Below are 910,580 nucleotides of genomic sequence, written 5' to 3'. Positions count from 1 at the left end.
AAATAACTCCATCTTTCTCAAAATTTTTAAGTTATACACAAAAATAACACCCGTGGATAAAAATAATCACAGCATGTTAATAATTATCCACAAGTTAATCACAGACAGTGGATAACTTAAAGCACACTATGATTTATGCACAGCTAATTTGTATATAAATCTAATAAATAAATCCTTATAAAATCAATGATTAAACGACTTATCCACACAATTATACTTTTTCAGTAATATAGATGTCAAATGACTGTGAATATGTTCGTAAAAGATGTGAAAACTTGTGAACATCAACCTGATTGTCCACAAATTAAAAGTAATGTCATGTTGATAAGTGGATAACTTCGCACAATATTCATAATCGTTAAAAAATAGAGATTATAACAGTTTGGGAAATAATTTATAAAGCTGTATGAAAAATGAATATCCATTAAAAGCTAAATAAATTTGGGAGTGGTTAGTTTGATAATTAATATAGAAGAATCAATTTAAAATGAGCTTGCTTTATAAGTGGTAATTTGTTATATTGTAGTAGTTGCTTGAAATATGACTAGATAATAAGTATATTAAACCAAGAATTTCTTATAGCAGTCAGTTAATAAGAGGAATCTCTTATGTATAAGTTTGTTGCTATTATATTAATAGTTACTCACTTTAACAATTATCTATCTATAAATTTAACAGGGTTTTGATCCTGGAGATGTTAGATAACTTAATAAAGATGGAGGTGTTTTTACATGGTAAAACGTACTTATCAACCAAATAAACGTAAACATAGTAAAGTTCATGGTTTCAGAAAACGCATGAGCACTAAAAATGGCCGTAAAGTCTTAGCGCGCCGTCGTCGTAAAGGCCGTAAAGTTTTATCTGCATAAGATCACTGACTCATCAGTGGTCTTTTTTTTCGTTTTGAATACAGTAATTTATTCAAACATTAACAATCAAATGTAGTATTGTTTGTGTTAATTAATAGATGATAGAGAAAAACTTTTGACTGAAATCAGCGTTTTCAATATAAATGCTGGTTTATTTTTAGTTAAATTTTTGATGGTTTATAATACTAAGGTAAGAGAATTTGATAAGCGAGTGATGTTTGGTGGAAAAAGCGTACCGTATAAAGAAGAATGCAGATTTTCAAAAAATATATAAAAGTGGAAAGTCTGTCGCAAATAGACAATTCGTAGTATATACCTATGATAATAAAGAACAAGAACATTTTCGCTTAGGGATTAGCGTTTCAAAAAAATTAGGTAACGCTGTTACTAGAAATAAAATTAAGAGAGCGATAAGAGAAAACTTTAAAGTTCATAAACAAGATATTATAACGAAAGATATTATTGTGATTGCAAGACAACCAGCTAAAAAAATGTCCACTTTAGAAATTCAAGGTAGTTTAGAACATGTACTTAAAATAGCTAAAGTATTTAATAAGAAAATTCACTAGGGTAGGGGAGCTGGTTTTTAGACAAACGTAAGTCTAACTTCAGACAACCCGTAGTCTAACCCATGCATTTCGAACAAGATAATAGCTTTTTGAAATGAAACAATTTACAATATAATATTGAAAATTTACTTGAATAAGGAGGCCAGCCTAACAATGGACTTTGATACAATTACTAGTATTTCAACGCCAATGGGCGAAGGTGCGATTGGTATTGTGAGACTTTCTGGTCCACAAGCAGTTGAAATTGGAGATAAACTATATAAAGGTAAAAAACCATTAGCAGAAGTTGATTCACATACAATAAATTACGGTCATATTATTGACCCAGAAACAAATGAGATAGTTGAAGAGGTCATGATTTCCGTCTTAAGAGCACCTAAAACATTTACTAGAGAAGATATCATTGAAATCAATTGTCATGGCGGTATTTTAACTATTAATCACATATTAGAATTAACAATGACCCATGGCGCTCGAATGGCTGAACCAGGTGAATATACAAAACGTGCATTCTTAAATGGAAGAATTGATTTATCTCAAGCAGAAGCAGTAATGGACTTTATTCGTTCTAAGACAGATCGTGCTTCAAAAGTAGCGATGAATCAAATAGAGGGGCGTTTAAGTGATTTAATTAAACGTCAACGTCAATCAATATTGGAGATACTTGCTCAGGTTGAGGTGAATATCGATTATCCAGAGTATGACGACGTAGAAGATGCGACAACAGAGTTCTTATTACAACAATCTAAAAATATCAAACAAGAAATTAATCAACTATTAGAAACAGGTGCACAGGGTAAAATAATGAGAGAAGGTCTCTCCACTGTTATTGTAGGTCGCCCAAACGTAGGTAAGTCTTCGATGCTAAATAACCTTATTCAAGATAATAAAGCGATTGTAACGGAAGTAGCCGGTACTACAAGAGATGTATTAGAAGAATATGTTAATGTCAGAGGTGTACCACTTCGTTTAGTAGATACAGCAGGTATTCGAGATACTGAAGACATAGTAGAGAAAATAGGTGTTGAACGTTCACGTAAAGCACTGAGTCAAGCTGACTTAATCTTATTTGTGTTGAATAATAATGAAGCATTAACGGAAGATGACCAAACGTTATATGATGTTGTTAAAAATGAAGATGTAATTGTAATTATCAATAAAACGGATTTAGAAACACATCTAGACATTAATGAAGTTAAAGAAATGATTGGTGACACACCACTAATCCAAACTTCTATGTTAAAACAAGAAGGTATTGATGAATTAGAAATACAAATCAGAGATTTATTCTTTGGTGGAGATGTACAAAACCAAGACATGACTTATGTATCTAACTCACGCCATATTTCATTACTTAAACAAGCAAGACAATCAATCCAAGATGCGATTGATGCAGCCGAATCAGGTATACCAATGGATATGGTACAAATCGATTTAACACGCACTTGGGAGATTTTAGGTGAAATTATTGGCGAATCAGCAAGTGATGAATTAATTGATCAGTTATTTAGTCAATTCTGTTTAGGTAAATAGCGAATATAAATAGGGAAGTTAATCCAGTAGGGGTATATTTCTCAGACAAATAGATGAATGTTTAATAAGGAGGTTCAACAATTGGTTCAAGAATATGATGTAATTGTAATTGGTGCAGGCCATGCTGGAATTGAAGCAGGTTTAGCATCAGCAAGACGTGGCGCTAAAACATTAATGTTAACAATCAATTTAGATAATATTGCCTTTATGCCATGTAATCCATCAGTAGGTGGCCCGGCTAAAGGGATTGTTGTACGTGAAATTGATGCATTAGGTGGCCAAATGGCTAAGACAATAGATAAAACGCATATCCAAATGCGTATGTTAAATACAGGTAAAGGACCAGCTGTTAGAGCATTACGTGCACAAGCTGATAAAGTGCTATACCAACAAGAGATGAAGAATGTTATCGAGGATGAAGATAACTTAGATATTATGCAAGGTATGGTAGATGAATTAATTATTGAAGATGACGAAGTTAAAGGCGTACGTACAAATATCGGTACAGAATATCGCTCTAAAGCAGTGGTTATTACGACTGGTACATTTTTACGTGGTGAAATCATCTTAGGTAACATGAAGTACTCAAGTGGTCCAAACCACCAATTACCATCTGTCACATTAGCAGATAATTTAAGAGGATTAGGTTTCGAGGTTGTACGTTTTAAAACAGGAACACCACCACGTGTTAACTCTAAAACAATCGATTACTCAAAAACTGAAATCCAACCTGGCGATGATGTAGGACGTGCTTTCAGTTATGAAACAACAGAATATATTTTAGACCAATTACCATGTTGGTTAACTTATACTAACGACAAAACACATCAAGTGATTGACGACAACTTACATTTATCTGCAATGTACTCAGGAATGATTAAAGGTACAGGGCCAAGATATTGTCCATCAATTGAAGACAAATTTGTACGTTTCAACGATAAACCACGTCATCAATTATTCTTAGAACCAGAAGGACGTAATACTAATGAAGTATACGTACAAGGATTATCAACAAGTCTACCTGAACACGTTCAAAGACAAATGTTAGAGACGATACCTGGGTTAGAAAAAGCGGACATGATGCGTGCAGGTTATGCGATTGAATATGATGCAATTGTTCCAACTCAATTATGGCCGACGCTAGAAACTAAAATGATTAAGAATTTATATACTGCTGGCCAAATTAACGGTACATCAGGTTATGAAGAAGCGGCTGGCCAAGGTATTATGGCTGGTATTAATGCAGCAGGTAAAGTATTAGGTAAAGAAGAGAAAATCTTAAGTCGTTCCGATGCATATATTGGCGTACTAATCGATGATTTAGTAACAAAAGGCACAAATGAACCATATCGTTTATTAACATCACGTGCAGAATACCGTTTATTATTACGTCATGATAATGCTGACTTACGTCTTACAGATTTAGGACATGAGCTAGGTTTAATTTCGGATGAACGTTATGCGCAGTTTAATCATAAGCGTCAACAAATTAAAGATGAAATCCAAAGATTAACAGATATTCGTATCAAACCAAATGACCATACTCAATCAGTGATTGAAGCAAATGGTGGTTCTAAACTTAAAGATGGTATATTAGCTATTGATTTATTACGTAGACCTGAAATGACATATGATACGATTTTAGAAATCTTGGAAGAAGATCATCAATTACCTTCAGAAGTTGAAGAACAAGTTGAAATTCAAACAAAATATGAAGGTTATATCAATAAATCATTACAACAAGTTGAAAAAGTAAAACGTATGGAACAAAAGAAAATTCCTGAAGACTTAGATTATAGTAAAGTTGATAGTTTAGCTTCAGAAGCTAGAGAAAAACTTGCAGAAGTTAAGCCACTTAATATTGCGCAAGCTTCAAGAATTTCTGGTGTTAACCCAGCCGATATTTCAATTTTACTTGTATATTTAGAACAAGGAAAACTTCAAAGGGTGAATCAATAATGAGTATAGAATGGCTATCTGAGAAATTAAAAGAACACAACATCGAATTATCGAACACTCAAAAAGAACAATTTCAAACATACTATCAGCTACTTGTTGAATGGAATGAAAAGATGAATTTGACAAGTATTACAGATGAACATGAAGTGTATTTAAAGCATTTTTATGATTCAATCACACCAAGTTTCTATTATGACTTTAAGGGTTCATTATCAATATGTGATGTGGGTGCAGGTGCAGGTTTCCCAAGTATTCCATTGAAAATCATCTTCCCTGAGTTGAAAGTGACAATAGTCGATTCATTAAATAAGCGTATACAATTTTTAAATCATTTAGCGGACGATTTAGGTCTCCAAGATGTGAGTTTTGTGCATGATCGTGCTGAAACCTTTGGCAAGGGAGACTACAGGGAGTCTTACGATATCGTTACTGCCCGTGCTGTTGCGCGTCTAACTGTACTAAGCGAATTGTGTCTACCTTTAGTTAGAAAAGGTGGCCAATTCATTGCTTTAAAATCATCTAAAGGTGAAGAAGAATTAGACGAAGCCCAATTTGCAATAAATGTATTAGGTGGTAATGTTAAAGAAACCTTTAATTTTGAATTGCCAGAAGAAGCGGGAGAAAGACAAATGATTGTCATTGATAAACGACGACAAACATCTAAGAAATACCCAAGAAAACCAGGTACACCCAATAAATCTCCTTTACTTGAAAAGTAAGATATGATGATATAGAAATGAATGAGAGGGAGCGAATGGATTATGAAGAAACCTTTTTCAAAATTATTTGGTTTAAAAAACAAAGATGACATCATGGGTTCTATTGAAGAAGACCGAAATAATAATGTTGAGTCCATTCATATTGAACGTATCGTACCTAATCGTTATCAACCTAGACAAGTATTTGAACCAAGTAAAATACATGAACTTGCAGAATCAATTAAAGAGCATGGATTATTACAACCTATTGTAGTAAGACCTATTGAAGAAGATATGTTCGAAATCATTGCAGGTGAACGCAGATTTAGAGCAATGCAATCTTTAAATATGTCTCAAGCAGATGTCATTATCCGAGATATGGATGATGAAGAAACTGCAGTGGTTGCATTAATTGAAAATATTCAACGTGAAAACTTATCTGTAGTAGAAGAAGCAGAAGCATATAAAAAGCTACTTGAACTTGGTGATGTGACACAGAGTGAGTTGGCGAAAAGTTTAGGTAAAAGTCAAAGTTTCATTGCTAACAAGCTACGCTTACTAAAATTAGCACCTAAAGTCATTACAAGATTAAGAGAAGGTAAGATAACTGAGCGACATGCACGTGCTGTACTCGTATTATCTGAGGAAGATCAAGAAGCGTTGATTGAACAGGTCATAGCTCAAAAGCTTAATGTGAAACAAACTGAAGATAAAGTACGTCAAAAGACAGGACCTGAAAAGATTAAAGCACAGTCATTCCAATTTTCACAAGATGTAACACAAGCAAGAGATGAAGTAGGTAAAAGTATCGAAGCAATACAACAATCTGGTTTACATGTTGAACAAAAAGATAGAGATCACGATGATTATTATGAAATTAAAATCAGAATTTATAAGAAGTAAGTAGAACTCCTTTTGTCATTGAGATGAAAGGAGTTTTTATTATGATTTAATATTAATAGAAAGTTCAAACTAGTTAAGTAATAATTAGAAAATTAGGTCTATTGATTTTATTGTTTACAATTGATAAAGTGCGTTTTACACTAAAAGTAAACGAAACGTTTCGTTTAATAATTAGCAAAGAAGGATTATTGTGTTCGGAATATCTATATCAAGTGCGATACTTCATTTTGTAATCGGTGGATTTGCGGTTGCTTTAGCATCAATTATAGCAGAAAAAGTTGGCGGTAAACTAGGTGGTATTATAGCTACAATGCCCGCAGTTTACTTAGCAGCAGTGATAGCATTAGCCATAGATCATAAGGGCGATGAACTCATTAAAATGTCTATGCATTTAAGTACAGGCGCGATAGTAGGCATTATATCGTGTATTTTAACTGTATTTTTTACCTCAATTTTTATTTATAAGAAAGACTATAAAAGCGGTACAGTATTTGCCATGTTGTGTTGGCTTGTAATTTCTGTGGCGATTTTTGTAGTTAGACATATATAAAAGGAGGTACATTTTAATGAAATTAACAATTATTAAATTTTTAGTTGGTGGATTAGCAGTATTAATTAGTTATATCGTGTCAATGGTACTTCCTTGGAAAGAATTCGGAGGAATATTTGCTACTTTCCCGGCAGTATTTTTAGTATCTATGTGTATTTCTGGAATGCAATATGGTAACAAAGTGGCAATGCATGTGAGTCGAGGAGCAGTCTTTGGTATGACTGGCGTTCTGTTTAGTATATTAGCGACATGGGCAATGCTCAACCTAACACATATGTGGTTGCTTAGCATTATTGTTGGATTTATAGTATGGTTTGTAAGTGCATTTATTATATTTGAAATCGTGGAGTACGTAGCACGTAAAAGAAGGGAAAAATATGGCTGGAAGACCGAAAGACCCAACAGTAAATAAAAAAATTTATGAAGAAATTAACCGTTTGTTAGAAACAACACATTTTAAACATATGACGATAGATCAAATTGCAGAGAATACGAGTGTCTCTAAGGCAACGATATATCGGCGTTGGAAAGACAAAGAGTCAATGATTGTAGATATGTTTGTAGATCAATCGCGAATCATTGAACCAGAATATGACAATCTGTTTGATAATCTATATGATTTTCTAATTAAAGTTATGAAAATCTATAAGACACCATTAGGTAGTGCTGTTATTGAAATATTAATAAGTAATCAACAGACAGAAGCACGAGAAAAATTTATGAGAGATTACTTTGAACACAATAGAACGATTTTAAAATCCATTATTAGTCAACATATCGAAGAAGACAATCAAGATTTATTCATCGATATCATATTCTCTCCTATCTACTTCAATATATTAATCAAACCACAGTCTCTCACAGAAGCATATATTGAGAAAATGTTAAAAATGATACTAAAAGCATATGATGTATAGTTATAGTTCGATAGCGTTCCTGAAAAAGGAGCGTTTTTATTTTGAAATAATATATAAAGGTAGTCTAAGGTAAGTCTTTCAAATACTGTTATAACAAGATGTAAAAACATTTTGACAGAACAATTAATGAAAATGTAAATCAAATTTGGTAGTTTTATTTTAAAGAAAACGTTTCTATATGAGTATCACTTTAAAGAAAAGTGAAATACTTTTTAACTAGAAAATTAAGGAGACAGAAGCATGAATATAAGCCATCAAATTAAATTATGCCGTGAAAATAAAGGATATTCTCAAGAATATTTAGCTGAGAAACTATATGTATCTAGACAAACTATTTCGAATTGGGAAAATGAACGTAGTTATCCTGATGTCCATAATTTAATAATGATGTGTGAGTTATTCAATGTGTCACTAGATGATCTAGTTCAAGGAGAAATTCATATGGAGCAAAGAGAGTTAGTAAAAAAGAAGTTTGATTTTTGGACGTATATAATGTTAATACTTCTGATAGGTTCACTTATATTATTAGGGCCCTTAATTGTGTATTTAAGTTGGTGGGGCTTTGCTATATTTTTACTATTGTATATGGTCGGGATATTTGCAGGTGGAAATGTTGATAAAATTAAATATAAAAATGGCATGGATAATTATGATAGAATTGTTGCTTTTATGAATGGAAAAGATCCTAATGAAGTAAATGTTAGTAAACGAAGAGCAGTCATAATTGATATTTTCATCTTTATTTTAGTAAGTGGTGGCTATGGAGTAATAGGAATGCTAAGTATTTATTTAGCTTTTAAATTTTTATAAGTGAAATAGAAAATATTTTTACATTTTAAATACCCTTTGATAGCATGTATTTTAATAATAAATATAATTTAAAGGATGGTTGCATGCGTTATAAAAAGCTAACAGGGATATTACTTACGTCATCATTGATATTAGGAGCATGTTCCGGACATGATGATCATGAAAAGATAAATAAAAATGACGATGAAAAGTTACCACCTATTCCTAAGAAAGTGTTTGTAGATCAACAATCAAATAAGCAATTATCTGAAAAGGAATTAAAGAATAGTATTAAGACATACTTAAATACGAATAAGGATTTAGCAGATAATATTACTGATTTAGGCTCGGAAACTAAACTCAATAAAAAAGATAAAAAGAAACTAAATAAATTACAACATATGTCTAAAGAAAATGACCAAAACTTTGAAGATTATATTAGAAAAAATGAGTTACCAAAAGGATATAAAAAGGGCACGGAATTAGCAGGAAAATATACTAAAGAAACCAATGACTATTTAAATCAATTAACTTCAAAATTACAAAAGTTAGATAAAAAAGATACAAAAGAAATCGATAAATTAAATTCAAAATATAAAGATAAAGTGAATGGTAAACAACAGAAGAAAGTAGAGAAGTTCTTAAAAGATAAAGATATTGAAACAAAAGCATTTGAAAAGTAATTCAATATAACCAATAAAATTCCCAGTTCCGAAGCGGTTCTGGGAATTTTTAATATTGATTACATGCCAGATAAACTTTGCATAGAATCCTGCATACCTGCACCAATTAAGCCAAAGCCAATAGTTAATACTAAGGCAACTACTGCCCAAATAATAGATGCTTTTTTAGATAATTTACTAGTACCAAAATAAACTGCAAATATTAAATAAGCTGATAATAAGTTAGATAAACTAAATGGTACTAAGTAATTATTTCCTTTATCAAATACATTGAGACTATCTAAATGTGTTTCTGGAATAGTTAAACCAAACAAGGCTTGAATACCATATACGATAATTGTAAAAACTACTGTAATTATTGAATATGAAATTGTAGCGGAAAAAATCTGAATAGCACTTGCATCAGATTTCATAATTTTTGAAATAACTAAGAAGATAACAAAAGTTATTAGTATACCAAAAATAATTGCTCCAATAGATTGCCCGATGAACGTTGCTACATTAAATTGGTTTTGCTTATCAATTTCAGATTGACTTAAACCTGCTTGCTTCAAGGCTTTGGTATTATCTGTAATATTTAATGCTAATGCCATAGATACAAAAGTTAAAACAATAAATATGATTAACTTTACAAGCCATTTTGGATTTTGTCGTATCTTTCTAAAATGGTCTACAAAAGGTAAGTTAGATTGTGATGCTTCAGGTTGTGTTGTATTCGTTTGTTCCATATATGTATCTCCCCTTATTGTTATTTTAATAACAGAATAACATTGTTAAATAATTTTTAAAATATCAATTTTTATTTTAAATAAGTATAAAAAATAGAGTAAGTAAAAGAAATACAAAAACTTTTTCATTATTATCAAACTTAAAATAAGCTTAAATCTCCTTAAATTAAATATATATAATAATTAAAGTATGTTATCATGCAAAATATAATACATTTTAAGGAGTATAGGACATGAAGAAAAACATATTATGGAGTATTATCGGCGTGGCAATCATTCTACTTCTAGTTATTGCAGCGTTCATCGTGAAACAGACAACAGGCTCTGGTAATAAAGATAGTAATGGTTACGATACATATACAGTTAAGAAAGAAACACCGATTAGTCTAGAGGGTAAGGCATCTCCGAAATCGGTCAAAACATATAATAACAATAGTCAAATTGGCACATTCCAGAGTCCAGCAGTTGATGACGGGCAAAAGGTCAAACAAGGGGATCGTCTCCTAAGTTATGATACGAACAATAGTAAGCGTCAACAACTGGCAAACAAAGTAGATCAAGCACAAAACCAAGTGAATGATGATTATCAAAAAATCAATCAAAGTCCTAACAATAATGAGCTTCAATCTAAACTGACACAAGATCAAAGTTCACTTAACGAAGCACAACAACAATTGGCACAACATGACAAACAAATGAACGATAGTATTTATGCGGCATTTGATGGTAAGGTCAATATTAAAAATGGCGAAGATGCTGGCGACGGTCAACCTGTCTTACAGCTTATTTCAGACAATCCACAAATTAAATCAACTGTCACGGAGTTTGATGTTGAGAAAATCAAAGAAGGTGACAAAGTTGATGTCACAGTAAATAGTAATGGTAAAAAAGGTAAAGGTAAGATCCTTAAAATAGATGAATTACCAACCAGTTATGATGATAGCGCTAGTGGTGAAGCAAGTGGCGCACAAGCAAGTGCAGGTAGCCAAGGTGACGAAGGTCAAGATGGTGGTAGTGCCGCACAAGCTTCAAATCCAACGGTAAATAATCCATCTGGTGGTAAAGAAGGCGATACATCTAAATACAATGTCATTATTGGTGATTTAGATATTCCAGTACGATCAGGATTCTCAATGGATGCGAAAATTCCATTAAAATCTTTAAAACTACCTAACGATGTTTTAACAAAAGATAACGATGTCTTTGTATTAGATAAAAATAATAAAGTTCACAAACGTGATATTAAAATCGACCGCAACAATGGCCAAATTATTGTGAAAAAAGGACTTAAAGCTGGTGATAAAGTCATCAAAAATCCTAAAGGTAATTTAAATGATGGAGAAAAAGTTGAGGTGTCATCATGATTGAATTGAAAAAGATCAATCGACATTTCAAAAATGGAGACGAAACGAATCATATTTTAAAAGATATTGATATTCATATTGATGAAGGTGAATTTATCGCCATTATGGGACCATCAGGGTCGGGTAAAAGTACATTAATTAATATTCTAGGATTTATCGACCGTGGTTATGAAGGCGATTACCTTTTTAACGGTGACAATTATAAAAAAGCATCAGATAATCGTCTCGCAACGATACGAAATCATACGGTAGGATTTGTGTTTCAAAACTTTAAATTAATTCAAAATAATACCATTCTTGAAAATGTCAGTATTCCACTTATTTATAATGGAATGAGTAGTAAAGACCGTAAAGCCAAAGTGTTAAAAGGATTGGAAGATGTTGGTCTACATCAGAAGGAAGACTTACTTCCTAATAAATTATCAGGTGGACAACAACAACGTGTCGCGATTGCGAGAGCGATTATTAACGAACCTAAATTTATCATTGCCGATGAGCCAACAGGGGCATTAGATTCTAAGACATCAAAAGATATTATGGATTTGTTTGTGTCGTTAAACAAAGAAAAAGGAACAACCATGATTATGGTAACGCACGATCGTGAGGTAGCGAATAAAGCTGATCGTATTATTCATATTTTAGATGGTCGTGTGAAAGAGGAAGAGGTGCTGACGCATGAATAACTTTTCTAATATTTTATCCGTCGCCTTTCGCTCTATTTTAAAAAATAAGCGTCGTAATATCTTTACGATGATTGGTATTATTATCGGTATAGCGGCCGTGATTACGATTATGTCTCTGGGAAATGGGTTTAAAAAAACAACCAACGAACAGTTTGATGATGCCGGTGCAGGGAAAAATCAAGCGTCTATTTCATATATGACACAAGACATGAGCGCACCAAAAGATAATCCATTTAAACAAGAAGATATTAGTGTTGTAGAACAAGTTAAGGGTGTCAAAAGTGCAAAAATTAAAGAAAGCGAAGATAGTACATACTCTGCCAAAGTAACGAATACACATGGCAGTGGTGAAATCAGTTTAAAAAAGGCTTCTCATATGTCAGGGGTCGATGAAGGCCATGGTTTTACGAAAGATGATAACGATACACAGGAGAAAGTCGTTGTGATTGATAGTAAAGTGGCGAAAAAGGTATTTCACAATGCGAAAGCAGCTGTTGGCAAATCCATTTATATTAATGGCGAAGGATTTAAAGTGGTTGGTGTTGGCGATGCAAGTGGCCAAGACGCGAGTGGTATGCCACTTGAATCCGTGGTCCAAATGCCAACTAAAACAGCGAATCACTATATGAGCAACTTATCTCAAGGGACACCACAACTGCAAGTGACTGTGAATGATGGTGAAAATAAGAAAGATGTAGGTAAAAAAGTTGAAAAAGAATTGAATAAAAAAGGGACAGGCGTATCTGATGGCCAATATAGCTTCGCGGATAATGAAGAATTAATGAAAAATACTCAACAAATTGTTGATATGATTACTTACTTTGTGGCAGCTGTGGCAGGTATTTCGCTATTTATCGCAGGAATTGGTGTTATGAATGTGATGTATATTTCTGTAACCGAACGTACCGAAGAAATCGCGATACGACGTGCCTTTGGTGCCAAAGGTCGAGACATTGAAATGCAATTTTTAGTCGAAAGTGTTGTGTTATGTCTACTCGGTGGTATTATCGGTTTAATCCTAGGTATTATCATCGCTACCATTGTCGACTTAGCAACACCAGATATGGTTAAGAGTTCCGTCAGTCTCGGGTCAGTCATCCTAGCGGTAGGCGTATCCACATTAATTGGTATTGTCTTCGGTTGGATCCCAGCTCGAGCAGCCTCTAAAAAAGAATTGATTGATATTATTAAATAGTTAACATCATAAGGCACTCGTACCTATTGAAGTACGAGTGCTTTTTATCATTATTATTAAGATATTTACTCTGATTTATTAATCGGAAGTTGTCTATCATCGAATATTTGTAGATGATATAATATATAAGTCGCCTATCTCTCAGGCGTCAATTCAGACGCAGAGAGGAGGTGCATTATTTTGCTAAACATTTTCGTTCACATCCTAGCACCAGTCATCAGTGGCTGTGCTGTTGCGTATTATACTTATTGGCTTAGTAAACGCAACAAATAATTAATAGGCGACTTTATAAGCCAGCATCGAAAAAATCCCCACACTACTGCAATAGTGTGGGGATTGGTGCATTAATTGCTAATCATTTTCGTTACCTAGATTATAACACTGGTTAGTAGAGGAATGCAAAATAATAAAGATACTCATATAATATATTCATTCTGCTTTGAATAATGTTTTTAAATCATTAAAAAAAGGACTCGAGTATTGAATAATACCTTCATTACCATTTAAAGCATTCTTCTTTAATTCAATAGCCATTACTAATTCATCTGGGACCTCAAACGGTGATTTAATCCCCCATTCAGAAGCCTTTTTAAATCCAAATTTAGCATAATATTCTGAATGTCCCATTACGATAACTGATTCAAAATTTAATTCCGTCGCTATATTTAAAGCTTTTTGTATTAAACTTTGACCTATACCTTGATTTTGATAATCAGGTAAGACGGAAACAGGCGCTAAAGCTAACGAGGCTATCATTTTTTCATTATTAATTATAAAAACTCTAGATAATAATATGTGACCTATAATTTTATTTTTGTGTAAAGTAACTAATGAGAGGCTTGGGATAAAAGCATCTGAGTTTCTTAAATTAGAGACTAATCTATGTTCATCATGGTTACTATAAGGTTCATTAGCAAAAGCTTTTTTTATAACGTCTTCTGTAAATTTATAATCTTCTTTTTTCTCTTCTCTAATAATAAAGTTCATTTTACCACCTTATTTAAAAGTTATTGATAAAGCATTATATTTTAATGATTTTATTATATCTATAATGCATCAACATAATTATCGCTACTGTGATAGCTATAGAGATAATCATGACATGTTTATTCTCTATAAAGATAATGCTCACGAGATATGAAAGAAGTAATAGAGCTAATGCATAAATAATATGCTTAATATAACGGAATTCTGCATGGAAATAGGGTGCATTTAACCAAATACCAATGAAAAAGGCTAAAATACTTAAGTACATCAAATTAACTTCAAAATATGAATTTAGTTTAGTGTTATCGCTAAAAACTAAAGCTGCATTAAGTGTCCCTAAGGCAATGTTAATTAATAGGTGTGTATATACTAATCGGAAACCGATAGATCGTTGTTTATGATTGATATAGTTTTCAGTGATTAACCAATATGTACCAAACATACATACTAAAATTAAAAATTGGAAGATATAAATATAGCTAAAATTAGTAATACTAAATATTGAAGCAAGACCTACTATAACTTCACCAAAAATAATAATTGTTAGTAAAGAAAAACGTTCGACTAAATGCATCATATTGACCGGTGAGTCTTCTAAATATTTTCTAAAAGGAATCAAACCAGTACCAGCAATAAACACGCCTAAGAATGCAGGAACATAATGAACACTAGACGGTAATAATAATGCTAGAAATGATAATGTAGATACAGTTAAAGCTACGGTAGCAAATGACTGACATGTACGCTTATCGGCATGGCTTAGTTTTCGGCTCGTGTGTAGGGTATACTGCAATCCAATACTTAAATACAGAAGTGCAACACAAAAGAAAAAAGGTTTAAATGTTTTTTCAAAATCAGGATAGAGACTGTTCGAAAGGAAGATCAATATAAACATATTTACCATCATAAAAATAATATCTTTTGTTACCTCATCACCAAAACGATTAGTAAAAAATGTTTGATGTGACCATAATATCCACAAAATTAAACTCATCATGACATATTTGAAGAATAATTCAAACGATATTGTACCATGATGTGCATGCAAGATAACGTGTGCAATTTTTTGAATTGCATATACAAATTTTAAATCAAAGAATAACTAGTGAAAGCCGGCCTTTTTAAATTCTAAGTGTCGATTTTGAGACATTGTTGACATGCTTGTCCTCCATTTACATTGATAGTTGTGCACAGTTATTTATGTTAAATCGTATAAAGATAGTAATCGTGATACCTGTAAAGTGATTTTTTCTTTTTCTTGTTCGCGGTCATTACTATTTAAATAGATATCTAGTAAGCCAATAATTCCACTACTAATAAAATTAATATATAAATGATAATCTAATCCTTTATTAGTGGCGACTGTTACTGGTAATTTTTTCTTAAATTCTGATTCGATAAATTTAAGCAATCTTTTTTTAAAACTTGAAGCATTATTAATATTGAAAAGTATCATGAAAAAAGCTTTATTATTTTCGAAAAATTCAAACCATAATTGTGTGCCTTCTCGTACACCTAGGCTTTTTTTAGTTTCGCCAATTTGTTCGAGTTCTGTAATCTTTTCAGATACGATTTGGTCTAATAAATCATATTTATCAATATAGTGTAAATAAAATGTCTTTCTCCCTACTTGAGCGTATTCTGTAATTTCTTTAATAGAAATTGAATCAAAATCCTTTTCGAAAAATAATGTCATAAAGGCGTTATTGATACTTGCTCTGGTCTTAATAACACGTAAATCTTTGATATTCATTATAAGTCACCTCCATTTTTAACCCATTATTCAAAATATGTGTATTAAACCACATATGTTACTAGTTGATAATTGAATATCTTATCTAAACACTCTATGATGGCATTATACACACGAGAGTAATAAAATTCTACAGCGAATTAATTTTTTATGGAGGAATAAAATTTATGAAACAAGCAGTTAATTTTAAAAGTAAAACAAATTTATTAGCAGCAAATTTATATACACCTGAAAACTTTGATAAAAGTAAAAAATATCCAGCAATTACAGTATGTCATCCAGGCGGAGGCGTTAAAGAACAGACTGCAGGTATGTACGCAGAGAAATTAGCAGAATTTGGTTATGTAACAGTTGTCTATGATGCATCACACCAAGGTGAAAGTGAAGGCTCACCTAAATATTTAGAAGATCCATTTGCTAGAACAGAAGATGTGAGAGCTTCAGTGGATTATCTTACAACTTTGGACTTTGTAGATAATGATAGAATCGGTGCACTTGGTGTTTGTGCAGGTGGTGGTTATACAGTCAGTGCGGCAAGAACAGAACGTCGTATCAAAACATTAGCTACTGTAAGTATGGTTGATATTGGTGCACTATTCCGTAAAGGACCTGGTGATGTTGTATCTATTGATGATCAACTTGCATTTATGAATCAAGTTGCTGACCAACGTACAGCTGAAGCAAACGGTGCTGATTATGGTGTGACAGGTTATGTGCCTGAAGAAATTGATGATTCTATGCCTGAAAATTCAACAATGGTACAAGGACACTATTATTATTTAACTGAACGTGGTCAACATAAAAATGCACCTAATAAAATCTTATTAAGAAGCTTTTCTGAAGTATTAACATTTGCACCATTCACATATATTGATGAATTGTTAACACAACCATTCTTATCAATTGCGGGTACTGAAGCAGACACTTTAGAGTATAGCGTTGATGCTGTTGAAAAGGCAGCAGGTAACAATAACGAATTATATAAAATTGAAGGCGCATCACACGTTGATTTATACGATATTCCAGAATATGTTAATCAAGTATTACCAAAACTTGAATCATTCTATAAAGAAACACTATAAATTTCATAAGGTGGTATAAAAATGACTCGTATTTTAATTGTTGGTGCTAGTGGTCAAATTTCACAAGAAGCAATTGATTTATATTTACAGAACACGGATTTGGATTTAACACTATTAGCAAGAAATAAAGCGAAATTACCTGAATATGATTCCAATCGAGTTACAATTATTGAAGGTGATGCGACAGATAGAAATGCTGTTGCCAATGCCATGAAAAATATTGATACTGTGTTTGTTAGTTCTACAGGTGAAAATTTAGGAGAACAAGCTAAGACAGTTATAGAAGCAATGAATGATAATGGTACGGAACGCTTAATTTTTGTTACTTCTCTTAATACACTTCATGAAGTGCCAGGTCAATTTGGTAAATGGAACGATGAAAATATTGGATCTTATCTTGCACCATTTAGAGAAGCTACTGAAGCAATTGAAAGTTCAGATTTAGACTACACAATATTTAGACCGGCTTGGTTAACGAATTACGATGAGATTGATTATGAAGTAACACAACGAGATGAACCTTTTAAAGGGACTGAAGTGTCTCGTAAAAGTGTGGCAGATTTAGCAGTCAAAATTTCTCAGGATCCTAAACTTCATTCAAAAGAAAATATTGGATTAAATAAACCTAATACAGACGGTGATAAGCCTAGTTGGATGTAAGTGAAATGTCTTAGTGATTAAAAAAATACTGTAAGTAGCAAATATATAGTGACTTTGAAATAAGTATCAATTATCAATCAATATCAAAGGGACAAACAATGATTTAGCGTTGTTTGTCCCTTTGAATTCGGATTATCAATTATGTCTATTTTATATTTACCCATCATCACACTATTTTTACGCATTTTTACCAAGAAAAACTTTATATTTTTATTTAGTTTACAATCATTTAAAAATTAGATGCTTAAGGTAAACAAATAAATTAATATATTTGTTTAACCGTATAAGTATTTATTAATGAAAATAGTATATAATACGTCCGATTAGGGTGTATATTAATTATGAGGTGAAAGTCAATGATCGTAGGTTATGCGAGAGTATCTTCGATAGATCAAAATTTAGAAAGACAACTAGAAAATTTAAAAACATTTGGAGTAGAGAAAATCTTTACAGAGAAATAATCGGGAAAGTCAGTATAAAATAGACCTGTATTTCAAGAAGCACTTAATTTTGTGAGAATGGAAGATCGGTTTGTAGTGGAATCGATTGATCGTTTAGGTCGTAATTATGATGAAATTATTGAAACTGTGAATTATTTAAAAGAAAAAGATGTACAGTTAATGATTACCAGTTTACTTATGATGAATGAAATCATTGGTAATCCTTTATTAGATAAATTTATGAAAGATTTAATCATTCAAATACTAGCAATGGTTTCAGAACAAGAAAGAAATGAAAGTAAACGTAGACAAGCGCAAGGGATACAAGTTGCGAAAGAAAAAGGAATATTACAAGACAAACTATTTATAGAATTAAAAATGATAGTAAGTTTTAATAAAAATACAATAAACAGAGAAAATCCTCATTTTTTCAATAAATATTGTGACAAAAACAACCCAAACAAACCACTTTAAATATGAAGGTTTTGATATGTATAAAATTAGTCATGTGTTAGATAGTCATAAAGTTAACTTAAAAAAACACTAGTATTTAATCATAAACCACATTATTTATTATTTTTTATGAAGAACAGTTACTTTGCATTTTTGCAATTTAAATTATATTTTTTACTTTATATTTAAAATAAAAAGCGCGAAAGCTTTTGATACTGAAAATTGCTCAGTGTTTACGATTGCTCTTGCTAGATTCATGTTTAAAGTTTTAGCTTGTGTAGCTGGATTAGAAAAATTTTACGTGTATGTTCTGTTACTAGAGCTTGATACTATTGGTATAAATACCATATTGTGTATATTCCATTTACACTGTCCCCCTTTCTAATTTTAAACCATCTTTATTTGCTACATAATTAACAAGATTTGGGCAAGGAATATATATAGACTAATGAAATAGTTTTGTATTTAGAAGAAACATATAGTGAAAAATTACAAATATTAGTTTTTTAATTTGAAAGACTGTTAATAAATGAACTTTTAGAGTAAACTCTAATCATAAAGTAATTTAGAAACATTGTATTAAAAGGTTAGTTGATTTAAAGTAACTAAACTAAGGGGTGTTATCTATGAAAGCAGCAGTTTGGTATGGTCAAAAAGATGTAAGAGTTGAAGAACGTGAACCTAAAGAATTACAGGACAATGAAGTTAAGGTTAAAGTATCTTGGGCTGGCATTTGTGGTACAGATTTACATGAATACTTAGAAGGCCCTATATTTATTTCAACAGAAAAGCCAGATCCATTCTTAGGTCAAAAATCGCCAGTTACATTGGGTCATGAATTTGCAGGTGTGGTAGAAGAAACTGGTTCCCAAGTTACAAAATTTAATAAAGGCGATCGAGTTGTAGTTAACCCTACAGTTTCAAAACGTGAAAAAGAAGAAAATATTGACCTTTATGATGGTTATTCATTTATAGGCTTAGGTTCTGATGGTGGATTTGCAGAGTTTACAAATGCGCCGGAAGAAAATGTTTATAAACTACCAGATAATGTTTCTGATAAAGAAGGTGCGCTTGTCGAACCAACAGCCGTTGCAGTTCAAGCAATTAAAGAAGGTGAAGTTCTATTTGGTGATACTGTAGCTATTTTTGGTGCAGGACCAATTGGATTATTAACAGTCGTAGCAGCCAAAGCAGCTGGTGCAAGTAAAATATTTGTTTTCGATTTATCAGAAGAAAGACTAAGTAAAGCTAAAGCACTAGGCGCAACTCATGCTATAAACTCTGGTAAGACAGATCCAGTTGATGTTATTAATAAGTATACAGAAAATGGTGTAGATGTATCTTTTGAAGTGGCTGGTGTAGCACCAACACTTAAATCTTCTATAGATGTTACAAAAGCAAGAGGTACAGTTGTTATCGTTTCTATTTTTGGTCATCCTATCGAGTGGCATCCAATGCAATTAACTAATACAGGAGTAAAACTTACTTCTACAATTGCATACACACCTACTACATTCCAACAAACAATTGACTTAATCAACGAAGGTAATTTAAACGTTAAAGATGTAGTTACTGATGAAATTGAGTTAGAAAATATCGTAGAATCAGGATTTGAACAACTTGTAAATGATAAATCTCAAGCAAAAATTTTAGTTAAATTATAATATAGACTATAAAACTAGTAGAAGGAGAATCTTCAAATTAGAGATTCTCCTTCTACTAGTTTTTTTGTAATTATTAGTTTTACCTATATCATTTTTTATTATTAAATATTATGTTTGTTAATTGAATAAATATTAATGTAGAGGTGTAAATCAACGGTTGTAGGTTATGATAGGGCTCTTCCATATCATTTTTTGAAACATCTTTAAAATTAATATGTAATTATATAAATAACTAACTTAAATACTTTCGATTCATGATTATTTACTGTTATGAATAAAATGTCATTACTCTGTTTATAATAACGAGATTTAAACCGACTTTACAATAAACAAGATTATACAAATAATAAAATTTGTAATATATTGTAATATTCTGTAATATATTGTAATATTACTTTAGAAAGACATTTAACTATTAAAGGAGTGTTAATAATGAATACTTTATCGAAGCGTTTGTTAACAGGTACTTTAGCAGTTGGAGTGGCTTTGGGTGTTGGCGTTGAGGATCTTTCACATCATGAAGCTCATGCGGCTACGCAACCATATTATAATTATCATGGTTATACATCATCACAAAGTGATTTTATTTTAGATAAAAATTTTATTAATGCCATTAAAAATGACAATTTCACCATTAATGGATATAAAATTACTGAAAATAGTAAAGGCAATGATAATGATACAATTGAAAAATTTGATCAACAATTTTATTTACCTAGCAAAGGCAAAGCGGATGGTGTGTGGTTCCAATTAAAACCAGGCGTAGTTTCTAAAGCTGAATTAGTGAAAACTTATGGTAAGCCCTTAAATAAGCCATCTGGAACAGCCCATGGAAATGAATATTTATATCAATTTAATGAAAAACAATTACGCTTTTTAGAGAATAATGGTTATATTACTGAAGTCGGTATCCATAACGGAAAAAGTTAAGTGATAAAATAAAAATTTTATATGGAATTCATTTTTTACAATTTTACTAGCCTAGTTATAGCAAAGTTGAGAAAAATTGAGTAATCGCAAACGGTTGGTGAGACAGGTCATCAGCCGTTTATTTTATATAAAGTAAATAAGGGGATTAAAATATGTATTTTACGCAACTAACAGAGACAGAATATTACAATTTTATTCAAAATAATATGGTCCATTTTACACAATCTATTGATCAATATAAATATAGAAAAGCAAAAAATGATCAAGTCCACCTAGTCGGTGTTAAAAACAATAACAATGAGGTTGTCGCAGCCTGTTTACTAACGGAAGCTAGAGCATTAAAAATATTTAAGTATTTTTACTCTCAAAAGGGGCCGGTATTAGATTTTAATCATCTCGAATTAGTAAAATGCTTTTTTAAAGGCTTAACAACATATCTACAAAAAAGACGTGCACTATTTGCTTCTATAGATCCGTATATTTTAGAAAATGTTCGAAATACCGCTGGAGATATTGTGACACCGATTAATAATAAAGAATTAATTCATACATTACATCAATTAGGTTATCAGCACCAAGGTTTAACGATTGGCTATTCTCAAAAGAGTCAAATTAGATGGCTATCTGTACTAGATATGGAAGGGCAAAAAGAAGAAGATGTCATAAAAAATATGGAATATAAGACCAGGCGTCACGTTCAACATGCGATTGAAATGGGTGTTAAGACAATAACGTTAGACATATCAGAAATTGAGCGCTTTTATCAATTATTTAAAATGGCTGAAGAACGACATCATTTTAAATATAGGGCAAATCCATATCAATTTTTTAAAGAAGTACTGTTAATGTATCCGAATGAGGCAATGATTAAGCTTTCATATATTAATTTAGATGATTATAAAAATCAATTAATTAAAAAGTCATCTGAAATAGCTAAAGATATAGAAAACACAAAAGATAAGTTAAATGAGCATCCTAATTCTAAAAAGAGTAAGAACAAGTTAAAACAGTTAGAACAGCAATGGAATAGTAACGAAAAGAAAATTACAGAAACACAAGACATCATTCAAACAGATGGGCATGTTATTGATTTAGCAGCAGCCTTATATATAGCTACAAAAGATGAAGTTTATTATTTATCCAGTGGTTCAAATCCACATTACTATCAATATAAAGGTGCGTATGCTTTGCAATGGCATATGATTAAGTTTGCTTTAAAACATGAGATTCCTAAATATAATTTTTATGGTATTACTGGAGATTTTAGCAAGACAGCAGATGATTTAGGCGTACAACAGTTTAAAAAAGGATTCGGAACTCACATTGAAGAATTAATTGGAGATTTCATTAAGCCTATCCACCCATTATTGTATAAAGTTTTCCGATTGTTAAATGAATAATATGATGAAAAAAAGGTGGTATTCAATATGACTAATCATGATGAAATGAAGGAACAACATCAGGAAAATCAGAATGAAGATTTGTCAAAAGATCAAAATGACGTTTCACCGAAAGGAAATATAGCATTAAATATCCTCATTTTGATAGGTTGGATGATTCTAGCACAATTACCTATTATTATCATACTTACGATTACAAATTTATCGGTTAAAATGGACACTTTGAAAGCTACAATGTCCACCGTCTTATATCTCATTGTTGTATCAGTAGTGGTTTGGTTAATTAGACGGTACTATAGACGGCATACTTATGAACATACGGGCAAATTTACGACGAAAGACATTGGTATTAATATAGGGTGGGCAGTCTTACTTCGTATTATTGTCTATGCATTTTTGTTCCTTTTATACAAAGTCACAGGGTCTGCTCAAACAAGTAACGATAAGCTATTGTTTGGTGACATGAATCAACAAGCGACCGATGCAAGCCAGCTTGCACAGGTATTTCCTTTTATCGTTTTTGTAATTACTATCAGTTTTATTGCACCATATCTTGAGGAACTAATATATCGAGGTATATTCAAAGAGACTTTATTTAAAAAGACTTCATTTTGGTTACCGTTCATTATTTCTTCAATCGTTTTTGGTTCACAACATGGTATTAATAATATCATTTCATTTATTATGTATACATCAATGGGTATGGTATTTTATCTTGCCTACTCACGTAGAGGTAATATCAAAGATAGCATGATGGTTCATATGATTCATAATAGTATTATTGGAATAGCCATTTTAGTAGGGTATTTATATATAATGTTCAAATGATATTAAAAAAAGAGTAATGAATTAAAAAAGAATGGAGTCTCAGAAAAATTCAGCAAATGAGTTATTAGTATATAGTTATAAATCAACAAATCAAGGACCCGGCGTGATATTTAGTATAAAAAATAATAAAGTGACAAATATAAATATTACGCATAGTGGTATTGGATTTTAAATCATAAATGATAAAAAAAATATAAATTTGAATGATATAGGCCATCAAGTGGATATAACCTCTCCAGAACAAATTGAAAAAATGTATAAAGATATTGATAATATTGATGCAGTTGTCAGTGCAACAGGCGGTGCTACATTCAAAGCGTTGTCTGAGATGAGCTTAGAAGAAAATAATGTAGCGATTCAAAGTAAGTTATTGGGCCAAATCAATTTAGTATTAATTGGTCAACACTATTTAAATGAAAATGGCAGTTTTACGTTAACATCAGGTATTATGATGGACGATCCTATAAAACTAGGATCTTCAGCGGCAATGGCTAATGGCGGTATCGCAGGTTTTGTGACTTCAGCTGCTTTAGAATTAAATCATGGATTAAGAATTAATAATGTTAGTCCTAATGTAGTTGAAGAAGCATTAGATAAGTATGGAGAATTCTTTAAAGGTTTCACAGCAGTACCTGTCGATAAAGTAGCTAATGCATTTGTTAAAAGTGTAGAAGGTGCACAAAAAGGGCAAACGTATCGAGTGTATTGATTTTATTATAATTAATTATATATTGTTTTGATATTTTATATAAATATGTTAGAATTTCTTTTAGTGAATTGTAATTTATATAAATTGAATTTTAACTTGAGGTAGTTTTAAACTATCTCAAGTTATTTTTTAGAATTATTGTATAAATAGAAAGGTAAGTTTATTGAATGAATGCACCATGGATTATATTAAAAGAGCACATTATAAATATATATCTAATAAGAAGATTGGCTGAATTTCAAATTAAGATTACAAATAAGAATAATTATTTAGGAGTAGCATGGGAATTGATTAATCCAACAATACAAATCATGATTTATTGGTTTGTTTTTGGATTAGGATTTAGAAGTAATAGGATAATAGAAGGCACACCATTCATTTATTGGTTAATTGTTGGTATTTGTATGTGGTTTTTTATTAATCAAGGTATTTTAGAAGGAACAAAAGCAATTACTACTAAGTATAATCAAGTTGCGAAAATGAATTTTCCGCTATCCATTTTACCTAGTTACTTAGTGGTAAGTAAATTCTATGCTCACTTAATGCTACTATTTATAATTATGTTATTGTGTGCAATAGGTGGATATCTACCAACTATGTATACTATTCAACTTTTAATTTTTGTACCGTATACGTTGATTTTTACAATGGTTATTTCATTATTAACATCTACTTTAGGGATTATTATTAGAGATACACAGATGGTTATTCAAGCATCTATGAGAATAATATTTTTTGTTTCATCAATATTATATTTGCCTACAAACCAAATTGTATTAAATGTAATCAAATTGAATCCTATATACTTTATTGTTGAAGGTTATAGATATTCAATTTTATATCATAAGTGGTTTTTTTCTGATCATTGGAAGTTGCTAATATATAATTTGGCATTATTGTTAGTAATTTATATAATAGGAGCTTATTTACATATTAAATATAGAGAAAAGTTTGCTGATTATCTATAAAAATGGTGAATCATAGATTAAATGATTCACCATTTTTATAAATTTTCTTATTCTTTAGGCACATCTTTAAGATCGTATTTGCTTAGGTCAATTTTACCGACATATTCTTGGTTTTGAGGTGTGTTGTTTTCGAAAACTGTCACTTTATTACTATTTTTATATACAGCAATGGTGTTTAGACCACCTACGCCATCAGTGTTATAATAAGGAATTTCATAATAAGATCCTTTATCAGTAATATGACCAGTTGTTTTTAAACGTTTTGTATCGAAGTCAAATTTTTTAGCGGCAATATTATAAGCATCATTTATTAGTTTTTTAGCATCTTTTGATTGTGCTTTCTGTGTTGTCGATGCTTTTTCTTGAGTTTGTGTTGTTGAAGCATGAGCAGGTGCAAATGATACAATAGATCCAGTTAAAGCTAAAATTGATAAACTTGTTAAGACTTTACGTTTCATATAAATCCATCTCCTTTTTTGGTTGTTTTTATTTCGTAATCTTAACGTAACATAAATGTAATAATAATATCTAGTGATTTTATAAATAAAATTCTAAAATTTACATTTTCTTTATATATTGAGATTTTAATTAACAAAAAATTATAATTATAATCCTAATATAGATGTTGGAAACTTTGATTATGAGAAAAAATATATAAATACAAGGCTAGATAATAAATTTTATTATTAATATAAATAGTGCCGTATAAAATGAATTAACTCAGATTATACGGCACTTTATTGTTATTTATTTTGTAGGTCGAGCGGCAATAATTACGTTGATTAGTGCAGTTATGAAATATATTAAGAGTGTGAATATCGCAATGATTTTGATATCAATGACAAAGGCTAAAAATGTGATGACAAATGCAATACCACATATTTTAGGACAGACATTGTTGCTATTGAGATTATTAAATCGTCGTTGTGTTAAGGCAGTTTGAGCAATACCCATGATCAACGGGATTAACATCAATATGATTTTAGTGAATACACTAAAGTCTTCTAATAAACCGAAATTGTCATACGATATTGTTACAAAAGTGTATTCAAGAATCAATATGAGTGTATTGATAATAGTAGGTATCCAAAAACCTTGTCGACTGGTTTCTTTTTGATAATTAAATGTATTAGTCCAAAAGTCGATATAATGATAAACAACGTGATACTGTTTGGTTTCCATATACTGTCTCCTTATTGATGTTTATAAATTATCGAATGAATGGTCTTTTTGATCTTTTTCTTGTTTGCCATCATTAGTATTTTGATAGTCTATGATATGATCAGCATCATTCTTTTTATCTTTAATAATTTTGGTATCTTTAGGCACTTCAAATAAAGTTAATTCTAAAATATTTTGATCTTCAACATTGTTATCTGAACTTTGCGCATCACCATCTGGTGTCGCGAATCCCGCAAACGTTTTTCCTTTATATTCAAAAGGTTCAATATCGAAGGATTTAACTTTTGGGAAATTGTTGGCTAAGTCATCGTTATTGATTTTATTGTGATTCGATATCCAATTTGTTTTTTCTTCACCAATATCACCACTCATATCCATTTCTCGTTGGAAATCAGCGAGTTGTACCTCTTCTTTCATTTGCGCATGGTCTTTTGTGTAAAGAATTGTTTTTATTGGAGAAGGTTGATAGTTAATATCAACTTTGTTTTGTGAGTCATTAATCCCTGAATTCATTTCATGTTCTGTTAACTTTGTTAGTTTACGATCAACATCTGGAACAGGGGTTTCAATTAATTGATCAAAAGTGACTTTATTATTCATTTTGTTATTGTAGTTATAACCTTTGCCATTTTTGATATAACCAATATTTGAAATCTCGAATTTTTTTAAACTCTCTTTGGAGTTTTTGATTAAGTCCGTATTTGATACTTCGCTAGCGGTGACGCCTTTTTTAAGAGTGATTACTAATCTGGCATTATGGTCATTTAATAATTGATGTAAAGGTAACTTATGTGTTGCATGATCATCACGCTTTGTTTCTTGTTGAGTTGTATTCGTTTTATGTTCCTTATTTGATTCGTGATGATTGTCTTTGGAGCTACAAGCTGTTAAGAGTAGTGTTGTACCTAATAAACCAACGATGATTTTTTGCATCTTTCAACAGTCCTTTATTGATTATTTTACTTTTTTAAATTGTGCTTCGTCGTTAGGTGTATCTCCAGGTGATTCGATAATTGATAATGTATCATCAGCGACTTTGATATAAGCTGTTTCACCAACAAATTTTACTTTCGATAATTCTTTATGATCTTTATCATCTTTAATATCACCTTCGATGGTAGAGCCTTTCATCGTGACTTTAAACTTCTCTCCTTTGACATTGATAATATCCCCATTATCGTTTTGCCATTTACCTTGTGCTTGTTTAGTCGGACCGCTTGAACAAGCGGTTCCGACAACAAGTAATATAGACAGTAAAATTAAAATTTTCTTCATTTCAATATGCTCCTTTATATAGTTTTTAATATATAGTTATTTTGTAATTGAGATAGTTCTTGACTGAAGTTTTTAACTAATATTTCAGGTGAAATCATACGTAGCGATTTACGATACATAAAACAGAGATTAATTGCATCAGCTCTAGGGATAGCAAGCACAACTTTGATGGTCTGACGATTTTTTTGAATGATATAAGTATCATACTGTTTGTTTATTTGACGATATACTTGATAAGTCATTTCATAAGTGACATTGGTCTGTATATAGTCATCATCGAATGCATTTTTATAAGCAATGTAATAGTTACATGTTGTTTTTTCATATAAAATAGTCTGATTTTGTTCGTTTAAGAATGATTTAATATCTTGAATATCTCGTTGTATCGTCCGAGTATTTGTATTGAAAAATTGCGCCATATGTTTCACGTTGACATGATGATTTGATAATAATTTTTTATAAATATACAGAATTCTTTTTGTTTTGTGCCCCATTGTATTGCGCCCTCCCAAATACATTATATGGAAATGATTTGTATAAAAATGTCGTTCGTTTCATTTTGTCTATTTGGCTTTAAATATAGTTTTAACAGTGATTACGTTGGTTTTTATAAATATTAAAAAAGAAGAATCACTGACAAAAAATGTCGGTGATTCTTCCATAAGTGCAGGACAAAATACTTCAATAAAATGAAATGTCGATACATGGCCATTTCATTTATATGTGTGTAATTAACTTTTGAAAATAGTTCATTACTTTTGTTATCAAACATGATTCTTACCTCCTTCTTTTTATTCAAGTTTTGACCTAAGAAACAATTGAAAATTGTTTCTTTTGCCTTTGAATTTAAGGTTGATGAAAACTATTGTTAGAGGTGAAAAACCATATATAAGATGTCTATAAAGCAAGTAGTTTAATAAGAACAGTAAGTGCGCTGCGTTTGAAAAACGCAGCGCACTTACTGTTTCAACTAGGATAAATAAGTATTGGAAATTTAATGAATAGTGGGGGTTTTTACATTTGTGTTATCTAAAGGGGACAAACATATAATAAGAAGAAAATCATGTAGATATTTGTCGTTATTTAAAAATCCCTTCACTATTTTCAAGAGTGGAGGGATTGGTTCACATTATAATTGAACAACTTAGTGAAGTTATTATTTTTCTTTTGTAAAACGTTTGAACGTTAATATTGATCCTAGTCCTAATAATATAGTTGCTACAGAAGAGATCAATGTTGTGTTAGTTTCTTGTCCTGTAGCTGGTAATGATGCCGCTTTGTATTGTGTATTTGCATTAGTTGGTGTTTCTTTTGTTTGATTAGCGTTAGCTTGTTGTTGATTTGATGTATTCTGTGTTGGTTGATGACTTGTTTGATTTTGGTCTGGCGTCGCTTCACGGTGTTGTGGATCAATAACATCACCATTAGCATTTACTAAAATATAAGATGGTCCGTTGTTTCCTTGCTCTCCAAACATGACTGGTTTATATCCCTTTGGCACGTTCCCACTAACTCTATCATTATCTTCAACCACTAACTCTGAATTTTTATTAATTTGTACATGATGAGAATTTAGATAGTCTTTAGCTGTATTTTGTAACTGTGAGTTTGATGAATTATTTTCTGCTGCATTTGCTGAACCCGCTCCCGCAAATAATAAAGTGCCTGCTAGTGTAGTTGTTGCTAAAATACTTAATTTTTTCATTAATCCCACTCCTTAATTTTATAATTACATTTAGAGTATAAATAAAGAATGTACGTATATATGTCGTTAGAATTATTTTTTAAGTATGATTTAATCGTTGTATTAACAATGTTCAAACCTTTTTTAAAGAAATTGATATCAATAGATATACTGACAGAATATGACGTTGTAAAGGATCGATAGTTTACGAGAAACAATGATGTCGATGATAGAGTGTTTTCGGAAATAGTCAAAATAAGTGAATAAAAATGAAATTAATAACTTCACTTTTTCGTATAGAACATATGATAATTATTTGGTGTATTTTCATAGAAATTCAGGTATAAATTTATTTCAAACCTAAATAAAAATGAAAACTTGGTAACGTGATTTAAGCATATTAATACTGTATAGTGGGATTTACAATAAGACACATTTATAGGAGTATATATATGACAGAAAAAGTATTAATAACTGGCGCAAATAAGGGGATTGGTTTTGAAACGGCAAAACAACTAGGTGACAAAGGTTGGACGATATTATTAGGTGCACGTAATGAAGCAAGAGGTCGTGCTGCCGTTAAGACACTCGAAAATAAAGGTATAACAGCTGAATGGATACAAATTGATTTAAATGATATTGATACCATACATGCAGCCGCTGATTATATAGCAAAACAACATTCTGATTTAAAAGCATTGATTAATAATGCAGGTATTTCAGGCAATATGAAAGCATCACCACTGGATGTTGACCTTGAAGAATTAAGAGAACTAGCAGAAGTTAATGTCTTTGGTAATTTTGAAATGATTAAGACCTTTACACCTATTTTAGCTAAAAATCACGGAAGAATATTAAATTTAACAATACCGTCTAAACCTAGTGGCTATTTCCATCCATTTAGTTATATTGCAACTAAATCTTCATTAAATTCGATGATTAAATTATTCGGTAGACATTTTAAGAAAAATAAAATACCAGTTGAAATATTTGGTGTAATGCCTGGAGGTATCCAAACTGAATTGAATAATTATCAAAAAGGATTTTTAATGCGTTCAGTAAATGAAGGCGCACAATCCATAGTGAAAGTATTAACAGACAATCATAATCATAATGGTAAAATTTTATTGCGACTGATGCCATTTAAAATATTCAAATAAAGGGACACCATCATATGGTGCCTCTTTTTATTAGCTAATAATGACATATGAAAGCCCTGTTAAAGTAAGGGTTAATACAGTAGTTAAAATAACGATTGTTAAGATTTTTTCTTTAAACGATACAGGTTTCAATCCGATAAATACAGTTAAGGTAAAGAAGAATAAACTTGCTATTAAATAGAAGATAAAAAGTATAAATATAAAGCCACTTGGATTATTGAATAACGCTTGATATTGATCCATGAAAGGAACTCCTTAAATTAGAAAGATATTTTCAATATAACAAACATAACCATTAGTTATCTAATTTATCAATCTATATAGTATAAAATCAATAAAAAACTTTACTAAAATGTAAATAAAAAATTAAAAATGTTTAATAGTTATATGATAAAATTAATTGACAGTTATTTTTTTGAATCTATAAGTGAGGGAAATACTTATAGAGGTTATTTTTTTGAAAAATAATAATCCGAAAAGACAGTTTAGTATTCGAAAATTTACAATAGGTGTTGTATCAATTGTAGCTGGTATTACATTTTTTGTTTCAGAACATGACGTTCAAGCTGCTGAGCAACAATCCTCCCACTTATCACAAGAATCCGTTCTTTCTCACTCAAAACCTTCCGACCAAGATGCTAATGTGTCCTCAAAAGAATCGGAAACCGATAAAAATATTAATAAAGTAGACGACGCGCAGTTTTATTCTCAACAAAATGAGCAACAATCCTCAAAAGCTGAAAGTAAGGATATACAGAAATCAACACATGCAGAACAAGTTGAAAAACAGGAACAACCCGATTCTAATCAGACGCCTAATCAGTCTTCAAAAGAGCCCTCCATTAATAATCAGAAAAGTCATAACCAACAGCAACCTAGTGATGACAAAACGCCTAATATCAAACCAGAAAAGATTGAAAAAGTAGATAATCATGAGCGTATTCAAGATCAATATCAAGATAAAAACAAGCAGATTGATAATAAACAATTTAATAATTCGCAATTAAACCAAAAAGAACATCCTGATTCATCAAATAATAAACCACAAAAGCAACGTCTAGACGTTAAACCACAAAACGATAACCAACAAATACAATCTCGAAATGGCGTAAAAGAAAAATTAGATAACCAACCAATTGAGCAGAAAGATACCAAGCAGCAAAGTAACAATAAAAGCAAAGACAACACAACTTCGGGAAAGTCACATAGCCAACAACATAAACCGCATTCATTAAAGATCCAATCCCATTCAACTCCAGATCAAAAAGTTAACACAAATACATCTACTAACCCAACACAACAGCAAACTACAAATCAGAATATTAAACCTAAAAATACAGATGAAGCTACTATCAAAAGTAATCAATATAAAAACAAATATCCGGTAGTGCTAGTACATGGATTTTTAGGTTTAGTGGGTGACAATGCACCAGCTTTGTATCCTAATTATTGGGGCGGTACGAAATTCCCAGTTAAGAAACGATTAGAAAAATTAGGTTATGATGTGCATGAAGCGAGTGTCGGTGCTTTTAGTAGTAACTATGACCGCGCTGTAGAACTGTATCATTATATTAAGGGTGGAAAAGTTGATTATGGTGCAGCACATGCTGCTAAAACGGGTCATGATAGATATGGTAAAGTTTATCAAGGGATTATGCCAGATTGGGAGCCAGGTAAAAAGATTCATTTAATAGGTCATAGTATGGGAGGTCAAACGATACGTCTGCTTGAGCATTTTTTAAGACATGGTAATCAAGAAGAAATAGATTATCAAAAAGCACATGGTGGTGAAATTTCTCCATTATTTACAGGTGGGAAAGATAATATGATTTCATCAATCACAACTTTAGCGACACCACATAATGGCACACCAGCTGCAGATAAACTTGGTAATACTGATTTTGTAAAAGGTGTATTTAATAGAATAGGTCGCTTAAGTGGAAATAAATATTCTCATATTGATCTCGGATTTTCACAATGGGGATTCAAACAACGTCCAGATGAAAGTTACATTGATTATGTGAAACGCGTTGCGAATAGTAAGATTTGGAAGACTCAAGATAGTGCAGTCTATGATTTAACGACTGAAGGTTCAGAGAAGCTAAATCAGATGACGTCACTTAATCCTAATATTGTATATACATCTTATACGGGATTAGATACACATACGGGACCATTAGGTAATGAAAATCCTAATATTAGACAATTTTTCTTATTTGATTTAACAAGTAGGTTAATTGGTAGAGATGATAATGTAAATGTAAGAAAAAATGACGGTATTGTGCCAGTGTCATCTTCATTATTCCCTACAAATCAAGCCGCTAAGACGGTAGGGATGACTTCCCCAACTACAGATAAAGGTATTTGGCAGGTCAAACCAGTGATGAATGGTTGGGATCATTTAGATTTTGTGGGATTAGATGCAACAGATTATAAACGTATAGGTGAAGAATTAAGTCAATTTTATTTAGGAATTATCAATAATTTAATTAGAATTGAAGACATAGATGGTATAAAACATTAAAAAAACAGTGTGTGCTCAATATTGGGCACACACTGTTCTACTTTATTTATTGTTTTTCATCACGACGTTTTAAGACATAGGCGCCACCTAGTAATCCAATTGGGATACCGGCTATCGGTGTTAAAGCGCTACTTAATACAATAACGATTAACGTTAATATAATAACGTTGAATACATTGACGTTTAAATTTTTCAAATCCTCGTATGATTGTTTAATTAAATCTTTAAATTTCATTATAAATCTCTCCTTATGTTTTTTATTTAAATAATGACTAAATTGCTTTTTTAATAACTCGACTAGAATGTAAGAATCCTATTAGTGCGAATGCAAAGTAGACAATCGTGTACACAATCATCACGATAATGATGGTAGTGTATGACACATTTCCCATTAATTTCATAAAAGCAATTGCAGCAAATAAAGCATGCAATAATGCGATAATGAGTGGTAGGCCAAAGTTGAAAATGATTTTTAAAGTTAGCCCTTTTAACATGTCACGATGAGTAAAGCCTATGCGATTTAATATACGGAAATTATCAATTTCATCTTCAGTTTCATCTATCTGTTTAATATAAATAATACAACCCGCAGCAATTAAAAATGATAAACCGAGGAATGATGTAACAAATACTAAAATACCATTTGTCGCATCTAAGTCCTTTTTAATTTCATTTTGTGATTGAATATTAGGATCAATTGATCTTGCAATGTGTGTGGCTTGTTTCATATCTTGATGATTGTCAAGACTAATACCGTATATATTGTGTGTGATATCAGCTGTCTTTAATTTATTAAATTCGTCACGACTGACTTCAATGGCTGGCATATTAGATGTGAGATCAAGTGGCAGTATTTTATTTTTATCCTCTTTAGTCACTTTAAAAGTTTGTTGTTGCTTACCTTTTACAGTTACCGTTTGATTAATATGAATCTCCATAATACCAGGTGTATTTTTCGTATTTGTAATAATTGCGTCAGTACCCTTCAGATTGTCGTTTGGTACAAGTACGTTGTGTATTGCCATACTTTTACTATCATTTTTTAATGTCAAAACCTTATCTTTTACTGATTTAGGAGATATAGATTCATACGTTTTGGTATGATAGTTGATATGATTTTTCTCCAATTGTTTTTTAAATAATTGAGCTTGTTTTTCAGTTGATAAGTTAAAATCTTGAGGTGCTATAGATTTAAAAGTATTGTTACTATTTTCTTGTGTAATTGTAGCGAAACAAAGTACAGAAACGGTAACAGCAGAAATAACTGCAATAATAGTTAGAGACATCGCATTTTTCTTCATTCTATGCATAATTGAAGCGGTGAATACGACATCTGTAATAGTGACATGGCCATGTTTAAAGTGTTTAATTGATTTAAAAATCAGTGATACAGTACTTCGGAAAAATAAATAAGCGCCTACGACAGTTAGAAATAATATAATAAACGGTGATGTCATAGATAATGTTAATTGTTTAAAAGTACCGAACATTTCTGTAGCCATGTAATAACCTAAAACAATCATCGCAATACCTAATAATCCGCTAATTACTTCTAAAAAGGTAATTTTAACTTTAGTGGCCTCAGTCTGACGGCGGTCTTTCATTAAAGCTAAAATACTACGCTTTTTTAAGAATATATAGCTTTGGAATAAGATAAGTGTAAAAGCAATGATTAATAGAAATAATGTTAAAGATAAAGCCATAGGTTCGAAACCAATAGTCAATTTGATTGTTAAATGCATTAATTTTGATGCGATATACAATAAAAGTTGAGAACCAAATATGCCTATCATCACACCTAGTACACCAGTGATTAGAAATATTGTTAGTTGTTCAATACATAGCATTCTTAAAATATTATTACGTGTTAAGCCTATAAGTTGAAATAAGGCAAACTCTTGTGTGCGCCTTTTAATAAATAAATGATTCGCGTACATCAAGAAAATCACGATAATGATAAATAGAAATACTGATCCCACAGAGGCGCCTTTTTTAATAATTGCCAAAGCGTTGTTATTATTAATACTGTGTGTGAATTGCAAAGTGGTAAAGCTAAAATACAAGATGATACTTAAAAGCAATGAAAATAAATAAATACCATAATGTTTGATATTCATTCGTAAATTTTTAAGTGTGATTTGGTTAAATGACATGAGTCACACCACCTAAAGAAGATTGAAGTTGAATAATATTTTCATAAAAGGCTTGTTTACTATCTTCTCCTTGGTTAATTTCAGAATGAATATTGCCATCTTTTAACATAATGACACGCTTTGCAAAGCTAGCTGCGACTGGATCATGTGTGACCATTATGATAGTGGATTGAAATTTTCGATTCATTTCTTCAAGACGATTTAATAAATCTTGTGCACTTTTAGAGTCTAGCGCACCAGTAGGTTCATCGGCGAAAATGATTTTAGGTTGATGTACGAATGCACGTGCAGCTGCAGTACGTTGTTGTTGACCACCAGATATTTCATTTGGATATTTTTGGCTTAAATCATAAATACCTAATGCATCAGTAACCTCTTTATAATGTTGCTCCATTTCCTTCTTACTATGTTGTTGAACAGATAAGGGCAACATAACATTTTCCTTAACTGTTAACGTTGGTAGAACACTATAATCTTGAAAGATAAAGCCTAATGACGTCTTGCGAAATTGTGCAAGTTGTTTATTTTTTAATTGAGTTATATTGTGACCGTCAACAATCACAGAACCACTCGAAATAGTATCAATTGAACTTAAGACATTTAGAAGAGTTGTTTTACCGGATCCTGATGGTCCCATAATGGCAACAAATTCACCCTTTTCAACTGAAAAATTAATATCTTTAAGTGCTTGATATTGCTTCTTCTTGCCATAAATTTTTGATAATTGATTGACCTGTAAGATTGACATGTTATCACTCCTTATTTGCTTATACCTTTATTTTAGAAGTGATCTGTCATTCTAGCCTTTATCTAATCTTACAAATCATCGCCCTAAACTTACAGCTTTGAAAGGTTGAGGAGGTTGTGAGGGAATAATTTGTGATATTTAAAAATACGTATAAAAAATTAGAATTAATCGTTTAATTTTTGTAAATGTAATTGAAATAATTAATTAAGTTATGTAATCATATAATTAATTGGTTTTACATATTTATAATTTGAAAGGAGTATCTGTTCATGAAAAAGATTTTGTTATTAGTGAGCACATGTTTATTATGTTTAACTTTAGCTGCGTGTGGAGGTAATGGTGAACAAAAAGAGCCTTCCAAAGAAAGTAAAAAATCTGATAAATATGAATATGAATACTACGAAGTATTAAATGATGGTGATGAAGATACGCCAAATGTTGAAATTAAATATAAAGATAGTAAAGGGAAATCCCATTTAGAAAAAACAACTTTAGATCATGTTTACGAACATATCTTAAGTGACGGCAATAAGAAACCATATATTATTAAAGATGGTAAAAAAATACATGTTTATCGTCCACCATATATGATGTACGGCGATGATGAAACAGAAGGCAAAGCAGTGTCTAAAGATGAAGTATCTAAATAAGTAGAGGTGAGTTTATGAAGCGCTTATTATGTAAATTTAGTTTAATAACCATTACGTTTGTAACGATCATGACAGTTGCTTTGTCTACTCAATTAGATGCGGCAAGTACTTCAGGTGGTTCTAGCTCTAGTAGCTCTAGTAGCTCATCGTCAAGTTCGTCATCAGCTTCATCAAGAGGTGTTTCATCCACATCATCAAGTTCATCTATGAGCCGTTCAAGTGCAGCTAATGCGTCACGAGCAGCTCAACAATCAAGTCAAAGAGCATCTCAACAAGCAGCTAAATCAAGCCAATCTAAGTCAGCGCAAAGCAAACAATATAAAAATAATTCGAGTACCAAATCATTGGTAAGTCCAAGACGTCCTTATAGTTCAAGTGCAGCATATCAAACTCAATTTATGTCGACGTCATTTTATAATAATTGGTTATATTTGTATCTCTTTTCTTCGGCATCTCAAGCCAGTCAGGAAAAGAAAAATAATGTTCAATATCAAATGAACATGTTGAAACATCAAATGAAAGACCATGAAAAATTATATACAGTAACCGTTGATACGAAACAAGGTAAACGTGTAGTAGTTGTACCCAAAAAGCAATACGACAAAATTCAAAAAGGGCAACACGTCAAAATTAAAAATGGTGTTGTTCAATAAATAATCAATTATAGTTAAGGAGTTTCTATGGGAAAAGAAATGATCGAGTGGATTGTTGCATTAGCAATAGGTATTATTATCGCTATTATTCTCAAAGTATTTATCGGTACCTCTTATACTGTTTCAGGAGAATCGATGCATCCTACTTTTGAAGATAAAGATAAAGTGATAGTTAGTAAAATATCTAAGACATTGAATCATATTGATTCCGGTGATGTCATTATTTTTCATGCTAATTCTAAAAGCGATTATATTAAACGATTGATTGGTAAACCAGGAGATACGGTTAAATATAAGAAAGATCAATTGTATATTAATGATAAAAAAGTTAAAGAACCCTATTTGAGTGAAAATAAAAAGTATAAAAATGGTAAGTATTTAACAGAAGATTTTAATTCCAAAACACTTAATGGTGCGAATGGGAAGGCTAAAATACCTGAAGATAAATATCTAGTTTTAGGTGATAATAGACAAAATAGTAATGATAGCCGATATAAAGATGTTGGTCTGATCGATAAAAAGCAAATTGTCGGTAAAGTGATGTTTAGGTATTGGCCTTTCGATAAATGGGAAAGTGGATTTAATCCAGGGACATTTCCCAATTAAGTATCAATAAAGGGTCTCTATCGTTGATTAAAACTTTGTAAAAAAGGTGAGTCAATGATAGGGACTTTTTTCGTGGATAAGTTTAGATATTGTGGATAATTTTGAATTAACAATTTGATAAAACGATGTATATCAAGGGTTGGGGATTGATTGTAAGTTATCCACAACGTGTGTTATTATGTTGATAATTAACAGAATTGTGTGACAATAATGTAAATGGGGTGTAAAGCATGTTTGGATTTAAAGTAAATGAAGACGTAACTTTAAAGATATTAGAAGAGAGAGAAGCGGATAAGTTATTTAATCTTGTTGATCAATCGAGGTCATATTTAGCAGAATGGTTACCATTTGTAGCTTATACTAACCAAGTTGAAGATAGTCGAAAATTTATTCAAGCAGCGTTACGCCAATTTGCCTCCGGTAATGGTTTTCATTGCGGCATATGGATAGAAGACCAATTGGTTGGTGTGATTGGATTACACTATATTGACAATGTAAACAAGAAAACATCAATTGGGTATTATTTAGGTGAAAATCATCAGAAAAAAGGAATCATGACACAGTGTACTAAAGCATTGATTGATTATGCGTTCAATGAATTAAAGTTAAATCGTGTGGAAATTAGAGCATCAGTTGAAAATAAAAAAAGCCAAGCGATACCAGAACGATTAGGTTTTACAAGAGAAGGTCGACTGAGAAGCGAAGAAAAAGTACAAGGTCAATTTAAAGATAGTTTTGTTTATAGTTTATTAAAATCAGAATGGCAATTATAAATAGAAAAAGACTAGATAATTATTGGTTATACAATATATATTCAGTGTTAGTTTGTGAATATATATGCATAAGCCATAAATAATTACCTAGTCTTATTTTTATTTAATTAGTACGCGATGACTATTTTTGATTTTTTCGTCTTCTACCTAATAAGAGTAAACTTGCAATACCTGCCAAGATACTTCCCAACAAAGTCGTATTTGAAGCTTCATTTTGTTGACCAGTTTCAGGTAGTTTATCTGTGTGATGATGTGAATCGGCATGTAATGCAGAATGATGTTCTACATCCTTATGAGTTTCGGAGTCGCTATCAGAGTCCGAATCGGAATCGCTGTCAGAATCAGAATCGCTGTCAGAATCGGAATCACTGTCAGAGTCGGAGTCACTGTCGGAATCTGAGTCACTGTCGGAATCAGAATCGCTGTCAGAGTCGGAGTCACTGTCGGAATCTGAGTCACTGTCGGAATCAGAATCGCTGTCAGAGTCTGAGTCACTGTCAGAATCAGAATCGCTGTCAGAATCGGAATCACTGTCAGAGTCTGAGTCACTGTCAGAATCAGAATCGCTGTCCGAATCGGAATCACTGTCAGAGTCTGAGTCACTGTCGGAATCAGAGTCACTGTCGGAATCAGAGTCACTGTCGGAATCAGAATCACTATCAGAATCTGAATCACTGTCGGAATCAGAGTCGCTATCAGAGTCTGAATCGCTGTCAGAGTCTGAGTCACTATCAGAGTCTGAGTCACTATCAGAATCCGAGTCACTGTCGGAATCAGAATCACTGTCGGAATCAGAATCACTATCAGAGTCTGAATCACTATCAGAGTCTGAATCACTATCAGAATCAGAGTCACTGTCAGAGTCCGAGTCGCTATCAGAGTCTGAATCGCTGTCAGAATCAGAGTCACTGTCTGAATCGCTGTCAGAGTCTGAGTCACTATCGACTGGAATCACGGTTACTGTTTCAGTAGTAATATATGAAGCGCCTTCGCTATCTGTTACTTTAACTGTGATCGTATATTGACCTGGTACATCAGCATTAAAACCACCATTATCAATAATTTCAACCTTGTTAGTTAAATCTCCGTCTTCTTTATCAGTAGCACTTGTAACTACTTTTATCACTTCAAAATTATGATCACCTTCATGAATGACTTGTGGAGATGTTGTAATGATTGGAGCCTCGTTTAATGGCATCATTTGAATGATTGGATATAATTTTGTATCTTTTAAAATTTTATCACCATCGTTATATGGTTGATCATTATCTGAATAGAACCATTTGACCGGATTACCATCCAATGTAGTTGGAGCTGATTTACCTACTAAACCAATTGTATTCCCTCTAGGTGTAATGACGTGGTCTTCAGTTATACTATTTTGATTATTTTGTGCATCATTTTTATCTTTAAAGAAATCAACTGTCACGGCAGGTGCCCATACATGTGCCGTTTGATCATGTAATTTATTTTCATTTAATCCATAGTTATATTCAGGGTGATTGATTGGATCATTAGGGTCACTCGTAATGGTTAAATCATATTTATTGTTTACATTTTTGTCTAAATTCGATTTATCAATTGCGAAATGAGTTAAAACTTCGCCATTTTCATTAACAATTTGAGTCCCAGTAGGAACTTTAGCATTACCTTTTTCATCTAAAGGTAGGCTAACAGATCCACCGCTAATTATCATTTTAGGGAAATCAGTAGAAACATTTGAATTACTTGGTAAATCATGAAATTTATCAATTGTGACTTTGGAATCATCTTTGATATCGATTAATGAAGGCCATGCTAGACTGCTATTTAATGATGATCCTTTATCAAATCCAACGCTACGTAAATCAAGTGTACCGTTTTCAACAGTTAACGTTGAATGTTCTAATTCGATACCTTTTTCATCACCTGTGAATCCATTTATATTTTGTGAAATGGTACTATTATTCGTTACATTAAAATGTGTAAATTCAGAGTTAATACCTACTGCATCTACTGGCACTTTGAATATCCAAATAGATTTGTATGGATTAGCATCGGTAGGTGTATTCACTTTTAAGTCAGTATTTGAGAAATTAACTTGTTGATCCCCACGTCGATGATCTGGATTAAAAATATTGAAATTGTAATGTGCTCTAGAAGAAGAGTGAATGTTACTATCATTAAAATTCACTATACCAGCATTAGATTCAATCGCATTACTTGTCGGGCTATCGCCATTGTTAATCAAATTTAGAGTTGAATGATTTACATTTAATTTTGAATCAAAACTATCTCCTAAAAGTAAAGTTGATCCCGTAGAATCTCTTGTGGAATTGGTATTAATATGAGCATCTTGGATTGAAATCTCACCAGCAAATTTCTTACTAGCATCAATACCAGACTGATTAAAGTTATTAAAGTTTGTTTCGCCACCGTTAATGTTAAATTGAGTAGTTGAATCTCCGCCATGAACAGCTATGCCTTTGTTGAAGTTATTGAAATTTAACTGACCATCGTTGTTAATTGTTAGCGCTTGACCATTACCAAGAGATGCATCAATACCGATAAGTTTCTGTGCTTGTCCAGGTGCAGCATTAAAATCTACTTTTTTACCGTTTGCGACATTAATGATGAGTCCGCGATTCAATTTTAAACCTTCAGTAAACTCAAATTGATGATCAGAATTAAAATTAATTTGGCTCACATTGGCATCATTAAAAGCATTTTTTAAATCAGTAAATGTAAATGAGTCATCATCAACATTTACAATGCCATTATTTGCTACATAAGCTCTAGAAACAGGTTTAACAAATTGACGTTGAACGATATGTCGTTGTGTTTGCGATTGTGTTGATTGAGTATTGAATGTTTTTGATTGAGGTATAGAAGTTTGAGCTTGTGATGGTTCTACATGATTGTTGGATTGTTGTGAAGTTTGTTTTGAAAGTGCATCTGTGGCGTTAAATTTAGCTTCATTTTGTGTTTGCTTTTTATTAATTGTTTGGTTGTTTTGATTTTGATCTTGAGTTGAATTCAACTGTTGTGTTGATTTAGTCATCTGACTTGTTTGTTGGTTTTGCACATCAGATGTGATATGTGAATCATTAGTTTGAGCAGGTTTAGTCTGGCTTTGATTTTGGTCGTGTTTCAATGCCGTTGAAGTGTTGTTTGTGTTTAATTTAGCATCGGGCGATGTTGCTTGTTGATTAGGTGTAGAAGATGCATTGTTTTCTTCAGTATTTTGTTGTGTTTTTGATTCCGAATTTTCAGCAGCATGCGCGTGATTTTGCATACCTAAAAATAGAGTGACACCAATAAGTGTTGACCCAATTCCTACAGAGAATTTTCGAATAGCATAACGCTGACGTTGATTTACCTTAAATAAATGATTTTTCATTTGAAGCCCCCAAATTTTATTATTCTTATATAATAGTTATTTTACATGTACAATTCCATTATACACCATACTTAATAAAAAAATAATTACTTTCCTTAAAATTATTCTGCGTTTTCAAAAATATTTAAGTTTTAACAATTAAAAGTTATTTCATTAAATATAAAATTATTTGACTAATGAATCTACAGGTATAAACAATCTAAAAAGTATTAATAATAAGAGGGATAAATCACCTTGATTATCAAATGATAGACGATATTATGAAAATAAAAATCCCGGCAATTTTAAATTAATCACCGGGGAAATAATATGAATTATAAATCTTGTTTTTTAAATGTTTTCATAGAAAGAAAGTAGGTTATAGCCAGAATAATTAATCCAAATAGCGCATAACCAACGCCAACTATCACGTTATGAAAAGTTGCAATGGCAGTTGCGAATGAGTCAGAATCCGTCATGTTTGGCATTAAAAGGCCATACAATACAACAAAAAAGCTTAAAATTAATATAATTGATGATGTTGTTAAAATGACATTAGAATTTTCAGATCCAAATTTAAATGTTAGTGGAAAAACAATGGAATAGGTTCCTACTGCGCCTATGCCTATACAGGCAGATAATAACATCATACTTATATTTTGTGTGAAAATTGCTGTAAATATAAGGCCTACCAATAATCCGGTAAGTATTAAAGATAAGAAAGCAACATAGTAGCTATTAACATATATATTTCTTCCTTTTGGGAAAACAGAAACATAGTACATCCATTTAGAATCTTTTTCGTGTTTAATATTGTCAGTGATTGGAGAAAGCAAAAATACCATTGGCATAAAACAAGTCATTAAAGGATTAAGAAATGAAAAAATGACAGTTACTACAATAGATACTATAAAATAGCTAATAAGTGTCTTTTTTGAAGTATAAAATATACTTAATAAAAATCCCTTCATTACTGTTCACCTCGCATAATAATTTTTGTTGCATCGTCTATATTTGTTAAGGGGTGAGCGTCTTTAACTTGATGATAATTATTGATTAGAGCAATGATTTTATTTTGACGAACACGTGAAGCTACAATCATCTCTTTTGGAACATTAAAATCAACTTGAGGAGCTTCAACAATGCCATAATTATTAAGTAAATTATCTTTGTTTTCTTCTAGTATAATTCTGCCATCTTTCATAAATATAAGCTTTGAAGCAAGCTTTTCCATATCATCAGATATATGTGAGGCTAGTAAAATAGCATTCCCTTTAGCTGTAAAATCTTCAAGTAACTCTATCACTTCTTCACGTCCTGATGCATCCATACCTGCTGTAGCTTCATCCAGAATTAATAATCGAGTGTCATGAGCTAATGCAATAGATAATGCAGTTTTCATTCTCATACCTCTTGAAAATGTTTTAATTGCATTAGTAAAAGGTAATTCAAAATAATTTATGATTGAATGAAATGTCTTACTATCCCAAGATTGATAGATATTTGAAAATATTTTATCAATTTCTTTTAAAGATAATTTATTAGGTACACGTAAATCATCAAAGACTACGCCAATATGTTCTTTGTATTCTTCTTCATTTGAACTAGCTTTATTGAAGAATGTTACTTCTCCAGAGTTTAAATGACGGTTACCTACTAAGGTGTTAATCAGTGTAGATTTTCCAGACCCATTTTTTCCGATTAAGCCCACTACCTCATTAGAATAAATTGAAAAGTTAATATCGTGTAGATGAAAATTTGAGTCTTTATAAGATTTATTAAGTGATTGAACATTTAAAAGTGAAGTCATTTTACATCCTCTCTTTCTATATATGATAGGTATAAAATTATGGATTTAAGATTTATAAAATTTACGAACTTTTGATAGATAACCAAAAGCATTATAGATAAATAAAATGATAAGAAATAACACACCCAATGTTTGGTTTATGCCAGTATTGATTGAGTGGATAGATAAAAATACTGCAAAAATTATAATTAATACTAAATTGATATGGTAAGTCTTAAACATTGATGTTAGCGTTATATATCGTTCACCTTCATCCATTAGTGATAGTGTTTTCTCAGTGTAATTAGCTTCGCCTAATTTAGGATAGCGATTATCTATTTTACGTGCGTATAGTCCTATCATTATTGAGGGTATCATTGTAATCATATATGGAACTATAGAATAAAGTGTATAGATATCGCTAACATTACCAATTACAAGTGTGAATAAAAATAGTAAACTAATTAAAATTTGCAAGTAGTATATAAAACTAGCATTTATAAACTTTAGACTAGACTTTTCTTCAAAAATATCTTCATCTACATTGCTATTTGGTCCATCTATTTTAATTTTTAAGTCAACGGAATGTTTTAATTCAATATACAGAAATATCGTTAATATAATGTTAATTAATGTCGCAATAATACAAGATATGATAATAAAATTCTGACTGGTAAAATGAGTTTTATCAAATATACCAAGGTTATGAAGTGTTGGTATTAATAAACCAGCAATACCACCTATAATCATAAGTAATAGATAGCGTCCTACTTTCATAAATCTTCCTCCTCGATGATAAAGATACTTTCTACGGGTTCATTAAATATACGAGCGATTTTCACAGCTGTAAGTATAGAAGGTGTGAAGTCATTACGTTCTATCAAAGAGACAGTTTGTCTTGATATACCAGCTTTCTTAGCTAATTGAGTTTGATTATATCCATCTCTTGCTCGTAACTCTTTAAGTCGATTTCTCAAGTTGATCAACTCCTTAATGTTAATGTATATGATAAACGTCATTTTGACAAGTATATTTGTCAAAATGACGTATGTATTGTATATTGCATATATCAACAGAATATAAATATATTCAAAAGAGGTGGTTTCATGCAACGCATTGATATTTTAGATAATCCTAAATTAATGAAACAGTTCTCTCGATACATGATTTTATTGTTTACTGGGTTTGGTATTATTTTTTGGATTATGGAAAGAAGTACTAATACTGCATATATATACCATTCATTTATAGGAAATATTGTACTTTTTCTTATTTTATATTTCTTAATTTTTACAATACATGAATGTATTCACGGTATTTTTTTCAAAATATTTTCACCTAGACACAAAGTACATTTTGGATACTCTAGTGGTATGATTTATTGTGCTATACCTGGTGGACAATTTACACCTATGACTTTTCTAATTAGTGCTATCGCACCATTTATAATTATAACAATGATATTAATTATTACGCTTTATTTAGGTGTATTACCAAAATTTTTCTTTCTTATTTTTGCAACGTTACATGCTGGTAGTTGTGTTGGAGACTTTTATTGGGTTCTTAAAATGATTCAAACTCCAAAAAACTCAGAAATTGAAACTACTGACAAGGGCATTATTATTTATGAATGATTAATAGAACAAAGGGGTTTTAAAAATGGAAAATAAAGGATTTATGATTTTTAATCTAATCAATATCATTTTTCATGTATATGGTTATAAATGCAGGGTATTTAATTTATAAAAGTAATGAAATGAATAAACAGAATGAGGGCCAATCACATGGTGAAAAATCTTAAGTCACTTCAATCTATAGTGGTATTAAATGAATTAGAACGAATATATCAAACCGCCATTTTGGATACAGTTGAACGAGAACCGTGGAACCATGAATATGAAGCGTTGGAATTTAAATTATTTGAATATCGTTTCAAGAGTCGCTTGGCTAAAAAGACCCCAAAGAAAAAGGGTTACTTTGTCACTTTATGGGAAAAAGATGCTAATCACCAAAATATCCCATTACATTTTGACAAAATGAGTGATTATTTAATGATTTATATAAACGATCAAGCACGTAAAGGTATATTTATTTTTGATAAAGAAACGCTATTCAATCATGGCATTTTAACTGATAATCATCACAAAGGGAAAATGGCATTTCGTGTTTATCCAGATTGGGAAGTGGATTTAAATGTAACTGCAATAAAAACACAACAATGGCAACAAATGTATTTTATCAATTTAAGTCATAGTGACAGGGAGAATCAATTATCTCAAATTAATACGCTGATTCATTTGAATTAAATAACTGAAAAGACGTCTAAAAATAATAACGCCCAATATTAAATTTACTTTATTAGTGGATTTAGTATTGGGTTATTTATGTCATTATTAACAAAAGACGTGAGATACGTATTGAAATTTTAATAAGATAGGACTATAATTTATAAATCGTAATTATTTCGATTTGGAACCAAAAGACAAATATCTCAAGGAAGTGTTTAGTGATGCAAAAACATCGAAAGGTAGTCATTATTGGCGCGGGTGCTGCGGGCATCGGTATGGCTATCACATTGAAAGATTTTGGTATAGATGATTGTTTAATATTAGAAAAAGAAGTGATAGGTTCATCATTTAAACAATGGCCTAAGTCAACTCGTACAATTACGCCATCGTTTACATCTAATGGATTTGGTATGCCAGATATGAATGCTATTTCTAAAGAGACGTCACCCGCGTTCACATTTAATCAGGAACATGTATCTGGGGAAACGTATGCGAAATATTTAGAAGTTGTGGCTTATCACTATGGTATCAGTATTCAAACTAACACTGCTGTAACGCATGTCTCTATGGAAGAAGGTCTATATTTCATCAAGACAACTCAAGGTGATTACACAGCAGATTATATATTTGTAGCGACTGGTGATTTTCAATTTCTTAACAAACCATTTAAGTATGGCATTCATTATAGTGAGGTGACCGACTTCAACGCATTCGATAAAGGAGACTATGTTGTGATTGGTGGTAATGAAAGTGGTTTTGATGCTGCGATTCAATTAGCTAAAAATCAGTCGACGATTTCGTTGTATACACGTACGACCGGTCTAAATGATGAGGACGCTGATCCTAGTGTAAGATTGTCACCTTATACACACCAACGCCTAAGCCAAGCAATTCAACAAGGTGCGTTGATAGAAATGAATGAGCATTATAGTGTTTCAGAAATTAACTTTAAAGATGGTAGGTACATTATTTATTTTGAAAATGGTCATGAAGTACAAACTGTGAATGAACCTATTCTCGCTACCGGATTTGATGTAACGCAAAACCCTATCGTTCAGCAACTATTCGAAACGACAAAGCAAGATGTGAAATTAACGCTTCAAGATGAGTCGACACGCTATCCTAATATTTTCTTAATAGGTGCTACAGTTGAAAATGATCATGCCAAGTTATGTTATATCTATAAATTCAGAGCACGATTTGCTGTATTAGCACATGAACTTGCACAGAGGGAAGGCTTACCGGTGAATCATCAAATGATAGAATCATATCAAAAGAATCAAATGTACTTAGATGACTATACTTGTTGCGATGTGGCATGTTCATGTTAGAAGTGAAATATGATTTGAAACGGGGTTATTATGATGCAATTCCAGAAGACACACATCTTTTAACACTTCAGCATATATCAAGACTGACATCTGCAGAAAAGGCATTATTGAAATCAACGATTATTAGGAATAAATTGGATATATCTTTAATGGAAAGTGTAGTGTCTACTTCTCAACATAGTCACTATGTTATTCAACAACTTGAGCAATTTCAGAAAGAGCGCAAAAATCAAACACCTAATATCTTACAAATGGTACTTGGCTGGGTGATTATATTACTCATGTTCGCATTGCCTATTGGCATGGCATATCACTTTTCAGATTGGCTACAAGGTCATTATGTTGAACATTGGATTACTTTTTTAGCCTCATTCACTTATTTCCAAAATGGTATCATGCAGCACATTTTTTTCGGAGATTATGGTGTGTTATCGCTAGGGACATATTCATTTGTATGGGCATTACCTGTAGTAGTACTAATTAGTTTGTCTTCGGCAATCGTTGAACAAAGCCATTTAAAGGATTGGATTACTTGGGCAATTGAACCGACGATGATACGCATTGGATTAAATGGAGAAGATATCATTCCTTTATTAGAAGGATTCGGATGTAATGCTGCAGCTATTACACAAGCAGGTCATCAATGTCATGCTTGTACCAAAACACAGTGCATGAGTTTGATTAGTTTTGGAAGTTCATGCAGTTACCAAATAGGAGCGACACTATCTATATTTAGCGTAGCAGGGCATTCCTGGCTTTTTATACCTTATTTAATATTAGTATTGGTGGGCGGCATCATACTTAATCGATTATGGATGAGGACAAATCATCACCCATTTGCAATTCAAACTGTTAAAAGGTCCACCATTCACTTACCTTCAGTGCGACAATTGATTCAACAAATTTGGGATAATATTTGCATGTTTGTCATTCAAGCTATGCCTATTTTTATCACAATCTGTTTTATTGTTAGTATTATTTCTTTAACACCCGTTCTATCGCTCATTTCACATGTGTTCATGCCAATATTGATGTATTTAGGTATTCCCAACGAATTATCTCCAGGTATCTTATTTTCCATGATTAGAAAAGATGGCATGTTGCTATTTAATATGCATCAAGGTGCTTACATTCAACAATTATCTATCATACAACTATTGTTATTAGTATTTTTGAGTTCCACATTTACAGCATGCTCTGTCACGATGACCATGGTATTTAAACAACTTGGATTGAATGAAGGATTTAAAATAATAGCAAAACAAATGGTGACATCACTAAGTGTGGTTATCACTATTGCAACGATTGCTAAGCTTATAACAGTTATGAATTAAAAGGAGTGGCTAGGATGGATATTGTAATCATAGGAGGATTTTTAGGTGGTGGTAAAACTACATTATTGAACCATCTCATGTCCGAAGCGGTGACACAAGGGCTACAACCAGCAGTGATTATGAATGAGTTTGGTAAGCGAAGTGTGGATGGTCAATTAATTGATCAAGAGATCCCTTTAAATGAGCTTACTGAGGGCTGTATTTGTTGTGCAATGAAAGCAGATGTTTCGGATCAATTGCATCAACTCTATTTAGATTATCAACCTGATATTGTCTTTATTGAATGCAGTGGGATAGCAGAACCATTGGCAGTTGTAGATGCATGTTTAACACCCATCTTAGCACCATTTACTAGGATTAAATACATGGTTGGTATTGTAGATGTACATATGTATCAATCGTTAAAATCTTATCCAAAAGATATCCAAGGTTTGTTTTATGAACAATTGAGTCACTGTTCTCACTTGTTTGTGAATAAAATAGATTTAACGCATGTGGATGTTACCAGCCAATTATTAAAGGAATTAGAAATCATCAATCCAGAAGCGGATATTCAAGTAGGTATGTACGGTCGAATCACTTTGCCTAAATATACAAAAACTACCGATAACAATCTACAGATGACAAAGACTAAAATAGATCATCAATCGCTACATCAAGGTATTCATCATCAATACATCGAGACACCAGTCAAATGTAACCAACTACAGTTTATAGATTATTTAGACGCCTTACCGTCAAATATTTATCGTATGAAAGGATTTATTCAATTTATAGACCAACCGCATACTTATTTAGTTCAATATATGCAAGGTCAGTTTGAATTAACACCAGTAGCATTTGAGAAAGAAGTCCCCAACTATCTCGTGTTAATTGGAAAAAACATACAATATAACGATTATCGTCAATTATGTAATAGTAACAACGTTGAAGTAGGTCATTAAAGTATAAATCCCCATATAGACATGAAGATAACTGAGCTATTATCACCATGTGCTATATGGTTTTTTAGTTATGACTGTTTCTCGTTATGGTCTTTGTGGTAAATTTGAATAGAATTTTGGTAAAATATGAATAATGAGTGAACAAGCGTGTTAATAACTATTTTTCATCACCATTTATTATCATGTATTGATCATATAAGCATGTTTGTGATGAGAAAAGTTGCGTTATTCATTAATGAAACTGACATAATATATCTTTATATAAATTAAAAGGAGATGAGCTAACTTATGTCTCGTATCGTATTAGCTGAAGCATATCGTACACCAATTGGCGTGTTTGGAGGTGCTTTTAAAGATATTCCTGCCTATGATTTAGGTGCCACTTTAATTAAACACATTTTAAAGACAACTCAAATTGATCCAAATGAAATTAATGAAGTGATATTAGGTAACGTTTTACAAGCAGGTCAAGGACAAAATCCAGCTCGCATAGCAGCAATTAAGGGCGGTTTACCTGAATCCGTTCCAGCGTTTACAGTAAATAAAGTTTGTGGTTCAGGGTTAAAATCTATTCAATTAGCATATCAATCCATTTTAGCAGGGGACAATGATGTCGTATTAGCAGGCGGTATGGAAAGTATGTCCCAATCACCGATGCTTATGAAAAATGCACGATTCGGGTTTAAAATGGGTAACCAAGCGTTAGTTGATAGTATGGTAGCAGATGGATTAACAGACGTATTTAATGATTATCATATGGGCATTACGGCTGAAAACTTAGTTGAAAAATATAGTATTAGCCGTGAAGCGCAAGATGAATTTGCTGCACAATCACAACAAAAAGCAGAAGCCGCTCAAAATAGTGGTGCTTTTGATGCGGAAATCGTTCCAGTCGAGGTACCACAACGTAAAGGCGAGCCTATTGTCGTATCAGAAGACGAAGGCATTAGAAAAGGTACAACAGCTGATAAATTGAGTCACTTGAGACCTGCCTTTAAAAAGGACGGATCAGTAACAGCTGGTAATGCGTCAGGTATTAATGACGGTGCATCAATGATGTTAGTAATGACTGAAGAAAAGGCAAAAGAATTAAATATTAAACCTACCGCTATTTTAGACGGCTTTGGTACTAGCGGTGTGGATCCTTCTATTATGGGAATTGGTCCAGTTGACGCAGTGAAAAAAGCACTACAACGTACAAACCAATCTATTGAAGATATCGATGTTTTCGAACTTAATGAAGCATTTGCATCACAGGCTTTAGCAGTAAATCAAGAATTACAATTACCTGCTGAAAAGGTTAATACTAAAGGTGGTGCCATTGCTTTAGGTCATCCTATAGGTGCCTCAGGTGCACGTATATTAGTGACACTTTTACATCAATTAAACGAAGAAAAGCAATCAGGTATTGCATCATTATGTATTGGTGGCGGACAAGGTATTGCGACAGCGGTGACACGTTATCAAGAGTAAGGGGAAAAAGAGACCTAGATATTGTCAATTAATAAAACGAATAGTGAAGGATATAAGATGACACAAATAAATAAATTAATCGATTCTCAACAACCTGGAACAGTTTTAAAGATGACAGCCAAAGAAGGAAAAGGTGAAGAGTTATTTAATCTAACAAATAAGATGCACTACAACGGAGATCCAGATGGCCCAATAGATTGGATATTGTGTAAAGATGATCATAACCCCAATATTTTGTGGGCATTCGAATTTTATAGAGACGATGCCTCATTCAAACGTCATTTCGATAATCCAGTTATAGATGAAGGTCATGATAAAGTTATTGAGCTATTAGATGATGTGCCAACAAGAGTTGTAGTATATCCAGAATATTCAGGTAAGCAAAGCGAAAAAAATTCAGATTTATTGATTGATTCTCAACAACCTGGAACAGTTTTAAAGATGACAGCCAAAGAAGGAAAAGGTGAAGAGTTATTTAATTTAACAAATAAGATGCACTACAATGGAGATCCAGACGGCCCAATAGATTGGGTATTGTGTAGAGCCGTTGATGACCCAGATGTATTATGGGCATTTGAATTTTATAAAGATGATGCTTCATTTAAACGTCATTTTGATAATCCAGTTATAGACGAAGGACATGACAAAGTCATCGAATTGTTAGCGGATATGCCAATGAGAATAGAAGTTCATGCTATGTATTCTAGTAAAAAAGAATAAACAATAGATTGAGGTTACTAATTATGAATATTGTTTTTAGAATTGCATCATAGCAAATCATTAAAGTATTATTTTTTATATGCATCACAACGTACAATTTCAAATTGTACGTTGTTTTTTTGAAATCATACATCTTTTGGAAGGTAGAAGTAAATAATAAAATATGAAAGTAATGATATGAACATAATGTTTAAAATCAAGTTTAAATAAAAATATATAGATACATATATTGAAATTAGTACTCATAAAAAATGAATATCAAGTCAGAAATTGGACAATCATTGTTCAGTAAGTTATACTTTTACAATATTGTTTGCAAAATTTCAATTTTAGAACACTAAATTCAAAATTGAAATTATTTTAAGAATAAAATGAATTTGTATATACATTTTATAATTTTAATGTTATACTCACCATAGTTTGTTTGGTAAAAAATCTTGTTTTTTTAGCCTATGTATACCTGTTCAGTATACATAGGTTTTTTTATGGAATGAATTTACAATTTAAGTACCATTACAAAAAATGAGTCCTAAAATCACTAATTTAGTAAATAAGCTTTGCGAAAACAAAATCTTACTGGAGATGATGATTATGAACTCATATAAACATATAACTATAGAAGAGTATGAAAGAATATTATTTCTTAATGATATAGTTTTCACTTATCTATTAGTTATAATATGATTTATCACGCTATTCATTTAAGATGATTAACCCGTTTAAGTAAGTCATGGTAATCGTAGGTGTATCAGATTGCTAAGACATAGAGACAAGGTTAGGCATATTAAAAATCATCTAGAAATAGTGGGGAATTAGAAAAAGATATTCAATACGCGAACGACCTCAAGTAATTATGAAAGAGATACAGCTCGGGTGATTGAGAAGCTATTTCTGTCATTGGAAGAATTGGTAAATTTTGTCTCATTAGATTAGTAAATCGGAAAAATGTTTTTTACTTTGTGGCATGGCCTAAAAGAAACCTGGCTTTGTTAAGCAGAAAACTGTAGATTTACTTGTAAATTACCCAATGGTAAACGAGTATCTATTACAAGAGACAGATGCAAATATTTTTCTGAACATTCAGAAAAATATTTAGAACTAGATTTTTAAGTTTATAAGTCGAATACTCGTAAACAACTCAATTGGAAGACATCGGTTGAGTTCTTAGAAGATAAGATATTACACTTAATTTGAAAGGACATAAAAATCGGTCATTCAAATTAAGTGTTTTCTTAAAATCCAAAATAATTATTTTATATGATTTTCGATGATATTGCAGTATTTATTAAAGATTGTTTCATTCATATTTTTCTTGTTTTTTGGAGAAGTTATTTTACTTTTTATAAAATCTAGTAACATTTCTTTATTGTAGACACATCCAACATATTTATCTTCATTACCAATATATACATTATAATCACATTGATAGTTGAAATAAACTATTGGATTAATGAATGGTAAATTAAGTGTTTTTTGAAGAAATGATGCGCTAGTCATTGCCTGGATATAAGGATGACCATATGTATTAAAATGAAGAACATCATTATCGCTATCTAAAATAAATGTTTTATAGGACTTATTTTCAGCATCGTATATATACTTTTCCAGTCCTGACATATTAAATTTCTTCAAGTCATCTCCGCTAAAGTTATAATAAATATCGCCTTTCCAATATTTACTTTCTACCATAAACATACCTTTATTAGTAATAGCCAAATGATCTATTTGACGATTTTTGTTACATTTTAAATCATAAATAACTAAATCATCATATAAACTATACATAGAAATAATTGAATCTTTTTTTAATGTGGTCATTATCTCTTTTAACTGTTGAGAGGTTATTTGTTCACCTCTATTAGTAGGGGCATTTATTCTCTTCTTTAATTGATTATTTTCTTTCTTTAGATTTTCATTTTCTGATCTTAATTTATTAATTAAATTTATATTAGATGAATTTTCCATGTTATCCCACCTTAATAATTCATAGTAATTAAATAAATGTTATACTCATAATGTATTATATCATTTTATTATATAATTATTAATTTGAAACAAGGGGGATGTAGTTTATGACCTTACCTAACTTAATAGGACTTCAAACTCAAGTTCTATATATGTCTGATAATCAAAGTCTTTTTATCAAAGGTAGTGCAGGAAGCGGTAAATCTTTATTAGCGTTATATAGAGTTTATTGGCTTGCGAAAGTTCATCCAAATGAAAATACATTACTATTAACGTTTAATAAAGCTGTAAACGTAGATATGCAAAATAAGTTAAAACAAATTGCTGTTAGTAGAAATGAAGAAGTTCCAAATAATTTATTAGTTTATACATACCATCAATTTATGAGAAAGGTTCTTAAAAAATTATGGAATCACTTTGGTAGCAGTCTTGAGGGTTTATCTAAGTATATTAAAGATGATAATGGTACTACAAAAGTACGACTTTATAATTCTTCGAAATTAAAAACAGAAGTTGTTGAAAAGGCACTTGAAGAAACTAGGGAAAAGTACCCAGAAGAAGTAACTTTACAAAGACCGGTTACTGTTTTTTTTGATGAAATATCTTGGATACAACGGATGGCTATTAAAGATGAAGAAGAGTACTATGAAGCAGATAGAATTGGTAGACAAGGAACTAGAATAGAAAGGGCTAAAAGGCATTATTTTTATGAGGTTTATAAACTATATATAGAAAAAAGAGAATCAGATGAATATTTAGCTTTTTGTGACTTTGATGATATAGGTACCATTATAAGAAATCTACTTGATAACTGCCCAGATAATCAATTCATCGAAAATGTTCTAAAGTTAAACCATATTGTTATTGATGAATTTCAAGATTTTTCCTCTGGTATGTTAATGACCATGAATAAATTGTTGAAGGAAAAAGGCACGTTAACGCTATTAGGCGATATTAAACAAGGAGTATTTGGAAAAAGAATTTCATTTAAGTCTCTAGGAATAGAATTAAATAAATATAAAAATTTTGAATTAGAATTTAATTATAGAAATACTAAAGAAATTAGTGATTTAGCTGAAATAATAGTAAACTCTGAGTATTTTGATAAAACAAATGAACTGTATTCTAAAACGATTAAAGGTGCAAGAAAGGGCCGAGTGCCTAAAATTTATAAATATAAAGATGAAAATGCTGAACTAGCTGCAATAGTTAGATATATTAAAGATTATTTAAATAAGCATTATGAATCAGTTAGTGTTGGTATTATTGTTCCAACATCAAAATTCAATAATACAAAAACATATTTAGAGAGTCGTCAAATTAAAGTAAACAATTTTAATGAAATATCAAATGATAAACAGAAAAATGAAGTGTATTTTGGCACTTATAAGCAAGTTAAAGGACTAGAGTTTGATGTTGTATTAATGCCGTTTATGAATAGAGAGAATTTTTTAAGTCAAGCGAGATCTTATAATGAAGAGTTAGATATTGATGATGATATCGGTTTAGAAGATATAGACGCAGATATTTTGGAAATAGAGTTAGCTCAGTTATATGTAGGTGTCACTAGAGCTAGAAACGAATTGTTTATAACTACAACTGGTGAACTGACTCCGTTATTACCATCGGAAACATTTAAACAATATATTTTTGAGGGGAGTAACTAATTGAATATGTATCAAAGTATTATATCTAACCGTCATATTACTAGACTTTGTCACTTTACTAAAACTAAAAATTTGCCGTTTATTTTAGGGAACGGAGAAGATAGCAATAATGGAATAGTTGCTAATCAATATATAACTGATTTATCTTTTCTTGAAAAAATAGACCAGAATAGATTTGATAATCATGAGGATTTTATATGTACATCCGTTCAATATCCGAATTGTCTATATTTTTCAACAGCAATTTCTAAAAACGAAGAAAATATATTTAATGAATGGGTAATTCTCGAAATAGATCCGAGCATAATTAATGATAATAGTAAGTTTTGTCCTGTTAATGCTGCTACAAAAAATGGTAGTTTAATAAATTCAGGTGTTAATTCTTTTGAGGGGCTATTTGATTCAGTGGTGTCAGGCAAAAAAGAAATCAAACGTAATATATTTTATCCGGATAATACACCAACTAATATACAAGCTGAAGTGTTAATATACAAAATGATAGATAAATCTGATATCAAAGGACTGATTTTTCCAACCAAAAATATAGCCCAAAAAGAATGTTTGAGATTAGAATTATGCAATATCGACTTAAATGAATTAACTATTAAAGTATCTCAAGACCTATTTGATAAAAAACGTATGCTAGATTTATTAAATAATGGCGAAACGCCTAAGGAAAGGATTTTAAATAAAGAAGATTATGGCTTATAGATATGTATATATTGTTGATCAAGAAACTAAAAAGAATAAAAAAATTAAAGTTGAATTTACGTGGCATTCAGGATTTTCGAAAGAACAAAAACAAAAAAATATGATATCTTTACATCAAACTTTTTTAGAGCGATTTTCTAACTATAAAATATTAGAAGTATCTACAAAATCAAAAGTTGATGTTGGTGTGAAAGCAAGTGCATTTAATTTAACTATTGAAACAAAGAAAGGAAATACATTTTCAGTAGAAGAACTATTTCAGACAAGCAAAGTATATAAAAAAAATGGCGATCAATCCCATTTGCTTAAAGATAATGTTGATATTCGTGAAATCAAACGTAAATTGAGAGAGATAAATGAAAATGATGAGATGATTAGATATTCATGTTTTAATCAAGATTTTCCTTTAGAACCTAGGACACTCTTTTACAATTGGCTATACATTAATGTATTAAATCGAAATGAGCAACTTGCTAAAGAAGTATTAAAATTTGACGCGTTTACTGATATAGAATTTAATCCGAAACGTTCATATAATTGCCAAGCTGAAGCTTGCTCTATATACGTATCCTTAGTTCGAAGAGATTTACTTGAAAAGGCATTGAATAGCGTAGAGAACTTTAAAGAAATAGTGTATGCAGATGTATAACATTTAGTTTAATGAATAAAAAGTTATGGAGATTTTTCAGGATAGTGAATTAGAAGATGGGAGTGGGACAGAAATAAAATTTATATCGTTGTCCCACCCCGGCAAGGTTGACTAGAATTAAAAAAGCTTGTAAAAAGCGCATTTTTAATTCAGTCAACTACTGCTAATACATATTTTAATACTTAGATATATATTTATGTCCCAGTCTGATTACACTTAAATTGTCTTCTGAGAGATAGACGAACCTTATGAATAATACTACTTATTTTACTGAATTAAAAAGTTAATAATTAACCAAATTAGTTGTATCGAAACTGGTATGGCAAACTGATCAATCAATAACCATATCAATACTATAGTTTGTTTTAATGTTTCACTAATTAATTCATTAAATATAGAATATACAACTAAATTTAGTATTGATAATAGCCAGAATAAGATTACAATTCATCAAAATATCCACGATATATTCATCTAATTTTTTCCTTTTATTTTTACAATAACATTTATATTATATTTAAATGAGACACGTAATTTTCAAATGTATAATTAATATACTTCATTTATTTTTTAATATTCTCAATAAAAAGGGGATTAGTGCTAAAAAAAGTGATAATGATGCAAATAACCAAGCATGACTTGCTCCACTTATGAGTTTGTCTGAATTTGAAGAATTACTAATAAATAGCGAAGTAACTGCTGTATAAAAAGCAATACCTATATTTTGAACCATTCTTTGCGTAGCTCCAACAGTACCTTGAATGTCTTGTGACACAGTTTTCATGATTGCTGATGTATTAGATGGTAAGAAAAACCCTCCACCTATACCATATAGTAATAGCAATAGACTTATTGTTATAGGGTTTAACATATATTGTAATAATCCTAAGTTGGTATATGAAACAATCATAATAAGTAACCCTATAGTCATTAAGATAATATTGCCAATACGAGAAATTAATTTACCAGTTACTTTTGAAATAATTACTAATCCTAAAGGAGATGTCAAATTCACTAAGCCTATTTGCCAAGATGAAAGATGATTAACTTTTTCTAAAACATAGGGAGGAATGATAAATCCTAAAGATGTTGTACCTCCAAAAACAAATATTGCAAATATAGGAGCTGAAAATGATAAGTTTTTAAATAAACGTAAATTGATAATAGGATGATTCGTTTTTAGCTCCCATACAATAAATAAACAAAAAACAATCATAAATAATAAAAAATTCCCATATACTGATACATAAAAAATAGAGTGGGAAGACCAAGACGTTAAACTTATTAATAAACAAAATATAGATAGAAATAGTAAAAAGTTCCCTCGTATATCTAAATGAATAGATGTACTTTTTTGCCCTTGAATATATTTTTTTAAGAGCAAAGATCCTATTAATCCTATAAAGATAAAGGGGATATTGATCCAAAATATCCATCGCCAATTACCTATAGATATTAAAAGACCTCCGATACTTGGTCCTAAAACAGGACCTATACCTAATAGAATACTTAGAGTCCCTAATGCTGGCCCTTGTCTATCTTCAGGAATAGTTGTAGTAATAATCGCTGTAGCAGTTCCTTGTAGCATAGCAGCGCCTATACCTTGTAAACCACGAAACACGATTAATTGCATAATACTATTTGAAAATCCGCAGAGAATAGAAGCGATTAAAAAAACAGTTAATCCCAAACTATATATATTTAAGCGACTGTATTTATCACTTAATCTACCAAATATTATAATTGTACCTGTTAACAATAAAGTGTACAGTGTAACGCTCCAAGTAATAAAAGAAGGAGTAACATTAAAAGATTTTGATAAAGTCGGTAATGCGACATTGATAATTCCACTATCAAGAGTAGATAAAAACATTCCTATTCCTGCTGTGAAAACAACTAAATGATCGAAATACTTAGAAGAATACATCTGTCATACCTCCTTATTTAACTAATTTAATCATACCCATATAATATTTCGTTGAACACCGAAATATTATATGGGTATGATTGAGTTGTACTAATAGAAAGGGTGTATTATATGTATGAAAATTTTGCTGATAATATTCTCCTTATTGGACATAAGACACGTTTAACTATGCTGATTGAATTATCAAGTGGTAAAGCACTTCCGGCTGGAGAATTAGCTAAATTAGCGGGTGTAAAACCTCAAACAGCCAGTGAACATCTTTCAAAATTAGTAGAAGCTAATTTAATTTCAGTAAATACGTGGGGACGACATCGGTATTATAAAATTGATAATGATAAAGTCGTGGATGCTATCAATGCTTTAGCTGTGATATCTCCACCTATGAATAGCAAGTCGTTAAAAGAAACGACAAAAAAAGAAAAGTTATCTTATTGTCGTACTTGTTATGGTCATATTGCTGGTAAAGTAGGAGTTGAATTTACTGATTCATTGCTACGTAATGATTATCTTGAGGAGTGTGAAGGTTATTATAAATTAACTGAAAACGGAAAGATATGGTTAGGACAATTAGGTCTTGAAACAGAAAGGAATTTATATACTAAGCCTATTCCAAAACATTTAGATTGGACTGAAAGAAAATATCATATAGCAGGTCCTATTTCTTTGAAAATAACTAAAATGTTAATTGAATTGTCTTGGTTACAAGTAACGGAAGTAAATAGATGTCTTAAAGTAACGAGAAAAGGGGAAGAATCTTTTAAAACACAATTAAATATGATTACTTAATAAGAGTTACTAATTATATCCCTATAAAAATGCCCTTACTATTTCGTAAAGTAAGGGCATTTTGTGTATTAATTAATGTTAATTATTTCTTCTTTTTAACAATTTTTTAATAGGTGCTGTTTCCATATATTTAATCTCTCAATTATGATAAATGAATATAGTTATAAGGTTTAGCTTGGCTTGCTGAAATGGTACGAGTGTCTGTTACAAATGGTCCTCCCGAATAGTTCATTTCTGAAACGGTTACTGAACCATCACTACTGACGCTTTCTACATAAGCAACATGGCCATAACTACCCGCTGATGATTGTAAAATAGCGCCTTTTTCAGGTGTGTGATTTACAGTATAGCCATCTGCTTGTGCTGCACTTGCCCAATTGTTTGCATTGCCCCAAGTAGTGCTGATTTTGCCTCCGACTCTATCGTAAACGTACCATGTACATTGCCCAGCAGTGTATAAGTTACCAGATGTAGATGATGTCGTTTTTTTAGACGTGGATTGCGTAGTAGATGAATGACTTGATGATGAACTTGAAGAATTTGAACTACTTGAACTATTGCTTGTAGTTGTATTGTTATTTTGTTTGAATGATTGTTGTTTAAATTGTGGCTGTTTATAACCACTAGATTGATGATTAAACTGTGGATGCCATTGCCCATTCATTTGATTATAATTTTGGTTGTCTTGATGGCTAAATTGTCCATTAAATCCTCTGGGGCTTTGTTGGTGAAATTGCCCTTGTTGTTGAGGTGCTTGATGATGATTATATTCTGCAGCATCTGCATGATTGTCATTTATCCCAAATAATGACATACCAATACCAGCAGTTAGAGTTGAAATTGTAGCGATTTTTTTCATAATAAAACGTCCTCCCAAAAGTTGTATGTCTACCATAGATTGAAGTAGCGAAAGGCAGCATACATTACCGTTTTTTATTTAAAAATTTCGTTGCGAACAACGATAAGCTACACTCTAACAGAACAATTGATAATTTTGGTCAATGTTACGATTTCGTAATTGAAATTCAATTCACCTGAACAACACCGTAATAATAGAGTTGACAATATTACTTAGTGTAATAAAACGTGAAGTAGTGATGTTTGCTATGTTAATTTTATGTTTTGTAATTATTGAATTAGCTTGAACGTTACAAATGATTGTAATAAATGTAGGAGGACGATTTATTATAAAACCACTATAATGAGCCGATATTCTGATTTGAAAAGTAAAAAAAAGCACTCATCAAAGAGTGCCGTTTAATTTAAAAGAATGTGAGTAGTATGAAGATGATGAAAAAAATGCTAGTGAAAGTAACTTCTTTCCAATTTTTCTCAATGGTATATGCCACCACGGAGAGTAATAGACCAATAATGATAAAAATATTATCTACTGATTTTAAGTGGACTCCTCCATAAATACTATCTAATATAATACGAAGAATAAAAATGAGCACGCCAATTATGATTAGTGCTATACTAACCAATTTTAAGTAATGAGATATTTTTGTACTATTTGTCTTTTTGTCATTGATATTTTTAGAACTCATATCCTCCACCCCTATACAATAAATTTACTACTCTATCATTATTAATATTCACAATAAAATAATTTGAAAATGATGATTGAGTAATAAGATGTTTCAGATAATAGTTAAGTGAAATATATAATTAGAGAATGATTGAGGAGGGCTTTGCATATGTTTAATAACAAGAAAGCAGATGATCGCTTTGATGTAGAAAAGGTCTCAAAAGATTCTACTATGCGTTGTTATGTATTAACTGATAAAGAAACAGGCATCCAATATCTTGCTACTTGGGTGAGTACAGGTGGTGGTATTACACCATTATTAGATGAAAATGGAAATATAACCAAAGTGGATACTACTTCGTTGAAAAATGATTAATTTTTTATAGGAGGTATTACTTTGGTACTCATGGTTATCAGCAGTCTTGTAACCATTTTTATTCTACTTAGTATAAGTAAATTTTTTAAAGAAAATGAGAAATAAAAACTGCAACGGCAAGCTTGTAATTCAAAACAAGTTGCTGCCGTTGCAGTTATTTATATATTAGAGTGTTTTCGTCTATATTAAGATGAATAAGAGATGACCCTAAATATTGGGAATAATATTAAAAAATAGTATAGCTAAATAAATGCATTGTTTTCTCATTTACTAGGTAAAACCATTCTCATATATCAAGTGAAATGACATATTTACTTAAACATAAAAAGCGACAGGCTGGGACATTAATATATTTTTCAAGTTACATTTATATTTAGGCAGTCGTTGACTGTAAAGTCATTCTTTTTCTTAAAGAAATTAGAATGACTTACACATGAGTATTAACTCATGTGTTCAGATTAAGTTTAAGAGGTATACATGAACTTAAAAGTTCATGCATAAAACCGTCTAAGTAATGAATTACAAAGACGGTCTAATGTACCAAGCTTTTTCCTTTCTAGTCAACCATGCCGGGGTGGGACAACGAAATAAATTATAAGAAAATATTATTTCTGTCCCACTCCCTTCCTTTATCACTTAAAGCATATTAACTTAACTTACTAGAAAACATTTTTATCAAATATACAACTTGTTCTTCTATGTTTTCTTTTTGGCAATTTTTTTCAGTTAAGTAAATACTTATCAATTCAATAATGCCACTCGCTAAGAATTGAAGGAATAGAGTGTAATCTAGATTTCTTCTCAATATGTACTCTTTATCAATTTTTTGATCAAGTTCAGTTACAATAAAATTTTGTAATTGATTTTTATATTTGTTAGCATTTTGGATATTAAATAATTGATTAAAAAATGATTTATTATCTTCAAAATAGTCAAACCAAATTTTTGTTCCTTCTTTTAAGCCTAGATCCTTTTTATATTCGCAAATTATTGCGAGGTCTTCGAACTTTTTATTTACAATCGAGTCTAACAAATCATATTTATCTAAATAATGTAAATAAAAAGTTTTACGTCCTATTTGAGCGTGTTCAGTAATATCCTTAATTGTTGTTTTTTCAAAACCCTGGGTATTAAACAACTTAAGAAAGCTTTCATGAATTAATTTCTTCGTTTTTACGACACGTAAGTCCATTGTCTAACTCACCTTTCTTATAACCCATCTTTTTAAAAATGAGTATTATTTCACATATATGACTATCTATGAATTGTATTATTATTGGTATTTGTTATTATACCATTATACACACAAGAGTATTAAGTATCTAGAGAGTTTTAAAAGGGAAAGGGGTTATTTATAATGAAAGAACAAAATCTAAAGTTTAAAACAAGAAATATATATACGACAGGTATTTTGAGAACACCAGATAATGTAGGCAATGAGTCACTTCCAACGATTGTTGTTATGCACCCTATTAGTAGTGTAAAAGAACAAACGGCAAGTATTTACGCTGAGCGTTTAACTGAGGAAGGATTTGTAACTTTCGCTTTTGATGCAGGTCATCAAGGTGAACTAGCAGAAAGTCCAGGATATTTAGAAAACCCTTATTATAGAGTTGAAGATGTAAAATTTGCGATTGATTATTTAAACACACTAGACGTGGTAGATAATTCGCGTATTGGTATATTAGGAATCTGTGGTGGCGGTGGTTATGCTGTTAATGCTAGTCTAACAGATAAGCGTATAAAAGCTGTGGGATCAGTTGTTGGAGCCGATTTTGGTACTTTAACAAGAGAAGGAGATTTATCTCCAAATGCAGCATTAGATACTCTTCATTCAATTGCACAACAACGTGAAGCTGAAGCAACTGGCGCTGACCCTGCTTATACACAGTATATTCCTGATTCTGAGGAGCAACGCCAACAAGCTAATGCTAATGATATAGATATTAAACAAGCTGTAGACTATTACCAAACAGAGCGCGGTAATCATCCAAATGCTATCAACAGATTTCGAGTTATAAGCACTGGTGAGATTGCAGGGTTTGATGCGTATCACTTAGCTGATAAATTGTTAGATCAACCATTATATATTGTGGCGGGTAATATACCGGGCACATTTGGTTCATATCGCTTTGCTTATGAACTATTCGATAAAGCTTATACTAAAGATAAAAAGTTGCACATTGTAGAAGGTGCGTCTCACTATGATCTATATGATCAACCAAAACCAGTAGATGAAGCGCTATCTGGATTAATTCCATTTTATAAAGAAAAACTATAATAAGGAGTGATTGTTTTGGCTAGACCTAAAGTAATTGTGCATATGTCAGTATCAATTAACGGTAATATAACGGGACCGTATGGAAGTGTTATAGAAGGAGATGCGTTAAGTAAAGCATATGAAGAAAAACATGAAAGTTTTGCATCTAACGCAATGCTTTTAGGACGAAAAACGATAGAAGAAGCGTTTGCTACAGAAGCGATGCCACAACTCCCTAGTAATCCTAAACAATATTCAAGAGAAGAAGACTTTATCGCTGAGACGCCATACGATAATTTCCTAATTTCATTAGATCCTACTGGTAAAGCAGCATGGACAACAAATCATACAACATTTCGCGATAGACCAGAAATGCATGTCATCGAAGTGGTTTCAAAAAATGTTTCAGATGCTTATTTAGAACACTTAAGAAATATAAATGTTTCATATATATTTGGTGGAGAAGATAGAAAATTAGACCTGTCTGTAGTTTTAGATAAATTGCACGACTATTTCGGACTGGAAACTGTCATTTTATCAGGTGGCGGAAATGTTAACTGGTCATTTTTCGAACAGGGTTTAATTGATGAAGTAAGTATTGTAATGGTACCGGCCGTAGACAATCATTATGGACGTCCACAACTATTCGATAATAGTAATAGCCTGGCTGAGATAAAGCCTCAAGGATTTAAAATATCTCATATAGAGCAACTTAAAGACGACATTGTTTGGATTCATTATACAAAATAAATAATTAGAGAAAAAACTAAAAATGGAAAATATACAATGATTACAGGTGCAAGTTCAGATATTATCTATGAAACCGCACTAAAGTTTTCTGAACGGAAAAACTATCTTGTACTTGTAGCAAGAAACTAAGAGAAATTAATAGATTTAAAAGAAACTATCTAATATAAAAAGCCTAATTGGTTTTATGTCAATGTCGGTTGGTAATGTAATTCAGTACTAAGCAACTCTATTCAGTTGCTTAGTATTTTTTTTATATTCACTTACAAATATCCTAGAAATAATCAATATTCGATTTCTAAAATTATAAAAATTTCTATAACCATAAGAAACTCGTTTAATAAGCTTAATTTTATTATTTATTCCCTCAATAGGGCCATTTGTTAGATGTGGATATCGAATTGTATTTGTAATATAAGGTAAATACTTTATCAACGTTTTAATTACTCGCTTTAAACCTTTGGATAGGTTATGGTTTTTGAAGTATATAAACTATAGGTTAATGGTTTAATATTATTAGATTTTAAGACGTCTAAAATTAAATGCCCCATTTCATATGTTGCTTTAAGTTGATCATCTAAACTTAATAAATATTGGACAAGACACTGACTTTGCCATGTACTAAAAAGCCTAAATTGATGATAATGCATTCGATTCAAATCGTGTGGTAGCTTAAGTAACAGCTTCCAATACCACTTTAAGTTTTCTACTTTAATTCCAATGATTTTTAATATATCATTAAACATAGGCACAATGTCTCTCCTTAGTTATTTGTTTAGGCACTTATAATTATAGAGATATTTGTGCTTTTTTGTATCTAAATGAAAATAACGTCTAGTGAATTAAATTCACCAACCGTTAAAAACATACGACCATTTTTAAAAGAAAATGAGAAATAAAAACTGCAACGGCAAGCTTGTAATTCAAAACAAGTTGCTGCCGTTGCAGTTATTTATATATTAGAATGCTTTTGTCTATATTAAGATGAATAAGTCATGTCATATTTATTTCAATATCAACACTATGCATATGTCCATTCAACAAATTATGGTTTAATTGCAAATGCTCGAACTGGGAAACCAGGTGCATCTTTAGGCTTAGGACTTATCGCATAAATAACCGCACCTCGGGTAGGTAATTGATCTAGGTTCGTTAACAGTTCGACTTGGAATGTATCTTGACCTAAGACATAACGCTCACCTACGATATCACCATTTTTGGCAATATCTACCGATGCATCTGTATCAAATGTTTCATGACCGATAGATTTGATATGACGTTCTTCAATTAAAAACTTCAATGCATCTAATCCCCAACCAGGTAGGTGTTGTTGACCTTTAGCGTCTTTGTTTTCAAATGATTCAATGTCCGGCCAACGTTTTGACCAATCTGTACGTAAAGCTACAAATGTACCAGGTTCGATAGTTCCATTATTAGATTCCCATTGTTCTAGGTGCTCACGTGTCACAATAAAGTCAGCGTTTTGAGCAACTTCTTGTGAAAAGTCTAAAACAATCAGTGGTAATACTAATTCCTTTAAATCTAATTCTTCAAGGTATCTCTGATTTTCAACGAAATGAATAGGTGCATCGATATGTGTACCATATTGTGTGACGATATTCCATCGTTGAACATAAAAACCATGTTCTTGAACTGTGAATAATGTAGAAACTTCACCTTTTTCAAAATCACTGAATCTTGGAATATCAGGGTCGAAAGTGTGTGTTAAGTCGACCCATTTAGACTCTTTTAACTGATTTAATTGATCCCATAAAGGATAGTTTGACATAAGCATCATCCTCAATTTATTTTATGCTGTTGTAGCATTATTTTCTTCGCGTTTCTTTCTAACAGCGTTAACTAATACAGTTAATGCTTCTTTAACTTCATCTTCTTTACGTGTTTTTAATCCACAGTCCGGATTTACCCAGAATAATGAACGGTCAATTTGTTGTAAAGACCGATTAATTGCAGTAGTAATTTCATCTTCTGTAGGGATACGAGGGCTATGGATATCATATACCCCTAATCCGATACCTAAGTCATAGTTAATATCTTCAAAGTCTTTAATCAAGTCACCATGGCTACGAGATGTTTCTATTGAAATAACATCTGCATCTAAATCATGAATCGCATGAATGATTTGACCAAATTGAGAATAACACATATGCGTATGAATTTGTGTTTCATCTTTGACTGATGATGTTGCTAGTTTAAATGAATGAACAGCATCTTTTAGATATTGTTCATGGTACTCAGAACGTAGTGGTAATCCTTCACGAAGTGCTGGTTCATCTACTTGAATGACTTTAATACCATTTTCTTCTAATGCTAACACTTCTGCATTAATTGCTAACGCGATTTGATCTTGTACAGTTGTACGTGGAATATCAACGCGTTCAAATGACCAGTTAAGAATTGTGACTGGACCAGTGAGCATACCTTTAACTGGTTTGTCAGTTAAACTTTGTGCGTAGACAGTTTCTTTGACTGTTAATGGTTCAGTCCATTTAACATCCCCATAAATAACTGGTGGTTTTACCGCACGAGAGCCATATGATTGAACCCAACCAAACTTAGTAACTAAGAATCCTTGTAGTTTTTCTCCAAAGAATTCAACCATGTCATTTCGTTCGAATTCACCATGTACGAGCACATCAAGTCCAATTTCTTCTTGAATTTTAATCCAACGTGCAATTTCGTTTTCTAAGAATTCTTTATAAGCTTCATCAGAAATACGTTGGTTCTTCCAATCTGCACGATATTTTCTAACTTCTCTAGTTTGAGGGAATGAGCCAATCGTTGTCGTTGGTAAATCCGGTAAATTTAATCTTTGATATTGTGATTGTTTGCGCTCAGAGAATGGTGATTGACGTTGTGTACGGACACTATCGAAATCATAGTCTAAGTTTTTGAATGATTGACTTTGGAATCGTTCATAGCGAGATTTTAACTCGTCATATTTCGCACTATCGTTATCATTGAAAAGACGGCGTAAAGCATCTAATTCGTCTAATTTTTCAGTGGCAAAGCTTAAACCTTCAGCGATAGATTCATCTAACGTTTCATCATCTAATGATACAGGCACGTGTAGTAAAGATGAAGAAGGTTGAATGACAATATCTTGAGCATATTGTTGTAATGTTTCAATCAATGACTTTTTAGCTTCAATATCAGCAGCCCACACATTACGTCCATCGATAATACCTGCGTATAATGTTTTACTTGAATCAAAATCACCAGCTTTAACTTGCTCTAAGTTGTAGCCATGATCATGAACGAAGTCTAATCCTAATCCACCTACTGGTAATGAGCTTAAGAATTTAAGATTTACACGTTCAAAATAAGTTTGAATCACTAAATGTTTACCTAATCCTGTATTAGTTAATTCTTCATAAGCTTCTTTAGTGATATTTTCATAACTTTCGCTTTCATCAGTAACTAATACCGGTTCGTCAATTTGAATATATTCTGCACCTGCATCAACAAGTGATTGTAATACTTCTTTATAAAGTGGTAGTAATGTTTTTACTTTTTCTTCGAAAGATTGGCTACCACCTTTTGATAATTTAACAAAGGTAATTGGACCTACAATGACTGGGTGTGCATTGACATTAATAGATTGTGCATACTTAAAGCGGTCTAATAACACATTTCGATTTAGTTTGGGGTCTACATTATCCCATTCTGGCACGATATAGTGATAATTTGTATTAAACCATTTGATTAATGCACTTGCGACGTGTTGCTTATTACCACGTGCAATATCAAATAACAAGTCATCATTCACTTCTCGTCCTTGGAAACGTTCAGGAATAATATTGAATAGTAGTGATGTATCTAAGATATGGTCGTATAAAGAGAAGTCACCTACAGGAACGCTGTCTAGATTATAATTCTTTTGTAGTAATAGGTTTTCTTTGTGTAAGTCAGTAAGTGTTTGATCTAGTTCATTTTTATCAATTTTTTTAGCCCAATAGCTTTCGATAGCCTTTTTCCATTCTCTTTTTCTACCTAATCTTGGGAATCCTAAGTTTGAAGTTTTAATTGTTGTCATAATATTGCCTCCTTATGAGTGGTAATAGATTTTGAATACGCTGCAAGTTCTAATGAATAATCGACTTTTTGGAAAGGTGTAATAATGTATAGTCCATTAAAGTATTCATGCACCGTATCGATGAGTTCCTTTGAAAGTCTAAGACTAAGTTCTTTAGTTTTTTCTTTATCATCTTTTACTGCTTTGAATTGATTGAGTACCTCTTCAGACATTTTGATGCCAGGTACTTCATTGTGTAAAAATAGTGCATTGTTATAACTTGCGATGGGCATAATACCTATGAAGAAAGGTGTGTTTAAGTGCTTTGTCGCTTCATACACTTGTTTAATTTTTTCTTTGCTATACACAGGTTGAGTGATGAAATAACTCATGCCACTTGCTACTTTCTTCTCAAGACGTTTAACTGCACCATCGAGTTTTCTTACATTAGGGTCAAATGCACCAGCGATGTTAAAGTTCGTATGTTTCTTCAGCGCATCACCGTCTGTGTTGATACCTTGATTAAAGCGAAGTGCGATTTCGGTTAATCCTTTAGAATTAACATCATAAACATTGGTAGCACCAGGTAAATGACCTACTTTTGAGGGATCACCTGTAATGGCTAAAATTTCATTAACACCAATGAGTGAGAGACCTAATAGGTGAGATTGTAGACCTATGAGATTTCTATCACGACATGTAATATGAACGAGGGGTTCAATATTAAATCGTTGTTTAATAATACTTGCTGCAGCAATGTTACTTACGCGAACAGTTGCTAAGGAATTATCTGCTAATGTCACTGCATCGATATCTGCATCATCAAGCTTGCCAATATTGTTGAAGAACTGATCGGTATCTAAATGTTTAGGCGTATCTAGTTCTACAATGACAGTAGGGCCTTGTTTGACTTTGGAAGTCAGTGATTGTTTGAAATTTATGTCTTTTTTGCGATTTACTTTTTTATTAATTGGTATGACGTTTTTATGGGTAACAGGTCTCAAATTCTCTACAGAAGTTTTAATGTATCGAATATGTTCAGGTGTAGTACCACAACAACCACCAATTAGTCTCACACCTTCATTGATTAACTCTTGCGCCACATCACCAAAATATTGTGCGTTATCACTATATTTGAATTCGCTATTTTCAATATCTAACAAACTTGCATTCGGATAACAGGATAGAAATGCTTTATCTGGTAACTCGATATGTGAAAATGAGCGTTGCATATGATGTGGACCATGATGACAATTAAGTCCTACAATATCTGCTCCACATTCAACTAATTGTTTTAATGCATCGTTAATTGGTGTTCCGTCTACGAGATAATTTGTGTTAGAAGCGGTTAACTGAGCGATTATTGGAATGTGATGTTTCCTTTTAGTTGAAATGACGATACCTTTTAATTCTTCTAAGTCATAATAGGTTTCAAACAATAAAGCATCTACACCTTCATCAACTAAAGTATCTATTTGGTGTTCGGTATGATATTGGATAGTTGAAAGGCTTAAATCATCTTGTTTAACACCTCTAAAACCGCCAACCGTTCCTAAAATAAAAGTATCTTCATTGGCAGCTTTTTTCGCAATTTGAACAGCTGCTTTATGAATTTCTTTGACTTTATGTTCTAGACCAAAGGCTTTTAACTTTTCAAAATTGGCACCGTACGTATTTGTTTGTATAACATCAGCACCGGCATCAATGTATGAACGATGAATATCTTCTACCTTTTCCGGATGGGTTAAGTTATAAGCTTCTGGGCATGTATCTAAGCCTTCTGAATAAAAAATGGTTCCAATTGCGCCATCAGCTACTAAAACGTTGTTCTGTAATTTGTTCAGGAATTGACTCATTAAATGCCTCCTTTAAAGCATAGTTGATGTCTGCAATAAGTTCGTCTGGATTTTCTAATCCCACACTTAATCGGAATAATCCAAAGGTAATACCACGTGCATTTCTAATGTCTTCTGGTATAGCTGCATGTGACATCGTTGCCGGATGAGATAAAATTGTCTCTACACCACCTAAACTTACTGAAACCAACGGAATAGTTAACGCATCTACAAACGCTTGTGCCTTTGTTTCATCTTTTAGTCTGAAACCAATGACAGCACCACCTGTTTTAGCTTGTTTAAGGTGTGTTTTGTTATTTCCTGGGTAATACACTTCTGCGATTTCATCTCTTTGACTTAAGAATGATACAAGTTTTTCAGCATTCGCTACAGATTGTTTGAATCTAATAGGGAACGTCTTAAGATGTTTAGCTAATGCCCAACTATCATAGGTAGATAGGGCGTTGCCAGTGCCGTTTTGAATTAGATATAATGCATCTGCCACATCTTCACGATTTGTAATAACTGCACCTGCTAGTAGGTCACTATGTCCACCTAAAAATTTAGTGGCACTGTGAATAACAATATCTGCACCAAGTGCTAACGGTGATTGCCCTAAAGGTGTCATAAAAGTATTATCTACAGCTAATAACAATTGGTTAGCTTGAGCAATCTTTGCAACTGCTTGAATATCTGTCACTTTAAAACAAGGATTAGAAGGTGTTTCTACATATATTAGTTTCGTATTAGATTGAATTGCATTTTTTATATTATCTGCGTTAGTCGCGTCTACAGTAGTAAATTCAATGTTGAATCTTTTTAAAATATCTTCAGTTAATCGGAATGTGCCACCATAAACATCATCAGGTAATATGACATGATCGCCAGATTTCAATGTAAGTAAAACTGCAGAAATGGCTGCAATCCCTGATGCAAATGCAAAACCATATTTACCTTTCTCTAGATGCGCTAATTTTTCTTCTAAAATTGCTCTGTTTGGATTACCACTACGTGCATAATCGTAAAGTGGACTACCGCCAAGTTGGTCTTGATGAAATGTTGATGAATCATAAAACGGTGGATTGGCTGAGATATAATCCTTTCCTCGACGTTCATCGAAAATTACTTCAGTATCTATTGATAAATTCATGAAATCACTCCTACTTTTGAATGCGTTAATGCTTTAATAATGTCTGCTTCAATATCAGAATAGTTTTCGATTCCGATTGATAAGCGTATTAAAAACTCATCGATACCTCGTTTATCTTTCTCTTCATCGGGCATATCCACATGAGTCTGTGTGTAAGGAAATGTAATAAACGTTTCTGTACCACCTAAACTTTCTGCAAATATACAAGTTTCTAAATTTTCCAAAAATTTCGGGACGCTATATGCTTTGTTAAGTCGTAAACTTAACATGCCAGTTCTACCGCTATATAAAACCTCGTCAATTGCATCTAAATCTTGGCATTTAACTGCTAACTTTTGAGCGTTTTCTTGTGAACGATCGATTCGTAAATGCAAAGTTTTAAGACCTCTTTGTAGTAAATAACTATCCAATGGTGATAGCGTAGCGCCTATCATATTGTGGAATTGTCCCAATTGTTCAGCTAAATTGTTGTCTTTTACTGTAACAACACCTGCTAGCACATCATTATGTCCACCGATATATTTTGTAGCCGAATGTAAAACAATATCGGCACCTTCTTCTAATGGTGTTGAAAGATATGGTGTTAAAAAGGTGTTATCAATAATTGTTAATAAATTATGTTTTTTACTGAGCACGTAATAAGGTGTCACATCGATATCAATCATTTGCGGATTAGAAATTGGTTCAATGAATAGTGCTTTTGTTTGTGATGTAATTTGATTTTCAACTTCTTCATAGTTTAGGAAATCTACATACTTAAATTTCACACCGTATTGCTGTTCGTAAAAATCAAATAGTCTAAATGTGCCACCATATAAATCAAATGCAACTAGTACTTCATCACCAGGTTTAAAAAGGTTACATACAAGTTGAATTGCGGCCATGCCACTTGAAGTTGCAAATGATGCTACACCTTTCTCTAGTTTGGCGAATGATTCTTCAAAAGCTGTCCTTGTTGGATTCTTCGTTCTTGTATAGTCATAACCTGTTGACTGACCTAGTTGAGGATGTTGATATGCAGTTGATAAATATATTGGATTGGCAATAGCTCCTGTATGATCTTTAGTCAAAGAAATTTGTGCTAATTCTGTATCCTTCATTACTAGACCCTCCTTAAAATTAAAAAAAGCTTCCGTCCTTTAAACCCGATTCTTTCGGATGTAAAGGACGAAAGCTTTGATTTCGTGGTACCACCTTTGTTTGTTACTTTATTACTAAAGTAACCTCTATCAGTACACCATTTTGATAATAGGCACTGATAAAAATGAAGAAATCACAAAAATATCGTTCATAAAAAAACTCATTCATTCAGAGATTGAAGAAATGAGTATTAACGATAAAATGTGCGTCTTTAATTCCAGTACGCCATTTAACAAAATGTTAATACTGTATCGCTATAACGGGCGAACCCGTTGACACCTCATATTGGCATCAACACTCCAAGGCCATTTTCAAACTTTCTTACAATATCTTCTCTCAGCTACGAAGATTCTCTGTATAAGCAGTGTAAGTTTTACTTTCCTTTTTACAGTGTGTAAAATGTTTCGTTTTGTAATTGTTAATACATAGCTTACAGATAGAAGAATCATTTGTCAATAACTTTTCTGAAAATTTAGATTAAACTTGCAATTCAGATTTATAGAATCGTTGATATCATAGCGTTATTATAAAATAATATTTTTTGAAGAAATTGTCGTAACTTGTGATTTCTACTTGTGAAAAAAGGGGCAAATTTTTAAAATAAAATAGAGATACAAATTATATTAATATCACGGTATTAATTTTTAGAGAAAGATGTGAAAAAATGGCTCATCGAGAAGATCAAAGATTGCAATTAAACAAAGATGAACAAGTACATTCCGTTTCGTTAGACTTAATTAAAGCTAATCCTTATCAACCGAGAAAAACATTTGATGAATATAGACTAAATGATTTGGCACAATCAATTAAACAACACGGCATATTGCAACCGATTGTAGTAAGAAAAACTGTTCAAGGTTACTATATTGTTGTAGGAGAGCGACGTTTTAGAGCATCCAAAAAAGCAGGTTTAACCGAAATTCCTGCAATTATCAAAGAACTGTCTGATGAAGATATGATGGAATTAGCCATTATAGAGAATTTACAACGTGAAGATTTGAATGCTATAGAAGAAGCAGAAAGCTATAAAAAGCTAATGGAAGATTTAAATATAACACAACAAGAAGTTGCTGAAAGACTTTCTAAATCACGTCCTTATATTGCTAATATGTTACGTTTATTAAAATTACCTTCAGACGTTGCTAAAATGGTGCGTGGTGGTGAGCTTTCAGGTGCACATGGTCGCACATTACTAGGTTTAAAATCTCCACAGAAAATGAAATCAATAGCGAAAAAAGCTGTAAAAGAATCATGGAGTGTAAGATATTTAGAGAACTATATCAATGATTATTTAGAAAAAACTTCTCCAACAAAGACTTCGGTTGATGAACAAACATTCAATAAACCCAAATTTATTCAAAAGCAAGAAAGACAGCTTAAAGAACAATATGGTTCTAAAGTTGATATATCAACACATAAAAATATTGGTAAAATTGCTTTTGAATTCAAATCAGAAGAAGAATTTAAGTCATTAATAAAAAAACTAAATCAAAATTATGATATGTAAGTGTATAAGGTATATAGAAATATATTGAAAATAAGTGTTGTTTGCTATATTAAGCAGTTTTTAAAACTGAAGACTGATTTAATATGAGCAGTTTTAAGATATAATGATTTAATTATGAAAAGTTAAAAGTGAGGAGGTAAATGCATAATGAATCAAGTCAAACATATCCTTTCTTCGTTAATAGAGCCACTTACTAAAGTTGAAACGTACGAAACGTTGGCTATCAAGATTATCATGATTTTGATTTATATTATTGCAGCAATTATAGTAATAAGTATTTTAAACAAAGTGATTGAACAAGCATTTAAAATTCAAAACAAGAGCAGAAAAGGTAATAAAAAACGTTCAAAAACATTAATTTCACTTGTACAAAATGTAGTTAAATATATTGTCTGGTTTATCGTTATCACGACCATCTTAAGTAAATTTGGAATTAGCGTAGAAGGCATTATTGCGAGTGCCGGCGTAGTTGGTTTAGCCGTAGGTTTCGGTGCACAAACAATTGTTAAAGATATCATTACGGGCTTCTTTATCATATTTGAAAATCAATTTGATGTAGGCGACTATGTTAAAATCAATAGCGGTGGTACGACGGTTGCTGAAGGAACAGTTAAATCAATTGGACTTAGATCAACACGTATTAATACTATCTCAGGGGAATTAACGATTCTTCCAAACGGTAGTATGGGTGAAATTACTAACTTCTCAATTACTAACGGAACTTCGATTGTAGCGATACCGGTCTCAATAGAAGAGAATTTAGATCATGTTGAGAAAGAATTGAATAAATTATTCACATCACTTAGAAGTAAATACTACTTATTTGTGAGTGACCCTGTTGTAGAAGGTATTGATTCTATTGATAATAATAAGGTGACTATCAGAATCTCTGCAGAAACAATACCTGGAGAAGGTGCAGCTGGTGGTAGAATTATTAGAAAAGAAGTACAGCGATTATTTGTTAGAGAAAATATTAAAATGCCTAAACCCATTTTTGCTCCATATGACGAGCAAAAACGTGGCTAATTATCATTGGAGGTAATTTCATGACGTCAAATTACGGAATAAATGATATAGTAGAAATGAAAAAACAACATGCATGTGGAACAAATCGTTTTAAAATCATAAGAATGGGCGCTGACATTAGGATTAAATGTGAAAATTGTCAACGTAGTATTATGATTCCACGTCAGACGTTTAATAAAAAATTAAAGAAAATTTTAGTATCCAATGAAGATACAGAAAGTTAGGAGAATGATTAATGGCTTTAACAGCAGGTATTGTAGGTTTACCAAACGTAGGGAAGTCTACACTTTTTAATGCAATTACTAAAGCGGGGGCTTTAGCAGCTAACTACCCATTCGCAACAATCGATCCAAACGTAGGAATCGTAGAAGTACCGGATTCACGTTTGTTAAAACTAGAAGAAATGGTTCAACCAAAAAAGACGATTCCAACAACATTCGAATTTACTGATATTGCAGGTATTGTTAAAGGTGCATCAAAAGGTGAAGGTTTAGGTAATAAATTCTTATCACATATTCGAGAAGTTGATGCTATTTGCCAAGTTGTCCGTGCATTTGACGATGAAAATGTCACACATGTGTCTGGTCGAGTTAATCCTCTAGATGATATTGAAGTTATCAATATGGAATTAGTACTAGCCGATTTAGAATCAGTAGAAAAACGTTTGCCTAAGATTGAAAAAATGGCTCGCCAAAAAGATAAAACTGCTGAAATGGAATTACGTATTTTATCTAAAATTAAAGAAACATTAGAAGAAGGTAAACCAGTACGTAGTATCGAATTTAATGATGAAGATCAAAAATGGGTTAACCAAGCACAATTATTAACATCTAAAAAAATGTTATATATTGCTAATGTTGGTGAAGACGAAATTGGTGATGAAGAAAACGATAAAGTGAAAGCAATTCGTGATTATGCTGCTCAAGAAGACTCTGAAGTAATTGTCATCAGTGCAAAAATTGAAGAAGAAATTGCAACATTAGATGATGAAGATAAAGAGATGTTCCTAGAAGACTTGGGAATTGAAGAACCAGGTTTAGATCGCTTAATTCGTACCACATATGACTTGCTAGGTTTATCAACATACTTCACTGCTGGTGTACAAGAGGTCCGTGCTTGGACATTCGTACAAGGTATGACAGCACCACAATGTGCTGGAATTATCCACACAGATTTTGAACGTGGTTTTATCCGTGCAGAGGTTACAAGTTATAGTGATTATGTTGAACATGGTGGCGAAAATGGTGCTAAAGAAGCAGGTAGACAACGTTTAGAAGGTAAAGATTACATCATGCAAGATGGAGATATTGTTCATTTCAGATTTAATGTTTAATTATAATTACCATTATTAATTAATTGATTAGATTTTAACTACCCTATAGTAACTAGGGTAGTTTTTTTATGAGGGAAATTGTCGATTAGTTAGAAAAAAGCAATGTAGTACATGGTCGGAGTTACTAAGTGACAAGACTACATTGCTTAAATACAACATTATTATATTAAAAGAAAGGAATAACCTCACTTGCTTTAAGAATATCTGTAGTTCTAAAAAATTGTTTGCCTTCACCAGTATAAGCAGGTACTAAAATCATATTAGCTTTGGCATTGTATAACCATTCAGGGTGCAAACCACAATTTAAAATATCTTGAAATTCTTGAAAGTCTTTATTCCAATCTAAATTTAAGTTCATGTTAAACACCTCACACCCATTATAGAACAAATGTTCGCGTTTGTGAAGTGTTTTTACACATTTATGATGTAAACCAGTTTGTGCTTACATTTGAATCAACATAGTTAGCATCTACATTTTGATTTAGTTCTGATGAATAGAAACTATCTGTATATTGCCATAACACTTTTTCTCGAGTTGGCTCTTGAGACTGATATGAAGCTAACCAATAACCGTCATATGAACTCACTGCATTAGCGACATTATTAACCATAAAGTTTTCGTATGAATAGAATAATACTTTCTTATTACCAGCTAGTTTTTTCATTTGATCAGCCCAAGCTACTGTAGCAGTGTTCGCATCGCCAGAAGTAACCGTTTGTTGTTCATAGTCGTTGATATAAAATTCTGCTTTTGGTGCACGATTGTATAACATTCTTGCTTCATAACGAGCATCGTCAGCATTTTCGTACATACTATATGAATAAACACCGAATTTCATATTGTTTTTATCTAATAAGGCAGAATTGTGTTCTAAACATTTATCGACATATTCAGAACCATATTGTCCACGAATAATGATAAAATCATAATTTTTCTTAAGTTGTTTTACTTGAGCATCGGTTAAGTTACCTTGCCATTCGGAAATATCAAGTACACGTTCACCACTATTAGTTGTTGCAGCGCTTGATTTAGTTGAAAAAGTAGATCGGTTTTGTGTATCGTTTTTAGCTTTTTCTGGGTGCTTTTTCATATATTGTTGATAGCCGTAGCCCATTGTACCTTTTTTACTTTGAGTATCGTTTGTATTATTTGAATTTTCATCTGCATATGATAAATTAATGCCTGAAATTGTAGTTAACATTGTTGCAGCAAACATCGAGTAAGATAGTTTCTTTAACATAAAAGTTCTCCTTTATTTATAAAAAATTAAATGCAATTGAATTGAAAACGCAATGATGATGTTATTACAATTAATTTTTATTTACAATGATACGACTTACACAATATAAAGAATGATTTTATTATGTATATTCATATTGATTTTTATAAAAAATGGTTGAAAAAATTATATTAATATCAGTTACTCTATCGAGTAAACATCAAAAAGAGGATATAGTGCCTATATGTTTGTTATTTGGTTTATTATAATTTCAAATATGATTGTAAAAAGTAATACTCTGTGCTATAATTCTTGATTGTGAGTAATGAAAATTATTCCTTGCTTATCACAAAATGATGATAAGCCGTATAGACCACAAGGAGGTGCAAATATACAATGAGAACATATGAAATTATGTACATCGTACGTCCAAACATTGAAGAAGATGCGAAAAAAGCAGTTGTTGAACGCTTTAATGGTATCTTAGCTTCAGAAGGATCAGAAGTTTTAGAAGAAAAAGACTGGGGTAAACGTCGCCTAGCTTATGAAATCAATGATTTCAAAGAAGGTTTCTATAACATCGTACGTATCAAATCAGATAACAACAAAGCTACTGACGAATTCCAACGTTTAGCTAAAATCAATGACGATATCATTCGTTACATCGTTATCCGTGAAGACCAAGATAAGTAATAATTTGACGGGGGCGTTTAAATGTTAAATAGAGTTGTATTAGTAGGTCGTTTAACGAAAGATCCAGAATACAGAACCACTCCCTCAGGCGTAAGTGTAGCGACATTTACTCTAGCAGTTAATCGTACTTTCACGAATGCTCAAGGGGAACGCGAAGCAGATTTCATTAACTGTGTTGTTTTCAGAAGACAAGCAGAAAATGTAAATAACTACTTATCTAAAGGTAGTTTAGCTGGCGTTGATGGTCGCATACAGTCACGTAGTTATGAAAATCAAGAAGGTCGTCGTATCTTTGTTACTGAAGTCGTTTGTGACAGTGTTCAATTCCTTGAACCTAAGAATTCACAAAATGGCGGTGGCCAACGTTCACAAAACAACGAATTCCAAGACTACGGTCAAGGATTCGGTGGTCAACAATCAGGACAAAATACTTCGTATAACAACAATTCATCAAAACCTAATTCAAATCAATCAGATAATCCATTTGCGAATGCGAACGGACCTATTGATATTAGTGATGATGATTTACCATTCTAAAAATAACTAATTAAAAAATAAAATTAAAAGGAGGCAGTTAATCATGGCAGGTGGACCAAGAAGAGGCGGACGTCGTCGTAAAAAAGTATGCTATTTCACAGCAAATGGTATTACACATATCGATTATAAAGACACTGAATTATTAAAACGTTTTATCTCAGAACGCGGTAAAATTTTACCACGTCGTGTAACTGGTACTTCAGCTAAATATCAACGTATGTTGACAGCTGCTATCAAACGTGCACGTCATATGGCTTTATTACCATATGTTAAAGAAGAACAATAATAGATTATTTATTGTAAAACCCCGTAAGTATAGGCTTACGGGGTTGTTTTTGTGTTTTGAAATATTTGAAAAGGGCAGAAAAAGGGCATGATGTGAAAAGTTTTAAAATTTAAGCATAAAAAGAGCTTGATTTTTAACTTTTATAAATATAATTTATTAAATTTTATTTTATGTAAACCGGTTTTTATATATATATACCTATAATTTTCTTCTGAAAAGTCTGGTTTATGCTCTTTAATTATTTCCTCTGTATCACGAATTAAATTTAAATATTCCTCTTTACTTAAATAAAATCTCAAAACAAATAATAAACAAAACATATCTCCTTTAGAGAGTTCATCACTAGTAACATTAATTCTATTTTCTCTATTATAAGCATTTATATATTTCGAAATATTAGGAGGTCCAATTTGTAAATCAAATAATCTTTCTTCATGTGCACATACATTTCTATATGTCTTTATAAAATGTATTAAAGTAGTTAAATCTTTTTTATTTAATGAAATGTGTCTATTTCTACTACGTTTATACCTATCTTTAAAAACCTTAGCAATATCATCAGCTAAATCATTGTCTAGAGCTTTGTAGAAGTAATAAATATTTCCTATAGTTAAATAATTGACTAACACCCATAAAGGAACTCCTTGATGATTTTTTAAATAATGTTCAATAGAATTTAATGTTTGATTGTTTGAAAAAGATTCTTTTTTGATATTTCTTTTTATAACTCCACTCAAATTAGCAATAACTGAAACTTTATCGATGATTTTTTCATTATCAGAAGAATAATTTTGGATATCTAAATAGGAATTTTGTTCTGGAAATTTTTCGCAAAACTTATAAGATATAGCAGATTTTAAATGAGTTTCTAACAATAATAAGTATTCAAGAATTAGTGAACGTAATCGTCTATCCATCACATATAAAGAATATATTTCATCGAAAGATTTATTATCTTCAAATTCTTCTGGGATTTTATTGAGTTTATTTGGTGTTTTTTTAAAAAAAGGATCTTTATATCCATTTATCACATTATAATAATTTTCTTTCTCTAGTACTCTCATGACTTTCGAGCCTTCGCCATCTTTGGAAATAGTCAATCCACGATCTCTCAAAATTCTTAGTTGTTGTCTGTGAGTTTTGAACGGTTTCATATATATACCTTCTTTTTATATAAGAATAGCTCAATACCTATAAGATATTGAGCCACTCTACTGATAATGTTTAAAAATCGAAAAGTTATTCTAAAGCGAATAACCATCTTTACCTCGAAATAAATTATAATACATTTTCATTGGAAAAGGAAGTCGTTCCTACTAATTTTTAAAATTTACTTTATTTAATTTATTCATCATATCTTTTGCCATCCGATCAGTTACGTGTGTGTATATCTCTAGGGTAGTTTTATAGTCTGAGTGTCCTACACGCTCTTGTATAGCTTTTAGGTTAATCCCTAATTGTGCAAGTGTGGATATATGCGTGTGACGTAATGTGTGCGTTGTAACACGTTTCTTTATTGAACTAATCTCAGTAGCTTCTTTAATAATGCTATTTACTTTGTTTAAGTCTATAGGGCTACCAGCTGTATTTGTAAATATGTACCCTCTATCAATAAAATCTTCATTCCACTGGTTTTCTTTCTTATTATCCAAAATAAGTGTTTTAAGTAAGTTGATACTTTGGGTAGTGAGTCCGATGGTTCTATAACTTTTACTTGTTTTAGTAGTTTCTTTTACTCCGAATGCTCCCGTTTCTTTATCAGTTACCCAATTAATTGTACCGTCGATCTCTAGCGTTTTATCTTCATAGTTTATATTTTCTCTCTTTATTGCAAGTAGCTCACCGATACGCATGCCATTAGCAATTTGAAACTGTACTATAGCCTTTACCATTTTATAATTACGTTTTCTCGTTGAATGTTTTTTGTGCTTAATTAGGTAATCAAAGCAATTAAGTAACTCTTTAACTTCACTATCTTCTAAATAGTTATTACGTTTGGCTTGTAGTTCGTCCCTAGTTTTAGCCTTTTTAGGAATATCTATTTTATCTAGTACACTTATATCTTGTAGATCGTAATATTTAAACGTATATTTGAAAACAGAACGAATGATAATAACAAGAGACTGAACATGTCCTTTACTATGTATACTAGCCCACTCATTAATAATATCTTGTAGGTATGTATGTGTGATGTTGTTTATCAGCACTTCTTTATCAATAGCATTTTTAACTGTGTTTGTATTACTTAATTTTTCTTTAATGGTTGTAGCCTTTGAACCAGAATGATTTTTATAGTACTCTAACCACTCATCACATGCAGCATGGAAAGTTAGTGACTTAAGTGTAGTAGATGTCTTGTCATTTAGCTTAGCCTCTATACGCTCATTTAAGCGCTTCTGAGCCTCTTTTTGTGACTGCTTACCATTCTTATTAAGTACCACGCTAACACGTCGCCATTTGTTTGTGAGAGGATCTTTGTACTTCTCGTAATAGCGAAATTGTACATCACCATGTTTGTTAGTAAATTTCTCATGCCACATTTTTATCCCTACTTTTTATATTCAAAAATTATTTCTTTATCCTCTTTTTTTATATCTATTTGATAGTTATCCGGAAATTTTATTGAAAAGTTAGTTAGGTTGTTTTTTGTCTCATCAAATTCTATTTCACCAATTTTTACAAATTCCTTGCTTGTATTACTTTGTGGTTTGATTCCTAATAATGATTTTTTTGTTATTAAGAAATCTAAATCAGTGTAATTAACTACTTTCCAATTTTTTCTTATGTGTAATACATTAATTTGTTTATTGGTTTTAGTTAATTCATCTATTGTAAAAATAGGTGTAGCTATATTTGAATTATCAGTATCTTCAAATAGTTTTTCAATTATAAGATCAACATCATTTTTAATTGGGTTTAATCTATTCTCAATAAGACTTGAATATTTAGTTTTAAGGTAACTTTCTATAAGTTCATATATAAATTTTTTGTCTTTTGAATCTAATTGTATGAAAGCTTTAGGTTCTCCGTTAAAAAAATTGAAGTCAGATATCGGCTCTATTTCTTCGAGGTCAAATGAAAAATGGTTATCATTTTTAAATCCAAAAGTAATAGGTGAGTTATGCTGATTTAATAGCCAGTTCAATGAATAGTACGGTTTTGCCACCATTGAATTATTTTCAAACATACCTCGCTCTGTTAATAAAAATTTAACGAATGGATAAGGTTGTACTTTTATTCCGCCTACCAAACAATACATTATGTATTTTTCTGCTACTAATATGTCATATGTTTCTTCTCCACCATAAAGATAAGAAGATAGGTTATATAAGTAATCGCTATTTGGAAAGGTTTTGTTGTTTTCGACCATTGATATATAAGAACTACTAACTTTAAGTTCTTCTGCTGTTTCTTTTACAGATTTCTTTTTGTTTAAGCGTTCATTCTTCAAAAACGTCCCTAAATCATACATTAAGTAAAAAACACCTTTCTTTTTAATTTATACATAGATTATAGCATTTTTAAATTCTCAAGTTAAATAATTATTGACTTTAGACTTAACTTAAGTTAAATTATAAATACAACTTAATTAAAAGGCTTTATGACTAATATATATGGTCTTCAATTAAGTTTAATATTTAAATTTGATTAAGAGATGATTTAGTGAAAGCTAAGGAAAATTTGTTAAAAAATGAAATATTCTTAAACGGATATTCCATAAAAGAATTTTCAGATAAGGTTAATATTTCTAGAACTTATATGAGTTCAGTAGTAACTAGAAAGAAAGGTTTAAGTCCTCAAAAAGCAAAAGATGTATCTAATGCATTAGGTGTTGAAATTCAAGATATTTTTGAATTTGAAGTTAAGGAGGTTAAATAATGTCTAGAACAAAGTTGCAAGATATACCAACAAAGGAAAATACGATCACTGAACCAAAGCAAGTAGTGGTAAAGCCTATGTTTGCTAAACCCAATACGCTAGCTTGTATATTCGGAATTTCGTACAGTTCAGTAAACCGTATATTGAAAGAATGGGAGAAAGATTCTAAAGGCATTGATGACTTGTATTACTCATTGTCATCAACAATGACGGTCATTAGTATTCCCCGTTTTGAAGAGTACATGAAGAAACGTCATAAAAAATGGATGTAGAAAGGAATGAGAAAAAATGAAAAATTATCTAACGTACATAGGTACGATTTCGTTTATAACATTAGCAAGCGCTCTATTACTCGATGTTTTTGTAGCATCAGCAATATTTATTTTAGCGTCGGCATACGGATTAAATTTGGAGGTGGAATAAGGTGAAAAACAAACAAAACTTAAATAAAAATAATAAATTCAGAGAGGAAAATGAACAAATGAATAAATTAACTAGAGAAGATTACAAAAATATTGATGGTAAATTGAATTATGAGCACATAGTGAATAATAAAAAGCAAAATAGAAAAATATCTAAATTATTACGAAAACGTCGTAACAGAGATATTTCAATTATAAAAAATGAATATCCTAATTTAAGTAAAAGTGAAATTACAAAAGTATTAGATGATTACAGAAATTATAAAGAGTTTGTAAAATCTTCAAATATTTTGATCGACTTTCCTATTAATTATGAAGATTCTAATATTCATAAATTCATTACTAAAGATGATGTTGAAGAATTAAAATGGGCAATCGAAGAAATGACAAGTTTTATTGGGAAGTTGGAGGAATACTAGAATGAAAGATTTAAAATTTCATGTATCAGAATTAAAAAATAGTTTTGTAGATGCTGAGTTAAATTCAAAACTTAATACAGTAATTACGCTTATTGGTGAAGAGATGGCTCGTGGCGAAGAATATAAATCATTACTTGATAAACAAAACAAACCAATGGAATCATATATCGTTAAGGAACATATCAATCACAATTATGTATTAATGGCAGTATTAAACTCAATATTAAAAGATATTGATGCAATTGAAGAAGAGATTAAGAATGAATTTAGCAGTGCGATGGAACAAATAGAAAAAGCGTCATCAGTGAAGTCGGCAAACGGAACTGATAACGCATAATATACAAGTTAACTAAACAAATAACAGGGCAATTAAGAAATTGCGCATATTTATTATAACATCTTTGTCCTTTTGTTTGTATTAAATGGAGGTCAAAAATTGGATTTTCAAAAAGTTAAGTTAAACAATAATTTTAATATTCATATTGTTCAATATAAAAACTTGTATTCAAATTCGTGTAATGGTTCTGATTTATATAATTGGTCAGATTGGTTGAATAAGCTTCAAATACCAATGATTAATGAAAATAAATATAAACGTGGTCTATGCGTATACGGTGATTTTGAAGATATAGAAAAAGACAATCAAAACATTAGTAAATATCGTAGTGATGCTACTTTAATTAACCGAAGTGCAATCACATTAGATTATGATGAAATCAAAGATTTTAGAGGTCTATATGAAGTGCTGAAAGCTAAATTGGAACATGTATCTTGGGCATTTCATACAACGTATTCATATACTGCTGAAAAGCCTCGCATTCGTCTTATAGTACCTTTAAATGAGCCAGTGAGTGCATCAGACTATCGGAAGTATTCAAATGGATTAGCACGTTATATTGGTTATCCAGTAGATGAAGCTAGTTTTGTACCATCACAAGCTATGGCCTTACCAGTTAAAAAATCAAAGGATTCAATTTACATTTTTAAATATAATGACGCACCAGCAATTACCACTGAAGAATTAAACAAGATGGTTGTTAAAAATGCGCCAATAACTGTGGATTATTCAAATCATTTTCATAAACACAATAGTTCATATTGGCGCGAAATTGCATTTGGTGTAGGTGAAGGTGAACGTAACCAAACATTGGCTTCTTTAACAGGGTACCTATTACGTCGTTATGTGGACGCTAATCTTGTTTACGGATTGGTAAGTGCATGGGCGATGACCTGCAGGCCACCAATTGAACAAAAGGAAGTTAATCGTACATTCAAAAGCATTTTGAAGAAAGATAGTAAGAATAAGTAAGGAGGTTTTTATTTGGAAGATGTAACCAAAGAAGAAGTATTTGAGTTGATTGATGAAAATAATTTTTTGGCCAATAGTGATGATTGGCGTAGTAAATTAAGACGATCAGCCACAACACAAGCCCTTAAAAAGACAACTTCAAACGCAGAATTAATTATGGAAAATGATGAAAGTTTAAAAGGGTTAGTACAGTACGATTCCTTTGAAAAAATTACGAAACTGAAGCGTTTACCATATTGGCGTACCAATGATGATAATAATTACTATTGGGCTGATATTGATACAACTCATGTCATTTCTCATATAGATAGATATTATAATGTGCAATTTAGTCGTGACATTATGGATAGTGTCATTGAAAAAGAAGCTTATCATAATAAATTTCATCCTATTAAGTCCATGATTGAATCTAAAACATGGGACGGCAATAAGCGAATCGAAACATTATTTATTGATTATTTAGGTGCAGAAGATAATCACTATAATCGTGAAGTGACTAAAAAATGGATGATGGGTGCGGTTGCTAGAATTTATCATCCTGGTATCAAATATGATTCCATGATTATTTTATATGGTGGGCAAGGTGACGGTAAATTAACGACAGTAAGTAAGTTAGGTGGTCATTGGTATAACCAAAGTTTAAAAACGTTTAAAGGTGATGAATCCTATAAAAAAATACAAGGCTCTTGGTTGTGTGAGATAGAAGAGCTTGCAGCATTTCAAAAATCTACTATTGAAGATATTAAAAGTTTCATTAGTGCGATTGTAGATATTTATAGGGCTTCATATGGTAAACGTATTGAACGACATCCACGCCAATGCATTTTTATAGGTACGACAAATAATTACGAATTTCTAAAAGACCAAACAGGTAATCGTCGTTTCTTTCCTATTACGACAGATAAAAATAAAGCAACTAAAAGTCCTTTTGACGATCTTACACAAGACATTGTTCAACAAATGTTCGCTGAAGCTAAAGTATATTTTGACGAAGATCCAACAGATAAGGCATTGTTACTAGATAAAGAAGCTAGTGAAACAGCTTTGAAAGTCCAAGAAGAGCATTCTGAAAAAGACGTTTTAGTCGGCGAAATTGAAGAATTTCTTGAGCGTCCTATTCCGTCTGACTATTGGTATAGAACATTGGAAGAAAAAAGAATATCTGCTCACGATGTTATAAACCAAGATTATATTAAATTATATGGTGATGGAAAATTAATTGAGTTACCAAACGCAAAACCAGGTGCTTATGTATGGCGTGACAAAGTATGTAGTATGGAAATTTGGAAAGTGATGATGAAACGAGATGACCAACCACAACAACATCATTTAAGAAAGATTGATAAAGCATTAAGAAACACACGTTATTGTGGGCAAACAAAAAGACGATCAAGATTCGGTGAGAGTATAGGGTTACAATATGGTTTTGATATCGAAATGGATTCTTATTATAAAGAATTAAAAACCAAAACGATTGAGTAATGGAACGATGGAACACCTTTGGAACACTTTTGGAACACCTTAAATCCCTTGTGGCAGTAAGTTACATGCTGCAATTGTTCCTGTGTTCCATAAACTTTTACCTAAACTTATAGAAATTTATGTATATATTTTAGAAGAGTAATCTATACATTCACAAAAATATATAAGTGTTGCCTATAAACAGTGGAACACCAGAACAGATAGCTTTAATCCTTTGGGAGAGTAATGATTATGGGACGTTCTGATATTGTCCCATAACACATTATAAATGGAACACTGGAACACCTATACGAAATTTAGGAGGAAGAAAATGAATAAAAATCATTTAAAATCAGAAATTTTAGAATATATAAAATCACACGATGGAACTACTTTTGTAGAAATAGAAAGTGTATTTGAAGAAAATAACTTTAATTATAAAGGTGATGGAGCATATACAAGTGGCCAACATCCAAATATAGTGTTTTGGATTGGATGGAACCAAGAAGCGTTTAATATAATTGCCGAACTTAAACGAGATGGATTAATTGAGATGGATATTTGTCCACCAATTATTTATCTAGTTGATGGTAAAGGGTTGGACTTACCGATAGTGAAGTCTAAATATATTAAAACAGATCATTGGTTGCCTGTTGCATTTAATATTTGTAAGAAAGAAATGGGGTGCGTCTAATATGAACATAGAAATAATCGCAAATCAATTTGAAACAAGAGCAGGCACGTTATTAAGATATTACACAGGTTTATTAGAAAGTAGCAAAAAGACACCGTTTGGATTCAAAATATATAACGATCCGTTTGATATGGTGTATGTGGTCATGGAAGGTAATTTGTACGGTCATATCTACATCAAAGATTGTAATGTTAGAAAAGCGTTTGAATTAGCGTCTCCTAAGCACACTGAAGGGCTTATAAGAAGTATTGAGGGGCATTATGCAGGTTATGACGTAGATGATGATAGACACATCTCTATTAGCGATATGATGGCGTCTAGACTGTTTGAAGATGAGTATTTCTTATATGGACTGCAGACATTCGCAGAATCAAATAACAGTGATGTGTTCGAGTATATGGAAAAGGGTTTTGACGCAGGTTCAGTTGAGGGCGTTCAGTCTAGTAATGCAGATGTGATTGGTAACATTGAATTAATGTACCAGTTAGCGACAGGGATTAATGAACCAGCAACAGAATTAATCGAGGGATTGAAGTTGGTAACTGAGTTTGTGCAAGACGAGAACGCTACACAAGACGATTACAAGGCGTTAGAACGTAAGTTAAGTGAATTGAAAGCAACTTATTATAGTTTGAATAAGTAGTGTTAAGAGGGGTCACATATGTTGTGTGGCTCCTATATAAAAATAGGAAAGGTTTTATGAAGGTATGAAAAAATAGCAGAGTTCAAATTTGGGCTTTGATAAAAAACTAAAAAAAGCTAAGTATTCAAAATTTCATAAGGGGCAAAACTACACTCTTGAATAGAACGTTTGTTCTTATTAGGGAGTTTGTGAAAGTGTGTGAATATCATCTGAAATAGTTGTATTATCAACGTTTGTATTGAATGATAAGAAATTATTGAAATTAACGAAAACAAGAACATAAGTTTGCGCTTTGAGTGTAAATTTAGTATAATAGAGTTAAGGAGAAAAGTTGCAGAACAAAAGAAATCATGTGTAAGAATCATTAAAAATTAGGGGACAACAAATACTAATATATAAGAGGTTTTGACATGATAAAAACGATAGAAAAACAGGTGGCTCAACCACCAACCGAATATTTAAGAGTTTATGATATTATTCAAAACTCAAATGAAAAGTATGTAACTAAGACTAAGATATTGAATCAACTAGGTTACACCCTAAATAAAGTTAATGATAGATGGCTTACACAAGTTATTACTAGTTTAATTATTAACTATCAATATCCAGTAGGTTATAGCTATAAGAAAGATGCTAGGGGCTATTACATCATTAGAAGTAAAGAAGATAAACAACAAGCAATTTATAGTGTTAAACGCCAAGTATTAGGTGCGCAGACGCGTTTAAAAGCGTTAGAAGAAATAGAAATACAAAATTAAAACGAAAGAGGTATAAGTATATGACAATGAAAACTGGAAGTGCATATGATGTATTATTTAACGATAGAAAATATAAGGATTTATTAGATAAAGTAGATCAATTTTTAGAAGAAACGTTTATTATGTACCAACGTGGCTATAGAATGGATATCATTGATGAACAACAAAAACCGAAAGTAACTCAAATTGAAAATGAGTTTAAACAGTTTGCTAGTGACAAATTAAAACGTATTGAAGCACGTATGGATGAAATCGAAGAAGAGTTAACAAAAGATGATGTGGCAGACCCACAATCTGAATTAATTAGACGTCAAAATTTAGAAGCGAGATTATCATTCTACAGTAATTCAGAAATTATGGATTACATTAGAGGGGCAGACGCAGAAAAAACAGATGTATTTGAATTAAGTTTGCTACAAAAAGCATTTGACCAACGTTTATCTGAAAGCGAACAAAGTCAAGTGTCATTCTCCTTAACAGCATTAAAACAAGCCGTGTTATATCCGTTTGAGAACAATGAAGAACATGACAATCTAGCTTACCAGTTTAATGTGTTGAGACAAATTGGCATGGCAAATAATGGTTCAGTTATCACAAAAGATGATGAGGGTTACGTGGTCATTAAGCCTTTAGCAGATAGATACAATGACCAATTGAAATATGCTAAAGCTAAAAAAGATGGTGCAAGACAACAAGCTCAATATAAAAAACAATACGTTTATAACAAATAAAACCAACTAGCGCCTATCCTTAATTGGGTAGGCTCATTCTATATTATTGGGGGTATTATCGTGCAGGAACATACTAATGAATCATATCAACAATCAAAGATATCTGAATATGAATTATTAACAAAATATAATCCTAAATACATTAATTCTAAAATTAAAACGGCACAGTCACATATAGATGAGATGTATCATTTAAGTACCTCAATAACTACATGCGATGATATTATGGGAGTTATTTCTGTATCTTATCCAGTTGATAAGCTCGTGATATGGATTAGTGAAACAAAAGGTAATTTGAAACGCTTTAAAGATGATTCAGCAATCCGATTATATTTATTAAAGCAGGTGCTTAATACTTATACGAAAGAAGAACAACAGCAGGTGGTTAAATACATGCAATCACATGGTCGTATCAAAGAACACAAGCTCATTGAACGTTTGCAGGTAGATTTATACAACATTAGTCATGATAAGCCTTTAACAAAGGCTAGTGAGCCACAACATACAATGGTGGTGTGATTATGTTTGTTGGTGATAAGGAGACACTGAAAGACTTTATATTAAACTACCATAATAATTTGAATGATGATTATAAGGATGTATCAGCTAATGAATTCTTTACGTTAAATGATGATGTAGAGGAATATTCATATCAAACAATTAATGCAGATGAACATATATTTATGAATGAGCTATATTCATTAGTTGACCAAATAGCTACTGATAAAGAGTATTTTATTTTCGACATGTTATTAAGTGGACGTAGTTATAAAGAGATAAGCCAAGTGTTGAAATGTTCAATAGAATCAATAAGAAAATGGTTTGATAATTTATTAGATGAAATTATAGAAAATAAGGAGTGATTCAATGGACAAACTAACGCCTAAACAAGAGCGTTTTGCAAATGAATATATGAAGACACTTAACGTTACTCAAAGTGCTATAAATGCTGGTTATAGCTCAAATAGCGCACACGTAACAGGTAGCAGACTATTGCGCAATGAGAAAGTAAAAGACTATATTCAAAGCAAGAAAGATGAGATTATAGACGATACAATTTTAACAGCAAAAGAAACGTTGTACCTACTTACGAAATCAGCTGTTGGTGATGAAACTGAAACTAAGGAAGTTGTGGTTAAGAAAAGCTCATTTGAGCGCAACCCAGATACAGGACGTATGAATCTTGTATACAATGAGCATGTGGAAACAGTAGAAGTACCAATTAAGCCAAGTGATCGTTTGAAAGCTCGTGATTTGCTCGGTAGGTATCACAGTATATTTACTGATAAAGTAGATATGAATGTGGCGACACCAATATTTATAGATAGTATCGGTCAAGACGATGAAGAGAATGAGCGAGATTTAAAAGAATTGGAAAATAATATCTAAATAGTGAGATTTAAGAAGGGATATATCTACTTATCTATGTTTAATACTTAAAAAAATGGCTATATTAATGTAAGAGTTATGCATTTGTATAACTTGAAACACTCAAAAAACTATAGTTTTTACTACACTTATTTAAGATATGGTATTTATCTTCTATTTATTAAATAATTATTTTCCTTTAGATTTTCACCCAATCTCTTGTTATTAGAAAAGCTTTCGTTAACCATATCTTAATAAGGTAGTTTTTTATTTTTGTAAAATGCTTCATTTGGGGTTATATTTATAAGAAGTTAATGTTAGATTAATATTAGTGAGATATTAATTACGTTCTCACGAGGCATTCTATCATCATTATTAGTTTTCTTTCGAAAGATAGTCCTAGTGGCTATCTTTTTGTATTGTGAAAATCTTTGTAAGTGTGTTACAATCTATGTCTAAAATCAAAACTTTTTACATCTAAAGTACTCAAAATTGAGTACTTTAGTTTCAAACTAAAGTTACGTAAATAAAATAGTAAATTTTTGCATTTTAGAGTTCAATATTATATTATATTATATATATTAGTAATTGATAACCTCATATATTCGTTACTATTTAAGAACAGTTTATTTAACTGTTCTTATTTTTATGGTATTATATACAATACATGCAACCCTTTGTAGAAAGCTATAAAAAATCCCTGACTAATTTACTTATGCATGTCACTGGGTAAATTTGACATACTTTTTAACTAAGAGTCATTGACCGTATCAGTTATGATACGGTTTTTTTATGAAATGATTGTCAAAAAAATGTAAATTAATTTGGTTCCGTCGTTAGTAAAAAAATGATACATTGAAATTAGGAATATAAATACTACAAAAAACTGTAGTGGTTTTGCTTTGAATTATTCCCTCTTGTTTCTATTTGTATAAAAGGCAATCACTATGATTGCCTTTATTTATTTAAACAGTATATTAAAATTTGTGTTTATGTATGATAATATGTTATATTTTAACTATCACATGAAATGAGCACTCATTAAATATCTTTTATATACTTACAACCACGTTCATTATGATCGTGGTTTTTTATTAGTAGAAATGTTATGATTAGTTACGGAGTTCCCCAACTCCATTATTGCTTACGCATTTAAATATCTTTTCGCCACACTCTATATTGAGTGTGGTTTTCTGTATTGAATAAGAATTGTAATGATTGAATCAACTGAATTTAAATAATAGTACAATAATAACCGTCGTACATATTGCATATAAAATAGTCCATAATGTGTAAATTATCTTATGATGGTGGTCTGTTAAATTAAGTAACATGTATAGATAATAAGAGAACAGCAAAAGACAAATAAAACAGAGTACATATAGGCATACTATGACAAAGGTCAATGCACCATCACCTCACTAAAAATTCATATATTTTTAGTTTAACAGATATTTTAATTTATTTAGTGAATACTATGTTTAAAATATAAATTTCTAGGTATTATATAATCGTCCAACTTTTTTTATTTATGTTTTTTGCGCTACATCTTATAGGTGTAGTGCTTTTTAATGTGAGAAATCTATTGTGTTGCAATGGAGGAACGAGTTCGTATGACTAAATATGTTTAAAATATAAGAAATCGGTTAGACAATGGTAGAGTCAATGGAGCCAGTTGGCTCTATCCCTTTGTATAATATTCATGAAAACCCTAACGCCACTTTAATTAGAGGTGTTTTTTATGTTTAAATTATTAGAAATCGGTTATAATATCTGTAGAGCTGGTCACTCGTTTTTAAGATCTTCAATATTTTTTTCAATCTTTAAAGAATACCATATCTATTTAAATAGGTATGGTATTTTTTATGTTCTGAGAAACGTCCTGTGTTACAGTGGCAAATATTATTTCGTAACTATACTATGTGTGTTAATGGTAAATGAATTTGGCGTCATGAAATGCAAGATCAGTATAATTAGTAAATTTAATTATGAAATAGCAGAAGATTAAAGCAAGTTAAAGAAAATGATCTTGGCATGGTGAGTGATCAAATTGATTAAAGTCAGTAAATTTAAACAGAACTCAAGTAACTAAATTTATAAAAGTTAGTGAAGAACTTTCTGATGATTCCACGTGGAATCAAACAATTTTAAGGGCAAAAAAAGGGCATAATTTTGAAACAAAGAGCAAGAGTATGAACTTTAATTTAATGATGGCATAGCTATATATACTGATTTATAGGCGTTTTGATAGTGGGTGAAATGTTATAAAATGTAGATATATAAAAGAAGAACAATAATATATAGTTTATTGTCGGAACCTTGTAGGCTCAACCTATGAGGTTCTTTTTTGTTTTCAAAAACTTCATGGGGGATATACAGTATATAAATAATGTGAATCTGAAGGCTTTGAAATTTTTCCATGTGTGGTGTTGCTTAGTCATTTTTGTTAACCTTAGAGTATACATAATAATTTATTGATATTTACGGGGTGATGGGTAATCAATTCTAAGGTGAATGAAGCAATTAAAGGTGTATGTATTAATTTAATGATTACATTTGCAATTGGTATAGCAATTACTTATTTTAACTTTGATTACGGTATTGATAATGCCTTTTTTCATTTTTTAGAAAAAATTAGCGTTGTAAAGTTCTTTGACAATCATTCTGCGAATACTGCAGTGACGTTAGGACTATTGTTAACAGCATATGAAGTCATTGATACATTATTTTTAGAGGATGATGAAGAGGATGAAACAGAGCAATCTATAAACAAAAAATAAATCACGAATAAAAAGAAAAGCTATGGCTGAAACTGATTGAATGTCAGAGCCATAGCTTTTCTTAATTGTTGTTATTAATACGGCCTAATAAAAATGAAGTTATACTACTTAAAATAATTAATATAATAAGAAAAGAAAGTAGATAAATTTGATTGCTTTCGACATGAAAGCCCATCTCAAATTGACCATGTAAATGACCATTAATATAAAAATTGAGTGTAATAATGGTCAGAATTAAAATAATAGATATCGCACTTAATAAATCGAAACCTATTTTAAAAATGAAAAATTTATTTTTATTTGCGTTCAAGATGATACAACCTTTCATATTCTTAGAAAATAATAAGTCGGTACCATCCCATTTGTTTATTGTGCATTCCTTATTGAATGAATTGCAATTAGAAATTTTAAACGAATGGTTAATAATTATCAATATATAAATATCTATTTTTTTACTAGTTTTAATAAATTTTTAACTAAAATGGTTTCGGGATGTGATTATGGGGTATACACCATAGGTAGACATAATGATAATTAAGCAATGAAAGGAGTGAAGACACATGTTCGGATTAATAGGAATGATCATCGTAGGTGGTCTTATCGGTTGGATTGCAGGTGCAATTCTTGGTAAAGATATCCCAGGCGGTATTTTAGGTAATATTATTGCTGGTATCGTAGGTGCATGGGTTGGTTCAATGATCTTTGGACATTGGGGCCCAGAACTAGGTAAAATTCATATCTTCCCAGCATTATTAGGTTCAATTATTTTAATTTTCTTAGTTTCTTTAGCTTTAAAAGCTTTACGAAAAAAATAATTGTATCATAGCAATAGAGATGACCTTAAATGATAAGGACATCTCTATTTTTTTATTATTTAATAGTAGACGAATTACTCGATGTAAATACTGCCTAAAATGGTCATTAGAAGTGTTAGTAAACATGCTAAAAGGATGATATTTTGTACTTTGATTGAATTACTTTTATCACCATTTTGTCTGTATATATAAAATAAATAAAACCATGACAAAATGACGAGTATACCTAAAATAATAATCACTATTTTCATAACATATATACCTCCTCATTGATGACATACCCTAATCGATCGATCATAATTGAAGAGCTATATTGATAAAAGTGATTATAAAAATATATCATTTAAATTTAGACAAAAAAGAGGATGACGCTGGGTAACGCCATCCAGGAGTATTATGTTCATGAATATAAAAGACTTTGTAGTTACTTATTAACTACATGTATATAGTATCATGAATTATATTAAATTACCAATTAAAACAACTTAATTCTAAAATAAATTTTTCGTTGTGTACATTTAATTTTAAATATGCAATCATATCATTCATTTTTTAATTTTATTTATCAAATATGCATGAATAGTTAGTCAATTCTCAATATTTTTCGAAGTGTTGTATATTTATGCACGGATTGATACGATAGCTTTATGGAGGGATTCATTTTGGAAGGTATTTTAACATTTATATTGATTTCACTCTTAATCATAATTGTACCTGGACCCGATTTTCTAATTGTAATGAAAAATACGGTCCATTCAGGAAAAAGAAATGGTATGATGTCAGCCTTAGGTATTACCACGGGGCATATTGTTTATGCTAGTTTAGCTATTTTTGGAATTATATACATATTAACAAGTTTATATTATGTCTTTGTTTTGATTAAAGTACTCGGTGCATGTTATTTAATCTATTTAGGTGTACGCTCTATTTTATCAGCGCGTCAATCGATGTCCTTTAATGATAAAAAACAAGACTTAAATCAAGCATCATATCTATCATCATATAGACAAGGTTTCTTAAGTACGATATTAAATCCTAAAGCATTACTTTATTACATGAGTATATTACCTCAATTCTTATCACAAGGGAATATACATATGACTTCTCAAGTTGCCGTTTTAGCGTTATCGGTGGTACTAGTAACATGTTGTTGGTTTCTATTTTGCGTCTTTATATTTCAATATATTAAATTACTGTTCAGTAATCCTAAAATTAAAGCTATTTTTGATTATGCGGTAGGAATTATTTTAATTGGTTTATCAATTAATTTATTATTAAGTAAAACAAGTTAATATTAGCGAGGAGATTCAAAATGAAAGTATATTTAGTAAGACATGGTGAATCTAAATCCAATTATGATAATAAGTATGGGGAGCCTTATTTTTGTGGTCAACTTAATGTGCCATTAACGGAACAAGGTACGGAGAGTGCACAAGCATTGGTGAATTATTTTACGAATAAAAACATTGATCATGTATACGTTTCGAGCTTATTAAGAACGCAACAAACGTATGAAGCAATATTTCCTTATAATATACCGACAACATTTAGTGATTTATTAAAAGAAAGATCGCTAGGTGTCTTTGAGGGGAAATATAAAAAAGAAGTGTCACAGGACGAAACCTATTATAAATATTTTAATGATGATAATTTTAAAGATTTCCGTCATAGCTTTACTCAAAAAGCACCAGAAGGTGAAAGCTATCAAGATGTATTTGATAGAGTAGCAACGTTTTTCAATTCTATTGTTGATCCTAATGCAGATCAAATTGTCATAATTGCCCATCAGGTTGTCATTAGATGTATCTTTGTGTATTTAGAACAAATAACGAAAGATGAAGCGTTAACTGCTAAAATTGAGAACTGTAAACCTTATCTTATTGAAATGTAAAAAAGAGTGAAATGCCCCTATATGATAGGTGCATTTCACTCTTTTTAAATTTAAGACATCCAGTAGTCTAAATAGATACATTTTAATTTGTGGACGTTGTCTTTTGTTTCGATGAATCCACTATGAGCGTTACAAAAACACTTATTATAATTAAAATTGAAGATATAGTAGCGGTAACGCCAATCCAATAGTTTTCCATAAAGAATGCGATAAGTGCCAATAATGCCCATACTGGAACCGCAATAATTTGAAGAATGCTCGAAATAATTCTAGTTGTCATATAGTTGAAAACACATAATATGAGTGCAGGTAATGCCATTGCTACCACAGTACCTATTGCAGACCAAAGTTCTACAGGCTTATCCAAACTGATTGTATTAGGTCCAGTGGGATATTTAGCACACATTAAAATAGTTAACACTGTTGATAAAATCGCGAGCACTACAAAAGATACACGTAACTTCATCTTGTCACTCTCCAAAATATTTTTAAATGAGTAAATAAAAAGTTTAACTATCTATAGTGTGACTTAGACGTCGGGGGATGTCAATTTGGCTTAAGCTATAAATAAAAGCTTCTAACCCGCAAATTTTATAACGGTTAGAAGCTTTTTAGTTTATTTATCAAATACATCAGTTTTAATATTTTTCTTGTCTAAGAAAGATTTGATTTTATCTTGTTGCTTTTTGTTCACATCGCCTGCATAGTTGGTTGGTACGTCTACGACATTGATTGAATTTTGTGGTTGATAATTCAATTGCTCAATGTCTTCATCAACATTAGCGATGGTACTATTAAGTGCTTTAAAATATTTGATAATACGATTAGTGGGATCTTTATATTCACTTGGAATCTTGTTATTATTCACAAACTTTTTAAAGTGTAAGTCGTTTTTTACTGCAAGATTAGACAATTCACTTAATTGTTTAGATTGCTTTTTAGTAATCTTAGTGCTGCTATCACTCTGTCTGTCTAATTTATGTTGCATCACGTACTTATTATCTAAAATATCACTGTTAACTTGTAGATATTTTTTTAATGCTTTGTTCATTTCATCTTCACTGATAGTGGCATTGTTTTTATTAGATGTGAAAATATCTTTTTCCTTTAATTGCTTAGCATTTTTAGGTGCATGGGCACTACTATGTGAATCATGATCATTATCATCTTCACTTTTATTTGCACAGGCTGATAAGATAAGTGCTAAAGATAAAATTAACGTGAGTAGAACTCTTTTTTTCATCAGGTTTGGAACTCCTTTTATTCATACAATATTCATTATTTTAAAATCTTACATATTATAGCGTATCACTTATCAAAAATGATTTGAATGTTTAAGCACTTAGTTATTTATCAACTATGAACATTTTGTGTATAAATAATTAAAGTGATTTTGTTTCATTAACAGTATAACCGCGCAAACTCCATAAACGTAGATGTGTCCAACCTTTTTCAATTTGTTTAGATAACTTTTTATCTGGTATTGGTAAAAGTTTATTTTGTTTAATCAAGTTTTTCATCATCTCAACGGCATGAGCTTCATCTGGTGCTATTCTTAGGTGGAATAAGATATATCTTACAGTTTTTTCCTTTTTAATATCGTCATCTTCTTTTATATTATTTCTAAGAAACTTGATGAATTGTTTCAACTTGGTATTACGTGTATAAAATTCATTATTTGCATATATTAATAATTCATCGAGATGGCTAGGTTCATAAAATCCTTTTAGTGGATCGTCTATCTCATCACTATTTGCGAGCATAGGAATTACTGGGTGTAATAACATATCATTTTGGACGATGACTAATTGATTGATATTCATAGCTTCTATTTCATCTATAATATCCTTTTTTGTCATATCTCTGTCGTATAAGTGTTTCATTAAATGAACCACACGTTCTAATGATGCATATCCATATAAATTCGTTATTGCAAAATAGATATTGAAGGGTGTTACATACTGTTGCATCTTCTTATTATTTTTAAATTGGTTTAGTTGTTCTTCAGCTAAATTTTGACGGATTTCGGGATCCATATAGATTTCAAGTTCTGGCACTTCAGCTTCTAGATCTTGAAGTTCTTCTTTAACAGAATCACTAGAGATATCATCATTACTCGCAGTATTTTTAGTATTTAGACGTAGACCTTCGAGTACTTGATTATCCTCAGGAGCTATATGGTGCTCTTGGTGGCTAATGAATGTCTCAACGCCACCATTATCATTAATGTAATTTTGGATGAAATCTAAAGCGTCATAAGGAATAGATAGGATATTATAGCGCTCATTATAATTAAATAAAAATAAGTGATCTAACACATCTGATGCAGTATGTAATTTTGGTTGTTCAGCTACTATGGCTGCCAAATCAATGCTGTTATCGTAATTGGTATGACTTTTAATAATTTGATGTAACATGAACAAAGATGACGGTTTAAAATGATCAAAGACATTTTCTAACAATGTATAATCTTTGAAAAAGGTATCATTAATTAAATTGACGGCGTCTGATTTTTTAATTTTTGACGGACTTTTAATTTGATAAAATTTCAAAATATCTTGTAAGCTTTTCGATTTCAAAGTTGATAAATAATCTTTCAAAGATGTATGTTGAATTGCATTGAAAAGTTCTTTATCTAATTGATTTAATTGTTGAATAAGTAGTTGTCCATCTTCGTCTTGGACTTTATTCTGGTAATGATTAGCGAAAACATGTGTGTTAATTTGATTTAAAAAGTGCGTATCTATCATAAATGTATTTGTAGATGTCTTATAAATAAAGCCTAAACGTTGTGATAATTGACATTTATGTTTAATTTCTTTATTAACAATGACGGGAGTATCGTTACTGTCTAGCAAGGATTTAATACAGTCTTGTTCGGTTTTATTCATTTGGTTATAAATGAAGTTAATGTGATGCGATTTAAAAGCAATATGTAATGTCTCAAGTGGTGAAAGTTTTCTAGGGATGTCTAAAAATGATTGGATTTCATAGATTTTTACTTTGGTAATATGATTTAAGGTGTTCATAATAGCTCCTTTAAAATTTATGATATGTGATGGATTTAGACTAGAAAACAGTTTCGTGATAATGTAAAAACCCAACGATGTTAAAGATTAAAACTTTTCATTAATTCCATCATAACATGTTTAAAGAATTAAATAATAAAAAAACAGAATTCCGTAGGGGAATTCTGTTTTGAAGATATATTAATGAAATGTTGAATCCATTTAATTAGTTTCTAATAATATAATCGAAAGCATTCAATGCGGCATTTGCGCCAGCACCCATAGAGATAATGATTTGTTTGTTTTTCTGATCAGTTACATCACCAGCAGCGAAGATACCAGGAACATTAGTGCTATTATTGCGATCAATAACAACTTCACCACGTCCATTAAGTTCAACTGCATCAGAAATCCATGAAGTGTTAGGTACTAAACCGATTTGTACAAAGATACCGTCTAAATTAACGACTTGTTCTTCGCCAGTGTTCATATCTTCGTATTTAATACCAGTGACATGATCTTCACCAATGACTTCAGTACTTCTAGCTTTAGTTTTAATGTCAACATTTGATAATGAACGTAAACGATCTTGTAGAACACTATCTGCTTTCAACTCATCTGAATATTCAAATACAGTAACATGTTTAACAATTCCAGCTAAGTCGATTGCAGCTTCAACACCTGAGTTTCCGCCACCAATAACTGCAACGTCTTTATTTTCGAATAGAGGGCCGTCACAGTGTGGGCAGAAAGCAACACCCTTGTTGATTAAACGATCTTCACCAGGAATGTTAAGTTTACGCCAACTTGCACCTGTTGAAATGATGGCTGTTTTAGTTTCCAATACAGCGTCATTTTCTAAAGTAACGCGAATAGCGCTATCTGTTTTTTCAATATTTGTTGCACGAATACCAGTCATTGTATCGATATCGTATTGAGCGATATGATCTGCTAAATTAGAAGAAAACTCAGTACCTGTTGTTTCTTTAACAGTGATGAAGTTTTCAATGCCAGCAGTATCATTAACTTGACCACCGATACGGTCTGCAACAATACCAGTGCGTAAGCCTTTACGTGCAGTGTAGATTGCAGCACTACCACTTGCAGGGCCACCACCGATAACTAATACGTCGTAAGGATCTTTGCCTTCGAATTCAGATGCATCTGCAGTACTTCCCAATTGGTTAAGGATATCTTGAATTGTCATACGACCATTACCAAATTCTTCTCCATCTAGGAAAACAGCTGGTACAGCCATGATATTTTCAGATTCTTCACGGAAGACAGCACCGTCAATCATTGTATGTGTAATGTTAGGGTTAATTACACTCATTAAGTTCAATGCTTGAACGACATCTGGACATTTTTGACAAGTTAAACTTACATAAGTTTCGAAATTGAAAGAACCTTCTAATCCTTTAATTTGATCAATTACGGATTGTTGTTCTTTAGGTGCACGTCCACTTACTTGTAAAATAGCTAATACAAGAGAGTTGAACTCATGACCTAATGGAATACCTGCGAAGGTAATACCTGTTTCTTCACCTGGGCGATTCACTGAGAAACTAGGTGTACGTTTTAAAGATTTTTCAGTAACTGTAATGTGTGCAGACATGTCAGCTACTTCATCTAATAACTCTTTTAATTCTTTAGATTTATCGTCAGAGCCAAGGCTAGCGACGAATTCAACGTCGCCTTCCATAAGCTCAAGTAATTGTTTTAATTGTTGTTTTAAATCAGCATTAAGCATTTTTAATTAATGCCTCCTTAAATTTTACCTACTAAGTCTAATCCTGGTTGTAAAGTTTCAGAACCTTCTTCCCATTTTGCAGGGCAAACTTCACCTGGATGTTGACGTACATATTGAGCAGCTTTGATTTTGTGAACTAATGTGCTTGCGTCACGGCCGATACCGTCAGCATTGATTTCAGCTGCTTGAACAACACCATCAGGATCGATAATGAAAGTACCACGTTGAGCTAAACCAAGTTCTTCATCTAATACGTCGAAGTTACGAGTAATAGTTTGTGAAGGGTCACCAATCATATTGTATTGGATTTTGCTAATAGCATCTGAATGATCATGCCAAGCTTTGTGTACGAAATGAGTATCAGTTGAAACTGAGAATACATTTACGCCTAATTCTTGTAATTTATCATATTGGTTTTGTAAATCTTCTAATTCAGTTGGGCAAACGAATGAGAAGTCAGCTGGGTAGAAGCAAACTACGCTCCAAGAACCTTTTAAATCTTCTTGAGATACTTCTTTGAATTCATCTTTCTTTGGATCGTAAGCTTGTGCTGTGAATGGTAAGATTTCTTTATTAATTAAAGACATAGGTAAATTCCTCCTGATAATTGAAATGTTTTATTAGAATTAGATAACAATCATTGTTTGTTTATAATAATTCTAATCTCTTACTAATTATTATTACATTTAGGATTTAAATAGTCAACTTCATCAACTTATATAATTAATAACACGTTGCGAAATTGATGATACAAGTATTATAAGCCTATAAATGAAATTGATTTTTTAATTGAAATAAGTGATATTGATGAAGTGATTTACTATTATCACACTTCAAATAATCAATTACATTCTCAACTAAACACTTGTTATTGATAATATAGTGTAATTTTATTACATTCCACTATACCCTGATAGTAACATGTTGTATCAAAACTTTCATAAAAGAAGGTTTGTTATAGGGGGAAGTCAAAATTATTATAAATAAAATATGATTAATCATTCACCTGTTAATCCAATTAATTTAATTTCCAGTTGAAAAGGGTATACAATATTTAAAGATTATTAATGAAAATATTACTTTTCGAGAGTAGGAGTGGGAATAGTGTCAGATTATGTATATGAATTAATGAAAAAACATCACTCGGTGCGCCGTTTTAAATCAACACCTTTAAGTGAAGATACAGTGGAAAAATTAGTGGAAGCAGGTCAAAGTGCTTCTACATCTAGTTATTTACAAACTTATTCAATTATTGGTATTGATGACCCTGAAATTAAAGAAGATTTAAAGGAAGTTTCTGGGCAACCATATGTTGTTGAGAATGGTTACTTATTTGTTTTTGTTTTAGATTATTATCGACATAATTTAATTAATGAGAATGTAGAATCAAACATGGAAGTTTCTTTTGAATCTGCTGAAGGTCTATTAGTGGGATCGATTGATGTAGCTCTTGTTGCTGAAAATATGGCTGTTGCAGCTGAGGATATGGGGTACGGTATTGTATACTTAGGCTCATTACGTAATGATGTTGGTCGTGTACGTGAGATTTTAGACTTACCTGAGTATACTTTCCCATTATTTGGTATGGCTATTGGTGAACCAGCAGAGAATGAAAATGGTTCTGCAAAACCCCGTTTACCATTAGAACATATTTTCCATAGAAACCAATATAATTCAGATAAAGAAAAGCAAATCAGCGAATTACAATCCTATGATCAAACAGTAAGTGATTATTATAAAGCGCGTACCAATGGAGAGAGAACTGAAACTTGGTCAGAACAAATCGAGTCATTCCTAGGAAATAAAACAAGATTAGACATGCTAAATCAACTTAATGATGCAGGATTAATCAAAAGGTAATAGCGCTATTTAATCAAAAGTGATGTTATAAGTTCAGGATGAATTGTTGGTGTCAGATATAGCATAATGTTAATTGTAGATTTAATAAAATAGTATTAAAAAAGGGATGAGGTAATTTAATTGCCTCATCCCTTTTATTTCAAAATATTTAATCAGTAGTAAGCTCACCATATTCATTAGATTCGAATGCTTTTTTGTCCCAATTTTTAGTGAGTTTGGCAGTACCTGTGCCTGCTAACATAGAGTCATTAACATTAAGAGCAGTACGACCCATGTCAATAAGAGGTTCGATAGAAATTAATACGCCGGCTAATGCAACCGGTAAATTTAGTGTTGATAAGACTAATATAGATGCGAATGTAGCACCGCCACCTACACCAGCAACACCAAAGGAACTGATAATGACCACGGCTACTAATGTCACGATAAATTGTAAATCGATATTTACATGTGCAACCGGTGCAACCATGATCGCAAGCATCGCAGGGTAGATACCTGCACAACCATTTTGTCCAATAGATAAACCGAATGTTGCGGAAAAGTTAGCGATACCTTCAGGTACACCAAGACGTGTTGTTTGTGTTTGAATATTTAACGGTAAAGAACCAGCACTTGAACGTGATGTAAAGGCAAAAGCCAATACTTCAAATGTTTTCTTCATATATTTGACTGGGTTGATACCAAGGATAGTTAAAATGACTAGATGAATAATATACATTGTGATTAATGCTGCATAAGACGCTATCATAAATTTACCTAGAGTCCAGATAGCAGCAAAGTCACTGGTAGCAATCGTTGAAGCCATAATAGCTAAGATACCATAAGGTGTTAATCGTAATACGAAGGTTACGATAGCCATGACAATAGAATAAATCGCTTCAATACCACGTTTAAGTGTGTCACCATGTTCAGGTTCTTTACGTGCAACGCGTAAATATGCAAATCCAACAAATGACGCGAAGATAACGACCGCAATCGTAGATGTGGTTCTTTCACCTGTAAAGTCTAAGAACGGATTGCTAGGTAATAATTCTAAGATTTGTTGTGGTAACGTATGCGCTGTTAAATTTTTAGCCTCTTTAGTGATTTCACTACCGCGTGAATGTTCAGCGCTACCTAAATCAATAGAAGATGCATCTAAACCGAAGAGTAATGCATATCCAATACCAACCAAGGCAGCTATAGCTACAGTCCCAATTAAAAACATGAAGATATAACTACCGATTTTAGCAAATTTGTCCCCAATTTGTATTTTACTGAATGCAGAAACGATAGAAATAAAAATTAACGGCATTACAATCATTTGTAATAGTGCGACATAACCATCGCCTACGATACTAAACCAATCACTTGTTGTTTTGATTACTTTTGAGTCGACTCCGTAGATTAAATGCATTGCGATGCCTAGAATAATGCCTATAGCTAAGGCAGTAAACACACGTTTAGGAAATGAAATGTGTCTTTTAGCCATGACATTTAGCATAATAATGAAGGCAATGAGCACAATAACATTAATCACAGTTAAAAATGAGTCCAATGAATAACACTCCTTTTTAATTATTATGTTCTAAATTTATGTATTAAGAATATTACTCATATTTTTATAATTCAAGGTTATAAACTTAAAAGGTATATTTTTTATAATTAAAAATGTGTAAAGTATTAAATTGATTGAATAAATAATTTTATTTGTGGGATATCAGAAGACAGATATAAAAAATAAGTGTCACATTCCAAATAAAAGAATTAGAATGTAACACTTGTATGTAACGGAGTAATAAGACGGTAAGTAATGATTTAAGTTAATCTAATAAACTATAAAATTCATCCATAACTGATTTGTTATAAGATTCTACATCAAATCTACTATAGCTAGGTTGTGAACCTTTAATGAATGTTTCAATACCATTGGCTATATGTTGAACCTCATTTTTAACTAGCATACCGTATTTTCCATCTTCTAAAACGTAACGATTTGCAATAATGTCAGATGCTAATACTGGTGTTCCAGTAGATAAAGCTTCCAATATAACCATTGATTGTCCTTCATAATGTGAAGTTAAAGCAAATAAATTAGCACGTTTTAATAAATAAAATGGATTACGTTGATGGCCTAATAAAAACACATTGTGTTCTAGATTTAAATGATTAATCATGTTTACAAATGTTGCTTTTAATGGTCCATCACCTAAAATATAAAGGCGAATGTGTGGGTGTTTCGTTTTTAATTCATGAACTGCTTTAATGAGTAAATCAATACCTTTTTCCGGTGATAATCTACCAATAAAAACGATATTAAAGTGACTCTGATCAAATGGCGTATTAAACAAGTTTCCATCGGAATAAGAGACGATAACTTGTTTGCCATCTTTATTATAAATTTCACTATCATCATTCATTAGACGTTTGATTTTTGAGTAATTGATTGTATTTCGACAAACATTGAATTTATTTTTGGGTACTGTTGATGAAAATTTGCGTTGATTCACTTTCATTGTTGCTTCAGATACGCTAATGAGTTTATCAAAACGTTTATAAATACTAAACAATGTTTTTAAATTTTGATAGTGAGGTCGTTTTCCATTGACTGTTCTGTTTTGATCATCTTGCATGTCACTATGCATATAAATATATTTTTTCTTCGCATTAGCAGCTAATACCAAATTTCCCCAGAAAAATGCATATCCACTAAAATCAATAGCATAATCAAATTGTATATCTCCGAATACTTTTCTCATTTCACGACGATAGAGATGCTTTGGATGAATAACCTCTTCAAAGTGATGATATACACCGCGTTGTCTAATAAATTCTACTCGATATAATTCTTTAAATGAAGTAAGGAAAGGACTACTTCTGAACAATACTCTGACATTAGCGTTTATTTGATTGAGGTTATTTTTAAATTCAATGTTTTTGCTATTTGTCACCATTAATGTGACGTCATATTTTTCATAATCAATATTTTCAAGTAAGTTCAACATCGAAGTAGTAATACCGTTGTTCTTTAAACCGCCAGGATAAAATAGTAATTTCGTCTTTTGCTTTTCAATATTTGCATGTGAAGGTATTGTTTTTAATGATGTACTAAAGATTGCTTTAATTAATCTTTGACAGGCGTTACCGTCATCATTTGAACAGAATTGAGCTTTAAATTGTTGATAATTTTTATCGTATTGCTTATAGTTTTCGTTTTGAATACCTTGAACGACATCATTAATATTTGTATAAACTGGACCAGGAAGTTGCTCTGCATCAATATACAATCCGCGAGTGCGTGCGTATTCATCATGATTTGTTGTATAAAAAATAATAGGTTTATCAGTGACTAAAAAGTCGAAGAAAATACTAGAGTAATCTGTAATCATTAAATCAACGACTGATAATAATTGATTAGTATCAAAGGTGTTAGGTATAAGGTACGGTTTTAAATTATCTGAATGAGCTATTTTTTTATATACAAAAGGATGTACTTTTAATAACACCTGATAACCTGTTAGAGATTCTAATGCTTTGACTTCATTATAGATATTGTCTTCTTCAATGATAGGTTTATTTACATCTGTACCTTGCCATGTAGGGCAATATAATATTATTTTTTCCTGATTTAAATGTACAAATGAGCTTAATGCTTTTCTAATATCTGCTGTTGTGGAATTAATTGTTAAATCAAGACGTGGATAACCTATTTCTAAAAAATTACCCTGATAAATTGGTGACAACTTGAAAGCTTGATCTAATATAGTAGTTGTGTGTTTATTTGGCGATATGATGTAATCAGAAATTAAAAAATTACGCATAGTATTTTGCGTTTTGATTAAGGAATGAGGAATATCTAATCCCATATGTTTTAATGGTGTGCCGTGCCATGTGTTGATATAGACTTGGTTTTCTTTTTTTGTAAAATAGGCTGGAAATGTAGCATTATTAATAAGATATTTACAAGTGGTTAATGCTTTTAGATATGATTTTGATTCTTTAATAACAAATGATACGTGTGATAAATGTTGAAATTGATTACGGTAATATTGAGCCGTACTTTCAGAATCCACAACCCAAGTATGATGTAAGTGTTGATAGGCTTTATGACGCGTTAAATATAAAAAAATGGCGTAAGGACTATCAGTCATGCTTTTGCCATCGGTCACTTGATAAAGTATGTGGGAAGGATTAACGTTATTCTTTTCATAGTAATGAGCATATGTCATCACTTTTTTGAAATAGGGGGATTTATTAAACGTTTTAATTGGTTTAGTTAAAAAGGAGGTTTTTCTTTTAAACTGATTTTTGATTAATGATTGTGTCGCTTTTCTCATAGTGTGTCAGTCCTTTGTTGTGATATAGCGTAAAACATGATTTATATATATTTAGTATAATATATTATAACAGCAATATAAGAATAGAAGTAAGATATTGACATAAAAAAGAGGTGAAGCATCGGTTGAGACTTAAAGTGACACACTTTTGTCTTAACTTATCTTCACCTTATATTTACTATAAGTTAAATAATCTTGCGAAAAAGCCTTTTTTCTCTTCTTTAGGTTCTGGATGACCTAGAGGAGATGATTGTGACTCAGTATTATTATTTGTATTTGAAACTTGAGACTCTGAAGTAGTGTATGATGTTGATTCTGATTGAGATGTTGATTGTTGCTCAGATGTACTTAATGAGGTGCTCTCACTTTTAACCACTTCGTCATCGTTACTTAAACTATTTGAATGATGGGATGTTGAAGTGGAAGTTGATGCTACTGAATTACTTTCACTTGATGTAAGTGACATAGATTGTTTAGGTTGATGACTTTGGCTTGATTGATGACTTGCAATTGATTCAGAAGTGATAGCTTGTTGTTCATCTAACTTTTTAGTATGAGACTGCTGCGTCGACTGGATTGCATCTTGAGTTGTTTGAATCGCTTTTAATGATTCAGTATTTGCATCAATCTTAGATGTGATTTGATTTTGTAACTCTTTAAGTTCCTGTTGTTGATGGTGAACTTGACTAATCATTTGTCCTAACATTTGACGCTCTTCACGCATTTTTTGTATTTCGCTTCGTAAGTCTTCCACTAGTTGAGAAATATTTTGATCAGTAGGTAATTGGCTATTATCTTCTTTTACTAATACTTGAAGGAAGTCTTTTTCTTTTTCAAGTTCTTCAAATGCTAAGTCATAGCTATTCGTTTGCTTCACTTTATCTGCGATATCTTTAAATAATTCGATATCTTCTTCTTTAAAATCAGTAGCTTCACGTCCACGGTACTCTGTCTTACTAAGTTGATAGCCACGTTCTTCTAAATGTTGGACGATTTTACGGACTTGTTTTTCACTTAGCTCGACGCGTTGTGCGAATTCTTTAGTTAACATTAATAAAGTCCTTTCATATATGGTTTATGTATACTGACGTTTGTCTTCGGTTAGTGAAACGTCAGTCTTACCTCATATGATAGTTTACCGTTAATTATAGTTGATTTCAAGTAATGTTACAGTGGGCTTCTTAAATTCATTTGTTCTAATAGAGGATATATAATCTCTCTTGAAATACCATTAGCAAAGACATATTTTAAAATATAATTAGACTTCACACTTGTGCCATAAATGTCTTTAGATAAGACAATATTGGCTTTGATAAATAAGTCGATGTCTTTCGGATTTTCGTCGGTTGTATAGTTGGGATGAATATAATCAATTTCACTTTGTTTTTCAAATTGATGTTCATAGAGAAACTGTCGACGACGCTCAAGCACCTTGTTTGTTTCTTCATCAGTTGTTAGTGGTTCTTTAGGTACTTCCATCATTATAAAGTTAATATTTCTATCATGAATTTCATTAGCGTAGACATTGAGCTGTTCCTCGATTTTGTCTAAGGTCATAGACATTACTTCATCATGATTATCTTTATTTTTAGTAATAAGATATATAAGAAAGGCGGAATTAGTAGTCGCTTCATAATGTGCTGTTGCCATGCTTATTACTTCATTGTTTTCAATGCCAACGATAAAGGCATAATCCTTGTCGGTTTTATTGTTTTCTAATGATTGTTTGAAAATATGGCTGTCTTCGGTAAGGCTAATATCTAACTTTGAGTCGTAAATTTGTAATGCTTCTCTGAAATATGGATCTTGAACAGACGTTATCGCTTTAAATTCCATTCATGGCACCCCCAAAATATATTTTTTAAATTATAGCATATGTTTATTTCTATTAATGGATAAATTAATAAAGTTTGATTTGTTTTAATAAAGTAAAACACCACAACTTAAACGGCTTAGCGTACAAGTTATGGTGTCCTTTTTATATCCATTTCATTTTCACGAATTTGTCTTAAGCTTTTGGGCCTTTAGATTCAGCAGCATAATGCGTGATATCAAGTTCTTCGTAAGCTGTATTATTTTCTTCTACTTCGTTATGAGAAGAATGGTCGCGTCTTGCAACAACTAAAATCTTGTTGTCTAGAATATCTTGTTTATGATTTTCGATTTCTTCATCAGTTAAATCGTATCTTGTAAGAACAGCTTGTTCACCATCTTCACCGATAAGTAATCTAGACATACGATCACTGAATGAGCCACTTGTAGCAATTAAACTAATTTGAGAGTCGTGTAAATCATCTAAATGTAATTTTGAACGACTAATAACCGCTAATTCACTTTCTAAATAGCCTTCAGATTTCTTTTGGTTAATCACGTTGTATAATTCTGATTTGTCTTTTACTACTGTAATTTCTGCCATGATTATCGCCCCTTATATTTTCTCTACTTTCAAAATCTATACCCTTACCATTCAATTATAAAACTTTTGTTTATATAAATATATAATTTTACTACTTTATCTACCAAATTTAATTTTGAATTATATATCAAACGCTTTCAGTATAAAATACTGTTAATTCAACGATGATCGTATTTAATAGTTATTGAAAAAGTAGCTAAAATTTGCTATCATCATTAAATAATTTATATGACTCATATAATCTGAAGAATATGGCTTTAGAAGTTTCTACCATGTCGCCTTGAACGACATGACTATGGGTAACAATTCAATACTTAGGAGCAGTTTAAATCGTTCAAACAACACGAAGGACTAGTGTAATGTGTCATCGTTATAAGTTTCTTTAAATAGCTTACAAAGGAACCTCTGTATCTAATTGTATACATTTTTAATTATCGATTAATTTGGCGTATCTACTTCTTTATTTGCAATTATACGCAATGTATTGCACGTTCCCTCATAGATCCTGAAACTTATTGAAAGTTTGGGGATTTTTTTGTATCAACAAGTCTATGGATTACATAATTTTGAGGAGGTTTTCTGGGTGGAGTCGTTAGGACGTAAAGTAAAAGAAGATGGTGTAGTCATCGATGAAAAGATACTTAAGGTAGATGGTTTTTTAAATCATCAAATTGATGCAAAGTTAATGAATGAAGTAGGGCAAACATTCTTTGAACAATTCAAGAATGAAGGAATTACAAAGATATTAACTATTGAAGCATCAGGTATTGCGCCAGCAATAATGGCAGCATTCCATTTTGATGTACCTTGCTTATTTGCTAAAAAAGCTAAGCCAAGTACTTTAAAGGATGGATTTTATCAAACAGATATTCATTCCTTTACTAAAAATAAAACAAGTACGGTTATTGTTTCTGAAGAATTCCTTGGGGAAAACGATACTGTTTTAATTATTGATGATTTCTTAGCAAATGGTGATGCTTCTCTTGGATTAAACGATATTGTTAAACAAGCTAACGCTAAAACAGCAGGTGTTGGTATCGTTGTTGAGAAAAGTTTCCAAAACGGTCGACAAAGACTTGAAGCAGAAGGTCTAAACGTATCATCTTTATGTAAAGTAGCATCATTAAAAGGTAATAAAGTGACGTTATTGGGTGAAAATTAATGAAAAATTTCATTCTTAGTATTCAACATTTATTAGCGATGTATGCCGGCGCGATTTTAGTTCCTATTATTGTAGGAACAAGTTTGAAATTCACACCAGAAGAGATTGCATATTTAGTAACAGTGGATATTTTTATGTGTGGTATAGCGACATTCTTACAAGTGAACAAAGTAACAGGTACTGGATTGCCAATAGTATTAGGGTGTACATTTACAGCAGTAGCACCGATGATTTTAATTGGACAGACAAAAGGACTAGGCGTATTATATGGTTCACTATTTTTATCAGGTATTTTAGTGATTATCATCGCACCATTCTTCTCTCATTTAGTTAAGTTCTTCCCACCAGTCGTGACAGGAAGTGTTGTGACAATCATTGGTATCAATTTAATGCCAGTGGCAATGAATTATTTAGCTGGTGGAGAAGGTGCTAAAAACTATGGTGATCCAAAGAATTTAGTATTAGGTGGGATTACACTCATTGTGATACTGATTTTGCAACGATTTACGACTGGATTTTTAAAATCAATCGCAATTTTAATTGGATTAATCATTGGAACAGTGTTAGCAGCAATCTTTGGCCTTGTAGATGTTAAGCAAGTAGGTGAAGCCCATTGGGTAGGTATTCCTATGCCATTCCGCTTTTCAGGCTTTGGCTTTGATTTAGGCGCAACTTTAGTGTTCTTTATTGTTGCTATGGTGAGTTTGATTGAATCGACGGGTGTCTATCACGCATTAAGTGAGATTACTGGGAAGAAATTAGAACGAAAAGATTTTCGTAAGGGTTACACTGCGGAAGGTCTTGCAATTGTGATTGGGTCATTATTTAATGCCTTCCCTTATACAGCATATTCACAGAATGTTGGTTTAGTATCTTTATCAGGTGCTAAGAAAAATAAAGTTATCTATGGCATGGTTATTTTATTACTTATATGTGGTTGCATTCCTAAACTTGGTGCCTTAGCTAACATTATTCCATTACCAGTTTTAGGTGGTGCGATGATAGCGATGTTTGGTATGGTAATGGCATACGGTGTTAGTATTTTAGGTAATATTAATTTTGCTAACCAAAATAACTTATTAATTATTGCAGTGTCTGTAGGTTTAGGTACCGGTATTAGTGCTGTACCTCAAGCGTTTAAAGGTTTAGGAGAGCAATTTGCTTGGTTAACACAAAACGGTATCGTGTTAGGTGCCATCTCTGCAATTATCTTAAATTTCTTTTTTAATGGTATAAACTATAAACAAAGTGAAGAAAATGTGAAATAATAGAACAAACTATATAATATTGGAGGCTGTTTTTAAATGTGGGAAAATAAGTTTGCTAAAGAGTCATTAACATTCGATGATGTATTATTAATTCCAGCTCAATCAGACGTATTACCAAGCGATGTTGATTTGAGTGTTCGCTTATCAGATAAAATTAAATTAAACATCCCGGTCATTTCTGCGGGTATGGATACAGTTACAGAATCTAAAATGGCTATTGCGATGGCAAGACAAGGTGGACTAGGCGTTATCCATAAAAACATGGGTATCGAAGAACAAGCTGACGAAGTACAAAAAGTAAAACGTTCAGAGAATGGTGTTATTAGTAATCCATTTTATTTAACACCTGACGAAAGTGTATATGAAGCAGAAGCTTTAATGGGTAAATATCGTATTTCAGGTGTGCCAATCGTAAATAATTTAGATGACAGAGAGTTAGTAGGTATTTTAACTAACCGTGACTTACGTTTTATTGAAGATTTTTCTATTAAAATCTCAGATGTTATGACAAAAGAAGATTTAATCACAGCTCCAGTAGGTACGACTTTAGACGAAGCAGAAGCAATTTTGCAAGAACATAAAATTGAAAAACTTCCTCTAGTAGAAAATGGTCGTTTAGAAGGATTAATTACTATTAAAGACATTGAAAAAGTGCTTGAATTCCCATATGCAGCTAAAGATGCTAATGGCCGATTATTAGCAGCGGCAGCAATCGGTATTTCTAAAGATACTGACATTAGAGCAGAAAAATTAGTTGAAGCAGGTGTAGACGCACTTGTTATCGATACAGCACATGGTCACTCAAAAGGTGTTATTGAACAAGTTAAACATATTAAAAATAAATTCCCTGAAATTACATTAGTAGCTGGTAATGTTGCGACTGCAGAAGCGACGAAAGATTTATTTGAAGCGGGTGCAGATGTTGTTAAAGTTGGTATCGGTCCAGGTTCAATTTGTACAACACGTGTTGTTGCAGGTGTGGGTGTACCTCAAATTACAGCTGTTTACGATTGTGCAACTGAAGCACGTAAACATGGTAAAGCAATTATTGCTGATGGCGGTATTAAATTCTCAGGTGACATTATTAAAGCATTAGCAGCGGGTGGACATGCTGTTATGTTAGGTAGCCTATTAGCAGGTACTGAAGAAAGCCCAGGTGCAACTGAAGTATTCCAAGGTAGACAATACAAAGTATACCGTGGTATGGGCTCATTAGGTGCAATGGAAAGAGGTTCAAATGACCGTTACTTCCAAGAAGACAAAACACCTAAGAAATTTGTACCAGAAGGTATTGAAGGACGTACAGCTTACAAAGGTCCTTTACAAGATACAATTTATCAGCTTATGGGCGGTGTAAGATCAGGTATGGGTTACACTGGTTCTAAAGATTTAGAAACGTTACGTGAAGAAGCGCAATTTACACGTATGGGACCTGCTGGTTTAGCAGAAAGTCACCCACATAATGTTCAAATTACTAAAGAATCACCAAACTATTCATTCTAACTATAGATTTAAAGGAGAACGACAATTATGGAAATGGCGAAAGAGCAAGAGTTAATTCTTGTCCTAGACTTTGGTAGCCAATACAACCAATTAATCACAAGACGTATACGTGAAATGGGTGTATATAGCGAATTGCATGACCATGAAATTTCTATTGAAGAAATTAAACGAATGAACCCTAAAGGTATTATATTATCTGGGGGTCCTAATTCAGTTTATGAAGAAGGTTCATTCACTATTGATCCAGAAATTTATAATTTAGGTATCCCTGTATTAGGTATTTGTTACGGTATGCAACTAACGACTAAATTATTAGGCGGAAAAGTGGAACGTGCTAATGAGCGTGAGTATGGTAAAGCAATTATAAATGCAAAATCTGACGAGTTATTCTTCGGTTTACCATCAGAACAAACTGTATGGATGAGTCACTCAGATAAAGTCATTGAAATTCCAGAAGGCTTTGAAGTGATTGCAGATAGTCCAAGCACAAATTATGCTGCAATTGAAGATAAATCACGCCGTATCTATGGCGTACAATTCCATCCAGAAGTACGTCATACGGAATACGGTAATGACCTTTTAAGAAATTTTGTTCGTCGTGTTTGTAATTGTACAGGCGAATGGACAATGGAAAACTTTATCGAAATTGAAATCGAAAAAATTCGTGAACGTGTAGGAAACCGTAAAGTATTATGTGCAATGAGTGGTGGCGTTGACTCATCTGTAGTAGCGGTACTTTTACACAAAGCAATTGGTGATCAATTGACTTGTATTTTTGTTGACCATGGTTTACTTCGTAAAGGTGAAGGCGACATGGTTATGGAACAATTCGGTGAAGGTTTCAACATGAATATTATTCGTGTAAATGCACAAGATCGTTTCATGAATAAATTAGCTGGTGTATCAGATCCAGAACAGAAACGTAAAATTATTGGTAATGAATTCGTTTATGTATTTGATGACGAAGCATCTAAGTTAAAGGGTGTAGATTTCTTAGCACAAGGTACGCTTTATACAGATGTGATTGAATCAGGTACAAAAACAGCTCAAACAATTAAATCTCACCACAATGTGGGTGGTTTACCAGAAGATATGGAATTTGAACTTATCGAACCGATTAATACGTTATTCAAAGATGAAGTACGTGCATTAGGTATCGAATTAGGTATTCCTGAGCATTTAGTATGGAGACAACCATTCCCAGGCCCTGGTTTAGGTATCCGAGTGCTTGGTGAAATTACGGAAGATAAATTAGAAATCGTACGAGAATCAGATGCAATTTTAAGAGAAGTAGTGCGAGAAGAAGGTCTTGAAAGAGACATCTGGCAATATTTCACTGTGTTACCAGGCATTCAATCTGTAGGTGTTATGGGAGATTACCGTACATATGATCACACTGTCGGTATCCGTGCTGTAACATCAATTGATGGTATGACAAGTGACTTTGCGCGTATCGATTGGGAAGTCTTACAGAAGATTTCAAGTCGAATCGTTAATGAAGTGGATCATGTTAACCGTGTTGTCTATGACATTACATCTAAGCCACCTAGCACAATAGAGTGGGAATAAGATACTATGATATAGTCCTCAACCGTTTAGGTTAGAGGACTTTTTTATACTAAAATGCTTAAAAATTTACCTGCATGTAATTACCAGTTACAATTGTAAATGAATATAAAAGATAAAGAGGTTATTTCATATGAATTCAAAAGTAGCATTAGCATTAAGTGGTGGCGGCCATTATGGTATCGCATTTCACATTGGATATTTAAAAGGATTGTTTGATAAAGGGCTCGATTTAAGAACTGTAGATTATATCATTGGTACATCTGCAGGGTCTCAAGTAAGTACAACTGTATCGTCAATGATTGATTGGGATACAATTTGGCAGGAGCAAATTATTGAAAAGGTTAATGAAACAACACCTATTTCTGATAAAGAAATGGGAGAATTATTCCAAGCATTTGATCAATTAGCGAAAGAAAGTAAATCAACTAAGGATTGGGTTGATGGTATGGGTAAAATCTCTAAAAATACTCAACCACATGTATCACTAGACATACGTCGTGATATGATTAGAAATCGCTTAGGTAGTGTGCCGTTAGAATGGAATGACAAATTAAATATTGTAGCAACAGAACTAGAGACATCTGAACGTAAAGTATTTAATGCACAATCTGATGTAGCATTAATAGATGCACTAGCTGCAAGTTCTGCGTTACAAGGTGTATGGCAACCGATTCCAATTAATGGATATCACTATTATGATGGTGGGTCTTATTCAATGGAAAATCCTGATGTCGTTGATGATGCAGATAAAGTGATTGTATTAACTACTAACTTACCAATTGAAACACCGTACGCACTTGATCAGCTCGTAGAACAAATGAAAGCTGACGGGAAAGATGTTTATGTTGTAAAACCTAGTGACGAAGTGGTGTCAATTTTACAAGCATATCAATATAATACTGTGAATGCAGATATGAGAGAAGAAATAGCACAAGCAGCCATTAAACAAGGTGCAGCAGATTATGAACAATTAAAAACTTTTTTAAACGCATAGATGAATTGATTTAATATAGTATTCTTTGTATTGAAAGGTATAGTTAAAAGTATTTAGGGAAGTTGAAAATCCTAGATGCTTAAGACTATGCCTTTTTATATTTGTAAAAATAATATGATGAATGGCCCTATTAAGATAAAAATCGTTATTGATAAATCGGAATTAATCCTATAGAATGTAAAACGTAATAATTACTGTTTACAAATAAGAGAGGGCGTATATTATGGCTAAAATTCCAGTAACTGTATTAAGTGGGTATTTAGGTTCTGGTAAGACGACATTATTAAATCATATTTTACAAAACAGAGAAGGACGACGTATCGCAGTTATTGTAAATGATATGAGCGAAGTTAATATTGATAAAGACTTAGTGGCAGAAGGCGGGGGCTTGTCACGTACGGATGAAAAATTAGTAGAGCTATCAAATGGATGCATCTGTTGTACATTAAGAGATGACTTACTCAAAGAAGTTGAACGTATTGTGAAAAAAGGCGGTATCGATCAAATTGTCATAGAATCTACAGGTATTTCTGAACCTGTACCAGTCGCTCAGACATTTTCATATATAGATGAAGAATTAGGTATTGATTTAACAGCGATTTGTAGGTTAGATACAATGGTTACAGTCGTCGATGCAAATCGATTTATCAATGATATTAATTCAGAAGATTTATTAATGGATCGTGATCAAAGTGTAAGTGACGAAGATGAAAGAACAATTGCTAATTTATTGATTGACCAAGTAGAATTTTGTGATGTAATGATTATCAATAAAACGGATTTAGTTTCCGAAAAAGAATTAGGACGTTTAGAACAAATCTTAACTACATTGCAACCAGATGCTAAAATGATTAAAACAGTTAATTCAGAAGTAGATTTAAAAGAAGTATTGAATACACAACGGTTTGATTTTGAAAAGGCGAGTGAGTCTGCAGGATGGATTAAAGAATTAACTGAAGGCGGTCATGATGAACATACACCTGAAACAGAAGAGTATGGGATTTCTTCATTTGTGTATCGCCGTCGACTTCCATTTCATGCTGAAAGATTTAATACATGGTTAGAACAAATGCCAGATAACATTGTAAGGGCTAAAGGTATTGTTTGGTTAGCACAATATAATCAAGTTGCTTGCCTGTTATCACAAGCAGGGTCATCATGCTCCATTCATCCAGTGACGTACTGGGTAGCTAGTATGTCTAGAACACAACAGGAAAGTATTTTGGAAGAACGTCCAGACGTTGCTGAAGAATGGGATATTGAATATGGAGATAGACATACACAATTTGTAATTATTGGCACAGATTTAGAGAAAGAAGAGATAGTTAAATCACTAGATCAGTGTTTATTAGATAGTAGTGAAATTGATGCAGACTGGTCACAATTTTTAGACCCATATCATTGGACTATCACACAACAATAATTACAATTGATGAATAAAAAAGTTTCACGTGAAAAAAACATATAAAAATAAAGGTACGCAGTGACACTACTTTAGATGATAATTGTAGTGATTTGCGTACCTTTTGGTTTTATTTAATATTATTTTTTACAAATTGACCAGCTTTACCTTTAAATGATTCACCGCCTGCCATTTCTTGTTTAGCGTATTTGTCAGTAGAATTATTCCATAGATTATAACCATAAGTACGCAGACCATAAATTTTAGAATATTTGCTATCTAACATTGGAGAACCTGAGGCACCTGCTCTAAAGATATCTTTAGTCATAATTTCAGTACCATTGGCTGAAAATTGTGTAAATCTTAATTCACTGTAATAGGCTTTCGTATTATCACCATTTTGCCAAGGGTAGCCTAATGAATATAGTGGTGTATTAAATTTCAAACTATTGATTTCTTTATCTGAGGCAATACGAATAGGTTTAGCATATTTAGACATTTTTTCTTTAGTGTGTACAATAGCAATGTCATAATGCGGTAATTTTTTAACATCAGATGCATGGAACTTATATGGAATATGTTTGCCATCACGATTCATTGCGAAAGTAATATATTTAGCGGAAGCGGCTTTTCCATTTTTATCATCAATGACATGTGCATTTGTAATTAGAGTATGATCACCAATAACAGTGCCTGTGCCCATCGAATCTTTCCCTTTCCCTTTATGACCGTTCATGTTCGATACTCGACCAATGGCTTTTAAATTATTTTGATTCGCTTTCGTATAATGTTGAATGCTAATCGAACTTTTATTGATTTTTTTAGCTTTTTGATAGGCTTGTTGATCTGAAGGATAATTTAATCCATCACGATAGTAATAATCGGTATCTGCATGTGCTTGATGTGACATTGTGGCTGTTGCAGACATTGCAAGTGAAGCGATTAATGTGCTACAAATCATTGTTTTAATTGGTCTGAAATATGACAAAATATAAATCCCCTTTGTGTTTATTTAGTATTAAATTCTTTAAAATGTACGTTCATTAAATTTTAAGCTTTGTTACTCCCAATTATATGCGAAATAAGTTGTATTACAATAGAAAATGCAAATCTTTTTATAATGATTTAATGATATTTACAAAATGATTATTTGTTAATTTTAGTATAAAGGTTTAAACATTAATCCTTTCATCTATAGTGATCATCAACATGTTTATATATTAAAAATATGGTATTGCCAAATAATTTCACGAAATATCTATATCTTTTCTTATATAGATATGATAATTTTTATTATAAAGAAAAATCATTTTATCCAATAAGAGATTAGAACAAAGTCCTTCAGGATCTAATCGATACGTCAAAATTTAAATTAGATGCTTCTTAAATTTTGACGTATTGTAACTTAATCTGAGAGATCCCGATATCGTGATGTCACATTTTGCTTTTAAAGTGTGGCGGCTCAATGATGTTCTAATCTCTTTTTTTATGTCATCTATCATCGATGTTAAGAAATGAAGTTAGATGATGTACAATAGATATGTATAGATGGAGTGTGATATCAATGCTTTCAATTATATTTACAGCGATAGTTTTATACACGGCAACTGCCATTGATTTATTAGTCATTTTACTGATTTATTTCGCTAGAGCACATACTAAAAAGGAATATAGAGACATTTATATAGGACAATTTTTAGGATCGATGACGTTAATTATCATTAGTTTATTTTTCGCATTTGTATTACACTATGTCCCTGAAAAATGGATGCTAGGATTATTAGGTTTAATACCCATTTATTTAGGCGTTAAAGTTGCTATTTTTGATGATTGTGAAGGAGAAAAAAGAGCCAAAGATGCTTTAAATGATAAGGGTTTGTCAAAATTAGTGGGAATTGTTGCTCTGGTAACGATAGCAAGTTGTGGTGCAGATAACATAGGTTTGTTTGTACCTTATTTTGTATCTTTAAATTTAAGTCAGCTTATTGTGACGCTAATTGTATTCGTGATTCTTATTTTTGTACTTATTTATACAGCGCAACGGTTAGCGAATATTAAAGATATTGGGGAAATCGTTGAAAAATTTAATCGTTGGATTATGGCAATTGTTTATATAGGTCTAGGTATATTTATCATTATCGAAAATGATACGATAACGACATTGTTTGATTTTATATTTTAACTATGAAAAGATGTTAATGGTCAAACTAAAAGAGGTAGAACGATAGGTCCCACCTCTTTTATGTATTATTATTTATTATTTGAAGAAGCCAAGGATTGTTTTGATAATTGAAATGATGCTTGTTACGATTTCCATAATTTAGTCCTCCGTTTCTATTAATTTTTGTTTATTTTGGGGTTGTACAAGTTTTGAAATAATCATATTATTTGTTGCCTTTAACAAGGTCGATGATTGTTTTAACTAAAGAAATGATACCTGAAATGATACTCATGATTATATCCCTCCAATTCAAATTTTTAGTGATATCTAAGTTTGTATAGCAAGTAATAATGTGAATTATTTGTTGCCTTTAACAAGGTCGATGATTGTTTTAACTAAAGAAATAATACCTGAAATGATTCCCATGATAATTACCTCCCTCGATTGATTTGTTAATTACATTGTAACGAGGATGTTTAGTAGATATGATGAAATTCCCTAACTCGTATGTTAGAGGTCATAAGTGGTCCATTTATAGGAAAACAGCACAGTCTTTCATGCCTAAGTGTGCCCTGTTTTTGGAATCGTTTACACAAGCTTTACAAAGCTGTTTTACAGTTGTAATATAATGGCTTTTTAGAAAAAAGAGAATTGATTTGTATGAGATTTGACATAATAAATATAATCAACTATATTTATATTGTTATGCTCAAAAGTAGAATTAAGCCTTAGCTAGCGATATATGCTAATGATTTTTAAGTATATATCGAAAGAAAAGGAGTAATTGACGTTTGAACGGATATGTTGATAAACAGGTAGCTTTTTAAATGGAAATATAATCAATCTAATAAATGAAAGAGTTTAACATGTATAGAAAGTACATTAATACGCAAACTTTTTAGCTAGAAAGTATGCCTTAATGTTCAATGTTGAAACCTTAATGATAATATTTCAAGTTAAAATGAAGCCTACAGTAGCAAGTTTCCCATTTGTAAAAGTTGGGGAAATGACTATTGTAGGCTTTTTATTATACATAAATATAAATGCTCGAATTTTTATAAAGGAGGTATCTAGAGTAAGTATGAGTGTACTCTTAATTTTGTTTCTTATCACACTGTTGCTAGCGATGTTAAGTGGATTAATATTTTTATCTGCTTCAGTTCCTACGCAATATATCAAGATACATATGTATATGATTGTTTTACCAATCATTGTAGGCCTTATTGGATTATTTACTGTAAATAATCCAGTGATCATCGGACCTTTTACGTTGGATAAATTAGCGTGGTTAATGGGAAGTTTTATTTTAATATTAGGTTTTATTATTCAAAAGTTTTGTGTACGTTATTTGCTTGGTGATAAAAACTATCGACAATATTTTCCACTGTTTACACTCATTACTGTATTTGCGTCTGTAGCTTGGTTAAGTGGGGATTTAAGACTAATGGTTTTAAGTTGGGGCGCAACGTTGTTGTGTCTGACTTTATTAATTAGAGTCAATCGATTCTGGAAAGTGCCACATGAGGCAGCGAAAATTTCAGCTAAATTGTTTTTCGTTGGATGGTTATCATTATTAATTGCCGTCTTATTGTTATTTATTTCAACTGGTCATTGGTATATCAACACAGTAGCTGTTGATTATAGTCATCTGTCTTTTGGTATGAAATTGATTATTGATTTATTTATTGTGCTTGCAGTGATTATCCCAGCGGCTCAATTTCCTTTCCAAAGTTGGTTGATAGAATCTGTTGCAGCTCCTACACCTGTATCAGCAATTATGCATGCAGGCATAGTAAATGCTGGTGGCATCATATTAACGCGATTCTCCCCAGTATTTGACAACCCAATCGCTATTACAGTGTTGTTATTAATCGCGAGCGTGTCTGTATTGTTAGGCTCAGGGATAAGTCTAGTTCATGTTGACTATAAACGACAACTTGTTGGATCGACAATGAGTCAAATGGGCTTTATGCTAGTGCAATGTGCATTAGGTGCTTATTCAGCAGCTATTATACATCTAGTGTTGCACGGTGTATTTAAAGCTACATTATTTTTACAATCTGGTTCAGTTGTAGGTAGATTTAATATTCCTACACCACTTACAGCTAAGCAATCATATAGTTGGATTGTACTTGGCAGATTGTTAGCGATAGTGATTGCATTTGTCTTTTGGTTTAATAGTGATCACAGTGCATATGAATTGATTAGTGCATTAATTTTAGCATGGTCATTAATGGTGTCATGGAATCAACTCGTTGCATTTAGTAAATCTGCAATGGGCAAAGTGATTGGTATCGGCATGATTGTTATTGTTGCTTTGGTATATATCGTGACACATCATTTCTTTAATTATTTATTAAACACAGTTTATATTAGTGTGACACATCCACCATTACTAAGTAGTATATTAAGCATTGGTATCATTGTATTTGGAAGCATTCTAAGTATTTGGGTAGCACGTCATCGAAATTCACATACCTTTGCAGTGTTGTATTTATGGCTAGTTAAATTGGGTGAAGCAAAATCTGCATCCATTGAAAGCCATCCGAATTATTTGAAAAAGTATTTATAAAAGGGTGAAAACTATGGTTAATTCACAACAACAGAATGATATAGAAATGATTGTCTCAGAAGCAAAACGAGTCATTACACCGTTATCTCCGATTTCAATTTTCGCCGCAAGAAATCCTTGGGAAGGTTTAGAAAATCAAACTTTTAACGAAGTGGCAACATGGTTGAAGGATATTAGAGATGTTGATATTTATCCTAATTACAATGCTATCGAAGATGCTAAAACACATGGAGAAATAGATGTAGATATTTTTGAATCTTTATTAAATGATGCGCTTCAAACGTCGGAAATTAACATTGAAACAGACCTTGAAAAACGCTATATCAAAAACATTCAATATATTAAGCGAGTGCCAGATCGCTTTTTAGGAAACCAAATACGCCAAGATATTTTGAATTCATTACCTAATCAAATTAAAAAGAATAAGCCAACGGATTTACATAGACCTAAGAGTGCGGACCGTGTTAATCATAAAAATGAAAAGTTAATTGATGAAGTAGATGTACATATCATCAAGTGGTCTAAATTGTACTTAGATCAATTTCAATCAAGTTGGACGATGCCTAAACGAGAAGAAGGCTTTTATACAGCATGGTTACATTTAGCACAACATGACCCTGCTTTAACTAAGGAAGCTAGACAATTGATTCGTCATTTGCCATCAAAGTCACATGAATTAATTAATCATGTATTATCAAAGTTAGATATTTCTAAAAATCATTGGCAATCATATATAGAAGGTCAGTTACTAGCTTTGCCTGGATGGGCAGGGATGATGTATTACAGAGCGGAAGAAAATGAATCAGAACGTCAATTGTTAACAGATTATGTAGCAATCAGATTAGCTACTGAATTGATATTATTAACCACTACCAAAGACCAATTTCAATTATCAGAGCTACATCATCATAAAGAAATTGAATTAGTGAGTGCATTTATGTTTTATGCAGAATTATCGTTAGAAGAATGGATTGATTTGCCAGATGAATTAAAGTTAAGATATTTAAACTTTGCACGTCAATTTCAACGCCAATATTTTCAAAATTTATGGCTTAACGCTTGGGAAGAAACACATGAACGTGACTTAGTCAATACGATTTATGAGTCGCAATCAGATAATGAGTCTCAAAAGATACAAGCACAGTTGGCATTTTGTATCGATGTCCGTTCTGAACCATTTCGTCGTCATCTTGAAGGTGAAGGACCATTTGAAACAATTGGTATTGCAGGATTCTTTGGTTTACCTATAAAAAAAGAAGTGATTGATGCACAATTTGAGCATGAATCTTTACCGGTGATGGTGCCGCCAGCATATAAAATTCAAGAATATGCAGAACGACATCAACTAGAACGTTATCAGCAACAACAACATACGATCACTTCAATGTTTTATACATTTAAATTAATGAAACATAACGTGTTGCCTAGTTTATTATTACCAGAATTAAGCGGTCCGTTCTTAAGTATTAATACAATTGCTAATACACTCATACCTACTCAAGCTAGGCAGTTTGTTCATCGATTTAAAAAGAAATGGCTTCAAAAGCCTGAGACAAAATTATCAATTGATCGTGAACATCATGTATATTCGGAATTACCAATTGGATTAACAGAAGAAGAACAAATTCAATTTAGTAAGCAAGCATTACAATTAATGGACTTAACTAAAGCGTTTGCCCCACTTGTTGTGTTAGGTGGACATGGTAGTGAATCGCATAATAACCCATATCATTCTTCTTTAGAATGTGGTGCATGTGGTGGTGCGTCTAGCGGATTCAATGCTAAGTTATTAGCGATATTATGTAATCAAACATCAGTCAGAATAGCACTTAAAGAAGACGGTATCATCATTCCAGATGAAACTGTATTTGTGGCAGCCGAACATAAAACCTCTGTAGATAGATTAGAATGGATTTATGTACCAGAATTAACGCAAAGTGCACAACAGGCATTTGATTTATTAGAATCGGTTATGCCTCAAGTGAGTTATAAGTCTAATTTAGAGCGCTTGGCACATTTACCTAACTTAGATAAAGTGCATAAAGATCCAGTTGCTGAAGCCTATCAATATGCAAGTGATTGGAGTGAAATCAGACCTGAATGGGGCTTAGCTAAAAACGCAGAATTTATTATTGGAAAACGTTCGATTACTGAAAATAGTAATTTAGAAGCACGTGCATTCTTGCATAATTATGATTGGACACAAGATGAAGATGGTCATATTCTAAATACAATTATTTCAGGGCCGGCGCTTGTTGCACAATGGATTAACTTACAATATTACGCGTCTACTGTAGCACCTCATTTTTATGGCAGTGGTAATAAAAGAACACAATCTGTAACATCTGGACTTGGTGTCATGCAAGGTAACTCTAGTGATTTGATGTATGGTTTACCATGGCAATCAGTGATGGCACAAGATAATGAGATTTATCATTCACCCATACGTCTATTAGTTGTTATTCAAGCACCAGACACACATATTCAAAGATTACTTACTGAAAATCAGAAGTTTGCACAAAAAGTGGACCATGGATGGGTGAGACTAGCAAGCATTGATGAACATAATAGTTGGAAAGATTGGTAAATATAGACGATATACATTACATAGTCATTGTTGATTATAGTGATAATCATGTTATTTCCGAATCAAAGATAAGATGTTAAACTATAATTAATCAATGTTTAGGAGTCGTCTATATGAAAAAATCTAAAGGTGTATATGAAGCTGAAATCAGTAAAGCCATCACGCAATGGGAAAAAGATTTTTTAGGTAGAGGTTCATTATCGGTTAAGACAGATATATTAAGAGATATGGTTATTATCAATTTACAAGGTATATTAACACCTGCAGAATATCGTGTGTGTAAAACAAGTGAAGGATTATTGAATATCAAACGCACAAGATCTGAATTAGTGGAGTCAGGGCAAGATGATCTCAATGACCTTATATTTGAAATTACTGGTGTTAAAGTAAGTAGCTTTCATAGTGATTTGAGTACAGTGACTGGGGAGAGAGTAATTGTATTTAAATTAGAAGATAATTTTGAGAAATTGATTAACCAAGGTTAATTTTGATAGAGCAGTATGATCTTACGAGAATGAAAGAGGTCATACTGTTTTTTATTTCAAATATATTAAATACATAACATAGACATACAGTCGATAAATAATACCTAATAAATTTGGAATCATAACCATAGTGGCAATTAGTTTGTCACCTTTGAAACCAATGACACATAAAATGATAGGGATCATATAAAGGATAAATAGCCAATACAATAGTGTTTCGAATGACGGATGGATAGGTAAGAAAAAGCGAAATAATGTAATTAATAATGCGAGATAAATCATAATTATTTTGCTCATAACGAATGCCTTCCCTACTATCAAGCACAATGGATTATTGTATGTGGTACAAGGTTTAATGTGTGATAGTCATATATTTGAAATTTATAATTATTTCAATTATACAATATTTTATATGCAAAAGGTATTAGAAATAAACGATACTATAGTATTTCATTTCATATTATATAATCAATTATTATAAAGCATGTAATAGAATGGAATCAGTTATAATACATATTAAGATTTCAAAAAAGAAGGGATGGTTGTTTATGAACAGGAATATACATCATCAACCAATAGGTGAGTCCGTAACAAATTATGAACCGCTAAATTTCCCAGATATTAAACAATTAGACGGACGGTATAGTTCATTAGTTAAATTAAGTGAAACACACATTAATGATTTATTTAACGTATTATGTAATGAAGATAATGATGCGAATTGGACTTATTTGTTTAGCGAACCATTACATGATTACGATGTTTTTGCAGATTATATTAAAGGTTTAATGTCTAATGTAAACTCGTATTATTTTGCAATTATTGATCATAAGTGTGAAAAAGCATTAGGTTACTTATCACTAATGAATATCGATTCGATTAATGGCAAGATAGAGGTTGGAAATGTACATTATTCAAATCGGTTAAAAAAGACGAAAGTCGCCACCGAAGTTCAATATTTATTAGCTAAATATGTATTTGAACAATTAGGTTACCGTAGATATGAATGGAAGTGTGATAGTTTAAATGAACCTTCTAGAAAGGCAGCATTGAGGTTAGGATTTACATACGAAGGTATGTTTAGACAGGCGGTAATATATAAGAGGCGTAATCGGGATACAACATGGTACTCAATGATTGATAAGGAATGGCCGGTATTAAATGAACGTTTCGAACAATGGTTAAATCCGAATAATTTTGATGAAAACGGTCAACAACGTATTCGAATACAAGATATAAATAGGGCACGAGACTGAGCGAATTTCCTTTTATTTTCTATAAAATAGAGAGAAAGAATGATTGAATAAGAGAAAGAGATAAAGGAGAAAGTATGAAAAATAGACGAACAACAACAGGTATGTTTACTATTCCTTTATTTATCATAAGTATTATGATATTTATTTTAATGGCTGTCGGCGTTATACAGGATGTACCTTTTTTAAAATTTTTAGATAGCCATTCATTAGATTGGTTTACTACTACATTTGGTACGCCACAACGTCAATTTGCAGGAGACATGTTGAACTACTATATGACATTTTGTGCCACAATCGGAGATGTTAGTGGTGTCATTGTGATGTCATTAATCATTACAATGTTATTATTATTTAAATATCCACGTTTAGCTATATGGTTTATTTGCACAATATTGAGTGGAACATTGATTAATATTTTGATTAAAATGACGATTGAACGAATGAGACCGTATAATCATTTACCCATTGATTCAGGGTTTTCGTTTCCAAGTGGCCACTCTAATGCGAGTACATTATTTTTTATGACTTTATTGATTGTGGTGATACCATTAATCAAAAGAGTGGGTTTGAAAGTTATTTTGAGCAGTCTTGCATTAATATTATGGATAAGCGTTTTGATTTGTCGATTATATTTCCACGCGCATTATCTGTCAGATGTGGTTGGTGGCGTGACATTAGGTTTAACCTGGATAGCTTTATGGTTAATGGTTTACCCACTGTTTGAGCGAATCAAGTTTAAAAAGAACAAAGATGTTAAACATTGATAATTTTAAAATGAGAATTGATATAAAGACACGTTTTGTTGTCTATACGATAATTAAAACTAGGGGAGTTATTTTATGATGAATATTAAATCACCAAGTCCACTTTATTTAAAAGGGACAAGTCAACAAGCTATACTATTATTACATTCATTCACAGGTACTGTTAAAGACGTGAAGCACCTTGCTACGACGCTGAATGAACAAGGCTTCACGTGTTATGTACCTAACTATCCTGGTCATGGATTACCGGTTACACAGTTTATTAAGTATGATGTCAATGATTGGTGGGCATGTGTGCAAGAAGCGTACCAGTTTTTAAAGGAAGAAGGGTACGAAGTCATTAATGCAGCCGGTGTATCGTTAGGCGGATTATTTACATTACGATTAGCTGAAAATGTTGAATTAAATCGTATCGTAGTGATGTCTGCGCCTAGCGAGAAAACAGAAGCTGGTATTGCTTGGCGCTTAGAAAAATATGGCAAACGCATGAATCAGATTATGAGATTATCTGAGGATGAGAGTGTTGAATCATTAGCACAAATCGATCAATATCAAGATGAAATTAAAGTATTTCAAGGTGTCATTAATGATATTATGACACATCTACATGATATTAAATCGACCGCTAGAATTTTATATGGTGGGCAAGATGAAGCGGCTTATGAAGAAAGTGCTCACTATATTTTTAATCAAATTAGTAGTGATAATAAATCAATTCAAGATTTTCCACTAAATCAACATTTAATGACCCACGGTGAAGGAAGAGATGAATTAGAACAAGATATCGTTGAGTTTTTCACTCAAAAATAAATACTAGCAATAAGGTGGTGTTCAACTGTGACGAGAACATTTTTATTAACCTATGTAACGATTTCGGGCCAAAGATATACAGAATTTAAGACTTTTGATAAGGGCATCGATAAGGACAAATGTGTTAGAAGAATTATAGATGAGTTTGATGAATTACCTTATCTTTATCTAGAAAAAGGTGATTCAATACATTATATTAATGTCGATCATATTGAAAGTTTAGAAATTGAAGAAGTAAATGGTGGCCAAACGATTACTTATAGTAGCGAAGATTAAAAATATAAAGAATAGTCATAACTGATACTAATCAATGTATTAATTGAAAGGTGATGGTATGGACTATTCTTTTTTTATTATTCTGATAATTTGCATGAATATTGCACATATCACTAACTAATGATAAAGTGTTACTTAAGTACATAAACGCTTTAACGCATTAAAGGAAGTGAGTGAATATGAGTAAGCAATCAGAATGGAAAACCTCTACGGGGTTTATATTAGCAAGTGCTGGTTCCGCAATTGGATTAGGGGCAATGTGGAAGTTTCCTTATATGGCTGGTATATATGGTGGTGGCGCTTTTTTATTAATGTTTTTAATTTTTACTATTTTTGTAGGACTACCATTATTAATTATGGAATTTACAGTAGGAAAAATGGGGAGAACGTATACAACTCAAATCTATAGTAAACTCACAGGTAAAAAATGGCTCAATGTGATCGGGTGGAACGGGAATTTAGCAGTTTTTATATTATTTGGTTTCTATAGTGTCATTGGCGGATGGATTATTATTTATATGGGGAATGTCATTTGGCAAATATTAAGTTTGAATACTTCTCATCTGACACAACTCAATTTTGAAGCAATGATAAGTAATCCATGGCTTACTGTTTTAGGACAGGGTATTTTTATTTTCTTAACGATGATTATTGTTATGTTAGGTGTAGAAAAGGGTTTGGAAAAAGCATCCAAAATCATGATGCCCCTATTATTTATCTTTTTAATTATTGTAGTGGTGAAATCATTAACTTTAGACGGTTCGATAGAGGGTGTACGATACCTGTTACAACCTAGAGTTGAAGATATTTCTATGGAAGGCATCTTGTTTGCGTTAGGGCAATCATTCTTTACATTATCACTAGGAACAACTGGAATGATTACTTACGCAAGTTATGCACCAAAGACAATGACCATTAAATCATCAGCGATTTCCATTGTATTGATGAATATTTTAGTTTCAGTTTTAGCGGGATTAGCTATTTTTCCTGCATTGAAAACATTTGGTTATCAACCACAAGAAGGTCCTGGACTATTATTCAAAGTACTACCGCTTGTATTTGATAAAATGCACTTTGGTATTGCCTTTTATCTAATCTTTTTAATTTTATTCTTGTTTGCAGCATTAACTTCATCGATTTCATTGTTAGAATTAAACGTTTCTAATTTTACGAAAAATGATAATGCAAAACGTCAACCAGTCGCATTGATTGCAAGTATACTTGTCTTTTTAATTAGCATTCCGGCTACACTATCATTTGGAAGCTTGAGTGGCGTTAAATTTGGTGCAGGAACAATATTCGATAATATGGATTTTGTCGTTTCGAATATATTAATGCCATTAGGTGCACTTGGCACAACATTAGTTGTAGGACAATTATTAGATAAAAAGTTACTACAAGAAAACTTTGGAAAAGACAAATTCAAATTATTTTTACCTTGGTATTATTTAATTAAATTTGTAATGCCAGTAATCATTATTTTAGTGTTTATTGTTCAATTATTTTAATCATTTACTATGACTCCAACGTAATTAAATGAAGCAGGGCTTATCGAAATTTATATTTCGATAAGCCCTGCTTGTATTAATTGGCCAAAATGTGCCAGATATTTTTGATAATAATACAACTCACGATGAGTACGATAACACTTGAAACTTTATTTAGAATAATAATATATTTACCTGTTTTATCGACTGAACCTAACATTTTACCGAGTATCGCTAATAAGATAAACCAAATCCAAGAGACTAAAATAGTAGCGCCAGCAAATAATATCTTTTCTGTACCATGATACATAGAAGCACTTGTTCCAATGACACCAATTGTATCCATTATCGCGTGAGGATTAAGTAATGATACGGATAACGCGAATCCTATTTGCTTTTTTGCGCTCATGGGTTCCATTTGTTCTAAATGACTAGGTTTTTCATTCCATAATGACCATGCCATATATAATAGAAAGGCGAGACCAATGATATAAATGACTAACTGTAAAATTGGTAGAGACATTAAGATTAAGGATACGCCTAAAATAGCTAACACTATTAAAGTAGTATCACATAAGCCAGCTGTTACAATCACTGGTAATGCTTTAGTTAGTTTCTTTTGATTTGCACCTTGGTTAAATACAAATACATTTTGAGCACCTAAAGGTAGAATCAGACCTAGTGCTAATAAGAAACCGTGAATGATCGATTGCATAAAAAATACCTCTCTCACTTTTGACTTGAAGTTATGTAAAAGAAAAAATATCAGAATATTTAAAAATATTATACAAAAACAATATATCGTTTTCAACATTGAATAGTTTAGGCATAAAAAAGCCCTAGGTACATCATTACGAATGTAACCAGGGCATGAAAATAAATCAATTACTTATGATTGTTGGACGGCTTCTACTAAAGCATCTGCTGCAAGGAGTCCAAGTTTATTAGAAGCCAGTGGGCTATCACCAGTTATTAATTTACGATCTTGGTGAGTTTGGCCACTCATTTCTTTATTTACAACATTAAGTCCTTGTTTAGTTAATAAGTCAGCGACTAACCATTTGAGTTTGCCAGGTAAATAACCGATGTCGATATTTGCACCTTCATCTAATGCATCTGGGAAGACACATACAGAATATCCTTCAAATGGAGATTTATCTCTATTTAACCCAGCAGATAATAATGCCGCAGGGCCGTGACATAAAGTAATAACAAATTTATCATAATCTAATGCCCAATCTAAAGCTTGTTGAACATCTTCGCTTTCGGAAATACCAACAACAGCGGCATGTCCGCCAGGAATAAAGAGTGAAATATAATCTGAATCAGGACCAAGTTCATTTTTGATGACTTCAGATAATACTTTAGGTTGTTTTAATTTTTCTTTTAGCTTGTTATATGTTTCTTGTACAGCTTCATCTTCCGTAGGCATTGCCCAGTGCTCTAGTTTGACAGGGTAACCAGTTAATGTAGCGACATCTACATCGAAGCCTGCTTCCATTAAATGATGTAACGGTAATAGCATTTCAACGGGATGATTTCCTGTTGAGAACATTTTACCGTTCTCTAATAATACATATCGTTCTTCAGCGGCAATCATTAATACTTTCCATTTGCCACCAGTATAAGCATTTTTATGATTAACGCCATTAAAGTCTGTTTTAGGCGCTGTATATTGACTTAATGAATATGGTGAAGGGAAAAATGCATTATCCTCCGCTTTGTCAGGAGTTGGTGCTTTACTTAATTGACTAGAATCTTGAGTCATTTATATTCCTTCTTTCCTAATTTTGTATGTTTATATCCACGAAAATAGCTTCTTAAACATTCAATAACGCATTAATCAAATTGAATCTTCAATAAAAATGTGTACTTAGACATCATAGTTGAGTCAAAGTACACAGGTTTAATGATTTATTGAATATTTTCGAAAACAACATTTTGTTTTTTTAATTCTTCTTCAATGTTTTTAGGAAGGCTACAATTTTTAAATGTTACATGATCAAAGACGCAATGTTTTAATTTGATATTTTCAAATGTTGAATTGCTAATTTCTGTCTTTTTAAAAACAACATTTTTAAATACAGTATCTGTAATTTTGACTTCGCTAAAAGTATTTCCGTCGAATACAACATCTTGGAATGTCGTATTATTGATCGTTGTTTCATCAAAAGTTGTATTTTCAAAAGAAATTTTTTTGAAGAGGTTTTTATAAAAATTCACTTGTTCAAAAATACAATCATTCATACTACTATTAACTACTTTACTGTTAGAAATAGCATTAATATTTTTGAAAATCCCTTCGTTAAAATTACAATTTTTAAAACGACCTTTATTAACTTCTAATTCATCGTACATAGAATTTCTAAAATTAGTTGCTGTATGGTTTAAGTTTTTATAGTTTTCTTTAGTAAATACAGATAATGATAAGTCTTTGTTTGACATCTTATTGCGAACTCCTTTACTTGTATTATCCGTGAAAATGTTTGAACGGTATTATCATTATCATAACAGAATAAAGTCGATGACACATTTGATTGAATTTGAAAATAGTGATGTAAAAAATATAAAAAGTTATAAACTATGAAATTGCAAATTTGAGCACAATCCTTTATAATTCATACCTGTTAAATAAGAATTAATGACTACATTTGAGAAAGAAGGGAATGTTCAATTATCGACTAAACTAAGGATGATTGAATATATAAAATATGATTGCATATGACTTAATAGGAGAGACACCTCTCGTGTTGTTAGAAAGCTTTAGTGATGAAGATGTAAAAATTTATGCTAAGCTCGAACAATTTAATCCGGGTGGAAGTGTAAAAGATCGACTCGGAAAGTATTTAGTTGAACAAGCAATTGAAGAGGGACGTCTACATCGTGGTGATACCATTGTAGAAGCTACAGCTGGTAATACAGGGATTGGTTTAGCAATAGCTGCCAATCGTTACCAACTTAATTGCGTGATATTTGCACCAGAAGGCTTTTCCGAAGAAAAAATATCAATTATGCGTGCTTTAGGTGCTGATGTTAAAAGAACTGTCAAAGCTGAAGGTATGATAGGCGCACAACAAGTTGCTCGACAATATGCTGAAGACACACAATCAATTTATATGAATCAATTTGAAACAGCACATAATCCAGATGCCTATACTAATACATTAGGTAAAGAGTTAACAGATGAATTGAATCATATTGATTACTTTGTTGCTGGTGCTGGTTCAGGTGGTACATTTACAGGTGTCGCGAGACACTTACAACCATTGGGTGTTAAAAATTATATAGTCGAACCAGATGGATCGATATTAAATGGTGGTCCAAGTCATGCGCATGCCACAGAAGGTATTGGCTCGGAAAAATGGCCAGGCTTTCTAGAGAAATCATTAGTAGAAGGCATTTTTACAATTAGTGATCAACATGCCTTTGACAATGTAAAAGCGATCGCGAAACAAGAAGGATTACTAGTAGGTAGCTCATCCGGTGCGGCACTTCAAGGTGCACTTGAATTAAAAAAACAAATAGGTAAGGGTATTATCGTGACGATATTCCCTGATGGTAGCGACCGATACATGTCAAAACAAATATTTAATTATAAGGAGAATGAGAATAATGAATAAAAAAACACAAATGATACATGGTGGACATACAACAGATGATTATACAGGTGCTGTAACGACTCCAATTTACCAAACAAGTACTTATTTACAAGACGATATCGGAGATTTACGCCAAGGCTATGAGTATTCACGTACTGCAAATCCAACACGTGCATCTTTAGAAAGTGTAATTGCAGACTTAGAACATGGTAAACATGGTTTCGCTTTTGGTTCAGGTATGGCAGCTATTAGTGCAGTGATTATGTTATTAGATAAAGGAGACCACCTTATTTTAAATTCAGATGTATACGGTGGTACGTACCGCGCTTTAACAAAAGTATTTACACGCTTCGGTTTAGACGTAGATTTTGTAGATACAACCAATATTGAAAATGTTGAGAAATATATTAAACCAGAAACAAAAATGTTATATATCGAAACGCCTTCTAATCCATTATTACGTGTGACAGATATTAAAGGTGCCGTAGAGATTGCTAAAAAGCATAACCTTATTTCTGTAGTAGATAATACATTTATGACACCTTATTACCAGAATCCATTAGATTTTGGTATTGATATAGTTTTACATTCTGCTACTAAATATATTGGTGGACATAGTGATGTAGTTGCGGGATTAGTAGTGACTGCAGATGATGAATTAGGCGAACGTATAAGCTTTATCTCTAATTCAACAGGTGGTGTGCTTGGACCACAAGATAGCTACTTATTAGTAAGAGGCATCAAGACGTTAGGCTTACGTATGGAACAAATTAATCGTAACGTAGAGGCAGTCATTGATATGTTACAGGCTCACGATAGCGTACAAAAAGTATTCCATCCAAGTATTAAAAGTCACTTAAACTATGATGTTCATGCTGCACAAGCAGATGGACATACAGGCGTTATTGCATTTGAAGTGAAAGACACAGAAGCTGCGAAACAAGTGATTCATGCTACGCAATACTTTACGTTAGCTGAAAGTTTAGGGGCAGTAGAAAGTTTAATCTCAGTTCCTGCATTAATGACGCATGCATCTATCCCAGCAGATGTACGAGCTAAAGAGGGTATCACAGATGGATTAATCCGTTTATCAATTGGTATTGAAGATACAGATGATTTAGTCAATGATTTAAAACAAGCACTTGATACATTGAACTAAGGATATCATTATTTTTAAGGTCTAGGGAGTTGTCCCTAGGCCTTTTTTTATGAGCAAATACATTTATAAAGATAATTATCTTTCATTAGGATGTGAATTGTGTTAAAGTAGTTAGACAATCAAATATCTTGATTATCAAGATAAATTGAGGTGGTTTTAAAATGAATGATGATAACATTCTAAATGATGTTAGTCGTGAGGACATTGTGACTTCATTTAGAGATTTAGGACGGCGAGTTGTTTTATACCAACATAAAATTGCAGAACAATTAGATGTGTATAACCATGATTGGACTACGATTGATATGTTAAGTGAGACGGGGCCAATCACTGCTGGTGAATTAGGTAGAAGGGTTGGACTTACAACAGGAAGTGTTACAGCATTGGTCGATCGATTAGAAAGTGCAGGCTATGTTAAACGTGAGCGTCATCCTAAAGATCGCAGAAGCATTATGATTGTTCCACAGTATGAAGATAAATCAGAAGTACAACACGCTTATGAAACATTGAATCAACATATGAATGAACTGACAAATCAATATACGGCAGAACAAATGGAAACCATTCAGTCGTTTCTAAAAGCAACAACAGCTATTTTAGATAATGAAATTGAAAATAAGAAATAAAGAAAAAGAAGGTCTTATTATGAAAATTAATCATATTAATATAACAGTCAATGACGTAAAAACAACGAGAGCATTTTTTGAAAAGTATTTCGATTTAGTTTGTATTGGTAGCGCTGGCAATATGTTTGCAGCTATGAATGACGAAGATGGATTTCTATTTAATTTAATAGAAGGGGAAAATATTAATTACCCAGATACATTCCATATTGGTTTCCCGCAAGAAAGTAAAGAAGAAGTGGATCGTATACACCAAATCTTAAAAAATGACGGATATGAAGTATGGGATCCTGAAATGGCACATGCAACATATACTTTTTACTTTAAGGCACCAGGTAATTTTACAGTAGAAGTTTATTGTGAAGTACAAGAAAAAACGGAAACATACGTACACTCATATTTCGAAGACTACAATAAATAGAATTTAAAATACTGGCATTTTGAAGACTTAAAATATAGATAGTAACTGAGACATGTTGAATTGTCTCAGTTTTTTTATGTAAAAATATAGACGGAAAATTTTCTTATAATTCATAATTTAGCTAATATTGTGCGTGTTTTAAATCGAGATTATTCCCATATTGTCAGGGTATGCGAATAAGGTAGATTAATTTTAAGAGAGGAGTTATGTTAATGATTTTTGAAACAATGGAACAAGAAGATTATGAACAAATGGTATTTTGCCAAGATCAATCAACAGGTCTAAAAGCAATCATTTGTATTCATGATACAACGCTTGGACCAGCATTAGGTGGTTGTCGTGTGCGAAATGATTATGCATCAGAAGAAGAAGCAATTGAGGATGCGATGAATTTAGCACGTGGAATGACGTATAAAAATGCTGCAGCTGGCTTAGACCTTGGTGGAGGTAAGACAGTAGTGATGGGCTCACCTAATAAACAAGATGAAGAAGCATTCTATAGAGCATTAGGACGTTATGTTCATACATTAAATGGACGTTATTATACAGCTGAAGATGTAGGTACATCAGAACATGAAATGAACCTTATCCATAAAGAAACGCCTTATGTTTGTGGTACAAGTAAGTCATTTGGTTCAGCAGGTAATCCAAGTCCTATGACAGCTTATGGTATATATATTGCTATGAAGCGTACGGCTTTAGAACAATTTAACGGTGAATCTCTTGAAGGTAAGACAGTTGCAGTTCAAGGTGTGGGACACGTATCATATGAACTTTGTCGACTATTACATGAAGATGGTGTTAAGTTGATTGTTACGGATATTAATAAAGATAATGCACAACGTGCAGTAGATGAGTTTAACGCCACATTTGTTGAACCAGATGACATCTTTTCAGTAGAGGCGGATATTTTCGCGCCATGTGCACTCGGTGGTATATTAAATGACGATACAATCCCTCAGTTAAAAGTCAAAGCGATTTGTGGTTCAGCAAATAACCAATTAAAAGATGAAAACAAACATAGTCAAATGTTAGAAGAAAAAGGCATATTATATGCACCAGATTATATTGTGAATAGTGGTGGCGTAATCAACACTGCTGATGAGTTGAATGGATATAATGAAACGCGTGCTAAGGAAAGTATTGAAGGTATAGATAAAATTGTGAAACATATCTTTGATATCGCCAAAGAACAACATAAAACCCCATTAGAAGCGTCACAACATTTTGCAGAAACTCGATTGAAACAAATGTCTCATATTCAAGATATTAGAAAATAAAATGACTGAAAATACTAATACAGAAACCCAGGATTAATGTCCTGGGTTTTTTAATTGTGAGTTGATCGGCAAAGTGTACAAACAAAAAAATTATGGCATATTATATTAACGAATAATGATATTAAAAAATAAATATGAATATTCGGGTTTATCATTAATGAATTCGGTTAATAGAAATATACGAAAGCACAACTTTATTATTTTATACATGTAACATAATAAAATTAAATATTTTAAAATATATATCATTTATTAAATGAATGAGCGAATTGAGTTGAGCTCCAAAGAATTTATGGATAGATATTTTATTTACATCAATTTGATGGAATTTGCAATTTTATTTAAGATAAATAATAAATGTTTTTTTGTTTTTAAGAGAAAATAATTTTATTCATCTTTGAATATAAAGTGTGGTTATATATGGCTTTGCAACATTTGTAAAATTTCAATCAATTAAGTAATATATGTATATACAATGTTAAAGTTGTGCAAAATATATGAGGTGATTCATGAATGAAGAATAAACAAGGCTTTTTACCAAACAAATTAAACAAATATGCAATTAGAAAATTTACGGTAGGTACTGCATCGTTATTAATAGGTGCGACATTAGTATTTGGCGTAGGAAATGTAGCGAGAGCAGATGAATTAGATAATGCATCGTCACAAAATAACGACGGAAACAAGGATAAAAGTGAACCTGTCGATATAACCGAACTGACTAATACTAACGAAACAGCTAGTACAGAGGATCAAGCAACTGACAAAGCAACTACAAATGCGTCAGAAGAAGCTAATAATGCTGATCAAACGACAGCAACGACTCAAGATACTAGTCAAACAGAAAAATCTAATGCGGAAGAGACACAAAGTACCGAACAAGCAAACACAGAAAAAGCTTCTTCAAATCAAACAACAAAAGACTCCTCTAATATAGAACAAGACACAATTAATAAAACAAATGACAAAACATCAACAACTAATAAACCAACAACTGATAAGACAGCAACGACTCAAGATAAACAACAAACTAATAATAAGACAGTCAATACTAAAGAGAATCAAACTAATTCAGTTTCTCAAGATAAACAAACTTCAGATAAAACTTCTACAGATAAAACCCCAGTAACAGCAACTTCTAACAAAACAACACCATCAACTGATAAAACCACTACGAAAAAAGTAACTGACAAAAAATCAGATAAAGCGACTGCTCAAAAAGCAACTGACAAAACATCGACAGACAAAGCGACAACAAAATCAACAGATAAAGCAGTGACTAATAAGAAAGCGGTTTCTAACAAAAAGACGACGGCTCAACCAAAAGCAACAACTAAGAAATCAACTAAAGCTGAAACAACAGAACTATCTAAAAAATTAGCTCAATCTAAAAATAAAGAACAAGCTGTTCAATCATTCTTAAATGATCAAGTGTCTAAAACAGAAGCGAAAGAAATTTTAAATCATACAGATGTTGATTTCAATAAAGCAACTGATGAAGAAATTAATCAAGCCGTTTTACAAGCAGCGTTAATTGAAATGGCAAACAAACAGAAGAGTACAGAAACATTAGCTACACCACCTAGAACTAGAACGTTTATGCGTGCAATGGCTACACCTAGAATGTTGGCAGCAGCTGTAACAAACACAGATCAAAAAACTCAAAAATCATTAGCTAAATCAGATAACTATACATTTGCGTCATTAATTTTTGACCCGGATGCATTAGATTCAGATGCAGTTAAAAATAGTACATCAATTCCATTTAATATTGATGCTTATATGTCAGGCGCTAACTCAGGAACAAGATATAAAATCGACTTAAACTTAGACTCTAAAATTGCTGATCATGTAACGAGAATATCAGTTAACCCAGCTGGAAGTAATACGCCGGTTCAATTTACAAGATTAAAAAACGATGACGGTACACCTTCTAATATTTGGGAAGTTAATTATATTCGAGCTAGCGGTTGATTATTTGGTGGAGCGGAAATTTTAGCATCTAAAACAGCATCAGGCGGTAAAATTGAATTAGATGATACTGTGGGTAATATTTTAAATAATGCTGGAGATTTATCTAATAATAAATTAAATTATCAAATTTATGTTCGAGATTCTTCTAATAATACAATTATTCGTACGTCTGAAAGTAGTGGTTACTTCCTTACAGATACGGATAAAGATTTAGTTTCTTTAAATAACAATACATCAACAGCTAATTCAAATGATTTTAAAGCAAGTAGTGGTACGGCTAGTTTAGACACTAAAGTAGGTGACAATGGCGCGATTATCGTTGACCAACAAGTTATCAAAAATGGTATCTTCGGATATGGTGGCGCTCAAAATAAACAATGGAGTTATAATTACCAAATTGATAAAGATTTAATTCCATTTATTCAAAGTGTTGAATTAGATAAATATGATTATGATGGATTAAAAGGTTTTGATAAAACATATAATGCTGCTAACAAAGTAGCTGATTTATCTATCGATGCCAATGGTAATGGTACGATTACAGCTAGTGATTTAAATAAATTAATTGAATTTAATAATGGTTTACCTGAAACAGTAGGTATGAGAATTGTTATTAAATTAAACCAAAGTCCAAATAATATTTTAACTAAAGATGCACAATACGATGCCAAAGGTAACTTAATTAGTTCTACAACTGACCAAGTTGAAGACTTTACATTTGCAGGATACCTTACTGATAATGCTGGTAAATTAATTAATAACACATTAGGTACATCTTCATTAGAATTACAAGACTATGATAAAGATGGCTTATTAGATAGTTATGAAAGAGAAGTATCATTAACTGATCCAAATAATGCAGACACAGATGGCGATACTAAAAACGATGGAGACGAAGTGAAAACATATCATACGTCACCATTAGTAGGTCAGCCTAATGTTGCAGATATTACGATAAATGACACTAAAGTTAGTGGTTCAGTAACGTTAAAACCAAATGCAGGTACACAAACTGCCAAAGTCATTAATTCAGCAGGTCAAGTCATTGGTACGTCTACTGTTAACAGTGATGGCACATTTGCTGTAACGATTCCAAAATCAGCTGCTGGTCAATACACAATTGCTATTGATGCACCAAATTATGATAATGATGAAACAAATACATTTAATATTGTAGATAATACTATTGTTCCAGCACCATTAGTGGATCCTGTCGATGATAACGATACGACTATTGGCGTTCATGGTACTGCTGGTTCAACAGTAACAGTAAAAGATAGTAATAATAATGTCATTGGTACAGTTACATTAGGTGCAAACAGTACAACTGGTACGTTAACATTATCAAAACCTTTAGCTGCTGGAACTCAATTAACATCAACTGCAACTAAAAATGGTAAAACAAGTGCGGTTTCACCAACAGTAACAGTGACAGATGCAACAGCACCAGATGCGCCAGTGATTAACCCGGTAACTAGTGATGATACAACAGTTACAGGTAAAGCAGAACCGAACTCAACAGTAACAGTTACATTCCCAGACGGTACTACGCAAGTTACAACTGCGGATGCATCAGGTAATTATACTGTTAATATTCCAGCTAATGAAGACTTTACTGGTGGAGAAACAATTAAAGCTTCAGCTAAAGATGCTGCAGGTAATAAATCAGTTGATTCAAACGTGACTGTTACAGACACAACAGCACCAAATCAACCAACAGTCAATCAAGTAACAAGTGAAGATAAAACAATCACAGGTAAAGCAGAACCAAACTCAACAGTAACAGTAACATTCCCAGATGGTACTAAGGTTCAAGCAATTACAGCAACAGATGGTAGTTATCGAGTGGCTGTACCTACCAATATTGATTTAGTAGGTGGCGAAACATTAGGCGTTACTTCAACAGATAAAGCTGGAAACACATCAACTGCTGCTAATACAACGGTTGTAGATGTTACAGCACCAAAAGAACCTGTAATTAATGATGTAACAAGTGAAGATAAAACAATTACTGGTACTGCAGAACCAAACTCAACAGTAACAGTAACATTCCCAGATGGTACTAAAGCTTCAACAACAGCTGATGCAGCAGGCAATTACACAATTGGTATTCCAGATTCTGAAGACTTAAAAGGTGATGAAGAATTAAGTGCAACTGCAACAGATGCAGCGGGTAATGTGTCAGTCGATGCTGGTACAACAGTATTAGATAAAACACCGCCTGAAGTACCAACAATTAATCCAGTAACAAGTGAAGACAAAACAATCACAGGTAAAGCAGAGCCAAATTCAACAGTAACAGTAACATTCCCAGATGGTACAACAGCGAATGCGACAACAGATGGCGACGGTAATTATACAATTGATATCCCTGCCAATGAAGATTTAAAAGGTGGAGAAGCATTACCAGTGACATCAACAGATGGAGCAGGTAACCAATCTGGCGCAGCGACTACGACAGTAACAGATACAACGGCACCGACAGTACCAACAATTAATCCGGTAACAAGTGAAGATACAACAATTACAGGTCATGCGGAACCAGGTTCAACAGTAACAGTAACATTCCCAGATGGAAATACAGCTACTGGTACAACGGATGCAGATGGCAATTATGTTATCAATATTCCTACAGATGAGGACTTAAAAGGTGGAGAAGAGTTACCAGTGACTTCTACAGATAAAGCTGGTAATAAATCTGATGTTGCGACAACTGAAGTAACAGATACAACAGCACCAGAAGCACCAACAGTCAATCCAGTAACAAGTGAAGATACAACAATCACAGGTAAAGCAGAGCCAAACTCAACAGTAACAGTGACATTCCCGGATGGCACAACAGCAACAGGCAATACAGATGCAGATGGTAATTATGTGATTGATATTCCAGCTAACGAAGATCTAAAAGGTGGCGAAACATTACCAGTTACATCTACAGATAAAGCTGGCAATACATCTCAACCTGCGTCAACAGTGGTAACAGATACAACAGCACCAACAGTACCATCAGTGAATCCAGTATCTAGTGAAGATAAAACAGTTACAGGTAAAGCAGAACCAGGTTCAACAGTAACGGTAACATTCCCAGATGGTACGACAGACGCAGATGGCAACTATACAATAGATATTCCAGCGAATGAAGACTTAAAAGGCGGCGAAACATTACCAGTAACAGCGACAGACAAAGACGGCAATAAATCAGAAGAAGCAACAACAACAGTTTCTGACAAAACGGCACCAGAAGCGCCAACAGTGAATCCAGTAACAAGTGATGATACACAAATCACAGGTAAAGCGGAGCCAAACTCAACAGTAACGGTAACATTCCCGGATGGTCATACAGCTAGTGGCACAACAGATGCAGATGGCAACTATGTTATCAATATCCCTTCAAGCGAAGACTTAAAAGGTGGCGAAACATTACCAGTTACAGCAACAGACAAAGCTGGAAACACATCTGAACAAGCATCAACAGTGGTAACAGATACAACAGCACCAACAGTACCATCAGTCAACCCAGTAACAAGTGATGATAAGACAATCACAGGTAAAGCAGAACCAGGATCAACAGTGACAGTAACATTCCCAGATGGTACGACTGCTACTGGAACGACGGACGCAGATGGCAACTACACAATAGATATTCCAGCGAATGAAGATCTAAAAGGCGGCGAAACATTACCAGTAACAGCTACAGACAAAGATGGTAATAAATCAGAGCCAGCAACAACAGTAGTAACAGATACAACAGCACCAACAGTACCATCAGTGAATCCAGTGACAAGCGATGATACACAAATTACAGGTAAAGCAGAGCCAGGCTCAACAGTGACAGTAACATTCCCAGATGGAAATACAGCTACTGGTACAACAGATGCAGATGGCAATTACGTGATTAATATTCCGAGTGGTGAAGACTTAAAAGGTGGAGAGACTCTACCGGTTACTGCAACAGACAAAGATGGCAATAAATCAGAACCAGCAACAACAGTAGTAACAGATACAACAGCACCAACAGTACCGACTGTTAATCCGGTAACAAGCGATGATAAGACAATCACAGGTAAAGCGGAACCAGGCTCAACAGTGACAGTAACATTCCCAGATGGAAATACAGCTAGCGGTACAACAGATGAGGATGGAAATTACACAATTACTATCCCAACTAATGAAGATTTAAAAGGTGGAGAAACATTACCAGTTACATCAACAGATAAAGCTGGCAACACATCAGCACCGGCAACAACAACAGTAACAGATACAACAGCACCATCAGCACCGTCTGTCAACCCAGTAACAAGTGATGATACGCAAATTACAGGTAAAGCAGAACCAGGCTCAACAGTAACAGTAACGTTCCCAGATGGTACAAAAGCTAGTGGTACAACAGATGCAGATGGCAATTATGTTATCGATATTCCAGCTAACGAAGATCTAAAAGGTGGAGAAACATTACCAGTAACAGCTACAGATAAAGCTGGAAACCAATCTGGAGAAACTACAACGACAGTAACAGATACAACAGCACCAACAGTACCTTCTGTAAATCCAGTAACAAGTGATGATACGCAAATTACAGGTAAAGCAGAACCAGGCTCAACAGTGACAGTAACGTTCCCAGATGGTACAACAGCTACTGGTACAGCTGATCAAGATGGTAATTATGTGATTGACATTCCAGCTAACGAAGATCTAAAAGGTGGAGAAACATTACCAGTTACTGCAACAGATAAAGCTGGTAATAAATCAGAGCCTACATCAACAGTAGTAACAGATACAACAGCGCCAACTGTACCTTCTGTCAACCCAGTAACAAGTGATGACACGCAAATCACAGGTAAAGCAGAACCAGGCTCAACGGTAACAGTAACGTTCCCAGATGGTACAACAGCTACTGGTACAACAGATGATAATGGTAATTATGTGATTGACATTCCATCTAACGAAGACTTAAAAGGTGGAGAAACATTGCCGGTTACTGCAACAGATAAAGCTGGTAATACGTCTGATAAAGCAACAACAGTGGTAACAGATACAACAGCACCAACAGTACCAACCATCAACCCAGTGACAAGTGACGATACTCAGATCAAAGGTAAAGCGGAACCAGGCTCAACAGTGACAGTAACGTTCCCAGATGGAAACACAGCGACAGGAACAACAGATGCGGATGGCAATTATGTTATCAATATTCCATCTAGCGAAGACTTAAAAGGTGGAGAAACATTACCGGTTACAGCAACTGACAAAGATGGTAATAAATCAGAACCAGCAACAACAGTAGTGACAGATACAACAGCACCATCAACACCGACTGTTAACCCAGTAACAAGTGACGATACACAAATCACAGGTAAAGCAGAGCCAAATTCGACAGTAACAGTAACGTTCCCAGATGGTAAAACTGCAAGTAGTACAACAGACGCAGATGGTAACTATGTCATCAATATTCCTTCAAGTGAAGACTTAAAAGGTGGAGAAGAGTTACCAGTAACAGCAACAGATAAAGCTGGTAATACGTCTGATAAAGCAACAACAGTGGTAACAGATACAACAGCACCAACAGTACCAACCATCAACCCAGTGACAAGTGACGATACTCAGATCAAAGGTAAAGCGGAACCAGGTTCAACGGTAACAGTGACGTTCCCAGATGGTACGAAAGCTAGTGGCACAACAGATGCAGATGGTAATTATGTGATTGAAATCCCAACTAATGAAGATCTAAAGGGTGGCGAAACACTACCAGTAACAGCTACAGACAAAGATGGAAATGAATCACAACCAGCAACAACAGTAGTGACAGACACAACAGCACCATCTGTACCGACCATCAATCCGGTAACAAGTGAAGATAAAACAATCACAGGTAAAGCGGAACCAGGTTCAACCGTGACAGTAACATTCCCAGATGGCACGAAAGCTAGTGGCACAACAGATGCGGACGGTAACTATGTTATTAATATTCCTGCCAACGAAGATCTAAAAGGTGGCGAAACATTACCAGTTACTGCAACAGATAAAGATGGTAACGAATCAGAACCAGCAACAACAGTAGTGACAGACACAACAGCACCATCTGTACCGACAATTAATCCGGTAACAAGCGATGATACACAAATCACAGGAAAAGCAGAGCCAGGCTAAACAGTAACAGTGACATTCCCAGATGGCACAAAAGCAACTGGTAAAACAGATGCAGATGGCAATTATGTTATTAATATTCCTGCCAACGAAGACTTAAAAGGCGGAGAAACATTACCAGTGACGTCTACAGATAAAGATGGTAACGAATCAGAACCAGCAACAACAGTAGTAACAGATACAACAGCACCAACAGTACCAACCATCAACCCAGTGACAAGTGAAGATAAAACAATCACAGGAAAAGCAGAGCCAAATTCAACCGTGACAGTAACATTCCCAGATGGCACAAAAGCAACTGGTTCAGCTGATCAAGATGGCAATTACGTGATTGATATCCCAGCTAATGAAGACTTAAAAGGTGGAGAAACATTACCAGTGACGTCTACAGATAAAGATGGTAACGAATCAGAACCAGCAACAACAGTAGTGACAGATACAACAGCGCCATCTGTACCGACTGTTAATCCAGTAACAAGCAACGATAAGACGATTACAGGTAAAGCAGAACCAGGCTCAACAGTAACAGTGACGTTCCCAGATGGAAGCACTTCAACTGGCAAAGCTGATCAAGATGGCAACTATGTAATTGATATTCCAGCTAATGAAGATCTAAAAGGTGGAGAAACATTACCAGTGACGTCTACAGATAAAGACGGTAATACGTCAGAACCGGCAACAACAACAGTTTCTGACAAAACGGCACCAGAAGCGCCAACAGTTAACCCAGTAACAAGTGATGATACACAAATCACAGGAAAAGCAGAGCCAAACTCAACAGTGACAGTAACATTCCCAGATGGCACAACAGCTAGTGGCACAACAGATGCAGATGGCAATTATGTGATTGACATCCCAGCTAATGAAGATCTAAAAGGTGGAGAAACATTACCAGTTACTGCAACAGATAAAGATGGCAACACATCAGATAAGACAACAACAGTAGTAACAGACACAACAGCACCATCTGTACCGACAATCAATCCAGTAACAAGTGAAGATAAAACAATCACAGGTAAAGCGGAACCAGGCTCAACAGTGACAGTAACATTCCCAGATGGCACGAAAGCAACAGGTAAAACAGATGATAACGGCAATTATGTCATCGATGTTCCGTCAAACGAAGATCTAAAAGGTGGAGAAACATTACCAGTAACAGCTACAGATAAAGACGGTAATGAATCACAACCAACAACAACAGTAGTAACAGACACAACAGCTCCAGAAGCGCCAACAGTTAACCCAGTAACAAGTGATGATACACAAATCACAGGTAAAGCAGAGCCAAATTCAACCGTGACAGTAACATTCCCAGATGGCACAACAGCAACAGGCAAAACAGATGAGAACGGTAACTATGTGATTGATATTCCATCTAACGAAGACTTAAAAGGTGGAGAAACATTACCAGTTACTGCAACAGATAAAGATGGCAATACGTCAAAACCAGCAACAACAGTGGTAACAGATACAACAGCACCAACAGTACCAACCATCAACCCAGTGACAAGTGAAGATAAAACAATCACAGGAAAAGCAGAGCCAAATTCAACCGTGACAGTAACATTCCCAGATGGCACAACGGCAACTGGTACAACAGATAAAAATGGTAACTATGTCATCAATATTCCAGCTAATGAAGACTTAAAAGGTGGAGAAACATTACCAGTGACGTCTACAGATAAAGACGGTAATACGTCAGAACCAGCATCAACAGTAGTAACAGACACAACAGCACCATCTGTACCGACAATCAACCCAGTAACAAGTGATGATACACAAATCACAGGAAAAGCAGAGCCAAACTCAACTGTGACAGTAACATTCCCAGATGGCACAACAGCAACAGGTAAAACAGATGATAATGGTAACTATGTGATTGATATTCCATCTAACGAAGATCTAAAAGGCGGAGAAACATTACCAGTGACAGCTACTGACAAAGATGGCAATACGTCAGAACCAGCAAAAACAGTAGTGACAGACACAACAGCACCATCTGTACCGACAATCAATCCGGTAACAAGTGAAGATAAAACAATCACAGGTAAAGCGGAACCAGGTTCAACCGTGACAGTAACATTCCCAGATGGCACAACAGCAACAGGTAAAACAGATGAAAACGGTAATTATGTGATTGATATTCCATCTAACGAAGACTTAAAAGGCGGAGAAACATTACCAGTAACAGCTACAGACAAAGATGGTAATGAATCAGAACCAGCAACAACAGTAGTAACAGATACAACAGCACCAGAAGCGCCAACTGTTAATCCAGTTCATAAGGGAGACAAAACAATCACAGGAAAAGCAGAACCAAATTCAACAGTGACAATTACATTCCCAGATGGTACAACAGCAACAGGTAAAACAGATGAGAACGGTAACTACGTGATTGACATCCCAGTTGGAGAAAATCTAAAAGGTGGAGATCATATTGGCGTTACAGCAACAGATGCTAATGGAAATACGTCTCCATCTACTGATGGAACAGTGATTGATGATGGTAAACCTGTAGATCCAAGTCACCCAACAGACCCAACAGACCCAGGTAAACCTGTAGATCCAAGTCACCCAACAGACCCAACAGATCCAGGTAAACCTGTAGATCCAAGTCACCCAACAGACCCAACAAACCCAGGTGAACCAACAGATCCAAGTCAACCGACAGACCCAACAAATCCAGATGAACCAACGGAACCAGGTCAACCGGCAGAGCCAACAAATCCAGGTGAAGTAACAGAACCAGGTCAACCAACAGAACAACCAACACAAGGTCATGTATCTGGAAATAATGTAACTTCAAATGACACTGTACAACAAAGTAACCATGAGACATCATCAACAAATAAAGGTAATAATCATGAAAAAGATCAAAGTGAATTACCTGAAACTGGACAAGATGGTGTAAATAAAGGTACATTATTCGGTACATTATTAGCTGGATTAGGAGCGTTATTCTTATTCTTCAAACGTCGTAGAGAAGATGAAGAGGAAGAGGAAAAATAAAGAGTAACTCAAAAGAACAAATATAGTTATAATAAAGACCCATTCCAATATACTGGAATGGGTCATTTTTTATAAAAAACCGTTAAATCGAATATCGACTTAACGGAATGGATTAAAATAATAATGATAGAAGTGCAAGTATTGGTAAAAGCCCTTGTTTAACGATGATGGCTTTTTGACTTGTAAGCGCACCATATATAGCAACAATAATCATATATATAAGAAGACATGTAGTCATTTCTTTAGGATGATTACTCAAAAAATAGGCATAGAGAATGAAGATACCAAGTAAACCGTTGTAAAGCCCTTGATTCTTCATTAAAGTATTTAGATTTATATCTTTTAATGCAGAAGTGCTCATTTTAAAAGTTTGACTCGTTTTGTTAGATGTGGTTAGTAATGTTTGTAACACCATTATTAATAAGAATTCTATTGCCACAAGTATTATTAAAATAGAAGTGAGTATACTCAATTTAAATCATTCCTTTTCTCTTTATATTAATAATCAAATAGTAGTATAAATACATATTCATTACAATAAAATATAATTAGATAAATAAAAATAATTTTAGGCATAAAAAAAGCAACCATGACGGTTGCTTTGAAAATGTTATTACATTTTTACGACATTAGCTGCTTGTTCTCCACGATCGCCTTCAACGATGTCGAATTCAACTTTTTGTCCTTCTTCTAATGATTTGTATCCTTCTTCAGCGATTGCTGAGAAATGTACGAATACGTCGCTTCCATCTTCTCTTTCGATGAAACCAAAACCTTTTTCTGAATTAAACCATTTAACTGTACCGTTATTCATATAGAATACCTCCGCGTGCTTTTGCACTAAATATTTGTAACAAATTTCATTAAATCAAAAGAGTATATTCTAAACAAATAAACTTCAATCAAATTCACGACCTTTTATTACGTTAGATTAACTATACACCCTAAAACACAATAAGTAAAGGAAGAATAATCATGATTATGTAAATGTTTATATAATGTAATATTTGAAAATAGCTATAGAGACTGTTATGACAGAGTATTTTAAAGTTTTAGACATTCAATAATAGCATAAAATAAATTTTGGTTTTAGTAGTATTAACTTGTTAAAACATAGCTGCTAAAAGATTTGGAATAGTCTATATGATTGTTAATCGCACTTTAAACATTCATTTTATAAATTAAATTTCAATGTTCAATGGTTTAATGAAGGTTATAGATTTACTCCCAAATAATGTGCGATGAATCAAGAGTGAAGCTTTAGAAGTATAAAGGTTAGTATTTGTAAATTAATATAGAACTTAAAAATCTTTATAAATTGATGCTATTTGTAAAGATTCAAGATGAAAAGAAAATTGCGCATATATATAGTAGAGATGAGTTTTATATATGAATCAATTCGATAAAAATATTATATTTGTAATCATAATGTCATGAAATACAAACACCATATACATATTAGGAGCGTATAATACATATTGTATAAAAAATCCGAGAAACAAATAGAAGTATTTGAGGAGGAATAAGTAATTGAATAAAAAAATTATTGCTGCAATCATTGGGACAAGTGCAGTGAGTGCTATTGCAGCAACACAAGCAGACGCAGCAACGACACACACAGTAAAAAGTGGCGAATCTCTTTGGTCTATATCTAGTAAATATGGAATATCTATTTCGAAATTAAAATCTTTGAATAATTTATCTTCTAATATAATATTTCCAAACCAAGTATTAAAGGTATCAGGTTCAACTAGTACTAGTAAACCGAGTAGTTCATCATCTACAGGGGCAAGTTCGTCTACATATACAGTAATAGCAGGGGACTCAGTATCATCAATAGCCGCTAAATATGGCATGAGTTATCAAAAATTAATGAAATTAAATGGTTTAAATAGCTTTTTAATTCATCCAGGCCAAAAATTAAAAGTATCAGGTACAGTTAGTACTAGTAAACCAAGTAGTTCGGCTTCAACTACAGGCAGCTCATCAACATATACTGTACAAGCGGGAGACTCTCTATCATCAATAGCTGCTAAATATGGTACAACTTATCAAAAAATTATGAGCCTAAATGGATTATCTAATTTCTTTATTTATCCAGGCCAAAAATTAAAGGTATCAGGTACTGCTTCTACATCAAACAGTAGTTCAAATACAGCTAACTCAAGTAATAATGGTTACAATACACCAGTATTTAATCATCAAAACTTATATACATGGGGACAATGTACATATCATGTATTCAACCGTCGTGCTCAAATTGGAAAAGGCATTAGCACATATTGGTGGAATGCAAACAATTGGGATAACGCAGCAGCAGCTGATGGATACACAATTGATGGCAAACCAACAGTAGGTTCAATCGCTCAAAGTGATTCAGGATACTATGGTCATGTCGCTTTTGTAGAGCGAGTTAATAGTGATGGTAGTATTTTAGTTTCAGAAATGAACTGGGCAGCGTCACCAGGTATTGTGACATATAGAACAATTCCTTCATATCAAGTGAATACATATAGATATATTCATTAATATCATCTTATATGAACATAGAACTACTGATTAAGTTTAATTACTTTTTCGGTAGTTTTTTTGATCAAGCAATCATTATTATATTTTAAAAGATAATCACACAGTAATTACAAGGTTTATACCGTGCAGGCACCTAGGAGGACAACAACATGAAAGCACTAATTACGGGTGGAGCTGGTTTTATCGGTTCACACATAGCGCAAAAATGTATTCAAAATAATATTGAAGTACATGTAATTGATAATTTATCAACTGGTCGTATAGAAAATATACCGTTTGTTAATAAAGAGTATTTCTATCAAGAAGATATCAATAATTTGAAATTTGTCTCAGATTTAATTAAAAAAGAAAAATTTGATTATGTCATTCATCTAGCAGCAATGGTGAGCGTCGTGGAAACAGTTCAACAACCGAGACAATCTAACCAAGTGAATATCGATGCTACGTTGAATATTTTAGAAACACTCAGGTTACAGCATTCTAATGTTAAAAGATTCTTGTTTGCATCATCTGCAGCCGTTTATGGACAATTAGAAGGGCTGCCTAAAGCAATTCATTCACGTATTGATCCAAGGTCTCCATATGCAGTACAAAAATATGCTGGAGAAAGTTACGCTAAAATTTATCATCAATTGTACCATTTACCTACCGTTTCGTTACGATTCTTCAATGTATATGGTCCTAGACAAAATCCATATTCTGATTATTCAGGGGTCATTTCAATTCTTCATCACAAATTTAAGCATAAAGAAACATTCACGTTTTATGGAGATGGTTTGCAAACGCGCGATTTTATTTATATTGATGATTTAGTTGAAGCATGTTGGTTAGTATTGAACAATGATAACGTTAATGGCAATGTTTATAATTTAGGAACGGGGAAACAAACGACTTTAAAGCAGATGGTAAATATATTTGAACAGCATTTTAATTATAGTATTCCATACGTTTATGATGAGGAAAGAGTTGGAGATATTAAACATTCATATGCAGATATTTCACCAATTCAAAGTTTAGGATTTAACCCTCAATATTCTGTTGAAAAAGGAATCCAATCTTATTTAGAATATCAGTCATAAAATATCCTCCTTACTTTGCATTAATAACAAAGTGAGGAGGATATTTTTAAATTGCCTTTAACGCTTCGAGTAATTGCTTATAATGTTTAACAGCTGATGAGTAATATAGTTTTTCATTATTTTCAACATTAGTGAGGGGTTGTTCGATGATTTGAGTCATATAGTTGGCTAATTGATTAATATTATTCGCTTCAACTAAGTAACCATTTTTAGCATGATCGATAATTTCATTAGGGCCATATCTAACGTCATATGAAATAACAGGACATCCCATAGAAATACTTTCCATAATTGTGAGTCCAAATCCTTCATAGCTACTTGTTAATAATGATGCTTTTGATTTTTTAAATTCGGCTAATGGACTAGAAGTATATTTATGAATGCTAACTTGATTATTTAAATGATTTGCGTCGATAATGTCTTGCATCATAGCTTTTTGATTATCTTCATCTCTGCCATATAATGCCAATTTTGTCTGATGACCACTTTTTAGAAATTCTATATACGCTTTTAATAGATGATCTAATTGTTTTTCTTTGCTGAATCTACCTATAAATACAAAACGATCTTCAACATTTTTATTATCAACAGATTTGTTTGTTTCAATAAAGTGAGGAATAACTGCAAATTGCTTATCTGGAATAGGATACATGTCTTGAATATCCACTTTTTGTTGTTGAGTTAAGACTATAAACTTTTCAACATTTTCTTTATGTTCAAATGCATATTTGAAAGATTTTTTTATTTGAGTTCCGGATAAATGAGAACTATGCAATACTAGTATATTGCGAGTCTGATGTGATTGTGCCAGTAATGGATCGTCTAAAAGTCTTGCATCACTGAAAACAATGTCTCCATCTTTGAATTTATGTTCGAAATAATATTGTGCGAATGCTTTATCATTGGAGAAAGTTTGATATACATTGCCATCTTTTAAAAGTTTAACTAAATTGACGCTATTTTTTTTATTGTCTTTAAAATGACGTTCGCAGTACATTTCACCATTTGGATAATACATCATTTCATGGCTTTTCTTTGTAGAATTTTCAAAATAATAAATAATTCTATGCAAATAGCCATATGAATTAAATTCACTTCGTTTTGTCTTCAAACCAGTTTCAGGCGAAATGACATCTTCGTAATGTAAGATTGAATTATTATTGAAATATTTTCTATAACGCACTAATTGATTATTTTGATAATAATGTATGTCATGATTTTGAGTATTCTTTTTAGATTTAAGCCCAGAAATACGTTTTGGTATTTTATTGTATTTTGGTTTATTAAAGAATTTTGTTTTGGGAACGTCATAAATTTTATAATTTGTTAACCATTCATAGATATTTTCGAATTCTATGTTTTTAGTGACTTTATGGTCTTCTAAAAATGTTTTATAAATATTTGGGTAGTTTCTATTATAATTTGTCGTTAAAATTTTAGTGGGTATATTAAATTCTTCATCTATCAATTTAATTCTTCTTAATAAAGCTTGGGTTCTACCGCCATGTGAGGGAGGTAAGGTAGATGTAATCGTGTAAATCATTTGGTAAACTCCTTTCAGTAATACCGAAGTGATTCGTTATTTTAAACTTTGTGAAAAATGAAACATAATAACTTTGAATTATTGTCATGTTAATGTCTATAAATAAGAATTACAAATATTTTGATATATAAAATTATGGAGAACGGAAGTGTTTATATTTTTAAATAAAACACTATATGAAATAATCAGTGATTTTTAGCATCGTAAAGTTAAGGCTATAATAAAAGTCTGAATCCTCATATGAGAACTCAGACTAAAACGATCTTATTTATATAAAAAGCATGTGTTTAGTATTCATTTTTTACTTTTCTAAAGCTTGTAAATAAACGTGCACCATTAATAGCGAATGATACTAATGCACCTAATTTACGGAATTTATAAGGAGATTTAATAGATACATAAAAATCTAATAATGTTCCTAATGTACTTAGGCCCAATGATAGGTATACGAGTTGTTTATTTTTAGCATCATATTTAATACCATTATAGCCATCAACAATAAATCCTGCGATTCCGAATAAATTTGATAAGCGTGTTGCGCTTGATTTTTTTGCCATGTTTTCACCTCCAATGCGTTTGGGTATTATTTTTATCCCAATGCAAACGTAGTTATTAATATTGATTACCCATATTTTATTGATTATACACTAAAATAGATAAAATAATGTGGATAAAGATTTTGCGAAATTATGATAACATAAAACTAAATATATTTTGATTATAGAAGTATCTGCCGAAAGGAGTTAAGTTATGATTAAATGTGTTTGCTTAGTAGAAGAAACAGAAGACCAAATATTACTTGTACAAGTACGTCATCGTGAAAAGTATTATTTCCCGGGTGGTAAAATTGATGAAGGAGAAACACAATTACAAGCTTTAAAAAGAGAGCTAAAAGAAGAATTAAAGTTAGAACTTTCAGATGAAGAATTGTCTTATATAGGTACAGTCGTTGGAAAAGCATATCCTCAAGAAAATATGTTAACAGAGTTAAATGGCTATCGAGCAACCGTACCAATTAATTGGGATAATATACATACGGATAATGAAATTACTGATATTAAGTGGTTTGACAAAAATGATTCAGAACATATTGCACCTGCTGTTTTAACTTGGATAAAAGAAATATCAGGTTAATCAAAGGAGATAATATGGAAATTAAAATATATCAACCACAATTTTTGGAAGCTATTCAATCAATACAACTCTCTGAAGAAGATGCATGCTTTACAAAAACACCGTTGGAAAACTTGGAATCCGCAAAAGCGAATGAAAATAGACATCCAACATTAGTTATGGAAGGGGAAGAGTGTGTCGCGTTTTTCACTTTACATGAAGGAGATGGACCAGCGCCATATTCTACTAATCCAAAAGCGATTTTCTTTAGATCATTTACTGTTGATGCACGTTACAGAGGTAAAGGTGTAGGAAAACGTGTCATCCATCAACTGAATACTTATATAAAGGATGCTTATCCACATATTAATGAAATTGTACTGACCGTTAACATCGATAATCCAAGAGCTATCCATTTATATGAACAAGCTGGATATCATCATATAGGTAAGTCTACGATGATAGGGAAGCCTGTGTATGTAATGTCATATCCATTATAAAAAGCAGCACGTAGGAAGTTGGTAATATGCTTCCTATATGCTGCTTCATTTTATTTGAGAACAGTTGATTTTCTTTTGATTAAAAACGCAGTTACCCAAGCTGTGATTGGGATGCTAATAGCAACCGCAATACCTCCAAATAGAATTGAAATAAATTCTTGGGCAAAGATTTTCGAGTTGATAATATGACCAAATGAATAATTTAATTTGAAGAACCAAAAGAATAATGTCAATTGCCCACCGAAATAAGCTAAATATATAGTATTTGCAGATGTTGCAAGAATTTCTCTACCTACTCGCATACCTGATTGAAATAATTGATGTTGACTTAAATTTGGGTTGGTATCATTTAATTCATACATTGGTGAACTGATGGTGATAGCTAAGTCAATAACAGCAGCGATAACAGAAAGAACAATAGTAAATATCATGAATTGAACCATATCGATACCGATATTCATTGAGTATACATATGTTTCATCTTGTTGTTCTGTCGCGAAGCCTTGTAAATGACCCACGTTCACCGAAATATATATAGCTAGAATTAATATAAGTGTTGTTATAACTGTTCCTATAAATGCGGCTTGTGTTTTAACATCATACCCATTTAATACGAAAAGATTACAAGCTGCGACAACAATACAGAATATAATAGTTGTAATATATATCGGTACACCAAAAATAATCATTAAAATACTAATGACTAAAATGATGAAGTTTAAAAATAATGTCGCAAATGACACGAGCCCTTTTTTACCTCCGAAAATAATCATTAGCACTAGTAATATCATGCCTAATATTGTTATTGCACTCATCGATTTTCACCTCGCATTTTAAGCCATAATTCCATTAAACCGATAGTGATAGGGATCGTTAAAACAATTCCGATACCACCTATCAATGCTCGAGCAACTTCTAATGACCAATTCATGGAAATGGTATACGTGATGGTGTTAGCATTTTTTAAATATATGAGAAACATAGGTAAGCTACCAGATAAATATGAGAATAATAAGATGTTTGTCATTGTTCCCATTATATCTTGGCCAATATGTCTACCTGCTAATGCCCATCTTCTCATGCTGATTTGAGGTGCTCGTTGCAATATTTCGTTCATCCCACTTGCGATAGTGATGGCTACATCCATAACAGCACCAAGTGACCCAATCAATACCGAAGCTAAAAACACATCTTTTGGAGGTAGGGTTAAAAAACTCATTGTTTCATATTTAATACCATTGCCATGAGTGAAGCGTATAACTAACTCAGCGATACCTATACAAAGGAACGTACCTACAAGTGTGGCAACAATAGTAATCAATGTTCTCATTCGCCAACCTGTCACAAGTAATAGGGTCAATGTCGTTGAAACAACCATTGCCATAACCATCAATGCAAATAAACTTGTATTTGTCATTTGATTATGAATATAAATAGCGCCTATAACTGCGATTGAATTCAAGACGAGTGAAAGTATAGATTGTAAGCCTACTTGTCTACCTACAATTAATATCGTGATGAAGAAAACGCCTGTAATAAGAACGACTAAACCATCGCGCTTTTTCTCAATGATATCGGCGTCGCTCGGCTTTTTAGAAATATGTAATAAAACTTTATCGTTTTTAGTAAAACGTTCTGAATCAGCTTGTGATTTAACAAACTCGTTCGTGATTGTTGTTGATTTACCTTCAAATTTACCGTTTAAAATCTTAACGGTAAGTCGGTCTTTATATTTGATATCCTTATTATGTTGATCGTCAGTCACATGTTGTGTGCTCAATCTTTGAACATCTGTTATTTTACCTATAGGCATTTGATAATATTTTTCATTAAAAAAAGTGAATATAAATAAACCTAAAAATATGACGATAAATACCATAATGATCCAATAAAATTTATTTTTGAAAAAAGTATTGAATTGCATTCAATAAACCTCAATTCTCTGTGAAATAATAGAATGATTATACGCTTAATTAATTTAGATTTCAAAAATAAACAGAAGTGGTCCTTTTGATTACCGTTATTCCAATCATTGACCTAATTGCTTACCACTGAATTTATATTTAATGGTACGTAGATGTTTTATTAAACAATACTTGAATTGTATGTAAAGCGACAGGTAAATCAGGTTTATGATTTCCCTTTTTAGAAATTACACAAATTGTACGTTTTATTTCAGTATGGCTAAGAGGTATTTTAATCCACTCATGTGAATGACTATCTAACGAAATATTTTGAGGTGTAATCAAGACACCTCTTTCCTTTTTTAAAAGATATTGAGCTAATTGTTTATCTGATATCGTACGTATGTCGGCAGGCAATTTTTCTTTAATTGAGTTTGGTAAAACCGTTAAACAAAAGACATTTTGCAAATGTAGTTGAGATAACTGGGGTTGCAGTGTTAAGGCGATAGGGTCTCTCTTGTTCGTATATAAATGATAATGTTCCTCGAATAAGGGTGTCATATTTAATTCAGAGTGTTGCTTAATTTCATCAGTTAGTTCAATGATACCTATATCTATTTCTCCTTTTAATACATCATCCAATATTTCATTGTCTTGACTCAAATTAGGAACAACTTGACTCTCTGACTGTTCTTCAAAGATTTGAATGAGACGGCCTAATTTATGAGAGGCTTCGTTATCACTATAGGATAAAAAGATATTCTGATTACTTAATGTCTGTTGATGTTGAAATAATTGTACCGTTTGCTCTAATTGATCCAATATTTTAGTGGCTTCAGTTAATAGTTGTTTGCCTTCAGATGTTAATAAGATATTTCGACCTTGTCTTTTAAACAAGGTCACATTTAATTCTTTTTCTAATTGAGTCATTTGACGACTTATGGCGGATTGGGCAATATTTAATTCTAATGCAGCTTCAGAAATATGCTCTCGTTTTGCTACTTCTACAAAATATTTAAGTTGTTTAATCTCCATCATTTCAATCCTCGCTTTTAGCTACTTCTATGTCCGTCAAGCATTACTTTTAACACTTATTATAACAGTTTAGTCATTAATTGTTCTAATTTTTAGATAAATATCATCTAATTTATATATTGAACAGATGAAACAATTACATTATATTAATGATTACTATATATTAATTGTCAGAAAATTCTAAAAGGGAGTGTGCCTCATGTACAATGAGATGCTAAAAAAGGGATTATACGATTATCGTGAGGAACATGATGCTTGTGGTATTGGTTTTTACGCTAATATGGATAACATTAGATCACACGACGTCATTGAAAAATCATTAGAAATGTTATGTAGATTAGATCATAGAGGTGGTATCGGTGCTGATGGAATGACTGGTGATGGTGCAGGTATCATGACTGAAATTCCCTTTAAATTCTTTGAACAGTTGCATGATTTACCACTACCTAATGAAGGTGAATATGCAGTAGGACTATTTTTCTCTAAAGCACGTGTGATTGGAAGTAAACATGAAGCGGTGTTGAATCAATATTTTGAAAGTGAAGGCCTTAGTGTCATAGGTTATCGAGATGTACCTGTCAATAAAGAGGCAGTAGCACAACATGTAGCTGATACTATGCCTTTTATTCAACAAGTGTTTATCGATATTCGTCAAGCTAAAGATATAAATAAACAACTTTATTTAGCTAGAAAACAAATAGAATATTACGCTGAACAAAAAGGGATGGAATTATATTTTACAAGCTTATCTCACAAGACCATTGTCTATAAAGGATGGCTACGTTCTGATCAAATTAAAGGGTTATATTTAGATTTAACACACGAAGCCTATCAATCAAAACTTGGTCTAGTACATTCAAGATTTAGTACTAATACATTTCCAAGTTGGAAACGTGCGCACCCTAATCGTCTACTTATGCATAATGGTGAGATTAATACAATTAAAGGTAATGTTAATTGGATGCGTGCACGTCAAAATAAATTAGTTCATACACTTTTTGGTGAAGATCAACATAAGATACATCGTATTGTCGATGAAGATGGTAGTGATTCATCTATCGTTGATAATGCATTAGAGTTTTTATCTTTGGCAATGGAACCGGAAAAAGCTGCAATGCTATTAATACCAGAGCCATGGCTTTATAACAAATCGAATAACAAAGATGTACGTTCGTTTTATGAATTCTATAGTTACTTAATGGAACCTTGGGATGGGCCTACAATGATTTCATTTTGTAATGGGGATAAGATTGGTGCATTAACAGACCGTAATGGTTTACGTCCAGGTAGATATACTATTACGAAAGATAATTTTATTGTCTTCTCTTCTGAAGTCGGCGTAATAGATGTTGATGAATCAGAGGTTGCGTTTAAAGGGCAACTAAATCCTGGAAAATTATTATTAGTCGATTTTAATAAGAATAAGGTCGTTGAAAATAATGAATTGAAATATGAAATTGCTAGTGAACATCCGTATGCAGAGTGGCTAAAAACAGAAAAATATGAAGCTAATATTGATAGTGTGACATACTGCCCAAATGAATATGATGCTAAGGCTCTATTTAAACTACAACGTCAATTTGCGTATACAAAAGAAGAAATGAATAAGTATATCGTTGATTTAGTTTTGCAGAAGAAAGATCCTATTGGTGCTATGGGATACGACGCGCCTATTGCAGTTTTAAATGAAAGACCTGAAAGCTTATTTAATTATTTTAAGCAGTTATTTGCACAAGTTACTAATCCACCTATTGATGCTTACAGAGAAAAAATTGTCACAAGTGAAATGTCTTATTTAGGTGGCGAAGGTAATCTTTTGAAACCTGATAAAACAGTACTGCATCGTGTTCAACTTAAAAGGCCTGTATTAACAGAAGCCCAATTAGAAGCTATTGATACAGAGATGTTTAAAACGACTTATGTTTCAACTATATATCATGATGATTTAGAAGCTAGCTTGAATCGTTTATCTGATAAAGTGATACAGCATGTCAAAAATGGTTCGGAAATTATTGTATTAGACGATAGTTTATTAGCGACTGAATCAGGATTCGCCATGCCAATACTATTAGCAATGAGTCATGTTCATCAATGTTTAATACGGGAAGGTTTGCGTATGGAAACAAGTTTAGTGGCAAAATCTGGCGAGACACGTGAAGTACATCATGTAGCATGTTTATTAGGTTATGGGGCAAATGCTATCGTTCCATATTTAGCTCAACGAACGGTTGAACAACTCACAAATGATGGCAAATTACATGGCACAGTAACATCTAATGTCGAAACGTATACAAATGTGTTATCAGAAGGTGTTATTAAAGTAATGGCTAAAATGGGAATTTCAACAGTTCAAAGTTATCAAGGCGCACAAATATTTGAAGCTGTTGGAATATCACAGACTGTTATTGATCAATATTTTACAGGAACACAATCTAAAATTTCTGGTATTAGCATTCAACAAATTGATGAAGAAAATAAAGCAAGACAAGAATCGCATTCAGATTATTTAGCGTCTGGTAGTACTTTCCAATGGAGACAACAAGGACAACATCACGCTTATAATCCTAAAACTATTTTCTTATTACAGCATGCTTGTCGCGACAATGACTATGATTTATTCAAACAATATTCCAATACGGTTAATCAACAGCGACAAGATTTTATTCGTCATTTATTAGAATTCAAGACTTGTAAACCTATTGATATATCAAAAGTTGAGCCTGCTTCTGAAATCGTTAAACGTTTTAACACAGGTGCAATGAGTTATGGATCTATATCAGCTGAAGCACATGAAACATTGGCGCAAGCAATGAACAGTCTAGGAGGTAAAAGTAATAGCGGTGAAGGAGGAGAAGATCCTTTGCGCTATCAACCTCAGAAAGACGGTAGTAATAAAATTAGTGCAATTAAACAAGTTGCCTCTGGAAGATTTGGTGTAACGAGTGACTATTTACAACATGCAAAGGAAATACAAATTAAAGTAGCACAAGGTGCTAAGCCTGGCGAGGGTGGTCAATTACCTGGTTCTAAAGTATATCCATGGATTGCCGAAACAAGAGGTTCTACGCCAGGTATTGGTCTCATTTCACCACCACCACATCATGATATATATTCTATTGAAGACTTAGCACAATTGATTCATGATTTGAAAAATGCGAATAAAGAAGCGGACATTGCTGTTAAATTAGTGTCAAAAACAGGTGTGGGAACCATTGCATCAGGGGTAGCAAAAGCGTTTGCAGATAAAATTGTCATTAGTGGCTATGACGGCGGAACAGGTGCTTCGCCTAAAACTAGTATTCAACATGCGGGTGTGCCTTGGGAAATAGGTTTGGCAGAAACGCATCAAACTTTGAAATTAAACGATTTACGAAGTCGAGTAAAGTTAGAAACAGATGGTAAATTGCTCACTGGTAAAGATGTAGCGTACGCATGTGCGCTTGGAGCGGAAGAATTTGGATTTGCAACAGCACCTTTAGTGGTGTTGGGATGTGTCATGATGCGAGTTTGTCATAATGATACATGTCCAGTAGGCGTTGCAACTCAAAACAAAGATTTACGTGCTTTATTTAAAGGAAAAGCACAACATGTTGTACATTTTATGTATTTTATTGCAGAAGAATTACGTGAAATACTTGCATCATTAGGATTGAGAACAGTTGAAGAATTAGTAGGACGAACAGACTTATTACAACGTTCCTCTCATATTAAGCCAGGAACAAAAGCAGCTTCTGTTGAAATCGAACGATTAATCAATAAAGCGGAGGGTGTTAATACTAAAGAAATAGCACAGAACCATCATTTAGATGAAGGATTTGATTTGAATTATCTATATCCAGATGCCAAACAAAGTATAGCGGCAGGTCATGCATTTTCGGGAAGTTATACCATTAAGAACGTTCAACGTGATGTTGGCGTGATTACTGGTAGTGCGATTGCTAAACAATATGGGGAAAAAGGATTGCCAGAAGATACTATTTATGTTCATACGGATGGACATGCTGGTCAAAGTTTGGCTGCTTTTGCGCCAAAAGGATTAACGATACATCATAATGGGGACGCCAATGACTATGTCGGTAAAGGTTTGTCAGGGGGCACAGTCATTGTACAGGCACCTAATACATTACGCGAAAATGAAATCATAGCAGGAAATGTATGCTTCTATGGTGCATCAAAAGGTAAAGCTTTTATTAATGGTAAAGCAGGAGAACGTTTCTGTATTAGAAATAGTGGTGCAGATGTTGTAGTTGAAGGTATTGGTGATCATGGACTTGAATATATGACAGGTGGTCATGTATTAATACTTGGCGATGTAGGAAAGAACTTCGGTCAAGGTATGAGTGGTGGCGTAAGTTATGTATTTCCAAGTGATATCAATCAATTTAAGACACAACATGCACTTAATACTTTGGAATTTAGTGAAGTTATGTATGACGAAGAAAAGCAATTTATTAAAAAGATGCTTGAAAGTCATGTGAAATATACACATAGCTCAAAAGCACAAGATATATTGCAACATTTCGATGAAATTGAAAATCTAGTTGTCAAAGTGATACCGAAAGATTATAAATTAATGATGCAAAAAATTGATATTCAATTACGTCAACACAATAAAAAAGACGATGCTATGTTAGCGGCATTTTATGATAACAGTTTAAGTGTTGACGAGACATTAAAACCAGCTGTGGTTTATTAAGAAAGAGGGATTATCATGGGCGAATTTAAAGGGTTTATGAAATATGAAAAGCAAGCATTATCGGAATTGTCTTTGATTGATCGTCTTTCAAATCATCACGCATTTCAACAACGCTTTACTAAGGAAGATGCATCTACTCAAGGGGCAAGATGTATGGACTGCGGCACACCTTTTTGTCAAAGTGGATTATCCTATGGTTTTGAAACGATAGGATGCCCCATAGGTAACTATATTCCAGAATGGAATGATTTAGTTTATCGAGGCGATTTTAAAGCAGCCTACGATAGACTGAGTGAAACAAACAACTTTCCAGAATTTACGGGACGTGTATGTCCAGCACCATGTGAACAATCATGTGTAATGAAAATTAATCGAAATTCTGTAGCGATTAAAGGTATTGAGCGTACGATTATTGATGAAGCATATGAAAATGGATGGGTTAAGCCAAAATATCCTGAAGCGGATAAAGGGAAAAGCGTTGCCATCGTAGGAAGTGGACCAGCTGGGTTGACAGCAGCTGATGAACTTAATCATAGAGGCTATAAAGTCACGGTATATGAACGAGCTAAAGAACCTGGTGGCTTATTGATGTATGGTATTCCTAACATGAAATTAGATAAAGATGTGGTAAGACGGCGTATTAAATTAATGAAGGAAGCGGGTGTTCAGTTTAAAACTGGCATTGAAATTGGCGTCGATATCAGTCGTGAAGACTTAGAAGCAGCCTATGATGCTATTATTTTATGCACCGGTTCACAAAATGCTAGAGACTTACCATTAGAAGGACGTATGGGTTATGGCATTCATTTTGCAATGGATTATTTAACAGAGCAAACACGGTTTCTAACTGGTGAAATTGATGAAGTAACGATTACAGCTAAAGATAAGAATGTCATTATCATTGGTGCAGGTGATACTGGTGCAGATTGTGTGGCAACAGCATTGCGTGAAAATTGTAAATCCATTGTACAGTTCAATAAGTTTACGAAACTTCCTGAAGAAATCACTTTTGAAACTAATACGTCATGGCCACTTGCCTTACCAGTATTCAAAATGGATTATGCACATAAAGAATGTGAAGTGAAATTTGGTAAAGAGCCACGCGCATACGGTGTTCAAACAATGAGGTATGATGTGGACGATTCTGGAAAAGTGAGGGGACTTTATACACAAATATTAAGAGAGACTGAAGACGGTACGGTGATGGAAGATGGACCAGAGCGATTTTGGCCAGCGGATTTAGTTATACTTTCCATTGGCTTTGTAGGAACGGAAATCACCATTCCACAATCATTTGGTATTAAAACGGAACGAAATAAAATTGTGGCAAATGACAAAGACTTTAGAACGAATCATTCGAAGATTTTTGCTGCTGGAGATGCACGCAGAGGACCTAGTCTTGTTGTATGGGCTATTAAAGAAGGAAGAGCCGTAGCTGACGCAGTTGAAACGTATTTAAACCAAGAAATTCTAGTGTAAAAAAAGAATTGACTTTTAATGAACACTATTATATGATTATTATTGTGTTCAATGGAGGAATACCCAAGTCCGGCTGAAGGGATCGGTCTTGAAAACCGACAGGGCCTTAACGGGCCGCGGGGGTTCGAATCCCTCTTCCTCCGCCATTAGAATTTTAAATCCAAGACTAATAGATATAAAAGGCAAGTATTCATTATATGATGAGTATTTGCCTTTTTTATTTGCCTTTTGAAAATGCCTCTCTTTATATTACTACGTTAAGACGGAGCTGAACACTGTCATATTGATAGTTCTATAAGCTTAATGAAGCAGTAGTCCCAAATTGAAAAGTGACTCATTTGTGTCTTTTAACTGAAATATTAAAGCAATTTACTTGAAAGCCTTTACATAACTTGTCTAGACAAGTTATACTCTGAGTAAGAAAACAAAGGAGTGAAGGCTATGGCTGTAAAAAAACAAGATGTAAAAGCCATTGTAGATGCAATTGGGGGAAAAGATAACCTTGATACGGCAACACACTGTGTAACAAGATTACGGTTAGTATTAAAAGATGATAATAAAGTAGACAAAGATGCGCTAAGCGATAATCCATTAGTAAAAGGACAATTTAAAGCAGATCATCAGTATCAAATTGTTATTGGTCCGGGAACGGTAGATGAAGTTTATAAACAATTTGTAACAGAGACAGGGACAGAAGAAGCTTCTAAAGACGACGCTAAACAAGCTGCAGCTAAAAAAGGGAATCCAATTCAAAGATTGATTAAATTATTGGGGGATATATTTATACCAATCTTACCAGCGATTGTAACAGCTGGGTTATTAATGGGGATTAATAACATTTTAACTATGGAAGGTCTATTTGGACCTAAAAAATTAATAGAAATGTACCCACAAATTGCGGATATTTCAAATATTATTAATGTCATCGCAAGTACTGCTTTCATTTTCTTACCTGCATTAATTGGTTGGAGTAGTATGCGTGTATTTGGAGGAAGTCCAATTTTAGGATTGGTATTAGGGCTTATCTTGATGCATCCACAACTTGTATCACAATATGATATAGGTAAAGGCCATATACCAACTTGGAATTTATTCGGCTTAGAAATTAAGCAACTTAATTATCAAGGACAAGTTTTACCAGTCCTATTAGCAACATATGTATTAGCTCAATTAGAGAAAGCACTAAACAAAGTGGTACATGATTCTATTAAGATGCTCGTCGTTGGTCCAGTAGCATTATTGATTACTGGTTTCCTAGCATTTATAGTTATAGGACCTATTGCTTTAATATTAGGTACAGGTATTACAAATGGTGTGACTTATGTATTTGAACATGCAGGCTGGTTAGGTGGCGCGTTATATGGTTTATTATATGCACCACTGGTAATTACAGGTTTACATCACATGTTCTTAGCTGTTGATTTCCAATTAATGGGTAGTAGTTTAGGCGGTACATATTTATGGCCAATTCTAGCGATTTCAAATATTTGTCAAGGTTCAGCGGCATTTGGTGCATGGATTGTCTATAAACGTAAGAAAATGGTTAAAGAAGAGGGCCTTGCATTTACTTCAGGCATTTCAGGTGTGTTAGGTGTAACTGAACCAGCTTTATTCGGTGTGAACTTGCCATTGAAATATCCATTTGTTGCAGCTATTCTGACTTCAAGTGTACTAGGTGCTTTCATCGGTGCTCACAAAGTATTAGGTAGTGTTGGTGTAGGTGGTTGGCCTGCATTTATCTCAATCAAAAGTGAATTTTGGTGGATTTATCTTCCAGCTACATTAATAGCGACAGTTGTCCCAGCTGTATTAACAATAGTATTTTCAAGATTTAGTAATCAAAAAGCTAAAAAGATGGTCGACACATCTAATTCATAAAAAAGTAAAGCGTTCAAGTTGATAAACCTCTGAGCGCTTTTTATTTTCATACAATACATAAAGGTGGTTTAACAATGAGTGAACAAGACTGGAGAAAATCAGTTGTTTATCAAATATATCCCAAATCATTTAATGATACGACGGGCAATGGTGAAGGTGATTTAAGAGGTATTATTGAGAAACTAGATTATTTGCAATTTTTAGGTGTAGATTATATATGGTTAACGCCTATTTATGAATCACCTATGAACGATAATGGTTATGACATTAGTGATTATCTAACTATTAATGAACGATTTGGTACTTTAGAAGATTTTAAAATTTTAGTGAAAGAAGCACATCAACGAGATATTAAAGTGATGATGGATATTGTGATTAACCATACATCAACAGAACATCAATGGTTTAAGGAAGCCATTCAATCAAAAGATAGTCCTTATCGAGATTATTATTTCTTTAGACATTCTGAAGATGGGCCACCCACAAATTGGGAATCCAAATTCGGAGGAAATGCATGGCAATATGATGAAAAGAGTGATGAATATTATTTGCACTTATTTGATGTTACTCAAGCAGATTTAAATTGGGATAATCCAGACGTTAGACAAGCCTTATATCAGATTGTCAATTATTGGATTGATTTCGGTGTGGACGGTTTCCGATTTGATGTAATTAATCTTATTTCCAAAGGTGAATTTAAAGACTCCGACAAAATCGGAAAAGAGTTTTATACGGATGGACCAAAAGTGCACGAGTATCTACATGAATTGAACCAACATACATTTGGTGATAAGCATATGATGACAGTCGGTGAAATGTCATCTACTACCATTGATCACTGTATTAAATATTCTAATCCAGAAAGAAAAGAATTGAGCAGTGTATTTAATTTCCATCACTTAAAGGTAGATTATCCTAACGGTGAAAAATGGGCTAAAGGTAGTATGGATTTCCAACAACTTAAAAAGATATTGATGGATTGGCAATTAGGCATATATGAAGGTGGTGGTTGGAATGCGATATTCTGGTGCAATCACGATCAACCACGTGTAGTTTCACGATTCGGGGATGATAATACGGAATCTTTACGTCAAGCAAGTGCTAAGACATTAGCCATTGCGCTACACATGTTACAAGGAACGCCATATATCTATCAAGGGGAAGAAATTGGTATGACTAACCCTCATTTCAATTCGATAGACGCATATAGAGATGTAGAATCATTAAATGCATATGATTATTTGAAAAATCAAGGATATAAAGAGCAAGAAATTCTAGAAATATTAGATCAAAAATCACGTGATAATTCCCGTACACCAATGCAATGGAATGCATCGAATCATGCAGGTTTTACAACTGGTGAACCTTGGATCGATATTCCTCAGAACTATCAATATATTAATGTGGAACAAGCAATGAAAGATTCTGAGTCTATTTTACACACATATAAAACATTGATTTCGTTAAGACATCATCACGATATAATAACTTATGGTAATATTGAACCAATGTATATGGAACACGAACAATTATTTGTATATCGTCGTCATTATCACAACCAAATTTGGCTGATTATAGCTAATTTTTCTAAAGAAACTGTAACGCTACCTGAAGATTTAAATGTCTCAGGTAATGTGATTATTCAAAATGGTACATTAGAACAACGTCAAATGTCAGGATTTGGTGCAATTGTAGTTGAAACTGCGAAGTAATTTTATGTAAAAAGAGGATCTCAACATGGCTCAAAAGAAATTCATTTCCATTTATGAACAGTTAAAAAATCAAATTTTATCAGAACAATACCAATATGGTGATCAAATACCGTCAGAGAATGAATTGGTAACTACTTATGGAACATCTAGAGAAACGGTTCGTAAGGCACTTGAGTTGTTAGCGAATGATGGCATGATTCAAAAGATTAGAGGAAAAGGGTCTGTTGTTATATACCAAGGTATCACTGAATTTCCGTTTTCAGAGTTGATTAGTTTCAAAGAGGTACAAAATCAATTAGGTTTGAAACACCAAACCGAACTTATTGTTAATGAAGAAGTTAGAGCGGGCGATTATGAAAGAGTGAGGTTAGCATTAGGATTAAAAGCTGATGAAAGATTGATTCATGTTATTCGTACGCGTTCTATTCAAGGCAAGGTGAAAATATTAGATGAAGATTTTTTCTTGAAATCTGTAGTTAAATCTATTACTGCTAGCGTTGCCAAGCAATCTATATATGACTACTTAGAAAATGATTTAGCGTTAGATATTAGTTATTCAAGTAAATCTATTACCTTTGAACCATTTTCAAAATTAGACTATGAGATGTTTGGTGATATAAAACCTCCTTATACGGCGACAGTGCGAAGTACAGTATATTTAAAGGATACGACGCAGTTTCAGTATAATATATCTAAACATCTTGCGACTGAATTTAAATTTAAGGAGTTTTCAAGACGCCGAGAGAATTTATTACAATAGAGGCGAAGCGGAACGAATTTAGGATAGATATTCATAGTTGTAAGATTTTAAGCTTGCAAACATAATAGGAATTATAGTATTATAAATCTTACCGTGCTAGGTGGGGAGGTAGCGGTTCCCTGTACTCGAAATCCGCTTTATGCGAGACTTAATTCCTTTGTTGAGGGCGTATTTTTGTGAAGTCTGCCCGAAGCACGTAGTGTTTGAAGATTTCGGTCCTATGCAATATGAACCCATGAATCATGTCAGGTCCTGACGGAAGCAGCATTAAGTGGACTCTCATATGTGCCGTAGGGTAGCCGAGATTTAGCTAACGACTTCGGTAACGTTTGTGATATACGTTCGATACAAAGGTGCACGGTTTTTAAATTGATAAATAATAATATCGAATATAGATTTGAGCGACTTATGTGATGAGTCGCTCTCTTTTTTTATAAATAGATAAATGTGACATAATTTGATAAAGTTATAACGATAAAACAAACGAAATAGTTAATGACATATATGGTGGTGTAAAGATGCAAATCTATTTGAGTACCTTAACAGAAGTGGACTATGAAGAATCGTTAAATAGTATTGAAGCAAATTACGATGAACAGCCGGAAGCAAGTTGGCAGGAAAAAGCGCTTGTTAAAACATTAAGAAAGTCAGATGACTATAATTATGAGCTAGAGGTTATAGCGAAGAACGAGCAAAATGAAGTGATTGGACATATCATGCTTGTCGAAGTCAGTGTGATTTCAGAAGAGAAAACATATACCGCTTTGACAGTTGCTTCATTATCAGTAAAAAAGGAATTAAGAAATCAAGGGTTAGGTAAAGCACTAGTCCAAGCTGTTGAAGAACGTGCGAAGTCAGAAGGGTATACTACAATTATAGTTGATCGAGAAACATCGTACTTTACTCAATTAGGATATCAAGTAGCAAATGAATATGATTTATATTCTAAGGATGAAGATGTCACACAGCCTTTATTAGTGAAGTTTCTATGGGATAATTTAACAGATCAACCAAGTGGACAAGTAAAATATCCAAGTATTATGCGTTAAAGAATTTTTATTGATGAACAGGCTAGCACAAATGATATAATAGAGAGTAATTGCAAACGGAGGTGCTAAGGTGAATTATCAAGCGTTATATCGTATGTATCGTCCTCAAAGTTTTGATGATGTCGTTGGACAAGAACATGTAACTAAAACTTTGCGAAATGCGATATCTAAAGGGAAACAATCCCATGCCTATATATTTAGTGGCCCTAGAGGAACAGGAAAAACAAGTATTGCTAAGGTGTTTGCTAAAGCTATTAATTGTACAAATAGTACAGATGGAGAACCATGTAACGAGTGTGCGATTTGTAAAGGTATCACTCAAGGAACTAATTCTGATGTGATTGAAATAGATGCTGCGAGTAACAACGGTGTTGACGAGATCAGAAATATTAGAGATAAAGTTAAATACGCACCAAGTGAATCTGAATATAAGGTTTATATTATTGATGAAGTTCATATGTTAACGACAGGTGCTTTTAACGCGTTATTAAAAACATTAGAAGAACCACCAGCACACGCAATTTTCATATTAGCTACGACTGAACCGCATAAAATTCCACCAACTATTATTTCAAGAACGCAAAGATTTGATTTTAAAGCTATCAGTTTAGAACAAATTGTCGAACGTTTGAAATACGTAGCTGATTCACAGTCATTACCTTACGATGATGAGGCGCTAGAATTTATTGCTAAGGCCTCTGAAGGTGGTATGCGAGATGCGCTGAGTATTATGGACCAAGCTATTGCTTTTGGAGATGAACATTTAACATTGCAAGATGCGTTAAATGTTACGGGTAGCGTGGATGAAGCGTCTTTAAATGAATTGTTTAAAGATGTAGTTAAAGGAGATGTCAAGGCATCATTTACGAGATATCATCAGTTTGTTACTGAAGGAAAAGAAGTCAATCGTTTAATAAATGATATGATTTATTTCGTCAGAGATACAATTATGAATAAAACATCTAATCAAGACGTTGAATATGACGCACTTCTTCATTTTGACTTGGACACCCTATATCGCATGATCGATATTATCAATGACACATTAGTATCTATACGCTTTAGTGTGAATCAAAGCGTTCATTTCGAAGTGTTGTTGGTAAAATTAGCTGAAATGATTAAAGCTAAACCAGAAACAGTGCAAAATGTTGCTACGACGCAAGTTGCTACAGAACCTAACAATGATGTTTTATTACAACGTATGGAACAATTAGAGCAGGAATTGAAAGTACTAAAATCTCAAGGTATAGCTACGTCAGGACAAACACAATCACCGAAAAAACCAGTCAGAAGTCAGCAACGCTCAAAAAATGCATTTTCTATGCAACAAATTGCTAAAGTTCTAGATAAAGCTAATAAAGATGATATCAAACTACTCAAAGATCATTGGCAAGAAGTCATTGATCATGCTAAAAACAATGATAAAAAGTCTTTAGTAAGCTTACTTCAAAATTCAGAACCAGTAGCGGCAAGCGAAGACCATGTGTTAGTGAAATTTGAAGAAGAGATACACTGTGAAATCGTTAATAAAGACGATGAAAAACGTAATAATATAGAAAGTGTAGTTTGCAATATCGTTAATAAAACAGTCAAAGTAGTAGGTGTTCCTTCAGATCAATGGTTACGTGTAAGAGCAGAATATCTTCAAAACAGAAAACATGATCAACATAATGAAGCGGAAAAAATAGAAACTGAGCCAGAACAAGAAGATGTGGCACAAAAGGCAAAAGATTTATTCGGAGAAGAAACAGTACATATGATAGATGATTAGCTACACATGACAAGGCTAATATTCGTATGTATAATATAAACAAAGTTATTATTTAAAGAATTAAAGGAATTACAAGGAGGAAATAGATTATGCGCGGTGGCGGAAATATGCAACAAATGATGAAACAAATGCAAAAAATGCAAAAGAAAATGGAACAAGAACAGGAAAAATTAAAAGAAGAACGTGTAGAAGGTACAGCTGGTGGCGGTATGGTTACTGTAACTGTTACTGGACATAAAGAAGTAGTAGATGTACAAATCAAAGAAGATGCAGTAGATCCAGATGACGTTGAAATGTTACAAGATTTAGTATTAGCAGCTACTAATGAAGCGATGAACAAAGCTGACAAGTTAACACAAGAACGTTTAGGTAAACATACTCAAGGCTTAAATATCCCTGGAATGTGATAACATGCATTATCCAGAACCTATATCCAAACTTATAGATAGTTTTATGAAATTGCCAGGCATTGGTCCTAAGACCGCTCAACGTCTGGCATTTCACACATTAGATATGAAAGAAGATGACGTAGTTCAATTTGCGAAAGCACTCGTAGATGTAAAGCGTGAACTTACCTATTGTAGTGTGTGCGGACATATAACTGAAAAAGATCCTTGTTATATTTGCGAAGATAAACAAAGAGATCGCTCGGTGATTTGCGTCGTTGAAGATGATAAAGATGTTATTGCAATGGAAAAAATGAGAGAGTTTAAAGGTTTATACCATGTTCTACATGGCTCGATATCACCTATGGATGGTATAGGCCCTGAGGACATTAATATACCAGCATTGGTTGAACGCTTGAAAAATGATGAAGTTAAAGAGTTAATACTCGCTATGAACCCAAATCTTGAAGGTGAATCAACAGCAATGTATATTTCTCGTCTCGTCAAACCAATAGGCATTAAAGTAACTCGTTTAGCACAAGGATTATCTGTTGGTGGAGATTTAGAATATGCAGATGAAGTAACGTTATCTAAAGCGATAGCAGGTAGAACCGAAATGTAGCAATGAGCACTGATACATAATGTGTCAGTGCTTTTTATTTTCTTTAATAAAATGTCAAAAAGTTAAAGTTTGGTTATAGGTGAGAAGAAGAAGTATATTACGATGAAAATCAAAGGGTTGTTATTTCAAAACCGAACTTTTATAATAGACATCATTATATTATACGAAATTAGTGATGCCAAGAGATTTAGACGGTTAAGAAAGTGTAAATTTTACTGTTGTTAAAAGTTTTGAATGTCTGTATAGTATATATTTGTTGAGCGAAACAAAACGCAAACAACACAAATCACTTCAAAAATTATTTATAAAAAGTTATTGACTTTCGAGTTTATAAGGCGTATAATTAATTCTTGTCGGTAAAAGAAATGAACATTGAAAACTGAATGACAATATGTCAACGTTAATTCCAATAATGTAACGAAAGTTACAACAATTAATTTAGTTTTATGAGCTAATCAAACATCATAATTTTTTATGGAGAGTTTGATCCTGGCTCAGGATGAACGCTGGCGGCGTGCCTAATACATGCAAGTCGAGCGAACAGATAAGGAGCTTGCTCCTTTGACGTTAGCGGCGGACGGGTGAGTAACACGTGGATAACCTACCTATAAGACTGGGATAACTTCGGGAAACCGGAGCTAATACCGGATAACATATTGAACCGCATGGTTCAATAGTGAAAGGCGGCTTTGCTGTCACTTATAGATGGATCCGCGCCGTATTAGCTAGTTGGTAAGGTAACGGCTTACCAAGGCAACGATACGTAGCCGACCTGAGAGGGTGATCGGCCACACTGGAACTGAGACACGGTCCAGACTCCTACGGGAGGCAGCAGTAGGGAATCTTCCGCAATGGGCGAAAGCCTGACGGAGCAACGCCGCGTGAGTGATGAAGGTCTTCGGATCGTAAAACTCTGTTATCAGGGAAGAACAAATGTGTAAGTAACTGTGCACATCTTGACGGTACCTGATCAGAAAGCCACGGCTAACTACGTGCCAGCAGCCGCGGTAATACGTAGGTGGCAAGCGTTATCCGGAATTATTGGGCGTAAAGCGCGCGTAGGCGGTTTTTTAAGTCTGATGTGAAAGCCCACGGCTCAACCGTGGAGGGTCATTGGAAACTGGAAAACTTGAGTGCAGAAGAGGAAAGTGGAATTCCATGTGTAGCGGTGAAATGCGCAGAGATATGGAGGAACACCAGTGGCGAAGGCGACTTTCTGGTCTGTAACTGACGCTGATGTGCGAAAGCGTGGGGATCAAACAGGATTAGATACCCTGGTAGTCCACGCCGTAAACGATGAGTGCTAAGTGTTAGGGGGTTTCCGCCCCTTAGTGCTGCAGCTAACGCATTAAGCACTCCGCCTGGGGAGTACGACCGCAAGGTTGAAACTCAAAGGAATTGACGGGGACCCGCACAAGCGGTGGAGCATGTGGTTTAATTCGAAGCAACGCGAAGAACCTTACCAAATCTTGACATCCTTTGACCGCTCTAGAGATAGAGTCTTCCCCTTCGGGGGACAAAGTGACAGGTGGTGCATGGTTGTCGTCAGCTCGTGTCGTGAGATGTTGGGTTAAGTCCCGCAACGAGCGCAACCCTTAAGCTTAGTTGCCATCATTAAGTTGGGCACTCTAAGTTGACTGCCGGTGACAAACCGGAGGAAGGTGGGGATGACGTCAAATCATCATGCCCCTTATGATTTGGGCTACACACGTGCTACAATGGACAATACAAAGGGCAGCTAAACCGCGAGGTCAAGCAAATCCCATAAAGTTGTTCTCAGTTCGGATTGTAGTCTGCAACTCGACTACATGAAGCTGGAATCGCTAGTAATCGTAGATCAGCATGCTACGGTGAATACGTTCCCGGGTCTTGTACACACCGCCCGTCACACCACGAGAGTTTGTAACACCCGAAGCCGGTGGAGTAACCATTTATGGAGCTAGCCGTCGAAGGTGGGACAAATGATTGGGGTGAAGTCGTAACAAGGTAGCCGTATCGGAAGGTGCGGCTGGATCACCTCCTTTCTAAGGATATATTCGGAACATCTTCGTAGAAGATGAAGGAATAACATTGACATATTGTATTCAGTTTTGAATGTTTATATAACATTCAACATATCTTCTTTTTCAAAGAAAGCGATTCGCAGACAATGCGTTGAGTTACTTTAAAGCGGAGTTTACTAGAGTAAATGAGTATTTAAAGTAATGATAACAAAGCAGTATGCAAACGCTTGACTGGAAATAGAACTTGTACATTGAAAACTAGATAAGTAAGTAAAATAGATTTTACCAAGCAAAACCGAGTGAATTAGAGTTTTAAAGCTTGAATTCATAAGAAATAATCGCTAGTGTTCGAAAGAACACTCACAAGATTAATAACGCGTTTCCTGTAGGATGGAAACATAGATTAAGTTATTAAGGGCGCACGGTGGATGCCTTGGCACTAGAAGCCGATGAAGGACGTTACTAACGACGATATGCTTTGGGGAGCTGTAAGTAAGCGTTGATCCAGAGATTTCCGAATGGGGAAACCCAGCATGAGTTATGTCATGTTATCGATATGTGAATACATAGCATATCAGAAGGCAGACCCGGAGAACTGAAACATCTTAGTACCCGGAGGAAGAGAAAGAAAAATCGATTCCCTGAGTAGCGGCGAGCGAAACGGGAAGAGCCCAAACCAACAAGCTTGCTTGTTGGGGTTGTAGGACACTCTATACGGAGTTACAAAAGTATATATTAGACGAATCATCTGGAAAGTTGAATCAAAGAAGGTAATAATCCTGTAGTCGAAAATATATACTCTCTTGAGTGGATCCTGAGTACGACGGAGCACGTGAAATTCCGTCGGAATCTGGGAGGACCATCTCCTAAGGCTAAATACTCTCTAGTGACCGATAGTGAACCAGTACCGTGAGGGAAAGGTGAAAAGTACCCCGGAAGGGGAGTGAAAGAGAACTTGAAACCGTGTGCTTACAAGTAGTCAGAGCCCGTTAATGGGTGATGGCGTGCCTTTTGTAGAATGAACCGGCGAGTTACGATTTGATGCAAGGTTAAGCAGCTAATGTGGAGCCGTAGCGAAAGCGAGTCTGAATAGGGCGTTTAGTATTTGGTCGTAGACCCGAAACCAGGTGATCTACCCTTGGTCAGGTTGAAGTTCAGGTAACACTGAATGGAGGACCGAACCGACTTACGTTGAAAAGTGAGCGGATGAACTGAGGGTAGCGGAGAAATTCCAATCGAACTTGGAGATAGCTGGTTCTCTCCGAAATAGCTTTAGGGCTAGCCTCAAGTGATGATTATTGGAGGTAGAGCACTGTTTGGACGAGGGGCCCTTCTCGGGTTACCGAATTCAGACAAACTCCGAATGCCAATCAATTTAACTTGGGAGTCAGAACATGGGTGATAAGGTCCGTGTTCGAAAGGGAAACAGCCCAGACCACCAGCTAAGGTCCCAAAATATATGTTAAGTGGAAAAGGATGTGGCGTTGCCCAGACAACTAGGATGTTGGCTTAGAAGCAGCCATCATTTAAAGAGTGCGTAATAGCTCACTAGTCGAGTGACACTGCGCCGAAAATGTACCGGGGCTAAACATATTACCGAAGCTGTGGATTGTCCGTAGGACAATGGTAGGAGAGCGTTCTAAGGGCGTCGAAGCATGATCGCAAGGACATGTGGAGCGCTTAGAAGTGAGAATGCCGGTGTGAGTAGCGAAAGACGGGTGAGAATCCCGTCCACCGATTGACTAAGGTTTCCAGAGGAAGGCTCGTCCGCTCTGGGTTAGTCGGGTCCTAAGCTGAGGCCGACAGGCGTAGGCGATGGATAACAGGTTGATATTCCTGTACCACCTAGTATCGTTTTAATCGATGGGGGGACGCAGTAGGATAGGCGAAGCGTGCTATTGGATTGCACGTCCAAGCAGTAAGACTGAGTGTTAGGCAAATCCGGCACTCATAAGGTCAAGCTGTGATGGGGAGAGGAAATTGTTTCCTCGAGTCGTTGATTTCACACTGCCAAGAAAAGCCTCTAGATAGATAACAGGTGCCCGTACCGCAAACCGACACAGGTAGTCAAGATGAGAATTCTAAGGTGAGCGAGCGAACTCTCGTTAAGGAACTCGGCAAAATGACCCCGTAACTTCGGGAGAAGGGGTGCTCTTTAGGGTTAACGCCCAGAAGAGCCGCAGTGAATAGGCCCAAGCGACTGTTTATCAAAAACACAGGTCTCTGCTAAACCGTAAGGTGATGTATAGGGGCTGACGCCTGCCCGGTGCTGGAAGGTTAAGAGGAGTAGTTAGCTTCTGCGAAGCTACGAATCGAAGCCCCAGTAAACGGCGGCCGTAACTATAACGGTCCTAAGGTAGCGAAATTCCTTGTCGGGTAAGTTCCGACCCGCACGAAAGGCGTAACGATTTGGGCACTGTCTCAACGAGAGACTCGGTGAAATCATAGTACCTGTGAAGATGCAGGTTACCCGCGACAGGACGGAAAGACCCCGTGGAGCTTTACTGTAGCCTGATATTGAAATTCGGCACAGCTTGTACAGGATAGGTAGGAGCCTTTGAAACGTGAGCGCTAGCTTACGTGGAGGCATTGGTGGGATACTACCCTAGCTGTGTTGGCTTTCTAACCCGCACCACTTATCGTGGTGGGAGACAGTGTCAGGTGGGCAGTTTGACTGGGGCGGTCGCCTCCTAAAAGGTAACGGAGGCGCTCAAAGGTTCCCTCAGAATGGTTGGAAATCATTCATAGAGTGTAAAGGCATAAGGGAGCTTGACTGCGAGACTTACAAGTCGAGCAGGGTCGAAAGACGGACTTAGTGATCCGGTGGTTCCGCATGGAAGGGCCATCGCTCAACGGATAAAAGCTACCCCGGGGATAACAGGCTTATCTCCCCCAAGAGTTCACATCGACGGGGAGGTTTGGCACCTCGATGTCGGCTCATCGCATCCTGGGGCTGTAGTCGGTCCCAAGGGTTGGGCTGTTCGCCCATTAAAGCGGTACGCGAGCTGGGTTCAGAACGTCGTGAGACAGTTCGGTCCCTATCCGTCGTGGGCGTAGGAAATTTGAGAGGAGCTGTCCTTAGTACGAGAGGACCGGGATGGACATACCTCTGGTGTACCAGTTGTCGTGCCAACGGCATAGCTGGGTAGCTATGTATGGACGGGATAAGTGCTGAAAGCATCTAAGCATGAAGCCCCCCTCAAGATGAGATTTCCCAACTTCGGTTATAAGATCCCTCAAAGATGATGAGGTTAATAGGTTCGAGGTGGAAGCGTGGTGACACGTGGAGCTGACGAATACTAATCGATCGAAGACTTAATCAAAATTTATGTTTTGCGACGCAAAATCATTTTACTTACTATCTAGTTTTGAATGTATAATACATTCCATTTGTCTGGTGACAATGGCAAGGAGGTCACACCTGTTCCCATGCCGAACACAGAAGTTAAGCTCCTTAGCGCCGATGGTAGTCGGACTAACGTTCCGCTAGAGTAGGACGTTGCCAGGCAAATAAAAGGATGCGATGAGCCGCATTGAGACCGCAAGGTCTCTTTTTTTATGCCTAAAAATAAGAAAGTCAACGCAGAGCAAATGCGTTTAGACGATGAATTGAAGAATGAGCGCAGCGAGCTTAGTCGAGCTAAGTGAGTACGTGAGAGATGAAAATGAAGAAGTATAAGCGTATTTCTCTCAAGTTGAAAAAGGTCCTTAGCGCCGAAGGTAGCAGACTAACGTTCTAAAGCAAAACAGTGAGGGATTTTTAAATTTTTGAATATTGACAAATACCCAAAGGCCTTAATGGCCTCTTTTTTATGTTCTAACACTTAACTTATCGATTAAATTTAATGGAAAAACCTTGAAATGATTTACATTTAAAACAAAATTCAATACTATCGTATTTAAAGGAGTGCTTTAAAATGATCATTAGAGCTTTAGAAAAAACAGATTTACAGTATTTGCATAATTTGAATAATGAATATTCAATTATGTCTTATTGGTTTGAAGAGCCTTATCAATCATTGAGTGAATTAGAATCGCTATACCAAAAGCATATTTTAGATGAATCGGAAAGACGATTTGTTATTGAAGAGGATCAACAATCCATTGGTGTTGTTGAGTTATTAGAAATTAATTTTATACATAGAACTTGTGAAGTATTGATAATAGTTGACCCACAATTTGCGAATAGGGGTTATGCGAAAAAAGCGTTCAAGATGGCAGTAGATTATGCGTTTTTAGTGCTTAACATGCATAAAGTATATTTATATGTAGATGTAAATAATGAGAAGGCAGTACATATTTATAAAAGTAATAACTTTGAAATTGAAGGAAAATTAAAAGAACATTTCTATACAAGAGGAGAATACAGAGATTGCTATGTCATGGGGCTATTAAAACGAAATTGGGTTAATCAACAAGATGATGATTTATCTCACATAAGATAGTCTGGATTAGTAAATATGTACATTTAAGTGAAAAGAGTGATGATTTGACTTTACCAATACAAAAAAAATTACATGAATTAATATCACAACAAAGTATTTCCATGCATGTGCCTGGTCACAAAAATATGACTATAGGTCAGCTGGAATCATTGGATTTGAAAATGGATATGACTGAAATTACTGGATTGGACGATTTACATCATCCAGAAGATATTATTTTAGAAAGCATGACAAAGTTTAATAAACATCGAGATTACGATGCTTATCTATTAGTCAATGGTACTACTTCTGGGATTTTATCTGTAATTCAAGCTTTGGCTTATGAGTCAGGAAACTATTTGATACCTAGAAATGTACATAAATCAGTTTTTCATGGATTGGAATTAGCGAATCAAAAAGCGACTTTAACAAACATGAAGGTAAGTTCAACATCCTATCACTATATAGCACCTAACTTGAAAGGTTTAGATTTGAGTCAACATAAATTAGCGATTATGACTTATCCCAATTATTATGGAGAAACTTACTCAATTCAAACTGATATAGACTTATTGCATTCTAATAATGTTCCAGTACTCGTTGATGAGGCACACGGTGCACATTTCGGTTTAGATGGATTTCCTAATTCTACATTAAATTATGGTGCTGATTATGTAGTTCAGTCTTATCATAAAACATTACCTGCACTTACAATGGGATCGGTGTTATTTATACATAAAGATGCCCCTTATAAAGAAAGCATCAAACAATATTTATCTTATTTTCAAACGTCTAGCCCATCATACTTAGTCATGGCAAGTTTGGAGTTAGCACAAACATTTTATCAAAATTATAATAGTGACTTATTTTTTGAAAAAAGACATACCCTTTCTAATGTTTTAAATAGTAAAGGATTTATTGTTAAAGAGGTTGATGACCCATTAAAAATGTTGATTTCTTACCCAGGTTATTCTGGATATGAAATTCAAAAATGGTTTGAGAAGGAACATATATTTGTAGAGTTAGCAGACGAATATCAAATCTTATTTGTATTACCGCTATGGCATAAAGATGATAAATATCCTTTTGAGATATTAAGAGACAAAATTAAAAGTATGGTCTTACCGAAAGTAAAGAAAGATGTGTTGATATACCCACAGCTTATGACAGAAAGTGGTACATTTGCACCTATGGTATATAACAAAGTTAAATGGATTGATATTAGTCATTCAGAAGGTAAATTGTTAGCCCAACACGTAGTACCTTATCCACCTGGTGTACCTATTCTCTTTAAAGGAGAAAAAATCACCTCAAATATGATAAAATTAATAAATCAATATCAACATTCAAATATGAAAGTTGAAGGAGTAAAAGATAATCAAATATTAATTAAGGATGAATAAAAATGTCAGCATTTATAACATTTGAAGGGCCAGAAGGTTCAGGGAAAACAACCGTTTTAAAAGCTGTAGCTGAAAAGTTAGCTCAGCACTATGATGTTATATCGACCCGTGAACCTGGCGGTGTTCCAACAGGCGAAGAGATCAGAAAAGTCGTACTAGAAGGCAATCAAATGGATATTAGAACTGAAGCAATGCTTTTTGCGGCATCGAGACGAGAACATTTAGTAGAAAAAGTGATACCTGCTTTGAAAAACAATCAAATTGTTCTTTGTGATAGATATATTGATAGTTCATTAGCATATCAAGGGTACGCGAGAGGCATCGGAATTGAAGAAGTGAAAGCTTTAAACGAATTTGCAATTGATGGACTATATCCAGATTTAACGATTTATTTAGATGTATCTGCTGAGATAGGACGTGAGAGAATCCTCAGTAATCAAAGAAATCAGAATCGATTAGATCAAGAAGATATTGATTTTCATGAAAAAGTCATTGAGGGATATCATCAAGTGATACATAATGAACCAGAACGTTTTGTTCAGATAGATGCAGATCAATCAATTGAAGAAGTTGTATTAGCTACATATCAATCTATCATCAAATATTTAAAATAAATGTGATATAATAGATGAAAGAGGTGTTATAGAAATGAAGATGATTATAGCAATCGTCCAAGACCAAGACAGCCAAGAACTTTCAGACCAACTTGTCAAAAATGATTTTAGAGCAACAAAATTAGCAACAACAGGTGGTTTCTTAAAAGCTGGTAACACAACGTTCTTATGTGGTGTTAATGATGACCGTGTAGACGATTTATTATCAGTCATAAACAATACTTGTGGTAATAGAGAACAACTTGTGTCTCCTATTACACCAATGGGTGGTAGTGCAGATTCTTACATACCATATCCAGTAGAAGTAGAAGTTGGCGGCGCAACGGTATTCGTAATGCCTATTGAAGCCTTCCATCAATTTTAAATATAACTAATGTTTTTTGCACGAGACATTCGTTTATTGATGAATTGTAATATACAGTATTTAACAATTTGAGACTGCTCTTTTAGCAGTCTTTTTATATAAGTAGATATAGGAGAGATATCCAGATGGATGAACAACAACAATTAGCTAATGCTTATGCGTCAAATAAATTGTCACATGCTTATCTTTTTGAGGGCGACGATGCACAGTCAATGCGAAAGGTCGCTATTAATTTTGCTAAACTCATCTTATGTAACAATGATGAACAATGTGAAGTTAAAGTAAGTACGTTGAATCATCCTGATTTTATGTATGTCTCTAGTGAAGAAAGTACGATAAAAAAAGAAAAGATTGAACAACTCGTTCATCATATGAATCAACTACCGATAGAAGGTAATTATAAGGTTTATATTGTAGAAGATTTTGAAAAATTAACTGTTCAAGGTGAAAATAGTATATTAAAATTCTTAGAGGAACCACCTCAAAATACGATAGCAATTTTATTATCAACTAAACCAGAACAGATTTTAGACACCATACATTCAAGATGTCAACATGTCTATTTTAAACCTATAGATAAAGGTCAGTTCATCAATCATTTAGTTGATGAGTCATTGACACGTCCTGTGGCTGAGATGTTAAGTACATATACAACGCAAGCAGAGACTGCATTATCATTAAATGAAGAATATGATCTTACTAGTTTGAGAAAGACAATTATAAGATGGTGTGAGTTGTTATTAACGAATCGTTCGATGGCATTAATTGGGATTATCGATTTGTTAAAACAGGCGAAAAATCGTAAATTACAGTTGTTAACATTATCGGCCGTGAATGGATTTTTTGAGGATATCATGCACGCAAAAGTAGAAGCAAATAGTGAATATATATATAGTGATTTGAGTGTTGAGATAGAAAAGTATGCAAAGCATTTAACATATAACCAACTTATATTGATGTACGATCAATTGACAGAGGCACATAAAAAGTTAAATCAAAATGTAAACCCAACACTTGTATTCGAACAAATAGTGATTAAAGGTGTGAGATAGATGCCAGATGTAATAGGTGTCCAGTTTCAAAAAGCTGGAAAGTTAGAATATTATGCACCTAAAGATTTACAAATTGAAATGGACGATTGGGTAGTAGTGGAATCTAAGCGAGGCATAGAAATAGGGTTAGTAAAAATGCCTATGAGAGCTGTAGATGATGGGGATGTTTCCCTTCCATTAAAAGAAGTAATGAGAAAAGCGACACAACAAGATATTGATACCTACAATAATAATGCAATGGATGCTGAGATGGCACTTGCACTATGTAAAGAGGTTGTAGCACAACAGGAATTGGATATGAGATTAGTTAATTGTGAATATACATTAGACAAATCAAAAGTCATTTTCAATTTTACTGCTGACGATCGTATTGATTTTAGAAAGTTAGTAAAAGTATTAGCACAAAACTTGAAAACGAGAATAGAATTAAGACAGATTGGTGTGCGAGATGAAGCTAAATTATTAGGTGGTATAGGACCATGTGGACGCTCTTTATGCTGTTCAACTTTTTTAGGCGATTTCGAACCGGTGTCTATTAAAATGGCTAAAGACCAAAATTTGTCACTCAACCCTGCTAAAATTTCAGGCGCATGTGGACGCTTGATGTGTTGCTTAAAATATGAAAACGATTATTATGAAGAAGCACGTGCTCAATTACCAGACGTAGGTGACTCAATTGAAACGCCTGATGGTAATGGCCAAGTAGTCGGATTAAATATCTTAGATATATCTATGCAAGTTAAAATAGATGGTATGGAACAACCATTAGAATATAAAATGGAAGAAATTGAAGCATTTAATTAAGGAGGTTTAACCACCTTTGAATCGTAATGAATTATTTGAAAAATTAATGCGCTTAGAAACAAACATGAACCAGCTTAATCAAGATATGTTAGATTTAAAAGATTTAGCTGTAGCATTGGTTGAAGAAAATGTAGCGCTTCAAGTAGAAAATGATAATTTAAAACAATTAATGGATAAGAGCGAAAGTTCAAATTCTGAAACTGTAAACCCACACCATATGAAACATGTGAAGAAGCCACTGCCTAGTAAAGATAACTTAGCAATGTTATATAAAGAAGGATTTCATATTTGCAAAGGTGAGTTATTTGGCAAACATAGACAAGGTGAAGATTGTTTACTTTGTTTAAATGTATTAAGTGATTGAACTATGTTGATATAAGAAAGAAGATAGGGATGTGTTATGAGTAGACGATGATAGAGACTACGTTATAACAGCGTCCCTTTTTTAGGAGAAAGATAAATGTTAAAGGATAATGAGAGGTTAGACTTACTAATCAAAGAAGATTTGAAAATTATTCAAAATGATGATGTATTTTCATTTTCAACTGACGCTTTGTTGTTAGGGAATTTTACCGAAATTAGAAAAAAAGACAAAATTATCGATATCTGTTCTGGCAACGGCGTTATACCATTGCTCCTTTCCCATAAAGGTAGCCAGACTATTGAAGGGATTGAAATTCAACAACAACTTGTGGATATGGCACAGAGAAGTTTTAAGTATAATCAATTAGATGACCGATTAATTATGCATCATATGGATGTCAAAAATGTATATCATTATTTCAAACCCTCACAATATACGGTTGTTACATGTAATCCACCATATTTCAAAGATAATCAGTTGCATCAACATCAAAAAGAAGCACATAAAATTGCTAGACATGAAATCTTATGTAATTTAGAAGATTGCTTAATGGCTGCTAGGCATTTATTAAAGCAAGGTGGAAGAGTATATATGGTACATAGAGCTGAAAGAATGATGGATGTACTAACTGAAATGAGACGAGTTAATATTGAACCGAAGCGGCTAACGTTTGTTTATAGTAAGCATGATAGAGATGCACAAACGATATTAATTGAAGGCAGAAAGTCAGGAAATCAAGGCTTAGATATTACAAAGCCATTTTATATTTATCAAGAAGATGGCACGTACTCAAAGGAAATGAAGGGTATATATTATGGATAAACATTTTGTATATATCGTAAAATGTAAAGATGGAAGTCTTTATACAGGTTATGCCAAAGATATAAAAGCACGTGTGGCGAAACATAATGAAGGAAAAGGTGCCAAATATACAAAAATAAGACGTCCGGTAGAGTTAGTTTATCAAGAAACGTATTCTACTAAGTCAGAAGCATTGAAACGAGAGTATGAAATTAAGACCTTCACACGGCAAAAAAAATTAAAATTGATTAAAGAGGGATAGTATGACTACATTATTTTTAGTAGGAACGCCGATCGGCAATTTAGCTGATATTACATATCGTGCTATAGATACACTTCAACAAGTAGATTTAATCGCATGTGAAGATACACGTGTCACACGTAAATTATGTAATCATTATGAGATTAAGACGCCACTAAAATCCTATCATGAACATAATAAAGATCAACAGACAGACTATATGATTGAACAGTTATTGTCTGGTTTAGATATTGCATTAGTTTCAGATGCAGGCTTACCACTGATAAGTGATCCGGGATATGAATTAGTAGTAGAGGCACGACAACATGATATCAAAGTTGAAACAATACCTGGACCTAATGCAGGTTTGACAGCATTAATGGCAAGTGGGTTACCTTCATATACGTATACATTTTTAGGATTTTTACCTAGAAAAGATAAAGAAAAATTTAATGTGTTATCAGAACGAATGTATCAAAGTAGTACACTTATTATATATGAGTCGCCTCATAGAGTGACCGATACGCTAAAAGTGATTGGTAAAGTAGACCCTCAAAGACAAGTATCATTGGGACGAGAATTAACAAAGAAATTTGAGCAAATTGTAACTGCAGATGTAAATACATTATTAACTATGTTGCAAAATAATGAGATTCCATTAAAGGGAGAATTTGTCATATTAATTGAAGGTGCTGAAGCTGAAATTTCTACTATATGGTTTGACGATATGTCAATTGAAGAACATGTCGACTACTATATCAAAGAAAAGAATATCAAACCTAAAGCAGCGATTAAAATGGTTGCAGAAGATCGCCAAAGCAGAACTAGTGAAATATATAATATTTATCATCAAGTTGATTAAAGTTGTATAAGATTAAAACTTGAACAATGTTATGTGCATCAAGTGAATTAATGCAGTCTTTCAACCCCATAACGTCTTAAATTATGGTATTGTAGTAAAGATAATATTACAAGCAACTCATAGTAATAATGTATTGTAATAAGTAAGGTACAGTAAGAACGGTACACAATTGAAAAGCAAAATAAATTTAGATATCATTTAACATGTAAGAAATGAGGAGGACCTTTGATGGCTAAAGATACATTTTATATAACAACCCCAATTTATTATCCAAGTGGTAACTTGCATATTGGGCATGCATACTCAACTGTAGCAGGTGATGTGATTGCTAGATATAAACGAATGCAAGGATATGACGTTCGTTATTTAACAGGAACAGATGAGCATGGTCAAAAAATTCAAGAAAAAGCACAAAAAGCTGGTAAAACTGAATTAGAATATTTAGATGAGATGATTGCTGGAATTAAAAGTTTATGGGATAAATTAGAAATCTCAAATGATGATTTCATTCGAACTACTGAAGAACGACATAAGCAAGTCGTTGAAAAAGTATTCGAACGTTTATTAAAACAAGGTGACATTTACCTTGGTGAGTATGAGGGATGGTATTCTGTACCAGACGAAACATATTACACAGAGTCACAATTAGTTGAACCTGTTTATGAAAATGGCAAGATTGTTGGAGGGAAAAGTCCTGATTCAGGCCATGAAGTAGAATTAGTAAAAGAAGAAAGTTATTTCTTTAATATTAAAAAATATACTGATCGTTTACTTGAATTCTATGATCAAAATCCTGACTTTATTCAACCGCCTTCAAGAAAAAATGAAATGATTAATAACTTTATTAAACCAGGTTTAGAAGATTTAGCTGTTTCACGTACGTCATTTAACTGGGGCGTTAGTGTGCCTTCAAATCCTAAACATGTTGTTTATGTATGGATAGACGCGTTAGTAAATTATATTTCTTCTCTAGGTTATTTATCAGATGACGAAACGTTATTTAACAAATATTGGCCAGCAGATATCCACTTGATGGCCAAAGAAATCGTACGATTCCATTCAATTATTTGGCCAATTTTATTAATGGCATTAGATTTACCATTACCTAAGAAAGTCTTTGCACATGGTTGGATACTAATGAAAGACGGTAAAATGAGTAAATCAAAAGGCAATGTTGTTGACCCTAATGTATTAATTGATCGTTATGGCTTAGATGCTACGCGTTATTATTTAATGCGAGAATTACCATTTGGTTCAGACGGTGTGTTTACACCAGAAGCGTTTGTTGAACGTACTAACTATGATTTAGCTAATGATTTAGGTAACTTAGTAAATCGTACCATTTCAATGATTAATAAATATTTCCAAGGTGAACTTCCTGCATATCAAGGTCCTAAACATGAATTAGACGAAGACATGGAAGCTATGGCGCTAGATACAGTTAAAGAGTTCCATGAAAATATGGAGAGTTTACAATTCTCTGTAGCTTTATCAACAGTTTGGAAATTTATTAGCCGTACTAATAAATATATTGATGAGACGACACCATGGGTTTTAGCGAAAGATGAAAGTCAAAAAGATATGTTGGGCAATGTGATGGCACATCTTGTTGAAAACATCCGCTTTGCAACTGTATTATTACGACCATTTATTACACATGCACCAAAAGAAATATTTAAACAATTAAATATTAATAATCCAGAGTTAATGGAATTCTCAAGTTTAGAGACTTATGGTGCCTTAACAGAACCTATCACTGTAATAGCTAAACCAACACCAATATTCCCTAGATTGGATACTGAAGCGGAAATTGCTTATATTAAAGAATCAATGCAACCACCAAAATCTGAGGAAAAAGAAGATATTCCAAGTAAAGACATCATTGATATTAAAGACTTTGATAAAGTGGAAATTAAAGCTGCAACAGTGATTGATGCTGAAAATGTTAAGAAATCAGATAAACTATTAAAAATTCAAGTGGATTTAGACAATGAACAACGACAAATTGTTTCTGGTATTGCGAAATTCTATCGTCCTGAAGATATCATTGGTAAAAAAGTTGCTGTAGTAACTAACTTAAAACCTGCGAAATTAATGGGACAAAAATCTGAAGGTATGATTTTATCAGCAGAAAAAGATGGTGTGTTAACATTGATTAGCTTGCCAAATGCTATTCCAAATGGCGCAATCATTAAGTAATCATGCTTTAAATTAGGAGGATAATCATGTTAATTGATACACATGTACATTTAAACGATGAGCAATATGATGAAGATTTAAATGATGTCATCACTCGTGCAAGAGAAGATGGTGTTGATCGTATGTTTGTAGTTGGTTTTGATACACCAACAATTGAACGTACAATGGAATTAATTGATAAATATGATTTTGTTTATGGTATCATCGGTTGGCACCCTGTAGATGCCATCGATTGTACTGAAGAAAGATTAGAATGGATAGAAAACTTATCAAAACATCCAAAAATTATTGGCATCGGTGAAATGGGATTAGATTATCACTGGGATAAGTCGCCTGCCGATGTTCAAAAAGAAGTCTTTAGAAAGCAAATTGCTTTAGCTAAACGTGTACAATTACCAATTATTATTCACAATCGTGAAGCAACACAAGACTGTATAGATATTCTGATGGAAGAGCATGCTGAAGAAATTGGTGGCATTATGCATAGCTTTAGTGCATCTCCAGAAATCGCTGACGTTGTCATCAACAAGCTAAACTTTTACGTTTCCTTAGGTGGCCCAGTCACATTTAAAAATGCGAAACAACCCAAAGAGGTTGCCAAACATGTACCGATGGATCGATTATTAGTCGAAACAGATGCGCCTTATCTATCACCACACCCATTTAGAGGAAAGCGTAATGAACCACAACGTGTAACATTAGTAGCACAACAAATCGCTGAATTACGTGATATGAGCTATGAAGAGGTATGTCGTCAGACAACGGAAAATGCAGAGAGACTATTTAATTTAAATCAAGCATAATTACTAGATTGAGAAAGGTATCATTTATTGGATATCTTTCTCATTTTTTATTAAATTAAGACTGAAGGCAGTGTTATTAATGATATTTTGTTAGAATAAGATGAATCAAGATTTTCATTAAAATGAAGAAGGAATTAAGAACATGAAAATAAATGAATTTATAGTTGTAGAAGGCAGAGATGATACACAAAGAGTTAAATCTGCGGTGGAATGCGATACAATTGAAACGAATGGTAGTGCTGTTGATGATGATGTGATAGCTGTTATTAAACAGGCACAAGAAACACGTGGCGTTATTATCTTAACCGACCCAGATTTTCCTGGTGACAAAATAAGAAATACGATAAAAGACCGTGTACCTGGTGTAAAACACGCATATATAGACAGGGAAAAAGCTAAAAACAAAAGAGGGAAAATAGGTGTTGAGCATGCACACGTAGATGATATAAAAGAAGCACTCATGCATGTTAGTTCCCCTTTTGAAGAAGCAGAAGAATCCATTGATAAAAATGTATTAATCGAATTAGGGCTCATTATAGGACATGATGCCCGTAGACGACGAGAAATTCTAGGTCGAAAATTACATATTGGGCATTCTAATGGTAAACAACTGTTGAAAAAATTGAATGCCTTTGGATATACAGAAGAAGATGTACGACGTGCATTAAACGAAGATAAGGGAAGTGAGTAAAGATATGGAACATAAAGATATAGCTACACCATCGCGTACAAGAGCATTATTAGACCAATATGGATTTGATTTCAAAAAAAGTTTGGGACAAAACTTCCTAGTAGACGTTAACATTATTAATAAGATCATCGATGCTAGTGATATTGATGAAAATACAGGCATAATAGAAGTAGGACCAGGTATGGGTTCATTAACTGAACAATTAGCAAAACATGCTAAAAAAGTAATGTCATTTGAAATTGATCATCGATTAATACCTGTATTGAAAGATACCTTGGCACCATACGATAATGTCACAATTATCAACGAAGATATTTTAAAAGCGGATATCGCTACAGCAGTAACTGAACATTTAAAAGACTGCGATAAAATAATGGTTGTGGCTAATTTACCATATTATATAACTACACCTATATTACTTAATTTAATGCAGCAAGATATACCAATAGATGGTTATGTTGTGATGATGCAAAAAGAAGTTGGAGAGCGTTTAAATGCAGAGGTGGGTACGAAAGCTTATGGCTCGTTATCGATTGTGACGCAGTATTATACTGAAACCAGTAAAGTCCTAACAGTGCCTAAAACTGTATTTATGCCACCACCTAATGTGGATTCCATAGTGGTTAAATTAATGCAAAGATCAACACCGTTAGTAGATATCGATGATGAAGAAGCATTCTTTAAATTAGCAAAAGCTGCATTTGCACAACGACGCAAGACGATTAATAACAATTATCAAAATTTCTTTAAAGAAGGAAAACAACATAAAGAGAGTATATTAAGTTGGTTAGAAAAAGCAAATATTGACCCTAGACGAAGAGGCGAAACATTGTCAATTCAGGATTTTGCTCAACTTTACAAAGAATTAAACAATTTCCCTGAATTAATAAATTAAATTGTTGACAAACCCCGATTACCTTGATAAAATTTTAGTTTTATTTGACAAAATCGCTATAAACATGGTAATATAACACTTGTAGCGAGGTGGAGCAATATGCCAAAATCAATTTTGGACATCAAAAATTCTATTGATTGTCATTTAGGAAATCGTATTGTACTTAAAGCCAATGGTGGTCGTAAGAAAACAATCGAACGTTCTGGTGTTTTAAAAGAAACATACCCATCAGTATTTGTCGTTGAACTTGACCAAGACAAGCATAACTTCGAAAGAGTATCTTATACATACACTGATGTGTTAACTGAGAACGTACAAGTTTCATTTGAAGAAGATAATCATCAAGAAGCAATTGCACACTAATAAGACATATGACATAGATGTAGATATATCTACTCTATCAATTTAAGTTTTATATCATATTAAGGTGAGTATTGAGCAACATGTTCAATACTCTTTTTTTGTACTTTTAAGTGAAAATACATTTTAGCGCTATAGAAAAAATACATTAATAACTAACATACTGTAATTTAATAGTTTTTTATTATATTTCAATAATGAATGATATAATTATTTGTGAAAAAAATGAACATTATCTATCAAATCTTTTATCCCTTTATGTTAAAATCATCTTATTAAGATTACGAAGAGAGGGCGGAAAAATGATATATGAAACGGCACCTGCCAAAATAAATTTTACGCTCGATACACTTTTTAAAAGAGACGATGGATATCACGAGATTGAAATGATAATGACTACCGTAGATTTAAACGATCGATTATCTTTTCAGAAAAGAGATGATAGGAAGATCGTTGTTGAAATCGAACACAACTTTGTAACTGACGATCATAAAAATTTAGCATATAAAGCTGCTGAATTAATGACGAAAACATATGATTTGAAACAAGGTGTAACGATTACAATTGATAAAGATATTCCAGTATCGGCTGGTTTAGCAGGGGGCTCAGCAGATGCGGCAGCTACGATGAGAGGTATGAATCGCTTATTTAATTTAAATTTATCTTTAGATGAGTTATGTGCACTTGGTAGTCAAATTGGGACAGATGTTTCATTTTGTATATACAATAAGACTGCCTATTGTACAGGACGTGGTGAAAAAGTGAAGTTTTTGAACAAACCTCCTTCTGCTTGGGTTGTTTTAGCTAAGCCTAATTTAGGTATCTCATCACCGGACGTATTTAAAGCTTTGGATTTAAATTTCACGCATAAAGTATTTACTCAAAACTGTATAGAAGCTTTAAAAAAATCAGATTATAAGAAGTTATGTACAAGTTTATCTAACAGATTAGAACCGATTTCTATGGAGATGCATCCAGAAATCAAAAAGATCAAGGAAAATATGATCCAATGTGGTGCAGATGGTGCATTAATGAGTGGTAGTGGTCCAACAGTTTATGGATTAGCACAAAAAGAAAGTCAGGCTAAAAATATTTATAATGCAGTGAATGGTTGTTGCAATGAAGTATATTTAGTTAGATTATTAGGATAGAAGGGTTGGAAATAATGAGGTATAAAAGAAGTGAACGGATTGTGTTTATGACACAGTATTTGATGAATCACCCAAACAAACTGATTCCTTTAACATTCTTTGTAGATAAATTTCAACAAGCGAAATCGTCAATCAGCGAAGATGTTCAAATTATAAAAAGTACTTTCCAAAAAGAAGCATTAGGTACGGTCATTACTACTGCTGGTGCAAGCGGTGGTGTAACGTACAAACCGATGATGAGTAAAGAAGAAGCAACAGAAGTGGTTAACGAAGTTATCTCGCTATTAGATGAAAAGGATAGACTTCTGCCTGGTGGCTACTTATTCTTATCTGACTTAGTTGGTAATCCTACATTATTAAACAAAGTAGGTAAGATGATAGCAAGTATATATATGGATGAACAATTAGATGCAGTTGTAACGATTGCTACTAAAGGTATATCGCTTGCCAATGCAGTTGCAAACGTATTAAATTTACCTGTAGTGGTTATTAGAAAAGACAATAAAGTAACTGAAGGATCTACGGTTTCTATTAATTATGTTTCAGGTTCATCTCGAAAAATAGAAACGATGGTATTATCCAAGCGCACATTAGCTGAGAATTCTAATGTTCTTGTTGTTGATGATTTTATGAGAGCAGGTGGCTCAATCAACGGTGTTATGAATTTAATGAATGAGTTTAAAGCACACGTAAAAGGGGTATCAGTACTTGTAGAATCGAAAGAAGTAAAGCAAAGATTAATAGAAGATTATACTTCCTTGGTAAGACTATCAGATGTCGATGAATATAATCAGGAATTTAAAGTAGAGCCAGGCAACAGCTTGTCTAAATTTTCTTAAAGGAGCGAATCACATCATGAAAATTATTAACACAAACAAAGCACCGGAAGCATTAGGACCTTATTCACATGCTACAGTAGTAAATGGTCTAGTATACACATCAGGTCAAATTCCACTTAATTTAGAAGGGGAAATTGTAAGCGATGATGTAAAAGATCAAACTAAACAAGTTTTAGAAAACTTATCTGTGGTACTTAAAGAAGCAGGTTCAGATTTAGAAAACGTTGTTAAAGCAACTATTTTTATTTCTGATATGAATGATTTTCAATATATAAATGAGGTATATGGAAATTATTTTGATAAACATCAACCAGCACGTAGTTGTGTCGAAGTAGCGCGACTACCTAAAGATGTTAAAGTAGAAATTGAATTGATTAGTAAAGTTAAATAAAGGATATAATTTTTCTTTTAAGCAATTGTCAAGCTTCTAATAAAACAAAGATATACTAGGGGGGCTCACTACATGAAAGTGACAGATGTAAGACTTAGAAAAATAGATACAGATGGTAGAATGAAAGCACTTGTTTCTATCACGCTAGACGAGGCATTCGTAATCCACGATTTACGTGTGATTGAAGGAAATTCAGGTCTATTCGTCGCAATGCCAAGTAAACGTACACCAGATGGTGAATTCCGCGATATCGCGCATCCAATCAACTCAGAAATGAGACAAGAGATTCAAGATGCGGTGATGAAAGTATATGATGAAACTGATGAAGTGATTCCAGATAAAAATGCTACATCAGGCGAGTCTGACGAATCTAACGAAGCTTAAATATAAAAATTACATTGCAGAGTCGACATAACAGAATGTGTTGACTCTGTTTTTACATTTTCGTCATCTTTTAAATGAGCCCCTACCCCCCTTTTTTTCTCATTAAGTTGAATTGATTTCTCAAATTTTGAAACTGATTTGTCAAAAGTAATAAATGTGAATCTAAATAAATCGAGTCATCATGCATATATTAAAAATTTAAAACAGGCGTATGATTAAGTGATTATGACTTGGTAGGTTATATGTTGAAAGAGTGATAGCGGTTAAATTATAATAATAACGAAGTGTATATTTAATGGAGGGTTAGCATTCATGCAAAGACATGCAATAATATTGGCAGCAGGTAAAGGCACTAGGATGAAATCGAATAAATATAAAGTGCTACATGAAATCGCTGGCAAAACTATGATAGAACATGTGGTTGAAAATGTTCAACAATCAGGTGTGAACCAATTAATTACAATTGTTGGTCACGGTGCTGAAAGTGTAAAAGAAACATTGGGTGATCAATCACTTTATAGTTTTCAAGAAGAACAACTTGGGACGGCACATGCAGTAAAAATGGCACAACCTCATTTGATAAATAATGAGGGGACAACACTAGTTGTATGTGGTGATACACCACTTATTACATCAGAAACACTTACATCTTTAATCGAGAGACATGAAGCATCTCAGTCTCAAGCAACAGTTCTAACTGCCACAGCAATCAATCCAACAGGTTATGGCAGAATTGTCAAAGATAGCGAAGGACATTTATTACGAATTGTAGAAGAAAAAGATGCTAACATAGAAGAAAAGGCAATAACTGAAATAAGTTCTGGAATCTTTGCGTTCGATAACAAAACTTTATTTGAAAAGTTAGAACAAGTTAAGAATGATAATGCACAAGGAGAATATTATTTACCAGATGTGATTTCTTTAATTATTAATGAAAATGGTAAAGCAAGTACATATCACACTGATGATTTCGAAGAGATTATGGGTGTGAATGATAGAGTAATGTTAAGCCAAGCTGAAAAGGCAATACAGAAACGTATCAATCTATTTCATATGAGAAATGGTGTGACAATTATTGATCCCAATAATACATTTATTGGACCAGATGTAAAAATTGGTATGGACACAATCATTGAACCTGGCGTAAGAATTAATGGTTCAACTGTAATTGGAGAAGAAGTTACAGTTGGACAATATTCAGAAATTAATAATAGTGTGATTGCATCTCATGCACATATTAAACAATCAGTAATCAACGATTCAGAAGTGGGCGAATACACGAATGTTGGTCCATTTGCACAGTTAAGACCAGGGTCTCAATTAGGTGCAGAGGTTAAAGTAGGTAACTTTGTAGAAGTGAAGAAAGCTGAACTTAAAGACGGAGCTAAAGTATCACATTTAAGTTATATTGGTGATGCGGTAATTGGTGAACGTACAAATATTGGATGTGGCTCTATTACTGTTAACTATGATGGTGTGAATAAGTTCAAAACTGTGATTGGTAAAGATGCGTTTATTGGATGTAATACAAACTTAATTGCACCAGTAACAGTTGGAGATCATTCGCTTATAGCAGCAGGATCAACAATCACTGATGATATCCCAAATGAAAGTTTGGCATTGGCACGAGTAAGACAAGTTAATAAAGATGGTTATTTAAGCAGCAAAAATAAATAGCTGAAATGAATATGTAAAATTAGTATTTAGACTTTGGCATAGTAATCAAGTTTAATTTTCTATATAATAGTAGTTGTGTAAGTAAATAATTGGAGGACTATAAATGTTAAATAATGAATATAAGAATTCATCGCTAAAGATCTTTTCACTCAAAGGTAATGAACCTTTAGCACAGGAAGTTGCAGATCATGTAGGGATTGAATTAGGTAAGTGTTCTGTTAAGCGTTTCAGTGATGGAGAAATTCAAATCAATATCGAAGAAAGTATTCGTGGTTGCGATGTCTTTATTATCCAACCTACTTCATACCCAGTTAATCTACATCTAATGGAATTACTTATTATGATTGACGCTTGTAAACGTGCATCAGCGGCAAATATTAACATCGTAGTACCTTATTATGGGTATGCTCGTCAAGACAGAAAAGCACGTAGTCGTGAACCGATTACTGCTAAGTTAGTAGCTAATTTAATTGAAACTGCAGGGGCTAATCGCATGATTGCTTTAGATTTACATGCACCTCAAATCCAAGGTTTCTTTGATATTCCAATTGATCATTTAATGGGCGTACCTATTTTAGCGCAACATTTCCAAAATGATCCTGCCATTAACCCAGAAGAATGTGTTGTTGTTTCTCCTGACCATGGTGGTGTAACAAGAGCACGTAAATTGGCAGACATTTTAAAAACTCCAATTGCAATTATTGATAAACGTCGTCCTAAGCCAAACGTAGCTGAAGTAATGAATATTGTGGGCGATATTGAGGGCAGAACAGCTATCATTATTGATGATATTATTGATACAGCTGGTACTATTACGTTAGCAGCACAAGCATTAAAAGATAAGGGTGCTAAAGAAGTATATGCATGTTGTACACACCCTGTATTATCAGGCCCAGCTAAAGAACGTATTGAGAATTCAGCAATTAAAGAACTTATTGTAACAAATTCAATTCAATTAGAAGAAAGTCGTAAACCTACAAATACTAAAGAACTTTCAGTTGCTGGTTTAATTGGTAAAGCCATTATCCGAGTATACGAAAGAGAGTCAGTAAGTGTATTATTCGACTAAAATTGTTAAATGAGTTTGACGAAAGCGATATAAGCGTGTATAATACATTCGTTCGTGATTATACGAATAAATAAACACTTGCAAGCAACGAATGATGTTGATGGGTAAGTGAGGAGCTCGTAAAAGAGCGAAAAATGAAAGGTGGAAATAGAATGACTTCATTAAAGTCAATCATCCGTCAAGGTAAACAAACACGTTCTGACCTTAAACAATTAAGAAATGCTGGTAAAGTACCTGCAGTTGTATATGGTTACGGAACAAAAAATACTTCAGTTAAAGTTGATGAAGTTGAATTTATCAAAGTTATCCGTGAAGTAGGACGTAACGGTGTTATCGAATTAGGTGTTGGTTCTAAATCAATCAAAGTTATGGTATCAGATTACCAATATGATCCATTGAAAAACCAAATCACTCATATCGATTTCTTAGCTATCAACATGACTGAAGAACGTACTGTAGAAGTACCAGTTCAATTAGTTGGTGAAGCAGTAGGCGCTAAAGAAGGCGGCGTAGTTGAACAACCATTATTCAACTTAGAAGTTACTGCAACTCCAGATAATATCCCTGAAGTAATTGAAGTTGATATCACTGAATTAAATATCAACGACAGCTATTCAGTTGCTGATATTAAAGTATCTGGTGACTTCACTATTGAAAACGAACCAGAAGATTCTATCGTAACTGTAGTACCTCCAACAGATGAGCCTACTGAAGAAGAAGTAGAAGCTATGGAAGGCGAAGCAGCTACTGAAGAACCTGAACGTGTTGGTGAAGAAAACGACGACGAAGAAGAAGAAAATAAAGAAGAAGAATAAGATTTTTATTTTAATGAATAAGGTCTTATAAAGTTTCTTAACTTTCTTAACGGGCACTATGCTTATACTAATAAGCATAGTGCTTTTTGTGTTATTATAGGGAATGATTATAAATTTGTGGCTAAGAAATTAGATTATAAAACATACGTAAAATGACAGTTAAATCAAATGATTGAGTATGTAAATTAAAAAAGTCACTTAATAAATAAAGAATTAACATGGAGGTAACGACATATGAAATGTATTGTAGGTCTTGGGAATATTGGTAAACGATTTGAATTAACAAGACACAATATTGGCTTCGAAGTCATTGATTATATACTAGAACGACATAGTTTCACCTTGGACAAACAAAAATTCAAAGGTGCATATACAATTGAAAGAATGAATGGTGATAAAGTTCTGCTTATTGAACCTATGACAATGATGAACTTGTCTGGTGAAGCTGTCGCGCCATTGATGGATTACTACAATATTGACGTAGACGATTTAATTGTGTTATATGACGATTTAGACTTAGAACAAGGACAAGTACGTTTACGTCAAAAAGGTAGCGCAGGTGGTCATAATGGTATGAAATCAATTATCAAAATGCTTGGCACTGACCAATTTAAGAGAATTCGTATTGGTGTTGGTCGACCAACGAATGGTATGTCTGTTCCTGATTATGTACTTCAACGTTTTTCTAAAGAAGAAATGACTACAATGGAGAAAGTTATTGAACATTCAGCTAATGCTGTAGAAGCATTCATTGAAACATCTCGATTTGACAATGTGATGAATGAATATAATGGTGAAGTGAATTGAGACAAGTTATTTCTAACTATGTAAAAGAAGATAAACGTTTTCAGGAATTAGACCAGGTTTTTGGCCAAGATAATATTTTAGTTACGGGTCTATCACCTTCAGCAAAAGCTACCATTATTGCTGAAAAATATTTAGCCGATCAAAAGCAAATGTTGTTAGTAACTAATAATCTGTATCAAGCGGATAAAATTGAAGCGGATATATTACAATATGTCAGTGGCGAAGAAGTTTATAAATACCCAGTTCAAGATATCATGACCGAAGAATTTTCTACACAAAGCCCTCAACTTATGAGTGAGCGTGTTAGAACGCTAACCGCTCTTGCTCATGGAGAAAAAGGGTTATTTATTGTTCCGTTAAATGGATTGAAAAAGTGTTTAACACCAGTAGAAATGTGGCGCAATCATCAAATGACGTTAAATGTTGGTGATGATATAGATGTTGACGATTTTCTAAATAAATTAGTCAATATGGGATATCGTAGAGAAAGTGTTGTTTCTCACATTGGTGAATTCTCACTAAGAGGTGGCATTATAGATATTTATCCTTTAATTGGAGCACCTGTTAGAATTGAATTATTTGATACAGAAATAGATTCAATTCGTGATTTCGATGTGGAAACACAACGTTCTAACGATAACTTGGAATCAGTAGAAATAACTACAGCAAGTGACTATATTATTACTGATGAAGTGATTAATCATCTACAAACACAATTAAAGGCCGCATATGAAGATACAAGACCAAAAATTGAAAAATCTGTGAGAAATGACTTAAAAGAGACATATGAAAGTTTCAAACTTTTTGAATCTACGTTCTTTGATCATCAATTATTACGACGATTAGTTGCATTTATGTATGACCAACCATCAACGATTATTGATTATTTTGCGAATGATGTTGTGATAGCTGTTGATGAATATAATCGTATTAAAGAAACAGAAGAAACGTTAACGACTGAAGTTGATGATTTTATTAATAACTTAATTGAAAGTGGTAATGGATTTATTGGTCAAAGCTTTATGCAATATGATGGCTTTGAAACTTTATTAGAAGAACGACCTGTGGCTTATTTTACGCTTTTCACTTCTTCTATGCCTGTGGAATTAGATCATATTATTAAATTCTCATGTAAACCTGTACAGCAGTTCTATGGTCAATACGACATTATGCGTTCAGAGTTCCAAAGATTTATCCATAATGACTATGCGATTGTAGTCTTAGTCGAAACAGAGACGAAGGTTGAGCGTATACAATCTATGCTTAATGAAATGCATATACCTGTCGTAACACATATTGATCAGGCCTCAACAAGTGGTCAAGCAATTGTTGTCGAAGGCAGTCTTTCTGAAGGTTTTGAATTACCTTATATGCAATTAGTGGTTATTACAGAAAGAGAATTATTCAAGACCAAGCAGAAAAAGCAACGTAAACGTACTAAAACCATGTCGAATGCAGAAAAAATTAAGTCATACCAAGATTTAAATGTTGGAGATTATGTTGTTCATGTTCATCACGGTGTAGGACGATATTTAGGTGTAGAAACTTTAGAAGTTGGAGAACAACATAGGGACTATATTAAGTTACAGTACAAAGGTACAGACCAATTGTTCGTTCCGGTTGATCAAATGGATCAAGTTCAAAAATATGTTGCTTCCGAAGACAAATCACCTCGTTTAAATAAATTAGGTGGCACTGAATGGAAAAAGACGAAAGCTAAAGTTCAACAAAGTGTTGAAGACATAGCAGATGAATTAATCGATTTATATAAACAAAGAGAAATGTCAGTTGGCTATCAATTTGGTCCAGACACTGAAGAACAGTCTACGTTTGAATTAGATTTCCCATATGAGCTAACACCAGACCAAAGTAAATCTATTGAAGAAATAAAAGGTGACATGGAACGTGAACGTCCAATGGATCGCTTATTATGTGGTGATGTAGGATATGGTAAGACTGAGGTTGCTGTTCGTGCCGCTTTCAAAGCTGTCATGGAAGGTAAACAAGTCGCATTCCTTGTACCTACGACGATATTAGCTCAACAACATTACGAAACATTAATTGAACGTATGCAAGATTTTCCAGTTGAAATTCAATTGATTAGTAGATTCCGCTCAACTAAAGAAGTGAAAGAAACTAAAGAAGGACTTAAATCTGGTTATGTAGATATTGTTGTAGGTACACATAAGTTATTAGGCAAAGATATTCATTACAAAGATTTAGGTTTACTTATTGTCGATGAAGAACAACGTTTTGGTGTGCGTCATAAAGAAAGAATTAAGACGCTAAAAAATAATGTAGATGTGTTAACGTTAACAGCTACGCCGATACCAAGAACACTGCATATGAGTATGCTTGGTGTACGTGATTTATCGGTCATCGAAACGCCACCTGAAAATCGTTTCCCAGTGCAAACTTATGTTTTAGAGCAAAATACTAACTTTATTAAAGAAGCATTAGAACGTGAACTATCTCGTGATGGTCAAGTCTTCTATTTATATAATAAAGTTCAGTCCATTTATGAAAAGAGAGAGCAACTGCAAATGTTAATGCCAGATGCCAACATTGCGGTAGCGCATGGGCAAATGACTGAACGAGATTTAGAGGAAACAATGCTCAGCTTCATCAATCATGAATACGATATCTTAGTGACTACGACAATCATTGAAACTGGTGTCGATGTACCAAATGCGAATACATTGATTATTGAAGAAGCGGATCGCTTCGGTTTAAGTCAATTGTACCAATTACGTGGACGTGTAGGTCGTTCAAGTAGAATAGGGTATGCTTATTTCCTTCATCCTGCAAATAAGGTGTTAAACGAAACAGCTGAGGAAAGACTACAAGCCATTAAAGAATTTACCGAATTAGGTTCTGGATTTAAAATAGCGATGCGCGACTTGAATATTAGAGGTGCAGGTAATTTACTCGGGAAACAACAACATGGATTTATAGATTCAGTTGGTTTCGATTTATATTCTCAAATGCTTGAAGAAGCAGTTAATGAAAAACGAGGTATCAAAGAGGAAACGCCAGATGTACCAGACGTAGAAGTCGAACTGAATTTAGACGCCTATTTACCGGCGGAATATATTCAAAATGAACAAGCTAAAATTGAAATTTATAAAAAATTACGCAAAGTTGAAACAGAAGATCAACTCATGGATATTAAAGATGAACTCATCGATCGCTTTAACGAATATCCAACAGAAGTTGAACGTTTATTAGATATTGTAGAAATCAAAATGCATGCACTTCATGCGAGTATTACAAAAATTAAAGATACGGGTAAACAAATTCAAATATTCTTATCTGAGAAATCAACTGCTGATATTGACGGAGAGTCATTATTTAAAAATACACAACCACTTGGAAGAACGATGAAAGTCGGCGTAGAGAATAGTGCAATGAAAGTGACACTCACTAAATCTAAACAATGGCTAGACAACTTAAAATTCTTAGTGAAATGTATTGAAGAAAGTATGAGCATTAAAGATGAAGCATAAGTCGGCATTTAATGGTGTAGTGATATTAACGCTTGCGTTAGTCATTGTTAAAGTATTAAGTGCGATATATAGAGTGCCTTATCAAAATATACTTGGAGATGAGGGATTGTATGCTTATCAACAAGTTTATCCTATTGTTGCTTTAGGTATGATTTTATCTATGAATGCTATTCCAAGTGCAGTGACGCAAAACTTAGGTATGGATCACCGTTCACAATATTATTCTAAAGTGCTGCTTATTATACAAAGTGTAGGTATAGGTATATGTTTCGTTGTATTTGGGAGCGCAGGCATTGTTTCACGTTTAATGGGCGATGGACATTTAGCACCTATGATTAGAATGGCTAGTTTTAGTTTTGTATTTGTTGGTGTGTTAGGAGTATTAAGAGGATATTTTCAATCCAGACAAGACATGAATGTGCCAGCTATTTCCCAGGTTATAGAACAATTCATTCGAGTAGGATTTATTATGATAGCTATTTTCCTATTTTTGACACAACATTGGACTATTTACCAAGCTGGCTCGTTATCAATCATTGCTTCTTCAATCGGCTTTTTAGGTTCAACACTTTATCTAGTATCTAAACGACCGTTTAAGTTGAAATTAGCTTCTAAAGGAACGAAAATTCAATGGACCCAGTTACTTATTGCTATTCTTATTTTTGCTTTGAGTCAGTTAATTGTTATTTTGTGGCAAGTCGCAGATAGTTTTACTGTCATCCATACTTTGAAAATGACAGGACTGCCATTTGAAGAGGCGATTAAACAAAAAGGTATATATGATAGAGGAGCTTCTTTTATTCAAATGGGATTAATTGTAACAACAACGTTTAGTTTTGTCTTAATTCCATTATTAACCGAAGCCATTCAATATAAGCAATCGATTCAAATGTATAGATATGCTAACGCCTCACTAAAAATTACTATATTGATTAGTTCGGCAGCAGGTATAGGTTTGATGAATGTCTTACCACTTATGAATAAAGTGTTTTTCAAGACAGATAGCGAGACAGTAACGTTATGCGTTTATATGTTGACGGTTATTGGTGTATCATTGATTATGATGGATATTGCATTATTGCAAGTACTTAATCAAATCAAACCGATAGTGATTGGTTTTATAGTAGGATTATTATCTAAAGCTATATTCAATATAGTTTTCATTTATCAACTTCATATTTTAGGTGCTAGTATAAGTACAGTGTTATCGTTAATTATTTTTGCGAGTATACTTCACCGTGCCGTATTGAAATCTTATCATTTTAATCAAATGAATAAATTTATTATAAAATTAGTAGGCGGGTTGTTTATAATGTCAGTTATTGTCCAACTGATGATGACTATCTTACCGTCTAGCGGACGTTTAATTGGATTAATATCTTTATTAATCAGTGCCGTAGTTGGTGTAGGGGTATTTATTATATACGTCGGTATTTTTAATGTTTTAAGTTATAGGGAATTGAAATTTTTACCTTTAGGGGACAAGTTATATCACTTTAAGAAAGGAAGACGTTCATGACGCATACGATTACGATTATTGGTTTAGGAAACTATGATATCGATGATTTGCCTTTAGGTATATATCGATTTATTCAAAAGCAAGATAAAATATATGCACGCACTCTTGAACACCCTGTAATTGAATCATTAAAAAGTGAAATTGATTTTGAGGGCTTTGATGATATATACGAAGCGAATGAACAGTTTGATGCTGTTTACAATCAAATTGTTGAACAGTTGATTAATAAAGCACACCAGTCGGATATTGTATACGCTGTGCCAGGGCATCCCCGTGTTGCCGAAACGACAACAGCTAAATTAATGGCGTATCATAATCAGAATGATGATATAGAAGTGAAAGTATTAGGTGGAAAAAGTTTTATTGATGATGTATTCGAAGCGGTTGCAGTTGAACCTAATGATGGTTTTACATTATTAGATGGAACCGCGTTAGAAGAAGCGAAACTAAATGTTCGCACTAATACTTTGATAACTCAAGTATATAGCGCAATGGTAGCAGCAGATATCAAGTTGACGTTGATGGAACGTTATCCAGATGAGCATATTGTAAAAATTGTTACAGGTGCGCGTAGTGGTGATGCACAAGTAACTGAATGTGCTTTATTCGAGCTAGATCATTTTGACACTGCTTTCAATAATTTAACAAGTGTCTTTGTGCCTAAAATTGTAGCAGATGAATCACTATATAATGACTTTAGCTTTGCTGAACAAACGATTGATTTACTTGTTGATGATGAAAAAGGTTGCCCTTGGGATAAAGTTCAAACACATCAAACATTAAAACGCTACCTGTTAGAAGAAACGTTTGAATTATTTGAGGCAATTGATAATGAAGACGATTGGCATATGGTGGAAGAATTAGGAGACATACTATTACAGGTGTTATTGCATACAAGTATCGGTAAAAAAGAAGGCTATTTTGATTTAAAAGAAGTAGTCGCAAGTTTAAATGATAAAATGATTCGTCGTCACCCACATATATTTAGTGATGAATCTGCTGAATCTATAGAGGATTTAAAAACGATATGGGCAACTGCTAAATCTAATGAAGGTAAAAAACCACGAGTGAAATTCGAGAAAGTATTTGCAGACCATTTCATGTCATTGTATGATAAAACAAAAAATAAAGATTTTGACGAAGTGGCTCTTAAACAATTTTTAGAGCAAGGAGAGACTCATCAATGAGATTAGATAAATTTTTAAAAGTGTCTAGATTAATTAAACGTCGAACATTAGCTAAGGAAATTAGTGACCAAGGACGTATTACTATTAATGGTAATGTAGCAAAAGCAGGTACAGATGTTAAAGTTGGAGATGAACTCGTTATTCGTTTCGGCCAAAAACTTGTAACTGTTAATGTAACAGGATTAAATGAACATGCATCTAAAGAAAATGCTAAAGGTATGTATGAATTAGTCAAAGAAGAACGTATTAATGAATTTGAATAGACAAAGTGAGGTGACAAGCTATGAATAATAAAGTTGAAAATATCGGTAATCAATATACATCAAAAGAGAATCAAAAAAAGCAACGACAACGTAAAAAGATGCGTGTTGTGCGTCGAAGAATCGCATTGTTTGGTGGTATCATGCTAGCGATTATCATTTTATTATGCATTATGCTTGTCTTCCAAAAACACAGTAACGAAAAAGATGCAGTGGAAAGAAAACATAAAGAAGAGCAATTTCAAAAACAACAAGACGAAGAAATCGCATTGAAAGAAAAGCTAAATAATTTGAATGATAAAGATTATATCGAAAAAGTGGCGCGTGATGATTATTATTTAAGTAATAAAGGCGAAGTGATTTTTAGATTGCCAAATGATAATAAATCCTCTAAGGCTAAATCTTCAGATGAGAATAATTAATTAAAGAGAAATAAAATAATCGCATTATAGCATTGTGAAATTGCTTCAACAGGAATATAATAAAGTTAAAATCGAATGAAATCGGGAGGATTTATTTAGAATATGTCAATCGAAGTAGGAAATAAGCTTAAAGGTAAAGTCACTGGTATTAAAAAATTCGGTGCATTCGTTGAGTTACCTGAAGGAAAAAGTGGCTTAGTCCATATTAGTGAAGTGGCTGACAACTATGTTGAAAATGTGGAAGATCATTTATCTTTAGGTGATGAAGTAGAAGTTAAAGTACTTTCAATCGCGGATGATGGCAAAATTAGTCTTTCAATTAAAAAAGCGAAAGATCGTCCACAACGTAAACCACAGCACAATAATAAATCACATCAAAGTAAACCAGCTCCAAAAGGTGAAGACTTTGAAAAGAAATTAAGTAACTTCTTAAAAGATAGTGAAGATAAATTAACTTCTATTAAACGTCAAACTGAATCTAGACGTGGTGGTAAAGGTTCAAGACGTTAATTTCATAAACCAAGTCTGTTGTAATAACTTAACATAGCTTTTGTATTGCTAATTACTTTGAATAACAGACAATCTAAGACTGTTTCTTGATGAAGGAGCAGTCTATTTTTATTGTAACAATGTACTGATGATAGCTATTTAAATGCTTGGAGGTGAAAGGTAAGATGGAACTTGATGCTACAGGATGGTCGGAACAGGATCATATTGTATTAGCCGTATCAACAGGTATAGATAGTATGTGTTTACTGCATCTTTTATTAAATGAATATCAACATACATATAGAAAGTTGACATGCATTCATGTTAATCACGGGTTAAGACAAGCATCCACAGAAGAAGAGACATTTTTTAAAACGTATTGTGAAGAACATCAAATCGAGTATTATATTAAAAAACTAGATTTATCATCAACGGTTGAAGCTGGGAACAGTATTCAAAATGTATCACGCCAATACAGATATGAGTGGTTTGATTGTATTATGAAACAACTTGGGGCCAATGTGTTGCTAACTGCACATCATCAAGACGATCAAATCGAAACTATCTTTTATAGATTGTTCACAGGTAGATTCACACGTAGTCATTTAGGTATTGCTTATACTTCTCAACGCAGTAGTTACCAACTAATTCGTCCGATGCTAGACATCTCAAAAGCGACGATCAAATCTTATCAAAATCAATATAACGTTCCGTTTTTTGAGGATGCCTCTAATCATAAAAATGTATACGTCAGAAATGATATAAGAAATCGTATCATACCAGCAGTAATGGATAATCAACAACTAGACGTAGCGCACTTATTAAAATTAAAATCTTGGCATGACCAAGAATTAGCTACACTTAGAAAATCGGCACATCACTTTATCAATGAAGCAGTACAAGTATCTGAGAATCAAGATAAAATAGTGATTCCTAGAGGACGATTTAATCGATTGACAGATAATTTGAAAGTACATGTGCTTGATCAATTATTTGAAAAGACAACACTGTCTAAAACGATATCTGATAAAATGTATCAAACATGGTTTAATCAAATTTCAAATCAAAAATCACAATTCACAATTGATATAACAGATAAATGGATAATTCAAATTGCATATGATACATTAATAATAATGGCTAATACAGAAATGAACGACGTGAATTCAACACAAGTCATCGAAGTACCTCATACATATCGTTTTGGTGATTATGAGATTGAAATACAACCTGACTTTCCATTAAATCAGTTCCCATTAACAATAAGACAACGTCAAAATGGCGATCGTTTTTTATTAAATGGATATGCTGGCAAACATAAAAAAGTAAGTCGATTGTTAATAGATAAAAAAATCGATGCTATTGAACGAAATCGTTTACCAGTTGTTATCGATGCAGAAGGTAAAATAATTGCTGTAGGTAAATTGTTTATGAACAAAGACTATAAACATTATATAAATATTAGAAATATTGGAGATGAATAACAAATGCACGAGGATATAAAAAGTATTGTATTAAGTGAAGAAGATATTCAAAATATTTGCAAGGATTTAGGACAACAGTTAACTAAAGATTACCAAGATAAGCCACTTGTTTGTGTGGGTATCTTAAAAGGTTCAGTTATGTTTATGGCAGACTTAATTAAGCGAATTGATACACACTTATCAATAGACTTTATGGATGTTTCAAGTTACCACGGGGGTACTGAATCTACTGGTGAAGTTCAAATTATCAAAGATTTAGGTTCATCAATTGAAAATAAAGATGTACTCATTATCGAAGATATTTTAGAAACTGGTACTACATTAAAATCCATCACTGAATTATTAGAATCACGTAAAGTCAATTCATTAGAAATTGTTACTCTACTAGATAAACCAAATCGTAGAAAAGCTGATATTGAAGCTAAATACGTCGGCAAAAAAATTCCAGATGAATTCGTAGTCGGATATGGATTAGATTATGGTGAGCATTACAGAAACTTACCTTATATTGGTACTTTAAAACCTGAAGTTTATTCATAAGATATAGATTAGATTAAATCGGTACGTTGGACACGATGTTTTTTTGCTATGAATCAACATCAATATAGTGTAGACTCGATTTAAATCGTAAAAATTTAATTAAATTAGATATTTTGCAATCACGATATTATGAAAAATAAAAATCTCTATAGTGGAAATTGACTAAAATTGATAAACCAATACTAAAGTTGAAATAGTAGCCTGCTAAAGATGTATTGTGTTACAATTTTTGTTAGTTTTATTATTGGAAGTAGGAGGAAATGTCACATGCAGAAAGCGTTTCGCAATGTGCTAGTTATCGCAATTATAGGCGTTATCATATTTGGCCTGTTTTCTTTCTTAAATGGTAATGGAAATATGCCAAAACAGCTTACATATACGCAGTTTGTTAATAAATTGGATAAAGGCGATTTAAAATCATTAGAAATCCAACCTGAGCAAAATGTATACATGGTAAGTGGTAAAACAAAAAATGGTGAAGATTATTCATCAACAATATTATTTAATAATGAAAAAGATTTACAAAAAATTACTGATACAGCGAAGAAACAAGATGGATTGAAATTTACAGTTAAAGAAGAAGAAGAACAAAGTGTATTTGTTAGTATCTTAACAACATTGATTCCTGTTTTAATCATTGCTTTATTATTTATTTTCTTCCTTAGCCAAGCCCAAGGTGGGGGCGGCGGTGGTCGTATGATGAACTTTGGTAAATCCAAAGCTAAAATGTACGATAGTAGTAAACGCCGTGTTCGTTTCTCAGATGTTGCAGGCGCAGATGAAGAGAAACAAGAACTTGTTGAAATAGTAGATTTCTTAAAAGATAACAAGAAATTCAAGCAAATGGGATCTAGAATTCCGAAAGGTGTTTTACTTGTAGGTCCTCCAGGTACTGGTAAAACATTACTTGCACGTGCAGTTGCAGGTGAAGCTGGTGCGCCATTCTTCTCAATTAGTGGTTCAGACTTTGTTGAGATGTTTGTTGGTGTTGGTGCTAGCCGTGTGCGTGATTTATTTGAAAATGCGAAGAAAAATGCACCATGTATTATTTTCATTGATGAGATTGACGCAGTAGGTCGTCAACGTGGTGCTGGTGTCGGTGGTGGACACGATGAACGTGAACAAACATTGAACCAATTATTAGTTGAGATGGATGGATTTGGTGAAAATGAAGGTATCATTATGATTGCTGCAACAAACCGTCCTGACATTTTAGACCCAGCGTTATTACGTCCAGGTCGTTTCGATAGACAAATTCAAGTAGGTCGTCCAGATGTTAAAGGTCGTGAAGCTATTTTACATGTTCATGCTAAAAACAAACCGCTTGATGAAACTGTTGATTTAAAAGCTATTTCTCAAAGAACACCAGGATTCTCTGGTGCGGATTTAGAAAACTTATTAAATGAAGCGTCGTTAATCGCTGCTCGTGAAGGTAAGAACAAAATTGATATGCGTGATATTGAGGAAGCAACAGACCGAGTTATTGCTGGTCCTGCTAAAAAATCACGTGTTATCTCTGATAAAGAAAGAAACATTGTTGCACACCATGAAGCAGGTCATACAATTATCGGCATGGTGCTTGATGAAGCAGAAGTTGTACACAAAGTAACAATTGTTCCAAGAGGACAAGCTGGCGGTTATGCAATGATGTTACCTAAACAAGATCGTTTCTTAATGACTGAACCAGAACTATTAGACAAAATCTGTGGTTTATTAGGCGGTCGAGTTTCAGAAGATATTAACTTTGGAGAAGTATCAACTGGAGCATCTAACGACTTTGAAAGAGCAACTCAAATTGCTCGTTCTATGGTTACTGAATATGGTATGAGTAAAAAACTTGGGCCATTACAATTCTCTAGTAGCGGTGGCGGTCAAGTATTCTTAGGTAAAGACATGCAAGGTGAACCTAATTATTCAGGTCAAATCGCTTACGAAATTGATAAAGAAGTACAACGTATTGTTAAAGAACAATATGAGCGTTGTAAAGAAATCTTATTAGAGCATCAAGAACAATTAAAACTTATTGCTAAAACTTTACTTACAGAAGAAACATTGGTTGCTGAACAAATCCAATCATTATTCCATGAAGGTAAATTACCTGAGGTTGACTACGATTCAGCTGAAGTTGTTAAAGAAACTAATTCAGAATTTGATGAAGGTAAATATGGCAAATCATACGAAGATGTTCGTAAAGAGCAATCTTTAGATCATAAAGGTGAAGACAATCATGATGAAGATGAGTCAGAAGATGAACCAACTGGTCATGAACAATCACCAAATATAGACAAACCATATAATCCTAACGATCCAAACCATAGAGAGTAAAGAAGCACATAGTTAATCTCCCTACTATCACCCATATAGTAGGGAGATATTTTTATATAAATAAAGCAATGTATATTTTTATAAATAATGTTTGTATAAACAAACAACCAAATTTATCTTGAAACAAATCATTTCATGAAAGTAAACAACAGATGTATAATAGTTATTCGAAAATAATATTTATTAAAAGAAACGAAGCATCGTAAAGATATATAAAAGGAGTAAATAAATAATGACACATGACTATATTGTTAAAGCACTAGCGTTTGATGGTGAAATTAGAGCATATGCAACATTAACAACAGAATCAGTACAGGAAGCTCAAACAAGACACTATACGTGGCCAACAGCTTCAGCTGCAATGGGAAGAACGATGACTGCTACTGTAATGATGGGAGCAATGCTAAAAGGAGATCAGAAATTAACTGTAACGGTTGACGGTCGTGGCCCTATTGGTAGAATTATTGCAGATGCAGATGCTAAAGGTAATGTACGCGCTTATGTGGATCATCCACAAACACATTTCCCATTAAACGAACAAGGAAAATTAGATGTTAGAAGAGCTGTAGGGACAGAAGGTTCTATTCAAGTGGTTAAGGATGTAGGAATGAAAGATTATTTTTCCGGTTCAAGTCCAATAGTATCTGGTGAACTAGGAGAAGATTTTACGTACTATTATGCGACAAGTGAACAAACACCATCTTCTGTTGGTTTAGGGGTACTTGTTAATCCAGATAATACGATTAAAGCAGCAGGCGGATTCATTATCCAAGTGATGCCTGGTGCTAAAGAAGAAACAATCAGTAAATTAGAAGAAGCAATTAATCAAATGACACCAGTATCTAAACTAATTGAGCAAGGATTGACACCTGAAGGAATTTTAAATGAAATTCTTGGAGAAGAACATGTCCAAATTTTAGAAACATCACCTGCACAATTTGAATGTAATTGTAGCCATGAAAAATTCTTGAATGCTATTAAAGGATTAGGGGAAGCAGAAATTACAGATATGATTAAAGAAGATCATGGTGCGGAAGCAGTTTGTCACTTCTGTGGAAATAAATATAATTATAGTGAAGCAGAGCTTAACCAATTATTAGAATCAATGGCATAAATTCAACAGAAGTTTATTACAAATTAAATTAGGGAATTTACTAAATGTATGTCGATAAATATGCATAAGACTTTGTAGGATATATTTGTTTTTTTTAGAAAATTCTGATAGAATATAAATATCCGATAAAATGACTAAGTTTTATTAATTCTATCTATAAGGAGTGTTTGGAATGGCACAAAAACCAGTAGAAAACATTACGCAAATTATTGGAAACACACCAGTAGTTAAATTGAGAAACGTTGTTGATGAAGATGCGGCAGATATTTACGTTAAATTAGAATATCAAAATCCAGGTGGTTCAGTTAAAGACCGTATAGCTTTAGCTATGATTGAAAAAGCTGAAAAAGAAGGTAAAATTAAACCTGGAGATACTATTGTGGAGCCAACAAGTGGAAACACAGGTATTGGTTTAGCATTTGTATGTGCAGCTAAAGGATACAAAGCAGTGTTCACAATGCCTGAAACAATGAGTCAAGAACGTCGTAACTTATTAAAAGCATATGGTGCAGAATTAGTATTAACACCTGGATCAGAAGCGATGAAGGGTGCAATTAAAAAAGCCAAAGAACTTAAAGAAGAGCATGGTTACTTTGAACCTCAACAATTCGAAAACCCAGCAAACCCTGAAGTTCATGAACTTACAACTGGTCCAGAATTAGTTGAACAGTTTGAAGGTAAAACAATCGATGCTTTCTTAGCTGGCGTAGGTACTGGTGGTACATTATCTGGTGTAGGTAAAGTTTTAAGACAACAATACCCTGATATTGAAATAGTTGCTATCGAACCAGAAGCTTCACCAGTTCTAAGTGGTGGAGAACCAGGACCACATAAATTACAAGGTTTAGGTGCTGGATTTGTTCCGGATACGTTAAATACAGACATTTACGATAGTATTATTAAAGTAGGCAATGAAACTGCTATGGAAATGGCACGTCGTGTTGCAAAAGAAGAAGGTATTTTATCAGGAATTTCTTCTGGTGCCGCTATTCACGCTGCTATTCAAAAAGCTAAAGAATTAGGTAAAGGTAAAACAGTAGTAACAGTATTACCAAGTAATGGTGAACGTTACTTATCTACACCTTTATACTCATTTGATGACTAATTATATAAGTTACCAAAGCGAAGTCGGGATAGATCGACTTCGCTTTTTTTATTTGGTTATATGCGTATGAGTATATTCAATTCATTTTTACTTTTATTTAGAGTAGTTTATTTAATTTTTACCACTGAAATTATGTTGAAAGTAGTGATATCATTATAAGTGATATGAAAAAGCATGAAATATTTCAAAAAAGAAAAGGTGATTAAATGTCAAAAACTAAAATTATGGGCATACTTAACGTAACGCCAGATTCATTTTCAGATGGTGGGAAATATAATTCTGTTGAAAAAGCAGTTTCGCGAACGAAAGAAATGATTGATGAAGGTGTTGATATAGTTGATGTAGGTGGTGTTTCAACTCGACCTGGGTATCAAGAAGTTACTCTAGAAGAAGAGTTGAATAGAGTTATACCAGTTGTTGAAGCATTGATAGGGCTTAATGTACAAATATCAATTGATACATATAGAAGTGAAGTAGCAGAAGCTTGTTTGAAGTTAGGCGCTACAATGATTAATGATCAATGGGCTGGTTTGTATGATCCTAAAATATTGAATGTTGTTGCTCAATATGATGCAGAAATTGTTCTAATGCATAATGGGGATGGTAAAAGAGATAAGCCAGTTGTAGATGAAATGCTTGTTACCTTATTAGCACAAGCCAATAAAGCTGAAATGGCAGGTATCCCACATTCAAAAATTTGGCTAGATCCTGGGATAGGGTTTGCTAAAACTAGAGATGAAGAAAATGAAGTGATGGCACGACTTGATGAGTTAGTTGCAACAGATTATCCGATTTTATTGGCTACTAGTCGTAAAAGATTCATTAAAGAAATGATAGGTGGAGAATCAAAAGCCCTTGAAAGAGACGAAGCTACAGCAGCAACAACTGCTTATGGTATAATGAAGGGCGTTCAAGCTGTGAGAGTACACAATGTTAAACTTAATTCACGTATTGCACAAAGCATGGATTTTCTAAAGGAGAATGAAAATGAACGACATCATATTTCTTAATGGAATGCGATTTTATGGTTATCACGGTGCATTGCCGGCAGAAAATGAAATAGGTCAAATATTCATAGTAGATATTACTTTGAAAGTAGATTTACATGATGCTGGTCAATCAGATGATGTGAAAGATACGGTCCATTATGGAGAAGTCTTTGAAGATGTTAAAGAGATTGTTGAAGGAGAACCTTCTAATTTACTAGAACATCTAGCAGAACGTATTGCCAAACGTATAAATTCACACTATAATCGTGTAATGGAAACGAAAGTTAGAATAACTAAAGAAAATCCTCCAATACCAGGACATTACGATGGGGTAGGTATAGAAATAGTGAGGGAGCGTAATTAAATGGTTAAAGCATATTTAGGATTAGGAAGTAATATAGGTGATAGAGCACATCAATTACAACAAGCCATCCGAATTATCGACCAATACCAATACATTGATGTTACCTCTATATCTCCTATCTATGAAACAGAGCCAGTTGGTTACACTGATCAACCACAGTTTCTTAATTTATGTATAGAAATAGAGACAACATTAGATCCTCAGGAATTATTAAAGAGATGTTTAGAAACGGAAGAAGCACTTCACCGTGTAAGGAAGATTCGATGGGGGCCTAGAACGCTAGATGTAGATATTTTACTGTATGGAAATGAAATCATTGAAGAAGATAATTTAATCATTCCTCACCCGAGAATGGCGGAACGCGCTTTTGTGCTTATTCCATTGAATGATATCGCATCGAAACACATTGAACCCCGTTCCCAAAAATTGATTGAAAACTTAGTAATAGCAGATAGTACAGTTAAAAGATATGTGTCTTAATGGGTAACGAAGAGATTGATGATGTGAGACACTACATAGTGACTTAAATTATTTAATTCTAGTTGTTTGTGAAAATATATTGAGGTTTAACAGTTAAAGATAAAGTAGTAAATACTTTATTAGAACATTGCCGTTTAGTAAAATGATATGGTGAGAAGATAGATGTTATGAAAAGATTTAGCACGCTTCTTGGCATCGCTATATTTAGAGTGGATAAAAGTGACTCTAAGATAACAAAGAGGAATGATTGAAATACCTAAATATTTCTAACAAAATGTATAAAATAAATAATTGGAAAACAAGAAGCAAAAGGAGAGAAAGTTATGTCAGAAGAAATGAACGACCAAATGCAGGTACGCCGACAAAAACTACAAGAATTAAGAGATTTAGGAATTGATCCATTTGGTCAACGATACGATCGTTCTGCTTCAGCAGCTGAATTAAAAGCGGCTTGGGACGAATTCTCAAAAGAAGAATTACATGAAAAAGAAGAAGAGAGTCATGTTGCGATAGCAGGTCGTATTATGACTAAACGCGGAAAAGGTAAAGCAGGATTTGCACATGTGCAAGATCTTTCAGGACAAATTCAAATTTATATTAGAAAAGATCAAATTGGAGAAGAACAATTTGATTTATGGAAACATGCCGATCTAGGCGATATTGTCGGTGTTGAAGGTGTAATGTTTAAAACTAATACTGGTGAATTATCAGTTAAAGCAAAATCATTCACGCTATTAACTAAAGCTTTACGACCATTACCAGATAAATTCCACGGATTACAAGATATAGAACAACGTTATCGTCAACGTTATTTAGACTTAATCACAAATCAAGATAGTACACGAACATTTATTAATCGTAGTAAAATCATTCAAGAAATGCGTAATTATCTAAACCAAAAAGGTTTCTTAGAAGTGGAGACACCAATGATGCATCAAATCGCTGGAGGTGCTGCTGCTAGACCTTTTGTGACACACCATAATGCATTAGACGCTACTTTGTATATGCGTATAGCTATCGAATTGCATTTAAAACGTTTAATCGTAGGCGGATTAGAAAAAGTATACGAAATTGGTCGCGTATTCCGTAATGAAGGTGTATCTACACGACATAACCCTGAATTTACAATGATTGAATTGTATGAAGCTTATGCAGATTACCATGATATTATGGACTTAACAGAATCAATGGTTAGACATATTGCTCAAGAAGTACTTGGATCAGCTAAGGTTCAATATAATGGAACTGAAATTGATTTAGAATCTTCATGGAAAAGATTACACATTGTTGATGCTGTGAAAGAAGCTACAGGTGTAGATTTCTATAATGTGAAATCTGATGAAGAAGCCAAAGCACTAGCAAAAGAACATGGTATTGAAATTACTGATAATATGAAATATGGTCATATTTTAAATGAATTCTTTGAGCAAAAAGTAGAAGAGACATTAATCCAACCAACATTCATATACGGTCATCCAATTGATATATCTCCATTAGCTAAGAAAAATCCGGAAGATCCTAGATTTACAGATAGATTTGAATTGTTTATCGTAGGAAGAGAACATGCTAATGCCTTTACTGAGCTTAATGATCCTATCGATCAAAAAGAACGTTTTGAAGCTCAATTAGTTGAAAAAGAGCAAGGTAATGATGAAGCGCATGAAATGGACGAAGATTATATCGAAGCATTAGAATACGGTATGCCTCCTACTGGTGGTTTAGGAATAGGTATTGATAGATTAGTTATGTTATTAACTGATTCACCATCAATTAGAGATGTATTATTATTCCCTTATATGAGACAAAAATAATATAGTGGAAAACACCAATCACAATAGTGGTTGGTGTTTTTATGTAATGTAATAGAAAAAAAGGAGATGAAATTAATTATTCTATTAAAATAAAGGTTACGTTTGATAAATAAAAGTTACTTATTTACTGATAGAAAGTAATAATACCTATAGTTTAGAAGGATGATCTGTGGTAGAATAGATCAAGTGGAAAAGGCGAAGGAATTGCACTTCAGTCTTTCGAAAAAAATATAAATAATCTATTGACTTTCTTAAGTGAATGAAGTAATATATAAAAGTCGTCAAAAACACGTAGCGTAGTTAACGAAATGTAAAATTAATTTTAATAAAGTGTAAAATTAACTATTGAAATGGTCTTAACAAACGTGTATTATTAATAAAGTAAGTTAATTTGTCTGGTGGCAATAGCAAAGAGGTCACACCTGTTCCCATGCCGAACACAGAAGTTAAGCTCTTTAGCGCCGATGGTAGTCGGACTAACGTTCCGCTAGAGTAGGACGTTGCCAGGCAATAAATAACAGGAGAATTAGCTCAGCTGGGAGAGCATCTGCCTTACAAGCAGAGGGTCGGCGGTTCGAACCCGTCATTCTCCACCATTTAATAGCCGGCCTAGCTCAATTGGTAGAGCAACTGACTTGTAATCAGTAGGTTGGGGGTTCAAGTCCTCTGGCCGGCACCATCTTTTGAGCCATTAGCTCAGTTGGTAGAGCATCTGACTTTTAATCAGAGGGTCAGAGGTTCGAATCCTCTATGGCTCATTACGATTTTATTTATACTTTTTAAGCGAAATAATGCAGAAGTAGTTCAGCGGTAGAATACGACCTTGCCAAGGTCGGGGTCGCGGGTTCGAATCCCGTCTTCTGCTCCATTATTTTGCCGGGGTGGCGGAACTGGCAGACGCACAGGACTTAAAATCCTGCGGTGAGAGATCACCGTACCGGTTCGATTCCGGTCCTCGGCACCATCTTTAATAAGCGCCCGTAGCTCAACTGGATAGAGCGTTTGACTACGGATCAAGAGGTTATGGGTTCGACTCCTATCGGGCGCGCCATTTTAAAGAATATAACTACATACGGGAAGTAGCTCAGCTTGGTAGAGCACTTGGTTTGGGACCAAGGGGTCGCAGGTTCGAATCCTGTCTTCCCGACTTCTTAAAAATGGGGGCTTAGCTCAGCTGGGAGAGCGCCTGCTTTGCACGCAGGAGGTCAGCGGTTCGATCCCGCTAGTCTCCACCATTATTTATTTCATTAAATGAACATTGAAAACTGAATGACAATATGTCAACGTTAATTCCAATAATGTAACGAAAGTTACAACAATTAATTTAGTTTTATGAGCTAATCAAACATCATAATTTTTTATGGAGAGTTTGATCCTGGCTCAGGATGAACGCTGGCGGCGTGCCTAATACATGCAAGTCGAGCGAACAGATAAGGAGCTTGCTCCTTTGACGTTAGCGGCGGACGGGTGAGTAACACGTGGATAACCTACCTATAAGACTGGGATAACTTCGGGAAACCGGAGCTAATACCGGATAACATATTGAACCGCATGGTTCAATAGTGAAAGGCGGCTTTGCTGTCACTTATAGATGGATCCGCGCCGTATTAGCTAGTTGGTAAGGTGACGGCTTACCAAGGCAACGATACGTAGCCGACCTGAGAGGGTGATCGGCCACACTGGAACTGAGACACGGTCCAGACTCCTACGGGAGGCAGCAGTAGGGAATCTTCCGCAATGGGCGAAAGCCTGACGGAGCAACGCCGCGTGAGTGATGAAGGTCTTCGGATCGTAAAACTCTGTTATCAGGGAAGAACAAATGTGTAAGTAACTGTGCACATCTTGACGGTACCTGATCAGAAAGCCACGGCTAACTACGTGCCAGCAGCCGCGGTAATACGTAGGTGGCAAGCGTTATCCGGAATTATTGGGCGTAAAGCGCGCGTAGGCGGTTTTTTAAGTCTGATGTGAAAGCCCACGGCTCAACCGTGGAGGGTCATTGGAAACTGGAAAACTTGAGTGCAGAAGAGGAAAGTGGAATTCCATGTGTAGCGGTGAAATGCGCAGAGATATGGAGGAACACCAGTGGCGAAGGCGACTTTCTGGTCTGTAACTGACGCTGATGTGCGAAAGCGTGGGGATCAAACAGGATTAGATACCCTGGTAGTCCACGCCGTAAACGATGAGTGCTAAGTGTTAGGGGGTTTCCGCCCCTTAGTGCTGCAGCTAACGCATTAAGCACTCCGCCTGGGGAGTACGACCGCAAGGTTGAAACTCAAAGGAATTGACGGGGACCCGCACAAGCGGTGGAGCATGTGGTTTAATTCGAAGCAACGCGAAGAACCTTACCAAATCTTGACATCCTTTGACCGCTCTAGAGATAGAGTCTTCCCCTTCGGGGGACAAAGTGACAGGTGGTGCATGGTTGTCGTCAGCTCGTGTCGTGAGATGTTGGGTTAAGTCCCGCAACGAGCGCAACCCTTAAGCTTAGTTGCCATCATTAAGTTGGGCACTCTAAGTTGACTGCCGGTGACAAACCGGAGGAAGGTGGGGATGACGTCAAATCATCATGCCCCTTATGATTTGGGCTACACACGTGCTACAATGGACAATACAAAGGGCAGCTAAACCGCGAGGTCAAGCAAATCCCATAAAGTTGTTCTCAGTTCGGATTGTAGTCTGCAACTCGACTACATGAAGCTGGAATCGCTAGTAATCGTAGATCAGCATGCTACGGTGAATACGTTCCCGGGTCTTGTACACACCGCCCGTCACACCACGAGAGTTTGTAACACCCGAAGCCGGTGGAGTAACCATTTATGGAGCTAGCCGTCGAAGGTGGGACAAATGATTGGGGTGAAGTCGTAACAAGGTAGCCGTATCGGAAGGTGCGGCTGGATCACCTCCTTTCTAAGGATATATTCGGAACATCTTCGTAGAAGATGAAGGAATAACATTGACATATTGTATTCAGTTTTGAATGTTTATATAACATTCAACATATCTTCTTTTTCAAAGAAAGCGATTCGCAGACAATGCGTTGAGTTACTTTAAAGCGGAGTTTACTAGAGTAAATGAGTATTTAAAGTAATGATAACAAAGCAGTATGCAAACGCTTGACTGGAAATAGAACTTGTACATTGAAAACTAGATAAGTAAGTAAAATAGATTTTACCAAGCAAAACCGAGTGAATTAGAGTTTTAAAGCTTGAATTCATAAGAAATAATCGCTAGTGTTCGAAAGAACACTCACAAGATTAATAACGCGTTTCCTGTAGGATGGAAACATAGATTAAGTTATTAAGGGCGCACGGTGGATGCCTTGGCACTAGAAGCCGATGAAGGACGTTACTAACGACGATATGCTTTGGGGAGCTGTAAGTAAGCGTTGATCCAGAGATTTCCGAATGGGGAAACCCAGCATGAGTTATGTCATGTTATCGATATGTGAATACATAGCATATCAGAAGGCAGACCCGGAGAACTGAAACATCTTAGTACCCGGAGGAAGAGAAAGAAAAATCGATTCCCTGAGTAGCGGCGAGCGAAACGGGAAGAGCCCAAACCAACAAGCTTGCTTGTTGGGGTTGTAGGACACTCTATACGGAGTTACAAAAGTATATATTAGACGAATCATCTGGAAAGTTGAATCAAAGAAGGTAATAATCCTGTAGTCGAAAATATATACTCTCTTGAGTGGATCCTGAGTACGACGGAGCACGTGAAATTCCGTCGGAATCTGGGAGGACCATCTCCTAAGGCTAAATACTCTCTAGTGACCGATAGTGAACCAGTACCGTGAGGGAAAGGTGAAAAGTACCCCGGAAGGGGAGTGAAAGAGAACTTGAAACCGTGTGCTTACAAGTAGTCAGAGCCCGTTAATGGGTGATGGCGTGCCTTTTGTAGAATGAACCGGCGAGTTACGATTTGATGCAAGGTTAAGCAGCTAATGTGGAGCCGTAGCGAAAGCGAGTCTGAATAGGGCGTTTAGTATTTGGTCGTAGACCCGAAACCAGGTGATCTACCCTTGGTCAGGTTGAAGTTCAGGTAACACTGAATGGAGGACCGAACCGACTTACGTTGAAAAGTGAGCGGATGAACTGAGGGTAGCGGAGAAATTCCAATCGAACTTGGAGATAGCTGGTTCTCTCCGAAATAGCTTTAGGGCTAGCCTCAAGTGATGATTATTGGAGGTAGAGCACTGTTTGGACGAGGGGCCCTTCTCGGGTTACCGAATTCAGACAAACTCCGAATGCCAATCAATTTAACTTGGGAGTCAGAACATGGGTGATAAGGTCCGTGTTCGAAAGGGAAACAGCCCAGACCACCAGCTAAGGTCCCAAAATATATGTTAAGTGGAAAAGGATGTGGCGTTGCCCAGACAACTAGGATGTTGGCTTAGAAGCAGCCATCATTTAAAGAGTGCGTAATAGCTCACTAGTCGAGTGACACTGCGCCGAAAATGTACCGGGGCTAAACATATTACCGAAGCTGTGGATTGTCCGTAGGACAATGGTAGGAGAGCGTTCTAAGGGCGTCGAAGCATGATCGCAAGGACATGTGGAGCGCTTAGAAGTGAGAATGCCGGTGTGAGTAGCGAAAGACGGGTGAGAATCCCGTCCACCGATTGACTAAGGTTTCCAGAGGAAGGCTCGTCCGCTCTGGGTTAGTCGGGTCCTAAGCTGAGGCCGACAGGCGTAGGCGATGGATAACAGGTTGATATTCCTGTACCACCTAGTATCGTTTTAATCGATGGGGGGACGCAGTAGGATAGGCGAAGCGTGCTATTGGATTGCACGTCCAAGCAGTAAGACTGAGTGTTAGGCAAATCCGGCACTCATAAGGTCAAGCTGTGATGGGGAGAGGAAATTGTTTCCTCGAGTCGTTGATTTCACACTGCCAAGAAAAGCCTCTAGATAGATAACAGGTGCCCGTACCGCAAACCGACACAGGTAGTCAAGATGAGAATTCTAAGGTGAGCGAGCGAACTCTCGTTAAGGAACTCGGCAAAATGACCCCGTAACTTCGGGAGAAGGGGTGCTCTTTAGGGTTAACGCCCAGAAGAGCCGCAGTGAATAGGCCCAAGCGACTGTTTATCAAAAACACAGGTCTCTGCTAAACCGTAAGGTGATGTATAGGGGCTGACGCCTGCCCGGTGCTGGAAGGTTAAGAGGAGTAGTTAGCTTCTGCGAAGCTACGAATCGAAGCCCCAGTAAACGGCGGCCGTAACTATAACGGTCCTAAGGTAGCGAAATTCCTTGTCGGGTAAGTTCCGACCCGCACGAAAGGCGTAACGATTTGGGCACTGTCTCAACGAGAGACTCGGTGAAATCATAGTACCTGTGAAGATGCAGGTTACCCGCGACAGGACGGAAAGACCCCGTGGAGCTTTACTGTAGCCTGATATTGAAATTCGGCACAGCTTGTACAGGATAGGTAGGAGCCTTTGAAACGTGAGCGCTAGCTTACGTGGAGGCATTGGTGGGATACTACCCTAGCTGTGTTGGCTTTCTAACCCGCACCACTTATCGTGGTGGGAGACAGTGTCAGGTGGGCAGTTTGACTGGGGCGGTCGCCTCCTAAAAGGTAACGGAGGCGCTCAAAGGTTCCCTCAGAATGGTTGGAAATCATTCATAGAGTGTAAAGGCATAAGGGAGCTTGACTGCGAGACTTACAAGTCGAGCAGGGTCGAAAGACGGACTTAGTGATCCGGTGGTTCCGCATGGAAGGGCCATCGCTCAACGGATAAAAGCTACCCCGGGGATAACAGGCTTATCTCCCCCAAGAGTTCACATCGACGGGGAGGTTTGGCACCTCGATGTCGGCTCATCGCATCCTGGGGCTGTAGTCGGTCCCAAGGGTTGGGCTGTTCGCCCATTAAAGCGGTACGCGAGCTGGGTTCAGAACGTCGTGAGACAGTTCGGTCCCTATCCGTCGTGGGCGTAGGAAATTTGAGAGGAGCTGTCCTTAGTACGAGAGGACCGGGATGGACATACCTCTGGTGTACCAGTTGTCGTGCCAACGGCATAGCTGGGTAGCTATGTATGGACGGGATAAGTGCTGAAAGCATCTAAGCATGAAGCCCCCCTCAAGATGAGATTTCCCAACTTCGGTTATAAGATCTCTCAAAGATGATGAGGTTAATAGGTTCGAGGTGGAAGCGTGGTGACACGTGGAGCTGACGAATACTAATCGATCGAAGACTTAATCAAAATTTATGTTTTGCGACGCAAAATCATTTTACTTACTATCTAGTTTTGAATGTATAATACATTCCATTTGTCTGGTGACAATGGCAAGGAGGTCACACCTGTTCCCATGCCGAACACAGAAGTTAAGCTCCTTAGCGCCGATGGTAGTCGGACTAACGTTCCGCTAGAGTAGGACGTTGCCAGGCAATACCTATAATTTGGCCGTGAGGTCATTTTTTTGTGAGGTATATACGGTAAAAATTATTTATAAAAAGTTATTGACTTTCGAGTTGATAAGGCGTATAATTAATTATTGTCGGTAAAAGAAATGAACATTGAAAACTGAATGACAATATGTCAACGTTAATTCCAATAATGTAACGAAAGTTACAACAATTAATTTAGTTTTATGAGCTAATCAAACATCATAATTTTTTATGGAGAGTTTGATCCTGGCTCAGGATGAACGCTGGCGGCGTGCCTAATACATGCAAGTCGAGCGAACAGATAAGGAGCTTGCTCCTTTGACGTTAGCGGCGGACGGGTGAGTAACACGTGGATAACCTACCTATAAGACTGGGATAACTTCGGGAAACCGGAGCTAATACCGGATAACATATTGAACCGCATGGTTCAATAGTGAAAGGCGGCTTTGCTGTCACTTATAGATGGATCCGCGCCGTATTAGCTAGTTGGTAAGGTGACGGCTTACCAAGGCAACGATACGTAGCCGACCTGAGAGGGTGATCGGCCACACTGGAACTGAGACACGGTCCAGACTCCTACGGGAGGCAGCAGTAGGGAATCTTCCGCAATGGGCGAAAGCCTGACGGAGCAACGCCGCGTGAGTGATGAAGGTCTTCGGATCGTAAAACTCTGTTATCAGGGAAGAACAAATGTGTAAGTAACTGTGCACATCTTGACGGTACCTGATCAGAAAGCCACGGCTAACTACGTGCCAGCAGCCGCGGTAATACGTAGGTGGCAAGCGTTATCCGGAATTATTGGGCGTAAAGCGCGCGTAGGCGGTTTTTTAAGTCTGATGTGAAAGCCCACGGCTCAACCGTGGAGGGTCATTGGAAACTGGAAAACTTGAGTGCAGAAGAGGAAAGTGGAATTCCATGTGTAGCGGTGAAATGCGCAGAGATATGGAGGAACACCAGTGGCGAAGGCGACTTTCTGGTCTGTAACTGACGCTGATGTGCGAAAGCGTGGGGATCAAACAGGATTAGATACCCTGGTAGTCCACGCCGTAAACGATGAGTGCTAAGTGTTAGGGGGTTTCCGCCCCTTAGTGCTGCAGCTAACGCATTAAGCACTCCGCCTGGGGAGTACGACCGCAAGGTTGAAACTCAAAGGAATTGACGGGGACCCGCACAAGCGGTGGAGCATGTGGTTTAATTCGAAGCAACGCGAAGAACCTTACCAAATCTTGACATCCTTTGACCGCTCTAGAGATAGAGTCTTCCCCTTCGGGGGACAAAGTGACAGGTGGTGCATGGTTGTCGTCAGCTCGTGTCGTGAGATGTTGGGTTAAGTCCCGCAACGAGCGCAACCCTTAAGCTTAGTTGCCATCATTAAGTTGGGCACTCTAAGTTGACTGCCGGTGACAAACCGGAGGAAGGTGGGGATGACGTCAAATCATCATGCCCCTTATGATTTGGGCTACACACGTGCTACAATGGACAATACAAAGGGCAGCTAAACCGCGAGGTCAAGCAAATCCCATAAAGTTGTTCTCAGTTCGGATTGTAGTCTGCAACTCGACTACATGAAGCTGGAATCGCTAGTAATCGTAGATCAGCATGCTACGGTGAATACGTTCCCGGGTCTTGTACACACCGCCCGTCACACCACGAGAGTTTGTAACACCCGAAGCCGGTGGAGTAACCATTTATGGAGCTAGCCGTCGAAGGTGGGACAAATGATTGGGGTGAAGTCGTAACAAGGTAGCCGTATCGGAAGGTGCGGCTGGATCACCTCCTTTCTAAGGATATATTCGGAACATCTTCGTAGAAGATGAAGGAATAACATTGACATATTGTATTCAGTTTTGAATGTTTATATAACATTCAACGTGATGGGCCTATAGCTCAGCTGGTTAGAGCGCACGCCTGATAAGCGTGAGGTCGGTGGTTCGAGTCCACTTAGGCCCACCATTCATTTATTTGTACATTGAAAACTAGATAAGTAAGTAAAATAGATTTTACCAAGCAAAACCGAGTGAATTAGAGTTTTAAAGCTTGAATTCATAAGAAATAATCGCTAGTGTTCGAAAGAACACTCACAAGATTAATAACGCGTTTCCTGTAGGATGGAAACATAGATTAAGTTATTAAGGGCGCACGGTGGATGCCTTGGCACTAGAAGCCGATGAAGGACGTTACTAACGACGATATGCTTTGGGGAGCTGTAAGTAAGCGTTGATCCAGAGATTTCCGAATGGGGAAACCCAGCATGAGTTATGTCATGTTATCGATATGTGAATACATAGCATATCAGAAGGCAGACCCGGAGAACTGAAACATCTTAGTACCCGGAGGAAGAGAAAGAAAAATCGATTCCCTGAGTAGCGGCGAGCGAAACGGGAAGAGCCCAAACCAACAAGCTTGCTTGTTGGGGTTGTAGGACACTCTATACGGAGTTACAAAAGTATATATTAGACGAATCATCTGGAAAGTTGAATCAAAGAAGGTAATAATCCTGTAGTCGAAAATATATACTCTCTTGAGTGGATCCTGAGTACGACGGAGCACGTGAAATTCCGTCGGAATCTGGGAGGACCATCTCCTAAGGCTAAATACTCTCTAGTGACCGATAGTGAACCAGTACCGTGAGGGAAAGGTGAAAAGTACCCCGGAAGGGGAGTGAAAGAGAACTTGAAACCGTGTGCTTACAAGTAGTCAGAGCCCGTTAATGGGTGATGGCGTGCCTTTTGTAGAATGAACCGGCGAGTTACGATTTGATGCAAGGTTAAGCAGCTAATGTGGAGCCGTAGCGAAAGCGAGTCTGAATAGGGCGTTTAGTATTTGGTCGTAGACCCGAAACCAGGTGATCTACCCTTGGTCAGGTTGAAGTTCAGGTAACACTGAATGGAGGACCGAACCGACTTACGTTGAAAAGTGAGCGGATGAACTGAGGGTAGCGGAGAAATTCCAATCGAACTTGGAGATAGCTGGTTCTCTCCGAAATAGCTTTAGGGCTAGCCTCAAGTGATGATTATTGGAGGTAGAGCACTGTTTGGACGAGGGGCCCTTCTCGGGTTACCGAATTCAGACAAACTCCGAATGCCAATCAATTTAACTTGGGAGTCAGAACATGGGTGATAAGGTCCGTGTTCGAAAGGGAAACAGCCCAGACCACCAGCTAAGGTCCCAAAATATATGTTAAGTGGAAAAGGATGTGGCGTTGCCCAGACAACTAGGATGTTGGCTTAGAAGCAGCCATCATTTAAAGAGTGCGTAATAGCTCACTAGTCGAGTGACACTGCGCCGAAAATGTACCGGGGCTAAACATATTACCGAAGCTGTGGATTGTCCGTAGGACAATGGTAGGAGAGCGTTCTAAGGGCGTCGAAGCATGATCGCAAGGACATGTGGAGCGCTTAGAAGTGAGAATGCCGGTGTGAGTAGCGAAAGACGGGTGAGAATCCCGTCCACCGATTGACTAAGGTTTCCAGAGGAAGGCTCGTCCGCTCTGGGTTAGTCGGGTCCTAAGCTGAGGCCGACAGGCGTAGGCGATGGATAACAGGTTGATATTCCTGTACCACCTAGTATCGTTTTAATCGATGGGGGGACGCAGTAGGATAGGCGAAGCGTGCTATTGGATTGCACGTCCAAGCAGTAAGACTGAGTGTTAGGCAAATCCGGCACTCATAAGGTCAAGCTGTGATGGGGAGAGGAAATTGTTTCCTCGAGTCGTTGATTTCACACTGCCAAGAAAAGCCTCTAGATAGATAACAGGTGCCCGTACCGCAAACCGACACAGGTAGTCAAGATGAGAATTCTAAGGTGAGCGAGCGAACTCTCGTTAAGGAACTCGGCAAAATGACCCCGTAACTTCGGGAGAAGGGGTGCTCTTTAGGGTTAACGCCCAGAAGAGCCGCAGTGAATAGGCCCAAGCGACTGTTTATCAAAAACACAGGTCTCTGCTAAACCGTAAGGTGATGTATAGGGGCTGACGCCTGCCCGGTGCTGGAAGGTTAAGAGGAGTAGTTAGCTTCTGCGAAGCTACGAATCGAAGCCCCAGTAAACGGCGGCCGTAACTATAACGGTCCTAAGGTAGCGAAATTCCTTGTCGGGTAAGTTCCGACCCGCACGAAAGGCGTAACGATTTGGGCACTGTCTCAACGAGAGACTCGGTGAAATCATAGTACCTGTGAAGATGCAGGTTACCCGCGACAGGACGGAAAGACCCCGTGGAGCTTTACTGTAGCCTGATATTGAAATTCGGCACAGCTTGTACAGGATAGGTAGGAGCCTTTGAAACGTGAGCGCTAGCTTACGTGGAGGCATTGGTGGGATACTACCCTAGCTGTGTTGGCTTTCTAACCCGCACCACTTATCGTGGTGGGAGACAGTGTCAGGTGGGCAGTTTGACTGGGGCGGTCGCCTCCTAAAAGGTAACGGAGGCGCTCAAAGGTTCCCTCAGAATGGTTGGAAATCATTCATAGAGTGTAAAGGCATAAGGGAGCTTGACTGCGAGACTTACAAGTCGAGCAGGGTCGAAAGACGGACTTAGTGATCCGGTGGTTCCGCATGGAAGGGCCATCGCTCAACGGATAAAAGCTACCCCGGGGATAACAGGCTTATCTCCCCCAAGAGTTCACATCGACGGGGAGGTTTGGCACCTCGATGTCGGCTCATCGCATCCTGGGGCTGTAGTCGGTCCCAAGGGTTGGGCTGTTCGCCCATTAAAGCGGTACGCGAGCTGGGTTCAGAACGTCGTGAGACAGTTCGGTCCCTATCCGTCGTGGGCGTAGGAAATTTGAGAGGAGCTGTCCTTAGTACGAGAGGACCGGGATGGACATACCTCTGGTGTACCAGTTGTCGTGCCAACGGCATAGCTGGGTAGCTATGTATGGACGGGATAAGTGCTGAAAGCATCTAAGCATGAAGCCCCCCTCAAGATGAGATTTCCCAACTTCGGTTATAAGATCCCTCAAAGATGATGAGGTTAATAGGTTCGAGGTGGAAGCGTGGTGACACGTGGAGCTGACGAATACTAATCGATCGAAGACTTAATCAAAATTTATGTTTTGCGACGCAAAATCATTTTACTTACTATCTAGTTTTGAATGTATAATACATTCCATTTGTCTGGTGACAATGGCAAGGAGGTCACACCTGTTCCCATGCCGAACACAGAAGTTAAGCTCCTTAGCGCCGATGGTAGTCGGACTAACGTTCCGCTAGAGTAGGACGTTGCCAGGCAAATAAAAGGATGCGATGAGCCGCATTGAGACCGCAAGGTCTCTTTTTTTATGCTTAAAAATAAGAAAGTCAACGCAGAGCAAATGCGTTTAGACGATGAATTGAAGAATGAGCGCAACGAGCTTAGTCGAGCTAAGTGAGTAAGTGAGAGATGAAAATGAAGAAGTATAAGCGCATTTCTCTCAAGTTGAAAAAGGTCCTTAGCGCCGAAGGTAGCAGACTAACGTTCCGCTAGAGTAGGACGTTGCCAGGCAAATAAAAGGATGCGATGAGCCGCATTGAGACCGCAAGGTCTCTTTTTTTATTCCTAAAAATAAAAAAGTCAGTTTTTCCATTTATCTTTAATTATATTTCTCAAGTTAATTATGAATACAATAGACTAGCGTCAATTGCATAAGTAACACTAACTTTTTAAAAATAAAAAGAAGTGTTACTTTATAATTAACGAATTGATGAGTGCTTCTGTATGAGAAGTTAATAGGTTTTTAGGAATACCACCGAAACCTATAATGAATTTTGGAGGAGTCGAACTTGTGTTTTCTTCAAATTCATATGGATATAATTTCAGTGAATGTTCTTTAGCGCGTTGTAAGCATTCTTCCATATTTAATCCGTTTAAAACAGTTAGAGTAAAATGCATGCCTGTGAGTGCACCGTCAACTTTCAATTGATTTTCGTATGGTGACAAAGCATTTAAAATAAATTGCAATTTTTCTTTGTAAATTTTTCTCATTTTATTTAAATGACGCTCAAAACTACCACTACTCATAAATTGTGCAATCATTCTTTGGATATGAACTGGAGCTGTATTGCCTTCTTTATAATGATAATGATGATATTGTTCGAGCAATTTTGGTGGTAATACAATATATGCAATTCTGCAACTCGGATAAATGGATTTAGAAAAGGTACTTAAATAAATGACTTTATCTTGAGAATCGAGATTTTGCAATGCAGGGATAGGTTTACCAAAATATCTAAATTCTGAATCATAATCATCTTCGATAATGTATCTATTATCTTGCTGTTGAGCCCAATTGATGAGTTGGGTTCTTTTTTTTAGATTCATGACATGGCCAGTAGGAAACTGGTGTGAAGGTGTGATATAAATAATATTATGTTTTGATGATAAAATAGGATGAGTTTGTATTCCATTTTTCTCCACTGGGACTTGTACATAGTTGAATTTCTTTTTATCTAATACTTGTTTAATCGGAGGATAACTAGGTTTTTCTATAGCAAATGATGCATCTTCAAGTATGTCAGTCAACATATTTAATAATTGTTCTGTTGAAGAACCTATTATGATTTGATCTGGATGAGAGGTTACTCCTCTACTATTGAATAAGTAGTGTGCAATTTGTTGTCTTAATTCAAATTCCCCTTGGTTATCTCCTCTTTGTAACAGTTCAAACTGATTATCTTCAAAAACTTCTTTTGCATATTTTCTAAATAAATGTGAGGGAAAATGTTCTGCATCGATTTCTGATAAGTTGAAAGAATAAGTGTAATTTGTTTTCTCTTCATCTGTATTGTCATCATTATTGATGTATTTAATTGTTGGCATAACATATTGCTTGGGAAGTACAGGTAATGATTCGATATCGGATACGTAATAGCCCGATCTTGGTTTAGAGTATATGAAGCCTTCATCCAATAACAATTGATATGCATGTTCAATAGTTGTTTGACTTAAAGATAAATGTTCACTTAATTGACGTTTTGAAGGGAATCTGTCGTTTGACTGATATTGACCTTCTATAATTTGCTTTTTTAATTTTTCGTACAAATCAATGTACAGTGATTGTGTATCTCTCATTCATCTGACCTCTTTTATAATGAATAAATTGAACCTTTTTAAATATCAGTTTATCCTTTACAATAAATTTAATCAAGAAGTAAAGGGGTAGAATTTATGTCTAAAATAGTTGGATCTGAAAGAGTTAAACGAGGAATGGCTGAAATGCAAAAAGGCGGCGTTATTATGGACGTTGTTAATGCAGAACAAGCTAAAATTGCGGAAGAAGCTGGTGCTGTTGCAGTTATGGCATTAGAAAGAGTACCTTCTGATATCAGAGCAGCTGGTGGCGTTGCACGTAGTGCTAATCCTAAAATTGTTGAAGAGGTAATGAATGCTGTATCTATTCCAGTAATGGCTAAAGCAAGAATTGGTCATATTACAGAAGCTCGTGTATTAGAAGCAATGGGTGTGGATTATATTGATGAATCAGAAGTATTAACGCCTGCTGATGAAGAGTATCATTTACGTAAAGATCAATTCACCGTACCTTTTGTATGTGGTTGTCGTAATTTAGGTGAAGCTGCTCGTCGTATTGGCGAAGGTGCTGCTATGTTAAGAACTAAAGGCGAACCAGGAACAGGTAACATTGTCGAAGCTGTAAGACATATGAGAAGAGTTAATGCTGAAGTTAGTCGTTTGACTGTAATGAATGATGATGAAATTATGACTTTCGCTAAAGATATTGGAGCGCCATATGAAGTTTTAAAACAAATTAAAGATAATGGTAGATTACCAGTTGTTAACTTTGCGGCAGGTGGCGTTGCAACACCTCAAGATGCTGCTTTAATGATGGAATTAGGTGCAGATGGTGTATTTGTTGGATCAGGTATTTTCAAATCTGAAGATCCAGAAAAATTTGCTAAAGCTATTGTGCAAGCTACAACACACTATCAAGATTATGAACTAATTGGTAAATTAGCTGCAGAATTAGGAACTGCTATGAAAGGGTTAGATATTAATCAAATTTCATTAGAAGAACGTATGCAAGAGCGTGGTTGGTAATATATGAAAATAGGTGTATTAGCGCTTCAAGGTGCAGTTCGTGAACATATTCGTCATATAGAATTAAGTGGCCATGAAGGTATCCCAATTAAAAAAGTAGAACAATTAGATGATATCGATGGTTTAATCTTACCTGGTGGCGAATCAACAACATTAAGAAGGTTAATGGATTTATATGGTTTTAAAGAAAAGCTACAGCAATCAGATTTACCTATGTTTGGTACTTGTGCAGGTTTAATCGTATTAGCTAGTGATGTTGAAGGTGAAGAAGGCTATTTAAATAAATTAGATATTACAGTTGAACGTAATTCGTTTGGTAGGCAAGTCGATAGCTTTGAATCTGAATTAGATATCAAAGGTATAGCTAAGGATATAGAAGGTGTTTTTATTAGAGCACCTCATATTGCGAAAGTAGCTGATAATGTTGAAACATTAAGTAAAGTTGGCGATAAAATCGTTGCTGTTAAACAAGGTAAATATTTAGGTGTATCATTTCATCCAGAATTAACAGATGATTATCGTGTAACTGACTATTTTATTAACCATATGATTCAAAAATAAAAATAAGGCAATGTATGATTGAGTTTAAATACTCGTTCATACATTGCCTTTGTTCATTAGATAAAGAATCCAGCAATTGCTGCTGAAATAAATGATACTAATGTCGCACCGAATAATAATTTTAATCCGAATCTTGCAACAACGTCACCTTTTTTATCATTTAATGATTTAATAGCGCCAGAAATAATACCAATAGAACTAAAGTTAGCAAATGATACTAAGAATACTGAAGTAACACCTTTAGCGTGTTCTGAAATGCCATTTAACTTACCTAGTGCCTGCATTGCAACGAATTCATTTGATAATAATTTAGTTGCCATAACAGAACCTGATTGTACTGCGTCGTTCCATGGAACACCTGCTAAGAATGCAAATGGAGCAAATACAAATCCAATTAAAGTTTGGAAGTCCCATTTGATTGCGCCATGTGAAAGCAAACTGAAAGTACCGCTTACTAAGCCATTTAGTAACGCGATGATTGCGATGTATCCAATAAGCATCGCACCTACGATTACTGCCACTTTAAATCCATCTAAAATATACTCCCCAAGCATTTCAAAGAAAGATTGATTTTTCGTTTCACTTTCGGCAACTAATAATTTATCATCTTCTTCATTAACTTTATAAGGGTTAATGATTGAAGCGATAATGAAACCACCAAATAAGTTTAATACGACAGCTGTAACAACGTATTTCGGTTCAATTAATGTGAAATAAGCACCTATAATTGAAGCAGATACAGTAGACATTGCAGATGCTGTTAAAGTATACAAACGTTGTTTAGGTATATAAGGAAGTTGTTGTTTTAAAGAAATAAACACTTCAGATTGACCTAAAATTGCTGCAGCTACTGCATTGTATGATTCCAAACGGCCCATACCATTGATTTTTGAAATAAGGAAACCTAATACGTTAATTATAAATGGTAAAATTTTAGTGTATTGTAGAATCCCAATTAATGCTGAAATAAATACAATTGGTAATAAAACGTTAAAGAAAAATGGTGGATTTTTAGGATCTACGTATTTAAAACCACCGAAAACGAAGTTAACGCCTTCTGCTGCTTTAGATAGCAAATAACCAAAACCATTAGCAATACCACCAATGACTGTAATACCAATGTTTGTTTTTAATAAAATGAAGGCGAAAATTAATTGGATGACTAATAATAATCCAACATATTGCCAACGAATATTCTTTCTATCTGAACTAAATAAGTACGCGAGTGCTAAGAAGAAAATAATTCCAATAATCCCAATGAGAATGTGCATGTTTTTTCATTCCTTTAATTTATTCTATTGTCTATCATACAATAAAAAATAAGCGCTAACATCATAAATTTTAAAAATTTAAAATCAAATTAATTGAAAATGGTCAAAGTTGGTCATATAATATAGTCAAAGAAGGTCAAAAAGAGGTGATAATCATGCATAATATGTCCGACATCATAGAACAGTACATTAAACATTTATTTGAAGAAACCAATGAAGATGTGGTGGAAATTCAAAGAGCAAATATTGCTCAACGTTTTGACTGCGTCCCTTCTCAATTAAACTATGTGATTAAAACTAGATTTACAAATGAGCATGGTTACGAAATAGAAAGTAAACGTGGTGGTGGTGGATACATCCGAATCACGAAAATTGAAAACAAAGATGAAACAGGTTATATTAATCATTTACTTCAATTAATAGGTCCTTCAATATCCCAACAACAAGCACTTTATTTAATAGATGGCTTGTTAGATAAAGGGCTTGTGAATGAAAGAGAAGCAAAAATGATTATTGCTGCTATTGATCGAGAAACGTTAAAAATGGATATAGTATCTCGAGATATTATTAGAGCAAATATTCTTAAAAGAATTTTACCTGTTATAAATTATTATTAGAAGAATTGAGGTGTTGCTTTTTGCTTTGTGAAAATTGCCATTTAAATGAAGCTGAAGTTAAATTAACTGTTAAAAGTAAAGATGGTATGCAAGAAAAATGGGTTTGTAGTACTTGTGCGCAAGGTGATAACCCATGGACACACCAAGAGCAATCATCCTATCATCATCAAGATGATATAGAAGAAGCGTTTGTTGTAAAACAAATATTACAACATTTAGCAACTAAACATGGTATTAATTTTCAAGAAATGGCATTTCAGGAAGAAAAAAGATGTCCAACTTGTCATATGACGTTAAAAGACATTGCACATGTAGGCAAATTTGGTTGTTCCAATTGCTATGCCACATTTAAGGATGACATCTTAGACATAGTAAGACGTGTGCAAGGCGGTCAATATGAACATGTTGGAAAGGTACCTCAATCTTCTTATCATAAGCTTGCACTTAAAAAGAAAATCGAAGAGAAAAAGCAATATTTACAACAATTAATAGATGAACAAGATTTCGAACAGGCAGCTATTGTTCGAGACGAAATCAAATCGCTACGTGAAGAGGGCGAGGTGAAACATGATGAGTGACTTAGAACCTAACATTAGTGAGTGGATGAAAACGACTAAAGAAGCACCAGTGGTCATTTCTTCAAGAATTCGCCTAGCAAGAAACCTTGAAAATCATGTTCACCCACTCATGTTTCCTACAGAACAAGATGGATTTAGAGTAATAAATGAAGTGCAAGATGCATTGCCTAACATGACTTTAAAAAGACTAGATATGATGGACCAACAAAATAAAATGAAATTGGTAGCTAAACATTTGGTAAGTCCAGAGTTGATCAAACAACCAGCATCGGCCGTTCTATTAAATGATGATGAATCTATCAGCGTCATGATTAATGAAGAAGATCATATTAGAATTCAAGCGCTTGGTACAGATTTATCATTAGAAAGATTGTATAAAGAAGCGTCGGCGCTAGATGATGAAATCGACCAACAACTTGATATTAGTTATGATGAACATTTAGGGTATTTAACTACATGTCCGACTAATATCGGAACTGGTATGAGAGCAAGTGTGATGTTGCATTTACCAGGTCTTTCTATCATGAAAAGAATGTCAGGTATAGCACAGACTATTAACCGATTTGGTTTTACCATTCGAGGAATATATGGTGAAGGGTCACAAGTCTATGGCCACATTTACCAGGTTTCAAACCAATTAACATTGGGGAAAACAGAAGAAGAAATCATAGAGAATTTAACAGAAGTAATCAATCAAATTATAAATGAAGAACTTCAAATCCGATCAAGATTAGATAAACATAAACATTTAGAAACATTAGATAGAGTCTATCGTTCATTAGGAATATTGCAAAATAGCAGACTTATCTCTATGGAAGAAGCATCTTATCGATTGAGTGAAGTTAAATTAGGCATAGATTTAAATTATATCGAACTTGATAATTTTAAATTCAATGAACTGATGGTTGGTATTCAAACACCATTTTTATTTGATGAAGAAGATGAAACACCAGTCAATGAAAAGAGAGCGAATGTTTTAAGAGAACATATAAAATAGGAGGTAACAAATCATATGCTATTTGGTAGATTAACTGAACGTGCGCAAAGAGTATTAGCTCATGCACAAGAAGAAGCAATTCGATTGAACCATTCAAATATTGGAACAGAACATCTTTTATTAGGTCTAATGAAAGAACCTGAAGGCATCGCAGCAAAAGTATTAGAAAGTTTTAATATTACAGAGGATAAAGTTATTGAAGAAGTTGAAAAACTTATCGGTCATGGTCAAGCACCTATGGCAACATTACACTATACACCTAGAGCTAAAAAAGTGATTGAATTATCAATGGACGAAGCACGTAAACTACATCATAATTTTGTAGGAACAGAACATATTTTACTTGGTTTAATCCGTGAAAATGAAGGTGTAGCGGCGCGTGTATTTGCTAACCTTGATTTAAATATTACAAAAGCACGTGCACAAGTAGTTAAAGCATTAGGTAGTCCAGAAATGAGTAATAAAAATGCTCAAGCAAATAAATCTAATAACACACCAACATTAGATAGTTTAGCACGTGATTTAACAATTATTGCTAAAGATGGCACACTAGATCCAGTTGTGGGTCGAGACAAAGAAATTACACGAGTTATAGAAGTATTAAGTCGTCGTACTAAAAATAATCCTGTATTAATTGGTGAGCCAGGTGTAGGTAAAACAGCCATTGCAGAAGGCTTAGCTCAAGCAATAGTAAATAATGAAGTACCAGAAACACTAAAAAACAAGCGTGTTATGTCACTAGATATGGGTACTGTTGTAGCTGGTACGAAATACCGTGGTGAGTTTGAAGAACGATTGAAAAAAGTAATGGAAGAAATTCATCAAGCTGGTAATGTGATTCTATTTATTGATGAATTGCATACATTAGTAGGTGCAGGTGGTGCAGAAGGTGCGATAGATGCTTCAAATATCTTAAAACCAGCATTAGCTCGTGGCGAATTACAATGTATTGGTGCAACAACGTTAGACGAATATCGTAAAAACATTGAAAAAGATGCTGCGTTAGAGCGTCGTTTCCAACCTATTCAAGTTGATGAGCCTACAGTTGAAGACACTGTATCAATTTTAAAAGGACTTCGTGATCGCTATGAAGCCCATCATCGTATCAATATTTCAGATGAAGCTTTAGAAGCGGCTGCTAAATTAAGTCATCGCTATGTGTCAGATCGATTCTTACCAGACAAAGCTATTGACCTTATCGATGAAGCAAGTTCAAAAGTAAGATTGAAAAGCCATACAACACCTAATAATTTAAAAGAAATTGAACAACAAATTGAAAAAGTGAAAAATGAAAAAGATGCAGCTGTCCATGCACAGGAATTTGAAAATGCTGCTAATCTAAGAGATAAACAAACGAAATTAGAAAAGCAATACGAAGAAGCCAAAAATGAATGGAAAAACTCACAAGATGGTGTAAGTACATCATTATCAGAAGAAGATATTGCTGAGGTTATTGCAGGTTGGACAGGTATCCCATTAACTAGAATTAATGAAACAGAATCAGATCGTTTACTAAATCTTGAAGATACACTACATGATAGAGTTATTGGTCAAAAAGATGCCGTTACATCTATCAGTAAAGCTGTTAGACGTGCAAGAGCAGGCTTAAAAGATCCTAAACGTCCAATTGGTAGCTTTATATTCTTAGGACCTACAGGTGTAGGTAAAACGGAATTAGCTCGTGCTTTAGCAGAATCAATGTTTGGCGAGGACGATGCTATGATTAGGGTTGATATGAGTGAGTTTATGGAAAAACATGCTGTCAGTCGTTTAGTCGGTGCCCCTCCAGGCTATGTTGGACACGATGATGGCGGTCAATTAACTGAAAAAGTAAGACGTAAACCATATTCAGTCATCTTATTTGATGAAATCGAAAAAGCACATCCAGATGTATTTAATATACTTTTACAAGTTTTAGATGATGGTCATTTAACAGATACAAAAGGACGTCAAGTTGATTTCCGAAATACAGTTATCATTATGACATCAAATGTTGGTGCCCAAGAATTACAAGATCAACGTTTTGCTGGTTTTGGTGGTGCCGATGATGGTCAAGACTATGAATCTATACGTAAAACAATGATGAAAGAACTTAAAAATGCTTTCCGTCCTGAGTTCTTAAACCGTGTGGATGATATTATTGTCTTCCATAAATTATCAAAAGAAGAACTTAAAGAAATCGTCACTATGATGGTGAATAAATTAACATTGCGTTTATCAGAACAAAATATTAATATCAAAGTTACTGAAAAAGCCAAAGAAAAAATTGCGGAAGAAGGATATGATCCAGAATATGGTGCAAGACCATTGATTCGTGCAATTCAAAAAACAGTTGAAGACAATCTAAGTGAGTTAATCTTAGACGGAAATCAATTGGAAGGTAAAGAAGTAACAGTAGACCATGATGGCGAAGAATTTAAATATGACATTCAAGATAGAAAAGAAGATAAAGCATCTACTGAAGCGTAAATGATTATAAAGTTAATCATACAATAAGAGGTGGGAACCGAAATGTTCCTACCTCTTTATTTATATTTCAATAACCATTATTCTAATAGTTCCAATGATTCCTAAATTGAGTTGTGACATAATAGAATATAACGTTGTTGAATTATTATTAATATCCGATAATTAAAGAAAAGCATTAATTAATAAAAAATAAAATTTACATATTAAGACGAAAAAATGACTTTATCGTATTGAATTATGAATACTTTTAAAAAATTAATTAAAGCATTAACATTTAATTTGTCATTATGAAATTGTCAGTTTAAAATAGATTTGTTCTTAAATATAACGGAGGTGCGAAATTGGCCAAGAAAAAGATAATATTTGAATGTATGGCATGTGGCTATCAATCTCCAAAATGGATGGGGAAGTGTCCTAATTGTGGTGCATGGAACCAGATGGAAGAAATAGTAGAAAAAGCCGCCAATCCTAAACATGGTGTTAAATCTAAAGAAACAGCAGGGAAAGTACAAACATTAGATAGTATCAAAAATGAATCTACACCACGTGTTCTTACGGAATCTAAAGAATTTAACCGTGTACTTGGTGGAGGAATAGTTAATGGATCATTAGTATTAATAGGCGGGGATCCAGGTATTGGTAAATCCACGTTACTATTACAAATTTGTGCCTCACTCTCACAATCTAAAAATGTCTTATATATAACAGGTGAGGAATCAATTAATCAAACAAAATTACGTGCAGATCGTTTGGAAGAAGACTCGAGTAAATTACAAGTATTAGCTGAAACGGATTTAGAAGTCATCTATCAAACAGTTAAAGACATTAATCCGGACTTACTAGTAGTTGACTCTATTCAAACAATATATCATCCAGAAATTAGCTCTGCACCAGGATCTGTGTCACAGGTTAGAGAAAGCACGCAAAGCTTAATGAATATAGCTAAACAAATGAACATAGCTACATTTATTGTCGGGCATGTGACAAAAGAAGGACAAATTGCAGGACCTAGATTACTTGAACACATGGTAGATACTGTATTGTACTTTGAAGGCGATGAACACCATGCTTATCGAATACTACGAGCAGTAAAAAACCGTTTTGGTTCGACTAATGAGATGGGAATATTTGAAATGAAACAAAGTGGTCTTAAAGGTGTGCTAAATCCTTCAGAGATGTTTTTAGAAGAACGTTCAACTAATGTGCCAGGTTCAACAATTGTTTCAACTATGGAAGGTACAAGACCACTACTTATTGAAGTGCAGGCGCTTGTAACACCGACAACATTTAATAATCCGCGTCGTATGGCTACCGGTATCGATCATAATCGTTTAAGCTTATTAATGGCTGTTTTAGAGAAAAAAGAAAATTATCTATTACAACAACAAGATGCTTATATTAAGGTTGCTGGTGGCGTGAAATTAACTGAACCTGCAGTTGATTTAAGTATCATTGTAGCTACAGCTTCAAGCTTTAAAGACAAAGCTGTAGACGGATTAGACTGCTTTATTGGCGAGGTTGGTCTAACAGGAGAAGTAAGACGTGTAGCTAGAATAGAACAACGTGTTCAAGAAGCAGCAAAGTTAGGGTTTAAGAGAGTTATTATTCCTCAAACTAATATAGGTGGTTGGACTTTCCCGGAAGATATAAAAGTAGTAGGTGTTTCATCAGTACATGAAGCATTAAAATACGCATTTAATTCATAAGTGATTTGAAGGAGAGGGGGTAAAAAATGAATCCATTAAGATTAATGGTTGTAGACATTTATATGATTATAGGTGCTACTTTAGGAATTATTATTATTCCTGAAGTTGTAAATGATTTAGGGTTTAGTCAATATCCTATTTTGACGAATTACTATATAGATGGACTCATTGGTATTATTGTATTTTTTATTATTTTTGGTTTCTTTATCAAACAAATTACATTTGCTTTTAAAGAGCTAGAACATACAATTATGAAACGTAGCGCTGTAGAAATATTATTTGCTACAATTGGCTTAATTATTGGACTACTCATCTCTGTAATGATTTCATTTATTTTAGAATTGATAGGAAATTCAGTTTTAAATCATTTTATTCCGATTATTATTACAATGATTTTATGTTATTTTGGTTTCCAATTTGGCCTGAAAAAGAGAGACGAGATGTTAATGTTTTTGCCAGAAAACATCTCACGTTCAATGTCACAACATTCGTTTAAGGCAATCCCTAAAATCATCGATACAAGTGCCATCATTGACGGAAGAGTTATAGATATTATGAAATGTGGATTTATGGACGGAGAAGTGCTTATTCCACAAGGTGTGATTAATGAATTACAAGTAATTGCTGATGCTAATGATAGTGTTAAACGTGAAAAAGGACAAAGAGGTTTAGATAAACTTAATCAAATATATGATTTAGATTATCCAACACGTGTTATTCACCCAACAAAATCGCATAGTGATATAGATACTTTGTTGATTAAATTAGCAAAACAGTACCACGCACACATTATTACAACAGATTTTAATCTTAATAAAGTTTGTCATGTACATGGAATAAGTGCGTTAAACGTTAATGATCTATCAGAAGCTATTAAACCTAATGTTCACCAAGGAGACCATTTAAATATCTTATTGACTAAAATGGGAAAAGAGCCAGGACAAGGTGTCGGTTATTTAGACGATGGTACTATGGTTGTTGTTGATAATGCTAAGAAATTGATAGGACAGCATGTCGATTTAGAAGTTATTAGTTTATTGCAAACGTCATCAGGACGTATTGTCTTTGCTAAAAACTTAAATGAAATAACAGAAGAATGATTATTGAATATAGCAAACCAGTTTCATGTGAAACGAGTTGAAAACTTAGTGGTATGAATACACGAAAAATGAATGCTAGTAACTTATCAAAGTAGCGTAGAAGTGCTACAATTGTTTCTGACACAATTTGTATTATCAATGATTCATTTTCGGTAGATAGAAATAAATTTTATCATAGAGACTTAATCATAGATAATCTTTCGTTACATATTCAATAAGGAAAGTTGAATAGATATTGTTACAAATTAAAAATATCAATAATTAAAAACTACAGGAGTGGATAAAATGAGTGAACGCGTAAGAGTAAGATACGCACCAAGTCCAACAGGATACTTGCATATCGGTAATGCACGTACAGCTTTGTTTAACTATTTATTTGCTAAACACTATGGTGGCGATTTTGTAGTACGTATTGAAGATACTGATAGCAAACGTAATTTAGAAGATGGCGAATCTTCACAATTCGATAACTTAAAATGGTTAGGACTAGAATGGGACGAATCAGTTGATAAAGATAAAGGCTATGGACCATATCGTCAATCTGAACGTGCAGATATCTATAACCCATTGATTAAGCAATTATTAGAAGAAGATAAAGCTTATAAATGTTATATGACTGAAGAAGAATTAGAAGCAGAACGTGAAGCTCAAATAGCGCGTGGAGAAATGCCAAGATACGGTGGTCAACACGCTCATTTAACAGAAGAGCAACGTCAACAATTCGAAGCGGAAGGTCGTCAACCATCCATTAGATTCCGTGTACCTAAAGATAAAACATATACTTTTAACGATATGGTTAAAGGTGAAATTTCATTTGATTCAAATAATATGGGCGACTGGGTTATCGTGAAAAAAGATGGTGTGCCAACATATAACTTTGCAGTAGCTATTGATGACCATTACATGGAAATCAGTGATGTTATTCGCGGTGATGACCATGTTTCAAATACGCCAAAACAATTAATGATTTATGAAGCATTTGGATGGGAAGCACCTAGATTTGCTCATATGTCACTTATTGTTAATGAAGAACGCAAGAAACTAAGTAAACGTGATGGTCAAATTTTACAATTCATCGAGCAATATCGTGATTTAGGTTATTTACCAGAAGCGTTATTTAACTTTATTACATTATTAGGTTGGTCACCTGAAGGCAAAGAAGAAATTTATTCTAAAGAAGAATTTATTAAAATCTTTGATGAAAAACGTTTATCTAAATCACCTGCATTCTTTGATAAACAAAAATTAGCATGGGTTAATAACCAATATATGAAACAAAAAGATACTGAAACAGTATTTGAATTAGCACTACCACATTTAATTAAAGCTAACTTAATCCCAGAAAAACCTTCTGAAGAAGATTTAGATTGGGGACGTAAACTTGTAGCTTTATACCAAAAAGAAATGAGTTATGCTGGAGAAATCGTACCACTTTCAGAAATGTTCTTTAATGATATGCCTGAATTTGGAGAAGAAGAAAAAGAAGTAATCAATGGTGAACAAGTGCCAGAACTAATGACACATTTATACGGCAAATTAGAAGCACTTGAACCTTTCGAAGCAGCGGAAATTAAAAAATCAATTAAAGAAGTACAAAAAGAAACTGGCATTAAAGGTAAACAATTATTTATGCCAATTCGTGTTGCAGTTACAGGACAAATGCATGGTCCTGAATTACCAAATACAATTGAAGTGCTTGGTAAAGACAAAGTATTATCACGATTGAAAAAATATATTTAAGTATATAGAGAAAATCAAAAAGTTGAAATTCACACTTGAAAAATTACAATTTAACACATAATATTGAAAGTAATAAATGAATTAAAACAAAGGATTAGTAATTAAATAGTACATGATGCAGAGAGTGTGCGGTAGCTGCGAGCACAACATGGAAATTAATGAATGCACCTTTGATTGTTAAATTATATATGGATTAAATGAGAGTAAATCTATGTGATATAAACCTGTGAAATGATTTATTTACAATAATTTACTGAACGAAGAGTGGAACCGTGCTTATGCGCCTCTAACAATAGATGTTAGAGGTGCATTTTTATTTTTATTCAAATATAAAAATTAAAGAAATAATATTAGTTGTAAAGCTAAGGGGGAGAATGTTTTGTTAAGAAGAATGAGAGACGATATAAAAATGGTGTTTGAACAGGATCCAGCGGCGCGCTCAACTATTGAAGTTGTTACAACATATGCAGGATTACATGCTGTATGGAGTCATTTGATCGCACATAAATTATATAATAATCAACGTTATGTAGCTGCTAGAGCTATTTCACAAATATCTAGATTTTTTACAGGTATTGAAATTCATCCTGGGGCTAAAATTGGTAAGCGTTTATTTATTGACCATGGTATGGGCGTAGTTATTGGTGAAACATGCACGATTGGAGATAACGTAACGATATATCAAGGTGTAACTTTAGGTGGGACTGGTAAAGAAAAAGGTAAAAGGCATCCAGATATCGGTGATAATGTCCTTATCGCAGCTGGGTCAAAGGTTTTAGGTAATATTCAAATTAGTTCTAACGTAAATATAGGTGCGAATTCAGTAGTGCTACAATCAGTGCCAAGTTATTCTACAGTTGTAGGTATACCAGGCCATATTGTAAAACAAGATGGTAAACGTATTGGTAAAACATTCGATCATCGTAATTTACCTGATCCATTGTATGAACAAATTAAACACTTAGAAAGACAACTTGAAAAAACAAGAAACGGAGAGATTCAAGATGATTACATTATATAATACGTTAACACGTCAAAAAGAAACATTTGAACCAATAGAACCAGGTAAGGTGAAAATGTACGTTTGTGGTCCAACCGTTTATAACTATATCCATATTGGTAATGCCAGACCGGCGATAAATTATGACGTTGTACGTAGATATTTTGAATATAAAGGTTATGAAGTGACATATGTATCTAACTTTACAGATGTCGACGATAAATTAATCAAACGTTCAAAAGAATTAAACGAAAGTGTGCCTGAAATTGCAGATAAATATATTAAGGCATTCTATGAAGATGTAGGTGCACTAAATGTTAAAAAAGCAACATCAAATCCGAGAGTTATGAATCATATGGATGAGATTATTGATTTTATCAAAAAATTAGTAGATGAAGGATATGCATATGAAAGTAATGGGGATGTCTATTTTAGAACACGTCAATTTAAAGACTATGGTAAGTTAAGTCATCAATCAATTGATGATTTAAAAGTAGGTGCACGTATCGAAGCTGGCGATCAGAAGGAAGATGCACTTGATTTCACTTTATGGAAAAAGGCTAAGCCAGGTGAAATTAGTTGGGAAAGTCCATTTGGAGAAGGTCGTCCAGGTTGGCATATAGAATGTTCAGTAATGGCGTTTCATGAACTTGGGCCAACTATTGATATTCATGCAGGTGGATCAGATTTACAATTCCCTCATCACGAAAATGAAATTGCACAATCTGAAGCACATAACCATGCCCCATTTGCCAACTATTGGATGCACAATGGCTTTATCAATATTGATAATGAAAAAATGAGTAAGTCATTAGGCAACTTTATTTTAGTACATGATATTATCAAAGAAATTGACCCAGACGTATTACGATTCTTTATGATTAGTGTTCATTATCGTAGCCCAATCAACTATAATTTAGAACTAGTGAGTGCTGCTAAAAGCGGACTTGAACGTATTAGAAATAGCTATCAACTTATCGAAGAAAGAGAAGCTATTGCGACAAATATTGATAATCAAGAAGAATATATCAATCAAATTGATCAAATATTAGAGAACTTTGAAACAGTAATGGATGATGATTTTAATACCGCTAATGCGGTAACAGCTTGGTATGATTTAGCCAAATTAGCGAATAGATATGTTTTAGAAAATGTAACATCTACTAAAGTAATTGCCAAATTCAAAGAAGTATATCAAATATTCAGTGACGTCTTAGGTGTTCCACTAAAAGGCAACCAACAAGATGATTTATTGGATGAAGATATTGAGAAATTGATAGAAGAGCGAAATGAAGCCCGCAAAAATAAAGACTTCGCACGTGCTGATGAAATTAGAGACCATTTAAAAGAGCAAAATATTATTTTAGAAGATACCCCTCAAGGTGTTAGATTTAAACGTGGATAATATGAATATTAAATTACTGAACCCGTTAACATTAGCTTATATGGGAGATGCCGTTTTAGATCAGCATGTTCGACAATATATCGTACTCAAATTGCGAAGTAAACCCAATCGATTACATCAAATGTCTAAGTTATATGTCTCAGCTAAAAGCCAAGCACAGACACTTGAAACACTTATTGAGGAAGCATGGTTTACTGAAGAAGAAATGGATATATTAAAGAGAGGGCGCAATGCTAAAAGTTATACTAAAGCTAAAAACACAGACGTTCAAACGTATCGTAAAAGTTCTGCATTAGAAGCGGTAATTGGCTTTTTGTATCTAGAACATAGAGAAGAACGATTGAAGGTATTACTAGATAAAATCATAGAAATAGTTAACGAGAGGTCGTGAGTACGTGGAAGATATAGTGATCGTTGGTAGACATGCAGTAAAGGAAGCTATTATTTCAGGTCATTCTATAAATAAGATTTTGATTCAAGACGGTATAAAAAAACAACAAATTAACGACATTTTAAAAAATGCAAAAGATCAGAAACTAATTGTACAAACAGTACCAAAATCCAAATTAGATTTTTTATCAACTGCACCTCATCAGGGCGTAGCAGCATTAGTAGCACCATATGAATATGCAGATTTTGATCAGTTTTTGAAGCAACAACAAGAAAAAGATGGTTTATCTACCGTTATCATTTTAGATGGGTTAGAAGATCCGCATAATCTTGGGTCAATATTAAGAACGGCTGACGCATCAGGTGTGGATGGCGTGATTATCCCTAAACGTCGTTCTGTTTCATTAACTCAAACTGTTGCCAAAGCATCTACAGGTGCTATTCAACATGTGCCAGTGATTAGAGTGACAAACTTAGCCAAAACGATTGATGAATTAAAAAACAATGGCTTTTGGGTTGCTGGTACAGAAGCGAATAATGCAACAGATTATAGAGATTTAGAAGCTGATATGTCATTAGCAATAGTAATTGGTAGTGAAGGGCAAGGTATGAGTAGATTAGTCAGTGATAAATGTGATTTTTATATTAAAATTCCTATGGTCGGTCATGTGAATAGTTTAAATGCGTCTGTTGCTGCTAGTTTAATGATGTATGAGGTATTCCGTAAAAGACACTCGAACGGAGATAAATAATGAAAGAACGTTATTTAATAATTGATGGGTATAACATGATTGGCCAATCACCAACATTAAGTAAAATCGCCAAAGAAAATTTAGAAGAGGCGAGAGAACAACTCATTGATGCAATAGCCAACTATAATGCTGTTATTGCCGATGAAATTGTTTGTGTATTTGATGCTTATGAACAATCTGGCATAGAAAGAGAATACATGTATCATGGCGTGAAAACTGTATTTACTAAAGAAAAGGAAACAGCAGATAGTTTTATTGAACGATATGTATATGAATTATACGATAAACATACAACGCATATTACAGTTGTGACGAGTGATATGAGTGAACAACATGCTATTTTTGGTTCAGGTGCTTATCGCGTATCTTCAAGAGAAATGTGGAGAGATTTGAGAGAAAATCAAATAACGGTGAGTAAATCCCTCGAAGATATTACAGAAACTAAACCAAGAACTCGAATTCCGCTATCAGAAGACATACTTGCAGAATTTGAAAAAATACGAAGAGGAAACCATAAAAAAGACTGATTTTGCAATGTTGTTATTTAGATAGTGTTTCATATAGAATAGCCTTAAAATTTTGAAAGGCAACTAAGATATGACACATAAAAATAACAACTTGAAACAGCAATTATTATTGTCAAAGTCACAACAATTAGATTTAGAATTAAAAGCTATCCTTCAACAATTCGATTCTTTTATTATGAGGAGAATTAATTATATTTCTCAAAATGATTTTGAAAAAGACGACCTTTATCAAGAAGTGCTCATCAAAATATATCTAGCGCTTGAGCGCCATCATTTTCAATATGATGATTCGTTTATAAAATATATATCGCGACTCATCAAATCAGTTAAATGTGATTACTATCGACGGCATTACACTCAACAGAAGAGATATACGAATGTAGTTAATGATGCTGTCGTTGAATATCAAACGAACCTGCTTAATCGAGATCGAGTTGAAAGAGAAATATTAACATGTGAAGCAATCAAACTATTGAACGCGGCGTGTGAGAAATTAACTAAACAAGAACGAGAAGTATTTGAGTTTTATAGTAAAGGTTATAAACCAAAAGAAATTGCACATTTACTAAGTATAAAAGACAAAGTAGTTTACAATGCGATACAACGTTGTAAAATGAAAATAAGACATCATTTAGAATATAGATTAAAATAATAGTGTAGTGCGACAACAGTCTATACTCGCAAATACTTACTGTGATAGTCATATATCAGTTTGACATTCATATTTAGATTTATGTATAGTAGACTGGTATATTAATGAGTAAAGGTGAATGAAAGTGAAAAAAGTACCCTTGAATTGTGAAGAGTGTGGCAATAGAAATTATCATGTACCCAAAAAAGAAGGTTCAGCAGTACGATTGACCCTTAAGAAATACTGTTCAAGATGCAATGCTCATACAGTACATAAAGAATCAAAATAAACGATATTCAAAGTTTACTGGCTATTGTTGAAAGATTTGGAGGTTTTATTAGTGGCTAAAAAAGAAAGCTTTTTTCAAGGTGTAAAATCAGAAATGGAAAAGACGAGTTGGCCAACTAAAGAAGAATTGTTTAAATATACTGTTATAGTAGTATCAACAGTAATATTCTTCTTAGTCTTTTTCTATGCCTTAGATTTAGGAATTACAGCATTGAAAAATTTATTATTAGGTTAGGAGTGGCGACATGTCTGAAGAAGTAGGCGCAAAGCGTTGGTATGCAGTGCATACATACTCAGGATATGAAAATAAAGTTAAAAAGAATCTTGAAAAAAGAGTGGAATCAATGAATATGACAGAACAAATCTTTAGAGTTGTCATACCTGAAGAAGAAGAAACACAAGTTAAAGATGGAAAAGCAAAAAAACTTGTGAAGAAAACATTCCCTGGTTATGTACTAGTCGAACTTGTAATGACAGATGAGTCATGGTACGTAGTAAGAAACACACCGGGTGTGACTGGATTTGTCGGTTCAGCTGGAGCTGGTTCAAAACCTAACCCATTACTTCCAGAAGAAGTTCGCTTTATTCTTAAACAAATGGGATTAAAAGAAAAAACAATCGATGTCGAGTTAGATGTTGGTGAACAAGTACGTATTAAATCTGGACCTTTCGCAAACCAAGTTGGAGAAGTTCAAGAGATTGAAGCGGAAAAATTCAAATTGACAGTATTAGTTGACATGTTTGGACGTGAAACACCAGTAGAAGTAGAATTTGATCAAATCGAAAAATTATAGTGAGATTAATTAACGTTTTTAAATGCAAAAGTTGAAATTTTACTATTGCTTTTTGAAATAAAAAAGTGTTAAAATAATGTGGTCGCGCTTTTAGAGCGTTCATTTCGTCACGAAATGTTAAGAGTGGGAGGGCAAAACTGAGCCCTGTGACCACATCACGATATCAAGGAGGTGCACATCGTGGCTAAAAAAGTAGAAAAAGTAGTTAAATTACAAATTCCTGCAGGTAAAGCAAACCCAGCACCACCAGTTGGTCCAGCATTAGGTCAAGCAGGTGTGAATATTATGGGATTCTGTAAAGAGTTCAATGCACGTACTCAAGAACAAGCAGGTTTAATCATTCCGGTAGAAATTAGTGTATATGAAGACCGTTCATTTACATTCATTACAAAAACTCCACCGGCTCCAGTACTACTTAAAAAAGCAGCTGGCGTTGAAAAAGGTTCAGGCGAACCTAACAAAAACAAAGTTGCTTCAGTAACTAAAGATCAAGTACGTGAAATTGCTAACAGCAAAATGCAAGACTTAAATGCTGCTGACGAAGAAGCAGCTATGCGTATTATCGAAGGTACTGCTCGTAGTATGGGAATCACTGTAGAATAATAAGCAATCAAATTTAATTTGAAATGAACTGATTTAGACGATAAAAGCAGGTAACAGAATAGGTAAACAATCCATATTGTCTATGACATCTTATTGCACTTTAGTCTCTATGACTGATTTGAATAAGAAACTATCTGTTATCTGCTCTTAACTTGTGGCTAACACAAGTAAATGTGGGAGGAAATTCCGCTAAAACCACTAAAGGAGGAACAATAAATGGCTAAAAAAGGTAAAAAGTATCAAGAAGCAGCTAATAAAGTTGACCGTACTCAATACTATAGTGTTGAAGAAGCAATCAAATTAGCTAAAGAAACAAGCATTGCTAACTTTGACGCATCAGTTGAAGTTGCATTCCGTTTAGGAATTGATACACGTAAAAATGACCAACAAATCCGTGGTGCAGTTGTACTACCAAACGGAACTGGTAAATCACAACGTGTATTAGTATTTGCAAAAGGTGACAAAATCACTGAAGCTGAAGAAGCAGGCGCAGATTACGTAGGTGAATCTGATTACGTACAAAAAATCCAACAAGGTTGGTTCGACTTTGACGTAGTAGTTGCTACTCCAGATATGATGGGCGAAGTTGGTAAACTTGGTCGTGTATTAGGACCTAAAGGTTTAATGCCAAACCCTAAAACTGGTACTGTAACTATGGATGTTAAAAAAGCTGTTGAAGAAATCAAAGCTGGTAAAGTTGAATATCGTGCTGAAAAAGCTGGTATCGTACATGCTTCTATCGGTAAAGTTTCATTTAGCGATGAAAAATTAGTTGAAAACTTCAAAGCCTTACAAGATGTATTAGCTAAAGCTAAACCATCTTCATCTAAAGGTACTTACTTCAAATCTGTTGCTGTTACAACAACAATGGGTCCTGGAGTTAAAGTTGATACTGCTTCATTCAAACTATAATTTAAATATATTTAAATTACATCAAGCCTAGAATAATTTATGTTCTAGCCTTGATTTTTGAAAAGATAATTGATGATTTTTATAAGCGTTGTAATATCATTAGATTCGATTTATTGATATGTAGGAGATGCTAGAATGTTTCGGATTCAAAACGTTCTCGTATTCTAGTAACCTTTACATGGATATACTCAGGAATCAAAGATTCTGAAATTATTTTAGAAACTCTAAGCATTAAAATGCATTAGATTAAGGAACACCTGAGCAAGGCTCATGCATAAGAAACTCTAAGCATTAAAATGCATTAGATTAAAGAACGCCTGAGCAAAGCTCATGCATAAGAAACTCTAAGCATTAAAATGCTAAGAGTTTCTAAAAATATATTGACATATTACAATTAAACGGTTATATTAATTATTGTGATTATTTTACCTAAGACAGTAGGAGTTATTTGATAACTTAAAAACCGATCCTGCCGAGGCTAAAATTGACTTGAACGTGACTATTAAACTTTCAAGCACTTTTTGCCGTGGGTAGAAAGTGCTTTTTTTATTAATCTTAAAAAAAGCACCGAAAAATACTAAATGGAGGTGTCTGAATGTCTGCTATCATTGAAGCTAAAAAACAATTAGTTGATACTATTGCTGATCAACTTAAAAACTCAGTTTCAACAGTGATCGTTGACTACCGTGGATTAACAGTAGCTGAAGTTACTGAATTACGTAAACAATTACGTGAAGCTGGTGTTGAGTATAAAGTATACAAAAACACAATGGTACGTCGCGCAGCTGAAAAAGCTGGAATCGAAGGCTTAGATGAATTCTTAACAGGTCCAACTGCTATTGCAACTTCAACAGAAGATGTTGTAGCTCCAGCAAAAGTTATTGCAGGATTTGCTAAAGAACATGAAGCTTTAGAAGTTAAATCAGGCGTTATGGAAGGAAATGTTATTTCAGCAGAAGAAGTTAAAACTGTTGGTTCATTACCTTCACACGACGGTCTTGTATCTATGCTTTTATCTGTATTACAAGCTCCAGTACGCAACTTCGCTTATGCGGTTAAAGCTGTTGGAGAACAAAAAGAAGAAAGCGCTGAATAATTGCGCATAAAAAATTAAAAATAACGGAGGAATTATAAAATGGCTAATCAAGAACAAATCATTGAAGCAATTAAAGAAATGTCAGTTTTAGAATTAAACGATTTAGTAAAAGCAATTGAAGAAGAATTTGGTGTAACTGCAGCAGCTCCAGTAGCAGCAGCAGGTGCAGCTGGCGGCGGAGAAGCAGCAGCTGAAAAAACTGAATTTGATGTTGAATTAACTTCAGCTGGATCTTCAAAAATCAAAGTTGTTAAAGCTGTTAAAGAAGCAACTGGCTTAGGATTAAAAGATGCTAAAGAATTAGTAGACGGAGCTCCTAAAGTAATCAAAGAAGCTATGCCTAAAGAAGACGCTGAAAAACTTAAAGAACAATTAGAAGAAGTTGGAGCTACAGTAGAATTAAAATAGTTCTAGTTTCCTAACTAAATAATATGGTTATTGATTTTTAAATCGTAATCACATTCTTTGAGAAGTTAAAAACCCCGTTATCGCGATAACGGGGTTTTTAATTCATTTATAGCTAAATTTAGAATAACAGGAATGCAAAAGACTGATAGAGGTGAAGACATGAGTCATTACTACGACGAAAATCCGGATGTAAAAAGTGATGAAAAACATATTACTTATGAATGTTATCAACATTCTATTAATTTAATAACAGATAATGGTGTGTTTTCTAGAGATAAAGTGGATTTTGGATCTGATTTATTAATCCAAACATTCTTGAAAGCAAATCCTCCTGGACCGAGTAAAACAATTGCTGATGTAGGGTGTGGATATGGGCCAATCGGACTGATGATTGCTAAAGTTTCACCACACCACCATATTACAATGTTAGACGTCAATCGTAGAGCATTAGAATTAGCTAAAAAGAATAAAAAGAAAAATCATATTGAAAATGCGGATATTTTCGAAAGTGATGGTATGACTCAGGTTGATGATAACCAATTTGATTTTGTGTTAACAAATCCGCCAATCAGAGCGGGTAAAACTGTCGTTCATCGTATTTTTGAAGAAGCATATCAAAAACTGAAAAGTAATGGCGAATTATTTGTTGTTATTCAAAAAAAGCAAGGTATGCCTTCAGCTAAAAAGAAAATGGATGAATTATTTAACAATGTGGAAGTTGTGAATAAAAGCAAAGGATACTATATATTGAAAAGCGTAAAAGCTTGATTTAAAAGTATTATTCTGATATAGTTATAAAATGTAAAAATTTATGTTCAATAAGTGTGTACTTTTACGCAAAAACAAATAAGTAAATCAAGATAAATATAGAATAGAAAATGGTGTCATCTGAAGTGTTGCCGTTTTCTTTTTGTCTTTAAATCTTGTGACACTCTTTGTTTTATTAGTAAAAGCAACCCACACAATTTTTGAGGGGTGAATCTGTTTGGCAGGTCAAGTTGTCCAATATGGAAGACATCGTAAACGTAGAAACTACGCGAGAATTTCAGAAGTATTAGAATTACCGAACTTAATAGAAATTCAAACAAAATCTTACGATTGGTTCCTTAAAGAAGGTTTATTAGAAATGTTTAGAGATATTTCTCCGATTGAAGATTTCACAGGAAACCTATCTTTAGAATTTGTAGATTATAGATTAGGTGAACCAAAATACGACTTAGAAGAATCAAAAAACCGTGACGCTACTTATGCTGCACCTCTTCGTGTAAAAGTACGTCTTATTATTAAAGAAACTGGCGAAGTGAAAGAGCAAGAAGTATTTATGGGTGATTTCCCATTAATGACTGATACAGGTACATTTGTAATTAATGGTGCAGAACGTGTTATTGTATCACAATTAGTACGTTCACCATCCGTATATTTCAATGAAAAACTTGATAAAAACGGACGTGAAAACTACGATGCAACAATCATTCCTAACCGTGGTGCATGGTTAGAATATGAAACTGATGCTAAAGACGTAGTTTATGTACGTATTGATAGAACTCGTAAATTACCATTAACTGTATTATTAAGAGCATTAGGTTTCTCTAGTGACCAAGAAATCGTTGATTTACTTGGCGACAGTGAGTACCTACGCAATACGCTTGAAAAAGATGGTACTGAAAATACTGAACAAGCATTATTAGAAATTTATGAGCGTTTACGCCCTGGCGAACCACCAACAGTTGAAAATGCTAAAAGTTTATTATACTCACGTTTCTTCGATCCAAAACGTTATGACTTAGCAAGCGTTGGTCGTTATAAAGCGAATAAAAAACTTCACTTAAAACACCGTTTATTCAATCAAAAATTAGCAGAACCAATTGTTAATAGTGAAACGGGTGAAATTGTTGTTGAAGAAGGTACAGTTCTTGATCGTCGTAAGTTAGACGAAATCATGGATGTATTAGAGGCAAATGCTAATAGTGAAGTGTTCGAACTAGAAGGAACAGTTATTGATGAACCAGTTGAAATTCAATCAATTAAAGTATATGTTCCTAATGATGATGAAGGTCGTACAACTACAGTGATCGGTAACGCGTTACCAGATTCTGAAGTTAAATGTATTACACCAGCTGATATTATTGCTTCAATGAGTTACTTCTTTAACTTATTAAGTGGTATTGGTTATACAGACGATATTGACCATTTAGGTAATCGTCGTTTACGTTCAGTAGGCGAACTATTACAAAACCAATTCCGAATTGGTTTATCAAGAATGGAACGTGTGGTACGTGAAAGAATGTCTATTCAAGACACTGATTCAATCACACCACAACAATTAATCAATATCCGTCCAGTTATTGCATCAATCAAAGAATTCTTTGGTAGTTCTCAATTATCACAATTCATGGACCAAGCTAACCCATTAGCAGAGTTGACACATAAACGTCGTCTATCTGCTTTAGGACCTGGTGGTTTAACACGTGAACGTGCTCAAATGGAAGTACGTGACGTACACTATTCTCACTATGGCCGTATGTGCCCAATTGAAACGCCAGAGGGTCCAAACATTGGATTAATCAACTCATTATCTAGTTATGCTCGTGTAAATGAATTTGGTTTCATTGAAACACCATATCGTAAAGTAGATTTAGACACTAATGCGATTACAGACCAAATCGATTATTTAACTGCTGACGAAGAAGATAGTTATGTTGTTGCCCAAGCGAACTCACGTTTAGATGAAAACGGACGTTTCTTAGACGATGAAGTAGTATGTCGTTTCCGTGGTAATAACACAGTAATGGCTAAAGAGAAAATGGATTACATGGACGTTTCACCTAAGCAGGTTGTTTCAGCCGCTACAGCTTGTATTCCATTCTTAGAAAACGATGACTCTAACCGTGCGTTAATGGGTGCAAACATGCAACGTCAAGCAGTACCATTGATGAATCCTGAAGCACCATTCGTTGGTACAGGTATGGAACATGTTGCTGCGCGTGACTCAGGTGCTGCTATTACAGCTAACCACAGAGGTCGTGTTGAACATGTTGAATCTAATGAAATTTTAGTACGTCGATTAGTAGAGCAAGACGGTCAAGAGTATGAAGGTGAATTAGATCGCTATCCATTAGCAAAATTCAAACGTTCAAACTCAGGTACTTGTTACAACCAACGTCCAATTGTTGCTACAGGTGACATTGTTGAATACAACGAAATCTTAGCCGATGGTCCTTCAATGGAATTAGGTGAAATGGCTTTAGGTCGTAACGTAGTTGTAGGATTCATGACATGGGATGGTTATAACTACGAGGATGCTGTTATCATGAGTGAGCGTCTAGTTAAAGATGACGTATACACTTCTATCCATATTGAAGAATATGAATCAGAAGCACGTGATACTAAACTAGGACCTGAAGAAATCACTCGTGACATTCCTAACGTTTCTGAAAGTGCACTTAAAAACTTAGACGAACGTGGTATTGTGTATGTTGGTGCTGAAGTTAAAGACGGAGATATCTTAGTAGGTAAAGTAACGCCTAAAGGTGTTACAGAGCTTACAGCTGAAGAAAGATTATTACATGCTATCTTTGGTGAAAAAGCACGTGAAGTACGTGATACATCATTACGTGTACCACATGGTGCTGGCGGTATCGTTCTAGATGTTAAAGTCTTCAATCGTGAAGAAGGAGACGACACATTATCACCAGGTGTTAACCAACTAGTACGTGTTTATATCGTTCAAAAACGTAAAATTCACGTCGGAGATAAAATGTGTGGTCGTCATGGTAACAAAGGTGTCATCTCAAAAATCGTTCCAGAAGAAGATATGCCATATTTACCAGACGGACGTCCAATTGACATCATGTTAAACCCATTAGGTGTACCATCACGTATGAACATCGGACAAGTTCTTGAATTACATTTAGGTATGGCTGCTAAAAACTTAGGCATCCATGTTGCATCTCCAGTATTTGATGGTGCCAACGATGATGACGTATGGTCAACTATCGAAGAAGCTGGTATGGCACGTGACGGTAAAACTGTATTATACGATGGTCGTACGGGTGAACCATTCGACAACCGTATTTCAGTTGGTGTTATGTACATGCTTAAACTTGCACACATGGTTGACGATAAATTACATGCGCGTTCAACTGGTCCATACTCATTAGTAACGCAACAACCACTAGGTGGTAAAGCACAATTTGGTGGACAACGTTTCGGTGAGATGGAGGTATGGGCACTTGAAGCATATGGTGCTGCATACACATTACAAGAAATCTTGACTTATAAATCAGATGATACAGTAGGTCGTGTTAAAACTTACGAATCTATTGTTAAAGGCGAAAATATCTCTAGACCAAGTGTTCCTGAATCATTCCGAGTATTGATGAAAGAATTACAAAGTTTAGGATTAGACGTTAAAGTGATGGATGAGCAAGATAACGAAATCGAAATGGCAGACATTGAAGATGAAGATGTAACAGAACGCAAAGTAGATTTACAACAAAAAGATGCGCCAGAATCACAAAAAGAAACTACTGATTAATATGCACTTAAGATAATTAGAATGATAGAGGCGGAGCGATTTTTAAATGTCGCTCCTACCTTTCTAAAATTCTATATACTATAAATGTAAATCAATCAAATAGCACAGCTAATCTAAATTGAAGGAGGTAGGCTCCTTGATTGATGTAAATAATTTCCATTATATGAAAATAGGATTAGCTTCACCCGAAAAGATTCGTTCATGGTCTTATGGTGAAGTTAAGAAGCCTGAAACAATTAACTATCGTACGTTAAAACCTGAAAAAGACGGTCTTTTCTGTGAAAGAATATTTGGACCAACTAAAGACTGGGAATGTAGTTGCGGTAAATACAAACGTGTACGCTATAAAGGTATGGTTTGTGATAGATGTGGTGTTGAAGTAACGAAGTCTAAAGTTCGTCGTGAAAGAATGGGACACATCGAATTAGCAGCACCAGTATCACACATTTGGTACTTCAAAGGTATTCCAAGTCGTATGGGACTTTTATTAGATATGTCTCCAAGAGCATTAGAAGAGGTTATTTACTTTGCTTCTTATGTTGTTGTTGATCCAGGCCCAACAGGTTTAGAAAAGAAAACTTTATTATCTGAAGCAGAATTCAGAGATTATTATGATAAATATCCAGGTCAATTCGTAGCTAAAATGGGTGCTGAAGGTATCAGAGACTTATTATCTGAAATTGACTTAGATGAAGAACTAAAAATCTTACGTGATGAATTAGAATCTGCAACAGGACAAAGACTTACTCGTGCTATTAAACGTTTAGAAGTTGTTGAATCATTCCGTAACTCTGGTAATGATCCAGCATGGATGATTTTAGATGTACTTCCTATCATTCCACCTGAAATTCGTCCAATGGTTCAATTAGATGGTGGACGTTTTGCTACAAGTGACTTAAACGATTTATATAGACGTGTTATTAACCGTAATAACCGTTTGAAACGTTTATTAGATCTTGGTGCACCAGGTATCATTGTTCAAAACGAAAAACGTATGTTACAAGAAGCTGTAGATGCTTTAATCGATAATGGTCGTCGTGGCCGTCCTGTAACTGGACCAGGTAACCGCCCATTAAAATCATTGTCACATATGTTAAAAGGTAAACAAGGTCGTTTCCGTCAAAACTTACTTGGTAAACGTGTTGACTATTCAGGTCGTTCCGTTATCGCAGTAGGTCCAAGTCTGAAAATGTATCAATGTGGACTACCTAAAGAAATGGCGCTTGAATTATTTAAACCTTTCGTTATGAAAGAGTTAGTTCAACGTGAAATTGCAACAAATATCAAAAATGCTAAAAGTAAAATTGAACGCATGGATGATGAAGTTTGGGACGTTTTAGAAGAAGTTATCGTAGAACATCCAGTACTACTTAACCGTGCGCCTACGCTTCACAGATTAGGTATCCAAGCATTTGAACCAACATTAGTAGAAGGTCGTGCAATCCGTCTACACCCACTTGTTACTACAGCATATAACGCTGACTTTGATGGTGACCAAATGGCGGTTCACGTTCCATTATCTAAAGAAGCGCAAGCTGAAGCACGTATGTTAATGTTAGCTGCTCAAAATATCTTAAACCCTAAAGATGGTAAACCAGTTGTTACACCATCTCAGGATATGGTATTAGGTAACTACTACTTAACACTTGAACGTAAAGACGCAGTTAATACTGGTACGATCTATAATGATACAAACGAAGTATTAAAAGCTTATGCAAATGGGTATGTTCACTTACACACTAGAATTGGTGTTCATGCAAGCTCATTCAATAATCCGACATTCACTGAGGAGCAAAATAAGAAAATCTTAGCTACATCAGTAGGTAAAATTATCTTTAATGAAATCATTCCTGATTCATTTGCTTATATTAATGAGCCAACTCAAACTAACCTTGAGGGTACAACACCAGATAAATACTTTGTTGATCCAACAGAGTTAGGTGAAGGCGGATTAAAAGAATTCTTTGAAACTAAAGAATTAATTGAACCATTCAATAAAAAATTCTTAGGTAATATCATTGCTGAAGTTTTCAACAGATTCAGTATTACTGATACATCTATGATGCTTGACCGTATGAAAGACTTAGGATTCAAATTCTCATCTAAAGCAGGTATTACTGTAGGTGTTTCTGATATCGTGGTATTACCAGATAAAAAAGATATCCTAGATGAACATGAAAAATTAGTTGAACGTGTGACTAAACAATTCAATCGTGGTTTAATCACTGAAGAAGAAAGATACAATGCTGTCGTTGAAATTTGGACAGATGCTAAAGATCAAATTCAAGGTGAATTAATGCAATCACTTGAAAAAACAAACCCAATCTTCATGATGAGTGACTCTGGTGCCCGTGGTAACGCATCTAACTTTACTCAGTTAGCTGGTATGCGTGGATTAATGGCTGCACCATCAGGAAAAATCATTGAATTACCAATCACTTCATCATTCCGTGAAGGTTTAACAGTGTTAGAGTACTTCATTTCTACTCACGGTGCGCGTAAAGGTCTTGCCGATACAGCACTTAAAACAGCTGACTCAGGTTACCTTACTCGTCGTCTTGTTGACGTTGCGCAAGATGTTATTGTACGTGAAGAAGATTGTGGTACTGACCGTGGCTTACTTGTTTCTGACATCAAAGAAGGTACAGAAATGATTGAACCATTCATTGAACGTATCGAAGGACGTTATTCAAAAGAAACAATTCGTCACCCTGAAACAGATGAAATTATTATTCGTCCAGACGAATTAATTACTGCGGAAATCGCTAAGAAAATTACTGATGCTGGTATCGAACAAATGTATATCCGCTCAGCATTCACTTGTAATACACGTCATGGTGTATGTGAAAAATGTTATGGTAAAAACCTTGCAACAGGTGAAAAAGTTGAAGTTGGTGAAGCAGTTGGTACAATTGCTGCCCAATCAATCGGTGAACCAGGTACACAGCTTACAATGCGTACCTTCCATACAGGTGGGGTAGCCGGAAGCGATATCACTCAAGGCCTTCCACGTATCCAAGAGATCTTTGAAGCCCGTAACCCTAAAGGTCAAGCGGTAATCACTGAAATCGAAGGTGTAGTAGAAGATATTAAATTAGCGAAAGACCGTCAACAAGAAATTGTTGTTAAAGGTGAAAATGAAACTAGATCATATCTAGCTTCAGGTACTTCTAGACTTAAAGTGGAAGTAGGACAATCAGTTGAACGTGGTGAAGTATTAACAGAAGGTTCTATCGAGCCGAAAAACTACTTATCAGTTGCTGGTTTAAATGCTACAGAAAGCTACTTATTAAAAGAAGTACAAAAAGTTTACCGTATGCAAGGTGTTGAAATTGATGATAAACACGTTGAGGTTATGGTTAGACAAATGTTACGTAAAGTGCGTATCATCGAAGCAGGAGATACTAAGTTATTACCTGGTTCATTAGTTGATATTCACAACTTTACTGACGCTAACAGAGATGCATTTAAAGAACGTAAACGCCCTGCAACTGCTAAGCCAGTATTGCTTGGTATTACAAAAGCTTCTCTTGAAACAGAAAGCTTCTTATCTGCAGCTTCGTTCCAAGAAACAACTCGTGTTCTTACTGATGCAGCTATTAAAGGTAAACGCGATGACTTACTTGGTCTTAAAGAAAATGTTATTATTGGTAAACTTATCCCAGCTGGTACAGGTATGAGACGTTATAGTGACGTTCAATACGATAAAAATGTAGCGCCAGTTGCTAGTTCTGAAGAAGAAGTAGAAGTTACTGAATAATTGATATAATGATCAAGAGGTTAGACTTAGTTCTAACCTCTTGATTCTTATTTATTTCATAAAAACACGAATAAATATTGACTATTGTACTCTAACAATGTTAATATATTATAGGTTGATGCAAGCAGAACTTTGGAGGATATTGAACATGTCTAATGAAAAAGTTGCACGCTTTAACAAACAACAATATGTAGTTGGTCTAAAGGAAACGCTTAAAGCGTTGAATAAAGATCAAGTTACATCATTGATTATTGCTCGAGACGTAGAAGTTTATCTAATGACTCGCGTGTTAAGCCAAATCAATCAAAAAAATATACCATATACACTTTTCTCATCTAAGAAAGAATTAGGAGAATATGTAGGTATCAATGTAAATGCAACAATCGTTGCTATATTGAATGAGAATTAGTAAGTGTCTGCTTACTAAATTTTATTTAACCTTAAAATGAACCACCTGGATGTGTGGGATTAAAAAATGAAGAGAGGAGGACATATTCAATGCCAACTATTAACCAATTAGTACGTAAACCAAGACAAAGCAAATCAAAAAAATCTGATTCACCAGCTTTAAACAGAGGTTTCAACAGTAAGAAGAAACAATTCACTGAATTGAATTCTCCACAAAAACGTGGCGTATGTACTCGTGTGGGTACTATGACACCTAAAAAACCTAACTCAGCGTTACGTAAATATGCACGTGTGCGTTTATCAAACAATATTGAAATCAACGCATACATTCCTGGTATCGGCCATAACTTACAAGAACACAGTGTTGTACTTGTACGTGGTGGACGTGTAAAAGACTTACCTGGTGTGCGTTACCATATTGTACGTGGTGCACTTGATACTTCAGGTGTAGACGGACGTAGACAAGGTCGTTCATTATACGGAACTAAAAAACCTAAAAATTAATTTTTAAGATTACGTAAATTTTAAAAATAATTAATCACAATATACTATAATAGGAAGGGAGGATTTACATTATGCCTCGTAAAGGATCAGTACCTAAAAGAGACGTATTACCAGATCCAATTCATAACTCAAAATTAGTTACAAAATTAATTAACAAAATTATGTTAGATGGTAAACGCGGAACAGCTCAAAGAATTCTTTATTCAGCATTCGACCTAGTTGAAGAACGTAGTGGTCGTCAAGCTATTGAAGTATTCGAAGAAGCAATTGAAAACATTATGCCAGTATTAGAAGTTAAAGCTCGTCGTGTGGGTGGTTCAAACTACCAAGTACCTGTTGAGGTACGCCCAGAACGTCGTTCTACTTTAGGATTACGTTGGTTAGTTAACTATGCGCGTCTTCGTGGTGAAAAAACTATGGAAGAACGTTTAGCTAACGAAATCTTAGATGCAGCAAATAATACAGGTGGTGCAGTTAAGAAACGTGAGGACACTCACAAAATGGCTGAAGCTAACAAAGCATTTGCTCACTACCGTTGGTAAGATTAAAGCTTTTACCCTGAGTATGTTCCGTAACATTGGTTTACCAATAATGGCTCATGCTTAGGGCATCGCCATATCTAAAGTACTTATTCAGTAATAACTGGAAGGAGAAAAAATACATGGCAAGAGAATTTTCTTTGAAAAATACTCGTAATATCGGTATCATGGCTCACATTGATGCTGGTAAAACTACTACGACAGAACGTATTCTTTATTACACAGGTCGTATCCACAAGATTGGTGAAACACACGAAGGTGCTTCACAAATGGACTGGATGGAACAAGAGCAAGACCGTGGTATTACTATCACTTCAGCAGCAACAACTGCAGCTTGGGATGGCCACCGTGTAAATATCATCGATACACCAGGACACGTAGACTTCACAGTTGAGGTTGAACGTTCATTACGTGTACTTGACGGTGCGGTTACAGTACTTGATGCGCAATCAGGTGTTGAACCACAAACTGAAACAGTTTGGCGTCAGGCTACAACATACGGTGTACCTCGTATCGTTTTCATCAACAAAATGGATAAATTAGGTGCAAACTTTGATTACTCTGTAAGCACATTACATGATCGTTTACAAGCTAATGCTGCACCTATCCAATTACCTATCGGTGCTGAAGATGAATTCGAAGCTATCATTGACTTAGTTGAAATGAAATGCTTCAAATACACTAATGACTTAGGTACAGAAATTGATGAAATTGAAATTCCTGAAGATCACAAAGAAAGAGCTGAAGAAGCTCGTTCAACATTAATTGAAGCAGTAGCTGAAACTAATGATGAATTAATGGAAAAATATCTTGGTGATGAAGAAATTTCAGTAGCAGAACTAAAAGATGCAATTCGTCAAGCAACAACTGACGTAGAATTCTACCCAGTTCTTTGCGGTACTGCATTCAAAAACAAAGGTGTTCAATTAATGCTTAACGCTGTAATTGATTACCTACCATCTCCTTTAGATGTTAAACCAATCGTTGGTCACCGTGCTAATGATCCTGAAGAAGAAGTGATTGCTAAACCAGACGATTCAGCTGAATTCGCTGCATTAGCATTCAAAGTTATGACTGACCCTTATGTTGGTAAATTAACTTTCTTCCGTGTTTACTCAGGTACTTTAAGCTCAGGTTCTTACGTGAAGAACTCATCTAAAGACAAACGTGAACGTGTAGGTCGTTTATTACAAATGCACGCTAACTCACGTCAAGAGATTGACACTGTTTACTCAGGCGATATCGCTGCTGCGGTAGGTCTTAAAGAAACAGGTACTGGTGATACTTTATGTGGAGAGAAAAATGACATTATCTTGGAATCAATGGAATTCCCAGAGCCAGTTATCCACTTATCAGTTGAACCAAAATCTAAAGCTGACCAAGATAAAATGACTCAAGCTTTAGTTAAATTACAAGAAGAAGACCCAACTTTCCATGCACATACTGACGAAGAAACTGGACAAGTTATCATCGGTGGTATGGGTGAGTTACACTTAGACATCTTAGTTGACCGTATGAAGAAAGAATTCAACGTTGAATGTAATGTTGGTGCACCAATGGTTTCATATCGTGAAACATTTAAACAATCAGCACAAGTTCAAGGTAAATTCTCTCGTCAATCTGGTGGTCGTGGTCAATACGGTGATGTTCACATTGAATTCACACCTAACGAAACAGGTGGCGGTTTCGAATTCGAAAACGCTATCGTCGGTGGTGTAGTTCCTCGTGAATACATTCCATCAGTTGAAGCTGGTCTTAAAGATGCAATGGAAAATGGTGTATTAGCTGGTTATCCATTAATCGATGTTAAAGCTAAATTATTTGATGGTTCATACCATGATGTCGATTCATCTGAAATGGCCTTCAAAATTGCTGCATCATTAGCACTTAAAGAAGCTGCTAAAAAATGTGATCCAGTTATCTTAGAACCAATGATGAAAGTAACAATCGAAATGCCTGAAGAATACATGGGTGATATCATGGGTGACGTAACTGCTCGTCGTGGACGTGTAGACGGTATGGAACCTCGTGGTAATGCACAAGTTGTAAATGCTTATGTACCACTTTCAGAAATGTTCGGTTATGCTACATCATTACGTTCAAACACTCAAGGTCGCGGTACTTACACTATGTACTTTGACCACTATGCAGAAGTTCCAAAATCAATTTCTGAAGAAATCATTAAGAAAAATAAAGGCGAATAATATAACTTGTCTTTACTAGCTATGCTAGGTTAAAATACAGGTTGAGCTTAGTTATAGGCTAATCGTTTTTATGAATTGATTTTTGTGGGTAAATGCATTATAAAGGAAATATGAATTAAGTAGTATTTCTTTTAGACTCAACTTAATCAAACATCTTCTCATGATGGTGAGAAACTATCATGAGAGATAAATTTGAAAATAACTTTTATTAAGAATAGGAGAGATTTAATAATGGCAAAAGAAAAATTTGATCGCTCAAAAGAACATGCCAATATTGGTACTATCGGTCACGTTGACCATGGTAAAACAACTTTAACAGCTGCTATCGCAACTGTATTAGCTAAAAATGGTGACACTGTTGCACAATCATACGACATGATTGACAACGCACCAGAAGAAAAAGAACGTGGTATTACAATCAATACTGCACACATCGAATATCAAACTGACAAACGTCACTATGCTCACGTTGACTGCCCAGGACACGCTGACTATGTTAAAAACATGATCACTGGTGCTGCGCAAATGGACGGCGGTATCTTAGTTGTATCTGCAGCTGATGGTCCAATGCCACAAACTCGTGAACACATTCTTTTATCACGTAACGTTGGTGTACCAGCTTTAGTTGTATTCTTAAACAAAGTTGATATGGTAGACGACGAAGAATTATTAGAATTAGTAGAAATGGAAGTTCGTGACTTATTATCTGAATATGACTTCCCAGGTGACGACGTACCTGTAATCGCTGGTTCAGCATTAAAAGCTTTAGAAGGCGACGAAAAATACGAAGAAAAAATCTTAGAATTAATGCAAGCAGTTGATGACTACATTCCAACTCCAGAACGTGATTCTGACAAACCATTCATGATGCCAGTTGAGGACGTATTCTCAATCACTGGTCGTGGTACTGTTGCTACAGGCCGTGTTGAACGTGGTCAAATCAAAGTTGGTGAAGAAGTTGAAATCATTGGTTTACATGACACTTCTAAAACAACTGTTACTGGTGTAGAAATGTTCCGTAAGTTATTAGACTACGCTGAAGCTGGTGACAACATCGGTGCTTTATTACGTGGTGTTGCTCGTGAAGACGTACAACGTGGTCAAGTATTAGCTGCTCCTGGTTCAATTACACCACATACAAAATTCAAAGCGGAAGTTTACGTTTTATCTAAAGACGAAGGTGGACGTCACACTCCATTCTTCAGTAACTACCGCCCACAATTCTATTTCCGTACTACTGACGTAACTGGCGTTGTTCAATTACCAGAAGGTACTGAAATGGTTATGCCTGGTGACAACGTTGAAATGACAGTAGAATTAATCGCTCCTATCGCGATTGAAGACGGTACTCGTTTCTCAATCCGTGAAGGTGGACGTACTGTAGGATCAGGCGTTGTAACTGAAATCCACGAATAATTTTATTATTCGATATATCAAAGACCCCATAACGGGGTCTTTTTTTATTTCTATAAATACATAATCTTACCGACGATTTGTTTATCAATTGAAAAATCCACTTATTACCTTTTATTTAGGTTAATAAGTGGATGGCTTGTGTGATAAATGTTGAATAATTACAAGTATATATTTTTAAAATACATTTTCTAATTCTAAAATTTTTAAAAATTCACTGGCAGCATATTTAAATGATGATTCATCGATATCGAAATAAGGATTATGATGAGGTGCAGTAATATTTTTATCTTGATTACCACATCCTGTTAAGAAAAATGCGCCTGGTCTGACTTTTAAATAGTGAGAGAAGTCTTCTCCAATCATCATCAAATCAGATTCATTAAAGCGTAAATGCATATCATTGGCTGCTTGTTTAACAACTTCATAAGCTTGTTGATGATTATGAAGTGGTAAATAACCTTTAATGTAATTAAAATCATAAGTGATATCGTTAGCTACCGCTAAACCTTGCAATAATTTTTCCATCTTAGTTTTGATATGGTTTTGTAAATTAGTGTCAAAGGTACGTACTGTTCCTTTGCAAAACGCACTATCAGGTATCACACTATCTGAAGAGCCTGCTTGAACCATACCAAACGTTAATACCGCTTGTTTTACTGGGTCGATGGTACGAGATACTATCTTCTGAGCACTTAAAATAAATTCAGCCATGATGACAATAGGATCAATGGTTTCTTGAGGTTTAGCACCATGACCACCTCTCCCTTGTATCGTGATACTAAATTCGTCAGGTGATGCCATGATTGGTCCAGGCCGAGAATAAATAGTCCCTGTTGGATAACCACTCCATAGATGTGTGCCATAAATCTTATCGACGTCTTGTAAACATCCATCATTAATCATTTCTTGTGAACCACCGGGCATAATTTCTTCACCGTATTGGAATATGAATACAACATTACCTTTTAAAAGGTGACGATGTTCATTTACGATTTCTGCAACGCCTAATAATATAGCTGTATGTCCGTCGTGACCGCACGCATGCATGCACCCATCATTTTTAGATTTGTACGGTACATCGTTTAATTCTTGAACAGGTAGAGCATCAAAGTCTGCTCTAAAAGCGATGGTTGGCCCTTCACCTTTTCCTTTAAAAGTAGCTTTAATACCATTTCTACCTACTGGCGTTTGAATGTCACATGACAATTGGCTAAGTTGGTTAACTATATAGTCATGTGTTTGCTTTTCTTCAAAAGAAAGTTCAGGATATTGATGTAAATAACGTCTTAATTGAATCATTCTCTTTTCTTTTTTACTAGCCAATTGAAACCAATCAAACAAAACTATCACTTCTTCCGTATTATTATGATAATTAGTATATCATTATCTAATAAGACAAAATAGTTCAAAATGAATATTTAGTATTAAAAATACAATAAGTGATAAGGCTTTCATGAAAGGCGAAATTAAGGTATTATAAAGGTAAATAGAGATACAAGGGGGATATGGTTGTGGTTCAATCATTACATGATTTTTTAAATGAAAATATTAACTACTTGAAAGAGAATGGATTGTACAATGAAATCGATTCAATAGAAGGTGCAAATGGTCCAGAAATTAAAATTGATGGTAAAACTTACGTTAACTTGTCATCAAATAACTATTTGGGGTTAGCAACGAATGAAGATTTAAAAGAAGCTGCTAAAGCTGCTATCGATTCACATGGTGTTGGTGCAGGGGCTGTTCGTTCAATTAATGGGACATTAGATTTACATGATGAATTAGAAGAAACATTAGCAAAATTTAAAGGTACAGAAGCAGCAATTGCTTATCAATCTGGTTTCAATTGTAATATGGCTGCGATTTCAGCAGTAATGAATAAAAACGATGCTATTCTTTCTGATGAACTAAATCATGCTTCTATTATAGATGGTTGTCGTTTATCGAAAGCTAAAATCATTCGTGTTAACCACTCAGATATGGATGATTTAAGAGCTAAAGCTAAAGAAGCAGTAGAATCAGGTCAATATAATAAAGTAATGTATATTACTGATGGCGTATTTAGTATGGATGGTGATGTTGCCAAACTACCAGAAATTGTTAAAATCGCAGAAGAATTTGGTTTATTAACTTATGTTGATGATGCACATGGTTCTGGTGTAATGGGCAAAGGTGCTGGTACAGTTAAACACTTTGGTTTACAAGATAAAATCGATTTCCAAATTGGTACATTATCTAAAGCAATTGGTGTTGTAGGGGGTTATGTAGCGGGTACTAAAGAACTTATTGATTGGTTAAAAGCTCAATCTCGTCCATTCTTATTCTCAACTTCATTAGCTCCTGGAGATACTAAAGCAATTACAGAAGCAGTTAAAAAATTAATGGCTTCTACTGAGTTACATGATCAATTATGGGAAAATGCGCAATATCTTAAAGATGGCCTAGCTAAGTTAGGATTTAACACTGGTGAGTCTGAAACACCAATTACGCCTGTGATTATTGGTGATGAAAAAGATACTCAAGCATTCAGTAAACGCCTTAAAGAAGAAGGTATTTATGTTAAGTCTATCGTATTCCCTACAGTGCCAAAAGGTACGGGTAGAGTTAGAAATATGCCTACTGCAGCACATACAAAAGAAATGTTAGATAAAGCTATAGAAGCATATGAAAAAGTTGGTAAAGAACTTAACATTATTTAATAGATTTATTCAACAAATAAAGCACTCGTATACTGCGGGTGCTTTTTAAATTTATTGGAGTGGAAAAAATGGATGAAATTCGACAACTTACAAATGATGATGAAACACAATTTCTAAAATATATTAATGAATGGTACGAAAAAGAAGAAAAAATTGTTCCTGGTAATACAGATTTAAATAAATATAAATCCTTTAAAGAAATGATAGATCATATTAATAAGCCTAAGCCTAGAGAAGATTGGGTGGAAACAATTACAATGTTTTACTTTAAAGATAAAGCGATTGTAGGCGCGGTTAATATTCGCTATCAACTGAATGAATCGTTAACGCGGATAGGTGGTCATGTAGGGTATGGTGTAGCACCATCACAACGTGGTAAAGGCTATGCAAAAGAAATGTTAGGTCATGCCTTAGATATATTGAAAACAAAACAAGTTAAATATGTATTAATGACATGTAATCCTAAGAATTTTAGCTCTCAAAAAGTGATCGTGTATTATGGCGGCTATGAAATAGAACCTTATATCAAAAAGAATGGCGCACCTGTTAAACGGTACCATATTCCAATCAATTAATCATATGCATAAAAAAGCATTCCCCTAATTAGGAGAATGTGTGTCGTCAAAAGTTAAATTAAATAGTTTTGTTTAAATAAACAAAATCGCAGAGATGGTAAAGACGTTTGTCTAACTATCTCTTTATTTATATTTTTAAGAATAGCATGAATATGTGTGCAGAACAATATAAACTTTAAATTGCCGACATTTTTCATTAAAATATCGGGTAAAGATGAGTATAAATGTATGAAGATACGATAATAATATAAGATGGAGGACATGAATATGTTATATTTAACTGAAAATGATCAACAACAATTACTCAATATGCGTGAAGTTATAGATGAAGTAGCAGAATCACTCAAAGCCTTTTCTGAAGGTAAAACTGAAACCCCTTTACGGTATTCTATTCCTTTTAATGCAGATAATAGATATTTAGTTATGCCTGCACTATCTGATGCGTTAAAAATTGTCGGATTAAAGACAGTGACCTTTGCACCTAAAAATCCGGAAAAAGGTAAATCTACCATTAGTGGCTCAGTTATTTTGAGTGATTATGAAACAGGGGAAACGCTGTCAGTATTAGATGGTGGATATTTAACTAAAATTAGAACGGGTGCCATATCGGGTGTTGCAACAAAATATTTATCTAGAGAAGATGCAAGTACTTTATGTGTAATTGGTGCCGGAGAACAAGCTGAAGGTTTAATTGCGGCTGTTTTAGCCGTCAGAGACATTCATACGATTCATTTTGCTAGTAGAACGACGGAGAAAGCAGAAAGATTAGCAAAACAAACAAAAGATTTATATGATGTTAATGTTGAAGTATTTGAAGATGCAAATCAGGCTATTGAAGGTACAGATATTGTTGTCACTGCTACTAATTCATCAACTCCGGTTTTCGATAGAACATTAGACCCAGGTGTTCATTTAAATGCGGTAGGTTCTTTTAAACCTGACATGCAAGAGTTACCAACAGAATCTATGATGGTTGCGAATAAAATTGTCGTAGAATCAACAGAAGCAGCAATGGAAGAAACAGGAGATTTAAAAATTCCTGAACAAGAAGGCTTTTTAACACAAGATATGTTACACGCAGAGCTCGGGGATATTGTGGCAGGTCGTAAACAAGGTAGAACAGATGAGAAAGAAGTCACGCTATTTAAATCAGTGGGACTAGCAATTGTAGATATTGTCGTAGCTAATTATTTTTATAAAAAAGCACAGAAATAAAAGAAATCAGGTTGGGACATAAATATATATTTCAAGTTACATTCATATATAGGCAGTCGTTGACTGTAAATTCATTCTTTTTCTTAGAGCAATTAGAATGACTTACACATGCGTATTGACTCATGTGTTCAAATTAAGCTTTAAGAGGTATGCATGAACTAAAGTTCATGCATAAAACCGTCTAAGTAATCAATTACAAAGACGGTCTAATGTAGCAAGCTATTTCATTTCTACTCAACCTTGCCCGGTGGGACGGGCCCCAAACATAGAGCATTTCGAAAAGAAATTCTACAGACAATGCAAGTTGGGGATGGACAACGATAAAGAAATACTTTTTCTTTAGAAATTAGTATTTATTATGCATGAGTCTCACTCATGTATTTCTATTTTAAAGTACACATTAGCTATGGCTAATGCGTAAGAACCACTACATCATAAATGATTAGTGGTTCTTTATTATTTCTCTCCCACTCCCATGATCTTTATCATTATTTTCGATTTAATAAGGTCTACGTTTATAATTATGGATAAATGACTTTATATTAATCATTAAAAAGACAATAAATATAATTAAAGATCCGCCGGCTAATGCCAATGGTAGCCATTCATCTTTATTTAATATCGTACGTATGTCTGAAATGATAAATAACATAAATATTATACTAGTAATTATTACAGTAGTTTGCTTTGATTTGTATGTTTGCAACGGCTTTTGATTATTCATAGTATCATCCTCATTCAATAAAAATATGACTAAGTAAGACTATCTGCAGTATCCACGCAGACAAACAGCAGACTTACCATTTAAAATAGATAAAAATGAAAGTGCTTACTTTCTTTATAACATTGATTAATAGTACTTTCAATATGAAGAAACACTCATTTATTCATAATCTTTAGGATCGATAGCAATCACATTTGGAATTGTCTTCTTATACTCGTTTAAGTCTTCGTGATGATCTGTGATTAAAGCAGTAATTTTATGAATAGGACATACTTGGTAAAAAGCAATTTTATTCAATTTAGAACTGTCTGTAAGCATATACACTTCTTTTGATTGATTTACCATTTGACGTTTAGCGTCCACAAATTCTTCACTATAGTGAGTTACACCTTTGATCGCATCTATAGCAGGAGTAGCTAAAAATGCTTTCATTGAGTTAAATGATTGTAGTGTTTGTGTCGTAATTAAACCATTTAGTACATAGTTATTATGATATAGAGTACCGCCAGTCACGATGACTTTATGGTTAGAAGAACGAAGTATCGAAGCGATATGAATATCATTTGTAATGATGGTTAAATGTTGCTTATGAAGTAAAGCTTTAGCAAATAGTAATGTAGTTGAACCTGAGTCGATAATAAGTGTATCTCCATCTTCAACGAATTCAGCAGCTTTGTATCCAATACCTAGCTTTTCGTAATAATATTCTGTCTGTCTTTCATCGAAATTTAGCTCACTATATACATTTTCATTATTTAACACCACACCACCATGTGTACGTCTAATTTGGTTATATTGCTCGAGTTTAACAAGATCACGACGAATTGTGGCATCATGTACATTAAATTGCTTTGCTAACGTGTGAACTGAGGCAGTTTTGTATTTAGTTAAATAGGATATAATTTTTTGTTCTCTTTCGGCAGGTAACATATTCACCGTCTCCATCTAGTAGTTTTGTTCAAATTATATAAATAATCCATGATTTATGTATGTTTAGTATAGTATATCAAATACATAATAAAGGCTGTAGTTGAAAGTATGACAATGAAATGACCATCTTATACTTAGCCTACAGCCTTTATAATATTAAGTTTTATTCTGTTTCGCCGTATTGTTGGCTTTTCGGCATTTTAATGAAGTAAGTTAATATTGTACTAATGAAGTATAATACGCCTAAAATCCAAATAACACCTAAGTCACCAAACGGTTCTAAGAAAATTCTTACAATCATTGGTCCTACGAATACTGGTAAACCAGCACCTAAGTTTAAAATTGAAAGGGTAGCACCTTTATCTTTCTTCACTAATGAAGGAATTAAAGCAGTTAAAGGTACATATGCTGCGATAAAGATACCCCAAGCAACACCTACAATTGTAAGTAAAATAATATTTCCGTGTGACCAGATAGGCACATAGCCCATTAATAGACATGAGATACCACTACCGATACCACCGAAAATCATAACAGTATTACGCCAACCAATTTTATCACCGACAATACCCCAAATAAGGTTAAAGACGATATTTCCAAAGAAAATCGCTGACCAAACAGCTAACCATTTAGAAGTTGGGATGCCGTAAGATTCTAAGTAAAGCGGTAAGAAGATTGGGAAAGCGAATTGTGCAGTAGTATTAATAACACGTACAATACCACCTAATAATACTTTTGGTTCTTCAACAACGATTGTGAATCCTTTTAACATTTCAGCTAATTTTGCTTTTGCATTGCTTTTATCAGTAGGTAATTTATCTTTATTCAGGACGATAGCTAAGAATCCACCTAAAACTACCCAGAATAATGAACTCCATAATGTCCCAATATGACCTAAGTATTTAATAGCAAAGATAGAGTAAAATGCACCTAATACATTTAATCCACCAGTAAATACAAGCCAGAACCATCCTACAGCTGCACCTAACGTACGTTGTTCAGAACGATATGAAATCCAAACTAAGAATGAATAAGCGAATAAAGGATAACCTAAACCTCTTAATGCATATGCAGGATACATGATTGCTAAATTCTCTGAAGGTAATGCGATACCAACAAAACAAATTGTTCCAATAATGTATAATACTAAACCGATAAACATCGTACGTTTACCGCCTAATGCCTCAGCTAATACACCACTGAACCAACTTGCAATTGCAACTGTAATACCATAGCACCCAAATAACCAACTAACTTCATTTGAGCTAAAACCGTTATGTTGTAAATAGGGACTTAGCCAACCAATTTCTAGGCCGTCTCCCATCATAAATATTAATATCCCAATGTAACCCCATACGATTTGTTTCGGCATACCTAAAAACGTTGTCTTGTTCATCATTATGTTATCTCCCCTTAGATATCAAGATTTATGACCAGTGATATCTTAAATATGTTTTTTTCCAACCTTTATGTGCTGCAGTATCATCCATCGCCTTTTTAAGATCCTCAGTACTATAGATATCATAGTAATCATCAGGGATTAATTTTTTAAGTGCTTGTTGATAATCTTCGTTTTCGAATGATGCAATGAGTTGTTCAAATTCGTGTTTCGTACTTCTTGAACTACCTGAAAGTGTTAAACCTTTTTCTAATACGTCACGTGTATTAATACCAACTAGGTCTTCAGTAACACCCATTAAAACAATTTGACCTTGTCTATCGATTAAATCAATCGCTTGGTTAATTGCAGATTCAGAGAATTTACCACCACAACATTCAAATACAGTATGAACACCTTTATGACTGTTGAAGTCATAATCAAATACAAGATGTGTTGTAGCAAAGTTTTCGAATGATTGAAGTTTTTCTTCGATAGCACCGAAAACAATTAAATTTTCTTTTTCAATACCATATATATAATGAAGTGCAGTTGCTGCTAAATAACCAACTGGACCATCGCCGAATACTGCAACTTGTGGAGAAGATTTAGTAGTGATCTCTTTAAGTTGATTGATTGGGAATAATGACACTGAACATAATTCAGCTAATAAAGCGACGTCTTCATCTAATGTGTCTGGAATTTTTACGATGTTATCTCCAGGTACAACCATTCTATCTTGGCAAATACCATCATAGCCGCTACCCATAAATACGGCATTTTCATCATAATTATCTAATAAATCTGTTTCTTCGAATTCACCAGCTCTTAAGCGAGAAGGGATATTCGGAACGATAACTACTTTATCGCCTTTTTGATAATCAGGATGTTTAGAATCTTCAATAGTACCGATACCTTCATGGAATAAAGCCATAGGTAATTTTTTGTCTAATGCTTCTTTACGTCTATTACCTGTGTAATATCTTAGGTCAGCGTGACAAACACTTGCTTTTGAAGGATTAACAATAACATCACCATCTCTAAACTCATGATTAATTGTTGTATATTCAAATTCGCCTGGTTGAATTAGGCGATAAGCTTTTGACTCAATGCTCATTTTTGTTCATCTCCCTTTAATACTTGTTCACTTTTATTTATGTAAACAATAGTAAACGCTTACAGTTGCATGTGTCAATGATTTTCTATATAAAAATGTTCATTTTAGCTCTTTTTGAACTTTTATGATTGATTTATTGTTCATTTATGCGTATTATTTAGGAAAACGCTTACTTAAAGAGATGTAGATAAAGTATGGGGGTATAACTATGAGTTATAGCATTGGAGTAGATTACGGAACAGGCTCAGGAAGAGCTTTTTTAGTTGATACAACAAATGGAAAAATAATAGATAAATATATAAAGCCATATACACATGGCACAATAGAAAAGAATTTAAATGGAGTTAAGTTACCACATAGCTTCTCACTTCAAAATGGAAATGATTATATGGAAGTTTTAGAAGAGGGTGTGCCATATTTAATTGAATCTTCGGGAGTAAAACCAGAAGAAATTGTAGGTATTGGTATTGATTTTACTTCTTCTACAGTTATGTTTACAGATGAAAATTTAGAACCTATTCATAATTTACCAGGATTTGAAAATAATCCTCATGCATATGTAAAATTATGGAAGCATCATGGTGCTCAAGCTGAAGCGGATCAACTTTTCCAAACGGCATTAGATAATAAGAGTAGATGGCTAGGCTACTATGGATTTAATGTTAGTAGTGAATGGATGATTCCTAAAATTATGGAAGTAATGAACAAGGCACCAGAAGTTTTAGAAAAAACAGCTAATATCATGGAAGCTGGAGATTGGATTGTTAATAAACTAACAGGACAAAATGTTCGCTCTAATTGTGGTTTAGGCTTTAAATCATTTTGGGAAGAAAATGAAGGGTTCCACTATGATTTGTTTGATAAAGTAGATGATCAATTATCAGATGTTGTACGTGAAAAAGTGGATGCACCAATTGTAAAAATAGGCGAAACAGTTGGCCAAATTTCTGAAGAGATGGCAGAGAAATTAGGTCTTTCTACTAAAACAAAAGTAAGTCCGTTTATCATAGATGCACATTCTAGTTTATTAGGAATTGGTTCACAACAAGATAAGCAAATGACAATGGTAATTGGTACAAGTACATGTCACCTTATGTTAAATGAACAACAACATCAAGTACCTGGTATTTCAGGTTCTGTTAAGGGTGCAATCATTCCAGAATTATATGCTTATGAAGCGGGACAATCAGCAGTAGGTGATCTTTTTGAATATATTGCAAATCAATCACCGAAAGCATACGTCGATGAAGCGAATGAAAGAGATATTTCAATTTTTGAATTATTAAATGAGAAAGTAAAAGACCAAAAGCCTGGAGAAAGTGGTCTAATTGTATTAGATTGGCATAACGGTAACCGAAGCGTGTTAAGTGATAGTAACTTAAAAGGTTGTGTATTTGGTATGTCGTTACAAACGACACATGAAGAACTTTACCGTGCATACTTAGAAGCTACAGCATTTGGTACTAAAATGATTATGCAACAATACCAAAGTTGGAATATGGATGTTGAAGATGTCTTTGCTTGTGGTGGTATTCCTAAGAAAAATCCACTAATGATGGACATTTATGCAAATGTACTAAATAAAAAAGTAACCATAATAGATAGTGAATATGCACCTGCCATTGGGGCAGCAATCCTTGGTTCAGTTTGTGGAGGCGCACATCAAACGTTAAATAAAGCAATTGAATCTATGAAAGAACCTGTTTTATATGAAGTAACGCCAGATCCTGAAAAAGTGAAACGTTATAAGAAACTATTTAGCGCTTATAAAGAATTACATGATATTCATGGTTATAAAAAAGCGAGAATCATGCGTAATGTGGGTAAATTAATGGAAGCATAATATTAAATTTTAGCACTTAGTGAGTTGAAGATGTTGAATTCACTAAGTGTTTTTTGTATCAATTAGTTTATTTATGTGGTTAGAAGTATTAGGGTTAAGCAAAGGAGCTGACTGATATGAATATAATGTTAACAGGTGCTACAGGAAATTTAGGTCATCACATTACTAGTCAAGCCATCGAACATGGTATTGGCAGATTTTATATAGGGGTAAGAAATTTAGAGAAAGTTCCAGAACAATGGAGAGATAATGTTTCTGTAAGGCAATTGGATTATTTTGATGAAAAAAGTATGGTTACAGCATTTCAAGAGATTGATACGGTCATTTTTATACCAAGTATCATACATCCATCTATTAAAAGAATTCCAGAAGTAGAGAATCTAATTAGTGCAGCAAAGCAAAGCGGTGTTAGTCATATTATTTATATTGGATATTATGCTGATCAACATAATAATCCTTTCCATATGAGTCCTTACTTTGGATATGCTGAACGTCTTCTTGCTTCAAGTGGTCTTGATTATACATATGTCAGAATGGCAATGTATATGGACCCATTGAAGCCGTATCTTCCAAAATTAATGGATATGCATAAGTTGATATATCCAGTAGGTGAAGGTCGAATTAATTATATAACTAGACATGATATTGCAAGAGGTATCATTGCCATCTTAGAAAATACTGATACATGGGGAGAGCGTTACTTATTATCAGGATATAGTTATGATATGTATGAGCTTGGAGATATTTTATCAGATGTATCGAAGACAGAAATTAAATATGAACCTGTCTCATTAGAGACGTTTGCAAATATGTATGATGAACCAAAAGGATTTGGAGCACTTCTAGCATCCATGTATGAAGCGGGTGCAAGGGGATTACTGGATCAACAATCTAATGATTTTGAAAACTTAGTTAGTGATAAACCACAAACATTTAAAGACTTTTTAATGGAATAAAGATTGTAATAAGAAGAGGTTGAGACATTAAGTTTTTGTGCTTCTGGGAAACCGATTAACGGCGTCCCAAAAGCAGGATTATCGGCAGAAGGGACCCAACATAGAGAAATTGGTATTCCAATTTCTGCAAACAATGCAAGTTGGGCATACGCTCACGATTCGACAAAATTTGGAAAACAATTCAAATGAACAAACTCAACTATTGAGTTTGTAAGAACTACTAACCTATGAATAAGGAAGTAGTTCTTTATTATCGTTCGGTTCTGCTCAAATCCTAAACGCATTTGTCCCGACCTCTTAATATTATGCAGATTTTTTTCTTGCATATAATAAAGTGATACCAGTTATCGCTACGAATAGCGCGATAACATCAGAATAATTGCTATCTCCTGTATTAGGAAGAACAGCTGAAATTGCATGATTTGATTGTTGAGAACCCTCTCGATTATCGATAATTTGATCACAGTTAGAATTAGCTTTTATGACATTTCTATTTGATTGAGTGTATGATGTTGCGTTTCTCAGATAAGTTGAATTTGTATTAAACATATTAGTCTTATATTGTTCATAGTTTTGATTTGTTGCTTCACTGCGCTTTTTATTTAATGCCTTATCATTCTGATGCGTATTGATTTGAGTTGCTGTTGTTATTCTGCTACTAGGTTGGTAGGTAACGATATGACTAACCATTGCACGTGAAGAGTTATCTGAGTGCATTCTTTGATGTGAAGATATTGTCTTTAAATTATTTCCAGGGTAATAAGTCGGTTTACTGTCTTTTGTTTTTGGAAGTTGAACGACTTTGTCATTATGTTTAGACAGTTGACCATTGATGATTCTTCCGGGTTTATTGGTATTATATTTAGATAAATCAGTTTTTTTAATGTATTGAGCAACTACTTCATCTAAAGAAATACCTTCTTCTCGTTTGCCTCCAAACTTATCATAGCCATCACCTTTATTAGCGGTGAAATCATTTGTTGCTACATAATATGTTTTATTTGGGTCTAACTTTTCGAATTTTCCAGTATCATGATTAAGAATTTGAATATCTGTAACTCTATTGCCTGATTTTTTATTAATATCGAATCCGATACGAATAGACTTAGATACTTGTAAGAAACCGCCATTTGCCGTTAATTGTGATTTGCCATCTTTTGATTCTGTAGGTGCACTTAGACTATGTTCAAAAGCTTTTTTAACATCGGAACCTTTTACTTTAATTTGAGATATTAAATTTCCGAAAGGTAAAACAGTAATAATATCATTTTGGGTTACTTTACCTTTGTCGATAGATGCTCTAATGCCACCACCATTTGTAATAGCAAAATCAGGTTGATGGCTAAATTTCTTAGAAGCATAATCCTCCATTGCATCGGTAATTAAATTACCTAAATTCGTTTCTTGTGTACGGGCAACATTCCGTTCACCATTAAGTTTCACTTTGTTATTAGGAATAATGACAGTTGATGTCGCTTTTAAGAAATCATCATTCGCTTTGTTTACTTGTTTTTCAATTTTAGTGTCAGGCTTAATATTTTTTGTATCAGCGACGTTGATTAAATCAGCTTTAAGATTTTTGGTTTGATTATTCTCTCTATTGAATCGGATACGTCCGACATTTTCTAAAGCAGTTCCAGTTTGAGCTAATACATTTTTACCGTAAGATTTACCGTTTTCAATCACAGTATGTGAGTGTCCATCTAATACAATGATAGATTGATTAAATGATTTATCTTTCGATAATTGATCTGTTAAATAGTCGCCACGCCATTCTTTTTTAGTATTAGGATCTACACCTAAATGAGATAAAATGACAAAAACATCTACTTGATCCTTAATGCCATTCATAGCACGTTTTACACTTGTAAGTGGATCTTTAAATTCAACACCTTTAACAGCCGATGGTGAAGTTTTAGTTTTAGTCTCTGGCGTTGTCACCCCAACAATGCCATAACGGACGCCATTTTTTTTGACAATTGTTGATGGCTTGAAGTCACTCTTACCATTTTTATAAACATTTGAAGTAATCATTGGAAAGTTAAGTTGCTTTTTTAATTTAAGTAGTTGGTCATAACCAAAATCAAATTCATGATTGCCTAGAGTCATAGCATCATAACCGGCACTATTCATAGCCTTTGCCATTTCTTCGCCTTTAGAGTTATTAGAGACAGGTAAACCTTGGAAAGCATCACCAGAATCTAATAACAAATCGGGCTTTTCTTTATTTTTAAGGCCTTTAACTTTAGGCATGCCAATGACTTTTCCGTCATCTTCAACAAATCGGCCATGAATATCATTAGTATGTAAAATTGTATGTTCATTTTTATTAGTACTTTCTGCTTTTGAACTATCTTTATTTTTAGCTTTTTCTTGCGTTTGTGCAGAAGCTACATATAGTTGCTTGTTCTGATTAGCCTGTTGTTGATGATTTTTATCATTGTCACTTTGATGTTTAGTTGAAGATTGCTGTTCTTTTAACTTTTGCGTTGGTGCATTTGAGCTTTTGTTATATTTAACGATTTGATCATTTTTATTTGAATTTGATTGTTCGTGTTGTGTATTTGAATGGTGAGAAGTTGTGTTCGTAGCATTTTTATTTCTTATATCTGTTGCACTGTTGTAATTACTTTGAGTATTTATATCAATTGCTTTGTTTTGATATTTCGCTAGTTCCTCTTTATGTACAGAAATATTTTGCGAATTATCATTGTTACTATTAGAAGGCATATTATTAGTTTTATCTTCCGGTAACGATGTCGTAGCATCATCTTTTGAAGGTTGCTGTTCTATGGTGGCTTTTGACGTTGATTCTTGGCTACTTGTATTTATTTGGTGAGTTGTTGTGGTATTACTCTTTTGATTGTCACTTTGATTTTCAGCTGCTTGTACAGGATGATTTATAACTCCTAAACAAATCCACATGATTAATATGAATGAAAAAAATAGTCGCTTCATATTGGCCTCCTTAATAATCAAAAATATAACAAGTCAATTTTAGCATATAAAATTTAAATAAAAATATTGCATAAACATAATTTACTGTAATTTTAAGGTTTATTAATATTTGATTAACGTATCTGTCGTTGTACTTTTTAAAATTAAATTTTTATCTAGATATTGGATTAATACCAAAAATTATAAATTCTAACTTTGTACTCACTATATATACAAGAAAACGCTTTTATATTATAATATAGATGTAAATCGAGAATTTGTTCACACGAGAAAGACAACGAATTTTCTATAAACACAAGGGGAGATTTATAATGAAAAAAATTATGATAACAGGTGCTTTAGGACAAATAGGTACAGAATTAGTAGTTAAATGTAGAGAAATTTATGGTACAGATAATGTACTAGCTACGGATATTAGAGAACCAGAAGCTGATTCACCAGTCAATGATGGACCTTTTGAAATTTTAGATGTAACAGATCGTGACAAAATGTTTGAATTAGTTAAAAATTTTGAAGCTGATACGTTAATGCATATGGCTGCTTTATTATCAGCTACAGCAGAGAAGAACCCTATGTTTGCTTGGGATTTAAATATGGGTGGATTAATGAATGCTTTAGAAGCAGCACGTACATATGATTTACATTTCTTCACACCAAGTTCAATCGGTGCATTTGGTGATTCAACACCTAAAGTGAATACGCCACAAGTCACGATTCAACAACCTACAACAATGTATGGTGTCAATAAAGTTGCTGGGGAATTATTATGCCAATACTACTTTACTAAATTTGGTGTAGACACACGTAGTGTAAGATTCCCAGGATTAATTTCACATGTTAAAGAACCAGGCGGCGGTACTACAGACTATGCTGTAGAAATATACTTTAAAGCAGTTAGAGAAAATCATTATACAAGCTATATCGATAAAGGTACATTTATGGATATGATGTACATGGACGATGCAATTGAAGCTATTATTCAATTAATGGAAGCTGATGGTGCTAAATTAGAAACTAGAAATGGTTATAATTTAAGTGCTATGAGTATTGATCCAGAAATGGTTAAAGAAGCTATTCAAGAACACTATCCAGACTTTACGTTAGACTATGATGTGGATCCTGTTCGAGAAGGTATTGCTAAAAGTTGGCCAGATAGTATCGATACAAGTTGTGCACGTGGGGAATGGGGCTTCAATCCTAAATATGATTTAGAAAGTATGACTAAATTAATGTTAGATGCAATTGAAGCTAAAGAAAAAGCAACAAAATAATCTGCTTATTAAATATAACGTAATAAATGTTAGTTTTACTCCTTCTAATTATTTTTACATTAGAAGGAGTGATTTTTTATCTTCGAACAGTTACTTGACTTGTAAGATAAAGGCGATAGTGTTTTACTTAAGATATATTATACATATTAGTATTTAGTTTGAATTTTCGGAAAACTTATTGAATAGTATATATACGATTGCTATAATCTAGTATAACTATTTATATTGGTAGCAATATTAGGAGGCCGTTATCATGACAGAACAAGTTAAATTTGAGAAACGAGATACTTTAAAAGAAAAACCAGATAATTCGAATTTAGGATTTGGTCAATACTTTACAGATTATATGTTGAGTTATGATTATGATGCTGATAAAGGTTGGCATGATTTAAAAATAGTGCCTTATGCACCATTTGAAATTTCACCAGCTGCTCAAGGTTTACATTATGGTCAAGCTGTATTTGAAGGTTTGAAAGCATATAAATATAATGATGAAGTTGTTTTATTCCGTCCAGATGAAAACTTTAAACGAATTAATAATTCTTTAGCACGTTTGGAAATGCCAGAAGTGGATGAAGACGTGTTGTTGGAAGGTTTGAAACAATTAGTAGATGTTGAACGTGATTGGATCCCAGAAGGCGAAGGTCAATCATTATATATCCGTCCTTTTGTATTTGCGACGGAAGGTATTCTTGGCGTAAGAGCATCTCATTCGTATAAATTATTAATTATCTTATCGCCATCAGGTGCTTATTATGGTGGTGACACATTAAAATCCACTAAAATTTATGTTGAAGACGAATATGTACGTGCAGTACGTGGCGGTGTAGGATTTGCTAAAGTAGCAGGTAACTATGCTGCGAGCTTATTAGCACAGACGAACGCTAACAAATTAGGTTACGACCAAGTGCTTTGGTTAGATGGTGTTGAACAAAAATATGTAGAAGAAGTAGGTAGTATGAACATCTTCTTTGTTGAAAATGGAAAAATTGTTACACCTGCATTAAATGGTAGTATTTTACCAGGTATTACACGTAAATCTATTATCGAGTTAGCGCAAGATTTAGGATATGAAGTTGAAGAACGTCGAGTTTCTATTGACGAATTATTTGAAGCCTACGACAAAGGTGAGTTAACAGAAGTATTTGGTACTGGTACAGCAGCAGTAATTTCACCAGTAGGTACTTTACGTTATGAAGATAGAGAAATTGTCATTAACAACAATGAACCAGGTGAAATTACGACAAAACTTTATAATGAATATACAGGTATTCAAAATGGTTCGCTAGAAGATCGTCATGGTTGGCGTTTTGTAGTGCCTAGATACTAAAATTTTAAATTAATGCTAGGAGCCTTTATTAAAGGTTTCTAGCTTTTTTTAATAAGCAAATAATGCAACGATTGTATGCGCTAAAGTTACAATAATTATTCTGATAGTTAAGATGATTATTTTTGATCCAAGAATTTATTTAAAAGTAATTTTCCTACATTTTTAACTATGGTTGTACTACAATAATACGTATTGAAACAAAAATAAAACATGGAGTGTAGTGATATCAATGGAATGGATACTGTTTGATAAAGATGGCACGTTAATAGAGTTTGATAAGAGTTGGGAAAAAATTGGTATACGTCTGGTTGATAAATTGTTAGATACATTTCCTGTTCATGATAAAGAAGTAGCGCACAGACAATTAGGCATACTAGATGATAAGATTGTTCCAGATTCTGTGATGGGCTCAGGATCTTTAGGTGAAATGATTAAATCCTTTGACGATGTTACTGGTCAAGACACATCTGAATGGACAAGAAATACGAGCCAAGAGTTAGTAGACTCAAGAGAGCCAGAAAATCATTGGATAGATGGTGTTTATGATACGATTGTAGCCTTACGTCAAGATGGCTATAAAATAGGTATTGTAACAAGTGATACCAACAAAGGAGTTACTCAATTTTTAGAAGCAACCCAATCAAAAGATTTATTCGATTTAGTTATTTCAACAGAAACACATGCTGAAGAAAAACCGAGTCCCAAAGTATTAGACCCATTATTCGAAGCTTATGATGTTAAACCAGAACAAGTAGTGATTGTAGGGGATACCGCAAATGATATGAAGACTGCAATTAATGCACAATTAGGATTGAGTATTGGTGTGTTATCGGGTATCGCTAAAAGAGAAGAACTTCACGAAGCGGATGTCATCATTGAAAGTGCTAAAGAAGTTAAACAAGTGCTTGATAAACAATAATATTAGTATTTATTAAATAAAAAAGCTCCCGACTTTGTGGCCACTATAGATGTGGTTACTAATGTTGGGAGCTTATATATTTGGTTTTTGATTATCTTGGGTCAACTTGACGATATGTATCGATAACATGTGCAATTTTATCGATAATAGGATTTAGTGTGTCAGGGTCGTTATGAATATCATATTCATTGATATTCACGCGAACGACTGGACAAGCATTAAAGTTATTAATCCATTGATCATAACGTTCAAATAATTTTTGCCAATATTCAGGGTTGGTATCAATTTCTATTTCACGACCACGTTGTTTGATACGTTCAATGACTTCATCATAATCACATTCCAAATAAATAAGAACATCTGGTTTTGGAAAATAAGGTGTCAGAACCATGGCATTAAATAGTTCTGAATAAGTTCTGAAATCGTCTTTACTCATAGTTCCTTGTTCTTCATGCATTTTGGCAAAGATATCTACATCTTCATATATAGAACGGTCTTGTACAAATCCACCGCCATACTCAAACATACGTTTCTGTTCTTTAAAACGTTCTGCTAAAAAGTAGATTTGTAAATGAAAGCTCCAACGCTCAAAATCTTGATAGAATTTATCCAAATATGGATTATGATCTACGTTTTCAAATGAGGTTTTAAAATTTAACTTATCTGCTAAAGCTTGAGTGAGGGTAGACTTACCGACACCAACTGTACCTGCAATTGTGATTATGGCGTCTTGTGGTATGTTAAATGAATTCATTTTATTTATCTCCAATCATTGATTTTACCTGAGCAAGTATCTTTTGATAATCTTTGTCATTATTGACAAAATCCATATTTGACGTGTTGATGTGTAATACTTGAACATCACTATCTTTTAAAGAATTATAAAATGTGTGATAGTCACGTTTCAAAGCAAGTAAATAATCATCTTCGATTTGATGTTCGAAACTACGATTTCTTTTAGCGATTCTGTGTTTTAATACATCTAATTCTGCATCTAAAAAGATTATTGTATTTGGCATTGTTAAATCTTCGGTTAAAATGTCATATATACGTGAGAATTTATTGAACTCATGACGGTCTAATGTATTTCTAGCAAAGATTTTATTTTTATAAATGTGATAATCACTTACTATACCTTTGTGAAGTGACTCGATATCTTTAAACTGTTTATATCTATTACATAAAAAGAACATTTCTGTTTGGAAACTCCATTTTGAAATGTCATCATAAAAGTCAGATAAAAATGGATTTTCATCGACAATTTCTTTTTCTTCATAAAAATCTAAGGATTGACTTAATTTGTGAGCAAGAGAAGATTTTCCAACACCGATTGGACCTTCAATTGCGATAAATGGTTTATTCATATTCACTTCTCCAAATGTTAAGATAGACAGTGAGTATTGTAACACAAGTGAGGTGTCTGGACACGAATGAAAACTGATGAATATTATATGAAAATTGCAATCGAAGAAGCTAAAAAGGCTCAACTACTGGGAGAAGTTCCAATTGGTGCAATTATTGTTAAAAGTAATCATGTTATAGCAAGAGCGCATAATATGAGAGAAACGTTGCAACAACCTACAGCCCATGCTGAACATTTAGCTATTGAACGTGCCGCAAAGGTATTAGGCAGTTGGCGTCTTGAAGATTGTACTTTATATGTCACGCTAGAACCCTGTGTGATGTGTGCAGGCACTATTGTGATGAGTAGAATTCCATATATTAAATATGGCGCAGCAGATCCTAAAGGGGGATGTTCGGGAAGTTTGATGAATTTATTGAATCAACCTGATTTTAATCATAGAGCACAAGTGGAAAGTGGATTGTTAGAAGAACAATGTGGTGATTTACTAAGAAGCTTCTTTAGAAAATTAAGAGAAAAGAAAAAATCCGACAAATGGGCTATACTAAATCATGAATCGGATTTGTTAGAATAGAGTAGTAAGGCAAGTTATTGTCAATCCACGAATCTTTAATATAATGAATACTATATAGTATGAAACGAGGTTAACGAATGATTAAGTTAATAGCAACAGACATGGATGGTACGTTATTAAACGCGGCACACGAAATTTCAGAAGAAAATCAGCAAGCAATTCGATTTGCCCAAGAACAAGGTATTACTGTAGTTATAGCAACAGGAAGAGCATTTTATGAAGCTAACACGCCAGTAGCTGAAACAGATTTGAAAGTGCCTTACATTTGCTTGAATGGGGCAGAGGTTCGAGATGAAACATTCAATATAATGAGTACCTCTCATTTGAATCATGAATTAGTACATAAAGTTACTTCGAAATTAAAAGAAGAAGGTATTTATTACCAAATCTATACCAATAGAGGTATTTATACTGAAGACCCACAACGTGATTTGGATATTTATATTGATATTGCTGAGAGAGCAGGTCAAAAAGCGGATGTAGAAAAAATTAAAAATGGTATTCAAAAACGTATTAATAATGGAACTTTGAAAGTTGTTGAAAGCTATGATGCGATAGAGGACATTCCTGGTGAATTAATAATGAAAGTGTTAGCCTTTAATCCTGATTTAGGAAAAATGGATCGTGTTGGACAAGAACTTGCAACCTCACCTAACTTAGCCATATCGTCTTCTTCAAGAGGTAATTTGGAGATTACCCACTCAGATGCCCAAAAAGGTATTGCGTTAGAAACAATCGCAGAACGTTTAGGTGTGAAAATGGAAAATGTGATGGCGCTCGGTGACAATTTGAATGATATGTCCATGTTAGAACGTGTTGGCTATCCTGTTGCAATGGAAAATGCTGCATCGGAAGTGAAAGCAATTGCAACATATACTACTGACACTAATGAAAATAGCGGTGTTGGTAAAGCTATAATGAAATTGATTGATCAGAAAAAATAATACAATCGACAAAGGAGATATAGATAATGAAAGGACTAGCAATTATCGGCAGTGCACAATTAGGATCTCATACACACGCATTGTCCCAATATTTACAAGGTCAATTCGAAGAACATGGTGTAGAGTTGGAAATTTTTGAATTAGCGAAAAATCCGATACATCAACTTGATTTTGCGGGGACAACACAAGCGACTGAAGAGATTAAAAATAATGTTGATTCACTACAAAGTAAAGCTATGGAAGCGGATTTCTTCATATTAGGTACACCTAATTATCATGGTTCATTTTCAGGTATTTTAAAAAATGCATTAGACCACTTGAATATGGATTACTTTAAAATGAAACCTGTTGGATTAATTGGAAATAGTGGTGGTATTGTAAGTTCTGAACCACTATCACATTTAAGAATTATCGTGAGAAGTTTATTAGGCATAGCTGTACCCACACAAATTGCTACACATGATAGTGATTACGCTAAATTAGATGATGGCACATTATATTTAGAAGACGATGAATTCCAGTTACGTGCCAGATTATTTGTAGATCAAATTGTATCTTTCGTAAATAATAGTCCATATGACCATTTAAAATAAAAGCACAACTAAAATAGAAAATGATTAAAATCAACTCAAACAAGTATTAAATAGATATTAAAGATTAGTTGGAAAATATACTGATTTCTAAATATCTACATTATATTAAACTTGTTTGAGTTTTTTGTTGTTGATAAATAAATAAGGTTTGATTTATATTCATTTTAGAATTAAAGTATTTAATTTGTTAATGATATTATTGTTGTAATTTATTTAAAAAGATTATACAATAACTTTCATAAATCATTGAAGGTAATTAAGCGTTTTGTAATAATACCTTCTGATATATAACCATTGAATAAAGTTTAAGAAATAAAAACATTTTGGTAATAAGTTTAGAATATAAATAATAGTCCTTTTGATTGTTATATTTGTCATTAAAAATATAGTGCGAATCGATTAATCATTATTTTAAGCGTAACTATATGACATGTATCTATCAAAAGGATTATTTTTATGAAAAAATTTCAAACTACATAGTTTATCAAAATTAATTTTAGGTTTATATTAAATGTTTATTTAATCATTTAAGAATACTAAGTACATTAACTTTATTATTAAAATATTAAGTGTTGTAAAATAATATTGCTTGTATTATATTTGTGGTAGCAACTAAAAGAATATATATGGTTGTTACATAGAATTTTGAAAATTTTTTCAAGGAGGAAGTAAATGAAGAAAAGAATGGATTTTTTACCAAACAAACTAAACAAATATTCAATTAGACGTTTTACAGTAGGGACGGCATCAATTTTAGTCGGCGCCACATTAGTATTCGGTATTGGTAATAACGAAGCGCATGCTTCTGAAAAGACAAGTACTGAAGAATCTACTCAATCTAATGAAGATACAGCCTCTCAAGATAGTGTTAAACAAAAAGGTGATGTTCAAACAAATGAACAAGCAACTAACAATAATGTCAACCCTGAACAAGTTGATGTAACAAATGAAGCAAATACTTCAGAAGAGTCAACAACAGAAGAAACACCAAAAGCTGACACAACAAAAGAAGCGCCAACAGCGGAAGAACCAAAAGCGGACACGACTAAAGAAAAAGCAACAACAAAAGAAGCACCAACAACAGCAGAAGAACCAAAAGCTGATACAACAAAAGAAGCGCCAGTAACTGCGGAAAAACCAGAAACTGACACGACTAAAGAAGAAGCGACAACAGAAGAAGCGCCAAAAATTGATACAACAAAAGAAATACCAACATCTAAAACAACTACAGACCAAGCTCCAGAATCAAACCAAATTGATTCTCAAGAAACAACTACAAAACAAGTATCTCAACCTACAACTCAATCTCAAAAATCAGCCCAATCAACTAAAACACAAGATGTTAATACAGTAGTTAATAATGTCGAAAATGCTAAAACAACTCAAGATAAACGAGAAGCTTTAACTAACTATATTGCTGATACAAATAACACAAGTAAAGAGGATGCAAAAGCTCAAGTTGAAAACTTAGACTTAGATTATAATCATCTTGATGAAACAACATTATTAAGTGCATTAGCACAAGATTATTCAAATAAAAAAGATTCAACAACAACATATGCTACACCACGTTCAACTACATCAACACCAAAACCTGTTAATCGTTTAGGTGTTAAAAAATTAGCAGCAGTAACACAAGGTACAAATGTAAATGATAAAGTTCACTTTTCTAATATCGATATAGCTATTGATAAAGGACATACAAATCCACAAACAGGTCAAAAAGAGTTCTGGGCTACATCAAGTGACGTTTTAAAATTAAAAGCGGATTACACTATTGATGATGACGTACATGAAGGAGATAAAATGACGTTCCAATATGGAAAATACTTCCGTCCTGGTTCGGTAAGTTTACCTTCTACACAACAGAACTTATATGATGCAAACGGTGGATTAGTTGCTAAAGGTATCTACGATAGTAATACTAATTCAACTACTTATACATTTACTAACTACGTTGATCAATATAATAATATTAAAGGTAGTTTTGAACAGATTACATTTGCTAAACGTGAAAATGCAACAACTGATAAAACAGCTTATCCAATGCAAGTCACTTTAGGTAATCAATCATATTCAAAAGACATTACTGTGGATTATGGTAATAAAAAGAATGCGCCTATTATTACAAGTACAAATTATATTGAAAATGGGACATTAGCACGTCATATGACAGCTTATATCAATCAACCTAAATCAACATTTACGAAAGAAACATTTACTACAAACCTAACTGGATTTAAATTCGATCCAACTAAAAATAACTTCAAAATCTATGAAGTAACAAATCAAAACCAATTTGTAGATAGTTTCACACCAGACACATCTAATCTTAAGGACGTAACTAGTAACTTTAAAATTAATTACAGTAATAACAATCAAACTGCTACAGTTGATTTATTAAATGGTGCGAAAAGTAGTAATAAACAATATATTATAGAACAAGTTGCCTATCCTCTAGATACAGCAAATGATACGAATGGTAAAATTGATTACCGTTTAGACACTAATGAAAAAATCTACACTTGGTCTAACTCTTATTCGACTGCTGCAGGTTCTTCTACTGCTAATGGAGATTTAAAGAAATATTCATTAGGTGATTATGTTTGGTTAGATACCAACAAAGACGGTAAACAAGATGATACTGAAAAAGGAATTCCTGGTGTAACTGTTACATTAAAAGATAAAGATGGTAACGTGCTTCAAACAACAACAACAGATGAAAATGGTAAATATCGTTTTGATAATTTAGATAATGGTGATTACATTGTTCATTTTGATAAACCAGCAAACTTAACACAAACTAAAGTAGATTCTAGTGATGATGATAAAGATGCTGATGGAGAAGATGTACATGTAACTATTAAAGATCATGATGATTTCACAATAGATAATGGTTACTTCGAAGAAGACTCAGATAGCGATGCGGATTCAGACAGTGACTCAGATTCCGACAGTGATTCTGACTCAGACAGCGACTCAGATTCAGACAGTGACTCAGACTCAGATAGTGACTCAGACTCAGACAGTGACTCAGATAGCGATTCTGATTCAGACAGCGATTCCGACTCAGATAGCGATTCCGACTCAGATAGCGATTCTGACTCAGATAGCGACTCAGATTCAGACAGCGATTCTGATTCAGATAGCGACTCAGACTCAGATAGCGACTCAGATTCAGACAGCGATTCAGACTCAGATAGCGACTCTGACTCAGATAGCGACTCAGATTCAGACAGCGATTCAGACTCAGATAGCGACTCAGATTCAGACAGCGATTCAGACTCAGATAGCGACTCTGACTCAGATAGCGACTCAGATTCAGACAGCGATTCAGACTCAGATAGCGACTCAGATTCAGACAGCGATTCTGATTCAGACAGCGATTCCGACTCAGATAGCGACTCAGATTCAGACAGCGATTCTGATTCAGACAGCGACTCTGACTCAGATAGCGACTCAGATTCAGATAGCGATTCTGATTCAGATAGCGACTCCGATTCAGACAAAGATGCTGATAAAGATCATTCCGACAAAGAAGCATTACCAGAAACTGGTGAACAATCAAATTCAAATAATGCGACTTTATTCGGATCATTATTTGCTGGCTTAGGATCTTTATTCTTATTCGGTAGACGCCGTAAAAAAGATGCAGATAACAAATAATATCAAATAAAAATACAATATTTATTAATGGTAAAAGCCAGGTTTAAAAAACCTGGCTTTTATTGTTTTTATAAGTTACATAATTGAGGAAAATGTTATAATTAATATATGTTATGTAAATGGAGGTAATCATGAGAATTGAAGAAAAAATAAACAAATTATTAAGTTTTATAAAAACAGAGGATTATAAAGACGCCTATGTATTTGTAAGTTTAGGAAAACCAAATGTTAAAGCGACTATTAAATTATTAAAAAAGACTAACTATATAGAGAGAGATATTAATAAGCTATGCTTAAAGTTTAAAAAACAATCTGGTGAGTATCCTCAATGGATAAAACTTGATTTTGTTACTGGTGAAGAAAATATATCATTTAAACAAATTAAAGAAGAATTGGAAGAAACGCGTCGTAATTATGTACAATTTGGTATTGCTTTTGACCAATATTGGAACTTAGCATTTTTACCTGAAGAAATTAATATTAACGCTTTTGTAAAACCAAATAAAGAAACGGGAAATTTAGAGTTATCAGAAGATAATATTAATAATTATTTGAGAAAATATACCAACCATAAAAAAGGATTTACCCATGAATTTTTTAATGATAAAAATGTGATTAAATTTTTCACTCAAAGTTTTATATTAGATGAAGAGGAAGTTTTTGAATTATGGCCTGAAGGTAATAGAAAAGGATTACGTAAAGTTGATAACTTATCAGATGAAATAGATAAACTAATCAATAGCAGTGTGCCTTATTTATTAAATATGTTAGGGGAAAACGGTAAGTATAATTATGGTTATTTCCCACACTTTGATAAAAAAATTAATTTTTATAATATTTTACGACATTCTTCATCTACCTATGCTTTAATAGAAGGATTAACTTATTTAGATCAATCAGTCGAACCAGTAGAAAAGGCAATTGATTTCATTATTGATAACTATATTTTAGAAAAAGATGGCAATTGTTATGTTTTTGATGATACAGAGAATAGTAATGAAATAAAATTAGGCCAAAATGCCTCATTTATTTTTGCGATTTGTGAATATCTTAAGGTGAAAAATAATGAACGCTATTTAAAAGTGGCCCAAAAAGTAGCTAATGGTATATTAACAATGATTAACAAAGATACCTTTGAAACTACTCATGTATTAAACTATCCTGATTTATCTGTTAAAGAGAAGTTTAGAATTGTTTATTATGATGGTGAGGCAGCGTTAGCACTATTAAGATTATATCAACATGATAAAAATAATTTATGGTTAGAAACAGTTGAAAATTTATTTGAATTCTTCATTAAAAATGAGTATTGGCAATATCATGATCATTGGTTAGGTTATTGTACAAATGAGTTAGTACAAATAAAACCAGAGGATAAATATATTATTTTCGGTATTAAAAATGTAAATGAAAATCTTGCTTTTATAAGAAGAAATAAATTAGCATTTGCTACATTTTTAGAATTACTGATGGCTACTTATCGTTTGATTCAAAAAGCCAAATCTATCGGTAAACAAAATATAATTAATGATAATATTGATGAAGACAAATTTATAGACACCATTCATTTGAGAGCAGACTATCAGAGAATTGGCTATTTTTACCCTGAACTAGCAATGTACTTTAAAAATCCTCAAAGAATTTTGGGATCATTTTTTGTTAAAGACCAAGGATATAGAGTCAGAATAGATGATATTGAGCACTTCCTTTCGGGATATGTACAATATCAAAAAGCGTTTAAAGATTAAAGGGTAATAAAATTCCCAAGGTACAAAATGTATCTTGGGAATTTTTATGATTACTAGAGATTATATCGTTTTAAGGAAGGATTGCCATTGTTTAATTAAATGATCTTCAGAAAATTGATTGGCAACTTTTATACTATTTAGTGAAAATTCGTGTTGTAGTTCAGGATGATCTAATAGATATTTTACTTTTTCGTATAATGCATCTTCATCATCTTTTTCAATTAAATAGCCATTTTCACCATTATTAATCATTTCTTTAGGACCATACTTGATATTGTAACTTATCGTTGGAACTCCATGTGCTAATGATTCAAGCAGTGCTAAAGAAAAGCCCTCCATATTACTTGTTATAATTGACAGATAGGCATCATTAAATTCGTTTTCTAAATCTGGTAAAAAGCCACGTAAAAATACATGTTTTCCTAAATTTTGCTCTTTTATAAGATTTTGTAATTTAACTTTTTCCATTCCCGAACCATACATATGTAATTCTATATTAGGAAAACTATTTTTTAACTTTTTAATTAATCTGAGTTGGTGATCAAGTTGCTTTTCTGGTGAATATCTAGCTACAGAAATTATTTTGTTATGATTGATATTATTATTTACTAATTTAATAGGATTTGTAAAACCTACAGGTATATTGTGAACAGGGATTTCTGAATTAACACGATCAGATACATCTAACTTTTGTTCATTTGTCGATGTAATTATAGCTTGGTATCTAGATAAATTGTTGAAAATTTCTTTATAAACATTTTTGTAATTAGATGTAGAAACATTATTTGAATCTTTTACGTGTGTACTGTGTAAAACAGCAACTACTGGAATATTTGTTGAAGTTAAGTTAAAGGCAGGTGCAGTGTATAGGTTTTTATCACTAAAGAATAAATCATTTTCTTGGAATAGAGTTTCGATAAAATAAGCTACTAACTCTTCTTCTTGATAAAAATAATGATTTTTATTATCAAAATTCAATACAATCAAATCTAACATATCTTTGTCTGATTGAGCATGATAATATTTTTCAATTACAATTTCACCATTTGCATTATGATATGATTCATATACCGTATTTTGTTTTCCAGTCAATAATTTAGTACAACTTAAAAAGCCTCTAACATCAAATAATTCTCTTTTAACTTTTCTTCTATTTTTATCAAAATAATTAATGTAATCAATGTTTTTATGACTAGAATTGAAAAAATGAGCATATATAATAAAAATACCATTATTATAGACCCTTACATCGTTCGTATTTGGAACATATTCTATATCATAATTACATTGATCTTCCCAATAACTAATCCAATCAAAGTGATAAGTATCATTTAAATTCTCAACTTCTTGAAAAAAGTCATACATATTGATAATATCGTCTTTATTTATAAATTTTTTATAATAATTATTTAAAAAACGATTCCATTTAATAAAAACACATTTAGCTGGCAATCCTGCTTTTTTAAAAAGATTAGTACGATTTATCATGGCTTTTTCAATACCTGTCAATGTACTTCCTAAATTAAAACCTACAAAATAATTCATATAATTACCTCATATTTAGTATATTTTTCATTAATTATAACATGTTTATTGCATATAAATATATTAATGTATACAACATTTCGCTTTTTTTCTAATTATTCTAAAATTCTAACTATTTATGGTAGCGCTTCCAAATATAACTATGCTACACTACTAACGAGTGTAAAAGTTCATGAAGGGGTGGGACATAATGAAGCGTTATCGCTATTTTATTATTACGATGATTGTCATCATGACAATGATTAATTATATTGATAGGGGTGCTATTTCATACGCTCAAGAGGATATTATCAAAGAATTTGGCTTTGATACGATTGCTTGGGGCTCTATTCTAGGGTATTTTGGTTATGGTTATATGTTTGGTTCGCTGCTAGGGGGTATTACAGCGGATAAAAAAGGACCGAAATTTGTATGGATTGTAGCAGGAACTGCTTGGTCATTAGTAGAAATTGCTATGGCATTTGCCGGTGAACTAGGTATAGCAGTATTTGGAGGTTCTGCTTTAGCAGGATTCGGTATGTTGCGTGTCATGTTTGGTGTGGCTGAGGGGCCAATTTTTTCTACAATAAGTAAAACCAATGCCAATTGGGCTGCACCTAAAGAAAGAGGTTTATTATCGGCATTAGGATTAATCGGCGTACCATTAGGTGCATTAATTACAGCACCCATTGTTTCAGGTTTTTTAACAATTTCTAATTGGCGATTACTATTTATCTTGCTAGGTATATTAGGCCTGATTTGGGTAGTTGTTTGGTCTATGGTATTTACAGATTATCCTGAAGATAATAAAAGAATTTCTGAAGAAGAATTACAATCTATTCGTTCTACAGAAGATAGTTTAAATGTCGAAAAGACAGTTGATACAGAACAATCTAAAGAAAAATGGTATCATTTTTTTACAAGTACAACATTAATCTGTAATATGTTAGGTTACTTTGGTTTCCAATATGTTAACTTTCTTATTTTAACTTGGACGCCTAAATATTTACAGGATGAATATCATTTTGAAATCCATTCATTATGGTATTTAGGTATGATTCCATGGATTGGGGCAGTTTTCACAGCGTACTTCGGTGGTCAATTATCAGATTGGCTTAGAAAAAAGACAGGAAGTCTACGTATTGCGAGATCTGGACTTTCAATAGTAGGTATGATTTGCGCTGCTACATGCTTTTTAATTATTCCATTTACACATAGTATTGTAGCGGTCATGATTTTAATGATGATTGGAAACGCATTCATTTTCTTACCTAATGCCGTTTATTGGGCTGTAATTATTGATACAACACCTAACAATACAGGTACATATGGTGGTATTACACATTTCTTTGTTAATACTGCAACAGTGATTGCGCCAACATTAACAGGCTATTTAGTAGCATCTTATGGTTATTCTTCAATGTTTGTATCTGCAGTGGTAGCATCGTTAATTAGTATCATTGCAATGTGCTTTGTTAGACCAGGTGAAAAGAAAATGCATATGACAAAATAAAAAATGCAGTGCTTCCAAATATATCAATTTTGGAAGTACTGCATTTCTTTTATTATTTTCTATATTTTAAACGTGCAAAAGCATCATGTTGATGTATGGATTCTTCGTTACGACATTCGATATCAAAGCCTTCAATCCAATCAAATTCAACTAAATCAGCTGCTATTAATCGGATTAAGTCTTCAACAAAACGTGGATTTTCATAAGCACGTTCCGTGACACGTTTTTCGTCAGGTCGTTTTAAAATTGGGTAAAGTACGGAGCTTGCATTTGCTTCCATCGCATCTAAAATTTTATCTTTATAATCATCAATGACAATGTCATCTTTATTTAAATAAGTTTTCACTGTAACGATACCACGTTGATTATGTGCTGAGTATTCACTGATTTCTTTTGAACATGGACATAACGTAGTGACAGCGGCTTGAATCGTTAATTCTTTACGCGTTACGTTAGTACCTTCAATTGCTAAACCATAAGTGACATCAGCATTTCCAATGGCTTTAATTTGAGTTACAGGACTAAAACGGTCAAAGAACCATTTGCCACTAACATCTACACCTGCTGCGTTTTGGTTCATCTTTTCTTGTAATGTTCTCAATACTTGATAGAGTGTATTAAATTCTAATTCAATACCATTATTATAGTGCTTTTCAACACTTTCTAAGATACGGCTCATATTAATACCTTTTTCATCTTTATTTAAACTTGTTGAAAAGCTAAATGTACCTGCTGTTTGAAATTGATCAATCAATACAGGATAGGTTAAATTTTTAATACCTACTTCTTCTATTTCAAATAAGAAGTTTTTGTGTGTGCTTTGTAGATCAGTCATTTCATTTTTGGTAGTTGGTTTCGTACCTTCGATAGGGTCAACAGAACCAAAATGTTTCCATCGGCCTTCTCTTGTAGATAAATCAAATTCTGTCATTGTTAACCTCCATTAAGATTCGAAATGATATGTCCAAAATGGTTCGATTTCTAAAAAGCTATGAACTTGTCCATCCACTTGTGGACTTGCTAATTCTTTTAAGAAAGGCCCAGTTTGTGATGCATGTGCTTCAAAAGCTTTGATTTTTATATCTTTATATTTAGAAATATCGTTTTGGATGTCTGGTTCGCCTAAAATATCTGGGGCATCATTACTGAACGCAACTAAAGTCAATCTTGGACGATCATTTTCAGGCATGCGTCCAACGGTTCTTACTACAGCTTCACCAGTTGCTTCGTGATCAGGGTGAACAGCGAATTTAGGATAGAATGAAATAATTAATGAAGGATTAGTTTCATCAATTAAATTTTTAATCATATCATCCATTTGATCATGTGGTTCAAATTCTACTGTTTTATCTCGTAATCCCATTTTACGTAAATCTGTAATTCCAATAGCTTTAGTAGCATTTTCTAATTCTTTTTCGCGAAAATCAGGTAATGATTCTCTTGTGGCAAATGGGGGGTTACCTAAATTTCTGCCCATTTGACCGAGTGTTAAACAAGCGTAAGTTACAGGAATGCCTGCTTCAATATAGCTTGCAATGGTTCCCGCAGATGAGAAGGTTTCATCATCTGGATGAGGGAATATCACGAGTACATGTCTTTCATCTGTCATGATTTTGACCTCCTCTATATAGTAAATGGCTTTTCGCTAATTTCTAATGTAGCAGCCAATTGCCCTTCATAATTAAATCCTGCTATGAGACATTCGTTATCTTGGTTGACTTCGTAATGTGTTAGTCCCTGAACATAAACCCAACCGCCATCGCGAAGTTTTAAACCGATACGGTATGGATCTTTATCTCCGTCTTTTAGTTGTGCGTGTTCATAAGTCACTTGTATATTTCTTAAAAAAGTACCTGCATTAAATACACGTTCATCAAAATGGTTGGCATATGCACCATTTGTCGTCTCAACATGTAGGTAAACGGGTTTATTTTCATAAGAGGTGAGTAATTTCATCACTTCTTCATATTTGATAGGTTCCAACACGTTCACTCCTTACACCATTCAATGTGTTTATCAGTCTATTTTACTAAAAACAACGCAATAAATGTACATCTCTGCTCAATTTCTTTTATGAAATTTAAAATTATTCATATATATCAGTGTTTTAAAGTTGGCATATCACTTTAGTACTAAAAAAATGTTGTATCGTGTTATAATCCAAATGTAATTAAGGGGTTTGTTTTTATGTTGGTTGATAGCAAATTTTTGAGGTGATTAATTATGAAAATTATTAATTTAGGTTCTAAAGAATTAGCATCATTTTATGTTGCCTGTGAGTTATTTAAACAAATGGACTATAGCCCAGATAGTAAACTAGGTTTAGCTACAGGAGGTACTATGACAGATGTTTATCAGAGTCTAGTTACACTATTAAAGAAAAATCAAATAGATGTCTCACAAGTGACTACGTTCAATTTAGATGAATATGTCGGTTTAGAACCTGAGCATGAACAAAGTTATCATTATTATATGGATGACATATTATTTAATCAATATCCATATTTTAATCGCCAACGGATTCATATCCCTAATGGAGACGCGGTTGATTTTGAACAAGAAGCAAGACGCTATAATCAATTAATTGAATCAGAAGGGCCAATCGATATTCAATTGTTAGGTATTGGCGAAAATGGACATATCGGATTTAATGAGCCAGGAACATCTTTGGAAAGTGAAACGCATGTCGTGGATTTAACAGAAAGTACAATTAAAGCAAATAGTAGATACTTTAACGATGAGTCTGAAGTACCTAAGCAAGCCATATCAATGGGTCTTCAGTCAATTATTAAAGCTAAAAGAATCATTTTATTAGCGTTTGGAGAGAAAAAGAAACAAGCGATAAATGACTTATTGAATCAACCGGTAAGCAAAGATATCCCGTCTACAATATTAAAGACACATCCAAATGTAGAAATCTATGTAGATGATGCGGCTGCACCAGACTTAAAGAACAGCTAAGCTATTTTGAAAAATAAATTTCGTTTAAAATAAAAGTTTACAGGGTAATTCATTCAATGAGATAGATAAAAAACAGATAAATTTGAAAGGATGAATTATAGTGGAATTACAATTAGCTATTGATTTATTAAATAAAGAAGAAGCAGCAGAACTTGCGAAAAAAGTAGAAGAATATGTTGATATTGTAGAAATTGGTACACCAATTGTGATTAATGAAGGTTTACCTGCCGTTCAACATTTAAATGAAAATATTAGCAATGCTAAAGTATTAGCAGACTTAAAAATCATGGATGCAGCAGACTATGAAGTAAGTCAAGCTGTTAAATTCGGCGCAGACGTTGTAACAATTTTAGGCGTAGCTGAAGATGCATCAATTAAAGCAGCAGTTGAAGAAGCACATAAAAATGACAAACAATTATTAGTAGATATGATTGCTGTTCAAGATTTAGAAAAACGTGCGAAAGAATTAGATGAAATGGGTGCTGACTATATTGCAGTACACACTGGTTACGATTTACAAGCTGAAGGACAATCTCCATTAGATAGCTTACGTAAAGTTAAATCAGTGATTAAAAATTCTAAAGTTGCAGTTGCTGGTGGTATTAAACCAGATACAATTAAAGAAATTGTTGCAGAAGAACCAGACTTAGTTATTGTTGGTGGCGGTATCGCAAATGCTGATGACCCTGTAGAAGCAGCTAAACAATGTCGTGACGCTATTGAAGGTAAATAATGATGACAACTTTTAATCATTATCAATTAATTATAGATGAGTTAAAGGGTACTTTATCTCATGTTAAAGATGAAGAATTTGATGGATTTGCATCAGAAGTAACTGAAGCATCACGTATATTTGTTGCAGGAAAGGGTCGTTCTGGATTCGTTGCAAATAGTTTTGCAATGAGACTCAATCAATTAGGTAAACAAGCATTTGTTATTGGCGAATCAACAACACCATCAATTCAAAAAGGTGATTTATTCATTGTGATTTCTGGTTCAGGTTCAACAGAACACCTTCGCTTATTAGCAGATAAAGCGAAATCAGTTGAAGCAGAAGTGGTATTACTAACAACTAAACTAGATTCTGTAATTGGTGAAATTGCAGACACAGTAGTTGAATTACCAGCAGGTACAAAACATGATGCCACTGGATCTGAACAACCGTTAGGTAGTTTGTTTGAACAATCATCACAAATCTTTTTAGATAGTATAGTTATTGGATTAATGACACAATTAGACGTCGATGAAACAACAATGCAAAATAATCATGCTAATTTAGAATAAATCATATAAAGTAACTCTCATGAAATGAGAGTTGCTTTTTTTATAGAAAAAATTAATGAAATTACTATATAATGAAAATATGTTATATGTACTTTAGAGGTGATTATCATGAATTTTGACAACTATATTTTTGACTTTGATGGGACATTAGCGAATTCTAAGCAGTGTTCAATTGAAGCAACTAAAGAAGCTTTTGCACAATTTGGGTTATCTGAACCAAGTGATGCAGATATTGTACATTATATGGGGATTCCTATTGAAAAGTCATTTATAGAAATGAGTGACCTTTTTTTAACAGAAGATGCATTAAATCAATTGTTAGAATTATTTAGAGAACAGTATCGTCAATTAGAAACGACATATTTATGTTCAGTCATCGGTATATCTGAAACATTAGAACAATTACTGAGAAAAAAGAAGCAGATGTTTGTGGTTTCTAGTAAAAAGACCGATGTGTTATTGAGAAATTTAGATCATTTAGGGCTCAGTAGATTTATTCAAGAAGCTATTGGTTCTGATAAAGTAAGGCGGTATAAACCGGATCCAGAGGGTATCAACTATATTATTCAGAATCATCACCTTAATCCAGCACGTAGTATATATATTGGTGATGCTATTCATGATATTCAAATGGCTAAAGCAGCTGGTATTAAGTCTTGTGGCGTGACATGGGGCGCTTTTGACGCAAAGGCATTATTAAGAGAGAATCCAGATTATATTTTAAATGAAGCGGATGAAATCAATACAATATTATAAATAGATAATTTTTATGTCAGCGAAGCGTTATACTTTGTTGGCATTTTAAATATCAAATGTGAGTTTGAAGTTATAAGTGAATTAGAAAATGGAACAATATTTACTTTGTTTCAATAACGACTAAATCATTATTTTAAGAAAATAACATTAATATATCTATAATAATAAATTTGTTACATCGAATATTAGAAATGCTAATTTACGGGAAATTTTGTAAAAATGAGAGATAAAAAAACATCGAATTTTAACGAGAATTCTAAATTAATAAAAATAACTTAAGGTATATATATATTTAACTTAGTCTTTTTTAATCAAATTGATAATAAATGAGTAGATATGGTGAAATCAAAAACATCATTATGTAATGATATGATATAAAATTAAAAGAGATTTTAGTAAGATAAAGTGAATGATGGCGCTATTTAGTGAAGATAGTACAAGTTTGTTGCCTTAAAACCATTGATATCATTAATGATTGACAAATATGTTTGTTTTACACGGTTTGAATCGAGAAAGAGAGGGTAAAACTATCTATATTTAAAAATAGATAAAAAAATAATCATTTCAAAATATTATTTGCATAGCGCTTAGTTAATCCTATTGGGTTCAAATGTTAAATAAAATATTCTGTAAATTGAATAAACTAGTATTTTTGAAAAGAATTTATTTTGAATTAATTTGACATTGATATTTAACTGAGTATAATTATGTAACATATAAAAGGGAGTGTTTAAATTCATGGATTTCGAAAAAGAAAATATTAACATGGTCAACGCTCAAAAAGCGAAAAAAACCGTTGTCGCAACCGGTATTGGTAATGCCATGGAATGGTTTGACTTTGGTGTTTATGCTTATACAACTGCATACATAGGAGCAAATTTCTTTTCTCCAGTGCAAAATCCTCAAATACAACAAATCTTTACATTTGCTGCACTAGCTATTGCATTTTTACTTAGACCTATTGGTGGAATAGTGTTTGGTATTATTGGAGATAAATACGGACGTAAAGTTGTATTAACAACGACTATTATTTTAATGGCGCTTTCAACATTAACAATCGGAGTACTACCGAACTACGATACGATTGGTATATGGGCACCTATCCTCTTGCTATTGGCACGTATCTTGCAAGGTTTCTCAACTGGTGGAGAATATGCAGGTGCTATGACTTATGTGGCTGAATCATCTCCGGATAAAAAACGTAACAGTTTAGGTAGCGGACTTGAAATTGGTACGTTATCAGGTTACATTGCAGCGTCAATTATGATTGCGTTATTAAGTTTCTTTTTAACACATGATCAAATGCAATCTTGGGGTTGGAGAATTCCATTTGTTTTAGGATTATTCTTAGGATTATTTGGATTATACTTACGTCGTAAATTGGAAGAATCACCAGTTTATGAAAATGATGTAGCAACAACACCGAAACGTGATACAATCGGTTTCTTTGGTATTATTCGCTATTATTATAAAGATATCTTAGTTTGTTTTGTTGCTGTAGTATTCTTTAACGTTACAAACTATATGGTAACAGCTTACTTACCAACTTACCTAGGTCAAGTAGCGAAAGTAGATGAAACAACGACAAGTGTTATTATTACTTGTGTGATGGCTATTATGATTCCATTAGCATTAGGATTTGGTAAAATGGCCGACAAAATTGGAGAGAAAAAAGTATTCTTAATCGGTACAGGTGGACTTACATTATTAAGTATCGTTGCATTTTCATTATTAGCAACTAAATCTTTACCGTTTATTATTATTGGTGTGCTTATCCTAGGTTTCTTCTTATCAACTTACGAAGCAACAATGCCTGGATCATTACCGACAATTTTCTATACACACATTAGATATCGTACATTATCAATCACATTCAACATTTCAGTATCAATTTTTGGTGGTACTACACCATTAATCGCATCATGGTTAGTTGAATCTACTGGTAATGTATTAGCACCAGCGTATTATTTAACAACTATTAGTGTGATAGGTTTCTTAGTAATTTTATTACTTCATGTCACTACAGCTGGTAAGTCACTTAAAGGGTCTTATCCAAACGTAGATAACGAAGAAGATAGAGCATATTATGAAACACACCCTAAAGAAGCTCTATGGTGGGTTAAAGAAAGACAAGATAAAGAAAACTTTTAATTTAAAATGATGACTATTTTAGCTCGTCATTGCTAATTCCATTTTTAAGTAAAATAGAGTAGTCATACTTATTAAAGAAAGGCTAAAAGGTGAAATTTGAATTTCATCTTTTAGCCTTTTTATGTTGCTATGAAAGAGTTACCTTAAATTGATTATCTTTCGAATATCATTTTAGGTGAAGCGCCAATAGCATTGATATTAATTAAATTGAAGATGATTTTATTTGGATTGATGATGCATATTTCAATCACAATAGATAAAGTGGATTTTTCAGTTAATACAATGGTCCGTTGATTAGTATCTAATTTGGTACAGTAATAACTGGGTTGCATTGTTTCATTAAATACGAATTTAAGAGGTGCTGTATCAAAATTTTTAGGAAACCAATTACCCTCTAACATGTTAAGGAATGAACTATTTGGAGAGTAGGGATTTACATCTATAATATTAATTATTTCGAATTGAGTCATATATTCCCACTAACTTTCACTTTATTAGTAACCATAAATGGAAGCATTCCATCTAAAATGGGTACCATCAGAAACAGGTATCACATTACTGTCAGCTGATTGCGTAGTTAAACCATTATCCCATGGATTCCAAATGAGAATAACACGTTGGTTATTATTTAATACAGCATTACCAGCAACGGCCATAGCATGACCTGCATGAATACCGTTTCTAGGTTCTACACTAGAACTGATTAAAGCAATACCTTTATTTTGTTTAGTTAATCTATCGACTTCATTAAACTGAGGCATTCTATTTAAATAATTGACATTTCTACCTTGAGATTGCCCATATCTCATCATTTCTTGAGGTGTTAACCCTGTGAATTGGAAGGCTTGGCCACTTAGATTTGGATGCAATGCTCTCATAATCATTTCAGCATTATAATGTCCAGTATTATACGTAGCATTTAATAAAAATGCCATAGTGTAACCTGCACACCATCCATTTTGTCCTTGAGTTTCTCTAATTTGCATATTTTTAAGGGTATTAACATATTGGGGTTGTTGATTAATAGCTGTTTGATACTTAGTGATTGGATTTGCGATATGGCTTGTTTGATTAAATGCTTTACTATATCTAACGGCTGATTCTTTTGTCAGATTTCTATCTGATTTAGCATCTTGTCGAGGTGTTTTTAAAACTAAGTGAGGCGCTTTATCTTCACCCATTATAAAGTAACCTTTTTTACTAGTGAAGATTGTAACCTTTTGATTTTTATAGTTATTTAATGCTTTTGAAATGAAAGGGGAAACGTTAATTGAATATTTTGCTTTATTAGAAGGATTAGGAGAAATGGTAACGATATATTTTACATCGCCACTTTTATTAATGACAGGATAATAGAAGTTGCCATCACTTTGTTTATCGAGTTTGTAAATTTTGAATGGCTCACCCAAAGTATAGGCACTTTTTGAAGTGTGGGATGCTTGATCTAGCAAACTAACATGAGACAGGAAATTTTTCTTCGCTAAACGGTCAACGGCTTTAGGTACGTCCTTATTTTCTACTTTAACTTGAGTACTATTAGATTGTGCAGTTGCTTGATTTACGTTTGAGTTTGCGTGTGCTTGATTGAGAAAACTAAAGATACTCAATCCCATTAAAAACAGTAGTATCAAAGTTATGACATTGCGACATTTGGTTATCATATAAACACTCCTTTTCTATTTATTTAAAGGTAACTCTTTCATAAATTAATATAACATTATATTTTATATTTAATTCATAAAAATCTAAAGTGATATAAATATATACAAAATCGTTAATTAAATTAATGGAATTATAGATTGCTTTGCTTGAATCATGAATTTTTATGCTTATATGTAAAATGGGTCAACAAAGAAAAGCACTATTGTTAGCATAGCTCAAAGTTTCTCTCTGAGCGCCAAAGGGGACAACTTTGGCTAACAATAGTGCTTTCTATCAATATTAAGATGAGTATTTTAGGGGTGAGGCATTTAAAGTATGCATTGGTTAGGGGACAAGCAACTTTAATACCATCATTTTGGGACAGTTATACAATATGGAATGCTTAATGTCTTAATGTTCAAACGCAAATGATGAATCTCTTCTTGGTGTTGAAAATAACACTCATGCTTGTCTAAATTGCATAGTGTCTATGTCATTTTCTAGTAGAGAGAGCAAGCGATAGATATCATTGTCATTTAAAGTTTCATCAAATTTAACTGTGATTGTCTTGAACTTTTTCGTGATGATTTCATACATAGGGACACCGTTTTGTATATCTTGTTTATGAATAATCATGTTGTATTGCCTCCTTTGTCTCTCTACACTTTATATAGTACATCTCTTTTAGATATAAAACATGAGGCTCTAGTATCAACTTTGTATCGGTCGAACATTGGAGTCAAAACTACGACTTTAAGCGTAGTCATTTTTCATAATATATGTCGATATAAAAAGCCCAAAATGAACGTTAATGTTCATTTTGAGCTTAAAAGCAATAATATTTTCTATACTTCAGTGACTTGTACGTCGATTTGTTCAACGCGACGATTAGCACCGTGATCAACGGGTCCTACAAAATCGTTCATTTTCCAACCATTTTTAATAGCTGAAGCAACGAAAGCTTTAGCTGCAATGACAGCTTCTTTTGGGGATTTACCGTTTGCAAGATAAGCTGTAGTAGCTGCTGCAAATGTACAACCAGCACCATGATTGTAACTTTGTTGGAACATATCAGTTGTTAATTGATAGAATGTTTGACCATCGTAGTATAAATCGTATGATTTATCTTGGTCTAATGCTTTACCACCTTTAATAATGACATGTTTAGCACCTTTATCAAAAATGATTTGAGCTGCTTTTTTCATATCCTCGATAGAAGTCAGTTTACCTAGGCCGGATAATTGTCCAGCTTCAAATAAGTTAGGTGTCACGACCGTTGCTTTAGGTAATAAATATTGAATCATTGCTTCAGTATTTCCTGGGTTAAGTACTTCATCTTCCCCTTTACATACCATGACAGGATCTACAACGAAATAGTCTGCACCAGATTGTTCGTAAACCTCGCCAGCACGTTTGATAATTTCTTCAGTACCTAACATTCCTGTTTTAATTGCATCTGGACCAATTGAAATTGCAGTTTCAAGTTGTTTTTCAAATACATCCATAGGTAATGGTGTCACATCATGAGACCATGTTGCTTTATCCATTGTAACGATAGCTGTTAATGCGACCATACCATAGACATCTAACTCTTGAAATGTTTTTAAATCTGCTTGCATTCCTGCACCTGCGCTAGTATCTGAACCAGCTATTGTTAATACTTTTTTTAATGCCATTTTGTATTCACTCCCAATGTTTTCTAATACACGTACCATCATATCACGATTCAAGTATGAGAAAAATAAAATTGTGCCATGGTTGGCTTGGTTAATTGTTTTAATTCAATTGTGTAATGGTCAACTGATCATTAACATCTATAAAAGTCATGTCTTCTTTAGTAAGAAAATGTTCGTCTAGGTGTATTTTAAATATTTGGTTGGTGAAATGGGGTTTGATGTAATACGCACAGTCTTTACTATCCATTACTAGTTGATATTGTGTATAATGCGTTTCTCCTGCATCAACGACTGCACCTTGAGGAATACTCACTGAGTCTAACACTTTAAAGCAATTCATTAAATTTACACTTTCATCATTTGATTGAGGCAAATGATGTCTTAAATAAGTAGCTCTAACAAAGCGCTCAGTAGATGTATAGCCGCCTGGTAAACCGTTAGTACCTGCTTCGCACCCCATAGAACGCACAAGGACTTTACCAACTAATTGATTTGTAGACTTCTCAGGTGATAAAAAGGCATAATTTCTTAAATTTTCAACATGCCATTCTAATTTCGGGGCGTTGGTAAGTACCTTTACATGATTATCTTTAACAATAAGCAGGCCGTTATGTGGTTCGACTGATACGGTATGTCCTTCACGGTCAGTAATAATAAAATGAAGGGGAGGTACAATATTTAGCGTTTCGTTTTTTTCGTTCATAATATTAACTTTTTTAACTTTTTGCTTTAAGTCTTGGATGTTTTTAGTGAAACCTAGAACCCAAATAATAAATTCTTCGGGAGCCATATTGAAATAGCCATACCTTTTATGTTTACTGTAGGATGCTTCACCTGTGAAATAATGATTTGAAATAGCTACGCCACATTCATTAATGCCATCTCCAAATCGATAGCGGCCTACCTTTAAATTGGTTCCTACAAAACCATAGGTCAATTTCATTGAAGGCTCTAAATCAAATTGATACTCAAAGTGTCTAGGTACGACAGTTGGTATGCCGTTAAATTCAAAGGCAAAGTCCATCGTTCTAGCTAAATAATGATGTTGTTGCTGAGTGAAAAATGAAAATCCTGTACACATATTCGTCGCTCCAAACTTAATTCATCTTAATATGCACTATATACAAAATAAATATATTTGTAAACTTAATTTTTTATATGGTTTACATTGTTGAGACGATATAATTTATAGAGATAGTTGTGTTAAAATACCATTGAGGTGAATAGGATGGAATGGTCTGAAGTATTTCACAATATAACAACAAAACATGATTTTAAAGCAATGCATGACTTTCTTGAAAAGGAATATACAACACAAGTCGTATATCCAGATAGAGAAAATATCTATCAAGCTTTTGATTTAACACCATTTGAAGATATCAAGGTAGTGATATTAGGACAAGATCCTTATCACGGTCCTAATCAAGCGCATGGTTTAGCTTTTTCAGTTCAACCAAACGCGAAATTCCCACCTTCATTAAGAAATATGTATCAAGAATTGGAAGACGATATCGGTTGTCGACGTCAATCACCTCATCTACAAGATTGGGCAAGAGAAGGTGTCTTACTTTTAAATACGGTCTTAACTGTAAGACAAGGAGAGGCACATTCTCATAAAGACATTGGATGGGAAGTATTTACAGATGAAGTGATTCGTACAATTTCAGAAGAGCGAGAAGACGTCGTCTTTATTTTATGGGGAAAACCAGCCCAACAAAAAATAAAGTTAATTGATACGTCTAAACATTTTATTATAAAATCACCACATCCAAGTCCATTATCAGCCTATAGAGGTTTCTTTGGCTCGAAACCTTATTCTAAAGCAAACGCCTATTTAGAATCCAAAGGTCGAACACCGATTCAATGGTGTGAAAGAGAGGATGCAACACATGGATAAAGATAAAATTATTCAATTAATTGAGCGTGAGTTAGTTCAAGCTGATGAATCATCATCACAACATGAATTTGAGAAACATATGTATGCCATACATACGATTACATCACTGTACACGTCATCTACGCAAAGCAACATGAATGCGCAAAGTTTACAACATAATGATTTTACACATACAGATATTGATACACAGAATAAGTCTATTAAAGCGTCAAATCAGCACAAGTCGTATGATGATGTAACACTAGAAGAAATTCAAGCAATGGGTGGAAAAGTGACGCATACAAATGATTCAAATAAAATACAATCATCCTCAACGTTATCTAATTCTAATTTAATGACAACAGATGATGAAATTGGTAACGGTGAATCAATATTTGATTTTTAATAAAAAAAGGAGAACATAAATTATGATGAAATTATTTATTATTTTAGGTGCCTTAAATACTATGATGGCAGTAGGTACTGGTGCATTTGGGGCACACGGTTTAGAAGGTAAACTGTCAGACAAATATATGTCTGTTTGGGAAAAAGCAACAATGTATCAAATGTATCATGGTTTAGCATTACTTGTCATTGGTGTGATTAGTGGTACAACATCTATCAATGTGAATTGGGCAGGTTGGCTCATTTTCTTCGGTATTGTATTCTTTAGTGGATCATTATATGTTTTAGCGTTGACTCAAATTCGTATTTTAGGTGCCATTACACCAATTGGGGGCGTCTTGTTTATCGTAGGATGGTTAATGCTCATTATTGCTACATTTAAATTCTCAGCATAAGGTGTGATAATTTTACAATTTACATGCAAATTTGATAACAATAATTTAATAATTAAGTTACATGACTCACCTTTTCGGGTATATGAATATCTCGAGGTGAGTTTTTAATTATGGAAAATGATAAAAATAAACAGGTAGATAGAGGCGACCTCAAACAAAACTTATCAGAGAAGTTTGTTTGGGCGATTGCATATGGTTCGTGTATAGGTTGGGGCGCATTTATTCTTCCAGGTGACTGGATAGGGCAATCAGGTCCCATTGCAGCATCCATCGGTATAGTAATTGGTGCCTTACTTATGATTTTAATAGCGGTAAGTTACGGTGCTTTAGTAGAAAAATTCCCTGTATCAGGTGGGGCGTTTGCATTTAGTTTTTTAAGTTTTGGTAGATATGTGAGTTTCTTTTCTTCATGGTTCTTAACCTTCGGGTATGTCTGTGTAGTAGCATTAAATGCTACCGCATTTAGTCTATTGATTAAATTCCTATTGCCCAATGTATTGAATAATGGGAAATTATATACTGTCGCAGGTTGGGATGTCTACATAACAGAAATCATTATTGCCACAGTATTGTTACTTGTATTTATGTTTGTAGCTATTAGAGGTGCAAGTGTATCTGGATCATTACAATATTATTTCTGTGTAGCGATGGTTGTAGTCGTACTACTTATGTTCTTTGGTTCATTCTTTGGTAATAATTTTGCTTTAGATAATTTACAACCGTTGGCTAATTCGGACCAAGGTTGGTTTATCTCAATTATTACGATTGTATCGATTGCACCATGGGCTTATGTAGGATTTGATAATATTCCACAAACAGCTGAAGAATTTAACTTTGCGCCAAATAAGACATTTAAATTAATCGTTTATAGTTTACTTGCAGCATCAATGACTTATGTAGTGATGTTGTTATATACAGGATGGTTAAGTACGAACCAGAAAAGTTTAAATGGCCAACTATGGTTAACTGGTGCTGAAACACAAACAGCATTTGGTTATGTAGGATTAGCCGTTTTAGCCATCGCCATTATGATGGGTATCTTTACTGGATTAAATGGTTTCTTAATGAGTGCTAGTAGACTGCTCTTCTCAATGGGTCGTTCAGGCATTATGCCACGCGTATTCAGTCGTATTCATAGTAAATACAAAACACCATATGTAGCAATTATTTTCTTAGTAGGTGTATCATTAATTGCACCATGGTTAGGACGTACAGCGTTAACATGGATAGTTGATATGTCATCAACAGGTGTTTCTGTTGCTTACTTTGTAACATGTTTATCAGCTAGTAAATTATTTAGTTATAATAAACAAAGTAATACGTACGCACCTATATACAAAACATTCGGTATTATTGGTTCAGTGGTATCATTCATCTTCTTATGTTTATTATTAATACCAGGAACACCGGCTTCATTATCATTACCATCATACATTGCATTAGGCGTATGGTTAGTATTAGGATTAATCTTCTTTGCGATTCGCTATCCTAAACTTAAAAAAATGGACAATGATGAATTAAGTAGATTAATTTTAAATAGAAGTGAAGACGAAGTAGAAAATATGGTTGAAGAACCAGCAAATCATAAATCATAAAAATATAGTCATGGTGAGTGAAGAGAGAATCTCTTTATACTCATCATGACTTTTTTATTTATATAAGGTTTATAATTTTTTTCTCGTTCTATCGAAGCCAGAGATAATAATTTTTGAGATTTGATCTGCGAAAAGTAATCCAAGGGCAATTGCACCTGCGATTAATGTTACCTCTAGCATCGTATTAATAGCTTTATTGAAATGTAAAAGGACTAAACTCTTTGTAGCATCATAGGCAAGGCCTCCAGGTACTAATGGAATAATGCCAGTGACCATAAAGATAATCGCTGGTTCTTTCTTATAACGCGCCATATAGTGACTCAATAATCCTAACGCAAGACTTCCAAAGAAACTTGAATATATGGTATGTACTTGTAAGCCATTATAGAAGAGAATATAGATCATCCATCCACAAGCACCTACAACACCACAAGAAAGATATAATTTTCTAGGAGCATCAAATATCACGCAGAAGAACAGCGATGCTAAAAAACTAAATATAAAATTTAATATCCAAAACATATAACAGCTCTCCTAGACTAAGATTAAAATTGAACTTACACCAGCACCGATACCAAAGGCTGTGACAAGTGCTTCTAATGATTTAGTGGTAAACATGAGCATATGACCACCAAATAAATCTTGAATGGCATTTGTGATTAATACCCCAGGTACAATAGGCATGACTGAAGCAATAATAATTGTTGCAAGATCACCATGAGGTATGAACGTATGGCCAGCAACAGCTATAATGGCTATTACGACAGATCCTATAAATTCAGGGATAAATTGTGCATGTAACTTTCTATCTAGTATTTCCACAACTAGATAACCAAGACTTCCTGCAAGTAAGGCTGTCAAAATATCTATAAGCGAACCGCCTTGTAAATATAAAAAGCTAATAGCAATCATTGCTGCTGCAAATCCTTTGAAGGGGAGACTACTATCTCGTTTAGCAACATATATTTTCTCTAATTTTTCTTTAGCTTCTTCTAACGTGATAGCGCCTTTAGTGATCAAACGAGAAATTTCATTTGCTTGGGAAATCTTAATTAAATTTGTATCTCTCGCATTAATTCTGAACATGCGAGGTGTTGATTCGTTATGTAAATGGAATTGAATTACTGTATTTGTAACAAAGCTATTGCTCTCTTGATAGCCTAATTTTTTGGCGATGCGATTCATTGTATCTTCGACTCTTGTACCTTCAGCACCAGATTCTAGTAAAATGCGCGCTGCCAACATGACAACATCTTTAATAAGACGTTCATGATCGTTTTCATTCACTACTTTTGTCATCTAATCACCAATTTTTTAAATTTTTGAATTTAGATTTATTATAGAGGATGTATTGAGAAAAAACCATTATATAAAGTTAATGATATGTTAATAAAAGTTGAAATGCGATATAAATAAGCGGATACATTATGATTGTCTAAATATATAATGTATATCGATTTTATGTTGAACGGTATTTGATAATTTTTAGAAAATGTAGGTTTTATAGGTTTAATTGTCAACTTATATAAACTTATTACATCTTTTATATAAAAAAAACACTAAAGTTATGTTTCAAATATTTCAAAATGGTTAAAATAATATTAGTTAAATATTACAGAATATATTGGGTAGCGACAATATATTTTTTGTAGTTAACTTATACGTAGTAGTGATTAAAGTTCTCCCAAGGATACTACTCGTCAGAAGTACACTTTGCATGCAAAGTGTACTTCTTTATTGCAATTAAAAAACGATGAATCCTTATTAAATAAGGATTCATCGATAAGACATATATTTAAAATTTGAAAAATTGATTAAAGTCTTCTGATTTTAAGATATGGCCTACGTAGAAACTTCCAAATTCTCCGTAACGTGCAGTCGTTTCATCAAAACGCATTTCATAAACGATTTTTTTGAATTGAAGAATGTCATCAGAGAATAATGTAACACCCCATTCAAAATCATCAAAACCGACAGAACCTGTAATAAATTGTTTGATTTTACCAGCATATTTACGGCCAATCATTCCATGGTTATACATCAATGATTTTCTTTCTTCCATTGGTAACATATACCAGTTATATGTTTCATTTCTACGTTTATCCATTGGATAGAAACAAATATATTCAGCATGAGGTAGTTCAGGATATAATCTAGCTTTTACATGAGGGTTTTCATAAGGATCCTCATCAGATTTACCTGCTAAATAATTACTTAATTCGACTACAGATACATATGAGTATGTTGGAATAAAGAAATCTGCAATACGTAGTTTATTAAGCTCGTTTTCGATAGTATTAAGTTCTTTCATTTCAGGACGTAAGAACCATAATAATAAATCTGCTTTTTGACCAGTAATATTATAAACTGCTTGATCGCCAGTATGTGTTGTTCTTGCCTCAGATTTAGTGTTCACGAAATTTTCAAATTCAGTAATCATAGTTTCGCGTTCTTCTTCTGGCACTAATCTGAATGTCGCCCAATCAATTGCATAAAATAAATGTAAACTGTACCAACCGTCTAGTGTTTCGGCTGCTTCACTCATGTTTATCGCTCCTTTAAAACTATATGTTCAATTCATACTAAATTTTATCATAAACAAATAGCTAACTACTAAGTAAATGATTACAAAAGAGTGAAATGGCATTCTAATTTAAAATGACGTATAATTAGTTTTGTAAACGTTATTATGAAAAGAAATTCAAGGAGGACATTATGGCTAATCTATTAAACGTATTAGAAGACAAATTAGCAGGGAAAAATGTAAATATTGTATTACCTGAAGGGGAAGACGAACGTGTGTTAACTGCAGCAACGCAATTACAAGCGACAGACTACGTAACACCAATCGTTTTAGGTAATAAAGATAAGATTCAATCTTTAGCAAAAGACAAAGGATTAGACCTTGCCAATATAGAAGTCATCGATCCTTCAACAAGTGAATTGAAATCAGAGTTGGTAGACGCATTTGTTGAACGTCGTAACGGTAAAGCGACAAAAGAGCAAGCTGAAGAATTATTAGACAATGTTAATTACTTTGGAACTATGCTTGTATACACTGGTAAAGCAGCAGGATTAGTAAGTGGTGCAGCACATTCTACTGGTGATACAGTACGTCCAGCATTACAAGTTATCAAGACTAAACCAGGTGTTTCTAAAACATCAGGGATTTTCTTTATGATGAAAGGTGAAGAACAATATATCTTTGGTGATTGCGCAATTAATCCAGAATTAGATGCACAAGGCCTAGCTGAAATTGCAGTAGAAAGTGCAAAATCTGCACAAAGTTTCGGCATGGAACCCAAAGTTGCTATGTTAAGCTTTTCAACTAAAGGTTCTGCGAAATCAGACGATGTAACTAAGGTTCAAGATGCATTGAAGTTAGCACAAGATAAAGTATCTGAAGAACAATTAGATAATGTTGTTATTGACGGTGAATTCCAATTTGATGCGGCAATTGTACCAAGTGTAGCTGAGAAAAAAGCACCAGGTGCAAAAATACAAGGCGATGCAAATGTATTTATTTTCCCAAGTTTAGAAGCGGGTAATATTGGCTATAAAATTGCACAAAGATTAGGCGGCTATGACGCTGTTGGTCCGGTTCTTCAAGGACTTAATTCTCCTGTAAATGATTTATCACGTGGATGCTCTATCGAAGATGTCTATAATTTATCAATTATTACTGCTGCACAGTCATTACAATAATGGATTTAGGTAACAAATATTTTAATGATATTGAATGGCGCTATGTAGATCATTCTAGTGGCTTAGAACCTATGCAATCATTTGCTTTTGATGATACGTTTTGCGAAAGTGTAGGCAAAGATATGTCACCTAATGTAGTGAGAACATGGGTTCACCAACATACAGTGATTCTAGGCATTCATGATTCACGCTTGCCGTTTTTAAAGGATGGTATTGCCTTTTTAACAGATGAAAAAGGTTATAATGCTATAGTCCGTAATTCGGGAGGTCTAGGGGTTGTCTTAGACCAAGGTGTACTCAATATTTCATTGATGTTCAAAGGACAGACAGAGACAACAATAGATGAGGCATTTACAGTCATGTACTTACTGATTGCTAAAATGTTTGAAGATGAAGATGTGGACATCGATACACATGAAATTGAACGTTCGTACTGCCCTGGTAAATTCGATTTGAGTATTGATGGTAAGAAATTTGCCGGTATTTCTCAACGACGCGTGCGTGGTGGAATTGCTGTACAAGTATATCTGTGTGTAGAAGGTTCTGGTTCTGAGCGTGCTTTAATGATGAAAGATTTTTATGAGCATGCACTTAAAGGTGAAACAACAAAATTCACATACCCAGACATAGAACCCAATTGTATGGCTTCACTTGAGACGCTACTAAATCGAAAAATCACAGTACAAGATGTCATGTTTTTACTATTGTATGCTATCAAAGATTTAGGTGGACGTTTAAATATGGATCCAATCACTGATGAAGAATGGCAACGCTATGAAGGCTATTTCGATAAGATGATTGATCGTAATGCGAAAATGATTACAAAAATGAATGAAAAGTAGTATAAATTAGATATTAAAGACAACAAAATATGAATGACCGTCTTATTCAGACATCTTTTGTCATCATAACTATGTGCTTGAGACTAACCGCTTAGTCTTAGCTTATGATGCATTTTGAATAAGACGGTTTTTTACGCGTTAATTACTCACGAAACCCAAATTTTATGGATTAAACTTGCTATATTATATATAAATCTGTGTATTCCAAGAAATATTTGTAGTATTATAGTTGAGGTGGAAAAATTTAAGAATATATAGCAAACGTTTTATATATTATTTGAAAAATGTTTACAAAATCTTATTTAAAGGTAAATATATGCATGATTTTGAACAAAATTTTAAAATAATACGTTGGCTATTAATGATAATCTTAATAGTACTAATAAAAGCACGGGCATTAATATTACGAAATAGATTAGTGAAGGTATATTAAAAGGTGATAATAACATGACGAAAAAAGGATACGGGGAGTCTACCGGTAAAATTATTTTGATAGGTGAACACGCAGTAACTTTTGGTCAACCTGCTATAGCTATTCCATTTAATTCCGGTAAGATTAAGGTTTTAATTGAAAGTCTTGAAAAAGGGAATTATTCAGCTATTGAAAGTGATGTTTATGATGGACTATTGTATGATGCACCAGAGCATTTAAAGTCTATGGTAACGCGCTTTATTGATAATACAGGTGTAGAAGAGCCATTATTAGTTAAAATACAAACGAATTTGCCGCCTTCTAGAGGTTTAGGCTCAAGCGCTGCTATAGCAGTAGCATTTACGAGAGCGAGTTTTGATTTCTTAGGCAAATCGTTAAGTGACGCAGAATTAATTGAAGAGGCCAATTGGGCTGAGAAAATTGCTCATGGTAAACCAAGTGGTATTGATACACAAACCATTGTCTCTAACAAACCTGTTTGGTTCCAAAAAGGACATGCAGAAACGTTAAAAACATTACAATTAAATGGTTATATGGTTGTCATTGATACAGGTGTAAAAGGTTCTACAAAACAAGCAGTTGAAGACGTTCACCAATTATGCGAATCACCAGAATATATGAAACATATTGAACATATTGGGGATTTAGTTTATCAAGCAAGCCAGGCAATTGAACATCACGATTTTAATCAGATTGCCCGTATTTTCAATGAATGCCAGCAAGATTTAAGAAATTTAACAGTGAGTCATGATAAAATAGAAGAGTTGTTAGAAATCGGTAAAGCACACGGTGCCACTGCAGGTAAATTAACTGGTGGAGGCCGAGGTGGCAGTATGTTATTGCTCACTGAAGACTTAAAAACAGCTAAAAACATTGTAGCTGCAGTTGAAAAGGCTGGAGCAGCACACACATGGATTGAGAATTTAGGAGGTTAACCCATTGGCAAAGAGTGGTAAAGCACGCGCACATACAAATATCGCATTGATTAAATATTGGGGTAAAGCTGATGAAAAATTGATAATACCTATGAATAATAGTTTATCAGTGTCATTAGATAAGTTTTATACCGAAACGGAAGTCACATTCGATAGTGATTACCCTGCTGATCAATTGATTTTAAATGGTAAAGTAGCCAATGAGAAAGAAACTAAAAAGATTCAATCATATATGGATATTGTTAGAGAAATCGCTGGTACAGATTTACATGCACGAATCGATAGCCAAAACTTTGTACCAACAGCAGCTGGCCTAGCGTCATCTGCAAGTGCTTATGCAGCATTAGCGACTGCATGTAATGAAGCGTTACAACTTAATCTATCAGATAAAGATTTATCGCGTTTAGCACGACGTGGTTCTGGCTCAGCTTCACGCAGTATTTTTGGTGGATTTGCGGAATGGGAAAAAGGTCATGATGATGAAACCTCATATGCACATCCTATAGATGCGGATCACTGGGAAGATGAACTTTCAATGATTTTTGTGGTCATTAATAATCAATCGAAAAAAGTATCAAGTCGATCTGGGATGTCATTGACACGTGATACGTCACGTTTTTATCAATATTGGTTAGATCATGTCGATGAAGACATTAAAGAGGCTAAACAAGCAATTGAAGCTAAAGACTTTAAACAACTAGGTGAAGTGATAGAAGCTAATGGTCTACGTATGCATGCAACGAACCTAGGTTCTCAACCACCGTTTACATATTTGGTTCAAGAAAGTTACGATGCGATGGCTATTGTACATGAATGTCGTGAGATGGGAGTGCCTTGCTATTTCACTATGGATGCAGGACCTAATGTAAAAGTCCTTGTTGAAAAGAAAAATAAACAATTAGTCATCGATCAATTTTTAAAACATTTTGAAGCATCACAAATTATTGCGAGTGATATTATCGCTACAGGCGTTGAAATAATTAAGTAAGGAAATGATAGAATGATTCAGGTCAAAGCACCCGGTAAACTTTATATAGCTGGTGAATATGCAGTTACAGAACCAGGGTATAAGTCTGTCTTAATTGCACTAAACCGCTTTGTTACAGCTACTATTGAACCTTCTACACAAGTTGAAGGTACGATACACTCAAAAACATTACATCATGAACCGGTCACTTTTTATAGAGATGAGGACAGTATTGTCATTTCTGATCCTCAAGCAGCCAAACAACTTAACTATGTAGTTACAGCAATAGAAGTATTTGAACAATATGCCAAAAGTTGTGACATTCCGTTAAAACACTTTCATTTAACGATAGATAGTAACTTAGATGATGTGAATGGTAACAAATATGGACTTGGATCGAGTGCAGCAGTTTTAGTTTCAGTAGTTAAAGTATTGAATGAATTTTATGAACTAGAACTATCTAATCTTTATATTTATAAACTAGCTGTTATTTCTAATATGAAATTACAAAGTTTAAGTTCTTGTGGCGATATTGCAGTCAGTGTTTATAGTGGTTGGCTAGCGTATAGTACGTTTGATCATGATTGGGTGAAACAACAAATAGAAACGACATCAGTTAATACAGTTTTAGAGAAAAACTGGCCTGGTTTACATATAGAGCCATTGCAAGCACCAGAAAACATGGAAGTTCTGATTGGATGGACTGGGTCACCTGCATCGTCTCCGCATTTAGTAAGCGAAGTCAAACGACTCAAATCAGATCCGGCTTTTTATGGTGAGTTCTTAGATCATTCTCATCAATGTGTTGAATATTTAATTCATGCATTTAAGACCAATAATATTAAAGGTGTTCAAAAAATGATTCGCCAAAATCGTGCTATTATTCGCAAGATGGATGATCAAGCATCAGTTGATATTGAGACAGATAAATTAAAATCATTATGTGATATTGCTGAAAAGCATGGCGGCGCTGCTAAAACCTCAGGTGCTGGTGGTGGTGATTGCGGTATAACGATTATTCATCAAAATGTAGATAAACAAAAGATTTACGATGAATGGATAGAGAATGATATCAAACCATTACAATTTAAAATCTATCATGGACAATAAACAGACAACCTTAACAATGAATACTAATGATCATCTATCTTATCGTTCAGATGGTCATTGAGGTTTTCATTCTAAAAGGTTGTTTTTTGTGTTATAAAATCGTATTGAATAAAAATGACCTTGAAATTTTAAATAAAAAGAGTAAAATAATTAGAGTTGATAATTAATAGAAACGAGCGAGACAGAAGTAATCGAAGAATGTTTGTCATTAGCGTATGTGTTCTTAATAAGGAATCTATGAGTAATGTGCATGTATAAGTAAGTAATCAAATACAAAGACGGTCTAATGTACCAAGCTTTTTCATTTCTAGTTAACCTTGCCGGGAGGGACGGGCCCCAAACATAGAGAATTTCGAAAAGAAAATCTACAGGCAATGCAAGTTGGGGATGGACAACGATAAAGAAATACTTTTTCTTTAGAAATTAGTATTTCTTATGCATGAGTTTCACTCATGTATTCCTATTTTAAAGTACACATTAGCTGAGGCTAATGTGTAAGAACCACTACATAATAAATGGTTAGAGGTTCTTTATTATTTCTGTCCCACTCCCAGATAATATAATTGAACGTTCAAAAGTAGTGCGGTAATAAATCAAAGGAGCAGAAAGGTGGGAAGCAATATGAAGAATAAATTTTTAATTTGTGATGAATGTCAGGCTGTAAATATTAAAACATTAAAAAAGAAATTAGAGAAACTTGATCCTGAAGCAGAAATAGAAATTGGTTGTCAGTCATATTGTGGTCCTGGTAGACGAAAAACATTTGCATTTGTGAATAATCGTCCGCTTGCTGCTTTGACTGAAGAAGAATTAATAGAAAAGGTTACGAAACAACTTAAAAAACCTAGAGATCCTGAAGAAGAAGAGCGACTAAGAAAGAGAAATGAAGAACGTAAACGTCGTAAAGAAGAACAAGATCGTAAATTAAAAGAAAAACTAGCTAAGAAAAAAGCAATTAAATAATATAAGAAGAGGTCGGACAAAATCCTGCTATTGGAACGTCATTAAAGGTGGTTCAAATGCACAAAACTTTTGTCAGATCTCTTTTTTGTTATTGTTATAAAAGCGAGTTCCTTATGAATGATTATATTTAATTTAGGGTAAACATTATATATATAATCACTAAAGGAGAGATGTCTAGTATGGCTAAAGAAGTCACTTTAGGTAAATCAGATGTTAAGGTTTTCCCAATTGCATTAGGTACAAATGCAGTTGGTGGACACAACTTATATCCAAATTTAGATGAGGAACAAGGTAAAGAAGTGGTAAGAAAAGCAATTGATCATGGTATTACTTTACTTGATACAGCCTATATATATGGGCCAGAACGTTCTGAAGAATTAGTTGGAGAAGTAGTAAAAGAATACCCAAGAGAACAGGTTAAAATTGCTACAAAAGGATCTCATTATTTCGATGAAGAAGATAATGTACAACAAAATAATGCCCCTGAATTTATTAAGCAACAAGTTGAAAACAGTTTAAAACGTTTACAAACTGATTATATTGACTTGTATTATATTCATTTTCCTGACGATAATACGCCAAAAGATAAAGCTGTCGCTGCTTTACAAGAGTTAAAAGAAGAAGGGAAAATCAAAGCCATTGGTGTATCCAACTTTACATTAGACCAATTGAAAGAGGCCAATAAAGATGGCTATGTAGATGTAGTACAGTTAGAGTATAATTTATTGCATAGAGAAAATGAAGAAGTGATGCAATATGCAGCAGAAAATCAAATTACATTTGTACCATACTTCCCATTAGCTTCTGGTATTCTTGCTGGTAAGTATGATGAAAATACTACATTTGATGACCACCGTGCGACAAGAAGAGACTTTAAACCAGAAGTGTTCAAAGATAACGTGCGTCGTGTTAATCAACTTAAAGATATTGCCGAAGCGCATCAAACTTCGATTGCTAATATCGTTTTAGCATTTTATTTAACTCGTCCTGCATTAGACGTTGTTATTCCTGGAGCTAAACGTGCAGAACAAGTAATTGAAAATATTGATGCAGCTAATGTCGAATTATCTCAAGATGAAATTAATCAAATTGATTCATTATTCCCGATTAATAAATAATATTGAAAGTGATGAAATTATTTGAGTCACTAACCTTTTTAGAAAATTGCCCGTAAAGAAACTAACGCATAGTTTTTTACGGGTATATTTTATAATAGAAATAATTATCTTTGAATAATAAAAATATTTCACTCAATACATACATGAAATTTTTATAAACGGGTAAGGAAAGATATTGAATAAATGAAAGCGTTTCAAATCGAAATGATTTAGGAGGAACAATGAATGATTACGGTATTATTTGGTGGGAGTCGTCCAGAAGGCAATACTGCACAACTCACGCAATATGCTCTAGAAAATATTGAACATCAGTGGTTAGATTTAACAAAATATCAATTGAATCCAGTAAGAGATGTGCGTCATGATAATAAAAATATTGAGTCATATTCTGATGACTATGAACAACTCATACAAACTGTATTAGATAGTGATGTCGTTATCTTTGCGTCACCGGTTTATTGGTACAGTGTATCAGCTTCAATGAAAGCTTTTATTGATCATTGGTCTGAATCGATAGTAGATCCAAGGTATTCAGATTTTAAAGAAGTGATGTCTAAAAAAGAACTTAGATTAATTTTAGTAGGTGGCGATTGTCCGAAAGTAAAAGCTAAACCATGTATTGCTCAAATGAAGTATACATTAGAATTTATTGGTGGCGAATTAGCAGGCTATATCGTTGGCACGGCCGAGAGACCTGGAGACATTATGAAAGACAACTATGCTTTAGAGAGAGCTAAAGAATGGAATAACAAATTTAGTCAAAGCAATTCTTAAGATTGCTTAAATAGATAATGAATTAAGATATCCCCTTTACTATAACTTAATGTATTGGGGGTCTTAATATTTTATGAGTCGTTTCAACAGTAGAGGCATCATTTAATAAAACAGATTTTTAAAAATAATACGTGCTTTCATAAATACTTTTAAAAAATATATAAGTATAAAACGTTTAATTCGCTCTATTAAATGAATAGGATATATATGTGATATAATACATTTATTAATAACTTGGAATTGTTAGGGGAGACATACATGTATAGAGTTAGAGAAGCAACAAGTGCCGATGCGGTAGCAATTAGAGATGTCGCAACAAAGGCTTGGTACAATACGTATTTAAATATTTATGCTGCAAGTACAATAAATGAATTATTAGCAGCTTCATATAATGAAGAACATTTGAAAAAACGCATGCAAGAACAACTATTTTTAGTTGCCGAAGAAGATGAAGAAATTGTTGGCTTTGCCAATTTTATTTATGGAGAAGAATTATATTTATCAGCACATTACGTACATCCTGAATCACAACATAAAGGATATGGTACACATTTATTAGAAAAAGGTTTAGAGGCATTTAAAGGTCAATATGATACGGTTTATTTAGAAGTAGATAATCAAAATGATGAAGGTATTCATTTCTATAAAGAACAAGGGTTTGAAACGATTCGCTCATATCAGCCTGAAATGTACGGTGAAGTTATGAATTTGGCTTTAATGAAAAAGATGTTCTAAGACGTATGTCATAAATATATATCAAAGACAGAGACATTGATGAAAGTCTCACATAAAAAGGAGGTATTACATGACACAATCATCGTATACAACGAGTAAATTAGCAGAGGAAAAGGTATTTAAAGATCCTATACATAGGTATATCCATGTTAAAGACCAATTGATTTGGGATTTAGTTAAGACGAAAGAATTTCAACGATTACGTAGAATTAAGCAACTTGGTACATTATATCTTTCCTTTCATACAGCTGAACATAGTCGTTTTGGTCACTCTTTAGGCGTATATGAAATTGTTCGTCGCATGATAGATGAAACGTTTGAAGGTCGTGACGCATGGGATAACAATGATCGTCCTCTTGCTTTATGTGCTGCATTGTTACACGATTTAGGTCATGGCCCCTTTTCACATAGTTTTGAAAAGATTTTCAATACGGATCACGAAGCATTTACTCAGGCGATTATTACAGGGGACACTGAAGTAAATGAAGTGCTAAGTCGTGTGTCAGATACATTTCCTCAAGAAGTGGCAGATGTGATTAATAAAACACACCACAATAAACTAGTTATTTCTATGATATCGTCTCAAATTGATGCTGATAGAATGGACTATTTACAACGAGATGCGTATTTTACAGGCGTGTCTTATGGTGCGTTTGATATGGAACGTATATTACGATTAATGCGCCCATCAAAAGACGAAGTGTTAATTAAAGAAAGCGGCATGCATGCCGTTGAAAATTTTATCATGAGTCGTTATCAAATGTATTGGCAAATTTATTTCCATCCTGTTAGTCGTGGTGGAGAAGTATTGCTTAATAATTGTTTAAAAAGAGCAAAGCAATTATATAATGAAGGCTATCAATTTAAAAAGTCACCTGAAGATTTTATTCCTTTCTTTGAAGGTACAATGACGATTCAACAATATGTAGATTTAGACGAAGCGGTTGTCTTATATTATTTGAAAAAGTGGATTGATGAAGATGACGAGATTTTAAGTGATTTATCACGTCGTTTTATTAACCGTGATTTATTTAAATATATTCCATTTGATGGTTCGATTATTACCATTTCTGAACTTCAAGAACTATTTGAAGCGGGAGGCATTAATCCAGATTACTATTTCGTAAGTGAGTCATTTTCAGACTTACCTTATGATTATGATAGACCGGGTTCCAATCGTAAACCGATTCATTTATTGAGACGAGATGGTACGATAAGAGAAATTAGTAATCAATCACTAGTGATAAATAGTATTACAGGTATTAATAGAGAAGACTATAAATTGTACTATCCAAAAGAATTGGTTTTAAATATTGAAGATGACATGATTAAAGGCTCTATTATTAATCTATTAAATGAATTAAATTAATGATTTGATAGAATGTGATCGCTCATTTAATATAGTAATCAGTTGAAAATTGTATGAGGAGGTACCGATGGTGACTGAGAAAAAAGGATTTAATTTTAACATCATAAAAAATGACCCATTAGATGGTCATAAAGGTACAAATATTGGTTCAATTAGTTTAGATAATATTGCGCCTGTCTTTATAGATGTTGCGAATCAAGAAGCCTTTGTTGATATAGGTGGTATGCATGCCCGTGCTAAAGTTGAAAAAGGTGTAAAATGGATAACAGATAAATCAGAAGTAGAAGGCGAAGAAGCTAAAGAATACTGGCTATGTTGGGTTACAACTGAAAGAGGCGAAAATGGCCCTTACTATGCCGGTGTAACAGCATGTTACTTATTAGTAAACAAAAGTATAAGACGTGGGTATAAGAGTATGCCAGAACACGTTAATATGATGGACAAATCAATGAAACATCAAATTATTATCGACCATATTGGTGAAGACAATAAAAAAGTATTAAAAACATTTTTACAAAATCACAATGAAGAAATGTGGAATAACTCTACCGAAGAATTGTTTAAGGCTTTGGGATAAACCACAAAAAAAGCTAACCTCGCGATATTAGTATATTATCGTGAGGTTAGTTTTAGTTTATTATATATTGAATTGTTCGACTATGGATTTAGTCACTTGTTGATAGACGACCTGTGTAGTTATATTGTTTTCCTTAGCTATTTGTTTTATTTGATCAAATTCAGGTTTGATTTTAATTAGTTTATTATTTTTAAATGCTAATTTCACAGATATATTGCCATATACCGTTTTAATATTCCTGTTTTCTCTATGCAATATACGACGATTAACTGAATAGCTTCTAACTCCTAATGAAGTGGTATGAGTGAGTAAGTAATCTTCAATACGTGTCTTGTCATTAATATTACAAATAACTGTAATTTGAGTGGCAGGACGATGTTTTTTCATTGTAATTGGTGTATAGAATATATCTAATACACCTTGTTCTAATGCGCCTTCCATAAAATCTCCTAACATTTCTGGTGTCATATCATCAATTTGACATTCTATGATTTGAACTTGATCCGAAACCAATTGTTGGTTGGTTATTTCAAATTGAATAACACGCAATATGTTTGGAAAATCAAAGTCTTTGTTACCTGCTCCATAACCAATATTTAACATTGTATTGGTTGGAAAAGCACCAAATGATGTAGCTAAGCATTTAGCAAAAGCAGCGCCGGTAGGAGTGGTTAATTCGCTTTGAACATCTAAATTTGCAAGTGGTATACCTTTTAGAATTTCAGCAGTGGCTGGTGCAGGAATAGGATAGAGTCCATGTGCGATTTGAATTTTTCCATTACCCGTAGGTATAGGAGAACAATATACGACATCAATATCTAATTGTTCTAAAGCGATGCATCCACCGATAATATCGATAATAGAATCTATAGCACCAACTTCATGAAAATGGACGTCTTCGAATGACATACCGTGTATTTTTGCTTCTGCTTGGCCAATGGTAGTAAAGATAGCTTTGCTACGAGATTTTACTCTAGGTGCTAAATTACTACACTCAATCATCTCAAATATATCGCTTGCCTTACGGTGATGATGAGATTCATCGAAATCAATTTTAAGCGTCATAGCATTAATACCTTGTTTTAATACTTTATTAAAGTGTAATGAGAAATGTTCAAGAGGTAATTTTTTTAATTCATTTTCTATCTCTTTAGGATTCGCACCTATATCTACAAGCGCTGATAATAACATATCTCCAGCTATACCAGCATGGCAATCTAAATACAAAGCATTACTCATATCTTTATCCTCGTTTCTAACTATTTTCTAACATATTAATAATCATTGAAGCATTATAACCAGCACCAAAACCGTTATCAATATTTAAGACACTCGTCCCTGGTGAACAAGAATTAATCATGGCGAGAAGTGTAGAAACGCCGTTTAGATTAGCTCCATAACCAATGCTAGTAGGAACAGCATAAACTGGATGATCGACTAAACCGCCCACAACGCTTGCTAGAGCGCCTTCCATACCTGCGATAACTATAGAAACACGTCCGCTACGAATTTCTTGCATATACTCTAATAGGCGATGTATACCTGATACGCCTACATCATAAAATCGTTTGACTTGTACCCCCATCACTTCGGCAGTTATGGCTGCTTCTTCGGCAATTGGTAAATCCGATGTACCAGCACATAATACTGAAACATAAGATGAGGATTTGGAAATATCTTCAACAGGGGAACTAATCATGTTTGCTGTTTCGTGATATTGTAAATAAGGATGCTTATTTATAATATATTGTGCTTTTTCATTATTTATACGTGTTACAAGTATAGTTTGTTTATCATGAAGTAAACTTATGATTATTTCATGAATTTGTTCTTTCGTTTTACCTTGACCAAAGATAACTTCTGGAAAGCCTTGTCTTTGAGCACGATGTAAATCTATTTTAGCAAAGCCCAATTCATCATAGTGACGTAGTTGTATTTTAGCTTCTTCAATTGTTATATCGTTAGATTGAACTTTTTCTAATATTTGTTCTAGCTTTTTATCATTACTCATAAATTGTCGTCCTTACGGTTATAAATATGAAATGCTTAATTAAATATTTAAAGATGATGTATTGATGACTTCATTCATACTACCAGTACGATAACCTTCTAAATCGATAGTGACATAATCGAATCCTAGCTCTTTAAGTCTTAACGTAATGTTTGTTTTATTTTGTATAACAGTTAATAAGTCATTATCTTCAACTTCTATTCGAGCTATATTTTGATGATAACGAACACGTACATTATTAATGCCAAGATTAAGAATATATTTTTCTGCTTCATTCACTTTATTTACTTTTGAAAAACTTAATGATTCACCATATGGAATTCTTGAAGCTAAGCTACACAAAGCAGGTTTATTCCAAACAGGCAAGTGATGTTGTTGACTTAATTCACGTACTTCAGCTTTATATAAATGTGCTTCTTGTAATACACTTCTCACATGAAACTCGTCTCTAGCTTTTAAACCTGGACGAAAGTCTTCTAAATCATCCATAATCATGCCGTCAAGCACATAATTAAAACCTTCATTCTTTCTAATATCTTCTAATTTGCTATACATTAAGCGTTTGCTATAATACCAACTCTCTGGCGTGTTTTTAACGATATTAGTATCTTTTAATTCAGAGATTTCAGTTTCTAACACACGTAAACCTAAACTTTCACCTAATTCAATGGCTTGATTAAATTCTTCGTTTCTAAAAAGTTCAGATTTCACTACTACTGGGATAACATTGTTTTTTCCTAAAATATCAATTGCTTTTTTGAGTACGAGACTACTATCCACGCCACCAGAAAAGGCAATCACAACATTTTTCATATCTTTCAATAATTGATCTAACTTTTGTTCTTTGTTTTCTACATTAGTCATAGGGTACTCCTCCTTAATTTAATTTGTATTATTCATTTTCAACGTATGGAATCGTTAAAGGGCCTTGAGGCATAACGCCGATAGTTAATGGACGTCCATAGGTCGCTTCTAAATCTTGTAATGTTTTTTCAATATTTCCTGTAGGAATGAGCATTGAATCGGTTAGTTGTTGATCAGTTAACTTTGAATATACATATACATTAGCAAATGTTTGAATGCTTGCTTGTTTTTGAACTTGCCATTGATCAACTTCTGCAAAGTTAGGATCATGAATTAAATCTAATATGCCTTGTGGCGTATCAGCTAGTTTGAAAATTTCTGCAAATTGACCATGATCAGGAAAGCCATCTGCACACTCAGATACCATGATGATATTTCCGTCTTTTTTAACAACTTTGCTAGCAGCACTCATACCTTTAACTGTTTGATATAGGTTTTGATCTAATGGATAGCCTGAATTAGAGGCGATAACAACATCAAATCTATCATCGCACTTAAACATGGCATGCTCTTTTACATATGCACAACCTAATTTATGTGCCTCAAATACCTCTCCCCCAAATGCAGCAGTAATTTCTTTATTTTTATTTAGTGCTACGTTGAGCATAAAATGAGGTTTGCACATTTTATTAACTTCACGAGCCATATTTTGTACAGGATTATCTTCTAAATTACCCCATGTTGAACGTGGGTCTCCAATCATCTGTGCATTATGGAATGTTTGTATGGTTTCGATTCCGGCAATACCAGGCATAATACCCTTAGGCCCACCAGAAAAACCTGCAAAAAAGTGAGGTTCGATAAATCCAGTCACTATTTTAAAATCAGAATCTACATACTCTTTATTTAAATAAACATCACAACCATACTGACTTTCGCCAACTTTTCTTAAGCTTTCTTTCTCATTGCAGTGATTATGAACGATTTTAACGGTATCAACAATGTCTTGACCTAACATACTTATTAGTTCTTCGCGAGTTTGATCTCTATGTGTACCAGTACCATTAATGATAACGAAGTTTTCAAGTGGAACGTGATTGAGTTCATCTATTAACAATGGTACTAAAATGTGATTAGGTGTAGGCCTTGTTATATCACTAATCACAATTGAAACTGTATCTGTACTTTTAACCATATCTTTCAGTGGTTCTGAATTAGTAGGATGTTTTAAAACATGTTTGATAGTTTCCTCTACATTTTTTACAGGTTCAATATTTTGTGGTTCTATAACTGTACTATCACTTGGAACCTCAACTTCTATTTCAGATTTCCCATATAATACGTTTGTTATCAAATTATTCCCCTCCATTGAAGAACAATAGCTCTTGGATTTTCGTGCTTTTATATTAGTTATTATAGTGAAATTATATCATAGGATTTACAATATTTTAATTTATGAAAATATATATCGTGAACATTGATTGATAAATTGTTCAATTAACATAAAAATAAACATTGAATTTTATATACAATATAATATTATTATATATGCAATTGTATTATCGATATTCAATTAAAAAGAGAATAGGGGATGGGTTTATGCAATTCAAATTAAAAGAAGAAGAACTGATTGATTTTTTAGAGTTGAAATTTCCAGAACATAGCTTTGTTAAAGGTAGACTTTTAGTGGGACAACATAAACAAGAAGATTTGCATGTCTATTATTTAGGGGAAGAGACGTTAGCGTGTTTAACCATTGCATTTAAAACATTTGAAATTAAAGATGCTGATATTTTAGATTATGAGCCATTAAAGGAAATTCGTCTTAAAGATGGTTTGCTATTTAGAAAAATGCAAATCATTACTGAAGGTGGCACATTAAAATATGGTACGTCTAAAGCGTTATTAACTGACTTCCAAAATGACAATTACAATCAATTTATTGGTGGTAGTAAGGAAAAAGTGATTTATAAAGATGGTGCCTTTCAATAATTAATAAACGAGGATAAATCGTATTTACTCATAGTTGTGATAATGATAATATAAAAAAAGAAATAAATATCATTATAGAATATGAGGTAAAAAAATGAATAAATTAATATTCATGACAGCACTGATTTTCGGCATCGTATATTTCTATAAGTATCAACTTGAAAAATGTAAATATCAAAGACATATTGTTGACATAGAATCATTAGAAGATGTTGTTGAGTTTAGACAGGATAAAATGAGTGGATAAGCTATTTTTGGCTTATCCACCTTTTTATATTTATTAATAAATTCAATCGTCCAATACTACAAGCAATAGGGCAATTATGCTATAATATCATGTATTATTGTGTAGGATAAGGGAGTAGTAAATTGGAAAATAATGTTAAAATCCAAACGAAACAGATAATTAAACAAAATGGCGAAAAAGAGAAGTTTGATTTTACTACTGAAGGATCATGGCACAAACGTCAATCTCACATCATTAGATATACTGAACATATAGATGATGCCAACGTTAACGTAACCATTAAAATAGAAGAAGATGGCGTGAAATTGATTCGAAAAGGCGATATTAATATGAACTTTCATTTTGTAGAAGGTGCTGAAACAACTACATTTTATGATATACCTGCAGGCCGTATTCCGTTAAATGTTAAAACGTTAAGTATTCTACATTTTGTTACCCCAGATGGTGGTAAACTGAAAGTACATTACGAATTATTTCAAAATGAAGAGAAAATGGGTTCATACCAATACAAAATAAATTACAAGGAGTTAGGCTAATGAACATAATAGAACAAGTCAAACAGACGCTAGTTGAAGAAATTGAAGCAAGTATTAAAAAAGCTGAATTAGCAGATGACATTCCAGAAATTAAAATAGAGATTCCTAAAGATGTAAAAAATGGGGACTATTCAACGAATATTGCAATGGTACTTACTAAAATAGCTAAACGTAATCCACGTGAAATTGCACAAGCCATCGTGGATCATTTAGATGCTAGTAAAGCGCATGTTAAAAATGTAGATATCGCTGGGCCAGGATTTATCAATTTTTATTTAGATAACCAATATTTAACAGATATTATTCCAGAGGCTATTCAAAAAGGCGATCAGTTCGGTAAAGCTGAAGAATCTAAAAATAAAAATATTTTACTTGAATATGTATCAGCTAATCCAACAGGAGACTTGCATATTGGCCATGCGCGTAATGCGGCAGTTGGTGATACATTAGCTAACATTTTAATAGCAGCAGGCTATCATGTAACGCGTGAATATTATATTAATGATGCCGGTAATCAAATTTCAAATCTTGCACGTTCAATTGAAACGCGTTTCTTTGAGTCATTAGGTGATGACAGTCATGAAATGCCAGAAGATGGTTATAATGGTAAAGATATCGTTGAAATCGGTAAAGATTTAGCGGATAAACACCCGGAAATTAAAGACTATAGTGATGACGAACGTCTGAAGACATTTAGACAACTTGGTGTTGATTATGAAATGTCTAAATTGAAGAAAGATTTATCAGACTTCAATACACATTTTGATAATTGGTTTAGTGAAACGTCTCTATATGAAAAAGGCGAAATTAAAGAAGTATTAGCTAAAATGAATGAATTAGGTTACACATATGAAGCGGATGGTGCAACTTGGTTGCGTACATCAGATTTTAAAGATGACAAAGACAGAGTATTAATCAAAAAAGATGGCAATTACACTTATTTCTTACCAGACATCGCTTATCATTTTGATAAAGTACAACGTGGTAATGATATTTTAATTGATTTAATGGGTGCTGACCATCACGGTTATATCAACCGTTTGAAAGCGTCTCTTGAAACATTTGGAGTAGATAGTGATCGTTTAGAAATTCAAATTATGCAAATGGTACGTCTAATGCAAAATGGCGAAGAAGTAAAAATGAGTAAACGTACAGGTAATGCCATTACATTACGTGAAATTATGGATGAAGTCGGTGTCGATGCGGCACGTTATTTCTTAACAATGCGTAGTCCTGATACACATTTTGATTTTGATATGGAATTAGCGAAAGAACAATCGCAAGATAACCCAGTTTATTATGCACAATATGGTCATGCACGTATTTGTTCTATCTTAAAACAAGCTAAAGAACAAGGTATAGACATTAGTACGGACGTTGATTTTTCAAAAATCACTAATGAAAAAGCAATTGAATTATTGAAAAAAGTGGCAGAGTTTGAACCAACAATTGAAAGTGCAGCAGACTCAAGAGCACCACATCGTATGACAAATTATATTCAAGATTTAGCGTCACACTTCCATAAATTCTATAACGCTGAAAAAGTATTAACAGATGATATTGAAAAAACAAAAGCTCACATTGCGCTTGTAGAAGCAGTAAGAATTACTTTAAACAATGCATTAGCATTAGTTGGCGTATCTGCACCAGAGTCAATGTAATTTAAAATGTGATTAAACCCTTATAGCTACTACGGTTATAAGGGTGTTTTTATGACTATGTAAAAGGGGAATATTTTGTTACAAACAGAAGAATTATATAACATTTTATATCAAAACATGGGACCTCAACATTGGTGGCCTGCAGACAGTAACATTGAAATGATGTTAGGAGCGATACTTGTTCAAAACACCAATTGGAGAAATGCCGATTTAGCTTTACAATCATTAAAAGCAGCAACGGATTTTAACCCGAAATATATATTAAATATGCCATTAGAAGACTTACAAATGGTGATTAAATCTAGTGGTTTCTATAAAAATAAGGCTAAAGCGATTCATGCATTGTTCTCATGGTTAGATCAACATCATTTTGATTATAATGGTATTGTTACACAATACAGGGATGATCTTAGAAAAGAATTATTAAGTATACGTGGCATTGGCAGTGAAACAGCGGATGTATTGATCGTTTATATTTTTGGTGGGGTAGAGTTTATTCCGGATAGTTACACGAGACGATTATATGCCAAACTCGGTTATGCGAATACAGATAGTTACGATAAATTTAAAAAAGAAATACAATTACCTTCAACATTTAACAATCAAGATGCGAATGAATTCCACGCATTGTTAGATAACTTCGGTAAAAATTACTTTAATATTAAGAATGGTACACATTATACATTTTTAGATTCTTATTTTGAATCATCTGTCAATGATTAGATGACCAAAATGTATTAGTTCTTTTATAGTAATTATATTTTTAAATTAATTGAAAAATTGTAGTCATATTGAATGATAATTGATAAATTATATAATAGATATTGAAATAATTTTTTGTGACAGGGGGTATAAAATGTTAAGGTCTTATAAAACGTTTTGGCAAAAGGCAATGATATTAGAGGGCCGAACACGAAGAAAAGATTTTTGGTGGCCGGTTTTAATTAACATGATTTGTTTATTATTGATTGCGATTATTGCATCGTTAATATTAGTACCACTTCAGCATGGGAAAATCATTTATGACATTGTCTTTTATATCGTGTATCTCATTTTTACAGTACCGATGTTTACAATTTCTGTAAGACGATTTCACGATATTGGAAAAGGTAAAACGATACCCGTCATCTATTTAGTATTAACCCTTTTAAATCCGATAAATCAAATGGCAAATGACTATGGATGGTTTTCTCAACTAGAGCATTTAAATATTGTTGTCATCATTGTATTAGCAATTATGGCAATTATATTTGCCATTGGAAGTATTGTTATTTCAATTATGGCATTAGTGTATTGTGTTCAAGACAGTGAAAAAGACACGAACCAATATGGACCAAATCCTAAAGAACATGACAATTTAGAAAAGGGGTCATAAAATGGTAGAAGCTTATAAAAAGTTTTGGCAAAATGCATTGGTATTAGAAGGTAGAACACGAAGAAAAGACTTTTGGTGGCCTTTACTTATCAATATGATTTTATTATCGATTGTAGAAGGGGTATTTGATTATTTATCTAAAGTAACCGGGCATTTTGGTATCGTTTTTGGATTAATAGAGTGCATCATTGCTATTGTTATTAATATTGCCCTGTTCTCATTATCAGTGAGACGATTTCATGATGTAGGTAGAAGTAAGACGATACCTATGATTATGCTTGTGATATCACTATTATCTATAGTTAATTCTATTTTTGAAATGTTTAACTTTGATAGCATAATTGCTATTAATAATAATATTTTAGTTGGTGCTATGGAAATCATTGCAATTATATTCGGTATTTTTTACATAGCATTATGTTTAATTTGTTTAGCTTATTGTGTTCAAGACAGTGAAAAAGGCACGAACCAATACGGACTAAATCCTAAAGAACACATGAATGAAGTATAAAAGTTATAATATTAAATTCAATCTACTGCATTACAAGCTTGTCTACTTGTAGTGCAGTTTTTATTTTGTAAGGCTTAATGACGCAAATGGGTTAAATTGACATGATATATGGGAATAGATATGATAAATGAATTAATACATGAAAAGTCGCAAATACAAAGGGGATGTCTGAGTGCCGAGTAAACAACGTGATTTTACGCATGGCAATATATTCAAAGGATTGGTTTTATTTTCAGGTCCCATCATGTTAACCAATCTACTTCAAACGTCGTTTCAAATTATAGATAGTTTATGGGTTGGGAATTTATTAGGGGCTCACGCACTAGGCGCTGTGGCGATTTCTACTACTATTTTAATAACGATACTTTCATTTATTTTAGGTTTAAATAATGCAGTTTTAACGATATTATCTCAATATTACGGTAAAAAGGATTATAAAGGTCTTAAGCAATATTTAAATGCATTTGTTGTTGTAATGACGTCGATGGCATTGTTATTTGGTGTGATTGGATTCATATTTTCAAAACACTTACTATTATTAATCGGTACGCCAACTACTTTATTAGGACAAGCAACGACATATTTACAAATTAGTTTTTTAGGTATTTTATTCTTATTTGGTTATAACTTTGTAAATACGGTATCTCGTGCACTTGGAGATAGTAAGACACCTATGCGTATTGTATTTTTAGCAGTCGTACTTAATGCAATTTTAGCACCATTATTTATTGGTGTTTTTCAATTAGGTATGGTTGGTGCCGCATTATCGACGGTCGTATCACAAGGCCTAGCTTTTCTGTACAGTTTATATCATTCACTTAAGCATCAACTTATTCCTTTTACAGTCCCTAAACTGCCTCAAAAAGATGAAGTCATCTTAATTTTGAAATTAGGTATACCCGCAGGCTTACAGATGGCAGTCATTCAAGGTGGCAATGCCGCTATCCTTAGTGTGGTTACCCAATTTGGTGGTGATACTGTAGCAGGATTTAGTGCTTCTCAAAGATTAGACAGTTTAATTATGTTACCGGCAATGGCGCTCGGAACTGCAGTGAATAGTATGGCAGGTCAGAACATTGGTGTCGGTAATTGGAAGAGAGTACGTCAAATAGCGAAAGTATCAGCATTATATAATTTTGCTATTATGATTACCATTGCTTTAGTCGTAATGATAGTAGCAGAATTTGCTATTAAATTCTTTATTCAGGATAAACAAGCTGTAGATTTTGGTAGTCACTATTTACGTATTGTAGCGCTTTGCTATCCATTTTTAGGATTGAATTTTGTATTAAATGGTATCGTAAGGGCGTCTGGAGCAATGTACCAAGTGTTAGTGTTAAATATTATTTCATTTTGGATACTACGTTTTCCATTAACAGAGGTATTCTCAAAAATGTTTGGACAAACAGGTATTGGTATGGGCATGGGTATAGGTTTTATCATAAGTAGTTTATTTGCATTTGCCTATTATCAATTTGGGAAATGGGACCAAAAAGTTATACTTGAAGATAATGATTAGAAAAATTTAAAAGAATAACATGAAAAGATCAATTTGCATACTGTGAATATCCTATTACTATAAAGCATAGTGATGGGATATTTTTATTAAAAAATTTAAAATGATCAAAAAAGCTAATGAAAAATATGTGGAATTTGATATGATAAAATGAAGTAATATACATATTAAAATAAAAATGAATGGAATGAGCAAACATGAAACGTAATTTCTGGTTATTGATTATGTCATTAGTAATCATTCTTGTAGGATGCAGCCAAAATGATCAACATCAATCAGACAAAGATTCTAAAGATCAAGCTAATACAGGTAAAACGCCGTATCACCGCATTGTTTCATTGATGCCAAGTAACACTGAAATTTTATATGAACTTGGACTTGGAAATCGTATTGTGGGTGTTTCTACTGTCGATGACTATCCTAAAAATGTTAAAAAAGGGAAAAAGCAATTTGATGCGATGAATTTGAATAAAGAAGCCTTATTAAAGGCAAAACCTGATTTAATATTAGCGCATGAATCTCAAAAATCATCTTCTGGAAAGGTTTTAGATGCTCTGAAAAAAGAGGGTGTTAAAGTCGTTTACGTTAAAGATGCACAATCACTTAAAGAAACATATGAAACGTTTAAATCAATCGGGAAGTTAACGCATCGTGAAAAACAGGCAAATCAATTAGTAAAAGAAACTAAAGATAATGTCGACAAAGTGGTTCAATCAATTCCGAAACATCAAAAGTCACCAAAAGTATTTATGGAAGTATCATCTCAACCAGAGATATATACTGCCGGTAAACATACATTCTTTGATGATATGTTAAAACAATTAGATGCTAAAAATAGCTTTGAAGATATTGATGGTTGGAAATCAGTCAGTAAAGAAAGCATCGTCAAACACAATCCAGATATTTTGATATCTACGGAAGGAAAGTCACAGACTGAATATGAAAAAATCATTGGAAAACGTGGTGGCTTTGATAAAACGAATGCTGTGAAACATCATCGTATTGCAACAGTTAATGGTGATGAAATCTCACGTCCAGGTCCAAGAATAGACGACGGTTTAAAAGAACTAAGAGATGCTATTTATAAAAAATAACGATTTCTAAAAGTACTAGTACACATGATACAGATCTAAAATGAACGATATCAGTTAGCTATGTTCAATGTGAGTCTAGTACTTTTTTGATTTAAATTTTGTTATGATGGGCACAATAATGAAAATGTAATTAGAAAAGAGCGTATTATGAAAAAGATAAAGGTTATTTTAATTTGGACATTGATTTTAATTGTTACCATTTTAATGAGTTTGATGTGGCAAATTGGTGATCTGTCTGATCCATTTAACCAAACGATTTTATTGAAAGTAAGACTACCTAGGTTGTTAGAAGCTCTGCTTGCCGGGGCGACATTAACATTAGCTGGACAAATGTTTCAGAAGGTACTCAATAATCCGCTTGCAGATAGTTTTACATTGGGTTTAGCGAGTGGTGCTACCTTTGGCTCAGGATTAGCTTTATTTTTAGGGTTGAGTTTTTTATGGATCCCATTCTTTTCAATAGGGTTTAGCCTTATAACGCTAATTATTGTATTAAGTTTAACGATGGCGTTATCCACGGGTTATCCTGTCCGTGTATTGATTCTACTTGGGTTAATGATAGGGGCATTATTTAATGCTTTATTATATATATTGATATTGATAAAACCACAGAAGTTAAATACTGTGGCGAATTATTTATTTGGCGGCTTTGCTTCTGCAGAAGTTGAAAATGTTATCATGATAGCCATTGTATTGGCATTTGCAGTTATGGGTCTAGGACTATTATTACGTCCAATTAAATTATTGCAACTAGGTGAGTTGAAAGGGCAATCATTAGGTTTAAATGTACAACGTATGACCTTTATGGTACTTACCATAGCCTCTATTATGACAGCCGTTGTAGTAGCTTATGTAGGCATTATCGGCTTTATTGGCATGATTGTCCCTCAATTGATTCGACGTTATTATTGGCGTTTTGAGCTAGGAATGCAAATGGTTTTAAATATCATCATTGGTGCAATAGTGATGGCGTTAGCTGATTTTATAGGTAGTGTTGTGATACATCCAATACAAGTACCGGCTAGTATTATTATGTCATTATTAGGTATTCCGGTATTATGTTATATTCTATTATCACAATCTAAAATATTACGCTAATGTCATTCATTTGCTAAAATAAGAATTAATAAACGATGAAGAGGTTAAAAAGATGGATTTGAGTCATATAAAAGCAATTGTATTTGATTTAGAAGGCACATTGCTGGATAGAGTGAAATCACGCGAGAAATTTATTGAAGAACAATATGAAAGATTTCATGATTATTTTGTACATGTACAATTAGCTGATTTTAAGAATAAGTTCATTGAGTTAGATGACGATGAAGACAATGACAAGCCAGATTTATATAAAGCTATTATTAAACAATTTCACATCGATCGCTTAACCTGGAAAGATCTATTTAATGATTTTGAAATGCATTTTTATCGTTATGTATTTCCATATTATGACACGTTATATACACTAGAACGATTATCTAAAGCAGATTATCTTATTGGGGTCATTGCTAATGGTAAATCTAAAATCAAACAATTTAGACTACACTCATTAGGTATCATGCATGTCATTAATTACTTATCAACATCTGAAACTGTAGGTTTTCGTAAACCACATCCAAAGATATTTGAGGATATGATTGATCAATTAGATGTCAAAGCAGATGAAATTATGTACGTTGGAGACGATGCTTTAAACGATGTTGCACCAGCACGTGCAATGGGAATGGTAAGTGTTTGGTTCAAACAAGAAGATGCAGAAATAGAACCGCTCGAAGAGGAAGTTGATTTTACCATTACAACGATCGAAGAATTACTGGATATTTTGCCGAAGAATTTTAATTTAGAAGGAGAACGATCTAATGGATTTATTTACTAGAAATGATGGTACATCACTACATTACAATACATTAGGTGAAGGATACCCAGTTGTATTGATTCACACGGCTTACGATAATTATACGGTATTTAATGACGTAGCTAAAAAGTTAGCGAAGTCATTCCAAGTAGTACTCATTGATTTAAGAGGACATGGCTATTCTGACAAACCGAGACATATTGCATTCCAAGAATTTGCAGATGATATTATCGCATTACTAGACTTTATATATATCGATCAAGCCGCATTTATTGGACATGAAATGGCTGCCATGATTATTGCAGATTTATCTGTAAGATATCCTGACTATGTATCTTCATTAACATTTGTTAATCCAACGTCAGTTGAAGGAGAGCTACCAGAAGAGCGTTTGTTTAGAAAATATGCCCATACCATTCGTAACTGGGATGATGAAAAACAATCGAAATTCTTAAATGATAAAAAATATTACAAACCACGTAAAATGAACAAGTTTTTAAAACATGTTGAAGATACAAATTCGATTTCAACTAAAGAAGAAATTCAAGCAATAGAAGATGTATTTAAAGCAACAGGTATCTCCGATGTATTTTCCAAAGTAGCAGCGCCTACATTAATTATTGCAGGAGAATATGGCGAAAGAACGACAACACTTGAAGCTAAAGAAGTTGTAGATTTAATCGAACATGGTGACTTTTTAGTATATAATACTTCAAGTTTATATCCATTTGTAGAAGAAGAACAACGATTTATTGAGGATGTGACGCAATTTATTACTGACCATTGCCCAATTAGAAAAAATCATAATTAATGATTGAGGTTTGATAGATAACTACGACTTAAGTATTAAAATTTGTAACATTTTTGTAATGATGTTGTCATATTAGTAATATTTGTAGTATACTATGATTAAGCACAAGAAAGAGATATTGATATAAAGGAGAGAGTGCTTATGAAAAAGTTAATGGCATCATTACTTGTTTCAGGTCTAGTTGTCACAGGAGTAAACGTTAATCACGTTGAAGCAGCAACTGGTAATTCAATTCAAACAGTTCAACAAATCACACAAGGTGATCAATCATTAGAAAATGTAAAATTAGGCGAATCAATGCAAAGCGTCTTAGGTAAATATAGCAATCCTATTTATTCTTATAATGAAAATGGTTCTGAACATTACTATGAATTTAGAACAAATAAAGGTGTATTATTAGTAACAGCAGATGGGAAAAAAGATAGAGGTCATGTGACACGTGTATCTATGACTTATAATAAAGCAAATGGACCTACATATAATGCAGTTAAACGTAGTGTAAGTCCAAATGCTTCAAGTCGTGTCCACTATAATCATGTCACTGGTAACTTTGGATATATCAAAGATAAAAATGCTAGCTATCAATTTAGTTCAAATTCACCTAAAGATAAAAATGTTAAACTTTATAGAGTAGATTTAGGTCAATAATAAGTCATCAATAATTTTAAATATGAATAGCCGACAAACTGATGTTGAGTTACTTTTTTAAGTCTCTCAAAATGTTTGTCGGTTATTTTGTGTGTAAATGATTGATTTCAAGATTGAATCATTTTATAGGATAAAGATTTATTTTTGATATAAAATAAAATGAAGGTTGAAGAAATGGCAATTCAATTATGTTACAATGCTATATTGATAGATAGAAAAAAGTAATTATGATGAATTTCGAAAGTAAAATACGGATAGAAAATGAACGCCGTAGTTGAAGTTACGATTAACAAAGCATCTAGAAAGCGTAATTAAAGGAGCTTAACATGAGGACAAATGATAAAGTACTACTCGAAAATATTAATGACTACTTTAGTCATAAGGGAATGTCGCCAAACCTTATAGATGATATTAAAGAAAAGTTTCGTATAGATATTCAAAAGTCTGAAGCAAAAGATCAAGATTACATAGAGTATAGAGAAAAATCGCCAGCACAAATTATTTTAATTATACAACGGAATCTATTTGCACTCGAACTAAATCCTATCATCTTTTTTATTATTAATTTTATTTTGATTTCATATTTATATGACAAGCAATATGTGCAATTTCAAGCGATTACAGGTATTAGTTTGTTTTATTGCATAGTGATTTTTCCAATATCCATATTGATTTATCATCGAATCAATAAAAAGAATTATCTGTACAGTAACCGATACGAAATGATAGGCGGTTTTGTAATCGCTGCAATAGCGTTGGTACTTATTATTATGCAAGGATTCCATTTTAATTGGTCGATTATACCTATATCCATGTATGGTCATCAATTTGTTTTCTTTGTTGGTATTATTTTATGTATTGCAGGAATCTATTTAAAAAAATTAGAGTTTACTGGATTAGGATTGTTAGTTTGTCAAAAAACGATTGATGCAATGGTAGCCAATCCAGATATTGCTCAAATATTCTCATTAGTTATTTGGATTTTATTAGTGATATTAATTATTTACTGTACAATTAAATTATCAGAGCGAACAAAAAGTTAATAGTGTTGAAAGTAGGTCTTCATTTGATTTTCAAATGGAGACTTTTTATATTGTAAAATCATTCTTTTTCTTTAGAAATTAGAATGACTTACACATATACTAAATATTCTTTTATCAACGAAATAACACTATTTTAGTCATCCTTGCGGGGGTAACACTAAGAAATTAGAAATTTCAGAGTTACACCCTAAGAAGTTCTAAGCAATTTCTTGCAAAAAGGTAGGAACGCCTCAGCTGAAGCTCATGACACGCAGTAGATGACTGATATCAATGGACGTTACACTAATTGATATCTAGTCATACTTGCGGGGGTAACACTAAGAAATTAAAAATTTCAGAATTACGCCCTAAGAAGTTCTAAGCAATTTCTTGCAAAAAGGTAGGAACGCCTGAGCTGAAGCTCATGACACGCAGTAGATGACTGATATCAATGGACGTTACACTAATTGATATCTAGTCATACTTGCGGGGGTAACACTAAGAAATTAAAAATTTCAGAATTACGCCCTAAGAAGTTCTAAGCAATTTCTTGCTAAGAACTTCTAAATATTGGCGTAAAGATATTTTCAAGTGGGTATAGTACATACTAAAGGGAGGTGCCACTATGGACAAAATTCAATTAGGCAATGGTATTGAAATTGCTTATCGTGATGTAGGGCAAGGCATTCCCATCGTATTAATTCATGGATTAGATGGCAACTTAGCAGCATTTAAACAATTATCACAACAGTTAAGTGATCGCTATAGAGTCATAACTTATGATGTACGTGGTCATGGGAAATCATCGAGATGTGAGGCTTTTGATTTAGAAGATCATATCGAAGATTTATATATATTAATGGAGAGATTAAATATAAGTTCTGCACATATTTTAGGACATGATATGGGTGGATTGATCGGTAAAAGATTTACTGAAAAATATCCATTTAAGACCATTTCACTAACTGCAGTCGCTTCAAAAAGAGAAGATATTACTCACGGATTCACTAAATTAATGGTAGAACACCAAGATTTAGTTGCAGGATTTAACAAATCCGAGGCAGTTCTTTTACTTTTTCCTATTTTATTTAAAGAGCAAGACAATACTATGAGATGGTTTCAAGATCAAAGAATGTATTATAGGCAATCATCAGAAGAAAGTGCTATCGCTATAAGAGCACTAATCTCTTATAATGCACAGGAACAAGAAGAACGTCCTTTGGTTAATGTACCAACTTTAATCATTAATGGATTTTATGATCCTTTAATTAAGGATAAAAATAATTATTGTGTAGACGATCATTTTGAAAATATTACTAAAATGGTATTTAATGATTCAGGTCATGCTCCACACATCGAAGAACCAGAAAAATTTGTAAAAGTATATACGGACTTTATTAGTTCAATTGAACATTGGATTGAAAGATAACGACTTATTAAAAAAGGGATTTTATCACACGTGTTAATTACACGAGGATAAAATCCCTTTTGATTTCAGACACGTTATATTTTTTTAAAATCTATTCATCATTAAAAAATACCTATCTTATAAAAGATAGGTATGAGATGGGTAGATATTTACATTCAAATCTATTAAGTTGTTAGCTTAACTGTTTATATCTATCTATCTCGTTTGAAACATCCTCACTTACTTTAATGCTTATACTTCGTTTTCGTCGTTAGCTTCAGTGATTCGTTTGTTAACACGTTTTAATAATTCATCGATTTTTTTACGTTGTTTAGTATTAACTAAAATTAATACTGTTCTTTCGTCATGTTCATTACGTTTTTTATCGAAATAATCTTCTTGTGATAAGTTTTTAACAGCTTTTACAACTTGTGGTTGTTTGTAGTTTAAGTGGTTGATAATATCTTTAAGATAGTATTCCTCTTCTTTGTGTTCACTAATATAAGTTAAAACTGCGAATTCTTCGAAACTAATTGAGAATTCTTTTTTAATAATACTTTTTAATTTGTCAGCATAAGTGACCATTGCTAGTAATTCGAAGCAATCATTTATTTTTGAAATAGCCATTACTGAAACCTCCCTAATATATACACTTACATATACTTCTATAAGTGCTTTTACCCGATTTTATCTATTTATATCTTTTTTTTGAAAAATACGAAGTGTCTGTCATAATTTAGTATTAAATTAATTTAAAGAATTATATTTAATGCTATATTATTTAGTTAATTATAACTAAATAAAATTAAGAAGTAAACAAATAAGTGTTTATAAAACAAATTATTGATTGTGATATATCTTTTTTTCTTTAAAATAGCATTTTTCTAATTCAAATTTATCATAACAAATTCAAATTTTCTGTAATTTAATAAAAAAACAACTAAAAAGTAAAGTTTTTGAAATGATTATTACAAACAACTTATTTGAAAGACTTTTTTAACGTCATCGAAGGTGCGACAACAACGTCTTCATTTAACATTAACCCTTGTGTAACATTTATATACCCATTTTGTTTGGCTATATTGTATTTAATCTCACGTTTAACTATTTTGTTTTTGAGTTTAACGAGGAGATATTTGTTATCTATTAATGTGCTTTTAGGGATACGTATATCATTTGAAAAAAGTTTAATTTTGAAGTGGGTGCCGATATCATAATGTGGTTGAGTCGATATTTCAATTTGATACATAGATGTTTGCTTATTAATATGTTTTGGGATATTTGAAATATATTTTATTTTTCCAATAAAACGATTTTTATCATTAGAATAGATTGAAATATTTTGATTTATTTTTAATAAATCCTTTTCGGATTCTGATATAGTAGCACGAATGATACGTTCTTTGCTATTGATTTGCATTATGGGTTGATTATTTTTAGAGGGAGATTTGTTTAGCATATGTACATAACCGCTAATAGGGGCGTATGTTTGTGTATAAATTTCTGATTTATCTTTAAAGAATTGTGATTGATGAAGTGTTCTATCAGTGAGTTGTTGTTGATGTGAAGATGACAATTTAGGGAAGCTTTGTTGCATTTGTTTGAGCGTCAGTTGTTGCTGATCATCAAGTTGTGTTGCCTTCGATGGATTGAAATATTCTAAAAGTGGGGAATTCTTTTTAACGTAAGTAAGAGGTTTAACGAAGAGTCGATGAATGTAGCCATACTGTTTGTCGTAATAAAGAGTGAAATTTTCGACAGCTTCTTGTGTGCCGATAGTGGAAAGTAAGGTTTCATGTTTTGTCTTAATCGTTTTAACATGGTTAAGTTGATTGGGAGAATGAGAAGAACGATAAAGGTAAAAACCGAATCCTGAGGAAATGATTATGAATAGGAGTATTAAGGGAAATAAAATCGTTTTGTTAAAGCTCAATATGTTCACCTCTGGGGATAATATGGCATTATTATACTACACAATAAGAATGATAAAAATATTAAAACAAAATATTATTGAAAACGATATGGCAACTTTTTTGTTAACGTTGCAGAATATGAAACATACACAATAAGAATGATAAAAAACTGAGTTCCTAAAATAAGAACTCAGTAGCAATTTAAACGTTAAAATAAACGTAATAATATAATGCCTATAGCAATACAACTCAAACCAATACATTTTCGAAGTGTAATTCTATTTTTAGGTGTACCTAGTAAACCAAAGTGATCGATGATAACGCCCATTAACATTTGACCGAGCATACCTACAATCGTAGTTAAAGCAGCACCTAGAAATGGCATTAGTATTACATTAGAAGTAACAAAAGCCATACCTAAGATACCACCCACAAAGTATATTGGTTTGATAGGACCAAAATCTGGATGTGTTCGGTGAATTTTTAAGCTTCGATGAAAGATTAATGTCAAAATGAATAAAGCGATTGTACCTATCGTAAACGACACTAATGATGCGAAGAATGATGAATGGACATCTTTTGCCAATGCACTATTGATTGTCGTTTGGATAGGGGGTGCACATCCGAAAATAAATCCAATGATTAACCATATATATAAATTCGAATGAGATTGATGTAAAAGTTTGTCTTTAGGAATTTGATTCATCAGTAAAATACCTATAAGTAAAAGAACAATGCCCACTGCTTTGAAAAAAGTGAACGGTTGTTGACTTGCACCAAACAAGCCTAATGTATCAATGACAACACCCATCATAATTTGACCAGCTACTGTAATGACAACGGTAAGTGCTGCACCTAATCTAGGTAGTAATAATAAGTTGCCTGTTAAGAAACATACACCTAATAAGCCACCTACAAACCAGTGATAATTAAAGGTTTGTTCTGTAAAAAAATGAGGAGTGAGCATATGAGGGTTGATTATTAAATTCAGGATGATTAAACATACGGTTCCCACACCAAAAGATACTGTTGAAGCATAAAAAGATGATCGAGTATATTGACTTAGTCTTGAGTTTACGGATGTCTGTATAGGAATTAACATACCGACAAAGATACCTAAAAAATAAAGTAAAGCCATAATTAATGTCACTCTTTTCTCGTCATAGTGAATCAATTATATCGAAAATGACACAATTATAAAATAGTAGATTAGACATGAATAAAATATATTAAATATATTTATTCAAGTAAAAATACCCCATACCCAATATGATGAATATCAAAGGGTATAGGGCGTCAATCAATTATTTATTTTCAAAAAGGATTTGTGTATTTTTGGATATAATATAGGCAGCGTAGACTTTGTTGATTGAACCAACGGTTGATTTTAAAATATCTAATTTTAATAATTGATCCATACATTCTTTTACAACTTGTTCGGTTAGTGCGCTATCATTTTCGGGTATTTGTAACTTTATTGGTTTGTCTAAGTTACTTTTAAAAACAAGGTCTAATGTAGTTTTCATATGCATTCTCCTAAACTAAAGATTGTGTTCTAATGGCTTCAACTTTATCAAATGATTCGCCAGTCAAGCGTTCAATAATAGTTGAAAATGTTTTGATTTGTTCGTCAGTTGTAGTGGGTTTTAAATTTGAAAAACGACGTTTATGTTGGATTGCTTTACCTTCTGAATCATAAGTAATACGAGTTAAAACAACCACAAGTTGATTTACTTCATTCATTGTTATAACCTCCTTTCACTATATATATCGAAATAAAAATTAAAAAGGGTCACAATTTAATAAATAAATTTAAGCAGATTGCTTTAATGTTACTTAAACATGATTTATCATTAAATAAGAAACTTAATAAGGAGGACGTATGAACCAAGTAGAGCCGATAAGAAGAACAGAAGATATACAAAAAATGTATAGTGTGTTGCGATCCCGTTCTCAAAGAGATTATTTATTATTTAAATTTGCAATACATACAGGCATTAAGTTATCAGAATTGTTGAATATGAGTGTTCAACGACTGAAATCAATTGAAAACGGGAATATAAAAACAACTTGGATTGATGACGGAGAGCCAACGATTCAAATTTTATTACCACCAGATTTAAGAAATGAGCTGCAAGACTATATTGACTATTATCAGATAAAGGATAATGATCTTTTATTTCAGTCAATACGGACAGGTAAAGGACTATCACGACAACAAGCTTACCGTATTATCAACAAGGCAGCTGAAGAGTTAGAGATACCACATATCGGGTTAACTACATTGAGAAAAACCTTTGCATATCATGCATATCAATCGGGAATATCAATTTCAATAATCCAGAAGTATTTAGGGCATCAAACAACGCATGAAACAATGAAATTTATTGGTATTAAAGATAAAATGCACAATCGTACGGTCATTGCGTTAAATCTATAAAATATGTAAAAGGAGGCTTTTGATGGGCTTGATATACCTAATGGTTATACTGTTAGCCATTATGGGCTTGGTGCTAGTAACCATGTCACATCGCAAATTAAATGCATGGTCTAGTTATGTTGCACTAAGTGCCCCCATAATTACATCAATTTATTTTATCTCGAAGATTCCACAAATTGTGCAACAACAATTTATATCAGTTCAAATACCTTGGATGACTTCGCTAGATATTAATGTTGACTTGAGGCTAGACGGACTTAGTTTAATGTTTGCTTTAATTATTTCACTAATTGGTGTAGCAGTATTTTTCTATGCTACACAATACTTATCACCTCAAACGGATAACCTACCTAGATTCTTCTTCTATTTACTATTATTCATGTTCAGTATGTTAGGTATTGTTCTTTCCAATAATACAATTTTAATGTATGTCTTTTGGGAATTAACAAGTGTGTCATCATTTTTACTTATTTCATATTGGTACGATAACGGTAATAGTCAATTAGGTGCTATTCAATCGTTCATGATAACGGTATTTGGTGGATTAGCATTACTAACAGGATTTATTATGTTGTATTTGATGACAGGTACAAACACGATAACGGATATAATAGATCAACGTCATCATTTGGTTAACCATCCTTTATTCATACCAATGATGTTGATGATTTTATTAGGTGCTTTTACGAAATCGGCGCAATTTCCATTTCATGTATGGTTGCCTAAAGCGATGGCTGCACCGACGCCAGTTAGTGCATATTTACATTCAGCTACGATGGTTAAAGCAGGTATTTTCTTATTATTCCGCTTCACACCAGTCTTAGGTTTAAGTGATGCTTATATTTATATCGTCACTTTTGTAGGATTAATTACAATGCTATTTGGCTCATTAACCGCATTAAGACAATACGATTTAAAAGGTATTTTAGCTTATTCTACTATCAGTCAATTAGGTATGATGATGTCAATGGTAGGTATTGGTGGCGGTTATGCACAACATCCATCTGATTCATTATCAGAGTTTTATGTTTTAGTTTTATTCGCTGGTTTATTTCATTTAATGAATCATGCCATTTTTAAATGTGCTTTATTTATGGGTGTAGGTATTATCGACCATGAAGCGGGAACAAGAGATATTCGTTATTTAAATGGAATGCGCAAGCTTTTCCCTAAAATGCATATAGCTATGTTGATCGCAGCTTTATCTATGGCAGGTGTGCCATTTTTAAATGGATTTCTAAGTAAAGAAATGTTCTTCGACTCATTAGTGAAGGCGACTCATTTAGAGCAATTTGGCATCACGCTTACAGTAATTGTGGTCGCAATAGGCGTAATTGCCAGTATCTTTACCTTTACGTATGCACTTTACATGGTAAAAGAAACATTTTGGGGTAGATTTAATACCTCTTATTTTACGAAAAAAGATATTCATGAACCTTGGTTGTTTAGTATACCTTCATTAATATTAATGATACTGATACCAATCATATTCGTTATTCCGAATCTTTTCGGTCAAAATATGATTTTACCAGCTCTTAGATCAGTTACAGACGCAGGTTCGAAAATAGATACGATAGCACCACATATTTCGCAATGGCACGGGGTTAATTTACCGCTTATTTTAAGCGTGATCGTCATTGTTGTAGGCATTGTGTTGGCCTTATCAATAGATTGGAAGTCATTGACGCATCGTATTATCAAGCATGCTTCGATAACGAATTCGTATCAACAAGTTTATCGACAGTTTGAGTCATATTCTGGTTATAGTATTAGAATGTTGATGAAAAATAAACTCAATCACTATATCATCATTACATTGCTGATCTTTGTAGCCATCATTGTCTATGGTTACATTAGTGTCGGATTTCCACATGTACATCAATTGCATGTGTCTCAATTTGGACCTTTAGAAGTTATTTTATCTATAGTGACTTTAATTATCGGAATCGTACTCATCTTTATCCGTCAACGTCTTACAATGGTAGTGCTTAATGGTGTGATTGGCTTTGCAGTAACATTATTCTTTATTGCAATGAAAGCGCCCGATTTAGCATTAACACAACTTGTGGTTGAAACGATAACGACCATTTTATTTATTGTAAGTTTCTCTAGACTACCTAACGTTCCAAGAACTAAGCCAAATATGAAAAAAGAAGTTGTGAAAATTGTTGTGTCACTGATTACTGCAATTACAGTGGTCTCACTGATATTTATTACCCAACAAGCAGACGGTATGCCAACGATTTCTAAATTCTATGAGAATGCGGATAAATTAACAGGCGGTAAGAATATCGTTAATGCCATTTTAGGTGACTTTAGAGCTTTAGATACGTTGTTTGAAGGACTTGTACTCATTATTGCAGGTCTTGGTATTTATACATTATTAACTTATAAAGATCGGAGGGGACAAGATGAAAGAGAATGATGTTGTATTACGAACTGTAACTAAAGTCGTTGTGTTTATACTGTTAACGTTCGGGTTCTATGTTTTCTTTGCAGGACATAATAATCCGGGCGGCGGCTTTATCGGTGGTTTGATTTTTAGTTCTGCTTTTATTCTGATGTTCCTTGCATTTGATGTTAAGCAAGTGCTTATCAGTTTGCCGATTGATTTTAAAAAGTTAATGATTATAGGTTCTTTGATTTCATTAGCCACAGCTATCGTCCCTATATTTTTTGGTAAACCGTTTTTATATCAAACTGAAGCCAATATCGCGTTGCCCTTATTAGGTCATGTACATGTCACAACGGTTACACTCTTTGAATTAGGTGTGTTATTAGCAGTTGTGGGTGTGATCGTTACAGTGATGTTGTCGATAAGTGGGGGTAAATCATGAATCTTATATTATTACTAGTGATTGGCTTTTTAGTATTTATTGGCACGTATATGATTCTATCTGTTAATTTAATTCGTATTGTCATTGGTATCTCGATTTATACTCATGCAGGTAATCTTATCATCATGAGTATGGGTCATTATGGTGGACATATGACAGAGCCATTAATTACAGGAAGTAAGGCTTACTTTGTTGATCCTTTATTACAAGCCATAGTTTTAACAGCTATTGTTATTGGTTTTGGTATGACTGCCTTCTTACTTGTATTAATTTATAGAACATATCGAGTAACTAAAGAAGATGAAATTAACGTATTAAGGGGTGAAGATGATGATGAGTAATTTATTGATTCTACCTATGTTACTTCCATTTCTTTGCGCTTTAATACTTGTCTTTATCAAAGATAAAAGTAAAGTGTCTAAATTCTTATGTATTGGCACAATGTTGGTAACAACACTGATATCGTTATCATTATTAATTTATGTTATGAATGAAAAACCAATTACATTAGATTTCGGTGGATGGAAGGCACCATTTGGTATTCAATTTTTAGGAGATTCATTGAGTTTACTAATGGTAACTGTTTCATCATTTGTCATTACGTTGATTATGGCTTATGGATTTGGTCGTGGAGAGCAACGTGTCAATCGTTTCCATCTTCCATCATTCATTCTATTTTTATCTGTAGGTGTCATTGGTTCGTTTCTAACCTCAGATTTGTTTAATTTATATGTTATGTTTGAAATTATGCTACTTGCTTCGTTTGTGCTAGTGACATTAGGACAATCTGTTGAACAATTACGTGCAGCAATTATTTATGTCGTATTGAACATCATCGGATCATGGTTTTTACTTTTCGCAATTGGTTTATTATATAAATCGGTAGGGACACTTAATTTTTCTCATATTGCTTTAAGATTAAATAACATGGAAGATAATCAAACTGTGACGATGATTTCACTTATATTCTTGGTGGCATTTAGTTCGAAAGCAGCGTTAGTCATCTTTATGTGGCTACCTAAAGCATATGCAGTTTTAAATACAGAGTTAGCCGCACTTTTTGCAGCATTAATGACGAAGGTCGGTGCATATGCATTAATCCGCTTCTTCACTTTATTATTTGACTCTCATGAAGGCGTCACACATCCATTGCTTGTTTTTATGTCATGTCTAACAATGATTATTGGTGCTTTTGGTGTTCTAGCATACAAAGATATAAAGAAAATTGCTGCCTATCAAGTGATATTATCGATTGGTTTTGTCATTCTTGGTTTAGGTACACACACATTTTCAGGTGTTAATGGTGCGATTTTCTATCTAGCTAACGATATTGTTGTTAAAACATTATTATTCTTTATTGTAGGTAGCTTAGTGTATATTTCGGGTTATCGTCAGTACCATTATTTAAGCGGGCTAGCCAAGCGCGAACCATTCTTCGGTATAGCATTTATTATTATGATTTTTGCGATTGGTGGTGTACCACCATTTAGTGGATTCCCAGGTAAAGTATTGATTTTTAAAGGTGCCATTGAAAATGAAAACTATATTGGTCTAGGATTAATGATTGTAACGAGTCTTATTGCGATGTATAGCTTATTTAGAATACTATTTTTAATGTACTTTGGTGACCAAGACGGTGAAGATGTTGAATTTAAGAAAATACCTAAACATCGTAAAGGCATTTTAGGTATTCTTGTAGCTGTCATATTATTAATGGGAATCGGTGCACCAGTAGTATTAAATGTGACTGAAAATGCGACTAAAATGAATATGGATGAGCATCAGTTCCATCAAATTGTGAATACGCATTTGAAGGAGGGAGATAATTAGATGAATCAAGTCGTTCTGAATATTGTCATCGCGTTTTTATGGGTTTTATTTCAAGATGAGGACGAGTTTAAATTCACGACCTTCTTCTCTGGGTATTTAATTGGTGTAATCGTCATCTATATTTTACATCGTTTCTTTGGACAAGAGTTTTATTTGAGAAAAATATGGGTTGCCGTTAAGTTTTTATGTGTTTACTTATATCAATTAATTACATCTAGTATTAGTACAATCAATTATATTTTGTTTAAAACGAAAGACATGAATCCTGGATTGTTAACGTATGAGACCAATTTAACTAATGATTGGGCAATTACCTTTTTAACGATATTAATTATCATAACGCCAGGTTCAACCGTGATTCGTATATCTAAAGGAACAAATAAATTTTTAATTCATAGTATTGATGTAACAGATAAGGATAAGAAAAATTTATTGCGAAATATTAAACAGTATGAAGATTTAATCTTGGAGGTGACACGATGATACAAGCTATGACACAATTTTTTATTATTGCAGCTTTGGTTATTTTTGGTATAGCTTTATTAGTATGTCTTTTGAGATTAATTAAAGGACCTACTACTGCTGACAGAGTCGTGTCATTTGATGCAACGAGTGCTGTTGTCATGTGTATTGTTGGTGTCATGAGCGTGATTATGGGCACCGTTTCATTTCTAGATTCAATCATGTTAATAGCCATCATCTCATTTGTAAGTTCGGTGTCTATTTCTAGATTTATTGGAGGGGGGCGCGTTTTCAATGGAAGTAGTAAAAGAAATCGTTAGTCTCATCTCTGCAATATTCATCTTTCTAGGTAGTGTGATTGCATTAATCAGTGCGATCGGCATCGTGAAATTCCAAGATGTCTTTTTGAGAAGTCATGCTTCCACGAAAAGTGCCACGTTATCAGTATTACTAACGATTGTTGGTGTATTAATCTATTTTGTTGTGAATACAGGTTTTTTCAGTGTTAGATTATTATTATCACTGATCTTTATTAATTTGACATCACCAGTAGGCATGCATTTAGTTGCACGTGCAGCATATCGAAATGGTGCATACATGTATAGAAAAGATGATGTACCAAGACAGTCTTCTATATTGTTAAGTCAAAATGAATTTAATTCACCTGAAGAATTAAAAACACGTGCCAAACTACGTGAACAACGAAGAGAAAAATTGTATTATAAAGAGAATCAAAAGCTAAATAAATAACACTTTAGATTAGAATAAAGCTATCGTGTATCCATAAAAATGGGTGTGCGGTAGCTTTTAATTTATATTAGAAAAAGTTGTTGGTTTAAGGTGCGATTTATTTAAGTAATACTCAAAATAATGATAAAATATTGTATAAGGAAAATTATGAATTTAAGTAGTAAATTTATTGAAAAGGGATAAAAAGATATTTTATGTGTTTGGAACTTTAAAGTATAACTTTGGGATAATGAGTACTACGTAGTTAATAACGTATTGCGTTACTTTAACATTCCAAAACCATAAAATGTGATGGTACTAGGTAACTTTTCAATTCATGTTCAAATGATTGATGTATGGATAACCTAACATTATGATAACTGAGTTGAGCCCTCCTTATAACATCTATATTAATAAATTCAATTGTCATTTAACAATTTGATAAAGCTTATTATTTAATGATTGCTTCTATATTAATTAACCTCTAAAGTACATCAATTCCAATACGTGTTACTTAATTTTCATTCCAAAACAATTCATTAAAGAGGTGAAAGTTTGGAAATATTTGAAACATTACTCATATTTATCGGCGTCGTTATTATTAGTTCATTCGTTCACACGTTTATGCCGAAAGTACCGCTAGCGTTTATTCAAATCGCTTTAGGTATGCTGTTATTTATTACTCCTATTCCTGTTGAGTTTAATTTTGATTCCGAGTTATTTATGGTTGCCTTAATCGCACCACTTCTATTTGTAGAAGGCGTTAATGTCTCACGAGTGCACTTAAGAAAATATATTAAACCTGTGATGATGATGGCATTAGGTCTAGTCATTACAACTGTCATTGGTGTAGGCTTTTTCATTCATTGGATTTGGCCTGAACTACCTACGGGTGCAGCTTTTGCGATTGCTGCTATACTATGTCCAACCGATGCAGTAGCAGTACAAGCAATTACGAATGGTAAAGTATTACCAAAAGGTGCAATGACTATTTTAGAGGGCGAGTCATTGTTAAATGATGCGGCAGGTATCATTTCATTTAAAATAGCGGTTGGTGCATTAGTAACTGGCACATTTTCTATTATGGAATCCGTCGAACAGTTTTTAGTTGCTTCATTAGGTGGGGCCATCGTTGGGTTGCTCATTGGAATGGCTTTAGTTCGATTTAGATTAACGTTAATGCGCCGAGGCATTGAAAACATTAATATGTTTACGTTTATACAATTGTTAACACCATTTGTTACATACTTAGTTGCAGAGTTATTTCATGCATCAGGTATTATTGCAGCAGTAGTGGCTGGACTTGTTCATGGATTTGAACGTGATAGAATCGCACAGACACGTACTAGATTGCAAATGAGTTATAACCATACATGGAATATATTAGGTTATGTGTTAAATGGATTTGTTTTTTCTATATTAGGATTTTTAGTACCTGAAGTTGTGATTAACATCATCAAAACTGAACCACATAATTTACTGTTTTTAGTTGTGATTACTGTACTAGTAGCATTAGCCGTGTATCTATTTAGATTCTTATGGGTTTACGTATTATATCCTTATTTCTATTTAGCTGTCAGTCCATTCCAGAAAATGATTAGCCAAGATGACGACGGCAATAATACAACAGAGAAACCACCTAAACGAAGTCTGTATGCACTCATTATGACGTTATGTGGTGTTCACGGAACTATTTCGTTAGCTATCGCATTAACGTTGCCTTATTATTTAGCTGATCATCATGCATTTGTTTATCGAAATGACTTGTTATTTATTGCATCAGGCATGGTGATAATCAGTTTAGTTGCGGCACAATTATTACTACCATTTGTTACTGCGAATGCGCCTGAAGTAAAAGTAGGTAGCATGAACTTCAAAGAAGCTAGAATTTACATTTTGGAACATGTCATTGATTATTTAAATCAGAAATCAACGTTCGAAACCAGTTATCGTTATGGCAATGTTATTAAAGAATATCATGACAAATTGACATTCTTGAAAACGGTAGAGAAAGATGATGAAAACTCTAAAGAACTTGAAAGACTTCAAAAGATTGCGTTTAATGTGGAAACAAAAACGCTTGAACAGTTAGTAGATGACGGTAGTATCACAAATAGCATACTTGAGAACTATATGCGATATGCTGAACGTACACAGATATATAAACAAGCATCATTAATTCGTCGTTTGATTGTATTATTTAGAGGTGCACTATTAAAACGACGTGTGAAGACAACTATTAACTCTGCCTCATCTTTAAGTGTGACAGATAACTTGTTAGAATTAGTTAAAATCAATAAAATTGTTCACTATAATGTAGTAAAACGATTAGGACAAGAAGCTAACAATGATAATAAGTTAGAGGTAGGTATGATTTGCGATGGTTATCTTATGCGTATAGATAACTTAACGCCAAATAACTTCTTTAATTCTCCTAGTGAAGATACATTGACTCGTATTAAACTAAACGCACTACGTGAACAACGTCGTATTTTAAGAGAGTTAATTGAAGATGAAGAAATTACAGAAGGTACAGCTTTAAAACTTAGAGAATCAATTAATTATGATGAAATGGTTATAGTAGATAGTATGACATAATCATATTAAACAATAGGAAAGCTCGTGAGGTAAGACCTCACGAGCTTTTTCCTGTATATAAAGCAGACACTCGTAAAACTCATCGGGTGAAATATAAGTTCTACGACCTACATTTATGGAGAGAATAGGCCATAAATGTTGAATCATTTGAGATTGAACCATCAGTGCATGGATTCTATACAACCTGTTCAACAGCGTCCTATAGTGAAATCCAATTCAATCTCAATGTTATAGGGATGATTTTATAACTTTGACAGATATATAAATGGATGAAAAGGAAACGTAATTCATGCCATTTTTATTATATTCTGTCAGTTTGAAACGATTTGGTAAAGGGGGATGAAATGATACCTTTACCACTGGGGAGTTAAGATAATGTATAAGCCCACTACATAAATGAGATGAGATAGACTAACACCACCATACCGTGCGTGAGAGAACGATTTTATATTTTAGGAGGATAATATAAAAATTCACGCACGATATGAGACTATTAGCTATATCATAAAGACTTAATAGGGAGGCTGAGTGTGATTTAAGTTATATCTTAATCACTCAGCCAATGGTTCTATTAAGTTATGTTGTCAGTTGTACGATGAGCATTATTTCATACTACCATGTATTGTATCGATATTTGATTTCATCATTTTATAATAAGAATCACCTTTTGAGCCTTTTTTACCAATTGAATCAGTAAACACCTCTCCGTATATATTTTTATGTGTTTCTTCGGATAAGCTTTCCATTGCTTTTTTATCTACACTTGTTTCGACTAATAGATGCTTAATGTGATTGTCTTTTACAAATTGAATAGCATGTCGCATTTGTGAAGGCGTAACTTGTTTTTCTGTGTTGATTTCCCAAATATAACCAGGTTTCACATCATATTGCTTAGCAAAGTATTTAAATGCACCTTCACTTGTAATCATTGCTCGACGTTCTTTTGGAATGTCATTAAATTTGTCTTTACTTTCTTTATTAAGTTTTTCTAATTTAGATAGGTATTGATTGCCTTGATGTTTATAATCTTTTTGATTTGATGAATCATATTTGATTAAACTATCTTGAATCGTTTTGACATACTTAATGCCATTTTCAATACTTAACCATGCATGAGGATCTAATTTATCTTTATTACCTTCTTCTCCATTTAGATAGATAGGTTTAACATCTTTAGAAACAGCGATAACTTTTTTATCATCCATTGATTTACCAGCTTGATCTAACGCTTTCTTGAACCAACCATTACCAGTTTCTAAATTTAAACCATTATAGAAAATAACATCTGCATCGGTTAACTTTTTAATATCCTTAGGTTTGACTTCATATTCATGTGGGTCTTGTCCAACTGGAACAATACTATGGACGTCAACATGATCGCCACCTACATTTTTTACCATGTCATAAAGAATAGAGTTAGTTGTGACAACCTTTAATTTATGACTGTCAGCATGTTGTTTGTCTCCATTAGATTGACTGCAGCCAACCAAGACGATAAAAATAGCTAGCAATAAGGGAATGATTTTCTTCATTTAAATTACGCCTCTTTTCTGTTTATTTTTTAATGTTGTGATACCTAAAGTGACAACGTAAATCGCAAATGTACATAGTACAATAGCTGCGCCACTAGGTACGTTATATATGTAACTAAAATAAAGTCCTATAATTGAACTGATTACACCAATTAAGCTTGCGACTGCCATCATGCCATATAAATTCTTGCATATAAGAAAAGCAGTTGAAGCGGGTGTGACTAATAGTGCGACGACTAAAATAATGCCTACGGTTTGGATACTAGCAACAGTTACTAATGCAAGGAGTAGCATGACAAAATAATGTATTAGCTTAGTATTTAAACCATTCATTCTACTAAATGTGTTATCAAACGTAGATATCATTAACGGTCGATAGAATATTATGATGAGACTTAATACAAATAGTCCGATGATTACGGTAGTCCAAAACGTTGTATGCGTAATGGCGAGTAAATTACCAAATAAAATATGGTATAAGTCCGTCGTACTATTGATAACACTAATTAATATGACGCCTAATGCGAGGAATGCTGTGAAACTAATGCCTATAGCTGCATCTGGTTTTGTTTTACTCTTAGAAGTAATAAATCCGATTAACATACTTGCAATCATTCCAGTTATTAACGCACCAACAAACATAGGTATACCGAATAAGAATGATAATGCCACACCAGGTAATACAGCATGACTCATCGCATCACCCATTAGTGATAATCCTCTTAATACAATTAAACTTCCGACAGTGCCACAAACAACACCAACAATCATTGAAATAATCAGTGCTCTATTTAAAAATTGATAATTGAAAAGATGCGTGAAAAAGTCATTCATATTTAGGCACTTCCTTTCGATGAAACATCGACTTGACTGTTCTGAGTCATAAAGGTGTCGTTTAACAATGTGTCACTATTTATTGCATCTTCTGCATTGCCAAAATAGCGTAATGTTTGATTGAGCAACATAATACGATCAAAGTACTGGGAAGCCTTAGATAAGTCATGATGAACAATAAGTATCAACTTGCCCTGTGCTTTTAGTTCTCTAATTTTATTCATTATGAGCTGCTCACTTTTAAAATCAATACCGACAAAAGGTTCGTCGAATAAATAAAGTTCACTTTTAGACATGAGTGCGCGGGCAACAAGTACACGTTGTAGTTGACCACCACTTAAGGCAGAAATTTGTTTTCGTTTTAATGATTTTAAGTCTAAGTCATCTAATAATTGATTCAATTGTATTTTAGTCTCATGTTTAGGTTGGCTAAACCAACCGATGTCACCATAACATCCTGAGAGAATCACTTTTTCCACATTTATCGGAAAATCCAAATCAATATTTGATTTTTGAGGTATGTATGTCATGTATTTCAATTGAGTATGTATCGGACGTTGATAAAGTAATTGAGTGCCAGTTGCTTGGAAATCTCCTATCAATGACTTCAGTAAAGATGACTTTCCAGCACCATTCGGACCCATAATACCTATCATTTCACCGGCAATAGGAATTTTAAAATCGATATCTTTTAAAATATGCTTATTACCTAAAAAAAGATTTAAATTACTAACTTCTAGCAAATATTAATACATCCTAATTAAAAGTTTAGGTTAACCTAATTTATTTTATAATAAACCGAGAAGTTTTAACATGTCAAGTAGATTCGTGATACAATAAAGTGAATATGTGTGAGGTGAAATGATGTTAACTGAAGAAAAAGAGGATTATCTCAAAGCAATATTAACGAATGACGGCGATGTATCCTTCGTATCAAATAAAAAATTATCTCAATTTTTAAATATAAAACCACCATCAGTTAGTGAAATGGTTGGGAGATTAGAAAAATCGGGCTATGTAGAAACAAAGCCATATAAAGGTGTTAAATTAACAGAAGAAGGTTTAAATCACACTTTAGATATCATTAAGAGGCATCGTTTACTCGAATTATTTTTAATAGAAATTTTGAAATATAATTGGGAAGAAGTGCATCAAGAAGCTGAAATTTTGGAGCATAGAATTTCAGATTTATTTGTCGAACGCCTAGATAATATTTTAAATTACCCGGAGACGTGTCCACATGGTGGAGTGATTCCTAGAGATCATCGTTACAAGGAAAAATATACAAAGACAATACTAGAATTTGAACCTGCTGATGTTGTCACAATTAAACGTGTTAGAGACAAGACAGAGTTGTTAGTTTATCTTTCAAGTAAGGATATATCTATTGGTAATGAGGTTGAAATTGTTTCCAAAGATGACACTAATAAAGTTGTCATTATTAAGCGCAAAGACGTGATTACCATTTTAAGTTATGAAAATGCTATGAATATTTTTGCCGAAAAATAATATTACATCAACTTGAGCCCTAAACTGAATCGTGTGTTGGTAAAGATAAAATGTCTTAACATCATATTGATCAGAAGGGCTCAAGTTTTTTTGTTTTTTTATTATCTTTTATGAAAATAGGTTAACCATTTTAATTTTAGAACAATAATAATTTGATTAATATATACACAGTATATAGATTGATCGCAATCCAAATAGAGCTATAGATAACTGTTGGTACTTTACTAATATCAGTTAAGGTACTACCATCCCAACTTTGTTTAGGTCTTTGGAATGTCAGTCTAAAAATTGTCCAAGACGACTGAAGCACTTCACCAAGTAATACGCCTAAAATAAAATGGTAACTAAAACTTACAATTTGATGAATAACGAGTAAATCATCACTTTGGAATAGGAGATACAAGAGTAAAGACATAGCGATAATAATGAGTATAGGTGATAATTTACGTGATGTTAAAATTAGAAAGTAAATAAAAATCCCTAAGTAAAGGAGAATGAAAAAACTTGGATGATTATAAAAGTCTGTAATGATACCTATCCATAACATAATTGGGGGCATGATATAGCCACCTAATGTAGTGAACCATTGTCCAAGATAACTCTTAGATTGCGTAATTGCATAACCCTGTTGTAAGGTAGCTTCTCTTTCAGACGGCCGTGTCACAATAACTAAATCTTTAGCATGGCCACCGGATAATTTATTAAAAAGGACATGTCCAAATTCATGAGTTAACACTGGGATATAGTTAAGTATAATTGCAAAGTATCGATAGTAAGATTTATAGCGATTTTGATGGACGATAATGTAGATGATACCTATGATTAATATGATATAAATATTTAATTGGATATGTGTAGTTAAGAATGATTCAAATTGTGTCATATTAAAGCTCCGTAATTAGAATTAATCAATTGACGCACAGTCACACTGATTTTGTAAGTTATCATCTATTATACGTTAATATCTAGAAATTATCTTTTAGACTTAAGGCGTAAATTGTATGAGAGATGAAGGTTTTGCGAATAATAATATCTAGATGATTATTGATGTGTTAAAATAAGCGTACATTTTGGTTAAAATTAAAACAATGACAATATATGATATAACTTGATATATCAGTTGAAATGACTGATCAAGTAGGATAGGAGATTTATTTTATGACATTAAAAGGTCAGCATAATAATAATAAAGTTGATATATTAGGCGTGAATTTTGACCACACTACAATGTTACAAATGGTTGAAAATATTAAAACATTTTTTATGTCATCTACGACAGATAATCTATTCATAGTTACAGCTAATCCTGAAATTGTAGACTATGCATCAGAAAATCATGACTATCAACAACTCATCAATAGTGCTGATTATGTCATTGCTGATGGTACAGGTATCGTGAAAGCATCGAAACGATTGAAACAACCGTTACCACAAAGAATTCCAGGGATAGAATTATTAGAAGAATGTCTAAAAATTGCACATGTGAATCAACAAAAAGTCTTTATTTTAGGTTCAAAAAATGAAATTATTGAAAAGGCAGAGCAACAATTAAAAGCTAAATATCCACGAGTGACATTTGCACATCACCATGGTTACATTAATTTAAAAGATGAAACAGTGATTAAGCGTATAGAGACATTTAATCCAGATTATATATTCGTTGGTATGGGTTACCCTAAACAAGAAAAGTGGATTGCACGTCATAGTAAAGCTTTTCAACATACAGTGATGATGGGTGTCGGTGGTTCATTTGAAGTGTTTAGTGGTGCTAAAAAAAGAGCGCCCAAATTCTTTAGAAAATTAAATATTGAATGGGTTTATCGCTTGTTAATTGATTGGAAACGTTTAGGAAGATTGAAGAGTATCCCTAAATTTATGTTTAAAATTGCCAAACAAAAAAGACAACGTTAAAAATATGAACATAAGAAAAGGCAATCATGTGTTATGTAATTAACACAGTGATTGCCTTTTTATGGGTTGTTTTAAATTGATTATTTAACGACAAAGCGAGACGCATCTAAATCTCTTCTAAACGCCTTTTGATCATTTTTAGATTTTTTCTTAAATTCTTTCAAGAACTTTTCATAGTTTGGTAAAACATCATCTAATTCGCCAAACTCTTTAAGTTTACCGCCTTCAATCCATGCGATTTTCGTACAGAATTCTTTAACTTGACGGATGTTATGACTTACGAAAAAGATGGTTTTATTCGCCTCTTTAAATTCATAAATTTTATCTAAACATTTCTGAGTGAAGGTTTGGTCACCAACTGATAATGCTTCGTCAATAACTAAAATATCAGGGTTAACTGTTATATTAATAGAGAAACCAAGTTTTGCACGCATACCACTAGAGTATTTTTTTACAGGTTGATATATAAATTCACCTAATTCACTAAATTCGATTACTTGAGGCATTAATTCTTTAATTTCTTTACGTTTGAACCCCATACACAACATTTTGAATTCAATATTTTCAACGCCTGTTAATTGACCATTTAATCCAGCATTGATTGCAATAACACTAACGTCACCTTTGCGGTCGATTTTACCTGATGTAGGAGACAGAGAGCCGCCAATCATATTACTTAATGTAGATTTCCCTGATCCGTTAATACCAACAAGACCAATCACATCTCCTTCATGCGCTTGAAGAGAAACATCATCTAATGCGAAGAATGTTTTGTTTTTATTTTTAGGTATTAAGGCATCTTTAATACGGTCTTTATTCGTTCTATATATACGATATTCTTTAGTTACATGTTCTATATTTACCGATACGCTCATAATTAGTCCTTCCTTAATTACATTTATATAGATTATAATATACTACTCATCAGTTGTTAAATTTATTAACCTAGTGTAAAGTGAGTAGAAGATTTTGTTTAAAATTGAGTAAAAGTTAATTTAACACGATAGACTATGTCTAATTATAGACAATCAATGACATTATTGTCTTTTTAAGGTACTTTATTATGTTTAATAACTTAAATGATTGTATAATAAGATGAGAATTTAATAAACTAATATCTTTTACTATGTTATATAGTTTGGTATATTTTATTCAATTAAAACAAATTTACATATTAAAAAACAATGAGTTTGAGATATGATTATCATCATTTCTGAAGTATTTGTTTGGCTTAATTTACACCGCTTATATCATGAATAGTGTGGATTGAAAGAAACGTAGTACGCCAAATGACAAATTGTATCTTAATTAACAATTGTATATACATTAAATGTTTGAAAGTGTGGTTTAATTCAATGTCAGCAGTAGTTACTGTATTTAAAGAACACATCAAAAACTTTTATTTAATTCAAAGACTGGCACAATTCCAAATTAAAATTTCGAACCATAGTAACTATTTAGGTATGGCTTGGGAACTTTTGAACCCGGCGCTACAAATTATGGTTTATTGGTTAGTGTTTGGTCTAGGAATCAGAAGTAACCATCCGGTACATGGTATTCCATTTGTATTTTGGTTACTCGTAGGTATCAGTATGTGGTTCTTTATTAACCAAGGTGTACTCGAGGGTACAAAATCTATTTCCCAAAAATTTAATCAAGTTGCTAAGATGAATTTTCCATTGTCTATTATTCCAACATATATTGTAACAAGTAGATTTTATGGACATATTGGTTTACTCGCCATCATTATTATAGCGTGTATGTTTAGAGGTATTTACCCATCTATTCATATCATACAGTTATTGATCTATGTGCCGTTTGCCTTTTTATTAACGGCGTCTGTAGCATTATTTACATCAACATTAGGTATCTTAGTAAGAGATACTCAGATGGCGATGCAAGCATTAATGAGAATATTATTCTATATGTCACCTATTTTATGGATACCTAAAAACCATGGTGTTAGTGGCATTGTGCACCATATTATGTTATTTAATCCAGTATACTTTATTGCTGAATCTTATCGTGCAGCAATATTATTCCATCAATGGTACTTCATTGATCACTGGAAATTAGCCTTATATAATGTCATGATTATTATCATTTTCTTTGTTTTAGGTTCTATACTTCATAAAAAATATAGAGATCATTTTGCTGATTTCTTATAAGAATAAAGTGCGACAAAAGACGCATTCTAGTAGACCAACGATGTAATGTTGGTCTACTTTTTTATTTTATGGACAATAAGAAGAGGGAGAATTATTTTCTATCAATCTTGGAATCGTATATAATTTATGAATAAAGATAAAACGAAATAAAGACGGTGAATGAAATGAGAGTTTTAATCAAAAAAATATATATGATCGTCATTGCGATATTTAATGTCATTTTTAGAGGACTAAAGGTTAAAAATAACAATATTGTTGTCATGATGACATTTCCTAAAGATGTATTGCCGATAATAGACCAATTAAGAAATAAAGGATACAAATTAACGGTTATCACGACAGATAAACATGCACATCATATTCAACATTTATCAAATGTGACATATGTTAAAGCAGGAAATAAAAATGTTATTAAACATATTAAAGCATTAAGCACGGCAAAAGTTATTCTCATAGATACGTATTATTTAATTATGGGTGCATACGATAAAAAAGCGCCACAAACTGTTATTCAGACATGGCATGCTGCTGGTGCTTTAAAAGATTTTGGGTTAACCGATCATCAAGTGGATTTGAATAATCAAGCAATGGTTAATCAATATCAACGAGTATATTCGGCTACAGATCTATATTTAGTAGGTGGAGATGAAATGGGGCATTGTTTTAATGAATCATTTGATGCGCAACCTTCACAAATGTTACGTTCTGGTCTTCCTAGATTAGTTGAATATTTAAACATAGATATCAAAGAAGAACAACAACGATTAAAAGAACAATATGGCATCCAAGGTAAATTAGCAGTCTATATGCCGACCTATAGGGAAAATCATCAAGCTAACAGACAAATTAATACGTCTCGATTTGAAAAGGCATTGCCTGAATACACATTGCTCAGTCATTTACATCCGTCTATCAAAAAAGATAAAGGAGAGCATGACTTAGACTCAACAACGTTACTTATCATGGCAGATTTAATTATTAGTGATTATAGTTCAATACCAATAGAAGCAAGTTTGCTTAATAAACCAACGCTCTTTTATGTGTATGACGAAAAAGAATATGAAAAGATAAGAGGACTTAACCAATATTATTATGATATTCCTAATACGTATAAAGTAACGACGGAAGAAGCACTTATTGACAAAATTAAACAAGACGATAAGCAATTCAAGTCATTATTTAATCACTGGCATAAATACACTACACAAGAAACATTGAATCAAGTAACAAACTATATAGATAAGTTGGTGAAATCATGAAATTAGCGATTATAATGCCTGTATATAATGGGCAAGATACAGTACGAAGAGCGGTCACGTCAATCGATACTAAAGCAGAATTTGAAATCATTTGTATAAATGATGGTTCGACAGATAATACAAAACATGAATTAACCGAATTACAAAAAGAATTTCCTAATATTAAAGTCATTCATCAAGAGAATCAAGGTGCTGCTAGAAGTCGTAATGTCGGATTAGCAGCTATGGATGATGATACGGATGCATTTATGTTTTTAGATGCAGATGATCAATATTTACCAAGTCGTATAGATGCGATGATACAAACATATGAGAATCACGAAGAAACTGACATTGTGATAGGTCAAATTGGTCGCGATGTTCATGGCGAATGGAAAGTATTTCCTACACATGAGGAAATTAAGAGAGATGAAGTTGTAACACTCGAAAGAAACCCAGAAATACTTCAATCTATAGGTCCTGGTGGCAAGTTGTTTAGTGCAAAATTTGCTTCTTTAAGGTTTGATGAAGATGTAGTGTTTTGTGAAGAGCATACATTTATGGTACGTGCTTTTTCTAAAGCGCGAGATATTAATCTTATGTCAATCATTGCATATGGCTATAATGAGCGAGAAGGCTCGGTGACAGATAGACGTGCAGATACGTTCTTACCATATATGGAAGATGCAATGAAAGTGCGACAACGCGTTATGGAATTATTACTATTAATGAATGAAAAAATTTATTACAGCTATCGTATGGATAATCTTATTGTAAGTTATTTAATTCAAGCGCATTTATTAAAAAATAGTACGATTACGCCGTCATTTATAAATAGTGTGACACAGTATATTCATTTGATGCAAGAGACAAATTATTCTGGTGACGCAATGTTTAGAATTGTAGAAGCGGTTGAACAGGGTGGAACACAATGGACTAAAGATCTTTATCAGCCTTGGAGACGTACATTGGCAAATGTAGGTATTGGAAGACCAGGATATGTTCGATTTTTAGCACAGACTTTTCCTAAAAAATCAGCATTTTCTGGAAAGCAAAAGTTAAAAAAAGTATTAAAGAAATAATGGTCAATCATCGTTTGAATTTTAATGAATAACATGATGTTTTAATGAATTAATGGTAAGCCTATACAATTTATGCTACATTAAGAATATAAATTTTTATTAAATATTTAGTTAAGGAGAATCACGTATCATGAAACGAGTAATTACTTATGGTACATATGATTTATTACATTATGGACACATTGAATTATTAAGAAGAGCACGTGAAATGGGAGATTATCTCATCGTTGCGTTATCTACTGATGAATTCAACCAAGTGAAAAATAAAAAATCATATTATGACTATAATCAACGTAAAATGATGTTAGAATCAATTCGTTATGTAGACTTAGTAATCCCTGAAGATGGTTGGGGTCAAAAAGAATTAGATGTTGAACGTTTCGATGTCGATGTTTTCGTTATGGGGCACGACTGGGAAGGCGAATTTGATTTCTTAAAAGATAAATGTGAAGTGATTTATCTTAACCGTACAGAAGGTATTTCTACTACGAAAATCAAACAAGAATTATACGGGAAAGACGCTAAATAATAGCGTATTTATAATAAAGGACAAAGCCAAGACGAGATGTCTATGCTTTGTCCTTTTATTGTCTTGAATGCATATAGTCTATTTTCTGCGAAAAGCTTGAATGAATAGATGAATTATAATAGATAATACGATAACTAAACCTATAGCAAAGATAATAGCTATAGTAGGATGAGTTTGCCATATATTTTTAGCAACAGTTGTCGCATGATGGAATATGGGTTTATGTACTGTAACCGAAGGTGGTCCATCTTGTTTAGTGATGAATTCACGTTTGTAATCTGCATGTACTTTGCCTTTATCAATGACTAATTGATAGTCCTTTTTAGTGAAATCTTTAGGTAGGACGTCGTATAAATCTTGTTCTACATAATATGTTTTACCATTAATTTGATGTTTTCCTTTTGATAGGATTTTTTCATATTTATATTGACTAAATGAACGTTCCATTAGCGCATTGCCCATCATGTTGCGTTGTTTTTCTCCGCCGATATGTTTGTAATCTCCAGCACCTAATATGACTTGGTTGATTCTAAATCCGTTTCGTTTTGTAGTAATCGTATGGTTGTAATCTGCAGTGTCACTAGAACCAGTTTTTAAACCATCTGTACCCGGTAAGCTCATGTCGGCACCATCTAGTGAATGGTTAAATGTATAATACGTTACACCATGTGTTGTTGGTGCGAGTTGTTTGGTAAAATCTAATATTTTAGGCGTTTCATTAATCACATGTTGGTCTAAAATGGCATAGTCACGTGCTGAAGTTGTTGTGTTTTCAGTCTTTTTATATTTAGAAGGAGCAAAGCGCTTGAGACGAGTGTTTTCAGCACCTGATGGATTCACATAATGTGTATCTTTCATACCGAGTTCTTTGGCCTTTTTATTCATTAAATCTGTGAAGTCATTGACATTACCAGCTACTTGCTCGCCCAATATGAGTGCAGCGGCATTACTAGAATTAGAAACGGTAATTTGAAGTAAATCTGAGATGGTCCACTTCTGTCCAGGATAAAGTTTAGTATTACTCAATTCAGGAAGTGTAGACATTTGATATTCACGATTAGTCATTTTGACTTTATCATTTAATGATAGCTTTTTATCTTTGACAGCTTCTAATGTAAGATACATTGTCATGAGTTTGGTCATTGATGCCGGATACCATACCTTATCTTTATTGTATTCATAGAGTATTTGGCCGTCTTGACTCACGTTAATGGCACTTTCAGGTTGATACGCTTCAGTTACTTTGCTATAACCATTATCGATAGCAACTTGAACTGGGGTAACATCACCATTCTCTGCATTAGCAAAAGGTGTTATAATATTTAATACGAAGAACATCGTTATGATGAGTATAAAGATTCTTTTCATTATTTCTTTCCTTTAACTATAATTTCCAACTAATATATTTTATCATATACATTATTTGATACATATATGTAAGATGTTGAATTTTTGAAATTTTATTATAGTTGGGAAAGGCTTAAATATTTGGGATGCACGAACCTTTTATAGTAAGATTGAGCAAAATTTAAAATATGAATATTAATAGAAGAGGTATTATTATGAAACAAACTAACCCTTTATTCTTTTTATTTAAAAGGCTCACTTGGCCAATTGGGTTAATCATTGCTGCGGTCATTATTACTTCTTTAGGAAGTTTGAGTGGATTATTAGTACCTCTATTTACTGGGAGATTAGTAGATAAATTCTCAGTAAGTACTATGAACTGGAATCTTGTAGCCATATTTGGTGGTATATTCCTTCTTAATGCTATTTTAAGTGGTATTGGATTATATTTACTAAGTAAAATTGGTGAAAAAATGATTTATGATATCCGTTCATTATTATGGGAACATATCATTCAATTAAAAATGCCGTTCTTTGATAAAAACGAAAGTGGTCAATTGATGAGTCGTTTAACAGACGACACAAAGGTAATCAATGAATTTATTTCTCAAAAATTACCTAATTTATTACCTTCAGCATTAACGTTAGTTGGATCGCTCGTTATGCTATTTATCATGGATTGGAAAATGACGTTATTGACGTTTATTACCATTCCTATTTTTGTACTTATCATGATTCCATTAGGTCGCGTGATGCAAAAGATCTCAACCAGTACACAAACAGAAATTGCTAATTTTAGTGGATTACTTGGGCGTGTACTGACAGAAATGAGATTGGTTAAAGTATCTAATACAGAAAGATTAGAACTTGATAATGCACATACTAATTTAAAAGAAATTTATCGCTTAGGTTTAAAACAAGCTAAAATTTCAGCAGTAGTACAACCTATTTCGGGTGTAGTGATGTTACTAACTATCGCTATCATCCTAGGTTTCGGTGCTTTAGAAATCGCAACAGGCGCTATTACTGCAGGTACATTGATCGCAATGATTTTCTATGTGATTCAAATGTCTATGCCGTTGATTAATCTATCAACATTAATAACAGATTATAAAAAAGCTGTTGGGGCAAGTCATCGAATTTATGAAATCATGCAAGAACCTATAGAACCTACAGAAGCACTTGAAGATTCAAAAGGTATTGAGGTACAAGATGGTGAACTTGTATTTGATCATGTGAACTTCAAATATGATGTTAAGTCTATATTAAATGATGTGTCATTTAATATTCCTCAAGGTCAGGTTAGTGCATTTGTCGGTCCTTCTGGTTCTGGTAAGAGTACGATATTCAATTTAATTGAACGCATGTATGATATTGAAAGTGGCGACATTACGTATAATGGTACAAGTATTTTTGATATTCCATTATCTAAATGGCGTACTAAAATCGGTTATGTGATGCAATCAAACTCAATGATGAGTGGTACGATTAGAGATAATATCTTGTACGGAGTTAATCGTTCAGTATCGGATGAAGAACTTATCAAATATGCTAAATTGGCTAATTGCCATGATTTTATTATGCAATTTGATGAGGGTTACGATACATTAGTTGGTGAACGTGGTCTGAAACTTTCTGGTGGTCAAAGACAACGAATAGATATTGCACGTAGTTTTGTTAAAAATCCAGATATTCTACTATTAGATGAAGCTACCGCTAATTTAGATAGTGAAAGTGAATTGAAAATTCAAGAAGCCTTAGAAACATTAATGGAAGGTCGAACAACGATTGTTATTGCACATAGACTTTCTACTATTAAAAAAGCAGGTCAAATTATCTTTATAGATAAAGGACAAGTAACTGGTAAAGGTACACATAGTGAGTTAATGACAACACATGAGAAATATAAACACTTTGTAACGTCCCAAAAGCTTGCTGACTAAAATTTTATATTATAAAGCACATACGCTCGGATGAGTGTATGTGCTTTTTTGTATAATTTAAAAATTTAATGAAAAACGTTATTTTAAGTCATTTTTACAAATGGTATAATTAAGCCAATTAGATGGGCTCTGCTTTTGGGGATGGATTTTATCCATGATATAGAGTCTTATATCTATACATAAGTTACTTTTGTACAACGCGTTGTTAGAAAATTAAATAAATAGGTGGGTGCCAAATGTTTTTATTGATTAATATCATTGGGTTAATTGTTTTCCTAGGTATTGCAGTGTTATTCTCGAGAGCACGAAAAGATATACAATGGAAATCGATTATTATTTTAGTCGTTTTAAACTTATTTTTAGCGTGGTTCTTTATTTACTTCCCATGGGGGAAATCAGGAATTAAAGCAGCCGCAAATGGTATTTCTTGGGTAATTGAATCGGCAAATGCAGGTACAGGATTTGCGTTTAATAGTTTTGTTTCTAATAAGCAGATGGATATGGCTGTTAGCGCACTATTTCCAATTTTATTAGTAGTACCATTATTTGATATTTTAATGTACTTTAATATCCTACCGAAATTAATTGGTGCGATTGGTTGGGTTTTAGCAAAAATTACACGCCAACCTAAATTTGAGTCATTCTTTGGCATTGAAATGATGTTTTTAGGTAACACAGAAGCACTCGCTGTTTCTAACGAACAATTGAAGCGTATGAACGAAATGCGTGTGTTAACCGTAGCAATGATGTCTATGAGTTCTGTGTCAGGTGCGATTGTTGGTGCCTATGTTCAAATGATTCCAGGTGAATTAGTGCTAACTGCGATCCCTTTAAATATCGTGAATGCTATTATTGTTGCGTCAATTTTGAATCCAGTTAGAGTAGAAGATAAAGAAGACATTATTTATAGTATTAAAGATCAAGATATAGAGCGTCAGCCATTCTTTTCTTTCTTAGGTGATTCTGTATTAGCTGCAGGTAAATTAGTTTTAATTATCATAGCATTTGTGATTAGTTTCGTAGCGTTAGCAGATTTAGCGGATCGTTTGATCAACTTAATTACAGGTGGTATTGGTCACCTGATGGGTCTTAAAGGTAGCTTTGGATTAGACCAAATTTTAGGTGTGTTTATGTATCCATTTGCATTATTACTTGGTCTGCCTTGGGATGAAGCTTGGTTAGTTGCACAACAAATGGCGAAAAAAATCGTTACCAACGAATTTGTCGTAATGGGTGAAGTATCGAAGACGATCAACACACTTTCACCTCACCATAAGGCAGTAATTTCAACATTCTTAGTATCTTTTGCTAATTTCTCTACTATTGGTATGATTATCGGTACATTAAAAGGTATCGTAGATAAGAAAACAGCAGATTTTGTTTCTAAATATGTGCCAATGATGCTGTTAGCAGGGATTTTAGTTTCATTATTAACAGCTGCATTTGTAGGCTTATTCGCATGGTAATTTAAAAATTGATGTTACACCTTCTATTGCTAGACTCTTTTTCTAGTAATCGGAGGTGTTTTTAATGATGAAAAATTGTACATAATAAAAGCCAAGTATAGTAAGTGAGGAGACACTTGTTATACTTGGCTTTTATGGGAAATGAATATTAATGTACTTGTAACGGTAAGGACTAGGTACAGTTACAGTACTTCGAGCAAAATTTGTTTTGTTACTATAAACAACACAAAGGAGATAACTTCTTTTGTTAAGAAGTTAACATTATTATAGCAAACCACAAGCAATAAGTAAATTAAAAATTCTGAAAATTTAAAATTATTTTATCCTTTTCAAGTTACACCATACTATTTTATTAGAGACGATTCATTGATTAGTTGTACGAATAGAACTCAAAATATATCAAAAATATGAATAATTTACTCAAGCGGTGTTGTGGGGGGCTACATGCGTATGCTAACATTTTGTTAATCATATAAAAAATAAATAAAGGGATGTGGTTGCTTGAACAGATTAATACGAGATTTAATATTAGTCGTTGTTGGTTCGTTTATTTTTTCAGCTGGTGTTAATGCATTCATTATTTCAGGTAATTTAGGTGAAGGTGGGGTTACAGGTCTAGCTATTGTTTTATACTATGCCTTTCACTTATCACCAGCTATCACTAACTTTGTAGTCAATGCTATTTTAATTGCAGTAGGATATAAATTTTTAAGTAAGCGTAGTATGTATTTAACTATTGTAGCAACTGTCCTTATTTCAGTATTTTTAAGTTTAACAGAATCTTGGCATGTTGAAACAGGAAATGTGATTGTCAATGCTGTATTTGGTGGAACTAGTGTCGGATTAGGTATTGGTGTTATTGTCTTAGCAGGTGGTACTACTGCAGGAACTATCATTTTAGCTAGGATTGCACATAAGTATTTAGATGTGAGTACACCTTATGCACTTCTTTTCTTTGATTTAATTGTAGTAGTTATCTCTTTAACTGTGATTTCACTCGATCGTGCGTTAGTTACCGTAATTTCATTATATATCGGTACGAAAGTGATGGAATTTGTAATAGAAGGTTTAAATACAAAGAAAGCGATGACAATTATTTCAAGTAAACCAGATGAAGTGGCTAAAGCCATAGACGAACAAGTAGGTCGTGGATTAACCATATTGAATGGACATGGCTATTATACTAGAGAAGAAAAAGACGTCCTTTATGTCGTTATTACGAAAACGCAAGTCTCACGAGCTAAAAAGATTATTAGAAATATTGATAACCAAGCATTTTTAGTCATTCATGATGTGAGAGATGTTTATGGAAATGGCTTCCTTATAGATGAATAATTGATGTTATCCATATACCGTTTTAAGTAGCAAACCTGTTAACTTAGAACGGTTTTTTGATACCGTAAAAAAGAGAGAATTGATGAAATTTTATTAGTCAATATATGTGAAAGATGTTATAATGACTTCTGTGATAATGATTATCAATTACAATGATAAATTAAAATTTAACATATTTAATTACAGTTTTGTTTTCGATATAGATATAGTAATTTAGAAAGTAGGGGAATTATGAGTCGTTTAAACGGTGAACAAGTAACAATAGGTTATGGAGATACGACGATTATTAATCATTTAGATGTGGAAATTCCAGACGGTAAAGTAACTTCAATCATTGGACCCAATGGGTGTGGTAAGTCTACTTTACTTAAAGCATTGTCTCGTTTGTTATCTGTAAAAGATGGCACGATTAATTTAGATGGAGAGAGTATTCACACACAATCTACCAAAGAAATTGCTAAGAAAATTGCGATTTTACCACAGTCTCCAGAAGTGGCTGATGGTTTAACTGTTGGCGAATTAGTATCTTATGGTCGATTTCCTCATCAAAAAGGATTTGGACGTTTATCAGATGAAGATAAAAAAGAAATTAATTGGGCGCTAGAAGTGACAGGTACGTCAGAATTTAGACACCGTTCAATCAACGATTTAAGTGGTGGTCAAAGACAACGTGTCTGGATTGCTATGGCATTGGCTCAACGTACAGATATTATCTTTTTAGATGAACCAACAACATATTTGGATATATGCCATCAATTAGAAATTTTAGAATTAGTACAAAAATTAAATCAAGAACAAGGTTGTACGATTATTATGGTACTACATGATATCAATCAAGCTATTCGATTCTCAGATCATCTTATTGCTATGAAAGACGGTGACATTGTAGCAAATGGTGAAACAAATGAAGTGTTGACTCAGGACATTTTAGAACGTGTATTTAATATAGATGTTGTTTTAAGTGAGGATCCTAGAACTGGCAAACCTTTATTAGTGACTTATGATTTATGTCAAAAGGCATATTCTTCATAAACAATGTGATTATTTAAAATATATAGAAAAGGTAAAGATATCATGTCAAAACCAAGGCAAAGTGGTTATATGAAGTTTGTGTCTTATTTGATAGGTGGAATAATAGTGCTAGCAATCGCACTATTTTTATCTATTTTATTTGGAGATGCAAAAATAGATATCCCCACTATTATAGATGCAATTTTCAATTATAATTCAAAAAATCAACAACATAATGTGATTAGTGAAATCAGAATTCCTAGAGATTTAGGTGCTATTTTAGTAGGTATGGCATTATCAGTTGCTGGTGCGGTTATTCAAGGTGTAACGAAAAATAGTTTGGCGGATCCAAGTTTAATTGGACTCAATTCTGGTGCGTCATTTGGTTTAGCCATAACCTATGCTTTTTATCCAGAGGCACCTTTTACATTACTTATGGTTGCTGGATTTCTCGGTGCATTATTAGGCGGTTCGATTGTGTTAATGATAGGTCGTTCACGAAAAGATGGTTTTAATCCAATGCGCATTATTTTAGCAGGTGCGGCCGTTAGTGCCATGTTAACGGCATTGAGCCAAGGCGTTGCGCTTATCTTTAGATTAAATCAATCTTTAACATTTTGGAGTGCCGGTGGTGTATCAGGAACAACTTGGTCTCAAATTATTTGGACAGGACCAATCATTATTGTGGTATTATTGATTATTCTCACAATGAGTAGACAATTAACCATATTAAATTTAGGTGAATCTTTAGCCAAAGGGCTAGGACAGAATGTTACCATGATTCGAGTTGTCATATTAGTCTTAGCAATGGTATTAGCTGGTGTAGCCGTATCGATGGTAGGTCAAATTGCATTCGTCGGATTAATGGTGCCACATATTGTTCGATTTATCATAGGAACTGATTATTCTAAAGTGTTACCTCTAACAGCCATTTTAGGTGGAATATTAATGTTAGTAGCTGATATGTTAGCTAGATATTTAGGAGATGCTCCAGTGGGTGCGATTATTTCATTTATTGGCGTTCCTTACTTTTTATACTTAGTTAAAAAAGGAGGACGCTCAATATGATAGATCATAAATTACGACGTAAACAAATTATTACATTTGTGATATTTGCAGTGCTTGTCTTCTTAGCATGTACATGGAGTATTGCTTCTGGTGAATACAACATCCCTGTAAGTCGATTTTTTCAAATATTGACTGGTCAAGGTGATTATACAGACACATTAATTTTAGTCGATTTTAGGCTACCACGTATGCTAATCACTATTCTTGCTGGTGCAGCATTAAGTATGAGTGGTGCAATTGTACAAAGTGTTACTAAAAACCCAATTGCTGAACCGGGTATTTTAGGTATTAATGCTGGTGGTGGTTTCGCAATAGCATTATTTATCACAATTGGTCATATTAAACCAGATAATTTTGTTTATGTTTTACCAATCATTAGTGTCATAGGTGGTGTAGCGACAGCTTTAATTATTTTTATGTTTAGTGTCAATCAAAGACATGGCGTTACACCTTCTAGTATGGTTTTAATAGGTGTAGGTATGCAGACTGCTTTATATGGTGGTTCAATAACACTAATGTCTAAATTCGACAAAGATCAATCAGAATTTATAGCAACATGGTTTGCAGGCAATATCTGGGGAGATGAATGGATATTTGTGATTGCATTTTTACCATGGATTATAATTATACTGCCATATCTATTTTATAAATCTAATGAATTGAACATCATCAATACGCATGAGCATGTAGCTAAAGGTTTAGGTGTTAAGGTCGGTAAAGAACGCATGGTATTATTCTTTGTAGCAGTAGTGCTATCGTCAGTAGCAGTTGCTGTAGCAGGTTCAATTTCCTTTATAGGATTGATGGGGCCACATATTGCTAAACGTATTGTGGGTCCACGCCATCAGTTGTTTTTACCAATAGCAGTGCTTGTTGGTGCCTTCTTATTAGTGTTCTCAGATACCTTAGGCAAGGTTATTTTAGAACCTGCAGGCGTACCAGCAGGTATTATCGTTGCTATAATTGGTGCACCTTACTTCCTATATCTCATGTATAAAACCAAAAATGTATAAAATATGTAATTAAAGTGGCATGTGCGTTACATGTCACTTTAATTTTACATGCAATTGTTAGCGCTTTCTTAAGTTGATGCATTATAATGAAAGTGGATAAATAAGGAGGGCTAACTATGAAAAAACTAATTAAAGATAAACAACAATTTTTAAACGATATGCTCGAAGGTATAAAAATTGCTCATCCGGAATTAGAAGTTATCAATGACACTGTCGTTGTAAAAAAAGATAAAAAAACAACTGGTGTAGCTTTAGTATCAGGTGGTGGGAGTGGTCATGAACCAGCTCATGCAGGCTATGTTGCTCAGGGTATGTTAGATGCCGCAGTTTGTGGTGAAGTATTTACCTCACCAACTCCTGATAAAAATTTAGAGGCCATTAAAGCTGTAGACAATGGTGAGGGCGTACTACTCATCGTTAAAAATTATGCTGGAGACGTCATGAATTTTGAAATGGCACAAGAAATGGCAGAAATGGAAGGTATCGATGTAGCTATGGTAGTAGTGAAAGATGATATTGCCGTTTCTGATGTTGAACAAAGACGTGGTGTTGCCGGAACAGTTTTCGTTCATAAGTTTGCCGGTTTTTTAGCAGATAAAGGTCTATCTTTAACAGAAATTCAATCTAAAGTAGAAGAGATATTACCAACAATTAAAAGTATTGGTATGGCATTAACACCACCTATGGTACCAACAACTGGAAAGTATGGTTTTGATATAGATGAAAATGATATTGAAATTGGTATTGGTATTCATGGTGAAAAAGGATTACAGCGCCAACATATGGAACCTATAGATCAGATAGTGACACGATTAGGTGACACATTATTACAAGAAGTTAATAGTAAAGAAATACTCGTGATGGTAAATGGTATGGGTGGTACACCTTTATCAGAGCTAACAATTGCCACGTCTTATATCAAACAATATTTTGATGCCCACGATATCACTGTCAAACATTGGTATGTAGGTGATTATATGACGTCATTAGACATGCAAGGATTTTCGATTACAGTGGTACCGTATTCAGAAATACTTCTAACAGCATTACTAGCACCAACGACGAGTAGATATTTTAATATTTAATGAATAAATATACATGAGAAGGAGAATCATAATGGATATCCTAAAGATGAAACAACAATTATTGAATTTAGAAACTACATTTAGAGAGCAAGAAGATTCATTAACTGAACTTGATAGAGCAATCGGTGATGGCGATCATGGGGTTAATATGTTAAGAGGTTTTGAGAGTTTAAAAGATAAAATAGATGATAGTACCATGCAAAATGTGTTTAAATCGACAGGTATGTGTCTGATGTCAAATATTGGAGGTGCGTCAGGACCATTATATGGTTTTAGCTTTGTGAAAATGGCTGAAGTTGTTAAAGATGATATTGATCATAATAATTTAGTAGCGCTACTAGAAACATTTGCAGAGGCAATTGCCAAACGTGGTAAGGTAGAACTTAATGAAAAAACCATGTATGATGTTGTTGCACGTGCTTATGAAGCGGTCAAAAAAGGTGAACAAGTTGATTTAAATCGTCTACAAAGCTTTGCAGAAGAAACTATAGATATGGTAGCAACGAAAGGTCGTGCATCATACTTTAAAGAAGCGTCTAAAGGTTATATGGATCCAGGCGCACAAAGTATGGTTTATGTATTACATGCACTGATAGGAGATGACGCTTAATGACAACACTTGTAATTATCAGTCATAGTGAACAAATAGCAAATGGTACGAAAGCATTATTACAGCAAATGGCACCGGAGGTTAATGTCGTTGCTAACGGTGGTGTTAATGGCGATATTGGAACATCGTTTGAGACAGTTCAACAGTTAATCAATGGTTTAGAAGACGATGCCATGTGTTTTTATGATATCGGTTCATCCGAAATGAATATTGATATGGCTATTGATATGTATGATGGGAATTATAAAATCGTTAAAGTGGATGCGCCTATTGTAGAAGGTAGTTTTACAGCCGCAGTTAAATTATCAATAGGTGGCAATTTGTCGGACGCTTTAGAAGAAGTTAAACAAACAACTTTTAATAATAAATGATTAATTAAGCTTAAATTGATTTTTTGAAATGAAAGTTAAGGATATCTGTGATATGATTAATATTAAATGTACGATAAAATCTGGCTAATAGGAGGACATTGCCATGCAACATCTTATAAAGAAACATGTATTGAATGGCGAGTTTGATTTAGTAAGACAATTGATGTCCGAAACAGATTTTATGGAATTTGAAGAAGCATATATTTCAAGTGCTCATGAAGTAGAAAGTATGATGTTTTATACTTGTATTTTAGACATGATGAAAGTGGAAGAGACAGCAGAATTGCATGATTTGGCATTCTTATTACTTGTTTATCCACTAAGTGACTATGAAGGTGCTTTACATTCTGCGTATTATCATGCAGATTCATCCATAAAACTTACTGACGGAAATGAAGTTAAAAGCTTATTACAAATGCTATTACTACATGCAATTCCAGAGCCTGTTATCTCTGATAAGAAGGCCTTTGATATTGCAAAACGTATTCTTAAATTAGATCCTAATAACAACGTGGCTCGAAATGTATTGAAAGATACAGCGAAACGTATGGATAATGTAGTTGTTGATATTAATGAACTCAATCAACAGCGTAATGCACGTTAAAATTAGGAATATTATTTTTAAATAAAGGTCATTGAAATGAGTCTTATCGTTTCAATGACTTTTTATTGTGAAATTATAAATGATTTTGTATTAAAATGAATATTTTTTCAATAAATAAATTATTATAGAATTGTAAGAAAAGTATGAATTTTATATTCTGTAGATTAGTGAAAACAGTTGATATATAAGTCTAAATCACGGATTTAGGCTTTTTTGATATGCTTTGAGTTGGGTTGAAATTAAATAACAGTACGTTATAATTCAAAATATGCGAAACGAAGGAGGTAAACTTTTCATGGGGCTCAATAAAGAAGCTATAAAAATTGGTTTCGCCTATGTTGGCATCGTTGTCGGTGCAGGTTTTTCAACCGGGCAAGAAGTGATGCAATTCTTTACACCTTATGGTTTATGGTCATACATAGGTGTACTCTTATCAGGTTTGATTTTAGGCTTTATAGGTAGACAAGTAGCAAAAATAGGAACAGCTTTTGAAGCAACTAATCACGAATCTACATTACAATATGTCTTCGGTGATAAATTTAGTAAGGTTTTCGATTACATTCTTGTATTCTTTTTATTTGGTATCGCCGTTACGATGATTGCGGGTGCTGGATCAGCATTTCAAGAAAGCTTTAATGTACCCATTTGGTTAGGTGCTCTAATTATGACTGTAGTTATTTATGGCACATTACTATTAGACTTTAATAAAATTGTAAGAGCTTTAGGTATTGTGACACCATTCTTAATCGTAATGGTTGTATTAATTGCCGTGTACTATTTGTTTAATGGATCTATACCATTGAATAAAGTTAATGATACCGTAGATAAGCCAAGCATCATTTTAGGTATTCTTAAAGGTATTCAATATGGCGGTCTGGCATTTGCAGTAGGTTTTAGTACAGTCGTGGCAATTGGTGGGGATGCATCTAAGCGAAAAGTTTCAGGTGCAGGTGCGTTATTTGGTGGTATTGTTTATACTATTCTATTAGCGCTAATTAACTTTGCATTACAGGCAGAATACCCACAAATTAAAGATGCGGCTATTCCTACACTTAATTTAGCAAATGAAATCAATCCATGGATTGGATTAGTTTTAACAATTATTATGTTGGCAGTAATGTATAATACTATACTAGGGTTATGTTACTCATTTGCAGCACGATTTACTGAACCATATAGTAAAAAGTATCATATTTTCATCATTATTATGATGATTGCGGCCTACATTTTAAGTTTCGTAGGATTTGCTGATTTAATTAACTATTTATATAATATTATGGGTGTAGTCGGTTTATTTATAGTTGTTGCCGTACTAATCAAATATTATAAACGTAAGAGTGATGACAAAAAACATATTGCATAATAATATGTAAATTGATGTACTTTACAATTAAATGCGATTGATTTAATCTTAAAAGCAATTCATCTTTTTAAATAGAAGATGAATTGCTTTTTTAATGTAATTAATATGCCAATTAACGATATAAGTGAGCATTGATGAGAGGATTATCCGTCATGAAAGCAAAACATAAATGGTTGTTAATAACAGTCGCTGTTATTTTAATAGTAGGTACTAGCACTGGTCTACTATTGAAAAAACATTATGATCATGAAAATCGACAACAACAAAATAAAGAAAAAGTCCAAATAAACAATAAAAATGTGAAAGTCTTACAGAATATTTCTTATGGTCAAGGTATACCTAATAGTAAATTGGATATTATTATGCCATCTGATATGAATAAAGATAGTAAGTTACCAGTCATCTTTTGGATGCATGGTGGTGGTTTTATTGCTGGCGATAAGCAGTATAAAAATCCATTACTATCTAAAATAGCTGAGCAGGGTTACATTGTGGTAAACGTCAACTATGCGTTAGCGCCACAATACAAGTATCCAACACCTATTGAACAAATGAATAAAGCAGTTAAATTTATTAAGACGAATGAACATGATTTGCCTATTGATTTTGATCAAGTCATTATAGGTGGTGATTCTGCTGGCGCACAATTAACCAGTCAATATGTTGCTATGCAAACCAATCAATCATTACGTGATGAAATGAAATTTGAACCCGAATTTAAACCTTCTCAAATTAAAGCAGCGATATTCTTTGGTGGTTTCTATGACATGAAAACAGTTAAAGCTACAGAGTTTCCTAGGATTCAATTATTTATGAGAAGTTATACAGGTACAACAAATTGGGAGAGTAATTTTAAAAACTTATCTCAAATGTCTACGATCAATCAAGTAACTAAAGATTATCCACCTACATTTTTATCAGTGGGTGATGCGGATCCATTTTATAGTCAGAATATAGATTTTTATAAAAAATTAAAAGAAAAAGATGTGCCAGCTGAAACATTATTTTATGATGGTTCACATCACTTACACCATCAATATCAATTTCATTTAAATAAACCAGAATCCAAAGAAAATATTAAACGGGTACTCTTATTCTTAAGTAGAAACACATCTTCTTCAGGTGTTGAACGTAATAATCAATCTAATAACAATGAAAACAATAATATGAATCAAGATGTACAATTAGATCCATTTAGTGAATAAATAAAGCAAAACACCGTAAATCGACCACTATAGTCGCATTACGGTGTTTTTTATACATGATATATCTTTATCAACTTATTTCATCTAATTATATGATAAAATTCAATATGTAATTACCATAAAAAATTAATTTAAAATTTTAGCCATCACGTATTCATTAAAATATTTGTTGTTAATATACAACTTATCTTTTAATTCACCTTCAATTTGGAATCCAGCGCTCTTAAATAAGTTGACAGCACCATCATTTTCGGGTACCACTGTTGCTTCAATACGACGGATATTATGATTGAGGGCCCAGGCTTCTATTGCATTAATCAAAGTTTGTCCAACACCATCTTTTTGGTATAGCTTTTTAACACCAAGGTAAACAATCGCTTCATGGCGTGTACGTTCATATGTTTCAGTACCTACAAAACCATATCCTACTAGTTGATCATTACTTTCGACAACGAAAATAGCTTTAGAAGAAGAGGTAATATAATCTTCTAGGCGTTTAATCACTTCGTTCGTGCTAGGGGCATATTCACCAGGATTGTAAAATGTGAATTCTGATTCATCATAAATTTTAGTAAGTAAGTCTATAAAATTGTCTACGTCTTTTATACTAATTTCACGAATAGCGTGAGGCATGAAAACACTCCTATATTCATTTAAGTTTCTGCTACTTCTATATTATAATATAAATAAGTTAAGTTTGCTTTGAATCGTGTAATTGCACACGATGGAGTGTTCATTATACACAAGGGAGTTTAAAATATGAAACCAAAAGTACTTTTAGCAGGCGGTACAGGCTATATTGGAAAACATTTAAGTTCTGTTATTGAAAATGATGCTGATTTATATGTATTGTCCAAGTATCCTAAACCAGAACATGTTAATGCAACTGAAATGACATGGTTACAAAGTGATATCTTTAATTATCAAGATGTAGTTGAAGCGATGAAAGAGATAGATATAGCTATTTTTTATTTAGATCCAACAAAAAATTCAGCGAAATTAACACAAGCGACAGCGCGAGATCTTAATTTAATTGCTGCTGACAACTTTGGTAGAGCAGCGGCAGTGAATCATGTTAAAAAGTTAGTATATATTCCGGGGAGTCGAAATGATAATCAAACGATGGAACGTTTAGGAGCTTATGGTGTGCCTGTAGAGCGTACGAAATTGGAAATTAAACGTCCACATATCAATGTAGAATTGCAAGTGTCTAAGTACGATGATGTTAGAACTGCTATGAAAATGGTTTTGCCTAAAAAATGGACACTTAACCAAGTTGTAGAATACTTTTTTAGTTGGTTAGATAAAACCAAAGGAACGATTGTTAAGACGTATCATCGTGATGACCATTATTATATATATTTAAAAAGTAAAAGCAAACCATTGGCTATTTTTAAGAAAGTGTTAACAGAGGAAAACCTCATTACCTTATATTTAGTTGGAGGTAAGTTAGTAAAATCCAATGCGAAAAAGCAAGGTAAATTAGAGTTTCGACTGTTAAAAAATAACGCAATCGTTATAGTTCATCTATATGATTACATTCCTAAAATGTTTTGGCCTGTATATTATTTTGTTCAAGCACCACTACAAGGCATCATGATGCGTGGTTTTGAAGTGGATTGTCGTATAAAACATTTTCAAGGACGTATTCAATCTGGAGAAAAAATTAAATATACAAAATAATAAGGTGATATGAATGCAAATATTGTTAGTAGAAGATGATAATACATTGTTCCAAGAACTAAAAAAAGAATTAGAACAATGGGATTTTAATGTAGTTGGTATAGATGATTTTGGAAATGTTATGGATACATTTGAAACATTTAATCCAGAAATTGTTATTTTAGACGTGCAATTGCCCAAGTATGATGGCTTTTATTGGTGTAGAAAAATGAGACAAGTGTCTAATGTACCTATTTTATTCTTATCATCACGGGATAATCCAATGGATCAAGTCATGAGCATGGAGTTAGGTGCGGATGATTATATTCAAAAACCATTTTATACCAATGTTTTAATAGCTAAACTTCAGGCGGTTTATCGCAGAGTATACGAATTTGGTGTTGAAGAGAAACGTACATTGAACTGGCAAGATGCTGTAGTAGATTTATCAAAAGATAGTATTCAAAAAGGTGATCAAGCTATCTTTTTATCTAAAACAGAAATGATCATTTTAGAAATGTTAGTCAATAAAAGAAATCAAATTGTCTCACGTGATACGTTAATCACCGCATTATGGGACGATGAAGCTTTTGTAAGTGATAACACATTGACTGTCAATGTAAATCGCTTGAGAAAGAAACTATCTGAAATAGGTATGGACAGTGCGATAGAAACTAAAGTTGGCAAAGGGTACATGGCGCATGAATAATTTAAAATGGTTTTGGTTATTCGTTAAATCGCGCTTAAATTGGATATTATGGATTGTATTTATCAATCTAGTTATGATTGGGATTTCTTATATTGATTATGATATTGCAGCAGATAGCGTATGGTATATCGTTGTTTTAAATTTAGGCATGAGTGTATTATTCATTATTTTTACATTTTTCAAAGAATCTAGGTTGTCTAAGCACTTTTATAAAAATAAAGAAATTGAAGAAATTAAACATAAAGATTTAGCTGAGACACCATTTCAACAACAAATTGTAGACTATTTATATCGAAATATCACTTCTCAAAAAGATAAGGTATTAGCACAACAAGTACAAATTAAAAACCATGAACAAAGTATTACAGAATTTGTTCACGATATTAAAACACCAGTAACAGCAATGAAGTTATTAATTGATCAAGAGCAAGATTCTAAACGTAAACAAGCTTTATTATATGAATGGTCGCGTATCAATGAAATGTTAGATAAACAATTATATTTAACAAGATTAGAAACTCAAAATAAAGATATGTATTTTGACTATGTGTCTTTAAAACGAATGGTTATAGATGAAATTCAGTTGACGCGTCATATTAGTCAGGCTAAAGGTATTGGATTTGAATTGAACTTTACGGATGATTTTAAAGTTTACACAGATTTAAAATGGTGCCGTATGATGATTAGACAAATATTATCTAATTCATTGAAATATAGTGAAGATAATATGATTGAAATGAACGGTAAATGCAAAGATCAGCATATCGTATTAGAAATAAAAGACTATGGACGTGGTATTAGTAAGAAAGACATGCCAAGGATTTTTGAAAGAGGTTATACGTCAACAGCTAATAGAAATGAAACGACGTCTTCTGGCATGGGACTGTATTTGGTTGATAGTGTTAAATCACAATTAGGAATTGAAATTAAAGTAGAATCAAGCGTAGGAAAAGGAACTACTTTTAGCCTCATATTCCCACAACAAAATGAAGTGATTGAACGCATGTCTGAAGTGACAACATTGTCATTTTAAACATGCGTTTTGTTACAAAGAATTAGCGCATTTGTTATATCCAACCGTTATAATAATATTGAATAGTTATGTGTTTCATTATATCTACAAATGATGTGACATCAACGATAAACAGTTGATAATCATAGGAGTGTTAAAGTGGCAATATTAGAAGTAAAACAATTAACAAAAATATATGGGAATCAATATTCACCGCAAGAAGTGTTACACGATATTAATTTATCAGTTGAAAAAGGTGAATTTATCTCGATTATGGGGCCATCTGGTTCAGGAAAAACAACCTTATTGAATGTACTGAGTTCTATAGATTATGCAACGCAAGGATCGATTATATTAAATGGTCAACCATTAGATAAATTATCAAACAAAGCGTTATCCAATATTCGTAAAAAAGACATTGGGTTTATTTTCCAAGATTATAATGTCTTGCATACCTTAACTGTAAAAGAAAATATTATGCTACCATTATCGGTAAAGAGAATAGATAAACAAGAAATGAAACAGCGCTATAATAGCATTGTTGAGGCATTAAATATTAGTGACATCAGTGATAAGTATCCATCTGAATTGTCAGGAGGACAAATCCAAAGAACGTCTGCCGCTCGCGCCTTTATTACTAACCCATCAATTATATTTGCAGATGAACCAACAGGCGCATTAGACTCTAAAAGTACACAAGACTTACTAAAACGACTGTGCAAAATGAATGAGAAATTTGATACTACAATTATAATGGTTACACATGATCCAGTAGCTGCCAGTTATTCAAATCGAGTAGTTATGTTAAAAGATGGAAGAATATTTACTGAAATTTTCCAAGGTGAAGACGATAAACAAACCTTTTATAATGAAATTATTAGAACACAAAGTGTACTTGGTGGCGTGAATTATGACCTTTAAAGAAATTATTTTTAAAAACTTTCAACAAAAGTTTTCGCATTATGCCATATATTTATTTTCATTAGTGATTAGTGTAGTACTGTATTTTAGTTTTATTACTTTAAAATATGCACATCATTTACATGGCAACCAGAATTATCCAATCATTAAAGAAGGCTCTCAAATAGGTAGTTATTTTCTATTTATCATTATTATTGTATTTATTTTGTACGCGAATTTATTATTTTTAAAGCGGCGCGGTCGTGAATTTGCCTTGTTGCAAACAATCGGTCTTTCAAGATTCAATATTTTACAAATGATTATGATTGAACAATTATTTATTTTTATAGCGACTTCTATTTTAGGAATTATCATCGGTATTTTTGGATCTAAGATACTATTAATGATTGTTCTAAGATTACTCGGTATTAACATTACTGTTTCAATCATTTTTAGTGTGTCTGCTATTTTACAAGCAATTTTATTAATTGTTGTGGCATATATTTTAACTATAGGTCAAAGCTATTTTTATATTAGAAGACGTTCTATTATAGAATTAGCCTCTAATATGACTAAGAGAGAAATCAACCATAATCGTTTTACAATTGGTGAATTAATTTTAGGTGTATTAGGCGTTCTTATGATTCTGACAGGCTACTATTTATCGACTACACTTGTCCAACATTTTAATAGTATATTTCAACCATTTGTCATTTTAATATGTACTGTGATTGGGGCATATTTCTTTTTTAGAAGCACTGTTTCGTTAATCTTTAAAGCAATTAAGAAAGTGAGACAAGATACAGTAAGCGTCAACGATGTGATGTTTATAGCACCAATTATGTATCGTATAAAGAAAAATGCATTTTCTTTAACTGTAATGACAATTATTTCTGCTATTACTGTATCAGTATTGTGTTTCGCAGCGATTAGTCGTGGGACGTTAACCAATGAAGTTCTATTGAATTCGCCACATGATGTGACGTTAAAAGATAAAGAAAAGGCAAATGAATTAGCATACGAATTAAACAATAAAAATATTGAGCATTTTTACAACTATAAAGAAGTTGTTTATAGCAAACTGTTTAAAGATAAATTGTTTGAAAAGGGCATTGCTAAACCATATGAAGTTTCTGTAACGAGTGACAAGTATATCCCTAATGTTGAAGTGTCGAAGGGTTACACAGATATTATTGTACCTGAAGGTAAAGTGAGTGATGTCATGAAGTATAAGAAACACGGGGTAACACAATTAGGTACACATCAACATGACATCAAGGTTAAATTAAATAAAGAAATAAACCAAGTTTACTTTATGAGCGATGTTGATTTATGGGGACCTACTTTAGTATTAAATGACAAAGATTACCAATACTTGAGAAATCATACTAAGGCTAAAAACATTGTGTCTCAATATGGATTTGATATTAAGCATAAAAAGGATATGCCAGAATTGCAAAGCGCGGTAAAAAATGTAGATAAAAATATTGAAACAAGAAGTGAAGCGGCAAGTGAAATTTCTAGTTTAACGGGTGTATTATTATTTGTTACATCATTTTTAGGGATTACATTTTTAATTGCGGCAGGCTGTATCATTTATATTAAGCAAATCGATGAAACAGAAGATGAAATAGAAAATTATTCTATATTGCGTAAATTAGGATTTACACATCGAGATATGGCCAAAGGTTTGAAATTAAAGGTTCTATTTAATTTTGCATTACCATTAATGATTGCTTTATTACATGCTTATTTTGCTTCATTAGCATTTATGTCATTATTAGGTGCGACCAATCAAATTCCTATATTTATTGTTATGGCAGTATACACAGCCATCTATGCTGTGTTTGCTCTAACAGCGTATAACCACTCTAAAAGAACAATTAGACATTCAATATAATATCAATAAAAAAGGATTTCATTGTAATCATAAAATGTACAATGAAATCCTTTAAGTTTATGATTTGAATGATTATTGCGGGATTTGCTCACTTACAATAGTTTGTTGTTTCAAATCAATATATGAACAAGTACCAGCATTGATATCTATATACCATTTATAGATACCAGCTTGAGCCATTTCTTCACAAAATGTAGGAAATTCAGTCTGTCCTGCTTGATGACGTTTAAGTATGTCTTTTACTTCATCTGTATTTGAAGTATCCGCGATAGGATGTGATACTTTAACACCTTCAGCGGTAATCGTTTGATCGTTAGTATTTGTATAAACAGATGTACCATGTTGAATATTTACTTCATTACTGATCATTCCCATGTCTTTAAATGCTTTAAACAGTTTTGGAAAATCAGGACCAGTATATTTTTCATGTGCATCTTGGATCGATTTTAATGTAAATTCCATAGTTATCTCCTTTAATATAGTAATGCTAGTATAAGGTGGAACAGGCAAGATAGCAAAATTTATGTTTTGTACTTACTACATGGGAAATTGATTGAAAGACATCATTTAAAACGTTAAATTATAAAGTGAATTGGTCATTATACTCCTTTTGTGCATAATAGGAAAGGTTATGTAAATTTTTAATTGCGTATTTGTTAAGAATTTGTAAATTGAATTGTAGTTATGTAAATTTTGTGATATTTTCAAGTAGGAACAAATCGCAATTTATATGAATGCAATCATCATTACTTATAACTATGATTTACATAATATTTACAAAATGAAAAAGTGAATCTCCTTTTTTCTGAAAATTGTAAATGTGTTCCTTATAATAGGTTTTATGGAGTAAAAATTTATGAATGTGATTGGCAACAATCGCTCAAATGGAGGATTTTGAATGTTTAGTAAGAAAAAAGATAAGTTCATGGTTCAGTTAGAAGAAATGGTTTTCAATCTTGATCGTGCAGCAATTGAGTTCGGTAAAATGGATTTCAATACACACTTAGATTTAAAAGCATATTCTGATAATATCAAAACTTATGAATCTCATGGTGACGAATTAATGCATCAAGTGATTACTGATTTAAATCAGACTTTTATCACACCAATTGAACGTGAAGATATCTTATCTTTATGTAATGCAATTGATGATGTATTAGATGCTATGGAAGAAACGTCAGCAATGTTTGAAATGTATTCTATCGAATATACAGACGAATATATGGCTGAATTTGTTGAAAATATTCAAAAGGCAGTTGCAGAAATGAAACTAGCTGTAGGTTTATTAGTAGATAAAAAATTATCTCACATGCGTATTCATTCAATTAATATTAAAGAGTTTGAAACGAACTGTGACGGTATTTTAAGACAATCTATGAAACATATCTTCAACAGTGAAACAGATCCAATCACATTAATTAAAATAAAAGATATTTATCAAAGCATGGAAGAAATTGCAGATAAATGCCAAACAGTCGCAAATAATTTTGAAACTATAATCATGAAAAATAGCTAAAGGGAGTCCTCACTTATGGAATATATTTTAATCGTCACGATAGCTATAGTTATATTTTCATTAATATTTGACTTTATCAATGGTTTCCATGATACAGCCAATGCTGTAGCTACTGCCGTATCTACGAGAGCATTAACTCCAAGAACAGCCATTTTATTAGCAGCAGTTATGAACTTTATTGGTGCTTTAGCATTTACTGGAGTTGCTGGTACGATAACAAAAGACATTGTAGATCCGTTTAAATTACAACATGGATTGGTTGTAGTTTTAGCAGCAATTATCGCTGCGATTGCATGGAACTTAATTACTTGGTTATATGGTATTCCAAGTTCATCATCACATGCTTTAATTGGTTCAATCGCAGGTGCAGCTATTGCTTCAGAAGGATCATTTGGAGTATTACATTATCAAGGTTTCACTAAAATTATTATCGTGTTAATTGTATCTCCAATTGTTGCTTTCTGTGTTGGTTTTATTATGTATTCAATTGTTAAAGTCGTATTTAAAAATGCTAACTTAACACGTGCTAATCGTAACTTTAGATTCCTGCAAATCTTCACAGCAGCGTTACAATCATTCTCACATGGTACTAATGATGCGCAAAAATCAATGGGGATCATTACTTTAGCTTTAATCGTTGCTAATATTCAAAATGGTTCAAACGTAGAACCAGCATTATGGGTTAAAATTGCATGTGCTACAGCTATGGGTCTTGGTACTGCAGTCGGTGGTTGGAAAATCATCAAAACTGTTGGTGGTAACATTATGAAAATAAGACCAGCAAATGGTGCTGCAGCTGACTTGTCATCTGCGTTAACTATTTTCGTAGCATCATCATTACATTTCCCTCTTTCAACAACACACGTTGTATCTTCATCAATTTTAGGTGTTGGTGCTTCTAACCGTGCGAAAGGTGTTAGATGGAGTACCGCACAACGTATGTTAATTACTTGGGTAATTACATTACCTATTTCAGCAGTATTAGCAGCACTTGTATACTTTATCATGCATTTCTTTTTAAAATAATATATATAACATAGCGATTTAAATAGTCAGGTTGAGCGGTTAAGAACTCGCTCAACCTTTTTTATACATTAAATGTTACAAATTAAGAGAGTATAATAGGGGGAAGAGAAATGAAGAATGAACGCGCACTTGTTTTAGGTGGTGGCGGAATAACAGGCATCGCATGGGAGTCAGGTGTATTAGCAGCACTTATTGAAAATGGCATGAAGATAAGTCAAATTGACAAAATTTTTGGGACTTCTGCAGGAGCCTTTGTTGGCGCAGTATTATCAAATAATCAAGACATGAAATCATATTACCACTATCTGAATGAAAATAAGGACCCTAATGAGCAGACTAAGCTAAAAAAAGAAGTTTATGAGATGTGGAGACAGGCTTATATTCAGGGTGGAAATAACCAAGAAAGTATTGGACGATTACTTGGAGAGATGATCGACCAAGTTCAACCTGTTATCTCAATGAAGGAAAGAAAAAAGGCGATAGCTAAAAGATTAAACGATTCAAAATGGACGTCGCAATTAGTGATAACGGCTATAAATGCGCGGACTGGACAATTGGAAACGATTAATCAACAAATTGGAATGGATTTAATCGATTCTGTAGCAGCAAGTGAAGCAGTTCCAGGATTATGGCCTCATGTGACGATGAATGGAAAAGATTATATTGATGGGGGAATGGTTTCGTCAACAAATGCTTGTTTAGCTAAAGATTTTAAGCAAATTTTGATTATCGCCCCGTTAACACAGAAAATAGGGAAATTACCTAATGTGTTTGATGATGAAATAACTTTATCCAACACAAGTGATGTCTATACTATCACTCCAGATGAATTCAGCAAAAGCATAATAGGTGATAATATTTATGATGCGAGTGTTATTATTGAGGTCGGTAATGCTGGATATGAACAAGGGAAGCGTCTCGTCAAAGAAATCGAAGCACTTATGCCAGAATGGTTGTCTTAGTATTAGATTAATTACGATGATAAATAATGGGGAAAGTTCCATTTAAATAGAGATCATCAGTTAAGATAATAAAAAAACACCAACAAAGTGATGGGCTTTGTTGGTGTTTATATATTTTGATGAAAAGTATAATTATTTTTATAGTATCTCACTTTTTTAGTGGATGAATGCGTAACTTGAAACTTCAGAAGCTGGAATTGTTCTGTAGTCTGTGTTGTATGGTCCGTTAGTATAGTTCATTTCTGAAATTAAGATGCTTCCATCACCGTTAACACGTTCAACGTATGCTACGTGACCATAAGGGCCTGGTACACTTTGCATAACTGCACCTACTTCAGGTGAATGGTCGACTTGGTAACCGTCATTAGCAGCACCAGTAGCCCAATATTTAGCATCTGACCAATATGTGCTAATAGGTTTACCTGCTTGAGCACGACGATCAAATACGTACCATGTACATTGTCCTTCAGTATATAAGTTTTGGTGGTTAAATGATGGTGATTGTGTGCTTGTATTACCTTGTGTAGCTGTTGCACCACCAGCGCCAGCGCCAGCGCCTGCACCAGAACCGCCATTAGGAATTTTTAAAGTTTGGTTTGGTGAAATTAAATAACCGTTTAAATTATTGGCTGACATTAATTCGTTAACTGATACACCGTATTTATTTGCAATAATGTTTAATGACTCACCTGATTGTACAGTGTGCGTTGAAGGTGATCCTGATTGTGAAGAAGTGTTTGAATTTGAGCTTTGAGAAGCACTTCCACCTACTGTGATGACTTGTCCAGGGAACACCATATTATTATCTAAATTATTGTTTTGTTTAATACTTTCTACGGACGTATTATATTTCTGAGCGATAGTCCATAATGATTCACCTGACTGAACTTTATGTTGAGTAGAAGCTTCGGCATCGTGATGAGAAAGTGCTGCGGCTGCGCCTGAAGCGGCAGTTACTGCAAAGGCTAACTTTTTCAAAGTGACTCCTCCTTAAATTTACTTTAATAGTTTTTATAAAAAATATAATTAACGATGTATCATCGCGTTTTCGTTTTTTACTACGCTATCCATACTAACAAAAATAAAGCACTCTGTGTGGTTTGTTATTATCTTGTAATATTGTTAACAATTGGGAATAGAAATATTTCACTTGTAAAAATGTTGATATGACAGTTGTGAAGTGTGATTTTGATTAAAAAATTCAATAATAAAGTTTTATAAATTGTAACAAAGTGTATAGTATATATGTGAATACCGACTAAGTATATCACTTTTTATTATTATTACTTTTTTTAATTAATATATTATTGTAAAATCGTACCATTAGATTAACAAATCATGAATGAAGGAGCAGAATATATGTCACAGACTGCACAACATACAAATGAAACAAAAGATAAGCATCGTTCACATGCTTATGCTAAAGTTTGGCTATTCTTCATGTATTATTGGATTATTTTTGGGATTGGTTGTTACTTCGGTCAATTTCTACCAATGGAATGGAGAAGACCTCTATCTCTTGCATTAATGGTCTTAGTATTAATCACCCTAGTATTTCAACGTGCACGTAAGTATGGCTTAGTTATTTCACATATATATGCCATCATATTGGGGCTTTTATCATATGCTATGTTTACTAGTTATTTGCAAAATTTAGGTCCCGAAGTTTTTTATAAAAATATTATATTAGCCATTGGTGCTTTTATTGCTTTTGGTATTGTAGGTTTCTTTTTAATCAACGATGCATCAAGTATGGGAAGATATTTATTCGTTACTTTATTAGCATTAATTATTGCAAGTATTATTGGAATATTTATCCATAATCCTATTTTCCATACTATTATTACAGTCGTAAGCTTATTATTATTCTTATTATATACCCTATATGATTTTAACAGGATGAAACGGGGACAATTTTCTCCAAGAGAAATGGGTTTTAATTTATTTATCAATCTGTTAAACATCATTAAAGATATTCTTCGATTGGCTAATCGATTTAGATAAACAAAATAACGATTGTTAAAATACAAAGATGTTGGCGTGAAATTAACTATTTGATGTAAAATATTTTCTTAATGTTTATTGCTAAAACATTAAGAAGTTAACGCCACATCTTTTTTATTCGATATATTTATGTTGTTTTATAACTTAATTTTTTCCAGAAATATAAACAAGTATATTTTTTTAATACATGTTATAATTGTGTTAAATTATTTCGAATAAGTATTTAGAATGATAATTAAGTTAGAAGTTATATGGGGTTTATTAGAAAAGAGAGGGAGAAATATGCCGAATTCATATTTGCGTATACTTTCTAATGTTGAATATCCAACTACTAGGTGCCAAGATGGTATCATCTTATTTTGGCCATTAGAGAGTGACATGCATGTTCAAAAATTTCGTAAACAAATGACGATTAATAACGACATCTATATCATCAATAATGCTGATGTATTTAGCGTAAACACAAAAGGTAGAATGATCATGCTTTATCTAACAAGTGATTGGTTTACTGAGCAAGGTTTTTCATTTTTTGAATTCCAATATACATCCAATTTAATTAAATCTTCTAATTTACTTAAAGACTTGATTTTACAGTTAGCACTTAAAAGAATTAACTACGATAATCAAGAGATGCTTGATCAACTTACAAGGGAAATTGTTCAAATCATAGGTACAGAAGCAGTTGTAGATAAAGATATTGCAGTTAATCAATATAACTATACATATTATGATGATTTAAAAGAGGAGTTAGATTATATCGACAATCATATTGAAACGAGATTGACATTAAAAGATATATCAACGGACCTTTTTATTTCAAAATCAAATATTTCTTCCCAATTCCATCAATTAATAGGTATGGGGTTTAAGAGATACGTAGATACTTTAAAAATTAGTAAATCAATAGAAATGTTGCTGACAACTAGTGCCACAATTAGTCATATTAGTGATACCTTAGGTTTTAGTAATATGTCTACATTTTCTAAAATGTTCAAGGGCTATTTGGGTGTGACACCCAATGATTATCGTAAACTGTCAAAATACGATAAGAATGTGATGTTTAAAGTGAATATTGAAACTGACGAAGATATTGAAACTTTCAAAACATATGTTGAAGATTTAGTAGAACAACATAACATTGAAAAATATGAAGATATCCAATTAGATGTTGGAAAACCTAATAAAATTAAACCATTTCATAGCATTATTCAAATTCAGTCGATAGAAGAAATTCGATTTCTATTTTTATATGACAAGTTTGAAAAATATGACTTTTCACGTAACGATGTTATTTTCTATATTGTGCCAACACTCACAGAAATTTGTGATGTCATGACTTATGATGATAAGCGAAAAATTGCAGAACTTATTATTGAAAAAGGACTAAGGGTTGCATTTAATATTGATAATTATAGAGTTATTGATCATTTAGGAATTTGTTTTAATGATGCAGTATTAAAGTTGAAAAATGCTAAGAAGACGATTACTCATGAATATGAAGTGATTTCAGTATTCAACTTAGATGAGAAGGAAATACGTGAAGTTTATAGAGATATTATTAAGTTTCAAGATTTGCATATTAATCATGTCATTGCCTTGGATATGACTTGTTTATTAGATGATCCTGTACTGTTGAAATCTATAGAATCACAAATTAAGCGGTTGAAATTCGAATATTTATTCATCGATAATGCTAAATTAAAAACATCCTATTTAATAGATGAAAATGAACGTCTATTATTAAAAAATGAGATTCAATTAAAGAATTTAAAAGCGATTCTGAATGAAATTGACTTTGTGAAAGAAAAGATGATTTTACTAAATGTAGAAAACCATCAACTCATCAATGATAAAGATAATGATTTGAGCAATAGCGCACCACTTATCATTGAAACGATATCAACGTTAAGAGAAACATTTGCTGGATTAGGTTTTAATTTATATGATCATACACAGCTTTTTAATACATTACATTTATTTGATAAAAATGGTTTTAAAACAACATTTGGCTTAATATTTAATGAGTTAACTTGGTTGTTTAATCAAGAATATGTTGATGCAAGTTACTACAAAAAAGTAGAGCTCGAAGATAGATACGTTTTATGTTTATATGATTGGAGAATCATTGAAAACGAAGCTACAAATGAGAACTATGAAGATAGTCATGTGTATGTAAGTTTCGATCAAACACCACCTAATAAGAGCTACTTTATATTTATAGGGAAAATAAATAGGTATAGTGGTAACCTAAATCATTTAATAGCTAAAGATTTAAGGAATAAATATGACTGGACGAGTGCATTTCTAGATACTATAGATTATTACTTTAAACCAATGGTAGAAGAGATTGAACATGATTTTACAGAAAAATCGCTAGACATAAATCTCAGTTATAATTCCTTTTATATGATTACTATATTTAAAAATGAATCTAAAATTAAAAGAGCGTGGCACAACTCAATTTAAATTTATCGGTAATTTTGACAATAGATTAAAAACAAACAGGAAAGACAAATTTTCAGATATTTAGGATAATGTTATTATACGTTGTCTGTTGATATTTGGGGGTGCAAGTCTTTTGAACAAAGAGAAGTTAGATAAGTTATTAGAATTTTATAAACAATATAAAGCATTATCTGAATATATAGATCAAAAATATAAGTTAACATTAAATGATTTAGCTGTTTTAGACTTGGCCGAGAAAAATTGTCAAGAAGAACAAATGTTAATGCAAACATTTTTAAAAATTGCTATTTCAGAATTAGAATTGAGCAGAACTAAATTATTAGTTTCTATTCGTAGACTGATTGAAAAAGATAAATTAAGTAAAGTAAGATCTAAAGAAGACGAAAGAAAAATTTATCTATATATGAATCAAGACAACATGAAAGAATTTAATGCTTTATTCAATGATGTTGAAGAATATTTAAATATTTAAATATCTACATATAAGTTAGTTCCTAATTTTAGGAGCTAATTTTTTTATGTTTAATGATACATCATCTAAATGTTTACAATAGTGAGTTCAAACGTTATGAAATAGATAGGTTACTAGTGGTATATAAACGATGCAAAATCATGTATAATATAGAATGTTAATTATAGAGAATGAAAGCGAGATGACCATAATGGGACGTAAGTGGAATAATATTAAAGAGAAAAAGGCTCAAAAAGATAAAAATACAAGTAGAATTTATGCTAAATTTGGTAAAGAAATATACGTAGCAGCAAAATCAGGTGAACCCAATCCTGAATCTAACCAAGCCTTACGATTAGTATTAGAACGTGCAAAAACATATTCCGTACCAAACCATATTATTGATAAAGCAATCGATAAAGCTAAAGGTGCTGGAGAAGAAAACTATGACCACTTAAGATATGAAGGTTTTGGTCCTAGTGGTTCAATGTTAATCGTTGATGCACTTACAAATAATGTGAATAGAACAGCATCTGATGTTCGTGCTGCTTTCGGTAAAAATGGTGGTAATATGGGCGTTTCAGGTTCAGTAGCTTACATGTTTGATCATACGGCTACTTTTGGTATTGAAGGTAAGTCTGCAGATGATGTATTAGAAGAATTAATGGAACAAGATGTAGATGTTAGAGATGTGATTGATGCTGACGGCTTAACAATTGTTTATGCAGAACCAGATCAATTTGCACAAGTTCAAGACGCACTAAGACAAACAGGTGTTGAAGACTTCAAAGTAGCAGAGTTTGAAATGTTACCTCAAACAGATATTGAGTTATCACCTGAAGATCAAGAGACTTTTGAAAAATTAGTAGATGCATTAGAAGATTTAGAAGATGTTCAAAATGTATTCCATAATGTGGATTTAAAATAATGACTAACGCTCAATATTGGATTGATCAACTACAAATGACACCTCATCCAGAAGGCGGTTATTTTAAGGAAAGTATACGTCATGGTTCTACGAATTCAACAAGAGCTGCATTCAGTAGTATATATTTTTTATTAACACCAAATGATATTTCGCATTTTCATCGAATTGATGCTGATGAAGTATGGTACTATCATGCTGGCCAATCCCTAACTATTCATATGATTATGCCTGACGGTAAATACGAAGCAGTACAATTAGGTACGAATATTGAAGCGGGAGAAGTTCTGCAGTATGTTGTGCCAAAAGGTACCGTTTTCGCATCTTCTTTTGAACATAATGAAGGGTTTTGTTTAGTAGGTTGTATGTGTCAACCTGCCTTTGAATATAAGCATTTTGAATTATTTAAAGCACATGAATTATTAGCATTATATCCACAACATCAAACGTTGATAGATAAATATGCTTTAAAAGATAAATAGATGAATTTAGCATACCTATGAGAGCAAACTAACTCGTAGGTATGCTTTTTTATGTTAATGTTTAAATGAGTTTTAATATATATCGTAGTGTCTATTAATGTTTTAAAATGATTAGAATTTAAATTAAATAAATTCATAGTAATTTAGTCGTTTTACAGTAAAATGTCTTGATATGTAGTAGAATATAGATAAATCAATTTTACGACTAAATATAACCAGGTTCGGCATATGATGACATTACAGAACCATTTTTATATAATGAGAACAAGGAGTTGGTGACTGTGAAAGTAAAATATATAGACAAACGTCACTGGCGTCGCCTGATTGAAAGAGAATATACAGAGGTTAAAGTTAATAATAATAAATTTAAAGGTATTATAGGCTTGGTCACGATGAAGAAAGTACGTGAACCTTTAGAGGTGACGGTAGTTGGTCAAAATATTATAGTCGCAGATGATAATTATAAATGGTTACAAATATTACCTGAAAAAAAGAGATATAGTTTGACCGTTATGTTTGATGATAAGGGGAATCCACTAGAATATTATTTTGATATTAATATTAAAAATATCACTCAAAAAGGAAATGCACGTACTTTAGATTTATGTTTAGACGTTTTAGTATTGCCAGACGGATCGTACGAATTAGTTGATGAAGATGATTTGTTATTCGCATTACAAAATGAGCAAATTAGCCAAAAGCAATATCACGAGGCATATATTATTGCGCATCAATTAATGATTGAAATTGTAGAAAATTTTGATGATATACAGGGCAAAGTGATGAAATGTTATCATAAAATCAATCAAAAATATAAGAAAAATAAACACAATCATCCATTTAAAAGTAAAAAAGTAAAACGAGTAAAATCGTCTGATAAAAAATAATGCGTAGTACACTTGTATAATAAATAGAAATAACAATATATAGAGGCATTTAAAAGAAACGTTACATTCTAGGGGGACACTATGAAAATAGATGATTATCGTTTATTAATTACATTAGACGAAACGAAAACATTAAGAAAGGCAGCAGAAATATTATATATTTCACAACCTGCTGTCACACAACGTTTAAAAGCTATTGAAAGTGCTTTTGGAGTAGATGTTTTTATAAGAACAAAAAAGCAACTTATCACAACGACTGAAGGTGCAATGATTATCGAACATGCACGTGATATGTTGAAAAGAGAGCGTTTGTTTTTTGATAAAATGCAAGCGCATATAGGAGAGGTCAATGGAACAATCTCTATTGGTTGTTCTTCTTTGATAGGCCAAACACTACTACCTGAAGTATTAAGTTTATATAATACTCAATTTCCTAATGTTGAAATTCAAGTACAAGTAGGTTCTACAGAACAGATTAAGGCAAATCATAGAGATTATCATGTCATGATTACTAGAGGAAATAAGGTCATGAATTTATCTAACACGCATTTGTTTAATGACGATCACTACTTTATCTATCCTAAAGATAGACGTAATGAAGTTACAAAATTACCATTTATTGAATTCCAAGCGGATCCCATTTATATTAATCAAATTAAGCAATGGTATAACGATAATTTAGAACAAGATTATCATGCGACGATAACTGTTGACCAAGTTGCTACATGTAAAGAAATGTTGATTAGTGGTGTAGGTGTAACGATTTTACCTGAAATTATGATGAAAAATATAGATAAGAATATGTTTGAATTTGAAAAAGTGACTATAGATAATGATCCGCTTATTCGTTCAACTTATATGAGCTATGATCAAAGTATGTTACAACTACCTCAAGTAGACTCATTTGTTAATTTAATGTTGAATTTTATTCGTTAGATACAGTAGACAGATTCGCTTAATGAATAGAGGTTATTCTTATGTTTAAAGAATTGTTATATATCAAAAATTACAAGTTATTTGTTGTAAATATGTTGCTATTAGGTATGGGTATCGCAGTAACAGTACCCTACCTTGTTTTATTTGCAACGAAAGATTTAGGCATGACGACGAAACAATATGGCCTATTATTAGCTTTAGCAGCTATCAGTCAATTCACAGTTAATTCAATTATTGCTAGATTTTCAGATACACATAATATTAATAGGAAGTTCTTAATTATAACGGCATTGTTTATGGGTGCGATTAGTTTTTCTATTTACTTTTTTGTGAAAGATATTCTATTATTTATTATTCTTTACGCCCTTTTTCAAGGATTGTTTGCACCTGCAATGCCTCAACTTTATGCATCCGCTAGAGAATCGATTAATGTTTCAAGCTCTCGTGAAAACGCCAAATTTGCCAATACAGTATTACGATCAATGTTCTCGCTAGGTTTTTTATTTGGACCATTTATCGGTTCACAATTGATCGAACTGAATGGTTATTCAGGATTATTTGGTGGAACGGTTTCAATTATTTTATTTACACTTTTATTGCAAGTCTTCTTCTATAAAAATTTAAATGTGAAGCAACCCATTTCACAACAACAACATGTTGAAAAGGTAGCGCCTAATATGTTTAAGGATAAGACGTTACTCATCCCATTTTTAGCGTTTATCTTATTACATATTGGACAATGGATGTACACAATGAATATGCCATTATTTGTTACAGATTATCTTCATGAAAAGGAAGGCCATGTAGGCTATTTAGCAAGTTTATGTGCTGGATTAGAAGTACCATTCATGGTGATTTTAGGTATCTTATCTAGGAAATTACCAACACGAACTTTACTTATCTACGGTGGTATATTTGGCGGGGCATTTTACTTTAGTATTAGCTTATTTAAAAATTTCTATATGATGTTACTCGGTCAATTATTTTTAGCCTTTTTCTTAGCAATATTATTAGGTATAGGTATTAGTTATTTCCAAGATATATTACCTGATTTCCCAGGTTATGCATCAACACTATTTGCCAATGCAATGGTAATAGGTCAACTTTGTGGTAATTTATTGGGTGGTATGATGAGTGGATGGGTTGGTTTGGAAAATGTATTCTATGTTTCGGCTGGCTCATTATTCTTAGGAATTATATTAATTTTCTTAACCAAGGATCAAAAAATTACAAAATTAGATGTGGAGTAGTTTATAATGACAGTGATATTATGGTGTTTAATTATATTAATGTTCATATTAGCATTTGTAGGATTAGTTAAACCTGTGATTCCTTCCGTTTTAGTGATGTGGGTAGGATTTCTAATCTATCAATTTGGATTTCATAATGGGAAATTATCTTGGATATTCTATATCTCAATGATTGCTTTAACTATATTAATCTTTTTAGCTGATTTTCTTATGAATAAATATTTCGTAGGGAAATATGGTGGTTCTAAATTCGGAGAGTATGGTGCGATTATAGGTGTGATTATAGGTTGTTTTGTATTACCTCCGTTTGGAATTGTTGTAATACCTTTCATACTTGTTCTAGTTATCGAATTAATACAAGGTTATGATATTAAACGAGCTATTAAAGTGGGGTGTGCATCTATTGTTGCATTTTTAGCAAGCACTATTGCACAAGGTATGATTATGATTATTATGGTTATTTGGTTTATGCTAGACATTTTTTTACTTAATTAGATACGAATAGGAAATTGAAAAATCCCTAAATGAATGCATAACTTCATTTAGGGATTTGTTTATATGCTGGTTTATCAAGTCTTTATTAGATTGTGTATACGATTTGATTAGTATACATAATGAGATGATTTGAATATCTACATGATTGTATTTGCATCTTTATTGAAATAATGATGATCAATATAAAATGATATCGGAGTAATAATGATAGAAATTATAATAAATGACCAATTACTTACATTTATATATGGACCAAATGCTAAAAAAGATTGTGGTATAAAAAAGACATAAAACAATGCAACGATTAACAATGCAATCACTGCATAGGTTAAGAGCCAAACCCAATTTGAGTTGTTAAAGCACTGTAATTGAATCGTCTTAAATATCATCCAAATAAACAAGAAGATAATAAACAAGCCAATAACGACAGTGATTGGAAAAGTGTAAAGATAAAGATAGTTACTATCTCCACCAATAAAGAATCCGATAAATCCTTTTAAAAAACAAAAGATACCTATTAATAATACGAAATGTTGATAGATATATTTAAATATATTTTTAACTGTTTCATTTGGAAGCTCTTTTAATTGTTTTTTGGCGTGCATTTTAGGGTTATGGTTAAAGAATTCCATAGCCAACATACCTTTATCTTCTGCGCTAATTAAGTGTTTCAATATGCGATTCAACATAACTTCTGAATCATGAGGATTCACACTTAAATCAGAACGAATATAGGTCATATAATTTTCAAATATTTCTCTATCTGTATTATTTAAACGTAATGATTTTACATTATTTTCTTTAGCTAATTGAGCAGTAGACTTCATGAGTGCTTAAGCGCTCCTTTAAAATAGTTTAAGTAGTATAAAAATGAGATAAAACTCTCATTAGTGTCAGAAATGTACTACATTGTTTTTAAACATTAAATATAACTAATGTACATATTTTAACCATTGCTTAGCCGTATAAACTAAGAGAATTGTGTGCCATGGTGAGTCAGTTATTACCAATATAGTTGTTAATTCACAGAGATGCAAGGGTATGTCAGTATTATATTACGCTTAATCATACCATAGAAATCGGTTGATTATCATATCAAGTTTAGGAGTTAAATATGAGAAAGTTAACATTAAATCATCAAACAACGATTAATGAAGTAGCAACCATACATGAACATTTATTAGAAAATCAAGAATTTAATTACAAAGCTACTCAGACATCTATCGCATTAAGATATGAAATGATTAATGCAAGGTTGCGTCACGCAAATGACATTATCTTACTTCTAGAGAATTATCAGGAGATAAAGGGATTTATTTGGGGGCACTATGAGTCACAAGCTAAAACTGTCATCATTGAATTATTATATGTATATCCACATTATCGTCGTCAAGGACTCGCCAAACAGCTCAAAATGGCAATAGAACAATGGGCTGAAGACATTGGGGCTACATCGATTCAGAGTACAATTCATATCAATAATGAAGCGATACTTAATTTGAATCGTCAGTTAGGTTATGATGATACACATATTAGGATGAGAAAAGATTTAATGTAGAAAAATGAATAATTTATTATTTCATGATAAAATGAATTATATTTATTACTGTTTTTAAAGGAGTTTAACATGAAAAAGTGGATTATATTGTTTTTATCTGCAACATTAATGTTGTCTGCATGTGGTAAAAGTGAGGAAAAAGCTTCTTTAGAAAAGAGTGTAGACAAACTAGAAAAAGAAAATAAATCATTGAAAGCTCAAAAGAAAAAATTAAATAAACAAAAAGATGATTTAAAAGACCAACAAGATAAATTACAAAAAGAGGTAGATAGCACAGCCTCAAGCGAAGCAAGTCGTAAAGATTCAAGTGATAAAGATAGTGATAAGCAAAGTAATGAAGACAAATCATCATCTCAATCAAATTCACAACAGAATGGTCAACAATCAACTGAAAGAAAAGATACAAGTAAACAAACTCAAAACCAGTCTCACTCATCAACTCAGTCTAAGAATAACCAAAATCAATCTAATCAAACTTCTCAGCAAAAAGGGAATAATAAAGCTGGTACAGATTAGTCTAATTAAGACCAATCATCTTCTAAGCAACAGAATATGATATGATGAAATTACTATCATATCATTGGGCGATATTATCAGGTTTGATTGATAAAAATTTAGGGTATTTTAGTTGATAAATGTATATACTATAGAACCAATCAATGTCAGTAATATAATATTTGTCATTTAGAACAATGATGTAAAGAGGAGAGAAGCGCCATGCATGAACAAGATTTTAGTATTTTAGAAGGTAAAGCATTAACATTACCTGAATTAGGTAGAGAACTAGAAAATATTACAGGTAGACAGTTAATTGATTCTACAGGTGAAATTAAACGCGTGATTGCACACTTACCAAACTTTGAATCTGATACAGATACATTTGTAGCAACTTATCGTTTAAATCATCAAAATGATTTTATTGATGCAACATTTACTGCACCTAAAAATCAACGCGATCATTTAAAAGAAATTCCTGTGAATATTGAATTAATTAGTTATATCACTAAAAGTTAATATTTAAAATATACTATCTAATATAATAGCGCGATATGAATCATAAACGTTTCATAGCGCGTTAATTTTATATTAAAATAAATGTGAAGATGTATTTATGGAGTAATGGAGTGTTAAAAAATGGTTATTTATATTGAGACGGAGCGTTTAAAGCTACGAGATTGGGAAGAAAGTGATTTACTACCTTTTCAAAAGATGAATGCCAATCCACAGGTACGAAGATATTTTCCAAGTTTACTAAGTTATCGTCGTTCAGAACTTGATTTGAAGAAAATGGATCAAATTATTAAAGATTATGGTATCGGTTTATTTTCAGTGGAACTTAAAGAAACAAATGAATGGCTTGGATTTATAGGATTAAATTATATTCCAGAGGATAACGAGTATCCATTTAAAGAACTACCACTATATGAAATAGGTTGGCGCCTGATTCCTGAAGTTTGGGGAAATGGTATTGCGACAGAAGGTGCCGAAGCGGTGCTCCGATTTGCTAAAAAAAAAGGTATATCTAAAGTTTATAGTTTTACCGCTGAAACTAATTTACCATCAAGAAAAGTAATGGAAAAAATAGGTATGACATTCTTAGACCATTTTGAATTCCCAAATCTAAGTAAATATCATCCTTTGAAAAGACATGTGAGATATGAGATTGATTTATAAAATATAAAACAAAACGTCAAGAAGTAGAATGGTTAAATATATGACTAACATTCTACTTCTTGGCGTTTTTCAGTTGGAAAAATGTGAAATTTAGCATTAACTTAAGCAAAGGTATTGCAATTATTCTTCTATAGATATAAAATATCCATAGATATTAAAATTCTACGAAAAAAAGAAAGAAGGATAAAGTGATGAAAGCAATTATTTTAGGTGGTAATGGATTAGTTGGTAGAGAACTCACAAGACAATGGTTAAAAAGAGATCAAGACATCGAAATATATGTTGTATCAAGAAGTGGAAATAATGTTATTTCTCATAAAAATGTGCATAATATTAAAGGTGATATACAACATGTTGAACAAATTAAATCACAGTTACCTAATCAAGTTGACTATGTAGTTGATTTGATTGGTGGACCAGAAAAAGATGAACAAAAATTAAAAGCCTTGAACTTAGTACCAGCAGAAGTAACAATACAACTTGCCGATGATCTACACGCTGAGCATATTGGTTTTTTAGGAGCGTCATTAGGTCCTAAAGATTTCATTAATATTAAAAAGGACATTATCTCAAAATTAAAAGCAACCAATAAAAAGGTTAGTGTCGTAAGTCCTACAATTATTTATGGAGGCGAAAGACAGGATACACTTGGTAAATTAATACCGTTATTTAAAGTTTTAGGTAAAGTATCTAAAAATATGAAACCTGTACATGTGACTGATGTAGCGCTAGCATTGTTAAAACAACTTATGAAATAGGAGGAATCAACATGAAAATAAGTAAACATTTTGAACAAGGCATTTATGTGTTACTTATTTTGGCAACTCAAGAAGGTCAAGGCGCCGTTAAGAGTCAAACATTAAGTGAAAAATTGGAAGTATCAGATTCTTCATTGAAGAAGATTTTGAGAAAATTAGTTGTTGCAGATTTAATCACATCAAATGCTAGTAAAGATGGTGGATTTCAACTTAATCGATCAATTGAAGATATTACTTTAAAAGATGTCATAGAGGCTATAAGTAATGGAGATGTCATTGAATATGAAATTTCTCATTTATCAAGAAGGATATTTTTTAATGATCAGCATATAAAAGATAGTGAGATGAAAGTGAAACAACAACTTAATTACGCTATTCAAGCATTTAAAGAAAAATTAAATGAATTGCCTCTCGTGGAATTATTAGAAGATGAATATTTTAAACATAAACTTGTAGATTGGAATGATAATGATCGTACAGAACAATAATATCAATCAAATTAAAGTACATTTCATCAGAACTGGTTCAGTGTTGGTTGATGAAACATTAACAGGCCAAGGTGATTCTAGAAATCCTATTGCATTTACAGGGTTATTTAGATCTAGTAACCATCGAGTAGAAGTTCCAGTAAGTTGTTATTTAATAGAACACCCTAAAGGACTGATTCTGATTGATACGGGCATGGGTAAAGAAGCTGAAGGTAAAGTAACGCCATTACCTGGTTTAGTTAGAAAGAACAAAGTGGCAATACCGAATGTGAAAGTAGGGGAACTGATAGATGACCAAATTAAAGAATTAGGATTTAATGTGTCAGATATTGATTATGTCATCTTAAGCCATTTAGATGGCGACCATGCTGGAGGTCTTCAATTATTAAAAGAAGCAAAGACTATGATGATAAGTAATGAAGAGTATCAAAAGGCAAATCAACAGCATTCTATTAGATATAATACAGCTTTATGGCAAGGGACATCTTTACAACCATTCTATTTCAAAGATACACATATTGGCCCTCAAAAAAAATCGTTTGATTTATTTGGTGACGGTACCATTACCTTAGTTCATACACCTGGCCATTCAGTAGGGTTAACGAGTTTCATAATTAAATCATTGCGAAATGATGATTATATTTTATTAGCTTCAGATGTAGGATATTACCCAGGAAATTGGAGAGAACTTAGATTGCCTGGCATTTTAAGTAGTAAAAAACAAGAAAAGCGTTCACTACAATGGGTACAAAATATTGAAAAAGATAGACACTGTTTAGGTATTTATGCAAATCATGATCCGAATGTAACCATCGATGAATTATCAATATAATGAATTAGAAATATAAATAAAGCCAGAAAATGTAATTTAATTATTACATTTTCTGGCTTTTTTATAGTTAAGAGATTAATCATATGTACGAACACCTAAAGGTTGATAGTTAAGTAAACCTTCAAGTAACGATTCTTTAGTATCAAATAGTGGCGCTAATTCGCGATATTTTTCATCAATAAACCCTTCTGCAATCATATGATTGATAAGGGATTGTAACGGTTCGAAGAAACCATTAATGTTATATACACCGATTGGTTTTTGATGAATACCGATTTGTGCCCAACTATACATTTCAAAGAATTCTTCTAATGAACCGGCACCACCTGGCGCCATAACAAATGCATCTGCAAGTTCTGTCATTTTATTTTTACGTTCGTGCATCGAATCTACAAGAATGAGTTCACTGACTTTTTGACTCGTTATTTCTTTTTCATCAAGCATTTTTGGTATAACACCAATAGCTTTACCACCATGGTCTAATACACCATCCTGAATTGCCCCCATAATGCCTACAGAGCCAGCACCAAAGACCAATTCATAGCCTTTTTCTGCCATATACTTTCCTAATTCATACGCTTCTTTAACGTATATATCATTGTTACCTTTACTTGCACCACAATAAACTGCAATTTTCTTCATCATAATCCTCCACTATTATTATTGTTGTATAAGTAATTTAAATTGATGTTCGAAATGTTGTCTGTCTTGCCTTGTAAAAGGAGGAGGGCCTTTATGTCTTCCGCCTTGCTTTCGGATTTGAGCATTGATATAACGTTGATCTAACAACTGTTGGATATTATCATCATTAAACAAGAATCCTTTGTGATGCATAACAAATTTAACTTTATTTAGTAATAAACTTGCTAAACCGTAATCTTGAGTAATTACAATATCTTTAGAAGAGGCAAGTTGGACAATTTTATAATCTACAGATTCTGGCCCATCATCGACATAAACAGTTCGAACATGTTCAGGGTCGATTTGTGTTGAGAAGTGACTAAAACTACGTATAATTGTAACAAAAATGCCTGTCTCTTGTGTTAATTCAATAACTGAACTAACAACAGGACAAGCATCTCCGTCAATAATAATTTGTGTCATTAATGATTAAGCCTCTTGGTCGGCTTCTTTGTTTTGTTTAACAACACTTTTAGCTGTGTAATCTTTATATTTTTTGAATTCTTTTTTTCTAGCTTTTTCGGCTTCATCACGTAGTTTGTCTTCTTCTTTATGACGTTTCTCAATATTTTTTTGAAGCTTTTTGTCCATTTTTTTTGCTTCTTTACGATTTTCTTTTTCTAGCTTTTCACCTTTTTTCTCAGTTTTTTCATCGAGTTTACCAGGTGTTAAGCCAACTTTTTCTTCGTATTTCTGAGTTTTTTTCATATCTTTAATACGCTGTTTTTGGTTTTCTTCACGTAGTTTGTCTTCTTCTTTATGACGTTTTTCGATATTTTTTTGAAGCTTTTTATCCATTTTTTCAGCTTCTTTACGGTTTTGCTTAGCTAGTTTTTCGCCTTTTTTCTCAATGTAAGCAGGATCATTTTCTTTTGCGAATTTTTTCAATTCGCGTTTATTATCGAATTCTTGTTTTTTGTCTCCAACATAGGCTTTTACGTCTGATGACTTATTAGAAATAGCTGATGTTGTTTTAGATGCAGCTCTTGAAGTTGCATCAGTCGCTTTTTTAACATCGGGATGTTCTTTTATCTTTTTACGTTCTACGACTAAAGGAACGATAATAATTGGTAACACATTAATTGCTGTTTTGATGAGTTTCTTTTTGTCCATACTCGTTGCCTCCATTAAATTTACTATTTTTATCCATACCCTATGATACATGATAATAAACTAGAGATGCTAACAATATAGAGTGAAATTAAAGGAGAATATTTTGTAGTTTTATGAAATGATAATTTCATTATTATCAAGTAGTATTAAAAAAAGCCATCAAGTGATATTGTTATCACTCAATGGCTAAATGTTTGATTTTAAATACCTTTACCAATTCCGAAACCGAAGTAAAGAATTGCAATAATAACTACTAAAATGATTCGATAAATGGCGAATGGTACTAATTTTACTTTATTAATTAAGTGTAAGAAAGTCTTGATAGCGATTAGTCCTACGATAAATGCTGCTAAGAATCCTAATAGATAGAAAGGAATATGCGCTAAGTGAATATATTCGTAATGTTTTAATAATGATAAACCACTTGCTGCAAGCATAATAGGAACAGACATAATAAATGTAAAATCAGATGCTGCTTTGTGATTCATTTTCATTAAGACACCTGTTGAAATCGTTGATCCAGAACGACTAAAACCAGGCCACATAGCAATGGCTTGTGAAATACCAATGACGAATGCTTGGAAATAGTTAATTTGATCCACTGTTTGAGGATTAGTAACTTTTTCAGAATATTTATCAGCGATAATCATATAAATAGCACCTAAGAAAAGGCCAATCATAACTGTTGGTACACTGAATAAATATTTTTCTATCACATCGTCAAATAAGAAACCTAAAATACCTGCAGGAATCATACCAACTAATACGTGTAATAAGTTTAGACGTTGAGGTTTAGAGCGACGTCCTGCTGTAGCATGTTGTTCTGGTTTATGTTTACCAATATGTAATAATTCAAAGAAACGTTCTCTAAATACCCATGCTGCTGCGAAAACTGAACCTAATTGAATCACGACTTTAAAAGTAAATGCTGATTGCTCACCTAAGAACTCTGTGGATTTTAACCACATATTGTCGACAAGAATCATATGACCTGTAGAAGAAACAGGAGCAAATTCAGTAAGGCCTTCAACAATACCTAAAATAAGACCCTTGATCAATTCAAGTAATAACATAATGTACCTACTTTCATTTATAAATGTTTTTTTGATTACTATAAATTCACCATATTATCATAGCACACTCATTTCAAACCATGCTACTGTTAGTGACAACACTAGACCAAAGTATGAGAAAATCAAACGTCATAATATTGTCAAATGCACTATCATTGTGCATATAACTACTAGACTTTATTATTGAGTCTATAACGAAATTTAGGTGATTAAATTGTGAAAAAATTAATGCAACTAGTATATAAATATAAAAGATATCCAGTATTAATGCTTTTAGTATGTGCTACATTAGCTGTAACTGTGGTCGTACAAAATGTAGCAATAGCAGAATTCTTAAATATTATGTTATTTAAAACTAAGCAATCGATTGGTTTTATTCTTACTATGATTATAATCGTACTTATGTTACGTGCGACTTTAAATTTTAGCAATCAATTATTAGGTGATCATCTCTCAAATCATGTTAAACATGATTTGCGTCGACATATGGTTCATATAGAGTCAGAGCGTCCAGTGGGTGAGCAGATGACGTTAATAACAGAAACAATCGATGGAATTTCTCCATTTTATAAAAGCTATTTACCGCAAGTTTTTAAATCCATCATGATTCCTATGGCAATTATCATTGCTATGTTTTGGGTTCATCTGAATACAGCGCTAATTATGTTGGTAACAGCACCATTCATTCCATTGTTCTATATCATTTTCGGTTTGAAAACACGTGATGAATCTAAGGATCAAATGACTTACTTAAATCAGTTTGGACAACGATTCCTTAATCTGACACAAGGTTTAATTACGTTGAAGTTATTTAATCGTACAAAGCATACGGAAAAACAAATCTATGAAGATAGCACTCATTTTAGAGATTTGACGATGAAAATATTAAGAAGCGCATTTTTATCGGGACTAATGCTAGAGTTTATTAGTTTGTTAGGTGTAGGTCTTGTTGCATTAGAAGCAGCATTAAGCCTTGTTGTATTTCATACAATAGATTTTAAAACCGCGGCTATCGCCATTATTTTAGCACCAGAATTTTATAATGCGATTAAAGACTTGGGGCAAGCCTTCCATACTGGTAAACAAAGTGAAGGTGCAAGTGATGTGATATTTGAATTTTTAGATCATCCATCAAAGAATAAGCCCTCTAATTATAACTATCAAGAAGATCAAATACCTTTTATTCGATTAGATAACATTTCGTTTAAATATAATAATGAAATGGATCATGGATTTGCTATGAAACCAACTAATTTAGATATTTACGAACGTGAACATATCGCTTTAGTAGGACCAAGTGGCGCAGGTAAAACAACATTATCTAATATCATCACACGTACATTAGTACCTACGGAAGGGAAAATAACATTTAAACATCAACATATGCGTATGGGGATATTAAGTCAACATCCATATATTTTTACTGCATCAATTAAAGATAATATTGCTATGTTTAATGATGTTAATGATGAAATGATCGTTGATGTATTAGAAAAAGTACAGTTAAAAGAAAAAGTGATGTCATTACGTAATGGTATCCATACATTGATTGGTGATGGAGGAGAAACATTCTCTGGTGGACAGATGAGAAGGATAGAATTATGTCGCTTGCTTGTGATGCAACCAGATTTAGTTGTACTTGATGAGCCGGCCACTGGATTAGATATTGAAACAGAACAAGTCATCCAAAGTGTGCTTGATGATTATTTCAAAGACACAACTCAATTAATTATAGCCCATCGAGATGCAACAATTAGAAAGGCAACGCGACGATTATATATGCAAGATGGTTGCATTATTAAAGATGATCAATTGATTTCAGTGAATAAAGAAGAAAATGGTGACGAATCATGAAATCACAAATACGATTTACAATAGATAAAGATTTAGTGATTGCAATTATAATAGGTATCATAGGAAGTTTAGTCGCCTTAGCGATGTTCTTTTTAAGTGGTTATATGGTGACACAAAGTGCGTTGGGCGCTCCATTATATGCGTTGATGGTATTAGTCGTTTCTGTTAAATTATTTGGTTTTTTACGTGCCATTGCTAGATATTATGAAAGACTATATTCTCATCGAACGACATTCACTATGTTGAGAAACGTAAGAGTACAATTTTTTCAAGGTCTAGTTAAAGTAATACCAGACGTATATCGTAAGTTTAACTCGAGTGATTTAATTTCACGAATGGTAAGTAGAGTAGAAGCATTACAAAATATTTATTTACGAGTGTATTATCCACCGATAGTAATAGGGATGACAGCAATAATAACAATGTGTGTTTACATCTTTCTATCACCTGCGCATGCAGCGTTAATTGCTATGAGTATGATAATGACATTATGGGTCGTTCCTTTATTAAGTAGTAAAAGAGCACGAAAATTAAAACAAATTGTTAAAATTCAACAAAGCCAATTTTTAACTCGATTTTACGATTATCGCCAAGGTTATCAAGAATTACAACGATTTAATAAAGAAACTTCATTTAAAAATGATGTATTAGAACAATTACAAGCATTTGATCATTTACAAAATAAGGAACAACGATTTTTAACTATATATGATTATATTCTTAATATCATTGCAATGGTGTCGATATTTAGCACGTTATACTTAGGTGCGATACAAATACAATCACAAACATTAGATGTGGTTTATTTAACAAGTATCGTACTAATGGTACTTACTTTATTTGAACAAGCTGTTCCTATGAGTAATGTTGCATATTATAAAGCAGATACAGACCAATCATTATATGATATTAATGAAGTGATTCAATACGACGATGTAAAAAAAGTAAAAAATAGTCATGTAAAGGACGAATCAGCACCTTTATTTGAATTGAACAATGTCACATTTAAGTATGAAAATCAAGAAACACCTGTATTAAATCGAATATCATTCAATGTGTATCAAGGTGAGAGAATAGCCATTATAGGTCCATCAGGAAGTGGCAAGAGTACACTGCTACAAGTCATGTTAGGGTTATATCAAGTTCAAGAAGGGAGCGTTATTTATAAGCAGTCTGATATCTTTCGAATAGAAGATGAATCTAAATACAGTGATATTAATGCATTGTTACAGTCCCAACAATTATTTGATGGGACTGTAAAGGATAATTTACTAACAGATTGTAATGAGGATAAGATACAACATGTACTCAATTCGTTAGACTTATCTCATTTATCGTTGGAAGATTATATAACGATGGATGGAGAGACGTTATCAGGCGGGGAAATTCAACGATTAAGTATGGCTCGCTTATTGCTAAATACTAAGGCTAAGATTTGGATGTTAGACGAGCCAACTACCGGTCTAGATATTGAACATACAGTGCAAATGATGCATTTACTACTTAAACAAGTTGAAACAATGATTGTATCTACACATGATTTACGTCTATTACCAGATTTTGACAGAATTATTGTCATGATCGATGGAGAAATCAGAGAACAAGGTAGCTATGAAACGTTAATTCAAAATAGAGGTTATTTATATCAAATGGAACAGTTGAATCAGTAACATAGGCATGACAATAGAGTATTACAATACAAAAATGCTCTAAAATACTGAGAAGTACTTTAGAGCATTTTTATACTTTAAAAGTGTTAAATTCTAAACTTTAACTTTAAATTACCATGACAAAAGCTTAATTAATTATCTTTAGCTTCATTAAATGCATCAATGACTTTACCTAATAATCGGTTAAGTTCATCCACTTCTTCAAGTGATAATGATGATGCAGTTGCAACTTTTTCAGAAGCAGTGCTAAGTTCGGGTCTAATTTTTTCGCTTTTATCAGTCAAGTGAATAAATACTTCACGTTGATCGACTTCGGAACGTTCACGTTTGATTAAATCAACTTGTTCCATTCTTTTTAATAGTGGGGATACTGTACCAGTATCAAGTGCTAGTTCAGTCACAACCTTCTTAACGTTTACAGGTGACTCATCCCATAAAATAGTTAATACAAGGAATTGTGGATAAGTTAGATTGTACTTTTTAAAGACTTTGTTTGAGTAGTAGCGATTTACTTGTCTTTGAGCATTGTACAAACTAAAGCATAGTTGCTCTTTTAAATTATGTTGATCAGACATTAAAGTTCTCCTCCAGACATTCTATCCGTTTTTTTCTCTCTATTCGGATTGGAATCCGTCTATGTTGTGCGGAATATAATTCACAACACACTGTGATTCAATGTCATGCTAAAATTAAAGTATGTTTAAAGTTTAGAAGATATCTATCGTTAAATCAAGCAAAAAGATAATTTAATATTTATGTTATCATTTTTAAAAATACTTGTAATAGAAAAGGAATTTTACAATGAAAAATAATAATTTTAGAAAAATATCAATTTCTATCATTAGTGGTTTCCTAGGTAGTGGGAAAACCACGCTACTGACACATTATATTAGCGAATTATTAAAAATTGATGAGAAAATCAAGGTGATTATGAACGAATTTGGTTCATTTGATATTGATAGTCAAAATATAGACGCAAATATCGAAGTGCGATCAATCATCAATGGTTGTGTTTGCTGCGACTTAAAGACAGATTTAATCACTCAAATTCAATCATTAATACAACAGGGTGATTGTAATCATATCATTATTGAGGCAACAGGAATTGCTAATCCTATAGAAATGATTGCCGCATGTCAAGATCCGAGTATTATCGAATGTATAAATATGCCTCAAATCATTAGTTTAGTGGATGCTGAACGATTTTTAAATAGGAATGATTACACTACATCTACTCAAACACTCATGGAAGAACAACTTGAAATAAGTGATTTATTAGTCGTTAATAAAACAGACTGTGTTGATTCTGAGAAGTTACATAAAATTGAAGAAGAGTTGGTTCAAATTAATCCGCATGCGCCATATGTTTTAACAACATATGGACAATTTGATATCAAGTTATTAACTAATCCAACCATCGATAAAACTGTAAATCATAAACTCCACCATCACCATGGTATTAAAAGCATGAAATATACATTTACAGGTCCCATTGATCGCCAGTTATTTTATCAATTTATAATGCAATTACCGAAAAACGTGATGAGACTTAAAGGTTATGTGCAATTTAGAGATCAACCCAATGAAACCATTGAATTTCAATTGGCTTATGGTTTGCCTGATTTCGGTCCAATCAATCAAGAATTGCCTTTAATAATGGTCATTATCGGAGAGCATATCGATATTAATCAACTCAGAAATAAATTAGATATGTTACAATTTACTTGATTTTAAATTCAACTTCTTCTAAATATATAGGATGAAATTCTAAATAATAAGGTCGTGATGATAATGGATAGAATAAAGATTAACCAGTATGTTGATTTTTCAAAAATGATTCAAGGTTTTTGGAGAGCAAATGAATGGCAATATTCTGATCAAGAATTAAATCGTTTTATAAATCAACTTGTTGAACGTGGTATCACTACGATGGATCATGCCGATATTTATGGTGATTATCAATGTGAGTCTATATTTGGTAGCGCATTACAGTTATCACCTAACTTACGTGATCAAATTCAAGTGGTATCCAAATGTGGCATTGTCTTACCTTCTGAAACTCAAACGTTTACTGATGGTCATCGTTATGACCATAGTCGTCAACATATTATTCAATCAGTCAATCATTCATTACAACGTTTGAATGTGGATTATTTAGATAGCTTATTAATTCATAGACCTTCACCATTAATGAATCCTGATGAAATAACGGATGCTGTAAAGGAACTTGTTGATGAAGGTAAAATCAAATCATTTGGTGTATCCAATTTTAATGAAACACAGTATGATCTATTAAAACATAGCTTGAATCATGATAAATTGCATATTAGCATTAATCAACTAGAAGTTTCGCCATATCATACAGACATTTTAAATAATGGTGTGATGGACAAAATGTATGAAAATCAAGTAAAAGTAATGGCTTGGAGCCCATTTGCTGGCGGTAAATTGTTTGATCAATCCGATGACAAAGCGAGCCGTGTGCGTGCCATTATTGATCCTTTATCACAAAAATATGAGGTTGATGACACGGCTATTATGATAGCTTGGTTGAATAAACATCCCAATGATATCATGCCGGTGTTAGGTACGCGTAAAATTGAAAGAATTGATGCAGCTTTACCTGGCTTATCTATTAATTTAACTGACCAAGAATGGTTTGATATATACACTGCCGCAATGGGGCATGACATTTTATAAAAATGTTAGAAAGGATTTTATTAAATGAATAATGAAGATAAACATCAAAAACAAATTAAATTTGAACGCAATTTGATTATGATTCCTTATTTAATCTTTGCGATTATCGTACTCTTATGTAACATTTTTTATCCTGAGATAAAAGTAACAATGACATTATTTGGTTTACTCTTCGCCTATAATTTAGGCTTACTATTTATCGCATTCATTCGTCATTTTAAACGTACGCTTATTTTAACTTTAGTATTAACAATATTAAGCGGTGCTGCATTCTTTACACTATTATATGTGTTTGGTATAAACCATGAAATTTTTGGACAAATTAAAAAGTAAAATACCAGTATTTAATGAAAAACTCTGTTATTTCAATGTTATAATTAATTTGAAATAGCGGAGTTTTTGATTTTTATCAATTTATAAATGGGGAGTGTATTTGATGAATAAACGTAAAAAGATTTCTATTATCGGTGCTGGACAAACAGGTGCAACATTAGCTTTTATTTTAGCGAAAAATGAAAGCGCTGACATAGTTGTTGTAGATCGTCCACAATCTGAAAGTACAGTAAAAGGTAAAGCGTTAGATATTCAAGAAAGTGGACCTATATTCAACTTTAACGTTGAAATTAAAGGTACTGCCGATTATTCAGAAACGAAAGACTCAGATATAGTAGTGATAACAGCAGGAATTGCTAGAAAACCAGGTATGAGTAGAGATGATTTAATACAAACAAACGAAGAAATTGTTCATTATAGTTCACAACAAATCGCAAAATATGCACCCAATGCCATCATTATTGTATTAACTAATCCCGTTGATGCGATGACTTATTCAGCATTAGTCGCATCTGGCTTCCCTAAACATAGAGTATTGGGGCAATCAGGTGTATTAGATAGTGCCAGATATAAAACATTTATTGCACAAGAGCTAGGAATTTCTGTTGAAGATGTACAAGGTTTAGTATTAGGTGGTCATGGAGATACAATGGTGCCATTAGTCAACTCAACTCAAGTTAATGGTATTCCTTTAAATGAACTACTTGATCAGCAAGTCATTGATCAAATTATTGATAGAACACGTAAAGGTGGTGCTGAAATCGTTCAATTGTTAGGCAATGGTTCAGCATATTACGCACCTGCCGCTGCGATATATGAGATGATTGATGCCATTTTAAAAGACAAGTGTCGTGTATTGGCAGTAATTACTTACCTTGAAGGCGAGTATGGCTATCGAAATATCTGCTTAGGGGTACCAATTAAACTAGGGCAAAATGGTGTAGAAGAGATATTAGAATTGAATATAAGCCAAGAAGAGCAAAAGCAATTAGATACTTCAGCATTATCAGTCAAAAGTGTAAAAGAAGCACTTAAATATAGTTTTAAATAAAGCGTTTAAGTCAAAAATTAAATCCTATCGTTTACAATAAAATAAGTATATCTATTTTAAATAATTTAATATTTTAAAAGTGAGAATTATATGAATTTTGTAAGTAAATCGCATAGATAAAGCGCTTTCTTGATATAATTAGGGTGTAAGGTCAAGATAAAAAGGAGTCGGTGTCTATGTCTAAAGGGAATCAAACTTCACAGGTGGTCAATAACCAAACTACCAAAAAAGAGAAAAAGGGGTATAAACCACTGTGGATTATCATTAGTTTTATCGTATTGATAGCCATATTGCTTTTACCTACACCCACAGGCTTACCAGTGATGGCTAAAATGACTCTAGCGATACTAGCATTTGCTGTCATAATGTGGGTGACTGAAGCAGTGTCATACCCTGTTTCAGCAACATTGATTTTAGGACTGATTATTTTATTATTAGGATTCAGTCCAGTTCAAAATTTATCTGAGCAACTTGGTAATCCTAAAAATGGAGATGCCATTATTAAAGGCAGTGAAATATTAGGAACAAATAATGCTTTAACACTTGCGTTTAGTGGTTTTTCTACTTCAGCGGTAGCTTTAGTTGCAGCTGCATTATTTTTAGCAGCAGCTATGCAAGAGACTAACTTACACAAACGATTAGCATTATTAGTGTTATCTGTCGTAGGAAATAAAACTAAAAATATTGTCATAGGCGCAATACTCGTTTCAATTGTGCTTGCATTTTTTGTACCTTCTTCTACAGCTAGAGCGGGTGCGGTTGTACCGATATTATTAGGTATGATTGCTGCATTTAAAGTTTCTAAAGAGAGTAAGTTAGCATCATTATTAATTATTACCTCTGTACAAGCAGTTTCTATTTGGAATATTGGTATTAAGACAGCGGCAGCACAAAATATCGTTGCGATTAATTTTATCAATCAGAATTTAGGCCATGATGTATCATGGGGTGAATGGTTCATGTACGCAGCGCCCTGGTCAGTTTTAATGTCTATCGCACTTTATTTTATTATGATCAAAGTGATGCCACCCGAACGTGAATCTATTGAAGGCGGAAAAGCATTAATTAAAAAAGAGTTAAACGATTTAGGGCCAGTGAAACCGAGTGAATGGCGTTTAATCGTTATATCTATTTTATTATTGGTATTTTGGTCAACTGAAAAAGTGTTACATCCAATTGATTCTGCATCAATTACATTAATTGCTTTAGGTATTATGCTCTTACCTAAAATTGGCGTTATTACCTGGAAAGGTGTAGAAAATAAAATTCCTTGGGGCACAATCATCGTATTTGGTGTTGGTATTTCACTAGGAAATGTATTATTAAAAACAGGAGCAGCACAATGGTTGAGTGATCAAACATTTGGTTTAATGGGCCTTAAAGGATTGCCGATTATTGCAACCATAGCACTTATTACTTTATTTAATATTTTAATTCATCTAGGATTTGCAAGTGCTACAAGTTTATCATCTGCACTTATTCCTGTATTTATTTCATTAACATCAACATTACATCTTGGCGATCAATCTATCGGATTTGTTTTAATCCAACAATTTGTAATTAGCTTTGGATTCTTATTGCCAGTAAGTGCACCACAAAACATGTTAGCGTATGGTACAGACACATTTACAGTTAAAGATTTCTTGAAATCTGGTATACCATTAACGATAGTTGGCTATATATTAGTCATTATATTCAGTTTAACGTATTGGAAATGGTTAGGTTTAGTATAAATAATGAAAGATGAATAGCTTGGCGGTCGAAAGAGATCGCCAAGCTTTTTTTACGAATGAAATAGACGTTTTAAAAAGAGGATTATGTATGATTCTAAGTTAGATATTTATTTTTTTAGGATAAGGGTATAATTCAAAAAAACAGTGAATGTTAGGTGATTGAGTAATGAAAGTTGGCGTTATATTAAATAGAGTATTTAGAATTCATCATAATCCGTTACTAGCTTATATTAGTAATCATTTAGATAGTACTGATACATGTGTATTAATTATACCTAAAGAAAAGTTTGGTGATGAGGCAAAATTAAAAGCATCATTTTACCATGGTACACTCAACGCTTTTATCAACACATTAAATCATTATCAAATTCAACCCAATGTAATAGATTATGATCATTTAATAGCGTTTTGTAAAAATCAACAATTAGATAAAGTAGTAATGGCAAGTGACATCATGAGTTATCATCATGAATCATATGACTTTCCTCATCAAAAGCAAAGATTTCAAGATGCTGGAATCAAAGTTGAAGCGCTTCGTGTACAACATTATTTTAAACCTCGTAAAACGTTTAACAATCAAGGGGAACCATATAAAGTATTTACAAGTTTTTATAAAAAATGGCGACCATATGTAATGCAAAGACATAGAACACATTATGAATTAAGTGATATTTCAAAATTAGTCGAGCCTGCACAAAATTCAATAACAATCTATGAAAGTCAAAATGGGTTAACTGAAAAAGAAGTACAACAACAATGGCATAGTTTTTTGAATAATGATATTCAAAATTATCATTCAAATAGAGAATATCTACCTGAAGTATTAACGAGTCAACTCAGTATTGCACTAGCTTACGGATTGATTGATATATTACAAGTATTTAATGATTTATTACATGGTTACGAAAGTGACGAATCTAATTATGAAGCATTTATAAGAGAATTAATTTTTAGAGAGTTCTATTATGTACTGATGGCGCAATATCCAGAAACAGCCCATCAATCATTTAAAGAGAAATATCGAAACATTGAATGGGTCAATGACAAGCAACAATTTGATCAATGGAAAAATGGTGAAACTGGATATCCTATTGTAGATGCAGCTATGCAAGAGCTAAATCAAACTGGATATATGCATAATCGAATGAGAATGGTGACATCCCAATTCTTAACGAAAGATTTATTGATAGACTGGACATGGGGAGAAACTTATTTCAAAGATAAATTGATTGATTATGATAATGCGTCAAATGTGCATGGATGGCAGTGGTCGGCTTCGACTGGGACAGATGCTGTTCCATATTTTAGAATGTTTAACCCTATAAAACAAAGTGAGCGATTCGATCCCGACGCATTATATATAAAACAATGGCTACCCACACTTAATCATGTAGATAGCCATCTATTACACGATACTAAAAAGCACATGCAATTATTGAAACAACAAGGTATTGAATTAGGTATTGATTATCCTGAACCAATGGTTAACCACCAAGACAGTCGTCAACGTGTGATGTCATTGTTTAAATCGTTATCATAAATGTGTTTTTCTATTTGGAGGTTATTTGAATTGAGTTGGTTCAATACGAAAGACATATTAATTATTTGAGCCAAAACATGCAAACATATACAGCAACATATTCAAAAAAGGTTAAAATATACATATATTTTAATCGTAACTTAACACCAAGTGGGACGTCCCAATTTGGATATTTTCTTTCGAAATAAAAAGCTTGCAAAATAAACAACCCGATACCTAGTGGTAAAAACATAAGACCGATACTTTTAGCATAGCTAAAACCGATATCATGTATAAAATGACCTACAATAAGTTGTAGAATAATAATAATTGCTAATAAAATGATCACATTTAACATCATTTTTGTAATCGAACTCCTTTTACAAATAAAATGATTGCTGACTGCATAATTACCATTAATAATACAAAGATAAATGTTTTTAGGTTAAATACACCTAAGACTTCATAGAATATCTTTAATGGTTCATTAATTAAATATACCGTATGAAGTCGTAAGAAGCGGCCCATGTAGATACCTAAACCGTTTAAAAACATAAGAATAATAACTAATAGGCGATTGAGCCAGACATATTTGGTAAAATGTAGAATTTCCATAAAAATTAAGATCATGACATACATGGCTAAAAAGACGCCTAACATTAAATAAGTAAAGAATATCCATTCCTTTAAATTTAATCCTATTAAGAAGTTGAATTGAAACTGATTTAAATGAATCAAATCAGTAATCATATAGAAGGTATTAGGTACAAGTAATAAAAAGATCATGCCAAATACAATAAATAAAGGCCATTCGAATTTCTTGATAGGTTTGAATAATTTTAATAATAAGCATAGTTCGAATGGAATATAAGCTAAAAATAAATTTAACGTCATAAAATTGAAAATCCTGGTTTCAAATAAAGATATCATAAACAGAATAATGAAATATATTCTTGCTATATAACGAGGTTGCATGATTAACACTACTTTCATAACATACTTTGGTTGTCATTTGATTTAACACTTTCACCCGTTAAAATAAAATTGAACAACTGAATTTTAATAATATCGTTCTAAGCTATAGTAATCAACCAAAAAAGTAAAAGCGGTAAGAATAATCGTTTTAAATAACCTTCATATTATATAGAAGAAATATTAAGACGTCTGGCTGTTAATTTGTTGTGAAATATATTACAATGTATTGACTTTTAACGTATTGATATGATGAAAAGGTATGATTATATCAATACCGGCATATTATGAATAAAGATATGTAAAATATGAGAGAGGGGGACACCGTTATGAGAAAACAATTATTTACACTCTACTTTAATATTTTCCTAATATTTTTAGGGATAGGACTCGTTATACCTGTGCTACCGGTTTATCTTAAAGATTTGGGTTTAAAAGGTAGTGATTTAGGTATACTCGTCGCTTCATTTGCATTAGCGCAAATGATTATTTCACCATTTGGTGGTGGGCTAGCTGATAAACTGGGTAAAAAATTAATTATATGTATCGGTCTTGTTTTATTTTCAATATCTGAGTTTATGTTTGCGGTTGGCCACTCATTTACAATTTTGGTTATTTCGCGTGTGTTAGGTGGCTTTAGTGCTGGGATGGTTATGCCAGGCGTAACAGGACTAATTGCTGATATTTCTCCGTCACAAGATAAAGCGAAGAACTTTGGTTACATGTCAGCAATCATTAATTCTGGTTTTATTTTAGGACCTGGTTTTGGCGGATTTTTAGCAGAAGTTTCGCATAGATTACCTTTCTATTTTGCAGGAGGATTGGGGATTGTTGCTTTTATTATGTCATTAATTGTGATTCACAATCCTAAGAAAATGACAACAGCAGGTTTCCCACAATATGATCCAGAGCTCTTAACTAAAATTAATTGGAAGGTATTCTTAACACCGGTTATTTTGACTCTAGTATTAGCATTCGGTTTGTCTGCATTTGAAACACTATTTTCATTATATACATCTGATAAAGCTGGCTATACGCCTAAAGATATTTCAATTGCTATCACAGGTGGGGGCATTTTTGGTGCCTTATTCCAAGTATTTTTCTTCGATAAATTCATGAAATTTACAACTGAATTGAATTTTATTGCATGGTCATTATTATATTCAGCAATTGTTTTAGTGATGTTGATTATCGCGCAAGGTTATTGGACTATTATGCTTATTAGCTTTATCGTCTTTATTGGTTTCGACATGATTAGACCTGCGATTACTAACTACTTTTCTAATATTGCAGGTAATCGACAAGGTTTTGCAGGAGGACTAAACTCAACATTCACAAGTATGGGTAATTTTATCGGCCCTCTAGTTGCAGGTACACTTTTTGATGTGAATATCGAGTTTCCATTATATATGGCTATAGCGGTATCATTAAGTGGTATTGTCATTATTTTTATTGAAAAAATGATAAGAACGCAATTAAATCGAAATTCAAAATGATAATAGACGCCATTCAGCGAAAACGTTGAATGGTTTTTATTTATTTTAAACATGTATACCTTGAAAAAGTACTAATATAACGTGACAAAACCCTTTAATTTTTTAATATTGTTTTCGAACGATTTTGAATGCTTGTGACACTTTTTTATTTAAAAAATCACTTTAATGTATTAATTGAAGATAATTACTTCGTTTTTTAATGTTTTTATGTAACAAAAATAACAACTTCAGTAATATTACTGTTACAAATATTACAATCTATTTAAATTGTGACCCACATATCTAAAATTAAAAATTATTATGTTAAGATAGACAAAAATCGAATGAGAAATGTGGGTAAGGAGATGAATTTGAAAAACTTATTATTAAGTATCTTTGCAGTTATTTTGACAATATGTTTAATAGGTCTAATATTTTTAGCTACTAATCAAAATGCATTAGCTAAAGTACATCAGACTATTTGTACATTTTCAAAAGCAAATAAAGTATCTGCATTAGAGAAAACAATTAATTTTACTGATTTTAAAACAGCGAATGCTTCAGAAAAAAGTGAAGACAATAATAATGACAAGCAACAAAAGACTACATATTTAAAAAAAGACAATCATAGATCATCAGAAAATCATTTTACGCCAAGAGAATGTAAAGTGATTGCATTAAATTATGCGAACAATCATTTAAATGAAAATTATGATTTAAAACAAGTTGATTATCAAAATCAATCATCAAATTATCAATATGTGAATCAACAAAATCAACAACAATCCAATATAGTAGTGAATGACAGCGGTCAAGTTGGGGAAAATCATTCACATATGAGATAGCACATGCTTACTAATGGGAGCATGTGCTTTTTTGTGATTACTATATGAAGAACTAGTGTTAAAATATAGAGGATTAAGTTAAGTAATACCAGAGGTGAGAATATGGGTAAAACCAAAAAAACAAATGCAATGCGCATGTTAGATAGAGCAAAGGTCGATTATCAAACTAACATATTTGAAGTAACTGAAGAACACCAAACGGGCGAACAAATAGCAGCACTTGTGAATGCCAATGTTGAAGATGTTTATAAAACGCTTGTATTAGAAAATGCCAACCATGATCATTTCGTATTTGTTATACCAGTTAACGCAACGTTAGATATGAAAAAAGCTGCTCATGAAGTAGGCGAGAAAAAATTAAATTTAATGCCTTTAGATCAGCTTAAACAGGTCACAGGATATATTAGAGGTGGATGTTCACCTATTGGTATGAAGCATTTATTCCCGACTGTTATTGACCAGTCTGCGCTACAACGAGAAAAAATATATATCAGTGGTGGCCAAAGAGGTATGCAAATCATTATCACAGTCAAAGATTTGGTAGCAATGACAAACGCTAAAGTGGCTTCAGTCATTCATGACTAAAGCACTAGCAATAAAATAATAATTAATCAAACACGGAAATACATGGACACAACTAGTCTACAAGATAGTGAATGTATTTTCGTGTTATTTTTGTCACAAAATGAATGTTTTTGATTGTTTTTGACAATTTTTGATTGAATTTTGTAAGCGCGCTCATTATAATGGTAATTGAGATGGGGTGGTTATATTGATATCTGAAAAACGACACGATTTGATTTTACAAGAACTTATAAAAAAGGATTTTCTGACACTCCAGGAATTAATGGATAGAACTGGTTGTAGTGCTTCTACCATCCGACGTGATTTATCGAAGTTGCAATTAGCTGGTAAATTACAACGTATTCATGGTGGTGCCACACTTAACCATAATCGAATGGTAGAACCGAGATTAACAGAGAAATTAACGCAAAATTCACGCGAAAAGAAAGAAATTGCCAAACAAGCTGCTCGACAAATTAGAGATAATGAATGTGTTTTTTTAGATGCTGGGTCAACAACGTTAGAGATGATACCTTACATAGATGCAAAAGATATTATTGTTGTAACTAATGGTTTGACTCATGTTGAACAACTACTTAAAAAAGGGATTAAGACCTTAATGTTAGGTGGTCAAGTTAAAGAAAATACATTCGCTACAGTGGGTTCGAGTGCTTTAGAAACATTGAGACGATATTGTTTTGATAAATCATTTATTGGAATGAACGGTATAGACGTAAAGTATGGTTTAACCACACCTGATGAACAAGAGGCGTTAATTAAAGATAATGCAATGCGACTTTCTAATGAAAGCTTTGTTGTTGTAGATGAAACGAAATTTAATCAAGTGTACTTTGCTAGAGTACCTGTGCAAGATAATACTCGAATCATTACCTCTAAACAAGGATTACAACATGTGAATGAAGCGTTTGCGGCACAATATGAATTTTTAGGAGGGACAATATGATATATACAGTTACTTTTAATCCATCCATTGACTATGTCATGTTTGTAGAAGATTTTAAGATAGATGGTTTAAATCGCGCTCAAGATACAAATAAATTTGCCGGTGGTAAAGGTATTAATGTTTCAAGGGTGCTAAAGACTTTGGAAGTTGATTCTACAGCATTAGGATTTGCTGGTGGCTTTCCAGGAGATTTTATAGCTCAAACATTAAAAGATAGTGATATTCACACAGATTTTGTGCAAGTAGATGAAGATACGCGTATCAATGTTAAATTGAAAACAGGTCAAGAAACTGAAGTGAATGCACAAGGTCCTAATGTGACAGATGCACAATTTCAATCATTATTAAATCAGATTAAAGAAACGACAGACAAGGATACTGTTATTGTTGCTGGTAGTGTACCAAAGAGCATTCCGAGTGATGCTTATGCGCAGATTGCTAAGATTACACAACAAACAGGTGCGCAATTAGTTGTTGATGCTGAAAAAGATTTAGTTGAAACAGTGTTAGAATATCAGCCATTATTTATTAAACCTAATAAAGAAGAATTAGAAGTTATGTTTAATGCATCTGTTAAAAGTGATGAAGATGTTATTAAATATGCTAAACAAATCTTAGACAATGGTGCACAATCAGTCATTGTGTCATTAGGTGGAGATGGCGCCATTTATGTGGATCGTCAACAAAGTATCAAAGCTGTGAATCCAAAAGGTAAAGTGATTAATACAGTTGGATCAGGCGATAGTACGGTAGCAGGTATGGTAGCTGGGTTAGCTACTGGTTTATCTGTGAAAGATGCATTTAAGCAAGCAGTAGCTTCGGGAACTGCTACTGCTTTTGATGCAGATTTAGCAACAAAAGATGCAATAGAAAATATCAAATCACAAGTTACGATTTCTGTACTTGATGGGGAGTGAATAATATGAGAATAACAGAATTATTAACAAAAGACACGATAGCAATGGATTTATCTTCATCAGACAAAAATGGTGTTATCGATGAGTTAGTGCATCAACTTGACAAAGCAGGTAAATTAAGTGATGTACCATCGTTTAAAGAAGCAATTCATAACCGAGAATCACAAAGTACAACAGGTATCGGTGAAGGTATTGCCATTCCACATGCGAAAGTGAGTGCTGTTAAATCTCCAGCGATTGCATTTGGTAAATCAAAAGCTGGAGTAGATTATCAAAGTTTAGATATGCAACCAGCACATTTATTCTTTATGATTGCTGCACCGGAAGGTGGCGCTCAAACGCATTTAGATGCATTAGCAAAGTTATCAGGCATTTTAATGGATGAAAATGTACGTGAAAAATTAATAAATGCATCATCACCAGAAGAAGTATTACAAATTATTGATGCAGCAGATGATGAAGCAACAAAAGAAGAAGAAGCAGAAGCACAACAAAATGAAGCGGATGCAGCAGCTGCTTCAACTGGTGCAGGCGTTGAAGATAATGAACCGTACGTTTTAGCTGTCACAGCTTGTCCTACAGGTATCGCACATACTTATATGGCACGCGATGCTTTGAAAAAGCAAGCTGAAAAAATGGGTGTCAAAATCAAAGTAGAAACAAACGGTTCAAGTGGGATTAAAAATCATTTAACAGAACATGATATTGAAAAAGCGTCTGGTATTATTGTAGCAGCAGATGTGCATGTTGAGACAGATCGTTTTGATGGTAAGAATGTAGTCGAAGTACCAGTAGCTGATGGTATTAAACGACCAGAAGAATTAATTAATACTGCTTTAGATACAAGTCGTAGACCATTTGTCGCTAGAGGCGATCGATCAGGTAATAATAACGAAGAGAATGAAGAAAAATTAAGTCCAGGAAAAGCATTTTATAAACACTTAATGAATGGTGTTTCTAATATGTTACCACTTGTCATTGCTGGTGGTATCATTATGGCAATTGTGTTTATTATTGGACCAAACTCATTCAAACCAGAGAGTGCTGAGCACAATGCATTCGCGGAGCAACTATGGAATATAGGTAAAAACAGTGCCTTTGCCTTAATCATTCCAGTATTAGCAGGTTTCATTGCTCGTAGTATTGCAGATAAACCAGGATTTGCAGCTGGTTTAGTTGGCGGTATGTTAGCCATTTCAGGTGACTCAGGATTTATTGGCGGTATTATTGCCGGTTTCTTAGCAGGTTATTTAACACAAGGTATTAAATACATGACACGTAAGTTACCTCAGTCATTAGAAGGTTTAAAACCAACATTAATCTATCCATTATTATCAGTAGCAATTACAGGTTTATTAATGATTTACGTATTTAACCCACCTGCTTCATGGTTAAATCACTTATTGTTAAATGGATTAAATGGACTTTCAGGTTCAAATATTATGTTACTTGGTTTAGTTATTGGTGCAATGATGGCAATCGATATGGGTGGACCATTTAACAAAGCTGCATACGTTTTTGCTACAGCAGCACTTACAGAAGGTAATGCAGCACCAATCACTGCCGCAATGGTTGGAGGTATGATTCCACCATTAGCAATTGCAACAGCAATGCTTATCTTCAGAAAGAAATTCACAAAAGAACAAAGAGGTTCAATTGTACCTAACTATGTTATGGGGGCATCATTCATTACTGAAGGTGCGATTCCGTTTGCTGCAGCTGATCCAATTCGTGTGATTCCATCAATGATGGTTGGTTCAGGTGTTGGTGGTGCGATTGCATTGGCATTAGGTTCAAGAATCCATGCGCCACACGGTGGTATCTTTGTTATCGCATCAACTGACTTTAGTCACATTTTACAAACATTATTAGCTTTAGTTGTAGGTACTTTAGTTTCTGCCTTAATATATGGTTTCTTAAAACCAAAATTAACTGAAAATGAAATTGAAGCATCTAAAGCAATGGATGAATAATAGATTTTTAGCCCTTGTCGTTTAAACGACAAGGGTATTTTTATTTTTACAAAATTAAATGTTGAATTGTATGATATGAATAAAATGAAAGGTTGTAGTAAAATAACAATCGAATCATTAGAATTAGAAAAGAAGGTATTGATATTGAAGGAATATTTACTTATAAACGGTCAGATTTATACAGAAAGTCAAAAAATAGAACATGGTTTTATACATATTAAAGATAGCAAAATAATGGAAATAGGTTCTGATAAAGATAGATTGAATACTTTAAGTAAATCGTATCCCACGGTAAATGCACAAGGGCATCATGTTATTCCCGGATTTATAGATATACATATCCACGGTGGTTACGGCGAAGATGCGATGGATGCCTCTAAGGATGGTCTTAAACATTTATCTGAACAACTATTATCTGAAGGAACAACATCATTTTTAGCAACAACGATGACGCAATCAGATGATAGTATTAATCGAGCACTCCAAAATATTGCAAACTATTATCAAATTCAAAATAAGCTTGATGCTGCAGAAATTGTAGGTATTCATCTCGAAGGTCCATTTATTTCAGAGCATAAAGTGGGGGCGCAACATCCTAAATATGTTCAAAGACCGTCTATTGAAAAGATTAAGACATTTCAACAGACTGCCAATCAATTGATTAAAATTATTACTTTTGCACCTGAAGTTGAAGGTGCAACTGATACATTAAAAGCTTTAAATAACGACATCATATTTTCAATGGGACATACAGTAGCTACATTTGATGAAGCAAATGCAGCTGTTGATAATGGAGCCAAACATATTACGCACTTATATAATGCGGCAACAGGTTTTGGACATCGAGAACCAGGGGTTTTTGGAGCGGCATGGTTAAATCAAAACCTCAATACAGAAATTATAGTTGATGGTGTGCATTCGCACCCAGCGGCCGTAGCAATGGCTTACCAAAATAAAGGCAATGAACATATGTATCTCATTACAGATGCCATGCGTGCAAAAGGAATGCCAGAAGGTGAATATGATCTAGGTGGGCAAAACGTTATTGTTAAGAATGAAGAAGCACGGTTAGATTCAGGTGCATTAGCAGGTAGTATCTTAAAAATGAATGATGGATTGCGTAATTTAATCACTTATACAGGCGCTTCAATTAAAGACTTGTGGCGTGTGACAAGTTGGAACCAAGCGAAAGCGTTAGGTATCGATCAAACAAAAGGTAGTATTAAGGTAGGGAAAGATGCTGATTTAGTAATTGTAGATGATACGATTTCTGTCCACAAAACCATTAAAAATGGTTATGTTCATACATTTTAGATTTGAGGAATAATTTGACTAAATAGGGGTATTAGTTTTAAATGTTATGTTGTAATTCTATAAACATAAATTAACCCAATGAAATATTTTTATGATAGAATAAAATCAATTACATTTTTTTAGGGGGTGTCGCAATGGGAAGGTCTTAGCATGTAAATATCATTTAAGCCAATTCGAAAATTTTAATTACGTGTTAACCATGTGTGACACAGATAATATGGAGGTGAATCCCTAGAAATAGGGAATTAATTGGAAACTTCGACCATAATTAGTTTAATTGTATTTTTTCTTTTAATTGCATTAACAACAGTATTTGTCGGATCTGAATTTGCGCTTGTCAAAGTAAGATCTACACGTATCGAACAATTAGCAGATGAAGGAAACAGTGGTGCTAAAATCGTTAAGAAAATGATTGCCAACCTGGATTACTACTTATCTGCATGCCAACTAGGTATAACAGTAACTTCATTAGGTTTAGGTTGGTTAGGTGAACCGACATTTGATAAATTACTACATCCTTTATTCGAACTAATGCATTTACCAAGTGCATTAACGACAACAGTTTCATTTGTCATTGCGTTTATTGTAGTAACATATTTACATGTCGTATTAGGTGAACTTGCACCTAAATCATTCGCTATTCAACATACAGAGAAAATGGCGTTACTATATGCTAGACCGTTATATTACTTTGGTAATGTCATGAAACCTTTAATTTGGTTAATGAACGGTTCGGCTCGTGTAATTATTAGAGTGTTTGGTGTAGATCCAGATGCACATTCGGATGCAATGTCAGAAGAAGAAATCAAAATCATTATTAATAATAGTTATAATGGTGGCGAAATCAACCAAACTGAACTTGCATATATGCAAAATATCTTTTCTTTTGATGAAAGACAAGCTAAAGATATTATGGTTCCCCGAACTCAAATGATTACGTTGAACGAGCCTTTTAATGTTGATGAACTATTAGAAACGATTAAAGAATACCAATTCACTCGATATCCTATCACTGAAGATGGTGACAAGGACCACGTTAAAGGATTTATAAATGTTAAAGAATTCTTAACTGAGTATGCATCTGGTAAAACAATCAAAATTGCTAACTATATACATGAGTTGCCGATGATTTCAGAGACAACACGTATTAGTGATGCGCTTGTTAGAATGCAACGTGAACATGTTCATATCAGTTTGATTATTGATGAATATGGTGGTACAGCAGGTATTTTAACAATGGAAGATATTTTAGAAGAAATTGTCGGTGAAATCAGAGATGAATTTGACGATGACGAAGTGAACGACATCATTAAATTAGAGGACAACAAATATCAAATTAATGGTCGAGTGTTATTAGACGACTTAAATGAACAATTTGGTATTGAATTCGAAGACTCTGAAGATATTGATACAATCGGTGGATGGTTACAATCTGAAAATACAAATCTTCAAAAAGACGATTTTGTTGATACAGATTACGATCGTTGGATTATATCAGAAATTGAAAATCACCAAATTATTTGGGTCACTTTAAATTATGAGTTTAATCAAGAACGCCCAACATATGAAGTTAATTCAGATGAGGAACAAACGGATTAACGATGATATCTATGATGAAAAGACGCTTAAGCTATTATGTTTAAGTGTCTTTATTTACGTGTATTATAGTATGGTATACATTGGCTTACGTATTTCAACAACTAAGACATATGAAGGAGAGTGGTAGGAATGAATATTAATGATACACAATATTTGAATAATGGTTATCCTATGCCATCTATTGGCTTAGGTGTTTATAAAATAACAGATGATGAAATGAATGAAGTGATTAATACCGCTATTGAAGCAGGTTATCGTGCATTTGATACGGCATATTTTTATGGTAATGAACAGTCACTAGGACAAGCGTTAAAGCAAACAAACGTTGATAGAGAAGACTTATTTATTACATCCAAATTATGGAATGATTATCAAGGATATGACAGCACGATTCAATATTTCAATCAATCTTTAGAAAATTTAGGTCTTGAGTATCTAGACTTGTTTTTAATTCATTGGCCTTGTGAAGAAAATGGCTTATTTATAGAAAGTTATAAGGCATTAGAAACGCTTTATCACGAAGGTAAAGTCAAAGCCATAGGCGTTTGTAATTTTAAACAACATCATCTAGAGAAACTAATGCAAGAAACAGAAATCGTTCCTCAAATCAATCAAATAGAGTTACATCCATACTTTAATCAACAAGAATTACAAGATTATTGTGATCATCATGATATTAAAGTCACTGCATGGATGCCATTAATGAGAAATAAGGGGTTATTAGATGACCCGGTTATTACGGACATGGCTAAACGATATCATAAAACACCAGCACAAATTGTTTTACGTTGGCATTTAGCTCATAATCGTATTATTATTCCTAAATCTAAAACACCTAGTCGAATTTACGAAAACTATAATATTTTAGATTTCAATCTTGAACTTACAGATGTAGCACAAATTGATAGTTTAAATCGAAATGATAGACAAGGTAAAGATCCAGATGAAGTAGCGATAGGTGATTTAAAATAAATGAGTTGAAGTAATGCGACGTAATATTAATCATCGTATGAATGAAAGATTCCATTTATATTACTTTTGAGTTCATTTAAATTTACAAAAGTAGTGATTTTCAATAAATATTGCGATAAACATTAATGGAATATTAAGATTTTGTAAATACAAAGGCTCTAAGTAGAATACACTATTAAGTAATTGATAAAATAATATTAAATCAATTACTAGAAAAGGATGTCATTGAATGAATATAAGAGTCATCATTCCTTGTTATAATGAAGGAGAAGTCGTATTAAAAACATATGAAAAGCTGACTGAGATATTAAAGCAAGATAGCATCAATAAACAATATGAATACGATTTACTATTCATAGATGATGGCAGTAAAGATTCAACTATTGATCATCTACAAAATTTAGCATTAGCTGACCACCACGTAAAATATATTTCATTTAGTAGAAATTTTGGTAAAGAGGCTGCTATGGTGGCAGGCTATCAACATAGTGAACATTGTGACGCTGTAGTTATGATAGATGCTGATCTACAACATCCGCCAGAATTTATTCCGCAAATGGTTGAAGGGTATAATGAAGGTTATGATCAAGTTATAGCAAAACGTGATCGTAAAGGAGAAAATGTCGCTAGAAAATCGATGACACGTGCTTATTATAAATTGATTAATGCCTTTGTAGAAGATGTGCAGTTTGAAGATGGCGTAGGTGATTTTAGATTACTAAGCAAACGTGCAGTACAAGCACTGACATCTATGGATGAATATAACCGATTTTCAAAAGGATTATTTGAATGGATAGGTTATAATACGAAAGTATTCACCTATGAAAATGTAGAACGTGAAGCAGGAGAATCGAAATGGTCATTTGCCAAATTATTAAATTATGGTATTGATGGCTTAATTTCGTTTAATAATAAACCATTAAGAATGATGATTTATCTAGGTATGATTACATTTTCACTTAGTGTACTATATCTCGTATATCTTTTAATTAATATCATGATTTCAGGTGTGAACATTCCCGGTTACTTCACAACAATAGCTGCGATCACACTTTTAGGTGGTATTCAGTTAATGTCTATAGGAGTCATTGGTGAGTATATTGGTCGTATCTATTATGAAGTGAAAAAGCGACCTAAATATATTGTTCAGGCCACGAATATTGAACCTGAACAAACATCTGAAAGATCACAGGAGTCAAAAGACTCAGACAAGGCACAATCTAGAAAAAATCAATCTGAACACTATCATCAAATTAGAAGATTTGATGCACATAGACATCAACCGACATATCAAGCAACACAAAATAGTGATGAATATAAAGAACGTGTTCATTAAACAAAAAGCTTACAGATTATATATTTTTCCATAACCTGTAAGCTTTTTATAAATTGATTTTTTGACAACGATAAAGAAATACTTTTTCTTTAGAAATTAGTATTTCTTATGCATGAGTTTCACTCATGAATTCCTATTTTAAAGTACACATTAGCTGTGGCTAATGCGTAAGAACCACTACATCATAAATGATTAGTGGTTCTTTATTATTTCTGTCCCTCTCCCTTAAATATACGTTGCCATATGATAAATAATATGAATAGTACATATATGATAGCAAACACGTACCAAAAAGGTGTGAGTATCATCATAGCTATAAATGAGATGATAATTAATATCGTACCAATCATCATAGGGTGTTTGATTGTTTTTAAAATAGGTAGACGATTAAGTTCTGACAAATTAAATGTACCTATAAATAATAATACTGCACCGATAATGAAAATAGCTGGAGCTAAGTATGGTAACGACATATAGACAGATTGTTCACTGGAAATATCTGTTATAAATTGCGCTAAACTTATGACAATGGCAAATATCACTGCAATGAACTTTTGGTCTTTTATCATGAAAGGATTAATTTTTTTATTTAAATAGAGTTGTAATAATGCCCATACAATGAATAAAATCATCGTATAGATTGAAATAAAATTATATTTTGAGACTACGATTAAATCGATAATAGCATTTAATGAAATAGCTATTAGTATTGAACTAAACCGAAGTTGTTCAAATTGGTGCAAATATAAATCTATTCCTATAATGAGCAATACTACGGCAATATTAATTAATATATATAGAATCATGGTGTACTCCTATCCGTAATACTTCATTCAATTATTATATCAATTAACATAAACTTAATCATTATATAACACTCGAAATTGTTAAAGTTATATTAAATGAGTTTAAACACCCTTCATATTACTCCATAACAATGTGTGTAATTGGGGCAATACATATACATTATTCATATCGCTACTAGTCATGACACGTTCGACTAATTGTTCATAACGTTGTAATAGTTTAGCAGTATGGTTGTCGACCTCATCATCTAAATAAGGATTACCCACTTGTAAATAAAATGGAATTGTTGGATAACGATGATGAATCATTTTAGCAAATTCGAAGTCACCCTCATCAAAAATGACGACTTTTAAATTTAGTGATTCAGGTACACACTGTTCAATAACACTATCTAAAATTTCCAAATTAGGTTTCATATTTGAGCTTGGCGGTTTGGGACTAATTGTTAAGTCATCGATTTGAGTCATCCATGGTTGAAATTTACTGCCTTGTGTTTCAAGGGCAGTTTGAATATGATGTTCTTCAAATAAATTTACTAAATCTTGGATACCTTTAATAAGTGCCGGATTTCCACCAGAAATTGTGACGTGATTAAAATTGTCGCCACCTACTTCACGCAATTTGTCATATATTTCTTCTGCAGACATTAATTGAATATCCTCTTTAGCACTACCATCCCATGTAAAGGCAGAATCACACCAACTACAGCGATAATCACAACCTGCAGTTCTAACAAACATTGTTTTTCTACCAATGACGCGTCCTTCTCCTTGAATTGTTGGACCAAACACTTCTAATACAGGTATTTTAGCCATTATTGATCACCCTTAGGACGATAAACGACATAGCTTGTAGGTGTTTCACGTAAATAAACTTGGACACATTTTGGTTGATTCTTTTGATCTTTAAGATATGATTGCACCATTTGATATATAGTTTGAGCAACAATTTCTGTAGAAGGGCTTTTACCTTTGAATTGAACTAAATCATTTAATAAATAATGATCGAATTGGTCATGAATTAATTTTTTTAAATCACTAAAATTCACTAAAAAACCATTGTGATCTAATTCATCTCCAGCTATGGTAATATTTACGAAATAAGTATGTCCGTGAGTACGCATACATTTTCCAGCGTCTTCACTTGGAATATAATGTGCTGCTGAAAAGTTAAAGTCTTTATTAAGTTCGAATTGATAGGGATGATTGACACTAGGATAGATTTGTTGAATCATCTTATTGTACTCCTTTCTTCGCAAGATATCGGTCGAGTCCGCGTGATCTTAATTGGCAAGCAGGGCATTCACCACAACCATCTCCAATAATACCGTTATAACAAGTTAGCGTATTTTCACGAATATAGTTTAATACCCCAAGATCGTCAGCAAGTTCCCATGTTTGTGCTTTATCTAACCACATTAATGGCGTGTGAATCACAAAATCTCGATCCATAGACAGATTTAATGTTACGTTCATTGATTTAATGAAACTATCACGACAGTCAGGATAACCTGAAAAGTCAGTTTCACAAACACCAGTAATGATATGTTTAGCTTTAATTTGGTAAGCTAATGCACCAGCGAATGATAAGAACAGTAGATTACGAGCAGGTACGAATGTATTTGGAATACCATCTTCTGTATCTTCAATTTTTAAGTCATGTTGTGTTAATGCATTAGGTGTCAGTTGGGATAACAACGACATATCTAATATGTGGTGTTCTACGTTTTGTTCTTGAGCAATTTTTTTAGCTACTTCAATTTCAGTATCATGTCTTTGTCCATAATTAAAAGTAACGAGAATAACATCTTTAAAATGCTTTTTAGCATAAAACAAACATGTTGTACTGTCTTGACCTCCGCTAAAGACGACTATGGCTTTGTTTGGATCTAGAGTGTGTTGTACCATGATTTTTTCCTCCTATAAATCATTAGTCACTAAAACCGAAAATTAAGGCATAAAAAAAGCCTATCTCTATAAAAAAGATAGACGACAGATTGTGAATACACATATAATTTTAAAGAAAGCATTAAAATGATATGTCTATTTGCAAACAGAAATTAAATTCAGTGTCTAGTTTTTTATAGAGGGTTTCGGCTAGGAACCTCTGATAACTATATATTTTGTACGCAACATAGAATAAACCAATTCATATGTAAAATCAAGTGAATTTTTGTGATAATAGTGTTAAAGACGTATCGAATAACGAATATTAATGTAATGGAGCGTAATCATGTTAGTAGTGATAGATAATAAAGATTCATTTACTTATAATTTAATTAATTATTTTAAAATGGCTACACAAGATATAGTGAATGTTATTGATGTAGAGGAGATTAATATCGAGGAATTAAAGGCGCTAAAGCCTAAAGCTATCGTTATCTCTCCTGGTCCCGGGAGACCTAGTGATTATTCTATTTTATTTAAGGTGATGGATGACTTTTATCAGCACATACCTATTTTTGGGGTCTGTTTAGGATTTCAAATGATTTACCAATATTTTGGAGGAAAAATTATACATAGAGATAGACCTATACATGGTCATACGACATTATTAAGCCACTATGGTGAAGGTATGTTTCAAGGATTGCCAGAAAAATTTAATGTAATGTTATATCATTCTTTACAAGCAGATGAAAGTAGCATTCCAAGCGATTTGAAAATTACGGCTAAGGGAGAAGATGATGTCATTATGGGGATAGAGCATGATAAATATCCTATTTATGGTTTACAGTATCACCCAGAATCCATTTTAAGCGAACAAGGCCAAAACCAGATTCAAAACTTTATCGACATTGTAGGTGAAAATAATGACTATCAAATTTAACTATCGCTATTACATAGACGACAATCAATTCGAAACCTATCATATTGAATTGGATCAATTGATTGAAAAGAAGATAGCTAAACATATAGATGAAGTGGGGCGTGTTATACGTTTTGCAGAATTACAACAACAACAAGGTCGTTATGTCACGTTATATATAACATATGAAGCGGCACGTTATTTTAACCCACAAATGGCTGTGTGCCATGTAGAAGAAGATGGTATCTTAGCAATAGCATATAGCTTTAAAGTAGCCAATCACATAAATGAATCTACAAAATTGAATGATGTATCATATAATTCGAAACATCACTTTAAATTTATAGAATCAAATCAACAAATGAAAGAAAAAATTAAAAGCATTCAACATGCAATTGTCGAAGGAGACACCTATCAAGTGAACTATACTACCCGATTAACTGATAACATCCATTTTCCTATTCATCAGTTATATCGACAATTAACCACTGCGGCGAATGGTAATTACACGGCCTTATTAGATACAGATGAGGTTAAAGTCGCATCTATTTCTCCTGAATTATTTTTTCAGAAAGGAATATTTAATGGTGAACCGAACGTGTTAGTTAGTAAGCCAATGAAAGGTACAATGCCGAGAGGTGTAACGAACGAAGAAGATCTACAAAACTACCATCAACTTCAACAGTCTGAGAAAGATAAAGCTGAAAATGTAATGATTGTAGATTTATTGCGTAATGATATTTCTAGAATAGCAATGACAGGAAGTATTATTGTTTATAAATTATTTTTTATAGAAACGTATCATACGGTACATCAAATGACGAGTATGGTCACAGGAAAACTATCATCAGATGTGACACTTGAAATGATTTTAAGTGCTATATTTCCGTGTGGTTCTATTACTGGTGCACCTAAAATCAATACTATGAAATTAATTCATTCTTTAGAACAAGTTCCAAGATACATATATTGTGGAACGATTGGATTATTACTGCCTAACGGTAAAATGATATTTAATATACCTATACGTACGATTGAGTATCGACATCAGCAAGCGATTTATGGCGTTGGTGCTGGGATTACGATTAACTCTAACCCAGATAATGAAGTCCAAGAATTTTATGATAAGACGAGGATACTGGAGAGGTTATAATGTACTTATTTGAAACAATGAAATTAGAGAATGGTCATATTGCACGACTTGCTTATCACAAACAGAGAATAAGTCAATCTAGTAACAAATTGAATATGACTTTTAATGAGTTAGGCTGGGAACGTCTTATTCACTCGATACAATCTAAATATCAAGAAGGTAGTTACCGTTTGAAAGTGATGTTAAACGAAGAAGGGGATTTCGACTATTTAGTAGCACCATTAACATCTAAATCACATTTTACTGCGTCTTTAGTACGTGAACATTCAAATACATCTCATATAACGATAATTAATAAAACATCGAATAGAGACCATGTATCTTATGATTTAGATACTGATTTAGCACTCATATTTGATAAGAATGGCAAGATTTTAGAATTTAATATTGGGAACGTTATGTTTAAAGAAAACGGATATTATTATACACCTCATTATAATGAAGATTTTTTATTAGGATGCATGCGGCAATCATTGATTGATGAAGGTTGTTTGCAAGAAAAAAACTATTATGTTGATGAATTAATAGAGAAATTGACTACTAATAAAGTAGAGGTATTTTTACTAAATAGTTTGCGAGAGGTTGCCGACGTTACAATTTACCTATAAAATTAACATGAAAGTAGCGCGAAATATTATCAAATGGAGTAGATAATGACATTATTATGGATAGGATTATTAATTGTTGTAGCAGTTGTAAATAAAGTCATCGTTAATCGATTATTACAAAAGAGAGCACAAATATTCGCACGTATCGTTGCAACAGTTACTACCATATGTGCCATTATATTAGTATATTTATTGATTAAATCACTGATGCCTTTTGTAATAGAGCGTATGAACGTATTTTATCATCATTAAAGACTTTTGAGGTGAAGGTATGAAAATATATAGTCAAGGCGACCAAGCCATCGTAATATCAATAGAGAAAAAGGTATCAAAAGATCTTACTGAAGATTTATTAGCCTTGCGATCATATTTAAATGAAAAAAATTACTCGTTCATCATAGAAATTGTACCTACTGAATCGGACATGATGATTATTTATGATGCACGAGACATGATTAAACATCATCATATACAATCGCCATTCTTATATATGAAAGCGCTCATTGAGTCGATTAAGTTGGAAATAAAACATGAGAATAAAACGCAGGCACCATTTCAAATTCCTATCGTATATGGAGAAGAATACGGGCCAGACTTAGAATCATTATTAAAACATTTAAAAATGGATGAATCACAATTTAAAGCACTACATACAGGAAGTGATTATTTTGTATCGATGATGGGATATTCACCAGGATTTCCATATTTAACAGGAATGAACAAAAAATTATTTGTGAATCATACAAGCAAAGAAAAGAAATTTATTCCGGCAGGTTCCGTCGTCATTGAAGGCAAAAAATGTGGTATCGTTACTACCGACACTTATAATGACTGGTTGGTAATTGGATATACACCAACACAACTTTTCTTTCCAAATAAAGATGATTTTTCACTCTTAAAATTAGGCGATAATGTACAATTTATTGCTAAAGATAAAAATGAATTGGATTTAGGAGACTTTAAAACATGTCAATCATAATAGAAAATAGCGGTTTATTTAGTAGTTTTCATGATTTTGGTAGACACGGATATGAACATAATGGTGTGATACCAAGTGGTGCACTTGATAGTTTGTCACACGAAATTGCCAATCGGTTAGTAGCTAATGATAAAAATGAAGCAACACTCGAAATGACACATAAAATGCCAACGATTCGTTTTACAGAACCAACGTTAATCGCATTAGCAGGTGGTAATTTTAAAGCAGAGACACAAACAATGAAGGTCTTTCCATATAAGTTATATTTAATGGAAAAAGATGATGTTTTAAAGTTTGAAGAAACGAGCAGAACATCACGTGTTTATTTAGCTGTCGGTGGAGGCTTTAATCTAGAAGAATGGTTAGGCTCTACATCAACAGATTTTAATGTTAAATTGGGTGGTTTTGAAGGTCGACAACTACAAAATGGTGATGAAATTGAAATGAAACGCCTATATAGTGAGCGACATCAAAAATTATTTGAAAATTTAGCTGAGTCTCGTCAAACAGATTGGGGTGTAGATGGCTATGCGTTATCATTTAACTATATGTCGGATGTATTCCATGTCATTAAAAACAAAGGTTCAGAAGATTTTAAAGAAAATGTCTTGCAACGTTTTACATCACATAATTATAAAGTAACTAGTAAAGCAAATCGAATGGGAATGGTTTTAGAAGGGGAAAAAGTGAAAGCGTATTATGATGATATGCCTGCACATCAATCAGTTAAACGAGGTACAATTCAAGTTAAAAGAGATGGTACACCAATCATCCTGTTAAATGATCACTATACATTGGGTAGTTATCCTCAGATAGGTACGATAGCAAGCTATCATTTAACAAAGTTAGCTCAGAAACCAACAGGATCAAAATTAAAATTCCAATTTATAGATATTGAAACAGCAGAGAAAAATCTCATTAAATATAGTAATTGGTTAAATCAATTATTCCATGGCATTGAGTATCGTATGCAGTTAGAAATGTTGAAATAGGCACTATTAATGTAAAGTGGAAGCTCGTACTTAAGACGGATGGATTAATAAATATAAGTCTATATAATATATAGGTACATTATAGAAGGTTTAACTTTCAATCATAGTTTATATTTTGAAAAGTGTGTTTTTACTTGATATTTAAGGTTGCTTCCTTTATATTAATATATTGAACTATGTATTTTGTTACAATATGATTACATTCATCATATTTTCTTAATAAAAAATTAACATCAACAATACATTAGCTAGTTATTGGACCAATCTACTAGCTATTTTTAACGTCAAAATGAAATGTTTAGTGAATTTTAAAAATTATATATTGTGTTAAATCATGCAGACCAATATTGGAATGGGTTAAAATAAAAGTGGAAATAACTTGTTTTATTTCGACGTAGTAAAGTAAGCAATGCGTTTATATGTTAAACGGAGTTATTGTTAAAGAAGATAAAAGCTTACTGGCGTTGTTTTAAGACAAATTACCATTGCCTAATTACGTTTAATTCGTTATTGATAAGGTTCTTGTGGTTTATTAACAATAAACGGAGGAAACAAACATGAGTTCTCACAAAAAGGAGATAAGTCTTTTTGCGTTTTTCCTGATGACCGTATTTACGATCACGCTAAAGACATATTTTTCCTATTATGTTGATTTTTCTTTAGGTGTTAAAGGATTAGTACAAAACTTAATATTACTGATGAATCCATACAGTTTAATCGCACTTGTACTAAGTGTGTTCCTATTCTTCAAAGGTAAAAAGGCTTTTTGGTTTATTTTTGTTGGAGGATTCTTATTAACATTTTTACTGTATGCCAACGTTGTATACTTTAGATTTTTCTCTGATTTTTTAACGTTTAGTACTTTGAATCAAGCAGGGAATGTAGAATCTATGGGTGGCGCATTAGGTGCATCATTTAAATGGTACGACTTTGTGTACTTTATCGATACGATTATCTACCTGTTTATTCTAATCTTTAAACGTCAGTGGTTAAGTACAAAAGCATTTAGTAAGAAATTTGTTCCAGTCGTTATGGCTGTATCAGTAGCGTTATTCTTCTTAAACTTAGCTTTTGCTGAAACTGACCGTCCAGAGTTATTAACTCGTACATTTGACCACAAATACTTAGTTAAATATTTAGGACCATTTAATTTTACAGTATATGATGGTGTAAAAACGATCGAAAACAATCAACAAAAGGCTTTAGCATCAGAAGATGACCTAACTAAAGTGCTTAATTATACAAAGCAAAAACGTACTGAACCTAACCCAGAATATTATGGTGCGGCTAAGAAGAAAAATATTATTAAAATCCATTTAGAGAGTTTCCAAACTTTCTTAATTAACAAGAAAGTTAATGGTAAGGAAGTAACACCATTCTTGAACAAACTATCAAGTGGTAAAGAAGATTACACTTACTTCCCTAACTTCTTCCATCAAACTGGTCAAGGTAAGACATCAGATGCCGAATTGACAATGGATAACAGTATATATGGATTACCACAAGGTTCTGCATATTCATTAAAAGGTGACAACACATATGAATCACTGCCAGCGATTTTAGATCAAAAGCAAGGTTATAATTCAAATGTCATGCATGGTGACTATAAAACGTTCTGGAACAGAGACCAAATTTATAAACACTTTGGTATAGATAAGTTCTATGATGCAACCTATTATGATATGTCAGACGATAATGTAGTCAATTTAGGATTAAAAGATAAAGTGTTCTTCAAAGATTCAGCGGACTATCAAGCTAAAATGAAAAAACCGTTCTATTCTCACCTTATTACATTGACTAACCATTATCCATTCACTTTAGATGAGAAGGATGCATCTATTGATAAGCCAAATACAGGTGACTCTACAGTTGACGGATATATTCAAACAGCACATTATTTAGACCAAGCGCTTGAAGAATATGTTACAGATCTTAAGAAAAAAGGGTTATATGATGATTCTGTTATCATGATTTATGGTGACCACTACGGTATCTCTGAAAACCATAATAATGCGATGGAAAAATTATTAGGTGAAAAGATTACACCAGCGAAGTTCACTGATTTAAACCGTACTGGTTTCTGGATTAAAATTCCAGGCAAATCAGGTGGCATAAATAAAGAATATGCTGGACAAATGGATGTTATGCCAACGATTTTACATTTAGTTGGTATTGATACTAAAAACTATATCATGTTTGGTACTGATTTATTCTCTAAACAACATAACGATGTAGTACCATTTAGAAATGGTGACTTTATTACTAAAGACTACAAATATGTTAACGGTAAGTTATATTCTAATAAAGATAATGAATTACTAACTAAGAAACCAAAAGACTTCGAGAAAAATCAAAAACAAGTTGAAAAAGATTTAGAAATGAATGATAGTTTACTTAACGGTGACTTATTCAGATTCTATAAAAATCCTGATTTCAAAAAAGTAGATCCATCGAAGTATGAATATAAAACAGGACCAAAAGGTAACGAGAAAAAATAATTCAATAAAACCGAATTGAGTATAAGCACTCAATTAGGTTTTTTTATTTTTGATATATTTAACAGAGAGTGGAACAGAAATAATAAAGAACCACTAATCATTTATGATGTAGTGGTTCTTATGCTTTAGCCACAGCTAATGTGTACTTTAAAATACGAACACATGAGTCAATACGCATGTGTATGTCATTCTAATTTCTATAAGAAAAAGAATGACTTTTCAGTCAACGGCTGACTAAATATGAATGTAACTTGAAGTATGTATTTATGTCCTAGCCTGTTTATCTGCTTAATACGACAAATTAAAGAGGAGTGGGGGTTCTATTGAACTCCACTCCTCTTTATTATTCTATCTGCCTTCGTAGTCAAACTTTAATTTTAGGAAATTATATGGAAATTACATCTTAATAAAACTACTTGATTAGCCTAATGCAACGTCTAATACCATCATAATAGCGAAACCAAGCATTAAGCTTAGCGTAGCTAAATCTGTATTATTACCTGATTGAGAATCTGGTATTAGCTCTTCTACTACTACAAATATCATTGCACCTGCAGCAAAGGCGAGCGCGTACGGTAACATCGGTGTAATAACTAGTACTGCACCTGCGCCAATCATAGCAAATATGGGTTCTACAATAGCTGAAGCCTGTCCATAGTTGAAAGCTTTCCAACTAGACGCACCGGCTGCTTTAATTGGCATAGATAAGGCTGCACCTTCAGGAATGTTTTGGATACCTATACCAATCGCTAAGCCAATCGCACCTAGGAATGTAGCAGTACCATTGCCTGATACTACGCCACCAAAGGCAACACCAATTGATAAACCTTCAGGTATATTATGCAATGTAATTGCAAGCACGAGTAATGCATTTTTACTTAGAGATGTGTCAATGCCTTCTTGTTGCTGATTTTCATCCTTCGCATTACGATGCATATGCGGTATAACAAAATCTAGTCCGCGAATAAAGAAACCGCCAAATAAGAATCCAATCGCAGCTGGTAACCATGGCATTGCTGAGTCTTTACTAAATTCAATTGAGGGTTGTAACAGAGACCAGAAACTTGCGGCAATCATAATACCTGCAGCAAACCCTTGCATCGAGTTCAACACTTTATCATTAACAGATTTAAAAATAAAGACAGAAGCTGCACCAAGTGCTGTTAATAACCATGTAATGATTCCTGCAATTAAAGCTTGAAAATGAGGAGGCAAATTTTCGAAGAATTCTGCCATAACTAGGTCTCCTTGTATCATTTAAGCTTAAAAAGGTGTATAATATATAGAACTGATTTAAGCTTAACAAAATTATATAGAAAATTCGATAGTAAAAGGAAGATAAGCATGGAAGCATATAAAATTGAACATTTAAATAAATCCTATGCAGACAAAGTGATATTCGATGACTTAAATTTATCTATATCTGAACACGAAAAGATTGGTCTAGTAGGGATTAATGGTACAGGTAAGAGTACATTGCTGAAAGTCATAGGTAATATAGACGAAGATTTTACGGCTGATATCACACATCCAAATAATTATCGAATACGTTATTCATCACAAAAGCATGATCTTGATGGAGATATGACAGTGTTTGAGGCGGTACTAAGTTCTGATACACCTACATTAAAGGTGATTAAAGATTATGAACAAGCTGTAAATCAATATGCCATCAATCAAAGCGACAAGCAATTTCAAATTATGATGGAAGCTCAAGAAATGATGGATCGTAAAGAGGCATGGGATTATAATGCTGAAATCAAGACCATACTTTCTAAATTAGGCATTAATGATACAAATAAATTAGTGAAGTCATTATCAGGTGGTCAACAAAAACGTGTTGTTTTAGCGAAGACATTAATAGAACAACCCGATTTATTATTGTTAGACGAGCCGACAAACCATTTAGATTTTGAGTCGATAAACTGGTTAATTAATTACGTAAAGCAATATCCTTATACTGTTTTATTTGTAACACATGACCGTTACTTTTTAAACGAAGTATCTTCAAGAATTATTGAATTAGATAGAGGTAAGTTAAAAACATATCCTGGTAATTATGAAGATTACATAGCTATGCGTGCTGAAAATGAACAAATCGAACAGAAACAACAACAAAAGCAAAAGGCATTATATAAGCAAGAATTGGCTTGGATGAGAGCCGGCGCAAAAGCTAGAACAACTAAACAACAAGCACGTATTAATCGCTTTAGCGACTTAGAATCTGAAGTTAAACAACAAACGAAACAAGATAAAGCACAGTTGAATTTAGCTCATTCAAGACTAGGTAAACAAGTGTATGAATTAGATCATTTATCAAAATCAATCAATGACAAAGTACTATTTGAAAATATTACTGAGATTATACAAAGTGGTCAAAAAATAGGTATAGTAGGTCCTAATGGAGCGGGCAAAACCACATTATTAAATATATTAGCATCTGAAGATCAATCATTTGAAGGCCAATTAAAAGTAGGACAGACCGTTAAAGTGGCTTACTTCAAACAAACTGAAGAAACATTAGATAGAGATATCAGAGTGATTGATTATCTTCGTGAAGAGAGTGAAGTTGCTATGGAAAAGGATGGCACCTCCGTTTCTGTAACACAATTGCTTGAGCGCTTTCTATTCCCAAGTTCAACGCATGGTAAGAAAGTATATAAATTATCAGGTGGCGAACAAAAGCGGTTATATCTTTTACGTTTATTAGTACATAAGCCGAATGTATTATTATTAGACGAACCTACAAACGATTTAGATACCGAAACCCTAACCATTTTAGAAGATTATATCGATGAATTTGGTGGTTCAGTGATTACGGTTAGTCATGATAGATATTTTCTTAACAAAGTGGCACAAGAATATTGGTATATTCATGATGGTAAAATGGAAAAAATCATTGGTTCATTTGAGGACTATGAAGCTTATAAAAAAGCTCAAGACAAACAATTTGCTATGGATAAACAGAGCGCCAATCAAACCAAACATAAACCACAATCTCGAAAAAAATCGGGACTGTCATATAAGGAAAAGCGTGAATATGAAGCACTTCTTGAACGTATTGATCAAACTGAAACAAGATTAGTTGAAATTGACGAAGAAATGGTAGAAGCGAGTGCAGATTACGCAAAAATCAAAGCACTGAATGAAGAAAAAGAACAACTTGAGGCAACATATGATACTGACATCACAAGATGGAGTGAACTCGAAGAATTAAAAGAACAATAAGGGGAATTTAATCATGCAAGAAACTTTATCGCATTATTTTGGCTACGATACGTTTCGTCCAGGTCAAGAAGAAATCATTTCAAAAATTATAGATCATCGAAATGTATTAGGTGTGTTACCCACAGGTGGCGGTAAATCGATATGTTATCAAGTACCTGGATTGATGTTAGGTGGAACGACAATTGTTATTAGTCCATTAATATCATTAATGAAAGACCAAGTAGACCAATTGAAAGCAATGGGGATTAATGCTGCGTTTATTAATAGTAGTTTAACTCAGAAACAACAAAAAAAGATTGAACAAGATTTAATTAGCGGCCATATTCAGTTCTTATATGTCGCACCTGAACGTTTTGAAAATCAATATTTTTTAAGTCAATTAAGAAAAGTAAATATACGATTAGTTGCATTTGATGAAGCGCACTGTATTTCAAAATGGGGACATGATTTCAGACCAAGTTATCAAAATGTGATTCAAAAGGTTTTCACACTTCCACAAGATTTTGCGATTGTGGCATTAACAGCAACGGCAACAGCTGAAGTACAACAAGATATTATGACAAAATTAAATATTGAGGCCAATGATGAAGTGAAGACGAGCACGAAGCGGCGAAATTTAATATTTAAAGTTAATCCAACATATCAACGTCAAAAATTTGTCGTAGACTATGTCACAGAACATGATGAAGAAGCGGGTATCATTTATTGTTCGACACGTAAACAAGTTGAAGAGCTACAAGAGGTACTTGAAAGTCATAAGGTTAAATGTACGATTTATCATGCGGGATTAACAAATAAGGAAAGAGAAGCTGCTCAAAATGATTTTCTATACGATCGTGTGAATGTCGTTATTGCGACGAATGCTTTTGGTATGGGAATCGATAAATCTAATGTCAGATTTGTTATACACTACAATATGCCAGGGGATTTAGAATCATATTATCAAGAAGCTGGACGTGCAGGTCGTGATGGCTTGAAAAGTGAATGTATCTTATTATTCAGTGAACGTGATAGAGGACTTCATGAATATTTTATATCAGTATCTCAAGCAGACGATGATTATAAAGAGAAGATGGGCGAAAAACTAACTAAAATGCTCCAATATACTAAAACTAAAAAATGTCTTGAAGCAACGATAGTCCATTATTTTGAACCTAATGAAAAATTAGAAGAATGTAAACAGTGTAGTAATTGTATACAAGAGAATAAAACCTATGATATGACGAGAGAAGCTAAGATGATCATTAGTTGTGTCGCACGTATGAGACAACAAGAAAGCTATAGCGTCATTATTCAGGTGTTACGTGGTGAAACAACAGATTACATTAAATATAACGATTATGACCAATTGACAACTCACGGTATTATGAAATCATATACTACTTCAGAATTAAGCCATTTAATTGATGAATTAAGATTTAAAGGCTTTTTAAATGAAAATGATGAAATACTTATATGTGATAAGTCAGTGAAAAAGTTATTAAATGATGACACTAAAGTATATACAACGCCATTTAAACAAAAATCAAAAGAAAAAGTGTTTATAAACACAGTAGAAGGTGTAGACAGAACTTTATTTAGCGAACTGGTTAAAGTGAGAAAACAATTAAGTGATAAACTGGGAATTGCACCAGTAAGTATTTTCTCTGATTATACATTAGAAGAATTTGCTAAGCGAAAACCAGAATCTAAACAAGATATGATAAACATTGACGGTGTGGGGAGTTATAAACTAAAACATTATTGCCCACAATTCCTTGAAAGAATACAGTCATATAAGACAAGTATTTAAATATTAACAATAACAAAATGAATTAAGATTTAAACTCGATGTACATCACATGATAAATGTGTCTTGCATCGAGTTTTTCATGTTTAATATGGTCTCAATTTAGCGATTAGTAAGTGTACTTGTAACAAATATCAAAAAATCAAAAAAATTAATTAATTTGATTTGTGATTAGAACATAAAAAAGGGTATAGTAAATGAAAATGTCTATTTGATTAGAGTGAATGAAGGTGAAGTTGTGATTGAATTTAAGAATGTGACGAAACGTTACGGTAATCATGTCGCAGTAGACGATGTTAGTTTTAATATCAAAGAAGGGGAATTTTTCGTATTAATAGGCCCTTCAGGTTGTGGGAAAACGACAACTTTAAAAATGATAAACCGATTAATTCCACTAAGCGAGGGATATATTTATTTTAATAATAAGCCAATCAGCGATTATCCTGTTTATGAAATGAGATGGGATATTGGGTATGTACTACAACAAATTGCATTATTTCCACATATGACGATTAAAGAAAATATAGCACAAGTGCCACAAATGAAGAAATGGAAAGATAAGGATATTAATGTAAGAGTAGATGAATTATTAGAGATGGTTGGGTTGGACCCCGAGATTTATAAAAATAGGTTACCTGAAGAACTATCTGGAGGACAACGACAACGTGTTGGAGTAGTGCGTGCGTTAGCTGCAGATCCACCTGTCATTATTATGGATGAACCATTTAGTGCGTTAGACCCAATAAGTAGAGAAAAACTTCAAGATGATTTGATTGATTTACAAACAAAGATTAAAAAAACCATCGTATTTGTGACGCATGATATTCAAGAGGCAATGAAGTTGGGAGACCGAATATGTTTATTGAATGAAGGACATGTCGAACAAATTGATACACCATCAGGTTTTCAACAACATCCTCAAAGTGACTTTGTGAAACAATTTATGGGTAATCATATACAGAAATCAGAATCTAGAGTGATATTGAAGGATTTAAATATTGAACGTCAATTAGATGAGGTTGCTGCTACGAAAAATTATCCAGAAATAAGTAATGAACAATATTTAGATGATATTTATCAAACATTAATCAATCATGACGCTATCGTAGTGATTGATGAACAATCACAACATAAGACATTAATTAAAAGAGAAGATGTATTTAAATATTTGTCAGGCGTAAAGGGGGAGAACACCCATGCATGAATTTTGGCAAACGCTAGCAGAACGTAAGGGACAGTTACTCTCGACGATTATTGAACATATACAGATTTCATTTATTGCTTTATTAATAGCAACCATCATTGCCGTACCACTTGGTATTTTATTAACCAAAACGAAGAAAACATCTGAAATTGTCATGAATATTGCTGCAATACTGCAAACGATTCCTTCATTAGCATTACTTGGATTAATGATTCCATTATTTGGAATAGGACGATTACCAGCAATCATTGCACTCGTTGTATATGCACTGTTACCTATATTACGTAATACATATACAGGTGTAAAAGAGGTTGATCCATCACTAGTCGAAGCGGCAAAAGGTATTGGTATGAAACCCATACGTCGATTAACAAAAGTAGAATTACCTATAGCCATGCCTGTGATTATGGCAGGTATTAGAACTGCTATGGTTCTCATTATAGGTACCGCAACTTTAGCAGCATTAATTGGTGCTGGTGGACTGGGGGATTTAATTTTACTAGGGATTGATCGTAATGACGCATCATTAATTTTAATTGGTGCAATTCCAGCAGCATTATTAGCCATATTATTTGATATTGTACTAAGATTTATGGAGAAACTATCATATAAGAAATTATTAATCGTCTTAGGAACAATGGTAATAATCATTATGGTTGCTATTATCGTCCCGTTATTTGCTCAAAAAGGTGATAAAATTACGCTAGCAGGTAAATTAGGTTCAGAACCATCCGTCATTACTAATATGTATAAAATATTAATTGAACAAGATACAGATGATACTGTTGAAGTCAAAGATGGAATGGGTAAGACTGCCTTCTTATTTAATGCACTTAAATCTGACGATATCGATGGTTATTTAGAATTCACAGGTACAGTTTTAGGAGAATTAACAAAAGAAGATTTAAAATCTAAGCAAGAACCTCAAGTATATCAACAAGCTAAACAAAGTTTAGAGAAAAAATATAATATGACCATGTTAAAACCAATGAAATATAATAATACTTATGCATTAGCAGTTAAACGTGATTTTGCTAAGAAAAATCATATTAAAACCATTGGTGATTTGTCTAAAGTAGAAGATAAATTAAAACCAGGGTTTACACTGGAATTCAATGATCGACCAGACGGTTTTAAAGCAGTTAAAAAAGCTTATGGTCTAAATATTTCAAATGCCAAAACCATGGAGCCTAAACTTCGCTATACAGCAGTTGAAAAAGGGGACATCAATTTAATTGATGCATATTCTACAGATGCGGAATTAAAGCAATATGATATGGTAGTATTAAAGGATGATAAACATGTATTCCCACCTTATCAAGGTGCACCAATGTTTAAAGAAAAATTCATCAAGGATCATCCAGAAGTGAAGAAACCACTTAATAAACTAGCTGGCAAGATTTCAGATGAAGAAATGCAAGAAATGAATTATAAAGTCACAGTAAAGAAACAAGACCCATATCAAGTAGCTAAAGATTACTTAGAAAAAGAAGGTCTGGTGAAATAAAATAGTCTGATAAACATAGCCTCAATGGTATGGAACATAATGGAATGTTTCGTTCTCATTGAGGCTTTTTTGATTCTTTAGACATGTCACTTTAACTATTACATTTCATATTTGATTTGAAGATGGATTGATTTATGTAATAGTAAGTGTTTATAATTAATATTAAGTTTTTGAAATTTCTGTCAATTTGAGGGGGCAACGATTAATATGAAAAAACAACTCGAACAATTATCTGCATATCAACCAGGACTATCACCTAGAGCACTCAAAGAAGCATATGGAATTGAAGAAGAGTTATATAAATTAGCATCCAATGAAAACTTATATGGTCCTTCTCCTAAAGCTAAAGAAGCAATAACAAATCATTTAGATGAATTATATTATTATCCTGAAACAGGATCGCCACTACTTAGAGAGGCGATTAGTCAACATTTAGATGTGGACGCATCTCGAATTTTATTTGGCGCAGGTTTGGATGAAGTCATCTTAATGATTTCAAGAGCAGTATTAACACCAGGAGATAAAATCGTAACGAGCGAGGCAACATTTGGACAATATTATCATAATGCTATTGTAGAGTCTGCTCACGTTGTTCAAGTGCCATTAAAGAATGGTGGATTTGATTTAGAAGGTATTTTAAATGAAGTCGATGACGATACATCGCTAGTGTGGTTATGTAACCCTAATAATCCTACTGGTACATATTTTAATCATGATGAACTTAAAGGATTTTTAGAACGTGTACCAAGTCATGTACCTGTACTCATTGATGAAGCATATTTTGAATTTGTTACTGCAGACGATTATCCTGATACGTTAAAGTTACAAGAAACATTTGATAATGCATTTTTACTAAGAACTTTTTCAAAAGCCTATGGATTAGCAGGATTACGCGTAGGTTATGTGGTTGCCACTAATGAAGCTATTGAAAAATGGAATATCATTAGACCACCATTCAATGTTACACGTTTATCTGAATATGCTGCAGTAGCTGCATTGGAAGATCAAGACTACTTAAAACAGATTACTTCAAAAAATGCTAAAGAACGTGAAAAATTTTATCAAATACCTCAAAGTAAACATTTCTTACCAAGTCAAACTAACTTTGTATTTGTACAAACAGATAAAAGTAAAGAACTGTATGAGGCACTCTTAAAAGTAGGTTGTATTACACGACCATTTCCTACAGGCGTTAGGATTACGGTAGGTTTTCCAGAACAAAATGATAAGATGATTGACGTATTACAACATTTTGAATTTTAAAGTGTTATATTAGGTAAGTTAAATCTTTTGTCTGAATCGTCCTTTTGCTATACTTTAGAAATACATTACATTTGAGGAGTAGATTTAATGTCTCGTAAGAAAATTGCTATAGATATGGATGAAGTACTCGCTGATACACTAGGCGCGATCATTGATGGTGTAAATGAAAGAGCTAATTTAGGAATTACAGTAGAATCACTAAATGGACAAAAATTAAAGCATGTTATTCCAGAACATGACGGATTAGTCACTGAAATACTTAGAGAGCCTGGGTTCTTTAGACATTTAAAGGTTATGCCAAATGCACAAGAAGTTGTAGAGAAGTTAAATGAACATTATGATGTTTATATAGCAACAGCTGCAATGGATGTACCAACGTCATTCCATGATAAGTATGAATGGTTATTAGAACATTTTCCTTTTTTAGATCCACAACATTTTGTTTTTTGTGGTCGTAAAAATATTATTAATGCGGACTATTTAATTGATGACAATCCACGTCAGCTTGCTATTTTTGAAGGTGAATCTATTATGTATACTGCAGTGCATAATATGAATCATCAAGAATATAAACGTGTAAATGGTTGGAAAGATGTAGAAGCATTATTCTTAAATGATAAATAAAAACAGGAGCTAGCCCTTATCCTAAAATTGTCGTATGGATGAGTGGTTGAGCTCCTGTTTTTGCGAGTTAGCGCATTGTTATTATTGGTTATTATTTTGATCAGGAAATGTGAGTAATTTGATGGCATTTGGTAATACTTCAACATTTATAGGTGTCTCTAAAGCAATTTCACCATCAATGTCAATTTTCATGTTAGGTTCAGTAGTAAGCTTGATTTGTTTACCAGAGATGTGATCAATACCTTGTGTAATTTCATTCCAATTCATACTGTCACGCTTTTTAAAGATATCATTAAGGATACTGAAACTTTGATCATCAAAGATAAAGGTATTTAATTGACCATCTTGTGGAGATAAATCAGTTAAAGGAATTCTACTGCCACCAATATTAGGACCATTTGCGATAAGTATCATAGATGTATTACCGGATTTTTCTTGGCCATCAATTGATAATGTGAAATCAAACTTGCTAGGGTCCATTAATGTTTTAACAGTGGAACCAATATAGCTTAGCTTACCAAAGATGTCTTTAGAACCGTCTTGTACATTTTCAGCATTTTGTACAATCAGGCCTAATCCAACGAAATTAAGTGCAAACATATCATTAATTTTTATTACATCATATGTTTGTATATGTGAAGATAATAATTGCTGACTAGCTAATGTATGATTTGGATTGAGGTTTAATGTTTTAGTAAAGTCATTAAACGTACCTCCTGGGATAATACCAATAGGTAAATCTAAGTCGTTCTCCATTACGCCATTAATCAATTCATTAACGGTACCATCGCCACCTAAAATGAATAATACATCTATATCGTCTCCATATTGTCCATTTTTAATAGATTGGCAATAACCTTTGATATCTCCTTCATTCTCACTTAATTGAATGGAGAAGTGTTTACACATAGAACTTAGAGACTTTGTCACTTCACCTAGACCTTGGTAGATATCTTTTAAGCCACTGTGTTCATGATAGAATAGCACACCATGATTATATTTTTTTGTCATCGTCTATACCTACTTTCCTTAAGTTCTTGTTTAATATATTTCAATACCCATTTTTATAGGTAATCAATGAAATTTTAGAGTGATTTTTATTATAAACTAAAAAAGCAGTAAGCCGAATTATTTCGACTTACTGCTTACTTTGTCATCTATTATCTAATACCTCTCATTGCTTTCACGATTTTTGGTGAGAAGGCTAAAATGACTAAAGTAATGACGATTACTGTAGTACCTAAGAAAATAAAGTAATTTGTTTGACCTAATGGATCGATTAATTTAACTAATGTACCGTTAAATGCTTGAGCTGATGCATTAGTTAATAACCATAAACTCATCATTTGAGCGTTGAATGCTTTTGGTGCTAATTTAACTGCAGCACTGTTACCAGTAGGTGATAAACATAATTCACCAACTACACAAATGATGTATGAAAGAATAACCCAGTTTACTGAGAAATGCGCACTTCCATAAATGTTACCGATTAATCCCATTAAGATATAAGAGATACCAGCCAAACCAGCACCAATCACGAATTTAATAGGTAAACTTGGTTGGCGTTTGCCTAATTTTTGCCAAATAAATGAAACAACAGGTGCAAATAATAGGATGAAAAGTGGGTTAATAGATTGGAAAATTGTTTCACCGAAATTCGTTTTCCATCCTAATAGATTTAATTTCATATCTGAATGTTCAATACCATAAATGTTAAGTACATTTGAACCTTGTTCTTGAATAGCCCAGAACACCATACCTAAAATAAATAATGGAATAAATGCTTTAACTCTTGAACGTTCTACATCCGTAACATCTTTACTTCTAATCATAATTGTAAAGTATGAAACTGGTAATACGATACCAAGTACTAAAACAGTATTACTTACTAAGTTAAATGATAATGTATTCGTTAAGTATGTAACGATAAGTACAACGATAATAATGGCTACTATACCACTAATAATTGCAGTGTATTTTTTCTTTTCAGCGGGTGAAAGTGGGTTTGTTGGTGTCATACCAACACGACCTAAATTTTTACGATTGAATAATACGTACCAAACTAAACCTAATGCCATACCAATAGCTGCAATTAAGAATCCGCCATGGAAGTTTTTGACGTCTAAAAATTGTTGCAAAATGATAGGTGAAATTAATGCACCAAAGTTTACTGACATATAGAAAATAACGAAACCTGCATCCATACGTGTATCATCTTTAGTATATAATCTACCAACAATATTAGAAATGTTTGGTTTCATCATCCCAGAGCCAATAATAATAAAGAACATTGATGCGAACAAACCAACCATTGCGAACGGCAAACTTAAACAAATATGGCCAATAATGATGAGTACTGCACCAATTAAAGTAGCACCTCTTGTGCCTGTAATTCTGTCAGCAATCCAACCACCTGGAATACATGACATATAGATTAATGCCCCATATACTGACATGATTGACATTGCCGTGGTTCTATCGATACCTAAACCATGATTTGCAATGGAGTAGTACATATAGAATATCAACATCGCACGCATGCCATAATAACTGAATCTCTCCCAAAATTCTACGAAGAATAAAACACCTAAACCTCTTGGATGTCCAAAAAATCCTGTTTGTGGAATTTCTTGAACTGCCTGTTCATGGGAATTATTTGCTTTCATATAATCATCCCAACCTTTCTGTTCCCTTAACACTAACGTTATATTGTTTTTTAAAAATTGTACTATTGAAATTAAAAAGTTGCAATAATATTCTAAAAATTATAAATAAGAAAATTCTGTCAATTCCTTCGAATTAATTATATGAAATATTCATATAAAATTGAGACTCATTAATTTAATGAACTATAGTACTAATATATATAAAAATACGCTTTAACTTAATAAAGTGCAAGAGTTTTTTGAAAATTAAATAAAAAAACTTTAGCACAATTTGAAATTATCTTTGTAAGATGTTTTCAATGTACTAAAGTTTATATTTGAAATTCATTGTAAGATTAGCGATTGTCTATATTTTCAGGATACATATCATGATTCATCATTCTATGCTCCGCCATTTTTTCATATTTTGAATTAGGGCGGCCGTAATTTGTATATGGATCAATGGAGATGCCACCACGTGGTGTGAATTTACCCCATACTTCAATGTAATGAGGATCCATTAAGTCGATTAAATCATTCATAATGATATTCATACAATCTTCATGGAAGTCACCGTGGTTTCTAAAGCTAAATAAATATAATTTTAATGATTTAGATTCAACCATTTTAATGTTAGGGATGTATGAAATATAAATTGTTGCAAAATCCGGTTGTCCTGTAATAGGGCATAATGATGTGAATTCTGGACAATTAAATTTCACAAAGTAATCTCTACCTTGGTGTTTATTATCAAATGTTTCTAAAACATCTGGTCTATAATCGAAGTTATAAGTGTTATTTTGGTTACCTAGTAATGTTATATCTTGTAATTCATCATTTTGACGTCCTTGTGCCAAATGAATCACTCCTTATCATATGATTAATTTTGTTGTTGAGTACTAGATTCGCGACGTGCTTTTTCGAACATATAATAACTTGCACTAATAATGACAACATATCCAATTGTTGATAATAAATCTGGTGTTTCGCCAAATAGTATGAAGCCGAATATTGCTGTAAATATAATAGAAGCATAAGTAAAGATAGATATGTCTTTTGCTGCTGCGAAACTATAGGCTAGTGTAATTCCAATTTGACCAACTGCCGCTGATAAACCTGCGCCAAATAAATATAATACTTGTAATTTGCTCATTGGTTCAAAAGTAACGATTGAAAACGGTATAAGTACAATGACTGAGAATAATGAAAAATAAAATACAATGGTATAAGGTGCTTCTCTAGTACTTAAAGCACGGACACATGTATATGCTGATGCAGCAAATATACCTGAAAGTAGCCCAATGAATGCTGGTATAAACGAAGAAGAAAATTCTGGTTTTACAATAAGTAACATACCTAGTATCGCAACGATCATTGCTGAAATTTGATATTTGCGTACTTTTTCATGTAAAAAGATAAAACATAATAATATGGTCCAGAAGGGGTTTAACTTCATTAATGTATCAGCATCACTCAATACCATATGATCAAGTGCATATATATTGAGTAATACACCTATTAAACCGAGTGTTGACCTTGAGATAAGTAATGGTTGGCTACTTAACTTACCAAACATAGGTTGTTTATATTTAAATATGAAGAATAATGGTATGAACATTGCAACTAAATTTCTTGCTAGAGACTTTTGAAATACAGGTAAATCGCCTGATAATCTGAAGAAGACAGACATAAAGCTAAAACCTATCGCAGATATTAGAATTGCAATTATACCTTTGATTTTAGGATTCAATACTATCGCCTCATTCATAAAAGTTTAACGTTATTATAGTAGCATAAATGATGTCGATATGCATAAATGACTTGAAAAAACGGAGGGGGGAATATATAATATATATATACGAACATATGTTCTTCCTAGAGGGGGATCATTCTCTAGTTCCAAATCATTTGTGAGATTTAAAATAATTGTATATAACTGAAAACGATTGCAGTTTAATTTTGATTATTCATTGATTGTATCCTTTATAATGACGGGGTTGAGCTAGAATCAAGAGATTACGCTTTATGTATAACTTTTTATAAAAAGCAAGTAATTTTAACTGAAAAATTTTTTTATTTTTATTGATGTAAGACTAAAGGTGTAGTGGTGCATGTTCAGAAGAAAAGACGAACATTTGACATAAAACTTTAACTTTAAATAAGTTTAGGTATTATGTATAATGAAACACAGAATATAGTATCGATATTGATAAACAGACACAATATATTGTGTCTGTAGCAGATACTAATAAATGGAATAATCTTTATTTAAATGCAAAATGACACTAGTAATAATAGAATAATCTCTCGTTTACAGTGTTTCCGCACAAAATGTTTACTTATACTATATAGATCTACATTTCAAATCAACCACAATATCTTGTGGTTCAAAATAAAATCTAATATCAAGATAAGGTCATATAGTTTTTATAAACTTTTATTTTAGTGACTCATTTCATTCTACAACACTATATTTTGTAGGAAGCTTTCCTGTTCTGATAGGAGAACTTCTTTTTTAATTGTTTAAAGATTGGTGAAAGAAGGCGATCCAATGAAAGTAGTATATTTCTCATTTTCAGGTAATGTACGTAGATTTATTAAACGTGCCGAAATCGAAAATGTAATGGAAATTACATCAGATAATTGTACAGATCCTATTAATGAACCATATATTTTAGTTACTGGAACAATAGGCTTTGGCGAAGTACCACAACAAGTACAATCATTTCTAGATGTAAATCATTCATATCTTAGAGCGGTAGCTGCCAGTGGTAATAGAAACTGGGGTCAGAATTTTGCTAAAGCAGGGCGCTCTATTTCTGAAGACTATAATGTACCGTTGTTAATGAAGTTTGAAGTGCAAGGCACTAATAAAGACGTTATCGAATTTAAAAACAAGGTGGGTAATTTTAATGAAAACTATGGACGAGAAGAAGTACAATCACATTGAATTAAATAACGAAGTTACAAAGCGAAAAGATAATGGTTTTTTCAATTTAGAAAAAGACCAAGAAGCGCTCAAAGTATATTTGGAAGAAATCCACGACAAAACGATTTATTTCGATAGCGAAATTGAACGTTTACACTATCTTGTAGACAATAACTTCTACTTCAATGTATTTGAAAAATACAGTGATTCAGACTTAGTAGAAATCACAGAATATGCGAAGTCAATTAACTTCCAATTTGCTAGTTACATGTCTGCAAGCAAATTTTACAAAGACTATGCACTTAAAACGAATGATAAACAACAATACTTAGAAGATTATAATCAACATGTTGCCATCGTTTCAATGTACTTAGCTAACGGAGACAAAGATCAAGCTAAACAATTTATTTCAGCCATGGTGGAACAACGTTACCAACCTGCAACGCCTACATTCTTAAATGCGGGTAGAGCAAGACGTGGAGAACTAGTTTCATGCTTCTTGTTAGAAGTAGATGATAGTTTAAATTCTATCAACTTTATTGATTCAACTGCGAAACAATTAAGTAAAATTGGTGGCGGCGTAGCAATTAATTTATCTAAATTACGTGCACGTGGTGAAGCAATTAAAGGTATCAAAGGTGTAGCTAAAGGTGTATTACCTGTCGCTAAATCGCTCGAAGGTGGATTTAGTTATGCAGATCAATTAGGCCAAAGACCTGGTGCAGGTGCTGTATATTTAAATATCTTCCACTATGATGTTGAAGAGTTTTTAGATACTAAAAAGGTAAATGCCGATGAAGATTTACGTTTATCAACTATTTCTACTGGCTTAATCGTGCCATCTAAATTCTTTGATCTAGCAAAAGAAGGTAAAGACTTTTATATGTTTGCGCCACACACTGTAAAACAAGAGTACGGTGTGACTTTAGATGATATTGATTTAGAAAAATATTATGATGATATGGTTGCAAACCCTAATGTAGAGAAAAAGAAAAAAGATGCACGTGAAATGCTAAATACAATTGCTCAAACACAATTACAATCTGGTTACCCATATTTAATGTTCAAAGATAATGCGAACAAAGTACATGCCAATTCAGATATTGGTCAAATTAAAATGAGTAATTTATGTACTGAAATATTCCAATTACAAGAAACATCTATTATTAATGACTATGGTACAGAAGATGAAATTAAACGAGACATTTCATGTAACTTGGGTTCATTAAATATTGTGAATGTCATGGAATCTCAAAAATTTAGAGATTCAGTTCATACAGGTATGGATGCATTAACCGTTGTTAGTGATGAAGCGAATATTCAAAACGCACCTGGTGTTAAAAAAGCCAATAGTGAGTTACATTCTGTAGGACTTGGCGTAATGAACTTACATGGTTATTTAGCCAAAAATAAAATTGGTTATGAGTCAGAAGAAGCTAAAGATTTTGCTAACATCTTCTTCATGATGATGAACTATTATTCAATTGAACGTTCAATGCAAATTGCTAAAGAACGTGGAGAAAAATACCTTGATTTTGATAAATCAGATTATGCAAATGGAAAATATTTCGAGTTCTATACTTCACAAGAATTTGAACCACAATTTGAAAAAGTACGCGAATTATTTGAAGGATTTGAAATTCCAACAGCAGAAGATTGGAAAGCATTACAAAAAGATGTAGAGCAATATGGTTTATACCATGCTTATCGTTTAGCAATTGCACCAACACAAAGTATTTCTTATGTGCAAAATGCAACAAGCTCTGTAATGCCTATCGTTGATCAAATTGAGCGTCGTACTTATGGTAATGCTGAAACATTTTATCCAATGCCATTCTTATCACCAGAAACAATGTGGTATTACAAATCAGCATTCAATACAGATCAAATGAAATTGATTGATTTAGTTTCAACAATCCAAACGCATGTTGACCAAGGTATTTCAACAATTTTATATGTTAATTCAGAAATTTCTACACGTGAACTTTCTCGATTATATGTATATGCACATCATAAAGGTTTAAAATCTTTATATTACACACGTAATAAATTATTAAGTGTAGAAGAATGTACAAGTTGTGCAATTTAAAACAATAAATAAACATGATACATTAGATATTAAGTATTATTATTGAAGTGGATTATAGAATATTAAGATTTAGAAAAGGTTGGAACTACACGTTGATTTAAGTTAGGATAATTGGTTTTCCTTAAAGTATTCAGCGTGTATGTTCTAACCTTGAAATACATAACCTTAATAAGGATTTTGGTAGTTTAATTGATTATTTATGGCTATCTATCACCTTAATTAAAGGATAGGAGGATTATTATTCATGAAGGCCGTCAATTGGAATACCCAAGAAGATATGACCAATATGTTTTGGCGTCAAAATATCTCTCAAATGTGGGTAGAAACAGAATTTAAAGTATCAAAAGATATTGCAAGTTGGAAAACATTATCTGAAGCCGAGAAAAATACATTTAAAAAGGCATTAGCTGGCTTAACAGGTTTAGACACGCATCAAGCAGATGATGGTATGCCATTAATCATGCTTCACACAACTGATTTAAGAAAAAAAGCCGTTTATTCGTTTATGGCAATGATGGAACAAATTCATGCTAAAAGTTATTCTCATATTTTCACTACATTATTACCATCTAGTGAAACGAACTATTTATTAGACACATGGGTAATTGAAGAGCCTCATTTAAAATACAAATCAGACAAAATTATCGAAAACTACCATAAATTATGGGGGAAAGAAGCCTCAATTTTTGACCAATATATTGCTAGAGTATCAAGTGTTTTCTTAGAAACATTCTTATTCTATTCTGGATTCTATTATCCACTTTATCTAGCTGGTCAAGGCAAGATGACAACATCTGGCGAAATTATTCGTAAAATTTTATTAGATGAATCAATACATGGTGTGTTTACAGGTTTAGATGCGCAAAGTTTAAGAAATGAACTTTCGGAAAGTGAAAAACAACGTGCGGATCAAGAAATGTATAAATTGTTAAAAGAACTTTATGATAACGAAGTTTCATATACACACCTTTTATACGATGATATTGGTTTAGCTGAAGATGTGCTTAATTATGTTAAATACAATGGCAATAAAGCATTATCAAATCTTGGCTTTGAACCATATTTTGAAGAACGTGAATTCAACCCAATTATTGAAAATGCTTTAGATACAACAACTAAAAACCATGATTTCTTCTCTGTAAAAGGTGATGGTTATACACTAGCTTTAAATGTTGAAGCATTACGAGATGAAGATTTCATATTTGATGATGAAAAATAATATAGATTTAGCCCTAATTTTACTTTATTTGTGTGGACGCAATTAAAGTGAAATTAGGGTTTTTTTATGTCAGATGAATTTAAAACATAAAAATAATCTTATTTATAACAATATTTATAGATAACCTATTGAAAATGACAAGGAAATTCTGTAACATTTTAATTGATAACGATTATCATTATCGTAAAATCGTTACCAAGGATAACTATTCAAGGAGAAAGTGTTATGAAGTTTTTATTAAAGGGATATGTTTTACTCATCTTTCTCGTTGTGTTTACGATTCTCTCTCTATTTGTCGGTGTTAGCCAAATATCAATTTCCGATATTTTCCATCTTACCGATGATCAATTAAACATCATTTTATCGAGTCGTATTCCTCGAACAGTTAGTATTCTCATATCAGGTAGTACGCTGGCAATAGCTGGTTTAATCATGCAACAAATGATGCAAAATAAATTTGTGAGTCCAACAACAGCTGGCACAATGGAATGGGCTAAGTTGGGTATTCTTTTGTCACTCATATTATTCCCCAAAGGCCACATACTTATTAAATTAATATTTGCAGTTATTTGTAGTGTTGGAGGTACTTATTTCTTTGTGAAATTAGTACAACTGATTAAAGTGAAAGATGTCATTTTTATACCGTTATTGGGTATTATGTTGGGAGGTATTGTTTCAAGTTTTACTACATTTATCGCATTGAGAACCAATGCAGTACAGAGTATTGGAAATTGGCTAAATGGTAATTTTGCTATTATTACGAGTGGTCGTTATGAAGTACTATATTTAAGTATTCCGTTTTTAATAATTACATATATATTTGCTAATCACTTTACGATTGCTGGTATGGGCAAAGATTTTAGCCATAACTTAGGTGTGAATTATGAAAAGATCATTTATATCGCATTGTTTATAACTGCAACTATCACAGCACTTGTAGTCGTTACTGTTGGAACATTACCATTCCTAGGACTCATTGTTCCTAATATCATTTCAATATACCGTGGAGACCATTTAAAACATGCCTTACCTCATACGATGATGTTAGGCGCTATATTTGTGCTTATCTCAGATATTGTAGGCCGTTTAATTGTTTATCCATATGAAATTAACATTGGTTTAACTATTGGTGTTTTTGGAACGATTATATTCCTTATCTTATTGATGAAAGGTAGGGAGAATTATGCTAACTAATCTTAATAAAAAGCTCTTTTTACTAGGATTAATCACTTTAATTATAGCGATTTTGTACTTGATTTTAGGTATTGATTTCGAAATATTTGATTATCAAATTCAAAGTCGTTTAAGAAAATTTATCTTAATTATTTTAGTTGGTGGTGCTATCGGCACGTCGGTTGTTATTTTTCAATCGATTACAACTAATCGCTTACTAACACCTTCCATTATCGGTTTAGATTCAGTCTATTTATTTGTCAAAATATTACCAGTTTTTTTATTAGGTACACAATCAACCATCGTTAATAACGTGTACATTAGTTTCATAATAACGTTAGTTACGATGGTGTTATTTGCTTTAATTCTATTTCAGGTTTTATTTAAAATTGGTCATTTTTCAGTCTATTTCATCTTATTGGTTGGTGTAATACTAGGTACATTTTTTAGAAGTATTACTGGTTTTATCCAATTAGTGATGGATCCAGAGTCATTTTTAGCAGTTCAAAATACCATGTTTGCTAATTTTGATGCTTCTAATTCTAAACTTGTCGGATTTTCAGCTATTCTATTAATCATTTTAATAGGAATAACAATTGCACTACTGCCGTATTTGGATGTGTTATTGCTGGGAAGAGCACAAGCTATCAATTTAGGTGTTAATTATGAAAAAGTAACGAGATTAATGCTTATTCTTGTCGCTATTTTAGTATCAATTTCGACAGCATTAGTTGGCCCAATTACATTTTTAGGATTACTTACTGTCAATTTAGCACATGAATTCATGAAAACTTATGAACATAAATATATTTTACCTGCCACAATATGCTTTAGTTGGATATGTTTATTTATTGCTCAATGGGTGGTTGAACATCTTTTCGAAGCGACTACAGAGGTAAGTATTATCATTGATCTCATAGGTGGTAGTTACTTTATTTACTTATTAGTTAAAGGGAGAAATGCAAATTGATCCAAATTCAAAATTTAAATAAATCAATTCAAAAGAAGTCAATATTAAAAGATATTAATGTCAATATTGAAAAAGGGAAAATAACCTCTTTGATAGGGCCAAATGGTGCAGGAAAAAGTACTTTGCTATCAGCTATTACAAAATTAATGAGTATTGATAGTGGAACAGTCAAAATTGAAGAAAAAGAAATGTCGCTTTATAAGACGGATGAACTTGCTCAAAAGATTTCAATATTAAAACAAACTAATCATACTGATATGAATATTACAGTAGAGCAATTAGTGAATTTTGGCCGATTTCCATATTGTAAAGGCCATCTAAAAAAAGAAGATAAAGATCAAGTTAAATATGCATTAGATTTATTACAGTTAAACGAAATTAAAGATAGGAATATTAAAACATTGTCCGGTGGTCAACGTCAGAGAGCATATATCGCTATGACAATTGCACAAAATACAGAGTACATTTTATTAGATGAGCCATTAAATAATTTAGATATGAAGCATTCAGTTCAAATTATGCAGACACTGCTTTCATTAGCCAAGAAGTTAGATAAAACCATCGTTATTGTATTACACGATATTAATTTTGCGTCATGTTATTCAGATTATATTATCGCATTAAAACATGGCGAACTAGTCCGTGCAGGGAAAAATGTAGACGTATTGCAAACTGAAGTATTAAGAGAATTATATGAAATGGATGTCAAAGTAGAATTAGTTAATGGACAACGCATATGTCTATATTACGATGAACAGATTCTTTCATAAAGTAAAAATCTTAACCGTTAAGGGAGTGATGCTTATCGTGAATGAATAATAGAGGGAAAAGTACGTGTTACTCAGCCAATCGTGAAAAATTACAAAAGGAGTTACTACATAATGAAAAAATCAATTTTTGTCTTAATATTATCTATAGTTTTTATATTAGCAGCATGTGGTAATCAATCTAATAATAGTCAATCCGATTCCAAATCAGAGAAAAATGATTCAAAAGATACTGTTAAAATAGAAAATAACTATGAAGCACAAGGTAAAGAAAAAGATGGTAGTGATGCTAAAAAGGTTAAAGAAACAGTCGAAGTTCCTAAAAACACTAAAAACGCTGTCGTTTTAGATTACGGTGCATTAAATGATATGAAAGAAATGGGACTTTCAAGTAAAGTTAAAGCATTACCAAAAGGTGAAGGTGGAAAATCTCTACCAGATTTCTTAGAAGATTTTAAATCAGATAAATATATCAACACGGGTAACTTAAAACAAGTTAATTTCGATAAAGTAGCTAAAGCAAAACCAGAAGTGATTTTCATTTCAGGTAGAACTGCTAATCAGAAAAATTTAGATGAATTTAAAAAAGCTGCACCAAAAGCAAAAATCGTATATATGGGTGCGGATAATAAAAATGTCATCAATTCTATGAAAGATAATACTGAAAAATTAGGTAAAATCTACGACAAGGAAGATAAAGCTAAAGATTTAACTAAAAAATTAGATAACAAAGGAGATGCAATGAAAGACAAAACTTCTAAATTTGATAAGAAAGTCATGTATTTATTAGTCAATGAAGGTGAATTATCTACATTTGGTCCAGGTTCACGTTTTGGTGGATTAGTATTTGATACACTAGGATTTAAACCAGTTGATAAAGATGTAAGTAAAGGGCCACATGGTCAGAATGTTAATAATGAATATATTAACAAGAATAATCCTGATGTGATTTTAGCCATGGATAGAGGACAAGTTGTAGCAAATAATGCAACAGCTAAGAAGACATTAAACAATAAAGTATTGAAAAACGTTAAAGCTGTAAAAGATCATAAAATTTATGAACTTGATCCAAAACTTTGGTATTTCTCATCTGGTTCAACAACTACAACAATGAAACAAATTGATGAATTAGAAAAAGTAGTAAAATAAGGAAAGAAAGCGCTAAAAGCATTAAATCATATGCTTTTAGCGCTTTTGCTTTGGATATTAAATTTCAAAATAGAGATGGTAATGAAATTTGCATCTATGATTGAAGTGTGATTGGCATTTTGGACAAGATTCTACCATCATGTACTCATTAATCGTCATCTGATGTTTACAAACACCACACATAATGACTCGTTGGTTGAATTCCTCTTCACTCCAACGTTGAATAGGGTGTGCTTCATGTTCATTATGACATTGATAACAAGGGTAGTATTTATCACAACATTTAAATTTAATAGCAATTATATCTAAAAAGGAGTGATAATGTATACATCTCGTTTCATTATCAATCATTGAACCATAGACTTTGGTCATTGAAACAAACCTCCGATATTAATCATTATTCAGCGTCAGGATGTTCGCCAATGATACGTACTTCAGTGTTTAATTCTACATCAAATTTATCTTTAACTGTTTGCTGAACATAATGAATTAAATCTTCATAGTCTGTCGCAGTACCATTATCTACGTTGACCATAAATCCAGCATGTTTAGTTGAAACTTCTACACCGCCAATACGATGGCCTTGTAGATCAGAATCTTGGATCAATTTACCTGCGAAGTGACCTGGTGGTCTTTGGAAAACACTTCCGCATGAAGGATATTCAAGCGGTTGCTTAGATTCGCGACGTTCAGTTAAGTCATCCATTTTCGCTTGTATCTCTTTTAAGTTTCCTGGTTCAAGTGTGAACGCTGCTTCTAAAACGACCAAATGCTTTTTCTGAACAATACTATTTCTATAATCTAGTTCTAATTCTTGCGTTGTTAATTTGATTAAATCTCCATCTTCATTAACACATAATGCATAATCAATACAATCTTTAACTTCACCACCATAAGCACCAGCATTCATGAATACGGCGCCACCGATAGATCCAGGAATACCACATGCAAATTCTAATCCTGTGAGTGCATAATCTCTTGCAACACGTGAAACATCAATAATAGCTGCACCACTGCCAGCAATAATGGCATCATCTGACACTTCGATATGTTTAAGTGATAACAAGCTTAATACGATACCTCTAATACCGCCTTCACGGATAATAATATTCGAACCATTTCCTAGATATGTGACAGGAATATTATGTTGGTTTGCATATTTTACAATGGTTTGCACTTCTTCATTTTTAGTAGGTGATAGATAAAAATCTGCTTTACCACCAGTTTCAGTATAAGTATATTTTTTTAGGGGTTCATCTACTTCAATAATGTCGTTTGGAATAATTTCTTGCAAACCTTTTAAAATGTCGTTTTTATTCACTATCCGTACGTCCTTTCTTTAATCAATGCTAACATTGTTATTATATCAATTTTAGTTGTTATTTGCGAAATATGAAGATATTTAACGCTAAGATAATTGATTCATGATGTATATAATGCATTGTTCTTTTAATTCTAAATATATGTTATATAATTATAATGCATAATTTATTTAATTTTGATTGGCAAAGTAGATATTGATACTAGAACAACTTGATTAACGTCTTTTTACATATTTATTCTTGGTGACTATATTGTTTATAAATCTTTTCAAAAATCGATTGTTTTTGATTTTCGTATTGTCTTATCGTATCAATATGCTGTAATAGTTGTTCTTTTTTGGTGGCAAATTGGTTAGCGATATCCTGATGATGACTTAAAATAGCATCAACTTTTTGATATTGTTCAAATAAAGGTGTATCTAACTGAATGATGTGCAAGCGAACTTCTTGCTTTAAGTCCTTAAGATTATTAAACTTAGCCATCATGACTTTCTTTTTATATGAATGATGTAAACGATAAAATCCAGCATAATTTAATCGTTTTTCGTCTAGCGCCGTAATATCATGTAAATTATCTACGCCAATAAGCATATCAAGGATAGGTTCTGTATCGTAATTGAAATGTCGAGTACCACCAATATGTTGCGTATATTTAACAGGTGAATCTAGCAAGTTAAATAATAATGTACGCGTTTCTTGATATAGCGTGTCGAAATAGTCATTATTTTGAAATTTAATAAGGGGTTGAACATGACCGTACATGGATTTTCTCCTTTGTGTTGAATTAATAAGGTATAAAGTCTGAGATACTATAACATAATTTATTTTCTTAATAAATACGTTTTTATATAATGTTCTATGGTAAGGGGTGCAAATATGAAAAAAATAGTACTTATCCCAATGATATTTATACTTATTGTTGCCTTAACAGCATGTAGTAATAAAACTGATTCTGATATAAGTCATTTCGAAAGTAAATTAGATGAAGTTAATAATAAACAAGATAAGCTTGAAAAAGTGATGGATAAAATTAATCTTAAAGAATTGGATCACTTAAGTAAGACAGATACAACTGATAAAAATAGAAAAGAATTTATCCAACTTCAAGACGATATTAATAAACAATTGATTCCTGCATTTAAAGATTATGAGAAAGCAGCGAAGCAATTACCAGCAGAAACTCATGATGTCAAAGTGTTAAAAGCAAAATATCTTAAAACTGTAAAAGCAAAGAAAAAGTCGATATATGATGTAAAAGAATTTGTGGATTTGTGTAACGATTCAATCAAAGATAATGAAGATATTTTAGATTACACTAAGTTATTTGAAAAAAACCGTTCACAGGTTGAAAAGAAAATCAAAAATGCATCAAATCAAGAAGACGCTGATCAGTTAACTTCAAAATTGGAAAGTAATAATAAAGATTTAAAAGAAACTGCCCAGAAACATCTAGATACGTCATCAAGTAATGCTAAATCAGCGAAAAAAGCAATCAAAAATTATATTTCTCCATTAATTGAAAAACAAATTAAAGATATCAATCAAACGAATATATCAGATAAAAATGTAAATGATGCACGAAAAAATGCGATTGAGATGTACTATAGTTTACAAAATTATTATGACACTCGTATCGATACAATAGAAGTTGGTGAAAAAATTTCTAAAATTAATGTCGATAAGTTACCAAAAGAGGGTAAAGATATAGATAGGAAAGATAAGGCGTTTAATTCGGAATTAAAAAAAGTCAAACAAAAAAACGATTAATTTTGATTAGAATTAAATAAATTAAAAAACCATGGTTAACATTGCTAAGTAAAATGTGTATAATTGTACCCACTGATATAATTTTCGGGATATGAATATCACGCATATGCTCAGAAAATGTGATAAATACTTTTAGAGGTGAATAGAATGGCTATAAAGCTGAGTTCGATTGACCAGTTTGAACAAGTGTTAGAAGAAAATAAATATGTTTTTGTTTTAAAACATAGCGAAACTTGTCCAATTTCTGCAAATGCGTATGATCAGTTTAATAAATTTTTATATGAACGCGATATGGACGGTTACTATTTAATAGTACAACAGGAGCGCAAGTTATCGGACTACATTGCTGAAAAGACAAATGTCAAACATGAATCACCACAAGCATTTTACTTTATAGATGGTGAAATGAAATGGAATGCGTCACACAGTGACATCAATGTTTCGTCATTAGCGCAAGCAGAAGAATAATGAATAACTAACAAATGAATAAAGAACATAAATGTTATATCACTTATTTTATGTTCAATTAAATGAGGAAAGCCATTTTATTACGTATAGAGTAATAAAATGGCTTTTTAATAGTGAGTGTAAAAAGGAGAAGTTAATCATTTATGCTTTAATTGAGAATAGTATATAATAGACCAATATTCATATTACTCACAGTTTAATAAAGATTATGATAGTGTTTATCATGAAATCATGCACATTCACATGTATAATATGTTAGTGTACAACACAAATAGATTATTGAATATGTTAAAAATGTAAGATTAATAATAAAAGTTAAATTGTAGTGAAAGCACATTACTATATAAAAACAAGGTGGTTAAGACAATGAAAGTTTTAGTAGCCATGGACGAATTTAATGGCATTATTTCAAGCTATCAAGCAAATAGATATGTCGAAGAAGCGGTTGCTAGTCAAATTGAAAAGGCCGATATTGTTCAAGTTCCATTATTTAATGGACGACATGAATTAATGGATTCAGTCTTTTTATGGCAATCTGGAAGTAAGTATCGAGTTGCTGCTCATGATGCAGACATGAATGAAGTAGAAGCGATTTATGGTCAAACTGATAGCGGTATGACAATTATTGAAGGTAATTTATTCTTAAATGGTCAAAAACCTATCCAAGAAAGAACGAGTTATGGTTTAGGCGAAATATTAAATGCTGCGTTAGATAATGATGCTAAACATATTATCATCTCTCTTGGAGGTATCGGTAGTTTCGATGGTGGTGCAGGAATGCTTCAAGCATTAGGTGCAAAGTTCTATGATGATGAGGCAAATCTTGTTGATGTGACGAAAGGTGTGCATGTTATTAAATATATTCGACGTTTAGATTTTTCTGGTATCCATCCGAAGTTAGCTGAAGCAAATATTCAAGTAATGTCAGACTTTTCAAGTCGTTTATATGGTAAACAAAGTGAAATCATGCAAATGTATCCAATGCTAGGTATGACGCAAAATGAAGCGGCAGAAATAGATAACTTAGTTTGGTACTTTAGTGAATTATTTAAAAGTGAATTACGAGTAACAATTGGTCCAGTCGAACGTGGTGGTGCTGGTGGCGGAATAGCTGCAGTTTTAAAAGGTTTATATCAAGCAGAAATTTTAACAAGTCATGAACTTGTAGATCAAATTACACATCTAGAAGATTTAGTTCAACAAGCAGATTTAATTATATTTGGTGAAGGTTTAAATGAACGTGACCAATTATTAGAAACGACGACATTACGTATTGCTGATTTAACAGAAAAACATCATAAGACATCTATAGCGATTTGCGCTACAGATGATAAATTCGATTTGTTTGAAGGTAAGGGCGTAACGGCTATGTTCAATACATTCATAGATATGCCTGAATCATATACAGACTTTAAAATGGGTCTACAAATCAGACATTATACAGTACAAGCATTAAAATTATTGAAAACACAATTCGATGTGAATAAATAATGATAAAAATAGCACCCCTAAGTATCTAATCTAAGACGCTTAGGGGTGCTGATATATTATTGATTTGATTTAGCAACTTCTTCAGTGATACCGACCATTACTTGCACGGCCTTTTCCATAACATCGATTGATGCATACTCAAATGGGCCATGGAAGTTGCCACAACCAGTAAAGATATTAGGTGTAGGTAATCCCATAAATGAGAGTTGTGAACCATCAGTTCCACCACGAATAGGTTCAGTATTAGGCTCAATATCTAAACGATTAAATACCTTTGTAGGGATATCTATAATATGTTGATGAGGTTTGATTTTTTCAGCCATATTATAGTATTGATCTTCAACGTCGACTTTGACTGGATAATCTTCAAAGTGTGAGTTAATATCATCCCGTATTTCCATAAAACGTTTTTTACGTAGATCAAATTGCTTTTTATCATGATCTCTAATAATATATTGCAATGTAGCTTTTTCAACATTACCTTCAAAATTCATTAGATGATAAAAACCTTCATAACCTTCTGTACGTTCAGGAACTTCACTAGGAGGTAATAAACTATTAAATTGTTGTCCAAGTGAAATGGCATTTATCATCGCATTTTTAGCTGATCCAGGATGTACATTAACACCATGACATGTTACTTTTGCTGCAGCAGCATTAAAACTTTCGAATTGTAATTCGCCTAATTGGCTACCATCCATAGTGTAGGCGAAATCAGCATTGAAACGTTTAACATCAAATTGATGAGGTCCTCTTCCAATTTCTTCGTCTGGTGTAAAGCCTACGCGAATTTTACCATGTTTAATTTCAGGATGTTCAAGTAAATAATTAAGCCCTTCCATAATCTCTACTACACCTGCTTTGTCATCAGCGCCTAGTAATGAAGTACCATCAGTAATCATTAATGTGTCACCAATAACTTGTTTAAGCTCAGGGAAGACCTTAGGATCTAGAATTCTATCTGTATTTCCTAACTTCAGTGGGTTACCGTCATATTTTTCAATAATTTGTGGATTAACATTAGTAGCATTAAAATCAGGTGATGTATCAACATGAGCTAAGAAACCAACCGTTGGAACGTCATATTCCACATTACTTTCTAATGTAGCAAAAAGGTAACCATTGCTATCCATATCTGTTTCAAGTCCTAATGCTTTAAGCTCACTTTCTAATAGGTTTAATAAATCCCATTGTTTTGTCGTAGATGGTGTCGTACTTGAATTTGGATCTGATTGTGTATCTATTTTGACGTATCTCGTTAATCTATCGATAATTTGTTCTTTCATGTTAGACATCCCCTTAAACTCGATTATTCATATTATAAGATTTTCTATATGATTTACCTTTAATTTTACCATAATACTGCTTGATACGTGTGTAGAGATAATAGATGATTTCTGCTACAAGAATACCAAAAGATATCGCGCCAGATATCAAGGTAACCTCTAAAAAAGTATTTACAGCACTAGTATAGTTATTTGATACTAAAAAGCGTGTTGCTTCATACGCTGCACCACCTGGTACAAGTGGAATAATTCCAGGTACGATAAATATAATAACAGGTCGTTTATAGCGTCTACTCATCGTATGGCTGAGTAAGCCTAAAATTAAACTTCCTAAAAATGTAGCGCCAACTTTTCCAAATTGCATATCAACGGTAAATTGATAAATTGTCCACGCAACTGCACCGACAAACCCACAAGCTAACAATAATCGACGGGGTGCATTAAATATGATGGAGAAAAGGACTGTGGAAATGAAACTTATTGTGAAGTGAAATAAATAAAATAACAATATGAACAGCCTCTCTTAAAAAATTAGTAATACAATAGCAACGCCAGCGCCAATAGCAAATGCTGTTAACGCCGCTTCTACACCTCTAGACATACCTGCTAATAACTCTCCAGCTAGTAAATCACGAATCGCATTGGTAATTAAAATACCAGGAACTAGAGGCATTACGCTCGCAATAGTGATAATGTTTTGATTTGTTGCCAATCCAAGTTTCGAACAGGCAGCAGCTATTGTAATTACTACTGCAGCAGCAACAAATTCTGAGAAAAATTTAATTTGAATATATCGTTGAACAAGACTAAACGTTAAAAACGCTGATCCTCCAGCTAGTATGGCAATCCAACAATCTGATGCTACGCCACCAAACATAAATAGGAAAAAACCACATGCAATCGCTGCTGCAAATAAATTAATTAAAAATGAATATTGCAACGATGCACTTCTAAGGTGGATTAATTCAGATTTTGCTTCATCAATAGTAAGTTGATTGCTAGAAATTTTACGAGATAAACTATTGGTTAATGCTATTTTTTCTAAATCCGTCGTACGTTCTCTAATACGAATTAATCGAGTACTAGTACGATCATTAAGAGAGAAGATAATAGCGGTTGAAGTTACAAAACTATATGTATCATGTAAGCCATAGCTATGTGCAATTCTATTCATGGTATCTTCAACACGATATGTTTCGGCACCAGCTTCTAGTAAAATCCTACCAGCAATCAACACGACATCAATCACTTTATTCTCATCGATGATAGTGATTGAATCTGACATGAATAACCACCTCCTAATTAATTTAATGATATGAATAATTGAAGTTTACATCTTGAGCTAACAACTTTCAATAGAGTACGGCATATTGAAAAGATTATGTAATGAAGTGAACAGATGATAACGGTGGTTAACATCTATTTTAAACCTATAATACTTGAAGCTATGATGGATAAGAAATACGTTTATAAAATAAAAGAGGAAGAGACGGGAAAGATTCATACATCGATAAATAAATTAACGAAATTACAAATCATTTTGTCTCTACCTCTGATAGTGTATTCAATATTTGATTATAATTTAATAATAGGATTAAACATGACTTTATTTCTACCTTCGCTTTTAGCCACATGCACCATATCATCGGCATCTTTAAAGACGCGTCTTTGTGATTTGCGATCATCTTGTGTTAAATAACCAACACCTATAGACACTGAAAGTTTTATGACTTCCTTATTAGGTAGATGGAATGATGACTTCTCTACACCTTGACGAATATTTTCGGCAAGTTTGACGCTTTGATCCAATGTATAGTCATTAATTACAACAGAGAATTCTTCGCCACCATTTCTAAAAATAAGAAATTGTTTAGGGACATAATTTTTAAGCAATTGAGACATTTGTTTTAATACAGCATCTCCTGCTTGGTGCGTATATGTATCATTTACATCTTTAAAACCATCAATGTCTATAAGTAACAAGCCTAAGCTTTCGTTATGTGTCTCAGTATATTTAGATAACTGATTCAAATGTCTATCGAATTCTTTAACATTCCCAAGACCTGTTAAATAATCATATTTATCTTCATTTTCATAGCGATTAACGAGTGAGAAGAAATGCCATATATCTACGAATGTAATTGCAGAGGCAATTGTAATAATAAATGAAACAGGAATTAAAATTGCAATTTCAATTAAATCATAAATTGGACTCACTAATGCAAGTATAAATAAAATGATAATACTGATTGTATTTAATATAAGTAACGATATTATGTCATTTTGTTTTAAAAATGGACCTACTGCACTGACAACACCAGCAATAACGATTAAAGTGATACCGTATATAATAGAGTTGTTAAAAATAAGTATGTCAACTAATGATACGATGACAGCCGAAGCTAATGTGTAAACCATGTTGGTGTAACGTCCTAAAAATAATAAAGGTACAAACGTTAAATGAACTAAGTATTCTAAACGGAAGGGAATGGGATATGCTGCTAATAATAGTGCAACAAGTGTCATTAAAACAGTAACGTACCCTTTAGAAAAGACCATTCTTTTATTTTCAGAGTATTGCAGTCTATGAAACAAATATATGCCTGCAACCATGACTGAAATATTATATATAATTGCTTCAAACATAGTTTTACCGACTCCTTTATTGACCATTAGCTATTGTAAGTGAAAACTTACAATTTGTCATTAGTTAGACTAAAAAATTTATCACATAAAATAGTGATTAATGTTAAAATGTTAACTTAAGTGATATGATGAAAAAAAGTTTCGTCATGTGAGAGTATTAATATCGATGTAGATATATATGAAGAAAGAATGTTGTTATAAATTTGGGATGTCTTATTTTAGATTAACTACTATTATACAGTTGATTTAATAATAAGAAAAGATGATAGCAACTGATGTTATTACAATAGAATTAAAGAGTGATAGTAGTCGTTATTAAAGAGGAAAATCATACAAAATAAGCGACTCACGTTTAAATATTAACTATAAATATAGGAAGTAAAATGGTTGGATTTCTTAAAACTTATCCTTAATGATAGAAACTAACTTAATTTTGATGAAGGTGAACTGATGTATACATTATTACTCATTGCATTTACTATGATAGTCAGTTTAATAATAACACCCATTATTATTGCGATGTCTAAAAAATTAAATTTAGTAGATAAACCCAACTTTCGTAAGGTGCATACCAAACCGATTTCAGTCATGGGTGGCACAGTTATTTTATTCTCATTTTTAATTGGAATGTGGTTAGGCCATCCAATAGAAAGAGAAGTGAAACCATTAGTAATCGGAGCAATCTTGATGTATGCCGTTGGTTTAATCGATGATATATTTGATCTTAAACCATATATCAAATTAGCTGGGCAAATCGTAGCAGCTTTAGTGGTAGCATTTTATGGCATCACCATTGATTTTATTTCATTACCAATGGGTCCAACGATACATTTTGGAATTTTAAGTATTCCAATTACAGTGATATGGATTGTAGCTATTACAAATGCTATTAATTTAATTGATGGGTTAGATGGTTTAGCATCTGGTGTATCTGCGATTGCATTAATGACAATTGCATTTATTGCTATCTTACAGGCGAATATCTTTATTATTATGATTTGTTGTGTGTTAATCGGATCTTTATTAGGATTCTTATTCTATAACTCACACCCAGCTAAAATATTTCTTGGTGATAGCGGAGCCCTAATGATAGGTTTTATTATTGGATTTGTTTCATTGTTAGGTTTTAAAAACATTACATTTATTGCTTTATTTTTCCCAATTGTCATTTTAGCAGTACCATTTATTGATACTATTTTTGCAATGATTCGACGAATGAAAAAAGGGCAACATATTATGCAAGCGGATAAATCTCATTTGCATCATAAGTTGTTAGAACTTGGTTATACACATAGACAAACCGTCTTACTCATTTATTCCATTGCTATCTTATTCAGTCTATCCAGTATTATTCTGTATCTATCTCAACCTCTAGGTGCATTAATGATGTTCATTTTAATTATTTTAACGATTGAACTCATTGTTGAATTTACAGGATTAATAGACGATAATTATAGACCGATTTTAAACCTAATTACTAAAAAAGGTGATCATTCACATCCTCAACATCAATATGAAGAGGAAGACAATCACTAAATATCACAAAAGCTATCTAAAACAGAGTCTCGATTTCATCGTTATTTAGACTCTGATTTTAGATAGCTTATTTTTTAATCTGTTGTAATATCAAAGGGTAACATTTTAATCTCTTCAGTATTTAGCTCATAATTGCCAGCTGTCGTTCTATTTAAAAACTCGATAAAATCATCGTACTCAGTTTCAACTACATCTATTTGGTAGCTAACTTTATCAGTATAGAATTGATTTCTAAGCATAAAACTAGTGGAACCTAATTCATATTCAAATTTACCAGTTTGATCATAATTCAAAGTGACAGTGGTTGGAATAGCAGCTCTTAACTCCACACGTCCAATATCATAAATAACATCACGTACTGCACCGCTATATGCTCTTATGAGACCGCCACCACCTAATTTGATGCCACCAAAATAGCGTGTAACAACGACACACACATCATGTAGTTCTAACTTTTTTAATATTTCCAACATAGGGACCCCAGCAGTACCACTTGGTTCGCCATCGTCATTTGCTTTTTGAATATTCATTTCTGGCCCTACAGTGTAAGCAGAACAATTGTGTGTTGCATCTTTATGTTGTGATTTAACCTCATTTATGAATGCCTTAGCTTCATCCTCTGAAGCTACAGGTTTAATATGTGAAATAAAACGCGATTTATTAATTGTATTTTCAATAGTATGTTCTTCTTTAATAGTAATGATTGGTTTTGTCATTTTTTCACCTTCATCTTCGCTCGATTTTCATATTTGTATTATACACTCTGTAAAGACTTAAAATAAATTGTTTAATTAAGATTTTCTTTTTTAATAAAATATTGTATTATTACTATGAGTATAATTGAGGAGGACTACTATGAAGATTGCTGTAATGACTGATTCTACTAGCTATCTATCTCAAGATTTAATTGATAAATATGATATTCCAGTTGCACCGTTAAGTGTAACTTTTGATGATGGTGTAAGCTATACTGAAGATGTAAATGTTGATATTGACCATTTTTATAATAAAATGGCTTCTTCAGCAACGATACCTACGACAAGTCAACCGGCTGTAGGTGAATGGATTCAAAGATATGAAAAATTAAGAGAAGATGGTTACACAGATGTGATAGTTGTATTCTTATCTAGTGGAATTAGTGGGAGTTATCAATCTGGGAAACAAGCTGGAGAGTTAGTTGAAGGCATTAATGTTTATGCATTTGATAGTAAGCTTGCGGCTATGATGGAAGGTTGTTACGTATTACGTGCAATAGAAATGGTAGAACAAGGTTATAAACCAGATGATATCATAGCAGAGTTAACTGATATGAGAGAACATACAGGTGCTTATTTAATTGTAGATGATTTAAAAAATTTACAAAAAAGCGGACGTATTACAGGCGCTCAAGCCTGGGTAGGTACATTGTTAAAAATGAAACCAGTGCTTAAATTTGATGATGGTAAAATAGTACCAGAAGAAAAAGTACGTACTAAAAAGAGAGCGCTAAAAGCACTAGAAGATAAAGTCTTAAATCAAGTCAAAGATTATGATGATGTGACAATTTACGTGATTAATGGTGATAAAACAGAGGATGGTAAAGCCTTATTAGAATCTGTCAAAGCCAATGCACCATCACGTTACCAAGTAGCATATTCTGAATTCGGACCAGTGATTGCCGCGCACCTAGGATCTGGTGGGTTAGGTTTAGGCTACACAGCACGACAAATTAGACTTAATTAGAATGTTAAGAGGACATATGGAATTGTTAAATGACAATTCGGTATGTCTTTTTTATTGGAGGGATCGTCAATATTACATTATGGAAAGTTAATTCATTCAGAAATGATTATCAATTCGGAACAAGTGGCGCATGTTACTAAAGGCGTCATATTTAAAAATAACCGATGGCATTGTGTTCAATGTGAAACAGACGATGCTAAATATTTTCATCGCTATTTTTCAGATTTTATAAAAAGAGACATTATATATTGTAGAAAATGTATACAACTTGGTCGTATGGATCATTTGACTGATTATAAAATAACAAAGAGTCATCAAAAGGCTACGCTATGTGAATATCACCTTGAATTTGAGCTTTCAGATCAACAAAGGTATGCCTCACAACAAATTGTCAATGCAATTATGGAACGACGAAAATTATTGTTATACGCAGTCACCGGGGCTGGAAAGACGGAAATGATTTTCGAAGGTATTAAGTTTGCTAGAAATCAGGGCGATAATATTGCAGTTGTATCACCACGTGTTGATGTTGTAGTAGAAATTAGCCAACGGATTAAAAATGCTTTTCTCCATGAAGATATAGATGTATTACATCAAAGTAGAAAACAAGAGTTCAATGGACACTTTATCATTTCAACAATTCATCAGCTATATCGATATAAAAATCACTTCGATATTATTATTATTGATGAAGTAGATGCATTTCCTTTATCTATGGATGACGACTTATTTAAAGTAATTCAAACATCTTCCAAACAGACTGCATGCCATATTTATATGACAGCTACTCCGCCGCAGAAACTATTATCAGCGATAAGTAAAGATAATGTAATTAAATTACCGGCACGATTCCATCGACAACCACTTCCAGTACCCTGTTTTCAATATTTAAAGTTTAACCCTAAGAAAGTTCAATTTAAATTATTAAATTTCTTATTCCAACAAATACAACGTCAACGTTATACCTTAGTATTTTTTAATCATATTGATCGTATGATTAAAGCTTTTGAGACGTATCAAGGTCAAATATCTAATTTAATATATATACACAGTGAAGATGAGCGACGCTTTGAAAAAGTACAATCTTTAAGGGCAGGTAATCATGTAGTTGTTTTTACGACTACCATTCTTGAACGAGGTTTTACCATGGAAAAGTTAGATGTCGTAGTTATTGAAGCTGATCAATTTTCTAAAGAAGCATTAATACAGATTGCAGGTCGTGTGGGTAGAAAGAAGCAAGCGCCAAACGGGAATGTGATTTATTATCACAACGGTGTGTCGTTATCTATGATGTTAGCAAGAAAAGATATAAAAAAAATGAATCAACTTGGAAAACAAAAAGGTTGGTTAGATATTTAATGAAACGATGTCTACAATGTTTGAATCCTATCAACGAACCTTTAACTATCATTAATTTTTATAGAAAACCTAAAGTTTTATGTGAGACTTGCTATAGAAAATGGAATCAAGTAAAGATTCATGATGACCTAAAACGCTGTAAAAAGTGTTTGAAAGTCATGACAAAAGATGAACATATTTGTGAAGATTGTCAATTTTTGAATGAGCGATTTAACATACAGTATCAATTAAAATGTGATTTTATTTATGAAGGTATTATGAAAGAAACGATTCATCAATATAAATTTTTGAAAGATCATTATTTATGTCAGATCCTTGCCGAGATAATCAATATACCAGAAGGTAAATTTGATTACGTGATTCCTATCCCATCCCCAGATGAACGTAATATTGAAAGAACATTTAATCCAGTTGAAGAAGTTTTAAAAATGAAGGGTGTTGCTTATAAAAATGTAATAGGTACAGAATTTAGACCGAAACAAGCAGGTTTAAATAAAATTGATCGTATAAAAGAGCCTAATCCTTTTTTTATAAGAAACAATGTTGACTTGGATGGCAAGGAAATATTACTTATAGATGATATTTATACAACAGGGTTAACGATTAATCGTGCAATGTGTAAATTATCTACATTAAATGTCAGAAAATTCAATGTGTTTGCGTTTGCAAGATAAGGACGACGTGGTAAAATATAATTAAGCATTACCAATATAAGAGGTTAAAGGAGAGATTACTATGATTAGATTTGAAATTCATGGAGATAACCTCACTATCACAGATGCAATTCGCAACTATATTGAGGAAAAAATTGGTAAGTTAGAACGTTACTTTAATAATGTACCGAATGCGGTTGCACACGTTAAAGTTAAAACTTATTCAAATTCAACTACAAAAGTTGAAGTAACAATTCCTCTTAAAGATGTAACTTTAAGAGCAGAAGAAAGACATGATGATTTATATGCAGGTGTTGATTTAATTACTAATAAACTTGAACGTCAAGTTAGAAAGTATAAAACACGTGTAAATCGTAAGCACCGTGATCGTGGTGATCAAGAAGTGTTTGTTGCAGAAGTTCAAGAAGCGCCACCTGAAGAAATTAGCGGTGCAGAAGAACATAATGATAATGATATCGAGATTATTCGTTCTAAACAATTCAGCTTAAAACCTATGGATTCTGAAGAAGCCGTATTACAAATGAATCTTTTAGGACATGACTTCTTTATCTTTACAGACCGTGAAACTGATGGTACTAGTATCGTTTATCGTCGTAAAGATGGTAAATATGGTCTAATTGAAACAACTGAACAATAAGGGTTAATGTGAACCATAAATATAAGAATGAAATTAATTCAGTTTAATAATTGAATAGGGTCAAATTGGGAGTGAGATGATAGTTATTCGTATGTGAATACTTCATCTTGCTCCCTTTTTATAGATAATATTAAGGATTTATTCTGAATAATGAGTTGAGTAAAGGGATTTAAAAAGAAAGGTGTATGGATGTTTGAATTCGTAGACTCAATGATTATACTGTGCTAATCTTAATTGAAAATAACGGAAAAGAAATACTGTATAATAAATTTCGCAATTTATGCGAAGTTTATTTATTTGAGACGAGAAATAATACATTGTATCATGTTAGAATTAACTTGTTGACAATTCATTAGATTTAATTATGTTATAGATTGGAAAGACGCAAAGGCATTTTGATTGAATTACCATGTGAAATAACTTAAAGTGTGTAAGCTATGATTGCCAATATGTTTATATTATGGACAAAGGGAATAACGTATACTAATGAGTATTTAAGTATGATTCTAAATGTATAAATGGTAAGATTAATTGTTGAAAGCCAAGCAGTTTTTAGCTAAAGGAGCGAACAGAATGGGATTTTTATCAAAAATTGTTGACGGCAATAAAAAAGAAACGAAAAAGTTAGGTAAGTTAGCTGATAAAGTACTCGCATTAGAGGAAGATACAGCACTTTTAACTGATGAAGAAATTAGAAATAAAACTAAGAAATTTCAAGAAGAACTTGCTGAAATTGAAGATGTTAAAAAACAAAATGATTATTTAGATAAAATTTTACCTGAAGCATATGCACTTGTACGTGAAGGTTCTAAACGTGTATTTAATATGATTCCATATAAAGTACAAGTTATGGGTGGTATCGCTATTCATCATGGTGATATCGCTGAAATGAGAACAGGTGAAGGTAAAACGTTAACAGCAACAATGCCTACATATTTAAATGCATTAGCAGGGCGCGGTGTTCATGTTATTACAGTCAATGAATATTTATCTAGTGTTCAAAGTGAAGAAATGGCAGAACTATACGAATTTCTAGGTTTATCTGTAGGTCTAAACTTAAATAGTAAAACCACTACTGAAAAACGTGAAGCATATGCACAAGATATCACATATAGTACGAATAACGAACTAGGATTCGACTATTTGAGAGATAACATGGTGAACTATGCAGAAGAGCGTGTTATGAGACCATTACATTTTGCCATTATTGATGAGGTAGACTCTATTTTAATTGATGAAGCAAGAACACCGCTTATCATTTCAGGTGAAGCAGAAAAATCTACATCACTTTATACACAAGCTAATGTTTTCGCTAAAATGCTAAAATTAGATGATGATTATAAATATGATGAAAAAACAAAATCTGTAAACTTAACAGAACAAGGTGCAGATAAAGCAGAGCGTATGTTTAAGATTGATAATCTTTATGATGTTCAAAACGTAGAAATTATTAGTCATATCAATACAGCATTAAGAGCGCATGTGACTTTACAGCGAGATGTTGACTATATGGTTGTAGATGGCGAAGTACTTATCGTTGACCAATTTACTGGTCGTACAATGCCAGGTAGACGTTTCTCTGAAGGTTTACACCAAGCGATCGAAGCTAAAGAAGGCGTACAAATTCAAAATGAATCTAAAACTATGGCTTCTATCACATTCCAAAACTATTTCAGAATGTACAATAAGTTGGCAGGTATGACAGGTACTGCTAAAACAGAGGAAGAAGAGTTCCGAAATATTTATAATATGACAGTAACTCAAATACCTACTAATAAACCTGTACAACGTGTTGATAAATCTGACTTAATTTACATTAGTCAAAAAGGTAAATTTGATGCCGTTGTTGAAGATGTAGTTGAAAAACATAAAAAAGGACAACCTGTATTATTGGGTACAGTAGCTGTAGAAACATCTGAATATATTTCTAATTTATTAAAAAAACGCGGCGTAAGACATGATGTATTAAACGCTAAAAACCATGAACGAGAAGCGGAAATAGTAGCAAATGCTGGTCAAAAAGGAGCAGTTACCATTGCTACAAACATGGCTGGTCGTGGTACAGATATCAAATTAGGCGAAGGCGTAGAAGAAATCGGTGGTTTAGCCGTTATCGGTACAGAACGTCATGAATCACGTCGTATCGATGACCAATTACGTGGTCGTTCAGGTCGTCAAGGTGATAATGGGGATAGTCGCTTCTATTTATCACTACAAGATGAATTAATGGTACGCTTTGGTTCAGAAAGACTACAAAAAATGATGGGTCGATTAGGTATGGATGATTCTACACCAATTGAATCTAAAATGGTTTCAAGAGCAGTAGAATCAGCACAAAAACGTGTTGAAGGTAACAACTTTGATGCCCGTAAACGTATCTTAGAATATGACGAAGTACTACGTAAACAACGTGAAATTATCTATAACGAACGTAATGATATCATTGATAACGATGATAGTTCACAAGTTGTAGATGCCATGTTACGTTCAACATTACAACGTGGAATCAATTATCATATCAATGAAGAGGATGATAACTTAGATTATCAACCATTCATCAACTATATTAATGATGTCTTCTTACAAGAGGGCGAATTGAAAGAATCAGAAATCAAAGGTAAAGATTCAGAAGATATCTTTGAAGTAGTATGGTCTAAAATTGAAAAAGCTTATGCTAAACAAAAAGAAACGCTTGGCGATCAAATGAATGAATTCGAAAGAATGATTTTATTACGTTCTATTGATAGTCATTGGACAGATCATATTGATACAATGGATCAATTACGTCAGGGTATCCATTTACGTTCATATGCACAACAAAATCCATTACGTGATTATCAAAATGAAGGTCACGAATTATTTGATATGATGATGCAAAATATCGAAGAAGATACTTGTAAGTTTATATTAAAATCAGTGGTACAAGTTGAAGATGATATTGAACGTGAAAAAACAACAGACTTCGGTGAAGCAAAACATGTATCTGCTGAAGATGGCAAAGAAAAAGTGAAACCACAACCGATTGTTAAAGGTGAAGATATCGGTCGTAATGATCCATGTCCTTGCGGTAGCGGTAAGAAATATAAAAACTGTCATGGACAAGCATAGAAGTAACGAAATAAGTATTATATAGTTGAAGCCTGAGACAATGTTGTCTTGGGCTTTTTTGGGTGCATATGTCATTGTTTGAGAAAATAAGTCGATATCGATGATTAAGTTATGTGTCTTTAACACAATTAGCATACTGATACTGTAATTCAGTTTGTTTATGATAGAATATAAACGTATAATATGATGAATGTGGTGTAGTAATTTTTAAGAATTTGATAAAGTAAATATTAATAAAATAAAAATCATAGATAAACAAAAGAAATAGGAGAGACATTATGGAATTATCAGAAATTAAAAGAAATATAGATGCGTACAAAGACAATTTAAATCAAATTAGGGGGTCTCTTTGACTTAGAAAATAAAGAGACTAATATCCAAGAGTATGAAGAAATGATGACAGAACCTAACTTTTGGGATGATCAAAATAGAGCACAAGATATTATCGATAAAAATAATGCTTTAAAATCAATGGTAAATGGTTATTATGAATTAGAAGAAACCGTGGAAGATATGTCTGCAACAGTTGAATTGTTACAAGAAGAATTTGATGAAGATATGAAGCAAGAGTTAGAAAATAATGTCATCGAATTTAAAACAGAGATTGATCACTTTGAATTACAATTATTATTAGATGGACCATACGATGCGAATAATGCAATTTTAGAATTACATCCTGGTGCAGGTGGTACTGAATCGCAGGATTGGGTAAGTATGTTATTAAGAATGTATCAACGATATTGTGAACAAAGTGGCTTTAAAGTTGAAACCGTGGATTATTTACCAGGTGATGAAGCGGGTGTTAAAAGTGTGACATTATTAATCAAAGGGCATAATGCATATGGTTATTTAAAAGCGGAAAAAGGTGTGCATCGATTAGTTCGAATTTCACCATTTGATTCATCTGGACGTCGCCATACATCATTTGCGTCTTGTGACGTTATTCCTGATTTTGATAATGATGAGATTGAAATAGAAATCAATTCTGATGATATTACAGTTGATACTTTCAGAGCATCTGGTGCTGGCGGTCAACATATTAATAAAACAGAATCAGCGATCAGAATCACTCACCATCCTACAGGTATTGTAGTTAATAACCAAAATGAACGCTCACAAATTAAAAACCGTGAAGCTGCAATGAAAATGTTGAAATCTAAATTGTACCAACTTAAATTAGAAGAACAAGAACGTGAAATGGCAGAAATACGTGGTGAACAAAAAGAAATAGGTTGGGGAAGTCAAATTAGGTCTTACGTATTCCATCCTTATTCAATGGTTAAAGATCATAGAACAAATGAAGAAACCGGTAAAGTGGATGCGGTAATGGATGGCGACATAGGTCCGTTTATTGAAGCGTATTTAAGACATCAAATGGATAAATAAATTAATAAATAAAAGAAGAAGCGTTTGAGGCATATCATTGTCTCAAACGCTTCTTCTATATTAGCTATAGTAGTTTTAAAATCATGCTATTTAAATAAAAAGAATAATGAATTGTTTTGGAAATTTTAAAATAGACAGAATCTATGCAAAACATCTCTTGTAATATTACTCAGTTGATTATTATGACAAAGTCCAACTAACAATGAATTGCTCTAAAGTAGCTGATATATATGTATTTGTGATGATATGTAATAGGACACTTGAAATGATTGTGTATAAAAAATATATTACATCAATTTAACATTAACCATTATAAAATAATATTGTGTTATATTAAATTCAACAAATTAGAATACACAACAAAGGAATGACATATTTAATGAAGAAGACGTTTTTATTATCATTATCATCAGTAGCAGCGTGTATCGCATTCAACAATGTTGCAGATGCTCAAGAAGAAACTGCTGTACCTAATGTGAATACATCTGAAAACATAGCATCAGTTGGAACTGAAAATGCTAGTCAATATATCGTCAAACCTGGTGACACATTATATCAAATCGCTTTAAATCATAATATTACTTTAGATGAATTATATAGTCTTAATCCTGGGGTTACACCATTAATTTTTCCAGGGGATATCATTATTGTTTCTCCATATGAAACACAATATCAAGTTAATAATACAACTTATAATTCAAGCAATTACTATGTTGGAGAACCAACACCAACAGCAAGTCAACAATATGTAGATGTAACAAGTGGACCAACATCACAACCATTTGTTACAACGAATCAATCATATAGTAATGACACTGATGCTAGCTTGTATTCTGTAAGTAATTCAGGCAACTTATATAATTATGGGAACTGTACTTATTATGCATTCAATCGCCGTGCAGAGTTAGGTAAACCTATTGGAAGTTTATGGGGGGATGCTGGTAGTTGGGCAGTAAATGCTAGAAATGCTGGTTTCAAAGTGAATAATATTCCAGTTGCAGGTGCTGTTTTCCAATCTAATCCTGGAACAAATGGTTCGGGTGGCTATGGCCATGTAGGCGTAGTTGAAAGCGTAAATAGTAATGGTACAGTTACAGTTTCTGAAATGAACTGGAACGGTGGATTTAATGTGAAATCTTACAGAACAATTACAAATCCAGGTAGTTACAACTACATTCATTAGATTTGAATACGCACTATAGTTTTATATAGCAGTAACGTAATTTATATTATTACGTTGCTGCTTATTTTAATATTAATCAATTAAGTTGAAATCAGCATTAAGATATTGCTTTTAATCATGATGATGATTGGTATAATGAAACTAAGTTTCATCTATGATTAAATAAGAAGGAGGCATCACGGAATGGGCATACATCAATATTACAAAAGACTCTCTGACATGGAAAAGCTTATTAGGTTGCCTGGTAAATTTAAATATTTTGAGCATAATGTTGCTGCACACTCGTTCAAGGTAACTAAAATTGCTCAATATCTTGGCACTGTTGAAGAATATAATGGAAATGTTATAGATTGGAAGAGCTTATATGAAAAAGCACTAAACCACGATTTTGCAGAGGTTTTTACAGGTGATATTAAAACGCCAGTAAAGTACGCAAGTAGAGAATTAAAAATGCTTTTTTCACAAGTTGAAGAAGAAATGGTAGAAAATTTTATTAAAGAAGAAATTCCTGAACAATATCGTGACATATATAGTCAAAGGTTACAAGAAGGTAAAGATGATTCGTTAGAAGGCCAAGTACTTGCTGTAGCGGATAAAATCGATTTACTTTATGAAACATTTGGAGAAATCCAAAAACGTAACCCAGAACCTTTGTTTTTTGAAATTTATGAAATGAGTTTAGAAACAATTATGCAATTCGATCATTTAGCTTCTGTTCAAGATTTTATTGATAATGTAATTCCAGAAATGCTAACAGAAAACTTCATTCCTAGAACAGAATTACGGGAAACTACGATGACAATACTAAATAAAAGAAACAGGTGAAATAAATGATTTGGTATGCATGTGCTGCATTTTTTCCTTGTATTTTAATAGTACTTTTTAGTGTCGTTACTAAAAATAAATGGATAGGTACCTCTGTAACTTTAATATTAATCGCAACCTCAATATATAAAGGCTTTTTTCATAATGAATGGATTATATTTATTGATGTTGTATCATTATTAGCAGGTTATTTAATCATAGATCAACTAGAATTTCATAAGAGAGAAGAATAAAACTCGATTAATATACAAATAGATTGAAAATAAAGTGTATAAAACAAGCATAGTTTGCTAAGCTATGTTTGTTTTTTATTTATCTTATAATATAAAAAAGTTAGCGAACAAATGTTTGTATTTTGAGCTAGAGATTTGTTAAAATAGAAAATAAATTCAGTGTTAATATTTACCTTAGCGATATTATCAAAATGATGTATGACAAGAGGTTAACTAGGGAAAGTAATGAGTAAATAACATATTAAGTGACGATATTCTTTAAAAAACGAATTCACTGATCTCGAGTGATAAAAGTTGAGTTGTAAACAATACAGGAGGCGTATGTAGTAATGGTTGAACATTATCCATTCAAATTAAATTCAGAGTTTGATCCCCAAGGTGATCAACCTGAAGCAATAAAGAAAATTGTTAAAGGTGTAAAAGAAGGCAAGAGACATCAAACACTACTTGGTGCAACTGGAACAGGTAAAACTTTTACGATGAGTAATGTAATACAACAAGTAGGTAAACCAACCTTGATCATTGCACATAACAAAACATTGGCTGGCCAATTATATAGTGAATTCAAAGAATTTTTCCCGGAAAATAGAGTGGAATATTTCGTGAGTTACTATGATTACTATCAACCAGAAGCGTATGTACCATCGACAGATACATTTATTGAAAAAGATGCGTCTATTAATGATGAAATTGACCAATTAAGACACTCAGCAACAAGCGCATTGTTTGAGAGAGATGATGTTATTATCATAGCAAGTGTGAGTTGTATTTATGGTTTGGGTAATCCAGAAGAATATAAAGATTTGGTTGTCAGTGTGCGTGTAGGCATGGAAATGGAACGTAGCGAATTACTAAGAAAACTAGTTGACGTGCAATATACAAGAAATGATATAGACTTCCAACGTGGTACATTTAGAGTACGAGGCGATGTGGTCGAAATATTCCCTGCTTCAAGAGAAGAAATGTGTATTCGAGTAGAATTTTTCGGTGATGAAGTCGATCGTATTAGAGAAGTGAATTATTTAACAGGTGAAGTAATAAGAGAACGTGAACATTTTGCAATTTTCCCAGCATCCCACTTCGTTACACGTGAAGAAAAGATGAAAGTTGCAATCGAAAGAATTGAAAAAGAATTAGAAGAACGATTAAAAGAGTTAAGAGATGAAAATAAACTTTTAGAAGCACAGAGATTAGAACAAAGAACTAATTATGATTTAGAAATGATGCGTGAGATGGGGTTCTGTTCAGGTATTGAAAACTACTCCGTACACTTAACATTAAGACCATTAGGTTCTACGCCATATACATTGCTTGATTACTTTGGCGATGACTGGTTAATCATGATTGATGAATCACATGTGACACTACCTCAAGTGAGAGGTATGTATAACGGTGATAGAGCACGTAAGCAAGTTTTAGTTGATCATGGATTCAGATTGCCAAGTGCACTAGACAACAGACCATTAAAATTTGAAGAGTTTGAAGAAAAAACGAATCAATTAGTCTATGTATCTGCAACACCAGGCCCTTATGAAATAGAACATACCGATGAAATGGTAGAGCAGATTATTCGACCTACTGGATTGTTAGATCCAAAAATTGATGTACGTCCTACAGAGAATCAAATTGATGACTTGTTGAGTGAAATTCAAGATAGAATTGATAAAAATGAAAGAGTACTGGTTACCACATTAACCAAAAAAATGAGTGAAGATTTAACAACATATATGAAAGAAGCAGGAATTAAAGTTAATTATCTACATTCGGAAATCAAAACACTAGAGAGAATTGAGATCATAAGAGACTTACGTATGGGTACGTACGATGCAATTGTTGGTATTAACTTGTTAAGAGAAGGGATAGATATTCCCGAAGTTTCATTGGTTGTTATCTTAGATGCAGATAAAGAAGGATTTTTACGTTCTAATCGTTCCTTAATTCAAACAATTGGACGTGCAGCACGTAATGATCGTGGTGAAGTTATTATGTACGCTGATAAGATTACAGATTCAATGAGATATGCGATTGATGAAACGCAGAGACGTCGTGATATACAAATGGTACATAATGAAAAACACGGTATTACACCTAAAACAATTAATAAGAAAATTCATGATGTCATTAGTGCAACCGTCGAAAGTGATGATACAAATGAAAATAAACAAACAGAAGTACCTAAGAAAATGACGAAAAAAGAACGTCAAAAAACAATAGAAAACATTGAAAAAGAAATGAAAAAAGCAGCTAAAGATTTAGACTTTGAGAGAGCAACAGAGTTAAGAGATATGTTATTCGAATTAAAATCAGAAGGGTGACATTTAAATGAGAGAACCATCCATAGTAGTAAAAGGTGCAAGAGCACATAATTTAAAAGGTGTTGATATAGAACTACCTAAAGACAAGTTGATAGTGATGACAGGACTTTCTGGTTCAGGTAAATCCTCTTTAGCTTTTGATACCATTTATGCTGAAGGTCAAAGAAGATACGTAGAATCATTAAGTGCTTATGCACGTCAATTTTTAGGTCAAATGGATAAACCGGATGTTGACACAATTGAAGGCTTATCACCAGCGATTTCAATTGATCAAAAAACAACAAGTAAGAACCCACGTTCTACAGTTGCTACAGTGACTGAAATATATGACTATATTAGGTTGCTATATGCTCGTGTAGGAAAACCATACTGTCCTAATCATCATATTGAGATAGAATCACAGACTGTTCAACAAATGGTAGATAGAATCTTAGAATTAGAAACTCGAACTAAAATTCAATTATTAGCACCAGTTATCTCCCATCGTAAAGGTAGTCATGAAAAATTAATTGAAGATATAAGTAAAAAAGGGTATGTTCGCTTGCGAGTTGACGGTGAAATTGTCGATGTGAACGAAGTACCTGAATTAGATAAAAATAAAAACCACACTATTGAAGTTGTTGTTGATAGATTAGTCGTTAAAGATGGTATTGAAACAAGATTAGCAGATTCTATAGAAACAGCACTTGAACTTGCAGAAGGAAGTTTAACGGTAGATATTATTGATGGGGAAGAATTAAAATTCTCTGAAAATCATGCATGTCCAATTTGTGGATTTTCCATAGGTGAATTAGAGCCACGTATGTTTAGTTTTAATAGTCCTTTTGGAGCGTGTCCTACATGTGATGGTTTAGGGCAACGATTAACAGTTGATATGGACTTAGTCATTCCTGACCCAAATAAAACCCTAAATGAAGGCGCAATTGAACCATGGGAGCCTACAAGTTCAGATTTCTATCCAACGTTATTAAAACGTGTATGTGAAGTCTATAAAATTAATATGGATAAACCATATAAAAAACTAACCGATAGACAAAAGAATATATTAATGCACGGTTCAGGAGATAAGGAAATTGAATTTACTTTTAACCAACGATTCGGCGGCGGACAAAGAAAACGAAAAATGGTGTTTGAAGGTGTAGTTAATAACATCAATCGTCGCTACCATGAATCCCCGTCTGAGTATACGAGAGAAATGATGAGTCGATATATGACTGAATTGCCATGTGAGACATGTCATGGTCAGCGTTTAAGTAAAGAGGCACTTTCAGTTTATGTTGCAGGGTTAAATATTGGTGAAGTTGTTGAATACTCAATTAAAGAAGCTTTGAATTATTATCAAAATATCGAACTTTCAGAACAAGACCAAGCGATTGCGAACCAAATACTTAAGGAAATCATCTCTCGTCTAACATTTTTATATAATGTAGGGCTAGAATATCTGACATTGAACCGTGCGTCTGGTACATTATCCGGTGGTGAAGCACAACGAATTCGTTTAGCAACTCAAATTGGTTCTCGTCTAACTGGCGTTCTCTATGTACTTGACGAACCATCTATAGGTTTACATCAACGTGATAATGATCGTTTGATTAAAACCCTTAAAGAAATGAGAGATTTAGGCAATACGCTTATTGTTGTAGAACATGATGATGATACCATGCGCGCGGCTGATTATTTAGTTGACGTTGGACCTGGCGCAGGGAACCATGGTGGTGAAATTGTCGCTCAAGGTACACCTAAACAAGTAATGAAAAATAAGCACTCCCTAACAGGGCAGTATTTAAGTGGTAAAAAGAAAATTGATGTCCCAGAGCACAGACGTGAAGTGACTAATAAAAAAATTAGCATCAAGGGTGCTAAAAGCAATAATTTGAAAAACGTGGATGTAGATATCCCACTTTCAGTTATGACTGTAGTGACGGGTGTTTCAGGGTCTGGTAAAAGTTCATTAGTGAATGAAGTATTATATAAATCTCTAGCACAAAAAATCAACAAATCTAAAGTTAAGCCAGGAGACTATGAGTCAATTAAAGGTATTGATCAATTAGATAAAATTATAGATATTGACCAATCACCAATTGGTAGAACACCACGTTCAAATCCAGCAACATATACAGGGGTATTTGATGACATACGTGATGTGTTTGCACAAACCAATGAAGCTAAGATTCGAGGCTATCAAAAAGGACGTTTCAGTTTTAACGTTAAAGGTGGTCGTTGTGAAGCATGTAAAGGTGATGGCATTATTAAAATAGAAATGCATTTCTTACCTGATGTTTATGTCCCTTGTGAAGTTTGTGATGGCAAACGTTATAACAGAGAAACATTAGAAGTTACTTATAAAGGTAAAAACATAGCTGATGTACTAGAAATGACGGCAGAAGATGCGACCCATTTCTTTGAAAATATACCTAAGATTAAACGTAAACTTCAAACATTGGTAGATGTCGGATTAGGTTATGTTACTTTAGGACAACAAGCTACTACTTTATCCGGTGGCGAAGCACAACGTGTGAAACTGGCTTCTGAATTGCATAAACGATCAACAGGACGTTCAATTTATATTCTAGATGAACCTACAACGGGCTTACATGTTGATGATATTAGTCGATTACTAAAAGTTTTAAACCGACTTGTTGAAAATGGTGACACAGTTGTCATTATTGAACATAATTTAGATGTTATTAAAACAGCTGATCACATTATAGATTTAGGTCCAGAAGGCGGCGATGGTGGTGGTACAATTGTTGCTACAGGAACACCCGAAGATATTGCCAATGTCGATGGTTCATACACAGGTCAATACTTGAAAACAGTTTTAGAAAGAGATAGAAATGAAGATGAATCATAATAAAATGATGTTATAATTTATATTAAGGTGATTTCAGAGTATACTGGAATCATCTTTTTTAAAAGATTTTTTCATACCATACATATTTAAATAAAATGTAGATACTGTTTTATTGCTTATAAACGATAATCAATCAAAGATTTAACGTTGATTTTGCATTTATAAAACATGACTATTTTCTAAACATTGAGTTAATATAACTTTTTAATATAGATAGTAGTTTGATTTTTGATATGATTAAAGAAAGTGAATTTGTAGTAACAATTCAATATAGAGGTGAACGCATGTTAACAACTGAAAGATTAGTTGAAGTATTAAATTTAGAATTAATAGCTGGTGAAGAAGGGTTGAATAAACCAATTAAGAATACAGATATCTCTCGCCCTGGTTTAGAGATGGCCGGATATTTCTCTCATTATGCTTCAGATCGAATTCAATTATTAGGTACTACCGAGTTATCATTTTACAATTTATTACCCGATGATGAGCGACAAGGTAGAATGAGAAAGTTATGTCGACCAGACACGCCTGCGATCATTGTAACGCGAGGTTTAGAACCACCTAATGAACTTGTTGAAGCTGCAAAAGAGCTTAACACACCACTTATTGTTGCTAAAGACGCAACGACCAGTTTAATGAGTCGTTTAACAACGTTTTTAGAACATGAATTAGCAAAGACAACATCATTACATGGCGTACTTGTTGACGTTTATGGTGTTGGGGTACTTATCACTGGTGATTCAGGTATCGGTAAAAGTGAAACAGCTTTAGAATTAGTTAAAAGAGGTCACAGACTTGTTGCAGATGACAATGTTGAAATTAGAGAAATTACAAAAGATGAATTAATTGGTAAACCTCCAAAACTGATTGAGCATTTATTAGAGATTCGTGGACTAGGTATTATTAATGTAATGACATTATTTGGTGCAGGTTCAATCCTAACTGAGAAGCAAATTCGCTTGAATATTAATTTGGAGAATTGGAATAAAGAAAAATTGTATGACCGCGTTGGTCTAAATGAAGAAACATTACGCATCTTAGATACCGAAATAACTAAAAAAACTATTCCAGTAAGACCTGGACGAAATGTTGCAGTGATTATTGAAGTTGCCGCAATGAACTATCGTTTAAATATCATGGGTATTAATACAGCTGAAGAATTTAGCGAACGCTTGAATGATGAAATTGTTCGCAACAGTCATAAAAGTGAGGAGTAGTTAGATGATGAATTTAACGTTAAGTTATATTGATCCTATCGCATTTCATTTGGGCCCATTACAAATAAGATGGTACGGCATTATTATTGCTTGCGGTATTTTATTAGGTTATTTTGTGGCACAAGAGGCATTAAAGAAAGTAGGGTTACACAAGGATACACTTGTAGATGTTATCTTCTACTGTGCAATATTTGGTTTTATGGTGGCACGTATTTATTTCGTTATCTTCCAATGGCCTTACTATATGCAAAATCCAGGTGAAATACCAAAAATTTGGCATGGCGGTATAGCCATTCATGGTGGATTAATAGGTGGTTTTATAACTGGCATTATAGTTTGTAAAATGAAAAATTTAAATCCATTTCAAATTGGAGATATTGTTGCGCCAAGTATTATTTTAGCTCAAGGTATAGGCCGTTGGGGTAACTTTATGAATCATGAAGCACATGGTGGTATAGTATCAAAATCATTCTTAGAACAGTTGCACTTACCCCAATTTATAATTGATAATATGTATATTGATGGACATTATTATCATCCAACATTTTTATATGAGTCAGTGTGGGATGTTTTAGGATTTATTATTTTAGTTACAATTAGAAAGCATTTAAAATTAGGCGAAACATTTTTCTTATATTTAATTTGGTATTCAATTGGACGTTTCTTTGTTGAGGGGCTTAGAACTGATAGTTTAATGCTAACAAGTCATATTAGAGTAGCTCAGTTAGTATCTGTGATTTTAATTATTATCAGTGTGGTACTTATGTTATATAGACGTTTCAAATACCAACCACCCACATATAAGAATGCTGGACCATTAAGTTGGCCTAAACAGAAGGTGTAATTTAAATATGAGAAAATTAAAACCGCATCGTGAATATCAAACAACTCATACGAATCCATTGTGGCATATTTATCGTTTAGTCAAATTTCCTAAAGTATTAAGACAAACGATTATTATCGAGATTTGTCGGTACATGCCAAACTTAAAATTGAAAAGTAATATGTATCGTCAATTATTAGGAATGAGCATTGGAAATCATTCTGTATTCGCGTTTAAAGTAGTGCCAGATTTGTTTTATCCAGAGCTAATAACAGTTGGCAACAATAGTGTGATTGGTTATAATACTACAATATTAACGCATGAAATTTTAGTAGACGAATTTAAATATGGAAAGGTAACGATTGGCAGTCATACATTAATTGGTGCTAATGTTACTATTCTTCCAGGTGTCACTATTGGTGATCATGTAAAAATTGGTGCAGGAACAGTTGTATCTAAAGATGTACCGAGTAATTCGGTCGCTTTTGGTAACCCTATACAAATAAAATGAATATGGAGGTGACAATCTTTGGCGGAAAAAAATAATAAAATTATTTCAATGGCTTTTGATGAACCGTTTTATCGCAAAATGGCAGCTCAAAAGTGGAAACAACAAGACTTTAAAAAAGCAGCTGATTATTATAGTAAAGTGCTAGAATTGTCACCTGAAGATTTTGATATTCAATTAAACTATGCTCAATGTTTAGTTAAACTAGGTTTTGGTAGTCGTGCGGAACATTTATTCTATGAAAATATTATTAATGATAGACGCGTGGCTGATAGTTTTTATGAATTGAGTCAGTTGAACATTGAATTAAATGAACCAAACAAGGCATTCTTGTTTGGTATTAATTATGTATTAATCACAGATGATCAAGACTTTCGTGATGAACTAGAAGAAACGTTTGATGTTTCGTATTCTAATGAACATCAAATTGAAGTAGAGGCACAACTTTTTGCAGTCCAATTGTTGTTCCAATATTTATTTTCACAAGGTCGTTTAGAGCAAGCAAAATCATATATATTAAATCAAGAAGAAGACATACAAAATCATCGTGTCATTAAAAATTTATTAGCAATGTGTTATTTATACCTAAGCAAATATGATATTGCTAAGGAAATGTTTGAAGAACTATTAAATGAAGATAATTCAGATGTCCATGCACTTTGTCATTATACTTTATTACTTTATAATACGAACGAAAAAGACAAGTATAAACGTTATTTGAATATATTAAGTAAAGTTGTACCAATGAATGATGATGAAAGCTTTAAATTAGGCATTGTATTAAGTTATTTGAAACAATACCATGCCTCACAAAAGCTACTGCTGCCACTGTATAAAAAAGGAAAATTTGCTTCAATACAAATGTTTAATGCCCTAAGTTATAATTACTATTACCTAGGAAATAAAGATGAGAGTATCCAATTTTGGAATAAACTGTTACAAATTTCTAAAGTGGATGTAGGATTTCCACCTTGGGTTATAGAGGAAAGCAAACATGTCTTTGATCAACGAATTTTACCATTATTAATGGATGATGATAGTCATTATAGATTGTATGGTATCTTCCTTTTAAATCAATTAAATGGTAAAGAAATATTAATAACAGAAGATATATGGGCTGTTTTAGAAACATTAAATGATTACGAAAAATTATATTTAACATATTTAGTTCAAGGTTTAACCCTGAATAAATTGGACTTTATTCATCGTGGCATGCTAAAAATGTATCAATTTGACCAATTTCGAAATGATACATCATTATTTGTTCAATGGATAGATCAAGCTGAATCAATTATTGCTGATCAAGCAGATTTAACTGAAGTAGAAAGATATTTAGGTGCATATTTATATTTGTATTACCAACAAACAAATCAGAAGTTGACTAAGAAGCAAATCAAAGAATGGTTTGATATTAGTCATTACAAATTAGATAAAACGATAACTTATATTTTGAGCATATAAATTTATGAAATACTTATTTTGATATATAATGCGTTTAATGATTATTTAGTAGGAGGGCAAGTAAATGACTGAAGTAGATTTTGATGTAGCAATTATAGGTGCAGGCCCTGCTGGTATGACGGCTGCAGTTTATGCATCACGTGCCAATTTAAATACAGTTATGATTGAACGTGGTATGCCAGGTGGCCAAATGGCAAATACAGAAGAAGTAGAGAATTTCCCAGGATTTGAAATGATTACTGGACCGGACTTATCTACTAAGATGTTTGAACATGCGAAAAAATTCGGTGCTACGTATCAATATGGTGATATTAAATCAATCGAAGATAAAGGCGATTATAAAGTCGTTAATTTAGGAAATAAAGAAATTACCGCACACGCAGTTATTATTTCAACTGGAGCTGAATATAAAAAAATCGGTGTACCAGGAGAACAAGAATTAGGCGGACGTGGCGTAAGTTATTGTGCTGTATGTGACGGTGCATTCTTTAAAAACAAACGTTTATTTGTTATTGGTGGCGGTGACTCAGCTGTTGAAGAAGGTACATTCTTAACAAAATTTGCTGATAAAGTTACTATTGTTCATAGAAGAGATCAATTACGTGCTCAAAGTATTTTACAAGACCGTGCATTTAAAAATGATAAAATTGATTTTATTTGGAGCCATACTTTAAAAACAATCAATGACAAAGACGGCAAAGTAGGATCAGTTACTTTGGAATCAACTAAAGATGGTTCTGAAGTTACTTATGATGCAGATGGTGTATTCATTTATATCGGTATGAAACCACTAACAGCACCATTTACTAATTTAGGTATTACAAATGAAAATGGTTATATTGTAACTGAAGCTGATATGAGTACAAATGTACCAGGTATCTATGCAGCTGGTGACGTTAGAGATAAAGGATTACGTCAAATTGTGACTGCAACAGGCGACGGTAGTATTGCAGCTCAAAGTGCGGCAGATTATATAGAAGCTATCAAAGATAAATTAGAAGTATAAATTAAATACCATTTATCACAACAGTAATTTAAGCTAGAGCAATGGGAGGATTATAATGTCAATAATCCATTTGTTGTTCTAGCTTTTTTCTAAGTCTTAGGAACGTTCCTTTGTGAATTTGAGTGTGGTATGATGGAGCTATTAATGTACAAATTTCAAATAACTGGCGGTGACCAATGAAATGATGAATTCTGAAAAAGAAATGGGAAAAAGTGAACTATTAGTAGTAACTGGATTGTCAGGTGCTGGTAAATCTCTAGTCATTCAAAGTTTAGAAGATATAGGCTATTTCTGTGTAGATAATTTACCACCTGTGTTATTGCCTAAATTCGTTGAATTAATGGAGCAAGGTAACCCTTCATTACAAAAAGTGGCAATTGCTATAGATTTAAGAGGAAAAGAATTATTTAAATCACTTGTGAAAGAAATAGATTTAATCAAAAGTAGAAATGACGTTATCGTTGATGTCATGTTTTTAGAAGCTACTACAGAAAAATTAATTTCAAGATATAAAGAATCACGACGTGCGCATCCATTAAATGAACAAGGACAACGTTCATTAATAGAAGCCATAAATGAAGAACGTGGACAGCTTTCACAAATTAGAAGCATCGCCAATTATGTGATTGATACGAGCCAACTTAAACCTAAAGAATTAAAAGAACGAGTTGTTAATTATTATGAGAATGATGATTTTGAAACATTTACGATTAACGTAACGAGCTTTGGATTTAAACATGGTATTCAAATGGATGCTGACTTAGTATTTGATGTGCGATTTTTACCTAATCCTTATTATGTAGAAGAGTTACGTCCATTAACTGGATTAAACGAAGAAGTGTATACCTATGTAATGAAATGGAGAGAAACTGAAATATTCTTTGATAAACTAACGGATTTATTAAAATTCATGATTCCTGGTTACAAAAAAGAAGGTAAATCTCAATTAGTCATAGCTATTGGATGTACTGGAGGCCAACATCGCTCAGTAGCTCTAACTAAACGTTTAGGTGAATATCTAAACGAGATTTTTGATTATAACGTTTATGTTCATCACAGAGATGCACATATCGAAAGTGGCGATCATCAATGAGAAGAATGAAAGTAGTATTAATCGGCGGAGGAACTGGTTTATCAGTATTAGCTAGAGGTTTAAGAGAATTTCCAATTGATATTACCGCTATTGTCACGGTCGCAGACGATGGTGGTAGTACAGGTAAAATTCGAAATGAAATGGATATTCCAGCTCCTGGAGATATTAGAAACGTTATTGCAGCGCTTAGTGACTCGGAATCAGTGTTAACACAATTATTCCAATATCGATTTGAAGAAAATCAAATCAGTGGACATTCATTAGGTAATTTATTAATCGCTGGTATGACCAACATTACGAATGATTTTGGACATGCAATTAAAGAATTAAGTAAAGTATTAAATATTAAAGGTAAAGTGATCCCATCAACTAATTCCAGTGTGCAATTAAATGCCATTATGGAAGACGGAGATATTGTATACGGTGAATCTAATATACCTAAAATGCAGAAAAAAATAGACAAAGTCTTTTTAGAACCAGACGATGTTGAACCTATGGAAGAAGCAGTGGAAGCGTTAGAAGAAGCAGACTTAATCGTTTTAGGTCCAGGTTCGTTATATACGAGTGTCATTTCTAACTTATGTGTGAAAGGTATATCACATGCATTGTTAAATTCTTCTGCGCCTAAACTATATGTATCTAATGTAATGACACAACCAGGGGAAACAGATGGTTATGATGTTAAAGAACATATTAATGCACTACATCGACAAACAGGTCAATCATTTGTCGATTACGTCATTTGTTGTACTGATCAATTTAATGATAAGGTTTTACAAAAATATAAAGAAAAACATTCAGAACCCGTTGCCGTTAATGTTGATGAATTAAAACAGGACGGTATTAAAGTGATTACTGCTTCTAATCTAGTTGAAATATCAGACGAACACTTAGTACGACACAATACTAAAGTATTATCTACTATGATATATGAAGTCGCACTTGAATTAATTAGTACTATTCAATTTGATCCTAATAGCAAACGTCAGTAGTAGTCATGATGAGCGGATATGAGAGTTAGAAATTATTTAAGACAGTAAATTCAATGAATGAAAAATAATTTAATTGAGATTAATTTAGAAAAAAGTCATTGCGAAAAAATCGTGTAGGCGATGATAGGAAGGAATGAGTGTTCTATGAGCTTTGCATCAGATATGAAAAATGAATTAACTCGTATAGATGTAGATGAAGCTAATGCGAAAGCAGAGCTCAGTGCATTAATTCGTATGAATGGGGCACTTAGTTTGTCCAATCAACAGTTTGTGATAAATGTTCAAACTGAAAATGCCACAACTGCTAGAAGAATCTATTCACTGATTAAGCGTATCTTTAATGTTGAAGTAGAAATATTAGTACGTAAAAAAATGAAATTGAAGAAAAATAATATTTACATTTGTCGTACAAAGATGAAAGCAAGAGAAATTCTTGATGAATTAGGAATTTTAAAAGAAGGCGTATTTACACATGAAATTGATCCAGAAATGATTCAGGATGATGAGATGAGACGTAGTTACTTACGTGGCGCATTTTTAGCAGGGGGTTCAGTCAATAACCCTGAAACATCTTCATATCATTTAGAAATCTTTTCTCAATTTGAGAATCATTCTGAAGGATTAACTAAGTTGATGAATAGTTACGAATTAAATGCAAAACATCTTGAACGTAAAAAGGGTAGTATCGTGTATTTAAAAGAAGCGGAAAAAATATCTGACTTTTTAAGTTTAATTGGTGGATATCAAGCACTGCTCAAATTCGAAGATGTACGTATTGTACGTGATATGAGAAATTCCGTTAATCGATTAGTAAACTGTGAAACAGCCAATTTAAATAAAACTGTAAGCGCAGCTATGAAACAAGTTGAAAGTATTCAATTAATTGACCAAGAAATTGGTTTAGATAATTTGCCAGATCGTTTACGTGAAGTCGCGAAATTAAGAGTTGAACATCAAGAAATTTCTTTAAAAGAATTAGGTGAAATGATTTCCACAGGACCTATTTCTAAATCAGGTATGAACCATCGATTAAGAAAATTAAACGAATTAGCAGATAAAATCCGTAACGGCGAGAAGATTGAATTATAAAAATCACTATACCATTGGTACGAGATTCAGGAAAAATATATTATATATGATAAAACTAAAAGCCATGTCTCATATATAGAACACATTGTATAATCATGTATTCTATATATGAAGATCATGGCTTTCTTCTGTTAATTTGATTCACTGCATAGCAGTCTTTGTATTTAACCATATATGAGCCCCCTCGAAGGGAATCGAACCCCTATTCTAAGAACCGGAATCTTATGTGTTATCCATTACACTACAAGGGGAAAATAGATAAAGCTTATTTCTGTACTAAACGATATAAAATCAGTACAATCAAAAATAGTTATTTCTAGTGTACAAAAGTAATTCACTTAACGTCAATTAGCAATTAAACTAAAAGAACTTTATTTTTGACCATTTTTGACTTTTAGGTTAAAATATGAAGTAACAGTTATTACAAGGAGGAAATATAGATGAATTTAATTCCTACAGTTATTGAAACAACAAATCGTGGTGAACGTGCGTATGACATTTATTCACGATTATTAAAAGACCGTATTATTATGTTAGGTTCACAAATTGATGATAACGTTGCTAACTCAATTGTATCTCAATTATTATTCTTACAAGCTCAAGACTCTGAAAAAGATATTTACTTATATATCAATTCACCAGGGGGAAGCGTGACAGCTGGCTTTGCTATCTATGATACAATTCAACATATCAAACCAGATGTTCAAACAATTTGTATTGGTATGGCTGCGTCAATGGGTTCATTCTTATTAGCAGCAGGCGCAAAAGGTAAACGTTATGCTTTACCAAACGCTGAAGTAATGATTCACCAACCATTAGGTGGTGCACAAGGTCAAGCAACTGAAATCGAGATTGCTGCCAACCATATCTTAAAAACTCGTGAAAAATTAAATCGTATCCTTGCTGAAAGAACAGGTCAATCTATTGAAAAAATCCAACAAGATACTGACCGTGACAATTTCTTAACAGCTGAAGAAGCTAAAGCATACGGTTTAGTTGATGAAGTTATGGAACCAGAAGGTAAACAATAATATTTCTATTTAATTAGACATATTAATCGAAGTTCAACAAAAAGAAGTCAGGACAATCATTTAAGGTCCTGACTTCTTTTTTATTTAAATTGATTTGCTTGAAATTAACTATTTTAACTTATGTCTTAATCCATTAATTGAAATATACGAGACTATAAGACCAATAATGATAAATAGGACAGAGAGTAATATCATAATTACTGTTTGATCAAATACTAAGACACCATTCAAAATACAGATTAGACCTGCTATTATCATTAAAATGTATGTGAGTTTGTCATTTTGATTATTTTCCATTGTTGTTATACCTCTTAATTTAATTTCTGATTAAATCATCTAGTGCATTTTTAAGATTATTATACATGAAATTAAATCCTAGTGCTTCGAGTTTATTTGGTAATACCTTTTGTGTATCTAAAACAACAGTAGACATCTCACCAAGTACTAATCTCATTGCAAAGCTTGGGACCCATGTTTCATGAGGTTTATGCATTGCACGAGCTAACGTATAACCGAATAAATTCTGACGTTCAGGTATTGGTGCAGTTAAGTTAAATGGCCCTTTGGCTTTGTCATTACCGATTGTAAATAATATTGCACGTGTTAAATCATCAATGTGAATCCATGAATACCATTGGAAACCAGATCCTAATTTACCACCGACATAAAATTGATAAGGTAATTTCATAGTTTGTAATGCGCCACCATCATTAGATAAAATCATTCCAAATCGACCTAAAACGACTCTTGTTCCAAGTGCTTCGAATTGCTTAGCAAATCTTTCCCATTGATAAACAATATCTGATAAAAAGTCGAACGGTAATGTTTTAAAAAGTTCTGTATAGCTATGGTGATAATTAGGAGGATAATATCCCATTGCACTGGCATTAAATAATACTTCTGGTTTCTTTTCTCTTTCTTTAAATAATTCAAAAAGAGCCTGTGTAGATTGAATTCGGCTTAACATCAATGTTTGTTTGTAGTCTTTAGTCCAACGTTTATTAAGTGTTGCACCAGCTAGATTGATAACGATATCGATGTCAGACACTTTACTTTCCCAGCCGTTTTTAGACCAATTCACATATGAAATCTGAGGATCGTTCGATTGTTCATCGTGTCGAGTCAAAATAGTAATATGAGCGTTTGATTTCTTAATTTCATTCACTAAGTGAGAACCTACCATGCCAGTTCCACCAGTTATTAAATATTGTTTCATTATCTCACCTCAATAAAAAATTCTAACCTTATTAATAGTTAGTAGTGATTCTTATTATTCAAAATTTATCCAATTTTTAGCCAACAATATGTCAAATACTTTTTTATATTCGTATTTAAAAAAATTTCTGTTAAGTTATAATTGATTTGTACCTTCGGAAATTAATTAAACATCTCTTAATTAGTATGAGTATACCCCATAATATACTAGCGAAGGTAAATTTTGACTCCCTTTAGTAGTGGGCCCATGCGAGCAACGTATGGGTCTTTTTTTCTCTCTTTATTATTATTTTAAATGATTTTTACATCTTTTTACAGAAATAAACTTAATAAAAAATTGTGTGCATATTTATAGAAATCATTTAATTATTAAACGTGAATTTTATTGAAAAAACCAAATGAAAGTGAAAAGTATCAAAAAAATGATGATATAAAACCAGCTATTACTTAAGAGGGGCGTATTATTTTGATGTTGATCATTAGTTATCAACATCTTTTTTATTGTAATTTTGTGGTTATCATTAGTATGAGTCTCAAAGTGATCTTCAATCATTTTCTTCATTATTATCACAAACCGTTCCTATTAAATTTATATTAAAAAAGTTTAAAATGGATGTTTCTTCTTCATTATGATGTTATCATAAATGAGATAAGATTAAGTAAAGAGTAATTTGCTAATTCTATCGAAATCCTAAATATAAATTTTTGATGAATAAAACATAACGACAACTTAAGATATAAATTTATTTATAATAATATGATATTCCATGTTTAAAGTGAGGGAGAATATGTCAAAGCAAGATTTTAATGAGTACGACAATCAAGGTAAAAAAGGTATGAGTGGCATCGCGAAAATTATTAGTATCATTATCGTATTATTGCTACTAGGTGGCTTAACATTTGCTATATTTTCATTTGTAGATCATTCAAAGAAAGCTAATGAACGATTAAATAATGAGACAAAGCAAGAACAAAAAGATAAAAAGGACAAAGACGACAAAGATAAAAAAGAAAAATCGTCTGACAAAAAGTCTAATGAAAAGCAAAATACACAACAACAACCATCACAACAACCAACAACACAGCAACAACCTTCTACTCAACAACCAAAATCACAACAGCCTAAGACACAACAACAACCAAAAGTAGATAATAAAACTAAAGAATCACCGACTAAAGAAAAACCAAGCAAGCAAGAAAAGCCAAGTACTCAAGAGAAACCAAGTACCCAAGAAAAACCTAGCACGCAAGATAAACCAAGCACACAACAAAAGCCAAGCACTCAAGAAAAACCAAGTTCACAACCTAAACCAAGTACTCAAGAAAAGCCAAGTGCCCAACAATCAACACAGAATAACTCAAATAATAATACGCAACGTAGTGCATCACAACAATCTAGCAATAATCAAAGTTCACAAAGTCAAAATAGTTCATCTAGCAATAAATCTGATGAATAAAAATAAAAGGCCGATAAGGTATTTCGTACAATTGCAATTCGCAAGTTAATGTACTGACCTTATCGGCTTTTTCTATGTTTAAAAAGTAAGTAATTTCAGTACTATATATCAAACACCATTTAAAATAACCAATAAATTAACATTGTGATTATAAGAGAAATGAACATCAAAGTAGAACAACCAATAGTACAGCCACACCCCGTGTGTGTACATCCATATGTATAAACTTGATGATTGGATTTGTTGTCGTCATAGCGATTTTGATGAAAATGTTCATCATCTTTATAACGTGGATCAGTTGGATCTATAACTTCTATTTTATTTTCCTCATCAGTACTCAATATAAATTAAACCTTCTTTCAAAAAGAGTTATCTTTATATGGATTATAAATGAAAAATACTAGATTATAAATGAATTGTTGCTTTATTACGAGATGGTTAACTCGTAACATAAAGGGTAATATTATCAATGTGAAGAATCATATTTATCAACTTAGTAGTGCGCAACTAAAAGTTGATAAGTAGCTTAAAATACCATGTGTAAGTGATTTAATTCACGTAACCGTGCCTAAAGTAAATGAAATCGCTTTACACAATATTTGGAAAATTTTGAGCGGATTTACTTGCATTTTAATTCGCATAATAGTACTATTGCAATTGTAAAGAGGTTAGATTTTGTCCCACGTGGGACTTCAAACGTCAATCCTCTATGATTCAAGCAATATTGACTCATCCTTTAGAAATATACAAGGAGGAAAGAGTAGTGAAAGATTTGATCGAAATTCAACAGGAACTTATTCCAGATTTGGTCGAAAAGATGTATCGTCGTTTTTCAATCTTAGCTACTATTTCTCAAAATGAGCCAGTTGGACGACGTAGTTTAAGTGAACATATGGATTTGACGGAAAGAGTTCTACGTTCTGAAACAGATTTGTTAAAAAAACAAGAACTAATCAAAGTTAAATCAACAGGAATGGAAATCACTGAAAAGGGTAAAGAGGTAATCAATCAATTAAATGATTATTTCAATCATTATTCAGATGATCACAAAATGGCTAACGCTATTAAAGAAAAGTACAACATAAAAGAAGTTCATGTTGTCCCTGGTGATTCAGACGAGAAACAATCAGTTAAAAGAGAAATGGGCAGACAGGCTGGCCAGTTATTAGAAAGTAGTTTATACGAAGACGCGATTGTGTCAGTAACTGGTGGTTCAACTATGGCTTATGTAAGTGAATCTATTCATTTACTACCATTTAACGTGTTTTTCGTACCTGCTCGTGGTGGTCTTGGTGAAAATATGGTATATCAAGCAAATACGATTGCATCAAGTATGGCACAACAAGCAGGGGGATATTACACAACATTATATGTACCAGATAACGTAAGTGAATCTACATATAATACATTAATGTTAGAACCTTCAGTCAGTCATACATTGGATAAAATTAAACAAGCGAATGTAACGATTCATGGTATTGGTGATGCGCTGAAGATGGCGCATCGACGACAGTCACATAAAGATGTGATTGATAAGCTTCAACATCACCAAGCCGTGGGTGAAGCATTTGGTTATTATTTTGATGCTCAAGGTCATGTTGTCCACAAAGTAAAGACAATCGGATTACAATTAGAAGATCTTGAGTCCAAAGATTTTATCTTTGCAGTGGCAGGTGGACAATCTAAAGGTGAAGCAATTAAAGCTTACTTAACAATTGCCCCTGACAACACAGTGTTAATCACTGATGAAGCTGCGGCGAAAGTAATACTAAATTAGGAATAAAAAGTTCAAAGCTTTTTAAATATCATTATTAAAGGAGGCCATTATAATGGCAGTAAAAGTAGCAATTAATGGTTTTGGTAGAATTGGTCGTTTAGCATTTAGAAGAATTCAAGACGTAGAAGGTTTAGAAGTAGTTGCAGTAAACGACTTAACTGATGACGATATGTTAGCGCACTTATTAAAATATGACACTATGCAAGGTCGCTTCACTGGTGAAGTAGAAGTTATCGACGGTGGATTCCGTGTTAACGGTAAAGAAGTTAAATCTTTTGATGAACCAGATGCAAGCAAATTACCTTGGAAAGACTTAGATATCGACGTAGTATTAGAATGTACTGGTTTCTATACTGACAAAGATAAAGCACAAGCTCACGTTGATGCAGGTGCTAAAAAAGTATTAATCTCAGCTCCAGCAACTGGTGACTTAAAAACAATCGTTTACAACACTAACCACGATGAATTAGATGGTTCTGAAACAGTAGTATCAGGTGCATCATGTACTACTAACTCATTAGCTCCTGTAGCTAAAGTGTTAAGTGATGAGTTCGGTTTAGTTGAAGGTTTAATGACAACTATCCACGCTTACACTGGTGACCAAAATACTCAAGATGCTCCACACAGAAAAGGCGACAAACGTCGTGCTCGTGCTGCAGCAGAAAACATCATCCCTAACTCAACTGGTGCTGCTAAAGCAATCGGTAAAGTAATTCCTGAAATCGACGGAAAATTAGACGGTGGTGCACAACGTGTTCCAGTTGCAACTGGTTCATTAACTGAATTAACAGTAGTATTAGAAAAAGACGTAACAGTTGAACAAGTTAACGAAGCAATGAAACAAGCTTCTGACGAATCATTCGGTTATACTGAAGACGAAATCGTATCTTCTGATGTAGTTGGTATGACTTACGGTTCATTATTCGATGCAACTCAAACTCGTGTAATGGCTGTTGGTGGTCGTCAATTAGTTAAAGTAGCTGCTTGGTACGACAATGAAATGTCATACACTGCTCAATTAGTACGTACTTTAAACAAATTAGCTGAGTTATCTAAATAATTAAAGCATAGTTAATTTAACTAGTGCTCTTAACTGTTAAATTTTATAATAAAGCTTATGAGTAAGCGGGGAGCACAAACGCTTCTCCGCTTATTTTTTAATATATGTTTTCCTAATTAAAGGAGGAAATGAAAATGGCTAAAAAAATAGTTTCTGATTTAGAACTTAAAGACAAAACGGTATTAGTTCGTGCGGACTTCAACGTACCATTAAAAGATGGTGAAATCACAAACGATAACCGTATTGTTCAAGCATTACCAACAATCAAATACATCATCGAACAAGGTGGTAAAGTTGTCTTATTCTCACACTTAGGTAAAGTGAAAGAAGAAAGCGACAAAGAATCATTAACATTAAAACCTGTTGCAGATGATTTATCTAAAAAATTGGATAAAGACGTTGTATTTGTACCTGAAACTCGTGGCGAAAAATTAGAATCTGCAATCAAAGATCTTAAAGCTGGCGATGTATTATTAGTACAAAATACTCGTTTTGAAGATTTAGATGGTAAAAAAGAATCTAAAAATGACCCAGAATTAGGTAAATACTGGGCTTCATTAGGTGACGTATTTGTAAATGATGCATTCGGTACTGCTCACCGTGAACATGCTTCTAACGTAGGTATTTCTACTCATTTAGAAACTGCAGCTGGTTTCTTAATGGAAAAAGAAATTAAATTCATTGGTGGCGTAGTTAACGATCCACACAAACCAGTGGTAGCAATCCTTGGTGGTGCTAAAGTTTCTGATAAAATCGGCGTAATCAAAAACTTATTAAACATTGCTGATAAAATCCTTATCGGTGGTGGAATGGCTTATACATTCCTTAAAGCACAAGGTAAAGAAATTGGATTATCTTTATTAGAAGAAGACAAAATTGACTTTGCTAAAGAATTATTAGAAAGCAATGGAGACCAAATCGTATTACCTGTTGACGCTAAAGTAGCAAAAGAATTCTCAAATGATGCAGAAATCACTGAAGTATCAATTGATGATATTCCTAAAGACCAAGAAGCAATGGATGTTGGTCCTAAAACTGTTGAATTATTTAACAAAGAATTACAAGGTGCGCATACAGTAGTATGGAATGGACCTATGGGTGTATTCGAATTTAGTAACTTTGCTCAAGGTACTATCGGTGTATGTGAGTCAATCGCTAACTTAAAAGATGCCGTGACAATTATCGGTGGTGGTGATTCTGCAGCAGCAGCAATCTCACTAGGATTTGAAGATAACTTCACTCACATTTCTACTGGTGGCGGTGCATCATTAGAATACTTAGAAGGTAAAGAATTACCTGGTATTAAAGCAATCAACAATAAATAATATCTATAAAATGTTGTGTTTTTCTCAGACATATTCGGGAAAACGAATGTTGAAAGATATATAGTATACCAATAAACATTAAAATATTAAGGAGTGTATTGAATGAGAACACCAATTATCGCAGGTAACTGGAAAATGAACAAAACAGTTCAAGAAGCTAAAGATTTCGTTAATGAATTATCAACATTACCTGATCCTAAAGAAGTTGAATCAGTAATTTGTGCACCAACAATTCAATTAGATGCATTAATCACAGCAGTTAAAGATGGTAAAGCTAAAGGCTTACAAATCGGTGCTCAAAATGCATATTTTGAAGATAATGGTGCTTTCACAGGAGAAACTTCTCCAGTAGCATTAGCTGATTTAGGCGTGAAATATGTTGTCATCGGACACTCTGAACGTCGTGACTTATTCCACGAAACAGACGAAGAAGTTAATAAAAAAGCGCACGCTATCTTCAATCACGGTATGACACCAATCATTTGTGTTGGTGAATCAGATGAAGAACGTGAAAGTGGTAAAGCTAATGAAGTTGTAGGTAACCAAGTTAAGAAAGCTGTTGAAGGTTTATCAAATGAGCAACTTAAACAAGTTGTGATTGCATATGAACCAATCTGGGCTATCGGTACTGGTAAATCATCTACATCTGAAGATGCTAATGAAATGTGTGCACATGTTCGTAAAACAATTGCAGACTTATCAAGCCAAGATGTAGCTGATGCAACTCGTATTCAATATGGTGGAAGTGTTAAACCTAACAACATCAAAGAATACATGGCTCAATCAGATATCGACGGCGCGTTAGTAGGCGGCGCTTCATTAAAAGTAGAAGATTTTGAACAATTGTTAGAAGGTGCAAAATAATTATGGCAAAAAAACCAACTGCCTTAATCATTTTAGATGGTTTTGCAAATCGTGAAAGTGAGCACGGTAACGCTGTAAAATTAGCAAACAAACCTAATTTTGATCGTTACTACAATAAATATCCAACTACTCAAATAGAAGCAAGTGGATTAGATGTTGGTCTTCCTGAAGGTCAAATGGGTAACTCTGAAGTAGGACACATGAATATTGGTGCTGGACGTATTGTTTATCAAAGTTTAACTCGTATTAACAAATCAATCGAAGACGGAGATTTCTTCGAAAATGATGTTTTAAATAACGCAGTGAAACATGTGAAAGACAACAATTCAGCATTACATGTATTCGGTTTACTATCAGATGGTGGTGTTCACAGTCATTATAAACACTTATTTGCTATTTTAGAATTAGCTAAAAAGCAAGGTGTAGAAAAAGTATATGTACATGCATTTTTAGATGGACGTGACGTTGATCAAAAATCTGCAATTAAATATATCGAAGAAACAGAAGCTAAATTTAAAGAATTAGGTGTAGGCCAATTCGCTTCAGTATCTGGACGTTATTATGCAATGGACCGTGATAAACGTTGGGATCGTGAAGAAAAAGCTTACAACGCAATTCGTAATTTTGAAGGTCCTACATTCGCTACTGCTAAAGAAGGTGTAGAAGCGAACTATGATAAAGATTTAACAGATGAGTTTGTTGAACCATTTATCGTTGAAGGACAAAATGATGGCGTTAATGACGGAGATGCAGTTATCTTCTATAACTTCCGTCCAGACAGAGCTGCTCAATTATCAGAAGTATTCACTAATAAAGCATTTGAAGGTTTCAAAGTAGAACGAGTTAATGACTTATTCTACGCTACATTTACAAAATACAATGATGACGTTGATGCTGAAGTTGTATTTGAAAAAGTAGACCTTAAAAATACAATTGGTGAAGTTGCTCAAGATAATAATCTTACACAATTACGTATTGCTGAGACTGAAAAATTCCCTCATGTCACTTACTTCATGAGTGGTGGTCGTAACGCTGAATTTGAAGGTGAACGTAGACGTTTAATCGATTCACCTAAAGTTGCAACTTACGACTTAAAACCAGAAATGAGCGCATATGAAGTAAAAGATGCCTTATTAGAAGAATTAGACAAAGGCGATTTAGATTTAATCTTATTAAACTTTGCTAATCCTGACATGGTTGGTCACAGTGGTATGTTAGAGCCAACAATCAAAGCTATCGAAGCTGTTGATGAATGTTTAGGTGAAGTTGTAGATAAAATTATCGATATGGGTGGTCATGCGATTATCACTGCAGACCATGGTAACTCTGACCAAGTCTTAACAGATGATGATCAACCAATGACTACACATACAACTAACCCAGTTCCAGTTATTGTTACAAAAGAAGGCGTAACTTTAAGAGAAACTGGTCGTTTAGGTGACTTAGCTCCAACATTATTAGATTTATTAAATGTTCAACAACCTGAAGATATGACAGGTGAATCATTAATTAATCATTAATTTATAGAAAATGTGTTTCAAATAAGGGATTTAGTTCCCTTGTTTGTTAACTTTTCGTTAACAACATGTATTATCATTTTATTAATTAAATAAATAAAGCTATAATAGCTTTAAATCATATATTTAAAGGAGAAATTAAACATGCCAATTATTACAGATGTTTACGCTCGCGAAGTCTTAGACTCACGTGGTAACCCAACAGTTGAGGTAGAAGTATTAACTGAAAGTGGCGCTTTCGGCCGTGCATTAGTACCATCAGGTGCTTCTACAGGTGAACACGAAGCAGTAGAATTACGTGACGGTGACAAATCACGTTACTTAGGTAAAGGTGTTACTAAAGCTGTTGAAAACGTAAATGAAATTATCGCACCAGAAATCGTTGAAGGTGAATTCTCAGTATTAGATCAAGTATCTATCGACAAAATGATGATTCAATTAGACGGTACTTCAAATAAAGGTAAATTAGGTGCTAATGCTATTTTAGGTGTATCAATCGCCGTAGCTAGAGCAGCAGCTGACTTATTAGGTCAACCTTTATACAAATACTTAGGTGGATTTAACGGTAAACAATTACCAGTTCCAATGATGAACATCGTTAACGGTGGTTCTCACTCAGATGCGCCGATTGCATTCCAAGAGTTCATGATTTTACCAGTAGGTGCTGAATCATTCAAAGAATCATTACGTTGGGGCGCTGAAATCTTCCATAACTTAAAATCAATTTTAAGTAAACGTGGATTAGAAACTGCAGTAGGTGACGAAGGTGGTTTCGCTCCTAAATTTGAAGGTACAGAAGATGCTGTAGAAACAATTATCCAAGCTATCGAAGCTGCTGGTTACAAACCAGGTGAAGAAGTATTCTTAGGATTTGACTGTGCTTCATCAGAATTCTACGAAAATGGTGTTTATGACTACACTAAATTCGAAGGTGAACATGGTGCTAAACGTAGCGCAGCTGAACAAGTTGACTACTTAGAACAATTAATTAACAAATACCCAATCATCACTATTGAAGACGGTATGGACGAAAACGACTGGGAAGGTTGGAAACAACTTACAGAACGTATCGGTGATAAAGTACAATTAGTTGGTGACGATTTATTCGTAACTAACACTGAAATCTTATCAAAAGGTATCGAACAAGGTATTGGTAACTCAATCTTAATCAAAGTTAACCAAATCGGTACTTTAACTGAAACATTCGATGCAATCGAAATGGCTCAAAAAGCTGGTTACACAGCAGTAGTTTCTCACCGTTCTGGTGAAACAGAAGATACAACAATTTCTGATATCGCTGTTGCTACAAACGCTGGTCAAATCAAAACTGGTTCATTATCAAGAACTGACCGTATTGCTAAATACAATCAATTATTACGTATTGAAGATGAATTATACGAAACTGCTAAATTTGATGGTATTAAATCATTCTACAATTTAGATAAATAAGTTTTGTTTTAACTTTAAAATTATTGAGTTCACGCTAAAAATCTAGGATGTGCATCCTAGAAACATAACCCGTTACAGAGTTGAGGCTGTAACGGTTTTTTAATATGCTTATGTTATTGAGTCTATTCAATTAAATGCATATCAATAAGTATGATTTAACTTATATATACAAACTGGTATAATAATGTAAGTATTCATTTATAAAAGGAGAACGATAATGGCTGAAACAACAAAAAGAGAAGTCGTTACAGGAAATGTAATAGCTATCAGTTCACTTATATTTTTCATATTGTTAATCATTCATAATTTTATCGTGTTAGATGCTACAACAGTTAAAACGTTGTTATCACTAGCAGGTCAAAAGACAACGACTAATTCAGTAAATCAAGTATTAAACAGTTTTAGATTTGACGGTGTCATGTATTTATTAGCTTATTTATCAGGTGTCATTGCATATTGGAATCGCCATCCATATTTGTGGTGGTTTATGTTTGCAGTATATATTTCAAATGCTTTCTTTACACTCGTCAATTTATACATGGTTGTACAAGCGATATTAGATGTTAAAAGTGTGATAGCTATATTACCTATTTTAATTGTAGTGATTGGTTCACTTATTTTAGCAGCGTATATGTTAGTCGTATCAATTAAGCGTAAAAGTACGTTCAATCGATAGAAGATTGATAAACAATACGAATATGTGTTATAATTCGATTCGTATATAATGAATGGAGGACAATTTTTATGCATACATTTTTCGTCGTATTATTAATTATAGATTGTATTGCATTAGTGACTGTTGTATTACTCCAAGAAGGAAAAAGTAATGGACTTTCAGGTGCTATCAGTGGCGGCGCAGAACAGTTATTTGGTAAACAAAAACAACGTGGCGTCGATTTATTCTTGCATAGATTAACAATAATTTTATCTGTAATATTCTTTTTACTTATGATTGGCATAAGTTATCTTGGTTTATAAGGTCCGACGATGTTCATGTCGGGCTTTTTTATTTATAATAAAGAAAAAATGAATGATAGAGATATCGACTAGTAAAGGGAAGTCGTTTGATATAAAAACGGTTTATGAATACTTTTGGAAGAGGGATGAACATCATGCAAATTAAACTACCTAAGCCTTTCTTTTTCGAAGAGGGCAAGCGTGCAGTATTGTTATTACATGGATTTACAGGTAATTCTTCAGATGTAAGACAATTAGGACGTTTCTTACAGAAAAAGGGCTATACATCTTATGCGCCACAATATGAGGGACATGCTGCACCACCTGAAGAAATTTTAAAATCGAGTCCATACGTATGGTTTAAAGATGTCTTAGATGGCTATCAATATTTAGTTGATCAAGGATATGATGAAATCGCAGTTGCGGGATTATCATTAGGTGGCGTTTTTGCTCTAAAATTAAGCTTAAACAGAGATGTTAAGGGTATTATAACTATGTGCGCTCCTATGGATGATAAGTCATCGAGCACAATTTACGACGGATTTTTAGAATATGCTAGAAATTTCAAGAAATATGAGGGTAAAGATCAAGAGACGATTGATCAAGAAATGGAACATTTCCATCCAACTGAAACACTTGAAGAGTTGAGTGCTACAATGAAAGACGTTAAAGATCAAGTGGATAAAGTGATGGACCCAATATTAGTTGTTCAAGCAGAACAAGATAAAATGATTGATCCTCAATCAGCAAATTATATATATGAAACTGTAGAATCTGATGATAAAGATATTAAATGGTATGCGAACTCAGGACATGTGATTACCATCGATAAAGAAAAAGAACAAGTCTTTGAGGATATTTACGCATTTTTAGAATCATTAGATTGGTCAGAATAAAAATAAACAAGATAATTAGAAAGGAGGGGCATAATGAATTTAAAACAATCCATCGAAGAAATGATTAAACAACCTGACTACGAACCCATGTCAGTATCAGATTTTCAAGATGCGTTAGGTTTAAATAGTGCCGACTCATTCAGAGATTTAATAAAGGTGCTTGTTGAACTAGAACAAACTGGTTTAATTGAACGTACGAAGACAGATAGATATCAACGAAAGCAATCTAGTAAGTCAAACTCGAAATTAGTAAGAGGAACGTTAAGTCAGAATAAAAAAGGATTTGCCTTCTTAAGACCAGAAGAAGAGGGTGTAGATGACATTTTCATCCCGCCCACAAAAATCAATAGAGCCTTAGATGGAGATACCGTCATCGTAGAAGTTCACAAAGGTAGAGGCGACTTTAAAGGTAAGACAGAAGGTGAAGTCAAATCCATCGAAAAACATTCTGTCACTCAAGTAGTAGGGACTTATAGTGAAGCGAAACATTTCGGCTTTGTCATTCCAGATGATAAACGTATTATGCAGGATATCTTTATTCCTAAGGGTCAAAGCTTAGGTGCAGTAGATGGGCATAAAGTATTAGTGCAAATCACTAAATATGCTGATGGAACAGATAACCCGGAAGGGCACATTTCAGCTATACTAGGCCATAAAAACGATCCTGGTGTAGATATTTTATCTATCATTTATCAACATGGTATTGAAATAGAATTCCCAGATAATGTGCTTAAAGAAGCTGAAGATGTTCCAGATGAAATTGAACCTTCTGAAATCGAAGGGCGTCATGATTTAAGAGACGAATTAACCATTACAATTGATGGTGCAGATGCTAAAGACTTAGATGACGCTATTAGCGTTAAAAAATTAAAAAACGGTAATACGGAATTAACTGTAAGTATTGCAGATGTAAGTTATTATGTAACTGAAGATTCAGCTTTAGATAAAGAAGCTTATGATAGAGCTACAAGTGTGTATTTAGTAGACAGAGTTATTCCAATGATTCCGCATAGATTAAGTAATGGTATTTGCTCATTAAATCCTGAAGTCGATCGTTTAACTTTAAGTTGTCGTATGGAAATCAATTCACGTGGTGAAGTAGTGAACCATGACATTTTTGATAGTGTCATCCATTCTAACTACAGAATGACTTATGATGCGGTTAATCAAATTATTACTGAACAAAATCCAGATGTGCGTCGTCAATATAGTGAAATCACACCAATGCTTGACTTGGCACAAGATTTATCTAAGCGTTTAGTAAATATGAGAAAACGTCGTGGTGAAATTGATTTCGATATTAATGAAGCGAAAGTGCTTGTTAATGAAGATGGTATCCCAACAGATGTACAAGTACGTGAACGTGGTGAAGGTGAACGTTTAATTGAGTCATTCATGTTAGCGGCTAATGAAACCGTAGCTGAACACTTTAATAAATTAGAAGTACCATTTATCTATCGTGTCCATGAACAACCTAAATCAGAACGCTTGAGACAGTTCTTTGACTTTATTACGAACTTTGGCATTATGATTAAAGGGACAGGTGAAGATATTCATCCGACAACGCTTCAAAATATTCAAGAAGAAGTTGAAGGACGACCAGAACAAATGGTGATCTCAACCATGATGTTACGTTCAATGCAACAAGCGCATTACGATGATGTGAACTTAGGCCACTTTGGTCTATCTGCAGAGTATTACACACATTTCACATCACCTATACGTCGTTACCCAGATTTAACGGTACACCGTTTAATTCGTAAATACCTTATTGAACATTCAATGGATAAAAAGGAACAACATAAATGGGAAGATAAACTACCAGAACTTGCCGAACACACATCTCAACGCGAACGTCGTGCGATTGAAGCAGAACGTGATACAGATGAGTTGAAGAAAGCTGAATATATGATTCAACACATTGGTGACGAATTCGAAGGTATCATTAGTTCTGTAGCTAATTTTGGTATGTTCATTGAATTACCAAATACTATTGAAGGTATGGTCCATATTTCAAATATGACCGATGATTATTATCAATTTGATGAACGTCAAATGGCATTAATTGGTGAACGCCAAGCCAAAGTTTTCCGTATCGGTGACGCTGTCAAAGTCAAAGTGACACATGTCGATGTGGATGAACGCATGATTGATTTCCAAATCGTCGGAATGCCATTACCTAAGAATGAGAGAAGCCAACGACCAGCACGTGGTAAGACTATTCAAGCAAAAACACGTGGTAAATCATTAGATAAATCAAAATCTGATGATAAAGGAAACGGTAAAAACAAACGTAAACAACGTAAAGGTAAAAATGCACGCCAACAAGATAAAAAAGGTAACACGAAGCATAAACCATTCTATAAAGATAAAAGCGTTAAGAAAAAATCACGTAAAAAGAAAAAATAAGCAGCAAAGAGGTGAGACAGAATGGCTAAGAAAAAATCACCAGGCACATTAGCTGAAAACCGTAAAGCAAGACACGATTATAATATTGAAGATACGATTGAAGCGGGGATTGTGTTACAAGGTACAGAAATTAAATCTATACGTAGAGGTAGCGCCAATCTTAAAGATAGCTATGCTCAAGTAAAACGTGGTGAAATCTATTTAAATAATATGCATATTGCGCCTTATGAAGAAGGTAACCGATTTAACCATGATCCATTGCGATCACGTAAGTTGCTCCTTCATAAAAGAGAAATTATTAAATTAGGTGACCGCACACGAGAAATTGGGTATTCTATTATTCCGCTAAAATTGTACTTAAAACATGGTCAATGTAAAGTATTATTAGGTATTGCTCGCGGTAAGAAAAAATATGACAAACGACAAGCTTTAAAAGAAAAAGCAGTCAAACGTGATATGGATCGCGCAGTAAAAGCCCGTTATTAAGCAATACTATTGCTTACACGGGCTACATTTGATATATTAATAAGTGCTTTGTTAGAAAAGAGGTTGAGTAAGAACATCATATTTTAGGTGACTCAGACGTTGTTCATCAAGTTTGAGTGACAATGATAATATTATTGTTAACGACATGTTTGATTTCTACAAAGTACATTATATTACGGGGACGTTTATGGATTCGACAGGGGTCCCCAGAGCTTATTAAGCGTGTCGGAGGGTTGTCTCCGTCACTAACACACTCAGTTTATAATAACTGGCAAATCAAACAATAATTTCGCAGTAGCTGCGTAATAGCACTCTGCATCGCCTAACAGCATCTCCTATGTGCTGTTAACGCGATTCAACCTAAGTAGGATATGCTAAACACTGCCGTTTGAAGTCTGTTTAGATGAAAACCAATCAAACTAGCATAATGTTGGTTGTTTATCACCTCTCATTATGCGAAATTCAATGATAAACTACACACGTAGAAAGATATGTATCAGGACCTCTGGACGCGGGTTCAAATCCCGCCGTCTCCATTATATAGCCTGCAACCCATGTGGTTGTGGGCTTTTTATTTTTATTGCCCCAATATTGCCTCAGATATGCCCCAGCACATAAAAAGACACCCTTATTTAGGGTGTCTTTTTATCCAATAGTTTTAATGAGTGACAATATAATTTATCAAAGTTACTGTTATCAAAGTTACTGTTTTTATATAATAATATGAATTTTTGTAAGGTATAAATGCATAATTCTTCTTCTTTATGAATTTTTTTAAATTTATGTTTTCTATTGTGATTTTTCTCCCAATGGTCAGCTAACATGTATCTACAAAATAATCGAATAATTTCTTGATCATTACAATCTACAGACTGAATAAAACAAAAAGGTTCATTGTTATTATCTTCTCTGGTTAGTTTTTTACAGTATTTTATTATTATTATATTCATTTTATCAAACCTATTTAAATGTTTTTCATCTGCACTTTTATAATTGAATCTAAGTGATGCTCTAAATTGAAAAACCTCGTCCATAGTTATTTTAGAAGTACCGGCGATTTCAAAAAGTTTTTTTCTCCATTCGGACTTCGAATCAAGTGAATTCAACATTGTTCTTTTATGGTGAGCATTTGTATATAAAAACACAAATAATCCAAGAAGTAAGGTTGCAATCGGTTGTGTTGAAATCTTAAAAAATTCATGCCCTAAATCACTTGTAGCAAAGGTATAAATTTTTTCAATAATTGTTTTACATAACTCATACATTTAAACGACTCCTCATAAGTATTTAACTATTTCTTTCTGTGTACTAGGGTACAAATGCCCGTATCTATTATATACTTCGTTACTATCTGCATGACCTAAACGTTGTGCTATTACCATGATACTTGCGCCATGATTGACCAACATAGACGCATGGCTATGTCTTAGTTCATGGATTACAATTCTAGGGAACGTCTGACCATCTGGAAGTTGGTTATCTAATACTTTTAATGCAGTGGTAAACCAACGATCAATGGTTGATTCACTATATGCTTTGAAGAATGTACCAAATAGCACATAATCGTCTTTATATACGTTATTCTCTTTATACCAAATTAAATAATCTTTAATGTCATCCATCATGTGAGTAGGTAAGTATATATCACGTATGGCTGATTTCGTTTTAGGGACTGTTACTTCACCGTGATAGTCCGTTTTGTTTATATGGATAAACTCATCATCATAGTTAATATCACGCCATGTGAGGGCTCTAATTTCGCCCTTACGTGCCCCAGAGTAAAACAATAGTTTGAAGAATAGCTTTTGTTGTTGCGTAGCCAGTGCGTCATAGAATTGGTTGAATTGGTCAAGTGTCCAATAGTTTAGACGTTTCTGTGATTCTATTTCAAAATTACCTACAAGTGATGCTACGTTTTGCTTGAGATCATAAAACTTCATTGCATGGTTCAGTAATGATACTAAATATACATGCATCTTTTTTAAGTAGTCTCCAGAATGTCCTTCTTTTAACTTTTTATTTTGAAACTTCATCACATCTTGTGTAGTCATATTGAACACGTCCATAGACTTAAAATAAGGTAGCAAATGGTTATTTACATGTGTCTTTAATGCTTTTACACTAGATGACTTACGACGGGCAGAATACCAGTCTATATATTCATCTACGAGTTTATCAAAGGGGAGTTTATTTATTTGTCCGACACCCTCTAACTCATTCATAATCTCGTTACATTTCTTCAAAGCCTCTTTACGATGTTTAAAGCCACTCTTTTTAATTTCCTTACGTTGATTATATTTATCATAGTATTTTATACGGAAATAGTAAGTACCACGTTTAGCGTCCTTATATATATTGTGGGATAGGTTTAAGTTATGTTCTATGGTAATCACCTACTTGATATTTATGTATTCTTTTAAAAATTTATCGAAATCATTTAAGATTTCTTGATAATATTCATTGTTTTGAGAATTTTTATTATGGTATAAATTTGAAATTAGTTGACCTAGTTTAATAATAAAATCTGTCGAATAATATCCATTTTCATTCACATCATTCATCTCAGTAATTAAAAAATTATAAGTATGTTTTAAATATTGAATTTCATCGAACTCTAATTTTTTGTTTAGTAAATTTATATAGTTATTCTTTATCTCTGTTTCATTTTCATTTGATATATTTTCTATCATATTTGATAGGACTTTCTTTTGCACCTCACGTGGTGTATTGGGTAATTCAGATAATGATGGTAACAATCCAGAAAGATTTAATAGTTCGAAAAGGTCATAATTATAGTATTTAGAGATTTTATTTATTACTTCAATTGTTGGTTTTCGTTCCTTTCCAGTTCTAGGATCATATCCTTTTTCTAAACTATCCAAATATGTGTGGCTAATTCCTATGTTTTTTGAAGTTTCTCTGATAGATTTTTCTCCTCTGAGTTCTTTCAACTTATTACCAAATTCATTCATATTTTTCACCTCTTAAAAAATATTGTAATTCATAATTGACACAAAAAGCAAAAAAGATTATATTTATATCAGGAGGTGTTAACCATGAATAACAGTATAAAAAATATCCGACAAAGAAAAGGGATTACAATTACTGAATTAAGTAAAATAACTGGTATTAGTCGAACAACTATATACAAGTTAGAAGAACAAAATAATAATCCTAGTTTAGATACTATAGTTAAAATCTCTTCAGGTTTAAAAGAAAAGCCTGAAAAAATTTTTAACCTTAGTGTTATTCAAGAATTACAATAGGAGGGTTAAGTTATGCAAAAAGTTAAATATTGGAATTTATACATCTGCTATAAAGAAAAGGGCTATACCCAAAAGCAATTGGCAAAATTGCTAAGTATTAGTCCACAAAGATTTAGTTTAAAAATCATTGGTAAAGATGCAGATTTCACAATGCCAGAGGCAAGAAAATTAAGTGAACATTTTGAAATGTCGATTGACGATTTATTTTCAACATCAATCAAAGTAAATTCATAAGGAGGTAACACGATGAGAAATTGTCTAACGTACATTGGTACGATTTCATTTATAACGTTAGCAGTAGCATTAGTTGCAAACGTATTTATTGCTTTCACTTTATATATTTTAGCGTCGGCATATGGAATTAAATTATTGGAGGTTGAATAAGATGAAACAAGAACAACTTGAAGTATTAGAACATATAAAGTACCAACTTAAAACAAGTATTTATAATCAATTTGAAAGTTATGAGCATACTGAATTTAAAGACGGTCAGGAGGTAGTTTCACAAATTAATCGAGAAAAACATCTTGAATTAATAATGAAATGGGCAGTCCAAGAGTTAGAGAAAAATTTTAATATCAATGAGGAGAATGAATAAGATGAATAAATTAACTAGAGAAGATTACAAAAATATTGAAAATAAATTGAATTACGATCATATGGTAAATGGTAAAAAGCGCACTAAAAAAATGAGCAAACTACTACAAAAAGAATATCGTAGAGATGCTTCAATTATTAAAAGTGAATACCCTAGATTAAGTGATAGTGAGATATCAGAAATTATTATGGATTACAGAAATTATAAAGAGCTTGTAAGAGCAACAGAAACCTTGATGGACTTCCCTATAAATTATGAAGATTCAAATGTTCGTCAATTCATTACTAAGGATGATGTTGAAGAATTAAAATGCGCAATCGAAGAAATGACAAGTTTTATTGGGAAGTTGGAGGACATAGAATAATGAAAATGGAAATTAGAAATTTATTTAGTGATTTGGAAGTATTGAAAGATAGATTTGAAGATTTAAAGGATAGTCACGCTTGGCATTTTGATGAACGTTATCCTTATGAAACAAGTCATGTATTAAATAAAGATGAGGTAATCAGAGAAGGAATTTCTTATCATGAAAGACGTATCCATGACGGTCAGATGTTTGATCTACTATTCCTTTATTTACAACAGTTTGATAACATTCTTGAAAAGTTTCGTGAAATAGAAAAAGCGTCATCTGAAGATAGTTTGGCGACTGAATCAGATAACGCATAGAAATTTAATAAATTAACAGAGCAGTTAATAAAATACTCTTTATACATTGTATCATTTTCTGCTCTGTTAATCACTAGAGGTGAATAAATTGAACAAAATAAAGCTAGAACACGATACCCAAGTATCAGTGGTTTGGTATAACAACCTAGATTCTCGTTCTTTTAAAAGTTTCTCTCAACCTAAATGGAGTGAGTTAGTTAATAGGTTATCAATACCACAAAATAATACTAATAAGTATGCTCGTGGTGTCACTATATATGGTGATATGAAAGATGGTATTGATGAAGATGGAAAAGAATATAAAAAATACCGTAACGATGACAATGTGATTTATCGTGATGTTCTAGTGTTGGACTACGATGATATACCCAAGTTGAGACCACTGCATGATGCAATTACAGACACATTAAAAGGTGTTGCATGGTTTTGGCATACTACGTTTAATCACCAAACAGAAAGCCCTAGAATACGCTTGTATGTGCCATTGAATGAGCGTATCAATGCAGATGATTACCGTAAGTATACAAAAGTGCTGGTAAATAAAATAGGTCACCCAGTAGATGAGGGGAGTTTTCAACCTAGCAGAGCGATGGCGTTACCTGTATATCAACAAGATAAATATCCGTTCATACATCAACATAATGACGCCCCGATTTTGGGGACTGAAATGTTAGAAGAATGGTTTGAAAAATATAAATCACAACACAAGGAATCAACTAAATTTAAATATCCTAAACGTCGAGATAATGAATTTTGGAAGTCTATCGCCTTTGGTGTATCTACAGGTAACCGAAACCAAACGTTAACATCGTTAATTGGTGTATTGCTAAACAGACGTGTGCCAGATCCATTAGTATACGCATATTGCTTTATGTGGAATGAAAATTGTAACCCTCCAATGAGTTCAAGAGAGTTTAACGCCACATTTGAATCTATATACAAACGAGAACATCGATAAGGAGGCTTTTTATGGCAAAATTTCCAGATTATTTGGAAAATAAAACAATATTTGATGAAAAAGATTTCTTTGATGGGAATAGATTTAAGTTTTATGAATTTGCATTATTTTTATATGAAGAATATCACGGTTGCTATATTGATAACCGTCCACATGTGTTCACAGGTAAGAAATACGAACCACTAAATATAGATGTTGTCCGTAAGATAACCATTAAATATATTCCGTCCTTGAGAGAACAACAAAATAAAGAAGTGTTTCAGAAGTTAAAAACCTTATGTTTAGGTAATTACCAAGAACAATGTTCAGCACGTTATATAGGGTTAAAGAATGGCATATATGACACTTTAGAAGAAAAATTAAAGTCGTTTAGTCCTCAATACTATATAACCAATATTATCGATGTTGATTTTGATAAAGATGCGCAAAGTGATTTGATAGAAAGATTCATCAAAGACATTTCAAATGAAGATGAAGAAGTAGAACAATTAATTTATGAAATGATTGGCTACGGTTTATACCGTGATAATTTCCTACAAGTTGCTTTCTTCTATTATAGTCCAGGCGGTAATGGTAAAACGACATTACTTAAGTTATTGCACCATTTTTATAATCCAGAGAATACAACGGCGTTATCCTTTAATGATTTAAACGACAAGTTTAAACCTGCTAACTTGCAAGGGAAATTAGTGAATATTGCTGATGATATAGATCCAAACAGAATTAGAGATACAGGTAACTTTAAGATTATTGTTACTGGTAACTACATTACACTTGAGTTTAAAGGACAAGACGCATTTGAGTTCAAACCGTATGTAAAACTGATATTTGCTAGTAATGAATTGCCAATGAGCAATGACAAGAGTGAGGGCTTTTATAGACGTATGGTTATTATTCCTATGTTGCGTAAATTTGGTAAAGACGGACAAAAGAAAGACCCGATGTTACTAAATAAACTGATAACACCACATAATATGTCAGCATTGCTTAATTTAGCGTTAAAAGGTCTAAAGAGAACGCTAGAAAACAATGAGATTATTGAACCTCAAATCGCTAGAAAAACAAAAGAAGAATATCAGCATGATAATAATCCAGTGCTACAGTTTATCGAAGATGCAGAAGATAAAGACTACAGACAATTGCCAGTAGTTGAGGGAAGAAACACAGATAAAGCATATGAAATATATCAAATATGGTGTGCTAATAATGGCTATCATCATATGAATAAAATGAATTTCTCTAAAGAATTATCAAAGTTAGGATATAAATCTATAGCTTATTGGTCAAAAGCTCAAGAAAAAACTAAAAGATTCTATGTGAAAGATACAACCAATGTAATATATGATTCTAACGGAAATATATTAAAAACCTTACATTAATCTGTAAGGAATATTAGAAAAGTGTAAGGCGTAAAAGTGTTGATATCACTACGTTTGTTACGACTAGCTTACACCTTACACTTAAATAACAATTCATAAGAATATTAAAGCATCTAAATAAAAATTATAAACTAGGGCGTATTACCTGTAAGGTGTAAGAAACACACTGAAAGTACTGATATAAAAGGGTTTATCACATTACAGGTTAGTGTGAGAAAAAAAGAAAATACTGTGAGGTTTTGTAATGGAAAATATACAAAGTAAGTTAATAGATTATATAAAAGATAATGCTGGTACTTCTTTTGTAGAAATAGAAAAAGTATTTGAGCAAAACAACTTTGATTATAAAGGGCAAGGGGCATATACCAGTTCAGAGAATAGTAATATTGTGTTTTGGTATGGATGGAATAAACAGGCTTTCGATGTAGTAAGTGAACTAGTAAACGATGGTGTTATAGAAATGAAAAAGTGTGAATCAATTATATACATGGTCGACGGTAAAGGTCTGAATTTTCCTGTTTTAAAATCAGATGATGTAGACACTTATCACTGGCTACCAGTTACTTTCAATATAGTTAAGGAGGTAACGCATGGATAGTTTAGAACAAATTAAAAGAAAAGTGATTAAGTTTATTGAAGATAAAGGAGAGGCTTACATTTTTGAATTGGAACCGATATTTGATAAAGCAGGCGTTCCGTTTAATGGCAAACGATCACTTGTTTATAAGGATAAGAGAAATCAAGTATTCTTTTATCATTGTTCAACGGAATCTGGTTCAGTAATAAGTGACTTGAGCAACGAAGGTAAAATAGTAATTAAGCATAAACATAGTGCAGTGAATAGGTATTTGTTAGACGGAAAAGTACCACCATTACCATTGGCAATCACTGATGAGGTAAGCACACCATCATGGATACCGGTAGTATTACGAATAAAAGATAAAGGAACAAACTAAATGAACATTGAAATTATACCGAATCAGTTTGAAACAAGAGCAGGCACGTTATTAAGATATTACACAGGTTTATTAGAAAGTAGCAGAAATACACCGTTTGGATTCAAAATATATAACGATCCGTTTGATATGGTGTATGTGGTCATGGAAGGTAATTTGTATGGTCACATCTACATTAAGGATTGTAATGTTAGAAAAGCGTTTGAATTAGCGTCTCCTAAGCACACTGAAGGGCTTATAAGAAGTATTGAGGGGCATTATGCAGGTTATGAAATAGCAGATGGTACACATGACACTATAAGCGATATGATGTCTAGTTTTATGTTTGATAACGAATACTTCATGTATGGACTTGAGACATTCGCAGAAAGTAATAATACTGATATGTTCGAGTACATGGAAACAGATTTTGGCATGGAAGAACTTGAGGGTATTCAGTCTAGTAATGCTGATGTGATAGGTAATATGGAAATGTTATACCAGTTAGCAACAGGGATTAATGAACCAGCAACAGAATTAGTTGAAGAATTGAAGTTGGTAACTGAATTTGTGCAAGATGAGAACGCTACACAAGAGGATTACAAAGCGTTAGAGCGTAAGTTAAGTGAATTGAAAGCAACTTATTATAGTTTGAATAAGTAGTGTTAAGAGGGGCCACATGTAGTGTGACTCCTATATAAAAATGATAAGGTTATGTAAAGGTATGAAGAAAAAACAAACTAAAAAAAGCTAAGTATTCAAAAATTCATAAGGGGCAAAACCACACTCTTTAATAGAATGTTTGTTCTTATTAGGGAGCTTGTGAAAGTGCGTGAATATCATCTTAAATAGTTGTTATATCAACGTTTTAATTGAATGATAAGAATTGATTGAAATGAATTAAAAACAGAACGTAAGTTTGTGTTTTGGGTGTAAATTTAGTATAATAGAGTTGAAGAGAAAAGTTGCAGAACGAAAGAAGTCATGTGTAAGAATCATTAAAAATTAGGGAACAACAAATACTAATATATAAGAGGTTTTGACATGATAAAAACGATAGAAAAACAGGTGGCTCAACCACCAACCGAATATTTAAGAGTTTATGATATTATTCATAACTCAAATGAAAAATATGTAACTAAGACTAAGATATTGAATCAACTAGGTTATACCCTAAATAAAGTTAATGATAGATGGCTTACACAAGTTATAACGAGTTTAATTATTAACTATCAATATCCAGTAGGTTATAGCTATAAGAAAGATGCTAGGGGCTATTACATCATTAGAAATAAAGAAGATAAGCAACAAGCAATCTATAGTGTTAAACGCCAAGTATTAGGTGCGCAGATGCGTTTAAAAGCGTTAGAAGAAATAGAAGTATAAAAATAAAACTATGAAAGAGGTATAAGAATATGACAATGAAAACTGGAAGTGCATATGATGTATTATTTAACGATAGAAAATATAAGGATTTGTTAGATAAAGTAGATCAATTTTTAGAAGAAACGTTTATTATGTACCAACGTGGCTATAGAATGGATATCATTGATGAACAACAGAAACCGAAAGTAACTCAAATTGAAAATGAGTTTAAACAGTTTGCTAGTGACAAATTAAAACGTATTGAATCACGTATGGATGAAATCGAAGAGGAATTAACAAGAGATGACATCGCAGAACCGCAATCTGAATTAATTAGACGTCAAAATTTAGAGGCAAGATTATCGTTTTATAGTAATTCGGAAATTATGGATTACATTAGAGAGGCAGACGCAGAAAAAATAGATGTATTCGAATTAAGTTTATTACAAAAAGCATTTGACCAACGTTTATCTGAAAGCGAACAAGGTCAAGTGTCATTCTCCTTAACAGCATTAAAACAAGCCGTGTTATATCCATTTGAGAATAATGAAGAACATGACAATCTAGCTTACCAGTTTAATGTGTTGAGACAAATTGGCATGGCAAATAATGGTTCAGTTATCACAAAAGATGATGAGGGTTACGTGGTCATTAAGCCTTTATCTGATAGATACAATGATCAATTAAAATATGCTAAAGCTAAAAAAGATGGTGCAAGACAACAAGCTCAATATAAAAAACAATACGTTTATAACAAATAAAACTAACTAGCGCCTATCCTTAATTGGGTAGGCTCATTCTATATTATTGGGAGGTATTATCGTGCAGGAACGTACTAATGAATCATATCAACAATCAAAGATATCTGAATATGAGTTATTAACAAAATATAATCCTAAATACATTAATTCTAAAATTAAGACGGCACAGTCACATATAGATGAGATGTATCATTTAAGTACTTCCATTACAACATGTGACCAGATTATGGGCATTATTTCTGTATCTTATCCAGTCGATAAGCTCGTGATATGGATTAGTGAAACAAAAGGTAATTTAAAACGCTTTAAAGATGATTCAGCCATCCGATTATATTTATTAAAGCAGGTGCTCAATACCTATACGAAAGAAGAACAACAGAAAGTGGTTAGATACATGCAATCACATGGACGTATCAAGGCACATGAGCTCATTGAACGTTTGCAGGTAGATTTATATAACATTAGTCATGATAAGCCTTTAACAAAGGCTAGTGAGCCACAACATACAATGGTGGTGTGATTATGTTTGTTGGTGATAAAGAGACGCTTAAAACGTTTATATTAAACTACCATAATAATGTGGATGATGATTATAAGGATGTATCAGTTAATGATTTCTTTACGCTAAATGATGAAGTAGAAGAATATTCATATCAAAAGATTAATGCAGATGACCATATATTTATGAACGACCTAAATTTACTGGTTGATCGTATTGCAGATTTTAGAGAATACAATATTTTTATATTGCTATGTAATGGACGCACATTTGGAGATATAGCTCAAATACTAGAAATTACCCAATCCAGAGTCCAACAGTTATTTGATGGTTTACTAAATAAAATTGTAGAAAATAAGGAGTGATTCAATGGACAAATTAACGCCTAAACAAGAGCGTTTTGCGAATGAGTATCTTAAGACACTTAACGTTACTCAAAGCGCTATAAATGCTGGTTATAGCTCAAATAGCGCACATGTAACTGGTAGCAGACTTTTGCGCAACGAGAAGGTAAAAGACTATATTCAAAGCAAGAAAGATGAGATTATAGACGATACAATTTTAACAGCAAAAGAAACGTTGTACCTACTTACGAAATCAGCTGTTGGTGATGAAACTGAAACTAAGGAAGTTGTAGTCAAGAAAAGCTCGTTTGAAAAAAATCCAGATACGGGACGTATGAATCTCGTATACAATGAACATGTCGAAACGGTAGAAGTGCCGATTAAGCCAAGTGATCGTTTAAAAGCACGTGACCTACTTGGACGTTACCACAGTATCTTTACTGATAAAGTAGATATGAATGTGGCGACACCAGTATTTATAGATAGTATCGGTCAAGACAATGAAGAGAGTGAGCGAGATTTAAAAGAATTGGAAAAGCAATATCCTAATGCAGAGTTTCATATTGATGATATTAGGTAGATTTAAGGGATAAACGAATATTAATTTTTTGAGATAATAATATACAGTTGTAATATTTGGTTGTTTCTAAGAAAATATAGAGTTATACTTAATAGAATTATATTTGATTAGGAGTAAATTATGTCTTATGACGATGAGTTGAATTTTCTAAAAAAAATAATTTCTGTTATTTATGAAAGAATGACTAACTACGCTGATACCTTTGTTGAACTAAGAAGTAACAAGATTAATTTTAAAAAGAAATGTGTTTGCGATTTTTTTGATGATAAAAATACGTATATTAATAGTGAGTTGTTAGATAATGTAGTGATTTTTAAAGAAATAGTAAAGAAAGAAAATAGAATTTTATTGATTGATGAAGAGTTGGAATTAGAAATAGATAGACGTATAAAAAATGAAAGGTCTATTTATAACAAACTTTTAAAATATCAAACAAAAAGTGGTAAAGGGAAGTATCCTATTATTAAATGTTTAAATGATTTGTTAGGATATAGATTCACTTTACAAAGTGATGTTGAATTAAATAATGTGTATAATGTATTAAATGAGTATGTTTATGATAAATTTAATGGTAGAATAAATATAATAAACGCTAGTAAAAAAGACTATAAAGCAATTCATTTATATTTTAAGATTGATAATTTTTGTTTTCCATGTGAACTTCAAATATGGCTAAACAAAGACCATAAAAATAATAAAAAATCGCATAAGATATATAAGCAAGATTATTTAAATTGGGAAGAATATGAAAAAGAATTAGAAAAAAGTAGGGTGGTGAGATAAATGTACAAACATTATTTAATAATTTTGGAAGAATATGACCATGAAGGAAGATTAGCATTTCATATGACTATAACTGAAAAAAGAGATCTTGAAAAAATAAAACTTTATGAAGAAGATTTAAGAGAATTAGGTATTGATTTTTATACACATATGATTACTACGTCAAAAGATACAATTCAAAGTATAAAGGAAAAAGATAGTTTTTTTGAAAATGTAACTATTTTTGAAAAATATTCTGATTTTAAAGACGTTGCTAAATCTCCTCACGGATTAAGTGCTATGGATATAGCGAGATATATTTTAATGTTGAAACCTACTACTCCACTTAAACTTCAAAAATTACTTTATATAGTATATGAAAGATACTTTTTAAATAGAAAAATAGAGTTATTTAAAGATAGATTTTTAGCCTTTGATTATGGACCTGTAGTTAGAGAAGTTTATTCAACGTACAGGGGGCAAAGTGACGTACTTACTGAAAAAGATGATCAGTCTGTATATAGTGTGATAAGTAATGCTACTACTCCAATAACATATAAAATATTCAGAGAAAAGGATTCTGAATATATTAGTAGTTTAATAAAAGATGTTATTGATGAGTATGATGGAGTGTCAGCTTGGGACATGGTTGAAAAAACTCATAAAAAAAACACAGCATGGGATAAAGCATATAAATTAGGACAAAATAGCCCCATTACTGTAGATTTAATAAAGTCATCGATACCAGTGAAATAACTTTTTACGTTCAACACCACTCTCACGTGGTGTTTTTTACGCTGAGAAACGTCCTGTGTTGCAGTGAGGATTGAGTTTGTATAGATATGTATGTTCAGTAAAGATAAAACATTGTGAATTAAGATTATGTGAAACGAAAGAACGATGGTAGTTACTCCATATATAACTGTGATATTATTGTGATAAAAATGAGGTATGTAAATTGCGAAATAATAAATTAGAGGTAAAACACATTATTATAGCTCCCATTATAATATTTGTAATAATATCATTTGTTTTTGTTGTAGGTTATATTATTAGTTGTGTAGATCCTAAACATAGTATCACTGGTTATTCTATAGCTATAAGTTTCGTTGGAGTATTTGCAACGTTTGGTGGTGCTTATTTAGGGGCTAAAATTTCAGGAGAAAATACACAAAAACTTGAATTAAAACGGCAACGAATACAATATTTGCCTGTATCATTAGATTTATTAAAAAAAGTTAAAATGAATTTTGATGAAGTTGATAATGAAATATTTAAAATAGAACCTAAATACTCTAAAAAATGTTTAAAAGAGAATATGCTATATGATAGAGTGACTGAACTTAATAATATAGATGTACATAATGCAAATAACTTATTTAATTATTTTAAAGTGAATGGAAAAAATATAATTAATCAAATAAATAATATAATGCAAAAAGAAAATGCATACTATATTATGACGTTTAATGAACATTTATTTGTAACAATACACTCGTATTGTTCAATAATTGGGAGTATATTAAATGAATACGAAAGAGTTTCAAATTTTGAAGTTGAAGAATTAGAGAAAATTCAATATATTGTACCTAACTTAGAAACGTTTCTAGGTAAATTACAGGTGTTTCACTATCAATTTGAAGAACTTATAGAATATACTTATGAAAATTTACTGGAAGATAAAGAATTAAAAAAAATATATAAAGTTATAAAAAAATATTGAATTAAAATGCGGTTACGTTTAGGAATGAAAGATAGTTAACAATTGGTTATTATTAAGAGTAAAAGTCTAATATAAATCATTGTTCAATATTTGTCCCAAATTCAACTTGTTTTTTCAATTTTAACATTTTACACACACTAATTAGGCAATGTAAACGTTTATATGAATTTAACAAATAATGTACAAGGAGCCTACTATATGAAAAAAGCTTTGTTTCTATTATTAGATGAATTCGCAGACTGGGAAATTGCACATTTAAGTTCAATTATAAATAGTAGTGATAGATGAATTACTAAGATAGTATCTGTAACGAATAAAGTGAAGTCAATTGGTGGAATGATATTATTAGTTGATTCTAAAATTTCTAATGAAACTCACGATTTTGATGTATTAATATTAATAGGTGGGAATAAGTGGAATATTGTAGATAAAATACTACTCAATTTTATTGAAAAAACATTTGAACTAGAAAAGCCAGTTGGAGCTATATGTGGAGCAGTTGATTATTTAGCTAAAAATGGGTTTCTAAATAAATATAGACATATCGGGAATTCAATTTATTTATGGAACAAGTTAAAGAAATATGAAAATGCTAATCGTTTTGTTGAAACTCAGGCTATAACTGATGGTAATTTAGTTACGACAAATGGAACAGGCGAACTTGAATTTACTGAAGAAGTTTTGATATTAATCAATTTTGATACTCCAACGAATATTAATAAAAAGATGTTTATGATTAAAAATGGCTTTTATGAGTATTGTAAAAAGTATGGTAACCCATATAATTAAAAACTATATTCTTTGATTACTCTGTTGAAATTTTTATGATTTATTTTAAACTATATATAGAAATGTAAAAACACAATTGGGTTGGTAGTCCCAATGCAGATATATTTTATCTGTCAGTAACCTTCCTCCTCAGGTCGTCCATCATTTCTGAATAATTAAGAGGAGGGATAGCATGGAGCTATCTGTATTTCACGACGGACAATTTTATGTTGGTTTAGTTGAATACAAAGTAGGAAGTAAATCAAAATTTGTTAAATATACCTTTGGTACAGAACCAGATGATGGAGAAGTCATTTATTTTATAGAGAATTATCTATTAATAATGATCGATAATACAAAGACTAGTATTAGAACTAAAAGAAAAAAACGAAAAATAAATCCTAAAAGATTGCAACGACAAGTTTCGAAAGAACAAAAAAAGGTCAAAGATTTTACTAAAGCGCAAATAGCTATAAAAGAAGAGCAAGAATTGAATAAAAAACTATCCAAGAAGAGAAGTAAGGCGAAAAAAGAACTCATTAAAGAGAGAAAAAGAGAAATAAAGAAAAATAAAGCTAAAGAAAAGCATAAAGGACATTAGTGTTAAAATATGTGAATAAGAGTATTTATATGATTCTATCCGTAAATCACGTTACTTATTCAGTCTCAGATATTAAAAAGTCTATTGAATTCTATAAGAATATACTGAAAGCTAAAATATTACTAGAAAGCGAAAAGACAGCTTACTTTACAATAGGTGGTTTGTGGTTAGCTTTAAATGAAGAAGACGAAATACCAAGAAATGAAATTTATTACTCATATACTCATATGGCTTTTTCAATTAAGGAGAATGATTTTGATGAATGGTACGACTGGCTAAAACAAAATCATGTAAATATATTAGAAGGTCGCCCAAGAGATGTCAGAGATAAAAAATCAATATATTTTACTGATCCAGACGGTCATAAATTAGAATTACACACAGGTTCATTACAAGATCGAATAGATTATTATAAAGATGAAAAGCCTCATATAAAATTTTATGAATAGTTAATTGTCTGTATTTTAATTTTTATAAGTGCCCCAAATTTCTTGTGTTTTTTCAATTTTAACATTTTACACACAACTAAATAGACAATGTAAACGTTGCTATAACAATACTTATAGCCATTTCTACACGAATAGATAAACGCTATAATGAACTCCCGCCGTCTCCATTATATAGCCTGCAACCCATGTGGTTGTGGGTTTTTTGTTGCCCCATTATTGCCCCAGCACATAAAAAGCGCCTTATAATTAGGACGCAATATTATAATAAATCGTGATGGATCTATCCATAGTATTAATTTGTGTAATTACTCTATGAACCTTTTCATCTTCAGTATAAATATCTTCTTTAATATTGTATTTAAAATATGCGAGTTGTCTATTTGTTGCTTTATCAACAATGTTTATATCTTTAATAAAGGGCGTGGAACCATTATTAAACAATTAGCAAATGAGATAGGTTGGGTATGAAAAAATATGATAAACAAAGTGTGAAAATATTTCTGAAAAACTATCAACATAAAAATGATATCGACTAAGATATTATAGTGACTAACATTGATAATTTCTTTAATATAAATCAAGATGAAGAAATAGAGAATGATCATATAGACGACACAATATACTTTAATGAACTAGATACTTTGATAGAAACAATCGCATCAGATAAAGAGTATTATGTGTACTGGTTAATTAGCGAGGGGCATTCATACGAAAATATAGGGGAAATATTTGATTTAAGTCGTGAACGCATTAGACAAATATATGATGGACTCTTAGAAAAGCTACCGTAATTGGTAGCTTTTTTATTTAGTAAATATTCTAATTGATTTATGTATAAATGATTTTTCACCATCATATTTGAATGGAGGTTTATCTTTATAATATATTTCCCATTCAAGAAAATTTCGCCTTCTAAGTGAATTATTTTATTTTGTTTGAGATAATCAATATAAAATTTTCTTTTTTTACGTTCCCAAACAAGATAACGTAATTCTAATTTAGTTTTACCTGTATTATTATTTGTATTTGTTCCGAAAACTATTTTCATTTTTGTAAAAGCTCTAGTTTGATCTCTTATTAATGTAAGTTAAAAGAAAGATCTACAGAATAAAGGGAAATAATAAATAAGAAAATAATTACAATATTAACCATGTTATTCATTCTTTAATTTATATTACTTGAATATAAAATTCGGGTTAATAATAATGAGAAAGTGTATCCTTATAATGTTTAAGTGATGGTTTTGCATTAAACTCCGACAGTAAATTTCAATTTACAAAAACTTTAATTATCCAAACTTGAATTTATTGTTTAGTATGCTATGTTGATTATGGGAATATAATTTTGTGATTGGGAGTAAATATAAAGCAAAGGAGTTTTAATATTGGAATTGAGTAAAATATTTGGAACATTGATAATGAGCGCTCTATTCCTTTCAACTGCGACACCTATAGCAAGTGCGCAAGATACTACCCAAAATAACGAAAATACAAATACTAAGCAAATTACTGAAAAATCAAATACAGATGATAAAGCATTAGATGAATTATTTAAAAATCCAGAAAGAACTAGCCAAAAAACTATTGATAACTTACCATCTAATTTAAAAGAAGGCACATCTGAAAGAGTTGGAGGATCATACGCTGTTAAAAAAGGCATAAAAGCTATGATTAAAAATAAAAAAGCTGTGTTTAATGGTGTAAAAGAAATCAGTCCTCGTGCTGGAAAATCATTGGAAAAAAGATGGTATAAATATGTAAATCCTGCATTGAATAATGTATTAAAACAAGAAGAAGCTACATGGGGAAATGTACAAGGACAAGTTTCACAAGCTTTGATGGGAACTGGTATTAAAGATTCTACTGCAAGAAGCATAGGATTTTGGGTTTCTCAAGTTGGTCAAGCATTAATATAAAAAGAGTGTGATAAAATGAATAATGAAGAATTAGAAACAAGATTGTTATTAATGAAACAATCAATAGAACAATTACAAGAAGAACTAGCGCCAAACTTAAAAACTAGGGATTTAATGTTATTAAGATATATGTATTCATATAAAGAAATTAATATGTTAGATTCTTACTTGTTCCAATTGGCTACTAATAAAGAGCAAATAACAAAAAAACAATTCAAAACAAAATTGGAAAACATTAGAGAAGTACCAGAAATTCCAATGAGACAAGTAAATGATATATTAGAGGGTTATAAAAATAGTGAGTTATATGTTGAATTAATAAATAGCATCATAAAATAAATGAAAATAGAGCAGTCTGATGACTGCTCTTCTTTTCTTACTGAATATAAAATGTATTAACGACTTTAATAAAAATATAAGTAACGTATACTTTAGGAACAAACAGTCATTAATTGATTATATTAATAAATTATATTCAGAACTGTAAATTTGATATAAAAATAATGCTATTCTTTGCCCCAAATTCCTTGTATTTTTCAATTTTAATATTTTACACACGACTGATTAGACAATTTAAACATTGCTATGACAATACTTATAGCGATTTTTATACAAATATATACGCATTAATGAACTCTCGCCGTCTCCATTATATAGCCTGCAACCCATGTGGTTGTGGTTTTTTTGATTTGGTTCAAAAATAGTGTATTGCACCAATCAATTTCAATTTAGTTATACGCGTATTTCGAGATAAAGTTTCTCGGCGTATGACAGTAGTTCGGGAATATAGTTACGTGCATAGCCTTCAATAAATCTTAATGTTTGAGAATCCGTAAGGTCATTATATTTTTCAATATACTGAATTAATATCTTTTTAAAATCATTTATTTCCATTTCTTCTGTATTTTTACTATGTGCTAATTTTAAGAATGCTATCAGTACTTTTTGATATTCTTCGAGTGTTATACCTAAATCCAAACATAAAAGGCTGATTGATTTTGTGTTGTAAGGATGGTGACCTATGATTTCAGCTAGTTCTGAAATAGCTTGATAAAGTAATGTAATATCATCTTTATTTTCGAACACGATTATTCACTCCTAAATATATAGATTTATCTAATAATTGGACTATATTTTCAGTTTAGAGTAATTCATATAGAGTTGTTGTGGATTTCTTAAGTGTCCTATTCTAATACATAAGTGTTAAAAAGGGATCATTTATATTAATAGTTATGAAATATTAAAAGCATCATTGAATAATTTAACTTCATCACTTTAATGACGAAATAACTAAAGTTTGTTAATGTTTTAATAAAAGAAGGTGCTAACATCAAAAGAAAGCAATTTTATTTAATATTAATTGTAATTATTATGGTTATAGATTTATTTCATCCATTAATGACAGATTTGCCAGAAAAGATAAGAAGATATATCAGTTTAATACTAGCCTTTTTAATACCCATTTATTTGATAGCACCAGACATAAAAGATGATGAAGAAAAAATCAACAATAGGAGAGCGAATATGGCAAAGTATTTTACTTCAATTAAATTGGGTTTGTATCTATTATTATTAATCATATTGCAACCAATTATTTTTCATATATTAAATCTGAACCAATCTAAAATTCTTAGTGTAATAGGACATTTGATGTTTATATTGATTGGTATTTTATTAATTTATATTCATGCTCAATTTAATAAAAATAATTGAATTCGTAGAGCATTGAGCTAAATAATTCATTATCACTACTTAGCTATAACGCTTATTTAAGGAGGATTAAATGTTACCTCATATATTAATGTGGACTGTTACCATATTAGGAATAATATATATTGTATATAATTTTATATTAGCTAAATCCATAATTAATATTTTCATTGCTATTTTATTTCAATCAATTTTTTTATTCTTAATTCGTTTCTTTTGGTTAGATCATTCATTTGGCGATGCATTTATACATTCGTTTGACTTGCTTACGATCATTGTTGTTGTGATATATGTTATATATAAATTAATGAGCGATTCATCTGAAGATTAATACTTTGTATACGAGGGGGATTTTTATGAAAGATTCATTATTTTGGAAAAAATCTTTTATTCCTGTTTACTTTATTGTCGCGTTATTATCATTTATTCTTTTTAAATTTTATATCAAGACGGATAATATGACTGTTTATTTGATGATTTTCTTTTTATTTTGTTTAGGAATAGCGTCTATTATTATTAACGCCAAGCAAATTAGGTGAGCGCTTATATTGTTTATTAAATGTAATATCACTTCATAATATAAAGGATGATTAATATTAGTATATATGTAGCAATTATTTTAGGATTATTATTTATATTAATATATGCAACGTTTTGGACATTTTTATATCAATTAAATTATAAGCGTATGAATAGGGGAAAGAGCTTGAATAAAACGCAAATTAAAATGAATATGTTTGGACATGGTGCAATTGCATTAGTATTAGTGATAATAGCTATATATTTATCATATTTTAAATAGAACTTAGCTTATTATAGGTAAGGTGTTTTAAAATATATTTCACTAACAAAATGAAATATGTTACATCATTATTATTTCGTGGTAAATATTATTAAAAGCCTATGGAGGTCATATGTATGGATTTGGTAGGTAAAATGATTGCATTTATCATGACAAAGATTTCTAATTGGTTAGGATCTAGTGGTTTAATCAGAGATATAAAAAGAGGTTTTAAATCATTAAAGAACTAAAGAATTTTCGATAATAAAATTAGAATTTGAGTGGTTGACTTAACCTGCAATTCCTAGAATTGTGGGTTGTTTTTATACTAGTATTTATATTTTTGGAAAGTCAAAAATCCCACTCCTAACATGTTAGGAAAGCGGGACTTGAATTATGATTTCAATATTATATAGTTAGTTCGGATTACTATGTTTTAGATATTGTTAATTTGAAGCTGGCATTGTGTTCTGGCCACTAGACTGTGGTTGTTGTGTATTCTGTCCAGTGGATTGTTGCGGTTGTTGAGATTGCGATTGTTGTTGATTTTGGCCATTAGATTGTTGGGGTTGCTGATATTGTGATTGTTGTTGATTTTGACCATTAGACTGTTGGGATGGGCTTCCTTGTTGTGCATTTTGCCCGTTATTTTGAGTAGTTGCCTGTTTATTATGATTAGGTTTGCTTTGAGATGAAGATTGTTTTTTAGCTTTATCTTTCTTTTTATCCTTATCTTTTTTTGACGCTTTCTTCTCTTCGTCATAATCTTTGATATTATCTTTCTTAGGATCATTTGAACGTTTGTTTTTAGAGTTTTCTTTGTCTTTTTTAGAGTCATTTGACTTTTTATGTTCAGTTTTTTTATGTTCTTCTTTATGTTTAGAATCATGGTTGCCACAAGCGCCTAAAATTAAACAACTTGATAATAAAATAAAAAAGGGTTTCTTCATGTCTCGATCTCCTTCATTTAAATTATTTGGCTACAATGTATTAGTGACATTGTGGTGTCATTCTAACGTATAGCGATATCAAATTTAAAGCGATATCATAATAGGGTAATATTTCAAAATATAAAATGCCACTCCGAATATGAGTGGCAATGATATGATACGTATTTATCTTTTAATGTGATGACAATGTTAATGTATTATTCTGACTTTGAACTACTGTCACTAGGTGCACTCGAAGGCGCACTATTTGATGAAGTGTTATTAGATGGTTTGGGTGTATTTTCACTATTTGGTATAGCTGATTTTGACTCTTGAGGTTCACTTTCTTTAGGTGCAGAAGATGATGAATCTTCTTTAGATGGTGTTGCTTTTGACGAACTGCTACTAGCGTCTTGATGACTGCTAGTGTTTGATGAAGGTGATGCAGATGATGAAGTTGAATTACTAGTATTACTTGATGAAGTGTCATCCGATGAACCTGATGTGGTAGATGAAGTGCTTTCGTCGTTAGTAGCATCATCATCTTTTTTATCTTTAGTAGATGTTTTAGCATCTGATAGATCCACAGTTATACTTTTAGCACTGAATAAGCTAGATGTGATTTCTAGTTTTTTATCTTTAGTATTAGCAACTTTTTCGGAAACATCGAATACAACTTTTCCTTCGGCCGTACTGTCAGGATTAATTTGTTCTAAGAAAAATGAATTGGTGATACTTCCATCATCACTTTGGTTAGCTGATACTGAACCAGTGGCATCTGCTTCAAATGATTTATCTCCAGATTTTAATTTAAACATATGACTATCGATTGTTAATGCTTTGTCTCCCTTATTTTTAATTGAAACATCTGCGACAACAAATGTATCTTTCGCATTAGTAGGTGCAATTGAAGGCCCAACAGCTTTAGTATTTTCAATTGATTTAACTTTAACTTCTAAATCACCGTTTTTAATGGTATCACCGATTTTATAATTTTTTGTACCTGTTGCATGATGCTTGAATCCACCATTCATACCAAAGGTCAATGCAACAATGCCAATAATAATTAAAATAAAGAAAACGAGACAACCTACACCAACCCAAATCCAAGGTTTCTTAGATTTAGACTTTGCATACTTTTGCTTTTCTTGTTGTCTTTGAAACTCTTGGAATTGTTCCCATTGTTTTCTTTGCTGTTCTTCATTATAGTTTTCTTCCATTCAACATATCTCCTTTATTTGTTATTTACATATATATTAATAATACTGTTATGACAGGGCTTTTAGTAATCACTTTTAGTTATAAAGGTTGATAACATAAATTACTTTTTATCAATTTTAAAATGATAATAGATTGTATAGATACTAATTTGTTATATAAGACAATTTTATCTGATATAAAAATAGAAACTATAAAGTTATTCGTGTAATTTTGAATTGATATAGAACAATTGGTACTATAAAGTTGAAAGAATAAAAAAATAATTTAAATAGCTGTATTCAAATAAAAGGAGAATTGATATGACTTTTTTCATTATCTTCTTCCCAGTATTTGTTTTTATAATACTGAACCTATATAGCCAAAATAAGAAGAAAAATAATAAAGATTAAAAAATATGACTTAAGAAACTATATATGATTGTTGTGTTTCTAACCAAGGGAGTCTTATCCATGAATAATCAAACAAAATATTTTCATCATGTTGAACATCGCAAATTTCAAAATAGTTCTAAGACGACATTATGGTTATCCTTAATTATTACGCTCTTTTTTACAATAGTAGAATTTGTAGGCGGGATCGTATCTAACTCGCTTGCATTGCTATCAGATTCATTTCATATGTTGAGTGATGTGCTTGCTTTAGCGCTATCAATGGTAGCAATATATTTCGCAAGTAAAGCACCTACTAAGAATTATACTTATGGTTTTATGAGGTTAGAAATTATAGTTGCCTTTTTAAATGGTTTGGCGCTTATAGTGATTTCACTAGGTATCATGTATGAAGGAATTATTAGGATTATTCATCCAAGATCTGTAGAAAGTGGTCTTATGGTTGTCATAGCTGTCATAGGATTAGTCGTTAATATTGTTTTGACGTTGATTTTAGTAGCGTCTTTAAAGAAAGAAGATAATATTAACATCCAAAGTGCATTATGGCATTTCTTTGGTGATTTATTAAATTCTATAGGTGTCATCGTAGCAGTAGTGCTCATTTATTTCACGGGGTGGAATATGATTGATCCGATCATTAGTATAATTATTTCTTTAATTATATTTAATGGTGGGTTTAAAATTATTAAAAATGCATGGAAAGTATTGATGGAGCGTGTGCCTGATGGTTTTAATACAGATATCATAATGGCAGACATGAAATCAGTAGAAGGTGTCATTGATGTACATGAATTTCATCTATGGAGCATTACAACTAATCATAGTTCTTTAAGTGCTCACGTTGTACTAAACGATGAATATATTAAGTCTCCTTATGAAACAATAAATAAAGTTACTAAACTACTTAAAGATAAATATGGATTACGACATGTCACATTGCAAGTAGAGAATATCCATCTTAATCATTTAGATGAAGCATATTTTAAACAATACGGTGAAGCATAGAGAGATATTAGCCATCCAAAATATAAAAAAATTTTGGTGGCTTTATCCAACTTATTTAAATTAAATTCTTGATATAAAGTTTACCTGGGTGTACCATTGAGGTAGTTCTAATTGATGTGTTGGATTTATTTTCCAATATAGTTCATGGTGGTAAACCAATTTTGAAAGGAGAATAAAATGAACAAAAACACATTAAAGCAATATAATGAACTTCATTTAGCATTTATAGAACTTAGTAAACAAATAAATGAGGTTTTAGAAGAACAAAACATTGATATTTCAAGAGAGCAGATGGGTGTATTTAAACTTCTCATGGAGAATAAAAAAATGTCAATGAAAGACATCGCTCAGAAACAAGGTGTATACAAAACCGCAATTACTAAAAGAATTAAAAAAATGGAAGATAAAGGATTTGTTAAAAAAGTAAATTCAGTTGATAAAAGAGAAAAGCTTATTTCTCTAACTAGTGAGGGATATGAATTTTATCAAAACAGACAAGAGTTACTGTATAAAGGTTTAGAAAAGAAGTTGAATTTAAGTGAAGATAACATAGAAAATATTATTAACCATATGAATGAAATTAAATTAATTTTACAAAAAGGATGAAATTAAAATGAATAAAGAGATAAAAATACATGTAATGCATACAGGAACAGTTATTGTAGATGAAGCTTTACCATTCGGTTATAAAAACAATCCTCCTATGGCTTGGACAGGAATGTTTAGATCTAAAAAGCATCAAATCAAAATACCAGTATCAGTATATTTAATTGAACATCCTAAAGGCCTTGTTTTAATTGATACAGGTTGGCATACAGATAATCGAAAACATCAATTGAAAAATTTATCATTCCAGTATCCAGTTAACAAAGCTGAATTACCTGAAGGACAAGCAGTACATGAACAATTAATCAAACTGGGTTATAAACCGAGTGACATTGATTACATTTTAATGAGTCATATGCATTGTGATCACGCTGATGGATTAAGATTAGTTAAAAATGCTAAAAATATTTTAGTAAGTGAAGAGGAATATGAAGCCATTTCAAACGATAAAATGCATTATTTACCTCATGAATGGAAAGGTGTTCATTTAAATACTTTCCATTTTGACAATACTGGCATAGGACCGAAAAATAGATCATTTGATTTATTTGGTGATGGTACGATAACTATGGTATGGGTACCAGGACATAGTAAGGGATTAGCATCTACCATCATAAAAAATGAAGATAGTGAAAAATTCTTACTATTAGCCTCTGATGTAGGTTATGCTGCAAAATCATGGCAAGAAAATGTACTTCCAGGTGTTTTAGTAGATAAAGAAGATGCTCAATTATCATTAGACTGGGTTAAAAAAATGGCTAATGATAAAAACTGTATTGAAGCTATTGCAAACCATGATGCAAATGTAAAACCACACGTTATTACCCTTTAAATTTTACTATTGATTGAAGGTGAGATATTAATATGATAATAAATAATAAGTTTCGATTTTTAAAAGGAAATATGACAAGTCTTTATTTGAAACTTACGAATCTATATGAAATCTTACTTGAAAATTCATCGTGCAAGGTCAATTATGAAAAAATGATTTTACTGAACGAGGTGGATCATTTATTAGTAAATCTTAGTTTTTATTGTCATACTTATGATTATAGTAATTTAAATATTGAATTTATTGCTACAATGAGAAAGTTTTATTTATTAGCTAGGGAATACTTAATTAGTGAAAACGTATATATGGATGATGTCCACATATATGTATATGAAATGGAGTCGGCATATGATCAAGGAATTAAAATATTAAACGAGATGTTCGATACAAATTAATCAAATTCAACAATGTATATAAGAGGAAATCTTACTTAGAAAATATTTTGTATATAAAATAAATCTCAATTATAAATTCTAAGTATTGTATTAATTTATAGATGATTTTAATACAAATAGCAGTTCACAATTTTTGAAAATAAAATAAATTTAAAAGAATTTACTAAAAAGGGCTTTACTTTTCTCAAAATAAGCGTATAGTTGTAATTAAGTAATCAAGTACGTGAAGTTAATTGAGAGTTATTTATAAGAATACACTCCTTTTGATTCAATGAAATTTGTTACAAATATTTAGTGCAAAAGCACGCGGAGGTATTCTATATGAATAACGGTACAGTTAAATGGTTTAATTCAGAAAAAGGTTTTGGTTTCATCGAAAGAGAAGATGGAAGCGACGTATTCGTACATTTCTCAGCAATCGCTGAAGAAGGATACAAATCATTAGAAGAAGGACAAAAAGTTGAATTCGACATCGTAGAAGGCGATCGTGGAGAACAAGCAGCTAATGTCGTAAAAATGTAATAACATTTTCAAAGCAACCGTCATGGTTGCTTTTTTTATGCCATTATTTAACTAGAACTATTTAAATATGAAAAACACTCCCAGTTCATTAATGAAACTGGGAGTGTGTCGTATAAATATAATATATAAAACAAAAAACGATCAATCAATATTAGTACTTAATAGAATTTAATTTAAAATTTTGCGTTATGCATAACATTAAGGTTAAAAATTTTAGTTTGTCCACAGTTTTCGCAATAAGTAGCGAAAGCTTCGATGCCGTTAGATTGATTTGCAGATGTAGGAATGAAGAAGACATCTTCTGAAAATGTAAGTTTAGGGTTTGAACAACAAACTGTTCGTCTTCTTGAATTATAGAAACGTTGGATTGTTTCTAGTTCTTCCTGACTAAATTTTGTGTCTCTCATGTTAATCACATCCTTTCCTCAGATATGTATATGAATAAGGATTACAATCATTAAGATGTTACAACATGGTTTACGCAAAATATCAATTGATTTTCTATTAAAGTGCAAAATTGATATTAAATAGAGTTTAATACAATTAAGTGCAATTTTGTTGAATTTTGCTTAAGTGTTTGAAAAAACAGCTTAAATGTAATTAACATTTAAGCTGAGATTTTTTAGTATGATGATTAATTTGCTTTATCACCATCAACACGTTCTTTATTTCCTTTGTCATCTTGTGATTTAGGATTATCTTTCTTTTTAGCACTATCCTTCACTTTTTTGACTGTATCATCATTACTACTCTTAGAGTCTTTTTTATCTTTTTGTGTTGATTTCTTTTCATTGTGTTTTGAATCATGATCACTTTGACTACATGCACCTAAAACTAAAAAACTACATAAAACCAACCAAAATAACTTTTTCATATAATCCTCCTAAGATTCTTAATTATCTTAAGTTTACTACATATTATTGTTATTTTACATCTTTTTCTTTTTCAAAATTGTGAATATTTTTATTAATTTGCATATAGAAATGTAATCATAATTCAAAGTATTTTATTATAAAAAAACGCCAACGTTAACTTTAATAATGACGAAAATTAAAGTTAAGTTGACGCTAACAAGAAGTAATGTTAAACACTCACAAAGTTTAACAAGTTAAGGTTACCATAAATATAAGCGTTTTACCACTTTATTATATTGATAATTAGAAAAGGAAAATTAAACTTCAAGTTATATAATTTATATAGTTGAATGAAACTTAAATATACAAAAGATTTGAAATTGAAAATGATAAGAGTATTAGAAATAATGTATTGTCAAAAATATTGTGTATTATTCAAAGTATTCTATTAACCCATTGGTTTTGATACTCAGGCAAAGTTTATGAATGATCAAAAATATTTAATTCTTCATTATTAGTATCAGCTGACACATATAGAAGGGGATCGTGTACATTGGTGATTTGATTATGTGTGTCAATTTCAGCTAGTATTTTAAAACTTCCATTGTTTTGTGGTTCAACAATGGAGATTTCATGGTCATTTCGCTGAATTGCAAATTGTCTTTTTGAATGATTGTTAATTTTCCACTCTGTCATATTACTTTTACCTCCCATAAAGGAATTTCATTACAAACAAATCGTACATAAGTTGACTTGATTTTGTACTAATCGTATTAGCCAAAACTTTTTTCAATATCCGTAAATGCTTTTGTTGTCATTTTGATATCATTGATTTGGTTATCTTCAATATGACCATCAATGTAACCGTGTTTAATTAGAACTTTTAAATTTTCTACGAAGTCATCATAATTTCGGTCACAAAAATAATCATCTTGAGTCGTTACTGAATCTTTAAAATCATTCGCTTCTTTTTCAGTTTGTCCTTCATTAGAGCGTTCCATGTATAATTTATAAAATTTTGCGATGGTATATTTCTGTTCTTTAGTTAGTTCGTCCATTTTTCTTTCCTCCCCAAATATTACACTACGTATGTTTTACCCTATATTTTCAATTTACAAAACGAATGATAAGGTTAATTACTGACAAAATTATGACTCTTTAGCTTTTTTGATGCCATCTTGAACGGCATTAGCAAATTGATAGAACGTTTTTGTATAATTGTCAGGATTAGAACGAACTTGTCTATTTAGCTTATGATTTTTGAAAAATTGTTGTCTTTGCTTTGTGGTTAATTCTAATTGTACTCCTGAGTCATTTTCATTGACAAAGTTTTTAGATGATTTGGCATCAATCTCATTTGGACTTTCTTTAACAGTAAATCCCTTATGTCGAAGTGATTTAGCTATAGACTTAGACATTTTTTTATCTTTACCACCGACAAATACAATAGGATCATCTCCTGAAAAACCGTGTATTGAAACGGTTTGCTCTGTAGTTTTTAACATTTGATGTAATTTAGATTCGTCATAATTCGTGGACGTAATATGAAGTTGTTGATTGTTTTTAGAGCGTAACGCTTCAAATGAATAGAAATCATAATGACCTACATTAGAAATACGACGCGCAAGTTCAGTTGTCCCTGGTTCAATACCACCACCATGTATGGCAGTGACTAAAATATCGTGATGTTTATGTTCTTTAGTGACAATCCGCCAGTCTTTATTTTCTTTAGTGTTGGTTTTAAGTTCTTGAAAATTATTGTATCGATCTAAATTCGAGTGATTCATATTTTTACGTGTATTATAGAATATTAAAACTACAATCAAGATTGCTATGATAATTAATATGATGGATAAATAATATAATTTAGTATAAAGACTCGTGTTCCTTTTCATACTCTCTCCTTAATAATCCATTTTTGATTTATAAATCATATCAATTTTTTAATACGTTTAACAAGTAATTTGACTATAACAACATATTAATTATGTTAATTAATATGTTTTGCTAAATATTAAATTGTGAAATAGCAATAACTTCAATTATACCAAGGAATCCTTTTATATTTAGTTGATGAAAAATAACGCTAAATATTAACAATTTCTTAACGTTAACGTGGTAATATGTAATTAAAGGGATGTGATGATATGGATAAAGAATTATTAAGACGATACTTAAATGACGATGGTTTCAAAGCAGTTGCGGTAGTATTTGGGAATAAGCGTGTCATTTTAGAAAACGATATCCACGTTGATTATGAACATGAGGTCATTATTTATCCTATGAAGAATTGCACAAGAATTATTCCATTTGGGGCGATATCTTATCTTGATTTATTAGAAAAAAATGACCAGTTTGTTAATTATTTCAAAGAAGTTTAATCGCATGAATAAACGCCTTACTCAATATTTGAAGAATGACTTAAATAGAGTAGGGCGTTTTAATATGTTTTCACTAATTTTAAATGGTATTCGTCTGTGAAGTTATCTTTTAGTGCGTAAGGTGAAATGATATACATACCGTGGTCGGTTACTGCATTTTGACTTACGCCTTCCTTATAGGCTTGGTAGATAATTTTTGTACAGTAAGTGAAACGTTTACTTTTAAGATTTAATGTTACTAAATATCTATTATTAGTATTTTCATAGTTCTCTTTAGTCCATCGAGCAGCTTTTTTACCGGATCCAGGTTTTGCACAACGATATATTTTAATCCAGTCATCTTTGCCTTCACCAAATCTTGACTTAAATGATTCAAATGACTCAGTGATAGGTTTGTCACCTGGGCCTTCAATTTGTAAAACCGTATCATGATCAATAGCGATACTTGAATGACCAAAAAATCCGAATAGGACAGGACCTTTAGTTATAATGATATCTCCAGGTTGAAGTTGAAAGTCTTGTTTTGATTTCGACATAGTAAGATCTTCGGCATTAGCAATATTGATATGCAAAGGTGATAAGGTCGAGCATATATTGAAGATAATAGAAAAAAATAATATGTATACTAACTTTTTATACAATGATCAAAGACTCCTTTATAAATGTAAAATACATAAAAATTAATAAAGTATTAAAATAAAACGTTCAGCTACAATGGCAACTGAACGTATTTGTTTTGGACTAGAGTCCAAATAACAATGTATAAATTAACATCGCTAATCCAAAAATGAAGAATACAATGGTGAAACCAAGATAAGATTCCTTTTTAGATTCTTTTTTAGTTTTAAGCATGATAGCTAGAATAATTGCACCAGCTACGATAAATATAAGTGAAAGCCAAAAAAGAATTGTAAAATGCAAGCTCATTTTTTAACCTCCTATCTCTTTAGAGAAAATCATAAAAAATTGGATAAATGTAATACAGTGTAAGAATAATATTAATAAAGAAAAGAACTTCACTTAACAAGTCCTTATTGGATATAGCTATACCAAAGCTAATCATCATAATCAAACCGCATACAATTAATCCAGGCACCAACCATAAGGTATCGTCTAGGTTTGTATTATAAGTAATAATTACATTAAAAATAATAAATAATATCGTTATAATAATATTGATTGCATGTATAATGTATAGTTTCATAGGTGCTTCACCTCTGGAAAATGCGTCTTTGATTTCAAAACCCTTATTCTTATCATATCATTAATTGAGCTTTGGTAAATATAGAAATGATATAACTATTAATTAAATGTGAATAAATAATGAGAAATTAATGATAAAAAATGATTTTTCAAACTGTAATTGGATCAATTAATTAAACAAATATTAAAAACTAATAAAAAATGTGCAAAATTCAATTTTGCACATTTACAATCTCGAGTTTTCTGATAAGATTAAATACAAATCAGCTATAGATAAGATAAGGGGTATGTGATATGACATTTTATGATTTTATTATAGGTTTTATAAATGATGATACACCATTTGGAAGTTTAGCCAACTATATTAATAAAGATCACAAATTCCCAAAAGATGAAAAAAATAAGCATGTTATTCGATCATATGTGTTGTCTAATTATAAGGACCCTCAACTTATTGAAAGCACCAATAGAGCGATTAGTTTATATCAACTAACTTAAGTAATACCAGTTTTGTTGGTTTAAAGCATGCCAAACGTCTTTGGTTTTAAAATTTATATCATTGTTTTTGATACTAAACGGCTTTATGATGTCGTTATCTAACCAGGTGTTAATGAGATCATTTGGTACGCCGTCTAATAACATATCACTTTTACTAACGATAAAACATTCCCAATCAAGTGATACATTTTGCGGGTTCACATAACTGTAATCATGAGACTCCATTTTATTTAACACTCCTTTAACAAATGTAAATCTAGTGTTAAGTTATACCCTTTTTAAGGGTAGACAAACCCTATTAGGCAGTTAATTTATCAATAAATTGTTGATTTACTAACGACTTTAGTAGTGATTTAATGATATTAGATAAGTAACTCGTTATCATTTAATGTATAGCGAATTGTGAATAGTAGTTTAGTAGAGGTGTGAAAATTGACAAAGATTTTATATTTAATGAGACATGGTCAAACTGTTTTTAATTTAAAGGGTAAAATCCAAGGGGCAAGTGATTCTCCATTAACAGACCATGGTATTGAACAAGCTCAAGCCGCTGCACGTTATTTTAAGAATAATAATATCGAATTTGATACCTTGTTTTCATCTTCTCAAGAAAGAGCGTGTGATACACTTGAGAATGCTGTACCTAACCATCAACATAATTATGTTCGATTAAAAGGCTTAAAAGAATGGCATTTTGGTGTTTTTGAGGGTGAAAGTATTGAATTGCTTAAGAAAATCAAACAGCCTAAAACGCTTTATGGAGATTATGTAGTTCCTTTCGGTGGAGAGTCACGTGTACAAGTAGAACAACGTATGACAGATACATTAACTGAAATTATGGAACATCATTGTGGCAAAACAACGTTAGCTGTAAGTCATGGTAGTACTATAGGTCTTTTTATTAGAAGGTGCTTGGGTTATGAAGAGGGTAGTTCATTTGATATAGGAAATTGTCATATTTTAAAATTTGAATATCAAGATGGTCAATTTAATTTTATTGAATTGATCGATCCTACATTATAAAAATAAGCTCGACGTTGCAAATAAGGCAATGTTGAGCTTTTAATATATTTTATCATCTTAATTTGTTTATATTTTTGTATGAATAATTAGAATATGGCTCACATATATCCTTAATTTACTCAAATGCACATATTAGCTTTTTCTTAAATCATAAGATAGCCAATGTTCATCAAAATATTCGTCACCAATTTTACTAGCATTTTTCTCAAAACCAAGATTTTCAAATCCTAGAGAACTAAAAAATACTTTAGCGCTAATATTACTAGATGTCACGGAAGTAAGTATTGTTTCTAAGTTCTTTTGTTCAGCAAAATGAAGTATATAATTGATTAATTCTCTGTTAATCACTTCATCATTGTCTTTTACAAAGTTATTTAGGATAACTGCTTTGTGTTGTTTACCTACATATTTACTTTGTCTCAATGTTGCAGTTGCAACTAGAGTATCATCTTCAAAAGCACCGAAAACATTGATATGAGCTGTTTCTGAAGATAAAATTTTTGTCAAAGCTTCGTCGGATACATGATCCAAATAATAGCGATCCCATGAATATGTGTGATGCTCCCCTGATAAAAGTGTTTTGTATGAAGCTAAATCATCTAGGTTTAATGTACGTATATTGTTCATAGTGACCTCCTGATTCAAATAGTTGATTAATTTGAAGTGGCTAGTTAATTACATAATAAAATATTTAATTAAAACTTTCAATAATAATTTAAAAACAGACAAAAACACTTTTGAAAATTTAGATAAAATAATTATTTAATCACATAATTATGTATATTATATATTCAGTATACCAGAGTTATCATCAAGATGGGGAAATTTACTTATGAATATTATATGAAAAAAGACACGTTCATATATGAACGTGTCTTTTGATTCAATCTTTTAAATTATTATTTAGTCTTCAACTTTAACATTTAAATTGACATCGATATTACCGCGTGTCGCTTTAGAATATGGGCAGAAGTCATGTGCATCTTGAAGATATTTTTCAGCATCTTCTTGAGATAATACATTTTTTACTTTCGCGTCAATATCTACGCTTAATTTTGGACTTTCAGCATCTGGATCATCTTCTAATCTTACTGTAAGTGTTACTTCTGGCTCTGCGTCACGTACTTTGTTTTGTTTTAAAATTAAATCAAAAGCGCCATTAAAGCATGATGCGTAACCTGCTGCAAATAATTGCTCAGGGTTTGTTGCTTTACCATCTGCTTGTTGTGGTGGTAATACATCTACATTTATCGCATTATCATCAGTTTGAACGTGTCCTTTACGTCCACCAACGTTTGTTGCTTTAGTTTCATATTGAACTGCCATATATGATTACCTCCTATATTTTGTATATATTTTTCTATACCCGTAATTATTCATCTCAATCATGTATAAATATTTTTCTAAGATATGCTATAGCAAAGCACTTTATGGCGGTTTGATGTGATTTAGTTTAGAATAATAATCAATTAATGATGTATTGAATGAAATGAGGGATTGATATGCGAAAGGTAGATATAGCCGTAACAATTGCGCCTGAAGAAGCAACGATAAATGACTTATTTAAAGACTTAGAGTTCTATCAAGACAGTATTGATATTATAGAATTACGAATAGATCAATGGACAGATATTACAGGAGTCAAACAAGTTGTCCATGAGTTAAATGAATTGCCTTTTGAATTTAAAGTATTAATCACATATAGATCTAACTCCCAAGGAGGTAAGGGGCATGTGAATGAAGTTAAATATCAAAGTGTGATTCAAAACCTCATAGATGAATCAGATTATGACATATTAGACATTGAATGGGATGACCAAAAAGACAAAAATACTTATTTATCACTCATAAACAAGGCACACCAAAAAGGCCTTCAAGTGGTACTATCACATCATAATTTTAATGAAACACCATCATTAGAAGAATTGAAATTCACTTATTATAAAATGCACCAATTCGAAGCAGATTATTTAAAAGTGGCAGTCATGCCAAATGATGAAAAAGATGTATTACATCTATTGGAAGCAGTCAAAGACTCAGCTGATGCTTTAAATCAGCGTATTGTTGGTATAGCAATGTCGGATATTGGCTTAGTTAGTCGCACGGCACAGGGCGTATTTGGTGGTACTGTATCTTATGGTTGCTTAAATGAACCGCAAGCGCCAGGACAAATTCATGTAGAAGAATTAAAAAAACAAATAGATTTTTATAATAAGTAAGTCGGCGATTTGAACATTACCTTAATATATTTTATAATTGAAAAAGATTATCAATGAACGAAGAAGGAGCGATATGATTGGAACTACAAGATGCAATATCAAATAGAAGAAGCGTCAAGAAGTTTAAACACGATATGACTATCGATGACAATGCTTTATATGAGGCTATAGAAAAAGCTACCGATGCTCCTAACCATGGCATGAGAGAGCCGTGGAGAGTTGTACATGTTGCTAAAGATAGATTAGGAAATATGAGCGAAGATATCACACGCTTTGCTTTCCCTGATAGTCCGGAAAAGCGAGCTGATCATTATGATAAAGTGACCAAATTAGGCGGCATGTTGCTGTTGATTATGAAAGCTGATCCAAGACAACGTCAAAATAGAGAAAATTACTTTGCATTCGGTGCATTTGCCCAAAATTTAATGTTGCTACTTTATGAAGCAGGTATCGGTACTTGTTGGAAATCACCTGCATATATTTTTGAACCTAAAATACGTAAAGCATTAAATATTGAAGATGATGAAATTTTAGCAGGATTCTTATATCTTACTGATTTAGAAGAGCCAATGACAAAAGCTAAACGTAAGAATAGAGACTTAATATCAGAGTATTAAAAGTGATTATATAAAGGATATAATAAAATAAGGTCGAGACGTTAACTAAGTCATGAACCAATAAGTTGGTAATATGATACTTAATCAATGTCTCGACCATTTTTGTATATTATTTATTGAATGTTTCGTCTAAGAATGATTCTACTTGTTCAGGAGATTTAGCATTTGCTGAGTGTAAATGAGCTAACTTTTCACCATTTTTAAATACTAAAATACTAGGAATACCCATAACATCATTATCAGCAGTTACATCTTCTAACTCATCGCGATTTACAGTATACCATTCATAATCTTTATATTTTTCAACGATAGGGTCTATCCACATATCCATTGCTTTACAATCTGGACACCAACCTGCTTCGAATTTGACGATGACAGGTTGATTGTTTTGGACAGTGTCGTTAAATTGTTCAGTTGTTTTAATACTTTCCATTTATAAAAGCTCCTTTGAAAAAATTTAGTAAATTTATTATAACGGATGAAAATACTTAAATAAAAAAATAAGCTTAAAAAGTAGAGCGTTTTCTAAAATAACATGATATATTGGATTTAAGAGATAAAGGAGGCAAAGCGATGATTAAATTTTACCAATATGCAAATTGTACAACTTGCAAAAAAGCAGCAAAATTTTTAGATGAGTACGGTGTGAGTTATGAACCTATTGATATTGTGCAACATACACCTACGAAAAATGAATTTAAAGAAATTGTTGATAAAACTGGTGTAGACACTAAAAAATTATTTAATACACACGGTGCCAAATATCGTGAATTAGATTTAAAAAATAAATTAGATGACTTATCAGACGAAGAACGTTTTGAATTACTTGCTTCAGATGGCATGTTAGTGAAAAGACCTTTAGCTATATTAGGTGATAAGATCACATTAGGTTTTAAAGAAGAAGAATATAAAAATACCTGGTTATAGAGCGTTTCAAATGATAAAAAGTGAACTTTCATTTTAATAATGTCATAATAATAGCAATTTACATTTTTAAATCCGAATATTTTACGGTTTAAAATTTTTAGATAATAGTTGATTGATGATTGTGGGTATGGCATCATTAAAATGTACTTAAAATTAGGAGGGGATTTATCGTGGCAGTACCAAACGAATTTAAATACTCTAAAGAACATGAATGGGTTAAAGTTGAAGGAAATGTAGCGACAATTGGTATTACTGAATATGCTCAAAATGAGTTAGGTGATATCGTATTCGTTGAATTACCTGAAACAGATGATGAATTAAACGAAGGCGACACTTTCGGTAGTGTTGAATCTGTAAAAACTGTATCTGAATTATATGCACCAATTACTGGTAAAGTAGTTGAAGTTAATGAAGAATTAGAAGATAGTCCTGAATTTGTAAACGAATCACCATACGAAAAAGCATGGATGGTTAAAGTAGAAATTAGTGACGAAAGCCAAATTGACGAATTATTATCAGCAGATCAATATTCAGAAATGATTGGCGAATAATATTAGTAAACTCCTCGATCTCGTATCAAGGAGTTTTTTTATAGGCTGGGACATAAATATATTTCAAGTTACATTCATATTCAAGCAGTAGTTGACTTACACATGAGTATTGACTCATGTGTTCAAATTAAGCTTTAGAGGTATGCATGAACTAAAGTTCATGCATAAAACCGTCTAAGTAATCAATTACAAAGACGGTCTAATGTACCAAACTTATTCATTTCTAGTCAACCTTCCCGGAGGGACGGGCCCCAAACATAGAGAATTTCGAAAAGAAAATCTACAGACAATGTAAGTTGGGGATGGACAACGATAAAGAAATACTTTTTCTTTAGAAATTAGTATTTCTTATGCATGAGTTTCACTCATGTATTCCTATTTTAAAAGTACACATTAGCTGTGGCTAATGTGTAAGAACCACTACATAATAAATGATTAGTGGCTCTTTATTATTTCTGTCCCACTCCCTTATGCCATTGCGGAAGCAAAGGCGAACCGAAGGAAGAAATTGATATGCATGAGTACATATAATCTGATGAACTTAGGTTAAAAATGACATTTGTAAAAAAGACATTAACAGTGTGAAGAAATGGTTAATTCATTTTAAGTTTTTGCAGTATATGTTTTATAAATAGTATCTTCGTGGAATTAAATAGTGATAGCTAATTTTCGATTTTTAAAGGGTGAATACTTATGACTATTGTGAATAAAGTAATCATTGTTGAAGGTAAATCTGATAAAAAACGAGTGCAGCAGGTTCTTGCAGAACCAGTAAGTATTATTTGTACGCATGGTACTATGAGTATAGATAAGATAGATGATATGATAGAATCACTTTATGGTAAACAAGTTTTCGTCTTAGCTGATTCAGACGACGAAGGGGATCGAATTAGAAAATGGTTCAAACGGTATTTAAGTGAGTCTGAACATATTTTTGTAGATAAAACATTTTGCGAAGTGGCCAATTGCCCTAAAAATTATTTAGCGCATGTACTTACCAAACATGGATTTAATTGCAAGAAAGAGAAATCCCTTATACCTAATTTAAAAACTGAAAGGTTAGTTTTAGTGAATGAGTAAATCAATAGAAATAGACGATGTGACTGAAAACTTTGGTGAAGATAAACACCTCATTTTCGGATATACGCCTACATGTGGGACATGTAAAGTGTCTGAAAGAATGTTGGATATTGCAAATGAGATTTTAAAACTTCCTGTTAAGAAAATCGATATGAACTTTCATCCAAAGTTTAGTGAAACACATCAAATTATGTCAGTACCAGTATTAATGTTAATGAATAAGGATAAAGAAGTGAAAAGATTGTATGCGTTTAGGTCTGTTCCTTATTTGTTAGAAAATTTAAAATAATTATTGACGAATCTCTACCGTGATGGTAGGATTAAATAAAATTAAATCATGCAAACACTCTTATCGAGAGAGGTGGAGGGATGTGCCCTATGAAGCCCGGCAACCGTCTTATATAGAAATGGTGCCAATTCACATAAAGGTAAACTTTAGAAGATGAGAGAAAGATATTTTAAAATGCTTTCTCAAACGGTCTAAAGTTTTGAGGAAGCATTTTTTAATTTGAATTAGTTATAAACAAGGAGGCATTAACGTGATTGAGTTAAAACAAATCGTGAAACGATATCATACGAAAAATAAAGACGTACTCGCTGTAGATCACGTTGATTTAAACATTCAATCCGGTTCCATTTTTGGGGTGATTGGTTTTTCTGGAGCAGGTAAGAGTACTTTAATTAGAATGTTTAATAATTTAGAAGCACCCACTTCTGGAGAAGTTATTATTGATGGAGATAGCATAAGTCAATTATCGAAGTCAGATTTACGTAAGAAGCGCCAAAAAGTAAGTATGATTTTTCAACATTTTAATTTACTATGGTCGAGAACTGTACTTAAAAATATTACATTCCCACTAGAAATTGCAGGACTATCTAGAGGAGAAGCAAAACGTAAGGCAAATGAATTAATAGAACTTGTAGGACTGAAAGGACGAGAAAACGCTTATCCATCTGAGTTGTCTGGTGGACAGAAACAAAGAGTTGGTATTGCCAGAGCATTAGCCAATGATCCGACAGTATTGCTTTGTGATGAAGCTACAAGTGCACTTGATCCTCAAACTACAGATGAAATTTTAGACTTATTATTAAAAATACGTGAGCAACAAAATTTAACAATCGTGTTAATCACGCATGAAATGCAAGTGATTCGCCGAATATGTGATGAAGTTGCAGTTATGGAAAACGGACGTGTGATAGAACAAGGTCAAGTAAGTCAAGTATTTGAAAATCCACAACACGAAGTAACAAGACGATTTGTAAAAGATGATTTAAATGAAGATTTTGAAGAATCATTAGATGCGTTAGAACCATTAGATAACAATTCTTACATAGTTCGATTGAATTTTAACGGTGAAAATACAACTCAACCGATTGTTTCGTACATTACGAAAACGCATCAGATTGATGTCAATATTTTAGAAGCTGATATTAAAAATACAAGAAATGGTACGTTAGGATTTTTAGTTATCCATATACCTTTTATAAGTTCTGAAAATTTCGAAGATTTTAAATCTAATCTTAATGAGAAACATGTGAATGTGGAGGTGTTAAGACATGGGTAAGTCAGTTGGGGAAATACTCCAAGAAATGATTACAATGCCGAACGTCCAATGGCCAGAAGTTTGGCAAGCCATTGTTGAAACACTTTATATGACTGTCGTATCAACAATATTTGCTTTTATATTTGGATTGATTTTAGGTATTTTATTATTTTTATCAGCTAAGAGTCATTCGAAAGTGGCAAGAATTTTTTATTCAATCGTTTCATTTATCGTGAACCTATTTAGAGCGATACCGTTCATCATTTTGATCCTGTTATTAATACCTTTTACAAGTGTTGTATTAGGCACAATAAGTGGTCCGACAGGTGCACTACCTGCATTAATCATAGGTGCAGCGCCATTCTATGCTAGATTAGTAGAAATTGCTTTCAAAGAAATAGATAAAGGGGTAATTGAAGCAGCGTGGTCTATGGGTGCTAATACTTGGACTGTAGTAAGAAAAGTATTACTACCTGAAGCGATGCCGGCGTTAGTATCAGGTTTGACCGTAACAGCAATTGCATTAGTGGGATCTACAGCAATTGCCGGAGTTATCGGTGCAGGTGGTTTAGGTAACTTAGCTTACTTAACAGGTTTCACTCGAAATCAAAATGACGTTATTTTAGTTTCAACAGTTTTCATCTTAATCATTGTATTCATCATCCAATTTATTGGTGACTGGGTTACAAACAAAATTGATAAACGCTAAAGAAAAGGGGACAAATCAATGAAGAAAATTTTAGGTATTTTATTATTATTATCTTTAACTGTAGCATTAGCAGCATGTGGAGGTAAGGATGACGACAAGACGATTAAAGTCGGAGCTTCACCTGCACCACACGCAGAAATTCTAGAAAAAGCAAAACCATTATTAGAGAAAAAAGGCTATAAATTAGATATTCAAACAATCAACGACTATACAACACCTAACAAATTATTAGATAAAGGTGAATTAGATGCTAACTTCTTCCAACATACACCTTATTTAAAAACTGAAAGTAATGAAAAAGGATACAAAATTGAATCAGCTGGTGACGTAGAATTAGAACCAATGGCTGTCTACTCTAAAAAGTATAAAAGTCTAAAAGATTTACCTAAAGGTGCAACAGTATATGTTTCTAACAACCCTGCAGAACAAGGTCGTTTCCTTAAATTCTTCGTGGATGAAGGATTAATTAAAATTAAAAAAGGCGTTAAAATTGAAGATGCAAAATTCAGTGACATCACTGAAAACAAAAAAGATATCAAATTTAACAATAAACAATCAGCAGAATTCTTACCAAAAATCTATCAAAAACAAGATGCAGATGCAGTTATCATTAACTCTAACTATGCTATTGATCAAAAATTAAATCCTAAAAAAGACTCAATCGCTTATGAAAAAGCTAAAGATAATCCATATGCAAACTTAATCGCAGTTAAAGATGGACATAAGGACGATAAGAAAATTAAAGCATTAATGAAAGTTTTACGTTCAAAAGAAATTAAAGACTACATCAATAAAAAATATGATGGTGCTGTAGTGCCAGCAGAATAATGATAGAAATAGTAAAATCCTCAAGACAAAAGTGCTTGAGGATTTTTTTATATTTATATCATTTGTTTAAATCTTTTAATATCTAATAGTTCATTTGATTAGGTTGAAAAGTAACAAAATTAATGAAGCGATAAGTAGAAGTGTAGTAGGTAACATGGCATTATTATTAGGTTTAGTGAATTGATTTTTAATCATTAAAATTAAAGATATAAGTATTAAGAAAGTTGCTATTAAATAGACAATTATTGTAAACATTGAACCTTCCCTTTTTTATAAGCGTAACATATTTGAAAGGCATTATTTTCATATTAGACACTCAATTAATATAAATTATTTGATAATAAATGTTTATATAGCACGAATAGGGGTATAAATTAACCATAATAACTTACTAAATAAATACTAGGAGGAATTCAACATGGCTGAAGATAAATTTGAACAAGCAAAAGGTAATGTAAAAGAAACTGTAGGTAATGTAACTGATAACGAAAACCTTGAAAAAGAAGGTAAAGAAGATAAAGCTTCTGGTAAAGTAAAAGAAGCAGTAAATAACGTTATCGACAAAGTTAAAGGTAATAAAGAATAATTATTAAATAATCAAAAGGCTCTCATCCACTATAGTGTTTGAGAGCCTTTATTTTATATTTATGCTTCATTTTTAGCAGTTATTTGTCCTAAGACATAGCTAACGATAAAGCCAATGATTAAAGTGACAATTGAAATAAACCATGTCAAAGCGGATTGAGGCAAGCCTGGATAAACAGCAAATATGGATCCAATAACCAAGCCAATAATTAATGCGAATGTCATAGTTGTATGATGATGTAATAAGTATTGGATTAATTTACTTGAAACTAAGAATCCGGTTAGGATACCTAAACCAACTATTAACAGAATAGGTAAAGCATTGAAATTCAATTTTACTAATTCAGATATAGCATACATTACGGTACCATAAGCACCAAATATAAGTAACATAAATGAACCTGAAATACCTGGTAAGAGCATTGCACTAGAAGCACATATACCTGCAATATAATATTTAATAATAAGACTAGTAGATAAAGATAATGTTTCTCCTGTGTGTTTGTCTCCACCGTTAAGTAGGGTCATGATCACCAATATTGCGATGCCAACTAAAACTACAATGTAATGCTTTGCTTTGAAAGTTGATTTAAAATGTGACACTTTAAGAAGGTAAGGAATAATACCAATGATTAATCCAGTGAAAAAGAACATCGTTGGAATTTCATGTGTACTAAGTAGATAGTTAAATAGATTACTTAATATACCGATTGCTAAAAGCATACCTATTATAATAGGTAATAAAAATTTCAAACTAGTCCAAAATCTTCTTGAAAACAAGCCGCTAATCGAACTAATAAAACCATCATAAATACCAAGTAAAAGAGCTATAGTACCACCACTCACACCAGGTACTAAATCACTTGTACCCATACCAAACCCTTTTAATACATTAATCCATTTAAAGTTTTTCATTAATGTCTCCTTTCTTAACCTTAAAAGGTTAAAGTGTATAATAACATAATTCATTGGCTTGGGTTAAATAAAACAACTATTTGTCTAAAAAGTGTCTATTGAGAAAGATGCATATTTCGTTATCATTTGAAATAACTAAAAACAATAGATGAAAATCGTTTTTTGAAAAGAATTACTCTAATTTACGATTTTAAAAAGTTTATATTATCCAGTAAGTGCGTTATAATGAACAGGATTGAAAATTCCAAAGGCTTTTTGACTACAGATTAAAATTATTATAAACTAGTTAAGAAAACTTTATATTTTATGGAGGGAATATAAATGTCATCAACATTAGAAATTAAAGACCTACACGTGTCTATTGACGATAAAGAAATTTTAAAAGGTGTTAATTTAACAATTAATACTGGGGAAATTCATGCCATTATGGGACCGAATGGTACTGGTAAATCAACATTATCATCTGCAATTATGGGTCATCCAAGCTATGAAGTAACACAAGGTGAAGTATTACTTGATGGTGTTAACATTTTAGAATTAGAAGTTGATGAAAGAGCTAAAGCAGGATTATTCTTAGCAATGCAATATCCTTCTGAGATAACAGGTGTTACTAACGCTGATTTCATGCGTTCAGCAATCAATGCGAAACGTGAGGAAGGACAAGAAATCAACTTAATGCAATTTATTAAAAAGTTAGATAAAGAAATGGATTTCTTAGATATTGACCAAGATATGGCACAACGTTATCTAAATGAAGGTTTCTCAGGCGGAGAGAAAAAACGTAATGAAATCCTACAATTAATGATGTTAGAACCTAAGTTTGCAATTTTAGATGAAATTGACTCAGGTTTAGATATCGATGCGTTAAAAGTAGTATCTAAAGGTATTAATCAAATGCGTGGAGAAGATTTCGGTGCATTGATGATTACTCACTATCAACGTTTATTAAACTATATTACACCTGATAAAGTACATGTTATGTATGGTGGTAAAGTAGTTAAATCTGGTGGACCAGAATTAGCGAAACGCCTTGAAGAAGAAGGTTACGAATGGGTTAAAGAAGAATTTGGTGCAGCTGAATAATCGATAATGATTCATCGATTTTAAGCTCATTGAGATGTTCGTATAAATGATGAAACTGAACATTGACTTATTAATACTATTTCATCAAGTGGGAGGATAAGAGTTATGACAACTGAAACTTTGAACATTTCTGAAGAACAACTTGTTGATTATTCAAAAGCGCACAATGAACCTTCTTGGATGACAGAATTACGTAAAAAAGCGTTGAAATTAACAGAAACTTTAGAAATGCCAAAACCTGATAAAACAAAATTAAGAAAATGGGACTTTGATAGTTTTAAACAACATCACACTGAAGGTAGTGTATATCAAAGTTTAGAAGAACTACCTGAATCAGTTAAAAAGATTATCGATGTTGAAAATACTGAAAACTTAGTCATTCAACATAATAATGATTTAGCGTACACACAAGTTTCTGAACAAGCTAAAAATGATGGTGTCATTATTGAAGGTTTATCAGAAGCACTTGTTAATCACAGTGATTTAGTTCAAAAATATTATATGACAGATGCTGTAAATGTTGATGAACACCGTTTAACTGCTTTACACACTGCTTTAATGAATGGTGGCGTATTCGTATATGTACCTAAAAATGTAGTAGTTGAGCATCCGGTACAATATGTTGTATTACACGATGATGAAAATACTAGTTTTTATAATCATGTCATCATAGTTACTGAGCAAAGTGCAGAAGTAACTTATGTCGAAAACTATTTATCTAATGCAAGCGGTGACGGAAATCAAATTAATATTGTTTCTGAAGTTATCGCAGGTGCAAATTCTAATATCACGTATGGTTCAGTAGACTATTTAGATAAAGGATTCACTGGACATATTATTAGAAGAGGTACTACTGAAGCGGATGCATCAATTAATTGGGCATTAGGATTAATGAATGAAGGAAGTCAAATTATTGATAATACAACTAACTTAATGGGTGATCGCTCAACAAGTGAACTTAAATCTGTTGTAGTTGGTACTGGCGACCAAAAAATTAATTTAACTTCTAAAATTGTTCAATATGGTAAAGAGACAGATGGTTATATCTTAAAACATGGTGTAATGAAAGAAAATGCATCTTCTGTATTTAACGGTATTGGGTACATTAAACATGGTGGTACTAAATCAATCGCTAACCAAGAATCTCGTGTACTAATGCTTTCTGAAAATGCACGAGGAGATGCTAACCCTATCTTATTAATCGATGAAGATGATGTAGAAGCGGGACATGCAGCATCTGTAGGTCGTGTAGATCCAGAACAACTATACTACTTAATGAGCCGTGGTATTTCTAGAAGAGAAGCTGAACGCTTAGTTATACATGGATTCTTAGACCCAGTTGTTAGAGAATTGCCAATTGAAGATGTAAAACGTCAATTAAGAGAAGTTATTGAGCTTAAAGTATCTAAATAAACATACGAATAAGAGATTTTTAATTAAAGAAAGGTCGTGAATAAAGTGGCCGAACAATCATTTGACGTTAATGAAGTTATTAAAGATTTTCCGATTTTAGAGCAACAAGTTAATGGCAAACGTTTAGCTTATCTTGATTCAACTGCGACAAGCCAAACACCAGTTCAAGTATTAAATGTATTAGATGATTATTATAAACGCTATAACTCTAATGTACACAGAGGAGTTCACACATTAGGTTCTTTAGCTACAGATGGATATGAGAGTGCTCGTGAAACAGTAAGACGTTTCATCAATGCAAAATATTTTGAAGAAATCATCTTTACAAGAGGAACAACAGCGTCCATTAACATTGTTGCACATAGCTATGGTGATGCTAATGTTGAAGAAGGCGATGAAATTGTAGTTACTGAAATGGAGCATCACGCTAATATTGTGCCATGGCAACAACTTGCCAAACGTAAAAAAGCATCATTAAAATTCATTCCAATGACAGACCAAGGCGAACTAAATATTGATGACATTAAAGCGACAATTAATGATAATACTAAGATTGTTGCTATCGCACATGTTTCTAATGTATTAGGGACAATCAATGATGTGAAAACAATAGCAGAAATTGCGCATCAACATGGTGCTATTATTAGTGTTGATGGTGCACAAGCAGCACCACATATGGCATTAGATATGCAAGATATTGATGCAGACTTTTACAGTTTTAGTGGTCATAAAATGTTAGGACCTACAGGTATTGGTGTGTTATATGGTAAGCGTGAACTACTTAAAGACATGGAACCTGTTGAATTTGGTGGCGATATGATTGACTTTGTAAGTAAATATGATGCTACTTGGGCAGACTTACCAACTAAATTCGAAGCAGGCACACCTTTAATTGCACAAGCAATCGGTTTAGCTGAAGCAATCCGTTATATTGAAAAACTAGGATTTGATGCTATTCACCAACATGAAAAAGAATTAACAGAGTATGCATACGAGCAATTATCAGAAATTGAAGGTTTAGACATTTACGGCCCACCTAAAGATAGACGTGCAGGTGTTATTACATTTAATTTAGCTGATATTCACCCGCATGATGTTGCAACTGCTGTTGATACGGAAGGTGTTGCGGTCAGAGCAGGACATCATTGTGCACAACCATTAATGAAATGGTTAGGCGTATCTTCAACTGCTAGAGCAAGCTTTTATGTATACAATAATAAGCAAGACATCGACCAATTTGTATATGCATTGAAACAAACGAAGGAGTTTTTCTCTTATGAATTTTAATAATTTAGATCAACTTTATCGATCTGTAATTATGGATCATTATAAAAATCCTAGAAACAAGGGCGTACTAGACAATGGCTCGATGACAGTTGATATGAATAACCCAACATGTGGTGACCGTATTCGACTTACCTTTGATATAGAAGATGGCGTTATTAATGACGCTAAATTTGAAGGTGAAGGTTGTTCAATCTCTATGTCCAGTGCTTCAATGATGACCGAAGCAGTAAAAGGTCACACATTAGCTGAAGCAATGCAAATGAGTCAAGAATTCACAAAAATGATGTTAGGTGAAGACTACGAAATCACTGAAGAAATGGGAGACATTGAAGCATTACAAGGTGTTTCTCAATTCCCTGCACGTATTAAATGTGCCACTTTAGCTTGGAAAGCGCTCGAAAAAGGAACAGTTGAAAAAGAAGGTAAATCAGAAGGAACTACAGAAGAATAAGACTGGAGATGTTTCTAACTGACATAACGGGTAAACATGAAATAGACAATGAATGTTATCATTCATGTTGGCTTTTTACTTTCCTTAATCGTTGTTATAATATAACAACAATTTAATACTTGTAATTAAAAATCTCACGCATGACGTTTAAATATATATAAGGAGTGATTGAAATGGCTAAAAAAGCACCTGATGTTGGGGATTACAAATATGGTTTCCACGACGAAGATGTTTCCATTTTCAGATCAGAACGAGGTCTAACTGAAAATATAGTTAGAGAAATTTCAAAAATGAAAGATGAACCTGAATGGATGCTAGATTTCCGTTTGAAAGCTTTAAAACTATTCTATAAAATGCCAATGCCTCAATGGGGTGGCGACTTATCAGAATTAGACTTTGATGACATTACTTACTATGTAAAACCATCAGAACATACTGAACGTTCATGGGATGAAGTACCTGAAGAAATCAAACGTACATTTGATAAATTAGGTATTCCTGAAGCTGAACAAAAATATTTAGCAGGTGTATCTGCTCAATATGAATCAGAAGTTGTTTATCACAATATGGAAAAAGAATTAGAAGAAAAAGGTATCATCTTCAAAGATACAGATAGTGCATTACGTGAAAATGAAGATTTATTCCGTGAATATTTCGCAACTGTTATTCCAGCAGCTGACAACAAATTTGCGGCATTAAACTCAGCTGTTTGGTCAGGTGGATCATTCATTTACGTACCTAAAAACGTTAAATTAGATACGCCATTACAAGCTTATTTCCGTATTAACTCTGAAAACATGGGACAATTTGAACGTACATTAATCATTGCTGATGAAGGCGCTTCTGTAAACTATGTAGAAGGTTGTACTGCACCAGTGTACACAACAAGCTCTCTACACTCAGCAGTAGTTGAAATTATTGTTCATAAAGATGCACACGTGCGTTATACTACAATTCAAAACTGGGCAAATAATGTTTATAACTTAGTTACTAAACGTACATTTGTTCATGAGAACGGTAATATGGAATGGGTTGACGGTAACTTAGGTTCTAAATTAACGATGAAATATCCTAACTGTGTATTACTAGGTGAAGGTGCGAAAGGTAGCACATTATCAATTGCATTTGCAGGTAAAGGACAAGTTCAAGATGCAGGTGCTAAAATGATTCATAAAGCACCGAATACGTCTTCGACTATTGTTTCTAAATCAATTTCTAAAAATGGTGGTAAAGTTATCTATCGTGGTATTGTTCATTTTGGACGTAAAGCAAAAGGTGCACGTTCAAATATCGAATGTGACACATTAATTTTAGATAATGAATCAACTTCAGATACTATTCCTTATAATGAAGTATTTAATGATAATATTTCATTGGAACACGAAGCTAAAGTTTCTAAAGTATCAGAAGAACAATTATTCTATTTAATGAGTCGTGGTATTTCTGAAGAAGAAGCGACTGAAATGATTGTTATGGGCTTCATTGAACCATTTACAAAAGAATTACCGATGGAATATGCAGTAGAAATGAATAGATTAATCAAATTTGAAATGGAAGGATCTATTGGTTAAACGTAACTTATAGATGAACATTGTTTAATATAACTTGAGATATCAATCTCAGTCATTGCTAGCCAATGGATTATTAAATCCATTGGCTAGTTTTTATTTAGTTATTTTTAATTAAAAATGATTTATAAGATAACGCTATGGACTGAATAGTTTATAAAAGCATATTCAAGGGAATGTTTTATATATTATTAAAGAAAATTTATATGAATAAGGAGTATGCTTCATGATTATAGCTATCATATTCTTATTATTGGTATCATTCTTTTTTTCACTAAGTGAAACCGCATTAACGGCAGCAAATAAAAGTAAATTTCAGACTGAAGCGAAAAATGGTGATCAAAGATCACAAAAACTTTCCAAATTATTAGATAAACCAAGTGAATTTATAACTACTATATTAATCATAAAAAATATAAGTAATATCATATTACCAGTGCTTATTACCATTTTTGCTATAAAAATGCAATTTAATGTATTAGCTGCTATAGTCATCATGATTATAATCATTGTATTAGTATCTGAAGTGTTGCCCAAAGCAATTGCCGCAGCGAATCCTGATAAAACTTCACGTATTGTGTATCCAATCATCCGTGTGTTTGTTATCATTCTTAAGCCAATTACAAAAATGTTGAATACTATAACAAGTAAAATTAGTAAATCATTTTCAAAAGACAAAGTTAATGATAACCAGTACTCGAAAGAAGAAATACGTACAATGTTGATTGTTGCAGGACGTGAGGGGGCATTTAATGAGACAGAACAAAATCGATTAAAAGGCGTATTAGATTTCGAAAATCTTAAAATAAAAGATGTAGATACAACGCCGCGTGTCAATGTTGTTGCATTTCCAAAAGATATTTCATTTGATGAAGCATATGATACAGTTATGAATGAACCATATACACGTTATCCAATATATGATGAGGATATAGATCATGTCATAGGTGTATTCCATTCTAAATATTTATTAGCATGGAGTAAGAAAAAATACGAATCAATAATTGATTTCTCATCAGCACCTTTATTTGTAAATGAACATAATAGAGCTGAATGGGTACTTAGGAAAATGACGGTATCGAGAAAACACTTAGCAATTGTACTAGACGAATTTGGGGGTACAGACGCAATCGTGTCACATGAAGATTTAATTGAAGAGTTACTAGGAATGGAAATTGAAGATGAATTAGATAAAGAAGAAGAGGAAAAATTAGAAAGGCAAACCTATCTCAATCAAACAAAGCGTAACAATTAGAAAAGGTGAGTAATATGTGGAATGATAATAAGTTAACACGTTTATTAGGTATTCAATACCCAATTATTCAAGCAGGTATGGCTGGCAGTACTACTGCATCTTTAGTTGCAACTGTCAGTGAAAAAGGTGGACTTGGTACTATAGGAGCAGGATATTTTAGTATTGATAAGTTAGAAAGTGAAATTAAAGCAGTAAAAGAAAAGACCACTCAACCATTTGGCGTCAATTTATTTGTACCTAATCAAGACGCCACTGCCAATCCACAACAGGTCGATCATATGAATGCATGGTTAAAACCATATAGAAGAGCGTTTCATTTAGAGGAACCAGTAATTAACATTGAGGAAACTCAAAAATTTAATGAAGCTATAAATATGATTATTAAGTATAATGTACCAATCTGTAGTTTTACATTCGGTATCCCTGATGCACTAACTATTAAAAAGTTAAAAGAACATCAAGTGATATTGATTGGTACTGCTACAACAGTAGAAGAAGCTATAGAAAATGAAAAAGCAGGAATAGATATCGTCGTAGCACAAGGTAGTGAAGCAGGAGGACATAGAGGATCATTCTTACAAATTGGTCATAGTACTGAACCAATGGTTGGCACAATGTCTTTAGTACCTCAAATTGTCGATCATGTATCTATACCCGTTGTTGCTGCAGGTGGTATTATGGATGAAAGAGGATTACTTGCTAGTCTCATGTTAGGGGCACAAGGTGTACAAATGGGAACTGCTTTCTTAACTTCTTTTGAAAGTGGTGCAAACGAGTTGCTTAAAGACGCTATATTAAAAAGTAAAGAGACTGATACGGTAGTCACTAATGTTTTTAGTGGTAAAAATGCGCGTGGTATTAATAATCAATTCGTTAAAGAAATGAGCGAATATCAAGGAGATATACCAGATTATCCAATACAAAATCAGTTAACGACTCAAATTAGAAAGGCTGCAGTACAACAAGGTGATAGTGAACTAACCCACATATGGAGTGGTCAATCACCAAGATTAGCAGAAAAACAAAAAGCTGCAGATTTAATAGAACGTATGGTCAGTCGTATCAATAATATGTCAAATTTATAAATCTTAAAGCAAACTCTCTCTTAAAATAATTAAGGGAGAGTTTTTTAATTATTAGAATCATAATCTGTTAGTTGCTAATGGAATACTAAGAATCTGTAAATTTAAAAATAGATAAAGTGAATCGTTGTTTTATTCTGTGGTATCATTAATTTGGTGATATAAATGATAAATATAGGTCTAACTGGTTGGGGAGATCATGATACATTATATGAAGATCTAGCTAGAAAATCAGATAAATTAAAAACATATTCAAGTCATTTTCCTATTGTAGAACTTGATGCATCATACTACGCGATTCAACCAGCACGTAATATCAAGAAATGGATTAATGAAACGCCAGAGAGGTTTCAATTTGTAGTAAAAATACATCAAGCTTTGACACTACATGCAGATTTTAGAGATTTTTCAGAAACACGCCAAGAACTCTTTGATGCATTTAAAGAAATGTTGGCACCATTACAAGAAAGTCAAAAACTAGCTATGGTTTTAGTACAATTTCCACCATGGTTTGATTGTTCTAGTCAAAATATCAAGTATATTTTATATGTTAAACAACAATTGCAAGACTATCCAATGTGTGTTGAATTCAGACACCAGTCTTGGTTTAACGATCAATTTAAAGAGGAAACGTTGTCCTTTTTAACTGAACATCAAATTATACATGCGGTTGTAGATGAACCACAAGTCAAAGATGCAAGTATTCCACTTGTTAATAGAATAACAAGTGACATTGCTTTTGTTAGATATCATGGAAGGAATATACATGGTTGGACAAAAAAAGATATGACCGATCAAGAATGGCGAGATGTGAGATATCTATACAATTATAATGAAGCAGAATTACTAGATTTAGCAGAAAAGGTTAAAATTTTAGAACAAAAAGCTAAAAAAGTATACGTTGTTTTTAATAATAATTCTGGTGGGCATGCAGCTCAAAATGCCAAAACATATCAAAATATCCTCGGTATTGATTATGAAGGACTAGCACCACAACAACTAAAATTATTCTAAGAGGCGAAATTAAATGTTATTAACGATTTTATTATTAATTATCATTGGCGGATTGTCAGCGATTATAGGTTCAATAGTAGGTATTGGTGGAGGTATCATTATTGTACCTACATTAGTTTATCTCGGAGTGGATCATAGTATTTTACATGGTATTACTACTCAAATCGCAATAGGAACATCTTCTGTCATTCTTATTGTGACTGGATTGTCATCCTCATTAGGCTATTTAAAAACGAAACAAGTTGATATTAAAAATGGCTCTATTTTCTTATTTGGATTATTACCTGGATCATTAATTGGATCTTTTTTAAGTCAGTATTTAACATTAAAGTCATTTAATCTCTATTTTGGAATATTTATGATATTTGTAGCTATTTTGTTAATGATAAGACATAAAATTAAACCAGTTAAAATATTTAATAAGACTAAATATGAGAAAACATATATTGATGCAGAAGGGAAAACATATCATTATAGCGTGCCACCATTAGTTGCTTTTGTTGCTACATTATTAATTGGTATTCTTACAGGACTGTTTGGTATTGGTGGGGGTGCATTAATGACCCCGTTAATGTTAATTGTTTTTAGATTTCCACCTCATGTGGCAGTTGGAACAAGTATGATGATGATTTTCTTTTCAAGTGTTATGAGTTCGATTGGACATATCATACAAGGTCACGTAGCTTGGGATTATTCAATTGTACTTATCATTTCTAGTTATATAGGTGCTAAAATTGGTGTTAAAGTCAATCATTCTATTAAGTCTGATACAGTTGTAATGTTGCTACGTACTGTAATGTTGCTAATAGGTGCATATTTAATTATTAAATCTATTATTTAAAACGTTAAAAGTACATATAACCTATTCATTTTTACGATACATGTTACATTATATAATGACCTAATAAAACAACTCTAAAAGGGGGAATCATTTTGAAGTTAACAATTTATCATACTAATGATATTCATAGTCATTTAAATGAATATGCACGTATTCAATCATATATGACAGAACATCGCTCTAAACTTCAACATCCCTCACTATATTTAGATATAGGTGATCATGTTGATTTATCAGCACCGATTACGCAAGCAACCCTAGGAAAGAAAAATATAGAATTATTAAATGAAGCTAAATGCGATATTGCAACAATAGGTAATAACGAAGGTATGACAATTTCACATGATGCGTTACAAAATTTATATGCTAATGCGCAATTTGAAGTGATTTGTGCCAACGTATTTGATGAAGAGGGCCGTCTGCCTAACCACATAGCATCATCATATATAAAAGAAATAGATGGTGTTCGTATATTATTTGTAGCGGCAACAGCACCATTTACACCATTTTATAGAGCTTTGGATTGGGTTGTTACAGATCCACTCGAGTCCATCAAAGACGAAATTAAAGCTAACGATGGACAATATGATGTATTAATTGTAATGAGTCATGTAGGTGTGTTCTTTGATGAAAAATTATGTCAAGAAATTCCGGAAATTGATTTAATTCTTGGTAGTCATACACATCATCATTTTGATCACGGTCAAATGAATAATGGTGTATTAATGGCAGCAGCTGGGAAATATGGATACTATTTGGGAGAAGTGAACTTAACAATTGAAGATAATAAGGTCACTAGCAAGACTGCCTGCTTACATCCATTAGAAACCTTACCAGAAGTTCAAACCAACTTTGATGAGGAAGGAAAAGCGATGATGAGCACGCCAGTTGTGAATCATCCACTTAAATTGGATAATAAAACAGATGTGATCACAAAAACGTCGTATTTATTAGCAGAAAGTGTCTATGAATTTACAAACGCAGATTGTACAATTATAAATGCAGGTTTAATTGTAAAAGGCATTGAAGCGGAGGAAATCACGGAATTCGATATTCATCGCATGTTACCTCATCCCATCAATGTTGTAAGAGTAAAATTGACTGGCGAAGAACTTAAAAAAGTTATTGTTAAAAGTCAAAAGCAAGAATATATGCACGAGCATGCACAAGGTCTTGGATTCCGAGGAGACATTTTTGGTGGATATATTTTATATCGATTAGGCTTTATAGAATCAGAAGGACGTTATTTTATTGATGGAAAAGAAATACAAAATGATGAATATTATATTTTAGGAACAGTCGATATGTATACATTTGGTAGATATTTCCCATCGTTAAAAGGACTTCCAACAGAATATATCATGCCCGAATTTTTACGAGATATATTTAAACAAAAGTTACTGGAATTTTAAAATAACAATAGATTAGATTTTAATTTATGGTTAATTTCGTTATAATAGCATAGAGAGAGAATAAACAGGAGGGTATGCGTTGTTATGGCTACAAAAAATGAGGAAATACTACGAAAACCAGATTGGTTGAAAATAAAGCTGAACACGAACGAAAACTATACTGGCCTTAAGAAAATGATGCGTGAAAAGAATTTACACACTGTTTGCGAAGAAGCAAAGTGTCCAAATATACATGAGTGTTGGGGAGAAAGACGTACTGCTACATTTATGATTTTAGGAGCTGTATGTACACGTGCTTGTCGTTTCTGTGCGGTTAAAACTGGTTTACCTAATGAATTAGACTTAAATGAACCAGAACGTGTTGCAGAATCAGTAGAATTAATGAACTTAAAACATGTTGTTATTACTGCAGTAGCGCGTGATGATTTACGTGATGCGGGTTCAAATGTTTATGCTGAAACAGTAAGAAAAGTTAGAGCAAGAAACCCATTCACTACAATTGAGATTTTACCTTCAGACATGGGTGGTGACTACGACGCATTAGAAACTTTAATGGCTTCTAAACCAGATATCTTAAATCACAATATCGAAACAGTTCGTCGTTTGACACCTAGAGTTCGTGCTCGTGCAACATATGATCGTACATTAGAATTCTTACGTCGTTCTAAAGAATTACAACCAGATATTCCTACAAAATCAAGTTTAATGGTTGGCTTAGGGGAAACAATGGAAGAAATTTATGAAACAATGGATGATTTACGTGCCAATGATGTAGATATCTTAACTATAGGCCAATATTTACAACCTTCACGTAAACATTTAAAAGTTGAAAAATATTATACACCATTAGAATTTGGTAAAATGAGAAAAGTTGCTATGGAAAAAGGATTCAAACATTGTCAAGCGGGACCATTAGTACGTAGTTCTTATCATGCAGACGAACAAGTTAATGAAGCTGCAAAAGAAAGACAACGACAAGGTGAAGAACAATTAAATAGCTAATCATAGTAATGACATTCATTAAAATAAGTTGAATGTTTTGATAGAACCACTTTTTTATGAGAATAAATGAGTGGTTCTTGGTTTTAACTATCTATGACGTGCATGAAAGTGAGTAAAATTGAATATTATGGGACAAAATTGTTAAAATAAGGACATAATCATTCGAAAAGTGGATTAGGTGAAAAAATGATAAAAGTAGAACAACAATATTTTGAATTAATAGAAGATTATAGAGCGTGTTTCGATGAAGAAATATTTGCTAACAGATATTCAGATATATTAGATAAGTATGATTATGTCGTAGGAGACTTTGGATACGATCAATTACGTTTAAAAGGTTTCTATAAAGATACAAATAAAAAAGCTGAAATCAGTAAACGCTTCTCAAGTATTCAAGACTACTTATTGGAATATTGTAATTTTGGGTGTCCTTATTTTGTAGTTAAACATTTATCTAATAACGAAGTAAAACAACAAATAGATGATCCAACAATTATAGATCAAGAAGACAAATTACATGATGTCAAAATACAACCTACAATTCAGGATACTGAAAAATAATGATATAACGTTAATTAATTTAATGATCTCCCTCTACATATTCTAACGTAAACAGAGGGAGATTTACTTTATTTTTATTGAATAACTTCATTAAGATATTCTATGATTTCATCGCCTTCTTCAGATGATACGCCAAGAATATGAGCGATATAACCTTCTTCTTCAATATCATCTGAACCTATGATACCAAATTTATTAGTCTGCATATTTAAGACAAGTGTTTTTCCATAATGACGATCTGTTTGTACTAACATCAAATCATATCGACTATGTTCTCCAACAAAGCCCACAAATTGAACTTGGCTTTGTTCATCATCATCATATAAATACATATCAATCATTTTTAAGACCCCTTTAATACGAAATTTACTAAAGTCAGTATAACGACAAATGAAGTGTACTGCAAAGTTGTGATATGATTAATATAATAAGAGGTGACTAAGGAATGTATTTTGTAGACAAAGATAAACTTTCAGAAAAACTAAATTACTTACAACAATTAACGAATGATTATGAAACAAATAAAACGAATCAATACGCCTTTGAAAGAATTGCACAGATGTTAATCGAATCTTCAGTCGATATTGGTAATATGATTATTGATGGATTTATTTTAAGAGATCCAGGTAATTATAAAGATGTCATTGATATTTTAGAATTAGAGAACGTCATTTCAAAAGAGACACAAGAGCATATTAATCAAACTGTTGATGTTAGAAAGCAATTTGCACACAACTACATTCAACTAGATACTCAGGAAATTGAACCATTATTTGACCATGCATTACCATTTTATAAACAATTTATTGATGAGGTCGTGCAATTTTTAAATAATGAAAATGTTCCAATTACTGCATTTGGTAAAGGAGAGAATTAAGCGTGAAGCATTACAAGGCATATTTAATTGATTTAGATGGAACAATGTATAAAGGTACTGATGAAATTGATGGTGCAAGTCAATTTATTGATTATTTAAATCAACATCAAATTCCTCATTTATATGTAACAAATAACTCAACAAAAACACCTGAACAGGTCGCAGCAAAATTACATGAAATGAACATTGATGCAACTGCTAATGAGGTGGTTACGTCTGCATTAGCAACTGCAGATTATATCTCAGAAAAATCACCAGGTGCTTCTGTGTACATGTTAGGTGGAGAAGGTTTACATACTGCGCTTACTGATGCTGGGCTTGTAGTTAAAGAAGATGAAAATGTAGATTATGTTGTCATTGGTTTAGATGAAAATGTAACGTATGAAAAACTTGCGATTGCAACGCTAGCAGTAAGAAAAGGTGCAACATTTATTTCAACCAATCCAGATGTTTCAATACCAAAAGAACGAGGCTTTTTACCTGGTAATGGTGCGATCACAAGTGTTGTAACAGTTTCTACTGGTGTTCAACCACAATTCATCGGTAAACCGGAAACAATCATCATGGAAAAATCATTAGATATATTACAACTTGATAAACAAGATGTAGCCATGGTTGGTGATTTATATGACACTGATATTATGTCAGGTATCAATGTTGGTATTGATACGATACATGTACAAACAGGTGTAACAACATTAGATGAAATTCAAACAAAAGATGTGCCACCAACATATTCATTTAAAGATTTAAATGAAACTATTAGCGCATTAGAAGAATAAATTTATAAAGAGGAGATTTTATATTGAATAAAATTGTCGTATCTCGTCAAATTCCTCAAAAATTCATAACACAATTAGAAGACATTGCAGAGGTAGTCGTCTGGAATGAGTCATTAATACCTATGCCGAGAGATCAATTTTTAGCAGAATTACAAGATGCTGTAGCATGTTTTATAACATTAAGTGAAACAATAGACGAAACGTGTCTAGCGAATGCGCCACATTTAAAAATAATTGCAAATATGGCGGCAGGATATGATAATATTGACGTTAATTTAGCAAATCAAAAAGGTATCACAGTGACTAATACGCCGGAAGTACTTACTGAGACAACTGCAGAACTAGGTTTCACATTAATGTTGGCAACTGCACGTCGTATTGTTGAAGCTGAGAAATATGTTCAAGAAGGTCAATGGAAAAGTTGGGGACCATATTTATTATCAGGTAAAGATGTATATGGTTCAACAGTTGGTATATTTGGCATGGGAGATATTGGAAAAGCATTTGTCAAACGTTTAAAAGGATTCGATACAAACGTCCTTTATCATAATCGTACGAGACATGAAGATGCAGAGCGTGATTATAATGCTACATTTGTATCCTTTGAAGAACTATTAGAGAAAAGTGATTTTGTTGTTTGTACTGCGCCATTGACGGACGAAACTAAATATAAATTCAATGCCGAAGCTTTTGCAAAAATGAAAACTGATGCCATTTTTATCAATATCGGTAGAGGTGCAATTGTGAATGAAAAGGATTTAATACATGCATTGAATACTGGACAAATCTTGGCATGTGGGCTAGATGTGTTGGAACAAGAACCAATTGAAGTACAACACCCACTACTTAAAATGCCTAATGTAGTGATTGTTCCTCATATAGGAAGCGCCTCAGAATATACGCGTGATCGTATGGTGCAATTATGTGTTGATAATATTAAAGCCGTTCTTAATAACGAAGCAGCCATTACACCTGTTTCAAGTTAATAACATAGAACCAAGCTTGTTTACTAATTATGAATAGTAAATAAGCTTTTTTGATTGAATTTTTGTTAATCTAACAATTTTGTTATATGGTCTGTAATTGTTTAATTCACACTTAAGATTTAGAATAATGATATTCACTAAATAAATACTCATATATAAGACAGTAATCAAGACATTGTATTAAACTAATCAAGATTTTTAAAGTTTAAAAATTGTTTTGAAATTCTCTCGAAGTATGAGTATAATGAATTATAAAAATAAAATATAAATCACTAATTATATATCGTAATTTTTAAAAGTTGTTATAGATGATTAATAGCTTTGAAAAAAGATATGTAAGCTTTAGGAGAGGTGCCAAATGAAATCCAAAGGTAAGGAACCTACGAATAAGTATTACCTAGCAATGAAGCCGTACCTTTTAACATTGTTATATTTAGCAATATTTATCGCACTATATTTAATTTATGGAAGCGGAGATACACATAATAACTTCATTTATAATGAATTTTAATGAGGGAGAAAACTATGACAGATATTATTAATATTCTCAGTCAATTGAGTAAACAACAACCAGAAGCAATTGCAGTAAGACATACGACTGATGAAATCACTTATAAACAACTAGATGAATTTTCTAGTAAACTTGCACATCAACTACAAGACAGTCGACAACCTATGATTTTATTTGGACATATGTCACCATTTATGATTGTAGGTATGATTGGAGCAATTAAAGCAGGTTGTGGATATGTACCTATTGATACATCAGTGCCAGAAGAACGTGTGAAGATGATTATCGATAAAGTACAACCTGAATATATCTTTAATACAACTGATTACACATTAGATCAACAAAACGCTCAAGTTATCACAGTTGAAAATGTTGAGAATTCACAAGATCCTGTAATTTTTGATAGCCAAATGAAGGCGAATGACGTTGTATATACAATCTTTACATCAGGTTCTACAGGCGAACCTAAAGGTGTACAAATTGAATATGCAAGTTTAGTTGAATTTGCAGAATGGATGGATTCATTGAATCAATCTGGGAATGGCCAGGAGTGGTTAAACCAAGCACCATTTTCATTTGATTTATCAGTAATGGCTATTTATCCATGTTTAGTTTCAGGTGGTACATTAAACCTAGTTGATAAAGATATGATTAATAAACCTAAATTATTAAATGATATGTTACAAGCGACACCGATTAACATTTGGGTTTCTACACCATCATTTATTGAAATGTGTTTATTATTACCGACTTTAAATGAGGAACAATATGGTAGTTTGAATCATTTCTTCTTCTGTGGAGAAATTTTAGGACATAGAACTGCTAAAGCATTAGTAGACCGTTTCCCTAATGGATCGATTTATAATACGTATGGGCCTACAGAAGCCACAGTTGCAGTGACTAGTATTCAAATTACACCAGAGGTTCTAGAACAATATAATCCACTTCCAGTAGGTGTGGCTAGACCGGGTACTAAATTGACGACAACTGAAGATGGCGAATTAGTCATTCAAGGTCAAAGCGTCAGTGTTGGTTATTTAAAAAACGAAGAAAAAACAGCGGCTGTGTTTAATTTTGAGGACAGAGTAAGAACTTACCATACAGGTGATAAAGCGAAAGAAGAAAATGGTTTATGGTTCATACAAGGTCGTATTGACTTCCAAATCAAATTAAACGGTTATCGCATGGAATTAGAAGAAATAGAGTCACAATTACGTGATTCTGACTTAATCCGCGAAGCGATTGTGGTACCAGTTTATAAAAATGATAAAGTTATTCATTTAATTGGTGCTGTCGTATCAACAGAAGAAGTTGAAGATGATAGACAAATGACTAAAGCTATTAAAGACGAATTGAAATCGCGCTTACCAGAGTATATGATTCCGAGAAAGTTTGTTTGGATGGAGCAGTTGCCACTGACATCTAATGGTAAACTTGATCGTAAGAAGATTGCCGAGGTAGTTAACGGATGATACCTTATGGCACATTTACATTCTTCTTAATATCATTTATCGTACTTATTCCTGTTATTATTCTTGGCTTTTTAGGTAAGCGAAGCTATATATATAACGGTATTAGTACAGCAATTATGATTGTACTTATCTTTTCTTCAGATAAGCATAATTTGTTTGGACAAAAGTACCTAAGCGTACAGTTAATAAGTTTTATCATATATATTATTTGGCAAGTTGGCCTAATCATGTTTTATTATAAATCTAGACAGAAAAATAACACATTTGCAAAATTTGTAACTATCATGATTCTGTCTATATTACCTTTAGCATTAGTTAAAGTATTACAAAGCACATGGCTAGGTGGTCACCAAATTCATTTTCATGAAAGTAAATTAATTGAGTTTGTAGGATTCCTTGGGATATCGTATGTTACATTCAAGAGTGTTCAATTAATTATGGAAATTCGTGATGGGTCTATTAAAGAGATTAAAGTGGGGAAATTAATTCAATTTATTTCATTCTTCCCAACTATTTCTTCTGGACCAATTGACAGATATAAACGATTTGTAAAAGATGATAAAAAGGTTCCAACTGGTGGAGAATATAGAGAATTAGTGTTAAAAGCGATTCACATGATTATGATAGGCTTTTTATATAAATATATTATTGCCTATTTCATTCAAGTATATGCAATTAATCCATTACAAATGAACTTACATGGATTTACACATATGTGGTTATATATGTATGCATATAGCTTTTATCTATTCTTTGACTTTGCAGGTTATAGTTTATTTGCTATAGCGCTTAGTTATTTATATGGAATTAAAACACCGCCTAACTTTAATAAACCATTCCAATCCAAAAATATTAAAGACTTCTGGAATAGATGGCACATGACATTATCATTCTGGTTTAGAGACTGTATTTATATGAGATCTTTATTTTATATGTCTCGTAAAAAGATGTTTAAGAGTCAATTAGCAATGTCAAACATTGCCTTCTTCCTTAATTTCTTTATTATGGGGGTTTGGCACGGTTTAGAAGTTTATTATATTATTTATGGTTTATACCATGCAGCATTATTTATAGGCTATGGTTATTATGAAAAATGGAGAAAACAACGTCCTCCACGTTGGCAAAATAAATGGACTACAGCATTAAGTGTTGTGATTACTTTCCATTTTGTTGCGTTTGGCTTTTTAATTTTCTCAGGTAAATTTATTTAATAAAGGAGTAATTAATTATGGAATTTAGAGATCAAGTATTAGATTTATTAGCAGAGGTTGCAGAAAACGATATCGTAAAAGAGAATCCTGATGTAGAAATTTTTGAAGAAGGTATTATTGATTCTTTCCAAACTGTAGGATTATTATTAGAAATTCAAAATAAATTAGATATTGAAGTATCAATTATGGACTTTGACCGTGATGAGTGGGCTACACCAAATAAAATTGTGGAAGCATTAGAAGAACTACGATGAAATTAAAACCTTTTTTACCAATTCTAATTAGTGGCGTTATTTTTATCATATTCGTCCTGTTACCAGCACAGTTGTTTACAGGATTGATATCTGATAAAACGCTTGCTAATAATAGAATTTCATTAACAGATCAAGTATTAAAAGGCACGCTCATTCAAAATCAACTTTATAAATCAGATAAATACTATCCAATTTATGGTTCTAGTGAATTAGGTAAAGATGATCCATTCAATCCAGCAATCGCATTGAATAAACATAATTCTGACAAAAATGTATTTCTTTTAGGTACTGGTGGATCAACAGATTTGATTAATGCAGTGGAACTTGCGTCTCAATATGATAATTTAAAAGGTAAAAAGTTAACTTTTATTATCTCACCACAATGGTTTACTAATCATGGATTAACAAATCAAAACTTTGATGCACGTATGTCACAAACACAAATTAACCAAATGTTTAATCAAAAGGATATGCCGGAAGATTTGAAACAACGTTTTGCTAAACGTTTGCTACAATTCCCACATGTTCATAATAAAGATTATCTAAAACAAGTTGCGAAAGATCCGAATCATGTATCTGGGAATTACATCTCAGCATTTAAAGAGAATCAATTAATTAAGATTGAAGCGATTAAATCATTATTCTCTTTCACTAAACCACCATTGTCTCATGTTGATCCTGCAACAGATGAAAAAGCGTCATGGAGTCAAATGAGAAATAAAGCAGAGGAAATCGGTAAAGATAACACGAAATCTAATCAATATCATATTAGAGATCCTTATTGGAAATTAATCAAAGAAAATAAACGTAAAATCAAACGTGATTATGAATTTAACGTTAACTCTCCTGAGTTCCAAGACTTAAAATTACTCGTTCAAACAATGAATAAAGCTGGCGCAGATGTGCAGTATGTAAGCATTCCTTCGAATGGTAAATGGTATGATCATATTGGTATTGATAGTGATAGACGTCAAGCAGTCTATAAAAAAATACATTCTACTGTCGTTGATAATGGCGGTAAAATATATGATATGACAGATAAAGATTACGAAAAATATGTTATTAGCGATGCCGTTCATATCGGATGGAAAGGTTGGGTCTATGTTGACAAACAAATTGCCAAACACATGAACGATGACAAACAACCCAAAGTAGATCACAAAGATAAACATAAGCATCAAGAAGATAACAAATAATAAAAAACGCCTTTCAAGTAGCAATGATGATAAATATCATCATCAAAATCTTGAAAGGTGTTTTTTTAGAATAAGTTTTGAGTGACAAAGTAACTTATGATTGATAAGCAAATAGATACGATAATAATAATGAGTAAGGGCTTTAATGCTCTAGATTTTAAGTCTTTAAAGGAAACATTTAATCCAAGTGCTACCATAGCCATTAGTAAGAAGATATTGGTTATGATTTCTAATACTTTTAATAAAAGTGGTGGAAGTGGAATATATGTATTAATTAATGCCATTACTATAAAACCAATTAAAAAATAAGGAAAATCTATACGATGTGATTGTTCGCTATCTTTGTTTTTATATTTAACGCACAGTATAAAAATGATAATCACAGGTATTAATAGAAATACACGTCCTAATTTAGCTAATAGAGCAATTTTTAATGAATCAATACCAGCATAATTACCAGCTAAAACAACTTGAGCAATTTCATGTAAACTTGTTCCAGACCAAATACCAAAATGGATAGGTGACATATGAACAATTGAATAGATTAAAGTATAGCATAAGGAAAAGACAGTGCCGACTAATGCGATAATCCCAACACTGATGGCAATATCTTTATCCTTAGACTTTATTACAGGTGCAATAGCCGCAATAGCTGCTGCTCCACAAATACCAGTACCGACACCTAATAGAGTTGTAATCGATCTATCAGTTTTAAACAAACGACTTAAGATATATGTCATAACAATGCTAAAGATGATTATTCCAACATCCATTATTAACAGTGGACCACTACGTCCTAAAATCTCATCGATATTTAACTTGAGCCCGTAAAAGACGATAGCAATTTTCAATAGGCGCTTAGATGAAAATGTTATACCAACTTTGTATTGATCTGGATAACCTTTAAAGTGACGATATAATATTGCAATAAGTATCGCAATAGATAATCCACCTACATTTGTAAGTATAGGTAATTTTGATAAAGCAAGACTTAGCAACGCAATACCCAATGTAAATATCATACCTATGATAAAATTTTTATGCTTCAGTTGTATCATATAACGTTCCTCCTATATGAGAAAGTTTAGCATCGCAGTGTTATAACGTTAAATAAATATTTGATATAGTATATATAACGAAAATGATATAATGAACATGAAATTTTAAAGGGGAATATCTATGGATCCATATAAAGTATTAATAGAAGTTGTAAAGACTTCGAATTTTACAAAAGCAGCCGAGCGTCTGTACACCTCACAGCCATCTATTAGCCGTGACATTAAACGACTTGAAACTATGTATAATGTTAAGATTTTTGAATTTACTAGACCATCTATTCGCTTAACTTCAGATGGAGAGAAGATTTTAAAATATGCACTGCAACGTGAAAATATAGAGCAGGAACTTTGGCAAAATCTAAAGAATGAAAGAAAAGAAGTATCGGGTGTACTATCTATAGGTAGTAGTTATACATATGGTGAGCAATATTTATCACAAAAATTAATAGAAATAGCTAACCAATATCCAAAATTACATGTAAATGCTTATTTAACTAATTCAGATACAGTATTAAATAATGTTAAACACAACGTTGTAGACATTGGAATTGTAGAAAGAGAAATTCAAGACAATACCATTGATTTAGCATGTATTTCGCAAGATGAAATGGTCTTAATTTATAATCAAAAAGTAGGCTTTGATGAGAAGCAGATTTGCTTTGTTCGAGAACAAGGATCAGGTACAAGAATTTACCAAGAAATTGGGTTAACTAACTTATCGTTACATCCTTATTTAGTGGAAATTAATAGTAATCAAGTAATCGTTGATATGGTGAAAGCTGGAAAAGGATTTACAGTGATTTCTAAATCCGTATTAGACGAAGAACATAATAATGTTTTAGGTGCTATTAAGTTAGACGTCTTTCGACATTTTTACCTCATAAAGCATAAAGATAAATATCAAGATGATAATTTAAATGCTTTGATTGAATTATTTCAATGTCGATATGAAGAATAAACGATGCAAACTAATACAAAAATACCCATCAATGGATTAATCATCCAGAGATGGGCTAAAAAGAAATCAATCATTTTATATTATATCTTTATATTTCACTAACGAAAAACATTAGAATACTTGTTCAACTTCGATAACGCCAGGTACTTCTTCGTGTAATGCACGTTCAATACCAGCTTTTAATGTTATTGTTGAGCTCGGGCAAGTACCACAAGCACCATGTAATTGTAATTTAACGATGCCGTCTTCAACATCAACTAACGTACAGTCGCCACCATCACGTAATAAAAATGGACGTAAACGTTCTATTACTTCAGCTACTTGATCAAACATTGTCGCATTCTCAGTAGGCATGAGATATGTCTCCTTTCAAGTAAATTATTTCATTATCATTATTAGTACATTATAATAGATTAAGAAAGAAAAATCTATAAATCAAAACGAGGGATTTCAATGACTAAAGTAAGTGTTGTTGTTTATGGGGCAGATGTGGTATGTGCGAGTTGTGTGAATGCACCGACATCAAAAGATACATTTGAATGGATACAACCATTATTAAAAAGAAAATTTCAACAACATCATTTTGAATTTACTTATATTGATATTGAAAAGGATACCGAAAATTTAACAGATCACGATCAACAATTTATTGAACGTATTCAAGAAGATGAATTATTTTATCCTTTGATCACAATGAACGATGAATATGTAGCAGATGGTTATATTCAAACGAAGAAAATTACTCAATTTGTAGATCAACATTTTTAAATATGGAAAGATATCATAGGATATTAAAAATAGGGACAGTGAAACCAATTGAAATGATTTCACTGTCCCTTGTGTTTATTTTAGCCATTATGATATTTATATAACCACAGGACACCTGATTTTAAGATAGAAGCGAGACGTCCCGTAACAGTTCTATCCATAATATATGCAAATCCTTGTTTATCACCTAGAGAGCCTAAGAAACCTTGTACTTTAAGTTCTGGCATTTTGTCAGGTAATGGTTCATTATTCCATTGCTTTTTCATAACGTCAGCGATTTGTTCACCTTGTAATTCTGCTAATTGAGCACTAGGCGCATGTGGTAAATCTGCACAGTCTCCAACAACATAAACATTTGGATAAGTAGGAATTTGGTGATACTGATTTAAAATGACACGTCCGTTATTGTTGATATCTATAGGTAAGTTTCTTACTACTTCAACTGGTTGAATACCAGCAATCCAAACGACTAAATCGACATTTTCAGGAACACCATTATTAAAGATTTGTCCAGGTTCAACTTTATCAATGACTGAGTTTGGTACTACAGTAACATCGTGTTTAGAGAACCATTTTGAAATATAATTACTAAGTTTTTCTGGGAAATTTCGTAAAATTCGTGGGCCACGATCATATAGTAATATTTCTAAATCTGCACGACTTTCACGTAATTCACTAGCTAATTCAATGCCACTCAACCCAGCACCAACAATAGCAACTTTAGCACCCTTAGGTAATTCACTAATACTATGAAAAGTATCGCGTGCCTTAGAAAGTGTTTGAATACTGTGTGTATGTGTATCTGCACCTGGAACGTTATGATATTTGTCTTCACAACCTAAGCCGATAACTAACTCGTCATAATCCACTTTTGAGTTGCCAACAGAGATGATTTGTTCATCTAAATTAATATCATTAATTTCCCCATAAACTGTATTGATATTAGCATCATTTGGAAATGACATACGTACATCTTTATCTGATTTTGTACCAGCAGCTAGTGCATAAAATTCTGGTTTTAAACCATGGAATGGCATACGGTCAATAAGCGTTAACCTGTAACCTTCTGGTAATGCATTAGGCAATATACGAGACATAATACGCATATTACCGTAACCCCCGCCTAATAAAACAATGTTTTTCATTTTAGTATACCCCTTTATCCTAAAAAATCATGTTATAAATAAGAGCATCAATATCAATATTGCCCTTCAGACTAATGTCATATTAAGCATTTTTGCCCAAAAAAATGATGGAAATGAACAAAACTTTAACCATCTTATCTTATATGACTATGTATTTATATGATTATTATATCGGTTTTTCAAATTGACTACAAATATATATCGAATTAAATTGAATATATTGTTTTATTAGCAAACTTTTCCATTTTTAACATTTTAAGCTCAATGATAGTCATATTAACTTGTTGTTTGTTATAATATTATAACTATTGTAATAGAGAGGGTGTCGTATGTTTCCGTTAGTTGAATTCTGCATTTCCAATATGGCTAAAGGTGGAGATGTGGTTTATGAAAAGTTAGAAAATGATCCCGATATAGATGTATTAGAATATGGATGCTTACAAAATTGTGGTATATGCTCCGACGGCTTGTATGCACTGGTCGATGGTGATATTGTTGAAGGAGATACACCGGACGATTTGTTAAATAATATATATAAACATATAGAAGAAAATGATTTTACGAATTTATTATAGGAGGTTATGGCAATGCAAACAGTTATTTTAACTGAAGCGGCAGCTTATGAAGTGAAAGACATGTTAGAAAGTAATGATATGCCTGATGGTTATCTTAAAATCAAAGTCAATGGTGGTGGATGTACAGGATTGACTTATGGTATGTCGGCAGAAGCTGAACCAGGTGAAAACGATGAAGTATTAGAATTCTTTGGATTGAAAGTATTAGTAGACAAACATGATGCCCCAGTCTTAAACGGCACTACTATTGATTTCAAACAATCACTAATGGGTGGCGGTTTCCAAATTGATAATCCAAATGCCATTGCTTCATGTGGTTGCGGTAGTTCATTTAGAACTGCTAAAGTTGCAGGTAACCCAGAAGATTGCTAGGCGATATGACGGTTTTAATCCAATAAATTAAATTTTTCACAAAGTAGACTATTGTCGCTTGAAAATATTGTGTAAAAGCTATAGAATTAAACTTGGATTAAATATTGTCTTTTCTGTGAACTTCACGAGATATAGCTTAAAGAAAAAAGACGTAATAATTACTGTGTTGACGTGGTTAAAAAGCAAGACTTTAATTAAAGTTTATGTATTTTTAATTATGTTACACTGGAGTTAAAATATTATGAAAGCTTAGGTGAAAACAATGGCTCAAGAACGTAAAAAAGTATTAGTTTTAGGTGCGGGTTATGCAGGTTTACAAACTGTTACTAAATTACAAAAAGAACTTTCTGCAGAAGAAGCGGAAATCACTCTAATTAACAAAAATGATTATCATTACGAAGCAACTTGGTTACATGAAGCTTCAGCAGGTACAATTAATTATGAAGATTTATTATACCCAGTTGAAAGTGTATTGAAAAAAGACAAAGTGAACTTCGTAACTGCAGAAGTTACTAAAATCGACCGTAATGCTAAAAAAGTAGAAACTGACAAAGGCATCTATGATTTCGATATCTTAGTTGTAGCATTAGGATTTGTTAGTGAAACATTTGGTATTGACGGAATGAAAGATCACGCTTTCCAAATTGAAAATGTTTTAACTACGCGTCAATTATCTCGTCATATCGAAGATAAATTCGCTAATTATGCAGCTTCTAAAGAGAAAGACGACAAAGATTTATCAATCTTAGTTGGTGGTGCTGGATTTACTGGTATCGAATTCCTAGGTGAATTAACTGATAGAATTCCTGAATTATGTAGCAAATATGGTATTGACCAAAACAAAGTGAAAATCACTTGTGTTGAAGCAGCACCTAAAATGTTACCAATGTTCTCAGATGACTTAGTTAACCATGCTGTAAACTACTTAGAAAACCGTGGCGTAGAATTTAAAATTGCTACACCAATCGTTGCTTGTAACGAAAAAGGTTTCGTAGTAGAAGTAAATGGTGAAAAACAACAATTAGAAGCAGGTACATCAGTATGGACTGCAGGTGTACGCGGTAGCCACTTAATGGAAGAATCATTTGAAGGCGTTAAACGTGGCCGTATTGTAACTAATCAAGATCTAACTATTGCAGGTCATGATGATATCTTTGTAATCGGTGATGTTTCTGCATTTATCCCAGCTGGTGAAGAACGTCCATTACCAACAACAGCTCAAATCGCAATGCAACAAGGTGAACATGTTGCTAAAAACATTAAACATATCTTAAATGGCGAAGCTAAAGAAGAATTTGAATATGTTGATCGTGGTACAGTATGTTCATTAGGTTCTCATGATGGTGTAGGTATTGTTTACGGTAAAGATATTACTGGTAAAAAAGCTGCTTTCATGAAGAAAGTTATCGACACTCGTGCCGTATTCAAAATCGGTGGCGTAGGTCTTGCATTCAAAAAAGGTAAATTCTAACTTTTTATGATAAATGAAGCCTCCTTACTTAAAAGTTTGGAGGCTTTTTTGTATGCTTAAATATAAATAATAGTTTATACAATTGTATAAAGAGTGGCGTAACAATAATCAATGATAAAGATAGTTGATTTTGAATTAAAATCATCAAAAAGGAGACCGTATTATGAATATTCATATTAATTCTACTAACCAAGATGATATACATACATTAATTATTGGTGTACCTGAACATATTAATCAATTAGAGGATATTGTGTATCATGAACAAGCATTAATGGATGACTTAAATCTATTAAAGAAAAATCATATTATACAGGGGGCAACTGGAAAAATATCGACGTCAATAATCTATATTCAACAACAACCTAAGCGTCTTGTTACTGTTGGCTTAGGTAATATTAAAGAATTAACTTATGCTGATTATTTAAAAGTTTGGGGAAATGTATTTCAGTTTTTAAAACAAGAACATATTATAGAAGCAGAAATGTTATTAACCTCATTTTTAAGTCAATATATGGAAGACGATGTAGTGGCTAAAACGTTAGGTTTACAAAGTGAACAAGCCATTTATCAGTTTGATAATTATAAATCTGATAAACGTGCACCTTATCAGCCAGATTTATACGTTAATGTTGATCATGACCTTGAGACGATTGAAACTAAAATACAAGAAGGTAGATCGATAGGGGGAGCAATTAATTTAGCACGTGAATTTAGTCAGATTCCTCCTAATCTATTGACACCTCAATATTTTGCTGAGCTTGTCGTACAACGTTTTAAAGACTCATCTGTGAAAGTAGATATTAAAGATGGTCAGTCAATACAATCAGAAGGATTTGGATTGATACATGCAGTAGGAAAAGGATCAATTCATGAACCTAGAGTTATTACAATGCGATATGAAGGTGGTCGAACTACTGAGAAACCGATTGTTTTAGTAGGAAAAGGTATTACCTATGATTCAGGTGGCTACAGTATTAAAAGTAAAACAGGAATGCAAACGATGAAATTTGATATGTGTGGTGCCGCTAATGTTGTTGCCATGATTGATGTTGCACGTCAATTAGCTTTACCAATTAATATTGTAGGTATCATAGCTTCTGCAGAAAATATGATTAATGACAAGGCAATGAAGCCAGATGACGTTTATACCGCATTAAGTGGTGAAACAGTTGAAGTGCTCAATACAGATGCTGAAGGTCGTTTAGTATTAGGTGATGCTGTTGCATATGCAACACAATTTCAGCCTCAAGTTATTTTAGATTTTGCCACATTAACAGGTGCGGCAATTGTAGCTCTGGGCGAAGATAAGGCTGCAGCGTTCGAATCGAATGCCAAAGAGCAATTAAATACAATTTTAAATATTTCTAAAACTGTTGATGAACAAGTGTTTGAATTACCTATTACAAATACAGAAAGACAGTTAATTAAAAATAGTGATGTTGCAGACCTAGTCAATCACACAAATGGACAAGGTAAAGCCTTATTTGCCGCTTCATTTATTAGTCATTTTAGTGGTTCAGTGCCTCATTTGCACTTTGACATTGCAGGTCCAGCAACGACAAATAAAATGTCATATAAAGGTCCGAAAGGCCCAACTGGCTATATGATTCCAACGATTGTTGAATGGTTAAAAACCCTATAATAATTATATTAACAGGCTAGGACATAAATATATAGTTCAAGTTACATTCCTTTCTAGTCAACCTTGGCGGGGGGACGGGCCCCAAACATAGAGAATTTCGAAATGAAAATCTACAGACAATGTAAGTTGGGGATGGACAACGATAAAGAAATACTTTTTCTTTAGAAATTAGTATTTCTTATGCATGAGTTTCACTCATGTATTCCTATTTTAAAGTACCCATTAGCTGTGGCTAATGGGTAAGAACCACTACATCATAAATGATTAGTGGTTCTTTATTATTTCTGTCCCACTCCTTTTTTATTTGTGAAATGGTTATTTAAACCAGATTTCAATTTCGTATTGACTTTATAATATTGAGTTGCTATGATATTATGCATAAATACTTTAGTTCGATAGAGTAGTAAAGGATGGTTTTGCGTATGATTAATGCAGTAGTGATTGCTGTTATTTTAATGATTATTTTATGTTTATGTAGGTTGAACGTAGTAATTAGTTTATTTATCAGTGCGTTAGTTGGTGGTATGCTATCAGGCATGAGCCTTGAAAAGGTCATTAATATATTTGGTAAAAATATTGTTGATGGTGCTGAAGTCGCACTGAGTTATGCATTATTAGGTGGATTTGCCGCTTTAATTTCCTATAGTGGTATTACCGATTATTTAGTTGGTAAAATAATTAAAGCCATTCACTCTGAAAATAGTCGACTTTCAAGAGTTAAGGTGAAAGTGATTATTATCGTTGCACTTTTAGCAATGAGTATTATGAGCCAGAACTTGATACCTGTACATATTGCATTTATTCCAATTGTAATACCACCATTATTAAGTCTATTTAATGATTTAAATATGGATAGACGTTTAATCGGTTTGGTTATTGGATTTGGTTTATGTTGGCCATATGTGTTACTACCATATGGATTTGGTCAAATATTCCACCAAATTATTCAAAGCGGGTTCCAAAAGGCGCACCATCCTATCGAATTTAATATGATTTGGAAAGCAATGCTGATTCCTTCAATGGGCTATATTGTAGGTCTAATCCTAGGGCTAATATACTATCGTAAGCCTAGAAAATATGAAGAAAGAAATATTAATGATAGAGCAACTGTTACTGAACTAAAACCATATATATTAGTCGTAACTGTCATTGCCATTTTAGCGACATTTATTGTACAAACATTAACAGATTCAATGATTTTCGGTGCCTTAGCCGGTGTACTTGTATTCTTCGTATCACGTGCATATAGTTGGTATGAATTAGACGAGCAATTTGTAGATGGTATTAAAATCATGGCCTATATTGGTGTGGTTATTTTAACAGCCAATGGTTTTGCTGGTGTTATGAATGCTACTGGAGATATTGATAGTTTAGTTAAAAGTTTAACTAGCATCACTGGAGACCACAAGTTAATTAGTATTGTAGTGATGTATATTATCGGATTGATTGTGACGTTAGGTATAGGTTCTTCATTTGCCACAATACCTATTATCGCCTCATTGTTTATTCCATTCGGTGCTTCTATTGGATTAGATACAATGGCATTAATAGCGTTAATTGGTACTGCAAGTGCGTTAGGTGATTCTGGCTCACCTGCAAGTGATTCTACATTAGGACCTACAGCAGGATTAAATATGGATGGTCAACACGATCATATTAGAGATACTTGTATTCCAAACTTTTTATTCTATAATATCCCATTAATTATTTTTGGTACGATTGCAGCCATGGTATTATAGTATAAAAAGAGGGGTGTTAGATTGACCAATTTATTAGAAACATTTGAAATGAATGTTGAAATTGAAGAAGAAGGTAAAGTTGTCATTTCAATGCCTGTAACAGATAAAGTGAAACAACCATTTGGTTATCTACATGGCGGCGCAAGTTTAGCTTTAGGTGAAACTGCATGCTCGCTAGGTGCAGCAAACTTAATTGATACTTCTAAATATATTCCATTAGGTTTAGAGATGAATGCCAATCATATTCATTCAGTTAAAGAAGGTAAAGTCATTGCAATTGCTACCATTATTCATCAAGGCAAATCAACACAAGTATGGAATATTGAAATTAAAAATGACAATAATCAGTTAATCAGTATAATGCGAGGGACAATGGCGATTAAAGCCTTGAAATAAATAAAAGCTACCGTTTCATTTTGAAACGGTAGCTTTTATTATTTTATGATGCGAGTTGTTTTTGTAGCCGAATAAATGCATGGTAAATTCTTTCTGATGCCTCTCTACCACCCATAATATTTCTCCCAAAAGGTCCTAGTTCTAAATCAGCTAAGCCTCCTGCTACGAATAAATGAGGTAACCACTCTAGTTCATGTGTTATGTCTGGAAAACCACATTGCGTAATCGGGGCGTTACATTGTAAAACTAAATCTTGAATCATAGGTTGTGACATTACAGTATTTTCAAATCCTGTAGCCAATAAGATATGATCATAAAACATAGTGCCATTTGACGTAACGATATGATGATTTTTAATATCTTCAATCTCATTTTTATGAATGATTAAACGACCTTGGCTCATCTTTTTCTTTAAGCGTAGGTATAATTCATGAGGCATCGAACCTTTATGACGTTCTGTTTGTATAATACGCATTCGTTCTTCAGAAGAATCAATATTTAAGAATGTGTTCATATTTTTGGGGCCTAACCATCCTGGATCAGCGTCAAAGTCATGAATTTCAATTTCTTTATTAAGCCATAAATGTATTGTTTTACTGTCATCATTATTAAGTAATTTTAGTACTAAATGCGCAGCAGATATACCACTACCTACAACATGAGATGTTTGTTGTTCTTTAATTTGTGATTCCTCTTCATCAAAAATATGTTGAATATCGGGTTGCTGTTGATACATTTCTGGAATGTAGGCACGATGATTACAACCATGCGCAATAATTAAATACTGCGTTGACATTATTCGGCCATCGTTTAATTCTAATTCCCAATCTTGATGGTGATTGCGATGTATATGCTTTACTGAACCTTGAATATGACTTTCATTCAAACGATATTGATGGATGAGTTCATGTGTATGATGCATGAACATATCACGTTGAGGACGTTTATAAGGTCCATAAGTAGCACCTGTATACTGATTTAATTTAGCATATTGCTTTAAATGAAATGGTTTTGGATGTATATGGTGTACAAAAGGTGATCTTAAAAAAGGCATACTAATACGATGTGTATAACTATTAAATTGTTCGCATAATGTACGATAAGGATCAATAATTGTTAAATCTTTAGCATCTAAACCAGCCTGTCTTAATTTTAAAGCTATCGTTGTTCCTTGAATGCCACCACCAATAATGGTCCAATGCATACTATCAACTCTTTCCTATTTTTATAAAACGTAATTATTTCGATTTATAAATTGTAGCATATTCTCAACATGAATACAATTTTCATATTAAAGTGATCTTTGTCCCTCTAAATGTAAACTTTAAATTGTAAAAAGTTTACATTATACTAAAATAGGTTGATGATTTTAGATATATTAAATGATTATTTTTTGTAGGAGGGGGACTTCTGATGACATTATCAGAACGAATTTTAAATAATGAGCATTTTACTAAAGAAGAATGGATTCGTATATTTGAAGATGAAAGTTTTGATACATTTGATTTATTACATGAAGCGTATAACATTAGAAAGTATTACTATGGTAAACGTGTTAAATTAAATATGATATTAAATGCTAAAAGTGGTATTTGTCCTGAAGACTGTGGTTATTGTGGTCAATCTAGAGAAATGAAGCAAAAGCAAAGATATCGTTTGATTGATAAAGAACAGATAAAAGCTGGTGCCAATGTTGCACAAGAACATCAAATTGGGACATATTGTATTGTGATGAGTGGCCGTGGTCCAAGTGATAAAGAAGTTACACATATTTGTGATACAGTTGAAGAAATTAAAAGTATCCATCCTCAATTAAAAATTTGTGCGTGTCTAGGGTTAACAAATGAAGAACAAGCTGAACGATTAAGAAAAGCAGGTGTCGATCGTTATAATCATAATCTTAATACGAGTGAACGATACCACGATAATGTAGTGACAACGCATACGTATAGAGATCGTGTTAATACAGTTGAGATTATGAAACAACATCATATATCACCTTGTTCAGGCGTAATATGTGGTATGGGAGAATCAAATGAAGATATCATTGATATGGCCTTAGCATTAAAAAAGATAGATGCTGATAGTATACCTATTAATTTTTTACACCCGATTAAAGGCACTAAATTTGGAGATATGGATGAGTTAAACCCTATCAAGTGTTTAAGAATTATTTCGATGTTTAGATTAATCAATCCTTCTAAGGAAATTAGAGTAGCAGGTGGACGAGAGGTGAATTTAAGGTCACTACAACCCTTAGCCTTACAAGCTGCCAATTCAATTTTTGTTGGAGACTATTTAATTACTGGAGGACAACCCAATCAATTGGATTACGACATGTTAGAAGATTTAGGATTTGAAATAGATATAGTCAATAACGATAACTCATAAAATGATTACTAATAAAAAACAGCCAACCGGTTGATGCATAACATCTCGATTGGCTGTTTATTTCTATAATTTTTTATCTTTTAAATCGTCTTTGATTTCATCTAGTTTAGTATTTTTACTGTATGGTGTTTTAATATTGTAGGCTGCTTTCATAATCATATGACTTGAAAGTGGACCAGTGATTAGAACAAAGATAATCCCTATAATCAACTGCATATTTGTATAACCATCTTTGACAATAAAGTATAAAAAGGCACCAAATAACAAACTCATAGCACCTAAAGTAGATGCCTTTCCTGCGGCATGTGCACGTGAATAAACATCTTCAAGTCTTAATAATCCAATAGCTGCTACTGCACTAATGAGTGCACCAATCATAATTAAGATAATTGAAATACTAATGATGATGGTTTCGATCATGTTCAATCACCTTACCTTTATCCATGAATTTTGAAAATACAGCAGTGCCTAAAAAGGCTAAAATACCAACTAGAAGGATAACAACGATCATATATTTGATATCCATTAAAATACTAAAAAGGGCAATGACTGCCATTAATTGTAGTCCCATTGCATCTAAAGCAACCACTCTATCAGCTAGAGATGGGCCTAAAATCACTCTAACTAACATCGCTAACATCGATAATACGACAATAACTAATGCAATAATTATTAATGTTTTGGTAATCATTATTGTTCTCCCACCTCTCTAACTACTTTTTCTAATGAAGATTTGATACCTTCTGTTTCATCTTCAGTAGTACTAAAGTCAATGGCATGGATATAAATTTTCGTACGATCATCACTAATTCCAAGTACGACAGTACCTGGTGTTAGTGTAATGAGGTTAGAAAGTAGTACTATTTGCCAATCCGTTTTCAAATCTGTGTGATAGACAAAAAATCCAGGTTTATTTGAAATATGTGGTTTTAAAATAATTTTCAACACATCTAAATTTGCCTTAACCAATTCTAATAAGAAGATGAAAACTAATTTAATCATTCTGTAAATACGTACTAGATAAAACTTACCAGGCATCACACGATGGAGTAGGTAAACTAAAATGAGACCAAATAGATAGCCTAATACGAAATTATTAAGTGTATAACTATCAGAGATAAGTAACCAAATGATTGAGACTAATAAATTGATAACAATTTGGACTGCCATTATGATTTACCCCCCAATACGCTATTGATATAAATAGTTGGATCGTAGAATGTTGTTGCGCCTTCTTTAATGATAGGGTATAACACATCTGCTGATAAACCGAATATCACAGTAATAATCACAGCTACAATAGATACGGTAGTCATACCAAACGTATTCGCTTTAGTTGTGACGTCATACCCTTTCGGTTCTCCGAAGAATCCCTTTAAGAAAATTCTAATGACTGAATATAAGACAACTAAACTTGATAATAAGACAACGATACCAGTGATGTAAAAGCCTTTTTCAAATGTAGCTTGTACAATATATAGCTTCCCATAAAAACCACTTAAAGGTGGAATTCCGGCAAGACTCAAAGCAGCAATGAAGAAGGTCCAACCCAGTACTGGATATTGTTTGATCAAACCACTAAATTGACGTAAATCAGTAGTTTTAGTGATTTTATACATGACTCCGATGAGTAAGAATAGTGATGCTTTTACCAACATATCATGAATAGTGTAATAAATAGCACCTATCATACCTGCTTCATTCATCATAGCAACGCCAACTAAAATAACGCCAACAGCAATCATAATATTGTATAGAATGATTTTCTTTGTATCGTAGTAGGCTATTGCACCTACACAACCAAATATAATCGTCATAATAGCTAGGAATAAAATGACATAGTGGGAAAAACTTACTGTATTGTTAAAGAATAAGCTTAAAGTTCTAGCAATTGCATAGACACCGACCTTCGTTAATAAAGCACCGAAGAATGCAATAATAGCGAAAGGTGGAGCATAGTATGCGCCTGGTAGCCAAACATACATAGGGAAGACACCAGCTTTTGTAGCAAAGACAAATATAAATAATATAAATACAATGTTTACTAAGCCACTTTCATGTGCTGATAAATCATTCAAACGTTGACTAATATGCGCTAAATTTAATGTACCTACTACAGAGTATAGTATCGCTACACCCATAACAAAGAATGATGACGATACAACATTGACTAGAATATACTTAATCGTTTCTTGTAATTGAATCTTTGTCGTACCAATAACTAATAAACAGTAGGATGACATTAAGAATACTTCAAAGAATACGAATAAGTTGAAAATATCACCTGTTGTAAATGCACCGATGATACCTATAAGCATAAACATAATAGAAAAATAATAATAAAACGTTTCTCTTTCAACACCAATAGAACGATAGGAATATAAGATGATGAGTGCGGTAATGATAATACTCGTAATAATCAATAGTGCACTAAAGATATCTAATACAAAAACGATACTATATGGTGCTTTCCATGAACCTAATTCTAATTTAATAGGTCCGTCTTGTAAGACATTTTTTAAATTAAGTATTGCAATAATTAATGTAATCATTGTACCTGCCAATGCGACATAACGTTTGATATGTGGTCTTTTTCCAATGAAGACGAGTAATATTGCCGTCAGAATTGGTACAACTAAAGTAAGAGCTAACATATTACTCTCTGACATCTTCTGGAACTCCTTTCATACTTTCAACGTTATCTGTACCAAGTTCTTTATAAGTTCTAAATGCTAAAACTAAAAAGAAAGCAGTAGTAGCAAAAGCGATAACGATGGCTGTTAATATAAGTGCTTGTGGGATTGGGTCAACATAACTTTGTGTACCTTTTTCATAAATAGGCGCTTTGCCATGTTTCAATCCGCCCATAGTTATTAGAAATAAATTTGCTGCGTGTGTTAGTAGTGTCGTCCCCATAATGATTCGTATCAAACTCTTAGACAAAACGAGATAGACGCTAATTGCTGTGAGGATACCACTAACAAATATCATTATAATTTCCACTATTCGTTCTCTCCAATCGATAAAATAATAGTCATTACAGTTCCCACTACGGCACATAAGACACCGAAATCAAAGAATACAGCGGTAGTCATATGCATGGGCGCTAGCAATGGAATAGGTATGTCAAATGTGACATGTGTAAAAAAGTTGTTGGACATAAACCAACTTGCCATTGGAGTACCAACGCAAAATAATAATCCGATACCAATTAATATTTTGAAATCAATTGGAAAAATACGTCTCATTGTCTTGATATCAAAAGCAATGGCAATTACAACCAAGGCGCTTGAGAACAATAAGCCTCCTACGAAACCGCCACCTGGTGTATAGTGACCTGCTAGAAATAGTGAAAAACCGAACATCATAACCATGAAGAAAATGATGACTGCTGTATATTGGAACATTAAATCATTTTTCTGTCTGTTCATGACGTTTCACCTCACTTGTTTCTGAACGATGTTGATGTTTCATACGTAATTTAATCATTGTATAAATACCTAAACCTGCGATACCTAAAACTGATGATTCGAACAAAGTATCCATGCCACGGAAATCCACTAAAATAACATTAACCATGTTTTTACCTGAAGCAAGATCGTAAACGTGATCTTGGTAATAGTGAGTGATTGATTCGAAATGTCTATTACCATACGCAATTAACCCTAAAATCGTAACAACAAGGCCAACACCAGCAGAAATTAAAGCATTTGTAATTTTAAATGATCGTGTTTCGTTGTAACGGTTAAGGTTAGGTAAGAAATAGAAACACAGTAAAAATAACGCGGTAGAAATTGATTCTACAACAAATTGTGTTAATGCTAAGTCAGGTGCTTTAAAGAATATAAATAACACTGAAACAGAATAACCGACAGCGCTTAACATAATAATGCTAAATAAACGAGATTTAGCAAAGATAATTAAAAACGATGCAATGACAAGTAATACAATGATACCTACTTCAAATATTCTAATGCGACTGACATCTTTAAAATTAATTGTGAATGGCACACTTAATAAAATAACTGTAGTTAATAAAATTAATAAACCAAAGATAATCACGAGATTATTTCGTGAAGATTCAGTTACATAGCTATTTGTCATATTTTTAGAATACATTGGCATTATTTTACCAGTACGATCATACCAATAATTAAGTGTCAGTTGATTAGGTTGTGACTGTAATAATTTAATCCAATAAGCAAACGTTATGATGAGTACAATACCGACGATATAGATAAAAATAGTAGTCATGAATGCAGGTGTTATACCGTGGAATAAATGGAACTCGGCGCTTACTTGAGTCGTTTGACTCATTGATGTTGTCGCTGGTTCAATAATGGATTGTGTCAATATTCCTGGGAATAAACCAAAAATAATAACTAATATAGCTAATATTGATGGTGAAATAAGCATTAATATAGAAGCTTCATGAGCTTGTTGTGGTAATTGATTAGGTTTATATTCTCCAAAGAATATATGCATAATAAATTTAATTGAATAGACAAATGTAAAAATACTTCCGATAATTGCAAGTATTGGGAAGATGACGCCTAATGTATTAAGACTCATCACATGTGCGTGTGTTAACGCAATGACTGATTCTAAGAATTTCTCTTTAGATAGAAAGCCATTAAAAGGTGGTACACCTGCCATACTTAATGAAGTAATAACGGTAATCGTGAATGATATAGGCATAATAGTTAATAAACCGCCTAATTTCTTAATATCACGTGTTCCGGTACTATGGTCGACAGCACCAGTTATCATGAATAACGCACCTTTAAATGTAGCGTGATTAATTAAGTGAAACGCAGCTGCAGTAAAGGCGGCTGCATAAAGTTGACTATCTTGACCTTCAAAATGATAGCTAACTGCGCCCATACCTAACATAGACATAATCATTCCAAGTTGTGACACAGTTGAAAAGGCTAGTATGCCTTTTAAATCTTGTTGTTTTGTAGCATTTAAAGAGGCCCAAAATAAAGTAATTAGTCCAACTAATGTAACTGTCCAAATCCAACCTTGTGATACAGCAAAAATGGGCGTCATTCTTGCTATTAAATATAAACCAGCTTTAACCATTGTTGCTGAATGTAAATAAGCACTAACAGGCGTTGGCGCTTCCATTGCATCTGGTAACCATATGTAAAAAGGTACTTGAGCTGATTTAGTAAATGCACCAATTAAAATAAATATCATAGCTAGGTTAAAGAATGGACTGTTTTGTATTTCTGCTACATGTTGAATAATATAATGTAAACTAAATGAATCTGATGAAACAGAAAGTAAAATGATGCCTCCTAAAAGGCTAAGTCCTCCAAAAACTGTGATGATTAATGATTTTTGTGCCCCATAAATGGAAGCCTGTTTCTCTCTCCAAAATGAGATAAGTAAAAAACTTGAAAACGAAGTTAACTCCCAGAATAAATATAAGATAATAAGATTATCTGAAAGAACAACGCCTAACATTGCACCCATGAAAAGTAATAAATAACAGTAAAAATTCCCTAATTGTTCTGATTGGCTTAAATAACCAATGGAGTATAAGACAACTAAACTGCCGACACCAGTTATCAGTAAGCTGAATAACAACCCTAATCCATCAACATATAGGTTAAAATTCATACCGATATGTGGCATCCACTTAAAAGTTTTCATTACGGTATTACCTGACATAGTAGTCGTAATAAAGGATAAGAAATATATGAATAAGACGACGGGGACAGGTAATACAAACCAACCTATGTGAATTCTTTTGAAGAAGCGATATAGGATTGGAATAATGAGTGCAAATATTAACGGTAATAGAACCGCAATATGTAACAAACTCATTAAATTGTCCTCCTTTAAAAATGTTTATGATATTCATTATACATGAATCATATCATTCTGAAAAACGTCTGAACGCTTGAAATCACTGAATTTCTATTACTGTTAAATAAGAAGAAACACGTCATTTTTTAGTGAAATTTTTGTTTATATTGAATAGAATAATCATCTTTAAGTTGTTCTAAATTTTGTAATGAGCGATGAGCATGTGCATCATTTTTTTCTTTTAATTGCGCTTCTAAATTTGAGATAGCTTGTTGAAGAGAATCTTCATATGACATTTTTTCGACATTAAAATCACGTAATTGTGAACGCTTAGCGTATCGTTTTTCAAAATGGCTTAATGCTTTACGTTCATGGAAAAATACACCTGTCGATTCATTAGGATTGTGTAAATCTCCTTGTTTAGGATGTTTGATAACTTGTTCTACTTGAACTAAAACGTCATCACCGTTGTCTTCTTTAATTGAAACACCGTAGCTTCCAGTCTTATGAGAAAATCGATATAACATGCTATATTACTTCCTTTCAAATGTGTTAATATATACGTATATCATAACATGAATGGAGAATTTTAATGACGAACTATCCTCAGTTAAATAAAGAGATACAAGAAGATGAAATTAAAGTTGTAATGCATACAAACAAAGGTGACATGACATTTAAGTTATTCCCTAACATTGCACCTAAAACAGTTGAAAACTTTGTTACACATGCTAAAAATGGTTACTACGACGGTGTAACTTTCCACCGCGTTATCAATGACTTTATGGTGCAAGGCGGCGATCCAACTGCAACTGGCATGGGTGGCGAAAGTATTTATGGTGGTGCATTCGAAGATGAATTTTCATTAGAAGCATTTAATTTATACGGTGCATTATCTATGGCTAATGCTGGTCCAAATACAAACGGGTCACAATTTTTTATTGTTCAAATGAAAGAGGTACCACAAAATATGTTAAGTCAATTAGCTGATGGTGGTTGGCCAGAGCCAATCGTCAAAGCATATGGCGAAAATGGAGGTACACCTTGGTTAGATCAAAAACATACTGTATTTGGTCAAATTGTTGAAGGTGAAACCACATTAGAAGACATTGCAAATACGAAAGTTGGACCTCAAGATAAACCTGTACATGATGTAGTTATCGAATCTATCGATGTTACCGAATAAGGTGACTGTTAACATTTAACGATTCGCCAAAATGTTTTTAGGATAATTCCAATTAACTCAAGATTAGAAACTTCACGTTAAAGTAAAATCATACTTTAATCGTGAAGTTTTTGTATGTTTTACAATACAGAAGTGCGCAACATTTTATCGGAAAATTTATTATGATGATTATGATGATGAAAATAGTTCCACAGAATCTATTTCAAAATAATTCAAAAAATTCAACGTTATAGTTAGTCCCTTAATTTGTTTTATGCTATGATAATAGTGTTAAGAAAAACGAAATAAGGGGTTATCAAGTTGAATAATCACTACAAAGAAGGTCAACATATTAAGGTACGTGTGACTGGTATTCAACCGTATGGCGCATTTGTTGAGACCCCTGACCATACTGAAGGACTTATCCATATTTCTGAAATCATGGATGATTATGTCCATAACTTGAAGAAATTTCTATCTGAAGGACAAGTCGTAAAAGCTAAGATTTTATCAATCGATGAAGAAGGTAAACTCAACTTGTCTTTAAAAGATAATGATTACTTTAAAAATTATGAACGTAAGAAAGAAAAACAGTCGGTGCTAGATGAAATAAAAGAAACAGAAAAGTATGGGTTTCAAACACTTGAAGAACGCTTACCGGTCTGGATCAAACGGTCTAAACGTACTATACGTCAAGAATAAAGTGACGTAATTATATTCGTTATATTTATACAAAAAATATAGGGATGATATAAAACGATAGTATCTATTTTATGATGGATATTATCGTTTTTTCATTGAGAAAATTTAACAAATATACATCTTCTAGAAAGCTGAACATCATTCATTTAAAAAATAGTATAAGCAAATTAATAGTGTATAAAATTTTTTCGTGTTATAGTCTCCATTATTATTAATCTGGAGGTAGAGTTATGAATAACAAATATAATTCATTATTTGAAAGCGTGGCATTGCCAAATGGGGTTGAATTAAAAAATAGGTTTGTTTTAGCGCCCTTAACACATATTTCATCTAATGATGATGGCACAATTTCAGATGTCGAATTAACATATATAGAAAAACGTGCTAAAGATGTTGGATTAGCGATTAATGCAGCAAGTAATGTGAGTGATCTTGGTAAGGCATTTCCTGGACAACCATCAGTAGCTCATGACTCAGACATGGAAGGTCTAAAAAAACTTGCGCAAGCGATGAAGAAAAATGGTGCTAAAGCATTAGTTCAAATTCATCATGGCGGGGCTCAAGCATTACCTGAATTGACTCCTAATGGCGATGTAGCTGCTCCAAGTCCAATTTCATTAAAAAGTTTCGGTCAAAAACAAGAACATGATGCAAGAGAAATGACATCAGAAGAAATTGAACAAACGATTAAAGATTTCGGCGAGGCAACACGACGTGTTATAGAAGCTGGATTTGATGGTGTTGAAATCCATGGTGCTAATCATTATTTAATCCATCAATTTGTCTCACCTTACTATAATAGAAGAAACGATGTTTGGGCTGAGAATTTGAAATTCCCAATGGCAGTCATTGATGAAGTACTTAAAGCGAAAAAAGAATATGCATCTGATGATTTCATTGTTGGATATCGTTTATCTCCAGAAGAAGCGGAATCACCAGGTATTACGATGGATATTACAGAAGAATTGGTTAATGCAATAACTAAAAAAGACATAGATTATATTCATGTATCAATTATGGATATTTATTCTAAAACGCGTGAAGGACAGTATGAAGGACAAAATAGATTAGAACTGATTCACAAATGGATTAATGGTCGTATGCCATTAATCGGTATAGGCTCAGTGTTTACAGCAGATGATGCATTAAATGCAGTTGAAGATGTCGGAGTGGAATTAGTTGCTCTAGGACGTGAAATACTACTTGATTATGATTTTGTAGGAAAGATAAAAGAAGGTAGAGAATCTGAAATCTTAAGTTATTTTGATCCAGAACGAGAAGACAATCATGAATTACCACCTAAATTATGGCAACAATTTAATAATGGTTTTTATCCTTTACCTAGAAAAGATCAATAATATATTTAAAGCTAGAAAATATCAGTGACTAATGATTATTTTCTAGCTTTTTATATGGGCTTTTATAGAATTTTTAGTAAATTTTAAAATTAATAATAGCTGTCGATATAAGGTTTTTGAAACATTAAAAGATATATTATGACGAATTTTTAAACTTTTACTTGTACAACATAGTGGGCATGTGTCATTATATTTGTAAGGGCTTTCAAAACATAAAATATTAAGTAATACATGTTGTAATAAGAGATAGAAAAAATTGCAATTTTAATAAAATTAGAAAATTTAGAAATATATTAATGTAATCTGTTTGAGAGCCACTGGAAATCAGTTATGATATTGGTAACTAGCTTTAGTATTTATTAAACAAAGGGGAGATATTATGACTAAGTCAGAACAAATTATTGAATTAACAAATCACTATGGAGCACATAACTACGTACCGCTTCCAATCGTCATTGCAGAAGCAGAAGGCGTATGGGTGACTGATCCGGAAGGTAATAAATATATGGATATGTTATCTGCATATTCAGCAGTAAACCAAGGCCATAGACATCCTAAAATTATTCAAGCACTTAAAGACCAAGCAGAGAAAGTAACTTTAGTATCACGTGCTTTCCATAGCGATAATTTAGGTGAATGGTACAAGAAAATTTGTGAATTATCTGGAAAAGATAAAGCATTACCAATGAATACTGGTGCAGAAGCTGTTGAAACAGCATTAAAAGCAGCACGTCGTTGGGCTTATGATGTGAAAGGCATCGAACCAAATAAAGCAGAAATCATTGCTTTCAATGGTAATTTCCATGGTCGTACAATGGCACCAGTGTCATTATCATCTGAAGCGGAATATCAAAGAGGATACGGTCCATTATTAGATGGTTTCCGTAAAATTGATTTTGGTGATGTAGAAAAATTAAAAGCAGCTATTACTGATAATACTGCAGCCATTTTAGTTGAACCAATCCAAGGTGAAGCCGGTATCAATGTGCCACCAGAAGGTTATTTAAAAGCAATTAGAGAATTATGTGATGAACATAATATTTTATTTATAGCTGATGAAATCCAAGCAGGGTTAGGCCGTTCAGGTAAGCTATTTGCGACTGATTGGGATAATGTTAAACCAGATGTATACATTTTAGGTAAGGCACTTGGCGGCGGCGTACTACCAATTTCAGTTGTCTTAGCTGATAAAGAAGTTTTAGATGTATTTACACCGGGTTCACATGGTTCTACATTTGGTGGTAATCCATTAGCTTGTGCAGTATCACTAGCTGCTTTAGATGTTATTGTAGATGAAGACTTACCTGGTCGTTCATTAGAATTAGGTGAATACTTCAAATCTGAATTACAAAAAATCGAACATCCGTCTATTAAAGAAGTACGTGGTCGCGGCTTATTCATCGGAATTGAATTAACTGAAAATGCAAGACCATACTGTGAATCATTAAAAGAATTAGGTTTATTATGTAAAGAAACACATGATACAGTAATTCGATTTGCGCCACCATTAGTCATTACGAAAGAAGAATTAGACCTTGCGATTGAAAAAATTAAACAAGTATTTAAATAAGTTCAAAAAGTTGTAACAATCATTTTGCAACCCCTTTAAAGAGGACAAAGTTGTGTTACAATAATAAATGAAAGCGAAATCATTAGTTAAAAAGAGGCGAAAAGGATCATGACTGAGAATAATAATTTAGTGACTTCTACTCAAGGAATTATTAAAGAAGCTTTGCATAAATTGGGCTTTGATGATGGTATGTACGACCTGATCAAAGAACCACTAAGATTTTTACAAGTACGTATTCCGGTGCGTATGGATGATGGTACAGTACAAACATTCACTGGCTATCGTGCACAGCATAATGATGCAGTAGGTCCAACAAAAGGGGGCGTGCGTTTCCACCCAGATGTTGACGAAGAAGAAGTTAAAGCATTATCAATGTGGATGACATTAAAATGCGGCATTGTCAATTTACCATACGGCGGTGGTAAAGGTGGTATCGTTTGTGACCCTCGTCAAATGAGTATTCATGAAGTTGAACGATTATCACGTGGGTATGTTAGAGCGATTTCACAATTCGTAGGACCTAACAAAGATATTCCAGCACCTGATGTATTTACTAACTCACAAATCATGGCTTGGATGATGGATGAATACAGTGCATTAGATAAATTCAATTCTCCAGGATTTATCACTGGTAAGCCAATTGTACTTGGCGGATCACAAGGACGTGACCGTTCAACTGCGCTAGGTGTTGTTATTGCAATTGAACAAGCAGCTAAACGTAAAGGCATGGATCTTAAAGATGCTAAAGTTGTTATCCAAGGGTTTGGTAACGCAGGTAGTTTCTTAGCTAAATTCTTATATGATTTAGGTGCTAAAGTAGTTGGTATTTCAGATGCTTACGGTGCTTTACATGACCCTAATGGTTTAGATATTGACTATTTATTAGATAGAAGAGATAGTTTTGGTACTGTAACAAACTTATTCGAAGAGACAATTTCAAATAAAGAATTATTTGAATTAGACTGTGATATCTTAGTTCCAGCGGCGATTTCAAACCAAATTACTGAAGAAAATGCTAATGACATTAAAGCAAGTATCGTGGTTGAAGCTGCTAACGGACCTACTACACCTGAAGCAACACGTATTCTAACTGAACGTGGTATTTTATTAGTACCAGATGTTTTAGCTAGTGCAGGTGGCGTAACAGTATCATACTTCGAATGGGTTCAAAATAATCAAGGTTATTACTGGACTGAAGAAGAAGTTAATGAAAAACTACGTGAAAAATTAATTACTGCTTTTGATACCATTTATGAGTTATCACAAAACAGAAAAATCGATATGCGTTTAGCAGCATACATTGTTGGTATCAAACGTACAGCAGAAGCAGCTAGATATCGTGGTTGGGCATAATAATCTTTATAAATATTGGTTAAACCCATTTTTATATAATAGAAAAACATTCACTCAGAAATTGATGAGTGAATGTTTTTTTGTCGTTTATTTTAAATCATTTTTAACATGCTGCAAGACTTTTAATATTGTTTCGCTATCTTCAATATTTGGATAGTGAATCATTTGCTTGGCATTGGGATAAGGAGAAACCATTTTACAATCTTTCAATATTTCAGATGAGGAAGTTGTAGATTTAATCAATAGACAATTGTCGTACAATCCACCAACTACACTTTTATCAAAGTATATGATATATTCTCCCATCATTTTACGAGTCGTAATATGGTCATTGTCAATGTTTTGCATAAATCGATTGAGTGTATCTTCGGATGTTGCCATTTTTTCACAACCCTTAAATTAATTATAAATCTAACGTTAGTATACACAATGATTTATGATTAATGCTATTTTTGGTTTAAATTTTTGTATTTATCTGCGTAGTTAGTAAACACCCCATCAACGCCATAATTATTTAAACGTTGCATATCTGCTTCTTCATTAACAGTAAATGGATGTATAAGAAATCCTAAATCTTTTAAATGCTTAGTATTTTTTTCATTTAAATCTGTATATTCAGGACCTACACCAACTGCATACGACTTAATACGTTTTAAGTCTGCTTCACTTTGGAAAGGCAACTCGCCTTTATCTAATAGACGAATTAAAGGAACATTAGGATTTAATTGTTTCATTTTTTGTAGACTAGGTTCAGAAAAGGATTGAACAATGACATGACCATTTTTGAGTGATTGATCCGTCAACATACCATGTTTGTTTAAGCTTTGAATTAATTGATTCTCCATACCTGGATAAACATCAGGAGATTTTGTTTCGATATAATAATTAGCATTTTTACCGTAGCGACTTAAAATTTCATCCAAAGTAGGGACCTTAGCATTGTTATATTCTGATTTAGCAAGGTCTGGATGCTGCTTGTTAAACCAACTACCAGCATCGAGTTTCTTTAATTCTGCTAAGGTATAATCTTCTACTCGTCCATGTCCATTAGTAGTACGATCAACGGTTTCATCATGCATAGCAACGAGGTGACCATCTTTCGTTCTTTGTAAATCAATTTCTATGTATGATGCACCTAATTCATTGTGACTTTTATCATATGAATTGAATGTATGTTCAGGAGCGTAACCACTTGCACCTCTATGAGCAATAGTAGTGTGAGCTTCACCAGTTAAATTTTTCTGCCATTGTGAATGGCTTTGTTTAGTATTGTTAGAAGTTTGATCTTGAGTTGAATCTGAAGTTTGAGCTGATTGTCCATCTCCGCTTGCAATTGCAGGAGTGCTAACACTTATCATAGATAAAGTTAGTGTTGCGATACTGGCAGATACCCATTTATTTAATTTCAAAGTAATAACATCCTTTCAATTTGAGTGTTATTACTATCATGGCAATATTTTTAAATTTGAGAAATAGAATTTACCGAATAATTAAATAACTCTCAAAGACTTAATATTCAGTTCAAAATATATTAATAATTAACAAACGATTTACATAGTTTAAGTCTTAAAAATATTAGTATCTATGCTATGAAGTCTGAAATTAACTTAATGTGATATACGTTTATATTTATCTGCATAATTGGTAAAGACCCCGTCAACACCATAATGATTTAATCGTTTCATATCAGAGATTTTATTAACAGTGAAAGGGTGTATGATAAAACCAAAATCTTTTAAATGAACAGTGTTAGATTCATTTAAGTCAGTATATTCTGGACTAATGCCTGTTGCATAACTTCGAATATATTTTAAATCTTTATCCGTTAACTGTTGTAATTGGTGTTTTTTTAATAATCTAATTAATGGAATCTGCTTATTTTGCTGATGAACTTTTAACAGACTTTCTTCAGAAAAGGATTGAATCATAACATGACCATTTTTTAATGAGGTCTTATTTAATAAACCGTGTTTTTGAAGTGTTTGTAAAAGTTGTTCTTCCATTCCTGGATAAACATTAGGAGATTTCGTTTCGATATAATAATTAGCATGTTTACCATATCTTGATAGTATTTCATCTAAGGTTGGTACTTTGGCATTTTGATATTCTGATTTAGCCATTTTAGGATGTAATTGATTAAACCATGAACCGGCGTCAAGTGCTTTAATTTGTGCAAGCGTTAAATCTTTGACTTTGCCTTGTCCGTTAGTAGTTCGATCAACTGAATCATCATGCATCGCTATAAGTTGACCGTCTTTCGTTCTTTGTAGATCAATTTCAATGTATGAGGCACCAATATCATAATGACTTTTATCATAGGCATTAAATGTATGTTCAGGAGCATAACCGCTTGCACCTCTATGTGCAATCGATATAAATTTTTCGTGTGAGGGATTGGAATGCCATTTTGAGTGTTGACTAGTTTGGTTATTGAATTGTTCGGATTTAACAGGGGTGTTTTGGAACTTAGTATAAATAAATAGACAAATGAAAGACATAAATATCAAAAATATTGATAATAGAGTAATTTTAGAATGTTTAAACATAGATTGCCCTTTCTAATAATTATTGAATACTTAATTATTATACTATAAGTTGATGGGCAATATAATTATAATTTAAAACAGTTGTCTTGATATTTATATTGGAAGAGGAGAGAATTGGGGGAGAAAAAGGGAGTAGGATAGAAATAAATTTTAAGAAAATATTATTTCTGTCCCACTCCCAGTTAAATATATTAGGAATTCATTAATTGTTGTGCAACTGATAGTTGGTGTTTAACAGCATCTTGACCTGTTGAACCATAACTCTTACGACGTTTTAAACAATTTTCAGGTTTTAAAAAGTCATAAATATCAGCTTCGATACTTTCATGATGTGATTGATAATCTTTTAAAGGTACATCGAGTAAATAAATACCTTTATTAATACAATCTAAGACGATTTTTCCAACAATTTCATGTGCTGTTCTAAATGGAACGTTCTTACTTACAAGATAATCTGCTAATTCAGTAGCATTTGAAAAATCTTTAGTAACTGTTTCCGTTAAACGATTGGTATTTACCGTCATAGTATCTAGCATACCTTCAAATATTTTTAATGAACCTTTAATGGTATGAATCGCATCAAATAAGCCTTCTTTATCTTCCTGCATATCCTTGTTATAAGCTAATGGTAATCCTTTAAGTGTTACTAACATACTCATTAAATGTCCTGTAGTACGTCCAACTTTACCTCTTATCAATTCAGCCATATCTGGATTTTTCTTCTGAGGCATGATGGATGAGCCTGTAGAAAAGGCATCAGATAAAGTAATGAATTTAGCTTCATCTGTAGACCAAAAGATAATTTCTTCAGAAAATCTTGATAAATGAACCATAGTTAATGAGATATTATGCAGCGTTTCAACAATATAGTCACGGTCACTTACTGCATCTAAACTATTTTCATAAACTGCACTAAAATTAAGTAGTTTTTGAGTTTCATGACGATCAATAGGATGCGTTGTCCCACTTAATGCTGCTGCACCAAGAGGGGATATATCGATTCTTTTCATACTATCTTGGAAACGTGATTTATCACGTTCTAACATCCAAAAATATGTCATAATGTGATGCGCAAATGAAATAGGCTGTGCACGTTGCAAGTGTGTATAACCAGGCATAATCGTATCGACATGTTGCTTAGCAATTGTTAGTATCGTTTGTTGTAATGATTTAATTAATTCAATAATGCCACTTACTTCTTCTTTGGTATATAAATGCATATCTGTTGCTACTTGGTCATTTCTACTTCTACCTGTGTGAAGTTTACCTCCAGCTTCACCAACACGTTGAATCAACTCATGTTCAATATTTAAATGAATATCTTCTAATGACGCTTTGAATTCTATTTTATTTTGATGCACGTCTTTTTGTATTGCTTTTAGACCTTCGATAATCGTATGGGCTTCATCTTTACTGATAATATTTTGATTAGCGAGCATTGTAGCATGCGCTATACTACCTTGTACATCTTGATCGATTAGATTTTGATCGAAATCAATTGAAGCGTTAAATTCATCAACCCATTCTTCTGGTTGCGCTTCAAATCTGCCTCCCCAAGCTTTATTACTCATTACTATAGCCTCCATGTAACATAGCATTGACTTGTGTTGGTAAACCATAAATATCAATAAATCCTACTGCAGCTTCTTGATTAAAGGCATCTTCTTTAGTGTAAGTCGCAAGTTTTTCATCATATAGTGTATAAGGTGATTTTCTACCATTTACAATTGCATTGCCTTTAAATAATTTGACTCTTACGTCACCTTCAACATATTGTTGTGTACTGTCAATAAATTGCTTAAGGCTATCAGTCAATGGAGAGAACCATAAACCATTGTACACTTGTTCAGAAAATTGTTTTTCAATGACGGGTTTGAAGTGTGCCACGTCTTTAGTAAGTGTAATTGTTTCTAATGCTTTATGTGCTTTTAAGATGACTTCTGCACCTGGTGTTTCATAGATTTCTCTTGATTTAATACCTACTAATCTATTTTCAACATGGTCAATTCTACCAATACCATGTTTACCAGCTAATTGATTTAAATAAAGGATCAAGTCATCTAAATTGTAATCTTTACCATCAACTTGAACAGGTACACCATTTTTAAATGTAAGGATAATTTCGTCAGCTTCATCAGGTGTATCTTCTAGTGCATTAGTTAAATCGAAGGCATCTTCAGGGGGAGCGGCATATGGATCTTCTAAAATACCGCATTCGTTAGCTCTACCCCATAAATTTTGGTCAATTGAATATGGTGAATCATAATTAATAGAAACTGGAATATTATGTTTAATAGCATAATCAATTTCTTCTTCACGACTCCATGCCCATTCTCTTACTGGTGCAAATGCTTTTAAGTTAGGATTAAGTGCTTTGATTGCAACTTCGAAACGTACTTGGTCATTACCTTTACCTGTACATCCATGAGCAATACCAACTGAATTTGTTTTTTCTGCAATTTCAACTAACTTTTTAGAGATTAGGGGACGAGATAATGCTGATACTAATGGATATGCATTTTCATACATTAAATTCCCTTTAATGGCATAGCTTACATAATCATCACTAAATTCTTTTGTTGCATCAATGATGTGGCATTCTACAGCTCCCATTTTTAATGCTTTGTCATGAACAAGGTCTAAATCTTTACCTTCTCCTACATCTAAACAACATGCGACTACGTCGTATCCTTTGTCAATTAACCATTGAACTGCAACGCTTGTATCTAATCCTCCAGAATATGCTAAAACGATTTTCTCTTTCATATTTACACCTCAAATTATTTTCAGAATTTTAATATAAATTCATCATAGCAAATTCTAGATGAAAAATAAACCATAAAACTACATAAATATACATTTTGGGTTAAAGTTTATTGAGCTTAAATGCATGTAATTACTTATTTCTAGGTATTTTTAATAGTTTTAAATTTTTAGAAAATTGTATAATGGATTAAAGGTGTTTTGATGATTTAATAAGATGACACTGAAAATTCACTTTTTAAATATAAAATAGAGACTTGTGAATTGAATAGCATATACAAACTTAGTAGAATTAAAGTAGTAAAACATAGGAGGCTTTTTAGATGACTCATATTCAATTAGATTATGGTAAGACTTTAGAATTTTTTGGAGAACATGAATTAGAACAACAAAAAGATATCGTGAAGACATTACACAAAACGATACATGAAGGAACTGGTGCAGGAAATGATTTCTTGGGTTGGGTAGACCTTCCTGTTGATTATGATAAAGAAGAGTTTTCAAGAATTGTAGAAGCTTCTAAACGTATTAAAGCAAATTCTGACGTGTTAGTTGTTATTGGTATTGGTGGTTCATACCTTGGTGCACGTGCTGCTATTGAAATGCTAACATCTTCATTTAGAACAAATAATGACTATCCTGAAATTGTTTTTGTAGGTAATCATTTATCATCAAGTTATACAAAAGAATTAGTAGATTATTTAGCTGACAAAGATTTTTCTGTAAACGTCATTTCTAAATCTGGTACAACTACTGAACCAGCAGTTGCATTCCGTTTATTTAAACAATTAGTTGAGAATAAATATGGTAAAGAAGAGGCTAAAAAACGAATCTTTGCAACAACTGATAAGCAAAAAGGTGCATTAAAACAATTAGCTACAAATGAAGGTTATGAAACATTTGTAGTACCTGATGATGTAGGTGGCCGTTATTCAGTTTTAACTGCTGTCGGTTTATTACCAATTGCAGCTGCAGGTATCAATATTGAAGCAATGATGATTGGTGCGGCAAAAGCACGTAAAGAATTATCTTCTGACAAATTAGAAGAAAATATTGCTTATCAATATGCAACAATTCGTAACCTTCTATATAGCAAAGGTTATACAACTGAAATGCTTATCAACTATGAACCGTCAATGCAATATTTCAATGAATGGTGGAAACAATTATTTGGTGAATCAGAAGGTAAAGACTTTAAAGGTATTTATCCTTCAAGTGCTAACTACACAACTGATTTACATTCATTAGGACAATACGTTCAAGAAGGTCGTCGTTTCTTATTTGAAACAGTTGTTAAAGTGAATCATCCAAAACATGATCTTACTATTGAAGAAGATAGTGACGATTTAGATGGATTAAATTATCTTGCTGGTAAAACAATTGATGAAGTTAATACAAAAGCGTTTGAAGGTACATTATTAGCACATACTGATGGTGGTGTTCCTAATATCGTTGTTAATATTCCACAATTAGATGAAGAAACATTTGGTTATGTCGTGTACTTCTTCGAACTTGCATGTGCTATGAGTGGCTATCAATTAGGCGTAAATCCATTCAATCAACCAGGTGTGGAAGCATATAAACAAAATATGTTTGCTTTACTTGGTAAACCAGGATTTGAAGATATGAAAAAAGATCTTGAAGCAAGATTATAAGTCTTCAATATCAAAGATGTATATTTGTTTTTAATGATATAAATATAATTGAAATAATACCGATGGAACATATTGTGTTTCATCGGTATTTATATTGAAATTAAAAATAATCTACGCCTTAAGATGTATTTATTGAATTTAAAAAGATAGTTGTTTCAAAAAGCTATAATTACAACTATAATAAATATAGTAATGTTTACCAAAGAAAGGATTTGGGATTTTGTCGTTTGAACAGTTAGAAGAATGGTTTGATTTATTTCGGCAATTTGGATATATTCCAGGCTTTGTGCTCATTTATTTTCGTGCGATTATTCCAATATTACCGCTAACGTTATATGTCATATTAATTATGCATACATATGGTGCAATAGTAGGGATAATCATATGTTGGCTAGGTATTGTTTCAGGTACTTTTACTATGTTTTTAATTTTTAAACGATTAGTCAACACAAAAAAGATGAAACAATTTAAAACTAAACGATCCGTACAACGATTAATTAGTTTTATTGATAGACAAGGTTTAATACCATTATTTATATTATTATGCTTTCCATTTACACCAAATACATTGATTAATGTAGTGGCAAGCCTGTCACATATTAAAACAAAGTATTATTTTATTGTATTAACTTTATCTAAATTGATTTCTATCACTGTATTAGGGATAATGGGACGAGAAGTAACGACTATTTTCACTAATCCGATAAGAGCAATTGTGACTATACTTTTTTTCATCATACTTTGGTTTATTAGTAAAAGGGTAGAAAAGCATTTTATGGGCTCTACTAAGGAGTGAAAAAGTGAAAACTGTTATTAAATATTTGATTTCCTTAATATTTGCGATTATTATTGTACTGTTCATCCAAACATTCGTTATTAGAGGAGCCGTCGTCAATGATGACAATATGTCACCTACATTAGTTAAAGGTGATAGATTAATTGTTAATAAAATTAAAGTTACATTTAATTTATTAGATACTGGTGATATTATCATGTATAAAAATGCTGGACATACGCATTTTGGTAGGATTATAGGTAAACCAGGTCAATCTATTGAAATAAGGAATAATAAAATTTATCGCGACGATAGAGAAATTAAAGATAAATTTGCGGAAAATAGACAATTAAACAACTTTTCATTGAGAGATATGAAATATTCTGATGGCGATATCATTTCACCTAAACATTATTTTGTGTTAAATGATAACGATCATAATCAATCAGACTCAAGACGCTATGGTTTAATTGATAAACAGAATATTATTGGAGATATAAGTATTAAATATTATCCGTTTGAAGCATTTACGACAGATTTTAAATGAATATAAGAGGTGTCTAATTTGAAAAAAGAAATTATGGAGTGGGTTATTGCCATAGCGGTGGCTTTAGCATTAGTAATTTTAATAGGAAAATTTGTTGGTCAACCGTATACAATTAAAGGTGATTCGATGGATCCGACATTAAAAGATGGTGAACGCGTGGTTGTTAATATTATGGGCTATAAAATAGGTGATGTAAAAAAAGGTAACGTCATCGTTTTCCATGCTAACAAGAAAGATGATTACGTGAAACGTGTGATTGGGGTACCTGGTGATAAAGTACAATATAAAAAAGACCAATTATACATTAACGGTAAGAAACAAGATGAACCTTATTTAAATTATAATGAGAAGCGTAAGCAAATTGAATATATTACGGGTACTTTCCAAGTGAAAGACTTAGCTAATGCAAATCCTAAATCTAATGTGATACCTAAAGGTAAATATTTAGTATTAGGTGATAATCGTGAAGTAAGTAAAGATAGTCGTTCATTCGGTTTAATCGATAAGGATCAAATTGTCGGTAAAGTATCATTTAGATTCTGGCCATTAAATGAATTTAAATTTAACTTTAATCCAGATAATACTAAAAATTAATACGGTTTAAAGCGGTAGATGTTGTTATAATGTCTACCGCTTTTTTTACTTAACCTTGCAGGGGGAGTGGGGCCCCAGACATAGAGAATTTCAAAAAGAAATTCTACAAGCAATGCAAGTTGGGGTTACGACGAAATCTCAATATTAATTTAAATTAAAGGATCACCCTAGCTAAAGCTAGTGCGCATAAAGGCATACTTTTGCAAAGCAAATTAGTATGACTTACCTAATAGTGAAAGCTATTAGGAACAATAATTTATAAAAATGTAGTGTTAAGAAATATATATATAATATTGAGTGACTTGGCAGTAGTTGACTGAACTAAAATCAATATTCTATTAATCTTAGTTCTAGTCAACCTTGCAGGGGAGTGGGGCCCCAGACATAGAGAATTTCAAAAAGAAATTCTACAAGCAATGCAAGTTGGGGTTACGACGAAATCTCAATATTAATTTAAATTAAAGGATCACCCTAGCTAAAGCTAGTGCGCAAGAAACACTAACATTTTATAAAAATGTAGTGTTTCTATGTGTTAAAATGTTGTCAAAGGAGTGAGGGTTGTAATGGAATTAAATGCATATATTGGGAGAGCTGGTACTGGTAAATCCACAGCAATGGTTGATGAAATAAAAGATAAAATGAAACGTGACCCACTTGGGGATCCAATTATTTTAATCGCTCCAACACAAAGTACATTTCAATTTGAACAAGCATTTGTTAATGACGATTCATTGAATGGTAGTTTAAGAACAGAAGTGCTTCACTTTGAAAGATTAAGTCATAGAGTATTCCAAGAAGTTGGGGGCTTCACGGAACAACGTTTATCTAAGGCTGCAACAGAAATGATGATTTATCATCTAGTGCAACAATTTCAAGATGATATGAAATTATATCGTTCGCAAGCTAAATATTTTGGGTTTAGTGAAAAGTTAGCAGAACAAATTCAAGATTTTAAAAAGTATTCTGTTTTGCCAGAACATATTGATGAATTTTTAAACACGCATCATGTTCAAACAAGAACAAAGCATAAATTAGAAGATATATCTTTAATATATAAGCAATTTGAATCAAGAATGCATGGACAATTTATTACAGTAGAGGATTCATTGCGTCAATTTATCACACAAATGGATCAATCTGAGTGGTTGAAACGATCAGAAATATACATAGATGGCTTCCACAACTTTTCAACATTAGAATATGAAATGATACAAGCATTAGTAAAGAATGCTAAAAAAGTAACGGTATTACTCACTACTGACGGGAATAAAGATGCTTTCAGTTTATTTAGAAAGCCCTCAGAAGTACTCACGCACCTCGAAGATATAGCACAAGACTTGCATATTCAATTAAATAAAAACTTCTTTACAGATATTTTTCGATTTGAAAATAATGACTTAAAATCATTAGAGTCACAATTCGATGCATTACAAATCACGCCTCAGAAATCAGAAGGATTTATCGACATTTTTGAATCATCAAGTATGAGAGAAGAAATAAATGAAATAGCTCGTCAAATACTTAAAGACACACGTGATAATCAATTACGTTTTCAAGATATTGCAATCCTTTATAGAGATGCATCTTATGCGGATTTATTTGAATCAATTTTACCGTTATATCAAATTCCATTTAACATCGATACAAAGCGTTCAATGACACATCATCCTATTATGGAAATGATTCGTTCATTAATCGAAGTCATCCAATCTAATTGGCATATCAATGCCATGATGCGTTTATTGAAAACCAATGTACTCACAGACCAATTTAAAAATAGTACCCATTTAATAGATTTATTGGAAAACTTTGTGATAGAACGCGGCATATATGGAAAAAGATGGTTAGATGATGAGTTATTTAACATTGAAAACTTTAGAAAAATGGGGCGCAAAGAACATCAACTGACTCAAGAAGAAAGAGACACATTTGAACAAGTCGTCAAATTAAAAACAGATGTCATCGATAAAATTTTACACTTTGAACAAGCCATGAATGAAGGGAAAACGGTACGTGATTTTGCGACGGCATTTTATGAGAGTATGGAATATTTTGAACTACCGAATCATTTGATGACTGAGAGAGATATGCTAGATAATGATGGTTATCATGAACAAGCTGAAGAAATTGATCAAATTTGGAACGGATTAATACAGATTTTAGATGATTTAGTGACAGTCTTTGAGAAAGAAAATATGTCATTATCCCGTTTCTTAGAAGTGTTTGATATAGGGTTAGAACAATTAGAATTTGTTATGATTCCACAAACGTTAGACCAAGTAAGTATTGGTACCATGGATTTAGCAAAAGTAGATAATAAAAAGCATATCTATCTTGTAGGTATGAATGATGGTTCAATGCCACAACCTATTTCTTCTTCTAGTTTAATGAGTGACGATGAAAAGAAAATATTCGAAGAAAATGCTCAAATCGAATTAAGTCCTACGGCAGATATTTTACAAATGGATGAAGCATTTGTGTGTTATATCGCTATGACTCGTGCAACATCTAAAGTGACATTTTCATATAGTTTAATGGGAGCATCAGGTGATGAAAAAGAAATGAGTCCATTTCTAGCTCAAATTAAAGATATTTATCAAGACTTGGATGCGGTTAATATCCATCAGATGCATCAAGCGAACCCTATGTCTTTAATTGAGCATGTGCATCAGACTAAAATTAATTTGTTTGAATCGCTTAGAGCATGGTTAGATGAAGAAATTGTAGCAGAAACATGGATAGATGCGTACCAAGTTATGCGAGATGATGAGCGTTTAAATAAGGACCTAGATTATTTAATTACTTCATTAACTTACGATAATGAGACCACACAACTTAGTGAAACATTGGCGCAAGATTTATATGGTAAAACCATCAATGCAAGTGTATCGAGATTTGAAGGATATCAACAGTGTCCATTTAAACACTACGCTTCACATGGCTTACGATTAAATGAACGCACAAAATATGAACTACAGAATTTTGATTTAGGTGATATCTTCCATTCTGTATTGAAATACATTTCGGATCGTATCAATGGTGATTTTAAACACTTAGATCAAAAGAAAATCAAGACATTAACAACTGAGGCATTAGAAACTATTCTACCTAAAGTACAATTTAATTTACTAAATTCATCTGCATATTATCGATACTTATCACGAAGAATAGGTGCCATTGTAGAGACAACTCTCAATGCATTAAAATATCAAGGCGATTATACAAAATTCAAACCACAACAATTTGAAACAGGTTTCCGCAAAAAGCCTAAATCCGATGAGGAGTTAATTGCACAATCATTAACAACTAAACAAGGTGTACCCATTAATATCAGAGGTCAAATTGATCGAATTGATACGTATACAAAAGACAATCAAAGCTATGTAAATATTATCGATTATAAGTCATCAGAAAGCAGTGCCACACTTGATTTAACCAAAGTGTATTATGGCTTACAAATGCAGATGATGACGTATATGGACATTGTGCTACAAAATCAAGATAGATTAGGATTAACAGATATAGTTAAGCCTGGAGGATTGCTATATTTCCATGTTCATGAGCCAAGATTAAAATTGAAAAACTGGTCGGAAATTGATCAAGAGAAAATAGAAAAAGATTATATTAAATCATTTAAAATGAGTGGATTAATTAATAGTGACGAAGAAGTTTTAGATGCATTAGATATCCGATTAGAACCTAAATTCAAATCTGATATTGTGCCAGTTGGTTTAACGGCTAAAGGTGCTATTAGTAAATCTGGTAGTCAAGTTGCTGATGAAAAAACGATTTATAAATTTATAGAACATAATAAAAATAACTTTATTGATACAGCAACACATATTATGGATGGTCACACAGAAGTATCACCACTTAAATATAAACAAACATTGCCATGCCAATTTTGTAGTTATCAATCAGTTTGTCATGTGGATGGTATGATTGATAGTAAACGATATCGAACAGTTGATGAATCGATTAATCCAATAGAAGCAATACAACAAATGGAAGAAAATGGAGGTGAAAATGAATGATACCTACAAAACCTAAAGACGTTATTTGGACAGATGCACAATGGCGTAGTATTTATGCGAAAGGTCAAGATACTTTAGTAGCGGCTGCTGCAGGATCAGGGAAAACGGCTGTCCTTGTAGAAAGAATAATTCAACGAATTTTAAGGGATGAAATTGATGTTGACCGCTTATTAGTTGTAACATTTACAAATTTAAGTGCTAGAGAGATGAAACATCGTGTGGATCAACGTATACAACAGGCGTCCATAGAAGATCCAAATAACGAACATTTAAAAAATCAACGTATCAAAATACATCAAGCACAGATATCGACTTTGCATAGTTTTTGTTTAAAATTAATTCAACAACATTATGATGTATTGGATATCGATCCGAATTTTAGAACGAGTAGTGAAGCAGAAAATATTCTACTTTTAGAACAAACAATCGATGAGGTTTTAGAACAACATTATGATAAGTTAAATCCTGATTTTATTGATTTAACCGAGCAATTATCAAATGATCGTAGTGATACTCAATTTAGAAATATGATTAAACAGTTATATTTCTTTAGTATTGCTAACCCTGATCCATTCCAATGGTTAAATCAACTATCTGCACCATACCATGATGAAACACAACAAGATGATTTATTAAAATTATTAAACGATTTAGCAATGATCTTTATTAATGCTGGTTATGAATCGCTTGAAAAAAGTTATGAATTATTTTCAATGATGGAAGGTGTTGAGAAACAACTAGAAGTTATTGAACAAGAACGTCGTTTTATGAGTGATTTATATCATAATGATCAATTACAGGTGGATGTACTTGTTCATCACCAATTTGTCAGTCGATTTCCTAGTATTAGCGCTAAAATTAAAGAAGAAAATGCGATGATGCTTGACGCTTTAGAGGATGCAAAAGCCTCATATGATAAATATAAAGACATGATTAATAAAGTGAAAAACGATTATTTTTCAAGAACACCAGAAGATTTAAAACGTGATATGCAATTACTTGCGCCACGTGTGAGCTATCTTTCAGAAATTGTGAAAGATGTCATCCATGATTTTAGTAAGCATAAGCGAAGTCGCAATGTATTAGATTTTGCTGATTACGAACATTTTGCACTTCAAATTTTAACCAATGAAGATGGTACACCGTCTGCCATTGCTGAAATGTATCGTCAACATTTTTCTGAAATATTAGTAGATGAGTATCAAGACACAAACCGAGTACAAGAGAAAATTTTATCTTGTATTAAAACGGGAGATGAATCAAATGGTAATTTATTTATGGTTGGTGACGTAAAACAATCCATTTATAAATTTAGACAAGCAGATCCTAGCTTATTTATCGAAAAATATAATCGATTTAATGTGGATGGACATGAGGCAGGAATGCGTATTGATTTATCACAGAATTTCCGTTCTCGTAAAGAAGTGTTATCTACTACTAATTACCTATTTAAGCATATGATGGATGAAGCGGTAGGAGAAATCACTTATGATGATGCAGCTCAATTATATTATGGTGCACCATATGATGAAGTTAATCATAATGTAGAATTACGTACATTAGTTGAAGCTAGCTCTGAAAATAGTAAATTAACGGGTACTGAACAAGAAGCCAATTATATCGTTGAACAAGTAAAAGATATTTTAGAACATCGAAAAGTCTATGATATGAAAACCAATACGTATCGACCAGCGACGTATAAAGATATCGTTATTCTAGAACGAAGTTATGGCCAAGCGCGTAATTTACAACAAGCTTTTAAAGATAATGATATACCGTTCCATGTCAATAGTAGGGAAGGATATTTTGAACAAACAGAAGTACGTTTAATATTATCGTTTCTGCGTACAGTTGATAATCCATTACAAGACATCTATTTAGTGGGTTTAATGCGTTCAGTAATTTATCAATTTACAGAAGATGAATTAGCTAATATACGCGTATTTAGTCCGAATGATGGTTATTTTTATCAATCGATTCAACAATATATAAAAAATGATATGGCTAACAAAAAATTAGTAACTAAGTTAAAACGATTTTTAGACGATATTCAACATTATCAAGACTATAGTCAGCGCTATCCTGTCTATCAATTAATTGATAAATTCTATAATGATCATTATGTGATTCAATACTTTAGTGGTCTTATTGGTGGTAGAGGTCGTCGTGCAAATCTTTATGGTTTATTTAATAAAGCGATTGAATTTGAAAATTCAAGTTTCCGAGGTTTATATCAATTCATTAGATTTATTGACGAGTTGATTGATAGAGGTAAGGATTTCGGTGAAGAAAATATTGTAGGTCCAAATGATAATGTGGTCAGAATGATGACCATTCACAGTAGTAAGGGCTTGGAATTCCCATTTGTCATTTATTCAGGGCTATCTAAAAGATTTAATAAAAATGATCTGAGTAGACAAGTTGTATTGAATCAAAAATATGGTTTAGGTATGGATTATTTCGATGTTAATGAAGATATCGCGTATCCTTCATTATCTTCAGTGGCTTATAAGGCAATTAACGAGAAGGAAATGATCTCTGAGGAAATGCGTTTAATTTATGTTGCATTAACGCGTGCCAAAGAGCAATTGATTCTGATAGGTAGGGTGAAAGATGAAAAAGAATTAGGTAAATTAGAAAGATTGCCAATTTCGGGAAATCATCTTGCAGTTAACGAACGCTTAACTGCACCAACGCCATTTACTATGATTTATAGTATTTTAGCTAAATATCAATCTTCAAGCATTACAAATGATCAAAAGTTCGAAACAAACATAGAACAATTAGATAGCAACGTTAAACCAAGAGTGAATCTATATGTAGACAACTTCGAAGATATATCAACAGAGACTCTGTTATCAGAAAGTGAAATAAGAACTGTGGAAGATATTGAAAATGATCAAAGCGGTAATGATGACATCAAAGCTAAAATTAAGGAAAAACTAACATTTGAATATCCATATCAAAAGGATATTGAGAAACCATCTAAACAATCTGTATCTGAATTGAAGCGTCAATTGGAAACAGAGGAAAGTGGTACAAATTATGATCGAGTGCGTCAATACCGTATTGGTGTGTCAACCTACGAAAGACCCAAGTTTTTAAGTCAACAAGGTAAACGTAAGGCTAATGAAGTGGGTACATTGATGCACACAGTAATGCAACATTTGCCGTTTAAAAAGGATAGATTGACTGAAACAGAGTTAGATGAATATATCGATCGTTTAATAGAAACAAATATTATTGAATCTGACGCTAAAGAAGATATTAGATTTAAAGAGATTATGACATTTATTCAGAGTGATTTATACATGAATATTGCCAATGCTGATCAAGTTTTCCGAGAATTACCATTTGTAGTGAATCAATCAAAAGTTGATCAGATAGAGTTGGATGATGAAGGTGTATCGATTATTCAAGGTATGATTGACTTGATTTACGTGAGTGAAGGTCAATATTACTTTGTAGATTATAAGACAGATGCATTCAATCGACGAAGAGGCCTAACAGATGAGGAAATCGGACAACAATTGAAAGATAAATATCAAATTCAGATGAAATATTATCGCAATACATTAGAAACGATTCTTCAAACAAAAGTTAAAGGTTATCTATACTTCTTTAAATTTGGCATATTAGAAATAGATGATCATGAATAATTTCTAGCTATCCTAATAAAGTATGGTAATCAATATGTAGAAACTTTCTTAATTTTCTTACTTATATATTTGTTATTTCATGCTTATTATAGTTATAATATGTATTAAGATATAGATGAGGAGTTGATTATGAATGAAATTTTTATCATTCAAGCATAATGACAGAACTTCATACGGTGTTAAAGTTAAACGTGAAGATGCTGTTTGGGATTTAACATTAGTATTTGCTGATTTTGCGGAAAGTGATTTTCATCCAAAAACATTATTAGCAGGATTACAACAAAACCAAACGTTAGATTTCCAAGAACAAGTACGTAAGGCAGTTGTTGCTGCAGAAGATAGCGGTAAAGCTGAAGATTACAAAATTTCATTTAATGATATTGAGTTTTTACCACCAGTTACACCACCGAATAACGTTATTGCTTTCGGTCGTAACTATGAAGATCATGCAAGTGAATTGAACCATGAAGTACAACGTTTATACGTATTTACTAAAGCTGCGTCATCATTAACAGGTGATAGTGCTACAATTCCAAATCATAAAGATATTACAGATCAATTAGACTATGAAGGTGAATTAGGTATTGTCATTGGTAAATCTGGGGAGAAAATTCCTAAAGCGCTAGCATTAGACTATGTTTATGGTTATACAATTATTAATGATATTACAGACCGTAACGCTCAAAATAATCATGACCAAGCATTTTTATCTAAAAGTTTAACTGGCGGTTGCCCAATGGGACCATATATCGTTACGAAGGATGAACTTCCTACTCCTGAAAATGTTAACATTGTAACAAAAGTTAATAATGAAATCCGTCAAGACGGTAATTCTGGAGAAATGATCTTAAAAATTGACGAACTAATCGAAGAAATTTCTAAATATGTTGCTTTACATCCAGGGGATATTATTGCGACTGGTACGCCAGCCGGTGTGGGAGCAGGTATGCAACCACCACAATTCTTACAACCAGGTGACGAAGTAAAAGTAACAATTGATAATATTGGTACTTTAACAACTTATATTTCAAAATAATTGATGAAATTGTATTATTTTAAATAACAAGGTAGCTATCTTGAAGCAATTAAACTTCAATGATAGCTACTACTTTTATGTTATGATGATTAAAGTAAATATATTAGTGGGGGGACATTGTCTTGTTACATGTTCATATTTTAAGTTGGGTATTAGCAATTATTTTATTTATTGCTACATACTTAAACATTTCAAAAGTACAAGGCGCATCACCATATTTTAAACCTTTACAAATGTTGTTAAGATTATTTATGGTATTAGCGCTTATTTCTGGATTCTGGGAATTAATTAAAGAATTTGCAGCAGCAAGCCATGGTGAAGGTGGCAATCATATGTTACTTACATTAAAAATGCTTTGTGGCTTGGGCGTATTAGCATTGATGGAAGTTTCAATTGCAAAGAGAAAGAAACATGAAAATAGTAATAAATTATTTTGGATGACAATTGCATTAATTATCGTAACAATTGCAATTGGTATTATTCTACCTTGGGGACCAATCAGTAAGATGTTCGGTTTAGGATAATAAAGCATTATATATTATTTTTTATTAGAAGTTGAGGCAAATATTCATTTATATTTGTTTTAACTTCTATTTTTATTTGACATAGAGTTCACTCTATACCTTATACTCTATTATTATAAATTTTGAAGGAGTATGTTTACGATGGATAAAAAGAAAAAATTAATTTTGATTGTGATTTTATTTAGTTATTTTCTAATATTAATGGATAACTCCATTATTTTTACAAGTACAGTAAAAATTGCCAAAGATTTAAAAATGAATGATGCAACATTATCATGGATATCTAATGCTTATACGATTACATTCGGTGGATTTTTATTACTTTCAGGTAGATTAGGAGATTTGATTGGCCGAAAAACGCTATTTTTAATTGGACTTAGTATTTTTGGTATTTCGAGTCTTTCGATTGGTTTGGCTCAATCAAGTATGCAAATGATAATTTTTAGGGCAATTCAAGGGATAGGCTCTGCAATCATTGCACCAACGACATTAGCACTCATTATGGACAATTATTCTGGAAAGTTGAGAGTCAAAGCAATCAGTTATTATGGTGCAACTGCTGGGGTTGGAGCTAGCATAGGTCTTATACTTGGAGGATGGTTAACAAGTGCAATTAGTTGGAGGTCTGGATTTATAATTAATGTGCCATTTACAATATTTTTAATTATTATGTCGATTCTCTTTATTAAACGGACGGAATTGACGAAACAAAGAATAGACATCATAGGAGCTATTTTATCAGTTGTTGCAACTATGGGACTTGTATATGGAATTACTAATGAATCATTATTGTTTGTATCGATTGGTTTGATATTGTTTATAGTATTTGTATATTTTGAAAAAGGTATAAATTATGCCCTTGTACCAATGAATCTCTTTAGAAGCTCTGTAAGATCAGGCGCGTATATAGGTAGATTTATCTTTATGATGTCTATGTTATCGTATTGGTTTATTTTGCCACAAATAATGCAACAGCAATATCAATATTCACCATTACAAGCTGGCATAGGCTTTTTACCATTGACTATAGTTAATTTTATTGCAGCAATGTATTTACCTAATGTGACTGAAAAGTTGGGTAATACAAAAGTTTTATTTTTAGGTCAATTTATTTTAATAGTGGGCATGATTATCTCTGCATTGATGAATCCTGAAAATGGTTATTGGATAGCTATAGGTTTACCAATGATATTAGTAGGTCTAGGTCAAGGTTGGATATTATCACCATTAACAAATGCAGGTATTTATGAAGTTGACAATACAATAGCCGGTGCAGCAAGCGGTATGACAAATACTATGCATCAACTTGGTGGTCCAGTTGGATTATCGTTAATTATTTTAATGACATCTCAAATTAAGAATATAATTACTTATTATCATATTGTGATGTGGATGATAACTGTATACTTGATTATTGGTTTAGTTATATTATTATTTACACAAAAAAGTAAAATGAAAGACACAAATTAAAAATTAAAAAAACAAGTCGACTCAATGATTAGATTGAATCGGCTTGCTTTTTACTTTATTTATTGTGCTTTGTAACCAATCATATTGATTAAATCTTTAGGATGGCTATATGGTGGAGCGTAGGCAACTTCGAATTCTGTTAATTCATCAACTGTCATATTATTTTGCATCGCCATTGATAAAACATCAATTCGTTTATCCACGCCTTCTTGACCAACTGCAGCTGCACGTATGATTACTCTTGTTTCTTCATCGTAATAAACTCTTAAATGTAAAGGTGTATTACCTGGGTAATAACCTGCATGTGCTCCTTGCTTCGTTTCAACCGTTTTATAATTAAATTGAGATAACTCATCTGGTTTGACGCCCACACTAGCAAATGTATAATCAAAGAATTTTACTATATTTGCACCAAGATAACCTTTAAATTTAATATTATCATTACCAACTAATCGTTCTGCGATTATACTTGCAGCACGATGGGCACCCCAAGCAAGAGGTACATTAGCTTTTAAGTCAACATGTCTATAATGAGAAGTGATGACATCACCTAATGCATAGATATTATGAATATTAGTTTGGAAATAGTCATTAACTGGTATAAAGCCCTTGTCATCAATTTGGATATTAGATGACTTTATAAATTCAGAATTAGGTTTTGTACCGATACCTTCAATGATGATATCGAACTGTTCTTTCTTACCCGATTTGAATGAAACGTCATGATCATTGATATCAGTGATTTCTTCATTTAAACGATACTCAATATGTTTTTCTTCTAGTTCATCAAAGATAGGTTGATTCATATCTTGATCCATTAATTTATTTACTTGTTCGGAGCGATGAATAAGTGTGATATCTAACCCGCGTTGATATAAATTTTCAAGTACTTCAAGCGAAATATAGCCGGCACCTACAACAAGTGCTTTATGAACGTTATGAGTATTAATATATTCGTTAATCGCATCAGTATCTTCTAAATTCCTTAAAGTAAAGGCCATGTCAGTATTAAAGTTAAGTCGATTGGCACTGCAACCAGGACTAAGTATTAAATAATCATAGGGTTCTTCAAATGTTTCGTCACTAGCTCTATTTTTCACAGTAACAGTTTGACGCGTATCATTAACTGCTATGACTTCATGATATGTTTTTACATTAATTTGCTTTTTATCATAAAATGATTCAGGTGTATATGCTAAAACTTTCTCTCTTTCAGTGATGACATCGCTTAAATAATAAGGTAAAGCACAATTCGCAAAGCTCATATCTCTATCTTTTTCAAATACAGTAATTTCACTACTTTGATCTAAACGTCTAATTTGGCTAGCACATGTAGCACCACCTGCTACAGCACCAACTACAACAATTTTACTCATTTGACAACCTCCTTATATCATAAAAATGCTGAGATAGTATCGTGTCACCATCTCAGATTGATCTAACACCTCGTTCTATGAATAATAACGGATATTCAAATTAAAGAAGTCATTTAAATATCTACCAATACCATCATCGTTGTTACTAAATGTAGTTTCATTTGCTATATCTTTTAGTTCTTGTAAACCATTATCCATAGCAATACCATGTTGTGCATATTTAATCATTTCAATATCATTATCTTCGTCACCGAAAGCAATAATATGTTGTGGATCAATATTTAAAAACTGTCTGACTTGTTCAATACCACGTGCTTTATTAATGCCACGTTTAACGATTTCTATCACTGGGAAAGGTGCACCCCAACGACGATGTTCAATATTTTCAGCATAAAAATGAGTTAATTTATCTTTTATTTCTGGGATTTTACTTTCTTCAGCTTCTACTAAAAGTGATGTAGGTGATTCATTAAGTTGTTCAAGTAAGTTACCAGTTTGGATTCTCGGGTTACCCATAGAGAACCCTTCAAACAAGCGTGGATCATGATTATTGATAAAAACATAATCTTTAACTTCTGCAATGATATTAGTTACTTGAAATTGTTGTAACTTTTCGATGATATTTTTAGACATATCAATGTCTAATACTTCATGTATTGTTTTGAATTCATCAGATTTAGGATGATGTACATAAGCACCATTAAAATTCACAACCGGTGTATCCATGTTTAACTCATGATAATATATTTGGCTCGCTCGATAAGGGCGACCAGTCGCTATCATAATCGAATGACCGCGTTGCTGTAATTCAGTTAATACTTGTTTCGTATAATTAGAAATTTCTTTATTATCATTTAATAATGTTCCATCTAAGTCTAAGCAAATTAAATAAGGTTGCATAAATATCTCCTTATGTCGTTTTAATATATTGTAGTAGTATCATAGCATTTTATTGGCGTTTTGTCGGATATTTGATATATTAGTATAAAGATAAATATAGAGAGGTGATACTAATGGAAGAGGCGTTAAAAGATAGTATCCTAGGGGCTCTAGAAATGGTAATCGACCCTGAATTAGGCATTGATATTGTTAATTTAGGTTTAGTATATAAAGTTGATGTGGATGATGAAGGACTTTGTACTGTTGAGATGACATTAACTTCTATGGGTTGTCCTTTAGGACCGCAAATTATCGAACAAATTAAAACTGTTTTAGCAGAGATTCCAGAAATTCAAGATACTGAAGTAAACATTGTATGGAGTCCACCATGGAATAAAGACATGATGTCTAGATATGCAAAAATTGCACTAGGCGTTGGATAATCTTTATGACAAAGAATAAGAATGGTCATGTAGTTTAATGCACGAATTGTGTATAGGATGCTATGTGCCATTCTTTTTTTATTTTTGAAACGTATGACCATTCATATATAAGTCAAAATCTAACGGATTATTCCTAAAAATAAAAAAATTCCTTGGAAAATTATCAGAAAAACAAATCGTCATTAAAAATATAGTATTCATTTAGTATTTAAGTTGAATTTATATTACGATTGTATTACAATATTTAAGACTGATTGTAACTAGAACACAATAAATTTAAGTTGTGAATAAATTGTCAGAAGAGTAATCTTAGTCAATCTATACAGATTATTAAAGTTAAATCTGTTTTGAAAATATTAATTTATACAATTTGTTAGACATACATATCTCTTTTAACTTAAGACTCGAATGACGTATTTATACAGATTAATCATATTATTAAGAAATCTGTTTTAAACGAAATTCGAAATGACTCTATGGGGAAGAAAGTGAAATATGGAAAAAGAATATAAAAGAACTAAAACTAGGGGTAAGCGATTAAGATATATGCCTGGTTTGGATGGATTAAGGGCGATAGCCGTAATCGGCATTATCATTTACCATCTAAATAAGCAATGGTTGACAGGCGGCTTTTTGGGTGTAGATACATTTTTTGTAATTTCAGGTTATTTAATCACAAGTTTATTATTAAAAGAGTATGAAGAAACTGGCATTATTAATTTAAAGAATTTCTGGTTACGTCGATTAAAGCGACTAGTACCAGCAGTATTAGCATTACTATTAGTAGTAGGTATAGCCACTTTATTATTCAAATCTGAAGATATAGTTAGAGTGAAACATGATATTATAGCAGCTATATTCTATGTTTCAAATTGGTGGTATATAGCTAAAGATGTTAACTACTTTGAACAGTTTTCATTCATGCCATTAAAACATCTTTGGTCGTTAGCGATAGAGGAACAATTTTATTTATTTTTCCCTGTCGTTTTAATTACATTATTGCTAACTATAAAGAAATATCGCAATATTACATTAATTTTTTGGATTATTTCATTGTTATCGCTCATGCTAATGATTGTGATTTCACAACCACATCTTAATCATTCAAGAGTGTATTTTGGAACTGATACGAGACTACAAACATTATTATTAGGTGTGATTTTAGCTTTCTTATGGCCACCATTTAAGCTAAAGGCCCAACCACCTAAAGTTTTACAGCGAGCGATAGACGGCGTGGGATTATTTGGACTGGCCTTTTTAATCTTATTGTTCTTTACAGTTCAAGATGAAAGCGACTGGATATATGATGGTGGGTTTTATATTATTTCTACTATGACGTTGTTGATAATCGCAAGTGTTGTTCATCCATCTACATTAGTATCGAAGTTATTAGGTAATCCATTATTTGTTTATATCGGCAAACGTTCATATAGTTTATATTTATGGCATTTCCCTATTATTAGCTTTGTACATAGTCATTTTATTGCAGGTCAAATTCCTTTCTATGTTTACATTGTGGATATTATTTTAACAGTGTTATGCGCTGAAGCTTCTTATAGATATATCGAAACACCATTTAGAAAAGAAGGTTTAAAGGCCTTCACATTGAAACGTAAATACAAACCTGCGCTTATAAGAACAATTGCAATTATAATATGTATCATTCCGTTTGCATTTATTATGGGTGGTGCGTTTGATGGTTTAGGTAAAGATAAAATCGATCAAAAATCCAATTCATTCAATACAGATTTAGAAGATAAATATTTAATAAGAATGATTCCAATAGATAAAATTGGTCAAAAAAGTAGTAAGGACACAGATGTTTATACTGATATTAATCCATTGTTAATCGGAGATTCGGTAATGGTAGATATTGGTGAAAACTTTAAAGATAGAGTACCTAAAGCTAAAATTGATGGTAAGGTTGGTAGAAATTTGTATCAAGCTATTCCACTAGTAGAAGATAATTATAAACAATACAATAAAAAAACAGACCAAGTTATTTTAGAATTAGGTACTAATGGAGATTTTAATAAAAAGCAACTTGATGATTTAATTAATAAATTTGGAGATGCGCAAGTATATTTGGTCAATACTAGAGTACCAAGAGGGTACGAGGATCATGTCAACAAACTAATGGCAGATGCAGCTAAAGAAAAAAGTAATGTAACATTAATCGATTGGTATAAAAGATCAGAAGGACATACAGAATACTTTGCGCCAGATGGCATACATTTAGAACATAGTGGTGTAGAAGCCTTAACAGATGAAATTTTAAGTAAGATTAAAAAGAAATAATACAACTATTTAATCAATCAAGACAATCATATGTGTACGATATTACTAAAATGTATTGAGTGTTGATTAAAGTCATAGTGAAAGCCCGAGGTAAATAGATATCTCGGGTTATTTTGTATCATTTAACGAAACCTTTTGAAGCGGTTAAATGTAGTTATTAGTGCTTAGTTTGTTGTTTGAATTATTGGGAAATAGAATAATAAAAATATTTGATTCATCACAATTGCTATTAAGAATAAACCAAAAAAATATTACAAAAAACAAGCTTAAGTTCTTGATAATTTTTTAGAAGGGGACTATAATATAGTTAAGGTCAAAGAAAGTCAAAGTCAAATCAAAAATCTTTACTTTGACCAACTCTAAAATAATAGAGGTGAAAACAATTGGATATCAATAAAATGACATATGCTATACAAGGTTCATTACAAAGAGCCATTGAGTATAGTAAAGAATTTGAATTACAAAATATCGAAATTGAAGCTATTTTAAAAGCGAGTTTAAATGAAAATGAAAGTTTAATTAAGAGTGTTCTAGAACGTGCAAATATTGATGTAGAAGAACTAGAAAAAGCTTATGATAATAAATTAAAAGCTTATCCAACTGTACAAGGAGATAATGTACAGTACGGTCAATATATAAGTGCAAAAGCAAATGAATTAATGAATAAATCTGAAACTTATATGAATGAATATGACGATGAATTTATTTCAATGGAGCACGTACTTCGTGCAGCGATGGACATTGATCAAACTACACAAAACTTCATAGGTAATAAAAATGAAGTAGTTAAAGAAATTATTAACAAAATAAGAGGGGGAAATCATGTGACTAGTCAGAACCCAGAAGTAAATTATGAAGCATTAGAAAAATATGGACGTGACTTAGTAGAAGAAGTACGTCAAGGTAAAATGGATCCGGTTATTGGCCGTGACGAAGAAATTCGTAACACTATACGTATATTAAGTCGTAAAACAAAAAATAATCCTGTATTAATTGGTGAACCAGGTGTTGGTAAAACAGCGATTGTTGAAGGATTAGCACAACGTATTGTTAAAAAGGACGTACCTGAATCATTATTAGATAAAACCATTTTCGAACTTGATTTAAGTGCATTAGTTGCAGGTGCCAAATTTAGAGGCGAATTCGAAGAGCGCTTAAAAGCAGTACTTAAAGAAGTTAAGGAATCTGATGGTAGAATTATATTATTTATAGATGAAATTCATATGTTAGTAGGCGCTGGTAAAACGGATGGCGCAATGGATGCCGGAAATATGTTGAAACCAATGTTAGCCCGTGGTGAATTACATTGTATCGGTGCTACAACTTTAAATGAATATAGAGAATATATCGAAAAAGATTCAGCTCTAGAACGTCGTTTCCAAAAAGTTGGCGTCAGTGAACCAGATGTTGAAGATACAATATCCATTCTACGTGGATTGAAAGAGCGCTATGAAGTGTATCATGGTGTACGTATTCAAGACCGTGCATTAGTTGCAGCAGCAGAACTATCTGATAGATATATTACTGATAGATTTTTACCTGATAAAGCTATAGACTTGGTTGACCAAGCATGTGCCACTATACGTACTGAAATGGGATCAAATCCAACTGAATTAGACCAAGTTAATCGACGCGTAATGCAATTAGAAATTGAAGAAAGTGCATTGAAAAATGAATCTGACAATGCTAGTAAACAACGTTTAGAAGAACTTCAAGAAGAATTATCAAATGAAAAAGAAAAACAAGCGTCATTACAATCACGTGTAGAACAAGAAAAAGAAAAAATTGCAAAACTACAAGAAAAACGAGCAGAATTAGATGAAAGTAGAAAAGCCTTAGAAGACGCACAAACTAATAATAATCTTGAAAAAGCAGCAGAATTACAATATGGTAAAATACCTCAATTGGAAAAAGAATTAAAAGAATTAGAAGACGTTTTCCAAGATGAACAAGGCGAAGATAATGATAGAATGATTCGTGAAATTGTATCTGATGAAGAAATTGGCGATATCGTTAGTCAATGGACAGGTATCCCAGTATCTAAATTAGTCGAAACAGAAAGAGAAAAATTACTTCACTTAGGCGATATTCTTCATAAACGTGTGGTTGGACAAGATAAAGCTGTAGACTTAGTATCAGACGCAGTTGTACGTGCAAGAGCAGGTATCAAAGATCCGAATAGACCTATTGGTAGTTTCCTATTCTTAGGACCTACAGGTGTAGGTAAAACAGAATTAGCTAAATCATTAGCAGCGTCATTATTCGATTCTGAAAAACATATGATACGCATTGATATGAGTGAGTACATGGAGAAACATGCAGTGTCTAGATTAATTGGTGCCCCTCCAGGCTATGTAGGTCATGATGAAGGCGGCCAATTAACTGAAGCAGTTAGAAGAAATCCTTATTCAGTCATCTTACTTGATGAAGTAGAGAAAGCGCATAGCGATGTGTTCAATGTGTTACTTCAAATATTAGATGAAGGTCGATTGACTGATTCTAAAGGTAGAAGTGTGGACTTTAAAAATACAATTATTATCATGACTAGTAATATCGGTTCACAAGTCCTATTAGAACAAGTTTCAGAAACAGGCGATATAAGTGAATCAACTGAAAAAGCGGTCATGGATAGCTTGCATGCTTACTTCAAACCTGAAATTTTAAACCGTATGGATGATATTGTGTTATTCAAACCATTATCAGTAAACGATATGAGTATGATTGTCGATAAAATATTAGGTCAATTGAATATGAGATTAGTTGATCAAAGAATTACCATTGAAGTAACTGACGAAGCGAAAAAATGGTTAGGTGAAGAAGCTTATGAACCTCAATTTGGTGCACGTCCATTGAAACGATTTGTACAAAGACAAATTGAGACACCATTAGCGCGTATGATGATTAAAGAAAACTTACCAGAAGGTACTAAAATAAATGTAGATCTTAATAATGATAACGAATTAACATTTGACGTGACTAAACCAGAATAATCACATCAAGTCAAAAAACAAAAGAAAGCTGGTAGCGACTATATTAATATAGTCGCTACCAGCTTTTTGTAATTAATAACAAATGTCCTATCTGTTACTAGACATGACCATTTGTTTAATTTTTATTATTCGTATTGTTCTGACGTGCTTTTTGGACTTATTGTAGCTGCTAAGATAGCAACTGCTACAGTAAAGATAACAGCCATGATGATTGGAGATACGACGTTTAACGCACCGCCACCATTTAAACTATTCAATACGAAATTGACCATTTGTAACAAGACTAATGCCCAAATAAATGTCATGAGGTATTTCATTGTATGTGACCTCCAATATAATATATACCTTTATTTTAATAGAAAAATACATGTTTGTATAGAGTGAATCAGAATGTAGTATGATATATAATCACTTTAACGATATATGATATCATTAATAAGATAATCATTGATTTTAGAGATATGGTTTGATTAGTATTAAGCAAATGCAAATATAGGTTATCATAATAGAATCGATACTTTACTTTGTTTATCAATTAAATGATAAATAAAAGTGATATGCTTGAGTTTAAAAACAGTAATATGTTAAATTAATACCTGGTATTAAAAATTTATTAAGAAGGTGTACAACCATGGATGTGGGTATTAAAGGTTTCGGAGCTTATGCTCCAGAAAATATTGTAGACAATGCCTATTTTGAACAATTTTTAGAAACATCAGATGAATGGATTTCTAAAATGACAGGAATCAAAGAAAGACATTGGGCAAATGAAGATCAAGATACTTCAGATTTAGCTTATGAAGCAAGTGTAAAAGCAATTAAAGATGCTGGTATTCAACCAGAAGATATAGATATGATTATTGTTGCGACAGCTACTGGTGATATGCCATTTCCAAGTGTAGCGAATATATTACAAGAACGTTTAGGTACAGGTAAAGTGCCTACAATGGATCAACTTGCAGCATGTTCTGGATTTATGTATTCAATGATTACAGCTAAACAATATATTCAATCTGGAGATTATCACAATATTTTAGTTGTCGGTGCTGATAAATTATCTAAAATCACTGACTTAACAGATCGATCTACGGCTGTTTTATTCGGTGACGGTGCTGGAGCAGTTGTCATTGGCGAAGTATCAGAAGGTCGTGGTATTATTAGTTACGAAATGGGATCTGATGGAAGCGGTGGCAAATACTTATATTTAGATAAAGAAACTGGTAAATTAAAAATGAATGGACGAGAAGTATTTAAATTTGCAGTTAGAATTATGGGCGATGCGTCAACACGCGTAGTTGAAAAAGCAGGTTTAACTTCTGACGATATCGATTTATTTGTTCCTCATCAAGCTAATATAAGAATTATGGAATCAGCTCGTTTACGCTTAGGTATTGAACCAGAAAAAATGAGCGTATCCGTAAACAAATACGGCAATACATCTTCTGCATCAATACCATTAAGTATTAATCAAGAGCTTGAAAACGGTAAAATTAAAGATGACGATACTCTTGTCTTAGTAGGTTTCGGCGGAGGCCTGACTTGGGGCGCAATCGTTATCAAATGGGGAAAATAGGAGGATAACTAATGAGTGAAAATAATAGAGTTGTTATTACAGGTATCGGAGCCTTATCTCCAATCGGTAACGATGCTGAAACAACATGGCAGAATGCATTAAAAGGAGTTAATGGTATCGATACTATTACACGAATTGATACTGAAAATTATAATGTGCATCTGGCTGGTGAGTTAAAAGATTTTAATATCGAAGACCACATTGATAAAAAAGAAGCACGTCGTATGGATAGATTTACTCAGTATGCTGTTGTAGCGGCTAGAGAAGCGGTCAAAGATTCTCAATTAGATATCAAAGCTAATGCTAACCGTATAGGTGTGTGGATTGGTTCTGGTATTGGCGGAATGGAAACATTTGAAACGGCACATACGCAATTGGTAGAACGTGGACCGAGACGTGTTAGCCCATTCTTTGTACCCATGTTAATTCCTGATATGGCTACAGGCCAAGTATCTATTGATTTAGGTGCTAAAGGACCAAGTGGTTCAACTGTCACTGCATGTGCGACAGGTACTAACTCAATTGGTGAAGCATTTAAAATTATCCAACGTGGTGATGCAGATGCGATGATTACTGGTGGTACAGAAGCGCCTATTTCACATATGGCTATCGCAGGTTTCAGTGCAAGTCGTGCATTATCTACAAACGATGATAAAGAAACGGCTTGCCGTCCTTTCCAAGAAGGTAGAGATGGCTTTGTTATGGGTGAAGGTGCAGGTATTGTAGTTATAGAATCACTAGAATCTGCAAAAGCACGTGGTGCTAACATTTATGCAGAAATTGTTGGATACGGTACAACAGGTGATGCTTACCATATTACTGCACCAGCTCCTGAAGGTGAAGGCGGTTCTAGAGCAATGCAAGCTGCTTTAGATGATGCAGGTATTGAAGCTAAAGATATTCAATATCTAAACGCTCATGGTACAAGTACGCCAGTGGGTGATTTATACGAAGTACAGGCTATTAAGAATACATTTGGAGATGCAGTCAATAATTTAAAAGTAAGTTCTACTAAATCAATGACTGGTCATTTATTAGGCGCTACTGGTGGTATTGAGGCGATCTTCTCTGCACTTTCAATTAGAGATTCAAAAATTGCACCAACGATTCACGCTGAAACACCAGACCCAGAATGTGATATAGATTATGTTCCAAATGAAGCACAAGACTTAGAAATTACACACGCAATGAGTAATAGTTTAGGTTTTGGTGGGCATAATGCTGTTCTGATTTTCAAGAAATTTGAAGATTAATAAGTACAAAGCGCAAGTGTGATTGACATCGCACTTGCGCTTTTTTTTACATATTGAACGAAATAATTATTGTGATTAACACTAAAAGTAAATGTATAAGCAAGTTTGGGAACACCCATGAGGAAATCATGTAGTGTTCTTTTTTGACGTGTTGGGGATTAAAAAAACTATCATCTTTCATGCTACGTTTTCTTGAAGTAGAGGACAGTTGATATTTTAAACGTCTAAATCCATAGCTTGTTACATCGAAGATACCTTCTTGAACTAATAAAATAATGAATAATATGATGAAAATCACTAATGAAACATAAAATAAGACATTGATGAACTCGACCCATGTATGTTTGGTCCATAACCAAAAAATAAAGGAAATGAATAGAGTTATTAGTAATGGATAGAGATAAGATTTAATTATTTTCAATAACATCACTCCGTATCGTATTGATTTTAGTTTACATTACTCAACTTATTCTGAAAACAAAAAAATTCTATTTTATAAAATGCTTGCTTTATTGCATTAACGCAAAACTATATTGATTTTACATGTAAGTTATATATATAATACTAATAAAGTATTCTGAATATTTTGAAGGGATTGTCAATTGTGAAAAATAAATGGGGGGATTAGATGGGAAAATACATCCTTAAAAGATTAGGTTATATGTTTTTATCATTATTCATCATTATAACAATCACATTTTTCTTGATGAAAATGATGCCAGGTTCACCATTTAATGATGCAAAATTAAATGCTGATCAAAAAGCGATATTAAATGAGAAATATGGGTTGAATGACCCCGTCGCAGTGCAGTACGTACATTATCTAAAAAATGTTGTGACAGGCGATTTTGGTTATTCATTCCAATACCATAATCAACCGGTATGGGAATTGATTAAGCCAAGATTAATACCATCATTTGAAATGGGATTAACGGCCATGATTATTGGTATTATCGTTGGACTCATTTTAGGAATTGCAGCAGCTACGAAACAAAATACTTGGGTGGATTACACAACGACTGTAATTTCAGTTATTGCAGTGTCTGTACCATCATTCGTATTAGCAGTTTTATTACAATATGTGTTTGCAGTACGTTTAAGATGGTTCCCAGTTGCAGGATGGGAAGGATTTTCTACAGCGGTGCTACCTTCACTCGCTTTATCTGCAGTAGTTTTAGCAACAGTAGCCCGTTACATACGAGCTGAAATGATTGAAGTATTAAGTTCAGATTATATTTTATTAGCACGAGCAAAAGGTAATTCAACGATGAGAGTGTTGTTCGGTCATGCTTTAAGAAACGCTTTGATACCTATCATTACGATATTAGTGCCGATGTTAGCAGGTATTTTAACTGGGACGCTTACCATTGAAAATATCTTCGGAGTACCTGGATTAGGGGATCAATTCGTACGTTCGATTACTACAAACGATTTCTCAGTCATCATGGCGACAACGATTTTATTTAGTACATTATTTATTGTATCTATTTTTATCGTAGATATTTTATACGGCATTATAGATCCTAGAATTCGTGTTCAAGGAGGTAAAAAGTAATGACAGATAAAAGAATGGATAAAGATTACTCAAATGCAGCAATGTCACATACCTCTGAAGGGGCAGTTTCTACGGATTTTGTATTAAGAGAATTAGATTTAAATCAAGAGCCAGAGTTACAACGTGAAAGTAAAAACTTCTGGCAAGATGCGTGGGCGCAATTAAAAAGTAACAAACTAGCTGTTGTTGGTATGATTGGACTCATTTTAATTGTGTTATTCGCATTTATTGGACCTTTAATGAATAACAGAGATTATGCAGAGCAAAATGTTGAACATCGAAATTTACCAGCCAAAATACCAGTGTTAGATAAAGTACCATTTTTACCATTTGATGGTAAGGGAACGGATGGTAAAGACGCATATAAAGAAGCTCACGCAAAGGAAAACTATTGGTTTGGTACTGATCAATTAGGGCGTGACTTGTGGACAAGAACATGGAAGGGAACACAGATTTCATTATTCATTGGTATCGTTGCAGCGATATTAGATATTTTTATTGGTGTGACTTATGGTGCTATTTCAGGTTTCTTTGGCGGTCGAATTGATAATGTCATGCAAAGAATCCTAGAAGTTATTGCGTCAATTCCTAATCTAATTGTTGTTATTCTCTTTGTATTAATTTTTGAACCTTCGATTTGGACTATAATTTTAGCGATGTCCATCACAGGTTGGTTAGGTATGAGTCGTGTTGTTAGAGGTGAATTCTTAAAATTAAAGAACCAAGAATTTGTACTGGCTTCTCAAACTTTAGGTGCATCTAAATTCAAACTGATATTCAAACATATTTTGCCTAATACATTAGGTGCAATTGTTGTTACATCTATGTTTACAGTACCAAGTGCTATTTTCTTCGAAGCATTTTTAAGCTTTATTGGTATCGGTGTACCAGCACCACAAACATCTTTAGGATCACTCGTCAACGATGGACGTGCAATGTTATTAATTCACCCACACGAATTATTCATACCAGCAATCATTTTAAGTTTATTAATTTTATTCTTCTATCTATTTAGTGATGGATTACGTGATGCATTCGATCCGAAGATGCGTAAATAAAGGAGGGGCATGTATATGGCAGAGAGAATTTTAGAAGTCAACGATTTGCATGTTTCATTTGATATTTCTGCAGGGGAAGTTCAAGCTGTCCGAGGCGTAGACTTTTACCTAAATAAAGGGGAAACATTGGCAATTGTTGGAGAATCAGGTTCTGGTAAATCAGTTACGACCAAAGCAATTACGAAGCTATTCCAAAGGGATGCAGGTCGCATTAAACAGGGAGAAATTAACTTTTTAGGGGAAAACCTTGCGAATAAAAGTGAAAAAGAATTAATTAAATTACGTGGTAGAGATATCTCAATGATATTTCAAGATCCAATGACCTCTTTAAACCCAACGATGCAAATAGGTAAACAAGTTATGGAACCATTAATTAAACATAAAAATATGAGTAAATCTCAGGCTAAACAACGAGCGTTAGAAATTTTAAATTTAGTTGGATTGCCTAATGCTGAAAAGCGTTTTAAAGCATACCCACATCAATTTTCAGGTGGGCAAAGACAAAGAATTGTTATCGCAACAGCACTGGCATGTGAACCTAAAGTATTAATTGCTGATGAGCCAACGACTGCACTTGATGTAACAATGCAGGCCCAAATATTAGATTTAATGAAAGAACTACAACAGAAAATTAATACTTCAATTATCTTTATTACACATGATCTAGGTGTCGTAGCAAATGTTGCTGATAGAGTAGCCGTTATGTATGGTGGACAAATGATTGAAACAGGTAATGTTGATGAAATATTTTATGGTCCGAAACACCCTTATACTTGGGGATTATTATCATCCATGCCAGATTTAACTACGAGCAATGATACAGATTTAATTGCAATTCCTGGTACACCACCAGATTTATTGCATCCACCGGTAGGAGATGCATTTGCTAGACGAAGTCAGTATGCATTAGATATTGATTTTAAAGAAGAAGCACCGTGGTTTAAAGTATCACCTACACATTTTGTTAAGTCATGGTTATTAGATGAAAGAGCGCCCAAAGTTGAACCACCATTAGCGGTTCAAAAGCGCTTTAAAACATTACCTAACCAATATGAACAACCCATCAAAGTAGAGAGGGTGGCGTTTAATGATTAATCAAAAAACGAAATTAGTAGAAGTGAAACATTTAAAACAATATTTTAATCAAGGTAAAAAGAACGAAGTTAGAGCAATTGAAGATATTTCATTTGATATTTATAAAGGTGAAACTTTAGGTTTAGTTGGAGAGTCAGGTTGTGGTAAATCAACTACAGGTAAAGCCATCATTAAATTAAATGATATCACTAGTGGAGAAATTATTTATGATGGTACGGATATACATAATATTCGTAAACGCCAAGATATGTTGAAATTCAACAAGAAGATTCAAATGATATTTCAAGATCCCTATGCGTCATTAAACCCACGTCTAAAAGTGATGGACATTGTAGGTGAAGGTATAGATATTCATCATTTAGCCACAGATAAACGTAATCGTAAGAAACGTGTATATGATGCACTAGAAACAGTAGGGTTAAGCAAAGAACATGCGAATCGTTATCCTCATGAATTTTCAGGTGGACAACGTCAACGTATTGGTATAGCACGAGCATTAGCAGTAGAACCAGAATTTATCATTGCTGATGAGCCGATTTCAGCATTAGACGTTTCCATACAAGCACAAGTTGTCAATATTATGTTACGACTACAAAGAGAAAAAGGGATTACGTTCTTATTTATTGCACATGATTTATCAATGGTTAAATACATTTCTGACAGAATAGCCGTGATGCATTTTGGAAAAATTGTTGAACTCGGACCTGCAGATGATATATACAATCATCCTTTACATGACTATACGAAATCATTGTTATCAGCGATTCCTCAACCTGATCCAGACGTTGAAAGACAGAGAAAACGTATTACATATGAAGCGAGTAATGCAGATGATCAAAATAGACAATTGTACGAGATTCGACCAGAACACTTTGTCTTTGCAACTGAAGCGGAAGCAGAAAAATTAAAACAGCAAGTGAATACGGCAGGATAATCAAAGGGAGGGGGATACGTATGAAAAAATGGATAACACTGATTGCGATTTTTATCATTTCATTAAGCACCTTATCAGGTTGCAGTAACAGTAAAAGTTTATATTCAGATGAAGGTCAAGTTATGAGATTAGTTTTGAGTCAAGATATAACATCACTAGATACTGGTCTAATTACTGAAGAGAAATCTTTTGAAGTAACTGCACAAGCTTTTGAAGGGTTATATGTGTTGGGTAGAGGAGATAAAGCAAAACTTGGAGTAGCAAAAGAATTTCCTAAAAAATCTAATAATGGTAAAACATTAACAATTAAATTAAGGAATAATGCAAAATGGAGTAACGGTGATCCAGTTACTGCAAATGACTTTGTATTCGCTTGGAGAAAAGTAGTTAATCCTAAAACGGGATCAGAATTTGCTTATATCATGAATGATATAAAAAATGCAGAAAAAATAAATACCGGTAAAAAACCGGTTAAAGATTTAGGAATTAAAGCAATAGATAAATATACTTTGAAAATAGATTTAGAAAAGCCTATTCCATATATTAATCAATTATTAGCCTTAAATACTTTTGCTCCACAAAATGAAAAAGTAGCAAAGAAGTATGGAAATAAATATGGAACGAATGCAGAAAAAGCAGTATATAATGGACCATTCAAAGTAGATGAGTGGAAACCAGAAGATAAAATTCGTCTAACTAAAAATACAAAGTATTGGGATCAAAAGAATGTTAAATTAGATAAAGTTAATTATAAAGTATTAAAAGACCAACAAGCCGGCGCTTCCCTCTATGACACTAAATCAGTTGATGATACTAGTATTACTGCGGATCAGGTAGATAAATATAAACATAATAAAGGTTTAAGGTATCGTTTAACTTCAGGAACATTTTTTATAAAGATGAATCAAAAAGAATTTCCAGATTTCAAAAATAAGAATTTAAGACTTGCTATCGCTAATTCTATAAATAAAAAAGGATATGTAGATTCAGTAAAAAATAATGGTTCGATACCGTCTTCTACTTATACTGCTAAAGGAGTAGCTAAATCTCCAGACGGAAAAGATTATACAAATCAAATTAAATCACCACTAAACTTTAATTCTAAAGCAGCTAAAGAGCATTGGGAAAAAGCACAAAAAGAATTAGGAAAAAAGAAAGTAACTTTTTCAATGAATACTGAAGATACACCTGATGCTAAGATATCTGCAGAATATATAAAATCTCAAGTAGAATCAAATCTACCTGGAGTAACATTAAAAATAAAACAATTACCGTTTAAGCAACGTGTTAATTTAGAACTTACAGAAAATTATCAAGCTTCACTTGGCGGTTGGTCTGCTGATTATCCAGATCCAACAGCTTATTTAGAAATTATGCAAACAGGTAATGCGCAAAATAACACTAATTGGGGTAACAAGAAATATGATAGTCTAGTAAAACAAGCTAAAGGAAGCTTGTTGCAGAAACCTAATGAAAGAAATATAGCAATGAAACAAGCTGAAGAACTTTTATTAAAAGAAGCTCCTGTTGCGCCTATCTATCAAAAAGGAGAAGCACATCTAATAAACCCACAGGTTCAAAACTTTTATTATCATAAAGTTGGACCAAATTATTCATTAAAAGATGTGTATATCGACAAATCGATTGATAGAGAAACTGGTAAAAAGAAAAAATAATATAATTAAAAAGCACTGAGGGATGACAACCTCAGTGCTTTTTCGTATGGTGAATCGATTATCTTTTACGACCAAGACCCATTGCTTTTTCCATTTTTTTCAATGTTTTAAATGAGGCTTGATGTGCCTTATCTCTACCTTTATCTAGGATATCATCAAGTTCATCAGAGTTATAAAATGCTTCGTATTTTTCTTGGAAGTTAACTAGGAATGTTTTAACTATTTCAGCTAAATCACCTTTGAATTTTCCGTAACCTTCTCCCTCATATTTCGCTTCGATATCTTTAATAGGTTCATTTGTTAAACCAGAATAAATTGAAAGTAAATTAGAAACCCCTGGTTTATTATCACGGTCAAACTTAATAATACCGTCTGAATCAGTGACTGCACTTTTAATTTTTTTTGCTGCTACATTTGGTTCGTCTAATAGTGAAATGAAGTTCTTTTGATTATCATCACTTTTACTCATCTTTTTAGTAGGATCTTGTAAACTCATCACACGACCACCTACTTTTGGCATACGGATTTCTGGTTTAATTAAAACGTCATTATAACGACTATTAAATCTGTCAACTAAATTACGTGTTAATTCCATATGTTGCTTTTGATCTTCACCAACAGGAACGATGTTAGTATTATAAATGACAATATCAGCAGCCATTAGAGGTGGATATGTAAGTAATCCTGCTGGGACACCATCCGTTCGTTTTTGAGCTTTATCTTTAAATTGTGTCATACGTTCTAATTCACCAATTGAAGCTATTGTAGTGAGCATCCATCCTGCTTGGACATGTGCAGGGACTTCAGATTGAATGAAAAGGGTAGATTTGTCAGGATCAATACCTGAAGCTAGATATATTGCTGCGAGCTGTCTAATTTGTTTGCGTAATTTCAAACGGTCTTGAGGTACAGTGATTGCATGTTGATCAACAATACAGAAGAAACAATCATAATCATTTTGTATTTCTTCAAATTGTTTTAATGCACCTATATAGTTACCAATTGTTGGTATACCGCTTGGTTGAATGCCTGAAAATAATGTTTCCATATTAGATGCCTACTTTCTCAAAATATTATTTATCTCTCATTATAACAGTATTTCTTTAAATTGTAAGTTGTGTTAAAATGAATGTATACCTAAGTATTAAATAGTTTGTGAGATAATTTTGAATAATTTCAAGATTTCTCAGAAAAATTAGGATTTTCTCATTTAATTTTAATGTTAGATGGTTATAATATATATTGTAAGGTTAAGAAAGCAAATAACAATAATTTCTTTAATCTATAACTAATTAAAAATTAATGAATGAATCCATTTATAGGAGAGTGAGATGTATGGTAACATTATTTACTTCACCAAGTTGCACATCTTGCCGTAAAGCGAAAGCATGGTTACAAGAACATGACATTCCATATACGGAGCGTAACATTTTTTCTGAACATTTAACAATCGATGAAATTAAATTAATATTAAAAATGACTGAAGACGGAACTGATGAAATTATTTCAACTCGTTCTAAAACATACCAAAAATTGAATGTGGATATTGATTCTTTACCATTACAAGATTTATATTCAATTATTCAAGATAATCCAGGTTTATTACGTCGCCCAATCATTTTAGACGATAAACGTTTACAAGTAGGTTATAACGAGGATGAAATCAGACGTTTCTTACCAAGAAAAGTCCGTACGTTCCAATTACAAGAAGCTCAACGTTTGGTTGACTAATAACTTTAATAACTATGTGATTTTATCACTTTACTAAAAGATATTAAGACAACACTATTGTTAAATGGTGTTGTCTTTTGTGTATTTTTTGAAAATAAATCATGAACAAATGCTCTGTTTTTTAGCATTAAAATAGGGAATATGTTAATATAAGAAACCATCTTGAGAATAGTTAAATTTAATCAAACAAATAGATTGTAATTTGAGTCACGTTCTAATACAATATGGTTACTATTCATCGACTGTAAGGAGTGAGATGATATGAGAATAGAACGCGTTGATGATACAACAGTTAAATTGTTTATAACATATAGCGACATAGAAGCTCGTGGATTTAGTCGTGAAGATTTATGGACAAACCGCAAACGTGGTGAAGAATTCTTCTGGTCAATGATGGATGAAATTAATGAAGAAGAAGATTTTGTCGTTGAAGGACCACTATGGATTCAAGTACATGCCTTTGAAAAGGGTGTGGAAGTGACTATTTCTAAGTCTAAAAATGAAGATGCCATGAATATGGCTGAAGATGGTAATTTTGATCAATTTGATGACCAAGTAAATGAACTTCTAGCTCAAACACTTGAAAGCGAAGATAATATCGAAAATATATTTGAACAACGTAATCAACAAAAGAAAGCGCAACAAGAACAATCTCAAAGACAACGCAAACAAGCCAATATTCGTACAGTGATTGTAAAATTTGAGGATTTAGAACAAGTCATTAATTATGCATATCACAATAACCAAAGTGCTGTTGAGTTTGAAGATTTACTTTATATGGTTGACTCACAATATTACTATGCTATTCATTTTGATGACACGGTCGATCAAGAGACAATTAATGATAGTTATAGTCAATTATTAGAATTTGCATACCCAACTGATAAAACAGAAGTATATTTAAATGATTATGGTAAGATTATTATGAGCCATAACGTTACTTCACAAGTGCGTCGTTACTTTACTGACGCAGTTGAATAAATTTAATAGATTGATAAACGAGACATGTGGATGTCTCGTTTTTTTATGGTTAATGCAAGGGTCAAGTTACACAAGTAAATTGAAGGTTTGCTTCGTTGAAATATATGAGGTGAACTAATGTTAGTAGCTATAAATGAAAAGCATGAATATGTGTTAGCAAAGCAAGCAATAAAGAATCAGAATTATTTGTGTCCACATTGTAAAACAAAAGTGATTTTAAAAAATGGAACGAAAGTAATAGCGCATTTTGCACATGTGAATCCATGTCAATTATGGAACTCGAAAGGGGAAAGTGCATTACATTATCAAACTAAATTCAAAATTGCCTCTATGTTTAAAAGATTGAATTATAAAGTTGAAATTGAACCATATTATGAGAAAATACAACAATTTCCTGATATTGTTATTAATTCATCATTTGCGATTGAGATACAATTTTCTTCCATTCCATTGTCTGATATTCAAAAGCGTACCATAGGGCTAATGAGTGTCGGAATTGTACCAATTTGGATTATCAAAGATATCAAATACCGAAACGGTAAATTAACATTAAATGACCATCAAACCACTTTTATAAATGCGTCACATAGGTCTCTGTATACATGGCAAGAAAAGTTTTGCCAATTAATCAGATATTCAAATATACAACATATAGGAGGGAGACAATTTCGTGCAAAAAGAGACATAGTGGAAGATATGACAATATTACTGACAGAAAAAAGACATAAAAACATGGTATGTTATAAATTAGGCGAAAGCCTTATAAATAGATATATCCTACACTGCCGTCGTAAGAATTCTGTATTAGAACCAACACTAAGCGCTATGTATCAATTGCAACTTAATGACAAGGAAGTCATTCAACAATTTGGCATTATTATCCCTCTACAAATTTATATCAAAACACATCCAATTGAATGGCAGCTACAACTTCAACTTTTAGAACTGCATAACGAATTGACGAGTATTAATGTAGAGTCTGTGATAAAATTGCGGCATTTTGCATATCATTATTACGACAAATCAAAACTGTTAAATAAAATAATAGAACAGTACCAAAATGCACGAAAAACGAATTGTAATGACGTGCAAATTATCTATTAAAATGAGAAAATTAAGTTATTGATTATTTCGAGGAGGTTTACATGATGAGTCAACAATTATCAAGAGAAGAACAGGAACGTAAATATCCTGAATATACATGGGATTTAACAACGATATTCCCAAGTGATGATGCATTTGAAGCGGCATTTAAAGATGTCGAAAATGACATCGGTAAAGAAGAACAGTTCAAAGGTCACCTAGGAGATAGTGCAGATACTTTATATCAAGCCTTAGCATTAGAAGACGAAATAGGCACTAAATTAGAAAAAGTATATGTCTATGCTCACTTAAAACAAGACCAAGATACTGCCAATGATCAGTATACAGGCATGGAAGCACGTGCACATCAATTAATTATTAAATTTAGTTCGGCATGGAGCTTTTTAGTACCAGAAATTTTACAACTTGATGAAGAGACAATTCAAACGTTTATTCAATCAAATGATAAATTAAAACAATATGAATTTGATCTACAACTTATCAATGAAAAGCGTCCACATATATTAGATGCTGATACTGAAAAATTACTGACTGAAGCACAGGATGCTTTATCTACACCGTCAAACGTATATGGTATGTTCAGTAATGCGGATTTAGAATTTGAAGATGCTATTGATAAAGATGGTAAAGCACATCCGTTAACGCAAGGTACATTTATTAAATATCTAGAGTCAGATGATCGTGTTTTAAGAGAATCTGCTTTTAGAAACGTATATAAAGCTTATGGATCTCATAACAATACTTTAGGAGCAACATTAGCAGGTGAAGTGAAGAAAAATGTGTTTAATGCGCGTACGCATCACTATAAATCTGCTCGCGAAAAAGCTTTAAGTAATAACCATATTCCAGAAGAAGTATATGATAATTTAGTTAAAACGGTTCACAAATATTTACCGTTACCTCATAGATATACACGTTTAAGACAAGAGCTATTAGGCATCGATGACTTGAAAATGTATGATTTATATACACCATTAGTGAAAGACGTTAAATTCGATATGCCTTATGAAGAAGCTAAATCATGGATGTTAAAAGCACTTGAACCAATGGGTGAAGAATATTTAAACGTGGTTAAAGAAGGATTGGACAATCGTTGGGTTGATGTTTATGAAAACAAAGGTAAACGCTCTGGCGGATATTCATCTGGTGCACATTTAACTAACCCATTCATTTTATTAAACTGGTCAGATACAGTTTCAGATTTATATACATTAGTTCATGAATTTGGTCATTCAGCACATAGTTATTTCAGTCGTCAAAATCAACCATCTAATTTAAGTGACTATACTATATTTGTAGCTGAAGTAGCATCAACATGTAATGAAGCTTTATTAAGTGACTATATGGATAAGCATTTAGATGACGACAAACGTTTATTATTATTGAATCAAGAACTTGAACGCTTTAGAGCAACTTTATTCCGTCAAACTATGTTTGCAGAATTTGAACATAAAATTCATCAAATTGAAGAAGCAGGGGAACCATTGACGCCGAATCGCATGAATGAGGAGTATGCCAAACTTAATAAACAATACTTTGGTGATGCAGTTGAAACAGATGAAGACATTAGTAAAGAATGGTCACGAATTCCTCACTTCTATATGAATTATTATGTATATCAATACGCAACTGGTTATAGTGCTGCACAAAGTTTAAGCCACCAAATCTTAACAGAGGGACAACCAGCTGTTGAAAGATATATTAATGAATTCTTGAAAAAAGGTAGCTCAAATTATCCAATTGAAATCTTAAAAAATGCAGGTGTAGATATGACATCACCTGAACCAATTGAACAAGCTTGTGAGGTATTCGAACAGAAATTAGATGCTTTTGAAAAACTAATGAAAGCTTAATATGATTGAATTCGCTTACATTATGAACAGATTGTGACAATTTAAATTTAATCAAACACAAAGGTTGAAATGGGATATACGTCGTGTTATATTATGAACATGAAATTAATCACATAACAAACATACCCCTTTGTTTGAAGTGAAAAATTTCTCCCATCCCCTTTGTTTAGCGTCGTGTAATCAGACACGGCGTTTTTTTATTTGTTGTAAAATAAGCAGTGGACAATATACATAAATTATACAAATTATGAATAAACAAAAAATCAGCGCAACAGATCATTTGATATCTGTTGCGCTGATTTTTAAATATTGAACCACATCAATTTTCAACATTTAGGCATTTTAGATTTCCAAAACTTACCATCAGGATAATTTAATTTTTCAACTTTCTGTTGTAGCATGAGTTTTTTCAATTCTTTATTTAATAATTTTTCAGGCCACTCATAAATTGTGAGTAACTCTTCCATTGTCACAAGTTGCTTCTGTTGTATATAAGTTTCTAACTTCGGAGGCAAATTCTTTTCAATTGGTGTCCCCATAAGTTCATTGATGATATATGTGTATATGTGATATGGATAAAGGCCTTCAACTTTTAATCCTTCTTCATGTACGTCTTCACTGAAGAACACGAGGGATGGAGATTGTTCTATTTCCATTTCACGTGCTATATGCAAATCAACTTTTAAACTTTCTGTTAGTTTACTTTTCTGTAAGTCTTCTTTAAACACATCGTAATCAATTCCAGCATTTTTTACACAATCACATATCATTTCTTCGGTAATAATATCGCGTTTTGGTATAATTTCATTTTGCATTAAATGAATAAATCGCTCTGCTCTTAAACGACCTTGTAATTCAGCCGCTTTGTAAGCTAATGCAATATTATCGAAATCAGAGGTGCTTTGTGCTTGGCATTTTGTTAAAACTTTTAATGAAGGATTAAGAATATGTCTAACACGTATATATTGATTATATTCAATTCTTAGTTTTGATAAGATTGCCGATATTTTAAAACAATCTTTACTAAAAGGATCGAAAAAAGAGTAAATTTCTATTTTGCATACAGGTGATAGATCAGTATTTGCATCTTCTCGACTCTTATTCTCCATTACTCTTAACTCTTCAGCCATGTCTTTTCACCTACAATTATTTTTCGGAATTCACCATATGATTAGCTGTTAGTCGCAATCTTTCAAATAAATAGTCACCAACCCCAGCAGGGAAGTTAGCATGATTAATTGCTATAGACATATTTTCTAACCAAGCATCGCGCTCATATTCAGTAATCGTAAATTCCATATGTCGTCTTTTCAACATGGGGTGTCCATGTTCCTGTGTATATAAATCAGGGCCTCCTAAAAACTGAGTTAAAAATTGCTTTTGTTTTCGACTCGTTTCTATAAAATCACCAGGGAATAAATGATTAATTCTTTCGTCTTTTTCAACTAATTCATAAAAATGATCAATCATTTGATATAGTGCATCTTGCCCGATGATGTCATATGGTGTTTTAGGCATAATATCACCGTATTTCATTAATATATATCTAATATAACATGAATTTTTACATTTGAAAGTAATTTGCATTATAGCTTCCATTGTTGTAATTAAGCTAAATTAGCTTTTCTATTAAAGAAACGTTGGACTTTATTTAAAGGTTTCTCATGAGTCATATGAAATGATTTCAGTAAGTCATTAAACTTTTGTAAGCCCTCGTCATAATCATGTACTTCGAATTCTAGCTCGTAATCTTTAGTCCCGAGATACTCACTTTTATCTAACACAAGAAGTTCATTTTGATAGGAGGTTTCCATTCTATACGTCGTTAAAGCACCTAGTATCATTAATGAGCCATCTTTGACATCAAAGTCCTCCACTAATATTTGTCTAATCTCGTCTGGCAATTGGTCGTGATAAACCGTTTTGTCAATTTCAGGTTCAAGCGTCACATTGAAATTATATTCAGTTAAACCTACCTCTGCAGGTACTTTGAGTGTCATCTCATAAGTATTATCTTTGACGCGAATTCTTAATGCAGAATAGTGATCCTTGAGTTTAAAATCGGCGGTATCTATATAGTAATTAATTTGTTTGAAGGGGGAAGTTTCCTTGAAATATTGGTCTTTAATATCATTATATGTTGATTCGCTAAGTATTTGTTTAAATTCAATTTCATTATTTGTTGCCATTCATCGTTACTCCTCTACAACGTTGTTTGTTTTATTAATAGTATGACTGAAATAGGGCTTGTTTTAAAGTAAGACAATGTTTTGAAAAGAGAATCATTATAAAAAAATGAAATTAGAATAGTAAGTCATATTAAAAAATTCAAATACATATAATAAAGTGACAATATTCGGCTACATACGTGTGATGTGAGTATAAATTATGTTAAACTAATATGGAATAAGGAGGGGCAAGCATGCGTATATATATAAATGAAATCAAAGTGAAAGACGATACAATTTACTGTTATTCAGAAGATTCAATTGAAGGATTAGAAGAAGTAGGACAAATGCTTGTTGACAGTGATAATTATGGATTTGCATACATCTTAGATGATGGTCAATCCTATTCGTATTTAATCTTTGTAGAAGAAACATGGTCGATGTTACATGAAAACAAAGGTAAGAAACTCATTGTAAATGATGAGTTAGAACTTAAACATTTCCAAGAAGAATTAGATTACATATTAGACAATATTGAAGGCAATAATAACTATGGTAAGGAGTTTGTTTCTGCTGTTGAAAAAACTTTTGAACTAGAATGAAGCGGAGTGAAGTAATATGAACCAGTGGGATCAATTTTTAACACCTTATAAACAGGCTGTTAATGAATTAAAAGTTAAATTAAAAGGATTACGTAAACAATATGAGATTAGTGAACACAGTTCTCCCATTGAATTCGTAACAGGCCGCGTTAAACCTATTTCAAGTATTATAGATAAAGCAAACAAAAGGGAAATTCCATTTGATAGATTAAGAGAAGAGATGTATGACATAGCTGGACTCAGAATTATGTGCCAATTTGTGGATGATATTGATGTCGTGGTTAATATATTACGTCAACGTAAGGATTTTAGTGTTGTTGAAGAAAGGGACTATATTCGCAATACCAAACCAAGTGGATATCGCTCTTACCACGTAATTATTGAATATCCTATTGAAACATTAAATGGACAAAAATCTATTTTAGCTGAAATTCAAATTAGAACGTTGGCTATGAATTTCTGGTCAACCATAGAACATACATTACGTTATAAATATGATGGAGATTATCCAGATGAGATACAGCATCGTTTAGAAAGGGCGGCAGAAGCGGCTTACTTATTAGATGAAGAAATGTCAGAGATTAAAGATGAAATTCAAGAAGCACAGAAATATTATACTCAAAAGCGTGCAAAAAAACATGAAAATGACTAATGAGGTGTAAACATGCGTTATACAATCCTAACTAAAGGTGATTCAAAATCTAATGCGTTAAAGCATAAAATGATTAACTATATGAAAGATTTTCAAATGGTTGAAGATAATGAAAACCCAGAAATAGTCATTTCAGTCGGTGGGGATGGCACTTTACTACAAGCGTTTCATCAATATAGTCACATGCTTTCGAAAGTGGCGTTTGTTGGTGTGCACACTGGACATTTAGGGTTTTATGCTGACTGGTTACCTCATGAAGTCGAGAAATTGATTATAGAAATCAATAATTCAGAATTTCAAGTTATTGAATATCCATTATTAGAAATCATTGTTCGATATAATAATAATGGTTATGAAACAAGGTATTTAGCTTTAAATGAAGCTACAATGAAAACTGAAAATGGATCAACATTAGTTGTGGATGTTAATATTCGTGGTAAACATTTTGAGCGTTTTAGAGGAGATGGACTATGTATATCTACGCCATCTGGGTCAACAGCTTACAATAAGGCATTAGGTGGTGCTTTAATTCATCCATCTTTAGAAGCAATGCAAATCGCAGAAATTGCTTCAATCAACAATCGTGTGTTTAGAACAGTGGGTTCGCCATTAGTACTTCCTAAACATCACACTTGTTTGATAACACCTGTCAATCATGACACGATACGAACTACGATTGACCATGTGAGTATTAAGCATAAAAATGTAAATGCAATCCAGTATAGAGTTGCAAATGAAAAAGTAAGATTTGCACGCTTTAGACCATTCCCATTCTGGAAGAGGGTACACGATTCATTTATTTCAAGTGATGATGAAGTATGATTTTCAGATATACGATTACACAGCAAGAAACGCTTAAATCATTTTTACAACGACATGACTTTTCGAAGAAGACAATTAGCGCCATTAAAACTAATGGCGCTTTACTTGTCAATCAGAGACATGTCAATGTGAGATATCAATTGAATTTTGGTGATCAGCTAGAAGTTCAACTCCCTATAGAAGTACCCAGTGCCAATTTAATACCTTATATGAAGTCACTAGATATATTATTCGAAGATGACTACATCATTATTGTATCTAAACCTAATGGACAAAACTGTGCACCGTCACGTGAACATCCACATGAAAGCTTAGTTGAACAAGTATTAGGTTATTTACAACACAAAGGTGAACGAACCAATCCTCATATAGTAACCCGTTTAGACCGTAATACTACTGGGATTGTACTTTTTGCGAAATATGGATATATACATCATTTATTTTCAAAAGCTAAAATGGACAAAGTTTATACGTGTTTAGCATACGGTATGACTGAACCGAGTGGCATGATTGAAGCACCTATTGCAAGAAGCGATGAAAGTATTATAGAAAGATGCGTATCAAAAAACGGGAAATATGCCAAAACAATGTTTCGTACTTTAAAACAAAAAGAGAATGTTAGTTGCTGTGAAGTACAACTCTGTACGGGTCGAACTCATCAAATTAGAGTGCATTTTCAATATATCGGTCATCCTTTAATAGGTGATACATTGTACGGCGGAAAACATGGTAAAATAGAAGGGCAATGCTTACATTGTTCAAAACTCATTTTTGAACATCCAGTTAGTAAAAATATGATACATATCGAAATTGATCATAAACAACTCAATCAATGGTATGACTTAATATAAACAAATTGTTTTGGAGGTGTTTAATTTGTCTAACGACACAGAATTAAAAGAGAAAGAAAATGTGAACGAAGACGTGTATGATAAAGATTTATTAGATCAATTATTACAAGATGACGACATTGATGCATTTAGAGAAGAATTTTTATCTATGCATAATTACGAACAAAGTGAGTACTTTGAAGATACCGATGAAGAAAATCGGCAAAAGATATTTGAATTTTTATCTCCGAGTGAAGTTGCTGATTTCTTCGACCATTTAGATATTGATGATGAAGAATATGAAGCATTATTCGAAAATATCAATGCTAACTATGCGAGTCATATTTTAGAAGAGATGTCTTACGATAATGCAGTCGATATTTTAAATGAATTATCCAAACCGAAAGTTGCTAGTTTACTCACGTTAATGAATAACGAAGATGCAAATGAAATCAAAGCATTGTTACATTATGAAGAAGATACTGCCGGCGGTATTATGACGACGGAATATCTTTCTTTAAAATCAACAACACCTGTGAAAGAAGCATTGATGCATGTTAAAGAGCAAGCACCGAATGCAGAAACCATATATGTCATTTTTGCTGTGAATGAAGATGATCAATTAGTAGGTGTTTTATCATTAAGGGACTTAATCACCGCTGAAAACGATGCTTATATTGAAGATGTCATGAGCGAACGTGTCATTAGTGTTGACGTTGCAACAGACCAAGAAGACGTTGCACAAACCATGAGAGACTATGATTTTATTGCGGTACCAGTAGTAGATTATCAAAATCACTTACTCGGTATCATTACAATCGATGACATTTTAGATGTTATGGATGAAGAGGCTAGTGAAGACTACTCTCGTTTAGCCGGGGTTTCTGACATTGATTCTACGAATGACTCTGTGATTAAAACAGCGATGAAACGTTTACCGTGGTTAATCATTTTAACGTTTTTAGGCATGATAACTGCGACGATTCTAGGTAGTTTTGAGGATACATTATCTAAAGTTGCACTATTAGCAGCATTCATTCCTATTATTAGCGGGATGTCAGGTAATTCTGGTACACAATCATTAGCCGTTTCTGTACGTAATATCTCAACAGGAGATATTGATGAACAAAGCAAGTTTAAAGTAGCTTTAAGAGAAGCGGGAAGCGGATTGTTGTCTGGAATTGTCTGTTCAATTATTTTAATCATTATTATCATTTCAATCTATCGACAACCATTATTAGCAGTCATCGTAGGTGGTAGTTTGACATGTGCTATGACAGTAGGAACATTGGTAGGTTCAATGATTCCATTACTTATGAATAAATTAAAAATTGATCCAGCAGTAGCAAGCGGTCCATTTATTACTACAATTAATGATATTGTCAGTATGTTAATTTATTTTGGCTTAGCAACATCATTTATGTCTTATTTAACTTAAGGAGGAACGAATGGAGTTCTTATCACTCGTGATTGTAGTCGTTGCTGCATTTTTAACACCTATTATCGTTAATAGGTTGAATATTAACTTTTTGCCAGTGGTCGTTGCTGAGATCTTAATGGGAATTATCATAGGAAATTCATTTTTAAATCTCGTAACAAAAGATTCTATGCTTAATATTCTTTCAACATTAGGATTTATCTTTTTAATGTTTTTAAGTGGTTTGGAAATTGATTTTAATGCATTTAAAAAGGATGCACGACCACGACAAGGTGAAAGTAAAGAAGAAAAGAAAGTGCCTGGTCATTTAAATCTAGCTATGATAGTTTTCGGGTTAATCATGATAGTTTCGATCATTTTAGCCTTTGCATTTAAATGGTTCGGTTTAATCGATGATGTGTTATTAATGGTTATCATCATTTCCACGATTTCTTTGGGTGTCGTAGTACCGACATTAAAAGAAATGAACATTATGAGAACTACGATTGGGCAATTTATCCTATTAGTAGCGGTATTAGCTGATTTAGTCACAATGATTTTATTAACCATATATGGTGCAGTGAACGGCCATGGTGGCAGTACTATATGGCTAACAGGTATATTAGTAGTATTTACAATCGTATTTTATGTTATCGGTGTACTATTTAAGCGTATGTCGTTTTTACAAAAGTTAATGGGTGGTACAACTCAAATTGGTATTCGTGCCGTCTTTGCGCTTATTATATTGCTTGTAGCTTTGGCTGAAGGTGTAGGGGCAGAATACATACTTGGTGCATTCTTAGCCGGTGTCGTTGTATCTTTATTAAATCCTGACGAAGAAATGGTTGAAAAGTTAGATTCCTTTGGTTATGGATTCTTTATTCCAATTTTCTTCATTATGGTAGGTGTCGATTTAAATATTCCGTCACTTGTTAAAGAGCCATCATTACTGATTATTATTCCAATACTAATCTTGGCATTTATTGTATCTAAGTTGATACCAGTATTCTTAATCAAACGTTGGTTTGATTTGAAAACCACGATTGCCTCTGGTTTTTTATTAACATCGACGTTATCGCTTGTGATTGCAGCTGCTAAAATTGCTGAACAACTAAAGACGATTTCACCTGAGACCTCAGGGCTACTGATATTAAGTGCTGTTATTACATGTGTATTTGTACCAGTCATCTTTAAAAAATTATTCCCTGTGCCAAATGAAATGAATCGTCGTATAGAAGTTAGTTTAATTGGTAAAAACCAACTCACTATTCCAATTGCTCAGAATTTAACGTCACAACTATACGATATTTCACTTTATTATCGTAAGGATTTAAGTGATAGTCGAAAATTATCCGATGAAATTACAATGATTGAAATAGCTGATTATGAACAAGAGATACTAGAAAGATTAGGTCTATTCGATCGTGACATTGTTGTTTGTGCGACGAATGATGATGAAATAAATAGAAAAGTGGCTTTAATGGCTAAAGAACATGGTGTTGAACGTGTAATCTGTAGATTAGAAAGTACTAATGAAGATATGGAAATGAAATCATTAGGTATTGAAATTTTCAGTAACTACTTAAGTAATAAGATTTTACTTAAAGGATTAATAGAAACACCAAATATGCTTAACCTATTAAGTAACGTAGAAACGTCTCTATATGAAATTCAAATGTTGAATCATCAATATGAAAATATGCAATTACGTAACTTCCCATTCGGTGGAGATATAATCTTCGTGAGAATTGTCCGTAACAATGATTCTATCGTTCCACACGGTGACACACAATTACGCTATAAAGATAGATTGATTGTTACAGGTTCAAAAGAATATGTTGACGAATTAAAACAAGAATTAGAATTTTATTATTAATATATTATACCAATCGTCTGTAAGTATAAGGAATACTTGCAGGCGATTGGTTATTGAAGAAGAACGTCTAAATTGATGACTGAAGTTATACCAATCTAAAATACTTTATTATCTGGTACTAAAAGTGTTAGAATATGATGAGTGAATAAAGAAGGAAACGTTTGAAATAAACTAACATATATCTAAATTAAAGGAGTTATTTGCATGTTAAATCTAGAAAATAAAACTTACGTCATTATGGGAATTGCTAATAAACGTAGTATTGGTTTTGGTGTTGCAAAAGTATTGGACCAATTAGGTGCAAAATTAGTATTTACATATCGTAAAGAACGTAGCCGTAAAGAATTAGAAAAATTATTAGATCAATTAAATCAACCTGAAGCACGTTTATATCAAATTGATGTTCAAAGTGATGAAGATGTTATCAATGGATTTGCGAAAATTGGTGAAGAAGTAGGTAATATCGACGGTGTTTACCACTCAATCGCATTTGCAAATATGGAAGATTTAAGAGGACGTTTCTCTGAAACTTCAAGAGATGGTTTCTTATTAGCACAAGATATTAGTTCATATTCTTTAACAATTGTTGCACATGAAGCTAAAAAATTAATGCCTGAAGGCGGTAGCATTGTTGCAACTACATATTTAGGTGGCGAATTTGCAGTACAAAACTATAATGTTATGGGTGTTGCCAAAGCAAGTTTAGAAGCCAATGTTAAATATTTAGCATTAGACTTAGGTGAAGATAATATCCGTGTGAATGCAATTTCAGCAGGTCCTATCCGTACACTAAGCGCAAAAGGTGTTGGTGGCTTCAATACTATTCTTAAAGAAATTGAAGAACGTTCACCATTACGACGTAATGTGGATCAAGAAGAAGTAGGTAAAACTGCTGCATACTTATTAAGTGACTTATCAAGTGGTGTTACAGGTGAAAATATTCATGTAGATGGTGGATTCCACGCAATTAAATAATTGAGTTATTAACTATTTAAGTATTTTACTTATAACATAATAAAAGACCAAGTGATTAATGAAATAATCACTTGGTCTTTTTGCTTTGTAAACATTGATAACAAAAGTTTTATTAATCTTTGACATTGCTATTTGCTTTATCGATAATACGCTGACGATATTTAAAGATATTGCTAATAACTGTTTTTAATACTGCATATAAAGGTACAGCTATTAGAATAAGTGTGAAACCTCCTAAATCACCTGCAGCTAATATAACAACTATGATTGTTAATGGGTGCATGCTAAGTGATTTACCCATTACATTTGGCGTGATGACATTACCCTCTAATTGTTGAGCAATTAACGTAATGACACATACCCAAATGAAAGTCGATGGTCCATCGATAATACCTAAAATAGCTGCTGGCGTGAAAGATAGCCATGGGCCTAGGAATGGTATTAAGTTGGCAACACCGGCGAATAAAACAAGTAATGGTGTATAAGGTAAGCCGATTATTGTATAACCAATATACAAGATGATACCTAAGATAACACTCACCGTTACTTGACCTTGGATGTATGATTTTAATGTATAGTTTAAGTCTTTTAATAAATCTACGACAAATACTTTACGTTCACCTTTGAAAAATTTAGCTACTGCAGGAATAAATTTTTCATGATCTTTCAACATGTAAATAAGGAAGAACGGTACCATGATTAATAAAAAGATAGTAGAAATTAATGATGTGATATATGAAATTGAGTTAGATAACACATCAGTTACGCCATCTCCCATTGATTTAACCATGTTATTAATTCGATGTGTGACATCACTTGGTAATTTATCAATTTGTGTTAATGAGAAATTGATTAAACGCTCAGTTTCTCTTTGTAAGGCAGGTGTTTGTTTAATTAGGTTATTAATATTTGAAATAATGATAGGTGCGATAAATGCTACAACAATAGCGATAATTGCGATTAATACTACAAATATAGTTAAAATACTTGCCCATCTTGGGAATCCCCATTTTTCTAATAATGTTTGAAATGGTAAACATATGTAGAATAAGAACCCACTAATTAAAAAAGGAAGAAAAACAGAACCGATGATAGTTACAACTGGTGTAAATACTTCATGCACTTGCATAAATAGTTTGATGAGTATGAACAACATAATTAGAGCTATGCCGGTTCTAAACCAAACTTTGTTTAACATATATATAGATCCTCCTGAAAATTTTCGTTTTTTATAGTCTTATATAGTATATCTCAAATTGAAAAGCTACAAAAGAGTCATGATTGATAAAGTACCATATTGAGTAAGTTTAAAATACATATTATTTAATGAAAATTCTGAAAATATATTGTAAAGTGTAAATATACATTGTATAATTTTTTTAATCGATAATAATTAAGGGGGTATACGATGATTGAAAAAATCGTTACATTTTTAAATGATCTCGTCTGGAGTAAACCATTAGTATACGGATTATTATTAACAGGGATTTTATTTAGCTTGAGAATGCGTTTTTTCCAAGTGAGGCATTTTAAAGAGATGATACGTTTAATGTTTCAAGGGGAAAAGTCGCCAAGTGGTATTACAAGTTTTCAAGCTATAGCAATGTCATTAGCAGGGCGTGTAGGGACAGGTAACATTGTAGGAGTGTCGACTGCTATATTTATTGGAGGACCAGGAGCTGTTTTTTGGATGTGGATTAGTGCCTTTCTAGGTGCTAGTAGTGCATTTATTGAATCCACTTTAGGACAAATTTTTAAACGTGAAGATAAGGGAGAATATCGAGGCGGACCAGCATATTATATTGAATATGGGATAGGTGGGAAATTCGGGAAAATATATGGTTTAGTATTCGCGATTGTTACAGTTATTTCAGTAGGTTTACTCTTACCTGGTGTACAATCAAATGCAATTGCAAGCTCTATGCATAATGCTTTTAATGTTCCAAATTGGATAGTAGCAATTATAGTTGTCATTATTTTAGCATTAATTATTTTTGGTGGATTACGTTCAATTGCTAATGTTGCTACAGCAGTTGTACCGTTTATGGCAGTGATATATATATTAATGGCGATAGTCATCATTATTATTAACATCCAACATGTGCCATCTTTATTTGCACTTATTTTCAAGTCTGCGTTTGGGTTACAGTCAGCATTTGGTGGTATCGTGGGTGCCATGATTGAGATAGGTGTAAAAAGAGGGTTATATTCTAATGAAGCAGGTCAAGGAACTGGACCGCATGCCGCATCTGCTGCAGAAGTTTCTCACCCAACAAAACAAGGACTCGTTCAATCATTCTCTGTTTATGTAGATACATTATTTGTTTGTACAGCAACAGCACTTATTATTTTACTTTCTGGTACGTATAACGTAACAGATGGTCAGACTAATGCGAATGGTACACCACATTTAATCAAAGATGGAGGAATATTTGTAGAAAATGCAGATGGCAGTAAAGATTATTCAGGTACTGCAATGTATGCTCAAGCAGGTATAGATAAAGCTTTCCATGGAAGTGGCTACCATTTTGATCCCCATTTTTCTGGTATTGGTTCATACTTTATTGCCATTGCTTTATTCTTCTTTGCATTTACGACGATATTGGCTTATTACTATATCGCAGAGACTAATGTAGCATATCTAACTAGACAACAAAGTAAAAGTACTACACACATCTTCTTTATCATAGCAAGGTTAGCTTTATTATTTGCAACTTTTTATGGTTCTATTAAAACAGCCGACGTCGCATGGGCATTAGGGGATTTAGGTGTTGGATTAATGGCATGGTTGAATATTATAGCAATTTGGATTTTGCATAAACCTGCGTTAGAAGCACTCAAAGATTATGAACGACAAAAGGCACATTTGGGTTCGGGCTACCATGCGGTTTACAAGCCTGATGCCAAGAAAATTCCTAATGCAATATTTTGGTTAAAAACGTATCCAGAAAGATTGAAAAACGAAAAATAAATAATGAGTTTATTATTTTAAAAATTAGAGAACTTAGTTATCATTTGTAAGACATTATTGGATTAAGAACAACAAATTAACACACAGTAGGTTTAAATTTGCAGGGTTAATCAAAGTTCATAGCGCACATAATTTAAAAATATAACGTCTCTTGGTACAATATAAATAATACTACTAGGGGGCGTTTTAGCATGTCTGAATTTAAACCAGGTAAAATTAACAAACATATATTTTATAGTGACATATTAGAAAGAGATGTTACTATTTCTATTTACTTGCCTGAAGAATATACTGATTTATTTAAATACCAAGTGATTATATGCTTCGACGGATTGGATTTTTTAAGGTTTGGAAGAATCCAAAGAGAATATGAAAAACTACGTAAAGATAATGAAATTCAAAGAGCTATTATTGTAGGTTTTCATTATGAAGATGTTGAAAAACGACGTGAAGAGTTTCATCCAAAAGGTAGTCGATCACATTTAACTGTTCAAGCAGTTGGAAAAGAACTACTACCATTTATAGATGCAACTTTTCCTACTTATAAGGTGGGGAATGCTAGACTATTGATGGGTGATAGTTTAGCTGGAAGTATAGCTTTACTCACAGCGCTAACCTATCCAACGATATTTAGCCAAGTAGCAATGTTAAGTCCACAATACGATGAAGTGGTTAAAGAGAAAGTTGAGGGATGTGACACGAAATCACAACTTTCTCTTTGGCATGGAATCGGTTTAGAAGAGGAAGACTTCACATTACCTACGAATGGCCAACGAGCTAATTTCTTAACACCTAATCGCGAGTTGAACGCACTTATTAATCAATTTGATGTTCGTTATCACTATCAAGAATTTGAAGGTGGTCATAATTGGAAATCATGGAAACCGTTATTAGGGGATATTTTAAGATACTTTTTAGACGAGGAATTACCAGAGTAAATCATACTTATAAATGATCAAGTTCAATCGTTATTCAAATTAATAACGTACAAATATTATTATGTATATTGTTTAAAATAGAAAAAATATTTTTAAGTTTAAAGTAACGGTTTTCATAGAATTTTGATATAATGGAAATAGGTTAAACAAAGGAGGAATTCAAATGATTTTAGGATTAGCTTTAATCCCATCAAAGTCATTTCAAGAAGAGGTAAATGCATATCGTAAGCGTTATGATACACATTATGCGCAAATTATGCCACATATTACTGTGAAATCTCAATTTGAAGTTAACGATGCGGATTTAGATTCAGTTAAAAAAGAAATTGAAACTCGAATTAAAGGTATTTCATCAATTGATATTCATGCAACTAAAGCATCTAGCTTTAAACCAGTAAATAATGTTATTTACTTTAAAGTTGCTAAGAATGATGAACTTGAAGAAATTTTCAATCGTTTTAATACAGATGATTTCTATGGTAAGGCCGAACATCAATTTGTACCTCATTTTACAATTGCTCAAGGTCTTTCAAGCCAAGAATTTGAAGATATTTATGGTCAAGTAGAGTTAGCAGGGGTAGATCATAAAGAGACAATCGATGAATTATCATTACTACAATTTAGCACTGAAGAAGATAAATGGAAAGTTATCGATACATTTAAGTTAAATTAATAATTATAAATAGTTATAAAAAATGGAGTGAGATAGTGGAATCTATGATACATAGATCTTTATCTCACTCCATTTTTATTTAATTAGCACGTTTTCTATTTATAAAGTAAGGTTCTATGTCAACGTCGGTTGGTAATGGAATTAAGTACTAAGCAACTCTATTCAGTTGCTTAGTACTTTTTTTATATTCACTTACAAATATCCTAGAAATAATCAATATTCGATTTCTAAAATTATAAAAATTTCTATAACCATAAGAGACTCGCTTAATAAGCTTAATTTTATTATTTATTCCCTCAATAGGGCCATTTGTTAGATGTGGATATCGAATTGTATTTGTAATATAGGGTAAATATTTTATCAACGTATTAATTACTCGTTTTAAACCTTTGGATAGATCATGTTTTTTCGAAGTATATAAACTATAGGTTAATTGTTTAATGTTATTAGATTTTAAGGCGTCTGAAATTAAATGACCCATTTCATACGTTGCTTTAAGTTGACCATCTAAACTTAATAAATATTGGACAAGGCTATACTGACTCTGCCATGTAGTAAAAAGCCTAAATTGATGATAATGCATTCGGTTCAAATCGTGTGGTGTCTTAAGTAACAGCTTCCAATACCGCTTTAATTTATTATAATTCGGCCTATCCTTTCTTCGAAATTCATTCATAACTTTAATCCGAGTTCGATTGATTTCGCGAGTTATTGCTTGAACAATGTGGAAACGATCAATGATAATTTTTGCTTCTGGAAACAGTGATTCAATAAGCGAAATATATGGAACATACATATCAATAGATATACTCTTAACATTTTTACGTTGTTTTCTAGAGAACCTTAAAAAATATTCTTTGAGTTTAAATTGGCGACGATCTGGTAAGATATCGATGATATCGTGCGTGATACTATCACAATAAATAAAACTCATTGCGCCATCCACATCTTTTGTAGATTTGAATTCATCAAAAGATAAATGTTTCGGCAACTCGCTATTAGGAGTTGTTTTAACAGAAGAACTGACTTCCTTTAAATATCGATGTACAGTGGAAGGTGAAATAAACAAGCTATTAGCTACGTCTTTTTCAGAACTTACTTTGGCTAATTTCTTCATCATCATTAGTTTAACATCTTTGGAAATTCTACAACGTGGCTCAATATAAGGTGTTTGAGCCGTAAATGTTTGACCACATTCCTTACAATAAAAACGTTGCTTTTTTAACTGTAGGTACGCAGGTCGTTCAAGAATTAAACCCATATATACTTTAGTTTCTCGAAATCCGTGTTTAATGATTAAGTGATTATCGTTTTTAATACCACAACATTCACATCCCATAGGGATGTACGTCAAAATCCCTTTGTATAGTAAACATCGAACGTTTTTATGAACATACAAGCCAAGTTTTTGAGTGATTTTTAAGTTTTCTACTTCAATTCCAATGATTTCTGATATATCATTACACATAGGCACAATATCTCTCCTTACTTATTTGTTTAGCCACTTATAATTATAGAGATATTTGTGCTTTTTTGTGTCTAAAAGATAAAACGGCTAGTGAATTTTATTCACCAACCGTTAAAAATATACAACCTAAAGTAATAGCCATAAAATAAGGCTAAAACTAAGAAAATAAGTGCAGAAAAATAGAATGTATTATTTAAATTATTAGTAAACTGGGTAATTAAGCCACCTAATAAAGGACCAATCATAGAACCAAAGCCTTGCACACTATTAAATACGCCCCAAGTTTCTTCTTGTTCTTTTGGATTAATGTGTCCAGCCATAAAAGTGTTCCATGCTGGTAATAAGATACCATACATGAGACCAATGAATAACGCGATTCCCCATACAATATATATATTTGTGATTAATGATAATCCAAATATCATAAGTGTGTATAAGATGAACCCGCCAAATATAATACTATACATAAATCCTCTACTATTTTTATCAATTATTTTTGAAAGAAATAGCATTGATATAGCACAACCAATTCCACCAATCATGATTGCAATAGTATACTCAATCGTTGATACATGTACAATTTTTGTAGCATAAGTAGGTAAAATAGGTATTAATGCTGAAATCGCTGCACCTTGGAGTAATATACCTGGGAATAAAACAATATGTCGCTTAGTTACATCTACTATCTGTAATAATTGTTCTTTTACAGGTTTGGTATTGTAATTAGTCAATTGAATATTAACGAAGTAGTATAATATCCAAGCGATTAATACTACTAAAGACATCATAAATACAAAATGTAATGGATGTATTTTAATTAAGAAGTTCATTACTACCCAACCAACTAATAAACCTAATAACCATGCAAAATATACATAACCCATCTGTTTACCACGTTTATCTTCTTGAACGCTTGATAGCATGATAACCCAAATAGGGCTAACGGCTATCCCTAGCATGATTGCGCTAATAATGATGACTATTGGTGATGATGGGAACCAAATGACTAAAAACAAACTTAGAAATGCAAGTAAAAAACCAGAAGTTAATACTAATTTAGCGCCAAACTTTTTTAATAAAAAGCCAATCACAAAATTTGTTGCTGCATCTGCTATAAAATGAATAGAAAACGCTAAAGATGTCACTGCAACTGCAATTGAAGTGACAGTAGGAAGGTAGTTAATATAACTTAATATGTACATGCCTCTAGCAAATTCCATAAGAAATAAAATGACTAGCATTATTATAAAGTTTTTATTATTAGAATAGTTATTTAACGAAGAATCTTGCATACAAAGGCACCTTTCCATAAATTTCTTCTGGTTGCGAAGAATGGCCTAAAAGTTCTAATAGGTCTTTGCATAATTTTTGAGTGGCATACTCAATTTTAGATTCTCTCATGTTTGAAGTCATTTTATTTAATAATGATTCATTATTTGTAAGATGCGTAACAATATCTATAGCTTCATCTGGTGTATTGGCAATTTTACCAAAGTCCATACTCTCAAAATAATTGGCATTTTCTAATTCTTGTCCAGGAGCTGGATTTAAGAAAATCATTGGAATACAACGTGTAAGTCCTTCTGAAATTGTAATACCACCAGGTTTTGTAATCATTAATTGACTTGATGCCATCCATTCATTCATATGTTTTGTGAAACCTAGAATGAGAACATCAGGATGATCTTTGAATTGAGCTTGTAAAGCGCGTTTTAATTCTTTACTACGACCACAAATCATAACAACTTGTGAATGTTTACTTTTTTCTAAAATTTCATTAATCATTTGGTCGAATCCTTTTGAAACACCAAAAGCACCAGCAGACATTAATATTGTAGGTCTATCAGGATCTAAGTGATGTTTACTTAACCAAGCTCTTTGGTCAATATGTTCTTCGAATTTGTCTGAAATTGGAATTCCCGTGACTTTAATTTGTGAGGCTGGTACGCCTGCTTCGATAAAATCTTTTTTGGTATCTTTAGTAGCTACATAATAACGATCTGATTCTGGTGTAATCCAGTTCTTATGCATTCTGTAATCAGTCATCACTGTAGCGACTGGAATATTGATATTAAATTGTTCTGTTAAAACAGACATTACTGGTGTAGGGAATGTTAATAAAATTAAATCTGGCTTTTCATTAATGAGTATATTAATCAATTTATTTAGTCCATAATATTTATAAAAACATTTATCTAGTTGATCAGGGCGGCTATAATAAAAGTTTTTATACATATTTCTGAAATATCTAAAGCTATTGATATACCATTTTTTACATATAGAAGTTAAAATAGGATGCGCTTCCATAAATAGGTCGTGTTGAATCACACTTAAATGGTCCAAATTCATTTCATTTAATTGGTTTACGATGCTTTGAGTAACTTGCATATGACCGTTACCGAAAGAACCAGTAATAATCAATATCTTTTTATTTTGAGTAACCATTAAAAGCCACCCTCCGTTAATTTTTAAAATTTATAATAAGTGTAACGTATTTTAATACATTATAAAAGGAATATCGTGATTACGTGTACATGAAATATCATTGATTTGTAGCAATGTTATTTTAATTACAATTTAAACGGGTAATATGACATTGCCTAAAAATTTGTATTTATGCATTATACCACAACTATCTTAAAAATAAATTTGAAAGAACTTAATATAAGTGATGTATTCTCTTTATAATTACTTTAAATAAGATTGATAATCTATTTATAATGTTAGCATGGTTTAACAAGTATGTTTTATTAAAACCTATGAAATAACAAGAATTTTAGTTTTATTTAATAGTAGATTAATAAATAAGGTATAAATTTACATTTTCAAAGTTTTGAATAATCAAAATTTATATTTCCCCTAAATATATAAATAGAATAATCCAATTTAATAAGTATAGATTAATCATAATTCAAATATAAGACATTGGTATAAAATAACTCAGTTAATATTGATTATAAATAACAGGTATTTAATACAATTAAATAGAAAGAATAAATTTATCATAGTCATCAAAACGTGTATAATAGACTTATTGTAAAAAAAGGAGCGATTCATTTTGAATGCGAGTGTATTGTTCGAAAAAATTCGAGTAAAGCAAGTTATAGGAACATTAGATAAAGAAGTAGTAGATATCACTACTGATTCAAGAACAGCTAAAGAAGGCAGTATTTTTGTCGCATCAAAAGGTTACACAGTTGATAGCCATAAGTTTTGTCAAAATGTAGTAGAACAAGGATGTAGTATCATTGTAGTCAATAGAGAGCAAGATTTAAAAGGCGACGTGACTCAAATTATTGTGCCTGACACTTTAAGAGTAGCGAGCTTATTAGCACATGAATTGTTTGACTTTCCAAGTCATCAATTAGTTACATATGGCGTAACAGGAACAAATGGTAAAACGTCTATAGCAACTATGATTCATTTAATTTATAGAAAGTTAAATAAAAGTAGTGCATATTTAGGAACAAATGGTTTCCAAATTAATGAAACAAAAACAAAAGGTGCGAATACAACTCCGGAAACAGTTTCTCTAACTAAAAAAATTAAAGAAGCTGTTGATGAAGGTGCTGAAGCAATGACAATGGAAGTATCCAGTCATGGTTTATCATTAGGGCGTTTAAGAGGCGTGGAATTTGATGTTGCAATTTTTTCTAATTTAACTCAAGATCATTTAGATTTTCACGGCACAATGGAAGCTTATGGACATGCTAAATCACTATTATTTAGTCAATTAGGTGAGGACCTCGCTAAAGAAAAATATGTTGTATTAAACAACGATGATGATTTTTCAGAATATCTAGCTTCTGTTACGCCGTATGAGGTATTTACATATGGCATAGATAATGATGCACAGTTTAAAGCAATTAATGTAGAAGAATCTTTACAAGGTGTTAAATTTGAATTTGATACACCGTTTGGTAGTTATCAAGTTGAGAGTCCATATGTAGGTAAATTCAACATTTCAAACATTATGGCAGCTATGATAGCAGTTTGGAGTAAAGGTGCTACTTTTGAAGAAATCATTGAAGCGGTCAAATCACTTGAACCAGTAGAGGGACGTTTAGAAGTATTAGATCCTAGTTTGCCAATAGATTTAATTATAGATTACGCACATACTGCAGACGGAATGAATAAACTTATAGATGCAGTTAAGCCATTTGTTAAGCAAAAACTTATCTTCTTAGTAGGTATGGCTGGCGAAAGAGACATGACTAAAACACCTGAAATGGGTAGTGTAGCTTGTCGTGCTGATTACGTTATTTTCACGCCTGATAATCCTGCCAATGATGATCCTAAAATGCTAACAGCAGAATTAGCTAAAGGTGCCACACACTCAAATTATGTTGAATTTGAAGATAGAGCAGAAGGTATTAAACATGCAATTGATGTTGCAGAACCTGGTGATACTGTAGTATTAGCTTCAAAAGGTAGAGAACCTTATCAAATTATGCCCGGACATGTAAAAGTACCACACCGTGATGACTTAATTGGTTTAGAAGCGGCTTATAAAAAATTTGGCGGTGGACCTATTGAAGATTAGAGAATATACAGAGGGTACTTCTGTATTTCAAGTATATTTTCATAGGTTGAATGAAACAATGCTTATTGCTATACCTGATCAATTTTGGTCAGTTGAAGTTGCAATTGATTTAAATGTTGCAGAGATTAACGAAGCGTTATTGATGCAATTTTTCACATTTTATGATGAAGAAGAAGCCCAAAAATTAGCAAATGTAGTAACCTATTGGTTTGAAACAATACTAAAGGAGAATGATTAATGAATATAAAGGAAGAAGTAGAGTCAAGAAAGACTTTTGCGATTATTTCCCATCCGGATGCTGGGAAAACAACATTAACTGAAAAACTATTATTCTTCAGTGGTGCTATTCGTGAAGCAGGTACTGTTAAAGGTAAAAAAACAGGTAAATTCGCTACAAGTGACTGGATGAAAGTGGAGCAAGAACGTGGTATTTCAGTAACGAGTTCTGTAATGCAATTTGATTATGATGATTATAAGATTAATATTTTAGATACACCAGGACACGAAGACTTTTCAGAAGATACGTATCGTACTTTAATGGCAGTAGATAGTGCTGTAATGGTAATTGACTGTGCGAAAGGTATAGAGCCCCAAACGCTAAAATTATTTAAAGTTTGTAAGATGCGAGGTATTCCTATCTTTACCTTTATTAATAAGCTAGACCGTGTAGGTAAGGAACCATTTGAATTATTGGATGAAATTGAAGAAACATTAAATATTGATACTTATCCTATGAATTGGCCAGTTGGTATGGGTCAAAACTTCTTTGGTATTATTGATAGAAAATCTAAATCTATTGAACCATTTAGAGATGAAGAGAATATCTTACACCTAAATGATGATTATGAATTAGAAGAAGATCATGCAATTAAAAATGATAGTGCATTCGAACAAGCAATTGAAGAATTAATGTTAGTAGAAGAAGCAGGCGAAGATTTTGATAACGAAGCACTATTAAATGGTGAATTGACACCAGTATTCTTCGGCTCAGCTTTAGCTAATTTCGGAGTTCAAAACTTTTTAAATGCTTATGTTGATCATGCTCCAATGCCAAATGCACGTCAAACTAAAGAAGATGTTGAAGTAAGTCCTTTTGATACTGACTTTTCAGGATTTATCTTTAAAATTCAAGCTAACATGGACCCTAAACATAGAGATAGAATTGCATTTATGAGAGTAGTCAGTGGCGCATTTGAACGTGGTATGGATGTAACTTTACAACGTACGAGTAAAAAACAAAAGATCACACGATCTACTTCATTTATGGCTGATGATAAAGAAACAGTTAATCATGCAGTCGCAGGAGATATTATAGGTTTATATGATACAGGTAATTATCAAATCGGGGATACATTAGTTGGTGGAAAACAAAACTTTAGTTTCCAAGATTTACCACAATTCACACCAGAAATATTTATGAAAGTATCAGCGAAAAATGTTATGAAACAAAAGCATTTTCATAAAGGTATTGAACAATTAGTACAAGAAGGTGCAATTCAATACTATAAAACATTGCATACGAATCAAATTATTTTAGGTGCAGTTGGACAGTTACAATTTGAAGTTTTCGAACACCGTATGAATAATGAATACAACGTAGATGTAGTGATGGAACCAGTAGGACGTAAAATTGCGAGATGGATTGAAAATGAAGATGATATTAAAGATAATATGAATACATCTCGTTCGATACTAGTACACGATCGTTATGATAATTATGTGTTTTTATTTGAAAACGAATTTGCGACACGATGGTTTGAAGAAAAGTTCCCAGACATTAAATTATATAGTTTATTGTAATATGTTTGTCTATACACTAGCACGGGTATCAATCGTTATATAATGGTGATGTTATAAAATTATAAATTGTCATTATAACAATTAGCTTGTATAATAAATATATTCACAAATAAATACCTATGACACTCATGTCAGAGGGGAGTAACTTGATAGTCACTGAATTAATTTAAGTGATTTTACACTTTATCGTCATTACGAAGTATTCACTTCCGGTAAAGTGGGCAATAGTATTTGCTAAGTGAGACCTTTGCTATTATTTAGCATAGGTCTCTTTATTTGTATTAAATTTAAAGGAGTTGTCCACTATGGATCCGAGTTTGTTATTATCCTATGCATGGGTAATACTCGTGTTAGTGTTTTTAGAAGGATTATTAGCTGCTGATAATGCAATAGTAATGGCGGTTATGGTCAAACATCTACCACCGGCACAAAGAAAGAAAGCTTTATTTTATGGTTTATTAGGAGCATTTGTATTTAGATTTATTGCTTTGTTCTTAATTAGTATTATTGCTAATTTCTGGTTTATTCAAGCAGCTGGGGCCGTTTATTTACTATATATGTCAATTAAAAACTTATGGGAATTCTTCCATAAGAAAGATGACAAGAATCATGAAAATGTAGGAGAAGATCATCACTTTGACGAAGATGGTCAAGAAAAGAAAGTTGGTCCAAAAGCATTTTGGAGTACAGTATTTAAAGTAGAATTTGCAGACATTGCGTTTGCAATTGATTCAATGTTAGCAGCATTAGCAATAGCAGTTACTCTTCCTGAGATAGACATTGATTTTGGTGGAATAGACTTAGGACAGTTTGCAGTAATGTTTATTGGTGGAATGATTGGAGTAATTTTAATGCGTTTTGCTGCAACTTGGTTTGTTGAATTATTAAACAAATATCCTGGTTTAGAAGGTGCCGCTTTTGCAATAGTCGGTTGGGTAGGTATTAAATTAGTAGTAATTGTATTAGCACATGATGATATAGAAATTTTACCAGAAGAATTTCCACATAGTGTAATATGGCAGTCTATTTTCTGGACAGTCTTAATATTACTTGTTGTTATTGGTTGGTTAACATCAGCTATAAATAATAAAAAGAAAAAGAAATAATGAACTAAGGCTTCGTATATTAATACGAAGTCTTATTTAATGCTCGTTTTACATTGCAGTTTTAATTATAAAATATTAAAATTTATATATACATAATACTATTAATTGAGGTTATACATATCACTGTGAAAAATGTTACCTTAAACTCATTGAGTATGTCATAATAAAAGTAATTGATTGAAATGATAGGAGTGGCTATCTAGTGGATAAAAATAAAAAACAAGTAATTCCTCGTAAAAGCTATCGACGTCAACGTCGTGAATTTTTTCATAACGAAGAAAGAGAAGAAAGAGTAGCTAAACAAAGACAAGAAGAAAAAATTCAAGCTAAAAAGGATGAATACCAAGCTAAAGTTAATGAAGAAAGAGTTAAAGATAACTTAAGAAAAGCAAGAATAGAAAAGTTAACTAAAGAAGAAATCCAACAACAACAAAATCAAGTATCAAATCATAATGATAAAACGAATAAAACACAACAATCTCAAGAAAATGATAAGTCGAAATTAACATTACCAGAGGAACAACAACTTAAAAGAAATCAAAATCGTAAAAATCAATCATCACAAGATATCAATCGAGATGTTAATGAAGATTCCACTTTTGGTAAGAATCAAAGTGATGAATTAGCAGCTAACGCATCACAAGAAGGTCACTTAAATAATGGTAGTGAATCTGAAACTGAAAAGAAAAACAATGAAGCAGAATCTAGTAATACTAATTTAAATAATCAATCAGGTTCAGTTGAAAATGATGATTTTGATTCTGAAAATAAATATCCGAATCATAGCAAAAAAAGTGCTAAACAAAATCATTTTGAAACAAAGAAAGATAATATATCTTCACCTCGTGATAAAACAGAAAATAAAACCGATTATTTAGATATTATCAAGTCATTTTTTATGGAACATTGGCCTAAAATAGCTATCATTATTGGAGTGATATTATTAATTATTATACTTAACGCTATTTTTACTAATGTTAATAAAAATGACCATACAAATGACAGTGCTTTAACACCTACGAATAAACATTATACTGACACAATGAAAAGTGCGAACAGTACAGTTAAATCTGTAGTAACAGTGGAGAACGAAGGGTCAAAAAATACTTCAGTCCCCAATAATACATCTAAAGCAGATAATGAAATTGGTTCAGGTGTCGTCTACAAAAAAGTGGGCGACTCTCTTTTTATTATGACAAATGCGCATGTAGTTGGTAATAAAGATAAACAAAAGATAACATTTGGTAATAATAAGTCAGTTCAAGGAAAAGTTATCGGCACTGATAAATGGTCTGATATAGCGGTCATTAAAGCTAAAAGTGCAGATAATTCTGTAAAAGCTATTACTATTGGTAATTCTAATCATCTTGTTTTAGGAGAACCAATAATAGTAGTTGGTAATCCATTAGGTGTAGATTTCAAAGAAAGTGTATCTGATGGTATAGTCTCTGGTTTAGATAGACATGTACCAGTAGATATTGATAAAGATGATAGCTATGATGTACTAATGAAAGCATTTCAAATTAATGCTCCGGTGAATCCAGGAAATTCTGGTGGCGCAGTTGTAGATAGAGATGGTAAACTGATAGGTATTGTTTCTCTGAAAATTGATATGAATAATGTGGAAGGTATGGGATTCGCAATACCCATTAATGATGCTCAAAAAATAGCTAATCAATTAGAAAAAGAAGGAAAAGTTGAATATCCTAACACTGGAATCAAAATTAAAAATGTAGCAGATATTGATGACGATGAACGCCAATCAATCAAATTACCTAATAGTGTTAAAAATGGTATTATAGTTGGCGAAGTAAAACCCAATGCTCCTGGCGATAAATCAGGGTTGAAAAAAGATGATGTCATAGTAGAATTAGATGGGAAAAGAATTGAAGATAATTTAAGATATAGACAAATTATATTTAGCCATAGAGAAGACAAAAGCAAGTTAAAAGCTAAAGTGTATAGGGATGGAAAAGTCATTAATATAGATATAAAACTAAAATAATGTTGAGGTGAAATGAATGTCGATATTTGGCCAACTATTAAAAAGATCCAGTCCTCAACAAGGGATAGTTCTATACTATTTAGCAGCAATTGTTGTCGCGTTCTTATTGTTAAATTTGCCATATGTACATAAATCTGGTGTCGACGTTAATCCAATAGATACATTATTTGTAGCAGTATCTGGAATAAGCGTTACAGGATTAACACCAATTAGTATTGTTGATACGTATTCAACTTTTGGTCAAATTATTATACTAGTCATTCTAAATATTGGCGGTATTGGTGTGATGGCCATTGGAACATTATTATGGGTCGTACTAGGTAAACATATAGGTATTCGTGAACGTCAGCTAATTATGCTTGATAACAATAAAGATACAATGAGTGGGACAGTCAAATTAATCTTAGAAATAGTTAGAACGATTATTGTAATAGAATTTATAGGTGCACTTTTACTGGCATTTTATTTTTATCGAGATAATCCGGATTTAAAATATGCTATTATGCAAGGGATATTTGTTTCAATATCAGCTACAACTAATGGTGGTCTGGATATTACTGGTGATTCACTTGTCCCATATGCCAAAGATTATTTTGTGCAAACGATTGTGATGTTCCTAATCGTTTTGGGTTCTATTGGCTTTCCAGTATTGCTAGAAGTCAAAGCCTATATTAAAAATAGAGTAACAAACTTTAGATTTTCATTATTTACTAAAATCACAACATCAACATATTTATTTTTATTTGTTTTTGGTGTCATTATTATATTTTTATTAGAACATAATCATGCATTCAAAGGGATGAGTTGGCACCAGTCGCTGTTCTATTCACTATTTCAATCAGCAACAACTAGGAGTGCAGGATTACAAACCATTGATGTATCCCATTTTAGTGATGCAACCAATATCATCATGAGCATTTTGATGTTTATAGGTTCATCTCCTAGTTCCGTGGGTGGTGGTATCCGTACTACTACTTTCGCTATTTTAATATTATTTGTCATTAATTTTAGTAATTCTGCAGATAAAATCTCTATTAAAGTATTTAACAGAGAAATTCATATTATGGATATACAACGGTCATTTATGGTATTTACAATGGCTTCCATTTTGACTTTCACAAGCATGATTATTATATCTGTAGCAGAGCAAGGTAAACTATCGTTTTTACAAGTTTTCTTTGAAGTTATGTCAGCATTTGGTACATGTGGACTAACATTAGGTGTAACAGATGATGTAAGTAACATTACAAAAATTGTATTAATGATATTAATGTTTATAGGACGTGTTGGTTTAATCTCATTCATTATAATGATAGCCGGAAGAAAAGAGCCTAAAAAATTCAGCTACCCTAAAGAACGTATACAAATTGGATAAATTAAAGCAAAGACATTTTAAGTATAAAAGACAGTTTATACTTAAAATGTCTTTTATACTTTTCTTAATAAAATCAGTTATCTATCCAAAGTGATATCACTTAAACAAAAATACATGTTAAACTAACCATAATGAGAGGTGTGTTGAGATGGAGAGAAATGAGAATATTGATGTAGATGTCATAGCAACTTCTGATATGCATAGCCATTTTTTAAATGGAGATTATGGCTCAAATATATATCGCGCTGGAACTTTTGTTAGACAAGTAAGAGACAATAATCAAAATGTAATCTTGCTTGATAGTGGGGGTAGCTTGGCTGGGTCATTAGCAGCATTTTATTATGCAATTGTTGCACCATATAAACGTCATCCAATGATAAAGTTAATGAATGCCATGCAGTATGATGCCAGTGGCATTAGTCCAAATGAATTTAAATTTGGATTGTCATTTTTAACTCGTTCTGTTGCACTATCTAGATTTCCATGGTTATCGGCTAATATAGAATATATCAAAACAAAAGAACCATACTTTTCAACACCATATTCTATTCAACATTTTGATAATTTGAAAATTGCAATAGTAGGTTTAACAGCTGATGGTCTAATGAAAAATGAATATGCAGAGATGGAAGAAGATGTGAGTATTGAAAAAACATTATTATCAGCTAAAAGATGGATTAGATATATACATGAAATTGAAGAACCAGACTTTTTAATAGTGATATATCATGGTGGATTAGATAAAATCAGTAAATCTAACAAGAAAAATGAGGTAAATGTCAATGAAGCTGAAATATTGATGGAGGAATTAGGTGTTATAGATCTCATCATAACGGCACATCAACATCAAACATTAGTTGGTCAAGATCATGGAACGGTTTATGTACAAGCTGGTCAAAATGCAGAAGAACTCGTTCATGTGAAAATTAAATTTAAAAAAAGAACTAATACATATGAGGTTGAGGAAATTTTACCTGAAGTCATTGATTTGAATAATTATGATGAAGATGAAGATTTACTTAATGTCACGTATTATGATCGAAAAGCAGTTGAACATTGGGCAAACGAAGAGATAAATGAAACCGAAATAAATGCACCAGTTAAAGATTTAGCAGAATTAGTAGGTCAACCACATCCATTTGCGCAATTATTACATGATAGCATTAGATTAGCCTATAATTATCAAATTAGTTGTGTACACATACCACGGAATGGTGAAGAAGGACTAAACGGAGTCATAACGAATAGAGTTTTATATGATGCATACCCATATCCAGATAAACCTGTTGATTTAACGATTAAAGGGCAATGTATCAAAGATATATTAGAATTTTCATATTCATATCTTGAATTTGAATCAGATACGTTAAAATCAACACTGATTGACGAAACGTTATGTACATTTTGGCAAGGATTTAACTATACTATTGATATGAATCAAGCACCATTTAACCGAGTAACATTAGATGATATTGATTTAAATGGATTATATAGAATAACTATGACAGATTATTGTTATAGAAATTATCAATCATATTTAGAAGATGCTATTATTCACCATACTAGTGAAAGTACAATGAGTACACTCATTGCTAAGAATTTATCAGATATGCTTTATTCTATTGAATTAAAAAATAACTTTAAAGTGATTAAGTAATTTGATATCATTACGCCTTCATATTAATTAACGTAAGTGATAAAAAAATTACTTTTAAAAAATAGAGCTCTAAATCATGTATGGACACATGGTTTGGAGCTCTATACTTATACTTTAAATATTTATTTTCTAATCATTTAACATTTTAAAAATTATCCGTGAAAGATTAATAAAAGAATGATAGCAACAATTTGAGCTATAGATGTTGTAGCAATACGTCTTGTATATTCATAACTGATTGACAGTAATATTTGAGTTATAAAAATAAACAGTACTATCCACCAATTATCTAAATATATAAATAGAGAGCTTGAACAAATTGCAGTGATTAAGATAGATAACCAATTCGGCAAATTGTACTTATTTAACTCATTTTGTAAAACAGTGCGCATATATAATTCATGACACGGTATAACGAATGCTAATGTTACTAACATTTGCCATTTCCAATGAACACCAGTTTTGGCCAATTCTTTTATTAATGAAGCATAAGTTAATTCAGACGTCATGAGTGATAAAATCAATTGAATAATGATTAAAACAATACTGGCTATAATCCCAACACCTATGGATGTTAATAATCTTTTTGAATGTATATCACGTTGATAAAATACATAACTAATACCAGCTATTAGCATGATTCCAGTATATAAATACCAATATTCTTGATGTTCACCCCACATAACCAATAAAATGGCATGAAAAACTATGAAACTAATTATAAACCATAGTAAAGCTTTCGAAACTTTTTTCATTACAACTAACCTTCTTGTTCAACAATTTTATAACGTTTATGATTAATAACCGTTTTTTCAGGTAAGTCTAGTGAGTTAAAGTTTTCCATTATTGTTAGGTCTACAATAACTGAGTTATCATTTATTTTTTCAACTCGGCCTCTTAAACCATCATAAAATTCTACGATATTACCTACTTCTGCAACAGTCATTTCGAGTCCTCCCTTAATTCATAGCTAGACTATATTGTACTAAAAAATACACTACAAATAAACTAATAACACTAAAAACTCTAAGAATTAATACATAAATTATGAAAATTTTGTCATTATTGAGTAAATAATTGGAATTTTAAATGTAAATGGTGCATAAATAAAGTAAGGGCATATATAGAGAATCTATAAGGAGCGTTTGTTATGAAATTTGTTAGTAATAATAATATAACTGATCCAACACTTAACTTAGCTATGGAAGAATATGTATTAAAAAATCTTCCATCAGAGGAAAGTTATTTTTTATTTTATGTAAATAGACCCTCTATTATTGTTGGTAAAAATCAGAACACAATAGAAGAGGTCAATAAATCATACGTTGATGAAAAAGGGATAGATGTTGTACGTAGAATCTCTGGTGGTGGAGCAGTTTACCATGATACAGGTAATTTAAACTTTAGTTTTATTACAGATGATGATGGTAATAGCTTTCATAACTTTAAGAAGTTTACAGAACCTATCGTTCAAGCATTACAATCATTAGGTGTGGATGCAGAAATGACAGGACGAAATGATATTCAAGTTGGTGCTGCTAAAATTTCAGGAAATGCGATGGTTAAAGTTAAAGATAGAATGTTTAGCCACGGGACATTAATGTTGAACAGTGAGCTTGATGAAGTTCAAAATGCTTTAAAAGTAAATCCAGCTAAAATTAAATCAAAAGGCGTCAAATCTGTTAGAAAGCGTGTAGCTAATATTGAAGAATTTTTAACAGAGTCTTTAGATATTGATCAATTTAAGCAAATTATTTTAAAAACGATATTTGGTGAACAACAAGTTGAAGAGTATGTATTAACAGATGAAGATTGGAAAAATATCGAGAAGTTAAGTAATGAAAAATACCGTACTTGGGACTGGAATTATGGCAAAAATCCAAAATATAATTTTGAACGAGAAGAAAAATTTGATAAAGGATTTATTCAAGTCAAGTTTGATGTGAAAAAAGGTAAAATTGAACACGCAAAAATTTTCGGTGATTTCTTTGGTGAAGGAGACATTAGTGATCTAGAACATGCCTTAGAAGGTTGCCTTCATGACTTTAATCATTTAGAAGAAGCATTGGCAAATTATAATTTATATCATTATTTTGGTGACATAGATAAGAATGAAATATTAAGATTAATGTCATAAAGTCACATAAATTAAAAAGGTCTATTCTCTAACTTTTTTAGTAGGGAATAGACCTTATTTTGAATGACTCGAATCTAAATTATTCACTGAGAAATGCCTCCAAGTTTTTATATTCTGTTATGTACTTATTGAATGCTTTCTCGTCTTTATTTACTAAAGCTTCATCAATTAGTAATTTCAACTCTTTTTTTCTAACCTCTCTAAGTGCTTCATCAATGACTAGTTCAACACCTAAATCATTAACCGTAGTTACAAATTCTTCAAGTGTCGTATGTTTCACATTTGTATTATGATTCATAAGGATCTCGACCTTTCGTTTGAATTTAATATATAGATATTATACATTTTTTGAATTTTGAAATCAATGAATATTCTGACATTTAGAGCAGAAAAATGTACCATATTACACTTTAAGAATAACTTGACTTTTGTGATTTTTCTTATAAAATAAAAAACATATTATTGATTCTATTAAATAGAAAAGATAATAAAACTTAATAAAGCGAGGTTATCCCAATGACAACTCAGAATATTTACGTAATTAGAAAGGGAGACATGGTGATTAGGCCTAATTATGATAATCAAAATCAACCAAATGGTTCAGAAATTATTCGGTTTGATAAGACAGTCATACAAAGCCCATTTAAAGTTCAAAAGATTATTGAGAGGTCATGTAAATTTTATGGCAACAATTATTTAAGTAAAAAAGCTGAAACCAATCGAATTACAGGTATCTCTAGTAAACCACCCATTTTATTAACTCCTTTATTTCCAACTTACTTTTTTCCTACTCATTCAGACCGACAAGAAGAAAATTTATGGATTAACATGCATTATGTTGAATCTATAAAAGAATTAAAACATCGTAAATGTAAAATCATTTTTGCAAACAATGAAACCATTACCCTAAATGTATCTTTCCACAGTTTATGGCATCAGTATACGAATGCAATCTTCTTTTATTATATGGTAGATAAACAATCCCGTATGAAATCTAATGACCCCGATAAACCTATCGATTATGAAAAATCCTCACTAAACATTTTTGAAGCATTATCACGTTATTCGCTATTTGTAGATAAATAATTTATGTTGAAATTTAAAATATGCGGAACGTTATATTAATATAGTGTAAATGTTCCGTATATTTTTTTAAGTTATCTCTTGATAATTTACGTAAAATTGATATAATAATATTTGTGCTTGATAGAGAAAGCACAACAATTTAATTATTCCACAGTAGCTCAGTGGTAGAGCTATCGGCTGTTAACCGATCGGTCGTAGGTTCGAGTCCTACCTGTGGAGCCATGGAAACGTACTCAAGTTGGCTGAAGAGGCGCCCCTGCTAAGGGTGTAGGTCGCGAGAGCGGCGCGAGGGTTCGAATCCCTCCGTTTCCGTTTTATAGTAAAAATCAGTTTAATTCTGATTATCTAAAACTAGCTAGAACGTTGTTAAATCAACGTTCTTTTTTATTTTGTTAAAAATCCGTTTAAGTTTGTTTAATATATTTTGGTCAATATATGGTCAACTCGTTTTATTTAATGCGTATGGATAGGCACTCCGTTTCCGTAAATAAGCCTAGAATGGTTTTAATCCAATCTAGGCTTATTTTTTCTACTAATTTTTGACTTATCAAGAGTTGAACTTATTTATATATAATATTTACTTCGAAGAGTAAAGATTTTTTAGTGAGTGGACTTTAAAACTAAATACATTGCACACAGTATCTATCCAACTATGGAAGTTAGGCGGTAATTGAATATCATAGTAAAAACACCATAAAATTTAGAATCTAACCATAGGGCTAATCTAAAATCATGGTGTTTATTATTATAATATTAATACAATATTCAAGCTGTATTCGTAAAGTGATAAGATACTTAAAAAAGTCCGTTAATATTAAATAAGATGATCAGTAAAATTGTATCCACTTTTTCCAACTATAACTGGTCATCACTGCTACATTCATTACGATATGAATTATTTCAAACTCATAGCCACTTACGTATCCTCGAGTTAATTTTAAGGTGAATATGGAACCTAACATCACACTAATATAGAAAACATTAACATACGGTGTTAAAACCCCAAATATCAAAAAGATACCTCCAACAACTTCACCAATTGACATTAAAATAGCAAGAAGTGGGGGTAAACCTAAGGAACCTAAAAAATGTATCGTACCATCTAGGTCTACAAATTTTAAAGATCCATGTACTAAGAAAGATGTTGCTAACATCCATCTAATTAATAAAATTCCAAATCTCATAGATAGACTGACCTCCAGATTGTTATAAAATAAAAAAGTAAATTTCATAAGTAATTAAGAATAAAAGGCTTTAAATTTCTAATAAAAATTATAATACTTATAAAATTTATCTTATTATATAACGAATTGAAAGTTTTGTCTTTATTAAATGAACACACATATATATAAGCCCATCAATAGTATTAAATACATTGATGGGCAGTAAATCTCGATATATTATTCTTTATTTTTTACCGTTTGATTTACCTGAAATCAAATCACGGATAATTTTAACAATGTAACCTGTTATGATTGTTCTTACTACACGTTTAATAATGTTCATCATGGTTATATCTCCCTTTTTGCTTTTACTTGATAAATAATATATACCCCTTTTTTAATGTTTTAAAAGTCAATGGAAGATAAATCGTTAGAATAGGGTGAATATTATTTTTCAAAAACAATGTAACCGTCATTGTCAGCTTTTTTAGTAAAAGCGACGATAATAGCATGAACAATAGCTACAATACTTGGAATGCCTGTCCAAAAGAAAGCAAGATGTAAAATACCTTGTCCGACTTTGTCAGCATAAAATTTATGAACACCTATACCTCCTAAAAAAATAGCTACTAATATATAAATGACTTTATTAACTCTCATTATTTGCTTCCTCCTAAAAATAAGATTCATAGATTAAAGATTTAATCACGAATCAAACATAAAAATGTATTTTAGATATACTTCTTAAAGCTCAATTCTCCCATAAAATTCTCTAAATTCAATATGAAATAGGTCCTTTGATTTATATTATATCGTAGATTCTATATAATGAAATTAAGACAAATTTTGAGGAAGGATATATGATGATTAGACAAGCACATCCTAGTGATAATAAGCGTATTGCTGAATTATGTTATATGATTTGGAAAGATATGGAATTAGAAATAGTTAATGAAATTAGTAGAGAAAGAATTATGAATATATTAGAGTTAAGTGTTGTTAATGTAGAATATCGGAGTTATTTTAAAAATGTTTGGGTTTATGAAGTCGATGACAAAGTTGCAGGATGTGTCATTGCTTATGATGGTAAACACGAACTTGATTATGAGAAAAATTGGTTAAAGTTACCGCTTGATGAAGATATTCGTAAATATGGTACGCCTTTACCAGTTAAAGAAGCAGAGGACGATGAGATGTATATTGAAACAGTAGCTACGTTCCCTGAGTATAGAGGTCAAGGTATAGCTACACAACTAATGACTTATCTTCTAGAGAAGTACCCTGAGAAAAAATGGAGTCTAAATTGTGATTATGATAATGAAAAAGCGCTAAGTCTATATAAAAAGTTAGGATTTAAAACAGTGAATGATATCGATCTTTACGGTCATCTTTATAGGCATATGATTAAATATAAATAATTAGAAAGAAAACTCGACAATGAATGGTAATCATTGCCGAGTAATTAAATGGTATTAAATTGCACCTAACAATGCACTAATATAAATGCCTAATGCATATAATAAACCGAAAATAGTATTTGTTTTACCAGTAGCAGCCATGGCAGGCATCATTGTAGCAGGTGTATCATTTTTGTTAAATCTTCTTACGGCTTTAATTGGCATTGGGAATGACAATAAAACTAATAAATAGAATAATGACCCACCAGATTTAAATAAGGCAGTAAATACTACAAGTGCATATGCGACAATATACATTGTGGCCATAAAGATAACTGAGGCACGTTTACCAAGTAAAATAGGTAGTGTTTTACGGCCACTAGCTTTATCTTTGACACGATCTCTTATGTTGTTAGCCATATTTATAAGTCCAATTGTTATGACGATAGGGATACTTAACCAAATGATTAGTCCTTGAACATTACCTGTTTGAATGAAAAAGGCTAATAAGATGATAATCATACCCATAAATACGCCTGAGAATAATTCGCCAAATGGCGTCCATGAAATTGGCATTGGGCCACCAGTATATAAATAACCAATTGCCATACAAACAACGCCTATTGGAATAATCCAAAATGAACTATGGAAAGCTAAGAATATACCTAGTAAAGCGGCAATAATATAAAAAGCAATCGCGATATTCATCACAAGTTTAGGACTCATACCATTTCTTACAATAGCACCGCCGATACCTACAGAAGTATGATCATCTAAGCCTTTTTTAAAATCATAATATTCATTAAACATGTTTGTAGCCGCTTGGATTAATAAGCAAGCAATTAACATGGCTAAGAATAGACTGAATTTAAGATGATCTTCACTACCAAGTAGGAATAATTTAGCTGACGCTGTCCCAACTAAAACTGGTACAACTGCGGCAGTTAAGGTATGAGGTCTCATCAATTGCCAATACTTTTTAACCGTTGAATATTGTTGATATTGATCTGACATTTTTATAACCTCTTATTTTTTTTAGTTTTAACATTCATATTTTAAAGTAATTATGAATAAAGGTCAATTCACGTGAAAAATTGCATGTGTTTATTAAGCAATTCGCACCAAATTTAGCTTTGAAAAATGATACAATATACTAATGAGTAAATATAGAAGAAAGAAGTGAGATGAATGACTGTTAACGTAAGAGAAGATGAGATTGTCGACAAGCTATATGGAAGTTCTAAGGATTGGGTCTCTGTTGAAGTAGAGTTAGACAAGTACTTAGATCCTAGTACTCTATTTCATATAACTGAATCGCAAGCAGGTGATCGTTTTTATTTGCGATTAAATGACAATCAATCTTCATATTTCGGTTATCATGCGATTCGAAAATTTGAAAATGATTTCGAAAATAAACAGTCTATCTTTAAAGAATGGGAAACGTTAAAAAAAGATATAGAGTTAATTCATCCAGATAGTGAGAAACATCATTTACGTTTATGTGGTGGGTTCCAGTTTTCAAAACATAAATCTGATGATGAATGGCGAGCATATGGATTAAATCATTTTGTGCTACCTGAGGTATTGATTTCTACTGAAAATGATCGAACATTCGTAACTTATACAACTGAAAAAAAGACATTTGATATGGATAGTTTCAAGTCATTAGTCAATGATTTAGCACAAGCTAATAATGATACGGAAGATGATTACTTGGGAAATGTTATTCGTATGGAGGATATCTATTTAGATGAATGGCGAGATTTAGTACAAGAAGCGATTGATAGTATTGACTATTCTAAGAAAATAGTACTTGCACGTAGAAGATTAATAAAATTTGATAAAGAAATTAGTATTCCATATATTTTGACTAGAGCATTAAAGAATGAAAAAAACAGTTATATCTTCTTACTTGAATCTAATGAATCTGTGTTCTTTTCACAAACACCTGAACAATTATTAAAAGTTGAGAATCAAGTGCTTTCAACTAAAGCAGTAGCAGGTACGATTAAACGTTCTCAAAATGAACAAGAAGATGAAGCAAACTTACAAGCTTTTCTAAATGATAAAAAGAATTTAAATGAACATCAAATTGTAGTTGAAAGCATATTGAATGACATTCAGCCATATGTTGAAGATGTATACTACAATGAAACACCAAACATTTTAAAAAATGACCATTTGTATCATCTATTTACAAAAATACAAGGTAATTTAAAAGAACAATCATATATTGGGTTAATTGATCGAATGCATCCTACACCAGCGTTAGGCGGCTATCCTAAAGATGAAGCACTAGAATTTATAGAACAAAAAGAATTTGGCACGCGTGGCTTATACGGTTCACCGGTGGGATATATAGATGTCTATGATGATTGTGAATTTATAGTAGCCATTCGATCTATGTTGATAAAAGGTGATCAAGCAACATTATTTGCTGGATGTGGCATAGTTAAAGATTCTGATCCAGATAGCGAGATTGCTGAAACAGCTGTAAAATTTTCACCAATGATGAATGCTTTAGGAGTAGATAAACATGAGTAATAAAAATGAAGCTTTGACGACACAGGTCTATACATTTGCATCAGAACTATTTGCATATGGTGTACGAGAAGTTGTGATTAGCCCGGGGTCGCGTTCGACTCCGTTAGCTATCGCATTAGAAGCACATCCTAATATTAAAACTTGGATTCATCCTGATGAACGTAGTGCGGCATTTTTTGCATTAGGTTTAATCAAGGGCAGTCAAAGACCTGTTGCTATTTTATGTACATCGGGTACAGCAGCGGCTAACTACACACCAGCAATTGCAGAAAGTCAAATTAGTCGTATACCACTGATTGTATTAACAAGTGATCGACCACATGAATTAAGAAGTGTAGGCGCACCACAAGCTATCAATCAAGTAAATATGTTTAGTAATTATGTGAATTTCCAATTTGATATGCCAATTGCTGATGGTACAACCAATATGCTAGATACGATACATTACCAAATGCAAATAGCTAGCCAGTACCTTTATGGCCCACATAAAGGACCTATACATTTTAATATGCCATTTAGAGAGCCATTAACACCCGATTTAGATAGAACAGAACTATTGAAATCAGAAACCAAAACATTACCCCATTATCAAAAAATGATACATGTTGATCCAATTAAGGATAAAATTGAAAAGTCTAAAGGTTTAATTATTGTTGGAGATATGCAACATCAAGAGGTAGACCAAATTTTAACGTATTCAACCGTATTCGATATACCAGTGTTGGCAGATCCACTAAGTCAGTTAAGACGACATAATCATCCTAATGTCATTACAACATATGATCTATTATATAGAGCGGGTATGGATTGGGATGTTGATTTCGTAATTAGAGTAGGTAAACCAGTTATTTCTAAAAAGTTAAATCAATGGTTAAAAACGACTTCAGCATTTCAAATATTAGTTCAAAATAACGATAAAATAGATGTTTTCCCAGTACCGCCAGATGTATCATATGAAATATCGGCTAATGACTTTTTTAGATCGCTAATGGAAGAAAGAACTGTAGACAGAAAAGCATGGTTACAACAATGGCAATCCTTAGAAAAGCAAGCTCGCATTGAAATCAATGATTATCTACAACATGCGACTGATGAAGCGGCGTATGTTGGCACATTGATTTCTAAATTGACTAGCGAAGATGCCTTATTTGTAAGTAATAGTATGCCAATTAGAGATATCGATAATTTACTATTTGATAATGAAGCTGAAATTTATGCTAATCGTGGTGCGAATGGCATTGATGGGGTTGTTTCTACTGCATTAGGTATGGCAGTACATAAAAAAGTGACGTTACTTATTGGTGATTTAGCCTTTTATCATGATATGAACGGCCTGCTCATGTCAAAAATCAATGACATACATTTAAATATTGTGTTATTAAATAATGATGGTGGTGGTATCTTTTCATATTTACCTCAAAAAGCATCAGCGGAAGCATATTTCGAGAGATTATTCGGAACGCCAACTGGTTTAGATTTTGAACATGCGGCATTGTTGTATGATTTTAATTTTAAGCGTTTTGATCATTTAAATGATTTTAAATATGAATCATTTTCTAAATTAGGTTCGAATGTTTACGAAGTAATCACAGATAGAGAAGATAATTTACAACAACATCAAATTTTATATAAGAAATTGAGTGAAATGATTAATGTTATATCATAATTTTTATCAATCAAAGTCATCATCTAAGCAATTGTTAGTTATGTTACACGGATTTATTAGCGATGGCACAACTTTCGATAACCATATTGATAAGTTAACCGAACAAGCTAACGTATTAGTAGTTGATTTACCTGGTCATGGAGAAGATGAAACTTCAATGGATACAGAATGGAGCTTTGATTTTATTAATCAAGCATTGAATCAAGTTTTATCTGAATACCAACAATATCAGTTGTATTTATTTGGTTATTCAATGGGAGGTAGAGTAGCTTTATATTATGCTTTGCATGGTTCAATTGAACTTACTGGTTTAATATTAGAAAGCACATCACCAGGTATTCAAAGTGAAGAAGACCGAATCGAGAGACAACAAGTAGATGCTGCAAGAGCGAAAGTGCTAGAAATAGCTGGTCTAGAAATATTTGTTAATGATTGGGAACGATTGCCACTGTTCCAATCACAGTATGACTTAGATAAATCAGTTAAAAAGCAAATTCGTGATAATAGAATGAATCAAGATCCTAACCGCTTAGCAAAAGCTTTACGAGATTATGGTACAGGACAAATGCCTAATTTATGGCCATTACTATCACAAGTCGATATACCAACATTTATTATGGCAGGCGAGCTTGATGAGAAGTTTGTAAAAATTGCACAAAAATTGAAAGATTCAATTGATAATAGCAGAAAAACAATAGTTTCTAATGTAGGACATACAATTCATGTGGAAGATAGCACGGAATTTGATACAATAATATTAGGTTTTTTAAAGGAGGAGCAAAATGACTAGACAGTGGGAAACACTTAGAGAGTATGATGAAATTAAATATGAATTTTTCGAAGGAATTGCAAAGGTAACTATCAATCGTCCTGAAGTACGTAATGCATTCACACCTAAGACAGTGGCTGAAATGATTGATGCATTTTCACGTGCACGTGATGATCAGAAGGTTTCAGTGATTATCTTAACAGGAGAAGGAGATAAAGCATTCTGTTCAGGTGGAGATCAGAAGAAACGTGGACATGGTGGTTACGTTGGCGAAGACGACATTCCTCGTTTAAATGTTTTAGATTTACAACGTTTAATTCGCGTTATTCCTAAACCAGTTATAGCAATGGTTCGTGGTTATGCTATCGGTGGCGGTAACGTATTAAATGTTGTATGTGATTTAACTATTGCAGCAGACAATGCGATTTTTGGTCAAACAGGTCCAAAAGTAGGTTCATTTGATGCTGGTTATGGTTCAGGCTATTTAGCTAGAATCGTTGGTCACAAAAAAGCAAGAGAAATATGGTACTTATGCCGTCAATATAATGCACAAGAAGCATTAGATATGGGCTTAGTTAACACAGTAGTCCCATTAGACAAAGTAGAAGATGAAACAGTTGCATGGTGTCAAGATATCATGAAACATTCACCAACTGCTCTACGTTTCTTAAAAGCTGCAATGAATGCAGATACAGACGGATTAGCTGGTTTACAACAAATGGCAGGCGATGCAACTTTACTTTATTATACAACTGATGAAGCTAAAGAAGGTCGTGACGCATTTAAAGAAAAACGTGATCCAGACTTTGACCAATTTCCTAAATTCCCATAGGATTTCATTATAAAACCACTTGTTTGTTATAAGCGATGATAAATGCATCTCTTAATAGCAAACAAGTGGTTTTTATTTATTTCGTAAATTGATTTGGATAATTTGTTTTTAAATAAGTTTCTAAACGTTTCATACCTTCTTTAAGTAAGGCCATATCGTAAGCATAAGAAATACGAACATGTCCTTTACCAATATCTGTGAAGGATGAACCAGGTACCATAGCAACGTGTGCTTTTTCTAAAACATCGACACAGAAGCTAAAATCATCTTCTGTGTATTTTTTAATACTTGGAAAAATGTAAAAGGCGCCTTCAGGTTTAGCATTCAATTCAAACCCTAATGATGTTAATGCATTGATCAAGTAATCTCGACGTTCAATATATGCTTTGTTCATATATTGTGGTGCTTCTAAACCTTCAGTTAATGCAGCGATACACGCATGTTGTGCAGGGACATTAGCGCAAATGCAATTATAAGCATGCATGAATGTTAATTTTTCAATTAAATACGCTGGTCCCATTAAGAAACCTATACGAATGCCCGTAGCAGAGTGTGATTTACTTAAACCACCTATAAGTAGTAGTTGCTCTCTAATGATATCAAATTCAGCAAATGAAGTATGTTGGCCATTAAAGGTATTTTCAGCATATATTTCATCACTAATAATAAATATCTCATGATTAGATAATGTTTCTGCAATAGCTTCAACTTCAGATTTAGATAGAGTCACGCCTGTAGGATTAGTTGGATAATTAAGCAAAATTGCTTTAGTTTGATTTGAGATATACTGATTGATTAATTCAGGTGTGATTTTAAAAGCAGAGGTCGATGTATCAATAAATACAGGTTTACCTCCTAAAGTTTGGATTAAAGGAATGTAGCCAGCATAAGTTGGTCCAGGAATTAAAATTTCATCACCTGGATTAATGATGCTTCTTAAAGCGGTATCTAATGCTTCACTAGCCCCATTAGTAACGATGATTTCATCTACATTATAATTGAACCCATATTTATTGTTAAAGTACTGACTGATTGCCTGTCTTGTTTCAGGTAACCCTTTATTATGTGAATATGTTGTTTTATTGTCTTCAATAGCTTTGATATAAGCCTTTTTTACAACCTCTGGCATAGAAAAATCAGGTTGTCCTATTGTTAGATTAATACAGTCATCTATATGCTGCATACGATTAGAAAATTGACGAATACTAGGTGCTCTTAAAAATTTAGATTGCTCGTTCAATTGTAATTTCATATATCTTAACTCCTCTAAAAAATACCAAAATATAGTACTGTTAATTGTTTGAATAGTCGTATAATTCTTTCAAATTATTACTATCATAACATATTTTTTAGTACTACATTTTGGTATAAAAACAAAAATGTTATAGTGATTTTTACCCTTTAAATTTAGAAGGGGATTTCAAGTTAATAATTGGATTTGTCCATTTACATATAAAACGGTTGGATAAAAGATAAACAATTAATCCAGAAGTTAATATTAAAAATAAATACGTCATTATGGAAACGTGAGACTTGAATGGGTAAAGTCCAAACCCGCGAATAATACCGATAATTAAACCATGTAATAAATACACATACATCGTTCGACTACCTATATAAGTGTAAAAGCGTAACTTTTGTGATGTTAAATTTAAAAAAGCAAACATCGAAGTTAGTATTACAGCATAAAGTAATAAACGTTTAAGTGGACTATATACATCTTCGGCATTATGTTCAAGTGACGTATAAGGTGAACTTCCTAACAACCAATCTGCATTTATAGGATGTATAAGATACCCAATAAAATAAAGGACAAAAACAACTATAGAAATAGGTATCCATTTTTTACTTCTAATTATCATACTTTGTTGTTTAGTAAATAAATGTCCCAAATAAAAAATTGGGAAAAATACAATAGTACGAGAAATACTCATATATTCATCAATATTAGCAGAGAATCCAGCAAAAATTGAAACAAGTAAAGATGTTCCTAACACAATCATTGGATTATATCTTCTTACAATAACAAGTACAACGTGGAAGAAGAATAATGTTAGTAAGAACCACAATGCAAATACTGGATTGAAAGGATCCAATTGTAGACTATCGCTTTTACCAGTTAAGAAATAATAAACTGAGTAAAATGCGAAAAATATAAAGTAAGGTAATAATAATTTTTTAGCAATATGTTCTAAATAATAGGGTTTATCCAAATTTTTCGCAAAATATCCTGAAATAAATAAGAATGTTGGCATATGGAAACTATAAATAACAAGATATAATGCAGATAAGTATTTATCTTCTGATGTATAAGGTTGTAATAGGTGACCTAATACCACTAAAAATATGAGTATCGCTCGGGCATTATCAAAGAAATAATCCCTTTCCTTGATGGAAGGCATATAAATGTCTCCTTTTTCATGTTTGACTGTACTTAATTTATTACATTTTATGGCAATTATGCAACGATTTTGACCTTAGCATAAAATCCTATTGTATATCTTATAAAAAAAGCATATAATATTATCAACTAAATAAAGTGGAGTAGAACAGCATGTATAAACAACTTGAAAAACTTATCACACTTACTAACAATGATTTAAATATAGTTAACCGACGCTTTGGACAAAGAACAGACATTACATCAGAACAATTAGAATTACTACGTATATTGTACAATTATGATCGTTTATCTCAATATGATTTAACGATGAAAGTTAGTAGAGAACAATCTATTGTCTCAAGATGGATTAAGAAACTTGTATTGAAAGGGTATATTACAAGTCATCAATCACATGAAGATTTAAGATGTAAAGAACTTGTACTTACTGATGAAGCACGTGCACTTATTAAGCAGATTAATACAGCACGTTGTGAGTTAATAGAAGCGAGATGCCAATGTTTATCAGAAAGTGAAATCGAGAATTTAAACCAACTATTAAATAAGTTGAATAGTCGTCATAGTTATATTTAATCATAACTGTGGAATCAATGTTGTTGTAGAGATTATCTTACATAGGGTAGGGTAATCTCTTTTAATATGTAAATAAATAAGCCAGTAGATGAATTTATCTACTGGCTTTGATCAAGGATTTAATCCGTAATGTTGTATTAAATTAAGCTTTGAATTTTGGAATATCGAAGAATTTACCAACTTCACCGATTTGATCATATAGACCTTTTAATACTTGTGCATTTGAATCAGCCCAATTAATGTCTGTAGCATATTGATGTGTACCAGGATTTTCAGGATTCCAACGCATTTTATATAAAGTATTTTGACCAGCTTTCACATAAGAATTACCGATGAATTTAGCGCCACCAATAATTGCTTTTGAAACTGAGTTCCAACCAGATGCTTTAGCAAATTTAACACCTTCACCTAAAGCATTGTAGTCAAATGCAGCAATACCGAATACATTATGATATTTAGTTGTAGAACGTGTATTAACTGCACCGTTTGTTATATTAGCACCTTTAGCTAATTGAGATTGGCCATTACCTGTTTCTAATAAAGCATGTGAAATTAGATAAATTTCATTTAGTCCATATTGCTTAGCAGCTTGGCTAAATGCTGCACCTTGGTTTTCAAGAACGCCTTTACCTTTTAGTAATTTATTTAGTGTAGCTTCAGATAAATATTGTGGTTGATCTAAGCGTAAAAATTGGTATTTAGAAACTGGATCTTTAGCAAGTTTATTTGAATCCATTGCATTTTTAGTTTCACCAAATGTCGCGTTAGACCATACACCAGGTGTTCTTTGAACTTGTGGACCATAACTTAAGTTATTTTGGATTGACGCCATTTGATTTAATGTACGACCTGTATTTGAATATTTAACTAATTCTTTTGTTAAATCACTTTCTTTAATCCATGCGTATTTACCATTAGTAAGTTTACCGTAATACCAAGTCACACCGTTTTGTTGTTTTTGTTTAATGACTACAAATGGTTTTTCAAAATATGTTTTTAAAGAATAGCCATTTTTAGCACTTGGATCATCGTAATAGTAACCATGATTATTTTTGATAACGAAAGTGTAGTTATAAGGTGTTGCTGGATTATTTGAGTTTGCTTGTTCTAAATCTTTAGCAGCAATCCAACCAGTGCGATTATTTACAGTACCATATAAATATTTTTCTTTACCAACATATACAGTTTTTGAAGCATTAAATGTTTGATTTGCTAATTGGCTAGCAGGTAATAATTGTTGATTTTTAGTACCCCAAGCTATTGAATAAAGACCATTGTTATTGTTATTAACTTTATATTGACCTGTTAATTTGGCTTCATTACCTAGGTTTTGAACGTCGACGTCATTGATATTAACCCAACCTAAAGGTGTGTTTGAAGCTGTATTTTGTAATAATACATAAGTTTGGTTGCCTTCGGTTCTTTGTTTAGAAATAGTGAAGGTACGATTAGCATATTTAGTACCACTTTTAGCAGTTTTATCGTATACAGAACTACGGATACCAGCATTATTAGCTTTAACTTGACCAATTTGTTTTGTAGCTTGAGTTGTATTCACATTAGTTGATGCTTGAGTTTTAGCTGCTTCATTATTAGATGCAACATTTGATTTAATAGACATTTTAGGTTGTGCAAATGCTGCTCTTGTAGCAGTAGGATCAGTCAAATAATATTTACTAATCCAGCCAGAGATACCATTAACAGTGCCATATAAGTAAGTAGCTTTGTCAATTTGTTGTTGTTTAGTTGCTTTAAACGTTTGATTGCCTCTACCAGATACTGTACCAGCTTCTTGTTTAAATGTACCCCAAGGAACTGTATAAGCTTTAGTACCAGGTTTAACATTATAAGTTTGATTTACAGAAACAGGAGCTTTAGCTGTGTTGTAAGTTACATCACTTTGTTTAACCCATCCATATTTTTTACCTGTATTATAATCTTGTACAAGGTAGAATTTATCATTACCTAACGTAGCTGTTTTTGAAACTGTTAATGTTTTTTGAACTTGGTCAGTTGATTTACCAGTTTTATCGTAAACAGTTGTATAAACACCACTGTTTGATGTCTTAATTTGAGCTACACCGTTATTAGCAGCAACAGTTAATTGATTGTTAGTTGCTGGTTTAGAAGGTGTAGTTGGTTTAGTTGTATTAGACGTTGAAGGTGTTGTTAAGAAACTTTTACTAATCCATCCATTTACACCATTAACAGAACCATATAAGTAAATAGCTTTGTCAATTTGTTGTTGCTTAGTCGCTTTAAAAGTTTGGTTACCTTTACCAGATACAGTACCCGCAACTTGTTTGTCTGTACCCCAAGGAACTGTATAAGCTTTAGTACCAGGTTTAACGTTGTAAGATTGATTTACTTTAACAGGTGATTTAGCTGTGTTATAAATGACATCACCTTGTTTAACCCAACCAAATTTTTCACCTGTATTGTAGTCTTGAACTAAGTAAAATTTATTATTACCTAACGTAGCTGTTTTTGTTACAGACAATGCTTTTTGAGCTTGGTTAGTTGAATGGCCTTTTTTATCATAAACTGTTGTATATAAACCATTATTAGTTGGTTTAATTTGGGCCATTCCGTTATTAGCAGCAACAGTTAATTTATCATTTGAAGATGGTTTAGTTGTTGTACCACCTGTAGATGGCTTCGTAGTTGAACCGCCATTTGATGGTTTTGTAGCAGTTGTTGTACCCCAAGGTGCTACTTGTCCCATCTTGATTTGATATTTCTCATTAATTAAATCATATAATTCGTTGTAGCTATAATTATGTTGTTGGAAATATGCGTGTGGATCGGCATGGTCTGTACCGCCTAACCATCTACTAATTGCTGCATGAGTCCATACAGTACCACTTCCGTCGTTTTCAGCGCTATTTGGTTTTAAACCATAGTATTGTAATTGAGTTGCTGCATAATCAGCATAGTTGTTCATTGAACGTGCAAATGAATCATAATCGTGTGTATGAACGATTTCAACGTTGATAAAGCGGTTATTAGCATTTGGACCAGCGCCCCATGATAAATAATCAGTAGGTGCTGTTTCAATAATACGGTTCCCATCTACGAATGCGTGAACGAAAGCTGAGTTATAATTATTTTTCATGTAGTTGATTTCGCCAGTAATTGTAGAATTATCATTTGCTGTATCATGTACTACAATACCTTCTGGACGGCCTACACCATTTCTATAACCATACTTAGGGAAGTATGATGAATAATCTTCTTCAATTTGTGGTGCTTTAAAGTTCTTTTTACGAATATAATCATTAATTGAAGATTTCACTTGTGGTTGATACTTTGGTAATGATGAAGTAGCTTTATTAGCAGTTGCATACATCATTCTTGGTTTAGCTACTGAATTGAATGTAGTGACTTGTTTAGCATTTTCTTTAGTAGCATTGTCATTAGACTGAGTAGATGAAACCTTAGCAGATTCATTAGACACGTTATTAGCTTTTAAATCGTTAGCTTTAGGTGTTGCCGACTGCATTTTAGTAGTATTTGTAGCAACATTTTCTTTAGATTGTTGATTTGATTGTGTCTTTTGTGAAGCGTCAACTGAATTAGATTCATCATCTACGTCATCTTCATCATCATCTATTCTGTAGCCACCATTATCTTTAACGGTTTGTTTAGCATTTTGACTAGTGGCGTTAAATTGTTGTTGTGATTGGTTTTGAGTTGTAGTCTCAGTCGTGTTTTCTTGTTTAGCATTTTGTTGAGCAATATCTTGATTATTTTCTTTAGTTGAATCTTGTTGTAAAGATTGATTATCATTGTTATCAAGGTTTTTATTTGATTTTTCTTGTTTCTGACCTTCTGTAACAGTTGAATTTTCTTTGATTTGATTATTATTTTGATTAGACGCATCTGTAGTTTGAGCTTTTACATTTGTATTTTCGTTAGTAGAAGCATTTTCAGTCTTCTGTTGATTGATTGATGCATCATTATTTTCTGTAGAAGTAGTTTTTACTGGTTTGACTTTAGTTGGATCTTGATAAGTTTGAGTACCAGAAATATTTTGTGTAGGATTACTCACTTCTTGATTGGCATTATTAGCTTGTTTCAGTGTTGCTTGGTCATCCAGTACATTTTTATTTTTTGTTTGATCTTGTGCTGTTTCTGCTGCATCTGCATGGTGAGCCGTAAATGCTGTTCCCAATAAAGTTACTGCAACCATTGACGGTAATTTGTAGTTGAATTTTTTCGTCATTATATAATTACTCCTTGTATCTTTTGAATTTGTATTAATTATAGTATGCGAAAAAGGATGTGTACGTCTTTTAACAGATTTGTAATAGAATTTTAACCTATAAAAAATTGTCATGATAGGGATGTAAGGGCTTTAAACATTGATGGTACGCAAGTAATTTCATGAAAATTATTAATTTGAGATTAATGAAATATTACAAAATGCTTAGTGAGATTTCGTCATCAATTATTCATATTTTTGTTCATAACGATATGTTTAATATTTTCTTCATAAAAAGGTTGTCCTGTAGTGATATAACCTAATTTTTCATAGAAGGGTATAGCATAATATTGTGCGTGCATCGTCAAGTGGGTAAGATGATGCTCATGCGCTATCTTTTCTGCAAATTGTAATAATTTTAAACCTAAACCTAACCCTCTATATTCTTTTAGAATTGCAACACGTTCAACTTTACCTATTGCCCCCTCTAACATTCGTATGCGTGCGGTAGCAATTGGTTGATTATCTTCATCGTAACCAATAATATGTATTGCTGTATCTTCATATTTGTCAATTTCGTTGTCTTCTGGAACATGTTGTTCTTTAACAAATACCTCTTTTCTAATTTTAAAACAATCTTGCAACATTTGATCGTTTATCACTTCATTAAACATATATAATCTCCTTTGGATATAAAATAGGGAAGAAGACGGTTAATTTGATGTCTTCTTCCCTATGATAATCTGTTATTTTATAAAGCTTCTTTTCTAATAATTGCGGTATATTGCCAAAATATTCTCATTTGAGCTATATTCCAATTATTCATTCCCATCGTAAACCCAGATGGCTTAAATAGTGTTACATCTGTTACTTCAAGTGCTGCGGCAATTAAATATTGTAAGGGAACACTAATACTTTTCATTTCTTCGGTTATACCATTTTCATCATATACCCAAGAAAATGGCAGTTCTGATTCGAAAATATCAACTTTATTGAAAATTTCTGGAAGAGCTACAATGTAACAAGCACCATCTACAACGGGATTATGATTACTTTCTTTGTAATAAATAAGTAGTGCTTCATAATTTTCTCTATGCTCATGATTCACATAGAAAAATTCATTTCTAAATAAAGCCATGTCTTTACTATGAATAATTTGTTGTTCTAAAACATTAAACATACCATTGATGTTGGCTATCTTTTCATATGTTTTTCGTGACATCTTAGCAACTCCTTTCATATCATTATATAACTGGATTAATAAGCAGTTGTATCAATTTCTTGATCTTGTTGTGAAGATTGTTGATTGTTTTGATTATTAACTGTTTCATTTGGTTGTTGTTCGTTCATATCGTTGCTTTGAGATTGCCCATTGTTATTATCTGATTGTTGATTCGTGTCATTACTGTCATTTTTTTTATGCTTTTTATCTGTTGTATCATTTTGTGCTTTTCTTAATAACGAGTCATCTAGTTTAGTTAATGGAACTAATGAACCATAATGGTCAATAACTCTTTGATTTAAGAAATCATCTTTATCTGTAATTTTAGATAACCCTAAATCAGAGCGCAAGATATTTGAATATTTTTGAATGCTCTTAATACTCGGATTGTAATAATAAATATTATCTAACATATCGTCTTTACCTTCTAGTTGTGATTTCTTCATCTCTACACTATCAGATAAATACATTTTAGCTAATGATTTAATTTCAGATTTAGTTAAGTTATGTTTCGCATTTTTACCGACAATACTAATGACTTCGTCTAACTTATCAAATGAATCTAATGTTTGTGCTTTTTGGAATAAAATTTTAATTAAGTCCATTTGACGTTGACCACGTTTTAAATCCGAATCATGATGGCGTGTTCTAGCAACAGCTAAAGCTTCATCACCATTTAATTTTTGGTAGCCTTTCTTAATTTTAATTCTTCCAGTATCATCACTATTTGGTTCATTTAAATTATAAGGTACATCATAATATATGCCACCAAGCTCATCGACAGCTTGAACGAATGCCTTCATATTAACACGTGCATAATAATCAACAGGTACATTCATCGTTGCTTCTACTGAATCCATAGCAGCAATAGGTCCCCCGTATGCGTGAGCATGAGTTATTTTGTCATAATAGCCTACTTTAGGGATATAACTAATCGTATCACGAGGTATACTTAACATTCTGATTTGATGTTTTTCTTGATTGAAAGTTGATAAAATCATTGCATCTGATCTTGAATGTTCCAAACTCTGACCATTTTTTTCACGGCCTTCATTATCATCGATACCTAAGAATAAGATAGAGATTGGATCTTTTTCAGGGTCGATTTTTGAACTTCTTAAGTTAGATTGTCGATCAGCGTTACTTTTATCTTGAGAAGATTCAAATGCTTTCTCCGATGATTTGAAAAGATTATTAGCAAAAACAACAGGGATTGCAATAAGAGCGAAGGTTAGTAGAATTAAAAAGAATTTAAAAAATTTATTCATATTTGTTGCTCCTAAATAGTATAAACTTATTTTTTATTTCATTAAAAGTTATGTTGTTTCTTGGTATCGTTGTTATTTATTTTCCACACTATAGCCTTAAATTGTATTACTTTATAGTTAAAATTACAACACATACATATACAAAAATATTTACATTCTTAAAATTTAATTTACATCTCATATTATAAATGATTCTAGGTATTAAGTGTGAATAGAGAATCATATTTATTGTGAATTTGTTAAAAGAACTGAAATTGATTATTATGGAACAAATAACTAAAGGAGCATGTGTTATATAGAGATAAGGGTTTATAGAATTCTTGATTATATCTTTTGGCTATGCATATGATTCTGCATATTTATACCTTACTTATATACTATGTTTTTATATTTCGATGACTAGCGATTAAGTGTTGATAAATAATTAAATTGAAAAGTACATTTAAAATAGATTATATATACACATTTTGCAATTGTCTGAACGTTTTAATAGAAATTTGATACTCATTTCAACTTTATGGTACTAAAGTACAATGGAAATAATTTTTAATAGATGTATTATTTAATTAAAGTGATTTAAAAAGGGATATACGTTATAATTATGCATAGTGTATAAAATGATTACTATGCAAACTAACTATATTTCATTTACTTGATAAGTGTGCATTAATATTATCGTTGATTTTTTTATTAAAAAGGAGATGGTGTAAGTAAATAGAAAATTGAATAAGGTAGTGTTGTGTTACTTCTGTATTCGAGAAAGAAAAAATAAAAGATTAATTTAAATATTTTTCTAGGAGTATTATGGATATAAAAAATGATTGTCATAATATCAAAATTTTATATTGACGAAAAATATTGATATTAACATGTGAGGCAAATAATAACATGAAACTGAATAAGACTAAAATTATATTTTTCATATTAGTATTAGTAATACTTATTATATTAATGATTATATTTGGGAGAAAATGGAGTGAATATTTACAAACAGATAGTCGTATTTTTCAAAAAAACGACAACGAAACTTACATATTGAAAAAAGATAAACATGAGAAGGCACCAAAGAAACTAAAAAATGTGATGGATAAGAAAAATCCTGTTTATAAAGATATTAATAATTATTTGAAAGCAACTAACTTTAATGGAACTGCAACTGTATTTGAAAACGGAAAAGTTAAATTAGATAAAGGTTATGGATTTAAAAACTTTGAAAATGGTGAAAAAAATTCAGCTAATACGATGTATTTAATTGGGTCTTCTCAAAAATTCACAACTGGATTAATGTTAAAACAACTTGAAGTTGAAAATAAAGTCAATATCAACGACCCCGTTACAAAATACTTGCCTTGGTTTAAAACAAGCAAAGAGATAACACTAAAAGATTTGATGCTACATGAGAGTGGTTTACATAAATATGAAGCGTCGACAAATATTAAAAATTTAGATCAAGCTGTTAAATCAATTCAACAAAAGGGTATTGATGATAAATTTTATCATAAGCATCAATATAATGATGGTAATTATTTAGTACTTGCGAAAGTAATTGAAAAAGTAACGCATAAACCTTATGTCGAAAATTATTATAGTAGACTAGCCAATCCATATAAATTAAAACATAGTGCTTTCTTTGATGAGAAAGTATATCAAAAGTATATGGCTAGGGGTTACAAAATCAATCATAATAAATTCTCTTTAATGCATCCTAAAATTCTTGATCAATATTATGGTGCAGGTAATTTATATATGGCACCTCATGATATGGGGCAGTTAATACTTGCTTTACAACACTATAAAATATTTGATGCGGATGTAACGAATCCATTACTTCACGAATTTGGTACCAAACAATATCCTAAGGAATACCGATATGGTTTTTATGTTACGCCAACAATGAACCGAGTCAATGGTGTCTTCTTCGGACAAAAATTCACAGTATATTACAATGACAAATATATCGTGATATTAGCAAGCAACTTAACTGTTGAAGGCGAAAAAGCAGATGAAACAAATGAGAATAAAATGAAACATGTATTCTATGATATGCTTCATCAGAAAAAGCAATATAATGTTCCTGGAATTCAAGTGAAGTAATGATAATGATATAAATATAAACGCACATGTTGTTGTCTATGAGACATACGACATGTGCGTTTTTTTAATTTATTTACAGTGAGAAAGCGCTTGTAAAAAAGCCTGTTGATAATGATTTGAAATAGGAGACTGAACAACCTGACAATTAGGTTCTATTGAATCAAAGTCTACAACAGTTGCACCTTTAGTAAGCATACCTTGTAATTCTATTTGAACATTTGCATCAAATATATTAAATAAATCAGCATCTATTAAGTATAAAATAGTAAATACATCATATAATTTGAGACCTTCATGTACATTTTCAGTTCGATAGTGTTGGAATAATTGAGATAACATATCACCGGTCTGATTCATTGCTTTTATTTTTTCTATAAATTCATGGGAAAACATGGCTTGACGTGCTAAATCTAATCCAATCATAACCAATTGAAGTTGAGAATTAAAAACAATATTAGCTGCTTCAGGATCACAATATATATTAAATTCTGCAAGAGGTGTCACGTTACCTCTTCCGCAACTACCACCCATAATTACAATTTGCTTAATCTTGGATTTAATTTCTGGATAGGTAGCAAGTAAAAGCGCAATATTTGTTAATGGTCCAATAGCAACAATTGTAATAGGGGAAGTACTTTCCTTCAATGCATTTTTCATGGCCTCAATAGCGTTCATAGATGGTATTTTTTCATCAGTAGGAGATTTAAACTCATATCCATCCATACCTGATTCCCCATGAACTTCAGCTGCATCAACGGGATTTGAAATTAATGGACGTGGTGCGCCTTTAAAAATAGGTACATGACTATTGAAAAATTGTTTTAATTTTAAAGCATTAGCAGTAGTTTTATCAACATTCACATTACCATTTACTGTTGTAATCATTTTTACATCTAATTGAGGATGATTGAGCGCTAAGCTAATAGCTGCCGCGTCATCAATACCCGGATCTGTATCAATAATCAATGGTATCGTCATGTCTATCCGCTCCTTAAAAAATAGTAAGAAAAAAATATTAACTAATTATATTTTGACGTAAAAAAGACCTGTTAGCAAATGCTAACAGGTCTAAAAGTATGATTTCTATACTTTTTATAAGTGGTGTGAGTGACCACCTTGCATAACCCAATAAGTACCGATAACAGTAATTAGAGTTATGATGATTGCAAAGATAACTTTGAACATTTGCACACGACCATCTTTACCTTCAGTCAAGTGCATGAACATTAATAATTGAACTGCAGCTTGGATAAATGCAAATCCAAAAATAATTGTTACTTTAGCGTGAAAAGTCATTGATGTGTATAGAGTAACGAAAACTGCTAAAAGCGTTAATACGATAGAAGCAATAAATCCGACTGTATGTTTTACGATTGTATTCATCCGCTATACACCATCCCTATCATATATACGGCAGTGAAGATGAAGATCCAAACAACATCTAAGAAGTGCCAGTATAAACTTACTATAAATAATTTTGGAGCATTATATGAATCCAAACCACGAGTACCAATTTGGATTAATAAGCAAATAATCCAAACAATACCAACTGAAACGTGACAACCGTGAGTTCCTAATAGAATAAAGAAACTAGACCAGAAGGAACCGATAGTAGGGTTAACACCTTCAGAAGCATAATGTGCGAATTCGTAGATTTCGAAACCTACGAATACAAGCCCTAGTAGTACAGTAAGAATCATCCAAAACATCATTAAGTTTTGTTTTTCTTTACGCATGTAGTAAATTGCAATACCACATGTATATGAACTTAATAATAACGCAAATGTCATTATTAAAACTAATGGTAATTCAAATAATTCTGTAGTCATCTTGCCAGCGTAATCGCCACCGTGTTGCAAAGTTAATAACGTTGCGAATAGGGTACCGAATAACGCAAATTCGGCTGTAAGGAAAATCCAAAAGCCAAGTTTATTTAATTCGCCTTCATGCGTACGTGAATCGATTGTATTAGTATCATGACTCATGACTTACAGCCTCCCTTTCTTTAATTCGTGCTTCTCTTAAACGTGCCTCAGTTTCAGCTACTTCAGAAGCAGGGATGTGGTAACCGTGGTCGATTTGGAAACTTCTCCAAATCATAGTACCAAAGATACCTGCTAAGCAGATTGCCGCTGGAATGATTGTTTCAAAGATTAAGAAGAAACCACCAATAGTGAAGAAGATACCCATCCAGAAACCAACTGGAGTGTCATTTGGCATATGAATATCTTTGTAATTATGGTTGTCTAAGTAATGACGACCATGTTCCTTCATATCTACAAATGTATCATAGTCATTCCAATCTGGAGTGACAGCAAAGTTGTATTTAGGTGGGATTGCTGAAGCAGTAGTCCACTCTAATGTACGACCAAGGCCATCCCAGTTATCGCCTGTAGCTTCACGTGGTGCTTTAATGTGACTGTACACAATGCTTACCACTAAGAATAAGAAACCAATTGCCATTAATAAAGCACCGATAGTTGAAATAAAGTTCAATAAGAACCAACCATCAGAAGGCATATAAGTGTATAAACGACGTGGCATACCATCTAATCCAAGGATGAATTGTGGTAAGAAACAAACGTTAAATCCGATCATGAAGAACCAGAAGCACCATTTGTTTAACGTTTCGTTTAATTTGTAGCCCATCATTTTTGGATACCAGAAGATTAAACCAGCTAAGCAGGCAAATACTACACCAGTAACCAATGTATAGTGGAAGTGAGCTACTAAGAAATAAGTGTTGTGATATTGATAGTCAGCTGATGCCATCGCTAACATTACACCAGTAACCCCACCTAATAGGAAGTTAGGGATGAATGCTAATGAGAATAACATCGGTGACTCGAAAGTAATTCGACCTTTATACAATGTTAATAGCCAGTTGAATAGCTTAACGCCGGTAGGTACACCGATTAACATTGTTGAAATTGAGAAGAATGAGTTGATTAAAGCACCATTACCCATTGTGAAGAAATGGTGAACCCAAACTAAGAAACTTAAGAACGCGATACCAGCAGTTGCCCAGACCATGCTTTGATGACCGAACAAGCGTTTACGCGCAAATGTTGGAATAATTTCAGAGTAAATACCAAATGCAGGTAAGATAACGATATATACTTCAGGGTGCCCCCATACCCAGAAGAAGTTCGCCCATAACATAGGCATACCGCCATCTGCAACTGTAAAGAATGCTGTTCCAAACACTCTATCTACTGTCATTAAAGCTAAAGCCACTGTTAATACAGGGAAAGCTAAAATAACGATTAATGTAGTAATGAATGTTGTTACAGTAAACATTGGCATTTGCATAAACTTCATTGTAGGTGTTTTACATCTTAAGATTGTTACAAAGAAGTTGATACCGGTCATTAAAGTACCTAAACCGGAGATTTGAATTGCAACTAGATAGTAGTTAACACCTGGACCAGGACTAAATTCACCAGCAAGTGGTGCATAGTTTGTCCAACCAGCAGCTGGTGATCCACCTATGATAAATGATAGGTTGAATAAAATCATACCAGCAAAGAATAGCCAGAAACTTACGTTGTTCATTACAGGGAAGGCAACATCACGTGCACCAATTTGTAATGGAACAACAATATTCCATAAACCAAAGATAAATGGCATAGCCATGAATATAATCATGATAACGCCGTGCGTACTGAAAATTTCATTGTAGTGATTTGATTCCAAGAATTTGTTATCTGGAATTGTTAATTGCGTACGAATAAGTAACGCGTCAATACCACCACGGACGAACATTAATACGGCACAGATTAAATACATAACACCGATTTTTTTATGGTCTACGGATGTGAACCATTCTTTATAAAGATATTTCCATAATTTGAAATACGTAATTACCGCTATAAGGCCGATAACTAAGAATGGCGCACCAATTTGTGCCATTGTAATCATCCAGTTACCTTTAACGATTAATTGATCCCATGGAAAATTCATTAATGTCCACCTCCATGATCATCTTTTTTAGACGGACTATCGTCTTTTGCTTCTTTGGAAATTTTTTCCATTTCCTTAGAATTGTGTTTTTCTTTCTTCTTGAATTCATTGTCGTATTTTTCATTGTTGCCAAGAATCATTGGTGTCATACCATGACGTTTGTAGTTAGCGTTTGATATTGTAACCTTACGTGCTGGTTTCACTGGTTTATCTTTTACATCTTTATAAAGATCTTTTTCGTCAACGAAGTTAGGATCTTTTTGAACGTAGTTATAACGTTTGTATGCGTAGAAGATATACTCAGGATCAGCTGCAGGGTCAACGAACGCCATATGAGTACCATTAAACGTTAATTCTTTGTTAGGTGTGCTTGGTAAGAGTTGTTTATCAAATGTATCTTGATCTAACGTTTTCTTACTTTGAGCTTTTTTCACCCATTTGTTGAAATCACTTTGGCTTACAGAGTTAACATCAAATGTTTGACGTGAGAAACCTTCACCGTTGAAGTTTGAGTTTCTACCTCTGAAAGTACCTGTTTGATCTGCTGTTAATGTCCAATTCATAGTCATACCAGTCATGGCATATTTCTGACCACCTAATTGTGGAATCCAGAAACTTGTCATTGTATCCATAGCTTGGAGCTTGAATACGACTGGACGATCTTTAGGAATTGTTAATGTATTAACAGTTTCGATGTGTTGATCTGGGTAGGCAAAGAACCATTTGTAACCACCGCTTACTGCGTAAACCACAAGTGGGTCCTTGTCTTTTTCTGGTGGTTTTTCATAATCGTATAAAGTTTTAACAGTTGGAATTGCTAAAGCAATAACGATAATGATAGGTACCACAAACCAAATTGTTTCAATTAAAGAATTGTGGTGCATCTTACCAGATTCGTCATTCTTATTGTAACTATACTTGTAAATGAAGAATGCGAACATAGAAAGAACAACGACAACAATAACAAGCATGAAGATAATTGAATAGATGATCAAGAACTTCTGACTACTTGCTACTGGCCCTTTTGCATTGAAAACTTCAATGTTCGAACAACCACTAAGTAAAATTAGTGTTCCGACCATTAGAAGCAAAGACTTAAATTTTGACACTTTTTTTGACCTCCTAATACTACAAATGTAGGGCTTACCACTAATTTTAGTTTATTACACAATATTTACAAGTACCTAAAAGAAAAAAATTATTGATATAAGCAAAAAATTTAAAAAAATTTGAGATATGACGGGGATTGTAAGATTTGTTAAAATTGTGTGTACATTTTGTGAAAAAGGTCAAATTTGTGAAATTGCAATAAATAATGCATTTTTAGATAGATAAATTGAAGATATTCAGAAAATAAAAAAGTTGAGAATTTAATCTCAACTAAATATAAAATATTATTTGACTTTAATATTTCTAACTGAAATTTTTTGAGCGCCATCTGAATCTGTGACTTTGTACTTAACTTCATATGTACCTGATTTAGTAGTATCAACATTGCCATCAATTTTGATTTTATGTGTTAAATCACCATCTTCTTTATCATAAGCGCTAATACCTTGTAGTAGGTTATAATCTTCACCTTTTTCGATGATGATGTCATTCACACCTCTTAATTGAGGTTCGGAATTAGTTGTTGCTTCGGCATTTAGATTAGGTGTGACTAAAGTAGCAGATACTCCGATTGCTGATAGTGACTGAATTAGTTTGTTCATAAAGTAACCTCCGAATGTTAGTCAACTACGATTTATGTATATCATACGTTAATTTTCAGAATAATACATCATACTATAGTCTTAATATACCTGATTAATTAGATATTTAAAACATATAATAAGAAATAAATAATTAAAATTATGTAAATTGAACGTTATGTGAACAATTTAACATTTCTTTGATTAACTATATCGTTAAGGTTTAGAATGACAATGTAAAAAGTTTAGGTTTTAAATACGAGTTATCTGGGAGTGGAAATAATGTTAAGTGAAAGAGAAAAAGACATAGTAAAAGAAACAGTACCTGTATTACAAGATAAAGGAGTAGAAATTACTTCGAATTTTTATGCACGTATGTTTAAACAACATCCAGAGCTAAAAAATATGTTCAATCAAACCAACCAACAACGTGGATTACAATCTACGGCATTAGCTCAATCTGTGTTAGCAGCAGCAGTTAATATTGATCATCTTGAAGCTATCCTACCTGTAGTTAAAGAAATCGCATATAAACATTGTGCTTTACAAGTACCGCCAGCAGGATACGATATCGTTGGTGAAAATTTAATTGCAGCTATAAAAGAAGTTGTTGGATTAGATGATGACCATGAAATTATTAAAACATGGAAGAAAGCTTACCAAGAAATTGCAGACATATTCATCTCTGTTGAAAAGGATATATACAAAGACATGTTATGGGACGGCTTTCAACCATTTAAAGTTGAAACAATAGAACAAGTATCTTCTGATATTAAGGCTTTCACAGTTTCTTCAAATGAATATGATTTAAGTCAGTTTGTACCTGGTCAATATATTACTGTTGATGTAGGTAGTGAAAAAATGCCTTATAGAGCTAAAAGACATTACTCAATTGTAAAAGGTGATAAAAATCATCTTACATTTGCTGTAAAAAGAGATGTAACTACAGAACATGAAGGTGAAGTATCTACAATTTTACATGATGAATATCAAGAAGGGGATAACATTAATTTAACAGCGCCTGTAGGTCCATTCCATGTTGTTGAAAAGGATAATAAACAGTTGTTCTTAGGATCTGGAATAGGTGTAACGCCACTCGTATCTATGTTTAATGAAGTGGTAAATGACAATGGACAAGCTCAATTTATACAAGTGACAAATGATGTAAATGATGCGCCATTTTCATCATTATTAACTTCTATTGCTAATGAGGACGCACAAGCAACATATAACTTACACGATAAAAATAAAAACGGCTATATTGGTAGTGAACAATTAAAACAATGGATCGATGATGATACGGAAATCTATGTTTGTGGTGGAAAATCATTCATACAATCAATGATTAAAGCTTTAAAAGAATTAAATGTAGATGAATCTAAAATTCATTACGAAACATTTATACCTAAATTAAGTGTAGCGGTATAAATAGAACTGAATAAAAAAACAGGAGAAGGCGTTCGCCTTCTCCTGTTTTTTTATTTAATTATTCGATACCGCGACGCATTTTCTCTGCTAATAAAGTATTATTCAATACCATTGTAATTGTTAATGGACCAACACCGCCAGGTACAGGTGTAATTGCACTTGCAACTTCTTTTACTTCGTCAAATGCGACGTCACCTTTTAGTTTGCCATTTTCATCTGGAGTATTACCTACATCAATGATAACCGCGCCTTCTTTAACCATTTCTTTAGTAACTAATTCAGGTTTGCCGACTGCGCTAACAACGATATCAGCTTCTTTAACGAAACTAGCCATGTCTTTAGATCTTGAATGAAGAATTGTCACAGTTGCATTTTGTTGAAGTAATAGTTTAGATACAGGTTGACCTACGATATGACTTCTACCAATAACTACAGCATTTTTACCTTCAATATCAATGTCAGCATGTTTTAATATTTCCATTATTCCTAATGGAGTACAAGGTACAAAAGTTTGTTCATCAATATATAATTTACCAATATTACTTGGATGGAAGCCGTCCACATCTTTTTCTGGATTAATAGCTTCTAATACTTTTTGTTCGCTAACTTGTTTTGGAAGAGGTACTTGAACTAGGATACCACTAACAGAATCATCATTATTTAAGCGTTCTAATTCTGATAATACATCTTCTTCAGAAGTATCTTCGCTTAAATGAACGATTTCAGAAATCATACCAATTTTTTCTGCAGCTTTCTTTTTAGATCTAACATAACTTTGGCTTGCGCCATCGTTACCGACCAATATTACGGATAATTTTGGTGTATATCCTTTAGATTTAAGGACCTCTACTTGATCTTTTAAACCTTGACGATAATCTTTAGCAATTTGCTTTCCATCTAATAATTTTGCTACCACAATATCTCCTCCTAATTTTCCAATAACTTAACTTTAACATTAAATTTACACAATTTAATAGCTAAAAGACGTAAATTTAACTAAAATTTTAAATTAAAGTTCGATTTTTAATTGAAAAAGCATTTGATGATTGTTATGCTATATCTGTAATATACAACTTAACGACAAATAAATCCAAAGTTTTGAAAGGGTGTACATCTTGAAAGTAGCAGTCATTATGGGTAGTTCTTCCGATTGGGAAATTATGAGCGAAAGTTGCACAATGCTTGAACAATTTGAAATTCCGTATGAAAAGAAAGTCGTTTCAGCGCATCGTACGCCTCATTTAATGGTAGATTTTGCGAGTCATGCAAGTAACAATGGTTATGATCTAATTATTGCAGGAGCTGGTGGTGCGGCGCATTTACCAGGTATGGTTGCATCGATGACCACTTTACCTGTTATTGGTGTTCCTATTGAATCTAAAAGTTTAAAAGGATTGGATTCACTATTATCGATTGTTCAGATGCCAGGTGGAATTCCAGTAGCGACGACAGCAATTGGTAAAGCAGGTGCTAAAAATGCTGGGATACTAGCTGCAAGAATATTAGGTATAAGCCATTCGTCAGTTCGTGAAAATTTGGAAAATTATGAAAAATCATTGGTACAAAAAGTGGAGGAAATGCAAAATGAACTTCAATAAATTATCATTTGGTTCAACCATTGGTATTATTGGTGGTGGCCAATTAGGTAAGATGATGGCACAATCAGCACAAAAAATGGGATATAAGGTAATTGTTTTAGATCCAAGTTCTGATTGTCCATGTCGATATGTGGCACATGAATTTATAGAAGCAAATTATGATGACGAACGTGCACTTCAACATCTAGGTGAAAGTTCGGATGTCATTACGTATGAATTTGAAAATATATCAGCAAAACAGCTTAAGACGCTCACTGAAAAATATAATATTCCTCAAGGTTATCAAGCTATACAATTACTTCAAGATCGTTTAACTGAAAAACAAACATTAGAACAAGCAGGGGCAAAAATTGTTCCCTATACCTCAATTAAACATAAAGATGATTTATCAAAGGCTACTAAGACACTTGGATATCCTTACATTGTTAAAACACGTTTTGGTGGTTATGACGGCAAAGGTCAAATATTAGTTCAATCTGAAGAAGATATTAAAGAAGCCGAAATATTAGCATCCAATCAGGAATGTGTTGCAGAACAATTTCTAAATATTAAAAAAGAAGTGTCACTTACTGTGACTATCGGTAATCATCAACAAATCACATACTTCCCACTACAAGAAAATGAACATCGAAATCAAATTTTATTTAAAACAATAGTCCCAGCTAGATGTAATCAAATCGAGAATGCTAAACGTGAAGTTGAAAAAATAATAAAGGCTGTCCATTTCATAGGAACATTTACAGTTGAATTTTTCATTGATAGTAATGACCAATTGTATGTAAATGAAATCGCACCACGACCTCATAATTCTGGACATTATTCAATTGAGGCATGTGATTATTCACAATTTGACACTCATATTTTAGCGGTTACCGGTCAAACATTGCCTGACAAGATAGAAATACTAAAACCTGCAATCATGATGAATTTATTAGGTAAAGATTTAGATTTATTAGAAGATGAATTTGGAGAACACCCTGAATGGCACGTTCATATTTATGGTAAATCTGAGCGTAAACCAAATAGAAAAATGGGACATATGACTATATTAACGAATCAAATTGATGAAACTGAACAAGACATGTTGAAACGTTTCGAAGGGAGAGGCCAATAAATGTCATTACTTTATGAAGGTAAAGCTAAAAGAATATATACAACCGATAAACCCAATGAGTTACGTGTTGAATACAAAGATGAAGTCACTGCTGGCAATGGTGCTAAAAAAGATGCTATGTCTGGAAAAGGAAAACTAAATAATCGTATTACTTCAATTATCTTTGAATACTTAGAAAAAAATGGTTTGAAAAGTCATTTTATCAAACAATTATCAGAGACAGACCAATTAGTAGAATCAGTGAAAATTATTCCATTAGAAGTGGTAGTTAGAAATATTGCAGCCGGGTCTATTACACAAAGACTTGGATTTGAAAAAGGATATCTCTTTGATGTGCCTTTGGTTGAATTTTTCTATAAAAATGATGAGTTAAATGACCCATTGATTACAGAAGATCACATCAAGTTGTTACATATCGCTTATGATGATCAAATATCAACATTAAAATCAATGGCACTCGATATTAACAAAGTACTTATACAACTTATGAATGAAATGGAATTAAGACTTGTAGATTTTAAAATTGAATTTGGTATTACAGATGAAGGGGAAATTTTATTAGCTGATGAAATTTCACCAGATACATGCAGAATATGGGATAAATATTCAGATGCGAATTTTGATAAAGATGTCTATCGAAATGATACGGGCTCATTAATTGAAACATATCAATCATTTTTAAATAAATTGGAGGATTTAAAATAATGAAAACAATTGAATTACATGTCACTTTACAGCCTCAGGTTTTAGATACACAAGGTCAAGCATTAAATCGAGCAGTTCATGATTTAGGATATAAACAAGTTAATGATATTCGAGTAGGAAAGGTATTATACATGACTGTGGATGAAGCAACTGATGAAGCGGTTGATAATATTATTACAACATTAAGTGAAAAGTTATTTGCCAACACTGTTATTGAAGAATATAGCTATAAAGTGATTGATGAAAAGGAGAATGCATAACATGAAATTTGCTGTTCTTGTATTTCCAGGTTCAAATTGTGACAGAGATATGTATAATGCAGCAATCAAATCAGGTGATGAAGCGGAATATGTTGATTATAGAACGACAACATTAGAAGGGTTTGATGGTGTACTAATTCCTGGTGGATTCTCATTTGGAGATTATTTAAGATCAGGTGCTATGGCAAGCGTCGCGCCGGTTATCAATGAAGTGAAAAGGTTGGCTAAAGAAGGCAAACCAGTATTAGGTGTATGTAATGGATTCCAAATTTTAACTGAAATCGGTTTGCTACCAGGTGCGTTACTTCATAATGACTCACATTTATTTGTGAGTCGTAATGAATCTTTACGTATTGTAAATAATCAGACGCCTTTCACAAATTTATATGAAGAAAATGAAGAGGTTGTTTATCCTGTAGCACACGGTGAGGGTCATTACTACTGTAATGAAGACATTTATAACGAGTTGATGTCTAACAATCAAATTATTTTGAAATACACTGATAATCCTAATGGGTCATATGCTGATATTGCAGGCATTGTTAATAAAGAAGGTAATGTTTGCGGTATGATGCCGCATCCAGAAAGAGCAATGGAGTCATTATTAGGTACTGATAGCGGCGTTAAATTATTTGAGGCTATGGTAAATAGTTGGAGGGAACAAAATGTCTAAATTTATCGAACCAAGTGTTGAAGAAATTAAGTTGGAAAAGCTATATCAAGATATGGGGTTAAGCGATAAAGAATACGCTAAAGTGTGTGAAATCTTAGGTAGAGAACCCAATTTTACTGAAACTGGTATTTTTTCAGTAATGTGGAGTGAGCACTGTTCTTACAAACATTCAAAACCATTTTTAAAACAGTTTCCTACTACTGGCGAACATGTATTAATGGGACCAGGAGAAGGCGCTGGAGTTGTAGATATTGGTGACAACCAAGCAGTCGTATTTAAAGTGGAATCTCATAATCACCCTTCAGCTATTGAACCGTATCAAGGTGCTGCTACAGGTGTAGGAGGAATTATCAGAGATATTGTTTCTATAGGAGCACGTCCTATTAATTTATTAAATAGTTTGCGCTTTGGTGAGTTAACAAACAAGCAAAATCAGAGACTGCTTAAAGGCGTTGTTAGTGGTATTGGTGGCTACGGTAACTGTATTGGTATTCCCACAACTGCTGGTGAAATCGAGTTTGATGATCGTTATGATGGTAACCCTCTTGTCAATGCAATGTGTGTCGGCATTATTGATCACGACATGGTGCAAAAGGGGACAGCTAAAGGTATTGGAAATTCAGTTATTTATGTAGGTTTGAAAACAGGTAGAGATGGTATTCACGGTGCTACGTTTGCATCTGAAGAATTGACTGAAGAAAGTGAAAGTAAACGACCATCTGTACAAATTGGTGATCCTTTTGTTGGTAAGAAATTAATGGAAGCAACATTAGAAGCTATCACATTCGATGAATTAGTTGGTATCCAAGATATGGGAGCAGCAGGTTTAACTTCATCTTCTTCGGAAATGGCGGCTAAAGGCGGAAGTGGTCTCCACTTAAGATTAGACCAAGTACCAACTAGAGAACCAGGTATTTCACCATATGAAATGATGCTATCTGAAACTCAAGAAAGAATGTTACTTGTTGTAGAACAAGGAACAGAACAAAAATTCTTAGATTTATTTGAAAAGCATGAATTAGTTAGTGCAGTTATTGGAGAAGTGACTGATACAAATCGCTTTGTTTTAACATATGAAGATGAAGTGTTTGCAGATATTCCAGTGCAACCATTATCGGATGAAGCGCCAGTTTATGTTCTTGAAGGCGAAGAGAAAGCATACAATACATCTAAAAATGATTATAGTCATATTGATATTGAAAATGTATTTGACCAGTTATTAAAACACCCAACGATTGCTTCAAAACATTATTTATATGAGCAATATGATCAACAAGTTGGCGCTAATACGATTATTAAACCAGGATTACAGTCATCAGTGGTAAGAGTAGAAGGTACGAATAAAGCAATTGCTTCAACGATTGATGGTGAAGCACGTTATGTATTTAATCAACCTTATGAAGGCGGGAAAATGGTTGTAGCAGAAGCATATCGTAATTTGATTGCTGTAGGAGCTACACCGCTAGCGATGACAGATTGTTTGAATTATGGATCTCCAGAGAAAAAAGAAATTTATCAACAATTAATTGATTCTACTAAAGGAATGGCAGAAGCATGTGATGTATTAAAAACGCCTGTTGTATCAGGAAATGTATCGTTATACAACGAAACAAGAGGTACATCCATCTTTCCAACACCAGTAGTTGGTATGGTTGGCTTAATTGACGATGTTAACTATTTAGCTGATTTTAAACCACAAGCTGGAGAAAAATTATATCTCGTTGGTGATACACGAGATGACTACGGCGGTAGCCAATTAGAAAAATTATTATATGGCACAGTAAATCATGAATTTGAATCAATTGATTTAAGTGATGAGGTTGCAAAAGGTGAAGCGGTTAAATCGGCTATTAGAAACGGTGCTGCATCACATGTTCAAACAGTAGGAAAAGGTGGTTTATTAATTACACTTGCAAAAATAAGTGCGCATTATGATTTAGGATTAGAGGCAAATATAGATGTATCTAATGCGCAGTTATTTAGTGAATCTCAAGGTAGATATATTATTTCTGTAAAGGAAAATGAATTACTAAATATTGAAAATGCAATTGAAATTGGTCAATTTAATGAAGGTAATCAGTTCAAAGTATCAAATAACCAAACAACAATTATCAAAAACGTAGCAGATATCAAAGATGTTTGGGAAGGAGCTATTAGCCAATGTTTAACTACTCAGGATTAAATGAGGAATGTGGTGTTTTTGGCATATGGAATCATCCAGATGCTGCTCAATTAACGTATATGGGCTTGCATAGTTTACAACATAGAGGTCAAGAAGGTGCAGGTATAGTTGCAGCCAATTATGAAGAATTAGTTGGTGAAAGAGGACTTGGATTATTAACTGAAGCTATTAAAGATGATCAATTATCAAGATTACAGGATTATCATAACGCAATTGGACATGTGAGATATGCTACATCTGGCAATAAAGGTATAGAAAATATTCAACCTTTTTTATATCACTTTTATGATATGAGTGTTGCGATTTGTCATAATGGCAACCTTATTAATGCCCAATCTTTAAGACAAAATCTTGAAAAACATGGAGCCATTTTCCATTCATCATCTGATACTGAAGTGATTATGCATTTAATCCGAAGAAGTAAAGCACCTACATTTGAAGAAGCTTTAAACGAAAGTTTACGTCAAATTAAAGGTGGATTCACATTCGCAGTGTTAACTAAAGATGCATTATATGGTGCAGTTGATCCTAATGCTATTAGACCTTTAGTCGTCGGCAAAATGCAAGACAACACTTATATTCTAGCTAGTGAAACATGTGCTATTGACGTCTTAGGAGCAGAGTTTGTACAAGATATTCATGCCGGTGAATATGTCATTATTAACGATGAAGGTGTTCAAGTTAAATCATATACAAGACATACGAATACCGCAATTTCAGCGATGGAATATATCTATTTTGCTAGACCAGATTCTACGATCGCTGGGAAAAATGTTCACGCTGTTCGTAAAGCCTCTGGTAAACGTTTAGCTCAAGAAAGTCCAGTAGAAGCAGGTATGGTTATCGGTGTGCCTAATTCATCGTTATCAGCTGCTAGCGGTTATGCCGAAGAGATAGGACTGCCATATGAAATGGGCCTTGTTAAAAATCAATATGTAGCAAGAACATTTATTCAACCGACACAGCAACTTCGTGAGCAAGGTGTACGTGTTAAATTGTCAGCGGTAAAAGATATTGTCGAAGGACAGAATATCATCTTAGTGGATGATTCTATTGTCAGAGGGACAACATCTAAACGTATTGTAAAGATGTTAAAGGATTCAGGTGCTAATGAAGTACACGTCAGAATTGCTTCTCCAGAATTTATGTTTCCTAGCTTCTATGGTATTGATGTATCAACAACTGCCGAATTAATATCAGCGAGTAAATCGCCTGAAGAAATTTGTGAATATATAGGTGCCGATTCGCTTGCATATCTTAGTGTAAATGGATTAATTGAATCCATAGGTTTAGATTATGACGCTCCATATAGTGGTTTATGTGTTGAGAGCTTCACAGGAGATTATCCGGCTGGATTGTTTGATTACGAAGAGAATTATAAAAAGCATTTAAGTGATCGTCAAAAAGCATATATTAATGAAAATAAACATTACTTTGATAGTGAGGGAAATATAAATGTCTAAAGCATACGAACAATCAGGTGTAGATATCCATGCAGGTTATGAAGCGGTAGAAAGAATGTCTAGTCATGTTAAACGTACGATGCGTAAGGAAGTTATCGGTGGTCTAGGTGGCTTTGGTGCAACATTTGATTTATCTCAACTAAATATGAAAGCACCAGTATTAGTGTCAGGAACAGACGGTGTAGGTACTAAATTGAAATTAGCAATTGATCATAATAAACATGATTCAATAGGTATAGATGCGGTGGCCATGTGTGTGAATGATATTTTAACTACAGGTGCAGAGCCGCTTTACTTCTTAGATTATATTGCAACACATAAAGTGGTTCCCGAAATCATTGAACAAATCGTTAAAGGTATCAGTGATGCTTGTGAAGAAACTAATACGGCTTTAATCGGTGGCGAAACTGCTGAAATGGGTGAAATGTATCATGAAGGTGAATATGATTTGGCAGGCTTTGCAGTTGGCGCAGTTGAGAAAGACGAATATATTGATGGTTCAGACGTGAAGGCTGGTCAAGTAATTATAGGATTGGCATCCAATGGCATTCATTCCAATGGATATAGTCTAGTGAGACAACTCATAAAAAAATCAGGTATAAACCTTAACGATACATTTGATCGTCATACTTACTTAGAAACGTTTTTAGCACCAACCCAATTATATGTAAAACCAATATTAGAATTAAAAAAACATGTATCAATAAAAGCGATGAATCACATTACTGGTGGTGGTTTTTATGAAAATATTCCTCGTTCTTTACCAGATGGATTATCTGCAGATATAAATGCAAATGCATTTCCTACACCAGCCATATTCGATTGGTTACAAGAACAAGGCAATATTAGTACTGATGAAATGTATAACATATTTAATATGGGGATTGGTTTTACTGTTATCGTCGATGAAATTGAAAAAGATAAGACATTGGATATTTTAAAACAGCAGAATGTGAATGCCTATGAAATCGGACGAATTGTAGAAGATAGTCATAACCCAATTCATATTCAGGGGGTATAAACGTGATCAAAGTAGCAATCTTTGCATCAGGTTCTGGAAGTAACTTTGAAAATATTGTACGACATGTTCAACAAGGACATATAGAGGATATTGAAATTACTGCACTTTATACAGATCATCATGATGCTTATTGTATTAAACGAGCAGAACAACTAGGTGTATCAGTGCATATTAATGAGCCAAAACGCTTTGAGTCAAAATCTCATTATGAACAACATTTGTTATCTTTACTTTCTGCAGAAGGGGTTCAGTGGATTGTTTTAGCAGGTTATATGAGATTAATTGGAGAGGATATTCTAACAGCTTATCCTCATAAAATATTAAATATCCACCCATCATTATTGCCGAAATTTAAGGGGATAGACGCAATAGGACAAGCATTTCGAAGCGAGGATTCAATAACTGGATCAACGGTGCATTATGTTGACAATGGTATGGATACGGGAGAAATTATCGAACAAAGACAATGTGATATAAGAACGGACGACACAATTGAAACGTTAGAAGAGAGAGTCAAACAATTAGAGTACGAGTTATATCCAAGCGTTATTGCGAAAATCATTCGATAGAGGAGTATTGAGAACAATGAAAAGAGCAATTTTAAGTGTTTCAAATAAAAACGGTATTGTAGAATTTGCGTCATCTTTAAAAGAATTAGGTTATGAGCTTTATTCAACAGGTGGAACGAAACGCATTTTAGAAGAGGCGCAAGTTGATGTGAAATCTGTGTCAGAATTGACTCAATTTCCCGAAATTATGGATGGACGCGTTAAAACTTTACATCCAGCAGTACACGGTGGGATTTTAGCTGACAGAGATAAAGCGGAACATTTGGAAGAATTAAAAGAACAACACATTGATTTAATAGATTTAGTAGTTGTTAATTTATATCCATTCCAAAAAACAGTAGATAATCCAGATGTTACAGAAATGGATGCGATTGAAAATATCGATATTGGTGGTCCGACTATGTTAAGAGCAGCTGCAAAGAATTTTAAACATGTGACAACCGTGGTGCACCCTGCAGATTATAATGAAGTAATTAGTAGAATTAAAAATGACCAATTAGATGAAACATATCGAAAATCACTTATGATTAAAGTATTTGAACATACTACTCAATACGATGAAGCTATTGTGAATTTCTTTAAAGGTAATAAAGAAACCTTACGCTATGGTGAGAACCCACAACAATCTGCTTACTTTGTCAGAACAAACGATGCTAAACATACAATTGCTGGAGCTAAACAACTACATGGTAAACAACTTAGCTTCAATAATATTAAAGATGCTGATGCAGCACTTACATTAGTTAAAAAATTTGATGAGCCAACTACGATTGCTGTAAAACATATGAATCCATGTGGTGTGGGGATTGGAAGTTCAATTGAAGAAGCTTTTCAAAATGCTTTTGACGCAGATAATCAATCCATTTTTGGTGGGATTATTGCATTAAATAGACCAGTGACAGCGACGTTAGCTGAAACACTACATTCTATCTTTTTAGAAGTTGTCATCGCACCTCAATTTACACAAGAGGCTTTAGACATTTTAACGCAAAAGAAAAATATTCGACTTTTAGAAATAGATACAACTATTGATAATAGAGAACAAGAATTTGTATCAGTATCGGGTGGTTATTTAGTACAGGATAAAGACAACTTTGAAGTGAGTCGTTCTGACATGACGGTTGCTACAGAAGTAGAACCGACTGAAGCGCAATGGGAAGCCATGTTATTAGGTTGGAAAGTCGTAGGTGCAGTTAAAAGTAATGCAGTGATTTTAAGTAATGCTAAACAAACAGTAGGTATTGGTGCTGGTCAAATGAATCGTGTAGGTTCAGCCAAAATTGCATTGGAAAGAGCAATTGAAATTAACGATAATGTAGCATTGGTATCAGATGGTTTTTTCCCAATGGATGATACTGTAGAATTAGCTGCAAAAAATGGTATTAAAGCCATTATTCAACCAGGTGGATCAATTAAGGACCAAGATTCTATAGATATGGCGAATAAATATGGCATTACAATGGTAATGACAGGAATGCGACATTTTAAACACTAAAAGCAGGATGTTGAAGGGAGAAAAGTCATGAAAGTACTCGTTATTGGTGCAGGTGGACGTGAACATGTATTAGCGCATAAATTAAATCAATCATCAATGGTAGACAAAGTTCATGTGATACCAGGCAATGAAGCTATGATTAATGTGGCGCAAATCCATACGGATATTAAAGAAAATGACCACGAAGCTATCTTAGATTTTGTCATTAATCATCAAATTGAATGGGTTGTTATCGGACCAGAACAACCATTGATAGATGGGTTACCTGATTTATTAAGAAAACACCAAATTAAAGTGTTTGGGCCTAATCGTGATGCGGCACAAATAGAAGGCTCAAAGGCATTTGCTAAAAGAATAATGGCTAAATATGATATACCTACTGCACAATATAAGGAAATTGATGACAAGGATGAGGCATTAGATTTTGTTGAAACATGTGATTTGCCAATAGTTATTAAAAAAGATGGTTTAGCTGCAGGAAAAGGGGTAGTGATTGCTACTGAAAGAGCTGAAGCTAGAGAAGCAGTTCAACAAATGTTTGATGAAAATTCAGGAACGATTGTATTTGAAGAATTTTTAGAAGGTGAAGAATTCTCTGTAATGACATTTGTTAATGGTAAGAGAGCTATTCCATTTGATTGTATCGCTCAGGATCATAAACGTGCTTATGATTCCGATAAAGGACCCAATACAGGTGGTATGGGTGCATATTGTCCAGTACCGCATATTAGCACTGATATCATTGTTAGAACTAATAATGAGATTGCACAACCGATTGCACGCGCAATGGCTGAAGAAGGTCATCACTTCTTTGGATTATTATATATTGGTGCTATTTTGACTGAAGAAGGGCCGAAAGTCATAGAGTTTAATGCAAGATTTGGTGATCCAGAAGCACAGGTCTTATTGACAAGAATGAATAGCGACTTGATGCAACATATTATTGCGCTTGATAATGATGAGCCGATACACTTTGAATGGAAAGATGAAGCGGTAGTCGGTGTTATGTTAGCTTCTAAAGGCTATCCGGGTAATTATGAAAAAGGACACCAAGTTAGTGGGTTTGAACTTGACTCAAATTACTTTGTAAGCGGTTTGAAGAAGAATAATGACCAGTTTGTTAACAGTGGTGGACGAGTCATACTAGCTATTGGGGAAGGACAAAATATAAAAGAAGCCCAAGTTAATGCCTATCAAAATGTTAAAAAGATCAAGAGCAATAACTTGTTTTATAGAACAGACATAGGAAATAAAGCATTGAAATAAATTTATATAAGAAATAGAATGTGTTTACATTCAACTACTGTTTATATTATTAAATCCTGAGACATTTATTTTGTCCCAGGATTTTTTATTTATATATGGAAAGTTTGAAGTATGGATAAAATAATTTATTCTAATCTACCTATTCTGACATCATGTATACCAGTTATTGGTAAAGTAGCTGATAAATAATAAGAAAGTCCGATAATAATTAATAAACATATGATCAATATAATATCTTTGTATGAGAATGGTGCATGATAATAATACGTTCTTGGACCATCTTTAAAACCTTTAGACTCCATTGCAACAGATAATTGATGTGCACGTCGTATGTTTTGACTTAATAAAGGAATAATTAAATGTTTGAGCCTTTTGAATCCTCTATAATTTGATTTATCTATCATTTGATATCTCATTTTTAATGAACGTCGTAGTTGAATTAAAGAACTAATGATTAAAGGTATCATTCTAATTGCAGCCATAAAGGCATAGGCAACTTTAGGTTTTACTTTTAAGTGTTGCATTAGACTATAAAATATCATGACCACTTGCGATGTTAATGCAATAAGAATACCAAACATCGACACTGTAATTGTACGAAGTGAAAGGTGAATACCTCTAACAATACTTTCCGTACTAATTTGAATGATGCCAAATTTAAATAATATGTGGTCACCATCACCATATAAAATCATGAATAATGATGACAATAAAGCAAAGAACGTGGTTGCTAGTATAAAGGCACCAGTAATTTTAAATTGCGTTCCGTTAAACATAAGTAAAAAGATAAACATGAGACAAACGATATAAATCATAAAGTCAAAGTTATGAATAAAAATAATAAAGAAAAATAGCAGAATGCCTAAAATGAGTTTAGTAATAATATTGACGTCATCCATAAAGGTGTGTCTAATTTTCCAATGTTCAAACATGTTGATCACCTTTGATTTCTGTTAAATATTGATTTTCAATTATCCATTGACGTGTTGGATAGCGTTTAATAATTTCCGGATCATGAGTAACCATTATGATACTTTGACCTTTAGATACTCTCTCTTGAAATAGTTCTATTAACTGAAACGTATTGTGGCTATCTAAACCAAAAGTCGGTTCATCTAATAGGATGATATCTGCGTCTGAACTTAATGCCGTTGCAACACTTAGCCTACGTTTTTGACCCATTGATATTTCATAGGGATGTTGATTTTTAACATTTGTTAAGTCTAGTAAATCTAATAAATCGAGGGTTTTAGATTTTGCACTAGATGGATCTAAATGGTTAAAGTGAATCAGTATTTCATCATAGACAGAGTTAGTGATAAATTGAAGTTCTGGATTCTGATAAACAAGATACATGTGCTTTGCAGCATCTTTAATTTTACGTAATTCTTGACCTTGAAATGTCATAATGCCTTTATATTTAATTAATTGCAATATTGATTCCAGTAAAGAGGTTTTACCAGTACCGTTTTGACCAGTTATCGTGATCCACTCACCTGAATGAATAGTTAGTTGATCCACTTTAAATAAATCTTTTTTATTACGAATGATGGCACCATTTTGAAATTTAAATAATGGCTCTTCTGACGATAGGGCCATATGTTTAGGTTCAGGTGCGTAATGCCATGCATTTGGATGCCACACGCCGTATTCACTAAGTAAATGTTCATAATGCTTTAAAATATGATTTGGCGTATCGTCTGCAATGATTTGTCCTTCATAGTTCATTAATAAAACTCTATCCGCATGTTGCCAAATATGTTCGACCTTATGTTCGACTATGAGTACTGTTTGATCTTCCCAAAGCTTGATTAAACGTTGCCATAAATCCGATGTAGCATCAACATCTAACATTGCAGTGGGTTCATCTAAAAATAGCGTATCTGCTTGTTGTAATATTGTTTCAACGATAGCTAATTTTTGTTTCATACCACCACTTAATTGATTGATTTGTGTATTTTCAGTTACATTTAAATTCACTGATGTTAATGCTTGGTTAATAGCTTCATCCATATCTTGTCTGGGAACTTGTCTGTTCTCTAAAACAAAGGCAAGTTCTTCATAAACTTTAGGCATACAAAATTGTGAATCAGGATCTTGAAAGATCACGCCATTATGCTGATTAATTTGCAATTCATCATACTTCATAGGTAATTCTATTAAATTGGGTACAATACCACTTAATACATTTAAAAGCGTACTTTTACCAGAACCAGATGGTCCTAGTAAAAGTACTTTTTCTTTATCTTTTATTTCTATATTTAGATTATCAAAAATTTTTCGATGCCCATTTGGATATTTCAAACGTAAATTTGTAACTTTTAACACTTTTAAGTCCCCTTATAATGTATCGTAATCATCTTTAGAAGCGGGTCTGAACACTTTAGTTACACCAGTTTGATCCAATGCTTTGACCAATAAATAAGATAATAAACCAGCGATGATAATACCACTAATCGCACGGAAAACAATGAATAAAATTAAGTTCCAACCAGCAACTTCATTTAAATAACCATAAAAATAGTCGACTGGGAATGAAACAAGTGCAGTCACTAGTCCCGCAAGCATAGCTACCATGACTGAACGAGACTGGTATTTGAAAATGGCGAAGATAATCTCACATGCTAAACCTTGTAGTAGAGCATAAATGATTGTAGGTATATCAAATTTACCCATCACAATTGTTTCACCGGCACCTGCAGCAAACTCAGCAAGTAAGGCGATACCTGGCTTAGGAATAATTAAATAACAAACAATCGCAGCCATAAACCATACACCATATGTTAATTGCTCAAGGTGTAAGCCAGCGACTTGTGCAACATTATAAAATAGCCACCATAAATTATAAATAATGGCAAAAATTACAGAGATAAGCACTGTCACTAATATCTCAGAAAGCTTTAAACCTTTTGACATAAAAACATCCTCCTAAAAAAACGCACAACCATCTCTAGGAAAGTTGTGCGTAAAACATAAGAATATGATTCAACATACGATTATAATCTTTGTTAATTACACTTTCCTACGCTAGTATCTAGCTAGATCAGGTTCAAAGGGTTTGAGGGTAAACCTCATCTCAGTTCAAAACACCCCTAGTGCGTTTATTATTTTTAATTTGTCTTTAATGTATGATTTTTCATGTGGATTGTCAAGGTCATAATTAAGTTGAAAGGATCAAATAAAAGCATTATGACGTTTAATAGTTTAAGTTTAGCAATATGATTTTATTTCGCTATTGTTTTAGTGACATATCAAAATAAATTTCTACATAAAAATCTCCAGGTGATTTAAAGAAGAAAGTATACGAATTATGTGTGAATTCAGGATTTCCTGGGTTATAGCCGTCTTTCAATAATCTTTGATATAATAAATCTACAGATTCTTCGCTATCTTGAATAAAACCAATGTGATAATTTTCAGGATAATCAATGCGTTGCCCATACATAATATTAAATAAAAAACCTTCTGAATCTCTTAATGAGGCAAATTGTTCACCGATATCAATTGTACATTTCATATTGAAATATTTTTCATAAAATTGTCTTGTTTCAATAACGTTATTTACTACTATATTTACGTGACTAAATTTCATATTCATTCTCCAACTATCCTACAATATTTTCTAATTAAAAAACACCAAACGTATGATGGTCTATACGTTTGGTGAATAAAATAAAAGTATATTACCTAAATACAATTTAATTTAATTTAACGCATCGTCAATATCTTTTTTAGTTTGTTCTGTATCATTTGTTTTTTCTTCTTTTTGTTCTTTTAATTTTTCTTCTGCTTCTTTGGCTTTTTCAGCTGATTTTTTTGCAAATTCTTCATTACTCATAATAAATCCACCCCTAATTGTGTTTTATTGTTTACATACACCTTTTACCCAGTTATGCTAATAATAAACTTTTCTAGGTCTATAGACGTATTTAATGATTTATTAAAGACAAGAATAAGTTCTTCATATATAATAACTTTTGAGGTGAATAGTATGTCTTTTCTTAAGAAACACACCGAGATTATATTTAGTTATATCATCGGTATCGTTTCACTTTTCACAGGACTCATTATATTAATTAACTTACCGCTTATTAAACAATTAAATGGAGATAAGAAGGTAAATACACATGTGTATAATATATGGGAATTCCTGAACGCATTTTTCGCTGAAATAATTAAAGTGATGAGTAGATTTATCGGGGGTTTCCCAATTGTAAGTGCCATAATTATTATATTATTTGGTATCTTAGTAATGTTACTAGGTCATACGTTATTTAGAACCATTAAGTATGATTATGATATTTCAATTTTCTTTTTAGTCATAGGAGTAATGTACTTCTTAATTACTTTAGTTCTTATGATGCAAGTGTATGGGTTCTTTGGTATCGTATTTATTATTCCTTTCATCATACATATCGGTTACATTGTATATAAAGATGAATTGAATAGTGATAATGGAAAAAGTCATTATATGTGGATTATAGTGTCATATGGTATCAGTTACCTTATTACTCAAATTGCATTACATGGTCGTATTGATGCTAATGAAATTGAATCTATTGATATCTTAAGTGTTAATACATTCTTTATTATTATGTGGTTATTAGGACAAATGTCAATTTGGAACTTCTTGTTCTTAAGACGTGCTCTACCGCTTACAAAACAAGAACTAGGCGAAGAAGAACCTGAATTATCAAGAACAAGTAAAGGTAATGTCTCAAATCAAACTAAAGTTCACTTAAAACAACTACAAGATAAGACAACAGAATATGCACGTAAAACAAGAAGAAGTGTTGATTTAGAAAGAATTAGAGTTAAAAGAGATAAATTTAAAGAGAAAGTAAAAAATATTGTTGATATTCAAGAAGATGATATTCCAAATTGGATGAGAAAGCCAAAATGGATAAAACCAATGTATGTTGAAATTTTCTGTGGTTTAGTTATATTCTTCTTTACATTCTTAGAATTTAATAACAGAAATGCATTGTTCTTATCTGGAGAATGGGAATTATCACAAACGCAATATGTGATTGAATGGGTAACATTATTATTACTTTTATTCATTATCATAGTTTATATTGCTACAACACTTACTTATTTCTTAAGAGGTAAATTTTACTTCTTACAATTATTTATGGGAAGTATCTTATTCTTTAAATTATTAACTGAATTCATAAATATTATGGTTCACGGATTATTATTATCTGTATTTATTACACCAACTTTATTGCTTATGTTACTAGCAATGATTGTTGCTTATTCATTACAGTTAAGAGATAAACCAAAAGAATAATGAAAAGAAATATTAAAACAAATTAATCTAAACAAATCACACGTGTTATAGGGTGGGTTACAATTCCTTCTTTAATCGATCGAATTGTAAACTCACTCTTTTTTGTTAGAAAATAGGACTTAGTAGCATTCTTTGTTAAAATAATAAATGAATCATTCAATTAGTAAATATATATAATGTAAAATGCATTTACGAATCAACATAGCAATGTAACGGTTGAAGAAATTAAATGTATAAAAGAGAGGTTAGTGTAATAAATGAAGATTGCAACTTTAAATAGAGGTAAAGAATCAAAATATCACAATCAATATCCTTTAATTGATGAAGAAGATATTTATGCTCAAGATCATCTTAAAGAAGGTGATTTATTCAAATTAGTTGATGGAAAAGACCAATATGTAGCAACTGCTTATGTAGGTAGACAACATAAAGGTTTAGGTTGGGTATTGAGTTATGATCCATCTGAAGATATTAATACTTCATTTTTTAAACGATTATTTGAAAAAGCTTTAGAAGAACGAGAATATTACTATCATATAGATGGTACGAATGCTTTTAGATTGTTCAATGCTGAAGGTGATGGCGTCGGTGGTTTAACGATTGACAATTATGATGGCCATTTATTAATTCAATGGTATTCAAAAGGCATTTACAAATTTAGATATCATATATTAGAAGCTATCAAAACAGTCTTTGAATATCAGTCTATCTACGAAAAAATGCGATTTAAAGATACTGAATATACAGGTGGATTTGTTGAGGGAGAACAACAAGCATTTCCAATCGTTATCGAAGAGAACTTCACTTTTTATAATGTGGATTTAGATGATGGCTTAATGACAGGTATCTTCCTAGATCAAAAAGAAGTAAGAAAGAAATTGCGCGATCAATTTTCAGAAGGACGTCATCTTTTAAATGTGTTTAGCTATACAGGCGCTTTTTCTGTAGTATCTGCAAATAATGCTAAATCAACAACTAGTGTAGACTTAGCTAATCGATCAAGAGGATTAACCGAAGAGAATTTTGGACTTAATGCTATTGATCCTAAATCACAATATATTTATGTCATGGATACATTTGATTTTTATAATTATGCAAAACGCCACGGACATCAATATGACACTATTGTGATTGATCCACCAAGTTTTGCACGAAATAAAAAGAAAACATTTTCAGTACAAAAAGATTACGACAAATTGATTAATGGTGCTCTAGAAATATTGTCATCAAAAGGTACATTATTATTATGCACAAATTCAAGCGTGTTTTCTTTAAAGGCGTTTAAAAATGTAATTAAAACAACATTAGATGAAGCTGAAGTTGATTATGAAATTAATGAAGTGATGGGATTACCTAAAGATTTTAAAACACATCCACATTACAAACCTTCAAAGTATTTAAAAGCAATTTTTGTTAATATTGAGCATTAAATAGTTGTAATCTGGGTATAGAGTCTTATTGAAATAAGATTCATGGGAGTGTGAATAAGATGAGCATAAGAAATAAAATGACGAACAGAGTCACAAATACAGTTGGTAATAAAGTATTAAATATTGAAGAAATCAAAGAAAAAAGTAATTTACCTGTGACTCAAAATGAGTTACAACAAAGACGTGCACAAGCAGAAAATCTCGTTAAGAAGAAATCTTTACTATCATCAGGAATGAGTGTAGTACCAATTCCTGGATTAGACTTTGGTGTTGATATAAAATTAATGAGAGATATCATTAGTGATGTCAATAAAATTTATGGACTAGATCATAAACAAGTTAATTCATTAAGTGATGACGTTAGAGAACGAATAATGTCTGCTGCAGCTATTCAAGGTAGTCAGTTTATTGGTAAAAAATTAACCAATGCACTTATGAAAGTAGTAATTAGAGATGTGGCAAAACGTACTGCAGCTAAACAAACTAAATGGTTCCCATTTGTAGGACAAGCAGTTTCAGCATCAATTAGTTATTACTTTATGAAAAGATTAGGTCAAGATCATATCGAAAAATGTGAAAAAGTCATCAAAGAGTTACTTTAAGGGATATAATTTGTTAAAAAATTGTAGAAATATACTGAAACCGGTTTTAAAGAAATTGAATTTAACTATTGGTTTTGGTAAAGTTAAGGTATAAAAATTTATGTTAGATTGTAAGTATATTGAAGATTCTAACTTATAGAAGGAGAAATAAATTATGGAACAAAAATCATATGTAATTATCGACGAAACAGGAATCCACGCTCGCCCAGCTACAATGTTGGTACAAACAGCTTCAAAATTTGATTCAGATATTCAATTAGAATATAACGGTAAAAAAGTAAACTTAAAATCAATCATGGGTGTTATGAGTTTAGGTGTAGGTAAAGATGCTGAAATTACAATTTATGCTGACGGTAGCGATGAGGCAGATGCAATCGAATCTATCAGTGATGTCTTATCAAAAGAAGGTTTAACTAAGTAATATGTCTAAATTAATTAATGGTATTGCTGCATCTGATGGTGTAGCAATCGCTAAAGCTTACTTAATAGTTGAGCCAGATTTATCTTTTGATAGCAGTGAAACAATCACTGATGTTGAAGGTGAAACTAGCAAATTCAATAACGCTATCGAAGCATCTAAAATTGAATTAACTAAAATAAGAAATAATGCAGAAGTTCAATTAGGCGCTGATAAAGCTGCCATTTTTGATGCGCATTTACTTGTTTTAGATGATCCAGAATTAATTCAACCAATTCAAGATAAAATTAAGAACGATCATGTTAATGCTGCTACAGCATTAAATGAGGTTACAACTCAATTCATTACTATATTTGAATCAATGGATAATGAATATATGAAAGAACGTGCTGCAGACATTAGAGACGTATCTAAACGTGTGTTAGCACATATTCTTGGGGTTGAATTACCAAACCCAAGTATGATTGATGAAAGTGTTGTTATTATTGGTAATGACTTAACACCTTCTGATACTGCACAGTTAAATAAAGAATTCGTTCAAGGTTTTGTAACGAATATTGGCGGTAGAACAAGTCACTCTGCGATTATGAGTCGTTCATTAGAAATCGCAGCAGTAGTTGGTACTAAATCAATCACTAAAGAAGTGAAACAAGGCGATATGATTATCGTTGATGGTTTAACTGGTGATGTTATTATCGATCCTACAGAAGATGAAGTTATCGCTTATCAAAATAAACGTGAACGTTTCTTTGAAGATAAACAAGAATTACAAAAATTACGTGATGCTGAAACAGTAACTGTTGATGGTGTTCACGCAGAGTTAGCAGCTAATATTGGTACACCAAATGATTTACCAGGTGTAATTGAAAATGGTGCACAAGGTATTGGCTTATATCGTACTGAGTTCTTATACATGGGTAGAGATCAATTACCTACTGAAGAAGAACAATTTGAAGCATACAAAAAAGTATTAGAAACTATGGATGGTAAACGTGTTGTTGTTCGTACATTGGATATCGGTGGCGACAAAGAATTACCATACTTAGATTTACCAGACGAAATGAATCCATTCCTAGGATACAGAGCGATTCGTCTTTGCTTAGCTCAACCTGATATTTTTAGACCACAATTACGTGCATTATTACGTGCTTCAGTTTATGGTAAATTAAATATCATGTTCCCAATGGTAGCAACTATCAAGGAATTCCGTGATGCTAAAGCAATGTTATTAGAAGAAAAAGAAAATCTTCAAAACGAAGGCTATGAAGTTTCTGAAGATATTGAGTTAGGTATCATGGTTGAAATACCAGCTACAGCAGCATTAGCTGATGTATTTGCTAAAGAAGTAGATTTCTTTAGTATTGGTACAAATGACTTAATCCAATACACATTAGCAGCTGACCGTATGTCTGAACGTGTATCTTACTTATATCAACCATACAACCCGTCAATTTTACGCTTAGTAAAACAAGTCATTGAAGCTTCTCATAAAGAAGGTAAATGGACTGGTATGTGTGGTGAAATGGCAGGAGATGCTACTGCAGTACCATTACTATTAGGTTTAGGTCTAGATGAATTCTCAATGAGTCCAACATCTATTCTTAAAGCTAGAAGACAAATTAATGGTTTAAGTAAAAATGAAATGTCAGAACTAGCGAACCGTGCTATTCATTGTGCAACACAAGAAGAAGTTATGGAATTAGTTAATAACATTTCAAAATAATAATTAAAAAACCAACTAGAGCAATCTAAATTGCTTTAGTTGGTTTTTATTTAATCAGTATCTTTGTTTGTTAATCAATTACTGAATGTCAAAAGCTTGATTAATTTTATCCATATCAACTTGATACATAGGTTCATCGTTCAATAAGATAAATGGCGTCGCAAATGCATCGTAATCTATCATTTCTATACGATATTGATTATTTTTTATATTCTTTTCTGTAAAATTGACATGATTTGCTTGAAGATGATTTTTTACAAACGTACAAGGTGGACAATCATCTTGTGTATATATCGTAATATGTGACACTTCGGTCTTCCTTTCTATATGCTAATTTATATTATTCTATCTTATATTTAATTTTATAAAATATCAATGGTGTGAACATTATGTGTCTCTATAAAAATTTTATATCAAAAATTCAAGCAAAAACATTTAGTTCATCTTGATAAGGATTTATAATTTTAAGCATTGTGAAATTACAAAAATATAAATTCAAGGTGATTATATATGGATTCAGTTGAAATGAGTCGTTTGCTTACAGGTATGACCTTAGCCGTTCATATCATATTTGCGACGATTGGTGTAGGTATGCCATTAATGTTTGTTATTGCAGAATTTCTTGGCATACGTAACAATGATGCACATTATATTGCGTTAGCGAAACGATGGTCGAAAGGATATACCATTACAGTGGCTGTTGGAGTAGTGACAGGTACTATTATTGGTTTGCAATTATCGCTTGTATGGCCGACATTTATGAAAATGGGAGGACATGTGATTGCATTACCTCTATTTATGGAAACTTTCGCATTCTTTTTTGAAGCTATATTTCTTAGTATTTATCTTTATACTTGGGAAAGATTTAAGAATAAATGGATTCATTTTGTTATAGGATTACCTGTAATTATAGGTGGATCATTCTCAGCATTTTTCATTACATCAGTTAACTCCTTTATGAATACGCCAGCTGGTTTTGAAATGAAAAATGGTCGTATGGTCAATGTTCAACCATTAGAAGCGATGTTTAATTCATCGTTTATCGTAAGATCCTTCCATGTTGTTGCAACCGCTGGAATGACTATGGCGTTTATTCTCGCGGCTATTGCTGTATTTAAACTGTTAAAACAGTCGTATCCAGAAGATAAAATATATCATTTGAAAGCCTTAAAAATGACGATGATTGTTGGTTTTATTTCAACATTGTTATCGATGTTAGCAGGTGATATGTCTGCCAAATTTTTACATAAAGTACAACCAGAAAAATTAGCTGCTTATGAATGGCATTTTGACACACAATCTCAAGCCAATTTAGTATTTTTTGGTGTTTTAAATGAAAAGACAAATGAAGTATCAGGTGCAATAGAAATCCCGGGAATGTTAAGTTTCTTAGCTGATAATAATTTTAAGACAACAGTTAAAGGACTGAACGATTTTCCTAAAAACGAATTGCCTCCTTTAATTGTTCATTATTTCTTTGACTTAATGGTTTCAATGGGCGTATTCTGTTTTGTGATTTCAGGGCTATTTATGTTGATTTTATTAATTAAGAAGCTACGACACTTTATCACGCATAAGGTCGTTTTATATAGCATATTGCTTACTGGACCAGCGTCAATGTTAGCTATCGAATTTGGTTGGTTCTTAACTGAAATGGGACGCCAACCTTGGATTGTAAGAGGATATTTAAGAGTATCTCAGGCAGCGACACAAGCTGGAGGTATCACATTAGTGACGATTTTATTTGGTTTATTATATCTTGTACTCATCGTGACATCTGCATATGTACTGCTCAGAATGTTTAGAAATAAACCTGCTATCAATGATGTCAATCAAGTACTAAAAGAAAGAGGTGAAAACAAATGATATATTCATACATAGGCATTACTGTTTTATGGATATTTTTATTTTGTTATATAATCGTAGCCTCAATTGATTTTGGTGCTGGATTTTTCGCATTGCATTCTAAAATTACTGGTGAAGAGAAGAAAATCAACCATCTTATTGAAAGATATCTTAGCCCAGTATGGGAAGTCACAAATGTGTTCTTTGTATTTTTCTTTGTTGGATTTATTGGTTTCTTCCCAGATTCTGTTAAGTATTTAGGCACTGTTTTACTTGTACCAGGATCAATTGGTACGATTCTAATTTCAATAAGAAACAGTTTCTATGCTTTTGAGAATTATGGACAAGATACAAAATTACCATGGATTTTTCTATATGGATTAACAGGTTTACTTATTCCAGCTGCATTAGCAACAGCATTAACAATTTCAGAAGGCGGATATATCAAAGAGGTGGGGAACCATGTTGATTTAGACTGGGTTCAACTAATTCTAAGTCCATTTGCATGGTCAGTTGTATTCTTGGCAATTATTTCAGTCCTTTATATATCTTCTGGATTTCTTACATTCTATGCTAATAAAGCAAAGGATGAACCGGCATATCATTTAATGAGACGTTGGCATATATTTTGGGGACCACCAATGATCATCATTTCATTGTTTGTCTTTTTATCACTAAGAGTACAAAACTCAGATCATTTTAATAATGCTGTGTTTAACTATTGGTGGATGTTTGTGATAAGTTTTATCTTTTTCCTAGTTGCAGGTGCTTTAACTATTTTCAAAAGAAATCATGGTTTAGCATTTATAATGGTAATCCTGCAAATGTTATTCGCCTTCTTTGGATATGGTATGAGCAAATTACCTTATTTATTACATCCATTCGTAAAAATATCAAGTTTCCATGTGAATGATGAAATGGGTCTTGCATTGGTCATCGCATTTATTTTAGGTTTACTTTTATTAGTTCCATCGTTACTATTATTATTGAGACTATTTGTTTTCGATAAAGATTATGTTGAAGGAAAAAAATAATCAACTAAAGTAGAACAAATCATAATTTCGATTTTGTATTAGCTTTATTTAATATCATTTAAGAGAAAGTTGAATTAATCGTTGTTATGTAAATGTGTAATAAGCGGAGGACTATATGGAAAAGGAATACGTAGTAATTGGTTTAGGACGCTTTGGTGGTAGTATTGTTAGAGAACTTAACGCCTTAGATATGGATGTTATGGCCATTGATAGTGATGAGAATAGAGTTAATGAATATAGTGATATTGCAACTCATGCGGTAGTAGCGGATACTACTGATGAAGCAGTTATGAAAAGTTTAGGAATTAGAAACTTTGATCATGTTATAGTTGCTATCGGTGAAAATATTCAATCTAGTACGTTAACAACACTTATTTTAAAAGAATTAGGTGTTAAAAAGGTAACTGCCAAAGCACAAAATGATTATCATGCTAAAATATTAAATAAAATTGGTGCGGACACTGTTGTCCATCCTGAACGTGATATGGGTCGTCGTATAGCACACAATGTAGCTAGTGCGAGCGTGCTTGATTATCTAGAATTAGCAGATGAACACTCTATCGTTGAATTAAAAGCTACTGAAAAAATGACTGGCCAAACAATTATTGATTTAGATATTCGGGCACAATATGGGATTAATATTATTGCGATTAAAAGAGGAAAGCAGTTTATTGTGTCACCAGACCCAAATTTAAATATTGAAATTGGTGATATCTTAATCATGATTGGTCATGATAATGATTTAGGTCGATTTGAAAAGAACATAGCTAAATAAAAAAATGGTTTAGTCAATTATCTTGGCTAAACCATTTTTTATAAAGAAATCCCATAAGCAAAATCATAAAGATGATGGTAGCTTATGGGATATTTTATTATTATTGTTTTTTATCTTCATTAACTTTCATAATGACAGGTAAAATCATTGGTCTACGAGCTGTTTTTTCAAACAAGTACGGTTGTAAAGTCTCGATGATTGAGGATTTAATTTGATGCCATTGAATATCTTTATTTTGGTTTAATTTAGAAATAACATCAGTTTTAATACGACGTTGCGCATCATAAATAAGTTGACCAGATTCACGCATATACACAAAGCCACGTGAAATGATATCCGGACCTGAAAGTAATGTGTTTGTATTAAAGTCTATACTTACAACAACAATTACTAGACCTTCTTCAGATAATAATTTACGATCTCTGATTACCACATTACCAATATCCCCAATACCACTACCATCAACAAGTACATTACCTGATGAAATTCTACCTGCTTTACGTGCTGAATCATGAGTTAAAGCAAGTACATCACCGATATCGAAGATAAAGACGTTATCTTCGTCAACACCACAGTCAACGCCAGTTTCACCATGTGCTTTGAGCATACGATACTCACCATGAATAGGTAAGAAGTACTTAGGTTGGATTAAACGTAACATCAATTGTTGGTCGCCTTGTGATCCGTGTCCAGAAGTATGGATGTTAGAAATTTTACTGTGAATAACATCTGCACCAGCTTTATATAAAGCATTAATTGTACGGTTTATACTCTTAGTATTACCTGGAATAGGTGATGAACTAAATACAACAGTATCTTCTGGGATAATCTTGATTTGTTTATGTGTACCATTTGCGATACGAGATAATGCTGCCATAGGTTCACCTTGTGAGCCAGTACATAGAATAAGTAATTCATGTTTGGGAATATTATTGATTTTTCCTGGTTCTACAAATGTTTCTGGTGGAGCTTTAATGTATCCGAGCTCCATACCTATTTTAATATTGTTTTCCATTGAACGACCGAATGTAACAATTTTTCTATTATGCTTAACTGCTGCTTCAACTGCTTGTTGAACACGATAGATGTTCGAAGCAAATGTCGCGAAAATGATACGACCCTTACAATTACGGAAAATTTTATCAACATTTTGTCCTACTTCACGTTCACTAAGAGTAAAGTCAGGAACTAATGCATTCGTAGAATCAGATAGAAGACAAAGTACGCCTTCTTCACCTAATTTAGCCATTTTTGCAATGTTTGCTGGCTCGCCTACAGGTGTGAAATCAAATTTAAAGTCACCAGTATGAACAATTTTACCTTCAGGTGTATCAACAATAACACCATATGCTTCAGGTATACTGTGTGTTGTAAGATAGAAAGATATTTCAAAGTGTTTGGATTTAATCACACTATCTTCATTGATTTCATTTAATTGAGCCGTACGTAATAAATTATGTTCTTCTAATTTGTTTCTAATCAAGCCTAAAGCTAATGGACCACCGTAAATAGGTACATTAATTTGCTTTAATAGGAAGGGCACACCACCTATATGATCTTCGTGTCCATGAGTGATAAACAGACCAACGATTTTATCTTGGTTCTGTTCTAAGTAAGTGTAATCAGGAATTACATAATCAATTCCTAGTAGATTATCATCTGGGAATTTAATACCCGCATCAATAATCACGATTTCATTTTTGTACTCGATAGCATAAGTATTTTTACCTACTTCACCTAAACCACCAAGTGCATATACACCTACTTCATTTTGATGTAATTGCTTCATTATTCAGCGTTCTCCACATTAAAATGATCTGAATGTTCTTTTTCGTAATCTAAATGTGCGCCCTCTAATTTAGTGATAAATTCGATATTAAAATTACGGTCTTTTAAATAACGTCTTACTTGTTCTTCAGTTTGTGCTTCAACATAAATAGTTTGCGTGTTTTCACGCACGATAACTTCATCTTTATTATGTTGATAGAATACTTTAAATACTGCCATTGATATAATTCCTCCTAAGGATTATTTTTAATATTTATTCAAGTCCCGTGGTTGATAGCTCGGGTTATTAAAGATAGAAATCAGGTTTTATCATAGATATTGTTCTTCAATAAAAGTATGTGTATTTAAATTTAATAATAGACATACCAGCTAATCTAAATAAATATACAACTATAATTATTTAATTTCACTGCCGAGTATGTTTTCCAGGGAAATCATGTCGTTCAATTTTTGAAAAATAGGATTAATTCACTAAGATTTCAGTTAATGTATATTTTACATGATGTATCAAAAGAAATAAAGCAGTTTTATCATTAAGTGAGCGAACTGGACATGTAATATAGTAAGAACCTTTAATCTGTATTTAGCTTTTGGAAAAACAATATATAACATTAGTCACAGCATCAAACTTATTTATTTAAACGCTATTGTTTTATTTGATTGAAATCTATCAAACAAAAAACCTCGAAAGAGATGTTACTTTCGAGGTTAAATCAAATCATGCTTCTACTGCATCTGGATGTGGTGCTAAAGGATTAGCATCATCAATATAATCATAGAACATAATGCCATTTAAATGATCTATTTCGTGTTGGAAAACGATAGCTGGATAGCCTTTTAAACGTAATTTTACGTCATTACCATCGATATCCTGAGCTTTAATCGTAACTCTATTATGACGATGGACTAAACCAGGAATATTTTCGTCCACACTTAGGCAACCCTCACCAGTTGGCAAATAGGCTTCTTGAACACTATAACTCATCACTTTTGGATTAACTAGCATGTAATCATATGATTTACCATTTCCATCATCTGGTAAATAAACGGCAATCATTCTTTTTGATACATTAATTTGTGGTGCAGCTAAACCCACACCAGAGCGTAAACCATATTTTTTTGCGATGTCATCATCCTGACTATTAATTAAAAACTCGCGCATCGCTTTCAATGTTTCTTTATCTTCATTTGACAAAGGGAAACTTAATTCTTGAGCTTTTTCACGAAGTGTTGGATGACCATCTCTTATTATATCTTTCATTGTTATCATGTCTGACACCTTCCTTAATTACAAATATACCAAATATAATAGGTAGAAGTACATTGAAGTAAATTAGATTATTAGTAGAAAATGAAAATAAAAGTTAAAATAAGAATATGCATGAATTATGATGTGTTACGAAAGTACGAAAAATTAAGTATGAAGATATGTAAACGTGATATGTTTCTGAAGTATAACCGTTAATAATGTACATGATTAGGGGTTAAAATAGACGTTAGATATTTAGCCAATTTCTTTGATTTATGAGAGAGATTTATTTATGATAACAATCGTACAACTTTGAGGAGGATACAGAAATGAAGTTAAACAAAACAATAGTAGTTGTTGCAACATCTGCAGTATTACTAGCCGGATGTACAACAGATAAAAAAGAAATTAAAGCATATGATGAACAAGTTCAAAATGCTTTTGATAAAGAGAAACCAGTTGCAAATGTGAGTAAAAAAATTAATAAATTAGAAGAAGAGAAACAAAAGTTATTTAAAAAAGCTAACGAGAAAGACCAACAAACAAGAGAAAAAGCAGCGAATGACATTGTTGGTAATGTAGAAAAACGCGAAAAAGAATTTAAGAAAGAAGAAAAAGCGTTAGACGATTCTGAAAAAGAATTTAAAAAGGCAGAATCACATATCGACAATATAGATAATAAAGATAAGAAAAAAGAAGTTGAAGAATTAGATAAAGCTATTAAAGATAAATATAAATCACATAGCGATTATGCAAAGGCTTACAAAAAAGCGCTTGAAAAAGAAAAATCACTGTTTAGTTTTATCAATAAAGATGGTGCAACACAAGACCAAGTTGATGGAAAATCAAAAGAGTTAGGCAAAGCATATAAAGATATGAATAAGAAATTTAAAGCGTATTCAAAAGCGATGAATAAGGTAAATAAAGAAAAACAAGATGTAGATCAATTAAAATAATTTTATGACTGATACAGATATGGAGAATGTAGTAGTACAGTTCTCACATCTGTATCTTTTTTCTATGAAACAGAACTTTATGAAATCGTTTAACAGGCTTATTTATTTGTGATACAATTGTTATGGATAAAATGAATTTCTATTTATATATGGGAAAGGTATGGTGAATTGAATGGCTCCTAAGTTACAAGCCCAATTCGATGCAGTAAAAGTACTAAATGACACACAGTCGAAATTTGAAATGGTTCAAATTTTAGACGTAGATGGCAACGTTGTAAATGAAGACTTAGTACCTGATTTAACAGATGAAGAATTAGTAGAATTAATGGAAAGAATGGTATGGACACGTATTCTTGATCAACGCTCTATTTCTTTAAATAGACAAGGTCGTTTAGGTTTCTATGCACCAACAGCTGGACAAGAAGCATCACAATTAGCATCTCAATACGCGTTAGAAAAAGAAGATTTTATTCTTCCTGGTTACCGTGATGTGCCACAAATTATTTGGCATGGTTTACCTTTAACTGAAGCATTCTTATTCTCAAGAGGACACTTTAAAGGTAACCAATTCCCTGAAGGTGTGAATGCACTGAGTCCACAAATCATTATCGGTGCACAGTATGTACAAACAGCAGGTGTTGCGTTCGGTCTTAAAAAACGAGGCAAAAATGCAGTAGCAATTACTTATACTGGTGATGGCGGTTCATCTCAAGGTGACTTCTATGAAGGTATTAACTTTGCTTCAGCATATAAAGCACCAGCAATTTTTGTTATTCAAAATAATAATTACGCAATTTCTACACCACGTAGTAAACAAACTGCAGCAACTTCATTAGCACAAAAAGCAATTGCTGTTGGTATCCCTGGTATCCAAGTTGATGGTATGGATGCATTAGCAGTATATCAAGCTACTAAAGAAGCTCGTGAACGTGCAGTTGCAGGTGAAGGCCCAACATTAATCGAAACAATGACATATCGTTACGGACCACATACTATGGCTGGTGACGACCCTACACGTTACAGAACTTCAGATGAAGACGCAGAATGGGAGAAAAAAGATCCATTAGTTCGTTTCAGAAAATTCTTAGAAAATAAAGGTCTTTGGAATGAAGACAAAGAAAATGAAGTTATTGAACGTGCTAAATCAGACATCAAAGCAGCTATTAAAGAGGCCGACAAAACAGAAAAACAAACTGTTACTTCTCTAATGGAAATTATGTATGAAGAAATGCCTCAAAATTTAGCAGAACAATATGAAATTTACAAAGAGAAGGAGTCGAAGTAAGCCATGGCACAAATGACAATGGTTCAAGCGATTAATGATGCGCTTAAAACTGAACTTAAAAAAGACGAAGACGTTTTAGTTTTCGGTGAAGACGTTGGTGTTAACGGCGGTGTATTCCGTGTTACTGAAGGTTTACAAAAAGAATTTGGTGAAGATCGTGTATTCGATACACCACTTGCAGAATCAGGAATTGGTGGCTTAGCTTTAGGTTTAGCTGTTGAAGGTTTCCGTCCTGTAATGGAAATCCAATTCTTAGGATTCGTATTTGAAGTATTTGACTCAGTAGCTGGACAAATTGCACGTACTCGTTTCCGTTCAGGTGGTTCTAAAACTGCACCTGTAACTATTCGTAGCCCATTTGGTGGCGGTGTGCATACACCAGAATTACACGCAGATAATTTAGAAGGTATTTTAGCTCAATCTCCTGGTTTAAAAGTGGTTATTCCATCAGGACCATATGATGCTAAAGGATTATTAATTTCTTCAATTAGAAGTAATGACCCAGTTGTATATTTAGAGCATATGAAATTATATCGTTCATTCAGAGAAGAAGTTCCTGAAGAAGAATACACAATTGATATTGGAAAAGCTAATGTGAAAAAAGAAGGTAATGACATTACTTTAATCGCATACGGTGCAATGGTACAAGAATCATTAAAAGCAGCTGAAGAATTAGAAAAAGAAGGTTATTCAGTTGAAGTAATTGATTTACGTACAGTTCAACCAATTGATATCGATACATTAGTTGCTTCAGTTGAAAAAACGAACAGAGCTGTAGTAGTTCAAGAAGCTCAACGTCAAGCAGGTGTTGGTGCACAAGTTGCAGCTGAATTAGCTGAACGTACAATTCTTTCATTAGAAGCACCTATTGCACGTGTAGCAGCAGCAGATACAGTATATCCATTTACTCAAGCTGAAAATGTTTGGTTACCAAACAAAAATGATATCGTAGAAAAAGCAAAAGCAACTTTAGAGTTTTAATCTTTAAATAAAGTTTAAATTAAAAAGTGATTTCTTTATTAAGAAAATCTTAGGAGGAAAAAGACCGTGGCATTTGAATTTAGATTACCCGACATCGGGGAAGGTATCCACGAAGGTGAAATTGTAAAATGGTTTGTAAAAGCTGGAGATACAATTGAAGAAGACGATGTCTTAGCAGAAGTCCAAAATGACAAATCTGTTGTAGAAATCCCTTCACCAGTAAGTGGTACAGTTGAAGAAGTATTAGTAGATGAGGGTACAGTAGCAGTTGTTGGTGACATTATTGTTAAAATTGATGCACCAGATGCTGAAGAAATGCAATTCAAAGGTAATCACAGTGATGATTCATCAAGTGAAGAACCAAAAGAAGAAGCAGCGAAAGAAGAAAGTGCTTCATCACAAGAAAGTCAACCTGCAGCAAGCACTCAAGATGCTGAAGTTGATGAAAATAGAACAATTAAAGCAATGCCTTCAGTACGCAAATATGCACGTGATAATGGCGTGAATATTAAAGCAGTTGCTGGTTCTGGTAAAAATGGTCGAATCACAAAAGAAGATATTGATGCACACTTAAATGGTGGAGCTACTCAAGCAACATCTAATGAAAGTGCAGCAAGTACTTCTGAAGAGACTACAACTGCAGCGGCAACACAATCAGTACCAGAAGGCGACTTCCCAGAAACAACTGAAAAAATCCCAGCTATGCGTAAAGCAATTGCCAAAGCAATGGTTAATTCTAAACACACAGCACCACATGTTACATTAATGGATGAAATTGATGTTCAACAACTATGGGATCACCGTAAGAAATTCAAAGAAATCGCAGCTGAACAAGGTACAAAACTTACTTTCTTACCATATGTAGTGAAAGCACTTGTTTCTGCACTTAAAAAATATCCAGCGCTTAATACTTCATTTAATGAAGAAGCTGGAGAGATTGTACACAAACACTATTGGAATATTGGTATCGCTGCAGATACAGACAGAGGTTTATTAGTACCTGTTGTTAAACATGCAGATCGTAAATCAATCTTCCAAATCTCAGATGAAATTAACGAACTTGCTGTAAAAGCACGTGACGGTAAATTAACATCTGACGAAATGAAAGGTGCAACATGTACAATCAGTAATATCGGTTCAGCTGGTGGACAATGGTTCACTCCAGTTATTAATCACCCAGAAGTAGCTATCTTAGGAATTGGGCGCATTGCTCAAAAACCGATTGTTAAAGATGGAGAAATTGTAGCAGCGCCAGTTCTTGCATTATCATTAAGCTTTGACCACAGACAAATTGATGGTGCAACTGGACAAAATGCTATGAATCACATCAAGCGTTTATTAAATAATCCAGAATTATTATTAATGGAGGGGTAAAAAGATGGTAGTTGGAGATTTCCCAATTGAAACAGATACTATTGTAATCGGAGCAGGTCCTGGAGGTTATGTTGCAGCAATTCGTGCAGCACAACTTGGACAAAAAGTAACAATCGTTGAGAAAGGTAATTTAGGTGGCGTTTGCTTAAACGTTGGTTGTATTCCTTCAAAAGCTTTATTACACGCATCTCATCGTTTTGTTGAAGCACAACATTCAGAAAACTTAGGGGTAATCGCTGAAAGTGTTTCTTTAAACTATGAAAAAGTTCAAGAATTCAAATCATCAGTTGTTAATAAATTAACTGGTGGGGTTGAAGGTTTATTAAAAGGTAATAAAGTTGAAATCGTTAAAGGCGAAGCTTACTTTGTTGATAACAATAGCTTACGCGTTATGGACGAAAAAAGTGCTCAAACTTACAATTTCAAAAATGCAATCATTGCAACTGGTTCTAGGCCAATTGAAATTCCTAATTTTGAATTTGGTAACCGTGTTATCGATTCAACAGGTGCATTAAACTTACAAGAAGTACCTGGTAAATTAGTAGTAGTTGGTGGCGGTTATATCGGTTCAGAACTTGGTACAGCATTTGCTAACTTTGGTTCTGAAGTGACAATTCTTGAAGGTGCTAAAGATATCTTAGGTGGCTTTGAGAAACAAATGACTCAACCAGTTAAAAAAGGCATGAAAGAAAAAGGTATCGAAATCGTTACTGAAGCTATGGCTAAATCAGCTGAAGAAACTGAAAATGGCGTAAATGTTACTTATGAAGCTAAAGGTGAAGAACAAACTATCGAAGCTGATTATGTATTAGTAACTGTAGGTCGTCGTCCAAATACTGATGAATTAGGCTTAGAAGAATTAGGTCTTAAATTTGGTGAACGTGGATTAATCGAAGTTGATAAACAAAGCCGTACTTCAATTAATAATATCTATGCAATTGGTGATATCGTTCCAGGATTACCTCTTGCTCATAAAGCAAGCTATGAAGCAAAAGTAGCTGCAGAGGCTATTGATGGACAAGCAGCAGAAGTTGATTACATTGGTATGCCTGCAGTATGTTTCACTGAACCAGAATTAGCTCAAGTAGGTTATACTGAAGCTCAAGCGAAAGAAGAAGGTTTATCAATTAAAGCTTCTAAATTCCCTTACGCAGCTAATGGCCGTGCATTATCATTAGATGATACAAATGGTTTCGTTAAATTAATTACACTTAAAGAAGATGACACTTTAATCGGTGCTCAAGTAGTAGGTACTGGTGCTTCAGATATTATTTCTGAATTAGGTTTAGCAATTGAATCAGGTATGAATGCTGAAGATATTGCATTAACTGTACATGCTCACCCAACTTTAGGGGAAATGTCAATGGAAGCAGCTGAAAAAGCAATTGGATATCCAATCCATACAATGTAATTTAACATTCCGTTAAATTAAACTGGTAACATTATTTGTTGCCAGTTTTTTTGTTTTATTATGATAAGTTAATGACGCTTAAATGTGAATATTTATCGTATGAGAGTTTATAATACATAAACTATTTGTCAGCTTAAATCATCTCAGATACACTAATTCTGTATTCTAATTAAACTATAGGAGTGAATTAACTTGGAATATCAATATCCATTAGATTTAGATTGGACAAATGATGAAATGATGGATGTCATTCATTTCTTTAATAAAATTGAGAACTATTATGAATCATCAGTTAAAGCTGAAGAGGTTAAAAAAGCTTATAAAAGTTTCAAACAAATCGTACCTGGTAAAGCAGAAGAGAAGCAACTGTTTAAAGAATTTGAAAAAAGCAGTGGTTATAATAGTTATAAGGTAGTCCAAGAAGTAAATAAAAACCCTGATCAACAAGTGTTTTCTGCCAAGTCTTAAGTAAACATGACTTAACAAAAAGCAAAATGTTGTGAATGTAAAATGTTTGTCTTAAAACAATAAAAAGTATTGATTGTAGAGCTATATTTTGGTATTTTTATTAAGCGTTAAACAAAATGTTTGATAAAAGTAAACTTAATATAGCTTTTTTAGGTGGTTTCATTATGGAAATAGGATATAAACTCAAGAATCTTAGAAAAATTAAAAATTTAACACAAGAAGAATTAGCTGAAAGAACAGATCTTTCAAAAGGATACATATCCCAAATTGAGAGTCAAAATGCATCTCCTAGTATGGAAACATTCTTAAACATACTAGAAGTATTAGGAACATCTGCAAGCGACTTCTTTAAGGAAACAGAACAACAAAAAGTCATTTATAAAAAAGAAGAGCAAATCATTTATGATGAATACGATAGAGGCTATATTTTAAATTGGCTAGTTACTAAATCGAATGAATTTGAAATGGAACCACTTCTATTAACATTGAAACCAGGTGCATCATATAAGACGTTTAACCCTTCAGAATCGGATACGTTTGTTTATTGTTTACAAGGACAAGTGACATTGCAGTTAGGTAATGTTTGTTATCATGCAAATAAAGAAGATGTATTTTATTTTAAAGCAAATGATGATCATCGTCTTTTTAATGAAGGAAAACAGGAAGTGAAAATATTAATTGTTGCAACAGCATCATATTTATAAGGAGTTGTGAATATTGGCACCATTATTATCATTTAAAGGCGTAAGCAAAGGATATGATGACGTTCAAATATTAAATGAAATTGATATAGATATAGAATCAGGTTATTTTTACACATTGCTAGGTCCTTCAGGCTGTGGTAAAACAACCATTTTAAAATTAATCGCTGGCTTTGAATATCCTGATCAAGGAGAAGTAATTTATCAAAATAAACCAATTGGAAAATTACCACCAAACAAACGTAAAGTAAATACAGTTTTTCAAGATTATGCTTTGTTTCCACATCTCAATGTATTTGAAAATATTGCGTACGGGTTGAAATTAAAGAAAATGAATAAAAATGCTATTAAAGAAAAAGTAGATGAAGCACTTAGACTTGTTAAGCTGTCAGGTTATGAAGACCGTAATATTAATGGCATGAGTGGTGGTCAAAAACAACGTGTTGCCATAGCTAGAGCTATTGTTAACGAACCAGAAATTTTATTATTAGATGAGTCACTCTCAGCGCTAGATTTAAAATTAAGAACTGAAATGCAGTATGAATTAAGAGAATTACAATCTCGATTAGGTATTACATTTATTTTTGTTACTCATGATCAAGAAGAAGCACTAGCTTTAAGTGATTATATTTTTGTTATGAAAGATGGTAAAATTCAACAATTTGGAACACCAAATGATATTTATGATGAGCCGGTCAACCGATTCGTGGCTGATTTTATTGGAGAATCAAATATTGTAGAAGGTCGAATGGTAGAAGATTATGTTGTAAATATCTACGGTCAAGATTTTGATTGTGTAGATATGGGTATACCTGCAAATAAAAAAGTAGAAGTTGTCATTCGTCCTGAAGATATTTCATTGATTGAAGCAGATAAAGGTTTGTTCCAAGTAAAAGTAGATTCTATGCTCTTTAGAGGTGTTCATTACGAAATCTGCGTGGTTGATCGAAAGGGATATGAATGGGTTATTCAATCAACACGTAAAGCTGAAGTAGGCAGTGAAGTTGGCCTGTATTTTGAGCCAGAAGCAATTCATATCATGGTACCAGGTGAAACGGAAGAAGAATTTGATAAACGAATTGAAAGTTATGAGGATGTTGAAAATGCGTAATACCAATCGTTTATTGCTTATTCCATATTTGATTTGGATGGTATTATTCATAATTATTCCAGTCGTATTACTTGTTTATTATTCTTTTTTAGACAATCAAGGCCATTTCAGTTTTACTAACTATGAAAATATTTTTACATTGAGTTATGTTAAAATGTTTGCTGATTCTATTATATTTGCTGTGATTATTACGCTTGTCACACTATTGATAAGTTATCCAGCGGCTTATTATATTGCTCAATCTAAATATCAAAATTTACTATTAATGATTATGATTATTCCTACATGGATTAACTTATTATTGAAAACATATGCATTTATTGGTTTGTTAAGTCATGATGGATTAATCAACCAGTTATTTAACATTTTTAATTTATCTCCAATTAATATGCTATTTACTGCAGGCGCATTCATAGTAGTATCAAGTTATATTTATATACCATTTATGATATTACCAATTTTTAATAGTATGAAGGCAATTCCTAATAATTTACTACAAGCATCAAGTGATTTAGGAGCTAATCCTCTAACAACATTTGGTAAAGTGATTATGCCTTTAACGAGGGAAGGTGTCATGACTGGTGTTCAAGTAACTTTTATACCTGCATTATCACTATTCATGATTACACGTTTAATCGCAGGCAATAAGGTGATCAATATTGGGACAGCTATCGAAGAGCAATTTTTAACTATTCAAAATTATGGTATGGGTTCAACAATAGCGTTATTCCTAATCATTTTTATGGCATTTATTTTAATTATGACTAAATCAAAATCTAATCATAGGAAAGGGTGAGTTGTGTGAAGTGGTATGGCAAGCTATATATAGGAATATTAATAGCTATATTATATATACCTATATTCTTTTTAATGGTATATTCGTTTAATTCAGCAGGTAATATGATTCATTTTGAGCATTTCACACTGGAACATTATCAAACCTTATTCCAAAATGATAAATTAATGTCAGTCATATTTAATACAGTCGCCGTCGCATTAATCGCAGCAGCAGTTTCTACATTGATTGGGACATTCGGTGCTATAGCTATATATCACTTAAGACATAAACAGTTTAAATTGACGCTATTAACGCTCAATAATGTGCTAATGGTGTCTTCAGATGTTGTTATTGGTGCATCTTTTTTAATTATGTTTACTGCAATAGGTCATTTTACAGGATTAGGCCTTGGATTTTGGACAGTTTTAGCATCCCAAATCGCATTTTGTATTCCGATTGTTGTTATTGTTGTTTTGCCACAATTATATGAAATGAATGATAGTATGTTGAATGCTGCTAGAGACTTAGGAGCTAATGAATCACAATTATTAAGTAGTGTGGTCATACCGAATATTATGCCTGCTATTATCGGTGGATTCTTTATGGCATTAACTTATTCATTAGATGATTTTACAGTGAGCTTTTTCGTCACTGGTAATGGATTCAGTGTATTATCTGTAGAAGTTTATGCAATGGCTAGAAAAGGTATAAGCATGGAAATTAATGCAATTTCAACCATATTATTCGGTGTTATCGTGATAGGTGTTATGGGTTACTATGCAATTCAACACCTCGTTCAACGTAAAAAGCATCCGAAACGAGGTGTCAATACATGAAACGATTTTTACAATTGATTTTAATTTCAATTATGATAGGTGTTTTATGTTTAGGCGTGAGTCACTGGTTCAAATCGAAAGAAAACACAGATACTAACCAAAAAATTTATGTCTATAATTGGGGAGAATATATCGATCCAAGCCTAATTAAAAAGTTTGAAAAAGAAACAGGTATCCAAGTGGTTTATGAAACATTTGATTCGAATGAAGCTATGGAAGCTAAGATTCGTAATGGAGGGACACATTATGATGTCGCTTTTCCAAGTGAATATACAGTACAAAAATTAAAGCGTGCACATTTATTAGAACCTTTAGACCATAAGAAAATACCTAATATTAAAAATTTAGATCCAGATTATATGGATATGTCATATGACCGACATAATCAATATTCATTACCCTATTTCTTTGGAACTGTTGGGATACTATATAATAAGGATAAGTATCCTAATGATTCTTTTAATAGTTGGCAAGATTTGTATAAATCTAAATATAAAAACCAAGTATTATTAGTTGATGGGGCACGTGAAATTTTAGGTTTAGGCCTTAATAAATTAGGCTATAGTTTGAATGATAAAAATCCACAACATATCAAAAAAGCGGAATCTGATTTACATCATTTAGCGCCACAAGTTAGAGGTGTTGTAGGTGATGAAATCACAATGATGCTTGAACAAAATGAAGGAAGTATTGCAGTTGTATGGAGTGGCGTCGCTGCGCCATTAGTTCAAGATAGTGACAAATATAATTATGTTATTCCAAAAGAAGGATCAAATTTATGGTTTGATAATATGGTAATACCTAAAACTGCACAAAATAAAGAAGGCGCATATCGCTTTATGAATTTTCTTTTAGATGAAAAAAACAATAAGCAGAATACTGAATGGGTTGGTTATGCTACACCAAATAAAGAAGCAAGAAAGATGTTACCTAAGGATATTAGAAATGATCATAGATTTTATCCTACTAAAAAAGAGCAACAGCGATTGGAAGTATATCAAGATTTAGGCCAAGAAACGTTAAGTGAATATAACGAAAGTTTTTTAAATTTTAAAATGTCGTTAAAGTAAAATGAAAATGGTAGTTATTTTTTGTTATATTCGATATAATAACTTGATAAGTAAAGTAAGGAGTTGTAACGAATGACAGGAGAGCAATATACTCAAATTAAACGTCCAGTCAGTCGACTAACAGAAAAGGTTTTAGGGTGGCTTAGTTGGGTATTCTTATTAATTTTGACAATCGTCACGATGTTTATAGCTTTAGTGTCATTTAGTAATGATACATCTATTGCTAACTTAGAGAATACATTAAATAATAATGATCTTATTCAACAAGTATTAGCAAATAATAGCTTAAGCACTACACAATTTGTGATATGGTTACAAAATGGTGTTTGGGCAATTATAGTGTATTTCATCGTTTGTTTGTTAATTTCGTTTTTAGCTTTAATTTCTATGAACATTAGAATTTTATCTGGTTTCTTATTCTTGTTATCAGCAATTATTACGATACCTTTAGTATTACTTGTAGTAACATTAATCATTCCAATTTTATTCTTTATCATTGCTATTATGATGTTTGTTAGAAAGAATAAAGTTGAAACCGTACCAAACTATTATAACGGTGGTTATGGTTATCAACCATATGAAGAAATGCCAGAACAAGAAGCTTATACGCATCATAATGAAACTGAAAATGAACCAGTTGAAGAACCACAACAACGTAGACGTCCGTCACGTCGTAGTATGGAACGAAAAGAACAAGCGTATGATACAACAACAGGCTCAGCAAATCAAATCCAAGACGAACAAGAATCATATGATGATAAATATGAACAGTTTCCTAAACGTGCTGTAGAAAGTGAATATCGTTCAGATGATAATGAACAAGATGAAGAACCAACTTTATTATCTCGCCAAGCGAAATATAACAAAAAGTCACGTTCAGATAAGGATTCTACAGATAATCAAGATGTATATAATGAACAAAATGATGAAGAACCATCTCATCAATATTTTGAAGAACCTCAAGTTGATCCTAAAGAGCTAAAAGCGCAACGAAAACGAGAAAAAGCTGAAATTCGTGCTAAGAAAAAAGAAAAGCGTAAAGCATATAATCAACGTATGAAAGAAAAACGTAAGAATCAGCCAAGTGCAGTTAATCAAAGAAGAATGAATTATGAAGAACGTCGTCAAATGTTTGGTGATACGGAAAAAGATATGAGAGATCAAGTGAAACAAGATCATCAAAAAATTGACGAAGATGACAAAAAGAAATAATGAATGACAATACCAAAAGTGATACTTAGCGTTCACTTTTGGTATTTTTTTGTTATTCATATATTTTTAACGTATTGAATAGCATGTAAAGATAGTTTTTAGTATGATTAATGTAAGAGTTAAAGGAGGTACTGTAATGAAGAGAAAAACAGAATTGACATTAGCATGGATAGCCAATGGTTTAAGTAGTTTATATTTACTGTTTGTAATAATAGGTTATTTTGCAATGAAATCAGGGAGCGGTGCATCTCAAAATAAGGAAATGGTTAATCAAGTAATGGGCAATAATCAAGAGATGTCGATGGAAATGCTTACTACATCAATTGCCTTATCTATGGGTGTGCTTGCATTTTCTACTATTTTAGGTATCGTTGGTGCATTAACAGTGAAAGGTAGACATAAATTGGGGGCCAGTTTATTAATTGCAGCAGCGGTGGTCGGTATTATGGCAACGAATATCATTGCTATGATTTTATGGTTCATTGCAGGTATTATGCTATTAACGAAATCTAATCAACAGAGACCTAAAAGAGACCATTCTGTAAATAATCATCAAGAAGATTTTTCTAAAAGAGATGATTGGGATCCTGAAAAAGAATTAAAAGAACATCAACAAAAGGATAAACCATATACGTATTAATTCATCTTTGTTCATCAAATGATAGCTATATATTAGAAAAGCGGTTGAAATGTTAATTCATTTCAACCGCATTTTTATTTTTACAATTCTTGGAATGTCTGGATAATGAGATAGACATTTAGAATACTTAGAATAATGATGAGTGACCATGAAATAATATTAATCCATGTTTTATTAATAAATGGTCCCATTAACTTTTTATTACTTGTAGCTAATTGTAGTGGTATTAAAGTAAAAGGTAACGCTATACTTAAAAATACTTGTGAGAATACTAATAATTGTTCAATTTTCTCGGCATTACCATTAAAAATGATTAAACAAATAATAACAGGAATTACAGCTAAAGAACGTGTGATCAGTCGACGAAGCCAATTAGGAATACGTAATCTCAAGAAACCTTCCATTACAATCTGACCTGCCAACGTACCAGTAATTGTTGAATTTTGTCCAGATGCAAGTAAAGCAACTGCAAATAAGGTACTCATGATACCACCTAATGTTGCACCTAATAAGGGTTGCGTTTTTAAAGCATGGTATAAATCATAAAATCCACCTAATTCATCTGTGTTAGTTCCGAAGAATAGTGCTGCACCCAATGTTAATAACAAGCAATTGACTACAAATGCAATAGATAATTGGATATTGGAGTCAATCGTTGCATATTTAATTGCTTGTGCTTTATCTTCATTATTATTTCTGTCATATTTCCGTGATTGAACAATAGATGAATGTAAATATAGATTGTGTGGCATAATCGTTGCCCCTACAATACCTAAAGCAATATATAAGATACCTTGGTTGGTAATGATTTCAGTGTGTGGTACAAAGCCATTTAATAAATTCAATACGTTTGGTGAAGAAATGTAAACTTCAAAGGTAAATATGGCTAAAACAGTAAATATAAGCGTACCTACTATGGCTTCTATTTTTCTAAATCCGAATTTCATAATAAATAATAATAAAAATACATCACATACTGTAATTAAAGCTCCAACGATCAATGGAATATTAAAGAGTAAATTAAGTGAAATTGCACTACCAATCACTTCAGCAATATCTGTAGCAATGATAGCTAATTCTGCGATAATCCAGAAAATAATCGCAATAGGTTTAGATAAAAAATGGCGCGTCATTTGAGCTAAATCTTTACCCGTTGCGATACCCAATCTTACTGTCATACTTTGCAATAACATAGCAGCTAAACTAGAAATTAATATTACAAATAAGAGGGTGTATCCAAATTGTGCGCCACCTTGCATTGAAGTTATCCAGTTACCCGGATCCATATATCCCACGGCTACTAATAATCCAGGTCCTAAGAAAGCCAAAAGTTTTTGACTTGCATTACTTTTATAATCAAAATCAATCGTATTATTAATTTCGTCTAAGCTTTTTTGGTCTTCTTGGTCGACTGATTGCTTATTCATAAACAAAACTCACCTCTAACTTAAAATATATTGATATATTAACCTAATGTTATTTTTAGGTCAACCTAAAAATATTTTACAAAACAAAAAAACCTGGACATGAGTGAATGTCACAGGTTCAAGTATCGTGAAAGTTTTTTGAATTAAGCAGAATAGAATTTTAAGAATTGATCAAATGTTTCTTCAACAAATTGAATAAAAGCTTTATCAGTTTTTAATCTTTGATCATCTGGTGTAATAGATCTAGCTACGAAGAATTCACCTTTTTTAACATTTTTGACACGATCAATGGCTTCGTGTAATTGCTCATCAGTACAGTCTTTAATTAACGTTTTTTCAGGCTTCATATGATCAAGACAGATGCTGTAATCTGACGGTAGGTTTCTTAACGTATCAAAATGTTTATCAAATAATTTAACACGTTCAGCCTTATTTTTTGCTTCGTGCATGACACCAAACATTATAAATAATTGGTCTCTAAATAAGCCGATTTGGAAATGAGGTAACATTTTGTAGCCGCGTTTATTTGGAGCAAATGCAACCCACGTATCTTTAGGTGGATTGACACTTCTTCTAGCGTGTTTTGCCACGTGAGGATAAAATGTTTCGCCTGTTTGAGTTGTAAAGTATTCAGTGAAATAATCTCCTAATTGATGCAATTGCGGTCTAACGTGCTCATTAAGTGCTTCCATTCTAGCATCTAGTCCATCCACATCAAAGGCTTTAAAATTTTGAGGTGAAAATGTGTATTTAGTCATGATTTGCCTCCTAGGATTATGATTAAAATTATTGTAGCATAATAAAGCATTAAAATTCTAAATTGCAGTTTCAAAAGGATGCATAAATTGTTAAAAATAGGGGAGCCTATAAATATAAAATCAAGACCATAATCATGTATAATATAGATAAATAGGAGATGATACCATGGCACTTTACGATTTTGCAAAAGGATTAGTATTAGAAGCGGGTAATAAAGTACGCTTAATGATGAAAGATGAATTAAATATTGAAACTAAATCCAATCCTAATGACTTAGTGACAAATGTAGATAAAGCAACTGAAGATTATATTTATGATATGATACATCAAAATTATCCAGAGCATAAAGTGATTGGTGAAGAAGGTCATGGTCATGACTTGATTGATACGTCTGGTGTCGTTTGGGTGGTTGATCCGATAGATGGCACATTAAACTTTGTTCATCAACAAGAAAACTTCGCTATTTCAATCGGGATTTATCACGAAGGCAAACCATATGCAGGATTTGTTTACGATGTTATGAGAGACATTTTGTATCATACCAAAGTGGGTGAAGGTGCATTTGAAAATAACCATGCTTTAGAACCTTTAAAAGATACGCAACTAAAAACAAGTATTATTGGCATTAATCCTAATTGGTTAACTAAACCTATTATGGGACCTATTTTTGCACCAATAGTGAATGATGCACGTAGTGCAAGAGCTTATGGTAGTGCAGCATTAGAAATTGTAAGTGTAGCTAAAGGACAATTAGCTGCATATTTAACGCCAAGATTACAACCATGGGATTATGCCGGTGGTTTAATGATACTCAACGAAGTTGGTGGAAAGGGCACTAATTTACTTGGTGAAACACTAACTATGACTCGTCCCAATTCTATTATCATGGCTAATCCATTATTACACGATGAAATAATGAGTGAGTATTTAAAAAATCATGAAGATACTTTAAGAATGCATCATCAAAAACGTTTTGGAAATTAAAATAATAAAAAGACAAAGCTTGGGACTTCACATCATGTTCCAGGCTTTGTCTTTTGTAAAAATTAAATAAAATTCTTTGTAAGCATACTTAATCTTAATTGAAGAAAGTAGTTGTTACGGTTCGATAATGCTCAGATCAAATATGGTTATGTCTTAAATGTCTAATCATATTGATGAATATTCATTTGATTTACCAAGAGACAGGCGCATTAAGCAATAAAACTTAAAATCAAATTACCAATAACATTGGATTTTAAACAAAGTTTTATTTTATTAATATTGGGTTATATCATCTATAACCAGTCATTTTCGCGATATTTCTTTTTCACTGTGAAACCGACACCAAATGTTGCAACGAGTAATATAAATGTTAAAATCATCATTGGAACATTTGCTGCACCAATACTAAAGCTAAATAGCAATAAAAAGATTAAAGCTAAAATTGAGAATATCCAGAAAATGCCTTTAGATTTTTTTTGTTGCATCCCATACCCCACCTTTTACTTATTTTTTCTCTAATCTATGATATAATAAAAAAGTTGTAATTAAAAGTGGGAGTTTACTTAAGAAAGGAAATTTATAATATGACGAATATAAGAGAAGATGTACGTAATATAGCTATTATTGCGCACGTTGACCATGGTAAAACGACGTTAGTTGATGAATTATTAAAGCAATCAGGAATTTTTAGAGAGAACGAACATGTTGACGATCGTGCTATGGACTCTAATGACTTAGAAAGAGAACGTGGTATTACAATTCTTGCGAAAAATACTGCGGTTGACTATAAAGGTACACGAATTAATATACTAGATACACCTGGACATGCTGACTTCGGTGGCGAAGTTGAACGTATCATGAAAATGGTTGATGGGGTTGTATTAGTAGTCGATGCGTATGAAGGTACAATGCCTCAAACACGTTTCGTACTTAAAAAAGCATTAGAACAAAATTTAAAACCAGTGGTAGTAGTAAATAAAATTGACAAACCATCTGCAAGACCAGAAGGTGTCGTAGATGAAGTATTAGATTTATTTATCGAATTAGAAGCTAATGATGAACAACTTGATTTCCCAGTTGTATATGCTTCAGCTGTTAATGGAACTGCAAGTTTAAATTCAGAACAACAAGATGAAAACATGCAATCATTATATGAAACTATTATCGATTACGTACCAGCACCAGTTGATAATAGTGATGAACCATTACAATTCCAAGTAGCATTATTAGATTATAATGACTATGTAGGACGTATTGGTGTAGGACGTGTATTCAGAGGGAAAATGCGTGTAGGTGATAATGTATCTCTAATTAAATTAGATGGTAGCGTTAAAAACTTCCGTGTAACCAAAATATTTGGTTATTTCGGTTTAAAACGTGAAGAAATTGAAGAAGCACAAGCGGGTGACTTAATCGCGGTTTCTGGTATGGAAGATATCAACGTAGGTGAAACAGTAACACCGCATGATCATCAAGATGCTTTACCAGTATTACGTATTGATGAACCAACACTTGAAATGACGTTTAGAGTTAACAATTCACCTTTTGCAGGTCGTGAAGGTGATTTCGTTACAGCACGTCAAATCCAAGAACGTTTAGATCAACAACTTGAAACAGACGTATCATTAAAAGTTACACCAACAGACTCACCAGATGCGTGGGTAGTTGCTGGACGTGGTGAATTACATTTATCAATTTTAATTGAAAATATGCGTCGTGAAGGTTACGAACTTCAAGTATCTAAACCACAAGTTATCATTAGAGAAATTGATGGCGTTATGTGTGAACCATTTGAAAGAGTTCAATGTGAAGTGCCTCAAGAAAACTCTGGTGCTGTTATTGAATCTTTAGGTGCACGTAAAGGTGAAATGTTAGATATGATGACAACTGATAATGGTCTTACTCGTCTTATCTTTATGGTACCAGCACGCGGTATGATTGGTTATACTACAGAATTTATGTCAATGACACGTGGTTATGGTATTATCAACCATACATTTGAAGAATTCAGACCTCGTATTAAAGCTAAAATTGGTGGCAGAAGAAACGGTGCATTAATTTCAATGGATCAAGGTTCTGCTAGTACGTATGCGATTTTAGGTTTAGAAGACCGTGGCGTTAACTTCATGGAGCCAGGTACAGAAGTTTATGAAGGTATGATTGTTGGTGAACATAATCGTGAAAATGACTTAACAGTTAATATCACTAAAACAAAACACCAAACTAACGTACGTTCTGCTACGAAAGATCAAACACAAACTATGAATCGTCCTCGTGTATTAACACTTGAAGAAGCGTTACAATTTATCAATGATGATGAATTAGTAGAGGTAACACCTGAAAGTATTCGTTTAAGAAAGAAATTATTAAACAAATCAGTGCGTGAAAAAGAAGCTAAACGTGTTAAACAAATGATGTCAGAGGACGAATAATCATCGTCTGCTACATCCTTAAATATGAGTAGTTAAAAACCACTTGATTATTGATGTTCTTCAATAATCAAGTGGTTTTCTTTTGTATATTTAGATTTTTTAATCTTATACAATTACATATAAAACGAATCAGAATAAATCATCTACTCATAAAAAACGCATGATTACATGTCTAAAAAAACGATGCAATCATACACTAGTTAATTATTCATTTTCTTTTTTATCAATATGCGTTGCAAATGGTTGAGGCTGTTTAGGTGTATCTAAACGGCTTTTACAATCATCACACATAAATGTACGAATAGGATTGTTTCTAAGTCGCTTTGCTTCTACAGTGTTTTCATCAATATGTACTGTAGTATCACAAATGATACATTTGACTGGAACCAATTATATCACCTCAATATATTTTACATACTTAAATTCGTAACTATAACCTTTTTCAGTATCATATACAAAACTATCTACAGAATTATCGTCATATAGACGTTTACCATCCTTAGCAAATTGGAAGAATAAATATGGTAATAAATCTAATGGAACTTCAATAGCATCTTCTTCATTAAATAATTTAATAGCAGTTGCATTAGATTGTGGTTCTGCAGTTTTAAAGAAAGGTGTCATATTAATCACAAATGAACCTTCTAATACAGAACGCTTTTTATATTTAATTTCAGAGTTTAATGTTGGTGGATTTGTTTGACCTTCTAAGATAGCGCGATTCCATTCGCGATTATCTTCGAACTGAATTGGTTTAGTACCATCGAAAACGCCTTTTTCTAAGTCTTCGATACTTACCTTTCTATCATCAAAAATCCATGTTGTACTATCTAATGTGATGGGGAAATTTACCGCACCTTTTATTTGAATCATCTTGCCCACTCCCTAAATTTTTATCTTATATTATTTTATCATAAAATACGTTATACTTAATTTAAAGATACTTGCTTTTTAACATTCAGTAAGATAAAATTTTATATATTGAAGATATTTAATGAAATGATAGGGGGGAGTGTGTGTCATGGCTAATCAGTCGAAATTAAATAATGCGGCTTATGACCAACTGAACAAAGATGCAGATAGAATATTACATCTTATTAAAGTTCAAATGGACAATTTAACAGTACCTTCTTGTCCACTATACGAAGAAGTTTTAGATACACAAATGTTCGGTCTTCAAAAAGAAGTAGATTTTGCTGTACAACTCGGGCTAGTTGAGAAAGAAGACGGCAAAAATCTTATGTTAAGACTTGAAAAAGAACTTTCAAAACTACACGAAGCATTTACAAACGTTTAATTTTTATATAAATTTGATATGTTTATATTTTGTTATTGATGTTACTAGAATCATTTTAATACATTTTTAACAACACTTTCATGCTAATATGAAATGTGGAATCGCAACTTGCACATTGTAAAAATGGTGGCTGAGACAGTATCATAATTGATATTTTCTCAGTCATTTTTATCTTTTTTGATTAATTGTTATGTTTATATTTGTTTTGTGATACATAGGAAGTTTATAATAAAAAGGATAGGTTTTAGAGTCATAGATGATTTATATTAAAACTCTTAATCTCAACTCTCAAAAAATTTGAATTGGATGTACAAGTATATGAAAAATTTTAAAAATATAATGCGATATATTGGAAAAACATCTAAATTTATCGATTATCCATTGTTGGTCACATACGTCATCCTATGTTTAATTGGTTTAGTTATGGTTTATAGTGCCAGTATGGTTGCTGCTACGAAAGGTACTTTAACAGGTGGCGCTGAAGTATCAGGCACCTACTTCTATACAAGACAGTTGCTATATGTCATTATGAGCTTTGCTATTGTCTTTTTTATGGCATTTATCATGAATGTAAAGGTCTTGAAACAACCCAAAGTCCAAAAATGGATGATGATAGGTATATTTGTTTTACTATTAATTACGCTAGTCATTGGTAAAAATATTAACGGTTCTAAAAGTTGGATCAACTTAGGATTTATGAACCTACAAGCATCCGAATTACTTAAAATTGCTATTATATTATATTTACCATTTATGATAGAAAAGAAAATGCCAGCAGTGCGTAATAAAATAAAATTAATTTCAGCACCTATTATTTTAGTAGCCAGTTGTGTCGCTTTAGTCTTTTTACAAAAGGACGTAGGGCAAACGCTATTAATATTAATCATATTCTTTTCCATCATTTTTTATGCAGGCATAGGTGTACATAATATTTTGAAATACGGTATTATGGTTGCTATAGCAGGAATTTTGATTTCAATATTAGTTCTGATTGCAGGCTTATTACCAAGTTATCTTGAAGCAAGGTTTAGTACTTTAACCAATCCGTTTAGTGCTGAATCAGGAACAGGTTATCATATATCGAATTCACTTATGGCAATAGGTAATGGTGGTCTGTTTGGTAGAGGTTTAGGAAATAGTATTATGAAATTAGGTTATTTACCTGAACCACACACTGACTTCATTTTTGCGGTAATCTGTGAAGAATTAGGTTTAGTAGGCGGTTTGTTTGTCATTATACTAGAATTTTTCATTGTTTATCGTGCGTTCCAGCTTGCAAATAAAACAAACTCATATTTTTATAAATTGGTTTGTGTAGGTATCGCAAGTTATATTGGTAGTCAGACATTTGTTAACTTAGGTGGTATTTCAGCAACAATTCCATTAACAGGTGTCCCTTTACCATTTATAAGTTTTGGTGGGTCTGCCATGATTAGTTTAAGTATAGCAATGGGATTATTACTTATTACTGCTAAACAGATCAAAATGGATGAAAGAAGAGCAAAACAACATAAAGTCGATATTAGACGACGTTATCAATAGTTATTAAGCTAATCTCACTTTAGAAAAATCTTTAAATTAGATTTTTCTAAAGTTATAGAGATTAGCTTTTTTTAATATAAATATTTATTAATCATTAAAGTTTTAACTGGAAATATGATTGATGCGATGATAATATAAAGTTATTGTTAATGATAAGTTTATATGAATTTTAGGTTTGGTTTAGCTTTATATCAAGGATGTTTATCTTATGTGACATATAAATTAAAGAATTATGACTAATATGTAATAACTATAGAAAAAGAGAACTATATGAGATAAAATCTTTATATCTAATTAGTAAGAAAATTCCGAAAATTTAACAGGGGTGTGATCACTTTTGAAACATATTAAAAAGTTATTAGTAGCCAATCGTGGGGAAATCGCTATCAGAATTTTTAGGGCTGCTGCAGAATTAAATATTAATACGGTAGCCATTTACTCTAATGAAGATAAATCATCTTTACATAGATATAAAGCTGATGAGTCCTATTTAGTTGGTAGTGATTTAGGGCCAGCTGAAAGTTACTTAAATATTGAACGCATTATCGAAGTAGCTAAAAGAGCAAATGTAGATGCGATCCACCCAGGTTATGGATTTTTAAGTGAAAATGAACAATTTGCCCGCAGATGTGCAGAAGAGGGGATCAAATTTATTGGGCCACATCTAGAACATTTGGATATGTTTGGGGATAAAGTTAAAGCTAGAGCAACTGCACTTAAAGCTAACTTACCAGTTATACCTGGTACAGATGGACCTATAGAAAGTTATGAGGCTGCACAATCATTCGCTAACGAAGCAGGTTATCCACTGATGATTAAAGCAACAAGTGGCGGTGGTGGTAAAGGTATGCGTATTGTTCATGAAGAAAGTGAACTTGAAGATGCTTTCCATCGTGCTAAATCTGAAGCAGAAAAATCATTTGGTAATAGTGAAATATATATAGAACGTTACATTGACAACCCTAAACATATTGAAGTCCAAGTTATAGGTGATGAATATGGTAATTTAGTACATCTATATGAACGTGATTGTTCAGTTCAACGTCGTCATCAAAAAGTAGTCGAAGTAGCACCATCTGTAGGATTGCCGGAATCTTTAAGAGAGAAAATATGTGATGCTGCTATTCAATTGATGTCTCATATTCAATATGTAAATGCAGGAACAGTCGAATTTTTAGTATCTGGCAATGAATTCTTTTTTATTGAAGTCAATCCACGTGTACAAGTGGAACATACAATCACTGAGATGATAACAGGTATTGATATCGTTAAAACACAAATTCTCGTTGCTGACGGAGCAGAACTATTTAGTGAAGAAGTAGGTATGCCAAAGCAAGAAGATATTCAGACGTTAGGTTACGCTATTCAGTGTCGTATCACAACTGAAGATCCACTCAATGATTTTATGCCTGATTCTGGCACAATCATAGCATATCGTTCTAGTGGCGGTTTTGGTGTACGTTTAGATGCTGGTGATGGCTTCCAAGGCGCAGAAATATCGCCATATTATGATTCTTTATTAGTGAAATTATCTACGCATGCTATGTCATTCAAACAAGCTGAAGAAAAGATGGAACGCTCATTAAGAGAAATGCGCATTCGAGGTGTGAAAACAAATATACCATTCTTAATCAATGTGATGAGAAATGAACAGTTTAGAAGTGGTGATTATACTACTAAATTTATAGAAGAAACACCTGACTTATTTAACATACAACCAACATTAGATAGAGGTACAAAAACATTAGAATATATAGGAAATGTAACTATTAATGGGTTCCCTAATGTTGAGCAACGACCTAAACCACTTTATGAAGTTGCATCTATTCCAAAAGTATCACAAAAGAAAATAGCTACATTTTCGGGAACGAAACAGTTATTAGATCAACAAGGACCTAAAGGTGTGGCAAATTGGGTGCGTGAACAAGAAGATGTATTGATGACAGATACTACATTTAGAGATGCCCATCAATCTTTATTAGCAACGCGTGTACGTACTAAAGATATGTTAAATATTGCGTCTAAAACAGCAGAAGTATTTAAAAATAATTTCTCACTAGAAATGTGGGGCGGTGCAACGTTTGATGTAGCTTATAATTTCTTAAAAGAAAATCCATGGGAACGCCTTGAAAGATTGCGTCAAGCAATACCGAATGTACTGTTTCAAATGTTGTTACGTGCTTCTAATGCGGTAGGATATAAGAATTACCCAGATAATGTTATTCAAAAATTTGTGAAAGAAAGTGCAGAAGCTGGTATTGATGTATTTAGAATATTTGATTCTTTAAACTGGGTTGATCAAATGAAAGTAGCGAATGAAGCGGTTCAAGAAGCTGGAAAGATTTCAGAAGGTACTATTTGTTATACAGGAGATATCTTAAATCCAGAAAGATCTAACATTTACACTTTGGACTACTATGTGAAATTAGCTAAAGAATTAGAAAGAGAAGGTTTCCATATCTTAGCGATTAAAGATATGGCCGGTTTACTGAAACCTAAAGCAGCATATGAACTGATTGGCCATTTACGAACTGCAATCGATATGCCTATACATCTTCATACTCATGATACAAGTGGGAATGGTTTATTAACGTATATGCAAGCTATTGACGCAGGTGTAGATATTATAGATACAGCTGTAGCATCAATGAGTGGTTTAACAAGTCAACCGAGTGCGAATTCACTATATTATGCATTAAATGGATTCCCACGTCATTTAAGAACTGAAATTGACGGACTGGAAGAAATTAGTCATTACTGGTCAACAGTGCGTCCTTATTATGTTGATTTTGAAAGTGATATCAAATCTCCGAATACTGAAATTTATCAACATGAGATGCCAGGAGGACAATATTCTAATTTAGGTCAACAAGCTAAAAGTCTTGGTTTAGGAGAACGCTTCGATGAAGTTAAAGATATGTATCGTCGTGTGAATTTCTTATTTGGTGATATTGTCAAAGTAACTCCATCTTCGAAAGTAGTAGGAGATATGGCATTATTTATGGTTCAAAATGATTTAAATGAAGACGATGTTATTAATCAAGGGCATAAACTAGATTTCCCAGAATCTGTGGTTTCGTTCTTTAAAGGTGAAATCGGTCAACCTGTCAACGGATTTAATGAACAACTTCAAAAAGTAATTTTAAAAGGACAGACATCATTAGAAAATAGACCTGGTGAATATTTAGAACCTGTCGATTTCGAAACAGTAAAACAAGAATTAGCTTCAATTCAAAATACTGAAGTAACTGAGCAAGATATTATTAGTTACGTCTTATATCCAAAGGTATACAAACAATTTATTGCAACAAAAGAGCAATTTGGAGATTTATCTTTATTAGATACACCAACATTCTTGTTTGGTATGAGAAATGGTGAAACAGTTGAAATAGAAATTGATACAGGTAAACGACTCATTATTAAGTTAGAAACAATTAGTGAACCAGATGAAAATGGTCAAAGAACCATTTATTTCTCAATGAATGGACAAGCAAGACGTATATATATTAAAGATGAAAATGTTAAAGCGAATGTAAATGTAAAACCAAAAGCAGATAAAACGAATCCTTGTCACATTGGTGCACAAATGCCAGGTTCAGTGACTGAGGTGAAAGTAGCGGTTGGCGATAAAGTAAAAGCAAATCAAGCTTTACTTATCACTGAAGCGATGAAAATGGAAACAACTGTTCAAGCACCGTTTGATGGAATGATTAAACGGATTACTGTAGCAAGTGGAGATGCGATTGCAACAGGTGATTTATTAATAGAAATTGAAAAATCAACAGATTAATTTAAAAAGCCGCAACATTCAATTAAATATGATGAATGTTGCGGCTTAATATTATGATTTGTTTTTTAAACTTCTTGTAGTTCGTAACATTAATAAAATGAAATAGGCAATCATACCGAATAAATAAGTAATAAACAAAGCATGTAGTAATGCAATGAACAAATTAACATTTGTAATGACTGATAATGCACCAGTGACTACTTGTAAAATAACTAAAATAAATGCCGCAGTGTAACCGTATCTGATTGTACGATTATCAGCATAATTTTTCACGGCATGAATAAATGTGAACATGATCCACATGAATGTAATAAATGCCATCCCTCTGTGTGCGAACTGTACCCAGTCATGTACGTTGTGTGGGACAATATCATCAAAAGGTACTGGCCATGCACCATAAGCTAAACTAGATTTAGTATGTCTCACTAGTGCGCCTGTGTATATTGTTAGGTAAACAATAATTGCCATTAACCAAGTTAATGTACGGAGAGGCTTTTTAATCATTACTTCATCGGCTTCATATTTTTGGTCAATTGAGAAGACGATAAGCGTTATTAAGAATACAGATGAGAAACTCACAAGTGATATACCGAAGTGTAATGCTAATACGTATGCATTTTGTTGCCAAATAACTGCTGCAGCACCAATTAAAGCTTGTAGTAATAAGAACCCTACACTGATAATAGATAATGGTTTAATCTCTTTAATATACCCGATATGTTTCCATGCAGTTATAACTAGCCACAATACCACGATTAGTGACAATGCTGATACAGCTCTGTGGCTCAATTCAATAATAGTTTGAATTGGTAAGTTCTGTGGTAGAAATGCCCCATTACATAATGGCCAGGAGGAACCACAACCATCTTCAGAACCAGTTTTAGTGACGAGTGCACCACCTAATTGTACAAATGTCATGATAATTGTTGCTAAGACACTTAACCATTTAAGGTTTTCTTTTCTAAACAATGATAAACACCCCATCATTAAAATAAAGTACTTTATCTAATCTCGTATATCATGTTAGACAATTCCTTTAAATTAACGTATATATTTTTCTTTTACATTATATTAATGATACCATTTTTAAATGCGTTACAAAATCAACTATTTAGAATGTCGTTAAAGTGTCACAATTTAATTTTTTAAAACCTAGTCTTTTATAACTATTTGCTATATCATTATATTATATGAAAAAGTTCAAGGAGGGGAATTATGAACAAAGAACAAACTTTGTCACAAGATACGGGCCGTGTGACATTCAAAGAGTTACAACAGATTATTAAGATGGGCCTTGTTCAAGGGAATTTGATTCCTGCATTTGCCGGGGCTTGGTTGGCTGTTGTAATGACAAACCATTCCTTCCTATCGTCTATACCTCAAATTTTATTAATGATTATAGGTTCTACATTTATAATGGGCGGTGCATGTGCACTTAATAACTATTACGACCAAGATATTGATCAAATCATGCCTAGTAAACAAAATAGACCCACTGTAAATGATAGAATTTCAAATAAACACTTATTAATTTTAAGCTTTGGTATGATGTTAGTAGGTGAGGCATGTTTATTTATACTCAATATTCCATCAGGTGTATTAGGATTAATTGGTATCGTAGGATACGTTTCTTATTATTCGATTTGGTCGAAACGACACACAACTTGGAATACTGTCGTAGGTAGCTTTCCTGGTGCAGTACCACCATTAATTGGTTGGGTAGCTATTGATGGTTCTATCAGTGTTGCAGCAATCGCATTATTTTTAGTAGTATTTTGTTGGCAACCTATTCATTTCTACGCTTTAGCGATTAAACGAAGTGATGAATATTCATTAGCAAATATTCCAATGTTACCATCTGTTAAAGGATTCAATAGAACACGCATAAGCATGTTCATTTGGTTAGTATTATTATTACCAATTCCATTCATGTTATCTAGTTTAGGCACTACATTTATTGTTTTAGCTACATTATTAAATTTAGGTTGGATGGCATTAGGTTTGACATCATTCAAACGTAATAGTGATCAAACTAAATGGGCGACAACTATGTTTATCTATTCATTAAACTATTTAGTTGTATTCTTTGTACTGGTTGTAGTCGTATCACTTATTAAAATGATATAAATATAAAATTAAGTAAGGATGAAACATATGAACGTACCTATATTACCGACACTAAGTACCTCTTGTATTGTTATTAGTGCGATATTAGTTGCCATTGGTTGGAGACTTATTTGGAAAAAACAAATTGATAAGCATAAAAAAGTAATGTTATGGGCAGCTGTATTCGCAGCTACATTCTTTATTATTTATGCTAGTCGTACAATTTTTATAGGAAACACTGCATTTGGTGGTCCAGATAGTATTAAAATTTACTATACGATTTTCTTAGTATTTCATATTAACCTAGCAACAATTGGTGGGGTATTAGGCTTAATACAAATTTTCACGGCCTTCAAAGATAAATTTAATATCCATAGAAAAGTTGGACCTATTGCTTCAATTATTTGGTTCTTTACCGCTATTACTGGTGTAGCAGTATATTTACTTTTATACATCTTATATCCAGGTGGCGAAACAACTTCATTAATTAAAGCAACTTTAGGTTTATAATTTAATAATTTATATGTACTGATAAAACTTAATTGTAGGTTTTATCAGTTTTTTAATATGTTTAAGTCTGTAATTCATATTACAAACTTAAATAGGTAAAAATGTTTATAATGAAATCTATGATAAAAATAGACTTATCTTGATTATGAAATATATATTTATGTACAATAATAATAATTCTATTGAGGTGGGTGAAAAATGAAAAAATTAGTAATACGAATATTAGGTGTAGTCTTTTTAGTTTCTTTTCTAATCTATTTATTTTACTCACCACGTTTAAAGTTTGATGTATTAGAAAATCCTAATAAAAATCATAAAACTGAGCGAACTGAACAGTTTAAAAATACTAATAAAGATATTGAAAATCCAAAGCCTAAAAAAGGTGTGGGGACTTGGATTGGTAAAGATATCGATCTACTTACTAAAAAATATGGGCAAGCAAATCGTACATATCCTGTTAGTGATGATTATAAAAATTATGTGTTTAAGAAGAAAAATCAATATTACATTGTTAGCGTTAAAGATCATCAAATTAAATCCGTATATGCTACAGGCAAAGATGTAAATATGAGTCCCTTACATATAGGTGAAGAAAATTCTAAAATATATGAAAATACTAGCATTAATCCTGAACCAACCATTAAATCTAAGGGCAAGGTTTATGAGTTCGAATTGTCTGATGAAGACTTAAAAACGCAAACATTAATTAAATACGGCAATGTGTATGCGCAAGTGTATTCTGATCAACAAACTAACAAGATTATGGCAATTCGCTTTTTAGATAAAGATGCATTAGCTTCATTACAACCATACAAAACCAATGAATCTAAATCCTCATCTAACATCAAACATAAAGAATTACCATATGAACAAAACCCAAATCAGTTGATGACACTCTATGAAGTAACAAATGAAATGAGAAAGTTAAAAGGGTTAAAGACGTTAAAAGTAAATAATGATATTGCACACATAGCCTCTATTAATTTGTTTGATGCGACGAAGAGTGGTTATGATTCAGTTGAATTTACTGAAAATGCATTGAAACAGCAATTAGATGAACGAGATATTAGTTATACTTCTACAAGTCAAAATGTGGGTTATAACTTTGATGATGTTCCAACGTTAATTCATAGTTGGATGAATTCGGATATTCATCGTTCAAGAATGTTAAATACAAAGTATGATGAAATGGGTGGAGAAGTGATGAAAGATTATTATTCATTAATTTTCTTAGAAAAATAAGAAAGGGGAAGATGATAAATGATAAATGAAGAAACATTGTCTATTTTAGACGATATCGAAGCCTTGTCTGATATGATTGTAGATTCTGCAACTTATCATGACTATATCGAAGCAAAGGAATTATTATATCAAGATGATGAAGCACACTTATTATACTCAGCGTTTTTAAAGTCTAAAGATAAATATGACGATGTCATGCGTTTTGGTAGATATCATCCGGATTATAAAACAATAATGATGGAAACACGTCAACGTAAAAGAGCATATGAAATGTTACCAGTGGTTATGGACTATAAATCTAAAGAAGTGGAATTACAAAATTTAATCGATGAAGTGATTAGTAAAATTGCATTAGCAGTATCAGATAATGTAAAAATTGAAACAGGTAATCCATTCTTCCAAACAACTGCACATGGTTGTGCCTCTGGAGGATCATGTAATTGCTCACTATAGAAAGATAAATGGCAAGGTCTATGTTGAACATGAGACCTTGCCATTTTTAGGCATCCTATTTCAATGTTTCTTTAAACTGTTGTGCTAGATCAGGACGATCAGTTACAAGGGTATGTGCACCTTTTTGATAAAGGTCTGTCATTAAATCAATGCTATTAATGCCATAGTATCCTGGTACGATGTTTAATAGTGTTAACCATTTAATAAATCTGGCAGATGTAAGTCGTATACCTTTAAATTCGGTAGGCATTTGGAAAGTATTTGCTTTAGGATGATAAGCGTTACCTCTAAAGGTATTGAATTTAATGAAAGCTTCAGTAACTTCACTTTGACTTGCACCAATTGCAACTGTACCTTTACTTAATTGGTCAAAGCGTTCTATTTGTTCTTTATGGAAACTTGTGACTAAAACACGATGTTCTGCTTGATGTTTAGAAATTTGATGGTAAAGGACTTCAGGTGCTATAGCACCTTCATAGCTATCAGGATGATCTTTCAAATCTACATTGATATACATTTCTGGGTAAAGTTCTAATAACTCTTCAAACGTAAGAATTTTTGCCTCTGAATGCCCACGAAATGGGTATTGACGATTAATATCTGTAAAATAATAACCGGCATCTAATTTTCTTAATTCAGCAAGTGTGTGTTCGCAAACTTTACCTGAACCATTAGTAGTACGATCTACCGTTGCATCATGGAAAACAATGAGTGCTTTATCTTTAGTTAATCGTACATCCGTTTCAAATCCATCCACACCATATTGAACTGCATTATCAAATGCTAATTTAGTTTGTTCAGGTCTTACGGCCATACCACCTCTATGAGCAAAAAGATATGGTGCTACACCTGAAAAGAATGGAGGGATTGCATTAATTTCACGTGGCTTTTTATTTTGATTAACATAAAGCACACTTCCTACTATACTTGCCATTGCTAATGAGCCATTAACTAACCACTTATTTAGTTTAACCATTTTATATCCTCCTTAAGTTATTAAAGTAATATTAACAGATATCAGTTACATATTAAAAATGAAGTGCGTATTGAAATAGCTGACGCTAACAAACAAATGATTGTCAACACAATTGACGCATAAAATGTGTTTCCAAATGCCATTCTCTGGTTTATATTAAAAGGTGATTGTTATTTCATAAAATTTCAACTCATGATATGATAAAAACTGTATATCAAATGGAGTGAAGAGAGATGAATTTAGTTCCTAGAGTAAGCCTCGTCGTTTACTTAAAACACATTAAACACGAAAGACAAATTAGAAAATATGGACACATCGTTCATTCAAATAGACAACGCAAGTACGTAATTATGTATGTTAATGAGAATGAAGCGGATGATGTTGTTAATAAATTAATGAAATTAAAATATGTAAGACATATCGATGGATCACCTTATCGATTTTTAAAGAAAACTTATGAAAAAGAAAAACACGAAGTTTTATAACTCGTGTTTAAGATGACGTATTTTATTGTAATGGTGGAATCCATCGCTGTAGTCTTAACACGCTAATTAAATAATTAAAATACAAGTCATTGTCATGAAATGCTTCAGGTGGTTGAACGTCTATGCCTAAGACTGGGATATCATAGGCTTCTGCCTTGTTGTTAATCATTTCAAATTTTTTATTGCTGTCAGGATAAGGATATTTTACTGCGTTCATCATCATGTACATTGCTTGAAAATAATTGCCCTCGGTTGGTTGCATTACAATAGCGACAGATGATAATTGTTTTTCAGTTTGTGGTGAATGAAAATAAATAATTTTATCAATGCGTGAATGGTTATAGTCGATAAGTGTAGTAAATTCAAACAAATCTGTTAAACCTTCACCCAAGACAATAAATGATTGTTTCATATGTTAAATCAATCTCCTTTTAAGTCAAATTATATTAAATTACATTGGGAAATGGAAGTGTGAATGAAATGCGTGTGATAGCAGGAATACATAAAAGTAAAGCCTTAGAAAGCTTAGAAGGTCGAAATACTAGACCGACTATGGATAAGGTCAAAGAAGGCATATTTAATAGTTTACATGAAGTATCTGGTCTTGGTTTAGATTTATTTGCCGGTAGTGGTGCACTTGGTATTGAAGCACTATCTCGAGGAATGGACAAGGTCATTTTCGTAGATCAAAACTTTAAAGCAGTAAAAGTGATCAAATCAAATCTAAAACAACTCGATTTAATATCACAATCAGAAGTTTATAAAAATAATGCAGACCGGGCTTTGAAAGCTTTAGCTAAAAGAGAAATACAATTCGATTATATTTTTCTAGATCCACCATATAAAAAAGGTTTAATCGATGAAGCATTAAAAAGCATTGCGGAGTTTAATTTACTAAAAGAAAATGGTATTATCATTTGTGAGTTTAGTAATGATGAACATATTCAAAGCGCACCGTTTAAGGAAATAAAAAGATATCATTATGGTTTGACAGATACTTTGTTATTAGAAAAAGGAGAATAATATGAATAAGACGAAAGCAGTCATTCCCGGAAGTTTCGATCCAATTACATATGGTCATTTAGACATTATTGAAAGAAGTGCAGATCGTTTTGACGAAATTCATGTTTGTGTTTTAAAAAATAGTAGTAAGGGCGGCACTTTCAATTTAGACGAACGTATGGATTTAATTAGAGGTTCAGTAGCACATTTATCCAATGTGGAAGTACACCATTATAATGGTTTGTTAGTTGATTTTTGTAAACAAGTTGGCGCAAAAACAATTATCCGAGGTTTAAGAGCAGTAAGTGACTTTGAATATGAACTACGTTTGACATCTATGAATAAAAAGTTAAACAGTGATATCGAAACCATGTATATGATGACTAGTACGAATTATTCATTTATTAGTTCGAGTATAGTAAAAGAAGTTGCAGCATATAAAGCTGATATTTCAGAGTTTGTACCACCCAATGTAGCTGAAGCCTTAAAAGAAAAATATCATATATAATTAATAAACCGCACTGTGAAATAATACGAATCACATCATTTCACGGTGCGGTTTTTAAATTTTTATAACAGGTGTATTAAAATCATCATCGAATTGTTGGCTCATTAGATTATAGATATGAGTAGCTTTAATTTCATTTGAGAAATAAGCAGAAGATGATTGGTTGATATTCGTAATAAAATGACGTTCTGGAAAATGACGTTTTAAGTATTTTAAATATGCACGACCATTTTCATTCATACCTAATATTCTAGCAGCAGAGATATCATGTTTAATATCACATTGTTGAATATTAAGTAATACATTCATTAATACGCGTTGAATATGGGTATAAGTGTATCGTTTCGTTTTGACTTTAGTTAATAAATCTTTAAATGAGTGTGCATCCTTAATCATAGAGATTAAACGATTTTCCAAACCTTCACTCATAGTATATATGGTTTTAAGTGTTGAAATACGTTGTGTTAATAACTGATGTTTGATATACGGAAAGGCGTGCTCAACAGTTGTAAAGTGCGAGTGATATAGTGACTTAATTGCTTCTGGAACAACATTTTCCCAGTCAGAATGATGATGAATGATAGATTGGCGTATAGATGATCCGCTAGCAAATTGTTGATGTTGAATCTTTTGATCACGATGTTGTGCTGTATCACGATAAATAGTGATAGCTTCTATTTGAGGTGCAAATTGCTGAATCCCTTTTAAATATCCAATACTTAGAATATTATTTGGGGATTGTAAAATATCATTAGTAGATTGATGTTGGATTAATTCGTTAATGATTCTAGGATAACTCTTACCCTCTTTTAATTTTGATTTAAAGGCATCACTATTTTCCAAATCAAGAACCTGTTTTGCTGCTTCTTTTAAAGCGTTAATATTGCCATGTTCGCTTCCAAATGAAATGGTATTGACATCTAAATAATCAGCCAATTTAATTGCCATTTCACCAAAATAATCACCTGATGAAAGACTGGCAATGGTAGGAAGTTCAACTACTAAATCAACTGCTGATAGGGCCATTTGTGTACGTATAAATTTATTAAATAGAGCGGGTTCGCCTCGCATGACAAAGTTGCCACTCATGAGGGCAATGGAAACATCCGCTTGTGATTGTAATTTGGATTGTTGTGCATGGTATAAATGCCCGTTATGGAATGGATTATATTCAGATATAATGCCAACACTTTTCATTTGCAATTCGTCCTTTCAGAATTCATTATTAGTATTGTAACAGAAGTACGTATGTTAAGAAAAAATCTTGACATATTATACTGAGAAAGTTAAAATAAATTTTGTGCTTGTTAGAGGTGAAGCCATATGAAATGGTCAATAACACAATTAAGAAAATATCAAGGTAAACCATTTGAATTTAATCAAACGGTGAATTTTGAACATTTAAAAGAATCATTAGATCTTATCGATCTTTCTGAAATCAATGTTGAAGGACAATTAACTGTTAAATCAAACGAAGTTATTGCAGATATGCATATCACTGGTACATATACGATGCCGTGTGCACGTACATTAGTACCTGTAGAAGTACCGCTAGATGTCGAAACTTCTGAAGTGTTTGATTTAGAAGGCAGTGATTATTATACCGACGATGAAGAACAGGATGAACATTATCATTCAGCAACTGACGGTATGATTAACATTAAAGATATTGTTGAAGATTTTGTAATTATCGAGAAACCGATGAGAGCATATTCAGACAATAGCAATCAAATGTTAACTGAAGGCAATGGTTGGGAAGTGATTGATGAAGATGAATTCGAGGAACTTGTAAAAGAACAAGACCAAGAAAATGATGATTCAGACAGAAAGCAAGTTGATCCAAGGCTTCAGAAATTACAACAATTATACGATAAAGACCAATAGCAGTTTAATTAATGATATAATATTGTTAAATAAACTGATATCATTTAATGATGTGTTTAATTTTAAGGAGGATAAATCATGGCAGTACCTAAAAGAAGAACGTCTAAAACAAGAAAAAACAAACGTCGTACTCATTTCAAAATTTCAGTACCTGGTATGACTGAATGCCCAAGTTGTGGCGAATACAAATTATCTCACCGTGTTTGTAAAAACTGTGGTTCTTACAATGGTGAAGAAATCGTATCTAAATAATTTTAGATATCAATAAATATCCTAATTGGAATAGTCATTTCAATTAGGATATTTTTTTATTTATGATCATATATTTAAGGTTGTATATTTTTAACGGTTGGTGAATAAAATTCACTAGCCGTTTTATCTTTTAGACACAAAAAAGCACAAATATCTCTATAATTATAAGTGGCTAAACAAATAAGTAAGGAGAGATATTGTGCCTATGTGTAATGATATATCAGAAATCATTGGAATTGAAGTAGAAAACTTAAAAATCACTCAAAAACTTGGCTTGTATGTTCATAAAAACGTTCGATGTTTACTATACAAAGGGATTTTGACGTACATCCCTATGGGATGTGAATGTTGTGGTATTAAAAACGATAATCACTTAATCATTAAACACGGATTTCGAGAAACTAAAGTATATAAGAACAACATACAGAAGTTGTTGTTACAGTAAATAACGTAAAATATCGATGACTTGCTTTCTTTATTTAAAAAAGTAGCTCAATCATATACAATTAAATAGAAGAAATCATTACATTGGAGATTAAATATATGGAACAAATTACGTCTGCACAGAATAATAAAATTAAAAATGCGAATAAATTGAAGAAAAAGAAAGATCGAGATAAAACAGGTTTAGCACTTATTGAAGGTGTACATTTAATAGAAGAAGCTTATCAAAGTGGCTTAGTGATTGAACAGTTATTCGTTGTTGATCCAAGTAGAACGGATAGTAGCTTAATGGAGTATGCAAATGAAACATTTGAAATCAATTTAAAGGTAGCTGAATCATTATCTGGAACAGTAACACCTCAAGGTTTTTTTGCTGTCATCAAGAAACCAGACTATGATGTAACGACTGCGAGACAGGTTTTATTAATTGATAGAATACAAGATCCAGGTAATCTGGGGACTTTGATTCGTACAGCAGATGCTGCAGGTATTGACCTGATTGTAATGGAAAAAGGAACAGCAGATCCTTATCAAGATAAAGTGTTACGTGCTAGTCAAGGTAGTGTATTTCATATTCCAGTTATATCAGAATCATTACAGTCATACATTAATAACTTTAATGGTCCTGTTTATGGCACTGCATTAGATAACGCAGTAAGTTTTAAAGAGGTTGAAGCACAAGAGACATTTGCATTGATTCTTGGCAATGAAGGTGAAGGTGTAGATACAGCGCTATTAGAACATACTACGCAAAATATAACGATTCCAATATATGGACAAGCTGAAAGCTTGAATGTAGCTATTGCGGGTAGTATCTTATTATATCAACTCAAAGGATAAATTGTAGATCCTAAATAATCAATCGTATTTTTCATAATGCGCTATGATGTGATTGTAGGTTGACCCTATATATCTAAATCGTCTATAATGAATGATGAATTCATAACAATAAATATTAACTTATATAAAAGTGAATCAATAGCCTATAAAAAGACTTAAATTAATGTATAAAGTTGTATAAGGGAGAATAATCGTGACTGAAAATTATTCCGACTTTGGTTAGTTTTTTTCATCTTTTTGGCTACTTAAAGAGATTTAAGTCGGAGTACGTCTTCGTTAGCAACGTATACAAGTGTATGCATAAGCATAAATTTGGGTGGTACCACGGAAGGCTTTCGTCCCAGTTAATGGACGAGAGTCTTTTTTATTTGTTGGAATGAGATAAAAGAAAGCAGACTGAGATATACATCAATGTCTGAGTATAAAAAATGTACTGGCAACTAAGGAGGAAGTTAAAATGACTCAAAATGATCATATGAGTGAATTAAAACAACAAGCGTTAGTTGATATTAATGCTGCAAATGATGAAAAAGCATTACAAGATGTTAAAGTGAAATATCTAGGTAAAAAAGGTTCGGTAAGTGGTTTAATGAAAAATATGAAAGACTTACCTAATGAAGAAAAGCCAGCATATGGACAAAAGGTGAATGAATTAAGACAAACGATTCAACAAGAACTAGATGAAAGACAAACGATTTTAGCCAATGAAAAGTTAAATCAACAACTTGCAGAAGAAACAATTGATGTGACATTACCTAGTCGCCAAATAGAAATAGGTTCAAAACATCCATTGACACGTACAATTGAAGAGATAGAAGATTTATTCTTAGGCTTAGGTTATGAAATTGTTGATGGTTATGAAGTAGAACAGGATCATTATAATTTTGAGGCATTAAACTTACCTAAATCACATCCTGCACGTGATATGCAAGATAGTTTTTATATTACTGAAGAGACTTTAATGAGAACACATACGTCTCCAGTACAAGCCCGTACGATGGAACAACGTAATGGCCAAGGTCCAGTGAAAATCATTTGTCCAGGTAAAGTTTATCGTCGTGATTCAGATGATGCGACGCATAGTCATCAATTTACACAAATTGAAGGTTTAGTTGTAGATAAAAATATTAAGATGAGTGATTTAAAAGGTACATTAGAATTACTAGCTAAAGAATTATTCGGAGCAGATAGAGAAATACGTTTGCGTCCAAGTTATTTCCCATTCACTGAACCATCTGTAGAAGTGGATGTCTCATGCTTTAAATGTAAAGGACAAGGTTGTAATGTGTGTAAACATACCGGTTGGATTGAGATTTTAGGTGCAGGAATGGTGCATCCTAACGTATTAACAATGGCAGGATTTGATGCTGATGAATACTCTGGATTCGCGTTTGGTATGGGACCTGACCGTATCGCTATGTTGAAATACGGTATTGAAGATATTCGACACTTCTATACGAATGATGTGCGATTTTTAGATCAATTTAAGGCTGTAGAAGATAGAGGTGAAGCGTAATGTTAATTTCAAATGAATGGTTAAAAGATTATGTTGACGTAGAACAAAATGTTCAAGATTTAGCTGAACGTATTACACGTACTGGTATCGAGGTAGATGATTTAGTAGATTTAACAAAAGATATTAAAAATTTAGTGGTAGGTTATGTGGTATCTAAAGCTTCTCATCCTGACGCTGACAAATTAAACATTTGCCAAGTTGATATTGGTGAAGAAGCGCCAGTACAAATCGTTTGTGGTGCACCTAATGTTGATGAAGGACAATATGTCATTGTTGCTAAAGTTGGTGGTAGATTACCAGGTGGTATTAAAATTAAACGTGCTAAATTACGTGGCGAACGCTCTGAAGGTATGATTTGTTCATTACAGGAAATTGGTATTTCAAGTAATGTGGTACCTAAATCGTTTGAAAATGGTATTTTTGTATTCCCAGAATCAATAGCACCGGGTACAAATGCACTGGACGCATTGTACTTAAATGATCAAATTATGGAATTTGATTTAACACCAAACCGTGCAGACGCTTTAAGCATGGTCGGTACTGCTTATGAAGTTGCGGCACTATACGATACACAAATGACTAAGCCAGATACAAATAGTAATGAAGAAGCTAACTCTGCACTGGACGAATTGCAAGTGACAGTAAAAAATAGCGACAAAGTTCCTTATTATAGTGCTAGAATCGTTAAAAATGTCACTATTGCACCATCACCAATATGGATGCAAGCACGTTTAATGAAAGCAGGTATCCGACCAATCAATAACGTTGTGGATATTTCTAACTATGTGTTATTAGAATATGGACAACCGTTACACATGTTTGACCAAGATCAAATTGGTTCAAATCACATTGAAGTTCGTCAAGCACATCAAGATGAAAAGATGACAACTTTAGACGATCAAGAAAGATCATTACTTGAATCAGATATTGTTATTACTAATGGACAATCTCCAATTGCACTTGGTGGCGTGATGGGAGGCGACTTCTCAGAAGTTAGCGACAATACGACAAATGTTGTTGTAGAAGGCGCAATTTTTGATTCAGCATCAATTCGTCATACCTCAAGACGATTAAATTTACGTAGCGAAGCGTCAAGTCGATTTGAAAAAGGCATAGCTACAGAATTTGTCAATGAAGCAGTTGATCGCGCATGTTATTTATTAGAGACTTATGCATCAGGTTGTGTGCTTAAAGATCGCGTAGCTCAAGGGGATTTAGGATCGTTCATTACACCAATTCAAATTACAACAGATAAAATTAATCGTACGATTGGATTTAATTTATCTACTGAAGCAATTAAAAATATCTTTGAACAATTAGGATTTGAAACTGAAAGCCAACAAGATGAGCTTACTGTTTATGTACCATCAAGACGTAAAGATATTTCTATCAAAGAAGACTTGATTGAAGAAGTTGCTCGTATTTATGGTTATGATGAAATTCCATCAACTTTACCAGTATTTGAAGATGTTACAAATGGTGCATTAACCGATCGTCAGCATAAAACACGTACAGTTAAAGAAACAATTGAAGGTGCAGGTTTAAACCAAGCAATCACATATTCACTTGTATCAAAATCACATGCGAAAGATTTTGCATTACAAGATAGACCAACTATCGAGTTATTAATGCCAATGAGTGAAGCACATTCAACGTTACGCCAAAGTTTATTACCACATTTGATTGAAGCGGCTGCGTATAATGTTGCGCGTAAAAATCAAGATGTTAAATTATACGAAATTGGTCGTGTCTTCTTCGGTAATGGGGAAGGTGAATTGCCTGATGAAGTAGAATATTTAAGTGGTATTATGACAGGTGATTATGTTGTAAATCAGTGGCAAGGTAAGAAAGAAACAGTTGACTTCTATTTAGCTAAAGGTGTTATAGAACGTGTAGCCCAAAAACTTAACTTAAATTTTGAATATCGTGCTACAGAAATCAATGGTTTACATCCAGGAAGAACTGCGATGGTATCTTTAAAAGGTAAAGATATTGGTTTTATCGGAGAATTGCATCCTACAGTAGCTGCTGATAACGACTTAAAACGCACATATGTCTTTGAATTGAACTATGAAGAGATGATGAATGTGTCAGTAGGCTATATCAATTACCAACCAATTCCTAAATATCCTGGTGTATCTCGTGATATTGCATTAGAAGTTGAACATGATGTACCAGCTTCTGAATTAATAAATACAATTCATCAACATGGAGCTGATATTCTTCAAGATACACTTGTGTTTGATGTATATGAAGGTGAGCATTTAGAAGACGGTAAAAAATCAGTAGCCATTAGATTGTATTATTTAGATACTGAGAATACTTTAACAGATGAACGTGTAACAACAGTCCATGATCAAATTATTGAAGCACTCAAAGCAAAAGGTGCAACAATTAGATAATTAAATATAAAAGTAAGAGGCAAGTTCTATTGTGGAAACAGTAGAACTTGCCTTTTTTGAGTATAGAAATTATTGGTATTTTTTATTTACTAACGTCTGTGCTTTCTCTCTATTTTTAAAATGTTTTTTTGAAATAGAATCTAGTTGTTCGACACCTAATTTTCCAATGATTTTTGCAGCGAATAAATCGACTTTATTGCTAGCACCTTTAGGTACATCCATTTTTATTGACTTAGATATTTGATCCATATGTTTAACAAATGCATATCTAGAAATAATACTTGCAGCTGCGATTGCCAATGACTTTGATTCACCCTTTGTTTCGAATTTTGTTTGATTTGGGAAAGGTAAATCTGATAATGCATAACGTTGATATACGCCACGTTCCGCAAATTGATCTATTACAATATAATCTAATGTTTGCGTATCAATTTTTTGAACAACATTCGCAATTGCTTGATTATGTAAGACTGCTTTCATTTTTACTTGTGACCAACCTGCACGTTGACGCTCATTATATTTGACGTTATCTAGAGTGAGCAGGGAATGTGGTATGAATGTTACAAGTTGTTCGGCAAGTTCGACGATTTTAGCGTCGGTTAACTTTTTAGAATCATCCACACCTAATTCTTTCAAAATTTTGACGTGATCCTTTGTGACATATGCAGCACATACTGTGAGCGGACCAAAATAATCGCCACTACCAGCTTCATCGCTTCCAATACAGTTATATTGATTATATTTAATAGAAGAAGTTGTTTTTTTTGATGTTGAAGACGTTGATTTTGGTGTTGAGCTACTTTTTTCAGGGAGTAATTGCTGGGCAACTATTTCGGCATTTTTTCCTTGAAACATGACTTTTCCAGAATTGTAAATATTAATTACAGCATTATTATGTTTTGCTCGTGCCTTCATGCCTTGAGGTAATTGGGATGTATCAAATTTAATCTTAGACATTAATGATTGAATCTCAGTTGCGGTTAATTTATGGACAACGTTTGCCATATAGCGTTAGACCTCTCTTTGTTAAAATCTTTCATAATAATCAAATGATATCATAACATTAATAACCTTAGAATGATGACGGAATGAAAAATATATATTACTTGATAGGATCATACTCTTTGGATATATAGAAAGTTATTCTTTATCATCTCACTACTTACAAAATAAAGGTGACTCATGTATAATGTTTAATGATAAGTAAATGTATAAAACCAAACATTAATATTATGTTATGTTCAAAATAATATAGAAACGTGATTTTGGTTAAATTAAATATAGATACGGAATAATTTAATTAAAAGTCAGGAGATATCGATATGGGTGAGTTTAAGAATAGGATAAATGTTACAATTAATGATCAACATTTCACAATAATCGGCGATGATAGCCCGGAACATATAAGACATGTTGCACATTTAGTGGATGAAAAAATGAAAGAATTGGGACGAAAATCTGCAGGTTTAGACACCACTAGAAAAGCGATTTTAACAGCAGTGAACGTGATGCATGACAAAGTGAGTTTAGAAGAAGAAAATCGTCGATTACAACACGAATTAGAGCAAATTAAACAACGAGAAGATTAAATGCTATTAGATATCGTTGTACTAATGATATTATGCTATGTTTCAATTGTTGGATTTCGACGAGGACTGTGGCTTTCAAGCATACATGCTTTGAGTACGTTTGCATCGTTATGGATTGCACAACAATTTTATCGAGAGATTGCGCAACGATTAATTGTGTTTTTACCATTTCCAAAGACAGTTGCATTTGATACACAATATGCAATTCATTTTAATCATCTACAATATCGTTTTGAGTCAATCATTGCATTTATTGTAATTGCAATAAGCTGTAAGTTGATTTTATATCTAATCATCGTCACATTTGATAATATAGTGGCATATCAACCTTTAAATATCATAAGCCGCGTTTTAGGTATTGTTTTAAGCCTATTAATGGGTGTGATTATTATACAAATATTAACCTATTTAATCGCGTTATATCCGAATGCAATGTTACAAGGTCAATTAGGACATTCATTACTTGCCAAGCAAATTTTATTGCATACACCTTATGTTTCACGAATAATTTTAAATTTATAAAGAAAATGATATTGAGGTCAGGACAGACAATTTGAAAAAATGAGCTATGTCCTGGTCTTCTTTTTATGGAGAGATGTATATGACTAAAAAAGATGTGATTCAATTACTAGAAAAGATTGCTACCTATATGGAATTAAAAGGGGAAAATACGTTCAAAGTGTCAGCATATCGAAAAGCAGCACAGAGTTTAGAAGTAGATGAAAGACCATTAGATGAAATAGAAGATGTAACAGAACTTAAAGGTATCGGTAAAGGTGTAGGTGATGTGATTAATGAATATAGACAAAATGGTCAGTCTACAGCTTTAGAAGATTTACAAAAAGAGGTGCCAGAAGGATTAGTACCATTATTGAAAATACAAGGTTTAGGTAGTAAGAAAATTGCTAAATTATATAAAGAATTAGATATTACTGATAAAACATCGTTACAAGAGGCATGTGAAGCTGGAAAAGTAAGTGAATTAAGTGGCTTTGCGAAAAAAACTGAACAAAATATTTTAGAAGCAGTCAAAGCGTTAGGTGCTAAGAAAGAAAGTTATCCTATCGATCAAATGCGTGGACTTAACCATCAAATTATTGAATATATTAGTCAGTTGGATGACATAGATCAATATGCTTTAGCAGGAAGTTTTAGAAGATATAAAGAACAAAGTAAAGATTTAGATTTTATTATAAGTACGAAAAATCCTGAAAAAGTTCAGCAACAATTATTGGAAATTCCTAATAAAGTTAAAGATGTTGCAGTTGGATCAACCAAAGTATCGGTAGAATTAGAGTATGACGATGAAACGATTGGTGTTGATTTTAGATTAATCGAACCTGCAGCTTTTTATCACACATTACAACATTTCACAGGATCAAAAGATCATAACATACGCATTAGACAATTAGCTAAGGCACAAGATGAAAAAGTGAGTGAATATGGCATTGAAAAAGCCAATGGAGAATTGCTTCAATTCAATAGTGAGGCGGAGATTTATGAACATTTCGGTGTATTATGGATTGAACCTTCAATGCGTGAAGATGGCAGTGAATTTGATAAAGATTTAAGCCAGATGATTCAACTCGATGATATTAAAGGTGACCTTCACATGCACACAACTTATAGTGATGGTGCATTTTCAATCAGAGATATGGTTGAGGCTAATATTGCTAAAGGTTATGAATTTATGGTGATTACAGACCATTCACAAAGTCTAAGAGTAGCCAATGGTTTACAAGTTGAACGCTTACTTCGCCAAAATGAAGAAATTAAGCAATTAGATAAAGAATACGATGAGATTGATATTTACTCTGGCATTGAAATGGATATATTACCTGATGGTTCTTTAGATTATGATGATGAGATATTGGCACAATTAGACTATGTTATTGCTGCTATTCATCAAAGTTTTAATCAATCAGAAGCGGAAATTATGCAACGTTTAGAAAATGCTTGTCGTAATCCATATGTGCGTCATATCGCGCATCCTACAGGTCGCATTATTGGACGTCGTCCAGGTTATGAGCCTAATATAGAAAAATTAGCGCAATTGGCTGAAGAAACAAATACCATCTTAGAAATCAATGCCAATCCGAAACGTTTAGACTTAAATGCACAAACTGTGCGTCAATATCCAAATGTAAAGTTAACTATTAATACTGACGCGCATCATGTTGATCATTTAGAGTTTATGAAATATGGTGTTGCTACTGCTCAAAAAGGATTTGTAACTAAAGACCGTGTGATTAATACGATGTCTAGAGAAGCATTCAAATCATTTATCAATGATAATAAAAAATTGAAGAAATAGAGGGATTGCATGAGACAAAAAACATTAGACGTCTTAGAATTTGATAAAATAAAATCATTCGTAGCTAACGAAGCTATCAGTGATTTAGGACGTGAAAAAGTCGCAGAAATGTCTCCAGCAACAGATTTTGAAACTGTAGAATTTCAAATTAATGAAACCGATGAAATATCACAAATATATAATAAGCATCGATTGCCAAGTTTAAGCGGTCTATCCAAAGTAGCACAGTACATTCACCGTTCAACTATTGGTGGTGTATTAAATGTGACCGAATTAAATGCGATTAAACGCTTAATTCAAGTTCAAAATCAGTTTAAGACATTTTATAATCAATTATTAGAAGAAGATGAAGAAGTTAAATATCCAATCTTAGATAGCCAAATGGCACAATTACCAATTTTAACGGATTTATTTAAGGATATTAATGATAAGTGTGACGCCCATGATTTATATGACCATGCGAGTTACGAGTTACAAAGTATTCGAAGTAAAATATCAAGTACAAATCAACGTATTAGACAGAATTTAGATCGTGTGGTTAAAAGTCAGGCCAACCAGAAGAAATTATCAGATGCAATTGTAACTGTTCGAAATGATAGAAATGTAATTCCAGTAAAAGCAGAATATAGACAAGATTTTAACGGTATTGTTCATGATCAATCTGCATCAGGACAAACGTTGTATATTGAACCATCATCTGTGGTAGAAATGAACAACCAAATTAGTCGCTTGCGTAATGATGAGGCAGTTGAGCGTGAACGTATATTAACTGAGCTGACTTCACAAGTTGCTATAGAATCAGATGCATTATTATTAGCTGAATCGATTATGGGACATCTTGATTTTTTAATTGCAAAAGCGAGATATGCCCGTGCTATCAAAGGTACGAAACCTACATTTCATAAAGAAAGAACAGTTTATTTACCTAATGCATATCATCCCTTATTAGATCATAATACGGTTGTAGCAAATACAATTGAATTTGTAGATGATATTGAAACTGTGATAATCACTGGACCTAACACAGGTGGTAAAACTGTTACGTTAAAAACATTAGGCCTAATTATTGTTATGGCTCAATCAGGCATGCTTATTCCAACTCTAGATGGTAGCCAACTAAGTGTCTTTGAGAACGTGTATTGTGATATTGGTGACGAACAATCTATTGAACAATCTCTGTCTACATTTTCATCTCATATGAAAAACATTGTAGAAATTTTAAAAGAAGCAGATAAAAATAGCTTAATATTATTTGATGAATTAGGTGCTGGAACAGATCCGAGCGAAGGTGCTGCTCTTGCTATGAGTATTTTAGATCATGTAAGAAATATAGGCGCTCTAGTGATGGCAACTACCCATTATCCTGAACTAAAAGCATATAGTTATAATCGTGAAGGCGTGATGAATGCAAGTGTTGAATTTGATGTGGAAACGTTAAGTCCAACATATAAGTTATTAATGGGGGTCCCAGGACGTTCTAATGCATTTGATATTTCTAAAAAATTGGGCTTAAGTCTTAATATTATTAATAAAGCAAAAACAATGATTGGTACAGATGAACAAGAAATTAATAATATGATCGAATCATTAGAGAAAAATTCAAAACGTGTAGATGAACAACGTATTGAACTAGATAGATTGGTTAAAGAAGCGCAGACGACACATGATGAATTAGAAAAACAATATCAGCAATATCAAAATTATGAGAAATCATTGATGGATGAAGCGAAAGAAAAAGCAAATCAACGTGTAAAATCTGCAACAAAAGAGGCAGATGCTATTCTTAAAGAGCTAAGAGAGCTTAGAGATAAAAAAGGTGCGGATGTTAAAGAACATGAACTTATTGATAAGAAAAAACAACTTGATGATCAATATGAAGCAAAATCTATAAAACAAAATGTTCAAAAACAAAAATACGATAAAATTCAAACTGGTGATAAAGTTAAAGTGTTATCTTATGGCCAAAAAGGTGAAGTGCTCGAATTAGTTGGAGATGAAGAAGCGGTTGTTCAAATGGGAATATTGAAAATGAAATTACCAATTGAAGACTTAGAAAAAATGAAAAAGAAAAAAGAAACACCGACTAAAATGGTCACAAGAGCTAACAGACAGACAGTTAAAACTGAACTTGATTTAAGAGGATACCGATATGAAGATGCATTAATTGAATTAGATCAATATTTAGATCAAGCTGTCTTAAGTAATTTTGAACAAGTTTATATTATTCATGGTAAGGGTACAGGAGCATTACAAAAAGGTGTGCAACAACATCTAAAAAGACATAAAAGTGTGAAAACATTTAGAGGTGGTATGCCAAGTGAAGGTGGATTTGGTGTTACCGTTGCATCACTAAAATAGAAGCAAAATCATAGTGATATGCTTTAAAGACGATACTTCTAATTTAAGACAGTTCTACAAAAATTTTAAAATAATTGATGTTTTTATATGAGCTTAAGCAGATTGCAATGCATTACCTTATAAATTCTGTTATAATTTGCTCATCATTTAAAAATTAAGGAGGATTGGCAATTATGGCAATCGTAAAAGTAACTGATTCTGATTTTGATAGTAAAATTGAATCTGGTGTTAAATTGGTAGATTTCTGGGCTACTTGGTGTGGACCATGTAAAATGATCGCTCCAGTTTTAGAAGAATTAGCAGGGGACTATGAAGGTAAAGCAGATATCTTAAAATTAGATGTAGATGAAAACCCATCAACTGCTGCAAAATACGAAGTAATGAGTATTCCAACTTTAATCGTATTTAAAGACGGACAACCAGTTGATAAAGTAGTAGGTTTCCAACCTAAAGAAAACTTAGCAGAAGTATTAGATAAACATCTATAAGAATATAGAAACTGAGACTGGGGCATTTTCATAAATGCTCCAGCTTTGTTTTGTCTATTTATATATTAACGTGCTCATAAAGGACAGACATGTATATGGTTGACTATTAAAATTTTGAGAAGAGAGGAGGACATGGATGGAAACGTATCAAGAAAAAATTAAAACAAAACTAAATGTAGTGCCATTAGAGCCAGGTTGCTATTTAATGAAAGATCGCAATGATCAAGTGATTTATGTCGGCAAAGCGAAAAAACTACGTAATCGATTACGTTCTTATTTTACGGGTGCGCATGATGCTAAAACAACTCGATTAGTAAGTGAAATTCGTAATTTTGAGTTTATAGTGACATCCAGTGAAACTGAATCCTTACTTTTAGAATTAAACTTAATTAAACAATACCAACCACGTTATAACATTTTATTAAAAGATGATAAAAGTTATCCTTTCATCAAAATTACTAAAGAAAAGCATCCAAGATTAATTGTAACGAGAACCGTTAAAAAAGGGACTGGCAAATATTTTGGTCCATATCCTAATGCTTATTCCGCACAAGAAACAAAAAAATTGTTAGATCGTATTTATCCATTTAGAAAATGTGATAAAATGCCAGACAAATTATGTCTATATTATCATATTGGTCAATGTATGGGGCCATGTGTGTATGATGTCGATTTAGATAAATATGCACAAATGACAAAAGAAATTAGTGACTTCCTACATGGTGAGGACAAAACGATATTGAACCATTTACAAGAACGTATGGAAAAAGCGAGTGAGTCTCTTGATTTCGAACGTGCAAAAGAGTACCGTGATTTAATCCAACATATTCATAATCTCACTAAAAAACAAAAAATTATGTCAACAGATAATACGATTCGAGATGTCTTTGGTTATAGCGTGTCAAAAGGTTGGATGTGTATTCAAGTCTTTTTCATTAGACAAGGGAATATGATTAAAAGAGACACTACGATGATTCCAATCCAACAAACCGAAGAAGAAGAATTTTATACTTTTATCGGTCAATTTTATAGTTTAAACCAACATATTTTACCGAAAGAAGTACATGTTCCGAAACATTTAGATAAAGACATCATACAATCAGTTGTAGATACTAAAATTGTTCAACCATCTCGTGGGGCGAAAAAAGAAATGATTGATTTGGCAAATCATAATGCAGAAGTTTCGCTCAATAATAAGTTTGAATTGATTGCTAGAGATGAATCTAGAACAGTCAAAGCAATAGAAGAACTTGGTGAAAGAATGGGTATTCAGACGCCAATTAGAATCGAAGCATTCGATAATTCAAATATACAAGGTGTGGATCCTGTATCTGCCATGGTAACTTTTGTTGATGGTAAACCAGATAAAAAGGGATATCGTAAATATAAAATTAAAACAGTTGAAGGTCCTGACGACTATAAATCAATGCGAGAAGTTGTTCGACGTCGATATACACGTGTACTAAACGAAGGTACACCTTTACCTGATCTCATCATTGTCGATGGTGGTAAAGGGCATATGAATGGCGTGATGGATGTTCTTGAAAATGAATTAGGCTTAGACATACCAGTGGCTGGATTACAAAAAAACGATAAACACCAAACGTCCGAGTTATTATATGGTGCAAGTGCTGAAATCGTACCATTAAAGAAAAATAGCCAAGCCTTTTATTTACTTCATCGAATTCAAGATGAAGTACATCGATTTGCTATTACGTTCCATAGACAGACAAGACAGAAAACAGGACTTAAATCTGTACTTGATGATATTGAGGGCATTGGAGCAAAACGTAAAACGAAATTATTAAGAACATTTGGTTCAATTAAGAAAATGAAAGAGGCATCATTAGAAGAATTAAAAAAATCTGGACTGCCGGAACATGTCGCAAAAAACTTACAACACGCACTTCAAGACAAATAAAATTTCAATTTTTGGACATGAGAATTATTCTCATGTCCAAAAATGCTTTAAATAATGTTACAATATAGTTAACAAAAGGCTATTTTTTTAAAGTTGTTTGGAAGCGTTTTCTAATTGAGAATTGTTATCAATCATGTAGGGTTACATGAATTGCTATAGAACAGACACTCTACGACATCATTATATGAAATCTATAACATGACTAGCCCTTTTCTTTTTTATGTCATACTTGTTTTTATTTTAAACTTAGATTAGGATGCTTCCAATGTATCTTAAGCTAATCAATGAAGACGAGTACCAAATAAAGAAGTAAAAGAAGCTAGTATTTTATATGGTTTTTTACGGCATTTTACATACAACTTTATAATTTTAGTCAATTAATTAAATGTTTACAGGGGGGACTCCTTTTGGCTCAATCAAAAAATGAATTCTATCTAAGACGAATTCACTCGTTATTAGGTATTATCCCAATCGGTGCATTCTTAATTGTTCACTTATTGGTCAATCATCAAGCAACACAAGGGGCTGAAGCTTTTAATAAAGCATCAGGTTTCATGGAATCATTACCATTCTTATTGGTAGTTGAATTTGTATTAATCTATATTCCGCTTTTATATCATGGTTTATTTGGATTACACATTGCATTCACAGCAAAAGAGAATGTTGGACATTACTCTTTATTCAGAAACTGGATGTTCTTCTTCCAAAGAATAAGTGGTATTTTAGCCTTTATCTTTATCGCAATGCACTTATGGCAAACACGTCTACAAAAGGCATTCTTCGGTAAAGCAGTTGATTATAATATGATGCATGAATATCTACATAATCCATTGTGGGCTATTTTCTACATTGTTTGTGTCATTGCAGTTGTATTCCACTTTTCTAACGGATTATGGTCATTCTTAGTAACATGGGGTATTTTACAATCTAAAAAATCACAACGTGTCTTCACATGGGTATCGTTAATTGTATTTTTAATCATTTCTTATATCGGTGTATCAGCTGTCATTGCATTTATGTAAAAAATACACATTAACTAGTCTTAGTTTTAATATTTCAGGGGAGTGACATTTCTATGGCAGAGAAAAAAATTATTGTTGTCGGTGGAGGACTTGCCGGTCTGATGTCAACAATTAAAGCAGCAGAAAAAGGTGCACATGTAGATTTATTCTCATTAGTACCTGTAAAACGTTCGCATTCAGTTTGTGCCCAAGGTGGTATAAACGGTGCGGTAAATACTAAGGGTGAAGGTGACTCACCTTGGATTCACTTTGATGACACTGTTTATGGTGGGGACTTCTTAGCAAACCAACCACCTGTAAAAGCGATGGCTGAAGCTGCGCCTAACATTATTCATTTATTAGACCGTATGGGTGTAATGTTTAGTAGAACGAATGAAGGCTTACTTGACTTCAGACGTTTCGGCGGTACGTTATATCACAGAACAGCATTTGCTGGAGCAACAACAGGCCAACAATTACTTTATGCATTAGATGAACAAGTTCGTGCTTTTGAAGTAGATGGGTTAGTAACAAAATATGAAGGTTGGGAATTTTTAGGTATAGTCAAAGATGACGATAATACTGCTAGAGGTATTGTTGCACAAAATATGACGACTTCAGAAATTCAATCATTCGGATCAGATGCCGTAATTATGGCTACTGGTGGTCCTGGTATTATCTTTGGTAAAACAACTAACTCAATGATTAACACAGGATCAGCAGCATCAATCGTTTATCAACAAGGCGCTATTTATGCAAATGGGGAATTCATTCAAATCCATCCTACTGCTATTCCTGGTGACGATAAACTACGTCTAATGAGTGAATCAGCACGTGGTGAAGGCGGACGAATTTGGACATATAAAGATGGTAAACCTTGGTATTTCTTAGAAGAGAAATATCCTGACTATGGTAACTTGGTACCTCGTGACATCGCGACACGTGAAATCTTCGATGTATGTATTAACCAAAAATTAGGTATCAATGGTGAAAACATGGTATATCTTGATTTATCACATAAAGATCCACATGAGTTAGATGTTAAACTTGGTGGTATTATCGAGATTTATGAAAAATTCACTGGTGATGATCCACGTAAAGTACCAATGAAAATCTTCCCAGCCGTACACTATTCAATGGGCGGTTTATATGTAGATTATGATCAAATGACAAATATTAAAGGTTTATTTGCAGCAGGAGAATGTGACTTCTCACAACATGGTGGTAATAGACTTGGTGCGAACTCATTATTATCAGCGATTTATGGCGGTACAGTTGCAGGTCCAAATGCAATTAAATATCTTGAAGAAATCGAAACTTCATACACTGACCTAGATGATAGTATTTATGAAGCTCGCGTTAAAGAAGAACAAGAACGTTTCGATAAATTATTAAACATGCGTGGTAGCGAAAATGCTTATAAACTTCACCGTGAATTAGGTGAAATTATGACAGCAAACGTAACTGTTGTGCGTGAAAATGATAAGTTATTAGAAACTGATAAGAAAATTCAAGAATTAATGAAACGTTATGAAGATATTGACATGGAAGATACACAAACTTGGAGTAACCAAGCTGTATTCTTCACACGTCAATTATGGAATATGCTTGTATTAGCACGTGTAATCACTATCGGTGCTTATAACCGTAACGAATCACGTGGTGCACACTACAAACCAGAATTCCCAGAACGTAATGACGAAGAATGGTTAAAAACAACTATGGCTCACTACCAAGGTAGAACTGAAGCACCAAAATTCACTTATGAACCAGTTGATATTAGCTTAATTCCACCGCGTAAACGTGATTACACTAGTAAGTCTAAAGGAGGTAAAAAATAATGGCTGAACAATCAGTAAAAGACACTCCAGAAACTCAAGGTAATCAACCAACACAAGATCAAAATAAGCAACCTAAACAAAAAACGGTTAAATTGATTATTAAACGTCAAGATAATAGCGAATCTAAACCATATGAAGAAACATTTGAAATTCCTTATAAAGAAAATTTAAATGTTATTGCTTGTTTAATGGAAATTAGACGTAACCCAGTTAACATTAAAGGTGAAAAAACAACGCCTGTAACATGGGATATGAACTGTTTAGAAGAAGTATGTGGTGCTTGTTCAATGGTGATTAACGGTCGTGCAAGACAATCTTGTTCTGCTATCGTTGACCAATTAGAACAACCCATCCGTTTAGAACCAATGAGTACATTCCCAGTTATTCGTGACTTACAAGTCGATCGTTCAAGAATGTTCGATAACTTGAAACGTATGAAAGCTTGGATTCCAATCGATGGTACGTATGATTTAGGTCCAGGTCCTCGTATGCCTGAGAAAAAACGTCAAACAGCATACGAATTATCTAAATGTATGACTTGCGGTGTTTGTTTAGAAGTTTGTCCTAACGTAACTCAAAAAAATGATTTCGTTGGTGCACAAGCTATTTCACAAGTACGTTTATTCGACTTACATCCAACAGGTGCTATGACTAAAGATGAACGTCTAGATGCTTTAATGGGTGCAGGTGGATTACAACAATGTGGTAATTCACAAAACTGTGTGAATGCATGTCCAAAAGGTATTCCATTGACTACATCAATTGCAGCAATGAACAGAGAAACATCATTCCATATGTTTAAATCATTCTTTGGTTCTGACCACAAAGTTGACTAATATAGAATTTATAGCGGTACTCCTTCTAGGGGTGTCGCTTTTTTATGCTTTGCTTGATAAAAACATTATTAGTGATTTTGTTCGAATTAATCAACACATGCGTATGCATATGATAAAATAAAGGTTAACTATTAAATAAGGATGTAATACTATGAATAAACCAATTGGAGTAATAGATTCAGGTGTGGGTGGTTTAACAGTAGCTAAGGAGATTATGAGACAACTTCCTAATGAAACCATTTATTATTTAGGTGATATTGGCAGATGTCCATATGGGCCTAGATCAGGTGAAGAAGTTAAACAGTTCACTACTGAAATAGCGCAGAAACTTGTAGAATTCGATATTAAAATGCTTGTGATAGCGTGTAATACAGCTACAGCAGTAGCATTAGAACATTTACAAAAAATATTACCAATCCCAGTAATTGGTGTTATTGAACCTGGTGCTCGTACGGCTATTATGACAACTAAGAATCAAAATGTTTTAATTTTAGGCACAGAAGGAACGATAAAATCAGAAGCTTATAGAAAACATATTAAGTGTATTAATCCTAATGTAGAAGTATATGGTATTGCTTGTCCGGGCTTTGTACCTTTAGTTGAACAAATGAGATATAATGATCCGACAATTACCAGTATTGTGATACATCAAACCTTAAAACAATGGCGTAATAGCGAAGCAGATACTGTTATATTAGGATGTACACATTATCCATTACTATACCAACCCATTAATGATTATTTTGGTGGTAAAAAAACAGTTATTTCTTCAGGATTGGAAACAGCGAGAGAAGTCAGTGCATTATTAACATTTAGTAACGAACATGCTAGTTATACACAACATCCGCCACATCGTTTCTTTGCAACTGGTGATACAACACATATTGAAAATATTATAAAAGAGTGGTTAGGCATGGATACTAAAGTGGAACGTATCTCAGTAGGCTAAATGGAGGAATTATTAATGGAAGATATCGTAATTGCATCTAATAATAAAGGTAAGATCAATGATTTTAAAGCTATATTTCCCAAACATAATGTTGTAGGTATTAGTGAATTAATTAAAGATTTTGATGTAGAAGAGACAGGAACGACTTTTGAAGAAAATGCTAAATTAAAATCTGTTGCAGCAGCTAAAGCTTTAAATAAACAAGTGATTGCTGATGATAGTGGTTTAGAAGTACAAGCGTTGAATGGTGAACCAGGTGTCTATTCTGCAAGATATGCTGGATTAGATAAAAATGACCAAGACAATATTAAAAAATTATTGAAAAATATGGAAAATATCTCTGATAGAAATGCACAATTTGTATGTGTGATTAGTATGAGTGCACCTAATGGTGAGACGACTCAATTTAAAGGGACAGTAACAGGCGAAATTACAACAGAACCAATTGGAGATCATGGATTTGGATATGATCCGATTTTCTATGTACCGTCTTTAAATAAAACAATGGCACAATTGTCAGATGCTGAAAAGGCTAAAATTAGCCATAGAGGACATGCTATAGATCAATTACAACAATTTTTAGCGGGGGAGAAAAATGAGTAAATGGATTATAGTTAGTGATAATCATAATGAAACAGGTGTTCTTTACCAAGTGTATGATCAACATCAAGACGCAGATGTATTCCTTCACCTTGGTGATTCTGAATTTCAATATGATGATACAGAATTGAGCTTATATCATCGAGTTAAAGGAAATTGTGATTTTTATCCAGAATTTCCAGAGGAGCAATCTATTACACATCATCATGTTCACGCATTTTATACACATGGCCATTTGTATCAGGTCAATCAGACAAGAATGAAATTAGCTGAAAAAGCTAAGACTGTTGGTGCGCAATTAGCATTTTATGGTCATACACATGTTGCTAAATATGAAAACATCGCAAACGTGCACGTGATTAACCCAGGCAGTATTTCACAATCAAGAAGTAATGTTGAAGAAACTTATGCAGAACTTATCATTGATGATACGACATTACAATGCACTTTGAATTTTAGAAATCGTGAAAATAAAGTGATAGATACAATCGAATTCAAATTAGAAAACAGTTAGGCATTCAATATTGCCTAACTGTTTTTATGTTTACATATAAAAAATGTAATAAAAAAAGAGTTGTAATCTCAATAGATTACAACTCTTATTAGCGTCCTGGGAGGGATACTATAAACCTTATAACGACGGTTTTCATGGGCTTTCGGGTCCCTAATGGGTCCCTAAAAATCACATTGCACTTATTATTTGTGTTGCTTTTTCATCTTCTTCTTTGTATGTTTCTTCAAGTAAATGTGAATAAAATTCAGTAGTAACTGATATATTTTTGTGTCCTAGTCTTTTCGAAATGTAATATATAGAAATGCCTTTGGCTAGTAAATATGAACAGTGAGTATGACGTAAAGCATGTGAAGTGATTTCTTTGATACCTAGATTGTTACAATATTTTTTTAAACGTTTGTTAACTGCATTGTTTGTTAGTTCACCAAAGATAGTACCGTCAATTGTTCTAGGTAATTGATCAATAGATTTAATGATATAATTCATATCTTTTGGACTAATGGACACATAACGTGGAGATGAATCAGTTTTATGTTCATCAATATATATTTCGCTTTTAATTTGATTGATATATTCACGCTTTAGATTTAAAGCACCACTTATACGACAACCAGTACAAATCATGATGAATAGTACGAGTGATGATGCGTTGTCTTTAGTCATCAAATGCTGTTTTAACACTTCATAATCTTTTAGATTGATATACTTACTATCTTCACTTTTATTAGGGTTATTAGCCCTATAATTAACCTTAAAGGTAGGGTTCTTTGCAATAAGCCCTTCGTATACCGCATCGTCTAACGATGTTCTGATATAGCCATTTAATTTTCTTATAGACTCCTTAGAATGATTTTTTGAAAATTCATTAATAAAATCTTGATAGTGATACCTGGATAAATCTTTCAGCTTTTTCTTGCCAATAGGGTGGTTATTGATATGTTCTATAGCAGCAGCGTAAGACTTATATGTTTTAGGTGTTACAGTCGATTTCTTAAACGTTTCACACCACGTTTTAAAATAGTCATACAGCGTTAAATTAGGTTCATAATCAATACCTTGCTTTAACTCATTTAACTTATCTAATCCGGCAGAATTAGCCTCTCTTTTTGTTCGAAAACCTTTTTGTCTATACCGTTTACCTTCATACTTAAATTCATATTGCCATTTTTTACCGTCATAACATCGTGTTTGCATGCTATCCCTCCTCAAAAAAGGTAAAAAATAATAAGGGTAGGCGGACTACCCTAAAAATGTAAAAAAGAGTATGTGAAAATGTACTCTTATTTGAGTGTTAACAATAGAGAGTTAGAATCAACTAAATTCATTTATTTGCATTATATATATTAGAATTGTTACCAAAACTATTAAAATAATAAAATATAAAATTATATAGATTAATATAATTTTAATAGTTAACTTCTTTTCTTGAATTTTCACAATTACATAAAGTGAATGTAGGAAAGTGATGGTAATTATGAAAATAATGCTGAAAAGAAAATAAAACATAATTTTAAAAGTCCTTTCTAGCAATCAAAATAAGATATTAAGGATTAGTGTTTAGTTGTTTTATCCTCTATTTTATTATTATCTTTAAGTACATTGTCTGCATGACGGTCGCAAGCAGATAATGATAAAGTTGCTATCATAATAACTGCTATAATAAATTTAAATTTCACAATAAACACCCCCATATCATAGAATTAGATATCCTAGAAATGAGATTATACTTACAGCTAAAAAAGCCAATGAAATTGTTCTACATGTGTGTTTATAAGTTAGCCCTTCAGTTTGTGATAAAAAGAAACTGAAAATAAATAAAAAAATACTAATTAAAAATAAACCGATAATCACATAGATCAATGTATTCATCCCCTTAAATTAAGTTTATTTCATCTTGATCATATGCAGTAACTAAATGCGAATTATATAATTATAAAAAAATAAAATTATATAGTATTATCACGATAATAGAGATAAAAACTATGGTTAATACCGTCCACATGGTATAAGCTCTTTTGTAAATTTGTTCGTTCGCTTTTATAAGTTTATAAATATTGATGATTAACAAAATAATATTTACAATTAGTAAAATTAATAGGCATTCAATAACGAATGTCATCATCTACGCCTCCTTTGGACTTACTGTCTTTTTTCATCAATTTCTCTGGCGTATTTTTGTAATTTTCTGCGTGTTTTTATAATACTTTCCTTTTTAGGACGTGACTTCCTAAAAACATTACCTCTGTTAGTTCTCACGGTATAATAAATTTTCCTCAGTTTAACTTGATAATTAATTATTTTCATTATATTTCTCCTTTATAAATTTATATTAAAGCGTCGCTAGGACACTTATTAATCAAAAGTTTGGTAGTTATAAATAACCTTTCCTATAACTTCTATTTCATCTATTGAATCTAAATCATAAGAATTAGTTTTGAACTCATCAGAATAACTTACTGGGTCTAAATGTAACTTTGTTTCAGTACGTCTAACACGTTTTACCGTGTATTCGCCACCTAAACGAAGAACTAGAATATCATTACTATTTAACTTATAGTCTTGATTCTTCCTATAATCATGTACGATTATGTATGATCCATTAGCCAAAATTTTGTTCATGCTATCTCCATTTACTTGCAAAGCAATACATTCGCTAGGTTTACGACCATTAAATGCAAAATTTGGTGCTTTAACTGATTCATTGTCAATTGTCATTTCTTCAAAATTACCTGCAGAAACTTTGCCATAATAAGGAATATCAACTTCGCCGTCAAAATCCGGTAGTGTTGATTCTTCTACTTCACCTAAAAGATATCCTTTTGAAACATGGAATAAGCTAGATATTTTTTCAATCATTCCCATTCTAGGCTCGTTTTTACCGTTTTCCCACATTCTTATTGTGCCTTCGGAAACATCTAATTTTTTAGCCATTTCAACTTTCGACAGTCTATTATCTAATCTAATTTCTTTGATGGAATTTTTGAAAGCCATTTTAATTACCTTCCTTATATATGATGTTTTTGACACTTTTTATTATACTATGAAAAATCGTAATTGCAACACTTAAAATACGATTTTAAAAAATAAAATTACTAATTTCAAAAAAAATAATTACGAAAAACACTTGCAATCGTATTTATAATTCGATATACTTTAATCAGAGCTTAACAAGGAGGTCAAAAAATGAATCACATCAAACAGAACCTAAAATTAGATGAATGGCGTAAAAGAAAAGGTTATACTCAATCATCTTTTGCTAGTAAATTAGGCATTTCGCCATCAACATATAATTTTTGGGAAAACAATCCAGAAATGATTAAACCTAAAGATGCATTTAAAATTGCTAAAAATTTAGAAGTCTCTATCGATGAGATTATTTTTTTAAAAGATGAATCGTATTTTAAATACGTTTTAGTCGAAGAAAAAGAACATCAAACAACTTAATAGGAGGAAATTGAATGCAAACATTACAAGAAATACAAATTGAAAGTAACTCAGAATTAGGAGCAGTTGTTTCCAGTCGAGTAGTAGCTAACGAATTAAATAGAACACATAAAAATGTAATTAGAGGATTAGAAAGAATTTTAACCGGCTCAAATGTGAGCTCGTTAATCATACCAAGCGAATACAGAGATTCTAAAGGTGAAAGCAGAAAAGAATACCTACTAACCAAAGACGGTTTCACTTTATACATGTTCAATATTCAAGGTCATAACGAATTCAAAATGGCTTACATTAACAAATTCAATGAGATGGAGAACGCGATTCAAAATAGATTACCTGGAACATACAAAGAGGCGTTATCACAATTACTTCAAACAGTAGAAGAAAAAGAGAAGTTAGAACTAGAAAATAACATGAACAAACAGAAAATAGCCGAATATGAACCTAAAGCATCTTATCTAGATACTATCTTGAATAATAAAAGTTTGGTCACTGTAGGCCAAATTGCAAAAGATTACGGTATGTCAGCTCAAGCATTAAACAAACTACTTCATGATTTAAAAGTTCAATACAAACAATCAGGACAATGGTTACTTTACTCAAATATTCAAGACAAAGGTTATACACATTCATCAACTACAGAAATTGAGCATAAAGATGGGAGTACATCAGTAAGAATGAATACCAAGTGGACACAAAAAGGACGTCTTTTCATCTATGAATTACTTAAAGATAACGACATCCTACCCACAATCGAACAAACAACTTAAGGAGGACTGAATATGTTGTTCGCAAACATCTGTATGTTATTAACAGTAATTTTTATGATATTGACATTAATTTTAAATATTAAAAATTAAATTTCCGATTCTTACTAAAACCTTTAATACGTTTATCAGTAATTATTTCAACTTTAGCTGGCTTTTCGTTTAAGTGATATGAAAATTCTAACTTAGCGTTAGGAATAAATGTTTCGGGACGTTTAAAAACATAACTATTGTAAGGCGAAAAAGAAGGATTAGGATATTTTAAATATTCATCTTTAGGCGTTTTAACATGAATGTGTTCCATTTGATTGCCTTTACTATCTATTAACCGAATACCATTGACAACGGTAGTTTTTGAAGAAGTGTTTGCAAGAATAAAACTAAACTGAATTAAGTTTTCGTTTTCTAATTCACAAACATCATAGTCACTTATTTCAATGCTAGGTCGATTGTTCATGAAAGTATAAACGAAACTGCCAATAGCGACTAATAAAGCTATTACAGCAATAATATTTGAAAATAAAGTTGATTGAACAAATTCCATATTTATCTGCCTCCTTGGGTTGATAAATACATTATACACGAAAGGAGCACTTAAGATGACGCAAACTTTAACCGTATCCGTACCAATTCCCGACACACACGTACTTGTCGCTAAAGATGAATACGATGAGTTAATAAATTACTCACTAGATCCAGTTTGGGACTTAAAAGAATTGAAACGCAAATTGAAAATGTCATCTGACGACACTATTAAAGACAGATTACTATTCAATCCTAAATTTGAGAAATTACTTAAAAAGCAAGGTATCGCACATTATCCAGATGAAAGTTTAAATCGTTGGAGATTCAACGCTAGAAAGATGAATAAGTTCATCGAAGAACATTTTGAAGAAATACACGGAAAGGGGAGATAAAAATGAAATCACACGACATAGCATTCTTAATCGCATTACTATCATGGATTGTACTATCACTAGCACTTACATTTGCAGGTGTCTACTTCACAACTGCATTAGGTATCGCAATGCTAATCAGTATTGCAGCGTTTGTGTTTTTCGAATATGAATTTTTTCAATTAGAGGAGGAGTAAAGATGAAAAATAATTTAAGCATGTTAATGGGAGCACAAAGAAAAACAGCTACTAAATTGTACGAAGAAACGGGTGTATCTAAAACGACAATTCATGAGTTGTATCATGAAAAACAAATTAATCCAAGTTTGAGTACAGTTTTAAAGTTGTGCAAAGCACTTAATGTGACACTAGATGAATTCTTTGGAATGGAGAGAAAATCAAATGACTGATAGAGACTTATTAAAAAAAGTTGATAAAAAAAGACAAGAACAAGGGTTAACTGTATGGAAAATAGGATATTTACTAGGCTTTTCTGACGCGTATTATAGTAAATTATTTCACGGCAAAAGAAGTGTTACAGAAAATGTTAGAAAAGAATTTATTAGATATTTAAGTGGAGACTATGATCGTATTGAAGTTCCAGAATATGCAAGAGATAACGAACAAGCTGCATATAAAAAAGGTTACAAAAAAGCTATGAAAGACTTACATGATTTTCTTGAAACAAAAAAGACTGAATGCTAGTGGGATAGCAAACAGTCAAAAAAAGATACAAATAAATAATAATAACTAATTTAATTAAATCAAAATAAGTGGAGGTAGTCAACTATGACTAAAGAATTAAAAGATATGAATAGAGAAGAAATCACAGATTTGTTTGGAGAAAAACACAAAGAGTTAAAAAAATTAATCGAAAAAATTAAAGAAGAAACAGAATTCGAACCGTTTACATTTTCTTGTATTGGTATTTCTGAAAAAGAAAATGATGACGATTATGCTAGATCAAGTTTAATAGTTGGAAGTTCTTTTAGTTTAGTTAATTTACTAGAAAGCGAAGAAGAATTCGAACAATTATCTAACATCATCATAGCTACTAAATTAAGAAAAGCAATAATGGGGGACGAAGATGATGAATAAATTACAAGAACAAGAATTAACAAACATAGAAAAAGACGAAGGCTTTAAAGTAACCGACCTCAAATCAGCTAACTGGGTTTTTAAGAAACTTGACGCAATCAACGCTAAAGAAGATGAAATCAACGAATTAGCAAATCAAGAAATAGACAGAATTAAAGAATGGAAACAAAAAGAAACAGAAAATCTACAGAAGAGAAAAGGTTATCTTGAACAATTAGTTACTGATTATTATCGCGAAGAAAGAGAGAAAGACGATAAATTCAAACTTAAAACGCCATACGGTCAAGTTAGTTCTCGTAAAGGTTCAAAAGTGATTCAAGTTAGTAATGAAAACAGAGTCATCGAACAACTTGAGCAACGTGGTTTAACTGATTATGTAAAAGTAACTAAAAAACTTAATCAAGCTGATATTAAGAAGAATTTCGGTATAACAGAGGGCGGCACATTAATCGATGAAAACGGAGAAGTGTTGGAAGGTGCTCACATCGTTGAAAAACCAATGTCATATACAGTAAAGGTAGGCGATTAGATGTCTGAAAAGCTAAACGTTTATCAGAAATTAATTGAAGTGAAAGCGAGTATCAAAGAATTAACTAAAGACGCTAAAGGTTACAATTTCGATTACGTTGAAGGCAGTCAGATTTTATATAAAATGCGTCCGAAAATGGAAGAACATGGCTTGTTAATGTTTCCATCTGTTGAAAGTTTCGAGCACTTTGAAACAAAAAACGGTAAAGGCAAAACAGAACACGCAATTATGTTGAATATGCAATATCACATTGTAGATAGCGCGAGTAAAGAAGAAATTATCGTCAATTTTGCTGCATTTGGTCAACAACAAGATGTCGCTCAAGCATACGGTACAGCATTAACGTATGCAGAAAGATATTTCATTTTGAAGTTGTTAAATATACCAACTGATGAAGATGATCCGGACTCGAGACAGAAGAAACAGAAATACACACAAGCAGAAAAACACGATATAGAAGTATTAAAGAAAAACATTCAAGAATTTGCTAATGCGATGAACGATACAGAACAGAACGTCATGTTAAGTCTTAATATCGTTTCTTATGACAGATTAAGCGTTGCAGATACTATGAAAGCATTGCAAGAAGTCGTAGCACTTAAAAAACAATTTTTAGGAGGAAATAATAATGATCAACAACGTAACGCTAGTAGGTAGATTGACGAAAGATCCTAACGTTAGACAAACACAATCAAACGTGACAGTCGCGCAATTCACATTAGCGGTAGATCGTAATTTTACAAATGCACAAGGAGAACGCGAGGCAGATTTTCTAAATATTGTTGTATTTAGGAAACAAGCAGAGCAAGTTGGTAAATATTTAGCAAAAGGTCGATTATGTGGCGTTGAAGGAAGAATACAATCAAGAAAGTATGAAAAAGATGGGCAAACGGTTTTTGTTACAGAAATAGTAGCGGATAGCGTTCAGTTTCTTGACAGTGGTAATAAACAAAACCAACAACAGAACAATAATTATCAACCACAACAAAATAACGGTTACCGACCGCCTCAAAACAATAATTATCAGCAACAAGGTAACTACCAACCACAAAACAATGGATATCAGCCACCGCAGAATAACGGCTATCAACCGCAACAAAATAATGGTTATCAACCACCGCAACAAAATCAACAGAACCAACCACCACAAAACCAGCAACAAGGTAATCCATTCAATAACGGCTACGATATAAGTGATGATGATTTACCGTTCTAGGAGTAATGTAAATGTCGAAAATTATAAGTTATCAACAAAACTATGACGGCACTTTTTCCGTCGTCATAGATGGTGTTGATTTAGGCAATAAAGATACTTTGTTGCTCGACAACAATATTGATGTAGATGTTGATGTTAAAGTGATAGATCCGTTTTCGATAACTGGTAAACAACGAAGATTGATATTTGCACTATGCAACGACATTGAAGATTACACAGGCCAACCACGTGATTATATGCGTTATTTATTCCAAGACTTCGTAACGTTTTACTACGGTTATGACAAACGCGTTTCATTAAGCAATTGCACACGTGAACAAGCAGGACAAGTTATCGACGTGATTATCGAATGGGTGTTTAAAAATCGCATACCAATTAAATATAAAACAAGCGATTTAATGAAAGATAATAAAGCATTTTTATACTGGGCAACTGTAACAAGACATTGCGTGATATGTGGTACTGAACATGCTGATCTAGCGCACTATGAGGCAGTAGGCAGAGGCATGAACCGAAATAAGATGAATCACTACGACAAACATGTATTAGCACTATGTAGACAACATCACAACGAACAGCATGCAATTGGTGTTAAGTCATTTGATGACAAATACCATTTGCACAATAGTTGGATCAAAGTTGATGAGAGATTAAATAAGATGTTGAAGGGAGAAAAACTTCAATGACTTTAGGGCAAAAAATAAAAAGACATCGTAAGAATTTAGGAGAAACAATGGAAGAATTTGGAAAACATTTTGAACCTACAGCACATAAATCAATAGTTTCTAAGTGGGAAAAAGGTCATTCTCAACCAAATAACAAAAGATTAAAGATAATAGCAGATGAAATGAATTTGACTGTAACGGAGCTATTGGAGAGTGATTGTGAATGAAATTAGGTACAAAGATTAAAAATCATAGATTAAATAAAGGCATGAACATGCGAGAATTTGGAGAGTTTATCGACAATACGTCAGACAGTATTGTTAGTCGTTGGGAAAGAAATGTTTCAATTCCTAATCCTAAAAGATTGAAATTGATAGCAGACGACATGGGCATTACTGTTGCTGAACTTTTGGGGAGTGAGAAAACATGACTTTAGGACAAAAGATAAAAGAACATCGGATTAATTTAGGAGAAACGATGGCTGAATTCGGGCAAAGATTTAATGCAAAAAGCGGGGTTGTTTCTAATTGGGAGAACAATAAGCAAAAACCTAATAATAAACGCTTGAAAATATTAGCAGACAACATGGGCATAACTGTTACTGAATTACTAGGAAGTGTGAATAATGACGGAAAAAATAACTACTAACCTTACTGGCTACGGTCTTGTATTTAAACGAGTAATGAAAGACACGAATATAAGCATTGAGGCAAAAGCACTTTATAGCTATCTTTCTTCATATGCTGGTGCAGACGAAAGCTCATATCCTAGCGTCAAATTAATTAAACACGAGCTTAACATAGGAAAACAACGTTATCAAAGAGCTAGAAAAGAATTAGAAAATGCAGGCTATCTACAGGTAGACAGAAAACAAAACGGCAACATATATGGCAGTAATTTATATACGGTCTACCATAATCCTCGACAGGTTGATTCCCAACCGGTCGACAGTCAACCGGTTGAAATTCAATCGGTCGACAACCAGCCCACTACAATTAACAGTTTTACAATTAACAGTTCTACAAATAACAGTAACACAATTAATAATAGCGCAACTGAAGTTACGCGTGAGCGTTTTGAGGAGTGGTGGAAACTTTATGACAAAAAGAAAGATAAGAAACCATCTTACACTAAATTCAAATCTTGCTTAAAGAAACATTCATTTGAACAAATCATGCAAGGAACACGCGAATATTTAAAAACAATTAAAGATAAACAATATCAGAAGTATCCTAAGACATTTTTAAATAGTGAAAGTTATATGAATGACTATAGTGAAGAATTGCAGACAAACGGAATGAGCCAATTAGAACGAATGAAATATGATGAAAGTTATTGGAATTAGGAGGGATAACATGAAAAGAATGTTAAGCCCGAAAATTAAAGAAACATTAAAGCAGTATGAGGCTGATGAGATTGAATACGGATTGTATTGTAAAAAATGCGGTAACAAGTACGACTTATACAAATACGCACCTACTGAAAACAAACCTAATGGCTATGAATATAAAGACGGTTGCGAGTGTTCGTTGATTGAGCAAGGTAAGAAAGAACGTGAACGTAATAGACAACGATACATTAGTAAGCTATTTAATCAATCCAATGTTAATCCAGCCATACAAAACGCAACAGTGAGAAATTACCAACCTACAAGTGAAACACAGGTTAAAGCTAAAGAAACAGCTATAGAATATGTTCAAACATTTTCTACAGATGAACCAAAGTCATTAATATTACAAGGATCATATGGCACAGGCAAATCACATTTAGCTTATGCGATATCAAAAGCGATTAAGAAACAAGGTTATTCTGTCGTGTTTATGCATATACCAATGCTCATGGAACGAATTAAAGCAACTTACAACAAACAATCTGAAGAGACAACAGACGAACTCGTTAAATTATTAAGTGACGTTGATTTGCTCGTTCTTGATGATATGGGCGTTGAAAATACTGAACATACTTTAAACAAACTATTCAGCATTGTTGATAACAGAGTAGGTATGAATAATATCTTCACAACTAACTTTAGCGATAAAGAATTAAAACAAAACATGAATTGGCAACGTATCAATTCACGTATGAAATATAATGCTAGAACTGTAAGAGTTTTAGGCGATGACTACAGGGAGCGTGACGCATGGTAACGATAGACGAAATCAAACAAAATCTTGAGTGTTCTGATGTGTATGCTCAGAAACTCATAGACGACGCACAGGGCGACGAAAAGAAGTTAGAAGATACTTATTATCGGAAACTAGCAGAACGTCGTATACGCCCTGCTATCGTCGAATATTAGGAGGTATGACATGGCTTTAAAAGATAAGTTTTATCTATTTGATAGTAAAGGTAACAAAATGATTTCAGTTATTCCTAATAATAAAACTGGTTTGTACAGAGTGAGTGGCATTGTCAAAACGTATTACGAAGGTAAACGATGGTATTTAACAAACGAAGAATTAGAAACGTTCATCAATAACGAAAAGTTAACTAAAGGCCATCAGACGAACCTATTTGAATATTTGTAGGAAGTGAAACGCATGGCAGAGGAACGAATAGATTGCGAAGTAACAATCAAAGTTATCGTATCAGCAAATGTTAATGACAAAGAACGATTTATTGAAGATATACAAGAAGATCCAACGGAAGTATTTGAGAAGTATCACAGAATAAACGATGTAGAAGTGGAGGAATTCTAATGACAGAAATCGAAAGAGTAAGGGTTGAAGATTTAAAGGAAAATGATGTAATAAAGTTTCAATTAGCAGGACCTATGTTCAGTTTGACGCATAAAGCTATCGTTAACCGTGTATATGTTAAAAGCGCAACTTTCGGCATTAAATGGTACGCCGAGATTGTAACAGATAGCGGTAAGGCAATGACGATCAATGATGATTTTGACTTTGTAAAAGTAAACGAACCATTTACGCGTAAGTTTGATATGGATAAGCGACCATCACATTACGAAGGCAAAGACGGTATCGATGTAATTGAATTCTTATATCAACAACTACCGTTTGAAGAGTTCAAAGGTTTTATGAAAGGCAACATGATTAAATATCCAGTTAGAAGTGGCAGAAAAAATGATGAGATCGAGGATATTAAAAAAGCAAGAAACTACGATGATAGATTATTAGAAAAGTTGGAGATTGATTAAATGACGGTAACACTATCAGATGAGCAATATAAACAAACTTGTAAAAATACATTTAAATTATTAGGCAAACTTCACAAAGCGTTAAAAGAACGTGACGCGTACAAACAACAACGTGACGAACTTATCGAAGATATAGCTAAGTTGCGTGAGCGTAATGCAGAGTTAGAGAAGAAAGCGAAGGCATGGGATAACTACTCTGAGAGTGTGAAGGAAGATTTAGTAAACGAATTTGGTAAAGGCGATAAAAGGGTTCAACTCGGAATGGAATTAAACAATAACATTTATACGGAGGAACAAAATGACTAATCAATTAACAGTAGATCAATTAGAAGAGATTATTAGACAACAGTTACTTACAGCATATCATCAATATGGTTTAAACATGTATTTAGGTTGGGACATGGACAACGTTCTTATCGAAATTAATACACTAGAAAAAATAGTAAATGGAATTTGTGAAGCTAAAGATATTACAAAAGAACAATTTATATTAGGAGGACAATAATGACTAATCAATTAACAGTAGATAAATTAGAAGAATTATTACAAATACAAAAGGACTTTGATAGCAGAATACCGACAATTAATTTACAAGATAGCAAAATTGCTTATGTGGTCGAATTCTTTGAATGGTTTAATACATTGGAAACGTTTAAGAATTGGAAGAAGAAACCAGGTAAACCGTTAGACGTGCAGTTAGATGAGTTGGCAGACATGTTGGCGTTTGGATTGAGTATTGCGAATCAACAAGCAGACGATATAGTAGAGATTTTGGATTATGTAGAAGATGGCGGTTTTACCGATTATATAGATAGCGTTGAAATTGATTTTAATAACAGTGATATAGTTGATGAATTTATGTCAGATATAGACGAATTATATAACGGTTGGTTTAGTATTAATTTATTCTTGCCTTTCGCTATTGCAATCCAATACTACTCTATCAACCAACTCATTGAAGCCTATAAAAAGAAAATGGAGCGTAACCATGCAAGGCAAGACGGAACAGCAGACCAAGGCAAAGGATATGTTTAAGATGGTTTCGGATCAACAGGATACTAAAGATATCTATGAACGCGTTAGGGAGGTGCTGGGGAAATGAGTATTTTAGAAATAGTAGCAATTATAGTTTGCAGCCTTATACTCGAATTTTTAATAAATCACAGGTTTATACATGTGAGGCTAGATGCGATAGCTGAATTAGGTTGTATTATTCTTACAATAATCATCTTAGATATCGGTTACCAAAGTAAAGGTCATTGGGTACTTGCAATTTTAACTCTCTTTTGCGTCATGATTAGAAAAATTAGAGATATCAATTTAAGCAAGGAGTGAGTGGGAATGACACAATACTTAATCACAACATTCACAGATAGCACAGGCTTACCTCACAATCATGTGACTAAAGCTAGAGAGAATCAAACGTTTATGGTGGTTGAGGCAGAGAGTAAAGAAGAGGCAAGGAAGATATATGAGGAGGAAAGACATGACTAAATACACTTGTATAAAACCAGTTGGTATAAATGGCACGATAGGGTATTTGCCAGGTGATATTGTTGAAATTAAAAAGATGAAACATCCCATTATTTTAAAAAAGGGAGAAAAATGTTCATACAAAGAAGTTAAGTCCGGAGAATTGATGAGTAAAAAATATATCAAAGAAAACTTTAAACAAGGTGATTATCAAAACGAAATGATTAAACACATTTCAAAACTAATATTCACGTTAGCAATGTATGAGTTAGGTAAATATGTGACGGAACAACTATTAATTAAATATACAGCTAATGACGATATCGACACACCACCACAAGATTTTAATCAATTTGATCATATTCATTTGAACGCTGAGGTGTCGGATTGATATGACGAATATGAATGAAGAACTGATAAAACGATATCGAGCTGCTTTTCAAGTATTGGAAGAAAATGGAATTAGTTTTGATCCGATAAAAAATCTCTTGGAAATAAATGCAGATAAACTTATATCTCGTATGTCAGAAATGAATAGCCCTAATATCAAAGAAAGATACGAAAATATATATCCAGAACGATTACCAAAGCCACAAAAAGGTACTGACAGCATGACTAAGCGAATACTTTATTATTATCAACATGACACAGATGACGGTGTTTATAGTTTTTGGTACGACGAAGATGGTTTCTTATATCATCATAGATACCAAAGAAGAAAAGAGGGGTAATCGATGGACTGGTATATTGTATTAATCCCACTTCTATATTTAGTTTGGATAGTTATTAAAAGCAGAAATGAGCGAAAGTGATGAACATTTAAGATTAATCAAGAATGGAGGGAACCGATTGAGTAGAAAGAAGAAATACGGATTGAAGTTGTCTACGGTTCGAAAGCTTGAAGATGAACTATGCGACTATCCGAATTATGATAAACGCATTCGCGATATTAGAGAACAGGCACGTTACCCATATATCAGAACCGACACAAATATTGGTGGCGAACATAAGCCATCTAACTCATCTAAAGTTGAGATGGTCGTGACGAACTACTTGAGCGATATAAGGCTAGGTAACATTAAAACGTATAAAACAGCTATTGAGCGAGTGTTTAACAGGTCGTCAGAGAAAGAGAAAGACGTGATTAAGACTTACTACTTCGGACAGAAAACAATGGCTTATACGTGCGATGAGACGCATATATCGGAAAGCACATTCCACCGAATCAAGAAGAAAGTTATAGTGAGATTGGCGGAAGAACTCGGAGAATATTGAAAGTTGACAGTAAAATGACAGTTTTTGACACCTAAAAAGCGATATTATGATAGTGTAAAGTATTTATATATTTTACAGAACCATGACACCTCTCTTCGATAATAGAGAAAAAAGTGTTGAAAAATTAGATTTGGAAAAAGATAAAGTGACATTAAAATACTTTGATTTAGATAGATACGACGAAGAAAAAAATAAAGTAATAAAAAACCATAACATTAGTAAGTTGTCATTTAAGTTAAAAGGTTGGGACGAACCGTTTGAAATTAGCAGTAGTGATATAATTTCTAGATCGCCTAAAAAGGAATTAGAAGAAATCGCAAAAATATTATTGTAAACAGCTTTTTGCCCGTTATGGGCATTTTTTTATGGGAAAATTTAAAGATGGAATTACCGTGAAAGTGGTGGTATATGAAATGAATAAATTGAATAAACGGCAGAGAACATTTGCAGAGGCGTACGCTATACCTGGAACAGACTGTTACGGCAATGCGACTAGGTCAGCTATAAAAGCAGGTTATAAAGAAAGTAGAGCAGAAGTCACAGGGAGCGAGTTAGTAAGGAACAGTAAGATACAAGAGTACATCAAGGGGGTAGAGGAAAAACTCTTTGATGAACAAATCATGACCGGTAAAGAAGTGTTGTATCGTTTAACCAGAACAGCAAGAGCAGAAACGGTTGAGATTGAACCGATCGTTACTAAAAAGGGTACCTATAAAATTAATCCTAGCACCGAAAAACATAATTTAGTTTATGACGAAAGCATTGAGTTGGTTAAGAAACCACCTAAGATTAGCGATCAAAACAGAGCGTTAGAGCTATTAGGTAAACATCATAAGTTATGGACTGAGAGACAAGAAGTTGAGCTAACTACACCTATATTCGTAGACGATGTGCCAGAAGATGACTAACAGAAAGCTCGTCAGTCCATCAAAAGTAATTGGTGGCGGGTACAACAGATTTTGGCACAACAAAGACATGTACAGGGTAGTTAAAGGCTCAAGAGGTAGCAAAAAGAGTAAGACGACAGCACTTAACTTCATTTACCGGTTAATGCAATACGAATGGGCTAATTTGCTCGTTGTAAGACGTTTTAGTAATACTAACAAGCAATCAACATACACGGATTTAAAGTGGGCAGCGAATCAATTACATGTTGCTCACTTATTTAAATTCAACGAAAGCATGCCAGAAATAACTTATAAACCAACCGGCCAGAAGATACTGTTTAGAGGTTTAGACGATCCGTTAAAGATAACTTCTATCACAGTAGATAAAGGCATACTATGTTGGGCATGGTTTGAAGAATGTTACCAGATTGAAACGTTTGATAAGTTTAGTACCGTAACCGAATCAATTCGAGGTAGTATCGACGCACCAGATTTTTTCAAACAGATAACAGTGACATTCAACCCGTGGTCAGAACGTCATTGGCTCAAACGTACTTTCTTCGATGAAGATACTAAACTAAAAAACACGTTTTCGAACACAACAACATTCAGAGTTAATGAGTGGTTAGACCAAGCCGATATTGACCGTTATGAAGATTTATATCGTACTAATCCACGACGCGCAAGAATCGTCTGTGATGGCGATTGGGGTGTTGCTGAAGGCCTTGTTTACAATAACTTTGAGGTTGTTGAGTTTGATTGGTTTGCCAAGTATAAAGAAACACAATTGAAAGTACATGCTATCGACTTTGGTTTCACAAACGACCCTACTGCATTAGTTAGTGTGGTCGTCGATTTAGATAATAAAGAATTATATATATACGATGAACATTATGAGAAAGCAATGGTCACCGATGAGATATACAAAATGATTGTCGATAAAGGTTTGAAAGACGCAGAGATAAAAGCAGATAGAGAATTGCGATTGATTACAGAGTTACGCAATAAAGGTATTAGCAAAATAAAAGCAGCGTTTAAGCCAGGCGGTTCGATTATGGCAGGTGTTCAATATGTGCAAGGCTTTAAGATATACGTCCACCCATCATGTGAACATACTATCGAAGAGCTGAACACATACACGTTCGACCAAGACAACGAAGGTAACTGGTTAAACAAACCGATAGATAAGAACAATCACGCACTAGACGCATTGCGTTACAGTCTTGAAGATTTAATATTCAAACGTACCGAAAAAGAAGATGTGAACGATTTACGTCGCATGAAAGGAATGTTAAGAGGTTAATGGATAATAGATATAAAGAATTAGTTAATAAAGCTAGGTTCTCGAGAAATGCTAACGATGACTTTTTAGTCGAAGATATTGACGAGTTGCTACAAGAAGAAACACTAAGGGACTTCGTTAATAAGCACAAACAAGACCAAGTACCAAGATTAGAAACGTTGGAAGATTATTACCTAGCACGTAACACTGGTATATTGAGCGGTAAGCGTAGACTAGATGATACTAAGTCAGACCATCGTGTTGTTCATAATTTTGCGAAGTATGTGTCACGTTTCATTGTTGGTTATCTGACAGGTAATCCAATCACAATTACGCACAAAGACGAAAATACTAACGCGAAGTTAATCGAACTAAACGACCATAATGACGCAGACGCAGTTAACAGTGATTTAGCGTTGAACTTATCAATTTACGGTAGAGCATATGAAATCGTTTATCGTGATTTCGAAGATAAAGACACGTTTAAGTTATTAGATCCAAAGAATACATTTGTCGTTTACGATATGACTTTAGATAAAAAAGTTGTAGCAGGTGTACGCTATTACGAGAAAGAAAACGCGCAAAAGATACCCATTCAACACATCGAAGTATATACAAGCACTGATATTCATTACATTCAGATTAATAACGGTAAGTTTCAAACATTCGAATCTGTACCGCATTACTACAATGATGTACCAGTGATTGAATATCTTAACGACCAATTCAAACAAGGCGATTTTGAAAACGTGTTGAGTAAGATTGACGCATACGATAGCGCTCAGTCTGATACAGCTAACTATATGTCAGATTTAAATGACGCAATGTTAGCAATCATCGGTAACATGGAATTAGAGGGCGATGATGCTAAAGCATTTCAAGACGCAAACATGGTACACATCAGACCGTCGATGAATGCAAATGGTAACGAAGGTAAAGCAGATGTTAAATATATCTATAAACAATACGATGTAGCGGGGACTGAGGCATATAAAAGTCGTTTGCAGAAAGATATACACAAAGAAACGAACACACCAGACTTAAATGATGAAAACTTTAGTGGCGTTCAATCCGGTCAAGCTATGCAATACAAATTGTTTGGGCTTGAGCAGTTAAGAGCGGTTAAAGAACGCTTATTTAAAAAAGGTCTGATGAAACGTTACAAATTGTTATTTAACAACATCAACATCGAGAACTTAACGCAATTATCTTACAAAGAAATTGAGATACAGTTTTCTCCTAACTTACCGAAATCGATGATGGAATCAATTGAGGCGTTCAATGCGGTTCATGGTCAGATTTCTGAATCGACTAGCTTATCGTTACTCGACTTCATCGATGATCCTAACGAAGAACTTGAGAAGATGAAGAGGGAGCGCGAGAAAGAAGAAGAACAATCTGACGCATTAGCTTATCCAGAAACAGAGGTTCAACTATCAAACGAAAAAGTAGATGATGAAGATGACAGAGGCTAAAAAATATTGGATTGAACGCGCACAGAACACAATTGATAGCGAAGTAGTACAAGACGCTAAAGTGGTCGCAGAAATAGAGCGTATTATTGCATTAATGTATGCAGAGATAGCAAAAGAATTGTTAGCATTCTACGCTAAATATGCGACGTCTGAGGGCATTTCTATTTCAGAGGCTAAAAAGGTTATCGACGAGTTTGATGTTGTCTCATTCAAAGGAAAAGCTAAAGAGTATGTAGAAACAAAAGACTTTAGCGAGAAAGCTAACAAAGAACTAAAAAAGTACAATACTAAGATGTATGTTTCACGTGAGCGAATGTTAAAACAAACACTCGACTTAACCGTAAAAAAACACGGTTATCGAGTAGAAAAAGAAATCGAAAAAGGTTTAGTTAATGCGATTGAACGTGAAACGAAACGACAATCCGGTATTTTAGGCGATGTGAGTATTAAAGACCGTCACATTAAAGCAATCGTTAACAGTAACTTTAAAGGCGCAACATGGTCAAAACGGTTGTGGCGTGATATGGATAAAGTACGTAAAGAGGTCGAACGTATAACTACTAACGTGGTTGCACGTGGTCGCCACCCAAACGAATACGTTGCTGAGTTTAAGAAGAAGATGGGCGTTAGCACATATGAGGCTAAACGTTTACTTATTACTGAATCAGCACGTGTTCAAACCGAGGCACAAAAGATATCGTATCTCGAAATGTTGGGAGAAGATGGCGAATACACTTACGTTGCTAAGCTAGATAACAAGACCAGTGATACGTGCAGAGGTATGGACGGTAAAACGTTCAAAGTGAAAGACATGACACCAGGTGTGAACGCACCACCCATGCACGCACATTGCAGAAGTACAACAATGCCTAAGATTACGAATTGGCGTGATAAATTCTACGCTAAAAACAAAGGTAAATATTCCGGTAAAAAGTGAGGTGTTAAACATGAGCGTTCAAGAAAGACTTGATAATGTTATCGATGAATACTTACAAACATTCGCACAAGATCCTAACGACATTCTTAAAGACAACATGACCGATTTAGAAAAGGTTGAGTTATTGGAGAAAGCAATACAGGAGGGCGACCCTAATGTCAAATTATGATAAGCAAGCTGTTACTGCATTAAATGGTATTTGGGAAGAATTAAGAAAGCTAAACGAAAGTAAGCCGACACCTAAGCCAAAGCGACAAGAAGAAAAAGAGAATAAGAAATCGTTTGAACCTAAAAACTTTATTTAGGTTCTTTTTTATGTCCGAACCATGCTCATGACGTTAAAAGGCGCAAGTGTATATAGTCCAAACCATGCAACGACTTAAAACTTATCAAGAGTAAACAAATGAGGTGTAATCAAATGGATATCCAAGATAAATTAAAACTTAAATTACAATTCTTTGCCGATGAATCTAATGAGGTTGATGAAAATAACGATGAAACAACCGGAGAAGGAGAACGCAAAGAAAAAGACGAAAAGACTTATTCAGAAGAAGAATTTAACCAACGCTTAAACGATGAGTTAAAACGTCGAATGAAACAAAAGGAACAAGAAAAGCAAGACGCCATTGAAGAGGCTAAAAAGCTAGCAAAGATGAATAAAGATCAACAAGAACAATATGAGCTTGAAAAAGTGCGTAAAGAAAATGATGAATTACGCAATAAACAAGCACGTTATGAAATGCGTGATATTGCTCGTAAAATGTTGAATGAACGTGACATTAAAGCAAATGATGAAATTTTAGACTTTGTGGTTTCTACCGACGCAGATGAAACACAAGAGAAGATTGAATCGTTCTCTAAAATCTTAAACGATATGGTACAAGCCAAAGTTAAAGAATCGTTACGTCAAGGTTCTCCGAAAAATGTTTCATCTAGCGGTATGTCAAAACAAGATATTTTAAACATTAAAGACGATATGCAAAGACAGCAAGCTATTGCACGCAATCGTCACTTATTTAACTAAAACGGAGGTTATTAATTATGCCAGAAAACAATTTAATCGATGTTCAAGCGTTAGGCGAGGCTAAATCAATCGACTTCGCTAACAAAATGGGCGAAAATTTAAACAAATTATTTGAGGCTTTAAACATTACAAACAAAATTCCTATGAACGTAGGTACTGCATTAAAACAATATCGTTTTAAAGTAGATCCAACAGGTAACAATGACGGTATCGTAGCGGAAGGCGACGAAATCCCATTAACTAAAGTTGAACGTGAACAAGTCGACATCACTGAATTGAAATTCAAGAAATTCAGAAAGTCTACATCAGCTGAGGCAGTACAAGCACATGGTTACGATTTAGCAGTTAATCAAACTGACAATGAGTTATTACGTTATGTGCAAAAACGTTTCAGAACAGACTTCTTTGATATGTTACGTGCAGCTTTAAACAACAAACAACGTACGAACAAAGCTAAGTTGGAAGGTAAGAACTTGCAAGGTGCATTAGCAAAAGGACGCGCCAACTTATCTGTATTATTAGACACAGAAGTTACACCAATCGCTTTAGTTAACCCTAACGATGTTGCTGGTCACATTGCTGATGGATTAATTAACTCAAGCGGTTCTTTCTTCGGTTTAAACTTATTAACTACTTATGTTGGTGTGCGTGTAATTGAATTCTCTGATGTACCGGAGGGCGAAGTTTGGTTAACAGTTGCAGAAAACTTAAACGTTGCTTATGCCAACCCACGTGGCGAATTATCTCGTGCGTTCCCATTCGCAACAGATCAAACAGGTTTCGTTGGTGTGTTACATGACATCATCTCTAACCGCTTAACTACTGAGACAATTATGGCGCATGCAATTTCTATGTTCCCAGAAAACATTGACGCAGTAGTTAAAGTTGATATCAAACCAGAAAAGGCACAAGCTGCGACACCGGCTCAATAAGTTAAAGAAGGTGCTAGCGCATGGATTATTTAAAGAAAGTTAAAACTCGTATTGGATTAACTGATGATTTACAAGATGAGCAGTTAAAAACGATAATTGAAAATGTTGAGGCTGAACTATTATCACGCATACCAAAGCAACCAGATGACAATATACCGTCTGAACTAGACTTCATTGTGATTGAAGTGTCTAGCAAACGTTATAATCGAATAGGTGCAGAGGGTATGACATCAGAAAGTGTAGATGGTCGCTCAAACAGTTTCGAGGCAAACGATTTTGACGCTTATGATAAAATCATCGACGCCCTTTTTCCAGTTGATACACTTGAGCGCAAAGGTGGTATCAGATTCTATTGAGATACAACAAACGTGTTCAATTTGCCGTTGAAACTAAAGGGGCGTACAATCCGAAAACGAATAAAACCGAAAAAGTTGAACGAGTATATGACCCGATACCATGTAACATTAGTCCATTGTCTGTAGAGAAAACTGTTGTTGAGTTTGGCGACATCAAGAAAGCTATCAATATCATTCGTTTAAACGGTCATTTTGAGGCGAAAGTAACTCATGCCTATATTAATGGTGTTAAGTATTTAATCGTTAAGAAAATCAACTATGAACATGACACAGTGTTCTATGTTGAGGAGGTTAAATAATGCGTGTTGATGGTATAGATGAGTTGCTAGGCGCATTGCATACGGCACACGATGACATTGATGATGACGCTGATGAGATTTTACGTGAAAATGCAAATGACTTTGTAGATGACACTGTTTTAAGTGCAAGAAAAAACTTTGTTAAAGGTTACTGGACTGGTAACCTAGCACGACAAATTGAAAGTGCGAAAAACGGTCATTTAGAATATGAGGTTACTTCTCAAGCAGGTTATAGTGGTTTCGTTGAATATGGCACGAGATATATGGAACCAGAAACGTTTATGAAACCAGTATATGAGAAATTTATAACTCAAATAAACGAAGATTTTGAACGCCTTCTAAACGGTTAGGAGGTGTTTTTTTGCAATCAGCTAAGCTACAGTTATTTAACTATTTATATGAGCAATTTCAGTCATTAGGAGTACCAGTCATTGAGACAAAAGAATTGAACCAAGAATTACCATATCCATTCATCGCCATTCAAACAGTTAACGACCATATCTCACGCTTAACTTTCGACAGTTTCGGTGGTTCCCCCAGTGCTACCGTGCACATATGGTCAGTAAGTGATGATAAAGGCGCGAATGATGAGTTATATATGCAGGTTCAAAATATATTATTGAATGATATTTCATTAGATGGTTACACGTTAACGCAACCTAACCTAGCAGTTAATGAAATGACTGTTATAGAAACAAACCAAGAATTATTACACACAGTTATAAACATTGAATATAACGCACACTAGCAACTCGTTTAGTCGAGTTGCTTTTTTTATTACTATAAATTGGAGGTATTAACCTATGGCAATTAAACAGGGTACTGATGAATTAATTTTACTTCGTCCGGTTGGCGCTAAAGAGGACGCTGACAAAGTAATGTGGATTACAGAAATGGAACGTGAAACAGAAAAAGACCGTGACACAGAGGCAACTATGGACGGTTCTGTTAATAGCGGTGGTTCTTTAGAAAGTACAGTTACATGGACTTGCTACATGAATCATGATGACACGTTAGCAGATGAAGTTGAGGACGCTACTGAGGAGGATAGACCTTATGAAGTTTGGGTAATCAACAAACGCGTTCAAAAGAACGGTAAATATAAAGCTGAATATAGACAAGGTTATTTCAATTCGATCACTCGTTCTAACGAGGCTGATGGTATTGCAGAGTTTGAAGTTGAATACGGCGTTTACATGAAGAAAATTCGTGGTTGGGCTACATTACCGGACGTTATCGAGCAAAACAAAGCTCAATACGGTTTCCACGATACAGTTGCAAGTGATCCGGCAAATGACGGACTTGCCGAAAGTATTCCGCAACCAAACGAACCATCAACAGCTACTAAACCAACATCAGACAAATAATTATGAGGGCTTAACGCCCTCCTTTTTTATTAAATAAACAAATTAAAGTGAGGTTATTACATTATGCATATTAATTTTAACGGTCAAGAATTAGAGTTATCTTTCGGATTAAGATTTGTGAATGAAATAGATAGAGAGTTAGGATTCGACGTTGACCAAATGGCAGTCGGTCAAGGTTTAAATTTACTTATTCCTAACTTAAAAACAAACAACATTGCAGCATTATCAAAAATTGTTAAAGCGGCAGTATCACATCATAAAAAAGCACCTAAAACCGATGAAGATTTAGAAGAAGTGTTAAAAGATATCATCGAGAATAAAGGGCTAGAAGAATTTTGTGAAGAAACTATCGAGGAACTGGGAAAGAATGTGTTAACCCAAAACCTAGTGCCAGACGAGTACAAGAAGAACAAGAAGAAGAAATAAACGATGATGATGTAATGACGTATGATCGTCTAATTGTTCTATGTATGAGTAAGTTGAAAATATATAACTTAAAAGATATAGAAACGATGACGTTACGCGAATTTAATTATCGAATGTGGGCGCTTGAATATGAACAACTTGATAAAGATATGGAAATGTATAAGCTAGCTTTTGCTATTCGTGACGCACAAGCAGAACAAAATGTAAAAGGTGGCAAAAAAGGCGAAATGGAATACAAATTCAGTAACGCCGATGAAATCATCGATTATCAAGCGAATGTTAAACGTCTTAATAAAGGCGAGCCGCTCAAATTCGGTAGTGAATCGAAGTTTGAAGATAATAAACCAAACAAAGACTTATTACAAATGATTGCTAACTTTAATAAAAAATAGATTGGAGGTGTGTAGAACGTGGCAGATTATCAAATTAGTACGACTTTGAAGGCTGATACAGATAAGTTTAAGCGTGAGTTTAGAAAAGCTATCGGCGATACAGAACACTTTAAAGCAGTTGCTGAGAGTATCAAAGATATAAAACTAGACGCAGATACGACAGGTGTGACAAAAGGCGTTAATGAGGCTAAAAAAGCGATTGAGAGTTTTGAACAAACGCATGCTGACGCTGATCTAACATTAGATATCAAAGAAGTGAAACAAAATTTTGAAGTTGCTAAAGGTTATTTAGATAACTTTAAAACTAGAAAGAGTGAGGCTAATTTAGACGCTGACATTTCTAAACTTGAGACTCAAATTCTAACTGCGCAAAATGAATTGAGTATGTTAGAAAGAGAACACCCATCAGTCGAAGTTGACGCTAAAATTAACAAACTTCAAGAAAAACTAGCTATAGCCGATGAAAAGTTAGAAAAACTTAATTCTGAAAAAGCTAAAGTCGAGGTTAAAGCAGAAGTTAAAGAGGCGCTTGATGATTTTAGAAAAGTACAAACGTATATTGAAAAATTAGATGGTAAAGACATTAATACAATAGCTGATGTAGATATCGAAAAAGGATTAGCTCATATCAAAACATTAGAGGCTGGTTTGAAGTATATCGACAATAATGTTTATGACGCTCAATTAAGTGCAGACGCTACAAGAGCAAGAGAACAAATCACTTCGGCAAAAAAATCACTGAATGACTTTGCTCGACAACGCGCTAAAGCCAAACTTGAAGTTGATCAAAGAGCTCCAGTCGCTCAAATTCGTATCTTTAAAGCGATGTTACGTTCAATACCTAATGTTGTACGCACACGGCTTGTTGTTGATGAGAAGAAAGCCGTTGGAGGCTTAAAAGCATTTCATCAAGGTTTAGAAAACGCTAATAACGTATTAGATACTGTGGCGAATGACATTCGCACATTCGGTACTGTATTCAGTAACATGATTAAAGGTGTCATGTTATCTAACATCTCATTACTTGTTCCGGCAATTGCGAGTATCGTTCCAGCTCTAATGGCAGTGTTAAATGCAGCAGGTGTTGTTGCTGGTGGTGCAGTTGGCATTGCAGGATCATTTGCAGCAGCAGGTGCAGGCGTGGTTGGCTTTGGTGCTATGGCAGTATCGGCATTGCAAATGGTCGAGAATGGTACGTTACAAGCAACCAGTGAAGTTAAGAATTACCAGAGCGCAGTAGATGGACTTAAATCAACATGGGAAGGCTTAATCAAACAGAATCAAGCAGAGATATTTAATACGTTAGCAAATGGCGTTAATACTGCTAAGGTAGCGTTAAAAGGTTTAACACCATTCCTAACTGGCGTTTCTAAAGGAATGGAACAGGCAAGTGCTAAAATGCTCGATTGGGCTAAAAACTCACAAGTAGCACAAAAATTCTTCCAAATGATGGGTACTACTGGTGTTAATATCTTTAACAATATGTTAAATGCGGCAGGTCAATTTGGCAGTGGCATTATTAGCGTGTTAACGCAGTTAGCCCCATTAGCCGAATGGGTATCTCAAGGATTCGTTAAAATGGGCGCAGCATTTAATAAATGGGCTCAAAGCACAGAAGGTCAGAACGCTATTAGATCATTTATCGAATATACGAAACAGAATTTACCATTAATCGGTCAGATTTTCGGTAATACGTTCAAAGGTATATTCAACCTAATGAAAGCATTCGCACCTAACACACACATCATTCTTTCATCATTAGCGCAAATGTCTGCCAAGTTCGCAGAATGGAGCGCTACCGTAGCAGAAAGCGACGGTTTTAAACAGTTCATTCAATACGTACAAGAGAATGGACCTAAGCTCGTAACTTTAGTCGGTAATATTATAAGAATACTTATTGCGGTTGGTACTGCAATGGCACCATTAGCCTCTGCGGTATTAAATGTTGCAGTAGCGATTACAGGCTTTATTGCTAAGCTAACTGAGGCACACCCAGCCATCGGTGCAATTTTAGGTGTAATTTCTACGTTAGCAGGTATATTCATGACGATTGGACCGCCAATCTTATCAGCTATTGGATTTATTTCTCAATTCGCGATGGCACTAACTGGTACTGCAACAGCAGCTGAGGCGTTCGCAGCAATCGGTAGTGCGATTATGAGCGCATTAGAAGGTTTAGGATTAGCCTTTTCTGCACTTAACGCCCCTATTTTATTAATAGTAGCAGCAGTAGCAGCAGTGATTGCTATATTCGTCGCTTTATGGAACTCATCAGAGGTCGTTAGAAATGCGGTCACAAGTGCGTGGAATGCGATAGCTAGCGCGGTAGGTTCTGCGATTCAAGCAGTCATTAGCTTTTTAGGTCAATTACTTGCTCGAGTACAAGAAGTGATGGGACCATTAGTACCAATTTTCCAAAATACGTGGAATCAGATCGTTGCAATAGTAGAAACTGCGATACAGGTTTTAGGACCAATCATCGCACAAACTTTTAATACTATTGTTACTATCGTCAAAGTTGCGTGGGAAGTTATTAAGGCGGTTATACAAGTAGCGCTAGAAATTATCATCAGTACGGTTACCGCTTTACTTCAATTACTTTCGGGCGATTGGCAAGGCGCATGGCAGACCATTTCAAATGCAGGCGCACAAATTTGGCAGACGATTGTTACAATGGCACAAAACATCTTCCAAATTTTAGGCGATTGGCTATCAAATTTATGGACTACAATCGTTACACAATTCCAAACAATACTAGGTCCTTTAGTCGCAATAGCAATGTCTATTTGGCAAAGTATTGTTACAACGATCATGACGGTTGTTCAAATGCTAGGCACTTTCTTATCAACATTGTGGCAAGGCATAGTAACCGTAGCCACTACGATTTGGACGACGTTAGTCACTGTGGCACAGACTATTTGGACGTTAATTGTCACTACAATCATGACTGTGATTCAAAATTTAGGTACATTTTTAGCTACTGTTTGGCAGAATATCGTTACTATAGCAACGACAATTTGGACGACACTCGTTACAGTAGCACAGACTATTTGGTCTTTACTTGTGACTGTAATCACTACGGTTGTTCAATCCATCATCACATTCGTATCAACAGGTTGGACTATGTTACTTACTGTGACATCAACGATTATGTCAACTTTATCATCAATTATTTCGGCGATTTGGTCGGCGATTGTTAGTATTGTCAGCTCGATAGTGTCATCAATTGTCGCTTTTGTTTCGGCTGGTTGGTCATCATTGATGAGCGTTACAAGTTCAATTATGTCGTCTATTTCAAGCGTGATATCAAGTGTTTGGTCATCGATTTCTAGCTTTGTATCAAGTATAGTCTCAGCCGTCGTTAGTTTCGTGCGTAATGGTTGGAACAACATGCTCAGTGCGGTTTCAAGCGCAATGCACGGTATCATTAGCGCGGTTATGAGCGGTATGTCTAGCGTAGTTAGTAATGTTAGAAGTGGTGTATCAAATGCAGTAAGTGCTGCACGTAGCTTTATAAGTAGCATGATTTCAGTCGGTAAAGATTTAATACAAGGTTTAATCAATGGTATTAAATCGATGGCGAGTCATGTTGCGTCAGTTGCTAGAAACGTAGTGAGTGGTGCAGTGAATGCAGCTAAGAGTGCACTTCATATTGGTTCACCATCTAAGTTGTTCCGTCAGTTTGGTATATGGACGATGGAAGGCTTGAATATCGGTATCAACAAAGAAGGTAAAAACGTCATTAGTGGTATGGGCTCAATGGCTACTAATATTACTAAAGCGTTTAACTCACAACTTGCGATACCAGATATTCAAAGTAACTTACAAAAAGCTAACGCTAATTTAAATACACAAATCAATCACAAACATACATTTGAAACTAATCCGTCCAAGCGTTTAGTTAAAGTTGAGTTTGATCTTAACAATGAGGCTTTAACAGCTATCGTTAATGGCGAATTAGCCAAACAAGATTCTATGTTTACATTTTAGGAGGTCGTTCAATGGATATAGAAATTAAAAAGAAAAACGGTAAGAAATACACATTGGGCGACTTCGGTTTTAAAGTAACCAATGTGAATATAGAAAGTACCGAGCGTGAAACACAATGGGAAACAAAAGAAAATACAAGTGGACGTATTTTATTAAGCAGTCAATATCGTAAACGTATTATTACGGTTGACTGTTTTGTTGTTTCTACTAAGTTAAACGACAATCCAAGATTACGTGATGAGTTTTACGCGTTAACTAATGATTTAGAACCGTTTTATATTAGAGAATTAAGAAGATCGAGGGATTTAAATTATCGTTTTATTCAACCGCTAGAAGATGACTATCAAGAAATTGACGATTATAACAATCTTGTATTGAATCATGAGCCGTTTAACGATAACTACTATGTAAATGGTAGACAGTATCAAGTTATTTGTTCTGACGTTATTTCTACAGAAGAAAACAGAAAGAAAATCAACTTTTCACTCAAGTTTGAAACTGCTGAGATACCATTCGCAGAAAGTATTGGGACATCGTTAGATTTAGAAAAACGACCAGATAAAGAACTGTGGTCGAATGATATGAACATACCATTTGATGAGAACGATTCTTTAAGAACCTATACGTTTAACGGTCTATATAATAGCGCGGTTTATTATCACGGTAACGTTGCTAACAATCAATCTAACTTATACAAGAAAGTGACTATTGTATTGGGTACTGATATTAAAGCTACTGATTCGTTTGTTTTTTCATTAGGTACCAGTGATATTATGACAATCAAAGGTATTAACCTAAAAAAGAACGACAAAATTGTCTATGACGGTACACAAACATATAGAAATGGTGTGCCAATTAATAACGAATCGTCGGGGGCACAACCAAAATTTGTACCTGGTTGGAACGAATTTGAATTCAATCATTTTGTTAAGTTAGTGCAGTTTGATATGAAATTTTATTACTTATAGAGGTGTTAACATGTCAATTTTAATAAGCCCAATGCGTGGTCGTGGCAAGTACGTTGACACTTCTACGACTATGATTTCAAAACTCGGTGCTGATACAGTATTGAAATTCGATTTGATTGAGAATGAAGATACTTACGATGTTATTAGAGGTATTCGAAAACGTTGGAGTGTATCACGTGTAGAAGGTCCTAAAGACAAGAAAGAATATCTTGTTTTTCTTATCGATAGACAAACACATGGTAAAAATCAACGTGTATCAGTTAGTTGTAGATATAAACCGTTAGATATCATCAAACGTTATAGAGTATACGACTCAATTGAAGGTAGTTTTACGGCAGAAAAGTTCTTAAAGATAATTTTTAAAGGTACCGGACTTAAATATAAGATTACTAAACCTTTAGGCTCATCTCGATTTGAAAGTGCTGGAGAGGGCGAAAGTGTCGAAGAATTAATCAAAAAGTTTACTGAACATTTCGATGTTGAATTTGAAATTGAATATGATGATAAAAAAGATGAATATATCTTCGTTTTTGCGCCATATTTAAGCAAAAAACCAGACTATCATATCGATGATGAAATCAACGCTAATAATATGAAAATAGAGGAAGATAGCGGGGATTTGTACACCTATGCAGTTGGGTATGGCGACTATGACGATGATGAAGGTATAGAAAATCCAGGTTTCATTGTTAAATTCGAACATCCTAACATGAAAGATGTAGGAAGATATGACGCCCCGCCAATTAAGGACGGCAGAATTAAAGATCCCGAATTAATGCAAGATAAGTTAAGAACACTTATCGAATCATCTGTTAAAACGTCAATTAGCCTCGATTTTATTGTTTTAAACGATAGATACCCAAACGCTATAGCCAAAGTATCACAAACAGTACACATAAGGCATGCAATACTAGGATTAAATGTATTCGTGAGAATTGTAGAGGTTACTTGTGTAAGAGATAAAGACAATGTAATCGTTAGCCAAGATGTTGTTTTAGGCGATTTCAAACGTAGCGATAGATATAGAAAACGTGTTAGTGAGGCGGCAAGTGCCGTTGGTGGTTTAGGTGGTAAAAGTAATTTTGTTAAGAATTATAAAATGACTACCTCAAGATCAAGTGCAGCTATTAGAACGAATCAAAAGTTAATTGATGATATTTCTGTAGCTAGTGATGAAAAAGACGGTTTAATGTCATCTGAAGATAAAAAGAAACTAGACCAAATTACTAACATTGCATTAAAAGCCAAAAAGTCAGATGGAACGAGTGTTGATTTAACAAAGGCTGAAATTATCGTCGATAAAGACGGTAATTTAAAACTGAAATAGGAGGTTTAACATGAGAAAAACCATATATACCGACCTTGAGACAATTTTCGGTTCGAGATTTGTTCGTGAAAACGAACTGAATTTTATCGCGGTTAGAGATATGTTATTCAATATCGAAGAAATATTGTATAAACATGGTCGTATTGATAAACAAGCTCATAATTCTGAGCAAATCAAATATACTTTGCCAACCGGTCCAAGCGTAAATGTAGGTCAAGAATTAACATACCAAAGTCAACGTATCAGAAACCTTGTGTTAGGTACGTTAGGTAATGGGCAACAAGAGGTAAGAGATAGTCGAACGTCAATGGACGGTCAAAATCACAAAATATTATCAGAACGTTTAAGACACGACTTTGCGTCAATCAGCGAAGATACTCAAAAAGTATTAAATGTCACTGATGACGCAACGCATTTATTTATACCTCCATTCATTCCTAGTGCAGAAAAAGGTGTTAATGAAACGCCTTTATCAAGTGATCCAACAGAAAATCTAAAAGCGTTTTATGATGTATTTGTCGATAATAAGTATTGCTTTAAAAAGTATGTTGGTAAAGACCAATCGAATACTTATAACGTTTATAGCTATACATTCCAACCACAAAATTACAGTAAAACAATTTTAGTTACATCGTGCATTCATGGTAATGAATATAGTGCATTTTATGCATTGAGTCGATTACTAAACTTAATGGTAAACGAATGGCATAAATACCCACATTTAGCCTATCTTCGAAAAAATGTAAGATTGGTAGTTGTACCAATCGTTAATCCATGGGGCTTTGCTAACAATGAACGCGAAAACTCCAATAATGTCGATTTAAACCGTAACTTTGATTATTATTGGGAAAATGGTAGTGGTAAAAGTTCATCAGGTAAAAACTACAAAGGTTCTAAGCCATTTAGTGAAAGAGAAAGCAGAAATATGAAATCATTAGTTGAAAGTTTAGGACGTTTTGCAGGCCATATGGATTGTCACAACATCATTTCACAAGTTAGTGACTATTGTCTGTTTTACCCTAGATTTTCAAACCAACCAAACAACGATATGACGAACCTATTAAGTGATATGTCGAATTATGGTGACTATATTACATGGGGATCCAGTACATTGTCATCGTTCAGCAACTGGGTAGGTATTTCTAAAAACATCACTTCTTTCTTACCAGAAGTTTATGAAGGACGTGCAGGGAAACCACGTTCAGCGCCAGAAATGTGGCGTTCAGTCTATTTCCTAGGCAATATATTAGCTAAACTTGCAACGATGGAAAGCAATAACGCCGGTCGAACTGCGACAGAACCGATAGTTAAATCATTTGTCTATAGTAGTCGTTACAATTCAACAGGTATTAAACCATTCTCATTAGTTGCGAAAGACGGTTATCAACGTATGCTAATGACACAACAACGATTTAAAGTAACTGGAAATGGTTTTGTAGAATTGAATGGTTCAATTACTGTTGAGCTTTCAAAAGATACGACGTTTGGTGTTAATCCGGGAGTTGTACAAAACTATAATCCGTTTAGTGGTAACGGTAAGACAAGAAAACGACAACTATTTAAAGTAGAACACAAATTTAAAGCGGGTGTTCACACCATACCGTTAAATGCGATTGCACCAGTCCAATACTCTACAACTTCGCCAGACGATGTTAAACGTACAAATGAAGTTATGGCGGTTGTTGATGTTATGCGTAAAGAGGGCGTGGCAAAAATTCTTAATATGATATTGAATGTGAAATTTACACCGTCGCACTCACATAACGCAGTACAAATGTTCACATCAACGAAATACGGTAACCAGAAAGAAAGAACATTTGACCAAATTTATCCAGATAAACCAACAGCATTTGATGTAAGAAACGAGATTATTAACAAGAAGTAGGAGGCTAGAAAATGGACGGATTATATAAAGAGGCTTTTATAAAAAGTGTAGATGAACCGTATTTAAGACCGATATCTGATGAGGGTATCGGTTTTTATAATATGGATATCAATACCGCAGTGTTAACGTTTCAAGTATTAAAAAATGATTTTCCGTTAGAAATCAGCTCGGTCAACACTGTAACTTATGCCTATTTCATTTCTGAAAATGGCTCATCAACTGGTCGTGTAAAAGTTGAATATGTTAAACCAATGGACGGTATTATTAGACTTACTTTAGACAATGACTTTTTAAAAGCTGCGACAGACACTTATGTAACTGGTCAGATTTATATCACTGCAGTAGGTCGTAAAGATACAGTCGTTTTAAATGAATTCCGATTCAGAGTTAAAGACGCTTTAATCAATCAAATTGATAGCGATATTAAGATTCGTTATATACGCGAAATTGATGATCTAGTAGATGACTTTAAAGAAAAGATAGCAAATGTATCAAAGAACTTCGAAAGTATTGAAAATGCACAAGCAGAATTTACAGCATTTGTTAATGGTTTAAAAAACAATTTCATTAAACAAGTGAATGACCTTAAACAAGAAATGAATTCATTCTCAGATAAAACACAACAGGATATTACAGATAGATTAAATGTAATAGATACGAAATTGCTAGAGGTTACAGATAAATTAAATATTAAAACAGAGGGTTTAGTGAATAACGATCAATTAATCCGTGAATTGTCTAATTATGTAACAAATAAACAATTTACTGACGAGCTAGGTAAAAAAGCCAATACTAGCGACTTAACTGCTATTTCAAGTGGTTTAGATAAATTGATTCAAGAAAAAGTCGACACGTCAATCGCAAAAATAGCTATGCAACAATTCGCTTTAACCGATAAAGACGGTTATATACCTAAAATTGAAAATCCAGATTTAGAAAAAATGAGTAAAATTGATAAGTCGGGACTTTATTATCTATACAATCCGATTAATTCTCCGGATCCTGACAATCAAAGCGGTTACGCTTTTGTATTAGCACGTAGCTCAACTTACAAAAAAATATTGTTCATGCCATATAATAAGCACAAAATTTATTCACGCAACATGATGGGAACGTCAACAGGTTGGGGCAGTTGGTATGACGCTACAAGTAATATCATGTTGAAATAGGACGTGTATAAAATGAAATATAATATCAATGAAACGCTTAATTTTCTTTTAGTATTAGGATTAGCATTTTATACGTTCATCAGAGGTTTTTTCTTTTTCAAAGAACAAGAAAGTGTATTGAGTGATAGTGATTTTTATTTAGCGTTACACCAAATCATGCCAATTTGGTGTTGGGGAATTATCATCATGATTTTTAGTATCATTCTAGCTATTTCTGTCTACTTCCTACCTAAACAGAAAACAAGTAACAAATACAGTTGGTTCTTATTTATCGGTGGTTTCGGTTGTGCTTTTCTATACTTTTTAATGACAAGCGCAAGTATCTATAATGCGATTAACTGGTTATCAACAATTCAATTCAGTATCTTATCAGCGCTTTGTTTTAGTATTGGCTTTGTCGGAGGTGCTGACATTTATGACAGAAGATAAAAAACACGTTACTTATGAGGAATGGTGGAAGTCACGTGAAAACCTACTTGATCGTATTAATGACGTTGATGAAAAACATACAAATTCAATTAGTGATTTAAAAGAAAAAATTGTTGAAGGTAATATGTATCAGAGGCAAACTTATGAAGTTCAAAAAGAGACAAACGAACAAATTAAAATCATGAATGACACTAACTATAAGCAGTGGGACGCGATCAAAGACATTAATTACACAGTAAAAAAACATGGTAATGATATACAAAAAATTGAAGGTAGTATTTCAGAAAAACAAAAAAATAGTGTGCAAATCACTGTGGCTTTTATTAGTGGTGGATTTGGTGTTTTAATTGCAGCAATTGGTTTAGCACAATATTTATTTTAAGTCGACGCAATGCGTCGGCTTTTTATTTTAGGCGAAAGAAGGTGTTTATATGGCATTGCCTTCAAGTGGTAAACCAACTGCGTCAGATGTAGTTGAATGGGCTAAATGGCTAGCTAAAAATAATAAAGGTGTAAACATCGATGGTCGGCTGGGCTACCAATGTTGGGATCTACCAAACTATATTTTTGAACGGTATTGGGGATTCAGAACATGGGGGAACGCAAATGCAATGGCGAACCGTTCACAGTACCCTAATAGAACATGGAAGATATATCGTAATCATGGTTCATTTGTACCTAAGCCAGGCGATGTTGCGGTTTGGACGTATGGTTGGGCAGGTCATACAGCAATTGTTGTAGGTCCTAGTGACAAAAGTCATTTCCGTTGTGTTGATCAAAACTGGTATAACGCTAACCAGTATTACGGTAGTAAAGCAGCAATCGTTAACCATGATTATGGTGGCCGTGGGGGAAGTCTCTATTTCGTTAGACCTCCATACAAAACAGAACCAGCAGACAAACCAGATAAAAAAGATGATGATGACGACAAGCCATCTAGCAGTGATAAAAATAGTAACAAAAAAGAAAAGAAAGATACTAAAGTAATCACTGTTACTGTTGGAGAAGATCCGGAAGAAATCAACGAACCGGAATTTATACCTCATAGAATCATCAGAGGTAAATTACGCGGTCACAATCCTAAAGGTGTAACTATTAAGAATGCACAAACAATGTGTAGTGTTCAAGACTTGTACTTCGACAGAAACAAATACGGAGATGAAAAAGAATACCCACATTTTTACATCGATAAGGATCATATTTGGCAACCTCGATTAATGGAGAACATTGTTCCTAGTGATCCAGAAAATATTGTCGTAGAAATAGCTGGAGATTATAGCGATACAAAATCAGATTTTCTGTTAAGTGAGATATATGCCCTTGTATTCATCAAAGAACAATTGGACTTTTTCAAGATACCACTTAAAACGTCAACCATAAAAATTGATGGTAGTATGTGGCGTACTATTTTAGAGCACGGCAACTTTGATAATGTTGTAGACGGTTTACCAAGCAAAGCAACGCTTGAGAAAGTAAAAAAAGAGTTGTTAAAACTGTATAACGATAGAAAATCACTTATTCAAGATTTATCAAAATCTAAAACAACAAAAACAGTTATAAAAGTTGATAAACCTAGTAGCTCAAGCAGTTCTAGCAGTTCAAGCAGCTCAAGTCATAGTAGCACTAAAGCAAAAGTAAAAGTACATTACAGTAACTATACTTTTGCGCGAGCAGTTAGTATACAGATGACTAAAGCGCCACAAATCAACTACGGTAATGGTTGGTATAATGCGAGTCGAGCGGCTACTTTGAAAGCTATGAACAGTTTAGAAATTTGGAACAGTGGCACTCAAAAATATCAAATGTTGAATCTAGGAAAATACCAAGGCATATCAGTTAGTAAATTGAACAAAATTCTAAAAGGTAAGGGCTCATTAAGCGGTCAAGGTAAAGCCGTAGCAGCAGCATGTAAGAAGTATGATTTGAACGAAGTTTATCTAATGGCACATGCATTTTTAGAAAGTGGAAATGGTACTTCGTATTATGCTAGTGGACGAGCTGGTGTTTATAATTACTTTGGCATTGGTGCATATGATAACAATCCAGATAATGCGATACCATTTGCAAGACGCGAAGGTTGGACGACTCCGGCCAAAGGTATTATGGGCGGCGCTAGATTTGTGCGTCGTGGTTATATTGATCAAGGACAACAAACGTTATACAGAATGCGTTGGAATCCACAAAATCCAGGTAACCATCAATATGCGACTGATGTTCGTTGGGCACAAATACAAGCAAGTATGATTAAGAGTTACTATGATCGCATGGGATTGAAAGGCGAATATTTCTTACGCGATAGATATAAACAATAGGGTTATGCACTGTGAGTGTGTAGCCCTTTAATTATGATGAAAGAGGTGTTTTGATGGAATTGTACAAAGGCGGAAAAGTAGACGCTAAAATTAATGAACAGGGCGTTAATTTAGGTAATATCAACATTAATTTGTATACAATGGATAACTCAACTTCTGTTATTGATATTTACTTAAAAAAGAAAAATCTGTTTAGCGAAGATACTAACTATATTCCTATCAATTTAAATCAAACAACATTCAAACCAACATTACATTTATTCACTCAAGACGGTTCTATATTCTCTAATGAGCCACTAGAGGTTATTAAAGCCGAAGATGGTCACGTTAGATATTTAGTATCTGATTACGTTACGCGTCATGTAGGACAAGTCCAATGTAAGCTATTTTTAGTAGATAAAAACAACACAGATGATAGCTCACATGTAGCTGATTTCTTCTTTGCTATTAATGACAGTGGCTTAACACAAGCCGTTGGGAAAGAGATACATGTTGATTTATTAGACGGTATTGTTGAAAAGATAATGAAATCTAATATCGATATGTTTAAAGGCGAAAAAGGAGAAAAAGGCGAACCGGGCAAAGATGGTAAAGACGGTAAAAATGGTATTGATGGCGTTAATGGTATTGACGGTAAACAAGGACCAGCAGGGCCACCTGGTACAGATGGTGTTGACGGTAAATCATTTACTTATGAGGATTTCACACAAGAACAACTTGCTAAACTAATGCCTAAATTACCGGATTTCTCTAAATGGCAAAAATACAAATTAACTAATGATGATGGCACTTTAACACCTCAAAAAGATTTAGATATAAGCGCAATATATAAGTCCGGTAATTACTATTTCACTTCATGTATAAATGGTCCATTTGGTTACACTGGTATAGGTACAGTGATTGCGAATTTTTATTCTAACCTACCAGATAATCCAAATAGTAGCTATGGATCAATCATTTTTATAACTTCAACTAATGATGTATATACAAGATTCAGACAAGGAACAACATGGACGTTATGGCAAAAATTAAATGCTAATTTCAGTGACACTGGTTGGCAAAATTTAACTTTGGCAAATGGCGTAACTGCTTATAGTTCTTCTAGTTTACCGAAATATCGCTTTATTAATGATAGAGGAATGCTTGAATTATCAATCATGGGGGCAGTTAAGAATATAAAAGCTACAAAAACAGTTATCGCGACTTTACCTACTAACGTAGTATCACAACTAAATAGAGATGTACCTTTCCTTCAAAATAGCTCAGCTAAGAACAGTTTAGCTACAACAGCAAGATGGTTTATAAAGAAAGATGGCACTATAGCATTAGACTTTGTGAGTTTTCAGCCTTCAGATATGGCTGAAACTGACTGGTACCCAATCGATATTACTATCAGATTATAGGAGGTAAAAGATGGACGCTAAAACTGTATATTTATCAAACGGAAAACCGTTTTTAGTAATGAAAAATAATGAGAATGAATTCATTTATCCCGACGCAAAATATACCGAAATAGAACCACCTAAAGACTTATATTTCACTGAAGAATACCCACTAAGTTTTAACTTTGATACAAATGAGTGGCATGGTTTATCTGAATTGGAATATTTTGATTTGAAAGCAAGAGAAGAACAACCACAAACCCCTAACGAAACAGATGTGAAAGTATCTAAATTGCAATTACAGTTATCAATGGCAAGTATCGAAAATTCAAAACTTGCGAGTGAATTGCAAGTCAACAAAGAAAAGACAGATAAGCTAGAACAAAACGTCGCAGCATTGTTATTAAAAATGACTGAATTAGAAAAGGTGGCTAAAGTAAATGAATAGATTTAAATATCCAACTTACGAAGATGTTAAATACTTTTATGACAAAGGTTGCTACACTGACGAAGAAATTTTAATTTATTACGAATGCGAAGTTATTACAGCTGAAGAATTTACAAAGCTAACAGGAAAAAACGTAAACGAATTCGAACCAATCTATAACATTTAGTTGTAGGTTGGTTTTTTTAGGAGGTTACACATGATCAGTAACGTATTAAATCTAAACCAATCAAGTGACGGTAATCGTATCAAACAGGGCGACCTATCACATATGACATACATCTTAACTGACGCTAATAGTGACGATTTAAACCTTAACGACTTACCTGCAAAAGTTTACTTAACTGATTCGACAGGTGTCAAATATATCTACGATACGACAGTTAAGCAATCAGACAATGCCTATGTATGCGATGTAGTGATTAATCAAATCATACCTGCAGGGACTTATACCTTAGAAATTTGGGTCGACAATCGCTATGTTTTTCCATCTGATAGTAAAACGAAGATACAAGTGACTGAAAGTGTCATTGGTCGTCAGATAATTAATGTAGAAACGCATAATTTGTGGGATGACATTTTAGCATATGGCCTAAAAAACGGCATGATTAAACAAGACAGTGGTTCTGACTTCGTTATAGGTAATCAACCACCTACTGATAAAAATAAAATTTGGATAGATACGGGAGTGACTAAATAATGGCAGGTATGACAAATGGCGTTTTAAAATTTTATGATGAGAAAACGCAAAATTGGGTCGTAGTTGAAACGGAGCCAATCGCAGAGAAAGTTGTAGAAATTATGCGTGATGATTGGTTAGAACACAAAGGTCAATTGGATTGTTGGTTGTTAAAATATACAACAGAAGATGACCCAAATTTGCCAGAACCAATCTATGTAGAACTATTCGTAGATAGTGAATCAGTTAAAAACTATGACAGAGATATACTAGAATATTATTTCAAAGACTATATCAATGCATTACCTAACAAAAAATATTTTAAGCTGAATGAAATGATTGATTATTTTAAAAACACATTATTTTTTGAATTGCCTCTTCAATTTAAATTAAATATTGATTTAGTACTAGAAAGTGGCGAGTTCAATTTTCCAGAAATAAATAGTATTACGAACAACGTTGATATTGTATATACGCTAGCAAATCAAGAAAAAGGCACGCTAACTGCTAGTTACATCTATAACGGTCATGCAATTCCGGAAAAACAATTCACTTACAAAGCTAACCTTTAAGGTTGGCTTTTTATTTTACTCAAAAGGAGATAATCAAATGACTGCAGATAAATTAAAACAATACATTGGATTATTTGGTGGTATGTTAGGGGCTTTATACCTTGCATTAAAAGCAAATGGAATCGAAGTTCCTTTTTTAATGCCAGATAAATTAGACGCATGGCAAAACTTCGCTACGTCAATAGTACCTTTTGTAATTGCGATATATGGCGTCTATAAAAACACATATGTTATTCACTCGCATTCAAAAGCACAAGAAGAATACTTAAAAGAAAATAATTTAAAATAGGAGTGTTATCAATGGCTACAGAGAATTGGAAAGGTGTTAAAGTAAGATATCAATTACTAACAAAAGGAACGCGCCGATATGGCGAAACAATGGATGGTGGAAAACCACAATTCATCGTTGCACATGATACTGGTAATATTAATACAACTGCTCAATCGAATGTGACCTATTATGAAAACACTTATAATATACCTTGGAATAACGTAGCTAGTGCTCATATATTCGTTGACGATAAAGAATGTATCATTTGTATACCAACAACAGAGAAAGCTTGGCATGTACTCTATGACGCCCCTACAGATAACATTTGGTACAACAAAGACGCTAACGATGTAGCGATAGGTGTTGAAATATGTTATTTCAGTGATAGAGAACGTAGTAGAAAAGCGTTAGACAATGGTGCTAGAGTATTAGCATATCTTTCAGAGTATTGGCATATTGATTACAAAACTAGAATGCCAGGACATCAAGATATTCAAGCAGATAAACAAGATCCAGGCAATGCATTAGAGGCGTCGGGATATGGCAGAAATACATCAAATCTTGATAAGTTAGTCGCTAAATACTACAAACAAAATGTAAAGGTTAAAGCTACACCAGTGAAAGTAGAAAAAGGTGCGACATCATTTACACGTGATGAATTCGTAAAATGGTTAAAATCTACAGAAGGTAAGCAATACGATTATGACTTGTACGCAGCTTTTCAATGTGTCGATTACGCAAATGTAGGTTGGGATAAATTATTTGATCATGAACTTAAAGGTAATGGAGCGAAAGACATTCCTTTTAATGCTTATAATAAAGATAAGTTTAAAAATGAGGCTACAGTATATAAAAACACACCTAGTTTTTTAGCTAAACCAGGCGATTTAGTCGTTTGGGGAGAACAAATGGGCGATGGTTGGGGTCATGTAGCTTGGGTCGTTGAGGCTACACTTGACTACATCGTTGTATTTGAGCAAAATTGGCTCGGTGGTGGTTGGACAAGTGGACCAATCAATAATGGAACTGGTTGGGAAACGGTCACACGTCGTAAACACGAATACGACACACAAATGTGGTTTGTACGTCCCAAATTTAGTAACAAGAAAGCAGAATCTAAATTACTCAAGAAATCAAAAGAGAAAAAGAAAGAAAAGCAGATCACATGGAATTGGAAAGGCAGATTTACTACTAATACAACAATCAAAGTAAGACGTAGTCCAAGCTTGAAAGGTTCTGTAGTTCCAAGTTCTGATTGGTTATTATCAAATCAATGGGTAGACTTTGTCAGCATTACAAAAAAAGATGGCTATTGGTGGGCGAAATTCAAATATCCTACTAATCCATCATCAGGTTATTTCTACTGTGCATTATGTAAGATAACGGATAAGCAAGAAAGAATTAAAAAAGAGAAGTATTGGGGTTCCATTAAGTGGAAATAATATGTTACATTATATACATGGATTTCAATCCAGTTTAGTTATAAGATGTTTTAGATAGTTACTTTTTTCTCTATTCAGAGGTAGTCGTGGGGACTACCTCTTTTTTTGTGTAAAAAATAGTAATGTGGTTTCGTTAAGTGGAAATAATATGTTAAGCTATTTATGGATTTCAATCCAGTTTAGTTATAAGATATTTTATATTCATATTTTTTCTCTTTTTAGGGCAGCCCTTTCGGCTGTCCTATTTTTTTGTTAAAATGTAAATGGGTACCAACAAGTCCTTTGGATTTCGCTTGGGAGACACTGGCAAGGGGTAGTCCTAGTGACTGCCCTGTTTTTTTGTGTTATGATGTACATTACATGCTATAAAATTATCAATGCTGTTTTAAATTCATGAATTGTTATGTTCCTAATAACCACCTATGCATGTCACTGGGTGGTATTATTATGTTACAATATGAGAACATGCATCAAAATTATGAAACGACAGAAATTTCAAAAACTGAAAAATCCATCTAACCGTCTATGCATGCCACTGGACGGTTTTTTTATTTGACTTTATATAAAACAATGTGTATTATTATTGTTAGAAAGAGATGTGTATGTTTGCTGACAATTAATGTATAAATTGATACGTTATTATCAGTTTTTGTAGGGCGGTCTTAAAGATCGTCCTCTTTTTATTTTAATAAACTTTTTAATTAGAGAGACTAAGAATAATCATTACATAGTATTATCCATTACACATGATATTGGTGTGTTATTTTCTACTAGATTTTTAGTAATTTACTAGCTTTGTGACTGACATGAATGTCACTCGCAAATATGGTATAATAAAATAGAAATTGCGGTACATATTTGAGGAGTGTACTTGAGGTAACTGTTGCGACGGTTGCCTTATTTTTATGTGAAAACATCTAATAAATTTACAAAAAGCATAAAAAGTAGTATATAATAAAATTAAAGGAGGGAGATCATTATGCCAAAACTAATTAAAATATTAAAACAAGCATATTTGATTTCTGGGGATTTGAATGCGGAAATAGGCAAAGAAAAAATTCGTCGCCATAGAGAATTTATAGAATCTAAAACAGACTCAGTAGAACTTAATAATGATTGGTATGTTATAGGTGAAGATATTAATAAATCAATGACTAATTTCAGTAAAAGAGAATTGATGTATAATGGAAGATAATAAAATAGAAGAAGTGACGCACGAAGAAGACGCAGAAGTATTAAAAAGATTGGTGGATGAAGCTGATCCAGAAGAACGCGAAGTCATTATGCGTAAGCTATCTATAACTAAAAGTGGGCCATTGCCGGATGCTAAGGAATTCAACGAGTACGAGAAAGCTTTACCTGGTGCAGGTGATAGAATTTTAAAAATGGCTGAAAACGAACAAGAAAATCGAATTGAACTAACAAAAAGCGAACAAGAAAAATATTATGAAAGTAACGATAAGTTAACAATTATCGGAGTTATTTGTAGTACAATAGTTTCCGCGTTTGGCATTACAGGTTCAGTAATTTTAGGTATTGTAGGCCAACCTTGGGCTTCAGGTATAATTGGAACGCTATCATTGGGTAGTATAGTTGCTAACATATTAAAGGCAACCTCTCATAAGTCTGAATAAGCAATCGTATCTTAACTGGTACGGTTATTTTTATGCTATAATATACTTAACGATAACGCCTTGCATTAAAATTAAGATACTATATTCTACTAGCCACGTTCTTTATGAGCGTGGCTTTTTATTCTTAAAAATGTTAGCATTGTTATTGGAACTACTTAGTTCCACCTTCCAAAAATAGATCTTTCTAATATTTTGTCCGCGTTCTTTATTGAGGGCGGATTTTTTTAGGGACTCGGGTCCCTAAAAAGTCCCTAAAAATTGGTTTTATATGGTGTGTTATTAATAGACAAAATAAAAAGAACCCCGTCGTTATGGGATTCTTAATTTTAAAAAGTGTTTAATTTTTGGTTATTAGCGTCCTGGGAGGGATTCGAACCCCCGACCGATGGCTTAGAAGGCCATTGCTCTATCCAGCTGAGCTACCAGGACATTTTTTTTAACACAAGAATTATTATAGCTAAATAATCAGTAATTAGCAATAGCTATGTTATAAAAAATGTTTATATTTTTCACTATAGTAGTGTTATTAAACAGAAAATCAACTTAATGATCGTTAAGTTTAAGGTTCAAGGACTATTAAATTGAATGCAATTCAGTTTAGTGTGCCTAACTGTTCAATTTTGTAAGCGATTTTACAGTTTTGAGTTCTAATTGTCTAATTAAGAACAAATCTCCAAATAATTGCGTACAAGTTATATAGTATAGATAACAAAACGATAGATAAACAACACGACATCAATGACAACAGTTTTTGAAAGTAACTTTTGAACAATAAATATTAAGGAGTGTTTATCGTGGAAGGTTTATTCAAAGCAATTAAAGATACTGTTGAAGCTGGCGTTAATAACGACGGCGCAAAATTAGGCACAAGCATCGTAGGTATTGTAGAAAACGGTGTAGGTGTGTTAAGTAAATTATTCGGATTTTAATTATAAAAATATCTAAATAAAGGGAGTTTTGAATTATGACAAAATTAGCAGAAGCAATCGCAAACACAGTACAAGCGGCACAAGGACATGACGGCGCAAAATTAGGCACAAGCATTGTAAGCATCGTAGAAAACGGTGTAAGTGTATTAGGTAAATTATTCGGATTCTAAGTCGAAATCAAAAAACTAAAAAAATCATAAACAATAAAGGAGAATATATATTATGACAAAATTAGCAGAAGCAATCGCAAACACAGTTCAAGCAGCACAAGGACATGACGGCGCGAAATTAGGGACAAGCATTGTAAGCATCGTAGAAAACGGTGTAAGTGTATTAGGTAAATTATTCGGATTCTAAGTCGAAATCAAAAAACTAAAAAAATCATAAACAATAAAGGAGAATATATATTATGACAAAATTAGCAGAAGCAATCGCAAACACAGTTCAAGCAGCACAAGGACATGACGGCGCGAAATTAGGGACAAGCATTGTAAGCATCGTAGAAAACGGTGTAAGTGTATTAGGTAAATTATTCGGATTCTAAGTCGAAATCAAAAAACTAAAAAAATCATAAACAATAAAGGAGAATATATATTATGACAAAATTAGCAGAAGCAATCGCAAATACAGTACAAGCAGCACAAGGACATGACGGCGCGAAATTAGGCACAAGCATTGTGAGCATCGTAGAAAACGGTGTAAGTGTATTAGGTAAATTATTCGGATTCTAAGTCGAAATCAAAAACTAAAAAAATCATAAACAATAAAGGAGAATATATATTATGACAAAATTAGCAGAAGCAATCGCAAATACAGTACAAGCGGCACAAGGACATGACGGCGCAAAATTAGGCACAAGCATTGTAAGTATCGTAGAAAACGGTGTAGGTGTATTAAGTAAATTATTCGGGTTCTAATTAATTTAACTATCATTGACCAGGGCAAGCGCTCTGGTCTTTTTTATGTTTAATAAGCAATGTTATGTGAATTTTGTTATTGTATATAGAGAATATGTGAAACAAGGGAGATATCAATGAGATACCAAACAATATTATTAGACTTTGATGATACGATAGTTGATTTTTATGATGCAGAAGAAAAAGCATTTTACAATATGGCTAAACATTTTGATCACTATCCAACAAAAGATGATTTTTATCATTTTAGAGAGGTGAACCAATCACACTGGGAAGCATTTCAAAAAAATAAGTTAACTAAAGAAGAAGTATTAACACAAAGATTTGTAAACTATTTTAAAAATTATCAAATAGAGGTAGACGGTAAACTAGCTGATCATTTGTTTAGAGATGAATTAGCTAAAGCGACACCAAAATTCTTTGACGATACTTTAGAAACGATAGAAGATTTAAGAAAAAATCATAATATATACATCGTAACGAATGGTGTGACAGAAACTCAACAACGTCGTATAGCCCAAACAACATTTAACGAAACATTAAATGGTATTTATATTTCAGAACAAACAGGTTTTCAAAAGCCGATGCCAGAGTTTTTCGATTACATATTTAAAGAAATTGGTGAACAATACAGAGAAAACGCAATAATAGTTGGTGATTCATTAACATCAGATATTTTAGGTGGCTATAATGCACAAATAGCAACATGTTGGTTTAACTTAAGAGATAAAGAAAATCAAACATCGATTCAACCTGATTATGAAATTAAATCACTTAAAGAATTAATTAATATTGTTGAATAGATATAAGTAAATTGTAGGAAATAAGTTTGATTAAAAAGGCACGAAGATGATTCAATATAAAATCATCTTCGTGCCTTAAGTTTAAAATAAATATTCTAATATATATTTATTTGTTTCTTTACGGTTGCCAAATTAAAACATCGTGGCCTTCAGGATTCTTGGCATTAACGTCTGTGAAACCTTGATTTTCAAAATATGATTTTGAGTTATTTCTAGCAATGGCTTTAATAGGAAGATTAAATGATTTCGCAAAATCGATTAATTGTTTAGAATAGCCTCTGTTTTGGTATTTTTCTAATACTTCTAACTTCCATAGTAATAGATAATCATCACAATCTGGGAAGTAAGATTCTTCTACTTCTCCTTTATTCAATAAGGCCATTCGTGCAGCTAATTTATCACCAACAAATATGCCGTAAAATGGCGAATCAGAACTTGCGTCAATCATTTGTCCATTAAATTCTTCAACCATATAAAGATCTTTATTACCAAATTCTCTGAAGTCTTCAAATAACTCATCAGTTTTGTAGTTAATTTCTAATCTTTTTACGTCACTCATCATCTTGTCCCCCTTTATATCTTTCTTATATTATACCTTAAACTATATGTTCTTTTCATTGATTTATACTTTATACCAAAAATGAAATGTTAAATATCATGCATTGATATTTAATGAAAATTAAGTTAATCAAACATTTTATAAGCCGTAAAATTGTCAGAAGTGAGTATAGTCTTTATACTATATTAGGAATAGTGATACTTAAGGAGAAAAACAATGGACTGTAAAATAGTAAAATTAAACAATGATGATCAGTTTATTTCCAAAATAATAAATAGTGATGACAAGCTCATGCAATTTTACCAATTTGATGCGATGTCAAAAGATAATTACAAAATAAAAATGGATGCATCTCCAAATGGTAGAGAAAAAAAGCTTGCTGAAGTGATTCAATCTTATATGAAAGATTTAACAATGACAGATCAACAAGAAGCACATATTACATCATTAGCTAATGGTGCTAAAGTAGTCATTGGGGGGCAACAAGCTGGTTTATTTGGTGGTCCTTTATATACAATCCATAAAATATTTTCACTCATTACTTTGAGTCAACAATTGACGAAAGCGTATCAGCAGACGGTAGTGCCAGTTTTCTGGATTGCAGGAGAAGATCATGATTTTGATGAAGTGAATCATACTTATGCATTTAACTCACAAGATGCACAATTGCATAAAATTAAATACCACACAATGACACCACCGGAAAGTAATGTTTCGCGTTTTAATTCAGACAAATCCCAAATGATTGAAGTATTAAACGATTATTTTAGGCAGTTAAGAGAGACTGAACATAGTAAAGACATATATCAAATGTGCATCAATATCATTGAAAATTATTCTAATTGGACAGATATGTTTAAAGTGCTATTACATGAAATATTTAAGGATTATGGTGTCCTATTCATTGATGCACAAAATAACGCATTAAGACAATTAGAAAAACCACTTTTAAAAGAAATGATATTAAAACATCAAGATATTGATGATGCATTTAGAAATAATCAACATCAGACTATAGAAAACGGTTTTTCACAAATGATACAAACTGATACCAATGTTCATTTGTTTTTACATGAAGATGGCATGCGCCAATTATTAACATATCGAGATGGTGTATTTCAGTTAAGTAAGTCGACACAAACATATAGTCAACAACAATTGTTGGATATTTTAGAGCGTGAGCCGGAAAGATTTTCAAACAATGTAGTAACTCGACCAATAATGGAAGAATGGTTATTTAATACAGTGGCATTTATTGGTGGTCCTAGTGAAATTAAATACTGGGCAGAACTACATGATGTATTTCAGCTCTTAAATGTAGAGATGCCAATTGTATTACCTAGATTGCGAATCACGTATTTATATCATCGAACACAGAAATTATTGAATCAGTACAATCTGCAATTGGAGCATGTCATTGAAAATGGAATTGAAGAAGATAAACAGAAATTTATTCGAGAGCAAGCCTCAGAAACATTCCTAAATGAAATTGAACAGATGAAACACCAACAGGAGAAGTTATATCAATCCTTATTTAATGAAGTAAAAGGTAACACGAATAATGAAAATCTAGTAACTAAAAATAACGAGATTCATCAAAGACAATATGATTATTTAAAAAAACGTTACTTATTAAATATTGAACGTGAAAATGATATTAGCATGAGACAATTTAGAGAAATTAACAATCATCTCCATGTAATGGGAGGATTACAAGAGAGAATATGGAATCCACTTCAAATTATGAATGATTTTGGGAAAGATGTGTTCAACCCCTCCACCTATCCACCACTTTCTTACACTTTTGATCATATTATTATAAAAGACTGATATAACAGGGATTAAGCCCGCTTTATCTAAATGATAAGGCGGGTATTTTTTTATAAAATCAAATATTTTGAACTATTTTTACATAATTAGTGGAGGATAGTGGGGAGATGTGGTAAATTATAGATAAGGTGAGGTGAGAAAAAATGTTCATGGGAGAATACGATCATCAATTAGATACAAAAGGACGTATGATTATACCGTCCAAGTTTCGTTATGACTTAAATGAACGTTTTATTATCACCCGAGGCCTTGATAAGTGTTTATTCGGCTATACTTTAGAAGAATGGCAACAGATTGAAGAGAAGATGAAAACCTTACCTATGACGAAAAAAGACGCACGTAAATTTATGCGTATGTTCTTCTCTGGTGCTGTTGAAGTAGAGTTAGATAAACAAGGGCGTATTAATATTCCTCAAAATTTAAGGAAGTACGCTAACCTAAATAAGGAATGTACAGTAATAGGTGTTTCAAATCGTATAGAGATTTGGGACAGAGAAACTTGGAATGATTTCTATGAAGAATCAGAAGATAGTTTCGAAGATATTGCTGAAGATTTAATAGATTTTGATTTTTAAATTGGAGGTATGACAGTGTTTCATCATATAAGCGTAATGTTAAACGAAACCATTGATTATCTAAATATAAAGGAAGATGGTGTGTATGTTGACTGTACGTTAGGTGGAGCAGGACATGCCCTATATTTACTAAATCAATTAAGTGATGAAGGTAGACTTATTGCAATAGATCAAGATTTAACTGCAATAGAAAATGCTAAAGATGTTCTAAAAGAACACTTACATAAAGTCACTTTTATACACAGTAATTTTAGAGAATTAACACAAATATTAAATGAATTAAACATTGAAAAAGTTGATGGTATTTACTATGACTTGGGTGTCTCAAGCCCTCAATTAGATGTACCAGAAAGAGGTTTTAGTTATCATCACGATGCGAAATTAGATATGCGTATGGATCAAACACAATCATTGTCCGCTTATGAAGTGGTAAATGAATGGCCATATGAAGCATTGGTAAAAATTTTCTATCGTTATGGTGAAGAAAAGTTCTCTAAGCAAATCGCAAGAAGAATTGAAGCTAATAGAGAAAAACAACCTATAGAAACAACATTAGAATTAGTAGAAGTTATCAAAGAAGGTATTCCAGCTAAAGCACGAAGAAAAGGTGGGCATCCTGCTAAAAGAGTGTTCCAAGCAATTCGAATTGCAGTTAATGACGAATTATCTGCATTTGAAGATTCAATTGAACAAGCAATTGAATTAGTGAAAGTTAACGGGCGTATATCTGTTATCACTTTCCATTCATTAGAGGATAGGTTATGTAAGCAGATGTTTCAAGAGTATGAAAAAGGACCTGACGTACCTAGAGGGTTACCAGTGATTCCAGAAGCATATACTCCGAAATTAAAACGCGTTAATCGAAAACCTATCACAGCAACAGATGAAGATTTAGACGACAATAACCGAGCACGAAGTGCGAAACTACGTATTGCAGAAATATTAAAATAAGGAGTAATTCAACATGGCTGTAGAAAAAGTTTATCAACCATATGATAATGCAACACAAACCAGTGTTCCAAAAAGACAACCGCAAACCTCTCCACAAAAGCAAACCGTTAAACGTAAAGTTGTCGTTCAACTTACGAAATTTGAGAAGATTTTATACATAACACTAGTCTCTGTTATTGCTATGATTAGTATTTATATGCTATCTTTAAAAATGGATGCGTATGATACGCGAGGAAAAATTGCAGATTTAGATCATAAAATTGAACAACAATCTAGCGAAAACAGCGCCTTAAAATCTGAAATTAAGAAAAATTCTTCATACGAACGCATTTACGACAAGGCTAAGAAGCAAGGGATGAGCCTCGAGAACGATAATGTAAAGGTAGTGCGTAATAATGGCGAAACGAAAAATTAAAATTAAAAAAAATAAAATAGGGGCAGTCCTACTAGTTGGTTTATTCGGACTGCTCTTTTTTATATTGGTTTTAAGGTTTTCATACATAATGATTACTGGACACTCGAATGGTCAAGATTTAATTATGAAAGCCAACCAGAAGTATTTAGTGAATAACTCAGAGCAACCAGAACGCGGTAAAATCTATGATAGAAACGGTAAAGTCTTAGCCGAAGATGTTGAGAGGTATAAAGTTGTAGCAGTTGTCGACAAAAAGGCAAGTGAAAATAGTAAGAAACCACGACATGTTGTAGATAAAAAGAAAACAGCCAAAGAATTATCAAAAATAATTGATATGAAGCCTGATGAAATTGAAAAAAGATTAAATCAGAAAAAGGCCTTCCAAGTTGAATTTGGACAAAAAGGTACTAATTTAACATATCAAGATAAAGAGAAATTAGAAAAGAAAAATTTACCAGGTATTACCTTATATCCTGAGACAGAAAGATTTTATCCTAATGGTAACTTTGCATCTCATTTAATAGGTATAGCACAAAAGAATCCAGATACTGGTGAATTAAATGGCGCTATGGGTGTTGAAAAAATATTCAATAGTTACTTAAACGGTACTAAAGGATCACTCAAATACATTCACGATATTTGGGGGTACATTGCTCCAAATACGAAATCTGAGAAACAACCTAAACGTGGTGATGATGTTCATTTAACTATTGATTCAAATATTCAAGTGTTTGTAGAAGAAGCGTTAGACGGTATGGTTGAACATTACAATCCTAAAGATGTTTTTGCGGTTGTTATGGATGCCAAAACTGGTGAAATTTTAGCATTTAGTCAACGACCTACATTCAACCCAGAAACAGGTAAAGATTTTGGTAAAAAATGGGCGAATGACTTATACCAAAACACATATGAACCTGGTTCGACATTCAAATCATATGGATTAGCAGCAGCAATCCAAGAAGGTAAGTTCAAACCAAACGAAAAATATGAATCAGGACATAGAGATATTATGGGATCACGTATCTCCGACTGGAATAAAACAGGTTGGGGTAAAATTTCTGAAACGCTAGGATTCACATATTCTTCAAATACATTAATGATGCACCTACAAGATGAAGTAGGTACAGATAAAATGAAATCTTGGTATGAACGTTTTGGATTCGGTAAATCTACTAATGGTATGTTTGATGGAGAAGCTACTGGGCACATTGCTTGGGAAAATGCATTACAACAAAAAACATCTGCATTTGGTCAATCAACGACAGTGACACCAGTGCAAATGATTCAAGCACAATCAGCATTCTTCAATAATGGAAACATGTTGAAACCATGGTTTGTAAGTAGTATCGATAATCCTATTTCGAAAAAGAATTTCTATAAAGGTGAAAAATCTTATGCAGGCAAACCAATCACTAAAGATACTGCTAGCAAAGTTGAAACAGAATTAGATAAGGTAGTTAATAGTGAAGATAGTCACGCTAAAAACTATCGTGTGGATGGTTATGATATCGAAGGTAAAACTGGTACTGCTCAAGTAGCGGATTCAGAAGGCGGCGGTTACGTTAAAGGTGAAAATCCATACTTTGTAAGCTTTATCGGTGATGCACCTAAGAAAAATCCTAAGGTTATTGTTTATGCAGGTATGAGCTTAGCACAAAAAAATGACCAGGAAGCTTATGAAATGGGTGTAAGTAAAGCCTTTAAACCAATTATGGAAAACACTTTGAAATATTTAAACGTTGGTAAATCTAAAGACAATGCTTCGAAAAACGACTTTAGCAAAGTACCTAATGTAGAAGGACAATCGATTGACAAAGCTAAAGATAGTATTAACGCTAAGTCGCTTAAACCAGTTGTCATTGGTAATGGTAAAAAAGTTAAATCACAATCAGTAGACGCGGATACTAAAGCTTTACCAAATAGTAAAGTATTATTAGTAACAGATGGAGATTTGACTATGCCTGATATGAAAGGTTGGACTAAAGAAGATGTCTTAGCCTTCCAAGAGTTAACTAACATCAAAGTTAAAACGACTGGAAGCGGATTTGTTTCAAAACAATCAGTGACACAAGGTCAAAATCTTAAAAAATCGGACAACATTGAAGTGACACTTTCAGCTGAGTCAACTGACGGTACAACAGATGAAAGTAATAAACAAACACTAGAAAAATCTAGTGATAAGAAAGATAAATCTAAATCTAAGAAGAAAGATTCAAGCTCAAGTTAAGACAACACAGATATTAAACAAGTGAGGAAGAGATTGGGATTAACTTTATCCCGCTCTCTTTCTTAATATATTGTGATTTAACATATAAAAACTGAACCAAAACTGATAAAATATTATAGGTTATAGATTAACGATACATATAATAATGTATGTAAATTGACGGATAAAAGAAAAGGAGATCATTATGATTTTTGTATATGCGATGTTATCGCTTCTAATAACTTTTGTACTTGTACCCATACTTATTCCAACATTAAAAAGAATGAAATTTGGACAAAGCATTCGTGAAGAAGGACCACAAAGTCACATGAAGAAAACGGGGACACCGACTATGGGTGGCTTAACATTCTTAATTAGCATCATTATTACTTCAGTAGTTGCAATTATTTTTGTAGATCACTCAAATCCCATCATTTTATTATTATTTGTGACACTTGGATTTGGTTTGATTGGTTTTATCGATGATTACATTATTGTAGTTAAAAAGAACAATCAAGGTTTAACTAGTAAACAGAAATTTCTAGCTCAAATTCTTATTGCAGTTATATTTTTTGTACTAAGTAATGTGTTTAACTTAGTTAACTTCTCAACAACATTACATATTCCATTTACTGACGCTGGCATCCCACTTTCATTTGCCTATGTCATTTTTATCATTTTTTGGCAAGTTGGATTTTCAAACGCAGTAAATTTAACAGATGGACTTGATGGTTTAGCTACAGGACTATCAATTATTGGCTTTGCGATGTACGCTATCATGAGTTTTGTATTAGATGCACCTGCTATTGGTATATTCTGTATTATCATGGTATTTGCTTTATTAGGGTTCTTACCATATAACTTAAATCCTGCTAAAGTATTTATGGGAGATACTGGTAGCTTAGCACTTGGTGGTATTTTTGCTACAATTTCAATAATGTTAAATCAAGAATTATCACTTGTATTTATTGGTTTCGTATTTGTAGTAGAAACATTATCAGTTATGTTACAAGTTGCATCTTATAAATTAACTAAAAAACGTATTTTCAAAATGAGTCCTATTCATCACCATTTCGAATTATGTGGTTGGAATGAATGGAAAGTTGTAACTGTATTTTGGTCAGTCGGTTTAATTACAGGTCTAATTGGCTTATGGATTGGAGTGCACTAAGATGCTAAATTACACAGGATTAGAAAATAAAGATGTATTAGTTGTAGGATTAGCAAAAAGTGGATATGAAGCAGCAAAATTATTAAGTAAATTAGGTGCGAAGGTAACAGTTAATGATGGTAAAGACTTATCCCAAGATGCACATGCAAAAGATCTAGAGGCAATGGGTATAAAAGTCGTTAGTGGTTCACATCCTATTACATTACTAGATAATGATCCAATTGTTATTAAAAACCCAGGCATTCCTTATACTGTGTCAATCATTGATGAAGCAGTAAAAAGAGGTTTGAAAGTATTAACTGAAGTAGAATTAAGTTACCTTATTTCAGAAGCACCTATTATTGCAGTTACAGGAACAAACGGTAAAACAACTGTAACTTCATTGATAGGGGATATGTTTAAAAACAGTAGACTGACAGGTAGATTGTCAGGGAATATTGGCTATGTCGCTTCGAAAGTAGCACAAGAAGTAAGTTCTAAAGAGTATTTAATTACTGAATTATCTTCATTCCAATTACTCGGTATAGAACAATATAAACCACATATCGCAATTATCACTAACATATATTCAGCACATCTAGATTATCATGAGTCTCTTGAAAATTATCAAAATGCTAAAAAACAAATATACAAAAATCAAACTGAAGATGATTATTTAATTTGTAATTATCATCAACGTCATCTAATTGAATCAGAAAATTTAAAAGCTAAAACATTATATTTCTCAACACAACAAGTTGTTGATGGCATTTATATTAAAGATGGCTTCATAGAATATAAAGGCGTACGTATTATTAGTGTAGAAGATTTAGTTTTACCAGGAGAACACAATTTAGAAAATATTTTAGCTGCAGTGTTAGCAGCTATTCTTGCTGGTGTACCAATCAAAGCGATTGCAGATAGTTTAACTACATTCTCAGGTATTGAACATAGATTACAATATATCGGTACTAATAGAACAAATAAATACTATAATGACTCCAAAGCTACTAATACCTTAGCTACTCAATTCGCACTTAATTCATTTAATCAACCAATTATTTGGCTATGTGGTGGATTGGACAGAGGTAATGAATTTGATGAGTTAATACCATATATGAAAAATGTCAGAGTGATGGTCGTATTTGGTGAAACACAAGAAAAATTTGCCAAGTTAGGTAATAGTCAAGGTAAATATGTCATTAAGGCTACAGATGTGCAAGATGCTGTAGATAAAATTCAAGATGTCATTGAACCTAACGATGTTGTATTATTATCTCCTGCATGTGCAAGTTGGGATCAATACAACACATTCGAAGAACGTGGTGAGAAATTCATAGAAAGTTTCCGTGCACACTTGCCATCATACTAAAAGGGCGTGAAATCATATGGACGGTAAAACAAATAAAAATAACCATAACAAGCAAACGAATCATGACGATAATCAAAGCGATGATTTAAGTATGTTCCGTAGAAGTAACGACTTTAGAACAAGAAAAAGGAAGAAGTTTAAAGATAAAGTTGACGATGAGCAATCATTTTCATCGAGTTATGATGACAACGACAAAGAGAAAACAAATAGCGACGACAATGTAATGGATTCTAATCATTATGAGGATCATCAGACTTATCAAAATGAATCTGATGACCCAACTCATACGTATTCGGAATCTAGACAAACTTCTCAAGAATTAGAACACCAATATTCAGATGATTATTATGAAACTGAAAGTGACATAGAGAAGAATGGATCATCTGATGATTTAGGCGAAACATCACATAAGACAAATAAAACTACTAAAAATAGAGATAAAAAGTCTAAAGAGAATTGGTTTCAAAAGTTAACAAGAAAGACAAAGTCAACAGATAAGAAAGATGAAACTGATTATAAACAACAGGATTATGATAGTAAGGTGACACAATTTAATTCACCTACATTAGAAGAAAAAAGAGCGCAACGTAGACAACGACAAAAGAGAATTCAATACACAGTAATAACAGTACTGGTTTTATTAATCGTAGTATTTTTACTTTATATGTTTACACCATTAAGTAAAATATCTAATGTGAAAATTGAAGGGAATCATAATGTAAGCAAAAATCAGATTAACAAAGCATTAGATGTAAAGCCAAGTTCACGTATGTATACTTTTAGTAAAAGTAAAGCAAAGAGCAATTTGAAGGAAAAAGCATTAATTAAAGATGTTAAAATAACAAAAGTAATACCTAATACATTAGATGTAAATGTAACTGAATATCAGGTCGTTGGTTTAGAGAAATCAAAAGACAACTATGTACCTGTGTTAGAAGATGGTAAAGAATTAAAAGATTATGACGGCGAAATTGCACATGACGTTCCTATTATCGATGGTTTCAAAGAAGATAAAAAAGAAAAGATGATACAAGCGTTATCTGAAATGTCACCTAAAGCTAGAAATTTAATTGCGGAAATAAGTTATGCGCCAGATAAGAATAAACAAAATAGAATTAAAATCTTCACAAAAGATAATATCCAGGTGATTGGTGACATTACGACAATTGCAGATAAAATGAAGTATTATCCTCAAATGTCAGAATCATTATCTCGAAGTGATTCTGGTGACTTAAAAACAGATGGATACATCGATCTTTCAGTTGGTGCATCGTTCATACCATATAAAAATAGTACAGGTGCACAATCAGAATCTGAACAAAGTGTATCGCAAACATCACAAAAAGAAACAGATGCAAAAGAAGAACTTCAGAGTGTGTTAAATAAAATTAATAAAGATTCAAAAGAAAATAATTAAAAAATTTTGATATTAGTATGTGTTTATAGTTCACAAGCTTATCAACGTATTGTAAACTAAACATAGTGTATTTTAATAGTAACTTGTCAGGAGGTGCCTATCTATGGAGGAACATTACTATGTAAGCATAGATATTGGTTCATCAAGTGTTAAAACAATAGTAGGCGAAAAATTTCACAATGGAATAAATGTGATAGGTACAGGACAAACCTATACAAGCGGTATAAAAAATGGTTTAATTGATGACTTTGATATTGCTAGACAAGCAGTCAAGGATACAATTAAAAAGGCTTCTATCGCTTCAGGGGTAGACATCAAAGAAGTATTCTTAAAATTACCTATCATTGGAACTGAAGTGTATGATGAATCAAATGAAATAGAATTTTATGAAGATACTGAAATTAACGGAACGCATATTGAATCTGTACTAGAGGGTATTAGAGATAAAAATGATGTTCCTGAAACAGAAGTGATTAACGTTTTCCCTATTCGATTTGTTGTAGATAAGGAAAATGAAGTATCAGATCCAAAAGAATTAATCGCAAGACATTCACTTAAAGTGGATGCAGGCGTTATTGCTATTCAAAAATCAATTTTAATTAATATGATTAAATGTGTTGAATCATGTGGTGTAGATGTATTAGATGTATATTCTGATGCATATAACTACGGATCAATTTTATCAGCAACTGAGAAAGAACTTGGTGCATGTGTGATTGATATCGGTGAAGATTTAACACAAATTGCCTTCTACGAACGTGGCGAATTAGTAGATGCTGATTCAATTGAAATGGCTGGTCGTGATATTACTGATGATGTAGCACAAGGTTTAAATACATCATATGACACAGCTGAAAAAATAAAACATCAATATGGTCATGCATTTTATGATTCAGCTTCAAGTCAAGATGTATTCACAGTAGATCAAATTGATAGTGATGAACATGTTCAGTATACTCAAAAAGATTTAAGCGACTTTATTGAAGCGAGAGTTGAAGATATATTCTTCGAAGTGTTTGATGTTTTACAAGAATTAGGTTTAACAAAAGTTAATGGTGGTTTTGTTGTAACAGGTGGATCAGCTAATTTATTAGGTGTAAGAGAATTATTACAAGATATGGTTAGTGAAAAAGTGAGAATTCACACACCTTCACAAATGGGAATCAGAAAACCAGAATTTTCATCTGCGATTTCTACTATTTCTAGTAGTATCACTTTTGATGAGTTATTAGATTATGTTACAATTAATTATCATGATAATGAGGAATTTGAAGAGGAAGTTATCGAATCTGATGAAAGAGAAACTGACTCTAAATCAAGCGGTTTCGATTGGTTCAAACGCAAATCGAACAAAAAAGATGTTTATGAGGATGAGCCTGAACCACCTCATGAAGAATATGACGACCGCGAAACTCATCTAGAAGAAGATCATCATAATGCTCAAGGTAAAGACAAAGAAGAAGGTAAATTTAAAAAACTCATGAAATCTTTATTTGAATGATTATTGGCCATTAAAACTAGGAGGAAATTTAAATGTTAGAATTTGAACAAGGATTTAATCATTTAGCGACTTTAAAAGTCATCGGTGTAGGTGGCGGCGGTAACAACGCTGTAAATCGTATGATTGACCACGGAATGAATAATGTAGAATTTATCGCTATTAATACGGATGGACAAGCTTTAAACTTATCTAAAGCTGAATCAAAAATCCAAATTGGTGAAAAATTAACTCGTGGATTAGGTGCTGGTGCTAACCCAGAAATCGGCAAAAAAGCTGCTGAAGAATCACGTGAACAAATTGAAGATGCAATCCAAGGTGCAGATATGGTATTCGTAACTGCAGGTATGGGTGGCGGTACTGGTACTGGTGCTGCTCCTGTAGTAGCTAAGATTGCTAAAGAAATGGGAGCGTTAACAGTTGGTGTTGTTACTCGTCCATTTGGTTTCGAAGGACGTAAACGTCAAACACAAGCTGCTGCCGGCGTTGAATCAATGAAAGCTGCTGTAGATACATTAATCGTTATTCCAAACGACCGTTTATTAGATATCGTAGACAAATCAACACCTATGATGGAAGCATTTAAAGAAGCTGACAACGTATTACGTCAAGGTGTACAAGGTATCTCTGATTTAATCGCAGTATCTGGTGAAGTTAACTTAGACTTTGCTGACGTTAAGACAATCATGTCTAACCAAGGTTCAGCATTAATGGGTATTGGTGTTTCTTCTGGAGAAAATAGAGCAGTTGAAGCAGCTAAAAAAGCAATTTCTTCACCATTACTTGAAACTTCTATTGTTGGTGCTCAAGGTGTGCTTATGAATATTACTGGTGGCGAATCACTTTCATTATTCGAAGCACAAGAAGCTGCGGATATCGTACAAGATGCTGCAGATGAAGATGTAAATATGATCTTCGGTACAGTAATCAATCCAGAATTACAAGATGAAATTGTAGTAACAGTAATCGCTACTGGATTTGAAGACAAACCATCATCTCAAGGTCGTAAAGCTTCTAGTACTGGATTTGGTTCAAGTGTAAATAGTACTTCATCAACTTCTTCAGTTGGTAAAGAAGAATCAATTAGCAGTTCTGCATCAAGTTCATCATCTGATAGTGTGACTGAAAGAAACCATACGACTAAAGACGATGATATTCCAAGTTTCATCAGAAATAGAGAAGAAAGACGTTCAAGAAGAACTAGACGTTAATCTTATCTTAACCATTATACTTAAAGTCATCAGAATTGTTTCTGATGACTTTTTAATTTATTTGAATAATGGTTTATAACTAGGTGTTGGAGAATAATTTAATTATTTTTAAAATAATTAGTTTCAAGAATAGAAATAATAGTTTTAATTTAAATACGATTAAGAATGCTATATAATAGTTCTATAAAACATATATAGACACTTTTATCGTAATTAATGAAAATTCATACTTAAGGTTGTGAAATAGTTGACTGAAAAATTTATAAAACAAAATCATTTTTTAGCATATAAAGACGATAAAATGGCACATACTACCCTTGGTTTTACTACACGTGAGGGTGGCTTAAGTATGTATCCTGAAAAATCATTTAATATGGCTAGATATGTTGATGATCGACAAGACAACATTACACAACATCAAACCATTTTAGCTAATATGATAGGTTTCCCACGAAGTGAATGGGTTTTTCCAATTCAAACACATGAGAATAAAGTTGCTAAAATAACATCAGAGGATAAAGGTGTAAATATTGATGCTATTACGAATCGTTTACATGGTATAGATGGATTGTATACATATGAACCGAATATTTTATTAACAATGTGTTACGCAGATTGTGTACCCGTTTATTTCTATAGCGAGAAGCATCATTATGTTGGACTGGCACATGCAGGTTGGCGTGGCACTTATGGAGAAATCGTTAAAGAAATGGTTCGACATATAGATTTTGATGTTACTGACTTAAATGTAGTAATTGGGCCAGCTACATCCAATTCATATGAGATTAATGATGATATTAAAATGAAATTTGAAACGCTAGATATTGATACAACTCAATTTATAGAAACACGTGATACTGATAGACACGGTATTGATTTGAAAAAGGCCAACTCACTTTTATTACAAAGTGTAGGTGTACCTGAAAGTAATATTTATATTACTGATTATGCTACATCTGAAAACCTGGATTATTTCTTTTCTTATAGAGTAGAAAAAGGACAAACTGGACGAATGTTAGCATTTATAGGAAGAAAGTAAGGTGATTCATAATGCGCGAAGTGAAAGATAATCTCGCACAAATCAATTTAGAAATCAATGAGCATAGAGAAAAAAGTAACATTTCTACAGAGCCTAACGTGATTGCAGTAACAAAGTATGTTACAATAGAGCGAGCTAAAGAAGCTTATCAAGCTGGAATTCGACATTTTGGAGAAAATCGACTTGAAGGGTTCAAAGAGAAAAAAGAAGCATTACCCGATGATGCTGTGCTACATTTTATCGGTTCTTTGCAATCTAGAAAGGTTAAAGATGTCATCAATGATGTTGATTATTTTCATGCTTTAGATAGAATGAGTTTAGCTAAAGAAATTAATAAGCGTGCCGAGCATAAAATATCTTGTTTCTTACAAGTAAATGTTTCAGGTGAATCATCTAAACATGGGATTAGTTTAGATGAAGTTAATGCTTTTATTGAAGAAATTAAACAATTTGAAAATATAAAAATAGTCGGTTTAATGACGATGGCACCGTATACGGACGATAATGCGTATATACAGTCATTATTTAGAAAATTACGAACAAAAAGAGATGAAATTAAAAAACTCAATTTAGAATATGCACCATGTGAAGAATTGTCGATGGGTATGAGTAATGACTATCCAATAGCAATTGAAGAAGGTGCAACATTTGTGAGAATTGGGACTAAACTTGTAGGAGAATAGGAGTGAGCCCCTTGGCTTTAAAAGATTTATTTAATGGATTTTTTGTTGTTGAAGATGAAGAAGAAGTAGAAGTACCAGAGGAACGTGAACCTGAGCGTGATCGTAAATCAGAACGTGAAGTTGAATCGCCAAAAGAACCAATGCAACAACCTGCCGCATCAAAAACAAGTGCGATTAAATCTGTACCTCAAAAAAGTACAACAAGATATAATACAACTTCTGAAGAAAGGAATTATCGTATGAGTAATAATTCTAAATCGAATACAAGAAATGTTGTAACAATGAATAATAATGTTCAATCAACTAATGCTACACAAGAAAGTTCAAAAATGTGTTTATTTGAACCTCGTGTTTTCTCAGATACGCAAGATATCGCTGATGAATTAAAAAATCGTCGTGCGACATTAGTTAACTTACAACGAATCGACAAAGTTTCTGCAAAGCGTATCATTGATTTCTTAAGTGGTACTGTATATGCCATTGGTGGCGATATCCAACGTGTAGGTACTGATATTTTCTTATGTACACCTGATAACGTCGAAGTTGCTGGTAGTATTACAGATCATATTGAAAACATGGAGCAACATTACGAATAAGGAGCTAACGTATGGATATTGGATTACTTAATACAATTTTCCAATTTATCATTTGGATCGTCCAAATTTATTATTTTGGTATGATTGTATATTTCTTTACATCTTGGGTACCAAGTATACGTGAATCTAAATTTGGGGAAATACTAGGTAAAATTTATGAACCATTTTTAGAACCATTTAGAAAGATCATTCCACCAGTTGGAATGATTGATATTTCATCAATTGCTGCCATTATAGTTTTAGTTTTATTCCAAAGAGGACTAGTAACTATTTTTAACATGATTTTAGCTTATTTAGCGAGATAGTTAGTATAGACAGTAATATAAATATCATGATCATAAACGAGGTGATTGGAAGCATTCCATGTTACCTCGTTTTATTGTTGTATGGATAAAAAAATGATATTTTAAATAAATCATATTAAAGTTAAGCGGGGGATGAGCCATCGATATTTATCAACATTTTCGAAAAGAAGAACAAAGCTTGATTGATATTTTAATTGATAAATGTGAACAAGCTGAAAGGCACTATTCGCCTGTTCTAACCACGTTCTTAGATCCAAGAGGGCAATATATTTTAGAAGTGATTAGTGGCAGTTATGACGATTTGAAAGTACATTTTAATGGTGGACCGAGAGCAGAACGACAACGTGCCGTGATTGCACCATCGTACTATGAACCAGATGAAAGTGATTTTGAACTTACATTAATTGAAATAGATTACCCTGAAAAGTTTGTAACTATTCAGCATCAACACGTTTTAGGTACGCTGATGTCTTTAGGAATTGATAGAAATCAACTTGGCGATATCATTGTTGGGGAACGCATTCAATTTGTTTTGACAAAAGCATTAGAATCATTTATTATGTTAGAATTCACTAGAATCAAAGGAGCTACAATTAAACTTAATTCTATTCCGTTGAAAGATATGATACAATCAGAAGAGAATTGGAAGATTTATAGTTCAACAGTGAGTGCACTTAGACTTGATGTCGTATTAAAAGACATGATTCATAAATCAAGATCTATTGCGAAACAACTTATAGAGAAGAAGAGAGTCAAAGTGAATCATACCATTATTGATTCGCCAGATTTTCAATTAGAAATGAATGACTTACTTTCCATACAAGGATTCGGAAGAGCTCAAGTAACCGATATTGGTGGAAGAACGAAAAAAGATAAAATACACATAACCTATCATACATTATTTAAATAGTGTAAAATTAAGGAGGATACACAATGCCTTTTACACCAAGTGAAATTAAAAGCAAAGAGTTTACTCGTGTGAAAAATGGTTTAGAACCTACTGAAGTTGCAAACTATTTAGACCAGTTAAGTACTGAAATAGAACGTTTAAAAGAAGATAAAAAACAACTTGAAAAAGTCATCGAAGAAAGAGATACTAATATTAAGTCTTATCAAGATGTTCACCAATCAGTGAGCGATGCTTTAGTGCAAGCTCAAAAAGCTGGCGAAGAAACGAAATTAGCTGCGAATAAAGATGCAGAGGCAACAATTGCTAAAGCACAAGCCCAAGCAGACCAAATTGTTAATGATGCTATTGAAAAAGCACGTCGCTTAGCTTTCCAAACTGAAGATATGAAACGCCAATCTAAAGTATTTAGATCACGTTTCCGTATGCTAGTTGAAGCTCAATTAGACTTGTTGAAGAATGAAGATTGGGATTACTTATTAAATTATGATTTAGATGCTGAACAGGTCACTTTAGAAGACATTCATCATTTAAACGATAATGATTTAACTGAAGAAGAAAAAGCCATGAAAAATAATGCGCAAAGTCAATCACAATCAACACAAACATCTGAGACTTCATCAACGTCTCAAAGTGATTCAACAAGTACAAGTCAATCTGAATCAACGAATCTAAAATAACAATCAAATTTGAAGTCAGACGCGTAAGAAACACTACACTTATTACAGCGAATTAGGAGATGGTGGGAGCCTAATATAAGCATGTTTCTTATATCACTGACTTATCATTATGAATAAAGAATCAAGAGAGAACTCTAAGTTGAGTTAATCAGGGTGGTACCGCGGTATAACCGTCCCTGTTAATTGAACTTAGAGTTCTTTTTTATAATTAGGAGGAATGAAAGTATATGAATTATAAAGATACGTTATTAATGCCCAAAACAGAATTTCCAATGCGAGGCGGTTTACCAAATAAAGAGCCAAAAATCCAAGAACAATGGGATGCAGACAATCAATACCAAAAAGCCTTAGAGAAAAACAAAGGCAATGCCTCATATATTTTACATGATGGACCACCATATGCGAATGGTAGTTTACATATGGGACATGCATTAAACAAAATTATTAAAGACTTTATTGTTCGTTACAAAACAATGCAAGGTTTTTATGCACCATATGTTCCAGGTTGGGATACACATGGTCTTCCAATTGAACAAGCTTTAACTAAAAAAGGTGTAGATCGTAAAAAAATGTCTACTGCGGAATTTAGAGAGAAATGTAAAGAATTTGCTCTAGAACAAATTGAAATTCAAAAGAAAGATTTCAAACGTCTAGGTGTACGCGGTGACTTTAACGATCCATACATCACCTTGAAACCAGAATACGAAGCTGCTCAAATTCGATTATTTGGTGAAATGGCTGAAAAAGGACTTATTTATAAAGGTAAAAAACCAGTCTATTGGTCACCATCTAGTGAATCATCTCTTGCAGAAGCAGAAATCGAATATCATGACAAACGTTCAGCATCAATTTATGTTGCATTTGATGTTAAAGATGATAAAGGTGTTGTAGAAAAAGATGCACAATTTATTATCTGGACAACTACACCTTGGACAATTCCTTCAAATGTTGCGATTACAGTTCATCCAGAATTAAAATATGGACAATATAATGTAAATGGTAAAAAATACATTATTGCTCAAGCTTTAGCGGAAACAGTAGCAGAAGCTTTAGAATGGGATCAAGATACGATTCAACTTGAAAAAGAATTTACAGGTAAAGAATTAGAATATGTTGAAGCACAACATCCATTCTTAGATCGTACTTCTTTAGTGATTAACGGTGAACATGTTACAACTGATGCTGGTACAGGTTGTGTTCATACAGCACCTGGACACGGGGAAGATGACTACATTGTTGGACAAAAATATGATTTACCAGTTATCAGTCCATTAAATGATAAAGGCGTCTTCACTGAAGAAGGTGGACCTTTTGAAGGTATGTTCTATGATAAAGCGAATAAAGCAGTAACGGACTTATTAACTGAGAAAGATGCATTATTAAAATTGACGTTTATTACACATAGTTATCCACATGATTGGAGAACGAAAAAACCAGTTATCTTCCGTGCAACACCACAATGGTTTGCATCAATTAATAAAGTGAGACAAGATATCTTAGATGCAATTGAAGATACTCAATTTAAAGTAGATTGGGGTAAAACACGTATCTATAATATGATTCGTGACCGTGGTGAATGGGTAATTTCACGTCAACGTGTTTGGGGTGTACCACTACCTGTATTTTATGCAGAAAATGGTGACATCATCATGACGAAAGAAACTGTAAATCATGTTGCAGATTTATTTGAACAGCATGGTTCTAACATCTGGTTTGAAAAAGAAGCCAAAGATTTATTACCGGAAGGCTTTACACATCCAGGAAGTCCAAATGGTGAATTTACGAAAGAAAATGACATCATGGATGTATGGTTCGATTCTGGTTCATCTCATAGAGGCGTACTTGAAACACGTCCTGAATTAAGTTTCCCAGCTGACTTATACTTTGAAGGTAGTGACCAATACCGTGGTTGGTTTAACTCATCTATTACTACGTCTGTTGCGACAAGAGGACAAGCACCATATAAATTCTTATTATCACATGGTTTCGTTATGGACGGAGAAGGTAAGAAAATGAGTAAATCATTAGGTAATGTCATTGTGCCTGATCAAGTCGTTAAACAAAAAGGTGCAGATATTGCACGCCTATGGGTAAGTAGTACAGACTATTTAGCAGATGTACGTATTTCAGATGAAATCTTAAAACAAACATCTGATGTATATCGTAAAATCAGAAATACATTGAGATATATGTTAGGTAATGTGAATGACTTCAATCCTGAAACAGATAGCATCTCTGAAGCAGAGTTATTAGAAGTAGATCGTTATTTATTACATCGTTTACGTGAATTTACTGCAAGTACAATTAATAACTATGAAAACTTTGATTATCTTAATATCTATCAAGAAGTTCAAAACTTTATCAATGTTGAATTAAGTAACTTCTACTTAGATTATGGTAAAGATATTCTATATATAGAAGAACGTTCTTCTCATAAGCGTCGTAGTATGCAAACAGTACTTTATCAAATCCTAGTTGATATGACTAAGTTGCTTGCACCAATTTTAGTGCATACAGCAGAGGAAGTTTGGTCACATACACCTCATGTTAAAGAAGAAAGTGTTCATTTAGCTGATATGCCTAAAGTTGAAGAAGTAGATCAACAATTATTAGATAAATGGAATACATTTATGAACTTACGTGATGATGTGAACCGTGCCTTAGAAGCTGCGCGTAATGAAAAAGTAATTGGTAAATCATTAGAAGCTAAAGTTGTGATTGGTAGTAATCAAGACTTTAATGCTACAGAGTTCTTACAACAATTTGATGATTTACAACAATTATTTATCACTTCACAAGCGGAGGTAGTTGATCAAGTTGATAACGGCGTATCATATCAACATGGTGACATCCGAATTGAACATGCTGAAGGTGAAAAATGTGAAAGATGTTGGAACTATAGTGAGCAATTAGGATCTGTTGGTGAATTAGACCACTTATGTCCACGTTGTCAAGAAGTAGTTAAGACATTAATTTAATAGTTAAAATCGTATTCAAACTGTTAGCAAAGTCGAATGACTTTGTTGACAGTTTTTATTTTACAATGACTTGATACAGTAGGGGGTTAATTAAATAGTAGAAAGTGTTATCGAATTCGGCCTCATACATTATGAATACATAATCACTGAAATAGTATTGATATGAATTGCAATTAAGTTGCTTTTGTTTTGATTTTTTTGCATAATATTTAAAATATGAGTCATAATTCATAAGTAAAGAAAGTTATACAGATAAGTTATTTTGAAAGAGGTACATGGAATGTTTCATAATAAAGATGCAAATTTTGTCAACGGAATAACGATTAATGTGAGAGATAAAGATGCGCTCAAACCATTTTACGAACAGATTTTAGGATTTAATATCGTAAACGAAACAATGACAAGTATTCAATATGAAGTAGGCATGTCTAATCATTTCATTATTTTAAATGAAATTGCTAACGGTAGAGAACCACTATTGTCAGAAGCAGGGTTATTTAATGTTGGTATTATGCTACCTTCATTATCAGATTTAGCAGATTTGTTAGTGCAATTAAGTGACTATGAAATCCCAGTAAATGGTGGAGAACAGAGTGTGGCTACATCTCTTTTTATCGAAGATCCAGAAGGAAATGGTTTGAAATTCTATGTAGATCAAGATTTTGAAGAATGGCATTATGAAGATGACAAAGTGTTACTTAATATCGTACCGATTAATGTACCACGTTTATTAAATGAAGTGTCAGATGAAAAATGGCAAGGTATACCAGATGATGCTAAAATTGGTACATTGCATTTGAAATCGATTCGTATTTCTGAAGTTAAACCATATTATTTAAATTATTTTGGTTTAGAAGAATCTGCATATATGGATGATTACTCGCTCTTTTTATCATCTCAACATTATCATCATCATCTAGCATTAAATCAATGGATTTCTGGAACCAAACGTGTAGATAATGCGCACTCATATGGTTTAGCGCTTGTAGACTTTCATTATCCAGAAACAACACATTTAAATATCAAAGGACCAGATGGTATCTACTTTAGATTTAATTTTATAAAAGAAGAGTGATGAAGTGAAGAAAAGTATTTTTTGGATGTTATTTATAACGATAGGCCTAACGCTAGCAGCAATTTTTGATGGTTTAAATAATCAAGATATGACTGAACCTAAAAATCATTTATTAGAGTTTAATCCAATGAAATATAATACGTACCAAAAAGGACAATGCACATATTATGTTTTCGATAAAGTAAGAGAAGACCATCATCAAATAGCTAATTCTTGGCATGACGCTAAAGATTGGGCGAAAAATGCTAAAAAAGATCAATATAAAGTCAATCAACATCCTAAAGAAGGTGCGATTCTACAGACGACTGAAGGAAAATATGGTCATGTAGCCTACATTGAAAAAGTGAACGATGATCAATCATTATACGTTTCAGAAATGAATTTTAAAAAGCCTTATGAAATATCAAATAGAACCATACCAGCAAATGACGTTGATCAATATCAATATATTCATCCTAAAGAAAATAAACATATGTCGTAATGATGAAATGTGTTCAGGCTAGAATATAAATATATAATTCAAGTTACATTAATATTTAGGCAGTAGTTGACTTACACATGCGTATTGCCTCATGTGTTCAAATTAAGCTTTAGAGGTATACATGAACTAAAGTTCATGCATAAAACCGTCTAAGTAATCAATGACAAAGACGGTCTAATGTACCAAGCTTTTTCATTTCTAGTCAACCTTGCCGGGGGAACGGGCCTCAAACATAGAGAATTTCGAAAAGAAAATCTACAGACAATGCAAGTTGGAGATGGACAACGATAAAGAAATACTTTTTCTTTAGAAATTAGTATTCCTATTTTAAAGTACACATTAGCTGTGGTTAATGCGTAAGAACCACTACATCATAAATGATTAGAGCTTCTTTATGATTTCTGTCTCGCTTCCATTGTTTGTTGTATCAATTATTTATTATGAAGCTAACCTGTTTTTATACTCATGTTTAAGATATAATGAAAGTTGTTGTAAAAAAGTGATGAATGGTTCTGAATGGAGGAACATGAATGAAAAAGAAATATTATGTCGGTATTTCATTACTCGTAGCCTTTTTAATCATAGTCATTGACCAAGTGACAAAATGGATTATTGCTAGTTCAATGAAAATAGGCGATTCTTACGAAGTGATACCCAATTTTTTAAATATAACGTCACATAGAAATAATGGTGCTGCTTGGGGTATATTAAGTGGTAAAATGTTTTTCTTTTATATAATTACAGTGATTATTTTAATTGTACTCGTATTGTTCTTTATTAAAGAAGCGCAATATAATTTATTTATGCAGTTAGCAATAAGTTTATTATTTGCAGGTGCTTTAGGAAATTTCATTGATCGTTTATTTAATGGAGAAGTTGTTGATTTTATAGATACAAATATTTTTGGATATGATTTTCCTATCTTCAATGTAGCCGATTCAAGTTTAACAATTGGTGTGATATTAGTCATTATTGCGCTACTAAAAGATACAACAAATAAAGGTTAGGAGGTCTGATTATGGAAACGTATGAATATACGATTACAGATAGTAATCATGTTGGACAGAGATTAGATAAAGTATTACCAGAATTAAATAGTGATTGGTCACGTAGCCAAATTCAAGATTGGATTAAAGAAGATCTTGTGAAAGTAAATGACAAAGTAGTCAAACCCAATTATAAAGTGAAGCAAAATGACAATATCGTCGTGACTGAACAAGAAGTCGTAGAAGCAGATATTACACCGGAAAATTTAAATCTTGATATTTACTATGAAGATGATGATGTTGCTATTGTTTATAAACCAAAAGGTATGGTAGTGCATCCCTCACCAGGCCACTACACTGGGACGTTAGTAAATGGATTAATGTATCAAATTAAAAATTTATCTGGTATAAACGGTGAAATTCGTCCAGGTATCGTTCACCGAATTGATATGGATACATCTGGTTTATTAATGGTTGCTAAAAATGACATTGCACATCGTGGATTAGTTGAACAATTAATGGCCAAATCAGTTAAACGTAAATATATTGCGCTTGTACATGGAAATATTCCACATGACTATGGAACAGTAGATGCGCCTATTGGACGTAATAAGAAAGATCGTCAAGCGATGGCGGTCGTAGATGATGGCAAAGAAGCAGTAACACACTTTAACGTCTTAGAACATTTTAAAAATTATACTTTAATAGAATGTGAACTTGAAACAGGACGTACGCACCAAATTCGTGTTCATATGAAATACATTGGATTCCCATTAGTCGGAGATCCTAAATATGGTCCTAAAAAAACATTAGATATTGGAGGACAAGCCTTACATGCAGGTGTGATAGGCTTTGAGCATCCCGTTACACATGAATATATTGAAAGAACAGCAGAATTACCTCAAGAATTTGAAGATTTATTAGCCGATATTAGAAAAAGAGATGCTTAGTAAAAACATATGGTAAATATTTATTATAAATAATCAAAGTTCCTGAATGATATTTAATGGTCATTTGGGGGCTTTTTTAAACTCTAAAGGAAATATGTTAAATAAGGACGAGGTTATTTATAGAGTAATCATAAAATTAGTTATATTTTCTACAGAATAAAATATATGAACATAACATGTAATATGCTATGATATGTTGAAAACAAAGTGAAAGTAGGAACAAAGGAAATGGAAACATCATCTCAACCTCGACATTTACAAGAGAAAAGTGCGGGATTTCATGAATTATTTTTTGATTTAATATTTGTTTATGCGATGCAGAAGATGGCACATGTCATTTTAAATGTACATGAGGGGACAATATCATCTGAATTATTTTTAAAGTATATTATTATGAGTGTGTTTTTATGGATATTATGGTCGCATCAAACATTTTATACGAATAGATTTGGAGAAACGACAACTAAAGATGTCATATTTATGATGGTTAACTTGTTTGTATTAGTCTTTTTATCGAATAGTTTATATCCTGATTTTGAAAAAACATTCTTTCCATTCTTTTTATGTGTTGGAGTTCTATATTTAAGTATTAGTATTCAATATGGTTTACATTTAACTAAAACAAAACATAAATCTGATTATAAAACATGTCAGGCCTTTGCAATAGTAGCTTTAATCGTTGCAATCCTATCATTTGTATCACTTGTATTACCGAAAAGTATTCACTATATTCCAGGGTTTTTAGGATTATTTATTGCTTCAACAGGCTTGATTCCATACCGAAAATATTTATATCAATCACCTGTGAATTTATCACATTTAGTTGAAAGATTCTCATTGTTGACGATTATTATATTTGGTGAGGTTTTAGTTGGTTTAACATCTATATTTAGTATAGAGCATTTCAATTATATTTATATATTTCAATTTTTAATCGTCGTAAGTTTATTCGGAACATATTGGTTAGTGACTGAAAGTCATTTTAATTTACATCAAACAACGATTGGTTTCCAATTGGTTTATACACACTTATTGATTAATATAGCGTTAGGTATTTTAAATGCTGCTGTTATTTTTAGTGACACTCATCACTTAAATGCAATTTTTGAAATCTGTATGATGCATGGCAGTATCTTATTATTTTATATTGGAGTTTGGATTAATACGACATATTTTCATAAAGAACTTAAAAACATCAAATATATTATGTTTGGTGCTATGATGTTGGTCGTATCATTTATCATTAGTATGGTATTTAAAGATAATCAAGATATTATGATAATTAGTATCGCAATGGCGAATACTTTAATTATGCTTTTGTATTATAAAAATATAAAAAAGCGTACAACGTCTGTAATTAAATAAATTTCCATATAGGATGTTAAAGACATCATATAATAAACATTTAAAAAATTATAATCAATCAAGTATTTTATTGGAAAAGACGTTGACTATTTGTAACTTTAGGATTAAAATAATAACAGTTTAAATATAAAAGTAGTCTTTAAAGATAAGTCCAGAGAGGCTTCAAAGACATGAAAATGATACTGATATACATGATTGTAATCAATTCAATGACCTTATAATTTATTATTGAATGATTACAAATCAAACGGTTAAGAATATGTGTGGAATACTGTTTAGTTGCAACAGGGCTAAATTTATATCACGCATTATCTATATATCAACCTCATGTCTTTGTTAAAGACGTGAGGTTTTTTTGATATGAATAAGAGATAGAGGTGAGACAATGTCTGAACGCATCATAATGGATGAAGCAGCAATTCAACGTACAGTTACTCGAATTGCACATGAAATATTAGAGTATAACAAAGGTACTGAGAATTTAGTTTTACTAGGCATTAAAACTCGTGGTGCATATTTAGCTTATCGTATTCAAGAAAAAATAAATATGATAGAGCAACAACTTGTACCAACTGGCACAATTGATATTACACAATTCCGTGATGATATTGATCATGTTTCTAAGCAATCATTCGACAAAGCTTTTGAAATAGATGTAGACATTACTGGAAAAGTAGTTATTATCATTGATGACGTCTTATACACTGGAAGAACTGTCAGAGCGTCATTAGATGCTATCTTATTACACGCAAGACCAATTAAAATTGGATTAGCTACGCTAGTTGATCGAGGCCACAGAGAGCTTCCAATTCGCGCAGACTTTGTAGGAAAAAATATACCAACTGCACGCGATGAATCCGTCAAAGTGTATTTAACTGAAAAGGATTCAAGTAATGCAGTTGTAATAGAATAATATCCCTTTTAAAGCAGTACGAGAGACTGAAAAAGGTGAAATGAATATATGAGCAAAGTAGTTACGATAAAATCATTATGTTAACTGCTGTATTTAAATAGCTTAAATACTTCATATCATTCGCTTTAGTCTCTTTGCATAACTGTATGTAAAGAGATTTTTTTATGAAAGGAAATGAAACACCATGGAAAATGAACAAATGTTTGAAAGAACGGTACAACCAGTATTAGACGTCCAAGATAAACCAAAACCAGCACAGTGGGCGTTTTTAAGCTTACAACATTTATTTGCAATGTTTGGATCGACGGTACTTGTACCATTTTTAACAGGACTGCCTATTTCAGCAGCATTACTAGCATCAGGAATTGGAACATTGTTATACATACTCATTACCAAAGCTAAAATTCCAGCATATTTGGGCTCTAGCTTTGCATTTATCACACCAATCATTACAGGATTAAGTACGCATAGTTTAGGAGACATGTTAGTCGCCCTCTTCATGAGTGGTTTAATGTATGTCATTATCGGTATCTTAATTCGTTTTAGTGGTACAGGTTGGTTGATGCACTTACTACCACCAGTTGTAGTTGGACCTGTAATTATGGTCATCGGATTAAGTCTTGCACCAACTGCAGTAAACATGGCGATGTACGAAAATTCTGCAGACATGAAAGGTTATAACTTAAGCTATTTACTAGTAGCATTAATCACACTCATAGTAACAATCGTTGTGCAAGGATTCTTCAAAGGATTCTTATCATTAATTCCTGTATTAATAGGAATAATTGTTGGTTATATCGTTTCTATCTTTATGGGATTGGTCAAATTTGCACCGATTGCAAAAGCAAAATGGTTAGCATTTCCAGATATTTACTTACCATTTAAAGATTATGTACCTTCCTTCCATTTAGGTTTGGTGCTAGTCATGATTCCAGTAGTTTTTGTAACTGTCAGTGAGCATATTGGACACCAAATGGTAATCAACAAAATTGTAGGTAAAAACTTCTTTAAAGATCCAGGGCTAGATAAATCAATCATTGGTGACGGTGTGTCAACGATGGTTGCAAGTATCATAGGTGGACCACCAAGTACAACTTATGGTGAAAACATTGGTGTATTAGCAATCACAAAAATTTATAGCATTTATGTGATTGGCGGTGCTGCAGTCATCGCAATCGTACTCGCATTTATCGGTAAATTTACAGCACTTATTTCTTCCATACCAACACCAGTTATGGGTGGTGTGTCCATACTATTATTTGGCATTATCGCAGCAAGTGGTTTAAGAATGATTGTAGAAAGCAACGTTGATTTTGCTAACAATAGAAACTTAGTCATAGCATCAGTCATCTTAGTCGTTGGTATTGGAAACTTATTAATCAATTTAAAAGGCATCGGCGTTAACTTACAACTTGAAGGAATGGCATTATCAGCTTTATCAGGCATTATCTTAAATTTAATCTTACCTAAAAAATAGTTAGATATTCTGAGGAGGCAAACAATGGAACATTTATTATCAATGGAAGATTTATCAAACGATGAAATTTATAGCTTAGTCAAAAAAGCAAGTCAGTTTAAATCTGGAGAAGTTAATGTACCACAATACAAAGATCATTTTGTAGCTAATTTGTTCTTTGAAAATTCAACAAGAACAAAATGTAGCTTTGAAGTTGCCGAACAAAAATTAGGATTGAATTTAGTTAATTTTGAAACGAGTACGTCATCTGTACAAAAGGGAGAATCACTTTACGATACTTGTAAGACATTAGAAAGCATTGGTGTAAACTTATTAGTAATTAGACATTCTCAAAATGCATATTACGAAGATTTAGAAGGACTGAATATACCAATTGCCAATGGTGGCGATGGTAGTGGACAACACCCAACACAAAGCCTACTTGATTTAATGACAATTTATGAAGAATATGGAAAATTCGAAGGCTTAAATGTATTGATTTGTGGTGATATTAAAAATTCACGTGTTGCTAGAAGTAATTTCCATAGTTTAAAAGCATTAGGTGCAAATGTCATGTTCGCGAGTCCAGATGAATGGGTAGATGATACAATAGAAGCATCATACGTAAGTATTGATGATGTGATTGAAAAAGTTGATATTGTGATGTTACTTAGAGTTCAGCATGAAAGACACGGCATTACAGGAAAAGCTAACTTTGAAGCTGACAATTATCATCAACAATATGGGTTAACGAAGGAAAGATATGATAAATTAAAGAAAGAAGCTATTGTCATGCATCCAGCTCCAGTCAATAGAGGTGTAGAAATTGAAAGTGACCTAGTAGAAGCACCTCAATCACGTATCTTTAAACAAATGGAAAATGGCATGTATTTGAGAATGGCTGTCATTGATGAGCTTTTAAAATAAGGAAGGGGTATTTGAATCATGAAACTAATTAAGAACGGTAAAATTATTAAAAATGGAAAATTAAAAAATACGGATATTCTAATTGACGGTAAAAGAATTAAAACAATTAGTAGTAAAATTGATTCTTCATCCGACAATATTGAAGTTATAGATGCTAAAGGAAATTTAATTGCACCAGGATTTGTAGATGTACATGTGCATTTACGCGAACCAGGTGGAGAACATAAAGAAACCATAGAAACAGGCACGAAGGCGGCTGCAAGAGGTGGATTTACAACTATCTGTCCAATGCCAAATACTAGACCAGTACCAGATTCAGTGGAAAATGTTAGAGCATTAAGAGAAAAAATCAAAGATTCAGCACAAATTCGTGTTTTACCATATGCCTCTATCACAACTAGACAAGCAGGTAAAGAATTAGTGGATTTCAAAGCTTTAGCGGATGAAGGCGTATTTGCCTTTACAGATGATGGCGTAGGCGTACAACAAGCAAGTATGATGTATGCTGCTATGAAGCAAGCTGCAAAAGTGAAAAAACCAATCGTAGCACATTGTGAAGATAATAGTTTAATTTACGGTGGTGCTATGCATAAAGGTAAACGTAGTGAAGAATTAGGTATCCCAGGCATTCCTAATGTATGTGAATCTGTTCAAATTGCGAGAGACGTTTTATTAGCTGAAGCTACTGGTTGTCATTACCATGTATGTCATGTTTCTACTAAAGAAAGTGTTCGTGTCATTCGTGACGCTAAAAAAGCAGGTATTCATGTAACTGCGGAGGTAACACCACATCACTTATTATTAACTGAAAATGATGTGCCAGGTGATGATGCAAATTATAAAATGAATCCGCCATTAAGAAGTACAGAAGATCGTGATGCATTATTAGAAGGTTTATTAGATGGAACAATTGATTGTATTGCAACCGATCATGCACCACATGCGAAAGAAGAAAAAGAACAACCAATGACAAAAGCACCATTCGGTATAGTAGGTAGTGAAACTGCATTCCCATTATTGTATACACACTTTGTTAGAAATGGTAATTGGTCATTAAAACAATTAATTGATTATTTAACAATTAAACCGGCAACTATTTTTAATCTTAACTATGGTAAATTACACAAAGATAGTTACGCAGACATCACAATTATTGATTTAGAAAATGAAAAAGAAATTAGAAGTGAAGATTTCTTATCTAAAGCTGACAATACACCATTTATTGGTGAAAAAGTTTATGGACATCCAGTATTAACAATGGTTAAAGGTGAAGTAGTATTTAAGGAGGAAAAATAGATGCTTTCAAAACGTTATCTAGTATTTGAAGACGGCTCTTACTATGAAGGATATCAATTAGGTTCAGACGAACTTTCGATTGGTGAAATTGTATTTAATACAGCTATGACAGGTTATCAAGAAACTATTTCTGACCCTTCATACACAGGTCAAATTATTACATTTACGTATCCGTTAATTGGAAATTACGGTATCAATAGAGATGATTTTGAATCTTTAACACCAACATTGAATGGTGTTGTAGTGAAAGAAGCAAGTACACATCCTAGTAATTTCCGTAATCAAAAGACATTACATGAAGTATTAGTACAATATCAAATACCAGGTATCTCAGGTGTCGATACAAGAAGTATTACACGTAAAATTCGTCAACACGGTGTATTAAGAGCCGGATTCACAGATAACAAAGCTGACATTGAAAGCTTAGTAGAACATTTAAAAACGACTGAATTACCTAGAGATGAAGTATCAACAGTTTCTACAAAAACACCTTATGTATCTACAGGATCAGATTTAAGTGTTGTCTTACTTGATTTTGGTAAAAAACAAAATATCGTACGAGAATTAAATATGCGTGGCTGTAATGTCACAGTTGTACCGTACAATACATCAGCTGAAGAAATCATTAAAATGTCTCCAGACGGTGTAATGCTATCTAATGGCCCTGGAGATCCAGAAGAAATTGATGTTGCTGTGAAAATGATTAATGGTATTCTTGGCAAAATTCCATTCTTTGGTATTTGCTTAGGCCACCAATTATTTGCTTTATCTCAAGGTGCTACTTCGTTCAAAATGAAGTTTGGACATAGAGGTGCCAACCATCCTGTTAAAAACTTAAAAACAGGTAAGGTTGACATTACAAGTCAAAACCATGGTTATTCAATTGACCGAGATTCATTAGAAAATACAGATTTAGAGGTCACTCATATTGCATTAAATGATGGTACAGTTGAAGGCTTAAGACATAAAACTTTACCTGCCTTTTCAGTTCAGTACCATCCTGAAGCAAGACCAGGTCCAAGTGATTCTAATTATTTATTTGACGAGTTTATTACTATGATGAATGAGTTCATCGAAAAGGAGCGTAATGTAAATGCCTAAGCGTAACGATATTCAAACAATTTTAGTAGTAGGATCGGGACCAATTATTATTGGCCAAGCTGCGGAATTTGATTATGCAGGAACTCAAGCCTGTCTTGCACTTAAAGAAGAAGGGTATAGAGTTATCTTAGTTAACTCTAACCCAGCTACAATTATGACTGATAAGGAAATTGCAGATAAAGTATATATTGAACCTTTAACACATGATTTTATCGCACGTATCATTCGTAAAGAACAACCTGATGCTTTGTTACCAACTTTAGGTGGTCAAACAGGTTTAAACATGGCGATTCAGTTACATGACAGTGGTGTATTAGCTGCTAATAATGTGAAATTACTAGGAACTGAATTAGAATCAATTCAACAAGCTGAAGACCGTGAACTATTTAGAACATTGATGAATGATTTAGATGTTCCTGTACCAGAAAGTGATATTGTAAATACAGTTGAACAAGCTTTTAAATTTAAAGAAGAAGTGGGCTATCCATTAATTGTTCGACCAGCCTTTACAATGGGTGGTACCGGTGGCGGTATTTGCTATAACGATGAAGATTTAAAAGAAGTTGTAACAAATGGTTTACATTATAGTCCAGCTACACAATGTTTAATTGAAAAATCAATTGCTGGTTTTAAAGAAATTGAATATGAAGTTATGCGTGATAAAAATGATAATGCCATTGTAGTATGTAATATGGAAAACATTGACCCAGTGGGTATCCATACAGGTGATTCCATTGTTGTTGCACCAAGCCAAACATTATCAGACGTGGAATACCAAATGTTAAGAGACGTTTCATTAAAAGTTATTCGAGCTTTAGGCATCGAAGGTGGATGTAATGTTCAATTAGCGTTAGATCCGGACTCATTTAATTACTATATTATTGAAGTAAATCCACGTGTGTCTCGTTCATCAGCGTTAGCATCTAAAGCAACAGGTTATCCAATTGCCAAACTAGCTGCAAAAATTGCTGTTGGTTTAACATTAGATGAAATGTTAAATCCAATTACAGGTACTTCATATGCTGCATTTGAACCAACATTGGATTATGTGATCTCTAAAATTCCACGTTTCCCATTTGATAAATTTGAAAAAGGTGAACGTGAATTAGGTACACAAATGAAAGCAACTGGTGAAGTAATGGCAATTGGCCGTACTTATGAAGAATCATTACTCAAAGCGATTCGTTCATTAGAATATGGTGTGCACCACTTAGGATTACCAAATGGAGAAAGTTTTGATTTAGATTACATTAAAGAAAGAATTAGTCATCAGGATGATGAAAGATTATTCTTCATCGGTGAAGCCATTCGTCGTGGTACGACATTAGAGGAAATTCATAATATGACTAAAATTGATTACTTCTTCTTAAATAAATTCCAGAACATTATTAATATCGAACATGAATTGAAAGCACATCAAGGCGATTTAGAATATCTTAAATATGCTAAAGATTATGGTTTTAGTGACAAAGTCATTGCCCATCGTTTTGATATGACAGAAGAAGACGTTTATCAATTAAGAATTAAAAATAATATTACGCCAGTATACAAAATGGTGGATACATGTGCTGCTGAATTCGAATCAACAACACCATATTATTATGGTACATATGAAACTGAAAATGAATCCATTGTAACAGACAAAGAGAAAATTTTAGTTTTAGGCTCTGGTCCTATTCGTATAGGACAAGGGGTTGAATTCGACTATGCAACCGTACATGCTGTGTGGGCAATTCAAAATGCTGGATATGAAGCAATCATTGTGAATAACAACCCAGAAACAGTATCAACTGACTTCTCTATTTCAGATAAATTATACTTTGAACCTCTTACTGTGGAAGATGTGATGAGTATCATTAATTTAGAACAACCTAAAGGTGTCGTTGTACAGTTTGGTGGACAAACAGCGATTAATTTAGCAGATAAATTAGCTAAACATGGTGTGCAAGTTTTAGGTACATCATTAGAAGATTTAAACAGAGCTGAAGATAGAAAAGAATTTGAAGCGTTATTGCATACGATTGACGTACCGCAACCTCAAGGTAAAACTGCGACTTCACCAAAAGAAGCATTAGAAAATGCACGTAATATTGGTTATCCAGTCGTTGTAAGACCTTCATATGTGCTTGGTGGTCGTGCAATGGAGATTGTTGATAATGATAAAGAATTAGAAAACTATATGACACAAGCAGTTAAAGCAAGTCCAGAGCATCCAGTGTTAGTTGATAGATACTTAACTGGTAAAGAAATCGAAGTCGACGCTATTTCAGATGGTGAAACAGTAATTATTCCAGGTATTATGGAACATATTGAACGTGCAGGTGTTCATAGTGGTGACTCTATTGCTGTATATCCGCCTCAAACATTATCTCAAGAAGAAATTGAGACATTAGAAGATTATACGATTCGATTAGCTAAAGGCTTAAATATTGTTGGGTTAATTAACATTCAGTTTGTAATAGCCCATGATGGTGTTTATGTATTAGAAGTGAACCCTCGTTCAAGCCGAACTGTACCATTCTTAAGTAAAATCACTGATATTCAAATGGCTCAACTAGCAATGCAAGCCATTATGGGTACAAAATTATCTTCACTTGGTTATAAAGAAGGTATTCAACCGTATTCAGAAGGGGTATTTGTTAAAGCACCAGTATTCAGCTTTAATAAATTGAAAAATGTTGATATCACTTTAGGACCTGAAATGAAATCAACTGGTGAAGTGATGGGGAAAGATCAAACATTAGAAAAAGCGCTATACAAAGGGCTAACAGGTAGTGGATTTGAAGTTAAAGACCACGGAACTGTATTGATGACTGTAAGTGATAAAGATAAAGAAGAAATCGTCAAAATTGCACACCGTCTAAATGAAGTCGGCTATAAGATTTTAGCAACTAAGGGGACTGCTGAAAAATTAAATCAAAATGATATTCCAGTAGAAGTTGTAGGCAAAATCGGCGGCGAAAATGATTTACTCACTCGTATTCAAAATGGTGATGTGCAAATCGTGATTAATACAATGACAAAAGGTAAAGAAGTGGAAAGAGATGGATTCCAAATTCGTCGTACTACAGTAGAAAATGGTATTCCATGTCTTACATCACTTGATACTGCAAGTGCATTAACTAACGTCATCGAGAGTATGACATTTACAATGAGAAATATGTAAATAAAGATTAATTAAATAAGCTAAAGTCTGTATTTAATTTTAGATAAGTTCTTCAATTCATAGTTTTGAGTCTATGGTTGAAGAACTTTCAATATAAGGAGTTACACGATGGAACAATTACCAATTATTGCATTAGATTTTGAATCAGCTGATAAAGTAAATGCATTTTTAGATCAATTCGATGAACCATTATTTGTCAAAGTAGGTATGGAATTATTTTATCAAACTGGCCCTGAACTAATTAAATCTATTAAAGATAGAGGACATAGTATTTTCTTGGATTTAAAATTACATGATATTCCAAACACAGTGAGCAAAGCCATGGAAGGTTTAGCAAAGTTAGATGTGGATTTAGTCAATGTGCATGCTGCTGGTGGAAAGACAATGATGGAAGCGGCTATTAAAGGGTTACGACAACACAATAAACATACAAAAATTATTGCGGTGACCCAGTTGACTTCTACTACAGAGACGCAGTTACATGAAGAACAAAACATTCAAACGACAATTGAAGAGGCTGTATTAAATTATGCTAAGTTAAGCCAACAAGCAGGTTTAGATGGTGTGGTATGTTCACCACTTGAAGCGGAGTTAATTACTGCTCAACTAGGTAAAGATTTTATGAAGGTTACACCAGGTATTAGACCAGAAGGTTTAGCTCAAAACGATCAGAAGCGTATCACGACACCCGAGCAAGCAAAACAATTAGGCTCAACACATATTGTCGTTGGACGACCTATAACACAGAGTGATGATCCAGTTAAAAGTTATCAAATTATTAAAGAAAGTTGGTTAGGTTAAATGGCTAAAGAAATTGCAAAGGCATTATTAGATATTAAGGCAGTATCACTTTCACCCAATGATTTATTTACGTGGAGTTCAGGAATTAAATCACCTATCTATTGTGATAATCGTGTTACATTAGGATATCCACTAGTACGTAATGCGATTAGAGATGGTTTAATCAAATTAATTAACGAAAAATTTGAAGATGTAGAAGTAATATCAGGAACTGCAACAGCAGGGATTCCACACGCTGCATATATTTCAGAAAAAATGGAATTACCAATGAACTATGTGCGTTCTAAAAGTAAAAGCCATGGTAAACAAAATCAAATTGAAGGTGCGAAAAGTGAAGGGAAGAAAGTCGTTGTTATAGAAGACTTAATTTCAACTGGTGGTTCTTCAATAACAGCAGTAGATGCATTAAAAGAAAGTGGCGCAGAAGTATTAGGTGTTGTAGCAATCTTTACCTATGGATTAGCTAAAGCTGATGAAACATTTAATGAAGCGAAGATACCATTCTATACATTAAGTAATTATAATGAGTTAATTGAAGTTGCTAATGAGCAAGGGGAAATCTCTGAAGATGATATTAAGACATTAGTTGAATGGCGAGATAACTTATCATAAGATAAGTATATAGGTGGGATGACCATGAAAGAACATGAAAACGATAATGATCTATACACATCCTTAAAACATTGTAATGCATTTTTAAGTAGAGAAGAGGACTACCGTGGAGATGTATATAATGATGTTCAGAAACAAGAAACAACCATGGCTCAATTTCAGAAAGAGATGAGCCAAGATGCGTTTGTGCATTCAATTGACATATTTAAAAAAGCAAAGCAAAACCTACGTGTTAAAGGCGAGTTGTAAGTAAAATTTAGAGAAACTACATTTTCATAAGTGATAGAAATAGTTGAGCGGTGTACAGTCAATGTGTTTAAACAAAGATTGGACACCGCTCTATGTTGTATATTGTATTAACGAATAAATATTTTAGTTAATAGCCATCCAATGAGTAGAACAATTACTAATATTAATAAAGGTATAAGTACATGTGTCATGTTATGGCCTCCTTTTCACTTAGTTTAATTTTAACTGTTCATAATGATAAGTCAAAATTTATCAACTTATATGCTGAAAAAGTTTTATGAATTCACTGATTTTAAAAGGTCTATAACAGAAAATAATAGTTACACATGTTAAACTATACTAAAGAAAAATATACATACCTTTAGGGGGATTAAAATGGAAATACCAAAAATAACAACATTTTTAATGTTTAATGATCAAGCCGAAGAAGCTATCAATTTATATACAAGTTTATTTGAAGACAGTGAAATTATAACAATGGTTAAATACGATGAAGATGGGCCAGGTACTCCAGGTACTGTACAACATTCAATTTTTACACTCAATGGCCAAGTTTTTATGGCTATTGATGCAAACAATGGTGAAGAATTACCAATGAACCCAGCGATGTCACTTTATGTCACTGTTAAAGATCCTATGGAAATGGAAAGATTATTTAGTGGACTGAAAAAAGAGGGGGCCATTTTGATGCCTAAAACAGAAATGCCTCCGTATAGAGAATTTGCATGGGTACAAGATAAGTTTGGGGTCAGTTTCCAATTGGCTTTACCAGAAAAACATTAAGCTATAACATAAAAAAGCACTGATTTTAGCATTTAAAGATGCATAATCAGTGCTTTTAGTTTATTTAATTTAAACTGTCAGATTTCATTTTTTGTATATGGTCATAATCAGGCGTAGCATATAATGTTTTTTGATTATCATAAGTAACAAATCCAGGTTTAGCACCAGAAGGTTTATGCACATGGCGAATTTCTGTATAATCAACAGGAATTTGTCCAGAGTTACCTGCTTTAGAGAAATATCCGGCTAACATAGCCGCTTCTTTAATCGTTTCCTCTGACGGCGTGTCATTCAATATGACTACGTGTGAACCCGGTATATCTTTGGTATGGAACCATATATGATTTTTTTGTGCTTTTTTATTTGTAAGGTAATCATTCTGTTTGTTGTTTTTACCAACTAGAATAGTGTCGCCATCTGATGATATATACGATTGTAATTGGATTTTAGCATTTTTCTTCTTCTTCACATTTTTACGTTGCTTCATAAATCCTTGGTCTGCTAATTCGTCACGAATATCATCAATTTCATTGACAGTAATATGTTCAAGTTGTTGTTCGATCCCTTTAAAGTAATCAATATTTTCTTTAGTCAATTGTAATTGATGTTGAAGTTCATGTTCACGTGTCTTCATACGATTATATTGTCTGTAATAATATTGTGCGTTTACCGATGGAGATTTAGTTGGATTGAGAGGAATAGTGATTTCCTCATTATTATAATAATTAAGAACAGTTACGGATTCATCACCTTGTTTGATACGATAAATATTAGCGGTAATTAATTCACCATAGAGTTGGTAGTTATCTTTATCTTTTGTACCTTCGTATTCTTGTAACAATTTACTTAATTTATTTTGATATTTATGAAGTTGTTGTTGAACGAATCGAACTAAATCATTAGCACGTTGTTTGACACGTTCACGTTCACCTCGCGCATCATAATAGCGATCGAGTAATTCATTGAGTGATTCATAGGTAACCATATCATCATAAAATTGATTTAACGTCATGAAATAGAAATCTTCTTTTCCTGATTGATGATTTTTATGAAACACAGGCGTAGGAGCTTCAAGCGTTTCAGCCATCACTTCATCATATGCTTCTGGTAAGGTGTCAGGCGTCATGAACTGACGTCGACTTACAATTTCATTTGTAATTAGAGGACTGAAACCTTCAAATGTATTAAGTAACTGTTTGGCAATTTTACCTGCATTAAAATCGATATATTTTAAAACTTCTTCACCTGATACATCATAAGGGTTAAGTTTATGTTGTGTAGGTGGGGCTTCGTATTTAAATCCAGGCATAACTGTACGGTATTGATTTGTATTCGGTGTAAGATGCTTAAATCCTTCGAGAATTTTTCGTTCATCATCTACTAAGATTAAGTTACTGTGTTTGCCCATAATCTCTAAAATAATAGTGCGGTGTATGGTATCACCGATTTCATCTTTACTTTGTACATCGATTTCAACTCTTCTGTCATTACCAATTTGACGAATAGCTTTAATAATGCCACCTTCTAAATGCTTACGAAAGACACGTGCAAACATTGGGGGATCAAATGGATTATCATATTTTTTATTCGTTAATTGTAATCTAGAGAAGCTAGGATGTATGGATAAAAGTAATTGATGATTTTGACGATTTTGGCGAACAACGATGATGATTGTGTCATTTTCTGGTTGATTAATTTTATGGATTCGTCCAGTAACTAAATCTTGTAAAGAAGTCACCATCTTTTTTGTAAATAGGCCATCATATGCCATAATTATCTGCCACCTTCATTTTATTCATTCTCATAATTGTAACATGCATCGTGCTAATGGTCATACATCGTGTTCCAAACTTTGAATAATTGAAAAATGAGGATAACTGCTCAAAGTATCTCTATACAATTTCAAGTGCAATATGATATCATATTTAAATAATAGAAGAATAGCTTAGAGAGGTCGTAAGGCATGGATAATGAAAAAGGATTGTTAATTGTTCTTTCAGGTCCTTCTGGTGTTGGTAAGGGAACTGTTAGAAAAAAAATATTTGAAGATCCAAACACTTCATATAAGTATTCTATATCGATGACAACTCGTAGCATGCGCGAGGGAGAAGTTGATGGTGTAGATTACTTTTTCAAGACGAAAGAAGAGTTTGAAGCATTAATAAAAGATGATCAATTTATTGAATATGCCGAGTATGTAGGTAATTACTATGGGACGCCTGTTCAATATGTTAGAGATACAATGGACCAAGGACATGATGTATTTTTAGAAATTGAAGTCGAAGGTGCAAAACAAGTTAGAAAGAAATTCCCTGAAGCATTATTTATTTTCCTTGCTCCACCAAGTCTTGATGATTTAAGAGATCGTTTAGTTGGTAGAGGCACTGAATCAGATGAGAAAATTCAAAGCCGTGTTGCCGAAGCACGTAAAGAAGTAGAAATGATGAACTTATACGATTATGTAGTGGTTAACGACGAAGTAGAATTAGCTAAAAACAAAATTCAGTCTATTGTCGAAGCTGAGCACCTTAAACGTGAACGTATAGAAGCTAAATATAGAAAAATGATACTGGAGGCTAAAAAATAATGTTAAACCCACCTTTAAACCAATTAACAGGTAAGATTACATCTAAATATCTTATCGCAACGACTGCCGCAAAAAGAGCTCGTGAATTAGACGAAAGACCAGAAACAGCTTTAGAAAGTAAATATCATTCAGCTAAACCTGTAGGTAAAGCTTTAGAAGAAATTGCGGATGGCAAAGTATCACCAGTTATCCCGAAAGAATTTTTAGGATAATCATATACAAATGTGTGACACACCTTTTTGAAGATATTTCATTACAAACTTGTGATGGATATATCATGTAGATGAGGTGTGTTTTTTTAATATTAGCGGTAATTTGTGTATAATTAATATAAATTTGAACATAAAACGAATATAAATGGTGTGAATCCTAATTTAAAGAAATGAATTAAGTGAAATGAGAATGTTTTAAGGAGAAATTGATAATGAAACATATTTTATTAGCAGTAACAGGCGGTATTGCAGCATATAAAGCAATTGATTTAACAAGTAAACTCACTCAAGCTGGTTACGAAGTGCGTGTTATGCTCTCAAATCATGCACAAGAATTTGTAACGCCATTGGCTTTTCAGTCTATAAGTAAAAATCCAGTATATACAAACACCTTTAAAGAAGAGAATCCTCAAGAAATTCAACATGTGGCATTGGGTGATTGGGCAGATGTCATTATTGTTGCACCAGCAACTGCAAATACAATAGCGAAGTTAAGTGTTGGTATTGCAGACGATATGATTACGTCAACATTATTAGCCACAGAAACACAAACGTTTATTGCGCCTGCCATGAATGTACATATGTATGAAAATAAGCGAACGCAACATAATATAGAAATACTCAAAGCAGATGGTTATCAATTTATAGAGCCAGGTGATGGGTACTTAGCGTGTGGATATGTTGCTAAAGGAAGAATGGAAGAGCCTTTACAAATTGTTTCAGTCATCAATCAATATTTCCATAAACAAGAGGGTCGAGTGGAAAGTTCATTTAATGGCAAACACGCATTAGTTACTGCAGGCCCAACGATTGAAGTCATTGATCCTGTTAGATTTGTATCTAATCGCTCCTCTGGGAAAATGGGGTTTGCTATTGCTAATGCACTAAAAAAACGTGGCGCACATGTCACGTTAGTAACTGGTCCGACTCAATTGTCAGACCCTGAAGGTATCGAGGTTATTCATGTTGAAAGCGCAGAAGAGATGTTTCAGGAAACTGTTAAACGATATGATATGCAGGATATTGTTGTTAAAGCTGCTGCAGTCTCAGATTATACGCCTTCTGAAGTTCTAGATCATAAAATGAAAAAGCAAGATGGTGATTTAACTGTAAAATTCAAACGAACACAAGATATACTTAAATATCTTGGTGAGCATAAGACAAATCAATATTTAGTTGGTTTTGCAGCAGAAACGCAGAATATTGAAAAGTATGCTCAAGATAAATTAAAACGAAAAAATGCAGATGTGATTATTTCCAATAATGTAGGTGACCACTCAATTGGATTCAGTTCAGATGAAAATGAATTAACAATGCATTTTAAAAATCAAGATATGATTAATATTAAGAAAGGCAAAAAAGTTGAAATTGCCAACGATATTTTAGACGAATTAGAAACTAGGTGGCAATAATGATAGCTAAGGTTATTGTGGACATACCTTCCAAAAGCGTCGACTTTAAGTTTGACTATATCATTCCCGAACGATTGCAATCATTTGTTCAAGTAGGTGTGCGAGTGATTGTGCCCTTTGGTCCGAGAACAATACAAGGTTATGTAATGAGTATTCAAAGTCAACCTGATGAAGATATTGATGTCGGTAAGCTAAAGGAAATTAAAGAAATTCAAGATATTAAACCAGAGTTAACGCCTGAGTTAATTGAACTTAGTGAATGGCTCAGTCATTATCATTTAACGAAACGTATATCTGTTTTAGAAGTGATGTTACCGAATGCAATTAAAGCTAAATATCAAAAGGCTTTTGAAGTTCTTAAAGGTAATGATGTACCTGAACCACTTTTAAAACGGTTTAATAAGGAAGGTTATTATTTCTATAAAGATGCTCAAAAAAATGATGATTTAGAAGCACTGAATGATTTACTGAAGCAAGACATCATAAAAGAAATAACAATTTTGTCGCAAAATATTAAAAAGAAAACACAACGTGCCGTTAAAGTGACAGAAATAGGAAATCCGGATGAGGTGCTTAATCATTTGGAAAAATCTATTAAACAATATGATTTATATGCTTACCTATTAGACGAGCGTCATAGAGATGTATTTTTAAAAGAAATTGAAGAAATGGGATTCTCTAAATCGAGTTTAGATACCCTCATTAAGAAGGGATACTTGGAAAAATATGATGCTGAAATAGAAAGAGATCCATTTGCGAATCGAATTTTTGAGAAAGAAGATAATCGTCAATTAACACATGACCAACAAATCGCTTTTGATGCAATCAAAGAGAAAATTGATGCCAACGAAGAAAGAACCTTTTTGTTACATGGTGTGACAGGTTCTGGAAAAACAGAGGTCTATTTACAAGCAATTGAATCAGCCTTAAATCAAGGGAAACAAGCTATGATGCTTGTACCTGAAATTGCTTTAACACCTCAAATGGTATTAAGAGTCAAACGTCGTTTTGGTGATGATGTTGCTGTATTACATTCAGGTTTATCAAATGGAGAGCGATACGATGAATGGCAAAAAATTCGTGATGGACGTGCACAAGTTAGTGTCGGTGCACGCTCTAGTATATTTGCGCCATTTAAAAACTTAGGACTAATTATCATCGATGAAGAACATGAGTCTACATATAAACAAGAAGATTATCCAAGATATCATGCTAGAGATATTGCCCAATGGAGAAGCCGTTATCACCATTGCCCCGTGATTTTAGGTAGTGCGACACCAAGTTTAGAATCATATGCGCGTGCTGAAAAAGATGTTTATCAATTACTATCATTACCACATCGAGTGAACAATCAAGCATTACCAGAAATTGATATTGTAGACATGCGTGAAGAACTTGCGGAAGGTAACCGTTCGATGTTCTCATCAACGTTAAGAGATGCGATTCAACATTGTTTAGATAATAATGAACAAATTGTATTATTCTTAAATCGAAGAGGCTATGCTTCATTTATGTTATGCCGTGATTGTGGTCATGTACCACAATGTCCAAACTGTGATATTTCTTTAACGTATCATAAGACCACGGATTTACTGAAATGTCACTATTGCGGGTACCAAGAAACACCACCTAATCAATGTCCTAATTGTGAAAGTGAACATATTAGACAAGTTGGTACAGGAACACAAAGAGTGGAAGAATTATTACAACAAGAATTTGAAGAGGCAAAAATTATACGAATGGATGTCGATACAACTTCTCGTAAAGGTGCCCATGAAAAGTTACTTACTGATTTTGAGAATGGTAAAGGTGATATACTTTTAGGCACACAAATGATTGCCAAAGGATTAGACTATCCAAATATCACTCTTGTTGGGGTGCTCAATGCAGATACTATGCTCAATTTACCTGATTTCAGAGCGAGTGAACGAACCTACCAATTATTAACACAAGTGGCAGGTCGTGCTGGTCGACATGAAAAAGAAGGTAAAGTAATTATTCAAACATATAATCCAGAGCATTATGCAATTGAAGATGTTAAGAAAAATGATTATTTAACGTTTTATCAACAAGAGATGACTTATCGCAAACTAGGAAAATATCCGCCTTATTACTTTTTAATTAACTTCACGATTTCACATAAAGAAATGAAAAAAGTAATGGAAGCTTCTAAGCATATTCATAAAATCCTATTACAACACCTTACAAATCAAGCGCTTGTTTTAGGGCCGTCACCTGCAGCACTATCTAGAATCAATAATGAGTATCGTTTCCAAATTTTAGTTAAATACAAACGAGAGCCTGAACTTCATAAAGCACTTCAATATTTAGACGATTACTATCATGAGCAATATGTTAAGGACAAATTAGCATTAAAAATCGATATTAATCCGCAAATGATGATGTAAAAAAAGCCATTGTGTGACATAAAGATGACACACAATGGCTTTTCCATTAGGTAACAATGTAGAATTACATTGTCACATTACCGTTTTCATCTGCTGGTTTGAATAATGTTAAAATAGCACTAATAATTGCTAATATATGAGGAATTGCTGTCCAACAGAATAAGATGTGTAAGATGCCTTGCATCGTTTTACCAGCATAGAATTTATGAATTCCAAAGCTTCCTAAAAATACTGCTAGTAAAATGTAAATGACTTTATTGACTTCCATAATTGTTACACCTCACTTTAAGTAAATTTTAAATAAATGATTTTGAAAGACTTTTCTATTTTCAAAACATACTACTCATTTATATTTTATAAAATATAATATTAAAGTCAAAGACATTGACCTCATTCTTTAGTCTGATTAAGAGAGGTCGCAATTTTGTGCTAATTAAGTTATAATGGTTTGATGAATTTTAATGAGGAGCGTTAAATGTGTCAGTAAAAAAATTAGTAAAATCAGAGCATCCAATTTTTAATCAACCTGCAAATCCAGTAGAACATTTCGATGATCAATTAAAGCAAACGTTAATGGATATAGAAGATAGTCTATACGCTTTGGAAGGGTCTGCACTTTGTGCTAATCAGATTGGCATTAATCAACAAGTGGCGATTGTGGATATGGAAATGGAAGGATTGCTACAGCTGATTAACCCGAAAATTAAAAATCAATCCGACGAAACAATTACTGATTTAGAAGGGTCTGTCAGTTTGCCAAATGTGTTTGGTGAAGTTGAACGTAGTAAAATGATTATTGTAGAAAGTAATGATGTTAATGGCAACACTGTTGAACTTACAGCATATGATGATGTAGCTAGAATGATTTTACATACGATAGATCAACTCAATGGCATATTTTTCACAGAAAAGGCTAAACGTATATTAAGTGAAGAAGAAATGGAGGCGTATTTCGAATATGAGTAAAATAATTTTTATGGGGACACCTGATTTTTCGACAAAAGTATTAGAAATGCTTATCGCAGAACAAGAAGTAGTTGCAGTTGTAACGCAACCAGATAGACCAGTAGGTAGAAAACGCGTTATGACACCACCACCTGTTAAAAAGGTAGCATTAGAACATGATATACCGGTATATCAACCTGAAAAAATAAAGGATTCTGAGGAATTACAAACTTTATTAGACATGGATGCTGATTTAATTGTTACAGCTGCATTTGGACAAATATTACCTGAATCTTTATTAGATTCACCTAAATTAGGTGCTATTAATGTGCATGCATCATTATTACCTAAATATCGTGGCGGTGCACCGATTCATCAAGCGATTATTGATGGTGAAAAAGAAACAGGTATTACGATAATGTATATGGTAAAAAAATTAGACGCTGGAAACATTATTTCACAACGTGCAATTGCAATTGAACAAGATGATAATGTTGGTTCTATGCATGATAAGCTAAGCTTTTTAGGTGCTGATTTACTTAAAGAAACTTTACCGTCTATCTTAGATGGTACAAACGATAGTATTGTTCAAGATGAAGCTCAAGCTTCATTTGCTTCTAATATTAGTCGTGAAGATGAAAAAATTGATTGGAACCAAGATGCAAAGGTAATTCATAATCATATTCGTGGTTTGTCTCCTTGGCCAGTAGCTTATACCATCATGGATGATAAAAATTTAAAAATATATAGTGCGCACATCGTTTCTGGTAAAAAAGGTGAACCTGGAACGATTGTTGAAACGACTAAGAAAGCGATTATCGTAGCAACAGCTTCAGAAGAATGCATTGCTTTAACTGATATACAATTAGCCGGTAAAAAACGTATGCTAGTAGCAAATTATTTAAGTGGTGTTCAAGAATCACTAGTTGGGAAGAAATTAGTATGACAAATTCGATAAGAGGTCTCGCATTTGAGACGATACAAGCTATATTAGATGAAGGTGCATATAGTAACCTAGAAATTAACGAGGTGCTATCTACTTATGAGATTAGTGATTTAGATAAAGGTCTTTTCACTGAACTTGTATATGGTACAGTGAAACGCAAATATACGTTAGATTTTTATTTGAAGCCTTTCTTAAAAACTAAGATAAAAGGTTGGGTACGTGAATTACTATGGATGAGTATCTATCAATATGTATATTTAGATAAGGTGCCAGATCATGCCATTATTAATGAAGCGGTTGAGATTGCCAAAGAAGAAGGTGGCTATTATACCGGCAATGTAGTTAATGGTATTCTACGTACAATTATGAGAAGTGAATTACCTGATATTCAAGATATACAAGATGATAAAAAACGTATCGCAATTCAATATAGTTTACCCAAATGGCTTGTTGATCATTGGGTAACGCATTACGGTTTAGACCAAACAGAAGCCATTGCACAGTCATTTTTAGAACCTGTAGCGACAACTGTAAGAGCCAATATTACGAGAGGTTCTATTGATGATATTATTAGTGCATTAGAAAAAGAAAGTTATATTGTTGATAGAGATGATGTTTTACCATTCTGTCTCCATATTTCGGGTAAACCGATTATCAATTCAAGAGCGTTTAAAGATGGGTTAGTTTCAATCCAAGATAAAAGCTCTATGTTTGTTGCACATATTATGGGTTTAAATAGAAATGACTCAGTCCTAGATGCATGTAGTGCACCTGGAGGTAAAGCATGTCACATAGCCGAAATTTTATCTCCGGAAGGCCATGTGGATGCAACGGATATTCATGACCATAAGATTAAATTAATAGATTTCAATATAAGAAAACTTAGATTGAAAAATATTGAAGCTTATCAACATGATGCTACAGAACCATATGATAAGCAGTATGACAAAATTCTAGTAGATGCACCTTGTAGTGGTTTTGGTGTATTAAGACATAAACCTGAAATAAAATATACGCAGTCAAAAAATTCTATACAATCATTAGTTGAATTGCAGTTACAAATATTGGAGAATGTTAAGCACAATGTGAAGCCAGGTGGCTCAATTATTTATTCAACATGTACGATTGAACAAATGGAAAACGAAAATGTCGTTTATACATTCTTAAAACAAAATAAAGATTTCGAGTTTGAACCATTCCAACATCCAATGACTGGTGAAATGGTGAAAACATTACAAGTATTCCCCCAAGACTACCACTCAGATGGATTCTTTATCACTAGAATTAAAAGAAAGGAAAGTTAATATGATTACTGAAAAAAAGAAAAAGAAAAATAAATTCCTTCCTGATTTTGAGAAGCAGTCTATTTATTCATTAAGATATGATGAAATGCAAGATTGGCTCATCGAACATGGCCAACAGAAGTTTAGAGCAAAACAAATATATGAATGGTTATACCAAAAACGTGTTGATAGCATTGATGAAATGACAAATTTATCAAAAGATTTAAGACAACTTTTAAAAGATAATTTTGCTATGACAACATTAACTACAGTGGTTAAACAAGAAAGTAGAGACGGTACAATTAAATTCTTATTTGAATTGCAAGATGGCTATACAATTGAAACGGTATTAATGCGTCATGAATATGGGAATTCTGTATGTGTAACAACACAAGTAGGTTGTCGTATCGGTTGTACATTTTGTGCCTCAACATTAGGTGGATTAAAGCGTAATTTAGAAGCTGGTGAAATTGTTTCACAGGTACTTACTGTACAAAAGGCTTTAGATGAAACAGAAGAACGCGTTTCTCAAATTGTTATTATGGGTATCGGAGAACCATTTGAAAATTATGATGAAATGATGGATTTCTTACGTATTGTCAATGATGACAATAGTTTAAATATTGGTGCACGTCATATAACTGTATCAACATCAGGTATTATTCCTAGAATCTATGATTTTGCAGAAGAAGATATTCAAATTAACTTTGCCGTAAGTTTACATGGTGCAAAAGATGAAGTGCGTTCTAGATTAATGCCAATCAACAGAGCGTATAATGTTGAAAAGTTAATGGAAGCAATTGAATATTATCAAGAGAAGACGAATCGTCGAATTACATTTGAATATGGATTATTCGGTGGTGTTAATGATCAATTGGAACATGCAAGAGATCTAGCACATCTTATTAAAGGGTTAAATTGTCACGTGAATTTAATTCCTGTAAACCATGTTCCTGAAAGAAATTATGTTAAAACACCTAAAGATGACATTTTTAAATTTGAAAAAGAGTTAAAACGTTTAGGAATCAATGCTACAATAAGACGTGAACAAGGGTCAGATATTGATGCAGCATGTGGTCAATTAAGAGCGAAGGAACGACAAGTAGAAACGAGGTAAGAGCAATGCTAAATGCACAATTTTTCACTGATACTGGACAACATAGAGATAAGAATGAAGATGCAGGTGGTATTTTTTATAACCAAACCAACCAACAAATGTTAGTATTGTGTGATGGTATGGGTGGTCATAGAGCTGGTGAAATTGCAAGTCAGTTTGTTACTTATGAACTACAAAAACGTTTTGAATCAGAAAACTTAATCGAAGAGCATCAAGCTGAAGAATGGTTGCGTACAAATATTAAAGATATCAATTTTGATTTGTACAATTATGCCCAAGAAAACCCTGATTATTATGGTATGGGAACGACTTGTGTTTGTGCGTTGGTATTTGATAAAACAGTTGTCGTTGCCAATGTGGGTGATTCACGTGCATATGTTATAAACAGTAGACAAATCGATCAAATTACGAGTGATCACTCATTTGTTAATCATTTAGTGATGACAGGTCAAATCACAGAAGAAGAAGCCTATCGTCACCCTCAAAGAAATATTATTACAAAAGTCATGGGCACTGATAAGCGAGTGGCACCAGATCTATTTATTAAGCGTTTAAAATTTTATGATTTCTTACTGTTATGCTCTGATGGATTAACAGATTATGTTAGAAATGAAGAAATTCAAGAGGAATTAAAACAAGACGCATCATTGGAAGATCATGGTGAACGTATTATGCGTATAGCATTCGCTCATGATTCAAAAGATAATATCAGCTTTATCTTATCTGCTATCGAAGGTGATAGAGTATGATTGATAAACTCATTAATGAACGATACAAAGTCATCGATAAACTTGGTGGAGGGGGGATGAGTATTGTCTATCTTGCTGAAGATCTTATTCTTAAACGCAAGGTAGCTATCAAAGCAATTTCTATACCTCCAAGAGAAAAGGAAGAAACACTGCGTCGATTTGAAAGAGAAGTTCATAATTCATCACAATTAGCACATAAAAATATTGTGAGCATGTATGATGTAGCTGAAGAGGACGACTGTTACTTTTTAGTGATGGAATATATCGAAGGCCCAACATTGTCTGAATATATTCAAAATCATGGACCCTTAAGTGTAGAGACTGCAATCCAATTTACACAACAAGTTCTTGAAGGTATCAAACATGCACATGATAATAGAATTGTACATAGAGATATTAAACCGCAAAATATTCTCATTGATAAAAATAAAACACTTAAAATCTTTGATTTTGGAATTGCTAAAGCCATTAGTGAAACATCATTGACGCAAACAAACCATGTGCTTGGTACGGTACAATATCTATCACCCGAACAAGCTAAAGGTGAGTCGACTAACGAAGGCACTGATATATACTCAATAGGTATTGTACTCTATGAAATGCTTGTTGGTGAACCACCATTTAATGGTGAAACAGCAGTAAGTATTGCCATTAAACATATTCAAGACACGATTCCCAATATCACTACAGAAAAGCGTGAAGAGGTACCACAAGCATTGAGTAACGTTGTACTCAAAGCAACGGAAAAAGATAGAGCCGATAGATATCATACTATTCAACAAATGCGTGATGATTTAAGTAGTGTGTTACACGAAAATCGCTCCAATGAAGCAAAATATGAGTTAGATCAAACGAAAACAAAGACAATGGCATTTTCAAAAGATGAAATCTCTAAAAAAATTGATGATACACCAAAAGAAAAAAACATCGAAGAGACGATGCAAATTCCAATTATGGATCAACAAGTCAATCATCAACAATTTCAAAGTATGGAGAGCCCAATTTATGAGCCACCTCGTAAAAAAAGCTCTAAGAAAAAGAAATTTTTATTTGCGTTTATTTTCGCGTTATTGTTAATTGGTTTAATTGCCTTTGTAAGCATGGCTGTATTCGGTAGTAAATATGAAGAAATGCCGGACATATCAGGCAAAACTGAAAAGCAATCTGAGAAAATATTAAAAAATCATCATTTAAAACTTGGAGATATTTCAAGAGAGTATAGTGATAAATATCCTGAAAACCAAGTGATTAAGTCACGACCAAGTAAGGGTGAACGTGTAGAACGTGGTGACAAAATTGATATTGTTTTATCAAAAGGCCCTGAAATGGTCAAAATGCCAAGTGTCGTTGGATTATCAAAAAATGAAGCGCTGAATAAACTTGAAAAAGTAGGACTTAAAGACGTTGCAGTTGAACAGACCTATAATGCAAATACGCCAAAAGGTTATATTGCAAACCAAAATGTTGCTGCTAATAAACAAGTAAAATTAAATGATCATAATATAAAAATTTATGAATCACTAGGTGTTAGACAAGTTTACGTTAGTAATTATGAAAATAAATCATATTCTACAGCTAAAAAAGCACTTGAATCAAAAGGATTTAAAGTTAAAGTTTCTGAAACGTATAGTGATAGTGTCAAAAAGAACAATGTTATCTCACAATCACCTAAGAGTAAATCCATTGATGAAGGTTCTACAATTTCATTAGTGGTTTCAAAAGGTAAAGAATCAGATTCGGATGACGAAAAATCTAAGGACGATGATTCCGATGACGCTTCAGCTAAAGACGTGAAAAATTACAATGAATCTGTTGAAGTACCTTACTCTGGTAAAAAAGGAAAAAGTCAAAAAGTAGAAGTTTACATTCGAGATAAAGATAATGATGGTTCTAAGGCAATACAATCATTTGAAATTAAGGATGATAAATCTATCAATATTCCAATGAAAATCCAAAAAGGGAAAACAGCTGGTTATACAATCAGAGTAGATAATAAAGTAGTTGCAGATAAAGATGTAGGATACGATGATTAAATATTTAAAATATAATACTGTAGGTAAGGCGATGAGTTGATGACGATACTCATCGTCTTTTTTAAACATAGAAAGATATATAAATAGTTATGATTTTGATATACTAATAACAGTAAAATAAAATTGAGAGGTGTCCTTTTGAAGACTGGTCGAATTGTAAAATTGATAAGTGGTGTTTATCAAGTTGATGTGAACGGCACTAGGTTTAATACCAAGCCTCGTGGCTTATTTAGAAAAAAGAAATTTTCACCAATCGTTGGCGATATCGTTGACTTTGATGTTCAAAATGAAACGGAAGGTTACATCCAGCATGTTCATGAAAGAGAGAATGCTTTAAAAAGACCACCTGTCAGTAATATTGATACATTAGTTATAGTCATGAGTGCGGTTGAACCACAGTTTTCTACCCAATTGTTAGATAGATTCTTAGTCATAGCACATTCATATGGTTTAGACTCTAGAATATTAGTTACCAAAAAAGATATGGCTGACGATAATCAAATTGAAAAAATCAATAGTTATTTGGCAATATATGAAGAAATAGGTTATCCAACCCAATTCGTTGGTATCAATGATGATCAACATGCTTTGGTAGAAGAATGGGGAGAAGGTTTAATTGTATTAAGTGGTCAATCCGGTGTTGGTAAATCAACATTTTTAAATCGTTTTAAACCAGAACTAAATCTTGATACAAACGATATTTCAAAATCTTTGAATCGCGGTAAACATACAACAAGACATGTTGAACTACATGAAACAATAAATGGATTTATTGCGGATACACCTGGGTTTAGTGCATTAGATTTTGATCATATTGATAAAGACGAACTTAAAGATTACTTTATCGAAATCGCACAATATGGCGAACAATGTAAGTTCCGTAATTGTAATCATTTGAAGGAACCCAAATGTAATGTCAAAGAAGAATTAGATGTTGGAAATATCGCTCAATTTAGATATGAACATTATTTACAGTTATTCAATGAAATTTCAGAAAGAAAGGTACGATATTAAATGACAAAAGTATTACCTTCATTATTATCAATAGATTTTTTAAATTTAAAGGATGAATTAGTTAAGCTTGAAGAAGCAGGTGTAGATGGCTTACATTTTGATGTGATGGATGGACAATTTGTGCCAAATATTTCCATTGGCATACCTATCCTAGATGCGGTTCGACAACAATCAAAGTTACCAATTGATGTTCATTTGATGATTGAAAATCCAGAACAGTATATTGAATTATTTGCAGATCATGGAGCAGACTTAATTTCTGTTCATTTAGAAGCGACTGCACATATCCACAGAGCGATTGAACAAATTAAAAATAAAGGTAAAAAAGCCGGCGTGGTGATTAATCCAGGAACACCTGTAAGCCAAATTTTACCTATTATCAATACGGTAGACTACGTTTTAATTATGACAGTGAATCCTGGATTTGGTGGCCAATCATTTATTGAAGATTGTGTAGATAAAGTATTGGAATTAAATACTTTAAAAAATGAGAAGCAACTCACTTTTGATATTGAAGTTGATGGCGGAATAAATGCTGAGACTGCCGAAATTTGTGTTAAAAATGGTGCTACGATGTTAGTGACAGGTTCATACTTCTTCAAACAAGATGATTATAAAGCAGTTACACAAAATTTAAAGGGCTGATTGAAATGAAAATCAATTTATTGTGCTCAGATAGACATATCCCAAAAGATCTATTTCAACATCATAATCAAGAAGTATGGGCTGGTATAGATAGGGGAGCATTGATTTTAATTCAGAATCAAATTGACCCTGTTTTCTCTGTGGGGGATTTTGATTCTGTTAATAAACAAGAGCGTCAACTTTTAGCAGCACAATTGAATATTCATCCTGTTAAAGCTGAAAAAGATGATACAGATTTAGGATTAGGTGTTGCTCAAGCTGTTGAAGAAGGGTATCAAGATATTCATATTTATGGTGCCACTGGTGGCCGGTTAGATCATTTTATGGGTGTCGTTCAAATTTTGTTAAAATCAGAATATATTAATAAAGGCATCAATTTTAAAATAATAGATGAGCAAAATGAAATTATATTACTGACATCCGGTATGCACGCTATATCACCACATACTCAATATCAATATGTTTCCTTTATACCAGTGAGTGGAGAACCGGTATTAACGTTAGCAGGATTTAAATATAATTTGGATAAGGAAAAGTTAGTAAGGGGATCTACATTAACTATATCTAATGAAGTTGAAAGTCCAAATGCCAAAATCGAAATTCAGAATGGACTTGTGTTACAAATTAGAAGTAAAGATTTGTAGTATAAAAAAAGAACTTAAAGGATATCCTTTAAGTTCTTTTAAAATATGTCCTCCACATAAGGACTATTTATATGTGCATTATATTTATTAAACTCTAGTAACTTTACCAGATTTTAAAGCACGTGCAGAAACCCAAACTTTTTTAGGTTTTCCGTCAACAAGAATTCTAACTTTTTGAAGGTTAGCGTTCCATCTGCGTTTGTTCGCATTTAAAGCGTGTGAACGATTATTACCAGTCGAAGCTTTACGACCTGTTACGTAACATTGTTTACCCATGAAAGTACCTCCTTTAATAAATATAAATACACGTCACTACTTATATACTTTATTAAGATACCACAATTATTTATGATTAGCAATAAATAGTTATATAAATCATGAATTATATACGCAAACGCTTGATAAATTATGATATAATTGTAAGCTGTGGAGTAATATAGTATGATACTTTAAAGAAATAGGAAATTTAAACATTAAAAATTCAAACGAATTAGTAATAATAATTAATGCAGACTAGCAAAGAGATTGCTTATCTATATAAGTTAAGAAACACACAACTTTAATTTTCAGGAGGAATATTAATATGACATTAGAAATTTCAAATGATTACGGTAAAATTGATATTTCGAATGAAGTCATCGCCTCAGTTGTAGGTGGAAAAGCTGTTGAATGTTACGGCATTGTTGGTATGGCATCTAGACAACAAGTAAGAGATGGCATCGCAGAAATTTTAGGCCATGAGAATTATGCAAGAGGCATCAAAGTTCGTGAAGAGGACGGAAATGTTGATATAGACATGTATATTATAGTAAGTTATGGTGTGAAAATTTCAGAGGTGGCGAACAATGTTCAGTCAACTGTTAAATATACATTAGAGTCAACACTTAATGTAAAAGTGAATTCAGTTAATATCTTTGTACAAGGTGTTAGATTAAACCAAACGGGCAAAAAGATTTAGGAGGACAACGTGAAATGATTAGCAAAATCAATGGTAAATTATTTGCCGATATGATTATACAAGGGGCACAAAATTTATCTAATAATGCAGATTTAGTGGATTCGCTTAATGTATATCCAGTTCCAGATGGAGATACAGGGACAAATATGAATCTCACAATCACTTCTGGTCGTGAAGAGGTTGAAAATAATTTATCTCAAAACATTGGAGAACTAGGCAAAACATTCTCTAAAGGTTTATTAATGGGTGCAAGAGGGAACTCTGGCGTTATTTTATCTCAATTATTTAGAGGATTCTGTAAAAATATCGAGACAGAATCTGAAATTGATGCACAACAGTTAGCTGAAAGTCTTCAAGCAGGTGTTGAGACAGCTTACAAGGCTGTAATGAAACCAGTTGAGGGGACAATCTTAACCGTTGCTAAAGATGCAGCCCAAGCAGCAATGGATAAAGCTGAGTCATCAAAAGACTGTGTTGAAATCATGGAAGCAACGATTGAAGCTGCTAAAAAATCATTAGACAATACACCAAATTTACTTGCAGTACTTAAAGAAGTAGGCGTTGTAGATAGTGGTGGTAAAGGACTATTATCTGTTTATGAAGGATTTTTAAAAGGTCTAAATGGCGAATCGGTTGAAGCTAGTAAACCTAAATTAGATACAGATACATTAGTTAATGACGAGCATGATTTCCATGGTGTTATTAATACAGAAGATATTGTTTATGGATATTGTACTGAAATGATGGTTCGTTTTGGTAAAGACAAGAAAGAATTTAAAGAAGATGAATTCCGTCAAGATATGAGCGAATTTGGAGATTCGTTATTAGTGATTAATGATGATGAAATTGTGAAAGTCCACGTTCATACAGAGTATCCTGGACAAGTATTTAATTATGGTCAACAATACGGTGAATTAATTAAACTTAAAGTTGAAAATATGAGAGAGCAACACCGCGAAGTGATTAAAAAAGAGGCAAATAATCATAAAAATGATGAGCCACAAACTGTAGAAACAGCTATTATTACTATTTCTATGGGAGATGGAATCTCAGATTTATTTAAATCAATGGGTGCTACACATATTATCAGTGGTGGGCAAACAATGAACCCGTCTACAGAGGATATAGTAAAAGTCATAGAACAATCAAAATGTAAGCGTGCGATTATATTACCTAATAATAAAAATATTTTAATGGCAAGTGAACAAGCAGCAGAAATCGTTGATGCAGAAGCAGTAGTGATTCCTACTAAGTCTGTTCCTCAAGGTATTGCAGCTTTATTCCAATATGACGAAGGTTCTTCATTAGAAGATAATAAGAGTCATATGGTTACAGCATTAGATGTCGTTAAATCTGGTTCGGTAACATTTGCGGTTAGAGACACTAAAATTGATGGCGTTGAAATTAAAAAAGATGAATTTATGGGTCTTGCAGAAGATAAAATCATAACTAGCGATGCTGATCAATTTACAGCTACTAAACAATTACTAGAATCAATGCTTTCTGAAGATAGCGAGATTTTAACAATTATTGCTGGTGAGGATGCAAATCAACAAACAACAGACCAACTTGTCGAATGGATAGAATCTACGTATCCAGATGTTGAAATTGAAAATCATAATGGTCAACAACCTATTTATCAGTATTTATTTGCTGTTGAATAAACATATTTAATGAATAAGACGAGATTGAAAGTATACTCAGAATGATACTCTGACTACTTCTATCTCGTTTTATTTTTGTTAATGATCAATTAACAATAGAAAATCAATAAGTAATTGTCTATAAAATGATTATGTTAACTAAAATGCATCAATGCGTTTTAATCTACCAATGGCGGAACTAAATGGTAGAATGAATGTATTATTTAAATGAAGTAACATATTAAAGATTAATACATAATAAGGTGATCGAATATGGCGAAAGTCAATTTAATAGAAAGTCCTTATCCTTTGAATCAAATTAAAGGGATAGGAACAAAGCGTTTAGCAGTATTACAAGAATTAAATATTAATACTGTAGAAGATCTTATACTATATTTACCAACGCGATATGAGGATAATACTGTAATAGATTTAAACGAGGCAGAAGACCAAAGTACTGTAACTGTTCAAGGTGAAGTTTATTCCTCACCAACAGTAGCATTTTTTGGTAGAAACAAATCTAAACTAACCGTACATATTATGGTAAATCAAATAGCAGTCAAATGCGTCTTTTTTAATCAACCTTATTTAAAAAAGAAAATTGAATTACATGGTACTGTGACTGTTAAAGGAAAATGGAATCGTTCAAAACAAGAAATAAACGGCAATAGAATGTTCTTTAATCAACAGGAAAATCTTAACGATACACAATTAGAGCCTGTTTACCGTATTAAAGAAGGTATTAAACAAAAACAATTGCGTGATCATATACGTCAGTCTTTAAATGATGTGGTGATACATGAGTGGTTATCAGATGAGTTAAGAAATAAGTATAAATTAGAGACTTTAGAATTTACACTTAACCATTTACATCATCCTCAAGGTAAGCAAGACTTATTTAGAGCAAGACGTACTTATGCATTTACAGAATTATTTATGTTTGAATTACGCATGCAATGGTTGAATCGTTTAGAAAAGGCGTCAGACGATGCCATAGAAATTGAGTATGATATCCAAAAGGTAAAAGCATTTATTGATAGTCTACCGTTCGAATTAACGGATGCCCAAAAGACGAGTGTTAATGAAATATTTAGAGATTTAAAAGCACCTATTCGCATGCATAGATTATTACAAGGAGATGTAGGATCAGGCAAAACGGTTGTAGCTGCAATTTGTATGTATGCTTTAAAAACAGCAGGATATCAATCAGCACTTATGGTACCTACAGAAATACTTGCAGAACAACATGCTGAAAGTTTAATTCAATTATTTGGTGACACAATGAATGTTGCTTTATTAACAGGTTCAGTAAAAGGGAAAAAGCGTCGTGTTTTATTGGAACAACTTGAAAATGGAACAATTGATTGTTTAATAGGGACACATGCTTTAATACAAGACGATGTTACCTTTGATAATGTAGGTTTAGTGATTACAGATGAACAACATCGTTTCGGGGTGAATCAACGTCAACGATTAAGAGAAAAAGGTGCAATGACTAATGTCTTGTTTATGACAGCGACACCTATTCCTAGAACTTTAGCAATATCAGTATTTGGAGAAATGGACGTTTCATCTATTAAACAGTTACCTAAAGGTAGAAAACCGATTATTACGAGTTGGGCAAAGCATGAACAATACGAACAAGTGTTAACTCAAATGACAAGTGAACTTAAAAAAGGAAGACAGGCATATGTTATTTGTCCGCTTATTGAGAGCTCGGAACATTTAGAAGATGTACAGAACGTGGTAGAACTATTTGAATCTTTACAACAATATTATGGTGAGCGCAAAGTAGGTTTATTACACGGTAAACTAAGCAATGAAGAAAAAGATGAAGTCATGCACCGTTTTAGTGAACATGAGATTGATATCTTGGTATCAACAACAGTAGTAGAAGTAGGCGTAAACGTACCCAATGCCACTTTTATGATGATTTATGATGCGGATCGCTTTGGGTTATCAACTTTACATCAATTACGTGGACGAGTAGGAAGAAGCGAACATCAAAGTTATTGTGTATTGATTGCTTCACCAAAAACTGAAACTGGAATCGAAAGAATGACAATTATGACTCAAACAACAGATGGATTTGAATTGAGTGAACGAGATTTAGAAATGCGGGGACCTGGCGATTTCTTCGGTGTAAAGCAAAGTGGTTTACCAGATTTCTTAGTTGCGAACATTGTGGAAGATTATCGAATGTTAGAAGTAGCAAGAGACGAAGCTGGTGAATTAATTCAATCGGGTGAATTTTTCAATTCCAATTATGATAATCTCAGACATTTTATTGAAGATAATTTACTTGATATGAGCTTTGATTGATAGAATGCTTCCTTTCAAAATGAGGAATTTAATTAGCAATAAATAAATTTATATATGTATTATAGTTAATTGTTGAGGGATTGAAATAGAAAGTGTTATGATATGTGAGGAATGTTTAAGACTTGGTACTAAAATGAGGGGTGAGAAAGTGAAATTAAAGAAAAATGAACGTAGACAGGCGATTCAGCAAGCCATTGAAAACAACCCCTTTATTACAGACAATGAACTGTGTGAAATGTTCCAAGTGAGTATTCAAACAATTCGACTTGATCGAACACATCTGAATATTCCAGAATTAAGAAAACGAGTAAAATTAGTAGCAGAACACAATTATGATCAAATTAAATCGATTGAGGCTAATGAAATTATAGGTGATTTAGTTCAATTGAAACCCAATGATACAGCTACTTCGATGATTGAAATTACAAGCGATTCCGTTTTCTCTAAATCACAAATTGCACGTGGCCACGTTTTATTTGCACAGGCAAATTCTTTGTGTGTCGCACTTATACATAATCCAACGGTATTAACACAAGAAAGTGATGTTAAATTTCTGGATAAAGTTAAATTAAATGATACAGTGAAAGCAGTAGCAAACGTAATCAATCAAACGAACAAACATTATTTAATAGAAGTAAATTCTTATGTGAAAGATAAATTAGTTTTTAGTGGTAATTTTAAAATGTTCTATATAAGTGAGGATGAATTAAATGGTTAAAATTGCAGTAGATATGATGGGCGGAGATGACGCACCTGGAATCGTACTTGAAGCTGTTAAAAAAGCTGTCGATGATTTTAAAGATTTAGAAATTATCTTGTTCGGTGATCAAGAGCAATATACATTAAATCACGGACGTATCGATTTTAGACATTGCTCTGAAAAAATCGAAATGGAAGATGAACCAGTACGTGCAATTAAACGCAAAAAAGATAGTTCAATGGTTAAAATGGCAGAAGCGGTTAAATCTGGCGAAGCAGATGGGTGTGTATCAGCTGGTAATACAGGTGCATTAATGTCTGCAGGTTTATTTATTGTTGGACGTATTAAAGGTGTATCAAGACCAGCATTAGTGGTTACTTTACCTACGATAGATGGTAAAGGATTTGTATTCTTAGATGTAGGTGCAAATGCAGATGCTAAACCAGAACATTTATTACAATATGCACAGTTGGGTAATATCTATGCACAAAAAATTAGAGGCATTAAACAACCATCAGTCTCATTATTGAATATTGGCACAGAAGCAGCTAAAGGTAATACATTAACTAAGAAAACTTATGAGTTAATGGAAGCACAAAATGACTTTAATTTTACTGGTAATGTAGAAGCCAAAACATTAATGGATGGTAACGTAGACGTTGTTGTTACAGATGGTTTTACAGGAAATATGGTACTTAAAAACTTAGAGGGTACTGCTAAATCAATTGGCAAAATGTTAAAAGAAACATTACTCAGCAGCTTCAAAAATAAAATAGCTGCTTTAGTACTTAAAAAAGACTTAGATCAATTCTCTCAAAAAATGGATTACTCAGAGTATGGTGGTTCAGTATTATTAGGTTTAGATGGTACAGTGGTTAAAGCGCATGGTAGTTCAAATGCTAAAGCGTTTTATTCAGCTATCCGTCAAGCTAAAATTGCGGGAGAACAACAAATTGTACAAACAATGAGAGAAACGGTAGGTGGAAATAATGGGTAAAACAGCAATTATTTTCCCAGGTCAAGGCGCACAAAAAGTGGGAATGGCGCAAGATTTATATAATGTAGATGAAAAAGCTACTGAAATATTAAACAAGGCGCAAGAATCAGTAGATTTTGATTTATTGGAAACTATGTTTACAGATGAAGAAGGTAAATTAGGTGAAACTGAAAATACACAACCAGCTTTATTAACGCATAGTATTGCATTATTAGAAGCTTTAAATCATATCGATGCAGATTATACTATGGGGCATAGTTTAGGTGAATATTCAAGTTTAGTGGCAAGCGGTGTTTTATCATTTGAAGATGCCGTGAAGATAGTTCGTAAACGTGGTGAGCTTATGGCTCAAGCATTCCCTAATGGTGTAGGTAGTATGGCTGCTGTTTTAGGATTAGATTTTGATGATGTTGATAAAATTTGTAAAGATTTATCAACAGAAGACCAATTAATTGAGCCGGCTAATATTAATTCACCTGGTCAAATCGTTGTCTCAGGTCATAAAACATTAATTGATGAATTAGTTGAAAAAGGTAAATCATTAGGTGCGAAACGTGTGTTACCACTAGCTGTTTCTGGACCGTTCCATTCTTCAATGATGAATGTCATAGAAGAAGATTTTGCGGCATATATTAACCAATTTGAATGGCATGATGCTAAGTTCCCAGTCGTTCAAAATTACAATGCTGAAGGCGAAACGGATGCTGAGGTTATCAAGTACCATATGGTAAAACAATTATACTCACCAGTTCAATTTATCAAATCAACTGAATGGTTAATCGAACAAGGTGTGGATCACTTTATTGAAATTGGTCCAGGAAAAGTATTATCTGGTTTAATTAAAAAAATTAATAGAGACGTAAAATTAACATCAATTCAAACACTTGAAGATGTGAAAGGATGGAATGAATAATGGCTAAAAATGCATTAGTAACAGGTGCTTCACGAGGTATTGGTCGTAGTATTGCAATTCAATTAGCTGAAGAAGGTTATAATGTTGCAGTTAATTATGCAGGTAACCAAGATAAAGCAGAGGCAGTCGTTTCAGAAATTAAAGAAAAAGGTGTAGAAAGCTTTGCGATTCAAGCGAATGTTGCTAACGGTGACGAAGTAAAAGCAATGATTAAAGAAGTTGTGAGTCAATTTGGTTCTATCGATGTATTAGTTAATAATGCTGGTATTACACGTGATAATTTATTAATGCGTATGAAAGAACAAGAATGGGATGATGTGATTGATACTAACTTAAAAGGTGTATTCAATTGTATCCAAAAGGTTACGCCTCAAATGTTAAGACAACGTAGTGGTTCAATTATTAATTTATCAAGTGTCGTAGGAGCGGTCGGTAATCCAGGACAAGCGAACTATGTAGCTACTAAAGCAGGTGTAGTAGGATTAACTAAATCTGCTGCACGTGAATTAGCGTCACGAGGTATTACTGTAAATGCTGTTGCACCTGGTTTTATTGTTTCTGATATGACTGATGCTTTAAGTGATGACTTGAAAGAACAAATGTTAGGTCAAATTCCTTTATCACGTTTTGGTGAAGATACGGATATCGCTAATACTGTTGCATTCTTAGCTTCAGAAAAAGCAAAATACATTACTGGTCAAACGATTCATGTAAATGGTGGTATGTACATGTAGGGAAATACTTACAGGCTATGAATGTACAGGACCCTAGCAGTTGACTGTCCACTCATGTCAAAAGCCATGATTGAACTAGTCAACCTTGCGGGTGCTGGGGCCCCAACAAAGAGAATTTCAAAAAAAGAAATTCAACAAGCAATGCAAGTTGGTGCTGGGGCCCCAACAAAGAGAATTTCAAAAAAGAAATTCAACAAGCAATGCGAGTTGGTGCTGGGGCCCCAACAAAGAGAATTTCAAAGAAGAAATTCGACAAGTAATGCAAGTTGGGGCTGGGGCCCCAACAAAGAGAATTTCAAAAAAGAAATTCAACAAGCAATGCAAGTTGGTGCTGGGGCCCCAACAAAGAGAATTTCAAAAAAGAAATTCAACAAGCAATGCAAGTTGGGGCTGGGGCCCCAACAAAGAGAATTTCAAAAAAGAAATTCAACAAGCAATGCAAGTTGGGGCTGGGGCCCCAACAAAGAGAATTTCAAAAAAAGAAATTCAACAAGCAATGCAAGTTGGGGCTATTAAAGAAAGGATTACCTGAGCTAAAGCTCATTACGTAGTAGTTGACTGGTTATCCACTTAATGCCTAACCTAGTCACCTTTACGGGGGTAATTCTAAAAAATCAGATAGATTTAAGAATTACTCCCTAAGAAACACTAATCATTTTAATGATTGAGAAGATGAACACATAAGCTAAAGCTTATGTAACGCAGTAGTTGACTGTCCACTCATGTCAAAAGCCATGATTGAACTAGTCAACCTTGCGGGTGCAAGACAACGAAATCAATAGAATTTCTGTCTTGCAACCAAATTCTACTTGTATTTTATATTCTAAAATGGGAAAATATAATAGTCTATGGATAGACGCTTTTAAAGGAGGTGAATCGACGTGGAAAACTTCGATAAAGTAAAGGATATCATCGTTGACCGTTTAGGTGTTGATGCTGATAAAGTAACTGAAGATGCATCTTTCAAAGATGATTTAGGCGCTGACTCACTTGATATCGCTGAATTAGTAATGGAATTAGAAGATGAATTTGGTACTGAAATTCCAGATGAAGAAGCTGAAAAAATCAACACTGTTGGTGATGCTGTTAAGTATATCAATAGTCTTGAAAAATAATAAACCTATATCTGAGTCGTCATTGTGTCGGCTCAGATTTTTTCTTTTGTTTTGGTGAGATTTCACGTAAAATTAGAGTTAACATATCATAAATTAAGGAGGTATATTTTATGACCAATCAGAAAAAGACAGAAATGATTAACCGCTTTCGAGAGCTATTTGCACAGAAAATGCATGAATTAGGCTTTGAATATAAAAATATAGAATTGTACCAACAGGCATTTTCTCATTCTAGCTTTATTAATGATTTTAATATGAATCGTTTAGACCATAATGAAAGATTAGAATTTTTAGGTGATGCGGTATTAGAATTGACGGTTTCACGTTATCTATTTGATAAACACCCAGATTTACCAGAGGGTAATTTAACAAAGATGAGAGCAACTATCGTATGTGAGCCTTCACTTGTAATATTTGCAAATAAAATAAAGTTAAATGAACTAATTTTATTAGGAAAAGGCGAAGAGAAGACAGGTGGTAGAACACGACCTTCACTTATCTCAGATGCATTTGAAGCATTCGTTGGTGCCTTATATTTAGATCAAGGATTAGATACAGTATGGGATTTTGCTGAGAAAATTATATTCCCATATGTAGAAGATGATGAATTAGATGGTGTAGTCGATTTTAAAACACAGTTCCAAGAATTTGTGCACAGACAAAATAAAGGCGATGTCACTTATCGCTTAATTAAAGAAGAAGGTCCTGCACACCATCGTTTATTTACATCAGAAGTTATTTTAGAAAAGCAAGCTATCGCAGAAGGACAAGGTAAAACTAAGAAAGAGTCTGAACAAAAGGCAGCTGAAAGTGCTTACAAACAAATGAAAAATAAATAGTAATTTATAAATTAACATATCGTCTTAATTGAAATCATTACCATCAATTAAGATTAAACTGTAAAGGAAGATGTAACGTTAATAACTTTGCATCATATATTAAGTTGATTGTATAGACATGGATCAACTAGGATTTGGATAAGGAGAATAACATGGTTTATTTAAAATCAATAGACGCCGTAGGATTTAAATCATTTGCAGACCATACTGATGTGCAGTTTGATAAAGGCGTAACAGCTATTGTTGGTCCAAATGGTAGCGGTAAAAGTAATATTACAGATGCAATCAAATGGGTATTAGGCGAACAATCAGCGAAGTCACTTCGTGGTTCTAAAATGGAAGATATTATCTTTTCAGGTGCTGAACATCGTAAACCTCAAAATTTTGCAGAAGTAAAATTAAAGTTAGATAATCATTCAAAAAAATTACAAATAGATGCAGAAGTGGTAGAGGTTACGCGACGTCTTTATAGAAGTGGCGAAAGCGAATACTATTTAAATAATGATCGTGCTCGATTAAAAGATATCATTGATTTATTTTTAGATTCTGGTTTAGGTAAAGAAGCGTTCTCAATCATATCTCAAGGTAGAGTGGATGAGATTTTAAATGCTAAACCGATTGATCGTAGACAGATTATTGAAGAATCAGCAGGCGTTTTAAAATATAAAAAACGGAAAGCAGAATCTGTCCAAAAATTAGATCAAACCGAAGATAACTTATCGCGTGTAGAGGACATTTTATATGATTTAGAAGGAAGAGTTGAACCTTTAAAAGAAGAAGCAGCTATTGCCAAAGAATATAAACAATTGTCATCTGAAATGAAAAAAAGCGATGTGATTGTGACGGTTCATGATATTGATCAATATACTCAGGATAACGGTCAGTTAGATGAACAACTCAATGATTTAAAAGGTAAGCAAGCGAATAAAGAGGCCGAACAAAGTCAAATTAACCAATTATTACAAAAGTATAAAGGTCAAAGGCAAGAGCTAGATCAAAATATAGAACAATTAAATTATGATTTAGTAAAAGCTACAGAAGAATTTGAAAAGTATTCTGGTCAACTTAATGTGCTTGAGGAAAGAAAAAAGAACCAATCTGAAACAAATGCAAGATTTGAAGAAGAACAAGACAATTTAATGTCTCAATTAGACAATCTAAAATCTGAAAAAGAGCAAGCTATACAAACTTTAGATCAGCTAAGACAAAAGCAAAAAGAATTAAATAAAACGATACAAACATTAGAATCAAAGTTATATGTTTCTGATGAACAACATGATGAGAAATTAGAAGAAATTAAAAATAAATATTATACGTTGATGTCCGAACAATCAGATGTCAATAATGATATACGCTTTTTAGAACATACAATTAATGAAAACGAAGCGAAAAAATCACGTTTAGATTCCAGATTAGTTGAAGCATTTAATCAATTAAAAGACATTCAAAATAATATTTCAAATACTGATAAGGAATATCAACAAGTTCAGAAAGACATGCATAATACTGAACAACAAATTAAAAATGTCGAAAAACAATTAACTGAATCTAAGCAACTTCAAACAGAATTCGAAAATAAATTATATCAAGCGTATAGATATAATGAAAAGTTAAAATCACGAATTGATAGCCTTGCTACTCAGGAAGAAGATTACACTTACTTCTTTAATGGTGTTAAACATATACTTAAAGCTAAAGATAAAGAATTGAATGGTATTCATGGTGCAGTTGCGGAAATTATAGACGTTCCTTCTCAATTAACACAAGCAATAGAAACTGCTTTAGGCGCATCGTTACAACATGTCATCGTAGAAGATGAAAAAGATGGTCGTCAGGCGATACAATTTTTAAAACAACGTAGTTTAGGACGTGCCACATTCCTACCTTTAAATGTTATTCAACCAAGATATATAGCTGCAGATATTAAATCAACAGCACAAGCTTCTGAGGGCTTTGTTAACATTGCTTCAGATGCAGTAAAAGTATCTTCTAAATATAAAAATATCGTAGAAAATTTACTAGGTAATACTATTATTGTAGATGATTTGAAACATGCGAATGATTTAGCAAGATCGATTCGTTATCGCACAAGAATTGTGACACTTGAAGGGGATGTTGTTAATCCAGGTGGTTCCATGACTGGTGGGGGCGCTCGCAAAACTAAAAGCATCTTAACACAAAAAGATGAGCTCACAACTATGCGTCACCAATTAGAAGATTATCAAAGGCAGACGTACGAATTTGAGAAACAATTCCAAACACATCAAGCGCAATCTGAAAAGTTAAGTGAAACATACTTTGAGTTAAGTCAAAGTTATAATAATTTAAAAGAAAAAGCACATGGCTATGAGTTAGAGCTTGATCGCTTGAAGAAACAAGAAACACATTTAAAAGACGAACATGAAGAGTTTGAATTTGAAAAAAATGATGGGTATCAAAGTGATAAAAGTAAAGCAACACTTGAGCAAAAACAACAACATCTTTCAGAAATTCAAGCGCAACTTAAACATTTAGAAGAAGATATAGAAAAATATACGAAGCTTTCTAAAGAAGGTAAAGAAACTACGACTCAAACCCAACAACAATTACATCAAAAGCAATCCGATCTAGCAGTTGTCAAAGAACGAATTAAAGGACAACAGCAGGAAATTGAGCGTTTAGATAAACAATTACAAAGTACAGAGCAACAACTTGAAACAGTTAAAGAGAAAATTCAATTATTCAATTCAGATGAAATGATGGGTGAACAAGCTTTTGATAAAATCAAGTCACAAATTGCTGATAAAGAACGAACACGTTCTGAATTAAATGAACAACTTGATCAAATGAAGCAACAACGAGTTGACTTAAATCAGATGATTGAAGACAATGATAGTAAGCTACAAGAATGTCATCAAGATTTATTATCTATCGAAAATCACTATCAGGATATTAAAGCTAATCAGTCTAAATTAGATGTACTCATTAATCATGCGATTGATCATTTGAATGATGAATATCAACTTACTGTTGAACGTGCACGTTCGCTCTATGATAATGAAGACGATATTGATCAGCTACGTAAAAAGGTTAAACTAACTAAAATGTCAATTGACGAATTAGGTCCTGTTAATTTGAATGCTATCGAACAATTTGAAGAATTAAATGAGAGATATACATTCTTAAATGAGCAAAGAACTGATTTGAGAGAAGCCAAATCAACTTTAGAACAAATTATAAATGAAATGGATAAAGAAGTAGAAGACAGGTTTAAAGAAACATTTCATGCTGTACAAAGTCACTTTAGTGATGTCTTTAAACAACTATTTGGTGGTGGTCAAGCTGAATTACAATTAACAGAAAATGATTATTTAGCAGCAGGTGTCGATATTATTGTCCAACCTCCAGGTAAGAAACTACAACATTTATCTTTATTAAGTGGTGGAGAGCGTGCATTAAGTGCAATTGCATTATTATTTGCTATATTAAAAGTAAGATCAGCACCATTTGTTATATTAGATGAGGTAGAAGCGGCACTAGATGAAGCCAATGTGATTCGTTACGCACAATACCTCAATGAATTATCTGATCAAACACAATTTATCGTTATTACACATCGTAAAGGCACGATGGAATTTTCAGATCGACTTTACGGTGTAACAATGCAAGAATCAGGAGTATCAAAGTTAGTAAGTGTTAACCTAAATACAATAGATGAGGTTATGAAGGAGGAAGAAGCATGAGCTTTTTTAAACGCTTAAAAGATAAATTTTCAGGACCAAGAGAAGAAGACATTGAAAAGGAATTATCCAGTGAAGAGGTTTCAGATGACTCTTCCAAACAGATGGATGAGGAACAACATGCGTCTCAACATGAACTAGAGGAAGATAAACCTAAAAAGAAACCTAGAAAATTAAGTGAAGCAGATTTTGATGAAGATGGCTTAATTTCAATTGAAGACTTTGAAGAGATAGAAGCACAAAAAATTGGTGCGAAATTTAAAGCTGGATTAGAAAAATCTAGAGAAAATTTCCAAGAACAATTAAACAATTTAATAGCGCGTTATAGAAAAGTTGATGAAGAATTCTTCGAAGCATTGGAAGAGATGTTAATTACAGCCGATGTTGGTTTTAATACGGTGATGCAATTAACTGAAGAACTTCGTGCTGAAGCACAACGTCGTAACATTAAAGAAACAGAAGATTTACGTGAAGTTATCGTTGAAAAAATTGTGGAAATTTATCACCAAGAAGATGATAAATCAGAAGCAATGAATCTTGAAGATGGACGTTTAAATGTTATTTTAATGGTCGGTGTTAATGGTGTAGGTAAAACGACGACGATTGGTAAATTAGCTTACCGTTACAAAATGGAAGGTAAAAAAGTTATGCTTGCTGCAGGTGATACATTTAGAGCAGGTGCTATTGAACAATTAAAAGTTTGGGGAGAACGAGTTGGCGTTGAAGTTATAAGCCAAAGTGAAGGTTCAGATCCAGCTGCAGTAATGTATGATGCAATCAATGCTGCTAAAAATAAAAAAGTAGATATTTTAATTTGTGATACTGCAGGTCGTTTACAAAATAAATCTAATTTAATGCAAGAATTAGAAAAAGTAAAACGTGTTATTGGTAGAGCTGTTCCAGATGCACCGCATGAAGCATTACTTTGCTTAGATGCTACAACTGGACAAAATGCGTTATCACAAGCCCGTACTTTCAAGGAAGTAACAAATGTTTCAGGTATTGTATTAACTAAATTAGATGGTACTGCTAAAGGTGGTATTGTATTAGCAATCAGAAATGAACTTAAAATACCTGTTAAATATGTAGGTTTAGGTGAAAAATTAGATGATTTACAGCCTTTCAACCCAGAAAGCTATGTTTACGGATTATTTGCTGATATGATTGAACAAAATGAAGAGATTCCAGATGAATTAGCAGAATCTCCATCTGATAATGGAGATGCATCGCATGAGCCAAAATGATTTAGTAAAAACACTACGAATGAATTATCTCTTTGATTTTTATCAATCTTTATTAACAGATAAACAAAGAAATTACTTAGAATTATTTTACTTGCAAGATTATGCATTAAGTGAAATTGCTGATACTTTTAATGTGAGTAGACAAGCAGTTTATGATAATATAAGAAGAACTGGCGATTTAGTAGAAGATTATGAAACTAAATTAGGATTATACAAAAGGTTTGAGCAACGACGAGATATTTATGATCGAATGAAACAATCTCTTGATAAACCAGAATTATTAAAGCAATATATAGATCAATTAGAAGAATTAGAATAGTGATAAAAAGAGGAGGGAATAATTATGGCATTTGAAGGATTGTCGGATCGCTTACAGGCATCAATGCAAAGAATGCGTGGTAAGGGTAAAGTAACAGAAGCAGATATCAAAGCAATGATGCGAGAAGTTCGTCTTGCGTTATTAGAAGCCGACGTTAACTTTAAAGTCGTAAAAGATTTCGTCAAAACTGTTTCAGAACGAGCATTAGGCTCAGATGTGATGCAGTCATTAACACCTGGACAACAAGTTATTAAAATTGTTCAAGATGAATTAACGAATTTAATGGGTGGCGAAAATTCAACGATTAAAATGGCTAATAAACCACCAACAGTTGTTATGATGGTTGGTTTGCAAGGTGCAGGTAAAACTACAACTGCAGGTAAATTAGCACTTTTAATGCGTAAAAAATATAATAAAAAACCAATGTTAGTTGCGGGAGATATTTATCGACCAGCTGCCATTGATCAGTTACAAACAGTAGGTAAGCAACTAGATGTTCCTGTTTATAGTGAAGGGGACCAAGTTAAACCACAACAAATCGTTCAAAATGCATTAGCGCATGCTAAAGAAGAACATTTAGACTTTGTTATTATCGATACAGCAGGTCGTTTGCATATTGATGAAGCATTAATGAATGAATTGCAAGAAGTTAAAGAAATTGCTAAACCAGATGAAATTATGTTGGTTGTCGATGCAATGACTGGTCAAGATGCTGTTAATGTTGCACAATCATTTGATGAACAATTAGACGTAACGGGTGTGACATTAACTAAATTAGATGGTGACACTCGTGGTGGTGCTGCATTATCTATACGTTCAGTAACTCAAAAACCAATTAAATTTGTAGGTATGAGTGAAAAACTTGATGGTTTAGAATTATTCCATCCAGAACGTATGGCATCTCGTATTTTAGGTATGGGTGATGTTTTAAGTTTAATTGAAAAAGCACAACAAGATGTTGACCAAGACAAAGCTAAAGATTTAGAAAAGAAAATGAGAGACTCATCTTTCACATTGGATGATTTCTTAGAACAGCTTGATCAAGTTAAAAATCTAGGGCCATTAGACGACATCATGAAAATGATTCCTGGTATGAACAAGATGAAAGGCTTAGATCAACTTAATATGAGTGACAAACAAATCGATCATATTAAAGCTATTATTCAATCAATGACACCTAGTGAAAGAGCGAATCCAGCGATGTTGAACGTTTCTCGTAAAAAACGTATCGCAAAAGGTTCAGGGCGTTCTTTACAAGAAGTCAATCGTTTAATGAAACAATTTAATGACATGAAGAAAATGATGAAACAATTTACTGGTGGCGGCAAAGGTAAGAAAGCCAAACGTAGCCAGATGGAAAATATGTTAAAAGGTATGAATTTACCTTTCTAATATAATGTTGTGATTCCAACAGATATACGTCTGTTGGAATTTTTTCTTTTTATAAGAAAGAACGATTTACCTAATAAAAAATTAAGTTAGCAACTAAAAAACAATTCCTTTCGTGAAATTAATGAAGATGAAACGCTTGAGATAAAAGAACAACATGGACTAAATTTATGTATTGCAGTAGCTGATTGGCAGAAAATAGACTTATGCTAAGCTATTTTCTATCCTAATCAGCCTTGCCGGGTGAGACCTAGAAATAAAATTATTATTTCTGTCTCACTCCCATAACTAACACTAATTTCTCTGAACGGTGAGGAACGCCTTAGCTAAAGCTAATGCATAACCAAATCTACAATTCATTTCATGAATTTAGATTTGGTAAAGCAAAATGTCTTTACAAAGTTTAATATACCTGTTATTATTTATTCTTGTAGAAAATAAAAATTGAAATGTTTAAAGGAGAGTTTTATAATGGCAGTTAAAATTCGTTTAACTCGTTTAGGTTCAAAAAGAAATCCATTCTATCGTATTGTAGTTGCAGATGCTCGTTCACCACGTGATGGTCGTATCATCGAACAAATCGGTACTTACAATCCAGCACACGTTAATGCTCCAGAAGTTAAAATTGACGAAGAGTTAGCATTAAAATGGTTAAAAGACGGTGCAAAACCAACTGATACAGTTCATAATATCTTATCAAGAGAAGGTATTTTGAAAAAATTCGATGACCAAAAAAACGCTAAATAATCATAGTCACTCGTGACGTGTTTATATATTTAGTTGAAAGGGCGCCATATATTGGTGTCCTTTTTTATTTTTAAAAGATTAAAAAAATGCATGTTTAACATATTAATTGATGATATAGTAAAAACATTAATACACTATATATAAGGAGGTTAGTCATTATGGAAGTCGAAGTAGGAAAAATCGTCAATACGCATGGAATCAAAGGAGAAGTTAAAGTAAAATCTAATTCAGATTTTACTGATACACGTTTTCAACCAGGTGAAGTGTTGACAGCAAAATTAAACCAAATAGAAAAAGCGTTAACTGTGACGTCATATCGTACCCACAAAGGATTTCATATGTTGAAATTTGAAGGTATCGAAAACATTAATGATATCGAGTATTTAAAAGGCGCTGTACTATATCAAGAAAGAGATCATGAAGACATTGAACTTGAAGAAAATGAATTTTATTATTCAGATATTATAGGTTGTACTGTATTTGACGATAAACAACAGCCAATTGGTCGCATCACTAGTATTTTTGAAACTGGCGCTAATGACGTGTGGGTTGTAAAAGGGGACAAAGAATATTTAATTCCTTACATAGCAGATGTTGTTAAAGATGTTGATGTAGAAAATAAAACAGTTATCATCACACCAATGGAAGGGCTGTTAGATTAATGAAAATTGATTATTTAACTTTATTTCCAGAAATGTTTGACGGGGTATTAAATCATTCTATTTTAAAAAGAGCGCAAGACAAAGATATTATAAATGTGAATACTATCAATTTTAGAGATTATTCAGTAAATAAACATAATCAAGTAGATGATTATCCTTTTGGCGGAGGTCAAGGTATGGTATTAAAGCCTGAGCCAGTGTTTAATGCGATGGAAGACATCAATAGGACTGATGATACTCGAGTTATATTAATGTGCCCTCAAGGTCGTCCATTTACGCAAGACATTGCCCAAGAATTAAGTGAATCTAATCATATTGTGTTTATTTGTGGTCATTATGAAGGTTATGATGAACGTATAAGAGAACATTTAGTAACTGACGAAATTTCCATGGGTGATTATGTATTAACAGGTGGCGAATTACCTGCAATGACGATGACTGACGCTATTGTCAGATTAATTCCAGGTGTACTTGGTAACGAACAGTCACACCAAGATGATTCATTCTCTGATGGGTTATTAGAATTCCCACAATATACTAGACCACGTGAATATAATGGAATGAAAGTGCCAGATGTTTTATTATCTGGAAATCATGCCCATATTGATCAATGGCGTCATGAACAAAAACTAATCCGTACTTTTAACAAGAGACCCGATTTATTAGAACAATATGATTTAACGGATAAAGATGAAAAAATAATACAAACATACAAAAACCAATTGCAAAAAGACTAACGTTGTGCTAACATAATTTAAGTGTGAAAAGACACAAAAAATCACTATGATCCGCTGCTATACATTTGTCTAGGCAAGAACATAGGTTGAAGAGGAGAATTTATAATGAGTAATCATAAGTTAATCGAAGCAGTAACTAAATCACAATTACGTACCGATTTACCTTCATTCCGTCCAGGTGATACTTTACGTGTACACGTTCGTATTATTGAAGGTTCACGTGAACGTATCCAAGTATTCGAAGGTGTTGTAATTAAACGCCGTGGTGGAGGAATTTCAGAAACTTTCACAGTTCGTAAAATTTCTTCAGGTGTAGGTGTGGAACGTACATTCCCATTACACACTCCAAAAATCGAAAAAATCGAAGTTAAACGTCGCGGTAAAGTACGTCGTGCTAAATTATACTACTTACGTAATTTACGTGGTAAAGCTGCTAGAATTCAAGAAATTCGTTAATCAGCCAATTCGATCAATAAAATTGAATCATAACAGATTCAACCAAAAAGCATTAAACTATTGTCATTTTAGACAAAGTTTAATGCTTTTTTATTTATATTCATATAAAAAAGATGATCGAGGACCTCATTATTGTGTCCTACGATCATCTGTTCATCTACAAATTAATGATGCTTTTTAATTTTTCTAGCAAATACCATACTAACGACCATACCAACAATCGAGATAACAATTAGTAAATAAAAGTGTGGAGGAGTGTATGTTAATCGAATTAATTCTTGACCTTTATTTACAGGTATAGCTGTCATAATACCATTTGCTTTTTTAACTTCCACTGCATGACCATCAATCGTTGCCTTCATCCCTTTGGTATAAGGAATAGGCATGACCAAATAACCCGCTTCTTTTTTATCTTTTTTAATCGTATATCCATTTCTTTGTTTATGAATATCCACTTTATTCAAATGCTTCGCTGATTTGTGTAAAGTTTGATAATTCTCTCCGTAAATGCCGTTAACTTTAAGACGATATTTACCTGGTGATAGCTTAATATTTAATAGATCTGATGATTTTACTCTCATAGTGACAGGACTTACAAATCTACGATATTTATATGTGAGCGGGTTCCTATCTTGGCTATATTCATTAACACTAACATGATGATTCTTGTCAGGTGCTAACAATTCGACATCCATTTCTACATATAAATCTTTATATCGTTGTGCATAAAATTTTGGTAGTTGAAGTTGCAGACCACCATTATTTTTGGTAACTTCTATCTGATGATTTTTGATCTGTTTAGCATGATTCAATTTAATGTCAGCATGAGATAAAAGATTAGGATTTGGTTTAAACGATGTATTCGGTTTTGAACTTTTATCATTCAATACGATACCTTGAATCATAGCTTGTTCACGATCTAAAGGTGATTTTAAATCACTTGAATCATAAATATTATTTGTGACATGTGCTGCGGGATAATTAATCGTATTATGAGAATGAATCCATTGATCACCTTTATCTTTGATTAGCTTTTTCTTTTCAAAACCATAGGGCATATTTAAATCATTAGGGTGTCTAAGACGATCTTCCACGCCCCATAAGGCCATTAAATTGGCTCGATTGCCTAAATAGCGATAGGTACTGTTTTTATCCACTGGCATATTGATTTGCATCATTTTATCGTAGTATTTCAATATTCCACCATCAAATATACTTGAATAGAGTGAGATACCATTATAGTGATAAATAAAAGGTGAATTTAAACCATAAAATGACATATAATCTATTCTTGATAATGGATTAGATTGAGATTTTTTGATATTTTGTATATTTTGATTTAATGTTTTACTTCGGTAGCTAGGATCGTCAATTGTTTTCATAGTTGTTTGATACGGTTCAATTGTATTTTTGGTTGTGATATGTACAATTCCAAGTTGTTGTATGAAAATCAAGAGTACAAGTGCTATTTGAACCCATTTTCTTGATTGAAGTTGTGGTTTCTTAATCAATATAGCTAATAAACATATCAACACGATAGACACTGGAATCCAATAGATTGTTTTTTCAGCTAATGCAAAATAAATAATTCCATAAATAGTAATAGGAATAGCAATGAGATTATATCTTTTAAGAGATAACTCACTGATATGTTGAATAAATAATGCGACTAATGCACTTGAAGATAGAGTTAAAGCATATACCCAACGTCTTTGTGGCATAGAAAAACCATTAAAAGCACTATCGAAGTATTGAGATAGAGAACCAATAAGTAATATCCAAGTTACAATCGCAAATAATTTAAAATAATAATGACGATATAATTTGAATGAGAATAAAGCAATAATAGTAATAAAGGTAATGGTTATATAAAACCCATCTGAAAAAATATTAAAATTAGTATTAACAAGATCTGTAAAGAGTGGTGTTTCAAGTTTAGGGTTTTGTGCTCGGTCATTATTAAAAAATGACGACAATCCAGTATATAATCCTAAAATACTACTCATTACGCTTAATAAAATACCGATAATGAGTAGATAGCATTTTTGCCATCTATTTACGATATCTTTAGGGTGAATTACAATGACTCTATACATAAAATAAAAGCCCAACACAATCGCTTGATAATAGCTAAAATAGAAGTTCATAAATAAAGTTAAAGCTATGGCAAAGATAAATAACCCGATTTTCTTCTCTCTGAAGAAGCGTTCCATAGCCAATAATGATAGAGGTAATAAGATTAATAAATTACCATAAAACGACCATGTAAAGTTATAGTAGATAACTACTGTCGACAAACCATACATTATCGTTGCCATTGTAACTGCAATTGGTTTTAACTTTATATATTTAAAGAAATAAAACGTACAGACAAATGTAATAACCGTCCTAACATAGGCCATTATAAGCTGATTAGCTGGCCAATAACTAATATCGTGAGGGTGTGCTAATCCAATTTTTTCTAATATCCATATCGTTAAAAAGTTTAACCACATTAAAGGTGACATGGAATAATAATATGCTAGACCCTTTACATAATCTCCACCTAATCCAAAAGATTCATCATAAAATCCTTTGAATTGTGTGAAGTGTTCATATAGATACATTTGAAAAGGCATCATTTGCCTAAAGCCATCACCCTCACCACTAAAGACAATGCCTTGAGTGACGAACCGGTAAATGAATGGAATGTATATGAATAAAGATAAGATGCAACTTAAAATAATAATTGAAGCTAATAATAAGAATGGCTTAGAAACAATTTTTTTAAACACTATGTGTCCTCTTCTTTCTCTTTTTAGGATAAATGTATTTAACGAATAACCAACTTATAATAATGCTTAAAATCGAAATGAATATCATTGTATTCCAAAATGGTGGTTGGTATTTAATGACTATTGTTTTTGCATTTTTATTTACTGGTACTGCTGTCATCATGCCATTGGCTTTATAAACTTTTTCTTGTTCTCCATCAACAAAGGCTTTCATACCGCTTCGATAAGGAATGTTAATGGTTGCCATACCTTTTGAATGTTTATCTAAATTAACTTTAACGCCGTTTTTAATGTCATGATATGTCATATTAAAGTTTGCGGATTGATGTACTTTTTTGAGCGTATCATAATTTTCACCATTTAGGTTCAATAATTGTAAATCAAATGTACCTTTTGGTGATAGTTGAATCGTTATATCACCATTCTTATCAGGTTGTGTTCGGTAAAGTTGTGTATCTACACCAATTCTATAAACAGAATCATTGTACAAACGATTGTTACTATATTGATTAATATTCACCGTATAATTACTATCAGGTAAACCTCTTTTAATTCTCATCGTTAAATAAAAATCAGTGTATTGTTTTTGTAATGTCTTAGGTAAATGAAGCTTAACTTTGCCTGAGGATTGAGTTACTTTAATACGATGATTTTTTAATTTAACAATGTTTTGACTCGATATATCAACTTGATTTAACAAATTTTTTGCCTTTTGATTATATTTTTTTCCTTTATTATCTAAAACGACTCCGTCTAACATTGCATGCTCTCTATCAATAGGTGTCTTTAAAGATCCCTTATCATAAATATGATTTGTAACTTTAACTGAAGGCAGGTTAAGTGTATTTTCGTAAATTGAATATTGACCTGCAGATTTCACTTTTTTAAAGTAACTTGGAATATTATGTTGAAAATCTTTCAACATGACATATCTAATAGAAAATAGACTGGCAATGTTTTGTCTACCGTTCGTTGATTGGTATCGACTCAGTGATTCTTCAGCCAAGTTAATCTTTAAATCATCATAATAATCATCGAGGATATTGTGATGGAATATACTTGAATACAAACTTAATCCTTTGAAATGTTGGTACATAGGTGTGTTGTCTTGCTCATTGACACGCCAATCAATACGCTCATCATTACGTTTAGAATGATTCATTTGCTTAACTAACGCACGTTGTAATTCGGAACTATACATATTGGAATTAAGGTAGAACGTATTTGCTCTATCTTTATGATCTTCAAAGTATATCTGATTCTTTATAAAAACAAACGACACCATCACATTAAGTAATGCAATGGCAATAATAAATAGATAAGTCAATTTAGTACGACTCGTTCTATCGTTTAGAATTAAAATACATAAACCAATGATAGATACGATAGGAACCAAGATAATCCATGCAACGTATGTATGATATGCAATTGCACTAATAAATATAACGCTTTGAGCCAATATACTAGTTATGAGATATGATTTAATCGATAAAGTTTTAAAATATTTTACATAAAGGCCTATGAGCATTGCTGAGTTAAATGCAATGATAAAGTGCCATCTTTTTTGAGGTGCAGAAAATCCATTAAATAACTGGTCTATAAATGGAATGAAATTAAAACATATAAATATAATTGTTAAAATGGCAAATAGTCGATAATAAAAATGTTTATATAATTTGAAACTTAAAATAGCTTGGATAGTTATAAATAAAATGACAATTAAGTAATTATCAAAAAATAAATTTGTATTTGCATCTAAATGTTCGAAGTTTGGCACTTTACCAGAGAATGGCGCTCGACGATTATTTATATAACTTTGAACACTATGGTAAAAAATAAACAGACTATTACCTAGCGATAAAAATCCACTGATACCAAAGATGAAAAATGCTTGTTTACGATTGGCTATATCGTTTGGGTGTCTAAAGATGATTCTAAGAATGATATAACCTGCACCTATAATGAGTAAGTAATAGGCAAAATAAAAATTGTTAATTAATATGAGCGACATGGTAACAATAAATAAACCTATTTTTTTCATTTTTAAAAATCGTTCTATAGATAAGAGTAACAAAGGCATGAAAATAAAAACATCACTGAAAAATGGCCAATATACGGTGAATCTAAAATATAAGGGTGAGATCACAAATAAAAAGGCCATGAGTAGACTAATAAGATGATGTTTTGTCAGATGCTTTGCAAATAAATATGTACAATAAAGTGCAATACTTGCTTTGATAATTGAAACGATAAGTGCATTATTCATCCAAAATAATAGTTGAGATGTGTCTAAATGGATAACAAGCTTTAACAACATAATGATTAATGCGTTGATAATAAAAAGTATATTTGTAGAAAAGTAATAGCTTAAATCGGTGAAGAAGTCGCCACCTAATCCAAAATCTGATGAATAAAACCAGTTACCGTGAATCCATTGATTGAATAGAAACATTTGGATAGGAACCATTTGTTCCATACCATCATTAGGTCCGGTAAAAAGTATGCCATCATGATAAAATTGATATATAACGTAGCTATGACCAACAAGTGATAAAAGTACGAATATGAATATGTATTTAAGTGATTTTTTCATGTCTTACTCCTAATTGCATATATATAACATAAGCATGTTTTACACTATCCAAATTAAAGTGGTTTATATGTTAGTTTTAAAGTCATGCTTATTATCAAATTGTATGTGATAGTAAGAATGATGAAAAGCATTTATGCTTTTGTTTTAAATATTTTACAAAATCTTAAAATATAAAATTTAAAGTAAAATGGTCTAACAAGCTTATCGTGTTAAACTAAACCTAGTCTAGATGAAGATGTTAGCGTATAATTTGAACAATATGTATTTTAGAAAAATCGATAGTAACGAAAGGTGATAACTATGGCAATTCAATGGTATCCAGGACATATGGCTAAAGCCAAAAGGGAAGTAAGTGAGCAATTAAAAAAAGTTGACGTTGTGTTTGAACTTGTCGATGCTCGTATTCCCTATAGTTCAAGAAATCCAATGATTGATGAAGTAATTAAACAAAAACCAAGAGTGGTTATTTTAAATAAAAAAGATATGACAAACTTGAAAGAACTAGAAAAATGGGAACAATATTTCGAAAAGAAAGGATATTATCCAGTTGCTGTAGATGCAAAGCATGGTAAAAATTTAAAAGATGTTGAGAAAGCAGCAATACAAGCTACTAAAGAAAAATTTGAGCGTGAAAAAGCAAAAGGTTTAAGACCAAGAGCGATTCGTGCAATGATTGTTGGCATACCTAATGTTGGAAAATCAACGCTCATTAATAAACTCGCAAATCGTAGTATTGCACAAACTGGTAATAAACCAGGTGTTACGAAACAACAACAATGGATTAAAGTGGGTACTTCTTTACAATTGTTAGATACACCAGGGATTTTATGGCCAAAATTCGAAGATGAAGAAGTAGGTAAAAAATTAAGCCTAACCGGTGCAATTAAAGATAGCATCGTTCATTTAGACGAAGTAGCCATTTATGGTCTTCAATTTATGATTGAAAAAGATTTAGATGGATTAAAAAAGCATTACAATATTGATGTTGATGAACAAAGTGAAATATTAGAATGGTTTGATGCGATTGGTCGTCGTAGAGGCCTTTTACAAAAGGGTAACGAAGTGGATTATGAAGCAGTTATTGAACTTATTATTTATGAAATCCGTAACGCTAAAATTGGCACATATTGTTTTGATATATATAAAGAAATGAAGCGTGACATTGAACATGGCTAAAACAATTAAAGAAATAAAATCAATTATTGATCAAATAGATTCGTTAGAGGTCCTTGAACAACACGAATGTAATAACGATGACCGTAAAGGTGTTCAAAAAGCTATTACCTCACGAAAAAAACAATTAGAAAAAGAATTAACATTAATTCGTAATTATGAAGACATGAATTTGTATGAAAATGATATTTTAGCTCAAAATAGCAAAGCATGTATATGTGGTATTGATGAAGTCGGAAGAGGTCCACTAGCTGGGCCAGTAGTGGCATGTGCAGTGATTTTAAATCCAGGCCATAGATATTTAGGTCTTAACGATTCTAAAAAAGTATCTGCTAAAAATAGAGCAGTCTTGAATCAACAGTTAATAGATGGCGTGACAGATTATGCATATGGTATCGCAACATCAGCAGAAATTGATGAAATGAATATCTATCAAGCAACACGATTGGCCATGCAACGCGCCATTGATCAATTAGAGGTTCAACCAACACATTTATTAATAGATGCGATGACTTTGGATAATGATATTAATCAAACATCGATTATTAAAGGCGATGCTAAAAGTGTTTCTATTGCAGCTGCAAGTATTATGGCTAAAGAGTACCGAGATAACTATATGAAGGATATAGCGAAACAATATCCTGGTTATGATTTTGAAAATAATGTTGGTTATGGTACTAAGGCTCATCTTGAAGGTATTGCTCAAAATGGTGTTATATCAGAACATCGCAAAACTTTTGAACCGATAAAATCAATCTTACAATAGTTTGAATTTTAAATTAATTGCAAAAAATATGGTGTATCAGTTTACAATAACGCTTTCATTTTTTATAATTAATAGGGAACTTAACCTAAGAAACAGGAGGATGGAAGATGAATATCCACGAGTATCAAGGTAAAGAAATATTTCGTTCAATGGGCGTAGCCGTTCCAGAAGGACGAGTAGCATTTACTGCTGAAGAAGCGGTGGAAAAAGCGAAAGAATTAGATTCAGATGTATATGTGGTTAAAGCACAAATACACGCTGGGGGTAGAGGTAAAGCAGGCGGTGTTAAAATTGCTAAATCACTATCTGAAGTTGAAACTTACGCTAATGAATTATTAGGTAAACAATTAGTTACACATCAAACAGGACCTGAAGGTAAAGAAGTGAAACGCTTATATATCGAACAAGGTTGCGATATTCAAAAAGAATATTATGTAGGTTTTGTAATTGATCGTGCTACTGATAAAGTGACTTTAATGGCTTCAGAAGAAGGCGGTACTGAAATTGAAGAAGTAGCTGCTAAAACACCTGAAAAAATCTTTAAAGAAACAATTGATCCGGTTGTAGGTTTATCACCTTACCAAGCACGTAGAATTGCTTTCAACATTAATATTCCAAAAGAATCAATTAATAAAGCAGCGAAATTCTTAATTTCACTATACAATGTATTCATTGAAAAAGATTGTTCAATCGTTGAAATTAACCCACTAGTAACTACTGGTGAAGGTGATGTTTTAGCATTAGATGCTAAACTTAATTTCGATGATAACGCTTTATTCAGACATAAAGATATTATGGAATTAAGAGACTTAGAAGAAGAAGATCCTAAAGAAATCGAAGCTTCTAAATATGATTTATCATATATCGCTTTAGATGGAGATATTGGTTGTATGGTTAATGGTGCAGGTTTAGCCATGGCTACAATGGATACAATCAATCATTTTGGTGGAAATCCGGCTAACTTCTTAGACGTTGGTGGCGGTGCTACTAAAGAAAAAGTTACTGAAGCATTCAAAATCATCTTAGGTGATGAACATGTTAAAGGTATCTTTGTAAATATCTTTGGTGGAATCATGAAATGTGACGTCATTGCTGAAGGTATTGTTGCAGCAGTTAAAGAAGTAGAGTTAACTTTACCACTTGTAGTACGTTTAGAAGGTACTAACGTAGAACGCGGTAAAGAAATCTTAAATGATTCAGGTTTAGCGATTGAACCAGCAGCTACTATGGCTGAAGGCGCTCAAAAAATTGTTAAACTTGTGAAAGAATCATAAGGAAAGGATGGGAACACTAAGATGAGTGTATTTATAGATAAAAATACTAAAGTAATGGTACAAGGTATTACAGGGTCTACTGCCCTTTTCCATACAAAACAAATGTTAGATTATGGAACACAAATTGTCGCAGGGGTAACACCTGGTAAAGGTGGACAAGTAGTAGAAGGTGTTCCAGTATTCAATACTGTAGAAGAAGCAAAACAAGAAACTGGTGCTAATGTATCAGTAGTATACGTGCCTGCACCATTTGCTGCAGACTCAATTTTAGAAGCTGCTGATGCTGAATTAGACATGGTTATTTGTATTACTGAACATATTCCTGTTGTAGATATGGTTAAAGTTAAACGTTATTTACAAGGTAGAAAAACACGTTTAGTAGGACCAAACTGCCCAGGTGTTATCACAGCAGATGAATGTAAAATTGGTATTATGCCTGGTTACATCCATAAAAAAGGTCACGTAGGTGTTGTATCTCGTTCAGGTACATTAACTTATGAAGCAGTTCACCAATTAACTGAAGAAGGTATTGGTCAAACAACTGCTGTGGGTATTGGTGGCGACCCAGTCAACGGTACTAACTTCATCGATGTATTAAAAGCATTTAATGAAGATCCAGAAACAAAAGCTGTTGTTATGATTGGTGAAATCGGTGGTACAGCTGAAGAAGAAGCAGCTGAATGGATTAAAGCTAACATGACTAAACCAGTAGTAGGATTCATTGGTGGTCAAACAGCACCTCCAGGAAAACGTATGGGCCATGCTGGTGCGATTATCTCTGGTGGTAAAGGTACAGCATCTGAAAAAATTAAAACTTTAAATAGTTGTGGTGTAGAAACTGCTGACACACCTTCTGAAATTGGTACAACATTAATCGAAGCAGCTAAAAAAGCTGGTATTTATGATGAATTATTAACTGTAAAATAATTATACGACTAATGTATGTAATGAGCTTAGACACTTATATGAGTGTCTAAGCTTTTTTGTGTGCGTGTATTAAAGTTATATTCTTGCTATTCATTTTACGTCCGAATGTCATTTCAGGTGTATAAAGAAGAGATGATTTTACTTCTTAAAAATTCATTACAAATCGTATAAATATGTTTGTTAACTGTAATGTTTTAATGAGTTATTTCTTTGTATAATTGGGCTAAAGGAGTAGTGAATTTGAACGAATACTTTTTACTTAAATTATACTGGTCACATTTTACAACCTCGCAAATCCATCAATTTTATCGGTACAACCCTCATATTTTCCAAATGAGCTCTAATGAACAAGAAACCTCATTATTATGTTGGATTAAACAACATCATCCTACGCTTTTATCTAAATTTCAAAAATACAAACAAATAAATATAGAAGAAATTATGAAAATTCTTCGACAATTACATGTAAAATATATCACTTATTTCGACGAGGATTATCCCTATTTATTAAAAGAAATCTATGATTATCCATTTATTCTATTTTATAAGGGAGACAAAAAATTATTTTTAAGTAATCAAACTTTGGCAATTGTTGGTGCTAGGAAATGTTCACATTATACGCATGAAGCACTGCATTATCTTTTTCCTTCATTTAAAGAAAAGAATATTACGATCGTTTCTGGATTGGCAGAAGGTGCCGATAGTGAAGCACACATACAAGCCGTGAAAAATAATTTACCAACCATTGCAGTTTTAGGGTTTGGTCATCATTATTATTATCCTAGAACGTCAGTTTCATTAAGAAATAAAATTGAGAAAAAGGGGTTAGTTATTTCAGAATATCCACCTTTTTCGCCAATTGCTAAATATAAGTTTCCAGAAAGAAATAGAATTATTAGTGGATTATCAAAAGGTGTCTTATTAACTGAGGCAAACGAAAGAAGCGGTAGCAGAATTACAGTGGATTGTGCATTAGAACAAAATAGAAATGTATATGTTTTACCGGGTAAATTATTTGATTCAAAAACAAAAGGGAATTTATTATTACATCAAGAAGGAGCTACTATTGTCGTTAGTTCAGAAGATATTTTACAAGACTATTTAAATTGATGAAATAGTTTGTATGAGACAATTAGACTTTATGAAAATGGATTAAAATCATTAAAGAAATGAATGGGAAATTAAATAAAAGTTAAAACAAAATGCTTGATAAAATATTAAAACATTGACAAAAACAAAATTAAACGTTTATCATTTATCTTTAGTAATTAGATTAGCAAGGGGGAAATCACTTTGGCAGATAATTTAGTCATAGTTGAGTCGCCTGCAAAAGCTAAAACCATTGAAAAGTATTTAGGAAAAAGATATAAAGTTATTGCTTCAATGGGACACGTTCGTGATTTACCTAGAAGTCAAATGGGCGTGAACACTGAAGATAACTATGAACCCAAATATATAACAATACGTGGTAAGGGTCCTGTTGTAAAAGAATTAAAAAAGCATGCAAAAAAGGCTAAAAAAGTTTTTCTAGCTAGTGACCCTGACCGCGAAGGTGAAGCGATTGCTTGGCATTTATCAAAAATATTAGAATTAGAAGATTCAAAAGAAAACAGAGTTGTATTTAATGAAATAACAAAAGATGCAGTCAAAGATAGTTTCAAACACCCTAGAGGAATTGAGATGGATTTAGTAGACGCACAACAAGCACGTCGTATTCTAGATAGATTAGTAGGTTATAATATTTCTCCTGTATTATGGAAGAAAGTTAAAAAAGGTTTATCAGCAGGACGTGTACAATCTGTAGCATTGAAACTCGTTATTGATAGAGAAAATGAAATTAGAAACTTTAAACCAGAAGAATATTGGACAATTGAAGGTGAGTTTAGATATAAAAAGTCTAAATTTACTGCCAAATTCCTTCATTATAAAAACAAACCTTATAAATTAAATAAAAAAGAAGATGTTGAAAAGATTACTGCAGCGTTAGATGGAGACGAGTTTGAAATAACAAACGTTAATAAAAAAGAAAAAACACGTAATCCAGCTAATCCGTTTACAACGTCTACGCTTCAACAAGAAGCAGCACGTAAATTGAATTTTAAAGCGCGTAAAACAATGATGATTGCGCAACAACTTTATGAAGGTATTGATTTGAAGCGACAAGGAACAGTTGGTTTAATTACCTATATGCGTACTGATTCAACGCGTATCTCAGACCAAGCTAAATCAGAAGCTAAAAATTATATCATTGATAAGTATGGCAATGAATACGTATCTAAAAGAAAAGCATCTGGTAAACAAGGGGATCAAGATGCCCATGAAGCTATAAGACCTACAAGCACATTAAGAACACCAGAAGAAATGAAATCG

General features: G+C 32.8%; 892 protein-coding genes, 14 tRNA genes, 10 rRNA genes, 2 other RNA genes, 6 pseudogenes, 4 riboswitches and 2 other annotated features (1 of these 930 cut by a window edge). Of the genes and pseudogenes, 697 read left to right on the top strand and 227 right to left on the bottom strand.

From position 1 onward, the window contains the following. Positions 1-731: 731 nt before the first annotated feature. The 11 genes from rpmH to LPC11_RS12290 all read left to right on the top strand — a co-directional run bounded on the left by rpmH (position 732) and on the right by LPC11_RS12290 (position 9,470). On the top strand, positions 732-869 hold the full coding sequence (gene rpmH, locus LPC11_RS12340; RefSeq protein ID WP_000240855.1) for a 50S ribosomal protein L34: 138 nt from the start codon (positions 732-734) through the stop codon (positions 867-869). Between the two features lie 221 nt (positions 870-1,090). After that, positions 1,091-1,438 (top strand): ribonuclease P protein component, encoded by a 348-nt coding sequence (gene rnpA / locus LPC11_RS12335; protein WP_023374461.1) that lies wholly within the window; start codon positions 1,091-1,093, stop codon positions 1,436-1,438. A gap of 153 nt (positions 1,439-1,591) precedes the next feature. Next, positions 1,592-2,971, top strand: a complete 1,380-nt coding sequence (gene mnmE / locus LPC11_RS12330; RefSeq protein WP_023374462.1) for a tRNA uridine-5-carboxymethylaminomethyl(34) synthesis GTPase MnmE — start codon at positions 1,592-1,594, stop codon at positions 2,969-2,971. A gap of 81 nt (positions 2,972-3,052) precedes the next feature. Further along, positions 3,053-4,930 carry a tRNA uridine-5-carboxymethylaminomethyl(34) synthesis enzyme MnmG gene (mnmG, locus tag LPC11_RS12325; RefSeq protein ID WP_015365426.1) on the top strand — a complete coding sequence of 626 codons (1,878 nt, stop codon included), beginning with the start codon at positions 3,053-3,055 and terminating at the stop codon, positions 4,928-4,930. Beyond that, on the top strand, positions 4,930-5,649 hold the full coding sequence (gene rsmG, locus LPC11_RS12320; RefSeq protein WP_023374464.1) for a 16S rRNA (guanine(527)-N(7))-methyltransferase RsmG: 720 nt from the start codon (positions 4,930-4,932) through the stop codon (positions 5,647-5,649). Before mnmG ends, rsmG begins: the two co-directional genes overlap by 1 nt. Before the next feature lie 42 nt (positions 5,650-5,691). Further along, the gene (noc, locus tag LPC11_RS12315; protein ID WP_002451543.1) at positions 5,692-6,531 is read left to right on the top strand and encodes a nucleoid occlusion protein; all 840 of its coding nucleotides are present in this window, start codon (positions 5,692-5,694) and stop codon (positions 6,529-6,531) included. A gap of 190 nt (positions 6,532-6,721) precedes the next feature. Beyond that, positions 6,722-7,081 (top strand): DUF3147 family protein, encoded by a 360-nt coding sequence (locus LPC11_RS12310; RefSeq protein ID WP_023374465.1) that lies wholly within the window; start codon positions 6,722-6,724, stop codon positions 7,079-7,081. A gap of 16 nt (positions 7,082-7,097) precedes the next feature. After that, entirely contained in the window at positions 7,098-7,493 is a 396-nt protein-coding gene (locus LPC11_RS12305; RefSeq protein ID WP_023374466.1) for a DUF3147 family protein, read from the top strand. Continuing rightward, a complete protein-coding gene (locus LPC11_RS12300) occupies positions 7,459-7,998 on the top strand; it encodes a TetR/AcrR family transcriptional regulator (RefSeq protein ID WP_023374467.1) in 540 nt (179 codons plus the stop codon). The genes LPC11_RS12305 and LPC11_RS12300 overlap by 35 nt, the downstream gene beginning before the upstream one ends. Positions 7,999-8,238: 240 nt before the next feature. Then, complete coding sequence (locus LPC11_RS12295; protein ID WP_023374468.1) at positions 8,239-8,808, top strand: helix-turn-helix transcriptional regulator; 570 nt, start codon at positions 8,239-8,241, stop codon at positions 8,806-8,808. Between the two features lie 83 nt (positions 8,809-8,891). Next, a complete protein-coding gene (locus LPC11_RS12290) occupies positions 8,892-9,470 on the top strand; it encodes an NDxxF motif lipoprotein (RefSeq protein WP_023374469.1) in 579 nt (192 codons plus the stop codon). A gap of 59 nt (positions 9,471-9,529) precedes the next feature. Here the strand turns inward: LPC11_RS12290 and LPC11_RS12285 are convergent, their stop codons facing one another. Then, positions 9,530-10,198, bottom strand: coding sequence for a YIP1 family protein (locus LPC11_RS12285; RefSeq protein ID WP_023374470.1), 669 nt, complete (start codon positions 10,196-10,198; stop codon positions 9,530-9,532). A gap of 233 nt (positions 10,199-10,431) precedes the next feature. On the opposite strand from LPC11_RS12285, the gene LPC11_RS12280 reads away from it, so the two are divergent. The 4 genes from LPC11_RS12280 to LPC11_RS12265 all read left to right on the top strand — a co-directional run bounded on the left by LPC11_RS12280 (position 10,432) and on the right by LPC11_RS12265 (position 13,713). Continuing rightward, positions 10,432-11,562 carry an efflux RND transporter periplasmic adaptor subunit gene (locus LPC11_RS12280; protein WP_023374471.1) on the top strand — a complete coding sequence of 377 codons (1,131 nt, stop codon included), beginning with the start codon at positions 10,432-10,434 and terminating at the stop codon, positions 11,560-11,562. Further along, positions 11,559-12,245 carry an ABC transporter ATP-binding protein gene (locus tag LPC11_RS12275; protein ID WP_002466413.1) on the top strand — a complete coding sequence of 229 codons (687 nt, stop codon included), beginning with the start codon at positions 11,559-11,561 and terminating at the stop codon, positions 12,243-12,245. Before LPC11_RS12280 ends, LPC11_RS12275 begins: the two co-directional genes overlap by 4 nt. Further along, positions 12,238-13,440 carry an ABC transporter permease gene (locus LPC11_RS12270; RefSeq protein ID WP_023374472.1) on the top strand — a complete coding sequence of 401 codons (1,203 nt, stop codon included), beginning with the start codon at positions 12,238-12,240 and terminating at the stop codon, positions 13,438-13,440. The genes LPC11_RS12275 and LPC11_RS12270 overlap by 8 nt, the downstream gene beginning before the upstream one ends. A 180-nt stretch (positions 13,441-13,620) precedes the next feature. Beyond that, the gene (locus LPC11_RS12265) at positions 13,621-13,713 is read left to right on the top strand and encodes a type I toxin-antitoxin system Fst family toxin (protein ID WP_107566284.1); all 93 of its coding nucleotides are present in this window, start codon (positions 13,621-13,623) and stop codon (positions 13,711-13,713) included. Between the two features lie 156 nt (positions 13,714-13,869). Here the strand turns inward: LPC11_RS12265 and LPC11_RS12260 are convergent, their stop codons facing one another. From LPC11_RS12260 to LPC11_RS12250, 3 genes and pseudogenes are all read right to left on the bottom strand, one after another. Continuing rightward, a complete protein-coding gene (locus LPC11_RS12260) occupies positions 13,870-14,427 on the bottom strand; it encodes a GNAT family N-acetyltransferase (protein ID WP_231307293.1) in 558 nt (185 codons plus the stop codon). A gap of 34 nt (positions 14,428-14,461) precedes the next feature. Further along, positions 14,462-15,586: pseudogene (locus LPC11_RS12255) on the bottom strand (low temperature requirement protein A). A gap of 39 nt (positions 15,587-15,625) precedes the next feature. After that, on the bottom strand, positions 15,626-16,180 hold the full coding sequence (locus LPC11_RS12250) for a TetR/AcrR family transcriptional regulator (protein ID WP_023374474.1): 555 nt from the start codon (positions 16,178-16,180) through the stop codon (positions 15,626-15,628). 167 nt (positions 16,181-16,347) lie between these two features. Between LPC11_RS12250 and LPC11_RS12245 the strand changes: the two genes are divergently transcribed. From LPC11_RS12245 to LPC11_RS12205, 9 genes and pseudogenes are all read left to right on the top strand, one after another. Further along, positions 16,348-17,262, top strand: a complete 915-nt coding sequence (locus tag LPC11_RS12245) for an alpha/beta hydrolase (RefSeq protein ID WP_023374475.1) — start codon at positions 16,348-16,350, stop codon at positions 17,260-17,262. A gap of 21 nt (positions 17,263-17,283) precedes the next feature. Continuing rightward, the gene (locus LPC11_RS12240; RefSeq protein ID WP_023374476.1) at positions 17,284-17,922 is read left to right on the top strand and encodes an SDR family oxidoreductase; all 639 of its coding nucleotides are present in this window, start codon (positions 17,284-17,286) and stop codon (positions 17,920-17,922) included. Positions 17,923-18,278: 356 nt separating this feature from the next. Then, positions 18,279-18,722: pseudogene (locus LPC11_RS12235) on the top strand (recombinase family protein); the annotation flags it as partial. A gap of 719 nt (positions 18,723-19,441) precedes the next feature. Continuing rightward, a complete protein-coding gene (locus LPC11_RS12230) occupies positions 19,442-20,479 on the top strand; it encodes a 2,3-butanediol dehydrogenase (protein WP_231307292.1) in 1,038 nt (345 codons plus the stop codon). Positions 20,480-20,911: 432 nt separating this feature from the next. After that, positions 20,912-21,409, top strand: coding sequence for an immunodominant staphylococcal antigen IsaB family protein (isaB, locus tag LPC11_RS12225; RefSeq protein WP_023374479.1), 498 nt, complete (start codon positions 20,912-20,914; stop codon positions 21,407-21,409). Between the two features lie 152 nt (positions 21,410-21,561). Next, positions 21,562-22,809: an aminoacyltransferase gene (locus tag LPC11_RS12220; protein WP_023374480.1), complete on the top strand. Its 1,248-nt coding sequence runs from the start codon at positions 21,562-21,564 to the stop codon at positions 22,807-22,809. Positions 22,810-22,836: 27 nt separating this feature from the next. Continuing rightward, the gene (locus LPC11_RS12215) at positions 22,837-23,637 is read left to right on the top strand and encodes a CPBP family intramembrane glutamic endopeptidase (protein WP_023374481.1); all 801 of its coding nucleotides are present in this window, start codon (positions 22,837-22,839) and stop codon (positions 23,635-23,637) included. Between the two features lie 214 nt (positions 23,638-23,851). Then, positions 23,852-24,346, top strand: a pseudogene (locus LPC11_RS12210) (short chain dehydrogenase); the annotation flags it as partial. Positions 24,347-24,513: 167 nt separating this feature from the next. Next, on the top strand, positions 24,514-25,314 hold the full coding sequence (locus LPC11_RS12205) for an ABC transporter permease (protein ID WP_041613803.1): 801 nt from the start codon (positions 24,514-24,516) through the stop codon (positions 25,312-25,314). A gap of 47 nt (positions 25,315-25,361) precedes the next feature. Here the strand turns inward: LPC11_RS12205 and LPC11_RS12200 are convergent, their stop codons facing one another. The 6 genes from LPC11_RS12200 to LPC11_RS12175 form a co-directional block, all read right to left on the bottom strand. Further along, positions 25,362-25,772, bottom strand: a complete 411-nt coding sequence (locus LPC11_RS12200) for a hypothetical protein (protein ID WP_023374482.1) — start codon at positions 25,770-25,772, stop codon at positions 25,362-25,364. A 289-nt stretch (positions 25,773-26,061) separates the two neighbouring features. Further along, entirely contained in the window at positions 26,062-26,496 is a 435-nt protein-coding gene (locus tag LPC11_RS12195) for a hypothetical protein (RefSeq protein ID WP_023374483.1), read from the bottom strand. 21 nt (positions 26,497-26,517) lie between these two features. Then, on the bottom strand, positions 26,518-27,429 hold the full coding sequence (locus tag LPC11_RS12190) for a hypothetical protein (RefSeq protein ID WP_023374484.1): 912 nt from the start codon (positions 27,427-27,429) through the stop codon (positions 26,518-26,520). Positions 27,430-27,450: 21 nt separating this feature from the next. Then, positions 27,451-27,771, bottom strand: coding sequence for a hypothetical protein (locus LPC11_RS12185; RefSeq protein WP_023374485.1), 321 nt, complete (start codon positions 27,769-27,771; stop codon positions 27,451-27,453). A 14-nt stretch (positions 27,772-27,785) separates the two neighbouring features. Continuing rightward, positions 27,786-28,265 (bottom strand): HTH domain-containing protein, encoded by a 480-nt coding sequence (locus LPC11_RS12180; protein ID WP_023374486.1) that lies wholly within the window; start codon positions 28,263-28,265, stop codon positions 27,786-27,788. Positions 28,266-28,927: 662 nt separating this feature from the next. Next, entirely contained in the window at positions 28,928-29,476 is a 549-nt protein-coding gene (locus LPC11_RS12175; protein ID WP_023374487.1) for an LPXTG cell wall anchor domain-containing protein, read from the bottom strand. 431 nt (positions 29,477-29,907) lie between these two features. On the opposite strand from LPC11_RS12175, the gene LPC11_RS12170 reads away from it, so the two are divergent. Beyond that, positions 29,908-30,615: an SDR family NAD(P)-dependent oxidoreductase gene (locus tag LPC11_RS12170; protein WP_023374488.1), complete on the top strand. Its 708-nt coding sequence runs from the start codon at positions 29,908-29,910 to the stop codon at positions 30,613-30,615. A gap of 30 nt (positions 30,616-30,645) precedes the next feature. On the opposite strand, the gene LPC11_RS12165 is transcribed toward LPC11_RS12170, so the two are convergent. After that, positions 30,646-30,858, bottom strand: coding sequence for a hypothetical protein (locus LPC11_RS12165; protein ID WP_023374489.1), 213 nt, complete (start codon positions 30,856-30,858; stop codon positions 30,646-30,648). A gap of 214 nt (positions 30,859-31,072) precedes the next feature. On the opposite strand from LPC11_RS12165, the gene lip reads away from it, so the two are divergent. Continuing rightward, entirely contained in the window at positions 31,073-33,139 is a 2,067-nt protein-coding gene (lip, locus tag LPC11_RS12160; protein WP_041613805.1) for a YSIRK-targeted triacylglycerol lipase, read from the top strand. A 46-nt stretch (positions 33,140-33,185) separates the two neighbouring features. Here lip and LPC11_RS12155 read toward each other — a convergent pair whose 3' ends face one another. From LPC11_RS12155 to LPC11_RS12145, 3 genes are read right to left on the bottom strand one after another with little or no spacing between them, the layout of a single operon-like run. Further along, on the bottom strand, positions 33,186-33,374 hold the full coding sequence (locus LPC11_RS12155; RefSeq protein ID WP_023374491.1) for a VraH family peptide resistance protein: 189 nt from the start codon (positions 33,372-33,374) through the stop codon (positions 33,186-33,188). Between the two features lie 37 nt (positions 33,375-33,411). Continuing rightward, complete coding sequence (locus LPC11_RS12150) at positions 33,412-35,292, bottom strand: FtsX-like permease family protein (RefSeq protein ID WP_023374492.1); 1,881 nt, start codon at positions 35,290-35,292, stop codon at positions 33,412-33,414. Further along, positions 35,282-36,040, bottom strand: coding sequence for an ABC transporter ATP-binding protein (locus LPC11_RS12145; protein WP_023374493.1), 759 nt, complete (start codon positions 36,038-36,040; stop codon positions 35,282-35,284). Before LPC11_RS12145 ends, LPC11_RS12150 begins: the two co-directional genes overlap by 11 nt. Before the next feature lie 269 nt (positions 36,041-36,309). On the opposite strand from LPC11_RS12145, the gene LPC11_RS12140 reads away from it, so the two are divergent. The 4 genes from LPC11_RS12140 to LPC11_RS12125 all read left to right on the top strand — a co-directional run bounded on the left by LPC11_RS12140 (position 36,310) and on the right by LPC11_RS12125 (position 38,722). Next, positions 36,310-36,690 (top strand): LptM family lipoprotein, encoded by a 381-nt coding sequence (locus LPC11_RS12140; RefSeq protein WP_023374494.1) that lies wholly within the window; start codon positions 36,310-36,312, stop codon positions 36,688-36,690. Positions 36,691-36,704: 14 nt separating this feature from the next. Then, positions 36,705-37,343, top strand: coding sequence for a hypothetical protein (locus tag LPC11_RS12135; protein ID WP_231307291.1), 639 nt, complete (start codon positions 36,705-36,707; stop codon positions 37,341-37,343). A gap of 27 nt (positions 37,344-37,370) precedes the next feature. Next, the gene (gene lepB / locus LPC11_RS12130; RefSeq protein ID WP_023374496.1) at positions 37,371-37,949 is read left to right on the top strand and encodes a signal peptidase I; all 579 of its coding nucleotides are present in this window, start codon (positions 37,371-37,373) and stop codon (positions 37,947-37,949) included. A 230-nt stretch (positions 37,950-38,179) separates the two neighbouring features. Further along, positions 38,180-38,722: a GNAT family N-acetyltransferase gene (locus LPC11_RS12125; RefSeq protein WP_023374497.1), complete on the top strand. Its 543-nt coding sequence runs from the start codon at positions 38,180-38,182 to the stop codon at positions 38,720-38,722. A 121-nt stretch (positions 38,723-38,843) separates the two neighbouring features. Here the strand turns inward: LPC11_RS12125 and LPC11_RS12120 are convergent, their stop codons facing one another. The 5 genes from LPC11_RS12120 to LPC11_RS12100 form a co-directional block, all read right to left on the bottom strand. Continuing rightward, on the bottom strand, positions 38,844-42,101 hold the full coding sequence (locus LPC11_RS12120; RefSeq protein WP_023374498.1) for a YSIRK-type signal peptide-containing protein: 3,258 nt from the start codon (positions 42,099-42,101) through the stop codon (positions 38,844-38,846). Positions 42,102-42,415: 314 nt separating this feature from the next. After that, positions 42,416-43,051 (bottom strand): ABC-2 transporter permease, encoded by a 636-nt coding sequence (locus LPC11_RS12115; protein WP_023374499.1) that lies wholly within the window; start codon positions 43,049-43,051, stop codon positions 42,416-42,418. Beyond that, complete coding sequence (locus LPC11_RS12110) at positions 43,051-43,890, bottom strand: ABC transporter ATP-binding protein (protein WP_023374500.1); 840 nt, start codon at positions 43,888-43,890, stop codon at positions 43,051-43,053. Before LPC11_RS12110 ends, LPC11_RS12115 begins: the two co-directional genes overlap by 1 nt. 45 nt (positions 43,891-43,935) lie before the next feature. Next, positions 43,936-44,646 (bottom strand): DUF3169 family protein, encoded by a 711-nt coding sequence (locus tag LPC11_RS12105; RefSeq protein ID WP_231307290.1) that lies wholly within the window; start codon positions 44,644-44,646, stop codon positions 43,936-43,938. Further along, the gene (locus tag LPC11_RS12100) at positions 44,643-44,846 is read right to left on the bottom strand and encodes a helix-turn-helix transcriptional regulator (RefSeq protein WP_023374502.1); all 204 of its coding nucleotides are present in this window, start codon (positions 44,844-44,846) and stop codon (positions 44,643-44,645) included. The genes LPC11_RS12105 and LPC11_RS12100 overlap by 4 nt, the downstream gene beginning before the upstream one ends. 129 nt (positions 44,847-44,975) lie before the next feature. Between LPC11_RS12100 and LPC11_RS12095 the strand changes: the two genes are divergently transcribed. The 7 genes from LPC11_RS12095 (at position 44,976) to LPC11_RS12065 (ending at position 51,959) form a co-directional block, all read left to right on the top strand. Then, entirely contained in the window at positions 44,976-45,503 is a 528-nt protein-coding gene (locus LPC11_RS12095; protein WP_023374503.1) for a DUF3267 domain-containing protein, read from the top strand. A 150-nt stretch (positions 45,504-45,653) separates the two neighbouring features. After that, a complete protein-coding gene (locus tag LPC11_RS12090) occupies positions 45,654-46,175 on the top strand; it encodes a MepB family protein (RefSeq protein ID WP_023374504.1) in 522 nt (173 codons plus the stop codon). A gap of 203 nt (positions 46,176-46,378) precedes the next feature. Beyond that, positions 46,379-47,488 (top strand): NAD(P)/FAD-dependent oxidoreductase, encoded by a 1,110-nt coding sequence (locus tag LPC11_RS12085; protein WP_231307289.1) that lies wholly within the window; start codon positions 46,379-46,381, stop codon positions 47,486-47,488. Continuing rightward, the gene (locus tag LPC11_RS12080) at positions 47,482-48,822 is read left to right on the top strand and encodes a nucleoside recognition domain-containing protein (protein ID WP_023374506.1); all 1,341 of its coding nucleotides are present in this window, start codon (positions 47,482-47,484) and stop codon (positions 48,820-48,822) included. The genes LPC11_RS12085 and LPC11_RS12080 overlap by 7 nt, the downstream gene beginning before the upstream one ends. A 14-nt stretch (positions 48,823-48,836) precedes the next feature. Continuing rightward, on the top strand, positions 48,837-49,766 hold the full coding sequence (locus tag LPC11_RS12075) for a CobW family GTP-binding protein (RefSeq protein ID WP_023374507.1): 930 nt from the start codon (positions 48,837-48,839) through the stop codon (positions 49,764-49,766). Positions 49,767-50,054: 288 nt separating this feature from the next. Beyond that, complete coding sequence (locus LPC11_RS12070) at positions 50,055-51,239, top strand: acetyl-CoA C-acetyltransferase (protein WP_231307288.1); 1,185 nt, start codon at positions 50,055-50,057, stop codon at positions 51,237-51,239. 57 nt (positions 51,240-51,296) lie between these two features. After that, positions 51,297-51,959, top strand: a complete 663-nt coding sequence (locus LPC11_RS12065; RefSeq protein ID WP_023374509.1) for a putative quinol monooxygenase — start codon at positions 51,297-51,299, stop codon at positions 51,957-51,959. Between the two features lie 1,248 nt (positions 51,960-53,207). Here the strand turns inward: LPC11_RS12065 and LPC11_RS12060 are convergent. Then, complete coding sequence (locus LPC11_RS12060) at positions 53,208-53,924, bottom strand: nuclease-related domain-containing protein (protein ID WP_231307287.1); 717 nt, start codon at positions 53,922-53,924, stop codon at positions 53,208-53,210. 107 nt (positions 53,925-54,031) lie between these two features. On the opposite strand from LPC11_RS12060, the gene LPC11_RS12055 reads away from it, so the two are divergent. The 3 genes from LPC11_RS12055 to LPC11_RS12045 are packed head-to-tail and all read left to right on the top strand — an operon-like array spanning position 54,032 to position 56,951. Continuing rightward, positions 54,032-55,591: a UvrD-helicase domain-containing protein gene (locus LPC11_RS12055; protein ID WP_231307286.1), complete on the top strand. Its 1,560-nt coding sequence runs from the start codon at positions 54,032-54,034 to the stop codon at positions 55,589-55,591. A 6-nt stretch (positions 55,592-55,597) separates the two neighbouring features. After that, positions 55,598-56,302, top strand: coding sequence for a DarT ssDNA thymidine ADP-ribosyltransferase family protein (locus LPC11_RS12050; RefSeq protein ID WP_023374512.1), 705 nt, complete (start codon positions 55,598-55,600; stop codon positions 56,300-56,302). After that, a complete protein-coding gene (locus LPC11_RS12045) occupies positions 56,292-56,951 on the top strand; it encodes a DarT1-associated NADAR antitoxin family protein (protein WP_023374513.1) in 660 nt (219 codons plus the stop codon). The genes LPC11_RS12050 and LPC11_RS12045 overlap by 11 nt, the downstream gene beginning before the upstream one ends. A gap of 559 nt (positions 56,952-57,510) precedes the next feature. Here LPC11_RS12045 and LPC11_RS12040 read toward each other — a convergent pair. Next, positions 57,511-58,878, bottom strand: coding sequence for an MFS transporter (locus LPC11_RS12040; RefSeq protein ID WP_023374514.1), 1,368 nt, complete (start codon positions 58,876-58,878; stop codon positions 57,511-57,513). Between the two features lie 111 nt (positions 58,879-58,989). Between LPC11_RS12040 and LPC11_RS12035 the strand changes: the two genes are divergently transcribed. Further along, on the top strand, positions 58,990-59,664 hold the full coding sequence (locus tag LPC11_RS12035) for an ArsR/SmtB family transcription factor (RefSeq protein ID WP_104681488.1): 675 nt from the start codon (positions 58,990-58,992) through the stop codon (positions 59,662-59,664). 142 nt (positions 59,665-59,806) lie between these two features. Here the strand turns inward: LPC11_RS12035 and LPC11_RS12030 are convergent, their stop codons facing one another. After that, a complete protein-coding gene (locus LPC11_RS12030) occupies positions 59,807-60,523 on the bottom strand; it encodes a CHAP domain-containing protein (protein WP_231307285.1) in 717 nt (238 codons plus the stop codon). An 838-nt stretch (positions 60,524-61,361) separates the two neighbouring features. Between LPC11_RS12030 and LPC11_RS12025 the strand changes: the two genes are divergently transcribed. Next, a complete protein-coding gene (locus LPC11_RS12025; RefSeq protein ID WP_002466538.1) occupies positions 61,362-61,568 on the top strand; it encodes a DUF6440 family protein in 207 nt (68 codons plus the stop codon). A 646-nt stretch (positions 61,569-62,214) separates the two neighbouring features. On the opposite strand, the gene LPC11_RS12020 is transcribed toward LPC11_RS12025, so the two are convergent. After that, complete coding sequence (locus tag LPC11_RS12020; RefSeq protein WP_023374518.1) at positions 62,215-62,760, bottom strand: TetR family transcriptional regulator; 546 nt, start codon at positions 62,758-62,760, stop codon at positions 62,215-62,217. A 165-nt stretch (positions 62,761-62,925) separates the two neighbouring features. Here LPC11_RS12020 and LPC11_RS12015 point away from each other — a divergent pair, with 165 nt between their 5' ends. Continuing rightward, positions 62,926-63,849 carry an alpha/beta hydrolase gene (locus LPC11_RS12015; RefSeq protein ID WP_023374519.1) on the top strand — a complete coding sequence of 308 codons (924 nt, stop codon included), beginning with the start codon at positions 62,926-62,928 and terminating at the stop codon, positions 63,847-63,849. Positions 63,850-63,864: 15 nt separating this feature from the next. Further along, positions 63,865-64,578 carry a dihydrofolate reductase family protein gene (locus tag LPC11_RS12010; RefSeq protein WP_231307284.1) on the top strand — a complete coding sequence of 238 codons (714 nt, stop codon included), beginning with the start codon at positions 63,865-63,867 and terminating at the stop codon, positions 64,576-64,578. 216 nt (positions 64,579-64,794) lie between these two features. On the opposite strand, the pseudogene LPC11_RS12610 reads toward LPC11_RS12010, so the two are convergent. The 6 genes and pseudogenes from LPC11_RS12610 to LPC11_RS11970 form a co-directional block, all read right to left on the bottom strand. Next, positions 64,795-65,276 (bottom strand): annotated as a pseudogene (locus tag LPC11_RS12610) (transposase); the annotation flags it as partial. Between the two features lie 344 nt (positions 65,277-65,620). Next, positions 65,621-66,364, bottom strand: a complete 744-nt coding sequence (locus LPC11_RS11990; protein WP_023374523.1) for a cyclase family protein — start codon at positions 66,362-66,364, stop codon at positions 65,621-65,623. Positions 66,365-66,385: 21 nt separating this feature from the next. Beyond that, a complete protein-coding gene (gene metE / locus LPC11_RS11985) occupies positions 66,386-68,632 on the bottom strand; it encodes a 5-methyltetrahydropteroyltriglutamate--homocysteine S-methyltransferase (protein WP_023374524.1) in 2,247 nt (748 codons plus the stop codon). After that, the gene (locus LPC11_RS11980) at positions 68,629-70,467 is read right to left on the bottom strand and encodes a bifunctional homocysteine S-methyltransferase/methylenetetrahydrofolate reductase (RefSeq protein WP_023374525.1); all 1,839 of its coding nucleotides are present in this window, start codon (positions 70,465-70,467) and stop codon (positions 68,629-68,631) included. The genes metE and LPC11_RS11980 overlap by 4 nt, the downstream gene beginning before the upstream one ends. Further along, positions 70,421-71,596, bottom strand: coding sequence for a cystathionine beta-lyase MetC (metC, locus tag LPC11_RS11975; protein WP_023374526.1), 1,176 nt, complete (start codon positions 71,594-71,596; stop codon positions 70,421-70,423). The genes LPC11_RS11980 and metC overlap by 47 nt, the downstream gene beginning before the upstream one ends. Continuing rightward, on the bottom strand, positions 71,593-72,696 hold the full coding sequence (locus LPC11_RS11970) for a PLP-dependent transferase (protein ID WP_023374527.1): 1,104 nt from the start codon (positions 72,694-72,696) through the stop codon (positions 71,593-71,595). The genes metC and LPC11_RS11970 overlap by 4 nt, the downstream gene beginning before the upstream one ends. A 60-nt stretch (positions 72,697-72,756) precedes the next feature. Continuing rightward, positions 72,757-73,134: a binding site (T-box leader), on the bottom strand. A 266-nt stretch (positions 73,135-73,400) separates the two neighbouring features. Between LPC11_RS11970 and LPC11_RS11965 the strand changes: the two genes are divergently transcribed. The 4 genes from LPC11_RS11965 to ychF all read left to right on the top strand — a co-directional run bounded on the left by LPC11_RS11965 (position 73,401) and on the right by ychF (position 76,602). After that, positions 73,401-74,243, top strand: coding sequence for a ParB/RepB/Spo0J family partition protein (locus tag LPC11_RS11965; protein ID WP_023374528.1), 843 nt, complete (start codon positions 73,401-73,403; stop codon positions 74,241-74,243). Between the two features lie 147 nt (positions 74,244-74,390). Continuing rightward, a complete protein-coding gene (locus LPC11_RS11960) occupies positions 74,391-75,269 on the top strand; it encodes a mechanosensitive ion channel family protein (protein WP_002466537.1) in 879 nt (292 codons plus the stop codon). Positions 75,270-75,289: 20 nt separating this feature from the next. Further along, the gene (locus LPC11_RS11955) at positions 75,290-75,493 is read left to right on the top strand and encodes a DUF951 domain-containing protein (RefSeq protein ID WP_002451525.1); all 204 of its coding nucleotides are present in this window, start codon (positions 75,290-75,292) and stop codon (positions 75,491-75,493) included. 11 nt (positions 75,494-75,504) lie between these two features. Continuing rightward, positions 75,505-76,602 (top strand): redox-regulated ATPase YchF, encoded by a 1,098-nt coding sequence (ychF, locus tag LPC11_RS11950; RefSeq protein ID WP_002451524.1) that lies wholly within the window; start codon positions 75,505-75,507, stop codon positions 76,600-76,602. Between the two features lie 166 nt (positions 76,603-76,768). On the opposite strand, the gene LPC11_RS11945 is transcribed toward ychF, so the two are convergent. Both LPC11_RS11945 and LPC11_RS11940 read right to left on the bottom strand, forming a co-directional pair. Beyond that, positions 76,769-76,960: a hypothetical protein gene (locus LPC11_RS11945; protein WP_002451523.1), complete on the bottom strand. Its 192-nt coding sequence runs from the start codon at positions 76,958-76,960 to the stop codon at positions 76,769-76,771. Positions 76,961-77,021: 61 nt separating this feature from the next. Further along, positions 77,022-77,843 carry a GH25 family lysozyme gene (locus LPC11_RS11940; protein ID WP_023374529.1) on the bottom strand — a complete coding sequence of 274 codons (822 nt, stop codon included), beginning with the start codon at positions 77,841-77,843 and terminating at the stop codon, positions 77,022-77,024. Between the two features lie 375 nt (positions 77,844-78,218). Here LPC11_RS11940 and rpsF point away from each other — a divergent pair, with 375 nt between their 5' ends. The 3 genes from rpsF to rpsR are packed head-to-tail and all read left to right on the top strand — an operon-like array spanning position 78,219 to position 79,338. Beyond that, entirely contained in the window at positions 78,219-78,515 is a 297-nt protein-coding gene (gene rpsF, locus LPC11_RS11935) for a 30S ribosomal protein S6 (protein ID WP_002451521.1), read from the top strand. Positions 78,516-78,536: 21 nt separating this feature from the next. Continuing rightward, entirely contained in the window at positions 78,537-79,052 is a 516-nt protein-coding gene (gene ssb / locus LPC11_RS11930) for a single-stranded DNA-binding protein (RefSeq protein ID WP_002466536.1), read from the top strand. Positions 79,053-79,095: 43 nt separating this feature from the next. Then, positions 79,096-79,338, top strand: a complete 243-nt coding sequence (gene rpsR, locus LPC11_RS11925) for a 30S ribosomal protein S18 (RefSeq protein WP_002451519.1) — start codon at positions 79,096-79,098, stop codon at positions 79,336-79,338. Between the two features lie 140 nt (positions 79,339-79,478). On the opposite strand, the gene LPC11_RS11920 is transcribed toward rpsR, so the two are convergent. The 3 genes from LPC11_RS11920 to LPC11_RS11910 form a co-directional block, all read right to left on the bottom strand. After that, positions 79,479-80,492, bottom strand: coding sequence for an Abi family protein (locus tag LPC11_RS11920; RefSeq protein WP_231307283.1), 1,014 nt, complete (start codon positions 80,490-80,492; stop codon positions 79,479-79,481). 162 nt (positions 80,493-80,654) lie between these two features. Next, positions 80,655-81,878, bottom strand: a complete 1,224-nt coding sequence (locus LPC11_RS11915; protein ID WP_023374531.1) for a tyrosine-type recombinase/integrase — start codon at positions 81,876-81,878, stop codon at positions 80,655-80,657. A gap of 8 nt (positions 81,879-81,886) precedes the next feature. Further along, positions 81,887-82,810, bottom strand: coding sequence for a helix-turn-helix domain-containing protein (locus LPC11_RS11910; protein ID WP_023374532.1), 924 nt, complete (start codon positions 82,808-82,810; stop codon positions 81,887-81,889). Positions 82,811-83,001: 191 nt separating this feature from the next. Here LPC11_RS11910 and LPC11_RS11905 point away from each other — a divergent pair, with 191 nt between their 5' ends. From LPC11_RS11905 to LPC11_RS11835, 15 genes are all read left to right on the top strand, one after another. Further along, a complete protein-coding gene (locus LPC11_RS11905) occupies positions 83,002-83,217 on the top strand; it encodes a helix-turn-helix transcriptional regulator (protein WP_104681485.1) in 216 nt (71 codons plus the stop codon). Then, positions 83,217-83,489: a helix-turn-helix domain-containing protein gene (locus LPC11_RS11900; protein ID WP_023374534.1), complete on the top strand. Its 273-nt coding sequence runs from the start codon at positions 83,217-83,219 to the stop codon at positions 83,487-83,489. Before LPC11_RS11905 ends, LPC11_RS11900 begins: the two co-directional genes overlap by 1 nt. A gap of 209 nt (positions 83,490-83,698) precedes the next feature. Further along, entirely contained in the window at positions 83,699-84,058 is a 360-nt protein-coding gene (locus LPC11_RS11895; RefSeq protein ID WP_023374535.1) for a hypothetical protein, read from the top strand. Between the two features lies 1 nt (position 84,059). Continuing rightward, a complete protein-coding gene (locus LPC11_RS11890) occupies positions 84,060-84,395 on the top strand; it encodes a hypothetical protein (RefSeq protein ID WP_023374536.1) in 336 nt (111 codons plus the stop codon). Positions 84,396-84,494: 99 nt separating this feature from the next. Continuing rightward, the gene (locus LPC11_RS11885; protein WP_023374537.1) at positions 84,495-85,367 is read left to right on the top strand and encodes a primase alpha helix C-terminal domain-containing protein; all 873 of its coding nucleotides are present in this window, start codon (positions 84,495-84,497) and stop codon (positions 85,365-85,367) included. Positions 85,368-85,379: 12 nt separating this feature from the next. Next, a complete protein-coding gene (locus LPC11_RS11880) occupies positions 85,380-86,849 on the top strand; it encodes a virulence-associated E family protein (RefSeq protein ID WP_231307282.1) in 1,470 nt (489 codons plus the stop codon). A gap of 310 nt (positions 86,850-87,159) precedes the next feature. Further along, entirely contained in the window at positions 87,160-87,522 is a 363-nt protein-coding gene (locus tag LPC11_RS11875) for a hypothetical protein (protein ID WP_023374539.1), read from the top strand. A gap of 1 nt (position 87,523) precedes the next feature. Beyond that, positions 87,524-88,165, top strand: a complete 642-nt coding sequence (locus LPC11_RS11870; RefSeq protein WP_023374540.1) for a pathogenicity island protein — start codon at positions 87,524-87,526, stop codon at positions 88,163-88,165. 410 nt (positions 88,166-88,575) lie between these two features. Continuing rightward, a complete protein-coding gene (locus tag LPC11_RS11865; protein WP_023374541.1) occupies positions 88,576-88,923 on the top strand; it encodes a hypothetical protein in 348 nt (115 codons plus the stop codon). A gap of 20 nt (positions 88,924-88,943) precedes the next feature. Next, positions 88,944-89,654 (top strand): hypothetical protein, encoded by a 711-nt coding sequence (locus tag LPC11_RS11860; protein WP_023374542.1) that lies wholly within the window; start codon positions 88,944-88,946, stop codon positions 89,652-89,654. A 60-nt stretch (positions 89,655-89,714) separates the two neighbouring features. After that, on the top strand, positions 89,715-90,173 hold the full coding sequence (locus LPC11_RS11855; RefSeq protein WP_023374543.1) for a pathogenicity island family protein: 459 nt from the start codon (positions 89,715-89,717) through the stop codon (positions 90,171-90,173). A gap of 2 nt (positions 90,174-90,175) precedes the next feature. After that, complete coding sequence (locus LPC11_RS11850) at positions 90,176-90,517, top strand: helix-turn-helix transcriptional regulator (RefSeq protein WP_023374544.1); 342 nt, start codon at positions 90,176-90,178, stop codon at positions 90,515-90,517. A gap of 4 nt (positions 90,518-90,521) precedes the next feature. Continuing rightward, positions 90,522-91,043, top strand: a complete 522-nt coding sequence (locus LPC11_RS11845) for a terminase small subunit (protein WP_023374545.1) — start codon at positions 90,522-90,524, stop codon at positions 91,041-91,043. Positions 91,044-93,532: 2,489 nt separating this feature from the next. Further along, on the top strand, positions 93,533-93,802 hold the full coding sequence (locus LPC11_RS11840) for a hypothetical protein (RefSeq protein WP_023374546.1): 270 nt from the start codon (positions 93,533-93,535) through the stop codon (positions 93,800-93,802). Between the two features lie 560 nt (positions 93,803-94,362). Further along, positions 94,363-94,617 carry a GlsB/YeaQ/YmgE family stress response membrane protein gene (locus LPC11_RS11835; protein WP_023374548.1) on the top strand — a complete coding sequence of 85 codons (255 nt, stop codon included), beginning with the start codon at positions 94,363-94,365 and terminating at the stop codon, positions 94,615-94,617. 74 nt (positions 94,618-94,691) lie between these two features. Here LPC11_RS11835 and LPC11_RS11830 read toward each other — a convergent pair whose 3' ends face one another. Beyond that, positions 94,692-94,868, bottom strand: a complete 177-nt coding sequence (locus tag LPC11_RS11830) for a hypothetical protein (RefSeq protein WP_023374549.1) — start codon at positions 94,866-94,868, stop codon at positions 94,692-94,694. Between the two features lie 411 nt (positions 94,869-95,279). On the opposite strand from LPC11_RS11830, the gene LPC11_RS11825 reads away from it, so the two are divergent. Next, positions 95,280-95,909 (top strand): LysE family translocator, encoded by a 630-nt coding sequence (locus tag LPC11_RS11825; RefSeq protein ID WP_041613814.1) that lies wholly within the window; start codon positions 95,280-95,282, stop codon positions 95,907-95,909. 20 nt (positions 95,910-95,929) lie between these two features. Next, positions 95,930-96,508 (top strand): histidine phosphatase family protein, encoded by a 579-nt coding sequence (locus LPC11_RS11820; RefSeq protein ID WP_023374551.1) that lies wholly within the window; start codon positions 95,930-95,932, stop codon positions 96,506-96,508. Positions 96,509-96,590: 82 nt separating this feature from the next. Here the strand turns inward: LPC11_RS11820 and LPC11_RS11815 are convergent, their stop codons facing one another. From LPC11_RS11815 to ahpC, 5 genes are all read right to left on the bottom strand, one after another. After that, positions 96,591-96,974: a hypothetical protein gene (locus LPC11_RS11815; protein WP_023374552.1), complete on the bottom strand. Its 384-nt coding sequence runs from the start codon at positions 96,972-96,974 to the stop codon at positions 96,591-96,593. A 150-nt stretch (positions 96,975-97,124) separates the two neighbouring features. Further along, the gene (locus LPC11_RS11810) at positions 97,125-97,751 is read right to left on the bottom strand and encodes an NDxxF motif lipoprotein (protein ID WP_023374553.1); all 627 of its coding nucleotides are present in this window, start codon (positions 97,749-97,751) and stop codon (positions 97,125-97,127) included. A 139-nt stretch (positions 97,752-97,890) separates the two neighbouring features. After that, positions 97,891-99,537 carry a hypothetical protein gene (locus LPC11_RS11805; RefSeq protein WP_023374554.1) on the bottom strand — a complete coding sequence of 549 codons (1,647 nt, stop codon included), beginning with the start codon at positions 99,535-99,537 and terminating at the stop codon, positions 97,891-97,893. A gap of 205 nt (positions 99,538-99,742) precedes the next feature. Beyond that, positions 99,743-101,266: an alkyl hydroperoxide reductase subunit F gene (ahpF, locus tag LPC11_RS11800; protein WP_023374555.1), complete on the bottom strand. Its 1,524-nt coding sequence runs from the start codon at positions 101,264-101,266 to the stop codon at positions 99,743-99,745. Between the two features lie 17 nt (positions 101,267-101,283). Continuing rightward, positions 101,284-101,853, bottom strand: a complete 570-nt coding sequence (gene ahpC, locus LPC11_RS11795) for an alkyl hydroperoxide reductase subunit C (protein WP_002451489.1) — start codon at positions 101,851-101,853, stop codon at positions 101,284-101,286. Positions 101,854-102,370: 517 nt separating this feature from the next. Here ahpC and LPC11_RS11790 point away from each other — a divergent pair. Continuing rightward, the gene (locus LPC11_RS11790; protein WP_041613816.1) at positions 102,371-103,126 is read left to right on the top strand and encodes an NADPH-dependent oxidoreductase; all 756 of its coding nucleotides are present in this window, start codon (positions 102,371-102,373) and stop codon (positions 103,124-103,126) included. Positions 103,127-103,274: 148 nt separating this feature from the next. On the opposite strand, the gene LPC11_RS11785 is transcribed toward LPC11_RS11790, so the two are convergent. From LPC11_RS11785 to LPC11_RS11765, 5 genes are all read right to left on the bottom strand, one after another. Beyond that, on the bottom strand, positions 103,275-104,663 hold the full coding sequence (locus LPC11_RS11785) for an L-cystine transporter (RefSeq protein WP_002466442.1): 1,389 nt from the start codon (positions 104,661-104,663) through the stop codon (positions 103,275-103,277). Between the two features lie 265 nt (positions 104,664-104,928). After that, the gene (locus LPC11_RS11780; RefSeq protein WP_107566445.1) at positions 104,929-107,442 is read right to left on the bottom strand and encodes a glycosyltransferase; all 2,514 of its coding nucleotides are present in this window, start codon (positions 107,440-107,442) and stop codon (positions 104,929-104,931) included. 178 nt (positions 107,443-107,620) lie between these two features. Beyond that, a complete protein-coding gene (locus tag LPC11_RS11775; RefSeq protein WP_107566446.1) occupies positions 107,621-108,493 on the bottom strand; it encodes a hypothetical protein in 873 nt (290 codons plus the stop codon). A gap of 116 nt (positions 108,494-108,609) precedes the next feature. Further along, positions 108,610-109,278 carry a hypothetical protein gene (locus LPC11_RS11770; RefSeq protein WP_023374560.1) on the bottom strand — a complete coding sequence of 223 codons (669 nt, stop codon included), beginning with the start codon at positions 109,276-109,278 and terminating at the stop codon, positions 108,610-108,612. A 172-nt stretch (positions 109,279-109,450) separates the two neighbouring features. Further along, positions 109,451-109,858 carry a general stress protein gene (locus LPC11_RS11765; RefSeq protein WP_023374561.1) on the bottom strand — a complete coding sequence of 136 codons (408 nt, stop codon included), beginning with the start codon at positions 109,856-109,858 and terminating at the stop codon, positions 109,451-109,453. A 213-nt stretch (positions 109,859-110,071) separates the two neighbouring features. Beyond that, positions 110,072-110,174: riboswitch (purine riboswitch) on the top strand. Between the two features lie 267 nt (positions 110,175-110,441). Between LPC11_RS11765 and xpt the strand changes: the two genes are divergently transcribed. The 6 genes from xpt to LPC11_RS11735 all read left to right on the top strand — a co-directional run bounded on the left by xpt (position 110,442) and on the right by LPC11_RS11735 (position 117,777). Continuing rightward, on the top strand, positions 110,442-111,020 hold the full coding sequence (xpt, locus tag LPC11_RS11760) for a xanthine phosphoribosyltransferase (RefSeq protein ID WP_002466419.1): 579 nt from the start codon (positions 110,442-110,444) through the stop codon (positions 111,018-111,020). Continuing rightward, positions 111,020-112,288, top strand: a complete 1,269-nt coding sequence (gene pbuX, locus LPC11_RS11755; RefSeq protein ID WP_023374562.1) for a xanthine permease PbuX — start codon at positions 111,020-111,022, stop codon at positions 112,286-112,288. The genes xpt and pbuX overlap by 1 nt, the downstream gene beginning before the upstream one ends. A gap of 36 nt (positions 112,289-112,324) precedes the next feature. Further along, a complete protein-coding gene (guaB, locus tag LPC11_RS11750; protein WP_002466427.1) occupies positions 112,325-113,791 on the top strand; it encodes an IMP dehydrogenase in 1,467 nt (488 codons plus the stop codon). 27 nt (positions 113,792-113,818) lie between these two features. Then, positions 113,819-115,360 (top strand): glutamine-hydrolyzing GMP synthase, encoded by a 1,542-nt coding sequence (guaA, locus tag LPC11_RS11745; protein ID WP_023374563.1) that lies wholly within the window; start codon positions 113,819-113,821, stop codon positions 115,358-115,360. 130 nt (positions 115,361-115,490) lie between these two features. After that, on the top strand, positions 115,491-116,354 hold the full coding sequence (locus LPC11_RS11740) for a patatin-like phospholipase family protein (protein ID WP_023374564.1): 864 nt from the start codon (positions 115,491-115,493) through the stop codon (positions 116,352-116,354). 223 nt (positions 116,355-116,577) lie between these two features. After that, positions 116,578-117,777, top strand: a complete 1,200-nt coding sequence (locus LPC11_RS11735; protein ID WP_023374565.1) for a GTP-binding protein — start codon at positions 116,578-116,580, stop codon at positions 117,775-117,777. Between the two features lie 109 nt (positions 117,778-117,886). On the opposite strand, the gene LPC11_RS11730 is transcribed toward LPC11_RS11735, so the two are convergent. Then, entirely contained in the window at positions 117,887-118,744 is an 858-nt protein-coding gene (locus tag LPC11_RS11730) for a trypsin-like serine peptidase (protein WP_104681482.1), read from the bottom strand. A gap of 576 nt (positions 118,745-119,320) precedes the next feature. On the opposite strand from LPC11_RS11730, the gene LPC11_RS11725 reads away from it, so the two are divergent. Next, positions 119,321-119,938 carry a CadD family cadmium resistance transporter gene (locus LPC11_RS11725; RefSeq protein WP_023374567.1) on the top strand — a complete coding sequence of 206 codons (618 nt, stop codon included), beginning with the start codon at positions 119,321-119,323 and terminating at the stop codon, positions 119,936-119,938. A gap of 202 nt (positions 119,939-120,140) precedes the next feature. Here the strand turns inward: LPC11_RS11725 and LPC11_RS12605 are convergent, their stop codons facing one another. Then, on the bottom strand, positions 120,141-120,209 hold the full coding sequence (locus LPC11_RS12605) for a hypothetical protein (protein WP_226956355.1): 69 nt from the start codon (positions 120,207-120,209) through the stop codon (positions 120,141-120,143). 65 nt (positions 120,210-120,274) lie between these two features. Next, complete coding sequence (locus LPC11_RS12600) at positions 120,275-120,343, bottom strand: hypothetical protein (protein WP_219350386.1); 69 nt, start codon at positions 120,341-120,343, stop codon at positions 120,275-120,277. Between the two features lie 655 nt (positions 120,344-120,998). On the opposite strand from LPC11_RS12600, the gene LPC11_RS11720 reads away from it, so the two are divergent. The 3 genes from LPC11_RS11720 to LPC11_RS11710 all read left to right on the top strand — a co-directional run bounded on the left by LPC11_RS11720 (position 120,999) and on the right by LPC11_RS11710 (position 125,561). Continuing rightward, positions 120,999-122,489 (top strand): NADH dehydrogenase subunit 5, encoded by a 1,491-nt coding sequence (locus LPC11_RS11720; RefSeq protein ID WP_023374568.1) that lies wholly within the window; start codon positions 120,999-121,001, stop codon positions 122,487-122,489. Positions 122,490-122,502: 13 nt separating this feature from the next. Continuing rightward, positions 122,503-125,076, top strand: coding sequence for a DUF2309 domain-containing protein (locus LPC11_RS11715; RefSeq protein WP_023374569.1), 2,574 nt, complete (start codon positions 122,503-122,505; stop codon positions 125,074-125,076). A gap of 113 nt (positions 125,077-125,189) precedes the next feature. Beyond that, on the top strand, positions 125,190-125,561 hold the full coding sequence (locus LPC11_RS11710) for a Na-translocating system protein MpsC family protein (RefSeq protein ID WP_023374570.1): 372 nt from the start codon (positions 125,190-125,192) through the stop codon (positions 125,559-125,561). 51 nt (positions 125,562-125,612) lie between these two features. Here the strand turns inward: LPC11_RS11710 and LPC11_RS11705 are convergent, their stop codons facing one another. After that, complete coding sequence (locus LPC11_RS11705; RefSeq protein WP_041613819.1) at positions 125,613-125,858, bottom strand: hypothetical protein; 246 nt, start codon at positions 125,856-125,858, stop codon at positions 125,613-125,615. A 251-nt stretch (positions 125,859-126,109) separates the two neighbouring features. On the opposite strand from LPC11_RS11705, the gene LPC11_RS11700 reads away from it, so the two are divergent. The 5 genes from LPC11_RS11700 to LPC11_RS11680 all read left to right on the top strand — a co-directional run bounded on the left by LPC11_RS11700 (position 126,110) and on the right by LPC11_RS11680 (position 130,175). After that, positions 126,110-126,817 (top strand): GNAT family N-acetyltransferase, encoded by a 708-nt coding sequence (locus LPC11_RS11700; RefSeq protein WP_023374572.1) that lies wholly within the window; start codon positions 126,110-126,112, stop codon positions 126,815-126,817. Positions 126,818-126,891: 74 nt separating this feature from the next. Next, the gene (locus tag LPC11_RS11695; RefSeq protein ID WP_023374573.1) at positions 126,892-127,581 is read left to right on the top strand and encodes a phosphatase PAP2 family protein; all 690 of its coding nucleotides are present in this window, start codon (positions 126,892-126,894) and stop codon (positions 127,579-127,581) included. A gap of 78 nt (positions 127,582-127,659) precedes the next feature. Then, positions 127,660-128,391 carry an alpha/beta hydrolase gene (locus LPC11_RS11690; protein WP_041614090.1) on the top strand — a complete coding sequence of 244 codons (732 nt, stop codon included), beginning with the start codon at positions 127,660-127,662 and terminating at the stop codon, positions 128,389-128,391. Between the two features lie 27 nt (positions 128,392-128,418). Beyond that, positions 128,419-128,667, top strand: a complete 249-nt coding sequence (locus LPC11_RS11685) for a hypothetical protein (RefSeq protein WP_023374575.1) — start codon at positions 128,419-128,421, stop codon at positions 128,665-128,667. 179 nt (positions 128,668-128,846) lie between these two features. Continuing rightward, positions 128,847-130,175: a sodium-dependent transporter gene (locus LPC11_RS11680; RefSeq protein ID WP_023374576.1), complete on the top strand. Its 1,329-nt coding sequence runs from the start codon at positions 128,847-128,849 to the stop codon at positions 130,173-130,175. A gap of 76 nt (positions 130,176-130,251) precedes the next feature. On the opposite strand, the gene LPC11_RS11675 is transcribed toward LPC11_RS11680, so the two are convergent. From LPC11_RS11675 to LPC11_RS11665, 3 genes are all read right to left on the bottom strand, one after another. Next, the gene (locus LPC11_RS11675; protein ID WP_023374577.1) at positions 130,252-130,869 is read right to left on the bottom strand and encodes a LysE/ArgO family amino acid transporter; all 618 of its coding nucleotides are present in this window, start codon (positions 130,867-130,869) and stop codon (positions 130,252-130,254) included. A gap of 174 nt (positions 130,870-131,043) precedes the next feature. Continuing rightward, on the bottom strand, positions 131,044-131,922 hold the full coding sequence (hchA, locus tag LPC11_RS11670) for a glyoxalase III HchA (RefSeq protein WP_023374578.1): 879 nt from the start codon (positions 131,920-131,922) through the stop codon (positions 131,044-131,046). A gap of 146 nt (positions 131,923-132,068) precedes the next feature. After that, positions 132,069-132,599 (bottom strand): pentapeptide repeat-containing protein, encoded by a 531-nt coding sequence (locus LPC11_RS11665; protein ID WP_023374579.1) that lies wholly within the window; start codon positions 132,597-132,599, stop codon positions 132,069-132,071. 266 nt (positions 132,600-132,865) lie between these two features. Between LPC11_RS11665 and LPC11_RS11660 the strand changes: the two genes are divergently transcribed. The 8 genes and pseudogenes from LPC11_RS11660 (at position 132,866) to LPC11_RS11625 (ending at position 148,363) form a co-directional block, all read left to right on the top strand. Then, the gene (locus LPC11_RS11660; RefSeq protein ID WP_023374580.1) at positions 132,866-133,774 is read left to right on the top strand and encodes a PLP-dependent cysteine synthase family protein; all 909 of its coding nucleotides are present in this window, start codon (positions 132,866-132,868) and stop codon (positions 133,772-133,774) included. Next, positions 133,767-134,912: a bifunctional cystathionine gamma-lyase/homocysteine desulfhydrase gene (locus tag LPC11_RS11655; protein ID WP_023374581.1), complete on the top strand. Its 1,146-nt coding sequence runs from the start codon at positions 133,767-133,769 to the stop codon at positions 134,910-134,912. Before LPC11_RS11660 ends, LPC11_RS11655 begins: the two co-directional genes overlap by 8 nt. Positions 134,913-135,073: 161 nt before the next feature. Next, entirely contained in the window at positions 135,074-135,538 is a 465-nt protein-coding gene (locus LPC11_RS11650; RefSeq protein WP_023374582.1) for a MarR family winged helix-turn-helix transcriptional regulator, read from the top strand. A gap of 19 nt (positions 135,539-135,557) precedes the next feature. Beyond that, a pseudogene (locus LPC11_RS11645) lies at positions 135,558-135,896 on the top strand (VOC family protein); the annotation flags it as partial. Between the two features lie 272 nt (positions 135,897-136,168). Next, positions 136,169-137,236: a Leu/Phe/Val dehydrogenase gene (locus tag LPC11_RS11640; RefSeq protein WP_023374583.1), complete on the top strand. Its 1,068-nt coding sequence runs from the start codon at positions 136,169-136,171 to the stop codon at positions 137,234-137,236. A 513-nt stretch (positions 137,237-137,749) separates the two neighbouring features. Beyond that, complete coding sequence (locus tag LPC11_RS11635; protein ID WP_231307281.1) at positions 137,750-139,210, top strand: YSIRK-type signal peptide-containing protein; 1,461 nt, start codon at positions 137,750-137,752, stop codon at positions 139,208-139,210. Between the two features lie 69 nt (positions 139,211-139,279). Then, positions 139,280-145,357, top strand: coding sequence for an Ig-like domain-containing protein (locus tag LPC11_RS11630; protein WP_231307280.1), 6,078 nt, complete (start codon positions 139,280-139,282; stop codon positions 145,355-145,357). A gap of 9 nt (positions 145,358-145,366) precedes the next feature. After that, positions 145,367-148,363 (top strand): Ig-like domain-containing protein, encoded by a 2,997-nt coding sequence (locus LPC11_RS11625; RefSeq protein WP_231307279.1) that lies wholly within the window; start codon positions 145,367-145,369, stop codon positions 148,361-148,363. 112 nt (positions 148,364-148,475) lie between these two features. On the opposite strand, the gene LPC11_RS11620 is transcribed toward LPC11_RS11625, so the two are convergent. Next, positions 148,476-148,835: a DUF1304 domain-containing protein gene (locus LPC11_RS11620; protein WP_023374586.1), complete on the bottom strand. Its 360-nt coding sequence runs from the start codon at positions 148,833-148,835 to the stop codon at positions 148,476-148,478. A gap of 141 nt (positions 148,836-148,976) precedes the next feature. Then, the gene (locus LPC11_RS11615; protein WP_002450876.1) at positions 148,977-149,177 is read right to left on the bottom strand and encodes a cold-shock protein; all 201 of its coding nucleotides are present in this window, start codon (positions 149,175-149,177) and stop codon (positions 148,977-148,979) included. A 716-nt stretch (positions 149,178-149,893) separates the two neighbouring features. Between LPC11_RS11615 and LPC11_RS11610 the strand changes: the two genes are divergently transcribed. After that, positions 149,894-150,892: a LysM peptidoglycan-binding domain-containing protein gene (locus tag LPC11_RS11610; RefSeq protein ID WP_041613822.1), complete on the top strand. Its 999-nt coding sequence runs from the start codon at positions 149,894-149,896 to the stop codon at positions 150,890-150,892. Between the two features lie 149 nt (positions 150,893-151,041). Further along, the gene (locus tag LPC11_RS11605; protein WP_023374588.1) at positions 151,042-151,971 is read left to right on the top strand and encodes an NAD-dependent epimerase/dehydratase family protein; all 930 of its coding nucleotides are present in this window, start codon (positions 151,042-151,044) and stop codon (positions 151,969-151,971) included. A 46-nt stretch (positions 151,972-152,017) separates the two neighbouring features. Here the strand turns inward: LPC11_RS11605 and LPC11_RS11600 are convergent, their stop codons facing one another. Then, entirely contained in the window at positions 152,018-153,514 is a 1,497-nt protein-coding gene (locus LPC11_RS11600; RefSeq protein WP_023374589.1) for a glycosyltransferase, read from the bottom strand. Between the two features lie 287 nt (positions 153,515-153,801). After that, positions 153,802-154,071, bottom strand: a complete 270-nt coding sequence (locus LPC11_RS11595; RefSeq protein ID WP_002451933.1) for a hypothetical protein — start codon at positions 154,069-154,071, stop codon at positions 153,802-153,804. A gap of 193 nt (positions 154,072-154,264) precedes the next feature. Between LPC11_RS11595 and LPC11_RS11590 the strand changes: the two genes are divergently transcribed. Then, complete coding sequence (locus LPC11_RS11590; protein ID WP_023374590.1) at positions 154,265-154,648, top strand: NUDIX domain-containing protein; 384 nt, start codon at positions 154,265-154,267, stop codon at positions 154,646-154,648. 14 nt (positions 154,649-154,662) lie between these two features. Further along, a complete protein-coding gene (locus LPC11_RS11585) occupies positions 154,663-155,127 on the top strand; it encodes a GNAT family N-acetyltransferase (protein ID WP_023374591.1) in 465 nt (154 codons plus the stop codon). Positions 155,128-155,177: 50 nt separating this feature from the next. Here the strand turns inward: LPC11_RS11585 and LPC11_RS11580 are convergent, their stop codons facing one another. The 3 genes from LPC11_RS11580 to gltC all read right to left on the bottom strand — a co-directional run bounded on the left by LPC11_RS11580 (position 155,178) and on the right by gltC (position 158,066). Next, positions 155,178-155,942, bottom strand: a complete 765-nt coding sequence (locus LPC11_RS11580; RefSeq protein ID WP_231307278.1) for a YibE/F family protein — start codon at positions 155,940-155,942, stop codon at positions 155,178-155,180. Further along, positions 155,939-157,051: a YibE/F family protein gene (locus LPC11_RS11575; protein ID WP_023374592.1), complete on the bottom strand. Its 1,113-nt coding sequence runs from the start codon at positions 157,049-157,051 to the stop codon at positions 155,939-155,941. Before LPC11_RS11575 ends, LPC11_RS11580 begins: the two co-directional genes overlap by 4 nt. Before the next feature lie 139 nt (positions 157,052-157,190). Next, positions 157,191-158,066: a glutamate biosynthesis transcriptional regulator GltC gene (gene gltC / locus LPC11_RS11570; protein WP_023374593.1), complete on the bottom strand. Its 876-nt coding sequence runs from the start codon at positions 158,064-158,066 to the stop codon at positions 157,191-157,193. A gap of 199 nt (positions 158,067-158,265) precedes the next feature. On the opposite strand from gltC, the gene gltB reads away from it, so the two are divergent. The 68 genes from gltB to rrf (LPC11_RS11230) all read left to right on the top strand — a co-directional run bounded on the left by gltB (position 158,266) and on the right by rrf (LPC11_RS11230) (position 226,650). Then, positions 158,266-162,762, top strand: coding sequence for a glutamate synthase large subunit (gene gltB / locus LPC11_RS11565; RefSeq protein ID WP_107566443.1), 4,497 nt, complete (start codon positions 158,266-158,268; stop codon positions 162,760-162,762). 15 nt (positions 162,763-162,777) lie between these two features. Beyond that, on the top strand, positions 162,778-164,241 hold the full coding sequence (locus tag LPC11_RS11560) for a glutamate synthase subunit beta (protein ID WP_041613824.1): 1,464 nt from the start codon (positions 162,778-162,780) through the stop codon (positions 164,239-164,241). A 53-nt stretch (positions 164,242-164,294) separates the two neighbouring features. After that, positions 164,295-164,387, top strand: a tRNA-Ser gene (locus tag LPC11_RS11555). 295 nt (positions 164,388-164,682) lie between these two features. Continuing rightward, positions 164,683-166,119 carry a PTS system trehalose-specific EIIBC component gene (treP, locus tag LPC11_RS11550; RefSeq protein WP_023374595.1) on the top strand — a complete coding sequence of 479 codons (1,437 nt, stop codon included), beginning with the start codon at positions 164,683-164,685 and terminating at the stop codon, positions 166,117-166,119. A 74-nt stretch (positions 166,120-166,193) separates the two neighbouring features. Then, positions 166,194-167,831, top strand: coding sequence for an alpha,alpha-phosphotrehalase (treC, locus tag LPC11_RS11545; protein ID WP_023374596.1), 1,638 nt, complete (start codon positions 166,194-166,196; stop codon positions 167,829-167,831). Between the two features lie 25 nt (positions 167,832-167,856). Next, positions 167,857-168,591, top strand: a complete 735-nt coding sequence (gene treR, locus LPC11_RS11540; RefSeq protein WP_023374597.1) for a trehalose operon repressor — start codon at positions 167,857-167,859, stop codon at positions 168,589-168,591. A 91-nt stretch (positions 168,592-168,682) separates the two neighbouring features. Then, an RNA gene (gene ffs, locus LPC11_RS11535) (signal recognition particle sRNA large type) lies at positions 168,683-168,952 on the top strand. 157 nt (positions 168,953-169,109) lie between these two features. Then, positions 169,110-169,640 (top strand): GNAT family N-acetyltransferase, encoded by a 531-nt coding sequence (locus tag LPC11_RS11530; protein WP_023374598.1) that lies wholly within the window; start codon positions 169,110-169,112, stop codon positions 169,638-169,640. 70 nt (positions 169,641-169,710) lie between these two features. Continuing rightward, positions 169,711-171,411, top strand: coding sequence for a DNA polymerase III subunit gamma/tau (gene dnaX, locus LPC11_RS11525; protein WP_041613826.1), 1,701 nt, complete (start codon positions 169,711-169,713; stop codon positions 171,409-171,411). 89 nt (positions 171,412-171,500) lie between these two features. Then, on the top strand, positions 171,501-171,818 hold the full coding sequence (locus LPC11_RS11520; protein WP_017638322.1) for a YbaB/EbfC family nucleoid-associated protein: 318 nt from the start codon (positions 171,501-171,503) through the stop codon (positions 171,816-171,818). Positions 171,819-171,822: 4 nt separating this feature from the next. Further along, a complete protein-coding gene (gene recR, locus LPC11_RS11515) occupies positions 171,823-172,419 on the top strand; it encodes a recombination mediator RecR (protein ID WP_002466890.1) in 597 nt (198 codons plus the stop codon). 471 nt (positions 172,420-172,890) lie between these two features. Then, positions 172,891-174,443: ribosomal RNA gene (locus LPC11_RS11510) — 16S ribosomal RNA — on the top strand. 380 nt (positions 174,444-174,823) lie between these two features. Beyond that, positions 174,824-177,745, top strand: a 23S ribosomal RNA gene (locus tag LPC11_RS11505). 70 nt (positions 177,746-177,815) lie between these two features. Beyond that, positions 177,816-177,930: ribosomal RNA gene (gene rrf / locus LPC11_RS11500) — 5S ribosomal RNA — on the top strand. Together the 16S, 23S and 5S rRNA genes form the textbook arrangement of a ribosomal RNA operon. A 409-nt stretch (positions 177,931-178,339) precedes the next feature. Beyond that, on the top strand, positions 178,340-178,867 hold the full coding sequence (locus LPC11_RS11495; RefSeq protein WP_002465699.1) for a GNAT family N-acetyltransferase: 528 nt from the start codon (positions 178,340-178,342) through the stop codon (positions 178,865-178,867). A gap of 44 nt (positions 178,868-178,911) precedes the next feature. Beyond that, entirely contained in the window at positions 178,912-180,249 is a 1,338-nt protein-coding gene (locus tag LPC11_RS11490) for an Orn/Lys/Arg family decarboxylase (protein ID WP_023374600.1), read from the top strand. 2 nt (positions 180,250-180,251) lie between these two features. Continuing rightward, on the top strand, positions 180,252-180,863 hold the full coding sequence (gene tmk, locus LPC11_RS11485; RefSeq protein WP_023374601.1) for a dTMP kinase: 612 nt from the start codon (positions 180,252-180,254) through the stop codon (positions 180,861-180,863). Between the two features lie 34 nt (positions 180,864-180,897). Continuing rightward, a complete protein-coding gene (locus LPC11_RS11480; RefSeq protein ID WP_002451717.1) occupies positions 180,898-181,227 on the top strand; it encodes a cyclic-di-AMP receptor in 330 nt (109 codons plus the stop codon). 125 nt (positions 181,228-181,352) lie between these two features. Beyond that, entirely contained in the window at positions 181,353-182,279 is a 927-nt protein-coding gene (locus LPC11_RS11475) for a DNA polymerase III subunit (protein ID WP_023374602.1), read from the top strand. Beyond that, positions 182,280-183,083: a PSP1 domain-containing protein gene (locus tag LPC11_RS11470; protein ID WP_023374603.1), complete on the top strand. Its 804-nt coding sequence runs from the start codon at positions 182,280-182,282 to the stop codon at positions 183,081-183,083. It begins immediately after the preceding gene. A 16-nt stretch (positions 183,084-183,099) separates the two neighbouring features. After that, the gene (gene yabA, locus LPC11_RS11465; RefSeq protein WP_002465715.1) at positions 183,100-183,447 is read left to right on the top strand and encodes a DNA replication initiation control protein YabA; all 348 of its coding nucleotides are present in this window, start codon (positions 183,100-183,102) and stop codon (positions 183,445-183,447) included. Between the two features lie 96 nt (positions 183,448-183,543). Further along, the gene (locus tag LPC11_RS11460; protein ID WP_023374605.1) at positions 183,544-184,269 is read left to right on the top strand and encodes a tRNA1(Val) (adenine(37)-N6)-methyltransferase; all 726 of its coding nucleotides are present in this window, start codon (positions 183,544-183,546) and stop codon (positions 184,267-184,269) included. Further along, positions 184,262-184,510, top strand: coding sequence for a GIY-YIG nuclease family protein (locus LPC11_RS11455; protein WP_002465713.1), 249 nt, complete (start codon positions 184,262-184,264; stop codon positions 184,508-184,510). The genes LPC11_RS11460 and LPC11_RS11455 overlap by 8 nt, the downstream gene beginning before the upstream one ends. Before the next feature lies 1 nt (position 184,511). Next, entirely contained in the window at positions 184,512-185,351 is an 840-nt protein-coding gene (gene rsmI / locus LPC11_RS11450; protein ID WP_023374606.1) for a 16S rRNA (cytidine(1402)-2'-O)-methyltransferase, read from the top strand. 228 nt (positions 185,352-185,579) lie between these two features. Next, positions 185,580-187,550: a methionine--tRNA ligase gene (metG, locus tag LPC11_RS11445; RefSeq protein WP_023374607.1), complete on the top strand. Its 1,971-nt coding sequence runs from the start codon at positions 185,580-185,582 to the stop codon at positions 187,548-187,550. Positions 187,551-187,576: 26 nt separating this feature from the next. After that, positions 187,577-188,353: a TatD family hydrolase gene (locus LPC11_RS11440; RefSeq protein WP_023374608.1), complete on the top strand. Its 777-nt coding sequence runs from the start codon at positions 187,577-187,579 to the stop codon at positions 188,351-188,353. Positions 188,354-188,495: 142 nt separating this feature from the next. Further along, positions 188,496-189,044 (top strand): ribonuclease M5, encoded by a 549-nt coding sequence (gene rnmV / locus LPC11_RS11435; protein ID WP_023374609.1) that lies wholly within the window; start codon positions 188,496-188,498, stop codon positions 189,042-189,044. Positions 189,045-189,048: 4 nt separating this feature from the next. Beyond that, positions 189,049-189,939, top strand: coding sequence for a 16S rRNA (adenine(1518)-N(6)/adenine(1519)-N(6))-dimethyltransferase RsmA (rsmA, locus tag LPC11_RS11430; protein ID WP_023374610.1), 891 nt, complete (start codon positions 189,049-189,051; stop codon positions 189,937-189,939). Between the two features lie 99 nt (positions 189,940-190,038). Next, positions 190,039-190,302 (top strand): biofilm formation stimulator Veg, encoded by a 264-nt coding sequence (gene veg / locus LPC11_RS11425; protein ID WP_002451728.1) that lies wholly within the window; start codon positions 190,039-190,041, stop codon positions 190,300-190,302. Positions 190,303-190,601: 299 nt separating this feature from the next. After that, the gene (gene ispE, locus LPC11_RS11420) at positions 190,602-191,450 is read left to right on the top strand and encodes a 4-(cytidine 5'-diphospho)-2-C-methyl-D-erythritol kinase (RefSeq protein ID WP_002465703.1); all 849 of its coding nucleotides are present in this window, start codon (positions 190,602-190,604) and stop codon (positions 191,448-191,450) included. 14 nt (positions 191,451-191,464) lie between these two features. Continuing rightward, the gene (gene purR, locus LPC11_RS11415) at positions 191,465-192,289 is read left to right on the top strand and encodes a pur operon repressor (RefSeq protein WP_023374611.1); all 825 of its coding nucleotides are present in this window, start codon (positions 191,465-191,467) and stop codon (positions 192,287-192,289) included. Between the two features lie 16 nt (positions 192,290-192,305). Beyond that, complete coding sequence (locus LPC11_RS11410) at positions 192,306-192,680, top strand: RidA family protein (protein WP_023374612.1); 375 nt, start codon at positions 192,306-192,308, stop codon at positions 192,678-192,680. A gap of 72 nt (positions 192,681-192,752) precedes the next feature. Next, on the top strand, positions 192,753-193,064 hold the full coding sequence (spoVG, locus tag LPC11_RS11405; RefSeq protein ID WP_002451732.1) for a septation regulator SpoVG: 312 nt from the start codon (positions 192,753-192,755) through the stop codon (positions 193,062-193,064). Positions 193,065-193,376: 312 nt separating this feature from the next. Further along, a complete protein-coding gene (glmU, locus tag LPC11_RS11400; protein ID WP_231307277.1) occupies positions 193,377-194,741 on the top strand; it encodes a bifunctional UDP-N-acetylglucosamine diphosphorylase/glucosamine-1-phosphate N-acetyltransferase GlmU in 1,365 nt (454 codons plus the stop codon). Positions 194,742-194,844: 103 nt separating this feature from the next. Continuing rightward, a complete protein-coding gene (locus LPC11_RS11395) occupies positions 194,845-195,810 on the top strand; it encodes a ribose-phosphate diphosphokinase (protein ID WP_002451734.1) in 966 nt (321 codons plus the stop codon). 152 nt (positions 195,811-195,962) lie between these two features. Then, positions 195,963-196,625 carry a 50S ribosomal protein L25/general stress protein Ctc gene (locus LPC11_RS11390; protein ID WP_002465710.1) on the top strand — a complete coding sequence of 221 codons (663 nt, stop codon included), beginning with the start codon at positions 195,963-195,965 and terminating at the stop codon, positions 196,623-196,625. A 234-nt stretch (positions 196,626-196,859) separates the two neighbouring features. Further along, the gene (gene pth, locus LPC11_RS11385; protein ID WP_023374614.1) at positions 196,860-197,432 is read left to right on the top strand and encodes an aminoacyl-tRNA hydrolase; all 573 of its coding nucleotides are present in this window, start codon (positions 196,860-196,862) and stop codon (positions 197,430-197,432) included. Then, complete coding sequence (gene mfd / locus LPC11_RS11380; protein WP_231307276.1) at positions 197,429-200,938, top strand: transcription-repair coupling factor; 3,510 nt, start codon at positions 197,429-197,431, stop codon at positions 200,936-200,938. The genes pth and mfd overlap by 4 nt, the downstream gene beginning before the upstream one ends. Next, entirely contained in the window at positions 200,928-202,457 is a 1,530-nt protein-coding gene (locus tag LPC11_RS11375) for a polysaccharide biosynthesis protein (RefSeq protein WP_231307275.1), read from the top strand. The genes mfd and LPC11_RS11375 overlap by 11 nt, the downstream gene beginning before the upstream one ends. Continuing rightward, complete coding sequence (locus tag LPC11_RS11370) at positions 202,454-203,644, top strand: MazG nucleotide pyrophosphohydrolase domain-containing protein (protein ID WP_107566334.1); 1,191 nt, start codon at positions 202,454-202,456, stop codon at positions 203,642-203,644. Before LPC11_RS11375 ends, LPC11_RS11370 begins: the two co-directional genes overlap by 4 nt. Then, positions 203,641-203,907: an RNA-binding S4 domain-containing protein gene (locus LPC11_RS11365; protein ID WP_023374618.1), complete on the top strand. Its 267-nt coding sequence runs from the start codon at positions 203,641-203,643 to the stop codon at positions 203,905-203,907. Before LPC11_RS11370 ends, LPC11_RS11365 begins: the two co-directional genes overlap by 4 nt. 20 nt (positions 203,908-203,927) lie before the next feature. Beyond that, positions 203,928-204,326: a cell division protein DivIC gene (divIC, locus tag LPC11_RS11360; protein WP_023374619.1), complete on the top strand. Its 399-nt coding sequence runs from the start codon at positions 203,928-203,930 to the stop codon at positions 204,324-204,326. 102 nt (positions 204,327-204,428) lie between these two features. Continuing rightward, entirely contained in the window at positions 204,429-204,836 is a 408-nt protein-coding gene (locus LPC11_RS11355) for a S1 domain-containing RNA-binding protein (RefSeq protein WP_002451742.1), read from the top strand. Between the two features lie 164 nt (positions 204,837-205,000). Further along, entirely contained in the window at positions 205,001-206,299 is a 1,299-nt protein-coding gene (tilS, locus tag LPC11_RS11350) for a tRNA lysidine(34) synthetase TilS (RefSeq protein WP_231307274.1), read from the top strand. A 3-nt stretch (positions 206,300-206,302) separates the two neighbouring features. Continuing rightward, positions 206,303-206,839 carry a hypoxanthine phosphoribosyltransferase gene (gene hpt, locus LPC11_RS11345; protein ID WP_023374621.1) on the top strand — a complete coding sequence of 179 codons (537 nt, stop codon included), beginning with the start codon at positions 206,303-206,305 and terminating at the stop codon, positions 206,837-206,839. 267 nt (positions 206,840-207,106) lie between these two features. Continuing rightward, positions 207,107-209,164, top strand: a complete 2,058-nt coding sequence (gene ftsH / locus LPC11_RS11340) for an ATP-dependent zinc metalloprotease FtsH (RefSeq protein WP_023374622.1) — start codon at positions 207,107-207,109, stop codon at positions 209,162-209,164. 232 nt (positions 209,165-209,396) lie between these two features. Next, the gene (hslO, locus tag LPC11_RS11335; protein ID WP_002465687.1) at positions 209,397-210,278 is read left to right on the top strand and encodes an Hsp33 family molecular chaperone HslO; all 882 of its coding nucleotides are present in this window, start codon (positions 209,397-209,399) and stop codon (positions 210,276-210,278) included. A gap of 172 nt (positions 210,279-210,450) precedes the next feature. Next, positions 210,451-211,383, top strand: a complete 933-nt coding sequence (cysK, locus tag LPC11_RS11330) for a cysteine synthase A (RefSeq protein WP_002465696.1) — start codon at positions 210,451-210,453, stop codon at positions 211,381-211,383. Between the two features lie 206 nt (positions 211,384-211,589). Beyond that, positions 211,590-212,393 carry a dihydropteroate synthase gene (gene folP, locus LPC11_RS11325; protein WP_023374623.1) on the top strand — a complete coding sequence of 268 codons (804 nt, stop codon included), beginning with the start codon at positions 211,590-211,592 and terminating at the stop codon, positions 212,391-212,393. After that, positions 212,371-212,736, top strand: a complete 366-nt coding sequence (folB, locus tag LPC11_RS11320) for a dihydroneopterin aldolase (RefSeq protein ID WP_002465711.1) — start codon at positions 212,371-212,373, stop codon at positions 212,734-212,736. The genes folP and folB overlap by 23 nt, the downstream gene beginning before the upstream one ends. Next, complete coding sequence (folK, locus tag LPC11_RS11315) at positions 212,737-213,216, top strand: 2-amino-4-hydroxy-6-hydroxymethyldihydropteridine diphosphokinase (RefSeq protein WP_023374624.1); 480 nt, start codon at positions 212,737-212,739, stop codon at positions 213,214-213,216. It abuts the gene before it with no gap. A 323-nt stretch (positions 213,217-213,539) separates the two neighbouring features. Further along, entirely contained in the window at positions 213,540-215,027 is a 1,488-nt protein-coding gene (gene lysS / locus LPC11_RS11310) for a lysine--tRNA ligase (protein WP_023374625.1), read from the top strand. 394 nt (positions 215,028-215,421) lie between these two features. After that, a 5S ribosomal RNA gene (gene rrf / locus LPC11_RS11305) occupies positions 215,422-215,536 on the top strand. Positions 215,537-215,547: 11 nt separating this feature from the next. After that, positions 215,548-215,623, top strand: a tRNA-Val gene (locus LPC11_RS11300). A 7-nt stretch (positions 215,624-215,630) separates the two neighbouring features. Next, positions 215,631-215,706, top strand: a tRNA-Thr gene (locus LPC11_RS11295). Positions 215,707-215,712: 6 nt separating this feature from the next. Continuing rightward, positions 215,713-215,785: transfer RNA gene (locus LPC11_RS11290), tRNA-Lys, on the top strand. Positions 215,786-215,820: 35 nt separating this feature from the next. Continuing rightward, positions 215,821-215,895, top strand: a tRNA-Gly gene (locus LPC11_RS11285). Between the two features lie 7 nt (positions 215,896-215,902). Further along, positions 215,903-215,991 (top strand) — tRNA-Leu (locus LPC11_RS11280). A 10-nt stretch (positions 215,992-216,001) separates the two neighbouring features. Then, a tRNA-Arg gene (locus LPC11_RS11275) sits at positions 216,002-216,078 on the top strand. Positions 216,079-216,100: 22 nt separating this feature from the next. Beyond that, positions 216,101-216,174: transfer RNA gene (locus LPC11_RS11270), tRNA-Pro, on the top strand. Positions 216,175-216,186: 12 nt separating this feature from the next. Then, positions 216,187-216,262: transfer RNA gene (locus LPC11_RS11265), tRNA-Ala, on the top strand. Positions 216,263-216,384: 122 nt separating this feature from the next. Beyond that, positions 216,385-217,937 (top strand): 16S ribosomal RNA (locus tag LPC11_RS11260). Positions 217,938-218,317: 380 nt separating this feature from the next. Continuing rightward, a 23S ribosomal RNA gene (locus LPC11_RS11255) occupies positions 218,318-221,239 on the top strand. 70 nt (positions 221,240-221,309) lie between these two features. After that, a 5S ribosomal RNA gene (gene rrf, locus LPC11_RS11250) occupies positions 221,310-221,424 on the top strand. Positions 221,425-221,652: 228 nt separating this feature from the next. Beyond that, positions 221,653-223,205: ribosomal RNA gene (locus LPC11_RS11245) — 16S ribosomal RNA — on the top strand. 95 nt (positions 223,206-223,300) lie between these two features. Then, positions 223,301-223,377 (top strand) — tRNA-Ile (locus tag LPC11_RS11240). A gap of 166 nt (positions 223,378-223,543) precedes the next feature. Further along, positions 223,544-226,465 (top strand): 23S ribosomal RNA (locus tag LPC11_RS11235). 70 nt (positions 226,466-226,535) lie between these two features. Further along, positions 226,536-226,650, top strand: a 5S ribosomal RNA gene (gene rrf, locus LPC11_RS11230). A gap of 430 nt (positions 226,651-227,080) precedes the next feature. On the opposite strand, the gene pdxR is transcribed toward rrf (LPC11_RS11230), so the two are convergent. Beyond that, entirely contained in the window at positions 227,081-228,469 is a 1,389-nt protein-coding gene (gene pdxR / locus LPC11_RS11225) for a MocR-like pyridoxine biosynthesis transcription factor PdxR (RefSeq protein WP_023374626.1), read from the bottom strand. A 96-nt stretch (positions 228,470-228,565) separates the two neighbouring features. On the opposite strand from pdxR, the gene pdxS reads away from it, so the two are divergent. Both pdxS and pdxT read left to right on the top strand, forming a co-directional pair. Then, positions 228,566-229,453 (top strand): pyridoxal 5'-phosphate synthase lyase subunit PdxS, encoded by an 888-nt coding sequence (pdxS, locus tag LPC11_RS11220; RefSeq protein WP_002451194.1) that lies wholly within the window; start codon positions 228,566-228,568, stop codon positions 229,451-229,453. A 3-nt stretch (positions 229,454-229,456) separates the two neighbouring features. Next, a complete protein-coding gene (gene pdxT / locus LPC11_RS11215) occupies positions 229,457-230,014 on the top strand; it encodes a pyridoxal 5'-phosphate synthase glutaminase subunit PdxT (protein WP_023374628.1) in 558 nt (185 codons plus the stop codon). A 56-nt stretch (positions 230,015-230,070) separates the two neighbouring features. On the opposite strand, the gene LPC11_RS11210 is transcribed toward pdxT, so the two are convergent. Beyond that, positions 230,071-231,285 (bottom strand): NupC/NupG family nucleoside CNT transporter, encoded by a 1,215-nt coding sequence (locus LPC11_RS11210; protein ID WP_023374629.1) that lies wholly within the window; start codon positions 231,283-231,285, stop codon positions 230,071-230,073. Between the two features lie 155 nt (positions 231,286-231,440). Here LPC11_RS11210 and LPC11_RS11205 point away from each other — a divergent pair, with 155 nt between their 5' ends. The 28 genes from LPC11_RS11205 to tuf all read left to right on the top strand — a co-directional run bounded on the left by LPC11_RS11205 (position 231,441) and on the right by tuf (position 262,666). Continuing rightward, positions 231,441-231,902, top strand: coding sequence for a CtsR family transcriptional regulator (locus LPC11_RS11205; protein WP_002451197.1), 462 nt, complete (start codon positions 231,441-231,443; stop codon positions 231,900-231,902). 20 nt (positions 231,903-231,922) lie between these two features. Beyond that, complete coding sequence (locus LPC11_RS11200; RefSeq protein ID WP_023374630.1) at positions 231,923-232,480, top strand: UvrB/UvrC motif-containing protein; 558 nt, start codon at positions 231,923-231,925, stop codon at positions 232,478-232,480. Further along, positions 232,473-233,477: a protein arginine kinase gene (locus LPC11_RS11195; RefSeq protein WP_023374631.1), complete on the top strand. Its 1,005-nt coding sequence runs from the start codon at positions 232,473-232,475 to the stop codon at positions 233,475-233,477. The genes LPC11_RS11200 and LPC11_RS11195 overlap by 8 nt, the downstream gene beginning before the upstream one ends. A gap of 15 nt (positions 233,478-233,492) precedes the next feature. Next, positions 233,493-235,946, top strand: coding sequence for an ATP-dependent Clp protease ATP-binding subunit (locus tag LPC11_RS11190; RefSeq protein ID WP_002465575.1), 2,454 nt, complete (start codon positions 233,493-233,495; stop codon positions 235,944-235,946). A gap of 341 nt (positions 235,947-236,287) precedes the next feature. Further along, on the top strand, positions 236,288-237,652 hold the full coding sequence (gene radA, locus LPC11_RS11185) for a DNA repair protein RadA (protein WP_002465557.1): 1,365 nt from the start codon (positions 236,288-236,290) through the stop codon (positions 237,650-237,652). A 26-nt stretch (positions 237,653-237,678) separates the two neighbouring features. After that, positions 237,679-238,752 (top strand): PIN/TRAM domain-containing protein, encoded by a 1,074-nt coding sequence (locus LPC11_RS11180; protein ID WP_231307273.1) that lies wholly within the window; start codon positions 237,679-237,681, stop codon positions 238,750-238,752. Between the two features lie 285 nt (positions 238,753-239,037). Beyond that, positions 239,038-240,492 carry a glutamate--tRNA ligase gene (gene gltX, locus LPC11_RS11175; protein ID WP_023374634.1) on the top strand — a complete coding sequence of 485 codons (1,455 nt, stop codon included), beginning with the start codon at positions 239,038-239,040 and terminating at the stop codon, positions 240,490-240,492. A gap of 391 nt (positions 240,493-240,883) precedes the next feature. Next, on the top strand, positions 240,884-241,513 hold the full coding sequence (gene cysE / locus LPC11_RS11170) for a serine O-acetyltransferase (RefSeq protein WP_171001928.1): 630 nt from the start codon (positions 240,884-240,886) through the stop codon (positions 241,511-241,513). After that, a complete protein-coding gene (gene cysS / locus LPC11_RS11165) occupies positions 241,497-242,897 on the top strand; it encodes a cysteine--tRNA ligase (RefSeq protein ID WP_023374636.1) in 1,401 nt (466 codons plus the stop codon). The genes cysE and cysS overlap by 17 nt, the downstream gene beginning before the upstream one ends. Position 242,898: 1 nt before the next feature. Next, a complete protein-coding gene (locus LPC11_RS11160) occupies positions 242,899-243,288 on the top strand; it encodes a Mini-ribonuclease 3 (protein ID WP_023374637.1) in 390 nt (129 codons plus the stop codon). 4 nt (positions 243,289-243,292) lie between these two features. Beyond that, positions 243,293-244,039 carry a 23S rRNA (guanosine(2251)-2'-O)-methyltransferase RlmB gene (gene rlmB / locus LPC11_RS11155; RefSeq protein ID WP_002465583.1) on the top strand — a complete coding sequence of 249 codons (747 nt, stop codon included), beginning with the start codon at positions 243,293-243,295 and terminating at the stop codon, positions 244,037-244,039. Then, positions 244,039-244,566, top strand: coding sequence for an NYN domain-containing protein (locus LPC11_RS11150; protein ID WP_002465578.1), 528 nt, complete (start codon positions 244,039-244,041; stop codon positions 244,564-244,566). The genes rlmB and LPC11_RS11150 overlap by 1 nt, the downstream gene beginning before the upstream one ends. Before the next feature lie 70 nt (positions 244,567-244,636). Continuing rightward, positions 244,637-245,218, top strand: coding sequence for a sigma-70 family RNA polymerase sigma factor (locus LPC11_RS11145; RefSeq protein WP_023374638.1), 582 nt, complete (start codon positions 244,637-244,639; stop codon positions 245,216-245,218). A 124-nt stretch (positions 245,219-245,342) separates the two neighbouring features. Next, positions 245,343-245,486, top strand: a complete 144-nt coding sequence (rpmG, locus tag LPC11_RS11140; RefSeq protein WP_002465546.1) for a 50S ribosomal protein L33 — start codon at positions 245,343-245,345, stop codon at positions 245,484-245,486. Positions 245,487-245,537: 51 nt separating this feature from the next. Next, entirely contained in the window at positions 245,538-245,720 is a 183-nt protein-coding gene (gene secE / locus LPC11_RS11135) for a preprotein translocase subunit SecE (protein ID WP_023374639.1), read from the top strand. 10 nt (positions 245,721-245,730) lie between these two features. Beyond that, positions 245,731-246,279: a transcription termination/antitermination protein NusG gene (gene nusG, locus LPC11_RS11130; protein ID WP_002451213.1), complete on the top strand. Its 549-nt coding sequence runs from the start codon at positions 245,731-245,733 to the stop codon at positions 246,277-246,279. A 180-nt stretch (positions 246,280-246,459) separates the two neighbouring features. Then, positions 246,460-246,882: a 50S ribosomal protein L11 gene (gene rplK, locus LPC11_RS11125; RefSeq protein ID WP_002451214.1), complete on the top strand. Its 423-nt coding sequence runs from the start codon at positions 246,460-246,462 to the stop codon at positions 246,880-246,882. Positions 246,883-247,098: 216 nt separating this feature from the next. Next, positions 247,099-247,794, top strand: coding sequence for a 50S ribosomal protein L1 (rplA, locus tag LPC11_RS11120; protein ID WP_002451215.1), 696 nt, complete (start codon positions 247,099-247,101; stop codon positions 247,792-247,794). A gap of 410 nt (positions 247,795-248,204) precedes the next feature. Next, positions 248,205-248,350: a sequence feature (ribosomal protein L10 leader region), on the top strand. A gap of 39 nt (positions 248,351-248,389) precedes the next feature. Beyond that, on the top strand, positions 248,390-248,890 hold the full coding sequence (rplJ, locus tag LPC11_RS11115; RefSeq protein WP_002451216.1) for a 50S ribosomal protein L10: 501 nt from the start codon (positions 248,390-248,392) through the stop codon (positions 248,888-248,890). Between the two features lie 39 nt (positions 248,891-248,929). Further along, the gene (rplL, locus tag LPC11_RS11110) at positions 248,930-249,298 is read left to right on the top strand and encodes a 50S ribosomal protein L7/L12 (protein ID WP_002451217.1); all 369 of its coding nucleotides are present in this window, start codon (positions 248,930-248,932) and stop codon (positions 249,296-249,298) included. Between the two features lie 159 nt (positions 249,299-249,457). Continuing rightward, the gene (locus LPC11_RS11105) at positions 249,458-250,066 is read left to right on the top strand and encodes a class I SAM-dependent methyltransferase (RefSeq protein WP_023374641.1); all 609 of its coding nucleotides are present in this window, start codon (positions 249,458-249,460) and stop codon (positions 250,064-250,066) included. Between the two features lie 217 nt (positions 250,067-250,283). Continuing rightward, positions 250,284-253,835 (top strand): DNA-directed RNA polymerase subunit beta, encoded by a 3,552-nt coding sequence (gene rpoB / locus LPC11_RS11100; protein WP_107566296.1) that lies wholly within the window; start codon positions 250,284-250,286, stop codon positions 253,833-253,835. Between the two features lie 163 nt (positions 253,836-253,998). After that, positions 253,999-257,595, top strand: a complete 3,597-nt coding sequence (gene rpoC / locus LPC11_RS11095; protein ID WP_023374643.1) for a DNA-directed RNA polymerase subunit beta' — start codon at positions 253,999-254,001, stop codon at positions 257,593-257,595. Positions 257,596-257,743: 148 nt separating this feature from the next. Then, positions 257,744-258,004, top strand: coding sequence for a ribosomal L7Ae/L30e/S12e/Gadd45 family protein (locus tag LPC11_RS11090; RefSeq protein WP_023374644.1), 261 nt, complete (start codon positions 257,744-257,746; stop codon positions 258,002-258,004). Between the two features lie 89 nt (positions 258,005-258,093). After that, complete coding sequence (rpsL, locus tag LPC11_RS11085) at positions 258,094-258,507, top strand: 30S ribosomal protein S12 (protein WP_002451222.1); 414 nt, start codon at positions 258,094-258,096, stop codon at positions 258,505-258,507. 71 nt (positions 258,508-258,578) lie between these two features. Next, on the top strand, positions 258,579-259,049 hold the full coding sequence (gene rpsG, locus LPC11_RS11080) for a 30S ribosomal protein S7 (RefSeq protein ID WP_002451223.1): 471 nt from the start codon (positions 258,579-258,581) through the stop codon (positions 259,047-259,049). 119 nt (positions 259,050-259,168) lie between these two features. Continuing rightward, on the top strand, positions 259,169-261,250 hold the full coding sequence (fusA, locus tag LPC11_RS11075) for an elongation factor G (RefSeq protein WP_023374645.1): 2,082 nt from the start codon (positions 259,169-259,171) through the stop codon (positions 261,248-261,250). Between the two features lie 231 nt (positions 261,251-261,481). After that, on the top strand, positions 261,482-262,666 hold the full coding sequence (gene tuf, locus LPC11_RS11070; protein ID WP_002451225.1) for an elongation factor Tu: 1,185 nt from the start codon (positions 261,482-261,484) through the stop codon (positions 262,664-262,666). 174 nt (positions 262,667-262,840) lie between these two features. Here the strand turns inward: tuf and LPC11_RS11065 are convergent, their stop codons facing one another. Then, entirely contained in the window at positions 262,841-264,007 is a 1,167-nt protein-coding gene (locus tag LPC11_RS11065; protein WP_041613835.1) for a M20 family metallopeptidase, read from the bottom strand. Between the two features lie 170 nt (positions 264,008-264,177). Here LPC11_RS11065 and LPC11_RS11060 point away from each other — a divergent pair, with 170 nt between their 5' ends. From LPC11_RS11060 to LPC11_RS11050, 3 genes are all read left to right on the top strand, one after another. Further along, positions 264,178-265,365 carry a glycine C-acetyltransferase gene (locus tag LPC11_RS11060; protein ID WP_002451227.1) on the top strand — a complete coding sequence of 396 codons (1,188 nt, stop codon included), beginning with the start codon at positions 264,178-264,180 and terminating at the stop codon, positions 265,363-265,365. A gap of 68 nt (positions 265,366-265,433) precedes the next feature. Continuing rightward, complete coding sequence (locus LPC11_RS11055; RefSeq protein WP_023374648.1) at positions 265,434-265,940, top strand: GNAT family N-acetyltransferase; 507 nt, start codon at positions 265,434-265,436, stop codon at positions 265,938-265,940. Between the two features lie 267 nt (positions 265,941-266,207). Continuing rightward, positions 266,208-267,155: an ornithine cyclodeaminase family protein gene (locus tag LPC11_RS11050; RefSeq protein ID WP_023374649.1), complete on the top strand. Its 948-nt coding sequence runs from the start codon at positions 266,208-266,210 to the stop codon at positions 267,153-267,155. A 499-nt stretch (positions 267,156-267,654) separates the two neighbouring features. Here the strand turns inward: LPC11_RS11050 and LPC11_RS11045 are convergent, their stop codons facing one another. The 4 genes from LPC11_RS11045 to LPC11_RS11030 form a co-directional block, all read right to left on the bottom strand. Beyond that, the gene (locus LPC11_RS11045; RefSeq protein ID WP_023374650.1) at positions 267,655-267,879 is read right to left on the bottom strand and encodes a hypothetical protein; all 225 of its coding nucleotides are present in this window, start codon (positions 267,877-267,879) and stop codon (positions 267,655-267,657) included. A 159-nt stretch (positions 267,880-268,038) separates the two neighbouring features. Further along, positions 268,039-268,809, bottom strand: coding sequence for a DeoR/GlpR family DNA-binding transcription regulator (locus LPC11_RS11040; protein WP_023374651.1), 771 nt, complete (start codon positions 268,807-268,809; stop codon positions 268,039-268,041). Between the two features lie 163 nt (positions 268,810-268,972). Beyond that, positions 268,973-270,208, bottom strand: coding sequence for an MFS transporter (locus tag LPC11_RS11035; protein WP_023374652.1), 1,236 nt, complete (start codon positions 270,206-270,208; stop codon positions 268,973-268,975). Between the two features lie 28 nt (positions 270,209-270,236). Next, the gene (locus tag LPC11_RS11030; protein WP_015365351.1) at positions 270,237-271,304 is read right to left on the bottom strand and encodes an alcohol dehydrogenase catalytic domain-containing protein; all 1,068 of its coding nucleotides are present in this window, start codon (positions 271,302-271,304) and stop codon (positions 270,237-270,239) included. Positions 271,305-271,512: 208 nt separating this feature from the next. Between LPC11_RS11030 and LPC11_RS11025 the strand changes: the two genes are divergently transcribed. Then, positions 271,513-273,147, top strand: coding sequence for a ribulokinase (locus LPC11_RS11025; protein ID WP_107566294.1), 1,635 nt, complete (start codon positions 271,513-271,515; stop codon positions 273,145-273,147). Positions 273,148-273,263: 116 nt separating this feature from the next. After that, the gene (locus tag LPC11_RS11020; protein ID WP_023374654.1) at positions 273,264-274,103 is read left to right on the top strand and encodes an SDR family oxidoreductase; all 840 of its coding nucleotides are present in this window, start codon (positions 273,264-273,266) and stop codon (positions 274,101-274,103) included. 303 nt (positions 274,104-274,406) lie between these two features. On the opposite strand, the gene LPC11_RS11015 is transcribed toward LPC11_RS11020, so the two are convergent. Beyond that, positions 274,407-277,061 carry a 5'-nucleotidase C-terminal domain-containing protein gene (locus LPC11_RS11015; protein WP_231307272.1) on the bottom strand — a complete coding sequence of 885 codons (2,655 nt, stop codon included), beginning with the start codon at positions 277,059-277,061 and terminating at the stop codon, positions 274,407-274,409. Positions 277,062-277,372: 311 nt separating this feature from the next. Between LPC11_RS11015 and LPC11_RS11010 the strand changes: the two genes are divergently transcribed. The 3 genes from LPC11_RS11010 to LPC11_RS11000 all read left to right on the top strand — a co-directional run bounded on the left by LPC11_RS11010 (position 277,373) and on the right by LPC11_RS11000 (position 280,581). Beyond that, entirely contained in the window at positions 277,373-278,332 is a 960-nt protein-coding gene (locus tag LPC11_RS11010) for an NAD-dependent epimerase/dehydratase family protein (protein WP_002465556.1), read from the top strand. Between the two features lie 253 nt (positions 278,333-278,585). Continuing rightward, on the top strand, positions 278,586-279,662 hold the full coding sequence (locus LPC11_RS11005; RefSeq protein WP_015365347.1) for a branched-chain amino acid aminotransferase: 1,077 nt from the start codon (positions 278,586-278,588) through the stop codon (positions 279,660-279,662). A 229-nt stretch (positions 279,663-279,891) separates the two neighbouring features. Next, positions 279,892-280,581, top strand: a complete 690-nt coding sequence (locus tag LPC11_RS11000) for an HAD family hydrolase (protein WP_023374656.1) — start codon at positions 279,892-279,894, stop codon at positions 280,579-280,581. Between the two features lie 91 nt (positions 280,582-280,672). On the opposite strand, the gene LPC11_RS10995 is transcribed toward LPC11_RS11000, so the two are convergent. Then, the gene (locus LPC11_RS10995) at positions 280,673-281,335 is read right to left on the bottom strand and encodes a deoxynucleoside kinase (protein WP_023374657.1); all 663 of its coding nucleotides are present in this window, start codon (positions 281,333-281,335) and stop codon (positions 280,673-280,675) included. A gap of 1 nt (position 281,336) precedes the next feature. After that, the gene (locus LPC11_RS10990; protein ID WP_023374658.1) at positions 281,337-281,945 is read right to left on the bottom strand and encodes a deoxynucleoside kinase; all 609 of its coding nucleotides are present in this window, start codon (positions 281,943-281,945) and stop codon (positions 281,337-281,339) included. A gap of 66 nt (positions 281,946-282,011) precedes the next feature. On the opposite strand from LPC11_RS10990, the gene tadA reads away from it, so the two are divergent. The 5 genes from tadA to LPC11_RS10965 all read left to right on the top strand — a co-directional run bounded on the left by tadA (position 282,012) and on the right by LPC11_RS10965 (position 289,469). Next, on the top strand, positions 282,012-282,518 hold the full coding sequence (gene tadA / locus LPC11_RS10985; RefSeq protein WP_107566526.1) for a tRNA adenosine(34) deaminase TadA: 507 nt from the start codon (positions 282,012-282,014) through the stop codon (positions 282,516-282,518). 77 nt (positions 282,519-282,595) lie between these two features. After that, positions 282,596-283,462, top strand: a complete 867-nt coding sequence (locus LPC11_RS10980; protein ID WP_023374660.1) for a Cof-type HAD-IIB family hydrolase — start codon at positions 282,596-282,598, stop codon at positions 283,460-283,462. 26 nt (positions 283,463-283,488) lie between these two features. After that, complete coding sequence (locus tag LPC11_RS10975) at positions 283,489-284,055, top strand: NADPH-dependent FMN reductase (RefSeq protein ID WP_023374661.1); 567 nt, start codon at positions 283,489-283,491, stop codon at positions 284,053-284,055. Between the two features lie 672 nt (positions 284,056-284,727). Continuing rightward, positions 284,728-287,721 carry an SdrD B-like domain-containing protein gene (locus tag LPC11_RS10970; RefSeq protein WP_231307271.1) on the top strand — a complete coding sequence of 998 codons (2,994 nt, stop codon included), beginning with the start codon at positions 284,728-284,730 and terminating at the stop codon, positions 287,719-287,721. A gap of 131 nt (positions 287,722-287,852) precedes the next feature. After that, a complete protein-coding gene (locus LPC11_RS10965; RefSeq protein ID WP_023374663.1) occupies positions 287,853-289,469 on the top strand; it encodes a hypothetical protein in 1,617 nt (538 codons plus the stop codon). Between the two features lie 60 nt (positions 289,470-289,529). On the opposite strand, the gene LPC11_RS10960 is transcribed toward LPC11_RS10965, so the two are convergent. After that, a complete protein-coding gene (locus LPC11_RS10960; protein ID WP_231307270.1) occupies positions 289,530-291,014 on the bottom strand; it encodes a glycosyltransferase in 1,485 nt (494 codons plus the stop codon). 190 nt (positions 291,015-291,204) lie between these two features. Between LPC11_RS10960 and LPC11_RS10955 the strand changes: the two genes are divergently transcribed. Continuing rightward, complete coding sequence (locus LPC11_RS10955; RefSeq protein ID WP_104681624.1) at positions 291,205-292,506, top strand: MFS transporter; 1,302 nt, start codon at positions 291,205-291,207, stop codon at positions 292,504-292,506. Positions 292,507-292,558: 52 nt separating this feature from the next. Here LPC11_RS10955 and folE2 read toward each other — a convergent pair whose 3' ends face one another. Genes folE2 through LPC11_RS10940 form a run of 3 tightly spaced genes read right to left on the bottom strand, consistent with a single transcriptional unit; the run spans position 292,559 to position 294,492 of the window. After that, complete coding sequence (gene folE2, locus LPC11_RS10950) at positions 292,559-293,437, bottom strand: GTP cyclohydrolase FolE2 (RefSeq protein WP_023374666.1); 879 nt, start codon at positions 293,435-293,437, stop codon at positions 292,559-292,561. Between the two features lie 12 nt (positions 293,438-293,449). Further along, positions 293,450-294,115, bottom strand: coding sequence for a bacillithiol biosynthesis deacetylase BshB2 (bshB2, locus tag LPC11_RS10945; protein WP_023374667.1), 666 nt, complete (start codon positions 294,113-294,115; stop codon positions 293,450-293,452). Positions 294,116-294,129: 14 nt separating this feature from the next. Beyond that, positions 294,130-294,492 carry a YojF family protein gene (locus LPC11_RS10940; RefSeq protein ID WP_171485013.1) on the bottom strand — a complete coding sequence of 121 codons (363 nt, stop codon included), beginning with the start codon at positions 294,490-294,492 and terminating at the stop codon, positions 294,130-294,132. A gap of 237 nt (positions 294,493-294,729) precedes the next feature. On the opposite strand from LPC11_RS10940, the gene nagB reads away from it, so the two are divergent. From nagB to LPC11_RS10915, 5 genes are all read left to right on the top strand, one after another. After that, the gene (nagB, locus tag LPC11_RS10935) at positions 294,730-295,467 is read left to right on the top strand and encodes a glucosamine-6-phosphate deaminase (RefSeq protein WP_002465879.1); all 738 of its coding nucleotides are present in this window, start codon (positions 294,730-294,732) and stop codon (positions 295,465-295,467) included. A gap of 100 nt (positions 295,468-295,567) precedes the next feature. Beyond that, positions 295,568-296,200: a 3-hexulose-6-phosphate synthase gene (hxlA, locus tag LPC11_RS10930; protein ID WP_002449613.1), complete on the top strand. Its 633-nt coding sequence runs from the start codon at positions 295,568-295,570 to the stop codon at positions 296,198-296,200. Positions 296,201-296,202: 2 nt separating this feature from the next. Continuing rightward, the gene (gene hxlB / locus LPC11_RS10925; protein WP_023374670.1) at positions 296,203-296,751 is read left to right on the top strand and encodes a 6-phospho-3-hexuloisomerase; all 549 of its coding nucleotides are present in this window, start codon (positions 296,203-296,205) and stop codon (positions 296,749-296,751) included. Positions 296,752-296,859: 108 nt separating this feature from the next. Next, positions 296,860-297,507, top strand: coding sequence for an HAD family hydrolase (locus tag LPC11_RS10920; RefSeq protein ID WP_023374671.1), 648 nt, complete (start codon positions 296,860-296,862; stop codon positions 297,505-297,507). A 738-nt stretch (positions 297,508-298,245) separates the two neighbouring features. Continuing rightward, a complete protein-coding gene (locus LPC11_RS10915; RefSeq protein WP_023374672.1) occupies positions 298,246-299,658 on the top strand; it encodes an MFS transporter in 1,413 nt (470 codons plus the stop codon). A gap of 152 nt (positions 299,659-299,810) precedes the next feature. Here LPC11_RS10915 and LPC11_RS10910 read toward each other — a convergent pair whose 3' ends face one another. The 5 genes from LPC11_RS10910 to LPC11_RS10890 form a co-directional block, all read right to left on the bottom strand. Further along, entirely contained in the window at positions 299,811-300,128 is a 318-nt protein-coding gene (locus LPC11_RS10910; RefSeq protein WP_023374673.1) for a staphostatin A, read from the bottom strand. Positions 300,129-300,152: 24 nt separating this feature from the next. Then, positions 300,153-301,319, bottom strand: a complete 1,167-nt coding sequence (locus LPC11_RS10905; protein WP_023374674.1) for a C47 family peptidase — start codon at positions 301,317-301,319, stop codon at positions 300,153-300,155. 442 nt (positions 301,320-301,761) lie between these two features. Continuing rightward, the gene (gene vraX / locus LPC11_RS10900; protein WP_023374675.1) at positions 301,762-301,935 is read right to left on the bottom strand and encodes a C1q-binding complement inhibitor VraX; all 174 of its coding nucleotides are present in this window, start codon (positions 301,933-301,935) and stop codon (positions 301,762-301,764) included. 209 nt (positions 301,936-302,144) lie between these two features. Next, positions 302,145-302,975 carry a bifunctional hydroxymethylpyrimidine kinase/phosphomethylpyrimidine kinase gene (thiD, locus tag LPC11_RS10895; RefSeq protein WP_023374676.1) on the bottom strand — a complete coding sequence of 277 codons (831 nt, stop codon included), beginning with the start codon at positions 302,973-302,975 and terminating at the stop codon, positions 302,145-302,147. A gap of 100 nt (positions 302,976-303,075) precedes the next feature. Further along, on the bottom strand, positions 303,076-304,056 hold the full coding sequence (locus LPC11_RS10890; RefSeq protein WP_023374677.1) for a choloylglycine hydrolase family protein: 981 nt from the start codon (positions 304,054-304,056) through the stop codon (positions 303,076-303,078). A 147-nt stretch (positions 304,057-304,203) separates the two neighbouring features. Here LPC11_RS10890 and LPC11_RS10885 point away from each other — a divergent pair, with 147 nt between their 5' ends. The 4 genes from LPC11_RS10885 (at position 304,204) to LPC11_RS10870 (ending at position 307,246) form a co-directional block, all read left to right on the top strand. Then, the gene (locus LPC11_RS10885; protein ID WP_023374678.1) at positions 304,204-304,872 is read left to right on the top strand and encodes a uracil-DNA glycosylase; all 669 of its coding nucleotides are present in this window, start codon (positions 304,204-304,206) and stop codon (positions 304,870-304,872) included. After that, positions 304,865-305,257, top strand: a complete 393-nt coding sequence (locus LPC11_RS10880) for a DUF5327 family protein (protein ID WP_023374679.1) — start codon at positions 304,865-304,867, stop codon at positions 305,255-305,257. The genes LPC11_RS10885 and LPC11_RS10880 overlap by 8 nt, the downstream gene beginning before the upstream one ends. 25 nt (positions 305,258-305,282) lie before the next feature. Then, the gene (locus tag LPC11_RS10875) at positions 305,283-305,651 is read left to right on the top strand and encodes a DUF423 domain-containing protein (protein WP_015365337.1); all 369 of its coding nucleotides are present in this window, start codon (positions 305,283-305,285) and stop codon (positions 305,649-305,651) included. Between the two features lie 110 nt (positions 305,652-305,761). Next, entirely contained in the window at positions 305,762-307,246 is a 1,485-nt protein-coding gene (locus LPC11_RS10870; protein ID WP_023374680.1) for an APC family permease, read from the top strand. Positions 307,247-307,315: 69 nt separating this feature from the next. On the opposite strand, the gene LPC11_RS10865 is transcribed toward LPC11_RS10870, so the two are convergent. The 3 genes from LPC11_RS10865 to hemQ all read right to left on the bottom strand — a co-directional run bounded on the left by LPC11_RS10865 (position 307,316) and on the right by hemQ (position 309,791). After that, positions 307,316-307,768 (bottom strand): threonine/serine exporter family protein, encoded by a 453-nt coding sequence (locus tag LPC11_RS10865; protein WP_023374681.1) that lies wholly within the window; start codon positions 307,766-307,768, stop codon positions 307,316-307,318. Positions 307,769-307,780: 12 nt separating this feature from the next. After that, entirely contained in the window at positions 307,781-308,545 is a 765-nt protein-coding gene (locus tag LPC11_RS10860) for a threonine/serine exporter family protein (protein ID WP_041613843.1), read from the bottom strand. Positions 308,546-309,041: 496 nt separating this feature from the next. Then, positions 309,042-309,791 carry a hydrogen peroxide-dependent heme synthase gene (gene hemQ, locus LPC11_RS10855; protein ID WP_023374683.1) on the bottom strand — a complete coding sequence of 250 codons (750 nt, stop codon included), beginning with the start codon at positions 309,789-309,791 and terminating at the stop codon, positions 309,042-309,044. Positions 309,792-309,961: 170 nt separating this feature from the next. Here hemQ and pta point away from each other — a divergent pair, with 170 nt between their 5' ends. The 11 genes from pta to LPC11_RS10800 all read left to right on the top strand — a co-directional run bounded on the left by pta (position 309,962) and on the right by LPC11_RS10800 (position 320,774). Beyond that, positions 309,962-310,951, top strand: coding sequence for a phosphate acetyltransferase (gene pta, locus LPC11_RS10850; RefSeq protein ID WP_023374684.1), 990 nt, complete (start codon positions 309,962-309,964; stop codon positions 310,949-310,951). Continuing rightward, on the top strand, positions 310,951-311,793 hold the full coding sequence (locus tag LPC11_RS10845) for a lipoate--protein ligase family protein (protein ID WP_002465912.1): 843 nt from the start codon (positions 310,951-310,953) through the stop codon (positions 311,791-311,793). Before pta ends, LPC11_RS10845 begins: the two co-directional genes overlap by 1 nt. Before the next feature lie 447 nt (positions 311,794-312,240). Then, the gene (gene mvk / locus LPC11_RS10840) at positions 312,241-313,161 is read left to right on the top strand and encodes a mevalonate kinase (RefSeq protein WP_023374686.1); all 921 of its coding nucleotides are present in this window, start codon (positions 312,241-312,243) and stop codon (positions 313,159-313,161) included. A 4-nt stretch (positions 313,162-313,165) separates the two neighbouring features. After that, positions 313,166-314,149, top strand: a complete 984-nt coding sequence (mvaD, locus tag LPC11_RS10835; protein WP_023374687.1) for a diphosphomevalonate decarboxylase — start codon at positions 313,166-313,168, stop codon at positions 314,147-314,149. A 12-nt stretch (positions 314,150-314,161) separates the two neighbouring features. Then, complete coding sequence (locus tag LPC11_RS10830; RefSeq protein ID WP_023374688.1) at positions 314,162-315,238, top strand: phosphomevalonate kinase; 1,077 nt, start codon at positions 314,162-314,164, stop codon at positions 315,236-315,238. A gap of 621 nt (positions 315,239-315,859) precedes the next feature. Beyond that, a complete protein-coding gene (locus tag LPC11_RS10825; RefSeq protein WP_023374689.1) occupies positions 315,860-316,201 on the top strand; it encodes a YuzB family protein in 342 nt (113 codons plus the stop codon). Positions 316,202-316,380: 179 nt separating this feature from the next. Beyond that, complete coding sequence (locus LPC11_RS10820; protein ID WP_023374690.1) at positions 316,381-317,319, top strand: aldo/keto reductase; 939 nt, start codon at positions 316,381-316,383, stop codon at positions 317,317-317,319. A gap of 225 nt (positions 317,320-317,544) precedes the next feature. Next, entirely contained in the window at positions 317,545-318,093 is a 549-nt protein-coding gene (locus LPC11_RS10815; protein WP_023374691.1) for a flavodoxin family protein, read from the top strand. A 258-nt stretch (positions 318,094-318,351) separates the two neighbouring features. Beyond that, complete coding sequence (locus LPC11_RS10810; RefSeq protein ID WP_023374692.1) at positions 318,352-318,828, top strand: GNAT family N-acetyltransferase; 477 nt, start codon at positions 318,352-318,354, stop codon at positions 318,826-318,828. 70 nt (positions 318,829-318,898) lie between these two features. After that, positions 318,899-320,197, top strand: coding sequence for an HD domain-containing protein (locus LPC11_RS10805; RefSeq protein WP_002451071.1), 1,299 nt, complete (start codon positions 318,899-318,901; stop codon positions 320,195-320,197). Positions 320,198-320,264: 67 nt separating this feature from the next. Continuing rightward, positions 320,265-320,774, top strand: coding sequence for a YwhD family protein (locus LPC11_RS10800; RefSeq protein ID WP_023374693.1), 510 nt, complete (start codon positions 320,265-320,267; stop codon positions 320,772-320,774). A 60-nt stretch (positions 320,775-320,834) separates the two neighbouring features. On the opposite strand, the gene larC is transcribed toward LPC11_RS10800, so the two are convergent. From larC to larA, 4 genes are read right to left on the bottom strand one after another with little or no spacing between them, the layout of a single operon-like run. Continuing rightward, the gene (gene larC, locus LPC11_RS10795) at positions 320,835-322,013 is read right to left on the bottom strand and encodes a nickel pincer cofactor biosynthesis protein LarC (protein ID WP_107566456.1); all 1,179 of its coding nucleotides are present in this window, start codon (positions 322,011-322,013) and stop codon (positions 320,835-320,837) included. Positions 322,014-322,029: 16 nt separating this feature from the next. After that, on the bottom strand, positions 322,030-322,785 hold the full coding sequence (gene larB, locus LPC11_RS10790; protein ID WP_107566455.1) for a nickel pincer cofactor biosynthesis protein LarB: 756 nt from the start codon (positions 322,783-322,785) through the stop codon (positions 322,030-322,032). A gap of 39 nt (positions 322,786-322,824) precedes the next feature. Then, positions 322,825-323,649, bottom strand: a complete 825-nt coding sequence (larE, locus tag LPC11_RS10785; protein ID WP_023374696.1) for an ATP-dependent sacrificial sulfur transferase LarE — start codon at positions 323,647-323,649, stop codon at positions 322,825-322,827. A 28-nt stretch (positions 323,650-323,677) separates the two neighbouring features. Continuing rightward, positions 323,678-324,943: a nickel-dependent lactate racemase gene (gene larA / locus LPC11_RS10780; protein ID WP_041613846.1), complete on the bottom strand. Its 1,266-nt coding sequence runs from the start codon at positions 324,941-324,943 to the stop codon at positions 323,678-323,680. Positions 324,944-325,188: 245 nt separating this feature from the next. Between larA and LPC11_RS10775 the strand changes: the two genes are divergently transcribed. From LPC11_RS10775 to LPC11_RS10705, 15 genes are all read left to right on the top strand, one after another. Further along, positions 325,189-325,581, top strand: coding sequence for a hypothetical protein (locus LPC11_RS10775; protein ID WP_023374698.1), 393 nt, complete (start codon positions 325,189-325,191; stop codon positions 325,579-325,581). A 94-nt stretch (positions 325,582-325,675) separates the two neighbouring features. After that, the gene (locus LPC11_RS10770) at positions 325,676-325,828 is read left to right on the top strand and encodes a hypothetical protein (protein WP_164967143.1); all 153 of its coding nucleotides are present in this window, start codon (positions 325,676-325,678) and stop codon (positions 325,826-325,828) included. Between the two features lie 122 nt (positions 325,829-325,950). Beyond that, positions 325,951-326,364 carry a YwiB family protein gene (locus tag LPC11_RS10765; RefSeq protein WP_231307269.1) on the top strand — a complete coding sequence of 138 codons (414 nt, stop codon included), beginning with the start codon at positions 325,951-325,953 and terminating at the stop codon, positions 326,362-326,364. Then, the gene (argS, locus tag LPC11_RS10760; RefSeq protein ID WP_023374699.1) at positions 326,364-328,025 is read left to right on the top strand and encodes an arginine--tRNA ligase; all 1,662 of its coding nucleotides are present in this window, start codon (positions 326,364-326,366) and stop codon (positions 328,023-328,025) included. Before LPC11_RS10765 ends, argS begins: the two co-directional genes overlap by 1 nt. A 75-nt stretch (positions 328,026-328,100) precedes the next feature. Beyond that, the gene (locus tag LPC11_RS10755; RefSeq protein ID WP_041613848.1) at positions 328,101-328,748 is read left to right on the top strand and encodes an endonuclease III domain-containing protein; all 648 of its coding nucleotides are present in this window, start codon (positions 328,101-328,103) and stop codon (positions 328,746-328,748) included. A 133-nt stretch (positions 328,749-328,881) separates the two neighbouring features. After that, a complete protein-coding gene (locus tag LPC11_RS10750) occupies positions 328,882-329,400 on the top strand; it encodes a DUF805 domain-containing protein (protein WP_023374701.1) in 519 nt (172 codons plus the stop codon). A 1-nt stretch (position 329,401) separates the two neighbouring features. Beyond that, entirely contained in the window at positions 329,402-329,911 is a 510-nt protein-coding gene (locus LPC11_RS10745; protein ID WP_023374702.1) for a DUF805 domain-containing protein, read from the top strand. A 172-nt stretch (positions 329,912-330,083) separates the two neighbouring features. Further along, positions 330,084-331,430, top strand: coding sequence for an MATE family efflux transporter (locus LPC11_RS10740; protein ID WP_023374703.1), 1,347 nt, complete (start codon positions 330,084-330,086; stop codon positions 331,428-331,430). A 194-nt stretch (positions 331,431-331,624) separates the two neighbouring features. Beyond that, a complete protein-coding gene (locus tag LPC11_RS10735; protein ID WP_231307268.1) occupies positions 331,625-332,521 on the top strand; it encodes an ABC transporter substrate-binding protein in 897 nt (298 codons plus the stop codon). Positions 332,522-332,668: 147 nt separating this feature from the next. Next, positions 332,669-333,619, top strand: a complete 951-nt coding sequence (locus tag LPC11_RS10730) for a FecCD family ABC transporter permease (protein WP_231307267.1) — start codon at positions 332,669-332,671, stop codon at positions 333,617-333,619. A 52-nt stretch (positions 333,620-333,671) separates the two neighbouring features. Continuing rightward, positions 333,672-334,394, top strand: a complete 723-nt coding sequence (locus LPC11_RS10725; protein WP_002451060.1) for an HAD family hydrolase — start codon at positions 333,672-333,674, stop codon at positions 334,392-334,394. After that, entirely contained in the window at positions 334,378-335,184 is an 807-nt protein-coding gene (locus tag LPC11_RS10720; RefSeq protein WP_023374706.1) for an alpha/beta fold hydrolase, read from the top strand. The genes LPC11_RS10725 and LPC11_RS10720 overlap by 17 nt, the downstream gene beginning before the upstream one ends. A 141-nt stretch (positions 335,185-335,325) precedes the next feature. Next, positions 335,326-335,832 carry an SA0570 family protein gene (locus LPC11_RS10715; RefSeq protein ID WP_023374707.1) on the top strand — a complete coding sequence of 169 codons (507 nt, stop codon included), beginning with the start codon at positions 335,326-335,328 and terminating at the stop codon, positions 335,830-335,832. A 326-nt stretch (positions 335,833-336,158) separates the two neighbouring features. Then, on the top strand, positions 336,159-336,875 hold the full coding sequence (locus LPC11_RS10710; protein WP_023374708.1) for a hypothetical protein: 717 nt from the start codon (positions 336,159-336,161) through the stop codon (positions 336,873-336,875). Positions 336,876-337,479: 604 nt separating this feature from the next. Further along, a complete protein-coding gene (locus LPC11_RS10705; protein WP_023374709.1) occupies positions 337,480-338,283 on the top strand; it encodes an alpha/beta fold hydrolase in 804 nt (267 codons plus the stop codon). Positions 338,284-338,514: 231 nt separating this feature from the next. Here LPC11_RS10705 and sarA read toward each other — a convergent pair whose 3' ends face one another. The 5 genes from sarA to sroA all read right to left on the bottom strand — a co-directional run bounded on the left by sarA (position 338,515) and on the right by sroA (position 341,918). Next, positions 338,515-338,889: a global transcriptional regulator SarA gene (gene sarA, locus LPC11_RS10700; protein ID WP_002451055.1), complete on the bottom strand. Its 375-nt coding sequence runs from the start codon at positions 338,887-338,889 to the stop codon at positions 338,515-338,517. A 352-nt stretch (positions 338,890-339,241) separates the two neighbouring features. Continuing rightward, complete coding sequence (locus tag LPC11_RS10695; protein ID WP_231307266.1) at positions 339,242-340,204, bottom strand: efflux RND transporter periplasmic adaptor subunit; 963 nt, start codon at positions 340,202-340,204, stop codon at positions 339,242-339,244. 179 nt (positions 340,205-340,383) lie between these two features. Beyond that, positions 340,384-341,313: a DMT family transporter gene (locus LPC11_RS10690; protein ID WP_023374711.1), complete on the bottom strand. Its 930-nt coding sequence runs from the start codon at positions 341,311-341,313 to the stop codon at positions 340,384-340,386. A 166-nt stretch (positions 341,314-341,479) separates the two neighbouring features. Continuing rightward, positions 341,480-341,701: a DUF2922 domain-containing protein gene (locus tag LPC11_RS10685; protein WP_023374712.1), complete on the bottom strand. Its 222-nt coding sequence runs from the start codon at positions 341,699-341,701 to the stop codon at positions 341,480-341,482. Positions 341,702-341,711: 10 nt separating this feature from the next. Next, entirely contained in the window at positions 341,712-341,918 is a 207-nt protein-coding gene (sroA, locus tag LPC11_RS10680; RefSeq protein WP_002451050.1) for a sigS mRNA-stabilizing protein SroA, read from the bottom strand. A 139-nt stretch (positions 341,919-342,057) separates the two neighbouring features. Between sroA and LPC11_RS10675 the strand changes: the two genes are divergently transcribed. The 9 genes from LPC11_RS10675 (at position 342,058) to LPC11_RS10635 (ending at position 351,071) form a co-directional block, all read left to right on the top strand. Beyond that, on the top strand, positions 342,058-342,615 hold the full coding sequence (locus LPC11_RS10675) for a tyrosine-type recombinase/integrase (protein WP_023374714.1): 558 nt from the start codon (positions 342,058-342,060) through the stop codon (positions 342,613-342,615). A gap of 22 nt (positions 342,616-342,637) precedes the next feature. Beyond that, complete coding sequence (gene mnhA2 / locus LPC11_RS10670) at positions 342,638-345,040, top strand: Na+/H+ antiporter Mnh2 subunit A (protein WP_023374715.1); 2,403 nt, start codon at positions 342,638-342,640, stop codon at positions 345,038-345,040. Further along, a complete protein-coding gene (gene mnhB2 / locus LPC11_RS10665; RefSeq protein ID WP_023374716.1) occupies positions 345,027-345,452 on the top strand; it encodes a Na+/H+ antiporter Mnh2 subunit B in 426 nt (141 codons plus the stop codon). Before mnhA2 ends, mnhB2 begins: the two co-directional genes overlap by 14 nt. After that, complete coding sequence (gene mnhC2, locus LPC11_RS10660; RefSeq protein WP_023374717.1) at positions 345,449-345,793, top strand: Na+/H+ antiporter Mnh2 subunit C; 345 nt, start codon at positions 345,449-345,451, stop codon at positions 345,791-345,793. The genes mnhB2 and mnhC2 overlap by 4 nt, the downstream gene beginning before the upstream one ends. After that, positions 345,783-347,282 (top strand): Na+/H+ antiporter Mnh2 subunit D, encoded by a 1,500-nt coding sequence (gene mnhD2 / locus LPC11_RS10655; protein ID WP_104681621.1) that lies wholly within the window; start codon positions 345,783-345,785, stop codon positions 347,280-347,282. The genes mnhC2 and mnhD2 overlap by 11 nt, the downstream gene beginning before the upstream one ends. After that, a complete protein-coding gene (mnhE2, locus tag LPC11_RS10650) occupies positions 347,283-347,765 on the top strand; it encodes a Na+/H+ antiporter Mnh2 subunit E (RefSeq protein ID WP_023374719.1) in 483 nt (160 codons plus the stop codon). Further along, a complete protein-coding gene (gene mnhF2 / locus LPC11_RS10645) occupies positions 347,762-348,064 on the top strand; it encodes a Na+/H+ antiporter Mnh2 subunit F (protein WP_002465880.1) in 303 nt (100 codons plus the stop codon). Before mnhE2 ends, mnhF2 begins: the two co-directional genes overlap by 4 nt. Further along, entirely contained in the window at positions 348,039-348,494 is a 456-nt protein-coding gene (gene mnhG2, locus LPC11_RS10640; RefSeq protein ID WP_002465894.1) for a Na+/H+ antiporter Mnh2 subunit G, read from the top strand. The genes mnhF2 and mnhG2 overlap by 26 nt, the downstream gene beginning before the upstream one ends. 534 nt (positions 348,495-349,028) lie before the next feature. Further along, positions 349,029-351,071, top strand: a complete 2,043-nt coding sequence (locus LPC11_RS10635) for a cation:proton antiporter (RefSeq protein WP_023374720.1) — start codon at positions 349,029-349,031, stop codon at positions 351,069-351,071. A 602-nt stretch (positions 351,072-351,673) separates the two neighbouring features. Here LPC11_RS10635 and mntC read toward each other — a convergent pair. Genes mntC through LPC11_RS10620 form a run of 3 tightly spaced genes read right to left on the bottom strand, consistent with a single transcriptional unit; the run spans position 351,674 to position 354,180 of the window. Next, positions 351,674-352,603 (bottom strand): manganese ABC transporter substrate-binding lipoprotein MntC, encoded by a 930-nt coding sequence (gene mntC / locus LPC11_RS10630; RefSeq protein ID WP_107566345.1) that lies wholly within the window; start codon positions 352,601-352,603, stop codon positions 351,674-351,676. Beyond that, positions 352,604-353,437 (bottom strand): metal ABC transporter permease, encoded by an 834-nt coding sequence (locus LPC11_RS10625; protein WP_231307265.1) that lies wholly within the window; start codon positions 353,435-353,437, stop codon positions 352,604-352,606. Between the two features lie 2 nt (positions 353,438-353,439). Next, complete coding sequence (locus tag LPC11_RS10620; protein ID WP_023374723.1) at positions 353,440-354,180, bottom strand: metal ABC transporter ATP-binding protein; 741 nt, start codon at positions 354,178-354,180, stop codon at positions 353,440-353,442. Between the two features lie 121 nt (positions 354,181-354,301). Here LPC11_RS10620 and LPC11_RS10615 point away from each other — a divergent pair, with 121 nt between their 5' ends. After that, a complete protein-coding gene (locus tag LPC11_RS10615) occupies positions 354,302-354,946 on the top strand; it encodes a metal-dependent transcriptional regulator (protein WP_023374724.1) in 645 nt (214 codons plus the stop codon). Positions 354,947-355,082: 136 nt separating this feature from the next. Here LPC11_RS10615 and LPC11_RS10610 read toward each other — a convergent pair whose 3' ends face one another. Continuing rightward, positions 355,083-355,829: a M50 family metallopeptidase gene (locus LPC11_RS10610; RefSeq protein WP_023374725.1), complete on the bottom strand. Its 747-nt coding sequence runs from the start codon at positions 355,827-355,829 to the stop codon at positions 355,083-355,085. Between the two features lie 275 nt (positions 355,830-356,104). Between LPC11_RS10610 and tarA the strand changes: the two genes are divergently transcribed. After that, positions 356,105-356,857 (top strand): N-acetylglucosaminyldiphosphoundecaprenol N-acetyl-beta-D-mannosaminyltransferase TarA, encoded by a 753-nt coding sequence (gene tarA, locus LPC11_RS10605; protein ID WP_023374726.1) that lies wholly within the window; start codon positions 356,105-356,107, stop codon positions 356,855-356,857. Positions 356,858-356,937: 80 nt separating this feature from the next. Here the strand turns inward: tarA and tagH are convergent, their stop codons facing one another. Beyond that, positions 356,938-357,732 carry a teichoic acids export ABC transporter ATP-binding subunit TagH gene (gene tagH / locus LPC11_RS10600; RefSeq protein ID WP_015365325.1) on the bottom strand — a complete coding sequence of 265 codons (795 nt, stop codon included), beginning with the start codon at positions 357,730-357,732 and terminating at the stop codon, positions 356,938-356,940. A gap of 480 nt (positions 357,733-358,212) precedes the next feature. On the opposite strand from tagH, the gene tagG reads away from it, so the two are divergent. The 4 genes from tagG (at position 358,213) to tagD (ending at position 361,874) form a co-directional block, all read left to right on the top strand. Beyond that, the gene (tagG, locus tag LPC11_RS10595; RefSeq protein ID WP_023374727.1) at positions 358,213-359,025 is read left to right on the top strand and encodes a teichoic acids export ABC transporter permease subunit TagG; all 813 of its coding nucleotides are present in this window, start codon (positions 358,213-358,215) and stop codon (positions 359,023-359,025) included. Positions 359,026-359,189: 164 nt separating this feature from the next. Further along, positions 359,190-360,284 (top strand): teichoic acid glycerol-phosphate primase TarB, encoded by a 1,095-nt coding sequence (gene tarB / locus LPC11_RS10590; protein WP_023374728.1) that lies wholly within the window; start codon positions 359,190-359,192, stop codon positions 360,282-360,284. Continuing rightward, entirely contained in the window at positions 360,281-361,345 is a 1,065-nt protein-coding gene (locus tag LPC11_RS10585) for a glycosyltransferase family 2 protein (protein WP_023374729.1), read from the top strand. Before tarB ends, LPC11_RS10585 begins: the two co-directional genes overlap by 4 nt. A 130-nt stretch (positions 361,346-361,475) precedes the next feature. Continuing rightward, positions 361,476-361,874 carry a glycerol-3-phosphate cytidylyltransferase gene (gene tagD / locus LPC11_RS10580; protein ID WP_002465978.1) on the top strand — a complete coding sequence of 133 codons (399 nt, stop codon included), beginning with the start codon at positions 361,476-361,478 and terminating at the stop codon, positions 361,872-361,874. A 78-nt stretch (positions 361,875-361,952) separates the two neighbouring features. Here tagD and pbp4 read toward each other — a convergent pair whose 3' ends face one another. After that, complete coding sequence (gene pbp4, locus LPC11_RS10575) at positions 361,953-363,242, bottom strand: penicillin-binding protein PBP4 (protein WP_023374730.1); 1,290 nt, start codon at positions 363,240-363,242, stop codon at positions 361,953-361,955. A gap of 194 nt (positions 363,243-363,436) precedes the next feature. Here pbp4 and LPC11_RS10570 point away from each other — a divergent pair, with 194 nt between their 5' ends. From LPC11_RS10570 to LPC11_RS10515, 12 genes are all read left to right on the top strand, one after another. Further along, on the top strand, positions 363,437-365,164 hold the full coding sequence (locus tag LPC11_RS10570; RefSeq protein WP_023374731.1) for an ABC transporter ATP-binding protein: 1,728 nt from the start codon (positions 363,437-363,439) through the stop codon (positions 365,162-365,164). Between the two features lie 236 nt (positions 365,165-365,400). Next, a complete protein-coding gene (locus tag LPC11_RS10565; RefSeq protein ID WP_002465985.1) occupies positions 365,401-366,630 on the top strand; it encodes a NupC/NupG family nucleoside CNT transporter in 1,230 nt (409 codons plus the stop codon). 501 nt (positions 366,631-367,131) lie between these two features. Continuing rightward, positions 367,132-367,965 (top strand): YitT family protein, encoded by an 834-nt coding sequence (locus LPC11_RS10560; RefSeq protein ID WP_231307264.1) that lies wholly within the window; start codon positions 367,132-367,134, stop codon positions 367,963-367,965. Between the two features lie 231 nt (positions 367,966-368,196). After that, positions 368,197-368,997: an ABC transporter ATP-binding protein gene (locus tag LPC11_RS10555; protein WP_023374733.1), complete on the top strand. Its 801-nt coding sequence runs from the start codon at positions 368,197-368,199 to the stop codon at positions 368,995-368,997. A gap of 69 nt (positions 368,998-369,066) precedes the next feature. Then, positions 369,067-370,044: a FecCD family ABC transporter permease gene (locus tag LPC11_RS10550; protein WP_374101322.1), complete on the top strand. Its 978-nt coding sequence runs from the start codon at positions 369,067-369,069 to the stop codon at positions 370,042-370,044. After that, positions 370,041-371,057: a FecCD family ABC transporter permease gene (locus LPC11_RS10545; RefSeq protein WP_023374735.1), complete on the top strand. Its 1,017-nt coding sequence runs from the start codon at positions 370,041-370,043 to the stop codon at positions 371,055-371,057. The genes LPC11_RS10550 and LPC11_RS10545 overlap by 4 nt, the downstream gene beginning before the upstream one ends. 116 nt (positions 371,058-371,173) lie before the next feature. Next, positions 371,174-372,142 carry a dihydroxyacetone kinase subunit DhaK gene (gene dhaK, locus LPC11_RS10540; RefSeq protein ID WP_231307263.1) on the top strand — a complete coding sequence of 323 codons (969 nt, stop codon included), beginning with the start codon at positions 371,174-371,176 and terminating at the stop codon, positions 372,140-372,142. A 31-nt stretch (positions 372,143-372,173) separates the two neighbouring features. Then, positions 372,174-372,752 (top strand): dihydroxyacetone kinase subunit DhaL, encoded by a 579-nt coding sequence (gene dhaL, locus LPC11_RS10535; RefSeq protein ID WP_023374737.1) that lies wholly within the window; start codon positions 372,174-372,176, stop codon positions 372,750-372,752. Continuing rightward, positions 372,752-373,123 carry a dihydroxyacetone kinase phosphoryl donor subunit DhaM gene (gene dhaM / locus LPC11_RS10530; protein WP_023374738.1) on the top strand — a complete coding sequence of 124 codons (372 nt, stop codon included), beginning with the start codon at positions 372,752-372,754 and terminating at the stop codon, positions 373,121-373,123. The genes dhaL and dhaM overlap by 1 nt, the downstream gene beginning before the upstream one ends. Before the next feature lie 103 nt (positions 373,124-373,226). Then, entirely contained in the window at positions 373,227-373,727 is a 501-nt protein-coding gene (locus LPC11_RS10525; protein ID WP_023374739.1) for a hypothetical protein, read from the top strand. A 295-nt stretch (positions 373,728-374,022) separates the two neighbouring features. Then, positions 374,023-375,090 carry a YkvI family membrane protein gene (locus LPC11_RS10520; RefSeq protein WP_023374740.1) on the top strand — a complete coding sequence of 356 codons (1,068 nt, stop codon included), beginning with the start codon at positions 374,023-374,025 and terminating at the stop codon, positions 375,088-375,090. Between the two features lie 152 nt (positions 375,091-375,242). Continuing rightward, a complete protein-coding gene (locus tag LPC11_RS10515) occupies positions 375,243-376,295 on the top strand; it encodes an alpha/beta hydrolase (protein WP_023374741.1) in 1,053 nt (350 codons plus the stop codon). A 126-nt stretch (positions 376,296-376,421) separates the two neighbouring features. On the opposite strand, the gene LPC11_RS10510 is transcribed toward LPC11_RS10515, so the two are convergent. Then, the gene (locus LPC11_RS10510) at positions 376,422-376,928 is read right to left on the bottom strand and encodes a GNAT family N-acetyltransferase (RefSeq protein ID WP_023374742.1); all 507 of its coding nucleotides are present in this window, start codon (positions 376,926-376,928) and stop codon (positions 376,422-376,424) included. A gap of 126 nt (positions 376,929-377,054) precedes the next feature. Here LPC11_RS10510 and LPC11_RS10505 point away from each other — a divergent pair, with 126 nt between their 5' ends. The 5 genes from LPC11_RS10505 (at position 377,055) to LPC11_RS10485 (ending at position 382,478) form a co-directional block, all read left to right on the top strand. Beyond that, positions 377,055-377,978: an NAD-dependent epimerase/dehydratase family protein gene (locus LPC11_RS10505; protein WP_023374743.1), complete on the top strand. Its 924-nt coding sequence runs from the start codon at positions 377,055-377,057 to the stop codon at positions 377,976-377,978. Between the two features lie 13 nt (positions 377,979-377,991). Next, a complete protein-coding gene (graR, locus tag LPC11_RS10500; protein WP_023374744.1) occupies positions 377,992-378,666 on the top strand; it encodes a response regulator transcription factor GraR/ApsR in 675 nt (224 codons plus the stop codon). After that, complete coding sequence (locus LPC11_RS10495) at positions 378,659-379,699, top strand: sensor histidine kinase (RefSeq protein WP_023374745.1); 1,041 nt, start codon at positions 378,659-378,661, stop codon at positions 379,697-379,699. The genes graR and LPC11_RS10495 overlap by 8 nt, the downstream gene beginning before the upstream one ends. A gap of 138 nt (positions 379,700-379,837) precedes the next feature. Continuing rightward, entirely contained in the window at positions 379,838-380,599 is a 762-nt protein-coding gene (locus tag LPC11_RS10490) for an ABC transporter ATP-binding protein (RefSeq protein ID WP_107566528.1), read from the top strand. Continuing rightward, positions 380,589-382,478, top strand: coding sequence for an FtsX-like permease family protein (locus LPC11_RS10485; protein ID WP_231307262.1), 1,890 nt, complete (start codon positions 380,589-380,591; stop codon positions 382,476-382,478). Before LPC11_RS10490 ends, LPC11_RS10485 begins: the two co-directional genes overlap by 11 nt. A gap of 72 nt (positions 382,479-382,550) precedes the next feature. On the opposite strand, the gene LPC11_RS10480 is transcribed toward LPC11_RS10485, so the two are convergent. Beyond that, complete coding sequence (locus tag LPC11_RS10480) at positions 382,551-382,940, bottom strand: DUF1398 domain-containing protein (protein WP_023374748.1); 390 nt, start codon at positions 382,938-382,940, stop codon at positions 382,551-382,553. Between the two features lie 436 nt (positions 382,941-383,376). Between LPC11_RS10480 and LPC11_RS10475 the strand changes: the two genes are divergently transcribed. The 3 genes from LPC11_RS10475 (at position 383,377) to LPC11_RS10465 (ending at position 385,982) form a co-directional block, all read left to right on the top strand. Then, positions 383,377-383,994, top strand: coding sequence for a DUF47 domain-containing protein (locus LPC11_RS10475; protein ID WP_002433514.1), 618 nt, complete (start codon positions 383,377-383,379; stop codon positions 383,992-383,994). A 15-nt stretch (positions 383,995-384,009) separates the two neighbouring features. Continuing rightward, positions 384,010-385,020 carry an inorganic phosphate transporter gene (locus LPC11_RS10470; RefSeq protein WP_002465970.1) on the top strand — a complete coding sequence of 337 codons (1,011 nt, stop codon included), beginning with the start codon at positions 384,010-384,012 and terminating at the stop codon, positions 385,018-385,020. A gap of 110 nt (positions 385,021-385,130) precedes the next feature. Beyond that, on the top strand, positions 385,131-385,982 hold the full coding sequence (locus LPC11_RS10465) for a patatin-like phospholipase family protein (protein WP_023374749.1): 852 nt from the start codon (positions 385,131-385,133) through the stop codon (positions 385,980-385,982). Between the two features lie 156 nt (positions 385,983-386,138). Here LPC11_RS10465 and LPC11_RS10460 read toward each other — a convergent pair whose 3' ends face one another. After that, entirely contained in the window at positions 386,139-386,960 is an 822-nt protein-coding gene (locus LPC11_RS10460) for a LysM peptidoglycan-binding domain-containing protein (protein WP_023374750.1), read from the bottom strand. Positions 386,961-387,341: 381 nt separating this feature from the next. Here LPC11_RS10460 and LPC11_RS10455 point away from each other — a divergent pair, with 381 nt between their 5' ends. The 9 genes from LPC11_RS10455 (at position 387,342) to LPC11_RS10415 (ending at position 395,878) form a co-directional block, all read left to right on the top strand. After that, complete coding sequence (locus LPC11_RS10455) at positions 387,342-387,986, top strand: Bax inhibitor-1/YccA family protein (protein ID WP_023374751.1); 645 nt, start codon at positions 387,342-387,344, stop codon at positions 387,984-387,986. Positions 387,987-388,268: 282 nt separating this feature from the next. Next, entirely contained in the window at positions 388,269-390,452 is a 2,184-nt protein-coding gene (locus LPC11_RS10450) for a helix-turn-helix domain-containing protein (protein ID WP_023374752.1), read from the top strand. A 112-nt stretch (positions 390,453-390,564) separates the two neighbouring features. Beyond that, positions 390,565-390,924 (top strand): transcriptional regulator, SarA/Rot family, encoded by a 360-nt coding sequence (locus tag LPC11_RS10445; RefSeq protein ID WP_002451005.1) that lies wholly within the window; start codon positions 390,565-390,567, stop codon positions 390,922-390,924. A 190-nt stretch (positions 390,925-391,114) separates the two neighbouring features. Then, entirely contained in the window at positions 391,115-391,831 is a 717-nt protein-coding gene (locus LPC11_RS10440; RefSeq protein WP_023374753.1) for a YebC/PmpR family DNA-binding transcriptional regulator, read from the top strand. Further along, a complete protein-coding gene (locus LPC11_RS10435; protein ID WP_023374754.1) occupies positions 391,831-392,310 on the top strand; it encodes a cupin domain-containing protein in 480 nt (159 codons plus the stop codon). The genes LPC11_RS10440 and LPC11_RS10435 overlap by 1 nt, the downstream gene beginning before the upstream one ends. Before the next feature lie 281 nt (positions 392,311-392,591). Next, positions 392,592-393,197, top strand: a complete 606-nt coding sequence (locus tag LPC11_RS10430) for a ribonuclease FAU-1 family protein (RefSeq protein WP_023374755.1) — start codon at positions 392,592-392,594, stop codon at positions 393,195-393,197. A gap of 81 nt (positions 393,198-393,278) precedes the next feature. After that, positions 393,279-394,133, top strand: coding sequence for a LysR family transcriptional regulator (locus tag LPC11_RS10425; protein ID WP_107566405.1), 855 nt, complete (start codon positions 393,279-393,281; stop codon positions 394,131-394,133). A 35-nt stretch (positions 394,134-394,168) separates the two neighbouring features. Then, positions 394,169-395,383, top strand: coding sequence for a sugar efflux transporter (locus tag LPC11_RS10420; protein ID WP_164967150.1), 1,215 nt, complete (start codon positions 394,169-394,171; stop codon positions 395,381-395,383). 6 nt (positions 395,384-395,389) lie between these two features. Continuing rightward, positions 395,390-395,878 (top strand): DUF456 domain-containing protein, encoded by a 489-nt coding sequence (locus LPC11_RS10415; protein ID WP_023374758.1) that lies wholly within the window; start codon positions 395,390-395,392, stop codon positions 395,876-395,878. Between the two features lie 137 nt (positions 395,879-396,015). Here LPC11_RS10415 and LPC11_RS10410 read toward each other — a convergent pair whose 3' ends face one another. Beyond that, the gene (locus tag LPC11_RS10410; protein WP_023374759.1) at positions 396,016-396,705 is read right to left on the bottom strand and encodes a DUF1129 family protein; all 690 of its coding nucleotides are present in this window, start codon (positions 396,703-396,705) and stop codon (positions 396,016-396,018) included. 287 nt (positions 396,706-396,992) lie between these two features. On the opposite strand from LPC11_RS10410, the gene LPC11_RS10405 reads away from it, so the two are divergent. From LPC11_RS10405 to LPC11_RS10375, 7 genes are all read left to right on the top strand, one after another. After that, a complete protein-coding gene (locus tag LPC11_RS10405) occupies positions 396,993-397,436 on the top strand; it encodes a GNAT family N-acetyltransferase (RefSeq protein WP_023374760.1) in 444 nt (147 codons plus the stop codon). A gap of 69 nt (positions 397,437-397,505) precedes the next feature. Further along, positions 397,506-397,952 carry an SA0632 family lipoprotein gene (locus LPC11_RS10400; protein WP_023374761.1) on the top strand — a complete coding sequence of 149 codons (447 nt, stop codon included), beginning with the start codon at positions 397,506-397,508 and terminating at the stop codon, positions 397,950-397,952. 201 nt (positions 397,953-398,153) lie between these two features. Next, the gene (locus LPC11_RS10395; protein ID WP_002465973.1) at positions 398,154-398,450 is read left to right on the top strand and encodes a hypothetical protein; all 297 of its coding nucleotides are present in this window, start codon (positions 398,154-398,156) and stop codon (positions 398,448-398,450) included. A 120-nt stretch (positions 398,451-398,570) separates the two neighbouring features. Next, the gene (locus LPC11_RS10390) at positions 398,571-399,110 is read left to right on the top strand and encodes a GNAT family N-acetyltransferase (RefSeq protein WP_023374762.1); all 540 of its coding nucleotides are present in this window, start codon (positions 398,571-398,573) and stop codon (positions 399,108-399,110) included. Positions 399,111-399,301: 191 nt separating this feature from the next. After that, positions 399,302-399,868: an NAD-dependent epimerase/dehydratase family protein gene (locus LPC11_RS10385; RefSeq protein ID WP_023374763.1), complete on the top strand. Its 567-nt coding sequence runs from the start codon at positions 399,302-399,304 to the stop codon at positions 399,866-399,868. Positions 399,869-399,879: 11 nt separating this feature from the next. After that, positions 399,880-400,356, top strand: a complete 477-nt coding sequence (locus LPC11_RS10380) for an RrF2 family transcriptional regulator (RefSeq protein WP_023374764.1) — start codon at positions 399,880-399,882, stop codon at positions 400,354-400,356. Continuing rightward, the gene (locus tag LPC11_RS10375) at positions 400,337-401,188 is read left to right on the top strand and encodes an N-acyl homoserine lactonase family protein (protein WP_164967144.1); all 852 of its coding nucleotides are present in this window, start codon (positions 400,337-400,339) and stop codon (positions 401,186-401,188) included. Before LPC11_RS10380 ends, LPC11_RS10375 begins: the two co-directional genes overlap by 20 nt. 75 nt (positions 401,189-401,263) lie before the next feature. Here the strand turns inward: LPC11_RS10375 and LPC11_RS10370 are convergent, their stop codons facing one another. From LPC11_RS10370 to LPC11_RS10355, 4 genes are all read right to left on the bottom strand, one after another. Continuing rightward, entirely contained in the window at positions 401,264-401,830 is a 567-nt protein-coding gene (locus tag LPC11_RS10370; protein WP_231307261.1) for an LOG family protein, read from the bottom strand. An 18-nt stretch (positions 401,831-401,848) separates the two neighbouring features. After that, positions 401,849-402,292, bottom strand: a complete 444-nt coding sequence (locus LPC11_RS10365; protein ID WP_023374766.1) for a YaiI/YqxD family protein — start codon at positions 402,290-402,292, stop codon at positions 401,849-401,851. Between the two features lie 6 nt (positions 402,293-402,298). After that, on the bottom strand, positions 402,299-402,982 hold the full coding sequence (locus tag LPC11_RS10360) for a hypothetical protein (RefSeq protein WP_015365310.1): 684 nt from the start codon (positions 402,980-402,982) through the stop codon (positions 402,299-402,301). Positions 402,983-403,182: 200 nt separating this feature from the next. Then, positions 403,183-404,055 carry an undecaprenyl-diphosphate phosphatase gene (locus tag LPC11_RS10355; RefSeq protein ID WP_023374767.1) on the bottom strand — a complete coding sequence of 291 codons (873 nt, stop codon included), beginning with the start codon at positions 404,053-404,055 and terminating at the stop codon, positions 403,183-403,185. 216 nt (positions 404,056-404,271) lie between these two features. On the opposite strand from LPC11_RS10355, the gene LPC11_RS10350 reads away from it, so the two are divergent. Further along, positions 404,272-405,909, top strand: a complete 1,638-nt coding sequence (locus tag LPC11_RS10350) for an ABC transporter ATP-binding protein/permease (protein WP_231307260.1) — start codon at positions 404,272-404,274, stop codon at positions 405,907-405,909. Continuing rightward, the gene (locus LPC11_RS10345; protein ID WP_023374769.1) at positions 405,906-407,579 is read left to right on the top strand and encodes an amino acid ABC transporter ATP-binding/permease protein; all 1,674 of its coding nucleotides are present in this window, start codon (positions 405,906-405,908) and stop codon (positions 407,577-407,579) included. The genes LPC11_RS10350 and LPC11_RS10345 overlap by 4 nt, the downstream gene beginning before the upstream one ends. Before the next feature lie 131 nt (positions 407,580-407,710). Here LPC11_RS10345 and LPC11_RS10340 read toward each other — a convergent pair whose 3' ends face one another. Further along, positions 407,711-408,154, bottom strand: a complete 444-nt coding sequence (locus tag LPC11_RS10340; RefSeq protein WP_002467156.1) for a global transcriptional regulator MgrA — start codon at positions 408,152-408,154, stop codon at positions 407,711-407,713. A 226-nt stretch (positions 408,155-408,380) separates the two neighbouring features. Here LPC11_RS10340 and LPC11_RS10335 point away from each other — a divergent pair, with 226 nt between their 5' ends. The 6 genes from LPC11_RS10335 to LPC11_RS10310 all read left to right on the top strand — a co-directional run bounded on the left by LPC11_RS10335 (position 408,381) and on the right by LPC11_RS10310 (position 414,936). Further along, entirely contained in the window at positions 408,381-409,307 is a 927-nt protein-coding gene (locus tag LPC11_RS10335) for a CobW family GTP-binding protein (RefSeq protein ID WP_107566403.1), read from the top strand. A gap of 63 nt (positions 409,308-409,370) precedes the next feature. Beyond that, positions 409,371-410,279, top strand: a complete 909-nt coding sequence (locus tag LPC11_RS10330; protein ID WP_023374771.1) for an aldo/keto reductase — start codon at positions 409,371-409,373, stop codon at positions 410,277-410,279. Between the two features lie 24 nt (positions 410,280-410,303). Further along, a complete protein-coding gene (locus tag LPC11_RS10325) occupies positions 410,304-410,612 on the top strand; it encodes a hypothetical protein (RefSeq protein WP_104681616.1) in 309 nt (102 codons plus the stop codon). Between the two features lie 103 nt (positions 410,613-410,715). Beyond that, positions 410,716-411,663: a malate dehydrogenase gene (gene mdh, locus LPC11_RS10320; RefSeq protein WP_023374773.1), complete on the top strand. Its 948-nt coding sequence runs from the start codon at positions 410,716-410,718 to the stop codon at positions 411,661-411,663. 176 nt (positions 411,664-411,839) lie between these two features. Further along, complete coding sequence (locus LPC11_RS10315) at positions 411,840-413,396, top strand: SLC13 family permease (RefSeq protein ID WP_023374774.1); 1,557 nt, start codon at positions 411,840-411,842, stop codon at positions 413,394-413,396. A gap of 166 nt (positions 413,397-413,562) precedes the next feature. After that, entirely contained in the window at positions 413,563-414,936 is a 1,374-nt protein-coding gene (locus tag LPC11_RS10310; RefSeq protein WP_023374775.1) for a cryptochrome/photolyase family protein, read from the top strand. Between the two features lie 61 nt (positions 414,937-414,997). Here LPC11_RS10310 and LPC11_RS10305 read toward each other — a convergent pair whose 3' ends face one another. Together LPC11_RS10305 and LPC11_RS10300 are read right to left on the bottom strand one after the other, a co-directional pair. After that, on the bottom strand, positions 414,998-415,276 hold the full coding sequence (locus LPC11_RS10305) for a hypothetical protein (protein ID WP_023374776.1): 279 nt from the start codon (positions 415,274-415,276) through the stop codon (positions 414,998-415,000). Next, positions 415,273-415,890 (bottom strand): DUF1361 domain-containing protein, encoded by a 618-nt coding sequence (locus tag LPC11_RS10300; protein ID WP_023374777.1) that lies wholly within the window; start codon positions 415,888-415,890, stop codon positions 415,273-415,275. The genes LPC11_RS10305 and LPC11_RS10300 overlap by 4 nt, the downstream gene beginning before the upstream one ends. 326 nt (positions 415,891-416,216) lie before the next feature. Between LPC11_RS10300 and norA the strand changes: the two genes are divergently transcribed. The 10 genes from norA to LPC11_RS10250 all read left to right on the top strand — a co-directional run bounded on the left by norA (position 416,217) and on the right by LPC11_RS10250 (position 427,846). Further along, entirely contained in the window at positions 416,217-417,383 is a 1,167-nt protein-coding gene (gene norA, locus LPC11_RS10295) for a multidrug efflux MFS transporter NorA (protein ID WP_023374778.1), read from the top strand. A gap of 344 nt (positions 417,384-417,727) precedes the next feature. After that, a complete protein-coding gene (locus LPC11_RS10290) occupies positions 417,728-418,207 on the top strand; it encodes a hypothetical protein (RefSeq protein ID WP_023374779.1) in 480 nt (159 codons plus the stop codon). Positions 418,208-418,309: 102 nt separating this feature from the next. Further along, positions 418,310-418,792 carry a Cys-tRNA(Pro) deacylase gene (gene ybaK, locus LPC11_RS10285; protein WP_023374780.1) on the top strand — a complete coding sequence of 161 codons (483 nt, stop codon included), beginning with the start codon at positions 418,310-418,312 and terminating at the stop codon, positions 418,790-418,792. Between the two features lie 187 nt (positions 418,793-418,979). Beyond that, positions 418,980-419,735 (top strand): DeoR/GlpR family DNA-binding transcription regulator, encoded by a 756-nt coding sequence (locus tag LPC11_RS10280; protein WP_041613867.1) that lies wholly within the window; start codon positions 418,980-418,982, stop codon positions 419,733-419,735. Beyond that, positions 419,732-420,652 carry a 1-phosphofructokinase gene (gene pfkB / locus LPC11_RS10275; protein WP_023374782.1) on the top strand — a complete coding sequence of 307 codons (921 nt, stop codon included), beginning with the start codon at positions 419,732-419,734 and terminating at the stop codon, positions 420,650-420,652. The genes LPC11_RS10280 and pfkB overlap by 4 nt, the downstream gene beginning before the upstream one ends. 5 nt (positions 420,653-420,657) lie before the next feature. Beyond that, on the top strand, positions 420,658-422,625 hold the full coding sequence (locus LPC11_RS10270) for a PTS fructose transporter subunit IIABC (RefSeq protein ID WP_023374783.1): 1,968 nt from the start codon (positions 420,658-420,660) through the stop codon (positions 422,623-422,625). Between the two features lie 144 nt (positions 422,626-422,769). Next, the gene (nagA, locus tag LPC11_RS10265; RefSeq protein WP_041614099.1) at positions 422,770-423,939 is read left to right on the top strand and encodes an N-acetylglucosamine-6-phosphate deacetylase; all 1,170 of its coding nucleotides are present in this window, start codon (positions 422,770-422,772) and stop codon (positions 423,937-423,939) included. Between the two features lie 249 nt (positions 423,940-424,188). Beyond that, positions 424,189-425,538 (top strand): hemolysin family protein, encoded by a 1,350-nt coding sequence (locus tag LPC11_RS10260; RefSeq protein ID WP_023374785.1) that lies wholly within the window; start codon positions 424,189-424,191, stop codon positions 425,536-425,538. Between the two features lie 129 nt (positions 425,539-425,667). Beyond that, positions 425,668-426,510 (top strand): aldo/keto reductase, encoded by an 843-nt coding sequence (locus tag LPC11_RS10255; protein WP_023374786.1) that lies wholly within the window; start codon positions 425,668-425,670, stop codon positions 426,508-426,510. Between the two features lie 229 nt (positions 426,511-426,739). Beyond that, positions 426,740-427,846, top strand: coding sequence for a glycosyltransferase family 2 protein (locus LPC11_RS10250; protein ID WP_023374787.1), 1,107 nt, complete (start codon positions 426,740-426,742; stop codon positions 427,844-427,846). 206 nt (positions 427,847-428,052) lie between these two features. Here the strand turns inward: LPC11_RS10250 and LPC11_RS10245 are convergent, their stop codons facing one another. The 4 genes from LPC11_RS10245 to queC form a co-directional block, all read right to left on the bottom strand. After that, positions 428,053-428,652 (bottom strand): hypothetical protein, encoded by a 600-nt coding sequence (locus LPC11_RS10245; RefSeq protein ID WP_023374788.1) that lies wholly within the window; start codon positions 428,650-428,652, stop codon positions 428,053-428,055. A gap of 102 nt (positions 428,653-428,754) precedes the next feature. Continuing rightward, positions 428,755-429,468 (bottom strand): 7-carboxy-7-deazaguanine synthase QueE, encoded by a 714-nt coding sequence (gene queE / locus LPC11_RS10240; protein ID WP_023374789.1) that lies wholly within the window; start codon positions 429,466-429,468, stop codon positions 428,755-428,757. Beyond that, positions 429,468-429,887, bottom strand: a complete 420-nt coding sequence (gene queD / locus LPC11_RS10235; RefSeq protein ID WP_023374790.1) for a 6-carboxytetrahydropterin synthase QueD — start codon at positions 429,885-429,887, stop codon at positions 429,468-429,470. The genes queE and queD overlap by 1 nt, the downstream gene beginning before the upstream one ends. Before the next feature lies 1 nt (position 429,888). Next, on the bottom strand, positions 429,889-430,560 hold the full coding sequence (gene queC / locus LPC11_RS10230) for a 7-cyano-7-deazaguanine synthase QueC (RefSeq protein WP_023374791.1): 672 nt from the start codon (positions 430,558-430,560) through the stop codon (positions 429,889-429,891). Between the two features lie 325 nt (positions 430,561-430,885). Here queC and LPC11_RS10225 point away from each other — a divergent pair, with 325 nt between their 5' ends. From LPC11_RS10225 to ltaS, 7 genes are all read left to right on the top strand, one after another. Continuing rightward, positions 430,886-431,479, top strand: a complete 594-nt coding sequence (locus LPC11_RS10225) for an anthranilate synthase component II (protein ID WP_023374792.1) — start codon at positions 430,886-430,888, stop codon at positions 431,477-431,479. Then, entirely contained in the window at positions 431,463-432,611 is a 1,149-nt protein-coding gene (pabB, locus tag LPC11_RS10220) for an aminodeoxychorismate synthase component I (RefSeq protein ID WP_023374793.1), read from the top strand. The genes LPC11_RS10225 and pabB overlap by 17 nt, the downstream gene beginning before the upstream one ends. Beyond that, on the top strand, positions 432,611-433,219 hold the full coding sequence (locus tag LPC11_RS10215) for an aminotransferase class IV (RefSeq protein WP_023374794.1): 609 nt from the start codon (positions 432,611-432,613) through the stop codon (positions 433,217-433,219). The genes pabB and LPC11_RS10215 overlap by 1 nt, the downstream gene beginning before the upstream one ends. A 45-nt stretch (positions 433,220-433,264) precedes the next feature. Beyond that, positions 433,265-433,471 carry a hypothetical protein gene (locus LPC11_RS10210; protein WP_023374795.1) on the top strand — a complete coding sequence of 69 codons (207 nt, stop codon included), beginning with the start codon at positions 433,265-433,267 and terminating at the stop codon, positions 433,469-433,471. Positions 433,472-433,490: 19 nt separating this feature from the next. Then, positions 433,491-434,198, top strand: coding sequence for a 5-oxoprolinase subunit B family protein (locus LPC11_RS10205; protein ID WP_023374796.1), 708 nt, complete (start codon positions 433,491-433,493; stop codon positions 434,196-434,198). Further along, positions 434,186-435,190, top strand: a complete 1,005-nt coding sequence (locus LPC11_RS10200; RefSeq protein WP_023374797.1) for a 5-oxoprolinase subunit C family protein — start codon at positions 434,186-434,188, stop codon at positions 435,188-435,190. The genes LPC11_RS10205 and LPC11_RS10200 overlap by 13 nt, the downstream gene beginning before the upstream one ends. Before the next feature lie 557 nt (positions 435,191-435,747). After that, positions 435,748-437,688 (top strand): polyglycerol-phosphate lipoteichoic acid synthase LtaS, encoded by a 1,941-nt coding sequence (gene ltaS / locus LPC11_RS10195; RefSeq protein ID WP_231307259.1) that lies wholly within the window; start codon positions 435,748-435,750, stop codon positions 437,686-437,688. Positions 437,689-438,108: 420 nt separating this feature from the next. Here the strand turns inward: ltaS and LPC11_RS10190 are convergent, their stop codons facing one another. Beyond that, positions 438,109-438,924 carry a ZIP family metal transporter gene (locus tag LPC11_RS10190; protein ID WP_023374799.1) on the bottom strand — a complete coding sequence of 272 codons (816 nt, stop codon included), beginning with the start codon at positions 438,922-438,924 and terminating at the stop codon, positions 438,109-438,111. 102 nt (positions 438,925-439,026) lie between these two features. On the opposite strand from LPC11_RS10190, the gene LPC11_RS10185 reads away from it, so the two are divergent. From LPC11_RS10185 to LPC11_RS10160, 6 genes are all read left to right on the top strand, one after another. Further along, the gene (locus LPC11_RS10185; RefSeq protein ID WP_193220846.1) at positions 439,027-440,916 is read left to right on the top strand and encodes an ABC-F family ATP-binding cassette domain-containing protein; all 1,890 of its coding nucleotides are present in this window, start codon (positions 439,027-439,029) and stop codon (positions 440,914-440,916) included. A 10-nt stretch (positions 440,917-440,926) separates the two neighbouring features. Then, positions 440,927-442,708, top strand: a complete 1,782-nt coding sequence (recQ, locus tag LPC11_RS10180) for a DNA helicase RecQ (protein ID WP_231307398.1) — start codon at positions 440,927-440,929, stop codon at positions 442,706-442,708. Between the two features lie 235 nt (positions 442,709-442,943). After that, positions 442,944-443,909, top strand: a complete 966-nt coding sequence (locus LPC11_RS10175) for an ABC transporter ATP-binding protein (RefSeq protein ID WP_023374802.1) — start codon at positions 442,944-442,946, stop codon at positions 443,907-443,909. Further along, positions 443,902-445,416 carry an ABC transporter permease/substrate-binding protein gene (locus LPC11_RS10170; RefSeq protein ID WP_231307258.1) on the top strand — a complete coding sequence of 505 codons (1,515 nt, stop codon included), beginning with the start codon at positions 443,902-443,904 and terminating at the stop codon, positions 445,414-445,416. Before LPC11_RS10175 ends, LPC11_RS10170 begins: the two co-directional genes overlap by 8 nt. Before the next feature lie 207 nt (positions 445,417-445,623). Continuing rightward, entirely contained in the window at positions 445,624-446,679 is a 1,056-nt protein-coding gene (hisC, locus tag LPC11_RS10165) for a histidinol-phosphate transaminase (protein ID WP_023374804.1), read from the top strand. 87 nt (positions 446,680-446,766) lie between these two features. Next, positions 446,767-447,303 (top strand): 5' nucleotidase, NT5C type, encoded by a 537-nt coding sequence (locus tag LPC11_RS10160; protein ID WP_023374805.1) that lies wholly within the window; start codon positions 446,767-446,769, stop codon positions 447,301-447,303. Between the two features lie 81 nt (positions 447,304-447,384). Here LPC11_RS10160 and LPC11_RS10155 read toward each other — a convergent pair whose 3' ends face one another. The 4 genes from LPC11_RS10155 to LPC11_RS10140 form a co-directional block, all read right to left on the bottom strand. Further along, complete coding sequence (locus LPC11_RS10155) at positions 447,385-448,314, bottom strand: diacylglycerol/lipid kinase family protein (protein ID WP_023374806.1); 930 nt, start codon at positions 448,312-448,314, stop codon at positions 447,385-447,387. A 149-nt stretch (positions 448,315-448,463) separates the two neighbouring features. Then, positions 448,464-449,969, bottom strand: coding sequence for a peptide MFS transporter (locus tag LPC11_RS10150; protein WP_041613870.1), 1,506 nt, complete (start codon positions 449,967-449,969; stop codon positions 448,464-448,466). 335 nt (positions 449,970-450,304) lie between these two features. Next, the gene (queF, locus tag LPC11_RS10145) at positions 450,305-450,805 is read right to left on the bottom strand and encodes a preQ(1) synthase (RefSeq protein ID WP_015365282.1); all 501 of its coding nucleotides are present in this window, start codon (positions 450,803-450,805) and stop codon (positions 450,305-450,307) included. A gap of 23 nt (positions 450,806-450,828) precedes the next feature. Next, positions 450,829-451,698, bottom strand: a complete 870-nt coding sequence (locus LPC11_RS10140) for a DMT family transporter (protein ID WP_041613872.1) — start codon at positions 451,696-451,698, stop codon at positions 450,829-450,831. Between the two features lie 801 nt (positions 451,699-452,499). Between LPC11_RS10140 and nrdI the strand changes: the two genes are divergently transcribed. The 7 genes from nrdI to LPC11_RS10105 all read left to right on the top strand — a co-directional run bounded on the left by nrdI (position 452,500) and on the right by LPC11_RS10105 (position 460,244). Next, complete coding sequence (nrdI, locus tag LPC11_RS10135) at positions 452,500-452,898, top strand: class Ib ribonucleoside-diphosphate reductase assembly flavoprotein NrdI (RefSeq protein WP_002467572.1); 399 nt, start codon at positions 452,500-452,502, stop codon at positions 452,896-452,898. Continuing rightward, positions 452,861-454,966, top strand: coding sequence for a class 1b ribonucleoside-diphosphate reductase subunit alpha (gene nrdE / locus LPC11_RS10130; protein ID WP_023374810.1), 2,106 nt, complete (start codon positions 452,861-452,863; stop codon positions 454,964-454,966). The genes nrdI and nrdE overlap by 38 nt, the downstream gene beginning before the upstream one ends. Positions 454,967-455,210: 244 nt before the next feature. Continuing rightward, a complete protein-coding gene (gene nrdF / locus LPC11_RS10125; protein ID WP_002450939.1) occupies positions 455,211-456,185 on the top strand; it encodes a class 1b ribonucleoside-diphosphate reductase subunit beta in 975 nt (324 codons plus the stop codon). Positions 456,186-456,410: 225 nt separating this feature from the next. Beyond that, on the top strand, positions 456,411-457,379 hold the full coding sequence (locus tag LPC11_RS10120; RefSeq protein WP_104681614.1) for an ABC transporter permease: 969 nt from the start codon (positions 456,411-456,413) through the stop codon (positions 457,377-457,379). Beyond that, positions 457,369-458,328: an iron chelate uptake ABC transporter family permease subunit gene (locus LPC11_RS10115; RefSeq protein ID WP_023374811.1), complete on the top strand. Its 960-nt coding sequence runs from the start codon at positions 457,369-457,371 to the stop codon at positions 458,326-458,328. Before LPC11_RS10120 ends, LPC11_RS10115 begins: the two co-directional genes overlap by 11 nt. Next, positions 458,325-459,098 carry an iron ABC transporter ATP-binding protein gene (locus tag LPC11_RS10110; protein ID WP_023374812.1) on the top strand — a complete coding sequence of 258 codons (774 nt, stop codon included), beginning with the start codon at positions 458,325-458,327 and terminating at the stop codon, positions 459,096-459,098. Before LPC11_RS10115 ends, LPC11_RS10110 begins: the two co-directional genes overlap by 4 nt. 111 nt (positions 459,099-459,209) lie before the next feature. Next, a complete protein-coding gene (locus LPC11_RS10105) occupies positions 459,210-460,244 on the top strand; it encodes a ferrated catecholamine ABC transporter substrate-binding lipoprotein SstD (protein WP_231307257.1) in 1,035 nt (344 codons plus the stop codon). 57 nt (positions 460,245-460,301) lie between these two features. Here the strand turns inward: LPC11_RS10105 and LPC11_RS10100 are convergent, their stop codons facing one another. The 3 genes from LPC11_RS10100 to LPC11_RS10090 all read right to left on the bottom strand — a co-directional run bounded on the left by LPC11_RS10100 (position 460,302) and on the right by LPC11_RS10090 (position 462,328). After that, positions 460,302-460,616 carry a CHY zinc finger protein gene (locus tag LPC11_RS10100; RefSeq protein WP_023374815.1) on the bottom strand — a complete coding sequence of 105 codons (315 nt, stop codon included), beginning with the start codon at positions 460,614-460,616 and terminating at the stop codon, positions 460,302-460,304. Positions 460,617-460,641: 25 nt separating this feature from the next. Then, complete coding sequence (gene murB, locus LPC11_RS10095; protein ID WP_081698198.1) at positions 460,642-461,568, bottom strand: UDP-N-acetylmuramate dehydrogenase; 927 nt, start codon at positions 461,566-461,568, stop codon at positions 460,642-460,644. A 232-nt stretch (positions 461,569-461,800) separates the two neighbouring features. After that, the gene (locus LPC11_RS10090) at positions 461,801-462,328 is read right to left on the bottom strand and encodes a GrpB family protein (protein ID WP_023374817.1); all 528 of its coding nucleotides are present in this window, start codon (positions 462,326-462,328) and stop codon (positions 461,801-461,803) included. Between the two features lie 114 nt (positions 462,329-462,442). On the opposite strand from LPC11_RS10090, the gene LPC11_RS10085 reads away from it, so the two are divergent. From LPC11_RS10085 to LPC11_RS10075, 3 genes are all read left to right on the top strand, one after another. After that, positions 462,443-463,333: an EMYY motif lipoprotein gene (locus LPC11_RS10085; RefSeq protein WP_023374818.1), complete on the top strand. Its 891-nt coding sequence runs from the start codon at positions 462,443-462,445 to the stop codon at positions 463,331-463,333. A 147-nt stretch (positions 463,334-463,480) separates the two neighbouring features. Continuing rightward, the gene (gene ytxJ / locus LPC11_RS10080; protein ID WP_002450931.1) at positions 463,481-463,801 is read left to right on the top strand and encodes a bacillithiol system redox-active protein YtxJ; all 321 of its coding nucleotides are present in this window, start codon (positions 463,481-463,483) and stop codon (positions 463,799-463,801) included. A gap of 366 nt (positions 463,802-464,167) precedes the next feature. Then, positions 464,168-465,292, top strand: a complete 1,125-nt coding sequence (locus LPC11_RS10075) for a glycerate kinase (protein WP_231307256.1) — start codon at positions 464,168-464,170, stop codon at positions 465,290-465,292. A 56-nt stretch (positions 465,293-465,348) separates the two neighbouring features. Here LPC11_RS10075 and pepT read toward each other — a convergent pair whose 3' ends face one another. The 4 genes from pepT to gdpS all read right to left on the bottom strand — a co-directional run bounded on the left by pepT (position 465,349) and on the right by gdpS (position 469,224). Next, the gene (pepT, locus tag LPC11_RS10070; RefSeq protein WP_023374820.1) at positions 465,349-466,578 is read right to left on the bottom strand and encodes a peptidase T; all 1,230 of its coding nucleotides are present in this window, start codon (positions 466,576-466,578) and stop codon (positions 465,349-465,351) included. Positions 466,579-466,591: 13 nt separating this feature from the next. Beyond that, entirely contained in the window at positions 466,592-467,086 is a 495-nt protein-coding gene (locus LPC11_RS10065; RefSeq protein ID WP_002450928.1) for a threonine/serine exporter family protein, read from the bottom strand. A gap of 15 nt (positions 467,087-467,101) precedes the next feature. Next, on the bottom strand, positions 467,102-467,863 hold the full coding sequence (locus LPC11_RS10060) for a threonine/serine exporter family protein (RefSeq protein ID WP_002467012.1): 762 nt from the start codon (positions 467,861-467,863) through the stop codon (positions 467,102-467,104). A 290-nt stretch (positions 467,864-468,153) separates the two neighbouring features. Further along, entirely contained in the window at positions 468,154-469,224 is a 1,071-nt protein-coding gene (gdpS, locus tag LPC11_RS10055; protein ID WP_231307255.1) for a GGDEF domain-containing protein GdpS, read from the bottom strand. 450 nt (positions 469,225-469,674) lie between these two features. Between gdpS and LPC11_RS10050 the strand changes: the two genes are divergently transcribed. Then, the gene (locus tag LPC11_RS10050; RefSeq protein ID WP_023374822.1) at positions 469,675-470,760 is read left to right on the top strand and encodes a glycosyltransferase family 4 protein; all 1,086 of its coding nucleotides are present in this window, start codon (positions 469,675-469,677) and stop codon (positions 470,758-470,760) included. Between the two features lie 74 nt (positions 470,761-470,834). Here the strand turns inward: LPC11_RS10050 and LPC11_RS10045 are convergent, their stop codons facing one another. Further along, a complete protein-coding gene (locus LPC11_RS10045) occupies positions 470,835-471,476 on the bottom strand; it encodes a YigZ family protein (RefSeq protein WP_002467465.1) in 642 nt (213 codons plus the stop codon). Between the two features lie 139 nt (positions 471,477-471,615). Between LPC11_RS10045 and fakB1 the strand changes: the two genes are divergently transcribed. The 19 genes from fakB1 (at position 471,616) to whiA (ending at position 495,245) form a co-directional block, all read left to right on the top strand. Then, positions 471,616-472,482, top strand: a complete 867-nt coding sequence (gene fakB1, locus LPC11_RS10040; RefSeq protein ID WP_023374823.1) for a fatty acid kinase binding subunit FakB1 — start codon at positions 471,616-471,618, stop codon at positions 472,480-472,482. Between the two features lie 42 nt (positions 472,483-472,524). Further along, a complete protein-coding gene (locus LPC11_RS10035; RefSeq protein WP_041613874.1) occupies positions 472,525-473,841 on the top strand; it encodes a DEAD/DEAH box helicase family protein in 1,317 nt (438 codons plus the stop codon). After that, the gene (locus LPC11_RS10030; RefSeq protein WP_041613876.1) at positions 473,841-474,515 is read left to right on the top strand and encodes a ComF family protein; all 675 of its coding nucleotides are present in this window, start codon (positions 473,841-473,843) and stop codon (positions 474,513-474,515) included. Before LPC11_RS10035 ends, LPC11_RS10030 begins: the two co-directional genes overlap by 1 nt. A gap of 61 nt (positions 474,516-474,576) precedes the next feature. Then, entirely contained in the window at positions 474,577-475,152 is a 576-nt protein-coding gene (gene hpf, locus LPC11_RS10025; protein ID WP_023374825.1) for a ribosome hibernation-promoting factor, HPF/YfiA family, read from the top strand. 573 nt (positions 475,153-475,725) lie between these two features. After that, on the top strand, positions 475,726-478,260 hold the full coding sequence (secA, locus tag LPC11_RS10020) for a preprotein translocase subunit SecA (protein WP_023374826.1): 2,535 nt from the start codon (positions 475,726-475,728) through the stop codon (positions 478,258-478,260). 278 nt (positions 478,261-478,538) lie between these two features. Beyond that, a protein-coding gene (gene prfB, locus LPC11_RS10015) for a peptide chain release factor 2 (RefSeq protein WP_104681610.1) occupies positions 478,539-479,646 on the top strand; the annotation gives its coding sequence in 2 pieces (ribosomal slippage) (positions 478,539-478,610 and positions 478,612-479,646; 1,107 coding nt in all). 379 nt (positions 479,647-480,025) lie between these two features. Continuing rightward, on the top strand, positions 480,026-480,829 hold the full coding sequence (locus tag LPC11_RS10010; RefSeq protein ID WP_023374828.1) for a COG3942 and LysM peptidoglycan-binding domain-containing protein: 804 nt from the start codon (positions 480,026-480,028) through the stop codon (positions 480,827-480,829). Positions 480,830-481,012: 183 nt separating this feature from the next. Beyond that, positions 481,013-481,654, top strand: coding sequence for a YfbR-like 5'-deoxynucleotidase (locus LPC11_RS10005; RefSeq protein ID WP_023374829.1), 642 nt, complete (start codon positions 481,013-481,015; stop codon positions 481,652-481,654). 5 nt (positions 481,655-481,659) lie between these two features. Next, the gene (locus LPC11_RS10000) at positions 481,660-481,887 is read left to right on the top strand and encodes a CsbA family protein (RefSeq protein WP_017638175.1); all 228 of its coding nucleotides are present in this window, start codon (positions 481,660-481,662) and stop codon (positions 481,885-481,887) included. A 329-nt stretch (positions 481,888-482,216) separates the two neighbouring features. Next, on the top strand, positions 482,217-484,202 hold the full coding sequence (uvrB, locus tag LPC11_RS09995; protein WP_023374830.1) for an excinuclease ABC subunit UvrB: 1,986 nt from the start codon (positions 482,217-482,219) through the stop codon (positions 484,200-484,202). Positions 484,203-484,209: 7 nt separating this feature from the next. Continuing rightward, entirely contained in the window at positions 484,210-487,056 is a 2,847-nt protein-coding gene (gene uvrA, locus LPC11_RS09990; RefSeq protein WP_023374831.1) for an excinuclease ABC subunit UvrA, read from the top strand. Between the two features lie 284 nt (positions 487,057-487,340). After that, complete coding sequence (gene hprK / locus LPC11_RS09985; RefSeq protein ID WP_023374832.1) at positions 487,341-488,273, top strand: HPr(Ser) kinase/phosphatase; 933 nt, start codon at positions 487,341-487,343, stop codon at positions 488,271-488,273. A 7-nt stretch (positions 488,274-488,280) separates the two neighbouring features. Then, positions 488,281-489,117 carry a prolipoprotein diacylglyceryl transferase gene (gene lgt, locus LPC11_RS09980; protein ID WP_041614101.1) on the top strand — a complete coding sequence of 279 codons (837 nt, stop codon included), beginning with the start codon at positions 488,281-488,283 and terminating at the stop codon, positions 489,115-489,117. Between the two features lie 7 nt (positions 489,118-489,124). Beyond that, positions 489,125-489,607, top strand: coding sequence for an acyltransferase (locus LPC11_RS09975; protein WP_023374834.1), 483 nt, complete (start codon positions 489,125-489,127; stop codon positions 489,605-489,607). 18 nt (positions 489,608-489,625) lie between these two features. Beyond that, positions 489,626-491,065 (top strand): tetratricopeptide repeat protein, encoded by a 1,440-nt coding sequence (locus LPC11_RS09970; RefSeq protein WP_041613879.1) that lies wholly within the window; start codon positions 489,626-489,628, stop codon positions 491,063-491,065. A 64-nt stretch (positions 491,066-491,129) separates the two neighbouring features. Continuing rightward, positions 491,130-492,071, top strand: a complete 942-nt coding sequence (gene trxB / locus LPC11_RS09965; RefSeq protein ID WP_023374836.1) for a thioredoxin-disulfide reductase — start codon at positions 491,130-491,132, stop codon at positions 492,069-492,071. Between the two features lie 181 nt (positions 492,072-492,252). Further along, positions 492,253-493,164, top strand: a complete 912-nt coding sequence (gene rapZ, locus LPC11_RS09960) for an RNase adapter RapZ (RefSeq protein ID WP_023374837.1) — start codon at positions 492,253-492,255, stop codon at positions 493,162-493,164. Next, on the top strand, positions 493,161-494,156 hold the full coding sequence (locus LPC11_RS09955) for a YvcK family protein (RefSeq protein ID WP_023374838.1): 996 nt from the start codon (positions 493,161-493,163) through the stop codon (positions 494,154-494,156). The genes rapZ and LPC11_RS09955 overlap by 4 nt, the downstream gene beginning before the upstream one ends. A gap of 144 nt (positions 494,157-494,300) precedes the next feature. Continuing rightward, the gene (gene whiA / locus LPC11_RS09950; RefSeq protein WP_002466716.1) at positions 494,301-495,245 is read left to right on the top strand and encodes a DNA-binding protein WhiA; all 945 of its coding nucleotides are present in this window, start codon (positions 494,301-494,303) and stop codon (positions 495,243-495,245) included. Positions 495,246-495,424: 179 nt separating this feature from the next. On the opposite strand, the gene LPC11_RS09945 is transcribed toward whiA, so the two are convergent. Continuing rightward, positions 495,425-495,496, bottom strand: a tRNA-Arg gene (locus LPC11_RS09945). A 189-nt stretch (positions 495,497-495,685) separates the two neighbouring features. Here LPC11_RS09945 and clpP point away from each other — a divergent pair. Beyond that, the gene (clpP, locus tag LPC11_RS09940) at positions 495,686-496,276 is read left to right on the top strand and encodes an ATP-dependent Clp endopeptidase proteolytic subunit ClpP (RefSeq protein ID WP_002450904.1); all 591 of its coding nucleotides are present in this window, start codon (positions 495,686-495,688) and stop codon (positions 496,274-496,276) included. Between the two features lie 108 nt (positions 496,277-496,384). Here clpP and LPC11_RS09935 read toward each other — a convergent pair whose 3' ends face one another. Next, positions 496,385-496,573 (bottom strand): hypothetical protein, encoded by a 189-nt coding sequence (locus tag LPC11_RS09935; protein WP_023374839.1) that lies wholly within the window; start codon positions 496,571-496,573, stop codon positions 496,385-496,387. A 19-nt stretch (positions 496,574-496,592) separates the two neighbouring features. Next, positions 496,593-497,492 carry a TIGR01777 family oxidoreductase gene (locus LPC11_RS09930; protein ID WP_023374840.1) on the bottom strand — a complete coding sequence of 300 codons (900 nt, stop codon included), beginning with the start codon at positions 497,490-497,492 and terminating at the stop codon, positions 496,593-496,595. Between the two features lie 787 nt (positions 497,493-498,279). Here LPC11_RS09930 and LPC11_RS09925 point away from each other — a divergent pair. Continuing rightward, the gene (locus tag LPC11_RS09925; protein WP_114599351.1) at positions 498,280-498,948 is read left to right on the top strand and encodes a DUF4887 domain-containing protein; all 669 of its coding nucleotides are present in this window, start codon (positions 498,280-498,282) and stop codon (positions 498,946-498,948) included. A gap of 119 nt (positions 498,949-499,067) precedes the next feature. Here the strand turns inward: LPC11_RS09925 and LPC11_RS09920 are convergent, their stop codons facing one another. Beyond that, positions 499,068-499,289, bottom strand: coding sequence for a hypothetical protein (locus tag LPC11_RS09920; RefSeq protein WP_023374842.1), 222 nt, complete (start codon positions 499,287-499,289; stop codon positions 499,068-499,070). A 422-nt stretch (positions 499,290-499,711) separates the two neighbouring features. Between LPC11_RS09920 and LPC11_RS09915 the strand changes: the two genes are divergently transcribed. The 12 genes from LPC11_RS09915 (at position 499,712) to ssrA (ending at position 512,227) form a co-directional block, all read left to right on the top strand. After that, entirely contained in the window at positions 499,712-500,725 is a 1,014-nt protein-coding gene (locus LPC11_RS09915) for a sugar-binding transcriptional regulator (RefSeq protein ID WP_041613881.1), read from the top strand. 52 nt (positions 500,726-500,777) lie between these two features. Beyond that, complete coding sequence (gene gap, locus LPC11_RS09910; protein ID WP_002450898.1) at positions 500,778-501,785, top strand: type I glyceraldehyde-3-phosphate dehydrogenase; 1,008 nt, start codon at positions 500,778-500,780, stop codon at positions 501,783-501,785. 134 nt (positions 501,786-501,919) lie between these two features. Beyond that, positions 501,920-503,110, top strand: coding sequence for a phosphoglycerate kinase (locus LPC11_RS09905; RefSeq protein WP_002450897.1), 1,191 nt, complete (start codon positions 501,920-501,922; stop codon positions 503,108-503,110). A 102-nt stretch (positions 503,111-503,212) separates the two neighbouring features. Further along, positions 503,213-503,974 carry a triose-phosphate isomerase gene (gene tpiA / locus LPC11_RS09900; protein ID WP_002450896.1) on the top strand — a complete coding sequence of 254 codons (762 nt, stop codon included), beginning with the start codon at positions 503,213-503,215 and terminating at the stop codon, positions 503,972-503,974. Between the two features lie 2 nt (positions 503,975-503,976). Beyond that, complete coding sequence (gpmI, locus tag LPC11_RS09895; RefSeq protein WP_023374844.1) at positions 503,977-505,494, top strand: 2,3-bisphosphoglycerate-independent phosphoglycerate mutase; 1,518 nt, start codon at positions 503,977-503,979, stop codon at positions 505,492-505,494. Between the two features lie 141 nt (positions 505,495-505,635). Beyond that, entirely contained in the window at positions 505,636-506,940 is a 1,305-nt protein-coding gene (gene eno / locus LPC11_RS09890) for a surface-displayed alpha-enolase (protein ID WP_002450894.1), read from the top strand. Between the two features lie 217 nt (positions 506,941-507,157). Then, a complete protein-coding gene (locus LPC11_RS09885; protein ID WP_002450893.1) occupies positions 507,158-507,616 on the top strand; it encodes a hypothetical protein in 459 nt (152 codons plus the stop codon). Between the two features lie 68 nt (positions 507,617-507,684). Next, positions 507,685-507,918 carry a preprotein translocase subunit SecG gene (gene secG, locus LPC11_RS09880; RefSeq protein ID WP_002450892.1) on the top strand — a complete coding sequence of 78 codons (234 nt, stop codon included), beginning with the start codon at positions 507,685-507,687 and terminating at the stop codon, positions 507,916-507,918. Between the two features lie 134 nt (positions 507,919-508,052). Continuing rightward, complete coding sequence (locus LPC11_RS09875; protein ID WP_231307254.1) at positions 508,053-508,793, top strand: alpha/beta hydrolase; 741 nt, start codon at positions 508,053-508,055, stop codon at positions 508,791-508,793. 33 nt (positions 508,794-508,826) lie between these two features. Next, positions 508,827-511,202 (top strand): ribonuclease R, encoded by a 2,376-nt coding sequence (rnr, locus tag LPC11_RS09870; RefSeq protein WP_023374846.1) that lies wholly within the window; start codon positions 508,827-508,829, stop codon positions 511,200-511,202. Between the two features lie 21 nt (positions 511,203-511,223). Then, positions 511,224-511,688: an SsrA-binding protein SmpB gene (smpB, locus tag LPC11_RS09865; protein ID WP_002466079.1), complete on the top strand. Its 465-nt coding sequence runs from the start codon at positions 511,224-511,226 to the stop codon at positions 511,686-511,688. Positions 511,689-511,865: 177 nt separating this feature from the next. After that, positions 511,866-512,227: a transfer-messenger RNA gene (gene ssrA / locus LPC11_RS09860) on the top strand. A gap of 93 nt (positions 512,228-512,320) precedes the next feature. Here ssrA and LPC11_RS09855 read toward each other — a convergent pair. From LPC11_RS09855 to LPC11_RS09845, 3 genes are read right to left on the bottom strand one after another with little or no spacing between them, the layout of a single operon-like run. Further along, positions 512,321-512,953, bottom strand: coding sequence for a hypothetical protein (locus tag LPC11_RS09855; protein ID WP_231307253.1), 633 nt, complete (start codon positions 512,951-512,953; stop codon positions 512,321-512,323). Positions 512,954-512,965: 12 nt separating this feature from the next. Beyond that, positions 512,966-514,072 carry a site-specific integrase gene (locus LPC11_RS09850; protein ID WP_231307397.1) on the bottom strand — a complete coding sequence of 369 codons (1,107 nt, stop codon included), beginning with the start codon at positions 514,070-514,072 and terminating at the stop codon, positions 512,966-512,968. Positions 514,073-514,081: 9 nt separating this feature from the next. Then, complete coding sequence (locus LPC11_RS09845; RefSeq protein ID WP_080496623.1) at positions 514,082-514,660, bottom strand: helix-turn-helix domain-containing protein; 579 nt, start codon at positions 514,658-514,660, stop codon at positions 514,082-514,084. 84 nt (positions 514,661-514,744) lie between these two features. On the opposite strand from LPC11_RS09845, the gene LPC11_RS09840 reads away from it, so the two are divergent. The 25 genes from LPC11_RS09840 (at position 514,745) to LPC11_RS09720 (ending at position 529,599) form a co-directional block, all read left to right on the top strand. Then, positions 514,745-514,954 carry a helix-turn-helix transcriptional regulator gene (locus LPC11_RS09840; protein WP_231307252.1) on the top strand — a complete coding sequence of 70 codons (210 nt, stop codon included), beginning with the start codon at positions 514,745-514,747 and terminating at the stop codon, positions 514,952-514,954. 12 nt (positions 514,955-514,966) lie between these two features. Next, positions 514,967-515,188, top strand: coding sequence for a helix-turn-helix transcriptional regulator (locus LPC11_RS09835; protein WP_194376241.1), 222 nt, complete (start codon positions 514,967-514,969; stop codon positions 515,186-515,188). 12 nt (positions 515,189-515,200) lie between these two features. Beyond that, a complete protein-coding gene (locus LPC11_RS09830; RefSeq protein ID WP_194376242.1) occupies positions 515,201-515,338 on the top strand; it encodes a hypothetical protein in 138 nt (45 codons plus the stop codon). A gap of 1 nt (position 515,339) precedes the next feature. After that, complete coding sequence (gene tscA, locus LPC11_RS09825) at positions 515,340-515,552, top strand: type II toxin-antitoxin system antitoxin TscA (RefSeq protein ID WP_194376243.1); 213 nt, start codon at positions 515,340-515,342, stop codon at positions 515,550-515,552. A gap of 1 nt (position 515,553) precedes the next feature. Continuing rightward, complete coding sequence (locus LPC11_RS09820) at positions 515,554-515,916, top strand: hypothetical protein (protein WP_047210625.1); 363 nt, start codon at positions 515,554-515,556, stop codon at positions 515,914-515,916. Further along, positions 515,916-516,221 carry a type II toxin-antitoxin system toxin TscT gene (gene tscT, locus LPC11_RS09815; RefSeq protein ID WP_047210626.1) on the top strand — a complete coding sequence of 102 codons (306 nt, stop codon included), beginning with the start codon at positions 515,916-515,918 and terminating at the stop codon, positions 516,219-516,221. The genes LPC11_RS09820 and tscT overlap by 1 nt, the downstream gene beginning before the upstream one ends. A gap of 88 nt (positions 516,222-516,309) precedes the next feature. Then, on the top strand, positions 516,310-517,179 hold the full coding sequence (locus tag LPC11_RS09810; RefSeq protein WP_231307251.1) for a primase alpha helix C-terminal domain-containing protein: 870 nt from the start codon (positions 516,310-516,312) through the stop codon (positions 517,177-517,179). An 11-nt stretch (positions 517,180-517,190) separates the two neighbouring features. After that, a complete protein-coding gene (locus tag LPC11_RS09805) occupies positions 517,191-518,558 on the top strand; it encodes a DNA primase family protein (RefSeq protein WP_231307250.1) in 1,368 nt (455 codons plus the stop codon). A gap of 244 nt (positions 518,559-518,802) precedes the next feature. Continuing rightward, positions 518,803-519,156: a pathogenicity island protein gene (locus LPC11_RS09800; protein ID WP_231307249.1), complete on the top strand. Its 354-nt coding sequence runs from the start codon at positions 518,803-518,805 to the stop codon at positions 519,154-519,156. Then, complete coding sequence (locus tag LPC11_RS09795) at positions 519,149-519,514, top strand: hypothetical protein (RefSeq protein ID WP_231307248.1); 366 nt, start codon at positions 519,149-519,151, stop codon at positions 519,512-519,514. The genes LPC11_RS09800 and LPC11_RS09795 overlap by 8 nt, the downstream gene beginning before the upstream one ends. Further along, positions 519,515-520,156: a pathogenicity island protein gene (locus LPC11_RS09790; protein WP_231307247.1), complete on the top strand. Its 642-nt coding sequence runs from the start codon at positions 519,515-519,517 to the stop codon at positions 520,154-520,156. A gap of 381 nt (positions 520,157-520,537) precedes the next feature. Beyond that, a complete protein-coding gene (locus LPC11_RS09785) occupies positions 520,538-520,879 on the top strand; it encodes a pathogenicity island protein (protein WP_231307246.1) in 342 nt (113 codons plus the stop codon). Between the two features lie 29 nt (positions 520,880-520,908). Further along, positions 520,909-521,619, top strand: coding sequence for a magnesium transporter CorA family protein (locus LPC11_RS09780; RefSeq protein ID WP_159463608.1), 711 nt, complete (start codon positions 520,909-520,911; stop codon positions 521,617-521,619). A 61-nt stretch (positions 521,620-521,680) separates the two neighbouring features. After that, positions 521,681-522,139: a pathogenicity island protein gene (locus LPC11_RS09775; RefSeq protein ID WP_231307245.1), complete on the top strand. Its 459-nt coding sequence runs from the start codon at positions 521,681-521,683 to the stop codon at positions 522,137-522,139. Between the two features lie 2 nt (positions 522,140-522,141). Then, positions 522,142-522,483, top strand: coding sequence for a MarR family transcriptional regulator (locus LPC11_RS09770; RefSeq protein ID WP_231307244.1), 342 nt, complete (start codon positions 522,142-522,144; stop codon positions 522,481-522,483). Positions 522,484-522,487: 4 nt separating this feature from the next. After that, complete coding sequence (locus tag LPC11_RS09765; protein WP_231307243.1) at positions 522,488-523,042, top strand: terminase small subunit; 555 nt, start codon at positions 522,488-522,490, stop codon at positions 523,040-523,042. Between the two features lie 120 nt (positions 523,043-523,162). Further along, positions 523,163-523,825 (top strand): nucleotidyltransferase family protein, encoded by a 663-nt coding sequence (locus LPC11_RS09760; RefSeq protein ID WP_231307242.1) that lies wholly within the window; start codon positions 523,163-523,165, stop codon positions 523,823-523,825. Further along, a complete protein-coding gene (locus LPC11_RS09755; protein WP_231307241.1) occupies positions 523,826-524,560 on the top strand; it encodes a Panacea domain-containing protein in 735 nt (244 codons plus the stop codon). Between the two features lie 202 nt (positions 524,561-524,762). Further along, the gene (locus tag LPC11_RS09750; RefSeq protein ID WP_231307240.1) at positions 524,763-525,527 is read left to right on the top strand and encodes a hypothetical protein; all 765 of its coding nucleotides are present in this window, start codon (positions 524,763-524,765) and stop codon (positions 525,525-525,527) included. Positions 525,528-525,815: 288 nt separating this feature from the next. After that, entirely contained in the window at positions 525,816-526,316 is a 501-nt protein-coding gene (locus LPC11_RS09745; protein ID WP_331275760.1) for a DJ-1/PfpI family protein, read from the top strand. Positions 526,317-526,488: 172 nt separating this feature from the next. Next, entirely contained in the window at positions 526,489-526,896 is a 408-nt protein-coding gene (locus LPC11_RS09740; RefSeq protein ID WP_231307238.1) for a YjdF family protein, read from the top strand. A 29-nt stretch (positions 526,897-526,925) separates the two neighbouring features. Next, the gene (gene fosB, locus LPC11_RS09735; protein ID WP_231307237.1) at positions 526,926-527,345 is read left to right on the top strand and encodes a FosB/FosD family fosfomycin resistance bacillithiol transferase; all 420 of its coding nucleotides are present in this window, start codon (positions 526,926-526,928) and stop codon (positions 527,343-527,345) included. Between the two features lie 545 nt (positions 527,346-527,890). Further along, a complete protein-coding gene (locus LPC11_RS09730) occupies positions 527,891-528,136 on the top strand; it encodes a sigma factor-like helix-turn-helix DNA-binding protein (protein ID WP_158261688.1) in 246 nt (81 codons plus the stop codon). 593 nt (positions 528,137-528,729) lie between these two features. After that, positions 528,730-529,260, top strand: coding sequence for a hypothetical protein (locus LPC11_RS09725; protein WP_041613884.1), 531 nt, complete (start codon positions 528,730-528,732; stop codon positions 529,258-529,260). A gap of 15 nt (positions 529,261-529,275) precedes the next feature. Then, a complete protein-coding gene (locus LPC11_RS09720) occupies positions 529,276-529,599 on the top strand; it encodes a hypothetical protein (protein ID WP_023374866.1) in 324 nt (107 codons plus the stop codon). Positions 529,600-529,992: 393 nt separating this feature from the next. Here the strand turns inward: LPC11_RS09720 and LPC11_RS09715 are convergent, their stop codons facing one another. Then, on the bottom strand, positions 529,993-530,346 hold the full coding sequence (locus LPC11_RS09715) for a hypothetical protein (RefSeq protein ID WP_023374867.1): 354 nt from the start codon (positions 530,344-530,346) through the stop codon (positions 529,993-529,995). Positions 530,347-531,043: 697 nt separating this feature from the next. On the opposite strand from LPC11_RS09715, the gene LPC11_RS09710 reads away from it, so the two are divergent. Next, entirely contained in the window at positions 531,044-531,301 is a 258-nt protein-coding gene (locus tag LPC11_RS09710; protein WP_023374869.1) for a hypothetical protein, read from the top strand. Between the two features lie 25 nt (positions 531,302-531,326). Then, the gene (locus LPC11_RS09705; RefSeq protein ID WP_023374870.1) at positions 531,327-531,509 is read left to right on the top strand and encodes a hypothetical protein; all 183 of its coding nucleotides are present in this window, start codon (positions 531,327-531,329) and stop codon (positions 531,507-531,509) included. A gap of 688 nt (positions 531,510-532,197) precedes the next feature. Here the strand turns inward: LPC11_RS09705 and LPC11_RS09700 are convergent. Both LPC11_RS09700 and LPC11_RS09695 read right to left on the bottom strand, forming a co-directional pair. Then, on the bottom strand, positions 532,198-532,701 hold the full coding sequence (locus LPC11_RS09700) for a hypothetical protein (protein ID WP_023374872.1): 504 nt from the start codon (positions 532,699-532,701) through the stop codon (positions 532,198-532,200). A gap of 197 nt (positions 532,702-532,898) precedes the next feature. Beyond that, on the bottom strand, positions 532,899-533,900 hold the full coding sequence (locus LPC11_RS09695) for a DUF4352 domain-containing protein (protein WP_023374873.1): 1,002 nt from the start codon (positions 533,898-533,900) through the stop codon (positions 532,899-532,901). A 450-nt stretch (positions 533,901-534,350) separates the two neighbouring features. Here LPC11_RS09695 and LPC11_RS09690 point away from each other — a divergent pair, with 450 nt between their 5' ends. The 4 genes from LPC11_RS09690 (at position 534,351) to LPC11_RS09675 (ending at position 537,650) form a co-directional block, all read left to right on the top strand. Next, positions 534,351-535,295 (top strand): cation diffusion facilitator family transporter, encoded by a 945-nt coding sequence (locus tag LPC11_RS09690; RefSeq protein WP_107566544.1) that lies wholly within the window; start codon positions 534,351-534,353, stop codon positions 535,293-535,295. A 177-nt stretch (positions 535,296-535,472) separates the two neighbouring features. Beyond that, positions 535,473-535,901 (top strand): MarR family winged helix-turn-helix transcriptional regulator, encoded by a 429-nt coding sequence (locus LPC11_RS09685; protein ID WP_023374875.1) that lies wholly within the window; start codon positions 535,473-535,475, stop codon positions 535,899-535,901. Positions 535,902-535,908: 7 nt separating this feature from the next. After that, positions 535,909-536,733 carry an N-acyl homoserine lactonase family protein gene (locus tag LPC11_RS09680; protein ID WP_023374876.1) on the top strand — a complete coding sequence of 275 codons (825 nt, stop codon included), beginning with the start codon at positions 535,909-535,911 and terminating at the stop codon, positions 536,731-536,733. A 716-nt stretch (positions 536,734-537,449) separates the two neighbouring features. Continuing rightward, positions 537,450-537,650, top strand: a complete 201-nt coding sequence (locus LPC11_RS09675) for a cold-shock protein (RefSeq protein WP_002450876.1) — start codon at positions 537,450-537,452, stop codon at positions 537,648-537,650. Between the two features lie 173 nt (positions 537,651-537,823). On the opposite strand, the gene LPC11_RS09670 is transcribed toward LPC11_RS09675, so the two are convergent. The 5 genes from LPC11_RS09670 to LPC11_RS09650 all read right to left on the bottom strand — a co-directional run bounded on the left by LPC11_RS09670 (position 537,824) and on the right by LPC11_RS09650 (position 540,399). After that, positions 537,824-538,057, bottom strand: a complete 234-nt coding sequence (locus LPC11_RS09670; protein WP_023374878.1) for a hypothetical protein — start codon at positions 538,055-538,057, stop codon at positions 537,824-537,826. Positions 538,058-538,284: 227 nt separating this feature from the next. After that, entirely contained in the window at positions 538,285-538,524 is a 240-nt protein-coding gene (locus LPC11_RS09665) for a hypothetical protein (protein WP_023374879.1), read from the bottom strand. Between the two features lie 460 nt (positions 538,525-538,984). Next, positions 538,985-539,200: a hypothetical protein gene (locus LPC11_RS09660; protein WP_023374880.1), complete on the bottom strand. Its 216-nt coding sequence runs from the start codon at positions 539,198-539,200 to the stop codon at positions 538,985-538,987. Positions 539,201-539,277: 77 nt separating this feature from the next. Then, entirely contained in the window at positions 539,278-539,562 is a 285-nt protein-coding gene (locus tag LPC11_RS09655; RefSeq protein ID WP_231307236.1) for a hypothetical protein, read from the bottom strand. Between the two features lie 90 nt (positions 539,563-539,652). Next, positions 539,653-540,399, bottom strand: coding sequence for a poly-gamma-glutamate hydrolase family protein (locus tag LPC11_RS09650; protein ID WP_231307235.1), 747 nt, complete (start codon positions 540,397-540,399; stop codon positions 539,653-539,655). A gap of 252 nt (positions 540,400-540,651) precedes the next feature. On the opposite strand from LPC11_RS09650, the gene LPC11_RS09645 reads away from it, so the two are divergent. Continuing rightward, positions 540,652-540,885: a hypothetical protein gene (locus LPC11_RS09645; RefSeq protein WP_002450870.1), complete on the top strand. Its 234-nt coding sequence runs from the start codon at positions 540,652-540,654 to the stop codon at positions 540,883-540,885. 59 nt (positions 540,886-540,944) lie between these two features. On the opposite strand, the gene lnsA is transcribed toward LPC11_RS09645, so the two are convergent. The 3 genes from lnsA to tsaA all read right to left on the bottom strand — a co-directional run bounded on the left by lnsA (position 540,945) and on the right by tsaA (position 542,089). Continuing rightward, a complete protein-coding gene (gene lnsA, locus LPC11_RS09640; RefSeq protein WP_023374883.1) occupies positions 540,945-541,526 on the bottom strand; it encodes a lipoprotein N-acylation protein LnsA in 582 nt (193 codons plus the stop codon). A 100-nt stretch (positions 541,527-541,626) separates the two neighbouring features. Further along, positions 541,627-541,812, bottom strand: a complete 186-nt coding sequence (gene tsaT / locus LPC11_RS09635) for a type II toxin-antitoxin system toxin TsaT (protein WP_002465948.1) — start codon at positions 541,810-541,812, stop codon at positions 541,627-541,629. Positions 541,813-541,831: 19 nt separating this feature from the next. Further along, complete coding sequence (gene tsaA / locus LPC11_RS09630; protein WP_023374884.1) at positions 541,832-542,089, bottom strand: type II toxin-antitoxin system antitoxin TsaA; 258 nt, start codon at positions 542,087-542,089, stop codon at positions 541,832-541,834. 293 nt (positions 542,090-542,382) lie between these two features. Between tsaA and LPC11_RS09625 the strand changes: the two genes are divergently transcribed. After that, positions 542,383-542,586, top strand: coding sequence for a sterile alpha motif-like domain-containing protein (locus LPC11_RS09625; RefSeq protein WP_015365249.1), 204 nt, complete (start codon positions 542,383-542,385; stop codon positions 542,584-542,586). On the opposite strand, the gene LPC11_RS09620 is transcribed toward LPC11_RS09625, so the two are convergent. Then, positions 542,578-542,811, bottom strand: a complete 234-nt coding sequence (locus LPC11_RS09620) for a hypothetical protein (RefSeq protein ID WP_231307234.1) — start codon at positions 542,809-542,811, stop codon at positions 542,578-542,580. The two genes, LPC11_RS09625 and LPC11_RS09620, sit on opposite strands and share 9 nt — an antisense overlap. A gap of 207 nt (positions 542,812-543,018) precedes the next feature. On the opposite strand from LPC11_RS09620, the gene LPC11_RS09615 reads away from it, so the two are divergent. Then, positions 543,019-543,609 carry a histidine phosphatase family protein gene (locus LPC11_RS09615; RefSeq protein WP_041613887.1) on the top strand — a complete coding sequence of 197 codons (591 nt, stop codon included), beginning with the start codon at positions 543,019-543,021 and terminating at the stop codon, positions 543,607-543,609. 132 nt (positions 543,610-543,741) lie between these two features. On the opposite strand, the gene LPC11_RS09610 is transcribed toward LPC11_RS09615, so the two are convergent. Then, entirely contained in the window at positions 543,742-544,236 is a 495-nt protein-coding gene (locus LPC11_RS09610; RefSeq protein WP_023374887.1) for a GNAT family N-acetyltransferase, read from the bottom strand. A gap of 276 nt (positions 544,237-544,512) precedes the next feature. After that, positions 544,513-544,935 (bottom strand): organic hydroperoxide resistance protein, encoded by a 423-nt coding sequence (locus LPC11_RS09605; RefSeq protein WP_002450862.1) that lies wholly within the window; start codon positions 544,933-544,935, stop codon positions 544,513-544,515. Between the two features lie 176 nt (positions 544,936-545,111). Here LPC11_RS09605 and aroD point away from each other — a divergent pair, with 176 nt between their 5' ends. Further along, complete coding sequence (aroD, locus tag LPC11_RS09600; RefSeq protein ID WP_231307233.1) at positions 545,112-545,828, top strand: type I 3-dehydroquinate dehydratase; 717 nt, start codon at positions 545,112-545,114, stop codon at positions 545,826-545,828. A gap of 77 nt (positions 545,829-545,905) precedes the next feature. Further along, on the top strand, positions 545,906-546,445 hold the full coding sequence (locus tag LPC11_RS09595) for a nitroreductase family protein (RefSeq protein WP_002465937.1): 540 nt from the start codon (positions 545,906-545,908) through the stop codon (positions 546,443-546,445). Positions 546,446-546,554: 109 nt separating this feature from the next. Here the strand turns inward: LPC11_RS09595 and LPC11_RS09590 are convergent, their stop codons facing one another. Beyond that, a complete protein-coding gene (locus tag LPC11_RS09590; protein ID WP_023374890.1) occupies positions 546,555-546,878 on the bottom strand; it encodes a thioredoxin family protein in 324 nt (107 codons plus the stop codon). 140 nt (positions 546,879-547,018) lie between these two features. On the opposite strand from LPC11_RS09590, the gene LPC11_RS09585 reads away from it, so the two are divergent. From LPC11_RS09585 to LPC11_RS09550, 8 genes are all read left to right on the top strand, one after another. Next, positions 547,019-547,372 (top strand): arsenate reductase family protein, encoded by a 354-nt coding sequence (locus LPC11_RS09585; protein ID WP_002465944.1) that lies wholly within the window; start codon positions 547,019-547,021, stop codon positions 547,370-547,372. A gap of 170 nt (positions 547,373-547,542) precedes the next feature. Continuing rightward, positions 547,543-547,923, top strand: a complete 381-nt coding sequence (gene gcvH, locus LPC11_RS09580) for a glycine cleavage system protein GcvH (RefSeq protein ID WP_002450857.1) — start codon at positions 547,543-547,545, stop codon at positions 547,921-547,923. A gap of 693 nt (positions 547,924-548,616) precedes the next feature. Then, complete coding sequence (locus LPC11_RS09575; RefSeq protein WP_023374891.1) at positions 548,617-549,003, top strand: toprim domain-containing protein; 387 nt, start codon at positions 548,617-548,619, stop codon at positions 549,001-549,003. Further along, positions 548,996-549,292, top strand: a complete 297-nt coding sequence (locus LPC11_RS09570; protein ID WP_002467441.1) for a thioredoxin family protein — start codon at positions 548,996-548,998, stop codon at positions 549,290-549,292. Before LPC11_RS09575 ends, LPC11_RS09570 begins: the two co-directional genes overlap by 8 nt. Before the next feature lie 57 nt (positions 549,293-549,349). Then, positions 549,350-549,452: riboswitch (SAM riboswitch) on the top strand. A gap of 90 nt (positions 549,453-549,542) precedes the next feature. Then, a complete protein-coding gene (locus LPC11_RS09565; RefSeq protein ID WP_023374892.1) occupies positions 549,543-550,568 on the top strand; it encodes a methionine ABC transporter ATP-binding protein in 1,026 nt (341 codons plus the stop codon). Then, a complete protein-coding gene (locus tag LPC11_RS09560; protein ID WP_023374893.1) occupies positions 550,561-551,256 on the top strand; it encodes a methionine ABC transporter permease in 696 nt (231 codons plus the stop codon). Before LPC11_RS09565 ends, LPC11_RS09560 begins: the two co-directional genes overlap by 8 nt. Before the next feature lie 18 nt (positions 551,257-551,274). Beyond that, entirely contained in the window at positions 551,275-552,084 is an 810-nt protein-coding gene (locus LPC11_RS09555) for a MetQ/NlpA family ABC transporter substrate-binding protein (RefSeq protein ID WP_023374894.1), read from the top strand. A 418-nt stretch (positions 552,085-552,502) separates the two neighbouring features. Continuing rightward, complete coding sequence (locus tag LPC11_RS09550) at positions 552,503-552,670, top strand: CsbD family protein (RefSeq protein WP_002450850.1); 168 nt, start codon at positions 552,503-552,505, stop codon at positions 552,668-552,670. A 59-nt stretch (positions 552,671-552,729) separates the two neighbouring features. Here the strand turns inward: LPC11_RS09550 and LPC11_RS09545 are convergent, their stop codons facing one another. Further along, positions 552,730-553,584, bottom strand: coding sequence for a polyprenyl-phosphate transporter PopT (locus LPC11_RS09545; protein ID WP_023374896.1), 855 nt, complete (start codon positions 553,582-553,584; stop codon positions 552,730-552,732). Between the two features lie 321 nt (positions 553,585-553,905). On the opposite strand from LPC11_RS09545, the gene sufC reads away from it, so the two are divergent. From sufC to LPC11_RS09485, 12 genes are all read left to right on the top strand, one after another. Beyond that, a complete protein-coding gene (gene sufC, locus LPC11_RS09540) occupies positions 553,906-554,667 on the top strand; it encodes a Fe-S cluster assembly ATPase SufC (RefSeq protein ID WP_002450848.1) in 762 nt (253 codons plus the stop codon). A gap of 105 nt (positions 554,668-554,772) precedes the next feature. Continuing rightward, positions 554,773-556,080, top strand: a complete 1,308-nt coding sequence (gene sufD, locus LPC11_RS09535; RefSeq protein WP_023374898.1) for a Fe-S cluster assembly protein SufD — start codon at positions 554,773-554,775, stop codon at positions 556,078-556,080. A 36-nt stretch (positions 556,081-556,116) separates the two neighbouring features. Then, on the top strand, positions 556,117-557,367 hold the full coding sequence (locus LPC11_RS09530) for a cysteine desulfurase (RefSeq protein WP_171001917.1): 1,251 nt from the start codon (positions 556,117-556,119) through the stop codon (positions 557,365-557,367). Beyond that, positions 557,357-557,818 (top strand): Fe-S cluster assembly sulfur transfer protein SufU, encoded by a 462-nt coding sequence (sufU, locus tag LPC11_RS09525; RefSeq protein ID WP_002450845.1) that lies wholly within the window; start codon positions 557,357-557,359, stop codon positions 557,816-557,818. The genes LPC11_RS09530 and sufU overlap by 11 nt, the downstream gene beginning before the upstream one ends. A 173-nt stretch (positions 557,819-557,991) precedes the next feature. Next, complete coding sequence (sufB, locus tag LPC11_RS09520) at positions 557,992-559,389, top strand: Fe-S cluster assembly protein SufB (RefSeq protein WP_002450844.1); 1,398 nt, start codon at positions 557,992-557,994, stop codon at positions 559,387-559,389. 223 nt (positions 559,390-559,612) lie between these two features. Next, positions 559,613-560,641, top strand: a complete 1,029-nt coding sequence (locus tag LPC11_RS09515) for a hemolysin family protein (RefSeq protein ID WP_231307232.1) — start codon at positions 559,613-559,615, stop codon at positions 560,639-560,641. A gap of 14 nt (positions 560,642-560,655) precedes the next feature. Further along, on the top strand, positions 560,656-561,726 hold the full coding sequence (locus tag LPC11_RS09510) for an NAD(P)H-dependent flavin oxidoreductase (protein WP_023374959.1): 1,071 nt from the start codon (positions 560,656-560,658) through the stop codon (positions 561,724-561,726). A gap of 162 nt (positions 561,727-561,888) precedes the next feature. Next, positions 561,889-562,737 carry a DUF72 domain-containing protein gene (locus LPC11_RS09505; RefSeq protein ID WP_023374960.1) on the top strand — a complete coding sequence of 283 codons (849 nt, stop codon included), beginning with the start codon at positions 561,889-561,891 and terminating at the stop codon, positions 562,735-562,737. 13 nt (positions 562,738-562,750) lie between these two features. Beyond that, complete coding sequence (locus LPC11_RS09500; RefSeq protein ID WP_023374961.1) at positions 562,751-563,578, top strand: sulfite exporter TauE/SafE family protein; 828 nt, start codon at positions 562,751-562,753, stop codon at positions 563,576-563,578. A gap of 92 nt (positions 563,579-563,670) precedes the next feature. After that, positions 563,671-564,990, top strand: a complete 1,320-nt coding sequence (locus LPC11_RS09495; RefSeq protein WP_107566392.1) for a bifunctional metallophosphatase/5'-nucleotidase — start codon at positions 563,671-563,673, stop codon at positions 564,988-564,990. An 84-nt stretch (positions 564,991-565,074) separates the two neighbouring features. Then, the gene (lipA, locus tag LPC11_RS09490) at positions 565,075-565,992 is read left to right on the top strand and encodes a lipoyl synthase (RefSeq protein ID WP_002450838.1); all 918 of its coding nucleotides are present in this window, start codon (positions 565,075-565,077) and stop codon (positions 565,990-565,992) included. 186 nt (positions 565,993-566,178) lie between these two features. Then, entirely contained in the window at positions 566,179-566,553 is a 375-nt protein-coding gene (locus tag LPC11_RS09485) for a YutD family protein (protein WP_023374963.1), read from the top strand. Between the two features lie 74 nt (positions 566,554-566,627). On the opposite strand, the gene LPC11_RS09480 is transcribed toward LPC11_RS09485, so the two are convergent. Further along, positions 566,628-566,894, bottom strand: coding sequence for a DUF3055 domain-containing protein (locus LPC11_RS09480; protein ID WP_023374964.1), 267 nt, complete (start codon positions 566,892-566,894; stop codon positions 566,628-566,630). A 104-nt stretch (positions 566,895-566,998) separates the two neighbouring features. Here LPC11_RS09480 and LPC11_RS09475 point away from each other — a divergent pair, with 104 nt between their 5' ends. The 8 genes from LPC11_RS09475 to dltD all read left to right on the top strand — a co-directional run bounded on the left by LPC11_RS09475 (position 566,999) and on the right by dltD (position 573,842). Beyond that, positions 566,999-567,430 carry a DUF86 domain-containing protein gene (locus LPC11_RS09475; RefSeq protein ID WP_107566391.1) on the top strand — a complete coding sequence of 144 codons (432 nt, stop codon included), beginning with the start codon at positions 566,999-567,001 and terminating at the stop codon, positions 567,428-567,430. 2 nt (positions 567,431-567,432) lie between these two features. Next, the gene (locus LPC11_RS09470) at positions 567,433-568,212 is read left to right on the top strand and encodes a TIGR01457 family HAD-type hydrolase (protein ID WP_041613903.1); all 780 of its coding nucleotides are present in this window, start codon (positions 567,433-567,435) and stop codon (positions 568,210-568,212) included. A gap of 23 nt (positions 568,213-568,235) precedes the next feature. Beyond that, a complete protein-coding gene (locus tag LPC11_RS09465; RefSeq protein ID WP_231307231.1) occupies positions 568,236-569,198 on the top strand; it encodes a 2-hydroxyacid dehydrogenase in 963 nt (320 codons plus the stop codon). A gap of 358 nt (positions 569,199-569,556) precedes the next feature. Next, the gene (locus tag LPC11_RS09460) at positions 569,557-569,709 is read left to right on the top strand and encodes a teichoic acid D-Ala incorporation-associated protein DltX (RefSeq protein ID WP_023374968.1); all 153 of its coding nucleotides are present in this window, start codon (positions 569,557-569,559) and stop codon (positions 569,707-569,709) included. A 14-nt stretch (positions 569,710-569,723) separates the two neighbouring features. Then, on the top strand, positions 569,724-571,181 hold the full coding sequence (gene dltA, locus LPC11_RS09455; protein ID WP_023374969.1) for a D-alanine--poly(phosphoribitol) ligase subunit DltA: 1,458 nt from the start codon (positions 569,724-569,726) through the stop codon (positions 571,179-571,181). After that, the gene (dltB, locus tag LPC11_RS09450) at positions 571,178-572,392 is read left to right on the top strand and encodes a D-alanyl-lipoteichoic acid biosynthesis protein DltB (RefSeq protein WP_023374970.1); all 1,215 of its coding nucleotides are present in this window, start codon (positions 571,178-571,180) and stop codon (positions 572,390-572,392) included. The genes dltA and dltB overlap by 4 nt, the downstream gene beginning before the upstream one ends. Before the next feature lie 17 nt (positions 572,393-572,409). Beyond that, a complete protein-coding gene (dltC, locus tag LPC11_RS09445; RefSeq protein ID WP_002433359.1) occupies positions 572,410-572,646 on the top strand; it encodes a D-alanine--poly(phosphoribitol) ligase subunit 2 in 237 nt (78 codons plus the stop codon). After that, on the top strand, positions 572,643-573,842 hold the full coding sequence (dltD, locus tag LPC11_RS09440; RefSeq protein ID WP_023374971.1) for a D-alanyl-lipoteichoic acid biosynthesis protein DltD: 1,200 nt from the start codon (positions 572,643-572,645) through the stop codon (positions 573,840-573,842). The genes dltC and dltD overlap by 4 nt, the downstream gene beginning before the upstream one ends. Positions 573,843-573,907: 65 nt before the next feature. Here dltD and LPC11_RS09435 read toward each other — a convergent pair whose 3' ends face one another. Then, entirely contained in the window at positions 573,908-574,900 is a 993-nt protein-coding gene (locus LPC11_RS09435) for a YeiH family protein (protein WP_023374972.1), read from the bottom strand. Between the two features lie 121 nt (positions 574,901-575,021). Between LPC11_RS09435 and LPC11_RS09430 the strand changes: the two genes are divergently transcribed. After that, a complete protein-coding gene (locus LPC11_RS09430) occupies positions 575,022-575,858 on the top strand; it encodes a LysR family transcriptional regulator (protein ID WP_023374973.1) in 837 nt (278 codons plus the stop codon). Between the two features lie 111 nt (positions 575,859-575,969). On the opposite strand, the gene LPC11_RS09425 is transcribed toward LPC11_RS09430, so the two are convergent. After that, positions 575,970-576,212 carry a NifU family protein gene (locus LPC11_RS09425; RefSeq protein ID WP_002433501.1) on the bottom strand — a complete coding sequence of 81 codons (243 nt, stop codon included), beginning with the start codon at positions 576,210-576,212 and terminating at the stop codon, positions 575,970-575,972. A 99-nt stretch (positions 576,213-576,311) separates the two neighbouring features. Between LPC11_RS09425 and LPC11_RS09420 the strand changes: the two genes are divergently transcribed. Then, positions 576,312-576,626: a YuzD family protein gene (locus LPC11_RS09420; protein WP_231307230.1), complete on the top strand. Its 315-nt coding sequence runs from the start codon at positions 576,312-576,314 to the stop codon at positions 576,624-576,626. An 80-nt stretch (positions 576,627-576,706) separates the two neighbouring features. On the opposite strand, the gene LPC11_RS09415 is transcribed toward LPC11_RS09420, so the two are convergent. Next, entirely contained in the window at positions 576,707-577,771 is a 1,065-nt protein-coding gene (locus LPC11_RS09415; protein WP_231307229.1) for an NAD(P)/FAD-dependent oxidoreductase, read from the bottom strand. A gap of 329 nt (positions 577,772-578,100) precedes the next feature. Here LPC11_RS09415 and LPC11_RS09410 point away from each other — a divergent pair, with 329 nt between their 5' ends. From LPC11_RS09410 to LPC11_RS09385, 6 genes are all read left to right on the top strand, one after another. Then, complete coding sequence (locus tag LPC11_RS09410; RefSeq protein WP_017637446.1) at positions 578,101-578,346, top strand: YuzB family protein; 246 nt, start codon at positions 578,101-578,103, stop codon at positions 578,344-578,346. A 12-nt stretch (positions 578,347-578,358) separates the two neighbouring features. Further along, a complete protein-coding gene (locus tag LPC11_RS09405; RefSeq protein WP_002466675.1) occupies positions 578,359-578,718 on the top strand; it encodes a HesB/IscA family protein in 360 nt (119 codons plus the stop codon). A gap of 262 nt (positions 578,719-578,980) precedes the next feature. Beyond that, positions 578,981-580,189, top strand: a complete 1,209-nt coding sequence (locus LPC11_RS09400) for an NAD(P)/FAD-dependent oxidoreductase (protein WP_002450823.1) — start codon at positions 578,981-578,983, stop codon at positions 580,187-580,189. Between the two features lie 163 nt (positions 580,190-580,352). Beyond that, positions 580,353-581,834, top strand: a complete 1,482-nt coding sequence (locus LPC11_RS09395) for a leucyl aminopeptidase family protein (protein ID WP_023374975.1) — start codon at positions 580,353-580,355, stop codon at positions 581,832-581,834. Between the two features lie 422 nt (positions 581,835-582,256). Next, positions 582,257-583,573, top strand: a complete 1,317-nt coding sequence (locus LPC11_RS09390; protein ID WP_023374976.1) for a Na+/H+ antiporter family protein — start codon at positions 582,257-582,259, stop codon at positions 583,571-583,573. A 21-nt stretch (positions 583,574-583,594) separates the two neighbouring features. Continuing rightward, positions 583,595-583,969 (top strand): PaaI family thioesterase, encoded by a 375-nt coding sequence (locus LPC11_RS09385; RefSeq protein ID WP_041613909.1) that lies wholly within the window; start codon positions 583,595-583,597, stop codon positions 583,967-583,969. Between the two features lie 43 nt (positions 583,970-584,012). Here LPC11_RS09385 and LPC11_RS09380 read toward each other — a convergent pair whose 3' ends face one another. Next, complete coding sequence (locus LPC11_RS09380; protein ID WP_023374978.1) at positions 584,013-585,173, bottom strand: NAD(P)-binding domain-containing protein; 1,161 nt, start codon at positions 585,171-585,173, stop codon at positions 584,013-584,015. Positions 585,174-585,382: 209 nt separating this feature from the next. On the opposite strand from LPC11_RS09380, the gene bioB reads away from it, so the two are divergent. After that, entirely contained in the window at positions 585,383-586,360 is a 978-nt protein-coding gene (gene bioB / locus LPC11_RS09375; protein WP_104681666.1) for a biotin synthase BioB, read from the top strand. A 63-nt stretch (positions 586,361-586,423) separates the two neighbouring features. On the opposite strand, the gene mnhG1 is transcribed toward bioB, so the two are convergent. The 8 genes from mnhG1 to kapB form a co-directional block, all read right to left on the bottom strand. Beyond that, on the bottom strand, positions 586,424-586,780 hold the full coding sequence (gene mnhG1, locus LPC11_RS09370) for a Na+/H+ antiporter Mnh1 subunit G (RefSeq protein ID WP_002467261.1): 357 nt from the start codon (positions 586,778-586,780) through the stop codon (positions 586,424-586,426). Then, on the bottom strand, positions 586,758-587,051 hold the full coding sequence (gene mnhF1, locus LPC11_RS09365) for a Na+/H+ antiporter Mnh1 subunit F (RefSeq protein WP_002450815.1): 294 nt from the start codon (positions 587,049-587,051) through the stop codon (positions 586,758-586,760). Before mnhF1 ends, mnhG1 begins: the two co-directional genes overlap by 23 nt. Then, positions 587,051-587,530: a Na+/H+ antiporter Mnh1 subunit E gene (gene mnhE1 / locus LPC11_RS09360; RefSeq protein ID WP_023374980.1), complete on the bottom strand. Its 480-nt coding sequence runs from the start codon at positions 587,528-587,530 to the stop codon at positions 587,051-587,053. Before mnhE1 ends, mnhF1 begins: the two co-directional genes overlap by 1 nt. After that, positions 587,530-589,029 carry a Na+/H+ antiporter Mnh1 subunit D gene (gene mnhD1, locus LPC11_RS09355; protein WP_023374981.1) on the bottom strand — a complete coding sequence of 500 codons (1,500 nt, stop codon included), beginning with the start codon at positions 589,027-589,029 and terminating at the stop codon, positions 587,530-587,532. The genes mnhE1 and mnhD1 overlap by 1 nt, the downstream gene beginning before the upstream one ends. Continuing rightward, the gene (gene mnhC1 / locus LPC11_RS09350; RefSeq protein WP_002450812.1) at positions 589,016-589,363 is read right to left on the bottom strand and encodes a Na+/H+ antiporter Mnh1 subunit C; all 348 of its coding nucleotides are present in this window, start codon (positions 589,361-589,363) and stop codon (positions 589,016-589,018) included. Before mnhC1 ends, mnhD1 begins: the two co-directional genes overlap by 14 nt. Further along, positions 589,363-589,791 (bottom strand): Na+/H+ antiporter Mnh1 subunit B, encoded by a 429-nt coding sequence (gene mnhB1 / locus LPC11_RS09345; protein WP_002450811.1) that lies wholly within the window; start codon positions 589,789-589,791, stop codon positions 589,363-589,365. The genes mnhC1 and mnhB1 overlap by 1 nt, the downstream gene beginning before the upstream one ends. After that, complete coding sequence (locus tag LPC11_RS09340) at positions 589,772-592,195, bottom strand: Na+/H+ antiporter subunit A (RefSeq protein WP_231307228.1); 2,424 nt, start codon at positions 592,193-592,195, stop codon at positions 589,772-589,774. Before LPC11_RS09340 ends, mnhB1 begins: the two co-directional genes overlap by 20 nt. Before the next feature lie 128 nt (positions 592,196-592,323). Further along, on the bottom strand, positions 592,324-592,704 hold the full coding sequence (kapB, locus tag LPC11_RS09335; protein WP_023374984.1) for a sporulation phosphorelay system protein KapB: 381 nt from the start codon (positions 592,702-592,704) through the stop codon (positions 592,324-592,326). Between the two features lie 65 nt (positions 592,705-592,769). On the opposite strand from kapB, the gene LPC11_RS09330 reads away from it, so the two are divergent. The 5 genes from LPC11_RS09330 to LPC11_RS09310 all read left to right on the top strand — a co-directional run bounded on the left by LPC11_RS09330 (position 592,770) and on the right by LPC11_RS09310 (position 598,325). Then, positions 592,770-593,363, top strand: coding sequence for a peptidylprolyl isomerase (locus LPC11_RS09330; RefSeq protein ID WP_002467266.1), 594 nt, complete (start codon positions 592,770-592,772; stop codon positions 593,361-593,363). Between the two features lie 300 nt (positions 593,364-593,663). Next, entirely contained in the window at positions 593,664-594,044 is a 381-nt protein-coding gene (ygs, locus tag LPC11_RS09325; protein ID WP_023374985.1) for a S1 domain-containing post-transcriptional regulator Ygs, read from the top strand. Positions 594,045-594,274: 230 nt separating this feature from the next. Continuing rightward, positions 594,275-595,402, top strand: coding sequence for an NADH-dependent flavin oxidoreductase (locus LPC11_RS09320; protein ID WP_023374986.1), 1,128 nt, complete (start codon positions 594,275-594,277; stop codon positions 595,400-595,402). Between the two features lie 379 nt (positions 595,403-595,781). Next, a complete protein-coding gene (locus tag LPC11_RS09315; protein WP_023374987.1) occupies positions 595,782-596,972 on the top strand; it encodes an ornithine--oxo-acid transaminase in 1,191 nt (396 codons plus the stop codon). Positions 596,973-597,080: 108 nt separating this feature from the next. Beyond that, positions 597,081-598,325: a Glu/Leu/Phe/Val family dehydrogenase gene (locus LPC11_RS09310; RefSeq protein ID WP_002450804.1), complete on the top strand. Its 1,245-nt coding sequence runs from the start codon at positions 597,081-597,083 to the stop codon at positions 598,323-598,325. 87 nt (positions 598,326-598,412) lie between these two features. Here LPC11_RS09310 and LPC11_RS09305 read toward each other — a convergent pair whose 3' ends face one another. The 5 genes from LPC11_RS09305 to LPC11_RS09285 all read right to left on the bottom strand — a co-directional run bounded on the left by LPC11_RS09305 (position 598,413) and on the right by LPC11_RS09285 (position 603,637). Continuing rightward, a complete protein-coding gene (locus LPC11_RS09305) occupies positions 598,413-598,706 on the bottom strand; it encodes a TfoX domain-containing protein (RefSeq protein ID WP_023374988.1) in 294 nt (97 codons plus the stop codon). Positions 598,707-598,771: 65 nt separating this feature from the next. Further along, entirely contained in the window at positions 598,772-599,683 is a 912-nt protein-coding gene (locus LPC11_RS09300; RefSeq protein WP_171485026.1) for a glycerophosphodiester phosphodiesterase, read from the bottom strand. A 249-nt stretch (positions 599,684-599,932) separates the two neighbouring features. Continuing rightward, a complete protein-coding gene (locus LPC11_RS09295; protein WP_023374990.1) occupies positions 599,933-600,871 on the bottom strand; it encodes a glycerophosphodiester phosphodiesterase in 939 nt (312 codons plus the stop codon). Between the two features lie 191 nt (positions 600,872-601,062). Next, positions 601,063-602,442, bottom strand: a complete 1,380-nt coding sequence (argH, locus tag LPC11_RS09290) for an argininosuccinate lyase (RefSeq protein WP_231307227.1) — start codon at positions 602,440-602,442, stop codon at positions 601,063-601,065. Next, the gene (locus LPC11_RS09285) at positions 602,435-603,637 is read right to left on the bottom strand and encodes an argininosuccinate synthase (RefSeq protein ID WP_023374992.1); all 1,203 of its coding nucleotides are present in this window, start codon (positions 603,635-603,637) and stop codon (positions 602,435-602,437) included. Before LPC11_RS09285 ends, argH begins: the two co-directional genes overlap by 8 nt. 320 nt (positions 603,638-603,957) lie before the next feature. On the opposite strand from LPC11_RS09285, the gene LPC11_RS09280 reads away from it, so the two are divergent. From LPC11_RS09280 to LPC11_RS09240, 9 genes are all read left to right on the top strand, one after another. After that, on the top strand, positions 603,958-605,289 hold the full coding sequence (locus LPC11_RS09280; protein WP_002450798.1) for a glucose-6-phosphate isomerase: 1,332 nt from the start codon (positions 603,958-603,960) through the stop codon (positions 605,287-605,289). A gap of 220 nt (positions 605,290-605,509) precedes the next feature. Further along, positions 605,510-606,085: a TVP38/TMEM64 family protein gene (locus tag LPC11_RS09275; RefSeq protein ID WP_015365226.1), complete on the top strand. Its 576-nt coding sequence runs from the start codon at positions 605,510-605,512 to the stop codon at positions 606,083-606,085. Between the two features lie 4 nt (positions 606,086-606,089). Next, positions 606,090-606,611, top strand: a complete 522-nt coding sequence (gene lepB, locus LPC11_RS09270; protein WP_023374993.1) for a signal peptidase I — start codon at positions 606,090-606,092, stop codon at positions 606,609-606,611. Between the two features lie 18 nt (positions 606,612-606,629). Next, positions 606,630-607,205 (top strand): signal peptidase I, encoded by a 576-nt coding sequence (lepB, locus tag LPC11_RS09265; protein WP_041613912.1) that lies wholly within the window; start codon positions 606,630-606,632, stop codon positions 607,203-607,205. A 563-nt stretch (positions 607,206-607,768) separates the two neighbouring features. Next, positions 607,769-611,239 (top strand): helicase-exonuclease AddAB subunit AddB, encoded by a 3,471-nt coding sequence (addB, locus tag LPC11_RS09260; RefSeq protein WP_023374994.1) that lies wholly within the window; start codon positions 607,769-607,771, stop codon positions 611,237-611,239. Further along, on the top strand, positions 611,236-614,898 hold the full coding sequence (addA, locus tag LPC11_RS09255) for a helicase-exonuclease AddAB subunit AddA (protein WP_231307226.1): 3,663 nt from the start codon (positions 611,236-611,238) through the stop codon (positions 614,896-614,898). Before addB ends, addA begins: the two co-directional genes overlap by 4 nt. A gap of 133 nt (positions 614,899-615,031) precedes the next feature. Then, on the top strand, positions 615,032-615,934 hold the full coding sequence (locus LPC11_RS09250) for a fumarylacetoacetate hydrolase family protein (protein ID WP_002450792.1): 903 nt from the start codon (positions 615,032-615,034) through the stop codon (positions 615,932-615,934). A 122-nt stretch (positions 615,935-616,056) separates the two neighbouring features. Next, positions 616,057-616,458: a YisL family protein gene (locus LPC11_RS09245; RefSeq protein WP_023374996.1), complete on the top strand. Its 402-nt coding sequence runs from the start codon at positions 616,057-616,059 to the stop codon at positions 616,456-616,458. A gap of 141 nt (positions 616,459-616,599) precedes the next feature. Next, a complete protein-coding gene (locus LPC11_RS09240) occupies positions 616,600-617,928 on the top strand; it encodes an MFS transporter (protein ID WP_023374997.1) in 1,329 nt (442 codons plus the stop codon). A gap of 59 nt (positions 617,929-617,987) precedes the next feature. On the opposite strand, the gene LPC11_RS09235 is transcribed toward LPC11_RS09240, so the two are convergent. Both LPC11_RS09235 and LPC11_RS09230 read right to left on the bottom strand, forming a co-directional pair. After that, positions 617,988-619,304: a CoA-disulfide reductase gene (locus LPC11_RS09235; protein ID WP_023374998.1), complete on the bottom strand. Its 1,317-nt coding sequence runs from the start codon at positions 619,302-619,304 to the stop codon at positions 617,988-617,990. 75 nt (positions 619,305-619,379) lie between these two features. Then, a complete protein-coding gene (locus LPC11_RS09230) occupies positions 619,380-620,204 on the bottom strand; it encodes a Cof-type HAD-IIB family hydrolase (RefSeq protein WP_023374999.1) in 825 nt (274 codons plus the stop codon). A gap of 113 nt (positions 620,205-620,317) precedes the next feature. On the opposite strand from LPC11_RS09230, the gene LPC11_RS09225 reads away from it, so the two are divergent. The 3 genes from LPC11_RS09225 to clpB all read left to right on the top strand — a co-directional run bounded on the left by LPC11_RS09225 (position 620,318) and on the right by clpB (position 625,914). Continuing rightward, positions 620,318-620,626: a metal-sulfur cluster assembly factor gene (locus tag LPC11_RS09225; protein ID WP_002450788.1), complete on the top strand. Its 309-nt coding sequence runs from the start codon at positions 620,318-620,320 to the stop codon at positions 620,624-620,626. A gap of 495 nt (positions 620,627-621,121) precedes the next feature. Next, positions 621,122-622,924, top strand: coding sequence for an acyltransferase family protein (locus tag LPC11_RS09220; protein ID WP_023375001.1), 1,803 nt, complete (start codon positions 621,122-621,124; stop codon positions 622,922-622,924). Positions 622,925-623,307: 383 nt separating this feature from the next. After that, the gene (gene clpB / locus LPC11_RS09215; protein ID WP_041613915.1) at positions 623,308-625,914 is read left to right on the top strand and encodes an ATP-dependent chaperone ClpB; all 2,607 of its coding nucleotides are present in this window, start codon (positions 623,308-623,310) and stop codon (positions 625,912-625,914) included. Positions 625,915-626,039: 125 nt separating this feature from the next. Here clpB and LPC11_RS09210 read toward each other — a convergent pair whose 3' ends face one another. Next, positions 626,040-626,231, bottom strand: coding sequence for a YjzD family protein (locus LPC11_RS09210; protein WP_002450785.1), 192 nt, complete (start codon positions 626,229-626,231; stop codon positions 626,040-626,042). A 314-nt stretch (positions 626,232-626,545) separates the two neighbouring features. On the opposite strand from LPC11_RS09210, the gene LPC11_RS09205 reads away from it, so the two are divergent. Together LPC11_RS09205 and fabF are read left to right on the top strand one after the other, a co-directional pair. Next, positions 626,546-627,487 (top strand): beta-ketoacyl-ACP synthase III, encoded by a 942-nt coding sequence (locus LPC11_RS09205; RefSeq protein ID WP_231307225.1) that lies wholly within the window; start codon positions 626,546-626,548, stop codon positions 627,485-627,487. Between the two features lie 11 nt (positions 627,488-627,498). Beyond that, positions 627,499-628,740, top strand: a complete 1,242-nt coding sequence (gene fabF, locus LPC11_RS09200) for a beta-ketoacyl-ACP synthase II (protein WP_023375003.1) — start codon at positions 627,499-627,501, stop codon at positions 628,738-628,740. A 46-nt stretch (positions 628,741-628,786) separates the two neighbouring features. Here fabF and LPC11_RS09195 read toward each other — a convergent pair whose 3' ends face one another. After that, positions 628,787-629,167 carry a DUF3899 domain-containing protein gene (locus LPC11_RS09195; RefSeq protein WP_023375004.1) on the bottom strand — a complete coding sequence of 127 codons (381 nt, stop codon included), beginning with the start codon at positions 629,165-629,167 and terminating at the stop codon, positions 628,787-628,789. Positions 629,168-629,368: 201 nt separating this feature from the next. Here LPC11_RS09195 and opp3b point away from each other — a divergent pair, with 201 nt between their 5' ends. From opp3b to LPC11_RS09170, 5 genes are read left to right on the top strand one after another with little or no spacing between them, the layout of a single operon-like run. Beyond that, entirely contained in the window at positions 629,369-630,295 is a 927-nt protein-coding gene (opp3b, locus tag LPC11_RS09190) for an oligopeptide ABC transporter permease (RefSeq protein ID WP_002467196.1), read from the top strand. Continuing rightward, positions 630,295-631,353: an oligopeptide ABC transporter permease gene (gene opp3C, locus LPC11_RS09185; RefSeq protein WP_023375005.1), complete on the top strand. Its 1,059-nt coding sequence runs from the start codon at positions 630,295-630,297 to the stop codon at positions 631,351-631,353. Before opp3b ends, opp3C begins: the two co-directional genes overlap by 1 nt. A gap of 15 nt (positions 631,354-631,368) precedes the next feature. Next, on the top strand, positions 631,369-632,448 hold the full coding sequence (locus LPC11_RS09180) for an ABC transporter ATP-binding protein (protein WP_107566301.1): 1,080 nt from the start codon (positions 631,369-631,371) through the stop codon (positions 632,446-632,448). Continuing rightward, the gene (locus tag LPC11_RS09175) at positions 632,441-633,382 is read left to right on the top strand and encodes an ABC transporter ATP-binding protein (RefSeq protein ID WP_023375007.1); all 942 of its coding nucleotides are present in this window, start codon (positions 632,441-632,443) and stop codon (positions 633,380-633,382) included. The genes LPC11_RS09180 and LPC11_RS09175 overlap by 8 nt, the downstream gene beginning before the upstream one ends. Positions 633,383-633,402: 20 nt before the next feature. Continuing rightward, on the top strand, positions 633,403-635,058 hold the full coding sequence (locus tag LPC11_RS09170; protein ID WP_023375008.1) for a peptide ABC transporter substrate-binding protein: 1,656 nt from the start codon (positions 633,403-633,405) through the stop codon (positions 635,056-635,058). A gap of 58 nt (positions 635,059-635,116) precedes the next feature. On the opposite strand, the gene trpS is transcribed toward LPC11_RS09170, so the two are convergent. Next, positions 635,117-636,106: a tryptophan--tRNA ligase gene (gene trpS, locus LPC11_RS09165; RefSeq protein WP_023375009.1), complete on the bottom strand. Its 990-nt coding sequence runs from the start codon at positions 636,104-636,106 to the stop codon at positions 635,117-635,119. Positions 636,107-636,393: 287 nt separating this feature from the next. On the opposite strand from trpS, the gene spxA reads away from it, so the two are divergent. From spxA to pepF, 4 genes are all read left to right on the top strand, one after another. Then, positions 636,394-636,789 carry a transcriptional regulator SpxA gene (gene spxA, locus LPC11_RS09160; protein ID WP_002450775.1) on the top strand — a complete coding sequence of 132 codons (396 nt, stop codon included), beginning with the start codon at positions 636,394-636,396 and terminating at the stop codon, positions 636,787-636,789. 261 nt (positions 636,790-637,050) lie between these two features. Continuing rightward, positions 637,051-637,770 carry an adaptor protein MecA gene (gene mecA / locus LPC11_RS09155; RefSeq protein ID WP_023375010.1) on the top strand — a complete coding sequence of 240 codons (720 nt, stop codon included), beginning with the start codon at positions 637,051-637,053 and terminating at the stop codon, positions 637,768-637,770. Between the two features lie 117 nt (positions 637,771-637,887). Further along, on the top strand, positions 637,888-638,874 hold the full coding sequence (locus LPC11_RS09150; protein ID WP_023375011.1) for a competence protein CoiA: 987 nt from the start codon (positions 637,888-637,890) through the stop codon (positions 638,872-638,874). A gap of 44 nt (positions 638,875-638,918) precedes the next feature. After that, positions 638,919-640,727, top strand: a complete 1,809-nt coding sequence (gene pepF / locus LPC11_RS09145) for an oligoendopeptidase F (protein WP_231307224.1) — start codon at positions 638,919-638,921, stop codon at positions 640,725-640,727. Positions 640,728-641,053: 326 nt separating this feature from the next. Here the strand turns inward: pepF and yjbH are convergent, their stop codons facing one another. The 3 genes from yjbH to LPC11_RS09130 form a co-directional block, all read right to left on the bottom strand. After that, on the bottom strand, positions 641,054-641,857 hold the full coding sequence (yjbH, locus tag LPC11_RS09140) for a protease adaptor protein YjbH (protein WP_002465634.1): 804 nt from the start codon (positions 641,855-641,857) through the stop codon (positions 641,054-641,056). Positions 641,858-641,873: 16 nt separating this feature from the next. Further along, positions 641,874-642,245: a truncated hemoglobin YjbI gene (locus LPC11_RS09135; protein ID WP_104681671.1), complete on the bottom strand. Its 372-nt coding sequence runs from the start codon at positions 642,243-642,245 to the stop codon at positions 641,874-641,876. Positions 642,246-642,334: 89 nt separating this feature from the next. Next, the gene (locus LPC11_RS09130) at positions 642,335-642,916 is read right to left on the bottom strand and encodes a CYTH domain-containing protein (protein ID WP_023375014.1); all 582 of its coding nucleotides are present in this window, start codon (positions 642,914-642,916) and stop codon (positions 642,335-642,337) included. A gap of 233 nt (positions 642,917-643,149) precedes the next feature. Between LPC11_RS09130 and LPC11_RS09125 the strand changes: the two genes are divergently transcribed. From LPC11_RS09125 to fabI, 7 genes are all read left to right on the top strand, one after another. Beyond that, positions 643,150-643,497 (top strand): UPF0738 family protein, encoded by a 348-nt coding sequence (locus LPC11_RS09125; RefSeq protein ID WP_002450768.1) that lies wholly within the window; start codon positions 643,150-643,152, stop codon positions 643,495-643,497. A 16-nt stretch (positions 643,498-643,513) separates the two neighbouring features. Continuing rightward, positions 643,514-644,149 carry a GTP diphosphokinase gene (locus tag LPC11_RS09120; protein WP_002450767.1) on the top strand — a complete coding sequence of 212 codons (636 nt, stop codon included), beginning with the start codon at positions 643,514-643,516 and terminating at the stop codon, positions 644,147-644,149. A 12-nt stretch (positions 644,150-644,161) separates the two neighbouring features. Then, positions 644,162-644,971 (top strand): NAD kinase, encoded by an 810-nt coding sequence (locus LPC11_RS09115; protein ID WP_002450766.1) that lies wholly within the window; start codon positions 644,162-644,164, stop codon positions 644,969-644,971. Next, positions 644,968-645,822, top strand: coding sequence for an RluA family pseudouridine synthase (locus tag LPC11_RS09110; protein ID WP_023375015.1), 855 nt, complete (start codon positions 644,968-644,970; stop codon positions 645,820-645,822). Before LPC11_RS09115 ends, LPC11_RS09110 begins: the two co-directional genes overlap by 4 nt. Before the next feature lie 25 nt (positions 645,823-645,847). Further along, on the top strand, positions 645,848-647,239 hold the full coding sequence (gene mgtE, locus LPC11_RS09105) for a magnesium transporter (protein ID WP_041613918.1): 1,392 nt from the start codon (positions 645,848-645,850) through the stop codon (positions 647,237-647,239). 10 nt (positions 647,240-647,249) lie between these two features. Next, positions 647,250-649,094, top strand: coding sequence for a monovalent cation:proton antiporter family protein (locus LPC11_RS09100; protein ID WP_023375016.1), 1,845 nt, complete (start codon positions 647,250-647,252; stop codon positions 649,092-649,094). Between the two features lie 204 nt (positions 649,095-649,298). Continuing rightward, the gene (fabI, locus tag LPC11_RS09095; RefSeq protein ID WP_002450762.1) at positions 649,299-650,069 is read left to right on the top strand and encodes an enoyl-ACP reductase FabI; all 771 of its coding nucleotides are present in this window, start codon (positions 649,299-649,301) and stop codon (positions 650,067-650,069) included. Positions 650,070-650,181: 112 nt separating this feature from the next. Here fabI and cozEa read toward each other — a convergent pair whose 3' ends face one another. Continuing rightward, the gene (gene cozEa, locus LPC11_RS09090) at positions 650,182-651,267 is read right to left on the bottom strand and encodes a lipoteichoic acid biosynthesis protein CozEa (protein WP_002465608.1); all 1,086 of its coding nucleotides are present in this window, start codon (positions 651,265-651,267) and stop codon (positions 650,182-650,184) included. Between the two features lie 210 nt (positions 651,268-651,477). On the opposite strand from cozEa, the gene LPC11_RS09085 reads away from it, so the two are divergent. From LPC11_RS09085 to LPC11_RS09075, 3 genes are all read left to right on the top strand, one after another. After that, positions 651,478-653,040: an alanine/glycine:cation symporter family protein gene (locus LPC11_RS09085; protein ID WP_104681662.1), complete on the top strand. Its 1,563-nt coding sequence runs from the start codon at positions 651,478-651,480 to the stop codon at positions 653,038-653,040. Positions 653,041-653,231: 191 nt separating this feature from the next. Then, a complete protein-coding gene (locus tag LPC11_RS09080; protein ID WP_023375018.1) occupies positions 653,232-653,978 on the top strand; it encodes an esterase family protein in 747 nt (248 codons plus the stop codon). Between the two features lie 163 nt (positions 653,979-654,141). Then, positions 654,142-654,651 carry a YjcG family protein gene (locus LPC11_RS09075; protein ID WP_023375019.1) on the top strand — a complete coding sequence of 170 codons (510 nt, stop codon included), beginning with the start codon at positions 654,142-654,144 and terminating at the stop codon, positions 654,649-654,651. Between the two features lie 148 nt (positions 654,652-654,799). Here the strand turns inward: LPC11_RS09075 and LPC11_RS09070 are convergent, their stop codons facing one another. From LPC11_RS09070 to LPC11_RS09060, 3 genes are all read right to left on the bottom strand, one after another. Further along, a complete protein-coding gene (locus tag LPC11_RS09070; RefSeq protein WP_148519196.1) occupies positions 654,800-656,119 on the bottom strand; it encodes an ISL3 family transposase in 1,320 nt (439 codons plus the stop codon). 101 nt (positions 656,120-656,220) lie between these two features. Continuing rightward, positions 656,221-657,411: a lipoteichoic acid biosynthesis MFS flippase LtaA gene (gene ltaA / locus LPC11_RS09065; RefSeq protein ID WP_231307223.1), complete on the bottom strand. Its 1,191-nt coding sequence runs from the start codon at positions 657,409-657,411 to the stop codon at positions 656,221-656,223. After that, complete coding sequence (locus LPC11_RS09060; RefSeq protein WP_023375021.1) at positions 657,389-658,564, bottom strand: diglucosyl diacylglycerol synthase; 1,176 nt, start codon at positions 658,562-658,564, stop codon at positions 657,389-657,391. The genes ltaA and LPC11_RS09060 overlap by 23 nt, the downstream gene beginning before the upstream one ends. A gap of 613 nt (positions 658,565-659,177) precedes the next feature. Here LPC11_RS09060 and LPC11_RS09055 point away from each other — a divergent pair. The 7 genes from LPC11_RS09055 to LPC11_RS09025 all read left to right on the top strand — a co-directional run bounded on the left by LPC11_RS09055 (position 659,178) and on the right by LPC11_RS09025 (position 668,605). Then, positions 659,178-660,662 (top strand): UDP-N-acetylmuramoyl-L-alanyl-D-glutamate--L-lysine ligase, encoded by a 1,485-nt coding sequence (locus LPC11_RS09055; protein WP_023375022.1) that lies wholly within the window; start codon positions 659,178-659,180, stop codon positions 660,660-660,662. Further along, on the top strand, positions 660,652-660,900 hold the full coding sequence (locus LPC11_RS09050) for a YueH family protein (RefSeq protein ID WP_041613920.1): 249 nt from the start codon (positions 660,652-660,654) through the stop codon (positions 660,898-660,900). The genes LPC11_RS09055 and LPC11_RS09050 overlap by 11 nt, the downstream gene beginning before the upstream one ends. Continuing rightward, complete coding sequence (locus LPC11_RS09045; RefSeq protein ID WP_023375024.1) at positions 660,900-662,462, top strand: peptide chain release factor 3; 1,563 nt, start codon at positions 660,900-660,902, stop codon at positions 662,460-662,462. Before LPC11_RS09050 ends, LPC11_RS09045 begins: the two co-directional genes overlap by 1 nt. 124 nt (positions 662,463-662,586) lie before the next feature. Continuing rightward, positions 662,587-662,698: riboswitch (yybP-ykoY riboswitch) on the top strand. 69 nt (positions 662,699-662,767) lie between these two features. Then, a complete protein-coding gene (locus tag LPC11_RS09040; protein WP_023375025.1) occupies positions 662,768-663,568 on the top strand; it encodes a TerC family protein in 801 nt (266 codons plus the stop codon). Between the two features lie 202 nt (positions 663,569-663,770). Then, the gene (locus LPC11_RS09035; protein WP_023375026.1) at positions 663,771-665,573 is read left to right on the top strand and encodes a S1C family serine protease; all 1,803 of its coding nucleotides are present in this window, start codon (positions 663,771-663,773) and stop codon (positions 665,571-665,573) included. Positions 665,574-665,589: 16 nt separating this feature from the next. Further along, positions 665,590-666,948, top strand: a complete 1,359-nt coding sequence (locus LPC11_RS09030; RefSeq protein WP_023375027.1) for a TrkH family potassium uptake protein — start codon at positions 665,590-665,592, stop codon at positions 666,946-666,948. A 148-nt stretch (positions 666,949-667,096) separates the two neighbouring features. Then, positions 667,097-668,605 (top strand): bifunctional metallophosphatase/5'-nucleotidase, encoded by a 1,509-nt coding sequence (locus tag LPC11_RS09025; RefSeq protein WP_023375028.1) that lies wholly within the window; start codon positions 667,097-667,099, stop codon positions 668,603-668,605. 152 nt (positions 668,606-668,757) lie between these two features. On the opposite strand, the gene LPC11_RS09020 is transcribed toward LPC11_RS09025, so the two are convergent. Together LPC11_RS09020 and LPC11_RS09015 are read right to left on the bottom strand one after the other, a co-directional pair. Next, positions 668,758-669,360 carry a CPBP family glutamic-type intramembrane protease gene (locus LPC11_RS09020; protein WP_023375029.1) on the bottom strand — a complete coding sequence of 201 codons (603 nt, stop codon included), beginning with the start codon at positions 669,358-669,360 and terminating at the stop codon, positions 668,758-668,760. Positions 669,361-669,365: 5 nt separating this feature from the next. Further along, on the bottom strand, positions 669,366-669,551 hold the full coding sequence (locus tag LPC11_RS09015; RefSeq protein WP_002450747.1) for a YkvS family protein: 186 nt from the start codon (positions 669,549-669,551) through the stop codon (positions 669,366-669,368). Between the two features lie 204 nt (positions 669,552-669,755). On the opposite strand from LPC11_RS09015, the gene LPC11_RS09010 reads away from it, so the two are divergent. Then, positions 669,756-670,742, top strand: coding sequence for a lipoate--protein ligase (locus LPC11_RS09010; protein WP_023375030.1), 987 nt, complete (start codon positions 669,756-669,758; stop codon positions 670,740-670,742). Between the two features lie 79 nt (positions 670,743-670,821). On the opposite strand, the gene LPC11_RS09005 is transcribed toward LPC11_RS09010, so the two are convergent. After that, positions 670,822-671,040 (bottom strand): IDEAL domain-containing protein, encoded by a 219-nt coding sequence (locus LPC11_RS09005; RefSeq protein ID WP_023375031.1) that lies wholly within the window; start codon positions 671,038-671,040, stop codon positions 670,822-670,824. A 218-nt stretch (positions 671,041-671,258) separates the two neighbouring features. Here LPC11_RS09005 and LPC11_RS09000 point away from each other — a divergent pair, with 218 nt between their 5' ends. The 3 genes from LPC11_RS09000 (at position 671,259) to LPC11_RS08990 (ending at position 672,140) form a co-directional block, all read left to right on the top strand. Continuing rightward, positions 671,259-671,828, top strand: a complete 570-nt coding sequence (locus tag LPC11_RS09000; RefSeq protein ID WP_002465629.1) for a competence protein ComK — start codon at positions 671,259-671,261, stop codon at positions 671,826-671,828. A 147-nt stretch (positions 671,829-671,975) separates the two neighbouring features. Beyond that, positions 671,976-672,050: transfer RNA gene (locus LPC11_RS08995), tRNA-Asn, on the top strand. A gap of 1 nt (position 672,051) precedes the next feature. After that, positions 672,052-672,140, top strand: a tRNA-Ser gene (locus tag LPC11_RS08990). 515 nt (positions 672,141-672,655) lie between these two features. Here LPC11_RS08990 and LPC11_RS08985 read toward each other — a convergent pair. The 3 genes from LPC11_RS08985 to LPC11_RS08980 all read right to left on the bottom strand — a co-directional run bounded on the left by LPC11_RS08985 (position 672,656) and on the right by LPC11_RS08980 (position 673,651). Beyond that, complete coding sequence (locus tag LPC11_RS08985; RefSeq protein ID WP_023375032.1) at positions 672,656-673,012, bottom strand: DoxX family protein; 357 nt, start codon at positions 673,010-673,012, stop codon at positions 672,656-672,658. Positions 673,013-673,235: 223 nt separating this feature from the next. Further along, positions 673,236-673,337 carry an SAR1012 family small protein gene (locus tag LPC11_RS12565; RefSeq protein WP_019235857.1) on the bottom strand — a complete coding sequence of 34 codons (102 nt, stop codon included), beginning with the start codon at positions 673,335-673,337 and terminating at the stop codon, positions 673,236-673,238. A gap of 101 nt (positions 673,338-673,438) precedes the next feature. Then, entirely contained in the window at positions 673,439-673,651 is a 213-nt protein-coding gene (locus LPC11_RS08980) for a TM2 domain-containing protein (protein WP_023375033.1), read from the bottom strand. 203 nt (positions 673,652-673,854) lie between these two features. Between LPC11_RS08980 and LPC11_RS08975 the strand changes: the two genes are divergently transcribed. Next, positions 673,855-674,409 (top strand): GNAT family N-acetyltransferase, encoded by a 555-nt coding sequence (locus LPC11_RS08975; RefSeq protein ID WP_023375034.1) that lies wholly within the window; start codon positions 673,855-673,857, stop codon positions 674,407-674,409. A 54-nt stretch (positions 674,410-674,463) separates the two neighbouring features. Here the strand turns inward: LPC11_RS08975 and LPC11_RS08970 are convergent, their stop codons facing one another. Further along, positions 674,464-675,402: a 1,4-dihydroxy-2-naphthoate polyprenyltransferase gene (locus LPC11_RS08970; RefSeq protein ID WP_023375035.1), complete on the bottom strand. Its 939-nt coding sequence runs from the start codon at positions 675,400-675,402 to the stop codon at positions 674,464-674,466. A 174-nt stretch (positions 675,403-675,576) separates the two neighbouring features. Here LPC11_RS08970 and LPC11_RS08965 point away from each other — a divergent pair, with 174 nt between their 5' ends. From LPC11_RS08965 to menB, 4 genes are read left to right on the top strand one after another with little or no spacing between them, the layout of a single operon-like run. Next, positions 675,577-676,932, top strand: coding sequence for an isochorismate synthase (locus LPC11_RS08965; RefSeq protein WP_023375036.1), 1,356 nt, complete (start codon positions 675,577-675,579; stop codon positions 676,930-676,932). Further along, positions 676,925-678,598, top strand: a complete 1,674-nt coding sequence (menD, locus tag LPC11_RS08960) for a 2-succinyl-5-enolpyruvyl-6-hydroxy-3-cyclohexene-1-carboxylic-acid synthase (RefSeq protein WP_023375037.1) — start codon at positions 676,925-676,927, stop codon at positions 678,596-678,598. Before LPC11_RS08965 ends, menD begins: the two co-directional genes overlap by 8 nt. Continuing rightward, positions 678,585-679,388, top strand: a complete 804-nt coding sequence (menH, locus tag LPC11_RS08955) for a 2-succinyl-6-hydroxy-2,4-cyclohexadiene-1-carboxylate synthase (protein ID WP_023375038.1) — start codon at positions 678,585-678,587, stop codon at positions 679,386-679,388. Before menD ends, menH begins: the two co-directional genes overlap by 14 nt. Continuing rightward, positions 679,381-680,199 carry a 1,4-dihydroxy-2-naphthoyl-CoA synthase gene (gene menB / locus LPC11_RS08950; RefSeq protein ID WP_023375039.1) on the top strand — a complete coding sequence of 273 codons (819 nt, stop codon included), beginning with the start codon at positions 679,381-679,383 and terminating at the stop codon, positions 680,197-680,199. The genes menH and menB overlap by 8 nt, the downstream gene beginning before the upstream one ends. Before the next feature lie 76 nt (positions 680,200-680,275). Here menB and LPC11_RS08945 read toward each other — a convergent pair whose 3' ends face one another. Next, positions 680,276-681,451, bottom strand: coding sequence for an aminotransferase class I/II-fold pyridoxal phosphate-dependent enzyme (locus LPC11_RS08945; protein ID WP_023375040.1), 1,176 nt, complete (start codon positions 681,449-681,451; stop codon positions 680,276-680,278). Positions 681,452-681,593: 142 nt separating this feature from the next. Beyond that, positions 681,594-682,601: an acyltransferase family protein gene (locus LPC11_RS08940; RefSeq protein ID WP_023375041.1), complete on the bottom strand. Its 1,008-nt coding sequence runs from the start codon at positions 682,599-682,601 to the stop codon at positions 681,594-681,596. A 152-nt stretch (positions 682,602-682,753) separates the two neighbouring features. On the opposite strand from LPC11_RS08940, the gene LPC11_RS08935 reads away from it, so the two are divergent. Further along, the gene (locus tag LPC11_RS08935; protein WP_002450733.1) at positions 682,754-683,173 is read left to right on the top strand and encodes a MarR family transcriptional regulator; all 420 of its coding nucleotides are present in this window, start codon (positions 682,754-682,756) and stop codon (positions 683,171-683,173) included. Positions 683,174-683,315: 142 nt separating this feature from the next. On the opposite strand, the gene LPC11_RS08930 is transcribed toward LPC11_RS08935, so the two are convergent. The 4 genes from LPC11_RS08930 to LPC11_RS08915 all read right to left on the bottom strand — a co-directional run bounded on the left by LPC11_RS08930 (position 683,316) and on the right by LPC11_RS08915 (position 689,867). Further along, positions 683,316-687,398 carry a GW dipeptide domain-containing protein gene (locus LPC11_RS08930; RefSeq protein WP_023375042.1) on the bottom strand — a complete coding sequence of 1,361 codons (4,083 nt, stop codon included), beginning with the start codon at positions 687,396-687,398 and terminating at the stop codon, positions 683,316-683,318. 221 nt (positions 687,399-687,619) lie between these two features. Further along, complete coding sequence (locus LPC11_RS08925; protein ID WP_023375043.1) at positions 687,620-688,051, bottom strand: GNAT family N-acetyltransferase; 432 nt, start codon at positions 688,049-688,051, stop codon at positions 687,620-687,622. A 77-nt stretch (positions 688,052-688,128) separates the two neighbouring features. After that, positions 688,129-688,599 (bottom strand): DUF2538 family protein, encoded by a 471-nt coding sequence (locus LPC11_RS08920; protein WP_002450730.1) that lies wholly within the window; start codon positions 688,597-688,599, stop codon positions 688,129-688,131. Positions 688,600-688,634: 35 nt separating this feature from the next. Further along, a complete protein-coding gene (locus LPC11_RS08915; protein WP_023375044.1) occupies positions 688,635-689,867 on the bottom strand; it encodes an LCP family protein in 1,233 nt (410 codons plus the stop codon). Between the two features lie 888 nt (positions 689,868-690,755). On the opposite strand from LPC11_RS08915, the gene LPC11_RS08910 reads away from it, so the two are divergent. Beyond that, positions 690,756-691,961 carry a serine hydrolase domain-containing protein gene (locus LPC11_RS08910; protein ID WP_023375045.1) on the top strand — a complete coding sequence of 402 codons (1,206 nt, stop codon included), beginning with the start codon at positions 690,756-690,758 and terminating at the stop codon, positions 691,959-691,961. A gap of 69 nt (positions 691,962-692,030) precedes the next feature. Here the strand turns inward: LPC11_RS08910 and rihC are convergent, their stop codons facing one another. The 6 genes from rihC to LPC11_RS08880 form a co-directional block, all read right to left on the bottom strand. Beyond that, positions 692,031-692,939 carry a ribonucleoside hydrolase RihC gene (rihC, locus tag LPC11_RS08905; protein WP_023375046.1) on the bottom strand — a complete coding sequence of 303 codons (909 nt, stop codon included), beginning with the start codon at positions 692,937-692,939 and terminating at the stop codon, positions 692,031-692,033. A gap of 114 nt (positions 692,940-693,053) precedes the next feature. Continuing rightward, positions 693,054-693,344, bottom strand: coding sequence for a cytochrome aa3 quinol oxidase subunit IV (gene qoxD / locus LPC11_RS08900; protein ID WP_023375047.1), 291 nt, complete (start codon positions 693,342-693,344; stop codon positions 693,054-693,056). Next, a complete protein-coding gene (gene qoxC, locus LPC11_RS08895; RefSeq protein WP_023375048.1) occupies positions 693,341-693,946 on the bottom strand; it encodes a cytochrome aa3 quinol oxidase subunit III in 606 nt (201 codons plus the stop codon). The genes qoxD and qoxC overlap by 4 nt, the downstream gene beginning before the upstream one ends. Further along, positions 693,936-695,924, bottom strand: a complete 1,989-nt coding sequence (qoxB, locus tag LPC11_RS08890; protein ID WP_002467278.1) for a cytochrome aa3 quinol oxidase subunit I — start codon at positions 695,922-695,924, stop codon at positions 693,936-693,938. Before qoxB ends, qoxC begins: the two co-directional genes overlap by 11 nt. After that, positions 695,924-697,033 (bottom strand): cytochrome aa3 quinol oxidase subunit II, encoded by a 1,110-nt coding sequence (qoxA, locus tag LPC11_RS08885; RefSeq protein WP_041613924.1) that lies wholly within the window; start codon positions 697,031-697,033, stop codon positions 695,924-695,926. The genes qoxB and qoxA overlap by 1 nt, the downstream gene beginning before the upstream one ends. A gap of 285 nt (positions 697,034-697,318) precedes the next feature. Then, a complete protein-coding gene (locus LPC11_RS08880) occupies positions 697,319-697,636 on the bottom strand; it encodes a DUF5011 domain-containing protein (protein WP_023375050.1) in 318 nt (105 codons plus the stop codon). 261 nt (positions 697,637-697,897) lie between these two features. Here LPC11_RS08880 and LPC11_RS08875 point away from each other — a divergent pair, with 261 nt between their 5' ends. Further along, positions 697,898-699,043, top strand: coding sequence for a globin domain-containing protein (locus LPC11_RS08875; RefSeq protein WP_023375051.1), 1,146 nt, complete (start codon positions 697,898-697,900; stop codon positions 699,041-699,043). A gap of 58 nt (positions 699,044-699,101) precedes the next feature. On the opposite strand, the gene folD is transcribed toward LPC11_RS08875, so the two are convergent. Next, positions 699,102-699,959, bottom strand: a complete 858-nt coding sequence (gene folD, locus LPC11_RS08870) for a bifunctional methylenetetrahydrofolate dehydrogenase/methenyltetrahydrofolate cyclohydrolase FolD (protein WP_002450720.1) — start codon at positions 699,957-699,959, stop codon at positions 699,102-699,104. 199 nt (positions 699,960-700,158) lie between these two features. Here folD and purE point away from each other — a divergent pair, with 199 nt between their 5' ends. The 11 genes from purE to purD are packed head-to-tail and all read left to right on the top strand — an operon-like array spanning position 700,159 to position 711,389. After that, positions 700,159-700,641, top strand: coding sequence for a 5-(carboxyamino)imidazole ribonucleotide mutase (purE, locus tag LPC11_RS08865; RefSeq protein WP_041613927.1), 483 nt, complete (start codon positions 700,159-700,161; stop codon positions 700,639-700,641). After that, a complete protein-coding gene (gene purK / locus LPC11_RS08860) occupies positions 700,589-701,755 on the top strand; it encodes a 5-(carboxyamino)imidazole ribonucleotide synthase (RefSeq protein WP_081698203.1) in 1,167 nt (388 codons plus the stop codon). Before purE ends, purK begins: the two co-directional genes overlap by 53 nt. Beyond that, positions 701,756-702,460, top strand: a complete 705-nt coding sequence (gene purC / locus LPC11_RS08855; RefSeq protein WP_023375054.1) for a phosphoribosylaminoimidazolesuccinocarboxamide synthase — start codon at positions 701,756-701,758, stop codon at positions 702,458-702,460. Continuing rightward, positions 702,460-702,720: a phosphoribosylformylglycinamidine synthase subunit PurS gene (purS, locus tag LPC11_RS08850; RefSeq protein ID WP_002450716.1), complete on the top strand. Its 261-nt coding sequence runs from the start codon at positions 702,460-702,462 to the stop codon at positions 702,718-702,720. Before purC ends, purS begins: the two co-directional genes overlap by 1 nt. Position 702,721: 1 nt before the next feature. Further along, positions 702,722-703,393 carry a phosphoribosylformylglycinamidine synthase subunit PurQ gene (purQ, locus tag LPC11_RS08845; RefSeq protein ID WP_023375055.1) on the top strand — a complete coding sequence of 224 codons (672 nt, stop codon included), beginning with the start codon at positions 702,722-702,724 and terminating at the stop codon, positions 703,391-703,393. Beyond that, positions 703,386-705,575, top strand: coding sequence for a phosphoribosylformylglycinamidine synthase subunit PurL (gene purL, locus LPC11_RS08840; RefSeq protein WP_023375056.1), 2,190 nt, complete (start codon positions 703,386-703,388; stop codon positions 705,573-705,575). Before purQ ends, purL begins: the two co-directional genes overlap by 8 nt. After that, entirely contained in the window at positions 705,554-707,038 is a 1,485-nt protein-coding gene (gene purF, locus LPC11_RS08835) for an amidophosphoribosyltransferase (protein WP_023375057.1), read from the top strand. Before purL ends, purF begins: the two co-directional genes overlap by 22 nt. Next, positions 707,031-708,059, top strand: coding sequence for a phosphoribosylformylglycinamidine cyclo-ligase (gene purM, locus LPC11_RS08830; protein ID WP_023375058.1), 1,029 nt, complete (start codon positions 707,031-707,033; stop codon positions 708,057-708,059). Before purF ends, purM begins: the two co-directional genes overlap by 8 nt. A 2-nt stretch (positions 708,060-708,061) precedes the next feature. Beyond that, positions 708,062-708,628, top strand: a complete 567-nt coding sequence (purN, locus tag LPC11_RS08825) for a phosphoribosylglycinamide formyltransferase (protein WP_023375059.1) — start codon at positions 708,062-708,064, stop codon at positions 708,626-708,628. A 16-nt stretch (positions 708,629-708,644) separates the two neighbouring features. Further along, positions 708,645-710,123 (top strand): bifunctional phosphoribosylaminoimidazolecarboxamide formyltransferase/IMP cyclohydrolase, encoded by a 1,479-nt coding sequence (gene purH, locus LPC11_RS08820; protein WP_023375060.1) that lies wholly within the window; start codon positions 708,645-708,647, stop codon positions 710,121-710,123. Between the two features lie 27 nt (positions 710,124-710,150). Beyond that, positions 710,151-711,389 carry a phosphoribosylamine--glycine ligase gene (gene purD / locus LPC11_RS08815; protein ID WP_023375061.1) on the top strand — a complete coding sequence of 413 codons (1,239 nt, stop codon included), beginning with the start codon at positions 710,151-710,153 and terminating at the stop codon, positions 711,387-711,389. Between the two features lie 125 nt (positions 711,390-711,514). On the opposite strand, the gene LPC11_RS08810 is transcribed toward purD, so the two are convergent. From LPC11_RS08810 to graF, 5 genes are all read right to left on the bottom strand, one after another. After that, positions 711,515-712,321: an energy-coupling factor transporter transmembrane component T family protein gene (locus LPC11_RS08810; protein ID WP_104681657.1), complete on the bottom strand. Its 807-nt coding sequence runs from the start codon at positions 712,319-712,321 to the stop codon at positions 711,515-711,517. Beyond that, positions 712,314-713,717, bottom strand: coding sequence for an ABC transporter ATP-binding protein (locus tag LPC11_RS08805; RefSeq protein WP_023375063.1), 1,404 nt, complete (start codon positions 713,715-713,717; stop codon positions 712,314-712,316). Before LPC11_RS08805 ends, LPC11_RS08810 begins: the two co-directional genes overlap by 8 nt. A gap of 12 nt (positions 713,718-713,729) precedes the next feature. After that, entirely contained in the window at positions 713,730-714,305 is a 576-nt protein-coding gene (locus tag LPC11_RS08800) for an ECF transporter S component (protein WP_023375064.1), read from the bottom strand. Positions 714,306-714,391: 86 nt separating this feature from the next. Next, positions 714,392-714,493: riboswitch (TPP riboswitch) on the bottom strand. 128 nt (positions 714,494-714,621) lie between these two features. Next, on the bottom strand, positions 714,622-714,981 hold the full coding sequence (locus LPC11_RS08795; protein ID WP_023375065.1) for a VOC family protein: 360 nt from the start codon (positions 714,979-714,981) through the stop codon (positions 714,622-714,624). Positions 714,982-715,092: 111 nt separating this feature from the next. Further along, positions 715,093-715,227: a glycopeptide resistance-associated protein GraF gene (gene graF / locus LPC11_RS08790; RefSeq protein WP_002450705.1), complete on the bottom strand. Its 135-nt coding sequence runs from the start codon at positions 715,225-715,227 to the stop codon at positions 715,093-715,095. 153 nt (positions 715,228-715,380) lie between these two features. Between graF and auxA the strand changes: the two genes are divergently transcribed. The 5 genes from auxA to ptsP all read left to right on the top strand — a co-directional run bounded on the left by auxA (position 715,381) and on the right by ptsP (position 720,855). After that, a complete protein-coding gene (gene auxA / locus LPC11_RS08785) occupies positions 715,381-716,682 on the top strand; it encodes a lipoteichoic acid stability factor AuxA (protein WP_231307222.1) in 1,302 nt (433 codons plus the stop codon). A 257-nt stretch (positions 716,683-716,939) separates the two neighbouring features. Continuing rightward, on the top strand, positions 716,940-718,112 hold the full coding sequence (locus tag LPC11_RS08780) for a class I SAM-dependent rRNA methyltransferase (protein WP_023375066.1): 1,173 nt from the start codon (positions 716,940-716,942) through the stop codon (positions 718,110-718,112). A 59-nt stretch (positions 718,113-718,171) separates the two neighbouring features. Beyond that, a complete protein-coding gene (locus LPC11_RS08775) occupies positions 718,172-718,714 on the top strand; it encodes a DUF697 domain-containing protein (RefSeq protein ID WP_002465585.1) in 543 nt (180 codons plus the stop codon). Between the two features lie 154 nt (positions 718,715-718,868). After that, positions 718,869-719,135, top strand: coding sequence for a phosphocarrier protein HPr (locus LPC11_RS08770; protein WP_002450701.1), 267 nt, complete (start codon positions 718,869-718,871; stop codon positions 719,133-719,135). Position 719,136: 1 nt separating this feature from the next. Beyond that, positions 719,137-720,855, top strand: coding sequence for a phosphoenolpyruvate--protein phosphotransferase (ptsP, locus tag LPC11_RS08765; protein ID WP_023375067.1), 1,719 nt, complete (start codon positions 719,137-719,139; stop codon positions 720,853-720,855). Between the two features lie 78 nt (positions 720,856-720,933). Here the strand turns inward: ptsP and LPC11_RS08760 are convergent, their stop codons facing one another. After that, on the bottom strand, positions 720,934-721,164 hold the full coding sequence (locus tag LPC11_RS08760; RefSeq protein WP_023375068.1) for a glutaredoxin family protein: 231 nt from the start codon (positions 721,162-721,164) through the stop codon (positions 720,934-720,936). Positions 721,165-721,365: 201 nt separating this feature from the next. On the opposite strand from LPC11_RS08760, the gene LPC11_RS08755 reads away from it, so the two are divergent. The 3 genes from LPC11_RS08755 (at position 721,366) to LPC11_RS08745 (ending at position 724,509) form a co-directional block, all read left to right on the top strand. Then, positions 721,366-722,721 carry a cytochrome ubiquinol oxidase subunit I gene (locus LPC11_RS08755; RefSeq protein ID WP_023375069.1) on the top strand — a complete coding sequence of 452 codons (1,356 nt, stop codon included), beginning with the start codon at positions 721,366-721,368 and terminating at the stop codon, positions 722,719-722,721. Next, on the top strand, positions 722,718-723,734 hold the full coding sequence (locus tag LPC11_RS08750; protein WP_023375070.1) for a cytochrome d ubiquinol oxidase subunit II: 1,017 nt from the start codon (positions 722,718-722,720) through the stop codon (positions 723,732-723,734). Before LPC11_RS08755 ends, LPC11_RS08750 begins: the two co-directional genes overlap by 4 nt. Positions 723,735-723,849: 115 nt before the next feature. Continuing rightward, positions 723,850-724,509 (top strand): potassium channel family protein, encoded by a 660-nt coding sequence (locus tag LPC11_RS08745; RefSeq protein WP_002450696.1) that lies wholly within the window; start codon positions 723,850-723,852, stop codon positions 724,507-724,509. Positions 724,510-724,609: 100 nt separating this feature from the next. Here LPC11_RS08745 and rnjA read toward each other — a convergent pair whose 3' ends face one another. The 3 genes from rnjA to def form a co-directional block, all read right to left on the bottom strand. Next, entirely contained in the window at positions 724,610-726,298 is a 1,689-nt protein-coding gene (rnjA, locus tag LPC11_RS08740) for a ribonuclease J1 (protein WP_231307221.1), read from the bottom strand. Then, entirely contained in the window at positions 726,298-726,516 is a 219-nt protein-coding gene (locus LPC11_RS08735) for a DNA-dependent RNA polymerase subunit epsilon (RefSeq protein WP_002450694.1), read from the bottom strand. Before LPC11_RS08735 ends, rnjA begins: the two co-directional genes overlap by 1 nt. A 499-nt stretch (positions 726,517-727,015) precedes the next feature. Then, positions 727,016-727,567: a peptide deformylase gene (gene def / locus LPC11_RS08730; protein ID WP_023375072.1), complete on the bottom strand. Its 552-nt coding sequence runs from the start codon at positions 727,565-727,567 to the stop codon at positions 727,016-727,018. 308 nt (positions 727,568-727,875) lie between these two features. Between def and LPC11_RS08725 the strand changes: the two genes are divergently transcribed. The 13 genes from LPC11_RS08725 (at position 727,876) to LPC11_RS08665 (ending at position 740,369) form a co-directional block, all read left to right on the top strand. Next, positions 727,876-728,502 carry a YkyA family protein gene (locus LPC11_RS08725; protein WP_023375073.1) on the top strand — a complete coding sequence of 209 codons (627 nt, stop codon included), beginning with the start codon at positions 727,876-727,878 and terminating at the stop codon, positions 728,500-728,502. 172 nt (positions 728,503-728,674) lie between these two features. Further along, a complete protein-coding gene (gene pdhA, locus LPC11_RS08720) occupies positions 728,675-729,787 on the top strand; it encodes a pyruvate dehydrogenase (acetyl-transferring) E1 component subunit alpha (protein ID WP_015365191.1) in 1,113 nt (370 codons plus the stop codon). A 3-nt stretch (positions 729,788-729,790) separates the two neighbouring features. Continuing rightward, positions 729,791-730,768, top strand: coding sequence for an alpha-ketoacid dehydrogenase subunit beta (locus tag LPC11_RS08715; protein WP_023375074.1), 978 nt, complete (start codon positions 729,791-729,793; stop codon positions 730,766-730,768). A 66-nt stretch (positions 730,769-730,834) separates the two neighbouring features. Next, on the top strand, positions 730,835-732,142 hold the full coding sequence (locus LPC11_RS08710) for a dihydrolipoamide acetyltransferase family protein (protein ID WP_107566305.1): 1,308 nt from the start codon (positions 730,835-730,837) through the stop codon (positions 732,140-732,142). Positions 732,143-732,146: 4 nt separating this feature from the next. Beyond that, positions 732,147-733,553, top strand: coding sequence for a dihydrolipoyl dehydrogenase (gene lpdA, locus LPC11_RS08705; protein WP_023375076.1), 1,407 nt, complete (start codon positions 732,147-732,149; stop codon positions 733,551-733,553). A gap of 192 nt (positions 733,554-733,745) precedes the next feature. Then, positions 733,746-734,021, top strand: coding sequence for a UPF0223 family protein (locus LPC11_RS08700; protein WP_023375077.1), 276 nt, complete (start codon positions 733,746-733,748; stop codon positions 734,019-734,021). A gap of 164 nt (positions 734,022-734,185) precedes the next feature. Further along, positions 734,186-734,725: a helix-turn-helix domain-containing protein gene (locus tag LPC11_RS08695; RefSeq protein ID WP_023375078.1), complete on the top strand. Its 540-nt coding sequence runs from the start codon at positions 734,186-734,188 to the stop codon at positions 734,723-734,725. Positions 734,726-734,738: 13 nt separating this feature from the next. Continuing rightward, positions 734,739-735,833, top strand: coding sequence for an ABC transporter ATP-binding protein (locus LPC11_RS08690; RefSeq protein WP_023375079.1), 1,095 nt, complete (start codon positions 734,739-734,741; stop codon positions 735,831-735,833). After that, positions 735,826-736,629, top strand: coding sequence for an ABC transporter permease (locus tag LPC11_RS08685; RefSeq protein ID WP_023375080.1), 804 nt, complete (start codon positions 735,826-735,828; stop codon positions 736,627-736,629). The genes LPC11_RS08690 and LPC11_RS08685 overlap by 8 nt, the downstream gene beginning before the upstream one ends. A gap of 5 nt (positions 736,630-736,634) precedes the next feature. Then, complete coding sequence (locus LPC11_RS08680) at positions 736,635-737,447, top strand: ABC transporter permease (protein WP_023375081.1); 813 nt, start codon at positions 736,635-736,637, stop codon at positions 737,445-737,447. Next, positions 737,444-738,517, top strand: a complete 1,074-nt coding sequence (locus tag LPC11_RS08675; RefSeq protein WP_023375082.1) for an ABC transporter substrate-binding protein — start codon at positions 737,444-737,446, stop codon at positions 738,515-738,517. The genes LPC11_RS08680 and LPC11_RS08675 overlap by 4 nt, the downstream gene beginning before the upstream one ends. Positions 738,518-738,589: 72 nt before the next feature. Next, on the top strand, positions 738,590-739,729 hold the full coding sequence (auxB, locus tag LPC11_RS08670; protein WP_023375083.1) for a lipoteichoic acid stability factor AuxB: 1,140 nt from the start codon (positions 738,590-738,592) through the stop codon (positions 739,727-739,729). Between the two features lie 136 nt (positions 739,730-739,865). Further along, on the top strand, positions 739,866-740,369 hold the full coding sequence (locus LPC11_RS08665; protein ID WP_023375084.1) for a DUF4064 domain-containing protein: 504 nt from the start codon (positions 739,866-739,868) through the stop codon (positions 740,367-740,369). 80 nt (positions 740,370-740,449) lie between these two features. Here the strand turns inward: LPC11_RS08665 and LPC11_RS08660 are convergent, their stop codons facing one another. After that, complete coding sequence (locus LPC11_RS08660; protein ID WP_023375085.1) at positions 740,450-741,796, bottom strand: Nramp family divalent metal transporter; 1,347 nt, start codon at positions 741,794-741,796, stop codon at positions 740,450-740,452. A gap of 143 nt (positions 741,797-741,939) precedes the next feature. Then, positions 741,940-742,554, bottom strand: a complete 615-nt coding sequence (locus LPC11_RS08655) for a YktB family protein (RefSeq protein ID WP_023375086.1) — start codon at positions 742,552-742,554, stop codon at positions 741,940-741,942. A gap of 166 nt (positions 742,555-742,720) precedes the next feature. On the opposite strand from LPC11_RS08655, the gene LPC11_RS08650 reads away from it, so the two are divergent. Continuing rightward, positions 742,721-743,539 (top strand): inositol monophosphatase family protein, encoded by an 819-nt coding sequence (locus LPC11_RS08650; RefSeq protein ID WP_023375087.1) that lies wholly within the window; start codon positions 742,721-742,723, stop codon positions 743,537-743,539. 293 nt (positions 743,540-743,832) lie between these two features. Here the strand turns inward: LPC11_RS08650 and LPC11_RS08645 are convergent, their stop codons facing one another. Further along, complete coding sequence (locus tag LPC11_RS08645; RefSeq protein ID WP_023375088.1) at positions 743,833-744,024, bottom strand: DUF5325 family protein; 192 nt, start codon at positions 744,022-744,024, stop codon at positions 743,833-743,835. A gap of 99 nt (positions 744,025-744,123) precedes the next feature. On the opposite strand from LPC11_RS08645, the gene typA reads away from it, so the two are divergent. Further along, positions 744,124-745,971 (top strand): translational GTPase TypA, encoded by a 1,848-nt coding sequence (typA, locus tag LPC11_RS08640; protein WP_002467500.1) that lies wholly within the window; start codon positions 744,124-744,126, stop codon positions 745,969-745,971. Between the two features lie 204 nt (positions 745,972-746,175). Here the strand turns inward: typA and LPC11_RS08635 are convergent, their stop codons facing one another. Then, positions 746,176-746,361, bottom strand: a complete 186-nt coding sequence (locus tag LPC11_RS08635) for a DUF2197 domain-containing protein (protein ID WP_023375089.1) — start codon at positions 746,359-746,361, stop codon at positions 746,176-746,178. Next, entirely contained in the window at positions 746,362-746,844 is a 483-nt protein-coding gene (locus LPC11_RS08630; protein WP_023375090.1) for a hypothetical protein, read from the bottom strand. A 148-nt stretch (positions 746,845-746,992) separates the two neighbouring features. Between LPC11_RS08630 and LPC11_RS08625 the strand changes: the two genes are divergently transcribed. From LPC11_RS08625 to LPC11_RS08615, 3 genes are all read left to right on the top strand, one after another. After that, positions 746,993-747,268, top strand: a complete 276-nt coding sequence (locus LPC11_RS08625) for an Fpa/YlaN family protein (RefSeq protein WP_002450671.1) — start codon at positions 746,993-746,995, stop codon at positions 747,266-747,268. 318 nt (positions 747,269-747,586) lie between these two features. After that, positions 747,587-748,810, top strand: coding sequence for a cell division peptidoglycan polymerase FtsW (ftsW, locus tag LPC11_RS08620; RefSeq protein ID WP_107566540.1), 1,224 nt, complete (start codon positions 747,587-747,589; stop codon positions 748,808-748,810). Between the two features lie 337 nt (positions 748,811-749,147). Beyond that, positions 749,148-752,600, top strand: coding sequence for a pyruvate carboxylase (locus LPC11_RS08615; protein ID WP_231307220.1), 3,453 nt, complete (start codon positions 749,148-749,150; stop codon positions 752,598-752,600). A 51-nt stretch (positions 752,601-752,651) separates the two neighbouring features. On the opposite strand, the gene LPC11_RS08610 is transcribed toward LPC11_RS08615, so the two are convergent. Then, the gene (locus LPC11_RS08610) at positions 752,652-753,569 is read right to left on the bottom strand and encodes a COX15/CtaA family protein (RefSeq protein ID WP_231307219.1); all 918 of its coding nucleotides are present in this window, start codon (positions 753,567-753,569) and stop codon (positions 752,652-752,654) included. A gap of 246 nt (positions 753,570-753,815) precedes the next feature. Here LPC11_RS08610 and cyoE point away from each other — a divergent pair, with 246 nt between their 5' ends. From cyoE to LPC11_RS08590, 4 genes are all read left to right on the top strand, one after another. Then, positions 753,816-754,727 carry a heme o synthase gene (gene cyoE, locus LPC11_RS08605; protein ID WP_023375094.1) on the top strand — a complete coding sequence of 304 codons (912 nt, stop codon included), beginning with the start codon at positions 753,816-753,818 and terminating at the stop codon, positions 754,725-754,727. A 27-nt stretch (positions 754,728-754,754) separates the two neighbouring features. Next, the gene (locus tag LPC11_RS08600) at positions 754,755-755,216 is read left to right on the top strand and encodes a DUF420 domain-containing protein (RefSeq protein ID WP_023375095.1); all 462 of its coding nucleotides are present in this window, start codon (positions 754,755-754,757) and stop codon (positions 755,214-755,216) included. Positions 755,217-755,414: 198 nt separating this feature from the next. Further along, positions 755,415-756,458, top strand: a complete 1,044-nt coding sequence (locus LPC11_RS08595) for a CAP-associated domain-containing protein (protein WP_023375096.1) — start codon at positions 755,415-755,417, stop codon at positions 756,456-756,458. An 18-nt stretch (positions 756,459-756,476) separates the two neighbouring features. Then, positions 756,477-756,911 carry a YlbF/YmcA family competence regulator gene (locus tag LPC11_RS08590; RefSeq protein ID WP_023375097.1) on the top strand — a complete coding sequence of 145 codons (435 nt, stop codon included), beginning with the start codon at positions 756,477-756,479 and terminating at the stop codon, positions 756,909-756,911. A 55-nt stretch (positions 756,912-756,966) separates the two neighbouring features. Here the strand turns inward: LPC11_RS08590 and LPC11_RS08585 are convergent, their stop codons facing one another. Continuing rightward, complete coding sequence (locus LPC11_RS08585) at positions 756,967-757,887, bottom strand: lysophosphatidylglycerol phospholipase D (protein WP_107566480.1); 921 nt, start codon at positions 757,885-757,887, stop codon at positions 756,967-756,969. A 233-nt stretch (positions 757,888-758,120) separates the two neighbouring features. On the opposite strand from LPC11_RS08585, the gene LPC11_RS08580 reads away from it, so the two are divergent. Beyond that, positions 758,121-758,372, top strand: coding sequence for a DUF2129 domain-containing protein (locus LPC11_RS08580; RefSeq protein ID WP_002450661.1), 252 nt, complete (start codon positions 758,121-758,123; stop codon positions 758,370-758,372). 22 nt (positions 758,373-758,394) lie between these two features. Here LPC11_RS08580 and LPC11_RS08575 read toward each other — a convergent pair whose 3' ends face one another. Beyond that, a complete protein-coding gene (locus LPC11_RS08575; protein ID WP_002450660.1) occupies positions 758,395-758,784 on the bottom strand; it encodes a DUF7147 family protein in 390 nt (129 codons plus the stop codon). 68 nt (positions 758,785-758,852) lie between these two features. Here LPC11_RS08575 and rsmD point away from each other — a divergent pair, with 68 nt between their 5' ends. Next, complete coding sequence (gene rsmD / locus LPC11_RS08570) at positions 758,853-759,395, top strand: 16S rRNA (guanine(966)-N(2))-methyltransferase RsmD (protein ID WP_023375099.1); 543 nt, start codon at positions 758,853-758,855, stop codon at positions 759,393-759,395. A gap of 1 nt (position 759,396) precedes the next feature. After that, positions 759,397-759,882 (top strand): pantetheine-phosphate adenylyltransferase, encoded by a 486-nt coding sequence (gene coaD, locus LPC11_RS08565; RefSeq protein ID WP_023375100.1) that lies wholly within the window; start codon positions 759,397-759,399, stop codon positions 759,880-759,882. Between the two features lie 54 nt (positions 759,883-759,936). Here the strand turns inward: coaD and LPC11_RS08560 are convergent, their stop codons facing one another. Next, on the bottom strand, positions 759,937-761,079 hold the full coding sequence (locus LPC11_RS08560; protein ID WP_023375101.1) for a nucleotidyltransferase: 1,143 nt from the start codon (positions 761,077-761,079) through the stop codon (positions 759,937-759,939). Positions 761,080-761,205: 126 nt separating this feature from the next. Between LPC11_RS08560 and LPC11_RS08555 the strand changes: the two genes are divergently transcribed. The 6 genes and pseudogenes from LPC11_RS08555 to pheT all read left to right on the top strand — a co-directional run bounded on the left by LPC11_RS08555 (position 761,206) and on the right by pheT (position 767,220). After that, entirely contained in the window at positions 761,206-761,766 is a 561-nt protein-coding gene (locus tag LPC11_RS08555; protein ID WP_023375102.1) for a YceD family protein, read from the top strand. A gap of 78 nt (positions 761,767-761,844) precedes the next feature. Beyond that, positions 761,845-762,018 carry a 50S ribosomal protein L32 gene (rpmF, locus tag LPC11_RS08550; RefSeq protein ID WP_002442221.1) on the top strand — a complete coding sequence of 58 codons (174 nt, stop codon included), beginning with the start codon at positions 761,845-761,847 and terminating at the stop codon, positions 762,016-762,018. Between the two features lie 205 nt (positions 762,019-762,223). Next, positions 762,224-762,430: pseudogene (locus tag LPC11_RS08545) on the top strand (ISL3 family transposase); the annotation flags it as partial. Between the two features lie 131 nt (positions 762,431-762,561). Continuing rightward, entirely contained in the window at positions 762,562-763,302 is a 741-nt protein-coding gene (locus tag LPC11_RS08540) for a TrmH family RNA methyltransferase (protein ID WP_023375103.1), read from the top strand. Positions 763,303-763,759: 457 nt separating this feature from the next. After that, a complete protein-coding gene (gene pheS / locus LPC11_RS08535; RefSeq protein WP_023375104.1) occupies positions 763,760-764,818 on the top strand; it encodes a phenylalanine--tRNA ligase subunit alpha in 1,059 nt (352 codons plus the stop codon). Beyond that, the gene (gene pheT, locus LPC11_RS08530; protein ID WP_023375105.1) at positions 764,818-767,220 is read left to right on the top strand and encodes a phenylalanine--tRNA ligase subunit beta; all 2,403 of its coding nucleotides are present in this window, start codon (positions 764,818-764,820) and stop codon (positions 767,218-767,220) included. The genes pheS and pheT overlap by 1 nt, the downstream gene beginning before the upstream one ends. 69 nt (positions 767,221-767,289) lie before the next feature. On the opposite strand, the gene rnhC is transcribed toward pheT, so the two are convergent. Then, positions 767,290-768,225, bottom strand: coding sequence for a ribonuclease HIII (gene rnhC, locus LPC11_RS08525; RefSeq protein WP_023375106.1), 936 nt, complete (start codon positions 768,223-768,225; stop codon positions 767,290-767,292). Between the two features lie 317 nt (positions 768,226-768,542). On the opposite strand from rnhC, the gene zapA reads away from it, so the two are divergent. The 12 genes from zapA to LPC11_RS08465 all read left to right on the top strand — a co-directional run bounded on the left by zapA (position 768,543) and on the right by LPC11_RS08465 (position 781,631). Continuing rightward, positions 768,543-768,809 carry a cell division protein ZapA gene (gene zapA / locus LPC11_RS08520; RefSeq protein WP_023375107.1) on the top strand — a complete coding sequence of 89 codons (267 nt, stop codon included), beginning with the start codon at positions 768,543-768,545 and terminating at the stop codon, positions 768,807-768,809. Then, positions 768,810-769,331, top strand: coding sequence for a CvpA family protein (locus tag LPC11_RS08515; RefSeq protein ID WP_023375108.1), 522 nt, complete (start codon positions 768,810-768,812; stop codon positions 769,329-769,331). A gap of 79 nt (positions 769,332-769,410) precedes the next feature. Beyond that, entirely contained in the window at positions 769,411-771,123 is a 1,713-nt protein-coding gene (gene polX, locus LPC11_RS08510; RefSeq protein WP_023375109.1) for a DNA polymerase/3'-5' exonuclease PolX, read from the top strand. A 9-nt stretch (positions 771,124-771,132) separates the two neighbouring features. Beyond that, on the top strand, positions 771,133-773,481 hold the full coding sequence (locus LPC11_RS08505) for an endonuclease MutS2 (RefSeq protein WP_023375110.1): 2,349 nt from the start codon (positions 771,133-771,135) through the stop codon (positions 773,479-773,481). A gap of 173 nt (positions 773,482-773,654) precedes the next feature. Continuing rightward, on the top strand, positions 773,655-773,969 hold the full coding sequence (trxA, locus tag LPC11_RS08500) for a thioredoxin (RefSeq protein WP_002450647.1): 315 nt from the start codon (positions 773,655-773,657) through the stop codon (positions 773,967-773,969). Between the two features lie 136 nt (positions 773,970-774,105). Continuing rightward, a complete protein-coding gene (gene uvrC / locus LPC11_RS08495) occupies positions 774,106-775,890 on the top strand; it encodes an excinuclease ABC subunit UvrC (RefSeq protein WP_023375111.1) in 1,785 nt (594 codons plus the stop codon). Between the two features lie 407 nt (positions 775,891-776,297). Beyond that, on the top strand, positions 776,298-776,912 hold the full coding sequence (locus tag LPC11_RS08490) for a succinate dehydrogenase cytochrome b558 subunit (RefSeq protein ID WP_023375112.1): 615 nt from the start codon (positions 776,298-776,300) through the stop codon (positions 776,910-776,912). A 53-nt stretch (positions 776,913-776,965) separates the two neighbouring features. Beyond that, positions 776,966-778,732: a succinate dehydrogenase flavoprotein subunit gene (gene sdhA, locus LPC11_RS08485; protein ID WP_023375113.1), complete on the top strand. Its 1,767-nt coding sequence runs from the start codon at positions 776,966-776,968 to the stop codon at positions 778,730-778,732. Beyond that, positions 778,732-779,568, top strand: coding sequence for a succinate dehydrogenase iron-sulfur subunit (sdhB, locus tag LPC11_RS08480; protein ID WP_023375114.1), 837 nt, complete (start codon positions 778,732-778,734; stop codon positions 779,566-779,568). The genes sdhA and sdhB overlap by 1 nt, the downstream gene beginning before the upstream one ends. Positions 779,569-779,719: 151 nt before the next feature. Next, complete coding sequence (racE, locus tag LPC11_RS08475) at positions 779,720-780,517, top strand: glutamate racemase (protein WP_231307217.1); 798 nt, start codon at positions 779,720-779,722, stop codon at positions 780,515-780,517. Between the two features lie 15 nt (positions 780,518-780,532). Next, on the top strand, positions 780,533-781,120 hold the full coding sequence (locus LPC11_RS08470) for an XTP/dITP diphosphatase (RefSeq protein ID WP_023375116.1): 588 nt from the start codon (positions 780,533-780,535) through the stop codon (positions 781,118-781,120). Continuing rightward, the gene (locus LPC11_RS08465; protein WP_023375117.1) at positions 781,113-781,631 is read left to right on the top strand and encodes a YfcE family phosphodiesterase; all 519 of its coding nucleotides are present in this window, start codon (positions 781,113-781,115) and stop codon (positions 781,629-781,631) included. Before LPC11_RS08470 ends, LPC11_RS08465 begins: the two co-directional genes overlap by 8 nt. Before the next feature lie 168 nt (positions 781,632-781,799). On the opposite strand, the gene LPC11_RS08460 is transcribed toward LPC11_RS08465, so the two are convergent. The 3 genes from LPC11_RS08460 to LPC11_RS08455 form a co-directional block, all read right to left on the bottom strand. Continuing rightward, a complete protein-coding gene (locus LPC11_RS08460; protein ID WP_071561318.1) occupies positions 781,800-782,825 on the bottom strand; it encodes a tyrosine-type recombinase/integrase in 1,026 nt (341 codons plus the stop codon). A 356-nt stretch (positions 782,826-783,181) separates the two neighbouring features. Then, positions 783,182-783,307, bottom strand: a complete 126-nt coding sequence (locus tag LPC11_RS12560; RefSeq protein WP_256217399.1) for a hypothetical protein — start codon at positions 783,305-783,307, stop codon at positions 783,182-783,184. Between the two features lie 676 nt (positions 783,308-783,983). Next, entirely contained in the window at positions 783,984-784,622 is a 639-nt protein-coding gene (locus LPC11_RS08455; protein ID WP_050969213.1) for an XRE family transcriptional regulator, read from the bottom strand. 192 nt (positions 784,623-784,814) lie between these two features. On the opposite strand from LPC11_RS08455, the gene LPC11_RS08450 reads away from it, so the two are divergent. Both LPC11_RS08450 and LPC11_RS08445 read left to right on the top strand, forming a co-directional pair. After that, on the top strand, positions 784,815-785,075 hold the full coding sequence (locus LPC11_RS08450) for a helix-turn-helix transcriptional regulator (protein ID WP_231307216.1): 261 nt from the start codon (positions 784,815-784,817) through the stop codon (positions 785,073-785,075). Between the two features lie 14 nt (positions 785,076-785,089). Further along, entirely contained in the window at positions 785,090-785,845 is a 756-nt protein-coding gene (locus tag LPC11_RS08445; RefSeq protein WP_058709596.1) for a phage antirepressor KilAC domain-containing protein, read from the top strand. 79 nt (positions 785,846-785,924) lie between these two features. Here the strand turns inward: LPC11_RS08445 and LPC11_RS08440 are convergent, their stop codons facing one another. Beyond that, the gene (locus LPC11_RS08440; protein ID WP_058709597.1) at positions 785,925-786,386 is read right to left on the bottom strand and encodes a hypothetical protein; all 462 of its coding nucleotides are present in this window, start codon (positions 786,384-786,386) and stop codon (positions 785,925-785,927) included. 55 nt (positions 786,387-786,441) lie between these two features. Between LPC11_RS08440 and LPC11_RS08435 the strand changes: the two genes are divergently transcribed. The 58 genes from LPC11_RS08435 (at position 786,442) to LPC11_RS08145 (ending at position 824,032) form a co-directional block, all read left to right on the top strand. Continuing rightward, positions 786,442-786,759, top strand: coding sequence for a DUF771 domain-containing protein (locus tag LPC11_RS08435; RefSeq protein WP_015365164.1), 318 nt, complete (start codon positions 786,442-786,444; stop codon positions 786,757-786,759). 2 nt (positions 786,760-786,761) lie between these two features. Continuing rightward, on the top strand, positions 786,762-786,935 hold the full coding sequence (locus tag LPC11_RS08430; protein ID WP_119547388.1) for a DUF1270 family protein: 174 nt from the start codon (positions 786,762-786,764) through the stop codon (positions 786,933-786,935). A 2-nt stretch (positions 786,936-786,937) separates the two neighbouring features. Further along, positions 786,938-787,147: a helix-turn-helix domain-containing protein gene (locus LPC11_RS08425; protein WP_058709598.1), complete on the top strand. Its 210-nt coding sequence runs from the start codon at positions 786,938-786,940 to the stop codon at positions 787,145-787,147. Next, a complete protein-coding gene (locus tag LPC11_RS08420; RefSeq protein WP_050969079.1) occupies positions 787,140-787,442 on the top strand; it encodes a hypothetical protein in 303 nt (100 codons plus the stop codon). The genes LPC11_RS08425 and LPC11_RS08420 overlap by 8 nt, the downstream gene beginning before the upstream one ends. Positions 787,443-787,526: 84 nt before the next feature. Next, entirely contained in the window at positions 787,527-787,835 is a 309-nt protein-coding gene (locus LPC11_RS08415) for a DUF2482 family protein (RefSeq protein ID WP_231307215.1), read from the top strand. Beyond that, the gene (locus LPC11_RS08410; RefSeq protein ID WP_050969209.1) at positions 787,828-788,364 is read left to right on the top strand and encodes a host-nuclease inhibitor Gam family protein; all 537 of its coding nucleotides are present in this window, start codon (positions 787,828-787,830) and stop codon (positions 788,362-788,364) included. The genes LPC11_RS08415 and LPC11_RS08410 overlap by 8 nt, the downstream gene beginning before the upstream one ends. Next, a complete protein-coding gene (locus LPC11_RS08405; RefSeq protein ID WP_058709599.1) occupies positions 788,365-789,021 on the top strand; it encodes an ERF family protein in 657 nt (218 codons plus the stop codon). After that, on the top strand, positions 788,993-789,580 hold the full coding sequence (locus tag LPC11_RS08400) for a single-stranded DNA-binding protein (protein WP_050969082.1): 588 nt from the start codon (positions 788,993-788,995) through the stop codon (positions 789,578-789,580). The genes LPC11_RS08405 and LPC11_RS08400 overlap by 29 nt, the downstream gene beginning before the upstream one ends. Positions 789,581-789,591: 11 nt before the next feature. Further along, positions 789,592-790,266 carry a putative HNHc nuclease gene (locus LPC11_RS08395; RefSeq protein WP_107542096.1) on the top strand — a complete coding sequence of 225 codons (675 nt, stop codon included), beginning with the start codon at positions 789,592-789,594 and terminating at the stop codon, positions 790,264-790,266. Further along, a complete protein-coding gene (locus LPC11_RS08390) occupies positions 790,263-790,472 on the top strand; it encodes a helix-turn-helix domain-containing protein (RefSeq protein WP_050969083.1) in 210 nt (69 codons plus the stop codon). Before LPC11_RS08395 ends, LPC11_RS08390 begins: the two co-directional genes overlap by 4 nt. Beyond that, positions 790,469-790,675 (top strand): helix-turn-helix domain-containing protein, encoded by a 207-nt coding sequence (locus LPC11_RS08385; protein WP_050969084.1) that lies wholly within the window; start codon positions 790,469-790,471, stop codon positions 790,673-790,675. The genes LPC11_RS08390 and LPC11_RS08385 overlap by 4 nt, the downstream gene beginning before the upstream one ends. After that, positions 790,672-790,893 carry a helix-turn-helix domain-containing protein gene (locus LPC11_RS08380; protein ID WP_050969085.1) on the top strand — a complete coding sequence of 74 codons (222 nt, stop codon included), beginning with the start codon at positions 790,672-790,674 and terminating at the stop codon, positions 790,891-790,893. The genes LPC11_RS08385 and LPC11_RS08380 overlap by 4 nt, the downstream gene beginning before the upstream one ends. Further along, entirely contained in the window at positions 790,871-791,590 is a 720-nt protein-coding gene (locus LPC11_RS08375; protein WP_058709602.1) for a helix-turn-helix domain-containing protein, read from the top strand. Before LPC11_RS08380 ends, LPC11_RS08375 begins: the two co-directional genes overlap by 23 nt. Before the next feature lie 10 nt (positions 791,591-791,600). Then, positions 791,601-792,392 carry an ATP-binding protein gene (locus LPC11_RS08370; RefSeq protein WP_058709603.1) on the top strand — a complete coding sequence of 264 codons (792 nt, stop codon included), beginning with the start codon at positions 791,601-791,603 and terminating at the stop codon, positions 792,390-792,392. Then, a complete protein-coding gene (locus LPC11_RS08365) occupies positions 792,386-792,544 on the top strand; it encodes a hypothetical protein (protein WP_187835221.1) in 159 nt (52 codons plus the stop codon). The genes LPC11_RS08370 and LPC11_RS08365 overlap by 7 nt, the downstream gene beginning before the upstream one ends. A 10-nt stretch (positions 792,545-792,554) precedes the next feature. Continuing rightward, the gene (locus LPC11_RS08360; RefSeq protein ID WP_050969088.1) at positions 792,555-792,773 is read left to right on the top strand and encodes a hypothetical protein; all 219 of its coding nucleotides are present in this window, start codon (positions 792,555-792,557) and stop codon (positions 792,771-792,773) included. Between the two features lie 12 nt (positions 792,774-792,785). After that, positions 792,786-792,944 carry a hypothetical protein gene (locus LPC11_RS08355; protein WP_177224396.1) on the top strand — a complete coding sequence of 53 codons (159 nt, stop codon included), beginning with the start codon at positions 792,786-792,788 and terminating at the stop codon, positions 792,942-792,944. Continuing rightward, positions 792,944-793,402 (top strand): DUF3310 domain-containing protein, encoded by a 459-nt coding sequence (locus LPC11_RS08350; RefSeq protein ID WP_058709604.1) that lies wholly within the window; start codon positions 792,944-792,946, stop codon positions 793,400-793,402. Before LPC11_RS08355 ends, LPC11_RS08350 begins: the two co-directional genes overlap by 1 nt. Beyond that, positions 793,403-793,708, top strand: coding sequence for a hypothetical protein (locus tag LPC11_RS08345; protein ID WP_058709605.1), 306 nt, complete (start codon positions 793,403-793,405; stop codon positions 793,706-793,708). It abuts the gene before it with no gap. Beyond that, positions 793,701-793,907, top strand: a complete 207-nt coding sequence (locus LPC11_RS08340; RefSeq protein ID WP_058709606.1) for a hypothetical protein — start codon at positions 793,701-793,703, stop codon at positions 793,905-793,907. Before LPC11_RS08345 ends, LPC11_RS08340 begins: the two co-directional genes overlap by 8 nt. Then, positions 793,907-794,437: a dUTPase gene (locus LPC11_RS08335; RefSeq protein ID WP_058709607.1), complete on the top strand. Its 531-nt coding sequence runs from the start codon at positions 793,907-793,909 to the stop codon at positions 794,435-794,437. The genes LPC11_RS08340 and LPC11_RS08335 overlap by 1 nt, the downstream gene beginning before the upstream one ends. 306 nt (positions 794,438-794,743) lie before the next feature. Beyond that, complete coding sequence (locus tag LPC11_RS08330; RefSeq protein WP_071561337.1) at positions 794,744-794,896, top strand: DUF1381 domain-containing protein; 153 nt, start codon at positions 794,744-794,746, stop codon at positions 794,894-794,896. Between the two features lie 199 nt (positions 794,897-795,095). Continuing rightward, positions 795,096-795,266: a transcriptional activator RinB gene (rinB, locus tag LPC11_RS08325; RefSeq protein ID WP_058709631.1), complete on the top strand. Its 171-nt coding sequence runs from the start codon at positions 795,096-795,098 to the stop codon at positions 795,264-795,266. 1 nt (position 795,267) lies between these two features. Further along, on the top strand, positions 795,268-795,606 hold the full coding sequence (locus tag LPC11_RS08320) for a hypothetical protein (RefSeq protein ID WP_058709609.1): 339 nt from the start codon (positions 795,268-795,270) through the stop codon (positions 795,604-795,606). A 118-nt stretch (positions 795,607-795,724) separates the two neighbouring features. Further along, positions 795,725-796,150, top strand: a complete 426-nt coding sequence (locus LPC11_RS08315) for a transcriptional regulator (RefSeq protein WP_071565463.1) — start codon at positions 795,725-795,727, stop codon at positions 796,148-796,150. Between the two features lie 82 nt (positions 796,151-796,232). Next, positions 796,233-796,484, top strand: a complete 252-nt coding sequence (locus LPC11_RS08310) for a hypothetical protein (protein WP_058709610.1) — start codon at positions 796,233-796,235, stop codon at positions 796,482-796,484. A 79-nt stretch (positions 796,485-796,563) separates the two neighbouring features. Further along, positions 796,564-797,058, top strand: a complete 495-nt coding sequence (locus LPC11_RS08305; RefSeq protein WP_058709632.1) for a terminase small subunit — start codon at positions 796,564-796,566, stop codon at positions 797,056-797,058. After that, the gene (locus LPC11_RS08300; protein ID WP_050969097.1) at positions 797,051-798,340 is read left to right on the top strand and encodes a PBSX family phage terminase large subunit; all 1,290 of its coding nucleotides are present in this window, start codon (positions 797,051-797,053) and stop codon (positions 798,338-798,340) included. The genes LPC11_RS08305 and LPC11_RS08300 overlap by 8 nt, the downstream gene beginning before the upstream one ends. Continuing rightward, positions 798,340-799,794, top strand: coding sequence for a phage portal protein (locus LPC11_RS08295; protein WP_058709611.1), 1,455 nt, complete (start codon positions 798,340-798,342; stop codon positions 799,792-799,794). Before LPC11_RS08300 ends, LPC11_RS08295 begins: the two co-directional genes overlap by 1 nt. Beyond that, entirely contained in the window at positions 799,781-800,731 is a 951-nt protein-coding gene (locus tag LPC11_RS08290) for a minor capsid protein (protein WP_058709612.1), read from the top strand. The genes LPC11_RS08295 and LPC11_RS08290 overlap by 14 nt, the downstream gene beginning before the upstream one ends. Before the next feature lie 10 nt (positions 800,732-800,741). Then, entirely contained in the window at positions 800,742-800,900 is a 159-nt protein-coding gene (locus LPC11_RS08285; RefSeq protein WP_167321429.1) for a hypothetical protein, read from the top strand. After that, positions 800,887-801,036 carry a hypothetical protein gene (locus tag LPC11_RS08280; RefSeq protein WP_167321428.1) on the top strand — a complete coding sequence of 50 codons (150 nt, stop codon included), beginning with the start codon at positions 800,887-800,889 and terminating at the stop codon, positions 801,034-801,036. Before LPC11_RS08285 ends, LPC11_RS08280 begins: the two co-directional genes overlap by 14 nt. Before the next feature lie 113 nt (positions 801,037-801,149). Next, the gene (locus tag LPC11_RS08275; RefSeq protein ID WP_058709613.1) at positions 801,150-801,755 is read left to right on the top strand and encodes a DUF4355 domain-containing protein; all 606 of its coding nucleotides are present in this window, start codon (positions 801,150-801,152) and stop codon (positions 801,753-801,755) included. 17 nt (positions 801,756-801,772) lie between these two features. Next, positions 801,773-802,687: a phage major capsid protein gene (locus tag LPC11_RS08270; protein WP_391540752.1), complete on the top strand. Its 915-nt coding sequence runs from the start codon at positions 801,773-801,775 to the stop codon at positions 802,685-802,687. Positions 802,688-802,707: 20 nt separating this feature from the next. Further along, a complete protein-coding gene (locus LPC11_RS08265) occupies positions 802,708-803,043 on the top strand; it encodes a phage head-tail connector protein (RefSeq protein WP_058709615.1) in 336 nt (111 codons plus the stop codon). Beyond that, entirely contained in the window at positions 803,040-803,342 is a 303-nt protein-coding gene (locus LPC11_RS08260) for a hypothetical protein (protein WP_050969102.1), read from the top strand. The genes LPC11_RS08265 and LPC11_RS08260 overlap by 4 nt, the downstream gene beginning before the upstream one ends. Then, on the top strand, positions 803,342-803,692 hold the full coding sequence (locus LPC11_RS08255) for an HK97-gp10 family putative phage morphogenesis protein (protein WP_058709616.1): 351 nt from the start codon (positions 803,342-803,344) through the stop codon (positions 803,690-803,692). Before LPC11_RS08260 ends, LPC11_RS08255 begins: the two co-directional genes overlap by 1 nt. Positions 803,693-803,703: 11 nt before the next feature. Then, on the top strand, positions 803,704-804,090 hold the full coding sequence (locus LPC11_RS08250) for a hypothetical protein (protein WP_119547408.1): 387 nt from the start codon (positions 803,704-803,706) through the stop codon (positions 804,088-804,090). 55 nt (positions 804,091-804,145) lie between these two features. Continuing rightward, positions 804,146-804,709, top strand: coding sequence for a phage major tail protein, TP901-1 family (locus LPC11_RS08245; protein ID WP_023373485.1), 564 nt, complete (start codon positions 804,146-804,148; stop codon positions 804,707-804,709). A gap of 63 nt (positions 804,710-804,772) precedes the next feature. After that, positions 804,773-805,135: a tail assembly chaperone gene (locus LPC11_RS08240; RefSeq protein WP_050969105.1), complete on the top strand. Its 363-nt coding sequence runs from the start codon at positions 804,773-804,775 to the stop codon at positions 805,133-805,135. Between the two features lie 44 nt (positions 805,136-805,179). Then, on the top strand, positions 805,180-805,527 hold the full coding sequence (locus tag LPC11_RS08235) for a hypothetical protein (RefSeq protein ID WP_058709633.1): 348 nt from the start codon (positions 805,180-805,182) through the stop codon (positions 805,525-805,527). Positions 805,528-805,545: 18 nt separating this feature from the next. Further along, positions 805,546-809,517 (top strand): phage tail protein, encoded by a 3,972-nt coding sequence (locus LPC11_RS08230; RefSeq protein ID WP_231307214.1) that lies wholly within the window; start codon positions 805,546-805,548, stop codon positions 809,515-809,517. A gap of 11 nt (positions 809,518-809,528) precedes the next feature. Next, positions 809,529-810,485 carry a phage tail domain-containing protein gene (locus LPC11_RS08225; RefSeq protein WP_231307213.1) on the top strand — a complete coding sequence of 319 codons (957 nt, stop codon included), beginning with the start codon at positions 809,529-809,531 and terminating at the stop codon, positions 810,483-810,485. A gap of 10 nt (positions 810,486-810,495) precedes the next feature. Then, positions 810,496-811,812, top strand: a complete 1,317-nt coding sequence (locus tag LPC11_RS08220; protein WP_119176396.1) for a tail tube TT1 domain-containing protein — start codon at positions 810,496-810,498, stop codon at positions 811,810-811,812. A 10-nt stretch (positions 811,813-811,822) separates the two neighbouring features. Next, positions 811,823-813,697 carry a M14 family metallopeptidase gene (locus LPC11_RS08215; protein WP_058709620.1) on the top strand — a complete coding sequence of 625 codons (1,875 nt, stop codon included), beginning with the start codon at positions 811,823-811,825 and terminating at the stop codon, positions 813,695-813,697. A gap of 11 nt (positions 813,698-813,708) precedes the next feature. Further along, entirely contained in the window at positions 813,709-814,866 is a 1,158-nt protein-coding gene (locus LPC11_RS08210) for a BppU family phage baseplate upper protein (RefSeq protein WP_058709621.1), read from the top strand. Between the two features lie 12 nt (positions 814,867-814,878). Then, positions 814,879-815,295 (top strand): hypothetical protein, encoded by a 417-nt coding sequence (locus LPC11_RS08205; protein ID WP_050969110.1) that lies wholly within the window; start codon positions 814,879-814,881, stop codon positions 815,293-815,295. After that, positions 815,282-815,677, top strand: coding sequence for a hypothetical protein (locus LPC11_RS08200; protein ID WP_050969111.1), 396 nt, complete (start codon positions 815,282-815,284; stop codon positions 815,675-815,677). Before LPC11_RS08205 ends, LPC11_RS08200 begins: the two co-directional genes overlap by 14 nt. Before the next feature lie 49 nt (positions 815,678-815,726). Beyond that, positions 815,727-817,607, top strand: a complete 1,881-nt coding sequence (locus tag LPC11_RS08195; protein WP_058709622.1) for a glucosaminidase domain-containing protein — start codon at positions 815,727-815,729, stop codon at positions 817,605-817,607. 53 nt (positions 817,608-817,660) lie between these two features. Then, positions 817,661-819,010 carry a BppU family phage baseplate upper protein gene (locus tag LPC11_RS08190; protein WP_058709623.1) on the top strand — a complete coding sequence of 450 codons (1,350 nt, stop codon included), beginning with the start codon at positions 817,661-817,663 and terminating at the stop codon, positions 819,008-819,010. Between the two features lie 10 nt (positions 819,011-819,020). Further along, a complete protein-coding gene (locus LPC11_RS08185; protein ID WP_058709624.1) occupies positions 819,021-819,437 on the top strand; it encodes a hypothetical protein in 417 nt (138 codons plus the stop codon). Further along, positions 819,430-819,603 (top strand): XkdX family protein, encoded by a 174-nt coding sequence (locus tag LPC11_RS08180; RefSeq protein WP_019236240.1) that lies wholly within the window; start codon positions 819,430-819,432, stop codon positions 819,601-819,603. The genes LPC11_RS08185 and LPC11_RS08180 overlap by 8 nt, the downstream gene beginning before the upstream one ends. A gap of 30 nt (positions 819,604-819,633) precedes the next feature. After that, entirely contained in the window at positions 819,634-820,134 is a 501-nt protein-coding gene (locus LPC11_RS08175; protein WP_058709625.1) for a hypothetical protein, read from the top strand. Further along, positions 820,134-820,685 (top strand): hypothetical protein, encoded by a 552-nt coding sequence (locus tag LPC11_RS08170; protein WP_231307212.1) that lies wholly within the window; start codon positions 820,134-820,136, stop codon positions 820,683-820,685. Before LPC11_RS08175 ends, LPC11_RS08170 begins: the two co-directional genes overlap by 1 nt. Before the next feature lie 37 nt (positions 820,686-820,722). Continuing rightward, entirely contained in the window at positions 820,723-820,974 is a 252-nt protein-coding gene (locus tag LPC11_RS08165; protein ID WP_058709627.1) for a phage holin, read from the top strand. An 11-nt stretch (positions 820,975-820,985) separates the two neighbouring features. After that, positions 820,986-822,398: an N-acetylmuramoyl-L-alanine amidase gene (locus tag LPC11_RS12570; RefSeq protein WP_058709628.1), complete on the top strand. Its 1,413-nt coding sequence runs from the start codon at positions 820,986-820,988 to the stop codon at positions 822,396-822,398. A 979-nt stretch (positions 822,399-823,377) separates the two neighbouring features. After that, positions 823,378-823,593 (top strand): hypothetical protein, encoded by a 216-nt coding sequence (locus LPC11_RS08150; protein WP_058709629.1) that lies wholly within the window; start codon positions 823,378-823,380, stop codon positions 823,591-823,593. After that, positions 823,583-824,032, top strand: a complete 450-nt coding sequence (locus tag LPC11_RS08145; protein ID WP_058709630.1) for a DUF2335 domain-containing protein — start codon at positions 823,583-823,585, stop codon at positions 824,030-824,032. Before LPC11_RS08150 ends, LPC11_RS08145 begins: the two co-directional genes overlap by 11 nt. A 355-nt stretch (positions 824,033-824,387) precedes the next feature. On the opposite strand, the gene LPC11_RS08140 is transcribed toward LPC11_RS08145, so the two are convergent. Further along, a tRNA-Arg gene (locus LPC11_RS08140) sits at positions 824,388-824,461 on the bottom strand. A 365-nt stretch (positions 824,462-824,826) separates the two neighbouring features. Here LPC11_RS08140 and LPC11_RS08135 point away from each other — a divergent pair. The 7 genes from LPC11_RS08135 (at position 824,827) to LPC11_RS08105 (ending at position 826,681) form a co-directional block, all read left to right on the top strand. Continuing rightward, the gene (locus LPC11_RS08135) at positions 824,827-824,961 is read left to right on the top strand and encodes a beta-class phenol-soluble modulin (protein ID WP_017637181.1); all 135 of its coding nucleotides are present in this window, start codon (positions 824,827-824,829) and stop codon (positions 824,959-824,961) included. Positions 824,962-824,996: 35 nt separating this feature from the next. Further along, a complete protein-coding gene (locus LPC11_RS08130; protein WP_002450638.1) occupies positions 824,997-825,131 on the top strand; it encodes a beta-class phenol-soluble modulin in 135 nt (44 codons plus the stop codon). 52 nt (positions 825,132-825,183) lie between these two features. After that, complete coding sequence (locus LPC11_RS08125) at positions 825,184-825,318, top strand: beta-class phenol-soluble modulin (RefSeq protein WP_002450638.1); 135 nt, start codon at positions 825,184-825,186, stop codon at positions 825,316-825,318. Between the two features lie 52 nt (positions 825,319-825,370). Beyond that, positions 825,371-825,505 (top strand): beta-class phenol-soluble modulin, encoded by a 135-nt coding sequence (locus LPC11_RS08120; protein ID WP_002450638.1) that lies wholly within the window; start codon positions 825,371-825,373, stop codon positions 825,503-825,505. A gap of 52 nt (positions 825,506-825,557) precedes the next feature. After that, positions 825,558-825,692: a beta-class phenol-soluble modulin gene (locus LPC11_RS08115; RefSeq protein ID WP_002450638.1), complete on the top strand. Its 135-nt coding sequence runs from the start codon at positions 825,558-825,560 to the stop codon at positions 825,690-825,692. A gap of 51 nt (positions 825,693-825,743) precedes the next feature. Then, the gene (locus LPC11_RS08110; RefSeq protein ID WP_002466004.1) at positions 825,744-825,878 is read left to right on the top strand and encodes a beta-class phenol-soluble modulin; all 135 of its coding nucleotides are present in this window, start codon (positions 825,744-825,746) and stop codon (positions 825,876-825,878) included. A gap of 116 nt (positions 825,879-825,994) precedes the next feature. Continuing rightward, entirely contained in the window at positions 825,995-826,681 is a 687-nt protein-coding gene (locus tag LPC11_RS08105) for a YjjG family noncanonical pyrimidine nucleotidase (RefSeq protein ID WP_023375118.1), read from the top strand. A 118-nt stretch (positions 826,682-826,799) separates the two neighbouring features. Here LPC11_RS08105 and LPC11_RS08100 read toward each other — a convergent pair whose 3' ends face one another. Then, positions 826,800-827,240: an N-acetyltransferase gene (locus LPC11_RS08100; protein WP_015365103.1), complete on the bottom strand. Its 441-nt coding sequence runs from the start codon at positions 827,238-827,240 to the stop codon at positions 826,800-826,802. Positions 827,241-827,456: 216 nt separating this feature from the next. Here LPC11_RS08100 and bshC point away from each other — a divergent pair, with 216 nt between their 5' ends. The 32 genes from bshC to LPC11_RS07940 all read left to right on the top strand — a co-directional run bounded on the left by bshC (position 827,457) and on the right by LPC11_RS07940 (position 863,214). Continuing rightward, on the top strand, positions 827,457-829,070 hold the full coding sequence (gene bshC / locus LPC11_RS08095) for a bacillithiol biosynthesis cysteine-adding enzyme BshC (RefSeq protein ID WP_023375119.1): 1,614 nt from the start codon (positions 827,457-827,459) through the stop codon (positions 829,068-829,070). 143 nt (positions 829,071-829,213) lie between these two features. Continuing rightward, a complete protein-coding gene (gene mraZ / locus LPC11_RS08090; RefSeq protein WP_002450633.1) occupies positions 829,214-829,645 on the top strand; it encodes a division/cell wall cluster transcriptional repressor MraZ in 432 nt (143 codons plus the stop codon). A 15-nt stretch (positions 829,646-829,660) separates the two neighbouring features. Continuing rightward, positions 829,661-830,596, top strand: coding sequence for a 16S rRNA (cytosine(1402)-N(4))-methyltransferase RsmH (gene rsmH / locus LPC11_RS08085; protein ID WP_002450632.1), 936 nt, complete (start codon positions 829,661-829,663; stop codon positions 830,594-830,596). Positions 830,597-830,609: 13 nt separating this feature from the next. Then, a complete protein-coding gene (ftsL, locus tag LPC11_RS08080) occupies positions 830,610-831,011 on the top strand; it encodes a cell division protein FtsL (RefSeq protein ID WP_002450631.1) in 402 nt (133 codons plus the stop codon). Beyond that, a complete protein-coding gene (locus tag LPC11_RS08075) occupies positions 830,992-833,238 on the top strand; it encodes a penicillin-binding protein (protein ID WP_231307211.1) in 2,247 nt (748 codons plus the stop codon). The genes ftsL and LPC11_RS08075 overlap by 20 nt, the downstream gene beginning before the upstream one ends. A 184-nt stretch (positions 833,239-833,422) precedes the next feature. Beyond that, positions 833,423-834,388, top strand: coding sequence for a phospho-N-acetylmuramoyl-pentapeptide-transferase (gene mraY, locus LPC11_RS08070; protein ID WP_002450629.1), 966 nt, complete (start codon positions 833,423-833,425; stop codon positions 834,386-834,388). A gap of 1 nt (position 834,389) precedes the next feature. Continuing rightward, entirely contained in the window at positions 834,390-835,739 is a 1,350-nt protein-coding gene (gene murD / locus LPC11_RS08065; protein ID WP_023375122.1) for a UDP-N-acetylmuramoyl-L-alanine--D-glutamate ligase, read from the top strand. 16 nt (positions 835,740-835,755) lie between these two features. After that, positions 835,756-837,156 (top strand): cell division protein FtsQ/DivIB, encoded by a 1,401-nt coding sequence (locus tag LPC11_RS08060; RefSeq protein ID WP_023375123.1) that lies wholly within the window; start codon positions 835,756-835,758, stop codon positions 837,154-837,156. A 103-nt stretch (positions 837,157-837,259) separates the two neighbouring features. Beyond that, positions 837,260-838,657 carry a cell division protein FtsA gene (ftsA, locus tag LPC11_RS08055; protein WP_023375124.1) on the top strand — a complete coding sequence of 466 codons (1,398 nt, stop codon included), beginning with the start codon at positions 837,260-837,262 and terminating at the stop codon, positions 838,655-838,657. A 32-nt stretch (positions 838,658-838,689) separates the two neighbouring features. Beyond that, positions 838,690-839,865, top strand: a complete 1,176-nt coding sequence (gene ftsZ, locus LPC11_RS08050; RefSeq protein WP_023375125.1) for a cell division protein FtsZ — start codon at positions 838,690-838,692, stop codon at positions 839,863-839,865. Between the two features lie 247 nt (positions 839,866-840,112). Continuing rightward, a complete protein-coding gene (gene pgeF, locus LPC11_RS08045; protein ID WP_231307210.1) occupies positions 840,113-840,904 on the top strand; it encodes a peptidoglycan editing factor PgeF in 792 nt (263 codons plus the stop codon). A gap of 20 nt (positions 840,905-840,924) precedes the next feature. Further along, complete coding sequence (locus LPC11_RS08040) at positions 840,925-841,587, top strand: YggS family pyridoxal phosphate-dependent enzyme (protein ID WP_164967151.1); 663 nt, start codon at positions 840,925-840,927, stop codon at positions 841,585-841,587. A gap of 2 nt (positions 841,588-841,589) precedes the next feature. Continuing rightward, on the top strand, positions 841,590-842,183 hold the full coding sequence (locus LPC11_RS08035) for a cell division protein SepF (RefSeq protein WP_023375128.1): 594 nt from the start codon (positions 841,590-841,592) through the stop codon (positions 842,181-842,183). A gap of 11 nt (positions 842,184-842,194) precedes the next feature. Further along, positions 842,195-842,488 carry a YggT family protein gene (locus LPC11_RS08030; protein WP_231307209.1) on the top strand — a complete coding sequence of 98 codons (294 nt, stop codon included), beginning with the start codon at positions 842,195-842,197 and terminating at the stop codon, positions 842,486-842,488. A 139-nt stretch (positions 842,489-842,627) separates the two neighbouring features. Beyond that, positions 842,628-843,398: a YlmH family RNA-binding protein gene (locus tag LPC11_RS08025; protein WP_041613943.1), complete on the top strand. Its 771-nt coding sequence runs from the start codon at positions 842,628-842,630 to the stop codon at positions 843,396-843,398. A 23-nt stretch (positions 843,399-843,421) separates the two neighbouring features. Next, complete coding sequence (locus LPC11_RS08020) at positions 843,422-844,075, top strand: DivIVA domain-containing protein (protein ID WP_023375130.1); 654 nt, start codon at positions 843,422-843,424, stop codon at positions 844,073-844,075. 227 nt (positions 844,076-844,302) lie between these two features. Further along, complete coding sequence (gene ileS, locus LPC11_RS08015; protein ID WP_023375131.1) at positions 844,303-847,053, top strand: isoleucine--tRNA ligase; 2,751 nt, start codon at positions 844,303-844,305, stop codon at positions 847,051-847,053. A 280-nt stretch (positions 847,054-847,333) separates the two neighbouring features. Further along, on the top strand, positions 847,334-848,128 hold the full coding sequence (locus LPC11_RS08010) for a VOC family protein (RefSeq protein ID WP_023375132.1): 795 nt from the start codon (positions 847,334-847,336) through the stop codon (positions 848,126-848,128). A gap of 4 nt (positions 848,129-848,132) precedes the next feature. Then, positions 848,133-848,609, top strand: coding sequence for a CHAP domain-containing protein (locus tag LPC11_RS08005; protein ID WP_041613947.1), 477 nt, complete (start codon positions 848,133-848,135; stop codon positions 848,607-848,609). A 530-nt stretch (positions 848,610-849,139) separates the two neighbouring features. Beyond that, positions 849,140-849,616: a signal peptidase II gene (lspA, locus tag LPC11_RS08000; RefSeq protein ID WP_002466200.1), complete on the top strand. Its 477-nt coding sequence runs from the start codon at positions 849,140-849,142 to the stop codon at positions 849,614-849,616. 11 nt (positions 849,617-849,627) lie between these two features. After that, positions 849,628-850,545 carry an RluA family pseudouridine synthase gene (locus LPC11_RS07995; protein WP_023375134.1) on the top strand — a complete coding sequence of 306 codons (918 nt, stop codon included), beginning with the start codon at positions 849,628-849,630 and terminating at the stop codon, positions 850,543-850,545. 228 nt (positions 850,546-850,773) lie between these two features. Continuing rightward, positions 850,774-851,910 (top strand): low temperature requirement protein A, encoded by a 1,137-nt coding sequence (locus LPC11_RS07990; protein WP_023375135.1) that lies wholly within the window; start codon positions 850,774-850,776, stop codon positions 851,908-851,910. Positions 851,911-852,295: 385 nt separating this feature from the next. Further along, positions 852,296-852,823, top strand: coding sequence for a bifunctional pyr operon transcriptional regulator/uracil phosphoribosyltransferase PyrR (gene pyrR / locus LPC11_RS07985; RefSeq protein ID WP_023375136.1), 528 nt, complete (start codon positions 852,296-852,298; stop codon positions 852,821-852,823). Positions 852,824-853,007: 184 nt separating this feature from the next. After that, entirely contained in the window at positions 853,008-854,300 is a 1,293-nt protein-coding gene (locus tag LPC11_RS07980) for a uracil-xanthine permease family protein (protein ID WP_023375137.1), read from the top strand. Between the two features lie 24 nt (positions 854,301-854,324). After that, positions 854,325-855,206 carry an aspartate carbamoyltransferase catalytic subunit gene (locus LPC11_RS07975; RefSeq protein ID WP_023375138.1) on the top strand — a complete coding sequence of 294 codons (882 nt, stop codon included), beginning with the start codon at positions 854,325-854,327 and terminating at the stop codon, positions 855,204-855,206. A gap of 18 nt (positions 855,207-855,224) precedes the next feature. Continuing rightward, on the top strand, positions 855,225-856,502 hold the full coding sequence (locus LPC11_RS07970) for a dihydroorotase (protein ID WP_023375139.1): 1,278 nt from the start codon (positions 855,225-855,227) through the stop codon (positions 856,500-856,502). Further along, entirely contained in the window at positions 856,503-857,603 is a 1,101-nt protein-coding gene (locus tag LPC11_RS07965; protein ID WP_023375140.1) for a carbamoyl phosphate synthase small subunit, read from the top strand. Further along, positions 857,596-860,769: a carbamoyl-phosphate synthase large subunit gene (carB, locus tag LPC11_RS07960; RefSeq protein WP_104681677.1), complete on the top strand. Its 3,174-nt coding sequence runs from the start codon at positions 857,596-857,598 to the stop codon at positions 860,767-860,769. The genes LPC11_RS07965 and carB overlap by 8 nt, the downstream gene beginning before the upstream one ends. Before the next feature lie 108 nt (positions 860,770-860,877). Continuing rightward, on the top strand, positions 860,878-861,570 hold the full coding sequence (gene pyrF, locus LPC11_RS07955) for an orotidine-5'-phosphate decarboxylase (protein ID WP_023375142.1): 693 nt from the start codon (positions 860,878-860,880) through the stop codon (positions 861,568-861,570). Continuing rightward, entirely contained in the window at positions 861,571-862,182 is a 612-nt protein-coding gene (pyrE, locus tag LPC11_RS07950; RefSeq protein ID WP_023375143.1) for an orotate phosphoribosyltransferase, read from the top strand. A gap of 24 nt (positions 862,183-862,206) precedes the next feature. Next, positions 862,207-862,431, top strand: coding sequence for a hypothetical protein (locus LPC11_RS07945; RefSeq protein ID WP_231307208.1), 225 nt, complete (start codon positions 862,207-862,209; stop codon positions 862,429-862,431). A 375-nt stretch (positions 862,432-862,806) separates the two neighbouring features. Continuing rightward, positions 862,807-863,214, top strand: a complete 408-nt coding sequence (locus LPC11_RS07940) for a VOC family protein (RefSeq protein ID WP_002450601.1) — start codon at positions 862,807-862,809, stop codon at positions 863,212-863,214. A gap of 64 nt (positions 863,215-863,278) precedes the next feature. Here LPC11_RS07940 and LPC11_RS07935 read toward each other — a convergent pair whose 3' ends face one another. Next, positions 863,279-864,985 carry an Rqc2 family fibronectin-binding protein gene (locus tag LPC11_RS07935; RefSeq protein WP_023375145.1) on the bottom strand — a complete coding sequence of 569 codons (1,707 nt, stop codon included), beginning with the start codon at positions 864,983-864,985 and terminating at the stop codon, positions 863,279-863,281. A gap of 192 nt (positions 864,986-865,177) precedes the next feature. On the opposite strand from LPC11_RS07935, the gene gmk reads away from it, so the two are divergent. From gmk to priA, 4 genes are all read left to right on the top strand, one after another. Further along, on the top strand, positions 865,178-865,801 hold the full coding sequence (gene gmk / locus LPC11_RS07930; RefSeq protein WP_002466189.1) for a guanylate kinase: 624 nt from the start codon (positions 865,178-865,180) through the stop codon (positions 865,799-865,801). After that, positions 865,801-866,013 carry a DNA-directed RNA polymerase subunit omega gene (gene rpoZ, locus LPC11_RS07925; RefSeq protein ID WP_023375146.1) on the top strand — a complete coding sequence of 71 codons (213 nt, stop codon included), beginning with the start codon at positions 865,801-865,803 and terminating at the stop codon, positions 866,011-866,013. Before gmk ends, rpoZ begins: the two co-directional genes overlap by 1 nt. 212 nt (positions 866,014-866,225) lie before the next feature. After that, entirely contained in the window at positions 866,226-867,425 is a 1,200-nt protein-coding gene (gene coaBC / locus LPC11_RS07920; protein ID WP_023375147.1) for a bifunctional phosphopantothenoylcysteine decarboxylase/phosphopantothenate--cysteine ligase CoaBC, read from the top strand. Beyond that, positions 867,425-869,833: a primosomal protein N' gene (priA, locus tag LPC11_RS07915; protein ID WP_114599395.1), complete on the top strand. Its 2,409-nt coding sequence runs from the start codon at positions 867,425-867,427 to the stop codon at positions 869,831-869,833. Before coaBC ends, priA begins: the two co-directional genes overlap by 1 nt. 64 nt (positions 869,834-869,897) lie before the next feature. On the opposite strand, the gene LPC11_RS07910 is transcribed toward priA, so the two are convergent. Continuing rightward, positions 869,898-870,101: a TM2 domain-containing protein gene (locus LPC11_RS07910; RefSeq protein ID WP_023375149.1), complete on the bottom strand. Its 204-nt coding sequence runs from the start codon at positions 870,099-870,101 to the stop codon at positions 869,898-869,900. Between the two features lie 209 nt (positions 870,102-870,310). Between LPC11_RS07910 and LPC11_RS07905 the strand changes: the two genes are divergently transcribed. The 9 genes from LPC11_RS07905 (at position 870,311) to LPC11_RS07865 (ending at position 879,209) form a co-directional block, all read left to right on the top strand. Then, positions 870,311-870,799, top strand: a complete 489-nt coding sequence (locus tag LPC11_RS07905; protein WP_023375150.1) for a peptide deformylase — start codon at positions 870,311-870,313, stop codon at positions 870,797-870,799. Continuing rightward, positions 870,792-871,724, top strand: coding sequence for a methionyl-tRNA formyltransferase (gene fmt, locus LPC11_RS07900; protein WP_023375151.1), 933 nt, complete (start codon positions 870,792-870,794; stop codon positions 871,722-871,724). Before LPC11_RS07905 ends, fmt begins: the two co-directional genes overlap by 8 nt. Beyond that, a complete protein-coding gene (rsmB, locus tag LPC11_RS07895) occupies positions 871,721-873,028 on the top strand; it encodes a 16S rRNA (cytosine(967)-C(5))-methyltransferase RsmB (RefSeq protein ID WP_023375152.1) in 1,308 nt (435 codons plus the stop codon). The genes fmt and rsmB overlap by 4 nt, the downstream gene beginning before the upstream one ends. Position 873,029: 1 nt before the next feature. Then, positions 873,030-874,124, top strand: a complete 1,095-nt coding sequence (gene rlmN / locus LPC11_RS07890; protein WP_023375153.1) for a dual-specificity RNA methyltransferase RlmN — start codon at positions 873,030-873,032, stop codon at positions 874,122-874,124. 5 nt (positions 874,125-874,129) lie between these two features. Then, the gene (locus LPC11_RS07885) at positions 874,130-874,873 is read left to right on the top strand and encodes a Stp1/IreP family PP2C-type Ser/Thr phosphatase (RefSeq protein WP_023375154.1); all 744 of its coding nucleotides are present in this window, start codon (positions 874,130-874,132) and stop codon (positions 874,871-874,873) included. Continuing rightward, complete coding sequence (gene pknB, locus LPC11_RS07880; protein ID WP_023375155.1) at positions 874,870-876,906, top strand: Stk1 family PASTA domain-containing Ser/Thr kinase; 2,037 nt, start codon at positions 874,870-874,872, stop codon at positions 876,904-876,906. The genes LPC11_RS07885 and pknB overlap by 4 nt, the downstream gene beginning before the upstream one ends. Before the next feature lie 138 nt (positions 876,907-877,044). Then, positions 877,045-877,920 carry a ribosome small subunit-dependent GTPase A gene (rsgA, locus tag LPC11_RS07875; protein WP_107566237.1) on the top strand — a complete coding sequence of 292 codons (876 nt, stop codon included), beginning with the start codon at positions 877,045-877,047 and terminating at the stop codon, positions 877,918-877,920. Next, the gene (gene rpe / locus LPC11_RS07870) at positions 877,921-878,565 is read left to right on the top strand and encodes a ribulose-phosphate 3-epimerase (protein ID WP_023375157.1); all 645 of its coding nucleotides are present in this window, start codon (positions 877,921-877,923) and stop codon (positions 878,563-878,565) included. A gap of 5 nt (positions 878,566-878,570) precedes the next feature. Then, the gene (locus tag LPC11_RS07865) at positions 878,571-879,209 is read left to right on the top strand and encodes a thiamine diphosphokinase (protein WP_023375158.1); all 639 of its coding nucleotides are present in this window, start codon (positions 878,571-878,573) and stop codon (positions 879,207-879,209) included. An 87-nt stretch (positions 879,210-879,296) separates the two neighbouring features. Here the strand turns inward: LPC11_RS07865 and rpmB are convergent, their stop codons facing one another. Continuing rightward, positions 879,297-879,485, bottom strand: a complete 189-nt coding sequence (rpmB, locus tag LPC11_RS07860) for a 50S ribosomal protein L28 (RefSeq protein ID WP_002435210.1) — start codon at positions 879,483-879,485, stop codon at positions 879,297-879,299. Positions 879,486-879,792: 307 nt separating this feature from the next. Here rpmB and LPC11_RS07855 point away from each other — a divergent pair, with 307 nt between their 5' ends. The 18 genes from LPC11_RS07855 to rplS all read left to right on the top strand — a co-directional run bounded on the left by LPC11_RS07855 (position 879,793) and on the right by rplS (position 898,703). After that, positions 879,793-880,167: an Asp23/Gls24 family envelope stress response protein gene (locus LPC11_RS07855; protein ID WP_002466916.1), complete on the top strand. Its 375-nt coding sequence runs from the start codon at positions 879,793-879,795 to the stop codon at positions 880,165-880,167. A 14-nt stretch (positions 880,168-880,181) separates the two neighbouring features. Next, complete coding sequence (gene fakA / locus LPC11_RS07850) at positions 880,182-881,831, top strand: fatty acid kinase catalytic subunit FakA (RefSeq protein WP_023375159.1); 1,650 nt, start codon at positions 880,182-880,184, stop codon at positions 881,829-881,831. Between the two features lie 252 nt (positions 881,832-882,083). Beyond that, positions 882,084-884,132: an ATP-dependent DNA helicase RecG gene (gene recG, locus LPC11_RS07845; protein ID WP_231307207.1), complete on the top strand. Its 2,049-nt coding sequence runs from the start codon at positions 882,084-882,086 to the stop codon at positions 884,130-884,132. 148 nt (positions 884,133-884,280) lie between these two features. Continuing rightward, positions 884,281-884,850, top strand: a complete 570-nt coding sequence (gene fapR / locus LPC11_RS07840; protein WP_041613952.1) for a transcription factor FapR — start codon at positions 884,281-884,283, stop codon at positions 884,848-884,850. Beyond that, positions 884,843-885,829 carry a phosphate acyltransferase PlsX gene (gene plsX / locus LPC11_RS07835; protein ID WP_023375162.1) on the top strand — a complete coding sequence of 329 codons (987 nt, stop codon included), beginning with the start codon at positions 884,843-884,845 and terminating at the stop codon, positions 885,827-885,829. The genes fapR and plsX overlap by 8 nt, the downstream gene beginning before the upstream one ends. After that, the gene (gene fabD, locus LPC11_RS07830) at positions 885,822-886,742 is read left to right on the top strand and encodes an ACP S-malonyltransferase (RefSeq protein ID WP_023375163.1); all 921 of its coding nucleotides are present in this window, start codon (positions 885,822-885,824) and stop codon (positions 886,740-886,742) included. The genes plsX and fabD overlap by 8 nt, the downstream gene beginning before the upstream one ends. Next, complete coding sequence (gene fabG / locus LPC11_RS07825) at positions 886,742-887,476, top strand: 3-oxoacyl-[acyl-carrier-protein] reductase (protein ID WP_104681681.1); 735 nt, start codon at positions 886,742-886,744, stop codon at positions 887,474-887,476. The genes fabD and fabG overlap by 1 nt, the downstream gene beginning before the upstream one ends. 54 nt (positions 887,477-887,530) lie before the next feature. Beyond that, positions 887,531-887,992, top strand: a complete 462-nt coding sequence (locus LPC11_RS07820) for a hypothetical protein (protein ID WP_231307206.1) — start codon at positions 887,531-887,533, stop codon at positions 887,990-887,992. Between the two features lie 365 nt (positions 887,993-888,357). After that, complete coding sequence (locus tag LPC11_RS07815; protein ID WP_001830184.1) at positions 888,358-888,591, top strand: acyl carrier protein; 234 nt, start codon at positions 888,358-888,360, stop codon at positions 888,589-888,591. Between the two features lie 110 nt (positions 888,592-888,701). Next, positions 888,702-889,430, top strand: coding sequence for a ribonuclease III (rnc, locus tag LPC11_RS07810; RefSeq protein ID WP_023375165.1), 729 nt, complete (start codon positions 888,702-888,704; stop codon positions 889,428-889,430). Positions 889,431-889,582: 152 nt separating this feature from the next. Next, complete coding sequence (gene smc, locus LPC11_RS07805) at positions 889,583-893,152, top strand: chromosome segregation protein SMC (RefSeq protein ID WP_023375166.1); 3,570 nt, start codon at positions 889,583-889,585, stop codon at positions 893,150-893,152. Next, positions 893,149-894,393: a signal recognition particle-docking protein FtsY gene (gene ftsY, locus LPC11_RS07800; protein WP_023375167.1), complete on the top strand. Its 1,245-nt coding sequence runs from the start codon at positions 893,149-893,151 to the stop codon at positions 894,391-894,393. Before smc ends, ftsY begins: the two co-directional genes overlap by 4 nt. Beyond that, the gene (locus LPC11_RS07795; protein ID WP_023375168.1) at positions 894,380-894,712 is read left to right on the top strand and encodes a putative DNA-binding protein; all 333 of its coding nucleotides are present in this window, start codon (positions 894,380-894,382) and stop codon (positions 894,710-894,712) included. The genes ftsY and LPC11_RS07795 overlap by 14 nt, the downstream gene beginning before the upstream one ends. 24 nt (positions 894,713-894,736) lie before the next feature. Then, the gene (ffh, locus tag LPC11_RS07790; RefSeq protein ID WP_002450574.1) at positions 894,737-896,104 is read left to right on the top strand and encodes a signal recognition particle protein; all 1,368 of its coding nucleotides are present in this window, start codon (positions 894,737-894,739) and stop codon (positions 896,102-896,104) included. Positions 896,105-896,572: 468 nt separating this feature from the next. Next, complete coding sequence (rpsP, locus tag LPC11_RS07785; protein ID WP_023375169.1) at positions 896,573-896,848, top strand: 30S ribosomal protein S16; 276 nt, start codon at positions 896,573-896,575, stop codon at positions 896,846-896,848. A gap of 158 nt (positions 896,849-897,006) precedes the next feature. Next, positions 897,007-897,510: a ribosome maturation factor RimM gene (gene rimM, locus LPC11_RS07780; protein ID WP_231307205.1), complete on the top strand. Its 504-nt coding sequence runs from the start codon at positions 897,007-897,009 to the stop codon at positions 897,508-897,510. Then, the gene (gene trmD, locus LPC11_RS07775) at positions 897,510-898,247 is read left to right on the top strand and encodes a tRNA (guanosine(37)-N1)-methyltransferase TrmD (RefSeq protein ID WP_023375171.1); all 738 of its coding nucleotides are present in this window, start codon (positions 897,510-897,512) and stop codon (positions 898,245-898,247) included. Before rimM ends, trmD begins: the two co-directional genes overlap by 1 nt. A 105-nt stretch (positions 898,248-898,352) precedes the next feature. Next, on the top strand, positions 898,353-898,703 hold the full coding sequence (rplS, locus tag LPC11_RS07770; protein WP_002450570.1) for a 50S ribosomal protein L19: 351 nt from the start codon (positions 898,353-898,355) through the stop codon (positions 898,701-898,703). 164 nt (positions 898,704-898,867) lie between these two features. On the opposite strand, the gene LPC11_RS07765 is transcribed toward rplS, so the two are convergent. Next, on the bottom strand, positions 898,868-901,477 hold the full coding sequence (locus tag LPC11_RS07765) for a YfhO family protein (RefSeq protein WP_023375172.1): 2,610 nt from the start codon (positions 901,475-901,477) through the stop codon (positions 898,868-898,870). Then, positions 901,470-904,070 carry a YfhO family protein gene (locus tag LPC11_RS07760; protein ID WP_023375173.1) on the bottom strand — a complete coding sequence of 867 codons (2,601 nt, stop codon included), beginning with the start codon at positions 904,068-904,070 and terminating at the stop codon, positions 901,470-901,472. The genes LPC11_RS07765 and LPC11_RS07760 overlap by 8 nt, the downstream gene beginning before the upstream one ends. 300 nt (positions 904,071-904,370) lie before the next feature. Between LPC11_RS07760 and ylqF the strand changes: the two genes are divergently transcribed. From ylqF to topA, 6 genes are all read left to right on the top strand, one after another. Then, on the top strand, positions 904,371-905,246 hold the full coding sequence (gene ylqF / locus LPC11_RS07755; RefSeq protein WP_023375174.1) for a ribosome biogenesis GTPase YlqF: 876 nt from the start codon (positions 904,371-904,373) through the stop codon (positions 905,244-905,246). After that, on the top strand, positions 905,239-906,009 hold the full coding sequence (locus LPC11_RS07750) for a ribonuclease HII (protein ID WP_023375175.1): 771 nt from the start codon (positions 905,239-905,241) through the stop codon (positions 906,007-906,009). The genes ylqF and LPC11_RS07750 overlap by 8 nt, the downstream gene beginning before the upstream one ends. A 107-nt stretch (positions 906,010-906,116) precedes the next feature. Beyond that, positions 906,117-907,283 (top strand): ADP-forming succinate--CoA ligase subunit beta, encoded by a 1,167-nt coding sequence (gene sucC / locus LPC11_RS07745; RefSeq protein WP_023375176.1) that lies wholly within the window; start codon positions 906,117-906,119, stop codon positions 907,281-907,283. A gap of 21 nt (positions 907,284-907,304) precedes the next feature. Next, complete coding sequence (gene sucD / locus LPC11_RS07740) at positions 907,305-908,210, top strand: succinate--CoA ligase subunit alpha (RefSeq protein WP_002466045.1); 906 nt, start codon at positions 907,305-907,307, stop codon at positions 908,208-908,210. A gap of 240 nt (positions 908,211-908,450) precedes the next feature. Beyond that, positions 908,451-909,320: a DNA-processing protein DprA gene (gene dprA, locus LPC11_RS07735; protein ID WP_041613962.1), complete on the top strand. Its 870-nt coding sequence runs from the start codon at positions 908,451-908,453 to the stop codon at positions 909,318-909,320. Positions 909,321-909,497: 177 nt separating this feature from the next. Beyond that, positions 909,498-910,580 carry the 5' portion of a type I DNA topoisomerase gene (topA, locus tag LPC11_RS07730; protein ID WP_231307395.1) on the top strand. Its footprint extends 993 nt past the window's final position, so 1,083 of the gene's 2,076 nt are visible here — the first part of the coding sequence; the start codon lies at positions 909,498-909,500; the stop codon falls past the right edge of the window.

It is taken from the genome of Staphylococcus sp. HL28 (assembly GCF_021117155.1).
Taxonomy (GTDB): Bacteria; Bacillota; Bacilli; order Staphylococcales; family Staphylococcaceae; genus Staphylococcus; species Staphylococcus warneri.
This window is presented reverse-complemented; position numbering and strand designations above follow the sequence as displayed.

What these genes read in the sequence shown, in the direction of transcription:
- rpmH (WP_000240855.1), top strand. Translation starts at nt 732, where the DNA reads ATGGTAAAACGTACTTATCAACCAAATAAACGTAAACATAGTAAAGTT.
- mnmE (WP_023374462.1), top strand. Translation starts at nt 1,592, where the DNA reads ATGGACTTTGATACAATTACTAGTATTTCAACGCCAATGGGCGAAGGT.
- rsmG (WP_023374464.1), top strand. Translation starts at nt 4,930, where the DNA reads ATGAGTATAGAATGGCTATCTGAGAAATTAAAAGAACACAACATCGAA.
- noc (WP_002451543.1), top strand. Translation starts at nt 5,692, where the DNA reads ATGAAGAAACCTTTTTCAAAATTATTTGGTTTAAAAAACAAAGATGAC.
- LPC11_RS12305 (WP_023374466.1), top strand. Translation starts at nt 7,098, where the DNA reads ATGAAATTAACAATTATTAAATTTTTAGTTGGTGGATTAGCAGTATTA.
- LPC11_RS12300 (WP_023374467.1), top strand. Translation starts at nt 7,459, where the DNA reads ATGGCTGGAAGACCGAAAGACCCAACAGTAAATAAAAAAATTTATGAA.
- LPC11_RS12295 (WP_023374468.1), top strand. Translation starts at nt 8,239, where the DNA reads ATGAATATAAGCCATCAAATTAAATTATGCCGTGAAAATAAAGGATAT.
- LPC11_RS12290 (WP_023374469.1), top strand. Translation starts at nt 8,892, where the DNA reads ATGCGTTATAAAAAGCTAACAGGGATATTACTTACGTCATCATTGATA.
- LPC11_RS12285 (WP_023374470.1), bottom strand. Translation starts at nt 10,198, where the DNA reads ATGGAACAAACGAATACAACACAACCTGAAGCATCACAATCTAACTTA.
- LPC11_RS12280 (WP_023374471.1), top strand. Translation starts at nt 10,432, where the DNA reads ATGAAGAAAAACATATTATGGAGTATTATCGGCGTGGCAATCATTCTA.
- LPC11_RS12275 (WP_002466413.1), top strand. Translation starts at nt 11,559, where the DNA reads ATGATTGAATTGAAAAAGATCAATCGACATTTCAAAAATGGAGACGAA.
- LPC11_RS12270 (WP_023374472.1), top strand. Translation starts at nt 12,238, where the DNA reads ATGAATAACTTTTCTAATATTTTATCCGTCGCCTTTCGCTCTATTTTA.
- LPC11_RS12260 (WP_231307293.1), bottom strand. Translation starts at nt 14,427, where the DNA reads ATGAACTTTATTATTAGAGAAGAGAAAAAAGAAGATTATAAATTTACA.
- LPC11_RS12250 (WP_023374474.1), bottom strand. Translation starts at nt 16,180, where the DNA reads ATGAATATCAAAGATTTACGTGTTATTAAGACCAGAGCAAGTATCAAT.
- LPC11_RS12245 (WP_023374475.1), top strand. Translation starts at nt 16,348, where the DNA reads ATGAAACAAGCAGTTAATTTTAAAAGTAAAACAAATTTATTAGCAGCA.
- LPC11_RS12240 (WP_023374476.1), top strand. Translation starts at nt 17,284, where the DNA reads ATGACTCGTATTTTAATTGTTGGTGCTAGTGGTCAAATTTCACAAGAA.
- LPC11_RS12230 (WP_231307292.1), top strand. Translation starts at nt 19,442, where the DNA reads ATGAAAGCAGCAGTTTGGTATGGTCAAAAAGATGTAAGAGTTGAAGAA.
- isaB (WP_023374479.1), top strand. Translation starts at nt 20,912, where the DNA reads ATGAATACTTTATCGAAGCGTTTGTTAACAGGTACTTTAGCAGTTGGA.
- LPC11_RS12220 (WP_023374480.1), top strand. Translation starts at nt 21,562, where the DNA reads ATGTATTTTACGCAACTAACAGAGACAGAATATTACAATTTTATTCAA.
- LPC11_RS12215 (WP_023374481.1), top strand. Translation starts at nt 22,837, where the DNA reads ATGACTAATCATGATGAAATGAAGGAACAACATCAGGAAAATCAGAAT.
- LPC11_RS12205 (WP_041613803.1), top strand. Translation starts at nt 24,514, where the DNA reads ATGAATGCACCATGGATTATATTAAAAGAGCACATTATAAATATATAT.
- LPC11_RS12200 (WP_023374482.1), bottom strand. Translation starts at nt 25,772, where the DNA reads ATGAAACGTAAAGTCTTAACAAGTTTATCAATTTTAGCTTTAACTGGA.
- LPC11_RS12195 (WP_023374483.1), bottom strand. Translation starts at nt 26,496, where the DNA reads ATGGAAACCAAACAGTATCACGTTGTTTATCATTATATCGACTTTTGG.
- LPC11_RS12190 (WP_023374484.1), bottom strand. Translation starts at nt 27,429, where the DNA reads ATGCAAAAAATCATCGTTGGTTTATTAGGTACAACACTACTCTTAACA.
- LPC11_RS12185 (WP_023374485.1), bottom strand. Translation starts at nt 27,771, where the DNA reads ATGAAGAAAATTTTAATTTTACTGTCTATATTACTTGTTGTCGGAACC.
- LPC11_RS12180 (WP_023374486.1), bottom strand. Translation starts at nt 28,265, where the DNA reads ATGGGGCACAAAACAAAAAGAATTCTGTATATTTATAAAAAATTATTA.
- LPC11_RS12175 (WP_023374487.1), bottom strand. Translation starts at nt 29,476, where the DNA reads ATGAAAAAATTAAGTATTTTAGCAACAACTACACTAGCAGGCACTTTA.
- LPC11_RS12170 (WP_023374488.1), top strand. Translation starts at nt 29,908, where the DNA reads ATGACAGAAAAAGTATTAATAACTGGCGCAAATAAGGGGATTGGTTTT.
- LPC11_RS12165 (WP_023374489.1), bottom strand. Translation starts at nt 30,858, where the DNA reads ATGGATCAATATCAAGCGTTATTCAATAATCCAAGTGGCTTTATATTT.
- LPC11_RS12155 (WP_023374491.1), bottom strand. Translation starts at nt 33,374, where the DNA reads ATGAAATTTAAAGATTTAATTAAACAATCATACGAGGATTTGAAAAAT.
- LPC11_RS12150 (WP_023374492.1), bottom strand. Translation starts at nt 35,292, where the DNA reads ATGTCATTTAACCAAATCACACTTAAAAATTTACGAATGAATATCAAA.
- LPC11_RS12145 (WP_023374493.1), bottom strand. Translation starts at nt 36,040, where the DNA reads ATGTCAATCTTACAGGTCAATCAATTATCAAAAATTTATGGCAAGAAG.
- LPC11_RS12140 (WP_023374494.1), top strand. Translation starts at nt 36,310, where the DNA reads ATGAAAAAGATTTTGTTATTAGTGAGCACATGTTTATTATGTTTAACT.
- LPC11_RS12135 (WP_231307291.1), top strand. Translation starts at nt 36,705, where the DNA reads ATGAAGCGCTTATTATGTAAATTTAGTTTAATAACCATTACGTTTGTA.
- lepB (WP_023374496.1), top strand. Translation starts at nt 37,371, where the DNA reads ATGGGAAAAGAAATGATCGAGTGGATTGTTGCATTAGCAATAGGTATT.
- LPC11_RS12125 (WP_023374497.1), top strand. Translation starts at nt 38,180, where the DNA reads ATGTTTGGATTTAAAGTAAATGAAGACGTAACTTTAAAGATATTAGAA.
- LPC11_RS12120 (WP_023374498.1), bottom strand. Translation starts at nt 42,101, where the DNA reads ATGAAAAATCATTTATTTAAGGTAAATCAACGTCAGCGTTATGCTATT.
- LPC11_RS12115 (WP_023374499.1), bottom strand. Translation starts at nt 43,051, where the DNA reads ATGAAGGGATTTTTATTAAGTATATTTTATACTTCAAAAAAGACACTT.
- LPC11_RS12110 (WP_023374500.1), bottom strand. Translation starts at nt 43,890, where the DNA reads ATGACTTCACTTTTAAATGTTCAATCACTTAATAAATCTTATAAAGAC.
- LPC11_RS12105 (WP_231307290.1), bottom strand. Translation starts at nt 44,646, where the DNA reads ATGAAAGTAGGACGCTATCTATTACTTATGATTATAGGTGGTATTGCT.
- LPC11_RS12095 (WP_023374503.1), top strand. Translation starts at nt 44,976, where the DNA reads ATGCAACGCATTGATATTTTAGATAATCCTAAATTAATGAAACAGTTC.
- LPC11_RS12090 (WP_023374504.1), top strand. Translation starts at nt 45,654, where the DNA reads ATGGTGAAAAATCTTAAGTCACTTCAATCTATAGTGGTATTAAATGAA.
- LPC11_RS12085 (WP_231307289.1), top strand. Translation starts at nt 46,379, where the DNA reads ATGCAAAAACATCGAAAGGTAGTCATTATTGGCGCGGGTGCTGCGGGC.
- LPC11_RS12080 (WP_023374506.1), top strand. Translation starts at nt 47,482, where the DNA reads ATGTTAGAAGTGAAATATGATTTGAAACGGGGTTATTATGATGCAATT.
- LPC11_RS12075 (WP_023374507.1), top strand. Translation starts at nt 48,837, where the DNA reads ATGGATATTGTAATCATAGGAGGATTTTTAGGTGGTGGTAAAACTACA.
- LPC11_RS12070 (WP_231307288.1), top strand. Translation starts at nt 50,055, where the DNA reads ATGTCTCGTATCGTATTAGCTGAAGCATATCGTACACCAATTGGCGTG.
- LPC11_RS12065 (WP_023374509.1), top strand. Translation starts at nt 51,297, where the DNA reads ATGACACAAATAAATAAATTAATCGATTCTCAACAACCTGGAACAGTT.
- LPC11_RS12060 (WP_231307287.1), bottom strand. Translation starts at nt 53,924, where the DNA reads ATGGAAAATTCATCTAATATAAATTTAATTAATAAATTAAGATCAGAA.
- LPC11_RS12055 (WP_231307286.1), top strand. Translation starts at nt 54,032, where the DNA reads ATGACCTTACCTAACTTAATAGGACTTCAAACTCAAGTTCTATATATG.
- LPC11_RS12050 (WP_023374512.1), top strand. Translation starts at nt 55,598, where the DNA reads ATGTATCAAAGTATTATATCTAACCGTCATATTACTAGACTTTGTCAC.
- LPC11_RS12045 (WP_023374513.1), top strand. Translation starts at nt 56,292, where the DNA reads ATGGCTTATAGATATGTATATATTGTTGATCAAGAAACTAAAAAGAAT.
- LPC11_RS12040 (WP_023374514.1), bottom strand. Translation starts at nt 58,878, where the DNA reads ATGTATTCTTCTAAGTATTTCGATCATTTAGTTGTTTTCACAGCAGGA.
- LPC11_RS12035 (WP_104681488.1), top strand. Translation starts at nt 58,990, where the DNA reads ATGTATGAAAATTTTGCTGATAATATTCTCCTTATTGGACATAAGACA.
- LPC11_RS12030 (WP_231307285.1), bottom strand. Translation starts at nt 60,523, where the DNA reads ATGAAAAAAATCGCTACAATTTCAACTCTAACTGCTGGTATTGGTATG.
- LPC11_RS12025 (WP_002466538.1), top strand. Translation starts at nt 61,362, where the DNA reads ATGTTTAATAACAAGAAAGCAGATGATCGCTTTGATGTAGAAAAGGTC.
- LPC11_RS12020 (WP_023374518.1), bottom strand. Translation starts at nt 62,760, where the DNA reads ATGGACTTACGTGTCGTAAAAACGAAGAAATTAATTCATGAAAGCTTT.
- LPC11_RS12015 (WP_023374519.1), top strand. Translation starts at nt 62,926, where the DNA reads ATGAAAGAACAAAATCTAAAGTTTAAAACAAGAAATATATATACGACA.
- LPC11_RS11990 (WP_023374523.1), bottom strand. Translation starts at nt 66,364, where the DNA reads ATGTCAAACTATCCTTTATGGGATCAATTAAATCAGTTAAAAGAGTCT.
- metE (WP_023374524.1), bottom strand. Translation starts at nt 68,632, where the DNA reads ATGACAACAATTAAAACTTCAAACTTAGGATTCCCAAGATTAGGTAGA.
- LPC11_RS11980 (WP_023374525.1), bottom strand. Translation starts at nt 70,467, where the DNA reads ATGAGTCAATTCCTGAACAAATTACAGAACAACGTTTTAGTAGCTGAT.
- metC (WP_023374526.1), bottom strand. Translation starts at nt 71,596, where the DNA reads ATGAATTTATCAATAGATACTGAAGTAATTTTCGATGAACGTCGAGGA.
- LPC11_RS11970 (WP_023374527.1), bottom strand. Translation starts at nt 72,696, where the DNA reads ATGAAGGATACAGAATTAGCACAAATTTCTTTGACTAAAGATCATACA.
- LPC11_RS11965 (WP_023374528.1), top strand. Translation starts at nt 73,401, where the DNA reads ATGGCTCATCGAGAAGATCAAAGATTGCAATTAAACAAAGATGAACAA.
- LPC11_RS11960 (WP_002466537.1), top strand. Translation starts at nt 74,391, where the DNA reads ATGAATCAAGTCAAACATATCCTTTCTTCGTTAATAGAGCCACTTACT.
- LPC11_RS11955 (WP_002451525.1), top strand. Translation starts at nt 75,290, where the DNA reads ATGACGTCAAATTACGGAATAAATGATATAGTAGAAATGAAAAAACAA.
- ychF (WP_002451524.1), top strand. Translation starts at nt 75,505, where the DNA reads ATGGCTTTAACAGCAGGTATTGTAGGTTTACCAAACGTAGGGAAGTCT.
- LPC11_RS11945 (WP_002451523.1), bottom strand. Translation starts at nt 76,960, where the DNA reads ATGAACTTAAATTTAGATTGGAATAAAGACTTTCAAGAATTTCAAGAT.
- LPC11_RS11940 (WP_023374529.1), bottom strand. Translation starts at nt 77,843, where the DNA reads ATGTTAAAGAAACTATCTTACTCGATGTTTGCTGCAACAATGTTAACT.
- rpsF (WP_002451521.1), top strand. Translation starts at nt 78,219, where the DNA reads ATGAGAACATATGAAATTATGTACATCGTACGTCCAAACATTGAAGAA.
- ssb (WP_002466536.1), top strand. Translation starts at nt 78,537, where the DNA reads ATGTTAAATAGAGTTGTATTAGTAGGTCGTTTAACGAAAGATCCAGAA.
- rpsR (WP_002451519.1), top strand. Translation starts at nt 79,096, where the DNA reads ATGGCAGGTGGACCAAGAAGAGGCGGACGTCGTCGTAAAAAAGTATGC.
- LPC11_RS11920 (WP_231307283.1), bottom strand. Translation starts at nt 80,492, where the DNA reads ATGAAACCGTTCAAAACTCACAGACAACAACTAAGAATTTTGAGAGAT.
- LPC11_RS11915 (WP_023374531.1), bottom strand. Translation starts at nt 81,878, where the DNA reads ATGTGGCATGAGAAATTTACTAACAAACATGGTGATGTACAATTTCGC.
- LPC11_RS11910 (WP_023374532.1), bottom strand. Translation starts at nt 82,810, where the DNA reads ATGTATGATTTAGGGACGTTTTTGAAGAATGAACGCTTAAACAAAAAG.
- LPC11_RS11900 (WP_023374534.1), top strand. Translation starts at nt 83,217, where the DNA reads ATGTCTAGAACAAAGTTGCAAGATATACCAACAAAGGAAAATACGATC.
- LPC11_RS11895 (WP_023374535.1), top strand. Translation starts at nt 83,699, where the DNA reads ATGAATAAATTAACTAGAGAAGATTACAAAAATATTGATGGTAAATTG.
- LPC11_RS11890 (WP_023374536.1), top strand. Translation starts at nt 84,060, where the DNA reads ATGAAAGATTTAAAATTTCATGTATCAGAATTAAAAAATAGTTTTGTA.
- LPC11_RS11875 (WP_023374539.1), top strand. Translation starts at nt 87,160, where the DNA reads ATGAATAAAAATCATTTAAAATCAGAAATTTTAGAATATATAAAATCA.
- LPC11_RS11870 (WP_023374540.1), top strand. Translation starts at nt 87,524, where the DNA reads ATGAACATAGAAATAATCGCAAATCAATTTGAAACAAGAGCAGGCACG.
- LPC11_RS11865 (WP_023374541.1), top strand. Translation starts at nt 88,576, where the DNA reads ATGATAAAAACGATAGAAAAACAGGTGGCTCAACCACCAACCGAATAT.
- LPC11_RS11860 (WP_023374542.1), top strand. Translation starts at nt 88,944, where the DNA reads ATGACAATGAAAACTGGAAGTGCATATGATGTATTATTTAACGATAGA.
- LPC11_RS11850 (WP_023374544.1), top strand. Translation starts at nt 90,176, where the DNA reads ATGTTTGTTGGTGATAAGGAGACACTGAAAGACTTTATATTAAACTAC.
- LPC11_RS11845 (WP_023374545.1), top strand. Translation starts at nt 90,522, where the DNA reads ATGGACAAACTAACGCCTAAACAAGAGCGTTTTGCAAATGAATATATG.
- LPC11_RS11835 (WP_023374548.1), top strand. Translation starts at nt 94,363, where the DNA reads ATGTTCGGATTAATAGGAATGATCATCGTAGGTGGTCTTATCGGTTGG.
- LPC11_RS11830 (WP_023374549.1), bottom strand. Translation starts at nt 94,868, where the DNA reads ATGAAAATAGTGATTATTATTTTAGGTATACTCGTCATTTTGTCATGG.
- LPC11_RS11820 (WP_023374551.1), top strand. Translation starts at nt 95,930, where the DNA reads ATGAAAGTATATTTAGTAAGACATGGTGAATCTAAATCCAATTATGAT.
- LPC11_RS11815 (WP_023374552.1), bottom strand. Translation starts at nt 96,974, where the DNA reads ATGAAGTTACGTGTATCTTTTGTAGTGCTCGCGATTTTATCAACAGTG.
- LPC11_RS11810 (WP_023374553.1), bottom strand. Translation starts at nt 97,751, where the DNA reads ATGAAAAAAAGAGTTCTACTCACGTTAATTTTATCTTTAGCACTTATC.
- LPC11_RS11805 (WP_023374554.1), bottom strand. Translation starts at nt 99,537, where the DNA reads ATGAACACCTTAAATCATATTACCAAAGTAAAAATCTATGAAATCCAA.
- ahpF (WP_023374555.1), bottom strand. Translation starts at nt 101,266, where the DNA reads ATGCTTAATGCTGATTTAAAACAACAATTAAAACAATTACTTGAGCTT.
- ahpC (WP_002451489.1), bottom strand. Translation starts at nt 101,853, where the DNA reads ATGTCTTTAATTAATAAAGAAATCTTACCATTCACAGCACAAGCTTAC.
- LPC11_RS11780 (WP_107566445.1), bottom strand. Translation starts at nt 107,442, where the DNA reads ATGAGAAAAGCGACACAATCATTAATCAAAAATCAGTTTAAAAGAAAA.
- LPC11_RS11775 (WP_107566446.1), bottom strand. Translation starts at nt 108,493, where the DNA reads ATGTTAACTAAAGAATTCGCACAACGCGTCGAGCTAAGTGAAAAACAA.
- LPC11_RS11770 (WP_023374560.1), bottom strand. Translation starts at nt 109,278, where the DNA reads ATGGAATTTAAAGCGATAACGTCTGTTCAAGATCCATATTTCAGAGAA.
- LPC11_RS11765 (WP_023374561.1), bottom strand. Translation starts at nt 109,858, where the DNA reads ATGGCAGAAATTACAGTAGTAAAAGACAAATCAGAATTATACAACGTG.
- pbuX (WP_023374562.1), top strand. Translation starts at nt 111,020, where the DNA reads ATGAAAAATTTCATTCTTAGTATTCAACATTTATTAGCGATGTATGCC.
- guaB (WP_002466427.1), top strand. Translation starts at nt 112,325, where the DNA reads ATGTGGGAAAATAAGTTTGCTAAAGAGTCATTAACATTCGATGATGTA.
- guaA (WP_023374563.1), top strand. Translation starts at nt 113,819, where the DNA reads ATGGAAATGGCGAAAGAGCAAGAGTTAATTCTTGTCCTAGACTTTGGT.
- LPC11_RS11740 (WP_023374564.1), top strand. Translation starts at nt 115,491, where the DNA reads ATGAATTCAAAAGTAGCATTAGCATTAAGTGGTGGCGGCCATTATGGT.
- LPC11_RS11735 (WP_023374565.1), top strand. Translation starts at nt 116,578, where the DNA reads ATGGCTAAAATTCCAGTAACTGTATTAAGTGGGTATTTAGGTTCTGGT.
- LPC11_RS11725 (WP_023374567.1), top strand. Translation starts at nt 119,321, where the DNA reads ATGCTTTCAATTATATTTACAGCGATAGTTTTATACACGGCAACTGCC.
- LPC11_RS11720 (WP_023374568.1), top strand. Translation starts at nt 120,999, where the DNA reads ATGAGTGTACTCTTAATTTTGTTTCTTATCACACTGTTGCTAGCGATG.
- LPC11_RS11715 (WP_023374569.1), top strand. Translation starts at nt 122,503, where the DNA reads ATGGTTAATTCACAACAACAGAATGATATAGAAATGATTGTCTCAGAA.
- LPC11_RS11710 (WP_023374570.1), top strand. Translation starts at nt 125,190, where the DNA reads ATGAAAAAATCTAAAGGTGTATATGAAGCTGAAATCAGTAAAGCCATC.
- LPC11_RS11705 (WP_041613819.1), bottom strand. Translation starts at nt 125,858, where the DNA reads ATGAGCAAAATAATTATGATTTATCTCGCATTATTAATTACATTATTT.
- LPC11_RS11700 (WP_023374572.1), top strand. Translation starts at nt 126,110, where the DNA reads ATGAACAGGAATATACATCATCAACCAATAGGTGAGTCCGTAACAAAT.
- LPC11_RS11695 (WP_023374573.1), top strand. Translation starts at nt 126,892, where the DNA reads ATGAAAAATAGACGAACAACAACAGGTATGTTTACTATTCCTTTATTT.
- LPC11_RS11690 (WP_041614090.1), top strand. Translation starts at nt 127,660, where the DNA reads ATGAATATTAAATCACCAAGTCCACTTTATTTAAAAGGGACAAGTCAA.
- LPC11_RS11680 (WP_023374576.1), top strand. Translation starts at nt 128,847, where the DNA reads ATGAGTAAGCAATCAGAATGGAAAACCTCTACGGGGTTTATATTAGCA.
- LPC11_RS11675 (WP_023374577.1), bottom strand. Translation starts at nt 130,869, where the DNA reads ATGCAATCGATCATTCACGGTTTCTTATTAGCACTAGGTCTGATTCTA.
- hchA (WP_023374578.1), bottom strand. Translation starts at nt 131,922, where the DNA reads ATGACTCAAGATTCTAGTCAATTAAGTAAAGCACCAACTCCTGACAAA.
- LPC11_RS11665 (WP_023374579.1), bottom strand. Translation starts at nt 132,599, where the DNA reads ATGTCAAACAAAGACTTATCATTATCTGTATTTACTAAAGAAAACTAT.
- LPC11_RS11660 (WP_023374580.1), top strand. Translation starts at nt 132,866, where the DNA reads ATGATTGCATATGACTTAATAGGAGAGACACCTCTCGTGTTGTTAGAA.
- LPC11_RS11655 (WP_023374581.1), top strand. Translation starts at nt 133,767, where the DNA reads ATGAATAAAAAAACACAAATGATACATGGTGGACATACAACAGATGAT.
- LPC11_RS11650 (WP_023374582.1), top strand. Translation starts at nt 135,074, where the DNA reads ATGAATGATGATAACATTCTAAATGATGTTAGTCGTGAGGACATTGTG.
- LPC11_RS11640 (WP_023374583.1), top strand. Translation starts at nt 136,169, where the DNA reads ATGATTTTTGAAACAATGGAACAAGAAGATTATGAACAAATGGTATTT.
- LPC11_RS11635 (WP_231307281.1), top strand. Translation starts at nt 137,750, where the DNA reads ATGAAGAATAAACAAGGCTTTTTACCAAACAAATTAAACAAATATGCA.
- LPC11_RS11615 (WP_002450876.1), bottom strand. Translation starts at nt 149,177, where the DNA reads ATGAATAACGGTACAGTTAAATGGTTTAATTCAGAAAAAGGTTTTGGT.
- LPC11_RS11605 (WP_023374588.1), top strand. Translation starts at nt 151,042, where the DNA reads ATGAAAGCACTAATTACGGGTGGAGCTGGTTTTATCGGTTCACACATA.
- LPC11_RS11600 (WP_023374589.1), bottom strand. Translation starts at nt 153,514, where the DNA reads ATGATTTACACGATTACATCTACCTTACCTCCCTCACATGGCGGTAGA.
- LPC11_RS11595 (WP_002451933.1), bottom strand. Translation starts at nt 154,071, where the DNA reads ATGGCAAAAAAATCAAGCGCAACACGCTTATCAAATTTATTCGGAATC.
- LPC11_RS11590 (WP_023374590.1), top strand. Translation starts at nt 154,265, where the DNA reads ATGATTAAATGTGTTTGCTTAGTAGAAGAAACAGAAGACCAAATATTA.
- LPC11_RS11585 (WP_023374591.1), top strand. Translation starts at nt 154,663, where the DNA reads ATGGAAATTAAAATATATCAACCACAATTTTTGGAAGCTATTCAATCA.
- LPC11_RS11580 (WP_231307278.1), bottom strand. Translation starts at nt 155,942, where the DNA reads ATGAGTGCAATAACAATATTAGGCATGATATTACTAGTGCTAATGATT.
- LPC11_RS11575 (WP_023374592.1), bottom strand. Translation starts at nt 157,051, where the DNA reads ATGCAATTCAATACTTTTTTCAAAAATAAATTTTATTGGATCATTATG.
- gltC (WP_023374593.1), bottom strand. Translation starts at nt 158,066, where the DNA reads ATGGAGATTAAACAACTTAAATATTTTGTAGAAGTAGCAAAACGAGAG.
- gltB (WP_107566443.1), top strand. Translation starts at nt 158,266, where the DNA reads ATGTACAATGAGATGCTAAAAAAGGGATTATACGATTATCGTGAGGAA.
- LPC11_RS11560 (WP_041613824.1), top strand. Translation starts at nt 162,778, where the DNA reads ATGGGCGAATTTAAAGGGTTTATGAAATATGAAAAGCAAGCATTATCG.
- treP (WP_023374595.1), top strand. Translation starts at nt 164,683, where the DNA reads ATGGCTGTAAAAAAACAAGATGTAAAAGCCATTGTAGATGCAATTGGG.
- treC (WP_023374596.1), top strand. Translation starts at nt 166,194, where the DNA reads ATGAGTGAACAAGACTGGAGAAAATCAGTTGTTTATCAAATATATCCC.
- treR (WP_023374597.1), top strand. Translation starts at nt 167,857, where the DNA reads ATGGCTCAAAAGAAATTCATTTCCATTTATGAACAGTTAAAAAATCAA.
- LPC11_RS11530 (WP_023374598.1), top strand. Translation starts at nt 169,110, where the DNA reads ATGCAAATCTATTTGAGTACCTTAACAGAAGTGGACTATGAAGAATCG.
- LPC11_RS11520 (WP_017638322.1), top strand. Translation starts at nt 171,501, where the DNA reads ATGCGCGGTGGCGGAAATATGCAACAAATGATGAAACAAATGCAAAAA.
- recR (WP_002466890.1), top strand. Translation starts at nt 171,823, where the DNA reads ATGCATTATCCAGAACCTATATCCAAACTTATAGATAGTTTTATGAAA.
- LPC11_RS11495 (WP_002465699.1), top strand. Translation starts at nt 178,340, where the DNA reads ATGATCATTAGAGCTTTAGAAAAAACAGATTTACAGTATTTGCATAAT.
- tmk (WP_023374601.1), top strand. Translation starts at nt 180,252, where the DNA reads ATGTCAGCATTTATAACATTTGAAGGGCCAGAAGGTTCAGGGAAAACA.
- LPC11_RS11480 (WP_002451717.1), top strand. Translation starts at nt 180,898, where the DNA reads ATGAAGATGATTATAGCAATCGTCCAAGACCAAGACAGCCAAGAACTT.
- LPC11_RS11475 (WP_023374602.1), top strand. Translation starts at nt 181,353, where the DNA reads ATGGATGAACAACAACAATTAGCTAATGCTTATGCGTCAAATAAATTG.
- LPC11_RS11470 (WP_023374603.1), top strand. Translation starts at nt 182,280, where the DNA reads ATGCCAGATGTAATAGGTGTCCAGTTTCAAAAAGCTGGAAAGTTAGAA.
- LPC11_RS11460 (WP_023374605.1), top strand. Translation starts at nt 183,544, where the DNA reads ATGTTAAAGGATAATGAGAGGTTAGACTTACTAATCAAAGAAGATTTG.
- LPC11_RS11455 (WP_002465713.1), top strand. Translation starts at nt 184,262, where the DNA reads ATGGATAAACATTTTGTATATATCGTAAAATGTAAAGATGGAAGTCTT.
- rsmI (WP_023374606.1), top strand. Translation starts at nt 184,512, where the DNA reads ATGACTACATTATTTTTAGTAGGAACGCCGATCGGCAATTTAGCTGAT.
- metG (WP_023374607.1), top strand. Translation starts at nt 185,580, where the DNA reads ATGGCTAAAGATACATTTTATATAACAACCCCAATTTATTATCCAAGT.
- LPC11_RS11440 (WP_023374608.1), top strand. Translation starts at nt 187,577, where the DNA reads ATGTTAATTGATACACATGTACATTTAAACGATGAGCAATATGATGAA.
- rnmV (WP_023374609.1), top strand. Translation starts at nt 188,496, where the DNA reads ATGAAAATAAATGAATTTATAGTTGTAGAAGGCAGAGATGATACACAA.
- rsmA (WP_023374610.1), top strand. Translation starts at nt 189,049, where the DNA reads ATGGAACATAAAGATATAGCTACACCATCGCGTACAAGAGCATTATTA.
- veg (WP_002451728.1), top strand. Translation starts at nt 190,039, where the DNA reads ATGCCAAAATCAATTTTGGACATCAAAAATTCTATTGATTGTCATTTA.
- ispE (WP_002465703.1), top strand. Translation starts at nt 190,602, where the DNA reads ATGATATATGAAACGGCACCTGCCAAAATAAATTTTACGCTCGATACA.
- purR (WP_023374611.1), top strand. Translation starts at nt 191,465, where the DNA reads ATGAGGTATAAAAGAAGTGAACGGATTGTGTTTATGACACAGTATTTG.
- LPC11_RS11410 (WP_023374612.1), top strand. Translation starts at nt 192,306, where the DNA reads ATGAAAATTATTAACACAAACAAAGCACCGGAAGCATTAGGACCTTAT.
- spoVG (WP_002451732.1), top strand. Translation starts at nt 192,753, where the DNA reads ATGAAAGTGACAGATGTAAGACTTAGAAAAATAGATACAGATGGTAGA.
- glmU (WP_231307277.1), top strand. Translation starts at nt 193,377, where the DNA reads ATGCAAAGACATGCAATAATATTGGCAGCAGGTAAAGGCACTAGGATG.
- LPC11_RS11395 (WP_002451734.1), top strand. Translation starts at nt 194,845, where the DNA reads ATGTTAAATAATGAATATAAGAATTCATCGCTAAAGATCTTTTCACTC.
- LPC11_RS11390 (WP_002465710.1), top strand. Translation starts at nt 195,963, where the DNA reads ATGACTTCATTAAAGTCAATCATCCGTCAAGGTAAACAAACACGTTCT.
- pth (WP_023374614.1), top strand. Translation starts at nt 196,860, where the DNA reads ATGAAATGTATTGTAGGTCTTGGGAATATTGGTAAACGATTTGAATTA.
- LPC11_RS11375 (WP_231307275.1), top strand. Translation starts at nt 200,928, where the DNA reads ATGAAGCATAAGTCGGCATTTAATGGTGTAGTGATATTAACGCTTGCG.
- LPC11_RS11370 (WP_107566334.1), top strand. Translation starts at nt 202,454, where the DNA reads ATGACGCATACGATTACGATTATTGGTTTAGGAAACTATGATATCGAT.
- LPC11_RS11365 (WP_023374618.1), top strand. Translation starts at nt 203,641, where the DNA reads ATGAGATTAGATAAATTTTTAAAAGTGTCTAGATTAATTAAACGTCGA.
- divIC (WP_023374619.1), top strand. Translation starts at nt 203,928, where the DNA reads ATGAATAATAAAGTTGAAAATATCGGTAATCAATATACATCAAAAGAG.
- LPC11_RS11355 (WP_002451742.1), top strand. Translation starts at nt 204,429, where the DNA reads ATGTCAATCGAAGTAGGAAATAAGCTTAAAGGTAAAGTCACTGGTATT.
- tilS (WP_231307274.1), top strand. Translation starts at nt 205,001, where the DNA reads ATGGAACTTGATGCTACAGGATGGTCGGAACAGGATCATATTGTATTA.
- hpt (WP_023374621.1), top strand. Translation starts at nt 206,303, where the DNA reads ATGCACGAGGATATAAAAAGTATTGTATTAAGTGAAGAAGATATTCAA.
- ftsH (WP_023374622.1), top strand. Translation starts at nt 207,107, where the DNA reads ATGCAGAAAGCGTTTCGCAATGTGCTAGTTATCGCAATTATAGGCGTT.
- hslO (WP_002465687.1), top strand. Translation starts at nt 209,397, where the DNA reads ATGACACATGACTATATTGTTAAAGCACTAGCGTTTGATGGTGAAATT.
- cysK (WP_002465696.1), top strand. Translation starts at nt 210,451, where the DNA reads ATGGCACAAAAACCAGTAGAAAACATTACGCAAATTATTGGAAACACA.
- folP (WP_023374623.1), top strand. Translation starts at nt 211,590, where the DNA reads ATGTCAAAAACTAAAATTATGGGCATACTTAACGTAACGCCAGATTCA.
- folB (WP_002465711.1), top strand. Translation starts at nt 212,371, where the DNA reads ATGAACGACATCATATTTCTTAATGGAATGCGATTTTATGGTTATCAC.
- folK (WP_023374624.1), top strand. Translation starts at nt 212,737, where the DNA reads ATGGTTAAAGCATATTTAGGATTAGGAAGTAATATAGGTGATAGAGCA.
- lysS (WP_023374625.1), top strand. Translation starts at nt 213,540, where the DNA reads ATGTCAGAAGAAATGAACGACCAAATGCAGGTACGCCGACAAAAACTA.
- pdxR (WP_023374626.1), bottom strand. Translation starts at nt 228,469, where the DNA reads ATGAGAGATACACAATCACTGTACATTGATTTGTACGAAAAATTAAAA.
- pdxS (WP_002451194.1), top strand. Translation starts at nt 228,566, where the DNA reads ATGTCTAAAATAGTTGGATCTGAAAGAGTTAAACGAGGAATGGCTGAA.
- pdxT (WP_023374628.1), top strand. Translation starts at nt 229,457, where the DNA reads ATGAAAATAGGTGTATTAGCGCTTCAAGGTGCAGTTCGTGAACATATT.
- LPC11_RS11210 (WP_023374629.1), bottom strand. Translation starts at nt 231,285, where the DNA reads ATGCACATTCTCATTGGGATTATTGGAATTATTTTCTTCTTAGCACTC.
- LPC11_RS11205 (WP_002451197.1), top strand. Translation starts at nt 231,441, where the DNA reads ATGCATAATATGTCCGACATCATAGAACAGTACATTAAACATTTATTT.
- LPC11_RS11195 (WP_023374631.1), top strand. Translation starts at nt 232,473, where the DNA reads ATGAGTGACTTAGAACCTAACATTAGTGAGTGGATGAAAACGACTAAA.
- LPC11_RS11190 (WP_002465575.1), top strand. Translation starts at nt 233,493, where the DNA reads ATGCTATTTGGTAGATTAACTGAACGTGCGCAAAGAGTATTAGCTCAT.
- LPC11_RS11180 (WP_231307273.1), top strand. Translation starts at nt 237,679, where the DNA reads ATGAATCCATTAAGATTAATGGTTGTAGACATTTATATGATTATAGGT.
- gltX (WP_023374634.1), top strand. Translation starts at nt 239,038, where the DNA reads ATGAGTGAACGCGTAAGAGTAAGATACGCACCAAGTCCAACAGGATAC.
- cysE (WP_171001928.1), top strand. Translation starts at nt 240,884, where the DNA reads ATGAGAGACGATATAAAAATGGTGTTTGAACAGGATCCAGCGGCGCGC.
- cysS (WP_023374636.1), top strand. Translation starts at nt 241,497, where the DNA reads ATGATTACATTATATAATACGTTAACACGTCAAAAAGAAACATTTGAA.
- LPC11_RS11160 (WP_023374637.1), top strand. Translation starts at nt 242,899, where the DNA reads ATGAATATTAAATTACTGAACCCGTTAACATTAGCTTATATGGGAGAT.
- LPC11_RS11150 (WP_002465578.1), top strand. Translation starts at nt 244,039, where the DNA reads ATGAAAGAACGTTATTTAATAATTGATGGGTATAACATGATTGGCCAA.
- LPC11_RS11145 (WP_023374638.1), top strand. Translation starts at nt 244,637, where the DNA reads ATGACACATAAAAATAACAACTTGAAACAGCAATTATTATTGTCAAAG.
- nusG (WP_002451213.1), top strand. Translation starts at nt 245,731, where the DNA reads ATGTCTGAAGAAGTAGGCGCAAAGCGTTGGTATGCAGTGCATACATAC.
- rplA (WP_002451215.1), top strand. Translation starts at nt 247,099, where the DNA reads ATGGCTAAAAAAGGTAAAAAGTATCAAGAAGCAGCTAATAAAGTTGAC.
- rplJ (WP_002451216.1), top strand. Translation starts at nt 248,390, where the DNA reads ATGTCTGCTATCATTGAAGCTAAAAAACAATTAGTTGATACTATTGCT.
- rplL (WP_002451217.1), top strand. Translation starts at nt 248,930, where the DNA reads ATGGCTAATCAAGAACAAATCATTGAAGCAATTAAAGAAATGTCAGTT.
- LPC11_RS11105 (WP_023374641.1), top strand. Translation starts at nt 249,458, where the DNA reads ATGAGTCATTACTACGACGAAAATCCGGATGTAAAAAGTGATGAAAAA.
- rpoC (WP_023374643.1), top strand. Translation starts at nt 253,999, where the DNA reads ATGAAAATAGGATTAGCTTCACCCGAAAAGATTCGTTCATGGTCTTAT.
- LPC11_RS11090 (WP_023374644.1), top strand. Translation starts at nt 257,744, where the DNA reads ATGTCTAATGAAAAAGTTGCACGCTTTAACAAACAACAATATGTAGTT.
- rpsL (WP_002451222.1), top strand. Translation starts at nt 258,094, where the DNA reads ATGCCAACTATTAACCAATTAGTACGTAAACCAAGACAAAGCAAATCA.
- rpsG (WP_002451223.1), top strand. Translation starts at nt 258,579, where the DNA reads ATGCCTCGTAAAGGATCAGTACCTAAAAGAGACGTATTACCAGATCCA.
- fusA (WP_023374645.1), top strand. Translation starts at nt 259,169, where the DNA reads ATGGCAAGAGAATTTTCTTTGAAAAATACTCGTAATATCGGTATCATG.
- tuf (WP_002451225.1), top strand. Translation starts at nt 261,482, where the DNA reads ATGGCAAAAGAAAAATTTGATCGCTCAAAAGAACATGCCAATATTGGT.
- LPC11_RS11055 (WP_023374648.1), top strand. Translation starts at nt 265,434, where the DNA reads ATGGATGAAATTCGACAACTTACAAATGATGATGAAACACAATTTCTA.
- LPC11_RS11050 (WP_023374649.1), top strand. Translation starts at nt 266,208, where the DNA reads ATGTTATATTTAACTGAAAATGATCAACAACAATTACTCAATATGCGT.
- LPC11_RS11045 (WP_023374650.1), bottom strand. Translation starts at nt 267,879, where the DNA reads ATGAATAATCAAAAGCCGTTGCAAACATACAAATCAAAGCAAACTACT.
- LPC11_RS11040 (WP_023374651.1), bottom strand. Translation starts at nt 268,809, where the DNA reads ATGTTACCTGCCGAAAGAGAACAAAAAATTATATCCTATTTAACTAAA.
- LPC11_RS11035 (WP_023374652.1), bottom strand. Translation starts at nt 270,208, where the DNA reads ATGATGAACAAGACAACGTTTTTAGGTATGCCGAAACAAATCGTATGG.
- LPC11_RS11030 (WP_015365351.1), bottom strand. Translation starts at nt 271,304, where the DNA reads ATGAGCATTGAGTCAAAAGCTTATCGCCTAATTCAACCAGGCGAATTT.
- LPC11_RS11025 (WP_107566294.1), top strand. Translation starts at nt 271,513, where the DNA reads ATGAGTTATAGCATTGGAGTAGATTACGGAACAGGCTCAGGAAGAGCT.
- LPC11_RS11020 (WP_023374654.1), top strand. Translation starts at nt 273,264, where the DNA reads ATGAATATAATGTTAACAGGTGCTACAGGAAATTTAGGTCATCACATT.
- LPC11_RS11015 (WP_231307272.1), bottom strand. Translation starts at nt 277,061, where the DNA reads ATGAAGCGACTATTTTTTTCATTCATATTAATCATGTGGATTTGTTTA.
- LPC11_RS11010 (WP_002465556.1), top strand. Translation starts at nt 277,373, where the DNA reads ATGAAAAAAATTATGATAACAGGTGCTTTAGGACAAATAGGTACAGAA.
- LPC11_RS11005 (WP_015365347.1), top strand. Translation starts at nt 278,586, where the DNA reads ATGACAGAACAAGTTAAATTTGAGAAACGAGATACTTTAAAAGAAAAA.
- LPC11_RS11000 (WP_023374656.1), top strand. Translation starts at nt 279,892, where the DNA reads ATGGAATGGATACTGTTTGATAAAGATGGCACGTTAATAGAGTTTGAT.
- LPC11_RS10995 (WP_023374657.1), bottom strand. Translation starts at nt 281,335, where the DNA reads ATGAATTCATTTAACATACCACAAGACGCCATAATCACAATTGCAGGT.
- LPC11_RS10990 (WP_023374658.1), bottom strand. Translation starts at nt 281,945, where the DNA reads ATGAATAAACCATTTATCGCAATTGAAGGTCCAATCGGTGTTGGAAAA.
- tadA (WP_107566526.1), top strand. Translation starts at nt 282,012, where the DNA reads ATGAAAACTGATGAATATTATATGAAAATTGCAATCGAAGAAGCTAAA.
- LPC11_RS10980 (WP_023374660.1), top strand. Translation starts at nt 282,596, where the DNA reads ATGATTAAGTTAATAGCAACAGACATGGATGGTACGTTATTAAACGCG.
- LPC11_RS10975 (WP_023374661.1), top strand. Translation starts at nt 283,489, where the DNA reads ATGAAAGGACTAGCAATTATCGGCAGTGCACAATTAGGATCTCATACA.
- LPC11_RS10970 (WP_231307271.1), top strand. Translation starts at nt 284,728, where the DNA reads ATGAAGAAAAGAATGGATTTTTTACCAAACAAACTAAACAAATATTCA.
- LPC11_RS10965 (WP_023374663.1), top strand. Translation starts at nt 287,853, where the DNA reads ATGAGAATTGAAGAAAAAATAAACAAATTATTAAGTTTTATAAAAACA.
- LPC11_RS10960 (WP_231307270.1), bottom strand. Translation starts at nt 291,014, where the DNA reads ATGAATTATTTTGTAGGTTTTAATTTAGGAAGTACATTGACAGGTATT.
- LPC11_RS10955 (WP_104681624.1), top strand. Translation starts at nt 291,205, where the DNA reads ATGAAGCGTTATCGCTATTTTATTATTACGATGATTGTCATCATGACA.
- folE2 (WP_023374666.1), bottom strand. Translation starts at nt 293,437, where the DNA reads ATGACAGAATTTGATTTATCTACAAGAGAAGGCCGATGGAAACATTTT.
- bshB2 (WP_023374667.1), bottom strand. Translation starts at nt 294,115, where the DNA reads ATGACAGATGAAAGACATGTACTCGTGATATTCCCTCATCCAGATGAT.
- nagB (WP_002465879.1), top strand. Translation starts at nt 294,730, where the DNA reads ATGAAAATTATTAATTTAGGTTCTAAAGAATTAGCATCATTTTATGTT.
- hxlB (WP_023374670.1), top strand. Translation starts at nt 296,203, where the DNA reads ATGACAACTTTTAATCATTATCAATTAATTATAGATGAGTTAAAGGGT.
- LPC11_RS10920 (WP_023374671.1), top strand. Translation starts at nt 296,860, where the DNA reads ATGAATTTTGACAACTATATTTTTGACTTTGATGGGACATTAGCGAAT.
- LPC11_RS10915 (WP_023374672.1), top strand. Translation starts at nt 298,246, where the DNA reads ATGGATTTCGAAAAAGAAAATATTAACATGGTCAACGCTCAAAAAGCG.
- LPC11_RS10910 (WP_023374673.1), bottom strand. Translation starts at nt 300,128, where the DNA reads ATGACTCAATTCGAAATAATTAATATTATAGATGTAAATCCCTACTCT.
- LPC11_RS10905 (WP_023374674.1), bottom strand. Translation starts at nt 301,319, where the DNA reads ATGATAACCAAATGTCGCAATGTCATAACTTTGATACTACTGTTTTTA.
- vraX (WP_023374675.1), bottom strand. Translation starts at nt 301,935, where the DNA reads ATGATTATTCATAAACAAGATATACAAAACGGTGTCCCTATGTATGAA.
- thiD (WP_023374676.1), bottom strand. Translation starts at nt 302,975, where the DNA reads ATGGCATTAAAAAAAGTATTAACAATAGCTGGTTCAGATACTAGCGCA.
- LPC11_RS10890 (WP_023374677.1), bottom strand. Translation starts at nt 304,056, where the DNA reads ATGTGTACAGGATTTTCATTTTTCACTCAGCAACAACATCATTATTTA.
- LPC11_RS10885 (WP_023374678.1), top strand. Translation starts at nt 304,204, where the DNA reads ATGGAATGGTCTGAAGTATTTCACAATATAACAACAAAACATGATTTT.
- LPC11_RS10880 (WP_023374679.1), top strand. Translation starts at nt 304,865, where the DNA reads ATGGATAAAGATAAAATTATTCAATTAATTGAGCGTGAGTTAGTTCAA.
- LPC11_RS10875 (WP_015365337.1), top strand. Translation starts at nt 305,283, where the DNA reads ATGAAATTATTTATTATTTTAGGTGCCTTAAATACTATGATGGCAGTA.
- LPC11_RS10870 (WP_023374680.1), top strand. Translation starts at nt 305,762, where the DNA reads ATGGAAAATGATAAAAATAAACAGGTAGATAGAGGCGACCTCAAACAA.
- LPC11_RS10865 (WP_023374681.1), bottom strand. Translation starts at nt 307,768, where the DNA reads ATGTTTTGGATATTAAATTTTATATTTAGTTTTTTAGCATCGCTGTTC.
- LPC11_RS10860 (WP_041613843.1), bottom strand. Translation starts at nt 308,545, where the DNA reads ATGACAAAAGTAGTGAATGAAAACGATCATGAACGTCTTATTAAAGAT.
- hemQ (WP_023374683.1), bottom strand. Translation starts at nt 309,791, where the DNA reads ATGAGTGAAGCAGCCGAAACACTAGACGGTTGGTACAGTTTACATTTA.
- pta (WP_023374684.1), top strand. Translation starts at nt 309,962, where the DNA reads ATGGCTAATCTATTAAACGTATTAGAAGACAAATTAGCAGGGAAAAAT.
- LPC11_RS10845 (WP_002465912.1), top strand. Translation starts at nt 310,951, where the DNA reads ATGGATTTAGGTAACAAATATTTTAATGATATTGAATGGCGCTATGTA.
- mvk (WP_023374686.1), top strand. Translation starts at nt 312,241, where the DNA reads ATGACGAAAAAAGGATACGGGGAGTCTACCGGTAAAATTATTTTGATA.
- LPC11_RS10830 (WP_023374688.1), top strand. Translation starts at nt 314,162, where the DNA reads ATGATTCAGGTCAAAGCACCCGGTAAACTTTATATAGCTGGTGAATAT.
- LPC11_RS10825 (WP_023374689.1), top strand. Translation starts at nt 315,860, where the DNA reads ATGAAGAATAAATTTTTAATTTGTGATGAATGTCAGGCTGTAAATATT.
- LPC11_RS10820 (WP_023374690.1), top strand. Translation starts at nt 316,381, where the DNA reads ATGGCTAAAGAAGTCACTTTAGGTAAATCAGATGTTAAGGTTTTCCCA.
- LPC11_RS10815 (WP_023374691.1), top strand. Translation starts at nt 317,545, where the DNA reads ATGATTACGGTATTATTTGGTGGGAGTCGTCCAGAAGGCAATACTGCA.
- LPC11_RS10810 (WP_023374692.1), top strand. Translation starts at nt 318,352, where the DNA reads ATGTATAGAGTTAGAGAAGCAACAAGTGCCGATGCGGTAGCAATTAGA.
- LPC11_RS10805 (WP_002451071.1), top strand. Translation starts at nt 318,899, where the DNA reads ATGACACAATCATCGTATACAACGAGTAAATTAGCAGAGGAAAAGGTA.
- LPC11_RS10800 (WP_023374693.1), top strand. Translation starts at nt 320,265, where the DNA reads ATGGTGACTGAGAAAAAAGGATTTAATTTTAACATCATAAAAAATGAC.
- larC (WP_107566456.1), bottom strand. Translation starts at nt 322,013, where the DNA reads ATGAGTAATGCTTTGTATTTAGATTGCCATGCTGGTATAGCTGGAGAT.
- larB (WP_107566455.1), bottom strand. Translation starts at nt 322,785, where the DNA reads ATGAGTAATGATAAAAAGCTAGAACAAATATTAGAAAAAGTTCAATCT.
- larE (WP_023374696.1), bottom strand. Translation starts at nt 323,649, where the DNA reads ATGACTAATGTAGAAAACAAAGAACAAAAGTTAGATCAATTATTGAAA.
- LPC11_RS10775 (WP_023374698.1), top strand. Translation starts at nt 325,189, where the DNA reads ATGCAATTCAAATTAAAAGAAGAAGAACTGATTGATTTTTTAGAGTTG.
- LPC11_RS10770 (WP_164967143.1), top strand. Translation starts at nt 325,676, where the DNA reads ATGAATAAATTAATATTCATGACAGCACTGATTTTCGGCATCGTATAT.
- argS (WP_023374699.1), top strand. Translation starts at nt 326,364, where the DNA reads ATGAACATAATAGAACAAGTCAAACAGACGCTAGTTGAAGAAATTGAA.
- LPC11_RS10750 (WP_023374701.1), top strand. Translation starts at nt 328,882, where the DNA reads ATGTTAAGGTCTTATAAAACGTTTTGGCAAAAGGCAATGATATTAGAG.
- LPC11_RS10745 (WP_023374702.1), top strand. Translation starts at nt 329,402, where the DNA reads ATGGTAGAAGCTTATAAAAAGTTTTGGCAAAATGCATTGGTATTAGAA.
- LPC11_RS10735 (WP_231307268.1), top strand. Translation starts at nt 331,625, where the DNA reads ATGAAACGTAATTTCTGGTTATTGATTATGTCATTAGTAATCATTCTT.
- LPC11_RS10730 (WP_231307267.1), top strand. Translation starts at nt 332,669, where the DNA reads ATGAAAAAGATAAAGGTTATTTTAATTTGGACATTGATTTTAATTGTT.
- LPC11_RS10725 (WP_002451060.1), top strand. Translation starts at nt 333,672, where the DNA reads ATGGATTTGAGTCATATAAAAGCAATTGTATTTGATTTAGAAGGCACA.
- LPC11_RS10720 (WP_023374706.1), top strand. Translation starts at nt 334,378, where the DNA reads ATGGATTTATTTACTAGAAATGATGGTACATCACTACATTACAATACA.
- LPC11_RS10715 (WP_023374707.1), top strand. Translation starts at nt 335,326, where the DNA reads ATGAAAAAGTTAATGGCATCATTACTTGTTTCAGGTCTAGTTGTCACA.
- LPC11_RS10710 (WP_023374708.1), top strand. Translation starts at nt 336,159, where the DNA reads ATGAGGACAAATGATAAAGTACTACTCGAAAATATTAATGACTACTTT.
- LPC11_RS10705 (WP_023374709.1), top strand. Translation starts at nt 337,480, where the DNA reads ATGGACAAAATTCAATTAGGCAATGGTATTGAAATTGCTTATCGTGAT.
- sarA (WP_002451055.1), bottom strand. Translation starts at nt 338,889, where the DNA reads ATGGCTATTTCAAAAATAAATGATTGCTTCGAATTACTAGCAATGGTC.
- LPC11_RS10690 (WP_023374711.1), bottom strand. Translation starts at nt 341,313, where the DNA reads ATGGCTTTACTTTATTTTTTAGGTATCTTTGTCGGTATGTTAATTCCT.
- LPC11_RS10685 (WP_023374712.1), bottom strand. Translation starts at nt 341,701, where the DNA reads ATGAAAACTACATTAGACCTTGTTTTTAAAAGTAACTTAGACAAACCA.
- sroA (WP_002451050.1), bottom strand. Translation starts at nt 341,918, where the DNA reads ATGAATGAAGTAAATCAACTTGTGGTTGTTTTAACTCGTATTACTTAT.
- LPC11_RS10675 (WP_023374714.1), top strand. Translation starts at nt 342,058, where the DNA reads ATGAACCAAGTAGAGCCGATAAGAAGAACAGAAGATATACAAAAAATG.
- mnhA2 (WP_023374715.1), top strand. Translation starts at nt 342,638, where the DNA reads ATGGGCTTGATATACCTAATGGTTATACTGTTAGCCATTATGGGCTTG.
- mnhB2 (WP_023374716.1), top strand. Translation starts at nt 345,027, where the DNA reads ATGAAAGAGAATGATGTTGTATTACGAACTGTAACTAAAGTCGTTGTG.
- mnhC2 (WP_023374717.1), top strand. Translation starts at nt 345,449, where the DNA reads ATGAATCTTATATTATTACTAGTGATTGGCTTTTTAGTATTTATTGGC.
- mnhD2 (WP_104681621.1), top strand. Translation starts at nt 345,783, where the DNA reads ATGATGAGTAATTTATTGATTCTACCTATGTTACTTCCATTTCTTTGC.
- mnhE2 (WP_023374719.1), top strand. Translation starts at nt 347,283, where the DNA reads ATGAATCAAGTCGTTCTGAATATTGTCATCGCGTTTTTATGGGTTTTA.
- mnhF2 (WP_002465880.1), top strand. Translation starts at nt 347,762, where the DNA reads ATGATACAAGCTATGACACAATTTTTTATTATTGCAGCTTTGGTTATT.
- mnhG2 (WP_002465894.1), top strand. Translation starts at nt 348,039, where the DNA reads ATGGAAGTAGTAAAAGAAATCGTTAGTCTCATCTCTGCAATATTCATC.
- mntC (WP_107566345.1), bottom strand. Translation starts at nt 352,603, where the DNA reads ATGAAGAAAATCATTCCCTTATTGCTAGCTATTTTTATCGTCTTGGTT.
- LPC11_RS10625 (WP_231307265.1), bottom strand. Translation starts at nt 353,437, where the DNA reads ATGAATGACTTTTTCACGCATCTTTTCAATTATCAATTTTTAAATAGA.
- LPC11_RS10615 (WP_023374724.1), top strand. Translation starts at nt 354,302, where the DNA reads ATGTTAACTGAAGAAAAAGAGGATTATCTCAAAGCAATATTAACGAAT.
- LPC11_RS10610 (WP_023374725.1), bottom strand. Translation starts at nt 355,829, where the DNA reads ATGACACAATTTGAATCATTCTTAACTACACATATCCAATTAAATATT.
- tarA (WP_023374726.1), top strand. Translation starts at nt 356,105, where the DNA reads ATGACATTAAAAGGTCAGCATAATAATAATAAAGTTGATATATTAGGC.
- tagH (WP_015365325.1), bottom strand. Translation starts at nt 357,732, where the DNA reads ATGAGCGTATCGGTAAATATAGAACATGTAACTAAAGAATATCGTATA.
- tagG (WP_023374727.1), top strand. Translation starts at nt 358,213, where the DNA reads ATGTCAGCAGTAGTTACTGTATTTAAAGAACACATCAAAAACTTTTAT.
- tarB (WP_023374728.1), top strand. Translation starts at nt 359,190, where the DNA reads ATGAGAGTTTTAATCAAAAAAATATATATGATCGTCATTGCGATATTT.
- LPC11_RS10585 (WP_023374729.1), top strand. Translation starts at nt 360,281, where the DNA reads ATGAAATTAGCGATTATAATGCCTGTATATAATGGGCAAGATACAGTA.
- tagD (WP_002465978.1), top strand. Translation starts at nt 361,476, where the DNA reads ATGAAACGAGTAATTACTTATGGTACATATGATTTATTACATTATGGA.
- pbp4 (WP_023374730.1), bottom strand. Translation starts at nt 363,242, where the DNA reads ATGAAAAGAATCTTTATACTCATCATAACGATGTTCTTCGTATTAAAT.
- LPC11_RS10570 (WP_023374731.1), top strand. Translation starts at nt 363,437, where the DNA reads ATGAAACAAACTAACCCTTTATTCTTTTTATTTAAAAGGCTCACTTGG.
- LPC11_RS10565 (WP_002465985.1), top strand. Translation starts at nt 365,401, where the DNA reads ATGTTTTTATTGATTAATATCATTGGGTTAATTGTTTTCCTAGGTATT.
- LPC11_RS10555 (WP_023374733.1), top strand. Translation starts at nt 368,197, where the DNA reads ATGAGTCGTTTAAACGGTGAACAAGTAACAATAGGTTATGGAGATACG.
- LPC11_RS10550 (WP_374101322.1), top strand. Translation starts at nt 369,067, where the DNA reads ATGAAGTTTGTGTCTTATTTGATAGGTGGAATAATAGTGCTAGCAATC.
- LPC11_RS10545 (WP_023374735.1), top strand. Translation starts at nt 370,041, where the DNA reads ATGATAGATCATAAATTACGACGTAAACAAATTATTACATTTGTGATA.
- dhaK (WP_231307263.1), top strand. Translation starts at nt 371,174, where the DNA reads ATGAAAAAACTAATTAAAGATAAACAACAATTTTTAAACGATATGCTC.
- dhaL (WP_023374737.1), top strand. Translation starts at nt 372,174, where the DNA reads ATGGATATCCTAAAGATGAAACAACAATTATTGAATTTAGAAACTACA.
- dhaM (WP_023374738.1), top strand. Translation starts at nt 372,752, where the DNA reads ATGACAACACTTGTAATTATCAGTCATAGTGAACAAATAGCAAATGGT.
- LPC11_RS10525 (WP_023374739.1), top strand. Translation starts at nt 373,227, where the DNA reads ATGCAACATCTTATAAAGAAACATGTATTGAATGGCGAGTTTGATTTA.
- LPC11_RS10520 (WP_023374740.1), top strand. Translation starts at nt 374,023, where the DNA reads ATGGGGCTCAATAAAGAAGCTATAAAAATTGGTTTCGCCTATGTTGGC.
- LPC11_RS10515 (WP_023374741.1), top strand. Translation starts at nt 375,243, where the DNA reads ATGAAAGCAAAACATAAATGGTTGTTAATAACAGTCGCTGTTATTTTA.
- LPC11_RS10510 (WP_023374742.1), bottom strand. Translation starts at nt 376,928, where the DNA reads ATGCCTCACGCTATTCGTGAAATTAGTATAAAAGACGTAGACAATTTT.
- LPC11_RS10505 (WP_023374743.1), top strand. Translation starts at nt 377,055, where the DNA reads ATGAAACCAAAAGTACTTTTAGCAGGCGGTACAGGCTATATTGGAAAA.
- graR (WP_023374744.1), top strand. Translation starts at nt 377,992, where the DNA reads ATGCAAATATTGTTAGTAGAAGATGATAATACATTGTTCCAAGAACTA.
- LPC11_RS10495 (WP_023374745.1), top strand. Translation starts at nt 378,659, where the DNA reads ATGAATAATTTAAAATGGTTTTGGTTATTCGTTAAATCGCGCTTAAAT.
- LPC11_RS10485 (WP_231307262.1), top strand. Translation starts at nt 380,589, where the DNA reads ATGACCTTTAAAGAAATTATTTTTAAAAACTTTCAACAAAAGTTTTCG.
- LPC11_RS10480 (WP_023374748.1), bottom strand. Translation starts at nt 382,940, where the DNA reads ATGGAATTTACATTAAAATCGATCCAAGATGCACATGAAAAATATACT.
- LPC11_RS10475 (WP_002433514.1), top strand. Translation starts at nt 383,377, where the DNA reads ATGTTTAGTAAGAAAAAAGATAAGTTCATGGTTCAGTTAGAAGAAATG.
- LPC11_RS10470 (WP_002465970.1), top strand. Translation starts at nt 384,010, where the DNA reads ATGGAATATATTTTAATCGTCACGATAGCTATAGTTATATTTTCATTA.
- LPC11_RS10465 (WP_023374749.1), top strand. Translation starts at nt 385,131, where the DNA reads ATGAAGAATGAACGCGCACTTGTTTTAGGTGGTGGCGGAATAACAGGC.
- LPC11_RS10455 (WP_023374751.1), top strand. Translation starts at nt 387,342, where the DNA reads ATGTCACAGACTGCACAACATACAAATGAAACAAAAGATAAGCATCGT.
- LPC11_RS10450 (WP_023374752.1), top strand. Translation starts at nt 388,269, where the DNA reads ATGCCGAATTCATATTTGCGTATACTTTCTAATGTTGAATATCCAACT.
- LPC11_RS10440 (WP_023374753.1), top strand. Translation starts at nt 391,115, where the DNA reads ATGGGACGTAAGTGGAATAATATTAAAGAGAAAAAGGCTCAAAAAGAT.
- LPC11_RS10435 (WP_023374754.1), top strand. Translation starts at nt 391,831, where the DNA reads ATGACTAACGCTCAATATTGGATTGATCAACTACAAATGACACCTCAT.
- LPC11_RS10425 (WP_107566405.1), top strand. Translation starts at nt 393,279, where the DNA reads ATGAAAATAGATGATTATCGTTTATTAATTACATTAGACGAAACGAAA.
- LPC11_RS10415 (WP_023374758.1), top strand. Translation starts at nt 395,390, where the DNA reads ATGACAGTGATATTATGGTGTTTAATTATATTAATGTTCATATTAGCA.
- LPC11_RS10410 (WP_023374759.1), bottom strand. Translation starts at nt 396,705, where the DNA reads ATGAAGTCTACTGCTCAATTAGCTAAAGAAAATAATGTAAAATCATTA.
- LPC11_RS10405 (WP_023374760.1), top strand. Translation starts at nt 396,993, where the DNA reads ATGAGAAAGTTAACATTAAATCATCAAACAACGATTAATGAAGTAGCA.
- LPC11_RS10400 (WP_023374761.1), top strand. Translation starts at nt 397,506, where the DNA reads ATGAAAAAGTGGATTATATTGTTTTTATCTGCAACATTAATGTTGTCT.
- LPC11_RS10395 (WP_002465973.1), top strand. Translation starts at nt 398,154, where the DNA reads ATGCATGAACAAGATTTTAGTATTTTAGAAGGTAAAGCATTAACATTA.
- LPC11_RS10390 (WP_023374762.1), top strand. Translation starts at nt 398,571, where the DNA reads ATGGTTATTTATATTGAGACGGAGCGTTTAAAGCTACGAGATTGGGAA.
- LPC11_RS10385 (WP_023374763.1), top strand. Translation starts at nt 399,302, where the DNA reads ATGAAAGCAATTATTTTAGGTGGTAATGGATTAGTTGGTAGAGAACTC.
- LPC11_RS10380 (WP_023374764.1), top strand. Translation starts at nt 399,880, where the DNA reads ATGAAAATAAGTAAACATTTTGAACAAGGCATTTATGTGTTACTTATT.
- LPC11_RS10375 (WP_164967144.1), top strand. Translation starts at nt 400,337, where the DNA reads ATGATCGTACAGAACAATAATATCAATCAAATTAAAGTACATTTCATC.
- LPC11_RS10370 (WP_231307261.1), bottom strand. Translation starts at nt 401,830, where the DNA reads ATGAAGAAAATTGCAGTTTATTGTGGTGCAAGTAAAGGTAACAATGAT.
- LPC11_RS10365 (WP_023374766.1), bottom strand. Translation starts at nt 402,292, where the DNA reads ATGACACAAATTATTATTGACGGAGATGCTTGTCCTGTTGTTAGTTCA.
- LPC11_RS10360 (WP_015365310.1), bottom strand. Translation starts at nt 402,982, where the DNA reads ATGGACAAAAAGAAACTCATCAAAACAGCAATTAATGTGTTACCAATT.
- LPC11_RS10355 (WP_023374767.1), bottom strand. Translation starts at nt 404,055, where the DNA reads ATGTTATTACTTGAATTGATCAAGGGTCTTATTTTAGGTATTGTTGAA.
- LPC11_RS10345 (WP_023374769.1), top strand. Translation starts at nt 405,906, where the DNA reads ATGAAATCACAAATACGATTTACAATAGATAAAGATTTAGTGATTGCA.
- LPC11_RS10340 (WP_002467156.1), bottom strand. Translation starts at nt 408,154, where the DNA reads ATGTCTGATCAACATAATTTAAAAGAGCAACTATGCTTTAGTTTGTAC.
- LPC11_RS10335 (WP_107566403.1), top strand. Translation starts at nt 408,381, where the DNA reads ATGAAAAATAATAATTTTAGAAAAATATCAATTTCTATCATTAGTGGT.
- LPC11_RS10330 (WP_023374771.1), top strand. Translation starts at nt 409,371, where the DNA reads ATGGATAGAATAAAGATTAACCAGTATGTTGATTTTTCAAAAATGATT.
- LPC11_RS10325 (WP_104681616.1), top strand. Translation starts at nt 410,304, where the DNA reads ATGAATAATGAAGATAAACATCAAAAACAAATTAAATTTGAACGCAAT.
- mdh (WP_023374773.1), top strand. Translation starts at nt 410,716, where the DNA reads ATGAATAAACGTAAAAAGATTTCTATTATCGGTGCTGGACAAACAGGT.
- LPC11_RS10315 (WP_023374774.1), top strand. Translation starts at nt 411,840, where the DNA reads ATGTCTAAAGGGAATCAAACTTCACAGGTGGTCAATAACCAAACTACC.
- LPC11_RS10310 (WP_023374775.1), top strand. Translation starts at nt 413,563, where the DNA reads ATGAAAGTTGGCGTTATATTAAATAGAGTATTTAGAATTCATCATAAT.
- LPC11_RS10305 (WP_023374776.1), bottom strand. Translation starts at nt 415,276, where the DNA reads ATGATGTTAAATGTGATCATTTTATTAGCAATTATTATTATTCTACAA.
- LPC11_RS10300 (WP_023374777.1), bottom strand. Translation starts at nt 415,890, where the DNA reads ATGCAACCTCGTTATATAGCAAGAATATATTTCATTATTCTGTTTATG.
- norA (WP_023374778.1), top strand. Translation starts at nt 416,217, where the DNA reads ATGAGAAAACAATTATTTACACTCTACTTTAATATTTTCCTAATATTT.
- LPC11_RS10290 (WP_023374779.1), top strand. Translation starts at nt 417,728, where the DNA reads ATGAATTTGAAAAACTTATTATTAAGTATCTTTGCAGTTATTTTGACA.
- ybaK (WP_023374780.1), top strand. Translation starts at nt 418,310, where the DNA reads ATGGGTAAAACCAAAAAAACAAATGCAATGCGCATGTTAGATAGAGCA.
- pfkB (WP_023374782.1), top strand. Translation starts at nt 419,732, where the DNA reads ATGATATATACAGTTACTTTTAATCCATCCATTGACTATGTCATGTTT.
- LPC11_RS10270 (WP_023374783.1), top strand. Translation starts at nt 420,658, where the DNA reads ATGAGAATAACAGAATTATTAACAAAAGACACGATAGCAATGGATTTA.
- LPC11_RS10255 (WP_023374786.1), top strand. Translation starts at nt 425,668, where the DNA reads ATGAATATTAATGATACACAATATTTGAATAATGGTTATCCTATGCCA.
- LPC11_RS10250 (WP_023374787.1), top strand. Translation starts at nt 426,740, where the DNA reads ATGAATATAAGAGTCATCATTCCTTGTTATAATGAAGGAGAAGTCGTA.
- LPC11_RS10245 (WP_023374788.1), bottom strand. Translation starts at nt 428,652, where the DNA reads ATGATTCTATATATATTAATTAATATTGCCGTAGTATTGCTCATTATA.
- queE (WP_023374789.1), bottom strand. Translation starts at nt 429,468, where the DNA reads ATGGCTAAAATACCTGTATTAGAAGTGTTTGGTCCAACAATTCAAGGA.
- queD (WP_023374790.1), bottom strand. Translation starts at nt 429,887, where the DNA reads ATGATTCAACAAATCTATCCTAGTGTCAATCATCCCTATCAATTCGAA.
- queC (WP_023374791.1), bottom strand. Translation starts at nt 430,560, where the DNA reads ATGGTACAACACACTCTAGATCCAAACAAAGCCATAGTCGTCTTTAGC.
- LPC11_RS10225 (WP_023374792.1), top strand. Translation starts at nt 430,886, where the DNA reads ATGTTAGTAGTGATAGATAATAAAGATTCATTTACTTATAATTTAATT.
- pabB (WP_023374793.1), top strand. Translation starts at nt 431,463, where the DNA reads ATGACTATCAAATTTAACTATCGCTATTACATAGACGACAATCAATTC.
- LPC11_RS10215 (WP_023374794.1), top strand. Translation starts at nt 432,611, where the DNA reads ATGTACTTATTTGAAACAATGAAATTAGAGAATGGTCATATTGCACGA.
- LPC11_RS10210 (WP_023374795.1), top strand. Translation starts at nt 433,265, where the DNA reads ATGACATTATTATGGATAGGATTATTAATTGTTGTAGCAGTTGTAAAT.
- LPC11_RS10205 (WP_023374796.1), top strand. Translation starts at nt 433,491, where the DNA reads ATGAAAATATATAGTCAAGGCGACCAAGCCATCGTAATATCAATAGAG.
- LPC11_RS10200 (WP_023374797.1), top strand. Translation starts at nt 434,186, where the DNA reads ATGTCAATCATAATAGAAAATAGCGGTTTATTTAGTAGTTTTCATGAT.
- ltaS (WP_231307259.1), top strand. Translation starts at nt 435,748, where the DNA reads ATGAGTTCTCACAAAAAGGAGATAAGTCTTTTTGCGTTTTTCCTGATG.
- LPC11_RS10190 (WP_023374799.1), bottom strand. Translation starts at nt 438,924, where the DNA reads ATGGCAGAATTCTTCGAAAATTTGCCTCCTCATTTTCAAGCTTTAATT.
- LPC11_RS10170 (WP_231307258.1), top strand. Translation starts at nt 443,902, where the DNA reads ATGCATGAATTTTGGCAAACGCTAGCAGAACGTAAGGGACAGTTACTC.
- hisC (WP_023374804.1), top strand. Translation starts at nt 445,624, where the DNA reads ATGAAAAAACAACTCGAACAATTATCTGCATATCAACCAGGACTATCA.
- LPC11_RS10160 (WP_023374805.1), top strand. Translation starts at nt 446,767, where the DNA reads ATGTCTCGTAAGAAAATTGCTATAGATATGGATGAAGTACTCGCTGAT.
- LPC11_RS10155 (WP_023374806.1), bottom strand. Translation starts at nt 448,314, where the DNA reads ATGACAAAAAAATATAATCATGGTGTGCTATTCTATCATGAACACAGT.
- LPC11_RS10150 (WP_041613870.1), bottom strand. Translation starts at nt 449,969, where the DNA reads ATGAAAGCAAATAATTCCCATGAACAGGCAGTTCAAGAAATTCCACAA.
- nrdI (WP_002467572.1), top strand. Translation starts at nt 452,500, where the DNA reads ATGAAAGTAGTATATTTCTCATTTTCAGGTAATGTACGTAGATTTATT.
- nrdE (WP_023374810.1), top strand. Translation starts at nt 452,861, where the DNA reads ATGAAAACTATGGACGAGAAGAAGTACAATCACATTGAATTAAATAAC.
- nrdF (WP_002450939.1), top strand. Translation starts at nt 455,211, where the DNA reads ATGAAGGCCGTCAATTGGAATACCCAAGAAGATATGACCAATATGTTT.
- LPC11_RS10120 (WP_104681614.1), top strand. Translation starts at nt 456,411, where the DNA reads ATGAAGTTTTTATTAAAGGGATATGTTTTACTCATCTTTCTCGTTGTG.
- LPC11_RS10115 (WP_023374811.1), top strand. Translation starts at nt 457,369, where the DNA reads ATGCTAACTAATCTTAATAAAAAGCTCTTTTTACTAGGATTAATCACT.
- LPC11_RS10105 (WP_231307257.1), top strand. Translation starts at nt 459,210, where the DNA reads ATGAAAAAATCAATTTTTGTCTTAATATTATCTATAGTTTTTATATTA.
- LPC11_RS10100 (WP_023374815.1), bottom strand. Translation starts at nt 460,616, where the DNA reads ATGACCAAAGTCTATGGTTCAATGATTGATAATGAAACGAGATGTATA.
- LPC11_RS10090 (WP_023374817.1), bottom strand. Translation starts at nt 462,328, where the DNA reads ATGTACGGTCATGTTCAACCCCTTATTAAATTTCAAAATAATGACTAT.
- LPC11_RS10085 (WP_023374818.1), top strand. Translation starts at nt 462,443, where the DNA reads ATGAAAAAAATAGTACTTATCCCAATGATATTTATACTTATTGTTGCC.
- ytxJ (WP_002450931.1), top strand. Translation starts at nt 463,481, where the DNA reads ATGGCTATAAAGCTGAGTTCGATTGACCAGTTTGAACAAGTGTTAGAA.
- LPC11_RS10075 (WP_231307256.1), top strand. Translation starts at nt 464,168, where the DNA reads ATGAAAGTTTTAGTAGCCATGGACGAATTTAATGGCATTATTTCAAGC.
- pepT (WP_023374820.1), bottom strand. Translation starts at nt 466,578, where the DNA reads ATGAAAGAACAAATTATCGATAGATTAACGAGATACGTCAAAATAGAT.
- LPC11_RS10060 (WP_002467012.1), bottom strand. Translation starts at nt 467,863, where the DNA reads ATGTCAGATTCAATCACTATCATCGATGAGAATAAAGTGATTGATGTC.
- gdpS (WP_231307255.1), bottom strand. Translation starts at nt 469,224, where the DNA reads ATGTTTGAAGCAATTATATATAATATTTCAGTCATGGTTGCAGGCATA.
- LPC11_RS10050 (WP_023374822.1), top strand. Translation starts at nt 469,675, where the DNA reads ATGTATACATTATTACTCATTGCATTTACTATGATAGTCAGTTTAATA.
- LPC11_RS10045 (WP_002467465.1), bottom strand. Translation starts at nt 471,476, where the DNA reads ATGACAAAACCAATCATTACTATTAAAGAAGAACATACTATTGAAAAT.
- fakB1 (WP_023374823.1), top strand. Translation starts at nt 471,616, where the DNA reads ATGAAGATTGCTGTAATGACTGATTCTACTAGCTATCTATCTCAAGAT.
- LPC11_RS10035 (WP_041613874.1), top strand. Translation starts at nt 472,525, where the DNA reads ATGTCTTTTTTATTGGAGGGATCGTCAATATTACATTATGGAAAGTTA.
- LPC11_RS10030 (WP_041613876.1), top strand. Translation starts at nt 473,841, where the DNA reads ATGAAACGATGTCTACAATGTTTGAATCCTATCAACGAACCTTTAACT.
- hpf (WP_023374825.1), top strand. Translation starts at nt 474,577, where the DNA reads ATGATTAGATTTGAAATTCATGGAGATAACCTCACTATCACAGATGCA.
- secA (WP_023374826.1), top strand. Translation starts at nt 475,726, where the DNA reads ATGGGATTTTTATCAAAAATTGTTGACGGCAATAAAAAAGAAACGAAA.
- LPC11_RS10010 (WP_023374828.1), top strand. Translation starts at nt 480,026, where the DNA reads ATGAAGAAGACGTTTTTATTATCATTATCATCAGTAGCAGCGTGTATC.
- LPC11_RS10005 (WP_023374829.1), top strand. Translation starts at nt 481,013, where the DNA reads ATGGGCATACATCAATATTACAAAAGACTCTCTGACATGGAAAAGCTT.
- LPC11_RS10000 (WP_017638175.1), top strand. Translation starts at nt 481,660, where the DNA reads ATGATTTGGTATGCATGTGCTGCATTTTTTCCTTGTATTTTAATAGTA.
- uvrB (WP_023374830.1), top strand. Translation starts at nt 482,217, where the DNA reads ATGGTTGAACATTATCCATTCAAATTAAATTCAGAGTTTGATCCCCAA.
- uvrA (WP_023374831.1), top strand. Translation starts at nt 484,210, where the DNA reads ATGAGAGAACCATCCATAGTAGTAAAAGGTGCAAGAGCACATAATTTA.
- hprK (WP_023374832.1), top strand. Translation starts at nt 487,341, where the DNA reads ATGTTAACAACTGAAAGATTAGTTGAAGTATTAAATTTAGAATTAATA.
- lgt (WP_041614101.1), top strand. Translation starts at nt 488,281, where the DNA reads ATGAATTTAACGTTAAGTTATATTGATCCTATCGCATTTCATTTGGGC.
- LPC11_RS09975 (WP_023374834.1), top strand. Translation starts at nt 489,125, where the DNA reads ATGAGAAAATTAAAACCGCATCGTGAATATCAAACAACTCATACGAAT.
- trxB (WP_023374836.1), top strand. Translation starts at nt 491,130, where the DNA reads ATGACTGAAGTAGATTTTGATGTAGCAATTATAGGTGCAGGCCCTGCT.
- rapZ (WP_023374837.1), top strand. Translation starts at nt 492,253, where the DNA reads ATGATGAATTCTGAAAAAGAAATGGGAAAAAGTGAACTATTAGTAGTA.
- LPC11_RS09955 (WP_023374838.1), top strand. Translation starts at nt 493,161, where the DNA reads ATGAGAAGAATGAAAGTAGTATTAATCGGCGGAGGAACTGGTTTATCA.
- whiA (WP_002466716.1), top strand. Translation starts at nt 494,301, where the DNA reads ATGAGCTTTGCATCAGATATGAAAAATGAATTAACTCGTATAGATGTA.
- clpP (WP_002450904.1), top strand. Translation starts at nt 495,686, where the DNA reads ATGAATTTAATTCCTACAGTTATTGAAACAACAAATCGTGGTGAACGT.
- LPC11_RS09935 (WP_023374839.1), bottom strand. Translation starts at nt 496,573, where the DNA reads ATGGAAAATAATCAAAATGACAAACTCACATACATTTTAATGATAATA.
- LPC11_RS09930 (WP_023374840.1), bottom strand. Translation starts at nt 497,492, where the DNA reads ATGAAACAATATTTAATAACTGGTGGAACTGGCATGGTAGGTTCTCAC.
- LPC11_RS09925 (WP_114599351.1), top strand. Translation starts at nt 498,280, where the DNA reads ATGTCAAAGCAAGATTTTAATGAGTACGACAATCAAGGTAAAAAAGGT.
- gap (WP_002450898.1), top strand. Translation starts at nt 500,778, where the DNA reads ATGGCAGTAAAAGTAGCAATTAATGGTTTTGGTAGAATTGGTCGTTTA.
- LPC11_RS09905 (WP_002450897.1), top strand. Translation starts at nt 501,920, where the DNA reads ATGGCTAAAAAAATAGTTTCTGATTTAGAACTTAAAGACAAAACGGTA.
- tpiA (WP_002450896.1), top strand. Translation starts at nt 503,213, where the DNA reads ATGAGAACACCAATTATCGCAGGTAACTGGAAAATGAACAAAACAGTT.
- gpmI (WP_023374844.1), top strand. Translation starts at nt 503,977, where the DNA reads ATGGCAAAAAAACCAACTGCCTTAATCATTTTAGATGGTTTTGCAAAT.
- eno (WP_002450894.1), top strand. Translation starts at nt 505,636, where the DNA reads ATGCCAATTATTACAGATGTTTACGCTCGCGAAGTCTTAGACTCACGT.
- LPC11_RS09885 (WP_002450893.1), top strand. Translation starts at nt 507,158, where the DNA reads ATGGCTGAAACAACAAAAAGAGAAGTCGTTACAGGAAATGTAATAGCT.
- secG (WP_002450892.1), top strand. Translation starts at nt 507,685, where the DNA reads ATGCATACATTTTTCGTCGTATTATTAATTATAGATTGTATTGCATTA.
- LPC11_RS09875 (WP_231307254.1), top strand. Translation starts at nt 508,053, where the DNA reads ATGCAAATTAAACTACCTAAGCCTTTCTTTTTCGAAGAGGGCAAGCGT.
- rnr (WP_023374846.1), top strand. Translation starts at nt 508,827, where the DNA reads ATGAATTTAAAACAATCCATCGAAGAAATGATTAAACAACCTGACTAC.
- smpB (WP_002466079.1), top strand. Translation starts at nt 511,224, where the DNA reads ATGGCTAAGAAAAAATCACCAGGCACATTAGCTGAAAACCGTAAAGCA.
- LPC11_RS09855 (WP_231307253.1), bottom strand. Translation starts at nt 512,953, where the DNA reads ATGTATGAGTTATGTAAAACAATTATTGAAAAAATTTATACCTTTGCT.
- LPC11_RS09845 (WP_080496623.1), bottom strand. Translation starts at nt 514,660, where the DNA reads ATGAATGAATTTGGTAATAAGTTGAAAGAACTCAGAGGAGAAAAATCT.
- LPC11_RS09840 (WP_231307252.1), top strand. Translation starts at nt 514,745, where the DNA reads ATGAATAACAGTATAAAAAATATCCGACAAAGAAAAGGGATTACAATT.
- LPC11_RS09835 (WP_194376241.1), top strand. Translation starts at nt 514,967, where the DNA reads ATGCAAAAAGTTAAATATTGGAATTTATACATCTGCTATAAAGAAAAG.
- LPC11_RS09830 (WP_194376242.1), top strand. Translation starts at nt 515,201, where the DNA reads ATGAGAAATTGTCTAACGTACATTGGTACGATTTCATTTATAACGTTA.
- tscA (WP_194376243.1), top strand. Translation starts at nt 515,340, where the DNA reads ATGAAACAAGAACAACTTGAAGTATTAGAACATATAAAGTACCAACTT.
- LPC11_RS09820 (WP_047210625.1), top strand. Translation starts at nt 515,554, where the DNA reads ATGAATAAATTAACTAGAGAAGATTACAAAAATATTGAAAATAAATTG.
- tscT (WP_047210626.1), top strand. Translation starts at nt 515,916, where the DNA reads ATGAAAATGGAAATTAGAAATTTATTTAGTGATTTGGAAGTATTGAAA.
- LPC11_RS09805 (WP_231307250.1), top strand. Translation starts at nt 517,191, where the DNA reads ATGGCAAAATTTCCAGATTATTTGGAAAATAAAACAATATTTGATGAA.
- LPC11_RS09800 (WP_231307249.1), top strand. Translation starts at nt 518,803, where the DNA reads ATGGAAAATATACAAAGTAAGTTAATAGATTATATAAAAGATAATGCT.
- LPC11_RS09795 (WP_231307248.1), top strand. Translation starts at nt 519,149, where the DNA reads ATGGATAGTTTAGAACAAATTAAAAGAAAAGTGATTAAGTTTATTGAA.
- LPC11_RS09790 (WP_231307247.1), top strand. Translation starts at nt 519,515, where the DNA reads ATGAACATTGAAATTATACCGAATCAGTTTGAAACAAGAGCAGGCACG.
- LPC11_RS09785 (WP_231307246.1), top strand. Translation starts at nt 520,538, where the DNA reads ATGATAAAAACGATAGAAAAACAGGTGGCTCAACCACCAACCGAATAT.
- LPC11_RS09780 (WP_159463608.1), top strand. Translation starts at nt 520,909, where the DNA reads ATGACAATGAAAACTGGAAGTGCATATGATGTATTATTTAACGATAGA.
- LPC11_RS09770 (WP_231307244.1), top strand. Translation starts at nt 522,142, where the DNA reads ATGTTTGTTGGTGATAAAGAGACGCTTAAAACGTTTATATTAAACTAC.
- LPC11_RS09765 (WP_231307243.1), top strand. Translation starts at nt 522,488, where the DNA reads ATGGACAAATTAACGCCTAAACAAGAGCGTTTTGCGAATGAGTATCTT.
- LPC11_RS09760 (WP_231307242.1), top strand. Translation starts at nt 523,163, where the DNA reads ATGTCTTATGACGATGAGTTGAATTTTCTAAAAAAAATAATTTCTGTT.
- LPC11_RS09755 (WP_231307241.1), top strand. Translation starts at nt 523,826, where the DNA reads ATGTACAAACATTATTTAATAATTTTGGAAGAATATGACCATGAAGGA.
- LPC11_RS09740 (WP_231307238.1), top strand. Translation starts at nt 526,489, where the DNA reads ATGGAGCTATCTGTATTTCACGACGGACAATTTTATGTTGGTTTAGTT.
- fosB (WP_231307237.1), top strand. Translation starts at nt 526,926, where the DNA reads ATGATTCTATCCGTAAATCACGTTACTTATTCAGTCTCAGATATTAAA.
- LPC11_RS09720 (WP_023374866.1), top strand. Translation starts at nt 529,276, where the DNA reads ATGAATAATGAAGAATTAGAAACAAGATTGTTATTAATGAAACAATCA.
- LPC11_RS09710 (WP_023374869.1), top strand. Translation starts at nt 531,044, where the DNA reads ATGTTACCTCATATATTAATGTGGACTGTTACCATATTAGGAATAATA.
- LPC11_RS09705 (WP_023374870.1), top strand. Translation starts at nt 531,327, where the DNA reads ATGAAAGATTCATTATTTTGGAAAAAATCTTTTATTCCTGTTTACTTT.
- LPC11_RS09700 (WP_023374872.1), bottom strand. Translation starts at nt 532,701, where the DNA reads ATGAAGAAACCCTTTTTTATTTTATTATCAAGTTGTTTAATTTTAGGC.
- LPC11_RS09695 (WP_023374873.1), bottom strand. Translation starts at nt 533,900, where the DNA reads ATGGAAGAAAACTATAATGAAGAACAGCAAAGAAAACAATGGGAACAA.
- LPC11_RS09690 (WP_107566544.1), top strand. Translation starts at nt 534,351, where the DNA reads ATGAATAATCAAACAAAATATTTTCATCATGTTGAACATCGCAAATTT.
- LPC11_RS09685 (WP_023374875.1), top strand. Translation starts at nt 535,473, where the DNA reads ATGAACAAAAACACATTAAAGCAATATAATGAACTTCATTTAGCATTT.
- LPC11_RS09680 (WP_023374876.1), top strand. Translation starts at nt 535,909, where the DNA reads ATGAATAAAGAGATAAAAATACATGTAATGCATACAGGAACAGTTATT.
- LPC11_RS09675 (WP_002450876.1), top strand. Translation starts at nt 537,450, where the DNA reads ATGAATAACGGTACAGTTAAATGGTTTAATTCAGAAAAAGGTTTTGGT.
- LPC11_RS09670 (WP_023374878.1), bottom strand. Translation starts at nt 538,057, where the DNA reads ATGAGAGACACAAAATTTAGTCAGGAAGAACTAGAAACAATCCAACGT.
- LPC11_RS09665 (WP_023374879.1), bottom strand. Translation starts at nt 538,524, where the DNA reads ATGAAAAAGTTATTTTGGTTGGTTTTATGTAGTTTTTTAGTTTTAGGT.
- LPC11_RS09660 (WP_023374880.1), bottom strand. Translation starts at nt 539,200, where the DNA reads ATGACAGAGTGGAAAATTAACAATCATTCAAAAAGACAATTTGCAATT.
- LPC11_RS09655 (WP_231307236.1), bottom strand. Translation starts at nt 539,562, where the DNA reads ATGGACGAACTAACTAAAGAACAGAAATATACCATCGCAAAATTTTAT.
- LPC11_RS09650 (WP_231307235.1), bottom strand. Translation starts at nt 540,399, where the DNA reads ATGAAAAGGAACACGAGTCTTTATACTAAATTATATTATTTATCCATC.
- LPC11_RS09645 (WP_002450870.1), top strand. Translation starts at nt 540,652, where the DNA reads ATGGATAAAGAATTATTAAGACGATACTTAAATGACGATGGTTTCAAA.
- tsaT (WP_002465948.1), bottom strand. Translation starts at nt 541,812, where the DNA reads ATGAGCTTGCATTTTACAATTCTTTTTTGGCTTTCACTTATATTTATC.
- tsaA (WP_023374884.1), bottom strand. Translation starts at nt 542,089, where the DNA reads ATGAAACTATACATTATACATGCAATCAATATTATTATAACGATATTA.
- LPC11_RS09625 (WP_015365249.1), top strand. Translation starts at nt 542,383, where the DNA reads ATGACATTTTATGATTTTATTATAGGTTTTATAAATGATGATACACCA.
- LPC11_RS09620 (WP_231307234.1), bottom strand. Translation starts at nt 542,811, where the DNA reads ATGGAGTCTCATGATTACAGTTATGTGAACCCGCAAAATGTATCACTT.
- LPC11_RS09610 (WP_023374887.1), bottom strand. Translation starts at nt 544,236, where the DNA reads ATGAACAATATACGTACATTAAACCTAGATGATTTAGCTTCATACAAA.
- LPC11_RS09605 (WP_002450862.1), bottom strand. Translation starts at nt 544,935, where the DNA reads ATGGCAGTTCAATATGAAACTAAAGCAACAAACGTTGGTGGACGTAAA.
- aroD (WP_231307233.1), top strand. Translation starts at nt 545,112, where the DNA reads ATGCGAAAGGTAGATATAGCCGTAACAATTGCGCCTGAAGAAGCAACG.
- LPC11_RS09590 (WP_023374890.1), bottom strand. Translation starts at nt 546,878, where the DNA reads ATGGAAAGTATTAAAACAACTGAACAATTTAACGACACTGTCCAAAAC.
- LPC11_RS09585 (WP_002465944.1), top strand. Translation starts at nt 547,019, where the DNA reads ATGATTAAATTTTACCAATATGCAAATTGTACAACTTGCAAAAAAGCA.
- LPC11_RS09575 (WP_023374891.1), top strand. Translation starts at nt 548,617, where the DNA reads ATGACTATTGTGAATAAAGTAATCATTGTTGAAGGTAAATCTGATAAA.
- LPC11_RS09570 (WP_002467441.1), top strand. Translation starts at nt 548,996, where the DNA reads ATGAGTAAATCAATAGAAATAGACGATGTGACTGAAAACTTTGGTGAA.
- LPC11_RS09560 (WP_023374893.1), top strand. Translation starts at nt 550,561, where the DNA reads ATGGGTAAGTCAGTTGGGGAAATACTCCAAGAAATGATTACAATGCCG.
- LPC11_RS09555 (WP_023374894.1), top strand. Translation starts at nt 551,275, where the DNA reads ATGAAGAAAATTTTAGGTATTTTATTATTATTATCTTTAACTGTAGCA.
- LPC11_RS09550 (WP_002450850.1), top strand. Translation starts at nt 552,503, where the DNA reads ATGGCTGAAGATAAATTTGAACAAGCAAAAGGTAATGTAAAAGAAACT.
- LPC11_RS09545 (WP_023374896.1), bottom strand. Translation starts at nt 553,584, where the DNA reads ATGAAAAACTTTAAATGGATTAATGTATTAAAAGGGTTTGGTATGGGT.
- sufC (WP_002450848.1), top strand. Translation starts at nt 553,906, where the DNA reads ATGTCATCAACATTAGAAATTAAAGACCTACACGTGTCTATTGACGAT.
- sufD (WP_023374898.1), top strand. Translation starts at nt 554,773, where the DNA reads ATGACAACTGAAACTTTGAACATTTCTGAAGAACAACTTGTTGATTAT.
- sufU (WP_002450845.1), top strand. Translation starts at nt 557,357, where the DNA reads ATGAATTTTAATAATTTAGATCAACTTTATCGATCTGTAATTATGGAT.
- sufB (WP_002450844.1), top strand. Translation starts at nt 557,992, where the DNA reads ATGGCTAAAAAAGCACCTGATGTTGGGGATTACAAATATGGTTTCCAC.
- LPC11_RS09515 (WP_231307232.1), top strand. Translation starts at nt 559,613, where the DNA reads ATGATTATAGCTATCATATTCTTATTATTGGTATCATTCTTTTTTTCA.
- LPC11_RS09510 (WP_023374959.1), top strand. Translation starts at nt 560,656, where the DNA reads ATGTGGAATGATAATAAGTTAACACGTTTATTAGGTATTCAATACCCA.
- LPC11_RS09505 (WP_023374960.1), top strand. Translation starts at nt 561,889, where the DNA reads ATGATAAATATAGGTCTAACTGGTTGGGGAGATCATGATACATTATAT.
- LPC11_RS09500 (WP_023374961.1), top strand. Translation starts at nt 562,751, where the DNA reads ATGTTATTAACGATTTTATTATTAATTATCATTGGCGGATTGTCAGCG.
- lipA (WP_002450838.1), top strand. Translation starts at nt 565,075, where the DNA reads ATGGCTACAAAAAATGAGGAAATACTACGAAAACCAGATTGGTTGAAA.
- LPC11_RS09485 (WP_023374963.1), top strand. Translation starts at nt 566,179, where the DNA reads ATGATAAAAGTAGAACAACAATATTTTGAATTAATAGAAGATTATAGA.
- LPC11_RS09480 (WP_023374964.1), bottom strand. Translation starts at nt 566,894, where the DNA reads ATGATTGATATGTATTTATATGATGATGATGAACAAAGCCAAGTTCAA.
- LPC11_RS09475 (WP_107566391.1), top strand. Translation starts at nt 566,999, where the DNA reads ATGTATTTTGTAGACAAAGATAAACTTTCAGAAAAACTAAATTACTTA.
- LPC11_RS09460 (WP_023374968.1), top strand. Translation starts at nt 569,557, where the DNA reads ATGAAATCCAAAGGTAAGGAACCTACGAATAAGTATTACCTAGCAATG.
- dltA (WP_023374969.1), top strand. Translation starts at nt 569,724, where the DNA reads ATGACAGATATTATTAATATTCTCAGTCAATTGAGTAAACAACAACCA.
- dltB (WP_023374970.1), top strand. Translation starts at nt 571,178, where the DNA reads ATGATACCTTATGGCACATTTACATTCTTCTTAATATCATTTATCGTA.
- dltC (WP_002433359.1), top strand. Translation starts at nt 572,410, where the DNA reads ATGGAATTTAGAGATCAAGTATTAGATTTATTAGCAGAGGTTGCAGAA.
- dltD (WP_023374971.1), top strand. Translation starts at nt 572,643, where the DNA reads ATGAAATTAAAACCTTTTTTACCAATTCTAATTAGTGGCGTTATTTTT.
- LPC11_RS09435 (WP_023374972.1), bottom strand. Translation starts at nt 574,900, where the DNA reads ATGATACAACTGAAGCATAAAAATTTTATCATAGGTATGATATTTACA.
- LPC11_RS09430 (WP_023374973.1), top strand. Translation starts at nt 575,022, where the DNA reads ATGGATCCATATAAAGTATTAATAGAAGTTGTAAAGACTTCGAATTTT.
- LPC11_RS09425 (WP_002433501.1), bottom strand. Translation starts at nt 576,212, where the DNA reads ATGCCTACTGAGAATGCGACAATGTTTGATCAAGTAGCTGAAGTAATA.
- LPC11_RS09420 (WP_231307230.1), top strand. Translation starts at nt 576,312, where the DNA reads ATGACTAAAGTAAGTGTTGTTGTTTATGGGGCAGATGTGGTATGTGCG.
- LPC11_RS09415 (WP_231307229.1), bottom strand. Translation starts at nt 577,771, where the DNA reads ATGAAAAACATTGTTTTATTAGGCGGGGGTTACGGTAATATGCGTATT.
- LPC11_RS09410 (WP_017637446.1), top strand. Translation starts at nt 578,101, where the DNA reads ATGTTTCCGTTAGTTGAATTCTGCATTTCCAATATGGCTAAAGGTGGA.
- LPC11_RS09405 (WP_002466675.1), top strand. Translation starts at nt 578,359, where the DNA reads ATGCAAACAGTTATTTTAACTGAAGCGGCAGCTTATGAAGTGAAAGAC.
- LPC11_RS09400 (WP_002450823.1), top strand. Translation starts at nt 578,981, where the DNA reads ATGGCTCAAGAACGTAAAAAAGTATTAGTTTTAGGTGCGGGTTATGCA.
- LPC11_RS09395 (WP_023374975.1), top strand. Translation starts at nt 580,353, where the DNA reads ATGAATATTCATATTAATTCTACTAACCAAGATGATATACATACATTA.
- LPC11_RS09390 (WP_023374976.1), top strand. Translation starts at nt 582,257, where the DNA reads ATGATTAATGCAGTAGTGATTGCTGTTATTTTAATGATTATTTTATGT.
- LPC11_RS09380 (WP_023374978.1), bottom strand. Translation starts at nt 585,173, where the DNA reads ATGCATTGGACCATTATTGGTGGTGGCATTCAAGGAACAACGATAGCT.
- bioB (WP_104681666.1), top strand. Translation starts at nt 585,383, where the DNA reads ATGACATTATCAGAACGAATTTTAAATAATGAGCATTTTACTAAAGAA.
- mnhG1 (WP_002467261.1), bottom strand. Translation starts at nt 586,780, where the DNA reads ATGATCGAAACCATCATCATTAGTATTTCAATTATCTTAATTATGATT.
- mnhF1 (WP_002450815.1), bottom strand. Translation starts at nt 587,051, where the DNA reads ATGATTACCAAAACATTAATAATTATTGCATTAGTTATTGTCGTATTA.
- mnhE1 (WP_023374980.1), bottom strand. Translation starts at nt 587,530, where the DNA reads ATGGCAGTCCAAATTGTTATCAATTTATTAGTCTCAATCATTTGGTTA.
- mnhD1 (WP_023374981.1), bottom strand. Translation starts at nt 589,029, where the DNA reads ATGTCAGAGAGTAATATGTTAGCTCTTACTTTAGTTGTACCAATTCTG.
- mnhB1 (WP_002450811.1), bottom strand. Translation starts at nt 589,791, where the DNA reads ATGAACAGACAGAAAAATGATTTAATGTTCCAATATACAGCAGTCATC.
- LPC11_RS09340 (WP_231307228.1), bottom strand. Translation starts at nt 592,195, where the DNA reads ATGAGTTTGTTACATATTGCGGTTCTATTACCGTTAATATTTGCACTC.
- kapB (WP_023374984.1), bottom strand. Translation starts at nt 592,704, where the DNA reads ATGTTATATCGATTTTCTCATAAGACTGGAAGCTACGGTGTTTCAATT.
- LPC11_RS09330 (WP_002467266.1), top strand. Translation starts at nt 592,770, where the DNA reads ATGACGAACTATCCTCAGTTAAATAAAGAGATACAAGAAGATGAAATT.
- LPC11_RS09320 (WP_023374986.1), top strand. Translation starts at nt 594,275, where the DNA reads ATGAATAACAAATATAATTCATTATTTGAAAGCGTGGCATTGCCAAAT.
- LPC11_RS09315 (WP_023374987.1), top strand. Translation starts at nt 595,782, where the DNA reads ATGACTAAGTCAGAACAAATTATTGAATTAACAAATCACTATGGAGCA.
- LPC11_RS09310 (WP_002450804.1), top strand. Translation starts at nt 597,081, where the DNA reads ATGACTGAGAATAATAATTTAGTGACTTCTACTCAAGGAATTATTAAA.
- LPC11_RS09305 (WP_023374988.1), bottom strand. Translation starts at nt 598,706, where the DNA reads ATGGCAACATCCGAAGATACACTCAATCGATTTATGCAAAACATTGAC.
- LPC11_RS09300 (WP_171485026.1), bottom strand. Translation starts at nt 599,683, where the DNA reads ATGATAAGTGTTAGCACTCCTGCAATTGCAAGCGGAGATGGACAATCA.
- LPC11_RS09295 (WP_023374990.1), bottom strand. Translation starts at nt 600,871, where the DNA reads ATGTTTAAACATTCTAAAATTACTCTATTATCAATATTTTTGATATTT.
- argH (WP_231307227.1), bottom strand. Translation starts at nt 602,442, where the DNA reads ATGAGTAATAAAGCTTGGGGAGGCAGATTTGAAGCGCAACCAGAAGAA.
- LPC11_RS09285 (WP_023374992.1), bottom strand. Translation starts at nt 603,637, where the DNA reads ATGAAAGAGAAAATCGTTTTAGCATATTCTGGAGGATTAGATACAAGC.
- LPC11_RS09280 (WP_002450798.1), top strand. Translation starts at nt 603,958, where the DNA reads ATGACTCATATTCAATTAGATTATGGTAAGACTTTAGAATTTTTTGGA.
- addB (WP_023374994.1), top strand. Translation starts at nt 607,769, where the DNA reads ATGGAATTAAATGCATATATTGGGAGAGCTGGTACTGGTAAATCCACA.
- addA (WP_231307226.1), top strand. Translation starts at nt 611,236, where the DNA reads ATGATACCTACAAAACCTAAAGACGTTATTTGGACAGATGCACAATGG.
- LPC11_RS09250 (WP_002450792.1), top strand. Translation starts at nt 615,032, where the DNA reads ATGAAATTTTTATCATTCAAGCATAATGACAGAACTTCATACGGTGTT.
- LPC11_RS09240 (WP_023374997.1), top strand. Translation starts at nt 616,600, where the DNA reads ATGGATAAAAAGAAAAAATTAATTTTGATTGTGATTTTATTTAGTTAT.
- LPC11_RS09235 (WP_023374998.1), bottom strand. Translation starts at nt 619,304, where the DNA reads ATGAGTAAAATTGTTGTAGTTGGTGCTGTAGCAGGTGGTGCTACATGT.
- LPC11_RS09230 (WP_023374999.1), bottom strand. Translation starts at nt 620,204, where the DNA reads ATGCAACCTTATTTAATTTGCTTAGACTTAGATGGAACATTATTAAAT.
- LPC11_RS09225 (WP_002450788.1), top strand. Translation starts at nt 620,318, where the DNA reads ATGGAAGAGGCGTTAAAAGATAGTATCCTAGGGGCTCTAGAAATGGTA.
- LPC11_RS09220 (WP_023375001.1), top strand. Translation starts at nt 621,122, where the DNA reads ATGGAAAAAGAATATAAAAGAACTAAAACTAGGGGTAAGCGATTAAGA.
- LPC11_RS09210 (WP_002450785.1), bottom strand. Translation starts at nt 626,231, where the DNA reads ATGAAATACCTCATGACATTTATTTGGGCATTAGTCTTGTTACAAATG.
- LPC11_RS09205 (WP_231307225.1), top strand. Translation starts at nt 626,546, where the DNA reads ATGGATGTGGGTATTAAAGGTTTCGGAGCTTATGCTCCAGAAAATATT.
- fabF (WP_023375003.1), top strand. Translation starts at nt 627,499, where the DNA reads ATGAGTGAAAATAATAGAGTTGTTATTACAGGTATCGGAGCCTTATCT.
- LPC11_RS09195 (WP_023375004.1), bottom strand. Translation starts at nt 629,167, where the DNA reads ATGTTATTGAAAATAATTAAATCTTATCTCTATCCATTACTAATAACT.
- opp3b (WP_002467196.1), top strand. Translation starts at nt 629,369, where the DNA reads ATGGGAAAATACATCCTTAAAAGATTAGGTTATATGTTTTTATCATTA.
- opp3C (WP_023375005.1), top strand. Translation starts at nt 630,295, where the DNA reads ATGACAGATAAAAGAATGGATAAAGATTACTCAAATGCAGCAATGTCA.
- LPC11_RS09180 (WP_107566301.1), top strand. Translation starts at nt 631,369, where the DNA reads ATGGCAGAGAGAATTTTAGAAGTCAACGATTTGCATGTTTCATTTGAT.
- LPC11_RS09175 (WP_023375007.1), top strand. Translation starts at nt 632,441, where the DNA reads ATGATTAATCAAAAAACGAAATTAGTAGAAGTGAAACATTTAAAACAA.
- LPC11_RS09170 (WP_023375008.1), top strand. Translation starts at nt 633,403, where the DNA reads ATGAAAAAATGGATAACACTGATTGCGATTTTTATCATTTCATTAAGC.
- trpS (WP_023375009.1), bottom strand. Translation starts at nt 636,106, where the DNA reads ATGGAAACATTATTTTCAGGCATTCAACCAAGCGGTATACCAACAATT.
- spxA (WP_002450775.1), top strand. Translation starts at nt 636,394, where the DNA reads ATGGTAACATTATTTACTTCACCAAGTTGCACATCTTGCCGTAAAGCG.
- mecA (WP_023375010.1), top strand. Translation starts at nt 637,051, where the DNA reads ATGAGAATAGAACGCGTTGATGATACAACAGTTAAATTGTTTATAACA.
- LPC11_RS09150 (WP_023375011.1), top strand. Translation starts at nt 637,888, where the DNA reads ATGTTAGTAGCTATAAATGAAAAGCATGAATATGTGTTAGCAAAGCAA.
- pepF (WP_231307224.1), top strand. Translation starts at nt 638,919, where the DNA reads ATGAGTCAACAATTATCAAGAGAAGAACAGGAACGTAAATATCCTGAA.
- yjbH (WP_002465634.1), bottom strand. Translation starts at nt 641,857, where the DNA reads ATGGCTGAAGAGTTAAGAGTAATGGAGAATAAGAGTCGAGAAGATGCA.
- LPC11_RS09135 (WP_104681671.1), bottom strand. Translation starts at nt 642,245, where the DNA reads ATGCCTAAAACACCATATGACATCATCGGGCAAGATGCACTATATCAA.
- LPC11_RS09130 (WP_023375014.1), bottom strand. Translation starts at nt 642,916, where the DNA reads ATGGCAACAAATAATGAAATTGAATTTAAACAAATACTTAGCGAATCA.
- LPC11_RS09125 (WP_002450768.1), top strand. Translation starts at nt 643,150, where the DNA reads ATGCGTATATATATAAATGAAATCAAAGTGAAAGACGATACAATTTAC.
- LPC11_RS09120 (WP_002450767.1), top strand. Translation starts at nt 643,514, where the DNA reads ATGAACCAGTGGGATCAATTTTTAACACCTTATAAACAGGCTGTTAAT.
- LPC11_RS09115 (WP_002450766.1), top strand. Translation starts at nt 644,162, where the DNA reads ATGCGTTATACAATCCTAACTAAAGGTGATTCAAAATCTAATGCGTTA.
- LPC11_RS09110 (WP_023375015.1), top strand. Translation starts at nt 644,968, where the DNA reads ATGATTTTCAGATATACGATTACACAGCAAGAAACGCTTAAATCATTT.
- LPC11_RS09100 (WP_023375016.1), top strand. Translation starts at nt 647,250, where the DNA reads ATGGAGTTCTTATCACTCGTGATTGTAGTCGTTGCTGCATTTTTAACA.
- fabI (WP_002450762.1), top strand. Translation starts at nt 649,299, where the DNA reads ATGTTAAATCTAGAAAATAAAACTTACGTCATTATGGGAATTGCTAAT.
- cozEa (WP_002465608.1), bottom strand. Translation starts at nt 651,267, where the DNA reads ATGTTAAACAAAGTTTGGTTTAGAACCGGCATAGCTCTAATTATGTTG.
- LPC11_RS09085 (WP_104681662.1), top strand. Translation starts at nt 651,478, where the DNA reads ATGATTGAAAAAATCGTTACATTTTTAAATGATCTCGTCTGGAGTAAA.
- LPC11_RS09080 (WP_023375018.1), top strand. Translation starts at nt 653,232, where the DNA reads ATGTCTGAATTTAAACCAGGTAAAATTAACAAACATATATTTTATAGT.
- LPC11_RS09075 (WP_023375019.1), top strand. Translation starts at nt 654,142, where the DNA reads ATGATTTTAGGATTAGCTTTAATCCCATCAAAGTCATTTCAAGAAGAG.
- LPC11_RS09070 (WP_148519196.1), bottom strand. Translation starts at nt 656,119, where the DNA reads ATGTGTAATGATATATCAGAAATCATTGGAATTGAAGTAGAAAACTTA.
- ltaA (WP_231307223.1), bottom strand. Translation starts at nt 657,411, where the DNA reads ATGCAAGATTCTTCGTTAAATAACTATTCTAATAATAAAAACTTTATA.
- LPC11_RS09060 (WP_023375021.1), bottom strand. Translation starts at nt 658,564, where the DNA reads ATGGTTACTCAAAATAAAAAGATATTGATTATTACTGGTTCTTTCGGT.
- LPC11_RS09045 (WP_023375024.1), top strand. Translation starts at nt 660,900, where the DNA reads ATGAATATAAAGGAAGAAGTAGAGTCAAGAAAGACTTTTGCGATTATT.
- LPC11_RS09040 (WP_023375025.1), top strand. Translation starts at nt 662,768, where the DNA reads ATGGATCCGAGTTTGTTATTATCCTATGCATGGGTAATACTCGTGTTA.
- LPC11_RS09030 (WP_023375027.1), top strand. Translation starts at nt 665,590, where the DNA reads ATGTCGATATTTGGCCAACTATTAAAAAGATCCAGTCCTCAACAAGGG.
- LPC11_RS09025 (WP_023375028.1), top strand. Translation starts at nt 667,097, where the DNA reads ATGGAGAGAAATGAGAATATTGATGTAGATGTCATAGCAACTTCTGAT.
- LPC11_RS09020 (WP_023375029.1), bottom strand. Translation starts at nt 669,360, where the DNA reads ATGAAAAAAGTTTCGAAAGCTTTACTATGGTTTATAATTAGTTTCATA.
- LPC11_RS09015 (WP_002450747.1), bottom strand. Translation starts at nt 669,551, where the DNA reads ATGACTGTTGCAGAAGTAGGTAATATCGTAGAATTTTATGATGGTTTA.
- LPC11_RS09010 (WP_023375030.1), top strand. Translation starts at nt 669,756, where the DNA reads ATGAAATTTGTTAGTAATAATAATATAACTGATCCAACACTTAACTTA.
- LPC11_RS09005 (WP_023375031.1), bottom strand. Translation starts at nt 671,040, where the DNA reads ATGAATCATAATACAAATGTGAAACATACGACACTTGAAGAATTTGTA.
- LPC11_RS09000 (WP_002465629.1), top strand. Translation starts at nt 671,259, where the DNA reads ATGACAACTCAGAATATTTACGTAATTAGAAAGGGAGACATGGTGATT.
- LPC11_RS08985 (WP_023375032.1), bottom strand. Translation starts at nt 673,012, where the DNA reads ATGAGATTTGGAATTTTATTAATTAGATGGATGTTAGCAACATCTTTC.
- LPC11_RS12565 (WP_019235857.1), bottom strand. Translation starts at nt 673,337, where the DNA reads ATGATGAACATTATTAAACGTGTAGTAAGAACAATCATAACAGGTTAC.
- LPC11_RS08980 (WP_023375033.1), bottom strand. Translation starts at nt 673,651, where the DNA reads ATGAGAGTTAATAAAGTCATTTATATATTAGTAGCTATTTTTTTAGGA.
- LPC11_RS08975 (WP_023375034.1), top strand. Translation starts at nt 673,855, where the DNA reads ATGATTAGACAAGCACATCCTAGTGATAATAAGCGTATTGCTGAATTA.
- LPC11_RS08970 (WP_023375035.1), bottom strand. Translation starts at nt 675,402, where the DNA reads ATGTCAGATCAATATCAACAATATTCAACGGTTAAAAAGTATTGGCAA.
- LPC11_RS08965 (WP_023375036.1), top strand. Translation starts at nt 675,577, where the DNA reads ATGACTGTTAACGTAAGAGAAGATGAGATTGTCGACAAGCTATATGGA.
- menD (WP_023375037.1), top strand. Translation starts at nt 676,925, where the DNA reads ATGAGTAATAAAAATGAAGCTTTGACGACACAGGTCTATACATTTGCA.
- menH (WP_023375038.1), top strand. Translation starts at nt 678,585, where the DNA reads ATGTTATATCATAATTTTTATCAATCAAAGTCATCATCTAAGCAATTG.
- menB (WP_023375039.1), top strand. Translation starts at nt 679,381, where the DNA reads ATGACTAGACAGTGGGAAACACTTAGAGAGTATGATGAAATTAAATAT.
- LPC11_RS08945 (WP_023375040.1), bottom strand. Translation starts at nt 681,451, where the DNA reads ATGAAATTACAATTGAACGAGCAATCTAAATTTTTAAGAGCACCTAGT.
- LPC11_RS08940 (WP_023375041.1), bottom strand. Translation starts at nt 682,601, where the DNA reads ATGCCTTCCATCAAGGAAAGGGATTATTTCTTTGATAATGCCCGAGCG.
- LPC11_RS08935 (WP_002450733.1), top strand. Translation starts at nt 682,754, where the DNA reads ATGTATAAACAACTTGAAAAACTTATCACACTTACTAACAATGATTTA.
- LPC11_RS08930 (WP_023375042.1), bottom strand. Translation starts at nt 687,398, where the DNA reads ATGACGAAAAAATTCAACTACAAATTACCGTCAATGGTTGCAGTAACT.
- LPC11_RS08925 (WP_023375043.1), bottom strand. Translation starts at nt 688,051, where the DNA reads ATGTTTAATGAAGTGATAAACGATCAAATGTTGCAAGATTGTTTTAAA.
- LPC11_RS08920 (WP_002450730.1), bottom strand. Translation starts at nt 688,599, where the DNA reads ATGTCACGAAAAACATATGAAAAGATAGCCAACATCAATGGTATGTTT.
- LPC11_RS08915 (WP_023375044.1), bottom strand. Translation starts at nt 689,867, where the DNA reads ATGAATAAATTTTTTAAATTCTTTTTAATTCTACTAACCTTCGCTCTT.
- LPC11_RS08910 (WP_023375045.1), top strand. Translation starts at nt 690,756, where the DNA reads ATGAAACTGAATAAGACTAAAATTATATTTTTCATATTAGTATTAGTA.
- rihC (WP_023375046.1), bottom strand. Translation starts at nt 692,939, where the DNA reads ATGACGATACCATTGATTATTGATACAGATCCGGGTATTGATGACGCG.
- qoxD (WP_023375047.1), bottom strand. Translation starts at nt 693,344, where the DNA reads ATGAATACAATCGTAAAACATACAGTCGGATTTATTGCTTCTATCGTA.
- qoxC (WP_023375048.1), bottom strand. Translation starts at nt 693,946, where the DNA reads ATGAGTCATGATACTAATACAATCGATTCACGTACGCATGAAGGCGAA.
- qoxB (WP_002467278.1), bottom strand. Translation starts at nt 695,924, where the DNA reads ATGAATTTTCCATGGGATCAATTAATCGTTAAAGGTAACTGGATGATT.
- LPC11_RS08880 (WP_023375050.1), bottom strand. Translation starts at nt 697,636, where the DNA reads ATGAACAAACTAATTCAGTCACTATCAGCAATCGGAGTATCTGCTACT.
- LPC11_RS08875 (WP_023375051.1), top strand. Translation starts at nt 697,898, where the DNA reads ATGTTAAGTGAAAGAGAAAAAGACATAGTAAAAGAAACAGTACCTGTA.
- purK (WP_081698203.1), top strand. Translation starts at nt 700,589, where the DNA reads ATGAAAAATCATTGGTACAAAAAGTGGAGGAAATGCAAAATGAACTTC.
- purC (WP_023375054.1), top strand. Translation starts at nt 701,756, where the DNA reads ATGTCATTACTTTATGAAGGTAAAGCTAAAAGAATATATACAACCGAT.
- purS (WP_002450716.1), top strand. Translation starts at nt 702,460, where the DNA reads ATGAAAACAATTGAATTACATGTCACTTTACAGCCTCAGGTTTTAGAT.
- purQ (WP_023375055.1), top strand. Translation starts at nt 702,722, where the DNA reads ATGAAATTTGCTGTTCTTGTATTTCCAGGTTCAAATTGTGACAGAGAT.
- purL (WP_023375056.1), top strand. Translation starts at nt 703,386, where the DNA reads ATGTCTAAATTTATCGAACCAAGTGTTGAAGAAATTAAGTTGGAAAAG.
- purF (WP_023375057.1), top strand. Translation starts at nt 705,554, where the DNA reads ATGTTTAACTACTCAGGATTAAATGAGGAATGTGGTGTTTTTGGCATA.
- purM (WP_023375058.1), top strand. Translation starts at nt 707,031, where the DNA reads ATGTCTAAAGCATACGAACAATCAGGTGTAGATATCCATGCAGGTTAT.
- purH (WP_023375060.1), top strand. Translation starts at nt 708,645, where the DNA reads ATGAAAAGAGCAATTTTAAGTGTTTCAAATAAAAACGGTATTGTAGAA.
- purD (WP_023375061.1), top strand. Translation starts at nt 710,151, where the DNA reads ATGAAAGTACTCGTTATTGGTGCAGGTGGACGTGAACATGTATTAGCG.
- LPC11_RS08810 (WP_104681657.1), bottom strand. Translation starts at nt 712,321, where the DNA reads ATGTTTGAACATTGGAAAATTAGACACACCTTTATGGATGACGTCAAT.
- LPC11_RS08800 (WP_023375064.1), bottom strand. Translation starts at nt 714,305, where the DNA reads ATGTCAAAAGGTTTAAAGCTTTCTGAGATATTAGTGACAGTGCTTATC.
- LPC11_RS08795 (WP_023375065.1), bottom strand. Translation starts at nt 714,981, where the DNA reads ATGAAATTTAGTCACGTAAATATAGTAGTAAATAACGTTATTGAAACA.
- graF (WP_002450705.1), bottom strand. Translation starts at nt 715,227, where the DNA reads ATGAGTAATGAAGAATTTGCAAAAAAATCAGCTGAAAAAGCCAAAGAA.
- auxA (WP_231307222.1), top strand. Translation starts at nt 715,381, where the DNA reads ATGTCTTTTCTTAAGAAACACACCGAGATTATATTTAGTTATATCATC.
- LPC11_RS08780 (WP_023375066.1), top strand. Translation starts at nt 716,940, where the DNA reads ATGAAGATTGCAACTTTAAATAGAGGTAAAGAATCAAAATATCACAAT.
- LPC11_RS08775 (WP_002465585.1), top strand. Translation starts at nt 718,172, where the DNA reads ATGAGCATAAGAAATAAAATGACGAACAGAGTCACAAATACAGTTGGT.
- LPC11_RS08770 (WP_002450701.1), top strand. Translation starts at nt 718,869, where the DNA reads ATGGAACAAAAATCATATGTAATTATCGACGAAACAGGAATCCACGCT.
- ptsP (WP_023375067.1), top strand. Translation starts at nt 719,137, where the DNA reads ATGTCTAAATTAATTAATGGTATTGCTGCATCTGATGGTGTAGCAATC.
- LPC11_RS08755 (WP_023375069.1), top strand. Translation starts at nt 721,366, where the DNA reads ATGGATTCAGTTGAAATGAGTCGTTTGCTTACAGGTATGACCTTAGCC.
- LPC11_RS08750 (WP_023375070.1), top strand. Translation starts at nt 722,718, where the DNA reads ATGATATATTCATACATAGGCATTACTGTTTTATGGATATTTTTATTT.
- LPC11_RS08745 (WP_002450696.1), top strand. Translation starts at nt 723,850, where the DNA reads ATGGAAAAGGAATACGTAGTAATTGGTTTAGGACGCTTTGGTGGTAGT.
- rnjA (WP_231307221.1), bottom strand. Translation starts at nt 726,298, where the DNA reads ATGAAGCAATTACATCAAAATGAAGTAGGTGTATATGCACTTGGTGGT.
- LPC11_RS08735 (WP_002450694.1), bottom strand. Translation starts at nt 726,516, where the DNA reads ATGGCAGTATTTAAAGTATTCTATCAACATAATAAAGATGAAGTTATC.
- def (WP_023375072.1), bottom strand. Translation starts at nt 727,567, where the DNA reads ATGATAACAATGAAAGATATAATAAGAGATGGTCATCCAACACTTCGT.
- LPC11_RS08725 (WP_023375073.1), top strand. Translation starts at nt 727,876, where the DNA reads ATGAAGTTAAACAAAACAATAGTAGTTGTTGCAACATCTGCAGTATTA.
- pdhA (WP_015365191.1), top strand. Translation starts at nt 728,675, where the DNA reads ATGGCTCCTAAGTTACAAGCCCAATTCGATGCAGTAAAAGTACTAAAT.
- LPC11_RS08715 (WP_023375074.1), top strand. Translation starts at nt 729,791, where the DNA reads ATGGCACAAATGACAATGGTTCAAGCGATTAATGATGCGCTTAAAACT.
- lpdA (WP_023375076.1), top strand. Translation starts at nt 732,147, where the DNA reads ATGGTAGTTGGAGATTTCCCAATTGAAACAGATACTATTGTAATCGGA.
- LPC11_RS08695 (WP_023375078.1), top strand. Translation starts at nt 734,186, where the DNA reads ATGGAAATAGGATATAAACTCAAGAATCTTAGAAAAATTAAAAATTTA.
- LPC11_RS08685 (WP_023375080.1), top strand. Translation starts at nt 735,826, where the DNA reads ATGCGTAATACCAATCGTTTATTGCTTATTCCATATTTGATTTGGATG.
- LPC11_RS08675 (WP_023375082.1), top strand. Translation starts at nt 737,444, where the DNA reads ATGAAACGATTTTTACAATTGATTTTAATTTCAATTATGATAGGTGTT.
- auxB (WP_023375083.1), top strand. Translation starts at nt 738,590, where the DNA reads ATGACAGGAGAGCAATATACTCAAATTAAACGTCCAGTCAGTCGACTA.
- LPC11_RS08665 (WP_023375084.1), top strand. Translation starts at nt 739,866, where the DNA reads ATGAAGAGAAAAACAGAATTGACATTAGCATGGATAGCCAATGGTTTA.
- LPC11_RS08660 (WP_023375085.1), bottom strand. Translation starts at nt 741,796, where the DNA reads ATGAATAAGCAATCAGTCGACCAAGAAGACCAAAAAAGCTTAGACGAA.
- LPC11_RS08655 (WP_023375086.1), bottom strand. Translation starts at nt 742,554, where the DNA reads ATGACTAAATACACATTTTCACCTCAAAATTTTAAAGCCTTTGATGTG.
- LPC11_RS08650 (WP_023375087.1), top strand. Translation starts at nt 742,721, where the DNA reads ATGGCACTTTACGATTTTGCAAAAGGATTAGTATTAGAAGCGGGTAAT.
- LPC11_RS08645 (WP_023375088.1), bottom strand. Translation starts at nt 744,024, where the DNA reads ATGCAACAAAAAAAATCTAAAGGCATTTTCTGGATATTCTCAATTTTA.
- typA (WP_002467500.1), top strand. Translation starts at nt 744,124, where the DNA reads ATGACGAATATAAGAGAAGATGTACGTAATATAGCTATTATTGCGCAC.
- LPC11_RS08630 (WP_023375090.1), bottom strand. Translation starts at nt 746,844, where the DNA reads ATGATTCAAATAAAAGGTGCGGTAAATTTCCCCATCACATTAGATAGT.
- LPC11_RS08625 (WP_002450671.1), top strand. Translation starts at nt 746,993, where the DNA reads ATGGCTAATCAGTCGAAATTAAATAATGCGGCTTATGACCAACTGAAC.
- ftsW (WP_107566540.1), top strand. Translation starts at nt 747,587, where the DNA reads ATGAAAAATTTTAAAAATATAATGCGATATATTGGAAAAACATCTAAA.
- cyoE (WP_023375094.1), top strand. Translation starts at nt 753,816, where the DNA reads ATGAACAAAGAACAAACTTTGTCACAAGATACGGGCCGTGTGACATTC.
- LPC11_RS08600 (WP_023375095.1), top strand. Translation starts at nt 754,755, where the DNA reads ATGAACGTACCTATATTACCGACACTAAGTACCTCTTGTATTGTTATT.
- LPC11_RS08595 (WP_023375096.1), top strand. Translation starts at nt 755,415, where the DNA reads ATGAAAAAATTAGTAATACGAATATTAGGTGTAGTCTTTTTAGTTTCT.
- LPC11_RS08590 (WP_023375097.1), top strand. Translation starts at nt 756,477, where the DNA reads ATGATAAATGAAGAAACATTGTCTATTTTAGACGATATCGAAGCCTTG.
- LPC11_RS08585 (WP_107566480.1), bottom strand. Translation starts at nt 757,887, where the DNA reads ATGGTTAAACTAAATAAGTGGTTAGTTAATGGCTCATTAGCAATGGCA.
- LPC11_RS08580 (WP_002450661.1), top strand. Translation starts at nt 758,121, where the DNA reads ATGAATTTAGTTCCTAGAGTAAGCCTCGTCGTTTACTTAAAACACATT.
- LPC11_RS08575 (WP_002450660.1), bottom strand. Translation starts at nt 758,784, where the DNA reads ATGAAACAATCATTTATTGTCTTGGGTGAAGGTTTAACAGATTTGTTT.
- rsmD (WP_023375099.1), top strand. Translation starts at nt 758,853, where the DNA reads ATGCGTGTGATAGCAGGAATACATAAAAGTAAAGCCTTAGAAAGCTTA.
- coaD (WP_023375100.1), top strand. Translation starts at nt 759,397, where the DNA reads ATGAATAAGACGAAAGCAGTCATTCCCGGAAGTTTCGATCCAATTACA.
- LPC11_RS08560 (WP_023375101.1), bottom strand. Translation starts at nt 761,079, where the DNA reads ATGAAAAGTGTTGGCATTATATCTGAATATAATCCATTCCATAACGGG.
- LPC11_RS08555 (WP_023375102.1), top strand. Translation starts at nt 761,206, where the DNA reads ATGAAATGGTCAATAACACAATTAAGAAAATATCAAGGTAAACCATTT.
- rpmF (WP_002442221.1), top strand. Translation starts at nt 761,845, where the DNA reads ATGGCAGTACCTAAAAGAAGAACGTCTAAAACAAGAAAAAACAAACGT.
- LPC11_RS08540 (WP_023375103.1), top strand. Translation starts at nt 762,562, where the DNA reads ATGGAACAAATTACGTCTGCACAGAATAATAAAATTAAAAATGCGAAT.
- pheS (WP_023375104.1), top strand. Translation starts at nt 763,760, where the DNA reads ATGACTCAAAATGATCATATGAGTGAATTAAAACAACAAGCGTTAGTT.
- pheT (WP_023375105.1), top strand. Translation starts at nt 764,818, where the DNA reads ATGTTAATTTCAAATGAATGGTTAAAAGATTATGTTGACGTAGAACAA.
- rnhC (WP_023375106.1), bottom strand. Translation starts at nt 768,225, where the DNA reads ATGGCAAACGTTGTCCATAAATTAACCGCAACTGAGATTCAATCATTA.
- zapA (WP_023375107.1), top strand. Translation starts at nt 768,543, where the DNA reads ATGGGTGAGTTTAAGAATAGGATAAATGTTACAATTAATGATCAACAT.
- LPC11_RS08515 (WP_023375108.1), top strand. Translation starts at nt 768,810, where the DNA reads ATGCTATTAGATATCGTTGTACTAATGATATTATGCTATGTTTCAATT.
- polX (WP_023375109.1), top strand. Translation starts at nt 769,411, where the DNA reads ATGACTAAAAAAGATGTGATTCAATTACTAGAAAAGATTGCTACCTAT.
- LPC11_RS08505 (WP_023375110.1), top strand. Translation starts at nt 771,133, where the DNA reads ATGAGACAAAAAACATTAGACGTCTTAGAATTTGATAAAATAAAATCA.
- trxA (WP_002450647.1), top strand. Translation starts at nt 773,655, where the DNA reads ATGGCAATCGTAAAAGTAACTGATTCTGATTTTGATAGTAAAATTGAA.
- uvrC (WP_023375111.1), top strand. Translation starts at nt 774,106, where the DNA reads ATGGAAACGTATCAAGAAAAAATTAAAACAAAACTAAATGTAGTGCCA.
- sdhA (WP_023375113.1), top strand. Translation starts at nt 776,966, where the DNA reads ATGGCAGAGAAAAAAATTATTGTTGTCGGTGGAGGACTTGCCGGTCTG.
- sdhB (WP_023375114.1), top strand. Translation starts at nt 778,732, where the DNA reads ATGGCTGAACAATCAGTAAAAGACACTCCAGAAACTCAAGGTAATCAA.
- racE (WP_231307217.1), top strand. Translation starts at nt 779,720, where the DNA reads ATGAATAAACCAATTGGAGTAATAGATTCAGGTGTGGGTGGTTTAACA.
- LPC11_RS08470 (WP_023375116.1), top strand. Translation starts at nt 780,533, where the DNA reads ATGGAAGATATCGTAATTGCATCTAATAATAAAGGTAAGATCAATGAT.
- LPC11_RS08465 (WP_023375117.1), top strand. Translation starts at nt 781,113, where the DNA reads ATGAGTAAATGGATTATAGTTAGTGATAATCATAATGAAACAGGTGTT.
- LPC11_RS08460 (WP_071561318.1), bottom strand. Translation starts at nt 782,825, where the DNA reads ATGCAAACACGATGTTATGACGGTAAAAAATGGCAATATGAATTTAAG.
- LPC11_RS08455 (WP_050969213.1), bottom strand. Translation starts at nt 784,622, where the DNA reads ATGGCTTTCAAAAATTCCATCAAAGAAATTAGATTAGATAATAGACTG.
- LPC11_RS08450 (WP_231307216.1), top strand. Translation starts at nt 784,815, where the DNA reads ATGAATCACATCAAACAGAACCTAAAATTAGATGAATGGCGTAAAAGA.
- LPC11_RS08445 (WP_058709596.1), top strand. Translation starts at nt 785,090, where the DNA reads ATGCAAACATTACAAGAAATACAAATTGAAAGTAACTCAGAATTAGGA.
- LPC11_RS08440 (WP_058709597.1), bottom strand. Translation starts at nt 786,386, where the DNA reads ATGGAATTTGTTCAATCAACTTTATTTTCAAATATTATTGCTGTAATA.
- LPC11_RS08435 (WP_015365164.1), top strand. Translation starts at nt 786,442, where the DNA reads ATGACGCAAACTTTAACCGTATCCGTACCAATTCCCGACACACACGTA.
- LPC11_RS08430 (WP_119547388.1), top strand. Translation starts at nt 786,762, where the DNA reads ATGAAATCACACGACATAGCATTCTTAATCGCATTACTATCATGGATT.
- LPC11_RS08425 (WP_058709598.1), top strand. Translation starts at nt 786,938, where the DNA reads ATGAAAAATAATTTAAGCATGTTAATGGGAGCACAAAGAAAAACAGCT.
- LPC11_RS08420 (WP_050969079.1), top strand. Translation starts at nt 787,140, where the DNA reads ATGACTGATAGAGACTTATTAAAAAAAGTTGATAAAAAAAGACAAGAA.
- LPC11_RS08415 (WP_231307215.1), top strand. Translation starts at nt 787,527, where the DNA reads ATGACTAAAGAATTAAAAGATATGAATAGAGAAGAAATCACAGATTTG.
- LPC11_RS08410 (WP_050969209.1), top strand. Translation starts at nt 787,828, where the DNA reads ATGAATAAATTACAAGAACAAGAATTAACAAACATAGAAAAAGACGAA.
- LPC11_RS08405 (WP_058709599.1), top strand. Translation starts at nt 788,365, where the DNA reads ATGTCTGAAAAGCTAAACGTTTATCAGAAATTAATTGAAGTGAAAGCG.
- LPC11_RS08400 (WP_050969082.1), top strand. Translation starts at nt 788,993, where the DNA reads ATGATCAACAACGTAACGCTAGTAGGTAGATTGACGAAAGATCCTAAC.
- LPC11_RS08395 (WP_107542096.1), top strand. Translation starts at nt 789,592, where the DNA reads ATGTCGAAAATTATAAGTTATCAACAAAACTATGACGGCACTTTTTCC.
- LPC11_RS08390 (WP_050969083.1), top strand. Translation starts at nt 790,263, where the DNA reads ATGACTTTAGGGCAAAAAATAAAAAGACATCGTAAGAATTTAGGAGAA.
- LPC11_RS08385 (WP_050969084.1), top strand. Translation starts at nt 790,469, where the DNA reads ATGAAATTAGGTACAAAGATTAAAAATCATAGATTAAATAAAGGCATG.
- LPC11_RS08380 (WP_050969085.1), top strand. Translation starts at nt 790,672, where the DNA reads ATGACTTTAGGACAAAAGATAAAAGAACATCGGATTAATTTAGGAGAA.
- LPC11_RS08375 (WP_058709602.1), top strand. Translation starts at nt 790,871, where the DNA reads ATGACGGAAAAAATAACTACTAACCTTACTGGCTACGGTCTTGTATTT.
- LPC11_RS08370 (WP_058709603.1), top strand. Translation starts at nt 791,601, where the DNA reads ATGAAAAGAATGTTAAGCCCGAAAATTAAAGAAACATTAAAGCAGTAT.
- LPC11_RS08365 (WP_187835221.1), top strand. Translation starts at nt 792,386, where the DNA reads ATGGTAACGATAGACGAAATCAAACAAAATCTTGAGTGTTCTGATGTG.
- LPC11_RS08360 (WP_050969088.1), top strand. Translation starts at nt 792,555, where the DNA reads ATGGCTTTAAAAGATAAGTTTTATCTATTTGATAGTAAAGGTAACAAA.
- LPC11_RS08355 (WP_177224396.1), top strand. Translation starts at nt 792,786, where the DNA reads ATGGCAGAGGAACGAATAGATTGCGAAGTAACAATCAAAGTTATCGTA.
- LPC11_RS08350 (WP_058709604.1), top strand. Translation starts at nt 792,944, where the DNA reads ATGACAGAAATCGAAAGAGTAAGGGTTGAAGATTTAAAGGAAAATGAT.
- LPC11_RS08345 (WP_058709605.1), top strand. Translation starts at nt 793,403, where the DNA reads ATGACGGTAACACTATCAGATGAGCAATATAAACAAACTTGTAAAAAT.
- LPC11_RS08340 (WP_058709606.1), top strand. Translation starts at nt 793,701, where the DNA reads ATGACTAATCAATTAACAGTAGATCAATTAGAAGAGATTATTAGACAA.
- LPC11_RS08335 (WP_058709607.1), top strand. Translation starts at nt 793,907, where the DNA reads ATGACTAATCAATTAACAGTAGATAAATTAGAAGAATTATTACAAATA.
- LPC11_RS08330 (WP_071561337.1), top strand. Translation starts at nt 794,744, where the DNA reads ATGACACAATACTTAATCACAACATTCACAGATAGCACAGGCTTACCT.
- rinB (WP_058709631.1), top strand. Translation starts at nt 795,096, where the DNA reads ATGATTAAACACATTTCAAAACTAATATTCACGTTAGCAATGTATGAG.
- LPC11_RS08320 (WP_058709609.1), top strand. Translation starts at nt 795,268, where the DNA reads ATGACGAATATGAATGAAGAACTGATAAAACGATATCGAGCTGCTTTT.
- LPC11_RS08310 (WP_058709610.1), top strand. Translation starts at nt 796,233, where the DNA reads ATGACACCTCTCTTCGATAATAGAGAAAAAAGTGTTGAAAAATTAGAT.
- LPC11_RS08305 (WP_058709632.1), top strand. Translation starts at nt 796,564, where the DNA reads ATGAATAAATTGAATAAACGGCAGAGAACATTTGCAGAGGCGTACGCT.
- LPC11_RS08300 (WP_050969097.1), top strand. Translation starts at nt 797,051, where the DNA reads ATGACTAACAGAAAGCTCGTCAGTCCATCAAAAGTAATTGGTGGCGGG.
- LPC11_RS08295 (WP_058709611.1), top strand. Translation starts at nt 798,340, where the DNA reads ATGGATAATAGATATAAAGAATTAGTTAATAAAGCTAGGTTCTCGAGA.
- LPC11_RS08290 (WP_058709612.1), top strand. Translation starts at nt 799,781, where the DNA reads ATGACAGAGGCTAAAAAATATTGGATTGAACGCGCACAGAACACAATT.
- LPC11_RS08285 (WP_167321429.1), top strand. Translation starts at nt 800,742, where the DNA reads ATGAGCGTTCAAGAAAGACTTGATAATGTTATCGATGAATACTTACAA.
- LPC11_RS08280 (WP_167321428.1), top strand. Translation starts at nt 800,887, where the DNA reads ATGTCAAATTATGATAAGCAAGCTGTTACTGCATTAAATGGTATTTGG.
- LPC11_RS08275 (WP_058709613.1), top strand. Translation starts at nt 801,150, where the DNA reads ATGGATATCCAAGATAAATTAAAACTTAAATTACAATTCTTTGCCGAT.
- LPC11_RS08270 (WP_391540752.1), top strand. Translation starts at nt 801,773, where the DNA reads ATGCCAGAAAACAATTTAATCGATGTTCAAGCGTTAGGCGAGGCTAAA.
- LPC11_RS08265 (WP_058709615.1), top strand. Translation starts at nt 802,708, where the DNA reads ATGGATTATTTAAAGAAAGTTAAAACTCGTATTGGATTAACTGATGAT.
- LPC11_RS08255 (WP_058709616.1), top strand. Translation starts at nt 803,342, where the DNA reads ATGCGTGTTGATGGTATAGATGAGTTGCTAGGCGCATTGCATACGGCA.
- LPC11_RS08245 (WP_023373485.1), top strand. Translation starts at nt 804,146, where the DNA reads ATGGCAATTAAACAGGGTACTGATGAATTAATTTTACTTCGTCCGGTT.
- LPC11_RS08240 (WP_050969105.1), top strand. Translation starts at nt 804,773, where the DNA reads ATGCATATTAATTTTAACGGTCAAGAATTAGAGTTATCTTTCGGATTA.
- LPC11_RS08235 (WP_058709633.1), top strand. Translation starts at nt 805,180, where the DNA reads ATGAGTAAGTTGAAAATATATAACTTAAAAGATATAGAAACGATGACG.
- LPC11_RS08225 (WP_231307213.1), top strand. Translation starts at nt 809,529, where the DNA reads ATGGATATAGAAATTAAAAAGAAAAACGGTAAGAAATACACATTGGGC.
- LPC11_RS08220 (WP_119176396.1), top strand. Translation starts at nt 810,496, where the DNA reads ATGTCAATTTTAATAAGCCCAATGCGTGGTCGTGGCAAGTACGTTGAC.
- LPC11_RS08215 (WP_058709620.1), top strand. Translation starts at nt 811,823, where the DNA reads ATGAGAAAAACCATATATACCGACCTTGAGACAATTTTCGGTTCGAGA.
- LPC11_RS08210 (WP_058709621.1), top strand. Translation starts at nt 813,709, where the DNA reads ATGGACGGATTATATAAAGAGGCTTTTATAAAAAGTGTAGATGAACCG.
- LPC11_RS08205 (WP_050969110.1), top strand. Translation starts at nt 814,879, where the DNA reads ATGAAATATAATATCAATGAAACGCTTAATTTTCTTTTAGTATTAGGA.
- LPC11_RS08200 (WP_050969111.1), top strand. Translation starts at nt 815,282, where the DNA reads ATGACAGAAGATAAAAAACACGTTACTTATGAGGAATGGTGGAAGTCA.
- LPC11_RS08195 (WP_058709622.1), top strand. Translation starts at nt 815,727, where the DNA reads ATGGCATTGCCTTCAAGTGGTAAACCAACTGCGTCAGATGTAGTTGAA.
- LPC11_RS08190 (WP_058709623.1), top strand. Translation starts at nt 817,661, where the DNA reads ATGGAATTGTACAAAGGCGGAAAAGTAGACGCTAAAATTAATGAACAG.
- LPC11_RS08185 (WP_058709624.1), top strand. Translation starts at nt 819,021, where the DNA reads ATGGACGCTAAAACTGTATATTTATCAAACGGAAAACCGTTTTTAGTA.
- LPC11_RS08180 (WP_019236240.1), top strand. Translation starts at nt 819,430, where the DNA reads ATGAATAGATTTAAATATCCAACTTACGAAGATGTTAAATACTTTTAT.
- LPC11_RS08175 (WP_058709625.1), top strand. Translation starts at nt 819,634, where the DNA reads ATGATCAGTAACGTATTAAATCTAAACCAATCAAGTGACGGTAATCGT.
- LPC11_RS08170 (WP_231307212.1), top strand. Translation starts at nt 820,134, where the DNA reads ATGGCAGGTATGACAAATGGCGTTTTAAAATTTTATGATGAGAAAACG.
- LPC11_RS08165 (WP_058709627.1), top strand. Translation starts at nt 820,723, where the DNA reads ATGACTGCAGATAAATTAAAACAATACATTGGATTATTTGGTGGTATG.
- LPC11_RS12570 (WP_058709628.1), top strand. Translation starts at nt 820,986, where the DNA reads ATGGCTACAGAGAATTGGAAAGGTGTTAAAGTAAGATATCAATTACTA.
- LPC11_RS08150 (WP_058709629.1), top strand. Translation starts at nt 823,378, where the DNA reads ATGCCAAAACTAATTAAAATATTAAAACAAGCATATTTGATTTCTGGG.
- LPC11_RS08145 (WP_058709630.1), top strand. Translation starts at nt 823,583, where the DNA reads ATGGAAGATAATAAAATAGAAGAAGTGACGCACGAAGAAGACGCAGAA.
- LPC11_RS08130 (WP_002450638.1), top strand. Translation starts at nt 824,997, where the DNA reads ATGACAAAATTAGCAGAAGCAATCGCAAACACAGTACAAGCGGCACAA.
- LPC11_RS08125 (WP_002450638.1), top strand. Translation starts at nt 825,184, where the DNA reads ATGACAAAATTAGCAGAAGCAATCGCAAACACAGTTCAAGCAGCACAA.
- LPC11_RS08120 (WP_002450638.1), top strand. Translation starts at nt 825,371, where the DNA reads ATGACAAAATTAGCAGAAGCAATCGCAAACACAGTTCAAGCAGCACAA.
- LPC11_RS08115 (WP_002450638.1), top strand. Translation starts at nt 825,558, where the DNA reads ATGACAAAATTAGCAGAAGCAATCGCAAATACAGTACAAGCAGCACAA.
- LPC11_RS08110 (WP_002466004.1), top strand. Translation starts at nt 825,744, where the DNA reads ATGACAAAATTAGCAGAAGCAATCGCAAATACAGTACAAGCGGCACAA.
- LPC11_RS08105 (WP_023375118.1), top strand. Translation starts at nt 825,995, where the DNA reads ATGAGATACCAAACAATATTATTAGACTTTGATGATACGATAGTTGAT.
- LPC11_RS08100 (WP_015365103.1), bottom strand. Translation starts at nt 827,240, where the DNA reads ATGAGTGACGTAAAAAGATTAGAAATTAACTACAAAACTGATGAGTTA.
- bshC (WP_023375119.1), top strand. Translation starts at nt 827,457, where the DNA reads ATGGACTGTAAAATAGTAAAATTAAACAATGATGATCAGTTTATTTCC.
- mraZ (WP_002450633.1), top strand. Translation starts at nt 829,214, where the DNA reads ATGTTCATGGGAGAATACGATCATCAATTAGATACAAAAGGACGTATG.
- ftsL (WP_002450631.1), top strand. Translation starts at nt 830,610, where the DNA reads ATGGCTGTAGAAAAAGTTTATCAACCATATGATAATGCAACACAAACC.
- LPC11_RS08075 (WP_231307211.1), top strand. Translation starts at nt 830,992, where the DNA reads ATGGCGAAACGAAAAATTAAAATTAAAAAAAATAAAATAGGGGCAGTC.
- mraY (WP_002450629.1), top strand. Translation starts at nt 833,423, where the DNA reads ATGATTTTTGTATATGCGATGTTATCGCTTCTAATAACTTTTGTACTT.
- murD (WP_023375122.1), top strand. Translation starts at nt 834,390, where the DNA reads ATGCTAAATTACACAGGATTAGAAAATAAAGATGTATTAGTTGTAGGA.
- LPC11_RS08060 (WP_023375123.1), top strand. Translation starts at nt 835,756, where the DNA reads ATGGACGGTAAAACAAATAAAAATAACCATAACAAGCAAACGAATCAT.
- ftsA (WP_023375124.1), top strand. Translation starts at nt 837,260, where the DNA reads ATGGAGGAACATTACTATGTAAGCATAGATATTGGTTCATCAAGTGTT.
- ftsZ (WP_023375125.1), top strand. Translation starts at nt 838,690, where the DNA reads ATGTTAGAATTTGAACAAGGATTTAATCATTTAGCGACTTTAAAAGTC.
- LPC11_RS08030 (WP_231307209.1), top strand. Translation starts at nt 842,195, where the DNA reads ATGGATATTGGATTACTTAATACAATTTTCCAATTTATCATTTGGATC.
- LPC11_RS08020 (WP_023375130.1), top strand. Translation starts at nt 843,422, where the DNA reads ATGCCTTTTACACCAAGTGAAATTAAAAGCAAAGAGTTTACTCGTGTG.
- ileS (WP_023375131.1), top strand. Translation starts at nt 844,303, where the DNA reads ATGAATTATAAAGATACGTTATTAATGCCCAAAACAGAATTTCCAATG.
- LPC11_RS08010 (WP_023375132.1), top strand. Translation starts at nt 847,334, where the DNA reads ATGTTTCATAATAAAGATGCAAATTTTGTCAACGGAATAACGATTAAT.
- lspA (WP_002466200.1), top strand. Translation starts at nt 849,140, where the DNA reads ATGAAAAAGAAATATTATGTCGGTATTTCATTACTCGTAGCCTTTTTA.
- LPC11_RS07995 (WP_023375134.1), top strand. Translation starts at nt 849,628, where the DNA reads ATGGAAACGTATGAATATACGATTACAGATAGTAATCATGTTGGACAG.
- LPC11_RS07990 (WP_023375135.1), top strand. Translation starts at nt 850,774, where the DNA reads ATGGAAACATCATCTCAACCTCGACATTTACAAGAGAAAAGTGCGGGA.
- pyrR (WP_023375136.1), top strand. Translation starts at nt 852,296, where the DNA reads ATGTCTGAACGCATCATAATGGATGAAGCAGCAATTCAACGTACAGTT.
- LPC11_RS07980 (WP_023375137.1), top strand. Translation starts at nt 853,008, where the DNA reads ATGGAAAATGAACAAATGTTTGAAAGAACGGTACAACCAGTATTAGAC.
- LPC11_RS07975 (WP_023375138.1), top strand. Translation starts at nt 854,325, where the DNA reads ATGGAACATTTATTATCAATGGAAGATTTATCAAACGATGAAATTTAT.
- LPC11_RS07970 (WP_023375139.1), top strand. Translation starts at nt 855,225, where the DNA reads ATGAAACTAATTAAGAACGGTAAAATTATTAAAAATGGAAAATTAAAA.
- LPC11_RS07965 (WP_023375140.1), top strand. Translation starts at nt 856,503, where the DNA reads ATGCTTTCAAAACGTTATCTAGTATTTGAAGACGGCTCTTACTATGAA.
- carB (WP_104681677.1), top strand. Translation starts at nt 857,596, where the DNA reads ATGCCTAAGCGTAACGATATTCAAACAATTTTAGTAGTAGGATCGGGA.
- pyrF (WP_023375142.1), top strand. Translation starts at nt 860,878, where the DNA reads ATGGAACAATTACCAATTATTGCATTAGATTTTGAATCAGCTGATAAA.
- pyrE (WP_023375143.1), top strand. Translation starts at nt 861,571, where the DNA reads ATGGCTAAAGAAATTGCAAAGGCATTATTAGATATTAAGGCAGTATCA.
- LPC11_RS07945 (WP_231307208.1), top strand. Translation starts at nt 862,207, where the DNA reads ATGAAAGAACATGAAAACGATAATGATCTATACACATCCTTAAAACAT.
- LPC11_RS07940 (WP_002450601.1), top strand. Translation starts at nt 862,807, where the DNA reads ATGGAAATACCAAAAATAACAACATTTTTAATGTTTAATGATCAAGCC.
- LPC11_RS07935 (WP_023375145.1), bottom strand. Translation starts at nt 864,985, where the DNA reads ATGGCATATGATGGCCTATTTACAAAAAAGATGGTGACTTCTTTACAA.
- gmk (WP_002466189.1), top strand. Translation starts at nt 865,178, where the DNA reads ATGGATAATGAAAAAGGATTGTTAATTGTTCTTTCAGGTCCTTCTGGT.
- rpoZ (WP_023375146.1), top strand. Translation starts at nt 865,801, where the DNA reads ATGTTAAACCCACCTTTAAACCAATTAACAGGTAAGATTACATCTAAA.
- coaBC (WP_023375147.1), top strand. Translation starts at nt 866,226, where the DNA reads ATGAAACATATTTTATTAGCAGTAACAGGCGGTATTGCAGCATATAAA.
- priA (WP_114599395.1), top strand. Translation starts at nt 867,425, where the DNA reads ATGATAGCTAAGGTTATTGTGGACATACCTTCCAAAAGCGTCGACTTT.
- LPC11_RS07910 (WP_023375149.1), bottom strand. Translation starts at nt 870,101, where the DNA reads ATGGAAGTCAATAAAGTCATTTACATTTTACTAGCAGTATTTTTAGGA.
- fmt (WP_023375151.1), top strand. Translation starts at nt 870,792, where the DNA reads ATGAGTAAAATAATTTTTATGGGGACACCTGATTTTTCGACAAAAGTA.
- rsmB (WP_023375152.1), top strand. Translation starts at nt 871,721, where the DNA reads ATGACAAATTCGATAAGAGGTCTCGCATTTGAGACGATACAAGCTATA.
- rlmN (WP_023375153.1), top strand. Translation starts at nt 873,030, where the DNA reads ATGATTACTGAAAAAAAGAAAAAGAAAAATAAATTCCTTCCTGATTTT.
- LPC11_RS07885 (WP_023375154.1), top strand. Translation starts at nt 874,130, where the DNA reads ATGCTAAATGCACAATTTTTCACTGATACTGGACAACATAGAGATAAG.
- pknB (WP_023375155.1), top strand. Translation starts at nt 874,870, where the DNA reads ATGATTGATAAACTCATTAATGAACGATACAAAGTCATCGATAAACTT.
- rpe (WP_023375157.1), top strand. Translation starts at nt 877,921, where the DNA reads ATGACAAAAGTATTACCTTCATTATTATCAATAGATTTTTTAAATTTA.
- LPC11_RS07865 (WP_023375158.1), top strand. Translation starts at nt 878,571, where the DNA reads ATGAAAATCAATTTATTGTGCTCAGATAGACATATCCCAAAAGATCTA.
- rpmB (WP_002435210.1), bottom strand. Translation starts at nt 879,485, where the DNA reads ATGGGTAAACAATGTTACGTAACAGGTCGTAAAGCTTCGACTGGTAAT.
- LPC11_RS07855 (WP_002466916.1), top strand. Translation starts at nt 879,793, where the DNA reads ATGACATTAGAAATTTCAAATGATTACGGTAAAATTGATATTTCGAAT.
- fakA (WP_023375159.1), top strand. Translation starts at nt 880,182, where the DNA reads ATGATTAGCAAAATCAATGGTAAATTATTTGCCGATATGATTATACAA.
- recG (WP_231307207.1), top strand. Translation starts at nt 882,084, where the DNA reads ATGGCGAAAGTCAATTTAATAGAAAGTCCTTATCCTTTGAATCAAATT.
- plsX (WP_023375162.1), top strand. Translation starts at nt 884,843, where the DNA reads ATGGTTAAAATTGCAGTAGATATGATGGGCGGAGATGACGCACCTGGA.
- fabD (WP_023375163.1), top strand. Translation starts at nt 885,822, where the DNA reads ATGGGTAAAACAGCAATTATTTTCCCAGGTCAAGGCGCACAAAAAGTG.
- fabG (WP_104681681.1), top strand. Translation starts at nt 886,742, where the DNA reads ATGGCTAAAAATGCATTAGTAACAGGTGCTTCACGAGGTATTGGTCGT.
- LPC11_RS07820 (WP_231307206.1), top strand. Translation starts at nt 887,531, where the DNA reads ATGTCAAAAGCCATGATTGAACTAGTCAACCTTGCGGGTGCTGGGGCC.
- rnc (WP_023375165.1), top strand. Translation starts at nt 888,702, where the DNA reads ATGACCAATCAGAAAAAGACAGAAATGATTAACCGCTTTCGAGAGCTA.
- smc (WP_023375166.1), top strand. Translation starts at nt 889,583, where the DNA reads ATGGTTTATTTAAAATCAATAGACGCCGTAGGATTTAAATCATTTGCA.
- ftsY (WP_023375167.1), top strand. Translation starts at nt 893,149, where the DNA reads ATGAGCTTTTTTAAACGCTTAAAAGATAAATTTTCAGGACCAAGAGAA.
- LPC11_RS07795 (WP_023375168.1), top strand. Translation starts at nt 894,380, where the DNA reads ATGAGCCAAAATGATTTAGTAAAAACACTACGAATGAATTATCTCTTT.
- ffh (WP_002450574.1), top strand. Translation starts at nt 894,737, where the DNA reads ATGGCATTTGAAGGATTGTCGGATCGCTTACAGGCATCAATGCAAAGA.
- rpsP (WP_023375169.1), top strand. Translation starts at nt 896,573, where the DNA reads ATGGCAGTTAAAATTCGTTTAACTCGTTTAGGTTCAAAAAGAAATCCA.
- rimM (WP_231307205.1), top strand. Translation starts at nt 897,007, where the DNA reads ATGGAAGTCGAAGTAGGAAAAATCGTCAATACGCATGGAATCAAAGGA.
- trmD (WP_023375171.1), top strand. Translation starts at nt 897,510, where the DNA reads ATGAAAATTGATTATTTAACTTTATTTCCAGAAATGTTTGACGGGGTA.
- rplS (WP_002450570.1), top strand. Translation starts at nt 898,353, where the DNA reads ATGAGTAATCATAAGTTAATCGAAGCAGTAACTAAATCACAATTACGT.
- LPC11_RS07760 (WP_023375173.1), bottom strand. Translation starts at nt 904,070, where the DNA reads ATGAAAAAATCACTTAAATACATATTCATATTCGTACTTTTATCACTT.
- ylqF (WP_023375174.1), top strand. Translation starts at nt 904,371, where the DNA reads ATGGCAATTCAATGGTATCCAGGACATATGGCTAAAGCCAAAAGGGAA.
- LPC11_RS07750 (WP_023375175.1), top strand. Translation starts at nt 905,239, where the DNA reads ATGGCTAAAACAATTAAAGAAATAAAATCAATTATTGATCAAATAGAT.
- sucC (WP_023375176.1), top strand. Translation starts at nt 906,117, where the DNA reads ATGAATATCCACGAGTATCAAGGTAAAGAAATATTTCGTTCAATGGGC.
- sucD (WP_002466045.1), top strand. Translation starts at nt 907,305, where the DNA reads ATGAGTGTATTTATAGATAAAAATACTAAAGTAATGGTACAAGGTATT.